Below are 920,719 nucleotides of genomic sequence, written 5' to 3'. Positions count from 1 at the left end.
CGGCAGACCCGGCCGCAGGCGGCGGAACAGCGAGGACGACGAGACGGCAGCCATACGTCGACGATGCCGTCAACACATCGATGATCGCCAACGTGTCCCACACCTCGGTCGGCACGGCAGCCTCTCGCGAGGTACGACTCCTGCCTGATTCGTCGTTTTGCGCCGCCTATCTGATGGATCAGACACAATCGGAACGACAGGGTGACCGCTGCAGAACGGCCACCGCACGTACGAAGGCTGGACGGGAACCCGCGATGGCCACCTTCGAGTACCGCTGCCCGCAGGACGGCAACTTCGACGTCGCGATGCCGATCGGCACCGCGGGCCCGTCGACGAGCTGCCCCCGGTGCGGACGCCCGGCGACACGGGTGTTCTCCGCGCCCCGGCTCGCCCGCATGCCGGCGGCGCTGCGCGAGGCCGTCGACCGGACCGAGCGCAGCGCGGAACAGCCGGAGGTGGTCGGGCGGGTACCCGGCGGTCGCCCGGCGCGCCGCTCGACGAATCCGGCCCACGCCCGCCTGCCCCGATGGTGACCACGAGAAGGGCTCAACGCCGTGCCTGAACTGCTGTTCCCCCTCGACTCCGCGAAGAGGTTCACCGACCAGGAGAAGGTCGGGCACAACCGCTGGCATCCCGACATCCCGCCCGTGGCGACGGTCCGGCCCGGACAGTCGTTCCGTGTCCACTGCCGCGAGTGGTTCGACGGCGCGATCCACAACGACGACTCCGCCGAGGACATCCGGGACGCTCCGCTGACCCGGGTCCACGCGCTCAGCGGCCCGTTCGCGGTCGAGGGCGCCGAACCGGGCGACCTGCTCATGGTCGACATCCTCGACATGGGCCCGATCCCGCAGGAGTCCGGCCCGCTGGCCGGCCAGGGCTGGGGTTACACGGGCATCTTCCCCAAGAACAACGGCGGCGGCTTCCTGACCGAGCAGTTCCCCGACGCGTACAAGGCGGTCTGGGACTTCTCGGGGCGCAAGGCCACTTCCCGCCACATCCCCGGGGTCTCGTTCACCGGGATCGCCCATCCGGGGCTGATGGGCACCGCCCCGTCCGCGTCGCTGCTGGCCACCTGGAACCAGCGGGAGGGTGCGCTGATCGCCACCGCGCCCGACCGGGTGCCGCCCCTGGCCCTGCCTCCGGAGCCGCAGGACGCGATCCTCGGCAGCCTCACCGGCGCCGACTTCGACCGGGTGGCCGCGGAGGCGGCGCGGACCGCTCCGCCCCGGGAGAACGGCGGGAACCAGGACATCAAGAACTTCACCGTCGGCAGCCGGGTCTTCTATCCGGTGTTCGTGCCGGGAGCCAACCTGTCCCTCGGCGACCTGCACTTCTCCCAGGGCGACGGAGAGATCACGTTCTGTGGCGCCATCGAGATGGGCGGCTTCGTCGACCTGCACGTCGACCTGATCAAGAACGGCATGCAGACGTACGGCGTCGCCGAGAACACGATCTTCATGCCGGGTGACACCCCGCCGCAGTACTCCCAGTGGCTGGCCTTCTCCGGGCTGTCGGTCACCCTCGACGGCGAACAGCGGTACCTCGACTCGCAGCTCGCCTACCAGCGCGCCTGCCTGCACGCCATCGACTACCTGACCCGGTTCGGCTACCAGCCGGAACAGGCGTACCTGCTGCTCGGTGCCGCACCGATCGAAGGGCGGCTCTCCGGCGTGGTGGACATCCCCAACTCCTGCGCCACCGTCTACCTGCCCACCGAGATCTTCGACTTCGACGTCCGCCCCTCGGCCTCCGGTCCGACCCGGATCGACCCGGGCAAGGGCGCCCCGAAGGCCACCATGCGGTGAGGTGAAGCTCGCGCACGGCTCCTCCAACGGCCGCAGCAGCTCCACCGTCTACGGCGGCCACGAGCACAAGCTCCGGCACACGCCGGAGGCGCTCGAGGACTCCGCCGTGCCGCTCACCGTCACCGGTCACGAGGTGGTGGGCGCCGGTGTGCCATTCGTCGCCGGGCAGCGACGACGTCCGGTGGTCCGCGCCCCACCGTACGACCCGGCCACACCGCCCGAGCGATTGAGCAGGTCAGAGCCGGGGTAGTGGCCCTCCTCGCGGAAGATCAATCGGCGGCCGGCTCCCGGCCTGTCCGGCGAGAGGGGTGTCACCGGTGCGGACCTGGGTGCGCGACGCCGTCGGGCGGTTGCGCGGCGACGGGATGACAGTGGTCGAGCTGACCGCCGCCGCTGTGGTCGCGTGGATCGTGGCGGCGGTGGTGATCCGGCACCCGGACCCGTTCTTCGCACCGACCGCCGCGCTCGTCGTCCTCGGCGAGTCCCGCGGGCGACGGCTGCGGCAGACCGTCGAGATCCTGCTCGCCGTGGCAGCCGCCGTGCTCGTCGCGGAGCTGCTGGTGTACGCGCTGGGCCCGGGCACCGGGACGGTCCTGCTGGTGCTGCTGCTGACCACCACCACGCTCGTGGTGATCGGGGCCCGCCGTGCCCTGGTCGTGCAGGCCACCGTCTCGGCCATGTACCTGGTCGTCGTCTCCGCGCCGAACGGGACGCTGATGCCGTTCCGCTTCGTCGACGCGCTCATCGGCGGCGCCGTGGCGCTTGCCGCCAGCCAGCTGATGGCCGCCCGTGACCCGCTGGCACCACTGGTGGCCCAGGCCCGGCGCAGCTACACCGACCTGGCCGACCTGCTCGACCAGGTCAACTCGGCGCTGCGCGACTGCGACGAGGACGCCGCACGCGCCGCGCTGGACCGGGCCCGGCAGGTGGACGACTGCGTCGCCGAGATGCAGGCCGCCGTGCTCGCCACCGGCGAGACGCTGCGGCTGGGACTGCGCCGCCGACACCTGGGCAAGCTCGCCGAGGTGGAGGCCACATTGCGGCAGCTCGACTACGCCGCCCGCAACATCCGCGTGCTGGCCCGGGCCGGCGTGACCCTGACCCGCCGGCACACCGCCACACCGCCGGAGCTGGCCGCCGCGATCGGCGCGCTGACCTCCGCCGTACGGTCGGCTGGTGAGGCCATGGCCCACGACCTCACCGGTGCCGACGCCGACCGGCACGCGCAGCGGGCCGACGCGGCGGCGCTGGAGGCGGTCCGGATCGCCGCGGGCCTGCTGCGGACCGATCCACCGCTGCCGGTCACCATGATCGTCGGGCAGATCCGGGCGACCGCGATCGACCTGCTGCGCGGTGTCGGCCACGACGACGTGACGGTGCTGGACCGGGTGGACGAGGCGCTCGGCCTGACCCGGGGGTGACGCGTACGCCGCCGGCTCGCTCAGCGGTGGTGGATCGGGGTGTCGAGGTCCGTCAGCCGCCGGCCGGAGCCCCCCGCGGCCAGGGCGACGAACTCGGCGGCGATCGCCACGGCGGTCTCCTCCGGCGTCCGCGCCCCCAGGTCGAGCCCGATCGGTGAGGAGAGCCGGGCGAGGGCGGCCTCGTCCACACCCGCCTCGCGCAGGCGTCGCAGCCGGTCGGTGTGGGTGCGGCGGCTGCCCATCGCGCCGATGTAGCGGGCTGGGGTGCGCAGGGCGACCTGGAGCAGCGGGACGTCGAACTTCGGGTCGTGGGTGAGGACGCAGAGCACGGTGCGCTCGTCGACGGCCGTCGACTCCAGGTACGTGTGCGGCCACTGCACGACGAGGTCGTCGGCGTCGGGGAAGCGCTTGCGGGTGGCGAACACCGGACGCGCGTCGCACACCGTGACGTGATAGCCGAGGAAGCGGCCGATCCGAGCCACCGCGACGGCGAAGTCGATCGCGCCGAACACGATCATCCGTGGTGGGGGCAGGTACGACTGGACGAAGACGGACACCTCGTCGTGCCGCTGCTGCCCGCGCGTGCCGAGCTGGATGGTTCCGGTGCCGCCGAGGGCGAGCATGCCCTCGGCCTGCTGCGCCACCGCGCGATCCAGGTCGGCGTCGCCGAGGGTGCCGGCCACCCGGTCGGGCCAGACCACCAGCTGGGCATTCCCGGCCGACGCGGTCGCCACCGGCGCGCCGGCCCGGATCGCGGCGAACACCGCGTCGGGCTCGGTCAGCACGACGTCCGGCTGGACCAGCACCTCGATGGTCCCACCGCAGGTCAGGCCCACCTCGAAGGCGTCGTCGTCGCCGACACCGTAGGTCTCGGTGCTCACCTGGCCGGTCCGTATCGCCTCCCGGCAGAGCTCGTACACCGCGCCCTCGACGCAACCTCCCGAGATGCTGCCGACGACCTCACCGTCGGCGCCCACCGCCATGGCCGCGCCCGGCGGTCTGGGCGCCGACCTCCAGGTACGGACGACCGTCGCGACGGCGAACCGGACGCCGGCGGCACGCCACGCGGTAAGCCCGTCGACGATGTCTCGCATTGCCGCACGATCCGTGAGCAGCGCGGCACCGTCAACGCCGACCTAAGGACTTGCTTAGGTCGGCGTTGACTTCCCGAGGCACCGGCACCACATTGACGACTTCCGGAGGTGCGATATGCAGGTACCGGCCCCGTTCGAGTACGAGCGAGCCACCAGTGTGGACCATGCCATCAGCCTGATGGAGCGGCTGGGCAGCACGTCGCGGCTGATCGCCGGCGGGCACAGCCTGCTGCCGATGATGAAGCTGCGGCTGGCCAGTTTCGACTACCTCATCGACATCAACGATCTCCACGACGAACTCGGCTACATCGAGGCGGGTCCGGACGAGCTGCGCATCGGCGCGCTGACCCGGCATCGGGAACTGCTCGAGTCCGCCGTCCTGACGGCGGCCTTTCCGATCTTCGCCGACGCCGAACGGGTGATCGCCGATCCGATCGTGCGCAACCGGGGCACCCTCGGCGGTTCCCTCTGCCAGGCGGACCCGTCGGAGGATCTGTCCGCCGTCTGCACCGCCCTGGACGCGAGCTGCGTGATCCGCGGGCCGGGCGGCAGCGAGCGGGTGCTGTCCATGGAGGAGTTCCACGTCGGGCCGTACGAGACGGCCGTCGATGACGGAGAGATCCTGGTCGAGGTGCGGCTGCCGGTGCGGCCCGGCTGCGGCAGCGCGTACGAGAAGGTCGAGCGCCGGGCCGGCGACTGGGCTGTCGTCTCGGCCGGCGCGGCGGTGTGGCTCGACGGCGACGTGATCTCCGACGCCCGGGTCGGTCTGGCCGCGGTGGGCCCGAACACCACCGGTATTCCGGAGATCTCCGCGGCGCTGCGCGGGCAGACGCCCAGCGAGAGCCTCTTCGAGCAGGCCGGGGCGATCGCCGCGCGCAGCTGCGAGCCGGCCACCGACCAGCGGGGCAGCGCCGAATACAAGCGGCACCTGGCCGACGAGCTGACCAGACGGACCCTGCGCCGGGCCGTGGAACGGGCGAGGAGCTGAGCATGCAGGTCACCATGACCGTCAACGACGTCGAGGTCACCCGGGAGATCGAGGGCCGGCTGCTGCTCGTGCACTTCCTGCGTGACGTGCTGGGCCTGACCGGCACGCACTCGGGTTGCGACACCAGCAACTGCGGCACCTGCGTCGTCTGGCTCGACGGCGAACCGGTGAAGTCGTGCACCGTGCTGGCCGCGATGGCCGGCGGCCACGAGGTGCGTACCGTCGAGGGCCTGGCGAAGGGCGCGGAGCTCGACCCGGTCCAGCAGGGCTTCATGCAGTGCCACGGCCTGCAGTGCGGCTTCTGCACGCCCGGCATGATGATGACGGCCCGCGCGCTGCTGAACCGCAACCCGGACCCGAGCGAGGAGGAGATCCGCGAGGCGATCTCCGGCCAGATCTGCCGCTGTACCGGCTACGCCACCATCGTGCGCTCGGTGCGCTGGGCCGCCGTGCACGAGGCGAACGCGGCCGCCGCGGTCACCGAGACCACCGAATCAGCCGAAGCCGGCGAGATCGACAACGCCGGCCAGCCCGCCGGGAGCGTCGCATGACGACCGTGCACGAGCGCGTGGACACCTTCCACGACAACGACCAGAAGCCGGTGGGATACGGCCGCATGCTGCGGAAGGAGGACCCGCGGTTCGTGCGCGGCCGGGGCCGGTTCGTCGACGACGTCCGGCTGCCCGGGCTGCTGCACCTGGCCATCCTCCGCTCGCCGGTGGCGCACGCGCGGATCCTGAGCATCGACACCAGCGCCGCCGAGGCCTCCCCCGGCGTCAAGGCGGTCGTGACCGGGGCGATGCTGGCCGAGCAGGGCCTGGCCTGGATGCCGACGCTCTCCAACGACGTGCAGGCCGTGCTCGCCACCGACAAGGTGCGCTTCCAGGGTCAGGAGGTCGCGTTCGTCGTCGCCGAGGACGGGTACGCGGCGCGGGACGCGCTGGAGCTGATCGACGTCGAGTACGACGTCCTCGACCCGGTCGTCGATGCCCGCCGCGCGCTGGAGCCGGACGCCCCGGTGATCCGCGACGACCTGGAGGGCAAGACCGACAACCACTGCTTCGACTGGGAGACCGGCGACGAGGCGGCCACCGCGGCCGTGTTCGCCCGGGCCGACGTCGTGGTCAGCCAGGATCTGGTCTATCCGCGGGTGCACCCGGCGCCGATGGAGACGTGCGGGGCGGTCGCCGACTTCGACGCCGTCGAGGGCAAGCTGCGCCTCTGGTCCACCACGCAGGCGCCGCACGCGCACCGCACCCTCTACGCCCTGGTGGCGGGCATTCCCGAGCACAAGATCCAGGTGATCTCGCCGGACATCGGTGGCGGCTTCGGCAACAAGGTGCCGATCTATCCGGGGTACGTCTGCGCGATCGTCGCGTCGATCGTCACCGGCAAGCCGGTGAAGTGGATGGAGGACCGCTTCGAGAACCTGATCAGCACCGGCTTCGCCCGCGACTACATCATGCGGGGTGAGATCGCGGCGACCCGCGACGGCCGGATCCTGGCCATCCGCACCAACGTCCTCGCCGACCACGGCGCCTTCAACGGCACCGCCGCACCGGTGAAGTATCCGGCCGGCTTCTTCGGTGTCTTCACCGGCAGCTACGACATCGAGGCCGCGTACTGCAAGATGACGGCGGTCTTCACCAACAAGGCACCGGGTGGCGTGGCGTACGCCTGTTCGTTCCGCATCACCGAGGCGGTCTACCTCGTCGAGCGGATCGTCGACTGCCTCGCCGACGAGCTGGGCATGGACCCGGCCGAGCTGCGGCTGAAGAACTTCATCCGCCCGGAGCAGTTCCCCTACACGACGAAGACCGGCTGGGTGTACGACTCCGGCGACTACGAGCCGACGATGCGCCTGGCGATGGAGATGGCCGGTTACGCCGACCTGCGGCGCGAGCAGCAGGAGAAGCGGGCCCGGGGCGAGCTGATGGGCATCGGGATCGCGTTCTTCACCGAGGCCGTCGGTGCCGGCCCGCGCAAGAACATGGACATCCTCGGCCTGGGCATGGCCGACGGTTGCGAGCTGCGCGTGCACCCGACCGGCAAGGCCGTGGTCCGGCTCAGCGTGCAGTCCCAGGGTCAGGGGCACGAGACGACGTTCGCGCAGATCATCGCCGAGGAGATCGGGATCCCGCCGGACGACATCGACGTGCTGCACGGCGACACCGACAACACGCCGTTCGGCCTCGGCACGTACGGCAGCCGGTCCACACCCGTCTCCGGTGCCGCGGCGGCCCTCGTCGCCCGCAAGGTCCGCGACAAGGCCAGGATCATCGCCTCCGGCATGCTGGAGGTCTCGGTCGCCGACCTGGAGTGGGACAAGGGTTCCTTCCGGGTCAAGGGCGACCCGGGCAAGAGCGTCACGATCCAGGACATCGCGATGCGGGCGCACGGCGCCGGTGATCTGCCCGAGGGCATCGAGGGCGGGTTGGAGGCGCAGATCTGCTACAACCCGTCGAACCTGACGTATCCGCACGGGGCGTACATCTGCGTGGTGGACATCGACCCCGGCACCGCGCAGGTCAAGGTGCGGCGGTTCGTCGCCGTCGACGACTGCGGCACCCGGATCAACCCGATGATCATCGAGGGGCAGGTGCACGGCGGGCTGGCCGACGGGGTCGGCATGGCCCTGATGGAGATGATCGCGTTCGACGAGGACGGCAACTGCCTCGGCGCGTCCCTCATGGACTACCTGCTGCCGACCGCGCTGGAGGTGCCCGACTGGGAGACCGGCTTCACCGTCACCCCGTCCCCGCACCACCCGATCGGCGCGAAGGGCGTGGGCGAGTCGGCCACCGTCGGCTCCCCGCCCGCCATCGTCAACGCGATCGTCGACGCCCTCGAACCCTTCGGCGTACGGCATGCCGACATGCCGTTGACGCCGTCGCGGGTCTGGGACGCGATGCGCGGCAATGCCCGCCCGCCGATCTAGGGAGGTGGCCATGACGACGATCGCCGGCCGTACGCGGGATCTGACCGCCTCGCGCGCGCCGTTCGTGCACGCCACTGTGGTCCGGGCGCAGGACCCGACGTCGGCCCGGCCCGGCGACGACGCGGTGATCCTGCCGGACGGCACCATCGAGGGTTTCGTCGGCGGGATGTGCGCCGAGAACTCGGTGCGCGCGGCCGCCCTGGACGCCCTCCGGGACGGCAACGCGCTGCTGCTGCGGGTGCTGCCGGACAGCGCGCCCGCCTTCCCCGACACCCCGGGAGCGCGAGTCGTGGTCAACCCGTGCCACTCGGGCGGGGCGCTGGAGATCTTCCTGCGCCCGGTGCTACCGGTACCCGTGCTGGGTCTGGTGGGCGACACGCCGATCAGCGCGGCGGTGGCCACCCTCGCCGCCTTCCTCGACTTCGAGGTGGCCACGTCCGGTGACTTCTCCGGCGCCACAGCGGTCGTGGTGGCCGGCCTCGGCAAGGGCGAACAGGACGCCATCCGCGCCGCCCTGGATGCCGGCGTGGGCCACATCGCGCTGGTCGCCAGCCACAAGCGCGGGGCGGCGGTGCTCGACGAACTGACGTTGACCGACGCCGAACGCGCCCGGGTCCGTACCCCGGCCGGGCTGGAGATCGGGGCGCGCTCACCGCAGGAGATCGCCCTGTCGATCATGGCAGAGGTGGTGCGGGCGCTCCGCGTGGACGGCCTCTCCTCCTCCCCCGCCGCGCCCGTCGCGCTCCCCCAGCAGGCAGTCGACCCGGTGTGCGGGATGACCGTCCTGGTCGGGCCGGACACCCCGCACGTGCGGATCGACGGCACCGACCACTGGTTCTGCTGCCCCGGCTGCCTCGACCGGCACGTGGCGGCGTAGCCGTGTTCGTGACCGGCCTGGTCCTGGCCGCCGGGGCCTCGGTGCGCCTCGGCGAGGCCAAGCAGCTGCTGCCGTACCGCGGGCGGACGCTGCTCGACGCCACCCTCGACCTGGCCCGCTCGTGCGCCTTCGACCAGGTGCTGGTGACCCTCGGCGGCGCCGCCGACCTGGTCCGCGCACGGGTGGACCTGACCGGGGTCCAGGTCGTCGAGAACGCCGAGTTCAGCACCGGCTGCGGCTCGTCGGTCCGCGCCGCGACGCAGGCGGTGGACCCGCGCGCCGACGGGCTCGTGCTCCTGCTCGGCGACCAACCAGGCGTACGGGCCGCCGACGTACGCCGGGTCGCGGCGGCGGCCACCCCACTCGCGGTGTGCCGGTACGCCGACGGCCTGGGGCACCCGTTCTGGTTCGCCCGCGACGTCCTGCCGGAGCTGCGTGTCCTGCACGGCGACAAGGCGGTGTGGAAGCTGCTGCACTCCGGCCGGTACCCGGTCACGGAGATAGCCGTGGACGGGCCGGTGCCGATCGACGTGGACACCCGCGCGGACTACCGGCGGCTGCTCTCGGGCGAGGCGCGGTGAAGGACCCCCTGGCCGTCCGGTGCCGGCTCGACGCCGTCGACTACCTCGCCGACGACGGCATGGCGATGGCCGTCTTCCTCGCGCTGCGACTGGGCAAGCCGCTGCTGCTCGAGGGCGAGCCCGGCGTCGGCAAGACCGCCGCGGCGAAGGCACTGGCGCGGGCGCTGGACACGACGCTGATCCGGCTGCAGTGCTACGAGGGCCTGACCCCCGGCGAGGCGCTGTACGAATGGAACTACCAGCGGCAGTTGCTCGCCATCCGGCTGGCCGAGGCCCGGGGCGCCTCGCTCACCGACGCCGACCTGTTCGCCGCGGAGTTCCTGCAGGAGCGGCCGATCCTGCGGGCGGTACGCCACCCGGGACCGGTGCCGCCGGTACTGCTGATCGACGAGATCGACCGGGCCGACGACGAGTTCGAGGCGCTGCTGTTCGAGTTCCTCGGCGAGTCCGGGATCACGATCCCCGAGCTGGGCACGTTCACCGCGACCACGCCGCCGGTAGTGGTGCTGACCTCCAACCGCAGCCGCGACCTGCACGACGCGCTGCGCCGCCGCTGCCTGTACCACTGGATCGAGTTCCCGGAGCCGGGCCGCGCCACCGAGATCGTCCGACGGGCCGTGCCGGGCGCGACGGAGCGGCTGATCCGCACGGCGACCGCCTTCGTCGGCGACGTACGCGCCCTCGGCCTGGACAAGGCGCCCGGCATGGCCGAGGCCATCGACTGGGTCGCCGCGCTCTCCGTGCTCGGCGCCGCCGACCTCGCCGCCGACGACGTCGTCCGGACCATCGGCACCATCGCCAAGACCCCCGACGACCGCGCCGCCGTCGCCGCCGCGCTCGGCGCACACCAGGAGAGGCCGGCATGAAGATCACCAATGAGTTCACCGTCGACGTCCCGATCGCGCAGGCCTGGACGGTCCTGACGGACCTGGAGGGCATCGCGCCGTGCCTGCCGGGCGCCCAGCTGACCGGCGTCGACGGCGACCTCCACCAGGGCACGGTGAAGGTCAAGGTCGGGCCGGTCGTCTCCGAGTTCGCCGGCACCGCACGCTTCGTCGAGAAGGACGAGGAGCGGTACCGGGGGGTGATCGAGGCGAAGGGCCGCGACCGGCGGTCGGCGGCCAACGCGTCCGCTCTGGTCACCGCCGAACTGCGGCCGGACGATCAGCGCACAGTCGTCAGCGTGGACACCGATCTGAAGATCTCGGGTCGGTTGGCCCAGTTCGGCAGCGGCATGATCAAGGAGGTGTCCGGCAAGCTGCTCGCCCAGTTCGTCGCGAACCTGGAGGCGAAGCTGGCGGCCGAGGAGACCGCTGAGAGCACCCCGCCTCCGGCCACCGCGCCGGACGCATCCGAGCCCGCACCGGCCGTCGCCCCGACGCCCGAGCGCGCCACGTCCGCCGCGACCGAGCCCGACGCCTCCACGGCCAGGCCCCGTACCCTCGCGGCCGACGCGGACGCCGCCTCGCCCGCCGCATCCCGGTCCGCCACCGCGGCCGGCACCCCCGTGGCGACGTCGGCGTCCACCGGTCGACCGTCGACCGGGGCCGCCGCCGAGCCGGAAACGCTGGACCTGCTCGACATCGCCGGTGGTGCCGTCGTCAAGCGCCTCGTGCCGGTGCTCGTCGGGATCGTCGTCATCGGCGCGGTGATCGCCTGGCGGGTCGCACGCCGGTGAGCGCCGGTTTGCTGCGCGGCGTCGACCGCGCGGCGTTCGCGACGGCCTTCGCCGGCCGGTTGCGGCGGGCCGGCGTGCACGCCGGGCTCACCGAGGCCGGTGACTTCGTCCGGGCGCTCGCCGTGTGGACTCCCGGGGACACGAGTGCGCTCTACTGGGCCGCCCGGATCAGCTTCGTGCGGCGGCACGCCGACCTCGCCGCCTTCGACCGTGTCTTCGCCGCTGTCTTCGTCGACGCGCCCCCGCTACCGCTCACCCGGTCCGCGGCTCCGCCGGGGACCCGGGACGACGTGCACCTGCCGGTGCCCGCGGACACCGACGCCACCGGCGACGGTGGCGGCCTGCCGTGGGCGACGTTGCCGGCGCCGGTCGCCGAGGCGGAGCCCTCCGACGCCGGGGTGCGGCTGCCCGAGCGGCGACCCAGCGCCCTCGCCGGGCTCGCCGACCGGCCGTTCGAGGACCTCGACGCCGCCCAGGTCGAACTGCTCGGCGAGGCCCTGCGCGAGGCCGTCGCCCGCTGGCCGTCCCGGCGCACCAGGCGGCACGCGGTAGGCCCGGCCGGGCGGCGGGTCGCGCTGCGCCCGACGATCGCCCGCGCCCGTCGCACCGCCTGGGAGCCCGTCGAGGTCGTCCGCGAGCGACCGGTACGCCGACCGCGCCGGGTGGTGCTGCTGTGCGACCTCAGCGAGTCGATGCGGGCCCAGGCCCACGCCTACCTGCACCTGCTGCGGGCCTTCGCGGTGGTCACCGACGCGGAGGTGTTCGCCTTCGCCACGACGCTCACCCGGCTCACCGTCGCGCTGCGCCACACGTCGGCGTCCGCGGCGATCGCGCACGCCAGCGCCGCCGTGACCGACCGGTTCGGGGGTACGCGCATCGCGACGAACCTGCGGGCGCTGCTCGCGTCCCCGCACGGCGACGCGGTTCGCGGTGCCGTGGTGCTGATCGGCTCGGACGGCTGGGACAGCGACCCGCCGGACGAACTCGCCGCCGTGATGGCGCGGCTGAGCCGCCGTGCCCACCGGGTCGTCTGGCTGAACCCGCGCGCCGGTGCCCCTGGCTTCGCTCCCCTGGTGGCGGGCATGGCCGCGGCCCTGCCCTTCTGTGACCGGCTGCTGCCGGCCGCGACGTTCCGGGACCTGCTGGACGCCGCCGATCAGCTCCAGAGCGTCACGTGCACCGAGGGCCGGAAACGGTTCACCGCGACGCCCACGCCGCGCATCATCGCCTGAATCGCCCGGGGCGTCGACGCGAAGCGGCACAGCTCGGCCGCCACGGACGGTGTGCCGGGGGTGACGAGCACCAGCGAATGCCATACCGCCTCGGCCGTGGCGTGCGGCCCGGACAACGCCACCAGTTGGCCGCCGCGAAGGTCCCGCGCCACGGTGAACGACAGCGCCGGCGCGACCCCCCGGCCACGCTGCGCCTCACCCAGGGCCGCCGCGTGGCTCTGGAAGATCTGCTGCCGCTCCTCGGGCACCCCGAGCCGGCGCAGCAACGCCGGAACGGCGCCCACAGTGTTGGTGCCCGACGGGCCGAGCAGCCAGGTCTGATCGCGCAACTGCCCCGGCGACGCCGACACACCGGCCAGCGGATGATCCGGGCCGACGACCGTCACGAGCCGGTAGTTCATCATGGGCCGGCCGGAGATCGCCGGATCAGCGGCCGGCGGCAGCGGTCCCATCGCGACGTCCGCGGCCCGGGTCAGCAGCAGCGACTCGAAGGAGCCGGGGTCGCAGACGCTCAGCTCGACGTCGAGATCGGCCGCGCGCCTGGCGAACAGCTCGATCAGTCTCGGCGCGGCGAACTCGGCGAACTCGCTGGACGCGGCGACCCGCAGCAGCCGGCGGCCGTGTGCCGCCGAACTGACCTCCAGGACCGTACGGTCCTGCAGGCCCAGCATCTCGGCCGCGCGACTGGCGAGCCGCAGCCCGCCGGGTGTGAAGGCCAGTCCCTCCGCCGTCCGCGTGAACAACTGATCGCCGAACTCTCTGCGCAACTGGCCGATGAGCAGCGAGACCGCCGGCTCGGAGACCTCCAGTTGCGCGGCGGCCCGCTTGACCGATCCCAGCCGGACGACAGCGACGTAGGCCCGTAGCTGCGTCGGAGTCATCGGCGTCGACCGCCCTTCTGCTGCGCCATGGGCTGCTGCCGGACAGCCCGCGGGTACTCCGATCATTCCTCGCCGGTTGCCCCGCCGCCAGGGGCGGTGCATCATGCAGCGACGTGCCCGGTACACCCGGTGAGCGCCTTGACGATGTTCCGTTCGGCGAGGTCCAGCATCCATTTCCGATCCGGGAAGTCGGTGTCCGCGATCCGCAGTGGCCCTTCGATCAGGGACAGCGTCTGCGCGTACCGGTAGAGCTCCAGCCGGTGGGAATCGAGGTCGACCGGACGCAGCGCCGGGTAGGCGTCACCGAAACGCATCCGCAGCCAGGCATGCTCCCACTCGACGTCGAAGTACGTCAGCCCCTCGAAATCGATCATGACGGCCTCACCGGCGGGTGTGACGAGCACGTGATCCGGCCCGAGTTCACCGTGTACCAGCCCGTACTCCTCGCGCGGGGTGACCGCGCTCCTGAGACGGCGTACGTGGGCGGTGATCCGGTGATGGGCATCGGCCAGCCGGGCGTCGCGGGCCGCTGCCGCGTCGAGGTGGCCGAGCGCGCGGTCGACGATCACGTCTTCCGTGCGCCGCGCCTGGGATGCCTCACCTCGGGCGACGGCCGCGACCTTTCCGTAGTGCGGACCGAAGGTGGTGTGCATGCGGCGCAGGGCGTCACCGAGCGCGGACAGCGGCGCTGCGGCGGTGGCCGGATCGTGTTCCAGCAACGCCTCCAGCCGCAGTGCGCCGGCATCCTCGACAAGCGCGATGTCGGCGTCGAGATGCCGGCCGTCCCGGTCGATCATCATCAGATGCGGGACACGCACTCCTGCTTCGGTGAGCGCCGCGTGGCCGGCGGCGAAGAGATCCGCGCCGGACGCGTCAGTGAACGGGTCGTCCGGGACGGCCGGGGACGGCGGCCAGTAGTTCTCGCCCGCGGCCCACACGTACAGCATCACTGTCGTCCGGTCGTTCAGCCGGAGCCGGTAGACGCCCTTCTTGGTGCCGCCGGTGAGCCGGTCCAGGGCAGCGAGCCGCCGGTCGGAGCCGAACTGGTCCGACACGAGGTCGTGCAGGTCATCCGGCTGCAGGAAGGTCCGCGTCATGGCCGCCTCTCGTCAGACCGAGGCAGTCAGGCTGCCAGGCCTTGCAGCGGCACACAACCGAGTTGACGGCCGTCCGGTACTCGATTCTCCGCCGGGCGGTCCGGCCGTGACCGGACCGCCCGCCCGCCGTCAGGCGCGGGTGCGCTGCCGCTGCCGCGTCGACACGATCGCGACGACAGCCATGAGGACCGCGACGACCAGCGACGGCAGGGCGTCCGGCCGGCGCAGCAGTTCCCCCGTCATCCCGGAGTTGTCCAGCTGGTGCAGCGTGCCCAGCAGCAGGGTGGGGACGACCGCGATCAGCAGCCGCTGGTCGGCCGTCGCCACCCACAGGAAGGCGGCCACGCCGACGATCACCATGGCGGCGGCGGCGATCCGCGGGCCCGTGTCGACCATGCGGAGGCCGCCCGCCGGGATCAGGTGCAGGGCGAGGATGCCGGCGGTGACCAGGACGGCGTTGGCCCGGGGTGCCGGCGGCACGTCCGCCGGGCGCCGCAGGCCCAGCACGATCAGCGGCGCGGCGACAACCGGCGCCCACCACTGCGGCAGGCCGTTGAGGAACAGGTACTGGGAGATCATGGTCGGCACCACCGCCGCGGCCACCGCCAGGACGGCAGCGGTACGGGCACGGCCCGCGACGAGCGCCACCAGCGCCGCGATCAGCACCACCTCGTGGACGCCCTGATTCCGCAGGACGGTCAGCGGGTCCGAGAGCCCGCCGTACCGGAGGGCCTCGAGGATGTCGTCCAGGCCGATGAGCACACCCAGTGCCAGCACCGCGACGGCACCGAGGTGGACGCCCTGCCAGAGCAGCACGGCGGTGGGCCGGGGCGCGGCGCTGCCGCCGTACACCCTCAGGCCGCCCCGGACGAGCGAGGCCGCCTCCCGGACGCTGGGCCAGCGACGGATGGTGGGCTCGTCGCCGATCAGCGTGTCGAGCAGTTCGTCGGCGCGTTCGCGGCGGTAGCCGGCCGGGTAGGCCCGCAGCAGCATCCGGTAACGCTTCTCCAGGACATCGGAATTCATGCGGGTCTGATCCTCACGGTGGAAGGTGGGCGGGCACTTGCCTGCGATGCGACCCGGCGTGGCAGGCGGTCCATGACCACCCGGGCGGCCTGGGCGAGCCGGTCGGCCTCTTCGGTGAGTACGCGGCAGCCCTCGTCGGTGAGCCGGTAGTAGCGACGGGCACGCCCGTTGACGATCTCCTCACCGTCCGCGGTGACGAGGCCCTCGCCGAGCAGCCGGTCGATCACCGAGTACAGCGATCCGGCGGCGAGGGTCACCCGCCCGTCGGACAGCTCGGTCATCCGCTTGATCACGGCGTAACCGTGGAGCGGACCGCCGAGCAGTGCGGCGAGGACGAAGTACGACGGTTCCCGTAGCGCGGGACGCGAAGTCGATCCCATGCCGCCGAATATACAACCAACTTGAGTATCCGTCCAAGATGACTGTTCACAGTGGCCCTTGCCCAAATCATCTTAATGATTAAGGTAATTGGATGGGCATATCGACTGGCTTCTCCGTGGCGATCTCCGGCGCCGGGCTCTCCGGCCTCTGCCTCGCCCAGTACCTGACGCGCGCCGGCATCGACGTACACGTCTACGAGCGGGACCCCGGCCCCTTCGTCCGGCGGCAGGGCTACCGCATCATCCTCGACCGGTACGGGCTGGCGGCACTGCGCGAGAGCCTGCCCCGACCGCTGTACCGCCTGGCGCTGGCCACCGGCGACGAGCCCGGCGGGCACCTGCGCTTCACCGACAGACGGCTGCGGGACGCCTTCACGATCACCTTCAAGGATGACCCGCACGAGACCCGTCAGGTGGACCGGCTGACGCTGCGGTCGATCCTCCAGTCCGGGCTGGACGGGCGCATCCACTACGGCAAGGCCGCCGTCGCGGTGGACAGCGGCGGCCCGGCCGGGCTGCGGCTGCGGTTCTCCGACGGCAGCGCCGCCGCGGCGACAGTCGTGGTGGGCGCCGACGGCGTCGGCTCGGCGCTACGCGCACAGCTCATGCCGGAGGCCGACCCGGCGGACACCCCGATGGCGGGCATCTACGGCCGGTCGCCGCTGCGGCGTGACGGCGCGAGCGTCATCCCCGACGCGCTGCGTACCAGCGGGGTCCTTGCCATCGCCGACCGGCCCGGCAGCGCCTTCTTCTTCACCTCCATGCGGTTCGGCGAGAGCCCACGGGAGGCGTTCAGCCGCCTGGCCCCGGGCAGCTACGCCCCCACCGGCGACGACTACGTCATGTGGGCGCTGCTGCTCCGCCGGGACGAGGTGCCCGACCGCGTCCGCGGGGACCTGCGGGCGCTGTGGCACCTGGCGGCCCGGATGAGCATCGACTATCACCCGCTCGTCCGGCGGCTGGTCGACACGGCCGAGCTGGACGCCACGGTGCTCAACCTGTTCGCCACCGGCCGGCGACCGCGCCGGTGGGCGGTGCCGCGGGCGACGATGATGGGCGACGCCGTGCACGTCATGCCACCGTTCGGCGCGCACGGCGGCAACACGGCGCTGCGCGACGCCGCCCTGCTCGGCCACAAGCTGGTCGAGGCTCGGACGAAGGGCACGCCGGTGGAGGAAGCGATCGCCGCATACCAGGACGAGATGGTGCCGTACGCCTTCCGCGCCGTCGACACCGCCGGCCGGCTGATGCACCGGCTCACCGGCGGCGCCGCCGCACCGCACTGGGTGCTGACCCGCGTGCTACCTCGGCTGCACCGGGTCACCGTGCCGGAGGCATGATTGCCCGCATGTCCCACGATCCGGCCCGTGCCTCCGCGATCGCCGACCTCATGCGCGCCGGGCGGGAGACGTCGCGGCTGTCCATGGTGTTCCGGTACGCCGTCGCGGAGCGGCTGGGCCTCGCCGTGAGCGACCTGGAATGCCTGGACCACCTGGCGGACGTCGGCTCCGCCACCGCGGGGCAGATCGCCGAGCGGACCAACCTCACCACCGGTGCGGTCACCAGCATGCTCCGCCGGCTACAGCAGGCGGGATACGTGACGACCGAACGCGATCCCGCAGACCGGCGGCGGGTCGTCGTCACGATACGCCCGGAGCGGATCGCCGACCTGGAGCGGCCGTACGAGCGTTTCGCCGAGCGGGCGGAGCGGCTCGTCGAGGGCTACAGCGCCGAGGAGGTCCGGCTGCTGGTCCGGCACCACGGCCGCCTGCAGGCGATGTACCTCGCCGAGTTGGACTCCCTCCGCCACGACGACACCGGACCGAGCCGTCCCTGAGCCGCGGGACTCCGGAGCCGGCGCGTACGCCGTAGCGTCGAGGCCATGAGAACGATGCTGGTGTCGCTCGTGGTGGCCGTGCTGGTGGCGCTCGCGCTCGTCGTCTTCGTCGCCCGGCGCGACCGGGCGCGGAGCCCGTCGGACGAGGACTCGGCTGCGGTCCGCCGAGCCGGCGCGGACCAGCACCGGCACGATGCGCAGCGTCAGGCCGCGTCGGGCATCGCCGAGCGGCACCGCAACCCGCCGAGCACATAGGGGCGGTTACGCGTAGACCGGCTCGCGGGCCGGCTTTATCGGTGGCCCCGCAGCGCCCCACCGCGCATGATCACCCGGTGATCGCACCCGACACGGTTCTCTCCGACCTCCGCGAGGCGTCGCGCCGCACTCTGGCCGACCGGCTGCTGGGCCTGTACCTGCACGGCTCGTTCGTGGCAGGCGACTTCGACGTGAACCGCAGCGACCTCGACCTGCTCGCGGTCCTCGCCGACGACCCGGACGAGAAGCTCCTCGACGTACTCGCCGACCTGCACGCGGACCTCGACCGGCGGCACCCGCTGTGGGCGGGCCGGATCGAGGTGGAGTACGTGTCACTGGCCGCGGTGCGCGCCGTTCCCGGCCGGGACCACCTGATCGCCCGGATCAGTCCCGGGGAGTCGTTGCACCTGCTGCCCGCCACCACCCACCGCGTCGTGACCTGGGCCGCCGTGCACGACTACGGCCGTACGCTGCTGGGGCCGCCGGCCGGCGAGCTGCTGCCCGCCGCCGACCCCGGCCTCGTCCGCGCCGCCCTGCGGGACCACGTCCGCGACTGGCCGGCCTGGGTACTCGAGATGACCCCACCCGGAGCCCAGTCGTACGCGGTGCTCACGCTCTGCCGGGCCTACCAGCGCATGTGCGACGGGCGGCAACTGTCCAAGCGGCAGGCCGCCGAGCGGACCGCCGCCGCCCTCCCGCGATGGGCGGACCTGATCTTCTGGGCACGCGACTGGTGGTACGACTCCGGCCAGGACAGCGATCCCGGCCGGTTCGACGAGGTCCGGGCGTTCGTGCACGAGGTCAGCGCCGCCATCCTGGCCGAGGAACCCGACAGGCGGTGACACCGCTCCTACTCCTTCAGGCCGATGTTGTCGATCGGCGGAGCGCTGAGCAGCCGCCGGACCGGCCACACCGTGCTCACCAACGCCAGCAGCGTCGTACCGCCGAGCACCGCCGCCCACCCGGGCGGCGGCACGTACGGGATCGGGCTGCCGGTCAGTCCGTTGACGATCGCGCTCAGGGTCAGCACCGCGATCGTCGCGCCGATCAGCACCGCGGTGCCGAGCAGCCCGGCCTGTTCGGCCTGGACCATCCCCCGGATCTGACGGCGGGTGACCCCGACCAACTGCAGCAACGCCAGCTCGCGGCGGCGGGCCAGTGCCGCCATCACCATCGTGGTGGCTGCCGCCAGCGCCGCGTACCCGACCATCACGCCGATCAGCAGCCGGTTCAGCCAGGCACCGAGCGCCAGATCGGTGCTGAGCAGGCGCGTACGGGTCGCGGCGTCGAGAATCTCGGTGCCGGGCCGTGCCGCCGCCCACGTGGCCAGCGCGGTGCCGGCGTCCGGGCCGCCGCGGACCAGGACCTCGTCGACGGTGCTTGCCGCCGTGTGCCCGGCGACCGTCTCGGCGGCCACTGTGACGTCGCCGAAGCCGAGGCCACGGTCGTAGATGGCGATGACCTTCAACGTGACCAGGGTGCCGTCGCCCAGCCAGAGTTCCGCCTTGTCGCCGACGTCCCAGCCGGACGAGGACGCCTGCATCGTGGACAGGGCGACGGTGCCGGCGCCCAGGTCGGCCAGGGTGCCCTTGCGCACGGCGAGGTCCATCGTCGACGTGACGTCCGCCGGGTCGACCGACTGCGCGCCGACCGGCTCGATGCCGCCGAGCGCCCGCACCACGACCTGGGTACGGCGTACCCCGGTCGCCGCCTGCACCCCGGCCAGCTCGCGGATCTCCCGCGCCGCGTCCCCCGGAAGTCCGCCCGGAGCGACGACCACCCGCTCGGCGAGGGTTCCGGCGCCGCTCTGCGTGGCGGTCTGCCGCTCCAGGTTGTCCTGCAGGAACCAGACCGAGCCGCCGAACCCGACGGACAGCACGAGGGCGGTCAGGACGGTCGCCATGCCCTGCGCGTTGGCCCGCAGATTGGCCGCGGCCAGATAGCCGCCGGACCGCCAGACGCGTGGCAGCACCGGGGTGAGCAGGCGTGCCGCGTACGCGTTGATGGTGGGTGCGAGCAGCGCCACCGCGATGACGAACAGGTAGAGCATGCCGACCGCGCCGGCCAGCGCCCCGGCCGACCCGGCGCCGCCGAGCGTGAACGCCCCGGCGCTGCCGGCCGCCATCAGCGTCAGCACCCCGGCGATCAGCCGTACCGGGCCGCCGCGGCGAGGTTCGACGGCGATCTCGCCGAGCGCCTCGATCGGCTTGATGGCGGTGACCCGGCGTGCGGCGATCAGCGCGGCGACCACCGCGACGAGGACCGCCGTACCGATGGCGACCGGCACCGCGAACAGCCCGCCCGCCATCGGGAAGCCGGCCGGCACGAACCCCCGCCCGACCAGCTCACCGTGCACCCAGCGGGCCGCCAGCAGACCGGCAGGACCGCCGATCGCGGAGCCGGCCAGGGCGAGCAGCGTGGCCTCGGCGACCAGCATGCGGCGCACCTGCCCCGGCGTGGCGGCGACCGCGCGCAGCAACGCCAGGTCACGGCGGCGGTGCCGGACGGACAGCCCGATGGTGCCGGCCACCACGAACACGATCAGCAGGACGACGTACCCGCCGAAGGCTGCCCCGGCCCCGACCAGCAGGCTCTGGGCGGCCAGGTGGTCCGACTGCTCGGCGTTTCCGCGGTCCTTCCCGGCGTACGCCGTGGCGCCGGCCGCCGACGCGATCTCGCGCACCGCGCCGACGTCGGCGCCGGGTGCCATCCGTACGCCGATCGCGTCCACCCGGCCCGGGTGCGCGGACAGGCGAGCGGCCTGCGCGTCGGTGAAGAACACCGCCGCCGAGCCGGTCTCGGTGGTCCCGCTCACCCGGTACGACCGGCCGACCCCACCGACGACCAGGTCGATGCGGCCGCCGGGCGCCACGCCGAGCCGGGTGTCGACCACCACATCGTCGTCGGCCCGCGGTGCGGCGCCGGCGGCCAGGGGACGACCGGTGAAGGCGTACGTGTCCCAGCCGTGTCCCACGGCGGCGGGTGAGCCGATCAGCACCCGGTCGTCGCCGGTGACCGCCGTGACGCCCGGCACCCGGCGGATCCGGTCCACCAGGTCCGCGTCCACAGTGCCGCCCTCGGGCAGCGCCACAGTGCTCGTGGTGGTGTCGCCGTCGAACTCCCGGAACGTGTGGCTGATCGTGCGGTTGGCGACGACCACGTCGGCGCTCGCCCACAGCCGCGGCTCCGGGCGGAACCGCAGTCCGGACTCGACCAGCGTGCCCATCGCCACCAGGATCAGCACGCCGACGATCAGGGCCACCAGGGTCGCGGCGGCGGGACCGGTGCGGTGCCGCAGCAGGCGGGCGGCGAGACCGGTCATCGGAGGACCCGCCCGTCCAGCGACGCCAGGTGCTCGGCGATACGCACGGCGCCGAGCTGCGGGAGGTCGGCGACAATCGCACCGTCGGCCAGCACGAGCACCCGATCCGCGTACGACGCGGCGATCGGATCGTGGGTCACCATCACCACCGTCTGCCCGTGCTCGTCCACGACCGCGCGCAACAGAGTGAGCACCTCCGCCGCGGTCCGCGAGTCGAGGGCACCGGTGGGCTCGTCCGAGAAGATCACCTCGGGGCGGGTGGCCAGCGCACGGGCGATCGCCACCCGCTGCTGCTGACCGCCGGACAGCGCCGCCGGCCGGTGGTGCAGCCGGCCGGCGAGGCCGACCCGCTCGACGACGTGGGCCAGCCAGGCCCGGTCCGGGCGGACGCCGGCCAGGCGCAGGGGAAGTCCGATGTTCTCCTCGACGGTGAGCGCGCCGATCAGGTTGAACGCCTGGAAGACGAACCCGATCCGGGTACGCCGCAGCTCGGTCAGGCGCGTCTCGGACAGCCCGGACAGGTCGGTGCCGCCGAGGACCACCCGGCCGTTCGTGGGGCGGTCGAGCCCGGCCGCGATCTGCAACAGCGTGCTCTTGCCGGAGCCCGACGGTCCCATCACCGCGGTGAAGGTCCCCCGGTCGAAGCTGACGTCGACGCCCGCGAGCGCGGTCACCCGGTTGCGGCCGGTGCCGTACACGCGGGTGACGTGTTCGACGCGTACCGCCGGCTCGACGGTCTGTCCCATTCTGGTGGCCTCTCTCCGTGTCATCGGCAGGAACTGCGCGCACCAGAAACGCTATTGAGCTGGGGGAACAGCGACCATCCAGCGGGCTGCCCAGTCCGGGTACAGCAGGCACCACCTTCGGCCGTACCTCAGCGGGCTGGTGCCGGAAGGTGGAGTCGGCCGTCGTGGACTTCGGCGACCTGGTCGACGGCGGTGAGGTGGGTGCGGTCGTGGGTGACCAGGACGGTGGCGGTGGCCTGCTGGTGGGTGAGGCGGGTGATCAGGTCGAGGACGGCGGCGCCGCGTTCGTGGTCGAGCGCGCTGGTGGGTTCGTCGACGAGCAGGACGGTGGGGTCGTTCATCAGGGCGCGGGCGATGTTGACGCGCTGACGCTGGCCGCCGGAGAGCTGGTGCGGCCGGCGGTCGGCCTGGCCGGCGAGGCCGACCGCGTCGAGGAGTTCCACGGCGCGGGTACGGGCTCTGGCCGGCGGGCGGCCGTCGATCTGGGCCATGACCTGGAGCTGCTCGGCAGCGGTGAGGGAGGGCAGCAGGTTGGGCTGCTGGAAGACGATGCCGATCTTGTGGCGGCGCAGGTCGGCGAGTTCGCTCCGCATCAATCCGGTGGTGGGGGTGCCGTCGATGGTGACGGTGCCGGAGTCGGGCGTGATGAGGGTCGCGGCGACCGCGAGGAGGCTCGACTTGCCGGAGCCGGAGGGACCGATCACGGCGGTCAGGCTGCCCTTGGGTACGTCCAGGGTGACGCGGTCGAGGGCGGTCAGGCGGCCCTCGCCGTCGGGGTAGGTGAGGGTGATGTCGGTCAGGTTCAGGCTCATCGGGCGCTCCCCAGGGCGGTCAGCGGGTCGACGGAGGTGATGCGGCGGATGGCCAGAGCGGCTCCGAGGGCGCCGAGGACGACGATCACGGCCGCGGGAAGGAGGACGGTCACCGGGGTGAGGAGGAACGGCACGGCGGACCCGGCGACGAGGGCGCCGAGCGCGGCGGCGATGCCGGTGCCGAGCAGGGTGCCGCCGACGAGCAGGACGACGGCCTGTCCGAGGGCGTCCTTGAGGAGGTTGGCGGTGGGGGCGCCGAGTGCCTTGAGCACTGCGACGTCGCCGCTGCGCTGGATGGTCCAGACGGTGAAGAAGGCCCCGATGACGAGGGCGGAGATAACGAACAGGAAGCCGCGCATCAGCTGCAGGGAGCCGTTCTCGGAGGTGTAGGAACCGATCGCGGACAGCGAGTCGGAGACGGAGACCGTCCTGGTGCCCGCCTGCCGGTCGGTGGCTCCCGGATCGGCCTCCGAGGTGGTGGTCAGGGCGACGACGGTGGCCGTCCGGCTGCCGTCACCGGTGCCGGTCGGAGGCGCGCCCTTCTGCCACACGCCCAGGCTGATCCACACCACGGGGGTGTGGCTGAAGGAGGCGTCGCCCCGTACGGCCGCCACTGTCAGTCGCTGCCCGGCGAGGGTGACGGAGTCGCCGGCCTGCACCCCGAGGTCGTCGGCGGCCTTGGTGGACAGCACCGCCGAGCGGTCGTCGATCCGGCCGCTGTCGGGAGCCAGGCGGGAGCCGGGCTGGACGCCGAAGGCGGAGACGCCGACGCTCCTGTTTCCGGCGGTGGCCCGCGTCGTGGTGATGCCCAGTGGCTCGGCGCCGATGACTCCGGGGGCCTCGGCCCACTGCTGCCACTGCTTCTCCGTGACCGTGGAGTTGGAGTACGACACGTCCTGGCCCTCGCCGGGCGCCTGGAAGGCGATCCTGTCGGCGGGCAGGCCGGTGATGGCGGAGATGTTCTGCTGGCCCAGTCCGGCCGTCAACCCGGACAGCAGCCCGACCAGCAGGGTGATCAACACGATGACGGTCCCCATCAGGGCGAAGCGCCCCTTGGCGAACTTCAGGTCTCTCCAGGCGACGAACACGGCCTCGGCCTGTCCTTTCCGGCGGTGGAAGCGGTACGACTCCACCATCACCGCCGGCGCCCGTGCCCGCGTCTGGCGCAGGGCGGCACTTCGCGGGCCGAAAGGCGGCGCCCGGGTTCCAACTTTCGATAGAGGCCCCCGGGCCGCCGGCCTCGGTAACGTGGGACGCACTGTGAGCACCGCTGCCCCTGCCCTGACCCCGACCACCCGAGCCCTGGCCTGGTCCCTGCACCTGCTGATCATCGGCCTGCTCGTCCTGGCCGCGGGCCGGGCGGTGGCCGACGACCGACCGCACGCCGGATCGATCGTCGCCGTGGCGGTGGCGTGCGGCCTGGCGTACGCCATCGGGCCGCTCCTCCCCCGCATCCGGCGCTCTCGGCGGGCCGCCGCGTGGTGGCTGGTCGCCGTCGGCGCCGCGTGGCTGGTGTTGCTGGGTCTGTCCCCCGACGCGATCTGGGTGGCCTTCCCGCTGTACTTCCTCCAGCTCCACCTGCTGCCGCGCCGCGCCGGCCTGGCCGCCGTGATCGCCACCGCCGTGGCGGCCGTCGCCGGGTTCGTCGCCCACACCGGCTCCTTCACCCCGGCCACGGTGATCGGTCCCGCGCTCGGCGCCGCCGTCGCCGTCGGGGTGGTGTGGGGATACCAGGCTCTGTATCGGGAGAGCGAACAGCGAAGGCAGCTGATCGAGGAACTCACCGCTACCCGGGCCGATCTGGCCCGGGCCGAGCACACCGCCGGCGTACTCGCCGAGCGCGAGCGTCTGGCTCGCGAGATCCACGACACCCTCGCCCAGGGCCTGTCCAGCATCCAGCTGCTGTTGCGCGCCGCCGAGCGCGCCCTGCCCGGCCGGCCCGATGCCGCCTCCGGTCACGTCGACGCGGCCCGTCAGGTCGCCGTGGACAACCTCGCCGAGGCCCGCCGCTTCGTCGCCGCACTCACCCCGCCCACCCTCGAAGGCACCACCCTGGCCGGCGCACTGGAACGCCTGTGCACCACCACCAGCGGCCGCCACCGCCTGACCGCCCGCTTCCACCTCGTCGGCGACCCCGTGTCGCTGCCGACCGCCCATGAGGTGGCTCTCCTGCGTATCGCCCAGTCCACAGTCGCGAACACTGTCCGCCACGCCCAGGCCACGACGGCCGAGATCGCCCTCAGGTATCTCGGTGACCGCATCGCCCTGCACGTCGTCGACGACGGGCGCGGATTCGACCCGGACCACCTGCCCGCCCCTGATGTCGACGGCGGCGGCTTCGGCCTGGCGGCCATGCGCGCCCGCATGGCCGCCCTCGGCGGCACCCTGGCCGTCGCATCCGCGCCCGGCCAGGGCACCGCCGTGACCGCCGAGCTTCCCCTCACGCCGCCCACCAGGACCGAGCCCGAGGGCCGCCCGTGACCGGCGACGTCCCCATCCGCCTCCTCCTGGCCGACGACCACCCGGTCGTACGGGCCGGACTGCGCGCCGTGCTGGAAACCGAACCCGACCTGGTCGTCGTGGCCGAAGCCGCCACCGCCGAGGAGGCAGTCACCCGCGCCGCCGCGGGCGACATCGACGTCGTGCTGATGGACCTGCAGTTCGGGAAGGGCATGGGCGGTGCCGAAGCCACCGCCCGGATCACCGCCCGTCCGGAAGCGCCGCGCGTGCTGATCGTCACCACGTACGACTCCGACGCCGACACCCTGCCCGCCATCGAGGCCGGCGCCACCGGCTACCTCCTCAAGGACGCCCCACCCGAGGATCTCGCCGCCGCCGTCCGCACCGCCGCTGCCGGACGCACCGCGCTGGCGCCCACCGTCGCGAACCGGCTGATGAACCGCCTGCGTACGCCGCGCACCACACTGACCCGACGCGAGACCGAGGTCATCGCCCTGGTCGCCGACGGTCTGTCGAACCACAGCATCGGCACCCGCCTCCACCTGACCGAAGGCACCGTCAAGTCCCACCTGGCCCGCATCTACGCCAAACTCGGCGTCGAGTCGCGTACCGCCGCCGTCGCCACCGCCACCGAACTCGGCCTCATCCGCCGCTGACCCCGTCAGGTGCGGGTCGTCACGGGCGGGTCCCGGCCTGTCCGGCGAGAGGGGTATCACCCGCGTGCTGGCCCGCGCCGGCGTGACCGTCCTGGACCGGGCCGACGAGGCGCTCGGCCTGATCCGGGCATGACACCCGGCTGCCGTCGGCCATCGAAGCCGTCTTGCCAGCGGCTGACAGGACGCTACGTCGTGAAGTAGGCGGCGCTCTCCGCGTCGGCCGGGTAGTAGGACTCGATCGCGATCTCGTCGATCGTGATGTCCATCGGGGTGCCGAACGTGGTGATGGTCGAGAACAGCCGCAGCTCCCGTCCACCGACACGAAGGATCATCGGTATCACGACGTCCGTTTCGATCCGCTGACCCGGCGTATCCTCCGGTTCGGGCGCCAGCAGCTCTTCGTAGAGTGCGGTGAGCTCAGGATCGGGAGCGGTGGCGAGCTGGCGTGAGATCCGGCTGCGGAACACCGCGCGTACGTCGGCCAGATTGACGACCAAGCGCCCGAACCCGCGCGGGTCCAGTCCCAGGCGTACCAGGTTGACCGGCGGCCGCAGCAGGTCAGGAGCCACCTGCGCGAAGAACGGATCGACGGCGCGGTTGGTCATCACGATGTTCCACCGGCGATCGAAGACCACCGCCGGGTAGGGCTCGTGGGCGCGGAGCACCCTCCGGACGGCGTCGTGGACGGCTGACAGCGCGTTGTGGTCGAGCGACCGCTCGGCGTACCGGGGTGCGAAGCCCCCGGCGAGCAGCAGCCGGTTGCGTTCACGCAGCGGCACGTGGAGCTGATCCGCGAGTCGAAGGATCATGTCGGGGCTCGGCTTGGACTTACCGGTCTCGACCAGGCTGACGTGACGAGCCGAGACGTCCGCAGCTATCGCGAGATCAAGTTGGCTGAGTCCCCGGCGCTGCCGCCACTGCCGCAGGATTTCCCCGACCGTGTGCACGCTGATGGAGCGTACTCATCGTGGCGCCGGACGCCATGAAATCCGAGTTCATCGACAACCGGAGCGGTCACGCCAACACTGCATCCATGACCACGGCGAACAAGAGCATCGTCCAACGGGCGCTGGCAGGACTGATCGAGGCGGGCGACGTCGATGCGCTCGCCCGGTTCCTGAGTGACGACTTCGTCCACCACAGGCCGGGTTCAACCACATCGACAAAGGTGGAGTGGCTCGCCGCCGTTCGCGCCGCGCTGGTACCGCTCGCCGGCATGCAGGTCGAGATCCATCAGGTGCTGGCCGACGGCGATCACGTCGTGATGTACTCGCGGCGCTGGCTTCCCGGCGAAGGACCGGAGATCGCGGTCGTCGACATCTGGCGGATCGACGACGGGCTGATCGCCGAGGCGTGGGAGATCATCGAGCCGGTGGCCCAGGTGACCGCCAACCTCGCGTGGTGGACGCCTGCTCAGCACTGACCGTGCGTGAGCCACCTGCGGTGCCGGATCGTGGCAAGCGGTTGGCAGCCTCACCGGGATTGAACGATCTGGATCGGGTTGCCGTCGGGGTCGGCGGTCCACGCGATCAGTAGCCGGTCGAGCCATACGTGTGGAGGTGCGAGAGCGGGTGCTCCGCCTGCGACCAGGCCCTCGTAGGCCGCTGTGGTGTCATCGGTCCAGAGGACGACCGCGACGCGCTGGCCTTCGGCGACCGGGTCCAAGCCGTGGTCCTCGCGGGTGGAGGCCACCGAGGCGATCCCGATCTTGTATCCGTCGAGGACGAGATCGATGTGAATCGGTTCGCCGTCGGTCGGTACCCGGAAGGTCTCCCGGAATCCCAGCCGGGTGTAGAAGGCGGCCGCCCGAGCGGGGTCGTCGCTGAAGAGAATCACCTGGGGACTGCGTAAGGTCCACATGCCGCGAGCCTATCGGCGACGCGCCGGGCGTATCGAGGACCAGGTGCCGCTCAGAGGGCGGGCCGGAAAGCGATCGGATCGCAGCGGCTCCGGATGTCTGATCCTTCAGGGCGCTCACCCGGCGAGCCTGCCGCACGCACTCCGGGTGCTCGGTAGTCCGGCCTGCTGGAAGACGAGGCGGCAGCTCCCATTCGTCGGGTCCCAGAGCTGGTCGTTGGTTACCAGCGCCCGAACCAGCGCGCGTTGCGGTTCGGTTAGGGGCCGGTGCGTCGCATACGGCTCGGGGAACGCGAACCGCACCAACGCGCCCCAGCCGTCGTCGAAGCCGGCCCAACTGTCCCGGCCGGCCATTTGGCAGGCAGCCGCCGCGATCTCGTCGAAGTCAGCAGCGACGCGGATCGCCGCGGCGACGAGCGCGAACTGGTGCACCCCCGGAGGTGGCGGCTCGGCCAGCGCGGCCAGGATCAGCTCACGGGCGAGCGGGTCGTCCTCGTGAGCCAGCGCGGCCCGCAGGCGGACCGCCGGGTCCGGGTCGGTGAGCCGGTCGCGGAGGTCGACGCCGAGTTGGCCGAGGCAGTGCAGCCACTCCGCCTGCGATTCGACGCCTCGCTCCGACCACTGCAGGACGAGCACCGCCAGTTCCTCCCGCCCGTCGGCGAGGGACCGCATCCGCGCGATCGCCACAAGATTCTCCGCGCGGAACAGCGCCCGGTCCGGCGGTGACGCCGCGAGCAGCGGAAGCACCACCGGGTACGCCTCGGCCACGGCTTCGGCGAGGTCCGGCAGGATCTCGCCGAAGTAGCGGTCGTCGGCGAGGTGGGTCACGCTCACCGCCGCATCGCCGAGGAACTCCAGAAGCGACTCGACGGTGTCTGGGTGGGCTCGTCCCTCGGCGAGCAGCGCGGTAACGGCCCGAACCGCAGGCGCGGTCGCCGTCTCCGGGAAACCCTGGTGCAGCACCGCAATGTCGAGGTGATCCAGCGCAGCCTTCCGGGCGTCGGCGTCACCGAACTCCAGCGCGGCCAGGTGCCCCGGGGTGTCGGTCGCCTGCCCGTACGCGTGCCCGAGCCGACTCCAGTCAACAGTCATCGCCATGTCCTCCGCAGTTACCCCAGGAGATGGTGCAAAGCCGACCTGAACTCGACGAAGCTTCCCCGCAAAGCCGACCGCCTGCCGTACCCGTCTTCGGGTGAGCCGCTACTCAGCGAACGGGCTCGTCGGCCGACGCCGGCTTCATCGATGGTCCCTCAGGCACGCCCCGGTCGCTGCCCGAGGAATTCCGCCGATCGGTGCGCAGGCCGACGCAGTCGTCCAGGAAGTCAGCCGGTACCAGCGGTGCTCACTGACGGGCCCCCGCCCACTGGCCACCGCCCGGTCGATCTCGGACACCGTGGCTCGGCTGCGATGTCACAATGCGGCAGTGGAGCGCTTTCGGTGTGCGGGCTGCGGGAACATGCTGAGCATCCCGGTCCGGTTGGTGGAACTGCCGGCGGCGCCGCACTGGTCGGTCCTGGACTGCCACCACGTGAACCCGCCGCTCGTGTATCCCGGCGCGTACGCGATCGACGAGGCCGCCTACGGCCGTGATCTGGTCATCGGCACGTTCGTCCTGTCCCCCGGCGACGTACGCGGGACGCGCTTCGTCCATGACCGTGTCCGCACGGGCTGCTGGTCGCTGGTGGGATGGATCCCCTGCGTCGCCTGTCAGGGCTGCGGGGCCGTGGTCGCCTGGCGGGCCGACGACTGCGGGGTGGCGCAGGAACTGCGCTTCCATCCAGCGATGGTTGTCCGCGAGTTGTGTGACGACGGCCCAGGCCGGGGCGTCGACCCTTTCGCGCTGATCGCCGACTGGGACCACCCCGCGCCCGACACCAGACGACACCGCTGGATGCCCGAGCCGACCCGCCCTCGTCCCGAACTCGTCGCCACCCGCTGGGGCGGCCGGGGCGTGCGGGACGCTCTCTTCCGGGACGATCCGCCGGCCTGACCCGGCCGCGCCTGACCACCTCTGCCGACCCTCAGGCGTCGGCGAGCAGCCGGTTGGCCAGGGCCCGTACCTCGTCCTTGAGTTCGTCCGGCCGGTCGATCGTGAACGGCCAGCCGAGCCCGGCGAGCATCTGCGCCGCACCGTCGAGCCGTTCGGCTCGGGCGGTGAGGCGCACTCCGCCTGGAACCTCGGTGAGCGTGCCGACCGACTGCGGGATCCGTCGCTGCGCCTGCGCCAGGCTGGTGTGCAGCACCACAGAGATGTCGTGCGCGTACGGCACTGCTGCCAGGCCGGTGAGGACCTGCGTGGTGGGATCGAAGCCGGCCGGGATGTCGAACCTGCCCGGCATGGGGTGGGCTGTTCCGATTCGGTCGAGCCGGAATGTCCGTACGGCCCGGCGGTTGTGGTCGTGGCCGGTGACGTACCACCGGCCGGCGTGGAAGACCAGCCCGTACGGGTCGAGCCGGCGCTCGCCGGACCGGCCGCGCCAGGTGGTGTAGGTGATGTGCACCGGTTGCTGATGTCGGGCCGCGTCCGCGAGCACCAGCAGCACCTCGATGCCGGGCGGGGCGGTCGTGCGGACCCGTGCGGTGAAGTCCACGGTCTCCAGCAGCGAATCGATCCGCCGGGCGAGAACGGCCGGCAGCACCCGGCGGATCTTCGCGGTCGCGCTCTCGGCGGCCGCGCCTTCGGCGGTCACCAGCCCGGCCCGGCCGGCGGCCACGAGCCCGAGCATGACGGCGACCGCCTCCTCGTCGGTGAGCATGAGTGGCGGCAGCTTGTACCCGGGCGCGAGCCGGTATCCGCCGTAGCGACCGCGCCGGGCTTCGACCGGGATGCCCAGGTCGGCGAGATGCGCGGCGTATCGGCGGACCGTGCGCTCGTCGACGCCCAGCCGACCGGCCAGGTCCGTGACGGTGAAGTCGCCGCCGGCCTGGAGGATCTCCAGCAACGCCAGTACGCGCGCGGTCGGCCGGGTCACAAATTCCTACTTCCAATCCGGGCGGAACCTGTCCGGTATTGATCGTAGCGTGTCGTGCATGACGACCTTCGTACTGGTTCCCGGGTTCTGGCTCGGCGCATGGGCCTGGCGCCCCGTCACCGCCGCCCTGCGCGCGCACGGCCACGAGGTGTACCCGCTGAGCCTGACCGGCCTGGGCGAGCGCGCCCACCTGGCCCGCCCGGACACCGACCTCGACGTCCACGTCACCGACGTGGTCAACCTGCTTCGCTACGAGGACCTGCACGACGTGGTTCTCGTCGGGCACAGCTACGCCGGCGCGGTCGTGACGACAGCCGTTGCCGACCGCATGACCGACCGCGTCGCCCAACTGGTCTTCGTCGACACCGGCCCACTGCCCGACGGGGCGGCGAACGAGGACTTCAGCCCACCGCAGGAGCGTGAACGCAACGCGTCAGTGGTCGCCGAGCACGGCGATGGCTGGCGGCTGCCGCCCCCGCCGTGGGGCCTGCTGGCGGCAGGAGCAGCAGACGTGGACGAATCGGTCGTCGCGTTGCTCGATGAGCGGTCGGTGGCCCAACCATGGGCGACTGCCACCGCCCCGGTGCGGCTCACCGGGGCGTGGGAGAAGCTGCCCCGCCTCGGCGTGCTGTCGAGCTTCACCGCCGAGCAGGCACGCGAGATGGCCGCCACCATGCCGCTGTGCCGGCACATGGCCGGCGATTCGTGGCGGTACGAGGAACTGCCGACATGGCACTGGCCGATGCTCAGCCGGCCGGCCGAGCTGGCCCGGATCCTGCACGAAGCCAGGCCGACGGCATAGCCCGCGATGCCCGGGCGACCGTACCCAGGTCACCCGGGCACCGAAATGGGGGAACCATCGGGCAGGTCCAGGTCCCTTAATGGGGTATGGGCTTGCTTCGCAGGGCGGAACCCGCCGGCTACGAGGACTTCGTCGCCGGCCGGTACCGCGAGATCGTTCGGTTCGGCGTGCTGCTGACCGGTGACGGCCGGCTGGGCGAGGACCTCGCCCAGGAGGGTCTGATCGCGGCCTACCGGTCGTGGCACCGGTTGGGCGTGCCGGAGGGGCGACCGGAGGCGTACGTCCGGCAGGTGATGGTCCGTGCCGCGATGCGGGCCAGGCGCCGGCGCTGGCGCGACGAGGTACCGACCGGGGAGCTGCCGGACGCGTCCCGTGGTGGGTTCGCGGATCAGTCGGACCTCAGCGTGCGAGCATTCGCCCAGCCGGCACCTGCTCAGATGTTGGAGCCGTCCGGCGGCACCCCGGGCGGTGGCTGCGGGGATCCGCCCTCGCCGGCAGCCGGCGGACAGGACATGCCCAGGGTGTAGGCCGTCATGGACAACGAGCCGTAGGCGTAGCCGTCGACGAGTACCTCGGTGTCGGGGTTGTCCGTGGCGGCGGCCAGACCGGCGAGATACAACGCGGGGATGAAGTGATCCGGTGTCGGTACCGCACGGCGGAAGTCCCCGTGCGCGTCGAGGGTCGCGTACTCGCCCGGGTCGGTCAACATCCGGGCCTTGGCATCCTCGTCGAAGCGTCGCGCCCAGTCGAAGCCGTCGTCGGCCAGCGCCCAGTCCATGCCGCGCAGGTTGTGCACGACGTTGCCGCTCGCCACGATCAGCACACCGCGCCGACGCAGTGGAGCGAGCCGGGCGCCGAGTTGAAGGTGGTAGTCCAACGACTTGTCGGCGTTGATGCTGAGCTGGACGACGGGAATCGTCGCGTCCGGAAAGGCGTGCAGCAGCACCGACCAGGTGCCGTGGTCGATGCCCCAGCTGTCGACGTCCGCCCCGACCCAGGTCGGATGGACGACGTCACTGACCTCCTCAGCCAGCTCGGGCAGCCCCGGCGCCGGGTACTGCACCTCGAACAGCTCCTGCGGAAACCCGTAGAAGTCGTGAATGGTCCGCGGCCGGGGCATCGCGGTGACGGCCGTGGCGTTGATGTACCAATGGGCGCTGACGACCAGGATCGCGCGGGGGCGCGGCACCGCGGCGCCGAAGGCTTTCCACGCGGAGGTGTACCGGTTGACCTCGAGGGCGTTCATCGGGTTGCCGTGGCCCAGGAACGCCGCGGGCATCAAGACATCCAAGTCCGGCGGTACGTCTGAAGGCACGTGAGCTTCCCTCCCTGGAGGACCGGTTCGTACGGCACGGCCTGCCGGACCTGAATGTCACGATAGTGCCGCCCGGCAGCGGTTCCGGCCTGAATCACGCTCCTCGGCGGATCGGAGATCGGGTCTCCCGGGCGTCAATGCCGATCGAGTCGCAGACGATCACCCTGCCCGCCTCCTGGATCGGTCCGGCGCGGGCCGCCCGGGGTGGATGTGCGGGAAGGTGGTCCTGACCATCAACGGTTCACGCTGGAGACAGGCGAACTGACGTTGGAATTCTGACCCGGTCCACCAACCAGATGGCGGCCGCCGGGGCGGCGAACACGGTGGCGAACACAGCGGCCGTGGCCGCGCCGACGCCAATCCAGGCGATGGTGGAAAGCCCTTGCACGTAGCCGATCTCTTCGGAGGAGATGCCGATGGCGGGCGCCATCAGGAACGCCGTCCCAAGCGCTGCGGCGATCCAGCGCCACCACCGCGTCGTGATCGCGGCCGTCAGCGCAGCCGGTGCCACAGCGGCGACGTAGATAACCGCGATGAAGAACGTCCCCGTCCAACTGAACCTGGGCTCACCGTCGGCCGCGAGCGTCATGAGTCGCATGAACAGTCGCGACAACGCACCCAGAACGAGACCGGAAACGAGCGCACCGGCAACCGCACTGGCCAGAACCTTGATCGCACGCATGAAGCCGGAGGATAGGCAGCTGAACGGGCTGCAACCAGAGCATGGTCAACTTCCCGACCGGTGACCCGTGTCCCGGTCGGTGGACACCGGGCCCCACCGATCCCGCCAGGTCATCAGGCCCTTCGGGACATGCGCCGAAGGTGATCACGGGGAACTGATGCGGGGCGCCGCTTCCTCGCCTAGGCTGCGTCACGTATGCATCGATCGTGGTCGATGACATTGCCAGTGGCCGGGGCCGGTCCGGGCAACCACGGGCTTCACCTTCACTGATACCGATTGGAGTACCCGATGACCTGGCGCCCTACCATCGCCGCACTCACCGGCCTGTGCCTCGCACTGACCACTGCACCAGGCCCCGCCGGTGCCGGTGCCGCAGTCCCGGCACCTCGGGACGTCGCTCATGTTAACGCTCACACCTACCCGTTCACCGGCCCACCCGGCGCGCCCCCCGGGGTCTGCCCGGAGGGCGCCGCGTACGGCCCGCCGCTGCCGGCCGGCTCCGTGTCCGCGACGAAGATCCGGAGCGGGTTCTCGTTCCTCGAAGGACCGGTGTGGATCGCCGACGGCGGCTACCTGCTGATGTCCGACATGGCCGCGGGCACCGGACCGAACAACGTGCAGCCCGCCACGATCCGCCGGTTCACCCCGCCCGCGACCTTCGACACCTTCATCGCCGATGCCGGAAGCAATGGCTTGGCACTCAGCCCCGACGCCCAGCAGATCATCGCCGCCACCCACGACCAGCGGAACGTCTCCGCGTACCGGCTGAGCGACACGGCCCGCAGCACCGTCGCCGCCGACCACCAGGGCCGGGCGTTCAACTCACCCAACGACGTCACGGTCCGGTCCGACGGCGTCGTCTACTTCACCGACCCCAACTTCCAGCGCGGCAACCGACCGGACCAGATGAGCGGACGTACCAGTGTCTTCCGCGTCTCCGGCGGCCAGGTGTCGCTGGTGGACGACCGGCTGCGGCAACCCAACGGCATCGCGCTCTCCCCGGACGGCAGCACGCTCTACGTGGGCGCCTACTCCGAGAACAAGATCTACAAGTACGTCGTCCAGCCCGACGGCAGCACGGGCGCCCGCAGCGTCTTCGTGAACTACCTCGGCGGTCCCGACGGCGTCACCGTCGACTGCGCCGGCAACGTGTACTGGGCCTCCGGCTCGGACGGCCTGATCCACGTCTACTCGCCCGCCGGCGCGCAGCTCGGCACGATCCGCTCCGGCGGCGCCGGCACCACCAACGTGGCGTTCGGCGGACCCGACCGGCAGACCCTCTACATCACCTCCGGCCGAACGAACGACTCGGGCCTGTACAGCGTGCGGCTCAACGTCCCCGGCTACCCGTACTGACCAAGAACCCCGGGAAGGAAAACACCCGTGCGGATCAATCCTCACCACTTCCGACACCGCGTCCCGCTCGCCCTGCTGGTCTGCGCCGGCGTCATCGTGACCGGCGTACCCGCCAACGCCGCGCCGGCCGCACCGGCGACCGGGAGCCGGCAAGTGGCCCAGCTCGCCGCCGACACCAGCCCGCCCACCCGGCCGACCGGCCTGCGCCGCACCCGGCTGACCTGCCAGTCCGTCACGCTCGCCTGGTACGCCTCCCGGGACAACGTCGGCGTCGCCTTCTACGACATCTACCACGACGGCCAGCTCGTCACCTCGGTCTCGGGACGGACGCTGACCGCCACGCTCAGCGTCGTGCAGGGTGTCACCTGGGGCTGGTACGTCAATGCCCGCGACGCCGCCGGCAATGTCTCGCAGGCCAGCTCCACGCTCTCGGTCACCCCGCCGTTCTGCCAGCAGGACACGTCGCCGCCCAGCACGCCGACCGACCTGGCCGCGACGGTGAACGGCACGGCCGTGACCCTCACCTGGTCGGCCTCCACCGACAACGTCGCGGTCACCGGCTACACGATCCTGCGCAACGGTACGGCGGTCGGCTCCACCACCGGCACCGCCAGCAACCCGCCGGCGACCACGTTCACCGACACCGGGCTGACGCCCGACACCGACTACCGGTACACGGTGACCGCCCGCGACGCCCAGGGCAACGTCTCGGGGGCGAGCGTCGCGGTCACCGCGCACACCGGCTCGGGCTGCACGAACCCGGTCTGCGGCGCCACGACGGTCACCACCGAGAAGGACCTGCCCTGGGGCCTGGTGCAACTGCCCGACGGCACTGTCCTCTACGGCCGGCGCGACCTGTTCGACATCGTCGCCATGAACCCGGACGGCACCAACAAACGCAGCATCGGCACCGTGCCGAACGTGGCAGGCACCAGCGGCGAGGGCGGCGTGCTCGGGCTGGCCGTCTCGGCCACCTTCACCACCGACCGCTGGCTGTACATCTACCACACCACCACGACCGACAACCGGATCGTGCGCATCCGCTACGACGGCACGCTGCAAACCGACACCAGGCAGGTGCTCGTCACCGGAATCCCGCGCAACAAGTACCACAACGGCGGCCGGCTGCGTTTCGGCCCCGACGGCAAGCTCTACGCCGCCACCGGCGACGGACAGGACCCGGACGTGGCCCAGGACACCAGCAACCTGGGCGGCAAGGTGCTGCGGCTCAACCCCGACGGCACCGTGCCGGCGGACAACCCCTTCGGCAACTACGTGTGGAGCTACGGCCACCGCAACCCGCAGGGACTCGCCTTCGACTCCCAGGGCCGGCTCTTCGAGCAGGAGTTCGGCAACAACGTCATGGACGAGACCAACATCATCGTCAAGGGCGGCAACTACGGCTGGCCCGCCTGCGAGGGCACCTCCGGCGACTGCGCCAACCCGAACTTCCGGGCCCCGATCCGCACGTACCCGGTGGCCGAGGCCTCGTGCAGCGGCATCGCGATCGTCCGGGACGTGCTCTACATCGCCTGCCTGCGCGGCAACCGGATGTACCGTGCGGAGATCAGCGGCAACACGCTCACCAACGTCCAGCAGTACTTCGTCGGGACGTACTTCCGGCTGCGTACCGTCGAACCGACCCTCGACGGCAACCTGTGGCTGACCACGAGCACCGGCGGGGACAAGGACAGCACCCCGAACAACAGCAACGAGAAGATCCTCAAGGTGACCCTCGGCGGGGCGGCGTCCGGCCCCACGAGCTGAGGGCGGGCCGGGAATCCGGCACCGCCAACCGTCGGAGGGTGCCCGCGTCGCGCGGGCACCCTCCGAGCGGTCCGGGCCGGTACGGCAACGGACCGCCGCCGGAGTGTCGACGAGGCGGGTCAGGTGACGCCGATGTTCAGGTAGAAGTGGCCGAGCTTGAGCGACAGAGAGGCGCCTCCGAAGTGGTGAATGACCAGGGCCAACAGGATGACGATCAAGATGCAGACGACGAGCCAGATCAGGGACCACACGAACCTTGGGATCCCGTAGCGACCGACGCGAGCCATCAGGCTCGCCCCCTCGGCGTTGGCGCTGCAGCAGGCGCCGCCACGCATGGCCTTGTCGGCTGTTGATAACTGCGCCCGACGCTAGCGGACGTCTCCATACCCCCTCCTTCATCGAGGTGTCCGCGAAACTTCCCTACCGAGGCTCGCGTCAAACTGGGGCGGAGCAGCTGACCCTCGACCCGGCCGCAACCTGCCAGATCCGGTGCCCGGCTGGCAGCCGCCGACCGGACACCCCTGGCTCGGCATCCCGCGCGTGGGCGAGGTCTCACGCCGAACGGGCGGCGCTACGCCTGAGGGGTCCAAGTCTGATACGGCCAGGTGCCGGCGGCACGAGCCCGGTCCACCAGCTCGGGCGCCCGGGCGGTTACCTCGATGGCGAGCTGTCCTGCATACCCGGCCATCGCTTCCGGGTACGTCCGCAAGGCAACCAGCAGTCGCCCAACTGCGCTGAGACGTTCGACGGCGATTCGCCAGTCCTGACGGTCGACGGCGAGGGCGGCGGTGAGCAGCAGTGTGTTCGCGTACTCCCAGGCTGCGCGCTGGTCCAGCACGGCCAGCTCGTGACGGATGGCGTAGGCATGTTCGGCCAAGGGCGCCGCGGTCGCCGTCTGCCGGCGTTCGAGCAGCGCGGCGGCGAGATTGTGCAGGGCCGTGCCGAGGATTCGACGCAGCCGTGGGTAGGCCGCGTCCGCGTCCGCGCAGCGGTCGATGACCTCGGACAGCAGCATGATCTGGTCTTCGTGGCGTCCGGTGGCTTCCGCGACCACGGCGGCGTCGACCATGTGGGTGACCGCGTCGGCCAGTGCCTCCCGCTCGGTGGCGGTCCCGCGTAGCAGGCCCTCGTGCCGCCGGACGGCAACGACCACGGACAGCCAGGCAAGGTCCCAGGCGTCGTCGCAGTGACCGACCCGGTGCAGGAGCATCGCCCGCTGGTAGAGGGCAGCGGACCAGAGGCGCCGGACGTCCCGCCGGGCCGGGTCCGACGTCGCCCCGTCGTACAGGCTCAACTCGTCGGCGAGATCGGCGAGGATGCGGTCGGCCTCGATGATCTGGTCCGCGTCGGCCAGAGAGATTCCTTGATCGAGCCGGGCGGCACAATCGGCGATCACCGACGGGTCAGCGGGCGGGCGGTTGCCGGGTGCGGGGCCGGCCACCCGCCACTCCGCCGCCAGCCGCGCCGCGAACCCGCCGGCGGTAACGCCGGATGGTGAGGGCTGGGCCAGCAGATCCAGGTAGGAGCGGCGTATCCGCCATGCGCCCGAGTCGGGCACCACCAGGTTTTCCGGCGCGGCTTGTTGCAGCTGCGCCAGCGACGCCTCGATCCGCTCCAGTCGCTTCTGCGCTCCGGAGCCCTGGAACATCCGTGCTAGCGAGTACTGTTCGGTCAGCGCCACCCGCATCAGGTCCGGCCGCCCCAGAGTGCTGGCTATCCGCGCGAAGATTCCAAGGGCGTCCGCCAGGTCGATCACGGCGGCCGCCTCGCCGGTGTCGCGGGCGAGCCCACGCTGGAGGTCGACCATCTCGGCGGCTAACGGTCCCAGGACGGAGGGGTCCGTCTCAAGTCGCAGGGTGACCAGCCCAGTCAGTGCTGCGGTCCGAGCGCGGCGGGCGTCGAGGCCGTCGGCAGGCCGGGGCGCGACCAACCGCCACACCCGTTCGATGACATCGCGCCCGCGATCGACGAGCCCACTGCCGGCCAGGATCTGGCCCGCCTGCACGGTACGGACCACAGCGTCGGCATGCCAGTCAGGATCGGAGAGCAGATCGCCGGCGAGCGCAATGACCTCCTCGGCCTGTTCCCGCAGCTCAGTGACGTCACCGCCGTCGGCGAGCCGTTCCTGAGAGAGGTTCAGGGTGGCGCGGCCGAGAGCATGCAGCAGACGCCCCGGATCGCCGAGATCACGGGCAGCGGTAACGGCCCGCTCAACGGCCGCCCGGGTGTCCGGGCCGAGACCGGCCCGCGCGGTGATCTCGTCGGCGGCGCTGAGTAGGCGGTCGACCTCGGCAGGCTCGCTCATCACACCTCCAGTGCTGGACGACGAGTTGCCGTGACCAGCTGCGTGCCCGCACTGAGCACCGCGAGCAGCAGTCGACCGATCATGAAACCCGAGGCGCCGCCCGCCCCGGCGAGGCACGCCCCGTGCAACAGCCGCGAGCCAGCACGTCGCGATCCGCTCTCATCCACCAGTGACGTGACACGCCGTGAGGGCATGTCGCACTTCTACCAGGAGCCAGAGGAAAGAAGAAGAAGGTCAATGCGGTCTCGCGGATGCCATGAAGTTCTGCGAAGACGCAGATATAACGACATTCGACGCAACCGGCTGCTCGCGGTCACTGCTGCCGGAGCATCTGCAACCGACCCCGCAGACGGGGCGTGCATCGAGCGTCACACCGGGGCCTGGGCGAGGTCTCGGCGGGCTCGAACGGCCCGGGGCCAGATCCATGCGGCGCGCAGGATGTAGGCCAGGAGCAGCAGCTCGAGCCCGATGGAGAAGCCGTAGAAGTAGAGGTAGCTCCAGGACTCGCCGTCCGCGTTGTACACCGTGACGGGGATGTAGAGCGTTGCCACGACGAGGTTGGTGGCGCGGTTGACGCGGACGGGGAGTGTCGTGGAGAGCAGGATCATGAGGATCGGGACGGCCATGAGTGTGAGCGCAAGGGCGACGAAGGTCGGGCCGGTGTCGAACTCGTGCACGGTGCCGGCCAGGATGTCGTTGATGAAGCCGGGCTTGTACAGGGCGAGGTAGTCGACGTAGATGTAGAGGAACATGAAGCTGGCCCAGGCCGCGGCAAGCTTCGCCTGGACCGGGATGCGCGCCTCCTGGAGCGCACCGGCTGGTCTGTCGGTTCTGGTCATCACGTCTCCGGTTTGCTGGCGTCAGCCGGGTCGGCTCACTCGATGTCTCCACCATGACCAGCGCCGGCGGGCGCCACATCCGCTTGCGGGCTCGGGCTGTCCTGGCCCCGGGCCCGGGACACTCGCCGTACTTTCGGCTGATCCGCCCGAGGGGCGGCCCCCTTACGTTCTGCGGAAAGGGGGGAAGCATGCTTGCTGGGATCTGGGCTGAGCCTCGCCCCTCACGTCCGCCGGTGCGGGTGTGGCGGGACTGGGCGCTGTCCTCGGCTCTTGTCGTGATCTCGGTCGTCGAGATGCTGCTGCGCGACGACAGGGCATGGGCGCCGCTGCTGGTCGGTGTCAGCGTCGTGGTCGCCGCCTGCCTGCTGTATCGACGCACGCGACCGCTGGTCGCGGTAACCGTTGCCTTCGGAACCGTTCTCGCCTTCGACCTCGCGAGGATCGCGGTAATCGACGCCACCGGCCTGCTGGGCATCGCAGGGCTGCTCGTGTTGCCCTACGCCCTGCTGCGCTGGGGGGCAGGTCGCGAGGCTGCCCTCGGACTCGGCGTCATCCTCGTCTGGCTACCCGTCACCCTCGTCGCGGAGCAGACCTCACCCGCGGAGAAGGTCGCCGGTTACGGCTTCTTCCTGTGCTCGGCCGCGCTCGGAGCGGCGGTGCGCTACCGCGCCAGAAGCCACGACCGCGACGTCGAGCAGGTCCGGCTCCACCAGCGCAACGAACTCGCCCGCGAGCTGCACGACACGGTCGGCCATCACGTCTCGGCCATCGCCGTCCAGGCACAGGCAGGTCGCGCGCTGGCCGCCGCAGATCCGGAGCGCGCGCTGGCCACCCTGGTGACCATCGAGGAAGAGGCGTCCCGGACGCTCAGGGAGATGCGAGCCCTCGTGGGCGTGCTGCGCGACGGTACGGACGCCGATCTCGCCCCTCGGCGAGGAGTGCTGGACATCGAACGACTCGCTCGTCCCGGCGGCGAGGTGCTGGGCGTCCGCGTGCAGGTCTCCGGTGACGCCGAGGCCGTCGAGCCGGCAGTCGGCACCGCCCTCTACCTGATCGCCGCCGAGGCGGTCACCAACGCGACCCGCCACGCCCGCGGCGCCACCGGAGTCACCGTCGACGTCACCGCATCCCGCGACCAGGTGCACCTGCGGGTGCACGATGACGGCGAGGCGACCACAACCAGTTCCCCGCACGCCGGCTACGGGCTGCGCGGGATAGCCGAGCGGGTAAGCCTGCTCGGCGGCAGCCTCCGGGCGGGACCTGCCCCGGACGGCGGCTGGAGCGTCGACGCCTCGCTTCCTCGGACAGCGCGCGCGTCATGACCATCCGCGTGCTGGTCGCTGACGACCAGGACATCGTCAGGGCAGGGCTCTGCATGATCCTGAACGCCCAACCGGGCATCGAAGTCGTCGGCGACGCCGCCGACGGCCGCCGGGCGATCTCCATGGCCCGTGCGCTGCGTCCCGATGTGTGCCTGCTGGACATCCGCATGCCCGAGGTCGACGGGATCGAAGCCACCCGCCGGCTCGCCGGGGCCGACGTCGCCGATCCTCTGGCCGTCGTCGTCATCACCACCTTCGACCTCGACGAGTACGTCTACGGCGCGCTCAGGGCAGGCGCCCGAGGCTTCCTCCTCAAGGACGCCGGCGCCGAGATGCTCACCCAGGCCGTCCATGCCGCCGCCCGCGGCGACGCCCTGATCGCACCGAACATCACCGCGAGGCTCCTGTCCTCCTTCGCGAACAGCCGCCCGCGCTCGGTGCCACCTGAGCCGGTCGAGCCGCTGACCGCTCGCGAGGAACAGGTCCTGCTGGCTGCCGCTCGCGGGCGGACCAACAGCGAGATCGGCGACGAGCTGTCCATCAGCCTCAGCACCGTCAAGACCCACATCGCCGCCCTGATGCGCAAGCTCAACGCCCGCAACCGCGTCGAGATCGTGATGTGGGCCTACGAGACACGCCGCGTCGGCACCTGATCGGCGCCCGCAGGCTCGGGTCGCGGAAACCAACGCGACCGCTTCGGTGTGAGCTGTCGGCGAGATGGCCGGGTCAGCCTCGATGCGAGGTCAGAGGGCCTGGTGCGACTCGTCCCGATCGGGCTCGGCTGGCACGGTTGCGGTACTTCGCTGCTGCGCTACCGGCATGAGGTGGCCGGTTTCCCTGGTCCAGCCGAGGAAGCGGCGGTGCAGCACGCCAGCCGGCGTCCAGGGCATGTCCTCGGTGGCCTGAACGAGGTAGGCACCAAGGTAGAGGGCCAGCGACACCGGAGCGTCCGCGTACTCCGCCCGCAGCTCCCGCTTCCGGGTCGGGCAAGGCCAGGGCAGGTCACAGCCGCCGCAGCTCCAGACCGGCATGACCGGGCCGTGGGTGGTCACCGCACACCCTCCAGGAACCGCGCGGTGATCGCCCGCGCCTGCCGGCTGGTCGCCCATTCCACCTGCCAACAGGGGTACGGAGTCAGCCGCGCCCACCACAGTCGGCAGCCCGCACACATGCCGTCGAGCCCTCGAACGTGTACCGCGAGGATCGCTTGTTCCTGCCCGCCGGTCACTGCTCACCCTCCGACGGCCAGTGGCCCCGATTGATCGGAATCCGATGCCGGGCGCGGCAGGGAAGGTCGGCTCCGCAGCGACAGATGCGCCGCCAGAGCCGCCACGACCACAGCGGCCGATGCCGTCGGGCAAGAGTCAGCGCGGTGGCAGAAAGGTATTCGTCATACGAGCAAAAGGCCGGTCCCTGCCACCATCACGCCTGCAGCCGCCAGCAGGACGTACATAAGGAGGCGGGCTCGACGAGCACGAGCGGGACACCACTAGGTGACATTCCAGACCGACCCGCATCGAGGCTCGCGCTGCCCTCTTGTCGTCTCAACCCGACAAGCTCAGACATGCCGCGCCTTATCAGCGGCAAGTGAGGATGCCTTGATCGGCGCCGGTCGTAGGTCGCGCGTTGTCTGCGGCAAGTGCGGATGTCTCATCAGAGTCGGTCCCACAGCGACCGCTACGGTGAGGGTGTGCAGATTCCCGATCTCGGTGCGGTGGTCAAGGACGCCGATCTGGGTTGGTATCGCAGTGCGCCGATACCGGTACCGGTGTTAGGCGGCGGACCCTGCCTCATCATGATCGACGGCTACGACGACGACCCGGCGCAGGAGGACTTCCACGCCGCGATTCGCAACTTCCTCGCGCTCGACCACTCGGCGTTGGCCGCGGCCGCGTCGTCGATCTACGACTACTACCGCGACGTCATGGACATCCTGGCCGTTGGCGACGACGAGTGGCCCGTCGAGATCAGCGGCCCCGAAGACGTCCTGGCCCACGTCCAGCTCGGCAACGAGCCGATCGTCGTGCGCGACTCCAACGGCGATCAGCGCGTCTATGTCTCGGTCGAGTGCGAGTGCGCCTGGGAACCTGAGCACGGCCTGCAGATCGTGTTCCGCGACGGCGCCACGGTGACCAAGGTCGGACCGTACGACGGCCACCTCACCAACTCGGCCGCCCAGACCGACGACGAACTCGATGGCGTCGTGTACCACCGCTCCCGGTGAGGCCGCGCCACAGGTTGTGTGTACGGCATCGGTGTGCGCAAGAACAAGGCCGTCCCGCTCGAGCTTCCCAGCTTCAGCAAGGTGAACCTGAGGGACTTCGCGAATCGACTGAAGGCGACAGGAGCGCAGCCGGCGCTCTGCCGGATTCAGAATGACGAAACCTGCGAGCTGGGGCCCTGCCATCTGCCAAGATCGGATGCACGGTCATCGGCTAGATGAGGCCTTCGGAGGGGTCAATCAGCCAGGCTCGCGGCTCGGGTCATTCTTGAAGGCCGCGACCATCTCCTCGAATGCCTGGACGTGCTTGCGTATTCGTACCGCGTCAATCTTTGAGTCTAGGAAGGGCTTGCGCTTGCCCACAAGAAGCACGTCCAAGGACTTCCCGCCGCCTTCGATCGGTCTCGGCATCGTCACGATGCCGGCGAGAGCGTTCGACTCGACAGAGTCGGGAAGGCGTGCTCGGAGCCACGCGACCTGGTCCGTCGTGAACAGGTTGGTCGGGATTGAGAGCTTCTCAAGGTTGGTCAGCTCTCCGAGAGGCTGGATGCGGCCGTCTTCGACTCGCTTTGGGTGGAAGCTCAGTCTCTGCAGGCCGGTGAGTGCCGCTAGAGGCTCGAGCGTCTCGAATACAGACTTGCTCCAAACCGCGTCCCCGAAGACGACCTCCTTGAGCGCTGCGCCCTGTTCCAGGTCATCGAGCCGATGAAGTCGTGTGAAGTCCTCGAAGCAAAGCGCCCTAAGTTGCGGTGTGCGGCCCAGATTCCACAGGCGCGGTGACCTCTGGTTCCAGTAGATCGAGACCATCTGCAGACCGGCGATGTCCTCAAAAGGCGAGAAATCCTCGATTCTTGGGCACTTCCACAACTCGATGGCGATGAAACGGAATCCATACTCGGAAACGAGCCGCTCGAACGTAGCTTGGCCCAGGCCGCTCACACGGAGGGCGACCGCGGTGTCGTTCTCATCTATAGCCGCGAGCTGAGATACATCGAACTTGCCGCCACCGACCTCGGGCAGGACCAGGTCCAGCAGCCAAGGAGGCTTTGGGTCGCCGCCACGACGCAACTCCAGTAAGTCCATCGGTGGGAAAGTCACAGTCACCCTGTCAGGTCGGCCGGCACGCTTACGCACCCTACGCGCACGTCTTGGCGCACCGGCAAGGATCGCACTCAAGCCGACACCGCAGCCAGCCGAACCTGCTTCCTTGCTGACCAGCCCTCGGCGTGACAGCATCCGCGCATGGGCATCTTCGGCTCCATCGCACGCGGCTTGGGTAGCCTCCGCCCGCTGTCCGACGCGGAACTCGAAGACGAGCGGGAGGCGTTACGACAGCGCTACGTGTCCAGCGACAATGTCGGCGAGGCGTCGAACCTTTACAACGAGCTGCACCGCTACGACGAAGAGATGAGGCGACGGGCCAACGAGGCCTACGAGCGCGACAACCCGGAGGCAACCACCAGGCACCGCGAACACGGCTGGTACCTGCCGAACGACGACTAGGTGTCGTGCTGGCCGCAGCCGCCACAGCAGTAGACCTAAGTTCTCGCGTCGCCGTTGGCGTATCGGGCTGTCGCGCACTCCGGGCGCACCCGATGTCCCTCCCGGCCGTTAAACAGGAGCAGGCGGTTCGGTAACTCGCTACACGGGACCAAGAGCCTGGTCAGGGCCGCCCGACCGGAGGAGCCGAGGTGGTACGACAGGGTTACCTCGCGACGCTGGTCGTGATGGGCGTGTTGCTCGCCGGATGTAGTAGGCAGAGCCACCCGGAGCGCGCGAATCCGCAGCCGATCTCGGGAACTAGCGGGCCTCTGGCGCCGTTGACGCCGGCGTCACTGATCGGTTCTTGGACGATCGCCGACGTTGCCGACCCCGGCGCGGGCACGATCCTGCGTCTCGCTGACCGTGATCTGGACCTGGTCGGCAGCCGCTGCGGCACCCTGGGTGGATCCTGGCGGGCCAGCAGCGACGGCACCTTCCTCGCGGACATCTTCACGGCTACCACCACCGCGGTCGAAGGCATCCCTGGCTGCGCGAAGGCCAGTCAAGAAACCCCCGAATGGCTGCGCCGCGTCACCGCCTACCAGTTCGACGGCGCAGGACTACCCGTGCTCCTAGACGCACGAGCGCAACCAGTCGCCCGACTGATCCCCGGGGCCACACCGACCCCCGAGCCCGACAAGGCCGACAACGTACTGGAACCGCCGGTCATCACCGACGAGGCCCGCCGGGCCCTTACACCAGCGGTCGCCCTACCGGCGAAGCTAGTTCCGGTGGACCGACACCGGCTGGCGGGTCGCTGGATACCCCTGACGGGACACAAGGCCGCATACGTGAAGTTCACGGCCGACGGTGAATGGCGCGGATCCGACGGCTGCAACGACGAAAGCGGTCGGTGGATCACCGCTGCCAGCGGCACACTACTCACGACCGCAAGAGGAACCACACTGATGTTTTGCGCCGACAGTGTGTCCGTCGGAGGATGGCTCGTGACGGCCAGCCGAGCAGGTCACGACGGTCGAACCCTGGTGCTCCTCGACGCCCAGGGCACGGAGACAGGTCGGTTGCTTCCCGCGAACTAAACGCCGTCCCGTCGACTACGGCTGTCCAGCATCGGTTTACGGTTGCACCGGCGAGCGCTCCGGCCCTGCGGCTTCCGCCGCGGTATCGCGCTTGCCCACTCCGGACAGTCACTGCCCAACCGTGTCTGGTCGCTTCGTCGACACAGTCGTCGTCTGTTCATGAGTCTCTTGCAAGCTGATCTTGCAGCTCAGGGTGGGTGCGGCGAGCCCGGAGATCGATGAGGGCGGGGCTCCAGGTAAGACAGTAGTCGACTAAGATCCGATGCCCCGACCGGCGGCCTCGCCAATGCTGTCTTATCTTCCGCGATCCCGCCGTCCAGCCGCACCCTGAACCACCTCGCTAACCGCAGCCGAGCGCACCGCAACCAGCACGGATCCCGGTGGCGGCGTCTCAACCCGGGCCGGCAGGCGCTGCTCGCTCTGGCCCACCTGCGCACGGCGACACTTACACCCGCCTCGCCGCCGGGTTCGCCGTCGGCGTCGCCACCGTCTGGCGCCACGTGCAGGAAGCGATCGTGCTGCTCGCCACGCTCGCCGAGGCCCGACGCACCACCTCACCGCCGCCCGCATCCACAGCATCACCGACACCCTGACCAACGCCGACGTGATGACCTTCGCCGGCCAGGGCTACCAGGGCGCCCGAGGCAGCGTCCGCACGCCGTTCAAGCGACGCCGCTTCCGATCGAAGCTGTCACGCCCGCAGACAACGATCAACCAGGCACATGCCAGGATCCGCGCCCGGGGCAAACGAGCCATCGCCACGCTCAAGACCTGGAAGATCCTGACCAAACTGCGCTGCTGCCCACGCCGCGCCACCGCGATCGTGGAGGCCCTCCTCGTCCTGCACCACGTCGAAGTGAACCGCTACCCAGGATGAACAGGGCTCACTACCATTGGCCCCCGTTGGCGCGAGGGGGATACGTGACGGTTTTCGGCTGCCGAACCTGCGACACCGCTCTGACGGATCCGGTGTCGAGGGTGGCGCTGCCCGTCCACGCGGACCAGAAGTACGGCAACGGGCCAGGATCGCTCGCCCCGGCACTGGAGCCGGGCACGTTCGCGGTGAATTCGCTGCCCTCCGGCCCTCCATGGCACCGGTGGGCCGAGCTCGACGCCAGTGAAGTCGAGGCGCGCGGCTGGTATGCGCCGAGGTTCAGCATCTCGGCCGGGCCGGCCGGCCAGGTGTTAATAACCCCGGGAGACGTCCGAGGTGCCGTCATCGACCCGTCGCTGGTCGGAGACTCCGCCTGCTGTGGCCTCGCCGGCGGCGAGCCCAACATGGTCTGCGTCAGCTGCGGCACGCCAGTGGCCATCCGGATCGACGACTGTGGCCTTCGGCAGGCCACCTGGCTGAACCCGCTGACCACCCACATCCTCGAGGACGGCCCCGGCCCGCACCCGGTACTCGACTGGGCGGACTTGATCGACCAGCGGCCCGGTATCCCACCGACTGAACCGGTTGGCGGCTGGCACCCGATGTGGACGGCCGCCGTAGCCTCGGCGCTGGCACACTTGCTGGCCGCCTCGGGCGGCGACCCTACAGCGATCCCGGATGATCAGGTCGCCGAGGTCTTCCGGCCCGCTTTCGAGCGTCTCGTCGGCCCGGTCAGGAAGGGGCAGGAGCGCACCCTGGTGCTGGCCGGGCCCGACGTTCCGGATGCCGACGGCCACTTCGCCCTCATCCCGGAACATCCGCAGACCGGTGAGCTCTGGCCGGTGGCCCCGCCGGTGAAGCCTGTCCCGCTGGCCTGGGACGTCTGGCGGTACCTCGCGTTTCACGGAGCACCGAAGCCGGTTGGGCGGTCGGTCCCGATCCCGCCGGAGGCCCTGCCGGCACTGCTCCCGGGTCACCGATTCGAGCCGGACGGCCAGATCTTCCTCAGCGTTTTGGCCCGACTTCCCGAGGTCAGGCAGCCACGATTGGTTGCCATCTACGACCGAGGCCGCCCCTACAGCTACTCCTTCTACCCCTTCTAACCGCTGCTCGTCGTGACAGCGCCCCTCCTCCGGCAAGTTCACAATCACCGGCGTGAGCGGACGCCGCCGGCCCGTGCAGCGGAGCTGCCGGCGGTGAGGCCTTCGGGCCCACCGAAGAGGTCCCCGAGCAACAAGCCCTGGCCAGAGGTTCGCTGGTGGGATTCGGGTCTCGGGTGCCGGGATCCACGCCGACAGCAGAACGGCCCAGCCCAGAGGCATACGTCGATGCAGACAGACCGTCACGACCGGCACCAGAGGTCCCCACGACGACAGCCGGCACCGACCAGGCAGGGAGCAGCGAAGGCTGACCTCTTCGGTCTTCGCAGGACGCCGCGCCCACTCTGACCTGCGAAAACAAGAACTCGCAGGTCCCGGTGGGTGCGGTTAAACGCTGTTGGGTGCCGTTGAACGCTATTCAACGCCGTTCAGTACGCCCGTCTGCTCCCACCCTGCTCCCCCTAATTTCCGGCACGAACCTGGGGGCGACCACCGCCGGACCAAGCTGGGGCGGGCGCTGATGGCTACCCGGCTGCATTCTCAGCCGCGACCGACGCCACCTTGACTTCGGCGAGTGAATTGATGGGCAGGCTCGTGTATTCCCATGTTTCGGTGTAGCCGTCCTCGCGGGACGAGTGCGATCGTTTGCGGCCGTTGCGCAAGCCGCGTGCGATCAGGACGGCGAGGAAGGCTTGCTCCCGCTGCCGAGCGACCAGCCCATCTAGGGCCTCTGAGACCTCGATAGGGTGCCACCCAAACCGGCGCAGCTTCGCCAACCGGTCTTTGGGAACGTTCGTGATGCCGATCTTGCGTTGCTCACGACCGTCGAAGGCGCGACGCAGCAAGTACAGGTATCCCGGTCTGGCGGGGCTGTAGCCGGTGACTGCACAGGTCGGGCAGTTAGTGTCTCCGGCCGTCCGCGTAGAAACCTTGGCGGTCCACTCGTGGTCGGGGTCTCTGTGGCAGCGCCAGACGAGCCGGGTGTGAGTTCCGGCGGTGACCTGGTCTGCGGTAAGGCCATCGTTCAGATCGGGATCAAGTTCGGCGGCGATATGTGGAAAGCGGGTCTCAAGAGAGTTCGTCACGGACAAGCGCACGCCAGCGCAGCAGGGACAACCGTTGCCGGCACTCGTTCTGCTGTAGACCGCTGCCGGCCACACATGGTCTAGACCCGCCGGGCACCGCCACCAGAGTTTCTCCGCACTGCCGGCCATTACGCGGTCCGGGGTACGGCCGTCGTTGAGCAGCGGGTCGAGTTGTCGAGCAACGGCGGGGAACACCGTGGCCAGGGAGTTCGTGACCGATACCTGCGCGCCAGCGCAGGCCGGGCAGCCGGTCGCCTCGCGACTGGTCCGCTTATCAAGCGCGACGGACCACTCGTGGTCGGGTGCTATGGGGCACTGCCACCACACGGAGCGGCGGCTGCCTGCGACGATGCGATCCGGGGTCAGATCGCCATTACGGGTGGGATGCCACTGTTTAGCGAGTCGCGGAAACCTCGTGGCGAGCGAGTTCGTCACCGACAGTTGAAGACCCGCGCAACACGGGCATCCGGTTCGGACCACCGTTCGCTGATGCACCTGGGTCGCCCATTCGTGATCCGGGCCCTGGTCACAGATCCACCAGGCGCGGACCGTGCTGCTGGTACCAACGACTCGCGCCGGAGTCATGTCACCGTTGCGGATCGGATGCCACTCGTCCGCTACCTCTGGGAACCGAGCAGCCAAGGAGTTGGTGACCGACACCTGCCTGCCGCGGCAGGCAGGACAACCGGCATCCCGGGCCGTCCGGTCCCGAACCGGCTGCGTCCAGACATGATCCGGCCCTGCCGGGCAGCGCCACACCACACGCAAGCCGCTACCAGCAACCACCTTGTCTGCAGTGACCCCACCGTTGAGCGCCGGATCAAACTGGGCAGCCAGATCGCGATGCAGGAACGCGAGATTGTTAGTTGGCGAGAGCCGTTTGTTGGCACAGCAGGGGCAACCATTGCCGCCGCCGCTGCGATTATTTGGCGGTGCCGGCCACTCGTGGTGGGGGTCATGGCGACATTGCCACCAGACGGGTTTGTTGCTGTAGGCGGTCACGTCCTCTGCGCGGCGATCACCGTTCTTGGTCGGATGCCACTCTGCACTGATCTCCGGGAACAGCGTGGCCAGGGAGTTCGTTACCGACACCTGGTTTCCGGAGCACGCCGGACAGCCAGTGTTGCCGAAAGTCCGGTCAGCCGGCCTGGCCCGCCACACATGATCGGGACCGGCCGGACACCGCCACCACCGCTGCTTATTGCTCCCCGCGATCACCTCATCAGCGGTGACGCCTTCATTCAGCTCAGGATCAAGCTGCAAGGCCACATCGGGGAACAGCATGGCAAGCGAGTTGGTGATCGACGGCCGCTGGTTCACGCAGAATGGGCAACCGCGACGACCAGTCGTCCGGTCGACAACCCGAACAGACCACTCATGATCAGGGCCAGCTGGGCACGCCCACCACACCACCGTCGCGCTGCCCGCCGGCAGGTTCACGGGCATCAGCGAACCGTTCCGCACTGGATGCCACTGCTCCGCGACTTGCGGATACAAGACAGCGAGGTTGTTCGTCGGCGACGCCCGTTTGTTCGTGCAGTACGGGCAGCGAGTGCCGCCCGTGGTGCGGGACACGATTTGCGCCTCCCACTGATGCCGCCCGTCGGCCGAGCACTGCCACCACACGCGGTCGTTGCTGCCAAAAACGACCTGGTCCGGCCGTCGGGTCCCGTTTGCGGTTGGATGCCACTCTGCCGCCACTTCTTTGTAACAGGCGGCCAGTGAGTTCGTCACTGACACCCGCCGCCCAGAGCAGAACGGGCACCGACTGTTCGTCCGCGTCATGTTCGACACCACGGCGGGCCACTCGTGATCGCCGCCTTCTGGACACTTCCACCACAACTTGCTACCGCTGCCCGCCGTCAACGTAGTCAGGTCCATGCTCAGATTCCGATCTGGATGCAACAACGGCACCAGGTGCGGATAGGCATCCCGTAGCAGCGTCCCGCGTGCAAAACGCTTCCCCGGCACCGCAGTGCAGGCGGGGGCGGCGGCCGCTGACACGGGTCCCGTAGCATCCATGGCCGGAAACCTATCTGCAGGGTACGACAGTTGAGATTGCGTCGCGGCACGCCATCAATCGTTAGAGTTGAACACAGTCCACCTTCGACGCCCCCTGGTACGGCTCAGCGCCGTCCGGGACGACTGTCATTCAGCTCGGCGCGGTGGCGGACGGCTCGAACGCCTCGGCAACGGTCCACAGGTGGGCTTACCCGCGCGCATGTAGACCTGTCCCTCGAACTTGGGCCGATGTTCAGGCGACCGTGACGCTGATCTGGGACTTGGCGTGGCGCCGAGTCAACTTCGACAGCCGTCCCTCCTGCTTAAGCCGGGTGAGGACCTGAAGGTGAGAGGTGTCGTTCGGGAAAGTCGGCGATGCGCCAGGGGTGATCAGATCGGTGTAAGGGCTCCCGAGGTTCGTGAGGACGGCGATGATCTGGTCAGCTGGGATGGCGTTCCCGGGCTGGTCGATCAGCAGGACCACCAGCGCCGCGTCGCGGGTCACTCGGGCGATCCGCTCCAGCTGGGTGGGGCTCAGCGGTATGCGGGCCGTCGCGGCGAAGTGCCCGGCGGCCCGCAGCGCGTTGCGATGGTCGGTCGGGACGAACTCTTCCAGCCGGGACAGGACAGCCTGCCGGACCGTCTGGCTGATCGAGGTGCTGCCTAGCAACCGGGCCGTCATGTCCTCGTCGAGCAGGGCCGGCGTGACGAAGTCGGCGAACTTCCCCGAGCACTCGATGCCATGCTGCAGGGTCTCCCAGTCGCCGGTGGCGAACCGCTGGAACAGTTCGGCGGTGTCGTCGCAGATCTGGTGGCGGAGCAGCTCCCCGAGCAGAGGACCGTTCTCCGGCTCGACGCTGCACGCAGCGATCGACTCGGTCAGGGCGAGCGTGGCGACCAGTGCGGCGCGGGTCTCGGGGACTGGGACCGTATCTCGGCTGCGAAGGATCGCCACCGCGACGTGCGTCTTCTGATCGGCGAGCCGGGCGGGCTCGTCTGCGGGAGCGGTGATCGCGCCGGCGCTCACGAGTAGACCGGCCAGATCCTCGTCGACCCCCCCCGACTTGCTCGATATAAGCGGCGGTGTTGGTCACCGTCGCCGGGAACCGCCGGGTACGCGCCAGCGCGGGCCAGACCTCCGCCGGTACCTCGGCGAGACGCTCGATCCGGCACTCCGCTGCGGCGGCGCGGCAGACCCGCTCCGCCAGACCGGTCTCCCAACCGGCGATCTCCGTGACGATGTCCGAGAAGGTGCCCGGATCCGCGAGCGTCACCGTGGTGGGCCCGTCGTTTTCGACCGCGGCGAGGTAGGCGGTGGGATTGTCGATGCAGTAGCCGTAGACGGTGGGATCGATCGCCCGGACGGTGTCCAGGCTCAGGGCCGGCGGATTGTGCAGCGCGCTGCGCAGGTTCGCCGCGGTGAGGGTGTACATGCTGTCGGCGACGACCAGGGCATGCACGCCGCGATCGAGTACGGTCAGGTCTTCGATCACCACACGGGCTTGCCGCAGCAGCGCGACCGCGTTGCGTGCCGACCGCTCGTCGACGGGCCGGGTCAGGCAGTCCAGGCAGGCGTAGTTGTCCTGGAGATAGGTCGTCACCTGCTCCTCAATCTGTCGATCGAGGTTCGGATCGGCGTGCGCGACTCCCTCGTCGACCAGGTCGAGCCGGCGTTCCGGCTGCAGGTCTGGGACCTTCAGGATCCTGCTCAGGGTCGGCGGCCACGTGCCGGACAGTCGCCGGACGGCCTCCGCGGCCTGCGCGCCGCCGCTCAGGTAGGCCTGGAGGAAGGCACGCTCAGCCGGGCCGTCGGTCTCGGCGAGGCGGTCGAGGACAGTCCGAGCGCCGGGGTGCTGATTCGCCAGCAGGTGGTCCAGGATCTCGATGTTGTAGGCGCTGTCAAGGTCGAGGAAGTCCTCCTTGGTGTCCCGCAGCACGCTGGCGATGTCGTCCGGCCCATCGAAGGCGTAGTACGTGTCCGGGATGTTGGGCTGCACGTGCTGCACGATGAAGTTCATGGCGCGGATGGAGACGCGCTCGCCGTAGTACTGGGCCACGTAGAGGGCGAAATTCTGGTCGATGAAGCCGCGGCGGATCAGGTCGCGAGCGACCTCGGAGCGGATCGTCTCCTCGAGGAGCATCTCGAAGGTGACTTCCGCGGTGTCGCGGGCGAGGGTGAAGGTGGGGTTCGCGGCGAGGTCGGCGAAGTCGGCCTTCCGCAGCGCCCCGATGTCGGCGATCGTCTTCCTGCGTTCGGCGTCCAACGCCTGACGTTCGCGGGAGTCCCAGTCGTCCAGGTCGAGTTCGGCCCGGAACAGTTCACGGATGTCGCCGATCGGGATAGAAACGGCCAAAGGCGAGCCGTAGTAGGTGAAGTTCGCGGTCGGTCCGTTTCCGTCGGAGATGAGCATCCGCCAGAATCGGGGGGTCGCAGCCTGTGCAAGAGTGAAGGTTTCGGTGCCGATTGTGTAGCCCGTAAGGGCGTAATTATGACTATTGCTGGAGCGCCGGATGACTTCGGCATGCCAGTTCAAGCGCTCGGCGAAACGGTCGGGCTTGTCCTGCAGAACGTCGGCCAGTGCCTCGGAGTCGGCGATCTCGCTGAGGCGGTCGCGCCGCATCGCGATGGACTGATTTACCAGGTCGCGGCTGAGTTTGTAGAGCTTGTCGAGGTCGCTGCGGCCCAGCGAGACGTGCTCGAAGTCGGCCAGGTGGATGTTCTTGTAGACCATCATCGCGAAGACCGAGTCGGCGCGTAGCTGGGGCACACCGTGCTTGGCCGTGATCAGGCGGGCGGCGAACACGGCGTACTCGTTGCGGATGTTCTTCAGCAGCCGCATGTCACTGATGTGCCGCGCGACTAGGTCGACCAGGTCGGGTGTCACCGGGACGAGCGCCGGGTCGGCCAGCAGCTTGGTGAGCAGGTCACGTGACGTGCGGTGGGTGATGAACGGAACTACCGGCACGACCAGGTCGAAGAACTTCGTGCGGTTCGCCCTTACCGACTCGGCGGAGGCGCCGTCGTCGAGCTGCCTGGTGTCGTTGCCGAGTCGCTCGAAGATGCTGTCCTTGAGTGCGTAGACGAACCGGATCGTCCGGCCCCGCGCGACGTGCGAGGTGTTGAGCAGGGTGTTGAGCTCGCGCAACGCTTCGAAGATGTGCGGGTCGTCGAACCGGTCGAGGTCCTCGAAGACGACGACGTCGAACTTCGTTGACTCGAAGAAGTAGACGATCTCGTCGAGGTACTTGTCGAAGTAGCTCACCTCTTTTGCGCCGAGCTCGACGGCGGCCCCGGCGGCGGACACCTTGGAGACGACGCGGTTGTGGACAGCCTGTCGGATCCATGTCAGCACGGCCACCGTCAACAGCCCGAACAGGAGGACTGCCCCGGCCCTCACCGGCCACGGATGCTCCTTGGTCGCGCCGACCAGACGCGGGAAGCGGCCGAGGAGGAACAGGATCAGCGCGACGACTGCGACCTGTGTCGTGGCGATCCCGACGGCCCGGGGGAGGTTCGGTTTGTCGATGCGCCGGAAGTGCGAGCGGGCAGCGCCCGCTGCGGCTGGCTGTGCAGCAGTTGTTTGACGAGCTCCTTCTCGATCTGGTTGGTGATCGACTTCTCCTCCTCGGGCGGCCCGAGGGTTGACAGGGAGAGGTTGAGGACTCGTCCCGCGTGTTGGTCGGAGAACGCCTTCAGGACACTGGACTTGGGCGTGTCCTGCCGATCATGTAGTGGTTGATCGTTGACGATGTGCCGGTGGTGCGTCGTGGTGAGTTGACCGATGAGGCGTGGGCGGTGATCGCGCCGCTGCTACCGGAACCTGGTGGGGCGCGGGGGCGGTGGCGGGATCACCGTCAGGTCATCAACGGGATCTTGTGGAAGCTGCGTACGGGTGCGCCGTGGCGTGACCTGCCGGAACGCTTCGGGCCGTGGAAGACCTGCCACGAACGGCTGCGCCGCTGGACCGCTGATGGGACGTGGGATCGGGTCCTGGCCGCGGCGCAGGTGCATGACGACGGCACGCCGGTGCAGTGGACGATCAGCATCGACTCGTCGATCGTGCGGGCGCACCAGCATGCCGCTGGCGCCCGCAAAAAGGGGGCTCCCCGGCAAGTGCGGCGACGCCTGGTGCGCAGGATGGCGAGGCCATCGGCCGGTCCCGCGGCGGGTTGAGCACGAAGATTCACCTCGCGGTCGACGGACGCGGACGGCCGCTGTCGATCCTGCTCACCCCCGGCCAAGCCGGCGACAACCCGCAGCTGTTGGCGCTGCTGGACGCGATCCGCGTCAACGAGCCCGGGCCGGGTCGGCCCCGCAAGCGACCGGAGGTGCTGATCGCGGACAAGGGCTATGCACATGACTCGACCCGGCGAGCCCTGCGATCGCGCGGGATCCGGCACGTCATCCCGGAACGCAGCGACCAGGTCGCTCGCCGGGCCGCCAAGGGCAGCCACGGCGGGCGACCACCGGCCTTCGACAAGGTGATCTACCGCAAGCGCAACGTCGTGGAACGCTGCTTCAACCGGTTCAAGCAGTGGCGTGACCTGGCAACGCGATACGCCAAACGCGCATCCCTCTACCGAGCCGGCCTCGTCCTGATCGCTGCCGTCATCTGGCTCCCATGATCGACAGGACACGCCCTTGCCCGCGCCGTATCGACCGGTCAGCGCGATGTTGCGGATGTCCGGGTCCTGCAGGGCGGCGGTCAGCCGTGCGACGTACTCCTCGTGCTGATCCGCCTGGAACTGCGGCGTCAGCGAAAGCAGCGCGACATCACCGTCGGCGGACCTCGACCCGCCGGCCCACCAAGCTCGTAGTCGTTCCCACCAGCGCACGTTCTCCCCTTCCCCCGTGATCAGCCAAGGCTAGAGGAGAGCGCTGCATCCTCCACGCGCGGTTGTCGCCATCGAGGTAGACGCCTGTCAATTGAACACGCCGCGGGCCCGTACGGTTGAAGTGACCCCTATCGGCCAGACACCTCGACGTCTGTCATCAGGATGCGGCCAGCGATCGGAGGTAGCGCTCGACGTCGAAATGGTGGTCGGTGAGCCGCCGACGGGCGACGCTCCGCTCATGTTCGGTGAACAGTGGCTCATACTCCGGCCGAAGCACCCAGGCTTCAACGCTCATGCCGAGCTTGTTGTGCTGGTAGAGCGTGACGAAGCCTTCCGACGTGCCCGGCCCCTGCAGCAGTCGCCGTACGGCCTCGACTCCACCATGTTCATTGACCATCTGGGCGAAGCGAGGTGCGCGGTAGCCGATTTGTCGGCTTAGTGTGCGGATGCCTTCGACCATGTCGGCGTGAAATCGATGTGCCAGCTGGCTCTGATCCATCATGACCTCCAGGGGATGCTTAGGGCGCAGCCACAGATCCGTATGCTCTCTCAGAAGTAGGTAGGACCCGAACGCGGAGATAAGCGCCCACCTACCGGTCGAGCGGCGATCTCTGCCGACGGTGGCCCTCGGTCTTGGTCCGGTGCACGTAGCTGGTCGTCGCCGACGAACGTTCGCCTTGGCGGCGGAAAGTGTTGTCGCGGTGCCAGGCGAAGTAGGCAGCGCTGGAGGCTGTGTGGGCTTCCACTCGCTGGCCGGCCAACTTGCCCAACTTCTCACGCAGCCCGGGCGGATGGCCCGGCTCGTCGGTGACGATCACGTGCCCGGTGGGATCAACCGCGATGTAGCCGGCCTCGAAGAGTGCATCGCACCCGAACAGGCATGCCGGCATGGCGATGTGATCGAGGTCCCGTGCCTCCTGTTCCATACAGACGGAGCGCTTCTTGATGTGGGCGGCGCGCAGGAAGCGGACCGGATAGGTCTCACCGCAGATCGCGCATGCCGCCTCGGTGGCTGAGCCGAGGAGGCATTGGCGCAGCAAGGCCTGTTCGCCGCGGTGACTGGCGAGGCCCGGCTGCTCGAGGTCGCCTTCGAAGGTGAGCGGCGTGGTTGTACCGACGTGTGGTGGAGCGTCGAGGGTGATCACGGGTGGGCTACCGGACGCCCGGGTGCCAGGCAGGGTGAGTAGCACCGCTCCGATGAACGCGCTGCGATAGCTGCTGGTGCGCGGATGGATCTCTACGCGCCCGTCGCGCACGAGGCGCCCGAGCGCATCATCGACCCAGGCGATCGGCACGGGCTGCCCTTCGGGGCTGCGCTCAGTGGCAACAATCGCATGGGGCGGGAGCACTCCGACAACCGTGTTGGTGCGGCCTGACGCTGTGGTTAGCGGCTGCCCGACCAGGCGGCGTAGGAGGTCGATCGTGCCGGTCAACGCCTCCGCGGGCAGCTGACCATTTGCCGAGGCGCCTCTGCCGAAAGAGTGTCGAACGATGGCCAGCCATTGCCGGTCTGTCAGGGGAAACGGATTGCTCGACCAAGGCCGCGTGAGGATCGCGCTGCCGGCGAAGTCCCCATCGTCGACGAGTGCCGCGCGGGGCACCGGCTGATCCAGGAAGACTCGCGTCAGCCGGACCGGTACCGCCCACCGGACGACGATAGGATCGGGCGGCTCCACGTAGTAGGCGTCATTGACTCGTCCAGCCGCCACCGGCGCCGGCGCGCCGGTGGTGTGGCCCACCGCCGCCAGCCCACCGGCGCTTCCGGTCAACCAGAGAGCCACATCATCATCAGGACGGATGTCGCCGAGGTGCCGAGCTACCGTCCAGGCCTTCACCTCATGCCCATCTGATACGAAGTCATGGATGCGCCACCTGGCCGGGTTGCACTGCAGAAGCCACCGCACCGAATACCTCCGATAGCATCCCGGCTCGCACCGCGACATCAACCTCGGCTCGCGCCGTAAGGGTATGCCAGCTGCTTGCTGGTTGCCGTGCCCTGAAGCAGCGATAAAGCAAGACGCTCGGCTGGCGTCAGCGAACCCAAGACGACAGCCGGCATCGGCCGGACGAGGAGCAGCGCGCCGCCCTGCCCCACTTGGCGGGCTTCGGCGGGCGCTGGCCGGCCTCGGCGAGGTCGGCCAGCTCGTCGAGGTGCGCGGCGGTGGCCTCTGCCTCAACCAGTAGCTAGCGAGGGTGCAGGTGGGGGCTCGCTCGAGGCGGGCACCGCCGTGGTCGCAGCGGCGGGTTGCTGCGCACGTCGATGTGGCCGAGTTGGTCCTGGATGTCCTCGAGGCGGACGCGGGGCCGAAAACCCCCTGGTGCGGCTCAGCGTCGTACGGGGCCTCTGTCCTTCGTGGCTGTTCACTCGTTGCCGCTGGCAGGCCACAATTCCCACCGATTTGCTCGGCCGCGGCGAACCTCAGCGTCTGGATACTGCTGCTGCAGTTCCTGAAGGCGCTGCACGATCTGCGCTATCGGCAACCCGGACGGCATCACGGCCAGCGGCTCGGGCTTCGGGGGCGCCGGGATGGCTTTGCGCGCCCGGTTGGCCTCCGCCATGCGCGCGCGCATCGCCCGCGCCTCCTTCATGCGCGCATTCCAGGCCGGCCACGCTGGACAGGGGCCGTCGAACGGAGGGGTGACGTACCCGTGCTTGTTGGCGGGCGTCGGACAGTCGGCACACATGTCCTCGGCTTCCAGCCGCGGCACGGCGAGCAGCTTGTCCAGTCGCCACCTCATGACGTCGTGGCGGGCCTTGAGCTTGGACCGCTCCTGCCTGTCCTCGGTCGCCTTGATTTGCGCCTGCAACTTGGGCAGCTCGTCACGCATCTGACGGACCTCGGCGATGCGCCGCTCGCGGTAGTGGAACAGCGTGGAGCGGCGCCGGTCGTGGGGAAGGTATCCGTTCGCATCCACGACGTCCTCGGGGTCGCCCACGACGGGGGCAAGCTGGTCGATCGCAGACTGGTGTCCTGCCACCGCCGTCTCGAGTTCGGTGACCCGATGTGCTCGGCGATTCGCGTCCATGGCGGGGAAGGCCTCGCCGGAGCGCATTTTCGCCAGCTCCTCGGTCCCATACGCCAAGGCGCACTGATGCTCAAGCAAGGCAAGACGTGCCTGCTCCCGTTCGGGGTCGTAGCGCTTGAGGTTGTCCTGGCGCTGCTGCTCGCGTTTCGCGCGCTTCCGCTCGAACTCTCGGTCCCACCGAACCATCTCGGCATCGAGCTGGCGCTTGGTCTTGCGTCGAAAGCCAGGCTCGGCCCGCTCCCATTCCCGCATGATCCGCTCGGCCCGCTCGAGCTCGGCCGCCTGCTCCTCCATACGCCACGGGTTCCAGAACTCATCTGCGTGTAGGTCGATGAAGAGTTCCCGGGCCGCGACGCTCTCTCCGAAAGTAGAGGTGGCTCCAGGCTTTGCGCGCCACAAGTAGGTGCCGTCGCTGTACACGCCCTCTGGCAAGGCCGCCGGGTCGACCGTCGTCGTCATGGCAGCAACTCTGCCCTAGCCCGGACTCGTATGGACGGACACCACGCTTGAACGTCAGCGGGGTTTCCGCAAGCCGTGCCCGTTGATGTTTGTCGCCCGCAGGTACCCGGTGGCAGGACAGGTCAGACGTCGCGAAGCGCCTGGCGCGGCGACCAGCGGCAGAGCCAGTTCTAGGCCAGTAGGTGCCACGAGCGACTGAAGGCGACCACCTCAGGCACGGGCAGGTCTGCGATTGACTGCCAGACGAACTCGTCGATGACATCGGTCGGCGAAAGAGCGGCTCGCATCGGCCGGGAACGAGGCCTAGCACCATCAACCGTGTCAAGGCAAGAAGCGCCGCCGAAGTACGGCTCGGGGAACCCGCCGCAGGTACCGCACCGACCGGACTCCTGCAGGTGCCCGGAAGCCCGGGGCTGTACGGGTGAGGCGCATCGGTGACAGCGCCCTCGCCTACGCCGGGCAGTTCGCCAAGCTGCGACGCCAGATCGGTCAGGTTTGCGTGCCGCAGGGCGCCACGGACTGAAGCCCGACAACCAGTCATCGTCGCGGCGATGCTTTGGCTCGCGTAGACCCATCGAGTCGGTGACCTCTTCGGCGTTCTCTGGGAGTTCACTGCCACTCGCTCGCCAGCATCGTCGCAGGTCACGGTCCCCTCTCCACCCCAAAGCCAGTGAGCACTTCGGACACGGTGACCACTTCGCCACGCTGCACCCAATCTGCACCCACCTACAAGGCATCAAAACTCACAAGGTCCTTGCCGCCTTGAGATGCGAATACTCCCCTACCAGGCGACATAGAGTGCCGTTGACTGCTGTTCACTGCCGTTGAGTGCAGTTGTGTGAAACAGGACGCTGCACCGAGTCTGACCTGCGGAAACGAGAGGGCGCAGGTCGGGGTGGGGTGCAGTTGGATGCCGTTCAGGGCAGTTGGACGCTGTTCAACGCCCTTCAGTGCACCCGTCTGCTCCCATCCCGCTCCCCCAATCTCGGCACGACACAGCCGGCGGCTGCCCGGCTGGCACGATCCAGACCTCGCGAACCCCCGATCCCCGGCGCGGGGACCGCGTCTGCTCATCAGGATCGATACCCTGAGGCGCCGTGCACGGTCGGCGGCATGAGCGTGCGCCCGATCCTGGGTGGTGCGCCCGCGAGTCGTGGCCTCGGGGCGATGTCATGGAGGCTATTCGAGCGGCACGACGCGGAAATCGGTGACGAAGCTGGCGATGCGCCCGTCCGCGGTGTGACCTACATACGTTGCGTACACGCCGTCGCCCCATCCCGAGCCGACGACGTACACGTTGGCTCCGGTCCGCTCCTCCGCTACCGCGGAAACGACGGCGTCGATCGGGTCGTCCGGAACCTGCGCCGGAATGAAGACCTCGTCGATCCTCTCGAAGTCCCACTCGCGCAGTGCCTCGAGGGCGACCTGGTCGGCGAGCGTCCCGGTACCCGCGTCGACCGCGTACCCGAAGAAGTCCTCGTCGCCGAGTGAGGCGATGTCCTGGCCTGGGAGCAGGGCCATGCTCCACGCCGCGAGCGGTTCGTCCACCACCGTCAACTGCAAGGCGGTGATCCGTCGCTGCCCCTCGCCGCCGTCGGCATGCACCAGCGCCACCCAAGCCCGCAGCCGATACCTGCCGGGCGCCACCGAGCCAACGAAAGGAGTGGCGTGTGCCACCAGCGGATCACACCCCACGACCTTGCCGGACGGCAGCATCACCGGCCCAAGCTCGTACGGCTCGACACGGTAGGTGACCCCATCGCTCTCGACGCGATACCCGGCGGTCAACACCGCATTGAGATCCGGCACGTAGGGCATGACGCGCAGCGTATCCAGGACACCGCCTCCGACCGAAAGCCGCGTCAGGCCACCGGCCGAGTTCCCACACCCACGGTGCGGCAAAGGAGTGCACGGGCCTCTGCTGGTCGACGGCGGGCTGTGTGCCGTCCGACATGCGATCATCGCCGCATGTACGAGCGGGCGGACGAGTTGCGACGATTGCTCAACGAGTGGGATTTCATCGGTGTCTTCGATCCGGAGACCAACGTCGACGAGTACGACTGCATGCTCTCGTCGCTGTTGACGAGGCTGGCCGGTGGAGCGGACAGCAACGAGATTCGGGAGTACCTCGACGAGGAGATCCGCAGTCACTTCGGCATGTCGCCCGAGGGCGCCGACACCAAGCCCATGGCCGAGCGTCTGGTTGCCTGGCGGGAGGTGGGAGACGGCGAGCACTGACCGATCTGCCGGGCCGCCGCGTCGGAGCGGGTGCTGCGTGACCTCGTCCGGGCTGGCTTCGCGTCTGCCCGGGCTGCCTCGGTCGGTTGCCGAACGATCTCGGCGAACCCCGACGTCGGCCACGATTGAAGCCGGCCACCGCGCCATGCCGCCCCGGAGCCATTGATCTTTAGCCAGGCCCTCGGACGGCGGCAGATCAGTGCGGCTCCGTCTGGCGGCTGTGCGAGGCGGTTTCGTACATCGTTCGAGCTGAGGTAGTCCAGTTCCTTCGACGTATGTCACGCTCCGGCGGTGACGATCACCAGGCCGATGGTTGCCGGAGCGGTCGTTGCCCTCGCTGGGCACGGCCTTGCTGTTGGGTTCACGATTGCCCTGGCCACCGCCGCTGATGGCGGCCCGAATGCGGACTTGGATGCCGGCGGGAGATTCGCGGCGCTCTTCTTCGGCCTACTCACGTACGGCATTGCGCAGCTGGTGTTGCTGGGCAGCTGCTTCGCGCTGTCCAGACGGCTCGGCCGTGGGTCATCGTCTGGCCTCGTGGCTGGCTGGATATTGGGACTGGCCACGAGCCTGTACTACCTGTGCGGCGGGTTCGGCACCTAACGAATGCCCGGCCAACTGCACGCCATCACGCATACGGTAGGCGCGACCGAACGTTGCGCCCGGTCGGCGGCAGAAGAGCAGAGGGATACCTCGGCACAGCTAGATCCCGAGGCGTTCGATCAGCATCTCGATGTTGGGCGCAACCTCGATCCAGTCCGCCGCTGTGCTGAGGTAGATCACCGACGGTGCGGCCGACGAAGGTCTGTAGTCCAACGCAAACGGCTGGTCAGGTCCGAGGTCACCGATCAGGAGAGACCGGTCGGGATCTACGTCGCCGGGCGGGCTCTGCTGGTCCGGTTGACCGAGGTAGAACCCGCGATAGTCCTCAGGGATGTCATCGAGCCAGCTCCTGTTGGCCGTCATCCGACTCAAGGGAAGGAGCTGCGGGGCTACGGCGTCATCACCGAAGACTTCCCGGTACGTCGACGACGAGCGGTCTGGAGCTACCCACCGACCCTGCTGCAGCACCCGGAGGAGCGCAGACGGGACTTGGCAAGCTGTCGATGATCATGTAACTATCGTCGGTGCTCCGAGCGGCCCCCACAAGACTTCGACGCACACCACCAGCGGCAGATCCGTATACCTGCGAGGTGCGATGCTTCAAGACGGACGGCGGTGGATTGCCATGTGTGGGTAACTCACGCTGGGCCGCCTGGAGCGTCAGGCAGCGCGAACCAGCGGCCTTCAACCACCTTGCGTAGGTAACCCTCTCGAACAAGTTGGGTGCAGGCCACGACGATGTCCTCATTGCTGTGGCCGTTGTCAATGGCTTGGTCGAGGAACCAGCGAATTCGCCAAGCATCGAATGCTTCGACCTCGCGCCCGAGCAGCGGATCGGTGACCAGATCGACGTCGACCTCCCTGCCGTCGGAACCGATCATCCGGCACCCCGCGCCGTGGACGGTGTACTCGATGCCGCTACGGGTGAGGCCCTCCCGGGGCAACTCCCGGCGCGACCGGACCGCTGCCAGAAGATCCGCGATGTCTGCGACGGGAGACAAGTCGGCGAGCAGCCGACCACGTATCCCGTGCAGGGCAGCGGCGAAGCGCAGCACAGCGTCAACCGACGAAACATCCGGGGCCATAAGCCCCAGTATGAGTATCCTGCCCACAGGTGTGATCACTGCCGCGGCAGGGTCACCGGATATCCACTCATCGGCGCATCCGCACGCCGTCGAACGGCGCCGACGGCACTTGGGTGACGAGCGCTTCGCAGCATGAGCGGCCGGCGTAGCGATACAGGATCGAACTAAAGACGATGCGGTCACAGGTATGACCAGCGATGATCGGTCGGTGGGAAAGGTGCGCGGGGTTGATGGTCTGCGCGGCCGTTTCGAGGGCGCGTTGCGCGACCTGCGGGGGCGGCGCCTGACGTCGGTCGACTACTGGGACGTGCACAACTTCGGCCCGGAACGCGCGCCATGGGACTATGGCGACTGGCATCATGCCGTCATAGGCGTGCAACTCGGCACCGACCTCGGCGCCGTGACCATGACCTGGGCCGACACGTTCTACCCCTATGGCGTCGAGGTCTTCCACGAGCCGATCGGGCATCACCTCGTCCTCGGCGATTCCGGTCCGGCCCGCGTCGGCCCGGATGTCGAGGGCCAGAGTCGCTGGGCTCCACTTCTCGGATCAAGGGTGTACAGCACGGCCTGCCGCTGGGAGCAGTTCCAGATCGGGCCGAGCCGGCGGGCGGACGGCAGCATCGCCGTGCCGGCGCATTCGGTCGACGTGCCTGTCGCGTTGCGCCTGGATTTCGCCGCAGGTTCGATCTGGTTCGTCGCTGCCATCCCGCAGCTGCCCGACCAGCAGGGCGTCTTCATCCCCGGCGACGAAATCATGGTGGTCTTCTCCGGCGGGAAGATGCGCGACCTGGGCTTCGAGGACCCCGCGTTCATTGGCCCATCCCCCCTGACCAGCTCGAGCAATTGAGCCGAACCCGAACCCGTTGGGTTAGCGACTCAGCTTCGTTCACACCTTTCGCATCACTCCTTTCGCGCACCGGCCGAGCTCACCGAACCAATCGGACGGGCAAAGAACATCAATGCGCTAGAGGGATAGGCGAGGGAGCGCCGAGCGACGTCCGGAGGTTAAAACCCTGCGAATCCCCGCCTTAGTTGCAGCCAGCGTCGATGGTTCCATTCGAAGCGGGAAGTGAACCCTCCGAGGGAGGCCAAGCTCACTGGAACCCGCTTCGCTAAGACTTAATGAGAGGGCATCATCTGACAACTCACACTCGTATACCTGACCGTAGCTTGCTCGCTGGCCTGGGTCGGCGACAACGCAATACGTATCCATCTTCAAGGCGATTTCCTGAGGGTCCGTCGCCCCCTCCTGGGTGCATTCCATAAACGACAGGGCAAAGTCCTCATCCGAAGCAGAGTAGAGCGTGAGGGTGTACACTCCATCGTCGTCCTCGTCAACGTATCGAAGAACCGATTGTCGCATTAAACCTCAACGTTTCTAGCTTGCCGGAAACTAGGAGCGTTCTAGCCTAGCGAAAGAAGCCCTGCGGCCTCCGCGATGGCTTCCGGAATCACGCTTGCAGCGAAGCTCCCCGACAACTGGTATAGCTTAGTCTGCTCCCCCGGTGGCATGCCAGTTCCGGTAATGACAAGCGAGGCGTCATTTCTTGTATCTGCCGCCCAAGAAAGAACTCCTTCGGTGAGATCTCGCAAGTCCGACTCAGAAGCCACTCGCACGGACACTGGTTGCCCCGACGTGCCGCCTGCAGCCGTCACTCCCTGGGAAGAAAGGCGCTGTCTCAACCCCTCAAGCACTTCGGCGCGTGCGGCAACCTCGCGACCAATATCCAGCCTGACCAAAGCAGCCTGAAACACTCGATGCTCTTTCGGTCCCATTTCGGTCGCCTCCTTGGATGACACTGACACCTGCAGGAGACGGCAGGATAACACACTGCTTCCCATACTCAACCGGAGGAGTTGACGGGATCATCCTCCACCATTGATCCTCGCCCATTGAGTAATCAACCTGAAGTTCGCTCCCCCCATTCGATAGCCCTGGCCGCCGCCTGAGCGCCATTGGCTATCGCCCCAACGATACTCAACTACGAAGCCCGACTGCCTTGTATAGGTGTTCATTGCAGCCTTACATCTAGAGCAGGGCGACAATGTTCCTTCAATTACTACCTGCGCGCCCTCGGGTAGACGCCAGAGCGCGCCCATCCGGACCGCCCGGTGTTCAGTGTGAGAGGCGGACGAACCATTCCTCCTGCCGAGGCTCTTCTCTTCCGGGGTTTGTTCACCACTAACAAGTGTTCTCTCAAGCAGGAGTCGACCTTCGGAGTCGTAAACCGTCACCAAAGCGGTGTGGGGGGTTTTTGCTGTCCCCTTTCCGTTCAGGCCTCGATAACCGTAACTTCCGATTGCAGGGATGAGGATTGCGCCAGCAGCGTAATCGAGGTTGCAATATTGTGGGTCGATGATGCAAACGCGTTCAGCGATGTCAAGTTCACTTACATCGCACCACTGAACTGACTTGCAGCCGTACGACTGAGCGGCAGTAACGACAATCTCTCTAAGCTTCACCGGCGACGGCGCTGAGATGACGACACCGTCTAGCAGGATAGCTGCACCCTTACCATCACGCCAACCGCAGTCGTTCCCTCCGCCACACCGAGGAGCCTTGGCCGTCTCGCAAGACGAAGAGGGGTAACACTCGTTTTTCTTCCGATTCTCCCGGTTCGCCGCTTCGTTTCCCGGCTTATATCCTGAGCAGTCTTCGCCTGGCATGCAGGGGGATTGGCCCGACGGGTCAGACAGGAGAATAGGATTACCGTTGGCATAGGCGTACGAATTCCATTGCTGCGGCGAATCCAGGTCTTGAACTGGATCCACGGAGAGGAAGCGACCGAGTTGCGGATCGTACTCTCGCGCGTTGAGGTGAGTGAGCCCAGACGAATCTTGCTCTCCCCCGAGATAGCCTCTTGAGTTTGGCCAAGACGGGCTCGAGCCGCGCATGCCGCCGTAGGGGTCCCGATACCGCCTACTGACTACTTGAGAGCCTGAGTTACTGACAGCCGCGTACTGCGTTCCCTGATGGTCAGAAAAGGTCCACGTCAGCCCGACTGCGGTCCGGGAGGCGATTACCCTATCGGCGAATGCGTAGAATCGGGTGGTGTTTCGAGCGGCGCCGTTCCATCGAATTTCCATGCCAGGCAGGTAGAGAGTGCGGCTTGTCGAGTCACGATGAATCAGCCGGTTACCATCTGCGTCGTAGACGTTGCTACTGGAAGCGGCACCCCCTGAGATCTGCGAGAGCCGGTTCTCCGCGTCCCATGCCAGGTTCTGCGATGCGCCCCCAGTGGGACATATATTGGCCTCGGCGCCGTCGGGGCGACAGATGGTGTTGCCAGCGTTGTCGTAGGCGTAGCGGGTGGTGACATCTGGTTGGCCCAGCACTTCGGTGGTGACGGCGATGACGGCATGGGGCCGTACCACATTCTTGCCGCCGGTCGGGACGCTGTAGGAGCGTTTGGTGTCACCGGCGCTGGTGTGGGCGGTTTCGGTGAGCCGGTTGCCGACCTTGTCGAAGGTCCAGTCGCGCCAGTAGGGGGCCGGCCCGCCGAGGTTGGCCGTCGTGGGTGCGGTCTTGCAGTTGACGCCGACCTTCGGGGTCCAGGCGCTGGTGAGTCGGCCAAGCGGGTCCTGGTTGAAGCATTGGGTGTCGGTGGTGCCGACGGCGGGTTGGTCGGCGATGGAGGTGATGTTCCCGGCGTCGTCGTAGCTGTAGGTGCGGTTGGAGACGGTGCCGGCTGCGGTTTCGGGCTTGACGTAGGTGTTGGTGAGCCGGCGGGTGGTCAGGTCGTAGGTATTGGTCTCTTCGACGTAGTTGCCGGCGCTGCTTTTGCGGGTGAGCATGGTGGGTTCGCCATAGGCGGTGTACTGCTGTCCGCTGACGTAGCTGTTCCCGTAGGCGGAGCCGGTGGTGAGGGTGACGGGCAGGCCCGACGTGGAGTCGTAGGTGGTGGTGATGGTTTCACTGCCGGTGAGGTCACCGGCAGCGGGCATGGTGACGCTTTCGGGCGAGCCATCTTGTTCCCGGTAGCCGTAGCCAATCTCCCAAGTGGTGTTGAGGCCGGTTTCGGTAGGGGGAATGACGTACTGCACCGCGCCGGGCTGGTAGCGCTTGGTCCAAGCGAGGTACCGGATTTTGTAGGCGTTGGTGGAGCCTGGGGGGTCGAAGCGAGTGGCCTCGGTAACCTGCCCGCGGACCACTTCACCGCCGAACATGATGTCGGTCTTGTCGAACTTCCAGCTCGCCCGCTTCTTGTCGGGGGAGATGGTGTCATCGTAGAGGCCGACCTTGCGGCCGAGTTTGTCGTACTCGTAGGCGAGGACCTCGCCGCGATGGTCGGTGGTAGTGGCTAGGTCATCAGTGTCGTAGTAGGTACTAGTGGTAGTGCCGCGGTCAGGGTCTTCAGCCGAGATCTGGCGGCCCTTGACGTCGAAGGTGTAGACCCACTCGTTGCCATCAGCGTCTGCAACAGTGGTGAGTTGACCCTTGCGGTCGTAGCTGTACCTAGTGCTCTGGTAGGCGCCGGTAACGCCCTGGCTGGTCGTGTGCTGCCTCAGTTCGACAGTGCGTCCGCGGGCGTCCACAACCGTGGTCGTTGGCGTGCCGCCCGACGGGGGCGTGACCCTCGTCTGGTCTCCAAGGTAGACGGTTGTCGTGCGCCACTTTTCAACTTGGTTGATGACCCCATCGGTGCCGAGAAGAATCTCGCTTGTTGGGCGCGATGCATCGTCGTAAACGACTCGAGCTACTGCGGGGACAGACCATTCAGGTTGGCCCCACAGCGCACCCGAAGGTGCACCAACTTTCCCATGAGCGGGATACGAGGCTGACACTCTGCCCGATGAATCATAGAGAGTATCTGCGATAACCCGCTCACCGTTAGCGCCGGTGGACTGGGTCTGCCGGGGGCGCAAGAGCGCGTCGAAGATCTGATAGGTGGTCAGAAAACCGTTGCCAGCGTTGATGGTCCTTGTCTGCACCCAGGGGTAGGCGTCGCGGTTCGGCGCGAAGGAATAGGTGTAGGCGACCGAAGGTCGCGACTCGCGGTTCTTGCGGTCCCAGCCGATGGCCCAGACCTTAGCCACTCTACCGAGGGAGTCGTAAACAGCCTCATTGATTCGGCCATTGACGTCTAATCCCTTGACCACTGACCCCCAGTAGGGGGCTTGAGTAGCAGTGCTACTCCATGCGGCTCCGCCGTTGGGATCGGGAGCCGTGGTAGTGGTGGTGGCGATCGGGCCGGTGGCCGGTGTGTATGTGGTCGTGGTGGTGTTGCCGCGCGCGTCGGTGGCGGTGGCGATGCGGCCGAACGCGTCGTAGGTGCTCTGCGCGGTGGTCTGCCAGGTGGTGCCGGCGGACGTGGACCAGTCCTTGAGCTTTTCGACCTTGGTGACCGCCCCGTAGGTGGGTGCGGTGTTCGGGCTGGTGGCGCCGTCGTAGCTGTTACGGGTGTCGGAGATGACGTCTGCGGTGCTGGTCGGTGCGGTGCCGCAGGCCAGGGCCGTGGTCGTGGTCTGCTTGACCGTGCCGGTGATGTTCGCGTTGGTGTTGCGGTTGTAGGTCAGCTCGGTGCACTGCTCGTCGCCGGTGGCGGGCCACTGGCCGTCGTCCTGGATCCGGTCGACGGTGCCGTAGGTGTCGTTGAACGTCGACTGGGTGCGGGTGGTACGCCAGCCGCCCTGGCCGTCAACGCCGAGCGCGGTGCCCTGGTAGGTGGTCTTGGTGTTGACGAAGCGGGCGGTGACGATGTCGCCGTTGATGGTACGAGACGCGGTTTCCGGGGAGCGCCAGGGAACGTTGACGGTCTTGCTGACCGGCTTGCTGGTGGTGCCGTTGTAGACGACCTTTTCGCGGATCATGCCGGCGAACTGGTCCTCGTCGTAGACGGTCTCCGTGCCGAGCGAGGCGCCGATGGTGACGGTGCGGGTGCCGCCGCTGGGGTTGAGGCGGTCGCCGTGCATGCCCTGCAGGTAGGTGGTGTGGGTCAGGGTCTGCCTGGGGGCGTCACCGGTGCGGGTCTCGACGGTGCGGTAGCCGCGGAACTGGCTCCAGGTCTTGCGCTTGGGCTTGATGAGTCCGTCGTCGTCGGCGTAGTGCCAGGCCGGGTCGCCGAGGTAGTCGTAGAAGGTGTTCTGCACCGGCGCCTGATAGTCGTAGCCGTCAACGACTGCCGGTATGTCGGACTGGGAGACCTTCCGGACGACATACTTGTGCCACCACTCGGTGATATCCGATCCGCCCGGGTTGTAGGGGTCGGGGCCGATGACGGGGTAGCAGAGTTTGGTGTTGGTCTCCGGGGCGGAGGGCAGGTTGCTGGAGGAGCATTCGCGGTCGCTGTAGGTGACCTGGATCTTGGATCCGGTCTCGGTGATGATGTTGCCGATGCGGTTGCGGTTGTTCGTGGTGTTGTGGGAGGCAAGGACACGGTTCTGCAGGGCCGTGGGTTCGAACGTCACCGGCGGCATCACGACTGGGTCGAGGTTGTCCGGAGTGGTGGCGGTGGAGCCCGTGGCGGTGGTGTTCTTGACCAGGCCGGTGTGCACGATCGAGGCGAGCCACATGCCGGCGTAGTCGCTGCCGTCACCGACCGACGGGTACGTGTGGGTGAGCGTCCAGGAGTCGACGTCCTGCCAGGCGGGGGTGGTCTTGGTGGTGTCCCAGACCCGAGTTGTCACCTTCGCCAATCGCCTGGTCGACCAGAACGTCGGGGTGTTGTTGGTGCCGCAGTCGGCATCGTTGGAGGTGCATTCCTGGTCCCAGGGGACGTCTTTCCAGCTGACGCCGGGGCTGTGGTTGGTGCAGTTCGACTCGCAGCGGTCCAGGGCGGTGAAGGTGACCTGCCCGGTCGGGGTGATGGAGCGGCCGGTCGGACGGTCCCAGGTGCCGTAGTCGATGCGGCTGAGCGTGCCGCCGCGGGTGTAGACGGCTCTGTCGGTGGCCTTGTTGTTCTTGCCGTACCGGTTCGTCTCCGGGGCGTACCAGTAGGACATGGTGTTGCCGCGGGGGTCGACGACGTAGTCGAGGTTCCACCGCCACGCCTGGGTGCAGAACGAGGCCGCGAAGGTGCCGGCGTTGCAGGGCTCGTTGGTGTGGTTGCCGGCGACCGGGACGGTCCAGGTGGAGTTCGTGGCGGCGCTCTGGCCGGGCGGGTTGTTCAGGCCAAAGAAGTACTGGGTGCCGTCGGTCGTGGTGACCTTCCAGTGCTCGCCACCGTTGGCGCTGTTGCTCGCCCCGGGCAGCTTCTCGATCTTCGAGCCGTCCTCGTCGCGGGAGTGCCAGCCCTTACCAGCCTCGAAGACCAGCTCGCTGCCGCCGCCGTTGAGGGACATGGTGGCGTTGTAGGAGCGCCAGCACAGGTCGCCGGTCTTTACCGTGTTGTTGGCCGAGCCGGCCATGTCCTCGCTGCACGGCACGTAGCTGCGTTCGATGAACCCGGGCGAGAAGTCGAAGCCCTCGCCGACCCACGACGGTTGGCTGTTCTCCGCGCTGGAACGCCCATCGACGGCACCCGAGGAGTAAGCCAGGGACACCTTCGGCGCCAGCCCTGCTGCCGGGGGCACGCGCATGTCGTAGGACCAGGTGAAGTTGCCGGTCGATCCCCCGGAGGACCAGGTGGATGAGGCGGCCAGCGGCGTGGCGGAGTAGTCGCCCTGAACACCAGCGGCACCGGCAGCGAGGGCCATCACGGTCCCGGCCGGAGCTGCGGACACCCGCGCGCTCACGGTGCCGTCCGCGACCGAGTTGACGGACTTGACCGGCGTGGCCCGGCACTCAGACGCGACCGGGATCGTCAGGGCGCACGCCGGGAGAGTCCACAGTTTAAGCCGCGAGGACCAGTTGCCGCCGAAGGCATGACGGAACGGCTTGTAGTCGACGGTGACATCCACGTCCGCCGGCCCGGCGGCGCCGTCGGGGCGCAGGGTCAGCAACAGCCCATCACGCCACGCGCTGGGGCTCTTTCCGCGGTCGTGGACCTCGACGTCCACGCCGGTAACCGCACGCCCGGAGGGCGTCGCCGCGCGAGAGACTCGCACCGGCAGGCTGCCGGCGCGTACTGGAGCGGCGGAGGTGGCGCGGGCGGTGGCCGTCGGCAGGGCGGCTCGGGCGCGGCCCGGCGCCGGCCACACCGGCTTGTCCCACGTGGCGGTCTTGGCCGCCTTGGTGGGTAGCGCCTTCTGCTTCGCCGGGCCGCCGATGGAGTCGAGCTTCTCCGGCCGCACGCTCGGCAGCGACGGGCGGGGCTTGGCCTGCGCCGGAGGGACGGCGAGAACGCCGGCGCCGAGGACCGCGGTCACCGTCGCCGCGATCAGCCGACGCGTCGTAGACAGCAGACGAAGCCGGCGGGGGCGGCGGGGGCGGCGGGGGCGGCGGGTCAGAGTTAGCACCGTGAGCATCCCATCTCGGGTGGTCCTCCGGCGCGGCGCCGGCTTCTGATCGTGGCGGTGAACAGGCTTGTCGGCGGGCATGGTCACTCCTCGCCCGTCTGGTTGACCTGAATGTTGTAGAGGTCGCGCACACCGCCGTCGGTGAACGCGCCCTGGTAGGCGACCACGTCGTCGACGCCGCCGGTGAGCCAATCGGTGAACCCGGTGGGCTGGTCGGAGCGGCCCACGACGAACGGGCCGGTGGCGTTCCACCGCTGCCACGCCGAGACCATCGCCGTAGTGGCCTTTAGCTCCCCGTCGATATAGAGGCGGATCTGCCGGCGCTCGGCGTCGAGCACCCCGGTCAGTTGATGCCATTCGGTCGGATCGACGGCGGTGGTTGCGGCGGTGGTGATGGCGGTGGTGTTGGTTGCCCCGGCGCGGAGGGTGAAGGCCCACTGCCCGCCGGAGGTGTCACGGAACTGCAGGTCGAAGCCGCTGTAGCCGGAGCTGTGGTCCTGCGACAGGATCGTCTGCCGGCCAGTCGCCGCGTCCACCCGCGCCCATGCCGAGACCGTGAACGACGCGTCGGTGCGCACCACCGCCCCGTCACTCCAGTTTGGGGTGGCCTCGTCGCCGAGGTTGTCCTGGGCGCGCCCGTACTCCTGGGTCACCTGGTTGTAGTGCGGGTCGCTCGGGTCCTCGACGAAGTGTGTCCCGTCCAGCAGGAGTGCCTTGTTGCGCTGCCCGTAGCCGACCCAGCTGCCGTCGGTCAGGGCCAGCCGTCGGCTGTAATCGCCCGCCTCGTTCACCCGGCAGGCCGAAGAGGACGGGTCGGTGCTGGCCTCATAGCAGGGGTAGGCGTTCTTGAAGTCCCACGCCGATGTCCTCGGCGCGCTGACCATGCCGGGCTCGTTGAACGGGTATGCGTCCGTCGCGAGGCTGCCGGTGAAGTCCTGCGCCACAAGGACCCGGTCGTAGACCTGCACGTCGGCGATCGAGCCGGTGAACCACTTGGCCGGTGCGGCGTTGAAACCGCGACCGATCGAGAAGACCCCGGTCGCCGCCCACGGCGCGGCAGCCCGGTCGGCGTCACCGACGAGGGTGCCGTTGACGTAGAGCAGCATCTTGCCCGACGGCCGGTCGAACACCCCCGCGAGATGCGTCCACTTCCCTACGTCCGCCGACGTCAGCGCGGCGACTGCAGCTGCGGAGCGGGTGGTGCTGGCCTGGTCCGGGGTGTCCTTCATGACAAACGCCCACCGCGGCGTCAACGGCGACCCTGCCATCCGGACTCCGAGCTGGAACCCGGCGGCGCTCGTGCCGTCCTGGCTGACCGCGACGTTGTCCTCGCTGGCCGGCAGCGCCGACAGGCGCACCCACGCGGTCACGCTGAACGACTCCGTCGTGTTCACCACCGACTGGTGGTGATTTACCGCCGAGGACGATCCGTTGAACGCCGGGCTCGACGCCCCCGGCAGCCGCAGGCCCGGGGACCAGGTCACCCCAGCCAGGGCCAGCGGCGTGGTGATCGTCGCTTCGGCCCGCTCGTCTGTCAGCGCCTGGGTCTGGGTGACACCTGGACTTTGCTCAAGTTTCCACCAGTTCGTCGGCGGTGCCGGCCGGTCCACGATGAACGCCATCGACCCCTGCCCCTCCGTCTGCGCCGAGTTGATCGCCGAGACGTACAGGATGTTCTCGCCGTACTTCGGGGCCGTCAGGGTCACCGACGCCGTGCGGACGCCGGTGCCCGTCGCGGTGATCTCCGTCGTGGGAGGAAAGGTCCAGCCGTAGCGAAACTTCACCACCGTCGACGTGTTCGACGACAGCGTGAACACGCCCTTCTCCCCCGGCCCGGCCGGCATCGTGGTTGCCGTCGCGGTCACATCGGGGTAACTCACGTCGGTCTTGAACTCACACCACGCCGACCACACGCTGGCCAGGTTGTACGGTGCCGGGTCGGTGGCCATCGCCCGGAACGCGTACGACTTGCCGTTGACCAGGCCCGACAACGCCGCCGTGGTAGACCGGCCACCGGCCGGTACAGACGCCCCCGTCGGCGCGGTCTTACGCGGAGTGCTGTCGTTGTAGGTCCCCGACGCCGGGATCTCCAACCACTCCCACTTCGTTCTCAACGCCTGCGTGCCATCCGCGTCCGGGAAGACTCCCGACAGCGTCGGCGCCAACGTGCCGATCACCGACCGGACACCTGGCGAACAGGCGGCACCTGTCGTCTGCAACCCGTACGGCTGCCCGGGGTAGGAGCTGTAGTCCACAATCAGCTTCACACTGTTCGGGAAGAACTTCTTCCACCGCTCCTGGGTGGTCTCACCGCTGCCGTTACCCGCGCACGCGCACAACGCCAACGTGATGTATGGAGCTGAATTCGCCGCGTGGTCCTGGATCTTGCTCGTAATAACCGAGCTTTCGAAGTTCACGGTCATATCCGGGTCCTTCTCGCCGCACCCGTCAGCCTCGTTGCCGTGCGAATAGGCGTTCTCGATCGCCTGCTTCATCACCGGCGACCACTTCGTGCGGGGAGTCGACGAGATCGGACCCGCGTGCCACAGGTAGGTGATCGTGTCATCGCAGGAATAAGAGTGATCCAACGTCGCCTGCACGTAAGCTTTTGAGATGAACTTCTTCGCGATGCCCGTAAGCGGGAAGTCGAAGAACGACCGGTACACCGCCCCGCTCTGCGGGCTCTTGCCTACACGGGCAACACTCACGTCACCGTTGGAGGAATTGTCGTTCGTCGCGTACGCCCACCGGCTCTTACCCGTCGACCACGGCGGGTCGATGAAAACCGGAAAGACCACGTCCGCGCTGGTCAGCATCGACTGATCGGGATGCAGCGTGATATCCCCTTCGACGGTGACCTCCGTGCGCACCGGGGCAGTCACCGCAGCGTCACCAGGACCGGCGGGCGTAGACTCATCCCCCGCTGTACCAGCAATGCGAGCCGCCGTCCGCGTCCGCGACGCCGAACCCGGCGTCGAGTCCCACATCGTTGCCGCCGCCGATTCCGCCAGCACCTCGCCGCCGGCGACGGCCCGCAGCTCCCCGTCACCGACCCGCACCGCCCGCGCATCCCCACCGACGTCGAAGCGCAGCTGACGCAATGTCGGATTAGCCGCCGCCTGCGGGGTCTTTACCACCAGCACATGCGAGAAACCAGTCCACGTGGCCCGCACCACTAGGTCTACATCCGGCAGCACACCCGGATACGTCGCCGAGTCCCCGACGATCGCCGGTGCCGGCAACGCACCGCCCTGCCACGACAGGCTGAAACTCTTGCCCTGACGTACCAACGTCGCCATCGGCCCGCTACCACCAGCCGAGAAGCGCACGTCAGCCACCGACACCGCCGGCCGCCACAACCCGTCACCACCGCGCGTAAGAGACAGATCCAGCGGCGCCCACGACCCGTCCGCGCGACGCGCACGCTGCGGCACCACCGCCGACTCCTGCTGGAACCCGCCATCCGGCAACGCGAAGACCTGCGTCAACTCCGAACGCCCTGCGGCGACCTCTACCCGCTGACCGGTCTCCTCCGCCAACCGCGACGCCGCCCTCGCATCCCTGGCCGTCAACGGTTCCTTCGGCGCCGACGTCGCCGCCGACACGGCAGTAGACGGCACCACCACAACGCCGGCGACCAAGGCCATCGACAGCAGCGCAGCCCACCACCGATACGGTCGACAAACGGCCGAGAACAAACCGACACGACGTCGGGCAGCAGTCACCACAGGTCCCCCGTTGATCACACGTGATGAAGTCGCCGAACTGTAGAGACCCGGATCGACAGATGTAAAGATCCCTCACAAGCTGTGAGGACAAATCAGACAACAGGCCTCGGGACCGGCAGGCGTCTCACCCACCGTGAGCGCTGCCGCACGCACTACCGGCGCAACCTGCTGATGAAGGCGCTGCAGTCCACGCATCCGTGGATCGCCACCCTCGTCCACGCGATCTTGGACCAGCCCGCCACCGACATCGTCCGAGCCCAGTTCCAGCGGGTCGTGACCACGATCGAGGCGAAGTTCCCGGCTGCGGCCCGCGCACCTCGACGCCGCCCGCGACGAACTCCTAACCTTCACCGGCTTCCCCGCGAGATCTGGCGTCAGATCTGGTCCAACAACCTGCAGGAACGGCTGAACAAAGAGATCCACCGGCGCACCGACGTCGTCGGGATCTTCCTCAACCGGCCCGCGATCATCCGCCTCGTCGGCGCCGTCCTAGCCGAACAGACCGACACCCTGCACGAGGGCCGACGTCCGGTAGAGCACCGACATAGCGGCTTCGCCTGACCACTTCAAGCCCTGCCGAAGAGGTCACCGCCCAGGAAGCCCTGGTCAGATGGCTGCTAGTGGGATTCGAGTCTCAACTGCCGGATTGCCTACCAACTCCGCCGTGACGGATCTAGAGCCGCACATCGATGCAGGATCGTCCCGGCGACTTACGTCGGCGAACCCAAGACAAGAAGCCGGCAGCAGGCAGGGGTCGCGTCCGCGCGAGTGGTGTAAGAGACGGCCATCGCGGGATCCGGTCTGATGTTATGCGGCGATCGGGGCGGGGTCGGTCTGGTCGGTGACGTGTTGGTCGGTGTCGATCGTGACCATGCGGGCTTTGGCGAGTAGTTCCAGGCCCATGTAGCGGCGTCCTTCGGTCCACTCGTCGGTTTGCTCGGCCAGGACGGCGCCGACGAGGCGGATGATCGACGGCCGGTTGGGGAAGATCCCGACGACGTCGGTGCGGCGGCGGATCTCCTTGTTCAACCGCTCCTGCGGATTATTCGACCAGATCTGACGCCAGATCTCGCGCGGGAAACCGGTGAACGCGAGGAGGTCATCCCTGGCGGCGTCGAGGTGCTCGGCTGCGGCTGGGAACTTCGCCTCGATCGTGGCCACGACCCGCTGGAACTGGGCTCGGACGGCGTCGGCATCCGGCTGGTCGAAGATTGTGCGGACGAGGGTGGCGATCCAGGGCTGCGCCGACTTGGGCACCTTGGTCAGCAGGTTGCGCAGGTAGTGGGTCCGGCAGCGCTGCCACGCAGCGCCGGGCAGGGCCGCGCCGATCGCGGACACCAGGCCGGCGTGGGCGTCGGAGATGACCAGACGCACCCCGGTCAGGCCGCGGGCGGTCAGCGACCGCAGGAACGCCAGCCAGCCGGCGCCGTCCTCGTCGGAGGCGACGTCGAGGCCGAGGACTTCGCGTTGGCCGTCGGCGTTGACGCCGACAGCGATCAGCGCGTGGACGTTGACGGTGCGGCCGTGCTCGCGGACCTTCATCGTCAGCGCGTCCATCCACACGAACGTGTAGTGGCCTGAGTCGAGGGGTCGGTTGCGAAACGCCTCGACCTGGGTGTCGAGGTGGGCGGCCATCTCCGAGACCTGCGACTTCGACAGCTGCCGGATCCCGAGCTGCTCGACCAGCTTCTCCACCCGCCGCGTCGACACCCCCAGCAGATAGGAGGTGGCCACGACCGACACCAGAGCCTGCTCGGCCCGCCGACGGTGGGTCAGCAGCCAGTCCGGAAAGTACGAGCCCTGGCGCAGCTTGGGGATGGCCAAGTCGATCGTCCCGGCCCGGGTGTCCCACTCCCGAGGCCGGTATCCGTTACGCGAGTTCACCCGCTCGTCGCTGCGCTGCCCGTAACCGGCACCGCAGATCGCGTCCGCTTCCGCGGACATCAACGCCTGCGCGAACGTTTTGATCATCGCCTGCAACACGTCCGGCGACGCGCCCTCGATCTGCTCGCGCAGCAGGTCAACAGGGTTCACACTCTCTGATGCGGCCATCGCGTTCTCTCTTCCTTCTCTGACTTGGTCGTCTTGAAGGATCGACGCGATGGCCGTCTCTCATCTACGCAACACGCCCATCACGGGCAAGTCGTACACCACTCCAGCGGACGCAACCCAGGCAGGCGGGGGAGCAACCGGCGATGACCACTTCGGTCTTCTCTGGGAGTTCACTGCCACTCGCTCGCCAGCATCCTCGCACTTCACGGTCCCTCTCCGCCCAAAGCCAGTGAGCACTTCGGACACGGTGACCACTTCGCCACGCTGCACCCAATCTGCACCCACCTGCAAGGCATCAAAACTCATAAGGTCCTTACCGCCTTGAGCTGCGGATAACCCCCTACCAGGCGACATAGAGCGCCGTTGACTGCTGTTCGCTGCCGTTGAGTGCAGTTGTGTGAAACAGGACGCTCCGCCCACTCTGAGCTGCGAAAACACAAGACTGCAGGTCGCGGCGTACGCCGTTGGGTGCCGTTCGGTGCCGTTGAGTGCAGTTCGACGCCGTCCAGTGCACCCGGCTGCTCCCAACCTGCTCCCCCGATCCGGCTCACATCGACCCGCGGTCAGCCGGGGCAGTCTGCCTAACGCAGGGCCGCCCGGATACGAAGCGAGCGACCCGACGACAGTGGGAACGGACGGTGACGAGCACGCGGACGCCGCGCTTTGTTAGCGGCATGTGCGGATGCCTGATCTGGGCCACACTAGGGGCGTTTGCTCAACCGAAGCACCCATTGCTGGGTCCGCCTACCGTCGGGAAGAGACCCACAGGCGAGACTTCGGAGGGTTGAAATGAACTGGTGGGACGTGACGGCCGGAGCCGTCGCTGGGCTGGTGCTGCAGAACGTCGCCTACCCTTCGGCTCAGAGCCGGTACGAGAGGTGGCGAAAGCGCCAGCACTTTCGGGCCGCCGAACGCGCCAGTCGGATCATGGAAGAGCGTTTCGGCTCTCTCGTACTGGTCCAAGCTGGCTGGGGCGAAGACGGAACATTCAACCACGATGCAGTGACGCTTGAACTCGGCGGCGACTTCGACATCAACGACCCACGCGTGACGGCCATCCGCGACCAGCACAGGCCACAGTGGCTGTCCGACGGCCTCGAAGACGGGCAACAGGTCGGCATCGCCACCCTGCGCATCAGTCGGGTCAGTGACCGGCCCGAGGACGACCGCGCGGGCCGAAGCCACCGCATCGCCTGTCAGATGCACGTGTACGGCTACTTTAGTTTTCTGGCCACCCACCGTCTCCTGCTTACCGGTGATGCGGAGGAACGGGAAGTTCTAAAGGGGATTGCCGGCGAGCCGAACTGCGCGGAGCCAATCCACGGATTCCCGAACCCGTTCAGCGTCGGTCTCTCAGTATTCTGCGAGGACGGGGACTACCTCGCGCTCACCCGTCGGACCACGAGCATCGGGGCTGGCGGTGACTGGCACGGCGGCAAGGTCTTTAACGCAGTCGGCGAGAACGCTGCGCCCCGCGACTTCAGTCCTGGACTCGACGGCACCGTACGGTCGACGCCATACCTCATTGCCCAGCGCGGTCTGAGGGAGGAGTTGGGCCTGCCCATGGTTGAGATCGACGCAAGCGAGATCCGACTGCACAGCCTGGCCTATGCCATTGATCTGCGTGACCACAAGTTCTTCGGTTACGTACTTACCCGGCTCTCCCGGAGCGACCTGCAGGACGCCTGGCGCCACGCCCCCGACCGAACGGAGTCAACCGGAAGCGACCTCGACTTCCACTCCGTCCAAACCGAGGCGGACACTCGGCGGCTGTTGCGAAGAGTCGTGGACGAGGCGGAACGCTGGGCGCCGGAGGCCGTATTCTGCGCCATTCGTTCGGTGCTGGTCCGGCGTTTACTCCCCCCCGCCGAGGTGAGCCGCATCCTGAGGTCCAGGAGGTGAACGGGGTCGCCACCGGTCGTCACCGCCATGAACAAAGGCAACCCCGGCTTCCCGACCGCGGCGAGCAGCGCCCACACATCGGCATGACAGTGTGCGGCGCCAGGCGCTCGCCCTGCCTGTCGCGCAGCCAGTGCCGCCCGGCCGCGTCAGCGGCCTCGACGTCAGCCTCGAATCCGTGACGCGCTTCCACGACAGCCGTCTCACGCGCTCATCAGCTCTCAGGCCTGCGCTTTCCGCTCGTGTTTGCGGAGGTTTCGCAGCGTCTTCAGCGCCTTCTTGGCGGCGGTACTGACGTGCGCGCCGGTTCGCACCGTGGCGTGGTCCTCGGCGGCGAGGTGCGTCAGCAGCTTCTCGGCTCGTTCGTCGCCGGTGGCGCCGAGTGCCCGTGCTGCCCAGAAGCGCACTTCGGGATCGTCGTGTGAGGTCGCCCGGATCAGACGGTCGAACGTTTTGGTTGCGGGGTACGCCAGCGCGGCCGACAGGTAGCCGGCACGCACGGGCCGGCGGGGCGACTCCAGCGCGGTCCACAAGTGCTCAATCGCCTCGTCGTCACCGATGTCGGCCAGGGCGTATGCAGCAGCTGCTCTGACGTGCTCGGCTGGGTCGTCGAGCACTTGCGCGAGAGGCGTGACCGCGGTGGGGTCGCCTATCTCTCCCAGAGCTTCGCAGGCGCTCTCGCGGATAAGGGCGTCCGGGTGGCGAAGTAGGTCGATCAACTGTGGGGCGGCCGTCTGAATGCGCAGGATGCCGCAGCTGGTCGCCGCCCACGCCTGGCATCCGTACTCCTCGTCGCAAAGCGCAGCACGAAGCGCCTCGGCCAGCGACTCATCGCCGAACAGCACAAGGAGATTCAACGCGCGGGAGTAGATCTCGGGGTCGAAGTTGCGGTACCCGGTCACGATCTCCCTGAGGACCTGCTTCGCGACCGCGTCACCTCTCTCGGCCCCAGCCAAGAGCGCATTTAGTGCCTCCAACCGAACCTCACGGTCACGGTCAGTCAGCTCACAGAGTCGGTCGCGCACAGGAGACAACCTAGATCCGCCAGCCAGGCTGCGGCCAGATCATTTGTCAAGCACCTTGTGGGACGGGTCGGTCAAGCAACAACCGGGACTGGGCAAGCGCGCCAACCCCTGTCCTCCGTCGACTAATCTGCGGCACCTACGCGCACTGATCGCGGCTACTTAGTGAGTGTTTGAGATTCCGGCTCAGGTGTGGGTTGCCTGGGCCGGTTTCGTGTGTCGGGCCAGGCGGGTGACCATGACGTGGATCATGGCCCAGGTAACGAAGGCGGCGTGGCTGGCCGGTAGGCGTTCGTAGTCGCGGACGCAGCGGCGTTTCTTGCTGATCCAGGCGAAGGTGCGTTCGACGACCCAGCGGCGGGGCAGCACGACGAAGGTGTGTTGTCCGGGGAGTTTGTGGACCAGGTGCACGGTGAGGTCGAGGGCGTGGCGGGCCCAGGTGCTCAGGGTGCCGATGTAGCCGCCGTCTGCCCAGAGCAGGCGTAGGCGGGGGTGGAACAGCCGGGTGCGCCAGAGCAGGTCACGGGCGATGCTGCGGTCATTGACGTGCGCGCCGGTGACCATGACGGCCAGGAGTAGGCCCATGGTGTCCACGACGATGTGGCGTTTACGGCCGTTGACCTTCTTCGCCACGTCGAAACCGCGGCTGTGTCGGGGCACGGTGTCCGCGGCGCGCACCGACTGAGAATCGATCGCTCCGGCGCTGGGATGCGCGTGCCGTCCGGCGGCGGTACGGCACTGCTCCCGCAACCGGTCGTGCAGACGCATCAACGTGTGGTCATCGCGCCATCGAGCGAACCACCAGTACACCGTCCCCGGGGGCGGGAACTCCCGCGGCAGGGCCCGCCACGGACAACCGGTGCAGGCCACATACAAGATCGCCGTGACGATCGCCCGCATCGGATGCGACGGCGGCCGCCCCCGCCGACCGACCGACACCGGCGTGACCAGCGGCGCGATCAACGCCCACTGCGCATCGGTCAGATCACCGGGATACCGCCGCCGCACCGCCCGTTCCCGTTCCCGCCGCACCCGCTGCGACGGATAACGGCGGGGCGACGCGGACGGCGTGACAGTGATCGGGTACAACGTCATCAGAAGGCCCTCGGTATGGAAACGGTTGGCTCGACACCACCGGACCTACCGAGGGCCTTCCCTCACCTCAACCCAACACGCCGCCGCACCCCAAATCTCAAACACTCACTTAGCGGATGGTACCGGCCTGTTGAGCGGAGAGTCGGTGCTGACGCCTTCGGGTCCGCCGAAGAGGTCATTGAGCAGAAAGCCCTGGTCAACACGAGACCCGTGAGATCCGAGCTTCAATGTGTGAGATGGCGGCTCGAGCTTGAAGGGCCCGGTGCAGACGCGTACGTCGATCGGAGTCGCATCGTCACCGATTGGCTGAGTCGGCCGGCGCGGCCGTCGAAAGGACGGCCAAGTAGTCGACCTCCAGCCTGACCACTTCGGTCTTCCCGTGGCCGCTTGCTCAAGCCGTCCTAGTGACGCCAACGCCCCGCTCAGCAACCGTTGGACTCAACTGCTCCCGATCCGCTCCCACGGCCCGCTTGTCAACCCGACAAGCTCAGAAATGCCGCGCCTATCAGCGGCAAAAGCGCGCACGTGACCTTGGTCAGCGCGTCCGATCGAGCTATCAAGCGCACGAGGGCCGGTGCGGGTCCAGCAACTCGGTGATGCGGCCGCGGTCAAGGACTTCGATGAGTGCGTTGGTACCGCGATCGACCTTGACCGCAATCTCCTTCGGGTGCAGAGGGATCAACGCGAGCAACGCGATTCGCATGCCGCCGCCGACGTCGATCGTCCGGGCCTCTGGCGGCACCCGCAGCATCGGCGTGACGACGACTCCAGCGAACGGGGTGTCCGTAGCGTACGGCTGCGCGGGATCGCCGTTCGGCACGGAATGCCATTCGCCGATCCACGTTCCGTACTCGTGCGGCAGCCGAGCAACCTCCTTGAGAATCCGCAACGGCCACCCGGATTCGTCGCCGAGCCCGGCTACCTCGGTCAGCGGCCAATCCGCCGGGAGGCTGAGCATCAGTTCGGCGTACGGGCGGATGCCGTGGCCCTCCGGGACCGTCATCGGCAGCTCACTCATCCCAGAAGTGATCAGCGTCCGGTACGGACGTTCCGCGGTCGGAGCCACGACATGGACATGCACACCGACCAGGTGCGAGGCGACCTCGTGGTAGACGAACTCGACGGGTCCGAAGTGTTCCTCGATGTGTCGGTCGATAGCGTCGGCGAAGGCCGGCTGCGGCCCTTGCGCCGGTACGAACCCGTCGTGCAGCGACTGATGACGGAGGACTCCTGACCCGCGCGACTCGTCCATGGCGACGCAGCCTATGTAAGGGTTCAACGAGGGCGCGACCGGGCACGCCCATCGGCACATCCGGACGCTGGCGAACGGCGCCGACGGCACTTGGGTGACGAGCGCTTCGCGGCAGATCCGCGCATGAGCGGACCTACGCTTACATCCATGGACGGCCGCTTTTATCGGCGTCGCTGGGACGAATCGCGCGGCGACGAGTTCGACGCTTGGGGACACTCAGTCTGGTACTTCGAGGTGGATGACGACGGTTGGCCGGTTCGGCAGGTCGAGGTGTACGACCGCGGCCCAGTCCTCCGGTACGGGCCCGGACATGAGGCAGACCAATACGGCGGCCTCGGGCAGGCGAGCCTGGATGATCCTGAAGAAGACTGGAGCCCGTTCGTCGTCACACGAGACGCGTTCGAGCACGTCTGGGACTCCGCTGGCGGGTGGCCCGCCGCGCGCCTCGCGCATGTGACTGCATGGGCCCCCCGCTGGCTAGGGTCGTCTCAGGGAGAGCCGGGGCAGTAGCACCGCAGTTGAGGGCGGAGTTCGTCGGCGCGTTCGTGGCGGATGGCGTGTGCCCGACTGCGGACTTGTTGCAGTTGGCCGGCGGTCAGGCGGCGGGCGTTCCAGATCAGCTCGGCGGCCTCGGCTGCGTCTGGGTGGGCTGGCGGGCGGTTGCCGGGCAGGTCGATGCCGGTCAGCGCGCTCAGATCGCGGGATGAGATGTCAAGGAAAGAGGCGAACCCGGCAAGGAGGTCGGATGTCAGCGGCTTCCTGCCGTGTCCGATCGCGCCGATCGTTGACGCCGACAGCACATCGCGGCGGCCGAGGCCGTACAGGTATTTCGCAGCACCTAACCAGCTGAGGTTGCGGTTGTGCAGCAGGCGCACTACCAAGCCGCCAGCGTTGTTCGGGTACTTCTGATACGGCGGCGTTGGTGTCGACGGCCCCTGCGGGCGGCGTTGCTGGGGCAGCGACCGGACGAACTGGTGCAGCTCCGGTACGGCCCGTGGCAGGTGCGTCAGGGACCATGACAGCGAACCGGGATCGCCGGCTGCGGCCGCGTCCAGAGGAGCGAGATCGTCAGGCACCCGCTGACCCGCGATGACGAACACGTCGCTTGCATGCAGGCCGAGGACGGGGGCAAGTCGGCGCAGCAGTGACGGATCGGGCTCGCCGCCATCGAGCACCGATGTGATCACGGGCTCCGGGACGGCCGCTCGGCAGGCCATGGAATTGACGTCAACGCCACGCAACTCGGCCAGCCGCATCAACTGCACGCCGAACGCCGGCAGGGTCTCCACCATCCCAACCTACGGCCCAACTCGCTGGCCCTGCCTCTCAGACCGCCAATCAGCCGAGGAACCACTGTCGCCAGGCGGATCAGGCGCTCGGACGGCGGCATGAGCGAGCTTTTGGCCAGGGCTGGCCAGGCCCTGCCGGGCAATCTAGGCTCCTGGCGCACGGATGCAACAACGAGGTATCCGTGTTGGGCGATACGCAATCCACAGGCAGGGCTGGAAGACGGGGCGGTCGATGAGCGGTGAACAACGAATCGACCACGCCCGGCTGCTCTACGAACGAGCGGTCTTCGACGGCGACGCCGACGCGCTGGGGATCGCCGGGCGGGAACTGGACGGAGTCGAGGCAGATCTCGCCCTGGCCCGTGGCCGGATCCTTCATGCACGGTCCCTTGAGGACGGTAACGAAGATCCACACGAGCTAGCGCTATTCGAGCGTTCGACCACCTAAACCACCGACCGATTAACATCGACATCCGTAGCTGCATGGTAGGCTCAACACCGACATCGATCATGCCGATGAGCTGCTGAAACTTCAGATGAGGCAACTACGGCTGGAGTACTAGGCATCTCCAACGATCACCTGTCTGAGCACCAGAAGTAGCGAGCAGCACCGGTCTGCCTGGCGGTGGCGTGCTCCTCGAAGAACCACTTCAGTGCGTCGAGAGTGCGGAAGGCGCCCGTACCGATGGCACGCCGTCAGCAGGTACAGGTGGGCATCGGCGGTGTCGATCGTCTCGGGCTCTTCGCCGCCGGGGCCGGCATCGTCCACCGCAATCCCCATATCGGCGGCGGTGCCCATCCATGAGGGCGATTTCCGGCGGACTACGCCAAAAGATAGCCTCACCTGCGTGTCGGCTGAAAAGCTCGCGGCTGAGACCGAGATCGCCTCACAGGTGCAATCCGCCCTCACTGAGATCGCCGCTGTAGCGGTCTCCCAGCCCGGCCCCTCCGAAGAGCGCGTGACCGCGATGATGGACCGGCTCCAGCAAGACGAACTCAGGGCACTCGAGCCCTTCTTCCGGCACACGATCGGGGCGTTTCTCCGCAAGCGCCGGGACCGCCTCCTGCTGCACTTGGAGAAGAAGCTCACTGCGCCGAAGCCGGGAATCCCTCCACGTCCGGCGGTACCCACACCGGCGACCGTCTTTCGGCGGAACACCCCAGCCACGACGGCATCCCAGATTCCGACCGCCCGCCCCGTGAAGCAACCGGTCACGCAGGCAGAGGTGGACGAACGGATGGCAGACCTCGAGGAGGCTCTCAACAAGCTCAGCGAGAAGCACATCTTCCAGTGGCACACCTTCTACCGCGACTGGCTGTCCGAGGACTTCGACTGGTTCCTGGATGCACTCGCGAGCTATGTGCGCTATCCGCAGGTGCTGGAAAAGATTCACGACGCACTCGCGGCCCACTCGGCGGAAATCTTCGAGAAGGGCAGGCGCCATCAGATCAATCAGGGGGAGACCGAGCAGTACGCGATCGACAAGTCGCTCAAGGGTCTGCAGAGCTTTCTCGACCTGCCGATCGAGTTCTACTCGGCCCGGCTGCCGAGTGCGGTGGACACCAGGCGGGCGACGAGGCTGCGGGCGCTCACGTCCACCATGCTCTCGGCAATCTTGACCGGCTACACCCAGCTCGACTTCGGCACGTACACCGGCGGTGCGGTGCTCGCCCGCTACCCGCGGTCGTGGGCGCACACGCTCGCCTTCTCCACCCCCGACGACCTGGACGCCCTGCTGGGGCTCATCGAGCACAACGACTTCGCGCGCAGCCTGATGTTCTACCTCACGCCGCTTGTGGAGGCGATCGAATCGCTTGGTGAGGGCAGGGAGCACATGCCGCTGCCCGCACTCTCCCAGCTCCGGTCGGATGCCGGGCTGATGAACATCTGGCTCAGACCCTCGGCGCTGTCCCCGTACCCCCAGCTGATCGAGCTTGAGTGCTATCTCGGCGATCGGTACGTGCGACAGCCGGATCTGCTGGAAGCCGCCCGCCGGGGCGTCACAGTCGCGGTGGTCCCGATCAGCACCGGCCCCGCACACCGCGTGCAGGACGACCCGCGGCTGCAGCAGATTGTCGTGCCCGCCGAGGCAGACCTGTCGAAGGTACCGAGCATCCGTGACGCAATCAGGGCACCCCTGGTCGGCAGGGCCTACCACCAGGGCACCGCCTCGTCGCGCCGGCAACCCCTGGGCCACAACGTCGCCAGGGCGTTCCCGCGGGACAACCCCAACCTCCTTCCCTACTACATCGTCCATCGTCAGACGGTGCGGGACCTGTTCCGCACATTCGAGAGCCGCAGCGGCGTCCGCCTCTGGTGCAGCGTGCGTCGCAGCGGCAAGACGACTGCGGGAGCACGGCTCGACGCCGACACGACCACGGGGCAGGTGACCGTCGTCAAGCAGACCTGTGACACTACGGGCGAAACCCCCAACGACAACATGTTCTACAAGCAGGTGCAGGCCGCCCTGACTGCTGGCAACTGGTTGCCGGAAACGTTCTTCAGGGATCTCATCCGGCGGTGCGGTGACGGCCAGGCAATCTCCGACCGCACGGTCTTCGTCCTCGACGAGTACGAAACGCTCTTCGGTGCGCTTAGCGCGTCCCTGCGGCGGGACAACGACCTGCGTTACTTCGTCGTGCAGCCCCTTCTCAACCAGATGGTCGAGTTCTCCCGGGAGAACCTCATCATCTTTCTGGGGCAGCAGCCCAACGCCCACTACATCCTGATGGATCAGAACCAGCTCAGCCCCTACGTGCAGCAGGACTCCTTCCCCCTGTTCGACCACAAGCAGGGAGAGCCCCGGGAAGAGTTCGCACAGCTCATCCGGAAGGTGCTCACCAATCCGGTGAACCCGGACGCGTCTTTCGTCGATGCCGTTTACCGCGAGACCGCCGGCCACCCGTATCTCACCGTTTCGATACTGTCGGGGCTTGTCGACTGGCTCATCGAGGAGAAACGGCCCGTCAACAAGCTCGAACTGACGCGAGACGACTTCGACCAATTCGCCGCGACCCGGCTGCGGCCCGCCGCGGTGAGCCTCAACCGGGACTACGGCATCTTTCACGAGGCCGCCCGTGAGGCGCTCAGCGAGGCCGGACGCCAGCGATCGCCGTGGCTGCACGAGGTCTACGCCGTACTACGCGCCGTGGCACGGTCCTCACCGGAGACCCTACGCTGCACCCGGAGGGACTTCGAAGAGATCGCCGCGCAGGTGTCGGACGGGATCGACGCCGGGCGGCTGCTGGCCACATCCAGCGACAGCAACTTCCTCGCCTACGACGACCAGCACGTCTGGCCCCGCATCCGGCTGCTCGGCCGGATCGCCGCTGTCGCGCAGGGAGGAGTTAAATGACTGCGTACATCGACGAGCACATGTCGCCGCACCGGCTGGCCCAGGTCGTGGCCGACCGCCTCGATACCGAGGAGTCGCCGGTCGCCGGTTACTGGTACGAGGTCCGCGGCGATCGGGGCACGTACGCGGACGAGCTGCGCAGGCTGCTCGCCGGCAGCCCCGTGGTGGTCCTCGTCGTCCGCGAGGTCGTCTTCGACAACCCAAACGCCGTGCAGGCGGAGTTCGTCGACCTGATCGACAAACACCGCGACGAGTTCGAGCAGGTGCTGGGTGCCCTGCCCGAGTACGCACCCGTGGTAGCAGTCGTGCTGCTGACCCGCCGCGTACCGGCGGTGCCGCAGTTGGCGTCGCCGGCCATCATGCCGGGGTGGTTCCCCCGTGTGGGCGGCACCGTCGTTCCCGTCTACCTGCGGGACCTCACGTGGACCGGCGGTGCGGCGATCGACTGCAGCGAGTCCGCGGTCCCCGAGATCTGCAGCGGGCTGTTCAGACTGGACGACGCGCTGCTTGACCGGCTCACCTGCGTCCACGCCGCAGAGCCCGCGGCTGCCGACGCCTTCTGGGAGCGGGTGCGTTTCGACGACGGGTACGACTTCGCCGCCTTCCTGTCCCGGTCCCGCCGCTCTCGTGCCGCCGTACGCAACAGGCAAGCGTTCCGTCCCGACGCCCGGAACGGCACCACCGTGGTCGCGCGACTCTGGAAGATGGTCCAGCGGACGTCGCCCGAGGCGCTGGGCCGCGCCGGCGCTGATCTGGCGAAGGCCCTGCGCCTGCCCGAGCCGCTGGATCGCGACTGGCATCAGCCGTTCGTATCGGTGCTCGGGCGACCGGCCAACCGGCCGCCGGCGATGGCCACTGCATTCGCCAGCAGTGTGCTGCGGACCGTCGCCGCGAGTGCCCAGTTCATCACCGTCGCCGCACACGCCGACGACTACGGCGCCTATCCGGTGACTCTCCTACGCTCGACCTCCCTTGACTTGCTGGTGGCAATGCGGGACGCCACCTCCCTGCTACAGACGCTCGATCCACCCCGGTCAACCATCCAGCCACAGTAACGGGCACCTCCGTATGCGGCCACCACACCCGGTCGACGGCGTAGCGCCCGCCAAGGCTCTCGGTCAGGGCTCTCGGTCAGGGCACCCGTTCATGCGCCGGTCCGCCGCCAACCAGCAGCACGGGATTCCGGTAGCCGACGCTCGATCATGAGCATCATTGACGCCGGGAGACCCGTAAGGTGCGGCGAATGGGGTAGGAGGCGCTCGGGCAGCATCAGTCCTGGACATGGCCTTCCCGCCGACCAATTCACCCCGCCGCAGAGCAGGTGGCGCCGGTGAAGCTGTCTCCCCGGCTCACCGAGCCCGACTGCCCGAGGCCAAGCAGTCATGATTGCGCGCCATCTACGACCGAGGACGTCCCTACAGCTACACCTACTACGACGTCTGACCGTCGCGGTCGTCGCGATAGCACCCATCCTTCGGCGGGCTCACGATCATCGGCATGAAGGACGTGAGCCCCCCTTGCAGGTAGTCGGCGCTCTAGCCAACTGTTTCTCCCAGCTCTCCCCGCCCTCGCAGCCGGGCATGACGATCAGCATGCACGAGGGCCGGCCCACCGTAGGAACGGCCACCATCATCGAGACGTCGAACGCGCTAACTCGGCACGACCGAGAACAAGCTCGACCTGATTGTGGCGGCACCGCGTAGCGAGTCGTCTGAGACATGAGCGGACATGCGTCGCCGTCGTCGGCGCATCCGGCATCAGGGTTGCGCCGAGCTATCCACCGGACCCATGGACGGCACTCTTACCGGTGCAGATGCGGCGAGACTACAGAATAAGTTGCACGCTGGCGGCCGGCACCGTCGCGACCACGTAATCCTCGATCAGGTCCGGCTGCAGGCCAACCATCGCGTTCCTACCGACGTAGCGGACGACGAACGTAGTCTCGCGGAGCCACGTCTCGTCATAGTCGGCAAGACTCTCTGGCACTTCACCCACGAGTCGCACCTCGTCACCCGGCTTGACCACGGCATCTGCCGGAGCCTCATCGCGTTGGATGGCCGTGATCGCGTGGATGAGAGTCTTCAGCGGTTCGGTGTCCGCGCCGTAGTGAACCAGATGGCCCGCCTGGCCGAAGATGACATCGGCCTGGGCTCTGCTCAAGTCGGCGAGCGCCTCGACCGCACCGGCCGCCAGGGTCGGGCTCCCCGACGTGTGAAGTTGCGCCGCCAACGCTCGGAGCAGGCGATCGATGACAAGCTCCGCGGTCTCCTCGTCCGTCATCCGGCGAGGATATGACCAGCCGACGGCACCGTCGTCGGCCAGCACGTGCAGGGCCAACTCTGGTGTCATGCAAGACGGCCAGTCCGTCGGCATCCGCCTCGGCGTGAGCGCAAACTGCCGGACCCAAGCCGCAGGCGCTGATACTTCGGGCAGGCCGAAGAGGTCACCGACGAGGACACCCTGGTCGGGTTGCTGGCGGTGGGATTCGAGTCTCAACTGCCGGAATCCCTACCTACTTCCCCGTCGTGAATCTAGAGCCGCACGTCGATGCAGGATCGTCCCGGCGACTGGCGTCGGCCGAGCCAGGACGACAAGTCGGCAGCAGGCAGGCGGGAAGCAGCCCACTCTGACCACTTCGGTCTTCTCTGGGAGGTCACGCCAGGCGCTCGCCCACATCGCCGCAGGTGAAGCCCATCCGTTCTTCCCGGCATGGGTGAGCACTTCGGGTGCGGTGACCACTTCGACAACCCGCACCCAATCTGCACCCACCTGTAAGGTACGAGCCGCCACAAGCCCTTTACCGGCCTGACCTGCGGACACTTCCCCACCAGGCGATATTGAGTGCCGTTGACTGCTGTTCACTGCCGTTGAGTGCAGTTGTGTGAAGCAGGACGCCGCACCGTCCCTGACCTGCGAAAATGAGAATATACAGGTCGGGCTGGGTGCAGTTGGATGCCGTTGGGTGCACTTGAATGCTGTTCAACGCCGTTCAGTGCGTCCGTCTGCTCCCAATCTGCCCCCGGAATCGGGGCACGAGACGGGCGGCGGCTCATCTGCGGGCACGGCTCGCCCGGGCGCAGGCGGGCAACCGAGTGGGCACGGGACTCGCAGTGGCACATCCTCGGCTTCGAGAGCGGTGCTGCGTCGGCTGGCTTTGTCCGCTGCTCCCACACCGCTCCCTCCGGACACCCGTCAGCCATTCCACCGAGATGACCGGGCAACCAGCGGAAATTGAAGATTCCTTCATGGCCGCGGGCGCCGAGGACAGCTTCGGCTCCGCCGGGAAGTCAACCCTGGGTTCCCAGGCGCGCTTGATCGGGGTAACCGTGTGATGGAGGCAATGCCCGAGATCACTATCGTTCAGCGTCGATCATTGAGCCATTTTCATCGTGATCAAGGGGCCTGAGCAGGCGCTCAGCGGCGTGTCGCTGCTCCAGATAGGACGAAGCTCCCGGTAGGACAGCAGTCGACCAAGCATCGGGAGGTGCTGAGCGTGGAGGAGACTGGGCGGAGATCCGTCGGTTGCACCGGGCGGAGCAGATGGCGATCAAGGCCATCTGCCGCCGGCTGGGGGTCTCGCGGAACACGGTGCGTAAGGCCTTGGCCAGTCACGAGCCGCCCCGCTATCAGCGGGCGGCGAAGGGCTCGATCGTGGACGCGGTCGAGCCGCAGATCCGGGCGTTGTTGGCGGAGTTCCCGGACATGCCGACGACGGTGATCATGGAGCGGGTTGGGTGGATCCGCGGCAAGACGGTGTTCGCCGATCGGGTGCAGCAGCTGCGGCCGCTGTTCCGCCGCCCTGACCCGGCCCAGCGGACGGAGTATCTGCCGGGTGAGCTGGTGCAGTGCGATCTGTGGTTCCCGCCGGCGGACGTGCCGTTGGGCTTCGGGCAGGTCGGCCGTCCGCCGGTGCTGGTGAGGTGGCCGGGTATTCGCGGTGGCTGTCAGCGGTGATGATCCCGACCAAGCAGTCACCGGACCTGCTGGTCGGGCACTGGGCGCTGATCTCCGGCTGGGGTCGGGTCCCGAGGGCGTTGGCGACCACACCCGGTGGTTCGAGACCGGGTGCGCCTACGTCCGCCAGCACATCGTGGCCCGGCAAGCCCACGTCTACCACGAGCTCAGATCTGCAGGTCCTCGATCACCGGGTGCCGGGCCGTGTCGACGACCAGGTCGTAGAGCTCGGCCGGCAGCAGCTCGCGCAGATCCTCGAGGGTGTCGGCGACGTGCAGCAACGACTCCGCGGGAGTCGTGGTCCACGTCTGGTCGGCGCTCCAGTTGCCGATCCAGCTGCGCCAGCCCGTGTTCCACTTGTCCGCGTCGGCGCCGACCGCAGTATTCTGCTCGGAGCGGGCGATGTGCACGACGAACTTCCCGCTGCGGGAACGGTAGACGCGGTAGTGCTCGGCGCCCTGGGCGGTGCTGCGCCCCCACTCGCCGAGCAGCACCCCGGAGAACCGCTGGCGCCGGCCGAGGCCCTGGCCGACCCGCACGACTATCTCGTCGAACCCATCGAGCCGGCCCTCCTCCACCTCGACGAAGCGGCGCAGGGCAGCGGTGATGGCCGCGGAGAGGTTGCCCCCCACCAGTTCCTGTGCGCGGCGGAACAGCGGCAGGTCTTCGTCCGACACGTAGATCGTCTTGTTGGGCACGGCGTCCTCCTTCCCTCAACTACACCCATACGAGAACGTACCGGCCAGTCAGCGCCCCCGGAGCACGCGCACCACGCCGAAGAGCGACGGCACGTGAATCCGCACCGCCGGCACGCCGGGAACCGCCGGCACCGCCCCGTGGTCGACCTCGTACGAGCTGAACCAGGCGCTGCCGGTGGTTTCGACCGGCACGCCATCGGGCACCAGGATCTCGAGCTCACCAACCAGGCACAGACCGCTGATCATGATGTCATCCGCACCGGCGGCGGCGTCACGCAGGTCGACCGTGCAGACCGCGCCGATGATCACGGCGCGGAGCGGCCGGCCCCGCACCGGGCGCCACCAGCCCTGGCGCCGGCTGTCGCTGAACACCGCCGTCACCCGCCGCACCTCCGTCGCCGTCCGCGGAGCCGCCGCTGCGGTGATGCCGTCGGTGGCACGGGCCAGGTCGGCGCTGGTCTCGGCGGCCCACACCGCGCCGACCCGGCCACTGAACTCGTCAAGAGTAAGACGCCCTTGACCGCACGCCACCTCCAGCTCTCGGGCCGCGGCGGCCCGCCGTTCATCGGAGAGCATGCGCGGGCATCTCCGCACGCGGGAGCCGGCCGGCCGGCGCGCCGCGGCGGGCGAGCCGCCCCGCCGCGGCGCCGGAAACGGCGCTCACGGCCGGGCCTCGTCCGGGTCGCCGAGGACGTCGCGGATCTCGCGCAGAACGTGCTCCGGCACCAGCTCGCTCAGTCCCTCAATGGTCTCGACCTCGGTGACGGAGGCCCCGCCCTTGATCACGCTCCAGCTCTGCTCGCCGCGGCCGAGGCTCATGTCAAGGAAGGAGCGCCAGCCCCAGATCGACCTGTCCGACCCGTGCAGCTTGACCCGGTCCTCCCGGCGCGTGTGCAGCACAAACCTACCCTCCGGGGTGCGATAGACGCGCAGCGTCCGAACATCACCCTCGCGGGCGGCGCCCCACTCGCCGAGCAGCGCGCCGGCGAAGGTCACCTCGCGGGCCGGGGCGACGCCGACCTTGATTGACACCTTCTCGTAGCCCTCGGGTAGACGATCGTCGTCGTTCAGAACAAAGAAGTTGTTCTCCTGCATGCGGACCACCTGTCCCTCCCTATGTATAAGTGTAAGTATAAATTGTAGAGGCTGCCACCAGAAGCGCCGTCCCGCCGGCGGGACGGCGGAGCCACCCTGGCCGCACGTGCCTTGAGGCCCTCCGGGGCGCCGGGCATCCTGAGATCGGCCGCGACCAGCAGAGGTCATCGAGCCCGGGCCGTCGTGCGCCGTGCCGGCACCCTGCAGATTCCCACGCTTTCGGCCCAGGACATCGGTCATCGAAGGAGCTCGTCGTGAGCCTATCCGTCAGCCTCGCCGACCCGGCGTTTCTCGACGACCCGGTCGGCGGCTACCACCGGCTGAGGGATCAGGCCCCGCTGGTGCGCATCGGCATGCCTGGCGGCCCCCCGGTATGGCTGGTCACCCGCTACGAGGAGGTGAAACGGGCGCTCAGCGACCCCCGGCTGGTCGTCGACCACGGCAACGTGCCGGGGCATCAGGGCCTCAGCGTCGTCGAGCAGATCATGCAGGCGTACGGCATGCCGAGCGAGTTCTGGGACTATGCGGCGAACATGACGTTCATGGACGGCGCGGACCACAACCGGCTGCGCCGCCTGATCGTCCCAGTCTTCGCCCGGCGGCGCATCACCGAGATGACACCCCGGGTCGAGCAGATCTCCCGACGCCTGCTCGACCGCCTCGCCGCGGCCGGCGGCGGCGACCTGATCGACGACTACTCCTCGCCGCTGACCAGCACGGTCATCTGCGACCTGATCGGCATCGACGAGGCCGATCAGCCGGCCATGCGCCGCTGGATGCACGAGTACACCGAAGGCCGATACGCCGAGGCGGCATTCCAGATGGTCGACTACACGAAGAGCCTGATCGCCCGTCGGCGCGCCGAGCCGGCAGGCGACATGGTGTCCATGCTGCTGCACGCCAGCACGACCACCGACGACCGGCTGTCGGAGGTCGAGATCGTGGCGATGACGTTGCTGATGGTCAACAACGGCCACCTGTCCACCTCGCACTTCATCCCGAACGCGCTCCTCGTGCTGTTCGACAATCCGGACCAGCTCGCCCGGCTGCGCAACGAGCCAGCGCTGCTGCCCCGTGCGCTGCACGAGCTGATGCGCGTCACCAGCCCGGCGCAGATCGCCACCCCGCGCTACGCCACCGAGGATCTCGAGATCGGTGGCGTGCTGGTCCGCCGCGGCGAGGCCGTCACCGGCTCCCTGATGTCGGCGAACTTCGACCCGCGGGTCTTCCCGGACCCGTTGCGCGTCGACATCACCAGGGATCCGGGCCGGCTGGAGAACCACATCGCTTTCGGCGCCGGTCCGCACTACTGCACGGGGGCGGCGCTCGGCCGCCTCGAGGGCGAGACCGCGCTGCGGCACCTGCTGCTCGAGAACCTGTCGCCTGAGCTGGCGGTAGGCCGCGAACAGTTGCAGTGGGAGGACGTCGCGTTGGCCGTACGGCTACTCAAGGCACTCCCCGTTCACCTTTCCCACGCCGTCTGAGGAGCCGACCGTGCTGGTACCCCGCATGTACGAGCCCGCGACCCGGGAGCAGACCGAGGCGATCATCACCGGCCATCCCCTGGCCGTGCTGGTCACCAACGGCTCCAGCGTGCCGTACGCCACCCACCTGCCCGTGATCCGCCAGACGGCGGGCGTCCCGCTCATGGGCAGCACACTGCTGTGTCACATGAACCGGGCCAACCCGCACTGGGCGACCCTGGCGGAAGCCGGCACGAGCCACGGCAAGCTGGTGTTCAGCGGACCGGGAACCTATGTGTGCCCGGTCCTCTACCAGACCGAACCGGCCGCGCCGACGTGGGACTTCGCGGTCGTACACCTGTCCGGCCGCATCGAGCCGCTGCCGGCCGGCGAGCCGACCCTCGACGTGGTCCGCCGTACCGCCGCCACCCTCGAGGGCAACTTCGGAAGGGACTGGGACCAGACCGGCTCCATCGAGTACTTCCGCTCCATCGTGGCGGGCGTCGGCGCCTTCCGCTTCATCGTCGAGCAGGTGGAGTCGATGTTCAAACTCAGCCAGGAGAAGGATGAGGGCATCCGCCAGCGCCTCATTGAGGACTTCACCGGCTCACCGCGCAACGGCTCGGCGCAGGTCGGCGATCTGATGGCGAAACTCGGCCTGGGCACCTCCGAATGATCCGCCGGTGAGCGACCACCCTTGCCTGTGGTGGCTGCGGCGCTCGGCCACGCCGGCCGATGCGGTGCTGGTGCTGCTGCCCCCGGCTGGCGGCTCGGCGCAGACGTTCGCCGGATGGGACCTGCACCTGCCCGGGCGTCTCGGCATCGCCGCCGTGCAGTACCCGGGACGCGCGTCGCGCCGGGCGGAGCCGCCGGCCGGTTCGGTCGGCGCACTCGCCGGGGAGGTGTTCGAAGCCCTGGCCGGGCATGCCGGCCCGGTGCACCTCTTCGGGCATAGCCTGGGCGCGTTGGTCGGCTTCGAACTGAGCTGGCGGTTGCAGACCGAGCGACGCGCCCCCGCCACGGTCATCGCCTCGGCCGCCGTGCCGCCGCACCGGCGAGCCGCCCTCGGCGACCGCCTCGCCGATGCCGCGGCCGGTGACCTCGCGATGGTGCTGACCGACGCGCGAACGCTCTCCCCCGCGGCGGCACGCCGGCCGCAGGTGCTGCACCGGCGCGCGCCCATCTACCGCGCCGACTTCGCTGCCGCGCACGCCTACGAGTACGGGCCGGCGGTCCGCCGTCTGCGCACGCCGCTCGTCGCCGTCGGCGGCCGGCAGGACCCTCTCGTGCCCGGCGCCGAGCTGGCCCGCTGGCGCGAGCTGACGGAGGCGCCGCGCGGGGTGCACACGCTGCCCGGCGGGCATTTCTACTATCTCGACAACATGGCGGCGCTGGCCGCGCTCATCGCCGACGCGGTGCGCTGAACGGTCCTCGCGCGCCGCCCTCGCTCAGGGCCGCGCCGACGATCCGCGGGATGAGCTCCGGCGCCTCGTCGATGACCAGGTGACCTCCCGGCACCATGTGCAGCGCCACCGGACCGGTGGTGTAGTCGCCCCAGCAGGACAGCGAGCCGGCGTCGACCTCGGTGTCGTCGTCGGCGCCGATGATCGTGACCGGGCAGGAGACCGCGGGCTTCCGCCGCGGCCGCCACCGCGCGACTGCGGTCAGATCGGCGCGCAGCGTCGGCAGCGACAACGCCATCAGCTCCTCGTCGGCCAGCACCTGCGGCGGAGCGTTGAGCCGTACGAGGAACTTGCGCAGCGCCATCTCGCTGAGCCCGGACGGGTCGATCTCGGGAGAGAGGTCCGGCGCGGGCGCACCGGACACCACCAGGTGCGCCGGCGGGCAGCCGTACTCGTACTCGATTCGGCGGGCCAGCTCCAGGGCGAGCATGGCGCCCATGCTGTGCCCGAAGAGCGCCAGCGGGCCCGCCCGCCAGGGCACGATCCGTGCCAGCGCGTCGGTGAGGATGTTCTCCGCGCGTACATAGGGCCGCTCGGCGAACCGGGTCGCCCGGCCGGGCAGCTCGAGCGGAACCACCTCGATCTTCGGCGGCAGGTGCCGGGGCCAGTCGCGGTAGATGCGGTTCGCCGAGCCACCGGCGTATGGCAGGCAGAAGAGCTTCAGGCGTGGGTGTACGACGGCGCTCACGCCCGCAGCGCCTCTGCGAGGCGGCCGACCGTTGGGTTAAGGTAGAGGATGCGGGGATGCAGCGGCGGCAGGCCGCGTTCCCTCATCAGCGCGGCCATCCGGACGGCCAGCAGCGAGTTGCCCCCGAGGGCGAAGAAGTTGTCCCCCGCACCGACCGCGAAACCGAACAGCTCCTGCCACACGGCGCGGAGCTGGTCGCTGAGCCCGTCGTCCGGCGACGGCTCGGCGGCCGGCGCATCCGGGGCCGGGCCGAGCACCGGGAGGGGAAGCTCGTCCACCGCGACCTTGCCGTTGCGGGTCAGCGGCAGCTCGGTCAGCTCGGTCAGGGTGGCCGGGAGCATGTACTCGGGCAGCCGGGCGGCGAGATGGTCACGGACCTGCTGCGTGGCGATGCCGTCGAGCACCACGTAGGCGTCGAGACGCGCGGTGGCTGCGTCGCCCGGATCGGACCGGCGCAGCACGACCACCGCGGTGCGCACGCCGGGACATTCGGCGGCGACCGCGCGAATCTCGTCGAGCTCGATGCGGAAGCCGCGCAGTTTTACCTGACTGTCGATCCGGCCCAGGTGGTCCAGGCTCCCGTCGGGGTGCATCCGGCCCCGGTCGCCGCTGCGGTAAAGACGTCCGGGTCCGTCGGCGTCCGCGACGAACCGCTGCGCGTCGAGCTCAGCGCGGTTGAGGTAGCCCAGCGCCACTCCCCGGCCCCCGACCCAGATCTCCCCGGCGACACCGGGCGGCGCCAGCCTGCCGCGGGAGTCCACGACGCGGACCTCCCATCCCGGCAGCGCGCGTCCAACCGACCGCGACCCGGCGAGCGCCGCGCCACGATCCGCGTCATGCTCGGTCACGTGCACGGTCGTCTCGGTGATGCCGTACATGTTCACGAGCCGGCACTGCGACTCCGGGTGGCGGTCGAGCCACGGCAGCAATGTGCGTGTCTGGAGCGCCTCGCCGCCGAAGACGACCAGCCGCAGGGCGAGCGGGTCGCACCGCTCCCGGTCCGCCTCGGCCAGCAGGGTGAAGGCCGACGGGGTCTGGCTCAGGACGGTCACGCGCCGCTTCCCCAGCAGGTCGCGGAAATCCTCCGGCGATCGCGACACCCAGTACGGCACCACCACCAAGTGCCCGCCGGTGAGCAGGCATCCCCAGATCTCCCACACCGAGAAATCGAAGGCCAGCGAGTGGAAGAACGTCCACACGTCGTCCGGGCCGAGACGGTAACCGTCCCGGGTCGCATCGAGTAGGGCCGTGACGTTGTTGTGGGATACGAGCACGCCCTTGGGCCGCCCGGTCGACCCGGACGTGTAGATGACGTAGGCGGCGTCCGCAGGACGTACGCCGCTCGTTGGCGGCCCCTGCTCGTACCCGGCGCCATCCCGGTCCAGCTCGTCCACGCTCACGACCGGCGCGCCCAGGTTCTCGCCCTCCGCACCGCCGGTGGTCACGACCAGTCGCAGGCTGGCGTCGGCGCCGATCCAGCGCAGCCGGTCGGCCGGTGCTCCCGGATCCATCGGGACGTAGACGCCGCCGGCCTTGAGAACACCCAGCACCGCGGCAACCAGGGCGACGCAGCGCTCTCCGTGCACGCCAACCCGGTCGCCGTCCTGCACACCGCGCGCCCGCAGCCCGTGGGCGACCCGGTTCGCGTGCCGCTCCAGCTCTCCGTAGGTCAGGGTGGTGTCCTCGTCGGAGACGGCGACGGCGGACGGCGTGGCCGCGGCCCGGTCGCGGAACGCGTCGGCGATGCGGGCGGAGGTCACCGGCGCGGGACGCGGTGAGCGGCCCAGCGCGAGGATTCGTTCCCGTTCGCCGCTGTCGAGAATTCGGGCGTCCGCGCTCTCACCACGACCGATCGAGCGCTGTGCCTCCCGCAGGTGCGCTGTGAGCTGCTGCGCCATCGCCGGGCTCACGCTGCGCAGCCGATGCCGGATCTGGAGGCGGCGGCCGCCGTGCCCGGTCACCCGGGCGAGGATAGTCAGCTCGGCCGGCGGGGCGAGGAACGGCAGGTAATCGGCGCCGTCGCGGGCATCCGACTCGATCCACATCAGGAGCGCGGCGGCGCCGGGCGGCGCAGGCTCACCGTCGCTCAGGCGGACCGGATCCCCGCCGTCCACCGCGATCGCCGCGGGCGTGGGCCTGTCCTCGTCGTCGTAGTGATCTAGCAGGACCGCCAGCGCCGCGGACCACACCGCGGGGTCGGCCGATTCCTCCTCGTCCAGCGGCATCTCCCACTCGGCGTACGACCGGTCGCACCGGGCGTCACCGAAACCCCAGGACGGCACGGGCACCGGGTAGGCGGCAGGGGCGCCCGTGCCGTCCGGCGTCGGCACCGGGCCGAGCGGCCGCGGCTCGCCACTGCCCGCGACGGCCGCGGCCAGCTGCCGCAGGCCGTCCCGGCGGAGAACGTCGCGGCAGGCGACCACGACAAGATCCGTAGCGTCCGGGTGACGGATCAGGACGCCACGCAGGCCCTGGGCGGCGGGGACCGGGCGCCGCATCTCACGTCGGCGGCGTACCCGGGCCGCGTCGCTGCCGGCGAGCGCCGGCGTCTGCTCCACCCACAGCGGGCCGCCGGTGATCGCCTCCCATCGGCGGGCCGTCTCGGCGGCACCGGACGGGGTCGTCAATCGCACCCGCAGCGCGTGACAGGCGGCGGCGCTGCCGTCGGGACGATCCGTACGGACCACCGGGCTGGCACCGGATCCGGCGGCGGGTGGCGGTGAAGACACGGTCGCGCTCCTGTTCTGGTGGAGACGGCGTTCACCGAGCGGTGAAGCCACCGTCGACGGTCAGCACCGAGCCGGTGACCTGGCGGGCCTCGTCGGAGGCCAGCCAGACCGCGGCCGCGGCGACATCCTCGGGTTCGATCAGGGCGTTCATCGGCTGGGCCTGCACGAACGTCTGCTCATGCTCGTCGACCGCCACCTCAAGCGAACGGGCGATCTCCGACAGCATCCGGCCCTCGACCTCGGGGTCGTCGCGCACGGATCCCGGGCACACGGCGTTGACGCGCACCTTGAGCGGGGCGTAGTCGAGGGCCGCAGCCTTCGTCAGACCGATGATGCCGTGCTTGGCGGCGACGTAGCCGGCGAAATGCCGGTAGCCGACCAGCCCGGCGGTGGAGGCGACGTTGATGATGCTGCCGGCCCGCTGCCCGGCCATGAGCGGCGCCACGGCGGCGGTCATCCGCCAGGCTCCCGACAGGTCGACGTCGAGCATCAGCTGCCATTCTTCCTCGCTGATGTGGTGCACCGGCCGGCCCGACGGCGCGGCGATACCAGCACCGTTGACCAGCACGTCGACGGCGCCGAACCGTTCATGCCCGCGGCGTACGAGCGACGCCACGGCTTCCGGATCGCGCACGTCCGCCGGCACGCACACGACCGCCGCGCCGTGCCGGCGGCACAGGGCAGCGGTGTGCTCCAGCTGGCTGACGGTGCCCAGCGGGTAGGGCACCCCCGGCACCGGCGCCGCGACGTCGACGAGCACCAGGTCGGCACCCTCGGCCGCGAACGCCTCGGCGCAGCTGCGCCCGATGCCGCGCGCGGCTCCGGTGATCACCGCGGTCTTATCAGCCAGCCGCATACCCAGTGACTTCCTCGGGCGCCGGGCTCTCCCGGCGGGAACTGGCTGGCAGGGACGCCGCGATCGCCCGCAACAGTGCCGGCGCCTGGTCGACCAGGTACATGTGGCCCCCATCGAACTCCTTCACGGCGAAGCCGGCCCGGGTGGCGGAGCCCCACGCGGCGACGTCCGAGAGCGACACCAGATGGTCCTGGAGTCCACGCACCGCCGTGACCGGCGCCTCGATCGGATCGGTGAAGCTGGGCTGGTACTCCTCGTGCATGCGGACGTCGGCGCGCAGGGTGGGCAGGATCAGCTCGCGCATCTCCGGGTCGGTGAGCGCCTCGTGGGTGTAGCCCGCGAACTCCTCGACGCGGCCCAGGAACTCGTCGTCGGCCAGGGTGCCGGCCCGCTCCACACGGCCGCTCCAGGGCGCGGGTGAGCCGCTCACGACCAGCCGCGCGACCACGTCGCCGTAGGACTCGCCGAGGCGGTGCGCGAGCTCGTACGCGATGACCGCGCCGAGGCTGTGACCGAACAGGGCCACCTCGCCGTGCTGGTCGACCGCCTCGACAGCCTCCGGCAGCAGCGCGGCGACGGCCTCGGCGACGGTGCGGCACGGCTTTTCAGACAGCCGCCACTCCCGGCCGGGCAATTGCAGCGGCACGACGGGCATCGCGGGCCCGGCGAGCTGCTGCCACGGCCGGTAGAACGAGGCCCCGGCACCCGCGAACGGAATGCAGACCAGCGCCGGCGAGGCACCGCTCCCGGCGGTCACTGGCCGGCCGCCATGGCTTCCCGCAGGCTCCTGGGGCGCAGGTCCTGCCAGTTCTGCTCGACGTACGCCAGCGCGGCCGCGCGGTCGGACTCACCGAACACCACGCGCCAGCCGGCCGGTACCTCGGCGAACGCCGGCCACAGCGAGTGCTGGTCCTCGTCGTTGATCAGCACGAGGAACCGGCCGTTCTCGTCGTCGAAGGGGTTGGTGCTCATGTCTCGCCTCCTGTTTCTTCACGGTTACGGCTTGCACGAGGACAGCAGAGGTGGTCAGGCCCGCACGGTGCGGTCGTGCTCCACCGCGCGGCGCGCGAGCAGGGAGCCGGTAATGTCACCGCTACGGGTGGCCAGGTTGGACAGCAAAGACGAGGTCAGCCCGTGGGTGTGCTCGGTGCCGCCCTGGAGGTAGATACCGCAGCGCAGTCTCGGCGAGGTCACCACGCGGTAGTCGCGCTCCACCCGGTACCGGCCCTGCTCGTCGCGGTGGCAGTAGGCGTCCAGCTCGCCGAGCACGTCGGCCGGTTGCATGGGCAGGTAGCCGGTGGCACACACGAGCAGATCGAGGTCGAGATCGATCTCCTCGTGGGCGCTGAACGAGTTGACGGTAACCCGGGTGTCCTCGTCGGCCCGCTTGACCGCGAGGATCCGGGCCAGGTTGAGCACGCGCAGTCGCTTACGGCCGGCGACGGATTCGTCGTAGGTCCGTTGGTAGAGGTCGCGTAGCAGGTCGGCGTCGACGACCGAGTAGTTGGTGTTGCGGTGGTAGTGCCAGAAGGCGTCCTTGGCAGCGTCCGTGCCGAAGTAGAAGTCGTCCACGGCGGCGGGGTCGAAGACCCGGTTGGCGAACGGGGTATCGTCGGCGACCGCGTAGCCGTACGACGGCAGGATCGCCGTGATCGTGGCGTGCGGGAGGGTGTCGTGCAGGTGGCGGACGATCTCCGCGGCACTCTGCCCGGCGCCGACGACGGCGACTCGGTTCAGCGTAGCGGCGTCGCAGCGGGCGTAGCGGTCCAGGAACTCCGAACTGTGCCAGACCCGTTCGTCGCGCTCGACGCCGGCTGGCATACGCGGCACCAGTCCGGTCGAGATCACGACGTTGCTCGTACGGAATCGGAAGGGGCCCCGCGCACTGTCGACGGCATCAACCTCGACCGCCCAGATGTCGTCCTCCGGCTCGCCGGGCGCCGGGCGCAGCCCGGTGACGCGCACGTTGTAGCGCACCGGGACGCTCACCTGCGCCGCGGCCCAGCTCAGGTAGTCGTGGAACTCCTGACGGGTGGGGAAGAAGTCGTGGTTGTTGACGAACTCCGGCAGCCGGCCCCGGTCGTGCAGGTAGGACAGGAACCCGAAACGCGAGCGCGGGTTGCGGAATGTGACGAGATCCTTCAGGAAGGATATCTGCATCTTCGCTCCCGGCAGCAACATTCCCCGGTGCCAGGCGAGCTCCGGGCGTTGCTCCAGGAAGACTGAGCGGAGCGGCTCCGCGCCCGGTCCGGCCGCGTGTTCTTCCAGCGCTATCGCCAGAGAGAGGTTGGCCGGTCCCAGGCCCACGCCGACGACGTCGTAGGTGACAGGCTCACTGATAGCCATACGAACTCCCGATGCTGTGACGGACGAGGTAGGCGACGAAGCCTGGTCACGGCCGGCCTAGCAGCCGGTCGAGCACCGCGGCGATCTCCGCAGCAGGTCCGGGCGTGGTCATGTCGAGGTGGTTGCTGCGGACGTCGTACGAGTGGATCTCGCCTTGGACGTGCGGCCTCCACATCGGCATCCAGGACTCCTCCTGTTCGAGGGCGGCATGGAAGTAGTGGACGTCGCCGGGGTAGACCGGCGAGTCGAACCGCTTGATCAGCGCCATGTTGTTGGTCAGCACGATCGAGGCCTGGTCGATGAAGTCGGTGTGCCGGCGCACGTCGACGAAGTCGGAGACGTACTCCTCGATGGACGCCCGTGCCTCGGACTCCGGCACGTCCTGCCCGGCGAACCCGCTCGACGGCACGCAGTCGAGCAGGGCGAGCAGCGTCACCTCGTGCCCGCGCCGGATCAGCTCCACGGCCGTCGCGTGCGCGACCGCTCCGCCGTACGACCAGCCGAGCAGCCGGAACGGTCCCCGGGGCTGGCGGGTCAGGATTTCGTCGGCGTAGGTGTTCACCATCTCCTCCATGGAGGCGGGCAGCTCGTCGCCGGGGCGGTACCCGGCGGCCTGCACGCCGAGCAGCGGTGCCGCTTTGATCACGGCGGCCAGGCCCAGGTACGACCAGCACAAGCCGCCGCCGGGGTGCAGGCACCAGAGCGGATCGGCGTCGCCAGCGCTGAGCGGCAGCACCAGGGCGAACGGGTCGTCGAACTCGTCGGGCAGGCTGCCCGAGAGCAGCCGCGCGGCCAACTCGGCCACCGTCGGGTACCGGAAGATCGTCCGGATCGGCAGGTCGGCGCCGAGCTCCTCGCGGATACGGCTCATCAGCCGGGTGGCGAGCAGCGAGTGGCCGCCGAGGTCGAAGAAGCTGTCCTCGACCCCGACCCGCTCGACGCCCAGCACCTCGGCGAAGAGGTCCGCCAGGATCCGCTCGCGCCGCGTACGGGGCTCGCGTCCGCTGCCGGTCCCGGCGAATCCGGGCGCCGGCAACGCCCGCCGGTCGATCTTGCCGCTGGCGTTGACCGGGAACTCGTCGAGCACGACCACGCCGGACGGCACCATGTACTCGGGCAGCCGCTGCCGGGCCAGCTCGCGCAGCTCGGCGGTGATCTCGCCGGCGTCGCCGTCCGGCGCGGTGGGGGTCACGTACGCCATCAGGCGCTGGTCGCCCGGCTGGTCCTCGCGGGCCACGACGATGGCCTGGCCGATCGCCGGATGCGCAGCGAGCACCGCTTCGATCTCGCCCGGCTCAATCCGGAAACCGCGGACCTTGACCTGTAAGTCGATGCGCCCGCGGTACTCCACGGCGGCGTCGGGGCGCCGGCAGGCGAGATCTCCGGTGCGGTACATCCGCTCGCCGGGGTGGAAGGGGTCGGCGACGAACCGCTCGGCGGTGAGGCCGGGACGCCCGAGGTAGCCGCGGGCCAGCCCGGTGCCGGCGAGGTAGAGCTCGCCGGTGACGTTCGGCGGCACCGGACGCAGCGCCTTGTCCAGCACGTAGACGCGGGTGTTCCAGATGGGATTGCCGATCGGGACGCTGGTGGCGTTCGGGGTGGGCCGGTGCCGCCAAGAGGTGACCTCGACGGCGGCCTCTGTGGGGCCATAGACGTTGTGAAGCTCGGTGCCGGGCAGCAGGCGCACGAACCGGTCGGCAAGGTCGACCGGCAATGCCTCGCCCGCCGCCTCGACCCTCCTCAGGGTGACGCACCGAGCCGCGGCCGGCTCGGCCACGAACGCCTCGAGCAGCGACGGCACGAAGTCGGCCACGGTCACCCGCTGGCCGGCGATCAGCTCGGCCAGGTAGGCGGGGTCCTTGCGGCCGCCCGGCTTGGCCACGGCCACGGTGGCACCGGTGAACAACGGCGCAAACAGCTCCGGTACGGAGACGTCGAAGCCGGCCGAGGTGATCAGCAGTACTCGGTCGTCGTCACGCGCCGCGAAGTGGGCGTTGCCCCACAACAGCCGGTTCATGATCGACCGGTGCGACACGACGACTCCCTTGGGGCCGCCGGAGGAACCGGACGTGTAGATAACATACGCGGCGGAGCCGGGAGTCACCCGCACCGGCGGGGCGGTGGTGGGCTGCCCGGTGAGGTCGGGCAGCGCGTCGAGCGCGAGCAGCGGGCGGGCGTCCTCCATGAGATACCGCACCCGTTCCTCCGGAAGGTCCGGGTCGATCGGCAGGTAGGCGGCGCCGGACTTGACCACGCCGTATACGGCGACGACCAGATCGATCGATCGCGGCACCCGCACGGCTACCACGGTTTCCGGGCCGGCGCCGCGCTCGGCCAGCCAGTGGGCAAGCTGGTTGGCCCGGGCGTTCAGTGCGGTGTAGGTGAGGCCGGTGTGCTCATCGACGACGGCCGTACGCTCCGGCGTCCGGGCGACCTGCGCCTCGAACGCCTCGGCGAGTGTGGCCTCGGGCAGCTCGTGCGCGGTGTCGTTCCACTCGCCGATCACGAGGTCGCGCTCACCGGGCAGCAGCACCGACACGGAGCTGACCGGCGCATCCGGATCCGCGACGACCTGCGCGACCACAGCGGTCAGCCGCTCGGCCAGGGCGGTCACCGTGTTCCGGTCGAACAGGTCGGTGGCGTACTGGATGCTGCCGTGCACCGCACCGTCCCGGCCGGGCATGAGGGTGAACAGCAGGTCGAACTTGGTGGTGCGGGTGGAGACCGGCTCGAAGCCCACGGTCAGCCCGGGCAGCCCGAAGCTGGACTCGGCGACGTTCTGCCATTCGCACATCACTTGGAACAGCGGGTGGTACGCGATCGACCGGGCGGGGTTGAGGTGCTCGACCAGCCGGTCGAACGGGACGTCCTGATTCTCGTACGCGGCCAGGGCCTTCTCCCGCACCTGAGCCAGCAGGCCGACGAAGCTGGGATCGCCGGACAGGTCGGCGCGCAGCACCCAGGTGTTGACGAACAGGCCGACCATCTCGGTCAGCGCCTCGTCGGTGCGCCCGGCTATGGGGCTGCCGACAGTGATGTCCTCGCCGCCGCCCAGGCGGTGCAGCAGGACCGTCAGCGCGGCCTGGGCGACCATGGACACCGTGCCGCCCGCCTCGCCGGCCAGCTTCTCCATGCCGGTCAGCAGCTGCGGCGGCATCGTGAAGTGGACCGCGTCGCCACGGCTGCTCGCCTCCGGCGGACGCGGACGGTCCAGCGGCAGGCGCAGTGGCTGCGGAACCCCGGCGAGCTCGGCGCGCCAGTAGTCGACCTGCCCGGCGATCAGGCTGGTCGGGTCGTCCTCGTCGCCGAGCAGCTCCCGCTGCCACAGGGTGTAGTCCTTGTACTGCACCGGCAGGTCCGCCCAGTCCGGCGCCCGGCCCTCGCGCCGCGCGGCGTACGCGGTCATCAGGTCGCGGGCCAGCGGCGCCGCCGATCCGCCGTCGGCCGCGAGGTGGTGGATGACGAGGACGAGCACGCTGTCCTCCGGCGCGCTGCGCAGGATCCACGCCCGCAGGGGAAGCTCCGCGGTCAGGTCGAAGTGATAGGTGACCGCTTCCGCCACCGCGGCGTCGACACGGTCGGCCGGGGCGAGGATAACCGGCACCTCGATCGATGCCTCCTCGCCGGGCACGATGTGCTGGTAGGGCTCTCCGCCCGGCCCGAGGCCCACGCGGGTGCGCAGGCTCTCATGCCGGCCGGCCACGTCGCCGACGGCCGCGGCGAGCGCGGCGTCGTCCAGCGCGCCCCGCAGGCGGAACACCGCGACGATGTTGTAGGTCGCCGACGGTCCCTCGAAGCGGTGGATGAACCACAGCCGGCGTTGTGCGTATGACAACGGGATCATGTGTGCCTACTCCTGGGTCATCCGGCGCAGCCGCGGCCGCGCAGAGGTCTGCATGCCGGCCGAATGCGTGGCGAGTTCGGCGACGGTGGGGGTCTCGAACAGCTGACGGATGGGGACGTCGATGTCCAGCTCGGTGCGGATCCGGCTGATCAGCCGGGTCGCCAGCAGGGAATGGCCGCCGAGCGCAAAGAAGTCGTCGTCCAGGCCGATCCGGTCGAGGCCGAGCACCTCGGCGTACAGTTCGCACAGGACCCGCTCGCGGTGGTCGCGCGGCGCGCGGTACTGCACCGCGCCGGTGAGGTCCGGCGCCGGCAGGGCGGCACGGTCCACCTTGCCGTTGGGTGTCAGCGGCAGTGCGGCGATTGGCACGATGGCGGTCGGGGCCATGTACTCGGGCAGCCGCCGGTGCAGCAGCGAGCCGAGCTCGGCGACGAGAGCGCTCACGTCCCGCGACGCCGTCGGCTCGTTCGTCAGCGTGGCCGGCTGCCTCCCGGTCCCCCGGTAGGCGCCGTCGAACGGGACGGCCTCGCCGTGGCCGCCGAGCAGGACGGCTTCGAACAGATGCGGCGTCGCCGAGGGGGTCACGACCGCCTGGAGCCCGGCCTCGGCGGCTTCCTCGACGAGCACGAACGGGTCCAGCGGCTGCGGCGTGTCCGGCTGGTCGTCCACAAGACCCGCGGCGACGGCGGAGGCGTGCTCCCCGGCGAGGCGGGCGTTGGGGATGCCGGTGACCCGCAGTGGCGCTCCGGCCGAGCCGCGGGCGAGCAGGCCAGCCAGATCGGTGACGTCGCTTCCCCAGGTGACCTGCGGCACGGCGCCGAGCGGCGTCGCCCGCACGGGATCCTTGTGCAGCACGACCTCGTACCGGTGCCGGGTGAGCTCGTTGTGGCAGGCGCCGGGCTTGAGCCGGATGTCGACGGCGGCGGCGCCGTAGCCGGCGGCCCGCGCGGCGAACCATTCCGGGTCGACGACGAGTTCGCGTTCCAGCATCAGGGCCTGGCCCACGGCCGCCGCCAGCTCGCGCGGCGAGGCATGCGGGTGCTGCGCAAGGTGTACGCCGGTGAGCAGCAGCGGAAGCGTGCCGTGGTGGCGGACGTCGCCGACGATCAGGCGCCCGCCCGGTGCCAGCAGGCTCATCGCCTGGCGCAGCACCCGGTCGAGGTAGTCCGCGCCCGGGAAGTACTGCACGACCGAGTTGACGACCACGGCGTCGAAGTGGCCGACCGGCAGACCGTCGACGTCGTCGGCCGCCTGGTGGCGAAGGGTGAGCCGGTCGGCCAGGCCCTGCTCGGCGGCTTGGGCGCGCAGCCGGTCGATCACGGTGGTCGAGAAGTCGGTCGCCCAGTACTCCTCGACCTCGCCGGCGACGCGGGCGAGCAGCAGACCGGCGCCCGCGCCGATCTCGAGGACGCGGCGCGGGGCGCCGCGCAGCACCTGGGCGACGGCGTGGTCGCGCCAGTCCCGCATCTCGGACAGCGGGATCGGCTCGCCGGTGTACGCCGAGGTCCACAGCCGAAAGTCCTCGCCCCACGCGGCTTCGGCCGAGCCGCCGTAGCTCTGCTCGTACACCTCGCGCCACTCGTCGACCTGCTCCGTGGTCCCGGCGGTCCCGGCGGTGGTCGCCGGCACGACGTAGGCCACCAGCCGCAGGTCGCCGGGCCGGTCCTCGCGGGCGGACACCACCGCCCGACGGACCTCGGCGTGGCTGGTTAGGACGCTTTCGATCTCACCCAGCTCGATGCGGTGCCCACGCACCTTCACCTGGAAGTCGGTGCGTGTCAGGTAGCGAAGCTGGCCGTCCGGCAGCCACTGCACGAGGTCGCCGGTGCGGTACATGCGGGTGCCGGCGCCGTACGGATCGGCGACGAAGCGCTCGGCGGTGTGCCCCGGCCGGTGCAGGTAGCCGCGGGCGAGCCCATCGCCGGCGATGTAGAGCTCCCCGAGCACTCCGGCGGGCACCGGGCGCAGGGCACTGTCCAGCACGTACACCTTTGTGTTGGCGAGCGGCCGGCCGATCGGCGGCGGGCCGTCGTGCGCGACGACCGGTGCGGCGGTGGACCAGATCGTCGTCTCGGTCGGGCCGTACACGTTGGTCACCTCCGCGGCCCGCTCACGCAGCGTCGCCGCCAGGTCGGCTGGCAACGCCTCGCCGCCGACCAGAACCCGCAGGCCCCGTACCGCGTCGGGGTGGTGCTCGGTGAGCATCTGCCACAGGGTGGGCGTCGCCTGCATGACCGTGATGCCGTGCCGGCCGAGCATGCCGGCGACGGCGGACGGGTCGACCGCGACGTCATTGGCGGCGAGCACCAGCCGGGCGCCGGCAATCAGCGGAGCAAAGACCTCCAGCGCGGCGATGTCGAAAGCGATCGTGGTGACGCCCAGCAGCCGGTCGTCCGGCTTTAGCGGGACGTGCGCCCGCATGGCCAGCAGCAGGTTGGTCAGCGCCGCGTGCGGTACGACGACACCCTTCGGGGTGCCGGTGGACCCGGAGGTGTAGATGGCGTAGGCCGCGTTACGCGGGTCGGTGCGGATTGCGGGCGGGGTGCTCGGGTGCCGACTGCGGTCCTCGCCGAGCAGCGCGGCGTCCAGTGTGAGGACCGGTTTGGCGTGGCCGAGCACGAGGTCGATGCGGGCGGCCGGATGCTCCGGGTCGACCGGCACGTAACACGCGCCGGCCTTGAGCACGCCGAGCAGGGCGACGACGAGGTCGCTGTCGCGCGGCAGCCGTACCGCCACGGCGGTCTCCGGCCCGGCGCCGCGCTGGATCAGCTCGTGGGCGAGCTGGTTGGCCCGCTCGTCGAGTTCCCGGTAGGTGAGCGACCGGTCCGCGGCGACCACCGCGGTCGCCTGTGGCGTGGCGGCGGCCTGGGCGTCGAACAGCTCGGCGACCGTGGCCGGCACCAGCTCGGTCCGGGTGGCGTTGACCTCGCGCAGCAGGTGGTCCCGTTCGTCCGGCTCGAGCAGGTCGACGGCGGTGAGCGGGGTGGCCGGTTCGGCGAGCAGGTGTTCCAGGACGCGGGTGTAGCGGCGGGCGATGGCCTCGGCCGTGGTGTCGTCGACCTGGTCCTGCTGGTATTGCAGTGACAGTTGCAGGTGCGGTTCGGCGGACGCGGTCAGCGTCACCGCATAGTGCGAGCCGGCGAAGGGCCGCACCCCGATGATCTCGATGCCGGCGTCGCCGATCGCGTCGGTGATGCCGGCCCGATCCACCGGGTAGGACTCGAATAGCACCAGGGTGTCGAAGAGGGTGGGCAGGCCGGTCACCTGCTGGATGTCGGCCAGCGGATGATGGTGATGATCGAGCAGGGCGCCCTGGTCATGCTGCACGCCGGCGAGGACCTCACCGAGCGACATCCCCGGCCGACACACCACCCGCACCGGGATCGTGTTGATGAACAAGCCGACCATCGCGTCCACGCCCGGCAGATCAGCCGGACGGCCCGACACCGTCGCCCCGAACACCACGTCCTCACGACCGGTCAACACCGACAGCAACACCGCCCACGCGCCCTGCACCAGCGAGTTCACCGTCACACCCAACTGCGCCGCCCGCCGCGTCACGGCACGGACGTCCGGCACCACGACCGGCACCTGACCCAGGCCGCCGGCACGCCCACTGCCCACCGGGCCCGCCAGCAACGTCGGCTCCGAGACACCATCGAGCGCCCGAGCCCACGCCCGCGCCGACTCCTCCACGTCACGGCCGTCCAGCCACGAAAGGAAGTCCTCATACGCCGGCGCCGGCGGCAGCACCGTCAGATCGGCGCCGTTACCGTAGAGGCGCAACAGATCTTGCGTCAGCAGGGGCAGAGACCAGCCGTCGAAGAGCAGATGGTGAGCGGTCAGCACCAACTCCGCGCGATCATCGGCGAGCGTGACCAACGCGAGACGCATCAGCGGCGGCCGTCCCGGATCGAAATGATCGGCACGATCACGCGCAAGGAAGCCCTCCAGCCGGTCGGTGCCTTCGGCGGCGGGGAGCCCGCTGAGGTCGAGGTGCTGCCAGGGCAGCTCGGCGGACTCGGGCACGACCTGAGCGAGCTCGCCGTCGCCGCGGGGCACGAAGGCGGTCCGCAGGTTCGGATATCGGGCGAGCAGTGCCTGTCCGGCAGCGCGCAGCCGCTCCGGGTCGACGGCGCCGCGCAGGTGAAAGACCAACTGCATGTGGTAGGCGTCGAATCCGTCGTCGGCGAGCTGCGAATGGAACGACAGACCCGACTGCGTCGCCGTGACCGGCCACACCGCGCAGAGCCGGCCGAACCGCTGCTCCCAGGTTGTCAGATCCTGCTCGGAGACGGCGATCAGGGGAGCGTCCGACGGGGTGAGGCCACCTGCCTGCGGCTCAGCCGCGTGCCGGGCAAAGGAGTCCAGGGCCTCGTGCCAGTTCTGGATGATCTCGTCGATGTCAGCCGCGTGGAGCACTCCCGACGCGTACGACACCACACCCTGCACCCGCGGACCTGTCTCCTCGTCGGCGATCATCACGTTGACCTCCAACGCGGACAACGCCGGCATCTCCGAATCCGGCGCCACCACCAACGCCTGCCCGCCGGCCACCGGCGACCAATCCCCGCCCGACACCTCCGACCCCGACAACCGGCCCAGATAGTTGAACCCGACCTGCGGCACCGCACCCGCCGCCAGCCGCGCACCCGTCTGCTCGTTCAACCACCGCAACAACCCATAACCCAACCCCTTACCCGGCACCGAACGCAGCTGCTCCTTCACCCGCTTCAGCACTCGGCCCGCACCAGCGCCACCCGAGAAACCCTCCACCACCTCCCGCCGCGACACACCCACCCGAACCGGATACATACTCGTCAACCAACCCACCGTCCGCGACAGATCAGCACCCGGCAACAACTCCTCCTGCCGCCCATGCCCCTCCATCCGCACCAATGACGGCGCGTCACGCCCCCGCACCGCCGCCCACCGCGACAACCCCAACACCAAACCCGCGAGCAGAACCTCATCCACTCCGCACCGGAACTTCTCCACCACCCGCGACACCAACGCCGACGTCACCGGCACCGGGAAACCGACAGCCACCGACTCCACCGTCGCCGCCGTATCCCGCACCGGATCGAACCGCCGCTGCCCCAGCACCGCGTCCGGCCCACCCACCACGTCCAGCCAATAACCCAACTCACCCAACCGCCGCCCCGCACCCGCCTCATCAACCAGCGCGTGAGCCCACCGCCGCACCGACGTCCCCACCGACGCCAGCACCGGCACCGAACCCGCAGCCACCCGCTCCCACGCCGCAGCCAGATCCGGCACCAGCACCCGCCACGACACCCCATCAACCACCAGGTGATGCAAAACCACCACCAGACAACCCCCACCGGCACCGCCCAGCCCCTGCGGCCGCAGCCACACGAACTGCGCCATCACCCCCGCCACCGGATCCAACCGGCCCGCCGCCTCATCCAGCACCCACGCCGGAACACCACCACCAGACGACACCACCCGCAACAAACCCGCCGCCGACACCGACCCCACCGCCGGCACCCGCAACAACCGCTCACCCACCATCAACCGCGACCGCAACACGTCATGCCGATCCAGCACCGCATCCAGCACCGCGACCAGACCCGCCTCATCCACACCCGACGGCAACCGCAACGCCACCGCCATCGCGAACCGCCCCACCGGCCCGCCACACTCCACCAACCACCGACCCGCCGGCAGCAACGGCACCTCACCCACCCCGCCACCCGGCAATTCCACCGACACCGAACCCGCCGACACCCCCCGCGCCACCAACGCCAGACCCGCCACCGACCGCCGCTGGAAAACTTCCCTCGGCGTCACCACCACACCCCGAGCCCGCGCCCGAGCCACCACCTGAATCGACCGAATACTGTCCCCACCCACCCCGAAGAAATCGTCATCCACACCCACCCGATCCAGCCCCAACACCTCAGCGAACACCTCAGCAAGAACGGTCTCGACTGCCGTTCCCGGTGCGCGGAAGCCCACCTCGGTGAGCTCGGGTTCGGGCAACGCGGCCCGGTCCACTTTGCCGTTGGGCAGCAGCGGCAGGTGCCCGAGGACGACGAATGCCGCCGGGACGAGGTAATCGGGCAGGCGGGACACGACAAACTGCCGCAGGTCGGCGACGTCCAGACCCTCGTGCAGCCCGAACTCCGGCACGTCGGCGGCGGGCGCCGGGGACCCGGCCGTGGTCACGTAGGCCACCAGCCGGCTGCTGCCGCCGCGGCCTGTGCGGGCGGTCACCACGGCCTGGCCGACTCCGGGGTAGGTGGTCAGCGCCGCCTCGACCTCGGCAGGCTCGACACGCATGCCGCGGACCTTGATCTGGGCGTCCGCGCGACCCACGTACTCCAGTTCGTGCTCCGCGTTCCAGCGTACGAGATCGCCGGTGCGGTACATCCGCTCACCCCGGACGAACGGATCCGCCACGAACCGCTCTGCCGTCAGCCCCGCCCGACCCGCATAACCACGCGCCACCAGCCCACCGACATAGAGCTCACCCACCACCCCGGCCGGCACCAACTGCAAACCATCACCCAACACGTACGCCCGCATGCCGCCCAGAGGCCGACCGATCGGCACACCTGCCGAACCCGACCACTCCCCCGGCACCACGAACGACGAAGCATAGAAACTCTCCGTCTGCCCGTACGCGTTGACGATCCGCGTGTCCGGCAGGGTCGCCTGTATGCGGCGCACCAGGTCGGCACCGAGCCCTTCGCCGGCCAGGACGACGGTGCCGATGTCGAGCTTGTCCCCCACCTCGGACAGCACCGCGGCGAAGGCCGACGGCACCGTCGAGAGCACGTCGCCGGACCAGCCGCCGCGCTCCACCATGTGCAGGACGTCGGAGACGATCTCCACCGACGCGCCCGTCGCCAGGGCGGTGAAGATCTCGAAGACGCTCACGTCGAAGGTGACCGAGGTGGATCCGAGCAGACGCGACCCGGCGGAGACGCCCAGTACATCCGCGAGCCGGCGGATGCCGTTGACTGCGCCCGCGTGGGTGATCTGCACACCCTTGGGCACGCCGGTCGAGCCGGAGGTGTACATGAGGTAGGCGACGTCGGCCGGGCGCGCCCGCGGCACGTCCGGCCGGTCCGGAGCCGCGCCGCTCCCGGTGACGTCGCCGACGAGCAGCAGCGGTGCGCCGAACGCCCGGTACGCCGCCTGGGTGGCGTCGTCGGTGAGCACCACGACCGGCCGCGCGTCGGCGAGCATCGCCCCGAGCCGCTCGGCCGGATGGGTGGGATCAAGCGGCAGGAATGCAGCGCCCGACTTCAGTACCGCGAGCAACGCCATGACGAGGTCGGCCGAGCGGGGCAGCGCCACCGCGACCGGCCTGTCCGGGCGGGCGCCGTGCCGACGCAGCTCCGCGGCCAGCCGGCCGGCCCGCGCCTCCAGTTCGCGGTAGGTGAGCAGCAGCTCGCCGTGACGCACGGCGGGCGCGTCCGGGGTGGCCGCGGCCTGGCGGGAGACGAGCTCGTCGAGGGTCGCCTCGGTGGCGGCGACGGTCGGGGCCGCCAGGTCCAGCAGCTGCCGGCGCTCCTCCGCGTCGAGCAGGTCCACGCCGGTCGCGAGGGTATCCGGGTCGGCGGCGAGCCGGCGCAGCACCCGGACGAACCGGTCGGCGAAGCTCTCCGCCGTGCAGTGGTCGAACAGATCGGTGGCGAACTCGAGGCGACCGTCGGCGCCGCCGTCGGCCCGGGAGATCATGTTGAAGAACAGGTCGAACTTGGCGGCGCCGGTGAAGGCCGGCTGGAACGTCACCTGCAACCGCGGCAGCTCCAGCACCGGCCACGGCTCCTGCCAGGCAAACATGACCTGGAACAACGGGTGGTACGCCGTCGACCGCTCCGGATTCACCACCTCCACCAACCGCTCGAACGGCACGTCCTGACGGTCGTACGCCGCCAGCGCATCCTCCCGGACCCGACGCACCACCTCCCCGAACGACACCACACCCGACAGATCCACCCGCAACACCCAGGTATTGACGAAGAACCCCACCAGCCCCGCCAGCGCCACGTCCGTACGCCCCGCGATCGGACTACCGATCGCCACATCACGACCCGCACCCAACCCCGACAACAACACCGCCAGACCCGCCTGCACCACCATCGACACCGTCGCGCCGTAGCGGGTCGCCACCTCCCGCAACGCCGCGACCAGCTCCGGTTCGAGCTCGAACTCCACCAGGCCGCCACGGTGGCTCAATACGGCCGGGCGCGGCCGGTCGGCGGGCAGGGCGATCGGCTGCGGGATGGCGGCGAGCTTGCGCCGCCAATAGTCGGTCTGGACGGCGGCGACGCTGCCGGGGCTCTCGTCGGCGAGAATCTGGCGCTGCCACAAGGTGTAGTCGGCGTACTGCACCGGCAGGTCGTCCCACCGGGGGGCGGCTCCGTCGAGCCGGGCAGTGTAGGCGGCGACGAAGTCGGTGACGAACGGGCCGGCCGACTCGCCGTCGCAGGCGATGTGGTGGACGGTGAGCACGAGGATGTGCTCCTGCGGGCCGGTGCGCAGCAGCACACCGTGCACCGGAATCTGCCCGGCCAGGTCGAAGGGCTCGGTGACCGCTTCCGCGATGGCCCCGTCGATCTCGTCAAGGCCGACCCCGCGTACCTCCGGCTCGAACGTGACGTCCTCGAGAGGCAGCACCCGCTGGGAGGCGATGCCGCGGTCGTCGGCGAGGATCACTGTCCGTAGCGTCTCGTGCCGACCGATGACGTCGAGCAGAGCCTGCCGCACCGCCGCGACGTCGACCGTGCCACGTAGCCGCAGGACGAACGGCACGTGATAGGTGGCCGACGGCCCCTCCCATTCGTGTAGGAACCAGAGCCGGCTCTGCGCGAACGACAACGGAATCATTGCGGAGACACTCCCCATGGTCATCGAGCGGGCGGAAGACGGCCGGACGAGAAATGCGCGGGACGCGTCGCATTAGCGCGCGACTTTGATCATTTTCCGGGTGCGGGTGCGATCAGCGCACCAGCGGCGTTTCTGCGCAGGATCGTAAGCATGCGTCGATCGCGGTTTCCAGGATCGGAGACCCACCACGACCGCTTCTCCCGTCCCGCCGGCGGGACGCCGTAGCGCTCCCGCCCGGCGTTGCAGGGCTTGACATCAGGGTCCGAATCCGGGCGCCGGTCAACGGGCGGCGGCAACCCGGTCAAGAAGCCGCTCGTTGTAGAAGTCGTCCAGACTGCAGGCACCAGAAAGGGTGCCGAAATACTGGTCCACCAATTCCTGGTCGTCGGCAATCACGCGAAACAACGCGGTGCGGTTCTCCGGCAGGCGCAGTTCGGCGACGGTCAGCGTGCTGCGATAGAAATCGAAGAATCGGTCGTCGAGGTCGCGTGCGTACCGGCGCAGAGCGAGCGTGAGGGCCGCCCGGTCGTGCAGCTTCGCGCCGATGTGGCCGGTAAGCATCTCGGCTTGAAGGAAGGCGTCGGTGATCCCGCGGGCGGCGATGGAGTCCTTGTGGTGCACGGCGTCGCCGACCAGCACCCAACCGTCGCCGGCCGCCTGACGAAAGTAGTTGCGCTGGTCGCCGGTGCCGTAGAGGCGTTCCGCCCGGCGGGCGCTGGCCATGCGTTCGTGCAGCTGCGGCGCAGTGGAGCGCACGGCCTTGTCGAACGACGCCTCCGCAGCGACCCGGACGTGCGCGAACTCGTGCTGCGGGAAGTACGCCATCACCAGGGTTCGGTCGTCGTTGGTGGGTATCACTCCCACCCACCGGCCGGGACGTTCGTAGAGCTCGAACTCCGCGGGCAACCCTTCCCAGTAGCTGTAGTACGTGCAGGTGGCGCAGGGATGCTCGACCACCGTACGTGCCTCGGCGAGGCGGGCCACCGTGGAGCGCATGCCGTCGGCCCCGACGACGAGCGCGGCACGCTCACTGTGCTCGGCGCCGTCCGGGGTGCGCCAGCGCACGCCGGCGACCCGGCTGTCCTCGCGCAGCAGCTGCGTGACGGTGGCGCCCTCGCGGAACTCCACGCCGGCCTCCACCGCCGCCGCGGCGAGGATCGGGTCGAGGCGGAAGCGGCGAGGGGCGTAGCCGACGCGCTGCCCGTCGACTGCGGGGGAACAGCCTCGCAGGACGATGCCGGGCGCGTGGTAGGTGACACGTTCCAGAGGGGGACATCCGGTGGCGATCACCGCATCGAGCAGTTCCCACTTGCTCAGCAGGGCGACGCCGGGCTGGTGGATGTAGTGGGAGGAGAGAGTGTCCAGCGGGAACCGCGCCTTTTCGAGGAGGAGAACGCGGTAATCGGCTCGTGCCAGCAGCATGGCCGTGGGCGCGCCGGCACAACGGGCGCCCACCACGATGACGTCGTACACGATGATCCTTTCAGTCGGCGGTCGAGGCGTTCGTGGCCACGCCGTCGGTGGTCGGGGAGAGCACGGCACCGTCGCGGGTGGTCCGCCGCAGCGCGGGCCGAGGGGCCGGGGTCCGTAGGGCGCCGACGGTGGACAGGCTGGCGATGGTGCCGGCCTCGAACAGCTCTCGGATGGACACCTCGGCGCCCAGCTCGGCGCGGATGCGGCCGACGAGCCGGATGGCCTTGAGGGAGTTGCCGCCCAGGTCGAAGAAGTCGTCGTCGATGCCGACCCGGTCGGTGCCGAGCACCTCCCCGAGGATCTGGCACAACGCCCGCTCGTGCTCGTCGCGCGGCGCCCGGTACGGCGGACGGCCCGCACCGCCCATGTCCGGCGGTGTGGCGGCGAGGAGCAGGGCGAGGCCGGCGAGGTCCTCCTCGATCACGCGGTGGACGGTCGCGGACGGTTCGTCGGCGATCCGGTGCAGGACGGCGGCCAGCGCGCTGGCCGCGTCCGCGGCGCTGAGCGGGCTCTGCGTGCCGCCGCGCACGCCGACCGTGATCACGAAGTGGGGCAGAGCCTGCGCGACGATCGTCACGGGGTAGTGGGAGTCCAGGAACGGCTCGTGGCCGGTCAGGGCGAGTCCTCCGGCGGCAGCCGCGGCCGAGAGCGCCTCCGCATCCGCCGGGTAGGACTCGTGGACGACGAGGCTGTCGAAAAGGCTGCCTTGACCGGCGGCCTGCTGGATGTCGGCCAGGCCGCAGTGGTGGTGGTCGAGCAGGGCGGCCTGCCGCTGCTGCAAGCGTTGCAGGACGTCGGTGACGGTGTCGCCGGGGCTGAGCGTGACCCGCACCGGCAGCGTGTTGATGAAGAGCCCCACCATGTCGCCCGTACCGGCCAGTGCGGGCGGGCGGCCGGACACGGTGGCGCCGAGGGTGACGTCGGCGGCGCCGGTGAGGGCGGCGAGCACCAGTGCCCAGGCGCCTTGCAGCAGCGTGTTCATGGTGACGCCGGCGGCCGCGGCACGTTGTTTGAGACGCTGCTCGGCATCGGCGGCCAGCGGCGCATCGGCCCGCTCGAGCCGAAGCGCCGCCTCACGGGCGAGACCGCGGGGGAACAGCAGGGTCGGCTGCTTGAGCCCCGTCAGCTCACCGGTCCATCGCCGCACGGCCTCGGCGCCGTCCTGGTCGGCCAGCCAGGCGAGGTACCGCTGGAACGGCGGCACGTCGGGCAGCGTGGCCGGATCGCCGCCGCGGTCATAGAGGGCGAGCAGGTCGCGCAGCAGCAGCGGCAGGGACCAGCCGTCGAAGAGCACGTGGTGGGCCGTCAGCACCAGCTCGGCGCGATCGTCGTCCAGCGTCACCAGCATGAGCCGGAACAGCGGCGGACGCGCCATGTCGAACCGCCGCTCCCGGTCGCCGGCCAGCGACTGTTCAAGCCGCGCCTGCCGGGCAGGCCCGGTGGCCCTGCGCAGGTCCACATGACTCCACGGCAACGCGGCCTCGGTGGGGATCACCTGCACCAGATCGCCGTCGGCGCCGGAAACGAACGCCGCCCGCAGGTTCGGGTGTCTCGCGAGCAGCGCCTGCCCTGCCCTCCGCATTCGGTCTGGGTCCACCGCACCGCGCAGGTGGAAGACGAGCTGCATCTGGTAGGCGTCGAACCCGTCGCCGGCCAGCAGCGAATGGAACAGCAGACCCGACTGCGTCGCTGTCGCCGGCCACACCGTGGACAGCAGTCCGAAGCGCCGCTCCCAGCCCTCCAGGTCCGGCTGCGACACGCTCACCAGGGGTACGTCCGAGGGGGTCAGACCGCCCGCGTCCGGCCGGGCCGCGTGCGTCGCGAGACCCTCCAGTGCCGTGGCCCAGAGCGCGGCGAGCTCGCTCACGTCGTCGGCGCCGAGGACGCCTTCGGCGTACGACATCAGGCCGGTGATCTCGGGACCCGACGCGCCGTCGCCGGTCATCAGGTTGATCTCCAGGGCGGACAGCGCCGGCATGGCGGGATCCGGGGGCACCAGCAGGTCGGTGACACCGAGCACCGGTGTCCATCCCTCGCCGGCGGCACCCTGCCGGAATTCAGCCGCCGACAGCCGGCCCAGATAGTTGAACCCGATCTGCGGCGGCGCCGCAGCGGCCAGTCGCGGTCCGGTACGGTCGTTGAGGTAGCGCAGCAGGCCGTAGCCGAGGCCCTTGCCCGGCACCGAACGCACCTGCTCCTTCACCTGCTTGAGCACCCGCCCGGCGGCCGGCCCGCCGACCAGGGCGTCCGCCGGGTCCACCCCGTCGGCCGTCACCCGCACCGGGAACATGCTGGTGAACCAGCCCACGGTACGCGACAGGTCGGCGCCCGGCACCGCCTCCTCCTGCCGTCCGTGGCCCTCCAGGCGCACCAGCGACGGCGCCGGCCGGCCCCGGTTGTGCGACCACCGTGCCAGCGCCACGGCGAACCCGGCGAGCAGCACCTCGTCGGGCCCGCAGGCGAAACGCCGCGTCACGGTCGCCAGCAGGCGCGCGCTGAGCGGCGCGGGGATCCACACCGGCACGGAGCGCACCGACGCCATCGTGTCCAGCGCCGGGTCGAAACGCCGCCGCCCGAGCACCGCGTCGTCGCCGTGCACGACCTGCGACCAGTAGCCGGCCTCGGCCACCCGGGCCGGTTCAGTGGCCTCGTGCTGCAGACCGAAGGCCCATCGCCGCGCCGATGTGCCCACCGCGGGCAGCACCGCGACCTGCCCGCGCGACACCTGCTCCCACGCCATGGCCAGGTCGGGTAGCAGGATGCGCCAAGAGACGCCGTCGACGACGAGGTGATGCAGCACCACGGCGAGGCGGCCGCGGCGCGCCGGGTCGTCCGGGTCGTCCGGGTCGAACCATACGAACTGCGCCATCACGCCGGCCTCCGGGTCGAGGCGGGAGCCGGCCGCCCGAGTCTGGGCGCGCAGCAGCGGCTCCAGCTCCGGTTTCTCGACGTCGCCGGAGACCGGGACCCGGTGCACCAGGCTCGCCGCGGCGATCACGCCCGGTGCCACGACCTCCACCGCGTCGGCCTCCGGGAGCAGGCGCGAGCGCAGCGCGTCGTGACGTTCGAGCAAGGCGGCGATGGTAGCCACCAGCCCAGCCTCGTCCACGTTCGGGGGCAGGCTCAGCAGCATCGACATGGCGAATCGGCCAATCGGGCCGCCGGTGCCGGCCAGCCAGCGCCCGGCCGGAAGCAGCGGCGCGTGGCCGAGGCCTCCCCCGCCCAGTTCGGCGGCGGGCGCGGCGGTGACGTCCGCGGCGCCAGCCATCTCGGCCAGGGCGGCGACCGTACGGTGCTCGAAGATGTCCCGCGGACCCACCTCGATGCCGCGGGCACGCGCGCGTGCCACCACCTGGATCGACCTGATGCTGTCGCCACCGACGGTGAAGAAGTCGTCGTCAACGCCGACCCGGTCCACGCCCAGGACGTCGGCGATCACCTCCGCGAGCACCGTCTCCGCCTCGGTGATCGGCGCCCGGTAGACCGTCTCAACGAACTCCGGCTCGGGCAGCGCCGCCCGGTCGATCTTGCCGTTGGTCATCAGAGGCAGGCGCGGCAGTACCACGACGGCGGCCGGCACCATGAACTCGGGAAGGCGCGCGGCGAGGTAGCCGCGCAGTTCGCCGACGGTGGGCCAGGCGCCGTCCCCGTCGGCGGGGACCACATAGGCCACCAGCCGGGTTGCGCCCCGCTCACCGCGCGCGACCACGACGGCCTGGGCCACCTGCGGATACGCCGTAAGGACGGTCTCGATCTCGGTGGGCTCGATCCGGAAACCGCGGACCTTCACCTGGGTGTCGGCGCGCCCGATGTACTCCAGGTCTCCGTCGGCGTTCCATCGTGCGACGTCGCCGGTGCGGTACATGCGCTGTCCGGACTGGAACGGGTCAGCGACGAAACGCTCGGCGGTCAACACGGGGGCATTGACGTAGCCGCGTGCGAGGCCGTCGCCGGCGATGTAGAGCTCGCCGGGTACGCCCGCCGCGACCGGGACGAGGCCGGGCCCGAGAACGTAAGCCCGCATGTTGTCCATCGGGCGCCCGATCGGCACGGAGGATCCGACCGGCCGGGGCGGAGGCATCCGATGGCAGGTGGCGAACACGGTCGTCTCGGTCGGGCCGTAACCGTTCACGACGGTGATGTCTGGGCAGGCGCGCCGGATCTTCTCCACCGCGGTCGCTGGCACCACGTCGCCGCCCGCCCAGACCTCCCGCAGCCCGCAGAGCGACTCCGGCCGCTCGTCGGCGATGACCGCGAACAGCCCGGCCGTCAGCCACGCGGCGGTCAGGTCGTGGCCGGCGACCAGATCACCGAGCGCGTCGGGATCCAGGTCTCCGCCGGGTGCGACGACCACCTGGCCGCCGTTAAGCAGCGGCGCCCACAGCTCGTACGTGGAGGCGTCGAAGGTATGCGGCGAGTGCAGCAGGACCCGATCATGCGCGCCGCCGCGCCACCCCCGGTCCAGCGCCAGCGTCGCGACGTTGCGGTGGGTGACGGCGATGCCCTTCGGCAGGCCCCGGGACCCGGAGGTGTACATGATGTAGGCGAGCTGGTCGGGATGGCCCTGCGACGGCAGCGCCCCAGGTGCGGTCTCCTGGGCCTGGTCGATCCGAACGACCGGCCGGTCCGCCTCGCCGCGCACGGCGCGCTCCGCGGTGGCGTCGGCCAGGACCAGGTCCGGTTTCGCGCCGCTGAGCATCAGATCGATGCGTTGGGCTGGATAGCGCGGATCGATGGGCTGGTACGCGGCCCCGGCCCGGACCACCGCCAGGATCGCGACGACGAGCTCAATGGAGCGGGGCAGCAGCAGCGCCACCGTAGATCCGGGGCGCACGCCGTGGCCGGCGAGGTGGCCCGCCAGCCGCTCGGCCCGGCGGTGCAGCTCCCGGTAGGTCAGCCGGGTGGTGCCGGCGGTCACGGCGACCGCCTCGGGGTGTGCCAGCGCACGGCGGCCGAAGAGCGCGAAGAGGTCGGCCCGCGGCACTGCGGCGTGCGTCCGGTTCGATGCTTCGAGCACCTGCCACCGCTCGTCGGCGTCCAGCACGTCGACTGTGGTGATGCGGCTGCTCGGGTCGTCGAGCAGAGCCCGGGTGAAGGCCAGCAGCCGCTCTGAGAAGAAGCGGAGCTCCGCGACGCTGTACGCGTGCCGGGGCGCGTCGATACGGATGTTCAGGTCGCCGTCGCGCCCGGTGGTGAGCACGCTGATCATGAGCTCGTCGAGGGTCGGGAAGCACCCGCCGGTCAGCCACGCGCCGGCATCCGCGAAGCGAATCTCGCCGATGTCGGGGATGAAATTGACGATGGCACCGACCGGGCTGCGCATGAGGTCGGGCAAGCCCATACCGCGCCGGATGTCGGAGATCTGGTGCTGGGCATGGCGCAGGACCCGGTACTTCTCGCTGGTGATGGCGTCGGTCAGCTCGGCGAAGGTGGCCGCGTCGGAGGCGGTCACCCGCAGCGGGACGAAGTTCGCGGCCAGGCCAGAGACCCGCCGGGCTGCGCCGACCCGGTTGTTGACCACCAGGGAGACCAGGAACTCGGCGCTGCCGCTGAGGTGGCGCAGGAAGACGGCCACCGCCGCGGTGAGCAGCGTGGTTAGCGGGACGCCGAGTCGCTCGGCGACCGCCGACCACCGGCGCGCCTCGCTCGCCGGGACCCGCGCGGCGACGTGGTGCACGCCCACCGCCTCGGCCACCTGCGACCAGCCGACTGGCTCGCAGGAGCGGGCGGTCTGGTGCACGGCGGCGGTGCCGAGGCCCGCTGGCAGTCGGGCCACGTCCGGGGCCACGGCCAGGTAGTCGCGCCAGAACTGGGCGTCCCTGTAGTAGCGCAGCGAGGCGCGGTAGCGCTCGTCGTGCACGGCCACCAGGTCGGCACCGGAGTCGGGCCACGGCTGCGGCGAGCGACCCTCGGCGAGCTCGGTGTAGGTCTCGGCGATACGCCCGGCCAGGGTGGTCAGACCGACCCCGTCGATGACGATGTGGTGCACGCAGATCAACAGGAGGCACCGGCTGGGCGCGACGGTGAACAGGCCGAAGCGGAACAGCGCGTCGTGCTCCAGGTCGAACGGCCGGCCGACCACCTCGGCGGCGGCGGTGTGCGCGGCGGCCTCCGGGGCGGCCTCGCCGCGCAAGTCGCGCACCTCGAGCGGAACGTCGCCGGGCTCGCGGGGTAGCACGCCGAGCCCGTCTTCGGTCTCGCGGAAGTTGAGGAGCAACCCGCTGCTGTGGGCGAGGACTTCGCGCAGGGCCCTGGTCAACAGGCCCCGGTCGACCTCGCCGTGGACCTCCCACCAGCCCGCGATGTTGTTGCGCACGCCGGGCGAGAGCTTCTGCGCGAGCCAGAGTCCCACCTGCATCGATGTGGCCATCGCTGGAGTCAAGGCGATCCACCTTCCGAGGGTCCCGGGTACCGGATGCCCGCCCGGAGCTTCGGTTCCGGACGCCTCGGTCAGGCAAGCACAGGCCGGGGCCAAAGGTGAATGACGCAGGCGCCGGGAGAGCCCGCGGTCCCGCCGGCGAGACAGTCCCCTGGCCCGGGCAGGCGGGAACATGCTCACGACCCTCGACCCGCCACGCGCTGATGACCCGCTCGCACGGGCACGGGCCGTTGACCTGCTCGCACGGGGGCGTGCTCATGGCCCGGCGAAGGGGACCCGGGCCATGAGCACGAGACGGGGTGGATCAGGCGGTGGTGGCGAGGTCGCGGCGGCCGAAGAGGGCCAGGGCCGCGATTCCCGCCAATACCACCGCGACGGCCATGCCGGCCAGCGGCACGACGTCAACGGGGTCGAGCGGTACGAGGGCGGGAAGGTTGAACACCGAGAAGTTGCTCAGCCAACCCGGCAGCTGGGCGAAACCGCTGAACAGCGTAATGAAAACACTACCGGCGAAGATCAGCCAGATCACCGGGGTGGCGCGAGCCGACAGACCGAGCAGCAGCGCGGAGAGCGCGGCGAACATCAGCGGGATGGGCAGGTAGTTGAAGGTCGCGGCCACGAGGGTACCGACCAGCGCCGGGTCGGCGAGCGCGGCCGATGAGCTGAGGGCCAGCGCGACCCCACCGGCGATCTGCGCCAGCGAGGAGAAGACCGCGGCGACGCCCAGAACCGTGCGCATCCACCGTAACCGGCTGACGGCGGTGGCCAGCACCAGCTCCCCTCGCCCGGCTCGCTCCTCGTTGCGCATCCGCGACACCGAGGTGATGGCGAGCACCGACGACAGGACCGACACGTAGATGAGCATCGTCGCGAAGAAGCCATCGGTGACGTTCAGCGCGTCGTTGCCGATGGCGCGGACGGTGTCTGGGTTCTCCTGCACCATGCTCTCCACCTGCCCGCCCAACGAGCCGTAGAAGAATCCGAGCAGGACGGCAGCGAGCGTCCACGCGATGATGGGGCCGCGCTGCAACCGCAGGGCGAGCGCACGCGGTGAGCGCAGCCGGGCCGCGGCGTCGGCCGGTCCACGCCGGGGCGCCACCAAGCCCGCGCCGACGTCGCGGCGAGCGGCGAGGGCATAGGCGAGCGGTACCAGTGCCGCGATCGCCAGGACCGGCACGAGCAGCGGCCACCAGCGCAGCTCGACGAAGGGCCGCGTCTGGAAGAACCAGGTCGTGGGCGAGACCCAGGACGACGGCGTGCCGCCCGCGGCGGCGATGTCGCCGCTGACCCGCACCAGATAGAGGACGGCCATGACCACCACGCTGAGGCCCATGGCGCTGCGCGAGCTCTCGGTCACCTGAGCGAGGACGGCGGCGATCGCCGCGAAGACCAGGCCAGTGAGTGTGACCCCCACGCCGACTGCCAGGCAGTCGGCGACCGGCAGCCCGCGGCCGAGCAGGACGAGGGCGATCGCCGCGCCGATCAGCATGTTGGCCACGAGACAGGCGATCAGACCTGCGGTGATGGGCGCACGCCGGCCGACCGCGTTGGCCCGGACCAGCTCGGCACGACCGGTCTGCTCCTCGGTCCTGGTGTGCCGGATTACCGTGAGAATGTTGATCACGGCCAGCACGAGCAGCACGATCGGCATGATCTCGTTGATCGCCATCGGGCCGATGGTGTAGTCACCGAGCCCATAGCCGGGCCCGCCGAAGAACACGCCGACGGGGGTGCGCATCAGGTCGGCGCGCTGCTGGCGTTGCGCGTCGTTGGTGTAGGTCGCGGCGAAGGTCGGCAGGGCCAGCGCGGTGATCCCGGGGAGCGCGACCGTGCTCAGCAGCAACTGGAGGCGGTCGCGACGCACCGCGAAGCGCGCCAGCACGGCGGTGCCGGCAAACGAACGGCTCATCGCGCGCCCGCCCGGGCGACGGCGCGGTGGTCATCGTACTCGCGCAAAAACAGCTCCTCCAGGGACGGCGGGTTGCTGACCAGCGAGGTGACTCCGAACGCGGCGAGCCTGCTGACCACGTCGGGGAGGTGGTCGCTGTCGACGGTGAAGGTGAGCGTGTAACCGTCGACGGCGAGGTCGTGCACCCCCGGATCGTTGCCGAACGCCCGGGGATCACGGCTGGTGGTGGCGGTGATTGACGAGCGGGTGAGGCGGCGGAGGTCGGCGAGGGTCCCGGACTGGACGGCCTGCCCGCGCCGGATGATTGTCACCGTGTCGCACAGCTTCTCGACCTCAGCGAGGATGTGACTGGAGAGCAGAACGGAGCGGCCCTCGTCCTTCACCTCCTGTATGCACTGGGTGAAGACCGTCTCCATCAGCGGGTCGAGGCCGGACGTCGGCTCGTCGAGGACCAGCAGCTCGGCGTCAGAAGAGAGTGCGGCGACTAGTGCCACCTTCTGCCGGTTGCCCTTGGAGTAGGCGCGGGTCTTCTTGGTGGGATCCAGCTCGAAGCGCTCGAGAAGCCTCCGCTTGGCGACCTGGTCGGCACGGCCGCGCAGTCGGGCGAGGAGGTCGATCACCTCGCCGCCGGTGAGATTCGGCCAGAGGGTGACGTCGCCCGGGACGTAGGCGATGCGGCGGTGCAGGTCGACCGCGTCGGCCCACGGGTCCCGGCCGAGCACCCGGGCCTGCCCGCTGTCGGCACGCAACAGGCCGAGCAGGACCCGGATGGCGGTGGACTTGCCCGCCCCGTTGGGGCCGAGGAAGCCGGCGACCTCGCCGGCGCGGACGACAAGGTCGAGCTGGTCGAGTGCCTTCACCGCGCCGAAGGTCTTGGTGACGGAGCGCATTTCGACAACCGTCTCGGGCGCCATGGTGCACTACCTTTCTCTTTGGTGAAATGCCGGGGATCGATGCGTCAGCGCACGGACTTGCGCCGGTAGAGCGAACGGGACCAGGCATAGCCGACCACCGCGATTGCGACCGACCACGCGACGGAGGCCCAGACATCCGCCGTGTTCGGTGTGCCTGCCAGCAGGCCGCGCACCGAGTTGATGAACGGGGTGAAGGGCTGGTACTCGGCGAACCAGCGGATGCCCGCCGGAATCGATTCGACTGGGACGAATCCGCTGCTGAGAATGGGCAGCAGCATGAGGAACATGGGCAGGTTACTTGCGGTCTCCACACTCTTGGTGACCAGCCCGAACGCCACCGACAACCACGCCAGGGCGAGCGCGATGAGCCCGAGCAGGCCGAGCAGCGCCAGCCAATGCAACGCCGAGGCGTCCGGGCGCAGGCCGATGAGCAGGGCGACGGCGAGCACCGCGGTCATGGCGAGCACGGCCTGAATCACGCCGCCGTAGACATGTCCGGCCAGCACCGAGGCCCGGGTGATCGACATCGTCCGGAACCGGGCGATGATGCCCTCGGTCATGTCCATGGCGACGGAGATGGCGATCGCCTGCGCGGTGGCCGCGGCGGACATCAGGATGATCGCGGGCGCGATGTAGGTGAGATATTCGCGGCGCCCTCCGCCCCCGCTGAGCCCGGCGCCCAGCGTCTCGCCGAACACGTACACGAACAGCAGCAGGAAGACGACGGGGGTGCCGATGATCAGCATGGTCATGCTGGGGTTGCGGCGCATGTGCAGCAGATTGCGCCGCAGCATCGTGGTCGAGTCGGCGACTGCGTAGGACAGCGAGCTCATCGCGCGACCTCCTTTCGTGCTTGGGGACCGGTGAGGGCGAGGAAGACGTCGTCGAGGTCGGGAGTGGTCAGCGACAGCCGCTGAGCCGGCACGCCGGCCTGTTCCAGACGGTTGAGCACTTCCCGCAGAGCGGCGATGTCGCCGTTGCTGGGAATGGTGAGCGTCAGGTCGTCGCCGTCCGGGATCCCGTCGGGCAGCACGGACGCCGCAGCTGTGAGCGAGGACTCGTCGGCCAGCTCCAGCTTGATGTGGCCGCCGGGGACCAGCCGCTTGAGCTCGGCGGGCGTGCCGGCGGCGACGATGCGGCCGTCGTCGAGCACGGCGATGCGATCGGCGAGCTGGTCCGCCTCCTCGAGGTACTGGGTGGTGAGGAAGATGGTGACGCCCTCGCTGAGCAGGCTGCGCACGAAGTCCCACATCACCCGCCGGCCTCGCGGATCCAAGCCGGTGGTGGGCTCGTCGAGGAAGATGACACTGGGCCGGCCGACGAGCGTCATCGCCAGGTCCAGGCGCCTGCGCATGCCGCCGGAGTAGGTGGCCACCGTCTTCTTGGCGGCGCCGGCAAGGTCGAACCGCTCGATCAGCTCCGCCGCGCGGGTGCGTCCCTCCTGCCGGGAAAGGTGCTGCAACGCGGCCATCAGCAGCAGGTTCTCCTCGCCGGTCATCAGCTGGTCGACAGCGGAGAACTGCCCGGTCACCCCGATCGACGCCCGCACCTTGTCGGCGGCGCGGACAACGTCGTGACCGACCACCCGCGCCTCGCCGCCGTCTGGCGTGAGCAACGTGGACAGGATGTTGACGGTGGTGGTCTTGCCGGCTCCGTTCGGGCCCAGCAACGCAAAGACGGTGCCTGCGGGCACCGTGAGATCGATACCGCCGAGAACAACGTGATCTCCGAACGACTTGCGTAGTCCCACGGTCTCGATCGCCGGGGACGGGGATGGTCCGGTCATGACGGCCCCCTTGGTCGGCCGGCACAGTCACGAGCAAATCGACCCGCCTGCACGCCGGTGCGTATACATATACACTACACATACATCTCAGCCGGTCAAACTCAGAAACGCCGCTTCTCCGTAAGACATCCCCGTCGAGGGGGTCAAGCAGCGACCGGGCGTCTCGCCGGCGGGACGGCGCGCCGCGTCGGGACGCTTCCAGCGCGCTTGCCACGGCGAACGAGCGCCACCGATCCTCGGAGACGTGCTTGCCATCGTTGCCCCGGGACAAGGCAGCCAGACTCCCGGTTTCCTCGCCACCTGGACGGCCGACGCCGCCTTCGCCGATCGCCTGCGGTGGTACTCGGCCGTCTGCGGGCTCGACCTGCCGCACTACGGCACCCGCGCCGACGCGGAGGCGATCAGGGATACAGCCATCGCGCAGCCGCTGCTCGTGGCGGCCGGCCTCGCCGTGATCCAGGCCCTGCGCGAGGCGGCGCCCGCCGGCTGGACCGGCCCCGAGGTCATCGCCGGCCACAGCGCCGGTGAGCTAACCGCGGCGGCCGCCGCTGGCGTCATCACCGCGGAACAGGCCATCGTGCTGTCCCGCGAGCGTGGCCGCGGGATGGCGGAGACGGCGGCCCGCATCGAGTCCGGCATGGCGGCGGTCGTCGGCGGTGACGCGACCGAGGTGCTCGCCGTCATCGAGCGGTGCGGCCTCGAGGCGGTGACCTACAACGGCCCCGGTCAGGTCGTCGCATCCGGCAGCCGCCGGGGCATCGCCGAACTGGTGACCGAACCGCCCGCGCGTGCCCGCGTCGTCCCGCTGGAAATCTCCGGCGGCTTCCACAGCCGGCACGTCGCCCACGTCGGCGAGTTGCTGCGCGACCACGCCCGGGCCATGGACCCGGCCGACCCGCTGGTGATCCTGCTGTCCAACAGCGACGGCCGGGTCGTCAGGACCGGCCGCGAGGCGCTGGATCTCATCGCCAACCAGGTGAGCGCACCGGTGCGCTGGGACCTGTGCATGCGGCGCATGATCGACCTCGGCGTGACCGGGATGCTGGAGCTCGCCCCCGCCGGAACTCTCACCAAGATCGCGCGGCGCGCCCTTCCCGGCGTTCAGACCTTCGCCCTGCACACCGCCGACCAACTCTCCGACGCGTGCGACTTCGCGCTGCAACACCACCGCAGCCCGGCGAGCCTGGCCTCGTGACCGGCCCGCCCCTACCCGAAACGGAGGCCCACATGGCCACTCTGGCCGAGATCCGCAGCGAGCTGCCGAAGATCATTCGTGATGTCGCGGGCGTGCCTATCGAGGACATCCAGCCCGATCGCACGTTTACCGGTGACCTAGACATCGACTCACTGTCGATGGTCGAGATCCTGGTGGCCTGCGAGGAGCAGTTCGGCGTGAAGATCCCCGACGAGCAGCTGAAGCAGCTGACCACCGTCGATGACGTGGTCGCGTACATCGAGCGCAGCCAGCCGTGACCACGGAGGTCGTGGTCACGGGCCTGGGCGCCGTAACGCCGCTCGGCCCCGGCGTCGCCTCCACATGGAACGCCCTGCTCACCGGCCGCAGCGGCGCGGTCGCGATGACCGACGAGCGCTACGCGAGCCTGCCCGTGCGCATCGCCGCCCCGGTGCTCGCCGACGTGGAGGCGGCGCTGTCGCGGGTCACCGCCCGGCGCCTCGACCGGTTCGAGCAGTTCGCGATGCTCGCCTCCCGGGAGGCCTGGGCGGACGCCGGTCTGGACGAAGCCGGGGCCGACACCGAGCGGCTCGCGGTGACGATCGGCTCGGGCATCGGCGGGCTCAACACGATGCTGGACACCTACGACAAGCTCCGCACCTCCGGCCACCGCCTGGTGTCACCGTTCACCATCGGCAAGATGATCCCCGACGGCGCCGCCTCCTGGGTCGCGCTGGAACTGGGCGCCCGCGCCGGTATCCAGACGCCGGTGGCGGCCTGCGCGACCGGCAACGACGCCCTGCGCGACGGCACCGCGCTTATCCGCTCGGGCAAGGCCGACGTCGTGATCGCGGGCGGCGCGGAGGCCTGTATCCATCCGCTGATGATCGCCGGCTTCTGCGCCATGCGTGCCCTGTCCGCGTCGAACGACGAACCGCAGCGTGCTGCCCGGCCGTTCGACAAGGCTCGCGAAGGGTTCGTGCTGGGCGAGGGCGCCGCGGTGATGGTGCTGGAGTCGGCTGGCCACGCCGCCCGCCGCGGCGCGCGGGTGTACGCCCGCCTGGCAGGCGCGGGCACGTCGGCGGACGCCCACGACTTCGCGCAGCCGGACCCGACCGGCGCCGGGCAGGCCGCGGCAATGCGGGCGGCGCTGAACGACGCCGGCCTGCGCCCGCAGGACGTGCGGCACATCAACGCGCACGCGGCGGGCACGCCGCAGGGTGACCGGACCGAGTCGGTGGCAATCCGTACGGTGCTGGGCGACCACGCCGGCCAGGCGGTGGTGACCTCGTCCAAGGCGGCGCTCGGCCACATGATGGGCGCCGCCGGCGCCGCCGAGTCGTTGGCGACCGTCCTCGCCCTCCACCACCGCCTGGTTCCGCCGACCATCAACCTCGAAGATCTCGACGACGAGATCGAGCTGGACGTGGCCCGGGAGCCGCGGGAACTGCCCAGCGGGCGCCTGGCTGCGCTGAGCAACTCGTTCGGGCTGGGCGGACACAACGTGGTGGTGGCCTTCACCACCGCCTGAGCCCCGGTTGAAAGGTGCCGCGTCGCCGGACCGCGGGAAATGCCGGGTCACGGACGCCATCGGGAAGACACGGTCTACAGCGTGAGGGTGGGGAACGACGTCGTTCCCCACCCTCACCGCGTCATGCTCCGTCAGGGTCACTCCCCCTCGGTGGCGGTCTCCGAGGCCAAACCCGTGACGACCTCCACGGCGAAACTTTGAGCGGCCGAGCGAAGCACGTCGGCCACCCACTCGTTGACCGTCAGCCCGCAGGAGTCGGCGATCCGCACGCAGCAATCGAGCTGATCCGGTGAGAGGAGCACCTCGAGGGCGGCGGTCCGGCCGTCGTCCACCCGCGACGGTTCGCCGGCGCCGCCCTCCCGCTCCCTCTCGCGCTCGGCGAGACTGGCCCGGACCTCGCGCCGGAGGCGGTTGCGCGACCACTGCTCCCGGCCGGCCTTGCGCAACCAGTAGTCCTGTTCCGGTTCGCTCAGCCGGGCGACCTCCGCGTGATGCGCGATGCTGAGGCTCTCGACGCGCCGCTCGTGCGGGAACTTGCGGGCGACCCAGGCGTAGTTCCGCAGTGTCTGATAGTCGAGACCGGTGCGCTTGATCGCCTCACGGTAGCGCCCGCTGAAGGTCGCCTCGCCGAAGATCAGCCAGTCCGCCAGCCACCAGGCCGACGAGTTCGAGGCCTCGTGCAGCTGGAGCCCGATCTCCTCCCAGACGTGCTGTGCCAGGTTGTGCGGGAAAACGATGCCAGCCTTGCTCAACGTCACCGGACCGGCCAGGCGCATCACCACCGACTTGGAATGCTCCGGCGCGACAGCCGCGTCGAGCGTCTCCGGCCCCCTATCCACCGTTTGCACCATTGCCATCCCCCATACAATCCCCGTGGGCTTGCCAGGCAGCCACGTAAGCCACCGTGGATGAGTCGAAGGCTATCAATGGCAAAGGGTCGGCGCAGCGACTTAACAGCCATATGGGACATCAAAATTTTGTATAAATCGAGCACTCCGGAGACGATGCGCCACGGCGATTGCGCACGTAGTCCACGCCGGATTGAGCGAGCGGCGAAGAAAATGGAATAGAAAGCCGTCCGGTCACCCCGAACGAGCTGTCCGCTTCGCGGCATCAAACGTGAAAACGGTATCCCATACCCGACTCAGTCAGGAAGTGCCGAGGGCGAGCGGGGTCGACCTCCAGCTTGCGGCGCAGCCGGGCGACGTATTGCCGCAGGTAGTGAGCCTCACCCTGGTAACTCGGTCCCCACACCGCCGAGAGCAGCCGACGATGACCGAGCACCTTGCCCGGCTGACGCAGGAATTGCTCCAGCAGACGCCACTCCGTACGGGTCAGCCGGATCTCCCCCGACTCGTCGGTGACTATGCGAGAGCTCATATCCACCGCGGAACGCCCGATGAAGAAAATCTGTGGAGCACCCTCCGGCCGGCACAGCCGTCGGATCACGGCTCGGATGCGGGCGAACAATTCCTCCGGAGTGAACGGCTTGGTCATATAGTCGTCGGCCCCCGCGTCGAGCGCCTGCACCTTGTCGCGAGAGTCAGTACGGCCGGACAGCACGATAATCGGCGGGTCGGCGCCCTTCCGTATTTCCCGGATGACGTCGACACCGTCCATGTCGGGCAGCCCCAGGTCCAGGAGAACGACATCGAGATCGAGGGTATAGACCGCCCGCAGTGCCGCCTCCCCACGATCGGCAACAGACACCTCGTAGCCCCGTGAACGCAGCAGAATGCGCAGGGCCCCGGTATAAACGCGCTCGTCGTCCACGATCAGCACGTGGCTCATGCCCACCGCCCCGGCACGTCATCGCAAGGACCACCGCCGGTCACATCACGGCATGCAACGTCGTGGACGAACATGGCTCTCCCCGTGTGCCCTCGTCGGACCACGTATACATATAACATGTTCACACAGAACGCTCAAGGCCTGACCTCGCGTCCATAATAGACACTGTGAGCGCCGCCGTCCCCCGTCTGCCGGCCCGGAGATGGCATGGCCGGATCCCGGCAGGTCCAACGGCGGTGAAGCAGCCCGGCGACCGCGAGCGCGACGAGCGCCACTGCCTTGATCGACAGCAGTACCCGTAGCGGGTCGTCAGCGCTGGCACTACTCGGCATCACCTGACGACTTTGTGGGGGCCCTTGACCGCGGGCTGCTCCGTCAGCATCCCGCGCTGCGCAGCCCCTACCCGGAAATGCTTGCCGCTTACCTACGCGCCAAACAACATGATCATCGTGCGCGACCACGACGCCTGGACCGACGAAGCTGACACGGCGGTCTTCTCGCTCGCCGCCCCGACGAGCGTCCTGTCCTGCACACCGAAGATTCCCACCCGAAGGGACGGGGATCGCGCGAGCTACCAGCCCGTGGTGGGCTGACCGGCGCGTCAACACGGCATAGAGGAACGGGCTCGCCGCCGTCAAAATCGTGTCGCGATCACCGCTGCCCTGCCCCGCCGGGAGCACCATCGGCTCATGGATCACACGCACCGCTGGCAACGCTTCTACGCGCGATTCGGAATCGCCTCGCTGGTGCCGCTACGCGACGTCGTCGGCCCGGACAGGCATCGGCTTTCCCGACGGCTACCCCGGTACCCTGGCGCCGGAGCCACGCTCATCGCTGTCCCGCCGCGATTAGCTGCTCCTCGCCCTCGCCCAGCAAGCGGCGGTGGACGGCGCAGACGAGGTGCTACTCGACGAGACGCTGATCGCCCAACTGGCGCTGGGGCCACCACGACCACGGCTGCCGGCCCATCTGGAGACGAGCATCCGGGTGCACGCCCCGGACGAGGCGGCCCTGGCGCGCGGCAGGTTCACCATCGAGGTCACCTCCGTGCCCCGGGGTGCCGGCGGACTCACCGGCCGGTTCCTCAGCGTGCTGCGACCGGTAGAGGCGGCCAAGCTGGCCACCGGCCTCACCGACCTGCCCACCGCAGACCACGGCACGGTGCCGGCCCAGATGTCGTTCCCGCCGCTGGACCCCCGCGACCGCACACATCACCCGCACCAGGCAGGTGCTGCCCACGGTCATCAGCCTGGCCGAGCACGGGCGCCCGAACCGGGCCGTCCTCACCATCGACGACCTGGCGGTGGGCTGCGAGGGCAGACGCATGTTCCTGGCCGCGCCCGGGCACGGGCACCGCCTCGAAGCGGTCGGCATGCACGCGCTCAACCTGCGTACCCACACCCCGCCGTTGGCCCGGTTCCTAATCGAACTCGGCCGCGCCCAGTGCACCCAGGTCACCGCTTTCGAATGGGGCGTCGCCGCCCGCGCGAAGCAGCCGTTCCTCCCGCGCATCCGCTACGGACGCGCGATCCTCGCCCCCGCGACCTGGCGACTGGACGCGGCCGAGCTTTCCGACCGGCGGCAACGCTGGTGCGCCTGGGACGACGCCCTCGACCGGTGGCGGGCCCGCCGACGCCTACCCCGCCTGGTGCAGCTGGTCGAGGCCGACCGGCGCCTGCCGCAGGGAGTCGGCTCGTACGGCGGCCGCCCGCACGAGGTCATCCTCACGCTTCACGCCACCGACCATGGTCGGCGTAGAACAGGAACGGCGGTACGAGATGCAGCGGGCGATCGTCCGCGTCATGGACGGTGTCACCGGAGCGAAGCGCACCGTATGGGCGGTGCAGCAGCTTCATCTCGAGTGGCTCGGCACGCGCCAGCCACACGTCTGCCGCTTCCGCGTATCCGCTGCCGACCGGCAGCAGCGCGACGCTCGCTGTCAGTCGCGGCAGGAAGCCGTCGTCCATCGGCGGGTCGTATCGGTTGGACCGCACCACGTAGCACCGGGTCGGCGGTATGCCAACCGCGCACCGGTCGCCCTCGTCGAGTTCGGCCGCCGGCGGGCGCAGCTGGTACGGCCACCACGGCTCGGTCGATTCGTCTACGGGGAAGGCGACGCTGCCGTTCGGCCCGTAGGCCGAGTCGGGATCGAGCACGGCCCACGGCCAGCGCACCGCCGCGTGGTACTTGCCGGCGCGCGTGGTCACCGTAGGGGTCCACGGGCACGACACCGCCACCACGTCACCGAGCTGGTAGGGCAGATCGTGCGGGGGTATCACGATCTCCGCTCGCTCAGGGTCGGCGTTCAGTAGCCCGTGGCGCGCAAGTCGTGCTGCCCATTCGGCGCCGAGCCGGGCGGAAACGATCCGGATCTGGGCCGCTGCCTGTGCGGGAGGCTGCTGCGTCATCGCCAGGGTGTCTCGCTGCGCGTGCGCCTCCCGGTCTCCCGAGTCGAGGTGCGCGGCTGCAGCACGGCGACCGCCGGTCCCGCCCCGGTCAACCGCGGCCGCAGGACCGCCGCCAACTCCCGGGCGGCGGTGACCAGCCGACCGTACGTCATGGTCCCGTGCCGGTCGGTCAGCGCCGGCCGCTCGGGGTCCTCCTCGGCGCAACGTAGTACGGCGGCGGGAACGGTGGCGGGGTGGTCCATCTCGGCAGGGTGGCCGCCGGGTAGGACGGGCGGGGTCACGACGGAAGCTCCAGAGGTACGCGGCGACGATGCCGCGCGAGGGGGCAACAGGTATTACACGCCTCATGGTTGCATCGCTGTCGATGTCATACCTCCACCGACAGGGACGACCAGGAATGCGTTCGCCCGACTACAATGCACGGGCGCCTATTGACGACGGACCCGTTCCACGCCGTTGCCCCCGGGGCAGGACGCCACCGGCACCCCGCCACCGCACGTCCGCGCTCCAACAGGCCAGCGGGGTGGGCGAGCGACGGATCGGCTCAATCGCACGGGCTCTGCGGTCTGCTCCCAGAGGGACCGCATCTCCTCGAACGCCTGTTCCATGAGCTGCACCATCGCCAGCCGGGCGCGTTCGCCCTCGTGCCGCTGGATCGCCTGCGCCACCTCGGCGTGCAGGCGCAGCGCCTCCTCGTGCGGATGGTGCGGCATGAGGTGGTGCTTGTGCCGGCCGGTCAGCACCTCGGCGACCAGGTCCTGCAGCCGGACGAACATCTCGTTGCCGGAGGCGAGCAGCACCCGGCGGTGGAACTCGATGTCCAGGCGCAGGAAGCGCTCCTCGTCGCTGGCCTCGTCGTGACCGGCCCGGTCGGCGGCCAGCAGGGCGGCGTGCGACTCGATGGCGGTGCGCAGCTCGGTGATGGAGCGAAGCCCTTACCCGCCTGGATGAGAACTTCGCTCTTGTGCGGTTACTCAGTGTTCAGGGTGACGATGACGCCCTGGTTCGCGCACGCTGTCTGCAGGCCCGACATGTGCGTCGTCATTGGGCCCAGGAACGCCAGCGCGCCCATCTCCTGTCCATTCGGGATCTGCGACATCTGCCAGGCGAGGTCCATCAGCGCGGTGCCGTGCTCGCGGATGTCGTCGTGGCGGGAGTCCTCGAACACCCTGCGGGCCTGTCGGTACTCGGCTTCGGTGAGCTTGTCATCGCCGCTGCCCTTAGCGCTGCCGTCGGCCTTCTTTCCCTCGCGCATGGCCTTGCAGGCGGCGACGCCGGTGTCCTCGCGGATGAACCGGTCGTACAGGCCGTAGCCGCCGACGGCGAGCAAGAGCACAGCGAGGGCCGCGGCGGCGGCGACGATCAGCGGCTTGCGGCTGGGCGCGGCCGGCGGTGCCGGCGGCGTCATCCCAGCGGCGGTCGGCGGCCACTCGGCCGGCTGGTGCTGGACGGGCGGCTGGCCGTAGACGTCGTGCGGCTGCTGCGCCTGGTACGGGTTGGTCAAGACTGTCTCCCCACGTGACGTGTCGTGTCGATGATGGTGGGGATGCGGCTGCCGCCCTGCCCGTTGTCGGGTAGGTGACCGTGGGTGTAGCCGGTCAGCTGGTGCGGGTCGGTCGGAACGTGCCGACGGTGGCGGCCACATCGCCGGGCTTGTGGCGCCGCTTGTCGAACACGTACGGCTCGAGGAGGGTCCAGCCGTCGGCGCTGAGCTGCGCGAACCAGGCTTGACGGCGGAGTCTCAGGTGCTCTCCGCAGCGGTGCTAGTGCCCGCGACTGCGCGGCACGACACCCCCGCTCAACCAGTGCTCGCCCACGTCCAGTGCTGGGGCGAGATGGCGTGGCCCCTATCGGCTGGGCACCTATGCGCACCTCAGCAGCCTGATCAAGCGACCGGTCGCAGATGCCGCAGCGTGCTGTTGGAGCGGTCGGGTTGGGTTGTCTCCCAGCGTCGCTGCAGCGCGTCAACAAGGTTGGTGATCATGGGTTCGGTGACGTGGCTGTAGATGCCTCGGACGCCGGCGAGGCGGTGGCCGAGCCGTCGGGCCTGGGCGATCTCGGGGATGCCGTCTTCGATGAGCCAGGTCTTGTGGGTGTGGCGTAGGTCGTGGAAGTGCATGCCGGGCAGGATCGGCGGGATGTCTCGCTGAGGGTCGCCGGTGAGGGCAGGAGTCCAGGCGCGGCGGTTGAAGTTGGAGCGGCGTTGGTGGTAGCCGCGGGCGCCGGGGAAGACGGTGTGGTGAGGGTGTTCGGCGAGGTGGGTGGCGAGGAGGTTGGTGAGGAAGCGGGGTAGGCGGATGTGGCGGACGGAGTTGTTGGTTTTGGGTGGGCCGAGGTACAGCTTGCCTTCGACTTCGTGCAGGGCGCCGACGTCGGGGTGGATGTAGATGCTGCCGAGGGTGAGGTCGAGGTTGTCGCGGTGCAGGCCGGCGAGTTCGCCCCAGCGCATGCCGGTGTAGGCGGCGGTGAGGATCATGAGGCCGTCGGATGCTCGGGTTTGGCGGGCGACGATGGCGGCGACTTGGTCGTTGGTGGCGTGGGGTCGTTCGGCGCGGATGCCTTTGGGGATGCGGATTCCTCGGCAGGGGTTGAAGGGGATCCGGCGGTCTTCTACGGCTTCTTGTAGGACCATCGACAGGACCATGATCACGTCGGCGACGGATCGGGGTGCGAGGCGTTTGCCGAGGACGACGGCGAGGGTCTTGATGTGTTGGCGGCGGATGTCGACCAGGGGTAGCGGGCCGAGGCTGGGCAGGATGTGCAGCCGCAAATGGCTGCGGTAGGCGGCCCAGGTCGCGGGGGACGCTTGGTGGGTGGACTCCCAGATGGGCACCCATTCGGCGAGGGGGATGCGTCCGCCGCGGGGGTCGATGAAGGTGTCGCGGGCGACTTCGACGTCGATCTCCTTGGCGCGGATGACGGCGTCGGCGCGGATGTCGTGCGTGGAGTCGGTGGTGACGGTGCCGTCGGTCATGCGGACGCGGACGCGGAACTTCATGCCGCGTTGTTCCACCCAAGCCATGGGTTACTCCATTCGGTGCGGGTGCGGTGCGTCGGTGATGGACGCGTGACTTCGCGGGTCGGATCAAGTCGGCGCTGGCGGGTGGCGCCGCCGGTGGGTGCGGCGGCCGGTGGCCGGTTCTGCGGAGGCGGCGATGAGGGCGGCGAGGTCGGCGGCGGAGAAGCGCAGGTGCTTGCCGAGGAAGGTGCAGGGGATCTGGCGGCGCCCGGCGCGGCGGCGTAGCCAGGATTCCGGGATGCGCAGCAGCGCTGCCGCTTCGGCTGGTGTGTAGAGGCGCGGTTCCTGCTCGTCGTGGTGCCCCGTCGCGCGGACGGGTGTGGGTGGCGGCGGTGGGCGTCGTCGGGGGCGGGGCGGGTTGTCGCGCACGGTGAGCTCCTCGCAGGCGCGGGTGGGGCGGGCTCTTCGCAGGCGCGGGTGGGGCGGGCTCTTCGCGGGCGGATGTCTGGTCGGCCCGCGAAGAGCCCGCGGGTCGTCAGTGGTGACGGCACAGCAAGAGACAAGGGCGCCAGCTGCTTGGGCGGGGACGACACCGTTGCTGAGAACCCGTAGCGCGACGGTGCGAGATAGGGCGAACGCCGGGTGACCGAGGGGTCGGGCAGGCCTATGAGCCATTCCACGAACGGTGGGGCGAGGACGGGTTGGCCGCCTTGTCCGGGTTGGGTGGGTGCGGGGTGCGCCGAGCGTGGTGGTGGGGTGAGCGACGGTGGTGCGCAGGTCAGATCCGCCGGTGCGGTGGTGGCCGGGGCCTCTGGCATCAGGAGGCGCGGGGTCTAGGCAGCAGGACCCGGGACAGGGTTGGGCGGAGGTCGGGGCCGACTCGGTCGCCGTTGGTTCTGCTGTCGCTGGCGAATCGGGTTGGTGGGAGGTGGCGGGTGCCGTGGGGGTTCGGTGATGTCGAGCAGCCGTGGTGGTGCTCGGGTCCTTTACCCTCGCGGGCGCAGAGGGTGGGCAGCGCGAGTAGCTACTCCCCCGCCGCCGGTGGCGAGCAGGATCAGCTGGTCCGGTCGGTGCGGGCGTCGGATGCACAGGCATAGCCGGCTCGTTTCGTACCCGAGCGTGGCCAGGTCGGCGTGAACGACGTCGAGTCCGCGTGGGCGGAGGCGGCGGCGTCTTCCACGAACACGAGGGGCGGTCGAAGATCGCGAACAGCGTGGGTGGCGCTTGTCCACAGATTGCTATGGACACCGCTGAAGGCCACGCATTTGCCGGCCTTGGAGATGTCTTGTCGCTCCAATGTCAAGCTTGGGCTTCTGGCCCCCGGCGGTCTCCGAGGGAGGTGCCGCCGGTAGCGTTCTTTGCGCAGCTGGTGACGGAGGCGGTGCGGTGGCGCGGACGTGGTTGTCGATCCGGGTTGAGTTGGTGTCCGGCCGTGGCGAGGACTTCTGGCCTCGCCCAGGGCGGATCTTCGCGGCGGCGCGGACGCATACGTTTGAGCAGTTCGGCGCGGCGATCGATGGCGCTTTCGGCCGATGGGACCTGGCACACCTGCGCCTGTTTACCCTTGCCGACGAGACACCGGTCTGCTCGTTCCAGGTTTGGCAAGAGGCCCCGGACGGTGCTGTCGACAGCGACAAGACCAAGCTGAGCCGGCTCACCCCGGGTGAACAGCTCGCTTACGTCTTCGACATGGGTGACGACTGGGCGCACCTGTGCACGGTCGATGAACAGCGGATCGATCCGCTGGAACAGCTCGGCTTCGTCCCGACGGAGCCGACGCCGTACTGGGGCTGGGGGAACCTGCCCGATCAGTACGGTCGACGGTGGGACGGCGACGATGACGAATCGCCGATGCCCAAGCTTCCCAAGAACCCGCTGCGTGATCTTCCTCCGATCCTGCCCTGGTGGGGACCGCGGCGCCGCGGCTAAACCCGGCGGACGTGCCTCAATCGGGGGATAGGGACCAAGCTTCAACCACGTCACGCCGGCAGGTCGACACGGCGGCGGACGACATGACAAGACCCTCGTCAGCCCCCAGGGCGACATAACGGAAACGAGTCAGCCCACCCACCGTGACGTCCCTACCACGGGCGGCGGACCGACCCGCCCAGCGCCGCACGGGCGGCAGCACGGGAATGAGGCAGCCCGCTACCGCGCCTTGGGTTCCCCGTGAGAACACTTGGGTTCGCGGGAACTTCCGGAGCTCTGGCTCTTGATGAACACGAGGACGTCCTCGTGCGCGATCAGGTGCATGGGGGTGCCGGCGGCCCGGGCCTTACGGACGGCCTGGAGTTGGAAGAACGACGGGCGGGCCACGAGCCCGCCGTCGCGGACGGCGGCGAGCAGCGCCACGCATCGGTCGACGGGGGTGAGGCCGGCCCGGATGCCGGCGCCGATGACGGCCGACGGGAGGTCGACCAGTTCGCCGCGCTTGCGCCACGGTCGAGCGGTCACGACGACGACCCCACCCGGTTTGAGGAGGGTGTGGCAGCCGGCGAGGATCTGCGCGAACCCGTCGGCGAGGCCGGTGAGGTCGCGGTAGGCGAGGTTTCCGCGGTCGGTGCCGTCGTTGTAGGCGTTGTCGAACTTCGCCACGCCGCCGGCGCCGGGCCGCACCAGGCCGTGCACGGTCGGCCCATACGGCGGTGAGGTCACGACGAGGGCGACCTGCCCGGTCAGGGCCCCGGGTACGAGCGACAGGATGCTGGTGGCGTCGCCGCGGATGACGCCGGCCCGTCCGGTCGCGCCCTGGGTGTGGGCATGCTTAATGTTGGCGTCGGCGATGTCGGACCAGCGTGACTCGTACTCCACGCCGATCGCGTCGCGGCTGGCGTGGATCGCCTCGACCAGGGTGGTGCCGATCCCGCACATCGGGTCGAGCACCAGGTCCCCCGGTTGGGTGTAGGCGGTGACGGCGTGCGCGGCGATCGCGGGGAGCATCCGTGCCGGGTGTTGCACGGACTCGCGGACGTACCGTCCTCGGCGCTGGACCGGTCCGGTGGCCTGGGCGGTCGCCCACACCGACAGGCCCTCCGGTCCGGCAGCAGCCTGATGACCTCCGATCGGGCCGATGGTGAAGGAGGCGGTCGGTGTGCTCTGCTCGTCGGGGTCGCCGACGGTGTCTGTGCGGTGCTTAGCCACGGCGATCACCGCCCTCGCGTCCGCCTCGTCGACGCGGGGCGCGGCTCTGGGATTGGCTGAAGACCATCAGGTCCGCGTGGACTCGCAGGTGCGCCATCTGCCACCGCTGGTCGGTGGTGGTGAGGGTGAGTAGTTCCTCGTCGGTGACGTGGTAGACGAAGGCGTCGCCGTCGGTGTCGGCGGTGACGGTGACGAGGTGCTGCAGGTAGCCCAGTCCGACGCCGGCGGCGGCCTGGACTACGCCGGAGAAGTCTTGCGGGCTGGCGGTGGTGCCGGTCGGGACGGTGACGAGGAGGATCAGGCAGCCGCCCGGTTGCAGCAGTGCGGCGCAGGCGGTCAGCAGCCACGCCAGCCGGACTCGGTTGGCGGCGGCGTGCTCGTGCAGGGGCCAGCAGGCGACCACGAGACTGGTCGCCTGCTGCAGGGAGTTGTCGGGTGGCGGGTCGGCCGCCGTGTCGGTCGGTGGGTGCAGTTGCGGGTCGGTGAGATCGTCACCGAACCAGGCGCCCATCTCGGGTAGGTCGTCCTCCTCCCCCGGATCCGTACCGCCGGTGGCGCCGGCAGGCGGGGCCGCGGCGCCCGGGCCGATGATCAGGCTGGACGTGTCGGTGAACCACGCGGGGTGGTGACGGCGCGCTCCGGCCGCGCAGGCCTGGGTGAGGGCGTGGTCGGTGGTGAGGTCGACGACCGTCTCGCCGGGGCGGCTGTAGGCGGCGATGAGGCGGCCGGCCAGTCGGGTGCCGATGCTGCGTCCGGCGTCGCCCGGGGTGTGGGCGGTGCGCCAGACGGTGAGAGGTACCGGCGGGTCGCCGGCGACCAGGTCGGTCAGTGTCGGGTCGACCTCAGCGTCAGGGCCGGTGTCGACGGTGGAATCGGGATGCGGATTGTGGTGCTGCGGCGTGTGCTCGCTCATGTGGTGTCGGCTCCGCGCCGCGCCGTGGTGCGCTGACACCCTCAAACCGGTGTTTGTCAGCTGTGGCGAACACCTGCCCCTCTCACGGTGATCTCACGAATCTCTGACAGCCGGCTCCCGTCCGCTTAGCTGTCCTGGGGCTCCCGGATGTTCACGCGGGCGCCGACTCCATGGGTCGGATCACTATCGGGAGGCTGCCAGAGCCGTCGATCGTTCCAGTTTTGTCAGCCGCCAGTGTCACGGCCACCTCGGCCATGCCAGCGGCGTACGCCGATGACACGGGGTGCTGGCCGGCATTGTCAGACCGCTGTCCGACTTCGCCGGACAGCAGCGGCGCCACCGGGGGCACCGGCTCCGGATCTGTCATTCGGACGGCGGCTCGTCAGACCGTCACGGCCCGGCGGACGGACGCTGTCAGCCGGCACGCCGGCGCACGCCACGCCCCGTGGACGCCGACAGGTGGGGCGTCCAGCCGATCGCGGTCTGTCACTGTCCGCTGTCCAGCGCTGTGAGACGGGCTGGGATGTGTCGTCGGGCCAGCGCCGCGGTGGCGCGTCCTCTCATCCGGCCGCGGCTGCGGAGCGTGTCCGTCCGTCTCTGGTCGGGTCAGCGCGCAGGTCAGCGTGGCGTATCAGAACGGTGGACGTCGACGTCGGTCGTCGGTGAGCGGTGGTGTCGCGAGAGGCGGCTGATGGCGTCGACCCGGGGTCCATGTCGGCCAGCCTGCGTTGTCAGGGGTCTGTGAGGCGGGGTGGCGCAATGGCGGTCAGGCGTGCCGGCTGCCGCTTCGGCCCGTCCCCGACATTCGTCTCTGACATGGGAGTTCCTCACATGACCTTCTCCGCCACCGGCTGGCCCGACTCGCCTCTGGACGCCGTGGACACCGCGTTCGCCGACCTGACCTGCGACCCCGACCCGTTGTCCTTGGACCTCGATTCGCTTGCCGGGCAGCTCGGTGATGACACCGGTCTGCCCAGGGGTGTCATCGCGCTGCCGGCGTTGCGGCAGTGGCTGCTGGAGCATCCCCGCGCCTACCGGGTGCGGGACGTGGTGTGGCGTGAGCTGATCTTGCGCGCCCGCCTCGATGGGCCGGCCTGGGTCATCGCCGCGGTCGCCCTGGCGATGCCGGCGCTGCGCCGCTATGCCGGCCGGTTGCATACCGGCTGGGCCGGCGACGCCTACGACCTGGACGCCGAGATCCTCACCGGTTTCCTGACCGCGCTGCGCGACCGGGTTGACCTGGCCCGCCCGGCGCCGTACGCGGCGTTGTGCATGGCCGCGTGGCGGGCCGGCCATGAACTGCGGCAGCGTGCTGGCGCCGAGGCCGTGCCGGTGGACGACCTCGAGCACGTCACCGGCCCGCGTACTCCGAAGCGGCCCTACGGGCATCCGGACCTCCTCGTACGCCGCGCCGTCGAGGTGGGCATCGTCGACGAGTGCGATGAGCAGCCCTACATCGACCTGCGGCTGGGCCGGCGGGCCATCGAACCCATCGCCGCGCGGCTCGGCGTGGAGGTCGACACGCTGCGGCGGCGCGTCGAGCGCATCGACGTGCGCATCGCCGAAGCGCTCGCCGCCGGGCTTCTCACCGAGGTGATCTCACCGCGGGTGCAGGAAGACCTCGCCGCGGCGGCCGAGCGACGACAACACATTCGGGCCGCCCGCGGCGCCGGTCCGCGACCGGCTGCGTCGCGGGTGAGGCTGGCAGCCTGAGGGGCCATCCCCGTTGAGCGGCCCGACGCGGGCCCGGCCATCTGGTCGGGTCCGCGACCGTGTACGCCGAGCCTGCCGTGCCGCATCGGCGACTGGTTCCCCATCCATTCCCCGGTACGGCGGCGAACCGCCGTGCCCGGGGGTGGGCCGGGCTGTCGGAACTCTCACAACGGCGTCCAGGGGATGTCGAGGAGGCGGCTGTGAGGTTCCGGCGCCGACGCTGACAGGCGGTTCCGTCACCGGCGGCATGCTCGTCCGGAAAGGCTCGCCGGCCAGGGTCGTTAGAGGTTTGTGAGGTGGTGTCGGAGCGCTGTGGGACCGGCAGGTGTTCGCCAGGGCTCACAAACGCCGGTTTGAGGGTGCGGAACTCCTCCGGCGCCACCGACGGCGTCATGCGGAGGTTTGGTTTCGCCCGCCGTCGGGCCGGGACATAGGGCTGACACGGGACCGGGTGCCTCGGGTGCCGCGCCACGTTGATGCGCTGACACCTCATCGATCGCCGCTGACCCGAACGGGAGGACGAGCTCCTCCCGAGGTTCACCGCGCTCCCTGTCCGGCATGTGTCTCCCGCGCCCGGCGGCGGCACCCCGACCGCCGTTTCGACTATTCGCGCCGGCCGTGAGCCGGTGCGGGAGGTGCAGCCACCCATGTTCCCCACGTTGTGGGCACGTTCTCGTGCTCTGACTATCGCGCTGTCCACGCTTCGCCGCGTCGCCCGGGTCGCCGCGCCCGCCGCGGCTGCCCTCGGGATGCTGGCCGTTCCCGCCGTCGCCTACGGCGACGCCGGTGAGCCGGTCGTCCTGGCCGTCAACGACCTGCCCACCGTCATCGCCAACCTGCAGGCCTGGGTGATGGGCATCCTGGCCGCCGTCGCCACCCTGTTCCTGGTCCTGGCCGGTGTGTACTGGGCCACCGCCGGCGGCGACCCCGTCCAGGTCGACAAGGCCAAGGGCGCGTTGAAGAACGCTCTGATCGGCTACGGCCTGGCCGTGCTCGCGCCCGTCCTGCTGAGGGTCGTTCAGGGAATCGTCGGAGGCTGACGATGGCCTGGGCGCTCAACCAGATCCTCGACTGGTTCGCCGGTCTGCTGCTGGACTGCCTGAACGGGCTCATCACCGCGATCACCCACGCGCTGCTGATCACCCCGGACGTCACCAGCCTGCCGCAGGTGCAGGCCCTGACCGGACGGTCGGTCTGGGTCGTCGACACCGTCTTCGTCCTGGCGTTCGTCACCGCTGGCGTTCTCACCATGGTCGCCGGCGGTGACGAACGCGCCCGCTACACCGTCAAGGATCTCCTGCCGCGGTGCGTCGTCGGGTTCGTCACCGCCCACTTCTCGCAGCTGATCGCCGGCACGCTGATCGAGGTCGCGAATGCGTTCACCACCGCCCTGACCGCGCAGGACTTCAACGGCGACGGGGCCCTCAACGCCGTCAAGACCCACCTGATGGCCGCGCGGGACCAGAGCGCCGGGCTGCTGTTCGTCGTCTGCCTGGCGATCATCGTTGTCCTGCTCGCCGCCACGGCCTGCAGTGTGATCGTCCGCTTCGCGGTCGCGCTGGTGCTCACCGCGATCGCACCGATCGCCCTCGCGTGCCACGCCCTGCCGCAAACCGACGGTGTGGCCCGCATGTGGTGGCGGTCGTACGTCGCCATGCTGGCCATCCCGGTGGTGCAGGCGTTCGTGCTGTTCGCCGGCCAGTGGATGCTGCTGGACACCAGCGCCATGCTGCCGCTGCTGGGCCTGCCGGTCGAACCGGGCGGGACGCTCAACCTGTTCGTCGTGATGGTCCTGCTGTGGACCACGGTCAAGGTGCCTGCGCTGATGCGCCGCTACGCCACCAGCGGCGCAGGCGGGCACGGCGGCAATCCGCTCGGCGCGGTCGTGCGGGTCGTCGTGGTGCAGCAACTCACCCGCGGGCTGCGCATCCCCGGCCTTGGGGCGGTGCGCCGATGAGCCGCGACCACCGCGACGAACAGCCCGTCACCGCCCGCATGCCCGCCGACGTGGACGCGCCGGACAAGGTGCTCTACGGGCTGACATTCCGGCAACTCGCGATCGTGGCGGTGGCCGCCATCGTCTTCTATGGCGGCGGGAAGGCCCTGCACACCGTCGTGCCCGCACCGGTGCTGCTCGGCGCGGCCGTCGTGCTCGGCGGCCTGGTGTTCGGCCTCGCTGTCGGCCGCCGCGACGGACTGCCCATGGACGTGTGGCTGGCCTGCGCGGTACGCCACTGGCGGGCGCCGCGCGCGTTGTCCACCACCGACACCACCGCCAAGACACCCGACTGGGTGCAGGCCCCGACGTCGAAGGTGATGCTGCCGGCGCCGCTGCGGTTGCCGGCCGACGCCATCGACGACCGCGGGGAGATCAGCCTCGGCGCGGTGAAGGCGGCGATGGTCGCGGCGACCAGCGTCAACCTCGCGTTGCGTACCGCCGACGAGCAGGCCGCGTTGGTCGACACGTTCGGCCGGTGGCTCAACAGCCTGGCCACGCCGACGCAGATCGTGGTGTCGGCGCAGCCGGTCGACCTGCACTCCGCCGCCCACACCCTGGCCCAGGCGGCGGACGCTATGCCGCACCCGGCTCTCGCGGACGCGGCGGCCGACCACGCCCGGTTCCTCGACGACCTCGCGCAGCGGCGGGATCCGTTGCGCCGGCAGGTCCTCATCGTCACCCGCACCACCCGCGGCGAACGGGGCGAGCACGCGGCCCGGCGCCGCGCCGACCAGACGGTCCGGTCGCTGTCCGGGCTGGGCGTCACCACCCGCGCCCTCGACGGCCACGCGACGACCGCTGCCCTGGCCGCCGCCGCCGACCCGTACCGGCCGCCCCGCCCCGGCGGCCTCGCCGCCCCCCACACCACCATCACCGGACCTCCGGTCAGGAGGCCACGCACCAGGAGGACATCGTGATCTTCGTCAGGCGCCGACGCGCCCCGCACGACGACAACCCCAGCGCCAGCCCGCCGTCCGCAGGACTGGCGGCGGCGGTGGCGCCGGCTTCGGTGGAGGTGACACCCCGGTTCCTGCGCGTCGGGGACGGCTACGCCGCCACGCTGGTGGTGACCGGGTATCCGGCCGAGGTCGGGCCGGCGTGGCTGGAGCCGCTGCTGTCCTGGCCGGGCCGCCTCGACCTCGCGTTGCACATCGACCCGATCCCCGCCCCGGTGGCGGCGTCCCGGCTGCGCAACCAGCGCGCCCGCTTCGAATCGTCCCGGCGGGCCGATGCCGAGAAAGGGAAGTTGGCCGACCCGTCCGTGGAGGCCGCCGCCGACGACGCCGCCGACCTCGCCGAACGCCTCGCCCGCGGGGCGGCGAAGCTGTTCCGCGTCGGCCTGTACCTGACCGTGCACGCCCGCACCGAAGCCGAACTCCTCGACGCGTGCGCGCAGGTGAAAGCCGCCGCCGCGTCCACCCTGATCGAGGTGCAGCCCGCGACGTGGCGGCACCTGCCCGGCTGGACCACCACCCTGCCGCTTGCCACCGACAGCCTGCAGATGCGCCGCACCATGGACACCCAAGCCTTGGCGGCCGCGTTCCCGCTCGCGTCGGCGGACCTGCCCGCGCCGCTGCCCGGCGACCCGGCCACCACCGGCGGGGTGCTGTACGGGGTCAACCCGGACTCCCAGGGCATCGTCTGGTGGGACCGCTGGAGCTGCGAGAACCACAACAGCGTGATCCTGGCCCGATCCGGCGCCGGCAAGTCCTACTTCGTGAAACTCGACATCCTCCGCCAGCTCTACCAGGGGGTGCAGGTCGCCGTCGTCGACCCCGAGGACGAATACGTCCGCCTCGCGGACGCGGTCGGCGGGACCATCGTGCGGCTCGGCGCACCCGGCGTGAAGATCAACCCCCTGGATCTGCCGACCGGAGACAGCCGCCCGGACGTGCTCACCCGCCGCGGCCTGTTCCTCCACACGCTGATCAGCGTCCTGTTGGGGCAGGTACCGCCGCCTGCCGAGCGCGCCGCCCTGGACCGGGCGATCCTGCAGGTGTACCGGCGGGCGGGCATCACCGCCGATCCAGCCACCCACCACCGGCCCGTTCCCCTGCTGAAAGATCTAGCCGCGACACTGCGGGCCGACGACAACCCGGCCGCCCACGAGTTGGCCGCCCGGCTGGCGCCGTGGGTGGCCGGCTCGTTCTCCGACCTGTTCGACTCACCGACCACGACCCGCCCGGACGGGCACCTCGTGGTCTGGAGCCTGCGGCACCTGCCGGACGAACTGCGCACCGTCGGCACCCTGCTCGCGCTGGACGAGATCTGGCGGCAGGTCGACCTCCCACCTCAATATCGGCGGCGGTCCCCCGAAGGATCCCGCCCGCAGGGCCGGCGGCTGGTGGTGGTGGATGAGGCGTGGCTGCTGATGCGCGACGGGGAAGGCGCCCGGTTCCTGTTCAAGATGAGCAAGGCCGGCCGCAAGCGCAACGCCGGCCTGTCGGTCATCACCCAGGACGTCGCTGACGTGCTCGGCACCGACCTCGGCCACGCCGTCGTCGCGAATGCGGCCACGCAGGTGCTGCTCAAGCAGGCCCCGCAGGCCATCGACCAGGTCGCCGACGCGTTCGGCCTCACCGCCGGGGAACGCCGGATGCTTCTGTCCGCCCGCGTCGGGCACGGCCTGCTGATCTCCGGTACGAACCGGACCGCGTTCGAGTCGATCTCCTCGCAGACCGAACACCTTCTCGCGACCACGAAGCCGTCCGACCTGGCCGACCTCGACTCCGACGACGGGGATGAGGACCTGTGACACCCCTGCATGCCTTTTCGCCGATGCCGGCGCCCAGCCCGTCCGGGCCGGGCGCCGATCTCATCTCTCCGCCGGGCCCGCCCGCGCGGTGGGTTCTGCACGCCGCGGAGTGGGCGGCCGGCCGGCCGTGGTTGCTCGGCGTCGCCGCCGCCCTGCTCGTCGCCTATGTTGCCGGGCGCAACCGCCTCGACGGGTGGCGGCACCGCCGCCACACCGACGGCGCCCGCCTCGTCACCGTCGCCCCACCACCGGAAGTCGACCCGCACAGCGCCGCCGCGCTGTGGGCGAACCTGCACGGCACGCTCACCCCGTCACGCCGACGCAGGCTGCTGTACGGGAGTCCGCACGTGGTGTGGCAGTACACCTGGACCGGCCGGCAGCTCCTCATCTCGATCTGGGTGCCCGGCAGTGTGCCGGCCGGGGCGGTCGAGGCCGCCGTGCGGGCCGCCTGGCCCGGCGCCGCCTGCACCACCGACGACCAGGCGTCACTGCCGATCCCACTCGACGTGCCGGCGGCCGTCGGCGGGCATCTCCTGCCGACGGCCGCCGAGTGGCTACCGATCAACACCGACCACGACAACGACCCATTACGGGCGCTGATGTCCGCCGGGTCGCAGCTCAAGCCGGACGAGTACGCCTGCGTGCAGGTCCTCGCCCGTCCTGCCACCCCCCGCCGGGCCGCACGCGCCCGCCGCGCCGCCGGCCGGCTCCGCGACGGCAAGACGGCCGTACCGGGCATCGATCCCGCCGCGCCGCTGCTGTGGCTGATCGAGGCGTTTCTTCCTGGCCGCCCCACCACCGCCCGCAGCGGCGGCCAGCTGGCCGGCCGCCGGGATCCCGGGGTGGAGCGGGACGTGCGGGCGATCCTCGACAAGACCGCCCACCCGCTGTGGACGATCGGCATCCGCTACGCCGTCGCGAAGAACAACCACCGCGGCGAGTCTCGGCCGCAGGCCAGGCTACGCGGTATCGCGGACGCGGTCGCGTCGTCGTTCGCCGTGTACGCCGGCCGCAACCGTCTCGCGCACCGGGCGCGGATGGCGCGACCGGTGGCCGTGCTGGCGATACGGCGGCTCGGGGCAGGGTTCCTGGCCTCCACCCCCGAGCTGGCCGTCCTCGCGGCGCTGCCGCGGGATCTGGCCGTGCCGGGGCTGGATCGGGCGCGGGCGAAGTCCATGCCCGCCCCGGTGGCGGTACCGACCGGCGGTCGCGGCGCGAAGGTTCTCGGTGACGCCGAGGTCGGCGGCCACGCGGTGGCTCTGCCCGTCGCCGATGCGAGGTATCACCTGCATGTGGTCGGATCGACGGGCTCCGGGAAGACCACCCTGCTGGTCAACATGGCCGTCGACGACATCAAAGCCGGCCGGGGCACCGTGGTCATCGACCCGCACGGCGACATGGTCCTCGACATCCTCGACCGGCTCCCCGCCAGCGTCGCCGGGCGGGTGGTGCTGTTCGACCCCGACCAGCCCAACCCGCCCACCCTCAACCCGCTGTCCGGCACCGACCCGGACCTCGTCGTGGACAACCTCGTGTCGATCTTCGGGAACATCTTCGCCAAGGCGTGGGGGCCGCGGATGGACGACGTCATGCGGGTGGCCTGCCTGACCCTGCTGCGGCACGCCAACGTCACCCTCCAGCACATCCCGCCGCTGCTCAACTCCGCGCAGTTCAGAAGCGCGATGACCGTCGGCCTGGACGACCCGGCCGGCCTGTCCGGGTTCTGGCAGTGGTACGACCAGCTCAACCCGGCCCTGCGCTCCCAGGTCATCGGCCCTGTCTTGGCGAGGTTGCGGGCGTTCCTGCTGCGGGACTTCGTCAAGCGCACCATGCGCTACCCCCGGTCCAGCTTCGACATGGGCGAGGTCCTCGACGGCGGTGCCCTCCTCGTCAGGATCCCGAAAGGCCAGCTCGGCGAGGACACCAGCAAGCTCCTCGGCTCCCTCGTGCTGGCCCAGGTGTGGCAGGCCGCCACCGCCCGCGCCAGCGTGCCCGCCGACCGACGCCGGGACGCCACGTTGATCATCGACGAGTGTCAGAACTTCCTGACCCTCGCCAACAGTCTCGACTCGATGTTGGCCGAGGCGCGCAAGTACCGGCTGTCGATGGTCCTGGCGCACCAGGATTTGGCCCAGTTCCCGAAGGACCTCCTGGCTGCCGCGTCGGCCAACGCCCGGAACAAGCTGTACTTCTCCGTCGCGCCGGAGGACGCCCGTGTGCTGGCCCGGCACACGCTGCCCGAGCTCGATGAGCACGACCTGACGCACCTGGACGCCTACACCGCCGCCGGGCGCCTCGTCGTCGGTGGGCGGCAGACGCCGGCGTTCACCCTCAAGACCCGGCCGCCGAAGCCGGTCGTGGGCGAGGCGACGGCGATCCGGCAGGCCGCAGCGGAGGCGGTTCCGGCGCAGGACACCAGCGCGATCGACGACCTCGTCGACCGGTTCTCGGCCCGACCTGACGACAACCGCCGGTCCCGTGGCAAGAGCGCTCCGAAGGCGAACACCTGAACGCCGCAGGACGGTTGACGCGAGATCGACAGATCGGTCGACCGAGGTCGACCGAGTCCCGGTCGCCCCTTCCGTGCGGGCTTCACCAGCCCTTCACCACCGATCATCACACCGCACTGACAGATCCGGCCGTCCGGGTCTGTCAGTGCCGCTCACCGGCCGTGTCCAGCCTCCGGTGACCACCTCATCGAACTCAGACACCCCCTCCCTCGGAGGGACTCCTCTTCCGCTTGGAGCATCCACCGTGTCCACCAACAACTCCGTCTCCCGCTCGGCTTCTGCCTCTTCCTCCGCCTCTTCGCCTGGTTCCCGTTCGTCGTCTCGTCGTGCTCGTCTTGACCGGCTTCGTCGGTTGACCGCCCGTGATCATCAGCTGTTGCGGTGGCTCGCCGAGCACTACGTGCTGTCCACCGACCAGATCACTACGGCGCTGTTCCCATCGCGTCGCTCGGCCCGGCTCCGACTCGCCCAGTTGCACCAGATGGAGGCGGTCAGCCGGTTCGTCGACGTCACCACCGGTAGCGGCCAGTACCTCTACACCCTCGGCCCGCTCGGCACTGTGGTCCACCCCACCCAGTTCAACGACCCGAACCACGCCGGCGTCCGCGCTCCCCGGACCAGCATCGACCGCACCGAACGCATCATCGGCAGCCGCCGCCTGCCCCACCTGCTCGGCACCAACCAGCTGTTCATCGACCTGCTCGGCTACGCCCGCACCGACGAAAACGTCCGGCTGGCGCGGTGGTGGTCCGAACAGCACACCACCGCCGCCTTCGCCGCCGCCTCCTACGCCGCCGGCAGCGGCACCGGTGTCCAGCCCGACGGACACGGCATCTGGCACGCCGGAGGGCGCACCGTCGGGTTCTTCCTCGAACACGACAATGGCACCGAACCCCTCGGTACCGTGCTGCGGAAGCTGCGCGCCTACGAGCAGCTCGCCCGCTACGGGCCCCGCTACCCGGTGCTGCTGCGCGTCCCCGGCCGCCGCCGCGAGCAGCACCTCCTCGACGCCCTCGCCGGGGTGCCCACCGCCATGCCCGTGGCCACCGGCCTTCACGGCGAGCACCCCGCCGGGCCTGCCTGGACGTTGACCACCGACCCCGGGCCGCGCCGCTGGCTGCACGAACTGCCCTGCGACCACGGCCCGGACAACCCGGCCACCAACCCGCACCGCTTCCCCGACACCGACCCCAGCGGCCCCGACCCGGAGCCCTGACATTCACCTTCACCGCACGCGCAGGGGAGCCGTCCACCGTCGTGGGCGGCTGTGAGACCGACCGGATCTCACAGTCCCGCCGTCCCTCGCCCGCGTAATCGAGCGGTCGTCTGACAGTGCAGGTCGACGGCACTACTGACGATCATGACGGCGGCCGGCGCTGACAGATCCGGCCGCTACCTTCATCGGCACCACCTTCACCCATATATCGCTCCACCCGGTCCGGTCCCGCCTCGGGAACCACCGCCGCACCTCACGGTGCGCTCTGCCCACCCGCCCTTGTCGGCCGGTCGGCGCCCGCGCCGCGCGGCGACCCCCAGGTCGCACCGCACCACCCCGCACCATCCCGATCCACCAGCAGCCACTCTGCTGCACCCATCCCCTGTTCGTCCCGTGAGTCGACCCATGTACCCGGTGGGCCGGCCGCTTCCGCGCGCCCAACAGCACGCCCCTACCGAAGGAGGAACCCCAGATGACCGCAACCAACGGTGCCGCGACCCCGCTGAGCCGCTACGGCACCCGCGTGCCGACGGTGACGCCCCGCCCGGGCCGCAAGCCCACCCCTGCGGCCACCACCGCCAGCACCACGGCGCCCACCAGCCGGGTGGTCACGCCGACCGCGACGATCAACACCATGATCGTCTGCCTGCCCGACGGACTGCCGTCGCAGGCCCTGACCGCCACCCAGCTCGACCGGCACTTCGGCGTGTCCGGCACCCTGCAGCCCCGCTTCTGGGCCACCCCGGACATGTGGCTGTGGCAACGGCATGACTTGGTCGCACCGCGCAAGGGACGTCCGGTGTACTGCGCCGGCGGACCGGTCAAGCTGCTCGACCTCGCCGCCATGCGCCACGCCGCCGGCGTCGGCGCCGGCATCCGCCATCAACTGTGGCAGCAGGTCGTGCACGGCACCCGGCCGGCCACCCCGTGGCCGACCCTGCTGACCCGTCACCTGGCGGACCCCGCCCGCTACCCGCGCGAGCGGGCCGAGGCGGACTTCCACAACCAGGCCCGCGTCAACGCGATGCGGATGCACAACGCGGCCAGCTACGGCGCCGCCCGCCTCAGCCCAGGTGAGCTGGAGATGTTCCAGGCAGGCCCGATGGCCTACCAGCACTACAGCGCCACCACCGCCGTGTGCGGCGACGCCCTGCTCACGCCGGACGGACACAAGCTCGCACCCGCGAGCGACGCCCTCACCCACCGGGTGACCTACCTCGAGCAGGCGATGCGGTACCTCGACACCGTCGAGACCGACCAGCGGCTGCTCGCCGTCGCCCTGTAACACCACCGCACCGGAACCGGTCGGGCACCACCACCCATCCCCTGCTTCCCCGGGGATCGGCGGCGACCCGACCGGCTCCACGCAACTCCGCCCGCGCCGCGCCGACTCCTGGCCGCAGACGCAAGCTCTACCGCCGCGCCCCTGAGGCTTCCCGAGCCCTGCGACGCACACCCCACCACGACCAATGCGGCCACTGCCCCTACGCCACGTCCATTGCCACCTGAACCACGCCCGCATGGGACCACGACCGCCCCGCTTCTGCGGGCCACACGTCGTACCCCGGGCCAGAGCAGCGTGGCGTGGACTCGCTGCCGGCCCCGCGCGGGCACCGCCCGGCGCCCCGGGCTGGGGCGCCTCGCAAGCCCGGCCAGCGAAGCGGCCGACCTTTCCCTCTTCCACACATCAGGAGGTTTCCCCGCCATGTCCGATCGACTCTGGTTCCGCGTCGACGACGTCCTGCCGCTCGCCGAACACGCCGCCTCCACCGGCGCGCACCATAGGACCCGGCAGCAGTACCGGGCCGGCGTCCCGGACCAGGCCGCGCTCATCTGGTCCCACGACATCGACGGTGACTGGTTGTCCTCCAACGGCGTCCCCCGCTGGTACGACACCGACGGCACCGACCACCGCGTCCGCGCCGAAACCTGGACCCACACCGCCACCGGCACCACCGGCAACCCGATCCCTAACGACGACGGACACGGATTCCTGCCCCTGCACACCGAACACCTCGACGGCCGCCGGGACCTGCTCGACCTGCTCCGCTACGCCCGCCGCCACGGAATGCGCTGGTTCGGGCTGCACCCGGACCCGGCGAGCGACGTCCGCTACCGCATCGTCCGCAGCCGCGGCGACATCACCCCGCCGCTTGCCACCTGGACCCCGGCGACCGTGACCTGCGACGTGGTCGGCGGCGGCGCCTACCGCGCCATGGTCGCCACCGGCTACACCACCCTCTCCCGCGCCGGGGTGCTGTGCCGCTTCCCCCGGTTCGCGGTGCAGCGCATGACCGCCCACCTCGACGCCCTCCACCCCGGTGACATGCCCGGCGAGCACCCCCGGCTGCGGTTCGACGGCGACGAGGTCACCGTCGAGTGGGAGGACGACGACGGCCTGGACAGCCGCTGGGTCGAGCACGACCGGGTCGTCCCGGACGCCAACCGCTGCTACGCCATCGGCGCCTACCAGTGGCCATGGACCCTCGTCGCGTCCGAGGCGACGACCCGCGCCGCCGACCCGGAGGGCCGGTCGCGGTGATCGTCGACGAGGTGTTCCATCAGCGCGGCCACGGCAGCTACGAGCTGACCCGGGTGCACCACTCCGACGGGTACGTCCTGCGGGTTCGGGTCTGCCGCGACAGCTACGCCACGCAGAGCACGGCGGTCGCCGAAGTCCTCACCCCGCTGTTCACCTGGACGATCATCGCGAGCAGCCCCGGTAGTGGCTGGCACCGCACGACCCCAGCCACGCCCCCGGACGCGACACCGCTGATCACGGTCGCCAACGAGGTGCTGCAGCGGGCCCGGCGGATCCTTCCCGTGCCGCCTCCGTTCACCACGCCCGGCCGCTAACCCGCCGAGACCACACCTTCCCGCGCCGCCCTGCCAGCCCGGGTCGCACCTCGGCACCAGCGGACGCAGCCCGGGGCACCGCGCCTTCCGAGCCTCCATCCGCCCGCCGCATCAAGCGGCTGGCCTGTGTGTCCGCGGTCCACCGTCGCTGACCCGCCTTCTCACTAGCACCACTTGGCCGATGCCCGGCCACCCCGCGCACTCGCGCACACCCGGGCACGGCCGTGCCCGGGTTTCCCGCCCTCCAGAAGGGAACCCCTCTCATGACATCCGCCACCAGGCCGTCCTCCGGCCGGCAGCCCAGCATCGCCGTCATCGGCGGCAGCATCACCGGCCCGGTCACCGCGCTGCTGTTGCTGCGCGCCGGATTCGACGACGTCACCGTCTTCGAGGCCGCGCCGGCGTCCGCGCCTCTGGGCGGCGGCCTCATCGGCCTGGAACACCCGGCCCTCGACGTGCTCGACCGCCTCGACATCGGCCAGAGCGAGTTCGTGGCCCACGACTCCGAGGCCATCGTCCAGATGACCGTCCGCGACCGCCAGCCGGCCGAGACGATCCGGCGTACCTATCCGGGGCGGAACACCACCTGGACGCTGCTGCACCAGGCGCTGATCCGCCGCCTGCCCGCCGGTGTCCTGCACACCGCTATGAAGGTCACCGCCCTGGCCGAGCAGGACGGTCGGCCGGTGCTGCGGTTCCGCGACGGCCACACCGCGGCCGCCGACCTGGTCGTGTTCGCCGACGGCCGGTCCTCCACCGGCCGCCGGCTGCTGGATCCCGAGCGGGCCCTGCGCTACGCCGGCTACGTCGCCCACCGCGGCATCGCCGACATCGCCCCCGAGCCCGGGCTGCGGGATTTCCTGCGGTTGCAGCCCTGCCCGGGCGTGCAGTTCAACCTCGCCCCGGTAGCCGGAGGATGCGACTGGACCTTCTACCTCAACTGCACCAGCAGCGAGTACGCGCAGCGGTTCGGCGCCGACCCCACCCGCCGGGTCTTCGCCCTGCCCCGGCACGTCAGCCCCGCCGCCCGCGCCCACGTCGACACCCACGCCGGCCTGCTCCTCCCGGCCGACCACGCCGCCGTCGTGCACGCCACCACCACCCGGATGGCGGTACCGGTCCTCGACATCACCCCACCGCAGCGCATGGTCTGGCCCGTCGGCGCAGGTCACGCCGTTCTGGTCGGCGACGCCCTCGCCCCCGTGCGCCCGCACACCGCGCGCGGCGCCAACAACGGCATCGAGCAGGCCGCCGGCCTCGCTGCCGCCCTCACCCAGCACCGCAAGTACCGAGCTGACCTCACCGCCGCCCTGCACGGCTGGCAACGCCGACACCTGCCCGCCGCCGTGGCCGCTGTGCACCGCGGGCCCGTCATCGGCCACCAGCTCGGCCTCGGCACCCATCAGCCCGCCTAGTAACCCAGCCCGAGAGGAAAGGAGGTGGCCCTCGTGGCCACCAAGACCACCGCGATCCTCGTCGACGACCTCGACGGCTCCACTGACGACGTCGCCACCTACCAGTTCGCCTTCAACGGCGTCACCTACGAGATCGACCTGTCCGCCGGTAACTTTGACCGGATGGCCGCGGCGTTCGGCCCGTTCATCACGGCCGGTCGGCGCCTGCCGAAACAGCCCCGGCCACCACGGCGGCAGGACGACACCGCGACCGGCCGCACCCAGAGCCAGGAGATCCGCACCTGGTGGTGGACCGTGAACTGGCAGGAGCTGAACCTGCCCCAGCCACGAACCGGGGGCGTCATCCCCGCCGCGGTGCGCGACGCCTACCACGCCGCCCACTGACCCCTGTCCCTACCGTGCCGTCCGGCGGGCGATCACCGGGCGGCACACCTGGACGCGCCCCGCGGAGTCCCGCATCCCGGGCAGACGACTTGATCAAAACCCGATCCGAAGCGTGCATCAGTGCACGCCTCACTCACCAACCCCTGCCGAGGGCAGGAGAAAGGGGGCCACGCGCCCATGACCAGCACGACCACCGACACGGCCGCACCAGCGCCACTGGCACCCAGCGTCGAGAAGGTCCTCGCCGCGCTGCACCGGCTCGGCGAGGCCACCGCCGCTGCCATCGCCACCGACGCCGGCCTCGGCTACTCCACCACCACCCCGAAACTGCGCGCCCTGGCAAGCGCGGGACTGGCCGAGCCGACCCGAAGCGACACCGGACCCACCCTGTGGCGGCTGACCGACGCCGGCCGCGCGCATACCGAACAGGGCGGACACGGTGAGCCCGCAGCCGAGCCCGCTACCCGCGACACCGACACACCCGGTACCTCCGCCGGTCACGGTCCGATCGGCGACGACAGGCAGGGCACTGGGGAGGCTGACGACAAAGACGGCGACGATCGGCCAGCCGTTGAGGTTGCCGCCGGCGGGCAGCCGAACGCCCTCCAGGAATCGGCGTCGTCGGCTCCTGGTGATGCCGATGCGGTAGCCGAGGCGGCCGCTGAGGCCGAGGGCACCGACACCGAGCACGGCGACGACAACGCCCGCTCGACTGCCGAGCTCGAGGTGCCAATCGCGGCCGACAGCATCGGCCAGGCCATCGGTTCGGCGTCCGCAGCGAACGATGCGGACGCCGAACCGGCCACACCGGATGGTCTGCCTGCTGGCACGACCACCGACAGCACCACGGGTGAACCCAGCACGGAGGCACCGGCCGTACCGCCGACCACGCAGACGACGGGCGAGGCGGCGGCACAAGCCCCTACCCGGCGGGCGTCGGGCACCCTGCGCGGCGCGATCCTCGACATCCTCGAGGCCAACCCCGGCCGGCAGTACAAGGTCAGCGAGCTGTGCAAGCTGGTCGACCGGGCCAACGAGGGAACCGGCGCGAAGAAGGCCAGCGCGGGCGCGGTCCACAACGCCGCCGTGAAACTCGTCGGGACCGGGCGAGCGGTCCTGGTCGCCGAGAAACCCGCCACGTTCGCCCTCGCCGACCCGGCCACCTGACCGACCCCGCCCTGCCGGTAGCCCGGAGGCGGGCGTCGAACTTCCCGGAACCACGCCCGCCCCCGGTGCTCCTTCCATACAAAGGAGCGTCCGAAGTGTCTCCCATCCTGACCTCGATCGTCACCGCCGCCGGTGGAGTCCTCGCCGGTCTCGCCCTCGCCGCAGCGCTGCTGTGGCGCCAGCAGCAGGTGCTGGCCCGCGCCCGCTACGCCGCCGGCCACGACGACACCACCGGCCTACCGAATCGGCGGGCTCTGCTCGCCGCCCTCACCCGCGCCACACGCGCCGATGCCCCGTTCGGGCTCGTCCTGCTCGACCTCGACGGCTTCAAAGCCGTCAACGACACCTTCGGCCACGAGGCCGGCAACGACGTCCTCACCGAGGTCGGCCGGCGGCTGGCCGCCCTGCGAGGGCCGGTGCGCCTCGCCGCGCGCCTGTCCGGCGACGAGTTCGCCCTGCTGGTCGACGGCGGCCCCGACGACGTTGCTGCCGCCGCCCGCGCCGCCTGGCGGGCGGTCGGCCGCCATTCCGTCGACCTCGGCGCGCACACGCTGACTCTGCGCGCCAGCGTCGGGCATACCAGCGCCGCCCTCGGCGTCAGCCCGCGGGCCCTGCTGCACCAGGCCGACACCGCCATGTATCAAGCCAAACAATCCGGTGCCGGAGTCCATGGCGCCACCGCCACCGACAGCCGCACCGGACCGCCGCCGGGTTCCCGCCCGCGGGACCTGCGTCGCCGCTAACCGCTCACGGACACCGAAGGGGGTCGCCCGCCGACGACGTGCGCGAGGACAGCGTTCTGCCGCGTCTCGGCGGGCACTCGTGTATCGACGTTGCCTGGCAAGATCACGACGGGAGGTAGGTCATTGCAGTACACGTGGGTTTCGTCGGCTGGCGGGCCGCTGCTCGTCGTTCCGCAATCGGCGCTGTCACTGTGGAGCGGCGCTGATAGCACGGATGGACCCGTGGAGAGCTGGGGGGACTACGGCCGGGCGTGCGCGATCGACGGTTACGTCGGCGTGGTCGCCATCGGTCAGCGGCAGGCGCTTGTTCTGGGCGACGAGCCGGCAATGACGACGTACCTGTCCTCGGAACGGCTGTTCCTGCGGTGGACAGCGGCGTACGAGGAAGACGATCTGGTGAGCGCTGCCCGCCGAGCGGTACGTGATGGCGTGGATTGGGACGCAGATGACGATGTCCGCTGGGTGGTGGACGGGCCAGTCGTGCTGTTCGATTCGGCGTGGCCGGGGGCGGAGTTGGAGCCCGACAACCACCTCGTGATCGATCTCTGCCCGGGCGAATACCGGGTCCGTGCGACGTATAGCGCCGATGGTGACAACTGGATGGTCCTCGTTCAGCTTCAACCCGTGTCATGAACTCGCACGCTTATGCCTTTGACCACCTTGCCGTCGAGTTCGGAGTCGCGCTCAGCTCGGACGGTGTCGGCGGTACTGCGGGGAGATCTCGCCGACCTCGATCCCGTTCTCGTCCAGGGCGTTGTAAATCGCCAGCCAGCCATCGGCGAATCGCAGACCCAGGGCCACGCTGCCGTCCGCCAAGTCGCCCCCGACGTACTCCAGGAGCTCCATCGCCGTCAGGCGCTGCCCGTGTCGAGCAGCCAACGACGCGGGAGCATCGTCGCGCCACCGCAGGCGAAAGCCATCCGATGTCGGCCATTGCGGCGCCCGGGTCACGTCGATCGTGCACCAGGTGATCGAGATGTCGTCAGACTTCTGATGGTTGATCTCCAGGCGTTCCTCATCGAAGTCGAGCACCATCGGGCAGTCGGCGAACCACGAATCGTCGTCGTCATCCCAGACCACCCAGGTGGACGTCAACCTGCGGCCCACGAGGCCCTGTAGTCGCTGGGCGTGACGGCTGGCGATGTCGGATATTCCGTGGCGCCAGTCTGGCTGGTAGCCGGGGATACCGAAGTTGAACGTCATCGAGGCAAGGTAGTCCTGGTCCGGACAGCCAACGATACGGCATCTGGGTCTACCGCGTAGGGCGCTGCGCGTAGCGTGACGTCCTCAGGTGTTGTAGTGGCCTCGTATGCGGTCGGGTTCCTCGAACCGGCAGGATGAAGCAGGGCCGCGGAGCTGGGCCGGCCTGTCTCGCTCATCCGCCGCGCCGCACGAAGCCTGCCACCGAAGCCGGCAATTCGTCTTGCGGCATGTCCTCGTAGCCGGGACGGGCGAAGTCGAACAGAAGCACGACGCGGTCGCTGGAGCCGTAGTTCCACGCCTCGTGCATGACGGTGTCGTCGAAGACAAAGCTCTCGCCCTCGCTCCATTGCCGGGTCTCGTCGCCCACGCGCAGCGCGCAGTCCTCTGGCACGACCAGCCCGAGGTGGGCGCGGTAGACGGTCGTCACCCATCCCTGGTGGGGCTTGATGTGGGTACCAGGAGCCATTCGAGAAAACCCAGCGGTCGTCAGGTGAGGGACCTTCGTCAACGCGGAGGCAGTGTGCGGGCACGCGTCGAGCGCTTCCTCGATGCGTTTCCCGAAGGCGACGAGGCCGTACACGCTCCAGCCCCGGCCGTACATCTCGCGTTGCACCCACGGCTGATAGGTCTCTCGCGGCAGAGCAAGGCACTTGTCCCGGATGACCTCCCACTGTGCCCGAAGATCGGCCAGGAAGGAAAAACGCCGCTGATCCACGAACATGAGACAGCATGATGCACCAACGAGGGGCGATGTGGGCTACGGCACCGCCTCGTGTACGCGGTCGTGGCAATGGCCCTTGTTCACAGCATTTACAGCTCTAGCCGCACGTTCCTGCACGTTCCGGTCACCGGCCCACAGCGGCCGGTTGCCAGCGAGTAGCAAACCTGGGCCGGTGGCCGGCCGTCGCCACCGCCGGCAAGGCTTCGCGCCTCGACCGCTGCACGTCCGGCGTATCCGGCTCTGCTCCGGAACTCAACCGCCGACACCGATGACGCCCGACGACGGCATCCATCGCGCCTTCATCGACCCGCTCGGCGACAGCAACGGCCAGCCGTCTCCCGGCCGCTGCTCACCACCGTCGACCCCACCCGCGTGCGCCGTGATTGCGCGCAGACCACCTGGGCGGTGACCCCTCGCTGCTGTGAGGGCCGGTGACCTCTCACCCCGTCCAGCACGACTTGGCCTCGGTCAAGAGATGAGCGTCGATCAGCGCTGGTCGTCGTCTGTCGTCCGGACGTCAGCATTTCCAAGGGCCCTGGCGCGGGTCAGGCGGCGACCATGCATGCCCGCGATCCGCCGACCGAAGGGCCACCCGCCATGGCACACCCCGCACACCCCGAGGACCGCAGCCGGCGTCCCAGCGACCGCACCTCGCTACCGGTGGACGTCACCGACAGGCTTCTGTGGGCGCTCGCGGTCGACGTCGCCGCCGCCCACCAACCCGGGCTCGACGGTGCCTGTACGAACCTGCAGTGCCGCGGACAGCAGGGTCCTTGCTGGGCGCTGCGCACCGCCCGGCGCGCCGAACAACGCGCCCGCCGCGCCGCCACCCTCGCCCCGCCGCCATCGCCGGGTCCGGCCGCGACCGCACGCGGGCGCGCCCCGGTTCCCGCCATGCCGCGTCGCTTGACCGGCTGGTTCACCCCGGCCCATCCGCCGGCACCTGTGATGCGGCCCGCACTCGTACCGGGCGCGGTGCCGCCGGAATCACGGCTGGACCGGCGCCCACCAGTGGCGGCGTCGGCCGCCTGAGCACACACCCTGGAGGCAAACCGTGAACTTCCTACCGAACGACACACTCGCCGGCTACGCCCGCACCGCCGTCGACCTCCGCACCCGCATGGTCGACTACCACCGCAGCCCGCTCGCGGCGCAGTACCTGCAGGCGTTCTTCGGCAGCCGTCTCGCCGACCACCCCAGCCCCAGCCCAGCGAGCATGGCGAAGGTCCTCACCGCGGTCCGTGCCATCACCGCCAACCCGTGGCGATTCGGCGAGCCGTACGTCATCGCCCCCGCGATGACCGCGATCATCGCCGCCGCCGCGGCGGCCCTCGACCTGACCGGCGAGGTGCTTCCCGCCGACATCGCCCCCGACGACGGCGGGGTGCTGTTCCTTCCCGAACCGATCTACCACCGCGGCCTCAGCGGTGAGGTGTCCTCGATCGGGGCAATCACCTGGGCCCGCACCACCAACACCCACAGCGGCCGGTCCTTCTGGGCCATCGCCGGCTGGGCCGACCACCACGACGCGCACGACCCGGCGGCGGTGCGCCGTCGTGCGCAGCTCGCTGACCGGCCCGACCTCGCCCGACAGTTCGGCCCCTACGTGCTGACCGACTTCACCGAGATCCCCATCGGCCAGCCCGTTGACCCCCGCCCCGACCTGCCGGTCCTCGACGGGGACGACCGCGACTGGGAACCGGCGCCCGACGGCCGGTTCTGTATCGACGAGACCACGACCGCGATGCGGGCCTGCGCCGCTGTCGCCTATGCCTTCTGGCGCATCCAGGCCCAACCCCTCGCGACCGTCGCCGCCGCCCCCCTGGACCGTGCCGCGCGGCGCCGCGCTGTGCGGGCCAGCATCCGCCACGACACCCGTGTGGTCATGCTGCGCCGCACCAGCCCTCTCGCCGAACCGGCCGACGGGGAACCCAAGTGGCACTACCGGGTGCGGTTCGTCGTCCGCGGCCACTGGCGACGCCTCATCGACCGCGACGGCAACCCCTACCGCATCTGGATCAACGCCCACATCAAAGGCCCTGACGGGGCGCCCTTGCTGCACGGCGAGAAGGTCGCCGTCCTCGCCCGCTGACCACCCTCCGGCAGAAGGCCGCGCGACGTTTCTCCACAGGCTCGCGTGGCCTTCACCGTCTCCGCATCCCGCCGGCCTGCTGCCGGCCCTGCCTCGAAGGAGTCCAGTCATGACCGCCCGCGTGCTGTCCGGGATCGCCCTCGCGGTCACCGGTGTCCTGCTGCTGTGCTCCGGGCTGGTCACCACCCTCATCCTCGGCGGGGGCGGCGGGGCGGGCGCGTGTGGGCCGACTACCAGCATCACGGCCACCGCCTCGTCGGCCGCCCACGGCCCCGCTTTGGGTGGGATCGGTCCGATCGGTGACTGGAACGCCGAGCAGGTCGGCAACGCCGCCACCATCACCACCGTCGGCATGCGCCTCGGCGTCCCGCCCCGCGGCTGGGTCATCGCCGTGGCCACCGCGATGCAGGAGTCCTCGCTGATCAACCTCCGGGGTGGGGACCGCGATTCGGTCGGCCTGTTTCAACAGCGGCCCTCCCAGGGCTGGGGCACCCCGGAGCAACTGCACGACCCGCGGTACGCGGCGACGACGTTCTACCAGAGGCTGCAGGCCGTCGACGGCTGGCAGGCGATGCCGCTGACCGAGGCCGCCCAGGCTGTGCAGATCAGCGCCTTCCCCGATGCCTACGCGAAACGGGAAGGAGCGGCCACCCAGTTGGTTACTACGATCGCCGACACCGGCGGCCTGGTCGGGTGCGGGACCACTGGCCCCTGGACGCAGCCCGTCCTCGCCCCTGTCGGATCCGGATTCCGCAGCGGCGATCGACCGGGCCACGACGGCGTCGACCTCAGCGCCCCGCGCGGCACCATCATCCGCGCCGCCTCCGCCGGGACCATCCGCGCCGTCCGCTGCAACGCCGTCCACGCCGACACCGGCGCCGGATGGGGCTGCGACCGCGACGGCGACCCCGTTCTCGCGCGCGGCTGCGGCTGGTACGTCGACATCGACCATCCCGGTGGGCTGCTCACCCGCTACTGCCACATGGACCAGCCGCCGATGGTGACGGTCGGGCAGCCGGTCGCCGCCGGGCAGCCCATCGGAGTTGTCGGCTCCACTGGCCACAGCTCCGGCCCGCACCTGCATTACGAGGTGCACCGCCACGGCGACGCCAGCCCGAACGGTGCGACCGACCCGGTGCCCTTCATGGCCGCTCAGAACGCCCCGCTCGGGCGATCGACGTGATTCAGGGGCGGTCGTGCAGGAACCATGCGTCGCCTCGGGTGAGGGCGATCGCGAGCTGCCATTGTTCGCACTGCAAGCTGCCACCGACGGCTAACTGCTCCCCAGCGAGCTTCCATGCCGGCGGTCCGGGCTGCGGCCGGCGTTGCGCGGTGAACTGCAGCATGGTTCCCCAGGCGGCGATCAGGGCGGCGCCCCACCGCTGTTCCCACTGCCAGATCGCTGCTGCCAATGCGGGGATGCCATTGTCGCGGTCGGCTCCGAAGTAGGGCACCCAGGCGGGGGCCAGCCACTGCGACGTCGTGGGCAGCAGCACCAGCTGCACTTGCGGCGGGGTGTGCCATCGGGCGGTGCCGACGAGGTACTCGGACCCGCTGAAGGCTCGGGAGGCGAGCTGCCCATCGGCGATGAGGGTGTCGTAGGTCCACCGCTGTAGAGCTGCCGACGTGGTGGGTGGGGTCAGCTCTTCGATGGCCTTGGTGAGCATGTCGTGACCCAGAAACGTCTGGACATAGCGTTCAACATCTCCCTGGTCTTGGACGTCATCGCTGCGGTATCGCCGATACACCGACCACGGATCCAGCGTCTGAACCACCTGGTCCAGGTCGGCGAGCTCATCGGCATCCGGTTCGTGGCCGAGGGCGCCCGGCAACGTGAACACCGGCCAGCGGCCGGTAATAGGCATGGCCGCATGAGCTGCCTGCCAGGCATCGAGTAGCCGGCCAGGATCGACCTCCTCCACCACGAAGGTGTGACCGGGCCCTTCCTCCACGGGATGGCCCTGCAAAGCGGTACCCCGCAGTGCGGTCGCGATGTCACCAACGTCGTCGATTCGTGCAGCCATCCACGCACGGTAATACCGGCCACCGACATGGCCGCCTGAGCCGCCGACTCCTGCCCACCGGTGCAGTCCGGTGGGAGAAATGCCGCCGGAAATGAGTATCGCCGTCTCCCGCACGAGGGCCGTGAGTAATACCGGCCGATCCATGCCACCCAAGTTCGCCGGTCGTCCCACCGGGACGACCGCCGACCACCCCAACCCACACATCTCTGAGGAGGAATAGCCCGTGAGTACACCCACGCTCATCGGTGTCGCCGCGTTCCGCGGCAGCTACACCGCCCGCTTGATCCAGTTCGGTGAGAGTCCGGAGGTTCTGGTTCCGCTGTTGCGCCGGATCTGGACCGACACGTTCGGCCGTGACACCGGCGCCATGGCCGCCGCGCTGCTGGCCCACGACTGGTGGTCCCTCGCCGTCAACCCCAAGCCCCGGCGCTGGGACCGGCAGCCGCCCGTGCCCGGGCTGGGCTACCCGGTCGTCACCGAGGACGCCACCGTTCGGCGGGGCGCGCTGCGCGAGGACGTCGGCGGGGCCCTGGAGTGGCTGTATCTGCTGCACCTCGACCAGCGGCGGCTGGTGGTGTACGAGGCGACGGTCCACGGCCGTTGGCTGCGGCCAGCGCGCACCACCTTGACCCGGTCGAGGACCTGTTCGTCATCGCGCCCGCCGACGGCGGGGGGCGGTCCGGAGATGACGGTGTGCACCGTCTGCGGCGCGGTCGACGAGATCGACCACGTCGAGGTGCCGTCGATGGCCGGCTACGGCTACGACACCGTCACCAGTTGCGCCCGCTGCGGTTCCTCGGTCGCCAGCGACCCGATGTTCGGCGATCACGTCACCCGCAAGCCCTGGCCACCGCAGAACCCCACCACGGGCGACACGGCGGGCGAGACCCGATGAGCACCGACCGCCCGCCGTCAGCGGCCACCGATGACGGCGGCCCTTCCACCGGCCCCGTCGACCGATCGGCAACTGCCATGACCAGCTACGAGGCCGGGCAGCGTGTCGCCCTGGTCCACACCTACGACCCGCACACCCGGCTGCGGCCCGGTGACACCGGGACTGTCCGCCGCCACGACCAGCGGCAGAACCTCGTGGAGGTCATCTGGGACAGCGGCTCGACGCTGGCGATGTGCCTCGACGCCGGCGATCGCATCGCACCGGCCACCACCACCCCGCCGCCGACCGGTGACCCGGTCGCCGTAGCCACCGGATGGGCCGCCGCGCTGCAACGGATGCGCGCCGCCGGCGCCGAGGCCGGACGCACCGCCGCCGAGTGGTGGGCGCAGGACACCATCGGTGCCCGGGTCGGCGGTGATGCCCGCCTGGCCGCGCGCCGGATCCTGGTCGGCATCGACGACGGCGATCCTGCCGTCCTCGACGCTCTGCCCCGCTTCTCCTCGGTCGGAGAGTCGGTGGACATCGCCGGGTGGGGGCTGTTTGCCGACGCCACCGGCGACAGCGCGGGCTGGTTCGGGCTGCGCATCCCGCAGCGCGACGAGGCGATGGCCGTCTACCGCGACGCCTACGACATCGCCGTCACCGACCGCGTCGCGGAACTGTGTCATCTCGCGGCCAGCCCCACCGGCACGGATGTGTCCCACCTGCACCCCGACCGGGTCCGGATCGGCGGTGTCGGTGTGTTCGCCGGCGACTGGGCGCGCACCACCGGCCCCGACGGCGACGACCGGGTCGAGGTCGGGTTCGTCGGCACCCTGATCGATTACTGGAACGGGTGGGCGGTGTTCGCCTGCACCCGCGACGTGGCGGAGGCGATCGTCGCCGACCAGCAGCGCCACCGCGACCGGTATCGCGACAGGCTGCGTGAGCAGGGTGTGCCGGCCGGCGACCTGGACCGGCGGGTCGACGAAGCGTTGGCCGGTCTGTCCTTCGACGGCGACGTCCTCGTCGCCGACCAGCGTGCCCTGTCCGGCGACCCGGACGCCATCGATCGCATCTTCGCGGACGGGGACGGCCGGTACGTGGTGATGGGCCGCAGCTGGTGCTGGGAGGCCGTCGATCCGTACGTCTGCGACCGGATCGTCGGCGACCTGCCCGACACCGACAACGCATAGGCCGGCATGCCCACCGATGCCCTACCTCGACGGGTGGGCCGACAGGAAGGAAACCAGTGACCATCCGTACCCAAGAGGAGATCGTCACCCGGGTCTGGGCTCTGCGGGCCAACCGCGGGGACATCTTCGGCTTCCGGGAGGAGGTGCTCGTGGAGGCACTCGACCTGGACCACGCCCGCCAGGTCATCGCCCCTCGTCAGCCGGGCGAGTGGACCCGGCGGGTCGACCACGAGACCCATGCCCGGGACTACCTGCGATTGGCTATCGGGAAGATCCGCGACCACCGCGGCAGCTCGGCGAGCCGGTCGGTGGACAAGCTGAGTGAACTCGCCTGGCTCCTCGGCCGCGACGACGTCGTGGCGGCGATGGAGCACGCCGGCTACCCGATGTACGGGGCGCCCAAGGTCACGGCGTTCGCCGGCGGGTTCGGCTGGCCGTTCCACGATGATCTCGACGGGGGCGACGGGGGCGACGGGCTGGCTCTGGCCCGGATGGCGGAGGGACAGCAGTGCGATCCGCAGGGCTGCGAACGGGGCTGCGCCGACTGACCACGACCCCGCCGCCAGCACCACCTCCCGCTGCCACGGTGCACACGTAGTCAGCCGGCGCTCCCGCACCCGCGCACACATTCGACTTGATCGATTGGCCTGGCGGAGGTTCCATCGTCGGCGCCGACACCGCCCGCGCGGCCTCGACACCGACCAGCACGTACCAGCGGCGACCTGACGTGTCGCCGTAACCCTTCAGCACCAGGGGTGTGGTCGCCGACCTGCCCGGCCCCGATGAGGGCCGGCAGGGGTTGACCCCACTCGTCTCCGCTGTGCGGTACCCACCGCCCGCGCACCCGGAGACGGGTGCGCGGGACCTACCCCGAATCGAGGCAATCCCATGACCACACCACACCCGCCTGTCCCGCCGGCCGGTTCACCGCAAAACGACCCGGCCCCGACCAGCAGCGCCGCCACTCCCCCCACCGGGGCGGGCTCCGGCCGGTCCGGCTACCTCTACCGCAAGGTCGCCCTGCATCTGGCCGATCACCCCGACCAGGTTCTCAAGGTCGGTGAGATCACCCGGGCGATCGGCGCGCCGTCGTCCGGGGCGGTGTTCGAGGCGCTGAAGAAGATGGCCGCCGCCGGGCACGCCACCCACCACCGCGACCCGCACCACCGGTTCCAGATCACTCAGGACGGCATCGACGCCGCCGGCGCCCTCCCGTCCGCCGCGCCCCGCACCCGCTCCAGCGGCAGCGCTGGTGGCCGGCAGTCCCGGCCCGCGCCGGTGCCGCGACCGAACGGGACGCTGTACCACCCGCGGCGGCTCGGCAAAGGCTGGGACGTCGAGGAACTGCGGCGGCTGCGCGCCCAGCAGGTGCCGGTGCTGCTGTACGGGCCGCCCGGTACCGGGAAGACCGCGATGGTTGAGGCGGCGTTTCCCGATCTGCTGACCGTCGCCGGTACTGGCGACACCGTCGTCGACGACTTCCTGGGCTCCTACAACCCGATCCCCGGCGGCGGCTACGAGTTCGTCCACGGACCTTTGGTCATGGCGATGCGGGAGGGACGGGTGCTGCTGGTCGACGACGCCACCCTCATCCCGCCCCGCGTCCTGGCCGTGCTGTATCCGGCCATGGACGGCCGCGGCATCGTCACCATCCCCGCGCACGGCAACGAAACCGTGCAGGCCGTTGACGGGTTCTACATCGTCGCCGGTCACAACCCGGGCGTGCACGGCGCGGTCCTCACTGAGGCCCTGGCCTCCCGGTTCACCGTTCACCTGCACGTCACCACCGACTGGGACCTCGCCCGCCAGCTCGGCGTCCCCAGGCCGGTCGTGGCCGCGGCGATGGACCTCAACGCCGACCTCGCCGCCGGCAAGACCGTGTGGGCGCCGCAGCTGCGTGAACTGCTCGGCTTCGTCACAGTCCGCGACCAGTTGGGTATGAGCGCCGCCCTGGCGAACCTGGCCGGCATCGCCCCGGAGGACGCCCGCGACGACGTCACCGCCGCCCTGGCCCGGCACACCGGCACGCCCATCACCGCGCTTGCCCTCGGCAAGCGCTAACCGCCCCCTTTTCTGGAAGGAGCCCTTTTCGTGTCCCACCCGCACACTCACCTGCGCCCCGGCACACCGCCGCCGCCGGCCGGTGCCGCCGATTGGCGGGCCTGGTCGCAGGCGTGGACCCAGCATGTTCCGCTGTTGACCGGCCGTACCGACCTCACCGTCCTCGTCGCTCCCGGCGCCGCCGGGGACGCGCCCGAATGCTTCTACCCCGACCTGAACCGGATCGAGGTCGACGCCACCTACATCGCCGACAGCCCTGATGTCACCGACCCGGTCAAGGCCCGGCACAAGCGGCTCGTGCCCACCGGCTACGGGCTGCTCGTGCACGGCGCCGCGCATGCCGCGCACAGCCGCTGGACCGCCCCGCCCGGCACCCCGCCGATCCTCGCCACCGTGGCGGACCTGCTGGAGGAATCCCGGGCCGAAGGACGCCAACGCGCTCGCCGCCGCGGCGACCGCCGGTGGCTGCGCCACGTCGTGACAACCCTCCTCGACCCGAACGGCGCGGCCGTCGACGACGCGTGGCACGCCGGACAGCTCGCCGCGCTGCTCCTGGCCCGCGTCGACGCCCGCATCGTCACCAGCAAGGACGTTCGTCCCGTTCGGGCCGCGGTCACCGGCGTCCTTGGACGCAAGCGCCTGCGGCAGCTGCGGGACATCTGGCGGGAGGCCCACACCTGCGACGACACCGATGCCGACACCATGATCTGCCTGGCCCGCCGGTGGTGTCAGGTCCTCAGCATCGACCCCAACCAGCAGTACGACACCCCCGTACCGGACGCCGGCCTGTTCCCCGGCCGCCTCGCCGCGGCCCTCGTCGACTACCTCGCCGTCGCCGCCGGCGTCACCCCGGCCGAGTACGCGACGGCGCTGCTCGCCCACCGGCACAGCCCACCAACAGCGTGGAACCGCACCGACCCGACCGAGCAGGAACACCGCGCGGCCCGCGACCTCGCCAACCAGCTGCGGCAGGCCCGCACCCGCCACCCCGAACCCGGCCGGCGCCCCTCGCCGATCCCACCCGGTCGGCTCCGGACCCGCCACGCCATCACCGCCGACGCGCAAACCGCCGCCGGACAAATGCCGACCGCCGCCCCGTGGCAGCAACGCGCCCAACTGCCGCCCGAGAAACCCCGCCTCCACCTGGCGATCCTGGTCGACCTGTCCGGGTCGATGGCCCGCTACACGCAGGCGATGTCGTCGGCAGCGTGGATCTTCGCCAACGCGGCACGCCGCGCCGACGCGACAACCACCACCATCGGGTTCGGCGACCGCACCACCATCCTGGTACCCCCACGCACCTACCCCAGGCAGGTGATGCACATGCGCACCGGCCTCGCCACCACCACCTTCCCGGAAGCGGTCAAGGTCGCCGACCAACTCCTCGACCTGCGCCACGGCCGCACCCTGCGGATGCTCGCCGTCGTCTCCGACGGCTACCTCGACGACATCCCCGCCGGCCAACAACTCGTCACCACCCTGCACCGCGCCGGCTGCGCCGTGCTGTGGCTACACCCCGCCGACCCGCCCACCGACGGCGAACCAGCCGACCCGGACCAGATCTGGGGGCACACCTTCACCCACGCCACCACCCTGACCGTCACCGACCCGGCCGAGGCCATCGCGGCGATCGCCGACGCCGCCGTCACCGCCCTCACCCAGGCCTAAACCCCAGCCGAGCGGGCCCCGAGCCGGCAGCCGACCAGTCCCACCCCGCGCCGCGGCGCTGCCTGGCCGCTGCCCGGGCGGCGCCGCGCACCGCGACCCCGCGACATACCGGGCCTGGAACGCGGGGCTGCCAGGCGGCCCTACTCCCATCTCGCGGAGGGCCCATGCCGAACGGCATCGCTGCCGACCCCGGCGACTTGACCATCCCGCGCCATCGAAGCGTGCATGCATCGCGCCCCGACCGATCCAGATCCCGGGGCGCGGCTACGACGCTGCCCGACAAGGAGTTCCTCATGCGTTACGGCACCGACGACGAACACCCCTTCGACACCGACAACCGCGCCTGGCGGCGCCTGCACGACGTCACCAGCGAACACTTCGACGCCATCACCTGGAACCGGGACCCGGACGGACGGCCGGTCCTCCTCACCCTGCGCGACATGCGCACCGGCGACACCGTCACCCTCGCCGTCCTCGACTCCCTGGAGATCCGCGACCCGCACGCGCTGCTCGCCGTCCACGCGAGCGGCGATCTCGACGCTCACGGCCCCACCAGCGGCGCCGACGCAGCCCACTCCCACGCCGCCACGCTCGCGCTCGACAGCACCACGCTCGCCGTGACCAGGCCCGTGCCGCTGCACGACCCCGCCGTCACGGATCTCCCCGCCACCGGGTGGGTCGACCTCCCGGCCGACCTCGCCCACGTTCTGCGGCCGGCGCTCGACGACGCCCGCACTGCCGTTCTCGTGCTGCTCGACCGCACCGACGGCAGGCTCGCCGCCGTCGGCCCGTTCCCCACCCACGCCGCCGCCGACACGTGGCAACCCGCCGACCGGCCCGGCCGCACCGCCGACCGGCTCACCGTGCCCCTGCACCCGATCCTCAGCGAGCAGGCCCAGCCGTGACCACCACCCGACTACCGGCACAGCCCGCCTCATCCCCTGTCGTGGCCATCGACGTCGACGGCGTCCTCAACCCCGCCGACCCCGGCCGCGCCGAGACACTCGGCTACCGGCCGCACCGCTACGACGGGCCCGCCCCCGACGGCCGGCACGTCACCGGCACCGTCTGGCTGAACCCCGACCACGGGCCCTGGCTGCGGGAACTCGCCGAGCACGCTCAACCGGTGTGGTGCACCAGCTGGAACCACCTCGCCGCCGCATGGATCGCGCCACGGCTGGGCCTGCCGACCACCTGGCCGCACGTCCCCGTTCACGCCGGCGGGGTCCGCTTCGGCCACCAGAACAAACTCAGCCCCCTGTACGGCTGGGTCGCGCGGCGGCCACTCGCCGTCCTCGACGACGAGTTCGGCGGCAAGGACCCCACCACCGCCGACCAGCGCACCGCCGACGGCGCACCCACCCTGCTTCACCCGGTCGACCCGTACGACGGGCTGCGCCGCGCGGACATCGACACGGTGCTGACCTGGCTGCGCCGGCTCAAAACCACGCCGCACCAGCACCACGGAACTCCGATCACCCGGACTCACGGGTCCCGCATCCCGCGCCAAGCGGGCCCGTGCCGCAACGACAAGGAGCTGACGATGAACAACACGTTCGACGACGCCGACGAACCGGACGTCGACCGGCCACCCCGACTCAGCGTCGGCGACCCGGAACTGCGCAAGACCCGCCGGCTCGCCCGCGAGTGCGCCACCTGCATCTTCAAGCCCGGCAACCCGATGCACCTCACCCCCGGCCGGCTCCAGCAGATGGTCAGCCAGGCGCGCGGCGACGCGGGATACATCATCTGCCACTCGACGCTGCCCTACGCCGGCAGCCCGGTCCCGCCCGCGCTCTGCCGCGGCTTCGCCGACCGCTACCGCACCTGGCAACTCCAGGTCATGGAACACCTCTGGGGCTTCGTCGACGTCGAGCCACCCCACCCAGACACGGACCCCGCCCCCCAGCGCCGAATTCCCAGGAGACACCGACAATGCGTGACATCGACGAGCTCCTCCGGCGTCAAGAGCGGATCATCGACACCATCGGGTGGGCCGTCACGTACGTCCTGCCCACCGACGACGGCACCGTCCCCACCGCCCCATTCGCCTACACCGTCGGGCTCACCGCCCACGGCCACCCCGAACTGATCACCGCCGGGCTGCCACCCGAGGTCGCCCACAGTCTGCTCAACGACCTGGCTCGCCGGGTCTACGACACCGCCGAACGGTTCACTCACGGACAACGCCTCAGCGACGTCATCGCCGGCTACGACGCGATCATCATCGACGGGCCGCCGACGGATGAACTGTTGCCCGGGTTGGCGATCAGCCGCTACGGCCGCGACCAGGTCCGCCTCCAGCAGATGGTGTGGCCGGACCAGCAGGGCCGATTCCCCTGGGACGACGGGTACCGCTTCGCCCCGCGGACACAGCCGCTGATCGGCCGGCTGTAGCCGGACACCCGACCGCCGTCGTCCGCGATCGGCGCCGCCGTCGTGGTCAGCCAACCATTTGAGTCTCTGCGGCCCAGCGCGTGATCGGCGAGCTCGTCGTGCACCCGCTGGGCGGCTTCGTCTGTAGATGCCCGTCGTTTCGGGCATCGGCGGCGCTCGGTCTCCGCCTGCGACAGAAACAGCCGGTCCAGGTACGTGGTGAGAACCGCGTAGGCGTAGGAGAGGGTGCCGTAGCCGAACCCTGGGGTGACCTGGACACCCGCTATGCCTAGCGCGCCAGCATCTACCGCGCCTGTCAGGTTCTCATCGCCGCCATCATGTGGCTACGGTGATCGACAGAATCTAGCCGGACCATCTGGCGGTAATGGCCTCTTCAACGCCGAAGCGCTCGCCGCAGGCCGGACAGTCCGCTCGGCCAAACACGTAGGTCAGCTTCTCGGCGATGTCAGGGTGGTGGTCGGCGATCGCGCGAGCGTGCAGGCGTTTTCCGACACCCGTCAAGTCAGCAGGGTCAGCGGGCAGCAGTGGCAGCCGCTTGGAGCCGGAGTCGTTCATGTACATGCTGTCCAGCGTGGTAAACGTTCCGTACTGGCCGAACGCGACGAAGATCTCTTCATCGCATTGCGGGCACGCCACCTCGTATTCCTCGTTGTTGAGCCCGTCGAGGTGTCTGCCCCAGACCTCGACACCCTCGAACGCTAGCAGCGCCTGCAACATATAGACGTAGGTGCTGGGGTCGTCATCGGGACCGGCACTTCGGAGCGCTTCCTCGGTCAGCGCTCTCAGTCGAGCGATTTCGTACGGATAAGTAACGTGCGGGTCGAGATCCCCGTAGGGCTGATCCACGCTGGACACGATGTCAGCCGCCAGCGCCAGCGGCATCGTCCGCTGCGCGGGCGACCAGCGGCCCGCGATCTCCGTCAGGACTGACAATGCCGGGAAGCTTGCCGGGTACACCGTGCCCTGATGGCACAGCCGGGACCACAGTTCGCCCCAGACCGGGCTGCGCGGGTCCGGTTCAGCCCTCGCCAACAGACCCGGGACGTCATCTGCCACGCCGTAGGCATGCCTGAGCTGGGACCAGTCCGTCATGCCGGTGATCTAAGCAAGTCCCCACCGCGCCCGCACCACCAGAACCTGCCTGACTCCCCATGACAAGATCGACAGGATTTGGCCTGGGCTCACTGCGCACACCTTCTACAGGCCCGTCGGCACCTCCTCAAGGAGGGGACAGACACCAAGAGTCTCTACAAGATCGAAGGCGGGTCAGGGTTAGGAGGCCCGGGGACGGTCGGTTGCGGGCCGTCGTGCTGGGCGTTGGCCCGCTGCAGTTTGGCCGGCGGCCAGTACCGGCGCACGGTGCGCTCGGATCTGCCGATCCGCTCGGCGATCTGGGCGGGATGCATCGACGGGTCCCGCTGGTACCAGTACGCGACGGCCGCCGGAGTGGCCGCGGCGACCTGGGCGGCGTTTCCGTGGTCGGAGGGGATCGTTGCTGGGGTCTTCGCGTCGTGGGTTGGCGTCCCGCCGGCGCGATCGCCAGCAGGACGGGACGGCTCGGAATCGCCACGGACGTCGTCGCGGTAGGGCTGAGCCGGGCGGTCTGGTGACCCGTCGCCTTGCGTGCTCGCGGCCTGTCCTCGTGATGGAACCGGGGTAGACACGGCGCCCGGCGACGCAGAGGTGGCCATTGGTTTGGTCTCGGTGACCGTTTCGGCGAGGCGGGGCATTCGCCGCCTGGTGGTCCGGTCGGCGCCGGCCCTCATGGCGTGGTGTCCTAGCCGCTCCTGAGGGGCCGCTGGTTGCTGCGTGGGCGTGGGCCGGCCGGTGCCGGCGCGGATCCTTCCGGTGATCTCCACGAGGCTGATGCTGGCCACGACGACAAGGCCGTCCACGGAGATCGGCAGCAGGTAGGACGCGCCGGCGTCGATTTCGCCGTAGCGGGCAGCGACACCGACCATGTGCCAGTAGCTGACCCAGCCGGCGATGCCGGCGATCGCGGCGGTGGCCAGCAGCCGCAGGGCGGCCAGGGACCTGCGGTGGCTGGGCACCCTGGAGATCAGTTCCACAGTGAGCAGCAGCGCCAGCGGCGGCCAGGCGGCGATCAGCTGGCTGATGAGGTTCGGTCGGGCGTGCAGCACGTTCGCCGCGATCGACGCGGCGACGCCGAGGGTGAGCACGGCACGCACCGCCCACCGCAGCGGCCGTAGACCGACCAGCTGGTCCCGGCTGGCCGCGTTCGGAGGTTCAAGGTGCGAGGACGGCGAGGTGGAGATGCCGGTCATGCAGTCGCTCCGTCCTCGTCGCGGGAGTGAGGCTGCGCCTGCGGTCGGGGGCGGGGGCGCTGCTGGGCGGCGATGAGCTCGTTGGCGAGAGCGAGGGTGTCTTCGTGTGGTTCGGCGTCGATCTCTGCGAGAGCCCGCGTCAGTGCTCGGCGCAGGGAGCGGATCGCGTCTGTCTGGCCGAGGGCGGCGCGGGCGCGCATGGCGTGCTGGTAGAGCTCCTCGGCGTAGGGGCTGTGGCGGATCGCCTCGTCGAGCACAGTCAACTGGTGGGCGGGACGGTCGGCGAGGGCGTCGGCGAGCGCGAGGTAGGTGTCGAGGGCTTGCTGCCGGACGGCCTCGCGGTAGGGCTCGATCCACTCGTAGTCGACGCCGTCGGCGAGGTACCCGCGGTAGATGTCGACGGCGCGCCGTAACGCGGCGACCCGCGCTTGCGGGTCGGTGGCGCGTTCGGCGTCGCGGATCGCCGCGCGCATCCGCCACAGGTCGACGTCAACGAGGGCGGGGTTAAGCGTGTAGCGGTTCTGAGGATGGGTGAGGTAGTCGCCAGGGCCTGCCGTGTGCCGCAGGACGGCGCGGAGGTTCGACACGTAGGTGTACAGCCGCCCCGGTGCCTTGCTGGTCGGGGCATCGGGCAGCAGGTCATCCAGAATGGCGTCCACGGTCGCTTCCCCGTCGTGGACCGCCAGGTACACGAGCACCTCGAGGGCCTTGGCGCGCAGCGGCGGCTGGGACGCGGCGTCGGTGATGCTGGGCGGGCCGAGCACCGATACCTGCACGCGGCTCGGCTGCTGCTGCTCGCCGTTCACGGCGGAAGGCACCGTTTCCGGTCCGGCGGAGAGTGGGGTGTCGTGACCACCGGCGTCGGCAACGGCGCGCGTAGCGGCGATCGGATGGGGCCGGGTGTCGATGGTGTCGGTCGACCCGGCCGATGCGTGGGGATGGGCGGCAACGGGGTTGTGGCCGGTGGCCTCGACGGGGCCGGGTGACGTGCTGGCAGTCGTCGGGAGGGACATTTCCGCTGGTCCCGGCGTCTCGGTCAGGGTGCCTCGGCCGACCTCGGCCGAGTTCGCGGTGGCCGGTTGCCGGTCGTCTGACGGGGGCGCGGCGTCGATGGGTGCCGGTGGTTGGCCGGTATGTGACTCGGCGAGCACGCGGAGCAGGGCGAGGGTGTCGGCCGAGGTGAGCACGGCCAGACGCTCCACTGGGGCGGGGCGATCGTTCCGGTCGGCAGGGCCGTCGGCGAGGGCTGTGGTGCCGTCAGCGGCGACGGCGACGGTGTCACCGTCGGGCCATGCGCCGAGCAGCACCCCGTGGATGTCCAGGCGTGTGCCTTGGGTGAGCAGCGCGGCGATGCGGGTGTCCTGCCGGGCTGCGGTGGCGTGGGTCAGCAGCAGCACAGGCGGCAGCGGCTCCCCCGCGGGATCGAGCGTCCGCAGGTCGGCCACCGTGTCAGCGCCGCGGGTGTCGACGACGCGGCTGCGGTGCAGGATCTGCGCTTCGATGAGGTCAAGTGCCTCCTCGGCGCTGGTGGTGACCGTCAGGCGCGGGGTGTGGGGCAGGGTCGCGGTGTCCGTGTCGAGGAGGGTCGTCGCGGTTGCCGCTGGCATCACCACCTGGGTCCGTTCGTGTGGGGCGTCGAGGCCGCCGGCGGCGAGCGCGGCGGTCAGGAAGCCGCGGGCAGCGGCGTCAGCGCCGGGACCGGTGAGCCCGAGGCCTGCGGACGGCCAGGTCTCGGCCAGCGGGTGCGCCAGGGACGGCACCGCCGGGCGCGGCACATGTGTCGGGTTGCCGTCGGTGTGGTCTTCGCCGTCGAGGGCCGCGTCCGGGCCGGTGTGCCCGCCGATGGGGTCTGGGGACGAGTGGAGGTCGTGCCGTTGGTGGCTGGTGGTGGCGGGTGTGGCGGTGCGTGGTGCGGCCCAGCGCCGCCGGCGGCGGATCTGCGTGACCACGGTCGGCATCGGGGTCGTGTCGGGGCCCTCGAGGTGGGTAGCGGTCGAGGGTGGGCGCGGGGTGTAGCGGCGACGCCGGTGCGCCCAGACCAGCGCGGCGGCTGCGGCGATCGCCGCAGCCAGGCCGACATCCACCCAGCTACCGCCCGGCACCTCGATGCCCGGAGACCGGTGAGGTGTGGGCAACGGATCGCCTGCCGGCGGCTGCGAGGCGCCGCGGGATGGCGGAGTCACACGGGCGGTGCCCGGCGCGCTCGCGGTGGCATCGGGGCCTGTGGGGGGTGGTTGGGTCGCAGGTGCTGTCGGGCCTGCCGTGGTGGTGGTCGTGGATGTCGGTGTTCCGCCCGAGGAGTCAGGGTTCGTCGGTGGCGCCGGGGCGTCCGGGCGTCCGGATTCGGTACGGGGCTGCTGATCGTGGCGCCGCGGCTGAGTCTGGTCGCCTCTGTGGTTGGCGTCGGCTGGTAGGCGGAGAACCCAGCCCGGGTAGATGAGATCAGGGTTACGCAGGGCGCCGCCGACGTGAGGGAAACGGGCGCCCCGGTTGAGGACGAAGATCTCCGGCCACCGGTCGGCGTCGCCGAGGGTGCGGGCAGCGATCCCGCACAGGCTGTCGCCACGGCGCACCGTGTAGGTGGACGGCGGCGCGGCCGGCTGATGGCTCGCAGTCGGGCGGTGTGAGGCGGGTGAGGCGGTCACCTGTCCGGCCGCGGCTGGTTCATCGGACGTGGTGGTCGCGGGAGTGGCGTGTGCGACAGCGCCCGTAGCGGTAGTGACGGCGGTCGCGCCGAGCAGCGCCGCAGTAAGGCCCTGGACCGGACCGGGAAGGCGTAGAACAGGTGCGCGGCCCAGCCGGCGGGCCAGCGACGCGCACGCATGGGTAAGGACGGCCGTGGCCAGCAGCAGCCAGAGCGTCACAGCCGCGGCTGCGGCGAGGACGGCGACGACGCCGCTGCTCATCGGGTCGGCTATCCACTGCCGCATGGTGGCCGGTGCCGGCAGGTGCGGCATCCAACCGCTGTGCAGCGCCGTGAAGACCATGATGGCGGCGGTGGACAGGACGCTGGTAGTGGCTGCGGCGGTGCGGGCTCCGGGGGATGTCACCTGCCCTCCTCCTGCTCGCCGCACATCCAGCAGGACTACTGGTTGGGGGCGATGCCGTGACGCTACGACCCCATCGCGGTGCGGCGTCCAGGTTGGCCGCTCACTGCACCTCACGGCGCCTTACACGACCTCACAACGGCAGGTCAACGAGGGATCCTAGGCCCATCAGCTGCAGCACCTACGCGATAGCTCGTCGAGCTTGTCAGGCGCTGTGGTACCGGGGCGCGGCCCTGCATGGGTGGCAGCATGACATCGATGTGAGGGACCCGCCGCCAGGCAGCCCCATACGCGACGCGCCCAACCGATAGAGCCGAGGATTCGCCCGTTACCGCACACTCCTGTCCGATGAGTGTGCACGCGGACGGCCGACACCGAGACGGGGCACGCGGATGCCGGCCAGCACGGCGGCGAACTGCGGACTGTCGCTGCGGTGCCCAGTGGTCAGCAGCATCGACAGCGGCTTGCCGCCCTGCTCGCAGCCCAGGTGCAGCTCGATGGTCCACCCGCCGCGGGACCGCCCGAGCGCATGGTCGGCTGGCTCTGTCACGACCCCACCGGGCGGCGGCCAAGCCTGTCCCGCTCAGCAGCGGAGCAGACCGAGTCCCCCGCGGTCCTCGGGACGGATGTATACCTCGGAGATGTATCCCTCCTTGCCGTTGGCCGTGCGGGCCTTGTACCAGAGGCGGGATGTCCAGAGCTTTGGGTTCTGGTCGTCGGCCTCGCTGCGGTCCTGGCCGTTGGTCATCTGGGGACCGAGCACGTAGCAGTTAGCGGTGATCTGCATGCCGGTAGTCAGTTCAGTTCCGGCAATCCGGCAGTCGTTCGGGCGGCACTCGGGCTGAGGTCGGGTCGACAGGAAGGCGGGTACGTCGTCTTCGCGCATGTCGGTCGGTCCGTTGGTGACTTCGTTCTGGACCTCGATGACCCGGCTCTCGGGCCGCGTGGCTAGGTATGCGATGGCTGCGGCCAGCAGCACCGCGGCGAGCACGACCAGACCTACGACGAGGCGTTTGGCCGTCACGCGGTCCAGCTTGTCACGCTGGAAAAGTTGGTCCGCAGCGACCGTCGCGGCGACGACGGCGAGCGCGATGGTCCCGGTCAACACCACGGCCGTCGCACCCGTCACGACCGCACCGACGAGCTGAGCCACCGCCGACAAGAACTGGAGGATGGCGACGGCGGCGATGGTCACCGGGCCATTGAAGAGCGAGCGAAAACCGGACTGAGCTTGTTGCGATCCGCTCACGCTCAAAGTGTTCCTCCCTTGTTAAATCAGCAGGACGGCAGGCCGAGACCACCGCGGTCCTCAGGGCGGATGTAAACCTCGGAGATCCAGCCCATCCGTCCGTCGGCCGTACGGGCGCGATACCAGAGGGTCGAGGTGACCAAGTCCGGGTTGGCGTCGTCGATTGGGTCGTAGCGCATTCCGTTCGTCATCTCCTGGCCGTTGGTCCAGCAGGTGGTGGTTACGCTGTCGCCGGTGCTCAGCCATGTGTCCGGGACCATGCAGCTGTTGAGCCGGCACTTCGGGGCGGTCTGCGTCGATAGGTATGCCTGCGTGGAGTCCTCGCGTAGACCTGTCGCGCCGTTCGTGACCTGGTTCTGTACCACGATCGTACGAGAAGGCGGCGGCGGAGTCTTGGTCTGCTGTGTCGGTGGAGTCTGCGCCTTCGTCGGTTCTTCGCTTCCGGCAGTCGGGGCCGGCGGCTTCGGCTTGCTCTTCGCCGGCGACTTAACCCAGCTTACGAATTCCGAGGAGTATGGGCCGACCTCGACCCAGTACCGGGTGCCCTCCCCACTGCGGCAGCTGCGGTCGCTGCTGGCGTTGCCATTCTGGTCCGCGCGAAGGTCGAACTCCCGGAACGGCGGGGTCTGCTCGGGCGGGATCTCCGGATCGGCGTCGTCGTAGCAGCCCACCCGGTAGGTGTGGTTCGGGGCGAGGCCGTGGAGCGTGATCGTGTAGTAGTAGCCGCCTTGGGCGGCCGCGTCACCTTGCGCAAGGGTCACCCGGCCGGGCTTGAACGGGTACTGGGCGACGATAGCCTCTGTGCATGCTGGCACCCGTCCTGGCTCCTGCACCAGCAGCCCGAAGACGAACCCCGAGACTCCCGGGTAGGGCCCCTCAACCGCGGTGACGTAGTACCAGCTCCGCGAGTCCCGGTCCGGGCGGTCGACATTCGCGTCCTCGGCGATGCAGCGGACGGTCACTCGCATCGGGCCGGGGAGCGAGAACAACAGGTTGTCGTTCTGGTCTTCGCGCCACCTACCCTCGGTCGGCGTGCTCCGGAAATTAATCTTCGGATCCGGATTGTCGGACCGCACGTGACTGACGCTCGCCAGCTCCCCCGGCGCTATCTGATCAATTGACGGGCTGGCTTCCGGTTTGTCAGGATCCCCGTCGTGCCAGGCGAAGACGGCAATAACCCCCGCCAGCACCACCGCTCCGACAAGCGATCCGAGAACCTTTCGCACAACGCCCTCCACTAGAGCCGCCGCCAGCCTCGGCCGAGTGTGACACGCGGCCGCTACTACTGCGAATGCACGGACAATTAAGATTCACGCTTGTCGGAATGACAGCTGTAGCGCCGCCGATCTCGATCACGAACAGTCGCGCAACTGGGGCGAGGTAAACTCGCCGTCGGGCCCAGTGATGGTGATCTGGCCGGAGATGCACTCTCCACGGTTCGCCTGCGCCATCAGCCCCCACAACAAGTTGCCCGGGCGTCCCTGCGCCTCGACTGGAAGGTCATTGTCTCGGCTCACGGAGAGCAGAACTCTGGTGGTGGAGCGGTCGGCGAAGTGGGCCGGGGGCTGGGGCCACACCGCTCGGATCCAGCCAGCTCTACAGCCGCGGGAGTACCACAGTTGGACAGTGCCACCATCAGGGTCACCGATTGGCGCGCTGCCCAGCTTCACCAGGCCGGAGGTGACGCAGCGGGTCACCTCCGGATCGGAGGTTTCGCAGCGGTTGAACTCGCTGTCCGGATCGCAGGTGGGTGCTGAGGCTACGACGGTGCCCTCGCACGAGGGGAGAGTCTCGGGGTTGCCGTTGGTGTGGCCGTCGAATACCCAGGACCCGTCGCTGAGGCGGATCCACGTGTTCGTGGTGCTCCAGTCGTACTGATCGCCCTGCAGCGTCTTCGTACGCCCCTGCTCGCCCGGCCCTGCGCAGGTCACGTCTAGTTCGCTGTGGTTGGCCAGGAAGGCGAATTGCTCGCTGGAGAAGTTCGGCTCCGCGCGGGTGTACGTGCCCGAGCCCTCAGGGTTGATGACCTGATACAGGTTGTATGGGACCGCCTGTGCCGAGGCCGACCCGGCCATGACTGGTACGAAAGCGGCGGCTATCGCGCCCAGTGCAAGGGCGGCGAATGGTCGACGAGGGTGCATGGATGCCTCCGCTTGTGAAAGCCTTCACGAGCACGTCGAAGTGACTGTGGCACCCCTTCTCTTAATTCGCAAATTGATCTCCGTGAAGACGAGAACCAATCACGTATGGTTGTCCAAAGAATCTTGACATGGGGGAAATGCTTCGCTCGTGAGCAGCAGGAATGCCGCGTCTATGGGGAAGCTTCGGGCTGACTGACTGGCGAGTAACAAAGCACTGGGTGCTTGTGACAAGCGTGACCGCTAGGCCGACGCGAAGTGTTACGTAACACCAACCTGCCGATGGAGATCTTTTCCGCCTCCACTACGGATGAATCTGTGCTTCCGTGACCGGAGATACCAACCTGTCGCACCATCAGATTCGTGTCAGCCACCGTGCCTCAGTCTCGACTGGACGCCGGCGGCGGTGCCACCCTCCTGCGCCCGCCACTGGCCCGCGGTGTCGGGCCGCTGGTACAGCCCGTACGACGGGGCGACCTGGACGGCTGCCTCCGACGTCGGCATCGACCACGTCGTGCCCCTGGCCGAGGCGTGGCGGTCCGGTGCCAGCAGCTGGACCACCAGCCGATGCCAGAGCTTCGCCAACGACCTCACCCACCCGCAGTTAATCGCTGTGTCACCGACAACGTCAACCAGACCAAGGCGAACAAGACCCGTCCACCTGGCAACCGCCGCCGTCGTCGTACCGGTGTACCTACAGCAAAATGTGGATCACGGTGAGGTACACCTGGGGGCTGAGCCTGCAGTCGGCCGAGAAGTCCGCCCTTCAGAATATGCTCAACACCTGCGCCTGCTGACCACGCCCGCGGCTGATCCAGCAGCTGTGCGCGACGTGACGCGGGCGGCCAGGCCCGGTGCGCGAGCGTGGCCGCCCCGTTGTCCCCGCACGTCCCCGGTCAGTCGAGATATCGGGGCGCGCGGCTCGCCCGTCTGTGACCGCTGGTCACGGTGGCGGTAGCACCTTGCCGTCGCGGGCCCACGTCTGGCTGCAGTCGAGCCAGACGACTGCAGGCCCGTCCTCGCCGTGCAACTGGCCCTTCCCATTGACACCGCGAACCTTCGTGGTCAAGGCACTAGCGAGCAGTGATCATGGGTTGGTCGAGGATGCCGGCGAGGCGCAGACGTTGCCGGTGTGTGTGGAGGAGATCGGCGGCTGCGGCGGAGTCGCCGACCGCGTTCAGTTGGTCGGCGGCGAGCTGGTGGAGCTGCTGGTTGTAGGGGTCGATGCGGATCGCCGCTTGAAGGAGCCTCAGGCGTTCGTGCGGGTCGGTTTGTGCTGCCGCGGCGGTGGTGTGGGCGTCGAGGACAAGGCGGCGTGTGGCTTCACGGGGTGGGTCGATCCATGGCCAGGTGTGGCCGGCGGCGAGGTCACCGGTGTAGGCGTCGATCACGGGCTGCCAGCTGCCGGGGGCGTCGGTGGTGGTGCTGTGGTGGGCAGCGGCTTGCAGTCGCCACAGGTCCACGTCGGTGCGTGGGTCGAGGTGGTAGCGATCCTCGGTGTGGACAACCACTTGATCAGCGCTGGTGGCGCGGATGGTCGAGCGTAGGTCGCTGAGGGTGGTGTAGAGACGGCCGGTGACGGTGTGGGCGGGTAGGCCGGGCCAGAGTGCGTGTACGAGTTGCGTGGTGGTGGCGCCGTCGGGGTGCACGGCGAGGAAGACGAGGATCTGCAGGGCGGCGCTGCGGCGAATGGTGACCGCTTTGCTCTCGATGAGCAACGCCGGGCGACCGAGTACGCGCAGCTGGACCGCGGCCTCTGCGGCCTCGCTGGGCTGCCGCGGTGTGGGCGGTGGGACTCGGGTGGCTTGGCGGGGGATCGTTGCCTGTGCCCGGTTGATCGGCCGTACCGGTTCGGATGCGGCGGTGTCGGGTGCTGCGGTGGTGGGTGCTGCGGTGGTGGGTTGGGCTAGGACGGCGAGCAGGTCCGTCGCGGCGGTGCCGTCGAGGACACACATCCGTGGTCGGGATTGCCCGGTCTGGTGGTCCACGGTGTGGCCGTGGCGGTCGACGCGCCAGGTGGGTAGTGGTGCTCCGGCGTCGAAGGTGACGAGACGGGCGCCCGGGAGGTTCGGCGGTGCCGCCGTCGCAGGATCGGCAGTCAACACGAGGCTGGGAATGCCGCTGTCGACTGTGGCCGACGTGCTGGACGCAGGTAGCAGGGCGGCGGCCCCATCGAGGGTGTCGATGACGTGCAGGCCCGGGATGGTGGCGGCGGTCTCGGCGACGCTGGGCAGGAGCCTGGTGAGGACGTTGCTGGTGACGATCACGGGGATCGTGTCGGTGGGGTCGCGCAGCGCGGTGAGGAGCCGGGTGATGAGTAGACCTCGGGCGGCGTGGTCGGCCCCGTCACCGGCGAGACGTATGCCGGCCGGGGGCAGCGGCGCCTGCATCGCGCCGGTGGTGGTGGCTGCTGGTGGCGGTGGTTGGTCGGCGATGGCTGCTTGGACGGCGGTGACTGTGGTGGGTAGGGGTGTCAGCTGGGTGGCGTCGGTGGCGGGTTGGCCGGGTTGGTGGGCGCGACGGCGGCGTAGCCACACCAGGGCGGCTGCGGCGGCGATGTGGTGGGCGGTGTCGTCGGGTAGCCAGCCGCCGGGCACGACCACCCCACCGCGCTCGGTCTGGGGCGTAGCGGAGGGGTGCTGGAGTTCATCGGCGGTGACTGGTGTCGGTGGGTTCGGCGGCTGGGTGGAGGGGGTGTGGGCGGTGGTGAGGGCGGCCGCGCCGGCGATGCTGGTGGCGGCGGCCTGCCATGGGGTGGGTAGCGGCAGGTGGCGTACCCATCGGGCGCCGGCGCGCAGTCGGCGGGCGGCCGTCACGGTGACGGTGTAGGCCATGCCCAGCCACAGCAGCCAGGCCACGGCGATGAGCCCTGTGGTGAGGGTTGCCGGGGTCAGCGGGTCAGTGAGCCAGTCGCGTAGCTGCGCGCTGGTCGGCCAGCCGGGCAGGTGGGCTCGGGTGAGGGTGGCCAGCAGCCACGGCGGTATCGCCAGGACGGCCAGGACGGCGGCAGCGCCTGCGAGTCGCCGGGCCCCTTTCACCGCGGCTCCTCCCCCACGTGGGTCGGGTGGTAACCGGTTGGTGGGGTCATTGCGGCGGCCGGTGGGGGTGGTGGGGGCGTAGGAGGTGGGTCCACATCTGGCGTAGCCACCAGGTGGTCACGGCGATGGCGTAGATGGCGCCGAGGATGCCGGAGGCGGGCCAGGAGACCAGGGCGGCGGTGATGACGGCGAGGGGTGCGCTGAGGATCAGGCGCAGGATCGGCTGGGACACGACGGCCATGACGGTGCCGATGCCCAGTAGCAGGCCTCCCACTCGGCCGGCGAGGTCGATCCAGAGGAGCAGGTGGGGCCACCGGTCGGCGGTCAGGCTGTACTGGATGAGCAGCATCCCGGCAGCGGCGGTGAGCACGGATCCGGTGGGGAAGGCGAGCAGTTTCGACCATCCGCCCGCGGGGGTGCGCCATTGCCGGGTGGCGATGAGGGCCATGACGGCGGCGGCGGTGATGGTCGGGGTGATGGGTAGCAGTGTCCAGCGCAGGAAGCCGTTGACGGGGTAGCCGACGTAGAGGCTGCCGACGACGGCGTACATGCCGCTGACGGCGACGCCGAGGGAGGCTGCGGCGAGGATGCCGGTGCCGGTATGGATGCCGGGGCTGGTCGGGGTAGTGGTGCGGTTGGCGATGGTGGAGGCGAGGACGGTGCCGGCGCTGAGGCAGGCGATGACGGCGAAGACGGCGGCCATTGTCAGCTCGCCCCAGTTGAGGACCGCTTCGCGGTACATGAGGGAGCCGCGCCACTGGGGTGTGAGCAGGAATTGGGAGACCAGGGCGAGGGAGGCGAAGCCGGGTAGGGCGATCGCGGCGGCGCGCCGTACCGGCGGTATCGGCTCGTCGGTCGTGGTGGGTTCGGTGGTGGTGTTGGTGGCGCCTGCGTCGGCGGCGCCTTGGGCGGCGGCCAGGGTGGGCTGGTCGACGAGGGTGGGGGTGATACCGGCGTCGGTGAGGGTCTGTGCCAGCAGGGGTAGGCGGGCGGTGCCGCCGACGCAGTAGACGCCGCTGAGGTCGCGGAGTGTGAGTTCCGCGGCGGTGATCGCTTCGGTGGTGAGGTGGGCGATGCGGTGCAGGACGGGCTGGGCGGCTTGGTCGAGCAGGCCGGTGTGGAGTACCACGGCCGGCCCGTCGGGTAGTGGCACGGTGACGGCCGGATGGTCGGTCAGGGCGTGTTTGCCGGCGCGGAGGCTGGCCGTCATGGCCCATCGTTGCCCTCCGGTGCCGGGTGGGTTGGTGGTGAGTGTGGTGGTGAGGGCGTCGTCGATGGCGGTGCCGCCGGCGGTCGGGTCGGCGAGGGTGGCGAGGACTTCGAAGCCTGCGGGGCCGCGGCGCAGGACGCTGACTTCGGCGGTGGCGCCGACGTCGCAGACGGCGATGTAGGCGCCGACGGGCAGCTGCAGGCCGGTGGCGAGCAGGTGCCCGGCGACGGCGATCGGTGCGTCGATCAACTGTGGTGGTGGGAGGCCGGCGCGGTGCGCGGCGTGGCGCATCCAGGTGCGTCGTCGCGGGCCCCAGCCTGCCGGGACGACGAGCCGCACGTCGTCGATGCCGGTGCCGGCGAGCTGTTGGGCTTGCTCGGCGACATGGCGCAGGGTCGCGGCGACCAGATCGATCGGGTCGACGTCGGTGTCGGCGACGGTGAGGCGCTGCTCGGAGGGTTGGCGGGGGTGCGGGATGAACCGGTGCGGTGTGACCGGCGCGGCCCGCCAGGCGTGGTGGCCGATCACGGTGGTGCCGTCCTCGCTGAGGAGGACGGCGCTGGGCAGGGCGGGTTCGCCGTCGAAGAGCAGCGGCGTCCAGGTGCCGTCCGGCCATGCCAGTACGGCGGTGGTGTCGGCGCTGCCGTAGTCGATCGCCAGCCGCACCTGCCCCGATCGCATGGATGTCAGTCAAACATGAAGATCTCATTCACGTCATCCCTGAATCACTCACCGCAACCGGCCGCGGTGCCCAGCAGGGCCACAACAGTGAACGCCGGGACTGACGATCGGCTGCCACCCGCTGGTGGCATCTGGCCACTTGACCTGCAGCGGCATCGTCAACGGCATGCCGCACCATCGATCATTCGTCAGGAGGACACCATGCATGACTCCACCAATCCGATCTCAGCGCACGGACAAGCCGTGGCGAGCCGATGGACGCAGGCGGCGTTGTCCTGCGAGCCCGCGGACCAGGCGCGCGCGGAGGCAGCCGTCCGCCTCGCCTACCGCAGCGCCGGGCATCCCGAGCCGTCGCGGTTCCTGTGGTGCCCCTCTCCCCCGGCCGCCCTGCAGCAGGTGCGGCAGCTCCTCGACGACGGGCACCCGTCGCTGGTCGCCTCGGTCCGCCGCGACGCCCTCAACAACGCGCTGGCAGCAACGCGAGCCCCGATCTGGGAGCAGACCAGCGACCACGACCAGTTCACCGCCTTCGGCGATTTCCACGACTTCATGGAATGGCACGGCTACTACGGCGAGCAGCGCTACGACGGCTTCGAGGCCCGCTACAACCTGATGGAGCACCGGTACCTCTGCAACCCGGTCACCAAGGGCGAGCGGTCCGCGCTCACGCCAGTACTGCAGGCGGTACGGCAGGTGTACGAGCAGGTGCTGGGCCCGATCTGGGCGGCGGTCGACCGCACCCTCGCCGACGGCTACATCATGCAATTCGCCTGGTATTGGAGCGACGAGCAAACGATCGTGAAGCGCAACGACGAGGGACGCGCCGTGATCCGTTACTGCCTGAATCCTCGCGACTGGTTCTTCGATCCGGCCTGGAACCTCTACCCCGACTGGCTTGTGCTCGCCGCGATCGACACCTACCAGCAGGTGCTCGGCACGGCACCCACCCCAGGGTGGGAGGGATGCCGTGACGTGGCGCTTGCGGCCGGGCCGTGGTGCCCCCTATCCGGGGTGGCCGTGATGATGCAGCGCCCCACCGTTCTGCGAGTCACCGGCGACGGCCTGCTGCACGGCGTCGACGAGCCGGCGGTTGTCTGGCCCGACGGCAGCACCCTGTGGGCCTGTGACGGTGCCGTCGTCCCACCCGGGTGATCGCCCCGCCGGCGGCACCTACGCCCCTTCCGATTGCGTCTCGGCGCTGGAGGGCGGGTCCGGTGTGGCGACCCGCCCTCCAGCGCGTCGGCGCCGCCATCCGCAGGCGCGCGGATGGGGCGGATGACGAGCGGCTCAGGGGTTGCCGTGCGTCGGCGCTTGTGCGGTCAGCCCCGGAAGGGTGCGGAAAGGCTAGGAGCTGCAGGTGTTCAGCATGCTCTGCAGCGCGGACTTCTCCGACGACTGCAGGCTCAACCCCCAGTTGTACTTCACGGTGATCCACATCTTGCTGTAGGTGCACCGGTACGACGACAGCGGCGGCTGCCACGTCGACGGGTCCTGGTCGCCCTTGGCCTGGTTCACGTTGTCGGTCACGGCGATCAACTGCGGGCGGGTCAGGTCATTGGCGAAACTCTGCCGCCGACTGGTGGTCCAGCCGCTGGCGCCTGAACGCCATGCCTCGGCCAGGGGCACGACGTGGTCGATGTCGACGTCGGAGGCGGCGGACCAGGTCGCGCCGTCGTACGGGCTGTACCAGCGGCCCGAGGTCGCCGCGCAGCTGCTGTCAGTGACCACGGACGTGCCGTCACGCTTGAGGACCGTCTCGCGCGTGTTGCAGGCCCCGCTGATGGTGATCCAGTGCGGGAACAGATCCCGGGAGTACCCACTCGTCGACCCCTCGCTCTTGACCGTCAGGGCGTTGAGCTGCGACTGGGCGCTCGCCTTGGACGGAATACCGGGAGGTGCTGCCAGGACGGGCGAGGTGTCGACGGCGACCAGGCCAGCGCCGCCGATGACTACGGCTGCCGCGCCGGTCAGGGCACGCCGGGCTAGTGAGCTTGTGGTGCGTCGTCGGGTGAGTCGCATGGGGCCTCCTCGGGGGAACGGTCGTGGATAGAGACCGTCTCACCTCATCATGTCCATCGATGCTCACCACTGTGAAGAGTCGGCCATGCCTTCAGGACACCGATCCGCTGGGCAGCCGCCGTCGGCGCCGCTGCGCCAATGTGCCGCCGTCGAGCTCGTCTGCCTGCTGACTGCGCTCATGCGAGATGCCGAGGTAGCGGCAGTCCAGCCGCACACGAGGCCTTAGCTCAGGTCGACAACGCACCTGGGCTTCAGGAAGCCACATGGCCAAACGACCTGATCGAGCAGGTCGGGCCGGTACTGGATGCGTTTGAGCTGGTCTTCACGATAGCTCAGGCCGGCCTGCTCGTGCTGGCACTTGCGCCATAGTCATTTTTGCGATCTCAAAGCCTGTGGCGTCGGATGGCTCCAGGGTCCTTTGCGGCTGCGGCTCCCTCGATGTGTATCTGGGCCGCGACCGAGGCCGTTTCCTTAAGGAGTTCGTCGTAGTCCCGCAGGCGGCCCTGGCTGACAAGGCGATCGAGAGTGCGAGGGCCCTTCCAGCGGTCCGAACCGCCACGCTCCCGCGCGAGCTGTTCGACCGCCCCCTGAAGCGCGGCGAGATTGAGGTGGTAGACGAAGTCCACCGCCCCGGACCCATCGCAGAGGATGGCAAGCATGTACGGCCGCGGTTCCATGGTAACCACGCCGTAATGAGGCATCTTGCCTCGTCGCAGGGTGGCGAGCTTGGCCCCTTGAGAGAGGCAGTCCTGAGCCCGGTCGGTTCGGAGGGACCATTTGAGTGACAGCGCTATGCGTAGCTCCCGTGGCTGCGGCTGCGTCGCGTCCGCCACCGTTACATCCAGACCGAGTAACGACTCCTCTGGGGCGTTCGTCAGCAGGCGCTGAGTCAGTGCCTCACGCTGCTGCAGCTTGCCGCTCAGCTTCCGCAGTCGCCGAAGGATCTCCGATCGAGCATGGCCTCTCGGCAGCGTCTCGACGTGTTGGATGATCTCATCGATGGGCAGGTGGGGTGACTTTTCTACCTCGCTCTTGAACTCCGCGAAGGCCTTTAGGTGAGCGAACTGCCGGAATCCGGTCGCCGAGCCGCTGCTGACAGCCAACTGCGCGCTGAACCGCGATGACAGGTCCTCGATCACCTTCGCGCCCAGCTCCTCGCCGCTCTTGCCGGGGTCGCGCTGATCGGGGGACACGCCGAGGATGTCGAACAGCTTCCTGCCGAGCTGCACGGACAACTTGTCGCTCGAATCTGAGGTGTTCGGTCTCGGGGTGATTGTCTGCTTGTCCTTGGAGAGCCGGTATCCACAGAGATCCGTCACGAAGCTGGCTGGCACGGTGGCACGCTACACGGCCGGGTGGCGACAGGGGCGGAGCGGACCGTCCCTGCCCTGGAACTGGCTGGCGGCAGGTGCTGGCGCGTGTCAGTGTCGGCCATGCTCAGGTTCCTGGCCGTGCTTCCGGCAACGTCTTCACGTGTCAGCTGTCCAGCGGCGGCCGAGCAGGATCCGACGTAGGCGAGCTGCGTCACTCTTCCCCTTGTTTGGGCAGGGTCGGTGCCTGCACGATGGGATCAGCTTCTCGAGCGCGACGCCAGCGCGCGCCGTCGATCTCGGTGAACGGCTCAGGGTCGCCGGGCCTCCAAGGATGGAGGCGAACGCTGACGAACCGGCCCAGCGTGGGTACGGGGAGTTCGAGGTCCGCCGCCATCTGCGGGTGAGGGGCGTAGTGGCCGAAGATCACGATGCCTTTGGGCTGGAGCTGCTTACGGGCGTCGCGTACCCGTTTCGCGCTGTCGACCTGCTGGGCGGCGGTGAGCACAGTGGCTCGGTTGACCAGCTCGCCGGTCAACTCTCTGAAGAGGTTCGTGACCGCCGTCTGCCCCTTCGGGGCGTACGCGATGAGATCGAGTTTCCTCGGGTCCTTGATGTGTAGCAGAGTATTCTTGACCAGGTCGGCTCCGGGGAAGACCCACAGGATGCGGTCACGTCCGCGATCGTTGAGCCGCCGCTTTCCGTCGCGCTGCTTGCCTGGACGCCGCAGTACCGCCTCGTTGATACGGATGAGCCCTGCGGCCCAGCGGGCGGTGTACTCGTTGGCCCACACCACGAGGGCGATCTTGTCCCCGCGACTGTACATCTCCTGTGGGATCTCCCAGTCGTACAGGTTCAGCGACCACTTGCAGTCGACCTCGACACCGGCGATCCGATAGTCGAGCTCGTCACCGTCGTGGAATCTGAACTCCCGCTGAAGCCAGATCTCGACGAGCGTGCCGACGTGTGTCTTCTCCGTCTTGTGGAGCTGGGTGTAGTCCCAACGCCCGGTGCGCTGGCCGTCGTAGATCTGGTCGAGCGCCTCCCGGATCGCATAGCCCATACGCGCGCCGGAAGGATCGAGAGTAAGGATCTCCGACCGGACGGCCCAGATCTCCGGATCCTCGTCCTCGGTAGGCGGCTGTGCGTCGGTGCCACTGCGGACAGGACCTCTCATGGGACGTGGCCTGCCCTTCGGCGACGGGCGTTCCGGCAGGACCCGGGTCCGATGGGCACGAAGCGTCAAAGGAACTGCGATGTTGTCCGCGTCGTCCCCGAACAACTCACCCTGAAAGATCGACACCCGGGCAGGGTGTCAGAGCAGACGACAGGCGGTCAAACACCGACGTGCGTCACGTCGATGTCAGAGCGGACTCAGCTCAGGCGGCCCTTGATGTGCTTGGCGATGGCCGCGGCCAACCCGGAGGGCACAGCGTTACCGATCTGCTTGGCGATCTCGGTCTTGGACCCGCACCACTGATAGTCCTTCGGGAAATCCTGCAGAAGCGACGCCTCGTAGTGCGTGATGACACGGTTGACCCGCCGGTCCGGGCGGTCCAGCTCCCACTGCGGATGAAGGTACTGGCCCTTCTCCGGTTTGAAGAACTCGGTTCGGATGGTCAACGAAGGCGCATCCCAGCGCATCCGCCCCATGACATCGGTCGTGCCCGTCTTCTTCTCCCGCCAGCACCTCGAAAGCAGGTGGTCTGGGAGATCGAATCGCCCACCACCGGGCGGGACGTGATCGTAACGCTCCAACGACATCGGCGTCGGCTGACGTCCGAAGTGAATCTCAGTACCTCGGAACTCGCCCCGAATGCTCTGCTCGAAGTATGTGGTGTGCTTCTCTGGCAGTTCAGTGGTGGTCGGGTACCAGTCCACCCAGCCGATCGCGTCCCGAACCGTCCTCCACGGCTTCCGGTTCGCGGTCGGCACCTTGGCGTGCGTCGCCTCCGGCAGAGGGATCTCGCCGACGCGTGAACCGATGACGATGGTCCGCGGCCGGCGCTGCGGTACGCCGTAGTTGGCCGCCAGGAGAACCCCGTGGGTGAGGTTGTAGCCTTTGAGGATGCCATGCTCGGCTTCCTCGAGCAGCAGCTGGAACTCGCTCGTACGTGAGAACCGCTCCACGTTCTCAATCACGAACACCTGCGGACGCGCGATCGTGACGAAGCGTAGATACTGCTTCCACAGCTTGTTCCGTGGATCGTCCACGGACTTGCTCCCGAGGTTGGAGAAGCCCTGGCATGGAGGTCCGCCGATGACGACGTCCGCAGGCGGGATCTCGTCGTCCTTGAAAGTCTCGATGTCCCTACAGTGCGTGTGCTCCTTGCCGAAGTTGGCCGCGTAGGTGGAGGCCGCAGCACGATCCCACTCGACCGCGAGAATCGGACGAAAGCCTTCATTATGGAAACCGACGGTCATGCCGCCGCATCCCGCGAAGAGGTCGATCATGCTCGGGCGGTTGCTCACCTGCGACATCATAGTTTGCCCCCCGGGCGCGACAAGGCCGGCTCGCCGGTGAGGTAGAACGCATGTCCGAAGGATCCTGGGCGTCGACTATCGGTGTCCGTAAGTCGATGCAGGCCAACACCGGCCGCGACACCAAGCCCGAGCTGGCCCTGCGCCGCGCCGTCCATGCCCTCGGCCTGCGCTACTACGTGAACCGCCGCCCCATCAAAACGGTAAGGCGTACCGCCGACCTGGTGTTTCCCAAGCTCAAACTGGCGGTCTTCCTCGACGGCTGCTTCTGGCACGGATGCCCCGAGCATCACACCGTAGCCAAAACCAACGCGGAGTTCTGGGCCCAGAAGATAGCCGGCAACCGCCGCCGCGACGCGGACACGAACCAGCGCCTGGAGGCCCACGGCTGGACCGTCCTCCGGATCTGGGAACACGAGACCGCCACCGATGCCGCTGCCCGAGTGGCGGCGGTGGTGACGGCGATACGTAGCGCTTCGCGGCGTACGTGATCTCAACTGCTTCTCCTCTCGCCTCCAGGATGGATACCGGCCAACCGGCACCCCAACAACGTTCTGGGAGAATCACGCCCGCTGGCGCCCGTCGGGTCAAGTGGTTCCGAGGACCCGACAATCGACGTGGCTCGACTTCCAGGACAGGAGGACGGGATAGCAGGTGGTCTGGTGAGGGACTCCGTGGAGTAGGCTGAGCGGCGCTGAAGCCGCGGCCCCCCTGCAATCGGTTTGGGCAAGGGCGTGTGGTCAGTCGGACATCACGATCGGGATGAACGTCATGCAGCTTCCGCTGCGCACCGGTCGTTTCCGTAAAAAAAATGGGCACACGCAGGCTGATCTGAGCCCAGAACGTCCGCCCGCCCTGCTGCTCCGACGCGGAAAGGGCGACCGCGGTGCGTCGCGGCATTGACACCGAGTCCGCAGTACACAGTCGGTCGAGGCGGTCACGGATTGACCCGGACGAGGGATCACTGCCAGGCGTCTTGTCAACCATAATGGCGCAGTGGCGGACCTCTCGGGTTGGGAAAATCCGGACAATACCCTCCAAAGGTGGATCGATGATCAGCGTGCCAGTATGTTGGGCTCGTATAGATCGACTCCTCGACTCATCGACGAACACGGACTCCAGGAAGACAGTTTCCGCACCGGTGGATATGCGCATCGGCAGGTTCTAGAGCTGGTGCAGAACGGAGCCGATGCGCTGCGCCGCGGCGGCCAGCGCGGCCGCGTCGTGCTGCTGCTGCGCGGCGACGTGCTGTATTGCGCGAACGAGGGCGCCCCGTTCTCTCAGCGAGGTCTCGAGGCTGTCTGCCACGCCTATCTCAGTGACAAGCGCGGCGAGGACATGGGCCGTTTCGGCCTCGGATTCAAGTCGGTGCTGGCGGTAAGCGACTCGCCGACCATCCTGAGCCGGTCGGTTTCGTTCAAGTTCAGCGCCGACATCGCACGAAGAAGTCTCGAAGAACTGGCTCCGAACGCATCGGTCTACCCGGTCCTGCGTCTCCCCTTCAACGCTGACGCCCAGGCTGAGATGGCCGCCGATCCTGTTCTTGCGGAACTCGGGACGTGGGCGGAGACGGTCGTCCGACTGCCTCTGGCGCGACTCTCGAGCAGACTGGAACAGGAGCTTGGGGCTTTCCCGAAGGAGTTCCTCCTTTTTGCGCCATACGTGGCCGAGCTCGAGATATCGACAGAAGATACTCAGAAGGTCTTCACCTGTGTGCCTCAGGAAGGGAGCCGACAGCGCCTTACCTCCAATGGCGAACGGCCCGCAGATTGGATGGTATGGCATCAATCTCACCGGCCGTCCGAGTTGGCGCTTTCAGAGGTGAGCGAAGCGATCCGCCGGCCGGAGGTCGTGGTCACGTATGCCGTGCCGCTCGATACCACCCAGACCTTGGGCCGGTTCTGGGCCTACTTTCCGCTCCAGGACTCCACCTCGGCACGCGGCATCCACAACGCGCCGTGGCACATCAGCGATGATCGAACGAACATGCTGCCGGGCAGGTTCAATGAGGAGCTGCTCGAGGTCGTCGCGGAGCTCATCGTCAACGCGATCCCTCATCTGCACACGGCTGGGGATCCTGCACGTCACTTCGACTACATGCCAGCTCGAGGACGGGAGTTCGACAACTTCGGAGACCTGCGGCTCACCGAGCTGGTGCCACGTTTGGCGGAGGTGACGACTTGTGTGCCCGACGCTGAAGGCACCTTGAGAGTTCCCACCGACCTCGAGTACCCCAGCGCTGAACTCAGGATTGGTGTCGAGTCACTCGAACTGTGGAGCTCCGCATCCGGTAGGCCGTTGCGTAGCCCTCATCCGGCTTGTTTCCGCAACGCGACGCGCCGGGCGCGGCTGTACAGGCTGGTGCGCGGCGAAGCCGGGCGAGCGAGTCGGAACGAGCTGGGTGCTGCGGAGTGGCTCGAGCGTCTGGTGTCCGCCGGGACCGACGAGCAGTGCGACGCTGCATTGCAGGTGTATATGTCGATCGACGACGAGGCTGTCAGACGCGCGATGAGCCGTGCCGCGATCATGCCTGACGTGACCGGGACATTACATCGACTCGATCATACTGATCGGCTCTACCTGCGGGGTAACTCGCTCAGCGCCGCCGCCGGCATCCGCCTGGTCAGGCCCTCTCTACTGGACAGGCCTGGCGTGGAGGACAGCCTACGCGCCATCGGATTCGAGGACGTCGACCCCGCGCACGAGCTGCGACGTTTAGCTGGCGCCGCGGCGAATCGATGGACCGCGCAACAGTGGGAGGACTTCTGGGCCCTCGTCCTGCACGTGAGCATCCACGACGCCGAGAAGATACTCTCGGACCACTTCATGAAGGGCATGACGCTCAAGGTGCGTTGCCGTGACCACTCCTGGCAGCACGCAGGCACCGTCGTGTCGCCTGGTCTGGTCGATCCGATGAAGCCGTCACTCGTGATCGACACCGAGTTCCACGGCTTACCGCCCCGACTCCTCCAGGCGATAGGCGTCGTCGCGCAGCCGAGGATCACACCCGCCGTTCTGGCGGATCTGACCCTGCTTGAGTACCGCCGTCTGCAACGTTCCGCGTATCTCGAAACCCTTTCCGGGCGTCGTCCGGACGCCTCGGAGATCGACTTCGAGGAACAGGAAGGACCCGCCCCTCTCCACGTTCTCCGTGGCTTCACCGATTCCGGTGACGAGACATCCAGCGTCCGCTGGACTCGAGCCCTTCTTGAGCTGGAGACCCCGGCCGTCTGGACCCTGCGCCATCCGAACAGCAAGAGGTTTCCGCCCAGAACCGTGACAGCACCCCACCTGTGGGCGGCTCAGAGGTACGGCCTGGTCGACACCACATGGGGACCACGGCCAGCGGCTCTGTCACTGCATCCCGACTGCGAAGAGCTGAGCCCCATGCTGCCGGTGGCGGCCTGGAAGGCCACAGCTCGGCTGAAGTGCATACCTGGCAAGACCGACCTCCCGGAGGCCGTCTGGCGCGAGTTCCTCTGCCGGCGACCCACAGGCGGCGACCACCGCCAGCTCGGGGCCCTCGTCGCCGACGCGTTCGAACGGTTGCCCGACGACGAGGTGCCCGATCAGGTTCCGGCCGTGAAGGGCATGGGCCACGAAACCGTGTCCCCCGAGCAGCTCCTGATCGCCGCCACCGATGATGAGGCCCGGGCGCTTTCGGAGCTGTCACTGCCGTTCGTCACAGTCGACGACCAACCTCTCGCCCAGGAGTTGATCGAGAGCTGGGGCTGTCGATCCGCGTCGTCGATACTGCGGATCGAGGTCGTGACCGAGTCGCCGGGAGAACCCGTCGTACTTCTGGAGCGCTTCCGCCGCCTGCGAGACTACGGCGCGGACGTGCTCGACGGTCTCGACCTGATTAGCTGCGGCTCGCTCGAGCGAGTGGTCATCCTGTCTGCCGGCACGGAGAGCACATCGCTGCCGTTCGCGGTGGCGGGCCGCAACGTCTACTTCGACGACTCGCTCGACGACGAGGAGCTCCTCGGTCATCTCTCCCGCCACTTCGATCTGGGCCTCGACGATCAGGCCATCAAGCGCGTGCTCCTGGAAGCGGAGAGCGCGCGAATCCAGGCCGCGATCGCGCTGTCGCGAGCAGCCCGTGACCACGCGGAGCGTCTCCTCGCGCTCCTACCGGCGAGCACACTGACGCTTCGACTGCCGAAGGAACTGCTCGATGCGGTTCCACTCCTCGACGGCGCCGACGGCGACCGGCAGATCGCCGACCTGCTGATGCACTACCACGGTGACAACGTTCTGCATGCCCTGCGTGCAGAACTGAGGGATTTCGGCTACGAGGATGTGCCCGACACCTGGGCAGGATCCGCACTCGCCGTAGCGTTCGTGCGGAGGCTGGGGTTCCCCGCGGAGTTCGCGGGCGAACGGGACCGAGGAGTCGACGCCGACACGACCGTTCTCGGTCCTCCGGACCTCAAACCACTACACCCCTACCAGGAGAGACTGGCGGAACAGATCCGCGAACTCCTCCGGCCCGGCGTCGCGCCCGACCGCGCGCTGCTGTTCCTGCCCACCGGTGCCGGTAAGACCCGGGTTACAGTCGAGGCGCTGACCCGATCCATCTGCGCTGGAGACGTCGCCGGACCGGTCCTCTGGGTCGCACAGAGTCAAGAACTCTGCGAGCAGGCCGCGCAGACCTGGACGACCGTCTGGCGACAATTCGGCAACCAACCGCTACGGCTGTGCCGCCTCTGGAGCCGCAACGAGGTCGCGGCCACCGGCCATAACGCCAGCGTCGTCGTAGCGACCGACGCGAAACTCGACAAGGTCCGCGACAGAGACGAGTACGAATGGCTAAGGAAGGCCGCGATCGTCGTCGTCGATGAAGCACATGGGGCCATCGCGAAGGGCATCACAGCGACTCTGCGATGGCTGGGTATCGATCACCGCAAGACCGCCCGGCCGCTGCTGGGCCTGACCGCAACGCCGTTCGCCGGCACGGGTCCGGCCGCCAACGAGCGGCTGGTCAACCGATTCCTCGGGCGGCAACTCGACAACGGGCTCGGTGAGGACCCATACGCCGAGCTCCAGCGTATGGGTGTCCTGGCAAACGTCCGCCATCGTGTAATAAAGGGCTTCAAATACGATTTCGATCCGGCCGATAAGCGGCATTTCGAGACATTCGGGGACCTCTCCAAGGATCTGCTCAAACGTGTCGGCGGGGACCGCCATCGGACCCTCCGGCTGGTCGAAGACATTGTGGCTCAACCCGCGGACTGGCCGATCCTGGTGTTCACGTCGTCCGTTCTCGCCGCACAGACACTGTCCGCGCTGCTTCGCATGCAAGGGATCCCCTCCAGGGCGGTCAGCGGTTCGACGCCGACCCCGGAACGGCGCCGGGCAATCGAGTCCTTTCGCGCGCGCGAGACGCGGGTCCTCGCCAACTGCAATGTGCTCACGCAGGGCTTCGACGCACCCGGCGTCAGAGCCCTGTACATCGCCCGACCCACCTTCAGCCCGAACCTCTACATCCAGATGGTGGGCCGTGGCCTCCGCGGGCCGGAGAACGGCGGGAAGCCCGAATGTGACGTCGTCAACGTCGCCGACACCTTCGACGTGTTCGGGGAGAGGCTCGCCTACAAGGAGTTCGACCACCTGTGGCGCTACCGAGGCGGTGATGCGGAGTGAAGATGATCCCGGCCCCTGAACGGTTCGGGCACATCGACTCGAGAGCCGAGGCTCGTGTCGCCGGACTGCTCGCACAGGTGGATCTCGGCCGACCGGCCACCTGTTTCTACTCCTTGCATCTGCCCCGCCACGAGTACAAGCGAATGGCGGAGATCGACTTCCTGATCGTGACCCCCGATCTGATCATGATTTTGGAGGTCAAGGGCGGCCGTCTCGCCCGCCGCAACGGCATCTGGAGCTTCACCGACCGCTTCGGGGAGTCACGCGAGAAACGCGAGGGGCCTTTCGAGCAGGCTCGGACGGCGATGTTCGCCTTGGAGAACGACCTCACGCACAGGCTTCCCGGACTGACAATCCCCTTCGGAGCGGTCGTCGTGACACCCGATCAGGCACTGGGCCCTGACCTGGAGTGGGACCCCGCCGAACACATCGGCCCCGCAGCCATGACCGTTTCAGGCTTGGAACGGGCACTTCGGACAGCCCTGTCGTTCTGGCGTTCAAAGGCGCACCGGTCCGTCCGGGGCGGCGACTACCGCGAGGTGCTGGCGATCCTGCGGCCCGACTTCGACCGGATTCCACGTCTGTCTCTCATGATCCCCACATACGAGAACGACTATCTGCACCTCGCCCGTGAGCAGTACGACATGCTGCGTGGCAGCGAGGTCAACGACAGGATCTTCTGCACCGGTGGTGCAGGCTCCGGAAAGACGCTGCTCGCCGTGGAGACCGCGCGTCGCGCCGCGCATTCCGGCGCCTCGGTGCTGTTGACCTGCCGCTCGCCGCGCGTCGTCGAGGTCATGCGACGCTCACTCGGCGACGCTGACGTCGACTGCACCGCCTGGGCGGACGTGAAGGGCCGCCGACCGGCAGATCTGCTCGTGGTGGACGAGGCCCAGGATCTCCTCAACCTCGACGACTGCCTGCAGCTCGACGAACTCGTCGTCGGCGGCCTACGCGCCGGCCGGTGGCGCATGTTCAGTGACCCAAATAACCAGACGGGAATCCACGGATCGTTCGATCCCGAACTCTATCGAGAGATCGCCGCTAGCGCGAGCCGCTACCAACTCCCATACAACTGTCGCAACACCTCCGCGATCGTGACGCAGACCCAACTCATGACACGTGCGGACCTCGGCGTCGCCAGGGTCGGCGAAGGGCCGGCCGTCGAGTACGAGCAACCGTCGACGGACGCCGACACCGCCGCCCTGCTGGACGCCCGACTGAGAAGGCTTCGTCGCGACGAGATCGACCTGGCCGAGGTAGTCGTCATCACGCTGCGTGACTCCACCGAGGACAGTGCTGCACGACGGACCAAGGCCTTCCGAACGGGCCAGCTCGCTCCCGTCGGTCCCGGCCCGACGACCTCCGACAGGGGCGTGGCTGGACTCACCACCGTCCAGGACTTCAAAGGCCTCGAAGCGCAGCACGTGCTGGTCGTCGACATCGACGAGGTGGCCGATCCGGCCGCCAGGTCACGCCTGTACGTGGCGATGACCCGACCACGAATCTCACTCTGGCTCGCGGTCGGCCCACTGGCCTGGCAGCAGCTGACCACAGCGCCTCAGGAGAACCTGCGATGACACGGCAGAGAACGTTCGTCGAGCTTAGAGACGAGACGGTCGCACATCTACGGCGTCAGTACGAAGGGCCGGCGGAGGGCGAGCTGGAGATCCTCTCCAACCGGCCCGACCGCACATATCTCGTCGGCACACTCTTCCCCTGCGGGCCCGCCGCCCAGGACCTGGACGGCGGCATACTGGGCGACGACGACCACGAAGAGGGCCTCGACGAGCCCGTCGAACTAGCCAACGCATGGCGCCCCGCCTCCGCCGCCGTCTCCTTTCTTCATGACGGCACGCAGGTCGACTGTCGCGTCGCCGCAGCACGATATGAGAAGACGACCGATGGTGAGGGCTGGGCGCGCAGACCACTTGCCGAACCGTCGGTGGTGTTCGAACCGGGTACCGCGCCGGTCACGATCTTCGACGGCGCCGCGAGGCTCCGAGCCGTCTGGCGCCAGCTCGGTGCCGCCTGGCTGGTGACGGTCGCGGTGGAGAACCGCGCGCGCCACGACGACGCGGACTCGCCGCCGCCGACCGAGGACTGTCTCTTCCAGGTCCACCTGCGGTGCGAGGTGGAGGGTGGCCGAGTGCGTCCCTACCCGTCGATGTCACTTCTCAGCGATGACCCGGAGGACCAGGAACTGCAGCTGATGTATCGGCATCGACGTGTCTACGGCGTCGGCCACGGCTGTTCGGTGACATGGGACGGCGATGACGCCGGGGTCACGGCGGTGGCTACTGAGATGCTGCCGCACAGCATCGTCCCGGGCGTCTCACCGGGGTCACGGGAGTCGTCCGTGTTGAGTCTGCGCTTCCTCGCCGACGAGTCGGTCAGCACGGCGACACTCGCTGGCGAGCTCGACGCGTTCGTCGACGCCTACTCCGCCTGGATCCTTGAACGGCGAGCGGAGGCGACCGACCTGCCACAACGTCATACAGCAGCCGCCGTCAGACTGTTGGGTCGGATGGAGGTCGCGCGCGACAGGATGCGGGAGGGCGTCGCACTTCTCGCCAGCGACGACGGCGCCGTCGCACTAACCTCCTTCCGCCTGGCCAACAAGGCCATGCGGGAACAGATACTGCAATCCCTACAGGCCAAGACATCGCCCGGCCGACGCGGACAGGAGTTGGCGAAGCGTCCCGACGACGTAGCCGAACCGTCCTGGTATCCGTTCCAGCTGGCCTTCCAACTGCTCACCGTGGCCTCCACCGCCAGCCCTCGGCACGTGGATCGAGACGTCGTCGACCTGATCTGGTTTCCGACCGGTGGTGGCAAGACAGAGGCATACCTCGCCCTGGCCGCCTTCGAGATGATCCACCGGAGGCTCACCCTCGGCCAGCGAGGCGGCGGCACCGCCGTCCTCACCCGCTACACGCTACGGATGCTGACGGCCCAGCAGTTCCAACGCGCCGCGACGCTCATCTGTGCACTCGAGCAACTTCGTGAGCACGAGCCACAGCTGCGTGGAACACCCGGTTTCTCGATCGGGCTATGGCTCGGCGGCGAAACCACCCCCAACAGCTTCAAGGTCGCTCATGAGAGGGCGCGCGCCCTGCGCCGAGCATCCGAGCCCGACAACCCGTTTCAAATCAATGACTGCCCGTGGTGCGCAACGCCGCTGTTTCCGCGTCGCCGGTCGACCGACCCGACGGCCTACGGGGTGCGGTCTACCGCTCACACCTTCGAACTGTTCTGCCCTCACGAGGAGTGTCCGTTCCATACGGAGCTGCCGGTCAAGGTCGTCGACCAGCAGATCTATGCCGAGCCGCCGACCCTGCTAGTCGCCACGGTCGACAAGTTCGCGGGACTTCCCTGGCACAAGGACGCCGGCGTCGTCCTGGGACGTGACGATTCGCCCTTCGCGCCACCAGGCCTGGTAATTCAAGACGAGCTGCATCTGCTGTCGGGTCCGCTCGGTACCACGGTCGCCCTGTACGAGTCCGCGATACTCGGCCTCATCGGGTGGAACGGCGACAAGCCTAAAGTCGTGGCATCGACGGCGACCATCAGGTCCGCACCAGAACAGGTACAGCGCCTCTACGGCTCCCCGGTAGCGCTGTTCCCGCCCAGCGGGCTCGACGCCGACGACAGCTACTTCGCGCACACCGACCTCGGGTCGCCCGGACGCATGTACGTGGGGCTCATGCCCCAGTCCTTCACCCAGTCGCGAGCCACCGGGTTGGCGTGCCTGGCGCTGCTCGAAGCTCCAATGCTGGTGTCGGATGACCCGAGAGATCTGGACGCCTACTGGACCGTCATCGCCTATCACAACTCCCTCCGAGAACTCGGACGTACAGTCACGATCGTTCGTGACGACATCGACTCCCTGCTGACGAGCAGAGCCGACAAACGCGGTGCCAGGGCGCGACGGGTACGCGGTGGGGGCGTCATCGAGCTCACCAGCAACGTACCTCCCAGCGCCTTGATCAAGGGTCTGGCCCGCCTCGGGCGACGCGTCGATCAAGGCGACGCCGTCGACTTGGCCGCGACGACCAACATGCTGTCCGTCGGAATCGACATCAGCAGACTCGGGCTGATGCTCATGAACGGTCAACCGAAGACGACCGCCGAATACATTCAAGCCACCAGTCGTGTCGGTCGTTCCGAGGTGCCCGGTCTGGTAGTGACGTTGCTCCGCGCCGGCAAGCCCCGTGACCGGTCTCACTACGAGTCGTTCCGGGCCTTCCACGAGTCGCTGTACCGCCACGTCGAGCCCACCAGCGTCACCCCATGGTCGCCGGCCTCCCGTGACCGTTCCCTGCACGCCGCACTCGTCATGCTGGTCCGCCACGGTGCCGGCTTGCGGACCAACGATGAGGCAGGGGACTTCCGGGCGGCCGACCCGTCCATCAAGAAGGCGGTCCGCATCCTGCTCGACGCCGTCGCCCGCAGCGAACCGGACTCCGTCGGCGAGACGACCGCCGAGGTGCAGAGCCTCGTACACGAATGGGACCGCAAGGCCCATCGCGCCAAGGACCTCGGGTTGAACCTGCGATACGACAGTAGCGACAACGACCATCCCGTTCTGCTGTGCGAATTCGGCGAACGCCGTGACGCCTGGCAGACGATGCGCTCGATGCGGTCTGTGGACCGCAACGTCCGCGTCGTCGTGATCGGAGAAGCCCTGTGAGAACCACGCGATTGAGTCAGACGATCACACCGTTCGGTGTCGGCGCCGTCCTCGACGTCCTCGGCGAGTCACTGATGGCGGCGGACATCAGCCGCTGGCCGATTGACGAGACCCGGCGGATCGTCTCGCGGCGATTGGAGGAACGGCTCGGGGTCGCCGAGCTGCGCAGCCCACCGAGCGTCCCGTCGTATCCGTCCAAGCGCACCCCGGGCGTACTCTACGAACGCTTCCCCAGCTGGCTGTTCTGCCAGGACTGCCGCCGGATGCACCGGGTGCGGCATCACGACGAGACTGGAGAACCGCCTCGCTGCAAACACTGCAAGGGGCCGATGGTTCCGATGCGATTCGTCGTGGTGGGTGCCGAGCGCGGTCACGCCATGGATGTGCCCTGGGTGCGGTGGGCTCATTCCGAACCCCATGACGAGGCGCAGCGGCGGTGCAAGGCACAGGAACTGTTGTTCCTCACTCGAGCCGGCAGGTCGGAAGGGCTCGCAAGCCTCATCGTCCGCTGCATCGCCTGTACAGCCGAGCGGGACCTCGGCGATCTCACCGCCCGCGGGGCGTTGGCGCGGATCAACGTCCGGTGCTCCGGATCGCAGCCCTGGCAGCAACCCGACTTCAACTCCTGCGATGAGCGTCTCGAAGTCCTCCAACGGGGAGCCACTAACGTAACGCTCAGCGAGACCACCACGGCGCTCGACATCCCCGAGCCCTCGATCCCCGTTCGCAACGAAGAAGCCGAGATCAGGCAGCACCGGAACTTCGAAGACCTCAGATCGGCGCCTACAGGGCCGTACGCCGAGATGTTCGTCAACCTGATCTCCGAGAACCTCAACGTCAGCGTCGAACTCGTCCGCCGCGTCGCGAGCAATACCGCCGGCGAGGCACGGAACCCGAACGGGGAACGTGAGGGCCTGCTCACCGACGAGTGGCATGCCTTCAGGCAAGCGCTCGAAGACCCCGGAGAGAAAGTCGGTATACCGACCTTTCTGATCTCCTCGACGCCCTTCCTAGGCGAAGCCCCGGACGCCGAGCAGCAGACACTGGCTAGCGCCGTCGGGCATGTCGTTCTGGCACACAAACTCCGCGAGATACGAGTTTTGCACGGCTTCCGCCGCTATGACCTACAGGCCGACATGGTCGACGTCGACCTGGGCCCCCGCGGACGTGCCCGCTGGCTCCCCGCCGTCGAATCGTTCGGTGAGGGCATACTGCTGACCCTCAACGAGAGGCGACTCACCGAGTGGGAGCAGCTGGAGGCCATCGCCGATCGCGCACTCATGCTCGAACGCCGGCGGCGAGACTCGCCCATCGGCTCGAGGTTCGCCGTGGCGACCCCACGGATGATCCTCCTGCACACCCTCGCCCACATCCTGATGCGTCAGCTCGCCTTCAGCTGCGGCTACTCCGCCGCCTCACTTCGAGAGCGCGTCTACGCATCCACCGATAGCTCGCCGGAGTGCGGCGTCCTCATCTACACCGCCGCCGGAGACTCGGAGGGAACCCTGGGCGGGCTGGTCCGCCAGGGCGAGGCACCGAGGCTGGCGAGGACGCTGTTCGCGGCTCTGGAGAACGCAGCGTGGTGCTCCTCGGATCCGCTGTGCCGCGAAAGCCGCGGCCAGGGCCTGGGCAGCATGAACCTGGCCGCGTGCCACGGCTGTGCGCTAGTTGCCGAGACCTCTTGCGAGCGAGGGAACCTTCTCTTGGACCGCGTTATGGTGGTCGGCGACGGGGTTACGCCTGGCTACTTTCAAGACGCTGTCGCAGCTGCGCAGTCGGCCGCCGCCAAATACGCCGCCGGTTGACGACCCGTACGGGAAACGGTCGCGAGATGGCTGCAGCCGAGGACCGCTACCTCCAAGGAGGTGCGCTGGCGCCCATGCACTCGTTACAACTCGCCGCCAGCCGGGCAAGCCTGCCGACACGATCAGCGGAAAGCTCAACCACTGCGTCGGGCGCCGCATCGAGATGGCAGACCTCCAGGTAGAAGACCTCGTCGGCCGGGGCGTCCGCGCCGGGGTGTCCACGTCGGCACGTTCGGCAGGTGAACTTGTCGCGGAGGAAGACCTGCCGACGTAGGTCCTCTGGGAACAGTCGCTGGGACGGATGCAGCAGATCCGCCTCCCGCATCGACACCAGTCGGTGCTCCCCAGCGCGCAAGTCCGGGGCGTCCGCGTCCGTCTCGATCGGCAGAAGGTCACGGTTCCTGATCTGACGGGCGACGGTCGCCCCGGTCTTGCCGCGAGCAACCCGGTCCAACTCGTCCGCCGTCACGGCGGTCCTGACGAGCGAGCGGAGTAGCGCAAGCACACGCTCGTCGACCGGACCCTTCATCTCTCGAATCGACGTGACCGTACGGAAACGGGCCTGCCGAGCAAGGTCGGGACTCTCGGCGAGTAGACGGTAGCGGCCGCGACCCTCCTCGATCTCGTACCCGTCTTCCCACCGAAGTTCACGTATCCGGCGAGCCCACTCCCCGATGCCGGATACGGCGGCTATCTCGTCGCTACCCACCCATTCGCCCAGATGCTTCGTCAGATGCCGGAGGATCCGTCCACGAGCCCCACCGAACTCCGATCGCGGACGCCGCCCGCGGTACGCCCGTGTCACAGCGACTCGAAGATCGGTCAGGGCCTCGAGGACCTCCTCCTGAGAACGCTCGGCAGCCACCTCGTCGGCAAGGGCAGCCAACTGCGCGACCGCGGCACGAAAGTCATCAGCCGGGTCCGCACGCGTCACCCGACAACCTTAATACTTCGGCGAACGGGATCGATCGGCGCTGTTGGGAATCCTGGTTAGTCGAGCAATCGGCCTACGAGGGCGCCTTGGCCGGACTGCAGGACGTGCGCGGCCTGTAACGGTGTCGAGAAGCACTCGAAGCGGGTGGGCTCCTGCTCGCCGTCGTGGTCTTCCTGGCTCGCCCGTCGTTCGGGCGTCGCTCCGTGTAGCGCCAGCGCGAAGACGTGCCGACGTTGGATCTCGAAGCGGAGCGCGCTGATGTCGTACTCGAATTCCCCCAGCTTGCGCACGGCGGTGATCCCCGTCAGTCCGGTCTCTTCGCGGGCCGCGCGCAGCGCTGCGTCCGCTTGGGCCTCACCCGGGCGGGCGCAGCCGGGTCTGTAGACGAACGGTGTAACTCCTGATCAAGGAGCAGCACTTGATGTCTGATGGATCGACGATCGCCGGTGGATACTGCCGCGGTGGCGAGGAACGTGCCGGGGCAGCCGGTGGGAGGGTGTCGACGGGGAGCTGGCCGCCCAGCTGGTGGAGCAGGCTCGTGCGGCTGGGTTACAGCTGACCGGCGATGGGGGCTGCTGCAACAGCTGACGAAACGTGTCCTGGAATCGGCGCTCGAGGGTGAGATCACCGATCACCTGGGCTATGACAAGGCGACCCGGCGGGCAGGAACAGCGGGAACTCCCGCAACGGTATACGAACCAAGTCCCTGCTCACCGACGTCGGCCCGGTCGAGATCGACGTTCCGCGTGACCGCGACGGGTCATTCAAACCGCAGATTGTGCGCGAGCGCCAGCGCTGGTTGTCTGGCGTTGACGACATGGTCATCTCGCTGTCGGCCAAAGGCCTGACGACCGGGGAGATCCAGGCCCACCTGGCGAGGTGCATAGCGCCGGTGTCACGGCAGACGATCTCCACGATCACCGACAAGGTCGTCGAGGGGATGACCGAGTGGCAGAACCGGCCCCTGGACCCGGTCTACCCGGTCGCGCTGGCCGGGGCGACGGCACATCGGTTGGATGGTCACGCCCTCGGCCGGGCGCGAGATCGCGTGGTCAGCGTCGTAGCCGGCCTGGGCGAGGAGGTGTTGCCCGGCGGGGAGGGTGAGGGTCCAGGACGGTAGTTCGATGAGGTCGAGCCGGCAGCGCAGGTGCTCCGTCAGCGCCCGGCCCCGGCCGGTCCGCTGGTGCGTGGGGCGCACGGCCAGAAAGGCGAGGTGGTAGTGCGCCGTAGTCGGTTGCCGGCTGTCCATGATGTCGTCCAGGAGACGGAAGCGCTCGGCGTGTGGGCCGGCGGCTGTGGCGAGGCGCGTGGGGTAGTCGGCCGGTGGTGGAACGGGCCCGTATTGGTGGAAGCAGACGGTGGCGGCGGTGTGGTCGCTGGTGATGTGCACGTCGCCGTAGAACATGGCGTGTTCGACCCAGATGGCGGCGACGTCGGCCAGGACCCGGCCTCGTTGTTCCTGGTCGGGTATCAGCCAGGCGGCGATGGGAGTGGGTTGGAGGGCTTCGGCGATCACCGTGGCGACGATGTCCTGTTCGCGCCACCGCGCGGCCCGGATGTGGTGTGGCACCTCGTGCCCTGCCTTTCTCTTGCTGCCTTTGTCGTCGTGCTGGTTGGGGTGGCCGGCGGTAGGGGACGGGAGAGCCGCTGCCGCCAGCCACGCGGGGCCGGTCGCTGCGCCTTCCCTCTGAGCGCGGCGGCCGGTCGGCTTGTCATGTCATTGCAGGCGGGTCACGGCTGCGGTCGTGGTACGTGAGGTGGGCATGTCGGTGACGGTCCCGTAGCGGCCGACGAGCCGGGCCAGGAGGGTGTTGGCCGCCTCGCTGGCGCCGACGTCTAGCACCCGCTGGTTGGTGCGGATGTCGAGTCGGTCCAGGACCGTGTGAATGCTCGGGTTCAGCAGTAGGTGTATCGGCCCGGCGTGGGCCGGCAGCGTGGTTGTCATGGCGGTCCCTTGGATGTCGGCGTGGGGGGTGATGCCGGTGGCGTCGGGTGCTGGTGCTGCCTTACTGGGAGCCGGTGATGCTGGTGGCGGTTGGGCTGATCCGTTCGACGAGCTGTGCGGCTGCCGCGATCACCTCGCGCTGGTGGGGCAGGAAGGGCTCGGCGGTGTACCCGGCGACGACGGCGGCGAGGGGGTCGGTGACGTGGGTGGTGGTGCCGGTGAGTTCTTCGAGGAACGCCAGGGCGCAGTAGGGGGTGTAGAAGGGGCTGTAGCCGCCTTCGTGGGCGGCGATGAGACGGCCGTGGCAGAGCCGGTCGGCGGCGCCGACGAGCAGGCGGCTCATCTCTCGGTAGGAGGCGGCGGTGAGCATCTGCCGGGCGAGGGGGTCGAAGACGTTCGCGTCGAAGCCGTTGGCGAGCAGGATCAGGTCGGGGGCGAAGCGGTGCAGTGCCGGGAGGACGACCTGGTGCATGGCGTTGAGGTAGGCGGCGTGGCCGCTGCCGGGTGGTAAGGGGACGTTGAGGGCGTAGCCGGTGCCGTCGCCGGTGCCGTTTTCGTGGGTCCATCCGGAGTCGGGTGGGAAGCAGCCGGCTTGGTGCAGGCTGATGGTGAGCACGCTCGGGTCGTCGTTGAAGATGGCCTGGGTGCCGTTGCCGTGGTGGGCGTCCCAGTCCACGACCGCGACGCGTGCGAGCCCGAGTTCGGCTTGGGCGTGGCGGGCGGCGACGGCGATGTTGTTGAACAGGCAGAAACCCATTCCCTGGTTGGCGGTGGCGTGGTGGCCGGGTGGGCGGACCAGGGCGTAGCCGTTGGTGATGTCGCCGTGGGCGGCGGCGGTGACGAGTTCGATCAGCCCGCCGGCGGCGAGGCGGGCGATGTCGTAGCTGCCGTGCCCGACCGGTGAGAAGCCGTCTCCGGCGTCACCTCCCCCGCCGCGTAGGTCGCTTTGGGTCTTGATGTGCTGGACGTAGGCGGGGGTGTGCACGCGTGTCAGTTCGGTGACGGTGGCTCGGCGAGGCTCGATGACCATCAGCTCGCCCAGCAGTCCGCAGGCGTGGATCAGCTCGTGGACGCGTCGCTTCGCGTCGGGGTTCTCGACGTGCACGGCGGGTTGGACGCCGGCGGTCGGGTCGGCGGGTAGCAGGCCGGCGCTGGTGCCGGTGTCGTGCCACAGGTACTCGGGATGGAAGACGTATCCGGTGGTCATGATGGTTGCCTTTCGTCGGTGGGGTGGCTGGTGCTGGTGTGGTCAGCGCGCGTGGGAGCTGGCGGGAGATGCTGTTGCCGGTCTCGGTCGCGGGATCGGCCGGATTCGCGGGCGGGTGGCGGCGATGTCGGCGGCGAAGGCGTCGACCTGGCCGGGGGTGATTCCGGGCATGCAGATGAGGTGGCTGGTGTCGCCGTCGGTGGCCAGGAGCCACTTTCGGCGTACGTGCTCGGGTGGGGTGGGCAGGACGACGGTGAAGGCGTGCGGGTGCCGCCAGGCGGGCCAGCCGACGGCGTTGAGCCGCTCGACGGTGTAGGCGGCCAGCCGGCGGGCTTCGCTGGCCCGCCACCGGTGCCCCTCCCGTCCGTGAACGGCGATGGCCTGCCACAACAGCGCGGCCGACAGGCCGCAGCGGGAGCCGGTGATGGTGGTGTCCGCCGTGGCGGTGTAGGCCACCCGGGGACCGGCGGGGCGTAGATGGTCGCGGATGAGCACGATGCCGCACGGCGTCGGTGTGCCGAAGAACTTGTGGCCGCTGATCGCGACGCTGCCGATGCCGCTGGCGTCATCGAGGGACAGTCGTCCGTCGAGGGCCAGGGGGATGCCGGACAGGGCCGCGTCGACGTGCAGATGCCCGCCTGCGTGATGCTCGTCGAGGACCGCGCGGATGCGGCTGGTGTCGTCGACCGCCTCGGTCATGGTGGTGCCGGCGGTCGCGACGACGATCGCCGGGAAGCGGCGCCGCCGGTGGAGCTGCTCGGCGAGGTGCGCGTAGTCCATCTCCCCATCGGGGCGCGCGTGGACCGGGATGCCGTGCGCGCCGAGCAGGCGCACTACCTTGGCCACGGAGTAGTGGGCGGCGGCTGAGTAGTAGATCCGTGCCGTCGGTTTCCGCCGGTGCGCGGCGTGCAGGGCGGACAGGGTGCCTTCCGTGCCGCCGGTGGTGACGTAGCCCCACCGGTCGTGGGCGGGCATGGCGAGCAGGTCGGCTGTCCACGTGATGACCGCGCGTTCCAGCGCCCGGGTGTGTGCGATTCCGCCCTCGTCGGCGGGGTCGCCGATGTTGTTCCACAGCCTGCCGCCGAGGCGGGTCATGACCTCCGTGTGGTCGAGGTCCACGGCGCCGGGGAACCCGATGCTCGTCGCCGCTGTGGCGTCGGCTGCGCGAACGAGGTGGTCCAGCACGGCTGTGATGTCGATCGGCGCGCGGCTCAGGTCCGCGGCGGCGGCCAGTTTCAGGGTGTGGGTCACGCGGGCCGTCCGCCGTGCAGGTGGGAGGTGAGGGTGTGGTGGAGCGTGCCGAGTCGTCGCCACAGCTCGCGGGTGGCGTCGTCGCCCTGTTCGGTGAGGTTGGCGTGCGGGTTGTGCCAGTAGGCGGGCCGGTCCGGGTCGAGGGTCTTGGTGCAGCGGATCCCGTCGACGCCGATGCGGGCCTGGGGGTCACGGTCCAGGTGCAGGGCGGTGCCGTCGGTCAGCAGCACGTAGCACTGGCCCTTGAGGTCGAAGGCCGACAGGTACCGGCCGCCGGTTCCGTCCCGGAGGGTGCGGGCGACCTGGTGCCAGCGGCCCTGGTCGGAGTCGAGGGTGCTGACCCCGACGCCGACGTAGGTGGCGCTCGGCGGCGGGCTCATGTCTCCGCCGTTGACCATCGAGGCGTCCGGCCCGAGCGGATGCCACCGCCGTCCGGCGGAGGTGGCGCGGGCGATGTTGGTCCGGACCACCTCGGCTAGGTCGGCCAGGAGCCGGGGCAGGTCCTCGGATTCCGGGGAGGCCAGCCACAGCCGGTAGGCGGTGTGCAGCAGGTAGCCGTGCGGCTCGGCCGGTGCCTCGGAGACGAAGAACAGCATCAGAGCGTGCGGGCCGAGCGCCTCACGGGTGTCGTGGCGCTGGTCCGCCTCGACCATGTGGCCGGTGTTGAGCCGCCTGCACCGGTAGGCGACCTGCACGCGCAGATCCGCCCACCGCCGCGCTTGTCCCGGCGCCTCGTTCCCGTCGGGCGCAGGCTGGTCCGTGGGCATGTCCGGCGGGGGTACTGCCGCAGGCGGGGTTGGAGGGGCCGGGGGCGTCGGGGGCCGGTGGTGCTCCCCCTGCGCGTGGTAGCCGGGCGGGGCGCCGACCGCCGGGGCGCGCGGGCCCGGTGGCGCCGCCGGAGGGTGTTCCGGCCGCCAGCCGGGATGCAGGGGATCGACGCCGTAGCGTCCGCCAGGCGGGGTCATCGCCGTGTGAGTCCTCATCGCTTGCGCCCCTTGTCAGATGGAGACGGTGATGGCGTCGGGTACGGCATGGGTGGCCGGTGTGCCACGGCCGATGCCGGCGTAGACCTCCGGACGGGACCGGCGCACGTGCCCGGCCCACAACCCGCCCACGACGGCCGTGGCGACGAGGATCGCGGGCAGCAGCAGCGGCGCCCGCGACCCCGGTGGAGCGCCGAGCAGGGAGTCCGCGTTGCCGACCATCAAGGCCAGCACCACCACCCCGCCCGCCACACCGATCACGGGTGCGAGCCGCCATTCCCACACGCCGGCCTTCGGGCCTCGCAGGCCGGCCGGTGCTCGCACCGCCGCCACCGAGGCGGCCAGGAGCAGGCACAACAAGCCCATCGCGCCCAAGGCCGACAGCCAGGTGAACATCACCGCGACCGGGTCCGCGCCGGATGACGCGAACGCGCCCACCACCACGACGGCGATGCCGGTCTGCGTCAGGGAACCGCCGCGCGGCGCACTGACGCGAGTCGCGCTGCCGGTCCTTGCGAGCCCGGCAGGCAGCACGCCTTCCCGGGCCATCGCGAACACATACCGGGCGATGACCGAATGGAAGGCCAGCATCGACGTGACGATCGCGCAGATCAGTACCGTCTGCGCGAGCGGTACCCACCAGCCGCCCAGGCGCTCCAGCACCGACAACGGCAGGCCCGCCGCAGGGTCGGCAGCCACGTCGGCGACGGATCGGGGACCGGCGGCGATGCCCATCGCCCACGCCGCTGCCGCATACACCCCGCCGAGGACGAGCACCGCGGCGATGGTGGCCCGGCCGACCGACCGGCGGTCGATGGCCTCTTCGACGAACGAGCCCGGCGCGTCGGTGCCCATGAACGCGGCCACGCAGAAGGCGACCGCACCGCCGATACCGCTGACCGCCAGGCTCGAGGCGTCGAAGCCTTCCCAGGACAACCCGCCGTCCGCCGGCTGCCCGAGACCGGCCAGCGTGAACGCGGTGACGATCAGCAGGGATACCGCCAGCACGGCGGCCAGCACGCGGGTCGACAGCACGATCGCCCGCACACCCACCACCCCGACTACGGCCACGGCGATGCCCGCCCACACCCACCACGCGCCGCCGAGCTGCCCGGCCAGCGTCGCGCCGAACAACCCGAACAGGCTCGTCTGGATCGCGTTGTACGCGGTCAGGGCGACCAGACCGGCGGCCACACCCCAGCTACGACCCAGACCGTGCGCCAGGATGCCGTAGTACGCCGCCGCGTGCCCCACCTGCCGGGCCATCGCCGTGTATCCGACCGCGAGCACCGCCACGACACCGGCCACCAGCACGAACACCAGCGGCAACGCCTCCACCCCCGTGGTCGCGTAGGTGGCGACGATGCCTCCTGCCAGCACCACCATCGGCGCCGACGCCGCCGCCCCGAACACCCACAACCCGAACGGAGTCAACGTCCGCCGGGCCAGGGCCACCTGCACATGCGTCGACCTCACCGCTGCCCCCGATCCGGGGAGTCCGGACAGCGCGAGTGCTCCGGCACGTTGGGACAGCCGGTGCGGCGGCAGCCGTCCACCGGGTGACCGTCCACGTCGGCCGCGCTCGCGGCCACGACGTACACCGCCAGCGGCCGTACCGGGCCGCCCCGCCAGTAGTCCTGGTCCCGACCGAGCCGCCGCTGCGCGACGCGAGCGTCCGACGCGAACCCGAACAAGTCGTGAGTACCGTCCGGCCACTCCCGCCTGATCGCGTACCCCCAGACGAACTCGCGCGACGTCACAGCTCCCGCGTCCGTGACGGCAGCACCGGCAGGCGCAGCACCGAGCCACGCCAACAGCCACCGGCCGGCATTCGGCCGTCGTAGCCGCGACGGGCAACGGGTCGTAGCAGCCAGCATGAGGAATGCCTCCTTGCATCGAGGGAAAGGTGTATGCAAACGCCCCGCTGGCCGAAGGCCAGCAGCCGTGCATCGAGGTGCCGAAACGGCTGTCAGGTTGTGTCGACCCGACCTGGAAGCGGCGGTGACGCCGACGGCCCTGCTCCGGCAGAAGCCGCTGCGGCCCGGTGCAGCCGCACACGCCGGGGCAGGCCGTCACGCCGCTCCCCGCCGCGCCGCGGCCGGTACATCCGCCACAGCACCGGACCACCGGACCACAACAGCATCGGTGACCGCGGCAGGTAGCCGAGCCGGCCAAACAAGCTCTCACGAGGTTCGCTGCCGCACACCTGCGTGTACGCCGGCAGCCCTTCGGCATCCACCACCCGGTGACAGCTCGCCAGCAACGCCCTCGCCGCCGCGCCCTCCCCGGGACGGGCCGCGAACTGTGCCAGATAGTGATGCGGCGTACGCGGCACCACCGCGTGCAGCACCACAAACCGCGCCGCAAACGGGCCGAGCAACCGGCGCAGCTCACACCTCCACCCCGCACCGGTCGGCGGTGGCTCCAGCCGCGAAAACCACAGCGCGACCGCGGCACGATCCTTGGTCGTGTCGACCCGGCCGTGCTGCACCGCATACATCAGTACGAACTCGGCATACCGACGCAGAGCCCGATCGCGCACGGCCGCGTCAGGCACCAGCCACGTACCCAACGATCCGGCCGACAGATTCTGAGCCAGAAGCGCGGCCAGCACGGGAACGTCGTCGCCGGTCGCGCAGAACACCGCCTCATCCGGAACCTGCAAGCCGAGTACCCGGCGAGCAGAATCGTCACGTCCGATCGGCCGGTTGGGAACAGACTCCGCACCTCGTACCAGCGGGACGTTCATGCTGTTGATCACCCTCGTCCGCACGTTGTATCGCGCCGCTGTCACCGTCACGAGGGCCGGTGTGATCGACAGGAGCAGTGGCATCCTGGCAATGGACACGGCTGACTCTCCCTCAGTAAGGCGACTCGGCTGACCGGTCGGTAACACCTCGGCGGTGCTGCTGACACCGGACACAGCGACTAAAGGCGAGTTCGGTCGGTGTCGGCCAGGTTCGGCGGCCGGTCCTGACAATCTGCCGACAACCGCGCGGCGACGACTGATGCGGGCAGGGATGTCAGAGAAATGTCGAAAGCCGATGGTGGCTCTTTTCGACATTGGCGCTGTCGGCTTTTGATGCCCATGTCACCGCCTGCGGCCCTGCAGGTGGTGCGGGGCCGTTGGCCGCGGCGCGGCGAGCGGTTTCTGCGTGTCCACTGCCCCTAGGGAGGGATGCACCATGACCAGTCGATCAATGCCGGCTGTAGCAGACGTCGGCCGCCGGGCCGCCGAGATCCTCGACCGGATGCGAGCACACCCGGCGTATGACCGGCTGCACGGCTCGTCGATGAAGTACTCCAGCTGCTGGGCCACCTTCACCGGCTACCCGGCGATCAGCCGCTGGTCCCTGGAACGCGACGCTGGTCCGCTGCTGGTCGAGGCGCTGCGGGTGCTCGCGCTCAAGGCTGCGGTGTTCGAGCTGTCCGGCGGCGACGAGCAGGCCGCCGAGTTGCTGGTGCCGGCGCCGGTGGACGAGATGATCCACGCGGTGCTGGCGCAGTTCACGCTGATGTCCCGGATGCAGGCCGACCTGGGCGTGGTCTTTCCGCACGCGACAGAGCTGGAGGAGTTCACCTACACCCGTGGATGCGTGACCGACGCGTTCTACGCCGCAGCGGGGTGGGGTGAGCAGCGGCTGCGGTACTGGTTGGACTCGGCCGAAGTGACAAGGCGCCTGGACCTGCTCAACGCCCACTATCAGGCTGCCGGCCTCGGCCGCGACGGGCGCAGCCACGACTTCGACTTCGACCAGCCGGAAACGGTCGTGGCAGTCAGCGGCTAGCCAGCTCCACCGACAGCACCCGCCGCAGCGCCGCCACCGTGTGTTTCGCGCCGAACCGCTCGGCGGCCAACCGCTCGGCGCGGGCCACCGCGGTGAAGATCTGCTCCGCGGGCGCGTCCCGCAACACAGCGACGAGCCAGCCTTCCAGATCCACCACATCTGCAGGCAACTCCAGCGCCTGCGGTGTCGGCGTTGGTCGAGGCGCCTGAACGGGGACCGGTGCCCCGGCCGAGGCGTAACGGCCGGGCGGAAGGCCCACCCGGAACGGGTGGACGCACACAGCGACTCCGTCGGCGGTGGCCCGCCAGCCGACATCCGGGCGGTAGGCGAACTCGGGCCCGGGTCGGTCGACCACGTCGAACTGGCCCGGCCCGAGTTGCTGCCCAGGACACACGACACAGGTCTGCTCGCACCAGTGCGGAAGCGGCCCGGACATAGCGCCGATCGTACGGCAATCAGGAGGTATCAGAGTATGACGGTCTTGTCGCCTCCCCGCCCCGTCGTCATCGAGCGTGCCCTGCGTGACGCCCGAGCCTGGTGCGCGGGGCACACGATCGATGACCGGCCGGCCCTGGCCCATGCGGTCCGGGTCGCGGTGACCATCGGTGACCACGTGGCCGCCCCGCCGCCCGAGGTGATCGCGGCAGCGCTGCTTCACGACGCACCCGAGCTTGCCCCGGCCTCGCCGGACGTCTACCAGGTCCTCACCACCCGATACGGGCCTGAGATTGCCCGGATCATCGCCGCGCTCCAGGCCGAACACCAGGCCCTCGACCGACCCCATCCGCCCATCCGTGTCGATGACCAACCGGTGCTGCTCGCCTCCGCCGCCGACAAGATCGTCGCGCTGACCTCACTGCTGCGACGGGCCCGGGCATCCGGGAACGTGACCGGATTTTTCGCCCGTCGGCCGGTGCTGTGCGCGCTGCTCCCGCACTTCCGGGCCTTCCAACACGCGGCGCAACCTCGGGTGCCGACCAGCATGTCGGCGCACCTCGACGCCGTCCTGGCCCGGCTCGAACAGGTCACCACCGGCATCCACACTGCGAGTACGCGGTGAACACCCCCGGGCTCGATGAGCGCCTCGTCGCGCAGCTGCGATGTGACCTGCTCACCGGTGCGCGTCGGGTGCCGACCGGGCGGCAGGCCATCCAGGAGTGGGAGCTGTCCGCCGTTGAACGGCTGTTCTTCGCTGACGGCAGCAGCGTGGTCTGCAAGGTCGCCGCCGCGCCGTTCACCGGCGAGGCCGCCGTGCTGCGGGCGCTCAACGAGCGGGACGCCGCAGTGCCGGTGCTCCACGGCTACGCGAAGCGCTCCGAGACGCTGGGCATGCTGATGGACGACCTAGGCGGCCCGGTCCGGGCGGGGACCGCTGCGGAGGCTGCCGCCGCTGCCCGCTGGGTCCACGCCATCGACGACATCACCGGGCTGACCATGTTCGACCAGGCGGGCCTGGCGCGGCTACCCGGACAAGCGCTCGACGCGCTCAACGCGCTCCGCCGACAGGAACGCTTCCCCGACTCCAGGCCGATCGAGGAATCGCTGAACCGGCTGGCCGCCGTCGCACGCCGCAGGGCCGATGGCGCCGAACGGCCACCCTTCGGGCTGTGCCACGGCGAGTTCCACCACACCTCACTGCACGTCAGCCGCACCGGATGCCGCCTCGTCGACTGGGCAAAAGCGTTCACCGGCCCAGGACTGCTCGACCTAGCTACCTGGTTCGGCACCCGCACGCCACCCGAACCCCGTATGCTCGCCCGGCTCATCCGCGCCTATGTCGCTGCCGGCGGGCACCCAGACGCCGAAACCGACCGGGGCGGCCTTCCGGCCGCCCGGTGGGCGCTGGGCTGGCACCGGGTCTGGGCGGCCTGGTGGTTTCTCACCACTGCCGCCGCTGGCCACCACCGGCCCGACACCGACCGGCGCCACGCCCAGGTCGTGCTCCGACAACTCCACGGGGCCGCACAACTGCTCGGAACATCACTGCCCACCAGGGCCACCCGACTACCACTGGGAAACTCATCGTGAAGCACTCCCTGTGGACGGTGCGGCAACGGCTGCCCTTCCGCGGTGGTCGTCGGGTCCGGCTGGCGTGTCGGCTACGTCGACACGTACACCCGCCCGGTCGCCGGCCCGAACGGCCGCCGAATGTTGCCAATCCCCGATGCCGAGGGGTGATCAGCCCGTTCATCGTCATCGAAGACCCAACGGAGTCGGCAAGAGCACCATCGCCCACCTCCAGCATTGTCGCCAGACACCACAGCAACTCCGACAGAATTCCGACATCGCCACACGACCACCGGCAGGCATCGATCAGGACAATGGGCACCTGACCAATACGTTAGGCGGCCATGGATGGTGTACAGCTGTCTGGCGGGCTTGATGTTGCTCGACGACCGAGGAACTATCACGCTATGATGCCGGATTCGGCACAAGCTGTATCCGCCGTGCTCGTGGGGATGGGAGTGAGTAGCGTGGCTGACAGCGACGAGATCAGGACGGCCCGCCGTGCGCTCGGTCGCCGTCTGGCTCAGCTCCGAAGGGCCAGCGGCCACACCCAGCATGAGTTTGCGCAGCTCGTGCAGTACGGGCGCAGTTCCGTGGCGAATACCGAGACCGGTCACCAACATCCCGACCGAACTTTCTGGTCGCGCTGCGACACAGTGCTGCGGAGCGGGGGCGCGCTCGTCGCTGAGTACGATCGCATCACCGAGCTAGACCGCCGCCTACGCCGCGTGTCGGCGATTCAGGAGGGCAGGGCTGCGTCCGGGCCGGTGGCATCTGTCGCCAGTTCCAGTCGCGATGGCCTGGAGGCGGATGACGACGATGTTCTGTGGGAATACGAGGACAGTGTTGACGCCCGTCGACTGGCGCTGAAGTCCTCCACGGACGATGACGCCCGCCTGGCGTACGTCGAATCGGAGGTTCGGCAGGCGATCGCCGACAACGAACGCCTCACCCCGGCAGCACTCATGACACGCATGCGACCGCTACGCGTCTACGTCGACCAACTCATGGCAGGCAGGCAACATCCACCGCAACGTGCTCGGCTCTACACTGTCGCCGCCCACCTGTCCGGACTTCTCGGCGCGCTCGCCTTGGACCTCGGCGTGTTCGGCTTGGCGCACGCCTACGCCGCCGAAGCGTTCGACCTCGCGGAGGCCGCCCAGCAGCCCGAGGTGCAAGCCTGGACGCGGGCCACGCAAAGCCTGATCGCTTTCTACACCGGCGACTATCACGATGCGCTGGCCTACGCCCAGGACGGTCTGCAGCGCAGCGGCACCGGCGAACACCGCATCCGACTAACGATCAACGGGCAGGCCCGGGCACTCGCCCGCCTCGGTGACCGGTACGGCGTCGACCGCGCCGTGGACCGCGCATTCACCATGCTGTCCGATCGCCCGGCCAGCTCGGAGGTCAGCGCGAGTCTTGCCCTCGGGCCGTACTGCCAGGCAAGGACTGCGGCCAATGCGGCGACCGCCTACCTGGCGCTCGGCCGCACCGCAGGGGTCACCAGTCACCTCGCCATCGCCATCACGGCATTCGACACCGCAGAGCTCGCCGGCCCGCGAGCACTAAGCCGCCTAGACCTGGCCACTGCACATCTGCACGCCAGCGACCCCGATCCGGAGCAGGCCGCCGTGCTGGCAGAGGAAGCGCTCGCCCTCACCGCGGACCAGCGCTTCGAGTCGGTCCATCAACGAACCCGCCAGTTCCTCACAACCGCCCAGCCGTTCGCCCATCACCCGGCGTTGCGGCACGTCGCCGACATGCTCGTCGACCGCACACAGGTCGGTACCGCCGCCCGGCCCGCTCTACCATCGCTGCCATGAACAGCCGGGAGCTGGCCAACCTGCACGAGCGTTGGACCGCCTACCAGAACCTGCCCGAACTCACCAACCACTGGTACTGGCGCCCGGGCTGGCGAGCCGGCCGTCAGTTCTACACATGGCACCTCACCTTCGAACGTCAGCCTGAGCTCCATCACCTCGTCACCGACCTGCAACGCCAACTCACTTTGCCCGGACTAGACCTGGTGCCGCTCGACGGGCTGCACCTGACCATGCAAGGGCTCGGCTTCACCGACGAGGTCAACAACAGCGACATCGAGGCGATCGTCGCCGAAACTCAGCGACGCTGCACCAAACTGCCGCCTCTGGAGCTGTCACTTGGCCCGGTCGACCCCGACGCGGAAGGAGTCGGCTTGCTCGTGCGTCCCTGGCACCGCGTCGAACAACTCCGCACCACCATCCGCGAGGCCATCGCCGCGGTATGGCAGACCGTGCCGGAGGCCGCCGAAGGTTTCCGCCCCCACGTCACGATCGCCTACAGCGGCTCACAAGCACCGGCCGAACCGATCCGCGACCGCCTCAACGACCTCCGCCACCAGCAACCCGCCCGGGTTACCATCCGACAGGCAACGCTGATCGCGCTGCGCCGAGAACACCGCACCTACCAGTGGGCAACCGTGGCTGCCGCACCCCTCACGGGATAGTGACCTGACTGACCAAGTCGTGACTATCGTCCTCGGCCTACTATCCGCCGGTCTGCCCCTGACGAGCCCCCTGCCGGCCGTGCCGGTCGGCCTCCTTCTGAGCCTCGCCGTCCGGCGACGCGACGTGATCGAAGACTCGCCGCGCTTCGGTGTCAAGCGCGATCGCGCCGGCTTGGTCGACGCGCCCCGCCGCGACATGCGCGCGCCGGGCCGTGAGGGCTTGGACGCGGCCGAGCGAGGGCCGGTCGGACAGGGCTAGCACTCCAGCCGTACCTGATGAAGTCGAAGTCTTCGCTGGTAGTGGGCTGTTTTGGCCCGATACTGGTGTCGTCGTCGCCATCGTGACCATCGATGGATGTAGTCGAGCGGTCGGGTGGTGGTGATCAGGTGTGCCAGCAGACGGCGGACCTCGCCGAGGGTGAGGGGAATGAGGCCGTCATCGGATCCAGTGCCCCCTTTTTGGCCTGCGCGGCGGTGACGGCGAGGTAGGCGTGGGCGCACAGAATGACAATTATTGGTACACCGCCAGCATCGCGGCAGCGCCCGCTGCATCACGTCGACGCCCTGTTCTTATGATTGGAGCGCCCCAAGGTCGGCGGATAGCAAGCCCACCTGCCTGGGAGTCTGGGCTGTCGGCGTAGGGCGATTTGGACGTACGTCTGCGCGACAGGCTGGCCCACGGGAACCACCGGCTCCAGTCATCGCGTCGAAGGCTTGGCTATCATGAACTCGCGGACTACTAGGTGCCTCCAGACTTCGGCGTTTAGTTCGCGTGCCTCCTGGCGCCGAACAGGACACCGCCATCGGCGACTACATCCGCTGGCGCAACCAACGCGCCCGACCGAAAACCGGATTCGCCACCGGATCCAAGATCCGCCACCCGGATTACCCGTTCAAGGCTGCATGACGAGGCACTAGCCTCTACGACCCAGTCGTAAGCCGTCGACCGGTTCACATGCTTTCTAGCGGGACTGGCTGCCACGACGGACGTACCCGCCGCACGGAGGGCAGCGATAGCCATTCTGTTGCAGCTCACATCTATGCCGTTGTTCGATAGGCGTCGAAGACACCGTCGATCCTGCGGACGGCGGCCAGCAGGTGTCCCAAGTGCTTAGGGTCGGCAATCTCGAAGCTGAAACGGCTCACCGCGACCCGGTCGCGGGTGGTGGTGACGGTGGCAGAGAGGACGTCGACTTGCTCCTCGAAGAGAACCCGCGAAGTATCGACGAGTAGCCCCCGTCGATCGAGGGCCTCGACCTGAATCGCTACCACGAAGCTTGACGAGGAGGTGAGCTTCCAGGTGACCTCACGGAGCCGCTCGGGTTGTGCTTTGAGGTCCTCGGCGTTGGGGCAGTTGTCCCGGTGCACGCTGACCCCGCCGGAGCGGGTGAGGAAGCCGAAGACGGGGTCCGGCGGGACCGGCGTGCAGCAGCGGGCCAGCTTGATCCAGACGTTGCTGACGCCGTGTACAGCGACACCCGGGTCGCGACTGGCGGCCCGGCTGCGCGACGGCTCGGTGGCGACGGCGGTCTCGGCGATGTCCTCCGCGACGCCCTCCTTGCCCCCGTAGGTGGCCATCAGCTTCTGAACGACCGTGTGCGCGGATACCTCGTTGTCGCCGACGGCTGCGTAGAGCGAGGCGACGTCGGCCAGGTGCAGGTCCCGGACGATCGCCATCAGGTTGTCGGAGGTGAGCATCCGCTGCAACGGCATGCCCTGCTTGCGCATCGCCTTGACGATCGCGTCCTTGCCGGCCTCGATCGCCTCCTCGCGCCGCTCCTTGTTGAAGTACTGGCGGATCTTCGTACGCGCGCGCGGGCTCTTGACGAAACCCAACCAGTCCTGCGTGGGGCCGGCCGTGTCGGACTTCGACGTGAAGATCTCGATCACGTCGCCGTTGGAGAGCGTCGACTCCAGCGGCACCAGCTTGCCGTTCACCCGCGCGCCGATGCACTTGTGCCCGACCTCGGTGTGCACCGCGTACGCGAAGTCCACCGGCGTCGACCCGGTCGGCAGCGGGATGACGTCGCCCTTGGGGGTGAAGACGTACACCTCCTGGCTGGACAGGTCGAACCGCAGCGCGTCCAGGAACTCGCTCGGGTCCGCCGCCTCGCGCTGCCAGTCCAGCAGCTGCCGCAGCCAGGTCATCTCGTCGATGTGCGCCGGCGGGCCCACCACCTGGGTGCCCTTGTGCTCCTTGTATCTCCAGTGCGCGGCGATGCCGAACTCGGCGGTGCGGTGCATCGCGTACGTGCGGATCTGCATCTCCACCGGCTTGCCGGTGGGCCCGATGACAGTCGTGTGCAGCGACTGGTACATGTTGAACTTGGGCATGGCGATGTAGTCCTTGAACCGGCCCGGCACCGGCTGCCAGTTGGCGTGGATCACGCCCAGCGCCGCGTAGCAGTCGCGCACCGTGTCGACCAGGATCCGCACACCCACCAGGTCGTAGATGTCGTTGAAGTCACGCCCCCGCATGACCATCTTCTGGTAGATCCCGTAGAGATGCTTCGGCCGGCCCGTGATCTCTGCCTTAACGTTCGCCGCCTTCAGGTCCAGGTGCATCTTCTGAGTGACCTGGCGCAGCAGCGCCTCCCGCTGCGGCCGGCGCTCCCCGATCAGCCGGTTGATCTCCTCGTACCGCTTGGGGAAGAGCGTGCCGAATGACAGGTCCTCCAGCTCCCACTTCATGGTGTTAACACCGAGGCGGTGCGCGAGTGGTGCCCAGACCTGCAAAGTCTCGCGGGCGACACGCTCTTGCTCGCTGCGAGTAACGAAGGCCAAGGTGCGCATATTGTGCAGACGTTGGGCAAGCTTGATAACCAGCACCCGCGGGTCCTTAGCCATCGCCACGACCATCCTGCGGACCGTCTCCGCCTTGGCCGCGTCACCCAGCTTGACCTTGTCCAGCTTGGCCACCCCATCGACCAGCAGCGCCACTTCCCCGCCGAAGTCGGCCCGCATCTGGTCAAGGGTGTATTCGGTGTCCTCCACCATGCCGCAGACCAACGCGGCTGCGAGGGTTGCAGTGTCCATTCCTAGGTTAGCTAGGATCGTGGCAGCAGCGAGAGGATGAATTATGTAAGGATCGCCCGACTTTCGATATTGACCCGAATGCCACCACGACGCCGCGTCATATGCCTGCTGGAGTACCCGCGCACTTGCACGAGTATGATTTTGGCGGTGCACCGCAACAAGGGGCTCCAGCACCTCACTTACGGCGGGGTTGATCTCGAACACCTTGTTGATGCCGAGCCGGTGCGCAAGCCGCCGTAGTGACGTGCCCCAAATTGGCGTCTCAACGAGTGTGCGGGCAGCCAACTGACGTTCCGACCCTGGCACCGACTCATCAAGGGCGATCCGACGCAGGAGCCCGGCAGCGCGTGAGTCCTTGAGTGTGTGCAAAGCTGTAGCGGCTGCCCGGCGTTCAGCAGAACCCAGCGCAGGGTTTCCGGCGAGATCGGCGAGAAGCTGATGGCCGCGGCGATCTCCGGCACGAGCGAGGGCGTCAGCCGCCCAGACCCGTTGCCCAGCCTTGTAGGCCTTATCCTGAGCAACGATTGCCAGGAGTGAGAGTCCGTCGATGTCAGGAAGACGTGTTAGCTGCTGCATGATCCACTGGTCACCGGCGGCCGTTGCGCCCGCGCTGACATCGGGATCTGCACTTCTCGCCTCGTAACCATCCTCCTGAGGCGCGGAGGTAGCCAATGCGCGCAGCGTGCCGGTGCGCAAATCCGTGTCCATTTGACTGTCCGACGCGATGGCGAAGGCCAATTTCAGCCCCGCCTGCCTGTCAAGGCGCAGGCACGTGGTGATGGCAAGGTGCCGGTCATCGGGGGGCACTCGAGAGTCGAGGGCAGTGGTCGATAGGGCATGAACGGCGCCGCTGATCGCCTGCGGGTCTATCTCACAGCCGTCATTGGCTAAGGCGGTGATGAAAAGGGCGGCACCCAAGCCGCCAGTGGAGGCCATGAATCGCAGCGCCGACGCCATTTCGTCTGGCTTGGGCCAAGTCGCGACTAGAAAGCGGGCAAATGATTGCCGCCACGCGGGTGGGACGCTTGCGCGCCCACCCGCTGTGCGCTTAAAAAGATCCCAGAAGGTGGCATGCGCGCGGTCTGGGTCGATTGGGATAAACTCGGCAGCCAGGTATTCCTGGATGGTCTGATGCAGGAACACGAAGTCGTCGCCGCGGGCCATGAGGACACCGCTTCGGCGAAGATAGTCGGCAAGCAGCTCTCGCCAAGTCGCCTCGGGCACGGACGGAGCGCGCAGGCCGGAAGTCCACTCATTAAATTTGTGGACCGCCAGCTGGGTATCCCCGTCGAGACGGTCCGCCGCTAGGCGCCCAATAAGCGACTCGCCGACCTCAATAAGCCTCTCCCCCGCCTCTTCGGCCTGCGTTCCATAGCGGTTCAGGGCACGGTGCACCTGCTGGCGCAGCCCCCCGTCTGCGTCGCTGTACTGTCGTTCTCGAAGCAGATGAACGAAGTCGTGAAAGATGCGGGCACGCCCTGGGGGCAGGCGGCGGTCGGGGTCGGCGATGAAAAGCTGGCACAGCATGGTGGCCATCAAAGGAGTGCGGGCCAGCTCATCGAGACCCAGCTGCCGCAGCTCCTTCTCGAACTGAGCAACTGCGCGGGAAGGATGGGGCATCCGCAGCCGAGTGAACCAACTTTCAGCAAACTGGCGCCTCTGCTTCTCGTCGAAGGCCAGCAGCTCATACTGCAGCGGCCTCCACGCCTCACTGAGCGCGTTGGTGAGGTCACCGGCGGGACGGGTGGCGATCAAGAACCGATGAGGGTTGTCGGGGACACCGCGGCGAGTGCTAATAGAGGTCAGGATTTGATGGCGCTTGCGGGGATCCATGATCTCGTCTAGGCCATCGACTAAGACGAGCCATGTTCCTCCTGGAATGGGGCGTTCCTCGAAAAACGCCGGTGGCCACGATCCTTTGCCATCGATCAGACTGAAGTCGGTGCGGACGCTGCGGGCGATAGCTCCACCGAGGCTAGCGGCTGCGAGAAGATCTGTTGCTTGAACCCGGACCGGAACATCGGTCACCTCGCCATCTCGCTGCCGTCGTGCAATGTCACCTACGCTGAACTGAAAAAGGCTGGACTTGCCGGCCCCAGCACCGCCGATGAGGAATGCGTCTCGGTCGCCGTCAAAGACGACTTCGGCAGGACGCACGTGAGCTGGCGTAGCTGGGCTGCTGGCCTCATCGAGCCTGGCCGCCTGCCTTACGTAGACCGAGGACAGCGGCGGCATTTGGGTGGTCGGGGACACCCGGTAGGGATGACTAGCGGCGACACGCGCGGCCAACGTCAGGTACGCCCGCAATTGAGGGCCTGGAAACCGCCACCGACCGGCACTGATTTGCTCGTCGGTGAGCAGGCTGAGCCAACGGCGGTGCTCCACTTGAGCGCTGACGAGCGCCAGCCTCGCTGGTTCCCAGCGAGAGATAATTTCCGCGATAGGCAGCATGTGGGAGCTGCCGGAGGAACTGGCCGTGCAGATCATTCCACAGACAGCGCCCGTGCGCCGGTTCACCACCGGGCTGCCACTGAAGCCCGCGCTGACAGCGGTCCCCTGCATACGCAGTAACCGCAGGGGGTCCTGCTCGCTGCGCCTGGACTGCCCTTCGTAGACGAAGCTGGCCGGCTGGCCAGCCCGGAACATGCCGTCCGGGTGTCCATACGCCCATAGCGCGTCGCCGACAGCGACCACCGAACTGGGCAGGACCGGTGGCAGGTCGACCACCGCCGAGGCCTCCTGGACCGCCAGAAAGGCAAGGTCTAAGCCCGCCGACGTGCGGAAGAACCGATCGGCAGACGCACCGAGCACCAGTTGGGCCTCGGCGGCAACCGCGCGGCCTTTCACCACGTCAGGCAAGGGCTGACCGTGGTCGGTCAAAACATGAGCGCATGTGGCGACGACGCCTGGGGCGCAGATGAAGCCGGTGCCTCGACGGGGCTCCGCTCCGTTGGGTGACGGGACTTCGATAGCTACCGTGGCGGCCTGTAGAAGTTCTTCCCAACTGGCGTCAGCGCTGGCGGCTAGGGCTTGGATCTGTTCCATTCAAGGCCCACCTTGACGCCAGACTTCGCCGACGTCTTGCCGACAACCGCCACCAACTTCCCCGACTCGACGGCGAACTCGCAGCTGAACTCGACCGTAAGCCGCGTGACGTCGGCCTCCCGCAGGCTGTCCCCAACCTTGGCAGCGAACGCTGCCAGCCCGGCCAACGCATCATCCAGGCTAGGCGGACGAGAGGACACCTCCACCTCATCGCTGCTGATACCCGGTCGCACCATCGAACTGGCCAGGTAGACCACATGCCCGCCTACGCGCAGCGGCACCACATCGGTGTCCCCTATAGCCGCGGCTTCTTCGGTCACGCCACCCTCCCCCTAGCTCTGTAGTGTGATCCATGCAAAGAGTAATCGCATTTCGCAACCCGCCGATACCCCGGCCGTCACCGGCCAACTTCCCGGTCTCGCCAGGCACCACCACGGTCCTGGATTGGGCCATCCTTGTGGGATGCCGGCGTGAAGCTCTCGACCTCGCCGGTCTTGCCCGAGCGAGACCGCGGTTCGATCACCTGAGTCAGAGTCGCGGACCCGCCCGCGGTATCCGAGTCTTGGGGCCAGCCTCGCCGGAAGTCGACGCTGCCGGAGGCCGTCGGACGGGTGGTACCCGGCACTGCAGTCGCTTCGGACCGCAGGAGAAGTGTCCAAGCTGCTCGGGGGTGGAGTTCACCAACAATCGACCCGAGTGAGTGGGCGCCGACGAGCGCCCACCGAGGACTGTAGGGGCTGCCAGGAGACCATAGGGCGGGAGCGCCATGCTCCCAATCTGCTCCCAATTTAAGGGGCAACAGCGGCGAAGCCCGTTACCGGTTGTCCGGTAACGGGCTTCTGACCTGCGTACATCTACGGTGGGCGATACTGGGATCGAACCAGTGACCTCTTCGGTGTGAACGAAGCGCTCTCCCGCTGAGCTAATCGCCCTCAGCGCGCATGACTCTACCCGATCACCCGCCCGGACCAAAAACCGGGCCTCAGTGCGTCGCGAGGTAGTGCAGCGCCTCCGCCACCACGTCGATGCCGAAGCTGTACTTGAGCGACAGCCACACCACCACCGACACGAACGCGAGCCCTACCGCCCCGAGCACGAACCGCACCCCCAGTGACCGCTGCTTCACCCAGCGCGTCCAGGAGTTGACGTGCCGGCGGGTGAAGGCGAGCAGCCGTCGCGCCCAGTGGAACTCGACCGCCCAGACGCCGAGGCCGGCGATGACCAGCAGCCACCCGGGGCCGGGCAGTGGGATCAGCGCGATGCCGACCGTCACGACGATGGCGCCGAGGATGCCGATGAAGATCTTCAGGGCGACGCGGCCGGTGGGGTTGGCGCGGATGAGGTCGAGCGTGGTGTGCAGGCGCCCGCGCCAGCCCCGTCGCCGGCGGCGCTGCTCCATGAGAGCGCCTTGCGACCGCCCTTCCACCGGCACCTCGTACCCCCGACTTTCGGCTGCTCGGGCCGCACCTTTTGGCGATTCGGCCGTGGTCCGCGACGTCACCGAGGAGCCCCTCGTGACCATTTCCACCCCCAGTGTCGCGCGGGACCGTCACCCCTGCTCACGACTGGACGTTACCGGAGTAAGTCGACGACTGAACCACCCGTTGCCGGGCGGAACGACGCAGTGGGCGGAACCAGAAATCCTACGCCGGGCCGAGCGGTCCCGGAGGGGCTTTCGGAACCCCTTCCCACCACTGGGTGAAGTCAGCGTATGGCGGAGCGTAGCCAGGAGCAGCACCTGAGTATGGGAAAAGCGGGACACGCGCGTTCCGCAGCGGTGCCGGGGGGAGAACGTCCATGAGTGTCATCCGACCGACGACCGTAGAGGTCGAGACGTCGCTAAGGCTCGTCGCGCCTGACGCCACCGCCTTGCCGGTGCGTGCCAGTCTGCGTTACGACCCTGCTGACCCGTATGCGGTCCATGTCCTGTTCCATGCCGAGTCCGCCGGCGGCGAGGCGGTGAGCTGGTCGTTCGCTCGCGAACTGCTGGTCACCGGGCTCGACGAACCGGCCGGCATCGGTGATGTGCGGGTCTGGCCGTGGGCCACGCCGCGCGGCGACTTCGTCGCGCTCGCGCTGTCGTCCCCGGACGGCAACGCCCTGTTCGAGGTCCCGCGCAGCGTGCTGGTGCGCTTCCTGCGCCGGACCTACGTCGTCGTCCCGCGCGGCCGCGAGGCCGAGCACCTGGACGTCGACACCGCGGTGAACCGGCTGCTGGCCGGTCGCTGACACGGCGGCACCCGGGGCCGCGCGGATCTGCCGAGTCCGCGCGGCCCCGGGCCGTCTGCAACCGGGGGTACGCGTCAGCCGCGCGTGGTGATCCCGCCGTCGACCGGGATGACCGCTCCGGTCAGGTACGCGCCTGCCCGCGACGCCAGGTAGATCGCCGTGCCCGCCATGTCCTCGGGGCGGCCGATCCGGCCCAGCGGCACCTGCTGCTCGATGGCCGCGCGCGACTCGGGGTCGTCCAGCGCGAACGCCATCATCTTGCTCTCGAACGGTCCGGGCGCGATCGCGTTGACGGTGATCTGCTCACCGGCGAGCTGGTGCGCGAGGCCACGGGTGAGCATGTGCACCGCCGCCTTGGTGGCCGAGTACGCGTACACCTCCATCCACGGCACCCGGATGCCGTCGATCGACCCGATGTTGATCACGCGGGACGGGTCGTCGGCGCCCGCGGCGGCGCGCAGTTGCGGCAGCAGCGCGGTGGTGAGCCGGAAGACGGCCTTGACGTTCACCGCCCAGAGCTTGTCGAAGGCGCTCTCCGGGTACTCCTCCAGCGGCGCGCCCCAGGTGGCGCCGGCGTTGTTGACGAGCACGTGCAGCCGGTCGTGGCGTTCCCGCACGGCCTCGGCCAGCGCCAGCGCGCCCACGTCGCTGCCCAGGTCGGCCGGGATCGCCTCGCAGTGCCCCTCGGCGGAGAGTTCCTTGGCGACCGATTCGCACACATCCGCCTTGCGCGAGGAGATGATCACCTTGGCGCCGGCCCGGACGAAGCCGCGCGCGATCATCAGTCCGATCCCGCGTGAGCCGCCGGTGACCAGGACCGTCTTGCCGTCGACCGAGAACAGATCCGTCATGCCCATCCCATCGCCGTCGCCCGGCCGCGGGCCGGTCGGCCGGGGCCGCGTGGCCGGGTGCGCAACGCACGCCGGCCCGGGTCTTACCGATCGGTAACCTAACCGTCCGCCTCGGGTGCCGACAAGAGCGCCCCCGAGCGGGCGAAACCGTCGAGATGCAACGTGCGGGCGCTCCGGTTACCGTCGGGATGATGGTCACTACCGGTCAGCCCTCCCCGGCCACCCGCACCGGCCTGCCGGAGCTCCGCCCCGGCACCGACGAGATCGTCACCGGTGTGCTCGGCGACCTCCCCGCCGAGCCCGGCTGGCCCCGCCCGGTCCTGCTCGACCGTGATCTGCTGGTGCTGGTCACCCACGGCCACGGCACCGCCGAGCTGGACTTCCGGCCGGTCCCCTGCCGTCCGGGCACGCTGCTGCGCGCGCATCCCGGCCAGGCCCTGCGGTTCGTCGGCGCGCAGCTCGACGCGACTGTGGTGAGCTGGCGGCCGGAGGCGCTGCGCGGCCTCGACGTCGACCCGGACGCGGTGCCGGCCCACCGTCAGCTCGCCGGTGAGGACGAGGACGCGGTGATCAGCGAGGTGAGCCAGCTCGCCGTGGACGCCGACCGGCACGCGCTGGTGCCGGCCGCCGCGGCGCTGCTGCGCCACCAGCTCGCCGTCCTGCTGCTGCGGCTGAGCCTGCTTCCGCATCCGGGCAACGCCGCGACGCCCCGGGCCGAGACGGAGACGTTCCGGCGGTTGTGCCGCGAGGTGGAACGCGACTACCGGCACACCCGCCGGGTGGAGGACTACGCCGCCCGGCTCGGCTGTTCGGTGCGTACCCTGACCCGGGCCTGCCTGGCGGTGACCGGCCGCAGCGCCAAGCAGGTGATCGACGAGCGGGTCGCGTTGCAGGCGTGCCGGCTGCTGGCCGCCACCGACGAGTCGATCGCCGCGATCGGCCGGGAGCTGGGTTTTCCCGAGCCGACGAACTTCGGCCGCTTCTTCACCCGGGAGGTCGGGGTGAGCCCGGGGACGTTCCGGGCCGAGCGCGAGCGCCCGCTGCCCGTCCGTCTGGTGCGACCCCGGCCGCCCGCCGACTCCCCCGCCCCGACCGGCCAGGCATGATGGCACTGTGCAGATCTCCGCGCGCGGCGACTACGCGGTCCGGGCAGCCCTGAGCCTGGCCACCGCGTACCCCACACTGCTGTCCACCCAGGCCATCGCGGCGGAGCAGGACATGCCGCGCAAGTTCCTCGAGGCGGTCCTGGCCGACATGCGCCGGGCCGGGGTGGTCCGGGCCCAGCGCGGCGCCGAGGGCGGGTACACGCTGGCCCGGCCGCCGCGCGAGATCACCATCGGGCACGTGTTGCGCGCCGTCGACGGTCCGCTCGCCGGGGTACGCGGGCTGCGCCCCGAGGAGACCCGGTACGAGGGGGCGGCGGAGAACCTGCCCCGCCTCTGGGTGGCGGTGCGCGCCTCGGTGCGCCGGGTGGTCGACGAGGTCAGCCTGGACGAGCTGGTCAGCGGCCGGCTGCCGGCCCATGTGCGCAAGCTGACCGCCCAGCCGGACGCGTGGGAGCCCCGCTGATCACAGCGTGCTGACCACGTCGTCGTAGGACAGGCGCGGCAGTCGTTCCCGCCAGGCGTCCGGCGCCGGGCGGCCGATGTTCATCAGCAGCAGCACCCGGTGCCGCCCGTCGGGGAAGAACTCCCGTTCCACCCCGGCCGCGTCGAAGCCGGCCATCGGGCCGGCGGCCAGCCCGGCGGCGCGTACGCCGACGATCAGGTAGCCGATCTGGAGCGCGGCGTTGAACCGGGCCTGCGCCTCCCGGCCCGCCGGGTCGCCGGCGAACCAGTCGCGGGCGCCGGGGCGGTGCGGGAACAGCTCGGGCAGCCGGTCGTGCCAGTCCACGTCGGCGGCGAGCACCGCGGTCAGCGGCGCGGTCGCCGTCTTGTCCCGGTTGCCGGTGCTGACGTACGGCAGCAGCCGCGCCCGGGCGTGCGCGGAGCGCAGCAGCAGCACCCGCAGCGGCTGGGCGTTCATCGCGGTCGGGCCGTACCGGACCAGGTCGTGGACGGCGCGGACGTGCTCGTCGCCGACCGGCTCGTCGGTGAACGCGTTTGCGGTGCGGGCCGCCCGGAACAGCAGGTCCTGGGCGGCCCGGTCGAGCGCGATCAACTCGTCGGCGGCGGTGGTCACCACGCCTCGGGCCAGTCGCCGAGCGCGCCGGCGCAGCGGTCGCCGTCGTGCAGCAGCGGGTCGCCGTCCTCGCCCGCGCCGAGGGCGAGCGGTTCGCCGAGCAGGATGGTGTGGTCGCCCGCGTCGAGCCGGCGTACCACCCGGCACAGCAGCACGGCGAGCGCGTCGCCGATCAGGGGCACGCCGAACGGCCCGGTGGTCCAGCCCGGGTGGGCGCTGAACCGGTCGATGCCGCTGGTGGCGAAGATCTGCGCGAGTTCCTGCTGCCCGGCGGCGAGCAGGTGCACGGCGACGTGCTCGGCCTGCTCGACGGTGGGCCAGGTCGAGGACGCGCGGCCGAGGCAGACCGAGACCAGCGGCGGGTCGAGCGACACCGAGGTGAACGCGGTGGCGGTGAATCCGGCCGGTGGCAGGTCCGCCCGCATCCGGTTGCCGCGCAGGCCGGGGGTGGTGACCACGGTGACCGTGGACGCCTGGCGGCGCAGCAGGCCGCGGAACGAGTCGACGTCGACCGGGCGCAGCTCGACGGTGGCGGCGCCGGGCCGGTCCAGGGTGGTCATGACGACACCAGCTCACGACGTGACGGTGCATGCACGTGGTCCACGAGAGCCTCCAGTCCAGGGGTAGCAGCTGCGGCGCTGTGTTCTCTCTCGGTACCCCCGGATGAGGGAAGCGATGCGGGGCGACCGGCACTCATGCTGCCGACCGCTCACCGCGCCGGTCAACGCTCTTCCAGAGAGTGAGACTTTCGTCGCTGGCATTGTTACTAACCGTCTCTACCAGCATCTACGACTCCTTAACACCTACCCGTTGAATAGAGATTCTGCCCGGTGGCAGTCCCACCGTCCAGAGCGGAGCGGGCAGGGTTTCGCGAATCGTTGATACGGGCATGTTCGATGCCGCGAAGGCATGCAGACGACTGCAGAGGCAGGGAGACGAAGGAGGCACCCCCGATGGGCGTCCAGTTCCGCAAGCGTAAGAAGTTCGGACCGCTGATCCTCCACTTCACCCAGAACGGCTTCTCGTCGTGGAGCATCAAGATCGGCCGTTGGTCCTGGAACTCGAACACCCGCGCCCACCGCGTGGACCTTCCGGGGCCGCTGTCGTGGAAGCAGGACAAGGCCTGAACTTCCCAGGCGACGAGCGGGGTGCCGGCTGACCGTCGGCACCCCGCTCGTCGTCTGCGCCAGGTTCGCGGTTCCGCCGGCCAGGGCGTCCCGGTGACCGGAGAATCGCCGCATGGCGGACGTGTTACTGCGGCGGTTGCGACGGCGGGCCCTGGCGGCCTGCGCGCTCATGCTGGTCGGCTACTTCCTGGTGCCGGTCGAGGCCGATCCGAACGGCCTGCGGCTGGCCCTGCGCTCGATCGGCACGGCGGTCCTGGTTGCCGTGATCGCGTTCCTGGTCACCGGCCAGGTCCGCCGCCAGCTCGTCAAGGACCAGCCGACCGGCCGGGACGAGGACCGGGCACTGACCCGGCTCGCGGTCGCGCTGATCGCCGGGCTGCTGGTCTTCGCGCTCGGCGACTACGTGGTGGCGAACACCCGGCCCGGCGAGTTCGTCGGCCTGCGGACCCGGGTCGACGCGCTCTACTTCGCGCTCGCGACGCTCACCACTGTCGGCTACGGCGACGTGCACGCCCAGGGGCAGATCGCCCGGGTGGCGGTGTGCGCGCAGATGGTGTTCAGCATCGGGGTGGTCGCCACCGGAGCGTCGATAGTGGTCAAGCAGATGACCCAGCGTGCGGGACGGCGCTGATCAGCACGTCCCCGCCGAGCCGGCCGTGCTCGGGGTCGCGGGTCACCGCGCCGGAGGCGAGCAGCGACGCCAGCGCCCGGTTGGCGTCGGCGGCCCGGTAGACGGTCGATGTGGCGGCGAAGCGGCGCAGCTCGGTGACCGTACGCGGGCCGGAGCGGGCCAGCTCGGCCAGCAGTTCCCGGCGCAGCGGGCCGGGGTCGGGGTCGAGGGAGATGTCGAGCAGCCGGCCCTGCGGGTCGGCCGGGTCGCGGTAGCGCACGCCCGCGTACTCGTCGACCGCCCAGAGCGCGTCCTTCACCGCCTCCAGCCCTCGGTCGGAGCCGGTGCCGTAGCCGAGCAGCCGCGCCGGGCCGTCCCCGTCGGGCACCAGCTCGACCTCGGTGACGAGCGGGAACCCGGCGCCGGTGAGCGCCGGGCGCAGCGACCGGCCGGGCTCGGTCACCAGGAGCAGCTCGGCCGGGCGTCCGGACCCGGCGGCGGCGAGCAGGGCCGGGTCCGGGTCGGCGCCGTCGGCCACTGTGAGCAGCGGCGCGCCGGCCGCACCGGCGGCCTTGAGCGCCACCGGCAGCCGGTCCGGGCTACCGGGGACCAGATGCACCGCGACGTCGGCGGGGAGCGCGGCCTCGGCGGCACCGAGCCGCGTCGGCAGGTCGGTGCCGTCGTCGGCCACCACCAGCACGGTCAGCTGCCGCCCGCGCAGCCGGTCGGCGAACTCGGCCACCACCCGCAGCGCCTCCTGGGCACCGGTGGCGTCACCTCCGGCGTACGCGAGCGCGAGCGTGGCCCGCCGCGCCCGGTGCAGCGCGGCGGGGAGCCAGTGGTCGAGCCGGCGGACGAGCAGTTCGCGCAGGACGGCGTCGGTGGACATGGTGCCGTTTCTACCGCACGGCGCGGCGGCCCGGCCGTGAACCCCGCTCAGACCGGGACGGAGATGCCCACGCCGCCGCGGGTCTGCCCGCCGTAGCGCTGCCGCTCGCGGTCGAGGTCGAGCCGCCCGATGCGGGTACGCGCGGCGAGCGCGGCGTCGTCGAGCAGGTCGGCCGGGACGATCCAGACGATCTCGAACTCCAGCCCGTCCGGGTCGCGGCCGTAGAGGCTCTTGGTGGTGCCGTGGTCGGACGCGCCGACCAGCGCTCCGGCGGCGGCCAGCCGCTCGGCGGTGGCGCCCAGCTCGTCGAGCGTGTCCAGTTCCCAGGCCAGGTGGTAGAGGCCGACGGTGGCCCGGCCGGCCTGGGACGCCCCGGCCGCCGCACCGATCTCGAACAGGCCGAGGTCGTGGTCGTTGGTGGAGTCGGGCGCCTGGAGGAACGCGGCGCCGCGGAAGCCCTCGGGCGTCATCGGGACCCGGCGGAAGCCCAGTACGTCGCGGTAGAAGGCGACGCTGCGTTCCAGGTCACTGACGTAGAGAACGGCGTGATTGAGTCGGTGGATGCCCATGCCACCGACCGTACCCCGATTTTGTTGAACGTTCAACTATCGGCAGTATGATGGGCGTCATGACCCGGTGGCTGGACCCCGACGAGCAGCGGACCTGGCGTGCCTTCCTGACCGCCTCCCGGGCGCTGATGGAGACGCTCGACCGCGAGCTGCAACGCGACGCGGGCATGCCGCACGCGTACTACGAGATCCTGGTCCGCCTCTCCGAGGCCCCGGACCGGCGGCTGCGGATGAGCGAGCTGGCCGAGCTGACCGGCTCCTCGCGCAGTCGGCTCTCGCACGCCGCCGCCCGGCTGGAGGCGTCCGGCTGGATCCGCCGCGAGGACTGCCCCACCGACCGGCGCGGGCAGATCGCCGTGCTCACCGACGAGGGCTTCGCGACCCTGGCCGCCGCCGCGCCCGGCCACGTCGAGGGGGTACGTCGGCACCTGTTCGACGCGCTCAGCCCGGCCCAGGTCGACCAGCTCCGCCGGATCAGCGAGACGCTCGCCGACCACCTGACGGATTCGGGACCAAACTGATCCACTCCGGGGCTTGTACATACCGTCGCCGGACGAGCACGATGGGGCGTGTCCTCCGGCTTCGCTGACCTGACCGTCCAGGCGCACCAACTGGTGTCCGAAGGCGATCTCACCGGCGCGGAGCGGCTGCTCGCCGACGCGCTCAGCGACGCCGATCCCCGCCCCGGCAACGCCTCCCCCGAGCTGGCCGAGGCGGCCGGCCTCCAGGCCCGGGTGCTGGTCGCACTGGGCGAGCCGCACTCCGCCCGCGGCTGGGCCGCGTTCGCGTACGCGGCGGCCACCCGGCTGTTCGGCCGCTCCGACGAGCGCACCGTCACCGCCGCCGCGACGCTCGCCGCGGTGCTGCACCGGGTCGGCAGCGACGCCCGGGCCGCCCGGCTCTACTCCGACGTGATCATCGAGCTGACCGCCCGCGACGGCCCGGAGTCGCAGCGGGTGCTGGCCGCGCACGCCGACCTGGCCACCGTGGAGTACGCGCGCGGCCAGTGCGAGGTGGCCCGTGACCGGTTGCAGGACGCCTGGGAGCTGCACCGGGAGGTCTACGGCGACGGCCACCCCAGCGGCATCAAGATGCTGGCGAAGCTCGGCGCGATGGAACGCGACTGCGGCCGGTACGCCGACTCGCACGAGCACCTGACGCTCGCCGAGGAGCTGTGCCGCCTGCACCTGGACTCCGACGACCCGCTCGCCGCCCAGGTAGCAGGGCTGGCCCGGGCCGCCGCCGACCCGGACCACGTCTGCCCCGCGCCCGCCCCGGCCCCGGCGCCCGAGCCGCCGCCCGCCCGGACCACGCCGGTGGTGCCCGCCGCCCGGGTACCACCGCCCACCGAGGGCCCGCACGACCTGCCGCCGTACTCGCCGCCCGCGCTCGACGAACCCGTCGAGACGCCGCTCTACCACCCGCCCGGCCGGGCCGCCGAGACCGCGCACGTCCCGACACCGCGGACCGCGCCCGAGGCCGACGGGTTCGACGACTACCCGTGGCCGCCCGACGACCCGGCCGAGCAGCCGTGGCGCCCGGGCGCCGACCCGCTGCCGCCCACAGTGGTCGGGCTCACCGACGACGAGCCCGACGGCGTACGCCGGGTGCCGCCGCCCGCGCCCGAGGCGCCGTCGCGCTACCTGCCGGTGCACGTGCCCCGGCCACCGGTGGCCGAGCGGCGCGCCCGGCCCTGGCTGCCGCTCGTGGTGCTCGGCGTGGCGGTGGCGCTGCTGCTCGGCACCATCGCGGTGATCGCCGGGGTGTCCCGGGTGGACGACGGCCGCGACACCCCGCCACCGGCCACCAGCGCGCCGCCGCCCGCCTCGGCCGCTCCCGCGCCGACCACGGCGGCGGCCGCCGCCCCGGGCACGCCGCCCGGGCGGTTCACGCTCACCGACCGGCGCGACAGCATCGTGCTGAGCTGGACGTACCCGGCCGGTGCGGAAGGGCCGGTGGTGGTCGCCGGGGGCCGCTCCGGGCAGCCGCAGGGCACGTTCGCGACGCTGCCCGCCGGCTCGGTCGACTACATCGCCTACGGGCTCGACCGCACCACCGACTACTGCTTCACGGTGGCGCTCGTGTGGTCCACCGACACCGTCGCCCGCACCGGGCCGGTCTGCACGAAACGCCGCTGACCGCTCAGTCCGCGTCCGGCTCGGCCAGCACCGGCAGCCGTACCGTCGCGCGCAGCCCCGGCGCGACGGCGCCGGGCGTCGCGTCGGCCAGCTCCACCGTGCCACCGGCCCGGCGCACCAGCTCGCGCACGATGGCCAGGCCCAGGCCGGCGCCGCCCGCGTCGCGGGCCCGCGCGTCGTCCAGCCGGGTGAACCGGGCGAACACCCGCTCCCGGTCCGCCGCCGGGATGCCGGGCCCGTCGTCGGTCACCGTGATCAGGTGGTACGCCCCGTCCGGCCCGCTCACTGTCAGTTCCACGGTCGAGGAGGCGTGCCGCAGCGCGTTGTCCACCAGGTTCACCAGCACCCGGCGCAGCTCCCCCGCGTCCCCCTCGACCCAGCGCGGCGCGTCCGGCGGCGTCAGCCGTACCGGCGGCGACGGGTAGCGGGCGGCCACGCCGCGCAGCAACTCACCCAGCTCGACCGGGCCGACCGGGGACGACCTGCCGTCCTGCTCGTCGAGGCGGGCCAGCAGCAGCAGGTCGTCCACCAGGCGGCTCAGCCGCTCGGTGTCGGCGAGCAGGTCGTCCGCGACCGCTGGCCAGTCGGTGTCGTCGCCGAGGCGGCGCGCCACCTCCAGCTCGGTGCGCATGTTCGTCAGCGGGCTGCGCAGCTCGTGCGCGGCGTCGGCGACGAACGCCCGCTGCCGGTCCCGGGACGCGGCCAGCCGGTCCAGCATGTCGTTGAGCGTGACCGCGAGCCGGTGGATCTCGTCCTGCCCGGCCGGTACGGGCAGCCGTTCCGCCCCGGCCCGCCCGGTGATCTCGGCGGCGCCGCTGCGCAGCTGCTCGACCGGCCGCAACGTCGCGCCCACCACCCGCCAGGCCACCAGCCCGAGCCCCGCGACGAGCAGCGGGAAGCCCACCAGCAGCAGGTTGCGGACCACGCGCAGGCTGTGCCGCACGTCGGTGAGCGACTTGGCGACCAGCACCGTACGCGGCTCCTGCGGCGTGCCGGCCGGCACCGTGACCACCCGGACCGGGCCGGGCATCCCGGCGCGCCGGCCGTCCACCACCAGCCGCTGCCGCTGCCCGGGGCGCAGCTCGTCCGGGCCGAGCATCGGCACGAGGCGGTCCGCGTCGATCGAGGCGGCCCGGATCCGGCCCTGCGCGTCGACCACCTGCACCCGCAGCTGCCCGCCGGCCACCGGCAGCGGGTCCGGCAGCGCGTCCTCGGCGGTCAGCAGCGCTACCGCGTCGGCGGTACGCAGCGCCTCCTCGTCGACCGAGCGCTGCAGCGTCCAGCCCAGCGCGCCGACCAGCAGCGTCCCGCCGAACGCGAACCCGACCGCCAAGCCCAGCACGCCGAGCGCGAGCAGCCGGGCGCGCAGGCCCAGGCGCGGCAGCGGGCCGCGTACCCAGCTCATGTGGCCAGCCGGTAACCGGCGCCGCGTACCGTCTCCAGCCGCTCCCGGCCGATCTTGCGGCGCAGGTAGCCGACGTAGACCTCCACCGCGTTCGGCGCGGTGTCGACCGAGGCGTCCCAGACGTGGTCGAGCAGCTCGGTCTTGGAGACCACCTCGCCGGGGTGGCGCATCAGGTAGTCCAGCAGCGCGTACTCGCGGCTGGTCAGCACCACCTCGGTGTCGGCCCGGGTGACCCGGCGGCGGGCCGGATCGAGGCGCAGGTCGCCGACGGTGAGCACGGCCGGCCGCCGGGGCGCGCCACGGCGCAGCAGCGCCCGCAGCCGGGCCAGCAGCACCACGTACGAGAAGGGCTTGGTGAGATAGTCGTCGGCGCCGCAGTCCAGCCCGTCGGCCTGGTCGTACTCGCCGTCCTTGGCCGACAGCATCAGCACCGGCAGCCAGCGCTGCTCGGCGCGCAGCCGGCGGACCACCTCGTAGCCGGAGAGGCCGGGCAGCATCACGTCGAGGATCATCGCGTCGTACTCGCCGTGCCGGGCCGCGTCCAGCCCCTCCGGGCCGGTGGCCGCCACGTCGACCACGAAACCCTCCGCCGACAGGCCCCGGCGCAGCGCCGCCGCGAGCCGCGTCTCGTCCTCCACCACCAGCAACCGCACCGGTCCAGGGTGCCACCATGGGGTCACCCGTAGGGGATCTCCTCAGCGTGGTCACAGCGACGGTCGCGCAGCATGGTGCGCAGGAGGTGCACACTATGTCCGTGATGAAGAACCGCGCCGTGCTGCGCTGGCTGGTCCCGGTGACCGCGGGGGTCGCCGTGATCGGCGGTGGCGCCGCCGTCGGCACGTTCGCCGCCGGCGCCGACCCGGCGCTGCCGCCGCGCAGCGCCGCCCAGCTCCTGGAAGACCTGCGCACGTCCCGCCTGGACGGGCTCTCCGGCACCGTGGTGCAGCGCGCCGACCTCGGCCTGCCGCCGATCGCCGCGCTCGCCGGCCAGGCCACCGGCAACGACCTGGCCGGCCTGGTCTCCGGTACGCACACGCTGCGCGTCTGGTACGGCGGCGAGGACCGGCAGCGGCTCGCGCTGGTCGACACGCTCGGCGAGCAGGACATCCTGCGCAACGGCCGCGACGTCTGGACCTGGAACAGCCGGGAGAACACCGCCACGCACCGGGTGCTGCCGGCCGACGCGCCGGACCGGGCCACCGTGCCGGCCACCCCGGCCGACGCCGCGGACCGGGCGCTGGAGGCGATCGACCCGACCACGGCGGTCACCGTCGGCCGCACCGCTACGGTGGCCGGGCGCAGCGCGTACGAGCTGGTGCTCACCCCGCGCGACAAGGCGTCCCTGGTCCACCAGGTGCGGATCGCGCTCGACGCGAAGGAGCACGTGCCACTGCGCCTGCAGGTGCTCGCCGACGGCCAGGACGAGCCGGCCTTCCAGGTGGCGTTCACCCAGGTCGACTTCCGCACGCCGGAGGCCGACCAGTTCCGGTTCAACCCGCCGCCCGGCGTGAAGGTCACCGAGGCGACCGAGGGCGAGCGGCCCGGACCGGCCGGGAAGCGGTTCGACCGCAAGGACGCCGAGAAACCGGACGTGGGTACCGTCGGCACCGGCTGGACCACGGTGGTGGTCGCCAAGATCGGCGATGCGGCGACCGGCGGCGGCGCGAAGCCCGGCGCGGACGCGCCGGACGCCCAGATGCTGTCGAAGGTGCTCGGCGACCTGCCGAAGGTCAGCGGCGACTGGGGCAGCGGCCGGCTGCTCAGCGGCAAGCTGTTCAGCGTGCTGCTGACCGACGACGGCCGGGTGATCGCCGGTCTGGTCACGCCGGAGCGGCTCTACGAGGCCGCGAAGGGCTGAGAACTGCCGTGCCCGGGGCTCGGTCGGCTGACGCCGGCCGGGCCCCGAGTCGTGTCCGGGCTTGGTCGGGTGGCGGCCGACGCGCTATCTTTCTCAGTTCAGGCACAAAAAAGGAATGGCTTCTGAATGCCATTCCTGCGGCAATTTTAGTCAATGAGGAGCCGGATTGTCAACGCACTCCGACGTGTCGGCTGACCTGCGCCAGGACGACGAGATCGGCCGGGAGCAGGAATACGTCTCGATGCTGTACGACCGGCTGGACGGCATGCGGGAACAGGCCGCCCGGCGGCTCGACGAGGAGTTGCGCCACACCGGCGGCACACAGCAGGCCCGGTCGCAGCGCGACTCGACAGTGGCGATGTACGCCGACCAGGTCGAGCAGTTCTCCGCGGTGGAGAGCGGCCTGTGCTTCGGCCGCCTCGACGGAGACGACGGCGCGGTCCGCTACATCGGCCGGATCGGGATCTTCGACTCCTCCGGCGACTACGACCCGCTGTTGATGGACTGGCGCGCCCCGGCCGCCCGCCCGTTCTACCTGGCCACCGCCGCCAACCCGCAGGGCGTACGCCGCCGGCGCCACCTGCGGACCCGCGACCGCAAGGTGACCGGGCTCAACGACGAGGTGCTGGACATCGCCGCCGCCTCCCCCACCGCGCACGAGGAGCTGACCGGCGAGGCGTCGCTGCTCGCCGCGCTCAACGCCGGGCGGACCGGCCGGATGCGCGACATCGTCGAGACCATCCAGGCCGAGCAGGACCGGATCATCCGCGCCGACCTGCCCGGCGTGATGGTGGTGCAGGGCGGCCCCGGTACCGGCAAGACGGCGGTGGCGCTGCACCGGGCCGCGTACCTGCTCTACACCCACCGCCAGCAGCTCTCCACCCGGGGTGTGCTGCTGGTCGGCCCGAACGCCACGTTCCTGCGCTACATCTCCCAGGTGCTGCCCACGCTGGCCGAGACCGGCGTGCTGCTGCGTACCCAGGCCGACCTGTTCCCCGGCGTACACGCCCGCCGCGCGGAGCCGGCCACCACCGCGGCGCTGAAGGGCCGCGCGGTGCTCGCCGACGTGCTCGCTGCGGCGGTTCGGGACCGGCAGTGGGTGCCCGACGAGCCGGTCACCATCGAGCTGCCGCAACGGGAGGTGCTCACGCTCGACCCGGAGACCGTGCGGCAGGCCCGCGACCGGGTACGCCGCACCGGCCGCCCGCACAACCTGGCCCGCGCCCTGTTCGACGTGGAGATCGTGCACGCGCTCGCCGACCAGGTGGCCGAACGGATCGGCGCCGACCCGCTGGGCGGGGAGAACCTGCTCTCCGAGGCCGACCGCGCGGAGATCCGCCGCGAGCTGCGCGAGGAGCCGGAGATCCGGGCCGCGCTGGACGAGCTGTGGCCGGTGCTCACCCCGCAACGCCTGCTCGCCGACCTGTACGCCTCGCCGGAGCGGATCGCCACCGCCGCGCCGATGCTCACCGACGCCGAGCGGGCCGCGCTGCACCGCGAGCCGGGCGGCTGGACGCCCGCCGACGTGCCGCTGCTGGACGAGGCCGCCGAGCTGCTCGGCGAGGACGAGCGCGCCGCCGTGGCGCGCCGGGAGCGGATCCGGGCGCTGGAACGCGAGTACGCCGAGGGCGTGCTGGAGATCTGGCGTGGCTCCCGCTCCATCGACGTGGAGGACGAGGCAGACGGCGGTGAGATCCTGGGCGTCACCGACCTGATCGACGCCGACCGGCTCTCCGAGCGGCAGGAGGAGTCCGACCGGCTCACCACCGCCCAGCGCGCCGCCGCCGACCGGACCTGGGCGTTCGGGCACGTGATCGTGGACGAGGCGCAGGAGCTGTCGCCGATGGCGTGGCGGCTGCTGATGCGCCGCTGCCCGAGCCGGTCGATGACGATCGTCGGCGACGTGGCGCAGACCGGCGCGCTCGCGGGCACGCCGTCGTGGGGCGAGGCCCTGGCGCCGTACGTGGCGGACCGGTGGCGGCTGGAGGAGCTGACGGTCAGCTACCGCACCCCGGCCGAGATCATGGCGGTCGCCGCCGACGTGCTCGCCGAGATCGACCCGGCGCTGCGGCCACCCCGCTCGGTACGCGCCACCGGCGTACCGCCGTGGGACCGGACCGTACCGGCGGACCGCCTGGTGGCCGAGCTTGTCGACGCGACCGCCCGGGAGGCCGCGTCGCTCGGCGACGGGCGGCTCGGCGTGCTGGTACCGACCGGCCGGGTGGCCGAGCTGGGTGGTGCGGTGGTGGCGGCGCTGCCGGAGGCGACGGTGGGCGAGCAGCCGGAGCTGGCGAACCGGGTGGTGGTGCTGACCACCGAGCAGGCGAAGGGCCTGGAGTTCGACTCGGTGCTGGTGGTCGACCCGGCCCGCATCGTCTCCGAGTCCCCGAGGGGCCACAGCGACCTGTACGTGGCCCTGACGAGAGCCACCCAGCGCCTGGGCATCCTCCGCACTCCTTAGCCCCCCCCACCCACCGATCGACGCAGAAAGGGGGCGGCATCGGTGCCGCCCCCTCCGTCGTTCCGCCTCGGTCAGCCCGGGTTGGGCCGGTTGTCGGTGAAGTTGCCGACCTGGGCACCCGTGGACGAGTTGTCGCTCGTGGAGCCACCGGCCGGGGTGCTCAGGCCACCCGTACCGGCGTCACCGGTAGTCGTCGGCGCCACCTTGCCCGGGTGCTTCTCGGGCTGCCGGGCCAGCCGGCGCACACTCGCCGGACCCGCAGTACCACCGGTCGTGGTCACCGCGCCCTGGCCCCGGGTCGGTCCGCCGTCGCGCAGCACCGTCGGGTCGACGGGTACGTCCGCCGGGTCGTCCGGGTCGAGTTCCTGCCGCATCCGCTCGACGTCGGTCTGCGGCACCGTGACCTCGTCCAGCGCGCCCTCGCCGTACACGCCTCCGGCGACCCGCTGCTCGGCCCGCCGGGCGGCGTCCTGCCGCATGTCGTCCTCACGCACGTCAACCACCTCGCAGCTCTCTCGGGGTATCGGTATGGCGTGCCCGAGGGTGGGTGGCTGAAACCGGAACCGGCGGCGGGAGGACCGGTGTGCGCCCCGGTGTCCGTTTCCGGCCGCGAGCCGAGCGCGGCGGCCATCAGATCGCCACCGGCGGTTACCTTGTCTCCGGCGAGGGGTAGACCCAGGGTGCCCCCGCCACCGAGCGCGAACCGCGCCGTGGCCGACCTGCGGTAGCGGGGCGAGGGTATGCAGGTACGACTCATCAAATCCTGAGGAGGACCAGATGAGCACGCAGGCTGCATCCACCAGGCCGATGAACCGGCCGATGTCCGACGTCCAGAACCGGTCGAGCATGCAGGACACGTCGACCCGGCACATGCCGTCGATGCACGACGGCCACCGGGAGCAGATGCCGTCCCCGGGTACGGAGACGAAGCAGGCGTTCCTGACCACCGAGTTCTGGGTGTACGCCGCAGCTGTCGCACTCGTCGCGATCGCCGCGTTCTGGAAGGGCACCACCGCCAACGGCCTGAACATCAACAACCCGAACCAGGCCTGGTGGTACCTGACCGCGCTGACCGGCGCGTACCTGGTCAGCCGTGGCCTGTCGAAGGCGGGCAGCGCGCGCCGCTCCGGCAAGGAGCGCCGCGGACGTTGATCCGACGCCGCGCGAACGGCGACGCCCCCGGGATCCGTCCCGGGGGCGTCGTCGCGTGTGCTCACTCCTCGCCGAAGTCCCCGAAGTCGTCGCCGCCGCCGTCGAACGCGTCCTCGATCATCTCCCCGGCGATCATGCCGCCGGCGACACCCAGCGCGGCGCCCGCGACCACGCCGCCCATGCCCGGGCCGCGCCGCCCGTGGCCGGCGTAGCCATGACCCGGGTAGCCGTGGCCGCCTCCGTGCGGCATGCCGAAGCCCTGGGCCCGCATGCTGCCGTAGCGGCCGGTGGTCTCCCGCAGCCAGCCGTCGACGACCTGCACCCAGTCGGTACGGGCCGCGTCGGTGTGCGGGACCGAGTAGCGGCCGATGACGTCGTGCCCGGCGCTGAGGAAGCCGCCGCGCTTGTCGCACTCCAGGATCACCTCGACGCCCTGCTGGCTGGTCACGAACGTCAACTCGACCTCGGTGACCGTCTGCGCGTACTGCGGCGCGGCGAAGAACTCGATCTCCTGGTAGAACGGGAGCGTCTGCGGCACGCCGTAGATGTGGCCCCGCTCCAGGTCGGCGTTCTTGAACCGGAAGCCGAGCGCCTGGAACGCCTCCAGGATCCGCTCGTGGATCGGCAGCGGATGCACCGACACCTGGTCCAGGTCCGACTTGTCGACCGCGCGGGCGACCGCCAGTTCGGTACGCAGGCCCATGGTCATGCCGCGCAGGCGCTGGCCGTACACGTCGGTGATCGGGGTCTCCCACGGCACCGGCATCTGGAACGGGATCGACAGCTGCTGCTTCGGCGCCAGTTCGAACGCGCCGCTGACGGGCAGCCGGTGGAACTCCATGACGCCCGCGTACTCGTGGTCGCCACCCTCGATCTCGACGCGGGTGACCAGGCCGAGGTTGATCTGCTCGATGCGGGCCGGGCTGTCGCCGCCGACCAGGTTGACGTGTCCGTCCAGGGTCAGGCCCGGCCGGGTGTTCGGGTTGGTGAGCACCGTGTCGACGCTCGGGCCACCCACGCCGAACGCGCTCAACATCTTCTTGAAGACCATCGGTCACTCCCGCTGAACGGCACTCCGACATGGACCGTCGGACGCTTCGTCAGGGCACCCTAGACGGCAGGGCTGAGAACTGTCTGTGAGGCACGCCGTGGGCTCAGTCCGCCCGGACCACCACCAGTTCGCCGACCTGCTCGCCGAGTTGCCGGCGGGCCTCCGGCGGCAGGCCGCCGTCGGTGATCAGTACGTCGGCCTCCTCCAGCGGTGCGATGGTGGCGATGCCGATGGTCTCCCACTTGGTGTGGTCGGCCAGCACCACCAGCCGCCGCGCGGACCCGATCAGCCGCCGGTTCACCGCCGCCTCCAGCAGGTTGGGCGTGGTGAAGCCGGTACGCGGGCTCATCCCGTGCACGCCGAGGAAGAGCAGGTCGACGTTGAGGGCGGCGATGGCCGCCTCGGCGACCGGGCCGGTCAGCGCGTCCGACGGGGTACGGATGCCACCGGTCAGCACCACCGTCTGGTCGGCGCGGGGGTTCTGGTAGAGCGCGTCGGCCACCGGGATGGAGTTGGTGACCACTGTCAGCCCGCGTACCTCGGCCAGCCGGGCGGCCAGCGCGGCGGTGGTGGTGCCGGCGGAGAGCGCGACCGCCATCCCCGGCTCGACCAGGTCGGCGGCCCGCTCCACGATGGCGCGTTTCTCGGCCTGCTGCCGGACGGACTTGGCGGCGAAGCCGGGCTCCTCGGTGGAGCCGGGCCCGGCCAGTGTCGCGCCGCCGTGCACCTTGTCGATGAGGCCGCGGTCGGCGAGCACCTCCAGGTCGCGGCGGATCGTCATGTCGGACACCCCGAAGCGGCTGACCAGGTGCGAGACCCGGACGCCGCCGCGCTGGCGGATCAACTCCAGGATGGCGCTCTGCCGTTGCTGGGCGAGCATGGGGACCTCCTCGGCGCGAACGGCCACGTACCGGTCAGGCGGTCGCGGGCACCGGTGCGGGCTCCTCGCGGACCACCGCCACCTCACCCGCCGGCACCTCCAGGGTGCCGTCACACCTGACGCCGCCGAGCAGCTCGACGCCGCTGACCGCCAGCCGTGCCGGCTCGGTGGTGTGGTTGACCACGAACAGCCAGCTCCGGTCCGCCGAGCGGCGGCGGACCACCTCCACCCCGGGCGGCGCGCTCACCGGTGCACGGACGCCGGTCTCGTCGAGCAGGCGGGCCACCAGCCGGTCGGTGGCCTCGTCGTCGAGGCGGGTGCCGACGTACCAGGCGGCGCCCGCGCCGACGGCGTTGCGGGTCAGCGCCGGCACGCCGGGCAGCGGCCCGTCGGTGTACGCGGCCAGCACCTCCGCGCCCTCGGCGTGCAGCCACTCGGTCCACACGTCGGCGTGGGCGCCGTCGTCGAGGCGTACCGTCTCGCCGTCGCGCAGCGGGAAGAACTCCTCGACGCGTACGCCGAGCAGATCGCGGAACGCGCCGGGGTAGCCGCCGAGCCGGATGTGGTCGTGCTCGTCGACGATGCCGCTGAAGTAGGTGACCACAGCGGTGCCACCGGCCTCCACGAACCGGCGCAGCGCGTCGGCGTCGGCGTCGCGGACGAGGTAGAGCGTGGGCGCCAGGACGAGCCGGTAGCGGGACAGGTCGGCCGACGGGTGCACCACGTCGGCGGTCACCCCGGCCCGCCAGAGCGCGGCGTGCAGCGCCGACAACCGGTCGGTGTAGGTGACGTCGACGCTGGGATGGGAGTCGAGTTCGGCGCCCCACCACGCCTCGTAGTCGAACAGGATCGCCACGTCGGCGTCGACGCGGCTGCCGCGTACCTCGGCGAGCGCGCGCAGGTCGGCGCCGAGCCGGCAGACCTCGCGGAACACCTTGGTGTCCGGCCCGGCGTGCGGGACCAGCGCGGAGTGGAACTTCTCCGCGCCGGCCCGGGAGGCCCGCCACTGGAAGAACAGCACCCCGTCGGCGCCGCGCGCGACGTGGGCGAGGCTGTTGCGGCGCATCTGGCCGGGCGTCTTCGCCACATTGCGGGGCTGCCAGTTCACAGCGCTGGTGGAGTGCTCCATCAGCAGCCACGGCGCGCCACCGGCGACGCCCCGGGTGTGGTCGGCGGCCAACGCGAGGTTGACCTGCGGCTGCGGGTCGGCGGCGGTGAGGTAGTGGTCGTTGGCGACCACGTCCACGTCGGCGGCCCAGGAGTGGTAGTCCAGGTACTTGATGCCGGTGCCGATCATGAAGTTCGTGGTGACCGGTTGCGGGACGAGCCGGTTCAGCAGTTCCCGCTCGGCGCGCAGCTGGGCGCGTTGCTCGTCGGAGGAGAACCGCAGGAAGTCCAGTTGCTGCGTGGGGTTGGCGAACGTCGGCGCGGTACGTGGCGGGTTGATCTCGGCCCAGTCGTGGTAGCGCTGGCTCCAGAACGCGGTGCCCCAGGCCGCGTTGAGCGAGTCCAGGTCGCCGTAGCGCTCGCGCAGCCAGCCGCGGAACGCCTCGGCGCTGACGTCGCAGTAGCAGTGCACGTTGTGGCAGCCGAGTTCGTTGGAGACGTGCCAGAGCACGACGGCGGGGTGCCGCGCGTATCGCCGGGCGACGGCCTCGACCAGCGCGAGCGAGTGGTCCCGGAACACCGGCGAGCTGGGGCAGTACGCCTGCCGGCCGCCGGGCCAGAGCACCGTGCCGTCGGCCCGGCGGGGCAGCGTCTCCGGGTGCCGGTGTGCCAGCCACGGTGGCGGGCTGGCGGTGGCGGTGGCCAGGTCGACGCTGATGCCGCCGTCGTGCAGCAGGTCGATCGCCCGGTCCAGCCAGTCGAAGACGTACCGGCCGGGGGTGGGCTCGAGCAGGGCCCAGGAGAAGATGCCGACCGAGACCAGGTTGACCCCGGCCCGGCGCATGAGGTCGACGTCCTCGGTCCACGTCTGCTCGGGCCACTGCTCCGGGTTGTAGTCGGCGCCGTACCAGATGCCCTCACCGTGCCAGTTCCGCATGACAGCAGAGGTTGCCCCCGAACAGCACCCAAGTCAACACTTTCCAACATCGACTGAAGTTCCAACGTTTACCGGCTCTTTGCCCTGCCGCACCGGCAACGGCGACGCCTTTTTGCCCTCTTGACAGCGCCGCGCGAGGGGGTAGCTTCAAGCGCCACCGGCTGTTTTTGTTCGGACGTGTGGATTCTCGGTGGATCTGCGGCGGCCGACACGAACACCGCTCCCCGCCAACGATCACGGTCCATGAGCGCAGCGCACCTCTTCCACGCAGGAGGCACCATGTCCCGTCCCCGCTCGCAAGCCGAATACCTCGCCCGGCTCGTACCCCCGTCCGTCGCCGGCCTGAACCGGCGCTCGCTGCTCGCCGGCGCGGCCGGCGCGGGGGCGCTGCTCGGCACCGGTCTGCTCGCCGGCTGCGGCGACTCCGACTCCGGTTCCGGCGGCGACGCCAAGAGCGTCTCGCTCGGCTCGAACCAGTCGGACCCGAAGCCCAAGGACGTCGTCGCGAAGGTGATGGACGGCTTCAAGACGTCCGCCGGCGTGACCGTCAACATCAACACGGTCGACCACAACACGTTCCAGGAGAACATCAACAACTACCTGCAGGGCAAGCCGGACGACGTGTTCACCTGGTTCGCCGGCTACCGGATGCGGTTCTTCGCCGCCAAGGGCCTGGCCGGTGACCTCAGCGACGTGTGGGGCAAGCTCGACGGCTACTCCGACGCGTTCAAGAAGGCGTCCACAGGCGACGACGGCAAGCAGTACTTCGTGCCCGCGTCGTACTACCCGTGGGCCGTCTTCTACCGCAAATCGGTGTGGCAGCAGCGCGGCTACGAGGTGCCCAAGACGCTCGACGACCTCAACGCGCTCGGCGCGCAGATGAAGAAGGACGGCCTGAACCCGGTCGCGTTCGCGGACAAGGACGGCTGGCCCGCGATGGGCACGTTCGACATCCTCAACCTGCGGATCAACGGCTACCAGTTCCACATCGACCTGATGGCCGGCAAGGAGGCGTGGACCTCCGACAAGGTGAAGAAGGTCTTCGACACCTGGGCCGGGCTGCTCCCCCTGCACCAGCCGGACTCGCTCGGCCGCACCTGGCAGGAGGCCGCGCAGTCGCTGCAGCAGAAGAAGAGCGGCATGTACCTGCTCGGCCTGTTCGTCGGCCAGCAGTTCAGCGGCGCCGACCTGGAGGACCTGGACTTCTTCACGTTCCCCGAGGTCGACTCCACGATCGGCGCGAAGGCCCTGGACGCCCCGATCGACGGCTACATGATGGCCCGCAAGCCGAAGTCCAAGGACGCGGCGGAGAAGCTGCTGACGTACCTCGGCTCGAAGGAGGCGGCGGACATCACGGTCAAGAACGACCCGAGCACGCTCGTCGCCAACAGCGGCGCGGACACCGGCGCCTACACCGCGCTGCAGAAGAAGGCGGCCGAGCTGGTCGGCTCCGCCACCGAGATCGCCCAGTTCCTCGACCGCGACACCCGGCCGGACTTCGCCTCCACCGTGATGATCCCGGCGCTGCAGCAGTTCATCAAGGACCCGAAGGACATCAGCGGGCTGCTCACCAGCATCGAGAACCAGAAGAAGTCGATCTTCACCAGCTGACGGCGGAAGGGGGAAGGACATCATGTCCGACCTGCCCCTGATCCAAGCGGATCGCGCCGTGCCGCCGCCGGCCGCGACCACCACCAAGGGTGGTCGCGGCCGCCGGCTACGGCTCCTGTCCCGCACCGACCGCGTGGTCATCACGCTCATGGTGCTGGTACCCCTGCTGCTCGTCGCCGGCCTGGTCTGGCTGCCCGCGGTGGCGACGGTGCTGCTCTCCGGCACGAACTGGGACGGCATCGGCCCGATCTCCGAGATCGAGTGGGTCGGGGTCAAGAACTACGACGACGTGGTGAACATCTACCCGCCGTTCGTCCCCGCGGTGCAGAACAACCTGCTCTGGCTGGCCGCGCTGTTCGTGGTGGCCACCCCGTTCGGCATGTTCCTCGCCGTGCTGCTCGACAAGGAGATCCGCGGCAGCCGCTTCTACCAGACCGCGCTCTACCTGCCGGTGGTGCTGTCGCTGGCGCTCATCGGCTTCGTCTGGCAGCTCATCTACAGCCGCGACCAGGGGCTGCTCAACGGCGTGTTCGGCGGCGAGACCGACTGGTACGGCGACCCGAACGTCAACATCTGGGCCGTACTGGTGGCGGCCGGCTGGCGGCACGTCGGCTACATCATGCTGCTCTACCTGGCCGGCCTGAAGGGCGTCGACCCGTCGTTGCGCGAGGCCGCCGCGGTGGACGGCTCCTCGGAGACCAGCACGTTCTTCCGGGTCGTCTTCCCGGTGATGCGGCCGATCAACATCATCGTGCTGGTGGTGACGGTGATCGAGTCGCTGCGCGCGTTCGACCTGGTCTGGGTCATCAACAAGGGTCGCAACGGGCTGGAGCTGATCTCCGCGCTGGTCACCCAGAACGTGGTGGGCGAGGCGAGCCGGATCGGCTTCGGCTCGGCACTGGCGACGATCATGCTGGCCGTCTCGCTGGTCTTCATCACCATCTACCTCTGGACCGTGATGCGGGAGGACAAGCGATGACCGCCGTCTCCGCCGGCCGCCGCCGCCCCGTGCGGCCCGCCCGGGTCGCGCTGCACCTGTTCCTGGGTACGGTCGCCGTGGGCTGGCTGTTCCCGATCCTGTGGGCGGTGCTCACCTCGTTCCGCTCCTACGAGTACACCGCCGCCAACGGTTACGTGTCACTCGGCGGCTGGACGATCGACAACTACGTCACCGCCTGGCGTACCGCCGAGTTCGGCAAGCACTTCCTCAACTCGGCGTACATCACGATCCCGGCGGTGCTGCTCACGCTCTTCCTCGCCTCGTGCGTGGCGTTCGTGATCGCCCGCTTCAGCTGGAAGCTCAACATCGCGCTGCTCGGCCTGTTCACCGCGGCGAACCTGCTGCCGCAGCAGGCGCTGCTCATCCCGCTGTTCCGGATGTTCACCGAGATCCCGCTGCCGGCCTGGATGAGCGACTCGGAGCTGCTGTACGACAGCTACTGGGGACTGATCCTGGTCAACGTCGCGTTCCAGTGCGGCTTCTGCGTGTTCGTGCTCAGCAACTACATGAAGGCGCTGCCGCACGAGCTGTACGAGGCCGCGATGGTCGACGGTGCGAACGTGTGGCGGCAGTACTGGCAGGTGACGCTGCCGCTGTGCCGTCCGGCGCTGGCCGCGCTCGCCACGCTCGAGGTCACCTGGATCTACAACGAGTTCTTCTGGGCCACAGTGCTCATGCGGACCGGCGACAAGTTCCCCGTCACCAGTTCGCTGAACAACCTGCGCGGCGAGTTCTTCACCGACAACAACCTGGTCTCGGCCGGCTCCGTGCTGGTCGCGATCCCCACCCTGGTGATCTTCTTCCTGCTCCAGAAGCAGTTCGTCCGGGGTCTGACGCTGGGAGCCTCCAAGGGATGACGATCGTCCACCTGCGCCGCGCGCGGACCAGCCTGGTGCTCGACGCACGCGGCCCGGGGCTCCCCCGGGTCGTGCACTGGGGCGCCGACCTCGGCCCGCTGCCCGACGGGGATCTGCCCGCGCTCGTCGACGCCACGGTGCCGCCGGTGGTGCCGAGCAGCTTCGACGCGCCGACGGTGCTGTCGCTGCTGCCCGAGGCCAGTGCCGGGTGGAGCGGGCGGCCCGGTCTCGCCGGTCACCGCGACGGCCGGGACTGGTCGACGGCGTTCCGCCTCACCGGCCTCGACGTGCACGACGACCTCGCGGCGCCGCCGCCCCACCTGTTAGGAGGGGACCCTTCACATGCACCAGGCGTTAACAAGGGGCCCTTCCTTACCTCCGGGCGGGTGGTGGTGCGGGCGGCGGACCCGGGCGCGGGGCTGAGCCTGACCGTCGAGATCACGTTGGACGCGGCGGGTGTGCTGACCCTGCGGCACCGGCTGCGCAACGACGGCGACGGCCGGTACGAGCTACGGGAACTGACGCCCGTACTGCCGGTGCCGGCGGTCGCCACCGAACTGCTCGACCTGACCGGCCGCTGGTGCCGGGAACGCGCCCCGCAGCGGCACCCGTGGCCGATGGGCGCCTGGGTACGCGAGGGACGGCACGGCCGTACCGGCCACGACGCCACGCTGCTGCTGGTCGCGGGCACTGCTGGATTCGGGTTCCGGCACGGCGAGGTGTGGGCGGTGCACACCGCGTGGAGCGGCGACCACGTCACCGCCGCCGAGCGCCGTCCGACAGGCGAGTCCACGCTCGGCGGCGGTGAGCTGCTCGCACCCGGCGAGATCGTGCTGGGGCCGGGCGAGGAGTACGCCACTCCCCTGCTCTACGCGGCGCACTCGGCCGACGGGCTGGACGGGCTCAGCGACGCGCTGCACACCCACCTGCGGGCCCGTCCGTCGCACCCGCGTACGCCGCGGCCGGTGACGCTGAACGTGTGGGAGGCGGTCTACTTCGACCACGACCTGGACCGGCTGCGGACACTGGCCGACCGGGCCGCCGAGGTCGGGGTGGAACGCTTCGTGCTGGACGACGGCTGGTTCCGCGGCCGGCGGCACGACCAGGCCGGGCTCGGCGACTGGTGGGTCGACGGCGAGGTCTGGCCGGACGGGTTGCAGCCGCTGATCGACCACGTACGCGGGCACGGCATGCAGTTCGGGCTCTGGGTGGAGCCGGAGATGGTCAACCCCGACTCCGACCTGTTCCGCGCCCACCCGGACTGGGTGCTCCAGGCGCCGGGCCGGCTGCCACCACCGTGGCGGCACCAGCAGGTGCTCGACCTGGCCCACCCGGACGCGTACGCGTACCTGCTCGCACGGCTCGACGCGGTGCTGAGCGGGCACGACGGGCTCGCGTACCTGAAGTGGGACCACAACCGCGACCTCACCGAGGCCGGGCACGCCGGACGGCCGGGGGTGCACGCGCAGACCCTCGCGGTCTACCGGCTGCTCGACGAGCTGCGCGCCCGGCACCCGGAGGTCGAGATCGAGAGCTGCTCCTCCGGCGGCGCCCGGGTCGACCTGGAGATCCTGCGCCGTACCGACCGGGTCTGGGCCAGCGACTGCAACGACGCGTTGGAACGGCTGTCCATCCAGCGCTGGACCGGTCTGCTGCTGCCGCCGGAACTGATCGGCACGCACATCGGGCCGGAACGCTCGCACACCACGCACCGCGTGCACGACCTGAGCTTCCGCGCGGTGACCGCGCTGTTCGGCCACCACGGCATCGAGTGGGACATCAGCGCGATCGAGCCCGGCGAACGGGCCGAACTCGCCGCCTGGGTCGCGCTGCACAAGCGGCTGCGCCCGCTGCTGCACGGCGGCCGGGTGGTCCGGGTCGACCACCCGGACCCGGCCGTGCAGGCCCACGGCGTGGTCGCCCATGACGGCTCCCATGCGGTGTACGCGGTCAGCCGGGTCGCCACCTCCGCGGCCCAGGTGCCGGGCGCGGTACGGCTGCCAGGGCTGGACCCGCAGCGGCGTTACCGGGTCCGCCCGCCCGCCGAGGCGCCGGAGCCGGCGATGCTGGAGCTGTCCCCGCCGGGCTGGCTGGCCTGGCCCGGTGACGGCATCACGGTGACCGGTTCGGTGCTGGGGTCGGTCGGCCTGCAACTGCCCGCTCTCCACCCCGAACAGGCCCTGCTGCTGGAGGTGGTCGCGGCCTGACCCCGTCCACCCCGGTGATCAAGGAGTTCGTGTCGCCGCCGGCGTCCGAACGGGACACAAACTCCTTGATCAACCGGTTGGGGGGTCAGGCGGGGGTGCAGGTCACCGCGGGGGTGGAGTTGGTGCCCTGCCAGGTGCCGATGAAGCCGAAGCTGGTGCTCGCGCCCGCGCCGAGGCGGCCGTTGTAGTCGACGTTGCGGGCGGTGTACGCCGATCCGCTGTTGCTGACGCTCGCGTTCCACGCCTGGGTGACGGACTGGCCGTTGGCGTACGTCCAGCGGACCGTCCACCCGGTGATCGCGGCGGTTCCGGCGGTCACCTTGACCTCACCCTGGAAGCCGCCCTGCCACGAGTTGCCGACGGTGTAGGTGGCGGTGCAGCCACCGGACGGCGGGGGCGTGGTGGGCGGCGGCGGGGTCGGGCTGACGGTCGGGCTGGTCGTCGGGCTCACGGTGGGGCTGACAGTCGGGGTGACGGTCGGGGTGGTGCTCGCGTACACCGACGCTTCCCGGGAGGTGGCGGCGATGCCGTTGGCGCCGTTGAAGATCCGCTGACCCCAGCTGGTGAGCTGGGCCGGGTTGAACGCGGTCGTCATGTCCAGGTACTCCACGCCGCCGCCGTTGCCGCTCCACGACCAGCCGAGGTAGCCGATGCCGTTGGCCTGGGCGTACGCCATGATGGCGTCCTCGTCCGGGTTGCCGTCGGAGTGGTTGAAGCCGAACTCGCCGACCACGATGGGCAGCCCGGCGGTCCGGAACCGGCCCAGGTAGTCGCTGATCTCGGCGGCGGTGTCGAAGACGCCGTACATGTGGATGGAGAAGACGGTGTTGCGCTGCGCGTCGGCGGCGAAGACGGTGCCCGCGTTGTCGCGCATGGTGAACGACCAGTCCTGGCCCCAGTTCGGCGCGTCCACCATGATCGTGTGGGTCAGCCCGGCGGCGCGCAGCCGCTTGATCGCGTTCGAGGTGTCGGTGGTCCAGGCGCTGTAACCCTGGTTGCCGAACGGTTCGTTGCCGATGTTCACGATGACGTACTTCTCCTGGCCCTTGAGCACGTCGGCGATGCTCAGCCAGTAGTCGGTGGCCTTCGCCAGCGAGGCGGCGGCGCCCTCCTCGCCGTACCCGGTGGTGTCGTGCACCTCCAGCACGCAGATCAGCCGGTTGGCCTTGCACAGCGAGATCACGTTCGCCACGTCGGCGGCGCTGTTCTTCGTCCACCGGTCGCCGCTGGCGAGCACCACCCGGACGGTGTTCGCGCCCAGTGCCTTGATGTCGGCAAACGAGCTGGTCTGCTGCGGGTACCAGGTGTGCGCGTGGTTGACCCCGCGCATGACGAACTCGACGCCGCCTGCGTCGTAGAGCCGTCCGTTGGAGACGGAGAACCCGGTGGCGGCGTGGGCCGGCTGCCCGAGGGCGAAGACGGCGGCGAGGGCCGTCAGCAGGACGGCGCCCGCGACGGAGAGCAGTTTCTTCATGGCTGTCCTCAGGGGAAGGTCTCCCCCCGTGCCCGAGCGGGGGTGCGGTGACGGTGACGAGGTGGTGGCGACTGAGCCCGGTAGTCGCCGCCCGGTTCCCGAACGGACGCAGGCATCAGCGTAGGGCGATGGAAGGCGGGAGGCAACCGGTTAAGCGGGATCGGCCGGGAGGCGACACCGCTTGACGTGCCCACCTGAACTGAACCGGTTAAGAGACGAATGCGAAAGCGGACAGCAGGGTTGACCCGCGCCGCGCGGGGTATCCGTGGACGATCCGCCCGGGAAGGAGACGTGCCATGGTCAACGTCGGTTACACCCTCATGTGCGAGCAGGCCGGCCCGAAACAACTGGTCGACCACGCCGTACGCGCCGAGGCCGCCGGCTTCGACCATCTGGTCATGTCCGACCACTACTACCCCTGGCTGGAGTCCCAGGGCCACTCCCCGTACGCCTGGTCGGTGCTCGGCGCGGTCGCCCACGCCACCAGCCGGGCCGAGCTGATGTCGTTCGTGACCTGCCCGATCCGGCGGTACCACCCGGCGGTGGTGGCGCAGAAGGCCAGCACCATCGGGGTGCTCTCGGACGGACGGTTCACGCTGGGCCTCGGCGCCGGGGAGAACCTGAACGAGCACGTGGTGGGCGGGTGGCCGCACGTGCAGCAGCGGCACGAGATGTTCGAGGAGGCGCTGCAGATCATCCGGCCGCTGCTCAACGGCGAGACGCTGACGTTCTCCGGCAACCACTTCGACGTGCCGGACGCGTACGTCTGGGACCGTCCGGAGCGGCCGGTGCCGATGGCGGTGGCCGCGTCCGGCCGGCAGTCGGCCACGCTGGCCGCCGAGTACGCCGACGCCATGATCGCCACCGACCCGCTGTCCCACCTGATCGACATGTACGAGGAGGCGGGCGGCGCGGGCCGGCCCCGCTACGGGCAGGTGGCCATCTGCTACGGCCCGGACGAGGACGAGTGCCGCAAGATCGTGCACGACCAGTTCCGCTGGTTCGGCCTGGGCTGGAAGGTCAACGCCGACCTGCCCGGCCCCGAGTCGTTCGACGCGGCCACCCAGTTCGTCCGGGAGGAGGACGTGGCCGAGGGCATCTCCTGCGGCCCGGACACCGACCGGCACGTCGAGGCGTTCAAGAAGTTCGTCGACGCGGGCTTCACCCACGTCGCGCTGGTCCAGGTGGGCGGCGACACCCAGCCGATGTTCCTCGACTGGGCCCAGGAGGAACTGCTGCCCCGGCTGCGCGAGCTGTGACAGTCGCACCGCTACCTCCCCCGCTGAGGAGTTGACGCCATGCGTATCGGGAACACCGAGATCCGTCCCGCCGGGGGCGGGCTCGGCTGCCTGCTGATGATCCTCTTCTCGATCGTCGCCTCGGTGGTGCTCACCGTGCTGCTCAACCTGGTCCTGTAGAACCCGGCCCGGCGCGCGCGACGGCGACCCCAGAATGGGGCATGCCCCTGCTGACCGCGCTGCCGCTGGCGCTGGAGATGGTCGCCGGGTCGAAGCTCGTCAGCGCCGTCGTCCTCGCCGCCGGCCGTCACCCGCGACGCAGTTCGGCCGCCTTCCTGGCCGGCGTGACAGTCGGCGTGCTCGGGCCGTTAACGCTCTGGTACGCGGCCTTCCGGGTGCTGCGGCACACCGCCGTGCACGGCATCGGGGCAGGTGGCAGCCGCCGGCTCATCGACTGGATCGTGCTGGGCCTGCTGGTCGTCCTCATGGTGGTCACGTTCCGCAGGCGGCGGCGCGACCGGCCGCCGGGGTGGCTGCGCCGGTTGCAGGACCCGCGGCCCGCGTACGCCTTCGGTCTGGGGCTGCTGCTCGCCGTCGCCGTGCCGAGCGACGAGCTGGTCATGGCGTCGGTCGCGGGCAGCATGGCCGGGCACGGCCGGCCGTGGTGGCACCTGCTGCCGTTCGTGGCGCTCACCGTGCTGCTGCTGGCCCTGCCGCTGCTCACGCTGCTGATCTTCGGCGAGCGCGCGGAGCGGCTGCTGCCCGCCTTCCGGTCCTGGACCGACAGGCACTCCTGGCTGGTCAGCGAGGCCGTCATCGGAATCTTCGCGGCCTTCGTGGTGGCCGACCTGGCGGGGTCGTTCAGCCGGCCGTGAGGTCCACGTCGGCCAGCACCGGGTAGTGGTCGGACGCCGAGTCGGCGTCACCGTCGCGGACCACCCGGACCGCGCGGACCCGATCGGCCAGCGCCGGGGTGGCGAGCAGGTAGTCCAGCCGCATCCCGGCGAACTCGGCGCCGCCGTGCCGGGTCGGCACGGTCAGGCCGCCGGGTTCGTCGCCGCCGGAGCGCGGCCACAGGTCGACCAGCCCGGCGTCGAGCAGCCGGGCCACCGCGCGGGTGTCCACGGTACGGCCGTCGCGGCGCAGGTGCCGCCGCCGGTACGCCGTCGCCAGCCCGGCAAGCCGGGCGGTGTGGTCAACGGCGGGTTCCAGCGTGTTCAGATCCCCGGCGAGCAGCGCCAGCTCTCCCCCGGTACGCCGTAGCGCGGCGGCGAGCCAGTCCGCCTCCATCCGCCGCCGCCCACCCGTGTACGGGTACAGGTGCGTGCTGAGCACGGTGAGCGGGCCCGCGCCGGTGGCCACCTGCACCCGGGCGGCGGCGTGGTGGAACGGGCGGCGGACCCGGCCGACGCGCAGCACCCGCCACGGCGGGCGGACCAGCACCGCCACCGGCTGGCCGAAGCAGGAGCGGGCAAGGTACGCGGCCATCCCGAGCCGGTCGGCCAGCCCGCCCAGCGTGGCGTCCATGCCACGCAGTTCCTGCAGCGCCAGCACGTCGGGGCGCTGCGCGGTGACGACCGAGACGATCCGGTCCCGGCGGTCGGTGCCGTCGCCGTCCCGCCCGCCGGTCCGGATGTTCCAGGTCATCACCCGCAGCATCGGCTCAGTCCGGCCGGGCGGCCTTGGCCAGCTCGTCGTCCAGCTCGTCCACCTGTTCGGACTCGATCGCCGGCTGGTTGCCCTCGGCCACGTCGGCGTTGGGCCGGATCACCCAGTACAGCAGCGACAGCCAGAGCGCGCCGAGCAGGATCGCGCCCATGAAGTCGGTCGGGTGGTGCATGCCCCGGTACATCCGGGAGGTGGCCACGCCGACCGGCATCAGCACGGCCATGCCCACGAACAGCCACCGCCACCACCTGTCGGTACGCGGGAACACGATGACCGCCATGGCGACCCAGAGGCAGATGGTCGCCGCGATGTGCCCGGACGGGAACGACGAGGTGGGCATCGGCCCGTCCAGGTTCTCCACCGGCGGCCGGGGCCGGTCCACCACGCGGGCGCTGGCCAGGAACAGGCTCAGCTCGCCGAACATCGCCAGCACCACGTACAGCACCGGGCGCCACCGCCGCCACACGGCCAGCACGATCGGGCAGAACACCAGCGAGACCAGCAGGATGGCGTGGGTGTCGCCGAACTTGCTCCACCACCAGCTCAGCTCGGTGAGCACGTCGGTGTGCCGCTCGGCGAACCAGCGCGGCACCTCGGTGTCGAGCGTGTCGAAGAACGTGCCCTTGGCGTGGTAGCTGACGAACATGCCGAACGCGTAGAGCACACCGAAGACGAGCACCCAGCCGACCAGCAGCTCGGCCACCGCCGAGCGGGGGTGCTCCAGCACCTTCTCCTCGTCCGGCGCGAGCGCCAGGTCCTCGCCCGCCTCCGGCTCCAGCCCCTCGCGCAGCGGCGGCACCGGCCGGCCGCGCTCGCGCCGCCACAGCCGGAAGGCGTACGCGGTGACGCCCAGCCAGGCCGCGCCGAGCAGCCAGCCGCCGATCACGTCGGACACGAAGTGCACGCCCAGCGCGATCCGGGTCAGCCCGACCAGGAAGATCAGCACGCCGGCGACGGCGATGGCGGGCTTGCGCCAGCGCGGCGACATGGCCGGCAGGAACACCAGCAGCAGCGCCCCGTACGCGACGAACGAGCCGAGCGCGTGACCACTGGGGAAGCTGTTGCCCGGCGCGCTGGCGATCGGCACGTCCACCACCGGGCGCAGCCGCCCGACCAGCGCCTTGAGCGACGGGTCGAGGATCAGCCCGCCGACGCCGGTGACGATCAGGTAGACCGCCAGCCGGGACTGGCGGCGGATCAGCAGGCCCACCACGGCGATGGTGATCAGCCAGATCAGCACCGGCCGTCCGCCCAGGTCGGTGATCGCCTGGAGCACGGTGACCAGCGGGCCGTGCGGCGCCACCAGGTCGTTGAACCACTCGGCCACGGCGTGGTCGGCGTCGCCCAGCGGGCTCCACCGGAACCGGACCAGCATGAGCAGCACGCCGAACCCGACTCCCGCGCCGGCCACGGCGAGCAGGCCCGCGAGGCTCCGTTCGGCGAAATGGCCCAGCGGCCGGCGCCCGGCTTCCTTGACCGCGGTCACACCGCACCTCCCTTGTTCTTCTGCGAGGCGCGCTGTACCCGATCGGCGTGTCCCGTACACGCCGCACCGGCGTGGCGTCAGAGCGAGGTCATGTCACCGGTGTCGAAAAGTTCCTCGCGTTGCGCCTCCGGCTCCCACAGGTCCGGCTTGGCGGGCTCCTCCACGCCGATGCGCATCGCTTCGAGCTGGGCCGCGAAGGCCAGCCCGCCGAACAGCGCGATCCCGGTGAGGTTGGCCCAGAGCAACAGGGCCATCATGCCGGTCAGCGCGCCGTAGGTCTGGCCGAATCCGCCGCTGTACTTGACGTAGGCGGCGAGCAGCAGGCTGGCCAGCCACCAGATCGCGATGGCGATGGACGCGCCGAAGAAGAGCCAGGACAGGCCGGGCTGGCGGCGCCGGGGCGCGTGCCGGAACAGCACGGCGACGGCGAGCACGGTGAGGCCGAGGCTCAGCGGCCAGCGGATCACGTCCCACCCGGCCATGGCGAGGTCGCCCCACTCGTAGTGCCGCCGTACCGACTCGCCCATCGCCCGGCCGCCGACCAAAATCAGGAAGCCGGCCAGCGCGGGCACGCCGGCGACCACCGCGAGGACCGCGGCGCGCAGGTACTTCGCCAGCGCCGGGCGGTCCCGCTCGACGCCGTAGATCCGGTTGGCGCCCCGCTCGATCTGCGCCATCGTGGTGGTCAGCGCGACCAGGCCGGTGAGCAGACCGAGCGTCAGGGCCAGCTCACCGGCGTCCTCGGTACGCTCGCTGTCGGTCAGCAGGTCCTGCACCATGGCTTCGCTCTGGCCGGGCGTGATCGCCAGCACCGTGTCCGCGACGACCTTGCCGCCCTCGTCCACGCCCAGGTCGGTGATCAGACCGGTGAGCGCGATCAGGAACGGCACCACGGCCAGGCAGAGCTGCAACGCCAGCGCCCGGGAGTGGCTGAAGCCGTCGCCGTAGCGGAACCGGATGAACGCGTCCCGCAGCAGGCACCAGCCGCCGTGCCGGCGCAGTGTGTGCCAGGCGTCGTCGGCGGACAACTCGTTCTCGGTCATCAACCGGGTCTCGGGGACCAGCTTGGTGCTACTCACGCCGAGCCTCCTCGACCAGGTGCTCACCACGCTCGCCGACCGCGTCGGCGTCCTCCGCCAGGTCGGGGTGCTCCTCGGGACGCGGTACGCAGAGCCAGAGCGACTCCGGGCGGATGGTGGCCTTGAGCGAGCGGCCCGGCTCGATCAGGTCGCCGTCGAGCTGCCGGGGCTGCGCCCGGGTGCTGGTGATCTCGACCGACCGGGCCCGGAACACCTCCATGCCGGGCACCCGGTCCCGGCGGCGCAGCACCGCCCAGCCCATGGCGAGCCAGTGGCGCAGCGTACGCGGCGTCAGCACCGCCACGTCCAGCCAGCCGTCGTCCGGTTCGGCCTCGGTGAGCAGGCGTACCCCGCCCTGGAGGCGCCCGACGTTGGCGACCAGGACCGAGCGGGCCCGGCGGCGCAGCGGCGGCTTGCCGTCGATGCGCACCGACACCCGCATCGGCCGGTCGCGCAGGTGCCGGGCGGCGCCCACCACGTACGCCGGCCAGCCGATCCGCTTCTTCGTGGTCTCGGAGGTGGAGTCGAGCATCTGGGCGTCGAAGCCCATCCCGGCCATCACCGCGAAGCACTTGTCGCCGACCACGCCGACGTCGAGGCGGCGCATCCCGCGCTCGACGGCGACCTGGAGCCCGGCGGCCAGGTCGCCGGAGAGGCCGAGGTTGGCGGCCAGCAGGTTGCCGGTGCCCTGGGGCAGCACGGCCAGCGCCACGTCGGTGCCGGCCAGCGCGGTCACGCAGGCCATCACCGTGCCGTCGCCGCCACAGGCGAAGACGACCTCCGCGCCCGCCTTCACGGCCTGTTCCGCCTGCCCGCGGCCCGGGTCCTCGACTGTCGTCTCGTACCAGGTCGGGGCCGGCCACCCGGCGGCGGCGAGCGCGCCGTCCACGGTGCGGCGGAACTCGTCCAGGTCGGCCACCTTGACCGGGTTGACCACCACTGCCGAGCGCGGGGTGCGGTTCTCCGCGTTCACCGGGCGCTTGTCGTCTGCACCGTCCACGGCGTCAGTGTGCAGGACACGGGGCGTGACGGCGACCCGGCGCAGCGGGACGTTGCGAGGACCGCAAACAGGTTTGAAAACTCCGGTGGCCTCAGGCGGCCTCGCGCAGCGCCGCGTCGATGCGGCGTCGCAGGTCGTCGATGTCCGCGCCGGCCTCGGTCAGCACCAGCGCGGCCAGGCCGTTTCCCTCGCGGAGCAGGCCGAGCAGGATGTGTTCGGTGCCGATGTGCCGGTGGCGCAGCCGCAGCGCCTCGCGCAGCGACAGCTCCAGCACCTTCTTCGCCCGGGGCGAGAACGTGCCGTGGTGCGGCCGGCGACGCCACCACCGGCGCGGGCGCGGGGTCGCCTCGCGCAGCGCGTCGGGGCCGAAGGACTCCTCGATCCGGGCCACGATCGCGGCGAGGTCGATGCCGATCTCGCGCAGCGCCGCGGCGTCCGCCTCGCCGAGCCCGTCGACGCCCCGCGCGGCGTGGCGGGCCACCGCGGCGCGCAGGGCGTCGGCCTCGATGCCGCCGGCCGCCAGCAGCCGGGCGGCCAGGCTGTCGCTGTCGGCCAGTACGCCGAGCAGCAGGTGCTCGGTGCCGACCGGCCGCCGTCCCTCGGTGCGGGCCTCGTCGAGCGCGTGGTGCACCACGGCCCGGGCCCGGTCGGTGAATCGTTCGAACATCACGCCTCCCAGCTGTCGCGTACCGCCGGTCGTCCGGCGTGCTTCTTGTGGACCGCCTGCCGGCTGACCTCGAGGGCGTCGGCGATCTCCTGCCACGACCAGCCCTGTCGCCGGGCGTTGTCGACCTGGATCACCTCGAGCCGCTCCAGCAGCCGGCGCAGGGCGAGCACGGCACGCAGGCCGACCTTGGGGTCGGTGCTGCCGGCCGCCGCCGCGAGTTCCGTAGCCTGACTCATGCTGTCAATGTAGGTTGACAGGCTCCCGCGTGTCAACCCCGGTTGACACGCGGCCCGGCACGCCGCCCCGGGGCGGGACTATGCCCGGGGCGGGGTGGTTTTGTTCGCGGTGGACGTCCGGTCGAACTCGTCGCGGTTGCGGACGATGTCGCTCTGGTGATCACGGACCCAGTGCACGAGCCCGCTCACGGCCTCACTCAGTGAGTGGCCGAGCGGCGTCAGGGCGTACACCACCCTCGGGGGCACTTCCGGGTACGCGGTCCTGGTCACGAGCCCGTCGCGGTTGAGGGCGCGCAGCGTCTGGCCAAGCATCCGCTGGGAGATGCCGGCGACCTGCTCGTGCAGCGCGGTGAAGCGCAGCGGGCCGGACGCCAGGGCCGTGATGGTCAGCAGCGTCCACTTGTCGCCCACCCGCGCCAGCACGTCGCGGACGAGCTCGATCGTCTGAACGCAGTCCGGCGCGATCCCGCGCTGCGCAAGTTCGGCACCAAGGACGCTTGCCATGCTCTTCCGTTCCTCGCGCGTCAGTAGCTGACTTCAAAGTGCGTATCGGGCAGCCGGACTAAATCCGTTGGACGCATGTTTCTTACTAATCGTAACTGGCGTGCGGTCACCCGTTCGTGGCCGTGACAGCGGGAGGACGGCATGGTCCGGCACGACACGTTCACGATCACGCGGCACCTCGACGGGCCGCCGGGCGAGGTCTTCACCGCCTTCGCCGACTCCACGATCAGGCGCCGATGGTTCCGGCTTCCCGGCAGCGGCGCCTCGTACGAGCACGACTTCCGGGTGGGCGGTGGCGAGACGGCACGCAGCATCTTCACCTCGCTGGACACGGCACCCGAGCGACTGGAATACCGGTCGCGGTACATCGACATCGCGGACGCGCGCCGGATCGTCTACGGCTACGAGGCCGTCGTCGACGACGAACTGCGATGGACCTCGCTGGTCACCATCCGGCTCGGCGCCGAGACGACCGGAACCCGCCTGGAGTGGACCGAACAGGTGACCTTTCTCAGATACACGGGGGACGGCAGTTCCGACCTCGCGCACCTGCGCGGCGCCAGCGTGCTGCGGCTGAACGGACTGGACGCCGCCCTGCAATTCGAATCGACGAGAACGGATAACTCATGACGAACATCGGGATCATCCTCGGCAGCACCCGCCCCGGCCGGGTCGGTCACCAGGTGGCCGAGTGGGTGGCGAAGCACGGCAGCCGGCACGACGGCGTCGACGTCGAGGTGGTGGACGTCAAGGACTACGACCTGCCGGTCTTCGACGAGCCGCAGTCACCGCTACTCGGCTCCTACACCCACCCTCACACGTGGCGCTGGAGCAAGAAGATCGCCGAGTTCGACGGATACGTCTTCGTCACTCCGGAGTACAACCGATCGATTCCCTCGGCGCTGAAGAACGCCATCGACTACCTCTACGGCGAGTGGAACAACAAGGCGGCCGGATTCGTCTCCTACGGCAGCAACGTCGGCGGCGCCCGCGCGGTGGAACACCTACGCCTCATCACGGCAGGTCTTCAGCTGGCAGGCGTACGCACCCAGGTCAGCCTGTCACTCGCCACCGACTTCGCGGCATTCACGACGTTCACTCCTGGCGATCGCCACGACACCATGCTCCGCCAGCTCTTCACCGAGGTGGCCGTCTGGGCCGACGCGCTCGCGCCACTGCGCCGGCCCTGACCGTGCAGGCCGCTCACGACCACCGCCAGTACCAAAATGCGCCCTGAAGATTCCACACCCCGGCCCGTCCCGGTGTTAGGTTCCGCTGGTGTTCCGCCGCCGTCCGCTGGACCGGCCGGTCGAGTCCGCGCGCCGGCTCACCGCCGGCCGCCTCACCCTGGAGATCGCCGGGGGCAGCGTGGTCGGGCACCGCTACCCGGAGAACTACGACGTGCTGCACGTCGACCCCGACCTGCCGCTCGCCGTGGTCTGCGACGGGATGGGCGACGGCGAGGGCAGCCGGGTCGCCGGCACGACCGCCGCGGAGACGTTCGTGGCGCAGGTCCGCGCCGGCTGGCCCGCCGTCGGCGCCGCCGCGCTGCGGGCCGCCGTGGCCGAGACTCAACGGCGGGTACGCCAGGCCGGCGCCGCGCAGTCCGGCCTGACCGGGTGCACGCTCACCGCGCTCGTCATCGAGCCGGACAGCGACCAGGGCTGGCTGGTGCAGCTCGGCGACTCGCGGGCGTACCGGCTGCGCGACGGGCTGCTGGAACTGGTGACAGTCGACCACACCATGGCCTGGCTCGGCCTGCTGCACGGATGGTGGCCGGCCGACTCGCCGGAGGCGGCACGGGCGCGCTACCAGCTGCTGCGATACGTCGGCCACCCGGACCGGCCCGAGCCGGACCTGCTCGCCGTGCCGCTGCGCCGCGGCGACACCTGGCTGCTGTGCACCGACGGGATCAGCGACCAGCTCGGCTACCACCGGCTGCGGGACCTGCTCGCCGCTCGGCGCGACCCGGCGCGCACCGCCGAGGCCCTGCTCGCCGCCAGCCTGGACGAGGGCGGCGAGGACAACGCCACCGCCGTCGTGCTGCGCGTCCACCCGGCGCTGCCCGCCCCGCGCTGACCGCCAGTTCCGCCGACCCGCTCCGGCGCACCCGGTCCCGCGACTACGGTGGGTGAAAAGCACGGGTCGGGAGGTGAGCCGGGGTGGCCGCACCCAGCCACGGCGCGGTGGTGGTCGGCGTCGGCCGGTCCGAGGCCGATCTGGCGGTGGTCCGCACGGCCGCCGCCGAGGCCGCCGCCCACGACCGGCCGCTGCACCTGCTGCACGCGTTCAACTGGGCCGCGACGCCCGGCCCCGCCCCGGCCGGCGGCACCCGCACGGACGCGGAGAACGTGCTGGAGCACGCCGGGCAGGTCGTCGCCGAGTGCGCGCCGCAGGTGCCGGTCAGCGGCCGAATCGTCGAGGGCTCGCCGGTGGAGGCGCTGCTGCGGGTCGCCGACACCGCGTTCCTGATCGCGCTCGGTGACGGCGGCATGTCCGCCCACCCGGACCGCGTACCGCCCGACACGCCAGCGGTGGACGTGGCCGCCCGGGCCGGCTGCCCGGTGCTGGTCGGGCGCACCGAGCCGGCGCCGCCCGGGCCACTGCTCGTCGGCTTCGACGGGTCGCCCAGTTCGCAGGCCGCCCTCGGGTACGCCTTCGACTGCGCGCAACACCGGGGTGCCCGCCTGCTCGCCGTCCGGGTGATCGAGCCGGAGTCCGGCGACCGTGACGACGGGCGGCTGGAGGAGGCGGTCACCCGGCATGCCCGGCGGTATCCCCGCGTCGCCGCCGACTGCGAGACCGTCCACGGTGACCCGAAGTCCGTCCTGCTCGACCGGTCCCGCGCGGCGCAGATCGCGGTGGTGGCCGCCTGGGGAGACGGGCCGGTGGGGTCCACGCTGGGCGCGGTCAGCCAGTCCCTGCTCTACCACTCGCCGGCCCCGCTGATCGTCGTACGGGGCGTTGCCGCCGACTCCGGGGACGGGTCATGACGCCCGCGGGAGGCGGGACCAACGGCCCTGACCGGCGAGCCCCGAGGGGACGAGGCTGGACGCGCCGGGGAAGAAGATGTGGTCCCCGAGTGGCAGCCGACTCCCAGCCACGAGAGGCTAAGGCAGCATGGACACCGCGGTGAACCTGCACAGCCCCCTGACCGAAGACGAGTTGCGTCGGCTGGACGCCTACTGGCGCGCGGCGAACTACCTGACCGTCGGCCAGATCTATCTGCTCGACAACCCGCTGCTGCGCGAACCACTCAAGCCCGAGCACGTCAAGCCGCGCCTGCTGGGCCACTGGGGCACCAGCCCCGGGCTCAACCTGCTCTACACGCACCTCAACCGGGTCATCGTGAACCGGGACCTGTCCGCCATCTTCGTCACCGGCCCCGGCCACGGCGGCCCGGCGCTGGTGGCGAACACCTGGCTGGAGGGCACCTACAGCGAGCTGTACCACCACATCCCCCGGGACGAGACCGGCATGCAGCGGCTGTTCCGGCAGTTCTCCTTCCCGGGCGGCATCCCGAGCCACGTGGCGCCGGAGGTGCCGGGTTCGATCCACGAGGGCGGCGAGCTGGGGTACGCGCTGAGCCACGCGTACGGCGCCGCGTTCGACAACCCGGACCTGCTCGTGGCCTGCGTGATCGGTGACGGCGAGGCGGAGACCGGCCCGCTGGCCGGGAGCTGGCTGTCGAACGTGTTCCTCAACCCGGCCCGCGACGGCGCGGTGCTGCCGATCCTGCACCTCAACGGCTACAAGATCGCCAACCCGACGGTGCTGGACCGGATCCCCGCCGAGGACCTGCGGGACATGATGCGCGGCTTCGGCTACGAGCCGTACCTGGTCGAGGGCGACGATCCGGCGACGGTGCACCAGTTGCTGGCCGGCACGCTCGACCGGGCGGTCGACGAGATCGCCGCGATCCAGCGCCGGGCCCGCTCCGGCGAGCACGTCGAGCGTCCCCGCTGGCCGATGATCATCCTGCGGACGCCGAAGGGCTGGACCGGTCCGTCCCGGGTCGACGGCAAGCAGGTCGAGGGCACGTTCCGCGCCCACCAGGTGCCGATCTCGCAGGTCCGGGACAACCCGGAGCACCTGGCCGAACTGGAGCGCTGGCTGCGAAGCTACCGGCCGGAGGAGCTGTTCGACGCCACCGGCGGCCCGGTCGCCGAGGTGGCCGAGCTGCCGCCGGCCGGTGACCGCCGGATGAGCGCCAACCCGGTCGCCAACGGCGGCAGCCTGCTGCGCAATCTGGAGCTGCCGGACTTCCGCGACTACGCGGTCGACGTCCCGACGCCCGGCGAGCCGATGGCCGGCGCGACAGGTGTGCTCGGTCCCTGGGTCCGCGACGTGATCGCCCGCAACCCGGAGACGTTCCGCCTGTTCGGCCCGGACGAGGTCGCCTCGAACCGGCTCGGCGCGGCGTTCGAGGTCACCGACCGCGCGTTCGTGGGCGCCGAGATCCCCGGCGACGACCACCTCTCCCCCGACGGCCGGGTGATGGAGGTGCTCTCCGAGCACCTGTGCCAGGGCTGGCTGGAGGGCTACCTGCTGACCGGCCGGCACGGCATCTTCACCAGCTACGAGGCGTTCATCCACATCGTCGACTCGATGGTCAACCAGCACGCCAAGTGGCTGAAGGTGACCCGGCACATCCCGTGGCGGGAGCCGGTGGCGTCGCTGAACTACCTGCTGTCCAGCCACGTGTGGCGCCAGGACCACAACGGCTTCTCGCACCAGGATCCGGGCTTCATCGACCACGTGGTCAACAAGAAGGCCGAGGTGGTCCGGGTCTACCTGCCGCCGGACGGCAACACGCTGTTGTCCACCATGGACCACTGCCTGCGCAGCCGGCACTACATCAACGTGGTGGTGGCCGGCAAGCAGCCCGCGCCGAACTGGCTGACCATGGACGAGGCGATCCAGCACTGCCGCCGCGGCCTGGGCATCTGGGACTGGGCCAGCAGCGACGAGGGCACCGAGCCGGACGTGGTGCTCGCCTGCGCCGGCGACGTGCCGACGCTGGAGACGCTCGCCGCCGTCGACCTGCTGCGCCGCCACCTGCCGGACCTGAAGGTCCGCGTCGTCAACGTGGTCGACCTGATGCGCCTGCAGCCGCCGTCGGAGCACCCGCACGGCCTGCCGGACAACGAGTTCGACACCATCTTCACCAGCGACAAGCCGGTCATCTTCGCCTACCACGGCTACCCGTGGCTGATCCACCGGCTCACCTACCGCCGGACCAACCATGAGAACCTGCACGTGCGCGGCTACAAGGAGGAGGGCACCACCACGACGCCGTTCGACATGGTGATGCTCAACGACCTGGACCGCTTCCACCTGGTCATCGACGTGATCGACCGGGTGCCGGGGCTGCGGTCGCGCGCCGCGCACCTGCGCCAGGACATGGTGGACGCCCGCCAGGCCTGCCGCGACTACACCCGCCGCTACGGCGAGGACGACCCCCGGGTCGCCGAGTGGCGCTGGATCCGCGAGAACGACCCGGCCGTGAGGAGTGGCGAATGAGCGGCGAGGAGATCCTGGTCGGCTACGACGGTTCCGCCGACGCGGTGATCGCCCTGAACTGGGCGCTGGACGAGGCGGGCCGCTCGGGACGGCCGGTACGCCTGGCGTACGTCTTCGAGTGGCTGACCGTGACCGGCTGGATCGGTCCCGGCGTGGCACCCGGCGTGTGGCCGGACGAGGCGGCCCGGCAGCAGGTCGACGAACTGGTCCGCAAGGCGGCGGCGGACGCCGCCGCCGACCGGCCGGGCCTGACCGTGCACGGCGAGGTGTTCGACGGGCCGCCCGCGCTGGTGCTCCAGGAGAGGTCCGCCGACGCCGGGATGCTGGTGCTCGGCAGCCGGGGCCACGGCGGCTTCGGCGGCCTGCTCGCCGGCTCCACGGCGGTCTCGGTCACCGCGCACGCCCACTGCCCGGTGGTGGTGGTCCGCGACGGCCAGGCCGCCACGTCCGGGCCGGTGGTGGTCGGCTCGGACGGCTCGGAGTCGGCGCTGCGGGCGCTCGGCTTCGCCGTCGAGCGGGCCGCCCAGCGAGACGTGCCGCTGCGGGTGCTGCGGGCCTGGGAGCCGCCGGGCGACAGGTGGGTGCCGCCGGACTTCGACCCGGAGCAGGTCGCCGCGAGCGAGCGCGCGGCCGCCGAGGCGGAGCTGGCGCCCTGGCGGGAGAGCTTCCCCGACGTGCCCGTCGAGATCGAGGCCGTCCCCGGCAGCGCGTCGGCGCTGCTGGTGGAGGCGAGCCGGTCGGCGCAGCTCGTGGTGGTCGGCAGCCGGGGCCGGGGCGGCCTGCGCGGCATGCTGCTCGGCTCGGTCAGCCAGCAGCTCATCCAGCACTCGCACTGCCCCGTCGCCGTGGTACGCGAGCGCTGACTCAGCGGCCGGTCGCGGTCGAGCCGTCCTCCGGGTTGAGCGAGAAGTAGTCCTCCTCCTCCTGGGCCAGGTGCAGGCGCAGCACCGCGTCCAGGCCGTAGAGCGCGGCGAGCAGGTCGGGCACCTCGTCACGGCGCAGCCGGCCGTCCGGCTGCGCCGTGAGGTGCCCGCCGATCCGCTCCACCAGCCGGACGATCTCCACGTGCGCCCGGCTCATCGTGGAGGTGGCCTCGTCGCTGCCGAGCGGACCGGCCAGCGCCGGGTAGAGCTGCCGGTCCTCGGCCGCCTCGTGCGGCAGCACCTCGTCGACCAGGCGCCGGTGCACCTCGCGCAGCGCCGGCAGGCACGCCGGGTCGTCCGGGCGGGTCGCCACCAGGTCGGCGGTGTCCCGCAGCTCTGCGAGCACGTCGCGGACGCCGCCGTGCTCGCTGGCGTACCTGTCGATCAGTTCGACGGTGTGCGCGGGCAGGTCCCGCCGCCGCAGGCCGCCGCCGAGTGCGCGCAGCGCGTTGAGGATCACCAGGACGTCGATGCCCTCCTGCAGGAACGCGCCGGCCACCGGGGGCAGCCGCCCCGCGGCCGCCACCAGCATCGCCAGCACCGCCAGTCCCATGCCGACGGTGGCGCTCTGCACCGCGATGCGGCGGGCGTACCGGGCGATCTCGACGGCGTCGGCGAGCCGGTCGAGGCGGTCCACGGTGAGCACCGCGTCGGCCACGTCCGCCGAGGCGGTCGCCCCGGTCGCGCCCATCGCCACGCCGACGTGCGCCTCGGCCAGCGCGGGCGCGTCGTTCACGCCGTCGCCGACCATCACGGTCACGGCGTGCGCCGACTCCTCGCGTACCCGCTCGGCCTTCTCCTGCGGCGAGCACCGCGCGATCACGTCGTCCACGCCCACGACCTGCGCGACCTGCCGGGCCGTGCCCGGACGGTCGCCGGTCACCATGACCAGCCGGGAAAGGCCCGCCTCGCGCAGCCGCCGCACGGTCCGGCGGGCGTCCGGGCGGACCGGGTCCTCCAGCAGGATCGCGCCGAGCGGCCCGTGGTCGTCGCTGACCCAGACCGCGGAACGCCCGGCCCGTTCGGCGCGCTCACCGAGCCGGCCCGCCCACTCCGGCGGCTCCCCGGCGAGCTGCCCGACGTGCACCATCCGCCCGTCGACGCGCCCGCTCACCCCGTGCCCCGGTTCCTCGGTGACCTGCGTCGGCTCGGCCAGCGGCAGCCCGCGCTCGCGGGCCTGCCGGACCAGCGCGGCGGCCAGCACGTGCGGGGAGAGCTGCTCGACCGAGGCGGCCAGCCGCAGCACCTCGTCCCGGTCGCCGCCCGGCGCCACCACCACCTCGGCCGCCCGGGGCCGCCCGGCGGTGAGCGTGCCGGTCTTGTCCAGCAGCAGCGTACGGGCGCGGCCGAGCTGTTCCAGCGACCCGCCGTCACGGACCAGCACGCCGCGCCGGGCCACCCGGGACAGCCCGGAGACCACGGCGATCGGGGTCGCCAGCAGCAGCGGGCACGGTGTCGCCACCACGAGCACCGCCACCGCCCTGGTGAACTCGCCGGACAGCAGCCACGCCAGCCCGGCCAGCACCAGCGTGAACGGCACGAACGCGGCGGCGTACCGGTCGGCCAGCCGTACCATCGGGGCCTTGCGGGCGGTGGCCTCGCCGGCCAGGCGGACGATGCCCGCGTAGGTGCTCTCCGCCGCGTTGCGGCGGGCCCGCAGCCCGAAGCCGGCGCCCGCGTTGACGACACCGCTGGCGACCTGTTCGCCGGCCGCGCGGGTGACCAGCTGCGACTCGCCGGTGACCACCGACTCGTCGAGCGTGGCCGCCTCCTCGACCACGCCGTCCACCGGCACCACGTCGCCCGGCCCGACGACCAGGCGGTCCCCCACCTCGACGCGGTCCAGCGGCACCACCTCGATCCCGCCGTCCGGCGTCCGGCGACGCGCCTGCCGGGGCGCGCGTTCCAGCAGCGCCCGCAGGTCACGGGTGGCGCGACGCTGGGCGTACTCCTCCAGCGCCCGCCCGGTGGCGACCATCACCGCGATCACGGCGCCGGCCAGGTACTCCCGCACCAGCAACGCGCCGAGCAGCGCCAGCACCGCGATGACGTCCACCCCGAACTGCCGCAGCCACAGCTGGCGCAGCGTCGTCCAGGCAGCGGGCACCAGGGCGACCACCGTGACCGCGGCCCAGACCAGCCGGGCGGCGTCGTGCGCACCCGCGAACCACAGCGCCGCCCCGGCCAGCACGGCCGCGGTGAGCACCACCAGCGGCGCCCACTCGGCCCGTGCCCACCGCCGGGCACGGGCCGGCTGCTCGGGTACGCACCCGCGTGGTTCGCTTCCCACGTGTGGATCGTCTCAGCCCGGACCTGGGACGGACAGGGCGATGCGGGTAATCCGGGGGATGGAACGGCGTCCCCACCCGCCCGTGGGGCACGATGGGGAAAACAGGAAAGGTCGTGACGATGAGCCACGAGACGCCGGCCGGCGATCGCCCGTTGACCACCGCGCTCGCGGAGGCCGCCGGAATGGCCGGCCACGCCCCCTCGGTGCACAACACGCAGCCGTGGCACTGGACGGTCCTGCCCGACGCGCTGGAGCTGCGGGTGGTCCGCGAACGGCACCTCAGCGCCATGGACCCGGAAGGGCACCTGCTGGTGGTGAGCTGCGGCGCCGCGCTGCACCACGCCCGGGTGGCGCTGGCCGCCGAGGGCTGGACCCCGGTGGTGGAACGGCTGCCCGACCCGGCCGAACCCGACCTGCTGGCCCGCATCACCACCCTCAAGCACACCGGCGCCGACCCCGACGCCATGCGCGTCGTGCAGTGCATGCAGGTGCGGCACACCGACCGGCGGCCGGTCAGCGACGAGCCGATCCCCACCGCCGCGCTCGACGACATCGAGCGGGCGGCCACGCTGGAAGGCGTGAACCTGCAACTGCTCGACGACACCCAGAAGATCCAGCTCGCCGGCGCCGCCCAGCAGGCCGCCGCCGTCGAGGCGGACAGCCCGGAGCTGCGCGAGGAACTGGCGTACTGGACCAGCCGGGCCGGCACCGGCACCGGGCTGCCGCCGGAGGTGCTGCCCGACCAGGCCCCGCAGACGACCGTTCCGGCCCGCGACTTCGGCCGCGCCGGCTCGCTGCCGATCGGGCCCGGCCACGACAAGACCGCCGTGTACGGGATCCTCTGGGGCTCCGACGACGAGCTGATGAGCTGGCTGCGCGCCGGTGAGGCGCTCTCCGCCGCCTGGCTCACCGCCACCCGGCACGGGGTGTCGCTGGTGCCGCTGTCCGGTGTGGTGGAGGTCGAGGGCACCCGCGAGGTGCTGCGGCAGATGCTCTCCGGCCTGGGGTACCCGTACATCAGCATGCGGCTCGGGCTGGCCGACCCGAACCACGCCGGGCCGCCGCACACGCCCCGGCTGGACGTCGCGCAGACGGTCGACACCTCGGCGGTCCGCGACCGTCTCGCCTGACCGGTCTCGATCAGCGCGGCCACCGGGCGATACCATCGCCCGGTGGCCGCCGCACCCCAGTCCCCGCACGAGCACGTCGCGCCGTCGCTCGGGCTGACCCCGCTGTCCCGCGTCCGCCTGGACGAACTGCTCCAGGAGATGCTCGACCGCGTCGGCGAGGTGGTGACCAGCCGCGAGCGGCTACGGGCCCTGCTGGACGCCGTCGTCGGCATCGGGTCCGACCTCGATCTGCGCAGCACGCTGCAGCGGATCGTGCAGTCGGCGTGCGAGCTGGCCGGCGCCCGCTACGGCGCGCTCGGCGTGATCGGTCCCGACCGCATGCTGCACGACTTCATCGTCCACGGCATCAGCCCCGAACTGCACGCCAAGATCGGCGAGCTGCCGCACGGCCGCGGCGTGCTGGGTCTGCTCATCGACGAGCCGAAGCCGGTACGCATGCCGGACATCACCAAGCACCCGAAGTCGTACGGCTTCCCGCCGAACCACCCGCCGATGCACAGCTTCCTCGGGGTGCCGGTGCGCATCCGCGACCACGTCTGGGGCAACCTCTACCTGGCCGAGAAGCAGGGCGCGACCGAGTTCACCGAGGACGACGAGGAGATCGTGGTGGCGCTGGCCGCCGCGGCCGGCGTGGCGATCGAGAACGCCCGCCTCTACGCGCTGGCGCACCGGCGGGAACGCTGGCTCGCCGCCGCCGCGGAGATCACCTCGGTGCTGCTCGGCGAAGTACGCCGAACCGACGCGCTGACGCTCGTGGCCCGCCGTGCCCGCGAGGTCGCCGAGGCCGAACTGGCGCTCGTGCTGCTCTACGACGAGGACGAGGCCCAGTTCACCGTCGAGGTCGTCGACGGCGCCGACCCGGTCACCCGGGAACTGGTCGGCGCGGTGCTGCCGGCCGCCGAGACCAGCTTCGCCGCGTCCGCCACGTCGGGCCGGCACGACCAGGTGGAGAACCTCGCCGCCGCCGCGCCCTGGCCCCGGCCCGTGGTCGCCGGCCCGGCCGTGGTCTCCCCGCTCGCCGCCGCGGACACGCTGCACGGCGTGCTGGTGATCGGCTACCGGCCCGACCACGGGCCCGCCGCCGACGACGACCTCGCCCTGCTGGCCAGCTTCGCCGGGCAGGCCGCGCTCGCCATGGAACGGGCCCGCGGGCAGGAGGAGCGGGAACTGCTGGTGGTCCTGGAGGACCGCGAACGCATCGCCCGCGACCTGCACGACGTGGTGATCCAGCGGCTGTTCGCCACCGGCCTGCAACTGCAGAGCGGCGCGATGAACGCCCGCCCCGAGGCGGCCAAGCGGATCAACCAGGCCGTCGACGACCTGGACGCCACCATCCGCGACATCCGCCGCACCATCTTCGAGCTGCGCACCCCGATGAGCGCGGCGCTGCGCACCGAGATCCGCGAGGCGATCGAGGTGGCCGCCGAGTCGCTCGGCTACCGCCCCGACCTGGAACTGATCGGCCCGATCGACAGCGCCGTCCCGGACGACCTGCGCGGAGAACTCACCGCCGTGCTGCGCGAAGCGCTCTCCAACGCGGTACGCCACGCGCAGGCCGACCGGGTGTCGGTGCGCGTACGCGTCGACTCCGGCCGGGTCGAGATCACCGTCACCGACGACGGGATCGGCTGCGACCCGGAGGCGGCCCGCAGCGGGCTGGTCAACCTGCGGGAACGGGCCGAGCGGCTCGGCGGCGAGTTCTCGCTGCGCCGGGCCGAGCCGCGCGGCACCGAGGTGCGCTGGAGCGCCCCGCTCGACTGAGGCGGCGTCAGGTGTTCTTGCCGAGCAGGCGGGTGGCCAGCACCGCCGCCTGCGTACGCCGCTCCAGGCCGAGCTTCGCGAGCACGCTGGAGACGTAGTTCTTCACCGTCTTCTCGGCCAGGAACATCTTCCCGGCGATCTCCCGGTTGGTGAGCCCCTCCGCCACGTACTCCAGGATCCGCCGCTCCTGCTCGGTGAGCGACTTCAGCTCCCGGGGCTGCTCCACGCCGCTGCGAATGCGCTCCAGCACGCGGGTGGTGATCGCCGGGTCGAGCAGGGACTGCCCCGCCGCCACCCGGCGGACCGCGTCCACCAGGTCGGTGCCGCGGATCTGCTTGAGCACGTACCCGGCGGCGCCCGCCATGATCGCCGCGAACAGCGCCTCGTCGTCCTCGTACGAGGTGAGGATCAGGCCCTTGATCGAGGAGTCCACGGCGCGGACGTCCCGGCAGACGTCGATGCCGTTGCCGTCGGGCAGCCGGGCGTCGAGGATCGCCACGTCGGGGCGCAGCGCCGGGATGCGGCGCGCCGCCTCCTGGGCCAGGCCGGACTCGCCGACCACCTCGATGTCGCCGCTGCTCTGGAGCAGGTCGGCAAGGCCACGACGGACGACCTCGTGGTCGTCGAGCAGGAACACCCGGATCATCAGTCCTTTCTACCCGCTTTCCCGCCCCCGTAGCACGGGTCGAAAGTCCCGTCCTGCCCGCGTCGGCCGGGACCGACGGCCGGGCCCAGGTGGGGACCTCCGGCCCTGCTCACCGCGCCGCCCGCTGACGCACCGTAGTGGTGTACCCGGCCGGGGAAGCCGGCGCCGCACGAGAGGGAGCACCACCATGACGACCGAATACACCGGCGAGCAGCTGCGGGCCGCGGTCGCCGACGCGGTCCGGGCGCCGTCGCTGCACAACACCCAGCCGTGGCGGTTCCGGCTCGTCGACGGCGGCATCGAGGTGTCCGTCGACCCGCTGCGCGGCCTGCCCGCCACCGACCCGACCGGATGGGGCGCACGGATCGCCGCCGGGGCGGCCCTGTTCAACCTGCGGCTGGCGCTCGCCGTCGCGGGCACCCCGGCCACCGTGCGGCTGCGCCCGTACCCCGCCGACCCGGACGTCGTGGCCCGGCTGGTGCCGGACGTGCCGCGCCGCCCCACCCCGGTCGAGCAGAGCCTGTACGGGGCGATCAGCCACCGGTTCAGCAACCGCGCGCCGTTCTGGCCCGACCCGGTGCCGGCCGAGGCCCGCTGGCGGCTCGGCGAGGCGGCCCGCGCCGAGCAGTGCTGGCTGGAGCTGGTGATCGGCACCAGCGCCGTCAACGCGGTCGCCGAGGTCGCCCGCAGCGCCCACCGGGTGCTGGAACGCGACCCCGCGTACGTGGCCGAACGAGCCGAGTGGATCCGCTCCGAGCCGGCCCCGGACGGGGTGCCCACCGGCGCCGGCGGACCGCAGAGCGAACCGCAGGACCTGCTGCCCCAGCGCGGCTTCGGCGGCCGCAACCGCGCCCCCGGTCGCGACTTCGAACCGGAGCCGCTGGTCGCGGTGCTCGGCTCGGCCGGCAACACGTCCGCCGACCAGATCCTGGCCGGGCAGGCGCTGCAGCGGGTGCTGCTCACCGCCACCGACGCCGGGCTGAGCGTGTCGATGCTGTCCCAGCCGATCGAGGTGCCCGCCGCGCGCGAGGCGCTGCGGATGTCGCTGGGCCGGTTCGGCACCCCGCAGATGGTGATGCGGATCGGGTACGGCCAGCCGGGCCGCGCCACCCCGCGTCGCCCGGTCGAGGAGGTGCTGGACCTCCCGGTCGCGTCGGCCTGACCCGTACCCCTCCGCGGGTCAGGCCGGGCGTCCCGGCCCCTTGTGCCGGCTGCGCGCTCCGGCGCCGACTCAGGCCGGGAGCGTGGCCAGCAGGGCGGCTTCCCGCTCCGGCGCCAGGCCGACCGGGGCGCGCGCCGGGCGCCCCGCGCGGTCCGGCACGCGCCCCACCTCGCGCAGCCACCGCCAGGTGTCGGCGACCGTCTCGGTCACCGGCCGGCAGACCAGCCCCGCCGCGTACGCCCGCTCGACGTTGCGCTCCTGCAACCAGCGGTACTCGTGCCCCCGCGGAATCCACACCGGCAGGTCGTTCCACGGCTCCACCCCGGCCGCCAGAATCGGCTCCGGCGCCGCCCACCGCAGCGTCGCGTCCGACCCGGTCGCCGCCACCGCCGCGTCGAGCAGGTCACCCATCGTCGCGTGCCCGGTGCGACCCACCACGTTGTACGCCCCGCCGACGCCCTCGGCACCCCGGTCCAGCAGCCAGATCGCCAGGTCGCGGACGTCCACGTACTGGATCGGCAGGTCACGCGGCCCCGGTGCCAGCACCTCGCCGCCCCGGGCGATCCGGTTCAGCCACCACGGCAGCCGCCCGATGTCCTCCCCCGGCCCGAGGATCAGCCCGGCGCGCGCCAGCAGCGCCCGGTCACCGAACACCCGCGTCGCGGCGAGTTCCCCGCCGGCCTTGTTCGCCGGGTAGTCACCGTCGTCGGCGTCCGCGTCCGCCGCCACCGTCAGCGCCTCCTCGCCGGTGCCGAGCTCGACGGGGGGCGCGTACACCGAGCCGCTGGACACGTACACGTAGTGCGGCACGGCGTCGACGAGCGCCGACGCCGCGTCCCGTACCGCCCGGGGCGCGCCGTCCCACGTGTCCACCACCAGGTCCCACTCGCCGCCGGTGAGCGCGGCCAGCCCGTCCGGCGCGGTCCGGTCACCCCGCAACCGGTGTACGCCGTCCGGCACCCGCCCGTGTACGCCCCGGTTGAACACTGTCACCTGCCAGTCGCGGCGTACCGCCTCGGTCACCACGGCACCGCCGACAAAGCCCGTACCGCCAAGCATCAGGAGTCGCATACGTCCCAGCGTGCCGCCCCGCGCCGCCCGGCAGGCGTCCCGTTCACGGTAAGCAGATCTGCCAACGGCAGAACCACGGGTCAGCCCGGCGCAGACGGGCGCGCCGCGCTGCGCCCGGCGAGCGGGAGATCTGCCGCGCCGTCCGCCCCCGCGCACCCGCACCCGCACCCCTGCCCCGCCGATCTTGGAGTTGTGGTGCCACGAATTGCCCCGTTCAGCCCCCTTCGCGAGGTGCCACAACTCCAAGATCGACAAGCTCAGCAAGATCACGGCGTTTCCGGGCGCCCCTGAACGCCGCTCGCCAGGGTCACCCGCGATCTTGCACTTCGGCGCCCCGCATAACGCCCAAAAGGGACGACGGTAGGGCCCAACCTGCAAGATCGGCGCGGCCGTCGCGGGGCCTCTGTCCACCCCTCGCTCCACCCCTCCCCCGAGGCGTCGATCATGAACTTGACGGCGCCTGGTGTCCGTTTTGTCGCCGCTAACCTCATGATCAACTCTGTGGAGGGGTGCCCGGGGAGGGCTTGTTCGGGTGATCAAGGAGTTTGTGGGCTTGTGGGCGTCGGATGGTGCCGCTAACTCCTTGATCACGGGGTGCCGGGAGGTGCTCGGCGGTCTCGGTGAGGGTTGGGCGGGTGTGGGGTGGGTGTCCGGGTTGGGGTGGTGGGCGGCACTGTGGTGGCGGAATCGTGGGCGGGTGCCGGGCGTTGTAACCGGGTGAACGACCGAGCACCGGCTGCCGCCGAGCGAGGCGGTGCTGGCTGTGGGCACAGGCCCAGGGCCGCGGTCGTTGAGTACGTCTCCGACGGCGTGAGCCGCATGGAAGCTTCCCGCCCGGCTGGTCGTTGACGATGGTTGCGACGACGCGTCAGGGCCCCGGGAATGATCCTGGCCGGCGGGTCGTTGGACACGGTTCCGACGACGCGTCAGGGCCCCGGGAATGATCCTGGCCGGCGGGTCGTTGAACACGGTTCCGACGACCTGAACCCCTCCGCGCCGCACCCCCGGTGGTGGCCTGAAGGCCCCGGGAATGATGCCGGGTGGCTGGTCGTTGGACATGCTTCCGGCGCCGCGTAGAGGCCCCCGCCCCGCGAGCAGCCGAAACCCCCAGTCTTTTGAGCGCCTGACGGTGCCCACGCATCCCCCCGGGTGCGTCGACCCCCGAATGGAGCACACGTGATGAACACGATTCTGCGTAAGAGCGTTCTGGGTATTGCTGGTCTGGCTTTCACCGGTGGCGTGTTCGCCGGTCCGGTCGCCGCCCACGCCGCGGACACCACCGCGCACGCGAAGCCGGTCACGGCGACGGTGCAGGGTGACAAGCTGATCCCGCACGGCGTGCAGGGCGCCCAGTCGCGCATCGACCTGAACGACGAGCAGACCGCCAACGTGAAGGCGATCATCGCGGCGACGAAGAAGGCCGGCATGGACGAGCGCGCCGCGGTCGTGTCGATCGCCACGGCGTTGCAGGAGTCGAAGCTGGAGAACCTCGGTCACCTGGGTGACCGTAACGACCACGACTCGCAGGGCCTGTTCCAGCAGCGCCCCTCCTCCGGGTGGGGCACGGTGGAGCAGATCACCGACCCCGAGTACTCCACCACCGCGTTCCTGAAGGGTCTCAAGCAGGTCGACGGCTGGAAGGACATGCCGCTGACCAAGGCCGCCCAGACGGTGCAGGTGTCGGCCTACCCGGACCACTACGCCCAGTGGGAGCAGCAGGCCGCCGACCTCGTCGCTGAGCACTGGAACAAGTAAGGCGAACAACTAAGTGAGTGTTTGAGATTTGGGGTGCGGCGGCGTGTTGGGTTGAGGTGAGGGAAGGCCCTCGGTAGGTCCGGTGGTGTCGAGCCAACCGTTTCCATACCGAGGGCCTTCTGATGACGTTGTACCCGATCACTGTCACGCCGTCCGCGTCGCCCCGCCGTTATCCGTCGCAGCGGGTGCGGCGGGAACGGGAACGGGCGGTGCGGCGGCGGTATCCCGGTGATCTGACCGATGCGCAGTGGGCGTTGATCGCGCCGCTGGTCACGCCGGTGTCGGTCGGTCGGCGGGGGCGGCCGCCGTCGCATCCGATGCGGGCGATCGTCACGGCGATCTTGTATGTGGCCTGCACCGGTTGTCCGTGGCGGGCCCTGCCGCGGGAGTTCCCGCCCCCGGGGACGGTGTACTGGTGGTTCGCTCGATGGCGCGATGACCACACGTTGATGCGTCTGCACGACCGGTTGCGGGAGCAGTGCCGCACCGCCGCCGGACGGCACGCGCATCCCAGCGCCGGAGCGATCGATTCTCAGTCGGTGCGCGCCGCGGACACCGTGCCCCGACACAGCCGCGGTTTCGACGTGGCGAAGAAGGTCAACGGCCGTAAACGCCACATCGTCGTGGACACCATGGGCCTACTCCTGGCCGTCATGGTCACCGGCGCGCACGTCAATGACCGCAGCATCGCCCGTGACCTGCTCTGGCGCACCCGGCTGTTCCACCCCCGCCTACGCCTGCTCTGGGCAGACGGCGGCTACATCGGCACCCTGAGCACCTGGGCCCGCCACGCCCTCGACCTCACCGTGCACCTGGTCCACAAACTCCCCGGACAACACACCTTCGTCGTGCTGCCCCGCCGCTGGGTCGTCGAACGCACCTTCGCCTGGATCAGCAAGAAACGCCGCTGCGTCCGCGACTACGAACGCCTACCGGCCAGCCACGCCGCCTTCGTTACCTGGGCCATGATCCACGTCATGGTCACCCGCCTGGCCCGACACACGAAACCGGCCCAGGCAACCCACACCTGAGCCGGAATCTCAAACACTCACTAAGAACGCAGCGAAAGGCCGGCACCCCGAACCAACGGGGTGCCGGCCTTTTCGCGTACCCGATGGGTCAGGCCGGGGGCAGGACGAACGTCCACGTGGTGGTGGTCGTGCTGGCCGCGGCGCCGGTGGCGGTGAGTCCGCCGTAACTGCCGGTCGGCACGCTGCTCGCCGAGTCGGCGAGCAGGCCGGTCACCCGGCCGCCGCCGGTCTGCGAGGTGTTGCTGCGCACCGCCACGCCCGCCGGTGGGGTGAGGGCGGTGGAGGTGCTGTCGCCGTGCAGCCAGTACGACACGGCCCAGCTCTGCGCGGCGGTCACCGGCGCGTACGGGGTGATCCGTGCGGCGGTACTCGCCGGATCGGTGGCCCTGGCGAACACGGGCGCGACCGGCGCCACTCCCCGGTACGCGGCCAGCACCAGGTTGCCCTTCGCCTGGCTGTCCAGTGTCACCCGGACCGCCGTGCCGGCGTCACCGGCGCTCGCGGTCTTCCACCAGGCCGTGGTGGTGGCGAAGCCACCGTCGAGCCGGTCGAGCCGGGTCCAGCCGGTCACCCCGGTCGGCTCACCGGTGCCGGTGTGCGTGTTCTGGCTGAGCACGAGCAGCAGCGTGTCACCCGCCTGCACGCCCGACGGGACGGTGACGGTGTGGCTGGTCCAGTTGGCGTTCGCGGTGGCCTGGCCGACGAACGAGATCCGCTCCGGTACGGGCGCGACAGTCACGTCGACGGTTGCGGTGCCGGTGGCGCCCCGGTCGTCGGTGACGGTGAGCGTGACGGGGTAGGTGCCGGCGGCCGCGTACGTGTGGGACGTGGTCGGCACGGAGGCCGTGCCGGTGCTGTCCCCGTCGCCGAAGGTCCAGCTGTGGTTCTGGATCGCGCCGTCGGCGTCGGTGGATCCGGCGCCGGAGAACGTGCACACCAGCCCGGAGCAGGTCGGCGTCAGCGCGGCCACCGGCGCCTGGTTGGCCGGGCCGCCCGATCCCTTCAGGATCTTCACGTAGTCGATGTCGCCGGCGAAGTAGTCGCAGGTGACCTTCGTACCGTCGCACTGGCTCTTGCCGCCGACGGACAGCGGCCACGTGTTGGCGATGGTGCCGGTCGGCCCGTTGAGGCGGCTGGTCCGCACGCCGTCGACGTACATCTCCACGTACGCGGAGGTGCGGTTGCAGGTGATCGTGTGCCACTGGCCGTCGGAGATCGGCACGTCCGTGTAGCCGGTACGGGAGGCGCCGTCCGCGCCCCGGAACAGGCACTTCGGCTTGCCGTTCGGCGCCTCGAACTTCCAGTAGCCGCCGGCGGTGTTGCCCTGTCCCTTCTGGAGGATGTTCCCGAAGGAGTACGTGGTCCGGTAGCGGATGGTCACCGAGAAGTCCCCGGCGTCCGGGTTGAAGTCGGTGCTGTGCGGCACCAGGTCGACGTGGCCCGGGACGTACTCCTGGTCGGTGGGCAGGTGCGTGGCGAAGCGGTGGCCGGTCGCCCCGGCGTAGAGCGCGCCGGTGACCACCTCGTCGCCGATCGCGCCGTGGCGGCCGTTGCCGCTGTAGTCGGTCAGGACGGTCGACGACGCCGGCTCGTCCATGCTGAAGAACGCCACCGTCCTGGTCGCGGTGGCCTGCGCGGGCGCGGCCGAGACCGTCACCCCGGCCGCCGCGACGACAGTCGCCACCCCTAATCGGGCGGCCGTCCGCCGCCACCGTCCCCGCTCGATCGTTGTCATGTGACCGCCTCCCTGCGCATCGGGCATCACAGTGACACGCCTGGTGGCAGCGGCAGAATAATCCGCACGGTGGACCTGGGAGACCGATGTAGCCGGTGCGGGCTGTCCGGTGGGAGACGACCGCCTGTCGACCGGCGGCGTGGTGACTCTCGGTGGGCGATACTGGGTTTGAACCAGTGACCTCTTCCGTGTCAAGGAAGCGCGCTCCCACTGCGCCAATCGCCCGGGCAATCGCGAGCGGACGACGGGATTCGAACCCGCGACCCTCACCTTGGCAAGGTGATGCGCTACCAGCTGCGCTACGTCCGCGTGCCGCCGGATTCGCGCCGGCGACGGGGTGAACTCTACCCGATCCCAAGATCGCCGTGCGGCAGACCCCCGCCGCGCCGGATGGCCGTGTGGTTGCGCTGCTCGCCGCCGGGGTACTGAGGCCGGTGACAGCACAACCATCCCCCCGAAGGAGGCTGTCGTGGGTATCGGTACGAGCATTTTTCTGATCGCGGTCGGCGCGATCCTCACGTTCGCGCTCAACGCCAGCGTCGGCGGGGTCGACCTCGACGTCGTCGGCTGGATCCTGATGGCGGCCGGCGTCCTCGGCCTCATCATGACCACGCTGGTCTGGGGCCGCCGTCGCCAGGTGGTCACCACCACCGCCGAGCAGCCGGTGGAGTACCGCCGGGTCGAGGAGCGCCGGGACGTCGCCCCGCCGATGTGACAGCACCGGGGCCGACGGAGCTGATCGGTCCCGAATCGGGCCGGCCGGATCACCCGATCCGACCGGCCCGCTCTGCTACGGCCGCTCGCCGGCGGTCACGGCGCCATCGGTGGCCGCGGGGCCGGTGGCGGCGCCGTCGATGGCGGCGCGGTCGATGGCGGCGCGGTCGGTGGCGGCGCGCAGCCCGTACCAGCCGATCGCGGCCACCAGCGCCACCTGCACCAGGTAGCTCACGACGACCACCGCACGACCGGCGTCCTGCGGCACCAGCACGAACGCCACCACGTAGACGAGGGCGGCGATCACCAGCGGGCGGGGCATGGTGCGCCCGATCAGGATCCCGACGAGCGCCAGGACCATGCCGAGGACGATCGCCAGCTGGCTGCCGAGGATGGCCGGGAGCAGCCCGTCCAACTGGTCGTTGAACGTGTCGAACAACGCGCGTCCCTCCGGCTCGGGCAGGACGGACGGGTCGGCGGCGTAGGCGAACGGCAGCACCTCCGCGGTGATCGCCAGCGCGAACACCACCGCACCGAGGCCGGCCAGGAAGGCGCCCACCAGGTTCAGCACGCCCGCGCGGCCGCGGGCCAGCGCGACGATGAACACCGCCGCGGCGGTCCAGGAGACGGCGTACGCGGGCCCGCCCAGGTAGAGGTTCATCGGCCAGTACGCGGCCCCCAACTCGCGGACGTCGTCGTAGTGGATCGCGCCGTCGAACGGCGGCTCCCATAACATGAACAGGGTCCGCCCGGCCAGGGAGACGAGGAGCAGGACGAAGAGGGCGACGAGCGCGGCGCGGCGCAACTGCGGTACGGGCACGGTGAGAGCCTCCGTCGATTCAGGTGTCGCCCCACCGTGCCGGGAACCGGCCGCACGGGCATCGGCCTCAACACCTATCTTCGGGAAAGCACTGCTCAGCGCGGCTGTCGCGCGTGCTCCAGCCAGATCCGCGCCGCCCGTACCCGCCGGTTCGTGTCGCCGCCCGGGGTGAGGTCGAGCTTGACGAAGATGGCGCGCAGGTGGGCGTCGACGGTCCGCTCCGACACCACGAGCTGCGCCGCGATCCCCGCGTTGCTGGCGCCTTCGGCGAGCGCCGCGAGCACCTCGCGCTCGCGCGCCGTCAGGCCGCCGACCGATGCCGGGCCCGCCCCGGCCGACGCCGGGACGCGCACCGCCGCACCGGAGGCGTCCGGCGCGGTCTCCACTGCCACACCGGCCGGCTCAGCGACGTCCGCCGTACCCGCCGCGCTGCCCGCCTCCGTACCCTCCGCTCCGTTGCGCGTCGTCACCGGCGCTGCCGGCGCGGCGGTGAGCAGCGCCGCCAGCCGGCCGGTTCCGGCCCACGCGCCGCCACCGACGACGACGGTCGTCGCCGACACGACCAGGGCGACCGAGGTCGGGCCGAGGGACGAGCCCGGAGCGGCCACGAGCGTGCCGGCCCCGACGACGAGCAGGGCCGCCGCGGCCAGGCCGGTCGCGCGCACCACGATGCCGACCCGGCGGGCCTCGGTGGCACCCCGGGCGGCGGTGACCGCGCAGGCGGCGGCGAACACAGCGGCGCCGGACAGGGCCACCAGGAAGGCGACCGAACCCAGCGACGGCTCGACGTCACCGGGCGCGCGTGCGACGGCGAGGAGCAGGCAGAAGACGACAGTCAGCGGTGCCGCGGTGGTGGCCGCGGCGGCCACACCGAGCCGCGCCCGCACGGTGTGGTGCGAGCCGAAGGCGGCCCGCCAGAGCGTCACCGGCAGCAGGAGCAGCGCCGCCACGCCCAGCACTGTGACCGCGGCGCCGACCGGGGCGAGCGCGGTACGCCAGGACTCCCCCGCGATGGTCGGCAGCCCGTCGAACGGCTCGCTCGCCGTCGTCAGCAGCGCGTTGGCGAGCGTGGCCGCGCCGAGCACGAGACCCACGTACCGGTGCGCCTTCGGGGTGGCCGCGCCGGTGCGGACGGCGGCCGAGGCGGTCAGTTGCAGGAGGGCGAGCGGCGGGATCCACGCCGAGTTCCACGCGGCGACGGCCGGCCCGGCCCATCGGTGGCCGGCCGCGACGGTGGCCACCGCCAGGACGGCGAGCCCGAGGTACGCCAGCAGCAACGCGGCGAGCCCGGTCGCCAGCCGCCCGGCGGCGCGGTGGCCCGACCGGGCGAGCCGGAGCGCGGCGACGGATACGGCCACGGCGGCGACGGCCAGGGCGAGAGCACCGACCGGATCGGTCGCGAAGCCGCCGTGACCGGCCGCGCCCAGGGCGGCGAGCGCGATGACGCACGTGCCCGCGGTGATCCCGGCGACGACTGGCAGGCCCAGCAACGCGGGCACCGGGCGGACGGAGGCGGTCATCCGCGGCTCCCCCGCCGGGCGGCGGCTCCGCGGATCGGATGCGCGGTCACCGGCACATTCAACCCGCTACCCGGCCCCGCGGTCGATGCCGCGCCGTCCGGTTCAGCTCCGCATCAGCTCGTTCAGCGCGTCGAAGTCGAGCCCACCGGCGAGCGCGCCGTACGTCCCGGCGCCGAGCACCTCGGCCGCCGCCCGCTGGGCCACCGCGTAGGCGGCCTCGGCCACCGCCGGGCCGATGCTGACCCGGGCCACGCCGAGCCCGGCCAGTTCGGCGATCGGCGGTGCGCCCGGCCCGGCCAGCACGTTCAGCGGCGCCGGGATCGCCGCCGCCAGCGCGGCCACCGTCTCCGGTTCCACGGTCCCGGGTACGAAGATCCCGTCCGCGCCTGCCGCCAGGTACGCCTCGGCGCGCGCGACCGTCTCGGGTACGCCGCCGGCCCGGCGCAGATACGTGTCCACCCGCGCGTTGACGTACAGCGGGACGCCGGCGCGGTCGGCGGCGGCCCGGACGGCGGCGAGCCGGGCGACCTGCTCGTCGACAGGGCGCAGCGGTCCTCCGCCGTCGTGCCGGGAGTCCTCCACGTTGACGCCGACGGCCCCGGCCGCGAGCACGGCGGTGATCGTCTCGGCGACCTCGCCGGGGCTGTCGCCGTACCCGGATTCGATGTCGGCGGTGACCGGCACGCGGACCGCCTCGGTGACCCGGCGGATCACGTCGACGGCGGTGTCCCGGGCGAGCACGTCGCCGTCCGGGGCGCCGCGGCTCCACGCGACCCCGGCGCTGGTGGTGGCGACCGCCCGGGCGCCGGCCGCGGCGACGATCCGGGCGCTCAGCGCGTCCCAGGCGTTGACGAGGATCAGTGGGTCACCGGGTCGGTGCAGGTCACGGAACCGCTGTGCTCGGGTCTGCTGATCGTCCACCGGGCCAGTCTGGGTGGGCGGCCGCGCCGCGGCAATGGCCAGCGGGGCGGCACTGGACTGATCGACGACGACGAGAAAGGCCGTACCGAATGATCGGCACGGCCTTATCCGCTGGTGGGCGATACTGGGTTTGAACCAGTGACCTCTTCCGTGTCAAGGAAGCGCGCTCCCACTGCGCCAATCGCCCTCGTCTACTGCGAGGTGGAGACGGGATTTGAACCCGTGTACACGGCTTTGCAGGCCGTTGCCTCGCCTCTCGGCCACTCCACCGAGGTTGCCCCCGAACTGCGTGGCGGCATCTCCGAGCGGACGACGGGATTCGAACCCGCGACCCTCACCTTGGCAAGGTGATGCGCTACCAGCTGCGCTACGTCCGCACGCCCCCGGTGTTATCCGGTGACGGATGAGAACTTTAGCCGAGCCCGGGAACGGTTGCCAAATCGGGTCCCCTTCCGGCGCGTCCGGATGTCGCCAGCGCCTCGTGGCCTCGGCTTCCTAGGAGCCTGGGTGGCTGACCTCGGAGGGCCGGCGGGCAGGGCCGCGACCTGCGGAATCCGCTCGGCGAGCCGAGTGTCCGGCATCCGACTGTGCTGCGGCCGACCGGCCGCCTCGGTAACTCCCTGTGGTCATACGGATGGGTTACCGTAACGCCGTGACGAGACGAGCCGCCGAGATCCGCCTGGACGCGCTGCTGCGTACGGCCTGCGAGGTGATCGCGGAAAGAGGGCTCGCCAACACCCGCACCGCCGACGTGGCCGAGGCCGCCGGGGTCAGCCAGGCGCTCGTCTTCTACCACTTCGCGACGAAGGACCGGCTGCTCGCGCAGGCCTTCGCGTACGCGGTCGAGCAGGATCTGGCCCGCCTCGACGCGGTACTGCGCTCCTCCGCCCCGCCGCTGGCGAAGCTGCGCCGGATGCTGCGCCTCTACGCGCCGACCGGCCGGGCCACCTCCTGGTCGATGTGGATCGACGGCTGGGCGGAGTCGCTGCGTACCCCGGAGTTGGAGAAGCTCTCCCGCCGCCTCGACCTGCGCTGGCGGCAGGACCTGGCCGCGGTGATCAGCGACGGGGTCGCCGAGGGCACCTTCGACTGCCCCGACCCGGCCGGCGCGGCCTGGCGGATCAGCGCGGTGATGGACGGGCTGGCGGTCCAGCTCTCGGTGCACGAGCGGGTGATCACCCGCCGGCAGATCGCCGAGTGGATCCGCCTGGTGGCCGCGCGCGAACTGGGCCTGGAGCCCAGCCAGCTCGACTGACTGTGAGCATGGCGGGGTCGGTTCAGTAGTGATGAGCTGATGGCTGGCAGTGGCAGGCGTGACCCTTCGTCTGACTGGCTTTGTGCCCTTGGCGGGACTTGTCCGTCTGCTGCTGCCAGCGCCGGCCCGGCGGGAGACGTTTGGCCTGATCAGGAGCTTGACCGCCAGTTAGCGGCTGGCGTGTCTCATCACAGTCCTGCCATCTCCGCGCCGGACCGGACCTCGCGTCCCCCACGGTGAGGAGAGAACGCATGTCCATGCTGGCAGATCTGGTCGAGGTCGTCATCGGCGTCGACACCCACAAAGACACCCACACCGCCGCGGTCCTCGATGCCCGCACCGGTGCCGTGCTGGCACGGGTCAGGGTGAACACCGACCCGGACGGCTACGCCGAGCTGGTAGCCCTGGCCGATGAGCAGTCAGGGTTGCGGGCCTGGGCGCTGGAGGGCACCGGCGGCTACGGCGCCGGCCTTCACCGTTATCTGGCCGATGCCGGTGAGCCGGTTGTCGAGCTGGACCGCCCCAAGCGGCCGACTCGCCGGGCCGGGGCGAAGTCCGACCCGATCGACGCCGAACGCGCCGCCCGTGATGCCCTGGCCCGCACCCGGCTGACGCAGCCCAAGACCGGGCCTCAGCGGGCAGCGCTGCAGATGCGGCTGACCGCCCGCCGGGCGGCCGTCGAGGCTGCCACCGCCGCCCAGCGGCAGCTGCACGCGATGGTCATCACCGCTCCCGAAGCGGTGCGAACCCGCTTTCGCGGGCAGCGCACCCGAACGATGATCACCACGGCTGGCCGGCTGCGACCGACCACGGCCGGTGGCGACATCGAGGCCGCCACCGCGCTGGCAGTGTTACGTGATCTCGCCCGACGCATTCGGACCTTGGAAACGGAGGCAGCCAGCCACGAGACAGCCATCCGCATGATCGTGCGCTCCTGGCGCCCCGACCTGCTCGACCTCACTGGCGTCGGACCCATCGTCGCCGCCACCGTCCTGACCGCCTGGTCCCACCCCGGACGCTGCCGCAACGACGCCGCGTTCGCCATGCTCGCCGGCGCCGCCCCGATCCCTGCTTCCTCCGGCAAAACCATCCGCTACCGGCTCAACCGCTCAGGCGACCGGCAACTCAACCGCGCCCTGCACACCGTCGCCCTGTCCCGACTGCGCTACGACGAACCCACCCGCGCCTACGCCGACCGCCGCCGCGCCCAAGGCAAAACCGACCGAGAGATCAAACGCTGCCTCAAGCGATACATCGCAAGAGACCTCTACCGACGCCTCGAAAGCCCACCCCAGCCACTTGACGCGCCATAGGAGCGTCCACCCCACGCGCGGCGCGTCAGTGCCAGCGAGGACGGGGGCGTTCGAAAGGTGGCGGGAGCGGCTCCGATTCGGCGTTCGCGGCGGCCGGGCGCAGCAGGCGGCGCATCCGCAGCAGCAGCCCGGCGCCGAGGAACAGCAGGAGGCCGCCGAGCAGGAACGCAGCCTGCACGATGCCGAATCCGCCGCTGTCCGCCACCGGCCGCCCGGCCACGCCACCCGGCGGCGGAGGCTCCACCACTGCCGCGTCGGTCGGTTCGTCGGTCACCGGGTCGTCACTGGGCTCCTCGGTGGGCGGCTCGTCGCTCGGCGTCTCGGTGGGCTCCGCGCTGCTCGGCGAGGGCGTCGGCTCACGCGCCTCCTCACCTACCACCTCACGGGAGGCGGTCCGCCGGGCCAGCAGCCGCAACTGCGGGTCGTACGCCTCGGCGGCGAAGCTCACCCGCCCGCGCCCGACGTCCTCGGCGAACGCCACCCGGTAGCGGGCGGTCACGGTACGGCCGGGACAGAGCACACCCGGGTCGAGCTGCCGGTCGGTGAGCCGGGCGGTGTCTCCCTCGGTGCGGATCTCCAACGGGAACGAGCCGCTGTCCTCCACCCGGTCCACCTTGAGCTGGTCCAGCCGCAGGCCCTGCACCCGCACCAGCATCGACCAGCGCACCTTGACACAGCCGCCCCCGTCGGAGCGGGACAGCACGGCGGACAACGTCTCCACCCGGTTCCCCGCGGTGAACTCGTCCGGCAGACCGCTCAGCTCGGTGGAGAAGGCCGCCGCCGCTCGCGCCGGCACGGCCCCGCCGTACCCGGTCCCGGCCACGAAGGTCAGCACCAGTCCGATCCGCAGCGCCTGCCGCCACCCGCTCACCACGCCTCCTCACCCTCGGTCGTGTCCACAGGCAACGCTAGGAGCGCGCCGGGCACGCCGGTAGACGGGCGTGTTCGCATCCAACGCCACAACACGAGGCCTGTTTCACCGAGCGTGGTGAACCGGTCACGACCCCGCCGCGACACGCCCGGGATGCCGGTCCGGAACCGGGGTGGGACACAATTCTCCGGTGTCCGAGCTGTCCGCCGCGTTCGTCCGGCTGCACGCCCGTCTCGCCCCGGTGGCGTTCGTCCCCGAGGTGCTGCTGCACCAGGCCGACGAGCCGATCGGCCTGTGGGAGCTGACCGAGGGTGAGTTCCGCAGCGCCCAGCCGCCGCCGTTCTGGGCGTTCGCCTGGGCCGGCGGGCAGGGACTGGCCCGTTACGTCACCGACCATCCCGAGGTGGTCGCCGGCCGCCGGGTGCTCGACCTGGCCTCCGGCTCCGGCCTGGTCGCCGTCGCCGCCGCCCGTGCCGGCGCCGCCGCCGTCCGGGCGGTCGAGGTGGACGAGCGGGCCGTCGCGGCCGTCGCGCTCAACGCCGAGGCCAACGGGGTACGCGTCGACGCCGAACTCGGCGACATCCTCGACTCCGACGCGGGCGACGCCGAGGTGGTGCTGGCCGGGGACGTCTTCTACAGCGAGGCGATGGCCCGCCGGATGCTGCGTTTCCTGCTCCGGGCCGCCCGCGCCGGCGCCCGCGTCCTGGTGGGCGACCCGGGCCGGGCGTTCCTGCCCCGCGAACGGTTCCACGAGCTGGCCGCGTACGAGGTGCCGGTGTCCGAGGCGCTGGAGAGCGTACGGGTGAAGCACACCACCGTGTGGGAGCTGGACCCGAACCCGCCGGGTGCCCGCCGCTAGCGTTACCGCGTGCTGTTCCGGGGCTGGGGGGAGTCCGTCGACGGGCAGTGGCCCGACACGGCCACCGTCGTCGACCACGTCGGCGTGCCGCACCTGGTGGTGACCCGGCACGCGCTCGTACGCCAGGTCCTCACCGACCCGGTGACGTTCCGGCCGGACAACGCGCTCGACGCGGTCACGCCGATCCCGGTGGCCGCGCTGCGGGTCCTCGCCGGGCACCGGTTCCGGCTGCCGCCGACGCTGGCGAACAACGGCGGGGCGAGCCACCCGGAGATCCGGGGCATCGTCGCCGACGCGCTGCATCCGCATCGGGTGGCCGCGCAGCGTCAGTGGCTGACCGGACTGGTCCGGGAGCGGGTGGCCGCAATGGCGGCGGAGCTGGACGCGGGCCGCCCGGTCGACCTGTACGCGGGGCTCGCCGCCGACCTGCCGCTGCTGGTGCTGGCCCGGCTGGTCGAGCTGCCGGACGCCCCGGTCGGCGCGGTGAAGGACTTCGCCCGGGCCGCGCTGGAGCTGTTCTGGGCGCCGCTGGAGGAGTCCCGGCAGCTCGCACTGGCCGCCGAGGTGGGCCGGTTCCACACCGTGCTGCGCGAGTTCGCCGCCACCGGGGGCGGGCTCGCCGCGCGGCTGCGCGACGCCGGGGACTCCCCCGACGTGGTGGTCGGGGCGCTGTTCTTCCTGCTGGTCGCCGGTCAGGAGACCACCTCGCAGTTCCTCACCCTGCTGCTGCACCGGCTGTCCGGCGAACCGGCGGTACGGGCCGGGCTGCGCGCGGGCACCGTCGCCGTGGACGACGTGGTCGAGGAGGGGCTGCGGCTGGAGCCGCCGATCGTCACGTGGCGGCGGGTGGCAGCCGTCGACACCACGCTCGGCGAGGTGGCCGTACCGGCGGGCACCAGCGTGGTGGCGTGGCTGGCCCGCGCCGGGCGCGACCCAGCGGTGGTGGACGCGCCGGGCGAGTTCCGCCCGGGGCAGCCCGGCTCGCGGCGGCACCTGGCGTTCGGCGCCGGGCCGCACCGCTGCGTCGGCGCGCAGCTGGCCCGGATGGAGGCCGCGGTGGTGGTCGCCGAGGCCACCACTCTGCTCGACGACGTGACGGTGGTGCGTCCACCGTGGTGCCCGGACAACCTCACCTTCCGGATGCCGGACGCGTTCGTGGTCCGTCGCGCCTGAGTCCTGCGGGTGTTAGGAAGGGACCCTTTACCTACCGGAGGCGTTAATAGGGGGCCCTTCCTTACGAAAGTCAGGGTGGGTGGCTGCCGTTCGACGGCGGCGGGGCACCCCCGCCGGCCCATAGCGTCGCCGCATGATCACACTTCGTGCGTTGACGAAACGGTTCGGCGACGTGACTGCCGTCGACGACCTGACCGTCGAGATCCGCCCCGGGCAGGTCACCGGGTTCCTCGGCCCGAACGGCGCGGGCAAGTCCACCACCATGCGGATGGTGCTCGGCCTGGACCGGCCCACCGCCGGGCAGGCCCTGGTGAACGGCCGGGACTACCGCACGCTGCGGCACCCGCTGCACGAGGTGGGCGCGCTGCTCGACGCGACAGGCGTGCACCCGGCCCGCTCCGGCGTGGCGCACCTGCGGGCGATGGCGCGCAGCAACGGCGTACCGGCCCGGCGGGTGAGCGAGGTGCTCGACCTGGTGGGCCTGGACGCCCGCGCCGCCGGCAAGCCCGGCCGGACGCTGTCGCTGGGCATGGGTCAGCGGCTCGGCATCGCCGGCGCGCTGCTCGGCGACCCGCCGGTGCTGCTGCTCGACGAGCCGGTGAACGGGCTCGACCCGGACGGCGTGCGGTGGATCCGGGGCTTCACCCGCCGCCTCGCCGACGAGGGACGCACCGTCCTCGTCTCGAGCCACCTGATGAGCGAGATGCAGCAGACCGCCGACCGGGTCGTGGTGCTGGGGCGCGGCCGGCTGGTGGCCGACGCGCCGCTGGCCGAGCTGATCGCCGCCCGGCCCGCCGCGTCGGTCCGCGTACGCGGCCCCGAACCGGCCGCGCTCGCCGCCCTCGGCGACCGGCTGGCCGCCGAGGGCGCGACTGTCACCGCCGACGAGGGCGGGATGTCCGTCGCCGGCAGCACCGCCGGCCGGGTCGGCGACCTGGCGCACGAGATGGGGGTACGGCTGCACGAGCTGACCCCCGTCGCCCCCTCCCTGGAGGAGGCGTTCCTGGAGCTGACCGCCGACAGCGTGGAGTACGCCGCCGGCCCGACCGGAGGTGGCGCCCGATGACCGCACAGTCCACGCTCGACCCGGCACGCCGGACCGCCCGGCCCGCCCCCGCCGGGCATCCGCTCGCCGGGGCGGTGGCCGCCGAGTGGACGAAGCTCTGGTCGGTGCGCTCCACCTGGTGGACGCTGCTCGCGGCGGTGCTGACCATGACGGCCACCAGCGCCCAGCTCGCCATCTACGCGCAGAACGCCAACACCGACGACGACCCGGCCAACAACCCGGGCGTGGTGGACGTCGGCGAGATCGTGGCCGGGTCGCTGGAGCTGACCCAGTACGTGGTGCTGGCGCTCGGCCTGTTCGCGATCACCAGCGAGTTCACCACCGGCACGATCCGCACCACGCTGCGCTGCACCCCGTCGCGGGGCCGGGTGCTGGCGGCCAAGGCGGTGGTGGTGGGCGCGGTGACGTTCGGCCTCGGGCTGCTGCTCGGCACTGTCGGCGCGGTGACGGCCCGGCCGGTGCTGGGCGAGTGGGGCCGCGCCCCGCTGGGCGGGACGGTGGCCGACGTGGTGGCCGCCGCGGCGTACCTGGCGCTGATCGGTGTGCTGGCGCTCGGCCTGGCGGCGGCGCTGCGCGGCGCGGTGCTGGCCCTGACCGTGCTGTTCGCGTTGCTGATGATCGTTCCGCTGTCGTTGCAGGAGCCGGACATCACCGTGCTCACCCGGATCGCCGACGCGTTCCCGGGGGTGGCCGGCAACCACTTCCTGGCCGGGGACACCACGCCGTACCCGGCAGCGGCAGGGCTGCTGCTGCTCGCCGCCTGGACCGCCGCCGCGCTGGCGCTGGGCCGGTGGGCGCTGGCCCGGCGCGACGCCTGAGCGGGGCGGGGCTGGTCAGCCGGTGGGCGGGACCAGCCCCGCCTCGTACGCGAGGATCGCCGCCTGCACCCGGTTGCGCACGTCCAGCCGGGTGAAGATGCTGGTCAGGTAGCTCTTCACGGTGCCCTCGACGAGGTGCAGCCGGCGGGCGATCTCGGCGTTGGACAGTCCCGCGCCGACCAGCGCCAGCACGTCGCGTTCCCGGTCGGTGAGCCCGGCCAGCCGGTCCCGCGCGTACGGGCCGCGGGCGAGCCGGCCGCCGCTCAGCTCGATCACCCGGCGCGCGACCCGGGGCGACAGGTACGCCCCGCCGTCGGCCACCGCACGCACCCCCGCCAGCAGTTCGCGCGGATCACCGGACTTGAGCAGGAACCCGGCGGCGCCGTGGCCGAGCGCGCGGGCGATCAGGTCGTCGTCGCCGAACGTGGTGAGCATGACCGCCGCCGTCTCCGGCACCAGCCGGCGGATCTGCGCGGCGGCGCTGAGCCCGTCGCAGCGGGGCATCCGGATGTCCAGCAGCGCCACCCGGGGCCGGTGCGCGCGGACCATCTCGACCGCCGCCAGGCCGTCGCCCGCCTCACCGACCACCTCGATGCCGGGGTCGGCGGCCAGGATCGCCCGGACCCCGGCCCGGACCAGTGCCTCGTCGTCGGCGAGCACCACTCGCAGTGGGCGGTCGTGGTCGTTGCTCATTGTTCGATCCGCTCCTTGCTGACCAGCCGCCCGTCGGCGAAGCAGAGCCGCCAGGTCGCCTGGGCGAACGGGAAGTTGCCGTCGGTGTAGAACTCGCAGCCCGGCACCGCGCCGGTCGCGGGCGGGTCGGCCTGGCGGCGGGGCAGACCGAGCGCCTCGCGCGGCTCACCGAGGCGCAGCCGTTCGTAGCCGGACCGGTCCAGCACCGCGCCCGCGGTGGCGAGCGGGTAGTAGACGAGCGCCAGCACCAGGGCCAGCCCGGCGGGCGCGCCGATCGCCACGAGCAGACTTCGCCGCACCCGCCGCCGGGCCTCCCGCAGCCGCCGGGCCGCGTCCCCGTGTCCATCCCGGCCGGGTACGCCGACGCGTCCGGCGTCGAGCGGGTCGATCTCCGCGAGGTCGTCGCCGGGTCGCGGGGCGGTCGCCCCGGAACCGTCATCCGGGCCGGTGGCCGGCGGACCGGCGTCGGCGAGGGCCGGCGTCCCGGAGGCCCGGATCGGGCCGGCGACCGGTGAACCGGCGTCCGCGCGGCCGGGCGGCGGCGTGCCGGGACGGGCCGCATCAGCGAGCGGGACGTGTGCGGTGACCGCCCAGCCGCCGTCGCACGGGCCGGCGTCCAGCACGCCGCCGGCGAGGCGTACCCGCTCGCGCAGCGCCAGCAAGCCGGAGCCGTGCGACGGCGGCCCGGGCAGCGGACCGGCCGGCGGCGGCGCGTTCACCACCGCGACAGTCACCGCGCCGGCATCGCGTGCCACAGCGACGGTGACCGGGGCACCCGGGGCGTAGCGGGCGGCGTTGGTGAGCGCTTCCCGGACCACCCGGTGCACCGCGTGCGCGGGCAGCGGCGGCAGGTCCGCCTCGTCGGCGCGCAGGTCGACGGTCATCCCGGCGTCGCGGGCGCCGTCGACCACGTCGGCGACCGTCTCCCCCGGCGGCCGCAGCGTGTGTTCCTCGCGCAGCACGCCGATCACGTCGTGCAGGCGTTCGGTGGCGGCGGCGACGCTGGCTCGCAGCTCACCGGCCGCCGTCCGGTGCGCCGGGGACAGGTCCGGCGCCAGTTCCAGCGCGCCCGCCCGCAGCGCGATGAGGCTCAGATCGTGGCCGAGCGAGTCGTGCATGTCCTGCGCGATACGGGCCCGCTCGCGCAGGCGTACCCGCTCGGCCTCGGCCCGGCGCTGCGCCTGCGCGTGCCGCAGCCCGGCGTCGGCGAGCGCGCGGTGCTGCCGCCGCAGCCGGCCCAGCAGCCAGGGAAACACCCCGGCGAACAGCAGCACCGAGGCGAGCAGGAACCAGGTGGACGGCTCGGTGCCGAGCAGCCCCAGGTTGAGCACCGAGCCGGTGACCGCGATGGCGGCGAAGACGGCAGCGGCCGGTGCGGCCCGGTCGCTGCGCCGCCCGGCGAGGTAGCCGAAGACCGGGATGGCGAACACGACGTTGCCGTCGACGAGCGAGCCCGCCACCACCGCGAGCACCGCGACCAGCGGCCACCGGCGCCCGATCCACACCGCCGTGCCGAGCAGCGCCAGCGCGGCGGCCAGCGGCGGCAGCTCGCCGATCTGCGGCGGGGTGAGCCGGCCGTACGCCACCGGCGCCGCGAGCACGGCCCAGAGCAGCAGGTCACCGGCCCGGCGCTGTCGTTCGCGGGGTTCCACGGCGGTCACGCTACCCACGCCCGGCCGGGGCGGACACCGACGAAAGTCAGGTCTCCTCGGCCCAGGCGCGCCAGTCGTCGAGCACGCCGTACAGGGCGGGAGTGAGCCACCCGGGAGCGGACCGGCGGAACACGCCCGGGTCCATCCCGCCCGCACCGGCCGGCACCGCGCCGAGCAGGTTCGGCAGCAGCTCGGACAGGTTGAGCCAGTGCACCAGTTCCGGCTCGGTCGGCCAGGCGCCGATCACCACACCGGCCGGGACGGCCCGTCGTTCCAGCGCCTCCAGCGTGAGCGCGGTGTGGTTGAGCGTGCCGAGCCCGGCCCGCGCCACCACCACCGCGGGCGCGCCGAGCGACACCGCCAGGTCGGCCACCGTCCACGGCTCGCCGGACGGGCGCAACCCCATCGGTACGAGCAGCCCGCCCGCGCCCTCGACGAGCACCAGGTCGTGCTTGTCCGCCTCCTCGCGGATCGCGTCGACCGCGTTGTACAGCTCCAGCGGCGGCAGCTCCGCCACCCGGGCCGCGGCCAGCGGGGCCAGCGGATCGGGGAAGCTGGCCAACGTCCGGCCGGTCGGCGGGGCGGCCAGCCGGGTCACCGAGTCGACGTCGCCGGGCTCGCCTGTCGCCGTACCCGTCTGGCCGGGCTTGACCACGGCGACCCGCAGGCCGGCCGCCTGCGCGGCGGCGGCGACGGCGGCGGTCACCACGGTCTTGCCGACCTCGGTGTCGGTGCCGGTCACCAGCACCGGCCCGGTCCAGGCGTCGCCGAGGCTCATGGCGCACACTCCACGATTACGTCCAGGGCCCGGTCGAAGTCGGCCCGGTCCACCCCGGCGCTGACGGTGAGCCGCAGCCGGGACCGGCTGTCCGGCGTGGACGGCGGACGAAAGCAGCCGACCGCCACGCCCCGGTCCCGGCAGGCGGCGGCCCACGCGGTCGCCTCCTGCGGGCCGGGCGCGGTCACCGAGATCACGGCGCCGTCCGGGGCGGACACGGACAGCCCGGCCGCGCCGAGCCGGCGCACCGCCGCCGCGACCCGGTCGGCCAGCTCGGCGCGCAGCGCGTCACCGGCGCGGGCCAGGCGCACCGCGGCGCGGACCCCGGCCACCACGGCGGGCGGCGGCGCGGTGTCGAAGATGAACGTGCGGCCGGTCTCCACCAGGTGGCGGACGAACTCAGCCGGCCCGGCGACCACGCCACCGGCCCCGCCGAGCGCCTTGGACAGCGTCGCGGTGACCACCACGTCGGGTGCGCCGGCCAGCCCGGCGGCGGCGACCCCGCCGCCCCGGCCGGGCCGGTGACGCCGAGCGCGTGCGCGTCGTCGACGAGCAGCAGCGCGCCGTGGCGGCGGGCCACCGCGTGCAGCTCCGCGAGCGGGGCCAGGTCACCGTCGACGGAGAAGACCGACTCGGTCACCACCACGGCCGGGCGGCCCGGCGCGGCGGCCAGCGCCGCGGCCACCGCGGCGACGTCCGCGTGCGGCGTCACGAGCGTCTCGGCGCCGGAGATCCGGCAGCCGTCGATCAGCGAGGCGTGGTTGTGGGCGTCGGAGACGAGCAGCGTACGCGGCTGCGTCAGTCCCCGGACGGCGGCGAGGTTGGCCAGGTAGCCGGAGGAGAAGACGAGCGCCCGGTCGACGCCGAGCCAGTCGGCCAGGTCGTCCTCGAGCGCGTGGTGGGCGTCGGTGGACCCGCGCACCAGGCGCGACCCGGTGGCACCCAGCCCGTACGCGGACAGGGCCTGCGCTGCGGCGGCGGTGACCTCGGGGTGGGTGGCCAGGCCGAGGTAGTCGTTGCCGGCCAGGTCGACCACGGCGTCGTCGGCGGCGCGGGGGCGCAGCGTGCGGGTCAGCCCCGCCCGGGCCCGCAGCTCGGCGCGGCGGTCCAGGGCCGCCAGCCAGTCCGCCACCGTGCCGTCCCCTCCCGCCGACTTCCCGCCCCCCGCCGGGCGCTTCCGCGGGGCGAAGTTACCACCCGCGCCGAGGGCCCCGGCGTGGCGCGGTCCCGGCTCGCCGGAGTGCCCGTGGCGGCGGTTTCCCGCGCTCACGGTGGCCTGTTAGGTTACGAGCCATGCCAGAGATCCTCGACCAGGCCCGCGAGCGGGTGCTGGGCAACGGCGTCGGCCTCGACGAGGCCGGCATCCTCGCGGTGCTGAACCTTCCCGACGAGCACCTGCCCGCCGCACTCCAGCTCGCCCACGAGGTCCGGATGCGCTGGTGCGGTCCGGAGGTCGAGGTCGAGGGCATCGTCTCGCTGAAGACCGGCGGCTGCCCGGAGGACTGCCACTTCTGCTCGCAGTCCGGCCTGTTCACCTCGCCGGTGCGCTCGGTCTGGCTGGACATCCCGGCGCTGGTCGAGGCCGCGAAGCAGACCGCCGCGACCGGGGCGACCGAGTTCTGCATCGTGGCCGCCGTGCGTGGCCCGGACGCCCGGCTGATGAAGCAGATGCGCGAGGGCGTCGCCGCCATCCGCGCCGAAGTCGACATCCAGGTCGCCGCCTCGCTCGGCATGCTCACCCAGGAGCAGGTCGACGAGCTGGTCGAGATGGGCGTGCACCGCTACAACCACAACCTGGAGACCTGCCGCTCCTACTTCCCGAACGTGGTCACCACGCACTCGTGGGAGGAGCGCTGGGAGACGCTGCGGATGGTCCGCGAGTCCGGCATGGAGGTCTGCTGCGGCGGCATCCTCGGCCTCGGCGAGACGGTCGAGCAGCGCGCCGAGTTCGCCGCTCAGCTCGCCGAGCTGGACCCGCACGAGGTGCCGCTGAACTTCCTCAACCCGCGCCCGGGCACGCCGCTGGGTGACCGCCCGGTGGTGGAGGGCAAGGACGCGCTGCGCGCCATCGCCGCGTTCCGGCTGGCCATGCCGCGCACCATCCTGCGGTACGCGGGCGGCCGCGAGCTGACCCTCGGTGACCTGGGCACCCGCGACGGCCTGCTGGGCGGCATCAACGCGGTGATCGTCGGCAACTACCTGACCACGCTGGGTCGCCCGGCCAACGCCGACCTGAAGCTGCTGGAAGACCTGAAGATGCCGGTGAAGGCGCTCTCGGCGACCCTGTGAGGCAGCGGTGACCGAATCCTCCCCCGCCACGGCCGCCCCCGTCGCGCTCTGGTGCGACAGGTGCGGCGAGTCGGTGACGGCCGGGCCGCACCCGGCGTGCGAGGCGGCGCGGGCGTGGGAGCCGCCGCGCTGGTGCGCGTCCTGCCGGCGGCGGATGAAGGTGCAGGTCGTACCGGCCGGCTGGTCGGCGGTCTGCGTCGAGCACGGCGAGCGGCGGGGCTGAGGCGTGCTGCGCGGGCGGGCGGTGACGTTGCGGCCGGTGACCGACGCCGACGTGCCCGCCCTGGCCGCGATCCGGGCCACCCCGGAGGTGCGCCGCTGGTGGCGCGGCGGTGACGACCTGGCCGAGTCGGTCCGGGCCGACCTGGCCGACGACGCGGTGACGATCTACGCCGTCGAGCACGAGGGCCGGCTGGTCGGCGCGATCCAGTGGTACGCGGAAACCGACCCGGACTACCGCCACGCCAGCCTGGACGTCTTCCTCGACCCGGCGGTACGCGGCTCGGGGCTGGGTGGCGACGCGATCCGCACGCTGGTCCGGCACCTGATCGACGAGTACGGCCACCACCGGTTCACCATCGACCCGGCGGCGGCGAACACGGCGGCGATCCGCGCGTACGCGAAGGTGGGGTTCCGCCCGGTGGGCATCATGCGCCGCTACGAGCGCGGGGCGGACGGGCGCTGGCACGACGCGCTGCTGATGGACCTGCTCGCCGAGGACCTGGCCGGCTGACCGGACGGGCGTGCCCGGCACCGCACGGGTGCCGGGCACGCTCTGTTCGAACGGTGTGACGGTCAGCGCTGGAGGGTCAGCACACCCGGCCGCCACGGCAGCAGGTTGTAGTCGCCTCCCGCACTGGGGTTCTTGCCCTGGTACAGGAACTGCAGGTTGCAGGGGTCGATGGTCTTGGTCTGGTCGGGGTTGGTGCGGACCAGGTCACCGTGGCTGATGTCGTTGGTCCACGTCGCGCCGCTGTTGGCCTTGCCGGCGAAGGGGTTGCTCTCCGTGGCGGCCTGCGGGGTCCACGAGCCGTTCAGGCTGTTGGACGTGAACGACCGGAAGTAGCGTCCCTGGCTCCCGATCGCCTCGACGATCATGAGGTACTGGTTCTGGCCGGCCACCTTGTAGACCTCGACGCCCTCGAACAGGTTGTTCGTCGAGTCGGTCATGATCGTCGTGTAGCTCGAGCCGAAGCTGCCCGGGAAGTTCCCGAGCGGCATGCTCGACCGGTAGATCTTGCCGTTGTCCCCGGCGAAGAACAGGTACATGTTCTGGTCGTCACCGATCAGGGTCTGGTCGATGACGCCGTACGGGGCGTCCGGCAGGGTGGCGGTGGACAGCGTCTGCGCCGAGGACCAGCCGTTGGCGTTCGTCGGGTCGCTCGACGTCTTGTAGCTGAACGAGGTCGGTCCCCACTGGTACGCCAGCACCCAGATGTTCTTCGGCGCGAAGTACAGCAGGGTGGGCGCCACGGTGCCCTGGCTCATTCCGTTCTGGCCGGCCGAGGCCATGTCGGACCAGTTCGTGAACGGGGTGAAGTTCATCGAGCTGTACTGGCCGCTGCTGTTGACGTACGACCCGTAGACCAGGTGCTTGCCGTTGTAGACCACGTTCGTGAAGTCCTTGAGCGAGACCCAGCCGTTCTGCGGGTTGGCCAGCGCGCCGGTAGACGACCACCGGTAGGTCGACGGGAGCGAGCAGCCGCCCGGCGGGGGCGTGGTGGTGGCCGGCGGCGGCGTGGTCGGCGAGGTACCGCCACCGAAGTTGGTCCGCCACTGCTGGTTGGTCTGCCCGTGGCAGTCGTACAGCTGGACCTGCTGGCCGTTGCCGGTGCCCCAGACGTCCAGGCAGCGGCCGGACTGCACACCGCTGATGGTGCCGTTGGAGTTGATGTTCCACTGCTGGTTCGACTGGCCGTTGCAGTCGTAGATGATGATGCCGGTGCCGTTGCCGGTGGCCGCGCCGTTCGCGTCGAGGCACTTGGTGCCGTAGACCATCAGCTGCTTGCTGGAGGTGTACGTCCACCGCTGGTTCGACTGGTTGTTGCAGTCGTAGAGCTGCACCCGCGTGCCGTTGCTCTGCGAGGAGTTCGGCACGTCGATGCACCGGCCCGACTGCACGCCGACGATCTGGCCGGCGCCACCGCTGGGCGGCGGTCCCGTGGTCGGGGTCGTGGTCGGCCCGGAGGTCGGGGCGGCCGCGTTGAGCGCGTTGAGGACCGAGGTGTACGCGGCCTTCTTGTTGCCGCCGCCGTCGAACAGCAGCGGGCTCTCGTTGGAGCGCCACGAGTCGCTGTCACGCACGCCCCACACCGTGATGCCGATGCAGCGCGGCACGTTGATGCACGCCTGGGTCAGACCCGCGTACTGGCTGGTCGAGGAGTTCGTGACGTCGACCTCGGTCAGCGCCACGTCCACACCCAGCGCGGCGAAGTTCTGCAGCGTGGTCTGGAAGTTACCCGGCAGCGAACTGCCGCCGGTGAAGTGGGTCTGCAGACCCACACAGTCGATCGGCACACCACGGGACTTGAAGTCCCGGATCATGTTGTACACACCCTGCGTCTTGCCGTACGACCAGTTCTCGATGTTGTAGTCGTTGTAGCAGAGCTTCGTCGACGGGTCGGCCGCCCGCGCGGTGCGGAACGCCACCTCGATCCAGTCGTTACCGGTGCCCTGCAGGTTCGAGCTGCGGCGGCTGCCGTCCTCGTTGAACGCCTCGTTCACCACGTCCCACGCGGCCAGCTTGCCCCGGTAGTGGGCCATCACGCCGTTGATGTGGTCGATCATCGCCTGACGCAGGTTGCTGCCGTTCAGGCTCTGCATCCAACCCGGCTGCTGCGCGTGCCACGCCAGCGTGTGACCACGGACCTTCAGGCCCCGCTGCGTGGCCCAGTTGTAGATCTGGTCACCCGAGGAGAAGTTGAACTGGCCCCGCTGGGGCTGCGTCGCGTCCGGCTTCATCTCGTTCTCAGCCGTGATCATGTTGAACTCACGCGCCGCGATGGTGCTGTACGTGGAGTCGCTCAGCCGGCCCGCCGCGATCGCCGTGCCGAAGTACCGGCCCGACTGCGCGGCGGCCGCGCCCAGCGTGCTCGCGGCGGCGTTCGCCGACGGCATCATGACCGCGACGGCGGCCACCGTCACGGCGCTGACCGCGCCGGCGAGCAACGCTCGGACCACGGGCGATCGCCGTCGCCGACTCCCGCCGCGATGAACTGATGGGCTCATTGCCATCTTGGCCTCCTTACTGGCCAACACCCAGGCCGTCGGGGCGGGACGACTGGACGTCTCGATAGGGGATCTAGCTCCGTCGATGCTTCCATCGCGCACCGACGGGGACAATGGTGTTTCGGAAAAGTTTCGGAACGTTTTTGGCCGCGCGGGGCGGGGCGAGGCGTGACCGGTCACCCGGGGTGCGGCACCGGCCACGCCACGCCACCTCGACGGTCAGGAGACCGTGCAGGCGGCCCCGTTGAGCGTGAAGCCCGTCGGCCTCGGGTTGGCGCCGGTGTGGGTGCCGTTGAAGCCGAAGCTCGTCGACGCCCCCGGTGCCAGCGCCCCGTTGTAGGACAGGTTCGACGCGGTCACCGCCGTGCCGGTCTGGGTCACGTTCGCCGACCAGGCCTGCCCGACCTTCTGCCCGGCGTTGCCGAAGGTGAACGCCAGCGTCCAGCCGTTGATCGCCGTGGTGCCGGTGTTGGCGACTGTGACGTTCGCGGTGAACCCGGTGTCCCAGGAGTTCGCCGTCCAGGTCACCGCACAGGCGCCGCCGGCAGGCGGCGCGGTGGTGGTCACCGTGACGCCGGGCGAGGCGGGCGAGACGTTTCCGGCCGCGTCCACCGCCACCACCGTGAACATGTACGTGGTGGAGGCGGTCAGCCCGGTCACCGCCAGCGTGGTGCCGGTGGACGAGCCGACCAGGACGTTCCCGCCCCGGTAGACGCGGTAGCCGGTGACGCCCACCGCGTCGGTGGACGGACCCCAGGTCAGCGTCAGTCCGGTCGCGCCGACCGCCGAGGCGGTGGGCGTGCCGGGCGCGGTCGGCGCTGTGGTGTCCGGCGCCGGGCCGGCCGGCGTGGTGACGCTGACCGCCGCCGACGACGCGGACCTGTTGCCGGCGCCGTCGAGGGCCCGCACGGTGAACTGGTACGTCCGCTCCGGCGTCAGCCCGGTCACGGCCAGGGTCGCCCCGGTGGAGGCGGTGACGACCGGGTCGGCGCCGGCCGAGGCACGGGTCACCTCGTACCCGGCCAGGCCGCTGCCGCCGGTGTCGGTGGACGCGGCCCAGCTCAGCGTGAGCCCGCTGGACGTGACGGCGGACGCGACGGGCGTGCCGGGCACCGAGGGCGCGGTGGTGTCCGGTGTGGCCGGTCCGGGCTCCTCGCCCCAGACGCGCACGCCGCCGGAGTAGAGCGGCACCTTGGGGTTGGGCCCGGCGGTGGCCTGGTACGACGGGTCGTTCGTCGGGTCCCAGGTGCCGCCCTCCGGCACCCCGATCTTGAACTGGACCTCCATCCGGTGCTGCGACTGACCGGCCGGCGCGATGGTGTAGCCGGTGCAGTCGACCTCGACGTACCAGATGTCGCCGGAGAACTGCTTCGCGGCCGACGGCGACGGGCAGCCCTGGGTGTAGCCGGGCGTGACGGTGACCGGTCCGGTGCCGTCGGGCCGGAAGAAGTACCGGAACTTACCGGTGGTCAGTGCCCGGGCCGGGAACGCCGACTTGTTGTAGATGACCGCCTTGAGCCCGGTGGCGCGCGGCTCGGCCTGCATCACTGTGGTCTCCACCGTCAGCTCGTCCATGTCGGGCGTCTCGGCGGACGGGAAGCCGGCGCGCGGGCTGCCGCCGTACTCGTTGGCGAGCCGGGCCAGCGCGGAGGTGAAGCCGGCGTTGTAGTCGGTCGCCACCTCGTTCATCACGTAGTCCGACCGGCTGTCGGTGTACGCGTCGTTCGCCGAGGACGGGCCGCCGACGAGCGCGCCGTAGAGCACGTGCCGGGTCTCGGTGGGTACGGTCTGGCTGTCCCACCAGGAGCCGTGCGCGGTGCGGTGGTGCGGGTTGCGCGGCGAGTTGGCGCCGAAGCCGATCTGGTAGCTGGAGTTGCGCGGGTTGTCGCCGAGCGCGTAGTTGATCTGCCGGACGGCGAAGTCGTGGTAGCGCGTCTTGCGCGTGGTGTCGGTGGTCTTGTCGCTGTAGACGAGCGCGGCGAACGCGGTGTTGGAGGCGTACCGCAGCGCGCCCCAGGAGTCGAGCACCGCCATCCCGCCCGGCGAGTACGGCACCCGCTGGCCGTTGACGCCCACGGTCCAGTAGTCCAGCCACCGGTTGGCGTCGTCGGCGTACTTCTGCTTGCCGGTCAGGTTGGCCAGCAGCACGTACGCGCCGAACTGCTTGTTGTCCCAGGCGATGGTCCACTTGTAGGAGCGGGTGGTGGACTGCGGTTCGGTGCCGAGCTTGTCGTACTCGCTCTCGGCCTTCGCCAGGTAGGTGGCGTCGCCGGTGGCCCGGTACAGCCAGATCGCGCCCCAGACCAGCTCGTCCTGGTAGCCGCTCCACGACTTGTAGAAGCTCGTCGCGTCGGTGATGCACTCGTGGTAGCTCTTCCGCACCGTGTCGGCGAACGTGTAGAGCTGCTTGGCGTGGCCGAGCAGCTTGTCCGCGTAGGTCGCGTCGGTGGGCCGGAACACCATCGACGAGGCGGCCATCGCGGCCGCCGTCTCCCCCGCCAGGTCCGCGCCGCCACAGCTCGCGTCGATCTTGTACGCGGGCCGCGCCATCGGCATCACCTCGGCCGGACCCCACCACTTGTGGTCGTCGTCGCCCTTGCCGACCTGTCCGTAGAGGACGTTCGGGGCGGGGTGCGCCTTGACGAAGTAGTCGTTGACGAAGCGCAGGTTGTTCAGCAGGTGGGTGAGCTGGCCGGAGGCGACGTACCCGTCGCGGTACTCGACCGCGCCCCACGCCAGCATGGTGGCGCTGAACGCCATCGGGAAGCCGAACTTCACGTGGTCGCCGGCGTCGTACCAGCCGCCGGTGAGGTCGACGCCGACATCGGCGCCGTCGGTCAGCGCGGAGTCGCCGCGCCAGGAGACCCGGTTCCAGGAGGGTTTGCGGCCCGACTGCTGCGCCTCGTAGAAGAACAGTGACTTCTGCAGCGCCTCGGCGTAGTTGAACGTGGCCGCGGCCTGCGGGGCGGCGGACGCGGGTGGCGGGGCGGCGACGGCCGTGGCCACGCCGACGGCCAGCGCGGCGCCGGCGGCGAACAGCCGGCGCAGCCGGGACCGGCCTCCGGGCGACGGGATCGGACGGGGCATGGCGAGCTCCTGTGGCTGGCGCCGGGGCGGCAGCCGGAGCGGGGACGGGTTCGGGCTCCGGCTGCCGCGCGGCGGTGGTGGTGGGTGTCCACGAGAGATTCGGGAGCGCTCCCATGGACAATCGACAATGTAATGCGCCGTTCACCACAGGGGAAGAGCACGCTGATCCGGGACACCCGGGGCGTACTCACGGGTAACCATCGGGAGCTGGATCACACCATCGACATCATTCGATATTTAGGCTGTTAAGCCCCAGCTCAGCGGCCTCGCCACCATCGCGTACGCGCCCCGGACGGCCCCGGTGGCGGCTCGGCCGTCCTGGCATACGAACGTACTGTTGCCCGGCCGTTCGGCCCCGCGGGACAGTACGCCTCACCTGCGGTGCCATCGATGCCGCCGCTCCCCGGACGACACTGAGGAGATCGCGATGGCTCTACGACTCGCCGAAGGCACCTCCTGGTCCGACACGCTCGCCCGGGCGGTCGCCGCCACGCCCGAGGCGTTCGGCACCGGCCCCGACGGCGCTCCCACGCTGCACAACCTCGTCCAGGGCGACTGGCGCGCGCTCGGCACGCCCTCCCCCGTCCGCACCCCGGTGGACAACACCGTGCTGGTGCACCTCGCCCGGCTCGACGCCGAAACGGCCCGCGCCGCCGTCGCCCACGCCGCCGACGCGCACCGGGAGTGGGCACGGACCCCGCTGGCCGAGCGCGTCGCCCGGGTCACCGAGGCGCTCGACGCGCTCACCGCGCACCGCGACCTGCTCGCCCTGCTGCTGGTCTGGGAGATCGGCAAGCCGTGGCGGCTGGCCTGCGCCGACGTGGACCGCGCGCTGGACGGCGTGCGCTGGTACGTGCAGGAGATCGAGCGGATGCTCGCCGACGGGCGGGAGCCGCTGCCCGGCCCGGTCAGCAACATCGCCTCCTGGAACTACCCGATGAGCGTGCTGGTGCACGCCGAGCTGGTGCAGTTGCTCGCCGGCAACGCGGTCATCGCCAAGACGCCGTCGCAGGGCGGCGCGCTCTGCCTCACCGTCGCGCACGCGCTGATGCGCCGCGCCGGGTTGCCCGCCACGCTGCTGTCCGGCAGCGGCGAGGAACTGTCCGAGGTGCTCGTCCGCGCACCGGAGATCGGCGCGGTGGCGTTCGTCGGCGGGCGCTCCAACGGCGGCAAGGTCGCCGCCGCGCTGCTCGACTGCGACAAGCGGCACTTCATCGAGCAGGAGGGCCTCAACGCCTGGGGCATCTGGAACTTCTCCCAGTGGGACTCGCTCGCCGCCCACCTGCGCAAGGGCTTCGAGTACGGCAAGCAGCGCTGCACCGCGTACCCCCGGTTCGTGGTCCAGCGCGACCTGGTCGACGAGTTCCTCGACATGTACCTGCCGGTGGTCCGCTCGATCCGGTTCGGGCACCCGCTCGCCGTCGGTGACGACTGGTCGGCCGGCGACCCGCTGCCCGAGCTGGACTTCGGGCCGCTGATCAGCGCCGCGAAGGCCGACGAGCTGCGGCGCAAGGTCGACGAGGCGGTACGCGGCGGCGCCGTGCCGCTGCACCGCGGCAAGCTCGACGGCGCGCCGTTCCTGGACGGGCAGGACACGTCCGCGTACGTCGCCCCGGCCGTGCTGCTGGCCCCGCCCGGCCGCTCCCGCCTCATGCACGCCGAGCCGTTCGGCCCGGTGGACACGATCGTCGTGGTGGACACCACCGACGAGCTGCTGGCACAGATGAACGCCTCGAACGGCGCGCTCGTCGCGTCCCTCGCGTGCGACGACGAGGAACTCGCCGGCAAGCTGGCGGTGGACCTCCAGGCGTTCAAGGTTGGCATCAACAAGCCGCGGTCCCGGGGCGACCGGGACGAGCCGTTCGGCGGCCGGGGCGCGTCCTGGAAGGGCGCGTTCGTCGGCGGTGACCTGCTCGTCCAGGCGGTCACCGTGGGCGGCGACGGCCGGCTCTACGGCAACTTCCCGGACTACAGCAGCTACCCGGCCACCTGATCCGCACAGACGGGCGGGGCCCCCGCATCGGGAGCCCCGCCGTGTCACCGTCCCCCGTATCGGAGGTCGGCCCCTGTGGCGCGTGACCGCGCCGGTTCCGGCCGCCGGGCCGTACCCCTCGGGTGTGCCGCGCCGTTGCGGCGCACCTCCGTGGTCCGGCCGGCGGCCGTCAGCTCAACTCGACCGCTGCGCCGGCACCGTCACCTCGGCCCGCACGACCGGATCCGCCGCCGGCCGCGCGGCCAGCGGCAGCGTCGCGGTGAGCACGCCGCCGTCGCGTTCCATCGCCACCGGCCGGTCCAGCCGGCGCAGCGTCCGCAGCATCGGCGTGTTCTCGGACTGCACGTGCAGCAGCACGGCGGCGTACCCGGCCCGGTCGGCGTGCCCGACCAGGCGGCGCAGCAGCGCCGAGCCGAGACCCCGGCGCTGCCAGTCGTCGCGGACCAGCAGCGCCGCCTCGGCCTCGTCGCCCTCGCCGAGCAGGTTCGCCATCGCCACGACCGGCTCCGCCGCCCCGCCGGAGCCCGCCGTGGCGAGCAGTGTCACGCCCCGCGCCGGCTCCAGCAGCCGCCGCAACCGGGCCGGCGACGGGTCCGCCGCCCCGCTCAGGTAGCGCCGCTGCCGGCTGCGCGCCGAGCAGGCGGCGTGCAGGTCGCGTACGCCGGGGATGTCCTCGGCGGTCGCGGCCCGCACCGAGACCTCGCCGCCGTCCGGCAGCACCAGCGTGATCCGGTCGGCGTCCCGGCGGGCGAGCGTCGCCGCCAGCTCGACCAGGGCCTGCGCGCGGGCGTACTCGGCCGGGGTGAAGCTGGGCTCCCGGCGGTGCAGTTCGTGGGCGCCGCCGGCCGGGTCGGCGAGCACCATCGTCGTGCCGCCCACCCCGCCCGGCGCGACGGCGGGTGTCGGACGCCAGGTCACCGTGTCGGCGCCGAGCAGCGTGCGCAGCACCTCGCCGGTCGACTCCGGGTCACGGACCAGCCGCCCGGCGAGCCCGAGCACCCGAGTCGGCTCGTCGGCCAGCCCACGCGCCCCGCTGCGCGCGACCCAGCAGTCCCGGCCCCGGCCCCGCTCCACGGCGGCCCGCAGCTCCGCCTCGGTCACCTGCTCGGGCGCGTCGACCAGGAAATCGTCGACCGCCCCGGCCTCGGTGGTGTGCACCTGCACGCTGAGGATGTTGACCCCGCGCAACGCGAGGCTCGCCGTGAGCACCGACAGGTAGCCCGGCCGGTCGTCCACGGTGGCTCGGATCCGCCACAGCGCCATGGTTGTCTCCCTTCCTCAGCACCGACCATGCCGTCCGCCTGTTGCGGGCCCGTTGCCCCGGGTGACGCCGGCCGACCGGTCAGGTGACGGTGGTCACTGGCGGCGTGCCGACCAGGTCCAGCCGGTCGCCGAGGATCACCGCGCTGGCGCGGACGAGCTGGGCGAGCCGGTCCACCTCGGTGGAGTGGAACCCGGCGGCGGCGAGCGGCTCGCTGTGGTCACGGGCGACCACGAGCACCAGCCCGGCCCGGCCGAACGGCGCCACCGCGTAGTGGTGCCCCTCCGGGCTGGTCATGGAGCGCGCCCGCAGCGGGGTCACCTCCGGCAGCCGCGGCGGTGACGGCGCCCGCCAGCTCGCGTGGCCGATCGCGGCGACGCCGGCCTCGCCGCTGCGCGAGGCCCAGTCCAGGGGTACGACGGCGGCCACCGCCCAGTCCGCGGCGAGCAGCCCCGGGACCGCGTCGACGAGCGTGGCCACCCCGTCGACCGGGTTCGCCGCCACCTGGGCGAGCAGTTCGGCGTCCTGCCCGGTGGTGGTGGGCGCGCCGATCGCCCGCCACACGCCGTCCACCCGGACGCCGGGGATCGCGGCCAGCCCGGCGAGCATCCGCTCGACCCGCGCCGCACCCGGCCAGACCACCGTGAAGTCGTCCACCGCCCGGCCGCCGAGCCGTTCCAGCACCACCACCTGCACGATGTCCGCGCCGGAGACGCCGAGTGTCCGGGCCACCTGGCCGAGCGTGCCCGGACGGTCCGGCAGGGTCACCCGAACTCTCAGCAGCATGTCTGATCCCCTCCGCTCGGCGGGCCGGCCGAGCGGCCGGCAGGCTGGGGCCCAGCCTGCCGGTTGACCATTTCGCCCCTGTTGCAGGGGCATGTCCCGCCGGGAAAACCCGACCTTGACAACAAAGCTGAGCTGCCATCAACTAATCGGATGACCGATCCGGCCGCCGATGTCGCCGCGCCCTCGACCGGTCCCGCCCCGCGCGGGCTCGACCTCGACCGGCTCGCCGCCCATCTGGCCGTCCACCGGCCGGACCTGAGCGGGCCGCTGTCGGCGCGGCTGATCGCCGGCGGCAAGTCCAACCTCACCTACCTGCTGCGCGCCGGTGACCGCGAGGTCGTGCTGCGCCGCCCTCCGCTGGGTCACGTGCTGGCCACCGCCCACGACATGGCCCGCGAGCACCGGGTGATCTCGGCGCTCGCGCCGACCGGCGTACCGGTGCCGGAGGCGCTGCTGCTCTGCGCCGACGAGAGCGTGATCGGCGCGCCGTTCTACCTGATGGCGAAGGTCGACGGCGAGGTCTACCGGCGGCGGGAGCAGACCGACGCGCTCACCTCCGCCCAGCGGCACGACCTCGCCATGGCGATGATGGACACGCTCGCCACGCTGCACCGGGTCGAGCCGGCCGAGGTGGGCCTGGCCGACTTCGGCCGGCCGGAGGGCTACCTGGGCCGGCAGGTACGCCGCTGGGCCGGCCAGCTCGACCGGTCCCGCAGCCGGCCGCTGCCCGGCATCGACGAGCTGCGCGACACGCTGGCCGCCAGCGTGCCCGAGGGCGCGAACGCGGGCCGGATCGTGCACGGCGACTACCGGCTGGACAACCTGCTCGCCGGCGTCGACCCGGTGGCGGTGCGAGCGGTGCTCGACTGGGAGATGGCCACGCTCGGCGACCCGCTGGCCGACCTCGGGCTGCTGCTGACGTACTGGGACGTGCTCGGCGACAGCGACCACGGCGAGGGCAACCCGGTCGCCGACGGCATCGGGCCGCGCGCCGGTTTCCCCACCGGCGCCGAGCTGATCGACCGGTACGCCGGACGCAGCGACGTCGACGTCGGCCCGCTGCACTGGCACGTCGCGCTCGGCTGTTTCAAGCTCGCGGTGATCTGCGAGGGCATCCACTACCGGCACACGCTCGGGCAGACGCTGGGCGAGGGCTTCGACCGGATCGGCGACATGGTGGCGCCGCTCGTGGCACACGGGTTGCGCGCGGTGAGGGAGAACTAGATGGAGTTCGCGTACGACGACCGCACGGTCGAGCTGCGGCAGCGGCTGGAGGCGTTCCTCACCGAGTGCGTGTACCCGGCCGAGCCGGTGCACCACGAGCAGGTGGCCGCCGCCGGCGACCCGTGGGCCCGCCCGCCGGTGATGGAGGAGCTGAAGGCGCAGGCGCGGGAGCGCGGGCTGTGGAACCTGTTCCTGCCCGACGCGCGCTACGGCGCCGGCCTGACCAACCTCCAGTACGCGCCGCTGGCCGAGCTGACCGGGCGCAGCCCGCACCTGGCGCCGGAGGCGCTCAACTGCGCCGCGCCGGACACCGGCAACATGGAGCTGCTCGCCGAGTTCGGCTCCGAGGCGCAGCGCAAGCAGTGGCTCATGCCGCTGCTCGCCGGGGAGATCCGGTCCGCGTTCTGCATGACCGAGCCGGAGGTGGCCTCCTCCGACGCGACGAACATCGGCACCCGGATCGTCCGCGACGGCGACCACTACGTCGTCAACGGCCGCAAGTGGTGGTCGTCCGGGGCGATGGACCCGCGCTGCGAGATCTTCATCGTGATGGGCAAGACCGACCCGGACGCCGACCGGCACCGCCAGCAGAGCATGATCCTGGTCCCCCGGGACACCCCCGGCGTGACGGTACGGCGCGGCATGCGGGTCTTCGGCTACAGCGACGCCCCGCACGGCGGGCACGCCGAGATCGACTTCACCGATGTGCGGGTGCCGGTGGACAGCCTGGTCGGCGAGGAGGGCACCGGGTTCGCCATCGCCCAGGCCCGGCTCGGCCCCGGCCGCATCCACCACTGCATGCGCCTGGTCGGCATGGCCGAACGAGCCCTGGAACTGCTCTGCCGGCGGGTGCTCGACCGGGTCGCGTTCGGCCGCCCGCTCGCCGAGCAGGGCGTGGTCCGCGAGTGGATCGCCGAGTCGCGGGTGCGGATCGAGCAGGCCCGCCTGCTGGTGCTCAAGACCGCGTGGCTGATGGACACCGTCGGCAACAAGGGCGCGCACACGGAGATCCAGGCCATCAAGATCGCCACCCCGCTGATGGCGGAGTGGGTGATCGACAAGGCCATCCAGGCGCACGGCGGGGCCGGGGTCAGCCAGGACACCCCGCTGGCCGAACTGTGGGCGGCGGCCCGCACGCTACGCCTGGCCGACGGCCCCGACGAGGTCCACCGCGCGTCGCTGGCCCGCCGCGAGCTGCGCCGCTATTCCTGAGCGGCGTCCCCGCCGCGGTGGGTCAGGCGGAGGCCCGGTGGATCAGCTCGGTGTCCAGCAGCACGTGCGGGGAGGGAACATCCTCGCCGCGGATGCGGGACACCAGCAGCCGGGCCATCTGCCGGCCCATCTCCTCCACCGGCTGGAACACGGTGGTCAGCGGCGGCTCGGCCTGACGCGCGATCGGGGCGTCGTCGAAGCCGATCACCGCCACGTCCTCGGGCACCCGGCGGCCGGCCTCGCGCAACGCGCGCAACGCGCCGAACGCCATCAGGTCGGAGGCGACGAACACCGCGTCCAGTTCCGGGCACACGTCGAGCAGCCGGCGCATGGCCGCGGTGCCGCTGCCCTCGCTGAAGTCCCCGTACGCGATCAGGCCCGGGTCGACCCGGCCGCCGGACGCGCGCACGGCCTCCTGGTAGCCGGAGAGCCGGGCCAGGCCGGCGCCCATGTCCTGCGGGCCCGCGATGGTCGCGACCCGGCGGCGGCCCTGGCGGAACAGGTGCTCCACCGCCTGCCTCGCGCCGCCGACGTTGTCCATGTCGACGAACCACGCCGGCTGCGCGTTCGGGTGCAGCATCCGCGCCGGACGACCGCCGAGCACCGTCGGCAGGCCGCGCTCCTCCAGCAGCGTGGGCAGCGGGTCCGCGTCGTGCAGTGACAGCAGGAGTACGCCGTCCACGTGCTGGTTGGTCAGGTGGTGCTCGACCCGTTCCCGCTCGATCGGCGACTGCACCATGGCCAGCCAGAGCTGCATGGGCGTCTCCACCAGCCCGGAGCTGACGCCCCGCACGATCGCGGCGAAGAACGGCTCGGTGAAGACCCGCTCCCCCGACTCGGACACGACCAGGGCCACCGAGTCGGTCCGCTGGGTGACCAGCGCACGGGCGGCACGGTTCGGCACGTACCCCAGCTCGGCGATGGCCTGCTGGACGGCGGCCCGGGCCTCCGGGCTGACCTGCGGCGAGCCGTTGACCACGCGGGAGACCGTGCCGCGCCCGACGCCGGCGCGGGCCGCGACCGCGTCGAGGGTCGGACGCCCGAGCGAGCGGGTGCGCTGCGTTGTCATCGTCTGTTGCTCCTCCGACGGTCGGGCGGACCCGGCACCGATTGAGGCGTCGGCGCCGGGCCGCCCGTTACTGGCTGGCCCAGCTTATTGTGCGGGCAGTCCGTTGCGTCGGATCACGTCGGCGTACCACCTGGCGCTGGACTTCGCGATCCGGGCCTGGCTGTCGTAGTCGACATAGACCATGCCGAACCGCTTCGTGTAGCCCCAGGCCCACTCGAAGTTGTCCAGGAGCGACCAGGCGAAGTAGCCCTTGAGCGGCACGCCCGCCTCGATCGCGGCGTGCGCCGCGCGCAGGTGCGCGGAGAAGTAGGCCAGCCGGTCCGGGTCGTCCACCCGGCCGTCGACGACCTCGTCGACGAACGCCGAGCCGTTCTCGGTGACGTAGAGCGGCAGGTCGGTGTACTCCCGGTGCACCCGCTCCAGCGTCTCCACCAGGCCCGGGGCGTCGATCTCCCAGTCCATGTCCGTCACCGGGACGCCCCGGGTGACGAACCGCACGTCCTCGCTGCCCGGCCAGCAGGACGGCGCCCGCCAGTAGGGCTCCGGCTCCGCGCCCTCGACGGGCGCGGCCACCACGTGCCGGCTGTAGTAGTTGATCCCGACCATGTCCAGCGGGGTGGAGATGGTCGCCAGGTCACCGTCGCGCACGTGCCCCATGTCGGTGACCTGACGCAGATCCGCGACCAGGTCCGCCGGGTACGCCCCGCGCAGCACCGGGTCCAGGAAGAACCGGTTGGCCAACGCGTCGATCCGGCGGGCCGCGTCGGCGTCCGCCGCCGATTCGCTCGCCGGGGTGACCGGGTACAGGTTGACGGTGATGCCGAGCTGCGCCTCCGGGCGGGCCGCCCGGACCGCCTGCACGGCCAGGCCATGGCCCAGCATCAGGTGGTGCCCGGCCCGGACCGCGTCCGCGCCGTCGTTACGGCCCGGAGCGTGCACGCCGGAGCCGTAACCGAGGAACGCCGAGCACCACGGCTCGTTCAGCGTGGTGAAGTACTTCACCCGGTCACCGAGCGCCTCGGCGACCAGGTGGGAGTACTCGGCGAAGCGGGCGGCGGTGTCCCGGGCCGGCCAGCCGCCCGCGTCCTCCAGCGGCTGCGGCAGGTCCCAGTGGTAGAGCGTCAGCCACGGCTCGATGCCGTGGCCGAGCAGTTCGTCGACCAGGCGGCGGTAGAAGTCCATGCCCTCCTGGTTGACCCCGCCGGTGCCGTCCGGCTGCACCCGCGGCCAGCTCACCGAGAAGCGGTACGACTGCAGGCCCAGGTCGGCCATCAACCGCACGTCGTCCGGCATCCGGTGGTAGTGGTCGCACGCCACGTCGCCGGTGTGCCCGGCCACCGTCCGGCCCTCGGTGTGGCTGAAGGTGTCCCAGATCGACGGGGCACGGCCGCCCTCCGTCGCCGCGCCCTCGATCTGGTACGCGGCGGTGGCCGCGCCCCAGAGGAAGCCGGGCGGGAAGGTGAGGGCCGGACCGGCGTCGAGGACGCCGACGGCGGGCGGGCTTGCTGGGTTGCTCACGACTTGACGGCGCCTTCCATGATGCCGCCGATGATCTGGCGGCCGAACAGAACGAACACGACGAACAGGGGCAGGGTCGCGATCAACGTACCGGCGAAGATCTGCGAGTTGTCGGCGAAGTAGGCGGTGTTGAGGCTGCGCAGCGAGATCTGGACGGTCGGGTTGGACGGGTCCGCCAGCACCACGAACGGCCAGAAGAACTGGTTCCACTGCTCCATGAAGGTCAGCAGACCCAGCACGGCGGCGGCCGGACGCAGCGCGGGTGCCACCACGTGCCAGTACACCCGCCAGGTGGAGCAGCCGTCCACCCGGGCGGCCTCGATCAACTCGTTCGGTACCGCCTGCTCGGCGTACTGGCGCATCATGAAGATGCCGAAGCCGCCGATCAGGAACGGAACGGTCACCGACGGCATGGTGTTCAGCCAGTCGAGCTTGGCCATCAGGATGTACAGCGGCAGCACGCCGAGCTGGATCGGCACCATCATCGAGGTGAGGATGATCAGCAGCAGCGCGTTCTTGCCCCGGAAGCGCAGCTTGGCGAACGCGAAGCCGGCCAGCGAGCCGAAGAACACCGTCGCGACGGTGATCGTCCCGGAGACCAGGAACGAGTTCATCAGGCCCTTGACGATGTTGGCGTCGCTGTTGGCGAGCACCCGCTCGATGTTCTCCCCGAGCTTGCCGCCGGGCAGGAACGGCGGCGGCCAGGAGTTGGCCGCGTCGTTCGTCCGGCTGGCGATCACGATCATCCAGTAGAACGGGAACAGGGACAGCAGCACGCCGAAGATCAGGCCGATCATGGTGAGCGGGCTGGCCTTCCAGAGCCGCTCGGCCCGATGGGTGGTCTTCACCGGCGGGCTCTGCCGGGTGGGCGGGCGGACGGCGGTGGTCGTCATCTCGTCACCTCACTTGTCGGAGCTGATGCGGCGGGCGAGCAGGTAGTTGATCGCCGACATCAACGCGATGAGCACGAAGAGCACGAGCGCGACCGCTCCGGCGTAGCCCCACCGGAAGCGCTGGTTCATCACGTCGAGCAGGTACATCGTGATGGTCTGGAACTGCCCCTCCGAACCGCCGGAGAGGCCACCCGAGCCGCTGGTGAACAGCAGGGGCTCGGTGAACAGCTGGAGGCCGCCGATGGTGGAGATGATCAGCGTGAAGATGATCGTGGGGCGCAGCTGCGGGACCGTGATCGACCAGAACTGACGCCGCCGGGAGGCGCCGTCCAGCGCCGCGGCCTCGTACATGTCCTTGCTGATCGACTGCATGGCGGCCAGGTAGATCAGCGCGTTGTAGCCGACCCAGCGCCAGTCGACCATGGTGGAGATGGCGAACCAGGAGGCGAAGCGATTCGCCCGCCAGTCGATCGGGTCCAGGCCGACGCTGTCGAGCAGCCAGTTGACCAGGCCGAAGTCCTTGGCGTAGATCATCGAGAAGATCAGCGCGACCACGGCGGTCGAGGTGATGATCGGCATCGCGATGGCCATCCGGAAGAACGTCTGCGCGCGCAGCTTCCGGTTGAGCGCGTTGGCGAGCATCAGCGCCAGCAGCAGCTGGGGCACCGTGGAGAGCAGGAACATGCCGAACGTGTTGACCACCGCGTTCCAGAACTGCGGGTCCTCGGTGATCAGTTCGATGAAGTTGTCCATCCCGACGAAGGAGATCGTCGAGTTCAGCGGCGACCGGTCGGTCAGCGCGATCCAGACCGTGTACGCGATCGGGTACACGCCGAACACGGCGAAGATCACGAAGAACGGCAGGACGTACAGGTACGGCGAGTACTTCAGGTCCAGCCGGGTCATCGAGGTGGCGCGGCGGCGGGTGTGCTTTGCGACGCGCGGCGCGCCGGGCTCGGGCGGCGCCGCGGCGTGCAGGTCGAGGCTCATGGGGAGTCCTTCTCCTCGGCCGGCGTCACCCGCCACACGGGCGACGCCGGACTCTGCGGGCACCGCGGGTGGCGCCGGCAGCCGGGCTGCCGACGCCACCCGCGGGCGGCTCAACCGGTCACTTACCGGCGGCCGCACCGTTCTTGAGGGCCGTCTGCCACTGCTCGCCGGCCGACTTGCCCTGCTCCACCGCGCGCAGGCTGTTCTCCACCGCGGTGCGGACCGCGTTGTTCTTCGGGCCGAGGTAGACCGGCTTCAGCTCGGTGGCGCCGGCGGCGAAGATCTTGCCGACCGGGGCCTTGCTGAAGTAGTCGTTGGTCGAGTCGGCCACGGCCGGGTCGGTGAGCGCCTGCGGGTTCGAGGGCAGGTTGCCGACCGCCTTGTACGCGCCGATCTGGCCCTTGGCGCTGGTCAGGAACTTGGCCAGCTCCGCGGCCTCCTTCTGGTGCTTGCTCGACTTCGGCACGCCGAGGAAGGAGCCGCCCCAGTTGCCACCGGCGCCCGGCGCCTTGGCGATGTCCCACTTGCCGGCCGCCGCGTCACCGGCCTGGCCCTTGATGACACCGGTCATCCAGGCGGGGCAGGCGATGGTGGCGAAGGTGCCGTTCTTGAAGCCGGCGTTCCACTCGTTGGAGAACGACTGGAGGTTGTTGGACAGCCCGGCGGCGATCATCTTGGTGGTGAGGTCGTACGCCGTCTTCACGTCCGGGTTCTGGTCGATGACCATCTTGTTGCTCTTGTCGTAGTACGTGTAGCCGGTGCCCTGGCCCGCGATCTGCATCAGCACGACGTTGTAGAAGTTGGTCGCCGAGTCGACGAACTTGTGCTTCTTGTCGGCGGCAGCGAACTTCTGGCCGGTGGCGATGAACTCGTCCCAGGTCGGCCAGAGCGCGCCGACCTGCTCGCGGTCGGTGGGCAGCCCGGCGGCCTTGAACAGGTCGCTGCGGTAGCACAGCGCCATCGAGCCGACGTCGGTGCCGAGGCCCAGCACCTTGCCGTCGGGGGTGGTGCCCTGCTCCCACTTCCACGGCAGGAAGTTGCCCTTGAGGTCGTTCGCGCCGTGGTCGGCGAGGTTCACGAACTTGTCGGCCTGGGCGTAGAACTGGACGATGGTGCCCTCTTCCAGGGCCACCACGTCGCCGGCGCCGGAGCCGGCGGTGATCTGCTGGGTGAGGCGGGTGTTGTAGTCACCGAGGCCGAGGCCCTTGCCCCGCTCCTGGATCTTGACGTTCGGGTGCTCCGCCTCGTACTGCTTGTACAGCTCTTCGTAGCCGAAGCCCTGGTCGCCGAAGACGTCGACGACCAGCGTGACCGGGCCGCCGCCGCTGCCGCTGTCGCCGCTGTCCGAGTCGTCGCCGCAGGCGGCGGTGGTGCCGAGCACGACGACGGACGCGAGCGCGATGGCCGCGAAGCGCCGACGACGGATTGGGACGCTCATCCGAGACCCCTCTTTCGGTGGTGAGGCGATATCTGCTGTGTGGTGGGGGGTGCGTGTCGCGCGGGCCGGAGCGGGCAGGAACGAGATCCGCGCCACTCCCGGGAGCGCTCCCATGAGGTTGCCGGGAGGTGACAGGGGTGTCAATAGACCGTTGGGAGCGTTCCCATTTCGTTACCGCGCCCGCGCGCGGCCCCGGGCGGAAACCCCTCGGTCGCGGCGGTGGGCCGGCCCGATCAGCGGCGGTGAGGTGGCGCGATCAGGGACGGTGAGGTGGCGGTCGGCGGCGCGGCGGACGCGCGGTCAGCAGCAGCGGCGCAACAGGACGGTGGCGCGGTCCGGGTCGAACGCGGCCGCGTCGAACGCCGGGCCGGCCCACTCGCGCATCGTCACGTGTTCCGGGTGCGCCGGGTCGGCGAGCGCGGCCAGCAGGACCGCGTACCCGGCCGGACCACCCACGTCCTCCGGCGGGCAGGCCCGCTCCCCGTCCAGGCAGAGCGGATAGCGCTCGTCCGGGTCGGCGGCGCAGCAGTCCTCCACCACCAGGTCGTGCTCCCACCAGTCACCGAAGTCGTACGTGTAGCGGAAGCGGTCGCCCTTGCCCACGAGCGCGTCCAGCCGGACGTCCAGTTCGTCGCGCAGCGCCAGTTCGCCGCCCGGGTCGGGCTCGCCGTACTGCCGGCCGTCGACGTCGAACGAGTGCAGATGGCAGTCCCGCCAGCCCATCGCGTGCTGGATCACCCGGTGCAGCCGGTCCAGGGTGTAGCCGCCGGGCACCAGCACCCGCCGCCACACCGGCGGCCGGACGCCGGCCAGCGACACCATGAGCTGGAAGATCTGACGCGACACGACGTCCCATCCTTCCTGGGCATAGGCTGCCTGCATGATCTGCCGAGCCTGCCGGGAACGGCGGCACGACGACTGTCCTGGCCGGAAGTGGTGCGACTGCCAGCACCGTACCCCCGAACCCACCCCTCCGGTCACGGGTCCGGCCGGCGAATGACCGTCGGAACCCCGATCGAACGGATCTGGCCCGCACCCGTTACCGGTGCGCTCACCGATCCGCAGCTCACCGCGCTCTACGCCCGGGCGGCCGGCCCGCATCTGCGGGTCAACTTCGTCGCCAGCGCCGACGGCGCGGTCACTCTGGACGGATACTCGGCCGGGCTCTCCGGCGAGCCGGACAAGCGGGTCTTCGGGCTGCTGCGGATGCTCTGCGACGGTCTCGTGGTGGCCGCCGGCACGCTGCGCCACGAGGGCTACCGGGCGGTGCGGCTGAGCCCGGAACGCCGGGCCTGGCGGCGTGAGAAGGGGCTGGCCGAGTTCCCGACGCTGGTGGTCGTGTCCGGCTCACTCGACCTCGACCCGGCGCAGGCCGCGTTCGCCGACGCCCCGGTCCGGCCGATCGTGCTCACCCACCCGGGCGCCGTACCGCCGCCGGGGTTGACCGACGTGGCCGACGTGATCCGCTGCGGCACCGGCCGCGCCGACGACACCGGCCGGGCGGACGGCAGCGGCCGGGCGGACGGTAGCGGCCGGGCGGACGGCAGCGGCCGGGCGGACGGCAGCGGCCGGGCGGACGGCACCGGGCGGACTGGGGGCACCGGGCGGGTCGATCTCGTCGCCGGCCTGGCCGAGCTGCGCCGGCGCGGGCTCGACCAGTTGCTCTGCGAGGGCGGCCCGCACCTGTTCGGCTCGCTCACCGCCGCCGACATGGTCGACGAGCTGTGCCTGACGGTGGCGCCGCTGCTCGCCGGCGCCGGCCCGGGGCGGATCACCGCCGGAGACGCCAGCGTCCCGCGCCACCTGCCGCTACGTCACGTGCTGGCCGCCGCCGACGGCGTGCTGATGCTCCGCTACGCCCGCGACCCCGCCGACCCGCAGCCCGCCGGCGCCGCCCCCACCGCCTGACCCGGCACCCGGCACCCGGCACCCGGCACCCGGCACCCGCGACGCTTCTATAGGTGGGCCGGTTCCGGGAGGGGTTGGTATCGGTAGGGTTCGACGTCGGTGATCGACGAGTGACTCATGCAAGATCTGGCCACCGCAGAAGGGTGTGCCGTGAAGCGCGACCTGTCCTCGTGGGTTGCCGGCGTCGGCCCGGCCCACCTTGCTGGCCTGATCAGAAGCCTGTCCGCGATTGGTGTCGCGTGACTCATCACAGATGTGCCGCCGGGTGATCGTCTCCCGGGCCGACGCCGTCCGAACGTCGTCCCGTGCAAGGGAGAACCGTCCGTGCCTTCCATCCTGGCAGATCGTCTGGCCGGCCGTGTTGACGCGGTCATCGGTGTGGATACCCATACCGATACGCACACCGCCGCGGTGACCACCCCGGTCGGGACAGTGCTGGCCGAGATCACCGTGCCGGCCACCGCCGACGGCGCCGCTGTTCTGCTGGCCTGGGCCGGGCGGCAGACGACCGGGCTGGGAACGGGCCGGCGGGCCTGGGCCCTGGACGGCGCCCGGTGTCACGGGGTCGGCCTGCTGCGTGTCCTGCGCGCCGCGGGTGAGGACGTCCTGGAAGCACCCAAACCCGCTGCCGGACGCCGTCGGCGAGGCGGCAAGTCCGACGCGTTGGACGCCGTGCACGCCGCTCGCGCGGTGCTGGCCGCCGACCACGTCGCCACGCCCCGCGCCGACGGCGACCGGGAAGCCCTGCGCCTGCTGCACGTCTGCCGCCGCCACTACAGCGACACCCGCACCGCCACCATCAACCTGTTCAAATCGCTGATCCTCACCGCCGACGACGATCTACGCACACAGATGCGCGGACTGAACACCCTGCGGCAGGTCCAACACGCCACCACCCTCACCACCGGCACCGGCACCGGCACCGGCACCGGCAGCGGCAGCGGCACCGGCAGCGGACTTGACCGACTGCGCCGCACTCAACTGGCAGCCCTGGCCGAGCAGATCCTGACCCTCGAGAAGCTCCTGAAAGCCAACCTCACCGAAATCCGCACCCTGGTCGACAAGCTCTGCCCCACCCTGCTCGACCAACCCGGGATCGGCCCCGTCACCGCCGCGATCGCACTGACCGCCTGGTCACACCCCGGCCGGTTCCGCAACGAAGCCGCCTTCGCCTCACTCGCCGGCGCCAGCCCCGTCCCCGCCAACTCCGGACGCACCATCCGCCACCGCCTCAACCGAGGCGGCGACCGCACCCTCAACGCCGCCCTACACACCATCGCGAAAACCCGCCAACGATGCCACCAACCCACCAAGGACTACGTCGAACGCCGCACCACCGAAGGCCGCACCCCAGCCGAAATCACCCGCAGCCTCAAACGCTACATAGCCCGCCAAATCTGGCGCACCCTCGAAACCAACGCTTGACAAACACCTTCACAGATCTTGCACTTGGGGCCCTGATTGTGCCCGTTTTGCGCTGAACTGAGAGGGCCGGAACTGCAAGATCGCGTCAATTTCGGGGAGCAGCGCGGCTCGGACTGCCTGCTGTGGCCAGCTCCTCCCGTCTTGCGGGACGGCCGTTCCGTTGAGTGAGATCCGTAGAGATCTTGGCAGGAAAGGGCCCCTATGAGGGCCGTTTCCTACCAAGATCTTCGCGGCTCTCCGGAGGCAGGACGGGAACTCCTGCTTTCCGGGACAAGCTCGGCTGGTTGGTCCGACTCGCTGCCGGGAGCGGACGGCAGTTCGCCAAGATCTCGGGTCAGCCCGGCAACGAGAGGCTGGTCCGGCCGACCGGCGCCTCGCGAGCAGTCGTCGTCAGGGGCAGCGGCCGCCACCTGCGCCGCCGACGCCCGCGCCACACGACGGGCCCGTAGCCGAAACAAGGAAAACGCACGCTCAGTGGTCGGGCGGATCCGGGTGGCTACCGTTCGGCGCACGGGTGACGTGGCGTCCGCCGCGTCGCGTGGCAACCTGTCGCATCCCTCGGGCAGGATGCACGACGTGCACCGCCAACGGTACGACCAGCCGACCGGAGACTGCCGATGACCGACGATCAGCTCGACGGGCCCGGCGAGGGTGTGGGCCGGGTGCTCGGCACCGCCGACGCCACCCCGCTCACCTTCTGGACGGCTGTGGCGCCGGGCAGCTACCTGCAACTCGACGACGTGGTGGTGACCCGCCGCGACCTGCCCGACCGTGAGCCCGTGACGATCGCCGGGGTGGTGACCCAGGTGCGCGCCCGGCACGAGGGGGCGCAGTTCGACTCCGACGTCTTCGCCATCGCCGACGGCACGCTGCCGGCGCAGGTGCAGGAGGCCGCCGAGGTCACCACCACGCGGGTCGACCCGGAGTTCTACGTGCCGCCGACGCCGGGCGCGGTGGTGCACCGGGCGGAGGGTGACGCGCGGGCGCGGGCGCTGCACTTCGACCGGATGGAGCGGCGGATCCCGATGGGGATGGGCCGCGACGGCGTGCCGGTCTACCTCAACGCCGACTTCCTCGACGGCACCCGGGGCGCGCACGTGTCGATCTCCGGCATCTCCGGTGTCGCCACCAAGACAAGCTTCGCCACGTTCCTGCTCTACTCGGTGTTCCGCTCCGGCGTGCTGGGCGGCGACGCGGTGAACGCGAAGGCGCTGATCTTCAACGTCAAGGGCGAGGATCTGCTGTTCCTCGACCACCCGAACAGCCGGCTCGACGACCCGACCCGGGCGGCGTACGCGAAGCTGGGCCTTGATGCGGGCGCATTCCCGGACGTGCGGGTGTACGCCCCGCCGCGGGTCGGCGACTCCTCCGGCACGCCCGATGTGAGCAGCCGGCTCACCGGCGTGGACAGCTTCTACTGGACGCTGTCCGAGTTCTGCGCCGACCGGCTCCTGCCGTACGTGTTCGCCGACGCCGACGACGAGCGCCAGCAGTACACGATGGTGGTCCACTCGGTGGCCGCGCACCTGGCCCGCTACGCCCAGCCCGCCGACGGCGGGGTGAGCATCGACGGGGTACGGCTCGGCTCGTACGCGGATCTGGTCGACCACGTCGTCGAGCAGCTCAACGACGACGAGACGCGCGGCGAGTGGGCGGGCAGCGCGGTCGGGCTGGGCACCGTGAACGCGTTCGCCCGCCGGTTGATCGGCAGCAAGAAGGATCTGGGCCGGCTGATCCGGGGTGATCTGGCGACGCGTCGCCCGCACTCGATCAACACGGCGGAGAGCGCCCAGGTGACTGTGGTCGACCTGCACAACCTGCCGGATCGCGCGCAGCGGTTCGTGGTCGGTGTGACGCTCAAGAGCGAGTTCGAGCGCAAGGAGAAGGCGGGCACCGCCAAGCCGCTGCTGTTCGTCGTGCTCGACGAGCTGAACAAGTACGCGCCGCGGGAGGGCTCGTCGCCGATCAAGGAGGTGCTGCTCGACATCGCCGAGCGCGGCCGCTCACTGGGTGTGATCCTGGTCGGCGCTCAGCAGACCGCGAGCGAGGTGGAACGGCGGATCGTCACCAACTCGGCGATCCGCGTGGTGGGCCGGCTCGACCCGGCCGAGGCGTCCCGCCCGGAGTACGGCTTCCTGCCGCCCGCGCAGCGGCAGCGGGCGCTGCTGGCCAAGCCGGGCACGATGTTCGTCAACCAGCCGGACATCCCGGTGCCGCTCTGCCTGGAGTTCCCGTTCCCGGCGTGGGCCACCCGGGTCTCGGAGGCGGGCCGCGCGCCCTCGGAGACGCTACGGTCGATCACCCAGGCCGCCGATCCGTTCGCGGTGGTCGGCTCCGGCTCCTCCGACGACGACATCCCGTTCTAGGCGGCACCCAGATGAAGATCCTGCACACCTCCGACTGGCACGTCGGCAAGGTCCTCAAGGGGCAGTCCCGGGCCGAGGAGCACAAGCAGGTCCTCGCCCAGGTCATCGACATCGCCCAGCGTGAGCGGCCCGACCTGGTGATCGTCGCCGGTGACCTGTACGACACCGCCGCGCCGACCCCGGAGGCGACCCGGCTGGTGACGCGGGCGCTCACCGCGTTGCGGCGTACCGGCGCCGATGTGGTGGCGATCGGCGGCAACCACGACAACGGCGCGGCGCTGGACGCGCTGCGGCCGTGGGCCGAGGCGGCCGGGATCACGCTGCGCGGCAGCGTCCGGGAGAACCCGGACGAGCACGTCGTCGACGGCGTCACCGCAGACGGCGAGCGCTGGCGGCTGGCCGCGCTGCCGTTCCTGTCCCAGCGGTACGCGGTGCGCGCGGTGGAGATGTACACGCTCACCCCGGCCGAGGCCAACCAGACGTACGCCGACCACCTGGGCCGGGTGCTGGACCGCCTCGCCGAGGGGTTCACCGAGCCGGACCGCGTGCACCTGGTGACCGCGCACCTCACAGTGGTCGGCGCGAGCACCGGCGGCGGCGAGCGGGACGCGCACACGGTGCTCGGGTACGCCGTACCGGCCACGGTCTTCCCAGGCAACGCGCACTACGTGGCGCTGGGTCACCTGCACCGCTCGCAGCGGGTCATCGGCCCGTGCCCGATCCGCTACAGCGGCAGCCCGCTCGCTGTCGACTTCGGCGAGCAGGAGAACGTCTGCTCGGTGACGATCGTGGAGGTGACCGCGACCACCGCCGCCCGCGTCCGGGAGGTGCCGGTGCCGGGCGCGGTGCCGCTGCGCACGGTACGCGGCACGCTCGCGCAGCTCGCCGAGCTCGAGGCGCCGGAGGGCTGGCTGCGCGTCTACGTCCGGGAGCAGCCCCGGGCCGGGTTGCGCGAGGAGGTGCAGGAGCTGCTGCCCCGGGCGCTGGAGATCCGGATCGACCCGGAGCTGGTGCCCGCGCCGGGCAGCGGGACCCGCACCGCCCAGCGGGCCGGCCGGTCGCCGGGCGAGTTGTTCGGCGACTACCTGGACAGCCGCGGGCACGCCGACGAGGGTGTCCGGGAACTCTTCGACGAGCTGCTCGAGGAGGTGGAGCACTGATGCGGCCGATGCGGCTGGACATGGCCGGGTTCACGGTGTTCCGCGACGAGACCACTGTCGACTTCACCGACGCCGACTTCTTCGCGCTGGTCGGGCCGACCGGTTCGGGCAAGTCGACGGTGCTCGACGCGATCTGCTTCGCGCTCTACGGCACGGTGCCGCGCTGGGGCGGCACCCGGGGGCTGGCGAACGCGCTGGCGCCGTCGGCGACCGAGGCGCGGGTCCGGCTGGTCTTCGAGTCCGCCGGGGACCGGTACGTGGCGACCCGGGTGGTCCGCCGCGACGGGCGGGGCACGGTGAAGACCGCGAACGCCGGCCTGCAGCTCATGCCGCCGGGGTTCGACGTCACCAAGCTCGACACCGGGCTCAGCCCGGAGGACCTGGGCGAGGTGGTGGCGGGCACCCCGGCCGAGATGGAGCAGGCGGTGCTGGACGCGGTGGGTCTGCCGTACGAGCAGTTCACCTCCTGCGTGGTGCTGCCGCAGGGGCAGTTCGCCGACTTCCTGCACGCCAAGCCGGCCACCCGCCAGCAGATCCTGGTGAACCTGCTCGGGCTGGGCGTCTACGAGTCGGTGCAGAAGAAGGCGGTCGAGCGGGCCGGACAGGCCGAGGCGAAGCTGGAGGCGGTCGACAAGATGCTCGGCGGGCTCGCCGACGTCGACGACGAGAGCCTGACCGCCGCCCGGGAGCGGGTGGACGCGATGCGGGAACTGGCCGCGGCGGTCGCTGCCGCCGTACCCGAATGGGAGCGGGCCCGGGCGACGGCGGGCGAGCGGGCGGCGGCGCTGGCCGCCCTCGACGCCGAGCTGGGTGTGCTGGCCGGGGTGCGGCCGCCGGACGGCACCGCCGAGCTGGCGCGGGCGGTGACGGCGGCCCGGGTGGCCGCCGACGAGGCGGCCGGCGCGGTCGGGCTGGCCGAGGAGCGCGAGGAGAAGCTGCGCGGGGAGCTGGCCGCCGCCGGTGACGAGAGCGCGCTGCGGTTGCACCTGAAGGCCTACGCGGACCGGGACCGGCTGACCGCGGAGGCGGCGACTGTGCGCGCGGCGGTGGACGCGGCGCGGACCGAGCACGACGCGGCGGTGGCGGCGCTGGCGGCGGCGCGGGCGGACGCGCAGCGGGCCGAGACGGAGCTGGAGTCGGCGTTCCGCGCGCACGAGGACGCGAAGGCCGCCGACCAGGCGGTGGCGCTGCGGGCGCACCTGGTCGGCGGCGCGCCGTGCCCGGTGTGCGAGCAGACGGTCACCACGGTGCCGGCGGTGCCGGAGGGTTCGGCGGTGAGCCGGGCGATCGAGGCGGGCAAGGCGGCGCGCGCGGCGAGCGAGGCGGCCAAGCGGGTCGTGCAGGAACGCGACACCGCCGCGCGCGACCTGGACCGGGTGCTGCTGCGCGCCCGGACCCAGCACGACCAGCTCGGTGCGCGCCTGGCCGAGCTGGACGAGCAGCTCGCGGGCGCGCCCGCGCCGGAGCGGCTGCGGGAGGCGCTGGCCGAGCACGCCCGGCTGCGGACCGCGTTGGAGGAGGCGGCCGGCGCGGTGCGGGCCGGCCGGGAGGCGGCCCGGCGGGCGCGGGGCGCGCTGGACGCCGCGCAGGAGCGGCTGCGCCGGGCGTGGCGTGACTTCGACGCGGTACGCGACGGGCTGGCCCGCTTCGGTCCGCCGGCCGCCGACCGGGACGACGTGGCGGCGGCGTGGACGGCGCTGGCCGGTTGGGCCGGTGAGCAGGCGCGGGTGCGGCGCGCGGACCGGGACGGGCTGGCCGACTCGGTGGAGGCGGCGCAGCGGGCCGCGGCCGAGGTCGCTGACGGGATCGCGGCGCTGTTCACCGCGGCCGGGCTGGACGCCCCGCAGGACGCGCCGCGCGACGTGGCGGTGGCGGTGGAGCGGGCCGAGGCGGAGTTGCGCCGCCTCGACGAGCGCCGTGAGCAGGCCGCCGAGCTGCGGGAACAGCGGGCCGGGCACGAGCGTGAGGCGCGGGTGGCGCGGGCGCTCGCCTCGCACCTGCGGGCGAACAACTTCGAGCGCTGGCTGCTCACCGAGGCGCTGGACCTGCTCGTCGACGGCGCGTCGCGGATCCTGCGGGAGCTGTCCGGCGGGCAGTACGACCTGGTGCACGACAAGGGTGAGTTCTTCGTGGTCGACCACCACGACGCCGGGCTGCGGCGCGGGGTGCGGACGCTGTCCGGCGGGGAGACGTTCCAGGCGTCGCTGGCACTCGCGCTGGCGCTGTCCGAGCAGCTCGCCGGCATGTCCACCACCGCCGCGAGCCTGGAGTCGATCGTCCTGGACGAGGGCTTCGGCACGCTGGACGCGGCGACGCTGGACACGGTCGCGGCGACGCTGGAGAACCTGGCCGCCCGGGGCGACCGGATGGTCGGCGTGGTCACTCACGTGCCCGCGCTGGCCGAGCGCATCCCGGTCCGCTTCGAGGTCCGCAAGGACGCGCGGACGGCCCGCGTGGAACGGACCGGCCTGTGACCGGCACGCTCCGGCGGAGCGCCGCGTGACCGGGCCGTCGCCGGCGTTCTTCGTCGACGCGTGGGATCCGTCGTACGGCGCGTCGTTCGAGGCGGCGGGCGGGTCCGGGCCGGCCGCGCCGAGCAGCGCCCAGGTCGACGCCGACGTCGAACTGCCGGCCACCGACTGGCGGGCGATCGGCCCCCGCGCGGACGTACGGGCGCCGGACGTGGTGCTGCTGGTCGACGGGGTACGCCGGATCGACGCCAGCATCTGGACGGCCGAGGAGGACGGCGGCTCGTTCCCCGGCATCGCCGCCTCGTACGCGGCCGGGGTGGTCCGCTGCGACCTGGACCGGGGCGCCGCCGAGATGGCCGGCGCCCGCGTGGGCCGGGGACTGTTCACGGCGAGCCCGTCGGCGCAGGACGTGGTCGCCGGGACGGTCCGCTACCCGGTGCACCGGGTCAGCGGCACCGGTGAGCTGAGCAAGCTGCCCGCTGCGGTGCAGGCGCCGCTGACCGCGCTGGAGGTGGCCGTCTCCGACGCGGTACGCACCGACGGCGACCTGCTGGTGGTGGACGGCCCGCTGCGCAGCCGGCGCAACCTGCCGCGCACGCTCGGGTACATCAAGACGCAGCACAGCCAATACCTCGACGGGCGGCTCACCGCCGTGGTGATCGGGCTGGCGCCGGGTGAGCGCTGCCCGGTGTTCCGGCTGGGCACGGCGTGGGGCGGCTGGTCCTGGTATCTGCGGCTGCCGGTGCGCGCCGGCGCGCCCTGGGCGGGCATCGTGCGCGTGGAGTGCTCGGCCGACCTGACCGTGCCGGAGGCGATCGCGCTGGCCGACCTGTCGCTGGTGACGCTGCCCCGGTTCGCCTCCACCCCGTACAAGGATCCGCGCGCCCCGCAGAACCTGGTGCCGATCGCCGGGCTGGAACGCCGGCTGCGCGGGATGCTCGGCGACGCGCGGCTGCTGCACCGGAGGCTCACCGGCGCGGCGCGCGGGATGCGGCGCTGATGGGCCGCCGACGCGACGCCGATCGGGTGGTGGCCGACGTCGACACCGGGCGGGCCGAACTGGTGCCGGACGTCGACCGTCCGGGCTCGTGGACGCTGCTGCTGGACGGCGCGCCGCAGTCGCATGTGGACCTGACCGACCCTTCGCACCTGGAGTTCGAGTACGTCCGGCGGCTGGCCGCCGCGCTGGATCTGGTGGCGCCGGCCGGGGCGCCGCTGCGGGTGCTGCACCTGGGTGGCGGCGCGCTCACACTGCCCCGCTACGTGCAGGCCACCCGGCCCGGTTCGACGCAGCGGGTGTCCGAGGTGGACGGCGCGCTGGTGGAGCTGGTCCGTCGCGAGCTGCCCTGGCCGTCCGATCCGCGCCTGCGGGTACGGGTGGCCGACGCGCGGGCGACGCTGACGTCGAGCCGCGACGGCGCGTACGACGTGATCGTGGCCGACGTGTTCGCCGGTGCCCGTACCCCCGCTCATCTGACCTCGGTGGAGTACGCCGCCGAGGTGGCCCGCGTGCTCGCGCCCGGCGGCAGCTACCTGGCGAACGTGGCCGACGGCCCGCCGCTGCGGCACGCCCGGGCGCAGGTCGCCACGGTGCGGACCGTGCTGCCCCGGGCCTGCCTGGTCGGCGACGCGGCGGTGCTGCGCGGCCGGCGCTACGGCAACCTGGTGCTGGTGGCGTCCCGGGTGGAGCCGCCGGTGCCGGAGCTGACCCGGCGGGCGGCGGGCGACTGGTTCCCCGGCCGGGTGCTGGCCGGCCCGGAGCTGGACCGGTTCACCGGCGGCGCGGCGGTGGTCCACGACGCGGACGCCGTCGACTCCACTCCCCCGCCGCCGGGAATTTTTTCGGTCAAGCGTTGATCCGATCGGCTGATCGCTGCGTATCCCCGGGCGGCCATGCCCGTGGGGGGCCGGCTGATGTCATTGGACAGCGGAGGTCTGCATGCATGCAGTGGCGGCCGGCTGGCACGGCGAGGTGGCGCGGCCCGAGTGGATGTTCGCCCGGGCACAACCACACTCGCGCGCCTCGCGTTCGGGCCGGGGGGTCGACGCCCGGTCCGCCGATCGCCAGAATGACCCGGTGCCGCCGCGACCCGCTCCCGGACGCCACCAGGCGACCTCCGCCGAGGCCAGCCACTCCGACCAGCTGATCCGCCTGCTCTACGCCGAGCACGCCGGTCCGCTGCTGATGTTCGTCATGCGGCTGACCGGCGGGGACCGGCAGCGTGCCGAGGACATCGTGCAGGAAACGCTGCTGCGGGCCTGGCGCAACGCGCACCGGCTCGGCGTGCAGGGCCAGGGCTCGCTGCGCCCGTGGCTGGTCACGGTGGCCCGGCGGATCGCCATCGACGAGCACCGCAGCGAGCAGGCCCGCCCGCCCGAGACGTACGACCGGGATCTGACCATGTTCGCCGAGTCGGACAGCACCGACCGGGTGCTGCGCACCATGACCGTCGCGGACGCGCTGCGTACGCTGAGCCAGTCGCACCGGGAGATCCTGGTGGCGACGTACTTCCGGGGACGCACCGTGCCGGAGGCGGCCGAGGAGCTGGGGCTTCCGCTGGGTACCGCCAAGTCGCGGGTCTACTACGCGCTGCGCGCGCTGCGCACGGCTCTGCAGGAGAGGGGGGTGACCGAATGAGCCGGGCCGACCACATGGACGTCGCCGCGTACGCGCTCGGCGTGCTGGACGCGCAGGACGCGGAGCGGTTCGAGGAGCATCTGGCCGCCTGCTGGGCCTGCGCTGCGGAACTGGAGACGATGGTCCCGGTGGTGGGGCTGCTCTCCGGCATCGACGGCGAGGCGATGGCCGCGCTGGAGCAGACGCACACCGATCCGGCGCTGCTGGACCGGACGCTGATGGCGGTACGGCGGGACCGCCGTCGTACCCGGGTGCGGCAGTTGCTGGCGACAGCGGCGGCCGTGGTGGTGTTCGGCGGCGCGAGCGCGGCGGCGGCCGGGATGCTCGGCGACGACCCGGCGACGCCGCAGGCGGTGCCGACGCAGGCCGCGCCGAGCGCGGCGCCCAGCGGCGAGCCGGGCAACCCGAACGACCCGGGCGTCGGCGGGCCGGAGGAGATCGAGGGCGACCAGCACAACGCGACCGACCCGGGGACGGGCGTGCAGACCACGATGTGGCTGGCCCGCAAGGAGTACGGCACGCAGATCGGGGTGCAGCTGAGCCGCCTGCCGGGGCCGCGCACGTGCCGGCTGGTGGTGGTCCGCAAGAACGCCACGACCGAGGTGATCTCCACCTGGTCGGTGCCGGTCGGCGGCTACGGGACGAACCAGAACCAGCTTCCGCTGCAGCTGAGCGCGTCCACGTCGGCGCCGGTACGCGACATCGACAAGCTTCAGGTGCAGTCGGTCGACGCGAACGGGGTGGCCAGCACGCTGGTGACGGTGGACGACATCTGATCGGTGGTGCCGACGGCGCCGGGTGGCTGAGCCACCCGGCGCCGTCGTGTCGTGTCCGGGCCGACGGGCCCCCTCGTGCTGACGCACGCAGCGGAACGCCCATCGGTTCAATCGGTCCACTGTGAAATGTGCCACCGTTGCCGGTTCAACCTTGACAGCGCCGCGCCCGTACTACTCGGCGAACTGCCAAGAACGAGGAGGGCACGTGGCACACCACAAGCGGACGACCGTCATCGTCGCGAGCGCGATGGTCGCACTTACGGCCTGCGCCCCAGCAGGCTACAACGGGGCGAACTCGGGCGCGGCCGAGCCGGTCGCCGTCGCCGCGGCCGAACCCACCGCGGCGGCCGAACCGGAGGCGTCAGCGGCTCCCGAAGAGGAGCCGGTCGCGGACAAGGCGCCCCCGGCCAACGTGAAGATCACCGACGAGCTGGTCGGCAAGAAGCTGCCCCGGATGGGCCGCGTCGTCACCGACCAGGACGGCTGGGTGCTGTACCGGTTCGACAAGGACTCCGACGACCCGCCGCAGTCCAACTGCGTGGACAAGTGCGCCGAGGTCTGGCCGCCGTCGCTCACCGACGGCAACCCGAAGCTGCGCGGCGTCTCCGACGACAACGTCGGCACCATCACCCGCCAGGACGGCACGCGGCAGCTCACCATCGGCGGCTGGCCGGTCTACCGCTACATCGGCGACAAGAAGCCCGGCCAGTGGAAGGGCCAGGGCGTCGGCGGCACCTGGTTCGTGGTCGACCCGAACGGCAAGAAGAACCTGACCTGCCTGCCGACCGGCACGCCCAAGGCGGTCGCGCCGCCCGCGGCGGGCAGCTCGAACAGCTCCGGCGGCGGGTCGGACTACTCGTACTGACGCACCGGACACGGTGACCGGTCGCCGCCGGGGAGGGCGCGGCCGGTCACCGTCGCGAACCCGGGAGGCGGGCCGCACCGGCATCGGCCCGCCTCCCGGCACGCGGGGCGTGCCCGGCGTCACGGCCGGGTCGCGTGGCAGAGTGGCCTGGTGACCTCGCCCGACGCCCGCCGTACGCTGCGCCCGCCGGCCGGCTACCGCCTGGCCCCGTCGGTGCGGGCGCTCACGTTCAGCCCGTACGACCCGTGCGCGCGGATCGCCGCCGGCACGTTCTGGTGGGCCACCCGCACCCCGGACGGCCCGGCCACGCTGGCGCTGCGCCCGGAGTCCGGTGAGCTGACCGCCGAGGGGTACGGCCCGGGCGCCGGCTGGGTCGTCGAGCGGGCCGACCGGATCGCCGGTCTGTGCGACGACCTGACCGGGTTCGGCGCGCTCGCCGCCGCGCATCCGCTGGTGGCCCGCCTCGCGCACACGCACCACGGGCTGCGGATGCCGGCCACCGGCCAGGTCTTCCCCCGGCTGCTGCGGGCCGTCTTCGAGCAGAAGGTCACCGGCAAGGAGGCGTACCGGGCGTACGCCGCGACGGTGCGGCACTTCCGCGAGCCCGCGCCCGGCCCGCTGCAACCCCTGCTGCTGCCGCCGGAGCCAGCCGCGGTGGCGGCAGCGCCGTACTGGGTGTTCCACCCGTTCGGGGTGGAGCAGCGGCGCGCCGACACGCTGCGCCGCGCGGCGGCCGTCGCGGACCGGCTGGAACGCTGCGCCGACTCGGCCGAGGCCACCCGGCGGCTCACCGCGATCCCCGGCATCGGGCCGTGGACCGCCGCCGAGGTGGTGCGCGTCGCGTACGGGGACCCGGACGCGGTCAGCGTCGGCGACTACCACGTGCCGAACACCGTGGCCTGGGCGCTGGCCGGGGAGCCGCGCGGCGACGACGCCCGGATGCTGGCGCTGCTGGAGCCGTTCCGGGGGCACCGCGGCCGGGTGTGCGTGCTGCTGGAGGCGGCCGGCGTCCAGGCACCGAAGTACGGCCCGCGCGCCCCGATCCGTTCCTTCGCCCGCTACTGACCGCTCAGCGCCGCCGGCACAGCCGCCGCAGCGTCCGCCCCAGCCACCAGGCGTACGCCCGCTGGAACCCGAGCACGACCGGCCCGCCGGCCCGCACGTACCAGTGGGCGGGGCGGCTGAACGCGGTCACCTCGAACCAGACGCCGTCGGCGCCCCGGGTCACCAGGAACGCCTCCTCGCCGACCTCCGGGTGCCCGGGCAGCGTGCCGTAGCCGAACCCGGCCCGGTCCCGCTCGTCCACCGTCCAGACCACCTCGGTCGGGCCCCACAGCCGTACCGGGCCGACACCGAGCCCCGGCGTGACCCGTACCCCGGGTGCGGCGCGCGGCGCGTCCGCGCGCATCACCACGCCGGCCGCGCGGTGCAGCCGCCAGCCCAGTACCGCGTCCGCCGCCACCGGGAAACCACCGTCCGGCAGCCGGACCCGGTGGCGCAGGTGGTGGTAGCCGGCCGGCAGGCCGCCGTCGCGGGTCGCGCCCACCTCCGGGTACGTCAGCTCGGGCACGGCGGCCACCTCCTCGCTCTCGGGGAACACCCGCCAGGGTACGGCCGCCCCGCAGGGCTGTGGTGAGCTGAGCCGGTGACCGACGTGACCATCGCCCCCGCCGACCCCGCCGACGCCGGGGAGATCCTCACCGTGCAGCGTGCCGCTTACCTGGTGGAGGCGCAGCGCTACCGGGACGTGTTCCTGCCGCCGCTGACCGAGACGCTGGACGAGGTCCGGGCGGCGCTGGCCGGCCCGGACGTGGTGCTCGCCGCCCGGTGCGGCGCCCGCCTGGTCGGCTCGGTACGCGCCCGCGTAGACGGTGACACCGCCCACGTGGGCCGCCTCTCGGTCGCGCCGGACCAGCAGGGCCGGGGCGTCGGCGGACGGCTGCTGGACGCCGTCGAGCGGGCCTGCGCGGGCCGGGTGGCCCGGTTCGCGCTGTTCACCGGCGCGGACAGCGCGGCGAACCTGGCCCTGTACGCGCGGCGCGGCTACCAGGTGGTGGCGCACCGGCCGGACGAGAACGGCAACCGCCTCGCCGTGCTGGAGAAGACGGTCAGCCCTGCTCGCAGCGGCGCCTGAGCCCGTCCGCCTCCTGCCGCAGGTAGCGGCGCATGGTGGAGCCGCCGAGCAGTCCGACCAGCCAGGCCAGCGGACCGGTCTGCACCAGGATCAGCTCGGCCCGGGTGCGCCCGTCCTCCAGCGGGATCAGCCGGTGCTCACCCCGGGTGCGCACGCCGGGGCTCGCCGACTCCCAGGCGAACGAGTACGGCGGATAGATCTCCACGACCCGCCACACGGCCGGGCGCAGCCGGGGCTGCTCCAGCCGGGCCGTCGAGCCGAGGAGCAGCGGACCGGGCTCCAGCCGACGGGCGGCGGTGACCGACGGCGTCCACTCGGGCCAGCGATCGACGTCGCTCTGCACCTCCCAGACCCGGTCGACGTCGGCGGCGATGTCGACGGACTCGGCGAACCGCATGGGCTTCCCTCCCCCGTGGACGGTCCACTCAGCCTATGCCCGCGCCCCGCCCCGCCGCCGCCCCGCGCACCCACCCGTCGCCCGACACCCGTTCACCCGCCGCCCGGCCGTAGCCCGGCCGTCGCCCGCGATCTTGGAGTTGTGGCGCCCACGATGTCCCGCTCGCCACCTTTGCGAGGTGCCACAACTCCAAGATCGGCGGGGCCGCCGGGGCGGCACCGGTCGGCGGGGAGCGGGGCCGCCGGGGCGGCGCGGTCAGGCGGCCTCGTGGAGGTCGGCCAGGGTGACCGGGGCGTACCGCTTCAGCAGGTGTTCCAGCTCGGCGACCGAGCCGACCTCGCCGACGACGTTCGCGCCGCCGCCGTGCTCGGGCGGGTAGCGGTGCGCCAGCCGGTAGCGGTAGCGGCCGCGGATCAGCTCGACGCTGACCCGCCAGCGCCCGCAGCATCCGCAACTCCACTCCGGCACGCCGCGACGGTAGCTCTGACCTGCGGTTTCACCATCCGGGCGGCGGTGACGAAGGCACCCGGTACGGGACACGCCACCCGGCCACCGGCGGTGATCTGCCTCACCACTGTCGGTGCGGTCTGGTTGACTGGTCGCCGTGGACCTGCCGATCAACCCTCCGGTCGAGCCGATGCTCGCCAAGAGCGTGGCCGAGTTGCCCACCGACCACGGCCTGACCTACGAGCCGAAGTGGGACGGCTTCCGCTGCATCGTCTTCCGCGACGGCGACGAGGTCGAGCTGGCCAGCCGGGGCGGCAAGTCGATGACGCGCTACTTCCCGGAGGTCGTCGAGCAGGCACGCCGCCAGCTCCCGGCCCGGTGCGCCGTCGACGGCGAGCTGATCGTGATCCGCCGGGACGGCCCGGGTGGGCAGCCGCGGCTCAACTTCGAGCTGCTGGCCCAGCGGATCCATCCGGCCGCCTCGCGGGTGAAGCTGCTGGCCGAGACCACCCCGGCCGACTTCGTCGCGTTCGACCTGCTGGCGGTCGACGACGAGCTGCTCACCGACCAGCCCTACCCGCAGCGCCGGAAGCGGCTGGAGCAGGCCCTGTCCGGGGTGCGCCCGCCGGTGCACGTGACCCAGGTGACCACCGACCCGGAGACGGCCCGCCGCTGGTTCGAGGTGTTCGAGGGCGCCGGGCTGGACGGGCTGATCGTCAAGCCGGCCGACCTGCCGTACGAGCCGGGCAAGCGGCTCATGTTCAAGGTCAAGCACGCGCGCACGATGGACGCGGTGGTGGCCGGGTTCCGCTGGCACAAGTCCGGTCCGGTGGTCGGCTCGCTGCTGCTCGGCCTCTACGACGACGACGGCGTCCTGCACCACATCGGCGTGAGCTCCTCGTTCACCATGGCCCGCCGCAAGGAACTGCTCGACGAGCTGGAGCCCTACCGCCACGTCGGCGACGGGCACCCGTGGGTGCACGGCGACCACGAGCGGGGCCAGCGCATCCCCGGCGGGGTGAGCCGGTGGACCGGCGGCAAGAACCTGGAGTGGGAGCCGCTGCGCCCGGCGCTCGTGGTCGAGGTGGCCTACGACGCGATGGAGGGCGACCGGCTGCGGCACACTGCCCGGTTCCTGCGCTGGCGACCCGACCGCGATCCCCGCTCCTGCGGCTACGGCCAGCTCGACCGCCCGATCCGTTACGACGTCGACGAGGTGCTGCGCGGCGATCCGGCGGCGACGGTCGGTGACACCAGCGGCCGGGCGTAGCCTGACGGTCGACACGATCATGGAAGGCGCCCACGTGACTCGCTTCCCCACCCGCCGGTTCCGGCCCGCTCTGGCCGCGTTCGTCGCGGCGGTGGTGCTCACCGCCGGCTGCACGCTGCCGGCGTTCGCCCCGCGCGCCGAGAGCGAGGGCGAGGCCGCCCCGCCGGGCACCGCCCCGCAGTGGCGGGCCTGCCCGGAGGTGCCGAACGAGCTGGTCGGCCGGGGTGCGCCGGACATGCGCTACGACTGCGCCCGGATCGCCGTGCCGCGCAACTGGGGCACCGGGGCCACCACCGGCGCGACCGCCGGGCCGGGCGCGGGCGAGACGTTCGAGATCGCGCTGATCCGGGCCCGTTCGACCAAGCAGCGCGACCGGATCGGCTCGCTGGTGGTCAACCCCGGCGGGCCGGGCGCCTCGGGTGTGGACACCGCCGTCTACCTGTCCTTCGCGGCGTTCGGCGGGTTGCCGACGTCGGTCACCGACCGGTTCGACATCGTCGGCTTCGACCCGCGCGGGGTGGCCCGGTCCAGCCCGGTCAAGTGCATCTCCGACGCCGACCTGGACGCCAGTTTCGGCTACGACCCCGACCCGGAGAGCCAGTCGTCGTTCGACGGCTTCGTCGGGCTCAACCGGCGCATCGGTGAGCGGTGCGGCGCGAAGTACGGCGACCAGCTCGCGCTCTACGGCACCGAGCAGGCCGCGCGAGACATGGACGCGGTCCGCGCGGCGGTCGGCGACGACAAGCTGACGTACCTCGGCTACTCCTACGGCACGCTGCTCGGCGCCACCTACGCCCAGCTCTACCCGCAGCGCGTACGCGCCCTGGTGCTCGACGGCGCAGTCGACCCGCAGCAGAAACTGATCGCCGGTTCGGAGAGCCAGGCGAAGGGCTTCGAGCGGGCGTTCGACAACTTCACCAGGTGGTGCGCGGCGAACGCGGGCGGCTGCCCGATCGCCCCGGACGCCCGGGGTGCGGTCACCGACGCGATCGCCAAGGCGAAGGCCTCCCCGGTCCGCGCGCGGGACGGCCGCAAGGCCACCGCCGGCTGGGTCTTCTACGCGGTGATCTCCTCGCTCTACACCGAGCAGGGCTGGCAGGAGCTGGCCCGGGCGATCGACGACCTGCAGGGCGGCGACCCGGACGGCGTGTTCAAGCTGGCCGACTCGTACGCGGGCCGCGAGCCGGACGGCCACTACTCCAACCTGTTCGACGCGAACCTGGCGGTCAACTGCGCGGACGAGACCGAGAAGCCGACCCGGGATCAGGTCCGCCAGTTGCAGTCGCAGTGGCGGCAGAAGTACCCGCTGTTCGGTCCCGCGCTCGCGGTGGGGATGCTCGGCTGCGTGGAGTGGCCGGGCGAGCGGGACCCGTATCCGACCGGCCGGGCGAACGGCGCGCCGCCGATCCTGGTGGTCGGCACCACGGGTGACCCGGCCACGCCGTACGAGCAGACGCCCGCCCTGGCCGCGATGCTGGGCGTGGGTCGGGTGCTCACCTGGGAGGGCGAGGGGCACACCGCGTACCCGCAGACGCCGTGCGTGACGTCGGCGGTCGACGCGTACCTGATCTCGCTGACCGTCCCCCGGGAAGGGCTGCGCTGCCCCGCCCGGTGACGGTCCGGCCGGCGGCCGACGAGCCGGCCGCCGGCCGTCGAACGCCGGCGGTCAGCCGGCGGCCGGGGGCGTCCAACCCTCCGCGATGTGCCCGATGCGCACGCGCTGGGGGTGGTCGCCGACCGGGACGCTCGCGACCTTCTGCCCGGTCGCGAAGTTGATCGCGGTGACCCGGTCGGCGCCGGATTCGGAGATCACGCAGTCGCGGCCGTCTCCGCTGACGGTGGCCCAGTACGGCTTGCTCGCGGGCACCAGCGGGCCCTCGCGCAGCGTGGCCCGGTCCACCACGGTGGCGTAGTCGTCCATGGTGCCGGCGACGCAGATCCGGGTGCCGTCGGGGCTCATCGACAGGCCGTGGTGCCGGGAGTCGTTCACCCAGGTGGTGCGGTCCTCGCTGGTGGCCGGGTTCTTCGGCAGCGTGGCGACGCGGGTGACCCGGTCGGTGGCAACGTCGTACTCGACCACGCCGTTGAAGAAGGACACCTGGAAGTAGAGGCGGCTGCCGTCGGGGGTGAACACGGCGGGGCGGACCGCGTCGGAGAGGTCGCGGCGGCCGGCGGCGTCGAGCCGGTCCCGCATGTCGATCACCTTGACCACCTGGTACGTGGTGGTGTCGGCGACGGTGATCCGCCGGTCGCCCTTGGTCCAGTCGAGCCACGGCGCGTCCAGGTCGGTGTTGACCTCGCCGATGGACATGTTCCACAGCCGGGTGCCGCCGTCGGTGTAGATGTTCTCGTGCGGCTTGTCGCCGGCGCCGAACGAGCCGAGTTGCGCGCCGGTGCGGATGTCCAGCACGTGCACGGTGTTGGAGGTGGAGGCGGAGACCGCGACGCGGGTGCCGTCGGGCGAGACGGCCATGTGGTCGGCGCGGTAGCCGGAGACCGGGAACCGCCAGCGCAGCGCTCCGGTGGCGAGGTCGATCGAGACGACGTCGGCGAAGCTGGGCCGGGACACCACGAGCGCGGTGCCGTCCGGCGTGGTGTACATGTCGTCGATGAGCTGGTCGTGGCCCTCGCCGGGGCCTTGCCGGATGCCGAGGAAGAACGCCAGCCTGATCGGGTTGAGGTAGATCTCGCGCAGGCGCGCGGCGCGGTCCGGGATCACGTTGATCCGGCCGAGCCTGGCGTAGTCGCCGCGGGAGCGGATGACGTCGGCGGTGCCGTCCCAGTTGTTGCCGACGAACATCACCTCTTGGAGTGCCACGGCGGCGGTGGCCGGCGCCGGGGCCGCGACCAGTGGCGTCGGCGCGATCAGGGCGAGCGCGGCCAGCACGGCGAGGCCGGTGCGGCGGCGGGTACGGGACGGACGCTGTGGCACGGGGGTCATGGACGCCTCCTGGCAGCCGGTACGGCATCGACGTTTCTCAGTGGCGCGAACGGTGTTACCTTGCGGTAACAACCAGGAGAGCAACCGGCCGGCCGCCGGGGCTAGGGACCGGACGCCAACGCCCGCGCGGCCCGGTTGTGCCGCGGCGACAACGGGAGGGCGGCGGACGCCGATGATCCGGACCGGACACGCCCAGCGGTTCGGCGCGTTGCTGCGCGACCTGTCCGCCGATCCGGCCGCCATCGACGAGGTGGCGCGGGCGGCCCGCGCGAACTCCCCCGAGGTGGCCCGGCTACCCGCCGACGAGGTTCGCCGCCAGGTCGTCCTGCTGCTGACCAGCGGCCTGGGCGCGCTGGAACGCCGCGAGGATCCGGCCGTACGCGACTTCGCCGAGGCCCGGCGGCTGGGCGCGGACCGCGCGGCGCAGGGCGTCTCGGTGGCCGGTCTGCTGCGCGGGGTGCAGGCCGGGCGGGACCGGGCGGTGGAACTGGTGGTCCGGCACGGCCGGGCCACCGGCATCCCCGACGAGGTGCTGCTGGAGGGGCTGCTCACCATCGGCCGGTACGCCGCGGCGGTGGAGCGGGCGGTGGTCGACGGGCACCGCGACGCCGAGCGGGACCTGGCACGTACCGGCGCGGCGGCCCGGGCACACCTGCTGCGGCGGCTGCTGCGCGACGGCCCCGCCGGTCTGTCCCCGGGCGAGCTGACCCGGTTCGGGTTGCGGCCGGACGGGCGCTACCACTGCGTGGTGGCCGCGCCGCCCGATCCGGTCCGGGCGTACGCCCTGCACCGGCAGCTCACCGCGCGCGGCGGCCTGCTCGGCACTGTCGACGACCGGCTCGCCGGGCTGCTTCCGCGACCGCCCGACGCGGCACCGGCCGACCTGCTGACGCTGGTGGCGCCCGCGCAGCCGCTGGCACGGGCCCCAGCCATGTACGCGCTCTGCCTGGCGGCGCTGGCCACGGCGGCGAACCGGCGGCTGCGCGGGCTGCGCCGGGTCACCGACCTGGCCGGGGAGACCGCGCTGGCGGCCCAGCCGCTGCTGGCGGAGCTGCTGCGCGGCACGCTGCTCGGCGCGCTCGAGCCGGCCGACGGCTTCCACCGGGAGCTGGCCGGCACCGCGCTCGCCTGGCTGCACCACGGCCAGCGGCTGGACCAGACGGCCGCCGCGCTGCACGTCCACCCGAACACGGTGCGCTACCGGCTGCGGCGGCTGCGGGAGCTGACCGGCGGGCCACCGGTCGAGGAGGGTGCGCGGTGCACGGTGCCGGAGACCGTGCACTGGTGGTGGGCGTTGCGGAGCTGGCTGGACGGCGACTGACGCCGCCGCACCCGCTGCGCGTCAGACCCGACGCCCGCGCGCCACCGGCACGAGGCGCTGTGCCAGGCTGGCCGGGTGACCGAGGTGATCTTCCGGGAGGCGGTTCGCGCCGACCTGCCCGCCGTACTCGCGCTGCTCGCCGACGACGTGCTGGGGCGTACCCGTGACCTGCCCGAGGTGGACGAGGCGTACGAGCGCGCGTTCGCCGACCTCGACGCCGACCCGCGCAACGAGCTGATCGTCGCCGACGACGGCCGGGAGTTGGTCGGCTGTTTCCAGCTCACGTACATCCCCGGGCTGGGCCGGCACGGTGCCGAACGGTGCCTGATCGAGTCGGTACGCGTCCGCTCCGACCGGCGCGGGCGCGGACTGGGCGGGACGATGATGCGCTGGGCCATCGACCGGGCCCGGGAGCGCGGGTGCGCGCTGGTGCAGCTCACCACCGACAAGCAGCGCGCCGACGCGCACCGGTTCTACCGCGACCTGGGCTTCGTCGCCAGCCACGAGGGCATGAAGCTGGCGCTCTGACCGGCCGCGACCGGGTACCGGGCCGCCACCGGAGGCGGCGGCCCGGACCCCGGGGTCAGTCCTCCGACACCAGCCGGCCGTCGCGCAGCGTGAGCGTACGGTCGGCCAGCTCGATCAGCGCCGGGTCGTGCGTGGCCACGAGCGCGGTCATGCCCCGGGCGTGCACCACCGCCCGAAGCAGGTCCATGATCGACCGGCCGGTCTCGGAGTCGAGCTGGCCGGTCGGCTCGTCGGCGATCAGCAGGTCCGGCTCGTTCGCCAGCGCCCGGGCCACCGCCACCCGCTGCTGCTGCCCGCCGGACAGCTCGTACGGGCGCTGCGCGGCGTGCCCGCCCAGCCCGACCAGTTCCAGCAGCACCGCCACCCGCTGCTCCCGCTCGGCCGCCGGCACCTTCGCCAGCCGCAGCGGCACCCCGACGTTCTCCGCCGCGGACAGGATCGGCACCAGGCCGAACGTCTGGAACACGAACCCGATCGTGCCCCGGCGCAACGCCAGCAGTTCCCGTTCGCCCGCCGCGGTGACGTCGTGCCCGGCCACCCGGATCTGCCCGGCGTCCGGCCGGTCCAGGCCGCCGACCAGGTTCAGCAGCGTGGTCTTGCCGGCGCCGGAGCGGCCCCGGACGGCGACCAGCTCACCGCGTCCCGCCGCGAACGAGACGTCCCGCACGGCGTGCACGGCGTGCTCCCCCTTGCCGAAGGTGCGGCTCACCCCCTCGACCCGGACCACGTCCTCGACGGCCGACGCCGGCACGGCCGGCAGCACCACTGTCTGGTCGGTCATCACTCACTCTCCTCGGCGTGCGTCCGGTCGCCGGGGCGCACCTCGACGTGGTCGGGTTCCAGGTTGAGCCGGACCCGGTCGCGCAGGGACAGCGCCTCCACGAACTGCGCCGGAAGCTGCATCCGGCCGGTGCGGTCCAGCACCGCGTACTCCTCGCTGACCATCTCGGTGCCGCCGTCGGCCGTGACGCGCGCGGTCCGGCGTACCTCGGAGGCGGTCCGGCCGTCGCGGATCGCGACGGTACGGCGGACCTGGCCGGCCACAGCGTGGTCGTGGGTGACCACGACGATGGTGACCCCCAGTTCGGCGTTGATGGTGCGCAGCGCGGCGAAGACCTCGGCGCCGGTGGCCTCGTCCAGCTCACCCGTCGGCTCGTCGGCGAAGAGGATCTCCGGATCGTTGGCGACGGCCACGGCGACCGCGCAGCGCTGCTGCTCGCCGCCGCTCATCTGGCCCGGCCGCCGGTCCGCGCAGTAGCCGACACCCACCATGTCCAGCAGCTCACGGGCCCGTTCCCGCCGCTTGCGCCGCCCGCCGGCCCGCCCGGCCAGCTTCATCGGCAGCTCCACGTTCTCCAGCGCGGTCAGGTACGGCAGCAGGTTCCGGCCGGTCTGCTGCCAGATGAACCCGACCACGTCGCGCCGGTACGCCAGCCGCCGCTTGTTCGACAGCGACAGCAGGTCGTAGTCGGCGACCCGCGCGATACCGGCGGTCGGGGTGTCCAGGCCGGACAGGATGTTCAGCAGCGTCGACTTGCCGGAGCCGGAGGCACCGACGATCGCGACCAGTTCGCCCCGGTCGATGACCAGGTCGAGGCCCTGGAGCGCGACGACCTCGACGCCCTCGGTCTTGAAGATGCGCACCAGGCCGTCGCAGACGATGTGCCCGCGCAGCCGGTCCCGTCCCCCGGCCCGCTCGGCGGCCCGCTCGGCCGCACGCTGTTGCAGGGACGCCAGGTCCGGTACGGACGCCTCGGCGGTCGCGGTCATCTCAGCTCTCCTCTCCGAGCCGCAGCACCTCACCGAGGCGCAACCGGCGGTTGTTCACGGCTTCCACGGCGATCGCGAAACCGAGGGCCAGCATGGCCAGGACCGACACCCCGGCCACCAGGCCGGGCTCGAAACTCGGGCGTACCTCCACGCCCCCGGTGAAGGCGGGCAGCCCGAGCACCGGCGTGAGCAGCAGCGGCAGCAACGCGCCGACCACCGCTCCGGTGAGCACCGACACCAGCACCAGCGGTGTCAGCTCCACCATCAGCAGTCCGCGCCACTGCCGGCGGGACAGGCCCATGGTGCGCAGCCGGGACAGCACCTGGCCGCGCGAGCGGGCCCCGGCGAGCACCGCGAGCGCGAGCCCGAGCAGGCCCAGCGCGGCGCCGCCTCCGGCGCCGAGCACGAACCCGAACACCAGCAGCCCGTTGACGCCGGTGCCGCCCAGGTCGGCGCGGACGGCCGCACGGGTCGTCACCTCCGGTGCGCGGGCCTTGTCCCCGGTGCCGACCCCGCCGATGCGCAGGTAGCGGTGCTGCCCCTCACGCGCGACCCGGTCCACCTCGGCGGCGTCCACGCCCGCGCCGGCCAGCACGAACCCGGTGGGCGCGAGCTGGTGCGGCGCGTCCGCCGGCAACGCCGGCCACGGCAGCACCACGAACCGGCGTACGCCCTTGTCGACGAGCGCGAACTCGTCGACGGTGGCGGCGGTGCGCACCGGCAGCCGGTTGCCCTGCACGTCCAGCCAGGCGGGCCGCTCACCCCGGGCGTCGGCGAGCCCGGCGTCGGCCAGTTCCTCGGCCACCGCCGGGGACACCAGCGCAGGCAGCGGCGCGCTCCCGTCGGTGCGGGCCCGCACCGGGTCGGGCACGTCCACCGGTACGCCGGCCGCCCGCGCCACCTCGGCGAACCGCGCCCCGTCCACCAGCACCACGCGCAGCTCGGTGAGCGGGGCGGGGCGTCCGGCGCGGTCGGAGTACGGGCGTTCGGCCGGCACGGTGAGCAGCGGCGCGACGGCCCGTACCCCGGGCAGCGCGGCCAACTGGTCCGCCGTGTCCGGCGTGAAGCGCTCCCCACGTACCAGCAGGTCACCGGGCACGGCCTGGGCGGCGGCGGTGTCCCGGCCGGTCTCGATGCCGGTCGCCACCACGCCGCAGAACGCGGCGGTGGCGACGGCCAGCACCACCACGACCAGCGGCCCGGTGCTCGCGGCCCGGCCCGCGCGGGCCGTGCCGAGGAACGCGACGCTGCCGCGCGCCCGGGCGGCGAGGCGGCTGACCAGCCGCAACGGCCAGGGGTACGCGCGCAGCGCCACCAGCGCCGCCGCGATCGCCAGCAGCACCGGCACGGAGACCAGCAGCGGATCCACCGAACCGGCGGTGAGCCCGCGACGGCGCAGCAGGAACGCGCCGAGCACGGCGAGCCCGAGCACGACCACCTCGACGGTGAGCCGGACCGCAGGCGAGCGGCCGCCCAGGTCGGCGCGCCCACCGGCGCGGCGGCCGACGGCGAGCGCGGCGAGCGGCGGCAGCAGCGTGGCCAGGAGCCCGGCGATCAGCACCCAGAGCCACGGCGCACCGGTGCCGGGCAGCAGCCCGCCGAGCAGCCAGCCGATCCCGGCCGCAGCCGGCAGCACCAGCAGCGATTCGGCCAGGCCGCGGCGCAGCACCGCGCCGGTCGAGCCACCGCGGGCCCGGATGAGGTGGAACTCGGCGCGGCGGCGGCGCGCGGCCAGCCGGGCGGCGAGCAGCGTCAGCCCGGCCAGCGTGGCGAGCAGCCCTGCGGCGATGACCGCGAGCAGGGTACGCGCGGCGGCGAGCGAGTCGGCGAAGCGCCGCAGCGGGATGTCCGCGCCCTGGCTGAGGGTCATCTTGAGCTCAGTGGGCAGGGCCCGGTCCAGCCCGTCGACGCCGGCGATCAGCGCGTCGAGGCGGCCCGGTTCGAGCCGGTCCGGGGCGATCCGGTACCGCCAGCTGAAGCTCACCGGCCAGCCGGCCGCGACGGCTTGGTCGACCCCGCCGTCGGCGGTGTAGGCGACGCCCACGAACGGGTCGCCGTCGCCCTCGGGCGGGCTGAGCTTCAGCATCGACGGCAGCATGTCCCAGACGCCGTCGGCCGGGTCGTTCGGCCGCCACACGCCGACCAGCGCGACCGGGAGGGACTTGAGCACGTTGTCGTCCTGGTCGAGGATCAGGAGCAGGAACCGGTCGCCGGTCTTCACGCCGAGCGTGCCGGCGATCGTCTCGGCGAGCGTCACCTCGACCGTGCGGGCCGGGGCGACGGGGCGTTCCGGCCACCGCCCGTCGACCAGGGTGGCCGCCTCCTTGATGCCGGTACCGGCGCGCAGGTGGACGTCGATCAGGCCCTTCCCGGGGGCGAGCGTCGGACCGCGCAGCCGGCCCGGCACGGTCTGGGCGACGTACCAGCGCTGGCCGATGGTGTCCCGGACCACGCCGGGCATCGTCTCCTCGATCCCCGCCAGCTCGGCCGCGCGACCGGTCACGGCGGCCCGGGTGGAGGGCGGGAACGCGGCCGGCGCCGTGCTGTACGTGAGGTCGCGGCGGGCCACCGGCTGGCCGGCGACGTACTCGGTGAGACCCTGCCCGGTCAGCCGGTCGGCGACCCGGGGCACCCCGGTGATCAGCAGGGCGGTCACCAGGGTCAGGACGGCGAGCAGCAGGAACTGCCCCCCGTATGCGCGTACCCGGCGCGCGGCACCAGGAAGGCTCATCGTTCTCCTCCGATCCGGAGCTGCGCGGCGGCGACCCGCTGGCGGATGCCGGTGGTGATGAGGGCGGCGAAGGCGAGCGCGGCGAGCAGCAGCCCGGCGGCCGTCGCCCCGATCGGCACCCACGGCACGGTGAAGACCGCCTCGGGCACCGGCCGGCCGGCGGCCGGGGTGAGGATCACCAGCGGCACCATGGTGGCCGCGACGAGGGCGCCGACGAGCATCCCGACGCCGACGCCGATCGCGGCCAGGAACGTCTGTTCGGCGAGGTACGCGCGAGCCAGCAGCCGGGTGTTCGCGCCGAGCGTGTTGAACACGGCGAACTCGGTGAGCCGGCGCCGGGTGGTGGCCCAGACGTCCACCGCCAGGCCGACCAGAGCGAGCAGCACCGAGCCGAGCGCGGCGGCCAGCAGGCCGGTGCGCGCACCCTGCCAGTACGGATCCTCGGCGGCCTCCGCGGCCACCGCCCGCCGGTCCAGCAGCACCGTGCCGCCGGCCGAGGCGAGCGCGTCCGCGGCGGCGGTGTGCCCACCGGGCGTGGTGCCGAGCCACCACTCGGCCACCGGCCGGACGCCGCCGCTGCGTTCCAGGAGTTGTGTGGTGGCGGTGGGCAGGTCCAGCAGCAGCCCGTCGCCCCCGGTGCCGGGCACCGCGGCGACCTGGCCGACCACTGTGACCTCGAGCGTCACCTCGGCCACAGACAGCTTGACGGTGTCGCCGGTCTTGACGCTCATCGCAGCGGCCACGCCCGGGGTGAGGAGCACCGGCACCGGGCGGTCCGGCACCATCGGCACCAGCGCGAACCGGGACGAGGGGATCCGGGCGAACTGCAACAGTCCGGCGGGCACGTCGAAGCCCTGCGTCCCGTCGATCCGGGTCGGGCTCGCCTGGGCGGTGCCGCGCGGCCCGGCGCCCGGGTCGATCACCCGCCACGCCCCCTCCACCGGCAGTGGCAGGGCCGTCCCGGCGGCGTCGGTGAGCCGTAGCTGGTCCAGCAGAAGCCGGTACGAGCTGCCGGTGGCGTCGCCGCCGTCGGCCTCGAATCCGGCCAGGCGCAGCGGGGCGCCGCCGCTGTCCGGCAGTGGCACCGAGAAGCGCACCGGCTTCCCGTCGCCGTCGGCCTCGGCGAGCCGGACCCGCCAGGTGGCCCCGGCGTCGGTGGCGAACAACGCGGTCACCGCCACCCGGGGCCGGTCGTACATGCTCTCCACCGGGGTACGCACGGTGCCGGACAGCGTCTTCGCCCCCTCGGGCAGCACGCCGCCCACCGGCGCGGTCCGGCCGCCGGCCAGCCGGTCCAGCAGGGCGCCGGTGGAGGCGTCCCCGCCGGTGTCGTCGAGCCGGATCAGCCCCTTCGCGGCGGCCGCGTCCAGCGCCACCACGGTGGCCGGCCGGGCCTCGCGGCCCACCCGGACGTCGTCGCGCCAGGCGGGCAGCACCCGGTCCACGCCGGGCACGGCGGCCAGCTGGGCCGCCCGGTCCACGGGTGCGGTGCCGTCCCGCTCGGTCAGCCGCAGGTCCGCGCCGACGGTGTGCTGCGCCTGGTCCCGCTGCGACCGTTCCCACGAGGCGACCAGCGACCAGGCGAGCGTGCTGCCGCCGACGGCGAGCGCGAGCAGCAGCACCGGGCCGGCGTGCGGGCGGCGGCCCGCCTGCCACATGCCGAACATGGTGGCGTTCCACGTCCGCCGGTCGACGAGGCGTTCCGCGATCCGGGTGGTCGGCGGCAGCAGCCGCAGCGCGATCACCGCGCCGGCCAGCACGCCGATGGTGGGCGCGGCGGCCAGCAGCGGGTCGATGCCGAGGTTGCCGTTCGCGCCGGCGAGCGGCGAGGAGTACTGCCGCAACTGGGTCCAGGCGAGCACGGCGAGGGCCACCAGCGCGATGTCCACGCTCGCCCGCTGCACCGCCGCGCCCCGCGTGGGCCGGGACCGGGCGGCCATGTCGGCGACGTAGGTGCCGGCCCGGCGCATCGCCGGCAGCACCATGGCGAGCAGGCAGCCGACCGCCGCGCCGACCGCCACCACCCACACCCGGGCCAGGTCGCCGTCCGCCAGCCCCAGGTCCGCGCCCAGGTAGTGGATCGCCTGCCCGGTCAGCGCCGGGGCCAGCAGCAGCGCCGGCGCCACCACGAGCGTCGCCTCGCGTACGGCCAGCCCGGCGATCTGCCCCCGGGCGGCGCCCCGGGCCCGCAGCAACGCGGTCTGCGACCGCCGGTCCTCGTTGAGCAGCGCCGCCACCAGGACCAGCGCGTACCCGCCGAGCACCACGATCAGCAGCAGCGGCGTGAGCAGCGCGGACCGGCCCACCAGGTCGGCCCGGCTGAGCCGGTCGACGAGCCGGTCCAGGTGGCTGACCTGCTGTGTCGAGGAGCCCAGGCCGGTGGCCTCGGGCAGCTTCCCGGTGATCTCGTCCAGCGCCGTGGTCACGGCGGGCAGCCGGGCCGGCTCGACCGCCACCAGGTCGGGGTCGACCACCCAGGCCGCCGAGGTGGAGCCGGGGAAGGTACGGGCGAAGTCGGCCGGGTCGAGCGCGAACGGCCCGTACGAGGTGATCTCCGCGTCGCCCTGGCTCTCCCCCACCCCCGGCGCGAGACGCCAGTACGCCTCGGACGCGTCCCGGGGCCGCCACGTGCCCACGACCACCACGGTGCCGGCGCGTTCGGCGCCCCTGTCGTACAGCGGCACCCGCTCCCCGACCTCCAGGCTAAGCTGCGCGGCCACCTTCTCCGGCAACGTCACCTGCAACGGGTTGCTGCCGGGCACCGGCCACGCCCCGGCGGCCAACTCGGCGTGCGCCGGCAGGTCGTCGAGCGTGGCCAGGTTGGCGAACATCGGGTCGTCGTCGGTACGGGCGGCGCCCACGTCCCCGGTCAGCTCCCGGCCGGTCCCGGAGCGGGTCGCGGCCACGGTGACCGGAGCGCCGCCGAGCCCGTTCGCGAACTGTTCCCGTACCGCCCGGTCCCGCTCGGCGAACGCGGCGGCGTCGGCGCCGCCGGAGCCGCTGATCAGCAGGCTGCGCTCCTCGGCCGGTGCGGCGTCGAGCACCGCCCGCGCGCCCGCCTCGACCGCCCGGCGGTTGTAGTCGGAGAGCCCGGTGACAAGCGCGACCGCGACAAGTGCCGCGACAGCGGCGGCGAGCAGCAGCCCACGGGCCTCTATCGCCCGCCTCCACACCAGCTTCATCCGACGTCCTCTCCTGGCCCCGGCGGGCCGATGCCGAGAGAGAGCAGTGACACCCCGCAAAAGGTTCGCGCCCGTTACATGATCGTTATCGGTCCCCCAGCACCCCCTCGTCGCACCCCCACCCGCCCTCCCCGTCGATCTTGGAGTTGTGGCACCTCGAATGCGCTCTATGCGGCTTTTGGGAACGACCACAACTCCAAGATCGACGGCGGTCACCGGCGCGGAGGGGAGGGCCCTGTCCACAGGGGCGGACGGGGAGGGCGGCGGGCGGGAAGGTGGGCGGGTGTGGCGGTACGGGGAGTTGCTGGCGGGTGGGACGAGCCGCGGGGCGGTCCGGCACCGGGTGGAAGCGGGACGGCTGTGCCGACTGTCCCGGGGCGTGTACGGCTGCACCGACGACGAGATCAACCGGTTGCGCGCCCTGTTCCGGCGATTGCCGCTGGGAACCGTCGCGGGGTTCCACACCGGTGCGCGACTGCACCGGTTCGGGGCCGTACCCGACGACCGGGTGCACGTGATCGTGCCACCCGGTGTGAGTGCCCGGCGGATCCGGGGCGTGGCGGCGCACCAGACGGTGCTGCCGGTGCCGGACGCGGTGGAGATCGCCGGCATCCCCTGCGCGCCTGCCGCCCGCTGCGCCGTGGATCTGGCCCGGGTGCTCCGGCGGGCGGACGCGCTGCCCGTGCTGGACCTCTGTCTCCGAGCCGGCGCCTGCCGCCGGAAGGACCTGCTGACCGAGGTGGCGTGGCACGCCGGCCTGCGGGGAGTACGACAAGCAGGGCAACTCGTCGCGCTCGCCGACCCGCGCTCGGAGTGCCGGCAGGAGAGCCAACTACGGCTGCTGCTGATCGACGGCGGGTTGCCGTCGCCGGAGCCGCAGCTGTGGGTTCCCGACCAGGACGGGACACCGATCTACCGCCTCGACCTGGGCTACCGCGACCGGCGCATCGGCCTGGAGTACGACGGCGCCTCCCACCTCGACCCCGGCCGGTTGCACCACGACCGCTCCCGGCTCAACTGGCTGGCCGAGCACGGCTGGCGCATACGGATCTACACCGCCACCGACCTCTACCGCCGCCCTCGGCACGTCGTGGCCTCGGTGCGGAGCATGCTCACCGCTCCCGCCTGAGCCGGCGGTACTCGATCACGGCCGCACCGCGCCGTGCGCGCGCCCGCCTGAAAGGGAGACGGCGTCAGGGGCGGGGGCGGTCGCGGTCCTTCGACGGCTGGACCCGCTTCGGCTCGCCGGGCATCTTCGGGTATTCCGGCGGGTAGGGCATGTCGCCCAGCCCGTCGGCGGCGTCCCGCTCGGCCCACTCCAGCAGCGGCGTGATGTCCCACGGGGCGTCATCGATGCCGGTGTGCGGGTCGCCACGCTCGGCGAACCGGGCCGGCACCGTGCCCAGGTGGAAGTCGTCCGGGTCGACCTCTGGTAGCTCGTCCCAGTCGACCGGGGTGGAGACGGTGGCGCGCGCGTTGGCGCGCAGCGAGTACGCGCAGGCGATGGTGCGGTCCCGTGCCATCTGGTTGAAGTCGACGAAGACGCGCTCGCCCCGCTCCTCCTTCCACCAGGCGGTGGTGACCAGCTCGGGACGCCGGCGTTCCAGCTCCCGGGCCAGCGCGATGGTGGCCCGGCGCACCTCCACGAACGTCCAGCGCGGCTGGATGCGCAGGTAGACGTGCACGCCCCGGCCGCCGGAGGTCTTCGGCCAGCCGGGCACGCCCAGCTCGTCCAGCAGGCCGCGCAGCTCACCGGCGGCGGTCACCGCGTCGGCGAAGTCGGTGCCCGGCTGCGGATCGAGGTCGACGCGCAGCTCGTCGGGGCGGTCGGTGTCGGCGGCGCGCACCGGCCACGGATGGAACACCACGGTGCCCATCTGCGCCGCCCAGGCCACGTGCGCCAGGTCGGCAGGGCACAGCTCGTCGGCCTTGCGGCCGCTGGGGAAGGCGATCTGCGCGGTGCGCACCCACGGGGGTACGCCCCGCTGCGGCACCCGCTTCTGGAAGAACATCTCCCCCTCGATGCCGTCGGGGAAGCGCTGGAGCGTGGTCGGCCGGTCCCGCAGGGCGCGCATGATCCCCTCGCCGACGGCCAGGTAGTAGCGGAAGACGTCGGCCTTGGTGAAGCCCTGCTGGGGGAAGATCACCCGATCGGGGCTGCTCAGCCGCACCGTGTGCCCGGCTACCTCGATCTCCTCGACCGCACCCTTGCCCGCCATCACGCGACCATATGCGATGCCACCGACAGCCGACGTACCGTGAAGGGGTGAGTCTTTCCGACAACGAACTGCCCCGTACCGAGGACGAATGGCGCGTGCGGCTGAGCCCCGAGGAGTTCCGGGTGCTCCGCGAGGCCGGCACCGAGGCGCCCTGGACCGGTGAGTACGTCGACACCAAGACCCCCGGCGTCTACCACTGCCGGGCCTGCGGGCTGGAACTGTTCCGCAGCGAGGACAAGTTCGACTCGCACTGCGGGTGGCCGAGCTTCGACGACGCCATCCCGGGCGCGGTCAAGGAGATCCCGGACAACACGCTCGGGATGCGCCGCATCGAGATCCGCTGCGCGCGCTGCGACAGCCACCTCGGGCATGTCTTCGAGGGTGAGGGTTTCACCCCGAAGGACACCCGGCACTGCGTCAACTCGATCTCGGTGCGGCTGGAGCCCAGCGCCGGCTGACGGCGGCGTCACAGCCGCAGCAGGCCGCCGGCCTCGTCCACCCGGTCGGCGGCCTCGTCGTCCAGCCAGACGCCGCCGGTGGCCAGGTAGCGGAAGCGGTACTCCCCCGGCTTCAACCGGACCGTCACGGTACGGGTGCCGTCGCGGCGCGGCACCAGCTCGTGCCGGCCGGGCTCCCAACCGTTGAAGCAGCCGACCACGCTCACAGTGCCGGCCGGGGTGTCCCGGGGCAGCGAGAACGTCACCCGGGTCTGGTTGCCGAAGAGCTTGTTGCGCTTGATCACGAATCCTCCGGGGATTTTCGGCGGTCACATCAGTCAACGCGCGACACGCCGGGAGCGACTCGCCGTAGGGCCGGATCAGGTTCGCCCGTTCCGGTTGCCCGATGGTGTCGTCTGCGCGACTCTCGGATGACAGGTCCGTTTTCGGGGGGTTTCGCATGGCAACCTGCGAGGTTTGCGGTAACGACTACTGGATGGCGTTCGAGGTGCGCACCGTCGACGGGGCGCGGCACACGTTCGACTGCTTCGAGTGCGCGGTACACAAGATGGCGCCCATCTGCGAGCACTGCCAGATCAAGATCGTCGGGCACGGCGTCGAGGTCTCCGGCCGCTTCTTCTGCTGCGCCCACTGCGCCCGCGCCGTCGAGGGCGAGCAGGGCGCCGAGGTACGCGACGCGGTCGGCGCCCGCCCCGCCTGACGCGGGCGCTCCCGGGCGCCCACCGGCGTCGATCTCCGGCTAGCATCCCTGCGGTGTCCCGACGGTTGATCATCGCGGTGGCCCTGGCCGCCGCCCTCGCCGGCTGCGGTTCCACCACCGCGCCCGGCGCCGCCACCACGCCGACCCTCGCCGCGCCCTCACCCACCGACGGCGGGGCCGCCGCGGCGCTGCGCGACCGGTACGCGGCGACCGGCAGCCTGGCCGGCCTGGCCGAGAAGCCCGAGAACGCCAGCGAGCAACTCGACTCCGACGGCGTCGCCTGTGGTCGCCCGCTGCCCCTGCTCGACCGGCGGCTCGTCGTCTCCACCCGGGTCTTCGGCACGCCGGAGGGAACACCGGCCGACGAGTTCGTCGAGGTGGCCCAGGAGACGGTGGTCTACCCGGACGAGGCGACCGCCGCGGACGCGATGCGGCAGATCTTCGGCGTGCTCCAGGCGTGCGAGCGCGACGAGGAGGCCGGCCAGGTCACCACCGGCCACACCGCCGGGAAGCTGCCCGCCGGGCTGGGCGTGCCGGGCCGGATGGTGTCGGCCACCATGACCCTGTCCGACGGCACCCGTTTCCCGCACCGTTACGGCTGCCTCCAGCAGGACCGGGTGACCCAGTGCGTCTGGGTCTGGACCCGCTCGGCGGCCGACACCGGCACCTGGTTCGAACGCGCCGTCACCGCCACCGCAGCCGGGCTGCGCGCGTCGAAGGGCTGAACCGCCGCCCGAGCCGGGGTGCGCACCGCCGGCCGGAAGCGCGCCACCTAACCTGGGCCGATGCCCGTCGAGTCCCACCTGGCCGGTTTCGCCGACCTGGACACCAGCACCTTCCACGACCTGCTCCGGCTGCGCATCGACGTGTTCGTGGTCGAGCAGTCCTGCCCGTACCCGGAACTGGACGGCCGGGACGTCGAGCCCGGCACCCGCCATCTGTGGCTGACCAGCGACGGCGCCGTCGTGGCGTACCTGCGGATCCTGGCCGACCCCGGCGGCGTCGCACGGATCGGACGGGTGGTGGTGGCGCCGGCGGCCCGCGGCGCGGGCCTGGCCGGCGCGCTGATGGCCGAGGCCCTGGCCGTGGTGGGCGACCAGCCGTGCGTGCTCGACGCGCAGACGCACCTCGTGGGCTTCTACGCGGGATTCGGTTTCGCGGTCGACGGCCCCGGTTACGTCGAGGACGGCATCCCGCACACCCCGATGCGCCGCGACCCAACTAATTGACGTTTGTCACTTTTTGTGGCAACGTGCGGGCGGAGCCGCCACGCGGGAGAGGGCAACTCCCGACAGTCCGGGCGTCGTGCACCGACACCCATCCGGAGGCTTTCCATGTCCACTCCGTACCGCCGCCCGTTACCGCTCGCGGCGGCGATCCTCGCCGTCTGCGCGGTGGTGGCGGCGCTGCTCACCACCGCGTTCTCCGGCCCGGCCTCGGCGCACGGGTCGGTTGTCGACCCGGCCTCGCGCGCCTACAGCTGCTGGCAGCGCTGGGGCGGTGACTTCCAGAACCCGGCCATGGCCACCCAGGACCCGATGTGCTGGCAGGCGTGGCAGGCCGACCCGAACGCCATGTGGAACTGGAACGGCCTGTTCCGCGAGGGCGTGGCCGGCAACCACCAGGGCGCCATCCCGGACGGGCAGCTGTGCAGCGGCGGCCGCACCCAGAGCGGCCGGTACAACGCGCTCGACACGGTCGGCGCCTGGAAGACCGTGCCGGTCACCAACAACTTCCGGGTCAAGTTCTTCGACCAGGCCAGCCACGGCGCCGATTACATCCGGGTGTACGTGACCAAGCAGGGTTTCAACGCGCTCACCTCGCCGCTGCGCTGGAGCGACCTGGAACTGGTCGGCCAGATCGGCAACACCCCGGCCAGCCAGTGGACGCGTGAGGTGGACGGCGTGTCCATCCAGATCCCGGCGAACGCGCCGGGCCGCACCGGCCGGCACATCGTCTACACCATCTGGCAGGCCAGCCACCTGGACCAGTCCTACTACCTGTGCAGTGACGTGGACTTCGGCGGGTCCGGCCCGACCAACCCGCCGACCAGCACCCCGCCCACCAGCACCCCGCCGACGAGCACGCCGCCCACGAGCACGCCGCCGAGCAGCCCGCCGCCGACCACGCCGAACCCGGCCGGTGGCTGCACCGCGACGTACGCGATCACCGGTACGTGGGGTGGCGGTTTCCAGGCCGACGTGAAGGTGACGAACAACAGCGGTTCGCCGATCCGCGGCTGGTCGGTGAGCTGGAACTACCAGAACGGCCAGCAGGTCAGCTCGGCGTGGAACGCCACCGTGAGCACGAGCGGAACGCTGGTGACGGCACGCAACGTGGCCTACAACGGCTCGCTCGCGCCGGGCGCGAGCACCTCGTTCGGCTTCACCGGCTCGGCCGGTGCGACGAACCCGGTGCCCAGCATCGTGTCCTGCACGACGACCTCCTGACGGCTGCCGTCCCGGTCGGGGCCCTGCTCGACACCCGTCGGGGTGTTAAGCGGGGCCCCTTCCTCTACCGCAGGCGTTAAGAAGGGGCCCTTCCTTTCACACCAGGCAGTTGACGATGTCGGCCACCGGGCGGCGGCGGCCGGTGTAGAACGGGATCTCCTCCCGTACGTGCCGGCGGGCGCCGGAGGCGCGCAGGTCGCGCATCAGGTCCACGATCCGGTGCAGCTCGTCGGCCTCGAACGCCAGCATCCACTCGTAGTCGCCGAGCGCGAACGAGGCGACCGTGTTGGCCCGCACGTCCGGGTAGCCCCGGGCCATCTTGCCGTGCTCGGACAGCAGTTCCCGCCGCTCGGCGTCGGGCAGCAGGTACCACTCGTACGAGCGCACGAACGGGTAGACGCACAGGTAGGCGCGCGGCTGCTCGTCGGCCAGGAACGCCGGGATGTGGCTCTTGTTGAACTCGGCCGGGCGGTGCAGCGCCATCTGCGACCAGACCGGGGTCAGCGCCCGGCCCAGCGTGGTGCGGCGGAACCGCAGGTACGCGTCCTGGAGCGCGTCGCTGGACGACGAGTGCCACCAGATCATCAGGTCGGCGTCGGCGCGCAGCCCGGCCACGTCGTACGTGCCGCGGATCGTGACGTCCTTGCCGGCCAGCTCGGTGAAGAGCGACTCGACCTCGTCGACGACGTTCTCCCGCAGCGACGGCAGCGGGCTGGTGGCCCGGTACACCGACCACATCGTGTAGCGGATGGTCTCGTTGAGCTCCCGCAGCCGCGCCGCGTTGGTCTGCTCGGTCATGCTGCCGATCCTCCCAGTGCCGTGATGATCTCTTCGGCCGCCGTCTCGCCGGAGCGGACGCAGACCGGAATGCCGACGCCGTCGTAGCCGGCGCCGGCCACCGCCAGCGTCGGGTACGCGGCGCGCAGCGCCGTCCGGACCGCCGCCACCCGGGCGGTGTGCCCGGGCGTGTACTGCGGCAGCGCGCCACCCCATCGCTGCACGTGCCGGGCCACCGGGGCCGGCAGCGGCGCGCCGAGCACCGCCGACAGCTCCCGGTGCACCGTGTCGGCCAGGTCGTCGTCGGTGAGCTGCAGCGACGTCTCGTCGCCGTACCGGCCCACCGAGGCGCGCACCAGCGCCAGCCCGTCCGGCCGCCGCAGGTGCCCCCACTTCGTGGTGAAGAACGTGGACGCCTTGATCGTCAGCCCTTCGCCGGCCGGGACCAGGAAGCCGGACAGCTCCGGCAGGGCCGGGCCGGGCAGCGCGAGGGTGATCAGGGCGACGCTGGCGTAGTCGAGCGCGCCGACCGTGTCGGCCGCCTCGGGCGCGGCGGCGGCGAGCAGCCGGGCGGCCGGGCGGGCCGGCACCGCGAGCAGCACCGCGTCGGCCTCGACGTGCTCGGCGTCGCGGGTCGGCCCGACGGTGAGCCGCCAGCCGGACGGGGTGCGCCGCAGCTCGCGTACCGCCGCGCCCCGGCGGATCGTCGCCCCGCTCGCCGTCGCCGCCGCCTCGACGAGCGTGCTCAGCCCACCGGCCAGGGTGCCGAAGACGGGTGCGCCGGGCGCGCGCGGCGCGGCGGCCTGCGCGGCGCGTACCGCACCGACGAGCGTGTGCTCGGCCCGGGCCGCGCGGGCCAGCGCCGGCATCGTGGTCACAAGCGACAGGTCGTCGGCCCGCCCCGCGTACACGCCGCCGAGCATCGGGTCGACCAGCCGGTCCACCACCGCGTCACCGAGACGCTTGCGGACCAGCTCACCGACCGACGTGTCCTCGCCGTCGGCCAGCAGCGGGTGGCCCGCGTCGCGGTCGGCGTCCGCGGCCGGCGGCGCGACCGCCGCCACCTTGTCCAGATCCCCGGGTACGCCGACGAGCGTGCCGCCCGGCACCTGGTGCAACGTGCCGTCGACGAGCAGGGCGGCCTGCCCGACCGTCGGGTGCACGATCGACGCGTCCAGGCCGAGGCGCCGGGCCAGCGTGACCGCTGCCGACTCGCCACCGGCCGGGTCGCGCATCAGGAACGACTCCGCGCCGAACTCGACCGGCCCACCGGCGAGCTCACCGGTGAACAGCTTGCCGCCGAGGCGGCCGGACTGCTCGTACACGGTGACCTCGGTGCCCTCGGGGGCCCGGTCGCGCAACCGGACGGCGGCGGCCAGCCCGGTGATCCCGCCACCGACGATTGCCACCCGCCACGGTCGCACCACTGTCTCCTCCTAGCGCTCCGGTCGCGTGGTCAGCTCGTGCACCAGCGCGACCACCCGGGTCAGCACCTCGGGGTCGGTTTCCGGCAGGACGCCGTGACCGAGGTTGAACACGTGGCCGGGAGCGGCCCGGCCCTGCTCGACGATGCGCCGCACCTCGGTCTCCACCACCGGCCAGGGGGCGAGCAGCACGGTCGGGTCGAGGTTGCCCTGCACCGCCTTGTCCGGCCCGATCCGGCCGGTGGCGACGTCCAGCGGCGTACGCCAGTCCACGCCCACCACGTCGGCGCCGGCCTCGCCCATCGCGCCGAGCAGCTCACCGGTGCCCACCCCGAAGTGGATGCGCGGCACGCCGGCGCCGGCGAGCCCGCCCAGCACGTACGTCGAGTGCGGCAGCACGAAACGGCGGTAGTCGGCCTCGGAGAGCGCACCGGCCCACGAGTCGAACAGCTGCACCGCGGAGACGCCGGCGTCGATCTGCACCTGGAGGAACGCCAGCGTCACCTCGGCCAGCCGGGCGCACAGCGCGTGCCACAGGTCCGGGTCGCCGTACATCAGTGCCTTGGTCTTGGCGTGGGTCCGCGACGGCCCGCCCTCGACCAGGTAGCTGGCGAGCGTGAACGGCGCCCCGGCGAAGCCGATCAGCGGGGTGTCGCCCAGCTCGACGACGAGCCGGCGGACCGCCTCGTCCACGTACGACACCTCGTCGCGGCCGATCGGGGTGATCCGCTCGACGTCGGCGGCGGTACGGATCGGCTCGGCCACCACCGGGCCGGTGCCGGGCACGATGTCCAGGTCGATGCCGGCCGCGGCGACCGGCACCACGATGTCGCTGAACAGGATCGCCGCGTCCACGCCGTGCCGGCGCACCGGCTGGAGCGTGATCTCGGTGACCAGGTCCGGCCGGCGGCAGGACTCCAGCATCGGCACGTTCGCCCGGATCTCGCGGTACTCCGGCAGCGACCGGCCGGCCTGGCGCATGAACCAGACCGGGGTGTGCGGGCCCGGCTCGCGCCGGCAGGCGCGCACGAAGGGCGAGTCGGCCGGCCCGCCGCGGCGGGGTTCTCCGTCTCGGGCGGCAGTGCCCGTGGTGTCGGTGGTCATCGCGGCAATCGTGCCACGCCCCCGGCACGCGCCCGCGCTCACCGTCCGCATTTGTGACGTAGAAGGAAGGGCCCCCGCTTAACGCCTCCGGTAGAGGAAGGGCCCCTTCTTAACCGTCGATCAACCGGCGCGCCGTCACGCACCGCGCGGCGGGCGCGGCATAGGCTGCCCGCATGGCCCCCCCGATCGCGCTCCCGGAAACGTTCGCTCGCGCGGTCGCGGGGCTGCGATCGGTGACACCCCGCCCGGAGATCGTCCTCGAGGAGGTCGGCGCGCCGCAGCGGCTGGCCCCGTACGCGTTCGCGCTCTCCGCCGCCGTGATGCGCGACGACGACGAGGTGGCCACCGGCCGGCTGATCCTGCTGCACGACCCGGCCGGGCACGAGGCGTGGCAGGGCACGCTGCGCCTGGTCACGTACGTCACCGCCGAACTGGAGGTCGACCTGGCCAGCGATCCGCTGCTGCCCGGCGTCGGCTGGACCTGGCTGACCGACGCGCTGGACGCGCAGGGCGCCGGGCACCGGGCGATCGGCGGCACCGTCACCCAGACGCTGTCCACCCGCTTCGGCGAGCTGGCCGGCCCGCCCGCCGCCGGTGACATCGAGATCCGCGCCTCCTGGACACCGCTGCGCGCCGACCTGGGCCCGCACCTGCTCGGCTGGTGCACGCTGCTGGCCTCCACGGCCGGCCTGCCGCCGCCCGGCGTCACCGCGCTGCCCCGCCGCTCCGCCGGCGCCGCCTGACCGCCGCCCGTCGGCTCGCGAGGGCCGCGTACCGGCACACGGGTCGCCTCACGCGCGACGACCGTTGCGGCGGGCCGGGCGCGGTTCGCCGCCGGCGTACCCCCGGGGTTGACGCGCGAAGGCCGCCCCGCGCGTGCGGGACGGCCTCACGGCGGACGCCGGATCAGAGGTAGTTCTCGGCCTCGTCGCAGACCTTGTCCAGGCCCTTGTTCGCCGCCTCGAAGGCCGCCCGGTCGCCGCGCGACGCCGCCGCGATGGCGGTGGTCAGCTTGTCCAGGCAGCTCGCGATGACCTTCTTCTGCCGGGCCTGCTCGTCCCGGTCGTTCTTGGTGCCGGTCAGGTCCTGCTGGGTGTCCGACAGCCGATCCTGGACCGTCTTCAGCTCACCCTTGAGCTTCTCCATCTCCTGCTGGTTCGCCGAGATGGTGCCGTCGCGCTGGCTGACCAGCTGCCGGGACTTGTCCAGCTCGCCGTTCGTGGAGACGTACAGGAAGGTCATCACGCCGCCGAAGACGAGCAGCAACGCGGCGACGAGGCCGAGCACCAGCACAGCGACCTTCCGGCTGCCGCCGGCGGCCGGGGCGGCACCGGGCGGACCGTACGGGCCGGGCGGTCCGGACATCGGCGGCGGCCCGAAGCCGGGGCCGGACACCGGCGGGGCGGACGCCGGCGGGACCGACATCGGCTGCGCGTAACCAGGGCCGGAGACCGGCGGGACGGACACCGGCGGCGCCGACATCGGCTGTGCCGGCGGAGGCACCGGGGCGGCGCCCGGCGCGTAGCCCGGCTGGGCCGGCGCGGCGGGCGGATATCCGGCGTACCCGGGGGCGCCGTCGGGCGCGGCGGGCTGGTGCAGGGTCGGCGCGGGCTGGTTCGGGTCGTACTGCTGGGGCGCGGGCCGGCTGCCGTACACGTTGCCGTAGACCGTGCCCCCCGGCGCCGGGGGCGGGTTGTCGCCCCCGGCCGGTGGGTAGGACATGTCGTTCCTCCAGATGTGCTGGTCCCCCGCGGGGTGGCCCGATGGGCCGGGGTCGATGCGGTGCGGTCACCCACACCGGTGTGGGCGGCCGGTCAGCAGAGGCGGAACCGGTCGCAGGCGGTCTTGATCGGCACCGCGAGCCCGATGCCCTCGGCGTTGCGGGCCTTGGCCGTGGCGATGCCGACGACCTCCTTCGAGCCGTTGATGACCGGGCCGCCGGAGTTGCCCGGGTTGATCGGGGCGTCGAACTGGATCACCGGGCCACCGCCGCTCTCGTCCTCGCGGAACGCGCTGACCACGCCCGTGGTGACGCTGTCCTGCAGCCCGAGCGGCGCGCCGACCACGATGATCTGCTGGCCGGACCGCACCGGGGCGCGGGCCGCGACCAGACCGGTGAACTTGGCCGTGGTCCGCAGCTGCGCCAGGTCCTTGTCCTTGTCGGTGGCGATGATCGTCGCCTCGAACCGCTGGTCCTTGCGCTCCAGGAACACCTTGCGCTCACCGGCGGTGAAGACCGACTCGACCACGTGGAAGTTCGTCAGCAGCGTGGTGCCGCCGCCGGAGGGGGCCTTGCCGACGGCGAACGCCGTACCGGTGAACTGCCCGGCCCGCACCCGGAACACGCTCGGCAGCACCGCGCCGGCCACCGCCTCCGGGTTGAAGGCCGCGTCGGCCTGCTTCTCCAGGCTGCCGGCGCGCTGCTCCAGGCCGTCGAGCCGGCTGGCGTCCGCGCCCTGCCCCTCGGCCATCCGCTTGTCGGCGGCGGCGAGCCGGTCGTCGAGCCGGTAGATCTGGTACGCCTGCACGCCGGTGACCAGCGCCAGCACCGCGGCCAGGGCCAGCGCCACCACCGCCAGGCGGCTGCGCCGGGCCGGCGGGCCGGCGGGCGGCGTGCCGAAGCCGGCCGGGCCGCCGGCGAGGGCCTGCTGACCCGGGTACGCCGAGGCGGGCGCGGACACGGGCTGACCCGGGTAGGACGGCGCGGCGGGCCGGGGGTCCGGGTAGGACGACGAGCCCGGCCCGCCCGGATACGACGGCGACGCGGCCGGCTGACCCGGGTACGCCGGAGCGGACGCCCGGGAGGTCTGCGGCGGTACGGACCCGTAGGACGACGGCTGGGCCGTTCCGGTGCCGTAGGACGACTGCCCGGGCTGGGGGCCGTAGGACGACCCGCCCGGCCGGGCCGGGGTCGCGACGCCGGACGCGGCGGCATAGGGCGTGGACTGCGGCGGGCCCGACGGGTCCGGGTATCCCGCGGACGGCTGGCCGGCGTGCGTCGACGGCGCCGGGTAGCCGGGCGTGCCGCCCCACTCGGCTCCACCGGCGAACGATCCGGGCGCCGGTGCCGGAGCGCCGGGCGGGGCGAAGCGCGGCGGCAGCGGCCCCGGCCGGTCGGCTGCCGTGTCGCCGCCGCCCTGACCCGGCGCGTCGTCGCCGGTTCCGTACCCGCCTGTCATGTTCGTCCGTCCTCCCCGTCGGCTTCACCGACGCCCCCCGGCCGCTGTGGCACCCGTACGCCGTTCGCGGCTCGATGGACCGTACCGGCGGGATCGGGCTTTGTCTTCCCCCTTGTCCGACCCTCTCACGGCCCCGCAACCCGCACCTTTCCGGTCACCCGGCGGCCGTCTCGCCGACACGCGCCCGACCGGCTGCGCACACCGGATCGTCCGGCCTACTAGGGTTGTCAGGTGACCGACGAACCACCCCTGCGCCGTCGGGCCGCCGAAAGCCGTACCGGAGAGGCGTCCGCCCGTCCGACGTCGGCCCTGCCGGAGCCGGCGGACGCGGGGCCCGAGACCGATCCGGGCGCGGCCGTCCCCCTGACCGCGCCGCGTGAGGGCACGCCCGCTCCGGTGGCCACCCCTGCCGAGCTGGACGAGGTCGTGGCCCGCTTCGCGGCCGGCACCGGCCCGGTTGCCCTGGACGCCGAACGCGCCTCCGGCTACCGCTACAGCCAGCGCGCCTATCTGGTGCAGCTGCGCCGCGGCGGCGCCGGCACCGCGCTCATCGACCCGCTGCCACTGCCCGACCTGTCCGCCCTGGACGCGGCGATCGCCGAGACCGAGTGGGTGCTGCACGCGGCCAGCCAGGATCTCGCCTGCCTGGCCGAGGTGGGGCTGCGCCCGCGTCGGTTGTTCGACACCGAACTGGCCGCCCGGCTGGCCGGATTCGAGCGGGTCGGCCTGGCCGCGCTGACCGAACAGCTGCTCGGCTTCAGCCTGGAGAAGCACCACTCGGCCGCCGACTGGTCGAGCCGGCCGCTGCCGGAGTCCTGGCTGACGTACGCGGCGCTGGACGTCGAACTGCTCGTGGACCTGCGCGACGCGCTGGACGAGGAGTTGCAGCGGCAGGGCAAGTCCGGCTGGGCGGCGGAGGAGTTCGACGCGCTGGTGCGCAACGGCGCCCGTCCGCCGCGCGTGCGCGCGGAGCCGTGGCGCCGCACGTCCGGCATCCATCGGGTACGCGGCGCGCGCGCCCAGGCCCGGGTGCGGTCGCTCTGGTACGCGCGGGACCAGATCGCCTCCCGCCGGGACGCCGCGCCGGGGCGGGTGCTGCCCGACTCGGCCATCGTGGCCGCCGCCGAGCTGGACCCGAAGGACGAGAAGACGCTGCTGACGCTCCCCGGGTTCGGGGGGCGGTCGGTGCGCCGGCTGGCGCGTACCTGGCTGGCGGCGCTCGACGACGCCCGCCAGTTGCCGGACGACGCGTTGCCGGTGAGCCCGGCCGTGGAGGGGCCGCCTCCGCCGCACCGCTGGGCCGAGCGCGACCCGGTGGCGGCCGGCCGGCTGGCCCGTGCCCGGGAGGTGGTGGTCGGCACCGCCGGGGCGCACCGGCTGCCGGCGGAGAACCTGATCGCGCCGGACTCGATCCGCCGGCTGGCGTGGCAGCCGCCCGCGGAGATCACCGACGACACGGTGGCGGAGACGCTGCGCGGGTTCGGGGCCCGGGAGTGGCAGATCGGGCTGCTCCTGCCCGCTCTGACGGAGGCGTTGCGCACCCCGCAGCAGTGACGATCGCGGGCGGGGTGTGAGGTGGGCCACGCGGGGGGTGGTGCCACGTCTGGTTACTGACGAGTAGCATCCGGGGAAATGCCCGTGCCGAGGGAGGCTCCAAGTGCCCCGTGAAGTCCGGGATGTCGTCTTCGTCGACGGCGTCCGTACCCCGTTCGGCAAGGCGGGTGGGATGTACGCCAACACCCGCGCCGACGATCTGGTGATCCGCTGCATCCGCGAGCTGATGCGCCGCAACCCGCAACTGCCGCCGGAGAAGGTGGAGGAGGTGGCCATCGCCGCCACCACCCAGATCGGTGACCAGGGCCTGACCATCGGCCGCACCGCCGCCCTGCTGGCCGGCCTGCCCAAGACCGTGCCCGGCTTCGCCATCGACCGGATGTGCGCCGGCGCGATGACCGCCGTCACCACAGTGGCCAGCGGCATCGCCATGGGCGCGTACGACGTCGCCATCGCCGGCGGCGTCGAGCACATGGGCCGCCACCCGATGGGCGAGGGCGTCGACCCCAACCCGCGCATCGTCGCGGAGAAGCTCGTCGACCCGTCCGCCCTGGTGATGGGCTCCACCGCGGAGAACCTGCACGACCGCGTCCCGCACATCACCAAGGAGCGCACCGACGCGTTCGCGCTGGCGTCGCAGCAGAAGACCGCCAAGGCGTACGCCAACGGCAAGCTCCAGGGCGACCTGGTGCCGGTGGCGACCCGCGACCCGGAGACGGGCTGGGGTCTGGCCACCGTGGACGAGGCGCCCCGCGACACCTCGATGGAGAAGCTGGCGAGCCTGAAGACCCCGTTCCGGCCGCACGGCAAGGTCACCGCCGGTAACGCGGCCGGCCTGAACGACGGCGCCACCGCCGCGCTGCTGGTGGCCGAGGAGACCGCCCGCGAGCTGGGCCTGCCGATCGGCATGCGCCTGGTGTCGTTCGGTTTCGTCGGCGTCGAGCCCGAGGTGATGGGCGTCGGCCCGATCCCGTCGACCGAGAAGGCGCTGCGCATCGCCGGCCTGAGCATCGACGACATCGGCCTGTTCGAGCTGAACGAGGCGTTCGCGGTGCAGGTGCTCGCCTTCCTCGACCACTTCGGCATCGCCGACGACGACCCGCGGGTCAACCCGTGGGGCGGCGCGATCGCCATCGGTCACCCGCTCGCGTCCTCCGGCGTCCGGCTGATGACCCAGCTCGCCCGCCAGTTCGCCGAGCACCCCGAGGTCCGCTACGGCCTCACCGCCATGTGCATCGGCATCGGCATGGGCGGCACCGTGATCTGGGAGAACCCGCACTGGGAGGGCAACAAGTGAGCGCGCTCGCCGCACCGAACGAGGTCGTCACCAAGGCGCTGCTGCGCCAGGTGTCCGTACCCGGGCTGGACCGGCCCGCCGCCCTCATCACCCTGGACAACGGCTTCGACCACACCAAGCCGAACACCTTCGGCCCGGCCGGCCTGACCAGCCTGGACGAGGCGATCACCGCCGCGCTGGCGGCGGAGCCGGCGTTCATCGCGGTCACCGGCAAGCCGTACATCTTCTGCGTGGGCGCGGACATCGTCGGCCTGCCCGCGCTGGAGAACCGCGAGCAGGCGCTGGAGATCGGGCGGCTGGGCCACCGGGTCTTCGCCCGGCTCAAGGACAGCGACGTCCCCACCTTCGCGTTCGTCAACGGCGCGGCGATGGGCGGCGGCCTGGAGCTGGCGCTGCACTGCCACTACCGGACCCTGTCGGCGGGCGCGGCGGCCCTCGCGCTGCCCGAGGTCTCGCTCGGCCTGATCCCCGGCTGGGGCGGTACGCAGCTGCTGCCGAACCTGATCGGCATCCCGGCCGCGACGCAGGTGATCATCCAGAACCCGCTGATGCAGAACAAGATGCTCAAGCCGAAGCAGGCTGCCGAGATGGGCATCGCGGACGTGCTGCTGGAGCCGGCCGACTTCGTGGAGCGGTCGCTGGAGTGGGCCGCTGGCGTGGTACGCGGCGAGGTCGCCGTCACCCGTCCCGAGGTCGACAAGGACATGTGGGCGGGCGTGCTCTACTTCGCCCGGCAGACCCTGGACCAGCGGCTGCACGGCGCGGTCCCGTCCGCGTACAAGGCGTTGGACCTGCTGGAGACGGCGAAGGACGCCGACTTCGCCACCGGCACCGCGGCGGAGGACGAGGCCCTGGCGGACCTGGTCTTCTCCGAGGAGCTGCGCAGCGGCCTGTACGCCTTCGACCTGGTGCAGCGGCGGGCCAAGCGCCCGGCCGGCGCGCCGGACAAGGGCCTGGCCCGCCCGGTCACCAAGGTCGGCATCGTCGGTGCCGGCCTGATGGCCAGCCAGCTCGCGCTGCTGTTCGCCCGGCGGCTGCAGGTGCCGGTCGTGATGACCGACCTGGATCAGTCCCGCGTGGACAAGGGCGTCGGCTACGTGCACACCCAGATCGAGAAGGCCGTCAGCAAGGGCCGGATGGACAAGGGCACCGCGGCCAAGCTGTACGGCCTGGTCAGCGGCTCGGTCGACAAGTCCGTCTTCGCCGACGCCGACTTCGTCATCGAGGCCGTGTTCGAGGACCTGGGCGTCAAGAAGCAGGTCTGGGCCGAGCTGGAGAAGATCGTCAAGCCGGAGGCGGTGCTCGCCACCAACACCAGCTCGCTGTCCATCACCGCGATGGCCGCCGAGCTGGAGCACCCGGAGCGGGTGGTCGGCTTCCACTTCTTCAACCCGGTCGCGGTGCTGCCGCTGCTGGAGATCGTCCGCGGCGAGCGGACCGACGACGTCACGCTGGCCACCGCGTTCGCGGTCGGCAAGCAGCTCAAGAAGTCGTCGGTGCTGGTGAAGGACGCCCCCGCGTTCGTGGTGAACCGGCTGCTGACCCGCTTCCTCGGCACCGTGTTCGCGGCCGTCGACCAGGGCACCCCGCTGGACGTGGCGAACAGCGCGCTGGACCCGCTGGGCCTGCCGATGCGCCCGCTGGCGCTGCTGCAGCTCGTCGGGCCGGCCGTGGCGTACCACGTCGGCGGCACCCTGCACGAGGCGTTCCCGGACCGGTTCGGCGTCAGCGAGAACCTCAAGCGGATCGCCGACTCGGGCCAGCCGATCGTGGTCGACGACCAGATCAACGACGAGGTGGCGAAGCTGCTGGTGGTCGGCGACGAGCCGCTCACCGCCGAGCAGGTCCGGCAGAACGCGCTGGACGCGCTGGCGCAGGAGATCCGGCTCATGCTCGACGAGGGCGTCGTCGCCGAGGCGCAGGACATCGACCTGTGCATGATCCTCGGTGCCGGCTGGCCGTTCCACCTGGGCGGCGTCACGCCGTACCTGGACCGGACCGGCACCTCCGAGCGGGTGACCGGCAAGCGGTTCCTGCCGCGCGGCGTGGCAAGCCTGCGCTGAGGCGACCGCACCGCATCGATCGCGGTGGTCGGGCTGTCCGTTCCGGACGGTGCGGCCACCGCGATCGGCGTTCGCGGCCCAGGTCACGGGTAGGTCGCGGTTTGGTGTCCCCGCCCTTGTGCGGACAGCGGGTTGTCGGTGGTCCTGGCTACGATCACGCGTCCAGTTTTCTCACAGGAGCTGCCTACATGTCCCAGCCGCCGTCCAGTCCCTACCCCGGCAACTACCCCTCCCCCCAGCAACAGCCCGGTGGCTACCAGCCGCCGCAGCAGCCGCAGTACGGCGGTGACTACCCGCAGGCTCCTCAGCAGCAGTACGGCGGCGACTACCCGCCGCAGCAGCAGTACGGCAGCCAGCTCGGTGCGCCGGTCCCGCCGAAGAAGAAGTCCGGCGCGGGCAAGGTTCTGCTGATCGTCCTCGCCGTGGTCCTGGTGCTCTGCGTCGGCGGCGGTGTCGCCGCCTACTTCGCCACGAAGGACACCGTCGACGAGGTGGTGACCGCCACCAAGACCCGCGTGGTCGAGCCACAGACGCTCGGCGGCCGGGCGAAGGTCACCGACCCGCAACTGCAGTCCGCCGCGGCGCAGATGAAGGCCCAGCTCAGCAAGGACGTGCCGGACGCGACCAGCACCGTCGGCGCCTTCTACGGCGACCCGGCCAAGAAGGACCTGGTCATGATCGCCGCGGTGTCCGGCGTCATCGCCGACCCGAAGAAGGAGCTGGCCGACGCCACCGCGGCGGTCACCCCGGACCTGGCCACCAAGGACTTCAAGACGGTCGACGCGGGCCCGCTGGGCGGCGACGCCAAGTGCTCCGACGGCAAGGCGTCGGACGTGCCGGTGGCCGTGTGCATCTGGGTCGACCGGGGCAGCCTCGGCATGGTGGTGGTCTACTTCAAGTCCGCGGCCGAGCTCCAGTCGGAGTTCGTGACCATGCGCGGCGAGATCGAGAAGCAGGACTGACACCTGTCACGCACCGGGCCCCCGCCGTCACGGCGGGGGCCCGGTGTCGTTTCCGGATCAGGCGGACGCGGCTCGTTCCGCGTGGCTCCGGCAGACGCAGAACTCGTTGCCCTCCGGGTCGGCCAGCACCACCCAGCCGGTCCCGTCCGGCCGGCGCCGGTCGGCCACCACCGTGGCGCCGAGGTCGCGCAGCCGCGCCACCTCCTCGTCCCGGGTGCCCTCGGCCGGGTGCAGGTCGATGTGGAAGGCACCCTTGCCGTGCCGCTCGCCCACCTGGACGAACAGCAGGTCGGGGCCGTCCCCGTCGGGTGCGACGAGGACCGCCTCCGGGTCGCCCGGGTGGTCGTCGTCGGCGAGCCGGCGGTCGAGCACGCGGGCCCACCAGCCGGCCAGGACGTACGGGTCGTCGGACTCGACGGTCACGCAGTGGATCTGTGCACTCACGGTGCTTCCTCCTGTGGGGAACGCGCCCCGGCACAGTGGGAACGTCAGCGGGGAACGCGGGGCGCGGGACTGTTCACGACGGACATCGACCACACCCCCTTCCACACTCGAGCTGACCCGGTTGATCATTCCACCGCCCCACGGCGCACACAACCCCACCCGCGCAAGGAAGGGCCCCTTGTTGACAGCGAGGTGTTAACAAGGGGCCCTTCCTCTACCGGAGGCGTTAAGAAGGTGCCCTTCCTTACGGGCCGACGAACACCGCCTTCGCGCGCCAGTCGACGCCGTCGACCCCCGGGCCGCTGCGCACCGTGAACGACGCCGACGGAACGGCGTTCGTCCAGTCGGTGGCGGACAGGTCACCGGTGTTGCGGTTCACCTTGTAGAGCGTGGTGCCGGCGACGAAGATCGCACCCGCGTCGGCGAACCCGCTCGCCCCGGCCACGGTGAACCGGTCGGCGCCGACCACGCCGCTGTCCGGCGTGAACCAGCGCCAGAACAGGCCGTTCTGCCCGGACAGCGAGTAGTAGAGCCGCCCGTCCCGGTAGAGCATGCCGGTCACGTTCGGGATCTCGGCGTAGAAGCCGGTGGTCGCGCCGACGTACGTCTGCCCGGTCGGTCCGGAGTTGGTGATCACGTTGTCCCAGTACGGGTCGTGGTACGGGTCCACCAGTTCCGGCGTGCCGAACGTGGTCCCGTCGAACGTGCGCCGGTACAGCGCGCCGTCGGCGCCGTAGAACACCGTCCCGCCGACCCAGAAGGCGCCACGCGCACCCGTCCAGACGGTCCCGTCCGGGTCCGCCACCGGGTCGGGCGCGCCGACGGTGCTCTGCCCGTCGTACGAGCGCACCTGCACCGGCGTGGCGCTGCCGCTGGGCGGCGGCCCGGTCTTGACGATCTCGACGGCGTTGACGAGCGGGTTCTCCCGCACGTGACGGAACTCGATGTCGATCGAGCCGTCGCTGACCACCGTGAACTCCCGCATGGTGCCCACGTTGTGCCCGGCGGCGGCGGACAGGTCGAGGTCGTCGAGGACGACTCCGCCTTCCAGCGCCACGTCGAAGATCCGGGTGCCGGCCGTGGAGGTGCCCGCGTACCGGTTGGCCATGTAGAGCCGCACGTGCACCTCGGTGCCGGTGGGCACCGGGAACTGCCACGCCATCTCCGCGCCGCCGGACGGGTCGTACCGCTCGTCGTTGTAGAGCTGGGCCGGGGTGCCGGCCGGCACCGTCGAGTCCAGGCTCGCGGGCGTCGTGTAGCTGGAGGCGCTGCCGCCGGAGTTGCGGTACGGGCTGGGGCTGGAGTTGGTGTCGGCCGACCAGTCCGGCCCGCCGTCGGTGGAGGCGACGGCCGAGCCGCCCGCGTTCACCCGGTACAGCACGTTCGTCGGCTGTGGCAGGCCGGCCTGGTAGACGTTGCCGGGCAGTGTCGCGGTGGTGGTCGGGTGCGGCGCCTTGCCGCCGGCCAGCGGGAAGAACGCGATCCGCTCCCGGCGGTACTGGAAGTTGCCGATCCAGAGCGTGTCGCCGCCGATCCAGAGCCCGGACTCGGTGACGAGCATCTCGGACGCGCCGATGCCGCGCGGGTGCCGGCCCGGGTTCCAGGACAGCGGCAGGCCGTTGACCGGGTCGAGCGCGGCGATGCTGGCCCGGCCAACCGCGCCGGCCCGGGCGTTGTCGGTGCCCGTGGTGTTGTTGAGCCAGCGGAGGTGACCGCCGACGTACACCGCCTGCTCGCTGATGCCGACGGACAGGAACGTGTCGCCGCCGCTGTAGTCGACCCACGTCGGCTGGAGGTTGGCACCGGTCGCGCCGGCCTCCCAGCGGGCCGCGGTGTCGCAGAGCGTGCCGCTGTAGGGGGCGCCGGTGGTGACCACCACGAAGTAGCTGTTGTCCGGGGAGAACGCGACGTCCCGGACGTACGAGTCGAACGACTGCCACTTGCAGCGCGGCGTGTAGCGGGCCGTGTTCCAGTCCGCGACGGTGGCGGCGGTGGCACCGAGGTCGATCTTGACGATCTGGTCGTGCAGGACCCCGTCGGCCTTCTTGAAGTTGCCGATGACGACGAGCTGCGTGCCGTCCGGCGAGACGGCCAGCTTCTCCGCGCCCACGCCGGCCTTGGCGCCGCTGACGCCGTCCCAGTTGTGGTTCTCGGTCAGCGTCGTGGTGAGGTAGCTGTCGACCGCGCCGGTGGTGGCGTTGAGCGAGGCGAGCCCGCCGCGCGGGTTGGGGTTGCCGGCCGTGGTGAAGATGCCGCCGACCAGCAGCCGGTTGCCGACCAGCGCGATGTCCTTGACCAGCCCGTTGAACGCCGGCGGCGCGAAGCTGGTGACGACCGCCCCGGTGGCGACGTCGAGCAGGGCGACCTTGCGCCGGGTCACGCCGTTGACGGTGTTGAACTTGCCGGCCACGAAGACCGTGCCCGCCGTGGGGCCGGCGACGACCGCCGTCACCTCGTTGTCGAGCGTGGGTGCGAACGCCGTGTCCACCTGTCCGGTGGCCTTGTCGAAGGCGAGCAGGTAGTTCCGGGGGATGTCGACGTCGGAGTTGCGGTTCTGCACCCGGGTGAAGGAGCCGCCCGCGATGATCTTCGTGCCGGCGTCGTGGATCGCGTCGACCGAGCCGTCCTGCACGTCGGGTGAGGCGGCGGAGGGAACGGTGTGGACCACTTTGTCGTGGCCGGGCGCGGCGGCGGCCGCGGGCGTGGCCGGAGAGAGTCCGGCGACGGTGAGGGCGCCGGCGGTGAGGACCGCGAGAAGACGGCGGCGGCGCGGGGCCGAGTGGTGGGTCACGGGCAGCTCCGGTGGGTGAGCAGGGTGAGGCGTCGCTGCGCTTACTCTCGGTTGATCCCCGGCTCCGCGTCCAGCGTGAGCGGCGCATTCTGCCCGACCACCGTGCCGCCGGGACCGACCACCGTCGGGTCCGGCCAGGACAGCCGAGGCCGTCCGCACGAAAAGATGAGGGCGCCTCACCGGCCGGACGGGCCGGGTCGGCGTGTCAGGTGGCCGCCGCCGGGTCGGCCGACGGAAGCGTGACTGTCACCTCCAGGCCGCCGCCGGGCTGGGCGACCGCCTTCACCGTGCCCCCGTGCGCGTCGCTGACGGCCCGCACGATCGACAGGCCGAGACCGGAGCCGCGCGCGCCGGTGCGTTCCTGGCCGCCGCGCCGGAACGGCTCGAACAGCCCGGGTACGTCGGCCGGGGCGACCTCGAAGCCGGTGTTCCCCACCACCAGCCAGGACCGTTCCCCGTCGGTGCCGGTGCGGATCCAGATCCGGCCGTGCAGGTGGTTGTAGCGCACCGCGTTCTCCACCAGGTTGCCGGCGAGCCGGTCGAGCAGGCCGGGGTCGCCGACCACCGGCGCCGGCCGCAGCGACGTGTGCACCTTCAGGCCGATGCGCTCCACCTCGCGGGAGACCGCTGACAGCGCGTTCGCCGTACCGATGGCGAGGTCCGACTCGGCGCGCCGGGCCAGCCGCCGGCCGGTCTGCGCCTCGCTGCGCGCCAGCACCAGCAGCGCGTCGACCAGGCCGTTGGCGCGCTCGGAGGCGTCGCGCACCACGCCGGCCATGCGGCGGTATTCGGCGAGGTCGGCGTCGTCGTCGCTGAGCGTCACGTCGATTTCGGTACGCATCACGGCCAGCGGGGTCCGCAGCTCGTGCGAGGCGTTCGCGACGAACCGTTTCTGCGCCTCGAACGCGCCGCTGATCCGGTCCAGCATCGCGTCGAACGTCTCGGCCAGTTCGGCCACCTCGTCGTCGGCGCCGGACCAGCCGATCCGCTCGTCGAGCGTGGCCTCGCCGAGCCGCCGGGCGGTGGCGGTGACCTGGTGCAGGGGGCGCAGTGCCCGGCCCGCCACCAGGTACGCCCCGGCCACTCCGACCACGCTGATCGCCGCCAGCGCGAGCAGCCCCTTGACCAGCAGTTCCTGTGACGCGGCGTCGACCAGTTGGCGCTGCCACTGCCCGGCGTCGAGGGTGCGCCCGTCGCTGAGCACCACTGTGGTGCCGGGCAGCAACTCGTCGGTGGGGCGCAGCGCGTCGCGGACCAGCAGCCAGGCCAGCAGCACCAGGATCGCCCCGGCGCCGACCAGCAGCACGCCGTTGAGCAGGGTCAGCCGCAGCCGCAGTGTCGGCCGTACCCGGCGCTCACTCCGCCCGCTCACTGCCGTACCCCGCCGATCCGGTAGCCCGCACCCACGACCGTGTCGATGAGCGGCGGGTCGCCGAGCTTCTTGCGCAGTGTCATCACGGTGACACGGACGATCGTGGTGAACGGGTCGGTGTTGGCGTCCCACACCCGCTCCAGCAGTTCCTCGCTGGACACCACCGCGCCGCGCGCCTTGAGCAGCTCGGCGAGCACGCCGAACTCCTTGTTGGTGAGGTCGAGCGGCACGCCGCCACGGCTCACCACCCGGCGGGCCGGGTCGAGCACCAGATCGGCCACCTCCAGCACCGGCGGCGCGGCCGGGGTGGCGCGGCGGCCGAGCGCCTGCACCCGGGCCACCAGCTCGTCGAACGCGAACGGCTTGGCCAGGTAGTCGTCGGCGCCGAGCTGCAGCCCCTCCACCCGGTCGGCGACGGTGCCGCTGGCGGTCAGCATCAGCACCCGGGTCAGCGCGCCGGAGGCGGCCAGGTCGGCGCAGATCCGGTCGCCGTGCACGCCGGGCAGGTCGCGGTCCAGGATCACCACGTCGTAGCGGGTGACGAACGCCGCCTCGTGCCCGGCGTTGCCGTCGTAGGCGACGTCGACGGCCATCCCGCGCTTGCGCAGCCCGCGCGCGATCGCGTCGGCGAGGTTGCGCTCGTCCTCGACCACCAGTACCCGCATCCCGGCCTCCCACCTCGTGACCCCTGACAACCTAGTGCGGCGGGCAAAACCGGCCGCCGGAGGAGCCGATCTCCGGCGCGGCCGCCTCGCGGACAACGATTGCCACTTTGCGTAGCCCCGAGGCCGCTTCAGGTTTGCGTCACACACCGTGACCGGCGCTCACCGAGCCACCTCGAACGCCCAGCGATCCAAATCGCCTCGACCAGGAGAAACGGTCGACCGGCGCGCACCGCCGGGTACACCCCTCACGCCCCTTTGCTCTGCAGCCTCATTCGCAGCGGTAGCCGTGGGTCACCGCTGCGTCGATGGCTGCAGAGCAAAGGGGGCGCGGGGTAACCCTGCCGGGGTGGGGTTGCGACTACGTTCGGTCACGGCACGGCACGCCGGTAGGTTGCGGTCGGCGGCGCGGGCGACCGTTGCAGAAAACCTTCGGGTACGCGATGCTCGGCGGCGATGATCGACATGCGTACCAGCAACGGGCCGCGTCCACGCCGGGCGGGTTCCCGATGAGCGGCATGAGTGGCGCGAGCGGCCGCGACATCGCGTACCGCCGGTTCCGCTTCCCGGCGGACCGGGACCGAGGTCGTGCGGACGGGCTGCGCGCCGGGCCGGACGGCCTGACGCTCGACGGCGATGCCGGCCGGGTCACGCACACCGACCCGCACTCCGGGATCACGGCCGAGTACGCCGCCGGCGCCTGGACCTCCCCCGTGACGCCCGCCGGCTTCGCCGTGACCGAGCTGGTGCCCTCCTGGACCGCCGACACCCCACCCGGGTGCTGGCTGCGGATCGAGCTGCGCGGCTGGGGCGACGGTACGGCCACCACCGGCTGGTACGAGCTGGGCCACTGGGCCGCCGACGACAGCACGGTGCACCGCGCCTCCGTACCCGGGCAGGAGGACGACCGGGCGCGGGTCGCCGCCGACACGCTGCGGGTGACCGGGACGACGGTGACCGGCTGGCAGGTCCGGGTGACCCTGTTGCGCCGGCTCGACGCGCCCGCCGGTCCGGTGCTGCGCACCGTGGGTGTGGTCGCCTCCACCGACCCGCCCGCCGCCACCACCACCGCCACCGACGCCGGCACCGCCGGCGCGCAGACCGCCGCCACCGGCGCGGACGCCGACGACACGCTTCGGCCTGGCGCCGCGTGGGGACGGGTGCTGGACGTGCCGCGCTACGCGCAGCGACTGCACGCCGCCGCCGGGGAGACCCGCTGGGGTGGCGGTGGCGACTCCTGGTGCAGCCCCACCTGCGTGTCGATGGTGCTCGACTTCTGGGGCGCCGGTCCCGCCCCCGACCGGTACGCCTGGGTGGCGCCGCCCGGCCCTCGCCCGCAGGTGGTGCACGCGGCCCGGCACTGCTACGACCACGCCTACGGCGGTCCGGGCAACTGGCCGTTCAACACCGCGTACGCGGCGACGCACGGGGTGGACGCCTTCGTCACCCGGCTGCGCTCGCTGGCCGAGGCGGAACGGTTCGTGGCCGCCGGCATCCCGCTGATCGTCTCGGCCGCGTTCACCGCCGGCCAGGTGCCCGGCCTGGACTACGACACCCGGGGGCATCTCATGGTGCTGGCCGGCTTCACCGCCGACGGCGACCCGGTGCTGAACGACCCGTACGCCCCGGACGACGAGCGGGTCCGCCGCACCGTGCCGCGCGCGCCGTTCGAGAACGCCTGGCAGGCGGGCAGCGGCGGGATCGCGTACGTGCTGCGGCCGGAGTCGACGCCGCTGCCGCCACCTCCCGCTCAGGCCAACTGGTGATCATCTGCCGACCGGCCAGATCGCCATGCCGCCGGTCGGACGCAGGCACACCAGTTCCGTACCCGTGTCGGCGCACTCGGACCACGCGCCGGGCAGGATCCCCCGGATCCGCACCTGCCCGGCCGCCACGTCCAGCGCGCCGACGAGCGTGCGGTCCTCGGTGAGCGTGCGCAGGCCGAGCAGCGGCCCGGACGGGAGGTCGCTGCCGGAGACGCGCCAGCGGCCCAGCCGGGCCAGCACGCGGCCGGTCGGCGGGTCCAGCGCCGACAGTTCCAGCTCCTCCCCTACGCCGCGTTCGGCGGCGATGAGCCGGTCGCCGACCGGTCCCATCCCCAGCCAGCGCTCGTCCGTCCAGGCCGGGCGGCCGGTGGCCGGGTCGAGGGCCTGGGCGCCGCCCACCTGGTCGCGCAGGCACACCATCCCGGCGCAGTCGGCGAACCAGAGCCCGGCGCGGGAGCCGACCGGCAGGCTCCACCGCTCGTCGAGCCGGTCCAGGCCGTACCCGGTGACCGTGCCCCGGGCGTCCTCGACCAGCAGGAGGTCGGCCACGACCTGCGCGTACCGGTAGGCGGCGCGATCGGCTGCGGGCGCCACCCGGCCGGTGTGCGCGACCGTGCCGGAGTCCGCGTCGTACACGGTCACCCGGCCCTGCGGGGTGACCAGCACGAGCTGCGTGACCCCGTGGTCGTCGCGGCGGTACCCCACCTCCTGACCCGGCACGCGCAACGTCCACCGCACCGCGCCGGAGGCCGGGTCCACGGCCCGCACGGTGCCCGCACCGGGCGGGCGGGGGTTCTCCAGCAGCAGCCCGCCCGATGCGGTCCGGACCGGGTAGCCGGGATGCCGCCAGCGCAGCGTGCCGGTGACCGGGTCGAGCATGGCCGACACGGAGTCGCCGTCCCCGGCCGGGCTGCTCGTCACCAGCAGTCCCCCGGCCACTGCGGTGAGGCCGAGCACGTGGTCGCCGTCGGTCAGGGCGAACCGCCACGCCGGTTCCCCACCGGGCAGCCGGTACGCGGCGACCACCCGGCCACCCCGGCCGATCGCGCCCGGGCCGTCGGCCACCACCACCCGATCCGCCAGGACCACGAACGCCGCGCCCTGCGGGGCGGGCAGCCGGACCGGCTCGGGCCGTCGCGGCGGCCCGGCAGCAGCGGTGACCACGAGCAGCACCAGGCAGCCGAGCAGCGCCACCCGCGCCGTGGGGCCGGGCGGCCGGCGGGGCGGCGCGGGGGCCGGCTCGTCGGCGGACTCGCCGTGCCGCATCTCCCCCAGTTCGATCACCGGGCTCACGTCAGCCGCCGCACCATGTAGTCGCCGCCAGGCCGCCGGCAGACCAGCACTGTCACACCGGTGGTGCAGCCGGTGCCGGTGAACGTGCCCCGGGTCGAGGGCGGATCACCGGACAGGTTCAGCTCGGCCAGGAGTTGCCGGCCGCCGCCCAGCGGGCGTGTCGCCAACAGCGGGCCGCCGGACTCGTGCTGCGGGACCAGGGTCCAGCCGCTGAGGTCGGCGATCAGTCGCCCGTCCTGCTGGTCGAGCACCGCCAGGCCGGCGTCGAGGTCGGTGTCGGGGACGCCGACGAGCAGCCGGCCGCCGCGCTCCGCCGACACGCCCGCCCACCGGTCCACGCTCCAGCGCACGGCGCCGCTCGCCGGGTCGAGCGCGGTCATCCCGCCGGCCAGCCCGACGGCGCAGAGCAGGGCGCCACAGCTCTCGACGTGGCCGACGAGCTTGCGCGCGACGGTCCAGCGCGGCCGGAGCGTGTCCAGGTCGTACGCCTCGATGGCGCCGTCGCCGTCGCGGAACTCCAGCAGCAGTCCGCGGGCGATCTGCAACCGGCGTGGCCCGGGCCGTGGTACCGGGTGCAGGTCCCGGGCAACCAGTCGCGCGCCGGTGCGGCCGTCCACGACCACCGTCTGCCCGGTCGCCGGGGACAACACCATGCGTACCGGCCCGGTCGGCTCGAAGTCGAAACCCAGCGCGCCCGTCATCTGCGCCGTCCACACCGTACGGCCGTCGGCCGGGTCCACCTCCATGATCGACGTACTGGTGTCGGAGACGGCCGACTGCATCAGCAGCACCCGGCCCACCGCGAACGCGATCCCGGGCCGGCGCCAGACGTCCGCGCCGGTGACCGCGTCGTAGGTGACCGTCTGCCAGTCCGTGTCGTCGACGCTCCGGCCGGCCACGATCACCCGGCCGTCCTGCTCCCACACCGACACGACGGTGCCGGAACCGGGCAGCGGGCTGCGCCACCGCTCCCGGTCGCCCCGGTACGCGACGACTTCCCGCCCGCCGCCGGCGCTCCCGCGATCCGGCCGCACCACGTACACCGCGTCGCCGGAGGCGAACACGGCCGATCCCAGCCCGCCGGGCAGTGTCCACTCGACCGGAGATCGCGGCGGCGCCGCGGCGGTGAGCGTGAGCAACGCCACCAGCAGCACCACCAGGAGGCGGAACGGCCGTCCGACGGCGTGCGGAGGGCGGGGCGCCGGACCTGGCGGTGCCTCGTCGCGCAGCTCCCCCAGATCGATGACGGTCACGACCATCCCTCTCCCGCGCGCCGAGCCGCCGCCCGACCGTGACCGGCCGTGTGACGAACCGCCTGTACGATGGCGCGTCGTGGCCGTGCCCGTGGTGGACCCCTCGTTGAACCCCTCGTCCGTCGAGGCGGACGCCGTCGTGGCCGACCCGCCACGCCGCGCCCGTCGCCGGCCGGCCCGCGCCGACGTGCTGGCCATCGGAGCCTATGTGTTGCTCGGCGTTCTCGTCTGCCTCAACTACTGGGGCGACGTCGAGAACCGGGTCTCCTCGCACCTGCCCACCGACCACAGCTGGTTCGAGTGGCTGTTCGCGCACGGCGCGTACTCGGTGCAGCACCTGGAGAACCCGCTGTTCACCACCCGGCAGAACGCGCCGGACGGGGTGAACATGATGGCGAACACCTCGCTGCTCGGGGTGACGCTGCCGCTGGCGCCGCTGACGCTGCTGCTCGGCCCGCAGGTGATGTACGCGCTCTACCTGGGCGCCGCGCTGTCCGCCACCGCCGCCACGTCGTACTGGGTGCTGTCCCGGCACCTGGTCCGGTCCCGGGCCGGGGCGTTCGTCGGCGGCGCGTTCCTCGGTTTCGCGCCGGGCATCGTGCACCACGCCAACGGCCAGCCCAACTTCGTGTCGAACTTCCTGCTGCCGCTGATCGTGGCCCGGGTGCTGCGGCTGGGCGAGCCGGGCCGCTGGCGGCGCAACGGGCTGGCGCTCGGTTTGCTGGTGGCGTACCAGATCTTCATCAACGAGGAGATGCTGCTGCTCACCGCGCTGGCCTGCCTGGTCGTCGTGGTGGCGTACGCGGTGCAGCGGCCCCGCGCGGCCCGCGAACGCGCCGGGTCGTTCCTGGCCGCGCTCGGTCTCGGCGGCGGCCTGGCGCTGCTGCTGACCGCGTACCCGATCTGGTTCCAGTTCAACGGCCCGCAGTCCTACCGCGGGTTGCAGGGCGGCGTCTTCCACAACTGGGGCGAGGACCTGGTCGCCTTCGTCACGTTCGCCCGGGACACGATCGCCGGCGACGAGGCGGTGGAGAAGACCATCGGGCTGACCGAGCAGAACACCTGGTTCGGCTGGCCGCTGGTGCTGGTGGCGCTGGCCGCGCTGGTGCTGCTGGTCCGCCGGTCGGTGCCGGCACGGATCCTGGCCGTGCTGGTGGTGCTGTTCACGATCGCCTCGATCGGCCCGGTCGTCCGGTTCAACGGCGCGGAGACCGACATCGACGGCCCGTGGGCGTACGTGCCGGACGACCTGCCGCTGGTCGAGATGATGATGCCGACGCGGTTGAGCCTGGTCGTGGTGGCCGCCGTCGGTGTCCTGCTCGCCCTGGCGTGGGACACGCTCGCCGGTGCCGGCCGCCCGCCGGTGCCCGCCCCCCGCGCCGGCGACGACGACGGCGCTGCCGACGGCCACGACGGAACGGCCGCGCGCGAGCGGCGCCGCCGGGTGCTTCGCCTGGCCGGGCTCGTCGCCATCGCCGCCGCCGTGGTGCCGCTGATCCCGCGTCCGCTGCCGGCCGAGCGGATCGACCCGCCGCCGCACTTCATCACCGCGGGCGGCTGGCGGCCGTACGTGCCGGAGGGCCGCACGCTCGTGCCGGTGCCCATTCCGAGCAACGTGCACGGGCTGCACACGCTGCGCTGGAGCGCGCTGACCGGGCACGAGTTCCCGATCCCGGGCGGCTACTTCATCGGCCCGAACGAGCGCGGCGAGGGCGTCTTCGGCGCCCCGAACCGCCCCACCAGCACGCTCATCTACTCCACGATGGACGCCAACGTGGTGCCGGAGATCACCGAGGAGAACCGCCGCCAGGCCGTGGAGGACCTGCGCTTCTGGCGGGCCTCGGTGGTGGTGCTCGGGTCCGGTCCGCGCGAGGCCGTGCTGCGCGACCTGATGGCCGAGCTGCTCGGCCCGCCGCAGCGGGTCGACGACGTGTGGATCTGGGACGTCCGCGACCGGGTGTGAGCCCGCCGGTCAGCCGACGAGCGGGCGGACGTCCCACAGGTACCCGCCCGGCACGTCCCGGCCGGGCCCGACGAGCGAGTCCACTGTGGCGCGTACCGGGTCGCCGGGTGACGAGTCGGCCTGCACCAGCGCCGCCGCCCGCCAGTGCCGCAGGTCGTCGACCGCCTGGCGGCGTTCCGTCTCGCCGACCGGCGGTACCCGGCCGGTCTCGGCGGCCCGGCGCAGCAGCAGCGACGTGGGCCGGTCCGGCGCGCCCCAGCGGGCGGCCGGGTCGTCCGCCGAGCGCGGGCCGATGAAGTAGCCGCCCGGCGCGTCGAACGCGAGCGCGGTGCGCGCCGACCAGAACATGGCGGGGCTGACCGCCGCCCCGGTCACCGGCGGCACCGGCACCAGCGTCCGGCCCGCCGGCACGTACTCCCGCCAGCCGCCGCCGGACACCACGGCCGGGACCGGCGCGACCGGCACCGTGCGGATCGGCGTCGGCGCCAGCGGCAGCAGCGCCGCGGCGACCGCGCCGGCCCACGGCGCCCAGGTACGGACGCCGCCGCGCCGGACCCGGTCCAGCGCCAGCGCCAGCAGCACCCCGAGCACCGGTACGCAGACCAGCGCGAAGCGCGCCGGCACCACCAGGTCCAGCAGCGGCACCCCGGCGAGCAGGCGGTACGGGCCGGGCAGCCCGGTGTCGTGCCGGTTCACCACCATCGGGGAACCGAGCGACAGCAGCGCGAACAGCAGGCCGCACGCGGCGAGCGCGCGCACCAGCGGCCGCCGCCACAGCCGCACCACCACGAGTACGGCCAGCAGCGGCAGGAACGGGCCGAAGAACGAGTTCTGCTCGGTCGGGTTCGGCGACAGCAGCCCGGCGCGGCGGGCGTCCCCGGCGACGCTCTGCCGGGCGGTGGTGACGAACGAGACCACGTCCAGCCGGTAGCCCTCGGTGTGGAACGGCATCCCCCGGTAGTGGCCCGGCCCGGCGAACTGGAACCACAGCGGGTACGCCAGCAGCACGCCCGCCACCAGCGCGCCGATGCCCAGCCGGCGGGCCACCACCGGTGCCAGCCGGCGCGCGGCGGCCCGGTCGGCGAGCGCGTACGCCCCGGCGAACACCCCGGCGGCCAGCGCCAGGAAGACCAGCACCTCCTCGCCGAGGAACACCTGGTACGCGACGGCGAGCCCGAGCAGCACGCCGTCGCGCCGGACCCGGCCGGTGGCCGGGCGGAACACCAGCGCGAGGATCACCGGCACCAGGAACTGGGCGGCCATGTGCAGGTGCGCCCCGGCCTGCGCCACCATGCCCGGGGCGAAGCCGCAGAACAGGCCGCCCACCGCGGCGGCGGCCCGGGAGCGGACCAGCCGGCGGGCGAGCAGCGCGTACCAGGCGGTGGCGGTGCCGGCGAGGCTGAGCGTCACGGCGACCAGGAAGGCCGCCTGGGAGCCGAAGACGACGGTGACCGGGGTGAGCGGCACGCCCAGCCCGAGCACCGAGGTGTTCGCCATCAGGTTCACCCCGTCCGGGGCGTTCAGCGCGCCGCTCCAGAGCGGATTCTCGCCGCCGGTCACCGCGCGGGCGGCCCGGGCCAGCATCCACTCGAACAGCATCTGGTCGCCGGCCTGGTGGAACAGCCGTTCCGGCCGGCGCCACTGGCCGGTGGTGAGCAGGACGGCGAGACCGAGGTAGCCGCCCACCACGAGCACGTCGGCCGGGCGGGGCCGGCGGCGTCGGGGCGCGGGGGCGGGGACCGCCGGTTCGCTCAGGCGGACCGGCTGGTCAGTTTCCGCACGTCCCACAGCCACACGTCCAGCTCCTGCCGTCCGGGGCCGACCAGCTGCTCCACGGTGCGGCGCAGCGGCTCGGCGTTCTGCTCGTCACGCGGCAGCACCACCACCGCCGCGTTCCAGTGCCGCAGTTCGTCCAGGTAGCGACGGCGCTGCCGGTCGTCCAGCTTCGGCGTGCGGCCGGTGGACGATACCTCCCGCAGCATTTCGCCGATGCCGCTGGGGCGGCCGCCGAAGCGCCCGGGGTCGCCGGTGACGCCGTTGCGGGGCGCGAGGAAGTAGCCGCCGGGGATCTTGAAGTCGAGGTTGGTGCTCGCCGCCCAGCGCATCGGGTCGGTGTTGCCCATCGCGGGCACCGGCACGGAGACCAGCGTCTGGTCCGGCCCGACGTACTTGCGCCACCGGTCGGCGGTGATGAACTCCGGCACCGGCTCCCGCGTGGTCACCTGCAACGGCATCGGCGCGATCGGCAGCAGCGCGAGGACCAGGCCCGCGGCGGTGAGCTTGCGGGCGGTTCGCCGGTCCACGCCGCGCAGCGCCCAGGCGCGACGGACCGCGTACGCGAGCAGGATCGCCACCGTCACGCCGGTGATCAGGCCGAAGCGGGTCGGCACCACGGCGTCGAGCAGCGGCAGCCGTACCAGCCACTCCCACGGGCCGGTGGCGATCTCCCGGTCCCACCAGGAGATCCGCTCGCCGAGGGAGAGCACGGCGAAGAACAGCCCGGTGGCGGCGAGCGCACGGACGATCACGTCCCGTCGCAGCCACACCACGATGCCCACGACGAGCAGCGACAGGCTCCAGCCGAAGAACGCGTTCTCCTCCGAGTAGTTCGGCGCCAGGTTGACGTTGGCGCGTTCGTTGCCGCCGAACGTGGGCGAGCCGGGCGCGAAGAACGCGGCGATGTCGTTGCCGTAGTCGCGCACCGCGTCGCTGAGCCCGTGGTACGCCATCGGCCCGGCGAACTGCACCCACAGCGGGTACGCCAGCAGCGCCCCGGCCAGCACCGCGCAGACCGCCAGCCCGGTGCCGAGCGGCCGCCAGGCGGTCGTCCACCGTTCACGCTGCTGCACCACCACGGCGATCAGGAACACGCCCAGCGCGAGCGCGGTGAAGAGCAGGATCTCCTCGTTGATGAACGCCTGCGCGGTGACCAGCAGCGCCAGCAGCACGCCGTCGCGGACCGGCCGGGCCGAGCGGGTCAGCACCAGCACCCGCCACACGATGAACGGCAGCAGGAACTGGCTGATGATGTTCGGGTGCCAGTTGGCGTGCGACAGCATGGCCGGTGAGAACCCGCAGAACCAGGCCGCCGCCGCGGCGGCCGGGCGGTGCCGGATCAGGTGCCGGGACAGCACCCGGTACCAGGCGGCGGCGGTGCCGGCCAGGCCGAGCGTGACCAGCGTGACGAAGGAGACCGCCGGTCCGAACAGGAGGGTCACCGGCACCATCGGGATGCCCAGCGCCAGGATGGCGGTGTTCGCCATCAGGTTGACGCCGTCGGGGTAGTTGAACTGCTCGGTGAAGAACGGGAACTCGCCGTGCAGCACCACCCGCACCGAGTGGGCCAGGAAGAACTGCACCTGCGCCGGGTCGCTGCTGTAGAGCGCGGCGACCCGTCCGGCCGGGTCGACCCAGATGCCGCTGGTGACCCAGATCGCGGCGAGCAGGAATCCGCCGTACACCGTGAGGTCGATCCGGCGGCGGGTCCACCGCCACCGGCGCGCGCGCCGCGCGCCCGGCGTGGCCGGCGCCTCCGGCTCGGTCGCCCGCTCCGGCGCGTCGGCGACGGCGAGCGGTGGTGGGTCCAGGGTGACGGCGTGGTGGCCCGTCGGGGCGGCGGCGGTCGGCGTCGAGGCGCCGCGGGTCTCGGCAGGCGTCACAGTCGGCGGAGTCTACCGGAGCCGGATATTGATACCCGAATCGCCCGTCACGTTCCGCAGTGGGCCGATCGGCCGAAAGGGTGAGCCGGGCGCGGCCGGGCGACCGGTCGTCTCGTACCATGTGGGCTTCCGACCGACGACCGGCGAGGGGATCAGGGTGCTTTCAGCCCGCCGAGGCGCTACGACGGGCACCGCGCTGGCAGCTCTGCTGCTGGTCACGGCCGGTTGCGGACCGGTCGCCGAACGGCAGCCGGCGGACCTGCGGGTCGGCTACGACAGCCTGGACGGCACCCTCGCGGTGTGGCCGCCGCGCGGCAGCCTGGCCCGCGACGCCGCGGCCACCGCCGCGATCACCACGGCGGTACGCGACTGGCGCTCCCCGGTGGACGACCGGGTGCACGTGCCCACCTCCGGCATCCTCTTCTCCGGTCAGGTCGCCGGTTCGGCGCTCGCGCTCGTCGCCGCCGACGTGCCCGGCGACGCCGCCTCCTGGCTGCTGCAACTCGACCGGGACGGGCAGCGCTGGCGGGTCGTCCACGCCACCGAGTACACCGACCCCGGCTACCTGGTCTACTCCGACGTGCTGCCGGTGCGGGAGCCGGCCGGCCGCCGCTACCTCACCTCGGCCCGCGTCGAACGCCTGACCGGCCCCGACGGCAAGGTGGTCGGCACCACCGACGGCGTCACCGACCCGGTCGCCGTACCGGACTGCCGGGCCGTCGAACTGACCGCGACGCTGCGGCCCACGCCGTCGCTGCCGCGCGGCCGGGCCGCGGACCGCGTCCTCGACCTGGGTACGGCCACCGAAGCGCCCCGCTACCCCCTGGTACGCGACGAGACGGGCGCCGGGAAGCGCGCGCTGACCGGATTGGACACCTGCGTGCTCGCCGGTGAGCGGGGCCCGTTCGGCAGCGTGCCGCGCCGCATCGGCGACCGCGAGGCGCCCCGCTCCGCGCCGGAGTCCTGGCCGATGGCGAAGATCGCGACGCGTTCGCTCGGCTCGGTGGCCCTCGGCGAGGGCGAGCCGGGCGAATTGGAGCAGCTCAGCTGGGAGACCCCGGGCGGCACGATGACCGCCGTGGTCTACCGGCCCGCCGACGGCGGCACTCCGGTGGCCTCACCGGCCGACCGGTCCACCACGCTCCAGGCGTACCACCTGCCGATGCCGGGCCGGCCGCTGGCGGTGCTGTCCTGGCGCACCCGGGACGCGTCGTTCTCCGCCCCGCCCGGCACGACGCGTCTGGTGGACCGTCCCGGCCTGGTGGTGGTCGAGCACACCGACCAGAGGCAGACGTTCAGCCTGGCCGGCACCGAAAAAACCTGGTACCGCTCCCTCCCCACCCCCTGACCCCCCTCCCTGGCCCCGCCCCCCACCCCGTCGGCCCCACCCCGTCGATCATGAACTTGACGGCGACAAACCGGACACAATCCCCGGCCAACCTCATGATCACCCCACCTCCCCGGTGATCAAGGAGTTTGTGTCACCCGGGCGGCCGCTCGCGCACCCGAACTCCTTGGTCAACAGGGACAGACCCACCCCAGCCCCGACGATCTTGCAGTTGGGGCCCCTTGGATAGGGGCGAAACGGACAAGTCCGGGGCGGGAAGTGCAAGATCGGCGGGGCCGGGAGGGCTGGGCCGCGCTACGGGTGGAGTAGGCGCATGCCCAGGTAGCGGGTTTGGGCCGGGCCGGGGCGGGACGTGCCGTCGGGGTGCCAACCGTGGCGGGTGTAGAACGCGCGGGCCCGGGTGTTGCGCTCCCACACCTCCAGTACGCCCAGCGCCAGCCCTTCGTCCTGAAGGTGACGCACGAACAGCGCGTGCAGCGCACTTCCCACGCCCCGCCCCCACACCTCCGGGTCGACGTGGATCTGGTAGAGCTGCGCTGTCGTCCGCGGGTCCAGATCGGGCGAGTGCGGCGGCCCCATGGCCAGCACGCCGGCCACGTCACCGTCCACGATGGCGACTCGCACCCGCTTGTGCGCCGAGGTGATCGCCGCCGTCCAGCCCTCCCGCTGCTCCCGGGCCAGCTCCGGAGTGATGATCTCCCCGACCGGCAGCCCGCCGGCTCCGTAGTAGGCGACCCGCGCCCGGCTGTGCACCTCGACGATCCCCGAGAGATCCCCCGGCCCCGTCTCGCGTATCTCCACGAGGCCCTCCCTCCATGTCAAGCCCCGCGATCTTGCGGTTGCGGCCCTCCCAGATCGGGCGAAGCCGACATCAGGAGGGCCGCAAGTGCAAGATCGACGCGCAGACCGGGCGACGAGCGGGGTCAGCTCTGGGCTCGGGCTCCGTTGGCGGCCGGGTCGACCGGGGCGGCGTCCAGGCCGGAGATCCAGCCGGTGACGTCGCGCGCCACGTCCTGCGCGGTCAGCCGCAGGTCGGCCAGGATCTGCGCGCGGCTGCCGTGCGGGTGCCAGTCGGCCGGTACGCCCATGTCCTTGACCGGTACGCGGACGTCCGCGTCGCGCATCGCCTGGGCCAGCGCGGAGCCGACGCCGCCGATGCGTACGCCGTCCTCCACGGTGACCACGAGCCGGTGCGCGGCGGCCAGCTCGACCAGTTCGGCCGGCACCGGGCGCACCCAGCGCGGGTCGACCACAGTCACGCCGTACCCCTGCTCGGCGACGCGGGCAGCGACCTCCACACCGAGGCCGGCGAACGAGCCGACCGCGACGAGCAGCACGTCGGTACGCGCCGACTCGGCCAGCACGTCGACCGGGCCGACCCGGCGTACGGCCGGCAGGTCGGCGGCGACGGTGCCGGTCGGGAAGCGCAGGATGGTCGGGCCGTCGTCCACGGCGACCGCCTCGCGCAGCTCCTCGCGCAGCGTGGCCGAGTCGCGGGGCGCGGCGATCCGCAGGCCGGGCACCACGCCGAACACGGACATGTCCCAGATGCCGTAGTGGCTGGGCCCGTCCGGGCCGGTGATGCCGGCGCGGTCCAGCACGAACGTGACGGGCAGCTTGTGCATCGCGACGTCCAGCAGGACCTGGTCGAACGCGCGGTTGAGGAACGTGGCGTAGACCGCGACGACCGGGTGCAGGCCACCCATGGCGAGGCCGGCGGCCGAGGTGGCAGCGTGCTGCTCGGCGATGCCCACGTCGTACACCCGCTCCGGGTACTTGCGGGCCAGCGTGGCGATGCCGGTGGGCTCGGCCATGGCGGCGGTGATGCCGACCACGTCGGGGCGCTCGTCGGCGATCGCGACCAGCTCGTCGGCGAAGACGTTCGTCCACTTCACCGACGGCACGGCGAGCAGCTTGCCGGTCTCGGCGTCGAACGCGCCGGGGCCGTGCAGGCAGTCGGCCTCGTCGTCCTCGGCGGGACGGTAGCCGTAGCCCTTGCGGGTGACCGCGTGCACGATCACCGGGCCGCCGAAGTTCTTCGCCGCGCGCAGCGCCGCCTCGACAGCCGGTACGTCGTGGCCGTCGACCGGGCCGACGTACTTGATGCCCAGGTCCTCGAACATGGCCTGCGGGGCGACCGCGTCCTTGATGCCCTTCTTGACCGCGTGCAGCACCTCGTACATCGGCTTGCCGACGAACGGGGTGTTGCCGAGCGCGTCCTTGACCGTGTCGAGCACCTTCTCGTAGCCGGGGTTGAGCCGCAGCGACGACAGGTGGTCGGCGAGGCCGCCGATGGTCGGCGAGTAGGACCGGCCGTTGTCGTTGACCACGATCACCAGCGGGTTGCCGGCGGTGGCGATGTTGTTCAGCGCCTCCCAGCACATGCCGCCGGTGAGCGCGCCGTCGCCGACCACGGCCACCACGGAGCGCTTCTCGCCGCGCAGCGCGTACGCCTTGGCGAGCCCGTCGGCGTACGACAGGGCGGTGGAGGCGTGCGAGTTCTCGATCAGGTCGTGCTCGCTCTCCGCCTGGCTGGGGTAGCCGGAGAGGCCACCGCGCTGGCGGAGCTTGTCGAAGCCCTCCTGCCGGCCGGTGAGGATCTTGTGCACGTACGCCTGGTGGCCGGTGTCGAAGAGCAGCCGGTCGCGCGGGGAGTCGAAGACCCGGTGCATCGCCAGGGTCAGCTCGACCACACCGAGGTTGGGGCCGACGTGGCCGCCGGTGCGGGAGACCTTGGCGATCAGGAAGTCACGGATCTCGGCGGCGAGGATGTCCAGCTGCTCGGCGGTCATCCGCTTCACGTCCTGCGGGCCGTGGACGGTGCCCAGCAGCCGACCGTGGTTGGCCGTGCCCTCTTCAACACTCATGACCGGAGAGTCTATCGGCCGTGCGACAGTCCGCAGCCCGGCCGTGCATCGACCCGGGTCAGGCGTCGACCACCAGCCGGCGGGGCGCGGGTGGGCGGGGCGCGGTGACGGACGGGCCCGCCGGGGTCCAGGAGCCGAGCACGGCGGCCCGGGACGCCCCGGTCACCGACGGCACCGCGCCTGGTAGCCCGTGCCAGGACAGCCAGCCGAGCAGCGCGAACGCGTACGCCTCCTTGGCCTGGGCCGGGACGCCCAGCTCGTCGGTGGTCCGCAGCCGCCAGCGCCCCTCCCCGAGCGCCGCCAGCCGCGCCCGGAGTGTGGGATTGCGCACTCCCCCGCCGGCGACCACCACCTCGGTGACCCGGTGCCGGTCGCAGGCGTCCGCCACCGTGCGGGCGGTCAGCTCGGTGAGCGTGGCCAGCACGTCGTCGGCGGCCACCGGCTCGCCGGTCGCGTCCAGCGCGGCGTCCAGGTAGCCGCCGTGGAACAGCTCCTTTCCTGTCGACTTGGGTGGCGGCGCGGCGTAGTACGGCTCGGCGAGCAGCCGGGCCAGCAGCCCTTCGTGCACCCGGCCGGCCGCGGCACGTGCCCCGTCGACGTCGCACGGCCGGTCCAGGAAGCGCCGGGCGGCGGCGTCCAGCAGCGCGTTGGCCGGGCCCACGTCGTACCCGAGGACGGGCGCGCCGGGCGCGACCACGGTGAGGTTCGCGATCCCGCCGAGGTTCAACGCGGCCCGCGCGCCGGTGCCGGCCGGGCCCCGCGCTGCGCGCGGGGAGGAGGCCGGGTCGAGCAGCAGCGCGTCGAACGCCGGGACGAGCGGCGCGCCCTGGCCGCCGGCCGCGACGTCCGCCGAGCGCAGGTCGTGCAGCACCGGTACGCCCACCCGGGCGGCCACCCGGGCCGGCGCGCCGAGCTGGAGCGTGCCGCGCACCCGGCCCGCCTCGACCCAGTGGAAGACCGTCTGCCCGGGCGACACGACCGCGTCGACGGTGCCTCCGGCCAGCTCGACGCCGGCCGCCGCCGCCTCGGCGAACACCTCGCCGAGCCGGTTGTCCAGCCGGCAGACCGCCTCGATCGTGGTGGCCGCCGGGGGTAGCAGCGCGCCGATCTCGGCCCGCAGGTCGTCCGGGTACGTCAGCTCCCGGTGCCCGAGCGGCCGCAGCCGCAGCGTGTCCCCGTCGGCGGTGAACTCGGCCGCCACCACGTCCACCCCGTCGTAGGAGGTGCCCGACATCAGCCCGACGATCTTCATCGGGTCAGGCTAGCCAGGCAGGAACAGGCCCACCAGCTCCACATGCTGGGTCATCGGGAACAGGTCGAAGCCGCGCAGCGCGGCCAGCCGCCAGCCCTCCTGGGCGAACGTGCGCACGTCCCGGGCGAACGCGGCCGGGTCGCAGGCCACGTAGGCGACGGCGCGCGGCCCGGCGGCCACCACAGCGCGTACCACTGGCGCTCCCGCGCCGGAGCGCGGCGGGTCGAGCACCACCAGGTCGACCGGCCCGGTGATCCGGCGCCGGGCCAGCGCGGTCTCCACCCGCGCCGCCACCACCTCGACGCCGCGCAGGTCGGCCAGGTTCTCCCGGGCCGCGGCGACGCCGTCCGGCGAGGATTCGACGAGCGTCACCCGGGCCCCGGCGACCCGTTCCGCGAGCGCGGCGGCGAACAGTCCCGCCCCGCCGTACAGGTCCCAGGCCGTCTCGCCCGGCCGCGGCTCGAGCAGGTCGAGGACCGCGCCGGTCAGCGCATCCGCCGCGGCCGGGTGCACCTGCCAGAACCCGGAGGCGGGCAGCGTGAAGGCCCGCCCGGCCGCCGTCTCCCGGACCCGCTCCGGCCCGCTCACGGTCGCCGGAACCCCATCGGTGTACGCGACCACGGCGACGTCCCCGCCGGTGCTGGCGACCGTCTCCACCGCGTCGGCGTCCGGCCAGCGGGCGCCGGTGGGCGGGAGCACCGGCAGCTCCTGGATCGCCGGGTGCGCGATCAGGCACCGCTCGATCGGCACCACCTCGTGCGAGCGGTGCTTGAGCAGCCCGGCCCGGCCGGCCGCGTCGACCGCGTAGCGGACCCGGGAACGCCAGCCCAGCGGCCCGCCGGGCAGTGCCTCGACGCGTACGCCGAGCGCGTCCACCTGCTCGGCGGTGAGGCCGCCCAGCCGGGTGAGCTGTTCGAGCACCACTGCCAGCTTCCAGTCGAGCTGGGCGGCCGGGGCGACGTGCTGGAGGTCGCAGCCGCCGCACGCGCCGGGCCGGGCGTACGGGCACGGCGGCCTCACCCGGTCCGGCGAGGCGTCCAGGATCTCCACCGCGTCGGCGCGGGCGAAGCCCCGGTGCAGCTCGGTCACCTCGGCCACGACCCGCTCGCCGGGCAGCGCGTGCCGGACGAAGACCACCTGCCCGCCGACCCGGGCCACGCAGTGCCCGCCCGGCGCGACCGCGTCGACGGTCAGCTCGACCCGCTCGGCCTCCTCCAGCCCGGGCCGGTCCGCCGACGCGGGACCGGGGCGCTCGGCCGACGCGAGGCCGGAGCGCGAGGTCACCGGACCGGGACGCTTGTCGGCGCTCACGAGCGCTCTTCCCTTTCCCCGGAGGGCGTGGACGTCACCGGCGGCGGCAGCGTGCTCTGCGGCGCGACCCGGGGGCCGCGCGCCGGGCCGCGGCTCAGCGTGGCGTCCAGCCGGTCCAGGTTCTTGCCGGCGGTGGAGGCGAGCTGCCACGGCACGCTGGTCACCATCACACCCGGCTCGAACAGCAGCCGCCCCTTGAGCCGCAGCGCGCTCTGGTTGTGCAGCAGGTTCTCCCACCAGCGCCCCACCACGTACTCGGGAATGAAGACGGTGACCACGTCGCGGGGCGACTCCCGGCGCACCGACGCGACGAAGTTGAGGATCGGGCGGGTGATCTCCCGGTACGGGGAGTCGATCACGGTGAGCGGCACCGGCAGTTCCCGGCGCTCCCAGTCGGCCTGGAGGTCGCGGGTGTCCTGCTCGTCCACGTTCACGGTGACCGCGGTGAGCGTGTCCGGCCGGGTGGCCCGGGCGTACGCGACGGCCCGCAGCGTCGGCTTGTGCAGCTTGCTGACCAGCACGATGGCGTGGTTGCGGGCCGGCAGCACGCCCCGCTGCTCGGTCGGCTCCAGTTCCTCGGCGATCCGGTCGTAGTGCCGGCGGATGCCGAGCATCACCACGTACATCATCGCCATCGCGACGATCGCGATCCACGCGCCGAGCAGGAACTTGGTGGCCAGCACGATGATCAGCACCACGCCGGTCATGACCATGCCGAACGTGTTGATCGCCCGGGAGCGGACCATCCGCCGGCGCGCCTCCGGGTCGCGCTCACGGCGCAGGTGCCGGTTCCAGTGCCGGATCATGCCGGCCTGGGAGAGCGTGAACGAGACGAACACCCCGACGATGTAGAGCTGGATGAGCTTGGTCACCTCGGCCTGGAAGCCGATGATCAGCACCACCGCGAAGACGGCCAGGAAGAGGATGCCGTTGGAGAACGCCAGCCGGTCGCCACGGGTGTGCAGCTGGCGCGGCAGGTAGCGGTCCTGCGCGAGGATCGAGCCGAGCACCGGGAAGCCGTTGAAGGCGGTGTTGGCGGCCAGGAACAGGATCAGCGCGGTCATCCCGGCGACCACGTAGAGCAGCACCGAGCCGCCGCCGAACACGGTCTCCCCGAGCTGCACGGTCACCGTCTTCTGCACGTAGTCGGCCGGGCCGGAGATGATCTGCGTCCTCGGGTCCTCGACGAACTGCAGGCCGGTGAGCCGGGACAGCCAGATGATGCCGACGAGCATGGTGACCGCGATGCCGCCGAGCAACAGCAGCGTGGTGGCCGCGTTCTTCGACTTCGGGCTCTTGAACGCCGGTACGCCGTTGGAGATCGCCTCCACGCCGGTGAGCGCCGCGCAGCCCGAGGAGAACGTCCGCAGCAGCAGGAACACCAGCGCGAACCCGGTGACGCTGTGCTCGGCCTGGATCTCCAGGCCGGCGCTCGGCGCGCGCAGGTCGTCGCCGAGCACGAAGACGCGGACCAGGCCGGTCAGCAGCATGCCGCCGATGACGATCACGAAGCCGTACGTGGGGATGGCGAAGGCGGTGCCGGACTCGCGCAGGCCGCGCAGGTTGATCGCGGTGAGCAGCACCACCGCGCTGACCGCGATGAGCACCTTGTGGGTGGCCACGAACGGCACCACCGAGCCGAGGTTGGCCACGCCCGAGGAGACCGACACGGCGACCGTGAGCACGTAGTCGACGAGCAGCGCGCTCGCCACCGCGAGGCCGGCCTTGGGACCGAGGTTGACGGTGGCCACCTCGTAGTCGCCGCCGCCGGAGGGGTAGGCGTGCACGTTCTGCCGGTAGCTCGCCACCACCGTCAGCATGACCACGACGACCGCGAGCGCGACCCACGGGGAGAAGAAGAACGCCGAGGCGCCGGCGATGGACAGCGTCAGAAGGATCTCGTCCGGGGCGTACGCCACGCTGGAGAGCGCATCCGAGGCGAAGACCGGCAGCGCGATGCGCTTCGGCAGCAGGGTGTGCTGGAGGCGGTCGGACCGGAACGGTCGACCGAGGAGGAGTCGCTTCAGCAGCGAGGTGGGTCGGGCCACAACCGCCAAGCGTACGACCACCGGGTCCGGGGCGCGGGGGTGGTCGATCTCCGCCGTCGAAGGCCGCGCGGTACGGTTCGGTCCCCCGTCCGGCGGGGGGACGTGGCAGGCTCGCAGGCGACGGCTCGGCGGGCGGCGCCGTGGGAGGAGCGGACACCGTGCATGTGGTGATCATGGGCTGCGGCCGGGTCGGGTCGACCCTGGCCCACAGCCTGGAGGCGCGTGGGCACTCGGTGGCGGTGATCGACCAGGACGCGGACGCGTTCCGCCGCCTCGGGCCGGACTTCGCCGGCATCACCGTCACCGGCGCGGGCTTCGACGGCGAGGTGCTGCGCCAGGCCGGCATCGAGCGGGCCGACGCGTTCGCGGCGGTGTCCAGCGGCGACAACTCCAACATCATCTCGGCCCGGCTGGCCCGGGAGACGTTCGGCGTGTCCCGGGTCGCGGCCCGCATCTACGACCAGCGCCGCGCCCAGGTCTACGAGCGGCTCGGCATCCCCACCGTGGCGACCGTCCGGTGGACCGCCGACCGGATGCTGCGCCACCTGGTCCCCGAGGGCAACGTGGAGATCTTCCGCGACCCGACGAGCACCGTCTCGATCATCGAGGTGCCGGTGCACAAGGACTGGATCGGCCGGCCGCTGCGACAGCTTGAGCAGGCCGTCGGCGCCCGGGTGGCCTACCTGAACCGGTTCGGGATCGGCACGCTGCCCACCGCCTCCACGGTGATCCAGGAGGGCGACCAGGTCTACATGCTGGTGACCGACGACATCAACGGCCCGGTCACGTCGCTGGCGGCGGCGCCGCCGGAAGGGGGGCACTGAGCCATGCGGATCGCCATCGCCGGCGCCGGCAACGTGGGCCGCTCGATCGCCCAGGAGCTGATCGACAACGGCCACCAGGTGATGCTGATCGAGCGGCAGCCGAGGATGCTGCGGCCCGATCGGGTGCCGGCCGCGGACTGGGTGCTCGCCGACGCCTGCGAGCTGGCCAGCCTGGAGGAGGCCAACCTGGCCGGGTGCGACGTGGTGGTGGCGGCCACCGGCGACGACAAGGTCAACCTGGTGGTGTCGCTGCTGGCCAAGACCGAGTTCGCGGTGCCCCGCGTGGTGGCCCGGGTCAACCGGGCGGAGAACGAGTGGCTGTTCAACGAGCAGTGGGGCGTGGACGTCTCGGTGAGCAAGCCGCGGGTGATGGCGGCTCTGGTCGAGGAGGCGGTCACCGTCGGCGACCTGGTCCGGCTGATGACGTTCCGGCAGGGCGAGGCGAACCTCGTCGAGATCACCCTGCCGCCGACCGCGCCCTACGTGGGGCAGCCGATCCACGCGGTGCCGATCCCCCGGGACGCGGCGCTGGTGGCGATCGTGCGCGGCAAGCGGGTGCTGGTGCCCACCCCGGACGACCCGATCGAGGCCGGCGACGAGCTGGTGTTCGTCTGCACCGCCGCGGTGGAGGACGACGTGCGCACGGTGATCCTCGGTCCGCCCAGCGCGGACCGGCACCGGGACCGCGCCTGAGCCGGCGGCGTCAGGAACCGGGTAGCGGGGTGGGTGCCGGCTCCCGGGTGACCCGGCGCACCACCCAGACGGTGATCAGCAGCAGCAGCGCGTACGGCGGGTAGCCCAGGGCGAGCCGGGCCACGCCGAGCGCGGTGTCCTGGTGGGCCAGGTAGAGCCCGGCCTGCACGCCGACCTTGGCCAGCCACACCACGCCCCAGAGCACGGTGAGCTGCGTGAAGGTGCGTACCAGCTTCGGGTCGTCGCGCCACTCGGAGCGGCCCTTGGCGACCAGCACCGACCAGATCCAGCCGACCAGCGGCTGCCGGATCGCGGCCGAGAGCAGCAGCGCCAGGCCGTACCCGATGCCGTAGAGGATGCCGGGCAGGTAGAAGTCGCGCTCGTCGCCGGTACGCAGCGCCAGCAGCGCGCCGATGCCGACGCCGAACAGCCCGTTGACCGCGTGCCGCACGGGCTTGCGCTGGGCCAGCCGCAGCCCGGCGATCAGCAGCGCCACCGCCACCGAGGCGTACACGGCGGGGCGCAGCTCGCCGATCACGTTGGCGACCACGAAGACCACCACCGGGATGCTCGACTCGACCAGCCCGCGCCATCCGCCGAGCTGGTCGGCCATCTGCTCGGCGAGGCTGGGCAGCCGCTCCTCGTCCTGCGGGCCGAGGCCCGACGGGGTGTGCTGCTGTCCGGTCGTCACTTCGGCGACTCCAGCTCGTAGTACGGGTTGTAGATCACCTTGCGGTCGTCGCGCACCGCCACCCGGCCGCGCGCGGTCAGGTGCCGGCCCGGCTCGACCCCGGCGATGTGCCGGCGGCCCAGCCAGACCAGTGTCACCACGTCGTTGCCGTCGTAGAGGTCGGCCTCGAGCGTGGGCAGGTTCGTGCGGGGCGTGTAGACGACGGTGCGCAGCCGTCCGGCCACCGACACCACCTGACCCCTGTTGCACTGGTGGGCGGGCGTGCCGCCGGACTCGGCGCTCTCCCGGCGCAGCTCCTGCGCCTCGATCTCGGCCTCGCTCGCGGTGAGCCGGTGCAGGAGCCGCCGCAGCGACCCCCGGCTCTCGTCGGTCGTCATGACCTCCGCGTCACCCTCTCCACAGCGGGGCCCCGCGGGTGGCGGAACCGTCCCGCCAGCGTACGCGCAGTGGCCCGCCGGCGGGAGCGGCGTGGGACGCGTACCGCAGCCTGCGGACCGGACACACCGCGGGCCCGGCATCGAACGACGCCGGGCCCGGGCACGTGTGGCTCAGACCTCCTGTGCGTCGGCGGCCTGCTGGTCGGCGACCTCGCGGGGCAGCCGCAGCGGCAGCGGCTCGCGCACCGGCTTGGCCTCCTGGCCGCGGTCGACGACCAGGCCGTCCAGGCAGGCCGCGAGCGGGCCGGCGGCGGCCGGGTCGGTGGCGGCCGCGCCCTGGAAGACGCCGCGCACCATCCAGCGCGGGCCGTCGATGCCGACGAAGCGCAGGTCGGTCGGCCCGTCCGGGGTACGCACGCGGGCGCGCAGCTCCGGGCCGTGCTCCCCCTCGACCTCCTGGGCGGTCGCGCCGTCGTTCACGAGCGACTGGCGGATCTCCTCGCGCACCTCGTCCCAGATGCCCTCGGAGCGGGGCGCGGCGAAGACGCCGAGCTGGAGCGCGTTCTGCCCGTGCACGAGCACGACCTGCTGGATCACGCCCTGCGGGTCGGCCTGGACCCGCACCTCGACGTCCGGCACCGCCGGGATCCGCAGGCTGCCCAGGTCGAGGCGAGGCGCGTCGGGGGCCTCGCTGACGTCGTACGGGCCGCGGTCCGGCGCCGACGAGGTCTCCTCGGCGTCGAGGACCCCATTGTCACGCGCCTCGTCGGCCCGCTTCCGGGAGAAGATCACTGCGCCCACCCTCCGCTGTTCACACTCACCCTGCCACCTCTTCGTTCTGCCCGCCGGACGGCGCCGGGACCAGCCCGGCGTGCCCGCCGGTGGACCCGTGCCCGCCGGTGCCACGCCGGGACCCGGGCAGCTCGGCCACCGGCCGGAACTCGGCCCGGGCGACCCGCTGGACCACCAGCTGGGCGATGCGGTCGCCCCGGCTGATCTTGGCCGGCGTGTCCCGATCGTGGTTGATCAGGTTGACCAGGATCTCACCCCGGTAGCCGGCGTCGACCGTACCGGGCGCGTTGAGCACCGTCACGCCGAGTCTGGCCGCGAGTCCGGATCGGGGGTGCACCAGCCCGACGTAGCCGTCCGGCAGCGCCACCGCCACGCCGGTGGGGACCAGGGCCCGGCCGCCGGGGGGCAGCTCGACGTCCGCGGCGGCCACCAGGTCCGCCCCGGCGTCGCCGGGATGGGCGTACGCCGGCAGTGGCAGCTCCGGGTCGAGCAGCCGCACGGGCACGGGTACGACGTCTGTCACGGTCATCCTCTTCCGTCCGGTCCTGCGGGGTGCCCCTGCCATCCTGCCGGTTGCCGGGCCGCCCGCGCGCCGTACCCTCGTCTGTGTGCGTCAGTCGTCATCTCCGGCCGCCCCGCCGGCCACCGCCGCGCCGTACGCGGAGCGCCTCGGCCTGCCCTGGTGGGCCTGGCCGGCCGGGCTGGCCGCGGCCGTCCTGCTCGCGGTCGAGCTCTGGATGGGCGCGACCGGGGTACGCGCCTGGCTGCCTTTCGTGCTGCTGATCCCCGCCGCGGTGGCGGCCCTATGGTGGCTGGGCCGGATCCGGGTCGAGGTGCGTGACGGCGAGCTGCGGGTGGACGACGCCCGCCTCCCGGTGCGGTACGTCGCGGACGTGGTGCCGCTGGACGCGGCCGGACGGCGCGAGGTGCTCGGCGTCGGCTCCGACCCGTACGCCTTCGTGGTGCAGCGGCCGTGGATCGGCGGCGCGGTGCAGGTGGTCCTGGACGACCCGGACGACCCGACCCCGTTCTGGGTGGTCAGCACCCGGCACCCGGTCCAGCTGGCGTCCGCCCTGCTGGCCGCCCGCGACGCGGCCTGACCGCCCGGCGCGTCCCGGCTCTGCCTCTGCCCGGCGCTGCCCCGGGCCCGGCCGGCGCTGCCGGTCAGGACGGCTTGTCGGGCAGGGCACGCGCGGTACGCCGCAGGTCCTTGCACAGCTGCTCGCCGAGCGCGCGGGTGGCCCGGCGGTTGAGATAGCCGGCCACGGCGGCGCCGGTCAGGAACGGCCCGAGCGTGGTCAGGTTGCGCCCGAAGCGGCGCATCAGGCTGTCCCGCAGTTCCCGGCGGGCGGCGGTGCCGAGCACCGCGCTCACCCCGACACCGGGCATCATCGGGTTGATCCCCCGCTGGGTCGCCCAGGACTGCATCAGCGCCACGGCGCGGCCGGTGCCGCCGGCGGGCAGCGGCACCCGGTGGACCTCGTGCAGCTCGCCGATCAGCTTCAGCTCGATCGCCACCACCGCGACCGTCTCGGCGGCCAGCAGGACGGGGGCGGAGAGCAGGGTGGGCGTGACCGCCCACTCGACAGCGGCGACCCCGCCGCCCGCGGCGCCGACCCCGGCGGTGGCGCGGGACGCGTTCCGGACCAGCCGGTCGGCGAGCGCCTCGTCGTCCAGTCCGGGGAAGTGCCGCCGGAGCGTGGCGAGGTCGCGGATCGGCACGTGCGGGGCGACCTCGGCGACCGTGTCGGTCATCCAGCGCACCGCCGCGCGGGGCTTGAACAGGTCGGTGATGCCCCGGGCGCGGGCCTGCCCGACCAGCCGGGTCAGCAGTTGCCGCCGGCGGGCGGGCGCGATGTCGTCGGCGGTCAGGGCGGCGACGGTGGCGCCGAGCTCATCGGCGTCCGGGCCGGAGGCGTGCGGACCGGAGGTGTTCGCGGTGGACGCGTCCGGGCCGGTCGGGCCGGGGCCGGTCGGGCCGGGCGTCGTGCCCGCGCCGGCCGCTCCCGTGTCCGGTCCCGCCGCCTTGCCGTCCGGGCCGGTCGGTGCCGGCCTCGCCGCCGGAGCCGGGATCCGGTCGGCGCCGGTCCCCTCGCTGCGCTCGCTCACCCGTCCGCCCTCCCGCTCCGCGCGGCGTGGCAGCCGCCCGTACGAGTCAAGCAGCTTCCGGCCGACCGCGCACGGCGGCGGCTCGAACAGCGGCGGCCCCGTCGAGGAGGCCGCCGCTGGTGTCCCCGGTCGGGATCAGACGCACTCGCGGCAGATCAGGTCGCCGTTGCGCTCGACCGCCAGCTGGCTGCGGTGGTGGACCAGGAAGCAGCGGGCGCACCGGAACTCGTCCTGCTGCATCGGGAGGACCTTGACCGTGAGCTCCTCGTCGGCCAGATCGGCGCCGGGCAGCTCGAAGCTCTCGGCCACCTCGGCCTCATCGACGTCCACGGCGCCCGACTGTGAGTCGACCCGCCGGGCCTTGAGCTCTTCGAGGCTGTCCTCGCCGAGGTCGACCTCGTCGCGACGCGGGGCGTCGTAGTCGGTGGCCATCGGTTTCACTCTCCAATATCGATATTGTCGCTGCCGGTTGTAACGCCGGACGACGCCGTTTCGGTTCCCCTGACCGGCCACCATCTCTGTCGGGCACCCGACCCGACGAGCGGTGGGCCGGGCCCGCCGGTGCGAAATGCCCCCGGTGAGCGCGGAACCTTACCCCCCCTGTGGGCGAGGCATGTATACCGCCCTCGCGGGAGAGATGTACGCCTCTGCGCCCGAAGTTGTTCCCAATGTGACTCAGGCGACACGAAGATAGGGGTAGTCCTACCGGTTCACCGCGTGGCGCGCCGGTATGTCGGACTGTTTCCACGCCTGAGCCGGACAAGCGTTAACCTCAGCGGCGTACTGGACGGCCGACCGGTCGCGTTCCGGCCGCGTCGCCCGCCACCACCCAATCACTGTCCGGGGAGCGCCCAGGATGAGTTTTGCGCGAGTGCGGGCACTCGTTGTCGTCGGACTGCTGGCGGTCGTCGCCCTGGTCTTCGTGGTCATCGCCGTGGTGAAGGACACCCAGGGCACAGCGGGCACGGCGGCCTCCTGCCCGGAGGGCTGGCCGCTTGTCGACCTGCGACTGCGGGAGCAGAAGGACGTCAAGATCAACGTCTACAACGCCACCGACGAGGCCGGCCGGGCCGGCAGCGTCGCGGATGACTTCCGCAACCGCAAGTTCCAGGTCAAGAAGGTCGGCAACGAGAAGAAGGCGTTCGACGGCGTGGCCCAGCTGCGGTTCGGGCCCAAGGCCGTGGGCTCGGCCCACCTGCTGCGCGCCTACTTCCTCAACGAGGCCAACCAGGCTTTCGACCCGAACCGCAAGGACGACGTGGTCGACGTGGTCCTGGGCAACCAGTTCCAGCAGCTCGCCACCACCACCGAGGTCAACCAGTCGCTCGGCGACCTGGGCGCGCCGCAGGCGCCGACCGAGACCTGCCCGATGCCGATCGAGAAGTAGGCGCCGGGCGGCCCGACGACGCGGGGCGGTCTCCCTCGGCGGGAGGCCGCCCCGTCGCGTGTCCGGCGCCGGGTCACGGCCCGCCGGAGGCGTCCAGGTCGACCAGCCGGGCGTGCAGCGGCCCGTGCAGCGCCGGCGGCGCGGCGAGCACCAGGTCCGGGCCGGGCGGGCGGCCGGACAGGCCGGTCACCAGCAGCCCCGCCTCCCGGGCGACCAGTCCGCCGGCGGCCAGGTCCCAGTCGGCCAGCCCCTTCTCGTAGTACGCGTCCACCCGCCCCTCGGCGGCCAGGCAGAGGTCGAGCGCGGCGGCGCCCATCCGGCGGATGTCCCGGATGTGCGGGATCAGCTCGGTCACCACCCGCGCCTGGTGTGCCCGGCGGCGGGCGTCGTAGCCGAACCCGGTGGCGACGAGCGCCTGCCCGAGATCGGTGGCGGTCGAGCCGTGCAGCCGCTGCCCGTCCCGCCAGGCGCCGCCGCCGAGCGTCGCGGTCCACTCCTCACCGGTGACGACGTTGCGGACCACCCCGGCGACCACCTCACCGGCCACCTCGGCGGCCAGCGACACGGCGTAGTAGGGCAGCCCGTACAGGTAGTTCACGGTTCCGTCGATCGGGTCGAGGATCCAGCGCACGCCGTCGGCGTCGGCGGGACCGGTCTCGCCCGAGCCGTACTCCTCGCCCAGCACCGCGTCGCCGGGCCGCCGCTGCCGCAGCGCGGCGATCACCTGCCGCTCCACCGCCCGGTCGGCGGCGGTGACCACGTCGGTCGCTGTGCTCTTGGTCGCGGCCACCGAGACGCCCTCGACCCGCATCCGGTACGCGGTGGCGGCGGCCTCCCGTGCCACGTCGACGGCGATCGTGAGCAACTCCCGCGCCGTGGGCGTCGAGGTGATCATGTTTCTCCCCTTCCCGCACGATCGGGACCGGCCGTCTCGCGCGCGGGTATCATCCTTACAAAGTCCACATCTGCGCCGAATCTGCGGTCCCGGACCGCAGGTCCGCCGTGCGGCGCGGGATGATCGCGGCAGACGGCGTTACAATTCACCCTGCCCACGCGCCACGGACCGCCAGCGACCGGACGGCCCGGGACACGGGGGTCCTCAACGACTCGCCCGGCGCGGCCGTCCCATGCTGCGCCGGACGACCCGGCCGTGCTCGCTCTTTCGCCTCCGGAAGGTCTTCGTGACAGATCCCCGCCAGACCGGCGCCGACGTTCGCTCGCTCACCGACACCCTGATCGCCCACGCGCAGAGCGCCGGCGGCCAGCTCACGTCGGCCCAGCTCGCGCGCACCGTCGAGTCCGCTGAGGTGACCCCGGCCCAGGCCAAGAAGATCCTCCGCGCGCTCTCCGACGCGGGCGTGACGGTGGTGGTCGACGGCTCGGCGAGCACCCGCCGCCGCGTCGCCGCCGCCCGGTCCGCCACTCCGGCCTCCCGCGCGACCACCGCCAAGACCACCAAGAAGGCCGCCGCGCCCGCCCCGAAGCAGGCGCCCGCAGCCGACGAGGCGCCCGCCCCGGCCCCCCGGAAGGCGACCGCGCGCAAGGCCACCACCGCCGACGTGGCGAAGGCCGCGGCCCCGGCGAAGGCCACCAAGGCGACCCGCGCCACCAAGGCCACGGTGGCGGCGAAGACCGCCGCGGCCAAGCCGGCCAAGGCCGGTGGCAAGGGCGAGGGCGCCGAGGGTGAGATCGACCCGGAGGAACTGGCCGCCGAGATCGAGGACGTGGTGGTCGAGGAGCCGGCCGAGCTGACCCAGGCCGCCGAGGCCGACGCGGCCAGCTCCGCCACCGACAACGACTTCGAGTGGGACGACGAGGAGTCCGAGGCGCTCAAGCAGGCGCGCCGGGACGCCGAGCTGACCGCCTCCGCCGACTCCGTGCGGGCGTACCTGAAGCAGATCGGCAAGGTGCCGCTGCTCAACGCCGAGCAGGAGGTCGAGCTGGCCAAGCGGATCGAGGCCGGCCTCTACGCCGCCGAGCGGCTGCGCGCCGCCGACGAGGGCGAGGAGAAGCTGGTCCGCGACCTCCAGCGCGACCTGATGTGGATCTCCCGGGACGGCGAGCGCGCCAAGAACCACCTGCTGGAGGCCAACCTCCGCCTGGTGGTCTCGCTGGCCAAGCGCTACACCGGTCGCGGCATGGCCTTCCTCGACCTCATCCAGGAAGGCAACCTCGGCCTCATCCGCGCCGTCGAGAAGTTCGACTACACCAAGGGCTACAAGTTCTCCACCTACGCCACCTGGTGGATCCGCCAGGCCATCACCCGCGCCATGGCCGACCAGGCCCGCACCATCCGCATCCCGGTGCACATGGTCGAGGTGATCAACAAGCTCGGCCGGATCCAGCGCGAGCTGCTCCAGGACCTGGGCCGCGAGCCCACCCCGGAGGAGCTGGCCAAGGAGATGGACATCACACCGGAGAAGGTGCTGGAGATCCAGCAGTACGCCCGGGAGCCCATCTCGCTCGACCAGACCATCGGCGACGAGGGTGACAGCCAGCTCGGTGACTTCATCGAGGACTCCGAGGCGGTCGTCGCTGTCGACGCGGTGTCGTTCTCGCTGCTGCAGGACCAGCTCCAGCAGGTCCTGCAGACCCTGTCCGAGCGTGAGGCGGGCGTGGTGCGCCTGCGTTTCGGCCTCACCGACGGCCAGCCGCGCACCCTGGACGAGATCGGCCAGGTGTACGGCGTGACCCGGGAACGCATCCGGCAGATCGAATCGAAGACCATGTCCAAGTTGCGGCACCCCTCGCGTTCCCAGGTGCTCCGCGACTACCTGGACTGACCGCGCACGTCAACAAATCGTGCCGGTTTGATCACCAGCCGTAGAACACTGATCGGTGATCGGTCGGTTGCCTGTTTGTGATCGTTGACGTGGCACCCTTGGTGCACGGCACACTGTCCTCCACGCCAGGTGTGACCTCGGTCCCCCGCGGGCACACAGGGAAGGCAGGGCCCGAGATGGGTGTTGCACGATAGGTGAGCAACCGAAGAGAGTGTTCATCGGTGACGACCAGAGGAGGAAGGCGATGACCCCGACCCTCACGCCGCCGCCCGAGACGGTGAGCCCCCCGGCCGCCGATGAACGGTGCGACCGCTGCAATGCTGCCGGCAAGCTCCGCATCACTCTGGCGGGTGGGAGCGAGCTGGTGTTCTGTGGGCACCACGCGAACAAGTACGCGGAGGATCTCGTCAAGATCACCGTGCGCTACGCGTCGGACCCGGAGTTCAGCTGGCGAGGCGCCGATCTGATGGCGAACTGAGGTCCGACAAGAAGTCCACAACCCGACATGACCGGCCGGAGGCACCCGCAAGGGGAGCCTCCGGCCGGTTTTTCGTGCGGGTGCGCCGGTGGTGCGGTGCCGGTGGTCAAGAAGGGGCCCCTGCTCTACCGGAGGTGTTGACAGGGGGCCCTTCCTTACAGGGTCTGCACGGTGGCGATGCGCTCCTCGAGCTGCTCGATGGTGGCCTGCGCGCTGGGCGGGCCGCCGCAGATCCGGCGCAGCTCGGCGTGGATCTTCCCGTGCGGCTGGCCGGTGTGGTGGTGCCGGGCGGCCACCAGGGCGTTCAGTTGCCGCCGTAGCGCCACCCGGCGCTGGGCGGCACTCATCGGTGGGGGTGCCGCCGCCGGGGCCGCAGCGGCCGGCTCAGCGGTCCGCTGGGCGGCCCGGCGCTTCTGCGCGGCGAGTTGCTCGGCCTGCCGCTTGGTCAGCAGCAGCGAGACCTGGTCGGCGGTGAGCAGCCCGGGCAGGCCGAGGTATTCCTCCTCCTCCGGCGTGCCGGCCTGGGCGGCGGTGCCGAACGAGGCCCCGTCGAAGATCACCTGGTCCAGCTCGGCGGTGGCGGAGAGCGCGGCGAAGCGCTTCTCCAGCTCCCCGCTGGCGCCGTCGTCGCGCTGGGCACGCTCCAACAGGTCGTCGTCGAAGCCCTCGCGGTCCTTCGGCTTGCCGAGCACGTGGTCCCGCTCGGCCTCCATCTCGCTGGCGAGCCCGAGCAGGTGCGGCACGCTCGGCAGGAAGACCGACGCGGTCTCGCCGGAGCGGCGGGCCCGGACGAACCGGCCGATCGCCTGCGCGAAGTACAGCGGGGTGCTGGCGCTCGTCGCGTACACGCCGACTGCCAGCCGGGGGATGTCGACGCCCTCGGACACCATCCGCACCGCGACCAGCCACCGTTGCTGCGAGGCGGCGAACGTCGCGATCCGCGCGGACGCGCCCTGGTCGTCGGAGAGCACCACGGCGGCCTTCTCACCGGTCACCTGCTCCAGCAGCTTCGCGTACGAGCGGGCCACCTGCTGGTCGCTGGCGATGACCAGGCCGCCCGCGTCGGGCATGCCGTTGGCGCGCAGCACGCTGAGCCGGGCGTCGGCGGCGCGCAGCACCTGTGGCATCCAGTCGCCGGCCGGGTCCAGCGCGGTACGCCACGCCTGGGCGATCAGGTCCTGCGTCATCGGCTCGCCGAGGCGGGCGGCCAGTTCCTCGCCGGCGTTGGTGCGCCACCGGGTCTCCCCCGAGTACGCCAGGAACAGCACCGGCCGGACCACGCCCTCGCGCAGCGCGTCGGAGTAGCCGTAGACCGAGTCGGCGCGGGATCGCAGCAGCCCGTCGCCGCCGCGCTCGTAGCTGACGAACGGGATCGGGTTGTCGTCGGAGCGGAACGGCGTACCGGTGAGCATCAGCCGGCGTACCGCGGGCTCGAACGCCGCCTTCACGCCGTCGCCCCAGGTACGCGAGTCGCCGGCGTGGTGGATCTCGTCGAGGATGACAAGCGTGCGGCGGGTCATGGTGCGCCGCCGGTGCACCTGCGGCGCCATGCCGACCTGGGCGTAGGTGACCACCGCGCCGTGGAAGTCGGCGGCGGAGTGCAGGTCGGCGTTGCGGAACGCGGCGTCGAGCTGGATGCCGACCCGGGCGGCGGCCTGTGCCCACTGGGTCTTCAGGTGCTCGGTCGGCGCGACCACGGTGACCGCCTCGACGGTGCCGTCGGCGAGCAGCTCGGCGGCGATGCGCAGCGCGAACGTGGTCTTACCGGCGCCGGGCGTGGCGACCGCGGTGAAGTCCTCGGTGCGGCGGCGCAGGTATTCCACGAGCGCCTTGCGTTGCCACGCGCGCAGGGGCGGGAACGTGTCGAGCGTCGGCATCCGCGGTGGCACGCGTAGCTCCTCTCCGCCGCGGACGGCGGCGGGCCCGACCGGGGCCACGGGAGCCGCCGCCCATGAAAACGCCCTCGCGCATCCGGTGCCGCGAAGGCCGGTTCAGCATAACCAGCGCGGGCCGTACGCCCCACTCGACGCCACGCCTGTCACATCCGCCCACCCCGGCGGGAAGCGGGTCAGGGCAGTGGTCCGCGGGTGCCGGTGCGCGGCGGCCGCATCGTCGCCACCGGGGCGGACCAGCGGCGGCGCAGCGCGATCAGGCGCAGCCCGATCACGAACAGCGCGGCGCCGGTCAGCGGCACGGCGGTGGCCTGTCCGCACGCCGACAGCAGCGCCACCGCGATCGAGCCGGCGAGCGCGGCCAGGGCGTAGATCTCGCGGCGCAGCACCACCGGGATCTCGCCGGTGAGCAGGTCGCGGCCGAGCCCGCCGCCGATCGCGGTGAGCATGCCGATCATGCAGGCGCCGACGGCCGGCACGGCGGCGTCGAGGGCCTTGAGCGTGCCGGTGACGGTGAACAGGCCGAGGCCGGCCGCGTCCAGCACCAGCACTGTGGTGCGCAGCCGGGCGAGCTGGGGGTGCAGCCAGAACACGGCGGTGGCGACGACGGCAGCGGTGGCGGCGTACCGCCAGTCGGCGAACGCCAGCGGGGGGACCTCGTCGATGGCGAGGTCGCGGAAGATGCCGCCGCCGAGCGCGGCGACCACGCCGACGAATACCACCCCGAACAGGTCGAGCCGTTTCGCCACCGCCGCGGAGGCGCCGGAGGCGGCGAAGACCGCCACGCCGGTGAGGTCGGCGAGGAGAAGTGCGGTGGAGGTGGTCACCGCCGCAGGTTACGTCCAGGGGCGGCGGAGCCGCCCGGGATCACTCGGCGTACGAGTCGTAGATCTCCTTGCACTTCGGGCACACCGGCGAGCCCGGCTTGGCCGCCTTGGTGACCGGGAACGTCTCGCCGCAGAGCGCGACCACGTAGGTGCCCATGACGGCACTCTCGGCGATCTTCTCCTTGCGGACGTAGTGGAACATCTCCGGACCAGTGTCCGCGTCCTTCAGCTCGGGACGCTCGAGAATCTCTGTGCTCACGACTCCACCTCCGGCGTTCCAGTTTTCCAGGTCGGTCCGCCCCGGTCCACCTGGGCCCCGGCCGGAAGCGGGCCGTACGGTAGCCGACGTGACCAACTTTCACATCAGTCTCGGTAGTGAGGTGGCCGACGCCCTGCGGGACGGCCGCCCGGTCGTCGCGTTGGAGAGCACGATCGTCTCGCACGGGCTGCCCCGCCCGGACAACCTGCGGGTGGCGCGCGAGATCGAGCAGGCGGTACGGGACGCGGGGGCGGTGCCGGCCACCATCGGCATGGTCGCCGGCGAGCTGCGGGTCGGGCTGGACGACGCCCAGCTCACCCGGCTCGCCACCGTCGACGGCGTGAGCAAGCTCTCGGTCCGCGACCTGGCCCCGGCGGCGGCCACCGGAGCGGACGGCGCCACCACCGTGGCGGCCACGAGCGCGGTCGCGGCGGCGGCCGGGATCGGCGTGTTCGCCACCGGTGGGCTCGGCGGCGTGCACCGGGAGGCGGCGCAGACGTTCGACGAGTCGGCCGACCTGGTCACGCTGGCCCGGACGCCGATCGCCGTGGTCTGCGCCGGGGTGAAGTCGATCCTCGACGTGGGCGCCACGCTGGAGCGGCTGGAGACGCTCGGGGTGGGCGTGGTCGGCTACCGCACCCGCCGCTTCCCCGGCTTCTACCTCACCGACGCGGGCTTCGACCTCGACTGGTCGGTCGAGTCGCCGGAGCAGGTGGCGGACGTGCTGGCCGCCCGCGCGGCGCACGGCGTGCACCACGGCGGCCTGGTGGTGGCCAACCCGCTGCCCGCCGACGAGCAGCTCGACCCGGCGCTGCACGACCGCACACTCGCCGAAGGGCTGGCCGCGCTGGCCCGGGATGGGATCACCGGCAAGGCGGTCACCCCGTTCCTGCTGTCGCACTTCCACTCCGCCACCGAGGGCGCCAGCCTGGCGGTGAACGTCCGGATCATCCTGCGCAACGCCGACCTCGCGGCCCGGATCGCGGTCGCCGCAGCGACCCGCTCCACCGCCACCGCATGAGCGCCACGCCGCGGATAGTCGTCGTCGGCGACGTGATCACCGACGTGCTCGCGGTGCTGTCCGGGCCGCTCGCCACCGGCTCGGACACCGCGGCCGGGATCCGGTTCAGCGGCGGCGGGCAGGCGGCGAACACCGCGGCCTGGCTCGCCGGGCAGGGCGCCGCGGTGACGCTGGTCGCCGCCGTCGGCGACGACGAGACCGGCCGGGAGCGGGTGGCCGAGCTGACCCGGATCGGTGTGGACTGCGCGGTGGAGCGGCACGAGGGCTACCCGACCGGCACCGTCATCGTGCTCGTCCACGACGGGGAGCGCACGATGGTCAGCCAGCGGGGCGCGAACCTGCGGCTGACCGCCGGGCACGTGGAGGCGGCGCTGGCCGCCGCGCCCGACGCCGGGCATCTGCACCTGTCCGCGTACACCCTGTTGGACGTCGGGTCGCGCGGCGCCGGCCTGCGCGCGCTGGCCACGGCCCGCGAGCGCGGGCTGACCGTCAGCGGCGCGTCGGCGGTGCGTTCCTGACCTGGGTACGCGACGTCGACCTGCTGCTGGTCAACACGGACGAGGCGACGGTGCTGGCCGGCGGGCTGGACCCGGCGGCGCAGGCGCGGGCGCTGACAGCGGTGGCGCACCGGGTGGTGGTCAAGCAGGGCGCCGCGGGCGCGGTCTGGGTGGAGCGCGGCGGCGTGGTGGAGTTCGCGCCCGCGCCCGGCGTGGACGTGGTGGACGTGACCGGGGCCGGGGACGCGTTCGCGGCCGGGCTGCTCACCGCGTGGCTGGACGGTGCCGACCCGCGGGCCGCGCTGGCCCGCGCCGGTGACCTGGGCGCGCTGGCCGTGACGACTGTGGGCGCCCGCCCGGCTCCCTGACGGCGGCGACCGGTCCGGGTGGTGCTCCGCCCGGGCCGGTCAGGGCTCGGCGTCGATGATCTTGTGGGGGTTCTCCTCGGCGGTGAGGGCGGTGGGCGCGGGCTCCTCGCGGCGCCGGTTCTGGAACCGGTTCGCCAGCCGGTGCTCCTCCTTGGGCGGCCGGTCGTTCGCCAGCAACACGGCGAGCCAGGGCACGAGCACCATGCCGAGCGCGCAGAGCGGCAGCCAGAGCCAGAGCAGCGGGGCCTTCGCGCCGACCAGGATCGCGCCGGCCACCAGACACGCGACCCGGATGGCCATCATCAGCACGTACCGCTTCTGCCGGCTGTTGAGCTGGTCGTCCTGGCTGCGCGGGGCGTCGGTGATCAGTATCGGCTGGTACGCCTGACGCTTCACCACGGACCTCCTACGAGGGGATAGGGCCATCCTGTCACTCCGGACGGATGATCGGCGAAAATCGTGACAGGCGGGTGCGTGTTACGCGCGTGGTACGCTTCGACCGTGGCCAACCGGTTCAGCTTCACCGACGAGGCGCTGGCGAACCTGCGGGTCTACGACGTCACACCCGGGGAAGTCTGGGAGGCCCTGCACAGCAGGCACCGGGTCATCCGGCATCTCGGCGACGACGTGATGGTGGTCTACGCCACCGAGCACCGCGGCCGGCGACTCGCCGTGCTGCTGGCCGAGGCCGAGGGCACCGACAACGACTGGGACATCCTCTCCGCCCGCGAACTGAGCGACGTCGAGGCCAAGCGCTACGACGAGGCGGTGCGGACCTCACGCCGACGAGGAGGCGGTCACGATGCACCGTGACGAGGCGACCAAGCGGTTCCACGCCGGAGGCGACGCGTTCGCCGACCTGATCGACGACACGTCACCGGCGCAGCTGCCCACCCCCGACACCGACGTGCCGATGGTCAGCCGGTCGGTCCGGCTCCCGCTGGAGACGTACGAGCGGGTCCGTGCCGCCGCCGACGCGCGCGGCATCGGGGTGACCACGCTGATGCGGCAGTGGATCGAGGCCGGCCTGGCCGACCTGGACGACTCGGCCACCGTGTCGCTGGCCGACGTACGCCGCGCGCTGGCGTCACTGTCCCGCCCGACCGCCGCCTGACGGCTCACGCCTCGGGGCCGAACTCACCGGCCATCTCGCGGCCGATCGGCGAGGCGGAGGACTCCGGCGGCCGGTGCCAGGCGCGGCGGGCGTCGGCCAACGCGACGAGCGCCAGCACGACTGCGACCGCGCCGAGCGCGAACATCGCCGGCACGGCCGCCAGCGCGGGCAGGAGCAGCACCAGCACCAGCAGCCCGGCCAGCCGGGGGCGGGACACCCGGCCGAAGATCTCGTACTCGAACCGGGACCGGGCAGCCAGGAACAGCGCCGGGCCGCCCACCACGAAGACCAGCCAGTTCGGCTGGGCCGTGTCGTACGGGTGGGTGATGACCAGTTCGTAGCCGACCGCGGCACTGAGCACGCCGAGCACCATGAACAGGTGGGTCTGCGCCGCCGACTCGGCCAGCCGCCCCGGCGTGCCGGCCATCCGCAGCGCCTCCGCCAGCAGGTGACCGGCTCGGTGGAAATAGATGCGCCAGAGCAACGCGGTGATCGCGAACGAGATCGCGAACGAGACGGCGGCCTCGCCGGAGAACCCCTTTCCGCTGTACGTCACGCCGATCACCAGGATCGACTCGCCGAGCGCGATGAGGAAGATCTGCTGGTAGCGCTCGGCGAGGTGTTCCCCGGTCACGCGCCACTGCCGGATGCGCGACGCCCCGATCCTCGGCAGCGGCCAGCCCAGGAGCGTGCCGAGGTGGTCCACCGCCAGCGCGACCACCCACAGCGCCAGGCGTGGACCGGGCATCAGCGCGCCGGCGATCCAGAGCGGGGCGCTGGCCCCCGCCCAGGCGGCCAGCCGCAGCGGGACCAGGCGCCGGGGGTGCCGGCGCAACGCCATCGCGATCAGCAGCGGCCGGCCGACCATCACCACCACGTACGCGAGCGCGAACGGCAGCGCCCGCTCCTCCAGCGCGCGGGGCAGCGTCACGCCCAGCACCAGGCTGCCGAACATGGTGCCGACCACCACGGCCTGGATGACGACGCGCTCCGGCTCGTACCGGCTGGTGACCCAGGTGGTGATCGTCCAGACCTGCCACAGCACCATGAACAGCAGCAGGGTCTTGCCCACGCCGGCGGCCACCGCGCCGGGCGAGCCGTCGATGCCGTTGATCAGGCGCTGCGAGACCCGGGTCAGCGCGAACACGAAGACCAGGTCGAAGAAGAGCTCCAGGAAGGTGGCCCGGCCGGGACTGGACGCGGTACGCAGCAGCGCCCCGCCCCGCTGCTCGGTCATCGCCAGTCCCCCGTCCCCGTCCTGGCAACAAACGACAGGGGCGGCGCGCCGGTTGCGGCGGCGCTCGGCGGATCAGCCCTTCGCGGCCTTCGCCTCCGCCTTCATCCGCTGCTTGAACTCGCGGACACGGCGCAGCGACTCCGGATCGGTCACGTCCGCCACCGACCGGTGGGCGTCCGCGTCGCCGTAGTCACCCGCCGCCTCGCGCCAGCCGTCCGGGGTGATCCCGAACCGCTTGCCGAGCAGCGCGACGAAGATCTGCGCCTTCTGCCGGCCGAACCCGGGCAGCTCACCCACCCGGCGCAGCAGTTCCCGGCCGTCGGTCACGTCGGACCAGAGCCGGGCCGGATCGCCGTCGTAGCGCTCGACGAGCGCCCGGCACACCTCCTGCACGCGGGCCGCCATCGCCTTGGGGAACCGGTGCAGCGCGGGCGGCCGGGCGAAGATCTCCACCAGCGCGTCCGGGTCGTACCCGGCCAGTTCCGCGGCGTCCGGCTCGTGGCCGAGGCGCTGTGCCAGCACGTACGGGGAGGAGAACGCCTTCTCCATCGGCACCTGCTGGTCCAGCACCATCCCGAGGAGCAGGGCCAGCGGGCTGCGCGCCAGCAGTTCGTTCGCCTGCGGGTCGATGGGCAGTGACAGCGTCATGGGGACCATAGTGCCGCCCCGCCCGCCCGGTACGGGCGCCGACTCCCCGACGACGTGACGCGGCCCGGCGGACCCCTGGGAGGTCCACCGGGCCGCGGCCCACGGAGTGGTCAGGTCACCCGTGTCGTCAGTTGACGACGAAGAGCAGCCGGTTCGGCGAGCCCGAGCCCGGGCTGGTCACCTTGCCGGTGGTGGCGTTGCTGGTCAGGTAGCTGGCCACCTGGGCCGGGGTGTAGGAGGTGTTCGCGGACAGCACGAGCGCCGCCGCGCCGGCCACGTGCGGGGACGCCATCGACGTGCCGCTGATCGTGTTGGTCGAGGTGTCGCTGGTGCGCCACGCCGAGGTGATCGACGAGCCCGGAGCGAAGATGTCCACGCAGGAGCCGTAGTTGGAGTAGGAGGCACGGGCGTCGGTGCTGGTGGTGGCGCCCACCGTGATCGCCGCGCCGACCCGGGCCGGCGAGGAGTTGCACGCGTTGGCGCTGGAGTTGCCCGCCGCGAGCGCGTACGTGATGCCGGAGTTGATCGAGTTGGCCACCGCGTTGTCCAGCGTGCTGCTGGCGCCGCCGCCGAGACTCATGTTCGCCACGGCCGGCTTCACCGCGTTCGAGGTGACCCAGTTGACGCCGCTGATCACGCCGGCGGTGGTGCCGCTGCCGGAGCAGTTGAGCACCTTGACGGCCACCAGGCGCACGCCCTTGGCCACGCCGTACTTGGTGCCGCCGACGGTGCCGGCGACGTGCGTGCCGTGGCCGTTGCAGTCGGTGTTGTTGCTGTCGACCGTGTTGGTGCCCCAGGTGGCCCGGCCGCCGAAGTCGCTGTGCGTGGTGCGGATGCCCGTGTCGATGATGTAGGCGCGCACGTTGCTGGCGGTGTTCGGGTAGGTGAAGGTGCTGTTCAGCGGCAGGTTGCGCTGGTCGATCCGGTCCAGACCCCAGGTGGCGCCGGTCTGGGTGCCCTGGGTGGTCATGACGCGGTCCTGCTCGACGTACGCGACGGCCGGGTCCGCGGCGAGCCGGCGCGCCTGGGCGGGCGTCATCTTCGCGCTGTAGCCGGTGAGAGCGGCGCTCCACACCGTGCCGACGTTGCCGCCGTAGCGCTTGGCCAGGCCGGCGGCCCGGTCCGGCACGGCGGTACGGGCGGCGAGGGTGTTCGCGGTGCCGACCGCGTCGCCCTTGAGCACGACCACGTAGCTGCCGCTGACGGCGTCGGCGGCACCGGCGTACCGAATCTCCCCGGTGGGTGCGGCGAGAGCGGGCGTGGAGGCGGCGGCGGCGAAGGCCGCGGCGGCGGCCGTGACGGCGAGCGCACGCAGCGCGCGCCGCCGGGGAAGGGACACGTCGGGCATCGTCTGGCTCCCTACCGGGGCGGCCCGGTTTGTGTCCGGATCACCCCATCGACGGATGTTGGCAGGAATGCTAACCAGGGATCGACGCACATGAAAGAGATAGTTGCCGATAGATGCGGTCGACGTTATGGATCGGCGGGTGCGCGTCACGCCGGAGGGCGCCCGGGGCAGGATGGGCACGTGGACCGTCACGACATGCTGCTCTCCCCCGCCGGGGTCGACGCGCTGCGCACCGCGCTGACGCTCGCCCGCTTCACCGCCAACGGCATCGCCGAGCGCCTGGGCCCGCAGGCCACCGGCGCCGTGGCCCGCAACGACCACCGGGCCGCGCTGCGCGCCACCGAGGACCGGGACCGGCTGGCCACGCTGATCCGGGTGTTCATCTGCGACCAGACCGAGCCGGAGGCGGCGGTGGCCGCCGCGCTGGCCCCGCTGTCGCTGGACGAGGCGCTGGCCGGGGGCATCGTGGAGCGGTACGGCGACGGCCTGCGCGCCGGGGTCGACCTGGAGCCGTACGGCGACGAGTGGTGGGTGCTCGCCGACGTGCCGGCCGCCGCGCGGCCCGGCCGCCCGCTGCACGCCGAGCACGTGCTCGGCATCGGCGGCGCCACCCAGACACTGATCTCGGCCGCCGTGCGGCCGACCGTGGACACCGCGCTCGACCTGGGCACCGGCTCCGGCGTCCAGGCACTGCACCTGGGTACGCACGCCCGCCGGGTCACCGCCACCGACGTCTCCGAGCGGGCGCTGCGGTTCGCCGCCACCACCGCCGCGCTCAACGGGCAGGACTGGGAGCTGCTGCGCGGGGACATGGTCGCCCCGGTGGCCGGGCGCCGCTTCGACCTGGTGGTCAGCAACCCCCCGTTCGTGGTCGGCCCGGGCACCACCACGCACGTCTACCGGGACTCCGGGCGGGTCGGCGACGCGATCGGCGCGGAGCTGGCCGCCGCCGCGCCGGACCTGCTCACCGAGGGCGGCACCATGCAGTACCTGGCGAACTGGGTGCACGTCACCGGCGAGGACTGGGCCGAGCGGGTCACCGGCTGGTTCGCCGGCACCGGCCTGGACGCCTGGGTGATCCAGCGCGAGGTGGCCGACCCGATGGCGTACGTGAACCTCTGGCTCACCGACGTGGGCGAGAGCGCCGACCCGCAGCGGATGGCGGCCTGGCTGGACTGGTTCGACGCGCACAAGGTGGAGGCGATCGGCTTCGGCATCGTCTCGCTGCGCCGCTCCGGCCACGACCAGCCGGTCGTGCGGGTGGAGGACCTGCGCCAGCGGGTCGAGCCGCCGCTGGGCGACCGGATCGGCGAGTGGTTCGACCGGCAGGACTGGCTGCGCGCCCGGGGCACCGAGGGCCTGCTGGCCGCCCGCTACCGTGCCGCCGAAGGGCTCCAGCTCCGGCAGGAGGCCACCATGGGCGAGGACGGCTGGGCCGTCGACCGACAGGTCCTGGCCATGCCTCGCGGCCTGCGCTGGTCGGAGGAGATCGACCCGCTGGTGCTCGCCCTGGTCGGCGGCGCCGACGGCCGGCTGCCGCTGCGCGACCAGCTCGCCCTGCTCGCCGCCGCGCACGACGTGGCGCCGGACGAGCTGGCCGAGGCGGCCGGGCCGATCGTGGCGCACCTGGTCGAGCGCGGCATCGTCGAGCCGGTGACCGACTGATGCGGGCGGTGGTGCAGACCGTCGGCCGGGCCCGTGTGACGGTCGACGACGAGGTGACCGGAGAGATCACCGACGGACTGCTGGTGCTGCTCGGCGTCACCCACACCGACACCCCGCAGGTGGCCGCCACGATGGCCCGCAAGCTGCACGAGCTGCGCATCCTCGACGACGAGCGCAGCGCCGCCGACGTCGGGGCGCCGCTGCTGGTGGTCAGCCAGTTCACGCTCTACGGCGACGCGCGCAAGGGCCGGCGGCCGAGCTGGACCGCCGCCGCGCCCGCCGAGGTGGCCGAACCCCTGGTGGACGCCGTGGTCGAGCAGTTGCGCGCCCGGGGCGCGAAGGTGGAGACCGGCCGGTTCCGCGCCCACATGCTCGTGGAGAGCGTCAACGTCGGTCCCCGTACCCTCGTGCTCGACCTCTGAGGAGGATCAGAAGAACAGCCCGCGGCGGGACAGCGACTGGCGCAGCCAGCCGTCGAGCTGGGCGGCCCAGTCGGTGCGGTCCGCCGTGGCGTGGTCCACCGTGAACCGGCCGAAGGCGTCGCGGCCCTCGGTGAACAGGCCGCCCCGCTTGTCCAGCTCCAGCACCACGTGCACCTGCTGCGGGTCGGTGACGAAGGTGACCTCCAGCTGGTTCATCGCGCCCGCGTACTGCGGCGCCGGGTAGAACTCGATCTCCTGGTAGAAGGGCAGCTGCTGGTGCAGGCCGTAGATGTGTCCACGCTCGACGTCGGCGCGCGCGAAGCGGAAGCCCAGCCGTAGCAGGGCCTCCAGCAGCCGCTCGTGGGCGGGCAGCGGGTGCACCGACACGGCGTCCATGTCGCCCTTGTCCACCGCCCGGGCCACCTCCAGCTCGGTACGCAGACCCATCGTCATGCCGTGCAGGTGCTGGCCGTACAGGTCGGTGAGCGGGGTCTCCCAGGGCACCTGGTAGCGGAACGGCACGTCGTGGCGCTGCCCCGGCTCCAGCCGGAACGGGCCGGTCATCTGGGCCCGGCCGAACTCCTGGTTGACGTCGTACTCGGTGTCGGAGCTCTCCACCTCGACCCGCGTGACCAGGCCGAGTGCGACGTAGCTCACGTCCACCGGGTGGTCGCCGCCGACCACCTGGATCCGGCCCTCCAGGACGCCGCCCGGGCGACAGTTCGGGTTGGCCAGCACCGTCTCCACCGACGGTCCGCCCACACCCATCGCCTGCATGAGCCGCTTGAAGACCACCACGTTCTCCGATCGTCAGTTTCGGGTCCGGCCCCGACGGCCGGTCGCTGGCACGGTAACCGCGCCGGGCAAGCGAAGGCCGGATTCCACACCGGATTCCTGTCGGTTCCCCGATCGCCTCACTCCCGTCTCACGCCCCGACCGCCAAGCTGTTTGTCATCGGCCAGCACCGCCTGGGCGGCACGGACCGGTAGGCACGTCGGACACGGGGAGAACAGAGATGACCCAGCAGATGATCGAGCACCAGGACATGGACGTCACCCTCACGGACCTCGACGCCACCGACGAGCGCGGCGTCTCCACCGACCTGGTCCGGGCGTACCTGAACGGCATCGGCCGCACCAAGCTGCTCACCGCGGCGCAGGAGGTCGAGCTGAGCAAGCGGATCGAGGCCGGCCTCTTCGCCGAGGAGAAGCTGGCCACCTGCACCCCCGTCTCCGCCGAGCTGCGCGCGGACCTGGCGCTGATCGCGGCCGAGGGCCGCGCCGCCAAGGACCACCTGCTGGAGGCCAACCTGCGGCTGGTGGTGAGCATCGCCAAGCGCTACACCGGCCGCGGCATGGCCTTCCTCGACCTCATCCAGGAAGGCAACCTCGGCCTCATCCGCGCCGTCGAGAAGTTCGACTACACCAAGGGCTACAAGTTCTCCACCTACGCCACCTGGTGGATCCGCCAGGCCATCACCCGCGCCATGGCCGACCAGGCCCGCACCATCCGCATCCCGGTGCACATGGTCGAGCAGGTGAACCGGATGGTGCGGGTACGCCGCGAGCTGTCGGTGTCGCTGGGCCGCGAGCCCACCGTGAGCGAGGTGGCGGTGGCGCTGGAGATCCCCGAGTTCCAGGTGATCGAACTGATCTCCTACGACCGGGAGCCGGTCAGCCTGGACCAGGCCGTCGGCGAGGACGGCGAGAGCGCGCTCGGCGACTTCGTCGCCGCCGTCGACCCGCGTACCGAACCGGGTGACGCCGCCACCAACGGCGAGCTGCGCAACGAGGTCCGGATCGTGCTGGCCACGCTGTCCCAGCGGGAGCAGGCGGTGATCCGGCTGCGCTTCGGCCTGGACGACGGCCGGCAGCGCACGCTGGACGAGGTCGGCCGCGAGTTCGGACTGTCCCGGGAGCGGATCCGGCAGATCGAGAAGGTCACGCTGCTGAAGCTGCGCGACCCGGAGCGGGCGAACCGCCTGGAGGCGTACGCCTGCTGATCCACCCCTGCCCCGACAGGCCCCGGCGGTTCGCCGGGGCCTGTCGTGCTTGACCCGGGCGCTCGCACCGTATAGAACCGAATGGTTACACAACCAGGAGGTTATGAAAGTGCCCCCGGATCTGCTCGACGCCACCTTCGCCGCGCTCGCCGACCCCACCCGGCGGGCCATCCTCGCCCGGCTGGCCGCCGGGGAGGCGACTGTCACCGAGCTGGCCGAGCCGTTTGCGATGAGCCAGCCGGCCGTCTCCAAGCACCTCAAGGTGCTCGAACGCGCCGGCCTGGTCACCCGGGGCCGGGACGCCCAGCGCCGCCCCTGCCGGCTCGACGCGCGGCCGCTGCGGGAGGCCGTCGCGTGGCTGGCGGACTACCGGGACTACTGGGCCGAGAGCTACGCGCGGCTGGACGAGGTGCTCGCCGAGCTGACCGCCGAGGAGCAGCGGTGACCGGCCTGACCGTCAGCCTGCCCGGCGACCGGGAGATCCGGCTCAGCCGCGACTTCGCCGCTCCGCGCCACCTCGTGTTCGCCGCCTTCACCCGCCCCGAGCTGCTGGTCCGCTGGTGGGGCGCCCGGGGCTGGCACCTCGTCGAGTGCGAGGTGGACCTGCGGGTGGGCGGACGCTGGCGGTTCGTCTCCCGAGGGCCGGACGGCGACCTGATGGGTCAGGGCGGCACGTACCGCGAGGTCGACCCGCCCTCGCGACTGGTCTGCACCGAACTCTTCGACGACCAGTCCTATCCGGGCGAGACGCTCGTCCGCCACGACTTCACCGGCCCGGCGGACCGGACGACAGTCGTCACCCACCTGCGGTACGCCACCGCGCAGGGCCGCGACACCGTCCTGCGCTATCCGATGACCCGCGGCCTGGGCGAGGCGTTCGACCGGCTCGCGGCAGTGCTGCACACCGATTCGACGACAGGAGCGACAACATGAACTGGACGCTGGAAGTGGTGGTCGTACCGGTCTCCGACGTGGAGCGGGCCAAGGAGTTCTACACGCAGCGGCTCGGCTTCGTCCTCGACCACGACACCGATCTGGGTGGCGCGGGGCGGATCGTCCAACTCACACCCCCGGGCTCCGGCTGCTCGATCGTCCTCGGCCGGGGCGTCGTACCGGAGATGCCGCCGGGCTCGCTCAAGGGCGTGCAACTGGTCGTACCGGACCTGGAACGGGCGCACGCCGAACTGGTCGAGCGGGGCGTCGAGGTGAGCGAGATCCAGGTGCTGGGCCAGAACCCGCGTCCGGTGCCGCATCCGCTGGACAACGTCGGCTTCGTCTTCTTCCGCGACCCGGACGGCAACGAGTGGTCGGTGCAGCAGATCTCCGCTCGCGGTTGAGCGGTGCGGCGGGCGGCCGTCGCGCGGGCGGGCGGCCGTCGCGGGCGGGTGCTGTTAAGAGGGGGCCCTTTCTCTACCGCAGGCGTTAAGAAGGGGCCCTTCCTTACAACCGCCGGGGGCCGGTGTCGGGGCGGGCGGCCTCGGCGCCGGTGCGCACGGTGGCGTGCAGCACCGAGATGCCGTCCGGCCGGGCCAGCACCGGATTCAGCGTCAGCGACCGCACCCGGGGCTGCTCGTCGGCCAGCCGGCCGACCCGCACCAGCAGGTCGACCAGGGCCGCCCGGTCCACCGGCGCGGCGCCCCGGTGCCCGCGCAGCAGCGGCGCCGCCCGGGGCTCGTCGACCAGTTCGGCGGCGTCCCGGTCGGTCAGCGGAACCGCACGCCAGGCCCGGTCGCCCAGCAGCTCGGTCGCCACGCCGCCCAACCCGAACCCGACCACCGGCCCGAACGCCGGATCCTCCACCAGCTCCACCACGCACGCCACGCCGGGCGCGACCATCGGCTGCACCAGGACCTCCGCGCCGAACATCGGGGCCATCTCGGCGTACGCGCGGCGCAGCGCGGCGGCGTCGGCCAGGTCGAGGCGTACCGCGCCGAGGTCGAGACGGTGCCGCAGCCCGGGGGCTGCGGCCTTGAGCGCCACCGGCCAGCCGAGCCGCTCCCCCACCGCCGCCGCTTCCTCGGCCGAGCGGGCCGGCACCGAGTCCACCACGTCGATCCCGTACGCGCGCAGCAACGCCGCCGCGTCTGCCCCGTCCGGACGCAGCGCGGCGTGCCCGGCCGCCCGGTCCACATCGGCCAGTTCCGGCAGCACACCGGCGGGCCGGCGCAGCCAGTCCGCGTACGCGGTGACCCGGCCCAGCGCGCGTACCGCCTCCTCCACGCTCGGGTACGCGGGCACCCCGGCCGGCACCAGCCCGGCCAGGAACGTCGCGACCACCGGCTTACCGGTGACCCGCGCGTCGGGCAGCGCCGCCGCGAAGTCGGCCACCGGGTCGGCGAGCTGGCCCGGCAGCGGCGGCGCGAACACCGCCACCACGGCGTCCACCCGCTCGTCGGCCACCGCCTCACCGAGCGCGGCGGCGTACGCGGCGGCCCCGGCGCTCGGCCCGACGTCGCGCGGGTAGCCGTCGGCGACGGCGAGTCCCTGAGCGGCGCAGGCGGTGGCGGCCAGCCCGGTCAGCGCCGACGAGTTGCCGACCACCGCGACCCGCCGCCCGGCCGGCAGCGGCTGGTGGGCCAGCAGCACGCCCACGTCGAGCAGCTCGGAGACGGTGTCCACCCGGATCACCCCGGACTGGGCGAACAGCGCGCTCACCGCCGCCGCGTCCAGCGCGGGCGCCTCCCCCACCCCCGGCGGCCGGGCCAGCGAGGCGAGCGCCACCACCGGCTTGCTGCGGCCGATGCGCCGGGCCAGCCGGGCGAACTTGCGCGGGTTGCCGAACGTCTCCAGGTAGAGCGTGATGACGTCGGTGGCCGGGTCGTCCTGCCAGTACTGGAGCAGGTCGTTGCCGGACACGTCGGCCCGGTTGCCGGCCGAGACGAAGCTGGACAGGCCGAGCCCGCGCCGGGACGCCTCGGCCAGCAGCGCCACCCCGAACGCGCCGGACTGGCTGAACACGCCGACCCGGCCCGCCGCGGGCAGCACCGGGGCGAGCGTGGCGTTGAGACGTACCGCCGGGTCGGTGTTGGCGACGCCGAGGCAGTTCGGGCCAACCACGCGCATGCCGGCCAGGTGCGCGGCGCGGACCAGCGCGCGTTGCGCCGCCGCGCCGGCCGGGCCGGACTCGGCGAACCCGGCCGAGATCACCACCAGCCCGTGCGCGCCCGCGCGTGCCGCGTCGCGGACCACGTCGGTCACCGCGTCCGGCGGGACCGCCACCACGGCCAGGTCGATGTCCTGGCCCGCGTCGGCGGCCGACGGGTACGCGGGCAGCCCCGCCACCGTCGCCGCGCTCGGGTGCACCGGCACGATCGCCCCGGCGAAGCCGCCGTCGCGCAGGTGCCCGAGCAGCGCCGCGCCGACGCCCTGGCCGGTGGTGCTGGCGCCGTAGACGGCGATGCCGCGTGGCGCGAGCAGCCGGGCGATCGAGCGGGCCTCGGTGCGGTGCTCCCGGCCGCGCTGCACCTCGAGGGTCGCCTCGGTGGGCGCGATCGGGAAGCTCAGGTGCACCACGCCGTCGGCGTACTGGCGCTGGACCTGGTAGCCGAAGTCGGCGAAGACCCGCAGCATCGTCCCGTTGGCCGGGAGCACCTCGGCGACGAAGTGCACGATGCCGTGGCGCCCGGCCGCGTCGGCCAGATGTTCCAGCAGCACCGAGCCGATGCCCCGGCCCTGGTAGGCGTCCTCGACCACGAACGCCACCTCGGCCTCCGGCGAGGCGGGGCCGAGCCGCTCGTACCGGCCGACGGCGACGATCCGCTCGCCGGCGAGCACCACGAACGCCTCCCGGTCGCGGTGGTCGACGTTGACGAAACGCTTCAGGTCGCGTTCCGGGATGCGCGGGTACGGCGAGAAGTAGCGCAGGTAGCGGGTGCGCTCGGAGAAGCGGCCGTGCATGGCCACGATCTCGGGTGCGTCCTCCGGTCGGATCGGTCGCAGCTGGACGGTCGTGCCGTCGCTGAGCAGCACGTCCACCGGTTGTTCGACGGTGGTCACCGGTCGGTCCTCCCCCTGCCGCCGGCTCAGTCGCGCGGGTCGTGCGGGTCGAGCCCGAGCAGCGGGAAGACGGCCTTGCGGGTGGCCGCGACGGCCCGGTCCACCGCGTTCGGCTCGCCGCTGGGCTGCCACGGCAGGTACGACGGGTCCACGTCGTCGGTCATCCGCAACGGCACCTCGTGCCCGGGACGCCGCCGCGCGGCCAGGTCCCGCCAGCCGGGCGGGGTCGGCGTGGCCGGGTCGACCGGCTCGCCGGTGGCCACCGCGAGCAGGTGCGTCCAGGCCCGGGGCACCACCTCGACCAGCGCGTACCCGCCGCCGCCGGTGGCGACCCAGCGGCCGTCGCACAGCTCGTCGGCGAGCGCCCGCAGCGTGCGGTACGTGGCCGCCTGCCCGTCCACGGAGAGGTGCAGGTCCGCGAGGGGGTCCTTGCGGTGCCCGTCGGCGCCGCACTGGGTGACGAGCACCTGCGGCCGGTACGCGCGCAGCACCGACGGCACGACCGCGTGGAACGCCCGCTGCCAGCCGGCGTCGCCGACCCCGGGCGGCAGCGGCACGTTGACGGCGGTGCCCTCGGCGCCCGGTCCGCCGGTCTCGTCCGGGAACCCGGTTCCGGGGAACAACGCGAGCGGCGTCTCGTGCAGGCTGATCGTGAGCACCCGCGGATCGCGGTAGAAGATCTCCTGCACGCCGTCGCCGTGGTGCACGTCGACGTCCACGTACGCGATTCGCTGCGCGCCGAGGTCGAGCAGCCGGGCGATGGCCACCGCCGGGTCGTTGTAGACGCAGAACCCGGCGGCCCGGGCGGGCATCGCGTGGTGCAGGCCGCCTGCGACGCTCACCGCGCGCCGGGCCTCGCCGCGCCACACCGCCTCGGCCGCGGCAGTGGTGGCGCCGGCGATCAGCGCGCTCGCCTCGTGCATCCCGTCGAAGACCGGATTGTCCGAAGTGCCGAGACCGAAGCCGGCGAACAGCGGGTCACGCGGCGCGGACCGGACCGCGTCCAGGTAGGCCGGATCGTGGACGCGGGTGAGCAGCGCGTCGTCGGCCGGCTCGGGCTTGACCAGCCGCACGCCGGGCCGGTCCAGCACACCCAGCTCGCGGGCGAGCGCCATGGTCAACTCGACCCGGACCGGGTCGAGGGGATGGTCGCCCATGTCGTAGGCGAGGAGCGCCTCGTCCCACACCACAACCGTGTCGTCGGCCATGCGGCCATGGTCGCACGTGGGCCCGGGTGCGCCCACCTGACGTGCGCTCACCGGCCGGACGTGCCACCGGTCGCGACCGGACGGTCCGGGTCGGCCACCCACTCGCTCCACGAGCCGACGTACAACGCGGCGTCCGGGCGACCGGCCAGGTGCAACGCGAGCACCGCCTGCGCGGCGGTCACCCCGGAGCCGCAGTACGCGCCGACCGGCGTGTCCGCGTCCACCCCGGCGGCGGCGAACCGTTCCCGCAGTTCCCCGGCGCCGGGGAAGCGGCCCTGCGTGACGTACTCCGGGGCGGGCACGTTGACGGCGCCCGGCACGTGCCCGGCGACCGGGTCGACCGGCTCGTGCTCGCCCCGGTAGCGCGGCGCGGCCCGTACGTCCAGCAGCACGCCGGGCTCGGCGGCGGCGAGCCGGGCGGCCTGCGCGGCGTCGAGCACCGGCAACGCGCCGGGTGCCACAGTCACGTCGCCGGGCGCCGGAGCGGGCGCGCTCGTGTCGACCGGCAGCCCGGCGGCCGTCCAGGCGGGGAAGCCGCCGTGCAGCACCCGCACCTGCCGGTGCCCGGCCCAGCGCAGCGTCCACCAGGCGCGGGCGGCGGACATGCCGTCGCCGCCGTCGTACACCACCACCGGATGACCCGCGCGGACGCCCGCGGCCCGCAGCGCCGCCTGCAACGCCGCCGGGTCCGGAAGCGGGTGCCGCCCGGCGGCGCCGGGCGGCCCGCACAGCTCGGTGTCCAGGTCGACGAAGACGGCGCCGGGCAGGTGGCCGGCGGTGTAGTCGTCGCGCCCGGGCGGGCCGGCCAGCCGCCAGCGGACGTCGAGCAGGGTCGGCGGGTCGGCGTGATCGAGTTCGGCGGCGAGCCGGTCGGGCTCGACCAGCAGGTCTGCGGTGGCGGACATACGGTCCAGTCAACACCATCCGGCGCATCACCTCCGGCTTCGCCTGCGTCGATGGTCGGTGGTAACGGGTACCATCGGAGCCCAGGAGGCCGCAGACGTGAAGCACGACCTTGTTGACACCACCGAGATGTACCTGCGCACCATCCTCGAACTCGAGGAGGAGGGGGTGCCGCCGCTTCGTGCCCGCATCGCCGAGCGGCTGAAGCAGAGTGGCCCGACCGTCAGCCAGACCGTCGCCCGCATGGAGCGCGACGGCCTGCTCACCGTCGAGGGCGACCGGCACCTGACCCTCACGCCGCAGGGCCGCAGCACCGCCGTGTCCGTGATGCGCAAGCACCGGCTGGCCGAGCTGCTGCTGGTCAACGTGATCGGGATGCCCTACGAGGAGGCCCACGAGGAGGCCTGCCGGTGGGAGCACGTGATGAGCGACGCGGTGGAGAAGCGGGTCTTCGACCTGCTCAACCGCCCGACCCGCTCGCCGTACGGCAACCCGATCCCGGGCCTGGAGGAGCTGGGCGACCCGGGCCTGGTGCCCGCCGACGCCGTCGAGGGTGAGCGCAACCTGGCCTTCCCCGGCCTGTCCGGCACCGTCGTGGTGCGGCGGATCTGCGAGAGCGTGCAGACCGACTCGGACGTGCTCCGGCAGTTGCACGCCGCCGGCGTCGACCCGGGTGCGACGGTGACTGTGGCGCAGGAACGCGACGCCGTCTCGATCGACCGCTCCGGTGACCGGGTCCGGCTGCCCCGCGAGGTGGCGTCCCGGGTGTTCGTCGCGGCCCGCTGACTCTCCGGCGGCCCTGACGTCCCGTCAGAGCTGCTATGGCGACCTCCGGTCAGAGCTGCTATGGCGACCTTCGGTCAGAGCTGCCTTGTGTCGATCACCTTGGCCAGCGTGACCAGCTTGCCGGCCGTCTTGTCCGCCTCCGCCTTCGCGGTGCCGGGCGGGGCGGTCCAGCGCAGCGTGGCGAGCCGGCCCTCGGTGGCCAGCCAGCCGACCTCGGCGGCCGGTCCGGACTTCGCGGTCTTGGGCAGCGTGCGCCGGTAGGCGGCCTTGCCCAGCTTGCTGATCTTCGCCGCGCCGCTGGGCTGCACGTCCAGGGTGAACGTCGCAGCGTCGATCGACGTCTCCGTCACCGACAGCGTCAGCTCCGGCAGCACCGCCCTCGCCGCGCGGACCACACAGGTGTGGGTGTCGCCCCGCTCGGTGGCCGCCGCCACATCGAACGTGCCGCCGGTGTGCTCGGCGATCACCGCGAAGTCGAGCAGCCGGCACGCCCCGCCCGAGGACGCCGCCGCCACCGGGACCGGCGGGGGCGGAGCGGGCGGTCCGGCCCCGGTCGGCGCCTCCTCGGCGCAGCCGGCGGCGAGCAGGACGGCCGGAACGGCCAGCCAGATTCGGGCGCGCACGGGAGACCTCCGCGGTCGGCGGCGGGTCCGACCCGCCGGAGTTCCGTCGGACACCGTACGGGGTGCCCCAGCGGGGACGGAAGCCCCTAATCGGCCACGTACGGACAGTGCCGGCAGCCTCGCCCGCAGCACGTGCCACGCCTCGCCAGGAACCCGGCGCTGAGCACGAACAGCCCGGTCTCCGGGTCCAGGTAGCCGGCCTCCCCGGCGGCCAGGGCGGCGGCGTGCACGGCCAGGATCCGTTCCCGCTCGGGATGATCCGGCGACAGCCGCGACGGGTGCGGCTCGGTCAGGGGCCGGTCCGCCAGCTCGTCACGCACCGCTGAAGTCTACGGAGGGCACCGCACCGGACCCCGTGCCCGCCCCGGTCACGCGATCAGGTCGCCGGGCGAGCAGGAACGCCTGGGGCTGCCGCTCGCCGTCGGCCGGCGCGCGGACCGTCGTCGCCGTCACCGCGAACCCGGCCGCCGCGAGCTGCGCGGCCAGCCGCTGCGGCGACAGCCAGTAGACGTCGTACCCGACCCGGTGGCCGTATGCCTGCTCCCGGCGGTCGAGCCGGTCGCCGGCCTTCACCGCGAGCAGCAGGTGGCCGCCCGGGACGAGCACCCGGTGGAAGCCGGCGAACACCTCCGGCAGCAGGTCCGGTGGCAGGTGGATGACCGAGTACCAGGAGACCAGCCCGGCCAGCGACCCGTCCGGCACGGTCAGCTCGGTCAGCGAGCCGACCTCGAAGCGCAGGTCCGGGTACGTGCGCCGGGCCACCGCCACCATGCCGGGCGAGAGGTCGACCCCGCTGATGTCGAGGCCGAGCCGGTGCAGGTGGTCGGTGACACGGCCGGTGCCGCACCCCACCTCCAGCACGGGCCGGCCCGGCCCGACCGTCTCGGCGAACGCGGCCAGCAGGGCCCGGTCCAGCGGTGGTTCCACCACGTCGGGCAGCAGCCGCGCGTAGTCCTCGGCGACGGTGTCGTAGGCGGCGCGCGTCTCGACCAGCCAGGCAGGTTCGGTCACGCCCGCCGACCCTAGTCGCCGCCGGCCCGGCTCGCCCGACCTTGGTTGATCATGAAGTTGACGGCCGTCGCGCCCGGCGTGTCGCGCCGTCAACTTCATGATCGACGAGGACAGAACGGGTGGGTCAGCGGAACCAGGTGAGGGACTGGCCGTGGCCTGTCGTCCAGGCCACGGGGTGGCCGTCGAGGGCCAGGACGTTGTGGAAGCCGTCGGCGGGTGGCTCGGGCAGATCGGCGTGGGGCAGCACCGACGGGTCCTCGTTGGCGATCCAGTGGCCCGGCAGGCTCCGGACCAGCGCGGTGAACGCGTCCCGCCGTGGTGGCGGCACCTGGTAGAGCACCGAACTGTGGAACACCACGAGCGTCGCCCCAGCCGGGGCCTGCGCCGCCAGCGCCGGCAGGTCGTCGACCAGGTCACCGCGTACCAGCAGGGGCGGGTCGGCCGCCGCGATCGCCGCCGCGGCGCGCAGCCGCTCCCGGCGGTGCCGGTGTTCCGGCCAGATCAGCGCGTCCAGCCAGGCCACGTCGGCCGGGGCGGTGACGTCGAGCGGGTTCACGTCCAGCCCGGCCCGCCACACCACCTCCGGGCGCCGCCGCGGCGGCTCGGCGCCGGTCAGGTCGCAGTCGAGCACCGGCTCACCCCCGCCGAGATGCCGGTCGCCGTAGCGGTAGGCGTACCGGTCCGGGTAGAGACACAGCCCCGCGGACGCGCCGACCTCCAGCAACGCCAGCGGCTGAGGCAACGCGGCGAGCACCGGCAGCAGCACCGCGCAGCGCCCGGCCTCGTTCGTCTGCGTCGCCCGCATCCGCATCTGCGCCGCGACATCCGGCCAGTGCGCGATCACGTACGCGCGGAACGCCGCCGGGTCGTCCACCGGCCCGCCGCGCAGCCGCACCACCCCGAACAGCAGGTTCGGCTGACGCTTAGCCGGCGGCAGCGTGTCGAGCAGGGCGAGCAGCTCCGGGTCACCGGCCACCGCCCGCGACAACCGCTCGTACGCCGGGGACACGCCGCGCGTCTCCCGCTCGGCGAAGACCCGATAGATGTCGGTCGTGCTCATCCCCCGAGCATTCCAGCTCGCGTACACGATGGGGTGTGACAGTGAGCACGCGCGAGCGCGGCAGGGAAGTCCCTGCCGCGCTCGCGTCTTCGGTCGTGCGTCAGCTGCAGCCGCTGGTGGAGCCGCAGCCCTCGCAGACGTAGCAGCTACCGGCGGGCCGCATCTTGGTGCCGCAGGTGAAGCAGAGCGGCGCGTCGGCGGCCTTGCCGATCACGGCCTCCAGCAGTTCGGTGCTGGAACCCACCGACGGCGCGGGCTTCACGGCCGCGGCGTCGGCCATCTCCTGCGCCGGCTGCGCGATCGGGCCGGTCTTCGGCTCGGGCGCCTCGACCGGGGCGGAGGCGGCCATCGCGGTGAGGTCCGCACCGCTCGCCTCCGCCTCCGCCTCGGCCGCGAGCTGGGCGGCTCGCTCCTTGGCGGTGAAGATGCCCAGCTCGGCGCGGCGGTCGTACGGCAGGAAGTCCAGCGCCAGGCGACGGAAGATGTAGTCCATCACCGAGGCGGCCATGCGCACGTCCGGGTCGTCGGTCATGCCGGCCGGCTCGAAGCGCATGTTGGTGAACTTGCTGACGTACGTCTCCAGCGGGACGCCGTACTGGAGACCGATGGAGATGGCCACCGAGAAGGCGTCCATCACGCCGGCCAGGGTGGAGCCCTGCTTCGACATCTTGAGGAAGACCTCGCCGAGGCCGTCGTCCGGGTAGGACGAGGCGGTGAGGTAGCCCTCCGCGCCGCCGACCGAGAACGAGATGGTCTCCGACGGGCGCTTCTTCGGCAGCCGCTTGCGCACCGGGCGGTACTCGACGACCTTCTCCACGACCTTCTCCGGCGCGGCGGCCGGGGCCTGGGCCTCGACGGCGCCCTTGCTCGGCTTGGCAGCCGACAGCGGCTGGCCGACCTTGCAGTTGTCCCGGTAGATCGCCAGCGCCTTCAGGCCGAGCTTCCAGCCCTCGAAGTAGATCTTCTCGACGTCCTCGACGGTGGCCTGCTCCGGCATGTTCACCGTCTTGGAGATGGCGCCGGAGATGAAGGGCTGGACCGCCGCCATCATCCGCACGTGACCCATCGGCGCGATCGAGCGCTCGCCCATGGCGCAGTCGAAGACCGGGTAGTGCTCCGGCTTGAGGCCCGGGGCGTCCACCACGTGACCGTGGTCGGCGATGTGCTCGACGATCGCCTCGACCTGCTCCTCGGGGTAGCCGAGGCTGCGCAGGGCGCGCGGCACGGTCTGGTTGACGATCTGCATCGAGCCGCCGCCGACCAGCTTCTTGAACTTCACCAGGGCCAGGTCCGGCTCGACACCGGTGGTGTCGCAGTCCATCATCAGGCCGATGGTGCCGGTCGGGGCGAGCACGCTGGCCTGCGAGTTGCGCCAGCCGTGCTTGTCACCCAGCTTGTTGCCCAGCGTCCACTGCTTGGTCGCCTCGCGCTGCACGGCGGTCGCCACGGTGCCGGTCGGCTTGATCGCGTCGTTGGCGGCGGCGTGCTTGCGCATGACCCGCTTGTGCGGCTCGGCGTTGCGGGCGTAGCCGTCGTACGGGCCGACGATGCCGGCCAGCTCGGCGGACCGGCGGTAGGCGGTGCCGGTCATCAGCGAGGTGATCGCGGCGGACACCTCCCGGCCCTGCTCCGAGTCGTACGGCAGGCCGGAGGCCATCAGCAGCGCGCCCAGGTTGGCGTACCCGATGCCGAGCTGCCGGTAGGCGCGGGTGGTCTCACCGATCTTCTCGGTCGGGAAGTCGGCGAAGCAGATCGAGATGTCCATCGCGGTGATGACGAACTCGACCGACTTGACGAACTTCTCCACCTCGAAGCCGCCGTCGGCGCGGAGGAACTTCATCAGGTTCAGCGAGGCCAGGTTGCACGAGGAGTTGTCCAGGTGCAGGTACTCCGAGCACGGGTTCGACGCGGTGATCCGCCCGGTCTCCGGGCAGGTGTGCCAGTCGTTGATGGTGTCGTCGTACTGCAGGCCCGGGTCGGCGCACTCCCACGCGGCCTGGGAGATGGTGTGGAACAGCTTCTTGGCGTCGATCGTCTCGATGGTCTGCCCGTCGAGCCGGCCGCGCAGGTCGAAGCCGCCGCCGTTCTCCACAGCGGACATGAACTCGTCGGAGACGCGGACCGAGTTGTTGGCGTTCTGGTACTGCACGCTCACGATGTCGGCGCCGCCCAGGTCCATGTCGAACCCGGCGTCCCGCAGCGCGCGGATCTTGTCCTCCTCGCGCGCCTTGGTCGCCACGAACTCCTCGATGTCCGGGTGGTCCACGTCGAGGATGACCATCTTGGCCGCACGCCGGGTGGCGCCACCGGACTTGATGGTGCCGGCGGAGGCGTCCGCGCCGCGCATGAAGCTGACCGGGCCGGAGGCGGTGCCGCCGGAGGAGAGCAGTTCCTTCGAGGAACGGATGCGGGACAGGTTGACCCCGGCGCCCGAGCCGCCCTGGAAGATCCGGCCCTCCTCCTTGTACCAGTCGAGGATGGAGTCCATCGAGTCGTCGACGGAGAGGATGAAGCAGGCACTGACCTGCTGCGGCGACGGCGTACCGACGTTGAACCACACCGGCGAGTTGAAGCTGAACACCTGGTGCAGCAGCATCCAGGTCAGCTCGTGCGCGAACACCTCGGCGTCGGCCGGGGTGGCGAAGTAGCCGTACTCCTCACCGGCGGTGCGGTAGGTCTCGACCACCCGGTTGATCAGTTGCTTGAGCGACCACTCCCGCTCCGGGGTCCCCACCGCGCCCCGGAAGTACTTGGTGGTCACGATGTTCGCCGCGTTCACCGACCAGGACTCGGGGAACTCCACCCCGCGCTGCTCGAAGTTGATCGAGCCGTCCCGCCAGTTCGTCATGACGACGTCGCGGCGCTCCCAGGCGACCTCGTCGTAGGGATGCACCCCCTCGGTCGTCCAGACGCGCTCGATCTTCAGCCCCGCCCCGGCCTTGTTCCGTGACCTGCTGGTCGTCACGCCCTCGCCCCCCTCGTCGGCACGGTCACCCACCGCGCCTCGTGTACCTGTCAGAAACCCGAAAATGTCAGCTGATCGCGCCGGCGGCGTCCGCCGCACCGGCACCGGCGCCCTCCCGGGCGCGCGCGGCGGCCCGCAGCGTCTCGATCTCGCGCTCGAAGTCGGCGAGCGAGTCGAAGGAGCGGTAGACGCTGGCGAACCGCATGTAGGCCACCTCGTCGAGGTCACGCAGCGGGCCGAGGATGGCCAGGCCCACCTCGTGGCTGGGGATCTCGGCCGCCCCCTTGGCCCGCACGGTCTCCTCGACCTTCTGTGCCAGCAGCGCGATCGAGTCGTCGTCGACCGGCCGCCCCTGGCACGCCTTGCGCACCCCACCGATGATCTTCGTACGGCTGAACGGCTCGGTCACCCCGCTGCGCTTGACCACCGCGAGCACCGCCTCCTCGACGGTGGTGAACCGCTTGCCGCACTCCGGGCACGACCGTCGCCGCCGGATGAGCTGGCCGTCGTCGGCCTCCCGCGAGTCGACCACCCGGGAGTCGGCGTGCCGGCAGTACGGACACCGCATTCGCCCGACCTCCTGTCGTCGATCGCGGGCACACCTACCGGCTCGCGGGCACGCGTCGACACGGCGGAGCCATCGTCGGATGACCGTCGCCGAGTGCGCGGTGCGGGAGTGCGTTCGGTAGTGGAACCCAACCTGTGGGCAACTTACGCCCGTGTGACTACTACATCTAGGGGTCGACCGTATGCCGAACCCCAAGCGAGGTCAAGTTGGTCGGCGTGTCCGGCGCGTCATCCGCATCACGCCCGGCGCGCCGCCACCGAGGAGCCCAACGGACGGCCTCCCGCGCCGGTCACGGGCGGCGGGGATAGAACATCCGTTCGAGCGACGTACCCTTCTATCAGAACACCAGTTCGGAAATCCAGGAATTCGGCGCGACACGCCGACAGCAGGTCGTACAGATGTTTGAAAATGGCCGATCTCACCTATACGGTCAGACCACACGCACCACGAGCCGACGAGGCACCCCAGCGCCGACCAGGGAGGGACGGACGTGACCGAGGACCGGGCCAGCCGGCAGAAGAACCCGCAGCCGAACGACGGGGCGGGTCCTCCGGCGACCCGTCGCCCCCGCACCGCCCGCAGCCGCACCGCCCCCGCGGCCGTGCGTCCGGTCACCCCGGTGGTGAGCAGCTTCCCCGACCCGGCGACGGTCGACCTGACCGCCCGGCAGCGACGGATCCTGGAGTTCATCCGCAACTGGGTCGAGCGCCACGGCTACCCGCCGAGCGTGCGCGAGATCGGCGAGGCGGTCGGGCTGGTGTCCCCGTCCAGCGTCGCCTACCAGCTCAAGGAGCTGGAGAAGAAGGGCTTCCTGCGCCGCGACCCGAACCGGCCGCGCGCCGTCGACGTCCGCGCGCCGGGCGAGGCCGACGACGAGGCGGCCCGCGCGCAGCGACCCGCCCCGGCGTACGTGCCGATGCTGGGCCGCATCGCCGCCGGTGGGCCGATCCTGGCCGAGCAGGCGGTGGAGGACATCTTCCCCCTCCCCCGCGAGCTGGTCGGCGAGGGCGAGGTCTTCATGCTCCAGGTCAAGGGCGACTCGATGCTCGACGCGGCGATCTGCGACGGCGACTGGGTGGTCGTCCGGCAGCAGCCGAACGCCGAGGTCGGCGACATCGTGGCCGCCATGCTCGACGGCGAGGCGACGGTGAAGACCTACCGGCGGCGCGACGGTCACGTCTGGCTGATGCCCCAGAACCCGGCCTTCGACCCGATCCCGGGTGACGACGCCACCATCATGGGCCGCGTGGTCGCGGTGCTGCGCCGCATCTGAGGCGACAACGACGAAGGGGGTGACCGGCGATCGGTCACCCCCTTCGTCGTGTGCTCTCAGTAGCGGTCGCCGCGGTACTCCCGGCCACCGGACACCGGCCCGTACTGGCCGCGCTCGTCGTAGCCGTCGTCGCGCCTGCCGCCACGCGGGTCCTGGCCGCGACGAGGCGGCTCGGCCCGGCCGGCCTCCCCGCGCGGGGCGCCGCCGTTCGGCTGGCCCCGGTGCCCCGGCCCGCCCGGGCCGCCGCCGTAGCCGCCGCCCCGGCCACCCCGGGGCGCACCGCCGGGACCGGCCTGGCCGCCACCGCCGTACACGCCGCCGCCCTGGCCGCCACCGCCGCGACCGCCGCCGGCCGGGGCGCCGCCGCCGTAGACGCCGCCGCTCTGGGGACGGTCCGGGCCCGGAGGACGGCCACCACCCTGGGGACGGCCACCTCCCTGCGGGCCGCCGCTCTGGGGACGGCCGCCGTACACGCCGCCGCCCGGCCGGCCACCACCACCACCGTAGACACCGCCCGACGGCGGCCGGTCACCGTTGGCGCCGCCGTACACGCCGCCCTGACCACCGCCGCCGTAGACCGCGCCGCGGGGCGGGACCTCCGGCCGTTCCGCCGACGGGAAGCCGTTGTTCACCGGGAACTCGCCGCTGCGCTCGGGCTCGTCGGCCGGCGCCCTGGGCGCCGGCTTGCGCCGCGCCCGCAGGATGCCGAACACGCCCGCGCCGACCAGCAGCGCGCCGAGCACCCCGACCGCCGCGATCAGGTACGTGATCTCGTCGAGCGAGAGCCCGTCGATCCAGGACTTCTCGGCGGCCGCCTTGGTCTCGGCCTTGCCGCCGTTGGGAAGCGCCTCGGCGCCCGTGGTGGACGGGGTGTAGCTGAGGATGTCGATCGGGTCCGACTCGTCGAGCGTGCCGCCGTCGGAGACGGTGACGAACGTCTTGCCGTCCGGGGTGTAGGAGATCGCCTCGCCGAACGGGTCGGCGAGCGGGGTGACCCGGGGCTTGCCGGTGGTGATCGCCTTGACGATGTCGCCGCCGGTCACGTCGAACTCGAACGCGTCGGCGTACGTGCGCAGCACGACCTTGCTGCCGTCCGGTGAGCGGGCCGCGCCGGTGATCAGCGCCCGGCCGGGCGAGCCGAGCTTGTTCTCGGTGCTCGTCTTCGGGAGCGTGACCTCGCCGACCTTCTTCATCGGGATCGGCTCGGTGTCGCCTCCCGCCTTCAGCTTCACCGTCGGGGTGTAGATCTCCGACTTGCCGGAGAGCTCCTTGGTGATCACCAGCGGCATGTTGTCGTCGCCGACGAGCAGGGCCTCCGCGTCGTGCGGTTCCTTGCCCGGGTAGCTGAGCCGGTGCAGCACCGGCTGCTTCGAACCGCTCACCGGCATCGTCCAGACCGCGACCCGCTCCCGGCGGGTCTTCTTCTCGATGTTGTCGCCGGTGTCGGCGATCCAGAGGGTCTTGCGGTCCGGGCTGAGCGCGAGGTCCTCGGTGTCGAGCGGCCCGTCACCGGAGTAACGGACCTCCTTGTCCACCTTGCACTTGGTGTCCAGGTAGAAGACCCGCTTGCGGCTGGGGTCGTCCGAGCCGTCGTTGATCACGACGTACCCGTTGCTGGTGGCGACGAGGCCGGACAACTCGCGGAGGCGATTGTCCTCGACCGTGCACTTCTTCTTGGGCGCTGCGGCCAGCACGGGGGCCGCGGCGGGAGCCGCCGGGGCCGGCCCGGCCGGCGCCACGACCGCGCCGACCAGGCCGAGCGCGAGCGTGACCGAGGAGACAACGTGCCGCATGACGCTCAGTGTCGCACGGCGCGGGTTTCCGGCGGGTGACGCCGGACGGCTCACCGCCCGGCGCCCACCCGCTCGTCACTGGTCAGCCGGTCACCCGCCCGGTACGGCGCGAGCTCGGCGGCCAGCCCCTCGCTGACCCGCACGTGCACCAGGGTGCCCTCGGGCAGGTGCGCGGTGCTCAGCACCTCACCCTGCCGGTGCACCCGGGAGACCAGGTCACCCCGGTCGTACGGGAGCACCGCGCGCACCTCGACGGCCGGCCGGGGCAGCCGCCGCTCGACCGCCTCGCGCAGCTCCTCGATCCCGCGCCCGCTGTGGGCGGAGACGAAGACCGCATCCGGCCAGAGCCGCTTGAGGCGCAGCATCGTCTCCTCGTCGGTGGCGTCGGTCTTGTTCACCACCAGTAGTTCCGGCAGCCGGTCGGCGCCCACCTCGGCGAGCACCTCGCGGACCGCCCGGACCTGCTCCTCCGGATCCGGGTGGGTGCCGTCGACCACGTGCACGACCAGGTCCGCGTCGGCGACCTCCTCCAGCGTCGAGCGGAACGCCTCGACGATCTGGTGCGGCAGGTGCCGGACGAACCCGACCGTGTCGGACAGCGTGTAGAGCCGCCCGTCGGACGTGGTGGCCCGGCGGGTGGTCGGGTCCAGCGTGGCGAACAGCGCGTTCTCCACCAGCACCCCCGCCCCGGTCAGGCGGTTGAGCAGGCTGGACTTGCCGGCGTTGGTGTAGCCGGCGATCGCCACCGCGGGCACCGCGTTACGGGTACGCCGGGCGCGCTTGGTCTGGCGTACCGTCGCCATGCTCTTGATCTCGCGGCGCAGCCGCGCGATGCGGTGGCGGATGCGCCGCCGGTCGGTCTCCAGCTTGGTCTCACCGGGACCGCGCAGGCCCACGCCGCCGCCGGCGCCACCGCCGCGGCCGCTACCACCGGTCTGCCGGGAGAGCGTCTCGCCCCAGCCGCGCAGGCGCGGCAGCAGGTATTCGAGCTGGGCCAGCTCGACCTGCGCCTTGCCCTCCTTGCTCTTGGCGTGCTGGGCGAAGATGTCCAGGATCAGGGCGGTCCGGTCGACCACCTTGACCTTGGTGCGCTGCTCCAGGTTGCGCAGCTGCGACGGCGACAGCTCACCGTCGCAGATGATCGTGTCGGCGCCGGTGGACAGCACCACCGCGCCCAGGTCGTCGACCTTGCCGCGGCCGATGTACGTGGCCGGGTCGGGCCGGTGACGACGCTGGATCAACCCTTCGAGCACCTGCGAGCCGGCCGTCTCGGCCAGCGCCGCCAGCTCGGTGAGGCTGTTGTCGGCGTCGGTCTGGGTGCCCTCGGTCCAGACACCGACCAGGACGACCCGCTCCAGCCGGAGCTGGCGGTATTCGACCTCGGTGATGTCGGTGAGTTCGGTGGAGAGGCCGGGGACCCGCCGCAGCGCCTGCCGCTCCGACAGCTCGTACTCACCTGTGGTGGCCTCGAGCTCGTCGTCCGTGTAGGGATGGAAGGTCTCCTGCTCGCGCAAACTGCGTCTCCTGTCCGTTATGTGCATCGCCGAGAATTTTCGGCGCGTGACAGCAATCCTGACATGTGACAACGCCGGGCGCACCTGTGTTATGCCCGTGACGCTACCGACGGGTAGCGGGGGCGGATGCCGGGCGACCTGGGCGGGCGAGTAGAAATGCCAGTCGAGCCGCTCAGCGCCGACGGAGGAGTTTCTCGTGGCCAACACCCGACTGCCGAGTGCCGGATTCTCCATCACCATCCGGATCGCGGTACCCGCCGACGCCTCCTCCATCGGCCGCCTCACCACCGCCGCCGGCGAGGCCGGGGCCATCGTCACCGCGCTGGACGTGGTCGACTCCGACCCCGCCCACGTGATCGTCGACCTCACCTGCGACACCGCCGACGCCGGACACGCCGACCAGGTCGTCGACGCGCTCACCGCGCTCGACGGAGTGGACGTGCGCAAGGTCTCCGACCGCACCTTCCTGCTGCACCTCGGCGGCAAGATCGAGGTGACCCCGAAGGTCGCGCTGCGCACCCGCGACGAGCTGTCCCGCGCGTACACCCCGGGCGTGGCCCGGGTCTGCATGGCGATCGCGGAGAACCCGGCCGACGCCCGCCGGCTCACCATCAAGCGCAACACCGTCGCGGTGGTCAGTGACGGCACCGCGGTGCTCGGCCTGGGCAACCTCGGCCCGGCCGCGTCGCTGCCGGTGATGGAGGGCAAGGCCGCGCTGTTCAAGCGCTTCGGCGGGGTGGACGCCTGGCCGGTCGTGCTGGACACCCAGGACACCGACGAGATCGTGGCGATCGTCAAGGCGATCGCGCCCGCGTACGGCGGCATCAACCTGGAGGACATCGCCGCGCCGCGCTGCTTCGAGATCGAGGCCCGGCTGCGCGAGGCGCTGGACATCCCGGTCTTCCACGACGACCAGCACGGCACCGCGATCTGCGTGCTGGCCGCGCTGACGAACGCGCTGCGCGTCGTGGGCAAGCAGCTCGCGGACGTCCGGGTCGTGGTCTCCGGCGCCGGCGCGGCCGGCACCGCGATCATGAAGCTGCTGCTGCGCCAGGGCGTGGGCGACATCATCGCGTACGACCGCCAGGGCGCCCTGCACCGCGGCCTGCCGGACCTCAACCCGGCCTGGCAGTGGCTGGCCGAGAACACCAACAAGGAGAACTACTCCGGTGACCTGGCCGGGGCGGTACGCGGCGCGGACGTGTTCATCGGTGTGAGCGCGCCGAACCTGCTCACCGGCGAGGACGTCGCCCAGATGGCGAAGGACTCGATCGTCTTCGCGCTGGCGAACCCCGACCCGGAGGTGGACCCGCGGGAGGCGCGCAAGTACGCCGCAGTGGTCGCCACCGGGCGCTCGGACCAGCCGAACCAGATCAACAACGTGCTCGCCTTCCCCGGCGTGTTCCGCGGCATGCTCGACGCGCACGCCGAGGAGTTCACCGAGGAGATGGCGCTCGCCGCGGCCCGGGCCATCGCGGACGTGGTGGGCGAGGACAAGATCAACCCGACGGTAATCGTGCCGAGCGTGTTCGACTCCCGCGTCGCACCGGCGGTGGCCGCCGCGGTGCGGGCCGCAGCCCAGAACCCGGCCGCCACGCCGGCGCCCGCGGCCGACCCGGGCCCGGCCGACCTGCCCGAGATCGCCGCCAACGCCAGCGCCACCCCCTGACCCGCTCCGCGCCGACCTCGCGCCGGGACTCGCGCGCGAGATCTTGGAAGGAAACGGCCCTCATAGGGGCCGAAATCTTCCAAGATCTCGTGCATGCCTTCGGCAAGCCGTTCGCCCCCGTTGACCAAGGAGTTTGCGTCCCCTGGGGGCCAGAAATCCGCCGCAAACTCCTTGATCAACCGTGAAGGGCGCCCAGGGCGGACGGGGTCAGGGTGCCTGTGGCCACCAGGACGGCGGGGCCGGACAGCCAGCAGGAGTCGGCCGTCACCGTGACCGTGAGGCGTCCGCCTGGTACGTCCACAGTCACCGTGCCGATGTCCAGGCCGCCGTCGCGCAACGCCACCGCGGCCACCGCGCACGCGCCCGTGCCGCAGGAGAGCGTCTCGGCCGAGCCGCGCTCGTACACCCGCATCAGCACGTGCCCGTCGGTGCCGTCGACCGGCTCGCCCGGCGTGGTGAACTCGACGTTCACCCCGGCCGGGAAGATCCCGGCATCCACCCCGGGCGCGCGGGTGAGGTCGAGCGCGGTCAGCTCCAGCGCGGCGGGCAGCGCGCACACCAGGTGCGGGTTGCCGACGTCCACGGCGGTGCCGGGCAGCGTCAGCCCGCCGAGCGTGGCGGTCGCCGTGTCGTACAGCCGGGGGCGGCGCATCTCGACCGCCACGTCCGCGCCCTCGACCCGGGCGCGCACCAGACCGGCGCGGGTCGCGATCGGCAGCGTCCCGCCCGACGGGGCGGCCAGCGACCGGTCCAGCAGGTAGCGCACGAACACCCGGGCGCCGTTGCCGCACATCTCGGCGAACGAGCCGTCGGAGTTCCAGTAGTCCATGAACCACTCGGCCTCACCCGCGAGCGCGACGCCCTCGGGGTGCTCGGCGGCCCGTACGACGCGCAGCACGCCGTCGCCGCCGAGCCCGCGCCGCCTGTCGCAGAGCGCGGCGACCAGGCCGGGTGTCAGGTCGAGGGTGCCGTCCGGGTCGGGCAGGATGACGAAGTCGTTGCCGGTGCCGTGACCCTTTGTGAACTCCACGCCCCCATCATGGCCGATGCTCGGCGACCACCCGCAGGGCAGTGTCGAGAAACGCGGGCGACGCCGAGTCCAGCCAGTGCACGCGCGGGTCACGCCGGAACCAGGAGCGCTGCCGCCGCACGAACCGGCGGGTGGCGCGGATCGTCTCCTCGTACGCCTGCGTCTCGGTCAGCTCCCCGGCCAGGAACCGCAGCACCTGCTGGTAGCCGAGCGCCCGGCTCGCCGTCCGCCCCTCGGGCAGCCCTTCGCCGACCAGCGCCCGCACCTCGTCAACCAGGCCGTCGGCCCACATCCGGTCCACCCGCAGCGCGATCCGCTCGTCCAGCGCCCCGGTGTCCAGGTCCACGCCGAGCTGCACCGACGGGTAGTACGGCGTGGGCGACGGCAGCGACGCGGTGAACGGCGCGCCGGTCAGCTCGATCACCTCCAGCGCCCGCACGATCCGCCGCCCGTTCGTGGGCAGGATGCTCGCCGCCGCGCCCGGGTCGGCCTCGGCCAGCCGCGCGTGCAGCGGCAGGGGGCCGACCGCCGCGAGTTCCGCCTCCAGCCGCTCCCGCAGCGCCGGGTCGGTGCCGGGGAACTCGAACTGTTCCAGCACCGCCCGCACGTACAGCCCGGAGCCGCCGACGAGCAGCGGCACCCGTCCCCGGGCCAGGATGTCGTCGACCGCCGCGCGGGCCAGCGTCTGGTACTCGGCGACGCTGGCCGGCGCGGTCACCGGCCAGATGTCCAGCAGGTGATGCGGCACGCCCTCGCGTTCGGCCGGCGTGAGCTTGGCGGTGCCGATGTCCATGCCCCGGTAGAGCTGCATCGAGTCGGCGTTCACCACCTCGCCGCCGAGCGCGTGGGCCAGCGCGATGCTCAGCGCCGACTTCCCGGCCGCGGTCGGCCCGACCACGGCGATGACGCTCACGCCCGCTCCCAGTTCGCCACGAAGTAGGCAACGCCGTAGGGGGCGCGGTGGTAGCTCAGCTCGCCGCGCCAGTCGCCGCCCGCCGCGCCGACCGCGCCGGCCAGCACCTGCCACGGCGCCCGCCCGGCGACCCTCAGCTCCGCCGACAGCTCCGGGTCCAGGCCGAGCAGGGCGTCGGCGTCCGCACCGGCCAGGGCAACCGCAACCCCTTCGTCGTACGCCTCGGCGCGCGGATCGTCGTACCCCGGCGCCTTGACGCCCCGGCAGGCGGACCCGTCACCGAGCACGAGCAGCGCGACCCGCGGGTCGTTGTCGAGGATCAGGCTCGCGCCGAACGCCGCGCACTCCGCCGGCGTGGCGTCGTGCGCCACCGACCGGGCCAGCCGGGGCAGCTCGGTGCCGGAGCGGTTCAGCAGCCACGCGCCGACGGTCAGGCTCAGCGGCAGGCGGTCCCCGCCCGCGCAGTTGACCTTCCAGAGCCGCACGTCCCGGTCCAGCCCGTACGGGCGAAGCGAACCGTGCTCGGCGGAGTTGAACCGGACGGTCTCCGGCCCTCCGCCGACGAGCAGGATCGCCTCGGGCTCGGCGGCGAGCAGCCGGGCGACAGCGGCGTCGGCGGCGGCGCGCAGGTCGTCCAGCTCGGGCGCGGCGGCGCCGGCCAGCTCGGGCACGATAAGCGGCGGGTGGGGGCAGACGGCGGCGGCAACCAGTGGCACGCCCCAAACCTATCGGGATCTCCCGGTGCGTCCCCGCGCCGATCCGGTCATCGAGGGCGTACAACACCGTATGGTCACGGTCGGCGACAGGCGCTCGACACGGACGGGGGCGGACCTGTGACAATGCCGGGAGAAAGTTTGCTGCGCCGTGGCGGCGAACGAGGGGGCTGTCCCCTCGACGCCGGGAGAACGAGGATGGGCACATGAGCGACTGGACTGCCTTCGGACGGGTCGACGAGGACGGCACCGTCTACGTCAAGACCGCCGAGGGCGAGCGGGTGGTCGGATCCTGGCAGGCAGGGGCACCGGAGGAAGGGCTCGCCCACTTCGCCCGGCGCTACGCCGACCTGGTGACCGAGGTCGATCTGACCGAGGCCCGGCTCAACTCGGGCGCGGCTGACGCCGGCCACTCCCTGACCACGATCCGCCGGATCCGTGGGTCGCTGGCCGAGGCGCACGTCGTCGGCGACATCGACGCCCTTGCCGCCCGCCTGGACAAGCTGGCCACCGTCGCCGAGGAGAAGGCCGGCGAGGCCAAGGCGGCCCGCGAGGCCGCCCGGGGCGAGGCGCTGGCGCGCAAGACCGCCCTCGTCGAGGAGGCCGAGAAGCTGGCCGCCGAGTCGACCGGCTGGAAGACCGCCGGTGACCGCCTCAAGGAGATCCTCGACGAGTGGAAGACCATCCGCGGCGTCGACAAGAAGACCGACGGTGAGCTGTGGAAGCGGTTCGCCGCCGCGCGGGACGGCTTCACCCGCCGCCGGGGCGCCCACTTCGCCTCCCTCGACCAGCAGCGCAAGCAGGCGCAGACGGTCAAGGAGGAACTGGTCGCCGAGGCGGAGAAGCTCAAGGACTCCACCGACTGGGGCGTCACCGCCGGTCAGCTCAAGGACCTGATGGCCCAGTGGAAGGCCGCGCCGCGCGCCGCCAAGGAGGCCGAGCAGAAGCTCTGGGAACGGTTCCGCGCCGCGCAGGACGAGTTCTTCACCCGCCGCAGCGAGGTCTTCTCCGCGCGGGACAACGAGCAGCGCGCCAACCTGGAGCGCAAGCAGGCGCTGCTGGCCGAGGCCGAGGCGCTCGACGTCGACGGCGACCCGAAGGGCGCCCAGGCGAAGCTGCGGGAGATCCAGGCGCAGTGGCACGAGGCCGGCCGGGTCCCCCGCGAGGCCGCCTCCGGGCTGGAGCGCCGGCTGCGGGCCGTGGACGACAAGGTCCGCGAGGTGATGGACTCGGCGTGGCGGCGCACCACCAAGGAGGACAACCCGCTGCTGGCGCAGATGCGCGCCCAGGTCGCCGAGGCCGAGGACCGGCTGGCCCGGGCCCAGGCCGCCGGTGACGCCCGCCGGATCAAGGAGGCCGAGCAGGCGCTCGCCTCGAAGCGGCAGTTCCTCCAGCTCGCCGAGCAGGCCGGCTGACGCGGCAACCCCCGGCCGGGCAGGCCGGCGGACGGACACATCGGGTGAGCCCCCGGCCCTGTCGGCCGGGGGCTCACCCGCGTCCGGACCAGGGTTGACGCATCGAGGTAGGCTGATCAGAATGAGCGGCGGAGCCAGGTTCAGGCACCGGCACGAGGGCACCGACGGCTGATCTCGCCGTCGACGATCGCCGGTGCGACATCTCGCGGGTGGCCGTCCACACGACACGGCCCGGCGCGCGCTGCGCGCGTACTCGATGACGAGCGGGACGTGCCTCCTGGTCCTGCCGCCCGCGGCGCCCGTGCGGCGCGGGCATCCGAAGTGGAGCTTCCATGCACCGACGCACCGCCCTCGGCGGCGCCCTGACGGCGCTCGCCACCGCAGCGGCCGGCGTGCTCGTCGCCGCCGCCGTCTCCACCGCACCGGCCGCCGCGGCGGCCGGTGGCACCGGCACCGGTTACCTGCACACCAGCGGCAACAAGATCGTCGACAGTACGGGCGCGACCGTCCGGCTGACCGGCATCAACTGGTTCGGGATGGAGACCGACAACAAGACGTTCCACGGTCTCTGGTCGAGCAACCCGTGGCGCTCCCAGCTCGACACCATGGCCCGGCTGGGCTACAACACGCTGCGCATCCCGTACTCGAACGACGCCCTCAAGGCCGGCGCGACCGCCACCGGCATCAACGACTTCGTCAACCCGGACCTGATCGGGCTGTCCCCGCTGCAGATCCTCGACAAGGTCATCGACTACGCGGGCAGCAAGGGGATGCGGGTCATCCTGGATCGGCACCGGCCGACGTCGGCCGGTCAGTCGCCGCTCTGGTACACCTCGACGGTCTCCGAGGCGACCTGGATCAACGACTGGAAGATGCTGGCCCAGCGGTACGCCGGCAACACCACGGTGATCGGCGCGGACCTGCACAACGAGCCGCACGCCGAGGGCACCAACCCGGCCGCCACCGGCGCCTGCTGGGGCTGCGGCGACACCGCCCGGGACTGGCGGCTGGCCGCCGAGCGGGCCGGCAACGCGATCCTCGGCGTGCAGCCGAACTGGCTGATCTTCGTGGAGGGCGTGAGCTGTCCGAGCGGCGGCCTGTCGAACGTCTGGGACAACGACCCCAGCAACGACGAGGACTGCGGCTGGTGGGGCGGCAACCTGTCCAAGGCCGGGCAGTTCCCGGTGCGGCTGAACGTGGCGAACCGGCTGGTCTACTCGCCGCACGAGTACGCCACGTCGGTCTACCGCCAGGCCTGGTTCGACGACCCGTCGTACCCGGCGAACATGCCGGCCATCTGGGACAAGTACTGGGGCTACCTCTACAAGCAGAACATCGCGCCGATCATGATGGGCGAGTTCGGCACCACGCTCCAGGACCCCAAGGACAAGATCTGGCTGCAGAATCTGATGGCGTACACCGGCACCGGGGTGAACGGCATGTCGTTCACGTACTGGTCGTGGAACCCGAACTCGGGTGACACCGGCGGCATCGCCAACGACGACTGGACCACGATCAACCAGCCGAAGCAGGACATCCTCACGCCGTACCTGATCCCGCCGACCGGTGGTGGCGGCACCACCAGCCCGTCCCCGACCGGCACGCCGAACACCTCGCCGGCGCCGACAACCCCGCCGCCTCCGGTGACCGGCGGCTGCACCGCCACCTACAAGCAGATCAACTCCTGGGCGGGTGGCTTCCAGGGCGAGCTGACCGTCAAGAACACCGGCACCGCCGCGGTGAACCCGTGGTCGGCCACCTGGACCTGGCCGTCCGGGGTGACCCTTGCGAGCGGCTGGAACGCCACCGTCACGCAGTCCGGCACCACTGTGACGGCGGCCGGGCCGACCTGGGCGTCGTCGCTGGCCCCGGGCGCGTCGGTCACCGTCGGCTTCACCGCCAACGGCACCGCCGCCACCCCCGCCACGGTCAAGCTCAACGGCACCGCCTGCTGATGTAAGGAAGGGCCCCTTATTAACGCCTGCGGTAGAGGAAGGGCCCCCTTTTAACACCGAGTGTTAAAAGGGGGCCCTTCCTTACCGGCGGTCAGTGGGCGGCGCAGCCGCCTACCGGGGCGGGTGCGGCAGCCGGCGCGCCGATCGTCGGCAGACCGAGCAGCACCCCCGGGGTACGCGGAACCTGCCCCGCCTCGGCCGCGTCCCCGGCCCGGGTACGCCGGTGGGCCAGCGGCGCGCCGTCGGCGTTGAGGTGGTGCGGGGCGGCGTACGTGACGACTGTGTGCACGATGTCGCCGGGGCGGATCCGCCCGCCCAGCTCACCGGTGGCGAAGTGCACGAGCCGGCCGTCGCGGGCCCGGCCCGACATCCGGCCGGTGCGCTCGTCCTTGCGGCCCTCGCCGACCGCCACCAGTACCTCGACGGTCTCGCCGACCAGCTTCTTGTTCTCCGCCCAGGTGATCTCCTCGACGCAGGCGATCAGCCGCTCGTAGCGCTCCTGCACGACCTGTTTGGGCAGCTGCCCGTCCATGGTCGCGGCCGGGGTGCCGGGGCGCTTGGAGTACTGGAAGGTGAACGCCGAGGAGAACCGCGCCTCCCGGACCACGTCCAGCGTGCGGGCGAAGTCGGCCTCGGTCTCGCCGGGGAAGCCGACGATGATGTCGGTGGTGATCGCCGCGTCCGGCATGGCCGCCCGGACCTTTTCGATGATCCCCAGGTACTTCTCCGACCGGTACGAGCGGCGCATCGCCCGCAGGACGTCGTCCGAGCCGGACTGCAACGGCATGTGCAGCGAGTGGCAGACGTTCGGCGTCTCGGCCATCGCGGCGATCACGTCGTCGGTGAAGTCCTTCGGGTGCGGGCTGGTGAACCGCACCCGCTCCAGCCCGTCGATGTCGCCGCAGGCGCGCAGCAGCTTGCCGAACGCGTACCGGTCGCCGAACTCGACGCCGTAGGAGTTGACGTTCTGCCCGAGCAGCGTCACCTCCAGCACGCCGGAGTCGGCCAGCGCGCGGACCTCGGCGAGGATGTCGCCGGGGCGGCGGTCCTTCTCCTTGCCGCGCAGGGAGGGCACGATGCAGAACGTGCAGGTGTTGTTGCAGCCGACGGAGATCGAGACCCACCCGGCGTACGTCGACTCGCGCCGGGTCGGCAGCGTGGAGGGGAACACCTCCAGCGACTCCAGGATCTCGACCTCGGCCGCGGCGTTGTGCCGCGCCCGGTCCAGCATCGCCGGCAGCGAGCCGATGTTGTGCGTGCCGAAGACGACGTCCACCCAGGGCGCCTTGCGGACGATGTCGCCGCGGTCCTTCTGGGCCAGGCAGCCGCCGACAGCGATCTGCATGCCGGGATGCTTGGCCTTCACGGGGCGCAGATGACCCAGGTTGCCGTAGAGCCGGTTGTCGGCGTTCTCCCGGACCGCGCAGGTGTTGAACACCACCACGTCGGGCTGCTCGTCGGCCTCGGCGGCGCGCACGTAACCGGCGTCCTCGAGGAGGCCGGAGATGCGCTCGGAGTCGTGCACGTTCATCTGGCAGCCGTACGTACGCACCTGGTAGGTGCGCGGGCTGCCCGCGGCTGCGGTAGTCATGACCCGCACAGCGTATCCGGGTGGAGCCGGTCGTATCGAACGAGGAGGAGCCGTGTGCCGCAGCATCAAGACCCTGCGTGAGCCGTACGTCCCGGTGGTCACCGAGGAGGACATCCGCGCCGCCGCGTTGCAGTACGTCCGGAAGATCTCCGGATTCCGTACCCCGGCGGCGCACAACGCCGCCGCGTTCGACGCCGCGGTGGACGCCGTGGCCGCCGCCACCGCGACGCTGCTCGAGCAGCTCGTGGTGCGGGGGCAGCAGCCGGCGGCCCGGGGCTGAGCCCGGGGCCGCCACCGCTCGCCGCCGGTGGGGGCACGGCGGCGAGCACCGGTCACGGGCGCCCGCCGGCGCCCGCGCTCAGGCGGCGGCGAGCGCCGGGGCGACCGTGTCCGGCGCCCAGCGCGACCGGTGGCACTGCGACCAGCCCCGGCAGCGCGCGTCGGCGACCGTGCAGAGCCGGTGGTGGCTGAGCACCTCACCGTCGTCGGTGTCGGCCACGTCGAAGTGCACCGGCCGGATCGTGCCGTCCGGCGCGACCAGCAGGTGCCGCCCGGCGTCCAGCGTGTCATCGCGCATCAGGCAGTTGCGGCCCAGCAGCCGGGCCAGCGCCGCGAGGGCGGGCAGCTCGGGCAGGCCGTCGGGCACGCCGTAACAGTCGACCACCGTGCCGTACAGCCCGGGCGCCTCCCACACGTCGCAGACCACCGCGTACGCGGGGAGCCGCATCGGGTCGGCGACGGCCATGGGCATCACCACCCGGCCGAGTGCCTCGGCCAGTGCCGGGTAGACCTCTACCGGCGCGCCGCCGTCGATTCTCCAGTTCCACAGCTCGGTCATGCCGCCTCCTCGCTGCGCTCGTTCCACCGGCCTCCGGATCGGGCCTTAAAGACGATGGTGGGGTGCATTTGACCTCAGCCGGGCGCAAGTTACCGGTCTGTGACCATTCCGGGCAAAATTCCCTCGGGCGACGTTGCCCAGAGTAGCTGGAAGATGACAGTTTATCGGGTACGGTGCCGCGCCGGCGGCCCAGCCGCGCCGCGAATCGCAGCTCAGCGCACCCGGATCAGGTGCTCCGAAGCCGGCAGCAGCTCACCGATCACGGTGCCGCCCGGCACCTCACCGGCGACCAGCAGTCCGCCGGAGGTCTGCGCGTCGGCGAGCAGCAGCCGCTCCCCCTCGTCGGCGCCGCCGAAGTCGGTCCACGGGGTGACCCACTCCAGGTTGCGCCGGGTGCCGCCGCTGACGTACCCGTCGCGCATCGCCTCCCGCGCACCGGGCAGGTACGGCACCGCCGCCGCGTCGATCGCCACCGTCAGGCGGCTCGCCCGGGCCAGCTTCGAGGCGTGCCCGAGCAGTCCGAAACCGGTCACGTCGGTGCCGCAGCGGATGCCCGCGGCCACCGCCGCGCGGGCCGCGTCCCGGTTGAGCCGGGCCATCGACTCGACCGCCTCGGGGAAGCGCTGCCCGGTCTGCTTGTGCCGGGTGTTGAGCACGCCCACGCCGAGCGGCTTGGTCAGCGACAGCGGCAGTCCGGCCCGCCCGGCGTCGAGCGTGATCAGCTCCTCCGGCCGGACCACACCGGTGACCGCCAGGCCGTACTTCGGGCCGTCGTCGTCCACGCTGTGCCCGCCGGCCAGGTGACAGTTCGCCTCCCGGGCCACGTCCAGACCGCCGCGCAGAACCTCGCGGGCCATCTCCGGCGGCAGCACACCGCGCGGCCAGCAGAGCAGGTTGAGCGCGACGAGCGGGGTGCCGCCCATCGCGTACACGTCGGAGAGCGCGTTGGCGGCGGCGATGCGCCCCCAGTCGTAGGCGTCGTCGACCACCGGGGTGAAGAAGTCGGCGGTGCTCACCAGACCCGTACGCTCGTCCAGCCGGACCACCGCGGCGTCGTCGCCGTTCTCCAGGCCGACCAGCAGGTCGGCCGAACCGCCGGTGGCGCCGAGCCCGGCGACCATCGCCTCCAGTTCGCCGGGCGGGATCTTGCAGGCGCAGCCGCCACCGCGGGCGTAGTCGGTCAGCCGGATCGCGTCGGTCATCGCCTCATGATCTCCGGCCTGCGGCTTCGGCGCCAGTCGGCCCACCCGGACGGTGACGAAATTCGGACGGGCCGGTACGCCGGTGACCGGTGTTACCGCTCCGTGACCAACTGAGTTGCGTTCCGCCATGTCACCCCGCCTACAGTTGCCCAACCGGGGGTCGACCGACCCCCGAATTCCGCCATGGACGACAGGGACGGTGGACGACGTGACGACGGGCGACCCGCTGATCGTGCTCGACGGGGTCAACAAGTGGTTCGGGCCGCTGCACGTGCTCGACGACGTGTCCCTCTCCGTCGGCCGGGGCGAGGTGGTCGTCGTGATCGGCCCGTCCGGCTCCGGCAAGTCGACGCTGTGCCGCACCATCAACCGGCTGGAGCCCATCGACAAGGGCACCATCACGTTCGACGGGCAGCCGCTGCCGGCCGAGGGCAAGCCCCTGGCCAAGCTGCGCAGCGAGGTCGGCATGGTGTTCCAGTCGTTCAACCTCTTCGCGCACAAGACCATCCTGGAGAACGTCACGCTGGGGCCGGTCAAGGTCCGCAGGGAGAAGCCGGCCGCCGCCCGTGAGCGTGGCCTGGCCCTGCTGGACCGTGTCGGCATCGCCAACCAGGCGGACAAGTACCCGGCGCAGCTCTCCGGCGGCCAGCAGCAGCGGGCGGCGATCGCCCGCGCGCTGGCCATGCAGCCCAAGGCGATGCTGTTCGACGAGCCGACGAGCGCGCTGGACCCGGAGATGGTCGGCGAGGTGCTCGACGTGATGACGTCGCTGGCCCGTGAGGGCATGACCATGGTCGTGGTCACCCACGAGATGGGCTTCGCCCGGCACGCGGCCAACCGGGTCATCTTCATGGCCGACGGCAAGCTGGTCGAGGACGCGCCGCCGGCCGAGTTCTTCGCGAACCCGCGCAGCGAGCGGGCCAAGGACTTCCTCTCCAAGATCCTCACCCACTGAGCGCCCGTAGTGGAGTCGTCCCGTCGACTCCGTCGAAGAAGGAGATGAATATGCGTTACAAGCGCGTGGCGGCGATGGCCATGATGGCCTCGCTCGCCCTGACCGCGGCCGCCTGCGGCAAGGAGGGGGACCCCGCCCCCAGCGGCGGCGGCAACGCCAGCGGTGGGGCGCAGGGCGACAGCTGCAGCAGCTCGGGCGTGACCTTCACCCCCAAGACGGACGCCAACGTCGCCGGCAGCCCGGCCTTCGAGAAGATCAAGTCGGCCGGCAAGGTCGTCATCGGCGTCAAGTTCGACCAGCCGAACCTCGGCTACAAGGACGCTCAGGGCAAGCGCTGCGGCTTCGACATCGAGATCGCCCAGTACGTCGCCAGCACGCTCGGCGTGGACCCGGCGAAGATCGAGTACAAGGAGATCGCGTCCGCCAACCGCGAGACCGCGATCAAGGGTGGCGAGATCGACTACTACGTCGGCACCTACTCGATCACCGACAAGCGCAAGAACGACGTCTCCTTCGCCGGCCCGTACTTCGTCGCCGGCCAGGACCTGCTGGTCCGCAAGGACGAGTCGTCGATCACCGGCAAGGACACGCTCAAGGGCAAGAAGGTCTGCTCGGCCACCGGCTCCACGCCGATCCAGAAGATCCGCGACGAGGGCCTGACCGAGGGCGAGAACATCGTCGAGTTCAAGACCTACTCCGAGTGCGTCTCGCAGCTGCTCGACAAGAAGGTCGACGCGGTGACCACCGACGACGCCATCCTCAAGGGCTACGCCGCGCAGAACCCGGACGAGCTCAAGGTCGTCGGCCAGCCGTTCAGCACCGAGAAGTACGGCATCGGCCTGCCCAAGGACGACAAGGCCCTGCGTGACTACGTGAACGACCAGATCGAGGCGTCGTTCACCGACGGCACCTGGAAGAAGATCTACGACGGCACGCTCGGCAAGTCCGGCTCGCCGGCCACCCCGCCGCAGCTCGAGCGGTACTGACGGTCCGCACCGACGTCGGACCGGGCGGGGAGGTCCTTCCTCCCCGCCCGGTCCCGTCTGGAGAGAGTGAGAGCGAGGTATGGGCGAGTTCTTCCGCGTCCTGACGGACAACGCGAGCCTGTTCCGCGAGGGGTTCTTCAACACCGTCAAGCTGTTCCTGATCGCCGGCGTCGGCAGTCTCGTCCTCGGCATGCTGCTCGGCGCGATGCGGGTGTCCCCGGTGCCCGCGCTGCGGGCGTTCGGCGCCACCTACGTCAACCTGGTACGCAACACTCCCCTGACGCTGGTGTTCGCGTTCCTCGTCTTCGCGGTGCCGAAGCTGGACGTCAACATCGACTACTTCAACAGCGCCTGCATCGCGCTGATCGCGTACACATCGGCGTTCATCTGCGAGGTGGTCCGCTCCGGCGTGAACACCGTCGCCACCGGCCAGGCCGAGGCGGCCCGCGCGCTGGGCATGACGTTCGCCCAGGTGCTGACGCTGATCGTGCTGCCGCAGGCGCTGCGGGCCATGGTCCCGCCCATGATGAGCGTGCTCATCGCCATGTTGAAGAACACCACGATCGCCGCCGGCTTCTCCGTGCTGGAAGCAGGCGCCATCCCGGCGTACATGTCGGAACGGGGTGAGCCGCAGTTCATCGTGCTCACCTGGATCGTCATCGGCTTCCTGATCCTGATCATCCCGCTGGTGGTGCTCCAGCGGATCCTCGAGCGCAAGTGGGCGGTGGCCCGATGAGCAGCAGCAGCGTCCTCTACGACATCCCCGGCCCCAAGGCCCGGATGCGCAACCGGATCCTCGGCATCGTCTCGATCGCGGCGATCGTCGCGCTGATCGCGTTCGTGGTCTACAAGTTCAACCAGACCGGCCAGTTCGAGGCCCGCAAGTGGGAACAGTTCCAGTACGCGGCCGTGCAGCGGGAGCTGCTGAACGGCCTCTGGGCCACGCTGAAGGTCGCCGCCGTCGCCACCGTGCTGGCGCTGCTGTTCGGCGCGTTCTTCGCCAGCGCCCGGCTCAGCGACAAGGTGCTGTTCCGCGCTCCCGCCACATTCGTGGTGGAGCTGTTCCGCGCCATCCCGCTGCTGATCCTGATCTTCTTCGGCTACTACGTGCCGCTGCAGTACGGCTGGCCGATCGACAAGTTCTGGGCGCTGGTCATCGGGTTGACGCTGTACAACGGCTCGGTGCTGGCGGAGATCTTCCGCGCCGGCATCAACGCCGTGCCGTACGGGCAGTCCGAGGGCGCGTACGCGATCGGCATGCGCAAGAACCAAGTGCTCCGGCTGATCCTGCTGCCGCAGGCGTTCCGGTCGATGCTCCCGGCGATCGTGAGCCAGCTCGTCGTCCTGCTCAAGGACACCGCGCTCGGCTTCATCATCACGTACCCGGAGCTGCTCTTCGTGGGCAAGCAGATCGGCGGCCGGCTGGCGTTCGGCCTGCCGTACGTGCCGACGTACCTGATCGTCGCGGCCATCTACATCAGCATCTGCGGCCTGCTGTCGGTGCTGGCCTGGTGGTTGCAGAAGCGGCTGACCCGGCTCCCGCGCACCGCGGCCAAGCCGGTGGTGTCCACGCAGACCGACGGCGGCACCGGCGCCACGCCGCTGTGAGCTGACGGCGTCCGGCGGACACGCAACGGGCGGGTGGGGAACTCCCCACCCGCCCGTTCTCCGTTGTCCGCGCCGCTCAGCGGGCGATCTCGGTGACCCGCGACTCGCGCACCACTGTGACCCGGATCTGACCCGGATAGGTCAGCTCCTCCTCGATCTGCTTGGCCACGTCCCGGGCCAGCACCGCCGCGCCGATGTCGTCCACGTCGTCCGGCTTGACCATCACCCGGATCTCCCGGCCCGCCTGCATGGCGAAGACCTTCTCCACGCCCAGCTTGCCGGCCGCGATCTCCTCGATCCGCTCCAGCCGCTTGACGTACGCCTCGAGGCTCTCCCGCCGCGCGCCCGGCCGCCCGCCCGAGCAGGCGTCAGACGCCTGGGTGAGCACCGCCTCGATGGTCTGCGGCGGCACCTCGTTGTGGTGCGCCTCGATGGCGTGCACCACGTCCTCGCTCTCGCCGTACTTGCGAGCCACGTCCGCGCCGATGATCGCGTGACTGCCCTCCACCTCGTGGGTGAGCGCCTTGCCGATGTCGTGCAGGAACGCGCACCGCTTGATGGTCGGCACGTCCAGCCGCAGCTCGGCGGCCATCACCCCGGCGATGTGCGCGCTCTCCACCAGATGCTTGAGGACGTTCTGCCCGTACGACGTGCGGTAGCGCAACCGGCCCAGCAGCGTGACCAGCTCCGGGTGGATCTCGGTGATGCCGACCTCGACCAGCGCGTCCTCCGCGGCCCGCAGGCACAGCTCCTCCACCTCCTGCCGGGCCAGGTCGTAGACCTCCTCGATCCGGTGCGGGTGGATCCGGCCGTCGAGCACCAGCTTCTCCAGCGTGACCCGGCCGACCTCGCGGCGTACCGGGTCGAAGCAGGACAGCAGCACCGCCTCGGGGGTGTCGTCGATGATCAGGTTGACGCCGGTGACCGACTCGAAGGCGCGGATGTTGCGCCCCTCCCGGCCGATGATGCGACCCTTCATCTCGTCGCCGGGCAGGTGCAGCACGCTGACCACGCTCTCCGCGGTCTGCTCGCTGGCGACCCGCTGGATCGCGTCCACCACGATGTTGCGGGCGCGCTGCTCGGCGCTGCCCCGGGCGTCCGCCTCGATCTCCCGGACGAGCAGCGCGGCCTCCCGCTTGGCCTGCCCCTCGATCGACTCGACCAGCTCGGCACGGGCCGCGTCGGCGGTCAGCCCGGCCACCCGCTCCAGCTCCCGGCGGCGCTGCTCCTCCACCTCGGTCAGCTTCCGCTCGCGCTCGGCCAGGGCGGCCTCCCGGGCGGCCAGCGCCGCGGTGGCGGCGGTGAGCTGCCGCTCCCGCTCGGCCAGCCGCTCCACCTCCTCGGTGTGCAGCCGCTCCCGCTCGTCCATCCTGGCGGCGCGACGTTCCACCTCCGCCGCCTGCTCCCGGGTGGTGGCGGCCAGCACCGCCACCTCGCGCTCGCCGCTGCGCCGCGCGGCGGTACGCAGCTGCTCGGCGTCCGCCTCGGCCTGCTTGTGCGCGCGCTCCAGCACCGTGTCGGCCTCGGCGCGGGCGTCGTCGAGCACCCGCCGCGCCTCCGCCCGGGCGGACTTCGCCTCCGCCTTCGCGGCGGCCGCCTCGGCCCGGGCCGCGGAGGCGGCGGACTTCGCCACGTCGATGGTGCTGTTCACCTCGTCGGCGGCCGTCCGCAACGCCGCGAGGGACTGCTCCTGCCGGTCCTTCTCCGCGATGAACGCCGGGTCCTCCGGCGCGGGTGCCAGGCTGAGCCGCTTGAGGGTACGCACGCCGAACAGCACGGCGCCGACCACCACCACGACGAGCAGCAGCACGACCACGAGGAGGACGACGTCGAAGGCGCTCATCGAGCCGCTCCGCACCGGTACGCGGACACGCCCGTCCGCGATGCTCTGGTGGCCTGCCCGGCGTCGCCGTTCCGCCCCGCTCCGCCGGCCCGCCCGGCGGCAGCGGCCCGCCCGGCGTCGCCGTTCCGCCCCGCTGCGGCGGCCCGTCGGGGCTTCGTCGCCGGGCTGTCGCCCACCGATGAGGGGTCGGGGCCGTGTGGCAGACCGCCGCTGAACCTGTGCCGCCCTGCCATGGCCGCCTCCCCGTGAACGTCGGCGCCGCAGGACACGCGCGAAGGACACGCGCCTGCGGCTTCTGGACGCCCGACCGGAGCGGCTGGCTGTGGGCAGCTTTCCGTCGGCAGTGTCCCGTGCGGGGCACCGCTGACGGCCGGTTGCAGTTGTCGGAGGCTCCGGTGGCTCCGGAGCGCCCGTCAAGGGCCGGTGTAGCTGGCCAAAGTGATGCTGTTCTGTTACGAGATCTATGTTGTGCGCTTAGCCTGCGCTGGTCGGGCAAAGTGAGCCTGTATGGCGAGGCTAGGTCGCGAGGGGCCGTTCGGTCAAGGAGTCATGATCAAACCACCCGGACGGAGAGAAGTTACGGCGTCACTCACTGGTGATCAGATGCCGGACAGGCCAGGACAAACCCCGCCCCTCGGTGCCGCTCCCGACCTGCTCACGCCCCCTCCCCCATCGACGCCGCCCGCCCTCTCCCCGCACGATCATGAGGTTGACGGGCTCGATCATGAAGTTGGCCTGGACAAACCGGATGGGAAATGCCGTCAACTTCATGGTCAACGGGGCTGGAGTGGGCGGGACCGGGGCCGGGTGGGTCAGCGGGTGGCGGCGGTTAGGGCTGTGGTTACCAAGGTGGCGTTGTCGGGGGCCTGGGTGCCGTCGGGCAGCAGCAGCGTGTCCTCCAGGCCGATGCGGGTGTGCAGGCCCCGCCGGACCGCCTCGGCGTACACCGGCCAGGTGGCCGGCCCCTCCCCGTGCAGCAGCACCGATGGGCACTCTGCGGGCAGCGCGGCGAGGATCGCCGCGGCGTCGGCGAGTGCCGTCGTGACCTGCTCGGCCATGCACTCGACGAGGATTCGCCCGGTGGGCGCGGACCAGCGGCGCCAGGCGTCGACAGCAGCCAGGGTCCACAGGCCCGCCTCGACCATCACGCCGCGCTCGTGCAGTGCGGCGGCGACCTCGGCCGCCCCCGGTTCGTGGGCGTTGACCGAGGCGAAGTCGGGCAGCACCGTCCAGGCGCGGACGGCGGCGATCCGCTCGGCCGGATCGGGAACGATCCAGGCGCCGGTGCTCACGCCGACCGGCAGGCCGGGACGGGCGGCCCGGACGGCGGTGACCGCCGCGGCGATCACCGCCGGGTCGAGTGACTCGGCGCCGGTGTCGTCGCGCGGGTGCACGTGCACCGCCGCCACCCCGGCGGCCGCGCAGCGTACGGCGTCAGCCGCCAGTTCGGCCGCGGTGAGCGGCACCGCGGGGTGCTCGTCGCGGCGTCGTGTGCCGTTGAGACACGCCTTCAGCACGGTGGTGCGCCTCTCCTCGGGACGGCAGCCGCGACGAGCGCTGCCGATCGGTCAGTCGAGCCGGCGGGAGTCCAGGTCGTTCTCGGCGTCGGCCATCGCGTCGGCGTCGATGTGCTCGGCGAACTCGGCCGCCTCGGCGCTCTGCGCGGCCAGCGCGTCCTTCACCGCCCGGATCGCGACCCCGGCCGGGTAGCCCTTGCGTGCCAGCATGCCGACCAGGCGGCGGAACACCGCGTCCGGCTCGCCCCTCGCGCTGCGCAGCTTGCGCTCCACCAGGGCGCGGGCGGTCTCCGCCTCGGTCTCCTCGTCTAGCCCGTCCAGGGCCGCGCCGGCCACCTCGCCGTCGACGCCACGCTGACGCAGCTCGTTGGCGAGCGCCCGGCGGGCCAGCCCACGGCCGTTGTGCCGGCTGCTCACCCAGGCGCGGGCGAAGGCCGCGTCGTCGACGATGCCCACCTCGTCGTAGCGGTCGAGGACCTGCTCGGCGACCTCCTCGGAGATGCCCCGGCGCGCCAGCGCACCGGCCAGCTCGGCCCGGGTGCGCGGGCGGACCGCGAGCTGCCGCAGGCAGATCTCCCGGGCCAGCTCGGCCTCGTCGCGCGGCGGAGCCGGAGCCTCCCCTGCATCGGGCTCCGCCGCGCGATCACGGCGCCCCCGGCGAGGCCGGGGCGTACCTGTGGCGTCGCCCGTACGGGGTGGACCGGCATCCCAGCCCCGGCCCGTACGGGCGCGTCGTCCTGCCACGGATCAGCGGATCAGAAGTCGACCGGCGGCAGTTCCGGGCCACCGGCGGCGTCACCGGCACCACCGGTGCCGACGCCGAGCTTCTCCAGGATCTTCTTCTCGATCTCGGCCGCGACGTCCGGGTTCTCGCGGAGGAACTCGCGGGCCTTCTCCTTGCCCTGACCGAGCTGGTCGCCGTCGTAGGTGTACCAGGCGCCGGACTTGCGGATGATCGCCTGCTCCACGCCGACGTCGATCAGCGAGCCCTCGCGGGAGATGCCCTTGCCGTACATGATGTCGAACTCGGCCTGCTTGAACGGTGCGGCGACCTTGTTCTTCACGACCTTGACCCGGGTGCGGTTACCGACCACGTCGGTGCCGTCCTTGAGGCTCTCGATGCGGCGCACGTCGAGCCGGACCGAGGCGTAGAACTTCAGCGCGCGACCACCGGTGGTGGTCTCCGGACTGCCGAACATCACGCCGATCTTCTCGCGGAGCTGGTTGATGAAGATCGCGGTGGTGCCGGTGTTGTTGAGCACGCCGGTGATCTTCCGCAGCGCCTGGCTCATCAGCCGGGCCTGGAGACCGACGTGGCTGTCGCCCATCTCGCCCTCGATCTCGGCGCGCGGCACCAGGGCCGCCACCGAGTCGATGACGATGATGTCGATCGCGCCGGAGCGGACCAGCATGTCGGCGATCTCCAGCGCCTGCTCGCCGGTGTCCGGCTGGGAGACCAGCAGGGCGTCGGTGTCGACGCCGAGTGCCCGCGCGTACTCCGGGTCGAGCGCGTGCTCCGCGTCGATGAACGCGGCGATGCCGCCGGCGCGCTGGGCGTTCGCGACCGCGTGCAGCGCGACGGTGGTCTTACCGCTGGACTCCGGACCGTAGATCTCGACCACCCGGCCGCGGGGCAGACCGCCCACGCCGAGCGCCACGTCGAGCGCGATGGAGCCGGTCGGGATGACAGCCGTCTGCACGACGGGCCGCTCCCCCAGCCGCATCACCGAACCCTTGCCGAATTGCTTGTCGATCTGAGCGAGAGCAAGGTCGAGCGCCTTCTCCCGGTCAGGCCCTGCTGCCATCGTTGCCACCCCTGCCTTCGCCGGCGTCTTTCCTGAGCTTCGCGTCACGCGGGACACGCTAGGCGCTGGGTCCGACAGAAAACCAGCCGACGGGCCGTGAGCTGTGGACGAGCACCCCGCTGTGGACAATAGCCGAACAGGTGTACGACTGGGCAAGCGACACGCGGGATCGATGAAAAGGCTGCTCAGCGTAGTCGGGCGGGCACCCGGTCCGGGTACGCGGCCACCACGGCACGCCACACCACGTGCGTTTGCTCACCGGCCGCAAGCGCCTGCTCGATGGTCCGCCCACCGAGCTGGGACAGCACCTGGTCCCTGGCGATGCTGGCCGCGTAGCCGGGCCCGAACGCCTCCTCCAGCCGCGTCCAGAAGTCGGTCAGCCGCACGTGTTCAGTCCTCCTCGTCGAGTGGCGCCGCGCCGGGACGGCGCAGCGCCAGCGCCACCAGCGGCACCACCGCGATCGCCGCCAGCAGGGTGAGCGTCGGGTACCCCACGGCCCGCATGACGAACCCGCTCGCCGCTGCCGCGCCCGCTCCGGCCAGCCCCATGAGCAGGTCGGACAGGCCCTGCACACCGGGCCGGTCGGCGGTCGGCACCGACTCCGACAGCAGCGTCGAGCCCGCCACCATCGTGCCCGACCAGCCCAGCCCGAGCAGCGTCAGCCCCACCGACAGCAGCGGTGTGCTGTGCCCTGCGGTGCCGGAGACCGCGCACGCGGCCAGCAGCAGGGCCACCCCGCCGAGGATCACCGGCCGCCGGCCGAACCGGTCGGTGAGCCAGCCCACCACCGGCGACAGCGCGTACATGCCGGCGATGTGCAGGCTCAGCACCAGGCCGACCACGGGAAGCACGTCCGCGTCGGAGTGCCACTCGCCGAGGTGCACCGGGGTCATCGACATGACAGCGACCATCACCAGGTGCCCCACCGCGACCGCGGCGATGCCGAGGCGGGCGGCCGGCCGCCCGCGTACCGTGCGCCACGCGGCGACCATGCCACCGCGGCGGGTGACCGCCGGTGCGGCGCCCGGTGCCGGCTCGGCCGCCGTCAGCCGGCGCGCGGTGAGCAGCGGATCCGGCCGGAGCAGGACCAGGAGTACGACGGCGGTGAGCGTGAACGCGACGGCGCTGAAGGCGAACGGGCCGGCCAGCGCCGGCAGGCCCCAGCCCCGGGTGGTGTCGTCGGCGAGCGCGGCGAAGTTCGGCGCGGCCACCGCGCCGATGGTGGTGGCCCACACGACCAGCGAGAGCTGCCGCCCCCGGCGCTGCGGCTCGGCCAGGTCCACCGCCGTGTAGCGGGCCTGGAGGTTGGCCGCCGTGCCGCCGCCGAACAGCAGCATGCCGACGAAGAGCAACGGCACCAGGCGCGTCGCGGTGGCGACCACCACCAGCACGCCGCCGACCGCGCCGACCGCGTACGCGAGGACCAGCCCCGGCCGCCGGCCACGCGCGGCCATGAGCCGGGTGACCGGGATGGCGAGCAGCGCGGCGCCGACCACCCCGGCGCTCTGCGCCAGCCCGGCCAGGGCGGTGCCGGCCACCCGGGCGGCGAGCAGCGCGCCGACCGAGATGCCGATGGTGACGCCGATGCCGCCGATGATCTGGGTGAGGAACAGCAGCCGGACGGTACGCCGCTGGATGCCGGCGACGTCGGGCCGAGGCGGGGCCGGCGCGGTCAGGTCGGTGGACATGCGCGCTCCTGGTGGGGACGGGTGCCCCATCTTCCCGCACCGGCCCGCCCGGCGGGCACCCGGTTTCGCTACAGGCCGAGGCCCCGGCCGATGATCTCCTTCATGATCTCGGTGGTGCCGCCGTAGATGGTCTGCACCCGGCTGTCCAGCCACGCCTTCGCCACCGGGTACTCCGCCATGAAGCCGTAGCCGCCGTGCAGCTGCACGCACCGGTCGGCAACCTTGGTCTGCAGCTCGGTGGTCCACCACTTGGCCTTCGCCGCGTCGGTCACCGAGAGGCGGCCCGCGTTGAACTCGGCGATGCAGTGGTTGACGAACGTCCGCGCGATGGTGACCTCGGTGTCCAGCTCGGCCAGCAGGAACCGGTTGTGCTGGAACCGGCCGATCGGCCGCCCGAACGCCTCGCGGGAGCGGGCGTACTCGATGGTGAGCGCGAGCAGCTTCTCGCAGGCCGCCACCGCGGCGACGGCGATGCTCAGCCGTTCCCGGGGCAGGTTGGCCATCAGGTGGTAGAAGCCGTGGTTCTCGGTGCCGATCAGGTTCTCCGCCGGCACCCGGCAGTCGTCGAAGAACAGCTCGGCGGTGTCGTTGGCCTTCAGGCCGACCTTGGCGAGCCGGCGGCCCCGGCTGAAGCCCGGCGTGCCGCTCTCCACCACGACCAGGCTCACCCCGTGGGCGCCCTGGTCCGGCGCGGTCTTGACCACCACGACCACGAGGTCGGCCATCTCACCGTTGGTGATGAACGTCTTCTGCCCGTTGAGGACCAGGCTGTCGCCGTCGCGCACCGCGCTGGTGCGGATGCCCGCCAGGTCGCTGCCCGCGCCTGGCTCGCTCATCGCGATCGCGGTGACCAGGTCGCCGGAGCAGAAGCCCGGCAACCACCGCTTGCGCTGGTCGCCGGTGGTCAGCTCGGTCAGGTACGGCGCGACCACGTCGTTGTGCAGGCCGAACCCGAGACCCGAGCACCCGGACGCGACGATCTCCTCGTCCAGCACCGCGTTGAACCGGAAGTCGTGCTGCCCGCCGCCGCCGTACTCCGGGTCGACGTCGGGGCCGAGCAGCCCGGCCGCGCCGGCGGCCCGCCAGACCTCCCGGTCGACGATCCCGTCGGCCTCCCAGCGTTCGTGGTGCGGCACCGCCTCCCGGGCGAGGAACCGGCGGCACAGGTCGCGGAACTCGTCGTGGACGGGTTCGTAGAGATGCTGCTCCATGGCGGCAAGTGTGGCACCGCTCAGCCGCCCCGGACAGGGGCGAGCGCCGCTCGCAGCCGGCGCTCCCGGCGGCCGGTACGGACGGCCTCGGCCAGCACCGCGACCAGCACGATGCCGAACCCGGCGGCGGCGAGCTCCCACCCGACGCGGAGCGCGAGCACGATCAGCGGGCCGAGCAGCGCCATGCCCCCGGCGGCCCCGAACAGCGCGCCCCGGCGCACCGCGGAGAGGTTGTCCGCCACCGCCGCACGCCCCGCCTCGGCGGCGGGCGGCTCGCCGCGGCTCAGTGCGGTCTCGGTGACCGCCCAGGCGGCGACCCTGTCCGCCTCGGCGGGGCGCGGCTTTCCGAACCGGCTCAGCGTGAAGAAGAACGCCAATCCCCAGATCACCGCGTTCAGGCCGGCACGAACCACTGCGATTTCCACGGACCCGTCCTGCTCCTCCCAGAGCCGGACGGGCAGCCAGAGGAGGCCGGCGATCAGCATGGACACCACGTAGGGGCCAGGAGAACCCAGCCTGAGCAGCGACACACGAGGTCGGGAGTCCGCCATACCGGGGCCGTACCCCCGCGTGCCGCCCGACAATCTTCTGTGGACGGTGGCGGGCGGACGTGCGGCACGCCAGGATGGCCGGATGAGCACACTCACGGGGAAACAGGTCGCCGAGGCCGGGCTGGACGGGTGGACGTACCTGCTGGGGGCGTTGCAGACGCGCATCCATACCCCCGATTTCGCGGCCGGGCTGGCGCTGGTGGCCGCGGTGGGCGCGGAGGCCGAGCGGGTCGATCATCATCCTGATCTTGACCTGCGCTACACCCATGTGGACGTCCGGCTGTGGTCGCACGACGCGGGCGGCGTCACCCAGCGTGACCTGCGGCTGGCCCGGTTCATCTCGGCGCTGGCCGCCGACGCCGGGCTGACCCTGTCGGCGGCCGGGCTGGCCCGCCTGGAACTCGCGCTGGACACCCCGGAGCACGCCGCGGTGCTGCCGTTCTGGCGGGCGGTCCTGGCCTGGCAGTCACCGGGCGGTCCGGACGACGACGAGGTACGCGACCCGGACGGCGTGCTGCCCACCGTCTGGTTCCAGCGCTCCGGGAGGGACGAGCCCCGGCAGCGGTGGCATCCGGACGTGTGGGTCGACCCGGCCGAGGTGGAGGCGCGCATCGCCGCCGCACTGGCGGCGGGCGGGACGCTCGTCAGCGACGCGGAGGCGCCGAGCTTCTGGGTGCTCGCCGACCCGGACGGCAACCGGGTCTGCCTCTGCACCTGGCAGCAGCGCTCCTGACTCAGCGCAGGGCCTTGGCGGCCACCTTCAGGTCGGCGACCAGGCCCTCGTACGCGACGTCCTGGTTGTCGGCGCGCAGCACCGCCGACGGGTGGATGGTGGCGAGCAGCCGGGCCGCCGGGGCGTCGGCGACCGCGCCCGTCCGGTCCACCGGCACGCGCTCGAAGTCCTCCGGGTGCTGTGCGGCGGCGGGCCAGGGCAGCAGCTCACCGCGCTGCTTCGTCACCCGGAAGCTCGGGCCGAGCAGTGCCTTGGCGGCTGTCGCGCCGAGCACCACCACGATCTCCGGACGCAGCCGGGCGAACTCGGCGACCAGCCAGGGCCGGCAGGCGGTGACGTGCACGCGGTCCGGGGTCTGGTGGATGCGCCGTTTGCCGCGCAGCTCGAACCGGAAGTGCTTCACCGCGTTGGTCAGGTAGATCTGGGCGGGGTCGAGCGCCGCGTCGTCGACGGCCTTGCGCAGCAGCCGCCCGGCCGGGCCGACGAACGGCAGTCCCTTCTGGTCCTCGATGTCGCCCGGCTGCTCGCCGACGAAGACCAAGCGGGCGTGTTCGTCACCGCGCCCGAAGACGGTCTGGGTGGCGTCCCGGTACAGCTCGCAGCCCCGGCAGCCGGTCGCCGCGGCGCGCAGTTCGTCGATGGTGTCCGCCGACGGCGGGATGAACTCCTGCGCTCCGGGTGCGCTCTCGGTCTCGGCCATGCCGATCGTTCTACCCCGTCCGGCGGCGCGCACGCGAGCGGCCCGCCGCGCTGCCGTGAGGTGTCAAGAAGGGGCCCTTCCTATACCGAATGCGTTAACAGGGGGCCCTTCCTTCCAGCAGCCAGGGCGTCGGCGAGCGCGGGGATGTCCGCCTCGTCCAGCGCGCTCACCGAGACGCGCACGGCGGGTGCGGCGGCGATCCGGTACAGGCCGCCGGGGGCGAGCGACCACCCGGCGTCGCGCAGCGTCGTGATCGCCACCGTCTCGTCGGGCACCGGCACCCAGACGTTGATCCCGGTACGCCCGTGCGCGGTCGTCCCGCGCGCGGCGAGCGCGGCCACCAGCCCGTCGCGCCGCCGGTCGTAGCTGTCCGCCGCGCGCCCCACCAGCTCGGCGGTCGCCGGGTCACGCCAGAGCGACACGACCAGCCGTTGCAGCACTGTGGAGACCCAGCCGGCGCCGACCTGGGCCCGTCCGGCCACCCGCGCCACCGTGGCCTCGTCGCCGGCCAGCACCGCGAGCCGCAGGTCGGGCCCGTAGGGCTTGCTCACCGACCGGACGAAGGCCCACGCCGGTGTCGCCCCGGCGAGCGGGTGCAGGGGTACGCGGGCCAGCTCGGCGGCGTGGTCGTCCTCGATCAGCAGCAGGTCGGCCCGGCCGGCGAGCAGCGTCCGCAGCGCGTCGGCCCGGTCGGCGGAGACGGCCGCGCCGGTCGGGTTCTGCGCCCGGCTGGTCACCACCAGCGCTCGAACCCCGGCGGCGAGCGCCGCCCGGACTCCGCCGACGGTGGGGCCCTCGTCGTCCACCGGCACCCCGACGGTACGCAGCCCGAGCGCGGCGATCAGGTCGAGCAGGTTGGCCCAGCCCGGGTCCTCAACCGCCACCGCGTCGCCGGGGCGCAGGTGGGCGGCGAGCAGCCGTTCGATGCCGTCGAGCGCGCCGCCGGTGACGGTGAGCTCGCCGGCCGGCACCCCGTCCGCCGCGAGCCGCTCACGGGCCAGGGCGGCCAGGTCCGGCAGCACGGCGTCGGTCGCGTACCCGCCGGGGGGTCCGATCTCGGCGGCGACCGCGGCCAGGTGCGGCCCGAGCGGGGGCAGCAGCCGGGGGTCGGGCTGGCCGGTGGAGAGGTCGCGGCCACCGGCGAGCGCCGGGGGCAGCAGCGCGGCGCGGCGGGCGGCGACCGGCGGGCGGGGGCGGACCCGGGTGCCGTGCCGGCCGGCGGTGGCGACCAGGCCGCGTTGGCGCAGTTCCTGGTACGCCTTCGACACGGTGGCCGGGCTGATGCCCAGGTCGGCGGCGAGCGCGCGGACCGCGGGCAGGAGGTCTCCCGGGGCGAGGTCACCGGTGCGGACGCCGGATTCGACGCTTGCCGAAATCGCCGCCGAGGTGGAGCCGGTGATCTGATAATGTGCTGCCACAGTTCGGAGATTGTACTAGAACAAAGGTGGGATGTCACGTGTACGCCCCGACCGAACGCACCACTGCCACCCGCACCCGCGACCGGATGCACTACGACCGGGCCACCGCGCACGCGCTGCTCGACGAGGCGTACCACTGCGCGCTGTCGTTCACCGTGAACGGCGAGCCGCGCGTCCTGCCGACCCTGCACGTCCGCATCGGCGAGACGCTCTACCTGCACGGGTCCACCGGCAGCCGGCCGCTGCTGGCCGCCCGGGGCGAGGCCGGACTGCCGGTCTGCGTCGCCGTCACCCACCTCGACGGGCTGGTCTACGCCCGCTCCCAGTTCCACCACAGCGCCAACTACCGGTCCGTGGTGGCCCACGGCACCGCCCGGCTGGTCGAGGATGCCGGCGAGAAGGCCGCGGTGATGACCGCGCTGGTGGAGAAGGTGGCCGCCGGCCGGTCCGCCGACAGCCGCCCGCCGAACCGGCGCGAACTGGCCGAGACGGCCGTGCTGGCGCTGCCGCTGCGGGAGGTGTCGGTACGGCTGCGCACCGGCGGCGTCAACGACGAGCCGGCCGACGAGACGCTGCCGTACTGGGCCGGTGTGGTGCCGCTGCGCCTCACGCCGGGCCGCCCCGAACCCGCTCCCGGGGTGAACGCGCCGGTGCCGGCGTACCTGCGGGCGGCCCGCTCGCCGTGGCACGAGCCGGCGGTGCTGCGCGGCGAGCACGTCGTCCTGGAACCGCTCGACCCCGCCCACGCCGACGAGCTGTACGCCGCGACCGCCGACCCGGAGGTGTGGCGGCACCTGGGCGGTACGCAGCCCGCCGACGCCGCCGAGATGCGCGACGTGGTCGCCACGTACCTGGACGCGCAGGAGCGCGGCGAACAGGTGTGCTGGGTGCAGCGCTGCGCCGTCACCGGCGCGGTGATCGGCACGACCTCCTACTACGAGATCGACCCGGTCCGCCGGTCGGTGGCGATCGGCTACACCTGGCTGGGCCGCCCGTGGTGGCGTACCGGCGTCAACACCGAGGCGAAGCTGCTGCTGCTGGGCCGGGCCTTCGACGACCTGGACGCGGTACGCGTCGTGTGGCACACCGACATCCGCAACGACCGCTCGCAGCGGGCGATCGAACGGCTCGGCGCGAGCCGGGAGGGCGTGCTGCGGCAGCACCGGCAGCGCGCCGACGGCTCCTGGCGGGACACCGTCCTGTACTCGATGCTCGCGCAGGAGTGGCCGAACGCACAGGTCAGCCTGCGGGAAAGGCTTCGCCCGGCGGCACCCGCGGCGTCATGATGTCCGGCGTGCTGGGGATCACCGACATCTGGACGTACGTGCTGGGCACCGTGGCGATCGTGCTGCTGCCCGGCCCGAACTCGATCTTCGTGCTGGCCACCGCCGCCCGCCGGGGCGTGGCCACCGGTTACCGGGCCGCCGCCGGGGTGTTCGTCGGCGACGCGGTGCTGATGGTGCTCTCCGCCGCCGGGGTGGCCTCGCTGCTCCAGGCGTATCCCCCGCTCTACCTGGTGATCAAGTACGCCGGCGCGGCGTACCTCGGGTATCTGGGGCTGGCCATGCTGCGCGGCGCGTGGCGGCGCTGGCGCGACCGCAACGACCCGGCCACGCCGCGCCTGATCGACGAGGTGGAGCCGGCGGACCAGCGGGAGCCGTTCCGGCGGGCGCTGGTGATCAGCCTGCTCAACCCGAAGGCGATCCTGTTCTTCGTCTCGTTCTTCATCCAGTTCGTCGACCCCGGGTACGCGTGGCCGGCGCTGTCGTTCCTGCTGCTCGGGTTGATCGCCCAGGTCGCCAGCGCGCTCTACCTGACCGTGCTGATCTTCACCGGCACGTACCTGGCGGCGCAGTTCCGGCAGCGCCGGCGGCTCGCCGCGAGCGGCACCACGGCGGTGGCGGTGCTGTTCCTCGGCTTCAGCCTCAAGCTCGCCGCCGGCTGAGCGGGTAAGGAAGGGCCCCTTCTTAACGCCTCCGGTAGAGGAGGGGCCCCTTCTTAACAACGCACACGCACGCGCTCACGTCCCGTCGCCGCCTCCGCCACCACCGCCGATGCCCGCGCCGCCGGCCGTACCCCCGAGCCCGTAACCCGGCGCGACCGGCCGGTCCGGCGGGCGGCTGACGTGTGCCGACTCGCGGATCGTGGCCGACCAGTCGGCGTGCGCGGCGGCGGCCGCGTGCCTGTCGATGGCGTGCCGCAGCCAGCCGTCCACGGTGGCCACCCAGTCCCGCTGGTCGGCCCCGGCGTGCCACACGCGGAACCGGCTGATGCTCTGGTGGGTGATCCCGGCCAGGGAGAGCCGCCGGTCCACCCAGAGCAGCACCTCCATGCCGGCCGAGTCGGTCAGCATGATCACTTCGAGTTCGGTCATCGGGCCGGCGTAGAGCGGCGCGGCCCAGAACCCGTACCACTGCTGGAACGGCAACGTCTGCTCCACGCCCGGCAGCCGTCCCTCGCGCAGCCCGGCCTGCCGGATCGCGAAGCCGAGCGTGTCCAGCGCGGCGAGCACGTGCTCCTGGGTGGGCAGCGGGTGAATCAGCACCGGCACCATCGCGCCCTGGTCCACCTCCGGGTCCACCGACACCTCGGTGCGCAGCCCGGTACGCAGGCTCAGCAGCGGCACCCCGCCGTACGTGGTCACCGGTGACTCCCAGGGCAGCGGCACGGCGAAGTCGACGGCCCGCCGCCGTCCGGCCGGCACCACGAACCGTCCCGCGATCGTCCACGTCCGGAACTGCACCAGGCGGCGCGGCGCCTCCGGGTCCTCCGGCTCGACCTGGGTGACCAGCCCGAGCCGGATGTGCCGGACCGGGACGTCCGAGCCGCCGGCGGCGAGCGTCACCCGGCCCGGCAGACGCAGCCCCGGCCGGGTGCTCGGGTTGGGCACCGTGGTGCTCACCGACAGCCCGGTCCAGGCGGAGTCCCTGGACACGCCGGTCAACCGCATGCCGGGGCTTTCCCGCTGCCGGACCGGCCATGCCCGCCCGCACCGGTGGCCGGCCCACCGGACCGGACACCGGCACCGGTCCGCCGGAACGACGCCGGCCCGGCGAGGTGGGGACTCCACCTCGCCGGGCCGGCCGGGATCACGACGGTCAGCGCATCCGGCGGCCTCGCGGCACCGGGTCGGTCTCGTCGTCGAACTCGCCGATGACCTCCTCCAGGAGGTCCTCCAGCGCGACGAACCCGATGGGCCGGGTCGGCCCGCCACCGTTGCTCACCAGCGCGAGCTGCGCCTGCTGCGCCCGCATGGCGGCCACCGCCTCGGTCACCGACGCCTCGGCCGGCAGCGTGAAGGCGTTGGTCATCAGCTCCTCCGCGGTCGCCGGGCGGCCGGTGGTGACGGCACGCACCGCCTCGCGTACGTGCACCAGGCCGCACACCTCGCCGCCGGTGTCGACGACGGCGAGCCGGGACCGGCCGCTGTCGCGGGAGACGTACTCGATCCGCTCGGCGGTCTCGCCCCGGCCCACCGTGACGATCCGGTCGAACGGCTCCATCACCTGCGCGACGGTGGTGCCCTGCAGCTCCAGCATGCTGGTCAGCAGCTGGTGCTGCTCGGCACCGAGCAGCCCGTGTTCCCGGGACTGCTCCAGCAGGATGCGCAGCTCGTCCGGGCCGTGCACCTGGGCGAGCTGGTCCTGCTGCTGCACCCCGAACAGGCGCAGCATCGCGTTCGCCAGCCCGTTGAGCAGGGACAGCACCGGCCGGGCGATCCGGGCGAACGCCCGGAACGGCAGCGCCAGCAGCACCGCCGAACGCTCCGCGTCGGTGATCGCCCACGACTTCGGGGCCATCTCGCCGACCACCAGGTGCAGGAATGTCACCAGCGACAGCGCGAACACCAGCGCGATCACGTGACTGACCGCCGCCGGCAGGCCGACCGCGTGCAGCAGCGGGCTGAGCAGGTGCTCGATGGCCGGTTCGGCCAGCGCGCCCAGACCCAGGGTGCACAGCGTGATGCCGAGCTGTGCGCCGGCCAGCATCAGGCTCAGCTCGCGGACGCCGTCCAGCGCCGCGCGGGCCGCCCGGCCGCCACCGGCAGCCGCCTGTTCGAGGCGGTACCGCTTGGACGCGACGAGCGCGAACTCGGCGGCCACGAAGAACCCGTTGAGCGCCAGCAGCACCACGGAGAAGAACAACGCGAACCCGGGGCTCATGCGGAACCCTCCCCGGTCACGTCGGCGGTCGGCCGCAGCCGCACCGAGTCGGCCACGTGCCGGTCCACCGCCAGCACCTCGACCAGCACCCGCGGGCCGCCGGCCGGTTCGTCGCCGTCCGTGGCGACCGGGATCTCCAGCCGGTCACCGACCTCGGGCACCCGGCCCAGCTCCCGCATCACCAGACCGGAGAGCGTGTCGTACTCGGGCGCCTCGGGCAGCTCGATGCCGGTGCTGTCGGCGACCTCGTCGATGCGCCAGCGCGCCGGGACCACCCAGGAGCCGTCCTCCTGCCGGGCCGCGGCCCGGTCCGGTGGGTCGTCCTCGTCGCGGATCGGCCCGACCAGCTCCTCGGCGAGATCCTCCAGCGTGATCACGCCGGCGAAGCCGCCGTACTCGTCGACCACGCAGGCGAGCTGCCGGTGCCCGGACCGCAGGCGGTCCAGCACCGTCGGCAGCGGCAGCGTCTCGGGCACCAGCAACGGGGGTACGGCCACCGCGCCGACCCGGGTCGTCGCGCGCTCCGCCGGGGGCACCCCGAGCACGTCGGCGATGCCGACCACACCGACCAGGTCGTCGACGCCCTCGGCGCCGCTCACCGGGAACCGGGAGTGGCCGGTGTCGAGCAGCTCGACGATCCGGCTGACCGGCTCGTCGGCCCGGATGGTGTGCACGTCGACGCGCGGCACCATCGCCTCCCCGGCGGTCAGCTCCCGGAAGTCCAGACCCCGGTCCAGCAGGTCGGACATCTCGGCGTCGAGGTGCCCCTCCTCCCGGGACTCGGCGATGATCTGTTCCAGGTCCTGCGGGGTGGCGCCGCTGGGCAGCTCCTCGATCGGCTCGATGCCGATGCGGCGGAGCAGCCGTACGGCGGCCCGGTCGAAGAGCGTGATCAGCGGACCGGCGATCTTCAGATACATCAGGGTGGACCGGGCCAGCGCCCGGGCGAGCGGTTCGGCCCGCGCGATGGCCAGGTTCTTCGGGGCCAGCTCACCCAGGACCATCTGCACGACGGTGGCGATGACCAGTGCGAGCGCCACCGACAGCGGCAGCGTGACCCCGCTGGACAGCCCGGCCAGGCCGAGCAGGTCGGCCAGCCCGGCGCCGAGGAACGGCTCGGCGACGTAACCGACGAGCAGGGCGGTCACGGTGATGCCGAGCTGGGCGCCGGACAGCATGAAGGAGAGCCGCCCGGTCACCTCCAGGGCCCGGGCCGCGGCACGGTCGCCACCGTCGGCGAGCTGCTTGAGCTTGCCACGGTCCACGGCGACGTAGCCGAACTCCTGGGCCACGAAGTAACCGGTGGCGGCGGTGAGGACGGTGATGAGAAGGAGACCGACGAGGATCAACACGGGAGGTTCAGTGCTCCCGGGGTCGTCGGGGAGGGAATTCGCCGGGTATTACCCGGCCGGCTACTGCTGCCCTCCGGGGCAGGAGAGTCGATCATGCGACCCATTTTATCGGTACCCGCTGGACGTTCGCTGAGGGTGCCGGGAAGCCTCCCGCACGTCCGGTTCAGCGTCCGGCCAGCTCGTCGACGTCCAGCAGCGTCCGGTCGACCCGCCCGGAACGGTACGCCGCCCGGCCGATCATCTGCGCGGCCACCGGCGCGGTGGAGAGCTGGAAGATCGCCACCAGAACCAGCATGCCCAGATCCGAGGGGGTACGCAGACGCAGCGCCAGCCCGGCCAGGAGCAGCAGGACGCCGAGCACCTGCGGCTTGGTGGCCGCGTGCATCCGGTCCAGCACGTCCGGGAAGCGCACCAGCCCGATGCCGGCCACCAGGGCCAGCACCGCACCGGCCAGCAGAAGAAATCCGCCCACCCAGTCCGCCAGGGCGGCCGCACTCATGACTCGGCCCGGACCGCGAAGCGCACCAGCGACACCGACCCGATGAAGCCGAGCAGGGAGAGCACCACCAGGACGGGCAGCGTGGTGGCGTGCCGGTTGACGGCGGCCTCCGCCCCAACCGCGGCGAGCATCGCCGACAGCAGCAGGTCGGCGCCGACGACCCGGTCGAGCAGGGACGGGCCGCGGTAGATCCGGGCCAGGGCGAGCAGCGCGGTGGCCGAGAGCAGCACGGTCAACGCGACGGCGAGCAGGACTGTCACGGGTGGTTCCTCCGTTCCACGGGGTCGAGGTCGAGCCGGCGTACCTCGTCGGGAGATCCGATGGCGCGCACGATGCGCCGTTCGACGGCGAGCACGCGCTCGCGGCTGTCGCTGATGTCCTCGGGACCGCGCACGTCGAGCAGGTGCACGTAGAGCACGCCCTCGGCCCGGTCGACGTCGAGGATCAGCGTGCCCGGCACCAGCGAGATCACCTCGGCGGTGAGCGCCAGGTTGAGGTCGGTGCGCACGCGCAGCGGCACCGCGATGATCGCGCCGCGCGGGCGGTAGCCGAAGCGCAGCGCCACCGCGGCCACGTGCACGCTGGCGCTGACCAGCTCCGCGACGAACGTGGCAGCGAAGACCAGCAGCGCGCGGGGGCGGACCCGGCCACCGAACGTGACCGGCGGCAGCGGGAAGAACAGCAGCACCGCCACGCCGACCAGCAGGCCGGCGAGCAGGTTGCCCCAGGACACGTCGCCCCACAGCAGCATCCAGGCCACGACGAGCCAGCCGAGCGCGACCGCCTGGTCCCGCCGCCGCCCGCCCCGGCCGACGGTCGGCGCGGGCGCGTCGACGGCGGGCGCCGCCCGGGGTACGCCCGCGGGCTCCCCGGTCGCGCCCCCGCCCGGGGGCAGGTCGTCGGTCACGGCACGTCCCGGGGCAGGACCGCCCGCACGTACGGGGTGCGCTCCCGCAGGTCGGTCGCCGCGTCCGCGGTGACCTGGAACAGCGGCCCGGCCAGCAGCGTGAACAGCACGCCCAGCGCCACCAGGGCGGTGGTCGCGCCGACCATCATCCCCGGCAGCCGGGCCGGCGGGGTGGCGGTGGCCAGCCGGGGCTCCCGCCAGAACGCGATGTTCCACACCCGGGAGGCCGCGTAGAGGGTGAGCAGGCTGGTGAGCGTGCCGGCCGCGACCAGCACGGCGGGCAGCGTGCCACCGGCCGCCACGCCCGCCTGGAGCAGGCCGAGCTTGCCGAGGAAGCCGGAGAACGGCGGAATGCCGGCGAGGTTCATCGCCGGGACGAAGAACAGCACGCCCAGCATCGGGGCGATCCGCGCCAGCCCGCCGATGCGGCGCAGGTCGGTGCTGCCCGCGCGTTCCTCGACCAGGCCGGCGACCAGGAACAGCGTGGTCTGGATGGTGATGTGGTGCACCACGTAGAAGATCGCCCCGGACAGGCCGGCGACACTGCTCAGCGCCACCCCGAAGATCATGTAGCCGATGTGGCTGACCAGCGTGAAGGAGAGCAGCCGCTTCAGGTCCGACTGGGCGACCGCGCCGAGGATGCCGATCACCATGGTCAGCCCGGCCACCACCATGAGCAGCGTGGCGACCTGACCGCCGGGGAACAGCAGCGTCTCGGTGCGGATGATCGCGTACACGCCGACCTTGGTGAGCAGGCCGGCGAAGACCGCCGTCACCGGTGCGGGCGCGGTCGGGTAGCTGTCCGGCAGCCACGCCGACAGCGGGAACACCGCCGCCTTGATCCCGAACGCGAGCAGCAGCGTCAGTTGCAGGGTCAGGCGTACGCCCGACGGCAGCGCGTCCAGCCGGCCGGCGAGCTGCGCCATGTTCAGCGTGCCGGTGGCCGCGTACACCAGCCCGACGGCGGACAGGAACAGCAGCGACGACAGGATGCTGACCACCACGTACGTCGAGCCGGTGCGCAACCGCACCTCGGTCCCGCCCAGCGTGATCAGCACGAAGCTCGCGGCCAGCAGGATCTCGAAGCCGACGAAGAGGTTGAACAGGTCCCCGGCCAGGAAGGCGTTCGTGACGCCGGCGGTCAGCACCAGGTACGTGGGGTGGAAGATGCTCACCGGCGCGGTCTCCCCGGTCTCCCCCCGGCCCTGGCCGATCGAGTAGAGCAGCACGCACAGCGTCACCGCCGAGGAGACGAGCACCATCAGCGCCGCCAGCTGGTCCGCCACCAGCACGATGCCCACCGGCGCCGGCCAGCCGCCCACCTGCACCACCACCGGCCCGGTCCGGTACGCCTCGATCAGCAGCACCGCCGCCACCACCAGGACGCTGGACAGGCACAGTACGCTCGTCGACCGCTGCAGGCGGGGGCGGCCGGACAGGAGAAGGGTGAGCGCCGCGCCGAGCAGCGGCACCACCACCGGCAGCGGCACGAGCGCACTCATTGGGCCCCACCGTCCCGGTGCAGCCGCCGACGAGCCGGCCCGGGATCCACCTGCTCCGGGTCGTCGTCCGGGCCCTCGCCGCCGAGGTCCGCCGTGGACACCTCGTTGCTCTCGGCGAGCCGGACGATCTGCCGGTCCTCCAGGTCGTCCTGCACCTCGTCGTCGCCGCTGGTGTACCAGCTGCGGTAGGCGACGGCGAGCAGGAACGCGGTCAGCCCGAACGTGATCACCACGGCGGTGAGCACCATGGCCTGCGGCAACGCGTCGCTCATCTCGCCCTGCGCCGTGGAGCCCACGAGCGGGGCGGCGCCGGACCGCCCGCCCAGCAGGATGAGCAGGTTCACGCCGTTGCCGAGCAGGATGACGCCGAGCAGGATCCGGGTCAGGCTGCGTTCCAGCAGCAGCGTGACACCGGCGGCGACGAGCACCCCGACCGCCAGCACCAGCACCATCGTCGGCGCCGCCGCGCCCCTTGTCATGAAGGGCTCTCCCGCTGGACGACCAGACCACGTCCCGCCTCGCCCGCGGCCTCCACGTGCCGGTCCACCTCGGCGCCCAGGCTGCGCAGGATGTCCAGCACCAGCCCGACCACCACCAGGTAGACGCCGATGTCGAAGAACAGCGACGTGACCAGGTAGAAGTCGCCGACCGCCGGCAGCCACAGATTGACCTTCACGCTCTGGAGCACCTCGCCGGTCAGCGCCAGGCCGACCACGCCGCTGCCCACCGAGATGCCCAGACCCGCGCCGAGCACCGTGCCGGCCCCGACCGGCGCCGCCTCGGCCAGCTCGTACCGGCCGCCGGCCAGGTACCGCAGGGCCAGCGCGAGGCCGGCGACCAGCCCGCCGGCGAAGCCGCCGCCGGGGGCGTTGTGCCCGGAGAAGAGGAGGAACAGCGAGAAGATCAGGACGGTGTGGAAGATCAGCCGGGTGACCACCTCGAACACGATCGAGCGCCGCCGCTCCGGCAGCGTCTGCCCGCCGCGCAGCCACACCGTGCGCCGGTCGCCGGCGCGCAGCGCGGCCGGTGGGGGACGGCGGGGACGCGGCCCGGTGCGGGAACGCTCGTAGATCAGGCTGGCCACGCCGGTCGCGGTGACCACGAGCACCGAGAGCTCCCCCATCGTGTCCCAGGCCCGGATGTCGACGAGCGTCACGTTCACGACGTTGCGGCCGTACCCCTCGATCACGGCCAGGTCCGGGAAGTCGGCGGAGATCGACGGCGCCCGCCGCGCCCCGGCCGCGACCAGTGCCAGACCGGCCATCACCACCCCGGCGGCGATCCCGATGCCGCGCCGCACCCAGCGGCTGCGGCGCAGCGGCCGCGCCGAGAAGCGCTCCGGCAGCCGCCGCAGCACCAGCACGAACACGGCGATCGTCGCGGTCTCCACCAGGAACTGGGTGAGCGCCACGTCCGGCGCGCCGTAGAGGACGAACATCATCGCGGTGCCGTAGCCGGTCACGCCGACCAGCAGCATCGCGGTGAGCCGCCGCCGTGCGCCGACCGCGAGCAGCGCGGCGACCGCGATCACCACACAGACCACGAGCTGGGCCGGGTTGTCCCAGGGCGCCAGGTCGACCCGCCACGGCGCGGTCGCGATCATCGCCCCGCCGGGTACGAACACCAGCGCGAGCAGCACGGTGCCGAGGTACTGCGGCAGCGACCCGCGCTGGGTGGCGCCGGTGACCTCGATGGCGAGCCGGTCGAAGCCGTGCGTCACCCACTCGTACCCCTGGTTGCCGCTCACCGGCGAGCGCAGCCGGGCCAGCGCGGGGGCCAGCGGACCACGGACCAGGTGCAGCACCACACCGCCGGCCAGCACGAGGGCGGACAGGCCGAGCGCCGCCGTCGGCCCGTGCCAGAGCGCCAGGTGCTCCTCGACCGGCCCGAACAGCTCCGCGTACGGCTCGACCAGACCGCTCAGCCACCCGGCGGCCGGACCGGCGGCGAGCCCGGCCACGGCGAGCAGCGCCGGGGGTACGAGCATCGCGGCGGGCGGCCGGGCCATCTCCGTGTCCGGCACCCCGGGCCGGGTGACGAACGCGCCCCAGAGGAACCGGATGCTGTACGCGACGGTGAGCGCGCTGCCGGCCACCAGTACGACGAGGACCAGCGGATCGCCGGTGAACGCGGCGAGCGCCGCCTCCTTCCCGACGAATCCGAGCAGCGGCGGCACCCCGGCCATCGAGGCGGCGGCCAGCGTGGCGACGGTGGCCAGCACCGGCGCGGCCCGTCCCACCCCGGACAGTTCCCGCAGGTCACGGGTGCCGGCCTCGTGGTCGAGGATGCCGACGACCAGGAACAGCGCCGCCTTGAACAGGGCGTGCGCCGCCAGCATCGCCACACCGGCCAGCGCCGCCTTCGGTGTGCCCGCGCCGAACACCACGGTGAGCAGGCCGAGCTGGCTGACCGTCCCGTACGCCAGCAGCAGCTTCAGGTCGGTCTGGCGCAGCGCCGCCCACCCGCCGATGACGAGCGTGACCAGGCCGGCGACCACGGTGACCGGCCGCCATCCGCCGACCGGGGCGAGCACCGGGCCGAGCAGTCCGATGAGGAAGATGCCGGCCTTCACCATCGCCGCCGCGTGCAGGTACGCGCTCACCGGCGTCGGTGCGGCCATCGCCACCGGCAGCCAGGCGTTGAACGGGAACACCGCCGACTTCGCCAGGGCCCCGGCGAGGATGAGCAGCACCGCCACGGTCAGGTACCCGCCGCCGGGCAGCGGCGCCGCCGCCACCGCCGACCATCGGTAGCCCCCGGCGTGGTGGCCGAGCAGCAGGAACCCGACGAGCATGGCCAGCCCGCCCAGCGTGGTGACCGTCAGCGCCTGCGCGGCGGCCCACCGGCTGGACCGGCGCTCGGTGCTGTGCCCGATGAGCAGGTAGGAGAAGACGGTGGTCAGTTCCCAGAAGACGTAGAGCAGCAGCAGGTCGTCGGAGACGACGAGGCCGAGCATGGCTCCGGCGAAGGCGACCATGACGGCGGCGAACCGGGCCAGCCCGGCCGACCCGGGCGGGAAGTAGCGGGCGGAGTAGACGAGCACCAGCGCGCCGACGCCGCCGACGAGCAGCAGCATCAGCCAGGACAGCGTGGTGAGCCGCAGCGCCACGTCGAACTGGAGCTGCGGGATCCAGGGGTACGTCTCGACCACCGCGCCGCCGTCGCGTACCGCCCCGGTCTGCGCCGCCGCCCAGACCGCCGTGGCGGCCGGGGCGAGCGCGAGCAGCAGGCAGGCACGCGGGCCCCACCGGCGGACCAGCAGCGGGGCGAGCAGCGCCGCCACCAGGTGCACGATCAGCAGGACGAGCACGCGTACTCCCGGTCGAGGTGACAGCGCGCGAACACGCTGGTGTCACAACCGATCACACGCCACAGAGGCACCGAACCGGGCCGTTTTCCCCAAAACCCACCCTTACCTCCCCCCGCCCACCGACCCCGTCCCCGGTGATCAAGGAGTTCGCGTCCGGGAGCGCGCCGGATTCCGCCGCGAACCCCTTGATCACCGGGGTGGCGGGAGAGGGCGGAGCGGGTGGGAGGGGACGGTCAGGGGGCCGGGTTGGGGGTGGCCAGCTGGCGGGCGGCGCGGTCGACGGCACGCTGGGCGGCGGCCAGGGAGCGCAGCGGCAGCCGGGCGTCGCGGCTCTCGCGGCGCTGGACGAAGTAGTGCACAGCGGCCCGGACCCGGGCGCGGTCGGCGGCGCTGGACCGGGCGGTCGCCAGGATCATCTCGCGCAGCCGTGCGGCCAGTTCCTCGGCCAGCTCAAGGTCGGGACCGTGCAGCCCGGCGCGGAGCGCGGCCAGGCGACTGTCGACCTTGCGGATGAGCACGTCGGTTCCGGAGCCCAGACCTCGGTCCTCGACGGTCATCCACGCCTCCACCCCACGCCGCATCGCGAGTGAAGTTACTTTATGTTGCAGCCCACAAGCAAGCAGTTAAGTAAGACTTAACGGAATAATCGCCCATTCCATTCTTGGACTGCTGCGGGCGGGACGGAACGGTCCGGCGACGGGCCCGGATGTCACACCCGCGCGGCAGGATGGGTGCGTGGCGGACGAGGTGACCCCGTCCGTCCGGCCAGACGGGTCGGGCGGGTCGGGCAGGTCAGGCGGTGTCCTGGCGGAGTTCGGCGCGGCGACCCGGGAGTGGTTCACCGCGGCGTTCGCCGCACCCACCCCGGCCCAGGAGGGCGCCTGGCGCACGGTGGCCGCCGCCCGCAACGCGCTCGTCGTCGCGCCGACCGGCTCCGGCAAGACCCTCGCCGCGTTCCTCTGGTCGCTCGACCGACTCGCCAAGGAGCCGCCGTCGGCCGATCCCCGGCGCCGCTGCCGGGTGCTCTACGTCAGCCCGCTCAAGGCGCTCGCCGTCGACGTGGAACGCAACCTGCGCGCCCCGCTCACCGGCATCCGGCAGGCCGCCGCCCGGCTCGGCCTGGTCCCGCCGGACATCACCGTCGGGATGCGGACCGGCGACACCCCGGCCGACGAGCGCCGGGCCTTCGCCCGCACCCCGCCGGACATCCTCATCACCACGCCCGAGTCGCTGTTCCTGCTGCTCACCTCCGCCGCCCGCGACTCGCTGCGCGGCGTCGACACGGTGATCGTGGACGAGGTGCACGCGGTCGCCGGCACCAAGCGCGGCGCCCACCTGGCGCTGTCCCTGGAACGGCTGGACGCGCTGCTGGAGCGGCCCGCCCAGAGGATCGGGCTGTCCGCCACCGTCCGGCCGATCGACGTGTGCGCCCGCTTCCTCGGCGGCGCCCGCCCGGTCGACGTGGTGCAGCCACCGTCGAACAAGACCATCGAGGTCAGCGTCCAGGTTCCGGTGGAGGACATGACGCGCCTCGACGAGCAGGAGCCACCCGAGGACGACCTGGGCGGCCTCACACCCCGCCGCCCCTCGATCTGGCCGGCGGTCGAGGAACGCGTGTTGGCGCTGATCCGGGCGCACCGGTCCACGATCGTGTTCACCAACTCCCGGCGCAGCGCCGAACGGCTCTGCGCCCGCCTCAACGAGCTGGCCGCCGAGGAGATCGAGGCGGCGTCCGGCCCGGAGGGCGGTCGCGTGGCCCGGGGCGGGGAGCCGGTGCGCGTATCCGATCTGCTGCCCGGCGCCGACGGCCCGCCGGCCGGCGACGAGGCCGGGCTCGACGACGCCGACGGGTTCGGCCCGGTGGCCGGCGGCGGGCCGGCCGACGGCAGCCGGGCCCGGCGCGGGGCGGAGGCGTTCGGCGGGCCGGTGGGGCCGGTGCGCGCGCCTCGGCAGCCCGCGGAGGTGATGGCGCAGTCCGGCGCGGCGGCCGGGGCGCCGGCGGTGATCGCGCGGGCGCACCACGGCAGCGTCTCCCGGGAGGAGCGCAAGCAGATCGAGGAGGCGCTCAAGTCCGGCCGGCTGCCCGCCGTGGTCGCCACGTCCAGCCTGGAGCTGGGCATCGACATGGGCGCCGTCGACCTGGTGGTGCAGATCGAGGCGCCGCCGAGCGTGGCGGCCGGGCTGCAGCGGGTGGGTCGCGCCGGGCACCAGGTCGGCGCGGTCTCGCGCGGTGTCGTCTTCCCCAAGCACCGGGGCGACCTGCTCTCCTGCACGGTGGTGGCCGAGCGGATGGGAGCCGGGGCGATCGAGGAGCTGCACTACCCGCGCAACCCGCTCGACGTGCTGGCCCAGCAGATCGTCGCGATGGTGGCGCTGGAGCCGTGGCGGCTCGGCGACCTCGCCGTGCTGGTCCGCCGCGCGGCGCCGTTCGCGGAGCTGCCCGACTCGGCGCTGCACGCGGTGCTCGACATGCTCTCCGGCCGCTACCCGTCCACCGCGTTCGCCGAACTGCGGCCCCGTCTGGTCTGGGACCGCGCCACCGACGTCCTGACGGGCCGCCCCGGCGCTCAGCGGCTCGCCGTGACCAGCGGCGGCACCATCCCCGACCGGGGTCTGTTCGGCGTGTTCCTGGCCGGCGCGGAGCGGGCCGCGCGGGTCGGTGAGCTGGACGAGGAGATGGTCTACGAGTCCCGGGTGGGTGACGTGTTCCTGCTCGGCTCGTCGTCCTGGCGGATCGAGGAGATCACCCCCGACCGGGTGCTGGTCTCCCCCGCACCCGGGCAGGCGGCCCGGATGCCGTTCTGGAAGGGCGACCAGCTCGGCCGCCCGGTCGAGCTGGGGCGGGCGATCGGCGCCCGGGTCCGGGCGCTGCTGCGGCAGTCCGACACCGACGCGGTGGCGGCGCTGCGAGCCGGCGGGCTCGACGACTGGGCTGCCGGCAACCTGATGACCTACCTGCGCGAGCAGAAGGCGGCCACCCGGTCGCTGCCGGACGACCGGACGGTGGTGGTCGAGCGGTTCCGCGACGAGCTGGGTGACTGGCGGCTCGCCGTGCACTCTGTGCTCGGCGCCCGGGTCAACGGGCCGTGGGCGCTGGCCATCGGCCGCCGGCTGGCCGAGCGGTACGGCGTGGACGCGCAGGTCATGCCCTCCGACGACGGCATCGTGGTGCGCCTGCCGGACACCGCCGACACGCCGCCCGGCGCCGACGTGGTGGTCTTCGAGCCGGACGAAATCGCCCAGCTCGTCGAGGAGTCGGTGGGCACGTCCGCGCTGTTCGCGTCCCGGTTCCGGGAGTGCGCGGCCCGGTCGCTGCTGCTGCCCCGGCGTGACCCCCGGCGGCGGCAGCCGCTGTGGCAGCAACGCCAGCGCGCCGCACAGCTGCTCGACGTGGCCCGCGAATACGCCGACTTCCCGGTCACGCTGGAGGCCGCCCGCGAGTGCCTCCAGGACGTCTTCGACCAGCCCGCGCTGGCCGGGTTGATGCGCGACCTGGCCGCCCGCAAGGTACGCCTGGTCGAGGTGGAGTCCGAGCGCCCGTCGCCGTTCGCCAGGTCGCTGCTGTTCGGGTACGTCGGCGCGTTCCTCTACGAGGGCGACGCCCCGCTGGCCGAGCGGCGGGCCGCCGCGCTGGCGCTCGACTCCGGCCTGCTCGGCGAACTGCTCGGCCGGGTCGACCTGCGGGAACTGCTCGACCCGGAGGTGCTCGCCGAGACGGCACGCCAACTGCGCTGGCTCACCGATCAGCGGCGGCCCCGCGACCCGGAGGACGTGGTCGAGCTGCTGCGCGTGGTCGGTGACCTGAGCGGCGCCGAGCTGGCCGAGCGGGGCGTGCCGGAGTCCTGGGCCGACGAGCTGGCGGCGGCCCGGCGGGTCCTGCGGGTCCGCATCGCCGGCGAGGACCGCTGGGTGGTCGTCGAGGACGCCGCCCGGCTGCGCGACGCGCTCGGCGTGGCGCTGCCCGTCGGGGTCGCGGAGGCGTACCTCGCACCCGTGGCCGATCCGCTCACCGACCTGGTCGCCCGGTACGCCCGCACGCACGGCCCGTTCGCGGCGGCCACCTGCGCGGCCCGGTTCGGGCTGGGCGTGTTCGTGGTCGAGCAGGCGCTGCGGCGGCTCGCCGCCACCGGGCGTGTGGTCTCCGGCGAGTTCGCGCCGGACAGCGTGGGCACCCAGTGGTGCGACGCCGAGGTGCTGCGCCTGCTGCGCCGCCGCTCCCTGGCGGCCCTGCGGCGCGAGATCGAGCCGGTGCCGCCGCGCGCGCTCGCCACGTTCCTGCCCCGCTGGCAGCACGTCGGCTCGTCGGCCCGGGGCGTCGAGGCCGTCGCCGCCGCCGTCGAGCAGTTGCAGGGCACGAGCGTGCCGGCGTCCGCGCTGGAACGTCTGGTGCTGCCCGCCCGGGTCGCCGACTACTCCCCCGCCCAGCTCGACGAGCTGTGCGCCAGCGGCGAGGTGGTGTGGGCCGGCGCGGGTGCGATCTCCGGCGGCGACGGGTGGGTGACCCTCGCGTACGCGGACGTCGCGCCGCTGCTGCTTCCGACGCCGGACGAGGCACTGACGCTGACCCCGCTGCACGAGTCGGTGCTCGACGCGCTCGCGGACGGGCAGGCGCTGTTCTTCCGCTCGCTCTCCGACCGGGTCGGCGCCACCGACGACGCCGCGCTGGCGGGCGCGGTGTGGGATCTGGTGTGGGCCGGTCACCTCACCAACGACACGCTCGCCCCGCTGCGGGCCGCGCTCGGCGCGGGCGGGGCGCACCGGTCCCGGCCGTCGGCGCCGCGCACCCGCTATCGCCGTCCGGGCCGGGTGGCGCTGCCCAGCCGGGGTGGTCCGCCCACCATGGCCGGTCGCTGGTCGCGGTTGCCCGAACGCGACATCGACCCCACCCGCCGGGCCACCACCCTGGCCGACCTGCTGCTGGAACGGCACGGCGTGGTGACCCGGGGCGCGGTCGTGGCCGAGCAGGTCACCGGCGGTTTCGCCGGGGTCTACCCGGTGCTGTCCGCGATGGAGGAACGCGGGGCGGCCCGGCGCGGCTACTTCGTCGAAGGGCTCGGCGCGGCGCAGTTCGCGGTGCCGGGCGCGGTGGACCGCATCCGCGCGCTCGCTGACGAGTCCCAGAGCCGGGGCGGGCCGACGGTGGTGCTCGCGGCCACCGATCCGGCGAACCCGTACGGCGCCGCGCTGCCCTGGCCGGAACGCGTGGTCGACTCTGGCGACGGCGCGGCACCGGCCACCGGGCACCGGGCCGGGCGCAAGGCGGGCGCCCTGGTCGTGCTCGTCGGCGGCGACCTCGTGCTCTACGTCGAGCGGGGCGGCCGGACGATCCTGTCCTTCACCGACGACACCGACACGCTCGGCGCGGCCGGCAAGGCACTCGCCGACGCGGTGCACTCCGGTGCGCTCGGCGCGATCTCGGTGGAGCGCGCCGACGGCGAGGCCGTGCACGCGTCCCCGCTGCGTGACGCGCTCACCGCCGCCGGGTTCCGCGCCACCCCGCGTGGCCTGCGCCTGCGCGGCTGACCGCCCGGAGTTCCGGGGAGCGGGAACGTAGGGTGTGCCGGTGGCCTCGATTCGGGTACGGCAGGCGCGCGACGACGACCGCGACGCGCTGACGGCGCTGCACGAACAGGAGTGGGGCGGCCCGATCGTGGTGGTCCACGACACCCGCTACGACCTGCGTGACCTGCCCGCGCTGGTGGCGGTCGACGACAGCGGCGGGTTCGCCGGGGCGCTGGCGTACCGCGTCGACACCGACGGGCTGGAGGTGGTGAGCCTGGCCGCGTCGGCACCCGGCAACGGCGCGGGCACCGCCCTGCTGGCCGCCGCCGACGAGGCGGCCCGGGCGGCCGGGGCGGACCGGATCTGGCTGGTCACCACCAACGACAACCTGGGCGCGCTGCGCTTCTACCAGCGCCGAGGGCTGCGCATCGTCGCGGTGGACGCGGGCGCCGTGGACCGGGCCCGCGCGGTCAAGCCGACCATCCCGCAGGTCGGTGCGGACGGGATCCCGCTGCACGACGAGCTGCGCCTGGCCCGGCACCTGAGGGTGGCGGACCAGCGATGAGCGGCCCGGACGAACGCGCCCAGGCCGCCGCCGACCGGGGCCGCACGACACCGGACGGCACGCGGCCGGCGGCCGGCGGTCCGCCCTGTGTCTCGCTGACCACCGACTACGGGCTCTCCGACGGGTTCGTGGCGGCGTGCCACGGAGTGCTGGCCCGGCTCGCCCCGGCCGTCCGGGTGATCGACGTGACGCACCTGATCCCACCGGCCGACGTCCACCGGGGCGCGGCGGTGCTCGCGCAGACAGTGCCGTGCCTGCCGTGGGGCGTGCACGTGGCGGTGGTCGACCCGGGTGTCGGCACGACGCGGCGCGGGATCGCGCTCGCCGCGCCCGGCGGACTGCTCGTGGGGCCGGACAACGGGCTGCTGATCCCGGCCGCTGAGGCGCTCGGCGGGGTGACCGACGCGGTGGAGCTGACCAACCCGGACTGGCTCGGCCCGGTCGTCTCCCGCACGTTCCACGGGCGGGACGTGTTCGCGCCGGTGGCCGCCCGGCTGGCACTCGGCGCACCACTGGCCGAGGCGGGACCGGCGGTGGACCCGGGCATGCTGGTCCGGCTGCCGGAGCCGGTGGTACGCGCCGAGCCCGGCGGCCTCACCGCCGAGGTGCTGACCGTCGACCACTTCGGCAACGTCCAGCTCGCCGCGCCGGGCGCGCTGCTCGACGGCCTGCCGTCCCGGGTCCTGGTGAACGGGCACGAAGCGGTCCACGGCCGCACGTTCGGCGACGCCGAACCCGGCACCCTGGTGGTCTACGTCGACTCGGCCGGCCTGGTCGCCATAGCGGTGAACACCGGCCGAGCCGCCGACACCCTACGCACCACCCCAGGCACCCTCATCACCCTCACCACCCCCTAACCCGCACCCCACCCCCACCCCCGCCCGCCCCGCCCCGCCCCCGCGATCTTGCAGTTTCTGCCCCGACACAAGGGATAAATGCCTCACGGGAAGGGCCGAAACTGCAAGATCAACGGGGGCAGGCAGGGCGGGGGCGGGAGGGCGGGAGGGCGAGGGGTCAGCAGCGGGGGACGGTGCCGCCGTAGATCGAGGACAGGTACGCGTGGCTGACGTAGTTGCCGCCGACCAGGCGGTACCACCTCGTCGTGGTGCGGTACGTGCCGGCGATCCGCTGCCCGGTCACGTAGCACTGCACCGGCACGTGGGCGTACGTGGCGGCCAGCCCCCGGCTCGCGTACGAGGTGCCCGCCCCGGCGCGCAGGTTCAACGGCCCGGAGCCGACCACGGCCCGCGCCCCGCCACCGGTCCACAAGAGTGTCACGTCCACCCACGCGTTGTCGGTGAGCCGCAGCCCGTCCCAGAACGTCCCGTCGGCCAGGTCCAGCCCGGCCGGGTTGCGCACGGTACGGCCGAACTGGTCGCGCCCGCCGTTGTAGCCGTTCTGGTACGCCGCCTGCGCCTCCGGCAAGCCGCGCGGCAGGTCCTTCCAGTTCTCCCTGACCGACGCCGGGTTCCACCAGTCGTCGCGGGTGTTCCACGGGCCGACGTCCCAGACCGGGGCGTACTCGCAGCGGCTGCCGCTCGTCGTGCAGACCTTGACCGTGTAGTCGCCGGTGTTGCGCGGCGACAGGCCGCGCCGGGTGGGCAGCGCCGCGAAGTGGTCCCGGGTGCGCACCGTGTGCCCGTTGGCGGTGGTGCCGCCGACCAGGCCGATCCGTGTCGCGTACACCCGGTACGTGAGGGCGGCGGCCGGCTGGACCGCTGTGGTGGCGACCCGGTCGGCGGCCAGGGTCAGGCCGGTGACGGTGGCCTCCGAGGCGGCGCCGCTGGTGGTCAGCACGACGCGTGCCTGCACCCGGCTGACCGGTGCGTCGAAGACCGCCTCGGTGGCGTCACGCCACTCGGTCCAGCCGCGGCCACGCCAGCCGCGTACCTGGGCCACCGCCGTACCCCCGTCGCCGGTGCGGGCGGCGAACTGTGCGCGTACCCGGGTTGCGGGTCGGTCGAGGGTGCGCGGCGCGGAGAGCAGGATGCCCTCGGCGACCGGTCCGCCGACGGCGGCCGGGCGGGTGCGGGCGGTGGGACGGGGGTCGGCCAGGCGCAGGCGGCCGGACCGCCAGGCGACGTTGACGTCGTCGCCGCCGGCGACGGCGAGGTCGACGGACCAGCGTTCGGGGCCGGGCGCGGTGGCGCGGGACGGTACGGCGGGTGGGGGCGCGGCCGGCGCGGGCGTGCCGGGCAGTCCGGCGGCCACGGTGAGCAGGGCGGTCAGGGCGACGACGGTACGACGTCGTGTATGTGCCATTGGCATCTCCTCAGAACCCCCTGATCGTGGCGTTTCCGCAGATCAAGTGGAACCTCAGTACAAATAGCGACACATGCGAATTCTGCTCGGCCGGGGGACAATGGCCGGGTGCCCGAAGGCGACACCGTCTGGAACACCGCGCGCGTCCTGCAACGCGCGCTGGCCGGGGCCCGGCTCACCGGGTCCGACTTCCGCGTGCCGCAGCTCGCCACCACCGACCTGACCGGCTGGACCGTGCGCGAGTCGGCGAGCCGCGGCAAGCACCTGCTGCTGCGCCTGACCGGCACCGACGCCAGCCGGTGGACGCTGCACTCGCACCTGCGGATGGACGGCGCCTGGCGGGCGTACGCCCCGGGTGAGCGCTGGAGCGGACGGCCGGCGCACCTGATCCGGGTGGTGCTGCGCTCCCCTGCCGCGGTCGCTGTCGGCTACCACCTGCACGAGCTGGCGCTGGTGCCGACCGCCGAGGAGGAGTCGCTCGTCGGCCACCTCGGCCCCGACCTGCTCGGCCCGGACTGGGACGCGGACGAGGCGGTCCGCCGGCTCGCCGCCGACCCGGAGCGCACCATCGGCGAGGCGTTGCTCGACCAGCGCAACCTGGCCGGGGTGGGCAACCTCTACAAGTGCGAGGTGCTGTTCCTGCGCGGCGTGTCGCCGTGGGCGCCGGTCGGTGCGGTGCCGGACCTACCAGGCACCGTCGCGCTGGCCCAGCGGCTGCTCGCGGCCAACCGGGGCCGCTGGACGCAGAGCACCACGGGGGTGCTGCACCGGGGCGGGACGACCTACGTCTACGGCCGCCGGGCCCAGCCGTGCCGCCGCTGCGGGACCGCCATCCGCAAGGAGGAACTGGGTGAACGGGTCACCTACTGGTGCCCCGCCTGCCAGCCCGGCGTGGAACTTCCACGAAACGCCCAAGATCGGCCGAGATAGGGACGATTGGGTACTTCCGCCTCACCCCTGTGACGTCGCATGCTGCGGTGGACCGCTCACGGATCGTCAGCAGCGCGTACGCCCGCCACGCCGGGGTGTCGGCCGGCGCGCCCCGACCCCGGGGAGAGCCATGGTGCTGTTCCGCCGCAGCCGGCCCGGACGCCCGGACCGCGCCGCCGTCGTCGCCGTCGAGACCGCGCCCACCGGCGACCCGACGCCGGCCGGTTCCGTCGCGCCCGCCGTTCCGGCCGCCCGGGACGGCGACGACGAGCAAGGTCCGGCGCCTGCGAGCCTGGACCCGACCGCCGTCCCGCGCCTGTTCGGCCCGGTGCCGAACACCGCCGCCAGCCCGCTGCCCACGCTCGACCCGGACGGCCACCCGGTACCCGGCACCGGCATCCGCAAGTTCGTCGACCCGCTGCCGCTGCCCGGGCAGCCGGCCAGCGCCGGGCTCGGCGCCCGCCTGCCGGTCGCAGTCCCGGACACCATCACCTGGCCGGGCTGCGACTACTACGAGATCGGCCTCCAGGAGTACGCGCAGCGCCTGCACCGCGACCTGCCCGCCACCCGGCTACGCGGCTACCGGCAGCTCAACCTGGGCACCGACGCCTCCGGCCACAACACGGTCAGCCCACCCGACCGCCCCTGGCACCTCGGCCCGATGATCGTGGCCCGGCGGGGCCGCCCGGTCCGGATCAAGTTCATCAACCAGCTCCCCACCGGGCGAGCGGGCGAGCTGTTCCTACCTGTCGACGAGACGGTCGACGGCGCGGGTGCCGGGCCGCTCGACGGCCCCGCGCCGTACCCGCAGAACCGGGCCGTGCCGCACCTGTCCGGCGCGCAGACCGGGTGGATCAGCGCCGGCAACCCGTGGCAGTGGATCACCCCGGCCGGGGAGATCACGCCGTACCCGGCGGGTGCCTGTGTGACGCCGGTACCGGACATGCCGCCGCCCGGCGCGGGCGCCACCACGCTGTACTTCCCGAACGACCAGAGCGGCCGCCTCATGTGGCTGCACGACAACACGCTCGGCCTGTCCCGGCTCACCGTCTACTCCGGCCAGATCGCGCTCTACCTGCTCACCGACCCGGCCGAGGAACGGCTCGTCGACGACGGCGTGCTGCCCGCCGACCAGTTCCCGCTGGTGATCGAGGACAAGACGTTCGTGCCCGACGACGCGCAGCTCGCCGCCCAGGACCCCACCTGGGACCGGGACCGCTGGGGCGCCAAGGGCAGCCTCTGGCACCCGCACGTCTACCAGCCCCGGCAGAACCCGTACCGGCTCACCGGCACCAACCCGACCGGCCGCTGGGACTACGGGCCGTGGACCCACGACCCGGACGGCGGCGCCAGCCCGTGGGTCGCCCCGGTGCCGAACCCGCACCACGACCCCGACACCGACCCGGACGAGCCGCCGCTGGTGCCGGGCGTGCCGCACCCGTCTGCGGTCCCCGACGCGTACGGCGACACCCCGCTCGTCAACGGCGTGGCCTACCCGTACCTGGAGGTCGCGCCGCGGGCGTACCGGTTCCGGATCCTCAACGCCTGCGCGGACCGCGCGCTCAACCTCCAGCTCTACCGGGCCGCCTCGGACGCGCCGATGTGGGCCGAGGACGGCAGTCCCGCCGACCCGGACGCCGGTGAGGTGCCGATGGTCGAGGCGGTCCGCGCGCCGGGACGGCCCGCGTACTGGCCGGCGGACGGACGCGACGGAGGCGTACCCGACCCGGCCGCCGCCGGGCCCGAGATGATCCAGATCGGCAACGAGGGCGGCCTGCTCCCCGCCCCCGTGGTGCTGACGAACCGGCCGGTCGACTACCGGTACGACAGGCAGGACCCGACCGTGCTCAACGTGGACGGGCACGCGCTGCTGCTCGCCCCCGGCGAACGGGCCGACGTGGTGGTGGACTTCTCCACGGTGCCGCCGGGCAGCACGCTCATCCTCTACAACGACTGCCCCGCGCCGCTGCCCCGGTTCGATCCGCGCCACGACCACCACACCGGCGCGCCCGACCGGACCGCCGCCGGTGGCCTGCCGCCGACCCGCCCCGGGTACGGCCCGAACACGCGCACGCTGCTCCAGATCCGGGTGACCGGCACCCCGGCCCAGCCGTACGACACGCGGCGGCTCGCCGAGCGGCTGCCCGGGGCGTACGCCCGCAGCCAGCCGCCGCCGATCGTGCCGCACCCGGCGTACGACGCCGCGATCGGCACCTCCACCCCGCACCCGACGCTCGTTCCCGCGCGGGCCACCTCGGTCACGTTCACCCCGGCGGGCGCGACCGCCCCGGTCACCTTGTCGCTGGCGGTCAAGTCCGTCGGGCAGGTGTTCGAGCCGCGGCACGGCCGCGCGGTGGGACGGCTCGGCGTCGGCCACCCGGTCAGCGCGCCGCTCACCCCGGCCACGCTGCCGCTGGGGCCGGCCGACCCGGCCACCGAGGTGCTGCACGCCACCGACCCGGCCGTGGCGGTCGGCGCCCCCGGCGACGGCACGCAGCTCTGGCGGATCGTCGGCGACGCCCCCCGTACCCACCCGGTGCACATCGAGGGCTGCGACGTGCAGTTGGTCAACCGGGTCGGCTGGGACGGCACGGTCCGCCCGCCGGACCCGGGCGAGTTGGGTTGGAAGGACACCGTCCGGGTCAACCCCCGGGAGGACGTCGTGGTGGCGCTGCGTCCCGTACCGCCCGCCCTGCCGTTCAAGATCGGCGACAGCGTACGGCTGCTCGACCCGACCCGCCCGCCCGGCGCGCGCCTGGACGCCGGCCCGGTCAGCCCCGTCGACGGCCGCCCCGCGATCGTGGTGAACCAGCTGGTCAACCTCGGCTGGGAGTACCGCTGGCAGACCCGCTCGGCCGGACTGCGCGACCAGGGCATGAGCCGCCCGCTGGTGGTGCGCGTGGCACCCAAGGCGCCGACCGGGCTCACCGCCACCCCGGCGCCCGGCAGCGCCACCGCGCTCCCCGCCATCGCGCTGACCTGGACCGGCAACGGCAGCCGGCCCGTACCCACCAGCCACCGGCTGCAACGCGCCACCGACAGCACCTTCACCACCGGGCTGACCGAGATCACGGTGGCCGCCACCGCCACCCGGTACACCGACGCCACCGTCACCCCCGGCGTCACCTACCACTACCGGATCCGCGCCGAGAACGCGGTGAGCTGCTCGTCCTGGTCCAACGCCGTACCGGCGGCGGTGCACCTGGCCGCGCCGACCCGGGTGACAGCGGTGCTGCCGCCGACCGGGCCGCTGCGGGTGGCGCTGCGCTGGGCCAACCACTCCTTCGCCACCGGAGTGGACGTGCAGCGGGCCACCAACCCGACGTTCACCAGCGGGCCGGGCACCACGGCCATCGCCGTGGGCGAGTCCCACGTGGACCCGGCGGTCGCGCCGGACACCACGTACTACTACCGGGTACGCACGACGTACCTGGGCGCCGCCTCACCCTGGTCGACTGTGGCCACCGTGACCACCCCGGCCCGCCCGGTCGCACCGACCGGATTGAGCGTCACCGCCGGCGTGTCCGGGCCGGACACCGCCACCGTGACGGTGAGCTGGTCGGCGCCGACCCCGGCCGGGCCGGGTGCCGGGTTCGTCGTGCAGCGCGCCACCGACGCCGCCTTCACGCGCGAGCCGGCGACGTTCCACGTGACCGGCCGCGGCTTCACCAACACGGGTCTGGCCCGCGGTGTGACCTACCACTACCGGGTCAGAGCCACAAACGTCGTAGGCACCTCCCCCTGGACTCCCCCAGCCCAGAAGACCACCCCCACCTGACCGTCCCCGTCCGGGTCGATCATGAAGTTGACGGCAGATTCGAAGATCAACACCCCCGCCAACTTCATGACCACCGGGGCAAGGGCCGCCAACTCCCCCTCCCGCCCCCCGACCCTGGCCCTCGCCCTGGCGCGGCAGAGAGCGCACAGGGCGCAGATAGCGGAGAGACCGCGCGGGTGCGGGGCCCAGGGGCGCGCGAGGGCAGGACGCCGGGCGCCAGCGCCACCGCCCCGTGCGGGGAACCCCGTTGATCATGAGGTTGGCGGCAGAAATGGAGATCAAAAATGCCGTCAACCTCATGATCGCGCGTGTCAGAGGGCCGGTCCGGAGCGCCCGGGGCGGTGATCAAGGGGTTTGTGTCCGGATTTGGCCGGCGAGAGGACACTAACTCCTTGATCAACGGGAAACGGCCGGCGGGCGGGGAGCCGCCGAGGGGACTGTCAGGGGGCGCGGAGGGGGGTGCGGAGTTCGGCCAGGGCGGAGGCCACGCCGTGCAGCAGGTCGGTGGCCTCGGTCAGGCGCGCGGCGGACGGGTGCTCGGTGTTGGGGCGGGCGTCCTCGGCCACGTAGCCGGCGGCGGCCACCACCAGCCGCTCGTACGCGGCCACCCCGTCCTCCAACTGCGCCACCAGCGTCGCGTGCACCTCGTTCAGGGTGCTCTGCGGGGTCAGCTTCGCCGCACGTTCCACGCTCGCCACCCGGGTCGCCAGCTCCCGCAGGGACCGGTCGGCCTCGGCCGCCTCCCGGACCGCCGGCTCGGCCAGCCCGGTCAACCGTCCGGCCAGCCCGGCCAGGGTGAGCGCGGCCCGGTCCAGCCGGGCCCACGGCTCGGCCGCGGCGGTGCCGCGCAGCGCGAGGCGGGAGCGGACCCGGCGTACCTCGGCCACGACGCCCGGCCCGACGGGCAGCCGCTCGACGGCGGCGACCAGCCGGGCGCGGGAGCGGGCGGCGGCCTCGGCCGGGTCCAGCGCGGGCGGTGGCGGCACGGCGGCCAGCGCCCGGTGGTCGACCCAGCGCCAGGCGGCCACCGCGATCGCGCTGCCCGCGGCGCCGGCCCAGGCCGCGTCCGCCAGACCCAGTCCGGCGTACGGGGTGAGCACCGCGGCGGCGCCGCCGAGCCCTCCGGCCAGGACGCTCCAGCGCCGCGCCGAGTTACGCAGCCTGCGCAGCCTCCGGAAGTGCCGGGCCCGTTCGTCCGCCATCGTGTCCGCCCCTCCGTCAGCCGGTAGTGGTCTCCCCGGTGCCGCGCTCCCGGCTCATGCTGGCCCGGATCTCGTCGAGCCGGGCGGCGGCGGCCGGGTCGGCCGGCTGCCCCACGGCGGGGGTCTCGGACCGGCTGCCGAGCTGCTCGCCGGCCATGCTCGACCGGATCTGTTCCAGTCTCGCCGATCCGGCCGAGTCGAGCGTGGCCTTCTGGATCTCCAGCATCCGGCCCTCGACCGAGTTGCCGGCCAGCTCGGCCCGGCCCATGGCGGTGGCGTAGCGGCGTTCGATCCGGTCGCGTACCTCGTCGAGCGAGGGGGTGTTGGCGGGCGCGGTGAGCGACGACATCGACTCCAGCGAGCGGGCCACGCTCTCCTGCATCTTGGCCTGCTCCAGCTGGCTGAGCAGCTTGGTGCGCTCGGCCAGCTTCTGCTGGAGGATCATCGAGTTGTTCTCGACCGCCTTGCGGGCCTGCGCGGCCGCGCCGAGCGCCTGGTCGTGCAGTGTCTTGAGGTCTTCCAGCGCCTGCTCGGCGGAGACCAGCTGGGTGGCCAGCATCTGGGCGGTCTGCTCGTAGCGCCCGGCCTCGGCCTCGTCGCCCTTGCCCCGGGCCTGGTCGGCCACCGCGAGCGCCTGCCGCGCGTTGCCCTGGAGCTGTTCCACCTCGGTCATCTGCCGGGACAGCTTCATCTCCAGCTGGCGCTGGTTGCCGATCACCGCGGCCGCCTGCTGCACCAGCGCCTGGTGCTGGCGCTGTGCCTCCTCGACGGCCTGCTGGATCTGCACCTTCGGATCGGCGTGCTCGTCGATCTTCGCCCCGAAGAGCGCCATCAGGTACTTCCAACCCTTGACGAACGGGTTCGCCATCTCCGCCTCGTCCCCTCAGTAGCGTCGCGTCTACATCGTCCCAGCCGGACGCCACTCCGGCACCCGTACGCTCCTGATCAACAGTACGACGCGAACGCCAGCACCGCCCACGCCGCGACGGGCCGGGTCAGGCGGCGCAGACCACGTCCCGCTCGGCGGGGCGTACCCGGGTGCTGCGCAGCGTGGCCTTGAGCGGCGAGTCCTGCCGGACCTGGACGGCGACACCGCCGTCGGAGGTGACCTGCCGGACACCGCGGTTGGTGGCCTTGCGCACGGCGGCGGGGGCCACCGCGGCCGGCTCGACCCGCTCGTCGGCCACCGGAACCAGCACGCCGGGCATCTGCTCGGCCAGGGCGACGGTGTCGCTCACCTCGCGGAGCAGCTCGGACAGGCGGGCGCCGAGCGCGTCGCAGATCGCTGCCAGCAGTTCGCTCGAGGGTTCCTTCTGGCCGCGTTCGATCTCGGAGAGGTAGCCCAGGCTGACGTTGGCGGCGGAGGAGACCTCGCGGAGGGTGCGGTGCTGCCCTTGCCTGCGTGCTCGCAGCGCGTCACCGATCACCCGGCGTAGCAGGACCATCGCACCTCCCCCTGAACGGGAACACCATCCCCGGCCGATTTCGCGTCGCGCCGGACGCGGTGGACCGCTCCCGGCGCCGACGGCGACCGCCGGAGCCTTCCCGCAACCGTACCCGTTGGCCGCCACGACGACATCCCACCCCGCCTTTCGAAAATCCGGACGGAGCGACCGTCCGCCGGGCGTGTCGACGCCGGACCGGCTCACCGGCGGCCGGTCCCGGCCGCCTCGGCGGCGTCGGCGTCCTCGGGGAGCTGGATGCGGTCGGCGAGCAGGCGCAGCGCCTCGATCACCGCGGCCGCGCGGATGTGGTCGCGTCCGCCGCCGAGGTCGAGCCGGCGTACCTGCGTGCCGTCCGGTCCGGCGACCGCCACGTAGACCAGGCCGACCGGCTTGTCGTCCTGCGGCTCCGGCCCGGCCACGCCGGTGGTGGCGAGGCCCCAGTCGGCGCCGCAGCGCTCCCGTCCGCCCTCGGCCAGCGCCGCCGCCACGTCCGGGTCGACCGGGCCGCGGTCGGCCAGCAGATCCTCCGGTACGCCGGCGAGCGTCGCCTTGAGTTCGGTGGCGTAGACCACCATGCCGCCCCGGTAGATGGAGCTGACCCCGGCGATCTCCACGATCGCGGCGGCGAGCAGTCCGCCGGTCAGCGACTCGACGGTGGCCAGCGTCTCGCCGCACTCGTGCAGGCGGTGCACCACGGCAGCCGCCGGGCTGCCGGCGGGCCGCTGGTTTCTCGCGTCGGTGTCCATGCCCGCCCCCATTTCCCGCACCACGCCGGCTTACTCGTCGGCCGCCCGGATCGCCGGATCCGCCGACCGGCTCAACGGGCCGGGCGCCGCAGCCGCAACGCCTGGGCGATGTAGTCGAACCCGGTGACCACGGTGACCACCACGGCCGCCCCCATGATCCACGGCCCGATCGCGGCGAGCGCCGCCGGCATCGGCCAGAGGTACCAGGTGATCGCCAGGATCTGCAGCGCCGTCTTGACCTTGCCGCCCCGGCTGGCCGCGATCACGCCGTGCCGGATCACCCAGAAGCGCAGCGCGGTGATGCCCAGCTCACGGGCCAGGATGACCACCGTCACCCACCAGGGCAGCCGGTCGTAGACGGAGAGCAGCACCAGGGCGGCGCCGGTGAGCGCCTTGTCGGCGATCGGGTCGGCGACCTTGCCCAGCGAGGTGACCAGTTCGTACCGGCGGGCGATCCAGCCGTCGACCAGGTCGGTCGCGGAGGCCACCGCGAAGATCAGGCAGGCCGCCATCTGCCAGCCCGCGTGGCTCATGCCGGAGGCGATCACGGTGGCCGCGAAGACCGGCACCAGCATCAGGCGCGCGCCGGTGAGCACGTTCGCCGCGTTGAGCAGGGGTACGGGGGCAGCGGCCGTCGACTCCGCTCCCGTCATGTCCCGCATCGCCCCACGTGGCTTCCCCGCTCCATCAGGGCCCGCCGTCACCGTACCGCGCCGGGCGCCGCCGAGATCATCTCATCCGGTACGGCGACCAGGTCCACGCCCTCGGTCGCCGTCACCGTGGCCCGGACCAGGTCACCGGGGCGCAGCGCGGCCAGATCGACCCCGCCGCCGACGGGCGCGACGAGGGTGGTCGAGCCGTCGACCTCGGGCGCCTGATGGGCGGCCCGCCCCTCCACCACGCCGTCGGCGGTCGAGTCCACGAGCACCTCCACCGTCGCGCCGAGGCGCTCCTCGGCGCGCTGCGAGCAGAGTTCGTCGGCCAGCGCGCTGAGCTTGTCGTACCGCCGCTTGATCGTGGCGGCGGAGACCTTGCCGGTCAGGCCGGCGGCCTCGGTGCCGTCCTCGTCGCTGTAGTCGAACATGCCGATCGCGTCCAGCCGCGCCTCGGTCAGGAACCGGACCAGCTCGGCCACGTCCTGTTTCGTCTCGCCGGGGAAGCCGACGATGAAGTTGCTGCGCGCGCCCGCCTCCGGTGCCAGCGCGCGGGCGGACGCGAGCAGCTCCAGGAACCGGTCGGTGGAGCCGAAGCGGCGCATCCGGCGCAGCACCGGCTCGCTGGAGTGCTGGAACGACAGGTCGAAGTACGCGGCCACGCCCGGCGTGGTGGCGATCACCTCGACCAGTCCGGGTCGGGTCTCGGCGGGCTGGAGGTAGCTGGCGCGGACCCGCACGATCCCGTCGATCGCGGCGAGCTGCGGCAGCAGCTTCTCCAGCGCGCGCGGGTCGCCCAGGTCCTTGCCGTACGAGGTGGAGTTCTCGCTGACCAGCACCAGCTCCCGGACGCCGGTCTTGGCCAGCCACTCGGCCTCGGCGAGCAGCTCGTCGGGGGTACGCGAGACGAACGCGCCGCGGAAGGCCGGGATGGCGCAGAACGCGCACCGCCGGTCGCAGCCGCTGGCGAGCTTCAGCGAGGCCACCGGGCCGGTGTCGAGCCGGTGCCGCAGCACCTGCCGCAGGTGGGCCGGAGTGTGCGCGTCGGTCTCCGGTGTGACCCGGGCCGGGGTGCCGTGCCCGGGTAGCGACACCGCCGCGTCGCGGCGTTTCACCGGGGTCAGCGGCAGCAGCTCCCGCCGGTCGCGCGGGGTGTGCGCGCCGATCGCCTCGCCGGCCAGCACCGAGTCGAGGCGGGCGGCGATGTCCGGGTAGTCGTCGAAGCTCAGCACCGCCTGCGCCTCGGGGAGACTGTCGGCCAGCTCACGGCCGTACCGCTCGGCCATGCACCCGGCGGCGACGACCTTCGCGCCGGTGTCGGCGGCGGCGAGCAGCGTCTGGATCGAGTCCTGCTTGGCCTTCTCGACGAACCCGCAGGTGTTCACCACCACCACGTCGGCGCCCTCGCCGTCGGTGGTGACCTGCCATCCGTCGGCGTGCAGCCGGGCGGCCAGTTCCTCCGAGTCGACCTCGTTACGGGCGCAGCCGAGGGTCAGCAGGGCGACGCGGCGCCCGTCGGTTCGCGGGGTGGAGGAGGAGGCAGACACCATCCGAGGGTACCGGGCCGGTTCCGGAGTGCCGCGCACCCGTCCGGCCGGTTCAGCGGGCGGGAACGGCCACCCGGGCCAGCCGGTCGAGGAGGAACACCTCCGTGCCGGCCAGGCCGGTGGAGCAGAAGACCGAGATCTGGTCCGCGGTGGTCCGGCCGGGAACCGCGCCGGCCAGCACCGCGCCCAGGTCGCGCAACCGCCCGGCGTACGGCTCGACGGCGGCCAGCATCGGCGGGACGTACGCGGTGGCCTGCCCGGGTGAGTCGGTGACCATCAGATCGGCGGCGTCGAGCAGGTCGGGGCCGAACTCGTGCCGGTCGACCTGCTTGAAGCCGACCGTGTTGACGTGGGTGCCGGGGGCAAGATCGGCGGCGTCGAGCACCGGGGTGGTGCTGGTGGTGGCGAGCACCACGACGTCGCGGTCGCGTACCGCGGCGGCGGCCGAGCCGACGGCGCGGGCCGGCACGTCCAGCTCGGCGCGGACCCGCGCGGCGAACGCCTCCCGCCGGGCCGCCGAGCGGCTGTACACGGTCACCTCGCGCAGCGGCCGGACCGCCGCGGCGGCCCAGACCTGGGTCCACGCCTGCCGGCCGGACCCCACCACGCCGACCGTGGCGGCGTCCGCGCGGGCCAGCGCGTCGACCGCCACGCCACCGAGTCCTCCGGTACGCCGGGAGCCGAGTTCCTCGCCCACGGCGATGGCGCGTACCGCGCCGGTGTTCGCGTCGTGCAGCACGACCAGTTGACCGCTCTCCGGGTGGCCGAACGTGTCGTACGAGCGGAAGCCGTACCACTGCCCGGTGAGGTGCCCGGCGGTGAGCACCATCCGGCCCCCGTCCAGCGGCGCGGACGCCCGGGGCGGGGCGATGAGCCGCCCCGCGTGCGCGGCCAGCAGCGCGTCGCGCATGGCAGCGACGGTAAGCGGGGCGTCCACGGCGGCCGCGACGTCGTCGTCGGAGAAGAGCAGGGTCATGCCTTCCATCGTGCAACCTGAAGTTGACGTCAACTCCACCCGAGGTGGGCTTTCCCACCTCGCCGACGGTCCGCCCCGCCCGGTGCTACCGTCGGCCACGACGGCCCGCGGGCCGTCCCGGACGAGTGGTGGGCGTACCCGGTCAGGCCAAGACGCCCCGCGTGACCAACCGCCGCCCGGCCCGCTCCGCGCCGGGCCCGCCCGTCAGAGGTGATGTCCCATGGCCTGGATCGTGCTGGTGATCTCCGGACTCCTGGAGACCGCGTGGGCGATCGCGCTTGATCGCAGCGCCGGCTTCACCCGTCCGCTCCCCTCCGCCGTCTTCGCCGTCACCCTGGTCGGCAGCATGGCCGGCCTGGCGTACGCGCTGCGCGACATCCCGGTCGGCACCGGTTACGCGGTGTGGGTCGGCATCGGCGCGGTGGGCACCGCGCTGGTCGGGATGCTCGCGCTGGGCGAACCGGTCAATCTGCCGCGCGTGGCCTGCCTGCTGCTGGTGGTGGCCGGTGTGATCGGACTGAAGCTGTTCGCCTGATCGCCCGCATCCGGTTTGGACGATGCGCCGCCCGGGGTACCCGGTCTCCCGTTGACCGACAGAGCGATCATCACGGAGGACCCCATGGCCGACATGCACGCCAGCGCCCGTCCGCGCAGCAACACCGCCCGGATCTGCACGATCGTCGCGTTCGTCTTCGCGGCTCTCGCGATCTTCCTGTCCCCGCTGATCTTCGGCGTCCTCGGCCTGATCCTCGGCATCGTCGGCGCCGTCCTCGGTGACAAGCCGCTGGGCTGGTACGCCGCCGCCGCGAGCGTGGTCGGCGCGATCATCGGCGCCGTGCTCGTCGCCGCCCTGCTCAACTGACCCGGACCGCCGACGGCGGCTCCCACCTGACGGTGGGGGCCGCCGTCGTCCGTTGCGGGGCCGTCAGTCCTCGCCGCCGCGCAGGCCGGCCAGGACCTCCTCCAGCTCGTCCGGCTTGACCAGCACGTCGCGGGCCTTCGAGCCCTCGGACGGGCCGACCACGCCCCGGGTCTCCATCAGGTCCATCAGGCGGCCCGCCTTGGCGAAGCCGACCCGCAGCTTGCGCTGCAACATCGAGGTCGACCCGAACTGCGAGGTAACCACCAGCTCGACCGCCTGCACGAGCAGGTCCAGGTCGTCGCCGATGTCCTCGTCGATCTTCTTCTTGCTGTCCTGCGCCGGGGCGAGCACGTCCGGACGGAACTCCGGCTCGCGCTGGTCCTTGCAGAACTTCACCACGTCGGCGATCTCGCGCTCGGTGACCCAGGCGCCCTGGATGCGCTGCGGCTTCGACGCGCCCATCGGCAGGAACAGGCCGTCGCCGCGGCCGAGCAGCTTCTCCGCGCCGGGCTGGTCCAGGATGACCCGGGAGTCGGCGAGCGAGGAGGTGGCGAACGCGAGCCGGGACGGCACGTTCGCCTTGATCAGGCCGGTGACCACGTCCACCGATGGTCGCTGGGTGGCGAGCACCAGGTGGATGCCGGCGGCCCGGGCGAGCTGGGTGATCCGGACGATGGAGTCCTCCACGTCGCGCGGCGCGACCATCATCAGGTCGGCCAGCTCGTCCACGATCACCAGCAGGTACGGGTACGGCCGCATCTCCCGCTCGCTGCCCGGCGGCGCCTTGATCTCGCCGTTGCGCACCTTGCGGTTGAAGTCGTCGATGTGCCGGACCCCGTTGGCGGCGAGGTCGTCGTAGCGCATGTCCATCTCGCGGACGACCCACTCCAGCGAGTCGGCCGCCTTCTTCGGGTTCGTCACGATCGGTGTGACCAGGTGCGGGATGCCCTCGTAGCCGGTCATCTCGACCCGCTTCGGGTCGATCAGCAGCAGCCGCACCTCGTCCGGCGTGGCCCGGGTCAGGATGGACACCAGCAGCGAGTTGAGGCAGGACGACTTGCCCGCGCCGGTGGCGCCCGCGATCAGGATGTGCGGCATCTTCGCGAGGTTCGCGACCACGTAGCCGCCCTCGATGTCCTTGCCGAGCGCCACCACCATCGGGTGGTGGTCGCTGGTCGCCTCGCGGGAGCGCAGCACGTCGCCGAGCGACACGTTCTCCGGGTCGGTGTTCGGGATCTCCACACCCACAGCGCTCTTGCCCGGGATCGGGCTGAGGATGCGGACGTCCGGCGACTTCACCGCGTACGCGATGTTGCGGGACAGCTGGGTGATCCGCTCGACCTTGACGCCCGGGCCCAGCTCCACCTCGTACCGGGTGACTGTCGGGCCGCGGGTGAAGCCGGTGACCGCGGCGTCCACGTCGAACTGCTCGAAGACGCCGGTGAGCGCGGCGATCACCTCGTCGTTGGCCTTGCTGCGGCTCTTCGGCTTGGCGCCGCTGCCGAGCAGGTTCGCCGGCGGCAGCGTGTAGTCGCCGGCCAGCCCGGTCAGCGCGAGCTGCTCGGCGCGGGTGGGCAGCGGCGAGTGCTCCGGCGGCTCGACCGGCTTGCGGTTCGCCGGCACCTTCGGCGGCTTGCGCGGCAGCACCAGGGTTTCCTGCAGATCGACGCCGGCCAGCTCGTCGTCCGGGTCCAGCGGCTCCAGCGGCGGCGGCATCCGCTTCGCCGGCCGCTTGCGGGCGGGCTTCGCCGGCGCCTCGTCCTCGGCGAACTCCTCGTCGGCGTCCGGCCCGGCCGGGTCGGCGCGCAGGCCGAGCCGCTCCGGGATCTTGTTGATCGGCGTCGCGGTGACCACGAGCAGGCCGAACACCAGCAGCAGGAGCAGCAGCGGCATGGCCACCCAGGCGGTCACCGCCGACTTCAGCAGGTCACCCACGCCCGCGCCGATCAGGCCACCGGCGAAGTCACGCTGGACCTCGTCGACCGGGTTCTGCCCGATGTGCAGCATCGCGGCGGTCGCCAGCATCATCGAGCCCCAGCCGACCAGGCCGCGACCGCGGTGCTCGGGATCGGCCGGGGTCCGCATCAGCCGCCACGCGCCGACCATGAACAGCACCGGAAGAATTATCGAGATGGCGCCGATGAACAGCCGTACGGTGTCGGCCAGGTGCCGGCCCACCGGCCCGGCGCCGCCGCCCCAGATGCCCACCGCGCTGAGGATGGCCAGGCCGAACAGCAGCAGCCCGGCGCCGTCGCGGCGGTGCTCCGGATCCAGCTCCCGGGTGGACGCGGCCTGCCGCCCGGCCGCCCGGAACGTCCAGCCGACCGTGTGCGCCAGTCCCATCCAGACGGCGCCGACCGCCCGGCCGACGAACGCGGCCGGGCTCGGCCCGGGAGCCGGTCGCCGCCGCGCCGGCTTCCGCGCCGCCGCCTTCTTCGCCGGTTGCCGGGCGCGGTTGTTCGTGGTGCCACGCGGCGACGCGCCGCGCCGCCGGCTCGCCTGAGAGGTACGGCCCGCCATAGAGTCACGGTAACGGCGGCACCCGGTGGATCGCCGCTTTTCCGGGTCGTGTCCGCGCGTCGCAGCACGGGTCGGACCGTCGTATGTGTTATTCGCCTCAGAAGGGATGCCCGATGGCGTCGCCGGAGATCGAGGACGGTCCGGACGGTCCGCTGGCCGGACACCCGCAGGAACTGCGCCCGCTGACCGGCGAGCTGATCGCCGCCGTGCTCGGCCACCGGGGGTACGCGGTGGTCGAGGAACCCGACGGCGCGCTGGTCGGCCGCTGGGAGCGAAACCTGATCTGGTTCCACCGCCGGGGCGCGGCCGGTGAGCTGCTCCAGGTGCGCACCGTCGTGGCGCACCACTTCGGCATCGAGCGCGTGCCCGAGCTGCACGCCTTCTGCAACACGTGGAACCACGACCGGCTCTGGCCGAAGGCGTACGTGCACGTCGCCGACGACGGGTCGGCCCAGGTGTGCGGCGAGGTCACCACCGACCTGGAACGCGGGGTGACGCCGCACCAGCTCGACCGGCTCGTCGACTGTGGCGTGACCACCGGGTGCCAGCTCGCCGCCGCCGTCGACGAGCTGGCCGGCGGGACGCTCCGATGACCACGGCACGCGACCGGGGGCTGGTCGCCGCGCTCGCCGACGCCCGGGACCGGCCCGACGGCGCGGAGCGCTGCGCCGAGCTGGAGCGGATCGCGTCGCGGGCGGACGCCACCGGCGACCCGCGTACCGCCTTGTCGGCGCGGTTCGCGCTGGTCGAGGCGTACCTGCACCGGGGCGAGCGGTGGCGTGCGGTGGAGCCGGTCCGGCGGATGCGGGCCACGCTGGACGGGAACGCCGGCCTGCTGGACGCCCGCCCCGACGAGTTGACCCGCTTGCGCCGGCACCAGCGGCAGGCGGTGGAGGCGTCGTTCGGCACGCCCCGGGTGGGCCTTGATCAGGCGCGGTCCCTGTTGGACACACTCGCCGGTGAGCTGGGCGAGGACGCGGCGCCGGTGGCGGAGCTGCGCTGCCGGCTCGCCGACCACCTCGGCGACGAGCCGGCGGCCCGGCGCGCGTACGAGCGCTGGTCGGCGGCGGACGCGAACGACCCGGTCGGCGGGTGTGCCGGGTGCGCCCCGGCACGGCGGGCCGACCTGCTGGCCGGCTGGGGCGAGCCGGACGCGGCACTGGCGGCGCTCGCGCCCGCGCTGGCCGGCTGGGTCGAGCCGCAGGCGCCACCGACCCGGCGGGGCGAACGGCAGGCGGCGGCGGCCGGGGCGACGGCCTGCACCGACCAGCCGGAACGGGCGCTCGCCGTGGGGCTGCTGCCGTGGCTGCGTACCGGCGCGGTGACGCGGGCCGCCCGGGCGCACGTGCGGGCGTACCGCCGGCACCGCGGTGAACGGACGGCGTTCCCACTGCTCGCCGCGCACCTGCGCTTCTGCGCGCTGGGCGGCTACCTGCATCGTGGGCTGGAGATCCTCACCGAGCAACTGCCCGAACTGGACCGCCCGGCCGACGACCTGTCCGCGATGGAGTTCGCCGCGGCGGGCGCGCTGCTGTGCGGGCTGGCCACCGAGGCCGGGCTGGGCGGGCGGCGGATCCACCGTCCCGGGCACGGCGCCCGGCCGGCGGCCGAGGTGGACGTGGCGACGCTCGGTACGCAGTTGCAGGCGCTGGCGACGGCGCTCGCCGGCAGCTTCGACGCCCGCAACGGCACCGGGCACCAGTCCGGCCGGATCGCCTCCTGGCTGGCCGAGCGGCCGCTCGCCGCGCCGGTGTCACTCGCTGCCGAGAGCGAGTTCGACGAGGAGCCGGACGCCGACCCGGCCGAGCCCGGGCCGCCCGGGCCGGAGGAACCGACCCCACTGGACGCGGCGCTGCTCGCCGCCGCGCTCGACGCCCGGGGCGAGCCGTACACGACGGAGCCGGACGGCACGCTCGCCGGGCGGTGGGGCGACGCCACGATCCAGTTCCGCATCCTCGGCCGGCAGGGCGACGTGCTGCACGCCCGGGTGGTGGCGGAACGGCGGCTGCCGGCCGGGCGGCGCGCCGAGGCGTACGCGTTCTGCAACGCCTGGAACCACGACCGGCTGCTGCCCGCCGCGTACGTGCACGAGCCCGGCGACGGGACGCTGGTGCTGGCCGCGGGCGTCTCCACCGACCTGTCCTGCGGGGTGGCACCGGCGCAGCTCGCGGTGCTGGTGGCCGCCGCGGTCCGCACCGGCACCGCGTACGCCGAGGCGGTCGCCGCGCTGCCCTGAGCCGCCGCCCCGGCGCGCCGACGGACCGTGCCGCCGACGCGGCGCGGCCCCGACCACCGGGCGGTGGTGGTCGAGGGCCGCGGTCTGGGTGCGGCGGTCAGCGGGCGGAGAACGCCAGCGTGTACTCGCCGGAGCCGGACAACCCGACGACGCGGTACCGGTAGGCGCCGGCCGGCGTCTCGGCGGTCAGGCGGGCCGTGCCGTCGGCGGAGGTCGCGCGGGCCACGGTGCGGAACGCGCCGCCGGTGAAGCGTTGCAGCTCCAGCGCCACCCGGGCGCCGTCCGGCGCGGACAGGCACGCCTCCTGGGTGCCGTCGGGCACCCGGTAGAAGCGCCCGTCCGGCTGGATCTGGGTCCGTCCGGCGGCGATCCGGCCGGTCCGGCTCACCTGCCCGGTGCACTCGGTGTCGCCGGCCGGCGGGGTGGGCTCGGCGGTCGCGGGCGGTGTGGTCTCGCCGCCGCCCGCCGGCGGCTGCGTGGGCGCGGGCTGGTCGCCGGCGGTGACGAGGGTCAGGTTGTTGCGCTCGAGGATCTCGTTCACCGGCTGGAAGAACGTGGTGCCGCCCCGGGTGCAGTCGCCGGAGCCGCCCGAGGTGACGCCCTGCGCCTGGTCGCCGGAGAGCCACGCGCCGCCGGAGTCGCCCGGCTCGGCGCAGACGTTCGTGCGGGTCAGCCCGGTGACCGTGCCCTCCGGGTAGTTGACTGTGGCGTTCTTCGCCTGGATCAGGCCGCACCGGGTGCCGGTGGTGGAGCCGGACCGGCAGATCGACGCGCCCACCGGCGCCTCGGTGGAGCCGTTCACCGCCACCGTGCCGCCGTCGTTGAAGTCGGTCACCACGCCCTGCGGCGTCCAGTCGGCGTTCACCCGCACGAACGCCCAGTCGTCACCCGGGAACGAGGACGCGGCGAAAGTGCCCTGGGCGACCCGGTTCGATCCGGTGGTGCGGTCCCCCGGCCGGCCGCAGTGCCCGGCGGTGACGAACCCGCCGACCACGGAGAAGCCGACCGAGCAGCGGCCCGCGTTGTTGATCAGGTAGGCGTCGCCGCCCCGCACGTCGAACAGCGGACGCGGGGCCTCGTCGGCGGTCCGCACCCGGACCGTCGCGGCCTTCGAACCGGCGGCTGCGGCGAACCGGCGGCCGTCGGCCTCCGCGCCCGGCCGCGCGATCACAACCACCGCGTTGTCTGCCACGTCGACGTACCAGCCGGCCACGTCCGGGCTCGCGTCGGCGCCCGCCGCGTCCAGCCGGGACTTCACCGCGTCCAGCTCGGCGACGCCCCGCGCGACCCGCTTCGGGACCGCGCCCGCCGCGCGTACCCGGGCCTCACCGGCCGGGTCGGCCACCGCCACGGTGAGCGTGGCGCCGTCCGCGCTGAGCCAGCTGCCCCCGTAGCCGGCGCCGAGTTCGCCGCGCAGCCGGGTGACGGTGCCGGCCGCCCACCGCTCCGTCCGCAACCGCTTCACCGCCTGGTCGCGGGTCAGCGAGAGGTCGCGGCCCATCGCGTCCAGGACCTCCGGCGCGACGCCGTCGGCCGCCGGCGCGGCCCGCCGGGGTTCCTCACCGGCGAACGACGGTACGGTCACCGCCGCCGTCAACCCGGCCGCCGCCACCAGTACGCCGATGGCTGTCATCCGTCTGCGGTCCATCCGCCACGCTCCTCCCGACCGGCGCAGGGGCACGCCGGCCGTCGGGAGGTACGGAGACGGACGCCGATCGGATGAGGGTGAGCGAAGGGTTTCGACGCGGCGTGTCGGGGCGTACCCGGAAAGCGACGGCGCCGGCCCACCGCGGACGGTGGACCGGCGCGCGGCGCGGTCGGGTCAGACCTCGACGACGGTCGGGACGATCATGGGCCGACGGCGGTACGCGTCGTTGACCCAGCGGCCCACCGTGCGGCGGACGATCTGCTGGAGCTGGTGCGGGTCCGTGATGCCGTCCGCGGCGGCCCGGTTCAGCGCCTCGGTGACCAGCGGGACCACCGGGTTGAACGCCTCCGGGTCCTCGGAGAAGCCCTTGGCCGAGACGGTCGGCCCGGCGACCACCTTGCCGGTGACCGAGTCGACCACCACTGTCGCGGCGATGAACCCGCCGTCGCCGAGGATCCGGCGCTCGGTGAGCAGCGACTCGCTCACGTCACCGACGGCGAGACCGTCGACGTAGACGTACCGGCTCTTGACCCGCCCGACCAGGCTGGCGCGGCCCTCGACCAGGTCGACCACGTCGCCGTCCTCGCAGAGCACGACCCGGTCCGGCGCGACGCCGGACTCGATGCCGAGCCGGGCGTGCGCCCGCAGGTGCCGCCACTCGCCGTGTACCGGCATCAGGTTGCTCGGGCGGACGACGTTGAGCAGGTAGAGCAGCTCGCCGGCCGGGGCGTGGCCGGAGACGTGCACCTTGGCGACGTCCTTGTGGACCACCACGGCGCCGGCCCGGGCCAGCCGGTTGATCACCCGGTAGACCGAGGTCTCGTTGCCGGGCACCAGCGAGGACGCCAGCACCACCGTGTCGCCGGGCGCGATGGTGATGTGCCGGTGGTCGCCGCTGGCCATCCGGCCCAGCGCGCTCATCGGCTCGCCCTGCGAACCGGTGGACATCAGCACGATCTGCTCGGGCGGCAGGTTCGTGGCCTCCTCGATCCCGACCACCAGGCCGGGCGGGATGTTCAGCAGGCCCAGGTCACGGGCGATGCCCATGTTGCGGACCATGGACCGGCCGATCAGCGCCACCTTGCGGCCGTGCTCGGACGCCGAGTCGAAGACCTGCTGCACCCGGTGCACGTGCGAGGCGAACGAGGCGACGATGATCCGCCCCTTGGCCTTTCCGAAGATCGAGTCGAGGACCGGGCCGATCTCCCGCTCCGGCGTGACGAAGCCGGGGATCTCCGCGTTCGTCGAGTCGGACAGCAGCAGGTCGACGCCCTCGGCGCCGAGCCGGGCGAACCCGGCCAGGTCGGTGATCCGCCCGTCCAGGGGAAGCTGGTCCATCTTGAAGTCGCCGGTGTGCAGCACCAGGCCGGCCGGGGTACGGATGGCCACCGCGAGCGCGTCCGGGATCGAGTGGTTCACCGCGAAGAACTCGCACTCGAACGGGCCCAGCCGTTCCCGGCCACCCTCCCGCACGGTCAGCGTGTACGGCTGGATCCGCCGCTCGGCCAGCTTCGCCTCGACGAGCGCGAGCGTGAACTGGGAACCGACGAGCGGAATGTCCGGCTTGTGCGCGAGCAGGTACGGCACCGCGCCGATGTGGTCCTCGTGGCCGTGCGTGAGCACGATCGCCTGTACGTCGGCCAGCCGGTCCAGGATCGGAGCGAAGTCGGGCAGGATCAGGTCCACGCCCGGCTGCTCGACGTCGGGGAACAGCACCCCGCAGTCGACGATGAGCAGCTTGCCGTCGTACTCGAAGACGGTCATGTTCCGGCCGATGGCGCCGAGTCCGCCGAGCGGGATGATCCGCAGGCCGCCCTCGGGCAGCGGCGGGGGCAGTTCACCCTCGATGTGCGCCTCGGTCACGCGTCACCTCATTCTGCGACGCCGTCGCGCGGCGTCCGTCGTGTCGTTGATTCATTCGGGCAGGGGCAGGCCCGCCGCGGCGCAGTCGGCGCGCAGCTGGGCCAGTTCGTCACCGGTGGCGTCGACGAGCGGCGGCCGCACCGGACCGGCCGGGCGACCCTGCACCCCGAGGCCGGCCTTGACCAGGATCGTGCCCTGGGTGCGGAAGATGCCGGTGTAGAGCGGCAGCAACTGCCGGTGCAGGGCGAGCGCCCGGGCGTTGTCGCCCGCCTCGAACGCCTCGATCATCTGCTGGGTCAGCGCGCCGGTGAAGTGGGTGGAGGTGCCGACCACGCCGACCGCGCCGATCGACAGCATCGGCAGGGTCAGCGCGTCCTCGCCGCTGTAGTAGGCCAGGTCGGTGCGGCTGAGCACCTCCGCGGTGGCGAGCAGGTCGCTCTTGGCGTCCTTCACCGCGACGATCCGGCCGTGCTCGGCCAGCTTCACGAGCGTCTCGGTGGCGATCGCCACGCCCGTGCGGTGCGGGATGTCGTAGAGCATGACCGGCAGGCCGGTGGCGTCCGCGACGGTGGTGAAGTGACGCAGCAGACCGGCCTGCGGCGGCTTGTTGTAGTACGGCGTGACCACCAGCAGGCCGTGCGCGCCGGCCTTCTCGGCCTGCGTGGCCAGCTCGACGGTGTGCCGGGTGTCGTTGGTGCCCACCCCGGCGACGATGCGGGCCCGGTCGCCGACCGCCTCGACCACGGCACGGATCAGCGACTCCTTCTCCGCCTCCGTGGTGGTCGGGGACTCGCCGGTGGTGCCGTTGAGGACCAGCGCGTCGTTGCCCTGCTGGTCGACGAGGTATTCGGCGAGCCGGGCGGCGCCGTCGAGGTCCAGGCCGCCGTCCGGCGTGAACGGGGTCACCATGGCCGTCATCACTCGCCCGAACGGGCGCGACGCGCCCCGGCTGGGGGCGGCGGAGTGGTCGTGCGTCATGCTCACAACCTAGCGGACGGCCGCCGGTGACCCGGCGGCGAAGGGCGACGAGTCACTCGGCGTGCGGCGACGCTGCCACCTCGGTGCCGTCGGGCAGCGTGGAGATCTCGAAGTCGGCGAAGACGTTCGGCGCGACACCCTTGAGCTGGCGCAGGCACTCCACGGCCAGCTCGCGGATCTCCACGTCGGCGTGCTCGGTGGCGCGCATCTTCACGAAGTGGCGCCAGGCCCGGTAGTTGCCGGTCACCACGATCCGCGTCTCGGTGGCGTTGGGCAGCACCGCCCGGGCCGCCTGGCGGGCCTGCTTGCGGCGCAGCGTCGGGTTGGGCTCGTCGGTGAAACGGCTCTCCAGCCCCTCCAGCAACTCGGTGTACGCCCGTACCGCCGCGTCGGTGGCCTCGACGAACTTCTTGTGCAGCTCCGGGTCGTCGGCGATCACCGACGGCTCGACCATCGCCGCGTCCCGCTCGGGCACGTAGCGCTGGGACAGCTGCGAGTAGGAGAAGTGCCGGTGCCGGATCAGCTCGTGGGTGAACGAGCGCGAGACGCCGCTGAAGTAGAAGCTCACCGAGCCGTGCTCCAGCACGCTCAGGTGGCCGACCTCCAGGATGTGCGCCAGGTAGCCGGCGTTGGTGGCGGTGGCCGGGTTCGGCTTCTTCCAGCTCTGGTAGCAGGCCCGGCCGGCGAACTCGGCGAGCGCCTGCCCGCCGTCGGCGTCGGTGGACCAGGGCACCTCTTCGGGTGCCTGGAACTGGGTCCACGCGATCAACTTGACCTGGGGCTGCACCATCTCCGGCATTCCTGCGACTGTAGTGGCCGCGCCGTCGCCGTGGAAATCGGGCACGCGGCCGTCCGGAACCGGTCAGACGTAGAGCGAGGTGAAGGGGGCCCAGGGCAGGTTGCGGACCACCGAGAAGACGCCCCAGGCGGCCAGGAACATGCCGATGACCTTGGGGCTGAACTGGATCTCGGGGAGCTTCCAGCCGAACGCCCGGTTGCCGGCCCAGGCCACGAAGAGCCAGGTCAGGAACGGCAGGGCGAAGACGAACAGGAAGTGGTGGCGGGCCGCGGCGGGCAGGTCGGCGTGCAGCACGTACCAGAGCGCGCGGGTGCCGCCACAGCCCGGACAGTCCAGCCCGGTGGTCAGCTTGAGCAGGCAGGTCGGTGCGGCGTCCGGGTCGCTCCGGGTCGGGTCGCTGACCAGCGCGTACGCGATGCCGACGCCGACGCAGCCGAGCGCCGCGAGCGGCACCGCCCAGCGCGGAGCGCGGGCGTGCAGGCGCATCACCATCCGGGTGAACCGGTCGGCCTCGACCGGCTGGTACGCCGCCGGGTAACCCCCCGGCCACGGTGCTCCGGGCGCTCCGGGCGCTCCGGGCGCTCCGGGCGCTCCGGGCGCTCCGGGCGCTCCGGCGGGAGCGTGCGGACCGGCGTGCGCGTGCGTCTCGGCGTGCGAAGGCTGCCCGGCGTACGCGTAGGCGTGCGCCTCGCCCTGCGGCCCGGACTCCGGCTGCGCGTGCCCGTGCGGGTGCGACTCGGGGTGCGGGTCGGGCGCGGTGGCAGGCCGGTCAACGCTCGTCACGCGCTCACCGTACACCGGCCACGCCCACCAGCGCGGCGGCCAGCGGCCCCGCCAGGTCGCCCGCGGCGGGCGGGGCGACCGCGTCCAGACCGAGCCAGCCGGCCAGCCGGTACAGCTCGGCGGCGAGCGCCACGGCGGTCTCCCCCGGATCGGCGCCCGGCTCGACCCAGGCGGCGGGCACCAGCAGCACCCCGCCCTTCCGGTCGGCCTTCAGGTCGACCCGGGCGGTGAAGCGCTCGCCCTGGCGGAACGGCAGCACGTAGTAGCCGTAGACCCGTTTCGGCGCCGGCACGTAGATCTCGATCCGGTAGGTGAAGCCGAACAGCCGCTCGGTGCGCCCTCGCTCCCAGACCAGCGGGTCGAACGGGCTGACCAGCGTGTTGCCGCGGACCCAGCGGGGCAGCCGGGCGTCGGCGTGCAGGTAGGCGGGGTGCCGCCAGCCCTGCACGGTGACCGGGGTCAGCTCGCCCGCCTCGACCAGCTCGGCCACCGCCTGCCGCGCCCCGGCGACCGGGAGCCGGAAGTAGTCGCGCAGCTCCGGCTCGGCGGCCACACCCAGCGAGCGGGCGGCGATCGAGACGAGCGACCGGTACGCCTCGGCGTCGCTCGGGGTGGGCGCGTCCAGCACGGTGGCCGGAAGCACCCGCTCGGGCAGGTCGTAGCGGCGGGCGAACGAGTTGGTGCGGTCGGCAGCGGTGACCTCGCCGGCCCAGAACAGGAACTCCAGGGCCCGCTTCACGACGGACCAGTTCCAGCCCCAGTTGCCGGTCTCCCGAGGCGCGTCGTGCTCGATCTCGGCCGCGGTCAGCGGGCCCCGGGCGGCCACCTCGTCGCGGACCCAGGCGATCAGCCCGGGCTGCTCCTCGGCGATCCGGCGCATGCCGCCCCACGCCTCGTCGCGGGCCTTCGCCATCCGCCAGCGCAACGCCGGGTGCAGGCCCACCGGCACCAGCGACGCCTCGTGCGCCCAGTATTCGAACAGCTCACGCGGGCGGCGGTAGGCGGCGGTGTCGAGCAGGGCGGTCGGGTAGGGCCCGAGCCGGCTGTAGAGCGGCAGGTAGTGCGCCCGCTGGAGCACGTTCACCGAATCCATCTGGATCAGCCCGACCCGGTCGAGCACCCGGCGCAGATGCCGCCGGGTGGGCACGCCGGTGGGCGCCGGGTCGGCGAAGCCCTGGGCGGCCAGGGTGATCCGGCGGGCCTGGGCGAGGGAGAGCGATTCCGGTACGGCCATCGTCGGCGACCCTAATCCAGACCTCCGACACGACGAGTCCAGGTCGCCGGGAGCGGCGGCTGGACCGATCGCCCGCCGGGGCATAGAACGGACAGGTGCTCACCATTCGCCGGGAGGAACCGGACGACGCCGAAGCGATCGCCCGGGTGCACGTCCACGGCTGGCAGGCCGGTTACGCCGGGATCATGCCCGCGGAGGTGCTGACCCGGCTGAACCCGCGCGCATGGGCGCAGCGCCGCCGCGACCTCGGCACCGCCGACCCGGAGCACCCGTTCACCACGCTCGTCGCCGAGGACGACGGCACGATCGTCGGGTTCACCACGTTCGGGCCGTACCGGAACAACCAGGACCGCGACGACCTCGACCCGGCGCACGGCGAGCTGGTGGCGATCTACGTGGAGCCGGCGCACTGGGGCTCGGGCACCGCGCGGACGCTGCTCGCGGCGGCCCGCGACGGCCTGGCCGAGCGGGGCTGGACGGAATACCGGCTCTGGGTGCTCGCCGACAACGCCCGCGCCCGCCGCTTCTACGAGCGGGCCGGGCACTCACCGGACGGCGAGGAGTCCACCTACGCGGTGCCGCTGCCCGGCGGCCTCGCCCCGATCCTGCTCCGCGAGCTGCGGTACACCACCGGAGGCTGACCCGGCCGGGAGATCGTCGCCGCGCCGCTCGCCGTCGATGGGTGTGAGCCAGCGGCGGATCGGTAGCCCGAGCAGCAACGCCAGGCTGATCCACACGTACGTGTTGCTGCCGAGGAAGCCGTCCACGCCGGTGAAGTCCTTCTCCCAGGACCAGACGATCCGGCTGCACAGCAGCGCGTACCCGATCACCGCGGCGGCCAGCAACAGACGGCGCCGGCGGCTGCGCGCGGGCGCCGCCATGCCGTTGTCGACGAGCAGGATCAGCCCGGGCAGCAGCCAGACCAGGTGGTGCACCCAGGTCACCGGGCTGACCAGGCACATCACCGCGCCGGTCAGGGCCAGGCCGGTGGCCTCGTCGCCGGCGGCCACCGCCGCCCGCGACCGCCACCCCCAGATCACGAGCGTCACGAGTACGAGCAGCAGCCACGCGATCGTGCTGGGGTGCTGCGGGTCGAGCCGGGCCACCACCCCGCGCAGCGACTGGTTGGAGACGAACGCCAGCTCGCCGACCCGGTCGGTGTTCCACAGCGCCTCGGTCCAGAACTCCCGGGAGGCGTCAGGGAAGAGGCCGGCGGCCACCAGCGTGGCGACCGCGGCGGTGCCGACAGTGGTCAGGGCGGCCCGCCAGCGGCCGGTGACCAGCAGGTAGACGATGAAGATGCCGGGCGTCAGCTTGATCGCGGTGGCCAGGCCGATGCCCACGCCCGCCCAGCGGCTGCGCGCCGGCAGCAGCCACAGCAGGTCCACCGCCACCAGGAACAGCAGCAGCATGTTGACCTGGCCGAAGTTGACCGTCTCCCGCATCGGCTCGTACGCGGCGGCCAGGCAGAGCGCGACCGCGAGCGCGAACCAGCGGGTCCAGCCGGAGCGGCGGGCCACCGGGTCCAGCAGCCGCCAGATCACCACGGCGCTCGTCACCACCGTCAGGGTCACGCTCACCACGATCGCCGCGTTCCACGGCAGGTACGCCATCGGCAGCATCACCAGCGCGGCGAACGGCGGGTAGGTGAAGCCGTACTGCGTGCCGGAGCGCAGGAAGTCGTAGATCTCCCCGCCGTCACGCGCCCAGTAGGTCAGCGCGCCGTAGTAGACCTGCAGGTCGAAGAAGCCGTGCCGGACCGCCGCCACGGAGAGGAACACGGTGACTGCCGCGGCGAGCGCCACCACGGCGACGACCTGCGCGACCGTGCGCGCGGCACCCTGCGCCACCGTCACCCTCCTCGCCCTGCGTAGGCTCACGTGCCATGGCTGCAGGCTACGTCCGGCCCGCGCGTCCTGAGGACGCCGGCGAGATCGCACGCATCCAGCTCGCGACCTGGCGGGTCGCGTACCGCCGGATCCTGCCACGGCACGTGCTCGACAACCTCGACGAGGCGTACCTCGCGCGGCGGTGGAGTGCGGCGGTGCAGGAGCCGCCCTCGGGCGCGCACCGGGTGCTGGTCGCCGTCGAACAGGCGGCGCAATCCTATCTGGTGGGGTTCGTCGCCTCCGGTCCGGCCGACGCGGACGCGCTCGCTCCCGGCGAGCCGGCCGAGGCGCTCGGCTCGGACGTCGCGGCGGTGACGGACCTGCTGGTCGAGCCCCGGTGGGGGCGGCGCGGGCACGGCAGCCGGCTGCTCGCCGCGGCTGTCGAGCACTGGCGCGGCGACGGGCTGACCCGGGCGGTCGCGTGGGCGTTCGACGCCGACGCGGCGACCCGGAAGTTCCTCGGCTCGACCGGCTGGGAGCCGGACGGGGCGACCCGCGCGCTGGACGTGGACGACATGCTGGTCCCCCAGCTCCGCTTCCACGTGGCGACCCCGGAGTCCGCTGACGAAAACCTCTCAGCCGACCGATGAGTTCCCGTCCGGCCGCCGGTCCACCCTCACGTGGGTGGGCCGGCGGTCCCGGCACGGGGCAGGACCGCCACCCCACCCCACCGTGATCGCGTCGATCATGAAGTTGGCGGCCTTGTCGATCTCCCCATCTGCCGCCAACCTCATGATCGACCGGGAACAGGGTCCCGGGGGTCAGGCGGGGCGGAGTTCGGCCACCAACTCGTCGTCCTCCATGGCGCCGGTGGGGTGGAAACCCAGCGCGGTGTAGAGGGCGGCGGCGGGCTTGTTGTCGGGGTGGTAGCTCAGGCGGATCGGCTCGCCCGCCTCGGCGAGCCGGTCCGCGAGCGTCCGTACCGTGGCGCGGCCCAGGCCCCGGCCCTGCTCGGCGGCGTCGATCACCATGCCGCCGATCCAGCGCGACCCGTCGTCGTCCACGCCCCACATGACGTGGCCGACGACCGTCTCGTCGGCGTACACCGCGAGCGAGTTCCAGACCTCCGAGCGCTCGGTGAGGAGCAGGTAGCGGGCGGCCAGCGCGGCCACGAAGGCACGCTGGTCGTCGTGCGGCGCGACGTCCGCGACGGCCCGCCAGTTGTCGTCGTCCACCGGCCGCAGCGTCACCCGGCGGCCGGTGCGGTCGGAGTGCCCGGAATCGATCATGAGCAGAGGGTACGCCCAGGTCAGTCGAGCAGGGCGTCCAGACCGACTGTGAGACCGGGCCGGCGACCCACCTCCCGGACCGCGAGCAGCACGCCGGGCATGAACGACACCCGGTCGTACGAGTCGTGCCGGATGGTCAGCGTCTCGCCAGTGGTGCCGAACAGCACCTCCTGGTGGGCGACCAGGCCGGTGGCGCGTACCGCGTGCACGCGTACCCCGTCGATGTCGGCACCGCGGGCGCCGGCCACCTCGTCGCGGGTGGCGTCCGGCGCGGGCCCCAGGCCGGCGTCGGCGCGGGCCGCGGCGATCAGCCGGGCGGTGTGGGTGGCGGTCCCGCTCGGCGCGTCCAGCTTGCGCGGGTGGTGCTGCTCGACGATCTCGACCGACTCGAAGTAGCGGGCGGCGCGCGCCGCGAACTGCATCATCAGCACCGCGCCGATGCCGAAGTTGGGGGCGATCACCACGCCCAGCCCGGGCCGGTCGTCGAGCCAGCCCCGCACCTGCGCGAGCCGCTGCTCGGTGAATCCGGTGGTGCCGACCACCGCGTGCACGCCGTTCTCGACGCACCAGCGCAGGTTGTCCATGACCGCGTCGGGGGTGGTGAAGTCGACGACCACCCCGGCGCCCGCCTGCGCCACCGCGTCCAGGTCGTCGCCCTGGTCGACGGCCGCTACCAGCTCCAGGTCGGCGGCGGAGTCGACCGCCTTGCAGACCTCCATGCCCATCCGGCCCCGCGCGCCCAGCACACCGACCCGGGCCGCCGTCTTCTGCTGCTCAGTCACGGGCCACAACCTATCCCAGCGCCCGGCGTGCGGTCCGGCGGACCGGCGGGCCGCTCAGCCCGTGACCGTGAAGCTGCCGGAGTCGAACGGGCCGACCACCGCCAGGGACATCGGCCGTCCGAGCAGGTCGGCGGCGAGCGCGTTCACGTCGTCGAGCGTCACCGCGTCCACCCGGGACAGCAGGTCGTCCACCGGCATCAGGTTGCCGTAGAGCAGCTCGCCCTTGGCGAGCCGGCTCATCCGCGAGCCGGTGTCCTCCAGCCCGAGCACGAACGAGCCCTTGCTCATCCCCTTGCCGCGGGCCAGTTCCGCCTCGGTGATCCCCTCGGCGGCCACCCGCGCCAGCCCCGCACGGGTCAGGTCCAGCACCTCGTCCACCTTGCCCGGCGCGCAACCGGCGTAGACGGCGAACACGCCGCTGTCGGCGTACTGGCTGGCGTAGGAGTAGACCGAGTAAGCCAGGCCCCGCTGCTCCCGGATCTCCTGGAACAGCCGGCTGGACATGCCGCCCCCGAGCACGTTGTTCAGCACACCGAGGGCGAACCGCCGGTCGTCGGTGCGGTCGATCCCCGGGCAGCCGAGGATGACGTGCGCCTGCTCGGTCTCCTTCGGCTCGACGAGCGTGGTGGCCGGCTTGGTGCGTACCGCCGGGGTGGCCGACCGGTGCGGCGCGGGCGACGCCGGGTCGGTGTCCAGCGGGGTGCCGCGCAGCGCCTGCCGGACCAGCTTGACCACGGCGGCGTGGTCGAGGTTGCCGGCGGCGGCGATCACGATCTGCGGCGCGGTGTAGCGGCGGCGGTAGAAGCTCTGGATCTGCCGCCGAGTCATCGGCGTGACCGTCTCCTCCGTGCCGGAGATGAGCCGGCCCAGCGGGTGGTCGCCGTAGACGGCGCGGGCGAACAGGTCGTGCACCTCGTCGCCGGGCTCGTCGTCGTGCATGGCGATCTCTTCGAGGATGACGCCGCGTTCGGTCTCCACGTCCGCGGGGGCCAGCACCGAGTCGGCGACCAGGTCGCACATGACGTCGATGGCCAGCGGCAGGTCCTCGTCCAGCACCCGCGCGTAGTAGCAGGTGTATTCCTTCGTGGTGAAGGCGTTCGTCTCGCCGCCCACGGCCTCGATCTGCGCCGAGATCTCCAGCGCGCTGCGCTTGTTGGTGCCCTTGAACAGCAGGTGCTCCAGGAAGTGCGCGGCACCGGCCTGCGTGCCGTTCTCGTCGCGCGAGCCGACCGCCACCCAGATGCCGAACGACACGCTGCGCATCGCCGGGATCGCCTCGGTGAGCACCCGCAGCCCGCTGGGCAGCACGGTACGGCGGACGGTGCCGCCGAGCGGGTCGTCGCTGAGCGTACGGGTGACCGCGCGGGCCGCCGAGCCGATCGGCGCCACCCCCCATCCCGTCGAGGCGCCTGACGAACTCACGAGAACCTGCTCTCCGGATGACGAGGAACGGCGGACGTACGACGGCTCCAGCTCGCGCGGGCGACCTGGAGCCGTGGGCCGGCCCGGGTGACGCGGACGTCACCCGGGCCGGTCGGTGAATCAGCTGTGCCGGGTCCGGCGGCGCGGACGGGACTCGCCGCCGCCCTCGCCACCCTCGGAGCGGCGCTCGCCACGGTCACCACGGTCGCCCCGGTCACGCGGGCCACGGTCGCCGCCGCGGTCCCGGCCCGACGGACGGTCGCCGCCACCGGCCGCGCCCTCGGCCGGCGCCTCGGCGCCCTCCGGGCGGATCTTGTCCAGGTAGATCTTGCCGCGGGCGTCGATGTCCGCGATCTCCACCTCGACCTTGTCGCCGACGTTGAGGTAGTCCTCGACCTTCTCGACCCGCTTGCCGTCGCCCACCTTGGAGATGTGCAGCAGGCCGTCGCGGCCCGGCAGCAGCGAGATGAAGGCGCCGAACGCGGCGGTCTTCACCACGGTGCCGAGGAACCGCTCGCCGACCTTGGGCAGCGTCGGGTTGGCGATCCCGTTGATCCGGTCCACAGCGGCCTGGGCCGCCGGCCCGTTGGTCGCGCCGACGTAGATCGTGCCGTCGTCCTCGATGGAGATCTCGGCGCCGGTCTCGTCCTGGATCGCGTTGATGGTCTGGCCCTTCGGGCCGATCACCATGCCGATCTTGTCGACCGGGATCTTCACGGTGGTGACCCGCGGCGCGTAGTCCGACATCTCGGCCGGCGCCTCGATGGCACGCTGCATCACGTCGAGGATGGTCTGCCGGGCCTCGTGCGCCTGCTGCAGCGCGGCGGCCAGGACGTCCGACGGGATGCCGTCCAGCTTGGTGTCGAGCTGCAGCGCGGTGACGAAGTCACGGGTGCCGGCGACCTTGAAGTCCATGTCGCCGAACGCGTCTTCGGCGCCGAGGATGTCGGTCAGCGTCACGTACTGGGTCTTGCCGTCGACCTCGTCGGAGATGAGGCCCATGGCGATGCCGGCGACCGGCGCCTTCAGCGGCACACCGGCCGAGAGCAGGCCCAGCGTCGAGGCGCAGACCGAACCCATCGAGGTGGAGCCGTTGGAGCCGAGCGCCTCGGAGACCTGCCGGATGGCGTACGGGAACTCCTCGCGCGAGGGCAGCACCGGGAGCAGCGCCCGCTCGGCGAGCGCGCCGTGGCCGATCTCGCGCCGCTTCGGCGAGCCGACCCGGCCGGTTTCACCGGTCGAGTACGGCGGGAAGTTGTAGTTGTGCATGTAGCGCTTGCGGTTCTCCGGGGACAGCGTGTCCACCATCTGCTCCATGCGCAGCATGTTCAGCGTGGTGACGCCCAGGATCTGGGTCTCGCCGCGCTCGAACAGCGCCGAGCCGTGCACCCGCGGCAGCACGCCGACCTCGGCGGACAGCGGACGGATGTCACGCGGGCCGCGGCCGTCGATGCGGACCTGCTCGCGCAGCACCCGGTTGCGGACCTCGGACTTGGTCAGCGACCGGAACGCGGCGGACAGCTCCTTCTCGCGGCCCTCGAACCGGCCGGTCAGCTCCTCGGCGACCTTGGCCTTGATCCGGTCCAGGGCCTCCTCGCGGTCGGCCTTGCCGGCGATCTTCAGCGCCTCGGCGACCTCGGCGCGGGCCACCTCGGCCACCGCGTCGTACGCGTCGTCGGAGTAGTCCAGGAAGACCGGGAACTCGGCGACCGGCTTGGCGGCCACCTCGGCCAGCTCGCTCTGCGCACGGCACAGCTCGCGGATGGCCGGCTTGGCGGCCTCCAGGCCGCTGGCCACGATCTCCTCGGTCGGCGCGGTCGCGCCACCCGAGATCAGGGTCACGGCGTTCGGGGTGGCCTCGGCCTCGACCATCATGATCGCGACCTCGCCGTCCGGCAGGGTGCGGCCGGCCACGACCATGTCGAAGGTGGCCCGCTCGAGCTCCTCCAGCGTCGGGAAGGCGACCCACTGGCCGTCGACGTGCGCGACCCGGGTCGCGCCGATCGGGCCGGAGAACGGCAGGCCGGAGAGCTTGGTCGACATCGAGGCAGCGTTGATCGCCACCACGTCGTACGGGTGCTGCGGGTCGAGCGCCAGCACCGTCTCGACGACCTGGACCTCGTTGCGCAGGCCCTTGACGAACGACGGGCGCAGCGGCCGGTCGATCAGCCGGCAGGTGAGGATGGCGTCCTCGCTGGGCCGGCCCTCGCGGCGGAAGAACGAGCCGGGGATGCGGCCCGCGGCGTACATCCGCTCCTCGACGTCCACGGTCAGCGGGAAGAAGTCGAACGACTCGCGCGGCTGCTTGCCGGCCGTGGTGGCGGAGAGGACGACCGTCTCGCCGAGCTGGGCGACGACGGAGCCGGCGGCCTGGCGGGCCAGACGGCCGGTGGAGAAAGTGATCTCACGGGTGCCGAAGGACCCGTTGTCGATCACCGCGGTGCGGGATTCGGTGCCGAGGTTGGTCTCGGTCATGTGCTGTGGTGCTCCTTCGCGTCGTCGGCCGACGACACGGGAACTGCTCAGGCGGCCGGTCTTCGATCGAAGCGCCCGGGGAGGCCGGCGTCGTGCCGGGGTTCCCGGGGGCCACTACCGGAGACCGGTGCTGACCGGCTCCCTCTTCGGGTGTCGCGCGGCCGGGTTCTTCGGTGGTACTGCAACGGGGGAGCAGCCAGGCGGCCACTCCCCCGTCAGGTCATCGGCGCAGGCCGAGCCGCTCGATGAGCGACCGGTAGCGGTTGATGTCCTTCTTCTGGACGTAGTTGAGCAGCCGGCGGCGCCGGCCGACCAGCAGCAGCAGCCCACGGCGGCTGTGGTGGTCGTGCTTGTGCACCTTCAGGTGCTCGGTGAGCTCCGCGATCCGCTTGGTCAGGACCGCGACCTGCACCTCGGGCGAGCCGGTGTCGCCCTCGGCGGTCGCGTACTCCTGGCGGATCTTGGCCTTGGCTTCCTGGTCGAGCGCCATGTTCTCCCTGTTTCGTGGGTCATTCGATGAGGTCCGGAGCGGTCGTGGTGACCGGTGCAACGGACCGGTTCCTCGCACCCGCGGCGTCGTGCAGGCACGCGAGGCCCCCGTCGGTCAGCCGACGTCTCCGTCAGCCTACCAGCCCTCGGGACGGACGGCCGGTCAAGGTCGCTCCGCGCGGGTCAGAGCACCGCCCGGCGGGTGCGTTCCACGTCCTCGGCGATCTGGGCCACCAGCGGTTCGACCGCGTCGTATGTCCGCTGCTCACGCAGGTGCGCCACGAAGTCCAGGGCCAGCCGCTCACCGTAGAGGTCGCCGGTGAAGTCCAGCGCGTACGCCTCCACCCGCCGCTCCCGGCCGGAGAACGTCGGGTTGGTGCCGATCGACACCGCCGCCGCCAGCGGTTCCCCGTCGCGGCGGACCAGGCGGGCCGCGTACACGCCGTCGGCGGGCACCGCCGCGTACCTGTGGGTCAGCAGGTTGGCGGTGGGGTAACCCAGCTCACGTCCGCGCTGGTCGCCGCGGACCACCACGCCCTCCACCCGGTGCGGGCGGCCGAGCGCCGCCGCCGCCGCGCCCACGTCGCCCGCGTCGACGCAGGACCTGATGTACGTGGAGGAGAAGACCGTCCCCGCCTCGGCGACCAGCGGGGCCCCCTCGACGGCGAACCCGAAGGTGCGGCCCAGTCGCTCGAGCAGGGGCACGTCGCCCGCGGCCCGGTGCCCGAACCGGAAGTTGTCACCGACCACCACGAGCGCGGCGTGCAGGTGCTCGACCAGGACGTCGTGCACGAACGCCTCGGGTGGCAGCCGGGAGAACTCGACGGTGAACGGCACCACGCAGAGCACGTCCACGCCGAGCGCCTCGATCAGCTCGGCCTTGCGGGCCGGCTCGGTCAGCACCGCCGGGTGTGAGCCGGGGCGCACCACCTCGGCCGGGTGCGGGTCGAACGTCACCACCACCGACTTGACGCCCAGTTCCCGGGCCCGCGCCACGGCGTGACCGATGGTGGCCTGGTGCCCCCGGTGCACGCCGTCGAAGACGCCGATGGTGACCACCGAGCGTCCCCAGCCGCCGGGCGCCGCCTCGTACCCCCGCCACCGCTGCATGCCGTCTCCTCCCCTGTCCGCCCGCGCGCCGTTCAGGCCGGGGCCAGCACGATCTCCGCGCGGGCCCGACCGTCCCGCTCGCTGACGATAGCGATCAGCCCGCCCGCCGGGCCGAAGACGGCGTACGGCCCGGTGATCCCGGCCGGCGCCAGCGGCCCGCCGTGGGACAGCACCCGGGCCTCGTCGGCGGTGGCGTCCCGGCGCGGGAAGAACCGCTCGGCGGCGGCGTCCAGCGGCAGGTTCACCACGTCCGGCGCGCGCTCCTCGAGCTGGTCGAGCGTGGCCGCCTCGGCGAGCGTGAACCCGCCCACCGCGGTCCGGCGCAGCGCGGTGAGGTGACCGCCGACACCGAGGGCCGCGCCCGCGTCGCGGGCCAGCGCCCTGATGTACGTCCCGGACGAGCAGGTCACGTCGACGTCGACGTCCACCACGTCCGGGACGTCCCGGCGGATCTCCACCACGTCCAGCCGGGACACGGTGACCCGGCGGGCGGGCAGCTCGACCGCCTCGCCGTCGCGGACCCGCTTGTACGCCCGCTGTCCATTGATCTTGATGGCGCTGACCGCGCTCGGCACCTGGTCGATCTCGCCGGTGAGCGCGGCGAGCGCGGCGCGTACCCCGTCGTCGGTGACCGCGCCGGCCGGGGTGGTGGCGACCACCTCGCCCTCGGCGTCGTCGGTGACCGTGGCCTGCCCCAGCCGGATCGTCGCGGCGTAGCTCTTGCCGGCGCCGATCACGTACGTGAGCAGCCGGGTCGCCCGGCCCACCCCGATCACCAGCACGCCGGTGGCCATCGGGTCCAGCGTGCCGCCGTGACCGACGCGGCGGGTACGGGCCAGCCGCCGGATGCGGGCCACGACGTCGTGCGACGTCATGCCGCCGGGCTTGTCGACCACGATCAGACCGTCTGTGCTCACGACCGCCAAGCCTGCCAGACGGCGCCGCTCCTCCCTGCGGGGGATACCGCCCTGCTTCGGCCGGGTGTCAAGATCGTGCGCCAGCGCCCCGTCTGCCCGGGAAGTCCGATGACCGATCACCGTTCCGCCTCCGATCCGTACGCCAGCGATCGTCCGACGGAGGACGACCTGGGACGGGTGCCCGAGTGGCTGCGCCGGCCCGCGCCGGAGGTCGAGCCGGGCCGCGGCGACCGCCTGCGGATCGCGCTCGGCGGGCACTCCGGCAAGCTGCTCGGCGGTGTGGTCGTGCTGGCGCTGCTCGCCTTCTTCGGGCTCGTCGGGGGCGTCGGCTACCAGGGCTTCCAGCGCTGGCGCGAGCCGGCCGCCGAACACCCCACCGTCAGCCTGCCGGTCGGTGAGCAGGCCTCCTCGTCGGCCTCGCCGCCACCGGCCGCCGGTCCGTTCGACGGCACCCCGGCGTCCGCCTTCCCGGAGGGCACGGCGGGGATCGCGCTGCCCCGGGCCAAGCGGACCGGCGCGTTCAGCGAGAAGCAGGTGGCCGACGCGCTGACCAAGGTTCGCAAGGCCCTGGTGACCGCCCGGCTGGACCGCACGTTCTTCACCGCGAAGAACCCGGAGCGGCTGGTCCGCCAGTTCGCCCCGGACGCGCGGGCCGGCGTGCGCGACGACTTCCCCACCGGCGAGGCGAGCACCTACGCGACCCGGCTCGCCCCCGGCGCCCGGCTCACCGCCGACCAGCCCCGGGTCAAGGGCCGGATCAGCTACCGGGCGACGAAGGACCGGGACGGCATCCGCATCCTCGAGGTGACCACGAACTTCGTCTGGGCGTACGCCTTCTCCACCGCCCGCCCCGCCCCGGGCGCCGGCGTGGTGGTGGTCCACGACACGGTGAAGTGGAGCACCCCGCACCCGGCCGACGTGACCACCGGCTCCGTCGGTCTGTGGATCGAGCGGGCCGACTCGTACGCCTCCAACATCGACTGCGTCGCGCTGGACAAGGGGCTGCTCGCGCTCGGCAAGCCCTCGCTCGGCGGGCCGGCCGACCCGGACCCGGACGCCGTCTTCGACCCGGACAAGACAGTCGACCTGCCGGACACCTGCTGACCCGCCCGTCTCACCACACCGCCCTCGATGGGAGCCTTTCGATGAGCGACGCCCCGCCACCGCACCGTGCCCGGGTCGACCTGCCGGACTGGATGCGCAATCCGGAGCCGCCCCGCCGTACCCTCGGCCGCCGCCTGTCCGACCTGGTCGACGGCGTACCGGCGCTGGCGGCGGCGCGCCGCCGGATCTGGGCCTGGCAGGGCCGGACCCGATTCGGCGAGCGGCATCCCACGATGGCCGCGATCGGGTCGTTCGTGTTCGTCCTGGTGACCGCGACGCTGCTGGTCGTCGGCATGCTCTACCTCGCGTGGGCGATCCGGCAGGGCCGGATCTGACCGGCACGGAACGGGACAGCGGGATCGGCGGCCGGGTGCAATGATCATGCGCCCCCTGCCCCTGCACCCCCTCTGGAACGCCGCATGAGCACCGAAGACGGGACCACCCCACCCGAGCCGGATCCCTACGCCGTCGCCTCCCGGGGCGAGGAGATCCGGCTGCCGAGCTGGATGACCGGCGCGGACACGCACGTCCCGCTGACCCGCGCCGAGCGCTTCCGCATGGTCTGGTCCCGGCAGCGCGGCAAGCGCCACGTCGCCTTCGTGGTGGTGCTCGCCCTGGTGCTGATCGGCGGCACGGCCGTGATCGGCCGGGTCACCGTCGATCGCGTACGGTCCGGCACCGCCGCCGCGGCCTCGGCCTCGGCCAGCCCGTCTCCGGTTCCGCTCAGCCGGGTGGGCGAGCCGCGCGACCTCTTCGCCGGCACACTCGGCGCGGACTTCGCGATCGGCGCGGCCGGGATCGTCCTGCCGCAGGCCACGGCGCGACCGCCGTTCACCGCCGGCCAGGTGGCCACGGCACTCGGCCAGGTCCGGGCCGCGCTGATCCAGGCCCGGCTCGACCTGTCCATGATCCTCGGCGACACGGAGCCGTTCCTGGCGCTGCTGGCGCCTGCCTCGCGCGCGCAGACGCGTACCGACTTCGAGGACTCGTCGTTCCTCAACTACGCCACCCGGATCGGCTCGCAGGACCGCGCCGACGAGATCCGGGTCCGGGGTGAGATGCGCTACCGGGCCGTCACCGGCGACGACGGCCGGCCGATCCTGCGGATCACCACCGAGTACGTCTGGATGTACGCGTTCGACGTGCCGCGGACGACGCCGGGCCGGGCCGGAATCGCCACCATCCGCGACCGGGTCGTCTGGGAGGTCCCCCACCCCGACGGGCTGCCGGCGGCGAAGCGCGGCCTCTGGCTCGTCTCGGCTCAGGCGAGCACGAGCAACGTCGACTGCGCGCGGCTGAGCGCGGGCTTCTTCGTGGTCGAGCCGTGGATGGGCGGCCCCGGTTCGTTCCAGCCCTGCTGACCGGCGTCAGCGCACCGCGCCGGTCACCGCCCACGCGCCCGAACGCACCCGCAGCAGCAGGCCGGCCAGCCGCAGCACCACGAACAGCATCAGCCCGGCCCAGATCCCGCCCAGCCCGAGCTCGAACGCGTAGGCCAGCCAGATCGCCGGCAGGAACCCGCCGAACGCGCACACGATGGTGAGGTTCCGCAGGTAGCGCACGTCGCCCGCGCCGATCAGCACCCCGTCGAGCGCGAACACCACGCCACCGATCGGCTGGAGCGCGACGAACCAGGGCCAGGCCGTCATGGCCTGCTCGCGTACCTGCGGATCGGAGCTGAACCACGACGGCACCACGCCGGCGCCCGCGGCGATGAGCACCGCGAAGGCCACGCCGCACAGCCCGCCGAGCAGCGCGACGCGGCGGGCCAGGAACCGCGCGCCGGCCGCGTCGCCGGCGCCGAGCGCGGCGCCGACGAGCGACTGCGCGGCGATGGCCAGGGCGTCGAGCACCAGCACCGTGAAGAACCACAGTTGCAGGGCGATCTGGTGCGCGCCGACCGCGGCGGCGCCGAACCGGGCCGCGACCGCTGTCGCGGACAGGAAGCTGGCCTGGAACGCGACACCACGCACGAGCAGGTCCCGGCTCAGCACGAGCTGCTGGCCGATCACCCGGGGCCGGGGCCGCAGCGAGACCCGCTCGCGCACCAGCGCGCCCGCGAACAGGACGCCGGAGAGCGTCTGCGCGATCGCGTTCGCCACCGCCGAGCCGACCAGGCCGAGCCCGGCCGGATAGACCAGCAGCGGGCAGAGCACCGCGGAGAGCAGGTTCGGGCCGAGCACGAACAGCAGCGGCCGGCGGGTGTCCTGGATGCCGCGCAGCCAGCCGTTGCCGGCGGCGGCGAGCAGCAGGCCGGGCGCGCCGAGCGCCGCGACCCGCAGCCATCCGGCGGCGGCGTCGGCCACCTCGCCGGGGCCGCCGACGAGGGTACGCGCCAGCGCGCCCCCGCCGATGCCGATGGCGACCGCCACCAGCACTCCGGTGGACAGCGCGAGCCAGGACGCCTGCACGCCCTCGGCCACCGCGGCGGCCCGGTCCCCCGCTCCGAAGCGGCGGGCCGAACGGCCCGTGGTGCCGTACGCGACCACGGTGCCGACCCAGGCGGTGAGCGTCATGACCGTGCCGCCGACTGCGAGCGCGGCCAGCGGCACCCGGCCCAGGTGACCGACCACGGCGGTGTCGACGAGGACGTACAGCGGCTCGGCGGCCAGCACCACGAGGGCGGGCAGCGCGAGTGCGGCGATCCGCCGCGGCGAGGCGGTGACGGGGGTGGCGGTGGTGCTCATCGCCGCCGATCCTGGCACGCGCCCAGTAAGGTCCGCAAGGCAAGCGACTACTTACCCACACCGGCCAGGAAGCGGGCCGCGTCACGCCGCCCGCGCAGGCGGCGCACCGGCAGTGCCGGGGCGTGCTCGGCGAGCGCGGCGAAGACCCGGGGCCGAGAGTCACGGGGGTAGCGCCAGACGTAGCGCAGGAAGCCCAGATCGAGGCGTTCCGGGCAGTCCTCGGGCAGGTCGGGCCGGGGCAGCCTTCGGTGCGCCCACCGGCGGCGGACGATCCGGACCAGGCAACGCGGCCGGGAGGTGTCGCAGAGCACCAGCAGGTCGGCGCGGGGCAGCCGCAGGTCGAGGGTGCTCGCGTAGTTGCCGTCCATGACCCAGGCCGGGCGGGCGGCGAGCGCTGCCACCTCGGCGCGGAAGTCAGCCGGGGCGGACGCGGTCCAGCCGGGGCGCCAGTAGTGCCGGTCCAGGTGGATCAGGGGAAGGCCGAGTCGCCGGGCCAGTTCACCGGCGAGCGTGCTCTTGCCGGCGCCGGAGCTGCCGACCACGAGGATGCGTCGCACCGGGCGACGGTAGCGCGGAAGCGGGTTCCCGCGCGGCGGTGACGCCGGCGCCGGGCTGCGGGTGCGGCCCGGCCGGCGTCACCGCCGGACGGCGTACGTCACTGACGGGTGTCCATCGAGGTCTGCAGCGCGCGGCGCATCTGCTCGCGCGCCTCGTCGGTGGTGGTCTCGGTCTGCGGCTTGCGCTTGCTGGGCATGTGAGGTCCTTCCAGGGTGCGGACCACCGGGACGTGGCGGTCCTACGGGCGCCCGGCGCTCCGGATCGGCGCGACGACTGATCGCGCCGCGACCGGAAGTCGTCGGCGGCTGAGCGCCCGGCAGCGGTCCGGGATCACCGGAGCGGCTCGCCTGGCAGCGGGAGCCCGGGTCGGTCCGACCCTGGAGGGAGGCGAGGCCGGGTGCGGCACCACCGCCCGTGACCAGCGCCGCGAAGCGCCGGTCCCGCACCCAAATTAACGTTCACTTTCCAGATACTGCCCCCAGTTCCCGAAATGCGGAAAGATCAACCTCGTCGTCCCGCTCCGGCGAGGGCGGTCAGCGGGCCAGGAAGTGCCAGCCCAGCCACCACCAGAAACCGAACAGCCCAATCCGGCCGACCGGCACCGGGCCCACCTCGTACCGCATCACGAACGCGCAGACGTCGGCCAGCGACGGGATCCGCGAGCCCTCCCGGCGCGCGGCCCACTCGACGACGGCGAACAGCACGATCGAGACTCCGAACCCGCCGATCGCCAGTGCCCGCATCATCGGCGCACCAGTCCCCAGAACGCGGACAGCCACGCGAACCAGGCCGCCGAACGGACCAGGTTGTCCTCCAGCAGCGGATCGGCCAGCCGGGAGAGGGTGGGGAAGTCGTCGCCCGCCGCCGCCACGAACGTCGCCCCCTCGAAGACCCCGAAGACGGTCACCGGGACCAGCCACCACAGCGCGACCGACGGCAGCCGGCGCGGCGCCGGACGCCGGGGCACCCGGTTGCTCAGGCCGACCCAGATCAACCCCCCGCCGGTGGTGAGGATGTAGAGGTTCGCCGCGGTCGAGAAGGACGGCATCTGCCCCCCGACCAGGGACAGGCAGATCAGCACCGGCACGGAGACGACCGGCCGGTCCCAGGCCCGGGGCGCCTCGACGGTGAGCTCACGGGGATGATCCATCACCCGATTGTCCCCAGCGTCACGGACGGCGGAAAGCCCGGCACGCGTCGTGATCCCCGGAAATGCCGCCGATCGGCTCACACTTCAGATCGCCGCCGCACCTCGGCGCGGCAGAAATATCGGGGCAATTCCAGCCCGAAGGGCTAGAGCGTGCCGGTGGCCAGCTCGGCGCGGATCCGCCCGACCACCTCGTCGAGGGATCCCCGCCCGGTGAAGCCGGCCGCGAACCGGTGCCCGCCGCCGCCGAGCGCCACCGCCACCCGGCTCACGTCCACCGCGCCCTTGCTGCGCAGCGACACCGCCCACTCGGCCTCGCCGGCCTGCTTCACCACACAGCTCACGTCCGCCTCGGCGGTGCAGCGCACCGAGTCGATGAGCGCCTCCAGCACGTACGCGGGCTGCTCGTGGCGGATCAGGTCGTCGCGGGTCGCGTACGTCCAGACGAGGCCGTGCCCGGCGGCGGCCGCCGGTTCCAGCGTGGCCCGGCCGAGCACCTCGCCGAAGAGGCGGACGGCACCGAACGGGCGGGTGTCGAAGATCCGCCGGGAGATGTCCCCGGGCCGGATGCCGGTGGCCACCAGGCGCGCTGCCGTCTCGTGCACGGCCGGGGTGGTCGCCTCGAAGCGGAACGAGCCGGTGTCCGTGGTGAGCGCGACGTACAGCCCGGTCGCCATCTCCGCGTCCAGCATCACGCCGAGCCGGTCCAGCAGCTCCAGCGCGACCACGGAGGTCGCGGCGGCGTGCGGGTCGACCAGATTGATCCGGCCGAACCCGCTGTTCGAGGCGTGGTGGTCGAGCACGAGCGACGTGCCCGCCGTGTCCAGCCGGTCGACCAGGTCGCCCAGCCGGGACTCGCTCGCCGCGTCGAAGCAGATCACCAGGTCCGGAGCCGGGTACGCGTCGTCCTGCGGCACCAGCAGATCCATGCCGGGCATCCACCGGAACGGCTCGGGCACCTCCGGCGGGCCGGGGAAGGTGGCCTGGAGATCGCGGACACCGAGCCGGCGCAGGCCCAGCCCGAAGCCGAGCATGCTGCCCAGCGCGTCCCCGTCCGGGTTCACGTGGCAGATCAGCAGCACCCGCGCGCCGGCGGGAAGGTCGCGTACCGCCGCGACGGCGGACGCCCACGCGGTCTCGGTGGGCCCGGCGGCCTCGGTCACCGGCGGTCGCCGGCGCGCGGCTCGTCGTCGTCCTCGTCCTCGTTGTCGGCGGAGGCGTCGTCGGCGTCCTCGTCGTCCTCGACCCGGTACGGCTGGGCCTCGCCCGCGTACGAGGCCTTCGCGGCCAGCCGCTGCACCTCGGCGTCGGCGGTACGCGCGGCGGCCAGCAGGTCGTCGATGTGCTTGACCTGGTCCTGCACGTCGTCGAGGACGAAGGTGAGCGTCGGCGAGTGCCGCAGCCCGAGCGCCTTGCCGACGGTGCTGCGCAGCATGCCCTTGGCGCTCTCCAGCGCGGCGGCGGTGCTCGCCTGGGCCGCCGCGTCGCCGAGCACCGTGTAGAAGACGGTGGCGTCGCGCAGGTCGGCGGTGATCCGGGCGTCGGTGATCGTGATCATGCCGAGCCGGGGGTCCTTGATCTGGCTGCGCACCACCGACGCGACGAGTTCCCGGATGCGCTCCGCGTGCCGGCGAACCTTTGCCTGATCCGTCATGTCCCCCACCTCCGGGATCACCTGTACCCATGACGACGCCGGATCATCATGCGACCCGGGCCGTCGGCCGGAGACGACGGGCGCGTGGGCGCCGCCGGGTCCGACCGCCCAACGCTGAAGAACACTACCCGCGCCCGGCCGGGCGTCGCGCGGCACGGCCGGAGTGCGGCGCGACGCGCCGTCAGTCGTCCGCGCCGTGCAGGCGACGGCGTACCGACAGCAGCTCGGTCTCCGGACGGGCGGCGACCAGCCGCTCACAGGAGTCGAGCACCTCGCGGACGTGAGCCGGCTCGGCGGCCACCACCGCCACCCCGATCTCGGCCCGGCCGTGCAGGTCCAGCGCCCCCACCTCGGCGGCGGAGACCTCGAACTTGCGCAGCGCGGCGACGATCGGCCGGACGTAGGACCGCTTGGCCTTCAGGGACCGGGAGTCACCCGGGAGCAACAGGTCGAACAGTGCGGTTCCGGTATACACGGCGAGCAACGGTACGCCGGGCGGCCCGGACCGGCACGCGATTAAGGCGCGACCGCCACCAGCACGTCCCGCTCGATCGCCTGGTCGACCCGGTGCGCGAAGTCGCCGAAGCCGGGACCGTCGAGCACCCGCAGCCCCGCGTCGGTCAGCGCCGCCTCCGCCTGTGCCCGCGGCGCCACGTGCGTGTTCCAGGACAGCCCGATCGCGCCGCCCGGGCGCAGCAGCTCCCGCCACACCGGCACGGCTGCGGTGAGCAGCTCCAGCGGGCTGCGAGACAACCCCTGGCCGGTACGGCTGCCGTGCGCCACCCCGTACGGCGCGTCGGTGACGATCACGTCCGCGCAGCGGGCGCGCAACGCCTCGCGGGCCCGGGTGGTGTCGGTGTTGAGCACGGTGACGCGCTGGGTGGCCCCGGCCCGGTGCTCGTCCCGCGACGGTGCGACGACGGCCTCGAAGCGGCGGGCGACGAGCTTGCGGTCCCGGCGCACCGACGTCGACTCGGCGGTGTGCTTGAGGCGCTTGCGGCGCAGCCAGGTACGCAGGAACGCCGCGTACGCCTCCACGTCCTGACTGTCACGCTCGATGCCGATGCCGTCGTAGCCGTACATCAGCGCCTGGTTGAGCGTGGTGCCCCGGCCGCAGAGCGGGTCCAGCACCACCACCGGCCCGTCCAGCATCCGCGGCGCGGCGGCGGAGGCGAGCACCGTGACGTTGAGCAGCAGCCGGGTGAACTGCTCGTTGGTCTTGCCGGCGTACTTCGGGATGGTGATCAGGTCGGAGTCGTACCGGGCCAGCGGGCGCAGCGGCACCGGCCGCAGCAGGTCGTCGCCGACCCGTTCGAACAACGCGTACGCCGCCGACAGGTTCGCCAGGTGGGCCAGGTCCCGCTCGCCCAGCCCGGGCTCGGCGGTGGCGAAGGTCAGGTACTCCACCCCGCCGATCCTCGTCACCTCCGCGTCGCCCGGTGCCACGCCCAGTACGCCGGAACCGGCGAACACGGCCAGTTCGGCACGCGCGAGACGGGCCGCCGCGTCGGCGTAGACGCGGTTGGCGGAGGGGGCGAGGAGCAGCGCGTACCGGATCACGCCGGAAATTGTCGCAGCCTGCGGAAACGGCGACGGCCGGGGCCCGAAGGCCCCGGCCGTCGACCGGTCGTACGCGTGGTTGTCAGGCGCGCGGCTTCTCGCGCATCTCGAACGTCTCGATGACGTCGCCGACCTGGACGTTGTTGTAGCCGCCCAGCGTCAGACCACACTCGAAGCCCTCGCGGACCTCGGTCGCGTCGTCCTTGAACCGCTTCAAGGAGCTGATCGTGAGGTTGTCCGCCACGACCGCCCCGTCCCGCAGCAGCCGCGCCTTGGCGTTGCGGCGGATGAGGCCGGACCGGACGATACAGCCGGAGATGTTGCCGATCTTGGAGGAGCGGAAGACGTCGCGGATCTCCGCGGTGCCCAGCTCGACCTCCTCGTACTCCGGCTTGAGCAGACCCTTGAGCGCGGCGTCGATCTCCTCGATGGCCTGGTAGATGACGGTGTAGTACCGGATCTCCACGCCCTCACGGTCGGCCATCTCGCGGACCTTGTTCGAGGCCCGCACGTTGAAGCCGATGATCGTGACCGCCTCGGACGAGGCGCTCGCGAGCATGACGTCGCTCTCGGTGATCGCGCCCACGCCCCGGTGGATGATCCGAAGCTGGACCTCCTCCGGGATGTCGAGGTTGAACAGCGCGTCCTCGAGCGCCTCCACGGAACCGGAGACGTCGCCCTTGAGCACCAGGTTGAGCGAGGTCTTCTCGCCCTCCTTGAGCTGCTCCATGAGCGTCTCGAGAGTGGCCCGGCCACGGGAGTTGGCGAACGACGCCGCCCGCCTCCGCGCCTGACGCTGCTCGGCGATCTGCCGCACGGTGCGGTCGTCCTCGGCGGCCAGGAAGGTGTCACCCGCACCCGGCACCGTGGTCAGACCCAGCACCATGACCGGACGCGCCGGACCGGCCGAGTCGACCGGCTTGCCGTTCTCGTCCAGCATGGCCCGCACGCGGCCGTGCGCCCCACCGGCGACGATCGAGTCACCGGCACGCAAGGTGCCCTTCTGCACCAGCACGGTCGCCACCGCGCCACGGCCCTTGTCCAGGTGCGCCTCGATCGCGACACCCTGCGCCGGCCCGTCGATCGGAGCGGTCAGCTCCAGCGACGCGTCGGCGGTCAGCAGCACGGCCTCGAGCAGCTCCTCGATGCCGATGCCGGGCTTGGCCGCCACGTTGACGAACATGGTGTCGCCGCCGTACTCCTCGGCGACCAGGCCGTACTCGGTCAGCTGCTGGCGGACCTTGTCCGGGTTCGCCTCGGGCTTGTCGACCTTGTTGACCGCGACCACGATCGGCACGTCCGCCGCCTTGGCGTGGTTGAGCGCCTCGATGGTCTGCGGCATGACGCCGTCGTCGGCCGCGACCACCAGGATCACGATGTCCGTGACCTGGGCACCACGGGCACGCATGGCGGTGAACGCCTCGTGACCCGGGGTGTCGATGAACGTCACCGCGCGGTCCTCGCCCTCGTGCGGGACGTGGACCTGGTAGGCGCCGATGTGCTGGGTGATGCCACCCGCCTCGCCGGCCACCACGTTCGCCTTACGGATCGCGTCGAGCAGCTTGGTCTTACCGTGGTCGACGTGACCCATGACGGTCACGACCGGCGCACGGCTGACCAGGCGGTCCTCCGCGACCTCGGCGTCGAGGTCGATGTTGAACTGCGCGAGCAGCTCGCGGTCCTCGTCCTCCGGGCTGACGATCTGCACGTCGAAGCCGAGGTGCTCACCCAGCAGCTGCAGGGTCTCGTCGGAGCACGACTGGGTCGCCGTCACCATCTCGCCCAGGTTGAACATCTCCTGGACCAGCGAACCCGGGTTGGCGTTGATCTTGTCGGCGAAGTCCGACAGCGAGGCGCCACGGGACAACCGGACGACCTGACCCTGACCGCGGGGCGCACCCGAGGACATGGTCGGGGCCGACAGGTTGTCGAACTCCTGTCTGCGCTGCTTCTTGGACTTGCGACCGCGGGTCGGCCGGCCGCCGGGACGCCCGAAGGCACCCGCCGCGCCACCGCCACGGCCACGGCCACCGCCGCCGGGACGGCCACCGCCGCCGACCGGGCCACCCGGACGGAAACCACCGCCGGGAGCACCGCCACCGCCGCCGGGACCGCCGCGGTAGCCACCGCCACCGCCGCCACCACCGGGACCGCCGCGGTAGCCACCGCCACCGCCGCCACCACCGGGTCCACCGCGGTAGCCACCGCCACCGCCGCCGGGACCGCCCGGACGACCGGCGCCTCCGCCGGGTCCGCCACGACCGCCACCGGGGCCGCCGGGGCGGCCGGTGGTCGGGCGCTGGCTCGGCATCGAGGCCGGGCTCGGCCGCGGCGGCATCGACGCCGGGCTGGGCCGCGGCGGCATGCCGGCCGGGCTGGGACGGGGACCGCCCGCACCGGCGGCCGGGGGCCGCTGCTGCTGGCCGCCCTGGATACCGAACGGGTTGTTACCGGCGCCGCGCGCCGGCGGACGACCGCCGGGCCGGGCACCGGGGCCCTGACCCTGACCCGGACCGCCGGGACGACCGGCGGCCGGGGAACCCGGACGCGGCGGCATGGCGTTCGGGCCGGGACGCGGACCCGGGCGAGCGCCGCCCTCGGCCGGGGGCTCCCGGCGTACGGTCTCGCGCTGCTGCTGACGGGCGGCCTGGGCGGCCTTGACCGCGGCCTCCTGCTCAGCCTTGAGCGCGGCGGCACGCGCCTCGGCGGCCGCCACTTCGATGTCGTGCGCGCTCGCCGGCTTGGCGACCGGAGTCGCCGGCTGCGGCGGGCCGGGGACCGGGCCCTTGGGCTTCGGTCCAGGGGTCGGCGCGGCCGGACGCCGGGGCGGCATCGGCTTGGCCGAGACCCGGGGGCGCCCGGGGTCGGGGTGGGCGTCGGGGTCGGCGCCGGGCCACTGGGCGCGGCAGCCGGCGGGCCGGCAGGCGCCGACGAACCGGCTACGAACGCGCTACGCAGCCGCCGGGCGACAGGCGCCTCGACGGTGCTGGACGCGGACTTCACGAACTCGCCCATCTCCTTGAGCTTGGCGAGAACGGTCTTGCTTTCGACCCCGAGCTCCTTGGCAAGCTCGTGTACGCGGGCCTTTCCTGCCACTGCACTCCTCACTCCGAGGTCGTGCGGGCAGCACCCGCAGCGACCTCACTCCTGCACTTGAAGCCTGGTCATTTCAGGGACTTCATCGTGTGCTCATGTCGGTCGTCCTACCTTGCTAGCGACCCTCGACCGGTCGGGCTTGACCGGTCGTCGGGGGTTGCGCGTCGACGTGCTCCGCAAGCGCACCGTGGTCGGGGACCCCGGTGAGGCGCAGTGCCCGCCCGAAGGCGCGGCGACGCACCGCCTGCGCGAAGCAGGCCGGATCAGGGTGCATGTTCGCTCCCCGACCCGGCAGTCTGCGGGCCGGATCGGGCCGGAGACTGGTGTGACCAGCCTCGTCACCGATCGCGACGACCCGCAACAACTCGCTGGCCGGCGCTCGTTTCCGGCAGCCCACACAGGTGCGCTCCGGAATCGCGCGTCGTGCCACTGAGTAAGTCTACCCCTAGCCGCCGGAGATCGCGCCGCCCGGCTCCGGGACGTGATCAGCTCCGCCCCGGCTCTGCGGGGCCGCGGTCTCCGCGTCGGACCGGATGTCGATGCGCCAACCGGTCAGACGGGCCGCGAGGCGGGCGTTCTGCCCTTCCCGGCCGATCGCGAGCGAGAGCTGGAAGTCCGGCACGGTCACCCGGGCGGTACGGGAGGCCAGGTCGACCACCTCGACCCGCAGCGCCTTGGCCGGCGACAACGCGTTGCCGACGAAGGTGGCCGGGTCGTCCGACCAGTCGATGATGTCGATCTTTTCGCCGTGCAACTCGCTCATCACGGCCCGGACCCGCTGGCCCATCGGGCCGATGCAGGCGCCCTTGGCGTTGACGCCGGAGGTCGTCGAACGTACGGCGATCTTCGTACGGTGACCTGCCTCACGCGCGATCGCGCCGATCTCCACGGTGCCGTCGGCGATCTCCGGCACCTCCAGCGCGAACAGCTTCTTCACCAGCGCTGGATGCGAGCGGGACAGCGTGATCTGCGGGCCGCGCATGCCCTTCGCGACGTGCACGACCACGCAGCGGATCCGCTCGCCGTGCTCGTACCGCTCGCCGGGGACCTGCTCGGACTGCGGCAGGACGCCCTCCAGCTTGCCGAGGTCGACGCTGACGATGCCCTTCTCGCGGCGGGTCTCGTGCGCCTGCACCACGCCGGTGACCAGGTCACCGTCGCGGCCGACGTACTCGCCGAAGTGCACCTCGTCGGTGGCCTCCCGCAGCCGCTGGAGGATCACCTGCTTGGCGGTCATGGCGGCGATCCGCCCGAAGTCGTGCGGAGTGTCGTCCCACTCCCGGGTCACCGTGCCGTCGGCGTCCAGCTCCTGCGCGTAGACCGAGGCGGCCCCGCTCTTGCGGTCGATCTCCACCCGGGCGTGCGCCTCGGCGCCGTCGGTGTGCCGGTAGGCGGTCAGCAGCGCGGTCTCGATCGCCGCGAGGATCGTGTCGAACGGGATCTCCCGCTCGCGCTCCAGGGCGCGCAGCGCCGCGAGGTCGATGTTCACCTCTCCTCGTCCTCCAGATCTTCGTCGTCGTCGGTGTCGTCACCGAAGTCCTCGTCGGCCAGGTCGTCCAGGCGGTTGAACTCCACCTGGACCCGGCCGGGACCGAGTTCGGCGTACGGGTGTTCAGCGGGGCCGGCGTCGGTCTCCAGCACCACACGTTCGTCGTCGGCGGCCGTGATCCGGCCGGTGAGCTGGCGGTCCCCCGCGTCGCCGCGGACGGTGACCTTGACCAGCCGCCCGGCGTTGCGCCGCCAGTGCCGGGGCAGGGTGAGCGGGCGGTCCACGCCGGGCGAGCTGACCTCCAGCTGGTACTCGCCGGCCACGATGTCGCCGCCGGCCTCCTCGGCCGCGTCCAGCGCCGCCGAGACCGCGCGGGAGACGTCCGCCACGGCGTCCAGGTTGATCCCGCCGTCGGCGTCCACGATCACCCGGACCACGTGCCGCCGGCCGGCGCGGGAGACGGAGAGGTCCTCCAGGTCGTAACCGGCCGCGGTGACGACCGGTTCGATCACCTCGCGCAGCCGGTTGCGGCGGGCGGCGAGATCGCCGCGAGGTGCGCCGCTCCGGTCCGTGCCGCGGGGCCCGTCGGACCGGCGGGGCCGCCCGGTGGGCCCCGTCGACCGGGTGGCACGGCCACGCTGCGTCATTGCGCGCACCTCTCCTGCTGTTGCCACGACCCGCGGGCCGTGTTGTCCCGGGCCGGTGCGGGCGATCGGCCCGCCATACCGGCGCGCCACCGGGGCGTCCGCGCCCGGTGGTTGCGCAGAGCGTAACGCTTGTGGCCGCCGACGGACCCGGCGGCGCACCGAGACCCTGCCCCACGAGGCGGCGCGGATGGTGTTGACTCTGTCAGGTGGGGATCGGCAGAACACCATCCGACCAGGTCAGAGCGGGGCATTCCCGGCGCTGGCTGCTGCGCGCCGGCGGGCTCGTGGCGCTCGGCGGCGCCACGGCGCCGCTGACCGGTTGTGATCTTTTCGACCGTGACAAGGAGCCACCGGCGCCGGACGCCCTGGAGCCGCTCGCCGCCGAGGCGCTCGCGCTGGAGGCCCGCTACCGGGCCGCCGCCACCGCCGCCCCGGCGCTGGCCGGCCGGCTCACCCCGATCGCCGACGCGCACCGGGCGCACGCCGAGGAGCTACGCCGCGTGATCGGCCGGCCGGCACCCTCCGGCGCACCGGCTGCTGCCGGCTCGGCGAGCGCGCCCGCGCCCGACGCCGTGCTCACCGAGCTGCGCCGGGCCGAGCAGGAGGGCCGGACGAACGCGGCCAAGGCGTGCGCCGCCGCGCCGGCCGAGCGGGCCGCGCTGCTCGGCTCGATCGCCGCCGCGCGGGCCACACACGTGGAGGCCCTCAAGTGAACGAACGCACCGAGCGGAGCGAGGGCCGTGAGTTCATGCCCGGTTGGCGCAGCATGACCAACCCGACGACCGGCCCGGCCGCGGCCCTCGCCGACGCGCTCGCCGCCGAGTACGCGGCGGTCTGGGCGTACGGGGTGATCGGCGTGCACCTGACCGAGGCGGCGCGCACCGCGGCCCGTGCCGCCGAGGCGGCTCACCGGTCCCGCCGCGACGCGCTGCTGCTGCAACTGGCCGAGGGCTCCGGGCAGGTGCCCGCCGACCGGGCCGGATACGCGCTGCCCTACCCGGTGACGGACCGCGCGAGCGCGTTGCGCCTCGCGGTGGAGGTGGAGGAGCGCACGGCCGGGCACTGGCGGGCCGCGCTGCCGCACACCACCGGCGCGGACCGGAACACGGCGCTCGCCGCGCTCACCGACTGCGCGTTGCGCGCCACCCGCTGGCGTCGTACGGCGGGGGTGACGCCGGTCACGGTTCCGTTCCCGGGCCGACCGACCTGAGCGCGACGCCGGTCACCCGGCGGAACCCTCCGGTTGCGTTGCGCATACCAGGTATGCATACTCGCGGTCATGTCCATCCGTCACGGCCTGCTCGCCCTGCTCGAACGCGGCCAGATGTACGGCTACCAGCTCCGTGCCGCGTTCGAGGAGTCGACCGGGTCGACCTGGCCGCTGAACATCGGACAGGTCTACACGACGCTGGCCCGGCTGGAACGCGACGGACTGGTTCGCCCGCTGCCGGAGAACGAGAGCGGGCAGCGGCCGTACGAGATCACCGACGCCGGACGGGCGGACCTGGCGCTGTGGTTCGCCACGCCGATCAGCCGCGCCGACCGGCCCCGCGACGAGCTGTCGATCAAGCTGGCGCTGGCGCTGACCACCCCGGGCGTCGACGTGCGGTCGGTGGTGCAGACCCAGCGCACCGCCACCATGCGCGCGCTTCAGGAGTTCACCCGGTTGAAGTACACGAGCGACAAGCCGGAGGATCTACCCTGGCGGCTGGTGCTGGACGCGATGATCTTCCAGACCGAGGCCGAGGTGCGGTGGCTCGACCACTGCGAGACGAGCCTGGTCCGGCACCGTCCGGCACCGATCCGGGCGGTCGACCACCCCGAGGCGGTGGACCGGGCCGGCGACGAAGCCCGCCGGTGACCCGGCACGGGAGGCGCTGATGGACCCGATCGACGGGGTGCTGGAACTGCGGGACGTCCGCCGGACCCACGGCGCCGGCGAGGCCGCCGTGCACGCGCTGCGCGGCGTGAGCCTGACCGTGCGGGCCGGTGAGCTGGTGGCCGTGATGGGCCCCTCCGGGTCCGGCAAGTCCACGCTGCTGGCGCTCGCGGGCGGCCTGGACCGGCCCACCGGCGGCGAGGTGGTGGTCGAGGGCGAGGCGCTCGTCGGGCTCTCCGCCCGCGAGCTGGCCCGGCTGCGGCGCCGCCGGATCGGGTACGTCTTCCAGGACCTGAACCTGCTCGGCAGCCTGACCGCCGTGGAGAACGTGGCGCTTCCCCTGGAACTGGACGGCACCGGCGTGCGGGCGGCCCGCCAGTCGGCCCTCGACGCGCTGCGCGAGGTCGACCTGGAGGATCTGGCCGACCGTTTCCCGGACCAGATGTCCGGCGGCCAGCAGCAGCGGGTGGCGATCGCCCGGGCCCTCGTCGGGGAACGCCGCCTGGTCCTCGCCGACGAGCCGACCGGCGCGCTGGACTCGCAGACCGGTGAGGCGGTGCTGCACCTGCTGCGCCGCCGGGTGGACGCCGGGGCGGCCGGGGTGCTGGTCACCCACGAGGCCCGGCACGCCGGCTGGGCGGACCGGGTGGTCTTCCTGCGCGACGGGGTGATGGTCGACTCGACCGCACCGCTGATCGGCGTCGACCACCTGCTCAGCGGCAGCATCCGGTGACCGGCAGCCGCCTCGCCGCCGTACGCGGGTCGTGGCGGACCGCGTTGCGGATCGCCCGCCGGGAGGCCCGGCGGTCCCGGCGGCGCACGCTGCTGGTGCTGGTGATGATCGCGCTGCCGGTGCTCGGCCTCAGCTTCGCCGCGGTCAGCTACGACATGTCGGACCTGACCCGCGCCGAGCGCATCGAGCGCCAGCTCGGCGGTGCCGACGTCGCACTGCGCTGGGACAGCCTGGTGCCGGTGACGCAGGACGCCTGGGGCGAGTCGGCCTGGCCGGTCCAGGGCGAATGGGTCGGCCGGACCCGTCCGGCGACCGCCGAGGAGGTGCGCGCGCTGCTGCCCGAGGGCAGCCGGCTGGCCCGCGCCCGCTGGTGGATGACGTTCTCGACGCGGGTGGGCCGGCACGTCGAATCGATCGAGGCGCGCGCGGTGGATCTGACCGACCCGCTCACCCGGCCACTGGCGCGGGTACGCGACGGCCGTCCGCCGGTGCGCCCCGACGAGATCGCGGTCAGCCCGACGGCGCTGCGCCGGCTGGAGACCCGCATCGGCGACCCGGTACGCACCGTCGACGGCACCACCTACCGGGTGGTCGGGGTGGTGGAGTACCCGGACAACCTCCGGGACGTGATCACGCTGCCCGGGGTGTCCCCGGAGGGCGCGGCCGGCAGCGACACCTGGCTGGTGGACCTGCCCGGCCCGCTGGACCCGGGACTGGTCGACCGGCTGAACGCGCAGGGCGTCCAGGTCGTCGCCCGCGACCGCCTGCCCGGACGGGACGAGTTCTCCCGCGGCATGCGCGTACCGGACGCCGACGAGGCCGGCGTCGTCGGAGTGGTCGGCGGGCTGGGCCTGCTCGAGGTGGTGCTGCTGGTCGGCCCGGCCTTCGCGGTGAGCGTCCGGCGCCGGCGGCGCGACCTCGCGCTCGTCGCGGTGGCCGGTGGCGACGCCTCCCACCTGCGCCGGATCGTGCTCGCCGACGGGGTGGTGCTCGGCGCCGGCGGGGCTGCTCTCGGCCTGCTGCTCGGCATCGGCGCGGCGTTCGCCGGTCGGCCGATCGTCGAGCAGTACGTGCTCGGGGAGCGCCTCGGGGCGTACCGGATCTTCCCGACCGCGCTGCTGGCGATCGCCGCGACGGCGGTGCTGGCCGGCGTGCTGGCGGCGATGGCCCCGGCCTGGACGGCGGCCCGGCAGGACGTGGCGACCGGCCTGGCCGGCCGGCGCGACGCGAGCCGGCCCCGCCGCCGCTGGCTGCTGATCGGGCTGGCGCTCACCGTCGCCGGAACCGCGATCGCCGCGTTCGCCGCCGGCCGGACCTCGCAGACCGGTGTGCTGGCCGGCGTCGCCCTGGGCGAGCTGGGGCTGGTGTTCTGCACGCCGACGCTCGTCGGCGTCCTGGGCCGGGCCGGCCGGCTGCTGCCGCTGACGCCCCGGCTCGCGTTGCGCGACGCCAGCCGCAACCGGTCGTCGGCCGCGCCCGCCATCTCCGCGGTGATGGCGGCGGTCGCCGGAAGCGTGGCGATCGGCGTCTACGTGGCGAGTGACGAGACCCGCTCCCGGGAACTCTGGCAGCCGGGCCTGCCGCCGGGGAACGTGCTGCTCACCCACTCCGGCGACATCCCGGCGGACCCGCCGTCGGCCGACGCCGTCGCCACCCGGGTCCGCACGGTCCTGCCCGACGCCACGGTGACGCCCGTCGCGATCCCCGGCTGCGCCGGCAGCGTCCGGGAGAAGGACGACTGCGCCGTGTACGCGTTCGTTCCGCCGGAGCAGCGCTGCCCGTACACCTCTTCCGAACCGGTCCCCGACTCGGCCCGGCGCGATCCGCGCTGCGTGAGCCCCTTCCAGGAGCCGGTCGACGTCTACCTGCCGGCGCTCGTGGACGACGGCGCCGCGCTGGCCCCGCTCACCGGCGCGCCCGCCGACGAGCTGGCCGCCGCGCGCCGGACGCTCGCCGCCGGCGGCGTCGTGGTCACCGACGCCCGGCGGGTGGTGGACGGGCAGGTCCGGGTGGAGGTCAACTACAACTCCGGCGGCCCGCCCACCGGGCGTCTCCTGCCCGGGTACGCGCTGCGCGGCGGTCTCACCGTCGACCGGCTCGTGCTCTCCCCCGCCGCCGCCGACGCGCTCGGCCTGTCCGCCGTACCGCTGGGCTACCTGCTGGACACCGCCGGCTCGCCCGCCGACGACCGGCAGATGGAGATGCTGACCGACGAGCTGTTCGACATCGGGCCCATGTCGGCGCAGGTGGCGACCGCCGACCCGCCATCGGACCAGCGCCCGATGCTGCTCCTGCTGGCGGTGGCCTCCGGGGTGATCACGCTCGGCGCGGCCGCGGTCGCCACCGGCCTCGCCGCGGCCGAGGGCCGCCGGGACCTGTCCACGCTCGCGGCGGTCGGCGCCGATCCCCGGGTACGCCGCCTGCTGTCGCTCTGCCAGGCCGGGGTCATCGCGGTCCTCGGCTCCGCGCTGGGCATCGTCGCCGGGCTCGGCTCCGCAGTGGTCGTCCTCGCCGCGCTCAACCAGCGGTACGCGGACTCCTGGCCGGTGCAGCCGCCGTACCCGGTGACGGTGCCCGGCGTGACGCTCGCCGCGCTGGTCGTGGTGCCGCTGGTGGCGATGGGCGGCGCCGCGCTGTTCACCCGGTCCCGCCTGCCGATCGAACGCCGGCTCGACTGACTGACCGTCCGAGGGATGACGAGGCCCGGTGCGGGCGGCACACTTGTCGGATGTCCGCCCTGGGAACCCTCACCCGCCGTCTCGGTCACCAGCGTTGGTTCGGCGCCACCATGCGCCTGCTCGTCCCGGCCGACCGGCTGGTTGGCCGGATGACGAAAGGTCGCGTGGTCGCCTTCGGGCTCGTGCCCACCCTGGTGCTCACCTCCACCGGCCGCCGCTCCGGCAAGCCCCGCAGCAACCCCCTGGTGTACGTCCCCGACGGCGACGCCTACGTGGTGATCGGCTCGAACTGGGGGCAACAGCACCAGCCGTCCTGGACGTTCAACCTGATGGCTGATCCGGCCGCCGAGGTGGACGTCAAGGGACGCCGGATCCCCGTCACCGCCGAGCAGGTCACCGGCGAGGAACGGGAACGGCTCTTCCAGCGGCTGGTGCAGGAGTGGCCCGCGTACCGCACGTACGTCGAGCGCGCCGGTAACCGCGAGATCCGCGTGTTCCGCCTGGTCCCGAACGCCTGATCGACGGCTCACCGTGGCCGGAATCGCGGCGAGCAGTCGCCGTCGTGATCGGGCCGGAGCAGGCAGCGCCGTCCCTCGGACAGGTTGCGGTCGCAGAAGACCCAGTGCCGTACGTTCTGGTCGTCCTCGGGCGAGACGCTGGTGCCACCGGGTTCGGTCTGCGGGAGGACGTGGCTCCAATGTGCCACCACCCGGGCAAGGCGCTGCGCCGACACGAGGTCGTTGACGACCATCGGCAGATGGATGACCCACCGTTCGGTCATCGTTCCTGCTCCCGCTCGGCCCGGGCACGCGCCTGCTCCGACTGCCAGCGCCGCAGGGCGTCCTTCACCCGGTCGGTCTCCCGGCGGCTCTCGGCCAACGCGTCATAGACCGTCGCGAGATCGCCCGCCACCAGGTCCAGGAACTCCCGGACCTGTTCGGGATCGAGCCCGCGTCGGCCCAGCGGTGCGGAGCTGAACGTTCGTTCCCGTACCTGCCACGGTCGCAGCGGCCGGTAGACCGCGGAGCGATAGCACGTCGCGCGGCGCTCGGGCCGGCGGTTGTGCAGGCGTCGGAAAGGGATGATCCTCATCGAACCTGTCCTCTGTCGGTGCCATCCGCCCGGTGGGGGCGGGCCGATACGGCCCGCCCCCGGCACCTGCCGTCGCAGCGTGATCGCGGTACGCCGACAGGGCTCACACGGGCCGCGCCGAATTGGTCGGCCTCGGTAGCATCCCGATTACGGAGCGCAGGCGGCAGCGGTGAGCAGTGGGCCCACACGCCGGCCCACGACCTGAGAGGGTGGCATGGACCATTTCGGGGACATACTCAGGCGGCACCGGGTTGCCGCCGGTTGGTCGCTGCGGAAGTTCGCCGAACTCATCAGGTACGACTTCGGCTACCTCGGGCAGATCGAGCGTGGCGCCCGCCCCGTCAACCCCGCCGTCGTGGCCGCCTACGACCGGGCACTGTCGGCCGACGGCTCGATCAAGAAGGCATACGACAGCAGGCGCGCCAACGACATCGACATGCCGAGAAGGTCGGTGCTCCACGCCATGACTTCGCTTGCTGCTCTCCCCGCCGTCGACCGCATGGTCGGCTGGGAGGCGCTGCGACACGGCCTCGACGCCGCCGTCGACGTCGAGGCCGACGCGTGGGCAGAGATCGTCTCCTCCTACGGCACGGCCTACTATCGCCAGCCGCACGAACAGCTGATGACACAACTCGGCCGGGATCTGACGGTCCTACAGCATCAACTCGCCGCAAGCGACGATCGGCGTCGCCCGCAGCTGCTACGCGTCGCCGCAGCGCTGTCGGTGATCGTCGCGCTCAGCCTCGTCGCGTCAGGCCACGCTCTGCTGTCGAGGAGATGGTGGGCCAGCGCCCAGAGAGCCGCCGACGAGTCCGGTGACCCCGACACGCGAGTCCTGACCCGCGCCTGGGACGTCGTCAACGGCTGCTACGACGGTCGACGGCCCATGACCGTCGTAGCGATCTCTGACGAGGTGCTTCCGCTCGCCGGTAGGCCGTCGGCTGCCACCTGTGGTCTGCTGGCGGGCCGGGCGCAGGCACTCGCCCTCGCCGGGCGGCACGACGAGGCAGTCGCGACCGTGCGTCATCTGAGCGAGCAGATCGAGAAACTCCCGGCCGCCGTCGTCGGGGACGTCGAATCGCTGTGGGGCTGGCCGGAGCATCGCCTGCGACACACGGAGTCCTGGGTCCACACCCATTCCGGTGACCGGAGGGCGGCTGCGGCAGCGCAGGCCCGGGCCTTGGAGTTGTATCCCGCTTCCCAGATCCGGCTGCGTACGCAGGTACAACTGCATCAGGCAGCGGCCACGGTCCGGGCCGGTGACATCACCGACGGTCTGACGGCGGCGGCCGATCTGTTGGACCGCCTGCCTCGGGAACAACACAACGAACTCGTGCGCGCGGTCACTCTGCAGGTCACGGCGGCGGTACCCGACGGAGAGCGGCACCGGCCGCTCTACACGGAACTGATGGAACGAGTCCAGCGGTGACGCCTCCGCCGTCCGTCACCTTCGACCGGTGCCATCCCGACAAGCTGATGTCTGTCGTCGACGCTCTCGCCGACCTGTATGCGCTGGTCTACGCCGAACCGCCTTACCTCGAAGGTCCGGCACAGGTCGCCCGGTTCCGGGCCGGGCTGCCCGACGAGGCGGCACGGCCCGGATTCCGCCTCGTCCTGGCGAGAGAGGGCGAAGAACTGATCGGAGCGGCGTACGGGTGGACCATGGCCGCCGGCACCTGGTGGTCGCGTGCGGAGGAGGAACCCCCGGCCGAGGTGCGGGATCGCGACAAGTTCGCCGTACTGGAATGGGTCGTCCACCCGCGGCATCGGTCTCACGGCATCGGCGCGGAGTTGATGCGTCGGCTTCTTCAGGGGCGTCCGGAGAGCTGGGCGACGCTCGCCTCCGATCCGCGCAGCCTGGCGAACGGCATCTACCGGCGCAACGGCTGGCGGGTTGCCGGGCACGCCGAGCTGCCGTGGGGTCCTTCGATGGAACTGCTGGTACGCGATCTGCGGACCGCCGAGGAGGCGCGGACTGGAACGCGCCGGTCACCTCAGCAGCAATGAGCGGCTGGCGGCCAGCTTCTCAGAGGCCCACCTCTTTGCGTAGGTCGGTGAGGGAAACCGGCGCTTCGCCCGCATCCAGACGGGCCAGGGCGGCCCGGGCAGCCTCGACGTCGATCGCGTCCTCGGCGCGTTCGATCGCCTCGGCGAGGTCCGCCGGGACAATGGCAGCCAGCCGCTGCCCACGACGAGTGACGTAGGTGATGCGACCGGCGTAGTGAGCGCGTGAGACGACATCCGCGAGATTCTCGCGAGCATCGGAGATCGGAAGCTCGGCAGCGGGCTCGGTCATACCTGAAGCGTACGGTCGTACAAGTCGCACAAGTCGAACTGACGACGTTGCGGATTGGCGGTGGCCTTGGCCGGCGAACGAGATGCCGAGCGGCGTCTGGACGATCCACGGTGGCAGGTGGCCGAGCGGGTCGGTGACGCCGTCCTGCGGCGGTTCCCGGCCGACGTGCTGGCGGTCGCCGTACACGGTCCGCTCGCGCACGGCGACGACGACGGCGGCGGGGACCGCGAGGTCGGCCTGCTGGTCGTCACCTACCGGCCCGGCGCCGGACCGCCGCCCGCCACCCGGCGGGTGGACGGCGTACTCGTCGACCTCACGGTGGCCGGGGCGGACGACTACCTGCGCCGGGCGACGACGATCACGTCCCGCTGGCCGCTGGCCGCGGACCGGTACGTGACGACCCGCGCCCTGCACGATCCGACCGGCTGGCTGCGGACGCTGCGCGACGAGCACCTGGCACGGCTGGCACGCGCCCGGCCGGCGGAGTTCACGAGCGCGGCGCGGCAGGCGTGGTACCGGGGCAGCGCGGCGCACGCCCGCGCGTTGCGGCTGGCCGAGTGGTACGAGACGGACCAGGCGCTGCTCATGCTCGGCGAGGCGCGGCTGGCCGCCGCCACCGTGCAGGGACTGTTCAGCCGCACCTACTTCCGCGATCCCGGGGACGCGGTGCGGCGTACCGGGCTGGCCGGGGCGGACATGACCGAGGTGGGCGCGGCGCTGACCCGGCAGGCCGAGGAACTGGCCGCCCGGGGGCGGCCGGTCGACGGCACGATCGACGACCTGCTGTCCGGTTGACGGCCGGGGTGGCTCAGCCTCAGCCGATACCGCCGCTGACGCCGATCAGCGCGCCGATCAGGTAGGTCGCGCCGGCCGCCAGCCCGCCGAGCAGCAACTGCCGCAGACCGGCACGCCACCAGGCGCGGTTGGTGAACCGGGCCACGATCGCACCGGCGACGAAGAGGCCGACGCCGCCGACGCCGAGCGCCAGCCAGAGGCTGGTGAAGCCGAGCAGGTACGGCAACAGCGGCACCAGCGCGCCGATCGAGAAGCAGACGAACGACGAGATCGCCGCGGCCCACGGGCTGGGCTGGTCGTCGGGGTCGACGCCCAGTTCCTCCCGTACGTGCACCCGCAGCGCCTCCTCCGGGTTGGCGCGTACCGCCTCGGCGACCTGTGTCGCCAACTCGCGGGACAGTCCACGGGCGACCCAGGCGTCTGCGAGTTCCCGGGCCTCGGCCTCCGGGTGGCGTTCCAGCTCGCGCCGCTCCTTGGCCACCTCGGCGGCGACCTGCTCGTTCGCGGACCGGACGCTCGTGTACTCGCCGAGGCCCATCGAGATGGCACCGGCCACCAGGCCGGCCGTGCCGGTGAGCACCACGCTGCGCGGCGACACCCCGCCTCCGCCCACACCGGCGATCAGCGCGATGTTGGTGACCAGCCCGTCCATCGCGCCGAAGACGGCCGGACGCAGCCAGCCGCCGGACACGTCCGCGTGGTGCGCCTCGCGCAGTGCCGCCGGGGTGTCGGTCACGGCAGGGTCAGGATCTCGTAGCCGTCGTCGGTCACGACGATCGTGTGCTCGAACTGGGCCGTCCACCGGCGGTCCTTGGTGACCACCGTCCAGCCGTCGTCCCACATGTCGTACTGGTAGGTGCCGAGCGTGATCATCGGCTCGACGGTGAACGTCATGCCGGGCTCCATCACGTCCGTGGGGCGCGGGCTGTCGTAGTGCGGCACGTAGAGGCCACTGTGGAACGCCTCGCCGATGCCGTGCCCGGTGAAGTCGCGGACCACGCCGTAGCCGAAGCGCTTCGCGTACGACTCGATGACCCGGCCGATGACGTTGATCTGCCGCCCCGGGGCGATGGCCTTGATGCCGCGCATCATCGCCGTGTGGGTCCGCTCGACCAGCAGGCGGGCCTCCTCGCTCACCTCGCCCACGCAGAACGTGGCGTCGGTGTCGCCGTGCACGCCGTTCAGGTACGCGGTGACGTCGACGTTGATGATGTCGCCGTCCTCGAGCACCGTGGTGTCCGGGATGCCGTGGCAGATCACCTCGTTGAGGCTGGTGCAGCACGACTTCGGGAAGCCCCGGTAGCCGAGCGTCGACGGGTAGGCGCCGTGGTCGCAGAGGAACTCGTGCACCACCCTGTCGATCTCGTCGGTGGTCACGCCGGGCTTGCAGTGCTCACCGGCGAGCTGGGTGGCCTGGGCGGCGAGACGCCCCGCCACGCGCATCTTCTCGATGGTCTCCGGCGTCTGCACGTGCGAGCCGCGCCACTCCTGGGGGCGCTTCTTACCCACGTACTCCGGGCGCGGGATGTGGGCGGGGACCGCTCGCCACGGGGAGAGCGTGCCGGGGGTCAGCGGCGCACGGACGGTCATGGCCCAAGCCTATCGCCGGGGGTGGTGTGCCCCCCGCCACAGGCCCGCCGGGCAGGTTGTTGCCGTGCCGCAAACGCTGTGCCATTGTTGCTCCGTGGATCAAGGGGGCGCGGCGCCCGTCTTCTCCGTGACGGCGCAGGTCGACGGCGACCAACTGCGCGTCCAGGTGACCGGCGAGGTCGACATGGCGACCGCCGACACCATGTTCCAGACCGCGCTCCGCGAGCCCGCCAAGCAGCTCACGCTCGACCTGCGGGCGGTCACCTTCTTCGACTCGGCCGCCATCCACGCGGTGGTCCGGCTCGCGCAGCGGTTCCCGGCCGCGCTCACCGTGCTGCCGTCCCCGCAGGTCCGGCGCGTGCTGGACATCTCGGGCCTGGGCGACCAGGACTGGCTCGCCCGCACCTGACCGACTCGGGCGCCCTCCGGCTAGGAGGCCTCTCCCATCCCGGGCGACAGGCCCGGCCCCGGTTCCGGCCGCCCGCGATCCGACGCGGGGTGCCGCCCTCCCGTCTCCCCCGCGGTGTCCGGGGCGAGATCACGACGCAGCGACTCGGCGTCGCGCTTGCGCACCCCGCTCGCCCGGATCGTGTTCACCGCGATGATGGTGAGTTCGTTCGCCACGTTGATGCCGCTGACGCGCAGACCGCTGCGCAACGCCTCCTGAGCGAGGCGGAGGGCCGACATCGCGGCCCGCTGGGATCGGGAGGGCCGGTCGGTGGACGGGGACCAGCCCGCAGCGACGGTGCGCGCGGCCTCGGCCAGGCACCGCACGGCCTCGGCGAGCGACGGCGGAACGGGCTCGTCGTCACGGATCGCGCGTTCGAGGTTGAGCGCGACGTCGCGGCTGTGCAGCAGGGACCGGATCATGAGGATGGCGCCGTGCCGCCACCCCTGCAGCGCGCTCTGGTTGTGCCACCGTAGCGGCGAGATGCGGACGACCTCGTCGGCTGCCGACAGCGCGGTCTCCACGTCCGAGGTGTCGAGCCGGCGCAGGGTGTCGAGGACCTGACGGGCCAGCTCGGCGTCCCGGGCCAGGGCCGCGTCGGCCAGGCGGTCCAGCCCGGCGGCCATCTGGTTGAGCAGGGGCCGGCCGGCCCGCCGGATCCGGTAGATCGGGTTCAGGGGCAGCACCACGACCGCGACCAGGATGCCGACCGCCCCACCGACGACGCCGTCGAGGAAGCGGGGCAGCGCGATGTCGGTCCGGGCCGGGAACAGCACGGCGATCACCATCGCGCTGCCGCCGACCTGGGTGACGAACGCGCCCTCGTCGCTGAGCAGGACGGCGACGAGGATCGCGGCGGCGACGATGACGCCGATCTGGACGTATCCCTGCCCGACCCAGGAGACCAGCAGGTCGCCCAGCATGATGCCCACCGCCACGCCGGCGACCAGCAGCAGCGTACGGCGGAAGCGCTGGCTCACCGAACTGGCGATGGTGCCGACCGCGACGGCGGGCGCGAACAGCGGTTGCGGGTTGTGGATCAGGTCCTTCGCGACCCACCACGCGACTGCGGCGGCCACCCCGCACTGCACCGCCACGAGCAGGCTCAACCGCACCCGCCGCAGCCGATCCCGCACAGTGTCCCGGCCGGTACGGCGAATCGCCGTCCACGCCGCACCTACCGGGTCGTTCCCGCTGCCGTGGGAAGGACGGAACGGCTCACGCCCCATGAGGCGATCCTAGGGACTTCGCCGCATTTGATCCCGCTTTACGCGGCAAACAGCCTCAGTCCCGGTCGGTCAGCCGGCGGCGCAGCGTCAACTCGGTGCCCGCCTCGGTACGCGTCACGTCCATCTCCCCCAGCGCCTGGATCAGCGCCAGCCCGCGCCCCCGGAAGCTCGACCCGCTCGACTCCCGCCAGCGTCCGCTGTCCCGGACGGTCGCGGTGACCGTCCGGTCGGCGATCGTCACCTCGACCTCGATCGTCGGATCCACCGGGTCGACCGGATGCTCGATCGCGTTCGCCGCCGCCTCGGAGACCGCCACGGTCAGGTCGAACAGGTCGGTCTCGCCGACCTGGTGGGCGACGAGGAAGTCCTCCAGCCGCTTGCGCAGCACGCTGAGCCGGGTCGGGTCGGCGGGCAGGCGCAACGCGAAGCGGTTCAACTCGGCCGCCTCCAGCGCGAGCACCGCCACGTCGTCGTGCCGGGACCGCTCGGCCACCCGCGCCATGACCGCGTCGACCAGGTCCGCAACGTGCGCGGCGCGCGCCGTCGCGTCGGCCCGCAACTGGCCCAGCCCGGCGTCGATGCCCGCGGACCGGTCCTCGATCAGGCCGTCGGTGTAGAGCAGGAGCCGGTTGCCCGGGGCGAGCTCGCCTTCGGCGGCCGGGTAGACGGCGCCGGGAATCGCCCCGATCGGCGGTCCGAGGGCCCGATCGTGCAGGAACGCCACGTCGTCTCCTCGGATCAGCAGGGGTGAGGGATGACCCGCGCTGGCGTACCGGATGCGGCCGGTGCGCGGGGAGAAGCCGAGGCAGACCACTGTGGCGAAGGAGCCGCTGCCGGCGGAGTGGACCAGCCGGTTGAGCCGGGTCAGCGCCTCGCCCGGGTCGTAGCCCTCCATGACGTACGCCCGCAGCGCGTTGCGGAGCTGGCCCATCGCCGCGGCGGCCCGCACGCCCTTGCCCACCACGTCGCCGATGACCAGCACCAGGTCGTCGTCGGCGGTGGCCGTCACGTCGTACCAGTCGCCGCCGACCTCCACGTCGGCGCTGCCGGGCAGGTAGCGGCTGGCCACCACCGCGCCGGGCAACTGCGGCAGCGTACGCGGCAGCAGGCTGTGCTGAAGCGTGGTCGCGATGTGGTGTTCGGCCTCGTAGAGCTGGGCGTTCTCCAGCCGTACGCCGATCAGCCGGGCCAGTTGGGCCAGCGCCGCCTCCTCGGTGCCGCCCCCCTCGCGGCGCCACACCCGCAGCTCGCCGAGCTGCTCGCCGGACGTGCCGGTGAGCGGCAGCACGACTGTCGGCTCGGCGGGCAGGTCACCACCGGCGTCCTCCTCGTGGCGGGCCCCGGTGGCGGAGACCCGGACCCGTCCGGCCTCGGCCAGGCGCAGCGCGTGCCGGGCCGCCACCCGCGCCACCTCCGCGGTGGACCGGGCGGTGTTGATCTCCACGGCCGCGTCGGCGAGCGCCCGCAGCCGGCGGATGATCTGCCCGCGCAACTGGCCCAGTTCGACGTTGGCCCGCACCCGCGCCACCAGCTCCTGGCTGGAGAAGGGCTTGGTCAGGTAGTCGTCCGCGCCGGTGGACAGGCCGGCGACCTCCTCGGCGGCACCGGCCCGCGCCGAGAGCAGCACGATCGGCACGTGCCGGGTGGCCGGTTCGGCGCGCAGCGCGGCGACCAGCCCGAAGCCGTCCAGCCGGGGCATCATCACGTCGGTCAGCACCAGGTCGAACGGGGTCTCCACGGCCAGCCGCAGCGCCTCCACGCCGTCCGGCACGGCCACCACCTCGTACGCCGGGGAGAGCAGCCGGACGACGTGCTCGCGCAGGTCGGGGTTGTCGTCGGCGAACAGGATGCGGCCGGAACCGCCGGGCGAGCCGGACGGCTCCGGCAGCCCGGTCGGACGGGCCACCTCGTCGGTCCAGAGCGCCGTCTCGGCGACGTAGAGGCGGGCCTGCTCCGATTCGCTCAGCGGCACCGGGGACAGGGCGGCCACCCGGTCGGCGGGCAGGTGCGCGTACCCGAAGGGCATGGTCACGGTGAACGTGGTGCCCCGGTCGACGACGCTGTGCGCGGTCACCGTGCCGCCGTGCATCTCAACCAGCTCGCGGACCAGGGCGAGCCCGATCCCGGTGCCCTCGTGGGTCCGCGAGCGGGCACCGGCGACCCGGTGGAACCGCTCGAAGACCTGCGGCAGCTCCTCCGGCGCGATGCCGACGCCGGTGTCTGTCACCTCCAGGACGGCGGCGCCGTCGGCCGCGCGGACCCGGACCCGGATCTCGCCGTCGAAGGTGAACTTGACCGCGTTGGACACCAGGTTGAGGACGATCTTCTCCCACATGTCCCGGTCGACGTAGACCGGCGCGGGCAGCGGCGGGCAGTCCACCACCAGGCGCAGCCCGGCGCGCTCGATGGCCGAGCGGAACGTGCTGGCCAGCCGGGAGGTGTAGTCGGACAGGTCGGTGGGCTGGTAGCGGGCGGCCAGCCGGCCGGACTCCAGCCGGGAGAAGTCGAGCACCGTGTTGACCAGCTTGAGCAGGCGCAGCCCGTTGCGGTGCATGACGGTGAGCCGGTCGAGGTACCGCTCGGGCAGTTCCCGGTCGGCGAGCATCTCCTCCAGCGGCCCGAGGACCAGCGTGAGCGGGGTACGGAACTCGTGGCTGACGTTGGCGAAGAAGCTGGTCTTGGCGCGGTCCAGCGCGGCCAGCTCGGCGGCGCGGGCGCGTTCCTGCTCGTACGCCCGCTGCTTGCCCACCGCCCGGGACACCTGCGCGGCGACCAGGTCGACGAAGTCGCGGTAGTCGTCGGCGAACGGCAGCCGCCGGGACACTCCGAGCAGCAGCACGCCGGCCGGCTCGTTCGTGGCGGTCAGCGGCAGCAGGAGCGCCTGGTCGGCGGCGTCCGGCGGCACCGCGCCGGGCAGGTCGGCGGTGGCGATCCAGCGCGGCGCGGTCAGCGGCTCGTCGTCGGGCAGCCCGGGCGGCGGGCCGGCGACGGTGTCCGGGTCCACGCCCGAACAGCCGGCCGGTACCAGCGACCCGGTCTCGTCGGAGAACCAGACCGCGCTGAACGGCACGTCGGCGCGGTGGGCGTCGAGCACCCGGGTGACAGCCCGGCCCAGTTCGAGCATGCCGGGTACGTCGCCCAGCTCGTTGCCCAGCTCGGCGAGGACACGCAGCCGGCGTTCGCCGAGCACCCGGCCGGTGGTCTCGTTGACGAAGCAGAAGATCCCGCTGACGGTGCCGTCGGCGTCGCGGATCGGGTCGTACGAGACGTCGAAGTAGACGTCCTCCAGGAACCCGTGCCGGTTGATCACGAAGGGGTGGTTCTCACCCCGGTACGGCACGCCGGTGCGGCGCACGGCGTCGAGCAGCGGGCCGAGCACGTCCCAGGTCTCGGCCCAGTGCCGGCGTGCGGCCTGGCCGATCACGGCGGGGTGCTTGTCGCCGATGGTCGGCCGGTAGGCGTCGTTGTAGAAGGCCAGATGGTCTTCGCCCCAGAACACCACCATCTGGGCGCGGGACGACAGCATGGTGCTCACCGCGTGGCAGAGCGCCGCGGGCCAGCGGTCCGGGCTGCCGAGGGCGGTGGTGGACCAGTCGAAGGCGCGCAGCCGGCCACCCATCTCACCGCCGGCGGCGAACGCCGCGGCGAGCAGCGGCGGTAGTGACGCCTCGCCGGCCGCGGGGGACGAACGACCGTCCTCCCCGCCCCCGTGGGCCGAGCTCATGCAGCCTCCCGCTCCGGCCATGATCATGACGGCCGGCGATTCTCCGCCGACCGTCCCCGCGTACTACCCCGACGGACGAGCAACGTAACGCACCCGCACCGTTCGACGCTGGTTACCTCCTCCTCATCCTGGCGTAACCGACGGTCAGGGGCGACTCGGGCGGTCCTCGCTGGTCGGCGGGACCACCGATTCGGCCTCTCCCCCACCTACGAAACGCGGGTGTGTGATCTAGCCGACATCGCGGCCCGGACCAGCGCGGCCACCGGCCGCGGGTCGGTCTCGTTCTCCGGATGCCACTGCACGCCGAGCACGAAGCGCCGCACCGGATCCTCCACCGCCTCGATCACCCCGTCGTCGGCCCAGCCGGTGACCGCGAGGCCGCCGGGGTCGGCCACCGCCTGATGGTGGTACGAGTTGACCCGGTCCACCCCGGCCATCACCTCGGCGGCCCGGCTACCGGCGGCGAAGCGCACCGGATGCGAGCCGTACACGCCCGGCGCGGGACGGTGCCCGTCGTGCCCGACCACGTCCGGCAGGTGCTGGTGCAGCAACCCGCCGTACGCCACGGCGAGCAGTTGCATCCCCCGGCACACGCCCAGCACCGGCAGGTCGGCGGCGAGCGCGGCGGTCAGCAGCGTCGCCTCCCCGGCGTCGCGCTCCGGCCGGCTCTCGGTACGCGGGTCCGGCGGCTCGCCGTACCGCTCCGGGCCGACGTCCGCGCCGCCGGCAAGCAGCAGCCCGTCCAGCAGCCCCAGCACGTCCGCGTCGGCGTCGTCCGGGGGCAGCACCACGGCCCGGCCGCCCGCCGCGGTGACCGAACGGACGTACGCGTGCGGCACGAGCGTCGCCGGCACGTCCCGCCACACCGCCCAGCCGGCCGGCTCGACGTACGCGGTGATGCCGATGACCGGCCTCACTGTGCCGGCCCGGTTCGCGACTGCGGGGCTCGCAAGATCGGCTCACTCCTCGCGCTCACAGGGGTGTCACGTAGGCACCGGTGATGCCGCCGTCGACGACGAACTGCGCGGCGGTCATGAACGACGCGTCGTCGCTGGCGAGGAACGCCACCGCGGCGGCGATCTCGGTGGGATCGCCGAACCGGCCCATCGGCACATGCACCAGCCGCCGGGCCGCCCGCTCCGGGTCCTTGGCGAACAACTCCAGCAGCAGCGGCGTCGCCACCGGCCCGGGGCACAGCGCGTTCACCCGGATGCCCTCGCGGGCGAACTGCACGCCCAGCTCCCGGGTCATCGCCAGCACCCCGCCCTTGCTCGCCGTGTACGCGATCTGCGACGTCGCCGCGCCCATCAGCGCCACGAACGAGGCGGTGTTGATGATCGAGCCCTTGCCCTGCCGGCGCATGTGCGGGATGACGTACTTGCAGCACAGGTAGACGCTCGTGGTGTTCACCCGCAGCACCCGTTCCCAGGCGTCCAGGCCGGTCTCCAGGATGGAGTCGTCGTCCGGCGGCGAGATGCCGGCGTTGTGGAACGACACATCCACCCGGCCGTGCCGCCGCACCACCCCGTCGAACAGGTCGCGTACGGCCGCCTCGTCCGCGACGTCGGCGGCCACGAACTCGCCGTCCACCTCCTGCGCGGCCCGGGTGCCGGCGTCGGCGTCGATGTCCACGCACACCACCCGCGCGCCCTCGGCGGCGAAACGCCGTACGGTGGCCAGCCCGATGCCGCTGCCGGCGCCGGTCACGACCGCCACCCGGTCGGAAAGCCGTCCCTGCACTGTGATCACTCCTCGGTGCCGATGAACACGTTCTTGACGTCGGTGAAGGCGTGCAGCGCGTCCGGACCCAGCTCCCGGCCCAGGCCGGAGCGTTTCATCCCGCCGAACGGGGTCCAGTAGCGCACCGAGGAGTGCGAGTTGACGCTGAGGTTGCCGGCCTCGACAGCGCGCGCCACCCGCACCGCGCGGCCCACGTCCCGGGTCCAGATCGAGCCGGAGAGGCCGTACTCGGTGTCGTTGGCGAGCCGGATCGCGTCCGCCTCGTCGTCGAACGGCAGCACCGAGACGACGGGGCCGAAGACCTCCTCCCGCCAGTGCCGATCCGCCGGGGAGCCGGCGAGCAGCACCGTCGGGGCGTACCAGAAGCCGGGGCCGTCTGGGCACGAGCCGGTGAAGGCGACGTCCGCGCCGTCGACGTACCCGGCGACCCGGTCCCGGTGCGCGGCGGAGATCAGCGGGCCCATCTCGGCCGTGTCCCGGGCCGGGTCCTCCACCCGCACCGCCCGTACGGCCGGTTCGAACAGTTCCAGGAAACGGTCGTACACCCGGCGCTGGACCAGGATCCGGGAGCGGGCGCAGCAGTCCTGGCCGGCGTTGTCGAAGACCGCGTACGGCGCGGTGGCCGCCGCCTTCTCCAGGTCCGCGTCGGCGAAGACGATGTTCGCCGACTTGCCGCCCAGCTCCAGCGTCACCCGTTTCACCTGGGCCGCACAGCCGGCCATGATCCGCGTGCCGACCTCGGTCGAGCCGGTGAAGCAGATCTTGCGGACCGCCGGGTGGGTGACGAACCGTTCGCCGACCACGCTGCCCTGGCCGGGCAGCACGGTGAAGACACCCTCGGGCAGGCCGGCGTCGCGGGCCAGTTCGGCCAGGCGCAACGCGGTCAGCGGGGTCAGCTCGGCCGGCTTCAGCACCACCGTGTTGCCGGCGGCCAGCGCCGGGGCGAATCCCCAGCCGGCGATCGGCATGGGGAAGTTCCACGGCACGATCACGCCGACCACGCCCAGCGGCTCGTGGAAGGTGACGTCGAGCCCGCCGGGCACCGGGATCTGGTGGCCGGTCAGCCGTTCCGGCGCGCCCGCGTAGTAGTCGAGCACGTCGCGGACGTTGCTCGCCTCCCAGCGCGCGTTGCCGATGGTGTGCCCGGCGTTGCGTACCTCGAGGAGCGCCAGCTCCTCCAGATGCGCGTCGACCTGGGCCGCGAACCGCCGCAGCAGCCGCCCCCGATCCCCCGGCGCCACCCGACGCCACGTCTCGAACGCCGCAGAAGCCCGCGAGACAGCAGCGTCCACGTCGTCAACGGAGCACCCCGGAACAACCCCGATCCCGACCCCGTCGACAGGCGAAATCACCTCACCCACGCGCACCCCTCCCCTTCTCCCCGCCGATCTTGCAGTTGCTGCCCCGGCAAAAGCCGCACGACACCCCGACCGGGGGCCGCAAGTGCAAGATCGGCGGGGAAACTGGGGGTGGGGTCAGAGGCGTTCGAAGCCACGTACCAGCTCCCAGTCGGTCACCGCGGCGTCGAAGGCGCTCAGCTCTACCTTCGCCTGGTTGGCGTAGTGGTCGGCCACCTCGTCGCCGAACGCCTCCCGGGCCACCTCGGAGCGCTGCCACAGGTCCAGCGCGTCCCGCAGCGTGGTGGGCACCCGCTCGGCGTCCGGGTCGTCGTACGCGTTGCCGGTACACTCGTCCGCCAGCTCCAGCTCGTTCTCGATGCCGTGCACCGCCCCGGCCACCAGCGCGGCGATCGCCAGGTACGGGTTGACGTCGGCTCCCGGCACCCGGTTCTCCACCCGCATCCCCTGCCCGTGCCCGACCAGCCGCAGCGCGCAGGTGCGGTTGTCGGTGCCCCAGCGCAGCGCGGTCGGGGCGAACGAGCCGGGCTGGTAGCGCTTGTAGGAGTTGATGTTCGGGGCGAAGAACAGGCTGAACTCGCGCATGGTGGCGAGCAGCCCGGCCAGCACCCGCTGCCCGGTGACGCTCAGATGCGCCGGCCCGTCCCCCAGCATCGCCGACGAGCCGGAGGAGTCGCGCAGCGAGAAGTGGATGTGGCAGGAGTTGCCTTCCCGCTCGTTCGGCTTGGCCATGAACGTGATCGCCATGCCCTCCTGGGCGGCGATCTCCTTCGCGCCGTTCTTGTAGATGACATGGTGGTCGGCGCAGCGCACCGCCTCGTCGTACCGGAAGGCGATCTCGTGCTGGCCGAGGTTGCACTCGCCCTTCGCGCTCTCCGGGGTGAGCCCGGCGCCGGCCATCTCGGTGCGGATGCGGCGCAGCAGCGGCTCGACCCGGGCGGTGCCGAGCAGCGAGTAGTCCACGTTGTACTGGTTGGCCGGCGTCAGGTCGCGGTAGCCGCGCCGCCACGCCTCCTCGTACGAGTCGCGGTAGAGCACGAACTCCAGCTCGGTGCCCGCGTACGCGGTCAGCCCGTGCGCGGCCAGCCGGGCGAGCTGCCTGCGCAGGATCTGCCGGGGTGAGGCGACCACCGGGCCGGAGCCGTCCAGCCACTCGAGGTCGGCCAGCAGCAGCGCGGACCCGGGCTGCCACGGCATCCGGCGCAGCGTGTCCAGGTCGGGGCGCATGGCGAAGTCGCCGTAGCCGCGTTCCCAGCTCGACATCGCGTACCCGTCGACGGTGTTCATGTCGACGTCCACGGCGAGCAGGTAGTTGCAGCCCTCGCTGCCGTGCGCGACCACCTGGTCGAGGAAGTAGGGCGCGTGGAACCGCTTGCCCTGCAGTCGGCCCTGCATGTCGGTGAGGGCGAGCACCACCGTGTCGATCTCACCCTCGGCGACGGCGACCCGCAACTGTTCCAGCGAGAGCGGCGTTTGCTTCATCAGGGGCCTCCATCACCAAGGTCTACTGGCAAACCGGATCACCGTCAATGCCCCGGCGAGGCCGGTGGCGAAACCGAGGAGCGCAGATGCGCCGTCGTACCGTCGCGGTCGTCGCCGCCGTCCTCGCGATCGTGCTGGCCGCCACCGACGCCCACGCGGGCAACCGGCCCACCGGGCAGCGCCCCGCGGACGGCCCGGACCGGCCGGTCCCCGCCGACGCACGACAGCGCCCGGTCGCGCTCGACCTGCGCGGCTTCGACGGGCGTGCCGGCTGGTCCGGCTACGACCTGACCCGTCCCCGCGTCGTCGCGACCGGGCTGGAGGCGCCGTGGGGGCTGGACTTCCTGCCCGACGGCAGCGCCCTGGTCGCGCAGCGGGACCGGGGCACGATCCTGCGCGTACGCCCGGGACGCCCGGCCCGGCAGGTGGCCCGGATCGCCGACGTGGCCGCCGGTGGGGAGACGGGCCTGCTCGGGCTGGCGGTCTCCCCCACGTACCGCCGGGACCGGTGGGTCTACGCCGCCTACACCACGGCGACCGACATCCGCATCGTCCGGTTCCGCCTCGGCTCGGCCCGCGCGCCCCGGGTGCTGGTCAGCGGCATCGCCCGCAGCTCGGTGCACGCCGGCGGGCGGATCGCGTTCGGCCCCGACGGCATGCTCTACGCCGGGATCGGCGACGCCGGGGTGGCCACCCGCGCGCAGGATCTGACCAGCCGCAACGGCAAGATCCTGCGCATCCGCCCGGACGGCGGGGTGCCGGCGGGCAACCCGTTCCCCGGCTCGCTCGTCTACAGCTACGGCCACCGCAACGTGCAGGGCCTCGCCTGGGACCGGCACGGCCGGCTGTTCGCCACCGAGTTCGGGCAGAGCACCTGGGACGAGGTGAACCGGATCGTGCCCGGGGGCAACTACGGCTGGCCGCTCGTCGAGGGCGTCGCCGGTGATCCCCGGTTCCGCGACCCGGTCGTCGTGTGGCCGCCCGCCCAGGCGTCCCCGAGCGGCGCCGCGTTCACCAGGGGCACGCTCTACGTCGCCGCGCTGCGCGGCGCGCGGCTCTGGGCGGTGCCCGTCGACGCCGCCGGCCACGTCGGCGTACCGGTGCCGGAGCTGGCCGGCACGTACGGCCGCCTGCGTACCGTCGAGGTCGCGCCGGACGGCGCGCTCTGGGTGGCGACCAGCAACCGCGACGGCCGCGGCACCCCGGCGGCCGGCGACGACCGCATCCTGCGCTTCCCGCTCACCCACCGCCGCCCCACGATCTGACCCCAGAGGTACGCGGACAGCGCGGCCCGGGATCGGTTCACGTCAGAACGATGAGGCACCGGCCACGAGCGCCCGGGCCGCGTCGGTCCACCAGTAGAAGACCTCGCGGCCCGACCGGCGCTTCTGAAGCAGGCCGGCCTCCGTCAGCACGCGCAGGTGACCCCCGACAGTGCCCAGTGGCAGTTCGGTCGCGGCGACCAATGCGGTGGTGCTGATCGGTTCGGCCGCCTGCACCAGGATCCGGCTCCGTGCGTCACCGAGCAGACGCCGCAGAGGATCCGGCGTGCCGAGAGGCGCCCCGGCGAAGATCCCCGTCACCGGATAGACGATCCCGAACCGGTCGGGCAACCTCCAGGAGACCCAGCCTCCCCGGCAGTGGGCCGCGAAGAAGGTCAGCTCCCCGCCCCGTACGTCGCACGGCGGGTAGGGCCGTTCCTCGACCTGCAACCGGCCGTCGCCGAGCCAGCACATGCCCGGCCGCATGTCGTCGATGACTCCGGCCCATCCGTCCCTGCCCAGGCGGGAGATCCGGGACACCACGTCGGCGCGCAGTACCGATTGCCGGCGCGGCCAGTCCGCCTCGATCGTGTGGTGCCAGACCCAGCGCAGCAGAGCAGCAGCCCGGCCCGCCAACCCTGGACCGCGCAACTCGGGGGGCAGCGGGGAGCGTACGCGGGCCAGATCCGCGCGGATCCGCTCGTCCGGCAGCGATTCCAGCGCCACGATCTCGTCGTCGAGCGTCATGTTCGGACGGGCGGGAGGCACCGTCATGAAGTCGGCCATCCAGGAGGACGACATGGCGTGCGCCACGATGGCCGCGGTCACCGGGTCGTCGTCAAGGAAACCGTGGAATGCGTCGGCGTGCTGGTCCCGCCAGGCCCGGTGCCACGGAAGCGGCTGACCTCGGCGCAGGATGTTGAGCGCCCCCAACGTCTCGGTGAGTTGTGACGTGCCGAAACGTGCCTGCGCCATCACTTCTGCGTCGACCAGGAACACCGCCACGTTTCGCCTCCAGTCGAAACTCTAGGGTGGCACCGCGCGACACCTCAAGCTGCCGGCCATGCAGAGCGTCATTCAGTCGACCGGACCGCGGACCGTGGGCGCGCGGAACTTCAGGGCGTTGTGGGCCGGTGTCGGGATCACCAACCTGGCCGACGGCGTCGTCAAGCTGACCCTGCCCCTGGTGGCCGTGTCGATGACGGACTCCCCCGCGCTGGTCGCCGGCATCACTCTGGCCAACACCCTGTCCTGGCTGTTGTTCTCGCTGCCCGCCGGCGTCCTCGCCGACCGGGTCGACCGCCGACGCCTGATCATGGCCTCGACCGTCGTACGCTCCCTGATCCTGGCCGTGCTCGTCGCCGGCTTCCTCGCGGACGCGCTGCCGCTGGCCGGCCTGTACGCGGGAGCACTGGCACTCGGCATCGCCGAGGTGTTCACCGACACCACCCGGATGTCGGTGGTGCCGATGGTCGTCCCCCGAAACCGCATGGAGTCCGCGTACGCCAAGTTGACCGCGACCGAGACCGTCGCCAACGAGTTCATCGGGCCTCCTCTGGGCGGGCTGCTGGCTGCCGCCGGGCTGGCCGTCGCGCTCGGCGCCGGAGGCGCCGGCTACGCCGCGGCGCTGCTCGCCTTGGCGCTCATGACTGGTCCCTATCGCAGCAACCGCCACCCCGGCTCGACGCCGAGCGCGTCCGGCCTTCGCGCCGACATCCGGGAGGGCGTCCGGTACGTGTGGCGGGAGCGGGTATTGCGGACGCTGCTGCTGGTAGCCGGCGCGGCGAGTGGCTGCTGGGCGGCGTGGATGTCGGTCATCGCCGTCTATGCGGTCGCGCCCGGACCGCTGGACCTCAGCCGCTCGGAGTACGGACTGCTGATCGGCGCCCTGGGAGTGGGCGGCGTGCTGGGCGCCAGTGTCGCGCCGGCGCTCACCCGCCGGCTGGGAAGGCCGGTCGTCCTCACCGCGTCGATGGCCTGTTTCGCCGTGCTGCTGGCGGCACCGGCGATCTCCTCGTCACCCCCGCTGATCGCCGTGACCACCCTCCTGGGCGGCGCCGGCAGCGGCGCCTGGAACGTCACCTACAGCTCACTGCGCGCGCGCGTCGTCCCCGACGCGATGATGGGGCGCTACAGCGGGGTGAGTCGCCTGACCAGCTGGGGATCGATGCCGCTCGGGGCTCTGCTCGCCGGCTTCACCGCGGAACTGATCGACGTCAGAGCGGTCTTCTGGGGCGGGGCAGCGCTGTGTGCCCTGGTGATCGCGGTGACGTTGCGTACGGTCAGCTCGCCGGAGTTCCGGCGGTTGGAAGCCCGCGCGAACGCCTCCACGGATCGCGACTGACTCGCCGCGATCCGAGGTGCCGACGCTGACGCGTCACATCGGCTGGACCCAGGCCGCTCGCCACTGCGGGGACGGGTCCGCACCGAGGCTCGTCCAGTACTCGCGGCCGTCGACGATCCTCCCGTCGCGCACGGTCCAGAACGACGCGACCCGGTGCACGCCCATCTCCTCGTGCGGCACCTCCACCTCGGACACCACCGTGTCGCCAGATGCCACCACCCGCAGTACCCGGATCGACCAGCCCTCCGGGTACTCGGCGTTGATCTTCACGTAGTTGTCGCGGCCCACGATCCGTTCCGCGCTGACCGGCCACTCGACCACCACGTCGTCGGCCAGCAGATCGCCGACTCCGGTCCAGTCCCGGGCCTGCATGCGATCCCACAGCGCGCGTACCACCGTTTCCGTCTCCATCGGCGGATCATGGCAGTACCCACCGACAGCTACGACGGTTCGACGGGCTCCGGCTCCGGTTCCGGCTGGTCGACGGTGCGGCGCGGGCCGGTGAACCACTTGCGGGCCGAGGCGTACCACCAGATGCCGACGCCGAGCAGCACCCCGCCCACGGCGATCGGCGCGTAGTTCACCGCCGTCCAGCTGAAGTCGGGGTTGCCTGGTACACCGGCAGGGACGATCGGCAACACGAAGTAGATCGAGATGACAGCGATCTCGACCACCGCGATCCAGCCGAGCAGCTTGTAGCGCCGGCCGAGCGTCCACGGCCCCGGGGTGAACCGGTCGCCCATCCGCAGCCGCAGGAAGATCGGGATGATGAAGGACAGGTAGAGCCCGATCACCGCCACCGACACCACCGCGTAGAACGCGACCGGGATGCCACCGCGCTGGTAGAGCGCGGGCAGCGTGAGCACCAGCCCGGCGAGCGTCGCGCCGATGATGGCGTTGACCGGCGTGCCGTTGCGGTTGACCTTCGACCACAGCCGCCAGCCCGGCACCGCGCGGTCCCGGCTGAACGCGTACGCCATCCGCGACATCGACGTCACGCAGCTCATGCCGCAGAAGAACTGCCCGATGGTGGAGATGATGATGACGGCCTTGAAGAAGAACGGCGTCAGCGCGCTCTCGAAGATCGCCCCGGAGAAGCCGCCCGCCTCGTTTATGGCGTCCACGTCGGTGGCCGCGAACAGGAACGCCAGCAGCAGGATCCAGCCGCCCACCGCGGAGTAGAAGATCGACCGCCACAGCCCCTGCGCGGCGGCCTTGGAGGCGCCCCGGGTCTCCTCGGAGACGTGCGCGCAGGCGTCGAAGCCGGTGATCGTGTACTGCGTGAGCAGGAAGCCCAGCGGCAGCACGTAGAACCAGAACGCCAGCCCGCCGGTGTCACCGTCGCCGAAGCCCGAGTTGTTGAACCGCTCGGTGAAGACGAACTGGAAGCTCTGGTGGTTGTCCGGGACCAGGACCAGGATCAGCACCACGGCGGCCGCGCCTGCCACGTGCCACCAGACCGAGACGTTCTGGAGTACGTCGATGATGCGATGCCCGTAGATGTTGATCAGGCCGTGCAGCGCGAGGATCACCACGAACAGCCCGAACGTCTGGTGCCCGGTGCCGGCCCAGCCGTCGAACAGCGCCGACAGCGTCAGGTTGAGGAAGGTGGCGCAGCCGTAGTCGACCGACGCGGTCACCGCCACCAGCCCGATCAGGTTGAGCCAGCCGGTGAACCACCCGTGCACCGGCCGGCCCATGGTCGCCGCCCACCAGTAGATCCCGCCGGCCGTCGGGTACGCCGACACCAGCTCGGCCAGGCAGAAGCCGATGATCAGGATGAACAGCGAGATCAGCGGCCAGCCCCAGGAGATCGCCACCGGGCCGCCGTTGTTCCACGCCTGGCCGAACGTGGTGAAGCAGCCGGCCAGGATCGAGATGATGGAGAACGAGATCGCGAAGTTGGAGAAGCCGCTCCACTTGCGGCGCAGCTCCTGTTTGTAGCCGAGTTCGGCGAGTCGTCGGGCGTCGTCGTCCATCGGCTGCTCGGCGGTCGGCGCGGGCGTCGTGGCCACTGCACACCTCCTCGAGGCGATGCTCGTGCGAGTGCTCGCAGTGTGCTCCCGGCCGATCAAGGTGGTCAATACGTAGCCCGGTAATTGCGTTGTCGCCCGATCCCACGAGGGGCATCATTGTGGGCGTGACCAGGCCCGACCCGACGGGCCGGCACCGGGCGCTCGGCAACGCCCGGTCCGCGGCGGCGCGCGGCGTCCACCTCTCTCTCACTGATGTACGGCGCTCGGCCGTACCCTCCGGACGCCCCGCGCCGCCGCACCTCTAGACGAACAGCAACCCCGCGACCCACAGCGCGGCGATCATCAGGCCGGCGGTGAACTCCAGGACCATCGACAGCCCGGCCGCCTTGAGCGCCTGCACGGTGGCCGGCCAGGCCAGGCGGGTGTCGCCGAGCCGCAGCCGCTCCGCGCCGAAGATCCCGCCGACGAAGCCGATCGGCAGCCCGACCACCGGGATGACGAAGAACCCGACCACCCCGAGCAGCCCGCCCGCCAGCAGCGACGTGGTGGGCACGCCGGTCCGCTTCAGGTTCCGCCCCGGCCAGAGGTACTTGAGCACGGTGCCGCCCGCGGCGATCACCGTGGCGGCGGCGAGCACCGCCCAGCGGCCCGGTCCGGCGTCGCCGAACAGCGTCCACACCAGCACTCCGCCCCAGCACAGCGGCAGCGCCGGCAGCCCCGGCACCACCACCCCGGCCAGGCCGGCGACGATCGCCAGCGCGGTGACCACCGACACGACGGCCTGCGAATCGGTAAGGCTCACAGTTCTCTCCTACCCGCCCAGGCGGGCGCGGATGCCGTCGGCGGGCATCGGTGCGCCGAACAGCCGGCCCTGCCCGGTGTCGCACCGTAGCGCCCGCAGCCGTTCGGCCTGCACCTCGGTCTCCACCGCCTCGGCCGTCACCGACAGCTCCAGCGCGTGCGCCAGCCGGACCAGCGCGTCCACGATCCGCTCGTCCCGGTGGTCGGCCACCGCGTCCCCGCCGTCACCCCGTATCCCCTCGACGAACGGACCGGCCAGCTTCACGCAGTGGATCGGCAGCCGCCGCAGGTACGCCAGGTTCGAGTAGCCGGTGCCGAAGTCGTCGATGGCCAGCCGCAGCCCGAGATCGGCCAGCTGGTGCAGCGTCCGCAACGGCTCACCGGCGCTGCCCATGACGGCGCTCTCGGTCAGCTCCAGTTGCAGCAGCTCCGCCGGCAGGCCGGTGTGCTGCAACGCCTCGGCCACCGTTTCCACGATGGCCGGGTCGTCGGCCTGCCGCGCGGCCAGGTTGACGCTCACCACTGGCGTGGTGTCCGGGTACGCGCGCCGCCACGACTCGGCGTCGCGGCAGGCCTGACGCAGCACCCAGGCGCCGAGGCGGACGATCAGGCCGGTCTCCTCGGCCAGCCCGATGAACCGGTCCGGCCCGATCAGCCCCAGTTCCGGGTGCTGCCAGCGGACCAGCGCCTCGACCGCCACCATCGTGCCGTCCAGCAGCGACACGATCGGCTGGTAGTGCAGCACGAACTCGCCCCGGTCCAGCGCGGCGGGCAGGTTCGCGGCCAGCGCGGAGCGGGCGATGTCGGCGGCGCTGCGCTCCGGGTCGTACACCGCCCAGCGGCCCCGGCCCTCCGCCTTGGCCCAGTAGAGCGTGGTGTCGGCGGCCTTCATCAGGTCACCGACGCTCGTCTCCGCCGCCGGGCACTCCACGATGCCGATGCTCGCCGACACGGCCAACTGCTGGTCGCCGACGTGCACCGGCGCGGACACCGCGGCCAGGGCCAGTTCGGCGACCTCCACCGCGTCGTCGATGCCGCCGTCGGAGTCGACCAGGATGACGAACTCGTCGCCGCCCATCCGGGCCACCAGGTGACCGCGCCCGGCCACGCAGTCGCTGAGCCGGCGGGCGATCACCTTGAGCAGCCGGTCGCCCAGGTCGTGGCCGAGGCTGTCGTTCACCGCCTTGAAGCCGTCCAGGTCGATGAAGCAGAGGCCGACGCGCTGGTCCGGGCCGGCGCCGTCGAAGACCTCGCCGAGTTGTTCGAAGAACAGCGTCCGGTTGGGCAGGCCGGTCAGCGGGTCGTGCAGCGCCTGGAAGCGCAGCCGCTGCTGCAGCTCGTACCGCTGGGTGATGTCCTCCACCATCGCGACGGTGAACCGGGGCCGGCCGTCGTCGTGCCGGATCAGCGAGACCGCGAGGTCGGTCCAGACCACGCTGCCGTCCTTGCGGTAGTAGCGCTTCTCCACCCGGGCGCTGTCCCGCTTGCCCTCGATCACCTCCTGGTACAGCTCCCACATCCCGGCCGCGTCGTCGGCATAGGCCAGCGCCGACACGTTCATCCGCCGCATCTCCGCGACGGTGTAGCCGAGCATGTCCGCGAAGGCCTGGTTGACCTCGATGATCTGCCCGTCCACCCCGGCGATGCCGATGCCGATGACGGCCCCGGTGAAGACCGCCCGGAACCGCGCCTCGCTGTCCCGCAACGCCTGCTCGACGGTGTCCCGGGCCTGCCAGGCGGACCTGGCGATCCGCTCCTGCTGGCTGAAGACCCGGTCGCGCAGCGCGCGGGCGAACCCGGCGGCGAACGCGCCCTGGAGCAACGCGACCCGTTCACGCAGTTCCGGCGACTCCGTCCGCGACGGCAGCACCCAGGGCAGGAACCGGTCGCCGAGTGCCTGCACCGACCAGTCGAGCACGCCGGGCTCGGTGAGATGCGCCTGCACCAGGGCACGCCCCACCTCCTCCGCCGGGCCGGCGGAGAAGGTGGGGGCGAGCAGGGCCTCGCCGAGCCGTTCGGTGAGCGGCACCAGCAGGCGCTCGGTCTCGGCCGCGCTCAACGGCACGAACCCGATGCGGCGCACCGCACGTGCCCACTCGGCGGCGTACGCGGCGGCGCCGGGCCGGCTGACGTCTCCCCCGTCGCTGTCCGGGGTGCGCATGGGCTCAGCCGGCGGCGCGGTCGTGCCGGGCGACGCCGCCGAAGGCTCCGAACCGCTCCGGGTGCTCGTCCACGTCGGACGGGGAGTCGGGCCGCCACAGCGGCATGTGCACCACGCCCGGCTCGAGGATCGTCCAGTCGCCGAAGAAGCCGGTGATCTCGGCCCGGGAGCGCAACGTGATCTCGGTGGCGGTACGCGCCGACAGCCGCTGCGCGTCCAGCATCTCCTGCGGCTGGTCCTCGAAGGTGGAGTGGGAGATGACCAGGTAGCTGCCGGGTGCGGCGGCGGCGCGCAGCGTGGCCAGGATGTCGGCCGGGCGGTCCGCGTCCGGCACGAAGTGCACCACGCCGGCGAGCAGGATGCCCAGCGGCCGGTCGAAGTCGATCAGGCCGCTGGCGCGGGCGTGGTCCAGGATCAGCTTCGGCTCGCGCAGATCGGCCAGGACCGCGGTGGCCCGGTCGTTGCCGGCGAGCAGTTCGTGGCTGTGCGCCACGGCCACCGGGTCGATGTCCACGTACACGATGCGGGCGTCCGGGTCGGCGGTCTGGGCGACCTCGTGCACGTTGCCGACGGTGGGGATGCCGGAGCCGATGTCGAGGAACTGGTCGATGCCGGCGTCGAGCAGCACGCGTACGGCCCGGCGCAGGAACTCCCGCCCGGAGCGCATCGTGGCGGCCAGGTTCGGCGTCATGGCCGCGATCTGTTCGGCGAGCTGCCGGTCGATCTCGAAGTTGTGCGCCCCGCCGAGGAAGTAGTCGTAGACCCGGGCGGCGCTCGGCCGGCTCAGGTCGATCTCGGTGGGAAGGCTCTCCGGCGTCTGCATCGCTCGGTCCCCCAGGTCGTCGTCCGCCGTCGATGGCGGATCATGTGGTCTACACCACTCTAGGCGCGTACGGCCGGGTTCGGGAGATCCACCTGAGGCGATGCGGGCGCCCCGGTTCAGTCGGCCGACTCCAGCAGCATCGAGATGCCCTGACCGACTCCGATGCACATGGTGGCGAGCGCCCGCCGGCCGCCCCGGCGACGCAGTTCCAGCGCGGCGGTCAACGCCAGCCGGGCACCGCTGGCGCCGAGCGGGTGACCCAGCGCGATGGCCCCGCCGCCGGGGTTGACGTGCTCGGCGTCCTCCGGCAGGCCCAGCTCGCGCAGCACCGCCACCGACTGCGCGGCGAACGCCTCGTTCAGCTCGATCACGTCCACGTCGGCGAGCGACAGGCCCGTCCGGTCGAGCAGCTTCCGGGTCGCCGGAACCGGGCCGATGCCCATGATCCGTGGCGGTACGCCCGCCGACGCGGCGCCGCGTACCCGGGCCAGCGGGGTGAGGCCGTAGCGCTCGACGGCGGCCGCGGACGCGACCAGCAGCGCGACGGCGCCGTCGTTGACGCCGGAGGAGTTGCCGGCGGTGACGGTGCCGCCCTCGCGGAACGGGGTGGGCAGCGCGGCGAGCTTCTCCAGCGTCGTCTCGCGCGGGTGCTCGTCGGCCTCGACCAGCTTGGTCTCCCGCTTGCCGGCGGGCACCGTCACCGGGACGATCTCCTCGGCCAGCCGGCCGTCGGCCTGTGCCTTGGCGGCCCGCTGCTGCGACCGGTACGCGAAGGCGTCCTGCGCGGCCCGGTCCACGCCGAACTCGGCGGCGACGTTCTCCGCCGTCTCCGGCATCGAGTCGACGCCCCAGCCCTTGCGCATCAGGGGGTTGACCAGCCGCCAGCCGATCGTGGTGTCGTACACCTCGGCGGTGCGGGCGAACGGCGTGGCCGCCTTCGGCATGACGAACGGCGCACGGCTCATGCTCTCCACGCCGCCGGCCACCACCAGGTCGGCCTCCCCGGCGACGATCGCGCGGGCGGCGGAGGCGAGCGCGTCCAGCCCGGAGCCGCAGAGCCGGTTGACGGTGCTGCCCGGCACCTCCTCCGGCAGGCCGCCGAGCAGCGCCGCCATCCGGGCCACGTTGCGGTTGTCCTCACCGGCCTGGTTGGCGCAGCCCAGGATCACGTCGTCGGTGCGGGCCCAGTCGACCGACGGGTGGCGGGACACCAGCTCGCGGACGACGTGCGCGGCCAGGTCGTCGGGGCGGACCCCGGCCAGGGCGCCGGCGTACCGGCCGATCGGGGTACGGACTCCGGCAACGAGATAGGCCACTGTCATCGCGCGTACGTCCTTCGGGGGGTGGGAAGGGGTCGGTCGGCGGGTCGCGGGAGTACCCGGCGCCAGGATATCCGTGACCCGAGCGGATAGGTTTGCCGCATGTCCGGGGCTCAGTTCAGCGCAGAGACCAGCGGCGGCGGCGCGTTCGTCCGCCAGCCCAACCGGTTCACCGGCCGGGTCACCCCGCACTCCACCTCACCCGAGGGCGGCGGGCCGGACGATGCGGGGCGCTGGCCACTGGAGGCGGGCCGCTACCGGCTGATCTGGTGCCGGGCCTGCCCGTGGGCGCACCGGGCCCGGATCGTGCGCGGCCTGCTGGGCCTGGACGAGGTGATCTCGCTGGGCACCGTCGACCCGATCCGGGACGAGCGGGGCTGGCGGTTCGCGCTCGACCCGGACGGCTTCGACCCGGTGCTCGGCATCGGTTTCCTGTCCGAGGCGTACCTGTCCACCGACAGGGACTACACCGGCCGGGTGACAGTGCCGGCGCTCGTGGACACGCTCACCGGGCGGGTGGTGACGAACGACTATCCGCAGCTCACGCTGGACTTCTCGACCGAGTGGCGGCGGTTCCACGCGCCGGACGCGCCCGATCTCTACCCGGTCGAGCTGCGCCCGGAGATGGACGCGCTCATGGCGGAGATCCACCGGGACGTCAACAACGGCGTCTACCGGTGCGGCTTCGCCACCTCGCAGGAGGCGTACGACGAGGCGTTCACCGCGCTGTTCGCCCGCCTCGACGCGCTGAGCGAGCGGCTGTCCGGTCGGCGCTACCTGATGGGCGACGCGATCACCGAGGCGGACGTGCGCCTGTTCACCACGCTGGTGCGCTTCGACGTGGCGTACCACGGGCACTTCAAGTGCAACGAGCGCAAGCTCACCGAGATGCCGGTGCTCTGGGCGTACGCGCGGGACCTGTTCCAGACGCCGGGCTTCGGCGAGACGGTGGACTTCGACCACATCAAGCGGCACTACTACGCCACCCACGACATGATCAACCCGACCCGGATCGTGCCGCTCGGCCCGGATCTGTCCGGCTGGACCACCCCGCACGGACGTGGCTGAGGACACCGGCCGCCGGATCGCCGCCGCGTTCGCCGCCGTCTGCCTGGCCGCCGGCGTCGCCGCGGTGACCGTTGCGGTGGTCGCCGGTCCCGGTCCGGGCCCCGCCGGGTACGTGAGTGAGGCGGGCATCGCCGACAGCGGGTACGCCGGGGCGTACCGGATCGGGATCTTCTCGGTGGCCGCGTCGCTGCTGCTGCTCGCCGGGGCGCTGCCGCCGGGGTTACGGGCGGCGGCCGGGCTGCTCGGCGTCGGCGCGGTGGCCACGGTGCTCTCCGGCGCGGTCACGTGCAGCGAGGGCTGCCCGCTGCCGCCGTTCGAGGCGCCCACGGTGGCCGACCTGGTGCACGGCGGGGCCAGCATCGCGGCGACCGCCGTGGTGGTCCTCGCCATGCTGGCGCTGCTGTTCTCCCCGGAGGCGGACCTGGGGTTGCGGCGGATCGCCGCGGTCGGCGCGGCGCTGGCGTTACCGGTGGCCGCCGTGGTCGCGCTGGCACTGCTGCTGGTCGGCCGCAGCCCGCTGCTCGGGCTGTCGGAGCGGGTGCTGCTGGTCGTGGTCGCCGCGTGGGGGCTGGCCACCGCCGGCTACCTGGCTGTAAGGAGCCTCACGACCGACGGTCCTTCCATTCCGGCGCAAGAAGGGAGTAACGTGTCGCGACGATGACCAATGTCTGGTGCCTCACCGAGCGCCTGTACGTCGATCTGCGACGGCAGGCCAGCGGCGTCTGTCCGGCGTAGCTCCACGCCCTGACGCCCGCCTTCCCTCTCCAGACCTTGGATCCGTCCTCATGACTTCCGCCCTGCGCAGAATTCCCTTCTCCGTCCAGATCCTGCTCGGCCTCGTGCTCGGCGTGGCGCTCGGTTTCCTCGCCCGCGCCGCCGACCTCGCCTGGCTGACCAGCACGCTCGACACCGTCGGCGGCCTCTTCGTCCAGCTGCTCAAGCTCGCCGTGCCGCCGCTGGTCTTCACCGCCATCGTGGTCAGCGTGGTCAGCCTGCGCGGCGTCGCCAACGCCGCCCGGCTCGCCGTCAAGACGCTGCTCTGGTTCGCCGTCACCGCGCTGATCGCGGTGAGCATCGGCATCGGCCTCGGCCTGCTCACCGACCCGGGCCGGGGCGTCAACCTGGACCCGGCCGGCGCCACCGCGCCGAAGACCACCGGCTCCTGGATCGACTTCCTCACCGGCATCGTCCCGACCAACCCGGTCGGCGCGTTCGTCGAGGGCAACGTCCTGCAGATCGTCTTCCTCGCCCTGGTGGTGGGCGCCGCCGCGCTGCTCGTCGGCGACGCCGCCGAGCCGTTCGTGTCGCTCAACCGCTCGCTGCTCTCGATCGTGCAGAAGGCGCTCTGGTGGGTCATCCGGCTCGCCCCGATCGGCACGCTGGGCCTGATCGGCAACGCCGTCGCCTCGTACGGCTGGGACCTGCTGGCCCCGCTCGCGAAGTTCACCACCGCCGTCTACGTCGGCTGCGCGCTGGTGCTGTTCGTGGTCTACCCGGTGCTGCTGGCGGTGGCCGGCAAGCTCAACCCGCTGCGCTTCTTCGCCGGCGCCTGGCCCGCCATCGAGCTGGCGTTCGTCTCCCGCTCGTCGGTGGGCACCATGCCGGTGACCCAGCGCTCGGTCGAGCGCCTCGGCGTCCCCCGCGAGTACGCCTCGTTCGCGGTGCCGTTCGGCGCCACCACGAAGATGGACGGCTGCGCCGCCATCTACCCGGCGCTCGCCGCGATCTTCGTGGCGCAGGTGTTCGGCGTGAACCTGGGCGTCACCGACTACCTGCTCATCGCGTTCGTCTCGGTGGTCGGCTCGGCCGCGACCGCCGGCCTGACCGGCGCGATCGTCATGCTCACGCTGACCCTGAGCACGCTGGGCCTGCCGCTGGCCGGTGCCGGCCTGCTGCTGGCGATCGACCCGATCCTGGACATGATCCGTACCGCCACGAACGTGGCCGGCCAGGCGGTGGTGCCGACCATCGTGGCCGCCCGGGAGGGGACGCTCGACCGGGCCGCGTACGACTCGGCCGGCAAGCGCGACCTGATCGAGCCGGTCGAGACCGAGCGACTCGACCCCGTACCCGCCTGATCCACACTCCAACGGGTGCGTCTCCCGCACGGAGGCGCACCCGTTGCCACGACCGGAGGATCCGAGAATGAGCGCCCTGTTCACCCCGCTCGCCCTGCGCGGCGTCACGCTGCCCAACCGGATCGCGCTGGCGCCCATGTGCCAGTACAGCGCCGGGCCCGACGGCCTGCCCACCGACTGGCACCGCGTCCACCTCGGCTCCCGCGCGGTCGGCGGGGCCGGGCTCGTCATCACCGAGGCGACGGCTGTGGTGCCCGAGGGCCGGATCAGCCCGCAGGACACCGGCCTCTGGTCCGGCGCGCACGTCGACGCGTGGCGGCCGATCACCGCGTTCGTCGCCGGTCAGGGTGCGGTCCCGGCGGTGCAGCTCGCGCACGCCGGGTTCAAGGCGTCCACGTACCGGCCGTGGGCACCGGCGCGCGGCGGCGTGCCGGACGCCGAGGGCGGCTGGACCCCGGTCGGCCCCGGTGACCAGCCGTTCGTGCCGGAGTACCGCACGCCCACCGCGCTGGACGAGGCGGGCATCGCCGCCGTGGTGGACGCCTTCGCCGGCGCCGCCGGGCGGGCGCTCGACGCCGGGTTCGCCGCCGTGGAGATCCACGCCGCGCACGGCTACCTGCTGCACGAGTTCCTGTCCCCGCTGACCAACCGGCGCACCGACGGCTGGGGCGGCGACCGGGCCGCCCGGATGCGGCTCACCCTGGAGGTGGCCCGCGCGGTACGCGCCGCCGTCGGCGAATCCGTGCCGGTGCTGACCCGGATCTCCGCCACCGACTGGACCGACGGCGGCTGGACCGTCGAGGACAGCGTGGTGCTCGCCGGAGAGCTGGCCGCCGCCGGCGTCGACCTGGTCGACACGTCCTCCGGTGGCGCGGCGGTCAAGGCGTCCATCCCGGTCGGACCCGGCTACCAGGTGCCGCTGGCCGCCCGGATCCGCCGCGACGCCGGGGTGCCGACCGGCGCGGTCGGCCTGATCGTCGAGCCCGAGCAGGCCGAGCAGATCGTGGCCGGCGGCGAGGCCGACCTGGTGCTGCTGGGCCGGGAACTGCTGCGCGACCCGTACTGGCCGCGCCGCGCCGCCGCCAAGCTGGGCGCCACCCCAACTTGGCCCGACCAGTACGCCCGGGCCTTCTGACCCTGCGCGTCGATCATGAAGTTGGCGGCGTTCTGCGTCCGATTTGTCGCCGCCAACTTCATGATCAACGGGGTCGGGCCGGGTGGTCAGCCGGCCAGGTGGTTCCAGCGGGGTTCCAGGTCGGTCCAGGTGCCCTGGTCGGCCACCGTGCCGTCGATCAGCACGACCACTCGGTCGGCCCGTACCAGGGCGGCCCGCTTCGCGGTCGAGCCGACCACAGTCACCCCGTGCTCGCGCAGCGCCGCCCACAGCGCCAGCTCCGTGCTCACGTCCAGCGCCGACGACACGTCGTCGGCCACCAGCAGCTCGGTACGCGGTGCGAGCGCCCGGGCCAGCGCCAGCCGCTGGAGCTGACCGCCGGAGAGCCGGGTGCCCTTGTGCCCGATCAGCAGCCCGAGCCCGCCCCCGGCGGCGGCCAGGTCGTGTTCGAGCTGGGCGGTCGAGACCGCCCCGGCGGCGTCGACCTGGTGGCCGAGCGCGATGTTGTCCGCCACCGTGCCGGAGAGCACTCGCGGCAGCTGCCCGACGTACCCGACCTGGTTGGGGCGCAGGAACATCTCCGGCTCGGTGACCGGGTCGCCGTTCCAGCGCAGCTCGCCGACGTGGTGCACGATCCCGGCGAGCGCGCGCAGCAGCGACGACTTGCCGGACCCGACCGGGCCGACGACGAGCACCAGCTGCCCGCGCTCGACCACGAGGTCGACGTCGCGGACGGCGAGCGTGCCGTCGGAGTGCAGCGCGCCGAAGCCGGCCAGCTCCAGGCGGCGCAGCGGGTGCCGGGGCGGCGCCTCGGGCGCGGGCGCGGTGCCCGCGACCAGGTCCAGGCCCGGCACCGGCGCCGCGTACACGGCCTCGCCGGTCATCGCCACCGTCCGCTTCGTCCACACGCGCGCCGACGGGTACTGCGAGACCAGTGACGCGGTGGTCCACGCGAACCAGCGGGCCGCGCCCAGCGTGGAGACGGCCACCAGCGCGGCACCGGCCGACAGCTCACCGGCCAGGTAGAGCGCCCACGCACCGATCGGCAGCAGGCCGCTGGCGACCGACGGGGTGGACCGGGCCCACACCTGCATGGCGATCTCGCGTCGCTGCCGCTCGCTGCGGACCTCGTCCAGCCGGGCGAGGTGGCGCAGCACCGGGCGGGTCGCGCCGGCCAGCTTCACCGTCCGGGCGGCGGACAGCGCGGACACCAGGGCGGTGGCGAACGCGGCGCGCGCCTTCACCGTGCCGGCCGCGGTGCGTTCCAGCCGGGGCCCGAACAGCGTGGCCGCCAGCCCGGAGACCACCATCGTGCCGACGAAGAACAGAGCCGGTACGAGACTGCCGGTCACCAGCGTCATGGCGACCACGATGGTCAGCGAGATGAACTGGTCCATCAGGTTGTCGGCGAGGCGCACCACCCGGTCGGTGTCGCCGCCCTGGGCCACCACCTCGGCCGGGGTGTGCCCGCTGACCCGGCGAGCGCCGGTCTGCCCGTGCACCAGCCGGGCGCTGATTCGCAGCATCTGCCGGATCCACCACTGCGGGAACCACAGGTTCGTCAGGTACGGCAGCGGCAGCACCACGAGCAGCGCGGCCACGATGCCCAGCGCCGGCAGCCACGGGTCGCCGCCGCCGATCAGGTCGGCCCAGAGCCAGGGCAGCACCGCGCCGTCCATCCCGAGCACCGTCATCACGATGAACAGGCCGACCGAGAGCAGGCCGTACCGGGTGTCGTTGGTGCCCAGCCGGAAGATCTCCCGCATGGTCCGCGCGGGCGGCGTGGGCGGCGCGGGTGGCGGGTCGGTGCGCGGCGCGGCGGCCGGCCGGGTCGCGGGTGCGGTCGGCGTGGCCGGGGCGTCGTCCCAGGCGGGCGCGTCGAGCAGGTTCACGCCGCTGCCCCGGGCGCCCACTCCGGCGTACGCCCCGGCGTGGCTGGTGGCGAGCAGTTCGGCGAAGCGGGCCGACTCGCGCAGGGGGCCGGCCTCCAGTACCGCGCCGTCGGCCATCACCACCACCTCGTCGCAGCGGCGCACCGAGGAGAGCCGGTGCGCGATGACGATGCCGATCCGGTCGGTGAGCAGCCGTTCGGTGGCCTCGCGTACCCGGTTCTCGGTGACCGGGTCGAGCCGCGCGGTGGCCTCGTCGAGGATCACCACGTGCGGGTCCCGGACCAGGATGCGGGCGAACGCGACGAGCTGTTCCTGCCCGGCGGAGAGCACGTACCCGCCGTCGCCGAGCCGGGTGTGCACGCCGTCGGGCAGCTCGGCGATCCAGCCGGCCAGGCCCAGCTCGGCCAGCGCGCGCTCGGCGGCGTCCAGCAGCTCCGGGTCGAACAGCGCCACGTTCTCGGCCAGCGTGCCGGCCAGGATCTCGGTGCGCTGCGGCACCACGGCGATCCACCGGCGCAACTCCTCCACGTCCAGGTCGGCCAGGTCGGTGCCGCCGAGGAACACCGTCCCGCGCGGCACGTCCACCGCCCGGGTGAGCACCTTCGCCAGCGTCGACTTGCCCGAGCCGGTACGCCCGACGAGCGCGTACGAGCGCCCGCGGACGAAGTCGAGGTGCACGTCGCGCAGCGCCGGTCCGCGGTCGTCCCCGCCGGCCGGGTAGCGGTAGGTGAGCCCGCGCACGGTCAGGTCGCCGTCGACAGGGGTGGCCCCGCCCTCCGGCTCCTGCGGTGACCCGGCGAGCAGTTGCACCCGGCCCCACGCGCCGAACGCCTGCTGCAGGTGCGGCACCCAGCGCGCGATCTGCTCGACGGTCGCGCCGAACGCGATCACCAGCAGCCAGATCGCGGTGAGCCGGGCGGCGTCCACCCGGCCGGTGGAGAGCGCCCACGCACCGGCCAGCACCACGCCCGCGACGCCGAGCCCGACCGCGCCCGCGGCGATGGCGGTGACCCGCGCGGAGAGCCGGAAGACCCGGACGCACCGGGCGATCACCTCGGCCGCGCGGCGGGCGTAGAGGCGCAGCACGTACGGCCGGGCGAGGCTGGTGCGCACGTCGTCCTGCCCGTGCACCGCCTCCTCCATCACCGCCGCGAGGTCGGACCACGCCTCCTCCTCGGCCATCCGGGCCGGGGCGATCCGGGCGGTCGGGCGGCGCAGCGTCACCACGAGCAGCGCGATGAGCAGGATCATGCCGACGCCCGCGGGCCACCAGACGATCAGCGCGCTCACCGTCGCGAGGGCGCAGACCGCGAGGCCCTGCGCGAGCCGTACGCCGGTGTTCCGCATCTCGGCGGCGACCTGGTAGACGTCGTTGTCGATCCGGTCGAGCAGTTCACCGACCGGCGTGGTCTCCAGGGTGGGCAGGTCCTGGCCGAGCGCGACGCGGCAGAGTCGCCGCCGCACGTCGGCCGACCAGTCGGCGGTGAGGCGGGCCATGATCAGGCCGATCAGCAGGTCGGTGACGACGGCGGCGACGAGCGCCACCGCGAGCGCGACGAACCAGCCGGACGAGCGGTGCACCAGCACCGGCCCGGCCAGCGCGGACGCGGCGGCCTGGCCACCGGCGCCGAGCACGATCAGCAGCAGGACCGCCGCCATGCGCCGGGGCGCCGTGGCCCAGAGATCTCGGAGCAGCCGCATGGAAGGTCCTCCGGACTCGGATCGTGGGGGCGGTGACCTCACCCTCACCCGTCCGGCGGTCCGGAATCAACCGAATTACCGACCGCTGGTCAGGTGCGGGCGACCCGCCGGACGATGCCGAGCAGCGACTCCTGCACCTCGTCGATCGGCCGCTCCGGCGAGAAGACCAGCCAGTCCACCGCCACCACGAGCCCCACGCCGAACAGCGCCGAACTGGCCGTACGCACGTCCAGGTCGGCGGGGAGATCACCGCTGTCCACGCCGGCCTGCACGGTTTCGGCGATCACCGCGATGGCCTCGCCGCGCAGCAGCCGCAGCGTCTGCTGCCACTCCCTGTTGGTGCGCCACATCTCCGAGAGCAGGAGCTGGGCGAAGGCGCGGTAGCGGCGGATGTACTCCAGCTGGGCGCGGACCAGCGCGCCCAGCGCCTCCAGCGGCGGCAGCCCGTCGACGGCGGCCCGGAAGTCGGCGGTGAGCAGGCCGATGCCGTGCCGCAGCAGCTCCTCGAACAGGACCGTCTTGGACTGGAAGTTGTAGTAGACGGTCCCCTTCGCCACACCGGCCCGGGCCGCGATGTCGTCCACCGTGGTGGCCGAGAAGCCCTGCTCGGCGATGAGGTCCACCGCCGCCACGAAGAGGCGCTGGCGGGTGTCCTCGCGCCGGCGCGTCCGTCCGTCCGTCACCGGCTCATCCTCACATGGTCAGTTCGGGGTGCAGCTTGGCCGGGGTCAGCCGGCGGGACCGGCGGGCCGCGCCGACGGTGAGCGCCATGGCGCCCAGCCCGAACGCGAGCAGCACCAGCGTGGCGGTGACCACGGGTGCGGTCGTACCGCCGTTGATGGTGTGCCGCAGGCCGTCCACCACGTACGTCATCGGCAGCCAGGGGTGGATCGCCTGGAAGAAGCCGGGCGAGGTCTGCACCGGATAGGTGCCGCCGGACGAGGTGAGCTGGAGCATCAGCAGCGCCAGCGCGGCCAGCCGGCCGGCCGGGCCGAGCGCCACGCCGAGCAGTTGCATGATCGCGGTGAACGCCAGCGAGCTGAGGGCGAGCAGCCCGAACGTGGCCGCGCCGTGCCTCGGGTCGAGCCCGAGCCCGAGCGTCACCACCGTGTAGAGCGCCGCGACCTGGGCCAGGCCGATGCCGGCGGCCGGGAGCCACCCGGCGAGCACGACCCGCCAGCCGGGCGCGCCGGACATCACGTGCCGCCGGTTGACCGGCCGTAACAGCATGTAGGTGATCATCGCGCCGACCCAGAGCGCCAGCGACAGGAAGTACGGGGCGAAGCCCACGCCGTACGAGCCGGCCGGGTTCTGCGAGTCGCGGATCAGGCCGACCGGATCGCCGAGCACGCCGGCGCGAGTGGCCGCGTCGTCGTACCCGGGCAGTTTCCGTTCCCCGGCGGCGAGCCCGTCGGCGAGTTCCCCGGCACCGCCCTCGAGCCGGGTCAGCCCGTCGACCAGGCGGTTGCTGCCGCTGCCGAGCTGGGCCAGGCCGCCGTCGAGCTGGCGGGCGCCGGTGGCGAGCCGGTAGAGGCCGCCGCGCAGCTCGTTCGCGCCGGTCGACGCGTCGCCCAGCCCGTCGCGGAGCTCGGCGCTGCCCTGGGCCAGGGTGGCGAGCCCGCCGGCCAGCTCGTTGACCTTGGCGCGGGCGGAGGCGACGTCGTCGGCCAGGTGCGGCGCGGCGGCGGCCACCTCGCGGGCGGTCTTCGCCACGTCGGTCATCTGCTTGCGCAGCGTGGCCATGTCGGTCTTGTCCAGCGCGGCCACCACGGAGCGGGCCTGCGTGACGGCCCGGTCGGCGGCCTTGCGGGCGGCGGCGAAGTCGGGGTTGTCGGCCAGCTCGGGGTGCTCCTTCGCGACCGCGTCGAGCCGGTCGCGGATCTCCTCGGCGGTCGCGACCACCTCGGCGGCCCTGCCGGGTAGCGCGTCCAGCCCGGCGGCGAGCTGCTGCGCGCCGTCGGCGACGAGCGTGGCCGCCTTCTGGATCTTGTCGGCGTTGCGGCGCAGCACCGGCTCGTACCTGTCGGCGGCGGCGTTCACGGTGGCCGCCGCGGCCTTGGTCTCGGTGGCGGCGCGCCCGGCACCGTCGGCGAGCTGGGCGGCGCCGGTGCGCAGCTGGTGCAGGCCCTTGGCGAGCTTGTCCGCGCCCTGGACGGACTGGTTCAGTCCACCGGCGAGCTGCCCGGCGCCGTCGGTGGCATCCCCGAGCCCGTCGGCGAGCTGATCGGCGCCCCGCTGGGAGCTGCCGAGCCCGTCGGCGATCTTCCCGGCGCCGTCGGCGGCGCGGCCGGTCTCGGCCTTGGCGTCGGTGAAGCCGATCAGCATCTTGTCGAAGTACGTGGCGGCGGTGCTCTGCGCGGCGGCGGCCCGGATCTCGCTGAACGCCGACCGGGCGAGCAGCCCGGAGAGGTAGTTGGTGGCGTCGTCGTTGACGACCTTCAGCTCGCCCTGCCGGGCCGGGCGGTCCGGTTCCGGGCCGGCGGCGAGCGTGGCCGAGAAGTCCTCCGGGATGGAGAAGATCAGGTGGTAGCGCCCGTCGCGCAGCCCCTTCGTGGCGTCGGCCTGGTCGGTGACGGTCCAGCCGAACACCTTGCGGTCGAGCAGCTTCTCGGTCAGGTCGCGGCCGGCGTGCACCTCGCTGCCGTCACCGGCGGTGGCCGGGCGGTCGGCGTTGACCAGGGCGACCGGGATGCGGTCCATCTTCCCGTAGGGATCCCAGAACGCGTACAGGTAGAGGGCGCCGTAGAGCAGCGGGACGACGGTGAGCACGGCGAGGGCGGCGCGCGGCAGCCGGCCCCGGGTCATCCGGCGCAGCTCGAACAGGGCCAGTCGCAGGACGCTCATGCGGGCACCTCGGCGGGAAGGGCGGGAGCGGGCTCGGTGGGAAGGGCGGGGGCGGGCACTGCCGGGTCGCCGATGCGGTGCACGGTGGCGGCGACGCCGGGTTCGACGGCGCGGGCGCTGGCGACGACCACGTACCCCTGGTCGGCGAGGCGTTCCAGCGCGCCCCACATCCACTCCCGCTCGGGGCGGTCGGCGCCGGCGTCCACGTCGTCGGCGACGATCAGGCTGGGGCCGCCGAGGCTGGCCAGCACCAGCCCGAGCACCTGCCGCTCGACCGGGTTGAGGTCACGGCCGTACCGGTCGGGGTCCAGCGGGGCGTCGGTGAGCCCGGCACCGGCGATGGCGGTGGCATAGGCGTCGCGGCGGTAGGCCCGGCGGGCCCGCACCGCAGCCACCGGCACGAGGCGGCGACGGCGGCGCGGCACCGGCCCGAGCAGCAGCAGGCGTTCGGTGATGTGCTCGGCGACGGTGAGCGTCGGGTCGGGTTCGTGCACGCCCGCCACCTGGCCGAGCGCGGCCGGGCCCCGGCGGCGCAGGTCGCCGTGGCTGTGCGGGAAGCGCCCGGCGAGGGTGAGCAGCAACGAGGTGCGCCCGCTGCCAGGCGAGCCGGTGAGCGCGACCAGCTCACCGCTCGCGGCGGTGAGGTCGACGTCCCGGTAGACCCAGCCCCGGCGGGTCCGCAGCCCCAGGCCGCTGGTCTCGACGATGTTCATCAGGACCCCGAATTCCGAACTGACTAGTCAGTATAAAAACATGCCCAGCCTAGCGCCGGTTGTCCGGTTCGGAACCTCTGGCGGGAGTGATCCTCAGAACAGCACTGTGGCGAGCGTGCCGACCGGGCGGAAGCCGCAGCGCTCGTAGACCCGCCGGGCGGGCAGGTTGAAGTCGTTGACGTAGAGGCTGACAGTGGGCGCGACCCGGTCCAGCGCGTCGCGGACCACGGCGGCCATCGCGGCGGTGGCGATGCCCCGGCCGCGCCACTCCGGCGCCACCCAGACGCCCTGCACCTGCGCGGTCCGGCGGGTCACCACCGCCAGCTCCGCCTTGAAGACCACCCGGCCGTCGACGAAACGGGCGTAGGCGCGGCCGGCGCGTACCAGCTCGGTCACCCGCCGCCGGTAGCCGCGCCCGCCGTCCTCGGCCAGCGGCGACACCCCGACCTCCTCGGTGTACATCGCCACCGCCGCCGGGAACAGCCGGTCGACCTCGTTGCCGCGCACCCGGCGCACGTGCGGGTCGGGCGCCACGGCGGGCAACGCGTCCGTCGCCAGCAGCGGCTGGTTCGGGCGTACGTCCCGAGCCGGCCCCCAGTGCGCGGAGAGGCGGTCCCAGAGCCCGAGCACCGCGTCGGCGCGGCCCACGATCGAGGAACAGAGCCGCTCCTCGGCACTCAACTGGTCGGCGAACGCGGTCACCGCCGACTCGGACGCGAGCACCGGGGTCAGGTTGCCGCCCAGCCAGCAGATCGACTCCAGGTGCCGGCGGGAGCCGTACCCGAGGATCCGCGCCTCGGCCCGCCACCAGGCCAGCCCGCGTGCCGCCACCCGCTCGGCGACCTGCGCGCCGGCGTACGGGTCGAGGTCGAGCAGCCGCTCGACCGCGCGGCGCTCCGACTCCCCCAGTTGGCGTACCGGCATCGTGAGCACGGCTACCAGCCTGCCAGATCCACCCCGGCGTGCGCGGGCCGACCGGGCACCCGGACGGGCGGCGCTCAGGCCGCCGGCACCGGCACCGGTTCGGGCGCGGGCGGCCGGGTCCGGGCGGCCCACCGCACCACCGGCGGCACCAGCGCGCCGAGCAGCAGGAACACCACGCCGAGCACGAGCCAGCCGGGTACGCCCCACCCGATCGCGAGCGTGGTCACCACCACCGGGGCGACCATCGAGCCGAGTTGCATGCCCATCCCGTACGCGCCCTGGTACTGCCCGTGCGCGTGCGCCGGAGCCAGGCCGAAGGAGATGCCCCAGCCGGCCGCGGCGTGCCACAGCTCGCCCACGACGTGCACCAGCGCGCCGGCCAGCAGCAGCGGCACCGCCACCGCGACCGGTACGCCACCTCCGGCCGCGAACAGCGCGCAGGCGCCGGCGAGCAGGACGCCCGCGCGCCGGGCGGCCCGGCCCGCGCCGGTCAGGTCCTCGGTGCCCCGCGAGGCGCGGACCTGGAACAGGATCACCACCACGGTGTTGACGAGCAGGCAGACCGAGATCAGCCAGTTCGGCGCGCTGGTGTGCCCGGCGATCCACAACGGCAGGGCGATGTTGATCAGCGAGAAGTGCATGGACATGAGCCCGTCCAGCACGGTGAAGGCGAGGAACGGGCGGTCCCGCAGCGCGATCAGGCGCGGCCCGTGCGCCGGGGCGGGCACCGGTGGCACCGGCGGGAGCCGCAGCAGCACCGCCGCCGCGAGCACGTAGGTGGCCGCGTCGAGCAGGATCAGCGTGACGTACGCGCCGCGGGTGTCGGCGGCGAGCGCGAACCCGGCGAGCACCGTGCCCACCGAGATCCCGACGTTGGTGACCGCCCGCAGGTAGGCGCGGGTGCGGACCCGCTGGTCGGGTGGGACGGCACCGGCGATCAGCGCGCCCCGGGCGCCCCGGGTGCCCGCGTCGGCGACCGCCATCAGCATGCCGACGACCAGGAAGCCGGTGAACGAGCGCACCGCGACCAGGGCGGCGGTGCACCCGGCCGAGGCGAGCAACGCGGCCAGCTGGAGCCCGCGCGGGCCGAGGCGGTCGGCGAGGTAGCCCATCGGCGTGCTCGCCACCAGGCTGACCAGCGCGGTGAGCGTGAGCGCCACACCGACCTGAGCCACCGTGAGCCCGACCGACCGGGTGAGGAACAGCGCGCTGGCGGTGAGCCAGGTACCGCGCCCGACGGTGTTGACGAGCGTGGAGAGGGCGAGGATCCGGGACGGGCCCGGTTCGGGAAGCAGGCGCACCCCGGCAGCCTAACAGTACGCTCGTACGGTTTTCAGCCCGGTTTACCTTGCGTCTTGTCGGCGATGCATTGCCGATATATCGTTGATGCATCATTGGTACGCCGTCAGAAGGAGAACACGATGGGTTTCCATCGACGCATGCACGCCATGCACGACGAGATGCGCCGCCGGGGCGGCTTCGGCTTCCCGCCCGTACCCCCGGGCCCGCCGCCCTTCTCCCCCGGGCCGCACGGTCGCGGGCGGGGCCGCGGCGGCCGAGGGCGCGGACGGCGGCCGAACGTGCGCGGTGCCGTGCTGGCCCTGCTCACCGAGCGGCCGATGCACGGCTACGAGATGATCCAGGAAATCGACTCCCGCACCGGCGGGGCCTGGCGGCCCAGCCCCGGGTCGATCTACCCGACGCTGCAACTGCTGGAGGACGAGGGCGTCATCGCGACCGCCGCCGACTCCGAGGGCGGGCGCAAGCGGTTCGCGCTGACCGAGGCGGGGCAGGCCGAGGCGGCCGACGCGGCGCAGACCCCGCCCTGGGCCGAGTTCGCCGAGCAGACGGTCAACAGCTGGCACGACATCCGCGACGCCGGCGCGCAGGCCATGCAGGCGCTGCGGCAGGTGATGACCACCGGCACCGACGACCAGCGCGCCCGGGCCGCCCAGGTGCTCGACGAGACCCGGCGCAAGCTCTACGCCATCCTCGCCGAGTCCGAGTGAGGACCGCCGCCGCGACGGCACGCCGCCGGACGACGGCCGGCGTGCCGTCAGGCGCGGCGCGCGGTGACGAGCAGGTACTCCCAGCGCATCACGCCGCCGTCCAGGTGCCGGGCGGCCAGGTCGGTCAACGCGCGGTCGAGCCCGGCCGTACGCTCCGGGTCGCCCGCGTTCGCCCGGTAGACCGCCACGGTCGGTCCGTAGTGGGTCGCGAAGAAGTCCCGGAACTGCGCGGGCGTGGCGAACCGGTTCACCACCACGGCGTCACGCCCCAGCCGGAGCGCGTCGACCCGATCGCCGAACAGCTCCCGGACGTGGTCCTCGTCGCCCCAGAGCGGGGGCGGCTGCGCGCCCGGCGGCGGTGCCGGCGCGTACGGCCGCATGGCCGCGAACAACTGGCCGACGAAGCCCTCCGGCGTCCAGTTGACCAGGCCGACCCTCCCACCCGGACGGCACACCCGCAGCAACTCGTCGGCGGCGACCCGGTGCCGGGGCGCGAACATCACGCCCACGCAGGACAGCACCGCGTCGAACGCGCCGTCGGCGTACGGCAGCGCCTCCGCGTCCGCCTCCTCCCAGGTGAGCGTCACGCCCTCCCGCTCGGCCGACGCCTGCCCGATCGCCAGCAGCTCCGGGGTGAGGTCACCGGCCACCACCTCCGCGCCGGTCCGGGCCGCCGGCAGAGCCGCGTTGCCGGTTCCGGCCGCCACGTCCAGCACCCGCATGCCCGGTCCCACCCCCACCGCCCGGACCAGCGTCGCCCCCAACTGCGGGATCACCTGCGCGGCCACGGCGGAGTAGTCGCCCATCGCCCACATCGCGCGGTGCCGGGCCTTCACCGCCGCGTCCCGCTCCCGTTCCTCGATCATCTGTTGCTCCTCAGTTGTCGTCCCTACCCAGGACGCTAGGCAGCGGACGACCCGGCCCCCAGTACGAGATCTGTACCGCTCCCGACAGGCGCCTGGCCGGGCCGCCGGGCCGGGCGTAGCGTGCCCGCCATGGGGGCCTCCTACCACCAGTTCTGCCCCGTGGCGAAGGCCATGGAACTGCTCGACGAGCGGTGGACGCTGCTCGTGGTCCGGGAGTTGGTCAGCGGCTCGGAACGCTTCAACGAGCTGCGCCGGGGCCTGCCCCGGATGTCGCCCACGCTGCTGTCCCGCCGGCTGCACCAGCTCGTCCGCGCCGGAGTGGTGGAGCGGCGGGTCGACGGCGCCGACGTACGCTACGTCCCGACCGCCGCCGGGCGGGAGCTGCGGCCCGTGCTGGAGGCGCTCGGCGCCTGGGGTGTGCGCTGGATCGGTGAGCTGGGCGATGCCGACCTGGACCCGAAGCTGCTGCTGTGGGACATGCACCGGCACGTCGACCACGACGCGGTCCCGCCGGGGCGTACCGTCGTGCGGTTCCGCTTCCGGGACGTGCCGGCGGCGCAGCGCGACTGGTGGCTGGTGATCGCGGGGGGCGAAGCCGACGTCTGCGACATCGACCCCGGGCACGACGTGACGGTGACCGTCACGGCGGACCTGCGTGCCCTGGTCCAGGTGTGGATGGGCGACCTCGGATGGGCGGCGGCGCTGCGCGGCGGCGCGGTGGAGGTGACCGGGCCGGAGGCGCTGCGGCGCGCCGCACCCGGCTGGTTCACCCTCTCCCCCTTCGCCGCCGTGCCCCGCCCCTGAGACGACGCGTGCGGCCGCCCCGACGGGGACGGCCGCACGGCGACGCGGAAGTGGATCAGTGCACGGTGACGGTGGCGCCGCCCGGCACCAGGTCGCGCAGCTCCTCGGGGATCTCGGCGCCCATCTCGTCGGCGATCCGCAGCGCCTCCTCGATCAGCGTCTCCACGATCTGCGCCTCGGGGACGGTCTTGACGACCTTGCCCTTGACGAAGATCTGGCCCTTGCCGTTGCCGGAGGCAACGCCCAGGTCGGCCTCGCGGGCCTCACCCGGACCGTTCACCACGCAGCCCATGACCGCGACGCGCAGCGGCACCGGCAGGCCCTCCAGACCGGCGGTGACCTCCTCGGCCAGCTTGTAGACGTCGACCTGCGCCCGCCCGCAGGACGGGCAGGAGACGATCTCCAGGCCGCGCTCGCGCAGCCCCAGCGACTCCAGGATCTGGTTGCCGACCTTGATCTCCTCGACCGGCGGGGCGGACAGCGAGACCCGGATGGTGTCGCCGATGCCCTCGGCCAGCAGCGCGCCGAACGCCACCGCTGACTTGATCGTGCCCTGGAACGCCGGGCCGGCCTCGGTGACGCCGAGGTGCAGCGGGTAGTCGCACTGCTCGGCCAGCTGCCGGTACGCCCGGATCATCACCACCGGGTCGTTGTGCTTGACCGAGATCTTGATGTCCCGGAAGCCGTGCTCCTCGAACAGCGAGCACTCCCACAGCGCCGACTCCACCAGCGCCTCGGCGGTGGCCTTGCCGTACTTGGCCAGCAGGCGCTTGTCCAGCGAGCCCGCGTTCACGCCGATCCGGATCGGCACGCCCGCGTCGCCGGCGGCCCGCGCGATCTCCTTGACCTTGTCGTCGAACTGCCGGATGTTGCCCGGGTTCACCCGCACCGCGGCGCAGCCGGCGTCGATCGCCGCGAAGACGTACTTCGGCTGAAAGTGGATGTCGGCGATCACCGGGATCTGCGACTTGCGCGCGATCGCGGGCAGCGCCTCCACGTCGTCCTGCGACGGCACGGCGACCCGGACGATCTGGCAGCCGGACGCGGTCAGCTCGGCGATCTGCTGGAGCGTGGCGTTGACGTCGGCGGTGAGGGTGGTGGTCATGGACTGCACCGAGACCGGCGCGCCACCACCGACCGGCACCGAACCGACCATGATCTGGCGGCTGGCCCGGCGCGGGGCCAGCGGCGGCGGCGGTACGGGGGGCATACCGAGACTGACAGCGGTCACTTCAGGCACTCACCTTGAGAAGAGCGTGATGGGGTTGATGACATCGGCGGTGACTGTCAGCAGCGTGAACGCGCCACCGATCAGGATCACCGCGTACGTGAAGGGCATGAGTTTGAGGTAGTCGACCCGGCCGGGGTCCCGGCGGCCGATGCGCGCGTAGAGCCAGGACCGTGCCCGTTCGAACCAGGCGATGGCGATGTGTCCGCCGTCCAGCGGGAGCAGCGGCAGCAGGTTGAACACGCCGATGAAGAAGTTCAGCGACACGAACAGCATGAAGAACACCAGCCAGGCGTTGTTCTCCACGGCCTCGCCGCCGAGCCGGCTGGCGCCGACCACGCTGATCGGGGTGTCCACGTCGCGCTCGCCGCCGGTGATCGCGTTCCACAACGCGGGCACCTTCTGCGGGATGCGCTGCATGGCGTGCGCGGTCTGCACGGCCATGGTGCCGGTGAAGTCGGCGGTGGCGCCGAACGCGGCGACCGGGCCGTACTCGACCCGGGTCGGAGTGGTGGGCGAGAGCGCCACGCCGAGCGCGGAGACCGACGAGGGGGCACCCTTCGGGTCGTCGAGCGGCGGACGCTGCACCGCGGCCAGGTCGACCCGCGCCTCCTGCGGCTTGTCGTCACGCACGAAGGCGACGGTGGCCGTACCGGGCGGGGTGGCGCGGACCACGTCGAGCATGTCGCCCCAGGTGGAGACCGGCTTGCCGTTCACCGCGGTGATCCGGTCGCCGTCCTGGAGCTGGGCCTTCTGGGCCGGGCTGGCCGGGTCGCCGGACTCGCAGGCGCGGGCCGCGTTCTCCACCACCACGCACGGCGCGATGGCGATCACCGCCGGCTCGGCCCGGAAGCCGGCCTCGGTGCTGGGGAACTTGGGATTCGGCAGTCCGACCGACACCGCGATGATCCAGAGCGCGATCAGGGCCAGGGCGAAGTGGGTGATCGAACCCGCGGACATCACGATCGTCCGCTTCCACACCGGGTAGCGCCACATCGCGCGCTTCTCGTCCCCCGGCTCGACGTCGTCGTCCTGCGGGGTCATGCCGACGATCTTGCAGAAGCCGCCGAGCGGGATGCCCTTGACGCCGTACTCGGTCTCGCCCCGCTTGAACGACCAGAGCGTCGGGCCGAAGCCGACGAAGTAGCGGGTGACCTTCATCCCGAACGCCTTGGCGGTCAGCATGTGCCCCGCCTCGTGCAGGCTCACCGAGATGAGGATCGCCAGGGCGAACAGCACCACCCCGAGCAGATAGCTCATCGAGCTCCTTCCACCGACCCGACGATGATCTCCTGGGCGTGCGCCCGTGCCCACGACTCGGCGGCGAGCACGTCCTCGACGGTACCTGGTTCGTCGAAATCGGGTGCGTCCTCCAGCACCCGCTGGAGGGTGTCGACGATGCCGAGGAACGGCAGCCGGCCCGCGACGAACGCGGCCACGCACTCCTCGTTCGCCGCGTTGTAGATCGCCGGGCGGCAGCGCCCCGCCTCACCCGCCGCCTTGGCCAGCGCGACCGCCGGGAACGCCGCGTCGTCGAGCGGGAAGAACTCCCAGGTGTGTGCAGTGGTCCAGTCCACCGCGGCGGCGGCGCCGGGCACGCGGTCCGGCCAGCCGATGCCGAGCGCGATGGGCAGCCGCATGTCCGGCGGGCTGGCCTGGGCGAGCGTGGACCCGTCGGTGAACTCGACCATCGAGTGGATCACCGACTGCGGGTGGACCATCACCTCGATGTCGGCGTACGGCACGTCGAACAACTCGTGCGCCTCGATCACCTCCAGCGCCTTGTTGACCATCGTGGCGGAGTTGATCGTGACGACCGGGCCCATGTTCCAGGTCGGGTGCGCCAGCGCCTGCTCCGGCGTCACGGCGGTCAGCTCGTCGCGCCGCCGCCCCCGGAACGGGCCGCCGCTGGCGGTGACCACGAGCCGCCGCACCTCGCCCCGGGCGCCGCCGCGCAGGCACTGCGCCAGCGCCGAGTGCTCGGAATCGACCGGAACAATCTGCCCCGGCCGCGTCACCGCGGCCTTCACGAGGGGGCCGCCGGCCACCAGGGACTCCTTGTTGGCGAGCGCGAGGGTACGCCCGGCGTGCAGCGCGGCCAGCGTCGGCGGCAGGCCCAGCGAGCCGACCACGCCGTTGAGCACCACGTCGCACGGCCACTGCGCCAGCTCGGTCATCGCGTCCGGCCCGGCGACGATCTTGGGCAGCTTGAAGTCACCGCTGGCCCAGCCGCGCTTGCTCGCCTCGGCGTAGAAGGCGAGCTGAAGATCCTGCGCGGCGGACGCGCGGGCCACACCGACCGCCTCCACGCCCAGCTCCAGCGCCTGCGCGGCGAGCAACTCCACGTTGCCGCCACCCGCGCCGAGGGCGACCACCCGGAAGCGGTCCGGGTTGCGCTTGACGATGTCGATGGCCTGGGTGCCGATCGAGCCGGTCGAACCGAGCAGCACGAGATCTCGGGGAGTGGTCACCGGACCATTGTTCCCCAGCGCCTCACCCCGGTTCGTCCCGGAGTGCCCGGCGACATGATCGACTCCACTTCCCCGAGGTGGCGGCATCCCAGCCGCCGCGATGCCACCACTTCGGCGAACTGGTGTCGATCACGCCTGCGGCGCCTCCTCGTCGAGCAGGTCGGCCGGGTCGACGCTGAACTCGAACGGCTGCCGCATCACGAACGTCGTACCGGCGGCCGCGGCCGCAAGCGGCCGGTACTCGCCGTCGACCAGTTCGTAGAGGGCAAGCGCCGGCACCCGGTTACGCAGGTCGACCCGGAGGAAGTACGGCACACCGGCGGTCGCGTACTCCCGAGGCCTGTCGATCACGCCTGACGGCGCGATCTCCCCCACCAGCAGCGCGTCCTCGATTGTGACGGCGCGGAGACCACCGGCCGGGTGTCGCAGCACCGCCAGATCGGGAATGAACAGGTCGTCAGCGGAGACCAGGTTGACGGACCGGCAGCCCCACCGGCCGGCGGCCCGCGCCGCCCTCCCGATCAGGTATGCGAGATGGAGATGCGCCGTACGCCGGTCGACGCCGCTGCCCGGCGTGACGATCACACAGCCGCGCAGCACCTCGATCCTCGGGCCGTTGTTCTCCGGCAGCAGGTCGAGTGCCGCCGCGGCCGTCCAGGGCTGGTCAAGGCACCCGAGAAGATCCAACGACCTACCGGACGAGTCGCGGTCAGGCCGGTCCCGATGCCGCGAGGCGTCGAGGTCGGCAAGGAGAACCTCCAGTTCCTCGTCCGACCCGATCAGGTCCGGACGAGCCAGGTCGTCGAGGCTGGTGACCGGCTCGGCGCCTTGGCGGCGTGCGAGTTCGCCCGCCGGGACGGCATCCGTGCCGGGCAGGACGGGACTCCGCTCCGCGTCACTCGACGTGCCTCCGCTCACCGAAGACATCCTTTCTCCTCGACCAGGCCGAGCCGGATGCTCGGAGTTGAGCTTCACCCGTTCTCGTGCCGTCGCTCGCACAGATGGTGCGTCCCGGTGGCGAACCGACGCGCTCAGACGAGCAAGGTCCGGTCGTGGAGGAAGGCGAGAACGTCCTGTCTCTGCTGCGGCGTGAGTTCTGCCAAGGGCACGATCAGCGCTCGCCCTCCCGACAGTCGCACCAGCAACTGGCCGTGGACCTGTTCGACGGCGGACACGGCGGACCACCACACCAGCGTGTGGCCCTCCGGGCTCTCGCACCGCAACCCCTCGTCCGAGAGGTTCCAGCGGGCCGCAACAGAGCCCCACTGCCAGGCCGCCCCCACCGCACGGTGCAGCATCACGGCCGGGGCGAGGAACCAGCAGAGCACGGCCCCACCCGCCAGCGCAGCGGCGACGAGGCGGGGCCCCGCGACGAGCGTGAAGACCGACAGCAGCGCCAGCGTGCCGCCCACCCATCGATAGGGCAGGACCACGCCCCGCAGGAGCCGGCGCCACGCCACGGTGAACGGGCCCCGCTCGGGCGCGGCCTCGAACTCGATCAGCACGACGTACGGTAAACCGCGCCCACGCCCGGCGATCTCCGCCGAACGGTCAGGCGGGGCTGTCGCTGCGGGATGAGGCTACGGGGACGCGATCGTCCCGCCTGGCGCGGTGAGGTGCTCCAGGTGCTCCAACGGCAGGTGCGAGGGCTGCCACTCCAGGAACAGCGCGGTGGCGTCGTCGTCGAGCTGGTCCTGCTGGTAGGCGAGGACGGCGCGCACCAGCCGGCGCATCGTCTCCGGGCTGGGCAGCCGCTCGTTGAGGGCACGCTCGACGAAGTCGACGAGCCGGTCCAGCCCGAACCGTTCCCCGTCGTCGCCCCGGGCGTCGGTGATGCCGTCGGTGTAGGCGAGGATGCGGTCGCCCGGGTGCAGCGCCTCCTCGTGCGCCCGCGGGCGCCGCGTCGACAGGTTGCCCAGCCCGAGCGGCAGCGCGGTCGGTCCGGGCAGTGCCCGGACGGCCTTGCCGTCCCGCAGCAGCATGGCGCCGGGGTGGCCGGCGTTGATGGTCCGCAGCACGCCGGTCCGCCGGTCGAGTTCGGCGAGCAGCGCGGTCGCGAACAGGCCGGGGTGTTCGGAGCGGACCCACCTGTCGATGCTGATCGCCGTGTCGACCAGGTCGAGACCGGTGCGCCGGGCGTTGCGGTACGCGCTGACCACGAGCGAGGCCATCGCGCTCGCCTTGATCCCGTGCCCGCAGGTGTCGAAGAGCCCGACGCTGAGCACGTCACCGTTGAGCGCGTAGTCGAAGATGTCCCCGCCGACGTCGTAACACGGTTCGAGGATGGCGGTGATCACCAGCTCGTCCGTTGCGAAGGTCAGCGGCGGCAGCAGCCCCCACACGGTCTCGGCGGCGACCTGCATCGGCAGGCGGCGGCGGATCCGTTCCACGACGTCGCCGTAGAGCCGGCGGTTCACCAGGACCTGAGCGACGGCGACCGCCACCTCCCAGGCCGGCCGGTCCAGCGCGGGGTCGCCGGCGCGCGACGACACGATTTCCAGCGCCCCCAGCCGTTCGCAGCCGAGCAGCAGGGGCACCCAGAGCCGGTCCGGGCGGTCGGGGGCGCGCTGCACCTGCAGGCCGGTGAACGCCCGGCCGGCCAGCGTCGTCTCGATCGTGAGTTCGTCCCGGGGCGCGCCCGCGCCGACCAGGGGTACGAGCGAGGACTGCGTGTAGTCGGCCAGGTAGATCACGATGTCGGTGGCCCCGATGACGGGCGCGACCCGGTTCACCAGGAGCGACAGGTCGTCCGGACCGCCCCGGGCGGCGTGGAGGTGCAGCCAACGCGCTGCGTCGCCACCGTCGACCATCCGTGCCTCCCCCGTGTCCCCACCACCGTAGGAGGCCGAGGGCGAACTGCCAACGGCACGACTCAGGCCGGACGTTCCAGGACGAAGGCCTCCAGTTCGACCCCGCCGTACCAGTCGGTGCGCACGCCCACGTGCGTCATGCCGAGGCGCCGAGCCACCGCCATCGACGGGTCGTTCCCGGCCATCACCACCGCGTACACCCTCGGGGTGCCGGTGGCGAACTCGCGTTCCAGCACCGCGCGGGCCGCCTCGGTGGCGTAGCCGTTGCCCTGGGCGTCGGGGTGCAGGTGCCAGCCGACCTCGATGTCGTCGGTCAGCGTGACGCCGTCGCGTCCCGGTAGCGGCTTGAGCAGGATGCTCCCCGCCACCGGTCCGCCGTCGCGCGGCTCGATCGCCCACAGGCCCCAGCGACCGTCGTACGGCGCCCAGCGTTCGTGCCAGGAGCGGACCCGCTCGATCGCCTCGGACGGGTCGGTCATCCGCCCCTTGCCGCCGCCCAGCCAGCGCATCACCTCGTCCCGGGAGTAGATGTCGTAGATCCGGGCCAGGTCGTCCGGAGACTCGGTCCAGTCCCGGAGCACCAGCCGGTCGGTCGTGGCGATCGTCATGCCGCCGGATCGTAATGCGTGGCGCGGGGCCGTACGGGGAACGAGAGGGCGATGGGCGACGGGTGGGATCGGACGAAGCGGATCACGGCTGCGGCGTTCCGGCCGGTCCGCGGCCGGGACCTGTCGCTGCACGCCGCCGCGATCACCTTCTACGGCGCGATCGCCGTGGTGCCGGTGGCGCTGCTGGCGATCTGGCTGACCGGGCTGCTCGCCGGAGCGGACCGGGTGCGGCGGCTGACCGGGTACGCCATCGACACGCTGCCCACCGAGATCGGCGCGCACCGGGCGGCGGCCGCACTCGTCGAGGCCGGGCTGGGGCTGACGCCGCTGCTGGCGCTGGCCTCGCTGCTGCCCGCGTCCCTCTACGGGGAAGGTCTGCGCCGCGCCTTCGTCTCGGTGGCCGAGCCGCGCGCCGAGTCCGGTGCGCTGGTCGGCTGGCGCGGTCGCCTGCTGCTGCTCCCGCTGCTGGCGCCGGCCCCGGTGCTGCTGCTGTCGATCCTGCTCGGGCTGCCGATGACCACACGGCTGGTACGCCAGGGCGGCTGGGTCGGCGCGCTCGGTGTGGTGCTGTCGTTCCTCGCGGTGTGGCTGGTGCTCACGCCGGTGCTGATCTGGGTGTTCCGGGTGGTCGGCCCGGCCTCCCCGGACTGGCTCGCCACAGTGGCCCTGGGCTCGTTCACAGCGGCGAACCTGTCCGGCTTCGTGCACGGCTTCGTGCTGTTCTGCTCGCTGCCGCTGGACCTGGGCGTGCCGTTCGGCGGCTTCGACGAAATCGGCGGCGGCGTGGCGGTGCTGCTCTGGCTGTACCTGTTCCACGTGATCGTGCTGTCCGGCTACTCGGCCACGCTGGCGGCGAGCCGGTGGCGGGCCACCCGGGAGGCGGCCCGCGCCTAACGGCGGGAGGTCAGCGCCGGAACGGGCCGCGCACCTCGTACGTGATGCCGCCGGTGCCGGCCCGGGCACCGCTGGTGCCGCGCTGCGAGGAGAAGTAGAGCCTGCTGCCGTCCGGGGAGAACGCCGGCCCGGTGATCTCCGACTCGGACTGCCCGAGCAGCCGCACGAACGGCGCCACCACACCGGCCGGCGTGATCACGTTGATCTCCATGTTGCCGCCGTCCTCGGCCACGTAGAGGTCACCACCGGCGGCACCGGTGATGTTGTCGACGCCGGTCAGCGGCGCGGCGCCGGCCGGCACCAGCGAGTCGTCGTACGCGAGGTCGAGCCGCTGGTTCACCGCGTCGTACGCCCACACCCGGTTGTCCCCCTTGGTGGTGAACCAGCAGGTGTCGTCGGCGTACCAGCAGCCCTCGCCGCCGTCGAACGTCTGCGCCGCGGCCACCTGGTAGCGGGTGGGCACCGGGAAGCCGTCGCGGTCCGGCAGGTCCCGCCAGGTCACCGGCCCGGTCACCTGGCCGTCCGGGGCGCAGAGCACCTGCACCTTGCCGGTGCGCAGGTCGCCCCAGGTGTCCGGGACGAACCGGTAGAAGCAGCCGTCGCCCTCGTCCTCGGTCAGGTAGACCACCCGGCGCTGCGGGTCGCAGGCCGCCGCCTCGTGCTTGAAGCGGCCCATCCGGGTCCGCTCCTCACCGGCCCGGCCGCCCTCCGGCCACGTCTCGAACACGCGGCCCAGCGGCACCTCCTCGCAGGACAACCAGGTCCCCCACGGGGTCGGGCCCCCGGCGCAGTTGACGTTCGTGCCGCCGAGGATCCGGTACGCGGCGGTGATCGCGCCGTCCGCGGCGAACCGCACCGCCGACGCGCCGCCGACGAGCGGCACCTCCGAGTTGGAGACGTAGATCCAGCCGTCGCCGGACGGGAAGCAGGCGCCGCCGTCCGGCGCCGGGTGCCAGGTGTACGAGGTGCCGGCGACCCGCTGCCCGGAACGGGCGATCACCCGGCTGGTGAAGCCGGCCGGCAACTGGAGACCGTTGGCGTCGGCGGCCAGCAGGTCGCCGTACGGGCCGGGGCCGGGCTGGGCGGGCTGGGCCGGGGCGGCCGCGGCGGCCCAGAGACCACCGGCGAAAGCGGCGGCGCCACCGACGGCTGTGGCACGCAGGACGGTACGACGGTCCATCGGGGATTACCTCCCGGAGGCGGTGGGTGTCCCGTCGACGGTAGGACGGAAATGCATCGACAACTGCCACTATAGGGTGAACGCCCGGTGACGGCCGTCCGGCGTCAGAGGCCCTCGACGTACCGCTTGGCGTCGGCGAGCGACATGTGCGTGTGCTCCCGTACCACCTTGATCGCCTGGATCTTCTTTCCCTGGCGGAGCAGCCGCGCGGCCTCGGCCCGGACCGCGTCGTCGACGCTCTTTCCCGGTGCCGTAGCGCCCGGCGACAAGGTCCCGCCCGAGGCCAGCGCGTCGACCGCCTGCTTCGCCTCCAGCAGCGACCACCCGGTGTGCTCCCGTAGCAGCTTGACCGCCTCGACCTGACGACCCGCGTGGATCAGGCGGAGCACCTCGGCCTGCCCGCCGCCGGCCGGGCGATCCGGGGCGATCAGGTCCCGGGGACGGTCGCGCCGCAGCACGAGCAGGAGCAGGAACACCACCACGACGAGCGCCACCGCGAGCGCGATCTGGACAGCCGGGGACATGCCCGGAACGGTAGCGCCCCAGGGCGAACCCTCCCGCCGGGGACCGCCCGCCGCTAGGGTCGCGGCATGAGCGAACGCCCCAGGAGCGACGCGAGTGAGCTGCCGTCCCGCGCCGACGTCGTGATCGTCGGCGCCGGGCACAACGGCCTGGTCTCGGCGATCCTGCTGGCCCGCGCCGGCCTGGACGTCCTCGTGCTGGAGGCGTCAGGGGTGATCGGCGGCGCCACGCGCACCGAGAACCCGTTCCCGAAGGTGCCGGGGCTGCGTCACTCCACCGGGTCGTACCTGCTGGGGCTGATGCCGCCGGAGCTGCTGGCCACGCTCGACGTGAGCATCCCGGTGCTGCGCCGCGACCCGCACTACTTCCTGCCCACGCCGGGCGGGCTCGGCTCGCCGTACCTGCTGGCCGGCAGCGACGTGGCGGCGAGCCGGCGGCAGCTCGCGGAGATGTTCTCCCCCGCCGACGTCGCCGCCGACGACGCGCTGCACGCCGAGCTGGCCCAGCTGCGGGAGGATCTCGCCCCGGCGTGGCTGGCCGAGCCGCTGCCGGTCGAGGAGACCGCCGAGCGCTACGTGCGGCCCGCGCTGCGGCAGGTCTTCGTCGACCTGGTGCGCGGCTCGGTCGCCGACCACCTGGCCCGCTTCGACTTCCGCTCCGAGCTGCTGGTCAGCATGTACGCGGTCACCGACGGCCTGTCCGGGCTCAACGCCGGCCCGGACGACCCCGGCACCGGTCACAACTTCCTCGTGCACAACATGTGCCGGCTCCCGGGCGCGGACGGCACCTGGATGATCACTCGGGGCGGCATGGGCACCGTGTCGCGCACGTTCGCCGAGGCCGCCGTGCGCGCCGGGGCGCGGATCGTGGCCGACGCGCCGGTCACCGCGATCCGGCTGGCCGGAGGCGCCGCCGCCGGGGTGACGCTCGCCGACGGCTGGGAGGTGGACGCCCCGGTGGTGCTCGGCGCCTGTGACCCGTACCGGCTGATGGAGCTGCTGCCCGACGGCGCGCTCCCGGCGGAACTCGGCGCGCGGATGGCGGCGGTCCGCCGCACCGGCACCACGCTCAAGCTCAACCTGGCGCTGACCGGGCTGCCGCGCTTCTCCTGCCTGCCGGACGACGCGCCGAGCCCGTTCGGCTCGACCATCCACCTGCTGCCCGGCTCGGCCTCGCTCGTCGGCGACGGCGGCGAGTCCCCGATGGCCGCGCTGCGCGGCATGTGGGCGGACGTGCGGGCCGGGCGGCTGCCGGAGGAGCCGACGATCGAGTGGTACCTGCACACGACTGTCGACCCGTCGCTCTCCGACGACGCCGGGCACCACTCGTCGGCGTTGTTCGTGCAGTCGGTCCCCTACGAGCTGGCCGGCACCACCTGGGACGCGGCGCTGCCCGGTTACGTGCAGCGGCTGATCGCGATCTGCGAGCGGTACGCACCGGGCGCCGGTGACCTGGTCGCGGACGCGGTGCCGCTGCCGCCGCCCGGCATCGAGGCGCACTTCGGCATCACCGGCGGGCACATCCACCACGTTGACAACACGGTGTCGTTCACCGACCGGATGCCGTACGCGACGGGTGTGGACGGGGTGTACGCGGGCAGCGCCGGCTGTCACCCGGCGGGCAGCGTGATCGGCGCCGCCGGGCACAACGCCGCCCGCCGCATCCTCGCCGAGATGTAAGGAAGGGCCCCTTATTAACGCCTCCGGTAGAGGAAGGGCCCCTTCTTAACAGCCGCTCACGGCGTCTCGGGCGCCTCCTGGCCCGCGGGCGGGAGATCACCCGGCCCGCGCACCAGGTAGACGCCGACCAGCAGCAGGTACGCCAGCAGGCTCAGCACCGGGTCGACGAACACGATCGCGAACGCGACCAGGTAGAGCAGCGGACCGAGGCGGAACCGCCGGGCAACCGCCCGCGCCAGCCGCGGGTCCAGACCGGGGTGCAGCAGCCCGCGGCGGCGCGCCCACCACCAGCTCAGGTTGAAGAAGAGCGCCTCGCCGAGCACCACACCCGCGTACAACGCGGCGGTCAGCCGCTGGTCGCGGACCGTGCCGCGCAGGTTGTCCGCGAGCAGGTCGGCGGTGAACGGGATCGCCGCCACGAACATCAGCAGCAGCAGGTTCAGCACCAGCAGCATCTGGTCGACCCGGCGGACGTAGCGCCACATGTTGTGGTGGGTCAGCCAGACCTGGCCGACGATGGCGAAGGTGATCACGTACGCCAGGTAGGCCCGCCACTCCTGCACGAGCACCGCGGCCAGCCCGTCGTCCTGCGGCAGGTCCGGGTCGAACGCCAGCAGCTCGACGGCCATCAGGGTGAGCACGATGGCGATCACCGCGTCGCTGAACGCCTCCACCCGCGAGGCGTCGCGCGCCATCTCGCTGCCGCGCCCGAACCGGTACGCCGGTTCCCTGTCCGCACCCGTCACGCCGCCCCCTCACGACCGATGGTCGCGTGCCGGGGGCGGCGGGCGGGGCGGAACTCGTCAGATGGCCGCTTCCCCGGCCGGCGCCGGGGTCTCCGCGTCGGCGCGGTGCGCGCGGATCTTGTGCCCGACGCTGGTCAGGCAGCGCCCGCTGGCCAGGTCGAACTTCCAGCCGTGCAGCTGGCAGGTGAGCTGGTCGCCGTCGACGATGCCGAACCGGCTCAGGTCCGCCTTCAGGTGCGGGCAGCGCCGCTGCACCACCCAGCCGTCGAGCGTGATGTCCTCGGCGTCGACGGCCCGCTCGTGCTCGTCGTACCAGCCCTCGGCGTACTGGAGGCGCTCCTCGGACAGGCACTTGAAGAAGGCGTAGACGAACTCGTTGTACTGGCCGATCCGGGCCGCGGAGAAGCGGCAGGAGAGGAAGAGCGAGTTGACCCAGTCCACCTCGCCGATGTGCAGCAGGTGCTCGATCAGCGCCCGCTCGGTACGGAAGCGGTAGCGCACCTTCTCGTCCGCGTACGGCCGGACCTCCTTGCCCGGGAAGTCCACCACGATCGACTCGACCTCGGACCCGTCGTAGCCGACCAGGTCGAAGCGGACCGGCCCGCCGACGCCCTTGGCCAGGTAGATCGACTCGTCCAGCAGCGGCTCGATCCGGCGCTTCATCTCGCCCAGCACGTCGACCTCGGGGTGCCGCCAGGACGCCTTCTCCGCCTCGATGACGCCGCGCTTGCGCTCCCGCATCTCCTCCAGGTGGGCGACCTTGTTCGCGAAGAACTCCTCCACCGGCACCGGGTGCGTGGTGGTGGCGCCCTCGGTGGTGATCTCCGAGACGCTGCCCGGCAGCAGCACGATGCCGTTGGTGCCGCCGACCTTGGCGTACTCGGAGAGGAACACCGACTGGTCGGGGAAGATGTTGCCCTCGTCGCCGAAGATGTCGTTGAACTGCCACAGCTCGTCGTCGAGGAAGCACGGCGGGCCGGCGATCGGGAAGACGTGGTCGGCCTTCAGGTCGTCGATGTAGCGCCAGGTGCGGTCGAACTGCCGGTCCCGCTTCTGCTTGCCGAACGCGGTCTTTGCCGCCTGCGGCAGCTCGTAGACCATCGGGTACCAGATCGCGCCGGAGAACTGCAGCATGTGCGCGTGCACGTGGCCCAGCTCGGCGAACACGCTCAGGTCGGTCGGGCGGGCGTCGTTCTGGTTGAGCAGCCGGACGCCGTCGTACTCGACCCAGAGCGAGGAGTCGCCGATCGGGCCGTCGGTCGGGCTGGTCAGCGCCTGGATCATGATCTTCAGGCCGCCGGGCAGCTCCACGACCTGCTCGTTCGGGGCCTTGAGGAACTTGGTGAAGCCCAGCTCCCGGAACTCGTCCTCCATCTCCGAGGTGGGGAACTCGGGGAGCAGGACGGTGGCGTCCTTCGACACGAAGTCACGCAGGTGCTTCGCGTCGAAGTGGTCCCGGTGCAGGTGCGACACGTACAGGTAGTCGACCTGGCCGAGGGTCGCCCAGTCGAGCAGGGAGTTGTCCGGGAAGGGGAACCACGAGGCGAAGTAGGCGGGGTTGACCCACGGGTCGCACAGGATGCTGCCCGCAGCCGTGTCGATCCGCATGCTGGCATGCCCCGTACCGGTCACTCGCACCGCAGTCCTCCTCAAAAAGACATCAAGGTGTACGTCAAGACGCTACCGGAGGCAGTGTGCTCGCCGTTCCGCGACGCCGGTAGTGCCCTTCCGCCCCGGCCGGGACGGGACCAACGGCCCGGGCCGGCCGGCGTGCCGCTGTCGCCCGGCCGGGTCATCCCCGGCACAGGAGGTCGGGCCCTGCGCCGGGCCCGGTTGGGGGCGTGCCAGACTGATCGGAGATCCGATCGCGAGGGAAGGACCGACAGTGGCAGGAGACGAGCCGGTAACCGCGCCAGATCAGCACAAGCCCGGGCACCGCAAGTCCGGACGGATCGGTGCGGTGCTGTCGGCGGTGGCCTTGGTTCTGATGGCGTTCTGCGGGATCGAGGAGGGCCGGGTGGAGCACCTCTGGCTGTTCGGGATCGCCGGACTGCTGATCGCCATCGTCATCGGCGACGCCGTGCTGCGCCGCAACGGCCTGCGGTCCTGACGCGCGGCGCCCACGGTAGTGCGCGAAGGGCCCGCCCCCTCGTCGGGGGCGGGCCCTTCGTCGTCTCGTGCGGGCGGGGTCAGCGGCCGAGCAGGATGTCCTGCACGTCCTTGAGCGCGGCGTCGACCTCGGCCTCGAAGTAGCCACCGGGCACCAGCCCGAAGCGCAGCGTGTCGAGTTCCTTCGGGTTCACCGGCATCGGGTTGCGCCCCTGCATGCCGCCGAGCAGCGTCTCGAAGAACCGGTCGACCTGGTCCGGGTCGTACCCGCTGCCGAACCGGCGGACCTGGAAGCTGCGGCGGATCTGGTCGACCCGGTGCAGGTCGCTGCCGGGCGGGCCGGCCATCGGCGGCCCCACCATGGGGGGACCGGCGACCGGCGGGCCCACGAGCGGAGGCCCGGTCATCGAGGGGCCCGGGCCGTAGCCCTGGTCCGGCGGACCGTAGCCCGGGTCGGGTTGGCCGTAGCCGGGCTCCGGTGCGCCGTAGCCCTGCTGCGGCAGCGCCGGCGGACCGCCGGGGCCACGACCGCGCAGCTCGCGGTCGGGCATGCGGATCTCCGCGGTCATGTCGGCACGTCCGCGCCGGCCGGCCTCGAACCCGTCGAAGCGCTCCTCCTGGCCGTACCCGCCGGGGCCGCTGTCCGGTGGGCCGTAGCCGCCCGGGCCGCTGTCCGGCGGGCCGTACCCACCGGGGCCGTTGTCCGGGCCGTACCCGCCGGGGCCGTTGTCCGGGCCGTAGCCGCCCGGGCCGGGCGGCAGGCCGCGCGGCGGCGGGCCGCCGTGCCCCATCGGCGCGCCCGGGCCCATCGGGCCGGGACCACCCGGGCCGCGCGGGCCGTCGTAGCCACCGCGCGGGCCGTCGTAGCCACCGGCGAACGCGCCGGTCGGTTCGTCGTAGCGGTTGCCGTAGCGGTCGGCCGGCGGGCCGGGCTGAGGCGGCATCTGCCGGGGCGGCATCGGCGGCTGCGGCACCGGCGACAGGCCCCTGTCGTCGCGCATCGGCGGGCCGAGCCGGTCGGCCATCCGGGGGTCGCCACCGCGCCCGGCGGGTGCGCCACCGCGCTCCTCCAGCTCGGCGAGCTGCCGCTCGACCCGGTCGAGGTGCAGGTCGACCTGCCACTCGTCGTAGCCGTTGAACCGGACCCGGAAGACGACGTCGTGGACCTCCTGGGAGGCCACGGGCGCGCCCACCGGCTGGCCGTCGAGTGTCGCCTCGACCCGGTCCAGGAAGGCGTCGACCTCGTCGACCTTGTAGCCCCGGCGGAGCGCCTTACGCCGGAAACGCTGACCCTGACTCGCCACTATGTCTCCTGGTCTCGTACCGCTACGCCGTTGCCGCGCGTGAGTCGCCGTCCGTGTCCTCGGCGGCGGCGAGCTGCCCACAGGCCCCGTCGATCTCGCGCCCCCGGGTGTCGCGCACCGTGGTCGACACCCCGGCGTCGCGCAACCGCCGGACGAACTCCCGCTCGACCGGCTTCGGGCTGGCGTCCCAGCGGCTGCCCGGAGTCGGGTTGAGCGGGATCAGGTTCACGTGGGCCAGCTTGCCGGCCAGTAGCCGCCCGAGCAGATCGGCTCTCCACGGCTGATCGTTCACGTCCTTGATCATCGCGTATTCGATGGACACGCGACGCCCCGTCGTGGCCGCGTAGTCCCACGCCGCGTCCAGCACCTCGGACACCTTCCAGCGCTGGTTGACCGGGACGAGTTCGTCGCGCAGCTCATCATCGGGGGCGTGCAGCGACAACGCAAGGGTCACCGAGAGGTCTTCGCTGGCCAGTCGGCGGATCGCCGGCACCAGGCCGACCGTCGAGACGGTGATGTGCCGCTGCGACAGCCCCAGCCCTTCCGGCGCCGGGGAGACCAGCCGACGGATCGCCGCCACCACCCGCGAGTAGTTCGCGAGCGGCTCGCCCATGCCCATGAACACCACGTGCGACAGCCGCGGCGGCGACCCGGCCACCACGCCGGAGGCGGCCACCCCGGCCAGGTAGACCGCCTGGTCGACGATCTCGGCGGTGGAGAGGTTGCGGGTCAGCCCGGCCTGGCCGGTGGCGCAGAACGGGCAGGCCATGCCGCAGCCGGCCTGGCTGGAGATGCAGACGGTCACCCGGTCCGGGTAGCCCATCAGCACGCTCTCCACCAGCGAGCCGTCGTGCAGCCGCCAGAGCGCCTTGCGCGTCGCGCCGTCGTCGCAGGCCAGCTCGCGTACCGGGGTCAGCAGGGTGGGCAGCAGCGCACCCGCCAGCCGCTCCCGGGTTGCCGCCGGCAGGTCGGTCATCCGCTCCGGCTCGCGCACCAGGCGGCCGAAGTAGTGGTTGGAGACCTGCTTGGCGCGGAACGCGGGCTCGCCCAGCTCGGCGACGAGCGCCTGCCGGCCCGGCAGGTCCAGGTCAGCGAGGTGGCGGGGAGGCATCGCGGGCTTGCGGCCGCGGGCGTCGGGGTCTACGGAGATCAGCGGGAGGCTCGTCATGGCGCGTCCAGTCTGACACGCTCCCGCCCGGACGCACCCGTCCGTACGTGTCGAATCGCCCCCGGCCGGCCGGGCCGCGTCGGCTCGCCGCCGTGATTCATGCCTCAGCCCACCACCGGGACGAAGACCGCGAGCAGCAGGTACGCCACCGGCACGGCGAACAGGATCGAGTCGAGCCGGTCCATCAGACCGCCGTGCCCGGGCAGCAGGTTGCTCATGTCCTTGACGCCGAGGTCCCGCTTGATCATCGACTCGGCGAGGTCACCGAGCACCGCCGAGACGGAGATCGCCATCCCGAACAGCGCCCCCCACCAGGGGGCCACGTCGAACAACGCCCACAGCAGCGCCGCGCTGCCCGCAGCCGCGGCGGCCACCGAGCCGGCGAAGCCCTCCCAGGACTTCTTCGGGCTGATCGTGGGCGCCATCGGGTGCTTGCCGAACGACACGCCCGCGGCGTACCCGCCGGTGTCGGAGAGCACCACCGCCGCCAGCGTCACCAGCACACGCAGGTGCCCGTCGCCGGGCGCCGCCGCGAGCATGGCCGCGAACCCGGCGAGGAACGGCACGTACACCGCGATCAGGGTGGCCGCGGTGAGGTCGCGCTGGTAGTTGCCGGGCCCGTCGCCGAGCCGCCAGATCATCGTGCCCAGCACCGTCACCAGCAGGCCGAGGCAGAGCGCGTCGGGGCCCGCGTACCAGGCCAGGCCCACGGTGATCACGCCACCGGCGACCAGCGGCGCCAGCGGCGGGTGGGCACCGGTGCGGCGGACCGCGCGGGCCATCTCCCAGATGCCGATCCCGACAGCGGTCGCCAGCACGGCGAGGAACGCCGGCATGAAGAAGAACAGCGGCACCACGACCGCCGCGCCGAGGGCCACCCCGACGCCGATCGCGGCCGGCAGGTTACGCCCGGCCCGGGACGTCGTCGGCTCGGTGGTCGGCGGACGCTCGGCGCTCGCCCGTCGGCGTCCCGGCCCGCGGCGGCCGGCCGGCGGCTCCGGCGCGGGCTCGTCGCGTACCGCCGGGATCTGCTCGGTGGGCTCGTCGCGCACCGGCGCGATCTGCGCGGTCGGGTACTCGTCGTCGCGGGCCGGCTCACCCCACGGGCCGTCGTGCCGCGGCTCGTCGCGCCGGCCGCGGTCGCCGGCCGGCGGTCCGTCGTACCGGCCCGGGCCGTCGTGGTGCCGCGAGGTCGTCGGGTACGGCCCGGCGTACGTGTACGGCCCGGCGTACGTGTCCGGGCCGGCGTACGTGTCCGGGCCTCCGCCGGGGCGGGCGTAGGTGTCCGGCTCGGCGGGGTGGGTGTGCGCGGCCGGGCCGGGCCGCCAGGGGCCGGGCTCCAGGTCGGTGTCCGGCCAGGGCAGGGCCGGGGCGGCCGGGCGGTCCCAGCCACGCGACTCGGTGTTGCCGTAGGGGTCGGGGTGGGACATCACGCACCGGCAGCCGGTACGAGAGCCACCACATGACGCAAGACCAAGACCATCCCCTACCGGCGTGAGACTTCCTGTTTACCGACCGACGGCCGGGCGACTCCCGCCGTTCACCCCGTGGTGGTCGGGAATCGTGCCGAGCCTACTGCACCCGCCGCGACGCCGAGGGTGTGCGCCGCCGGGCACGACGACGGCACCGGGCCGCCGCCCCGGCGGGCGACGGCGCGCGGTGCCGTTCGAGGTACGCGGGTGCTCAGACCTCGAGCAGCTCGCTCTCCTTGTGCTTGACCAGCTCGTCGACTCCGCCGACGAAGCGCTGGGTCAGGTCGTCCAGCTCCTTCTCCGCGCGCCGGCCCTCGTCCTCGCCGACCTCGCCGTCCTTGACCAGGCGGTCCAGCTCTTCCTTGGCCTTGCGGCGGATGTTGCGGACGGCGACCTTGGCCTCCTCGCCCTTCTGCCGGGCGACCTTGATCATGTCGCGGCGCCGCTCCTCGGTCATCTGCGGCAGGACGATGCGGAGCTGGTTGCCCTCGTTGTTCGGGTTGGCCCCGAGGTCCGAGTCGCGGATCGCCTTCTCCATGGCGCCCAGCTGCGAGTTGTCGTACGGCTTGATGATCACCATGCGCGGCTCGGGCACCGCGATGGACGCCATCTGCGGCAGCGGGGTCGGGCTGCCGTAGTAGTCGATCACGATCCGGGAGAACATGGCGGCGTTGGCGCGTCCGGTACGGATACCGCCGAACTCCTCCTTGGCGTGCTCGATGGCACGCTCCATCTTCTCCTCCGCCTCGAGGAGGGTGTCGTCGATCACCGGTCTCCTCGCCTCCTTCTGTCGCTCGTCGGGTGTGGTGCGGGTGCTGCCGTGGCAGAGGGACCGCTGCCGGTCCGGCGGGCCGGTCAGGCGGTGATCAGGGTGCCGATCTTCTCGCCGCCGACGGCCCGGACAATGGTGTCGTCGCCCTGGGCGCCGAAGACCAGCATCGGCAGGCCGTTCTCCATGCAGAGGCTGAACGCGGCGGCGTCAGCCACCCGAAGGTTACGGCGCAGCACCTCGGAGAAGGTGATCGAGTCGAGCTTGCTCGCGGTCGGGTCGATCCGGGGGTCGGCGGTGTAGACCGCGTCCACGCCGTTCTTGCTCATCAGCACCACGTCCGCGCGGATCTCCAGCGCCCGCTGGGCGGCCACCGTGTCGGTGGAGAAGTACGGCATGCCGGCGCCGGCGCCGAAGATGACCACGCGGCCCTTCTCCAGGTGGCGGATCGCGCGCAGCGGGATGTACGGCTCGGCGACCTGGGCCATCGTGATGGCGCTCTGCACCCGGGTCTCGATGCCCTCCTTCTCCAGGAAGTCCTGAAGGGCCAGGCAGTTCATGACCGTGCCGAGCATGCCCATGTAGTCGGCGCGGGCGCGGTCCATGCCCCGCTTCTGCAGCTCGGCGCCGCGGAAGAAGTTGCCGCCGCCGACCACCACCGACACCTGCACGCCGCGGCGTACCACGGTGGCGATCTGGCGGGCGATGCCCTGCACGACGTCGGGGTCGACGCCGATCGCGCCGCCGCCGAAGACCTCACCGGAGAGCTTCAGCACCACCCGGCGGGACCGACCGGGCGGAGGGGCGGTCGGGTCCTCCGCCGCCAGGCTCCGGTCACTCACAACCTGCGTCATCCGCCCCGCCCCTTCTCCCCGCGCATCGCGCGAGCGTCGCGTACGTGCCCCTGCCGACCCTATGTGACGAGGAGGCCGCGGTGCCTGTCGCGTACACCGGCGGCCTCCTCGTCGACGTTCTCCCCTGTGCCCGGGCCGGACGGCCCGGTGCGGCGGCTCAGGCCTGGCCGACCTCGAACCGCAGGAAGCGGGTCACCTCGATGCCGGCGTCGGCCAGCACCTGCTTGACGGTCTTCTTGTTGTCGGCGACCGACGACTGCTCCAGCAGGACGAAGTCCTTGAAGAAGGCGTTGACCCGGCCCTCGACGATCTTCGGCAGCGCCGCCTCGGGCTTGTTCTCCTCGCGGGCGGTCTGCTCGGCGATGCGCCGCTCGGACTCGACGGTCTCGGCCGGCACCTCGTCGCGGGTGAGGTACTTCGGCCGCATCGCGGCGATCTGCATGGCCACGGCGCGGGCGTCGGCGTCGGCCGCCTCGTCCGACTTGCCGGTGAACTCGACCAGCACGCCGACCGCCGGGGGCAGGTCCTGGCTCTTGCGGTGCATGTAGACAGCGGTGGTGCCGTCCAGCTTGGCGAAGCGGTTGAGCACCAGTTTCTCGCCGATCTTGGCGGACTGCTCCTGGATCAGGTCGGCCACGCTCTTGCCGTCGATGGTGCTGGCGAGCAGCTCCTCGGCGTTGGTGGCGCCGCTGGCCACGCCGTGCTCGACCAGCTGCTGGGCCAGCGCGATGAAGGCGTCGTTCTTGGCGACGAAGTCGGTCTCGCAGTTGAGCTCGAGCAGCGCCTGGCCGGAGTGGGCGATCAGGCCGTTGGCGGCGGTGCGCCCGGCCCGCTTGCCGACGTCCTTGGCGCCCTTGACGCGCAGGATCTCGACGGCCTTGTCGAAGTCGCCCTCGGCCTCGGTCAGCGCCTTCTTGGAGTCCATCATGCCGGCGCCGGTGAGGTCGCGGAGCTTCTTGACGTCCGCGGCGGTGAAGTTGGACATGACTCTCTCTTCGGTGTCAGTGAGGTGGTCTGGGGTGCTGGTTACCCGGTTCCGGGCCGGTTCTGCCCGGCGTACCCGTCGCGTCCCCACCGCCGGGAGTCCGGACGGTGGGGACGCGACGGCGAGATCACTCCGCGGAGGCGGTCGCCGGCTGCTCGGCGGCCGGCGCGGCGGCGGGCTGCTCGGCGGCGGGCTGCTCGTCGGCCTTCTTCGGCTCCTCGAGCAGCTCGCGCTCCCACTCGGCCAGCGGCTCGTCGGCGCCGACCTGACCGGCCTCGGGCTTCTCGTCCGCGCCCCGGTTACGGCCGGAACGGGCGATCAGACCGTCGGCGACGGCGGCGGCGACGACCTTGGTCAGCAGCTCGGCCGAGCGGATGGCGTCGTCGTTGCCCGGGATCGGGAAGTCGACCTCGTCCGGGTCGCAGTTGGTGTCGAGCACCGCGATCACCGGGATGCCCAGCTTGCGGGCCTCGTCGACGGCGATGTGCTCCTTCTTGGTGTCGACGATCCAGACCGCGGCCGGGAGCTTCTGCATGTCCCGCAGACCACCGAGGGTCTTGGTGAGCTTGATCTTCTCGCGGGAGAGCTGGAGCGTCTCCTTCTTGGTGTAACCGGCGGCGGTGCCGCTCAGGTCACCCAGGGCCTCCAGCTCCTTCATCCGCTGCAGCCGCTTGTACACGGTCTGGAAGTTGGTCAGCATGCCACCGAGCCAGCGGTGGTTGACGTACGGCTGGCCGACCCGGGTCGCCTGCTCGGCGATGGCCTCCTGGGCCTGCTTCTTGGTGCCGACGAACAGGATGCTGCCGCCACCGGCGACGGTGGTGCGGACGAACTCGTACGCCTTCTCGATGTAGTCGAGCGTCTGGCGCAGGTCGATGATGTAGATACCGTTGCGCTCGGTGAAGATGAAGCGCTTCATCTTCGGGTTCCAGCGCCGGGTCTGGTGCCCGAAGTGCACACCGCTTTCCAGCAGCTGACGCATGGTCACGACGGCCATGGTGGGTTACTCCTACTTTGTCCCTGGTTGTCCGTCCGGCCGGCGGCCGGACGCCTGGCGCCCGATCGCCGGCCAGGGTGGGCCCGATACGTCAGACCGGGACCAGGGAGGCCGTCGCCCCACGGAGAAGACCGTGGAGAGGGCACGCGAGGTCGACCGCGCGAGGCGGTCGCCAGTCGACCAGTGTACGCGCCCTCTCCGCTGTCCGGCCCCCGGGTGCGGAGCACGCCCGCGCGGCTCGGTCAGCCGGCGGCGAGCGCGGCGGCCACGAACAGCACCAGGCCGACGGTCAGGTATGCCGTCGGCGGGCGAAGCCAGCCCCGGCTGCCGTCGGCCAGCGCCAGCCCGCCGGTGCGCAGCCCGTACAGGCCGGTGCCGAAGATCGGCAGCCCCACCACCAGGAACATGCCCACCACGACGTGCGACGTCGACACCGGGTCACCGAACACGCCGTGCAGCAACACCCGCACCGCCGGCACCTCCAGCACCAGCACCAGCACCGCCAGCAAGATCGCCAGCGCCGGACGACGCGTCCGGTAGACACCGTCGCCGGGCGGCGGCCCGTCCGGACGCGGCAGCACCGCGGGCATCGGACCGGTCGGCATCTCGAGGGGGTTCGGGGTCGCCGCCGGCTGCGCGGGGCCGCCCGGCCGCTCACCGATCCGCAGCGGGGTGGCCTCGCCGGGGTTCAGCCGCGCCGCGGCGGTCGCTTCGGTGCCGCCGTCGGTACCCGGCACCGGCTCGACGACCGGGTAGCCGCCGATCGGGCTGAGCCGGGGCTTGTCGACGCCGCCGACAGTGCTCCGGGCGTCGGCGCCCACGCCGCCGGCCGGGTCGCTGCCGTGAGCGATGAGGCCGTACGGGTCGGCGCCCACCGGTGCGGCGCCGGTCAGCGGGGCGGTCGCCGGCGTACCCAGCGAACTCGACAGCGGGTTGCCGTGCGCGGCGGTGCCGAGCGCGTCCACGCCGCTGCGGGACACCGCGCCGAGCGGGTCGGCCGCCGCCTCGCGCGCCGCGCGACGGCCGGCGCGCGATCCGGGCAGCTCGCCGGAGACCTCCGGGTCGTCCGGCCGCTGCGACCGCCAGCTGCTCGTGTCGTCCACCAGCGGATCGGCGGCGGAGTACCGGCCCGGCTCGGCGTACCGGCTGTCACCGGCGCGCTGCTCGGGGGTGCGGTAGTCGTCGTCGCGGTAGCGGGGCTCGCCCGAAGCGCGCCAGTCCGACTCGTATCCGCGGTCGCCCCATCGCGACCCCTGCTCATCCTCGGAGTAGTTCCGTCGTCCGTCCACGACCGGCACGGTATGCGACGGGCACCAGCCGCGCCATTCGGGTCGCCTGCGGATCGGCCCAGGTCAGCGCCGACATCGCCGGGTCGCCGACGGGACACGGTCAGTAGCCGTACCGGGCCTGCGCGACCACGCCGTCGCGGCGGCGCGTGTTCGGGATACCGTGCTCCGGCTCACCGCACGAGAACGGGGTAATGGCGATGACGGCACGACCCACTACGCGCCTGCTGCTGGCGGCCACGACACTGATCCTGATCGCCGGGTGCGCGCCGGAGCCGGCGACGCAGCCGAAGTCCGGTGCTTCTCCGGTGGGCGCGCCGTCGCCGGTCACCCGCAAACTGCGGATGCCGGAAACGCTGCTCGGCCTGACGAAGAACATGGATCGCGTGGCCATCGAAGGGGCCAAGCGGCACCTCGACACCCTGAAGCGTGAAGTCGACCCGGCCACCAGTGCCGTCGGCTGGGCGTACGGCGGGCACGGCCCGGACGCGGACATGGTGTTCATCACGGGCGTGTCCGGCACCGTCACCGACCAGCAGGGGTTGGTCGAGCGCGCGCTGAGCCCGTACCGCGTCGGTGCCCGCGAAGATGTCGATGCCGGCCGGCTGGGCGGCACGGCCCGCTGCGGCCAGGGGCGGACCGAATTGAAGAGCTACCTCGTCGTCTGCGCCTGGGCCGACCCTCAGACCCTGGGTGTCGTCGCTTTCCTCTCGTCCCGCCCGATCGGCGACCGGACAGCGCAGTTCCTCGACGTGCGCGAAGCGATGACCGAGACCGCCGGGTGAACGGCACGCGCTAACACATCGGACGGGTGATCGCGAGCCCGTCCACAGGCGGCACCTTGTCCACAGGGAGTCCCTTCACGGCGCCCCTGACCCCAGCCTCCGGTCGCATCCTGGCCGGCATGACGAACCGGAACCGAGCCGTCGGGGCGTACGGCGAGCGGTGCGCGCTACGGCACCTGATCGAGACGGGCCTGCGCCCGGTCGCCCGCAACTGGCGCTGCCCCGAGGGCGAGATCGACATCATCGCCTGGGAGGGCCCGGTCCTGGCCATCTGCGAGGTCAAGACCCGCCGCACCGAGCAGTACGGCTCGCCCGCCGAGGCCGTCGTACCGGCCAAGGCCCGCCGGCTGCGCGGCCTGGCCGCGCGCTGGCTCGCCGAGACCGGAACCACCGCCGACGAGGTCCGCTTCGACGTGCTCTCCGTCCGGCTCCCGCTCACCGGCCCCGCCCGGGTCGAGCACCTCCGCGGCGCGTTCTGACATGGGGTACGCGAAAGTGCTGAGCGTCGGCCTGGCCGGAGTCGCCGGGCATCTCGTCGAGGTCGAGGCCGACCTGGCTCCCGGACTGCCCGCCGTGATCATCTCCGGCCTGCCCGACACCGCCCTGCACGAAGCGCGCGACCGGGTCCGCGCCGCGATCGTCAACTCCGGTCAGAAGTGGCCCAACCGCCGCATAACCCTCAACCTCCTCCCCGCCACCCTGCCCAAGTACGGCTCGGCGTTCGACCTCGCCATCGCGCTCGCCGTCCTGGCCGGGTCGGGTGAGCTGCCACCGGTCGCCCTGGACGCCACAGTGGTGCTCGGCGAACTCGGCCTCGACGGCGCGGTACGCCCCGTCCGCGGCACGCTGCCGATGGTCGCCGCGGCCGCCCGCGCCGGGCACACCCGTGTCGTCGTACCGGCCGGCAACGCCGCCGAGGCGGCGGTCATCCCGGGCGTACGGGTGCACGCGGTCGACACCCTGCACCGGCTCGTCGCCCACGTCCGCGACGGCATCCCGCTGCTCGCCCCACCCGCCCACGTTCCGGCCGACGGGCCGGCCGGGCCTGACCTCGTCGACGTGGCCGGGCAGCCGCTCGGGCGGCGTGCCCTGGAGATCGCCGCCGCCGGTGGCCACCACCTCGCGCTGTTCGGTCCACCCGGCGCCGGCAAGACCATGCTCGCCGAGCGGTTGCCGTCGATCCTGCCCGCACTGGACGACGAGGCAGCCCTGGAGGTCACCGCGCTGCACTCGATCGCCGGCCTGCTGCCACCCGGCGGCGGGCTGCTGCGCCGTCCCCCGTTCCAGGCGCCGCACCACACCGCCACCGTGCCCGCGCTCGTCGGAGGCGGCTCCGGGCTGGCCCGGCCCGGCGCGGTGTCGCTCGCCCACCGCGGGGTCCTGTTCCTGGACGAGGCGCCCGAGTTCGGCAAGGGCGCGCTGGAGGCGTTGCGGCAGCCGCTGGAGAGCGGCCGGGTCCGGGTGGCGCGAACCCGAGGCGCCACCGAGTATCCGGCCCGCACCCAGCTGGTGCTGGCGGCAAACCCCTGCCCCTGCGCGAAACCCTCCGGTGACGTGGACTGCGAGTGCGCGCCGCTGGCCCGGCGACGCTACCTGGGGCGGTTGTCGGGTCCGCTGCTCGACCGGGTGGACGTGCAGGTCCAGCTGAAGGCGGTGCGCGCGGCGGAGCTGCTGAGCACCGACTCCGCGCACGAGTCCTCGGCCACCGTCGCCGCCCGGGTCGTCGCCGCGCGGCATGCCGCCGCCGATCGCTGGGCTGCCACCGGGCACCGGGTGAACGCCGACGTCCCCGGCCCGTACCTGCGCCGGCCGCCGTGGCACCTGCCCGCCCGGGTCAGCCGGGATCTGCGCCACCGGCTCGACACCGGTTCGCTGTCCGCGCGCGGCTACGACCGCGTACTCCGGCTCGCCTGGACCATCGCCGACCTGGACGGGCGGGACCGGCCCGGCCGCGACGACGTCGCGGAGGCCGTCCAGCTCAGGACCGGGGAGGTCGCGTGAGCGCCGACGAGCGGCGACTGGCGCGGGTCGCGCTCACCTGGCTCGCCGAGCCCGGCACCCGGTCGGTGTACGCCCTGGTCGAGCGGATCGGCCCGGTCGCCGCGCTCGACCTGCTGCTTTCCGGCGGGGCGCCGGAACGGTCACTGCGCTCGGCCGTGGCGGCGCGGGGCGCCTCCGGTGACGCCCGCGCGGTCGCGGCCGAGGCGCTGGCCCGTGGCGAACGGCTCGGGGCCCGGCTGGTCACCCCCGACGACGACGAGTGGCCGACCCAGGTCCGCGACCTGCGCCGCCTGGCGCTGTCAGGGGCCACCCGGCGGGTCGACGTGGAGACCGACCCGCCGCTCTGCTTCTGGGTACGCGGAGCGTGGCCGCTCGGTGAGGCGCTGGCGCGCTCGGTGGCGGTGGTCGGCGCCCGGGCGGCCACCCCCTACGGCGCGCACATCGCCACCGAGCTGGGCTACGGCCTGGCCGACCGGGAGTGGACAGTGGTGTCCGGTGGGGCGTTCGGCATCGACGCCGCCGCGCATCGCGGGGCGCTGACGGCGGGCGGGCGCACCGTCGCCGTGCTCGCCTGCGGCGTGGACCGCCCGTACCCGATGGGCAACGCCGCGCTGTTCGACCGGATCGCCGAAACCGGCCTGCTGGTGAGCGAGTGGCTTCCGGGCGCGGAGCCGCTGCGGCCCCGGTTCCTCATCCGCAACCGGGTCATAGCGGCGGCGACGAACGGCACGGTCCTCGTGGAGGCCGCCGCCCGCAGCGGCGCCACCCAGACGCTCAACCGGGCGCTCGGCCTGCGCCGCCCGGCGATGGTGGTGCCCGGGCCGGTCACGTCAGCGATGTCCGTCGGTGGGCACGAGGTGCTGCGGGAACGGCCGGAGGCCCGGCTGGTCACGAACGTCGCACACGTGCTGGAGGAGGTGGGACGCATCGGGTACGACCTCGCCCCGCCCGCCCGGGCACCGGAACGCCCCCGGGACCGGCTCGACGAGGAGGCCACCCAGGTGCTGGAGGCGCTGCCCCGCCGCCGGGCCCTCGACCTGGAGAGCATCGCCGCGCGGGCGGGCGTCGACCTGCGTACGGCCATGCGCAAACTGTCCATGCTGGAGGAGCTGGCGATGGTGGTACGCCGCGACGACGGATACGCGCTCGCGCCACCATCACCGACCGCCTGCACGTGAACGCGTCAGTCGCCCTCGAACCGGATCTCGGCGTCGCGGCGCTCGGCACATCGGCGGACGAGCCGGGCCAGCCGTTGGACGTGGTCGACCTCCGCGGGCGCCCGCGCCACCTCCGCCAGGCACCGCAGCTCGGCGAGCAGGTGCGGCATCCGTTCGGCGCCCACGGCCAGCTCACCGAGCGGGTCGACGCGGTCCAGCAGCGGGGTCCGACCCCCGCCGCGGACACGTTTGAGCAGGTCGAGCAGGACATCCTGCGGGTCCGCCACGACCTCGATCGAGACGTACACGGGTCGGCGACGGTGGTCACCCGCCGACACCTGCCGGTAGAGGACGGCGTCCACTCCCACTCTCGGCCCTCCTCGTACCGGGCGTCACCGTCGCGGGGGACGCACTGGCCTGATCGCGGCCGGATCAACCCTCCGTCGGGGCCGGCTCGGCCACGCTGCCCGCCGGTTGCCGCACCGGAGCGTGCCGCAGCACGAGTTTCCCCTGTCCAGACCCGCTTCTGCTACCCCGCTCAGCGCGCCGTCACATATCCCTGGCCGGAACCCAAGCGGCCGACGTGGCCGACGGCACACGGCTGTCGCCGGCCGATGCCCGAAGGCGGAGCGGCGGCCGGACGACGGCACGACCGGGCGACGGCACGACGAGGGCGGCGCGTCGGCGGCGGCACGGCGAGGCGGGGCCGGCGGCACGGCGAACGGCGGCGCTCCGGCCTTACCCTGAGGCGGTGATCGGTGTCCGCCTCCCGCGCCGCGACCGCGTACGCCCGGACCGGGTCCCGCGATGAGCAGGCGGCAGCGCGGCACGCGGGACGCGCACGAGGAGCTACCCGCCTCGATGCGCGAGGCGGTGGACGACTTCGCCGACCACCTGTCGCGGGTCCGCAACCGCTCCGTCCACACCGTCCGGGCGTACGTCACGGATTTGGTGTCGCTGCTCGACCACGCGGTCCGGATGGGCTGTGCCGAGCTGCCCGAGCTGGACCTCGCCGTGGTGCGCAGCTGGCTGGCGAAACAGCGGACCATGGGTGCGGCCCGGACGACGATGGCGCGGCGCGCGGCCGCAGCCCGGACGTTCAGCGCCTGGGCACACCGGACCGGCCTGCTCGCCGACGACGTGGCGGCCCCGCTGGCCAGCCCTCGCGCGCGGCGGGAACTGCCCACGGTGCTGCGCGCCGACCAGGCGGCCGCCCTGGTGGAGGCCCCGTCTCGGCAGCGCCCGGGCCAGCCCGGGGCCGACAGCTCGACGGTCCACCCCGACGGGGCCGGGCTCGGACCCGACCACGGAACGGCCGCCGGACGGGCAGCCGGCGAACGGGCATCCGCCCGCCCGGCCGGCGACGGCCCGCCTGACGCGGTGCTGCTGCGCGACCGGCTGCTGCTCGAACTGCTCTACGGCACCGGGGTACGCATCAGCGAGGCGTGCGGTCTGGACGTCACCGACGTCGACCAGGCCCGCCGGGTGGTACGCGTGCTGGGCAAGGGCGGACGGGAACGCTCGGTGCCCTACGGGGTGCCGGCCCAGCGGGCGCTCGACGCCTGGCTGCGCGACGGACGACCCGCCCTGCTGGCCCCGGGCTCGGGCCGGGCGCTGCTGCTCGGGGCGCGAGGCGGGCGGCTCAACCCGACCACCGCGCGGCGGATCGTGTCCGGGTGGGCCGGGGCCGCCGGGGTGCCGAGGGTGACTCCGCACGGGCTGCGCCACTCGGCCGCGACGCACCTGCTCGAAGGCGGCGCTGACCTGCGCGCCGTGCAGGAGCTGCTGGGGCACTCGTCGCTCGCCAGCACCCAGATCTACACGCACGTCTCGGTCGAGCGGCTCCGCGCCGCGTACCGGCAGGCCCACCCCCGCGCCTGACCGCCACGGGCGCGCAGGCAGCGTCGGTGGAACGGTCAGCGGGCGGAATCCGGCCGGCGCATGATCCATCTCGGGCTAGGATCGGTGGATGACGGTGCCGCAGCCGCCCGAGCCGATTCCCGGGGCTCGGCTGCTCTTCTCCCTCGATCCGTCCGTCAGCCATCTCAACCACGGCTCGTTCGGCGCCGTACCGATCGCCGTGCAGCGTGCCCAGCAGCGCCTGCGTGACGAGATGGAGGCCAACCCGCTGCGGTTCTTCACGCAGGGCCTGGTCGACCGGATCGCCCACGCCCGGCGGCACCTGGCCGCGTTCCTCGGCGCCGACCCGGACGGCACCACGCTCGTCGGCAACGCCACCACCGGTGCGGCGGTGGTGCTGCAGTCGCTGGCGCTGCGCCCCGGCGACGAGATCGTGACCACCGACCACGGGTACGGGGCGGTGGCGCTGTCGGTCGCCCGGGAGTGCGCCCGCACCGGAGCGGTGTCCCGCACCCTGCCGGTGCCGTTGACCGCCACCGACGAGGAGGTGGTCGAGATCGTCCGCGACGGGCTGCGTCCGGGGCGTACCAAGCTGTTGATCGTCGACCAGCTCACCTCGCCGACCGCCCGGCTGTTCCCGACCGCGGCGATCGTCGCGGTGGCCCGGGAACGGGGCGTGCCGGTGCTGGTGGACGCCGCCCACGCGCCGGGCATGCTGCCCGCCACCGTCGCGTCCGTCGGCGCCGACTTCTGGGTCGGCAACCTGCACAAGTGGGCGTACGCGCCGCGCGGCACCGCCGCGCTCGTGGTGGCGCCGCAGTGGCGGGAGAAGATCCAGCCGCTCGTCGTCTCGTGGGAGCAGGACAGCGGCTTCCCGGTCCGGGTCGAGTGGCAGGCGACGCTCGACTACACGGGTTGGCTGGCCGCGCCGGTGGGCCTGTTCACGTTGCGTAGCCTCGGCGTCGACCGGGTACGCGCGCACAACGCCGCGCTGGCCGCGTACGGCCAACGGGTCGTCGGGGACGCGCTCGGTGTGGCGCCGGAGCGGCTGCCGGAGCCCGGCGGACCGGCGGTCGCCATGCGGCTCGTGCCGCTGCCGCCCGGTGTCGCGACGACGCTGGACGCGGCCCGGGAGCTGCGGACCCGGATCGCCGACCGGCTCTCCGCCGAGGTGTCGATCGCCGGTTGGAACGGGCGCGGCTACCTGCGGTTGTGCGGCCAGGTCTACAACACCCCCGACGAGTACGACCGGCTGGCCGTCCGGCTGCCCACGCTGCTCGCCCAGAGCTGAGCCCGCGCGCCGCCGACCGGCGCAGCGGCCGATCAGCCGGCGACAACCGCGGAACTGTCGGGGACGGGGTGCAGCGGCAGCAACCGAACCCGACCGAGCCCGAGCAGGGCCAGCGGGTCGAGGTACTCCGCGTCGCGCCGCAGTCCCCAGTGCAGGCACGCCGCCTCCACGCACCCGGGATGCCCGGCGAGCAGGTCACCGACGGGCGTGCCGGCCTCCACCAGGGCGCCGGCGGTGACCCGGGAGCGGACCGGCTCGTAGGTGGTGCGCAACCCGTCGGGATGGCCGACGGTGAGCACCGGCCGACCGGCGACCGTACCGGCGAACAGGACGATCCCGGCGCCGGCCGCCAGCACCGGCGCACCGGGCGCGGCCGCGAGGTCGACGCCCCGGTGCCCGGACAGCCAGGGCTGCGGCGGCGGGTCGAACCGCCGCACCACCCGGGGCGCACCCGGCAGCGGCCACCGGAATCGCCCACCGGGCGCGGCCCGACGTCCCGCCCCCGAGACACCCGCCATCGGGTCACCGGCGGTCGAGGCACCCCCCGAGGAACCGGGGAACGGCCCGGCCACGGACGAGTAGGCACCTGCCGCAGAACCGGCGAACGGCCCGGCCACGAACGAATGGGCACCGGTCCAGGACGACAGCGGCCCGGCCGAGGACGACAGCACCACCCGGGACGGCGTGGAGGCGCCCGGCAGGCAAGCCGCGAGGAACAGCACCGACAGCACGGCCCGGCCGGCCGGAGAGATCGAGATGCGCACGCCGGCCACCCTGCCGGCCCCGGGCACCGTCCCGCGAACCCCGCACGAGCGCCCTGTGGACGAGGCACCGACTGTGGACGGGCGCCGAAATCGGGGCCGATCTGCTACGGCCGGGACGCCTATGCTGGCCGGGTGACGAAGGACTGGTACGCCTGGCACAGCGACTACGACCAGCCCGAGTCCGCGCTGGCCCGGCGACTCGCCGAGGTGCGGCAGCGTGTCGCCGACGCGCTCGACGCCGCACCACCCGGCCCGCTGCGCGCGCTGAGTCTCTGCGCGGGTCAGGGCCGCGACCTGATTCCGGTGCTGGCCAGCCACCCCCGGGGCGGCGACGTGACCGCCCGCCTGGTCGAGCTGGACGCCCGTAACGCCGACCTGGCCCGCCGTGCCGCCGCCGACGCGGGGCTCACCGGCGTGGAGGTGGTGACCGGGGACGCCTCGCTGACCGACCGCTACGCCGATCTGGCCCCGGCGGATCTGGTGCTGGTCTGCGGCATCTTCGGCAACATCACCGACGACGACATCCGGGCCACGGTGCGGCACTGCGCCTCGCTCTGCGCCACCGGCGGCACGGTGCTGTGGACGCGGCACCGCCGCGAGCCGGACCTCGTGCCGGTCATCTGCGAGTGGTTCGCCGAGGAGGGCTTCGAGCCGGTGGCGGTGAACAGCCCCGCCGACGGGGTGGGCGTCGGCGCGCACCGCTTCACCGGCACGCCCCGCCCGTTGGCGGCGGGGGTGCGGATGTTCACGTTCGTGGGCTACGACGTGCTGGAGCGGACGGAGCAGTCATGACCACAGTGGACGACGTCAGCCGGCCCTCCCGGGTGGCCGGGCCGGACGAGGCGATCAGCACCGAGGAGCTCCAGCTCGCCGCGCGCAACCACGGCATCCCGCTGGAGGCGCTGCGGTACGACGTGACCCCGGCGGGCCTGCACTACCTGCTCATCCACTACGACATCCCGGACGTCGACCCGTCCGCGTACGCACTGAGCGTGTCCGGCGCGGTCGAGCGTCCACTGCGGCTGGACCTGGCGGCGCTGCGCGACCGGCCCCGGGTGACCCACCGCGTGACGTTGGAGTGCGCCGGCAACGGCCGGGCGCTGCTGCACCCCCGTCCGGTCAGCCAGCCCTGGCTGGTGGAGGCGGTGGGCAACGCCGAGTGGACCGGTACGCCGCTGGCACCGCTGCTGCGTGAGGCCGGCCTGTCCGGCGACGCGGTGGACGTGGTGTTCACCGGCGCGGACCACGGGGTGGAGCGCGGCGTCGAGCAGGACTACCAGCGGGCGCTGCCGGTGGCCGACGCGCTGCGCGAGGAGGTGCTGCTGGCGTACGAGATGAACGGCGCTCCCCTGCTGCCGCAGCACGGCGCGCCGCTGCGCCTGATCGTGCCCGGCTGGTACGGCATGGCGCACGTGAAGTGGCTGCGCGACATCACGGTGACGACCGAGCCGTTCGACGGCTACCAGAACACGGTGGCCTACCGGCTACGGCGCGACGCCGACGAGCCGGGCGTGCCGGTGACCCGGATCGAGCCGCGCGCGCTGGTGCGTCCGCCCGGTTTCCCGGATTTCATGTCCCGCACCCGGGTGCTGCGGCCGGGGCCGTGCACTCTGGACGGCCGGGCCTGGTCCGGCCACGCGCCGGTGACCTCGGTCGAGGTGACGACGGACGGCGGCGAGACGTGGACGCCGGCGGTGCTGGACGAGCCGTCCGGGGGCGAGTGGGCCTGGCGCCGGTGGTCGGTGAGCTGGACGGCGACGCCGGGGCGGTACGTGCTGGGCGCCCGGGCGACCGACGCGTCGGGGCGTACCCAGCCGGTCGAGCAGCCGTGGAACCGGGGCGGGTTCGCGAACAACCTGGTGCAGCGGGTCGAGGTGGTAGTGCCGGCGCAGTGATCCGGCGCCCGGTCAGCTCCCGAATCCGGAATCTGCGGGAAGCGAGATGTCGGGCTTTTCGAGCTCTTCCACATTGACGTCCTTGAACGTCATTACTCGAACATTCTTGACGAAACGGGCAGGGCGGTACATGTCCCACACCCAGGCGTCGTGCATCTCGACCTCGAAGTAGACCTCGCCGTCGGAGTTGCGCACGTGCAGGTCGACCTGGTTCGCCAGGTAGAACCGGCGCTCGGTCTCCACCACGTAGGAGAACTGGCGGACGATGTCGCGGTACTCCCGGTAGAGCTGCAGCTCCATCTCGGTCTCGTACTTCTCGAGATCTTCCGCGCTCATCGCACTCCGCCTTCCATGACCACATCTTCCCCCACTGACGCCGGAGGTCGCGGCTGCTCGCCCAACGCCACGCCGACGGTACCCCCTGACGCGCCGCAGTGCCCCATCGGCTCGTCCGGGCGCCCGGCGAACGCGCCGGGCCCGAGACCCGGCAGCCCGGCCGCGGGCTCGGGCGGCGCCACGCCGGCGCCGTCGCCCGCCGGGCGGCGGGCGCGGGGAGGCCGGCCGTCCCGTCCGGAGACGGCGGCCACGTTCACGTACGAGAAGCGGTGTTCCCGGCAGGGCCCGAGCGCACGCAGGGCGGCGCTGTGCTCGGCGGTGATGTAGCCCTTGTGCTCGGCGAAGCCGTAGCCGGGGAACCGCCCGTCCAGTTCCACCATCATCCGGTCCCGGGTGACCTTGGCGAGCACGCTCGCCGCCGCGACACACGCGGCCACCCGGTCACCCTTCCAGACCGCCAGGCCCGGCACGTCCAGCCCGTCGACGCCGAAGCCGTCGGTCAGCACGTACTCCGGGCGGGTGGTCAGCGAGGCGAGCGCCCGGCGCATCGCGGCGAGGTTGCACACGTGCAGCCCGCGGGCGTCGACCTCCTCGGCCGGGATGACCACCACGGCGTACGCCAGGGCCCGCGCCACCACCTCGTCGTAGACGCGCTCGCGGGCGGCGGCGGTGAGCAGCTTCGAATCGGCCAGCTCGTCGATCTCGCCGCGCCGGCCCTCGGGCAGGATCGCGGCGGCGGCCACGAGCGGCCCGGCGCAGGCGCCACGACCGGCCTCGTCGGCGCCCGCCACGTGCCGGAAGCCGCGCCGCTGCAGGGCCCGCTCCAGCGCGTAGAGGCCGCCGTCGCGACGGACCACGGTGCGCGGCGGGGTCAGCATGCGCCGCCTCCCGCCAGCACCGCGCCGAGCCGGCCGGGCAGGTCCGGCGGGTAGTAGCGCTCGGCCGAGGCGGCCAGCTCGGCCACCGGCCACCAGCGGTGCCCGTGCACGCTCGCCCGTTCGACGTCGTTGAAGCCGGCCGTGTCGACCTCCCAGCCCGTCACCCGGACCAGGTAGAACTGCTGATCCTGGCGATACCAGACACCGTCGAACGGGAACTCGACCGTCTCCGACCAGACCGGCGCGCCCAGCTCGGCCGGGGCCAGCCGCAGGCCGGTCTCCTCGGCCAGTTCCCGGGCGGCGCCGTCAGCCGGGGACTCCCCCGGGTCCAGCCCGCCGCCGGGGGTGAACCAGTAGCGGTGACCCGGCCGGGCCGGATCACTGCCCTGGAACAGCAGCACCCGGTCGGACGCGTCGACCAGCAGCACCCGGGCCGCGCGACGAGGGGTGTAGACGGTCACCGCACCAGCCTGCCAGACGCCTGCGACGAACGACCACGCCCTCCCGCCGCCGGCCGGAGCCCGGCGTGCCGGCGAGTGGGGCGGGCCTGCTCAGGGATTGGGGATCCCGTCGAACTGCTCCGGAACGCTGAGCCAGGTCGCGCGGCTGACCGGCCAGAAGATGGTGAAGGCCCGGCCGACGACCTCGCCCTCGGGGATGGTCGCCACGTTGATGTCCTCGCCGGACTGCTGCCAGTGCTCCAGCGAGTCGCCGGACGCCTCCCGGTGGTCACCCATGACCCACAGGCGCCCCTTCGGCACCGTGATGTCGAAGTCCTGGTCGGCGGGCTTGTTGCCGGGGAAGATGAACGGCTCGTCGATCGGCTTGCCGTTGATGACCAGCCGCTCCTGGCCGCTGGTGCGGTCGCAGCAGACCACGTGATCGCCGCCGACGCCGATGACCCGCTTGATGAAGTCCTCGCCGTCGGGGTTGCCGCTCCACTCGGTGGGCGCCTTGAAGACGATCACCTCACCCCGGTGGGGGGAGCGGAAGTCGTAGACCAGCTTGTTGACAAGCACCCGATCGTCGATCTTGAGGGTGTTCTCCATGGACGGCGACGGGATGAAGAAGGTCTGCAGCACGAAGGCACGCACCAGCACCGCGACCAGGATCGCCACGCCCAGGAGGATGGGCAGCTCCTTCCAGAAGGAGCTGCGGGGCTTCTCGGTCTGCTCGTCGATCACGGGTGGAGCCTACGTCGCCGGGTACGGCGCGGTCGCCCCGAACCCGCCAGAACGGTGAGCGTCGCTGCGACCGGGAGGATCAGGACGACGCCGCCGACCGGGTCGGGATCCACCGGCACCGGCACCGCCGGCGCGGCGTCCGAGCGGGGCACGCTGGTGAACGTCTCCGGTACGGGCAGACCGGTCCACCGCTGCGACGGCCAGACGATCATGAAGGCGCGGCCGACCACGTTCTCGATCGGCACCGGCCCCTGACATCGGGCGTCCTGCGAGACCAGCCGGTGGTCGCCCATCACGAAGATCTGCCCGGGCGGCACCACCACCTCGGTGAACTGCCGGGACCGGCACTCCTTGGGATTGGGCGGCAACTCGACCGGGGAGTCCTCGAAGAGGTACGCCTGCTCGTCCAGCGGCACCCCGTTGACCACCACCCGGCCGTCGTCGCAGCACCAGATCTTGTCGCCCGGCACCCCGATGACGCGCTTGATGAAGTCCTTCTCGCCGGGGCGGCTGACGCCCACCAGGTCGCCGAGCGTGCGGCCGACCCGCCCGGCGAAGTTGGCCGGCGGCGCGGGCGCCTCCTGGGCGACCCAGCGGTCGGTGCCCCGGAACACCACCACCTCGCCGCGAACCGGGTCGCGGACGTCGTAGACGACCTTGTTGACGAGCACCCGGTCGCCGACGAGCAGCGTGTTCTCCATCGACCCGGAGGGGATGAAGAACGCCTGGAGCAGGAACGTGCGGATCAGCACCGCGAGGCAGAACGCCACGATCAGCAGCAGCGGCAGCTCCTGCCAGAGCGGCATCTGCCGGCGGCCGCGGCGGGCCCGCCGACGCCAGGGATCGACGGTGCCGTCCTCGTCAACCATCTGCACCATGCCACTCTCCGGTCCGCGGAAACGACACTACCGCCCGGGAGTCCCCTCGGAGACCCCACGGGCGGTAGTGGACCGTTTCGCACCGTCCGGCTGCGCCCGTACCGACCAGGGTAGTGCGGTCCGGTCGATACGACATCCGCGCAGCTCGGGCGGCGTGGCGTACGGAATTCAGTTCGCCGGCTGCTTCTCCCGCAGCTCCTTGATCTTGGCCTTCTTGCCGCGCAGCTCGCGCAGGTAGTAGAGCTTGGCGCGACGCACGTCACCGCGGGTCACGACCTCGATCCGGTCGATGCCCGGGCCGTTGAGCGGGTAGGTCCGCTCCACGCCGACACCGAAGCTGACCTTGCGGACCGAGAAGGTCTCGCGCAGGCCGTCACCCTGGCGGCGGATGACGACGCCCTGGAAGATCTGGACCCGGGACCGGTTGCCCTCGACGACCCGCGCGTGCACCTTGACGGTGTCACCGGCACGGAAGTCGGGCAGGTCGGTACGCTTCGACTGGGCGTCAAGGGCGTCCAGGATGTTCATCGCTGCGTCCTCGTGAGGCTCACGGCGCATCGTCAGTCGATGCGCGGATGGGTGATTCTGACCCCCGGGTGGTGACCGGCGAGGCCGGCCCCGGTCGAGGGTCCTCGCAGCCGCCCACGGCGCGGACGGATGCGGCAACCCCTCTACTTTGCCACATGCCCCGGTGGCGAGGAAAATCCGCCCCGGTCCAGCGCCGCCCGGTCCCGCTTGTCGAGCGTCTCCGGGGGCAGTGCGGCGATCATGTCGGGGCGCCGGGCCGCGGTCCGCAGCAACGACTCGTCCCGCCGCCAGCGGTCGATCCTGGCGTGGTCGCCGGAGCGCAGCACCTCGGGCACGTCCAGCCCGCGCCAGCTCGCCGGCTTCGTGTAGAGCGGGGCCTCCAGCAACCCGTGCGCGTGCGACTCCTCGTCCAGCGACCCGGCGTTGCCGAGCACACCGGGCAGCAGCCGGGTGACCGCCTCCAGGATCACCAGCACGGCCACCTCGCCGCCGAACAGCACGTAGTCACCGAGGGAGACCTCGGTGACCGGCATCCGGGTCGCGGCGTGGTCCAGCACCCGCTGGTCGATGCCCTCGTACCGGCCGCAGGCGAACAGCAGGTGCGACTCGGCGGCCAGCTCGTGCGCGAGGGCCTGGGTGAACGGGACGCCCGCGGGCGACGGTACGAGCAGCCGGGGCAGCGTGTGCCCGTCCGGGCTCAGCTCGTCGGGCGCCAGCGCGTCCAGCGCCTCACCCCACGGCTCCGGCCGCATGACCATGCCGGGACCGCCGCCGTAGGGCGTGTCGTCGACGGTGCGGTGCACGTCGTGGGTCCAGGTCCGCAGATCGTGTACGGCCAGCCGCAGCGTGCCGTTCGCCCGGGCCTTGCCGATGAGCGACAGGTCCAGCGGGGCGAAGTACTCGGGGAAGATCGACACGATGTCGACGCGCATGCGACGGCTCCAGCTAGAGGTCGAGCAGGCCGCCGGGCAGGTCGACGACGACGCGACCGCCGGCCAGATCCACCTCGGGCACGATCGCCTTGACGAACGGGACCAGCGCGGTACGCCCCTCGGGGCGCCGCAGCACCAGCATGTCGGACGCGGGCGCGTGGTCGATGCGGGCCACCTCGCCCACGTGCTCGCCGTCGCGGGTGACCACGGCGAGCCCGACCAGCTGGTGGTCGTGGAACTCCTCCGGGTCCTCCGGCGGGGCGACGACGGCGCTGTCCACGCCGAGCAGCGTGTTGCGCAGCGCCTCGGCGACGTCGCGCTCCAGCACGCCCTCGAAGGCCACCAGCAGGCGGCCCTGGTGCCAGCGGGCCGCCTCGACGGTGAGTGTCGGTGGCACCCGCCAGGCGCCGGGCTCCGACGGGGTGACCCCCGGTTCGGTGGTCAACACCGAACCGGGGGCGAACCGTGCTTCGGGCTCGTCGGTACGCACCTCCACGGTGACCTCACCGCGGATGCCGTGCGGCTTACCGATCCGGCCGACGACGAGAAGCATCAGTACGAGTCGACGATGTCGACGCGTACCCCACGCCCGCCGATGGAGCCGATCACCTGGCGCAGCGCCTTGGCGGTCCGGCCGGACCGCCCGATCACCGTGCCGAGGTCCTCGGGGTGCACGCGGACTTCGAGGCGCTTGCCCCGACGGGAGTCGACCATGCGCACCCGGACGTCGTCCGGGTGGTCGACGATGCCCTTGACCAGGTGCTCCAGAGCGGGACGCAGCGGCATGTCAGGCCTGCTCGCCGGACTCGGCACCGGTCTGCTCCTCGGCCTTGGCCTCGGCCTTCGGCTCCTCCGCCTTGGCGGCGGCCTTCTTGGCCGGCTTGGCCGGGGTGTCCGCCACGCCGGCGGCGGCCTTCGCCTCGGCCTCGTACGCCGCCTTGCGGTCGGCCCGCTCGGGGGCGACCTTGAGCGGCGGCGGCGCGGGCAGGCCCTTGAACTTCTGCCAGTCACCGGTCAGCTCCAGCAGGCGCTGCACGGCCTCGCTCGGCTGGGCGCCGACCGAGAGCCAGTACTGGACCCGCTCCGACTTGACCTCGATCACCGAAGGGTCTTCCTTCGGCTGGTACACACCGACGAACTCGATCGCGCGACCGTCACGCTTGGTGCGCGAGTCGGCGACGACGATGCGGTACTGCGGGTTGCGGATCTTGCCCATCCGCAGGAGCCGGATCTTTACGGCCACAGTTGTTTCGCTCCTGTTGCGATCTCACCGGCCCGTACGGGCGGTGTGGCGGGTGAGCGCCGACCGGCACAGTGGGGTTTGGGCCGGAGACTGCTCGGTGAACTGGCGACGCGCCCGGGTTAGAGGGCGCCGGACGCGTGCCGGATACCAGCGAACCATTCTGCCAGATCCGGACCGGAACTCTCACACCGGACCCGGACACCACGCCCGGGCCGGGCCGGGCCGTGACCGACAACACCGCTTCAGCGCACCGGCGGGCGGTCCCACCCCGGCGGAAGTTCGTCCGGTACGTCCCATTCCGCGGGTGGAGTGAAGTCGCACCATGTGCCGTCGAACGGGAACTCCCCCGCCTCCGCGATCCGGATCACCCGCTCGCCCTCGGCGCGTACCGCCTTCTCGTCGGTCACCCAGTAGTGCTCCGGGAACGCCAGCCGCTCGGCGAACTCGTCCTCGTCCTTCCACTCCCAGCTGCGGTCCGGGTACACCACCACGTCGAGGTCCTGGTCGACCATGTCGACGCCGGCCACCGCGCCGTCGTCCCAGCGGACGCCGGGCTCCTCCAGGTTGACGTACCAGTTCTGGAAGCGGCCGGCGGCGTCGCGGAACCACCAGACCGAGTGGGCCGCGCCCGTGGGCAGGAACTTCAGCACCGGCGGCCCGTTCCACAGCCCCTGCGCGAGCCGGTAGGACGACGTCACCCACTCGGCGAACGGCACGGCCCGCATGCCCAGGCCGGCCTCCGTCACCTCGTGCGCGACGGGCGCTGTCCGCGCCACCCAGAGCAGCAGGCCGCGCTCGTCGTCGGAGACCACGCGGGCCGACCGGACCCAGCCGATCCGGCCGTGCCGCACGTTCCGGTGCAGGATCAGCCGCCCCGGCGCGAACCGGCCGGCCGGATCGCCGGGCCGCATCTCAGTACGCGCGGGCGAGGATCGCCACCAGGTCGGGCTCGTCCTCCGAGTCCGGCACCGAGCCGTCGGCGCGTACCAGGCAGCGGACCGTCACGCCCTGGCCGTTCGCCTCGGCCTCGCCCTCGACACCGACCGCCGACCACGGCACCCGCGCCCAGCCGGTGGCGGACGCCTCGATCGCCTCGGCCAGCGTCGACACCTCGACGGTGCGGGACCGGCGGAACTCCAGCGCCTGGTCGTGCAGCGCCCGCTGGTCGGCCTCCAGCGCGGCCAGGACCGCGCCGACCACGTCGGCCACCGGCGTCGGGGCCTTCGAGCCGTCCGTACGCCGGACCACGACCGCGTTGCCGGCGGCCAGGTCACGCGGGCCGACCTCGACGCGGACCGGGTAGCCGCGCAGCTCGGCGTCGACGGCGCGGCGGCCGAACGCGGTGTCGGTCCGGTCGTCCAGCGCCACCCGGACCCCGGAGTCGCGCAGCGCGTCGCACAGCTTGGCCGCCGCCTGGCTCACGCCCTCGCCGTCCTTGACGACCATCACGTACGCCTGGACCGGCGCCAGCTTCGGCGGCACCCGCAGCCCGTTGTCGTCGCCGTGGCACATGATCAGGCCGCCGAGCATCCGGGTGGAGGTGCCCCAGGACGTGGTCCACGCGTGCTCCCGGCCGCCCTCGGCCGAGGAGTAGCTGATGTCGAACGCCTTGGCGAAGTTCTGGCCCAGCTCGTGGCTGGTGCCCAGCTGCAGCGCCTTGCCGTCGCCCATCATGCCCTCGCACGTGTACGTGGCGGTGGCGCCGGCGAAGCGCTCCCGGGCGGTCTTCAGGCCGACCACCACCGGGATGCCGAGCACGTTGACCATCAGGTCCTCGTACGCCTCGTGCAGGATCCGCCGCGCGTAGGCGCGGGCGTCCTCACGGGTCGCGTGCGCGGTGTGCCCCTCCTGCCAGAGGAACTCGCTGGTGCGCAGGAAGATCCGCGGGCGCAGCTCCCACCGGACCACGTTCGCCCACTGGTTGAGCAGCAGCGGCAGGTCACGGTACGAGTCGATCCACTTGGCCATGAACTCGCCGATGACCGTCTCGCTCGTGGGGCGCACCACCACCGGCTCGGCGAGCTGCTTGCCGCCACCGTGCGTGACGACCGCCAGCTCCGGCGAGAAGCCCTCGACGTGCTCGGCCTCCCGCTTGAGGTAGCTCTCCGGGATGAACAGCGGGAAGTACGCGTTCTCCGCGCCGGCCGCCTTGATCCGGGCGTCCATCTCGGCCTGCATCCGCTCCCAGATGGCGTAGCCGGCCGGTCGGATCACCATGGTCCCCCGGACCGGGCCGTTGTCGGCCAGCTTCGCCTTGGCGATCAGGTCCTGGTACCAGCGGGGAAAGTCCTCCGCACGGGGAGTGAGCACGCGTGCCATGACCGCACATCCTATGCGTCCCGTGACGGGTCGGCGCAGCCGGGCGCGCCCGCACTACCATCTGCCGTCATGCTTCCCCCCGACCTCGACCCGGCACCGGCGCTGGCCCCGCTCGCCGCCCGGTGGGTGGCCTGGGTGGCCGCCCACCGGCAGCCGGTCAACCCGCTCAAGGACACCACCGGCCGGCACGGCGGGCGGCACCAGCCCGACGACGTGTGGTTCCTCGCGGGCACGCAGGGCGGAAGGGTCAGCCGGCGCTGCGTGGTGCCGGCGGGTCGCCCCCTGTTCTTCCCGGCGATCTGCTGCTGGACGTTCGGCCGCCGGGACGACCCGGTCCCGCCGATGCCCCACGCCGAGGGGCACGCCGAACTGGACGGGGTCGCGGTGCCGGTGCGGGCGGCGGGCTCCCCCGCCTCGTTCCCCGTCCGGGGGTTCTTCAACAACGTCGTCACCGCGTGGCCGTGGCCGGTGCACGTCTCCTGCTGGGGCCTGTGGGGTCTGGTGCCGCCGCCCGCGCCGGGAACGCACCGCCTGACCTTCGCCGGCCACGACGGCGGACGGCTCCGGGTCGAGGCGGAGTACGAACTCGAGGTGCGCTGAACCGCGACCGTAGACTTCGATCACCATGCCTAAGCCGAGGAACGCCACTCCGGTGCGCGACACGATCGTCGACGCCGCCCGTTCGCTGACCGTCACGACCGGCTGGGCCGGGGTCCGGATGGGTGCGGTCGCGAGCGCGGCGGGGGTGAGCCGGCAGACGGTCTACAACGAGTTCGGCACCAAGGCGGGCCTGGGCGAGGCGCTGGCCCGGTACGAGGTGGACCGGTTCGTCGGCCAGGTCCGGTCCGCGCTCGACGAGCACGACTCCGACGTCCGCGCGGCCGCGTACGCCGCGATCCACCGCACCCTCGCCTCGGCCGCCGAGAACCCGCTGGTACGGGCGGTCCTGACGAGCACACCGGGCGGCTCGGAGGAGCTGTTGCCCTATCTGACCACCCGGTCCGAGCTGGTGCTCGCCGAGGCCGCGCGGGCGCTGCTGGAGTGGACCGGCGAACGCCTGCCCGGCGCCGACCCGGCAGCCCTGGCGTTCGCGGCGGACAGCGTCGTACGCCTGGTGGTGAGCCACATCGTGTTGCCCGGTGGCCCTGTCGACGAGACCGCCGACCGGCTGGCCGACCTGGCGGTGCGCCTGTTCCTGACGGCGGCGACGGCCCGCTAGACCGATGACCCGCCAGGCTGGCCGCCCGCGATGACGACGGCCGGCCGGCGAGCGACCCGGTCCGTCAGCGGACGACCCGGCCGCGCAGCACGATCCGGCTGGGCGTCCGGACCACGCGCAGGTCGCGGCGCGGGTCCTCGGGGTAGACCACCAGGTCGGCGAGGCCGCCCTCGACCAGGCCGGGGAAGCCGAGCCACTCCCGGGCCCGCCAGGAGGCGGCAGCCAGCACGTCCGGCGCGGACATCCCGGCCTGCTCGTGCAGCAGCAGCATCTCCTCGGCCGCCAGGCCGTGGTCGATACCGCCACCCGCGTCGGTGCCGACGTAGATCGGCACGCCCGCCTCGTGCGCGGCGCGCACCACCTCGGGGAAGCGGTCGCGCAGGGCGAGCATGTGGTCGGCGTACCCGGGGAACTTGGGCCGGGCCTGCTCCGCGATGTGGCCGAACGTCCGGATGTTGATCATGGTGGGGACCAGCGCGGTGCCCTGCCGGGCCATCAGGTCGATCAGATCGAGGCTCAGCCCGGTGCCGTGCTCCACCGAGTCCACCCCGGCCCGCACCATGATCTCCACCGCCGACTCGGAGAACGTGTGCACCGCCGCGCGTACCCCGGCGGCGTGCGCGGCGGCGACCGCCGCAGTCATCGTGTCGGCGTCCCAGGCCGGCGCCAGGTCGCCCACTCCCCTGTCGATCCAGTCGCCGACCAGCTTGACCCAGCCGTTGCCGGCCGCGGCCTGCGCGGCCACCGTCGCGGCGACCTCCGCCGCGCCGACCTCCACGCCGATGTCGCGCAGGTAGCGCTTCGGCGGCGCGACGTGCCGGCCCGCGCGGGCCAGTCGCGGCAGGTCCGGCTCGTCCCCCAGTTCGGGGTACGGGTACGGCGAGCCGGCGTCGCGGATCGCCAGCACGCCCGCGTCCCGGTCGATCCGGGCCAGGTCCCGTGCCTGGTCGAGAGAGGTGATCGGGCTGCCGCCGCGGGCGATGCCGATGTGGCAGTGGGCGTCGGTCAGGCCGGGCAGCACGAAGCCGCCGTCGGCCACCGTCTCGGCGCCGGGCACCGGTTCGAAGGTGACCCGGTCGCCGACCAGCCAGACGTCCCGGACCTCGTCGTCGGGAAGGAACACACCGCGCACGTGCAGAGCCATGTGCACAGTCCTACCCGATCAGCCCTCCTCGCCGGCGAGCAGGTCGTTGCGGCGCGCGGTCAGCGCCGGCAGATCGATCGAGACCTTCCACGGCCGCTCGGTGACGAACACGTCGTCTGTCTGACCGACCTGCTTGTACTCGAGGTTGGCGCCGAGCGCGTACTCGGTCAGCGTGATCTTCTCCTTGACCGGGTCGAGCACCCAGTAGGAGCGGACGCCCGCGTACGCGTAGACCCTGGCCTTGTCGTACATGTCGCGGAAGGTGGAGGTCGGCGAGATGACCTCGACGGCGAGCACCGCGTCCTCGACCGGCAGCGGGCTGCGGTTGGCGTTACCCCGCACGACCGCGACGACGTCCGGCCGGGGCTCGTTCCGGTGGTCGACCCGCATCGACAGGTCGATGCCGACCTGGTACTCCTTCGGGCAGTTGACCTCCAACGCGAGCAGGAGACGGACACACATGTCCTGGTGCAGCAGAGTGGGCGACGGCACGATCAACCTTCCGTTGATCAGTTCGTACGGAAGGTCCTTGGGCAGTTCGCCCAGGTCGTCGACCGTCCACTCGTGCCGCTCCGGCAGGATCGGGGCCGCGGTCATTGACATCTCCTTCCAGGGGGCGACATCACCCTAAGAGACAGCGATGTCGCCCACCGTCACCGACACGCTAGCGGGAGCCCTTGTCGCCACCCTTGCCCAGCTTGTTGAAGTCGATCTTCGGGAGCTTGAAGCCCGGCGGCAGGCCCTGCCCACCGGCCAGGTCGCCCGGGTCCAGGCCCGGCGGGAGCTGCGGCATGCCGCCCGGGAAGCCGCCCGGCATCCCGGCGCCGGTACGCGGCCGGCCGCCGCCCTTCGTACCCTTGCGCTTGTTCTTCGGCGACTTGGTCGCCTTGCGCCGGCCGCCGCCGGGCAGGCCCATCATGCCGCCCATCTGCTTCATCATCTTCTGCGCGTCGGCGAAGCGGTTGAGCAGCTGGTTGACGTCCATGACGGTGACGCCGGAGCCGTTCGCGATGCGGGCCCGGCGGGAGCCGTTGATGATCTTCGGGTTGGTGCGCTCGGCCGGGGTCATCGACCTGATGATCGCGGTGACCCGGTCGAAGTGCTTGTCGTCCAGCTCGGCGAGCTGGTCCTTCATCTGCCCCATGCCCGGCATCATGGCCAGCACGTTGGCGATCGGACCCATCCGCCGGACCGCGATGAGCTGATCGAGGAAGTCCTCCAGCGTGAAGGTCTCCCCGCCCATCAGCTTGGCGGTCATCTTCTCCTTCTGATCGGAGTCGAAGGCCGCCTCGGCCTGCTCGATCAGAGTGAGGACGTCGCCCATGCCGAGGATCCGGCTGGCCATCCGGTCCGGGTGGAAGACGTCGAAGTCCTCCAGCTTCTCGCCGGTGGAGGCGAACAGGATCGGCTGGCCGGTCACCTCGCGGACGGAGAGCGCGGCACCACCGCGGGCGTCACCGTCGAGCTTGGACAACACGACGCCGGTGATGCCCACGCCGTCGCGGAACGCCTCGGCGGTGCGCACCGCGTCCTGGCCGACCATGGCGTCGATGACGAAGATGACCTCGTCGGGCTGGACCGCGTCGCGGATGTTCGCGGCCTGCTGCATCATCTCGGTGTCGATACCGAGCCGGCCGGCGGTGTCGACGATGACGATGTCCCGGGCGGCACGGCGGGCGTGCTCGATCGAGTCGCGGGCCACCTGCACCGGGTCGCCGACGCCGTTGCCGGGCGCCGGGGCGTACACCTCGACCCCGGCCCGGCCACCGAGCACCTGGAGCTGCCCGACGGCGTTGGGACGCTGGAGGTCGGCGGCGACGAGCAGCGGCTGGTGGCCCTGGCTCTTGAGCCAGCGGGCCAGCTTGCCGGCGAGCGTCGTCTTGCCGGAACCCTGGAGACCGGCCAGCATGATCACGGTCGGCGGCTGCTTGGCGAACTGGAGCCGCCGCCCCTCGCCACCGAGGATGTTGATCAGCTCCTCGTTGACGATCTTGACGATCTGCTGCGCCGGGTTGAGCGCCTGGGAGACCTCGGCGCCGCGCGCCCGCTCCTTGACGTTCGCGATGAAGCCCTTGACCACCGGCAGGGCGACGTCGGCCTCCAGCAACGCCATCCGGATCTCGCGCGCGGTGGCGTCGATGTCGGCGTCGGTGAGCCGGCCCTTGCCGCGGAGCTTGGTGAAGATCCCGGACAGGCGGTCACTCAAGGTGTCAAACACGCGAACATCCCGTTTGTCGTTTTCGGCGGGCACATGCTGCCGGGCCGGTGGTCCAGCCCACCGTTAGGGTAGCCCGCCGCCCACCCGCCCGCTCCGGCCCGGCGGCCCGTTCCGCTACACGGCGGCGAGCACGGCGGCCTCGATCCGGGCCCGTTCCTCGTCCGAGGGCCAGCCACCGACCAGGTAGAACGCGTCCACCACGTCCCCGCCGAGCGTCGAGATCCTGGCGGCCCGCACCTGCGCGCCCGCCTCGTCCAGCGCGCAGGTGATCCGGTACAGCAGTCCAGCCGCATCGGCGGCCCGCAGCTCCAGCAGCACCGCGTCGGTGGCCGCCTCCCGGTGCCACACCACGCGCGGCGCGGCGCCCTGGCTGCGCGCCGCCAGGGCCCGGCCGCGCAGCCGCTGGATGACCGAGACGTCACCGCCGACCGCGCGGCGCAGGTCGGCGCTGAGCGCGATCGGGTCCGGGGCCAGCCCGTAACGCGGCTGCACCCGGCACTGCACCAGGGCCCGGCCGTCGACGGTGGCCGCGTCCGCGGAGATCACCTCCAGGCGGTGCAGCGCCAGGCACCCGGCCACCGTCGCGAGCAGCCCGCGCCGGTCGGCGGCGGCCACCGAAACCCGGTCCTCCCCCAGGTGTACGACAGGCAGCGGCCCGGCCACGAGCGCCGGGTCGGGGGCCGGCGGGGCGGGCACCACGCCCGTGTCCAGCGTGGTCCGTACCCGGCTCACCAGTTCGGCGATCAGCCGGCCCTTCCAGCCGGACCAGGCGGCCGGGCCGGTGGCGGCGGCGTCGGCGCGGACCAGGGCGTGCAGGAGTTCCAGCGTGCCGGTGTCGCCGACGCGCTCGGCGACCCCGGCGACGGTCTTCGGGTCGGACAGGTCGCGCCGGGTGGCCACGTCGGGCAGCAGCAGGTGCAGCCGGACCAGCGTGCCGATGAGCGCCGCCTCGTCCGGCGGCAGCCCGATCCGGGTGGCCACCGCCTCGGCCAGCGGCGCGCCGACTGTCGAGTGGTCCCCGTCCAGTCCCTTGCCGATGTCGTGCAGGAACGCGCCGAGCAGCAGCAGGTCGGGGCGTTCCACGTCGCGGGTGTGCCGGCTCGCCTCGTACGCGGTCTGCACCAGGTGCCGGTCGAGCGTGAACCGGTGCACCGGGTTGTGCTGGGGCAGGCTCCGCATCCGGGTCCACTCGGGCAGCCAACGGTCGATCAGCCCGTACCTGTCGCAGGTCTCCCAGGCGGGCACCAGGCCGGGACCGGCCCCGAGCAGGGTGATCAGCGCGTCGCGGGCCGCCGGTGGCCAGGGCGCGGGCAGCGGCGGGCAGTACGCGGCGAGCCACTCGCAGGTGGCACGCGCGATCGGCAGCCGGGTGGTGGCGGCAGCGGCGGCCACACGCAGCGACAGGCTCGGGTCGGGGCGGGCCCCGATGGCGGTGCGGGCGAGCACGAGTTCGCCGTCCTGCTCCACCACGTCCCGGGCGACCGGGCGGCGCAGCGGACGGCCGGGCGCGGCGCGGTGCCGGCCGGAGCGGAGCCGGTCGGCGGCCCGCCAGGCGTCGTCGAGGGCGTGGCTGACGGTGCGGGCGTCGCCGGCGACCAGCCGCAGCAGCGCGTCGCCGTCCTCGGCGCCGAGCAGGCGTGCCACGCCGTCGCGTTCCTGGGCGACCAGGCGGTCGACGCGGCGGCCCACCTGCTGGTGCAGCGCGTCGCGGGTGTCCAGCAGCCGCCGGTGCGCCGCGTGTACGGCGGGGCGGAGCGCGTCGGTGACCCCGGCGGTGGCGATGGCGCGCAGGATGCCCACGTCCCGCAGCCCGCCGGCCGCCTCCTTGAGGTCGCCCTCGAGCAGGAACGCCAGTTCGCCGTGCGCCTCCCAGCGGGTCGCGGTGATCTCGCGCAGGCCGGGGAGCTGGCGGATCGCGGTCCGCCGCCAGTGGTCGGTGGCGGTACGGGCGAGCTGGTCGGTGAGCGCCGGGTCGCCCGCCACGTGCCGGGCGTCGAGCAGGCCGAGGGCGACCTTGACGTCGTCGTGGGCCACCGACAGCGCCTCGGCGACGGTGCGGACCGAGTGGTCGAGCCGCAGCCCGGCGTCCCAGATCGGATACCAGAGCGACGCGGCCAGTTCGTCGATGCCGGGTACCCCGGCGTGCAGCAGCACCAGGTCGAGGTCGCCGTAGGGGGCGCACTGGCGGCGGCCCAGCCCGCCCACCGCGACGAGCGCGACCCCGTGGCGGTCCGGGAAGGCCCGGCGCAGCCAGGCGTCGAGCGCGTCGGCCCGGGCGGACCGGGCGGCCGCGCCGACGCCCCCGGGTACGCCGGCGACCTCGTTGACCACGGGCGCGCCGTCCCCGGTGGGGGCGGCGGCCGTGGTCAACGAGGTCACGTCGGCGGGTCCGGCGATCAGAGGGCGTCGAGCCCGCGCTCGCCGGTGCGTACCCGGACGACCTCCTCGACGCCGGTCACCCAGACCTTGCCGTCGCCGATCTTGCCGGTCCGGGCGGCGCCGACGATCGCGTCCACGATCTTGTCGACGTCCATCTCGTCGGTGAGCACCTCGACCCGGATCTTGGGCAGGAACTCGACCGTGTACTCGGCACCCCGGTAGACCTCGGTGTGCCCCTTCTGCCGGCCGTAGCCCTGGACCTCGCTGACGGTCAGCCCGGCCACGCCGAGCGCGTGCAGGGCCTCCTTCACCGCGTCCAGCTGGTACGGCTTGATGACCGCGGTCACCAGCTTCATGTCCAACCCCTCCATCCCAGGAACGTTAACCGGCGACCTTCTCGCTGACCGGCGCGGACTCGTCGGGCTCGACGGCGGGCTCCGCCCCCGGCTTGCCGGCGCCGATCCCGGCCATCGCGAACGCGCCACCGCTGCTGCCCGTGGTGGGCGACAGGTCGTAGCCGCTCTCCGCGTGCTCGGTGATGTCGATGCCGTCGACCTCGGCCTCGGCGGAGACCCGGAGGCCGATCGTCTTGTCGATCACGAAGCCCAGGGCGAAGGCGACCACGAAGGAGTAGACGCTGACGATCAGCGCGCTGATCGCCTGCTTGCCGAGCAGCGTGGCGTCGCCGCCGACGAACAGGCCGTCGGTCTCCACCAGCGAGCTGACCGAGGCGGTGCCGAACAGGCCGATCCAGAGGCAGCCGATCCAGCCGCCGACGAAGTGCACGCCGACCACGTCGAGGGAGTCGTCGTAGCCGAGCCGGTACTTCAGACCGACCGCGACGGCGCAGACCGCACCGGCCACCACACCCAGCAGCACCGCTGCGGCCGGGGTGATGAACGCACAGGCCGGGGTGATCGCGACCAGACCGGCGATGGCGCCGGACGAGGCGCCGACCAGGGTCGGCTTGCCGTCGCGCACCCACTCCACCACGATCCAGCCGAGCAGCGCCGCGGCGGTGGCGACCTGGGTGTTGATGAACGCCAGCGCGGTGACCCCGTCGGCGGTCAGCTCGGAGCCGGCGTTGAAGCCGAACCAGCCGAACCACAGCAGCGCGGCGCCGAGGGCGACCATCGGGACGTTGTGCGGCTTCATGCTCTCGCGCGGCCAGCCGACCCGCTTGCCGAGCACGAGCACCAGCGCGAGCGCCGCCGCACCGGCGTTGATGTGCACAGCGGTACCACCGGCGAAGTCCAGCGCGCCGATGTCGCCGCCGATCAGCCCGCCGCCCCAGACCATGTGGGCGACCGGGAAGTAGACCAGGGTGGCCCAGCCGAACGCGAACAGCAGCCAGCCGGCGAACTTCACCCGGTCGGACAGCGCGCCGCTGATCAGCGCCACGGTGATGATCGCGAACATCATCTGGAAGGCGATGAAGACGTAGATCGGGATACCCGTCTCGCCCCACAGGTCGTTCTCGCCGACGAAGGTCTTGGTGCCCAGGTACTGGCCCAGGTCACCCCAGAACTTGCCGCCCTCGCCGAAGGCGACGGTGAAGCCGTAGAAAAGCCACAGGATGCTGACGAGCCCGATGGACGAGAAGCTCATCATCATCATGTTCAGAACGCCCTTGGACCGGTTCAGCCCGCCGTAGAACAGCGCGAGACCGGGGGTCATGAGCAGCACGAGGGCAGTCGAGACAAGCAACCAGGCAGTGTTCCCGGTGTCGATCTCCACGCTGCCTCCTCTCGTTGTCGTATTCCTCCCTCCGACTGAGACCTGGCAGCATCGCCCGTCAGCCGGTTGCGCGGAAGCTTTGTCGCCGGCTGTTTCCTTCAGCGACACCGCGCGATTTCCGACGCGTGACGGGTTGTTTCCGGCGTGTGAAGAACGCCGATCTTGGTCAGCGGAGCGCAGCCTCCAGCTGGTGCCGCTCGTAGTCGAGCAGCCGCAGGTCACGCATAGGGCGACGCAGGTGGCCCTTGTGGACGATCCGGACGAAGGCCGGTTCACCGGCGGCGGCCATCCGCCGGATGCCCTCGACGTGGTCGACGATGCGCTTGCGGATGGTCCGGATGAGCCGGTGCCGGTCGCGCGGGATCAGCCCGTAGGCGTCGGCGAACAGGCGCAGCCGGCGCGGCCGGTCGGGGTGCTTCCAGCCGAGCGTGATCGAGTCGCGGTCGGAGAAGATCGGCACCCAGGTCCAGGCCGCGTACGCCACGTCGTAGATGCGGGCGCCGGGCGAGGCGAGGTCGAAGTCGATCAGCCCGAGCGTGCCGTCCGGACGCCAGATCACGTTGTGCGGCGCGGCGTCGTGGTGGCAGATGACCTCGGTGTCCGGCGGGGGCGGCCCGAAGGAGCGCCAGACCGCGCCGGGCGGCGGGGTGAAGCCGTACTGCGCGTCGTGGAACATCCGCAGCATGGTCGCCACCGTGACCAGGGCCTCGTCGGTGACCCAGTGCGGGGCCAGCGGGTACTCCCCGCACTCCCCCTCCAGGTACGACAGAACCTCCCGGTTGCGCTCGTCCATGCCGAGTGCCCGGGGCGCGCCGGTGAATCCGACGTACTCCAGGTGGCGCAGCAGCGCGTGCACGGAGGGCGTCCACGGGCCGGCGTTGCGCCGGACCGTGTCTCCCACACGGACCACGGTGCTCACGTTCCCGCCGTGCAGCGGGATCTCCTGCGAAGTCACGTACGGTCTCCCGAGGCGTGGCGACGGGTGGCTGGGGTCGCGCCACCCCGCGTAGGCGCGATCGTCAGTCGTCACGGGAGAGGCTACGCGTCCCGGGCGAGCGGCTCGGTGCCGAGCAACGCGTCGACGAACTGTGCCGGGTCGAACGGGGCCAGGTCGTCCTTGCCCTCGCCGAGGCCGACGAGCTTGACCGGGATGCCGAGCTTGCGCTGCACGGCGATCACGATGCCGCCCTTGGCCGTCCCGTCGAGCTTGGTCAGCACCACGCCGGTGACGTTCACCGCCTCGGTGAAGACCCGCGCCTGCTCCAGCCCGTTCTGGCCGGTGGTGGCGTCGAGGATCAGCAGCGTCTCGTCGATCGGGCCGTGCTTCTCCACCACCCGCTTGACCTTGCCCAGCTCGTCCATCAGGCCGATCTTGTTCTGCAGCCGGCCGGCGGTGTCGATGAGCACGGTGTCGACGCCGGTGTCGATGCCGCGCTTGACCGCGTCGAACGCGACGCTGGCCGGGTCGGCGGCCTCGGGCCCGCGGACCGTCTCGGCGCCCACCCGGCCGCCCCAGGTCTCCAGCTGGTCGGCGGCGGCGGCCCGGAACGTGTCGGCCGCGCCGAGGAGCACGCTGCGGCCGTCCGCGACGAGCACCCGGGCGATCTTGCCGCAGGTGGTGGTCTTGCCGGCGCCGTTGACGCCGACCACGAGCACGACCGCCGGGACGCCCTCCTTCGGCGCGGTGCGCAGCGAGCGGTCCAGGCTCGGGTCGAGCGCGTTCACCAGCTCGGCGGCGAGCAGCGCGCGCAGCTCCTCCCCGGTCCGGGTGCCGAGCACCCGGGTCCGCTCGCGCAGCCGGTCGACGATCTCCCGGGTCGCGTCGATGCCGACGTCGGCGGTGATCAGGCTGTCCTCGATCTCCTCCCAGGTGTCCTCGTCCAGCCGGTCGCGGCTGAGCAGGCCGAGCAGGCCCTTGCCGAAGACGTTCTGCGAGCGGGACAGCCGCGAGCGCAGCCGGACCAGCCGGCCGGCGGTCGGCTCCGGGACCTCGACCTGCGGCACCTCGACCGGAGGGGCCGGCGGCGCCTCGACCACCACACCGGTGGTGAGTTCCGCCTCCGGGGCCTCGACCGGCGGACCGGCCAGGTCCTCCTCCGTCCGGGTGTCGACCTCCGTGCGCGGCAGCGGCGGCTGCGGGCGCCGGCGCAGCCGGGGCACCACGAGGCTCAGGCCGCCGATGATCAGCACGCCGAGCAGGGCGAGAGCGACGAGGAGGTATTCCGTCATGCCCGAAATCCTGTCAGATGCCGGCGACGGCGTCCCACTCACCGCCTCGGCACGCGAACAACCTGCGGGTACGCTCACACCGGAAGGCGTACCGCAACCGCCGGCCGGGTAGGGATCAGCCGTAACGATCTTGTCGGAGGTGTGTCGTGCCCGGTTCCCGCCTGCTCATCGGCCCGCTGCTGCGGCGGGTCGTCGACACGCGGGCGACCGTCTGGGTGGAGACCAGTTCACCTGCCGTCGTCACCGTCCGCACGGCCGACGGCGCCACCGGCAGCGCGCCCACCTTCTCCGCGTACGACCACCACTACGCGATCGTCGTGGTGAGCGGGCTCACCCCGGACAGCGCCACCACGTACGAGGTGCTGATCGACGACGAGGTGGCGTGGCCGCTGCCGGACTCGTCGTTCCCGCCCAGCGTGATCCGGACCCGCGCGCTCGACGACGCCGACCAGCCGGTACGCCTGTTGTTCGGCTCGTGCCGGGAGACCACCCAGCACTCCACCGCGCGGAAGCTGCCGCCCGACGCGCTCGACGCGTACGCCCGGCGGGTGATGGCCGCGCCCGAGCAGGCCGTGCTGCCCGACCTGCTGGTGCTGCTCGGCGACCAAGTGTACGCGGACGAGACCTCGCCGACCGTGCGGCGGCTGCTGAAGCGTCGCCGCAAGCGGCCGAAGGACGCCCCGGCGACGCAGGTGGTGAGCTTCGACGAGTACACCAAGCTCTACCTGGAGTCGTGGCGCGACCCGGAGATCCGCTGGCTGCTCTCCACGGTGCCGAGCGTGATGATCTTCGACGACCACGAGGTGATCGACGACTGGAACACCTCGCAGTCGTGGCGCGCGGACATGCGCGAGCAGCCGTGGTGGGCCGAACGGATCCGCAGCGGTCTCGCCTCCTACTGGGTCTACCAGCACCTGGGCAACCTGAGCCCGGACGAGATCGCCGCCGACCCGGTGTACGCGAAGGTGGTCGCCGCCGAGGACGCCACGGGTGTGCTGCACGAGTTCGGCGAGCGGGTCGACAAGGAGGCCGACCTGGCGCACGACACCGAGCGCTGGCGGGCCGTGCAGTACCAGTGGAGCTACGCGCTGGATCTGGGCCGCACCCGCCTGGTCATGCTGGACAACCGGTCCAGCCGGGTGCTCCTGCCCGGCAGCCGGGCGATGCTGCCGCCGGGCGAGTGGTCGTGGTTCCTCGACCAGGCCCACGGCACCTACGACCACCTGGTGGTGGGCAGCTCGCTGCCGTGGCTGCTGCCGCCGGGCATCCACCACGTCGAGGCGTGGAACGAACGCCTGGCCGACTCGAACCGGCAATGGGTGGCCCGGCTCTCCGAGCAGATCCGCCGGGCCCTGGACCTGGAGCACTGGGCGGCGTTCCGGCGCTCGTTCGAGGCGCTGGGCGAGCTGTTCGCGCGGCTGGGCAGCGGCACCGCGCCGCGCACCGGGGCGCGGGTGGGCGCCGGGCCGGCGTACGCGCGACCGGCGTCGATCAGCGTGCTCTCCGGTGACGTGCACCACTCGTACGTGGCGCGGGCCCGGTTCGCCGACCGCGACGTCCGCACGCCGGTGCACCAGCTCACCTGTTCACCGATCCACAACCAGGTACCGGCCGGCATGCGCCCGCTGATGACGCTGGGCTGGAGTCCGGGGCCGGCCGGGGCGACCCGGGCGCTGGCGCGCTCGGCCGGGGTCCGCCGCCCGGCGGTGCGGTGGCGGAAGCTGGCCGGGCCCTACTTCGGCAACGCGGTGGCCACGCTCACGCACCAGGGTCGCCGGGCCGCCGTGGTGATCGAGGGCACGACCAGCGAGGGCGAGCTGCGACCGGTGGCGCAACAGCAACTGAGCGGCGACGACTGAGTACCCTCTGGGCGTGGACGAGACGCTGCGCGCCGTGGAGCACGAGTTGACCGCGTTGCTGCGCCGCGGACGGGCGCTCTCCTGGGAGATCGCCCGGGAGGTCCACCCGAACCTGGAACCGAACGCGTACGGCCTGCTGCTCTGGCTGCGCCGCTCCGGGTCGATCCGGCTCACCGACCTGGCCGCGAAGCTGGGCATCGGCAAGGGCACGCTCAGCCGCCAGATCGGCGGGCTGGAGGCGCTGGGCCTGGTCCGCCGCGATCCGGACCCGACGGACCGGCGTGCGGCCCAGCTCAGCCTGACCGAGGAGGGCACCCGGCGGTTCGACGCCGCCCGGGCCGCCCGACTCGGACAAATCCGACGTTCGCTTGAAAGCTGGCCGACCGAGGACGTGGCGGACTTCGCCCGCCTGATGCACCGCTTCAACGAGTCGCTCTGAGCCTTCCGGCGGGGAACAATCCGTACCCGGCACCGGTTGTTGCTCAAGGCAACGACTTCTGAGGTTGCCCGAGGCAACCTTTCCCCCGTTCCGGAGGCAACCCACGATGACTCAGGCGACTGCGCCCGCACGGGCGACCGGCGTCGACATGTCCCACCGGCAGATCCTGGAGGCACTCTCCGGCCTGCTGCTGGGCATGTTCGTCGCCATCCTCTCCTCCACGGTCGTCTCCAACGCGCTGCCGCGGATCATCACGGACCTGCGCGGCGGCCAGTCGGCGTACACCTGGGTGGTCACCTCAACGCTGCTGGCGACCACCGCGACCACGCCCATCTGGGGCAAGCTGTCCGACCTGTTCAGCAAGAAGCTGCTGGTCCAGATCTCCCTGCTGGTCTTCGTGCTGGGCTCGGTGCTCGCCGGGCAGGCACAGACCACCGGTGAGCTGATCGCCTGCCGGGTGGTGCAGGGCGTCGGCGCGGGCGGCCTCACCGCCCTGGCCCAGGTGATCATGGCGACGATGATCGCCCCGCGCGAGCGCGGCCGGTACAGCGGCTACCTCGGCGCGGTCATGGCCGTCGGCACCATCGGCGGCCCGCTGATCGGCGGCGTGATCGTGGACACCTCCTGGCTCGGCTGGCGCTGGTGCTTCTACGTCGGCGTGCCGTTCGCCGTGCTCGCCCTGATCGTGCTCCAGCGGACGCTGCGCCTGCCGGTGGTCAAGCGCGAAGTGAAGATCGACTGGTGGGGCGCCACCCTCATCACCGCCGCCGTCTCGCTGCTGCTCGTCTGGATCACGCTGGCCGGTGACCGGTACGACTGGATCTCCTGGCAGAGCGGCGTGATGGTGGCCGGCGCGGCGGCGCTCGGCGTGCTCGCCACCCGGGTCGAAAAGCGCGCCACGGACCCGATGATCCCGCCGCACCTGTTCCGCAACCGCACCATCACCCTCGCCGTGATCGCCAGCATCGCGGTCGGCGTCGGCATGTTCGGCGCCTCGGTCTTCCTCGGGCAGTACTTCCAGATCAGCCGCGGCGCCAGCCCGACCATGTCCGGCCTGATGACGCTGCCGATGATCGGCGGCCTGCTGGTCTCCTCGACGGTGGTCGGCCGCATCATCACCAGCACCGGCCGCTGGAAGAGCTGGCTGGTCATCGGCTCGGTGCTGCTCACCGCCGGCTTCGCGCTGATGGGCACCATGCGCGCCGACACCCCGTACTGGCACCTCGCCGTGTTCATGGCGCTGATCGGTCTCGGCGTCGGCATGAGCATGCAGAACCTGGTGCTCGCCGTGCAGAACACGGTCCGCCCGGACGAGCTCGGCGCGGCCAGCTCGGTGGTGGCGTTCTTCCGCAGCCTCGGCGGCGCGATCGGCGTCAGCGCGCTCGGCGCGGTGCTCGGGCACCGGGTCACCGGCTACATGGCCGACGGCCTGAGCCGCCTCGGCGTCCCGGCCTCCGGGTCGGGTGGGGGCGCTCTGCCGGACGTGCACACGCTTCCCGGCCCGATCCGGACCGTGGTCGAGGCCGCGTACGGGCACGCCGCCGGCGACATCTTCCTGGCCGCCGCCCCGTTCGGGCTGCTCGCCCTCGTCGCGGTGATCCTCATCCGGGAGGTGCCGCTGCGCCGCTCCAACGCCGAGCCGGTCCCCGCCGGGCAGGAGACTGCAGAGGCCGTCGCGGCCGGAACGCGGCACTGACGATGGACGCCGCGGAACGTGAGCGGTACGGCCCGCGGACCCGTCCGCTGCCCTACGAACGGGGTACGGACGGGCCACGGGTGGTGCTGGTCGGCGTGGACGGCAGCCGCACCTCGATGCGCGCCGCCGCGTACGCCGCCGGACTGGCCCGGCGGCAGGGCGCGACCCTGGTGGCGGTCTTCGTCAGCTCGCCCACGTCGTACAGCGCGATGCTCTCCGGCGTGGTGGCCGGGGCGGTCCAGCAGACCCACGACGAGCTGGCCGACGAGCTGCGCGCGGAGTGCCGGCGCGGGGCCGAGGAACTGGACCTGCCGGTGACGTTCCTGTGCCGGCGCGGCGACGCCTACACCGAGCTGTGCCGGGCCGCCGACGAGCACCGCGCCGACATGGTCGTGGTCGGTTCCTCCGAGCAGGCCGGGCACAAGCTGGTCGGCTCGGTCGCCACCCGGCTGGTCCGCACCGGCCGCTGGCCCGTCGTCGTGGTCCCCTGAGAGGTAAGGAGGGGCCCCCTGTTAACGCCTCGCGTTGCACAAGGGGCCCCTCTTAACATCTGCGCCCATGACCTGGAGAGCACCCGAGATCGACCGCCGCCACGAGCCTTTCGTCGCCGACGAGCGCACCATGCTGCAGGGCTGGCTCGACCTGCACCGCGACACCCTGGTGCACAAGTGCGCCGGGCTGACCGCCGAGCAACTGCGCACGCCCAGCGTGGAGCCGTCCGGGCTGACCCTGCTCGGCCTGGTCCGGCACATGGCCGACGTGGAGCGCTGGTGGTTCCGCCACCGCGCCGCCGCCCTGGAGTTGCCCGACCTCTACGACTACAGCACCGACCCGGACGCCGACCTCAACGACATCGCCGACGCCGACCCGGCCGAGGCGTTCGCCACCCTGCGGGCCGAGATCGAGGCAGCCGACCGGGCCGTCGCCGAGCTGCCGCTGGAGCACACCTTCGAGCACCGTCGGGGCGACACCGTCAACGAGATCAGCCTGCGCTGGGTGTACGTGCACATGATCGAGGAGTACGCCCGGCACAACGGCCACGCCGACCTGATCCGGGAGCGCATCGACGGCGTCACCGGCTGCTGACCGGCTCAGTACGCCAGCGCCGCCCGCAGGTACCGCAGGTCGGCCGGGCCGCTCCAACGGTGCGCGGACAGACCCGCCACCCGAGCCCCGGCCACCGCGCGGTCCTCGTCGTCGACGAACAGCACCCGCCCCGGTGGCGTCTCCAGCGCCTCGCAGGCGGCCTGGAAGTACTCCTTCGCCGGCTTGTGCACCCCGACGACCGAGGAGTTGACGATCACGTCCAGCTCGCCGGTCAGGTCCAGCGCCGCCAGGTCGGCGTCGAGCAGGTCGGTGGCGTTCGTGCCGAGCCCGACCCGGATGCCCGCGGCCCGCACCTCGCGGACGAACGCCAGCACCTCCGGGTCGACCTCGCCGCGGTAGCTCTGCCACTCCTGGACCGCCGCACGGGCCCGATCCACGCCGACCACGGGGGTCAGCGCGTCGGCCACGCTCACCATCCACTGGGCGTGGCTGACCTGGCCGGTGAGCACCGGCTGGAGCAGTCCCCAGGACATCGCGATCTCACCGAGGACACCCTCGGTCAGCCCGTACTCCCGCTCGACGCCGGCGGCCACCGCCGGGTCCCAGCGGCGCAGCACGCCGTCGAAGTCCAGCAGGAGCGCCGTGGCGCGTTCCCGACTCACTCGCTCGTCACCTGTTCCTCGTCGTCGGCCCGGTTGAGCCGCTGGCTGATCACCTGGGTCACACCGGCGCGCATGGTCACTCCGTAGAGCGCGTCGGCGATCTCCATGGTCCGCTTCTGGTGCGTAATCACGATGAGCTGGCTCTTCTCCCGCAACTGCGCCAGCAGCGTGATCAGGCGGCCCAGGTTCACGTCGTCGAGCGCCGCCTCCACCTCGTCCATGATGTAGAACGGGCTGGGCCGGGCGCGGAAGATCGCCACGAGCATCGCCACCGCGGTCAGCGACCGCTCCCCGCCGGAGAGCAGCGAGAGCCGCTTGATCTTCTTGCCCGGAGGGCGGGCCTCGACCTCGACACCGGTGGTGAGCAGGTCCTCCGGGTCGGTGAGCACCAGCCGGCCCTCGCCGCCGGGGAACAGCACCGTGAAGACCTGCTCGAACTCCCGGGCGGTGTCCTCGAAGGCGCTGGCGAAGACCTCCAGGATCCGGTCGTCCACGTCCTTGACCACGGTGAGCAGGTCGCGCCGCGTGGCCTTGAGGTCCTCCAGCTGCTCGGAGAGGAACTTGAAGCGCTCCTCCAGCGCCGCGAACTCCTCCAGCGCGAGCGGATTCACCTTGCCCAGCAGGGCCAGTTCCCGCTCCGCCTTGGCGGCCCGCTTCTCCTGTACCGGGCGCTCGTAGCGGACCGGCTCCGGCACCGGCCGGCCGTCCTTCTCGGCGAGCGCCACGTCCGCGTCGGTGGGCGGCACCAGCCGGTCCGGGCCGTACTCGGCGACGAGCGTGGCCACGTCCAGCCCGAAGTCCTCGGCGGCCTTCGCCTCCAGCTGCTCGATGCGCATCCGCTGCTCGGCGCGGGCCACCTCGTCGCGGTGCACCTGGCTGGTGAGCCGCTCCAGCTCGGCGGCGAGGCGCTTGGCCGCGCCGCGTACCTCGGACAGCTCGGCCTCGCGGGCGGCGCGTTCGCGGGCGACGGCGTCGCGGTGCTCCTCGGCCCGGGCGATGGAGACGGTGAGCCGGGTGAGCGCCTCGCGGGCGCCGCCGACCACGGCCCGGGCGATCTGGGCGCCGCGGGTGCGGGCCGCGCGCCGGGCCGCGGCGCGCTCCCGCGCCGCGCGTTCGGCGGTGGCCTGCCGGGCCAGCGAGTCGGCCCGTCCGGCGATCGAGGCCACCCGTTCCTCGGCGGTACGCACCGCGAGCCGGACCTCCATCTCGTTCTGCCGTGCCTGCGGCACCATGGCGGCGAGCTGGTCCCGCTCCTCGGTGGACGGTTCGGCGTCGATCGGGGTGGCCTCGGCCAGCCGCAGCCGTTCCTCCAACTCGGCCAGTGCCGCCAGATCCCGTTCCCGGGCCGCCTCGGCGCGGGCGCGGGACTCGCCGAGCCGGTCGGTCTCCGCCTTGGCCGAGCGGGCGGCGGCGCCCAGTTCGGCCAGGCGCCGCGCGGCGGCGTTGCGGTGGCTCTCCGCCTCCCGCTTGGCGGCGGCCGCGTGCTGCACGGCCTCCTTGGCGGCGGCCACCTCGGCGCGCGCCTCGGCGAGCTGTTCGCGCAGCTCGGCGGCGGTGCGTTCGGCGGTGGCCCGGTTGGTCCGCGCCTCCTCGACGGCGGCCTGCACCTCGATGAAGCTGGGCGCCTTGGCCGACCCGCCCGCCGCCGCGTACGCACCGACCACGTCGCCGTCGGGGGTGACCGCGCGCAGCTCCGGGTTCGCGGCCACGAGCGCGGACGCGGCGGCCAGGTCGTCGACGAGCGCCACGTCGCGCAGCGCCCGGTGCACGGCCGGGCGGATCGCGGGCGAGCACTCCACCAGGTCCGGGGCCCAGCGGGCGCCCTCGGGCAGCTTCGGGCGCAGCGCGTCGGCGGAGCCGTCCATGCCCGGCCCGGCGGGGCTGCCGACGAGCAGCCCGGCCCGGCCGGCGTCGGAGATCTTGAGCAGCCGCATCGCCTCGACCGCTTCGTCCACGCCGCTGACCGCCACCGCGTCGGCCAGGCCGCCCAGCGCGGCGGCGAGCGCCGCCTCGTCACCGGGCGCGACGGTGAGCAGCCCGGCGAGGCTGCCGAGCAGGCCGGGCACCTGGTCGGCGCGGGCCAGCAGTTCCCCGGCGCCGTCCTTGCGGCGCAGGCCCATGGCGAGCGCCTCCTCGCGGGCCTTCCAGGTGGCGGCGTCCTTCTCGGCGGCGCGCTCCCCGTCGGCAAGGCTGCGCACCGCGGCCTGGGCCCGCTCGTGGACGGCCACCGCCTCGTCGTGCCGGGCGTCCAGGTCGGCGTTGTCCCGGTCCGCCTCGGTCGACTGTTCGGCCACCGCGTCCAGATCGGCCTGCGCCTTCTCGGCCCGGCTCATCGCGTCGGTGTGCGCGGCGGCGAGCCGTTCGATCTCCTCGCCGGCGCTCGTGGTCCGCGCCCGGGCGGAGTTGACCTGCCCGGTGAGGCGGGCCAGCCCTTCCCGCCGGTCGGCGATGGCCTTGGCCGCGGCGACCAGTTCCCGTTCGGCGGCGGCGAGCTGGCGTTCCAGTTCCTGGCGGTGCTCGACCGCCTCGGCCAGCCGGATCTGGTCGTCGGTGAGCGCGGCCCGCAGCTCCTCCTCCTGCTCGCGGATCCGCCGCGACTCCGCCTCCAGCTGCTCCGGGTCGCGTCCGGGGCGCTCGTCGTCACCGGCGGAGCTGAGGTGACGCAGCCGTTCCCGGGCCAGTTGCTCGATCGAGCGGAACCGCTCCTGGAGGGCGGAGAGGCGATACCAGGTGTCCTGCGCCGCCGCGAGCAGCGGGGCGTCCTCGGCCAGCGCCGCCTCCAGCTCACCGAGGCGGCCCTGCACCTCGCCGTGCTCGGCCTCGACCAGCTCGCGCCGCTCGCGCAGCGCGGTCTCGTCGGCGATCTCCCGGTCCAGCGTGGTCCGCAGCGTGTGCAGGTCGTCGGCGAGCAGCCGCAGCCGGGCGTCGCGCAGGTTGGCCTGGATCCCGGCGGCGCGGCGGGCCACCTCGGCCTGCCGGCCCAGCGGCTTGAGCTGGCGGCGCAGCTCGGCCGTGAGGTCGGTCAGGCGGTTGAGGTTGGTCTGCATCGCGTCGAGCTTCCGCAGCGCCTTCTCCTTGCGCTTGCGGTGCTTGAGGACGCCCGCCGCCTCCTCGATGAACGCGCGCCGGTCCTCCGGCTTGGCGTGCAGCATGCCGTCGAGCCGGCCCTGCCCGACGATGATGTGCATCTCCCGGCCGATGCCGGAGTCGGACAGCAGCTCCTGGATGTCGAGCAGGCGGCAGGAGTCGCCGTTGATCTCGTACTCGCTCTCGCCGGAGCGGAACATCCGGCGGGTGATGGAGACCTCGGTGTACTCGATCGGCAGCGCGCCGTCGGTGTTGTCGATGGTGAGGGTGACCTCGGCCCGGCCCAGCGGGGCCCGCCCGGCGGTGCCGGCGAAGATGACGTCCTCCATCTTGCCGCCGCGCAGCGCCTTGGCGCCCTGCTCGCCGAGCACCCAGGCGATGGCGTCGACGACGTTGGACTTGCCGGAGCCGTTCGGGCCCACCACGCAGGTGATCCCGGGCTCCAGCTTCAACGTCGTGGCGGAGGCGAAGGATTTGAATCCCTTCACCGTCAGGCTCTTGAGATGCACCTTCTCGATCCTCGTCCGGTGGCCGCCGTACCGTCGCCGGCTGCGCGGACCTGGTGAACCCGCAGACTAACCCGGGACCGGGACGCCGTCGCCACGCGACCCACCCGAGGGCCCGGCTGTCCGATTTCCGCCCGGCGGTCGCGGACGGAACGGAAATGCATGATCACAATTACCGGGCGCAATTCCGGGCGGTTCCGCAAGATCGAGAATTGCGGCGCCGCCGACGAAAAGGGGTACGCACATGGCTGCGCGCCGGCACTTGAGTGTCGGCGCGCTTTTCGGTGTGGTGCGATTCAGTTTTCCGGGAACTGGAGATCAGGTCAGCGCGGGCTCGGCCAGACGGAGGAGGTCATCCGCCTCCGCCGCTGCCGCCGCAAGCCGATCGTTGTCGGCACGCAGACGCGTGATCTCGAACTCCAGTGCCTGAACCCTGGCACGCAGTCGGGTGACCTCGTCGAGCAGGCGCCGGTCGGGCGCTGCACTTACGTGGCCGTAGAGGGCCTTCGCCATGCTGACTCCTTGATGTGCGCTGCCGGAAAGGCCGGCCAACGCGCGCCCATGATGTTCGCGGCTGCCATTCCCACTGCATCGGGGCATGGCTGGGCGCGACTGGCGACACCTACATATTGAGCCGAAACCCCCTCCTTCGTCAAGTTGACCAAGGCCGTAGATCATCTCCACGTCGGCCGGTCCACTCGCCGGGGGGCTGCCAGAAGGCGCGGACACGCTCTGTCCGGACGCCTTTACTGTACGCCGGAAATGTGTGAACGACTCATCCTCGCCGCCGGCTTCGCCTTAACTCTTTCTTAGCCACGTTGCCGCAGCTCCGAGCGCACCCGTAGCGTCACCCGGGCCCGCAACCGACCCGTGGAGGGGACAGGCGTGTACCGCTGGAACGACCCGATCGAACCGGAGGGCGCCCGCCGGCGTCCCGAGCCGCCGACCGACGAGGGTCCGGCGTGGCTCAGCGACCGGCCCGAACCGCGGTCGTCGTACCTGTTCGGGGACGCCGCGCAGCAGCCGCCCGCCGGCTCCTACCCGCCGCCCCGCGACCGGTGGAACGGCGAGGAGCAGCCCACCACCGCGTGGCAGGGCCAGGAGCCCGCGTGGCAGGGCCAGGAGCCCGCGTGGCAGGGCCACGAGCAGCCCGCGGCCTGGCCGGGCCGGGAACAGCCCGCCTGGCAGGGCCACGACCAGCCGGCCGGCGGCTGGGAGCAGCCCGCCGCGACCTGGCAGCCGGCGACCGACGCCCCGGCCGACGACCGGCGGCGCCGAAGCGGCGCCTGTCCCGGCCGTTGGTGATCGGCGGGGCCGCCGCCGCGGCGACGCTCGTGGTGAGCCTCGGCGTGGGCGCCGTCCTGCTGCCCGGCGACGACCAGGGCACGAAGCGCACCTCCGCCGACGCGCCGGTGGCCGCCGCGCCGCAGGCGCCCGACGGGACCGAGGAGGGGCCCGCCGACGCGCTCGCCCCCGAGTCGGCCAGCCCGTCGGCCGTACCGACCACCGCCGCGCCGAGTCCGTCGAAGAAGGCCACCCCGAAGCCGAGCCGCAGCACCGCCCCGTCGCGGCAGCAGGAGCGCAGCAGCGCACCGAGCGGCGGCGGGTCGAGCGGATCGAGCGGCGGCTCCACGAGCACCAAGGCCACCGCCACGACCGGGCTCAGTGCCGAACTCCAGAAGGTCGTCACGATCGTCAACCAGGAGCGGGCGAAGGCCGGCTGCAAGGCGCTGACCGTGAACGCCAAGCTGAACCTGGCCGCCCAGCGGCACAGCCAGGACCAGGCCGACCACAAGAAGATGGACCACACGGGCAGCGACGGCAGCCAGCCCTGGGACCGGGTCAAGGCGGCCGGCTACAGCTACCGCATGGTGGGCGAGAACGTGGCCTGGAACTACCAGACTCCGGCGGCGGTCATGGAGGGCTGGATGAACTCCGAGGGCCACCGCAAGAACATCCTCAACTGCTCGTACACCCAGATCGGGGTGGGCGTGGCGCGCAGCAACGGGCCGTACTGGACGCAGGTCTTCGCCACCCCGGCCTGACCGCGCGTCGTGACCGGCCCGGCGCTCGTTGACCCATCGGGGGCGGCGCCGGGCCGCCCGCGTCCGGGGAGCTGTCGATGCGGATCCGGCCGGGGTGGGCCGTGCCGCGCTCCCGGCCGGCTCACGTCCGCCGACGTGGCCCGCGCCGGGGCGTGGCGCTCGCGCTGATCGCGCTGCTGATCGCTCCGGTGCCGGCGTGCCGCCGGCCGCTCACCCCGCCCGGTGCGCCCACGCCCTGGCCGGCCGCGCAGGCCGGCAGCTGGCGGTGGCAGTGGCAGCTCACCGCCCCGGTGGACGTCGCTGTCGACGCCGACGTCTTCCTCCTCGACCCGGTGGCGGCCACCTCGGCCGAGACCGCGGCGCTGCGCGAGCGGGGCCGCCGGCTGGTCTGCCAAGTCCGGGTCGGGACGTACGCCGCCGGCGACCCGGACGCCACCCGCTTCCCCGCCGCCGTACGCGGCGCGGCGGTGCCGGGGCGACCGGGAAGCCGATTCCTCGATGTACGGCGCTGGGACGCGCTCTCGCCGGTGCTGGCCGACCGGTTCCGGCTGTGCCGGGGCAAGGGCTTCGGCGCGGTGGCGCTGGCCGACGCGGACGGCTACCGGTACCGCTCCGGTTTCCCGCTGGACTTCGACGACCAGTTGCTGTTCAACCGCCGGCTGACCGGGCTGGCCCGCAAGCTCGACCTCTCCCCCGGTCTGGTCGACGACGTGGCGCAGGTGGCCGCGCTGGCGCCCGACTTCGACTTCGCGGTCAACCAGGAGTGCGTACGCCGCCGCGAGTGCGCGAAGCTGCTGCCGTTCGTCGACGCCGGCAAGCCGGTCTTCCACGTCGAGTACACGGGCGAGCCGGCGGACTTCTGCGTCACCTCGGTCGGCTACGGCTTCGCCTCGATCCGCAAGGACCGGCAGCTGGACTCGTGGCGGGAGCCGTGCGCGCTGCCGTGACACCGCGGCGCCCCCGCCCGTCGGCAAGCGGGGGCGCCGGGGTACGGGCTCAGCCGGTGGGCGCGCCGGTGGCCGGGGTGGTGGCCTCCCCGCCGCGCGGCGACGGCACCCCCGCGTGTTCCGCGCTCAGCGGAGTGGCCAGGTCCTCCAGCGACCTGCCCTCGGCCTTGACGCCGAGCGTCAGCTCCACCAGCCCACCGATGATCATGACGGTGGCGCCGATGGCGAACGCCAGCACCGTCTGACCGACCTCACCGCTGCCGACCAGCTTGGCGAAGAGCAGCGGGCCGGTGATGCCACCGGCGGCGGTGCCGATCGCGTAGAAGAACGCGATCGCCATGGCCCGGGTCTCCATCGGGAAGATCTCGCTGACCGTCAGGTACGCGGCGCTCGCGCCCGCCGAGGCGAAGAACAGCACCGCGCACCAGCAGGCGGTCATGGTCACCGCGCTCAGCACGCCGGAGTGGAACAGCCAGGCGGTGCCGAGCAGCAGCACGCCCGAGCCGATGTACGACCCGGCGATCATCGGCACCCGGCCCACGGTGTCGAACAGCCGGCCCAGCAGCAGCGGGCCGAGCAGGTTGCCGACCGCGATCACCGCGAAGTAGTAGCCGCTGTTGCCCGGCGGGACGTCGAAGAACGTCTCCAGGATCTGGGCGAACCCGAACGTGATCGCGTTGTAGAGGAACGCCTGGCCGATGAAGAGCGCGAAGCCCAGCGTGGCCCGTTTCGGGTAGCGGCGGAACAGCGTCCGGGCGATCTCCAGGAAGTTCGTGCTCTTCCGCTGCCGGATCTCGATGTAGTTGTCCGCCTCGGCGAGGTCGTTGCCGGTCTCCCGTCTCACCTCGGCCTCGACCGAGTCCACGAGGCGGTTGGCCTCGTCGGCGTGGCCGTGGATGAACAGCCACCGTGGGCTCTCCGGTACGTGCCGGCGGACCAGCAGGATCACCACGCCGAGCACCGCGCCCAGGCCGAACGCCACCCGCCAGCCGAGGTTCGTCGGGAGGCCGTTGAGCAGCGGTACGGTCAGCAGCGCGCCGAGCGCCGCGCCGAGCCAGAAGGTGCCGTTGATGATGATGTCGATGCGACCGCGGTGGCGGGCCGGGATCAGCTCGTCGATCGCCGAGTTGATGGCGGCGTACTCACCGCCGATGCCCATGCCGGTGAGGAACCGGAACAGGAAGAACCACCAGGTGTCGAACGACAGCGCGGTGAGCGCGGTGGCGACCAGGTACAGCCCGAGCGTCAGCAGGAACAGCTTCTTGCGGCCGAACCGGTCGGTGAGCCACCCGAACAGGAGCGCTCCGGTGCAGGCGCCCGCCACGTAGAGCGCGGCGGCCAGGCCGGTGACCTGGCTCTGGGTGATGTCCAGGCCGCTGCCGGGCTCGGCGAGCGTGCCGGAGAGGTTGCCGACGATCGTCACCTCGAGCCCGTCGAGGATCCAGACGGTGCCCAGACCGATGACGATCATCCAGTGCCAGCGGGACCACGGCAGCCGGTCGAGGCGGGCCGGGACGTTGGTCCGTACGGTGCCGGTGGCGGCGTCGGTGCTCACGACGCCCTCCGGGGGGATGCGGAGGCCGGGGCACGACGGGCCGCCGGCGATAGCTCTTCGTCCATGGCCGCCCACATGCCCCGGCGCCCGGTGGGTTAATCCCGGCTAGCCGGGTCGACACTCCACGACGGCGCCGACACTCTAGGTGACGCCATGACTGAAGAGATGCACGGAAAGCGATATACCTGAGAGTCATAGTTATGACTCTCAGGTATATCGCTCAATAGTGGATGCCGTCTCCGCCGCCGGCACAGGCTGGACCGGGTGTCAAGGCACGACGGCCAGCTCTGGTGCCGGGGCGGGCGGCGGCTCGACCGCAGGGACAGGCCGGCGGCGGCGCATGAAGCGCGGCGCCCACCAGTTCGCGTCGCCCAGCAGCGTCATCACCGAGGGCAGCACGACCGCCCGGATGATCGTGGCGTCCAGCAGGATCGCCGCCGCCAGGCCGATGCCGAGCTGCTTGAAGTCGATCATGCTGAGCGTGGCGAAGATGGAGAACACCGCCACCATCACCACCGCCGCGCTGGTCACCACACCGGCCGAGGAGGTGATGCCGTGCGCCACCGCCTCCCGGTTGGGCATGCCCCGGTCGACCGCCTCGCGGATCCGGCTGACCACGAAGACGTGGTAGTCCATGGACAGTCCGAAGAGGACCACGAACAGGAACAGCGGCAGCCAGGTGACGATCGCGTCCATCGAGGTGAAGCCGAGCAGCCCTTCCGCCCAGGTGCTCTGGAAGACCAGCACCAGCAGCCCGTACGCGGCGCCGGCGGAGAGCAGGTTGAGCATGATCGAGGTCAGCGCCACCACCACCGACCGGAACGTCCACGCCATCACCAGGAACGTCAGCGCCAGCACGAACGCCGCGACGATCGGCAGCTTCGCCCAGATGTGGGCGGCGTAGTCCTCGCTGGCGGCCACGCCGCCGCCGACCGCGAACTCCACGCCCGGGATCCCGCCGAGCGTGGCCGGGACCAGGTCCTCGCGCAGCTCGTGCAGCGACCGGGACGCCTCGTCGGAGCGGCTGGCGTGCGGTGTGGCCACCTCGAGCACCGACACCCGCCGGTCCGCCGACACCTGGATCTCCGGGCCGTCCCCCTCGGCCGGCGCGAAGAGTGGGTCGGCGGCGGTGCGGCCGGCCAGGTCGGTGAGCGCGGCCCGCACCCGGTCGGCCTGCTCGGCGGGCGCGCGCACGGCGACGGTGTGGCTGGTGCCGTTGCTCGGGAAGGCCGTGGTGAGCCGGTCGTACGCCTGCATGGCCGGCGTGGTGCGCGGCACGTCCTCCGCGCCGGGGAACTTCAGCTTCATGCCGAGCGCGGGTGCGGCCAGCGCGAGCAGCAGCGCGACCGAGATCAGCAGCGTGGCCACCGGCGCGCGCAGCGCCGGCTTGAGCACCGCCGGCCAGAACCGGGGCCGGGCCGGCTGCCCGTCCCGCCCGGTGCGCGGCGCGGTGAGGCGCCACAGCAGCGGCACCCGCGGCCGGTCCACCCAGCGGCCGAGCTTCGCCAGCAGTGCCGGCAGCACGGTCAGGGAGCCGATCACGGCGACCGCCACCACCAGGATCGAGCCGACCGCCAGCGAGGAGAAGATCGCGTCCTGGGCGAGCAGCAGACCGCCCATCGAGATGATCACAGCGGTCCCGGAGACCACCACGGCGTGCCCGGAGGTCTCCGCGGCGATCTCCACCGCGTCCAGGCCGGATCGGCCCTTCGCCCGTTCCTCCCGCTCCCGCCGCACGTAGAACAGCGAGTAGTCCACCCCGACCGCCATGCCGATCAGCAGGATGACGCTCGCCGTGGTGTCGGTGGCCGGCACCAGGTGCGAGGCGAGTGTGGAGAGACCCATCGCGGCGGCCACCGAGGAGAGCGCCAGCAGCACCGGCACCCCGGCGGCGATCAGCGCGCCGAACGCGATGATCAGGATCGCCAGCGTCACCGGGAGGCTGAGCAGCTCGGCGCGCTTGAAGTCCTTGCCGAGCGTGTCGTCGAGCGCCTTGTCGATCGACGGACCGCCGACCTGCTCCACCCGCAGCTGCGGGTGCGCGTCCTGCACCTTCGCGGTGGTGTCCCGCAGCGGCTGCACCCGGTCCCCGGCGGTGCCCGGGTCGCCGGACATGGTGATCGGCACCAGCAGCGCGGTGCCGTCGCGCGACGGCATCGGCGTACCGATCGAGGCCACGCCGTCGACCTGCCGCAGCCGGTCCGCCGCGTCCTGCGCCGCGGCCTTCGCGGCGGCCTGGTCGAGCGCACCCGAGCGGGCGGTGATCAGCACGTTCTCGGTCGCCGGCCGGTCGAACCCGCCACTGTCGACGATCAGCTGCGCCCGTCCGAACTCGCCGATCGCCTGATCCTCGTCGGTGGCCTCGTTCAGCCCGGCGGCGCTGCCGCCCACGAAACACACCGCCACGAAGACCACCCACAACGCGATCGCGCGCCACGGATGCTCCGCACTCCACCGTGCCAGCCGCACGGTCACCGGTCGCCTGCCCATGTCCCGGGTTCCACCCTCCTGATGCCGGCCCTGTGCCGACCCCAGATGACGCTAGGCAGCAGGCGGGGCCCCGACATCGGGGAACGGCCCCCGCTCGTCCCCGATCCGCCCGGCGAGGTCCGCACGGCCGGAACCGGCCGCGCGGACCGGGCGGAAAAGGGCATCTCCGGGTACGCTCCGGCGCGTCTCCGGGGACCGTCGGGCGATGCACACCGGCGCAACCCCGAATCGGCTCGGGGTCATCCCCGGAGGGTGCCCCGGGGCCGCGGCTGGCATCGCGGGCAACTGTAGGAGGACCGGTTCATGAACGCCTCCCGCCGGATCGGCGCGCCGCAGCGCGGGCAGGGCTCACCCTCCCGGCCGTACGCGTTCAGCGACCGGTCGAAGTAGCCGCTCTCGCCGTTGACGTTCACGTACAGCTCGTCGAAGCTGGTGCCGCCCTGCTTGATCGCCTCGGCGAGCACGTCCCGCACGTGCCCGAGCAGCCGCAGCGCGGCCGGGCGGGTCAGCGCGTCGGCCGGCCGGGCGCCGTGCAGCTTCGCCCGCCACAGTGCCTCGTCGGCGTAGATGTTGCCCACCCCGGAGATCAGCGTCTGGTCGAGCAGCGCGCGTTTGATCTCCGTACGTTTGCGCCGCAGCGCCGCCACGAACGCCTCGTCGGAGAACTCCGGGTCCATCGGATCGCGGGCGATGTGGGCGATCTCGGCGGGCAACTCCGCCCCGCCTTCGGAGACGGACAGCCCGCCGAACGTGCGCTGATCGACGAAGCGCAGCTCCGGCCCGTCGTCGGCGAACCGGAACCGGACCCGCAGGTGCAGTTCGTCAGCCGCGCCGACCGGCTGCAGCAGCAGCTGGCCGGACATGCCGAGGTGGCCGATCACCGCGTCGCCGCTGTCCAGCGGCAGCCAGAGGTACTTGCCCCGGCGCCGCACACCGGTGACCGTCCGGCCGGCGAGCACGTCGGCGAAGTGCGCGCCACCAGGCGCGTGCCGGCGTACCGCCCGCGGGTGCCGCACCTCGACGGCGGCGATCCGCCGGCCGATCACCCACTGGGCGAGTCCCAGCCGGACGGTCTCGACCTCGGGCAGCTCAGGCACGGCCGGCGCCCGCCTCGACGTCGGTCGTGTCGTCGCGGGCCTGCGACTCGTGCCGGGCCTGCGCCTCCGCGTCCGCCTCGGCCTGCGCCTCCGCCTCGGCCTGCTCGGTGAGCGTCCGCCAGGCCGACTCGGCCGCGCGCTGCTCGGCCTCCTTCTTGCTGCGTCCCTCCGCGCCGCCGTAGCGGTTGCCGGCCACCACCACCCAGGCGGTGAACGTCTTGAGGTGGTCCGGCCCGGTGCCCTCGATCCGGTACTCGGGCACGCCCAGTCCGAGCGCGGCGGTCAGCTCCTGGAGGCTGGTCTTCCAGTCCAGCGCCGCGCCCCGGCCCGCCGACTCGGCCATCAGCGGGTCGAACAGCCGGTGGATGACGATGGCCGCGGTGTCCAGGCCGTACTGGAGGTAGATCGCGCCGAGCAGCGCCTCCAGCGTGTCGGCCAGGATGCTCGCCTTGTCCCGTCCGCCGGTCGCCTCCTCGCCCTTGCCGAGCAGCAGGTACGCGCCCAGCCCGTCCGGGCCCAGGCCACGCGCCACGTCGGCGAGCGCCCGCATGTTGACGACGCTGGCGCGCAGCTTCGCCAGCTGCCCCTCGGGCAGGTCGGGGTGGTTGTGGAACAGCGCTGTGGTGATCACCACGCCGAGAACCGAGTCGCCCAGGAACTCCAGCCGCTCGTTCGTGGGCAGGCCGCCGTTCTCGTACGCGTACGAACGGTGGGTCAGCGCGCGTTCCAGCAGGTCCGGGTCGAGCGACACCCCGAAGGCCGCCTCCAGGTGGCCGACGGGAGCACGCCGCCGCTTGTCGTTGGTCATGGTGCTACCTCGGTGTCGTGTCGGTCAGGTGCGAGATCGTGCGGGATGTCGGCGAGCAGGGAACGGACCGTCCCGGCGGCGTCACGGCGCCACAGGTGGGCGGCGAGCGCGATACCGGAGGCGACGTCCTCGGAGCCGGCCGCGCCGTGGCACACGACCACGGTGCCGCCGACCCCGAGCAGAGCCGCGGCGCGCGGGGCGCCGCCGCGTGCGGGTGGGCCGCCGGCCATGGCGTACGCGCCCTCGATGGCCTTGAGCAGGACGTTTCCGGTGAAGCCGTCGGTCACCACGACGTCGGCGCGGGCGCCGAGCGAGATGTCGTACCCCTCGACCAGGCCGACGTAGCGGCCGTCGCAGGGCAGCGGCGCGGCGGCGAGCGCGGGCGCGGCGACGCGGCGCAACCGGTCGCCCTTGCCCGTCTCGAGGCCGACGGAGAGCAGTCCGACGCGGGGTGCGGTGACGGCGTGGGCCACCGACGCGTAGGCGGCGCCGAGGAGGGCGTGCCGGGCCAGCGTGGCCGGGCCGGGTTCGAGCGTGCCGCCCACGTCGAGCAGCACCACCGGCCCCTCGACGGCGGGCAGCGTGGCGGCGAGCGCGGGACGGCGTATCCCGGTCCAGCGGCCGAGGCCGAGCGCGGCGGCGGTGACAGTGGCGCCGGTCGAACCGGCGGAGACGACCGCGTCGGCGAGTCCGTCGCGGACGGCCTGCACGGCGGTGCGTACCGTGCTCTCGCCGCGGGCGGCGGTGGGATGGTCGGCCATGCCGACGACGGTCCGCACCGGGCGGACCGTGACCCGGGCGCGCTGGGCCGGGTCGAGCGCACCGATCAGCGCGTCGGCCACCTCGATCGGGCCGACGAGCATCAGGTGCAGGGCGGGATCCGTGCGTACCGCTCGCAGAGCGCCGTCAACCACGACGGCGGGAGCATCGTCCCCGCCGAGGAGGTCGACGGCGATCCGCGCGGTGCCCGGCTCCGACGGTCCGCCGACCATGAGCCGGTCGGCGGTGGCGGGAGCCGGGGCACCGGGCGAGAGCCTTGGTGCGCGCGTCACCCGACCGGTGGTCGGGGACGTCACTCGGCGGCCGGATCAGACGTCGAGGACCTGACGGCCGTTGTAGGTGCCGCAGACGGAGCAGGCGGCGTGCGGCAGCTTGGCCGACTTGCACTGCGGGCAGGCCACGGTCGCCACCGCCGAGGCCTTCCAGTTCGCCCGGCGGGCGCGGGTGTTGCTGCGCGACATCTTGCGCTTGGGGACGGCCACGGTTCTTACTCCTCTGTACGGGTCAGTTGCGTCAGGCTCGCCCAACGCGGGTCGACCTGCTGATGGCTGTGGTCGGCCGGCAGATCGTCCCAGTGCACCCCACACTCGGGGCACAGGCCTGGGCAGTCCTCCCGGCAGAGCGGGTTCGTCGGCAGCGCCAGCACCACCGCGTCCCGCAACGCCGGTTCCAGGTCGATCAGATCGCCCTGCATCCGGCCCACCTCGTCCTCCTCGGTCGTGTCGTCCGTGGTGCTGTTCTCGTACGCGTACAGCTCCTGGATCGTCACGGCCAACGAGTCGTCGATCTCGCGCAGGCAGCGGCCGCACTCGCCCTTGACGGGACCGGTGACGGTCCCGGAGACGAGTACGCCCTCGGACACCGACTCCAACCTCAGGTCGAGGTCGAGGTCCGCGCCCTCCGGCACGCCGATCAACTCCACGCCGAGGTCCGCCGGTGCCGGCACGACCCGCTTGTGCGTACGCAACGCGCCAGGTCGGCGCGGCAGTTCCCTCGTGTCGAGGACCAGCGGCGACCTGGGGTTGAGTGTGCTCGGCGAGTGTTTGGGCATAGTCAGACTCCGGCCGTTGAGAGGCCGACAAAGAAGGTTACCTGCCAGGTGGGCGGACCGTCGAACCGGGGGTTCGCCTCCGGCGCGACGGCAGCCGGCTGTCGGCGACCGGCCCGCGCGCCGCTCAGAAGGGTAGCGGGCGGTCCGCCTCGTCCCCGGCGAAGGTGCCGATCTCCCGCAGCGCGTGCATCTTGTCCCGGCCGCGCTCTATCGAGGCCAGCGCCCGGGTGAGGAACTGCTCGAAGTTCGCCAGCGCGGTGTCGACGTAGTCGTCCACCTCCTCGCGGAGGCGCTGCGCCTCGGCCCGCGCCTCGGCGATGATCCGGGCGCCCTCGTGCTCGGCCGAGACGGTGATCTCGTTGACCGAGACGAGCCGGGCGTGTTCCGCCTCACCCTCGCTGATGATCCGGTCGGCCTCGCGCTTGCCGGCCTCCATGATCTTGTCCCGCTCCTCCAGCAGCGCCGCGGCCCGGCGCAGGTCGGCGGGAAGCTCCGCGCGCAGCTCGTCGAGCGCGGCGATCATCTCGCCGCGGTCGACCATGCAGTTGTTGCGCGACATCGGGACGGAGCGGGCCTGCTCCACCATGGCGATCATTTCGTCGATGCGATCGAGCGGGTCCACCGGTACCTCACTCCTGTCTTCGTCGGCCGCCCTCCATCATGCGGCCTCGCGCCCGGTCCCGGCGCTGCAGACATCATGTCGCGCCCGAGCCACAAGCACCCCACCCGCCCCACCCGGCGCGTCGCCCACCCCCGGCGGAGGGTCAGGGGCGGAGGCGGGCAGAGAGCTGCTCGCGGACCAGGTCGGGGACGTGGGCGGAGATGTCGCCGCCCCACTTCGCCACGTCCTTGATCAGGCTGGACGAGATGAACGAGTAGAGCGGGTTGGTCGGCATGAACAGCGTCTCCACGCCGGCCAGGCCGATGTTCATCTGGGCCATCTGCAGCTCGTAGTCGAAGTCGCTCACCGCACGCAGGCCCTTGATCAGCACACTCGCCTGCTGCGCGCGGCAGAAGTCGACGAGCAGGCCGCGGAACGACTCCACCCGGACGTTGTCGTACGAGGCGGTGACCTCGTGGAGCATGTCGATCCGCTCCTCGACCGTGAACAGGCCCTGCTTCGACTGGTTGACCAGCACTCCGACGATCACCTCGTCGAACAGCCGGCTGGCCCGGCCGATGATGTCGAGGTGTCCGTTGGTGACCGGGTCGAACGAGCCTGGGCACACCGCACGTCTCATGATCGGCGACCGTACCAAAGAGTGGTCTCGCCGTAACGTCTGCTGCGCTCCGGAGTGACACCTTCCACCCACGTGACCGGTCCGGTACGGCTGGACCGCTCGACGACCACCAGGGCGTCCGGGGCGAGCCACCCGCCGTCGACCAGCGCCGCCAGCATCGCGGTGATCTCGGCGTCCGGCACCGCGTACGGCGGATCGGCGAAAACCACGTCGTACGGCCCGCCGTCGGGGCCGGCCGCCAGCACGCCGGCGACCTTGCCGGTGACCAGGCGGGCGGCCGGCGCGGCCCGCAGCGCGGCGATGTTCTCCCGGATCACCCGGGCGGCCCGCGCGTCGGACTCGACGAGCAGCACGTGGGCCGCGCCCCGCGACAGCGCCTCCAGACCGACCGCGCCGGAACCCGCGTACAGGTCGGCGAAACGGGCCCCGTCCAGGTCGACGTGGGAGTGCACCGCGCTGAACAGCGCCTCGCGGACCCGGTCGGAGGTTGGCCGGGTGCCGGCACCCGGTGGCGCGGCGATCCGCCGGCCGCCGAGCGTGCCGGCCACGATCCGGGTCACCGTCGCTCCCTGCGCATGCCCCGACGCTACGCGACGCCGCGAGGCGGGCACGACGTACCCGGCGCGACGATCGGTGACTCGACGTACATCAATGATCTCGAATACATAACGGACCCTTTACGACCCTTCGATCACGGTGACGCCCGCACTGTCGATCTCGCTAGGGTCTGGCCCGATTGCCGAGCGGACGCGTGGCTCCGGTCCCACCGCCCGGTCTCTCCCATCCTCCCCTCGTCAGGAGTAGGCGTGAACCGTCTCCACCTCCGGCGTGCCGCCGTCCTCACCGCCGGCGCGCTGCTCGGCCTCGCGGGCGTCGGCACCGTCGCCGGCCCGGCCGCCGCCCACCACCCCGAACCGTCCGGCAGCTACTGCGCCGCCGAGAACGGCACCGTCACCGTGACCTGGTCGGTGATCAGCAGCGAGACCGACATCTCCGGCCGCATCACCACTGTCGAATCCACGGTGCCCGGCCCGATCAGCGGCGGGCTGGCGGTCGGCGCGGAACTCAAGCCGGCCGGCCAGGGCCCGCTGACCGGCACCCAGACCCACACGTTCGCCGGCCCGATCCCGGAGCTGAAGCTGACCGTGGCCGCGCACTGGGAGCGGGGCCGCAAGTCGCACGACGGCCAGCGCACGGTGGTGGCCCGTCCGGGTCGCGACTGCGCGACGCAGAGCCCGTCACCGTCGCCCAGTACGCCGTCGAGCCCCACCCCCACGCCGAGCACGCCCGCCTCGCCGACCCCGACGCCGTCGGCGTCCGTCCCGCCGAGCCCGTCCACCCCGCCGACGCCGTCCGCCCCGCCGGCCGAGCCCGCCGAACCGGTCTTCAAGCTGGACCAGGACTGCGACTCGATGACCTTCATCGTGGAGAACCCGGCCGACGGCATCGCCTTCACCGCCACGTTCACCACCGAGAAGGGCGAGAGCAGGAAGCTCGTCTCCGAACCGGGCAAGTCCGGCTCGGTCGAGTTCGCGGCGTACCGGGGCCTCACGGTCACCGTGAAGTACGACGTGGTCCAGGAGTCCGAGACCATTCCGTACACCGCGCCGCGGGACTGCTCCGGGCAGGGCGGCGGGCTGCCGGTCACCGGCCCGGCCGTGGGCGCGGTCGCCGGTGGCGCGGTGCTGCTGCTGGCCGCCGGCGCGGTGCTGTTCGTGGTGGCCCGTCGCCGCCGGATCCGCTTCACCGCCTGATCCGCCGATCTCGCTGATCCGCACCGAGGGCGCGTCGACCACCCGGTCGGCGCGCCCTCGCCGTGGGTACGGCGGTCAGACCGCGTCGAGCACAGACGTGATCGCGACCGGATCGACCTCGGCCTGGTTGGTCAGCAGGACGAGCCGCTCGTCGGAGCCGGGCAGCCAGGCGGCGAACGCCTTGTAGCCACCGTTGTCCCCGGAGTGGTGCAGCGCCCGCCGGCCGGCCAGCGGGCCGACGAAGAACCCGTAGCCGTACGCCTCGTCGGGCCGCCCGGTCGGCGCGTGCGGTGCGGTCATCGCCGCCACCGAGGCCGGGGCGAGCAGCCGGCCCCGGCGCGGTACGTCGAGCCAGGTGAGCAGGTCCGCCCCGGTGCACCAGACGTCACCCGCGCCCATGCTGACGGTCTCCAGGTCCCACGACGGCACCGGCCGGCCGCTCTCGTGTCCGGTCGCCACGTCCGGCCGCCCGTCGCCGGCACCGGCGAAGCTGCCCGTCATGCCCAGCGGCGCGAAGACCTCCTCGGCGAGGAAATCGGCGTACGGCCGGTCGGCCACCCGCTCGACGGTCCGGGCCAGCAACACGTAGCCGGGGCTGCTGTAGTGCCACCCGGTTCCGGGCCGGAACAGTGGCGGCAGCGCCGCGAACCGGTCGAGCAGGTCGTCCGGCTCGGCCGGCCCGTGCAGGTCGATCGCCGGGTAGTCCTCCCAGTGGCCCAGGCCGGACGTGTGGGTGAGCAGGTGGTGCAGCGTGATGCCGGACCACTGCGGCGGCGGCGTGCCGGGCAGCCACCGGGTGACCGGGTCGGACAGGCTCACCGCTCCCCGCTCGGCGAGCAGCAGCACCGCCACTGCGGCCATCTGCTTGCTGATCGAGGCGATCTGGAACCGCGTCGCCGGGGTGCAGCGCCGGCCGGACGCCTCGTCGGCGACTCCGGCGACCCGGTCCACCAGAAGCTCGTCACCTCGGGCCAGAAGCAGCACACCGCGTTCGGGTGATGGTGTCGACATCTGCGCGAGCCTAGGCACACGACGTGCGTGCCGCTGCCCCGCGACCGCGCCGGCCGCCGTCAGCCCTTCTCCAGGTATTCGGCGCGTTCCTCGTCGACGAGCGCGGCCACCGACGCCGCCAGCGCCGGGTGCCGGGCCAGATCCGGGTCGTCCTCGACCAGTTCGATCGCCTCGGCCCGCGCGTCGCGGATCAGCTCGGCGTCGCGCAGCAACGACAGCAGCCGCAGGTGCGAGCGCCGGCCGGACTGGGTCGCGCCGAGCACGTCACCCTCGCGACGCTGCTCCAGGTCGAGTTCGGCGAGCTTGAACCCGTCGGCGGTGGAGGCGACCGCGTCCAGCCGCTCCCGCGCCGACGAGCCCTCGGCTGCCTCGGTGACCAGCAGGCAGAGACCGGCCGCCGAACCCCGGCCGACCCGGCCGCGCAACTGGTGGAGCTGGGAGACGCCGAACCGGTCGGCGTCCAGCACGATCATCACCGTCGCGTTCGGCACGTTCACGCCGACCTCGACCACAGTGGTCGCGACGAGCACGTCCAGCTCGCCGTCGGCGAACGCGCGCATCACCGCGTCCTTCTCGTCGGCCGGCAGCCGCCCGTGCAGCACCCCGATCCGCAGCCCGTGCAGCGGCCCCTCGGCCAGCAGCGGCGCCACCTCGGTCACCGCCAGCGGCGGCCGGCGGCCGTTGTCGTCCTCCCGCGGCGCCTCCTCGTCCGACACCGGCCCTTCACCGATGCGCGGGCACACCACGTACGCCTGGTGGCCCTTGGCGACCTCCTCGCGCAGCCGGCGCCACGCCCGGTCGAGGAACGCCGGCTTCTCGGCGGCCGGGACCACGTGCGAGGCGATCGGCGAGCGGCCCTGCGGTAGCTGGGACAGCGTGGAGGTCTCCAGATCGCCGTAGACGGTCATCGCCACGGTGCGCGGGATCGGGGTGGCGGTCATCACCAGCACGTGCGGCGGCTGCTCGGCCTTGGCGCGCAGCGCGTCGCGCTGCTCCACGCCGAAGCGGTGCTGCTCGTCCACCACCACCAGGCCGAGGTCGTGGAAGTCGACGCCCTCGTAGAGCAGGGCGTGCGTGCCGAGCACGATGCCGGCGCGGCCCTCGGCCACCTCGGCCAGTGCCCGGCGCCGGGCCGCCGCGCCGAGCGAGCCGGTGATCAGCTCCACCCGCGTGGCGTCGTCGGCGGCGCCCAGCTCACCGGCCCGGCCGAGCGGGCCGAGCAGGTCGAGGATGCCCCGGTGGTGCTGGGCGGCGAGCACCTCGGTCGGGGCCAGCAGCGCGGCCTGCCCACCGGCGTCGACCACCTGGAGCATGGCGCGCAGCGCGACCACCGTCTTGCCGGAACCCACCTCGCCCTGGAGCAGCCGGTGCATCGGGTGCGCCCGGGCCAGGTCGGCGGCGATCTCCCGCCCGACGACCTGCTGGCCGGAGGTCAACTCGTACGGCAGCCGGGCGTCGAACGCGTCGAGCAGCCCGCCCGCCTTCGCCGGCCGGGCCCGCCCCGGCGACGCCGCCGCCCGGTGCTTGCGCTGCACCAGCGTGAGCTGCACGGCGAACGCCTCGTCCCACTTCAGCCGGCGGCGGGCCCGGTAGAGCGCCTCCTTGCTGGTCGGACGGTGGATCTCGCGCAGCGCGGTGCCGATGTCGGCCAGGTTGCGGGTGGCCCGCACGGTGGCCGGCAACGGGTCCTCGGGCGGGGTGAACGTGTCGAGCACGACGCGCACGCAGCGGGCGATCACCCAAGTCGGCACCGCCGCCGCGGCCGGGTAGACCGGGATCAGCGCCCCGGCGAACTCCTCGACCTCCTCGTTCGCCGCCGCCTCGCCCTCGCCGCCCTCGCCGAGCAGGACGTACTCCGGGCCGTTGAGCTGGCGCTTCCCCCGGAACTCGGTCACCTTGCCGGCGAACAACCCCCACCGGCCCGGCCGCAGCTCCCGCTCCCGCCACGCCTGGTTGCCGAAGAACGTGCAGGTGAGCACGCCGCCGGAGCCGTCGCCGACGGTCACCTCCAGCAGGTTGCCGCGCCGCTGACGCATCGGGCGGACCGCGGTGCGCTGCACCTGGGCCAGCACCGTGACCTGCTCCCCCACGTCGAGCGAACGGATGTCGGTGTGCTCGCCGCGTTCGTCGTACCGGCGCGGGAAGTGGTAGATCAGGTCGCCCGCGGTGTGCAGGTCGAGGTGCCCGGCCAGCGCCTTCGCGGTGCGATCGCCGACCAGCTTCTTCAGCGGCGTGTCCACGGTGGCCGCTTCACTCGTCATTCGACCCCCACCAGGAGCGGATAGTGCGGCTGCCCGCCCTCGTACGCCTGCACCTCGACGAACGGCCAGGCCCCCTCGACATGCGCGCGGACCCGGTCGGCCAGCCCGGCGGGCGCGTCAGCGCCGCAGAGCAGCGTGACCAGTTCGCCGCCACCGCCGAGCATCCGGTCCACCACGGCGGTGCAGGTGTCGACCAGATCCTGCCCGATCAGGTGCACCTCGCCCTCGACCAGGGCCAGCACGTCACCCGGGCGGGCCGGCCCGGCGACCGTCAGTGCCTCCCGGGCGGCGTGGCAGACCTCCGCGTACCGGCAGGCGCCGGCCGCCTCGGCCATCGCGATCACGTCGTCCTCGAACCGCCGCTTCGGATCGCGGACGGCCAGCGCCGCGAGCGCCTGCACCGGCGAGCGGGTGGGCACCACGCTCACCTTCACGCCGAGGCCGTGCGCCTCCCGGGCGGCCGCGCTCGCCACCGACTGCGTGTTCGGGTCGTTCGGCAGCACCACCACCCGGGCGGCGCCGGTGGCCCGGATCGCGTCGAGCAGCTCACCCGTGGACGGGTTGGCGGGCACCACCACGGCACCCTCGGCGGCGAACAGCTCCGCGATGCCCGCGCCGGTGGCCACCACCACGGCGGCCCGCCCCTCGGGCAGCGGCACCTGCGGCGCCGGGGCGGCCTGGTCGGCGAAGCGGGTCACGCTGATCCGGTGCGGACGGCCGGCGACCACGCCCGCCTCGACCGCCGCCCCGATGTCGTTGACGTGCACGTGCACGTTCCAGGTGCCGGCGCCGTCGCCGACGATCGCCAGGGAGTCGCCGAGCGCGTCCAGTTCGGCACGCAGCCGCGCCACCGCCTCGTCGCCTGCCTCGAGCAGATACTGCACCTCGTAGGCGTACGCGTCGGAACCGCTCTCCCGCACCGCCGTGGCCGGCGCGCGGCGGGCGGGTGGCGCGGGCACCGGCTGCCCCGGGCTCTCCCCCGTGATCACCTCGACCAGCGCGTCCAGCAGCAGGCACAGGCCGCGCCCGCCGGCGTCGACCACGCCCGCGCGGGCCAGCTCCGGCAACTGCTCGGGGGTACGCGCCAGCGCGTGCGCCGCCGCCTCGGCCGCGGCCCGGGCCACGGCGCGCAGGTCGTCGCTGTCCGCCCGGCGGGCCGCGTGCGCCGCGGCGGCCACCACGCTGAGCAGCGTGCCCTCGACCGGCCGGGCCACCGCGGCGTACGCGGCGGTGGTGGCGTCGGCCAGCGCGTCGGCGAGCTGCCGCCCGCGCACCGCGGGCACGGCGGCGAGCGTGTCGGCGAGACCGCGCAGGATCTGCGAGAGGATCACGCCGGAGTTGCCGCGCGCCCCGAGCAGCGCGCCCCGGGCCATCAGCCGCAGCGCGTGCCCGTGCGGGGTGTGCCCGTCGTCGGGGAGCGTGCCGAGGTCCATGGCCAGCGCCTGCTGGGCCGAGGTGAGCGTGAGCACCAGGTTGGTGCCGGTGTCGCCGTCGGGCACCGGATAGACGTTGAGGTCGTCGATCTCGCCCTGGTGGGTGCGGAGGGCTGTGAGCCCGCTCGCGCACCAGCGGCGTACCGCTGCGGCGTCGAGGGTCTCCAGCACGTCGGGAAGCCTACTGGCGCACACCGACACGCGCCGGGGTCGGCCGCCGCGTGTCCGCCCCGGCCGACGGCCCGGCCGGGACGCCGGTACGCTGGGTGGGCTCGCGAAAGGGCCGGTTGGGCGTACCGACTGTCATCGGGTAACCTGACCAGGTTGCCCGGGCAGCGCCTGGCGGCGACCTCATGAACGTTTCAATCCCAGGAGTATCCCGTGGCTAGCGTGTGCGACGTCTGTGGCAAGGGGCCGGGCTTCGGCCACAACGTGTCCCACTCGCACCGGCGGACCAACCGCCGCTGGAACCCGAACATCCAGTCGGTGCGCACCCCGGCCGGTGGCGGCAACACCAAGAAGTTGAAGGTCTGCACCTCGTGCATCAAGGCCGGCAAGGTCACCCGCGCCTGACGCGGTAGCGCCACCGGAACATCGTCGGTCGCCGGCGGATCCCTTCGGGGTCCGCCGGCTTCTGTCGTGTCCCGGCGGCCCGTCGCCCGGTATCCACCGACCCGCGCCGCACCCCTGACCGACCGTACGGCGACCCACTGGTACGAGCCGGTTAGGGTGCTGCTGCGCCGGCCTTCCGGTTTCCGGCGCGAGCCGTGGGGAGGGTGACCGGTGGACCTCGATCTGGGTCGCGAGCAACTGGTGGTCGTGGGCGCGTCGTTCGGCTCACTGAGCTGGTTCGACCAGCACCTGCCGGCCGGCACCGTGGTGCTCGTCGAGGAGCCGGACGTGATCGCCCGCCGCGGCCTGGCCCGGTTCGCCGAGCGGCTGCCGATGATCGGGCGCCTCGTCGCCGCCGAGTACCAGACCGGCTTCGACCCCGACGACCTGCTCGCCCGCGAGCCCGCCCTGGCCGACGCCCGGCTGGTCCTGCCCGGCCTGGAGTACGCGGTCGGGGCCGCCGCCCGGCTCGCCGAACGGCTCGGGCTGCCCGGCGCCGGCGCGGAGGCCGCGGACGTCTTCTCCGACAAGCACCGGATGCGGCTGCTCGCCGACCGGATCGGGCTGGCCAACCCCGCCTACGAGCTGGTCGACGACCCGGCGCGGGCGATGGAGTTCGCGCAGGCGCACGGCGGCCGGTGCGTGCTCAAGCCCACCCGCCGCTCCGGCAGCCTGGGCGTGCAGCTGATCACCGACCCGGCCGAGGTGCCGGCCCGCTGGGCGGCCAGCGCCGCCCCGCCCGACCCGGACGAGGCCACCGAGCGCGGCCTGCCCACCGGTGTGCTGGTCGAGGAACTGCTCGTCGGCTCCGAGCACAGCGTGGAGCTGCTCGTGGCCGAGGGCGACGTGGTCTTCGCCAACGTCACGGACAAGCGGATCGCCGGCGGGCGCTACCCGGTCGAGACCGGCCACACCGTGCCGTCCGCGCTGCCCGCCGACGCGCGTGACGCGCTGCGCGCCGCCGCGGTACGCCTCGCCGAGGCGTCCGGCTTCCGGAGCGGCGTGCTGCACAGCGAGTGGATCCTCGCCGACGGGGTGCCGACGCTGGTGGAGTGCGCGGCCCGGATGCCGGGCGACATGATCCCGGCGCTCATCTCGATCGCCTACGAGCGGGAGTTCATCGAGGCGTACCTGCGGATCCTGCGCGGTGAACGCCTGGCGCTGCCGGCGCGGGCGACCGGCGCGGCGGCGGTCGAGTTCCTGATCGCGCCGCCCGGCCGGGTCACCGCCGTGGACGGCAGGCGCGACGCGCTGCGCGCGCCGGGCGTGCTCGACGTGCAGGTGGAGACGAAGGTCGGTCAGACAGTGCCGGAGCTGCTCTCCTCGGCGCACCGCAGCGGGCACCTGATGGCCTGGGGCGCGACCCCGGACGAGGCGGCGGACGCCGCGCGTCGCGCCGCCGGGGCGATCCGCATCTCGGTGGGCTAGAGGGTACGGCCGAACGACAGGCAGCCCGGGGCGTCCTTGTAGAAGCCGAAGTTCGGGATCAGCTCGTAGCCCGCCGAGGTGTACATGGCGATCGCCTCGGGTTGCTTGTCGCCGCACTCCAGCACGATCCGCTTGCGGCCGTGGTCGCGGGCGGACCGCTCGACCGCGCCGAGCACCGCGCGGGCCACGCCCCGGCCCCGGGCCGCCGGGTCGGTGTACATCCGCTTCAGCTCGGCCGTGTCGCCGTCCTCGCCGTGGCTGCGCCAGCCGCCGCAGCCGACCGGCCGCCCGTCCAGGTAGGCGACGAGGAACACGCCCTCCGGCGGGGTGAACTCGGCCGCGTCGACGGGGGTCTCGTCGCCGCTGCCGCCGTACCGGGCGCCGAGGTCGGCCAGCGCCGCCCGGATCAGCGCCTGCGACTCGGGCGCGTCGAAGCGCCGCTCCCGGATCTCGATCTCGCTCACCGTGCCAGGTTACGACCGCCGCCGGCCCGGCCCCGGCCCGGCGGCCCGCGGTCGGACGCAGATCACTCCGCCGTGCCGCGGCTGTGCCGGCTATTCCGCTCTGCGGCGGCTGTGCCGGCTATTCCGCTCTGCGGAAGTGGTCCCAGCCGCGCGGGCCGCTGTAGGCGGCGCCGTCGACGGTGACCCCGGCGCCGGCCGCCACCCGCCCGACCGGCCGCCACCCGTCGGGCAGCGCGGCGTCCGCCGGGAACGTCGCCGCCAGCGCGTGGTCCTCGCCGCCGGCCAGGATCCAGGTGTACGGGTCGACGCCGAGCGCCTGCGCCGCGTCCCGCATCTGCCGGGGCACCTCGAACGCCTCGCGGCTCAGGTCGATCGCCACGCCGCTGGCGGTCGCCACGTGCCCGAGGTCGGCCAGCAGCCCGTCCGACACGTCGATCATGGCGGTGGCCCCGGCGGCGGCTGCCGCCGGTCCGGCGGCGTACGGCACCTCGGGGCGGCGGAACGCCTCGACCAGCAGGCGGGGCGTGCGGAAGCCCCGGGAGAGCACGGTGTAGCCCGCCGCCGACCAGCCGGTACGCCCGGCCAGCGCCACCACGTCGCCGGACCGGGCGCCGGAGCGGACCACCGGGGCGCGGCCGGCCAGGTCGCCGAGCGCCGTCACCGCGATGGTGAGCGTCGGGCTGCCGGACATGTCCCCGCCGACCACGCTCGCGCCGACGAGCGCCGCCTCCGCGCCCAGCCCGTCGGCCAGCTCCTCGGCCCAGGCCGGGTCCAGCTCGGCCGGCATGCAGAGCGCGACGAGCAGCGCGGTCGGGGTGGCGCCCATGGCGGCGATGTCGGCGAGGTTGGCCGCCGCCGCCCGGTGTCCCACGTCCCGCGCCGACGACCAGTCCCGGCGGAAGTGCCGCCCCTCCACCAGCACGTCGGTCGAGGCGACCACCCGCCGGTCCGGCGCCGCCACCACCGCGCCGTCGTCGCCGGGGCCGAGCAGGCAGCTCTGTCCCTGTGCCAGCCGGGCGGTCACCCGGTCGATCAGGCCGAACTCGCCGACATCAGTGACAGTCATTCCGTCCCCTCGCTCCGCTGCGTCGTTCCGCACGTCCCACCCCTGTCCGTACCGGCGTGTGCTCGCTCACCGCGTCCGACCGGCAACCGATAGGGATCACGGCCGCTCAGTACGGTAGTTTCACCCTTCGGGTCGCCCGGAGGCGACGGACGGAGGTCGAGTCGTGGTACAGGCGTACATCCTCATCCAGACCGAGGTCGGCCGGGCGCGTGACGTGGCCGGTCTGATCGCGGACCTGGCCGGCGTGGTACGGGTCGACGCCGTCACCGGGCCGTACGACGTGGTAGTGCTCACCGAGGCGAACACCGTCGACGAGCTCGGCAAACTCATCGTCAGCAAGGTGCAGATGGTGCCCGGCATCACCCGCACCCTCACGTGTTCGGTGGTGCGGCTGTAAGTGGACGAGAAGGACACCTCCCCCCGCCGGGACGGCGCCACCCGCCGTGCCGCACTCTGGGCGACGCTCGTCGCGCTGCCGGTGACCCTGGCGGTCGCCGGGTTCACGTTCGCCAAGCTGGCCCCGGAGTCGCCGGACGCCGCGCCGAGCGCGTCGGCGAGCCCCCGGGCGCAGTCCAGCGCGCCGGTGGAGATGCCCGCCCCGGCGCTGGCCGAGCGCCCGACCGTCGTCTGCCGGGCACTGATGTCGCAGCTCCCGGACAGCGTGCGTGACCTGGCGCAGCGACCGGTGACCGCGGGCCCGGAGCAGAACGCCGCGTACGGCGACCCGGCGCTGACGGTGGCCTGCGGTGGCAGCCCGGCGCAGTTCCCGCCCACCGACGAGGTGTGGACGGTCAACCAGGTCTGCTGGCACGCGGCGCAGGAGGCCGACGCCACGGTGCTGACCACAGTCGATCGGGAGACGCCGATCCGGGTCCGGGTGCCGAAGTCGTACGAGACGCCGCTGCAGTGGGTGACCTCGATCTCCGAGACGATCGTCAGCTCGGTCCCCTCGGCGAAGCAGGCCCCCTCGGGCTGCTCCGCCTGACGCCCGGCCGGGCGCCGAGCAACGGTCAGCGGCCGGCGCGGCGGTGCAGGGCGGTACGGATCAGCCGGTTGACCAGCTTCGGATACTCCAGCCCACTGGCCGACCACATCCGCGGGAACATCGACGTCGGGGTGAAGCCCGGCATCGTGTTGATCTCGTTGAGGTAGACGTCCATCTGCGGGGTCACGAAGAAGTCGACACGGGCCAGGCCGGAGCAGTCGAGCGCGGTGAACGCCCGGGTGGCGTAGTCGCGCACCTGCCGGGCCACCGGCTCGGGCAGGTCGGCCGGTACGTCGTACTCGCAGACCTCGTCGGCGAAGATGTACTTGGCCTCGAAGTCGTACCAGTCGCGGTCGCCGATCATCCGCACCTCGGCGAGCACGGAGGCCTCCGGAGCGCCGCCCGCCTCGCCCTCCAGCACACCGCACTCGATCTCGCGGCCGACCACGGCCCCCTCGACGAGCACCTTGCTGTCGATCTCCCGCGCGGTGACGAGCGCGGCGTCCAGGTCCGCCCAGTCGTCGACCTTGGTGATGCCGAACGAGGAACCGGCCCGGGACGGCTTGACGAAGACGGGCAGCCCGAGGCGCTCTTTGTCCTCCTCGCTCAGTGACATCCCGGCGCGCAGAACCGCGTACGGGCCGACCGGGATGCCCTCGGCGGCGCAGAGCTTCTTGGTGAACTCCTTGTCCATCGCCGCAGCGGAGGCGAAGACGTTCGCCCCGACGTAGGGGATGTCGGCCATCTCCAGCATCCCCTGGATGGTGCCGTCCTCGCCGTACGCGCCGTGCAGCACCGGGAAGACCACGTCCACGTCGGCCAGCGCCACCGGACCCTGGGCCGGGTCGAGGACCATCAGGCCGCCGACGGCGGGGTCGGCGCGCAGCACCAGTTCGGCGCCGGAGCCGGCGGTGATCTCGGGCAGTTTGCGGTCGGCGATGGCGAGCCCGCTCGGGTCGCCGCTGGCGAGCACCCACTGGCCCTGCCGGGTGATGCCGACCGGCACCACCTCGAACTCGTCCGGGTCCAGCGCGGCCAGCACGCTGCCGGCGCTGACGCAGGAGATGCCGTGCTCGGGGCTGCGGCCGCCGAAGACGATCGCCACACGGGTCTTGCCTGGGGTGGTCATGGTCACCTCATCGTTCGCGACTGCGGCTGGCCGTGCTCGCCGGTGGCGCTCACCCGACTGACCTTACTGTGCGTTGCCGCAAGCGGTGGTCGTTACCCGGGGAGACACGGAGTCGCGTGGCAAACGGTCAGGAAGACCTATACAGGGAGTAACGGAACGGCCGGCCTCAGAGGACCGGGTGCCGGGGCCGGCGGCCGACCGCGATGACCTTCACGCGTTGCCGGCCGGCCCGCACCATGCCCAGCGCCATGAACGCGCCGGCGATCCGGTCGGCGGCCTCGCGGCTGCTCGCGCCGACCACCTGGCGGCGGCGTTCCGGGCTGGTCCGTTCGTCACGCCGGGTGCCGTCCGGTGGACGCACGTCGGTCAGGACCACCAGGAACCTGGTCACCGCGGAACCCCTCCCCGTCTCGTGGACCGGCAGGGGCACGCGGCGGTCGGATCGTGGGGGAGTGAAGAATCCGACCACCGCGCGCCCCATCCCCTCCGGTCGCTCACCACCACCGTCGCCACGACAACCGGCGGTGAGGACGCCGTCACACAGTGACAGGTTTACCGGCATGAATGCAACTCTCATCGACTTTCTCTCATGCCCGCTTTCCCGCCGGATGTGCGACCATCGATGCATGGCGCCGAAGACCGCCCGGGCCCGACGGCTCGGCATCGCCCTGCGGACCCACCGGGAGGCCGCCGGCCTCACCCTGGAGGCCGCGGCCGACGAGATCAACAGCACCCGGAGCACGTTGTCCCGCTACGAGAACGCGCAGACGCTGGTCAGTCCGGCCACCGTGCGCGCGCTGCTGACCAGCTACGGCGTGGGTCCGGCCGACATCGCCGCGGCGGTCGAGCTGGCGAAGGACGCGCGCAAGCCGGGCTGGTGGGTGTCCTATTCGTACCTGCTGGACCAGCGCACCATCGACTTCATCGCGCTGGAGGCCGAGGCGACGGGCATCGCGAACTTCGAACCGTCGGTGGTGCCCGGCCTGCTCCAGACCGCCGACTACATCCGCGGCGTGATGCGCGGCGGTCCCCACACGCTCACCGACGAGCAGGTGGAGCAGCGGGTCCAGCTACGGCTGGACCGCCAGCAGCGGCTCTCCGGCGCCGAGCCGCCGATCCTCGACGCCATCATCGACGAGGGCGCGCTGCTGCGCCCGGTCGGCGACCGCTCGGTCATGTCCGGCCAGCTCCAGCACCTGCTGAAGATGGCCGAACTGCCGAACGTCACGGTGCAGGTGATCCCGCTGGCCGCCGGCTACCACCGGGGCACCCGGGGCTCGCTGCACATCCTGGAGTTCGCCGACCCGGAGGACCCGATCATCGCCTCGGTGGAGACCGTCGCCGGGCAGATGGTCCTCGACCGGCCGGGTGACCTGCGCACCTGCGCCAAGATCATGGAGCACCTGCGGACCGTGGCGCTGAGCCCCGCGGCCAGCCGGGACCAGCTCCTCCGCCTGCTGAACGAGAGGTGACCAGATGAACGGCACGAATCCCGCACCGGCCCGCTGGCGCAAGAGCAGCCACAGTGGCGACGAGGGCGCGTGCGTGGAGATGGCGCCGCTGCCCGCAGCGGTGGCTGTCCGCGACTCGAAGGACCCGGCCGGCCCGGTGCTGATGTTCCCGCCGCACGCCTGGGCGGCGTTCACCGCCGCGCCGCCGCGCGCCTGAGCCCGCCCGCCACCGCACCGACCGCCACCGCGCGCCTGAGCCGGCCGGCAGGCGACGTCAGCCGAGTGGGGCGGCGGCGGTGACGGTCCCGCGGATCGCCTCCAGCGCCGCGATGGCCACCCCCCGCGCGCCGGCCATGTCCCGGTCCGGCACCAGCGCGAACGTGGCCACCGCGCGCTGCTCCTCCCGGAGCACCGTGTGCTCGGCGACAGCGGCGAGGAACCAGTCCCGGAACTCCGGCGCCGCCTCCACCACGCCCCCGCCGACGAAGTACGCGTGCGGGTCGGTGAAGTTGGCCGCGATGGTGAACAGCCGCCCCAGCGCCTTGGCCTGCTGGCCGAACACCTGACGGGCCAGCGGGTCGCCACGTTCGCCGTAGCCGCGCAGCAGCTTCGCCGCCCGGTCCGGCTCCTGTGCCGCGAGCGGATGCTCCGGGTGCCGGGCCAGCCAGTACGGCAGCAGGTTGCGCCGGATCGCGGTGAGCGAGGCGACGCTCTCCGCGTCCCCGGTGAAGCCGCAGGCGCAGACCGGTGCCGCCTGGTCCGGCTCGACCAGGCCGTCCAGCGGGATGTGCACGTGCCCGAACTCGCCGGCCATGCCGGCCGCGCCGCTGACCACCCGGCCGGACTCCACCACGCCCCCGCCGAGCCCGGTGCCGACGATCGCCGACACCGACGACCGGGCCATCGCCTCGGTGCCGAAGTGCACGTGGTGGGCGTAGAGCGCGGCGGCGTTGCCGTCGTTGGCGTACACCACGGGCAGGCCCAGCCGCCGTTCCAGCGCGGTGCGCACGTCGAAGCCCCGCCAGGCGGGCTGGGAGAAGTTCGTCGAGCCGCGCGAGGAGATCACGCCGGTGGCGCTGGCCGGGCCGGGCGTGTCCAGCCCGACCGCGCGGACCAGGTCACGCGGCACGCCGGTGTGGGCCAGCACGCCGTCGAACGCCCGCGCCAGCGCCTCCACCGCCGCCTCCGGCCCGGCGCCGACCTCGCTCGGGATCTCCAGCAGCCCGTCCACCAGGAACCGGCCGTCGACGGTCAGCACCGTGGCGTTGTCACTAGTGCCCCCGTTGTCCAGCCCCACCACCACCGGCACACCTGCGCTGCCCACCGCCACCGCCTCCCGCCGCGCCTGACCCGAGGCTAGTTCCCGTCCGGGCCACCCGCCATGCCCCGGCGGGACTCCCCCGCCATGGTCAGCCGGGGCGGCGGGCGGTCACCGCTGTGGCCTCGCGCTCCTCGTCGCGGACCACCGCCGGTTCCAGCCCGGCGGCGGCGAACACGGCGCACAGTTCCGGGGCCTGCGCGACGCTCGCCTCGACCACGACGTGCCCGCCCGGGGCGAGCCACTGCGCCGCGCCGGAGGCGACCCGGCGCAGCACGGCCAGGCCGTCCGCGCCGCCGTCCAGCGCCACCGGGGCCTCGTACAGGCGCGCCTCGGCCGGCAGGGAGGCCACCGCGGCGCTCGGCACGTACGGCGCGTTCGCCACCACCAGGTCCAGCGTCCCGCGCCGGCCGGCCGGTACCGCGTCGAACAGGTCGCCCTCGTAGACCGGGACGCCCAGCGGTTCGAGGTTGCGCCGGGCGCAGGCCACCGCCACCGGGTCGATGTCGGCGGCGGCCAGCCAGCGGGGCGCCAGCCGCTCGTGCAGCACCACCGCGGCGGCGCCGGAGCCGCAGCACAGGTCGAGCACCGCCGGCGCCGGCCCGGCGAGCGCCGTCGCCGCGTCGACGAGCAGGGCGGTACGACCGCGCGGCACGAAGACGCCCGGGTGCACGGCGATCCGCCGGCCGCAGAACTCGGCCCAGCCGAGCAGGTGCTCGAGCGGCAGGCCGGCGACCCGACGGTCGGCCAGCCGGGTCAGCGACTGCGCCGAGTCGGCGGCGGCGATCAGCAGGTCCGCCTCGTCCTCGGCGAAGACGCAACCGGCGGCGCGCAGCCGCCGGACGAGGGCGGGACGGTCGGGGGTGAACACGGTGGATGCCATGGCAAGCCTTTCGGGAAGCGCTCGTCGGCGCCCCCGGCGTCGCCTCAGCCCCGAGGCGACGCGGACTCGGAGGGAGCGCCGGTCCTCTGCTTGTGGATCGGACTCACCTCCTCGGGTCGGGGCCGCACGGGCCGTGGCTGCCCGTCACCATAGCCCAGCGGCCGATACGCCGTCAGCCCGCCGCGTCGAGCGCCGCCGCCACGTCGGCGAGCAGGTCGTCGGTGTCCTCGACGCCGCAGGAGAACCGCACGAAGCCCGGCGCCGTGTCGTCGCCCCACTGGGCCCGCCGGTCGGCTGTGGTGTGCAGGCCGCCGAACGAGGTGGCGGCGGCCACCAGCCGGGCCGCGCCGAGGAACCGGGCCACCCGGCCCTCGTCGCCCAGGTCGAACGAGAGCACACCGGGCACGCGCCGCATCTGGGCCGACGCGACCGGGTACGCCGGATCCTCGGGCCGGCCGGGCCAGCGGACCCCGGTGACGTCCGGCCGGTCCGCGAGCAGTTCGGCCAGCGCCCGCGCGTTCGCGGTCTGCCGGGCCAGCCGCAGGTCGAGCGTGGCCAGCGACCGGTGCGCCAGCCAGCAGTCGAATGCGCCGGGCACCCCGCCGGTGGCGTTGCGCCAGGTGGTCACCGCGTCCCGCAGCCCGGCGTCGCGGGTCGCCAGGTAACCCAGCAGCAGGTCGGAGTGGCCGGTCAGCGCCTTGGTGCCGGAGGCGACCACCACGTCCGCGCCGAGGTCCAGCGGGCGCTGCCCGAGCGGCGTCGCGGTGGTGTTGTCCACCGCCACCAGCGCACCGGCGGCGTGCGCGGCGGCGGCCACCGCGCGCACGTCGACGACGTCCAGGCCGGGGTTCGCCGGGGTCTCCAGCAGCACCAGCCGTACGCCGTCGAACGACGGGTACGGCCCGGCCGTCGGCACGAGCACCACGCGTACGCCGAGCTGTTCCAGCGTGTCCGAGGCGAACGCGCGCACCGAGTAGTAGCCGTCGGCGGGCAGCAGCACGGTGTCGCCGGGGCGCAGCAGTGTCAGCAGCAGCCCGGTGATGGCGGCCTGGCCGCTGGCGAAGACCCGGCAGTCGCCGCCCTCCAGCTCGCCGACCGCGGTCTCCAGGAGCCGCCGGGTGGGGTTGTCGGGCCGCCCGTACCCGTTCGTCGCCGCGGACGGGCCGCGCTCCGGGTCCAGGTGGTACGGCGCCGCGAAGACCGGGCCGGGCAGGAACGGCTGCCCGGGTACCGCGTCCGGCAGGCCGGCGTGCACGCTGCGCGTGCCGTCACCCCAGTGCTCGCTGCTCATCCCCCGCTCCGCTCACTCGTACGACTCGGGCTTGGCGGTACGGCTCATCAGCGCGTCCACCGCCAGGCGCGGATCCATCCCCTCGTGGCAGATCCGCTCGATCTGCTCGGTGATCGGCATCTCCACCCCGTGCGCGCGGGCCAGGTCGCGGATGGCCAGGCAGCTCTTGACGCCCTCGGCGGTCTGCCGGGTGGCCGCCTGGGCCTGTTCCAGCGTCTCGCCCCGGCCCAGGTGCTCGCCGAAGGTGCGGTTGCGGGCCATCGGCGACGAGCAGGAGGCGACCAGGTCACCCATGCCGGCCAGCCCGGCGAACGTGATCGGGTCGGCGCCGAGCGCCACGCCCAGCCGGGCGGTCTCGGCGAGCCCCCGGGTCATCAGCATGGCCCGGGTGTTGTCGCCGAAGCCCATCGCGGTGGCGATGCCGTACGCCAGCGCGATCACGTTCTTGACCGCGCCGCCCAGCTCGCAGCCGATCACGTCGTCGTTCGTGTACGGGCGGAAGTACGGCGTACGGATGGACGCCTGCACCAGCGCGGTCCGGCGGCTGTCGGCGCCGGCGACCACGGTGGCGGCCGGCTGCTCGGCGGCGATCTCGGGGGCCAGGTTGGGCCCGGAGACGACCACCACCCGGTCGGCGGGCACCCCGGCGGTCTCGGTGATCACCTGGCTCATCCGCTTGGTGGTGCCCAGCTCGATGCCCTTCATCAGCGACACCAGCGTGGCGTCCGGCGCCAGATACGGCGTCCAGTCGGCGAGGTTGCCGCGCAGCGTCTGCGACGGCACCGAGAGCACCACCACCTCGGCTCCCTCGATCGCCTCGGCGGCGTCACCGGTGGCTGTCACCCGCTCGGGCAGGCGGATCCCCGGCAGGTACTCCGGGTTGTGCCGCCCGGTCCGGATCGCCTCGGCCACGGCGGCCCGGCGGGCCAGGACCGTCACGTCCCGCCCGGCGTCGGCGAGGATCTTGGCGAACGCGGTCCCCCAGGAACCGGCGCCCAGCACGGCGACGTGCCCGCTCATTCGGTGACCTCCCGGGTGCCGGTGCGGGCGGGCCGCTGCCAGAGCGGCGGTGGTGTGCCGCCGCGGATCTCCGCGACCAGATCCCGGATGCGCAGCATGATGGTGTCCGTCATCTCCTCCAGGATCGGCCGGGTCGGCGTGGCGCCGGCCCAGGGGCTCAGGTCCACCGGCGGCCCGGCGATCACCGTCACCGGCGTGCGCGGGCGCAGCCCGAACCGGGCCGTCCGCGGGTCGAACATCCGTTCCGGGCCGACCATGGCGATCGGGACCACCGGGGCGCCGGTGGCGAGCGCCAGCCGGGCCGCGCCGGTCTTGCCCTTCATCGGCCACAGGTCCGGCTCCCGGGTGGTGGTGCCCTCCGGGTAGATCACCACGGCGCCGCCCTCGGCCAGGGCGGCGACCAGCTTGTCCAGCGACTTGACCGCCTCGACGGTGCCCCGCTCGACCGGGATCTGCTGGCACCGGTGCAGGATCGCGCCGACCACCGGCACCCGGAACACGCTGGCCTTGCCGAGGAAGCGCGGCCAGCGCCCGGCGTCGTAGATGTAGTGCGCCACCACGAGCGGGTCGGCGTGCGAGATGTGGTTCGGCACGAGGATCACGCCGCCGTCGTGGCGCAGGTGCTCCATGCCCCGCCAGGTGCGCCGGGTCCAGACGGTCATCAGCGGCTTCACCAGCACCACGGCGAGCCGTCGCCAGAACCCCAGCCTGCGCCGTGCCACAGTGCCTCCTCGATCCGCCCTCGCGCCCCGGCACAGAATCATGCCTGTTCGCCCCCGCTGCGGCCAGTGCGGGTGTCGGCGCTCCCGCTGGCAGGATGGTCGGCGTGTCTGAGGCCCGCTGGACCGTGGTGATGCCGGTGAAGCGCCTTCCGGCGGCGAAGAGCCGTCTGCGGGGCGCGCTGCCCGGCGTACCCCACGAGGAGCTGGCGCTGGCCCTGGCGGCCGACACGCTGAGCGCGGTGCGGGCGTGCCCGGCGGTCGCCGGGGTGCTCGTGGTCACCAACGACCCGCGGGTGGCCGCGGCGGCCGGCGCGGCGGGCGCCCGCGTCGCGAGCGACCCCGGCGGCGGCCTGAACGCGGCGTTCCGGCACGGCGCGGCGGTCGCCGGGCCGCGCGCCGCCGTGGCCGGCCTGACCGCCGACCTGCCGGCGCTGCGACCGGCCGACCTGGCCGCCGCCCTGCGTGCCACCCAGGGGGTACGCGGGTTCGTGGCGGACGCCCCCGGCGGAGGCACGGTGCTGCTCGCCGCGCCGGCCGGGGCGCCGCTGGCGCCGCGGTTCGGGCCCGGCTCGGCCGCGGCGCACGCGGCGGGCGGGGCGCTGCCGCTCGCCGGGGACTGGCCCAGCCTGCGCCGCGACGTGGACACCCCGGCGGACCTGGCCGACGCCGCCGGGCTGGGCGTGGGGCCGCGCACCGCCGCGCTGCTGGCCCGGGTCGCCGGGGCGGTCCGGTACGGTGCTGGCATGCAGGGCACGGTGGCGACCTACGACGCGTCGACCCGCAGCGGTGTGCTGCTGCTCGACGACGGCACCGAACTGGCGTTCCCGGCCCGCGCGTTCGACGCCTCCGGGCTGCGGCTGCTCCGTCTGGGGCAGCGTGTCCGGATCGAGCGGGACGCCGACGGCGAGGTGGTCCGGGTGACCCTGCCGACGATGGCGTGAACAACCTGGCCCGAGTTCATTTTCCGTTCACCCTTATCGGGGAATCATGAGGTGGTGAGCACCCCTCGCGAGCACCCCGACGGCCCGCCGCCGATCCTCGACCCCGGCACGCCCCGCAACGGCCGCCCCACCCGCGGCTCGGACGGGCGGTTCCGCCAGACCCGGCCCCCGGAGGAGCGCCTCGGCGCCGATCCGGACGCGACCGCCGCCACCGGGCTGGACGAGCCGCTGGACCCGGTCGAGGGTCCCGGCCCGGCCGACGGGACCGCCGCGGACGCCGGGCCACCGACCACGCCGCCGCTGCCGGAGGACCGCTTCCTCAACCGGGAGCTGTCCTGGCTCGACTTCAACGCCCGGGTGCTGGCGCTCGCCGAGGATCCGCGCACCCCGCTGCTGGAACGGGCGAAGTTCCTGGCCATCTTCGCCAGCAACCTCGACGAGTTCTACATGGTCCGCGTGGCCGGGCTGAAGCGGCGGCTCTCCGCCGGCCTGCCGGTACGCGGCGGTGACCGGCTGCCGCTGCGCACCCAGCTCGACCTGATCACCTCCAAGGCCGCCGGCCTGGTCGCCCGGCACGCCGCCTGCCTCGTCGACGACGTGCTGCCGAAGCTCGCCGCCGAGGAGATCCGCATACTGCGCTGGAGCGACCTGGACGACGCCGAGCGGGAACGGCTGCGCACCTGGTTCCGGGAGCACATCTTCCCGGTGCTCACCCCGCTGGCGGTCGACCCGGCGCACCCGTTCCCGTACATCTCCGGCCGGTCGCTGAACCTGGCCGTGTCGGTACGCGACCCGGACGGCGGCTCGGAGCTGTTCGCCCGGGTGAAGGTGCCGAACAACGTGCCCCGGTTCGTCCGGGTGCACCGCGACCAGCCGGGCGTGCGGTTCCTGCCGGTCGAGGACCTCATCTCGGTGCACCTCGGCCAGCTGTTCTCCGGCATGCAGGTGGTCGAGTGCCACCTGTTCCGGGTGACCCGCAACGCCGAGGTGGAGGTGGACGAGGACCGCGACGAGGACCTCCTCCAGGCGCTGGAACGGGAGCTGGCCCGGCGCCGGTTCGGCCCGCCGGTACGCCTCGAGGTCGCCGCCTCGATCTCCGACCACATGCTGGAGCTGCTGGTCCGCGAGCTGGACATGGACGGCCACGACGTGTTGCGCGTACGCGGCCTGCTCGACCTCTCCGCGCTCTGGCAGGTCTACGGCGAGGCGGACCGGCCCGATCTGAAGGACCCGTCGTTCGTGCCGGCCACCCATCCGCGTCTTGCCGAGGGTGAGGTGCCGCGCAGCGTCTTCGCCACGCTGCGCGACGGCGACGTGCTGGTGCACCACCCGTACCACTCGTTCGCCACCAGCGTGCAGCGCTTCGTCGAGCAGGCGGCGGCCGACCCGAACGTGCTCGCCATCAAGCAGACGCTCTACCGCACCAGCGGCGACTCCCCGATCGTCGACGCGCTCGTCGACGCGGCCGCGGCCGGCAAGCAGGTGGTGGTGCTGGTCGAGCTGAAGGCGCGCTTCGACGAGGTGGCGAACATCGGCTGGGCGCGCACGCTGGAACGGGCCGGCTGTCACGTCGTCTACGGCCTGGTGGGGCTCAAGACGCACTGCAAGACCGCGCTGGTGGTACGCCAGGAGGGCAACCAGATCCGCCGCTACTGCCACATCGGCACCGGCAACTACCACCCGAAGACGGCCCGGCTCTACGAGGACTTCGGCATGCTCACCGCCGACCCGGAGATCGGCGCCGACCTGACCGACCTGTTCAACGTGCTCACCGGCTACAGCCGGCAGACCGCGTTCCGGCGGCTGCTGGTGGCGCCGCAGGGCATCCGCAGCGGCCTGATCGAGCGCATCGACAGGGAGATCGAACACGTCCGGCTGGGCATGCCGGGGCTCGTGCAGTTCAAGGTGAACTCCCTGGTGGACGAGGAGATCACCGACGCGCTCTACCGGGCGTCGCGGGCCGGCGTGCACGTCGACCTGCTGATCCGCGGCATGTGCACGCTGCGGCCGGGCGTGCCGGGGCTGTCGGAGAACATCCGGGTCCGCTCGATCCTCGGCCGGTTCCTGGAACACTCCCGGATCTTCCGGTTCGGCAACAACGGCGACGCCGAGTTCTGGATGGGCTCGGCCGACCTGATGCACCGCAACCTGGACCGCCGGGTGGAGGCGCTGGTGCAGGTGAGCGACCCGGTGGCCCGGGCCGAACTGGACCACGTCCTCACCGCCGCGTTCGACAGCGACGTGGACGCGTTCGAGCTGGCCGCGGACGGCACCTGGCACCGGCGAACCGGGGACGGCGACGTGCCGCTGACCCACCTCCAGGATCTGTTGCTGCGCCGGGTCGGCGGCCGGGCGGACTGACCGGGCCGTGGCGCGTGCCGGGCGGGCATACGGTGAGCGGGTGAGCGACGACGAACCGGTACGGATCCGGGCTGCCGGCGGCGTGGTGTGGCGCCCGGGTCCGGCCGGCGTCGAGGTCTGCCTGGTGCACCGCCCCCGGTACGGCGACTGGTCGCTGCCGAAGGGCAAGCTGGACCGCGACGAGCATCCGCTGGTGGCGGCCGTCCGCGAGGTGGCCGAGGAGACCGACGTCCGGGCCGTGCCGCAGGTCCGCCTGCCCACGGTCCGCTACCGCAGCGAGGGGCACGCCAAGGCGGTCGACTACTGGTCCATGCGGGCGGCGGGCACTGGCGGTTTCCAGCCCGGCACCGAGGTCGACGACGTGGCCTGGTTCCCGGTCGACGACGCGGTACGCCGGGTCAGCTACCCGCACGACGCCGAGGTGATCGCCGCGTTCGCGGCGCTGCCGCCGGTCACCGCGACGGTGCTGCTGGTCCGGCACGCGCACGCCGGCAAGCGCGGCACCTGGACCGGCCCGGACCACGGCCGCCCACTGGACGAGCAGGGGTGGACGCAGGCGCGGGCGCTGGTCCCGCTCGTCGCGCTGGTCCGCCCGGCCCGCCTGTTCTCCGCCTCGGCCCGGCGCTGCGTGCAGACGCTGGACCCGTCGGCGGCCCGGCTGGACCTGCCGATCGAGGTCTGCGGCGACTTCGACGAGCCGGCGCCGGGCCAGCAGGTCGAGGAGTGCGCGCTCGCCGCCGCGGCCCGGCTGACCACGCTGGCGCAGGCCGTCGGGACGGTCGCGGTGTGCAGCCAGGGCAAGGTCATCCCGGGCGCGCTGGAACGCCTCACCGGCCGCGTGGACGAGGACTTCACCACCGCGAAGGGCGGCGGCTGGCTGTTGCCGTTCGCCGGTGACCGGCTCGTCCTCCCCGACCGGTTGTGAGGCGGGCGGCGGCGGTTCAGGGCAGCGTGACGGTGAGCGTCACCGGCAGGTGGTCGCTGGCCTCGGTGCGCGGTGCGCGTACCTCGCCGGCGGTCAGGCCCGGCGAGGTGAAGACGTGGTCGATCTGGGTGCGGGGGTCGTCGGCCGGGCTCGTCCGCAGCGGCCGGGCCGCGGCCAGCGCGTCCACCAGCCCGGTGCGGGTGAACTCGGCGAACGCCGCGTCGTCCGGCTCGGTGTTCAGGTCGCCGCCCAGCACCAGTGGACGGCCGTTCGCGTACCGCCCGGCGAACGCGGCCACCTCGCCCGCCTGCTCGACCGGATCCCGGCCGGGCGGCGGCTGCAGGTGCGTGGCCACCACGGCCAGTTCCCGGCCGCCGAGGTCGAGCGTGACGCCGATCGCCTGCGCCCCGGTCGGCGCGCCGTGCGCCCTCAGCCGCCGGGTCTGCCCGGACCGCATCGGGAAACGGCTCAGCACCGCGTCGCCCCAGACCGGATCGGCGGCGGGCGCGAAGACGTACGGCATCTCCAGCCGCCCGGCCAGCAACGCCAGCGTGTCGTGGCCGCCGTTGAGCCACCAGCCCCGGTCGACCTCGCTGAGCAGCACCACGTCCGCGCCGCGCAACTCCCGGGCCACCGCGTCCAGGTCCAGCCGGCCGTCCAGGCCGAACCCCATCCGGATGTTGTACGCCGCCACCCGTACCGTCGCCGTGGCGCTCGTGGCGCGGGCCGGTGCCGGTGGCACGTGCAGCGCGGCGGCGAGCCCGGCCAGCGCGGTGAGCCCCGCCAGGGCAGCGATCCGGGCCGCGGCGGGCAGCACCGGGCCGGGAACCGCCGCGCCGGACGACGCCGGTGCGGGCCGGAGAGGCGCCGTAGCGGCCACCAGAGCCACCAGGACGGCCGTGGCGACCGGCGCCCAGCCGTTGGGGTACCCCAGGTCGTAGGCGGCGTAGTAGGCCACCGTGGCCACCGCGAACACCAGCATCCCGAGCGCCGCCGCCCGCCCGCGCCGCGCCCCCGCCCGCCCGCCGTCCGCGTCTCGTCCGTCGGTGGCGGCGGCCCGGTCGGCGGCCGCGTCGGTGAGCGCCAGGCAGCCGCCGAGACCGGCGGCGGTGAGCAGGTACGCCGGGACGAGAAGCCCGGTCACGAACAGCACCGACCCGGCGAGCAGCGCCAACGGCCACAGCATCCGCGCCACGTGCACCGGTGCCCGGAACAACGCCGCCGCGAGGAACAGCAGCACCGCGAGCGCGCCCAGCAGGTGTCCGCCGGCCGGGCGGGCGAGGCCCGGGAATCCGGGCGATCCGGTGCCGGCGGCGGCGCTCCAGAGCGCCGGGGCGAGCGCCACCTGACCGGCCAGCAGCAGCGCCGGCCCGCACAGCAACCAGGCCCGGCGACCCGGGACAGGCACGCGCCGCCCGGCGTCGCCGTCGGCCGCACCGGCCGTTCCCGCCGCGTCGCCGCTCGCCCGCTCCCGCCGTACCGCCACCGATGCGGCCAGGAACACCAGCACCAGCAGGGCGCTCAGGCTCCAGGCGAGCGCACCGCCACGCCACACCAGGTCCTCGGTGCCGAGCAGGGCGTGCCCGACCGCGTTCCCGGCCAGGCCGAGCGCCAGCCCGGCGACCGGGCGCGGCACGGTCGCGGCCACGGCGGCGAGCCAGACCAGGCCGGCGAGCAGTCCGGCGCAGGCCAGCCAGAGCTGGGCCGGGCCACCGGGTTGCGCGGTCAGCGCCAGCCGGGCCGCGGCCAGCACACCGGCCGCGACCAGACCGACCGGGGCGGGGCCGACGCGGCGTACGAGCGTGGGCGCGCCGAGGGCGAGCAGGAACCAGCCGAGCGCGAACGCGCCGAGCAACTCTGCGGGCGTCTCGGCGGCCCGGCCGAACAGGGTGATGACCGACGGGAGCCAGACCCGCAGCACGTCCAGCAGGACCGCGACACCGAGCGCGAGCGTGAGGGTGGAGAGGTGACGGTGCCGCACGGGCGCCTCTTCTCGTGACCGACGGGGGATTTCGGCACGGCGATTCTGCGGGGCGCGACGGCGGGCGGTCAACGGCGTACCCGTGCGAAAGGGCGCCCACCGCGAACGGTGGGCGCCCTTTCGTGGGCCGTCCGGTCAGCGCCGGGTGGCGGCCTTCTTGGCCGGTGCCTTCTTCGCGGGCGCCTTCTTGGCCGCCGTGGTCTTCTTGGCCGTGGCGGACTTCGCCGCGGTCGTCTTCTTGGCGGCAGTGGTCTTCTTGGCCGCGGTGGACTTCGCCGCGGTCGTCTTCTTCGCCGCCGTGGTCTTGGTCGCGGCGGCCTTCTTCGCCGGCGCGGCCTTCTTGGTAGCGGTGGTCTTGGTGGCCTTCGCCGCCGTGGTCTTCTTCGCGGCCCCGGTGGTCTTCGCCGCCGTGGTCTTCTTCGCGGCGCCGGTGGTCTTCTTCGCGGCGGCGGTGTCCTTGGGCACCTTGCCGCTGGCCACCATCTCCTTGAAGCCCGCGCCCGCCCGGAACGTCGGGACGGAGGTCTTCTTGACCTTCACCGCCTCGCCGGTCCGTGGATTGCGCGCTGTTCGGGCTCCCCGGACGCGCTTCTCGAACGCTCCGAAACCGGTGATCGCCACCTTCTCGCCCTTGGTGACCGCCGCCTGGACCTCAGCGAGAACCGCGTCGAGCGCGGCCGTCGCCGTCTTCCGGTCCCCCAGGCGAACGGCGAGCGCCTCGATGAGCTCGGCCTTGTTCACGACTTCCTCCCGATTGTGCAACTGACTCGACGCGAGCCATTCTGCGCGCACGGTATGCCCTGTGCTGCCTGGACACAAACATTCGGTGGAAAAAAGCCCTTGTGTCGCAACGGATTCGCCCCCACCAGCGAGGCCGGTGGGGGCGAAATGCGGTCTGCGGTCAGGCTACCGACGGCAGGAACGACGGCCGGGACGCCTCGAAGGCGCTGATGTCGGCCTCGTGCCGGAGGGTGAGTCCAATGTCATCCAAGCCCTCCATCAACCGCCAGCGGCTGTGGTCGTCCAGCGGGAAGGCCCAGGTGGCGTCACCGGCGTGGACCTGGCGGGAGGCGAGGTCGACAGTGATCGGAGTGCTCGGCTCCGATTCCACGAGATCCCACAATTCTTCCACGGCTTTCAATTCCAGCTCGACCGGAAGGAGGCCTTCCTTGAGCGCGTTGCCGCGGAAGATGTCGCCGAAGCGAGGCGAGATGACGGCCCGGAAGCCCCAGTCCCGCAGCGCCCAGACGGCATGCTCCCGGGAGGATCCGGTGCCGAACTCGGGACCGGCGATCAGAATCGACGCACCCGAATGAGCCGGATCGTTGAGGACGAATGACTTGTCCTCCCGCCACGCGCTGAACAGCCCGTCGGCGAAACCGGTCCGGGTCACCCGCTTGAGGTACACCGCCGGGATGATCTGGTCGGTGTCCACGTTGGATCGGCGCAGCGGCACGGCGGTGCCCGTGTGGGTGGTGAACTTGTCCATCTCTCGGCTGCCCTTCTACAGGTCGGCGGGAGCGGCCAGGCGGCCGACGACCGCGGTGGCGGCGGCGACCGGCGGGGACACCAGGTGCGTACGCCCGCCCCGGCCCTGCCGTCCCTCGAAGTTGCGGTTGGAGGTCGAGGCGGAGCGCTGGCCCGGCTTCAGGGTGTCCGGGTTCATGCCCAGACACATCGAGCAGCCGGCGAAGCGCCACTCGGCGCCGGCGTCGGTGAAGACCTTGTCCAGCCCTTCGATCTCGGCCGCCTCCCGGACCGCGGCGGAGCCGGGGACCACCAGCATGCGTACGCCGTCGGCGACCCGCCGTCCGCGCAGTACCTCGGCGGCGGCCCGCAGGTCCTCCAGGCGGCCGTTGGTGCAGGAGCCGACGAACACCACGTCCACGGCGAGGTCGCGCAGCGGGGTGCCCGGGGTGAGGTCCATGTACTCCAGCGCGCGCCGGGCGGCGACCCGCTCCGGCTCGGTGACGAACTCCTCCGGGTCCGGCACGGTGGCGCCCAGCGGCGCGCCCTGCCCGGGGTTGGTGCCCCAGGTGACGAACGGCGTAATCCGGCTCGCGTCGAGGGTGACCTCGGTGTCGAAGGTCGCGCCCTCGTCGGTGGGCAGCGTCCGCCAGTACTCCAGCGCCGCGTCCCAGTCGTCGCCCTGGGGCGCGTTGGGCCGGCCCTTCAGGTACGCGAACGTGGTCTCGTCCGGCGCGATCATGCCGGCCTTGGCGCCCCACTCGATGGACATGTTCGCGATCGTCATCCGCCCCTCCATCGAGAGGTCGCGGATCGCCTCGCCCCGGTACTCGACGATGTGACCACGCCCACCGCCGGTGCCGACCTGCGTGATCAGCGCGAGCACCAGGTCCTTGGCGGTGACGCCGGGGCCCAGCTCGCCGACGACGTTCACGGCCATGGTCTTCGGGCGGGCCTGCGGCAGCGTCTGCGTGGCCAGGACGTGTTCGACCTCACTGGTGCCGATGCCGAACGCCAGCGCCCCGAAGGCGCCGTGGGTCGCGGTGTGCGAGTCGCCGCACACGATCGTCATGCCGGGCTGGGTGAGGCCCAGCTGCGGGCCGATGACGTGCACGATGCCCTGGTTGTCGTCGCCCAGCGGGTGCAGGCGGATGCCGAACTCGGCGCAGTTGCGGCGCAGCGTCTCGATCTGGGTGCGGGAGGTGGGATCCGCGATCGTGAGCAGGTCGCCGCGCCGGGAGCGGAACGCCGGGTCGTCGTACCCGGTCGGGGTGTTGTGGTCCTCGGTCGCGATCGTCAGGTCGGTACGGCGGACCCCGCGCCCGGCCAGACGCAGCCCGTCGAACGCCTGCGGGCTGGTCACCTCGTGCAGCAGGTGCAGGTCGATGAAGAGCAGGTCCGGCTCGCCGTCGGCGGCGCGGACCACGTGTGCGTCCCAGACCTTCTCGGCCAGGGTCCTCGGTTGAGTGACTCCCACCATCTGGACATCCTAAATTCTGGGAGGTAAATTTCGGCTTGTGGGACACAGTATGAGCGGTGTCGGCGTTCTCGACAAGGCGGTGGTCATCCTGGCCGCCTGTGTCGACGGCGCCAGCCTGGCCGAACTCGTTGAACGCACCAAGCTGCCCCGGGCCACCGCGCACCGGCTGGCACAGGCGCTGGAGATACACCGGATGCTCGTCCGGGACACCCAGGGGCGCTGGCGCCCGGGTCCACGCCTGGGCGAGCTGGCCAACGCGGCCCCGGACGTGCTCCTCACCGCCGCCGAGCCGCTGCTCGCCGCGCTACGGGACGCCACCGGCGAAAGCGCCCAGCTCTACCTGCGCCGCGCCGACGAGCGGATCTGTGTGGCCGCCGCCGAGCGCGCCAGCGGCCTGCGGGACACCGTCCCGGTCGGCTCGGTACTGCCGATGACCGCCGGGTCGGCGGCGCAGATCCTGCTCGCCTGGGAGCCCCCGGAGGCGGTCATGCCGCTGCTCCCCCGCTCCAAGTTCACCGGCCGCACGCTGGCCGAGGTGCGGCGGCGCGGGTGGGCCCAGAGCGTGGCCGAGCGGGAGGCGGGCGTGGCAAGCGTCTCAGCGCCGATCCGCGACCGCACCGGGCGGGTGATCGCCGCGATCAGCATCTCCGGCCCGATCGAGCGCCTCGGCCGCCGCCCCGGCGAACGCCACGCCATGGCCGTCGTCCGAGCCGGCCAGCGCCTCTCCGGCCTCTGACCGCCCAGCTGCGAGGCCGCCCCCACCCCGGTGATCAAGGAGTTTGGGGCGGATTTCGGTGGCTCCGAGGACACAAACTCCTTGATCAACGGGGCGGTCGGGCGGGGTGAGGGCCGGGGCGGGGTGAGGAATGCGAACGGCCCGCCTCGCGGATGCGAGACGGGCCGTTCGTGGATGTAGCCCCGACCGGATTCGAACCGGCGCTACCGCCTTGAGAGGGCGGCGTCCTGGGCCGCTAGACGACGGGGCCAGGCACTTTTCCTGCTTCACCACCCTGCCGGGCGGCGTGGCAGTAGTCTAGCGGCATCCCGTCCGGCACCACTGAGGGGGGTCACCCCCTGCGGACGTGGCCAGGACAGCAGAAAGCCCGCCCCGAAGAACGGGACGGGCTGTCGGTGCTGTAGCCCCGACCGGATTCGAACCGGCGCTACCGCCTTGAGAGGGCGGCGTCCTGGGCCGCTAGACGACGGGGCCAGAACCTTCGTGCATTCCGCCGGCGTGAGCTGACGGGATCCAGCGTCCGGGGCTCTTGCGAACCCGCGGCTGCGCTGGGGTACCAGGACTCGAACCTAGACTAACTGAACCAGAATCAGTCGGGCTGCCAATTACCCCATACCCCATTGGCCCCTTGCGGCGCCGGGAATGAACTTTACCCTCCCGGTGCCGACAGGCCAAATCCAACCCCTCGAAACCCACCTGACCAGCGGAAACGAGGCATCGGAGCGAATCAGGCGACAGGGACCACCGGGTTGCTGAGCTCCCCGATCCCCTGGATCCGCACGGTGACCGTATCCCCCTCGGTGAGCGGACTAACCCCCGCCGGCGTGCCGGTCAGGATCACGTCGCCGGGCAGCAGCGTCATCACGTGCGAGATGTACGACACCAGGCCGGGTACGTCGAACACCATGTCCTTGGTCCGGCCGAGCTGGCGTACCTCCATCTCCTCCGGATTGCGACCCACCTCACACCGGATCTCCAGGTCGCTGACGTCGAGACCGGTGGTGATCCACGGCCCGATCGGGCAGAACGAGTCGAAGCCCTTGGCGCGGGTCCACTGCCCGTCGGAGCGCTGGAGGTCCCGGGCGGTGACGTCGTTGGCGCAGGTGTAGCCGAAGATGGCCCGTTCGGCGGCGGCCCGGTCGGCCCGGCGGGCACCCGGGGCGCCGATCACCACGGCGAGTTCCGCCTCGTGCTCGACCTGCTTGGAGAAGATCGGCAGCCGGATGGCGTCGCGGGGGCCGATCACCGACGTGGACGGCTTGAGGAAGAGCAGCGGCTCCTTCGGCACCTCGCTGCCGTGCTCGGCGGCGTGCTCGGCGTAGTTACGGCCGACACAGACCACCTTGCTGGGCAGGATCGGCGACAGCAGCCGGACGTCGGAGAGCGCCCAGCGGGCGCCGGAGAACTGGATCTGCCCGAACGGGTGGCCCTCGATCTCGGCGATGGTCAGGCCCTGCGGCCCGGCCTCCGGCTCGCCCTCGACGGCTCCGAACGACATTCCCTTGGCATGAGCGAAACGAGCGATACGCACCCGGCCAATCTATCCCCGCCCGCGCGGCGCCCGGCGGACACCGGCGGGCGGCACGCCCGGCCGCCGCGCGCCGGGCCCTCGCCGGCCCCTGGCGGCACCGGATCGGCAGGGGCCGGCAGGGTACGCGTGATCGCGCCGGACGGGGCGGGAATGGCGGCTTCGTACCCACCCGGCGGCCCCCGGCCCATAGCTTCGGGTCCGGAGGTTCGTTGGTATGCCTGCATCGAGACGACACCAGAGGGCCCTGGCAGTGTTCGTGAACTGCCTCGGCGTCATCGCCGCCGTACCGGCGCTGTCCCCGGCGACGCCCGGCGCCGCCGCCGCCCGTCCAGTCCCGGCACCGGCTGTCATCCCGGGTGCCGCGGCCACCCCGATCCCGACCGGCGTACCGGCGGTGCCCCCGGCGGTGCCGACCACCGGCCCGGCGCCGGTCCGGCCGTCGATGCCCCCGGTCAGCGTGGCGGTGGGCGCGTCGGGCACCCCGGCACCGGGTTACCGGATCGAGGTCCGCAACGCCGGCACGGCGCCCGTCGACACCATGGTCCGGCAGGAACTGCCGAACGGGTCGCGGGCCACCACGGTGACCGGCGGTGGCCGGACCAGCCGCCCCGCCGGCACGAGCGCCGGTGAGGTGACCTGGCGGCTGCGGCTGCCGGCGAAGAGCACCACCACGTTGCACACCGCGCTGTCCGTCCCCGGTCCCGGCCGCTCGGTGACGGCACCCACCTGCGTCTACGGCACGGACGGCACGCGCCCGTTCGACTGCGCCACGGCCACGTGGGTGGGCGCCGCGACGGCCCCGGCGGCGCAGGTCACCGCCGCTCCGGCCTGGCGGCGGCCGCCGGTGCTGCTGGCCGCGTTCACCGCGCTGCTGGTGGTCACCGCCGGTGTGGTGTGGTGGGCGCTCCGGCGCCGCCGCCGGCGCACGGCGGCGGGAAGCGCCGCCATGCACACCGGCGCCCCCGAAGGCGGCGTGCCCGGCCCGGGCATGCCCGGGCCGGGCCCGGCCGGGGCGGAACGGGCCACGGCGGAACGGGCCAGGGTGCGCAAGGCCACAGCGGGCCGGCCGAGCGCGGCACCGTCTACCCGCGTACGGCGGTGCCGTCGCCCGCGAGCCGTCGTCGCCGGCCGCCGGTGTGGCTCGTGGTCGGCGTGGCGGCGGCCGTGCTGGCCGGTGTGGTCGGCGCGGCGGCCTGGTCGGCCACGCAGCGGGTGGCCGCGATGGACACCACCAAGCAGCCGACGAGCGGCGCGTGGGTGGGCAGCAGCGTCACCGGCGCGCTGGGTCAGCCGCTGCGCGAGACCGCGTTCGAGTTCACCGTCTACCGCATGAGCTGCGGCGCCGACGTCCTGCCGGCGGCACCGGGCGGGGGGCGGCCGTGCCTGGCCACGGTCGGGGTGCGCAACCTCACCAACGAGGAGCAGACCTGGCACGGGCAGTTGCAGCGCGCGTACCTGCCGAGCGGGAACTGGGTGGCCGCCGACGAGGACGCGACCCGGGTGGCGAACCTGGGCCGGGACGTCTTCTCCCAACCGGTGGCCGCCGGGCGGCGGGTGCTGCTGCCGCTGGTGTTCACCATGCGCGGCGACGAGCCGCCGAAACGGTTGGAGCTGCGCAGCGGCGTCTTCTCGGCGGGCGTGCGGGTGGACGTGGCGTGATCCGGGCACGGGCGGCGGTCGTACCCTGGGGTGTGTGACTGCCGCCCTCGCCCCCGCGCTCGACCTGGCCGACTGGCAGGCGCGCCGGCACGCCCACGAGGCGCGGGTGGACGCCTGGCTGACGCCGCACCTGGCCCGCCGCCGCACCGGGGTGAAGCACCCGGTGGAGGACTTCCTGTTCACCTACTACTCGCACCGCCCGGCGCAGCTGCGCCGCTGGCACCCGGGCGCGGGCGTGGTGCTGCGCGACGCCGACCCGGCCGGTTTCGGCCCGGACTACACGGCGGGCGCCGCCGGGCTCACCCTCGACACCGATCGGGTACGCGCGCGGCGCGCCGAGTCGATCGCCTGGATCCGTACGCTGCTCGCGGCGACCGCCGGACGCCCGGCGCAGTTCGGCTGTTTCGGCATGCACGAGTGGGCGATGGTCTACCGGCAGACCCAGGAGCAGGTTCGGCACAACGCCTGGCCGCTGCGGCTGAGCCCGGCGGCGACGGCGGCGGTGGTCGAGGAGCGCAGCGTGCGGTGCAGCCACTTCGACGCGTTCCGGTTCTTCACCGCGCCGGCCCGGCCGCTCAACGTGCTCCAGCCGACCCGGGAGGGCCAGCACGCGCTGGAGCAGCCGGGCTGCTTGCACGCCAACATGGATCTCTACAAGTGGGCGTACAAGCTGTCGCCGCTGGTGCCGTCGGAGCTGGTGGCGGACTGTTTCGCGCTGGCCCGGGAGATCCGGGCGCTGGACATGCGGGCCAGCCCGTACGACCTGGCCGACCTGGGCTACCCGCCGGTGCCGGTGGAGACGCCGGAGGGCCGGGCCGAGTACGCCGCCGCCCAGCGCGGGTTCGCCGAGCGGGCCGCCGGGTTGCGGGCACGGCTGCTGGCCGCGCTGGACCGGGCCGTGCCGGCCGACCGCCGCTGAGCGCGGGGCCGGCCGGCGCGGGGATCAGTTCGCGGCGCAGGTCACCGCCGGGGCCGGGCTCGGGACGGCACCGTCGGCCAGGAACCCGAACGTGGTCTGGGCGGCCGGGGCCAGCGTGCCGTTCCAGCTCGCGTTCCGGGCGGTCACTGTGGTTCCGCTCTGCGTCACGTCGGCGCTCCACGCCTGGCTGACCCGCTGGCCGGCGGCGAGCGGGAAGCGCACGGTCCAGCCGGCGATCGGCGCGGCGCCGTCGTTGCGGACGGTCACCTCACCCTGGAAGCCGCCCGGCCACTGACCGGCGATCCGCCAGGTGGCGGTGCAGCCACCGGCCGGGGGCGTCGGACCGACGGTGGGCGACGGGCTGGTCGTCGGTGACGGGCTGAGCGTCGGTGAGGGGCTGACGGTGGGCGACGAGGTGGGGCTGACGGTCGGGGACGTGGTCGGACCGGGCGTGGTGCGGCCCAGCGCGGCGACCAGCGCCGGGTACCACCTGTCGGCCATCTTCTGGTCCCCGGCCGCGTTCGGGTGCACGCCGTCGTACGTGTCGGTGGCGGTGCTGAACCCGGTCCACTGGTCGACCACCACGATCGGCGAGGCGGCGGTGGTCTTCCCGGCCGCCCAGCCGTCGACGAGCGCGTTGAGCGCCACGGTCCGCTGGCCGCACTCGGGGCAGCTCGCCGGGTTCATCGGGATGATCTTCGCGACCAGCACCGTCGTGGCCGGGTTGGCGGCCCGCATCTGGTCCACCAGCTTCGAGTACGCGGCCAGGACGGTGGCGGGCGCGATGTTGCTCCACACGTCGTTGGTGCCGAAGTGCATGAGCACGACGTCCGGCCGGGTGGCGGCCAGCCAGCCGGGCAGCAGGTTCTGGTTGGCCACGTTCGTGGCGAGGTAGCCGCCGTGCCCCTCGTTGTCGCCGTCGTACGGCACGCCGCAGCCCTGCGGCCCGAGCGTGCCGACGAAGTCGACGTCGGTGTGGCCGGTGGACTGGAGGCGGTTCCAGAGCATCGCCCGCCAGCAGCCGGGCGACCCGGTGATGGAGTCGCCCAGCGGCATGACGCGGACCGGGGTGGCCGCCGCGGCGGCCGGAGGCGTGGTGGTGGTGAGGGCGAGGCCGAGGGCGAGCACCGGTAGCAGCGCGGCGAGCGCGGTCAGCGCGGCGCGCAGGGGGTTTCGGGACATGCGCAAGGGACTCCTGTCACTGTGGACGTGGTGGTCGGTGACGGCCCTGAAGCTCCCGTACGCATTGAAGCGCTTCGACGCCTCCGGCTCAACCCTCCGGGTGTCCCCGGTGCCGGTTCCACTCCGGAGCGAGGATCGACATGACAGTGGCGTCCACCCAGTCGTCGCCGTCGCGCAGCACCTGCCGCAGCGTCCCCTCGGCGACGAAGCCCACCTTCTCGTAGGCGCGCCGGGCACGCGGGTTGAACGCGAACACCTCCAGCCCGATGCGGTGCAGGCCGAGCTGCTCGAAGCCGTACCCGACGATCAGCCGGACCGCCTCGGTGCCGAGGCCGCGGTCGCGGCCGCCGGGGCCGATCAGCGTGCGGAAGTTGCAGCTCGCGTTGGCCCGGTCCCACTCGTTGAGGACCACCTCGCCGACGCAGGTGCCGCTCGCCCGGTCCACCACCGCGAGGTCGAGCCGGTCGTCCTGGCTGTTGCGGGTGCCGTACCAGGCCCGCAGCCGGGACGGCTCGAACGTCTCGCCGGCCGGGCTGCCGGTCAGCCGGACCACCTCCGGGTCGGTCAGGATCTCGGCGAGCGCCGGCAGGTCGTCGTCCTGGAACGGGCGCAGCACCACACGCTCGCCGGTGAGCGTGGGCTTGACGGAGAAGGCGATCACGTGGCGAAATTCTCCGGGCGGCGCGCTCGGCGGCTCAACAGATTTTCGGTCAGTCGCCGTCCACTCTGCGGTCGCGTTTGCGCTGGGACTGGCGCTTCTTCTCGGCCAAGCGGCGCTCCTTCGCGCCACGGGAGGGGCGGGTCGGGCGGCGCGCCTTCGGCGGCGGGGCGACGGCCTCGCGCAGCAGCGCGGCCATCCGCTCGCGGGCCGCCTCCCGGTTGGCCAGCTGGGCGCGGTGCTCGCTGGCGGTCACAGTGAGCACACCGCCGACCAGCCGGCCGGCCAGCCGGGCCAGCGCCCGTTCCCGCAGTGTCTCCGGCACGCTCGGCGAGCCGCCCAGGTCGAAGCTCAGCTCCACCCGGGAGTCGGTGGTGTTCACTCCCTGCCCGCCCGGCCCGGACGAGCGGGAGAACCGCTCCCGCAGCTCGGCGGCGGGCACCACGAGCCGATCGGTGACCCGCAGTCCGTCGTCCACTCCCCGAGGCTAGCGCCCGGCGCGGTGACTCGGGGTGGGGGTGGCGCTCGGCGTGGGACCGGTCCGTTCCTCGCCGCCGCCGGACGCCGCGTACGCGGCCGCGCCGACGAGCAGCAGGGCGATCACGGCGAGCTTGACGACCACGCCCCGGATCGCGAGCCAGGCGTTGCGCCGGGCGCCGGGGACGCTGGTCCGGATCGTCTGGTAGTCCGTCCAGCCACGCTTCGCACGCGCGTAGGACGCGCCGACACCGGCGCCGATGACAAGGCCCACCAGGAGGAGGGCCGCAATGACAGCTTGCTCCACCTCCGCCAGTATCCATACTCAGCGTAATATTTCTATGCCCCAATGATCCCACGCCGGATATCCGACACTTCGCACCGATCTTGCGACGCTTGTGCAGGTCAACGCCGCGCGGCGCGCCCGGCCGGCGCCGCGCGGGCGGGCGGTCGCGCCCGTACGACTCAGCCGCCCCGGCCGATGATGGTGTCGGCGGTCTGCTGGACCTGGTCGATCGGGATGGCGAAGCCGATGCCGATGGACCCGTTGCCGTCGATGGTGGCGATCGCGGTGTTCACGCCGACCACCTCACCGCGCGCGTTCACCAGCGGTCCGCCGGAGTTGCCCGGGTTGATCGAGGCGTCGGTCTGCACCGCCGTGTGCCGGCCGTTGCCGATCCGTACCTGCCGGTTGAGCGCGCTGACGATGCCGGCGGTGACCGTGCCCGCGAGCCCGAGCGGCGACCCGACCGCGAGCACCGGCTCCCCCACCCGCGTCGAGTTCGCCTTCGCGAGCGGCAACGGCGGCAACCCGGCCGACGCGGGCACCCGGAGCACGGCCAGGTCGCTGGCCGGTTCCCGGCCCACCACCTCGGCCGGGAAACGCCGTCCGTCCGATGTCTCCACCGTCACCGCGCCGGAACCGCCCCGGGCCAGGATGTGGTCGTTGGTGACGATGTGCTGCTCGTTGTCGATGGCGAATCCGGAGCCGGACGCGGACGCGCCGGAGCGGCCCCCGACCATCACCGAGACCACCCCGGGCACCGTCTTGCCGGCGGCGGTGACCAGCTCTGCCGGCACCGGCGCGGCGGACGCCGCGGTCGGACCCGGCGCGCCCCGGTCGGCCGCCCAGGTGCCGGCCGCCGCGCCGGAGACGGTGGAGAGCGCCACCACCGCCGCCACGCTCAGCAGCCGGTGCCGTAGGCTCCGCCGCCCGGCCTCCGGCCCACCCCCGGGTACGTCCCGGTGGCCGCGCCCGTCCGGGTCCAGCTCCGGCGAGACGAACCACGGACCGCGTGGCTCGCCGAGTCCGGTCTGCACTGCCATGCTGGCTCCTCACGTGTCATGCGGTAGTGGTGTGCGGGTCAGGGCAGGCGGGAGAACCACCGCAGCGAACCGGCCGCGGCGCCCATGGCCAGGACCAGTCCGAGGCCGATGAAGCGGGCCGAGATGTCCTGCCGCTCGGTGCGGTAGCCGACCGAGGTGCCGATGTCCTCGTAGACGTCCTTCAGCTCGGCGGTGGTGGACGCCTCGTGGAAGCCGCCGCCGGTCTGCTCCGCGACCGCCCGCAGCGTCTGGCCGTCCACCGGCACCTGGATCGCCCGGCCACCCCTGTCGACCGAGCCGCCCGGGGTGCCGAAGGAGATGGTGTGCACCGGCACCTTCGCGGCGACCGCCTGGTCGGCGGCCTCCATCGGGTCCATGCCGGAGGTGTTCGCGCCGTCGGAAAGGATGATGATCCGGGCCGGTGGCGGATCCTTGGCGGCGGTGGCGTCCAGGCTCTTGACCGCGCCCAGCGAGGTGCTGATCGCCTCGCCGATGGCGGTGCCCTGCACGCCGGTGATGCCTTCGGCCAGCCGCCCGATCCCGTCGTGCAGCGCCTCCCGGTCGGTGGTCGGCGGCACCAGCACGGCCGCGCTGCCGGCGAACGCGACGAGCCCGACGTTGAACTCGTCCGGGAGCCCGTCGACGAACCGGCGGCCCGCCTCCTTGGCCGCGCTCAACCGGTCCGGGTCCACGTCACCGGCGAGCATCGAGGTGGAGACGTCCACCGCCACCATCACGGTGGCCCGCTCCCGTGGCACCCGCACCTCCGCCTCGGGCCGGGCGAACCCGACCACCAGCAGCGCGAGCATGCCGAGGAACAGGCCCGCCGGGACGTGCCGCCGCCAGGCCGGGCGGCGCGGGGCGACCCGGTCGAGCAGGCGCAGGTTGGTGAAGCGCACCGCGTACCGGCTCTGCCGCCGTTGCAGCACCAGATAGCCGGCGACGAGCGCGACGACGGCGAGCAGCAGCCAGAGACGGGCGGGTGACTGCCAGGTCATGCGACACCTCCGCGGGCGGCGGCCGGCACGGTGGCCAGCCGGCGCTGCTCGTGCACGTACCGGACGACGTCCGCACACCAGTCCCGGTCGGTGCGCAGCGCCAGGTGGGTCGCGCCGGCCCGGCGCAGCGTGCGGCGCACCTGGTCGCGCTGCTCGGCGGCGGCGCGGGCGTACCGCTCGCGCAGGCCCGGGTCGCCGGTCCACACCTCGCGGTGCCGGCCGCTCTCCGGGTCGACGAGCGTGATCAGGCCGACGTCCGGCAGTTCCAGCTCGCGCGGGTCGGTCACCTCGACCGCGAGCACCTGGTGGCGTACCGCGAGGCGGCGCAGCGAGGCGGCCCACGGCGGCGGCGCGGCGTCCGGGTCGTCGGGCAGCTCGTCGAGGAAGTCGGAGACGATCACCACGAGCCCGCGCCGGTTGGCCACACGCTGCAGGCCGTCCAGCCCGTCGACCAGGCCCGGCGCCGCGTCCCGCGGGCCCACGCCGGCCGCGCCCGCGCCGCAGGAGTCCGGCAGGTCGCCGGTACGCGGGGCGCCGAGCAGCGCGCGGAGCAGCCCGAGCAGATGGGTGCGCCCGCTGCGGGCCGGGAACCGGCGCAGCCCGTCCGAGGTGAGCACCTGGGCGCCGAGCCGGTTGCCGACCCCGGCGGTGAGGAAGCCGACCGCCGCGACGGCGGCCACCGCCAGCTCCCGTTTGTCCAGCGTGGACGTGCCGTACTCCATGCTGGGGCTGGCGTCGACGAGCAGCCAGGTGGTCAGTTCCCGGTCCGCGTCGACCTCCCGTACGTGCGGCACCGTGGTCCGGGCGGTGACCGCCCAGTCCATCCGCCGTACCTCGTCCTCGCCGGGCCGGTACTCGCGGCTGCCGGCCGCCTCGCTGCCGGGACCGGGGAGCAGCCCTCGGTACCGCCCGTGCAGCAGGCCGTCGAGCCGTCGGGTCACCGTCAGCTCCAGCCGGCGCAGCCGCTGGTCCGGGGCGAGGTCGGCAAGCCCCGGTTCGGCTCCGCCGGTCATGCCGCCGCCAGGTCGTTCATCGTCTCGGTGGGGCCGTTCACCAGCCGGGGCGGCGGCACCGCCTCGATCACGCGGCGCACCACGTCCTCGCCGGAGATCCCGTCGGCGATCGCGTCGAAGGAGAGCACGAGCCGGTGCGCCAGCACGTCCACCGCCAGTTCCCGGATGTCCTCGGGGAGCACGTAGTCCCGTCCGTGGATCAACGCCTGCGCGCGGGCTGCGGCCACCAGGCCGAGCGTGGCCCGGGGGCTGGCCCCGTACGCCAGCAGGGGCGCGACGTCGGGCAGGCCGAAGCGTTCCGGGTCGCGGGTGGCGAGGATGAGGCGGACCACGTACTCGGCGAGCGCGTGGTGGACGAAGACGTCGGTGGCGCGGCGCTGGAGGTCGCGCAGCCGGGTCGGGTCGAGCACGGTACTCGCGGTGGGCCGCTCGGTGCTCATCCGGTAGAGGATGGCCAGCTCGTCGGCGTCGCTCGGGTAGTCGACCACGACCTTCATCAGGAAGCGGTCGCGTTGCGCCTCCGGGAGCTGGTAGACGCCCTCGGACTCGATCGGGTTCTGGGTGGCCAGGACCAGGAACGGGTCCGGCACCGGCCAGCTCCGGCCGGCGATGGAGACCTGCCGCTCGGCCATCGCCTCGAGCAGCGCCGACTGCACCTTGGCCGGGGCCCGGTTGATCTCGTCGGCGAGCACCAGGTTCGCCATGATCGGCCCCAGCTCCACGTCGAACTGCTCGGTGGAGGCGCGGTAGATGCGGGTGCCGACGATGTCGGAGGGAACCAGGTCGGGGGTGAACTGGATGCGGGAGAACGTGCCACCGACCACTGTGGCGAGCGTCTGCGCCGCCAGCGTCTTGGCCACCCCCGGTACGCCCTCCAGCAGGCAGTGGCCGTCGGCGATCAGGGCGGTGAGCAGGCGGTCGACGAGCCGATCCTGCCCGACGATCACGCGTTTGACCTCGACGAGGGTCTGTTCCAGCTCGACGCCACTCGCGTCGGCGTCGACCGGGCTGAGCACGCTGGCCGGGGTGTCCGAGATGTCCGTCACGGTGCTTGCTTCCCGGGCCGGACCGGCGACAAACGTCGGATTATCGGCCCCTGGCCGGTGGTCGGCGGGCCGGACCGGCAGCATCTCCCCAGTCGGGCGGGAACGGCACGAAGCGGTGCGCCACCGGCCGGACCGGTACGGAACACGACACCGGCCCCCGCCGGAGCGGGGGCCGGTGCGGGGCCGGACGGGTCAGTTGGCGATGACCAGGTGGAACGGCCGGTCCGAGGCGCTGCCGGAGGAATTGCGTGTCTGCACGAAGACGGCGTTCGGGGTCAGCGTGCGGGGCGCTACCGACACCTCACCGGCCGGCGGCACGTTCGCCGTGTCGTTCGTGCCGATCGTCGCCACGTACGCCTTGGCGGACACGTTGTAGTCCAGCAGCACCTGGTACTGCCCGGCGGACACCCCGACGCCCGGGGTGAACCGGAACGAGGACACCACGTTGCCGGAGTGCTGCAGCAGCGTGCCGTTGGCCGCCACGACGGCCCAGGCGACCTGGCCGGCCGCCGGCGGGGCCAGGGTGGCCCGCATCGCGGTCCGGGCGGCCTGCCGCTCGGCGGCGGTCACCGGCGGCTGGGCCGTGGAGTGCCGGGGGCCGGGCTGCGGCTTCGCCTCGGACTGGGCGGCCGCGGCGATCCCGCCACCGGCCAGGCTCAGCGACAGCGCGGCGAGCGCCACCACCGTCGCCTTCCGCTTGAAGAATGTGGCCATGAGTTCTCCCTTTGTAGACCGTGGTGATACGGCGACTGCGCGGGAAATTGCGGATCATCGAATATCCGCCAGGGAGCGCACCGCTCGTGAGCTGGCCTTACTACAGAGAGTCGCGACGTCTCAACCAGGTGGAACCTAGCACCGGAAAATGCGGGCGGTCAATAGGACTATTGCGTGTCCGACCGATCCGCAAAGCTGCCCGAAATTGCGAGGAACAATTCACGAAATTGTTTCGGAGGGCACCACGCCGACCCGGCTCCGGGTAGCCTGACCCTCATGATCACCATGGCGGGTCCACCCCGGGCGGGCACCCGGGGCGGCCGCCTGGCCACCGCCGCGTGCTGGCTCGCGGTCGCGCCGGTCGCCGCGTGGGCACTGGTACGCCTGACCGGGCTGGAACGCGGTCCACTGGTGCTGGCGATCGCGTTCACGCCGTACGTCGCCGCCGTGGCACCGGTCGTGGCGGTGGCGGCGCTCGCCCTGCGGCGCCGCGCGCCGGCGGTGGTCGCGGTGCTGGCCGCGGTGGCGCTGATCGGCGCGGTGGCGCCCGCGCGATCCCCGGCGACCGGCCCGCCGCCGACGGGCCGACGCTGCGGCTGCTGACCGCCAACCTGCGCCTCGGCTCCGCCGACCCGGCGGCGCTGGTGGACCTGGTCCGGACCCGCCGGGTCGACGTGCTCACGGTGCAGGAACTCACCCCGCCGCTGGCGGCCGAGCTGGACCGGCTCGGCCTGGCCACGCTGCTGCCGCACCGGTCGCTGAGCCCGGAGGTCGGCTCGACCGGCTCCGGCGTGTACGCCCGGCACCCGCTGCGCGACACCGGTCACCGGCGCAACCAGGGGTTCTTCTTCACCCAGGCGTACGCGACGGTGACGGTGCCGGGGGCGCCGCCGCTGCGGGTGGAGTCGGCGCACCCGGCCGCGCCGTACGCCCTCGACGTGGTGCCGGACTGGTGGACCGACCAGCGCGCCCAGCCGCCGGCCTCCCCGGACGGCGGGCTGAGCGTGCTGGCCGGGGACTTCAACGCCACGCTCGACCACGCCGCACTGCGGGACCTGATCGCCACCGGCTACACCGACGCGGCGGACGCGGCCGGAGCCGGGTTCGGCGGCACTTGGGGCCCGTACGACGGCGACCCGATCCCGCCGGTCACCATCGACCACGTGCTCGTCGACCGGCGCATCGCGGTGCGCGCCGCCGGCACCCATCCGGTGACGGGGAGCGACCACCGCGCGCTGCTGGCCGAGCTGCGCCTGCCCGCCGGATGAGTCAGGCCGCCGTCCCGCCCGCCACCCGGGCCCGGTCCAGGCCGTAGGTGAGCGCGTCGACAAGGGCGTGCCAGCTCGCCTCGACCACGTTCGGGTGCACGCCCACCGTGGTCCAGTCGCGGCCGACGCCGGCGGTCTCCACCAGCACGCGCGTCACCGCGCCGGTGCCGTGGCTGCCCTCCAGGATGCGGACCTTGTAGTCGGCCAGCTCGAAGTCGCGCAGCTCCGGGTAGTGCCGGGCCAGGCCGACCCGCAGCGCCTCGTCCAGCGCGTTGACCGGGCCGTTGCCCTCGGCGGTGGCGATCACCCGCTCACCGCGTACCCGGATCTTCACCGTCGCCTCGGAGACCACGGCACCGTCCTCGCGGTGCTCGACGATCACCCGGTACGACTCCAGCGCGAACGGCCGGGCCGGCGCGGCATCCGGCAGCTCGGAGCGGACCAGCAGCTCGAACGAGGCGTCGGCGGCCTCGAACGACCAGCCGTCGGCCTCCAGCTCCTTGACCCGCCCGGTGACCCGGGACAGGGTGTCCGGATGGCCGGCCAGGTCCAGACCGAGCTCACGGCTCTTGAGCTCGATGCTGGCCCGGCCGGCCATCTCGGTCACCAGGATCCGCATGTCGTTGCCCACCACAGTGGGTTCCACGTGGTTGTAGAGCAACGGGTCGACCTTGATCGCGCTCGCGTGCAGCCCCGCCTTGTGAGCGAAGGCGGCGGCCCCGACGTAGGCCTGGTGGGTGTCGGGGGCGATGTTGGCGATCTCGGCGATGGCGTGCGAGACCCGCACCATCTGTTCCAGGCAGCCCTCCGGTAGGACGGGCATGCCCAGCTTGAGCTGGAGATTGGCGACGATCGCGAAGATGTCGGCGTTGCCGGGGCGTTCGCCGTACCCGTTGGCGGTGCCCTGCACGTGCCGGACGCCCGCCTCGACCGCGGCGATCGTGTTGGCGACGGCGCAGGCGGTGTCGTTCTGCGCGTGCATGCCGAGTCGTTCCGGCGCGATCCCGGTCCGCGCCACCAGTTGCTCGACCACGGCGGTGACCTGGGAGGGCAGCATGCCGCCGTTGGTGTCGCAGAGCACGAAGCGCTCGGCGCCGGCGGCCAGCGCGGTCTCCGCCACGGCCGAGGTGTAGCCGGGGTCGAACCGGAACCCGTCGAAGCAGTGCTCCCCGTCGACGAAGACCCGCCGCCCCTGCGCCACCAGGTACGACACGGTGTCGCGGATCATGGCGAGGTTCTCCTCGGCGGTGGTGCGCAGCGCCCGCTCCACGTGCCGCAGGTCCGCCTTGGCGACCAGGGCCACGGCCGGGGTCTGCGCGTCGAGCAGGCCGCGCACCTGCGGGTCGTCCTCGACCGCGAGGCCCGCCTTGCGGGTGGCTCCGAAGGCGACCAGGATCGCGTGCCGCAGCTCCAGCTCGGTGCGGGCGCGGCGGAAGAACTCGGTGTCCTTGGGCACCGCGCCCGGCCAGCCGCCCTCGATGAAGCCGACTCCGAGGTCGTCGAGCAGGCGGGCCACCGCCAGCTTGTCGACCACCGAGTACGTGAGCCCTTCGCGCTGCGCGCCGTCGCGCAACGTCGTGTCGTACACCTGGAACGTCATCGGAGTCCTCTTCTCGTGCCCTGGGGAGCAAACAAAAAGACCCCCCGCGGATGCGGGAGGTCTGCGCGCTCGGCGAGGGAAGGCCGGCGCGCTAGCTGCTAATGATCAGGACGAAGCTGGTCACGACCCGTACTCTGCCACCCCGCCCCGGGTTTTGGGAGGCGAAACCCATATTCCGGGACGACAGCCCGCGCGACGCTCGACGCCAAGGCGCTCCTCGCCGGCGCCGGGGCCTGACCATGGGTCTCGACGCGATCAAGGCGGGCCTGCCCGAGTACGCCAAGGACATCCGGCTCAACCTCGGCTCCACCATCACCACCTCGACGCTGAAGCCGGAGCAGGCGTGGGGCACCGCCCTGGCCTGCGCGGTGGCGGCCCGCAACCCGGTGGTGCTGCGGGAGATCGCCGCCGAGGCGGCCGGTCACCTCACCCCCGAGGCGGTCGAGGCCGCCAAGGGCGCGGCGGCGGTCATGGCGATGAACAACGTCTACTACCGGGCCAAGCACCTGATCGGCGACGAGCAGTACGCGTCGCTGCCGGCCCGGCTGCGGATGCAGATCATCGCCCGCCCCGGCGTGGAGAAGACCGACTTCGAGCTGTGGTGCCTCGCCGTCTCGGCGATCACCGGCTGCGGCGTCTGCCTGGAGTCGCACGAGAAGACGCTGCGCGCCGCCGGGTTCAGCCGTGAGCAGGTGCACGAAGGGCTGCGGATCGCCGCCGTCGTCCACGCCGCCGCGGTGACCCTGGACGCGGAGGCCGCACTGGCCTGATCCACCGGCCCGCGCGCCCCGACCGGCACCGCGCGGGCCGGCCCTCCGGCGGTTGACCCCCGGACAGCGTGGGTAACCCTCCCGACTGATGACGGCGCCGCGACGGCCGCGGCCCTGGAGGACGGGAGGCGGCACATGGACGGACTGGACCCGCGCGCCACGCACGGCGGCACCGAGCCGATCCTCGACGACGGCCGGGGCGCGGTCGCCGGCGGCGCTCCGGCCGGTGCCTTCGACCCGTGGCGTTACCGCGACGAGGCGGGTGTGGCGAGCGCCGACCTGACCGGCTACAAGGTCGAGGCCACCGACGGCGCCATCGGCAAGATCGACCGGGCGAGCCACGAGGTGGACGACAGCTACCTGGTCGTGGACACCGGGCCGTGGATCTTCGGCAAGAAGGTGATGCTCCCGGCCGGCACCGTGAACCACGTCGACCACGACGCCCGCACCGTGCACGTCGACCGGGAGAAGGACCAGATCAAGGCCGCTCCCGAGTACGACGAGTCCAGCCACGCCGACCCGGGCTTCCGGGACCGGCTGGGCGGCTACTACGGCGAGAACCACTCGGCGCTGCCGCCGGACGTACCGCCGCGCATCTGACACCTCGGCGACGGCCGGCTGGGACGTACACACGCCCCGCCGGCCGTTACCGTGTCAGATGTGGACGCTCCCGAGAGCCCCTTCCCCGCCCTGTTCAACTTCCGCGACGTCGGCGGCTACGCCGCCGGTGACGGGCGCACCGTCCGCCGTAGCCGGCTCTACCGCTCCGACTCGCTGCACCGCATCGACGAGACCGACCGGAGCGCGTTCACCGCGCTCGGCATCCGCACCGTGATCGACCTGCGCCGGCCGTCCGAGGTGGAACGCGACGGGCGGGTGCCCGACTACGACGGCCTGAGCTACCGGCACATCCACCCCGAGCACGCCGACTGGGGCGCGAACCGGTTCGACGACTCCGGCGTCAGCCTGGCCCGCTACCTGGCCGACCGGTACGCCGACCTGGCGCGTACCGGCACCGCCGGGCTCGCCGAGGCGGTCGGGCTGATCGCCGACAGCGCCAACGCCCCGGTGGTGGTGCACTGCGTCGCCGGCAAGGACCGCACCGGCATCGTCTGCGCGCTCACGCTCTCCGTGCTCGGGGTGCCAGACGAGGACGTGGTCGCCGACTACGCGCTCAGCACCGCCGCGTCGCGGCGCTTCACCGAGTGGGTCCGGGCCACGCTGCCGGACGCGGAGGAACCGCCACCGCCGTTCCTGGAGTCACCGGCCGAGACGATGGAGCTGTTCCTCACGGAGTTGCGCACCGGCTACGGCTCCGTCGAGGGCTACCTGACCCACGCGGGCGTCACCCAGGCGCAGCTGGAGTCCCTGCGTACCCACCTGCTGGACTGACCTGCCCCGCGGTGATCGAGGAGCGAACCCCTCGATCACCGCGAAGGGCCGTCAGAGGACGCGGGTGACCCAGCCGTGCGGGTCGGCGGCGCGGCCGCGCTGGATGTCGACGAGCTTCTGCCGCAACGCCATCGTGGCCCGGCCCGGCTCGCCGCCGCCCACGAGGAACTCGCCGTCGGGGAAGCGCACGCCGCCGATCGGGGTAATCACGGCAGCGGTGCCGCAGGCGAACACCTCGCGCAGCCGCCCGCTCGCCGCGTCGGCCCGCCAGTCGTCGAAGCTGACCGGCGCCTCCCGCACCTCGTGCCCGGCCTCGGCAGCCAGGGTGAGGATCGCGTCGCGGGTGATGCCCGGCAGGATCGTGCCGCCCAGCGGCGGGGTGACGATGCTGCCGTCGTCGTAGACGAAGAAGACGTTCATGCCGCCCAGCTCGTCGACGTACCGCCGCTGCACCGCGTCCAGGAACACCACCTGGTCGCAGCCGGCCTCGATCGCCTCGGCCTGCGCGGCGAGCGAGGCGGCGTAGTTGCCGCCGCACTTGGCCGCGCCGGTGCCGCCGGGCGCGGCCCGGGTGTAGTCCGGCGAGACCCAGACCGTCACCGGCTTCACGCCACCGGCGAAGTACGCCCCGGCGGGCGAGGCGATGACGCAGTAGAGGTATTCGTTGGCCGGGCGCACCCCGAGGAAGACCTCGCTGGCGAACATGAACGGACGCAGGTAGAGGCTGGCGTCCTCGTGCTCGGGAATCCACGCCTGGTCGATCTCGACCAGGCGGCGCAGCGACTCCACGAACGTCTCCCCCGGCAGCTCCGGCATGGCCAGCCGGCGGGCGGACGCGTTGAACCGGGCCGCGTTGGCCTCCGGGCGGAACATCGTCACCGCGTCACCGGTGCGGTACGCCTTCAGCCCCTCGAAGATCTCCTGCGCGTAGTGCAGCACGGCCGCGGCCGGGTCCATCGGGATCGGCGCGCGTGCCTCCAGGCGGGCGTCGTACCAGCCCTTGCCCTCGGCGTAGCGGATGGTGACCATGTGATCGGTGAACACCCGGCCGAAGCCCGGGTTCGCCAGCAGGGCGGCCCGGTCGGCGGCGGATACCGGCGCGGGATTCGGACGGATCTCGAAATCGAGCATGTCACCACCGCTCATCGCGCTGACCTCCCTGCGGGTTGACGGCATGCGGGATCGCACGCCGACGTCACTGGTGCCAGAAACTTACCCCGAACGGTCGTTCAGCGGATAGCTCCGCCCCGGCGGAAGCGACGCGCCGGACGGTCGGGTGGGCCCGGTGACGGGTCTGGCGGCCCGGTACCGGGCCGCCAGGAAGGTCGGCCCGGTCAGGCTACGGCGTACGCGGCGAGCCGGTCGCCGACCTCCTCGGTGCGCAGCGGCGCTCCCGGCGTACGCGCGGCCAGCTCGGTGCCGACCGCGGCGGTGACCCGGGCGGCGGCGTCGGCGTGGCCGAGCTGGTCCAGCAGCAGCGCGGCGGACAGCACCGCGGCGACCGGGTCGGCGACGCCCTGGCCGGCGATGTCCGGCGCCGAGCCGTGCACCGGCTCGAACATCGACGGGTAGCGCCCCTCGGGGTTGATGCAGCCGCTGGCCGCGAGCCCGATGCCACCGGTCACGGCGGCGGCGATGTCGGTGAGGATGTCGCCGAACAGGTTGTCGGTGACCACCACGTCGTACCGGGACGGGTTCGTCACCAGGAACATCGCGGCGGCGTCGATGTGCTGGTACTCCGTGGTCACGTCCGGGTGCTCGGCGGCCACCGCGGCGAAGGCCCGCGCCCAGAGCGACCCGGCGTGGGTGAGCACGTTGGTCTTGTGCACGAGCGTGACCTTGCGCCGCTCCCGGCGGCCGGCGCGGGCGAACGCGTCGCGGATCACCCGCTCGACGCCGTGCCGGGTGTTCAGGCTCTCCTCGGTGGCCACCTCGGCCGGGGTGTCCCGGTGCAGCGCGCCGCCGGCGCCCGCGTACAGCCCCTCGGTGCCCTCGCGGACCACCACGAGGTCGACCTCGCCGGGCTTGACCGCGGCGAGCGGGCCGGCGACGCCGGGCCAGAGCCGGGACGGGCGCAGGTTGACGTACTGGTCGAAGGCGAACCGCAGCTTGAGCAGCAGGCCGCGCTCCAGCACGCCCGGCGGCACCGTCGGGTCGCCCACCGCGCCGAGCAGGATCGCGTCGTGACCGGCCAGCTCGTCGAGGACGGAGTCGGGCAGCACCTCGCCGGTGCGGTGATAGCGCGCCGCGCCCAGGTCGTACTCGGTGGCCTCGATCCCGGGCACCACCGCGTCGAGGACCTTGCGGGCCTGCGCGACCACCTCGGGTCCGATGCCGTCGCCGGCCACCACCGCGATGTGTGCCACCTGAGGCTCCTCGTCTCGTCGTTAGGCGCAACCGTACGTCGCCGTCCCGGCCCCCGGTACGAATCTTCCAACATCCGGGACGGTGAATCACAGGAGGCTCCCAGCCGACACTCATGGTGCGGTCATCTCCACTGCTTAGGGTCGGGGTCACGGGTCGACGGGGGCCCGGAATCCGGCACCGCCGCGACGCGGCGGCGACCACCGAGGGGGCAGGTGTCATGCGGATCGAGCACCGGCGGGCCCACTGGGCGGACGAACAACCACGTACCCGTTGGATCGACCAGTCCGCGTTCCGCCCGCTCCGGCCGGACCTGCACCTGGGCGCCAACCACCGCGTCGAGCGGGCCGGCACCGCGACCTCCGGCCGGATCAGCGTCCGGCACACGGTGACCACCTCGACCGCCGACTACACCCTGCTGCTCAACGCGCCGGAGTGGTTCGGCCACCGGGCGGTGAGCGAGGCGCTGCGTGACGCCGTCGCCGAGCTGCGCGCCGTCGACCTCACCTACGGCCCGAACCGGCCGGACAGCCTCGTGTCCCGGCTGCGCCGCGACGAGATCAGCCCCGACTCGTACCCCCCGCTGGCCGACCTGGTCGACCTCTGCGCCGCGATGCGGGCGGCGACCGACGGCTGGTTCGACGCCTGGGCGGTGCCCGGCGGCTTCGACCCGGGCGGCCTGCTCGGCGGCTGGGCGGTGGAGCGGGCCGCGGCGCGGTTGCGCGCCGCCGGCATCCACGACTACGCCGTGCTCACCGGCGCCGACCTGACGGTACGCGGACACGCGGCGCACGGCGGGCCGTGGCGCGTCGCGGTGCACCACCCCACCGACACCCGGCGCACGCCCGTCGTGCTGGAGATGACCACGGGCTCGGTCGGCACCTCCGGCGTCACCGGCCGCCGCGGGCACGTCGTCGACCCGCACACCGGGGAGCCGACCGACCGGCTGGTGGCCGCCACCGTGCTCGGGCCGAACCTGGCAGTCGCCGACGCCTACGCCACCGCCCTGTACGCCGCCGGACCGGCCGGGCTGGCCTGGTTCCGCCACGACGCGGACTACCGCCCCCTGTTCGCGCACCACCGGCGCTGATCTGCCGTCTGGCGCGGAGCGCGATCGGCCCCCACGGTCTCGGCAACGACCGTGAGGGCCGGTCAGCGACGAGTGCGCGTGGCTCGCGCAATCGAGGGGTGCGGGCCGAGGGGCCGGGCGCCCGACCGCGCCACCCGAAGACGGGCCGGGGATCGACTCAGCGGAAACCGCATCGGTACGCTAGCGAATCGACGCAACTCGAGGCAAGAGTCTCCACAGCGGACGTCGCGGGAACGATGTCGGCAATCAGCGGTGAACGCACGGTGGGGCAGAGGTGACGGGCCCGGCCCGGGATGGCACGCTGTCCGCCGTGAGTTTCGATCTGAGCGTGTGGGCCCTGCCGAACGGGGCGACACCGGAGCAGGTGCGGGCGGCCGTGCAGCAGTGCCGCGAGGGCTGGCACAGCGAGCAGCACCCCGATCCGCGACTCGTCGCCTTCTACCGGGCGATCACCGCGAGCTACCCGGACCGTCCGGCCCGGCCGGATACGCCGTGGGAGGTGGCGCCGTTGCACACGGCCGCCGACCACATCGAGATGAACCTGCATCCGACCTGCCCGGATCAGGTCCTGCTGGACATCGAGCGGCTGGCCGGCGAGCACGACCTGATGCTCTTCGACGCGCAGGACGGCTCGGTCTACCCGCCACCGGCCCGCGTCCGTTCCTGACCCACCGGAACGACGAAGGGCCCGGCCGATGCGGCCGGGCCCCGATCCGTCTGCGTCCGGACTACTCGTCGCGCAGGTCGGCCGCGCTGGCCGCGACCGCGCCGATCGAGTCGGCCGCGGACGTGAGCAGGTCGGCGCCGAGCGCCTGGTCGACGGTGAGCGTCATCAGCGTCTCACCGCCGGCCTCGCGGCGGGCCACCTGCATGGCGGCGATGTTGACGCCGGCCTCGCCGAGCAGGGTGCCGACGGTGCCGACCACGCCGGGCCGGTCGGCGTAGCGCAGGAAGACCAGGATGCCCTCCGCGCCGATCTCCACGTCGAAACCGTCCACCTCGGTCAGCTTGAACACGTCGCGGGTGCCGGTGTGCGCCACGGTGCCGGAGACGCGGACGGTGCGCCCGTCCGGCAGCGCCCCGCGCACGGTCACCAGGTTCGGGTGGTCGACCGTCTCGCCCGGCGTGGCGAGCGTGACCTCGACACCCCGCTCGGCCGCCAGGTGCGGCGCGTTGACGTAGGTGACCTGCTCCTCCACCACGGAGCTGAACAGCCCCTTGGTCGCGGCGAGCTTGAGCACCGACACGTCGTGGGCGGCGATCTCGCCGCGCACCTCGACGGTGACGCTGGCGGCCACCCCGCCGGCCAGGGCGGTGAACGCCCGGCCCAGCTTCTCGGCCAGCGGCAGGAGCGGGCGGACGTCCTCGGCGACCACGCCGCCGGCCTGCACGTTCACCGCGTCCGGGACGAACTCGCCCTGCAGCGCGAGCTTGACGCTCTTGGCCACCGCGAGACCGGCCTTGTCCTGCGCCTCGTTCGTGGAGGCGCCCAGGTGCGGGGTGGCCACCACGTTGTCGAAGGCGAACAGCGGCGAGGAGGTGCAGGGCTCCTTGGCATACACGTCGACGCCGGCGCCGGCGACCCGGCCCTCCGCGATCGCGTCGGCGAGCGCCTGCTCGTCGACCAGACCGCCCCGGGCCGCGTTGACGATCCGGACGCCCGGCTTGACGATCGCCAGTTCCTTCTCGCCGATCAGGCCCACGGTCTCCGGCGTCTTCGGCAGGTGGATCGAGATGAAGTCGCTCTCCCGCAGCAGCTCCTCCAGCCCGACCAGGCGGACACCGAGCTGCGCGGCGCGGGCCGGCTGGATGTACGGGTCGTACGCGATCAGCCGGGTGCCGAACGCGGCGATGCGCTGCGCGAAGAGCACGCCGATGCGGCCGAGGCCGACCACGCCCACGGTCTTGCCCTGGATCTCGACGCCGGTGTACTTGGACCGCTTCCACTCCCCCGCCTTGAGCGCGGCGCTGGCGCTGGCGGTGTTGCGGGCCACGGCGAGCAGCAGCGCGAGGGCCTGCTCGGCGGCGGAGACGATGTTGGAGGTGGGAGCGTTGACGACCATGACGCCACGTGCCGTGGCGGCGGGCACCTCGACGTTGTCCAGCCCGACGCCGGCCCGGGCGACCACCTTCAACCGCGGCGCGGCGGCGATCGCCTCGGCGTCGATCTGGGTGGCGCTGCGTACGATCACCGCGTCGGCCTCGGAGAGGGCGGAGAGCAGAGCGGGGCGGTCGGTGCCGTCCACGTGGCGCACGTCGAAGTCGTGCGCGAGCACCTCGATGGCGGCGGGGGCGAGTTCTTCGGCGATCAGTACGACAGGATTCATCGGTCCTCGTAGACGCTCGGTAATGGTTCGGCCTGGGGCGCCGGGACGCCGCGCTGCGCCCTGCGCCGATCCGTGCCACGGCCGTCGGGTGCGCTCGGGCACCACACCAAGGATGGTAGGTGGCTGCTCGCCCGGCGTGTCCCGGAGTGCGGGGTGAGGGCCCTCACACAGGCTCGTCGCACGCCTGTCATCCCCTGTTCACCGGACGCCGCGCTGGCGGCAGCCCGCTACAACGGGAGCTGTCGTCACGAGGGAGGAATCGCCGATGTCGGTGGTCGTCCGGATCGCGCTGCTGCGGCCGATGGTCCGGCTCGACCCGCTCGGCTGGGGGCCGAGGCTGGCCGAGGCGTTGATCACCCGGTCCCAGGTGGTGAGCGGACTGCGGGGCGGAACGGCCCGGCGGACGGCCGCCGCCGACGAGGCGGTGGCACTCTGCCGTCGGCTGGTCGCCGAACGCCCGGATCGGCACCGGACGACTCTGGCCCGGGCGCTGGTGGCCCGCGCCGGCGTGCCGGACGTCCGTCCCACGACCGCGGTCATCGCCGAGCTCACCGAGGCGATCGCGTACGTCGAGGGATCATCGGATCGGCTCGGGCTCGTGGCGCTTGCCACCGCTCGGTCGCTGCTCGCCCGGCGCCGGAGCCAGCTCGGCGAGGTTCGGGAGGCGCTCGCGTCGGCGCGGCTGGCGTTGCGCGCCTGGGCCGACGCGGAACCGCTCACCGCCGACGACCGGGCGCGGCGGATCAACACTCTGCTGGTCGTCGCGGAGTGCGCGCAGACGCTGGAGCGGCACGACGAAGCGCTCGACGTCCGCCGACAGGCCCGGGACGCTTACCGTGCGTTGCCCCGGCGGTACCGGCTCCGCTGGAAGGGCCTGGACGCCGCAACAGCGGTGCCACTCGCGTCCAGCATGGCCGCGGACGGTCGGCACCGGGAGGCGCTGGACCTGCTGACCGCCGCCGACCTGGCGCTGGAGCTGACCCGCTCCGTCACACCAGGGCCCGGGCACGTCCTGTCCGCCCGAGCGCTGCTGGTGGAGTCGCTGTGCCGGCAGGCCATGGGAGAGGTCGACGCGGCCGAGCGGACCGTCGTCCGGGCGGTCGACCTTCTCCGGCCCTGGGTCGGCCGAATTCCCGACGGAGGCGGAGCCCACCTGGCCTCCGCGCTACGGGCCCACGGCGCTCTGCTGCTGGAGACGGGCCGAGCGGGCGAGGGCGTCGCCCGCCTCGAAGAGGCAGTCGAGGTGGCGCGCGAAGTCGGGGACATCGAGCGGGCGCGGTCACTGGTGTCGCTCGTCTGGGCGCGGATGACTGCCGGGGCGTGGGAGGACGTGGAGCCGCTCCTTGCGGAGTTGCTGCCGCTGTGCCGGCGGCGGGCCGACGACCTGCCCGAGGTGTTCCGCCCGCTGCTCGTCCAGGGCCTTTGCGCGGTGACAGCCCTGTCCGCCTTCAAGCGGGGCGACGAGAATCCGCCGCCGCCCGGCACGCGGATCGCCGGTATGACCGGGACGGCGGCCGGCCAGGAGGCGGTCGAGCTGGCCCGGGCACTGGTGGCCGGACAACCGGCCTATCGCGCGCTGCTGGGCGCGGCCCTGTTCGGCCTGGATCGGGCCCTGATCCGGTCCGGTGACGTGGCGGGGGCGGCCGAGGCGCTGCGGGAGTGCGTGGCCCTCCGCCGGGATCTGGCCGACGAGGATCCGGCCCATCGGGCCGACCTTTCCCGTGCGCTGGGCAATTTCGGCAACCGGCTGGACGCGCTGGGCCGGCTCGACGAGGCGTACGACGCCCACCGCGAGTCGGTGGAGCAGGCGCGTGCGGTGGACGGCGGGCTGCCGCCCGCGGAGATGGCCGTCGCACTGCGCAACCTGGCCACGTCGCTGTCCGCGGTCGGCCGCCCGGACGAGGCCGGGCGGGTACGCGCCGAGGCGGACCGGCTGCCGGCCACCTGACCGGCGGTGGGGCGGAGCGGACTGCGGCCCGCGGCCCGACGCCGGGGAGAGCGTCGGGCCGCGGGCCGCACGAGGGAGAAGCTCAGGCGGTCTCGGTGATCGGCCGGTCGACCCAGCTCATCATGCCGCGCAGCTTCTGCCCGGTCTCCTCGATCGGGTGCGCCGCGCCCTCGGCCTGCCACTTGGCGAAGTTCGGCCGGCCGGCCTCGTCCTCGGCCACCCACTCGCGGGCGAACTCGCCGGACTGGATCTCGCCGAGGATCTTGCGCATCTCGTCCTTGACCCGGGAGTCGATGACGCGCGGGCCGCGGGACAGGTCGCCGTACTCGGCGGTGTCGGAGATGCTGTAACGCATCCGGGCGATGCCGCCCTCGTACATCAGGTCGACGATCAGCTTCAGCTCGTGCAGGCACTCGAAGTAGGCCACCTCGGGCGCGTAACCGGCCTCGGTGAGCACCTCGAAACCGGTCTGCACCAGCGCCGCCGCGCCACCGCACAGCACCGCCTGCTCGCCGAACAGGTCGGTCTCGGTCTCCTCGGTGAACGTGGTCCGGATCGCGCCGGCCCGGGTGCCGCCGATCGCTTTGGCGTACGCCAGGGCCAGGCCGAACGCGTCGCCGCTGGCGTCCTGCTCGACGGCGACCAGGCAGGGCACGCCCTTGCCGTCGACGTACTGGCGGCGCACCAGGTGACCGGGGCCCTTCGGGGCGACCATCGCCACGTCCACGTCGGCCGGGGGCTTGATCAGGCCGTACCGGATGTTGAAGCCGTGTCCGAAGAACAGCGCCTTGCCCGCGGCCAGGTTCGGCGCGATGGCCTCGGCGTAGATGTGCCGCTGGGCGGTGTCCGGGGCCAGGATCATGATCACGTCGGCCTCGGCCGCCGCCTCGGCGGGCGTGAGCACCCGCAGGCCCTGCTCCTCGGCCTTCGGCCGGCTCTTCGACCCGGCGGGCAGGCCGATCACCACGTCGACGCCGGAGTCGCGCAGCGACAGCGCGTGCGCGTGGCCCTGGCTGCCGTACCCGATCACGGCGACCTTGCGGCCCTGGATCAGGCCCAGGTCGGCGTCGTCGTCGTAGAACACCTCAACGCTCATTGACTTCCCTTTCGTACGGCGGTGCCCGTCGGCCCGTCGAAAAACTTGTGGGTACGGATCAGGCGGCGCGCAGGGCCGGGCCGGCGGTGATGGCCCGCGAACCCCGCCCGATGGCCACGGTGCCGGACTGGACCATCTCCTTGATCCCGAACGGCTCCAGGTCGCGCAGCAGCGCGTCGAGCTTGTCCGGCGTGCCGGTGGCCTCGATGGTCAGCGTGTCCGGCGCGACGTCGACCACCCGGGCGCGGAACAGGCCGACCGTCTCCAGCACCTGGGCGCGGGCCGTGCGGTCGGCGCGGACCTTGACCAGCAGCAGCTCCCGCGCCACCGACACCTGCGGGTCCAGTTCCACGATCTTGAGCACGTTGACCAGCTTGTTGAGCTGCTTGGTCACCTGCTCCAGCGGCGAGGACTCGGCGTTGACCACGATGGTGATGCGGGAGACGTCCGGGTTCTCGGTCTCGCCCACGGCGAGGCTGTCGATGTTGAACCCGCGCCGGGAGAACAGCCCGGAGACCCGGGCGAGGACACCCGGCTTGTTCTCCACGAGCACGGACAGCGTGTGCATTGTCATCTAGAGTTCGTCCTCGTCGAAGGCGGGACGCACGCCCCGCGCGAACATGATCTCGTCGTTGCTGGTGCCGGCGGCGACCATCGGCCAGACCATCGCGTCCTTGCCGACCACGAAGTCGATGACCACCGGCGCGTCGTTGATCGCCATGGCCGCCTCGATGGTCTTGTCCACGTCGGCGGCGTTCTCGCAGCGCAGTCCGACGCAGCCCAGGGCCTCGGCGAGCTTGACGAAGTCCGGGATGCGGTGCTTGTGGGTGCCCAGCTCGGTGTTGGAGTAGCGCTCCCCGTAGAACAGGGTCTGCCACTGCCGCACCATGCCCAGGTTGCCGTTGTTGATCACGGCCACCTTGATCGGGATGCCCTCCAGGGCGCAGGTGGCCAGCTCCTGGTTGGTCATCTGGAAGCAGCCGTCGCCGTCGACCGCCCACACCGTGGTGTCCGGCTTGCCGACCTTGGCACCCATCGCGGCCGGGACGGCGTAGCCCATGGTGCCCAGGCCACCGGAGTTGAGCCAGGTGTGCGGCTTCTCGTACGAGATGAACTGGCTGGCCCACATCTGGTGCTGGCCGACGCCCGCCACGTAGACCGCGTCCGGGCCGGCGATCTCGCCCAGCCGCTTGATCACGTACTGCGGGGAGAGCGTGCCGTCGGCCGGCTCCTCGAAGCCGAGCGGGTAGCGCTCGCGCAGGTCGTCGAGCTGGGCCCACCAGTCGGTCAGGTCCACCGACGGGTGCGCGGCCTGCTCGGCGGTGACCGCCGCGATCAGCTCGTCGATGACGTGCCGCGCGTCGCCCACGATCGGGACGTCGGCGTGCCGGTTCTTGCCGATCTCGGCCGGGTCGATGTCGGCGTGCACCACTGTCGCGTCCGGCGCGAACGAGTCGAGCCGGCCGGTCACCCGGTCGTCGAAGCGGGCGCCCAGCGCCACGATCAGGTCGGCCTTCTGCAGGCCGTAGACCGCGGCGACGGTGCCGTGCATGCCGGGCATGCCCAGGTGCTGACGGTGCGAGTCGGGGAACGCGCCCAGCGCCATCAGCGTGGTGACCACCGGGATGCCGGTCTGCTCGGCCAGCTTGCGCAGCCCCTCGGTGGCGCCGGCCTTGAGCACGCCGCCGCCGACGTAGAGGACCGGGCGACGGGCCGAGGTCATCAGCCGGGCCGCCTCGCGGATCTGCTTGCCGTGCGGGTGCAGCGTGGGCCGGTAGCCGGGCAGGTCGAGCGTGGGCGGCCAGGAGAAGGTCGCCGGCGCCTGGAGCACGTCCTTGGGGATGTCGACGAGCACCGGGCCGGGGCGGCCGGTCGCGGCCAGGTGGAACGCCTCGGCCAGCACGCGGGGGATCTCGTCGGCGGTCTGCACCAGGAAGTTGTGCTTGGTGATCGGCAGCGTGATGCCCTGGATGTCCGCCTCCTGGAAGGCGTCGGTGCCGATCGACGGCCGGGCCACCTGCCCGGTGATCGCCACCATCGGGACCGAGTCCATGTACGCGTCGGCGATCGGCGTCACCAGGTTCGTCGCGCCCGGACCGGAGGTGGCGATGCACACACCGACCCGGCCGGTGGCCTGCGCGTAGCCGGTGGCCGCGTGCCCGGCGCCCTGCTCGTGCCGGACCAGGATGTGCCGGACCGTGGAGTCGTAGAGCGGGTCGTAGGCGGGCAGGATCGCGCCGCCCGGAATGCCGAAGACCACGTCGACGCCGAGCGCCTCGAGCGACCGCACGAGCGAACCGGCGCCCGAGACCTGCGCGGTGGCGGGCTCCCGTACGGGCGTCTCGGTGGTGGCGGCCGCCGGAACGGTACGGCCGGAGCGGGCGGCGGGGTCGGAGTCACCGGCCGCGCCGGTGCCGGAACGGGCGCGGCGGGCGGAGTGGGCGAGGGTCTCTGGCGTGGGTCTCGTCATGGCGGTTCAAGCCTTCGGAAGTGAGTGGGTGACGCGCTTCTCAGGATGGGACGGCGAGGTCCCGGCAATGGTCCGACGGCAACAAAAAAGCCCACGTGCAGGATGCACGGGGCCAGCGCACTCTCGGTGGGAGAGTGCGCTCAGGTAAGTACTCGCGGCGACCGGTTCGACGACATGCGGCTAAGCCTGACGCATCTCACGCGATGAGTCAACTGATCCCACATTTTGGTTCACGGACGTGGGCGTGTCGACCACCGGGACCCCCTCCGCGCCCGGCGCCACCTGCGAAGATCCCTCCAACGGGGGACGCTGCGCGGGCACCGCGGCTGGCGGATTGTTGCGCAGCCGGGGCAGCAGCGGCGAGGGGGCGCGAACCGGGGCGGGCGGCGGCACCGGCGGCACCGGCGGCATCGCGGTGTGCCGGTTGCCGGGCGCGGTGGCCGCCTCCAGCATCGCCTCCAGGTGCTCGGCCGGTACGCCCCAGCCGAACAGCGCGCCCTGCCCGAACCGGCAACCGGCGGCGACCACGGCGGCCAGCTCGGTCGGGTTGGTGACGCCCTCGGCGATCACCTCCAGCCCGAGCTGGTGGCCCAGGCGCATGACGATGTCGACCATCGGGGCGAACGCCGGGCCGTCCCGCCCGACCGGCCGGACCGGCTCGTGCTCGGCGACCAGACTGTGGTCGATCTTGAGAATGTCGATCGGCAGCCGCCGGAGCTGGCCGAGCGACGAGTAGCCGGCGCCGAAGTCGTCGAGCGCGATCCGGACGCCGGTCAGCCGCAGCGCGGTGAGCCGCCGGATCAGCTCGTCCAGGTCGGTGGCGACAGCGTGCTCGGTGACCTCCAGCACCAGCCGCTGCGGCGGCACGTGGTGCGCGCGCAGCGCGTCAGCGACCTGGACCACGTACTCGGGGGCGTGCAACTCGCGCGGCGACACGTTCACCGACACCCAGACGTCGTGCCCGTCGGCCAGCCAGCGGGAGAGCTGGTAGCAGGCCTGGTGCAGCACCCACGCGCCGAGCTTGGCGATCATCCCGCACTCCTCGGCGAGCGGGATGAACTCGTCCGGCCGGACGTTGCCCAGCTCCGGGTGCCGCCAGCGCAGCAGCGCCTCCGCGCCGACCGGCCGCACCGACGGCAGCGAGGCCACCGGCTGGAAGACCAGCCGCAGCTCGTCGCGCTCGATCGCGCCGCGCAGCTCGTGCTCCATCCGGGTCCGCCGGCTCAGCAACTGGTCGTACGTGGCGTCGTAGCGCTCGATCCGGTTCTTGCCCCGCTGCTTGGCGTAGCGCAGCGCCAGGTCGGCGTTGCGCAGCAGCAGCTCGACGTCCTGCTCCCCCTGCCCGGCGGCCACCCCGATGCTCACCGACAGGAAGACCGGCCCGTCCCCCTGCTCGTACGGGCGGCCGAGCACCCCGAGCAGGCGGTCGGCGACCGGGCCGGGGTCGGCCGCCCCGTGCATCAGCACCGCGAACTCGTCACCGCCGAGCCGGGCGGCCAGGTCGCCCGGGCGCAGGTTGCCGCGCAGCCGCCGCCCCACCTCGATCAGCACCGCGTCGCCGACGTCGTGCCCGCGCATGTCGTTGACGTTCTTGAAGCCGTCCAGGTCGAGCCCGAGCAGGACGCACGGCCCGCCCGCCTCGGCGCTGCGGTGCAGGGCACGCAGCAGTCCGCGCCGGTTCGCCAGCCCGGTCAGCGGGTCGGTGTGCGCCAGCTCGCGGAAGTGCGCCTCCCGCTCGGCGAGCCGGATCGCGTAGCCGCGGACGTCGTTCAGCGCCAGGTACTGCCGGGTGACCAGGGCGAACCCCTCGACGGTGCCGGCCACGATGGCGTACCCGTCGAACCCGCCGCCCTGCACCAGGTGGTACATCGCGGAGGCCGCCATGGCGAACATCGGCACGAAGGCGTACTCGCCGTCGCGGCGGATGAAGTCGACGTCGAGCTGCGTGAGGTCGGCCCGGCGCCCGGCCACGGCGGTGGCCAGCAGCCCGGCGGCGGTCAGCACCGCGCCGGTGAGCACCATGCCCGGGCCGGCCTGGCAGAGCCCGGCGGACACGGCCAGCCCGCCGGCCGTCACTGCTATCGCGCCGGCGGCGAGCAGCGTCAGCCACCCGCGCGGCGGCGCGACCCGCAGCACGACGATCATCGTGAGCCCGGTGGTGAGCGCCGAGCTGACGGTGGCCAGCACGATCGGCAGGCAGGCCACCGGGGTGGCGTCGCCGAGCAGCCGAGTCGGCTCGCTGAACGCCACCCAGCCGACGAACCAGAGCGCGCTGCCCATGATCAGGCCGTCGAGCAGCAGCCGGCCGGTGGCCGCACGGGTCGCGGCGGCGCCGGGCAGCCGCAGGACGGCGGCGCCGAGGCCGAGCGCGGCGAGCGTCGTACCGACGGAGACGAGGACCGCCCATCCGGTCCGCTGGCCCTGCCGGTGCGCCCAGTGGTCACCGGCGGCGAGCAGGCCGCCGAGACCGACCAGGAGGCTGAACAGGGCGGCACCGGCGGCGACCGCGAGCAGCAGGTGTGCCGGACGGCGGGGGCCGGTGCGGCGCCGCACCGAGGCGGCGAGCAGCACGGCGGCACCGGTCGCGGCGATCCCGCTCACCACCGCGACGGAGACCATCCCCGGGGACGACTGCACGCGTCAACTCTGCCGGATGAGCGCCTCTCGTGGGGCACCGGGTGTGCAACTGTTGGGACACAGGGTGCGCGCGGCGGGGTTGCCGCGCGGATGGTGTCAGACTGGTTGTCATGCCTGAGCTGCGGTCGAGGACCTCCACCCACGGTCGGACGATGGCCGGCGCCCGGGCCCTCTGGCGGGCCACCGGGATGACCGACGACGACTTCGGCAAGCCGATCGTCGCCATCGCGAACAGTTTCACCCAGTTCGTACCCGGTCACGTCCACCTCAAGGACCTCGGTGGCCTGGTCGCCGACGCGGTGGCCGAGGCCGGCGGCGTCGGCCGGGAGTTCAACACGATCGCCGTGGACGACGGCATCGCCATGGGCCACGGCGGCATGCTCTACTCGCTGCCCAGCCGGGAGCTGATCGCCGACGCGGTGGAGTACATGGTCAACGCGCACTGCGCGGACGCCCTGGTCTGCATCTCCAACTGCGACAAGATCACCCCGGGGATGCTCCTGGCCGCGCTGCGGCTCAACATCCCGACCGTCTTCGTCTCCGGCGGCCCGATGGAGGCCGGCAAGACGGTGGCGATCGAGGGCGTGGTGCACTCCAAGATCGACCTGATCGACGCCATGATCGCCTCCTCGAACGAGGCGGTCACCGACGACCAGCTCGGCGAGATCGAGCGCTCCGCGTGCCCCACCTGCGGCTCCTGCTCCGGCATGTTCACCGCCAACTCGATGAACTGCCTCACCGAGGCCATCGGCCTGGCGCTGCCCGGCAACGGGTCGACGCTCGCCACCCACGCCGCGCGGCGGTCGCTGTTCGTCGAGGCCGGGCGCACCGTCGTGGAGATCGCCAAGCAGTGGTACGAGAACGACGACGCCTCGGTGCTGCCGCGCTCGATCGCCGGCCGGGAGGCGTTCGAGAACGCGATCGCCCTCGACGTGGCCATGGGCGGCTCCACCAACACGGTGCTGCACCTGCTCGCCGCCGCCCGCGAGGCGGAGCTGGACTTCGGCGTCGCCGACATCGACGCGATCTCCCGGCGGGTGCCGTGCCTGGCCAAGGTCGCCCCGAACTCGCCGAACTACCACATGGAGGACGTGCACCGGGCCGGCGGCATCCCCGCCATCCTCGGCGAACTGGACCGCGCCGGGCTGCTGCACCGCGACGTGCGCGCGGTGCACTCCCCCAACCTCGACACGTGGCTGGCCGACTGGGACGTCCGGGGCGGCTCGGCCACGCGCGAGGCGGTCGAACTGTTCCACGCCGCTCCCGGCGGGGTGCGCACCACCGAGCCGTTCTCCACCGCCAACCGCTGGTCGTCGCTGGACACCGACGCGGCCGGCGGCTGCATCCGGGACCGGGAGCACGCGTACAGCGCGGACGGCGGCTTGGCCATCCTGCACGGCAACCTCGCGCCGGCCGGCTGCGTGGTGAAGACCGCCGGTGTGCCCGAGGAGTGCCTGACGTTCCGCGGCCCGGCCAAGGTCTACGAGTCGCAGGACGACGCGGTGACCGCGATCCTCGCCAAGGAGATCGTCGCTGGGGACGTGGTGGTGATCCGGTACGAGGGCCCGAAGGGCGGCCCCGGCATGCAGGAGATGCTCTACCCCACGTCGTTCCTTAAGGGTCGTGGGCTGGGCCGCTCCTGCGCGCTGCTGACCGACGGCCGGTTCTCCGGCGGCACCTCCGGCCTGTCCATCGGGCACGTCTCCCCGGAGGCGGCCTCCGGTGGACTGATCGCGCTGGTCCGCGACGGCGACGAGATCGTCATCGACATCCCGGGCCGGTCGATCGAGCTGAACGTGCCCGCCGACGAGCTGGAGGCGCGCCGGGTGGCCGAGGAGAAGCGGGACCGCCCGTACACCCCGCTCGACCGTCAGCGTCCGGTGTCGGCGGCGCTGCGCGCGTACGCGTCGATGGCGACCTCGGCCAGCGACGGCGCCTACCGTCGCGTCCCGGAGTGAGCCACGCGGGGCTCTGCGTCAGGGCCCCGCGCGACGCCCGCCGCCGGTAGGGTCCGGCGGCGTGGAGACGACGGTGAGCTATGCGCGACTGGTCCGACCGGCGATCGACCGGGTCTACGTGGGCGCCCGCTGGGGAGCGCGCGCCCGGATGGAGGCGTTCTACGCCGAGCGGGGCTGCACACTCGGCGCGGAGAACAGCTTCTTCTCCGGCGTGCTGCCCGGCCGATGCCCGCCGAGGCGCTTGCCGACGGCCTGATCTACACCTCCGGCAGCATGGACGAGGAGCTGGCGCAGGGCGTCGTCGTCCGGGACGCCGAGGGCGCCTGGCACCTCACCGACCTGGGGCGCGAGCTGACGCTGTTCGCCCAGCGGGCCACCGGTGAGGCCGCCGAGGAACTGTGGTCGACGCTGCCCGGAGTGCTGCCCGGCCTGAGCATCGTGCCCCGCCTCGCCGACCTGGTCGGCCGGGTGCTGGCACACGCGCAGGCCACCGGCGGGCCGGTGTTCCGGGCGATGTCCCCGCCGTACGAGCCGGAGGGCGCTTCCCCGGCGCTGCTGCTGGTCACCCGGCTGGGCTCGCTGCGCCACCACCGCGCCGACGCGCACCGGGCCGCGTGGCGGGCCGCCGGGCTGACCGCCGACGAGATCCGCGCGCTGCCGGACGGCCCGCAACGCGCGGCGATCGAGGCGGACACCGACCGCCGCGACGCGCCGGCGTACGCGGCGCTCACCGAGGCCGAGCGGTGGGAACTGCTGGCCGGCCTCGCCGCCCTGCCCAACTAGCGCCCGCCGCCCTCCGGGGCGTGGCGGGGACACCCGGCGCGTCAGGACTGGGCCGGGTCCTCCTCGGCCGGGGCGGTGCCGTCTATCGGCAGGCCGAACTCCGCCGGTGAGTTCTCGTCGGTCCCGTCCAGGTCCGCGTGCGGGTCCTCCGGGGTGACGTCGTCGGGGTCGGCGCCTCCGGCGTGCAGTTCGGACAGCTCAACCGGATCAGTCATGCCGTCCTGGTACCCGCCGGGCGCCGCCCGAACCCGGCAGGTGTCGTTCCAGGCCGTCGAAGAGCAGGTCGAGGGTGAACTCGAACTCGGTCTGGGAGTCGCACCATCCGAGCGTCGGATCCGCCGCGTCGTGCGTCTCGGCGGCGACCATCGCGGCCAGGTGCGGCAGCCGTTCGGCCAGCGCCACCATCTCGGCCTCCGCTGCCTCCGCGTCCGCCTCCCCGCCCGCGTCCGGCCGGAACACCTCCTGGGCGAAGCCGAGCGCCAGGCTGCCGAAGGCGTGCAGCGCCCGGTGGGCGATCCGGTACGAGAATCCGCCGTCGACGAGGGTGGCGAGGATGCCGTCGTAGTAGGCGTACACCCCGGCGGGGACGGTCGGGCGGGAGCTGAGCAGCGCGGGCGCCCACGGGTGCCGCAGCATGACCGCGCGCGCGGCGAGGAAGCGCAGTCGCAGCCGGGTACGCCAGTCGCCGCCGGGCGCGTCCGCCTCGGCTCGCTCGGCGGCTTCGGTGATCTCGGCGGCGACGGCGTCCACGAGGCCGTCGAGCAGCCCGGCCTTGCCGGGTAGGTGGTGGTAGAGCGACATCGCCTCGACGCCGAGTTCGGCGGCGAGCCGGCGCATCGTGAGCGCCGCCATCCCTTCGGCGTCGACGAGGGCGATCGCGCTGGCCAGGGCTCGCTCGCGGCTGAGCGGCTCCCGTGGCTTCCTCGCTCCCATCCGGCTCTCCATCTCCCCTTGACCTTACAACGTATGGTTGGCCTTACGACGTAAGGCAGCCCCCGCCACGGGCACGTCGATCACCCCCGAAGGAGCCGCCATGCACCAGCTGATCCGTACCGCCCGCGTGACCGGGCTGTTCTACCTCGGGCTCGCCGTCACCGGCGCCCTGGGGTTCCTCACCGTCCGGCCCATGATCTTCGACGCTGACGACGCGGGCGCGACGCTCGCCAACCTGGTGGCCCACGAGTCGCTGGCCCGCGCCGGCATCGCCCTCGAACTGCTCGTCGTGCTCACCCAGGCGCTCACCGCCGTCTGGTTCCACCGCCTGTTCCGTACCGTCGACGGCACCGCCGCGGGCAGCATCGCCGCCTTCGGGCTCGTCAACGCGGTCGCGATCCTCGGCAGCGCCGCCGTCCTCGGGACAGCTTTGCGGGTCGCGACCGGCGGGCCGGGCGACGCGGACACCGTCCAGCTGCTCTACCTGGTCAGCGGGAACCTGTGGGAGGTGGGCGGCCTCTTCTTCGGCCTCTGGCTCGTGCCGATGGGCTGGTGCGTGCTCCGGTCCGGCTGGATGCCCCGGCCGCTGGGCTGGGTCCTCGTCGCCGGTGGTGTCGGCTACGTGCTCATGACGTTCGTCGCGTACCTCGCCCCCGGCGCCGGCATCGCCGGTGACCTGCTGGTGGTTCCCGCCACCGTGGGCGAGGTGTGGATCCTCGGCTACCTGATCGTCTTCGGCGTGCGGAAGGAGGAGGTGAAGGTGGACGCCGGGGTGACGAAAGCCTAGGCCGGGCTCGCGGCGAGGGCGACACCCCGGGCGTACCTGATGGCGGCCGGGGTGTCCGCGAACACCAGGCCCTCACGGCGCAGTTCGTCGGCGACGCCGAGGGCGCTGAGCACCTGGTCGTGGCCCGGGGTGATGCCGGAGAGCAGCACCGTGATCCCCCGGGCACGCAGCCGGGCGATGGCGTCGCCGAGCACCTGGGCGCCGGTGGCGTCGACGGTGGAGACGCGGGACATCCGCAGGATCACCACCCGTACGTCGGCCACCTCGGCCAGCTCCAGCAGGAACGTGTGCGCGGCGGCGAAGAACAGTGGCCCGTCCAGCCGGTACGCCACGATGTGCTCGGCGAGCAGCGCGTGCTCCTCGGCGCTGTGCTCGCCGGTGTCCAGCGGCACCTGTTCGAGCTTGGCGCTGCGGGCCACCGCGCGCAGCGCCAGGACGGCAGCCACGGCGAGCCCGACGACCACCGCTGTCACCAGATCCCAGATGACAGTGACGGCGAACGTCAGCACCAGCACCACCGCGTCGGCCCGGGTGGCCCGCATCAGCGCCAGCAGGGAGGCCGCCTCCACCATCCGTACCGTGGTGGCGAGCAGCACCCCGGCCAGGGCGGCCAGCGGGATGCGGCCGACGAGCGGGGCGGCGGCGAGCACGATCGCGGCGAGGGCTACCGCATGGGTGAGCGCGGCGAGTTTCGAGGACGCCCCGGCGCGGACGTTCACCGCGGTACGGGCGATGGCGGCGGTCGCCGGGATGCCGCCGAAGACCGGGGAGGCGAGGTTGGCCAGGCCCTGGCCGAACAGTTCCCGGTCCGGGTCGTGCCGCTCGCCGACAGTCATGCCGTCCGCCACCGTCGCGGAGAGCAGGCTCTCCAGGGCGGCGAGCGCGGCCACGGCCAGGGCGCTGGGCAGCAGGACGCCCAGCGCGCCGAGATCCAGGAAGCTCAGCGACGGCGCGGGCAGACCCTGCGGCAGCTCACCGATCCGGGCCAGGTCGATCGGGGCCAGCTCGGCGACAACAGTCGCGGCGGCCACGCCGACCAGGGAGAACGGCACGGCGGGCCGCCACCGGCCGCCGAGCAGCATGAGTGCCGCCACGCCGAGCGCCACGGCGATCGCGGCGGGCCGGGGATGCGCGGCGAACCGGGCGACCGCGTCGGCTGCGACCGCCCACACCTTCTCGCCGTGCGCCTCGGCGACGCCGAGCGCGGCCGGCACCTGTTGCAGCGCGATGACCACGGCGATGCCGGCGGTGAAGCCCTCGATCACCGGGGCCGGCAGGTAGCGGACGTACCGGCCCAGGCGGGCGAGGGCGAGCGCGATCAGGATCAGCCCGGCCAGCGCGCCGACCATCAGCACGCCTCCGGCGCCGAACTGCTGCACCACCGGCACCAGCACGACTGTCATCGCCCCGGTGGGGCCGGAGACCTGGAGGTTGGAGCCACCGAAGACCGCCGCGACGGCCCCGGCGACGACGGCGGTGACCAGGCCGGCCTGCGCGCCGAGCCCGGAGGTGACGCCGAAGGCGAGCGCCAGGGGCAGCGCCACCACCGCGACGGTGAGCCCGGCGAGCAGATCGCGCCGGGGCGAGCGGCGCACCGCTGCCCAGTCGGCCCGGCCCGGCAGCAGCCCGCCGAACAGCCGGCCCGCCCGCCGGACGACGTCACCGGCGCGAACGGTAGCCGCCGCGCTCACCGGTCCGTCCCCGAGGCCCGCAGCTCGTCCAGCAGGGCGTCCCGGTCGGTGAGGACCGCGCCGAGGATGCGCCGGCCGGCGGCGAGCAGGTCGGCGACGTCGGGGGTGCTGAGCGCGTACATGACCAGGGGGCCGTCCCGGTACGAGGTGACCATGCCGGCGCGGCGCAGCACGGCGAGCTGCTGGGAGAGGTTGGACGCCTCCACGTCGATGGCGGCGAGCAGGTCGCGGACCGGTTTGGGCCCGTCCTGGAGCAGTTCGAGCACCCGGATGCGCACGGGGTGCCCGAGGGTCCGGAACAGCTCCGCCTTGGCCTGGTACAGCGGCACCGACACGACTCACCCCTCCGACGACTCTGAAGACTTTAGCACTTGCAGAAATCTTCAAATCGACGGAGATGGCGGGCGTCCATCTCAGGCCAGGTCGTTGACGCAGCGCAGCACCGGCCGGGAGGTGAGCGCCTCGGCATCCAGCGGGCACGTGGTGCTCACCGTGAAGACGACGCTCTCCCCCGGCAGCAGCGTCACCAGGGCCCGGTCCACCTGCGCGGCCGGATCGAGGCGGTCCGGGAACAGCGTCAGGTCACGCAGCACCGTCCGCGCGGTCACCCGGACGCGCCGGCCGCCGCCGGTCGGCTCGACCGCCGCGTCCCACTGCGCCGCCGGCCACCGCACGTCGCGGTCCTCGGCGAAGAACCACAGCGCGCGCTCCGCTGCGTCCCCGGCGTCCGCGACGAGCAGTTCCGCGCGGCCGTCGTCCGGCCGCGCCACCTCCGCCGGCAGTTCCACCACGACCGAGGAGTACGCGGGGACGTCGAGGTGGACCGAGGTCTTCGCCCTCGGCTCCCCGGTGAGGGCCAGCCGGGTGACGGTGGCCGGCCCGCGCCACGCCTCGGCGGTCTCGTTCACCGCCACCAGCGCCGGCCCGCCGTCGCGCGGCTGCACCGTCAGCAGCCGGTCGGCGTAGGCGCGGCGCAGCGCGTACCACAGGGGTTTGCGGCGCCCGTCGCCGTCGATCGCCGACCAGGACGTGACCGGCCAGCAGTCGTTGAGCTGCCACACGACGGTGCCGGCGCAGACCGGCCGGTGCGAGCGGAAGTGCTCCACGCCGAGCTGGATGGCGCGGGCCTGGTTGAGCTGGGTGAGGTAGTGCCAGTCGTCGAAGTCGCCCGGCGGCGGCAGGTGGGCGTCGAGCCCGCGCCGGAGCTTGCGGTCCCCGTCGGCGGCCTTCTGGTGGTGCGCCATGCCCGGCGAGTCGGGCGCGAGCGGGTCGTCGGAGAGGGCGCGGCGCAGCGTCGCGTACGCGGGCGGCGCCTGGTAGCCGAACTCCGCCACGAACCGGGGCACGTAGTCCCGGTAACGGGTGTAGTCGTCGGTGTTCCACACGTCCCAGACGTGCGTGGTGCCGTGCGCCGGGTCGTTGGGGTGAAGCTCCTCGCTGCCGGACCAGGGGCTCCCCGGCCAGTACGGGACGGTCGGGTCCAGCTCGCCGACGATCCCCGGCAGCAGCTCCAGGTAGTAGCCGCGTCCCCAGGTGCGCCCGGCCAGGGGTTCCTGCCAGTCCCAGTCGTGCCAGCCCCAGATGTTCTCGTTGTTGCCGGTCCAGAGCACCAGCGACGGGTGCCCGGCGAGGCGGGTCACCTGCTCCCGCGCCTCCGCCTCGACCTCGGTGCGGAACGGTTCCTCCTCCGGGTACGCCGCGCAGGCGAACAGGAAGTCCTGCTGCACCAGCAGGCCCATCTCGTCGGCGAGGTCGTAGAAGTCGTCGGACTCGTACCGGCCGCCGCCCCAGACGCGCAGCAGGTTGACGTTCGCCCCGGCCGCCTGGCCGAACCGCTGCGCGAGGCGGTCGCGGGTGACCCGGTTGGGGAACGCGTCGTCGGGGATCCAGTTGACGCCCCTGACGAACACCGGGACGTCGTTGACGTGCAGCGCGAACGGGGTGCCGTGGGCGTCGGGCGTGGTGTCCAGCCGTACCGAACGGAACCCGACCCGGCGGGACGCGGCGTCCAGCTCCCGGCCGTCGGCGCCGTGCAGGCTCACGTCGAGGTCGTAGCGCGGCTGGTCGCCGTACCCGATGGGCCACCACAGCGCGGGGTCCGCGACGGTGAGCGTCACGACGGCGGTCCGCTCCCCCGCCGGTACGGCGACCTCGGCGGCGACCCCGGCGACGGCGGCGCGGACGGTCAGCGGCTCGTCGCCGGCCCGCTCGACCCGCGCGTGCAGCTCCACCCGGCCGGTGCCGCCGACCACCGTGACGAGCGGCCGGACCGACGCGAGCCGGGCGGTGGACCAGGCGTGCAGGCCGATCTCCTGCCAGATGCCGGCGGTGACGAGCGTCGGTCCCCAGTCCCAGCCGAAGTTGCAGGCGGTCTTGCGGATGAAGGGGAACGGCTCCGGATAGGCGTTCGGCCGGTCACCGAGCCGGTCCCGGTGCGCCTCGGCGTACCGGTACGGGGAGTCGAAGCGTACGGCCAGGGTGTTGCGGTCCGGGCGCAGCAGCGCGCGGACGTCGAAGCGGTACGAGCGGTGCTGGTTCTCGGTGCGGCCGACCTCGACGCCGTTGAGCGTCACGGTGGCGACCGTGTCGAGACCGGCGCAGACCAGATCGATGCGGTCCTCGTCGCCGGGCTGCCCGGCGAACGTGGTCTCGTAGACCCAGTCGGTGCGGCCGATCCAGGTGAGGCGGTTCTCGTTGTCGTCCCGGTACGGGTCGGGGATGAGGCCCGCCGCGAGCAGGTCGGTGTGCACGCAACCCGGGACCGTCGCAGGCACCGCCGTCCCGGCGATCTCCGGCGGCACCGCCGGGCCGGGCTCGGCCCGCAGCGTCCACCCCTCGTGCAGCAGCGTTCGACGGCTCACGACTTCACCGCGCCTTCCATGATTCCGCGGACGATCTGACGTCCACCGATGAACAGCATGACCAGCAGGGGGACGGTCGCGATGAACGCGCCGGCGAGCACCCGCCGGTAGATCACGTAGTTGCCGCTGGCGAGGTCGGAGACCGCCACCATCGACGTCGGGTAGTCGGTGCCGCTGAGCGTGATCAACGGCCACTGGAAGTCGTTCCAGGTGGCCACGAACGTGAGCAGGCCGAGCACCGCCAGGGCCGGACGGATCGCGGGCAGCACGATCGTCGCGTACACCCGCATGGTCGTGGCGCCGTCGACCCGGGCCGACTCGATCAGCTCGTCCGGGACGGTGTTCACGATGAACTGCCGCATGTAGAACACGCCGAACGCGGTGACCAGGCCGGGCGCGATGACCGCGAGCAGCGTGCCGTTCCAGCCGAGCTTGCCCATCACGATGTAGAGCGCCACGATGCCGAGCTGGTTGGGCACGGTGAGCGTGAGCACCACGAACAGCATCAGCGCGCGGCTGCCCCGGAAGCGCAGCTTGGCGAAGGCGAAACCGGCCAGCGAGCAGAAGAACAGCACCGAGGCGGTCACGACGGCGGAGACGATGACGCTGTTGACGAGCGACGCGGCGAAGTAGACGTCCTGGAGGGAGAAGACCTCGTCGACGTTCGTGAAGAAGCGGTCGCCGGGGATCACCGCGGGCGGTAGCTTCGCCAGCGCCTCGTCGTCGCTGGTGGCGATGACGAACATCCAGTAGAGCGGGAACGCGGCGAACAGCATGCTCACCGCGAGCAGCAGGTAGGTCCCCAGTCCGGCCGGGGTGTCCTGTGGGGCCCGGGCCACCACGCGTCGCGTCGTCACCGGCGGCCTCCGGAGAGTCGGTTGGTCAGCAGGTAGTTGACGCCGGCCACGACCAGGATGATCAGGAACAGCGCCCAGGACATCGCGGCGGCGTACCCGAGGTTGAGGTCCTTCCAGCCGACCTTGTAGATGAGCTGGGCGATGGTCTGCCACTCACCGTCCGGCCCGCCGGTCGCCGCCTGCGCGTTCGGGTCGAACAGCATCGGCTCGGTGAACAGCTGCAACCCGCCGATGGTGGACAGGATGACGGTGAACAGGACCACCGGCTGGATCATCGGGACGGTGATCCGCCAGAGCTGCTTCCACTGCCCGGCGCCGTCGATCGCGGCGGCCTCGTACACGTCGCGCGGGATGGACTGCATGGCGGCCAGGTAGAGCAGCGCGTTGTAGCCGATCCACTTCCAGTTGACCATGGTGGCGATGGCGATCCAGGCGTGCAGCTTGTCCGCCCGCCAGTCGATCGGGTCGTCCGGGCCGCCGATGCCGAGCAGGCCGAGCGCCCAGTTCGCCATGCCGAAGTCGCGGGAGAAGAAGACGCTGAACACCATCGTCGAGGCCACGATCGGTGTCACGTACGGCAGCAGCACACCCACCCGCCACCACGTCTGCGCCCGCAGCTTGCGGTTGAGCAGCGACGCGACGAGCAGCGCGAGCAGCAGTTGCGGCACTGTGGAGAGCAGGAAGATGCCGAACGTGTTGGCCAGGGCGTTCCAGAAGTCCTCGTCGGCGACCAGCCGGCTGAAGTTCTCGGTGCCGGCCCAGTACGGCAGCGTCGGGTCGTCCAGGCGGTAGTTGCGCAGCGACACGACCGCGTTGAACAGCAGCGGGAACAGCCCGAACACGAGGAAGAGCAGGAAGAACGGCGCGATCATCAGGTACGGCATGTACCGCATGTCGAAGCGGTACAGCCGGTCGCGCCAGCTCATCCGCCGGTCGGCTGCCCCGGTACGGCCGCGCTTGCGGGCGGGTGGGCGGCCGGGCGGCGCGGGCGCGGCACGGGTGCTGGACATCTGTTCACTCCAGGGCCGGGAGATCGGACGGTGACGGGGCGGACCGGGCCGCCCCGTCACCGCTGACAGGTCAGGACGTGGCGGCCTTCTCGGCCTCCTTGACCGCCTCGGACCAGGCGGCGTCGGACTTGAGCGACTTGTTCTCCACCCGCCGGATCACGTTCTCCACCGCCACCCGGGTCGGGCCGTTCCTGCGGCCCAGATACTGCGGGGTGAGGCCCTGCGCCATCTTCGGGAAGATCTGGCCGACCGGGGCGTCGTTGAAGAACGGGTTCTTGAAGTCGGCGATCGCCGGGTCGGTGTAGAGCGCCGGCTGCGACGGCAGGTTGCCGACCTTCTTGAAGATCTCGATCTGCTGCTCCGGCGCGACCAGCCAGGTCAGCAACTTGTACGCCTCGTCGACGTTCTTGCCCTGCTTGGGCAGGGTCAGGAAGGAGCCGCCCCAGTTGCCGCCGCCACCGGGTACCGCGGCGATGTCCCACTTGCCCTCGGTGCCGGGCGCGGTGTCCTTGATGTGGCCGAGCATCCAGGCCGGGCAGGCGAGCACCGCGAACGCGCCGCTGGTGAAGCCCTTGTCCCAGTCGGCCTGGAAGCTGACCAGGTTGGCCGACAGCCCGGCGCCGACCGCCTTGACCGTGTAGTCGAACGCGACCTTCGGGCCCTGCTCCATCCGTAGCTGGTCCTGCTCGTCGTAGAACCCGACCGGCTGCTGACCGAGGATCGGGTTGAACAGGTTGGTGCCGGCGTCGATGAACTTCTTCTTCGTCGTGGCGGTGTACTGCCGGCCGACCTCGACGAACCTGTCCCAGGTGGGCCAGAGGGCTGACACCTGGTCGCGTTCGGTGGGCAGGCCGGCGGCCTTGAACAGGTCGGTGCGGTAGCACATGGCCAGGCCGCCGACGTCGGTGCCGAGGCCGATCTGCGTCTTGCCGTCCGCCGACAGCGACTGCTTCCACTTCCAGGGCAGGTACTTGCTCTCGTACGAGCCGGCGCCCTTGTCGAGCAGGTTGACGAACTTGTCGGACTGACTGCGGAACTGGACCATGAAGCCCTCGTCGATCGCCGCGATGTCCGGCGCTCCATTGCCCGCGACGAGCTTCTTCTGCAGGTCCTCGTGCTGGGCGTTGTACTCGCCCGAGTTGAGCTGGATCTTGACGTTCGGGTGCTCGGCCTCGTACTTGGCCTTCAGATCCTGGAGCCCGAAGTCGCCCCAGAAGTTGATTTTCAGCGTGACCTGACCACCGGCCGAGTCCGAGCCGCCGGTGGTGCTCCTGCCGCTGCAGGCGGCGATCATGACCAGGCTGACGGCACCGACGGCGGCCACGCGCGCCAGGTGCGTCCAGGACCGTCTCATCTCATCCTCCGCGCCGAATGGAAACGCTCCCGAATATCGAGAGACGTTGACTGAACCGGATAAGTGACGCCACCGTACGGTTCCCATTCATGACTGTCAACGGTCGGTTACCGATGTGCTGGTCCGTTAACCTTGCCGCCGCTCACACCCGAGGTCCGGGCCGCTCGTGGCAGTCCTCGGGTGATGCCCGTTCTAAGCTGAACCGCACAAGCGCCGGCCGCCGGAACCCGTTCACCACCACCGACGGCGGCACCCGGGACCGGCACGGCGTGCAGTAGCGTCACCAGACGCCGGTGATCCGGCGACCGGAAGCGCCCGCGAGGGCCGGACACAGTGGAGGAACGCTTCGGTGAAGCGGCCGACCATCGCCGACGTCGCCCGGCGCGCCGGGGTCTCCAAGGGCGCGGTGTCGTACGCGCTCAACGGCCAGCCCGGCGTCTCCGAGACGACCCGGCAACGGATCCTCGCCATCGCCGCCGAGATCGGGTTCCGCCCGAGCAGCGCCGCCCGCGCGCTGTCCGGAGCCACCGCCAAGGCGGTCGGGCTGGCGCTGTGCCGCCCCGCCCGGATACTCGGCATCGAGCCGTTCTTCATGGAGCTGATCAGCGGCGTCGAGGCCGAACTGTCGGCCCGCTCGTACGCGCTGACGCTTCAGGTGGTCAGCGACCAGGAGGCCGAGATCGCCGTCTACCGGCGGTGGTGGGCCGAACGCCGGGTGGACGGCGTGCTCGTCTGCGACCTGCGCACCGACGACCGGCGCGTACCGGCGCTGGAGGAACTGCAACTGCCGGCGGTGGTGATCGGCGGACCGGGGCACACCGGCGGCCTGGCGAGCGTCTGGGCCGACGACGCGGCCGCCCTGGTGGAGACCGTGGAGTACCTGGTCGCGCTCGGCCACCGGCGCATCGCCCGGGTCGGCGGTCTGCCCTCGTTGCTGCACACCGAGATCCGCACCGAGGCGTTCACCGGCGTGTGCCGGCGGCTCGGGCTGGACGAGGCGACCACCGTCTGGTCCGACTACACCGGCGAGGAGGGTGCGCGGGCCACCCGCCGGCTGCTCAGTTCCGCCGGCCGTCCGACCGCGGTGATCTACGACAACGACGTGATGGCGATCGCCGGACTGTCCGTGGCCCAGGAGATGGGCCTCACCGTGCCCGGCGACCTGTCCATCGTGGCCTGGGACGACTCACCGCTCTGCCGCCTGGTGCACCCACCGCTCACCGCGCTGGGCCGGGACATCCCGGCATACGGCGCGCACGCCGCCCGGCAGCTCCTCGCCGTCATCGCGGGCGAACCGGCCACCGTCGTCCAGGACGAGACGGCGCACCTGACGCCGCGCGGCAGTACCGCCCCACCTCGGGCAACACCTCGCTGAACCGGTTCAGCTCACCGGGCGGTGGACGGGTGCTCCTCGAACCACGCCTCGACCCGTTCGGCGGTAGCCGGCCGGGCCAGCGCGAAGCCCTGCCCGTACCGGCAGCCGGCCCGCCGCGCGCCGGCCACCTGCACCTCCGACTCCAGTTCCTCGACCACCAGCTCCACGCCGAGCCGGTCGGCCAGGTTCGCCACCACGTCGATCAGCGGACGCTGCCCGTCCCCGCCCGGACCCACCAGATGCGGGCCCACCTTGAGCAGGTCGATCGGCAACCGGCGGAGCTGCGCGAGCGAGGCGTGCTCGGCCCGGAAGTCGTCCAGCGCGATCCGCACGCCGAGCGACCGCAGGCCGGCCAGCCGGGCCACCACGGTGGACAACTCCGCGCCCACCACCGGCTCGGACACCTCGACCACGAGCCGTTCCGGCACCACGTCGTACGCGGCCAGCGCGGTAGCGGTGCGCGCCACGAAGTCCGGCGCGGCCAGCTCACGCGGCGTCACGTTGACCGCCATCCACAGATCACGGCCGCCCTCCGACCACGCGGCGAGCTGCCGGCAGGCCCGGTCCAGCACCCACCGCCCGATCTCGCCGGTCAGGTCCAGGTCGGCCGCCACCGGCAGCAGCTCCGCCGGCAGCACCGTGCCCAGCGCCGGGCTGCGCCAGCGCAGCAGCGCCTCGGTGCCCACCGGCATCCGGTCGGCGAGCGCCACCACCGGCTGGTAGACCAGGTCCAGCTCACCACGCGCCACCGCGCCCGGCAGCTCCCGCTCCAGATCCAGGCGTCGGACCAGCTGCTCCTCCAGGTAGGCGTCGTACCACTCGACCCGGTCCCGGCCGAGCTGCACCGCCCGGCGGCGGGCCAGGTCCGCCTGGCGCAGCACGTCCTCCGGATCGCCGCCGCTGGTCTCGGCCAGCCCGACGCTCACCGCCAGCCGGGCGGCGCCTCCGGGCCGGGGGTACGGCTCGGCCAGCGCCGCCAGCAACCGGATGCCGAGCGCGTACGCGAGCACCGGCCCCCGATCGGTGAGGACCGCGTACTCGGTGTCGCCGAGCCGGGCGACCAGATCGTGCGTCTCGGAGCCCGCCCGCAGCCGGCGCGCGGCCTCGATGAGCACCGGCCCCTCCGGCACCGCGCCACCGGTGCCGTGCAGGTCGACGACGAGCAGGGCACCGCCGCTGCGTTCCGCCATCGCCCGGACCAGCTCGGCGCGCGTCAGCGGCACGGGCCCGGCCCCCCGGGCGTCCGGTCCGAGCCGCCGCCGCAACCACGCCTCGCGCGCCGCGAGCCGTTGCACCCGGCGCCGCTGGTCGGCGGCGGTGAGCAGTTCCCCCACCATGATCGGCGGGATGACCGCCAGACCCAGGGCCATCGCGCCGGTGCTGAACTCCCCCGCCGTCATCAGGTGGACCCCGGCGGCCAGCGCGGCGATCCCGGCCGGCGCGGTCAGGCGGGGCCACGCGGCCGGCGTCACGTCCCGGCCCGGCCGTTCACCGCCCGAGGTACGCCGGGCGCCGGCGGCGGTGAGCAGCGCCCCGGCCACCAGCGGCGCCGCGACGAGTGGCAGCGCCCGGTCCGGCGCACCGTAGGCCAGCAGCACCACGAGCAGCGTGAGCCCGCCGAGCGTCAGCGCGGCTCCGGCGTGGCAGCACGCGGCACCGGGCCGGCGGCGACGTTCGGCGAGGGCCGCCACCGCGAGCACGGCGAGCACCACCGCACCAGCAGCCGCCACCGTCGCGGCGACGGCCGGGACCGGGCCGCCCGGCAGCAGCATCCAGCCCGCGAAGACCAGGCTGACGCCGAGCGCCAGCACGTCGACGGTACGGCGCACCAGCTCCGGGCCGGACAGCCGCGACCGGCCGGGCAGGCGCAGCAGGGCCGTCACGTGCAGCACCCCGGTGAGGCACAACCCGGCGAGGGCGATCGGCAGCCGGTGCGCGGAATCACTCAGCGGCAGCACCGCGACGGTGAGCCCGGCGGTCAGGACGGCGCTGTCGAGGATGGCGGCGACCCGGCGGGACAGGGCCGCCCGTCGCGCCCGCCGCCCGGTCGCCGCTGCGCCGTGCGTCGGGGCGGTGTCCGTCGTCTCGCCGGCGCGCCACCGGAACGTGACAACCTGCTGCGGTCCGGGCTGCCGCGGTCCGGGTTCGGCGGCTCGTCGTCCGGGTGCGGGCCTGTCGATCGGTGCCGGCCTGTCAGTCGCAGCGGGCCCGTCGGTCGGTGCGGGGGCTGCGGGATGGTCGGTCGGTGCGGCGGCTGCGGGACGGTCGGTCGGTGCGGCGGCTCCGGCCAGCCAGGCGAGCCGGACGCAGGCGAGGGCGAACCCTCCGGCGACGGCGAGCGCGGCGGCAGCGGGGCCGGGCAGGGCACCGGCGACGCCGGCGAGGAGGAAGACCGCGCCGGTGAGCGACACGGCGACATCGGGCAGGGCTGATCGCCGACGGGGATCGGCGGGAGGGGGGACGGGCACGGCGGTCGCCTTCGTGAGGGGACACGGGGGCGGTGCGGTTGCGGTACGCGGTACGACGTGCGGGGTCGGGGCAGGCGGGGACGCATCGGCGGGGACCGCTGCGGCCACGCCTAGAAACGATCCCGGAAGCGCCCGGTGACGTCACCGCACCAGTGACGTCCGTCACATCAACAGACGTCACGGCGACGGCCCCGTCCAAGATCGACGCCGCTCGCTTCCGCGTCGCCTCCCGACACAAGACGCGGCAGATCTTGGTACCGAGCCGCCCCGGAAAGGGCGGAGCCGTACCAAGATCTGCGGCGGGCCGCGTGCGGCGGGAGAGGGCGGGCGCGGAAGGGCAGCCCGCGGCGGAGTAGCCGGATGGGGCGGGGGGACGCCCGGGGGGTGGGGTGGAGGGGCCGGATGGGATTATCGGGGGGTGAGCCGCGCCGATACCGTCCGTTTCCGCCACAACCAGGCCATCCTGGTCGCCGCGATCGTCGCCGCCATCGGCGCGCTGCCCCTGGCCTCCGCCCGCTGGTGGCTGCTCTGGGTGCTGCTCGTACCGCTCGCCGCCGCGGTCTGGGCGTGGCGGGCCGGCACCGACGCCGACGCCCGGGAGCTGCGGCTGCGAGCGCTCGTCGGGCAGCGCCGGGTGCCGTGGACCCGGGTCGCCGAACTCGCCGGTGACCCCAGGGGAAGGGCAGTCGCCCGGCTCGACGACGGCGAGGTGGTGGTGCTGCCGGCGGTACGCGCCACCGAACTGCCCCGGCTGATCGCCGTCACCGGGCAGGAGCTACCGGACGCCGACCGCGACCGGCAGACCGGCGATCAGTAGCCGTCGACCACCCGGTTCGTCAGCTCCTCCCCTGCCACGTACCGGCGCAACTGCTCGCCCACCAGGCGGTACGCGCGGGGCAGCAGCCCGCGTACCGAGCCGGCGACGTGCGGGGTGAGCAGAACGTTCGGCAGCTCCCACAGGGGATGGTCGGCGGGCAGCGGTTCCGGGTCGGTGACGTCCATCGCCGCGCGCAGGCGGCCCGAGGTCAGCTCGGCGACCAGCGCCGACGTACGGGCCACCGGCCCTCGGGCGGCGTTGACGAGCAGCGCGCCGTCCGGCATCGCGGCGAGGAAACGCTCGTCGACCATGCCCCGGGTCTGCTCGGTCAGCGGCACCAGCAGCACCACCACGTCCGCCTCGGGCAGCAGCGCGGGCAGCTCGTCCACCCCGTGCACGCCCTGGTCGGGGCGCGGCGTACGGGCCACCAGCGTGAAGCTCACCTCGAACGGGGCGAGCCGGTCGCGTACCGCGGTGCCGATCGAGCCGGCGCCGACGATCAGCACCCGCTTGCCGGCCAGCTCGTCGGTGGGCGCCACCTCGTCGTACGCCCACTCGCGCCGGGCCTGCGCCCGGGCCAGCGGCGCGAATCCGCGCAGCGAGGCGAGGATCGCGGCGACCACCCATTCGGCGGTGGGCGAGTCGTGTACGCCCCGGGCGTCGCAGAGCGTCACGCCGTCGGGGATCCGTCCCACCCAGGCGTCCGCCCCCGCGGAGAGCAGTTGCACCACCTCGACGTCGGGCAACTCGGCCAGGAGCGCGCCGGCGTCGGGGCCGGACAGGAACGGCGGCACCCAGAACCGCACCCCGGCCGGGGACGACGGAAGCCGCCGCGGGTCGTCCAGCAGCTCCACGGTGACGCCGGGTGGCAGTTCGCCGAGCAGCCGGCGGCCCTCGGGGTGCGGGATCCATACCTTCACGATCGCCGACGATATCGGCCCCGGACCGGCGGGCGCGGCGTGACCCGTGACGAACACCGCGCCGGGAATGGAGTGGCGGTCCGGCGGGGTATAACCGAGAACGGGATGCCGCTCGGGTGTTCCGCTTGCTGAGGGCGGTGGCGATGAGCGAGGACGGCCGGGACCGGGTGTCCGTGCCGATTCCGGCGCTCGCCGACCCCGACCGGTTGCGGTCACTCGACGAGACCCGGCTCGACGCCGTACCGGACGAGGCGTTCGACAGGTTCGCGCGGCTGGTCGGCGACCTGCTGGACGTTCCCGTCGCGCTCGTCTCCCTGGTGGACTCCGAGCGCCAGTTCTTTCCCGGCGCGACCGGCCTGCCGGAGCCGTGGGCGGCCCGCCGGGAGACCCCGCTGAGCCACTCGTTCTGCCAGCACGTCGTCGACATCGAGATGCCGCTGGTCCTGCCCGACGCCCGCCTCTACCCCCGGGTGCGCCTCAACCTGGCCGTCGAGGACCTGGGCGTGGTGGCGTACGCGGGCATGCCGCTGACCGACCTGGACGGACGGGTGCTCGGCTCGCTCTGCGCGATCGACAGCAAGCCCCGGGCCTGGACCAAGGAGCAGATGCGTACGCTCGCCGACCTGGCCGCCGCGTGCTCCTCGGAGCTGCGGCTGCGCATCGCGGTACGCGGTGCGGAGCAGGCCCGCCGCCGCGCGGAGGAGGCGCACGACCGGCTCGCCATGCTGGCCGGGATGAGCGAGATGCTCGGCGGCACGCTCGACGTGGCCACCGCTGTCGACCGGCTCGGGCACGCGATGGTGCCGCTGCTCGCCGACTGGTGCCTGATCACGCTCGTCGACCCGGCCGGGCGGCCGCGCACCGTCACCGGCGTACACCGGGAAGCCGAACGCGCGGGCGACATGGCCCGCTTCGCCGAGTTGCTGACCACCGGGCTCGGCGCGGACTCGCAGATCCGGTCGGTGCTGCGTACCGGCCGGCCGGTGGTGCGGGCCGTGGCCGGCCTGGACGACGTGGCGCGCGGCACCACGCGCCCGGAACTGGTGCCGCTCGCCGAGCGGCTCGGCGTGGGCTCCCACCTGACCGTGCCGATCACCGCCGCCGGGGACCGGGTGATCGGGGCCGTCACGCTCGTCAACCGTGCGGGGCGGCGCGGTTTCGACACCAGCGACCTGCGCACCGCGCAGGACATCGGGGTACGCGCCGGACAGGCGGTCGGCAACAGCCGTCTCTACGGCGAGCAGCGCCACGTCGCCGAGGTGCTCCAGCACAGCATGCTGCCGAGCCTGCCGGCCGTGCCGGGGATCGAGCTGGCCGCCCGCTACCTGCCGGCCGCCGACCGGGTGGAGGTGGGCGGCGACTGGTACGACGCCTTCGTCCAGCCCGACGGCGAGCTGATCGCCGCGATCGGTGACGTCGCCGGGCACGACATCGAGGCGGCGGCCACCATGGGCCAGTTGCGCAACCTGGTGCGGGGCAACGCGTACGGCCGGGACGATCCGGTGGAGGATCTGGTGGCCCACCTCGACCAGGCCATGGGCGGCCTGCGGGTCCCCACCGTCGCCACCGCCGTGCTGGCCCGGGTCCGCCCGGCCGACGACGGGCTGAGGGTCTCCTGGTGCAACGCGGGGCACCCGCCGCCGCTGCTGGTCCGCGTCGACGGCACGGTCTCGGTGGCGGAGGGGCGCGGACCGCTGCTCGGCCTGGCCCGGCCGCCCCGGCGCACCGGCCGGACGCTGACCCTGGCACCGGGCGACACGCTGCTGCTGCACACCGACGGGCTGATCGAGCGCCGGGACCAGCCGATCGACGAGGGACAGGCCGAGCTGCTCGCCCACCTCGAGGCCGGCGGGCCGGGCGTACCCCTGGACCTGCTCTGCGACCGGCTGCTCGCCGCCGCGCACCGGCGCGAGGACGACGTCGCCCTGCTCGCGCTGCGCGCCGGCTGAACCGGCACCGCCTCCTCCGAACGGCCGGACGCGCCCCGCCGTGCCCGCGACGTGCCCGGTTCGCCGGTTCACCCGGCTAGGCTGGGGCGGGTGAGCCCGCGTCTTGCGTACCCCCGTGTCCGCCGCCTCCGGACGGCGCTGGCGGCGTCCTGCGCGGCGCTGCTGCTGGGCACCGCCGGCTGTGCCCTCGGCGAGCCCGAGCCGGATCCGGCCGGGGCGCCGCCCAACCTGCCGACGCCGTCGAGCACCGCGAGTCCCGGCGGAGCCGGTCAGCAGGTGGTCGCCACCGTGCTGGCCAAGGGGCTGGAGGTCCCCTGGGGCATCGCGTTCCTGCCCGACGGCGGGGCGCTGGTGACCGAGCGGGACAAGGGACGGATCCTCCAGGTCGGCCCGGGGTCCGGCCCGGACGGGCTGGCCGTGCGGCCGGTGCAGACCCTGCCGGACGTGGCCGCCGGTGGCGAGGGCGGGCTGCTGGGCATCGCTGTCTCCCCGGCGTACGCCCGGGACCGCACGGTCTTCGTCTACTACACGGCCGAGAACGACAACCGGATCGCGAAGATGCAGCTCGGGGAGGCCCCGAAGCCGATCCTGACCGGCATCCCGAAGTCCGGCACGCACAACGGCGGCGGGCTGGGGTTCGGGCCGGACGGCCACCTCTACGCGAGCACCGGTGACGCCGGGCGCACCGAGAACGCCCAGGACGCCAAGAGCCTCGGCGGCAAGATCCTGCGGATCACCCCGGACGGCAAGCCGGCGCCGGGCAACCCCACCGCCGGGTCCCCGGTCTGGTCGACCGGGCACCGTAACGTCCAGGGCTTCGCCTGGACGCCGGACAAGAAGATGTACGCGGTGGAGTTCGGCCAGAACACCTGGGACGAGATCAACCCGATCAACAAGGGCGGCAACTACGGGTGGCCCCGGGTCGAGGGCCGCGGCGACGACAGGCGCTACGTCAACCCGATCGCGCAGTGGCCCACCGGTGACGCCTCCTGTTCCGGCCTGGCCGCGGTGGACCGTCTGCTCGTCGCCGCCTGCCTGCGCGGCCAGAGGCTCTGGCTGGTGGAGCTGGCCGGCAACGGCACCGTCCTCGGCCAGCCGCGTGACCTGCTCACCGACCGCTACGGTCGGCTACGGGCCGCCGCGGTGGCGCCGGACGGCTCGCTCTGGGTGAGCACCTCGAACCGGGACGGGCGGGGTACACCTGCCGCCGAGGACGACCGCATCCTGCGACTCGTCTTCGCCGACGGGGGCGCCGGCCGGAGCTGATCCGGGCCGGGCGGGTTTGTCAAGATCGCTCAAGGGGCAGGTCAGAATCTCAGCATGGACGGCCACGAGAACGAACAGCACCGCACCGGGGACGAGACGTCTCCGGAGCGCGGGCGCGCCCGCCGCCTGGCGGCGTGGCGGCCCGGTCACCGGCTGCGCCGGCTGGGTGTCGTGCTTGCTCTGTTCGCGGTCACGCTCGGTGGCATCGTGATCGGCACGTACGCGGGCGGCCACGTCGGCACCGACATCGGCCCGTTCCGGGCCGAGTTGAAGCTCAGCCCGTCGCTGTCCGGCGGCACCACCGTCGACATCCCGCCGCTGGGCGCGCTGCTGCTGGACAGCCACGACGGCCCGGCGTACCTCACCGTCGAGGTGGGCTCGCTGGACCAGGGGCGCACCGAGGCGCTCATCGACGACCCGGCCAGCATCAGCCGGGCCAGCCAGTCGGCCGTCCAGGACGTCCGCGACGGCGTGATGCGGCTCGGGCTGCGTACGCTCGCCTCGGCCGTGCTGGCCACGCTGCTGCTGGCCGCGCTGGTCTTCCGGGACGTCCGTCGTACCGCCTGGGCCGGCGGTCTGGCGCTGGTCGTGACCGCCGGCAGCCTCGGGGTGGCCGCGAGCACGTTGCGCCCGCAGGCGATCGAGGAGCCACGGTACGAGGGCCTGCTGGTCAACGCGCCGGCGATCGTCGGTGACGCGCGCCGGATCGCGAACGACTACACCAAGTACGCCGAGCAGCTCCAGCGACTGGTCGGCAACGTCAGCAAGCTCTACACCACGGTCTCCGCCCTGCCCGTGGTGCAGCCGTCGCCGGGCACCACCCGGGTGCTGCACGTGTCGGACATCCACCTCAACCCGACCGGCTGGCAGCTGATCCGCACCGTGGTCGAACAGTTCGGCATCGACGTGGTGGTCGACACCGGCGACATGACCGACTGGGGCAGCGAGCCGGAGGCCTCGTTCGTCGGCTCGATCGGCCTGCTCAAGAAGCCGTACGTGTTCATCCGCGGCAACCACGACTCGCCGCGTACCGCCGCCGCGGTGGCGCAGCAGCCGAACGCGATCGTGCTGAACAACTCGGTCACGACTGTGGGTGGGCTGACCATCGCCGGCATCGGCGACCCCCGCTTCACGCCGGACAAGGAGACCTCGCCGGCCGGCAGCGGCCTCACCTCGGCCGTCGCCGACCAGGTGATCGGCGCCGGCGAACAGCTCGCCGGCACGATCGAGAAGTCGCCGCGCAAGGTCGACATCGCGCTCATCCACGACCCCGCCTCGGCCGGCCCGCTCTCCGGCACCTGCCCGCTCGTGCTCTCCGGGCACACCCACTCCCGGCAGGTGTCGAAGCTGCCGCAGGTGGAGGGCAAGCAGCCGACCACGCTGATGGTGGAGGGCTCGACCGGCGGTGCCGGGCTGCGCGGCCTGGAGGGCGAGAAGCCGACCCCGTTGACCATGACGGTGCTCTACTTCGACCAGCAGAAGCTGCTCCAGGCGTACGACGAGATCACCGTGGGCGGCACCGGGCAGTCGCAGGTCAACCTGGAGCGGCACGTCATCCGCGACCCGGCCAAGGGCGACCAGGTGCCGGTCACCCCGACCCCGACCCGCGGCCCCTCCGAGTCGCCCTCCCCGGGTACGACCACGCTGAGCCCCACCCCCACGAGCTGACCGCACCGCTTTTCTCGCCGCCTCCCCTCACGCGGTCGATCCGGTGCTCTACCGCATCAACACCCGGTCACTCCGCGTCACGAGGCCGCCCGGCACCGGGTTGCCCCGACGCCGCCTTTGCTCTGCAGCCATCGGCGCAGCAGGCACCGAGAGTCGCCGCGTGGGCGGGTGCAGAGCGGTGGTGCGCCCGTGCCACCCCAGCTCAGAGCGGTGCTGCGGATATGGCTGCAGAGCAAAGGGGCCGCGAGGTGATCCCTGAGGCCGCCAGAGCCGGTTACTCACCGCAACCGAGCAGTCCATTACTTTCCGTGATGAGTGCCCTCTACCGCGTCGGCCGGATCCGCCAAAACGCAGACCGCCGTCCCAGAATCGAACCGGGAGCGCCCGGGCACCGCCGGGCACCGCCGGGCACCGCCGGCAGAGCCGAGAGAGCCGGGAGGCCGGCCCTGCACCGCGACGACCCGGGGCCGCCCGGGATGTCCGGCCGGCCCCGTGGATGGCGTGCGGTCAGCGCGAGGCAGGCGCCTCAGCGCAGCGCGATCGCGGCCAGCGCGGCGTTGACGATGCTGCCGGGCAGCAGGTCGTGCAGCTCGTACAGCTCGCGGACGCTGCCGGACTGGCCGAACTCGTCCACACCGAGCGGCACCGCCGGGGCGCCGACCGCCGAGCCGAGCCAGGCCATCGCGTGCGACGCCGCGTCGTGCACGGTGACCACCGGCACCCGATCGGCGAACGCCGACCGCAGCGCGCCCGGCACGCTCGGCACGGTCGCGGTCCGCACGCCCTGGCGCAGCGTCCGCTGCCACGCCCGGTAGAGGCGGTCCAGGCTGGTCACGTCCACCACGTGCGCGGCCACGCCCTCCTCCGCCAGCTCCGCGGCGGCCGCGAGCACCTCCGGCAGCACCGCGCCGGAGGCGGCGAGCTGCACGACCGGGGCGTCAGCCAGATCGGGGTACGCCTGGTGCGCGTCCACGAGCCGGTACGCGCCGGCCACCACCTGCCGCCGCAGCACCGCGTCGCCGAGACGCGTACGCGCGGCCTCGAACGGCGCCTGGTCGATCGGCCGGGTGCTCAGCCGGAAGTAGTACGCCCCGTCCTCGGCCGGCGCGGCGGTGGCGGCCGGCGCGGCGCCACCGGCGATCTGGCCGAGCGCGTCGCAGAGCAGCCAGTCGAGGCTGCCGGCGTACGCGGGCTCCAGGAACGTCACCCCGGGCAACTCCAAGCCGACCGAGGCGGTGATGGTGGACTGGTGCGCGCCGCCCTCGGGCGCCAGCGTGATGCCGGACGGGGTGCCGGCCACCACAAATCGGGAACCGGAGTACGTGCCGTAGAGGAACGCGTCGAGACCGCGCAGCACGAACGGGTCGTAGACGGTGCCCACCGGCAGCAGCGGCTGGCCGGACAGGTCCCACGACAGGCCGAGCTGGCCCAGCAGCAGGAACAGGTTCATCTCCGAGATGCCCAGCTCGATGTGCTGCCCGGCGGGGCTCTCGGTCCAGCGCAGCATCCGGTCCTCGGTCCAGGAACGCTGCTCGGTCGGGGCGAAGACGCCGGTCTTGTTGATGAACCCGGCCAGGTTGGTCGAGGTGGCCACGTCCGGCGCGGTGGTCACCAGGTAGGGCGCGACCTGCGGATCGCGGGCCAGGTCGACCAGCACCCGCCCGAAGACCTCCTGGGTGGAGACGGGCTTGTTCGCGCGTACCCTCGTGGTTTCCGGAACGGTGACGCCCAGCGCCCGCTCGCGCGGCGCGCGGGACAGCGCCTCCCGGCGCTCGCCGGCCCGGATGCCGGCCGGGGACGCCGGGTCGAGGCGGTCCCACTCGGTCTCGGCGGTGAGGCCCTGCGCGGCGCGCAGCGCGTCGACCTGCTCGGTGGTGAGCAGCGCCGAGTGGTTGCGGGGGTTGCCGGCGATCGGCAGGCCCCAACCCTTGACCGTGTACGCGAACACGACGCTGGGCCGGTCGGTGACCGCGTCGCACTGGGCGTACGCGTCGAGCATCGCCTGCGCGTCGTGCCCGCCCAGGTCCGTGACGAGCGGACCCAGCTCGTCGTCGCCGATGTCGGCGACGAACGCGGCGACCTCGGCCGGCGCGCCGTCCAGGAACTGCTTGCGCAGCGCCGGCCCGGCCAGCCCGAACAGCGACTGGTACTGCTCGTTGGGCATCCGGTCGATCCAGTCGCGCAGCGCCGCGCCGCCCGGCCGGGCGTACGCCTCGGCGAGCCGACGGCCGTACTTGACCTCCACGACGTGCCAGCCGGCCGCCTCGAACTGGCCGCGCCACTGGTTGATCCGGATGCCGGGGACGACCCGGTCCAGCGACTGGCGGTTGAAGTCGACGAGCCACATCACGTTGCCGAGTCCGGTGGTGGCCGGGTCGGCGACCGCCTCCCAGATATTGCCCTCGTCCAGCTCGGCGTCGCCGATGATGGCGACGAACCGGGAGTGCGGGCGCGCGCCGAAGTGGGCGTCGACGTAGCGGCGGGTGACGGCGGCGAACAGCGGCGCGGCGGCGCCCAGGCCGACCGAGCCGGTGGAGAAGTCCACCTCGTCCGGGTCCTTGGTGCGCGACGGGTACGACTGGAGCCCGCCGCGCGCCCGCAGCTTCGGCAGGTACGACTTGTCGAGGTTGCCGAGCAGGTACTGGATCGCGTGGAACACCGGCGAGGCGTGCGGCTTCACCGCGACCCGGTCCTCGGCGTCCAGGTGGTGGAACCAGAGCGCTGTCATCGCGGTGACCAGGGAGGCGCTGGACGCCTGGTGGCCGCCGACCTTCACCCCGTCACCGGTGTCGCGGTCGTGGTTGGCCGCGTCGACGATGCGGGTGGCGAGCCAGAGCACCCGGCGCTGGATCTCGTCGAGGACGTCGAGGTCGTGCTGGTTCACGGTGACTCCATCCGGGCGTCGCCGTTGACGCCCTGTCCGGGGGTGGCGAGGCGTTAGGAAGGGCCCCTTCCCATGCACCAGGCGTTAAGAAGGGGCCCTTCCTTACGCACGTCAGGCGCCGAGGCGCGCCAGGATCAGCTCGCGGACGGTCTTCGCGTCCGCCTGACCACGGGTGGTCTTCATGACCGCGCCGACGAGCGCGCCGGCCGCCGCGACCTTGCCGCTGCGGACCTTGTCGGCGACGTCCGGGTTGGCGGCGATCGCCTCGTCCACGGCGGCGGTGAGCGCACCGGTGTCCGAGACGACCTCCAGGTTGCGGTTGGTCATGATCTCGGTCGGCGAGCCCTCGCCGGCGACCACGCCCTCCAGCACGGTACGGGCCAGCTTGTCGTTGAGCTTGCCCGTGTCGACAAGGCCCTGCAGCTCAGCGACCTGAGCCGGGGTCGCGCCCACGTCGGCCAGCTCCACGCCGGTCTCGTTGGCGCGGCGGGACAGCTCACCCAGCCACCACTTCCGGGCGGCCGCCGGGGTGGCGCCGGCGGCCACAGTCGCCTCGATCAGCTCGACCGCGCCCGCGTTCACCACGGACTGCATGTCGAGATCGGACAGGCCCCAGTCCTGCTGGATCCGCTTGCGACGCAGGCGCGGCAGCTCCGGCAGGGTGGCCTTCAGCTCGGCCACCCACGCCGTGTCCGGGGCGAGCGGCACCAGGTCCGGCTCCGGGAAGTACCGGTAGTCGGTGGCGGTCTCCTTGGACCGGCCCGACGTGGTGTCGCCGGTGTCCTCGTGGAAGTGCCGGGTCTCCTGGGTGATCCGGCCACCGGCCTCGAGCACCGACGCCTGGCGCAGCATCTCCGAGCGGACCGCCCGCTCGACCGAGCGCAGCGAGTTGACGTTCTTCGTCTCGGTGCGGGTGCCCCACTCCTCTCCCGGCCGGTTCAGCGACGTGTTGACGTCGCAGCGCAGCGAGCCCTCCTCCATCCGCACGTCGGAGACGCCGAGCGAGCGGATCACGTCACGCAGCTCGGCGACGTACGCGCGGGCGACCTCGGGCGCGAGCGCGCCGGTGCCCGGGATCGGCTTGGTGACGATCTCGACGAGCGGGATGCCGGCCCGGTTGTAGTCGACGAGCGACTCGGTGGCGCCGTGGATGCGACCGGTGGCGCCGCCGACGTGCAGCGTCTTGCCGGTGTCCTCCTCCAGGTGCACCCGCTCGATGCCGATGCGCACCAGTTCGCCGTTCACCTCGACGTCCAGGTAGCCGTCGAAGCACAGCGGCTCGTCGTACTGGCTGATCTGGAAGTTCTTCGGCATGTCCGGGTAGAAGTAGTTCTTCCGGGCGAAGCGGCACCACTGCGCGATCGAGCAGTTCAGCGCCAGCCCGATCCGGATGGTCGCCTCGATGGCGGCCTTGTTCGCCACCGGCAGCGAACCGGGCAGGCCGAGGCAGACCGGGCAGACCCGGGTGTTCGGCTCGCCACCGAAGTCGGTCGGGCAGCCGCACCACATCTTGGTGTTCGTGCCCAGCTCGACGTGGGTCTCCAGGCCGATCACCGGTTCGAAGCGCGCGACGACCTCGTCGTACGCGGGCAGTGTCGTCGTCATCTGAGCTCCAGGCGCGATCCGGACAGAACCGTTCCAGCCTAATCGGCTGACCCGATCACCCCGCTGCCGGGCTTCGAGATCGCCGCGCCAGGCCCGCCACGACGACCTGACCCGGGCCGGGCGTCACTCGGGTGTGGTGAAGGTCCGGCGACGGTTGTACGCCAGCACGAGCAGGATGCCGCCGATGGAGAAGGCCACGATGCTCAACAGCAGCAGCACGAGCGGCGAGCCCGGTCCGGTGATCGGCAGCCAGGCGCCGCTGACCTTCGACGGCGAGGTTGTCGGCTGGGGCGTCGCGGGGAGGCTGCTCTCCGACGGCGTGGCGGTCGGATCGCTCGCGGTCGGCGTAGCAGTCGGGTCGGCCGGGGCGGGCGTCGACCAGGTCGGGGACGCCGTCGGGGTGCCCGGATTCCGGGCGGCGACTGTCAGCGAGACCTGCTTCGTGGCGCTGGTGCTGTATCCCTTCGCCGCGACGGTGAAGGCGAACGTACCGGCCTTGCTCGGGGTGCCGCTGAGCTTGCCCTCCTCGTCGAGGGTGAGGCCGTCCGGCAGTGCCCCGGTGGCCAGGGCGAACACGATGTCCGAGTCACCGGCGGCGGTGAACCGGAAGGAGTAGCGCTTGCCGACCGTGGCGGCGGGCGGATCGCCGGAGGTGAACGCGGTCGCGGCCTCGGCGACGACGACTGTGGCGTTCTGCTCGTCGAAGCGGTCGTTCTTGTCGGTCATCCGCAACGTGAACGTGTACGTGCCAGGCGTCGTCGGCGCGCCACCGAGCGACGTCCCCACCACGAGCATCCCCGGCGGCAGACTGCCCGAGGTCACCGACAACCGGTACGGCGCGGTGCCACCTGTGGCCTCGACGGTGTGGATCGCGTACACCCGGCCGAGGTACATGGGCGACCGGGGCTTGCCCGACGTGATGACGACAGTCGGTTCGCGTACCTCGATGGTCGCCGTCTGCTCGCCGAAGAGGTCGTTCTGGTCGGTCATCCGCAACGTGAACGTGTACGTCCCGGGCGTCGTCGGCGCGCCACCGAGCGACGTCCCCACCACGAGCATCCCCGGCGGCAGACTGCCCGACGCCACCGACAACCGGTACGGCGCCGTGCCGCCAGTCGCCTCGACAGTGTGGATCGCATAGACCTGCCCGATGACCATGACCGACCGGGGCTTGCCCGAGGTGATGGTGACGGTCTCGGTGGCGACGGTGGCCGGTTGCGCGGTGGCCGGTTGCCCGGCGCCCAGCAGCAGCGCGACCACCATCGTCAGGGCCATGACCGGGCGAAGTGTCCCCATCGCACATCCAGCTCTCGGTCGGAACCGCTCGCGTCCGCCAGCGGGTCACAGTCCAGTCGATCCAGCAGACTCGGAGTTTATTCGACCAGTGCCAGCGGCCCCGGACAATCCACTGATCGGTGATCACCGTGTCGCCGCGACGACAGACGCGCCCGGCGCGGTCGTGGTGACCGCACCGGGCGCGTGAGAGTCCCGTCAGCTCAGATCGTCGGCGGGGTGAGCGTGCCGACGGCGTTCTCCAGCGCGGCCGCGACCCGGTACATCCGGTCGTCGGCCATGGTCGGCGCCATGATCTGGAAGCCGACCGGGAGCCCGTCGGACAGACCGCACGGCACCGAGATGGCCGGGCCGCCGTACAGGTTCGTCGGAATGGTGAACAGGTCGGCCAGGTACATCTGGTACGGGTCGGCGGTGCGCGACCCGATCGGGAACGCCACGAACGGCGTAGTAGGCGAGATCAGCGCGTCGACCTGCTCGAACGCGCTGGTGAAGTCCCGCGTGATCAGGGTGCGGACCTTCTGCGCCTGGGCGTAGTAGGCGTCGTAGTAGCCCGACGAGAGGGCGTACGTGCCGATCATGATGCGCCGCTTGACCTCGGGGCCGAAGCCGGCCTCGCGGGTCAGCGACATGACCTCTTCCAACGACCGGTTGCCGTCGTCGCCGACCCGCAGGCCGAACCGGACGCCGTCGAACCGGGCCAGGTTGGAGGAGCACTCGCTCGGCGCGATCAGGTAGTAGGCCGGCAGCGCGTACTTGAAGTGCGGGCAGGAGATCTCGACGATCTCCGCGCCCAGCTTCGCCAGCGCCTCGACCGACTCGCGGAACGCGGCCATCACGCCCGGCTCCGCGCCCTCGCCGGTGAACTCGGTGACCACGCCAAGCTTGACGCCGGTCAGGTCGCCGGTGGCGCCGAGCCGCGCCGCGGCCACCACGTCCGGCACCGGGGCCGGGATCGAGGTGGAGTCGCGCGGGTCGTGACCGCCGATCACCTCATGCAGCAACGCGGCGTCGAGCACGGTACGCGCGCACGGGCCGGGCGTGTCCAGCGACGAGGAGAACGCGACGAGGCCGTAGCGGGAGGTGCCGCCGTAGGTGGGCTTCGCGCCGACCGTGCCGGTCACCGCGCCGGGCTGGCGGATCGAGCCGCCGGTGTCCGAGCCGATCGACAGCGGCGCCTCGTACGCGGCCAGGGCCGCCGCGCTGCCGCCGCCGGAGCCGCCCGGGATCCGCTCCAGATCCCACGGGTTCCGGGTCGGCCCGTACGCCGAGTATTCGGTGGAGGAGCCCATCGCGAACTCGTCCATGTTCGTCTTGCCGAGCATCACCGTGCCGGCGGCGCGCAGCCGCTCGACGATCGTCGAGTCGTACGGCGGGCGCCAGCCCTCCAGGATCTTCGACCCGACGGTGGTCGGTACGCCCTTGGTGGTGAGCACGTCCTTCACCGCGACCGGCACACCGGCGAGCGGGCCCAGTTCCTCACCGGCGGCGCGGCGCTCGTCCACCGCGCGTGCGGCGGCCAGCGCCCCCTCGGTGTCGACGTGCAGGAACGCGTGCACCCGGTCGTCGACGGCGCCGATCCGGTCCAGGTGGGCCTGGGCGACCTCGACCGCGGAGGTCTCGCCGCTCGCCACCAGCCCGGCGATCTCCACGGCACTCAGCTTGGTCAGGTCGCTCGTACGCTCGCTCATGAGGCCACATCCTCGTCCAGGATCCGCGGGACGCGGAACCGCTGCTCCTCGGCGTCGGGGGCGCCCGACAGCGCCTCCTGCGGGGTCAGGCCCGGCCGCACCACGTCCTCGCGGAGCACGTTCGTCAGCGGCACGGAGTGGGACGTCGGCGGGATGTCCGCCGCGGCGACCTCGCCGACCTGCGCGACCGACTGGAGGATCACGTCCAGCTGGCCGGCGAAGGTGTCCAGCTCCTCCTCCGTGACGGCGAGCCGCGACAGTCGCGCGAGGTGCGCGACCTCCTCGCGGGAGATGGCGGCCATCAGTGCCCCCTTCGTGGCTGTCCTGAGACGTCTGCGGTGGGCCGCCCGCGCGTACGGGCGTACTCGATGACGCGCGGTGACCGGAGCGAGTCTATTGTCCCGCCGTCACGACGACGCCTTCGACTCCCCCTCCGGCGCCGGACCGCTGCGGCTCCCCGCCTCCGCCGGGCGCACCGGACGGTAGCGGGACAGCCAGGCCACCAGGTCCTCGGCCGGCATCGGCCGGGCGTGGAACCAGCCCTGCGCCACGTCGCACCCGGCCGCGTGCAGCAGCCGCCAGGTGCGCTCGTCCTCCACGCCCTCGGCCACCACCCGCAGCCCGAGCGCGCCGGCCAGCTCGATCATCGAGCGGACGATCGCCGCGTCGTCCGGGTCGTCGGCCATCCCCAGGACGAACGACCGGTCCACCTTCACCTCGGACAGCGGCAGTCGGCGCAGGTGCTGCAGCGACGAGTATCCGGTGCCGAAGTCGTCCAGCGCGATGCCGACGCCGATCCGGTGCAACTGGGTGATGCTGGCGAGCACCCGCCGCGGGTCGGCCATCAGCGCGCCCTCGGTGATCTCCACCTGGAGGCGCTCCGGCGGCACGCCGTACCGGGCCAACCGGTCGGCGATCTGGTCGGCGATCTCGCCGGTGTGCAGGTCACGGACGCTGACGTTGAGCGCGGCCCGCAGCGCCAGCCCGGCCGCCGACCACTTCGCGAGCTGCTCCACCACGTCGTCCACCACGCGGCGGGTGAGCAGCCGCATCACCGCGCTCTGCTCGGCGACCTGGATCAGCTCGCCCGGGTCGACCATGCCCCGGCGCGGGTGCCGCCAGCGCAGCAGCGCCTCGACGCCCACCACCTCGCCGGTCGCGATGGCGATCTGCGGCTGGTAGTACATGGTGATCTCGCCCGGGTGCCCGGCCTGGTCGTCCGGCCCGGCCGCCGTGGAGTTCCCGTCGGCGGTCGGCCCGATGACGCCCGGCGCGCCGGTGCTCACAGCCGCCTCGGTGTCGTGGGTGACGTCCCCGTCGGCGGTCCCGGTAGTCGGCGTGAACTCCGCCTCGCCGACCACGAGCGGGCCCGCGACCGGTCCGGCCCCGGCGTGGGCGGCCCGGCGGCGGATCGGGTCGGCGCCGGTGAGGATCCGCTCGATCAGGTCGTCGTGCCGCTCCTCGGTCCGGTCCCGGCGGCGCCGCAGCCACCGGTTCGGCCCGTCGCCGGACCGCCGGCCGCCGTCGCGCGCCGGGCGCTGGTTGCGGGCCGGGCGGTCGGCCCGGACCGGCAGCGCGGGCTCCAGCGCGGCGCCGTCACCCCCGCGTACGCCCACCGTCTCCCCGCCCTGCGCGGACGGGCCGGACTCCAGCACCCGGCGCAGGTCGGCCAGCAGGCTCAGCCGCTCGGCCGAGTTGTGGTCGGACTCCGGCGCGTAGACGGCCACGGTGTCGTTGCGGTGCTTCGCGTCGTACATGGCCACGTCGGCGTGACGCATCAGAGTGGCGAAATCCTCGCCGTGGTCGGGGTAGAGGGCGATGCCGATGGCGCCGCCCACGTCCAGCGGCAGCCCGTCCAGGGGCACCGGCTCGGCGAGCGCGGCGACCACCCGGTCGGCCCGCTCGCGGGCCTGGTCGATGTCGGTGAGCCGGGGTACGACGATGGCGAACTCGTCGCCGCCGAGCCGCGCCACCAGGTCGCCGCCGTCGACCGCGCCCATCAGCCGGGCGCTCACCTCGACCAGCAGGCGATCCCCCACCGCGTGCCCGAGCGCGTCGTTGACGTGCTTGAACCGGTCGAGGTCGAGCAGCAACAGCGCCAGGTGCGCGTCCGGCGCGCCCCGGGCGGCCCGCTCGCCGTGCAGGTGCACCTGCTCGGCCACCTCGGTAAGCAGCGCCTTGCGGTTGGGCAGCCCGGTGAGCGGGTCCAGGTCGGCGAGCTGTTCCCGTTCGTCGGAGAGCCGGGCCATCCGGTAGACGGCGAACAGCGGCACCAGCACCAGCGGGATCAGTGCCGCGCTGGCCCGGGCCGCGGCCACCAGCACCGGCGCGAGCAGCAGCAGCGAACCGGTGGACAGCAGCTCGTAGGCGAGGCCGCTGCGGACGCTCGGCCACCACCGGTCGCCGAAACGCAGCCGGACGGCGGAGCTGACCAGCCCGTAGTTGACCACGAACCAGGCGAGCGTCGCGCCGCCCACCGCCGCGACGTCCGTCCAGTGCAGCCGGTCGCCGTCGAAAAGCTCGCCCGGGCCGAGGCGGCTGACCGCGTACGCGGCGGCGAGCGCACACGCGTACTGGGCCGCGTTGAAGCCGGTGCGCCACGGGGCGTACCCGAGTCGCCAGCCGCTCACCGCGACCGCGACGGCCTGCACCGCGACGGCCGGGCCGAAGCCCCAGCCGAGCAGGATGGCGAAGGTGAAGCAGGTCGACGGGAACACCGCCGACGTCTGCCGGCGGCCGGGCGGGACGAACGGGCGGGCGTCGCAGGCGACGGCGAGGACCGCCATGGTCCAGAACGCGGCCGGCAGCTCGCTCCACCTGTCGGCGAGCGCGACGAGCGGCCCGGCCGAGACCGCCAGGGCGACCGCGCCGATCGCGGTGACGAAGCCGAAGAACGGCCCGCTCCGCCCGGGCGGGACGGAGTTACGCGGGTCGCCGGTCTCCATCGCACCTCCCGGGGAACGTCCTGGCGCGCGCCGTCACGCGTCGTACGCCAATGAAACGCCCTCCGAGGCGATTTCCCCGACACGACAGTCACGAATCGGCCGGAGTCGTAATTAACTTGGTATCCGCCGGACGAAAGCTGTGACCAGCCTGTCAGTCCTCCACCCGGGCCACCTCGCGAGCCGCCTCCGGGCCGGAGTCGAGCAGCACGCGGAATCCGTCCTCGTCGAGGATGGGCAGTTTCAGGGTGGCGGCCTTGTCGGCCTTGGATCCGGGATTGTCGCCGACCACCACGAAACCGGTCTTCTTGGAGACCGAGCCGGTCACCTTGCCGCCCCGGGCCTGGATCGCCTCGGCCGCCTGGTCGCGGCTGAACCCGCTGAGCGTGCCGGTGACCACGACCGTGACGCCGTCGAGCGGTCGCGGCCCCTCGTCGGCGGCCTCCTCGGCCATCCGGACGCCCGCCTCGGCCCACTTGCGCACCACGTCGCGGTGCCAGTCGACGGCGAACCACTCCTTCACGCTGGCGGCGATGGTCGGGCCGACGCCGTCCACCGAGGACAGCTCCTCCTCACCGGCGGCCTCGATCGCGGCGACCGACCGGAAGTGCCGGGCGAGCGCCTGGGCGGCGGTCGGGCCGACGTGCCGGATGGACAACGCCACCAGGACGCGCCACAGGTCGCGTTCCTTGGCCTCGGCGAGGTTGTCGAGCAGCTTGGTGGCGTTGCTGCCCAGGCTGCCGTCCTTGTTGACGAAGAACGGCGACCGGCTCAGCTGCTCGGCGTCGAGCTGGAACAGGTCGCCCTCGTTGGTGATGATCTGGGCGTCCAGCAGCGCCGCCGCGCCCTTCTCGCCGAGCACCTCGATGTCGAGCACTTTACGGCTGGCCAGGTAGAAGACCCGCTCACGGATCTGACCGGGGCAGGCACGCCCGTTGGGACAGCGGATGTCGACGTCGCTCTCCTTGGCCGGCGCGAGCGGAGTGCCGCAGGCCGGGCAGGTGGTCGGCATGACGAACGGGCGGGCGTCGGCCGGGCGCAGCTCGACCACCGGGCCGAGCACCTCGGGGATCACGTCGCCGGCCTTGCGCAGCACCACCGTGTCGCCGATGAGCACACCCTTGCGCTCGACCTCGCGGGCGTTGTGCAGGGTCGCCAGCGCGACTGTGGATCCGGCCACCCGGACCGGTTCGAGGACGGCGAACGGGGTGACCCGGCCGGTGCGCCCGACGTTGACGTCGATGTCGAGCAGCTTGGTGTTCACCTCCTCGGGCGGGTATTTGAAGGCGATCGCCCAGCGGGGCGCGCGGCTGGTCGAGCCGAGGCGACCCTGGATGGAGACCGGGTCGACCTTGACCACCACGCCGTCGATCTCGTGCTCGACGTCGTGCCGGTGCTTGCCGTAGTAGGCGATGTAGTCAGCGACACCGGCCAGGTCGTCCACCACCCGCCACCGGTCGCTGGTGGGCAGCCCCCACGCCTTGAGCGCGGCGTACGACTCGGACTGGGCGGCCGGCCGGAACCCGGTGCGCGCGCCGATGCCGTGCACGACCAGGCGCAGCGGGCGGGAGGCGGTCACCCGGGGGTCCTTCTGCCGCAGGCTGCCGGCGGCGGCGTTGCGCGGGTTGGCGAACGGCGCCTTGCCCTGCTCGACCAGGCTCGCGTTCAGGTCGGCGAACGCGGCCACCGGGAAGTAGATCTCGCCGCGCACCTCCAAGAACTCCGGCACGTCGGGGAAGTCGCCCGCCGGGGTCAGCCGGGCCGGCACGCCCTTGATGCTGCGCACGTTGGCGGTGACGTCCTCGCCGGTGCGCCCGTCGCCCCGGGTGGCGGCGCGCACCAGCCGGCCCTTGGAGTAGGTGAGGTTGATGGCGAGCCCGTCGACCTTCAGCTCGCACAGGTAGGGCACCGGGCCGCCCGCGTCCCGCTCGACCCGCTCGGACCAGGCGGCCAGTTCCTCGTCGGCGAAGGCGTTGTCGAGCGAGAGCATCCGTTCGGCGTGCGCGACCGGGGTGAAGTCGGTGGAGAAGGTGCCGCCGACCCGCTGGGTGGGCGAGTCGGGGGTGCGCAGCGCCGGGTATTCGGCCTCCAGCGCCTCCAGCTCCCGCAGCTGCTTGTCGAACTCGGCGTCGGTGACTGTCGGCGCGTCGAGGACGTAGTAGCGGTACTGGTGTTCGGTCAGCTCCTGGCTGAGCGTGGCGTGCCGCTCCCGGGCCGCCGGGGTCGGCTCGGCACCCGCCGCCGCGTCCTGGGCCGCGTCGACCGCTGGGGGAACCGCTTCTTCGGACACGCCGCCGCCTTCGGACACCGCTGTCGACCTCCCGTGTTGGTGCTACCCGAGAACCGTAGCGGTCGGCTGTGACAGCCGTCCGGCCACCCGCGCCGAGCAGGGCGAACCGGCACCAGCCGCGCCATCCGGCGGGCAGGTCCCGGCCGTGCGACGATCGCGTCGGCGGTACTGGGCGACAACGGTCGGAAGGCGGGCGGCGGATGCGCGACGGGGTGATCTGGGCGCTGGTGATCGTGGCCTGCGTCGCGGCCGGGTGGTTGTGGAACGACTGGCGCCGCCGGGCGGCCGAACGCGCCGCCGGCACGCGCGGCCGGGCCGACGGGCGGCGGGGCACCGGGCGTGGCGGCCGGACCGGCACCGACCGGCCCGGCGGAGGGCGCGGCGACGAGCGGGCCGGCGGTGGACGCCGAGGTGACCGGGCCGGCACCGGGCCACGGGGTGACCGCGCCGGCGCGGCGCCGAGGCCCCGGGGCGCCGGGCGGGACCGGGACGAGCCGCGGCCGGGGGAGATCTGGTGGGCCGACGTGCCGTACGCCGACGGGACCGGTTCGAAGGTGCGCCCCTGTCTGGTGCTGCGAATCGACGGCGGGGACGTCGAGGTCCTGAAGATCACCAGCCAGGACAAGTCGGACCGGGACGACCACCTGCCGATCCCGACCCGCGGCTGGGATCCCGATGCCGACCACGACAGCTACCTCGACGTGAGCGAGCCGATCGCGGTGCCGCTGGGCGCGTTCGCCGACCGGGCCGGCACCTGCGACCCGGACCTGTGGCGTGGCGTCCGCCGGCTGAGCCACCTCACCGGCTGAGCGCGGGCGGCGTCACCCCTGGCCGCGAGAGCCGCCGCCGGGCGCCTCCCCGTCGAACGCGTCGGCGAGGGCGGTGAGCTGGTCGGCGTACTCGATCCGGCCGGCCCACCCGGCGGGCCAGGCCGCCGTGCCGTACGCGGCACCGACGAACGCGCCGGCCAGCGCGGCGATGGAGTCCGAGTCACCCGCGGTGGTGGCGCCCCGGGCCAACGCGCCGACCGGGTCGTCGGCGTGGCGCAGCGCGCAGAGCAGCGCGGTGGCGAGCGCCTCCTCGGCGATCCACCCCTCGCCGGTGAGCCGGCACGGGTCGCCACCGTCGTCCGGGCGGGTCAGCGCCGCCTCCAGCCGGCCGAGCACGTGCAGGCAGTCGTCCCAGCCCCGGGTGACGAACTCGGCGGCGCTGCTCCCGCCGGGCCGCTGCCACAGGTCACCGAGCCAGTCGTTCCGGTAGACGGTGCGCTGCTCCCGGGCTCGCTCGGTGAGCAGGCCGGGCAGCTCCGGCAGCGCCGCGCCGTCGCGCAGCAGCCGGACCGCGTACGCGGTCAGCTCACTGGCCGCCAGCCCGGTCGGGTGACCGTGGGTGAGCCCGGCCTGGAGCTGGGCCAGCCCGGCCATGGTGTCGAGGTCGACGTCGAGCAGCCCGACCGGGGTGACGCGCATGTTCGCGCCGCAGCCCTTGGAACCGGCGACGGTGGCCTCCTGCCAGCGGGCACCCCGGGCCAGCTCGGCGCAGGCCCGCAGGCAGGTCATCCCGGGGGCGCGATTGTTCTCCGGGCTGACCGACCAGTCGACGAAGCGCTGCCGCAGCAGCGGCTCCACCGCCTCGGCCGTGTACGCGGGCGCGTCGTGCAGCGCCCACGCCACTGCGAGCGCCATCTGGGTGTCGTCGGTGACCAGGGCCGGGTCGCCGGTCAGCTCGCGCGGACCGGCCGGGCCGTAGCGCCGGACGATCTCGGTGACGGTGAGGAACTCGGTCGGCTTGCCCAGGGCGTCGCCGTAGGCCAGGCCGAACAGCGAACCGGCGGCGCGGCCGGTGGCGGTGGAGGCGGTCACGATGGCGATCATGCCTCCGCCGCGCAAGTGGCGGAAGGTCAGTCCCAGCAGAGGCAGAACGGGTGGCCGGCCGGGTCGGCGTAGACCCGGAAGCCCTCCCCCTCACCGGGGAGCCGCCGTGCGCCGAGTGCCAGCGCCGCCTTCTCGGCCGCTTCGATGTCGTCGACTGTCACGTCGAGGTGGAACTGCTGCGGCCGGGCCGGGTTGGGCCAGTCGGGGGCGCGCAGGCCGGGCGCCCGCTGGAAGGCGACCCGCGGCTGGTGCCCGGGCGGGCCGCCGAGCACCACCCACTCGTCGCCGTCGGAGTCCTCCTCCACCAGCGGCAGGCCGAGCAGCTCGGAGTAGAAGGCGGCGAGCGCGTGCGGATCGGGACAGTCGATCACTGTGGAACGCAGTCGTCCAATCATGCCGGTCATCGTGCCCGGCGGGTACGACGGAAAAACGTCAGTCCTCGGCGAGCCGCCGGCCCGCGTCGCGGCAGGCCGTGAGCACCGCGCGGGCGTACCCCGGGGTGGCGCCGGCCAGGCCGCACGCGGGGGTGACCACCACCTGCTCGGCCAGCCGGCGGCGGGGGAAGCCGAGCTGGTCCCAGACCCGCCGCACCCGGTCGGCGACCTGGGCCGACGTCGGCGCCCGGCCGGACGGCGGCGGCAGCGTCGGCGCGGCGCCGGCGAGCAGGCCGAGCCCGGCGTCGATCGCCTCGCCGAGCGGGTCGAGGTCGGTGACGAGCGACAGGTCGAGCGCGACGCCCGCCGCACCGGCGGAGCGGATCAGCTCCAGCGGTACGTCCGGCGCGCAGCAGTGCACGAGCGCCGGGACGCCGGCCGCCTCGATCACGTCGCGCAGCAGCGCCCGCGCGACCTCGGTCTCCACCGGACGGTGGGTGCCGAAGCCGCTCTCGGTGGGCACCCGGCCGGCCAGCACGGCCGGCAGGGACGGCTCGTCGAGCTGGAGCAGCACCGAGGCGAGGGGAAGCCGCCGGGTCACCGCCTCGACGTGCCCGCGCAGCCCTTCGCCGAGCGAACCGGCGAGGTCGCGTACCGCGCCGGGGTCGCGAAGCATCCGGCCGCCGATCGGCAACTCCAGCGCGGCGGCCAGGGTGAACGGCCCGGCGGCCTGGACCTTGACCGGGCCGGCGTACTCCTCGGCCTGCTCGGCGAGCTGGTCGAGGTCGCGTTCCATCAGGTCGCGGGCGCGGCGCAGGTCCCGGCCGGGGCGCGGGGCGATGCGCCAGCGGGCCGCGTACAGCTCGACCGGGAGTTCGACGAGCAGACCGGCGGTACGGCCGACGAGGTCCGCGCCCGGCCCTCGGGCGGGCAGTTCGGGCAGGTGCGGCAGGGCGGGCAGCTCACCGAGCACGATCCGCTGCGCCTCGGCGATGTCGGTGCCGGGCAGCGACCCGATCCCGGTCGCCGCGCCGGTGGGCCAGGGCCACGCCTGCTCAGTCACGGCCGCAGCCTATCCGCTGCCCGTCGCCGGTCAGGCAGCGGTGATGGTGGCCGAGCCGAGGACCACGTCGCCGGCCGGGTCCGGCCGGTAGGCCACGATCGCCTGGCCGGCGGCCACACCGCGGACCGGGCGGCGCAGCGAGGCGCGCAGGCCGTCGGCGTCCACCTCGACGGCGGCCGGCACCACGTCGCCGTGTGCCCGCAGCTGCACCTCGCACTCGACCGGCCCGTCCGGGCGCGGCCCGCCGGTCCACACCGGGCGGGTGGCGCGCACGTCCGAGACCTCCAGCGCCTCGGCCGGGCCGACGGTGACCGTGTTGGTGGTCGGGGTGATGGACAGCACGTAGCGGGGGCGGCCGTCCGGCGCCGGGCGGTCCAGGTGCAGGCCGCGCCGCTGCCCGACGGTGTACTGGTAGGCACCGCTGTGGCTGCCCACCACAGCGCCGGTGAGCGCGTCCACCACCTGGCCCGGCGCCTCACCGAGCCGCTCCGCGAGGAAGCCGCGGGTGTCGCCGTCGGCGATGAAGCAGATGTCGTGCGAGTCGGGCTTGTCGGCCACCGCGAGGCCGCGCCGGGCGGCCTCCGCGCGTACCTCGGCCTTCGTCGAGTCGCCCAACGGGAAGATGGACCGGTCGAGCTGCGCGCGGGTCAGCACCGCCAGCACGTACGACTGGTCCTTGGCCGCGTCGACGCTGCGCCGCAGCAGGCCGTCCGCGCCGAGCCGGGCGTGGTGGCCGGTCACCACCGCGTCGAAGCCCAGGGCCACGGCCCGGTCCAGCACCGCGGCGAACTTGATCTTCTCGTTGCAGCGCAGGCAGGGATTCGGGGTACGCCCGGCGGCGTACTCGGCCACGAAGTCGTCCACCACGTCGTCGTGGAACCGGTCGGCCATGTCCCACACGTAGAACGGGATGCCGAGCACGTCGGCGGCGCGCCGGGCGTCCCGGGAGTCCTCCAGCGTGCAGCAGCCCCGGGCGCCGGTGCGGTACGTCTGCGGGTTGCGGGCCAGGGCCAGGTGCACGCCCGTCACGTCGTGCCCGGCCTCCACCGCCCGTGCCGCCGCGACGGCGGAGTCCACCCCGCCCGACATCGCCGCCAGAACCCTCACCGGCCCACTCCCCTCGTCCTCACCGAGCGTATCCGGGTCAGCGGGGCGTACGGAGGGCGGCCGCGCGGCGGGCCCGCTCGACCGCGGCGGGCAGCGCGGCGATGAGCGCGTCCACGTCCGCGCCGGTGCTCGTGTGCCCGAGCGTGAAGCGCAGCGAGGACCGGGCCCGGTCGTCGTCGGCGCCCATCGCCAGCAGGACGTGCGAGGGCTGGGCCACCCCGGCGGAGCAGGCCGACCCGGTCGAGCAGGCGATGCCCTGGGCGTCCAGGAGCAGCAGCAGCGCGTCCCCCTCGCAGCCGGGGAAGGAGAAGTGCGCGTTGCCGGGGAGCCGGTCGGCCGGGTCGCCGTTGAAGATCACCTCGGGGACTGCCTGCCGGACCCGCTCGACCAGCTCGTCGCGGAGCGCGGCGACGCGGGCCGCGTACTCCTGCTGGCCCTTCACCGCGGCCTCGACGGCGACCGCGAACGCGACGATGCCCGCGGTGTCGAGCGTCCCGGAGCGGACGTCGCGCTCCTGGCCGCCGCCGTGCAGCAGCGGGGTGGCCGCCACGTCGCGGGCCAGCAGCAGCGCGCCCACGCCGGTCGGCCCGCCGAGCTTGTGCCCGGTCACGGTGAGCGCCGACACGCCGCTGGCGGCGAAGTCGACAGGCACCTGCCCGACCGCCTGGATGGCGTCGGTGTGGAACGGCACCCCGTGCGCGGCGGCGACGGCGGCCAGCTCGGCCACCGGCTGGACGGTGCCCACCTCGTTGTTGGCCCACATGGCGGTGACCACCGCGACGCGCTCGCCGTGCTCGGCCAGCTCGGCGCGCAGGCGCTCCGGGTCGAGCCGCCCGGCCGCGTCGACCGGGAGCCAGCCGGCCTGCGCGCCCTCGTGCTCGACCAGCCAGTCCACCGCGTCCAGCACAGCGTGGTGCTCGACCGCGCTGGAGACCACCCGGACCCGGTCGGGCCGGGCGGCGCGGCGGGCCCAGAAGACGCCCTTCACGGCGAGGTTGTCGCTCTCCGTCCCGCCGCCGGTGAAGATCACCTCGGAGGGGCGGGCACCGAGCGCCGCGGCCACCCGCTCGCGGGACTCCTCCACCCGTCGCCGGGCCCGGCGACCCGCCGCGTGCAGCGAGGACGGGTTGCCGACCTCGCGGGCGACAGCGACGTACGCCTCGAGTGCCTCGTCCAGCATCGGGGTCGTCGCCGCGTGATCAAGGTATGCCATCACCGTTCAGCCTAACGGCCTGCGCGCCCGGCACCGGGGGCCGGACCGCCCCGTCCCACCCGGGGCGGTCCGGCCGCTCACGACGGAACGGCCGCGATCACGCGGGAACCGCCGTGATCACGATGTTGTCCCGGTAGCTGCGGGTCTTCGCGTCGAACGGCCCGCCGCAGGTGATCAGCGTGAGGCGGGGCTTCCCGTCGCGGGCGAAGTACCGCTCCAGCGGGATCTTCGACTTCCGGTACTCCTCCCGGGCCACCACCCGGTACGAGCGCTCCCGGCCGTCCGAGCCGGTGGCGGTGAGCTTGTCCCCCTGGCCCAGCTCGCGGAGCCGGAAGAACGCCCCCTTGCCCTGCTCGGCGCTGTCCACGTGCCCGGCGATCACCACCGAGCCGGCATCGGCCTCCAGCCCCGGACCGTAGCGGTACCAGCCGACCTGGTCCACGCTGGGCGGCACCTCGAACTCGTCGGTGCGCTCGTTGACGCCCACCGGGTTGACTGTCGCGGTGACCCGGATCGGCGGGATGCTCAGCTTCACCGGCGGCACGATCTCGCTGTCGCCGGGCAGCGTGCCCGGGTTCACCGGGACCGAGCCGCCGCCGGTCGCCGAGGCCGCCGGCGTGGGTGTGGCACTCGCCAGCGCCGTCACCTCGTCGCCGCCGACGTCCCCGGCGGGCTCGGAGCCGCACGCCACCACTGTCGCCAGGGTGAGCGCGGCGGCGCCGGCGGCCATCGCCGCCAGCGCCCCGCGGTTGCGCACCGTCACCGGCGACCGGCCCGGGCGGTTGCCGCCACCCGCGCCCCGCCGCCGACCAGGAGCAGCACGCCGGCCCCGGCCAGCACGTACCACCAGGTGTCCACGCCGGTGCCGGCCTGGCCGCCGGTGCCGCTGGGCACGCCGCCCGGCGCCGAGTGCAGGCCGTTGATGGTCTGGGCCACCACGCTCAGGTTCTTGGCCTCGGCCGAGCCGATGGCGTAGACGATGGTGGCGGTGCCCTCCTTCAGGTTCAGGTCGGCCGGGCCGATGGCGACGGTGTCGGTGCCGGCGAGCACCACGTCCGCCTTCACCGAGCCGGCGGCCACGTCCGCCTTGGCCTCCTTCGGGTTGGTCAGGTCCTCGAAGACCGGCTCGCCGCCGGCCCGCACGTCGACGGCCGGTGCGGCCGCGGTGTGCCGGACGATCAGCCGGGCCTTGCCGGCGCCCACCTTGGACACGTCGTTGACGAACGGGGTGATCTGCGGGTTTCCGTCGGCGCTCAGGTGGGCGGCGAGGCTGATGTTCGCTCCGCCCGGCACCGCGGCGTCGTCCACCTTCAGGATCGCCTTGTCGATCGCCTCGCCCGGCTTGGTCAGGGCGATGTCGTAGTCCCCCTCGGGCAGGGTGAGCGGACCGGCGACGTCGCCGGGCTTGAAGTTGTTCAGCGTCTTCTCGCCGTTGACGTACACGTCGACCGGGGTGTCCGGGATGCCGTGGACCACGGAGACCTTCGACGAGGCGGCGTAGGCGGGGCTCATGGTGGCGGCGCCGACGCCGGCGAAGGTGAGGGCGGCCACCGCGCCGCCCGCGGCGACCCGACGGAACATCGCGTACTGCATTGTCTGCCTCCTGGTGATTGATGCTGATTCGTCAGGCCTGGCTTGCAGAACGGGTTACGCCGGCTCCGTCGCCCCCGGATGCGCCCGGATCCGATTTCTTTTTCCCGTCTCCGGACGCATCCGGCGGACCCCGCCGGGACGAAGGAGAGGTGACGAGGGTTGTGACGGACACACCGGGAGAGTGGGGCGGTGGCTGTGGGAGTTACAGTCGGGCATGCCCCACGGAAGGCGAGCCGCCCGGTGACGGCGGCGAGGCAGGGCCCCGAACCGCCGGGCGAGGACGACCTCGCCACCCGGTTCCGCGACGGCGACGAGGCGGCCCTGCGAGAGGCGTACGACAGGTACGGGCGAGCGGTGCTGCACCTGGCCACCACGACGCTTGTGAACCGCAGCGACGCCGAAGACGTGACCCAGGCGACGTTCGTCGCCGCCTGGCTCGGCCGGGAGACGTTCGACCCGGCGAAAGGCTCACTGGTCGGCTGGCTGCTCGGGATCGGGCGGCGCAAGGTGGTCGACCGGATCCGGGCCTCGGCCCGGGAGACGCGCGTGGTCGAGACGGTGAAGCAACTGCCGGAGCCGGTCTCGACCGGTCCCGACCCGGACACCGTTGTCGACCGGCTGGTGGTCGCCGACGAGCTGGCCCGGCTCCCCGACGAACAACGTCGGATGCTCGAGCTGGCGTTCTACGACGACCTGACACACCAGCAGATCGCGGCGGTGACCGGCGTGCCGTTAGGCACTGTCAAGAGTCACATCAGACGCGGCATGCAGAGCCTGAAACGCAGATGGGAGGTGGACGGTGCAGCACCTGGACCACGACCGGCTGGTCTTTCTGGCGCTCGGTGAGAGCGAGGCGGCTGACGGCGAGGCCACCCATCTGGACACCTGCGACCACTGCCGGGGCGAGGTGGAGACACTCCAGCACGTCGCCGGGCTCGGCGCGGGCACCCAGGGTCTGGCCGATCTGCCCGACCCGCCGGAGCACATCTGGCAGGGCATCATGGCCGAGGTCCGGGCCGCCGAGCAGCTGCCGGCGCTGACCGAGCGGCGCCTGCCGCGCCCGGCCGACCCGGTGGAGCCGGCCGCCGTACCCGTCGTCGCACGTCGTCCGCGCCGCAGCCGGCGCCGGCCGGGGTGGGCGACCACGGCGGTCACCGCCGCCGCTGCCGCGGTGATCGGTGTGGCGGGCACCGCAGCGGTGCTCGGCGGTGGCGGCGAGCCCGCCGATCCGCAGCCGCAGGTGCTGGCCAGCGCGCCGCTCGCGGCGTTCGGGTCGACACCGAAGGAGGCCTCCGGCGACGCGCGGGTGCTCGGTGACAACCGATTGCATCTGCACGTGACGAATCTCCCGACCGTTCCGGGGTACTACGAGGTCTGGCTGATCGATCCGAACACGATGGAAATGTTCTCCGTGGGTACGCTGAGCAACGGATCAGGGGACGCGCTCCTGCCGATTCCCCCGAACGTCGACCTGCGCACCTACACCGTGGTCGACATCAGCGCGGAGCAGTACGACAACAAGCCCGCCCACTCCGGCGACAGCCTGCTGAGGGGCACCCTGACGGGCTGATCGGCGGGCCGGCTCAGCTCCCCGGCCCGCCGATCAGCTCCCCACGAGAAAGGCCGCCGCCCGGTGCACCGGGCGGCGGCCTTCTGTCACGCGACGCTCACTTGCGCTTGCGGATCTCCTCGGCGGCCTGCGGGACGACCTTGAACAGGTCGCCGACGACGCCGTAGTCGGCCAGCTCGAAGATCGGCGCCTCGGCGTCCTTGTTCACCGCGACGATGGTCTTCGAGGTCTGCATGCCGGCCCGGTGCTGGATCGCGCCGGAGATGCCCAGCGCGACGTAGAGCTGCGGGGAGACCGTCTTGCCGGTCTGGCCGACCTGGAACTGGTGCGGGTAGTAGCCGGAGTCGACCGCCGCGCGGGACGCGCCGACCGCGCCGCCGAGCAGGTCGGCCATCTCCTCGACCAGCTTGAAGTTGTCGGCGTTGCCGACACCGCGACCGCCGGAGACGACGACCGACGCCTCGGTCAGCTCGGGGCGGGAGCCCTTCTGCTCGGCGACCCGCTCGACGACCTTGGCGAGCTTGTCCGCGTCGGTGACCGACACGGTGAGCTGCTCGACGGCCGGGGTCGCCGCGGCCGGGGCCGGGGCGAGCGAGTTCGGCCGGACGGTGACCAGCGGCAGGCCCTTGGTGACCTTGGACTTGACGATGGTGGAGCCGGCGAACGCGACCTGGGTCGCGGTGCCGTCGGCGGCCAGGCCGACCACGTCGGTCAGGATGCCGTTGTCCAGCTTGACCGCGAGGCGGGCGGCGATCTCCTTGCCCTCCTGCGACGAGGCGAGCAGCACGGCGGCGGGCTGGACCCGCTTGACCAGCTCGGCGACCACGGTGGCCTTCGGGGCGACCAGGTAGCCGTCGATCTCCTCACCCTCGGCGGCGTAGATCTTCTCCGCGCCGTACTCGCCCAGCTTGGCGCTCAGCGCCTCGGCGGCACCGGCGCCACCGAGGACGACGGCGCTCGGGGTGCCCAGCTCGCGGGCGAGGGTGAGCATCTCGAGGGTGACCTTCTTGACGCCGAACTCCTTGGTGGCTTCGACGACGACGAGAACCTCAGACATGTCCCAGACCTCTCACACGAACTTCTCGGTGGCGAGGAACTCGACCAGCTTCACGCCGCCGTCGCCCTCGTCGGTGATCTTCTCGCCGCCGGAGCGCGGCGGGCGCTTGGAGTGCTCGACCACGGCGCTGGTGGCGCCGTCGAAGCCCACCTCAGCCGGGGCCACACCCAGGTCGCCCAGGGAGAGCGTCTGCACCGGCTTCTTCTTCGCGGCCATGATGCCCTTGAAGGACGGGTAGCGCGGCTCGTTGATGGTGTCCCAGACGGAGACCACGGCCGGGGTCGAGGCGGTGACCACCTCGTAGCCCTCCTCGGTCTGCCGCTCGACGGTCAGGCTGGACCCGTCGACGGTGAGCTTGCGCGCGCCGGTCAGGGCGGCCACGCCCAGCCGCTCGGCGATCATGTGCGGCATGACCTGCACCCGGCCGTCGGTCGACTCGGCGCCGCAGATGACCAGGTCGGCGTTGAGCTGCCCGAGGGCGGCGGCGAGCACCTTCGAGGTGGCCACCGCGCAGGAGCCGTGCAGGGCGTCGTCCACCACGTGGACGGCCTTGTCCGGGCCCATGGAGAGCGCCTTGCGGATCGACTCGGTCGCCCGGTCCGGACCCATGGTCAGGATGGTGACCTCGCCGCCGTGCGCCTCCTTGATCTTCAACGCCTCCTCGATGGCGTACTCGTCCATCTCGTTGATGACGTTGTTCGCCGAACCGCGGTCGACGGTGTTGTCGTCAGAACGCAGGTTGCGGTCCGCGCCCGAATCGGGCACCTGCTTGACGAGTACGACGATGTTCATCGCGCTTCGACGACCCTCCTGTTTGGTGTAGCGATCACTCGCCCGGTCACGGGCGCAGCCTCCCGCGTGACGCAACGTGGGTCAACCGCGGGCAGCTGTGCACTTCCCCACGAGCGCAATGTTACCCGCAAGTAGCATGGCCGCCCCCGCGGCCCGGAGTGACGCAACTCACCACCGTCACGCCGCCTCGGTCAGCGCCTGCCGGATCTTCTCGATCGCCGCCGCCTCGGCCGGCTCGATCCCCCGGTGTGCCTGCGCCACCCGATCCGCCGCGGCCAGCACCACCGACCGGTACGTCTCGACGTCACCCGGCGACTTGGCGCGCAGGATCTCCACCGACCGGCCCAGCGCGGGCAGCACCACCGACTCGACCTCCAGGGCCGAGTCCCGGGGGAGCTGCGGCAGCGGCCCGGTGGTGAGCGCCTCCTTGACCACGCCCCCCACCTCGGCGAGCGCGCCGGAGGCGGCGAAGCTCTCCCGCACCATGGCCAGCACGCCCGGTACGGCGTTGGAGACCAGGAACACGGCACCGAACGCGCCGGTCTTCAGGGTGAGCCGCTCGTCCGCCGTCAACCGTTCCATGATCACGGAGTGTAGACGTACGGCGTGGAGGTGGTGACCGCAACGAGCCCGAGCCGCTCGAGGATGGGCCGGCTGTCCGGCGAGCAGTCCACCTGCAGCAGCGTCTTGCCGCGCTGCTGCGCCAGCCGCGCCCGGTACGCCACGAGCGCCCGGTAGATGCCCTTCTTGCGCCACTGCGGCAGCGTCGAGCCGCCCCAGAGGCTGGCGAAGCCGGTGCCGCGCTGGTAGCGGATCCAGCCCGCGCTGACCACAGTCTCCCCCGCCTCGGCCACCACGATCGTGATCGACTGCGGATCGGCCTCGATCTCCCGGGCCAGCCCGTACACCAGGTGGCTGCGGTCCTCCCGCCAGACCTCCTCCTCCATGGCGGCGATCCGTTCCAGGTCGGCCCGGCTGGTGACCTCGCGCAGGCGTACCCCCTCGGGGAGCACCGGGACGGCGGCGGCGAGCGGCGCGACCGGGCCGACCACTACCGTCTCCTGGTCCTCCGGCACGAACCCGGCGGCGCGCAGCCGGTCGCCCAGGTCGGCCGGCTCGTCGTGACCGGCGAGCTTCCACTCGACCGCCTCGCCCCGGGCCCGGAAGACCTCGACCTGCCGGGCGATCAGCGCGTCCAGCTCGGCGCCGGCCAGCCCGTCGAGCGTCCGGTAGGTGAGGAAGCCCCGGTGGTCGAGGCCCAGCACGCGGAACAGCGGTCCGTCCCGCTCCACCGTCACCCCGTCCGGCAGCGGGTCCGGCAGCTCCGGTCGGATCCGGGCGTCGTAGGCGTCGCGCAGCTCGCGCGCGTCAAGACCGGTCATCCCCCCAGGCTAGGCGCGGGGCAAAGCGGATAATCGGCAGCGTGTGGGAGTCGATCAAGAGCTGGTTCGACCCGCGTGAGCTGCGTTCGGTCGGCACCCCGCCGGACTACCGCTTCTCGCTGGCGAACGAACGGACCTTCCTGGCCTGGCTGCGAACAGGGCTCGCGCTGGTGGCCGGCGGGCTGGCCGCCGCTCAGTTCCTCCCGCCGCTGCGCCTGGCCCACCTGCGCGAGGCGCTCGCGATCGCGCTGCTGCTGCTCGGCGCGGCCGTCTCGATCCGGGCCGTCGACCACTGGGCGCGCACCGAACGCGCCATGCGGCTGAACGAGGAGTTGCCCGCGTCCCGCTTCCCGGCCGTGCTGGCGCTCGTCGTCGCGATCGGTGCGCTGCTGCTGGTGGCCGCCGTGCTGCTGGGTGGCGCAGGGTGATCCGTGACCCCGGCCTGCAACCCGAGCGCACCCGGCTGGCCTGGCGGCGGACGCTGCTCACGCTGACCGCGGTGCTGCTGCTGCAGCTGCGGCAGGCGTTCACCGGCCGCGTCCTCGACGCGCTGCTGACCGGGGCGGCGCTCCTGGTCTGGCTCGCCGTACTGGTGGTGACGTGGCACCGGGCCACCGGCACCGGACCTCGCCGGTTCGACAGCTGGTCGGTGCCGCTGACCGCGCTCGGCGCGGCCGGGCTGGCAGCGCTCGGTGTGGCGCACGTACTCGGCGGGGTGCGCTGACGAGCGGCGGTGAGCCATCATGAGGCATGGCCCGCCTCTACGTGCTGCTCTTCCTGGTCCAGATCGTCCTCGCCGTGTGCGCGCTGATCAGCTGCCTCTCCGCCGACGAGGAGAAGGTCAAGGCGCTGCCCCGGATGATCTGGGTGCTGATCATTCTGTTCTTCCCGCTGGTCGGCTCGATCGCCTGGTTCCTCGTGGGCCGCGAACGCCCGGCCGGGGCCGCCGGTGTCACCGGGACGACCCGTCCCGCCGCGCCGGCCCGCCGCCCGCTCGCCCCGGACGACGACCCGGAGTTCCTCGCCTCGCTCGACGAGCGGTCCCGCCGCGAGGACCAGGAACGGCTGCGGCTGTGGGAGGAGGACCTGCGCCGCCGCGAGGAGGAGCTGCGGGGCCGCCCGGACGACCGGGACCGCCCCGAGGTCTGACACGCGCCGCGGGCCGCCCGCCGGTCCCCCGGCGGACGGCCCACACGCGCCGTGGTCAGGCCAGGTTCGACGACCGGGGGTACGCGTCGGCCGGGTCGGTCAGCACGTTCACCAGGTACGGCACGCCCGAGTCGAACGCGCGCCCCAGCGCGGGCCCGAGGTCTGCGGCCTTCTCCACCGTCTCGCCCGCGCCGCCCAGCGCCTCGACCACCTTGTCGTAGCGCAGCCCTGGCTGGAGGTCCGCGGCCACGTCGTAGCCGTACATCGCCCGCATCGGGTGCTTCTCCAGCCCCCAGATGCCGTTGTTGCCGACCACGATAACCACCGGCAGCTTCTGCCGGACCAGCGACTCCACGTCCATCAGCGAGAAGCCGGCCGCGCCGTCGCCCATCAGCACGCAGATCTGCCGGTCCGGGTGGCTGACCCGGGCGCCCATCGCGTAGCCCATGCCGGTGCCGAGGCACCCGTACGGGCCGGGGTCGAGCCAGGTGCCGGGCTGGGCCGGCTCCAGGTACCGACCGGCGTACGACACGAAGTCGCCGCCGTCGCCGATGGTGATGGCGTCCGGGGCGAGCGCCTTGCGAAGCTCGCCGTAGACCCGGGCCGGGCGGATCGGGTCGCTCTCGGCGGCCATCTCCTCCGCGTCGCGGGCCTTCGCCGCGTCCTCGGCGGTCCGCAGCTCGGCGATCCAGTCGGCGTGGTCGGCCCGGTCACCGGCGTGGTCGGCGAACGCGCCGAGGATCAGCCGCAGGTCACCGGCCGGCGCGGCGGCCGGCTGCACGTGCCCGGCGCGCTGGCTGGGCGCGTCCACCACGTGCACGACCTGGGCGTCGCCGAAGTCGCCGAAGGAGAGCCGGAAGTCCAGCGGGGTGCCGATCACCACGACCACGTCGGCGCCCTTGAGCGCGACCCGGCGGGCCTTGGCGAAGGCGAGCGGGTGCTCCGGCGGCAGCGCGCCCCGGCCCATCCCGTTGGTGAACACCGGCACCCGCAGCGACTCGGCGGCGGCACGCAGCGCCTCGACGGCGTCGCCCGCGTACACGTCGGAGCCGGCGATGATCACCGGCCGGGACGCGCCGGCGATCAGGCGGGCCGCCTTCGCGACCTCGTCCGGGTCCGGCTCGATCGGCGCCGGCGGCGTGACCGCCGGCAGGTCGGCGTCACCGACGGAGAAGACCGCCTCCAGCGGGAAGTCCAGGAACACCGGGCCCCGGTGCGGGGTGAGCGCGGTGGTCAGCGCCGCCGACACCGCGCGCGGGATGTCGTCGGCGCTGAACACCGTCTCGGCGTGCTTGGTCACCGGCGCGACGAGCGGCAGGTGGTCCATCTCCTGGAGGCTGCCCGAGCCCCAGCGGAACTGCGGGGCCCGCCCGCCGAGCACCAGCACCGGCGAGGCGTTGAAGAACGCGCTGGTCAGGCCGGAGACGCCGTTGGTGACGCCGGGGCCGGCGGTGAGCACGGCCAGGCCGGGGCGGCGCTGGAGCTTGGCCACCGCCTCGGCGGCGAACACGGCGGACTGCTCGTGCCGCACGTCGTAGAGGGGGAAGCCCGCCTTGTGGGCGGCGTCGTAGAGCGGGAAGACGTGCCCGCCGGAGAGCGTGAACATCTCCCGTACGCCGTGCGCCCGTAGTGCCGCGAGCGCCAGATCGCCGCCGTGGCCCTCGACCCGTTCCGTCATGCCATTCCCCTTCATCGACCGACCGGGGTCACGTTACTGGCCGGTACAGCAGATGTGAACAGCCCTCGCGTCAGCGGCCGGTGAAGCCCGGCTTGCGCTTCTCCACGAACGCGGTCATGCCCTCGCGCCGGTCGTCGGTGGCGAACAGCGCCGCGAAGAGCTGACTCTCCCACGCCAGGCCCGAGGTGAGGTCCATGTCCAGACCCGCGTCCACCGCTGCCTTCGCCGCCCGCAGCGCCTGCGCCGGCCCGGTCAGGAACGGCTTCACGTACGCCACCGCGGCGTCGTAGACCTCGGCGGCCGGGACCACCCGGTCGGCCAGGCCGATCCGCAGCGCCTCGGCGGCGTCGATCATCCGCCCGGTCATGATCAGGTCCTTGGCGCGGGCCGGACCGACCAGCCGGGCCAGTCGCTGGGTGCCACCGGCGCCCGGGATGATGCCGAGCTTGATCTCCGGCTGGCCGAGCTTGGCGTCCTCGGCGACGATCCGCCAGTCGCAGGCCAGCGCCAGCTCGCAGCCGCCGCCGAGCGCGTACCCGGTGATCGCGGCCACGACCGGCTTGGGGATACGGGAGATCGCGCCGAGCGCGCTGGACAGGTCGGCGGCACGCTCCGCCATGTCCACGTAGGACATGTCGGCCATCTCCTTGATGTCCGCGCCGGCCGCGAAGACCTTCTCGCCGCCGTACACGATCACGGCGCGGACCTCGGCGTCGGCGGTGGCCGCCGACGCGGCGGCGCGCAACTCCTCCTGCACCTGGGTGTTGAGCGCGTTCATCGGCGGCCGCTCCAGCCGGATGGTGCCGATGCCGTCCTTCACTTCCAGCCTGACGAACTCGCCCACGCTGCCCTCACTTCCTCGTCGAAGTCGCGTGCCAACCTTACGGCTCGCCTCGTTGGGGTAGACAGTGTGGTGTCGGCGACTCCCCAGGTCGCCGCCGGAGTCGCCGCCGCCCCGCCACCGGGAGTGAGGTCATGATCACCTACTTCGACGACCGATCCGTCCAGGTCACCTCCACGGCGGTACGGGTGGACGGGCGCACCTACCCGCTCGCCGAACTGACCACCGTGTGGCACCGGCGGGGCGAACGCTCGTGGCGGGTGCTCGCCGGGCGCGGCGCGATCGGGGCCGCGATGGCCGGGCCGCTGGTCACCGCCGTGCTGGGCATCGGGCTGGCCGTGTGGCTGCGAAGCTCGGCGGTGGTCACCATCGCCATCGTCGGGATCTCGGTGCTGATCGGCCTGGCCGTCGGGCCGGTGGCCGACTTCCTCTTCGAATACCTGGACCGCTCCTACGCCCGGGGCAGCCGGGAGATGGAGATGTGGGCCGAATGGCGCGGCCGGCCGGTGCGGCTGCTGCACACCCGCGACGCGATGCGCTTCGGCCAGATCTACCGGGCGGTGCAGCGGGCCATGGAGAGCCTGCCCGCCGGCCCTCGCCGGAGCGCGCCGGGCCCTGCCGCGCCCGGTCAGAACGTGATCGGCTCGTCCGGCAGGAGGCCGAGCCCGCGCAACAGGCCGTAGGTGTCCTGCTCGCCCCAGAACTGCACGATCCGGCCACCGGCCAGGCGGTACATCTTGCAGGCGCTCTGCACCGTGGTCGCCCCGGTGGCGTCCCGCCGGTACGTCTGCGCCAGCGACACCACCACCCGGTCCCCGGCCGCGAAGATCTCCTGGATCTCCTGGTCGAGCACGGTCAGGCCGGGCGAGGAGACGGCGGCCTCGGGGTAGCGCCGGCCGCGTACCGCGCTGCCGGAGCCGTAGATCTCCACGTCCTCGTCGACCACCTCGGCCAGTTCGGCCAGGTCCTTCGTGACGAAGGTGCGCAGGTAGCGCTTGACCACCTCGACGTTGCGCGCCTGCTCGTCACCGGCCGTCATACCGTCACCCTACCGACGATCGACCGTCCGGTGTCGACACGCGCGGTTAGGCTGATTCATGGTCCTCTATTACCGGGACGACACCGTGCAGGTCACCTCCGAGGCGATCCACGCGGGCGGTCAGGCCGTCGCCCTCGCCGACGTCACGTACGTCTGGCACGCGCGCGGCACCACCACACTTGCCGTCCGAGGGCGGGTGCTGGGCCGCGGCGTGCTGGTCCTGCTGCTGTCGCTGCCGCCGCTCGTCGCCGTGGTCTGCGTGCTCTCGCTGGCCTGGTCCGCGCAGGACCGCGGCGAGTGGAGACTGGCCCTGATCATCCTGGCCGCGTTCGTGGTGGTGGGACTGGCACTCACCCCGTTCCTGGAGGTGCCGCTCGGCTGGCTGGACCGCTCCTACGAGCGCGGCAACCGGGTGCACGAACTCTGGGTCCAGCACCACGGCCGGGAGACGCTGCTGGTCCGTACGCCGGACGCGCTGCGGTTCGGGCAGATCTACCGGGCCGTGCAACGCGCCGTGGAACAGCAGACCGACCGCAGGTAGCACCCGTCAGGCCAGGGGCAGCGTGGTCGCCGTCGGCCAGGCCAGCAGCACCGCCCCGAGCGACGGCGCCAGCCACCACGGCACGGCCCGGCGGCGCAGCACCGCGGCCCAGGCCGCCTGCCAGGCCACCAGCGCGGCGAACAGCGGCACCACCAGCAGCACGAACCCGGGCGCCAGACCGATCACCGCGGCCACGGCGAGCACCAGCACGGCGATCCCGCCGGTGGCCGCGTAACGGACGGAGTGGCCGTCCGCGAGCCGCTCGGCGCCGAGCAGGAAGACCAGGCAGCAGAACGTCACCAGGGGCAGCAGCCACCAGCGCGCCCCGACCGGCACGGTCGAGGTGAGACCGAGATGAAGCGGCAGGGCGACGGCGAGCACCGCGTACCCGAGGAGCACGACGGCGACGACGGCGGACCGGACGCCACCCCCGGCCTCCTGTGTCCGGCGGGATTGCGCGAAGCGCGCCGCGGCAGCGAGCAGCACGCCGGTGAGCAGCAGGAACACCGCCACGTATCCGCCCACGGCGAGCGGTAGCCGGGCGGTAGGCAGCAGCGCGGCGAGTACGGCGCCCAGCCCGGCCGCCGGCACCGTCGCGGCGAGCCACCGCCCGGTACGCGGACCGCCGGCGACCGTCCCGGCCCGGCGCGTCCCGGCCCCGTGCGTCAGCAGCGCCACCAGTGGTACGAAGCCCAGCGCGAGCCCTGCCAGCAGCAGCCCGGCGCCGCCCGGCCGGGTCAGCGGGGACAGTGGCAGCCCGCCGGCAGGGTTCGGCAGCGCGTACCGAACCGCGGCGTGCGTACGCGGCGCGAACAGCACCGACACGTGCTCGACGCCGGGCGCCACCACCCGCGTGCGGGTGCCCGGCGCCGCGTCCCGTGACGCCTCGTCGACCGCCTGGCGGAAACCGGCGAACTCCAGCCCGCCGACCACGAGCGTCAGCTTCCCCGGCCAGCCCGCCGGTACGTCGCTGCCGTCGGGCAGCGAGATCGCCACGGTCCGGTCGATCTCCGGATGCGCGACCGCGTACCGGACGACAGCACCCGCGCCCATCGAGTGCCCGACCAGGACGATCCGGTCCGGGTCGACGCCGGGACGCCCGCGCAGCCAGGCGACCGCCACGTCCAGGTCGTGCCGCAGCGCCGCCCGGCTGCGTTCCTCGTCCCGGCCCGCGCCCGGTAGCCGGGAGCTGCTAGCACCGTGCCCGGCGAAGTCGAGCAGCACCGCGATCCCGCCCCGGCGGGCCACCGAGTCGGCCAGCGGCCGCATCAGCCGGGCGGACCCGGCGAAGCCGTGCGCGATCACCACCCCGGGCCGCCGGTCCCCGCTCGCACCGTCGGCCCGTACCTCGGTCAGCGGCACCCCGGCCACCGTCGCCCGCCGGGTGGTCAGACCGGCGTCGGCGCGGGCCAGGAGCAGGGCGCCGAGGACGACCGCGAGCAGCGCGACCACGCCGCAGGCGAGCAGTCGCCGCGACGCCGGGCCGGGGGTGGGCATGTCCGGCACCCTACGCCGCACCGGAAGCCCGGCGTGACCGACGCCGCCCGGCAGCCACCGGGCGGCGCTGGCCCCGACGCCGCACACTGGATGCCATGGCGATCCCTCTCCCCCGGCCCGGCGCCCTGCTCGGCCTCACCCGTACCGCAGTGGACCAGGCGCTCGGCTCGGCCGTCACGATGGCCTCGGTGCCCGCTCGCGCCTTCGCCGTCCTCGACCAGGTCGAGGCGCTGGTCCGGCGGATCGACGGGGTGGTCAACCGGATCGAGGGCACGCTCGACCGCACCGACCGGGTGCTCACCGACGCCGAGGCGGCGGTCCGCGAGGTGGCGGTGATCAGCGCCGCCGCCACCGGCGCGATCGAGACGGCGACCGAGGTGACCGCCGCGGCGACGGTGGTGGTCGGCGAGGCGCAGCAGGTCTCCGCGGCGGCGGCCACCGTGGTCGGCGAGGCGGACCGGGTGGCCCGCAGCGCGGCCGGTGTGGTGACCGAGGCGGAGACGGTGACCGCGCGGGCGGCGGGCACCCTGGCGACCGCCGAGAAGGCGACGGGCGTGGCGAACGAGTTGCTGGCCGCGTACGAGGCGACGCTGCGCCGGGCCGCGCCGATGGCGGCGCGCTTCGTGGAGCAGCTCAGCCCGGAGGAGGTGACCGCCGCGATCCGGCTGGTGGACGAGTTGCCGAAGCTCAAGGACCACCTCACCTCGGACGTGCTGCCGATCCTGGCCACGCTGGACCGGGTCGGCCCGGACCTGCACGACCTGCTGGACGTCACGCGTGATCTCAAGCTCGCGGTCGCCGGAATCCCCGGGCTCGGCATGCTGCGCCGCCGCGGCGAACGCCTCACCGACGACGTGTAAGGAAGGGCCCCTTCTTAACGCCTCCGGTAGTAAAAGGGGCCCTTCCTAACACTCGAACAGCTCGTCGATCTCCGCGCGGTGCGGCAGCGCCACCGAGGCGCCGAGCTTGCGCACGCACGCCGCACCGGCCGCCGCCGCCCAGCGCACCGCGTCGGCCAGGTCCCGCCCCTCGCCCCAGGCCACCGCGAGCGCGGCGGTGAACGCGTCCCCGGCGGCGGTCGAGTCGACCACGTTCACCGGCACCGCCGGCACGTGCGTCGCCGGCCGGTCCCGGTCGACGTACCAGGCGCCGTCGCCGCCGAGCGTGAGCACCGCCCGGGGCACCAGGTCCAGCAGCGCCGCCGGCTCGTCCCGGCCGCGACCGGTCAGCGCCTGCGCCTCCGGCTCGTTCACCACGAGCAGGTCGGTCGCCGCCAGCAGCTCGGCCGGCACCGACCGGGCCGGCGCGGCGTTGAGCACCACCCGGGTGCCCGCGGCCCGGGCCGCCAGCGCCGCCTCGGTCACCGTCTCGACCGGCACCTCCAGCTGCGCGACCAGCACGTCCGCATCGCGTACGGCGGAGAGCTCGTCGGCGGTCAACGACGTGAACGCGGCGTTCGCGCCGGGGGTGACCAGGATGGCGTTCTCCCCCGCGCCGCCGACCATGACCAGGGCGACGCCGGACGGCCCGTAGACCACCCGCAGGTGGCCGGTGTCCACGCCCGCGGCTGTCATCCGGGCCCGCAGCGTCACGCCGAACGAGTCGGAGCCGATCGCGCCGAGGAAGACGCAGGAGGCGCCGGCGCGTACCGCGGCGACCGCCTGGTTGGCGCCCTTGCCGCCGGGCAGCATGACGAAGTCGTCGCCCAGCACCGTCTCACCGGGCCGGGGCAGCGCGGCGCCGATGCCGACGAGGTCCATGTTGGCGCTGCCGACGACGGCGACCCGGGTCTGCGGCACGGTGTCGTCCCGTCGCTCAGGCGGCGCGGGCGGCCCAGCGGTCGCCGGACCGCGTCACCACCAGCGGCAGGCCGAACGCCTTCGACAGGTTGTCGGCGGTGAGCACGTCGGCGAGCAGGCCCTGCGCCACCACGGCGCCCTCGCGCAGCAGCAACGCGTGGGTGAAGCCCGGCGGGATCTCCTCGACGTGGTGGGTGACCAGCACCATGGCCGGCGCGTCCGGGTCGTACGCCAGCTCGGCCAGCCGGGCCACCAGGTCCTCGCGCCCACCCAGGTCGAGCCCGGCGGCGGGCTCGTCGAGCAGCAGCAGCTCCGGGTCGGTCATCAGGGCGCGGGCGATCTGGACGCGCTTGCGCTCGCCCTCGGACAGCGTGCCGTACGCGCGGTCGGTGAGGTGGCCGACGCCGAGCTGACTCAGCAGCGCGCCGGCGCGCGCCTCGTCGGTGCGGTCGTAGTTCTCCCGCCAGCGGCCGACCACCGACCAGGCCGCGGTCACCACCACGTCGACGACTCGCTCGTCGGCGGGGATCCGCTCGGCGAGCGTCGCGGTGGACAGGCCGATGCGGGTACGCAGTTCGTTGACGTCGGTGCGGCCGATGCGCTCGCCGAGCACGTGCGCGACGCCGCTGGTGGGGTGCAGCCGGCCGGCGGCCAGGTTGAGCAGCGTGGTCTTGCCCGCGCCGTTCGGCCCGAGCACCACCCACCGTTCGTCCAGCTCGACCTGCCAGTCGACGTCGTGCACCAGCGCGGTGCCGGAACGCTTGACGCCGACGCCGTCGAGGCTGACCACCAGATCCGCGTCCACGGTCGAGGGGGCGGGGGCGCCCGGGGCGCCGGGGATCAGGTCACCAGTCACCGCTCCATCCAATCACGCACCCGGCCCGGCGCCCCCCACGGGCGGCGCCGCCGCCATAGGGTGGGGCGCCGTGTCGTTTGTCACCACTTCCGGAAGGACACCCATGCCCGACCGCTGCCGGAAGGCGCGCGGATGAGCGCGGTCATCGAGATCGCCGGCCTCCGCAAGACGTTCCACACGCTGCGCCAGGGGCGCCGGGTCGCCGTGGACGGCTTCGACATGCTGGTCGAGGCGGGCCAGGTGCACGGCTTCCTCGGGCCGAACGGGTCCGGGAAGACCACCACGCTGCGCGCGCTGCTGGGGCTGGTCCGGCCGGACGCCGGACGGATGCGCGTGCTGGGGGCCGAGTCACCCGAGCACCTGCCGGACGTGGCCGGCCGGGTCGGCGCGATCGTGGAGAGCCCGCAGTTCTTCGGCAACTTCACCGCGCACCGGACGCTGCGGCTGCTGGCGCTGGCCGGTGGTGTGCCGACCGGCCGGGTGGACGAGGTGCTGGAGCAGGTCGGGCTGCGCGACCGGGGCGACGAGCGGGTCAAGGGCTACTCGCTGGGCATGAAGCAGCGCCTGGCGGTCGCGTCGGCGCTGCTGAAGAACCCGGATCTGCTGATCCTGGACGAACCGGCGAACGGGCTGGACCCGGCCGGCATCCGGGAGATGCGCGACCTGACCCGGTCACTGGCCGAGGCCGGGGTGACGGTGCTGCTGTCCAGCCACATCCTCGCCGAGATCCAGTTGATCTGTGACCACGTGACGATCGTCAGCCGGGGGCAGCGGGTCGCGTACGGGCCGGTGGAGGAGGTGCTGGCCGGCTTCGACCAGCACCAGTGGCGGGTCCGGGTGGCCGATCCGGAGCAGGCCGGGCAGTTGCTGGGCCGGGCCGGCCTGTCGGTGACCGCCGAGCCCGACCACCTGGTGGTGACCGGTGTGGAGGATCCGGAGACGATCAGCCGGACGCTCGGCGAGCAGGGCGTGTGGGTACGGGAGCTGGTCCCGCTGCGGCCGGACCTGGAGAGCGTCTTCCTGGAGCTGACCGGCGGCCACGAGCACGTGGCGGTGCCGCGGCAGGTCGACGGCGCTCCGCCGAACGACGGAGTAATCGACCTCGACGTCCGGGAGAGCCGGGAGGTGGACGCGTGAACCTGGTCCGTGCCGAGCTGGAGCGGCTGGCCGCCCGGCGTTTCGTGCAGCTCATGGTGGTGCTGCTGGCTGTCGCCTTCGCGGTGACGGTGGCGACCACGCTCGCCGGTTCGCACCGGCCCAGCCCGGCGGAGCTGAGCCGGGCGCAGACCCAGGCGGCGGAGAACGTGCGCCAGATGGAGATGGCGTACGACCGCTGCCTGCGGATCCGGGAGGGCGGGCTACCGCTGGGCGAGAACGACTACCTGCCGCGCGACTGCGCCCAGATCGACCCGGCCCAGATCGAGGAGTTGCCGACCGCGGCCGACTACCTCAGCGGTGTGTTCGTCTTCGCCAAGGAGGCCGAGCCGCTGCTCTACTTCCTGATCGCGTTCCTGACGCTGTTCGGGTTCCTGGTCGGGGCCTCCTACATCGGGGCCGACCTGAACTCGGGCGGGGTGGTGAACCTGCTGCTGTGGCGGCCCCGGCGGCCGACGGTGCTCGCCACGAAGCTGGGCACGCTGCTGGGCGGGCTGCTCGGCCTGTCGGTGCTGGCGTCGGTGGCGTACCTCGGGGCGTTCTGGTTGATCGGCCAGGCCTCCGGCCTGGTCGGGCGCACCGGCGGCGACTTCTGGCCGTCGCTCGCCGCGATCTGGGCGCGCGGGCTCGTGCTGGTGCTGCTCGCCGCGGCGCTCGGGTTCGCCGTCGCCACGCTGGGCCGGCACACGTCGGCGGCGCTCGGCACGGTGGCCGCGTACGTGGTCGTGTGGGAACTGGGTGCCCGGCTGGTGTTCCAGATCCTGGAGGTGGGCCGGCCGGACCGGTACATGCTGTCCAGCCACCTGGCGGCCTGGCTGTCCGGCGAGGTGCGGCTGTGGGACAACAACGCCTGCGGCCCCGGGATCTCCGGCTACTGCGACGGCTCCTACACGCTCACCTGGACGTCGGGGCTGGTGGTGCTGCTCGGGCTCACCGGCGCGCTGGTGGCCGCGGCGTTCACGGTGTTCCGCCGCCGCGACCTGATCTGAGGCGGATCCGCAATTCGGCAACTCCTTGCGAACCCTGACGCCATGATGAAGGATTCCTTCACATGGCGCCAGGGTGCACGACGCGGTCAGCCGACCGTCGAGCCGAACACCTCGTCGCGCACCGCGTCCAGCGCGGTCCGCAGCGCGCCGCGCAGGATCGGCTCCTCGGTCAGCCCGGTCGTCACCACCCGGGGCCGGACCAGCGTGATCGCGGCGACCTCGTGCTGCACCCGCTCGGCCAGCGCCGCCCCGCCCGCCTGGCCGACCGCACCGGCGAGCACCACCAGCGGCGGGTCCAGCACCACGCAGGTGCTCGCCACACCGAGCGCCAGCCGCCGGGCCAGTTCGTCGAGCATCGGCCCACCGGCGGTGCCGGCCGCGATCGCCGCGCGTACCACCTCGGCGGCCCGGGCCGCCGCCACGCCCTGCTCCGCCGCCTCGGGGCTGGCGAAACCGTGCTCGGCTGCCACCGCGCGTACCGCGTCGGCGCCGACGAGCTGCTGGAACGCCGGCTTGGCCCGCTTGGACACGTCGCGCGGGATGGGCGCGCCGGGCACCGGCAGGTAGCCGATCTCGCCGGCCGCGCCGCTGCTGCCGTGATGCAGCCGCCCGCCCAGCATGATCGCCAGGCCGACGCCCGCGTCCACCCAGACCAGCACGAAGTCGGCGGTGCCCCGGGCCGCGCCGGACTGCGCCTCGGCCACCGCCGCGAGGTTCACGTCGTTCTCGAACACGACGGGGGTGTCCAGGTCCTCGCGCAACGCGGCGAGCAGGCCGCTGTGCCAGCGTGGCAGGTTGAACGCGAACGTGATGTCGCCGGTCTGCGGGTCGACCAGGCCGGGGGTGCCGAGCACGACGCGCCGGACGGCGGACAGCTCCGCCCCGGCGCTGGCGGCCGCCTGGACCACGGCGTTGTGCACCACGCCGACCGGGTCGTCGGTGTCCCTGGTGGACTGCTCGACCCGTCCGGCCACGGCGCCGGTGATGTCGGCGCAGGCCGCGACCACCCGTTCCGCGCCCACCTCGACGCCCACCACGTACGCGCTGCTCGGCCGGACGGCGTAGAGCTGGGCGTTCGGGCCCCGCCCGCCGGCCTGCTCGCCGACCCGGGCGACCAGGCCGCGCTCCTCCAGCCGCTCGACGAGCTGGGACGCGGTGACCTTGGACAGCCCGGTCAGCTCACCGATCCGGGCCCGGGTCAGCGGGCCGCGCTCGAGCAGCAGCTCCAGCGCCGCACGGTCGTTGAGCGCCCGCAGGAGTCGGGGGGTGCCGGGCAGCCGGGTCGCACTCATGCCAACGTCCTCAATTTTCAGTAAAGTTTTCTAACCACAAAACGCCTGCCGAGGGGCGCCCGTTAGCGTATCGGCCACCCCCATGCGCGGAGGTCGGACGACCCGGCAGGGAAAGGGGATACTCGTGGGTCTGGATCCAGGACTGCGCCGGCTCGCGCTGGGCACGCTGCTGGCCGCGTATCCGGGACCGGTCCCGCCGGACTGGGCGGTCGACCTGCTCGCCGACGGGCTCGCCGGGCACACCCTGTTCGGCACCAACATCCACGACCCGGCCCAGGTGGCGGCGTCCACGGCGGCGCTGCGCGCCGGCCGCCCCGACGTGATCGTCGCGATCGACGAGGAGGGCGGCGACGTCACCCGGCTGGCACACGCCACCGGCAGTCCGTACCCCGGCAACGCCGCGCTCGGCACGGTGGACGACCCCGACCTCACCCGCCAGGTGTACGCGGCGATCGGCGCGGAACTGGCCGCGCTCGGCATCACCGTCGACCTCGCGCCCACCGTCGACGTGAACACCGCCGACGAGAACCCGGTGATCGGCACCCGCTCGTTCGGCGCGGACCCGAAGCGGGTCGCCGTCCACTCCGCCGCCGCCGTCACCGGCCTCCAGTCGACCGGTGTGGCCGCCTGCGCCAAGCACTTCCCCGGGCACGGCGCCACAGTCGCCGACTCCCACCACGAGCTGCCCACCGTCGACGTGCCGCCGGCCGTCCTGCGGGACCGCGACCTGCCGCCGTTCGCCGCCGTCGTCGACGCGGGCGTCCGCGCGGTGATGACCGCGCACATCCGGGTGCCGGCGCTGACCGGCGACGGTCCGGCCACGTTCAGCCGCGCGGTCCTGCACGACCTGCTGCGCGTCGAGTACGGCTTCACCGGCGCGGTGATCACCGACGCGCTGGAGATGAAGGGCGCGGTGCTCGCCGCCGGCGGGGTCGGCGCGGGCGCGGTCCGGGCCCTGACCGCCGGCGCGGACCTGCTCTGCATCGGCGCCCGGGTGGACGCCGAGCTGGTCGAGTCGGTCGCCGCCGAGATCGTCGCGGCGATCGCCGACGGCCGGCTGGCGCGTGAGCGGGTCGAGGAGGCGGCCGGCCGGACCGCCGCGCTCGCCGCCGCCACCGGCCCCGCCGACGCCCCGCCGCCGGCCGCCGACGGCCTCGGTTACGCCGCCGCACTGCGGGCGGTACGCGTCGAGGGCGACCTCACCCGCGACACCGCTCCCCTGGTGGTGCAGGTGCACGCCACCTCCACCATCGCCGAGGGGCGGGTGCCGTGGGGGCTCGGCCCCCACCTGGCCGCCGGGATCGAGCAGGCCCGCGCGGCGGCGGGCGAGACCGACCCGGAGCAGGTGCGGCGGCTCGCCGGGGACCGGCCGGTCGTGCTGGTCGGCCGGCACCTGCACCGGCTGCCCGGCGCGCGTGAGCTGGTCGAGGCGCTGGCCGCCACGCATCGGGTGACGGTGGTCGAGATGGGCTGGCCGGGCGCGTGGCGGCCGGCGGGCGCGGTCGCGTTCGTCGCCACCCACGGCGCCAGTCACGCCAACGGCCACGCCGCCGCCGAGGTGCTCGGCCTGACCGGCTGACCCACGCCCCCACCCGGTCCGTCGCCCGCAAGGGCGGCGGGCCGCACTCTTGAACACGTTCAAAATTTGCCGTACGCTCAGCGTGCCCTTGATTTGAACACGTTCAAGAGAGGCGACGGGGATGGACGTGAAGGTCTGGATGTACCTGGCCTACCTCGCGGTCAGCATCGGTCTGACCATCTGGGTGGCGCGGGCACTGTCCCGCAACGGGATGGTGTTCCTGGAGGACGTGTTCGCCGACAGCCGCCTGGCCGGGGCGGTGAACAGCCTGCTGGTGGTCGGCTTCTACCTGCTCAACCTCGGCTACGTCACGGTGGCGATGAAGGAGTCCGATCCGGTCGGCGACACCAGCCAGGCGCTGGAGCAGCTCTCCATGAAGGTGGGATTCGTCCTGCTGGTGCTCGGCGCGCTGCACTTCTTCAACGTCTTCGCGCTCGGCCGCTACCGGCGCGGTCGGCTGCGGCAGCAGGCGACCCACCCGCCCCTGCCGCCGGTGCGAATGCTCCCGCCGCAGGGCGGACCGGTACCGGCGGCGGGCCCGAACCCGCCGGCCCGGTGACGTCCGCCCCAGGCGGGCACCGGCAGGATCCCACCGGGCACGGGGCCGGTGGGATCCGCGGGTTCACCGTCCTGTTCGACGCGGACTGCCCGATGTGCCGGGCCGCCCGGCGCTGGCTCGCCTCGCGCGCCCAGCTCGTACCCCTGGAGTTCGTGCCGGCCGGGTCCGCCGAGGCCCGGCGGCGCTTCCCCGAGCTGGACCACGACGCCACGTTGCGCGACCTGACGGTGGTGGCCGACACCGGTGCGGTCTACCGCGGCGACGGCGCCTGGTTCGCCTGCCTGTGGGCGCTGGCCGAGCATCGCGGCACGGCCGAGCGGCTGGCCCGTCCGCACCTGCTGCCGCTGGCCCGCAAGGTGGTCGCGGCGGCGTCGGCGGTCCGCGAACGGATCCGGGAACCGGGATACGGTGACGACGATGACCGAGCAGAGTGCGCCGACGACCGCTGCGGGTGGGCAGGGCACGACGACCCGGGGTGAGCAGACCCGCCAGCTGATCCTGGACACCGCGATGCGGCTGTTCCGCGAGCGCGGGTACGCGCGCACGACGATGCGCGCGGTCGCCCAGGAGGCCGGCGTGGCGGTGGGCAACGCCTACTACTACTTCGGTTCCAAGGAACACCTGGTCCAGGAGTTCTACGCGGGCACCCAGCGCGAGCACCGGGCGGCGGCCGACACGGTGCTCGCCCGGGAACGCGACTTCGGCCCGCGACTGGCCGGGGTGCTGCACGCGGGCATCGACGTGCTGAGCCCGTACCACGCGTTCGCCGGTGCCTTCTTCAAGACGGCGGCCGAGCCGACCTCGCCGCTGAGCCCGTTCTCCGCCGAGTCGTCGGAGCCCCGGGACATGTCGATCGCGCTGTTCCGCGAGGCCCTGACCGGGTCCACCGTCAAGCTCGACGACGAGCTGCGCGAGGCACTGCCCGAGCTGCTCTGGCTCGGCTACATGGGCGTGGTGCTCTACTGGGTGCACGACCGCTCGGACGGTCAGGTCAAGACCCGGCAGCTGATCGACGGCGTGGTGCCGCTGGTGGACCGGCTGGTGGGGCTGTCCCGGCTGCGCGTGCTGCGGCCCGTCACCCGTCAGGCACTCGCCCTGATCCACACGCTGCGTCACTGACCTCGCCGACCCGGTTACGGGGCGATTCCGCAGGTGAGAGTCCGTAACCGGACAGCGGTGCACCTCTTGTTCACCAGCGGCACTAACACATAGCGTTACCGATGTCGGGGCCTGGGGGAGAGCCGCGGACCGTGGATCCGGCCCGGGATCCACGGTCCGCGCCAAGCCGGAACCCCAGCCCGGGTCAGCGGGGGAACACGCCGAACGCGGTGAGGCCCCGATCCGGGAACCCGGCCGCGTCCGCCACCCGCGCCGACGCGGCGTTGCCGGGGTCGTGCAGGTAGGTGGGGATCGCCCCCTCGTCCAGCACCCGGCGGGCCGCCTGCGCGACCAGCCGCCGGGCCAGGCCGCGCCCGCGCGCCGTCGGCACCGTGCCCACCGCCAGTTCGTGCCCGTACGCGTCGTGCCGCTTGATCCCCACGCCGGCCCGGTACGCGCCGTCGGCGCCCCGGACCACGAGCACGTCCCTGTCGAACAGGCGCAGCCACGGCGGCAGTCCGGGCAGTGTGGGCGGCACCCACTCCCCCACCTCGGGCAGCGGCGCCGGGTGGGTACACCAGCGGAAGACCGAGGTGTGCGCGGTGAACTCGGGCACGCCGACCACACCCGGCAGGGCGGGCAGCCACTCGCCGAGCGGCCGGTCCCGTACCAGCGCCCGGACCGCCTCGACCCGGTCGGTGGCCACCGAGAGGACGGTGCTGCCGCCCGCCGTCACCGCGACGGCCGGGCGCAGCCGTCCGTCCCAGGCCGGACGGGCGCGGCGGTGGGACCGGACCACGTGCAGCCCGGGGCCCGCCGGCCACTGTCCCAACCAGGTCGCCAGATGGAGGAAGACCCGCCGGTCGAGCATGGTGATCATGGTACGCCGTGACGCCGGCCCCGTGCCCGGGGAATTCAGCGATCGCGCCGGGGTTGAGACGCGCCGGCGACGGGTAGAGGGTCGGCACGCCAGCGACGGACGCCGATCCCTGCTTCCGCCACCGGCCGCAGGAAGTCCGGCGCTTCACGGAACCGAAGGCATCGACCCTGCGTCATATTCATTTTCATACATGGACAAGTTTCTCTGGGACGGTAGTGGTCATGCCTCACGAACCGAATGACCGATTCCAGCAGGACGCGGAGCGCGGCTGGCGGGCCGCCGCAGACGCCGGGCGGTTCCCGGCGCAGCCGGCGTACCGCGAGGTCCGCGACCGGGCGCTCTCCTGGGCCGAGCTGAACGCGCAGCCGGCCGGCACCGCCGCCTGGCGTGGCCTCACGCCGCTCTGAGAGGGCGGGCGACGACACACCGGCCGGGCGGGCGTACCGGCCTTCGCACACCTGTGCGGTAGCGTCTTGTGGTCCGATTTCCGGCCTACGACAGGAGAAGCTCCGCGCATGGGCAAGAAGACGATCCACGTCTCCGACTTCACCGGTCAGGTGCTCAGCCCCGACGACGAGGTGGTCAAGGTCGTCGTCCTGGAGCACCCGGACCTGGTCGCCGGCCCCGTGCAGCTGGACGCCACCCCGGTCGAGGTGGAGAGCATCGACGACGCGGCGCTCGACGTCGCGGTGGTGGAGATCCACGACCGGCACGGCCACGGTGAGCCGCGCCGGGTGGTGCTAACCGCCAGCGAGTTCGACGCGATGGCGACCGACGTGCCGATGGCGCAACTGCTGCGTACCGCCGAGCGGGTCAAGCCGCCAAAGGCCCGCCGCGCGACCGAGAAGATCGACTACGGCACCATCGAGCACGCCGGGCGCCCGCACCGCGGCCGGGTCACCGAGGAGGAGGCCCGGCTGGTCCGGGAGCACCTCGACGAGGTCAACAAGCGCCTGGCCGACGCCGGCATCCGCCAGGTCGACCCCGCCGACCCGGAGCACGCCGCCCGATACGGCTTCCCCGCCGCCGGCTGACACCCGCATGCCGGGCACGCGCCCCCGTGGCGCGTGCCCGGCGTGGTGTCAGGCGCCTTTCCGGGTGATCTCGGCCAGCGTCGCCTCGAACGCCGACTCCAGCGCGTCCTTCTGCAGCCCGAGGCCGCTCAACACACCGTCACCGCCCTCCTCCTCCAGCAGGGCGAGCAGGATGTGCTCCGTACCGATGTAGTTGTGTCCCATCCGCAGCGCCTCCCGGAACGTCAGCTCCAGGACCTTCTTGGCCCGCGCGTCGTAGGGGATCAGGTCCGGGACCTGGCCGGCCGCCGCCGGCAGCGTCGCGGTGACGACCTCCCGCAGCCGTTCCAGGGGTACGCCCTGAGCCACGATCGCGGCGGCGGCCAGCCCTTCCGGCTCGGCGAGCAGACCGAGCGCGACGTGCCCGGGGGTGATCTCGGCGTTGCCGGCGGTCCGCGCCTCCTCCTGAGAGGCCAGCACGACGTTGCGGGCGCGCGGGGTGAACCGGCCGAACCCGGAGTTCGGGTCGAGCGCGGCGGCGGTCTCCGCCTTGGCGGCGGAACGCTTCTGGGCGGCCTGCTTGGTCACGCCCATGCTGCGGCCGATCTCCGTCCATGAGGCGCCGGAGCGGCGCGCCTGGTCGACGAAGTGCCCGATCAGGTGGTCGGCGACGTCGCCCAGGTGGTCGGCGACGAGAACGGCGTCGGCCAGCTGGTCGAGCGCGTCGGCGTGCGCCTTCTTGATGCCGTCGATGAGGTCGTCGAGGCGTACCGGATGGGTCATCTTGTGCGGCTGGGTCTCCTCCATGCGTCAACCATAGGTTGACGGCTGCGATGGCGTCAGCCCGTAGTTGACGTGCTCGACGTTCAGCCGCGTACCCACCGCTGGTTGCTGCCGCCGTTGCAGGTCCAGATCTGCACCGCGGTGCCGTTGGTGGTGCCCTGCCCGTTGACGTCCAGGCAGAGACCCGAGCCGACGCCGACGATGGTGCCGTCGGCGTTGATCCGCCACTGCTGGTTGCTGCCGCCGTTGCAGGTCATGATCCGCGCGCGGCTGCCGGACGTGGTGCCCGGGACGTCGAGGCACTTGTTGCCGTACACGGTGAGCTGGTTGTTCGTGCCGACCGTCCACTGCTGGTTGGGCCCACCGTTGCAGTCCCAGATCTGGACGACCGCGCCGTCGGCCTGGCTGGCGCCGTTGACGTCGAGGCAGCGGTTGGCGCTCGCGCTACGCACCTCTCCGGTCGGGCCGCTGGAACCGTCGCCCGGCGTGATCGCGAGGTTGTCGAACTGGGCGGTGACGCCCTGGCCGGTGCCGTACCCGATCTGGCCGGCCACCCAGGCGGAGTCCGACACGGTGCCGACGGTGGTGCCGTCGATCGCCGCGGTGAGGGTGCTGCCATTGAGCTTCAACGAGAGGTTGTGCCAGCGTCCGGTACCCAGCGCCGCGGTGTTGCCGCTGGCCAGGGTGCGCCAGTTGCCGCTGGTGTTGTTGCTCCGGATCGACCAGGCGCCGCCGTCGGTGACCCGGAAGTAGTAGCCGTTGAGGTTCTGCGGGCCCTGGTGGTTGTAGGTGTTGCCGCGGCCGATGAGCTGGGCGTAGCCGGACTTCTCCAGCAGCACGTCCGAGGAGACCGTGTAGTTGCGCCAGGTCAGATCGCCCAGCAGGGCGTACGGTTCGGCCTGGCCGGACGTCCAGTAGATCGGCGCCTGCTCGGACATCTGGCGGACGCACTGTCCGGTCCGGCCGCCACCGCAGCCGACGATCTCGAACGAGCCCTGCTGGTCCATCAGGTACCGGGCTTCGCGCCCGGTGGCGTAGTTGTCGAAGTTGTCGCGGTACGGCAGATCCAGGGTGCCCTGGACCGGACTGACAGCCGTGCCTTTCCCCTGCCCACTCGTGGTGGTGATGCTGTAGACGTAGCCGGGTTGGACGGTGAGCGAGAAGCGTCCGCCGTTCGGTGTGATGTCGGCGCCCCGGACGAAGTGCTCGGCACTGTTGTTGGACCTGAGGTTCGTCGCCCACACGCGTACCGTGCCGGCGGAGAGCCCGCCGGTGACGGTGACGTCGAGCTGCTGGGCCGAGCCGGCGTCCTGCGTCTCGATGACGGTGCTCCAGTCGCTGTTGTTCGTGGACTTCAGCGAGACGTAGCTGCCGTTGCCGCGGTTGCCCCCGAGGTAGCCGCTGGACGAGTCGAGATAGCGCCAACCCGGCGCCGTGAACTGGGTGGTGTGCGCCATCACCCAGGTGTTCCTGCCGATCGAGTAGGCGCCGGACCACGGCTGCTGCGCCACCGCCACGCCGGTGGTCGCCCAGGGAATGTTGGGGGTGATGGCGGCGATCACCGGCCAGTTGATGTACCCGGTCATCTTGCCGTCGAGGTAGCCGCGGTTGATGCCCCGGGCGAGGGCCGGCGCGCCGGCGTTGTAGTCGTCGGAGCCGTTCTCACTGGCCCACAACTGCTTGCCGGTGGAGATCGCGTTGGCGGAGCTGGGGCAGCTGGTCTGGGCGCTGCGATAGCCGCAGACGTAGTGGCTGCCGAAGACCTGCACCGCGTTGGCGAACGCCGGGTCCCGCAGCGAGTCGTCGGCGGCGCCCCACCCGAAGTCGTCCGAGGCGACGATCTTCACATTGCCGTAGCCGCGGGAGTCGAGTGTGGAGCGCAGGTTCTTGTACCAGGTGGTGTTGTAGCCCTTCTCGTTCCACCCGCCGAGGTAGTTGATGGTCAGTCCGTGCGTCGCCGCGCAGTCCAGCCACCCGACGAGGTAGTTGATCGAGTCGGTGGACCAGAAGTTGCCGTTGCCGATCCAGCCGGGCGCGCCCCAGGCCAGACCGACCAGGGCGATGGAGGGGTTCCGCGCCCGCGCCTGCTCCATCAGCCACCACTCGTAGCCCCGGTTGCAGTTCACGCTGCCCCGGGTGTGCTCGTGGCTGGGCTCGGCGCCGGAGGTGGAGTTGGTGTCGCCGCCGATCTCCACCTTCATCAGTTGCATCGCGGCGCCGTAACCCGGCTTGAACAGGTAGTCGAGGATGTCGCTGCGCTGCGGCTCCGGGTAGTCGATCAGGAGTCTGCTGTTTCCGCCGCCGCCGCTGACCGCGCCGACCCCGTCGAGCACGCGCCCGCCGGAGGCGCCGTTGACGGTGAGGGCGGTCGCCGCCCGGGCCGGCGCGGCGGGGACGGTCAGCGCGAACGCCGTCACCATCGCGGCCACCGCCGCCGACGCCATCCGGCGCCACGCCGCATGTTCTCCGCTCACCCTGCTGGACACCGACCCACCTCCAGATAGACGTGTGTCTATCAAATTTTCTGCATGTTAGCGTTCACACCACAGGTTGGTCAACGCCTCGCCGGCCCGGGGCCCCACCCCACCGAACGCCGCTCGCGAGCGCGGGTAGGGTCGGTCGGGGTGAGCACCCATTCGACGCTGCTGTTCGTGCTCGCCGCCGTCGCGGTCGTCATCGCCGTACGGTGGGTGGCCTCCCGGACCGGTCTGCCGGCCGCCGCGCTCCTGCCGCTCATCGGCATCGCGTACGCACTGCTCCCCGGCCCCAACGTCGGCCTCGATCCCGAGCTGGTGCTCATGGTCGTGCTGCCGCCGCTGCTCTACAGTGCCGCGCTCGACTCGTCCCTGCTGGACATCCGGCGCAACCTGCGGATCGTGGTCAGCCTCTCGGTGGTGCTGGTGCTCCTCACCGGACTGCTCGTCGGCGTCGGGTTCCACCTCTTCGTCGCCGGCGCGACCCTGGCCGCAGGCATCGCTGTGGGCGCCGCCGTCGCCCCGCCCGACCCGGTCGCCGCCCTGGCCGTTGGCCGCCGGGTCAACCTGCCGCCGAAGATGGTCACGATCATCCAGGGCGAAGGGCTGCTGAACGACGCCACCGCGCTGACCATGCTCAGCGTCGCGGTGGCGGCCGCCGTGGGCGGCGAGTTCTCGTTCCACGCCGCGGTCGGACAGTTCGTGCTCGCCGCGGCCGGCGGCATCGCGGTGGGTGTGGTCGTCGCCCGGGCCAAACGGCTGGTCCGGCCGCTCACCGCGGACCCGCTGCTGTCCAACGCGATCTCGCTCGCGACGCCGTTCGTGGCCTACCTCCTCGGCGAGGCGCTGCGCGTCTCCGGCGTGCTCGCAGTGGTGGTCGCCGGCCTGATCGTCGGCCACCAGACGCCGCAGTTCGGCTCCGGGGCCGCCCGCCTCCAGACCAACGCCGTGTGGCGGCTCGTCGACTTCCTCCTCGAAGGCTTCGTGTTCCTGCTCATCGGCCAGCAGCTCCCCGCCGTCATGCGGGGCCTGCGCCAGTACGAGACGTCGACAATCGTCATCGCCGTCGCCGTGTCAGTCGGCGTGGTGCTGCTCCTGCGCCCCGCCTGGCTGATCCTGACCCAGTGGCTCCCCCGGTCGCTGCACACCCGGCTCGGCGGCGTCGCCGAACAGGACGACACCGACGACCCTGACGCCGCACGCCGGCTCGGCGGCGTCGACCGCAACGCCCGCGGGCTGACCGCCCGCGAGGTGGTGGCGCTGAGCTGGTCCGGTACGCGCGGCGTGATCAGCCTCGCCGCGATCTTCACGCTGCCGCTGACCACCCGCAACGGAGACCCCTTCCCCGATCGTGACCTGCTGCTGTTCTGCACCTTCGTGGTCGTCCTGGTGACGCTGGTCGGGCAGGGGCTGACGTTCGCGCCGCTCGTGCGGAGGCTCGGCCTGCGCGCCAACGAGGCCGACCAGGCCCGGGTACGCAACGAGGCCCGCTCGGCAGCGGTGGAGGCGGCGCTGGCACGCCTCGACACCGTCGTCGCCGAGGACCCGGACAGCACTGTCGCCGTCGACACCACGCGGGCCCAGTTGCAGACCCGGCTGGCCCGCTACCGGGGGCGGCTCGACCTGATCCAGCAGAGCGGCTCGTCGGAGCTGCCCACCTCACCGGAGTACGAGACGGCGCTGCGGGTCCGCCGGAGCGTCCTCGAAGCGCAGCGGGAGGAGTTGCTGCGGTGGCGTGACTCCGGGCGGCTGCCGGACGAGGAGCTGCGGGTGCTGGAACGCGAACTCGACCACGAGGAGCCGTTGCTGCCGAAGCGGGCGCCGGGCTGACGCTGGGCCCGGCGCCCGCCGGCGGCCTCACAGCTGGCGCAGGATCACCGGATCCTTGATCTTCTTGTCGGCGGCCAGCAGCAACGCCTTGCTGATGATCTCGCCGAGCCGGCTGTCGCCCTCGAAGGGCAGGTACATCTCCGGCTCCTTCGCCTTCGCCGAGTCCGGGATGACGCACAGGTACCGCTCGTCCGGCGCGATCAGGATGTTGCCCGAGCCGCAGTGGATGCGGTACGTGTGCAGGTCGCCGCGTACCTCGAGGAACCTGTCGGTGAGCGTGCAGCGACCGGCGATCGCCAGCCGGGGGATCAGCTCCGCCAGCACGTCCCGGCGCGTCCGGCCGGTCGGGGTCAGCTCGCCGAAGCTGTTCTGCGCCCAGTAGTCGCGATACCGGCCCTCCGGACCGCCGTCGTACCAGTTCGGGTCGGCGCCCACCCCGGCGGCGGCCACGAACAGGTCGACGTCGCGCATCACCTCGCTCAGCACGACCGGCGGAACCTGCGCCAGCGGGACCGGCAGGCGCTCGCCCCGGATGAAGAACAGCTGGTCGGTTCCCATCGTGTCGAACACGAGGTCGTCGTCCCGGTCCTCGATCCCGGCGACACCCAGTTCGGCGCGCAGCCCCCAGTCCGGGAGGGCCAGCCAGGGCAGGTTGTAGGACGCCCCGTCGTTGCGGTGCTGGACGTACGACCAGCCGCGCCGGGACAGCAGCGCGTTGAGCCGGTGCTGACGCACGATGTGCGCGGCGAACCGGTTGGAGTAAACGCCAGTGGCCCGCTCCGCGTCGGTGAGCAGGTACTGCTCCCGGTGCGCCTGCTTGAACGGCTGGGTGATCGCGTGCCGGGTGAGGAAGTCCCGCCACGGCCCCACCGCTTCGGGGTCGAGCACCGGATGCCACAACCGGACCGTCGCGTCGTCGGCCGGCTCGAACACGGTGTCGTCTACTGTGCGCAGCGCCTCACCGGTCCAGCAGCAGGCCACGCCGTCGACGGTCCAGACGAGCCGCCGGGCCAGGGTACGGGCCAGCGGGTGGTCCAGGAATCGTTCGCGCCACTGCTCGACGGTCCACGAACGGTCGCGCCGCAGGAGCCCTTCCAGACGGTCGCGGGTGGCGACGAGCGTCGCGGCGACGTCGGCGACAGTGGCCTTCAGCTCCTTCACCTCGTCGCCATGCTCGCTGCGCACCTGCGCCGGAGGCGTCTTGACCACCTTGCCGTCCGCGTTGCGCCACACCACTACGGCATCGACGCCGCGCACCTCCAGCTCGTACGAGCAGTCGCCCAGCTTGTCCGCGAGCGGCAGCCCGAAGCCGGGCAGAGCCATCTCCTCGACGTCCTCCCGGCTGACGCCGCGCGCCTCGGCGTGCCGGGTCAGCCCCTTCTCCACCAGGCGCAGGGTGCTCTTGTAGGTCAGCCGCGAGGAGAGCCGCGCCAACTGGGCGAGCGCGGCCGGGTGATCGGTGTCGACGAGCGCCGCCACCGCGACGTTCGCCAGTTTCGGGCTCGCCGGGCCGTGGCCGGAGATCTTGCGGGCGGCCCGTTCCGCGATCTGGCCGAGGTTGCGCAGTGTCTGCTCGGACGGCGGGCACATCGTCCGCATCCAGATCAGTCCCCACAGCAGCCCGACGTTGTAGCGGTCGATCATCCGTGGTGGCATGTCCTTGATGTGGCCGGGGCAGCACGTGGTCATGCGCAGCGGCAGGCTGCGCGCCTGGCCGACGAGCGGGAGCCAGTCGTCGAGCCGGGCGGTGAAAGCGTCGACGCCCACCGCGTCGAGCAGCGACCGGGCCTGCTTGCGCCAACCGGCCGTCGGCTTCGCCTTGTCCACCTCGACCGGGCAGTGCGCCAGCAGCGCCTCCCACGCGGAACGGCGATCCGCCGGCATCGCCTCGATGTCGGCGACGGCGCGGTCGGCCCACTGCTCACCGACGTTGGGGATCGGCCACATCCGGTCGGCCTCGTTGCTGATGTAACTCAGGGAGCGCTCGATCCCGGTCCGGCGCCAGGTCGCCAGCGCCGTCGGGTTCACCCGCCCGGCCGCCGCCTCCGCCTGGATGGCCTCCCAGGTGAACCGGTTGAGGTGCCAACTCCAGTAGTTGAATCCCAGCCAGGCCTGGGTGCCCAGCCGGCCGAGCCAGGCCGAGCCGTCGAGGCCGCCGCCGGAACACACGGCACTGATCAGCTTGCTCGCCCCGTCCTTCTTGAGCCCCGGCACCGCCAGCGCGTCGAACACCACCTGCCGTACCGGTGCCGGTTGCGCGGCCAGCAGTTCCCCCGTCCGGCGCCACGCCTCGCCCCGGGCCCGGTCCCACGGCTCCTCGTGCTGGTACGGCAGGTGCGGCAGGCTGTCGATCAGGGTGGAGGCGGCGGCGACACGCCTGTCGTGATCCGCGTCGTCGCCGGTCAGGTCGGCCACCGCGGCGGCGACCGACTCGACCTTCCGGGTGGCCTCCGGCAGCAGCTCGACCAACGGCGCAGCGAGATCGTAGGGCCCGTGCGGATCTTTGAGGGCGGCGAGCAGCGACGGAACCGTCTCCGCCGGTGCCCAGCCGCACACCGTCACCACCCGGTCGACGAATTCCTGCTTGCCGGTCTCGTGGAGGTTCTGGGCGCTCGGGCCCCACCACCTCTTGGCGGTGGCGGCCACATCGCGCAGGGCCGACTCGGGGTCGTACGTGTCCACTCAGCCACCCACCAGCGGGACGAGCTTGAGGAAGGTGACGCGGGATCCCGCGTACAGGCGGACCTTCTCGTCCAGGGCGGTGACCTGGCAGTCGTCGACGAGCACCACGAAGGCGTTGCGGCCGAACGCCTCGAGCGTCGTCCGGGTGCGCTCCTCCGGATCGGCGTCCACCCCGGACTCGGCGATCTCCAGGAAGACGCGTCGCCGGATCAGCTCGTCGAGGCGTACCTCTTCCTCGAAGATCTCGATGGTCCACGCAGGCGTGCTCGAAGCACCGACGACCTCGTCGGTGACTGTGATCAATGGCATGGCGGAGAAGATAGCGCTCTCCTCCGACACCGCACACATTTTGTGTGACCTGACCGCGTACCGGACAGTCTCCACCGTGTACGAGATCGTTCCGTGAAGGCGAGGTTGTGAGCGTGTCCTATCCCGCGTACCCGAGCAGGGCCGGCATGTCAGCGGTGGTGGACGCGGCACGCCGCGGCGACCGCGCGGCGATGGACGAGCTGGTCTCGCACTGTCTGCCGCTGGTCTACAACATCGTGGGCCGGGCACTGAACCGGTCGGCAGACGTCGACGACGTGGTGCAGAACACGATGCTGAGCGTCGTCCGCGGGCTGCCGGGCGTACGCGAGCCGCAGCTGTTCCGCTCGTGGCTGGTCGCCGTCACCATGAACGAGATCCGCACCCACACGCAGCGCCGGCACACCACACCGGCGCCGCCGGAGGACATCGACAACGTGATCGACCCGCGCGCGGACTTCGAGGACCTGACCCTGACCCAGCTCCGCCTGGCCGACCAGCGCCGGGAGGTCGTCCTGGCCACGCGCTGGCTGGACGACGACCACCGCCACCTGCTGTCGCTGTGGTGGCTGGTCGAGGCCGGTCACCTCAGCCGCGCCGACCTGGTCGACGCCCTGAAGCTGGCCCCGCACCACGTGACCGTGCGGGTGTCCCGGATGAGGGCGCAGCTGGACACCGCCCGGCTGGTCGTACGGGCCCTCACCGCCCGGCCCGGTTGCGCCGGCCTGCGCGACACCGCGTCGGGCTGGAACGGTCAGCCGGCACCGGTGTGGCGCAAGCGGTTCGCCCGCCACATCCGGGACTGCCCGCACTGCCCGACGAACGACCTGGTCCCCGCCGAGCGGCTGCTGGCCGGCCTGGCGCTCACCCCGATCCCGGCCGATCTCGCCTCGGACGTCACGCACCACCTGCGCACCGTCGCCTCGCCGACGCACGCCGTCCCGCCCGGCGCGCAGGTCGTGAGCGCCGGGGCGCGGTCGACGCTCTCCCTGTCCAAGACCCTGGTCGGCGTGGTCGCCGCCGTCGCCGTGCTCGGCGGGGGCGGTCTGATCCTTGCCAACTACCCGAGCGGGTCGAAGCAGCAGCCGACGAGCGTGGCAGCCTCGCAGCCCGCGACCGAGACCACCGCTCCCGCGCTCACGCCCACCCCGAGCCCGCTCGCACCCTCCCCGACCGCTGCCCGTCCGAGCCCCGCCAAGTCGGTGAAGCCCTCGAAGTCACCGAAGCCGACCCCGTCGCCGGCCAGGTCCACCGCCACGTCCAACGGCTTGTCCGCAGCGGAACGGCGGCTGCTGGTGCTGCTCAACGAGCGGCGTCGCGCGCTCGGGCTGACCGAGGTCAAGCTCGGTACGGCCCAGCACCGGGAGGCGGAGTCCTGCGTACGGCAGAACCTGAACGCGAGCGGCCTGCAGCACTGCGGGCACGAGGTGCTGTTCGCCTCGTCGGGCAACTCCTCGCCCGAGCAGATGATCGAGGCGTGGTTCAACAGCCCCGGGCACAAGGCGGCGCTGACGTACGCCAGTTCCCGCTTCGCCGGACCGGCGATCGTGTTCAACGGCAGCCGGCAGGTCGCCGCCATCAACATCGACTACTGAGGCGGTCGCTACGCTCCCCCGATGACGCACGAGAAGGAGATCGTCGAGCCGGTCGACCTGTGCATGCCGGACGGGCGGCTCAACCCCGCCGCGGTCGGCTGGACCCGCCGGCCGTTGCACCGGGCGAACCTGCGCGGCTGGGGAAGAGCCAAGCGCTGGGAGTACTGGGGGATCGTCACGCCCACCCACATCGTCGGCCTCGTCGCGTCGTCGCTGGACTACGCCGGGGTGCACGGCGTCTACGTGCTCGACCGCGCCACGAAGGTCGAGACCGGCAAGGACGTCGTGGTCCCGTTCGCCCGTGGCGTCGTCATGCCGCCGGTCAGCGGCGCGGGCACCGTGTGCGCACGCGGGGGCGGCCTGTCGATCGACATCGACCAGACCGCCGCTGGCAGCACGATCCGTGCCACCGCACCGGGCATCGAGATCGACCTCGTGGTGCCGCTCCCGCCCGGCCACGAGTCGCTCGGCGTCGTGGTCCCGTGGAGCACCCGCCGGTTCCAGTACACGGTCAAGGACGTCGGGCGTCCGGTGCACGGCTCGCTGCGGGTGAACGGCACGACCCACGTCGTGGCCGCGGACGACTCGTTCGCCGTGCTCGACCACGGCCGGGGCAGATGGCCGTACGCGATCACGTGGAACTGGGCGGCGGGCAGCGGACCGGACGTGTCGATCCAGCTCGGCGGCAAGTGGACCGACGGCACCAGCTCGACCGAGAACGCGTTGTTCACCGGCGGCCGGCTGCACAAGCTCGGCGCCGAACTGCGCTGGACCTACGACCGCCGCGACTGGCTGCGGCCGTGGCGGATCAGCGGTGATCGGGTCGCTGTGGAGTTCCACCCGTTCCACGAGAAGGTCTCCCGCACCAACCTCGGCGTCGTGGCCAGCGAGACCCACCAGTGCTTCGGGCACTTCTCCGGCTGGGCCCAGGCGGACGACGGCGAGCGGGTGGCTCTGGACGGCCTGGTCGGCTGGGCGGAGGAAGCTCAGAACCGCTGGTGACGCAGCCGCGCGTTGACCTGCCGCACCAAGTCCTCGGGAAGCTTGACCACGCGCCGGTCATAGGTGAGCAGACCGTTGAGCTCGTCCTCCACGTCGGACAGCTGGGTGTAGACGGTCGCGCTCAGACCGGCCCGGATCGCGGGCACGATCTGCTCGGTGTGCAGCCGCGTGAACGCCTCCGCCAGTTCCTCGGCGCTCCGGCACCGCCGGTAGCCGAAATCCTTGCGGCTGAAGGTGTGCCCGTCGACGCGCAGGTTGTAGCCGCCGTACTCCGACAGCACCAGCACCCGGCGGTCCCCGCGTCGCCGCGGCACCCGGAAGCGGCGGAAGTAGACGTGCAGGCTGCGCAGGTCGCCCCCGCCCTGGTCGTGCCAGCCGCTGGCGTGGTCGACAGTACGGGTGCTGTCGAGTTCGGCGACCTCGCGGGCGATCCGGGCCGCGTCGAACTGCCCCCAGCCCTCGTTGAAGGGCACCCACACGGCGAGGCTCACCACGTTGCGCAGGTGCTCGACGGTGTCGCGCAGCTCGGCCCGGAACCGGTCCCGTCCACCGGCGTCGGCACGGCCGAACCGGCGCCGCCACCGGCCCCGGTCGGGCAGCCGCAGCGGCGTCACCGCCGGCGCGGTGACGACCAGCGGGTGGTAACTGCTGCCGCCGTTGACCATGTCCTGCCAGACCAGCATCCCCAGCCGGTCGCAGTGGTAATACCAGCGCAGCGGCTCGATCTTGATGTGCTTGCGCAGCATGGTGAACCCGAGTCGCTTCATGGCGGCGATGTCGGCGATCATCGCCTCGTCGGAGGGCGCCGTGTACATGCCGTCCGACCAGTAGCCCTGGTCGAGGATCCCGGCGTGGAAGTACGGCCGGCCGTTGAGCAGCAGCCGGGGCACGCCGTCGGGGTCCGGTCCGACACCGAACGAGCGCATGCCGAAGTAGCTGCGCACCCGATCCGCGCCCAGCTCGACGGTCACGTCGTAGAGGAACGGATCCTCGGGGCTCCACTGCCGTACCTCGGGGATCGGGATGCGCACGGCCACGCCGACCGGCGCGGTGGCCTCGGCCACCGCGGTCCCGTCGGCCAGGATCCGGATGCCGGCGTCGCCGGCATCCGCCGTCGCGTGCACCGTCACCTCGACGCACCGCTCGTCGAGGAGCGGGGTCAGGGTGAGGCTCCGCAGGTGTACGGCGGGCACGCTCTCGGCCCACACCGTCTGCCAGATCCCGGACTGGGCGGTGTACCAGATGCCGCCGCGGCGCAACCGCTGCTTGCCCCGGGAGTGGTGGCCGGTGTCGCTGTCGTCCTGGACCGCCACGACCAGGACGTTGGAGTCCTCGCGGAGCGCGTCGGTGATGTCGCAGGTGAACGGCAGATACCCGCCGGTGTGGCCGCCGACCGGAACATCGTTCAGGTAGATCCGGCAGGTCTGGTCGACCGCGCCGAAGTGCAGCAACAGGCGCGAACCGGCAGCGTGAAAGCCCGCCGGAAGGGTCAGCGGACGGCGGTACCAGAGCGTCTCGCCCGGTTGGAGCTGCCGCCCGACGCCGGAGAGCGCGGACTCCGGAGAGAACGGCACGAGGATCTCGCCGTCGTAGCGTTCCGGCTCGGTGGACGAACCGGTGATCGCGTACTCCCACCGGCCGTTGAGGTTCAGACAGCTGTCCCGGGCGAACTGCGGGCGGGGATACTCGGGCAGGACACGCTCCGCGTCGAGCGCGGCACCCCACGGGGTCAGCAGCGTCATGCCCGAGCCTCCTGCTCCCGCCGCCGCAGCGCCACGGCCGGCACCGCGATGAGGACCAGCACTGCGAGCGCCATGAGGAAGATGCCCGGCGTCGGGACCTGCTTCACCACGCCGAGGTCCTCGTAGACCTCGCCGGCGCCGGTGATCACGGCGGCGCCGAGGTACGGGCCGACGAGCATCGGGACGAGGATGGCGAAGACCATCCGCAGCCCCTGGACATGGCCGGCCCGGTCCGGCGGTGAGTAGTCACGCACGATGGCGCCGATCGGGGCGAGCACGAGCATGAAGCCCGACATCATCACGATCCCGGCGGCGATCACGGGGACCATGCCGCGGGCGAAGAACATCAGCGCCAGCCCGGTGCCGTAGACCACTACTGCCGGCAGCAGGAAGCGCACCTTGCCGACGCGGTCGATGAGCCGCCCGCCGACCACGCTCACCGCCGACGCCGTGACGAGGACGACGGCCAGGACGATCGCGTACCCCTCGATCCGCAGATACCGCTGCAGGTAGATGATCAGATACGGCAGGAACACCTGGGTGGAGATCCCCCAGATCGACCAGGCGGCGAGGGCGAGGTAGAGCCCCGGGTTGGCCCGGACGGCGGCCGGGCGCAGACCGTGGACGACGGCGCGCAGGTAACCGCCCTCGTGCCGGACGAGTGACGGGCTGTCCTCGACCAGGAACCACGCCAGCAGACCGGCGACGGCCATGATCGCACCGATGATCACGAAGAACAGCTGCCAGTTCCCGGCGCGGGCCAGCCCGTCGAACCCGCCGAAGATCACCAGCATCGAGACCAGCGGCATGATGACGAGCACCGACTCGACCCGGCCACGGTTCGCCGGCTCGGTCACGTCGGTGACCCATGCCTGGAACGCCGCGTCGTTCGCCCCCGAGCCGAGGAAGGACATCAGGCAGTCCAGCGTGATCACCGCGATCGCCGTGACCAGCACGACGTTCGCCACGGGCGCGATGTCCTCCACAAAACCCACTGTCAGGAAGCCGAAGGCGGCGGTGGAGACGCCCCACAGCAGGTAGCCACCGGCGATGAACGACCGGCGCCGGCCGGTCCGGTCGGAGAGTGCGCCGAGCAGCAGGGTCGCGACAGTGGCGGTGACGGCGCTGGCGGCGACCATCGTGGCGATCGCGTTGGGATCGTCGGTGATCGTGTCGTACACGAACAGATTCAGGTAGATGTTCTCGATGGTCCAGGCCATCTGCCCGACGAGCCCGAGCAGGATCAGGGCGGTCCAGGTGCGGGGGCGCAGGCCGGCCGGACCGGCCGACGTGGCCGGGGTGAGCACGCTCCGGGTGGCGGACACGACGGCCTCCTTCGACGGGTCAGAATATGATCCGTCCCGTCCGGCCGTCGATGGGTCCGGGGTCGGCCAGGCTGCCGCGTCCGAGCAGACACGACGAAAAGGCCCCGGTACGGAGTAGCCGGACCCTGGCTTTCGTCATCAGTCTTTGCGGACGGCGAGGTTGAGGGCGGCGATGGTCAGCTGGGTGAGGTCAGGAAGTTGGTCCTCGCCGAGGGTGACGCCGCGCAGGTTGTCCAGCGGCGTCTTGAGGCTCTGGAGCCGGCTGCCCCGAAGGTCGGCCCCGTCGAGGTGGCAGGAGTCCAGTTCCAGTCCGGCAAGGTCACATGACCGCAGTGCGATGCGCGGTAGTCGGCAGGACGACCACGCGCCGTTGGTGAGAGTGCAGTCGGTGAACGCGACCGAGCCGGCGGCGGTGACGCGCCGGAGGGTGGCGTAGTCGAAGCGGCAGCCGTCGAACAGGACGTCCTTGAGGCGTACGTCGGTGAGTCTGGTGCCGGTGAACCGGGAGCCGGTGATCGCGCAGCGTTCGATGGTGATGCCGGTCAGGGTCGCGCCGGAGAAGTCGGTGCGGGTGATCTCGCAGCCGTAGAGGCTGCCGGCTTCCCAGGTGCTCTCGCTCAGGTCCGCACCGGTGATCAGGCTGCTGCGGATGCTGACGTCCTCAAGGTGCGAACCGCGCCACGCCGCGCCGTTGACGAGTGCCTCGGTGAGCCGGTCGCCGAGGTCCGTCGTCGTATCGAGGTAGTCCGGCTCGAGGTCCGGGAGCAGAACCTTCACGTCGCCGATCGTGGTGGTGCGCATGTGTCCTCAACCTGTGCGGGCGCGGGGTGGGCACGTCACCCCGCGCGCCCCGTGGCGGGGGCTACTTCTTCTTGTTCCAGTTGTCCCAGCCGGGTCGACTGTCGAACTTACCCTTGTTGTCCCAGGTGGGGCGGTTGTCGAACTTCCCCGCGTCGATCGACGCTACCGACCGCTGCGGGTCGACGCCGAGGCGGGCGAGTTGCTCGGGCGCGGCGTTGACGAGGATCGCGAGAGCGTCGGTCATGGTGCTCCTCCGTGAGGGGTGAGGTGGTCCGCGGCGGCGCGGACGAGGGCCTGCCGGGTGGTTCGGCAATAGGTGGTCTCGCGGGCGGTGAACCTCGCGTGCTCGAAGTAGCGGTTGCCGGCCTGGGCGCCCCGGCAGAAGTCGTAGAAGGCGCAGTGGTCGGCGCAGTCGTTGAGGGCCGTGATGAACTCGGCGACGTAGTCCAGGTCGCCGGCGCCGGCGAGCATGGCGGTGATCGGCTGTTGGAGGACGTTGCCGGCAATGAATCGCCGTATCGCGGCTCGGTGATGCCGAGCAGCTCCGGTGACAGCAGGACCACTTGCCCGTCCCAGGAGACGGTCGGGATCGGCTCGTACGGCGCGTGGTCTACGTGTCCGGCTCGGGTGGCGGCGAGATAGTCGGCCAGCCGGTCCACGTCGCGGATCCGCAGCGGGTTGCCGCCGACGCGACGTGCGATGAGGTGCTGCCAGAATCGGTACGCGGCATCCTCCGACACCGGTGCCCGGTCGGCGCCCTCCTGCTCTTCGATGTTGAAGCCGACCGACTGACAGCGGGGTAGGCCGGTGAAGAAGTCGACGAGGGCTTCCGCGTGGTCGATGGTTTCCGGGGTGACCACACAGATCACCGAGTACGGCACCCCTGCGTCGGCCAGGGTCTGCATGCCTCGCAGGGTTCGGGCGTCCGTCGGGTTGCCGGCCCGGTCGAGGCGGTTACGGTTCAACGCGCCCGGCCCGTCGATGCTGACCCCGACCTCGAACCCGTAGGTGTCGAACAGCTCGCACCACTGGCGGTTGATCAGCGTCGCGTTCGTCTGGATCTCGTGACGCACCATTCCCGCGCGCCGGAGCTCCTCGAAGAGGGCCAGCAAGTCCCGGAAGAGCCCGATGGGTGTGGCGGTGGGTTCGCCCCCGTGCCACACGACGCTCACCGGATGACCGCTGTTTTGCTGAGCGATCGACTCGGCGCAGGCCTGCGCGACCGCATCGCCCATCAGGCGGAAGGATCTCCGGTCGGGCAAATAGCAGTAGGTGCAGTCGAGGTTGCAGAAGGTCGTTGGCTGCACGACCAGGGTGTGGAAGCTGCCGGCGATCGCCGGTTGGCCGGTGGCGTTGATGAGGCCGATGCCCTTCACGAGGTGGCCTCTTCGATGCTGGCGGCCGTGGTGGTGCTGACGCGATAGGCGTGGGTGTGGCGGGCGGGCCAGCCGAGGAACCGGTCGAACATGTCTGCCGCGGTGCCCGTGACGCTCGGGTTGAGCCGGTGCAGGTCGTCGCTCGCGTCGTGCAGGCAGCCGGCCAGGTAGAGGAACAGGCTCACTGGCACTTCCCGGTACTCGGCTAGGAGCGCGAGCTTCGCTGCGCCGCAGGGCCACGGCTGCCCGCATCGGCGGCACCGCCACAGCGGGCGCATCGGCAGATGTTCCACCTCGGCTGGCGCGAGCCGGTTCGCCGCGAGACGGCGCTGTGGCCCGGTCACCGGCGACCGCCCTCGCGGGCCTGCTGCTCGAACAGCCGACGCCACACGAAGGTGAGCAGCGGCGGGTCAGCGGGCCACATCTGCCCCGCCGAGGCCGTCCACCCGGGCTCGGGGCGCCGGGACCGGCTGGCCATGGCGTTACGCGAGACGTACACCGTCATGCCGCCACCCCCACCAGGGACGATGAGCGGCGGGCTCGCCGGGGGAATGGCGAGCCCGCCGCCGCACCACGGCGGCTGGGAGCAGACCGCCAATCACCCACCCGCGCAGCCCTCATGGCGGTACGCAGGCGGGGATTCACCCGTACGGTCGGCGGAGTGTCCGGCGCGAGCACTTGCCGGTGCGTCGGGTCGCATTCCGACCCGTCGCCGATCGACACGTCCATCTGGTTCTCCCTGGCGATTGCCGCTGATCCGCCGGCGCCATGGGATCAGGATGGTCCTGGACCGTTCCGCCGACGTGTTCCTGACGTCCACGATCGCGGGAGGCACGGGCCCGAGACAGACCCAGCGTGGTGGGCCACGGTGGGCCTCCTTGTGGTCGACCTCGGCCGATGCGAGGAGGACAGGTGGTACTACCCCGTCCCTACGAGACTCATCTCAGAGGATGTGCCAGCGGCGGAGCTCCGGCCCGCCGTGGACAAGTCCTGCAATCCGGTGGTGCACCTCGTCGGCGGCGTCGGTCCCGGGACGGGACTTGCGGGCGTTGGTGGCGATCATCTGTAGTTCGCGGAGCTGGCACAGCTCCTCGAACCCCGGCCAGCATGTGGCATCCCAGCCATAGGCGGCGGTGAAGCCGGCGAACGCCTCGGGACCGGGAGGATCGAATCGGCGGCAGTGGACAGCGACCGTGGCAATGTCCCACTCGCGAGGCCCGAGGGCGGCGCCGTCCCAGTCGGCGAGTACGGGCGTGCCGTCAAAACGCCGGAGTGCGTTGCGGATCTGCGGATCTGACTGGATCAGGCTTGTGCCACGGGGGAACCGCATCGTCTCCCAGCCGACGGCCAGCGTCTCGAGCCGGCCCAGCAGCAGATCCTGTTCCTTGCCGTTCAGGATCTCCGAACGGATCACGGATCGCTCGATGCCATGGATCGGCCGCAGCACGGGCAATGGCACAGGTGGCGCAGGAAGGGCATGCAGATCCCGGAGAAGGCTTCCGAGCTCGGAGACGGTGATCGGGTCGTCGTGTGCCGGGTCCAGACGCTGCCAGACCGTAACGACGTGCCCGCCCACCTCCAACGGCTGGGACAGGCCCGGGTGAAGGCCGACCGTGGGGAACTCTCGGTCCACCAGCCAGTCGACCACGGCCACCATCGCGCGCACCCGGTTCAGGTCCTGGTCGCCGGGGGCGATCTTGATGACGACGTCCCCGACGGCGTAGACGGCGTTGGTGTGGTGCCGCAGCAGAGCCGCGTCCGAGTCGGGGTAGCCGAGGAGACGACATACCTCGGCGAGCACCGGCCGAGTGCGCGCCTCGACGAACATGGGGCTCCTAGGGACCGAGTGCGGCTGTGGTCCCAAGCCTACGGGCGCGCTCGCGGCAGGCCCGTAGGTAGTCCGTCAAGGTGGCGACCTCACCCCGCTGGCTCTCTCCAGGAATCGCCGTGGTCACGTCGCTGGCCCGGGTCAGGATGATCTCCGTCCGCTGCGTCTCTGGCAGGTCCGCGACGGCGTCACGCGCGGTTACCAGTGCCTCGGTCACCCGCCGATCCCGCGCGAGGCACATCGACCGGTCCAGGGCAATGAGCGCCGCATCGATCGGCACGGCCGGAGCCGTGCCGTAGAGCCGCAACGCCTCGTCCTGGACCCGGTACGCCTCCACCGTGTCACCGAGCCAGGTGTACGCACCGGAGAGGTACAACAGCAGCCGCTTCGCCGGAAACCTGAACGCCACGTCGGTGTCCTCGTCGCCAGCCTGATCGAACAGCCGGCGTGCCTGATCGACGGCCGACCGCGCCTGCTCGGTGGCACCGATTCTGGCCAGGGCACGCGCCCTGCCCGCAGCCGCCAGGGCACCCGACGACGATGCGGCCGGGGTGACCGCCAGAGCCGCATCAGCCAGAGCGACGGTCTGGGCGGGATCCCCGAAGTAGTACGGCAGCATCGCCGCCTGGGCGCGCACGAGCACCCGGAACCGAGCCTCCCCGCTGTCGTCCGCCGCGTGGATCGCTGTGCCGTACCACCGTCGAGCCTCGGCAACATCCCCAAGCCTCATCAACGCGTCAGCGCACATCGTCGCCAGCAGCGCCGCCACCCCGGACAGCCGGGCCTGGACCGCCGCCGGCTGGCGCCGAAGCGACAGCATCTGCACCTCTCGGCAGTCGGCGGCCAGCAGCGCCAGCATCGTCTGTGGCGAAGCCGAGGGATAGACCCGCAGGTGCTCGCCAGCGCTTTGCTCGATCAGCTCAAGCTGCCGAGGGGCGACACTCGACGCCGCCAGAGCCTCGTCCAGTCCCAGACGGAGTCTGACCAGACCTCCGGCCTCGTTGCTCCCCATACGGGCAGGCGACCGATCCGCTTCACCGGCCACGGTCTCGATGCTGACGTCACGCGGCATAGTGCTGTCCTCGGCGCGGCCGAGCCCCATGGCCGGACGCGGAATGTGAAGACCCACGGCGATCCGTTCCAGCACCTCGTACGCCGTGACCTGCCGGACGCCTTTGGCGATCTCCGTAGCGCGGTGAGGCGAGAGGCCTACGAGAGCGGCGATCCTGCCGTAGGACACGCCTCGGGCGTGAAGGAAGCGGAAGACCGCAGTGATGTCGCGCCGCTGAAGAAACTCGCTGATCGGTCGGCCGTTCCACAGCCCCGAACTCCACCACTCGGGATCCACCTGCGCGGCCACGATCACCTCCGATCGGACGACGACCACCTGACAGCACAACGCATCCGCGTCAACACATCAAGTCAATGACGGTCGAGTCGACAGCCCAACCAGAGTCGACGCTCGGGGTGGCATCCGGAAGACCCACGATGAGCCCTCAGCGTGTCCCCTCCTGGGATCAGCGCAGGCTCCGGAGCGCCATGACCTGTCCAGCCCGAGCCTTGTCGCCGGCCTGGGACGGAAGCGAGTGATGCAGATGACGGAAGAGCCGTCTATCAATAATCCGTCGCAGCCCAGCAGATGAAGCAGATCTATAGGCTCCCACCAGGCAAAACGCCCCCAGAAGGTGGAGTCCTCGAGTCGAACTGCTCCGACCCAGTCACACATCCATTGGCATCCATCGTTGCCTGACATAGAGTCACTGACTAGTCACATTGAGCGCAAACGACCGGGCGGCGACTTGCGGATGATGACCAACACCCACAGAGCCAACTGCGCAAACGCCCAGAGGCCGGGCTGCACATGCTCCGGCTGCGGGGGCTCCCAACATGGCTGGCAAGGATGGACATCTCTGGCCGCCGACCGGCCAGAGATGCGCGACGACCGGCGGCGTGAACTCAAGGAGAAGGTGGAGGAAGACAGACGATCCGGACGCCAGAAGTTCAACGCCCACAACCGGGAAATCTACTTTGACCTCGCACGCCTGGACATCACCGACTACCTGTGGGCCGCCGACGGCCGAACCAGAATCAACGGCCGACTGCCACGCGATGTTGAGCCAACATGGATGTCATCAGACCTTGGCCGAATGGACACCCTTGCCCACCAGGTCATGGAGAACCCGTGGGACGAGATCTCAGCCGGCATAGACAGCCTCGTCCGGAATAAGGCTGACGCCAGGGAGGTCAAGAAGCGCCTGGCTGATCACACATGGTGCGGCCTGCTGGTGGCCCTGATCCAGTTGATCGAAAAGATCAACAAGACCGTCGAACTGCTGACGGATACCGCCAAGCAGTTCATCACCGACGCGTTGTCGCGGCGGTTCGATTCGGGGCTGCCCCGGCTGGTGACCGACGCCGTCATCCGCCTTGTCGTGGACAAGGTGTGGTCAGCCCTGGCGAGGCTGCTGGAAGCTCACTTTCCCCTCCTCGGAACAGACACCCTGCGCGTCTTGAGGATGCTGGCCATCTTCACCTGCCCCTCGGTCGAACACCATCCAGAGGTCTACAAGCACGCCGTCCGGCCGCTCATGGGCGACGGGCACGAGATCATCACGGACGAGATCAAGACGCACGTGGTCACCCTCTTCAGCGCGTGGTGGCGGCGGCGCGCCCCGGAAGCGCTGGCCTGACGCGCCCCGGACACGCCCGGCCCCATCAAGCCCGGAAAAGAACCAGCGGTGCGCGCCGGACGTACACGAGACCCGCGTTCAGTCCGGGCAACACCGGCCCGGTCCAACGGCTCCCGAGCACCCACCGAGCCACCACCCACTCTCGGCGTACGCGAAAAAGGCCCCGACCCGGTGTGAACCACCAGGTCAGGGCCTTGATCGTTGGTGCGCCGCCAGGGACTCGAACCCCGAACCCGCGGATTAAGAGTCCGCTGCTCTGCCAGTTGAGCTAGCGGCGCTCGCTGACAACGGGACGAGACGTTAGCACCCCGCCCACCACCCCGGAAATCCAGGGTCGGCCTCACCGCACCGCCAGCGTGACCTGCCCGGTCGCGGCCCCCGACGGGTCCACCACCAGGGTGTACGCCCCGGAGGCCGGCACCACGGTCGGCCCGAGTTCACCGACCCCGTTGATCACGCAGCCGCTGCCGACGGTGCTGCCGTCGGGCGCGCGCAGCGCCAGCACGCCGCACTGGTCCGGCAGGTCCGAGGCGGAAGCGCTCACCGTCACCGACGTGCCGGCCGTGGCGGTGAACCGGTAGCCGGTGACGGCGCCGGGCCGGCCCACGACGGCGACGACAGGTGGCCCGCCGAGCGTGATCGCCGCGTCGCGGTCCCGGCCGATGACCACCCGCAGCGTGGTCGTGCCGGTGCCGCGTTCGGTCGGGTCGACCACCACCGTGTACGTCCCGTCGGCGGGCAGCAGCGTGCCGTCGACCTCACCGACGCCGTTGATCACGCAGCCGCTGCGCAGCAGCCGCCCCTCGGCGTCCCGCAGTTCCAGCGGCGAGCACTGGTCGGTGAGCGTGCTCGCGGACACGTCCACGTAGGCGCGCTCCCCCGCGCGCCCGCTGAACCGGTAACGCGCCCGCGCGCCGGGTTGTGCGACTGTCGCGGTGACCGCCGGGCCGTTCGGTTGCACCGTCCCGTCGCTGTCCTGGGCCGCGTACACCCGCACGGCGGCGCGGCCGGTGTCGCCTGGTGCGGCGACGACCCGCAGCGCGTACGTGCCGGTGGCGGTGAGGTCGACGCGGTCGACGTACCCGGTGCCCTTGATGTTGCACCCGCCGGCGATCTCCCGGCCGCCCGGCTCGGTGAGCACGTACGGCGAGCAGCGGTCCCCGATCCCCGGCGCGGTGGCGTCGACGAAGACGGCGTCCCCGGCGCGGGCCGCGAACGTCAGCGGCGCGCCACCGGGGGTGAGCGTGGCGGTGGCGACGGGTACGGCGGTGATCGGGGTGGCCGCCGGCGGGGCGACCCGTTCGGTGCTCGCGCCGGCCACGGCGAACTCGGGGCGGCCGCTGACCGCGACGTCGAAGACGCACTCGGCGAGCTGGGCGGGCGCGGTGACGCCGGCCCAGCGGCAGACCTGTTCGGCCGCCGCGCGCCGGGCCGGGTCGAGGTCGGCGACGGTGACCTCCCGTTCCGGGAATGCGCGGTCGGTGAAGGTGCCGGTGTCCTGCCCGTCGTCGTAGTGCAGCAGGGAGCGGTCCCTGGCGATCCGCCAACTGTCCGCGTACGCGGGATAGAGCTTGTCGAACGGCACCGGCTGGGCCAGTGCCGTCCCGGAGGAGGGGGCGATGTCGTCGGCCGGGTCGCCGTCGAAGTCGCCGAGCAGTCCGCGTACCTTTCCGGCCCGGCTCTCGGCCAGCCGCACCAGGATCCGGTAGCCGTAGCGGCCGATCTGGTCCACCGCCGCGGCGGACCCGTCCGGCCACGTCACGTCGTACCCGTCGACAGGGCCGGTGTCCGACGGGCGGCGGGTGAGGGTGCCGCCGCCGGCCAGGTCGGTGCGGTCCGGCAGCGCGGCCGGCGACGCGCCGTCGACGTGCACGCGGGCGCCGCCGTCGGTGAGGGTGAGCGCGACCCGGTGCGCGCCGATCCGGAACGCGACTGCCGAGTTGACCGAGGCGGTACGCGTGCCGGCCATCGGCGCCTGCCGGACCTGCACCTCCAGCGGGTCGCCGCCGGTCGCCGCGACCAGCGTGAACTCGCCGACGGCCTGGAAGTCGTAGGCGACCCGGTCGAACGTGACCAGGTGCGGGTCGCCGTTGCTGCCGCCGCAGTCGGCGCCGTCCTCGCAGAGCTTCACCGGTCCCTTCGGCGGCGGCGTCTTCTTGGCCGGCTTCTTGCACTCGTCGAGGTTCTTCGGCAGCGTCTTCCCCTTGTACTCGGTGCGCGGCGGCAGCCCTTTCGCCGCCCGGTAGCGGTTCTCCGCGAGCGTCGCCTTCACCTCGGCGGTAGGGATGCCGGTGCCGCCGCACTCCCCCTGCGGCACGGCGTTGCGGGAGATGTCGTCGGCGTGGTTCAGCTCGTGGTACAGCGCGGCGCAGGGGTCGCGGGCCACCCCGTCGCCGTACGGGTCGGTGGACGTCGGGTTCCAGGTGACGGTCGAGGAGCCCTTGCCGTCGGCGCTGTCCGGCGTCTCGAACGCGCCGGAGCCACCCGTGGTCGGGATGATCCGCACCCGGGGACTCTTCTTGTCGCGCAGCCTCGGCAGCAGGCCGGACGGGTCGCCGCCGGGCAGCGCGAACCCGGCCAGGCAGCCGTCGACAGCCGCCTGGAAGTCGACGCCGCTGACCGGCACACCGGCGGTCGGGTCGACGCCGTAGTCGGCCCGCGCCGGCCGGGCGCCACCGCCGACGAGCGCACCGACCGCCACCAGCAGCAGGGCCACGGCGGCGGCCGCCGGCCTGCGGCGGCGTACCAGCAGCACCACCAGCGCGACGGCGAGCAGCGCCAGCACTCCCCCGCCGGCGAGCCAGAGCCAGCGCCGGCCGGTCCCACCGTCGTCGGAGACGGTGAACGTGGTGGTCCGCAGCGCCGTCGCGCCCGCGCACGGGTCCGTCGCGCCGGTGACCGGCAGCGTCACGTAGCCGGCGGTCACCTCGTACCGGCCGGGTGCGCCGACCGGCCAGAGCGTGTCCAGCCCACCGCCGTCTCCGGTGGCGGCCACCGAGCGGAGCACGACCTCGCCGCCGTGCAGCCGTACCCCGGTCAACGCCACGGTGGCGGTCGCACCCGGCTCCACTGTGGTCAGGCCGGCGGTGGCGGCGGCGCCGATCCCGTCGTCGTGGAAGCTGCGGGCGAGCGTCGGCGCGACGTCGCGCCCGTCCCGGCGTACCCCCGTGATCTGCACGGTGCCGACGGCGCTGGTGGCGAGCGCGCAGGCCGACCCGCTGGTGTTCGTGACGGTGAGGTCGAGACGGACCTGGTCCCCGGCGCGGTAGTCGGCCTGGCCGGACCGCAGGGCCAGGCCGAGGCCGCCGTCGGCGGGCGCCGCGGCGCCGCTCGCCGCCCCGGTCGCCAGAGCGGTCACGAGTACGCCGAGCGCCGCCGCCAGCCGCAGGGTCCACCTCATGGTGCGGACTGTAGAAGCGGGTGGGCCGGTTTCCGCGCGGTCTGTCGGGGACCGGTCGGAGCCGTATCCTCCTGGTGATGGAGCTCTTCGGCACGGTGGCCGACCTGTACGAGCGCGCCCGGCCCGGATATCCGCCGGCGATCGCCGAGTCGATAGTCGCCTACCACGGCGGCACCCCGGCCTCAGTCGTCGAGGTGGGCGCGGGCACCGGCAAGGGCACCGAGGTGCTGGCTCGCCTCGGCGCGCCACTGACCTGCGTGGAACCCGACGCGCGGATGGCGGCCCGGCTGGCCGGGCGTTTCCCGGAAGCGCGCATCGAGGCCACGACGTTCGAGCGATGGTCGCCGCCCACCGGCGGGGTGGACGTGCTCGGCTGCGCGATGGCCTGGCACTGGCTGGACCCGGCCACCCGCAACGCCCTGGCCCGGCGCGCCCTGGCACCCGGCGGCACGCTCGCCGTCTTCGGGCACCGCTACGACTACGCGGACGCCGCCCAGCGGGACGCCGTCCGGGCCGCGCTGCGATCCGTCGACCCCACCGTCCGGGAACGACCCGTCGACTGGTTCCACCGGGACGTCCTCGACAGCGGACAGTTCGACGACGTACGCCGCGAGGTGATCCGGCGGGAGCTGCCGCTGGACAAGGAGCGGTACCTGGCGCTGATGCGCACGTTCGGGCCGTACCTGTCGCGAACCCCGGAGCAGCAGCGGCGCGGGATCGCCGCCCTGGACCGGCTGGTGGACGACTTCGGCGGCACCGTCGTGCTCGACCTGCGGACCACGCTGGTGCTGGGCCGGGCCGATGCTCGGTGACCGGCCGCTGACCGTGCCCGCCGACGTGGCGAGAATCCGGCGGAGCCTGGCATTTTCGCCTCTCGTCGCCGGTGGCCGGCGTTCCTAGGCTCCTTCCCGAGACGCTTTCCGCGAACGGGAACGGGGCTGCACGTGCTTCGCTATGTCATGCCGGTCGTGATCGGGCTGGTCTACGTCGGGCTCAACTCTCTCGTGCCCGAGCCGCACCGGCGACGACTGAACGCACTGATCGTCACCGGTGCCGGTGCCGCCTACCTCAGCGGCGGCGGGTTCGGGCTGTGGGAACTGGCCTTCTGCGCCCTGCTCGTGGGGGTCGGCTACGCCGGGCTCACCTCGTACACCTTCATCGGTGTCGGGTGGCTGCTGCACACGGCCTGGGACGTGCTGCACCACCGCCGCGGCACCCCGATCATCCCGTCGCTGCACGACTCGTCGTTCGGCTGCGCCCTCTGCGATCCGGTCATCGCGCTCTGGTGCTTCGCCGGCGGCCTGTCGGTCAAGGACCTGTACCGGAGAGCCGTCACGGCGTTGCGGCCGCCAGTCGCCGCGCGGTCCTGACTGGTTGAATTCCGCCATGCACACCGTGGCAGTGCTCGCCCTCGACAGCGTCGTGCCGTTCGACCTGGCCACCCCGATGGAGGTCTTCGGCCGCGCACGCCTGGCCGACGGCCGGCCCGGCTACCGGGTGCTCGTCTGCGCCGCGACGCCGACAGTCACCACCGGCGCGTTCCGCATGGCGGTGCCGTGGGGCCTGGACGCCCTCGCCGACGCCGACACCGTCGTCGTACCCGGTGTTTCAGACCCGGCCGCCGCGACGCCCGCCGCGGTCCTCGACGCGCTGCGGACCGCGGCGGCCAACGGGGCCCGGATCGCCTCGATCTGCGGCGGCGCGTTCACCCTCGCCGCCACCGGCCTGCTCGACGGGCATCGCGCCACGACGCACTGGATCGCCACCGACCGGCTCGCCGCCGAGCATCCGCGCGTCCAGGTCGACCCCGACGTCCTGTACGTGGACAACGGCCAGCTCCTGACCTCCGCCGGCGCCGCCGCCGGGCTCGACCTGTGCCTGCACCTGGTCCGGCGCGACCACGGCGCCGCCGTCGCCGCCGACACGGCGCGGCTGTCGGTCATGCCGCTGGAACGCGCGGGCGGGCAGGCTCAGTTCATCACCCACGAGCCGCCCACCCCCGAGGGGACGACGTTGGAGCCGCTGCTGGCCTGGATGCGCGACAACGCCGGGCGTGAGCTGACCCTCGCCGACATCGCCCGGCACGCGAGCCTGAGCACTCGCACACTGAACCGCCGGTTCCGGGACCAGACCGGCACCACCCCGCTGCGGTGGCTGCACCGGGTACGCGTACACCAGGCCCAGCACCTGCTGGAAACCACGACCCACCCCGTCGACCGGGTGGCGAGCCAGGTCGGCTTCGGCTCCACCACCGCCTTCCGGGACCGCTTCCGGCGGATCACCGGCACGAGCCCGCAGGCGTACCGCCGGAGTTTCCGGGGCGTCTGACCGGCCCGGTGGTCACTCCGGTCGTCGTTCGACGGGGGCGCTGCTCAGCACGCCGTCGGGCCGGACCTCCTGACGGAGCCGCGCCAGGTTGACGAACCGGTCGCCCTCGACGGGGGCGGCGTCGAGCAGGCGCAGGACGACAGTGCAGTACTTGGCCATCGTGTTGCGACCCGGCATGAAGATGGACAGCTCGTCGTGGGCGCCGGGTGTCTGCACGATCAGGTCGGCGGGCAGTAACGGCAGCGTCTCCGGGGTGCCGTCCACCGCGACCTTGACGATCCAGAACGGCCCGGTGCCGTCGAGTACGCGCCGGTCCTGCCCCGGTGTCTCCAGCGCGAGCGTCCGCCACGGCTCACCCAGGCAGGTGACGCCGGCCTGCCGCACCGTGGTGACCAGTTCGGCCCCTGCCGCCACGATGATCTCCTCGGCCCGGTCCCACTCCTGCGCGTCCCGGCCCAGCGGTGTGCCGGGCACGAGCCGCGCCACGACAGTCATGGCCGGTACGTGCCGCAGCCGTGGTTCGGGCTGCGCCTCGAAGACGGCGCGGGCCGCCGCGATCGCGTCGGCCTGAGCTTGTCGTTGCCGGTCGACCTCGTCGCGGTGCCGGTCGAGCAGGGCGAGCGCCTGGTCCGGTTCGTCGAGGGCACGCCGGACCAGCTTGACGCTCATCCCGGTGTCCCGCAGCAGGGTGATCAGCATGGCGCGTTCCACCTGGTCGAACGCGTACGAACGGTGGCCGGACCGGTCGTCGACCTCGGCGGGCACGAGCAGCCCTTCGGCGTGGTAGAAGCGCAGCGCCTGCGGCGACAGGTGACACATCTGGCTGAACTCGCTGATCGACAACATGACCCCAGACTGCCCCTTGCGGTAACCGGAAGGGCAAGCGCCGCCTAACCTCCGCGCTCGTGCTGGGGCAGCCCGACGGCGGCCGCGATGGCCTCCACCGCCTGCTCCAGGCCGGTGCTCTCCGGGAGGACGAGTTCACCGGGCCAGCCCAGGACGTCGCGTGCGGCGTACCAGCCGCTCATCTGCTCGGCGGCGAACTCGCCGGCCTGCGGGCGGGTCAGATGCCGGCGCAGCGTCTCGGCCAGCGACACGTCGAGGTAGCAGAACAGCGACCGCCCCCGGTGGCCGTCCCGTAGCGCGGTCAGCATGTCGCGGTAGCGGCCCGTGTACAGGATGCCCTCCAGGACCACGTGGTAGCCGTGGTCGAGGGCGAACCGGGCGGTCTGCTCGATCAGGGCGGGCGCCACACCGCCGGGCTTGTCCCGTTCGAGCAGGACGACGCGGCGCAGGTAGTCCTGCTCGACGAGGGCGCACCCCGGGCCGTGCCGGCGTCGTAGCTCGCGGGCGATGCTGCTCTTGCCCGAGCCGGAGTTGCCCCGGATGCAGACGAGGATCGTGTCCGAGCTGCCGGTGGCCCCAGCGGACACGATCCCCTCCCTGGCGTCAGGTGTCGCAGGCGGATGCCGATCAGGCCCGGGTGATCACCAGGAACGCGTACCCGATCACCTTCGTGCCGTCCCAGTTGTACATGGGACGGCACGCCTGCGGCTTCGTCCACGACGACTGGTACTTGGGCCGGGCCTCGTTGCAGGCCTTCAGCGTCGAGTAGGTCGGGCTCGAGTAGTCCGCGTACGCGGGCGCGGCCAGGCCGAGCACCAGGGCGCCCGCGACCGAGGTGGCGGCGACGAGGCTGCGGATCCGCGGCCGTCGGAAGGCTTTCATGTCTTCTCCTACTCTCATGCACGTCGCCCGACCGTCCATCATGGCCGGCGATCATGATCAGCTTAGGGCGGCGGGACAAGGCGCGCAGCGGGCGGCGTACGCGAAAAAGGCCCCGACCGGCGTGAAGCGCCTGGTCAGGGCCTTGCTCGTTGGTGCGCCGCCAGGGACTCGAACCCCGAACCCGCGGATTAAGAGTCCGCTGCTCTGCCAGTTGAGCTAGCGGCGCTCGCTGACAACGGGAAGAAGATTAGCACGCCCGCCGAGGCGGGTTCCAATCCGATACCGGGGTCCACCCTTCGGACGAGCTTAACCGGCGAAAGCGGTCAAAACGGTCAGCCGATCCGGCGCGGGGGCGGGCGTGGGGGCGTCGATACGGCACGATGTCCGCCAGGCACGCGATGACAGGGGTGGGCATGGGCAGGTTCGCGCGGGCCGGGGCGACGGTGGGCGTCCTGGTCCTGACGGCGTCGCTGGCACTGACCGGGTGCGGCGGCGGCGACGAGGGGAAGAAGCCGGAGTTCGTGCCCGGCCAGCAGCAGGTCGGCGGCGTCTCGTCCTCCGCGCCCGATCCGAGCGTCACACCGAGCGACAGCGCCGCCGCGCCGCCGCTGACGGTGAGCCCCGCCGACGGCGCGAACGCCCGGCCGGTCAGCACCGAGATCAGCGCCCGCATCCCCGGTGGCGGCACCGTGTCGAAGGTGGTGCTCGCCACCGCCGACGGGAAGAACGTCGCCGGGCGGATGCGGCGCGACGGCTCCAGCTGGGTGCCGTCGGCAGCGCTGAAGTACGGCACCAAGTACACCGCCACGGTCACCGGCGCCGGTAAGGACGGCCAGACCTACCAGGGCACCAGCACGTTCACCACGATGGCCAAGCCCAAGTCGATGATCGGCTCCGGTCTCTACATGTTCAGCGGCAAGACGTACGGGGTGGCCATGCCGGTGGTCGCCGAATTCTCCCCGGGCATCCCGAAGAAGGACCGGGCCGCGGTGCAGAAGCGGATGTTCGTGCAGACCGACCCGCCGCAGCCCGGCGCCTGGCACTGGGTCGACAACGGCACCCAGGCGTACTACCGCGCGCCGGAGTACTGGAAGACCGGCACCACGATCACGGTCCGGCTGGCGCTGGCCGGCATCCCGCTGAGCAACGGCCGGTACGGCAACATCGACCGCAGCGCCACCGCCAAGATCGGCCGCGCGTTCGAGATGACTGTCGACAACGCGACCAAGCAGATGACGGTGTCCGAGAACGGCACGGTGATCCGTACGCTGCCGGTGAGCCTGGGCAAGAAGAGCACGCCCTCCTCCAGCGGCACGATGGTGGTGATGGAGAAGAAGGAGGCCACCGTCTTCGACACCCGCAGCGAGCCGGACCCGGCCAACCGGTACGTCACCGAGATCGACTTCGCGCAGCGGATCACCTGGGGCGGCGAGTACATCCACGCCGCGCCCTGGTCCGAGGGCGTGCAGGGGCGCCGCAACGTCTCGCACGGCTGCGTCAACGTGTCGATGGCCAACGGCCGGTGGCTGTTCGGCAAGACGCTCGTGGGCGATCCGATCACGGTGAAGGGCACCGAACGCCGCCTCGCCCCTGGCAACGGCTGGACGGCGTGGAGCATGAGCTGGTCGCAGTTCGTCGCCGGCAGCGCGCTGCCGGTTCCGCAGGGCGGGCAGCCGGCGCCGTTCTGACCGGCGTAACGTGGTCGGACACGCCACCTCCGACGAAGCGCCGGACGCCAGTGGAATCGTTACACCCGCGCGGGGTGTTCCGTTTCACGTCCGGCAACGCGTACCCGCTCCGGCGCGTCTGACCTGAGACGACGGGGAACGGCATCACCTTGTGAGGGAGTCATGCGAGCTGGCCAGGACGAACCGATCCGGGGCGCGAGCGCCCGACGCGTCGGCCGCCGCCGCGCGCTGGCAGCCGGGCTGCTCGCCGCCGCGATGGCCCTGACCGCCTGTACGAGCGGCGGCGACAAGCCGTCGAGCTGGCAGGGCGGCGGAGACGGCGACGGCGGCGAGAAGGCACCGAAGGCGACGGCCACCATCAGCGAGCCCGCCGCCGACGCCAAGGACGTACCGGCGTCCACCGCCATCACCTTCACCACGGAGGAGGCGCAGGACACCACAGTCGAGCTGAAGGACGCCGCCGGCAAGGCCGTCGACGGCACGCTCGCGGCGGACGGCGCCAGCTGGCTGCCGTCCGCGGCCCTGGAGTACGGGCAGACGTACACGGCGACCGTGACCGCGACCGGCGACGACGGCAAGCCCGCCACCGCCACCAGCACGTTCACCACGATGGCGAAGCCGGCCAAGCAGGTCCGGGTCACCAGCTTCCTCGGTGACAACCAGGTCGTGGGCGTCGGCATGCCGCTGATCGTGAAGTTCGGCCGGGCCATCCCGGAGGACTACCGCGACGACATCCAGCGCCGGATGACAGTCACCTCGAAGCCGGCCCAGGAGGGCATCTGGCACTGGGTGAGCCCGACCGAGGTGCGCTACCGGCCGAAGACGTTCTGGAAGGCCAACAGCACCGTCAGCTACAAGGTGCAGGCGGGCGGGCTGCCGCTGGGCGGCGGCTGGTACGGCCGCGCCGACCTCAGCGTCGACATCAAGATCGGCCCGTCGTTCGTGATGACCGTCGACAACCGCACCAAGCGGATGACGGTCACCCGCGACGGCAAGGTGGTCAAGACCATCCCGGTGAGCCTGGGCAAGAAGAGCACCCCCTCCTCCAGCGGCACCATGGTGGTGATCGAGAAGCTCCGGCACACGGTCTTCGACACCATGGAGGAGCTGGGCCCGGAGGAGGGCTACCGCACCGAGATCGACTACGCCCAGCGGCTCACCTGGGGCGGCGAGTTCATCCACGCCGCACCCTGGTCCGAGGGCGTGCAGGGCCGCACGAACGTGTCGCACGGCTGCGTCAACGTCTCGATGAAGGAAGGCAACTGGCTGTTCGCCAACACCCGAATCGGTGACCCGATCACCGTCAAGGGCACCGAGCGCAAGCTCCAGAACGGCAACGGCTGGACCGACTGGAACATGAGCTGGGACGAGTACGTCAAGGGCAGCGCCCTGCCGTACGAGCCGCCGTCGGCCGACACCACGCCGGACGCCGGTACGCCGAGCGTCGAGCCGACCCCCTGACACCCCGCACACGACGAAGCCCCCTCCCGGAGGAGGGGGCTTCGTGTTGGGGTGACTGATGGGAATTGAACCCACGACAACCGGGACCACAACCCGGTGCTCTGCCAACTGAGCTACAGCCACCATGCTCGCCGCTCCGGTCGCCCGGGGCGGTGCGCGGACCAATCATAGCCACACTCCGGCCGACCCCGTCCACCGGGTTCGGCGCGGGCGTCAGAGCTGGGCGGCGATCGCCTTCGCGGCCTCCACGTCCGGCCCCGGCAGTGGCACGAACACGGTCCGCCGGTAGTACTCCAGCTCGCGGATGCTCTCCCTGATGTCGGCGAGCGCCCGGTGGGCCAGGCCCTTTTGCGGCTGCCCGAAGTACACCCGTGGGTACCAGCGCCGGCACAGCTCCTTGATCGAGGACACGTCGATCATCCGGTAGTGCAGGTGGGCGTCGAGCCGGGTCATGTCGCGGGCCAGGAAGCCCCTGTCGGTGGCGATCGAGTTGCCGCACAGCGGCGCGGTACGCGGGTCCTTCACGTAGCTGGTGACGTAGTCGAGCACCATGTCCTCGGCCTCGGCCAGTGTCACCGTGGAGCGGCGTACCTCCTCGGTGAGGCCGGACTTGGCGTGCATGGTGCGCACGATCTCCGGCATGCCGTCGAGCGCCTCGTCGTCGGCGTGGATCACCACGTCGACGCCGTCACCGAGCACGTTGAGGTCGGGATCGGTGACGAGCGCGGCGACCTCGATCAGGGCGTCCCGCCGCAGGTCGAGCCCGGTCATCTCACAGTCGATCCAGACGAGAAGATCAGCCACCGGAACAGACTACGCGCCGCCGACGCGCCCGCGCCTCGGCCCGGCGGCCGAGGTGGACCGCTAGGGTTTCCTGCGTGCCAGCCGAACCCGACGCGCCACCCGCCGTCGCCCGCGACGACGCGGGCGCGCGTACGGTCCGGCGGGTCGTGGCGGTGCTGGCGCTGGTCGCGATCCTGCCGGCGCTCTACCTGCCCAACCTGCGCCACGACTACTACGACCAGAAGATCTACATGTCGGCGATGGACTGGTGGGCGGCCGGGCATCCGCTGTACGACTACGTCCAGCCGGACCGGGTGCAGGGGGCGCTCTACTTCACCTATCCACCGTTCGCGGCGCTGCTCCTGGCGCCGTTCGGGTATCTGCGGCTCGGGGTGGCCATCGCCGCCTTCGCGGTGCTGACCGTGGCCGCGGTGGTGGTGACCACCCGCTGGCTGGTGCTGCCGGTGCTGCAGCGGCACGACCTGCCGCGCGGGTTCGGCCTGACCGTCGCCGTGCTGCTGGTGCTGGCGGTGGAGAGCACGCGGGAGACGCTCACGCTCGGGCAGATCAACATGCTGCTGGTGGTGCTGATCCTCGGCGACCTGCTGTTCGCCGTACCGCAGGGGCGGCGCTGGGCGGGTGTGGGCGTGGGCCTGGCCGCGGCGCTCAAGCTGTTCCCCGGCATCTTCGTGCTCTACCTGCTGGCCGCCCGGAAGTGGCGGGCGGCGGCCGTGGCGGCGGTGACAGCGGCGGTGGCCACGCTGCTGGCGGCGGCTGTCGCGCCGGGTGACTCGTGGCGGTTCTGGACGCACGAGCTGTGGGTGACCGACCGGGTGGGCCGCCCCGAGTACACCGGCAACCAGTCGCTGTTCGGGCTGCTCAGCCGCCTGACCGCGCCGGCCGAGCCGGACCGGCTGCTGTGGCTGCTACTCGCGCTGGCGGTGGCCGCGTTCGGCCTGTGGCGGGCCGCGCGCGCCGCCCGGGCGGGGGACGCGCTGGTGGGTCTCACAGTGACCGGGCTGGTGGGCGGGCTGGTCAGCCCGATCACCTGGATCCACCACCTGTACTGGTTCATCCCCGCCGTGGTGGTGCTCGTCGACGCGGCTCTGGACGCCGATCCGGCGACGCCCGCCGGAGCCCGCCGTCGCGGCGGCCTGTTCGCGCTGGCCGCCGTCGTGGGCCTGCCGATCGTGTACGGGTTGGTGACGTTCCAGGACTGGGGCACCGCCATCGTGCACACGGACGACCCGGTCGACTTCGTCGTCCGCAACGTGTACGTGCTGCTCAGCCTGCTGCTGCTCGTAGCGCTGCCGATCCGCCGGCGCTCGGCCGCGAACCCGATAACTCCGACTGATCGGACACAACTCGCAACAAACGGCGATCAGCGCTAATCTGGTATCAACTACCTCAGTTTTCTCCCAGGTAGCACCGATCCCCCGGTGAGAACGGCCCTCCGCGTCGGCAGCGCGGAGGGCCGTTCGGGTTCTCGTCAGTCCCCGCCGTCGGGGCACCGGCCGGGCGGCGGAGCGATCGCCGCGCGGGTCCGTCCGCCGGGCCCGGAGCCCACCGCCACCAGATGCCGCTCGGGCCGCGACGCCGGACCCGGCTGCCGGCCCAGCCCGCTCAGCGACGTGACGCCGAGACGCCCGGCCAGCACCGGCACCTGGTCCGGCTCGACCACGAAGACCACCTCACGCGGCCGCACCGGCCGCAGCAGCACCACCACGGCGAGGACCACCAGCAGCGTCCCGCCGGCCAGCAACGCCCACGCCAGCCCGGGGAACCACCCGGCCCGCACCTCGGCACGCATCCGCAGGTCGAGCCCGTCCGCGCCGTCCACGCGCATCACGACCAGGCTCAGCGACCGGTCGGACAGCTCCGCCGGACTCCACTCCAGCGAGCCGATGCCCTCGCGTACCCAGAAGGGCTGGGTCATCGGCGCGGCGGTGCCGGCGCCGGCGGTGGCCGGGTCGAGGTCGACGGGCAGCAGGCCCCGGGTGACCGCGACGCGGCGCACGGTGCTGTGCGGGACGTCGGCCAGCCACCGTCGCACCTGGTCGGCCGGGGCGAGGCCGAGGAAGACCGGACCGTCGTCGTCCCGCGCGGTCAGGTGCAGCCGGGCCTGACCGGTACGCGCCACCGGCAGGTCGGTGCGCAGCAACTCGTCCACGTCGGTCACCAGCACCGCGCGGGCCGACGTGCGGACCGGCTCGAACCGGGCACCGAACGCGCCGTCCGGGCCGGCGTGCCGGGCGGCGAGCCAGAGACCACCACCCGCCAGCAGCGCCGGAACCCCCAACGCCAGCAGCATCATGCCGGCGATCGTGCGTACGAAACGCATTCGCGTCGTCCCTCTCGGTAGCCAACCACCCGGCCGACCTTACCGACGCGCGGCTGCCGATCGGCGGATATCGGCGGCACCCGGCCGGGACGGCGACCGGCCCGGCGGATCGTTCCGCCGGGCCGGTGCGACGCTCGCGTTCAGGACTTCGCGGCGGGCTCCCGACGGGTACGCGCGAACGCCAGGCCGCCGAGCGCCAGGCCGCCCAGACCGGCGACCAGGCCGGCCACCCCGAGGGCGGTGGCCGCGCCGGAGCCGGCGTCGTCATCGTCGTCGTCGGCCGCCGCCGCGGCCGGCGCGCTCGCGCCAGGCGAGGCGGGCGCCGCGGCGGCCAGCTTGAGCACCGGCGCCGGGCTCTCCGGCTCCTCCGCCCCCGGCGTGGGCTCCTCGATCCACCGGGAGACGTTGCCGTCGGAGTACGTCTGGAGCACCTTGAACACCATCGTGTCGACCTGCGGCAGCGGGCCCATCGACACCGGGAACTCCTGGAACTCGCCCGGCTTCACGCCGCCGTTCGGCGCCGCGGTAAAGGTCAGCTTGGAGACCGCCTCGGTGAGCTGACTGCCGTGCACCTCGATCGGCGGGTCGACCTTGCGCTTCTCCACCGCCACCGTCCAGCCCGCCACCGGCATGGTGGAGACCGAGCCGACCGGGGCGTTCTCCGGCAGGTTCACCTCGACCTTGACTGTCGACGCCGTGTCGCTCTCGTTCGGCACCCGGAACGCGAACCGGCCGTAGCCGCCCTGCGTACCCTCGGCCGGGTTGATCGTGACGTGCGCCGAGGCCGGACCGGCCACGCCGAGCACGGCCGTGGCGACGGCGGTGAGGGTCAGCGCGGCGACTGTCGCGGAGCGCCGGAGACGGATCATCAGATGGGACCTTCCGTTACTTGATCGGCACGGTGGCGGTCACCGTGGCCTGGTCGATGTCGGTCGTACGGACGGTGATGCGCAGCTGCCAGTCGCCCCGGGCCGGCAGGTTGACCTCACCGGTGGCGTGGTTGTCGCTCAGCGGCAGCAGCGGGACGGTGATCGGCTCGATCCCGGCCGACGGCAGCGCCGCGGTGACCTTCCACTCCTGCACCGTCTGGGGACGGTTGTCCTTCGTGTAGGCGTACAGGTGCATCGAGTTGTTGCCGGTCTCGGCCGGGTCCAGCTCGACCTGGAGCGAGTAGATCGGGCTGCTCAGCGTGGTGGAGAAGTAGCCGGCCGGGGCACCCGCGACGTCCGCGCCGGCGGTCCGCGCCGGTGTGGTCTGCACGAGCGTCGCCGACACGCCCAGCACCACCGCCGTGATCGCCAGTTCGGCCACCACGGCCCGCCGCATCGCACCCGGCCGCCCGGCGGCCACCCGCCGCCGCACCAGTGCCCGGGAGTACGCGGCCACGCCGATCACCAGCACGAACAGCGCGATCTTGACCAGCAGGAGCCGGCCGTACGTGGTGTCGATCAGCGCCTGGAAACTGGCCACCTCGATCAGCCCCTGCACGGTGCCGGCCAGCAGCAACGCGGCCACCGCGAGCGCCGCCCAGCGGGACCAGATCGGCAGGATCGCGTCCAGCTCGCGTTCGTCGGCCCGGCGCAGCAGGAACACCGCGAGCATCACCAGGCCGCCCAGCCAGACCGCCATGGCGCCCAGGTGCACCGTGTCCACCACCACCGACACCGCGGGCGCGGGCGACGCCGCCGCGTGCCCGGACAGCGGCCAGGTGAACAGCGCCGCGCCGCCGAGGACCGCCAGGATGATCCCGTCGGTACGGCCGATCGGGCCGGCGAACAGCGGCCGGAGCAGGAACGCGGCCGCGGCGAGCAGACCCAGCCGGACCAGGTGGGTGGTGCCGTAGGCGCTGCCCAGCACGTCGCTCAGGCCGGAGCCGGTCACGTCGAACAGGCCGCCGCCGTTGACGTACGGCACCTGCAGCCACACCTCGGCCACCGTCGCCACCGCCAGCAGGCCCAGCCCGGTCCAGGCCAGCCGTGCCGGTCCCCGGCGGGACAGCCGGCGCGGCCAGAGCGCGACGAGCACCAGCGCCGGGCCGACGAGCAGCAGCAACCCGGCGTAGCCGGCGTACTTCGCCACCTTCACCGCGTTCTCGGTGACCGGGTTCGCCCGGTTGTCCGAGCCGCTGTCGGTGGGCGGCTCCGACGGTGCGCCGACGGAGTAGGTGAAGGCACCGGAGACCGGGTGGCTGTCGGCCGAGATGACCCGGTAGCTCACCAGGTAGGTGCCGCGCCCGCCGGAGGCGTCCACCGGGATCGTCACCTCGGCGCCCTGGAACGTCGGCTCGCCCCGGTCGGCGCGCGAGCCGTCGGGAGCGATCACCCGTACCTTCCCGGGCACCTTGCGGACGCCCTCACTGAAGGTGATCACCACCTGCGCGGGCGCGTCGGGCACCACGGCGGAGGCGGCCGGGCTGCTGCTCACCAGCACCGCGTGGGCGGCGGCCGGGGTGGCCGGGACGAGCAGCAGGGCGACCAGCAGGAGCAGCAGCCCGGCGACGGCCCCGGATCGGGCGGCGACGGCCCGGGACGGGCGGCGTACGGCAGCAGTCATGACCGCCATGGTTCCCGAACCGGGGCGGGTCCGGCGAGCCGGTCCGGGGCGGGCGTGACCGAGCGCCCACCCGGTGCGGCGGCACGCGCCACGCCGGGCCTGCTCGGAGGTCATGGGAGGGTAGTCGGACGGCGGCCGGAAAAAGTTCCCGGCGTGTGCGGGACCACGGAATGGGTCGAAGGACCCTGTCCTGTCCAGGTACGCCGCGTAACCTCGGGTGACGTGATCCCCGGCCCGCGCGACACCGCCGCCGACCGCCCCGAGTCGGCGCCCGACGCTGCCCGGGACGCGGCCACCGGCTGGGCGCTGGCCGCCCGCGACGGGAACCGCGACGCGCAGGCCGCCTTCGTCCGGGCCACCCAGGCCGAGGTGTGGCGCTTCGCCGCCGCGCTCGTCGACCCGGACACCGCGGACGACCTGACCCAGGAGACGTACCTGCGGGCGTTCCGGGCGCTGTCCGGCTTCGAGGGGCGCTCCAGCGTGCGGACCTGGCTGCTCGGGATCGCCCGGCGAGCCTGCGCCGACCACCTGCGCACCGTGGTACGCCGCCGCCGGCTCGACGCGCGGCTCGCCGCCCAGGCCGCCACCGACCGTCCGTACCCGGACCCGGCCGGCCAGCTCGGCGCCGCCGACCTCGTCCGCCGGCTGCCCGCCGAGCGGCGCTCCGCGTTCGTGCTCACCCAGCTGCTCGGCCTGTCGTACGCCGAGGCCGCCGACGTGGAGGGGGTGCCGGTGGGCACCATCCGCTCCCGGGTGGCCCGCGCCCGCGACGAACTCGTCGGCGCCGTCGGCGACACGCTGGCCGGATAACGGGAACCTTTCGTGGCGCTCGGACGACGAATGACTGTGACCCCCTCCCCCTCCCGGGCCGGCCGCTGGCAGGCCCTGCGACCGTGGCTCGGCGTCGCGGCCCGCCTCGGACTCGCCGCGGTGTGGCTGATCGCCGGCGGCACCAAGGTCGGCGACCTGGCCGCCTCCGGCCGGGCCGTGAACGCGTACCAGGTGATGCCGTACGACCTGGCCACAGTGATCGGCGCGGCGCTGCCGTTCGTCGAGCTGGCCCTGGGCGTGCTGCTGCTCGCCGGGCTCGCCACCCGGATCAGCGCCGGTGTGTCCGCGGCGCTGCTCGTGATCTTCATCGCCGGCATCGCCTCGGCCTGGGCCCGGGGCCTGGCCATCGACTGCGGGTGTTTCGGCACCGGCGGCCAGCTCGCCGCCGGTCAGACGCCCAGCTACCTCCCGGAGATCCTCCGGGACCTCGGGTTCCTGGCCCTCGCCGGGTTCCTGCTGATCTGGCCCCGCACTCCGTTCTCGGTGGACGGGTGGCTGGCGGGCGACGACATCGTGGAGGACACCGATGAGCAGTCGTAAGGGACGCAAGGACGCGGCCCGGGTCGTACGCGAGCAGATCGCCCGGGAGAAGCGGCGCAAGCGCACGCTCTGGACCTCGATCGCCGCGGTGCTGGTGCTCGTCATCGCCGGCGGCATCGGCTGGGCGGTCTACTCCAGCCAGAAGTCCGACGAGTTCACCGCCCCGCCCGGGGCCAACGACGCCGGCACCGGCATCGTGCTCGGCACCGGACCGGTCACCATCGACCTGTACGAGGACTACCTCTGCCCGGCCTGCAAGCAGTTCCAGCAGATCAACGGCGAGACGCTCAACCAGCTCGTCGACGAGGGCAAGGCGAAGCTGGTGTTCCACCCGGTCGCGTTCCTGAACCGCTTCTCCACCACGGAGTACTCGACCCGTTCCTCGGCCGCCTCCGGCTGCGCGGCGCAGGGCGGCAAGTTCCGCGAGTTCACCGAGGAACTGTTCGCCAAGCAGCCGGCGGAGGGCGGCGCCGGGCTCAGCAACGACGAGCTGGTCGACATCGGCGCGGGCGTCGGGCTGAACCGGGACGAGTTCGCCTCCTGCGTCTCCGACGGCACGTACCGGTCGTGGACCGAGCACGTCACCGACGAGGCGAGCAAGTCCGGCGTGACCGGCACCCCGACCATCAAGGTCAACGGCAGCGAGCTCCAGGACCGCAGCCCCGAGGGGATCAAGTCGGCGGTGGAGGCGGCCGGCAAGTGATCGCACCCCTGCGCCGGGCCGCGGTGGTGCTCGCCGTCGCGGCCACCGCCCTGCTCACGCTCGCCGCGCCGGCTGCCGCGCACGGCGCGGACGCGCCCGACGGAACCGACTACCGCGCCACGATCAGCGGCGTCGACCCGGACCGGCCCGGCCTCACCGCGCGGATGGTGGAGGCCGGCGCGCGGCTGGAGCTGACGAACGACACCGGCGCCGACGTCACGGTGATGGGCTACTCCGGCGAGCCGTACCTGCGCATCGGCCCGGGAGGCGTGTACGAGAACACCCGCTCCCCCGCCACCTACCTGAACCGGACGCTGGCCGGGGAGACCCGGCTGCCCGCCGAGGCGAACCCGGCCGCCGCGCCCGACTGGCGGCGGATCGACGACGGACCGACCGCCCGCTGGCACGACCAGCGCACGCTGTGGCGCGAGGACGCCCCGCCGGCCGCCGTCGCCGCCGACCCGGACCGGGAACACCGGGTACGCGACTGGACGGTCCCGCTGCGCGCCGGTGACGCCACCGGAGCCGTACGCGGCACGCTGGACTGGGTGCCCCCGCCCGACCCGTACCCCTGGTGGGTGGCCGCCACGCTGGGCTTCCTGCTGATCGGCGCGGCCGGGCTCGCGCCGGGCGGTACCGCCGCCGGGGTGCGGGCGCTGCGCGGGGTGGGCGCGCTGCTCGCCGTGGGCGGCGCCGCCACGGTGGCGCTCACAGTGGCCCGCGCGCTGGACACCGGCGCCCCCGGCGTCGGCGGAACACTCGCCGAGCTGGTCACCGGTCAGGTGTGGACGCTGCTCACCGGCCTCGGCGCGCTCGCCGCGGGCGGGTACGCGCTGGCTCGCCGCCCGGCCGCCGACTTCGTGCTGGCGCTCGCCGGCGCCTGCCTCACCGTGTTCGCCGGGGTGACGAACCTCGCCGCGCTGTCCCGCTCGGTGCCCCCCGCCGCCGGTCCGCCCACGCTGGTCCGGGTGCTGGTCGTGCTCGGCCTGGCGACAGGAGCCGGCGCGGTCGCCACGGGCCTGCTGCGCCTGCGCACGGCCGCGAGAACAGCCCGCCCCATCCCCCACCCCACCCCCACGCCCTAACCCGCCCCGCCCCGGCGCCCGCCGCCCGCCGCTCGGCGCTCGGCGCCCGGCGCCCGGCGCCCGGCGCCCGGCGCCCGGCGCCCGGCGAGATCTTGGTACCAAATGGCCCCCATAGGGGCCCTTTCCTACCAAGATCTCCACTGCTCCCACCACGCGGAACGCCAATCTCGCGTAACGGGAGGCGTACCTTCCGCCCGGCATCCAAGGCGTTCACGACATCTCCAGGGCCGTAACCGCAAGATCACCGCAAGCTGTGAGCGCCGGGCACGCCCGAGTGGAACACCACGAGTGTCAAACCGCCCTAGACACACCCATCACGTTCCACTCCCGCCGCACTCGCCCCCGGAATGGCGTTGATCTTGCAGTTGCCGCCCCGAGTCTGCGGCTTCTGCCCCGGAATGCCCGGGCGGAAAGTGCAAGATCGCGGAGGAGGAAGAGAAGAAGGCGGGGCGGGACGGGCGAGGGGCGGGTCAGGTGGGGCGGGGGGCGAAGCCGTAGGGGAGCTCCAGGCGGTGGGCTGTCAGCAGTGCCTCGTCGGACAGCAGGTCGAGCGTGGGCGCGTCGGCGACGATGCGGCCGCCGTCCAGGATCACCGAGCGGGGGCACAGCTCGGCCGCGTACGGCAGGTCGTGCGTGACCATGAGCAGCGTCACCGGCAGGGCGCGCAGGATCTCCGCCAGTTCCCGGCGGGCGGCCGGGTCGAGGTTCGACGACGGCTCGTCCAGCACCAGGATCTCCGGGCGCATCGCCAGCACCGTCGCCACCGCCACCCGGCGCCGCTGCCCGAAGGACAGGTGGTGCGGCGCGCGGTCCCGGTGCTCGCTCATGCCGACCGCCGCCAGCGCCTCGTCGACCCGGGCGGCCAGCTCGGCGCCGCGCAGACCCAGGTTGGCCGGCCCGAACGCCACGTCCTCGGCGACGGTGGGCAGGAACAGCTGGTCGTCCGGGTCCTGGAAGACGATGCCGACGCGGCGGCGTACCTCGGCCAGCGTGTCCCGGTCCCGGGTGACGGTCAGGCCGCCGACGCTCACAGTGCCCTCGGCCGGGGTGAGGATGCCGTTGAGGTGCAGCACGAGCGTGGTCTTGCCGGCGCCGTTGGGCCCGAGCAGCGCCACCCGCTCGCCGCGCGGGACGGTCAGGTCCACGCCGTGCAGGGCGACGTGACCGTCCGGGTACGCGTACCGGACGCCGCTGACGTCGAGGGAGGGCGGCTGCTGCACGTACCCGATCATTGCAGGACGAGCGCGACGGCGGCGATGGTGGCCGCGATCGCCGGCACCGTCGCGGCGGCCGCCCACTGGCCGGCGGTGGCCGCACCGGCCCCCTGCCACACCGCCGGCATCCGGCCGGTGTAGCCGCGGGAGAGCATCGCCAGGTAGACCCGCTCGCCGCGTTCGAACGCGCGCAGGAACAGCGTGCCGACCCCGGCCGCGAAGCCGCGCAGCTGCCACAGGAACCGCGGGTCGTCGCCCCGCGACACCCGGGCCACGCGCATCCGCCGGGCCTCGCCGACCAGCACCTCCAGGTAGCGCAGCATGAACGTGGCGATCTGGGTGAGGATCTGCGGGCACCGCAGCCGGTCCAGGCCGAGCAGCAGGTCACGCGTCGTCGTGGTCGCGGCCAGCAGAAGCGACGCGAGTACGCCGAGCGTGCCCTTGGCGAGGATGTTGAACGCGCCGTGCAGACCGTCGACGGACAGGGCGAGCCCGGCCACCTCGACCCGCTCCCCGGCGCCGAGGAACGGCAGCGCGAACGCGAACAGCACGAACGGCAGCTCGATCAGCGCCCGGCTGAGCAGCCAGCGCGGGCCGACCCGGGCCAGCGCGGCCACCACGGCGACCAGGAGCGCGTACCCGCCGAAGGCCCAGTACGCCTCCCGGGGCGTGGCCACCACCGCCACGGTGAACAGCACCATCGCGGCGATCTTCACCTCCGGCGGGAGGCGGTGCACCGGCGAGCCGGACTCGCGGTAGAGCACGTGGGCGTGCCCGGCGCCCACGGTCAGCGTGTGCCGGTGGACTGGGCTGCCTCGTCCGCCGGGTCGGCGCTCGCGGCGCTGTTGGCGGGTGCGGCGCTCGTGGCCGGGGTGCGGCGGCGGGCCAGCCAGAACAGGCCGCCGCCGACCGCGAAGGTCAGCAGCACACCGAGTACGCCGGACAGGCCGGTGGAGACGAAGTCGTTGCCGATCCCGCGTACGCCGTAGTCGGCGAGCGGGCTGTCCGCCAGCTCGTGGTCCTTGGCCTGCTGGGCCGGGCAGCTGCCGCCGGTGATCTCGTCGTCGGCGTTGACCGTGCAGCCCTTGAGCAGCGACGAGTCGAGGCCGTCCGGGTGCGAGGAGGCGTAGTTGCTGACCACGCCGGCCAGCAGGAGGGCCACCAGCAGGCCGCCGAGCAGGAACGACCAGTGACGCTTGTTCATCGGGCACCTCCGGCGACCGGGACGGCGGGAGCCGGCGCGGCCGGCTTGAGGGCGCGCAGCGCGTACACCAGATCGGGCCGGACCTTCGCGACGGTGACCACCGTGGTGGCGGTGATCAGGCCCTCGCCGATGCCGATCAGCAGGTGGGCGACGGCCATGGTGCCGGCCAGCCCGGTGAGGTTGCCGCCGAGGTCGGTGGTGCCGCCCAGCCAGTACTGAAGGACGAAGCCCTGGGACGCGACCACCACGCTGACCAGCGCGGAGACGAACGCGGTCACCGCCAGCCCGGCCGGGGTACGCGGCAGCACGCGCAGCAGCAGCGCGATCAGCAGGTACGCGGCGGCGGTGCCGAGCAGCGCCATGTTGGTGATGTTGAGGCCGAGCATCGCCACCCCGCCGTCACCGAAGACCAGGGCCTGCACGATCAGCACCACGGCGACGCAGAGCGCGCCGACCCAGGGGCCGACGAGCAGCGCGGCCAGCGCCCCGCCGAGCAGGTGACCGCTGACCCCGGCGGTGAAGATCGGGAAGTTGAGCATCTGCACGGCGAAGATGAACGCCGCCACCAGCCCGGCCATCGGGGCCAGCCGGTCGTCGAGGTCGGCGCGCCCCCGCATCACGCAGAAGGCGAGCGCGGCCAGCGCGAGGGCCGCGAAGATCGCGGCGACAGGACCGTTGATGATCCCGTTGGAGATGTGCATCGCCAGGGTGTCCACGCGCTCAGCGTATTTCCAGGAAGGCACAGTTGCCAATATGTGGCAACAACCTCATGATGGCGATCACCCCGCCCGCGCGTCGCCGTCGGCCGGCCGTACCGGCCCGGCGGTATCGTCACCGCCATGACCGACCGCCTCAAGCCCGGCGACCCCGCCCCCGAGTTCACCCTCCCCACCGACGACGGCGGCACGCTGTCCCTGTCCGGCCTGCGCGGGCGCAAGGTCGTCCTGTACGCGTACCCGGCCGCCATGACGCCCGGCTGCACCAAGCAGGCATGTGACTTCCGGGACTCCCTCGCCTCCCTCCAGGCGGCCGGCTACGAGGTGGTCGGCATCTCGCCGGACAAGCCGGCGAAGCTCGCGAAGTTCCGCGACCGGGACGCCATCACGTTCCCGCTGGTCTCCGACGAGGACAAGGTGGTGCTGACCGCGTACGGCGCGTTCGGCGAGAAGCAGATGTACGGCCGCACCGTCACCGGCGTGATCCGCTCGACGTTCGTGGTGGACGAGGACGGCAAGATCGAGCGGGCGCTCTACAACGTGCGGGCCACCGGCCACGTCGCCAAGCTGCGCCGGGATCTCGGCCTCGACTGAGGTCGCGGATCGCCACGCGTGCCGGCGCCCGCGGGGCGGCAGTGGCGGCGGCGGAAGTGGTCTACGATCCGGAGGCTGTGACACCGGTCGGCGGGCTTCCGCGGCGTCGGCCAGAATGGCCGTGGAGAACGACGGTGTTCACCGTGGAGGGGCCGTAGCCCAACGGCAGAGGCATGCGGTTTAGGTCCGCACCAGTGCGGGTTCGAATCCCGCCGGCCCTACCAGTCCGACCGTCGGTTCCGCCCGGTCCGGCCGCCGGTTCCGCCCGGTTCCACCGCCGGTTCCGCCCGGCGCCTGTCGGGAACGTCACGAACGCGGGTTGGGGCGGTGTCGCCCCGCGCAGGATGGCGACGTGGACCTGCGCTTCGTACTCGACCCCGACCTGACGCCCGAGCTGCGCGAACAGATCATCGCGCTCTGGGTGGACGTGACGAACGCCGGCGGCGCCGTCGGATTCGTCGCCCCGGTGACAGCGGACGAGGTCCGCCCGCTCGCCACCGCCACGCTCGACGAGATCGCGGACGGGCCGGACCGCCTGCTCGCCGGCTACGAGGGCGACCGGCTGGTCGCTGTCCTGGTCATCGCCGACAACCGGTTCCACCTCAAGACGCACTGGCGGGTGCTCAAGCGCGTCATGGTGCATCCCGGCACGCAGGGACGCGGGTACGGCGCGGCGCTGATGCGCGAGGCCGAGCGGATCGCCCGAGAGCTCGGCCTGGCGGCGCTGCACGTGACGGTCCGCGACGGCTTGGGGCTGGACCGCTTCTACAAGCGCCTCGGGTACCGGGAGGTCGGCCGTCTTCCGGGCGCGCTGCGCCTGTCCCCCACCGACGCCCGAGACGAGATCCTCATGTGGCGAGACCTCCCCACCTCCTGCTCCTGACCCCACCCTCGCCCGCCCCCGTCCTCGCCCCGCCCGCTCCCGCTCCCGCCGATCTTGCACATACCGCCCCCACAAAAGCCGCATCCTGGGCAACCCAGGGGCCACAACCGCAAGATCAACGCTGGGGTGCTGTCGTCGTTTCGCGCCGGCCCGCCCGCTTGCGGCGATCTTGCGGTTTGGGCCCGGTCGAAAGGTGCTTATCCGGCAACCGGGGGGCCGGAAGTGCAAGATCGGCGACGGCCGGCAGAGGGCGGGGCGGAGGGCGGCGGGACGGAGGGTGGGTCAGGAACACGGGGTGGGGGTGGGTGGGGCGGCGGCTGCCTGGACCACGGGCTCCGTGAGGGTCGGGGTGGGGGCGGTGCTGGGGCTGGACGGCAGAGGCGTTGCCGGACTGGTGGTGGGGGTCGGGGGCGTGGGGGTCGGCTTCTTCCGGGCCGGCGCCGGGGCGGCGGGCTTCGCGCCGTACATGCGGGTCGTGCTGCGCTGCACCTGGCCGGGGAGCATCCGGATGCCGGAGGCGGTCACCCGGTGGCCGTACACGTCGGTGACCCGGATCTCGTACGGGCCGGGACCGGCGCCGGACTCGATCAGCCAGTAGTTGTAGTCCTGCCGCTGCGCCGCCCGCCACGAGCCGTTCTGCCGCACCTCGACCGCGCGCAACGGGTTGCCGTGGTCACCGACCAGGACGGCGAACCACCACTGCGACGAGCCCTCCTTCATCCGGAAGGTGAGCGGCCCGGCCAACGGCGGGTTCACCACCGCGCGGTAGCTGACCTTCACCACCCCCTGCACCGGGTCGGCGATCCGGGCGAACGCCTTGGCGGAGAGGTCGAGGTGACCGGGCGCGCACTCCGGGCACTGGTCCATCACCAGCACCCGGACGGTGCCTCGCGGGCCGGTGACGTCGAGGTAGCCGCCGCAGGAGGCGCCGGAGGCGTACTCGCTCGGGCCGAGCGCGACGTACATCCGGTCGGCGGGCGCCGCGGGCCGGGAGCAGTTACCGCCGGCACCCTTGGAGTCGTAGAAGGTCGCCTTGCCGCTGCGCGTCGCGCCGCCCGTGGGGGGAGCGGCGGCCACGGGCAGAGCAGCAGCCATGGGCGGAGCGGCGGCCACCGGCATGGCGGCGGCGTGCGGAAGGGCGGCCACGGGCGCCTCGGCACCGCGCGGCGGCGGGGCGGCGCAGGCGGGGGCGGCGCCACCGCGTACCGCGAGGGTCACCGCGACCGCGGCGGCGACGGTGACCAGACCGGCGGCGGCGAGGCGGCGACGGTGCCGGGCGGTACGGCGGCGACCGTCCGCAACGGCGGGTCGGGGCGCGTCGCCGGTGCTCGGTTGAGGGGGTGCGGTGCCGTCGGTCACGCCGGTCGATGCTGCCGGACCGGCGTGCCGCCGGACAAGCGAGCTAAGCGAAAGCTAAACCGGGGCGGGCGCCGATCAGGCCGGGCGCGCCGCGCGGACGGCGGCCACGACGCCGGCCAGTTCGCCGGCGAGATCGGGCTGCTGCCGCAGCGAGTCCTCCAGGCGTACGCGCCAGACGCCGGTCTCGACCGGCAGCCGCCCGTCGCCCGCCCAGCGCACCCGGTCGCGGGTCTCGTCGAGGGCCGCCGCCGTGGCGGGACCCATCAGGGCACCGAGTTCGCCGCGGAGCCAGGTGAACAGGCGCTCGTCGTGAATCGCACCGCCGATGACCCGGGCGGCGTCCCACGCCACCCGAGGTTGGTGGAGAACCTGCATCTCGGCTCCTCGGTCGATGTGGTCTTCCTCGCCATCATCGATCGGGCGGGCACCCGGCGGCAAGGCCCGGAACGGGCCCACCTCGCTCCGGCGGCCCTGGACCTCCGACACCACACCTCACCGTCCGGTCGCGGGCCCACATCGTGCGACGCGAATCAGTAGCATCGCGGCATGTCAGATCGCCACCAGCTCACCGATTCCGACACGCGTGCGCAGGGCTCCGATGTGGAGCCGGGCGGGCCGGCGGAGGAGAAGGCGCCGCGGCGCCGCCGGGGCCGGCGGATCGCCCTGATCGTGCTGCTGGTGGTGGTGCTGCTCGCCGGCGGCGGTGCCCTCGCCGGCGGCCTCTACTACCGCTCGGTCGACAACTCGATCGAGCGGGTCGACGCCTTCGAGGGCGTACCGGAGGAGTCGCGCCCGCAGGTCGAGGCCAAGGGCGCCATGAACATCATGATCCTGGGCAGCGACTCCCGCGACCCGGAGAGCACCGGCGGCTCGCGCAGCGACACGATCATCCTGGCCCACCTGCCGAAGGACAGGTCGAGTGCCCAGCTCATCTCGATCCCCCGCGACACCTGGACGGCCGTCCCCAAGTCGAAGGAGGGCCGCGGCGGCCGCGACGCGAAGATCAATGCCGCGTACGCCTGGGGCGGTGTGCCGCTGATGGTGCAGACGGTGGAGAAGTTCAGCGGGGTACGCGTGGACAACGTCGCCATGGTCGACTTCGCCGGCTTCAAGGAGATCATCGACGCGCTCGGCGGGGTCGAGATCGACGTGGAGAAGGGCTTCACCACGAAGTACTCGCTGATCGGCACCCGGACCTTCGAGAAGGGCCGGCAAACCATGGACGGGGCCGCCGCGCTGGACTACGCGCGGGAGCGGCACGCCTTCCCGGACGGCGACTTCGCGCGCATCCGACACCAGCAGCAGGTGATCAAGGCCATTCTGGACAAGGCCGCCTCCGGCGGCGTGCTGACCAACCCGGCCAAGCTGAACTCGTTCGTCCGCGCCACGTCCGACTCGGTGGCTGTCGACAAGTCACTGTCGCTGGTGGATCTCGCGATGGAGATGCGTGGCCTGCGCGGCGGTAACCTGACGTTCTTCACCTGCCCGGTGAAGGGAACGGGCCGGGTCGGCAGCGAGAGCGTCGTGTTCCCGGATCCGGCGCGTTCCAAGCAGTTGTTCGACGCGGTACGCCGCGACTCGGTCCCCGAGATCCTGGCGATCAGCGGAAAGTAGGACGTCGATCTGTCATGCCGGTGCTGGCGGCAGGGCGGGGCCGCTCGTATCCTGCGATCGCCGTCGGTCTCTGCATCCGGGCCGGGGGCGTCACGGGGAAGGATCGACCATGCCACGCCTGCCGGCGTTCGAGCATTCGTCCGCGCCGCCGTCCGGTGCACAGATGAACACGCCGGCGGACAGCGGCATGGACACGACGACAGTGCTGCCGTACGCGGGTTCGCGCGCGTCGACGCGTACCCGACGGTTGCGGGCCTGGATGGTCACCGCGCCCATCGACGTCGCGGCGCTGCTCACGCCGCTGCTGCTCACCCAGGACTACTGGCGGGGCACGCTGTTCAACGCGGCCCTCACCGTGGGCCTGTTCGCCACGGGCGGGCTGTACCGGCCGCGCCGGCACATCAGCATCCTGGACGAGTTGCCGAGCCTCGGCGGCCGCCTGCTGGCCTCCGGCGCGGTGGGTGCCATCATCGCGGCGCTGCGGCACGACTCGGTGCCGCACGTCAGCGGGTTCATGCGCGGCGTCGCGCTCTCCGCCGGCCTGGTGATCGTCGGGCGGGCGCTGAACAGCCGGCTCATCCTGCTGGCCCGCAGGCGCCGGTGGGTGGAGCACAACGCGATAGTGATCGGCGGCGGCCCGATCGGCGGTGAGCTGGCCCGGCTGTTGCGCCGGTACCCGCAGTACGGGCTGCGGTTCGTCGGCGCTGTCGACGCCCCGTCCCGGGGGCGGATCGGCGCGTTGCCGCTCATCGGCACGATCGACGACCTGGAGAAGCTGGCCGACATGCTGGAGTGCGAGGTCCTCGTCATCGCGGACCCGGACTGCTCCGAGGCCGATCTGATGGAGGCGCTGCTGCGTCCGGCGAGTTCCCGCTGCGACCTGTGGGCGGTGCCGCGCCTGTGGGGGTCGCGGTCGCAGGGCGGCTACCCCGACCACATCGGCGCCATCCCGATCATCAAGATCGGCGACACCACGCTCACCGGTCCACGGTGGCGACTCAAGCGCGCCTCGGACGTGGTGTTCGCGGTGACCGCCCTGGTGGTGCTGAGCCCGCTGCTGCTGCTCTGCGCCGCCGCCACGTTCCTCGACGGCGGTCGCGGTGTGTTCTTCCGCCAGGAACGCGTCGGGCGGTACGGCAGGCCGTTCCACGTGATCAAGTTCCGGTCCATGCGCCCCGCAGACGAGTACGAGTCGCAGACCACCTGGTCCATCGCGCACGACGAGCGGGTCGGGCCGATCGGCCGGTTCATGCGGCGCACCTCGTTGGACGAGCTGCCGCAGCTGTGGAACATCCTGCGCGGTGAGATGAGCGTGGTGGGGCCCCGGCCGGAGCGGCCGTACTTCGTGGAGAAGTTCTCCATCGAATACCCGAGGTACGCGATGCGGCACCGGGTACCGGTCGGGCTCACCGGGCTGGCCCAGGTCAGCGGCCTGCGCGGGGACACGCCGATCTCGGACCGGGCGCGGTTCGACAACTACTACGTCGAGAACTGGTCGCTCTGGCTCGACATCAAGATCGTGCTGCGTACCGTCGCCGAGGTCTTCCGGGGCGGCGGCCGCTAGCTGTCGCCGGCGGCCAGCGCCCGCACCAGGTCCGCCCGCCAGTGCTCCGGCGGCGGCAGCTTCGCGGCGGCCCACCGGCCGTGCGCCAGCACGCTGTAGCGGGGGCGCGGCGCCGGGCGGGGGAAGCGGTCGGTCGTGGTCGGCCGGACCCGGTCCGGGTCGAGGCCGCGCAGGGCGAAGACGGTGCGGGCCAGGCCGTACCAGGTCGTCTCGCCGGCGGCCGTGCCGTGGTACGTCCCGGGCGCCGCGTCGCCTGCGAGCGCCGCGTCGGCGAGCGCGACGAGACGCTCGGCGAGCCGGTACGACCAGGTGGGCTGGCCCCGCTGGTCGTCCACCACGTCGAGCCGGTCGCGTTCGGCGGCGAGCCGCAGCATGGTGGTGACGAAGTTGCGCCCGTGGGTGGCGTAGAGCCACGCGGAGCGAACGACGTACCCGGTCTCGGGCAGCAGCCGCGCCACCGCGCGTTCCCCGGCGAGCTTGCTGCGCCCGTACGCGTTCACCGGCCCGGTCGGGGCGTCCTCCGGGTACGGCTCGGTGGCGTCCCCGCCGAACACGTAGTCGGTGGAGACGTGCACGAGGCGCGCCCCGGACACAGCGCAGGCGCAGGCCAGCGCGGCTACCGCGTCGCCGTTGACGGCGGTGGCCTCGGCCTCCCGGGTCTCCGCGCCGTCCACGTCGGTCCACGCCGCGGCGTTGAGCACCACGTCGTGCCCGCCCACCGCGTCCCGGATCGCGCTGGTGTCGGTGACGTCCAGGTCGGCGCGGGCGGCGGCGGTGACCGACAGGTCGGGCCGGGTCCGCAGCACGGCGATCAGGTCCCGCCCGAGCATTCCGCCCGCGCCGGTGACGAGGACCCGGGTCATCAGTGGCCGGCCGTCTTCAGCGGCTCCCACCAGGCCCGGTTGTCCCGGTACCAGCGGACCGTCTCGGCCAGGCCCCGGTCGAGGTCGATGCTCGGCGCGTACCCCAGCTCGCTGCTGATCTTGCTGATGTCCAGCGAGTAACGACGGTCGTGGCCCTTGCGGTCGGTCACCGGCACGACCCGGTCCCAGCCGGCCCCGCACGCCGCCAGGAGCCGCTCGGTGAGCTGCCGGTTCGTCAGCTCGGTGCCGCCGCCGATGTGGTAGACCTCGCCGGCCCGCCCCTTCTCCTGCACCATCGCCACGCCCCGGCAGTGGTCGTGCACGTGCAGCCAGTCCCGGATGTTGCCGCCGTCGCCGTACAGCGGCACGGTCCCGCCGTCGAGCAGGTTGGTCACGAACAGCGGGACGACCTTCTCCGGGAACTGGTACGGCCCGTAGTTGTTGGAACAGCGGGTCACCACGACGTCCAGGCCGTGGGTGCGGTGGTAGGACAGCGCCAGCAGATCCGACCCGGCCTTCGAGGCGGAGTACGGGGAGTTCGGCGCCAGCGGCCAGGTCTCCGTCCAGGAGCCGGAGTCGATCGAGCCGTACACCTCGTCGGTGGAGACGTGCACGAACCGGCGGGTGCCGTGCCGCAGCGCGGCGTCCAGCAGCGTCTGCGTGCCGAGCACGTTCGTGGTGACGAACGGGGCGGCACCGGTGATCGAGCGGTCCACGTGCGACTCGGCGGCGAAGTGGACTACCACGTCATGGCCGGGCACCACCTCGTCGACCAGCGCGGCGTCGCAGATGTCGCCGCGTACGAAGCGCAGCCGGGGATCGTCGCGCACCGGCGCCAGGTTCGCCAGGTTGCCGGAGTAGGTCAGCTTGTCCAGCACGGTCAGCGCCTCGGGGCCCTCGACCGGCACCCCGGCCGCGTCGCCGCCGGGCACGCCCAGCAGCATCCGCACGTACTCCGACCCGATGAAGCCGGCGCCGCCGGTGACGAGGATCCTCACGGGTCGTGGAGTCTACGCCGTACCGGCAGCGTGGGCGGGACGTCGACGGGCCACAGGGGCGGCGGCGACGCGGGTAGTCTCCGCGGGTGCGCGGAATCCTTCTCGCCGGCGGCACCGGATCCCGGCTCTGGCCGATCACGCGGGCCGTCTCCAAGCAACTGATGCCAGTGTTCGACAAGCCGATGGTCTACTACCCGCTCTCCACCCTGATGATGGCCGGGGTGCGGGAGATCCTGATGGTGACCACTCCGGAGGATCGCACCCAGTTCGAGCGGCTGCTCGGCGACGGCAGCCAGTGGGGGCTGCGGCTGGCGTACGCCGAGCAGCCCCGGCCGGAGGGCATCGCGCAGGCGTTCCTGCTCGGCGCCGACTTCCTCGGCGACGAGTCGGTGGCGCTGATCCTCGGCGACAACATCTTCCACGGCGCCGGGCTCGGCCGGCAGCTCGCCCAGCACGGTGAGCCGGCCGGTGGGCGGATCTTCGCGTACCCGATGGCGAACCCGCAGGACTATGGCGTGGTCGAGTTCGACGGCACCGGCCGGGTGCTGTCGATCGAGGAGAAGCCGGCCCGCCCCCGGTCCCGGTACGCGGTCCCGGGCCTCTACTTCTACGACAACCGGGTGGTCGACATCGCCCGCAAGCTGACCCCGAGCGCCCGGGGCGAGCTGGAGATCACCGCGGTCAACGAGACGTACCGGACGTGGGGTGAGCTCACGGTGACGGTGCTCGACCGGGGCACCGCGTGGCTGGACACCGGCACGTTCGCGTCGATGATGCAGGCCGGCGAGTTCGTCCGGGTGATCGAGGAGCGCCAGGGCATGAAGATCGGCTGCGTCGAGGAGGTCGCCTGGCGGTCCGGGCTGATCGACGACGAGCGGCTGCGGATGCTGGCCCATCCGCTGACCCGCAGCGGTTACGGTGACTATCTGCTGGGCCTGCTGGCCGATCGATCCGCTTCGGGGAGTCCGTCGTGAAGATCCGTCCGCTGAGCATCGAGGGCGCCTGGGAGGTGACCCCGCAACAGCACGGCGACCCGCGAGGTCTGTTCCTGGAGTGGTACCGCTTCGACCGGCTCGCCGAGGCGGTGGGCCATCCCCTGCGGCTGGCGCAGGCCAACATCTCCGTCTCCGCGCGGGACGTGGTGCGCGGCATCCACTTCGCCGACGTACCGCCCGGTCAGGCCAAGTACGTGACATGCGTACGCGGGGCGGTGCTGGACGTGGTGGTGGACGTACGGGTCGGCTCGCCGACGTACGGGCGGTGGGAGGCGGTACGCCTCGACGACACCGAGCGGCGGGCCGTCTACCTGGCCGAAGGGCTGGGGCACGGGTTCTGCGCGCTCACCGACGACGCGACGCTGAGCTACCTCTGCTCCACCACGTACAACCCGGCGGGCGAGCACACGGTGCACCCGCTGGATCCGGACCTCGGAATCGACTGGCCGGCGACGATGCCGCTGTTGTCCGACCGGGACGCGGCGGCACCGAGCCTGGCCGAGACACGCGCGGCGGGTGTGCTGCCCGGCTACGACGCCTGCCGCTCCTTCATCGAAGGGTTGGAGACCCGCCCGTCGCCCTGACCCGGCACCCCGGCCGGTTCCTCGGCCGCGCCCGGTTCCGCGACGGCGTCGGCCGGACGGCGGCGCACCGTCGTCGTCCAGAGCGTCCGCACGTCCGCGCTCACCGGGGTACCGGCCCCGCGGTAGCCGAGCACCAGGGCGATGCCGACCCCGACTGCGAGGCCACCGAGTGCGCCACCTGCGGCGTACCACTGCCACCGCGCGGGCTGCGGACGCTGCGGCGGCGCGGCGGCCCGCACCACGGCGACGTGGGCCTTGAGCCCGAGCCCGGCGGGCGGCAGGTCGCGTTCGGCGATCCGTTGCAGTTCGGCGGCGAGCGCGGTGGCGACCGCGGCGGCGGTGGCGGCGGACCGGTCGGTGACCGCCACGTCGATCGCCAGCGAGTCCACAGCGGACGAGGCGACGATGCGGCCGGCCAGATCGTCTGTGGTGTACGGCAGCCGGAGGGAGTCGATCACCGGGCGGGTCAGCCGGGGCGTGTTCATCATGGTGGCGTACGTCTTCACCCGCCGCTGCATCAGCCGGCCCGCCTCGTCGGCCGGCGGTCGGGGCTGGGGTGCTGCCGACTTCTCGGCGGCGAACGTGACGAGCATCTGGGTCTCGGCCCGGTAGACCGGCGGCCGGCGGTCGGCGAGGACCCCGGTGAACGCGCCGCACAGCAGCGTCAGCACCAGCACGATCGGCCACCGCCTGCCGATCGTGTCGCGGAAGTGGGCCAGGTCCACGACGCGTCACCCTACCGGCGTCGTGTAGCTGCGGGCGTACCCGCCCGCCGGGTCCATTGCGCGGTGCCGCTCTTGTCGGGTAGAACAGGCCCGCACACATCCGCGCATCTTGGGGGAAGACGAGTGGATTCCGCGTGGTCGGCTCGCGGCCGACGCCGGCGCCTGGGCGCCGGGTGTTAGCCCGGGTCCGGCGGATCGTCTCCCCCGAGCGTCTCTATCTGGTCGCCCTGGGCCTGACCGGGCTCGCCGCGCTGGTGTCGGTGACGCTGCCGGCGGCGGAGCGCGGCGAACTCGCGGCGAACATGGTCAGCGCCACGGTGGGCGCGGCCCTCGGCGGGCTGTCCGTCGACACGTTCCTGCTGTCCCGCCCGGCCGGTTGGATCATGTCGCGGGGTCGTCTGTGGATCGCCGGCATCCTCACCGTCTCGCTCGGCCTCACCGCGCTGGCCGCCGCGCTGCTGACCACGCTGGCCGGGCTGGGCAGCCACCCGGTGGGCATCGGGGCGGGCTGCGCGCTCACCGTGTTCAACACCGCGGCGTCACTCGGCCTGCGCCTGAAGCGGTTCTGGTTCGTCTACACCATGCGGGCGCTCGGCGGCGCGGCGCTGGTGGCCGGGTACGCGCTGCTCTGGCTGGGCCACCGGCTCGACGGTGGCCTGTGGAGCGTGCTCTGGCTGGGCGTGCAGGTCGCCACCGCGACGGTGCTCGGCGTGGCGGTGCTGGGCTGGGCGCGGCGGTTCGGGCCGGTGCCGGCGGCGACGGCCGGGCGTACGGAGTACCGCGCCGACCTGCTCGCGGTGGGCCGGCTGCACGTCGGGGTGTGCGCGCAGATGCTGACGTACCGGCTGAGCCAGGTCCTGGTGGCCCGCTTCGCCGGTGCGGGCGCGCTCGGCGTGTTCGCGCTGGCGGTGGCCGCGCTGGAGTTCGCGCAGTCCGGCGCTGTGGTACGGGCGCAGCGGATCCTCGCCGAGCGTGACCCGGACGCGATCGGCGACCACGGCCGCGAGGTCGTCCGGTCGGCGCTGCCGATCGCCGCGCTCGCCGTGATCGGCCTGGCGGTGCTCGGCGTGCTGGCGCCCGACTACCGCGACGCGTGGATCTTCGGGCTGCTCCTGCTGCCCGGGACGCTGGCGTTGTCGGCCGGCAAGACGTGGAGCGCGGCGCTGCTCAAGCGCGCCGGCGAGCAGGCCACCACCGCCGTGGCCCTGGTCACCATGTCGGTGTCGGTGGTGCTGTACGTTCTGCTCATCCCGTGGGCCGGCGCGCTCGGCGCCGCGGTCGCGTCGTCTGTCGCCTACGGCGTCTACGCGTTGCGCACCCGGCAGCGACTCCAGCGGTCCACGCACCTCCTCGTCAATCGGATGGCCTAGCGGTGGACGTCTCAATCGTCGTGTTGACCTGGGAAGACTTCGAGCGCACCGACGGCTGCGTCCGCTCGCTGCCAGACGGTGTGGAAGCCGTCGTGGTGGACAACGGCAGCGCCGCCGAGATCAGCGACAAGCTGCGGGCGATGTGCGCCGAGACCGGCGCCCGCTACGTGCGTTCGGAGACGAACCTGGGCTACGCCAAGGGCATGAACCTCGGCGTCCGGCACAGCACCCGGTCCCGGGTGGTCCTGTCCAACAACGACATCCTCGTCCAGCCGGGCGCGATCGAGCGGCTGGCCGCCGAGCTGGACGACCCGGCCGTCGGCGCGGCGTTCCCGAAGGTGCTCGACGCGACCGGGCGGGACCAGACCGCCGCCGGCCGGTTCCTCACCGTGCGGACCGGTGTCGCGCACGCCACCGGGCTCAGCCTGGTGTTCCCGAGGCTGCGGATCGTGGCCCCGCCGGAACGGGGCGACTGGCTCTCCGGGCCGTTCGTGGCGGTCCGGCGGGAGACGCTGGACCGGATCGGCGGGGTGGACGAGTCGTCGTTCTTCTACTCCGAGGACCTGCGGCTGTGCTGGGCGGTGCGGCGGCTCGGGCTGCGCCTGGCGTACCTGCCGGACGCCGTCGTGACGCACGAGGACGACGCGAGCGCGAAGCGGCGGTGGGCGGCCGAGGAGATCTCCCGCCGGCAGACCCGGGAGTTCATCCGGGCCAGCCGTGAACTCGGCGGATGGCGGGGCACGGTGGCCTGCTCCGCGTACACGCTGGGGGTGCTCGCCCGGGCGGCGGTGGGCGGCGGGGCCGCGCGGCGGGCGATCGCCCGCGGCGCCCTGGAAGGCATGGGCGTCCGATGAGGGTGCTGTTCGTCTGCACCACCGGCGGGTCGGGGCGGCGGCAGCTCGGCGGCGCCGAACGCTTCCTGATCGAGATGCTGCCGGCGCTCGCGGACCGCGGCGTCGACGTGGTGGCGGCCACTCCGGAGGACGAGGTGGCGGCGGCGTTGCGGGACGCGGGCGTGCCGTGGCGTCGGCTGGGCGCGGCCAGGCGGGTGGACCTCGGGTACGCGCGCGGCATCCGCGCGCTGGTCGAGGAGCTGCGGCCGGACGTGGTGAGCGCGCACCTGCTCTCCGCCGCGATGCACGCCCGCGCCGGGCTGGGCGTGCGGGGCCGCCGCACGCCGCTCGTGGTGACGCTGCACAACAGCCTCTGGCAGTATCGCGACGCGGCGGAGACGCTGCGCGCCAAGGCCGCGGTGCAGGCCAACATCAGCACCGACCTGATGTTCCGGCGGCTGCGGCCGCACGCGACGGTCGCGGTCTCCGACTTCGAGGCCCACGAGCTTCGGGTACGCGGGCGGATCCGTGACGTGCGGGTGATCCCGAATCCGCTGCCCGCCATCTGGCCGCAGGTCGGTGACACCGGCGGCCTCGCGCCGGACGGCCCGGTGCGGGTCGGCTTCCTCGGCCGGCTGGAACGGGAGAAGGGCGCCGACCTGATCGCCGACGTCGCCGCGGCGCTGCCGGACGTGGAGTTCCTGGTCGCCGGCGCGGGCACCGTCGACGTCGGGGAGCGGCCGAACCTGCACCTGGTCGGCCGGGTCGACGCCGCGCCGTTCCTGCAACGGCTGCACTGCCTGCTGGTGCCGTCCCGGGTGGAGGCGTTCGGGCGCAGCGCGCTGGAGGCGATGTCGCTGGGTGTGCCGGTGGTGCACTCGGGCGCGGGCGGGCTGACCGAGGTGACAGCCGCCGGTGACGGCGTGCTCGCGTACCGGGCGGAGCTGACGCCGCAGGCGCTCGCCGCCGCCGTCCGGACGGCGGTGGATCCGGTCGCGTGGGACGAGCGGCGGCGCGAGCTGGCCCGGCAGTACGCGCAGCGGCACTCGTTCGACGGATGCGTGGACAACTGGCACGACCTGTACCGGACGGTCGCCCGTGACAGCCGCTGAGCGACGCCTCTGGTCGGTCGGGATCCCGTTCGCGCTGGGCGCGGCGGCGCTGCTGGCCACGCTCGACACCGGGATCGCCGTCGCGCTCGCGCTGGCGGTCGGCACGCTGTTCGCCGCGCGCCTGCGGATGTGGGCGCTCGCCGCCTGCGCCGCCGTCTGGACCGCCGCGCTGCTCGCCGTACGGGTGCTGCCCGGCCCGTACGACTCCTGGGCCGGTCGCGGCGTGCTGCCGGTGCTCGCCGGTTACGTGACCGTCTTCCTGCTGGCCTGGGCGGCGGGGCGGCGGCTGATCGACAGGCGGGACGAGGACGGCGACCGGTCCCGTCCGGCGCTGTCCTGGCCGTCCGAGCGCCGCCTGCTGACGTACCTGCTCGTCCTGCTCGGCGTCGCCGTGGTGACCGCGGCGATCCGGTTCCGGGGGACGGTGCCGCCGCTGCTCGCCGACAACCCGGACGCCGCCCGGCAGGTGCTGCGCGAACAGTCCAACCTCATCATCGGGTTGTTGTCCGAGGCGTGGACGCTCGGCATGGCCGTCTCGCTGCTGCGCGCGCTGTCCGCGCGGGGCCGGGCGCTGCCCGTCTACTACGCGCTGACGGCGGTGTTCACCGTCGGGGCGGCGCTCGGCGCGAGCAAGAACTCGGTGCTGGTGGGCATCGCGCCGGCGCTGATCGCGGCGCTGTCGGTCCGCCGTACCCGGGGACGGGCCGCGTCGTTCCTGGCCGCGCGTACCCCTGTGGTCCTGCTGATCGGCGCGCTGGCGCTCGGGGCGGCGGTGTTCCTCGGCGGGCAGCGCACCATGGCCGGCACCGGCGCGTTCGAGACCGAGTTCCGGGCCCGCTACGGCAGCAACGCGCTGACCAGCAGCGCCGGGTCGCTGGACCTGTCGCTGAGTTCGTCCACCGAGACGTTCGGGCGGGTGTGGTCGCAGCGCGAGCACCTGGAACCCCGGTACGGCACCTACTCGCTGACGTTCCTCGGCTCCCGGGTCGAGCCGATCGTCGGCAAGGCGGACCTGTACGGGCTGACGTCCCAGCTCAGCCAGCCGTACCTGATGAACACGGCGACGTTCGTGGCCATCCCGCTGCTCGACTACGGCCCGCTGGGGGCGGTGTTCTTCCTGGCCGCGCTGGGGCTGGCGGTGGGCGCGACCGAGCGGTGGTTCGAGTTCTCCCGCGCGCCGGCCGGGCAGCTGGCGCGCGCGTTCGTCGTCTACTTCGCGCTGTTCGGCGTCTACGAGCTGTATCCGCTGATCTATCCGACCTGGCTGAGCCTGGTGCCCGGCCTCTGGGTGCTGCACCGGCTGGGCAGGAGCACGGCATGACCTTCGACGGGCTCACCGTGGCCACCGTCCTCTACCGGTCCGCCGGCATGCTCGCCGAGACGTTGCCGACCTGGGTCCGCAGCGCCGGTGACCTGCCGGTCCGGTTCGTCTTCGCGGACAACTGGCCCACCGACGCCTGCGCCGAGGTGATCGCCGGGCACCTGCCCGCCGACCGGTACGCGTACCTGCCCGACGCCACCAACCCGGGTTTCGCGGCCGGGTGCAACCGGGCCGCCGCGACGGTCACCACGAGCCATCTGCTGCTGCTGAACCCGGACGTGTGGCTGCCGGACGACGCGCTCGCCCGGATCTGCGCCGCCGTCGCCGCCGACCCGGACGCCCCGCTCGCGGTCGGCCTGGCCATGCGCGGCGGCGAGTACGTGGGCATCGACCTGAACCCGGTGTCGCTGTTCATCGACAGGCGGGCCACCGCCGGCCGTGCCCCACTCGGCCCGTCCGGTGGCGCGGCGGTCTTCCCGACCGCGCTGTACCAGCGGTTCGGCGGCTTCGACGAGCACCTGTTCGCCTGGGGCGAGGACGCCGACCTGGCGTTCCGGCTCTACGCCTCCGGACTGCGCACCCACGGTCTGGACGTGGTGCTGCCGCACGCCGGCGGGCACAGCGTGGACGGCGACGACCGGTTGCAGGGATTCCGGGCGTTCCTGCTGGCCCGCAACCGGCTGCTGGTCGCGTCCCGCACGTTCACCTGGCCGCTGCTGCTCGTCGCGGTGCCGGTACTGGCGCTCGCGCACCTCGCGCTGGCCGCCCGGCGGATCCGGCAGGGGCTGCTGCGGCCGTTCCTGCGCGGCATCGGACGCGGGCTGGCCGAGGGACCGGCAGCCCGCCGTCGGTGGACCGGGCCCCGCTTCGGGTTCGCGTCCCTGCTCGGCTACCTGACCGCTCGGAGGGCGTGATGACGGCGCAGCCGTGGACCGTGGTGACAGTCACCTACCACTCGGCGGAGACGCTGCGCCGCTGCTGGCGCGGCCCGAAGCCGTACGAGTGGCTGGTGGTCGACAACGCCTCCGCCGACGACTCCGCGGCGGTCGCCGAGGAGCTGGGCGCGCGGGTGATCCGGCTGCCGGAGAACGTCGGCTTCGCCCGCGCCAACAACGTCGCGTTGCGCCAGGCGACCGGCCGGTACGTGCTGTTCGCCAACCCGGACCTGGAGGTGCGCCCGGACGACCTGGACGCGCTGGCCCGGCACCTGGACACGCACGGCGGACTGGTCGCGCCGCAACTGCTGGGCACCGACGGCACGCCGCAGGCGAACGGGCGCGGCTTCCCGTACGCGACGGCGAAGGTCGGCAACCGGAGGGTGTGGCCGCTGTCCCGGCTGCACGCCTCGTACCGGCTGGTGGCCGCGCCCGGCGAGACCCGCCACGTCGCCTGGGTCATGGGCGCGGCGGTGGCCGGCCGGACCGCCGACGTCACCACGCTGGGCGGGTGGAACGAGCGGTTCTTCCTCTACTACGAGGACCACGAGCTGGGCCTGCGCGCCTGGCGGCACGGGATGCCGGTGGCGGTGCTCGGTGACGTGCGGTGGACCCACCACTGGGCCCGCGCGACGAACTCGGTGCGCTGGTCCCGGGCGCACACGCTGGAACTGCGCAGCGCCCGCACGTTCTTCGGCATGTTCCCGGAGTTCCTGGTCGGCCTGCCGCGACCGGCGCGCCGGCACCGCCGGGCCGCCGGGCTGGTCGGCACGACGGTTCCGCCCGAAGCGTCCACTCCGGACCTGAACGGGCAGTGATCGGAGCCGGTCGCGGGGCCGCTGACGTGAATGACGCTTTGATACCGTCTCGCCGTGTCCGTGACACGCCCGGCCTTCTCCCCCTCGATGGCACCCGCGCCGACGACGCCGGTGCCGGCGCGGCCGGGCACCCCGGCGGCGGTCGTCGCGGTCGCGTGGGAGCGGCTGAGCCGGTCCCCGTACTGGTCCGTCGCGGGCCTGCTGGTCGCGTTCGGCGCCGTGCTGCGGATCCGGCAGTGGGCGTACGCCCGCAGCTTCTGGAACGACGAACTCTCCATCGCGCACAACATCCGGGAGCGCGGCTACCTGGATCTGTTGCAGCCGCTGGCGTTCAGCCAGTCGGCACCGCCCGGCTGGCTGTGGCTGGAACGGTTCGCGCTGGAGCAGTTCGGCGACGGTGAGCGGGCGCTGCGGCTGGTGCCGCTGCTGTTCGGGCTGGCGCTGCTGCCGCTCGTCGCCTGGCTCGGCCGGCAGCTCCTGCCGCCGCTCGCCGCGCTGGCGGCGCTGCTGCTGGTCACCGTCGCGCCGTTCCTGATCGGCTACTCCAACGAGCTGAAGCAGTACAGCGCCGAGGCGTTCGGCGTCACGCTCGTGGTCGGCCTGGCGCTGCTGCTCGTCCGGCGCGGCCTGACGTGGGCCGGGTCGGCGGTGTTCTGGTCGGCCGCCGCGGTCGTGGCGTTCGTCAGCACCCTGTCCATTCCGGTCACCGGTGTGCTGGGTGTGCTGCTGGCCGGGTACGCGCTGGCCCGCCCGGACCGTCCACGGGCGACCAGGTGGCGCGATCTGGGCCGGTTCCTCGCCCCGGCACCGGCCTGGGCCGTGGTGGCGCTCGTGGTGTACGTGCTGTTCCTGGCGCCGGGACTCGCCGATCCGCAGCTCGCCGCGTACTGGCGGGCCAAGTCGATCTACCCGGCGCACTCGCTGACCGATTTGGCCGCCACCGTGGAGTGGCTCGCGGCGACGTACCGGAGTCTCGCCACGGTGCCGTTCGTGGCCTGGTCGGCCTGGGTCGTCGTACCGCTGCTGGTGCTGGGGGCGGCCGCCGGGCTGCGCCGGCTGTCCAGGGTGGGGGTGCTGGTCCTGCTCACCCCGCTGGCGGCGGGGCTGGCCGGCGCGGCGGTATCGGTCTACCCGTTCAACGGCCGGCTGGCGCTCTACGCGGTGCCGGCGTGCCTGCTGCTCGCCGCGCTCGCCGTCGCACCGCCACCGGTGCGGGCCGGGCTGCCCGCCCGGATCCGGTGGGCGGTCGCGGTGGTGCTCCTGCTCGCGCTCGCCGTTCCGCAACTGGCCACCGCCGTGGTGGCGACGGTGCATCCGGCGCGGGCCTTCGCCCAGGGCGGCGGCGCGAACGCTGTCGACTACCGGGGCGCGCTGCGCCACCTGGACGACAAGCGCCGCCCGGGTGACCTGGTGCTGGCCACCACCGTCTCGTGGAACGCCCAGGCGTGGTACGGCCCGGCCGCGGACGCCTACGTGGTCGCCGCCGGACCCGGCGGCTGCCCGGGACGGAACGTGTCGACGCTGCTGCCCGGACGGTCCCGGGTCTGGCTGTTCCAGGCCACCGACTGGGCCGACGCGGCGAACCGGGACGTCATCGTCCGGCTCGGCGGCAGTGGCGTGGCGGTGACCGAGCGGCAGTTCGGCGGGGCGCGCGTGGTCCGCTTCGACCTGGCCGCGGGCGTCACCAAGGGCAGCGACGTCTGTCTGGTGCCGCCGCCCAACGGAGCGGCTGTCCGTTAGCTGTGGCGCTGCCAGAGGTCGCGCAGGGCGTCCCAGTTGCCGCCCAGCCCGGCCCCGCAGGGCGTCTCCATGTAGATCGCGCTGGTGTTGTCGTCGCGGCCCCACCAGATGCCGCAGACCGGGCGGCCGTCCTGGCCGTTGCCGGCGTACTCGACGTAGCTGCCCTGCGCCCCGCTGACACCGCCGGTGGCCGGGCCGGCCTCCCGCATGCCCGGCGCGAGCGCCCGGCCGATGATGCCCATCTGTTGGCGGAAGGCGCGCGCCGCCTCCTTCTTCTCGGCCGACTCGTACTCGGCGAAGTGCAGCGACACACCCAGGTAGCGGCAGAAGACGTGCTGCTTCTCCCCGGCGGCGAGCCCGGGGCCGCTCTTCTCGGTGTTGATCGCGCAGCCACCCACGCCGTCGAGCCACGGCTCGGCGATCGGCATGAGCGCGGCGTCGAACTTCGCCTTGTTCAGCGACTGCTGGGTGGCCTCGTACAGCGCCGGGGACGCGCTCGCGGTCGGAGTGGACGGTTCGCCACCGTCGGCGAGCGACCGCCCGGCCAGCAGGCCCGCGCCACCGGCGAGCACCGCCGCCATGACCACGCCGCCGATCCACAGGCCGGTACGGCTCTTGGGCGGGCGGGCGACCGGGGCGATCCGGGGACCGCCGGTCGGCACGAGCGGGTCCGGGGCGGTGGCCTGGGCCGGGATCGCCGGCACCGGCATGCCCGGTGACACCGGCATGCCGGGTGACACGGGCGCGCCGGACGAGACCGGCGCACCGGCGGACACGGGTGCCCCGGAGACCGGCTGCTGCGGCGTCATCGCCCACGGCTGCGGGCTCCACGGCAACTGCGGCGGCGACGAGACCTGCTGCGGCGGCGCGGACACCGGCGGGGGCGGCGGGAGGATCTCGGCGGTGGCGATGCGCTGGTAGTCCATGCCCAGGCTGCGGAACAGCCGCTCGGCCGCGCCGTCCTCATCGGACGGGTACGCCACCCAGGGCTGGCCGGCGGCGAAGTCGGAGTTCACGTACCGGTGGCCGCCGGGCGTCTGGGCCAGCACGTTCGCCGCGTTGGTGAACGCCTCGCGCCAGCGCTGGTCACCGGCGGCGGCTCCGTCCAGGACCGCCACGGTCAGCGCGCGGTCCTGCCCGTCGAGCGCGGCCCAGGCCCTGCCGACCTGGCACTCGCCCAGCACCTCGGTGAACCTGTACGGACCCTCCGGCTGCATGCCCCACTCCTCTGCTCACCCGCCGTGCGGATAGTACAGAGAGCACGCTCATCGGATCTCCCTGCGGTCGGGCCACCCTTGCGCGCTGAAAGTTTTCATGCATAGAGTCCTGACGTGAATGAAAGCGGTGCGGCCTCCCCCGACCGCCTGCTCGACCTGTTCCACGGCGTACGGCTCACCCCGACCCAGCGCCGCATCGCCCACTGCCTGGTGCGGCACGCGGGCGCGGCGGCGTACCTGTCCGCCGCCGAGGTGGCCGAGCTGGCCGGCGTCAGCCAGCCGTCGGTGACCCGGTTCGCCATGGCGCTCGGGCACGACGGCTACCCCGCGCTGCGCCGCCGCCTGCGGGAACTGACCGTCACCGGGTCGGCCGGACCGGCTGCCGGCAACGCCCTGCAACGGGCGGTGCACGCCGAGCGGGACAATCTCGACCGGCTCGCCGCGCAGCTCGCCGACGCCGACCGGGTCGCCGAGGTCGGGAAGCTGCTGGCGGCCAGTCGTCCGCTGCCGGTGCTCGGGCTGCGCGCCGCCGCGCCGCTGGCCGCGTACTTCGCGTACTTCGCCGCCAAGGTGCACCCGGACGTGCGGGTCCTCGACGACGGCGGCAGCATGCTGGTCGACCGCCTGGACCAGGCGGCGGCGGCCGGCGCGACGGCGCTGCTGGCGTTCGTGCTGCCCCGCTACCCCCGGGAGACCCTGGACGCGCTGCGCGAGGCCCGGGACGCCGGACTGACCGTCGTGGCGATCACCGACTCGCCGGTGAGCCCGGCCACCGAGCACGCCCAGGTGGTGCTGCCCGCCGCCGTCGGCGCCGACCTGGTCTTCGACCTGCACACCGCACCGATGACGCTGGCCATGGTGGTGCTCCAGGCGATCTGCGACGCCGCACCGGCCGAGACCCAGAACCGGCTCGAGGCGTTCGAGTCGTCCGCCGCCCGCCGCCAGTTGTTCCTCGGCTGAGAGGAGTACGAGATGTACCAGCCCGTCCGCGCCGCTCGCGGCACCGCACGCACCGCGAAGGGGTGGCCGCAGGAGGCCGCCCTGCGGATGCTGATGAACAATCTCGACCCGGAGGTGGCCGAGCGCCCCGAGGACCTGGTGGTCTACGGCGGCACCGGCAAGGCGGCCCGGGACTGGCCGTCGTACCACGCGCTGGTGCGCACGCTGACCGAGCTGCGCGACGACGAGACGATGCTCGTGCAGTCCGGCCGGCCGGTCGGCGTGATGCGGACCCACGAGTGGGCGCCGCGTGTGCTGCTGGCCAACTCCAACCTGGTCGGCGACTGGGCCACCTGGCCGGAGTTCCGCCGGCTGGAGTCGCTCGGCCTGACCATGTACGGGCAGATGACCGCCGGTTCCTGGATCTACATCGGCACCCAGGGCATCCTCCAGGGCACGTACGAGACGTTCGCCGCTGTCGCCGCCAAGCGCTTCGAGGGCACGCTCGCCGGCACGCTGACGCTCACCGCCGGCTGCGGCGGGATGGGCGGGGCGCAGCCGCTCGCGGTCACCATGAACGGCGGCGTCTGCCTGATCGTGGACGTGGACCGGTCCCGGCTGGAGCGGCGGGCACACGACCGCTACCTCGACGAGATCGCCGACTCGCTCGACGACGCGGTCGAGCGGGCCCTCGCGGCGAAGCGGGACCGGCGGGCGCTCAGCGTCGGCGTGGTCGGCAACGCCGCCACCGTCTTCCCGGAGCTGCTGCGCCGGGGCGTCGCCATCGACGTCGTGACCGACCAGACCAGCGCGCACGACCCGCTGTCGTACCTGCCGGAGGGCGTGGACCTGGCCGACGCGCGGGACTACGCGGCGGCCAAGCCGGCCGAGTTCACCGACCGGGCCCGGGCGTCGATGGCGAAGCACGTGGAGGCCATGGTCGGCTTCCTGGACGCAGGCGCCGAGGTCTTCGACTACGGCAACTCGATCCGGGGCGAGGCCAAGCTCGGCGGCTACGAGCGGGCGTTCGACTTCCCCGGTTTCGTGCCCGCGTACATCAGGCCGCTGTTCTGCGAGGGCAAGGGCCCGTTCCGCTGGGCCGCCCTCTCCGGCGACCCGAAGGACATCGCCGCCACCGACCGGGCCATCCTCGACCTGTTCCCGGAGAACGAGTCCCTCGCCCGGTGGATCCGGATGGCCGGCGAGCGGATCGCGTTCCAGGGCCTGCCGGCGCGGATCTGCTGGCTCGGCTACGGCGAGCGCGACCGGGCCGGGGTGCGGTTCAACGAGATGGTCGCCTCCGGCGAGCTGAGCGCCCCGGTGGTGATCGGCCGGGACCACCTGGACTGCGGCAGCGTGGCGAGCCCGTACCGGGAGACCGAGGCGATGGCCGACGGCTCCGACGCGATCGCCGACTGGCCGCTGCTGAACGCGCTCGTCAACACCGCCAGTGGCGCGTCCTGGGTGTCCATCCACCACGGCGGCGGCGTGGGGATCGGCCGGTCCATCCACGCCGGCCAGGTCTGCGTTGCCGACGGCAGTGAGCTGGCCGGGCAGAAGATCGAGCGGGTGCTCACGAACGACCCGGCGATGGGCGTCATCCGGCACGTCGACGCCGGCTACGACGACGCGCGCGAGGTCGCCGCGCGTACCGGCGTCCGCGTCCCGATGGCCGAGGGCGACCTGTGAGCGACCTGGCGGCCCGGTTCCGGAAGCTGTGGGACGAGATCGCGCCGATCGGGCGCGACGAGGGCAGCAGCGGCTACCTGCGCTACGCGCTGACCGAACCGGAGCTGCGGCTGCGGGAGTGGTTCCACAACCAGGCCGACGCCCGCGGGATGCCGGTTCAGCAGGACGGCAACGGCAACCTGTTCGCCTGGTGGGGCGACCCGGGGGCCGGGGACGCGGTGCTCACCGGCAGCCACTTCGACTCGGTGCCGCACGGCGGCGGGTACGACGGGCCGCTCGGCATCGTCAGCGCGTTCCTCGCCGTGGACGAGCTGCGGGCCGCGGGCGTCACCCCGGACCGGCCGGTGGTGGTCGCCGCGTTCGTCGAGGAGGAGGGCGCGCGGTTCGGCGTACCCTGCCTGGGGTCTCGGCTGCTCACCGGCGAGATCGACGTCGACCGCGCGGCCGGGCTGCGCGACCAGGCCGGGACGACCTTCGCGCAGGCGCTGGGCGAGCGGCCGGCGGGCGCCGACCCGGCGCTGCTCGGCCGCTTCGCGGCCTTCGTGGAACTGCACGTCGAGCAGGGCCGCGCGCTGGTCGACCTGGACGCGCCGGTCGCTGTGGCGTCCGCGATCTGGCCGCACGGCCGGTGGCGGTTCGACTTCACCGGCGAGGGAAACCACGCGGGTACGACAAGGATGGCCGACCGCCGCGACCCGATGCTCACCTACGCGTTCACCGTGCTGGCGGCGAACAAGGAGGCCCGGCTGCGCGACGCGCACGCCACAGTGGGCCGGGTGTCGGTCGAGCCGAACGCCACGAACGCGATCCCGTCCCGGGTCACCGGCTGGCTGGACGCGCGGGCGGCCGAGGCGGAGACGCTGTACGGTCTGGTCGAGGCGGTACGCACCAAGGCCGCCGACCGGGCCGGCCGCGACGGCACCGCGCTGACCTGCACACAGGAGTCGGCGACCCCGCTCGTCGCGTTCGACCGCGGGCTGGCCGACCGGCTGGCCGCGCTGCTCGACGCGCCGGTGCTGCCCACCGGCGCCGGGCACGACGCGGGCGTGCTGGCGGCGCACCTGCCCACCGCGATGCTGTTCGTGCGCAACCCGACCGGGGTGTCGCACTCCCCCGCCGAGGCGGCCACCGACGCCGACTGCGCCGCCGGGGTGGCCGCCCTGGCCCGGGTGCTGGAGGAGCTGGCATGCCGCTGACCCGCTGGCTGGCCGAGTACGCCTGGCTGCCCGACCGCGCCGAGCCCACCCGGGACGTGCTGATCGAGGCGACCGACGGGCGGCTCACCGCTGTCACCCCGCTGACCGTGGACGGTCCGCCGACCGCCGGGGTGGAGGTGCTCGGCGACGCGGTCCGGCTGCCCGGCCTGACGCTTCCCGGCCTGGCGAACGCGCACTCACACGCGTTCCACCGGGCGCTGCGCGGGCGCACCCACGACGGGCGCGGCGACTTCTGGTCCTGGCGCAGCCTGATGTACGCCGTCGCGATCCGGCTCGACCCGGACACCTACCTGGCGCTGGCCCGCGCCGTGTACGCCGAGATGGCGCTGTCCGGAATCACCTGCGTGGGCGAGTTCCACTACCTGCACCACGGTCCCGGCGGCACCCCGTACGACGACCCGAACGCCATGTCCGCCGCGCTCGTGGAGGCCGCCGCGCACGCCGGGATCCGGCTCACGCTGCTGGACACCGCGTACCTGGCGGGGGGCGTGGACGGCGCGCCGCTGGCCGGGCCGCAACGCCGCTTCGGCGACGGTGACGCGCTGCGCTGGGCGGCGCGGGTGGACGCGTTCCGCCCGGCCGACGACCACGTCCGGCTCGGCGCGGCCATCCACTCGGTACGCGCGGTCCCGGCCGAGCAGCTCGCCACGGTGGCGGGCTGGGCCGACCGCAACGGGCTGCCGCTGCACGTGCACCTGTCCGAGCAGCCGGCCGAGAACGACGCCTGCCGCGCGGTGCACGGCTGCACCCCGACGCGGCTGCTGGCCGACCACGGCGTCCTCGGCCCGCACACCACAGCCGTGCACGCCACCCACCCGACCGCCGCCGACGTGGCGCTGCTCGGCGACAGCCGTACCCGGGTCTGCGTCTGCCCCACCACCGAACGCGACCTGGCCGACGGGGTCGGCCCGGTGCGGCGGATGGCCGACGCGGGCAGCCCGCTGAGCCTGGGCAGCGACAGTCACGCCGTGGTGAACCTGTTCGAGGAGGCCCGCGCGCTGGAGTTGGACGAGCGGCTGCGTACCCGGCGGCGGGGGCACTTCACGCCGGCCGAGCTGCTCGGCGCCGCCACCGTCGGCGGGCACGCCGCGCTGGGCTGGGGCGACGCCGGCCGGCTCGCCGTCGGGCAGCGCGCGGACCTGGTCACGGTACGGCTGGACAGCGCCCGCACCGCCGGGGTGCCGCCGGTCGGCGCGTTCTTCGCCGCCACCGCCGCCGACGTGACAAGCGTCGTGGTGGACGGCCGGCCCGTGGTGGACGGCGGCCGGCACCTCACCGTGGACGTGCCCACCGAGCTGCGGGACGCGATCGCAGCGGTGACCGCGAAGGAGGACTCGTGACGCGCGGCAGCCTGCTCGTCGACCACATCGGTGAGCTGGTCACGAACGACGGCCGCGACGGCGACCCGCTGGGTGTCCGGCGCGACGCCGCTCTGTTGATCGAGGACGGGCAGGTGGCCTGGACCGGTCCGGCCCGGCACGCGCCCGCCGCCGACCGGCGCATCGACGCCGGTGGCGCGGCGGTGCTGCCCGGCTTCGTGGACAGCCACGCCCACCTGGTCTTCGCCGGGGACCGGGCCGCCGAGTTCGCCGCCCGGATGGCCGGCGAGCGCTACACCGGCGGCGGCATCCGCACCACAGTCGGCGCCACCCGCGCCGCCTCCGACGACGACCTGCGCGCCACTGTGGGCTGGCTGCGCGCGGAGATGCTGCGGCAGGGCACCACCACGGTCGAGATCAAGAGCGGGTACGGCCTGAACGTCGCCGACGAGGCCCGCTCGCTGCGGATCGCCGCCGAGTTCACAGACGACACCACGTTCCTCGGCGCGCACGTCGTCCCCGCCGAGTACGCCGACCGCCCGGACGACTACGTGGGCCTGGTGTGCGGGCCGATGCTCGCCGCCGCCGCGCCGTACGCCCGCTGGATCGACGTGTTCTGCGAGCGGGGCGCGTTCGACGCCGACCACGCGCGGGCGATCCTCGCCTGCGGGCAGGCCGCCGGTCTGGGCGTCCGGCTGCACGCCAACCAGCTCGGCCCCGGGCCGGGCGTGCGGCTCGGCGTGGAGATGGGCGCGGCCAGCGTCGACCACTGCACCCACCTGACCGACGCCGACATCGACGCGCTGGCCTCACGACGGATCGACTGCATGTGCGCCGAGGGCAACCACACGGCCACCGTCGCCACGCTGCTGCCCGGGGCGGAGTTCTCCACCCGGTCGCCCTATCCGGACGCCCGGCGGCTGCTCGACGCGGGCGTCACCGTCGCGCTGGCGACCGACTGCAACCCCGGCTCGTCGTACACGTCGTCGATGCCGTTCTGCGTCGCGCTCGCCGTACGCGAGATGGGGATGACCCCGGCGGAGGCGGTGTGGGCCGCGACCGCCGGCGGGGCGGCGGCGCTGCGCCGCACCGACGTGGGACGGCTGACCCCCGGGGCGCGGGCCGACCTGATCATCCTCGACGCCCCGTCCCACCTGCACCTGGCCTACCGGCCGGGGGTGCCACTGATCCGCCAGGTCCTGCACAACGGAGTACCGCGATGACCACCGTGACCATCCTGTCCACCGGCGTCACCGCCGCCGACGTGCTCGCGGTGGCCCGCGGCACCGCCAAGGTCGTGCTCGACCCGGCCGCCACCGAGGCGATGGCGACCAGCCGCTCCATCGTGGACCGCATCGAGGCGGCCGGGCGGCCGGTGTACGGCGTCTCCACCGGCTTCGGCGCGCTGGCGAACACGTTCGTGGCCCCGGAGCGCCGGGCCGAGCTCCAGCACGCGCTGATCCGCTCGCACGCCGCCGGGGTGGGCGCGCCGATGCCGCGCGAGGTGGTACGCGCCATGATGCTGCTGCGGATCCGCTCGCTGGCGCTCGGCCGCTCCGGGGTACGCCCGCTGGTCGCCGAGGCGCTCGTGGAACTGCTCAACCACGAGGTGACCCCGTGGGTGCCCGAGCACGGCTCGCTCGGCGCATCCGGCGATCTGGCGCCGCTGGCGCACTGCGCGCTGGTGCTGCTCGGCGAGGGCTGGGTGCTCGGCCCGGCCGGTGACCGCATTCCGGCCGCCGACGCGCTGCGCCGGGTCGGGCTCGAGCCGGTATCGCTGGCCGCCAAGGAGGGGCTGGCGCTGATCAACGGCACCGACGGCATGCTCGGCATGCTGCTGCTCGCCGTCGCCGACGCCCGGCACCTGTTCGCCATGGCGGACGTGACGGCGGCGCTGGCCATCGAGGCGATGCTCGGCTCGGAGCGGCCGTTCCTGCCCGAGCTGCACGCGATCCGCCCGCATCCCGGCCAGGCCGCGTCGGCGGCGAACATCCACCGGCTGTTGCAGGGCTCGGCGGTGATGGACTCGCACCGCGACGACCTGGCGCACGCGGTGCAGGACGCGTACTCGATGCGGTGTGCGCCGCAGGTGGCCGGCGCGGCCCGGGACACACTCGACTTCGTCGAGGTGATCGCGGGCCGGGAACTGCTGTCGGTGGTGGACAACCCGGTGGTGCTGCCGGACGGGCGGGTCGAGTCGACAGGCAACTTCCACGGCGCGCCGCTCGGCTTCGCCGCCGACTACCTGGCCATCGCCGCCGCCGAGGTGGGCGCGATCGCCGAACGCCGGGTGGACCGGCTGCTGGACGTCACCCGCTCCCGGGAGCTGCCCGCGTTCCTGTCCCCCGACGCCGGGGTGAACTCCGGGCTGATGATCGCCCAGTACACCGCCGCCGGGATCGTGGCGGAGAACCGCCGGCTGGCCGCGCCCGCCTCGGTCGACTCGCTGCCCACCAGCGGCATGCAGGAGGACCACGTCTCGATGGGCTGGGCGGCCACCAAGAAGCTGCGCACGGTGCTGGACAACCTGACCAGCCTGCTCGCGGTGGAGCTGCTGGCGGCCGTACGCGGGCTCCAGCTCCGCGCGCCGCTCACGCCGTCACCGGCCGGGCGGGCCGCGCTCGACGTGCTCGGCGGCACCATCGGCGAGCCGGGACCGGACGTGTTCCTCGCGCCGCTGATGGAGGCGGCGCGGGACGTGGTACGCGGTCCGGAGCTGCGCGCGGCGATCGAACGGGAGATCGGCCCGCTCGGCTGAGCGGGCCGGTCGGGGCGCTCCGGCCGCGCGCGCGTGCGGCGCTGCGGCCGGGCGGCCGGGCGGCCGGCGGGAGCGGATCAGGCGGGCGGGAGCACCTTCGCGACCAGCTTGGCCAGCTCCCGCAGCGCCTTGCCACGGTGACTGACCGCGTCCTTCTCCTCGGGCGTCAGCTCCGCGTTGGTCCGTTCCTGCCCGTCACCGAGGAAGATCGGGTCGTAGCCGAAGCCGCCGTCGCCGCGCGGCGCGCGCAGCAGCCGACCGGACTGGCGGCCGTCGACCAGGTGCTCCTTGCCGCCCGGCAGCACCAGCGCGACGGTGCAGACGAACGCGGCGCCCCGGTGCTCGTCCGGCACGTCGCCGATCTGGTCCAGCACGAGCTGGAGGTTGGCGTGGTCGTCGCCGTGCCGGCCGGACCAGCGGGCGCTGAACACACCCGGCATGCCGTTGAGCGCGTCCACCGCCAGCCCCGAGTCGTCGGCGATGGTCGGCAGGCCGGTGCGCCGGCAGCCCTCCCGCGCCTTGATCAGCGCGTTCTCACCGAAGGTGAGGCCGGTTTCCGGCAGCTCCGGGTACTCCTCGACGTCGTCGAGCCCGAGCAGGGCGATCCGGTGCGCGCCGAGCGCGCCGTCCAGGATCCGCTGGAGCTCGACCAGCTTCTTCCGGTTCCGGGTGGCGAGCAGCACCTTGTTCATGACGAGAGCGCCTTCCGCTGCGCGTCGGCCAGTTCCAGGCAGCCCGCCACGCCCAGGTCGAGCAGCGCGTCGAGCTGGTCGCGGGCGAAGACGCCCGCCTCGCCCGTACCCTGCACCTCGACGAAGTCGCCGGTGCCGGTGCAGACCACGTTCATGTCGACCTCGGCGGTGACGTCCTCGGCGTAGCAGAGGTCGAGCATCGCCTCGCCGCCGATCACCCCGACGCTCACCGCGGCCACCGAGCGGTGCATCACCTTCTCCACCTTGCCCGCCAGCGCCTTGCGCTCGGCCAGCCAGGTCACCGCGTCGTGCAGCGCGACGTACGCGCCGGTGATCGCGGCGGTACGGGTACCGCCGTCGGCCTGGAGCACGTCGCAGTCCAGCACGATCGAGTTCTCGCCGAGCGCCTTGAGGTCGACGCAGGCGCGCAGGCTGCGGCCGATCAGCCGGGAGATCTCGTGGGTCCGCCCGCCGACCTTGCCGCGGACGCTCTCCCGGTCCGAGCGGGTGTTCGTGGCCCGGGGCAGCATCGCGTACTCGGCAGTCACCCAGCCCAGCCCAGAACCCTTGCGCCAGCGGGGCACGCCCTCGGTGACGCTCGCCGTGCAGAGGACCCGGGTCGCGCCGAACTCGACGAGCACCGAGCCCTCCGGGTGGGTGCTCCAGCCCCGGGTCAGGGTCACCGGTCGGAGTTGGTCGGGCCGCCGCCCGTCAGGTCGCGCCATGCCTGCACCCTATGCGGTGCGGTGATCGCACCGCCCGCGGGTGCCCGCCGAGGAGGACCGGCCGCCGCCGGGCTCAGATCTCGTAGCAGGCGCCGGGCCGCACCACGTCCAGCGGCCCGGCGTACGCCCCGGCCGCCGCCTCCACCGTCTGCGACTCGCTGCCCCAGGCCGGTACGAGATGGGTGAGCAGGAGCCGGCCCACGCCCGCCTTGGTGGCCGCCTCGCCGGCCTCCCGGCCGGTCAGGTGCAGGTCCGGCGGGTTCTCCACGCCGTCCATGTAGCTCGCCTCGCAGAGGAACACGTCGGCGTCCTGGGCCAGGCGCAGCAGCGCCTCACAGGGCGCGGTGTCGGCGGAGTAGCAGAACACCCGGCCGCCGTGCTCCAGCCGCACCCCGTACGTCTCGACCGGGTGGTTCATCCGGTCGACGGTGACGCTGAACGGGCCGATCGGAAACGTGCCCGGCTGGAGACCGTAGAACTGGTAGACGTCCTCCACCGAGCCCTCCTCCTGCCCGTACGCCATGGCGAGCCGGTCGGGCGCGCCGGAGGGGGCGTACATCGGCAGGGGCGGGTACGGGCCGTCCGGCGCGTACCGGCGCACCACCACGTAGGACACGGCGTCGAACATGTGGTCGCAGTGCAGGTGGGTGAGGAGGACGGCGTCGGGGGCGTGCAGCCCGACGTAGCGCTGGAGCGTGGAGAGCGACCCCACCCCGAAGTCGATCAGAAGCCGGAAGCCCTCGGCTTCCATGAGATAGGCCGAGCAGGGGGATTCGGGCCCCGGGAAGCTGCCCGCGCAGCCGAGGACGGTCAGTCTCATCCGGTGGCCTCGATCTCACGATGAGTAGTCGATGCGCCGGCGGCGGCGCCGCCGATGATCTCTACCGACGCGCTCGCCACGCTGCGCAGCCTACGCGTCGCCCCGGTCGAGCAAGAATCATCTGCCGGAAGTTGTCATCAACGTGACACCCATACACGTCCGCTCCGGACGAGACCGGCGATCCGGCCGGCGGGCACGCCACCGACCGGACCGGCCATCGGTCCGTCAGGCCCAGAGCTGACCGTCCAGGGCCTCCTCCGCGTCGGCGAGGGTGCCGCCGTACGCGCCGGTCGAAAGGTATTTCCAGCCGCCGTCACAGACCACGAACGCCACGTCCGCGCGGCGGCCGTCGCGGACCGCCTCGTGCGCCACCGCGAGTGCGGCGTGCAGGATGGCGCCGGTGGAGAACCCGGCGAAGATGCCCTCCACCTCGACGAGCTGACGGGTACGCAGCACCGCGTCCCGGGTGCCCACGGAGAAGCGGCGGGACAGCACCCCGGCGTCGTACAGCTCGGGCACGTAGCCCTCGTCGATGTTGCGCAGACCGTAGACCAGCTCGCCGTAGCGCGGCTCGGCCGCCACGATCTGGATGCCTTCGACCTTCTCCCGCAGGAAGCGCCCGGTGCCCATGAGCGTGCCGGTGGTGCCCAGCCCGGCCACGAAGTGGGTGATGCCCGGCAGGTCCTGGAGCAGCTCCGGCCCGGTCGTCTCGTAGTGCGCCCGGGCGTTCGCCTCGTTGCCGTACTGGTAGAGCATCACCCAGTCCGGGTGCTCGGCGGAGATCTGCTTCGCGGTCGCGACCGCCTGGTTCGAGCCACCCGCGGCCGGCGAGAAGATGATCTCCGCGCCGTACATGCGGAGCAGTTGCACCCGCTCGGTGGAGACGTTCTCCGGCATCACGCAGACCAGGCGGTAGCCGCGCAGCTTCGCCACCATGGCCAGCGAGATGCCGGTGTTGCCGCTCGTCGGCTCCAGGATCGTGTCACCCGGACGCAGCCGGCCGGACTCCTCGGCCGCGCGGACCATGAACAGCGCCGCGCGGTCCTTGATGCTGCCGGTCGGGTTCCGGTCCTCCAGCTTGGCCCAGAGCCGAACCGGCGGCGCCCCGGCGGGAGCCGTCGGCGAGAGCCGGGGCAGCCCGACCAGCGGGGTGCCGCCACACGCGTCGAGCAGGCTGTCGTACCGCGCCATCGCAGGCCCCCCTCAGCGGGCGGCGCGCGTGGAGACCGCGTGCGAGGCGATCGCCGCGGCGGCCGCGAAGCCGAACGCGCCACCGGCCACGGCCGGCAGGACGGTCACGCTGTCGCCGTCGTTGAGCTTGGCGTCGAGCGCGCCGAGGAAGCGGACGTCCTCGTCGTTGACGTAGACGTTGACGAACCGGTGCAGCGCGCCCGCGTCGGTGACCAGGCGCGCCTTCAGGCCGCCGTGCCGAGAGTCCAGGTCGGCGATCAGATCGGCGAGCGTGTCGCCGCTGCCCTCGACGACCTTCGCGCCGCCGGTGTAGCTGCGCAGGATGGTGGGAATGCGAACCTCGATAGCCATGATGTCTCGTGCTCCTCGTTCGGGATCGTGCCAGGTGACGGGAAAAGGAAGGTGCCGGCGCTGAAGGTCAGCGGTCGGAACACTCGTAGTCGACCGTCGCCGGGCTCTGCCCGAACATGTAGGACTGGACGGCGTTCGGGTCCACGGCGGCATCCACGATCTTCACCGGTTCCTCGGTGATCACGCCGTCGACGATCCGGAAGGAGCGGATCTCCTCGGTGTCGGGCTCGCGGGTCGAGACGAGCAGGTAGTGCGCGCCCGGCTCGCCGGCGAAGGAGACGTCCGTACGCGACGGGTAGGCTTCCGTCGCGGTGTGCGAGTGGTAGATGACGACCGGTTCCTCGTCGCGGTCGTCCATCTCGCGCCACACCCGCAACTGCTCCATCGAGTCGAACTCGTAGAACGTCATGGAGCGGGCGGCGTTGTCCATCGGGATGTGCCGGGTCGGGGTGTCACTGCCGACGGGGCCGGCGACCACGCCGCACGCCTCGTCCGGGTGGTCCCGACGCGCGTGGGCGACGATCGCGTCGATGATCGACCGGTCGATGCTCAGCACGCCGCCAAGCCTAGCGCCTGGTCGTCCCGGACTGCGAGGTGGCAACCGTCACCACTCAGTCGATGAGCGCGTTGAGCAGGGATTCCTGGAGATATCCGAGATAGGCGTAGACCGACAGTTGGAACACCCGGGACGAACCCGGGTCCGCGGCCACCGCGTCGTCGAGTTCCTCACCCAGGTCGGTGCCGTCCTTGATCTCCAGGCGTACGCCCATCGCGAGCCGGGCGTCGTTGAGCGCGCGCAGCCACGCCTCGGCCGCCTCCGCGTCCAGCCGCACCTCGCCGCCGGCGTCCCCGTCGGGCAGCGCGGCGAGGACGGCGCCCGCCTGGTCGATCTTGCCGGTCTTGAGATCGCCCTCGGTGTAGCGGCGGAACTCGGCCGTGCCGGCGTCGTCGTCCGGATAGACGTCGGGGAAGAGCCGCCCGACCACCGGATCGCTGTGGTCGAAGCCGTCGGTCAGCAGGCCGACCACCTCGTTGGCGACCTTGCGCAGCACCCGGACCTCGTCCACGGCGAACGTGGCCACGTAGTGGTCGCCGCGGCGGCGGAACATGCTCATGAGCGGTCCACCGTCGCCCACAGCCCGTACGCGTGCAGCTGCGCCGCGTCGTGCTCCATCCGCTCCCGGGCGCCGCTGGAGACCACGGCCTTGCCCTTGTGGTGCACGTCCAGCATGAGCCGCTCCGCCTTCTCCCGGCTGTACCCGAAGAGCTTCTGGAACACCCAGGTCACATACGTCATCAGGTTGACCGGATCGTCCCAGACGATGGTCACCCATGGCCGGTCGGAGACCGGCACCTCTTCGGTGTCCGGCGTCTCGACCGGCGCAACCTGTGGAGCCGCCATGCCCCCCATCGTGCCACCGGATCCGGGGAACCGATGAACCGGAACGGCGCGGCGGTCGTCGTCACCCGCCCGGGCCGCGTACGCGAGCCCGGGTCGCCGTGTGCCGGCGGCGTCGTCAGGCAAGCAGGATGCCGTGGTCGACAGCATCGGCGAGCACCGAGCCGAGCGAGAGACGGATCACCTCGAAGCGGCGGGCCACCTCGCGGGACAGTTCGAGTTCGACCTCGCGCAGCGCGCGCTGGGCCCAGGAGCGAGCGGCGTTCGGGTCGTTGTTGCCGGGTGCCCGCCAGTGCTGCCAGCAGCCACCGTTGAGGGCGACGCCGACCGGCGGGAGCACCTCGTCGCGCTGCGCGCCGGGCAGCCCGGCCAGCGCGTCCATGGCACCGGCGCCGGTGAGCCCGGCGACCCCGGCCGTGCTGGTCACCAGGAGCACCCGGTCCAGCTCGGGGGCGTCCGGGTGGTCGGCCAGGCCCCAGCGCACCGCGTGGGTGATGCGCCGGCGTACGCCCTCGGCCAGCGGCGCGCCGAAGACCCGGGCGGCGGCCTCGTCGACCAGCCCTCGCACCGCCTCGTCGCACTGTGCCGTGGCGAGCAGCGACAGCGCCTCCAGCTCCCGGTCGAGCATCTGCGGCAGGCCGGCGCAGCCGACCCCGAAGACGATCTCCTGCACCACCCGCAGGTGGATGTTCGCAAGTTCCAGGGCGAGGTGCTGGCGGATCCGGCGGGCGCAGGCACGGGCCTGACGGTCGATCCGGTCGGCCAGTTCGCCCGGCTCGACGCCGGCGAGCACCGGCACCCGGCCGTGCGCGCCGGACGGCACCGGCGGGCTGGCGCTGCCGCGGCGCAGCACCTCGTCGGCGGCCCAGTTCACCAGCGCGCGGCGCAGGTGCGGCAGCTCGGCGCGGCGGGCCGGGAACCACCGGGCCGGGGTCAGCGCCGGCACCGCGGCCAGCAGCGCCGCGCGGTGCGCCTCGATGGAGACCGACACCGGGTCGAGCCGCCGGGCGGACCCGGTCCGGCCGGACGACGGCACGTCCGGCGTCCGGACGGCGTCGCCCGGCGCCGGGCCCGTCAGGCCGGGCGTGACGGCGAAGAACACCTCGACGCGGGCACGCGCCACCTCGGCGAGCAGGTGCAGTTCGGCCGCGCTGAACGCCTGGTCGGCGGAGATCACGAAGAGCAGCGCGCCGGCCCGGCCGACGGCGTCGCGCAGCACCCGGCCGCCGGCCACACCGAGCGTGCCGGTGTCCGGCGTGTCGACCACCGCGAAGTGCCGCAGCAGCGGATCGGGCAGGCTCAGTTCGACCCGGCGCGGCGGGCGGGCCAGCGCCGGGCCGGCCGCGAGCGGGTCGGCGCCGTAGGCGTGCGGCTGGCGGTAGCCCGGGACGTACGCGGCGCGGGTGGCGGTGGCGGCGTGCTGGACCAGCAGGTTGCTGCCCGGCGGCACGGCGAGCGTCGCGGCCTCGATCCCGAGCAGGCCGGCGATCAGCTCACGCCGGTTCGCGCCGGCCGGACCGGCGACGACCACCGCCATCGGCTCGTCCGGCCGGGGTTCGGTCACCCCGAGCCGGGTCGGCAGCGGGGCGCATCCGGAGGGCTCGGCCTGACTGTGCGGGTCGGGCACGTCGACCGAAGGGAGCGAACCTGGTGTCATCAGGTGGGCCTCCCGGTCGGGCGACCGGGGTATCGGTCGCGGGTCTCCCCTGGTTGCAGGGGCTGCCGGAAGAGTACGGGTGTCGGCCATCCGACAGCCAACATGTCCGGTACTCACGGGTAATGGACAGATTACTCAACTTCGCTGCGTGACGGTACGCACGCGGACGGAACATGGTCGATATGCTGCGTCGATGAGTAGGTGGGAGTTCGTCGGCCGTACGGATGAACTCAACCGTCTGTTGTCGGCGGTCGGCGGCCCGGAGGGGCGCGGGTTGCTCTTCAGCGGCGACGCCGGGGTCGGCAAGAGCCGGCTGCTGCGCGAGGGGGTGGCCGCGCTCTCCCCCGAGCGGTACGCGATCTGGTCCATCGCGGCCAGTGCCACCACCGCCGCGCTGCCGTTCGGCGGGCTGGTCCAGGTGCTCCCCGCCTCGCAGCCGCAGGGCCTGTCCCCCGCCGGCATCCTGCGCTGGGCCATGGACGTGCTCCAGGAACAGGCCGCCGGCCGGCCCGTCGTGCTCGCCATCGACGACGCGCACCTGCTGGATCCACCGTCGGCGGCGCTCGTGCACCTGGTCGCCCGGTCGGAGAACGCCTACGTGATCGGGACGCTGCGCAACGGCGAACAGGTCCCGCTGCCGATCCGCGCACTCTGGACGGACGACCTCGTCGACCTGGTCGAGCTGGGCCCGCTGTGCCGCAGCGAGACCACCGGGCTGCTCGCCGCCATCCTCGGTGGGCCGGTCGACGCCTGTTCCTCGGACCGGCTGTTCCAGCTCTCCGCCGGCAACCCGCTGCTGCTGCGGGAGCTGGTGCTGGCCGCCGACGACGCGCTGAACCGCAGGTACGGGATCTGGACCTGGACCGGCCGGCTGGGGCTGGCACCCAACCTCACCGAACTCATCGACACGCGGATCGGCCAGCTCACCCCCGGCGTCCGGGGAGTCGTCGAGCTGGTCGCCTTCGGCGAGCCGCTGGGCCTGCAACTGCTGGAACGGGCGGTCGACCCGGCGGACGTGGAGACGGCCGAGGAACGCGGGCTCATCACGCTGGTGCACGACGACCGGCGGCTCAACGTCCGCCTGGCGCACCCGCTCTACGGCGAGGTGATGCGACGGCGCTGCCCGGTCAGCCGCACCCGCCGCCTCCAGGCCACCCTGGCCGGGCTGCTGGAGCAGGTGGGCAAGCGCCGCCGGGAGGACCTGCTGCGCGTCGCGGTGTGGCGGCTCGACTCGGGTACGGCGCAGGACGTGGGCCTGCTGCTCGAAGCGGCGGTGCAGGCGTTCGGCCGGTACGACGTGCCGCTGGCCACCCGGCTGGCCCGGGCCGCGCTGGAGGCCGGCGGCGGCACGGACGCGGCGGAACTGCTCGCCACCATCCTGATGTTCGGCGACCGGCCGGACGAGGCGATCGGCGTGCTCGACCAGGTCGCCGGCGAGATCCACGACGACCGGCGGCGCAGCCGGTGGCTGACCGTCCGGGGCATGGTCAGCTACTGGGGGCTCAACCGCGAGTCCACGGTGGAGGAGATCGCCGCGCGTGCCGAGGAGCTGGACGACCCGGCCGACCGGGCCCGGGTACGCGCGTTCGAGGCCATCATGCGGCTGCACCGGCTCGACGTCGACGTCGCGGTACGGCTGGCCCAGGAGGTGCTGGACCGGCCGGCCGCCCCGATGGCCGCCCGGGAGCTGGCCCGCTGCACGCTCGCCCACCTCCAGGCCGCCCAGGGGCAGTACCAGCTCAGCACCACCGCGATCGCCCGGGTGCAGGCCGAGGCGGCGTGCTGGCGGGCCGACATGCCCTACCTCCAGCTCGCCATGGAACTGGCCCGGGGCACCCGGCTGACGCTCTCCGGCGACCTGCCCGGCATCGACGCGATCGTCGCCGACGAGTTCGCCGACCTGGCGGGCGCCGGCGACTTCCGGCTCGGCACCGGCTACCTGGCCATCCTGCAGGCGTACGCGGCGCGGCTGCGCGGGCGCGGCGACGACGCGCTGCGGACCAGCCTGGAGGCGTGCGCGGTGCTCGCCACCAGCCGGGTGTACGCGGGCCTCGCGCACGCCGAGCGAGCCCAGGCCGCCGCGCTGCGCGGAGACGCGACGCACGCGGCCGAGGCGATGGCCGAGGCGGACCGGACGCACGCGCCGGGCATGGCGGTGCTCTACCCGTGGCTGGAACAGGCCCGGGGCGCGGTCCAGGCCGCCACGGGCGACCTGCCGGGGGCCACCAAGCACCTGTGCGCGCTCGCCGACCGGCTGCGTGAGGACGGCCTGGCCGGGCACGAGCTGCTCGTACTGCTCGACCTGGTCCGGCTGGACCAGGCCGCCGCGCCGGTCGGCCCGACCTGCACCGACGGTGGCCGGCGCACCGTGGCGCAACGCCTGGCCGAACTCTCCGAGCAGGTCGACGGCGTGCTGCCGCCGCTCGTCGCCCGGTTCGGCCGGGCCGCCGTCGACGGCTCCCCGGAGGCGCTGCTCGCCGTCGCCGACGGCTTCGCCGACCGGGAGCTGACCGTGTACGCGGCCGAGGCGACCGCGCTGGCGCTGCACCGGACGCGACACGTCCGCGCCGGCGCCACCGGGCCGATCCGGGACCGCCTGGCCGATCTGCTGCGCCGCTGCGACGAGATCTCCACCCCGGCGCTGCGGCTGCTGCGCCCCACGCTGAGCGAACGGGAGTGGGAGATCGCCCGGCTGGCCGCCGACGGTGTGACCAGCCGCGCCATCGCCGAACGGCTCTTCCTGTCCACGCGCACGGTGGAGAACCACCTCCAGCGCGTCTACAGCAAACTCGGCGTCGCCGGGCGCGGCGAGTTGCGGGCCGCACTGCGGTCCATGCCGGGGCACGACGGCGCGGACCCGGGCTGAACTCTAGGCTGGGGCGGTGAGCTCCCTTCGCCCCGCGCTGCTGACCGACCACTACGAGCTGACCATGGTCAGCGCGGCCCTGCGTGACGGCACGGCCGACCGACGCTGCGTCTTCGAGGTGTTCAGCCGGCGGCTGCCGGCCGGGCGTCGGTACGGCGTGGTCGCCGGAACCGGCCGGCTGATCGAGATGATCCGCGACTTCCGGTTCGACCCGGCGGAGATCGACTTCCTGCGCCGTACCGGAGTGGTGGACGAGCCGGCCGCGCAGTGGCTGGCCGACTACCGGTTCACCGGCGACGTCGACGGCTACGCCGAGGGCGAGCTGTTCTTCCCCGGCTCCCCGATCCTCACCGTGTCCGGCACGTTCGCCGAGTGCGTGGTGCTGGAGACGCTCGTGCTCTCCGTGCTCAACCACGACTGCGCGGTCGCCGCCGCCGCGGCCCGGATGGTCACCGCCGCCCGGGGCCGGGCGCTGATCGAGATGGGCTCCCGCCGGGCACACGAGGAGGCCGCCGTCGCCGCGGCGCGGTCCGCCTACCTGGCCGGGTTCCGGTTCACCTCCAACCTGGCCGCCGGGCAGCGCTACGGCATCCCCACCGCGGGCACCGCCGCACACGCCTTCACGCTCCTGCACGACGACGAGCGGACCGCGTTCGCCTCCCAGGTCGCCACGCTGGGCAAGGACACCACGCTGCTCGTCGACACGTACGACATCGCCCAGGGCATCCGCAACGCGATCGCGGTGGCCGGGCCGGAGCTGCGGGCGGTCCGGATCGACTCCGGCGACCTCGCCGTGATCGCCCAGCAGTCCCGGGAGCTGCTCGACTCGCTCGGCGCCACCGAGACGAAGATCATCGTCTCGGGCGACCTCGACGAGTACGCCATCGCCGCGCTCGCCGCCGAACCGGTCGACATGTACGGCGCCGGCACCGCTGTGGTGACCGGCTCCGGGGCACCCACCGCCGGCCTGGTCTACAAGCTGGTCGAGGTGGAGGGGCGGCCGGTGGTCAAGCGCTCCGAGCACAAGGCCACCATCGGTGGCCGGAAGGTCGCGGTCCGCCGGCACAAGCCGACCGGCACCGCCACCGAGGAGGTCATCGTGCCGCAGGGCGTACCGGACCGGCAGCCGAACGACCGGTTGCTCCAGCACTCGTACGTGGTGTCGGGCGAGCCGGAGACGCTGCCCACGCTGGAGGAGTCCCGGGACCACCTGCGCCAGTGCCTGATCTCGATCCCGTGGGAGGGGCTCAAGCTCTCCGCCGGGGATCCCGCCGTACCGGTGACCGTCGTACCCGCGAGCTGAGGAGGAACCCGTCAGATGGCGAACGCCCTGATCATCGTGGACGTGCAGAACGACTTCTGCGAGGGCGGCTCCCTCGCGGTCGGCGGCGGAGCCGGAGTGGCAGCGGGCATCTCCCGGCTGCTCGCCGCCGAGCCCGACCGGTGGGACCACGTGGTCGCGACGAAGGACTACCACATCGACCCGGGCGCGCACTTCGGCGACCCGCCGGACTACGTCGACTCCTGGCCCCGGCACTGCGTGGTCGGCACCGCCGGTTCCGAGTTCCACAGCGAGCTGGCGACCGACCGGGTGGAGGCGATCTTCCACAAGGGCGAGCACGCGGCCGCGTACTCCGGTTTCGAAGGCCACGCCACCGACGGCGAGTGCCTGGCCGACTGGCTGCGGCGGCACGGCGTGGACCAGGTCGACGTGGTGGGCATCGCCACCGACCACTGCGTGCGCGCGACCGCCCTGGACGCCGCCCGGGAGGGCTTCCGGACCACTGTGCTGCTCGACCTGACCGCCGCCGTCGCGCCGGGCACGCTCGACGTCGCGCTGCGGGCGCTGGACGGCGCCGGGGTGACCATGGTGGGCGAGCCTGTGATCACCGCCGCTTGACCGGATAATCGCTTGCGGGTGTCCTACCCCGGCCCCAGGATGGCGCCGGAGGTACGGACCGTCGTGAACCTGAAGCCTTACCGGGAGGCGCTCGCCCTACCCGGTCTCCGATCGTTGCTGCTGGTGTCGGTCCTGGCCCGCGTGCCGCTGACCGCCACCGGGGTGACGCTCACCTTCTACGTGGTGCTCGACCTGGGCCGCGGCTACGGCGCCGCCGGCCTGGTCGGCGCCGCGTCGACGATCGGCGCGGCGGTCGGCGCCCCGCTGCTCGGGCGGCTCATCGACCGCCGAGGGCTCCGGCCGGTGCTGGTGCTCACCACAGTCGCCGAGGCGCTGTTCTGGTCCGCCGCGCCCACGCTGCCGTACCCGGTGCTGCTGCCCGCCGCGTTCCTCGCCGGCCTGCTCGCCCTGCCGATCTTCTCGATGATCCGCCAGTCGATCGCCGCGCTCGTGCCGGTGGAGAAGCGCCGACCCGCGTACGCGCTGGACTCGATCGCGATGGAGCTGTCGTTCATGGTCGGCCCGGCGCTCGCCGTCGCCCTGGCCACCGCCGTCACGCCGCGCCTGACGCTCTGGGCGGTCGGCGCCGGGATCGTCGGCTCCGGCATCTGTTTCTGGCTGCTCAACCCGCCGGTCCGCGCCGCCGACGAGCAGGCCGGGCCGCAGCGCCCGGTGCACCGCCGCGAGTGGCTCACCCCGCGTCTGCTCGCCGTACTGGCGGTCAGCCTCGCCGGCACGCTGGTGCTCGGCGGCACCGACGTCGCAGTGGTCGCCGTGCTCCGCGCCAGCGGCGAGATCGGCTGGACCGGCGCCGTGCTCGCCGCCTGGGCGGTCGCCTCACTGGTGGGCGGCTTCGCCTACGGCGCGGTACGCCGCTCGTTCTCCCCGCTGGCGCTGATGGCCGCGCTGAGCCTCGCCACCATCCCGGTCGGGCTGGGCGGGTCGCACTGGTGGCTGCTCTGTCTCGCGCTGATCCCGGCCGGAGCGCTCTGCGCCCCCACCCTCGCGTCCACCTCCGACGCGGTCAGCCGGCTGGCCCCGCCCTCCGTCCGGGGCCTGGCCATGGGCCTGCACGGCTCGGCCGTGACAGTGGGCATCGCGCTCGGCGCACCGCTGGCCGGTGCGGTCATCGACGCGACGGCACCCGTGTGGGGCTTCGTGGTCACCGGTGCGATCGGCGCGCTGGTGGCGCTGGCGGTGCTCCCGATCGAGCTGCGCCACCGCCGCACCGCAGCCGTCACCCCAGCCCTCACCCCCGACCCGGCCCCCGCGCCCTTGTAGCCCTCGGCCTCCGCGCCCGCCCTCGGCCTCCGCGCCCGCCCTCGGCCTCCGCCCCCGCCCCGCCCTCCCGAAGTTGACCAAGGAGTTCACGTCCTCCCCAGCGGCGTAGACCGCCCCAAACCCCTTGATCACCGGACGCGGCAGGGGCGTCATCGGGCCTCCCCCGGGCGTGATCAAGGAGTTTGTGTCCCGTCAGCGCGACCAACTGCCACAAACTCCTTGATCACCGCCATCAGCACGAGGGCGCGGGCGGGCACTCCAGGTGTGATCGAGAGTTCGTGCCCTCACCAGCGCGGTGCACCGCCCAAACGCCGTGATGACCGTCCGCCCGCACGGCATCCAGGCGGGCCTTCCCGGGGCGGTGATCAAGGAGTTTGTGTCCGCGCCGGCCCGCTGAATTGCCACAAACTCCTTGATCACGGGGCGCCGCGCGGCGCTGGACCCACCCCGGCCTGACCCGCACGTCTGCTCCAAGGCGGCCCGGGCTAGCCCAACCCGGGCTGGGCTGACCTGGTCGCTGGTCCGACCCGGTGCCTGGTCCGGTGATCATGAAGTTAGCGGGGACAAAACGGACGCCGATCGCCGCCAACTTCATGATCGACGCGAGGGGACGCACGCGGAGGGGGCGCGGGCGGAGGGAGCGCGGGCGGAGGGAGCGCACGCGGAGGGAGCGCACGCGGAGGGAGCGCACGCGGAGGGAGCGCACGCGGAGGGAGCGCGGGTGGGAAAAGGGCGGGCGCCGCGCCCCGGCAAGGGGTGCGGCGCCCGTCTCGACGTGGCGGTGCGGTGGTGCTAGCGCTGGTCGAGGTTGCCTGCGGTGTCCTCCTGGTAGCTGGCGCCACCGTTGACCTCGCTGGTCAGCGGCTTGGCACCACCCTCGGGCGGTCCGGCGAGGCTCTGCCCGGCGGCCAGCTCGGGGAACTTCGCGTCGAACGCCGGCCGCTCGGAGCGGATGCGCGGCATCCGGTCGAAGTTGCGCAGCGGCGGCGGGGAGCTGGTGGCCCACTCGAGCGAATTGCCGTGACCCCACGGGTCGTCGACCTCGACCACCGGGCCGGTCTTGTACGACTTCCAGCAGTTCCAGATGAACGGCAGCGTCGAGATACCGGTGATGAACGCGCCGATCGTGGAGATCGTGTTCAGCGTGGTGAAGCCGTCGGCGGCCTGGTAGTCGGCGTACCGGCGCGGCATGCCCTCGTTGCCCAGCCAGTGCTGCACCAGGAACGTGGTGTGGAAGCCGATCATGGTCAGCCAGAAGTGGATCTTGCCGAGCCGCTCGTCGAGCATCCGGCCGAACATCTTCGGGAACCAGAAGTAGATGCCGGCGAACACGGCGAACACGATGGTGCCGAAGAGCACGTAGTGGAAGTGCGCCACCACGAAGTACGAGTCGTGCAGGTGGAAGTCGAGCGGCGGGCTGGCCAGCAGCACGCCGGTGAGACCACCGAAGAGGAAGGTCACCAGGAAGCCGATCGAGAACAGCATCGGCGTCTCGAACGTGATCTGGCCCCGCCACATGGTGCCGATCCAGTTGAAGAACTTCATACCGGTGGGCACGGCGATCAGGTAGCTCAGGAAGCTGAAGAACGGCAGCAGCACCTGGCCGGTGGCGAACATGTGGTGCGCCCAGACGCTCATCGACAGGGCGGCGATGGCGATGGTGGCGGCCACGAGGCCCTTGTAGCCGAAGATCGGCTTCCGGGAGAACACCGGGATGATCTCGCTGATGATGCCGAAGAACGGCAGCGCGATGATGTACACCTCGGGGTGACCGAAGAACCAGAACAGGTGCTGCCAGAGCATCGGCCCGCCGGTCGCCGGGTCGTACACGTGGGCGCCCATCAGGCGGTCCGCGGCGAGCGCGAACAGCGCGGCGGCCAGCAGCGGGAAGACCAGGATCGCCAGCAGGCTGGTGACCAGCATGTTCCAGGTGAAGATCGGCATCCGGAACATGGTCATGCCGGGTGCGCGCAGCGTCAGGATCGTGGTGATCAGGTTGACCGCGCCGAGGATCGTGCCCAGACCGGAGATGGCCAGGCCGACGACCCACATGTTGGCGCCGACGCCCGGGGCATGGTCGGCGGTGCTCAGCGGCGTGTACGCGGTCCAGCCGAAGTCGGCCGCGCCACCCGGGGCGATGAAGCCCGCGGTGGCGAGCGTGCCGCCGAACAGGTACAGCCAGTAGGCGAACGCGTTGAGCCGGGGGAACGACACGTCCGGCGCGCCGATCTGCAGCGGCACCACGTAGTTCGCGAAGGCGAACACGATCGGCGTCGCGAAGAACAGCAGCATGATCGTGCCGTGCATGGTGAAGAGCTGGTTGTACTGCTCGGGCGACAGGAACTGAAGGCCCGGTTGCGCGAGTTCGGCGCGCATGATCAGGGCCATCAGGCCACCGATCATGAAGAACACGAACGCGGTGACCATGTACATGATCCCGATCTGCTTCGCGTCCGTGGTGCGCAGCAGCCGCGCGATGGCCGACCCCTTGACCGGCTCGCGGACCGGCCAGGGCCGGGTCACGACCGGCTTGGGTGCGACGGTGGTCACGAGTGGCCTCCGGTTCTGGTTGTCCCGCATCGGCGCGCTGGTCATCGGCGCAGCCGTCATCCGCAAGGAGGATAGTCCCCGGTAGGTGGCCTCGCCGCGTGGGGTGGGCGGCTACGATCTCCCGCCCTTCAGAGCGGGCCGGTCAGGAGCCGGTAGTGCTCCCGGAAGATCCTTCCGCCGCGTCCGCGCAGCAACGGGTCGCGCAGCGCCGGCGGCACGTCGCGGGTGCGGTTGCGGTCCCGGGTCCGGTCCCGCACCCAGCGGGTACGCGGGCGGCGACGACTCTCGTACGCGAGCAGTGCGGCGTCGACGCTGCCGGCGGCCCGCAGCGACTCGGCGAGCACGACGGCGTCCTCCAGTGCCATGGCGGCACCCTGGGAGAGCGTCGGCGCGGTGGCGTGAGCGGCATCACCGACGAGCAGCACCCGGCCGTGGAACCAGCGTCCCAGCTCGACCTCCTCGGTGCGCTCGACGCACACGGCCTCCAGCGCGGCCAGCACCTCGGGCACCGGGCCGCCGTAGGAGCCGAACAGCTCGTGCAGGCGGGCCAGCGGATCGGCGGGCAGGTCGGTGCCGGCCTCGTCGGCGTAGCAGTAGAGCCGCCCGGCGCCGAGCGGCACCACCAGGAACCCGGCCCGCTGGCCGAGCAGGGCGGTCCAGTCCGCGATGCGGGGGCCGCCGCGCACCAGGGCGCGGTAGACCACCTGCCCGGCGGGGCGTGGCGGTCCGCCGAGCGCGGCGAGCGTGCGTACCGCCGAGCGGGGTCCGTCGGCGCCGACGACCAGGTCGTACTCCGCTGTGGTGCCGTCGGTGAAGCCGACGGCGACCCCGCCGGGCAGCGGGTCGACGGTGCTCACCTCGGCGCCGTGGCGCACCGCGCCGCCGGCGCCGGTGAGCAGCACCCGGTGCAGTTCGGCCCGGGGCAGCGCCCGGCACTCCCCCACGCCGGCCCAGAGCGCGTCGAGGTCGACCTCGCACAGCGGCGCTCCGGCGGCGTCGAGGAAGCGCTGCCGGTGGATCACCTGGCCGAGCGGGCGCAGCGGCCCGTCGAGGTCGAGCCGGCGCATCGCCCGGGCGGCGTTGCCGGGCAGGTAGAGGCCGCTCTCGGTCGACTCGGTGGGTGGCAGCCGCTCGGTGACGTCGGGCCGGAACCCCGCCAGGCGCAGCGCCCGGGCCACGGCGAGGCCGGCGATGCCCGCGCCGACGACGAGGATGCGCAGGGGGGAACCACCCATCACGGGGTACGCCTCCGGAGGGGGATCGGAACGCGTTGGAGGCAAGACATTACTCGCCGCAACCAGGCGGCGGAAGTGCCCGTGCGCCCTGGCGCGGGCCGCCGGTCGGCGGCGCACCCCGTCCCACCGGCAGGAATCCCGCATCCATCTGGGGGAAGGGGGCGGCCGCGGCACCCTCGCGCGCCACCGGCCGGACGCGGAGCGTTAACGAGCTCGGCGCATTTGCGCAATGATTCGAGACATGTAAATGTGTTCCTTGCACCGTGGGAGCGCTCCCGCCCGTACCACCGACCGAACCGGCGCCGTCCCCGCGCCGAGCCAAGGAGCATCATGAAGCGTCCACTCAGGGCCATCGCGGCGGCCGGACTGCTCGCCGCCGGCACCCTCGTCGCCGTCGCGCTCGGCGGCACCGCCTCCGCCGACACCCAGATCTGCGAGCAGTACGGCTCGACCACGATCGGCGGCAAGTACGTGGTGCAGAACAACCGCTGGGGCACCAGTGCCCAGCAGTGCATCAACGTCACCTCGACCGGCTTCTCCATCACCCGGGCGGACGGCTCCGCGCCGACCAACGGGGCGCCGGTCGCGTACCCGTCGATCTTCGTGGGCTGCCACTACACCAACTGCTCGCCCGGCACGAACCTGCCGGTGCAGGTGAAGAACATCAGCAGCGCGCCGTCCAGCATCAGCTACAACTACGTCAGCGGCGCGATCTTCAACGCGTCGTACGACATCTGGCTCGACCCGTCACCCAAGCGCGACGGCGTGAACCAGATGGAGATCATGATCTGGCTCAACCGGCAGGGCTCGATCCAGCCCATCGGCTCGCCGGTCGGCACCGCCACCATCGCCGGCCGCACCTGGGAGGTCTGGCGCGGCAGCAACGGCTCCAACAACGTCATCTCGTACCTGTCGCCGTCGGCCATCCCCAGCTTCAGCTTCGACGCGCTGGCGTTCATCAACGACACCCGTAACCGGGGCGCGATCACGAACGACTGGTACCTGACCAGCATCCAGGCCGGCTTCGAGCCGTGGCAGGGCGGCGTCGGGCTGGCGGTCAACTCGTTCTCGCAGAACGTCAACACCGGCTCCAACCCGCCGCCGACCTCGCCCGGACCGACCACGCCCCCGCCGTCGGGCGGCGCGTCCTGCACCGTCACCTACAAGGCGGCGAACGTCTGGAACAACGGCTTCACCGCCGACGTGACGGTCAAGAACACCGGCTCCGGCACGATCAACGGCTGGACGCTCAACTACAACCTGCCCTCCGGGCAGACCGTCACCAACGCGTGGAACGCCACTGTCAGCCAGAGCGGCTCCGCGGTGACCGCCCGCAACGCCGGCTACAACGGCACGCTGGCGCCCGGGGCGTCCACCAGCTTCGGCTACCAGGCGACGCTGAACGGCAGCTACTCCGCACCGAGCAGCTTCACGCTCAACGGCTCCACCTGCGCCCGCGGCTGATCACCGCACACGCGAAAGGGGCGCGGTCCGCTGCGGACCGCGCCCTTTCCGTGCGTACGCCTCAGCCGGCGAGGGCGTCGATGTCGCGCATCTCCTCGTCGGTGAGCGAGAACCCGAACACGTCGGCGTTGGCGCGGATGCGTTCCGGCGTGACCGACTTGGGGATGACCACGATCTCGTGGTCGATGTGCCAGCGCAGCACCACCTGAGCCGGGGACACGTCGTGCGCCTGGGCGATGCGGACCAGCACCGGGTCGGACAGATCACTTGTCTTGAACGGGCTGTACCCCTCCAGCGCCACCCCCCGGTCCCGGTGCGCGACGTGCGTCTGCCTGTCGTACAGCGACGGGCTCCAGCGGATCTGGTTGACCGCGGGCGTCTCCTCGGTGGCCTGGATCAGCTCGTCGATCTGCCCGATCGAGTAGTTGCTCACCCCGACCGTGCGCGCCATGTTCTCGTCCCGCGCGGCGAGCATCTCCCGCCACACCGGGATGCTGTCGCCGGGCGCGGACGGCGGCCAGTGCACCAGCCACAGGTCGACGTAGTCGGTGTCCAGGGCGGCCAGGCTGGCCTCGATGGTCTCCCGCTCCCGGCCCACCCGGTCCGGCGGCAGCTTCGTGGTGATGAAGACGTCCTCCCGGCGCAGCCCGCTCTCCTTGACCGCCCGCCCGACCTCCTTCTCGTTGCCGTACATGGTGGCGGTGTCGATGTGGCGGTAGCCGGCGTCGAGCGCGGCGAGCACGGCCTGATAGCCGGCCTCACCGGTGGCCTGCCACGTGCCGAAGCCGAGCAGCGGGATCCGGACGTCGCCGGTGAGCGGAAGGGTGGGCTGGTCGCTGTCCATGTCCCCCGTTCTACCCCGGTTCGTCGCACACACACCGGCATCCCGGCGCGCACGGCGCGTCTGGGGGAGGATGCGGGGATGGCGGACCGGCTGGACGAGTACCGGCGCAAACGGGACGCCGCGCGTACCCCGGAACCGGTGCCCGAGCGGGCTTCCGGGCGGAAGCGGTCCGCGCGGCGCGCACCCCGCTTCGTCATCCAGCAGCACCACGCCCGGAGCCTGCACTGGGACCTGCGCCTGGAGCACGACGGCGTGCTCGCCTCCTGGGCGGTGCCGCGCGGCCTGCCCCGCGACCCGGGTCGCAACCACCTCGCCGTGCACACCGAGGACCACCCGATGGAATACCTCACGTTCCACGGGGAGATCCCGGCCGGCGAGTACGGCGGCGGGCGGATGATCGTGCACGACACCGGCACCTACCGCGCGGAGAAGTGGCGCGACGACGAGGTGATCGTGGTGCTCGACGGCGAGCGCACGAAGGGCCGGTACGTGCTGTTCGCCACTGGTGGCCGGGGCCGGGACTGGATGGTCAGGCGCACCGACCCGGCGCCGGAGGGTTGGACGCCGATGCCCGACCTGGTCCGCCCGATGCTGGCCACCGAGGGCGGACGGCTGCCGCGCGACGCCGACGCCTGGGGGTACGAGCTGCGCTGGGCGGGCGTACGGGCGATGGCGTACGTCTCGGGCGGCCGGCTGCGGCTGCTCGACGGCGACGACACGGAGGTCACCGGGGACTACCCGTGGGCGCGGGCGATGGCCGAGACGCTGGCCCCGGCCGAGGCGGTGATCGACGGTGTGCTCGTGCGGATCGACCCGGCCGGGCGGGTCCGGCCGCCGACCCGGCGCGACGGGCAGTTCCTCGCCGTCGACCTGCTCTGGCTGGAGGGCGTGTCCAGCCTCGACGTGCCGTACGCGCAACGCCGTGACCTGCTCGACGGTCTGGCGCTCGCCGGTCCGCACTGGCAGACTCCGCCGTGGTTCCCGGGAGTCGGCGCGGACGCCCTACGGGCCGCCCGTGAGCAGGGGCTCCCGGGAGTGGTGGCGAAACGCCTCGACTCCCCGTACGAGCCGGGCCGGCGCAGCCGGCACTGGCTGAGCATCGACGCGAGCTGAGGACCACCGTGCACCTGACGCACCTGGAGTGCCCGCGCTGCGGCAGTGAACACCCGGCCGACGTGGTGCAGAACCTGTGCGCCTGCGGCTCGCCGCTGCTGGCCCGCTACGACCTCGCCGCGGTGGCCGCCACCGTCGCCCCGGAGCAGTTCGGGCTGCGCCCGGCGGACCTGTGGCGCTACCGGGAACTGCTGCCGGTGGCCGATCCCCGGTTCGTCACCACGCTCGGCGAGGGCTGGACGCCGATGTGGCGGGCGCCGGCGTACGGCCACGAGATCGGCATCGCGGACCTGATCGTCAAGGACGAGGGGCTGACCCCGACCGGATCGTTCAAGGCGCGCGGCGCGTCCGTGGGCGTGAGCCGGGCCCGGGAGCTGGGCGTGGAGCGGATCGCCATGCCGACGAACGGCAACGCCGGTGCGGCCTGGGCCACGTACGCGGCGCGGGCCGGGATGGGCGCGACGATCGCCATGCCGCTGGCCGCGCCGACGATCTGCCGCGAGGAGTGCCTCGCCGCCGGGGCCGACCTGCGGCTGATCGACGGCCTGATCAACGACGCGGGCCGGGAGATCGCCGCGCTGATCGCCGGGGCGGACGGACGGATCTTCGACGCCGGCACGCTGCGCGAGCCGTACCGCCTCGAGGGCAAGAAGACCATGGGGTACGAGATCGTCGAGCAGCTCGGCTGGCAGGTGCCCGACGTGATCGTCTATCCCACCGGCGGGGGCGTCGGACTGATCGGCATCCACAAGGCGCTGCACGAGCTGCGCGAGCTGGGCTGGGTGGAGGACCGGCTGCCCCGGCTGGTCGCGGTGCAGTCCACCGGGTGCGCGCCGATCGTGCGGGCGTTCGCCGCGGGCGAGGAGCGCGCCACCCCGTGGCAGGACGCGCGTACCGTCGCGTTCGGCATCACCGTGCCGGCCCCGCTCGGCGACGAGCTGGTCCTGTCCGCGCTGCGGGACAGCGCCGGCACCGCGGTCGCCGTTGACGACGCGGAGATCCTCGCCGACCTGCGGGACTTCGCCGCCCGGGAAGGGCTGCTGCTCTGCCCGGAGGGCGCGGCCTGCCTGACCGCCGCGCGGCACCTGCGGGCGGGCGGCTGGATCAGGCCCGGTGAGCGCGTGGTGGTGCTCAACACCGGCGCCGGTGTCAAGTATCCGGGCCTGGTGCAAGGAGGGGCCCCTTATTAACGTCTCCGGTAGAGCAGGGGCCCCCGCTTAACACGTGCGCACCGGGCGTCAGGACGTCGGCGGCTCGTCCTCGCCCGCCTCCTCGGCGGCGTCCGCCTCCTCCTTCGTCTTGTGCACCGCGCCGTCGGCATGCTCCGGCGGGCCGTAGACGGTGTAGAGCACCAGCGGGTTCGGTCCGGTGTTGACGAAGTTGTGCTTCGTGCCGGCCGGCACGACCACCAGGTCGCCGGAGACGACCTCCTTCTTCTCCCCGGCCACCCGCGCCTCGCCGGTGCCGCTGACGAACGTGAGGATCTGGTCGATGCCCTCGTGGACCTCCTCGCCGATCTCGCCGCCCGGCGGAATGGTCATGATGACCAGCTGGGTGTGCTCCCCGGTCCAGAGCACGCGGCGGAAGTCGGGACTCTTCTCGGCGACGGTCGCGATCGTGAAATGCTCCATGGCCCGCTCATACCCCGATCACGCGCCCGCCACGCCGGGAGTCGCAGATGGTGGAATTCCCCACGCCGATCCGGTTTGGATCCCCGGAGAAGGGGCATGTGCTGCCGACAAGACCGGTGCGAGCTGGCCGGTCGAGCCAGGTCCCCGCCGGCGTACCGCCGTACGGCTGCGGTGGTGGGAGACGGCCGGAGCGCGGCGACGTTACGACCGGAGGTCGTGCGGCGCCGTGCGCTCGTCTGCGGGTCCGGTCAGGCCAGCACGGCCAGGTGGAACGGCCGGTCCGCGTGCCCGCTCGCGCCGTGCGTCTCGACGAACACCGCGTTGGCGATGCCGGATCGCGGCGCCACCGTGATGACGCCCTGCGGGACCAGCCCGTTCGCCGTCGCGGGGCCGACCGTCCCGACGTACGCCGCTCCGGCCACGTCCTGGTCGAACGCGACCTGGTACATCCCGGCGGCGAGCCGGGTGGCCGAGGTGGCGCCGAGGCCGCGGACGAGCCGTCCGTTGGCGTCGACCACGGCGAACAACATGCGCGCGGTGGCCGGCAGCCCGACCGGCGAACACGAGTTGATCTCGGTGTCGACGCGCGCGGCCTCCCGCATGCTCGGGATCGGCTGGCCGGTGGTGTCCCTCCTTGCTCTGCGGCTGGGCATGGTGATCCTCTCTCCCGCCGGTACGCCGGCAGAAGGCGTTCGTACGCGTCCGGGCGATCGTCGGCGGTCCCCCTCGATGATTCCGACGCTATGTCGGGGCACCGCCCGGCAACCAGCCGGGGAACTGTCCGATCACTGACAATGGACGCCTCTGACCTGCTAAAACGTCCATCTGATCGGCGATGCGCGGCCGGTTCCGCCGACAGTTTCCGGCCCGGGCGTCGCATCGGAGCCGACCGGAAGCCATGACGCAGCGCAATCGTCTGGCTACATTGAAGTATGGTGCAGCCGCTCCGGGGTCGACCGACGGTCTACCGGCCGGTGCTGGCCGCGCGTCGCGGCGAACTGGAGGCACTGGCCCGCCTCGACGACGCCTCCGCCGCGTTGCTCGCACCGGTCCTCGACGTTCCGGCGCACGCCCCGTCCATCGTGGACGCTCTGACCCGGCTGCCCGCCGGGCTGCTGCCCGCCGTCGACGTGTCGGCGCTGCCCGACGCCACGGACCACGATCCGGTCCGCTGGGGCGTACCGCTGGTGCCGGTGATCGGCCTCGCGGACAGCGACCGGCGGCTCGCCGCGCACGGCGCGGCGGCGCGGGCCTGGGCGCATCGCGCGGTCGTGCGGTTGCGCGTCGGCCCGGACCGGGCCGGGCCGGACGCCGCGACGGCGGCTGCGGAACGGGCGTGGCGGGGGACGGGCCTGCTGCCCGAGCAGTGCGACCTGCTGCTGGACGCCGGGGACGTGTGCTGCCAGGCCGACATCCGGCTGGCCGAGCCGCGGATCCGGCGTGCGGAGCAGTGGGCCCGGCGGCACGCCTGGCGCTCCGTGACGGTGGCGGCGGGCGGGATGCCGCCGTCGCTGTCCCGGCTGCCGGTGGACGAGCCGGTCCGGGTGGACCGCTACGACTGGTCGCTCTGGCGGCGGCTGGCCGACCTGGGCCTCGGGTACGGCGACTACGGCGTCGGCTGCGCGGTACGCGACGCGGACGAACCGGGCGACCGGACCCCGACGCTGCGCTGGACCGCCGACGACGCGTGGTGGGTGTACCGCTGGTCGCGGCGGGGCGGGCGGGGCGACGAGCGCTTCGCCGACCTGTGCCGCACGCTCACCACCGCGCCGCACTGGTCGCCGGCCGGGGCCGGCTTCTCCTGGGGCGACCACGAGGTCGTCCGACGGGCCCGGCGAGGCGCCGGCGCGGGCTCACCCGCCAACTGGATCGCGTGGAGCACCTCGCATCATCTGGCGCATGTGCTGGACGCGCTGGTCCGGCCGGAACCGGACCAGCGCGCCGGCTGAGCTCACTCCTTCTCGGTGAACCCGAACTGGACCACGCCCTCGTCGTCGACGACTGCGTCCACCGACGTGTCGTTCAGCAGTTCGGCCGCGTCCGAGTCGAGGAAGATGCGCGCCCCCTCGGTGTCCACCACCTGGTCGCCCTGCACCGGCTGCGGCACCAGCTCGATCGAGAGCGAACCGGCGTCGGTGTCGGCGGCGATGCGCAGCCCGCCGGCATCGGCGACGTCCTGCTGGGCGGCGAGGTCACGGATCACCAGGACGGCGTTGTCGGTCATGGTCAGCATGGCAGAACTCCTCATGGCTGGATGTCGGGTTTCGCGGGCGACACGGCCCACGCGGTCGGCTCGCGACCCGGAAGGGGGCGAGACACGGTCTCGCCGCGCTGGAGACAGAGCGGTTCCACCGCCCTCACCCCCACCGTGCCCGCTGCCGGGCCATCCGTCAAACGGAACGGGATCATCGGCCGCTCGCCGGTGAACTGGGGTTTTCCCCGATCCGGAGCGGGAACTCCCCTTCTTTGCGGCGCCTGCGCCGGGGCCCGCAAATAACCTTTCATGCCGGGGCCTTTCCCGCAGGAAATCTCCGTGGCAGCATCTGTCCATGCATCGACGCCTATTTCCCCGGGCGCTCGCGGCGCTGGTGCTGGTCGCCACCGCGGCCGCCGCCGGCACCACCACCGCCACCGCCGAAGCGCCCACCCCCGCGCAGACCCGGCTGAACGCCACCATCGACGCGGTCCTCGCCGACAGCCGCCTGAACGGGGCGCAGGCAGGCGTGGTCGTCGTCGACACCGCCACCGGTCGCACGCTCTACGACCGCAACGGCACCCGGCGGCTCATCCCCGCCTCCAACACCAAGCTGCTCACCTCGGCGGCGGCGATGGAGCTGCTCGGCCCCGGTCACCGCTTCACCACCGAGGTCGGCGCCGACGGCCCCCGGCGCGCCGGGATGCTCCGCGGCGACCTCTACCTGCGCGGCGGGGGCGACCCCACCATCCTCGCCGCCGACTACGACCGGCTCGCGCAGCAGGTCGCCGCGGCGGGCGTACGCGTCGTCGCGGGCGACCTGGTCGCCGACGACACCCGGTACGACAAGGGCCGGCTCGGTCCGGACTGGACCTGGGACGACGAGCCCTACTACTACGCCGCCCAGGTCTCCGCGCTGACGGTGGCTCCTGACACCGACTACGACGCCGGAACGGTGATCGTCCACGCCGCACCGGCAACGCGGGCCGGCGCCCGGCCAAAGATCACCATGACGCCGGACAACGGCTGGCTGCGCATCGACAACCGGGCCGAGACGGTGACCGAGGGCGAGACCACCATCTCGTTCAAACGCGAACACGGCGGCAACACCGTGGTGGTCACCGGCCAGATCGCCGTCGGCCAGGCCGCCGAGAGCGACTGGGTCACCGTGTGGGAACCGACCGGGTACGCCGCTGACGTGTTCCGCTCCGCGCTGCGGCGGCACGGCGTACGGGTGCTCGGCCGCACCGTACTCGGCACCGCCACCCCGGACACGGCCGAGCCGCTCGCCCGGCACGACTCGATGCCGCTGGCCGACCTGATGGTCCCGTTCCTCAAGCTCTCCAACAACGGGCACGCCGAGGTGCTGACCAAGGAACTGGGCCGGCAGCTGTCCGGGTCCGGCACCTGGGCCGCCGGGCTGTCCGCGATCAGCGGGTACGTGGGCGACGCCGGAGTGGACACCGGAACTCTGCGCCAGCGCGACGGGTCCGGCCTGTCCCGGCGCAACCTCGTCCCGCCGGCCCAGTTCGTCACGCTGCTCTCGGCGGTTCGCGCCGAACCGTGGTTCGACACCTGGTACGCCGCCCTGCCGGTGGCCGGCAACCCGGACCGGTTCGTGGGCGGGACGCTACGCAGCCGGATGGCCGGCACCGCCGCCGCGAACAACGTGCACGCCAAGACCGGCAGCCTGACCGGCGCGTCGGCGCTCTCCGGCTACGTCACCGACGCCGACGGCCGGCTGCTCGCCTTCTCGATCGTGCTGAACAACTACCTCACCTCGTCGGTGAAGGGACTGGAGGACCAGATCGCGATCGCGCTCGCGTCGTACACCGAGAAGGAGACGGCGACCGCCCGGCGCACCGTGCCGGCCGCGCCGGAGTCGCCGCGCGTACCGGAGGGGCGGGAGTGCTCCTGGGTGAAGCCCGCGCTCTGCTGACCGGCCGTGCCGCCCCGGTGCTCAGGCGCCGGGGCGGTACGGACGCGGATCGGCAGCGGGGTCGCCGCGCTCGACGAGCGCGTCGATCTCGGCCGACGGCAGCCCGCGGAGGGTGAGCACCCGGCGGCCCCACACGTGCAGGCGGCACGGGTGCGGGCTGGCGTCGTTGCGGCAGATGGTCCCGCCCGACCAGACCCGCGGCGCGTGCACCACCACCGCCCGCACCGCGAACTGGACGTCCTCGACCGTCACGTACGGCGGCATCGGGATCTCGCGCAGCACGTCACCCTCGGTGCGCGGGCGGGCGGGGGCGACGGGGGCAGGGCCGGTCATCGGTCGGGCCTCCACAGAGGATGGTCGGACGGGACAACCGAAACGTACGACGCCCGGCCCGGTACGCGACGGACAAACTGTCCCCGCTCAGCGCAGCGCCATCGCCTGGAGGCTGACGTTGCCGCAGTCGCCCAGCGACTCCTCGACCGTCCAGGTCAGGAGCAGCTTCGCGCCGCGCGGCGCGCGGAACTTCACGGTGAACTCGGCGGTCAGCGCGGTGTGCGGATCCTCCATCCGCAGCGTGGTCACCGGGCCGCCGCCGGAGACGCGCACGTCGAGGCGGCCACGGGCCATCCAGAGCCCGGCGTACAGACGGACGGTGCGCTGCTGCCCGTCGGCGGCCACCGCCAGGTTGAACCCGCTGCCCCGGTGGCAGGTGTAGACGCCGGACATGGTGCCGCTCGCCGACGCGACCGGGTTGCCGTCCCGCCAGGCGTACGCCTCGGGGTTGTTGCTGAAGCTCTCCCGCCGCCCGCGGCCGCCCTCGTCGCGGATCTCGCCGGAGCCACCCCGCTTGCGGACCGTCCGGTCGGCGCCGGTGAGCCCCCAGTGGACCCAGTCGGTGGGGCCTGCGGCGGTGAGGTCGACGGTGGCGGGCACCTCGGCGCGGGTCACGGTGACGGTCGGCGGCAGCGCGGTCGTCGGAGACGGCGACGGCGTGGACGGCGACGGGCTCGGCGACGGTGGCCGCTGGCGGGGACGCAGCCCCGGGTTGACGACGGCGTCGTCGGTCTCGTTCGGCAGCCCGACCCGGCCGGGCGGCGCCACCGGCAGGCCGGCGTGCTCCTCGCGCGGCGCGTCGTGCCGCTCGACGCCGAGGTAGACCGCCAGCGCCGCCAGGCAGAGCAACGCGGCCAGCCCTTCCAGCATCAGCCGTCGCCGGCGTCGCAGCCGGCGCAGCGCGGACCGGGTACGCGGAAGGCCGTGCCGATGCGAGCCGGGGCCGGTACGCGGACGGTCCTCCTGGCCCACCACACCCTCCACTTCGGTCACGACACCGCCGGATACGACTGGTGTGCGACGGGCTTCACGGTGTCACCCTTTGCGCCATATGTCGAGTGACGGGTTTTTCCAGTCCGTTACCTGGGGGCCGCGATCGGGGCCGGCGGCTCGGGCCGCTCAGCTTACCGTGATCGCCTGCAACGCCACCCCGTCGTTCTGCCCGCCGAGGACGGCCAGGGCCCGCCACCTGATCAGCAGCTGCTCCCCCGGGGCGGCCCGGAAGCGGATGACGTACTGGTAGAAGCGGTCGCCCGCGGCGAGGGCCACCTCGCGGACGACGGGATCGCCGCCGCTGGACAACGACAGGTCGAGCCGCGCGCCGGCCGAGAACGTGCCGACGAACAGCCGGACCGTCCGCAGATCCCCGCTCCCGGCCACGCCCAGCGTGAAGCTCTTCTCGGCGCCGCGCTGGAAGACACCCGCCCGGGTGCCCTCCTGGCGCGCGGTCGGCGTGCCGTCGGTCCACTGGAGATCGCACGCACCCGCGTTGTGCTCCAGCCGCTCGCCGCCCCGGTCCTGGATCTCGCCGCTGCCGCTCGCCTTGCGATGGAAACTGTCCGCGCCATTGCCGCCCCAGTGCCGCCAGTCCCGCGTACCGAGCTCGGTCAGCGACAACGTCCCCGGCAGCGGCACCAGGTCCACGTCGAGCAGCGGCCCGCCGGGCGAGGCCGGGTCGCCGGTGACCGGCGCGACCGGCGTCTGATCGCCGGGTGCCTGCTCAGTCGGTGCCGCCACCGGCGCGGTCTCCCGCGAGGGTGACGCGGGCGACCGGACCGCGTACGCCAGCGCCGCCACCAGCCCGGTCACGGCCACCGCCGCCAGCACCGCGCGCCGGCGTCGACGCCGGGCCCGGGCCGCCGCGACCCGGGTGACCGGGGCATCGACCGGGGCCGGGCCGCGTCGGGCGTCCGGCTCAGCCCGGTCCGCGCCGTCCGCGCCGCGTCGCGCAGCCGGACGCCGATCCCGCCGGTCAGGTCGGCGAGGCGCGCCGCCAGACTCTCCGGGGCGGAGTGCCGGCCCGGCCGCGCCTCCACCTGGGCCGGTGGGTCCGGCTCGGCCGGGCCGTGGGCGGCACCTGCCGGATCGTGGGTGATGCCTGCCGGATCGTGGTTGATGCCTGCCGGGTCGTCGGTGATGCCTGCCGGGCTCGCCGGGCCAGGGACGGCCGGTGCCGGGCTCGCCGGGCCGTGGGCGGCTCCTGCCGGGCCGGCCGGACCGTGGGTGGTGGTGCCCGGCCGGATCGGCGACGGAGCGGACAGGTGCAGTCCGATCGGTGCCGGCCCGACCAGCGGAACCCGGCCGCCGGCCGGATTCGGACGTGACTCGGGGCCGGCCGGCGCAGCCGCTCCGGAGACGAGTGGTCCCGGGCCGATCGAACCCGGGCCGATCGGTCCCGGAGCTTGCACACCCGGGCTGAGCAGACCCGGAGCTTGCACACCCGGCGCGATCGGACCCGAAGCGCGCGTCCCCGGCGCGAGCGTGCCCGGGCTGGGCGGACCCGAAGCGAGCGTGTTCGGGCTGGGCGGACTCGAAGCGAGCGTGTCCGAGGTAAGCGGGCCCGGGGCGAGCGGAGGCGGCGCGGGCAGGCTGGGTGCGGGCATGTCGGTCGGGAGCGGGCCGGCGGCCGGAAGGTCGGGAGCCGACGGGCCGGCGGCGCGCGGAGGCGGCCAGACAGCGGTACCGGGCGGATCCAGGTCGAGCGGCGGTGCCGGCCCGTCCGCGTCGGAGGGTGAGCGCTCGGCGTCCGGGGACATCACCGGCCGGGATGCGCCGGGGTCAGGGTCCCCGGGCAGGCGGCGTGGACCGGTGGGGCGCTCGGGTGCGTCCGTCGATTCGTCCGGCGTGGGCAGCCAACCCCCGACCCGGATTCCGGTCCGCGCGATGTCGTCCTCAGCCACCGACCCTCCTCGGCCACCGGCGGCGAGCGGCCCGGCCCCGTGGCTCGCCGTAGGGAGGATGACACAGAACGCGATCTTGGAGAAGGCCATCGGCCCCCGCAATTCCCACGCACCACGCCCCGCCAGCCCTTCCCGCGGACAAGATCTTGGAAGAATCAGGCCCCCATAGGGGCCATTTCCTACCAAGATCTCCCCCGGGCCCGGCTTGGCAGACGCGCCCGGCCTCGCCAACCCCGTTGATCATGAGGTTGGCGGGGACATTTCGGGCGCGGAGTGCCGTCAACTTCATGATCGACGGGAGCAGGCGCGGGCGGGCGACGGGGGCGGGGGCGGGCGGGCGACGGGAGCGGGCGCGGGCGGGCGCGGGCCCCGGGGGGTCAGTGGCGGGTTCGGCGCTGGAGGCCCCGCGTAGGGTGCCAGCTCTCGATCAGCAGGTGGTCGGGTGGGTCGCCCACCCGGGTGAGGACCACCTCGGTCAGCTCGATCCGGAAGCGGTGCGAGCCGTCCTCGGCGGGCGGCTCCTCGTGCGCCCGGCCGGCGATCTTCGCGTCCCCGTCCCAGGCGGACGGGTCGTCCGGCGGCGTGTCCTCGGTCGGGCTGTGCAGCGCCACCCGGGGGTCACGCAGCAGGTCACGCGCCTTGAGCGCGCCGGCCATACTGCCCAGCCGCAGCTGCCCGTCGTCGCCGAAGTCGAACTCGGTGCCGCTGATCCGCGGCGAGCCGTCCCGCCGCAGCGTCGCCATCGTGCCGTGTTTGCGGACCGCGAAGCGGGCGCGTACGCGCGCCGCGAACTCGGGCTCGGCCGCCACCAGATCGGACCACCATGTCATGCGCCCGAGTGTGTCCGGAAAACCTGACAACCCGCGGCACATTTCCCGGCGGACTCAGCCGACCTGGAAACCGAGCGCCTGAGCCAGCATCACGGCCTGCTCGGCGTCGATCCGCGCGCCGGAACGCTGCACCGCCGTCGGGTCGAGCGCGGACAGGTCACTGCCGCGCAGATCCGCCCGGATCAGCTTGGCGGCGTGCAGCTGGGCGCCGGAGAGGTCCACGCCGGTGAGCGTCGCGCCGGTGAGGTCGGCGCCGGTCAGGTCGACCTCCCGCATCCGTACGTCGGTGATCCGCGCCCCGCGCAGGTCGGCCCCGGCGAGCGTGACGAAGGACCAGTCGCCCCGGTCGACCCGCAGGGGGCGTAGGTCGCAGCGGTCGAACGTGCTGCCGACCAGCTTGCACCCGGTGAACTCGGCTTCGAAGAGGTTGCACTTGGTGAACGAGCACCTGGTGAACGCCGAGTCGGTGTGCCGGGAGGCGTTGAACGCCACGTTGCCGAACACGCAGTCGGTGAAGACCGCGCCCCGGCTGACCGCCTCGGTCAGGTCGACGTGGAAGAACTCGCACCGCACGAAGTGCCGGTCGCCCAGCTCCTCGGCGTACCAGTCCTCCTGGCGGTAGGTGACGTCCTCGACCGTCTCGGGCATGCCACCGACCCTAGTGACACTTCCCGGTCGCGATACCTGCGGGTAGGTTCGCGTCGTGAGTGTCGCAGTGAGCACCGACCCCGGCCGTGTCGGCTTCGATCCCGCCCGGCTGGCGCGGATCGACGAGCACTTCGCCCGGTACGTCGACGACGGCCGGCTCGCCGGCTGGCAGATCGTCGTCAGCCGCCGGGGCGAGATCGCCCACTCCTCGACGTACGGGCTGCGGGACCGGGAGGCCGGTACGCCGGTCGAGCCGGACACGCTCTGGCGCATCTACTCGATGACCAAGCCGATCACCTCGGTCGCCGCGATGATGCTCTGGGAGGAGGGCCGGTTCGAACTGAACGACCCGGTCAGCCGCTGGCTGCCGGAGTTCGCCGACGTCCGCGTCTACGACCGGGGTTCGGTGCTCAAGCCGTACACCGTGCCGGCGGTCGAGCCGATCCGGATCTGGCACCTGCTCACCCACACCGCCGGCCTCACGTACGGCTTCGCCCAGGTCTCGGTGGTCGACGGCCTGTACCGGGCGGCCGGCTTCGACCTGGGCGTGCCACCGGGCGCGGACCTGGCGGCGGCCTCGGCCGGGCTGGCCCGGCTGCCGCTACTGTTCCAGCCCGGCACGAGCTGGAACTACGGCGTCTCCACCGACGTGCTGGGCCGCCTGGTCGAGGTGGTGTCCGGGCAGTCGCTCGACGCGTTCTTCGCCGAGCGGATCCTGCGTCCGCTGGGGATGACGGACACCCGCTGGTGGGTGGACGCGGCGGGCGCGAAGCGCCTGGCCGCGCTCTACGCCCCGCACCCGGCCACCGGGCAGGCGGTACGCGCCGACGGGGTGGGCCGGGCCGCGCTGGCGGAGCCGACGTGGCACTCCGGCGGCGGCGGGCTGGTCTCCACGGCGGCCGACTACCACCGGTTCACCCAGTTCCTGCTGCGCGGCGGCGAGCTGGACGGGGTGCGCCTGCTCGGCCCCCGCACGGTGCGCTTCATGACCCGCAACCACCTGCCCGGCAACCGGGATCTGGCCTCGTTCTCGCCGGAGGGCTTCGCCGAGACGATCCTCGACGGGATCGGCTTCGGGCTGGGCTTCGCCGTCGTGCTCGACCCGGTGCCGTCGCGGGTGCCCAGCAGCGTCGGCGAGTTCTACTGGGGCGGCCTGGCCAGCACCGCGTTCTGGGTCGACCCGGTCGAGGAGGTCACCGCCCTGCTGTTCACCCAGTTGATGCCGTCGAGCACGTACCCGCTGCGCGGCCAGTTGCGCCAGCTCGTCTACTCGTCGCTCGTCGACTGAGCCGGTTCGGCGGAACTCCCGCCGCCCGCCGGTGGGCTGCCTAGCCTGTGAGGCATGAGCGACATCGTCGTGTTCGGCGCCGGCGGCACGGCGGGCTCGCGGATCGCCGCCGAGGCGGTCGAGCGGGGCCACCGGGTGACAGCGGCGGTGCGGCGTCCGGAGGCAGTCGGCTACCTACCCCCCGGCGTACGCACGGTGACCGGCGACGCCACCTCGGCGCGGAGCATACGCGAACTGGCCGAGGATGCGGACGTGCTGGTGGTGGCCATCGGCGGCGGCGAGCGGGACCTGTGGCGCGACGCCGCGCGGACACTGGTCGACACGCTGCGTGAGTTGCCGGACCCGCCCCGGGTGATCCACGTCGGCGGCGGCTCGACGCTGCTCACCCCGAAGGGCACCCGCTACCTGGACGAGCCGGACTTCCCGGAGGAGTACCGGGACTCGGCGCACGGCCAAGCCGACGCGCTGGAGTTCTACCGCACCAGCGCCGACGGGGTGACCTGGACGTACGTGTCCCCGCCGCCGCTGGAGTTCCACCCGGGTGAGCGGACCGGGCACTACCGCACCGGCACCGACCACCCGGTCACCGACGCGCAGGGCCGTTCGGTGCTCACCTACGAAGACCTGGCCGTGGCGATCGTCGACGAGATCGAGAATCAGCGGTTCGGCAACACCCGGTTCACGGTGGCGTACTGATCCGGCTCAGCCGGCCAGCCGGGCCGGGAAGCCGCCGGTGGCGATCGGGCCCCATGACTCGATGGTGACGCGGATCAGCGACTTGCCCTGCGCGACCATCGCCGACCGGTACTCGTCCCAGTCGGGGTGCTCGCCGGAGATGCTGCGGAAGTACTCGACGAGCGGCTCCAGCGCCTCGGGCAGGTCGAGCACCTCGGCCACGCCGTCGACCTGCACCCACGGGCCGTCCCAGTCGTCGGAGAGCACGCACGCGGAGACGCGCGGGTCGCGGCGGACGTTGGCGACCTTGGCACGCTCGGGATAGGTGGAGATCACCAGGCGGCCCTCGGCGTCCACGCCGCAGGCCACCGGGGAGGACTGCGGGCGGCCGTCGGAGCGGGTGGTCATGAGCACGACGTGGTGGCGGGGGCGGAGGAACTCGATCAGGGCGTCCCGGTCGACCCGGGTGTTCTTCGCGATGCTGCGTGCCATGCCCTCGGTTCTACCAGGCATGCCCGTCGTTCTCAGCGCGGACGCCCGGCCGCCCGCTGCGCGGTGACCTGCTCGGGCACGCGCGGGCGGGCCGAGGGCCGCCACGCGCGGCCGTTGGCGTAGATCACCCGGAAACCGAGGTACGCGGCGAGCGGTGCCCAGTGCGCCGAGCGCATCCGCACCTCGGCGGCGTTGTGGCGCTGACCGTTGGCGAGCACGTCGAGCAGCACGGTCTCGAAGGCGGCCGACTCGACCCAGTCGACCTCGCGCGTGAAGCCGCAGATCAGCGCCGCGCCGGTGACGTCGAGGAACTCGCGCAGCGTGGCGTCGGAGGCGCGCAGCACCGAGCAGCTGCCGAAGTAGAGGCGGCGGCCCTCGCACCGGCCGGCCATCCGCTCGGCCACGTCCGTCAGCTCGACCGAGTCCCAGTCGGTGAGGCAGAGCCGGCTCGGCTCGCCGTGCATGGCGAAGAAGCCGACCCGGTGGTCCGCGTACTGCTTGAGCAGCCACCTGTCGACGAAGTAGAACAGCTCGTCGCGGGTGGCCGCGTCCTTGTGGATGTAGCGGATGCGGCCGAGCCGTTCGAGCAGGTCGAGCGTGGGCAGGACGGATCCTCGCTCGTTGAGGTCGCGGTGCCACTGCCCCTCGACGCAGAACACGCCCCCACGCGCCAACGCCCACCTCCCCGCCCGTCGAGGTCGCCGCCCGGATCCGGGAGCAGACGTTACCGGTCCCCTCCGACAGGCGACACCCGGCGGCGCGTACGCAAACAGGCACTATTCACAGGCAATATCCAGCAAACGCCCGATGTGAGAACAATTTCGGCTAATCACCACGAAGAATCCTCGTACCTGTCACGGTGAGAGAGACGGGACGTACCGGTCGATGTGCCCGTCCAACCCCAGTTCCGCTCTGACATCGGGAGGACTCTGTGCGCGTCAACACCCTGAAGCGGGCGGCGGTCGCGTTCGCGCTGGCCCTGCCCGGGGCCGCCGTGGCGACAGTCGTGGCCGCGCCACCGGCGCACGCCGACGGCTGCTACACCTGGAACCGGACGCTGTCCCAGGGAAGCTCCGGCGCCGAGGTCCGGCAGCTCCAGATCCGGGTGGCCGGCTGGGCCGCGTACGGCGGCATCGTCCGGGTCGACGGCGTGTACGGCCCGGAGACGGCCGCCGCGGTCAAGCGCTTCCAGGCCGCGTACGGGCTGCGCGCCGACGGCGTGGCCGGACCGAAGACGTTCGCCAAGATCTACGAACTGCAGAAGGACAGCGACTGCACGCCGAAGCACTTCAGCTACGCCGAGCTGGACAACGGCTGCGGCAAGGGCGGCTGGGCCGGGGGGCCGCTCTCCTCGGCGGCCACCCGGGAGAACGCGCTGCGCACCATGTGGAAGCTGGAGGCGCTGCGGCGCAGCCTCGGCGACAAGCCGCTCTACGTGACCAGCGGGTTCCGCAGCATCGCCTGCAACCGGCAGGTCGGCGGCGCCTCGGACAGCCAGCACCTGTACGGCAACGCGGCCGACCTGATCGCCAAGCACCGCAGCCTCTGCGACATCGCCCGGTCCGCCCGGGACCAGGGCTTCAGCGGCATCTACGGCCCCGGCTACCCGGACCACGACGACCACACGCACGTGGACTCGCGGCGGGAGAACAACCGGGACAAGGTGCCGAACACCAGGGACTGGTCCGCCCCGGACTGCGGGGTCAAGTAACGCGGTGACGGCGGCCCGGCGCGGGGGTGGGGGCTCCCCGGCCGGGCCGCCGTCGGCATGCTCCGGCACGGCCGACGCCGCTCCGCGACGGGGCGTCGGCACGACCGGAACCAGGGCGCCGGGCGTCCGCCGACCCGGGCCGGGCGGGCCCGAGGATCGGCTCGCCCCGGGCCGGGCGGGCCCGGGGTCGACGTGCCCGGAACCGGGCGAGGGCTCTGCGCCGGCTCGCCCGGGGACTGGTGGCGGGAGTCAGCTCGCCCGCGGCCAGCGGGGCCGGGCGGCGGGAGCCGACCGCCCGGCGACGGGCCGCAGGCCGGGCCGCACCGGCGGCGCGGTGACCCGCGGGACCGGGCCACGCGCCGCCTGCGCCGCGGCGGCGGGACGGGCGACCTGACCCGGAACCGCCCGCGCCGGCTGCCCCGGTACGGGACGTCCGGCCTGACCGGGTACGCCGGGCCGCGCGACCTGTCCGGGTACGCCCGGTCGCGCCGCCTGGCCGGCGGCACGGGCGACCTGACCGGCCGGACGGGCGCCGGACGGCCCGGTCAGCACGAACGGGAAGGGCACGTGCACGAACGGGTTGCCGTGCCGGATCAGCGCGTCGATCTGGCGGTCGTTGAGACCGTGTGTCTCCAGCACGCGCCGGCCCCAGCGATGCAACCGGCAGGGGAACGACGACCCGTCGTTGCGGCACTTCGGCCCCGCGGGCCACTCCTCGGCGGCGTGCACCACCACCGCCCGGACCGCGAGGCGGACGTCCTCGGGGGTCAACGGTGCCGGTACCGGCACCTCGCCCAGGATCTGGTCGATGGGGTCCGTCGACTGCTCACCAACTCGCACGGCAGGCCTCCCGCAGCTCGGCAGCGGTGCGGCGGAACGGCCGCACCACATCCTCGACCACTGGTACGGCCGGATGACGGCAGCAGTTCAATCCCGCCACGCGGAGCGTCAGACGAGGCCGGCGTCCTGGACCAGCAGGGCCACCTGCACCCGGTTGTTCAGGTCGAGCTTCGTCAGCAGCCGCGACACGTACGCCTTCACCGTCGCCACGCTCATGAACAGCTCGGCGGAGATCTCGGCGTTGGTCCGGCCCCGCCCGAGCAGCAACGCGACCTCCCGCTCCCGCTCGGAAAGGTCGTCGAGCAGTCGTACCGCCCGCTCCCGCTTCGGGTCCGGGCCGGGCGCCGGCGCGGTGCCGGTCACGTGCGCGATGAGCTTGCGGGTCACCGCCGGGGACAGCGTCGCCTCCCCCGCCGCGACCCGGCGCACCGCGGCCACGATCTCGGCCGGCGGGGTGTCCTTGAGCAGGAATCCGCTCGCTCCGGCGCGCAGCGCCCGCAGCACCTGCTCGTCGGCGTCGAAGGTGGTGAGCACCAGCACCTCGGGCGGCTCGGCCGTGGCACGCAGCGTCTCGGTGGCGGCCAGCCCGTCGACCCGGGGCATGCGGATGTCCATCAGCACCACGTCCGGGGCGTGTGCGGCGACCGCCGCCGGCACCTCGGCGCCGTCGGTGGCCTCGCCGACCACGGTCAGGTCGGGTACGCCGCCGAGGATCATCGACAGCGCGCCGCGGACCAGCGGGTCGTCGTCGACGATGAGCACCCGCACCGGGGCGCTCACCGGTCCGCCGCCCAGGGCAGCCGGGCGGTCAGCCGGAACGTGCCGTCGGCGTCCCGCCCGTGTTCCAGGCTGCCACCGGCGAGCGTGACCCGTTCGGCGATGCCGACCAGGCCGGTACCGGTGCCGGGGATCGCGGTGGCCGGGCCGCCCACCGGCCAGGGGTTGCTGATCTCCACCACCAGCCCGTGCCCCGGGCCGCCGGCCAGCCGGACCGTCACCACCGCCCCGGGCGCGTGCTTGCGGGCGTTGGTCAGCCCTTCCTGCACGATCCGGTACGCGCTGCGCCCGATCGCCGCGGGCACCGCCTCCGGCTGGCTCACCTCGTCGACCACGCCGACCCGTACCCCGGCGTCGCGGCTCTCGGCGACGAGGGCGGGCACGTCGGCCAGGGTGGGCTGCGGCCGTTCCGGCGTCGCCTCGGAGCCGACCTCGGCCCGCAGCACGCCGATCACCTCGCGCAGGTCCTGCAGCGCGGCGTGCGCGCTGGCCCGGATCACCCCGGCGGCCCGCGCCACCTCCTCCGGGGGCGCGTCCGGCCGGAACTCCAGCGCGCCCGCGTGCAGGCTGAGCAGGGAGATCCGGTGCGCGAGTACGTCGTGCATCTCCCGGGCGATCCGGCCGCGTTCGAGCTGCCGGGCCTGGTCGAGCCGGAGCTGCTGCTCGGCCTCGGCCCGCTCGGCGCGGTCGCGCAGGGACAGCACCAACTGGCGACGGGCCCGGACGAACAGCGCCCAGGCCACCACCACGCAGATGAACAACGCGGTCCAGATCACCGAACCCCAGAACGGCATCGTCGGGTCGGGCCGGACGGCGAGGTAGACCGGCAGGCTCAGCACGTTCCACGCCGCCAGGGCCAGACCCACCGGCAGCGGCCGGTGCACGAGCACGGTGAACGTGATGACGAGCAGCGCGAGGCCGGAGGTGACCGAGAAGAACACCAGCGGCGCGGTGGCCAGCGCCAGCCCGACCGGCCAGCGGCGGCGCAGCCAGAGCGCGCCGCTGACGAGCAGGCCGACGAGCAGGTCGGCCTCCTCCAGCCAGGCCGGACCGGCGTTGAGGCCGAACTGCGGGGTGGCGCTGGTGACGTCGCCGTGCGTGATCAACACCCAGAGCAGCGAGGCCACGAACAGCACGCCGTCCACGAACCAGTCGCGCGGCGTCCGCCGGGCGGCCCGGGTGGGCACCAGGGAACCCGGCAGGAGCCAGGGATGATCGGGTACGGCGGCGCTGGTCACCCGTCCATGCTAGGAAGCCGCCGGGACCGGCTACCAGCTACCAAAGTCGACGCCTGCGGTGAACCGAGGTCGACATCGGCGCCGACCGTCGGCCGCAGCGCGCGACCGGGTGGCCCCGGCAGGCTCGACGGCATGATCGAAGTCGACCAGCTCACCAAGCGGTACGGCGCGCACACCGCCGTCGAGGACGTCACGTTCCGGTGCGAACCGGGCTCGGTGACCGGTTTCCTCGGGCCGAACGGCGCAGGGAAGTCCACCACCATGCGGATGATCTGCGGGATGACGCCGCCCACCTCGGGCGGCGCGACTGTCGGTGGCCGCCCGTACCGGCACCTGCCCAACCCGGGGCGGGAGATCGGCGTGCTGCTCGACGCGTCGGCGCAGCACGCCGGGCGCACCGGACGGGAGGCGCTCACGCTCGCCGCCCGCACCATGGGCGTGGACCGGGGACGGGTGGCGGCGGTGCTCGACCGGGTCGGGCTGAACGACACCGCGGCCCGGCGCCGCGTCGGCGCGTACTCCCTGGGCATGCGGCAGCGGCTCGGCCTGGCGCTGGCGCTGCTGGGCGACCCCCGGGTCCTGATCCTCGACGAGCCGGCCAACGGCCTCGACCCGGAGGGGATCTTCTGGATGCGCGGCCTGCTGCGCGACTTCGCCGACCGGGGCGGCACGGTGCTGCTCTCCTCGCACCTGCTGCGCGAGGTGGAGGCGGTGGCCGACCGGTTGGTGGTGATCGGCGGCGGCCGGGTGGTCGCCCAGGGCGGCAAGGACGAGCTGCTCGCCGGCGCCGGCACGCTGGTGCGCGCCCGCGACGCGCACGCGCTGCGCCTGACGTTGGAGCGGGCCGCGCTGCCCGCGTCCGCCGGCACCGACGGCGGCTTCGTCGTCCGGGCCGAGCCCGGCGAGGTCGGCCAGGCCGCGGCGGATGCCGGGCTGGTCCTCACCGAGCTGCGCCCGGCCGGCAGCGGCGGCCTGGAACAACTCTTCCTCACCCTCACCGCCGGCGCGTCGACCAAGGAGGCCGTCCGATGACCACCGCCACCCGCACCCCCGCACCGCCGCGACCCGAGGCCACCGTCGCCGGCCCCTCGCTGGCCCGGCTCACCGCCGTGGAGCTGCGCAAGCTCGCCGACACCCGGGCCGGGCGGTGGTTGCTGATCACGATCGGGTTGATCGCCGCGGCGATCGTGGTGGTGCAACTGTTCGTCGTGGACGCGCCGGACCAGACGTTCAGCGCCTTCTTCACCCCGTCGCTGCTGCCGGTCGGCCTGCTGCTGCCGGTGCTCGGCATCCTCTCCATCACCGGCGAGTGGTCGCAGCGCACCGCGCTCACCACGTTCGCACTGGTGCCCCGCCGGGAGCGGGTGATCGTCGCCAAGCTCGCCGCGGTGGTGCTCGCCGCCCTCGCCTCGGTGCTGGTCAGCCTGGCCGTCGCCGCCGTCGGCACGCTCGCCGCACGGGCCACCGGGGGCGCGGGCACCTGGACGTTCGACTGGCAACTGCTGCCGCACGCTGCCGTGTTCCAGGTGGCGAGCGTGCTGATGGGTGCCGCCTTCGGCCTGCTGCTGCTGAACACGCCGCTGGCGATCGTCACCTACCTGCTGCTGCCCACCGTGTGGAGCCTGCTCGCCGCGATGATCGAGGGCCTGCGCGCGCCGGCCCGCTGGCTGGACACGTCCTACACGATGGAGCCGCTGCTCGGTGCCGAGGTGACCGGCGGGCAGTGGGCCCGGCTCGGCGTCTCGCTGGCGGTCTGGGTGCTCCTGCCGCTGGCCGCCGGGCTGTTCCGGACCATGCGCCGGGAGGTGTCGTGACCGTGGCGGCCCGCGGACTCGGCGAGGACGTCGTGGTCGACGGCGGACGCGCCGAACTGGTGGTCATGTGGGCCGGTTTCCCGCTGCTCGGGGCCGGGCTCGGTGCCGGGCTGACCGCGCTGTCCGGCTGGATCGCCGGGCTGCCCTGGTTTCCGTTCCAGGGCCTGTTCGAGCTGCTCGACGGGTGGCCGGACGAGCGGTCGTACCCGATCGGGGCCGGGGTGGGCCTGCTCGGCGGCCTGCTCCTGGCGGCGGTGGCGTTCCGCGAGCGGCTGACCGTCACGGTCGGGCACCTGACGGTACGGCTGCACCGCGACGGGCACGGCCGGGACGTGGCCCGCGCCGACGTGGCCGGGGTGTTCGTCGACGGCGAGGCGCTGGTGCTGCTGGACACCGCCGGCGGCGAGCTGGCCCGGGAGAAGTCCGACCTGGACGCCGAGCGGCTGCGCGCGGCGTTCACCCGGCAGGGCTGGCCGTGGATCGGCGCGGATCCGCACCGGGACGCGTACCGGCGGTGGGTGGAGGGCCTGCCCGGCCTGCCGCCCGGCGCGGACGCCCTGCTGCGCGCCCGGCAGCGGGCGCTCGACGGCGGCCACGACGCCGAGACCCGGGAGCTGCACGGGGAGCTGGCCCGGCTCGGCGTCGTGGTCCGCGACGAGGGCAAACGGCAGTACTGGCGGCTGGTCGCCGGCCCGCCGCCGGGGTGATAGCGGCCGTCGCGCTGCGATCTTCGCGCCGAGGATTTACGTTCGTCCATGGCGGGGTCACGGCTCGTCGGACGCGGTGGCCCCAGGCGGTACGACGCGGGCGACGGGGAGGGGCCGGCAATGGCCGTGGCACAGGGCATCTTCCGGCGCAAGCCGGTCGAACAGATCGCCGACGAGACCGACGAGGGCCTCTCCCGCGAACTGGGGTTGTGGCAGCTCACCGCGATCGGCGTCGGCGGGATCATCGGCGCGGGCATCTTCGCGCTGGCCGGGGCGGTGGCGAACGAGACCGCCGGCCCGGCCGTGCTGGTGTCGTTCCTGATCGCCGGCCTGGCCAGCGCCGCCGCCGCGCTGTCGTACGCGGAGTTCGCCGGCATGATCCCGAAGGCCGGGTCGGCCTACACCTACGGGTACGCGGTGCTCGGTGAGGCGGTCGGCTGGTTCATCGGCTGGGACCTGCTGCTGGAGTACACGGCCATCGTCGCGGTGGTGGCGATCGGCATCTCCGGCTACTTCGGCTTCCTGGTCAACGAGCTGGGCGCGGATCTGCCGGCCTGGATGCTCGGCGCGCCCGGCACCGGCGACGGGCACCGCGTCGACCTGTTCGCGGTGGTGCTCTGCCTGCTCATCGCATTCCTGCTGACCCGGGGCATCAAGGCCGCCGCGCGGTTCGAGACGTTCGTGGTCGGGCTCAAGGTCGCTGTCGTGCTGCTGGTGATCGTGGTCGGCTTCTTCCACGTGAAGACCGCCAACTACTCGCCGTTCTTCCCGTTCGGGGTCGGCGGCGCGATCACCGGCGCGGCCACCGTCTTCTTCGCCGTCTTCGGGTACGACGCGATGAGCACCGCCGCCGAGGAGTCGCGCGACGCCCGCCGGCACATGCCCAAGGCGATCATCTGGTCACTTGTCATCTCGATGGTGCTGTACGTGCTGGCCACGCTGGTGCTCACCGGCATGCAGAACTACCGGGACATCGACCCGGAGAGCGGCTTCTCCTCCGCGTTCGCCTCGGTCGGGCTGTCCGGGCTCGCCAGCGTGATCGCGGTCGGGGCGATCATCGGCATCCTCACCGTGATGTTCACGTTCATGCTCGGCGTGACCCGGGTGTGGTTCTCGATGAGCCGGGACGGACTGCTGCCCGGCTGGTTCGCCAAGGTCCACCCGGTACGCCGGGTGCCGACCCGGGTCACCTGGATCGTCGGGGGCGGCTCGGCGCTCATCGCCGGTTTCCTGCCGATCCGGCAGGCCGCCGAGCTGACGAACATCGGCATCCTGCTCGCGTTCGTGGTGGTGTGCGTGGCAGTGATCGTGCTGCGCTACCGCCGCCCGGACGCGCCGCGGACGTTCCGGCTCCCCGGCATGCCCGTGGTGCCGGCGCTCGGCGTGATCTTCTCGATCTGGCTGATCACGTTCCTCGACCCGGTGACGTGGCTGCGGTTCGGCGCCTGGTTCCTGCTCGGCGCGGTCGTCTACGCCCTGTACGGCTACCGCCGTTCGGCGCTGGCCCGGCGCGACGGGGACACCGCCGGCACGCCCCGCTGACCGCGCGCCGCCGCGCCCGCAGACGTAACGTGCCACATCCGCTGGCGCGTTTCCGGCATCAGAACGAACTGTTCGGGCATGTTCTCCGTACACACGTGTGGTTCGTGACGTCTACCTCGGAGGCATGGTGTCCGCACTTCGAACTGATCCATTCGCGGGGGCGATTCTCCAGGTCGGCGTACTCGCGGCCCTGGCCGGCACGGTCGGCCTGAGCGCGTACGGCTGGCTGGCCGGTCTGCTCTTCGGGGTGGTGACGGTCGCGGCGCTCGGATACGGGCTGCGCCGCTCGGGCGCGGAGCGGCTCGGGCCGGCCGACTGGGTGACGCTCACCCGGGCGACGCTCACCGGAGGCGTGGCCGCGCTGACTGTCGACTCGTTCCGCGAGCCGATCGTGGTGCCGGTGCTGGTCACGCTGAGCGCGGTGGCGCTCTCCCTCGACTGGGTCGACGGGCAGGTGGCCCGGCGCACCGGCACCGCCAGTGCGCTAGGCGCCCGGTTCGACATGGAGGTCGACTCCTTCCTCGTCCTGGTCCTCTGCGGGTACGTCGCCGACCAGGTCGGCGCCTGGGTGCTGGTGATCGGCGCGATGCGGTACGTCTTCGTCGCCGCCGGCTGGGTCCTGCCGTGGATGCGCGGCTCGCTGCCGCCGCGCTACTGGCGCAAGGTGGTGGCCGCCACGCAGGGCATCGCGCTGGCGGTGGTGGCGGCGGGCGTCCTGCCCCGGCTGCTCGCCGTCGCGGTGCTTCTCGGCGCGCTCGCGATGCTCGTCGAGTCGTTCGGCCGTGACGTCGCCTGGTTGTGGCGGCACCGCGTACGGCCGGTGCCGCGCGCACTCCCGGCCGCGCCGGTCTCCCCCGCACCGGCGGGCCACCGGCCCGAGTGGACGCCGGGCGTGCGGATCGCCCGCGAGCCCGCCGAGGTCGGCGGTCGGCACCGGTGACCGACCTGTCCCGCCGGGCGGACGGCGACGACGCCCCGGACGCCACCACGACCGACGACAGCGAGACCGCCACCACGACCGACCACAACGAGACCGGCACCACGACCGACGACGCGCCGGCGCCGGGGCGGCGGCGCTCCCGGCGGGTGCTCGCCGCCACGGTCACCGCGCTGGCCGCCGCACTCGTGCTTGTGGCACTCGTCGCGCCGAGCGACATCAACGAGTTCACCCCCCGCGCGTTCCTGCGCATCCCGGTGGAAGGGCTGATCGCCGTCGCCCTGCTGCTGGTCCTGCCGCCGCGTCCGCGCCGGGTGGCGGCCACGCTGCTCGGCGCGCTGCTCGGCCTGGTCCTCGTCCTCAAGGTCACCGACCTGGGGTTCTCGCTGGTCCTGGACCGCCCCTTCGACCTGATCGCCGACTGGACGTTCCTCGGCGCGGGCGCGGAGTTCCTGTCCGAGTCGTACGGCCGGGCCGCCGAGGTGGGTGCGGTGGCGCTGGCGGTGGTCGCCGTGCTCGCCGTACCGCTGCTGGTGACGCTGTCGGTGCGGCGGCTGACCCGGGTCGTGGCCGGTCACCGGCGGGTGACCGCGCGCGCGACCACCGCGTTCGCCGCCGCCTGGGTGGTCTGCGTCGTGCTCGGCGCGCAGATCGTGCCGGGCGTCCCGGTCGCCGCCGGCACGGTGGCGTCCGGTCTCTACGACCGGGCCCGGCAGGTACGGGCGGGCCTCAACGACCAGGAGACGCTGAACACCCAGCTCGCCGGTGACCCGTTCCAGACCATGCCGGGCGAGGAGATGCTCACCGCGCTGCGCGGCAAGGACGTGCTGTTCACGTTCGTGGAGAGCTACGGCCGGGTCGCGGTGGAGGATCCGGACCTCGCGCCGGAGGTGGACGCCGTCCTGGACGAGGGGACCCGGCAGTTGCGCGCGGCCGGGTACGGCAGCCGCAGCGCGTTCCTCACCTCGTCCACCACCGGCGGTGGGAGCTGGCTCGCGCACGCCACGCTGATGAGCGGCATCCGGGCGGACAACCAGTTGCGCTATACCAACCTGGTCCGCAGCGACCGGATGACACTGAACGGGGCGTTCAAGCGCGCCGGCTGGCGGACCACGCTCGTCATGCCGGCGCTCACCCGGGCCTGGCCGGAGGCCGAGTTCTTCTCCCCGGACAAGGTGTACGGCGTGAAGGAGCTCGGCTACCGGGGGCCGCTGTTCAGCTTCTCCTCACCGCCGGACCAGTACACGCTGTCGGCGTTCCAGCGCAGCGAGCGCGGACCGGGACACGCCCCGGTGATGGCCGAGATCCCGCTGCTGTCCAGCCACATCCCGTGGACGCCGGTACCGCCGCTGGTCGACTGGGACGACGTCGGGGACGGCTCGGTGTACAAGGGGACGGCGCGCGCCGACCGCTCGGCGGAGGGCACCCGGGAGGCGTACCGGCAGGCGGTGGTCTACACGCTGCGCACGCTGATCTCCTACGTGCAGCGGTACGGTGACGAGAACCTGGTGCTCGTGTTCCTCGGCGACCACCAGCCGGCCCGGGCGGTCACCGGCGAGGGCGCCGGCAAGGACGTGCCGATCACCGTCGTCGCCAAGGACCCGGCCGTGCTCGACCGCATCGCCGGGTGGGGCTGGCAGGACGGCCTCAACCCCGACCCGCAGGCCCCGGTCTGGCCGATGGAGTCGTTCCGCGACCGGTTCCTGCACGCGTTCGGACCGAAGTCCACCACTCACAGTTAGGGAAGTCGTGACGATGCTCGCACGGGCCTGGGGGATCACCCGTTCCCTGGCCGTCTACCACGGTCAGCCGGCCAAGCACCGGCGTGCCCGGCAGCTCTACGGGCAGTTCCTCTCCCCCGGCGACCTCGGCTTCGACATCGGCGCCCACGTCGGCGGCCGGGTCCGCACCTGGCGACGGCTGGGCGCACGCGTCGTCGCGGTGGAGCCGCAGCCGGACTGTCTGCGGGTGCTTCGCCTGGGCTTCGGCCGGGACGCCGACGTGACGATCGAACCGACGGCGGTCGGGGCGCGGTCCGGGAGCGCACGGCTGGAGTTGTCGTCGGCGACGCCGACGGTGTCCACCATGTCGTCGTCGTGGATCGAGTCGGTCACCGCCGATCCGAGCTTCGCCGGGGTCCGCTGGGACCGGTCGGTCGAGGTGCCGGTGGTGACGCTCGACGACCTGGTCGCGCGGCACGGCGTACCGGCGTTCTGCAAGGTCGACGTCGAGGGTTTCGAGGTCGACGTGCTGGCCGGGCTGAGTCACCCGGTGCGCGGGCTGTCGTTCGAGTACCTGCCGCCCGCGCACGACTCCGCGCTGGCCGCGTTGGAGCTGGTGGAACGGCTGGGCGCGTCGGCGGGTGGCTACCGCTACAACTACTCGCCGGTGGAGACCATGCGGTTCGCGAGCGACAGGTGGCTGGACGCGGCCGAGCTGGTACGCCTGCTGGAGACGTACCGCCCGGCCGGTCGTTCCGGCGACGTCTACGCCCGGCTGGCGGCCTCGTGACGTAGCGGCGCCACGTCCCTCTCCTCAAACCGGCCGACGGCGACTAGCATCGCTGATCATGGATATGAAGCGCGTCACCCGCTCGCGACCCGGGCGGCTGATCGCGACGGTCGTGCTCGCCGTCGCGGTCGCGGTCCCGCTCGGCGTGACCGGCGCCGCGTCGGCCGCGACGCCCCTGACCGTGGCGCAGGCGCTCGCCGTCCAGGACGGCCGGACGGCCACCGTGACCGGCTACGTCATCGGCCAGCCCACCGCCACCACCACGGTGCTCACCTCCGGCTTCACCGCGGACACCGCGATCGCCCTCGCCGACCAGGCCGGCGAGACCGGCACGAGCCGGATGCTGTACGTGCAGGTGACGGCCGCCTGGCGGGGCACCTTCGGGCTGCTCACCAACCCGTCGCTGCGCGGGCGGCAGGTGACCGCGACCGGCGCGCTCACCGCGTACTTCAGCCACGGCGGGCTGAAGAACCCGACCGCGATGAGTCTCGGCGGCGGCGCCACGCCGAGTCCCACGCCGACCCCGAGCCCGACCGGCACCGCCGTGCCGGACGCCTACTACGCGGCTGCGTCCGGCAAGACCGGGCCGGCGCTGCGCACCGCGCTGCACGGCATCATCAAGGTGCAGACGAAACTCAGCTACGACCAGGTGTGGGACGCGCTGAAGGACACCGATCAGGATCCGGCCAACCCGGCCAACGTGATCCTGCTCTACAGCGGACGGTCGCAGAGCAAGACGAGCAACGGCGGCGGCGCGAACGACTGGAACCGGGAGCACGTCTGGGCCAAGTCGCACGGCGACTTCGGCACCGCCACCGGTCCCGGCACCGACGTGCACCACCTTCGCCCGGAGGACGTGTCGGTCAACTCGTTGCGCGGTAACAAGGACTTCGACGCGGGCGGCGGCACGGTCGCCGAGGCGCCCGGCTGCTACACCGACGCCGACTCGTTCGAGCCGCGCGACGCGGTGAAGGGCGACGTGGCCCGCATGATCCTCTACATGGCGATCCGGTACGAGGGCGGCGACGGCTGGCCGGACCTGGAACCGAACGACTCGGTCTCCAACGGCTCCGCGCCCCGGCTCGGGCGGCTGTCGAAGCTGCTGGCCTGGAACGACCAGGATCCGCCGGACGCCTTCGAGAAGCGCCGCAACCAGCGCATCTACGAGCGCTGGCAGGGCAACCGCAACCCGTTCGTCGACCACCCCGAGTGGGCGCGGTCGATCTGGAGTTGACGCTCGTCCCCGATGTTCCGAAGCGTGGCGAGCGGGTAGAGACATCCGGTTGGCACGGCCGGGAGGCGGTCGGCACGGACGCGCCCCGGGCACCGCACGATCGGAGATGAGGCTCTCATGGCCCAGAACGGCATTCCGGACATCGCACTCAACGACGGCAACACCATCCCGCAGCTCGGCTTCGGCGTCTTCCAGATCGAGCCGAAGGACACCGTGCGGGCGGTCGGCACCGCGCTCGAGGTCGGCTACCGGCACATCGACACCGCCCAGATGTACGGCAACGAGGCCGAGGTGGGTCAGGCGCTGCGCGCCTCCGGCCTGGACCGCGGCGAGGTCTTCGTCACCAGCAAGCTGAACAACGGCTTCCACCGCCCGGACGACGCCCGCAAGGCGTTCGAGCAGTCGCTGCGGGAGCTGAAGTTCGACTACCTCGACCTGTTCCTGATCCACTGGCCGCTGCCCACCCGCTACGACGGCGACTTCGTCTCCACCTGGAAGGTGCTGGAGGAGCTGCGTGACGCGGGCACGGTCCGGTCGATCGGCGTGTCCAACTTCCAGGTCGCGCACCTGGAGCGGCTGGCCGCCGAGGCGGACGTGGTGCCGGCGGTCAACCAGATCGAGGCGCACCCCTACCTCGGCAACGAGGAGGTACGGGCGTACGACAAGGCGCACGGCATCGCCACCGAGGCGTGGTCGCCGATCGCGCAGGGCAAGGTGCTCGACGACCCGACGGTCGTGGACGTGGCCGAGCAGGTCGGCCGGACCCCGGCCCAGGTGGTGTTGCGCTGGCACGTGCAGCGCGGCGACATCGTCTTCCCGAAGTCGACCACGCCGAAGCGGATCGAGGAGAACTTCGCGATCTTCGACTTCACGCTCGACGACACCGCGATGGAGCGGCTCACCTCGCTGGACCGGGGCGAGGCCGGCCGGACCGGACCGAACCCGGACGAGTTCGACTACATCCCGAGCTGAACCGCCGCACACCGAAGGGCCCCGGGGAACCGGGGCCCTTCGACGTTTGACTTCGCGCGCACTCGAAGGGGCATGGTGACCGGCAACGTTTCGACGGGGAGGAAGACATGCGCTACCGCACCATCGGCACGGACCCGGCCACCCGCCGCGAGGTCAGTGTGCTCAGTCTCGGCGCGATGCTGTTCGGCACCGCCACCGACGAGGCCACCTCGTTCGCCATCCTCGACCGGTACGTCGAGGCGGGCGGCACCTTCATCGACACCTCGGACAACTATGCCTTCTGGCAGAACGGGGGCCAGGGTGGCGAGAGCGAGGAGCTGCTCGGCCGCTGGCGGCGCAGCCGCGGGATCGGCGACGAGGTGGTCATCGCGACGAAGCTGGGCGCCCGTCCGCTCGCGCCGGGCACCAGCTACGTCGACAACCCGGAAGGGTTGTCGGCGAAGGTGATCCGCGAGTCCGCCGAGCGCAGCCGGGAGCGGCTCGGGCTCGACCGGATCGACCTGCTCTACGCCCACATCGAGGACCACACGGTGCCCCTGCAGGAGACCGTGGAGGGCTTCGCCGAGCTGGTCGCCGAGGGCACCGTCGGGCTGCTGGGCGCCAGCAACCACCGCGCCTGGCGGGTGGAGCGGGCGCGGGCGCTCGCCGCCGCGGCCGGGTTGCCCGGGTACGAGGTGCTGCAGTACCACCGCAGCTACCTGCCCCGGCGTCTCGACGTGCCGAGCGAGCTGGACCGGGACGGGGACGTCGGCTGGGTCGGCCCGGACCTGCTCAGCTACCTGCGCACCGAGCCGCAGCTCACGCTGGTGGCGTACTCGCCGCTGCTGAAGGGCGCGTACGTCCGGCCGGAGCGGCTCGGCGAGGAGTACGCGGTGCCCGCCACCCCGGCCCGGCTGGAGGCGTTGCGGGCGGTGGCCACCGAGACCGGTGCCACCGTCAACCAGGTGGTGCTGGCCTGGCTGATGGGCGGCGACATCCCGGCCGTCCCGCTCGTCGGCTTCTCCTCGGTGGCGCAGTTGGAGGAGAGCCTGGCCGCGGTCGACCTGGAGCTGACCGCCGAGCAGCGGACCCGGCTGGACTCGGCACGCTGACCGGCGCCGGGCCGGGTGGCTCACACGCCACCCGGCCCGCGCCGATCAACCGGCTCGTGTCACTCAACCGGCCCGCGCCGCTGAACCGGCCGGTGCCGCTGAACCGGCCGGGAACCGGTCGACCTCGACGTCGAGCCGCAGGGCGCCGGTGCCCGGCAGGGCCACCTCGGTGGCGTCGGCCGGGCGGGCCGCGCCGTCGTACCAGCCGGCGTAGGTGACGTACGGCGGCGTCCAGAGCCACGCCACGGTGACCGGCTGGGGGCCGAGCACGCGCAGCGCGTACTCGCCGTCGCGATTCAGATCCAATGTGTAGCCGATGACCTCACGGGTACGCGCGTTGCGCACCGTCAACTCGGCGACCACCGGGCGGCCCTCCGGGTCGACGAGCCGACCGGTGACCAGGACGCCACGCCGTACGGCGAGGTTGTAGACGGTGGTGGCGCCGGCCCGGACCGTGACCGGCGCGGCCTTGCCCCGCAGGGCGAACCCGCCGGACCACTGGGTGGCGTTGTCGGTGGTGGTGAACAGCAACGGCCAGGCGTACGGGCCGAGCCAGTCGATCCGGTAGCGGCCCTGCGCGTCCAGTTCCACTCCCCACTGCAGGAAGGAGCCCGACTCGGGAGCGAGCGTCACGGTGCCGGAGGTCGCCGGCCTGCCGGTGGCCGCGCTGGTCACGGTGCCGGTGACGACACCGGCGCGGTCGAGCCGGATCGGGGGCACGGTGACCGTCTGCCCGGCCCGGAGGGTGACCACCCGGGCCTGCTTCGCGTCACCGGTGCCGCCGGTTGCGCCGGCCCACTGCGCGCCGTACCCCGATCCCCCGGCGGGGCGGGCGAACAGGTTCCAGGAGCCGGCCGTGATCAGGCCGACGCGGACGTTCCCGGAGGCGTCGGAGCAGTACCGTCCCGGGTTGTGGGGGAGTTCGCCGGTGCCGGCGGGCGCCGGCGTCACACAGGCCCCGGCGACTGGTGCGCCGGTCGCCGCGTCGACCACCCGGGAGACCACGTTCGCGGCCGGGGTCAGGACGACCACGGCGGTGCCGCTGCCGTCGGCGAGGACGTTCACCGTGGCGTAGCGGGGCAGGTGGGTGTCGTCCCGGGTGTAGACCCACACCTCCTGCGGGCCGGGGATCAGCGGCGGGACGGTCACCTCGGTGTCGCCGCACGGATTGCGCCGGGGATCGAGGAACACGCACAGCCCGTCGACCGCGGCGCCGGTGACGGCGTCGCGCGCCCGCAGGGTCGACCGGCTGGGCGTGAGCAGGCGCTCGGAGACCTCCGTCGTGTCCCCCGCGGACACCCGGACCGTTCCGGCCTGCGCCCAGCTGGTCCGGCCCGGCACCCACTGACGCAGCACCTCGTCGTCCTGGCCGTCGCCGTACACCGGGGTGATGGCGATCTTGTAGTCGCCGGCCGGCACCTCCACGCTGAGCTGCCCGGACTCGTCGAGCGGCAGGAGGTCCTTGTCGTAGCTGCTGTCGGCGGCCGTCACGGCGACGTTGGCGCCGGCCGGGCTGCCGTCGGGCGTGGTGACGGTCAGGTGGAGCACGCCTGCCGGATCCGCCGCCGCACCGGCGGCGGTGGGTGCGGCGGTGACGGCCAGGGCCGCCACGGCGAGTGCGCCGAGCACTCTTCGAACGATGGACACGGTGGACCCCTCTCGGTTTCAATGCACTCAAGAGGCGTCCGCGTAGCCACAACCGGGACACGCCCCCCGTGCGTCGGATGCCGGCGCAGCATATGGCAGAGGATCGATCACGCACTGTCCCCGATCGGTCATCCGACGGACTGCTGCGGGAACGGTCATAACCTCCCTGACTCGCGTACCGGGCCACCGTCGGCCGGGAATCCCCACCGCCAGATCGGATCTGGCGGGCCGTCTGGCGCCATCGGGGTGAGGCCGGCACCACACCACAAGCTCTGCGGCCTCGTTGAAACAGGCGATCGGTCCGGCGGCACGCCCGTACGCCTGTCGAGAACACCGACGAGAGAGGTAGTGATTCATGAGCAACCGGAACTCCGGCCCGGCCGTGGAGGCCGAGGGCCTGGTCCGGTCCTTCGGTTCGACCCGGGCACTCGACGGGTTCGACCTGCGCGTTCCCGCCGGCACCGTCTACGGCGTGCTGGGCCCGAACGGCGCCGGGAAGACCACCGCCGTACGGGTGCTGGCGACGCTGTTGCGCCCGGACGGCGGCACGGCTCGGGTCTTCGGGCACGACGTGGTGCGCGAGGCCGACGCGGTGCGCTCCCGGGTGAGCCTGACCGGCCAGTACGCCTCGCTGGACGAGGACCTGACCGGGGCGGAGAACCTGGTCCTGCTGGGGCGGCTGCTCGGGCTGGGCCGGGCGGGCGCCCGCGACCGGGCCGACCAGTTGCTGGCCGCGTTCGGGCTGACCGAGGCGGCGGGACGGCAGGTCAAGAAGTACTCCGGCGGGATGCGGCGGCGCATCGACATCGCCGCGAGCATCCTCAACACGCCGGACCTGCTGTTCCTGGACGAACCGACCACCGGGTTGGACCCGCGCAGCCGCAACCAGGTGTGGGCGATCGTACGGGCGGTGGTGGCGTACGGCACGACAGTGCTGCTGACCACGCAGTACCTGGACGAGGCGGACCAGCTCGCCGGCCGGATCGCTGTCGTCGACCACGGCCGGGTGATCGCGGAGGGCACCCCGGGCGAGTTGAAGGCGTCGATCGGCGCGGGCAGCGTCCACATCCGGCTGCGTGATCCGGAGCAGCGGCCACAGGCCGAGCAGGTGCTGCGGGCGTCGCTCGGCGTACCGGTGCAGCTCGCCGCGGACCCGGTGGCCCTGACCGCCCGCGTCGGCGAGCACGGCACCGACCTGGAGGCCGGTACGCAGGCGGCGCGGGCGCTCGGCGAGTTGGCCGCCGCCGGCATCGTGGTGGACGACTTCTCCCTCGGCCAGCCCAGCCTGGACGAGGTCTTCCTGGCCCTGACCGACCACCCGGCCGTCCCGGCGGACGAGCGGGACGACGAACTGGAGGCGGCGCGATGAGCGACACCGCGATCACCACCGGGCGGGCGCCGTCCGTCTACATGCCGTCCGCCGACGCGCTGGCCACTGTGCTCGCCCCGGCCGAGCGGCCGGCCCGGCCCAGCGCGCTGTCGGCGTCGCTGACGTTCGGCTGGCGCGCGCTGCTGAAGATCAAGCACGTGCCGGAGCAGCTGTTCGACGTGACCGCGTTCCCGATCATCATGGTGCTGATGTTCACGTACCTGTTCGGTGGCGCGCTCGCCGACAGCCCGCGTGCGTACCTCCAGTTCTTCCTGCCCGGCATCATGGTCACGAGCGTCGTCATGATCACCATGTACACCGGGGTCGGGCTGAACACCGACATCGAGAAGGGCGTCTTCGACCGGATCCGTACGCTGCCGGTCTGGCGGCCGGCGGCGCTCGTCGGGATGATCTTCGGCGACGTGCTGCGCTACGTGCTGGCCGCCGTGGTCATCCTCACCGTGGGTGTGGTGCTCGGCTTCCGTCCCGACGGCGGGCTGCTCGGGGTGCTGGCCGGAATCGGGCTGCTGGTGGTCTTCTCGTTCGCGTTCTCCTGGGTGTGGACGTTCTTCGGTCTGGTGCTGCGCAGCGAGAAGTCGGTGATGGGGACCAGCATGATGGTGCTGTTCCCGCTGACGTTCCTGAGCAACGTGTTCGTCGAACCGTCCACCATGCCCGGTTGGCTGCAGGCGTTCGTCAAGGTCAACCCGATCACCCAACTCGTCACCTCGGTCCGCGCGGCGATGGCCGGCTCGATGGACGGCCCGAGCACCATGTGGATGCTGCTCTGGAGCGCCCTCTTCGTGGTCGTGTTCGGCACGCTGACGATGTACCGCTACAACCGCCGCTGACCTGACGAGGTGGCGGGGTCCACGCGGCCCCGCCACCTCGTCGCTCAGAGCCGCCAGCGCACCGGCTCGGCCGGCCGGTATCGGCACGCGCCGCCGGTGGTGACGGACTCGCGCAGGTGGGCGGCGAGCGCCGGATGCCGCTCGTCGATGCGGCGCAGGGTGTCCCGGATCCGCCCGGTCACCGCCTTGCGCGCTCGTTCCGCCTGGTCACCGAGACGCCGGCTGCGCCCGGCCAGCCCGGCGGCGGCACGCAACTGGTCCAGCAGCGCCGCCCGCTCGGCGTTCAACTCGGCCAACTGCCGCCCGTCGTCGCGGGCCGCCGCCCGGTCGATCTCGTCGTCGAGCCGCCGCAGGTGCCGGCGATAGCGGGCCTTCGCCTCGTCGTCGAGCACCGGATCGGCCCCGAGGCGGCGCGCGGCGACGAGTTCCGGCCCGGCGGCCGGATCGAGCAGTTCGACGGCGGGCACGTCCGCGCCGGGCCGGCTCAGCAGCAGGCGCAGGTCGTGCAGCCCTTTGGCGTCGGGCAGGTGCACCACGACGCCGTCGTACGCGAGACGCCACACCGGCCCGTCCGGACGGAACTCCGGCCGGATCACGTCCACCTCTCCCCCGCCGGGGTCGGGCGACCGCCCGTGGACCACACCCGCCCGGGACAGACCCGACACGGCGCGGCGACCGGGCTGCGGCGATGCGGCGACCAGGGCCGGAGCGACCGCGCCGAGCCGGGCCGCCACGGGCGCGGCCACCGCGGACGCCGCCGCCGGGGCGGGATCCGCCGCGCCCAGCCGGGCCATCACCTGGATCATGCCCAGCGCCCGCGCCTCGGCCATCGTCTCGGCCCGCAGCCGCCGCGCCTCGGCCGCGTCGCCGGGCCCGTCGCGCCCGGCGAGCGCGCCCACCAGCCCGGCCCGGGCCAGCACCGACCAGGGTCGGGCAGCCAGCCGGTCGGCGGCATCCCGGGCCGCCGCGTAACAGTCGATCGCCTCGTTCCACCGGCCCTGGGCCGCGTCCACACCGGCCAGCCACAGGTCGACGGGGCCGCCGATGTCGCACCCGAACAGCGCCGCCGCCCACTGCCCGCGGTGCGGGGCCAGGTCGGCCCGCACCGCCGCGCACCGCGCCGGGTCGCCGTCGACTGCCGCCGCCTGCGCCCGCAGGCGCAGCCACAGCGGCGACACCGACCGGGGGTACGTGGTGCCCGCGACCTCGATCGCAGCGGTGAGCCGCAGCACCGTGGCCCCGTCGCCGCGCTCGGCGGCGGTGATCCCCCGGAGCAGCTCGGCCTGCGGGTGCCCGGCACCCACCCGGTCGAGCACCGCCTCGGCCTCGGCGAGGCGGCCGTACAGCAGCAGCACCGACCAGCGCATGTGGCCGGTCATGAACGCGTGCTCGGAGTGCGTCGCCTCGCGGTAGCTCTCCGCCTCGGCGAAGCCCGCCTCGGCGGCGGCGAGGTCACCCCGGAAGGCGGCGATGATGGCGGTGTCCGCGATCGCCGCCACCCGCTGCCGGGCGACGTCGTCGCGTCGCGCGCCGGTCACGAACGCGGTCAGCTCCAGTCGGTAGCCCGGGTCGCCCAGTTCCAGCAACGCGACCCAGCGCAGCGCGGTGGCCCACAGCTCGGTCTCCCGGTCGCCACTGCGCCGGGCCACCTCCCGGATCTCGGCGGTGACCACTGCTCGTTCCTGCGCGGTGCCGAGCCCCCAGGTGGTGTCGTGGCGGGCCCACAGGCTGAAGGTGAGCGCCTCGTCGTCGCGGCCGTGCCGGGCGAGCGTCTCGGTGGCCGTGATCAGGTCGGTGACCAGCGCGCGTACCGGCCGCTGCGGCTCCGGTTCCGCGATCAACCGCCGGTACGCCTCCCGGACCAGCTCGGCGGCGTCGAGCCGGCGACGGGCGGCGAAGTGCTGCCGGTTCGCGACCAGCGCCACCCGGGTCAGCTCAGCGGGATCGGGCAGTTCCCGGGCCAGCGCGGCGGCCTCGGCCAGCAGCCGCTCGCCCTCGGCCGGCGGGCCGGTGTGGTCCATCAGCCCGGCCAGTTCCAGCAGCACCCGGACCCGCCGGCCGGGCTCGCCGGTCAGTTCGAGCGCACGCCGGTAGTGCCGTACCGACTCGTCCACGGCGAGCCGGCCCCCGGCGTCACGCGCGGCGGCCAGCAGCAGGTCACCGGCGCGTACCGGGTCCAGGTCGGCGCCGGCCAGCCAGGCGTGCCGGGCCAGGTGGGCCGGGCTGAGCGTGCCGGCGAGCGCGTCCGACCGGTCGACGGCCCGGACCACTGCCGCGTGCCGGGCCCGCCGGTCGTCGTCGGCCAGTCCGTCGTAGAGCGTCTCGCGGACCAGGTCGTGCACGAAGACGAACCGGCCGCCCTCGCGGGGCAGCACCAGCCGGGCCGCGGCGGCGCGGCCGAGCAGCCGGTCGACCTGCGCGACCGGAGCGGGTACGCAGGCGGCGAGCGTCCGCCTGTCGAACTCGCGGCCGAGCACGGCGGCCACGGTGACGGCCTCGACCACTGCGGCGGGCAGTTGGTCGAGCCGGCGGCGCACCACCTCCCGTACTCCGGGGGCGATGGTGTCGGTGAGACCGTGGGTGTGCCAGAGCCGGGCGGTCTGCTCCACGAAGAACGGGTTGCCGCCGGTGCGCCGGTGCACCTCCGCGACCAGATCCGCGGCGGGCTCCCGGCCGGCGGTGCGGGCCATCAGCGCGGCCACCTCGGCGCGGTCCAGCCCGGCGAGCGTGACGGTGGTGGCCTTGGCGGTGAGCGGCAGCAGCCACGGGCGCAGCGGGTGCTCGCCGGACTCGACCTCGGCGTCCCGGTAGGTGCCGATCAGCAGCAGCCGTTCGAACCAGGCGTGCTGGGTGACGAACTGGAGCAGCCGCAGCGACGCCGGGTCGGCCCAGTGCAGGTCGTCGAAGACCAGCACGACCGGCCGGTGCTGGGCGACGGCGACCAGCGCGGCGGTCACCGCGTCGTGCCTGTCGAACTCGGCCCGGCCGGCCTCGCCCGGCGCGGACGTGTCGCCCTGGTCCGTCGCGTCGCCCTGGTCCGTCGCGCCGCCCGGCTCGGTGGCGTCGCCCGGCTCGGTGGCGTCGCCTGCCGCGCGCTCGCCCAGCAGTGCCGCCAGGCCCGCGGCGGCGGCCTCCCGCACCCCGCTCGGGTCGCCGGCGGATCGGGCCAGCCGGCGCAGCACCTGCACCCACGGCCAGTAGTCGGGGGCGGTGTCGGAGTCCCAGCAGGCGGCGCCGAGCACCAGCGCCCCGCTGCGGCGGGCCTCGTCGGCGGCGGCCGAGACCAGTGTGGTCTTGCCGATGCCCGGCTCGCCGGTGACCAGGACGAGACCGCCGTGGCTGTCGACCAGCCGGGCCACCTCGGCGCGCAGCAGGGCAGCGGGATGCTCCCGCCCGATCAGCTCCGGCCCGAACCGCGGCTCCATGACCTCACGACGCTAGTCGAAGGGTCCGACAAAAGCGGGAGCCCTCAGAGCCGCGCGTCGGTGACCACGTGGGCGCACGCCGGGCACGCCGCCGGTCCCTGCTCGGCGAACCACCGGCAGGTACGCCTGATGGCACACTTCGGCAGCGCCTCCTCGGCGGGCGGGGCGACCTCGGCGTACGAGGCGGCCATCCGGGCGCCCAGTCCGCAGTGCGAGCCGGTCCAGAAGCCACAGGACGAGGTGACGCACGGGCCGGCGAGCCGGGCACGCGACTCGATCGGCTCGTCGGAGTCACCGAGCCCGGCGAGTGCCACCTCGGCCGGCACGGCCGGGGTCACGTAGGCCACCCGGCCCGCCGGAGTGATCATGCCGAGGAACACCGTGGCGTTCGACGCCGGGGTGCTCGGGCACATCCGCTCCGGCGTGCCGGCCGGCCGGGCGGCGTCCGTCACCGCTGGATCCAGAACCCGAAGTCGTTGATCCTCTGGCCGAGCTCCTGGGCGAGCGGGCCGTCGATGACCCAGAGCCCGTGCCACTCGGGACGCAGCTTGATGTTGCCGTGGCCGAGGGTCAGCGGGGTGGTCAGCTTGGCGTCGGCGGTACGCAGGGCGGCCAGGCCGGCCTTCTGGATCTCCGCGCCGATCAGGGACTGCTGCTCGGGGCTCAGGTCGACGCCGTCGACCACGAAGCGGAACTCGTTGCGGGCCATGTGTTTCCTCCGGTCACTCGTACGATTCGGTGCCCAGCCCGCGGCGCAGGCTGGTGCGGGTGAAGGCCGCCCAGCCGGCGTGCGAGGCGGCGTCGGTGCGGTGCCCGGCTCGGGCGAGCACCCGGGCGGCGTGCTCCGCCCAGCGGTCGGCGGTCGTCGCCGCGTCGCCCCACAGCTCGCGGCAGGCGGCGACCGCGAAGGCGACCTGTTCCGGTGCGCCGCTGAACCCGGCGGGTCCGTCGGCGACCCGGATCGTGCCGTCCGGCCGGACCCGCACGCTCGGGAAGTGGTGGTGCAGGCTGGCCAGCGTGGCCAGGTGCGTGGCGTCCCGCCGGTCGGCGGCGAAGCCGGCCCGCAACTCGTCGTCGTGGCGGTGCCGGATCGCGTGCAGGACCAGCGCGTCGCCGGCCGCCTCGATCCGGGCGACCACGTGCACCGGCATGCTCCAGGCCGACGGCGAGTTCGCCGACCAGAACGCCAGCCAGGCGGTGAGCCGGGCGTGGAAGTCGGCCTGGACGGCGATCGGGAGCGCGGCCCCGCCGGGCGCGCGCAGTGCGGCGGTGGCGATGTGGTCCCGGATGACGAGCGGAGTCGCGGGGCGGCGCGGTGCGGCCGCCGCAACGCCGGTGGTGGAGGCGACGGCCAGGCCGGTCACGGTGACCGCCGAGGCCGCCGCCACGCCGGCGAGCAGTCGCCGACGGTCGAGCGGGTGTCCGTTGTGGTTCATCGTCGGCCCTTCGTCGACGGCATTGGCCCGACGTTATCGACCGGAAGCGATCAGAAAAACACCCTGCGTGACGGGAGGTCGACAGGAAAGCCGGGGATACCCGGCGGCGTGAACGACGGTTCCTGTGCCCGATTCACGCGCCACCCACCGGCGGACGGTCAGGCCCGGAGCAACCCGGCCACAGCCCGCTGCGCGTGCACGACGGTCGCCGCCGGCAGGTCGAGCGCCCGCCGACGTCCGCGGGCGCGCCGCCCGGTCAGTTCACCGCAACCCTTGATATCGATAGATGCCTATCTATAGGCTGGCGGCGTTCCGCTCACCCCCCATCCAAGGAGTGTGAACCATGCGTAAGCCCAAGCTGTCCCGGATCCTCGCCACCCTCGCGGCCGCGACGCTGGCAGCGCTCGGCGCGGTAGCCGTCAACCCGGCTCCGGCCTCCGCCGCCGTCCGCAACGTCTGCTACAACATCAGCCAGGCTGGCCCGTTCGCCAACACGGCGGTGCAGGCGGCGGCGATCTGGAACAACTACACGAACAACATCAACATGGCCCAGTGCGGGTCCAACCTGCGGATCACCTACACCTACGGCGGCGGCTCGTACGCCCAGCGCACCAGCCTCGGCAACGGCCGCGTGGTGATCGACTACTACCAGGCCCAGCAGTACTCGCCGCTGCGCATCATGACGCACGAGATCGGCCACATCCTCGGCCTGCCGGACAACTACAACGGCAACTGCGCCATCCTGATGTCCGGCGGCAGCGCCGGTACGAGCTGCACCAACCCGTACCCCAGCTCCGCCGAGGCCTCCCGGGTCGACTCGCTGTTCGGCTTCGCCGCCCGCAGCGCGACGCCCGCCCAGGTCTTCACCGGCAGCTGGCCGGCCGCCTCGACCGTGGGCGCCCAGCGCTGACGACGCCCTGACGACGGGGTCGGCGGGTCACCGCCGGCCCCGTCCGCGCGTCCCGCGCCGGCCGGGCGCGGCGTCGTCGGCGAGATCGGCCGCGCGGCGGCTCATCTCCTCGACCCGCTCCCGGAGCCGACGCAGCGCCGCGGCGTCGTCGTCCACCTCGGACACCTCGTCGAGCAGGCCGACGTAGTCGGCGGCCAGCCGCCGGTACGCCGGGGCGACCGGCCCGGCGTGCCCGTCCAGGTCGATGATCTGCTGGGCGAGAACAGCGGTGGCGGCACCGAGCGCGGCCCGCTCGTCGGCCCGCGCGTCCCGCCCGGCCCGCCGCGCGTCGGCCAGCCGCCCGGCCCGCCGGCCGCCGAACCAGAGCACCACCGCACCGGCGACCACCCCGGCCACCGCGCCACCGGCCAGCAGATACCGGGGCAACGACGGGCTGATGGTACGGGCGCCGTCCGGCACCAGACCGGCCCGGACCAGCCGGTCGTAGTTGAGCACGATCACCTTCAGCGCCTCGACCGGCCGGTCCACGAACGCATCAGCGCCCCGGCCGATGGTGGTCTCGGCGACCATCGCCCGGCCGAGGTCCTTGGCGCCGTCGCCACCGAGGCGGGAGCATCCGTAGGTGTCCCAGTCCTCGCCGTCGCGGCTCATCGCCAGCACCAGTGTGCCCTGGGCGGCGCGCTCGGTGTCGGCGCACGCCTCCCGCAGGTCGGCACCGGGCTCCATGATCAGCACCACCAGCCGCCGGTTGCCGATCACCCGTTCGGCGGCCGCCCGGTCCAGGTCCACTCCCGGCGCCGCGTAGACCGACGAGACGCGCACCTGCCGCGCGATCGGCCCGTCCAGGATCCCGCCGGTCCACAGCGCCCAGCCGGCCAGCGCCAGGCAGGCGAGCACCGCGCGGCCGAACGCGGTGCCGACCAGGCGGCCGAGCAGCCGGCGCGGGCCGGTCGCCGTCCCGCCACGACGGTCCGCCGCCCGTTCGGGCCGGTTCGCGACGCGGCTCACGACAGCCTCGCCCGCAGGTAGACGTCCGGCCGGTAGCCGGGCATCCGCACGTCCCGGGCCACGTCGTCCAGCTCGGCCGCCGCGTCGGCCAGCAGTTCGCGTACGTGCCGGTCGGGCAGCCCCTCGTCGAACGCGTCCCGGGCCGCCCGCAACCGGCCCACGCCCCGGACCAGCGCCGGGTCCGTGCGCGCGTCGGTGAGCAGCGACAACTCCACCGCCAGCGCGGAGAGCCCGGCCAGCCGGGCCGGCGTGCCACCGGGACCGACGTCGGCCGGACGGCGGCCGGACCCCCGCACGGTACGGATGGACAGCACCACGAAACCCGCCACGCAGGCGGCGAAGATCCAGGGCAGCGCCGGCAACGCCACCCGCAGCGGGTCGAACGGCCGGTACGGCAACGGACGGTCGAACAGCCCCGCGTACCGCACGTCGGTGACCTGGGCCAGGTACGTGCCGAGCACGTTCTGCTGGGGGTAGGCGTATCGGCCGATCCGCGCGCCGAACTGGGCGTAGAAGCTCGCGGTGGCCACCTCGGCGAAGTCCGCCGCGCCCGGACCGTGGTACTCGATCCAGTCGCCGTACATCACCACAAGCGGCTGGTCCGGGGCGAGCCGGTGCAGCGCCGGCCCGTACGCGGGCAGCGGCTCCCCGTACGGCTGCGCGGGCAGCACCACGAACCAGGCGCCGTCCGGGAACGCGGTGCCCGCGGCCTTCTCCGGCAGCCGGGTCAGCGTGGCGCCGGAGCCCACGTACCGGCCGGTGGTGCGCAGCGCGGCGACCACCGGGGCCAGCTCCGGGCCGGCCGGTTCCCGCCAGCGCAGGTCGTCGCGGTCCGGCGGGAGGGGCTGCTCGTGCAGCGTGGCCAGCAGCGTGAGCAGCGGGCCGGTCACGTCGCGGGTGGCGAACCGGGCCCGCCAGCCCGGCACGTCGTCCGGCGACGCCACGTAGAACCCGCCGCTGACCTCGGTGCCGACGATCCGGATCTCGGCGTTCTCCACGTCCTTCACCCGCCGGCGTTCGGCCTCGTCCAGACCGGGCGGGGCGACCAGGATCCGGGTGCCCCGGTCACCGATGGCGGCCCGGACCCGCTGCTCGTCCCAGCGCGCGACAGCCCCCGGCAGCCGGACCACCGGTTCGGCCGCGACGAGCGCCGTCATCTCCTCGACCGACGGCACGCTCGCGTCGCTCAACTCCCCCGCCGAGCCCTCGGGCAGCGCGGCGGTCGACGGGGAACGCCCGTAGCTGACCTCGACGCTCTGCCGCTGCGCCACCAGGAACACCACGAGCACGGCCGCCGCGGCGGCCAGCAGCGACCAGCGCAGCAGCTCCCGGCGTGCCCTCGTCATCGCCCGGCCCGCCACAGCTCGTCGGCGCGGCGGGCGTGCTCGGCCGCCGCGCGGGCCGCGTCCGCGCCGCCGCTCCCGGCGGCGAGCGACTCGGCCCGGGCCAGCAGACGCTCGGCCTCCGGCAGCGCCACCGGGGACGCGTCCCGGCTGACCGTGGCGTCGTGGATCGCCGCCCGCGCCGACGACCAGGCGACCCGCCGGCCCTCGGCCCGGGCGCGGCGCCGGGGCAGCAACGCGGCGAGGAAACCGGCGGCCACCGCCACCAGGCCCCCGCCCAGCCAGGGCAGCACGCTCACCGTCATGATCTCTGTCTAACGCACCGCCGCCAGCGCCGCGCGCCGAGGGCGGCCGGTGCGACCTACGACGACTCGTAGCCCTCGTTGAAACCCTCCATGAACCCGCCTGCGAACCCGGAGATGACACATCCGGCACAGCACAGGATCACCAGCAGCGCCGGCACCGTTACCCACAGCACGATCGCCCATCTGCTCATCCCCTCGCTCGGCTGCTCCACGTACGCCGGCGGGTGGTACGGCTGCTGGTGGTACGGATCCTGCTGGTAGGGGTCGTGAGGATGCATCCGGACATCGTGCCCACCGGCAGTGGCCGCCGGAAGATCCGAACGGTCCGCCGATCCTGCCGCGACGGCCCGTCGTCACGCCCGATGCGCATCGAGATGGGTCAGCACCGTCTGGTTGGCCTCCCACCCGTCCGGGAACTTCACCGGTACGTCCAGGTGCACCCGCTCGGTCGACGGGTACGCGTCGAGCAGCTCACCGATCCCCGCCCGCGCCACCACCACGCAGGCGTGCCGGTGCCGCGACGCCAGCACGCACAGCCGCCCCGACTCCAGGTGGAACGCGGTCGCGTCGCGCCGGCCGGAGAGCGGATGCAGCACGATCGTCACGTCGTACTCCCGGCCCTGGAGCCGGTTGGCGGTGTCCACGGTGATGCCCGCCCCGGCCGCGCCCAGCCGGGAGCGGATGGCCGCGACCTGGTCGCGGTGCGCGGCCCCGACGGCGATCCGGTCCGCGGTGACCGGCGCGCCGCCCGGGGCGGCCTCGCTGACCGCGACCGCGCCGCGCGCCAGCACCCGCAGCGCCAGCTCCGCGCAGGCCGCGGCGGCGTCGGCATCGGTACGCACGGTGTGCCGGGCCGGCAGCTCGTGCAACGCCCAGCCGGTGGCGGCGGCCAGCTCGACCGCGGCGTCGTAGGCGTCAGCCGCGCCGGGCTCGGTGAACGTCAGCGCACGATCGGCCGGGCCGGTCCCGGCGCGGAACCCGGTGAACGGGTAGAACGCGGCGGACACCACAGGCGCGGCCGAGTCCGGCAGCCGCCACGACACCGGAAGCCGGTGCACCGGCAGCTCCGGGTTGTGCCGCAGCAGCGTGGCCACCGCCGACTGCATCGGATCCCAGGTCAGCCCGGTCCAGCGGAACGTCTCCACGGTGCTGAACGGATCGAGCTGACCGGGGTCGCCGACGAACAGGGCCCGCTCGAACCGCCCCGCCACGCGCAGCAGCGCGTCGGCGCGCATCTGGTACGCCTCGTCCACGATCGCCCACGGCCAGTTCCCCTCGGTGACGGTGGCCCACTTGGCCGCCGTACCGATGGTGACCGCCGGGCCGCCCAGGTCGGCCACCTTTGCCGCGACCCGGACCGCCGGGTGGGCGGTGACCCGCTCGGTGGGCCGGTAGTCGGTCGCGGAGAGCCGCCCGACGCGCAGCTCCGGCGCTTTCCGGCCGAGCCGGTCGATGAGGTCGTCGACCTGCTCGTTCGTCTGCGCCACGATCATCAGCGGGTCGCCGGTGGCGGCGGTCTCGATCGCGGCGCGGACGACGAGGGTGGACTTCCCGGCACCGGGTGGCGAGTCCACGACGACGCCGCGGTGCGTGCCGTCGCGCAGATCCCGCAGCACACGCTGGATCACCTGCTCGGCTTCGTGCAAGGAAGGGCCCCTTTCAACGTCTCCGGTAGAGGCGGGGCCCCTTCTTAACACGCCCCGGGGTAGGACCGCGCGCCGCCGCCAGGGAGATCGCCGCCTGCCTCATCGATCAACTTGCACCCGCCTGTCACGCTCTCAGTCAGGAAAGACGGGGAAACGCGGGTGAGACGATGGACCTTCACCGCAGTCGCGTCGGTTGTGTCATGGCTCTCGTCCTGCTGCCGTTCGGTCTCTGCATGGTGCTGTCCGGGTTGTCTGCTGGCAACACCCTTCGACTGATCGGCGGGCTGATCTTCGGCGGGCTCGTCATGCTCGCCGGCGTCGTGGGCATCGTCCAGGCGGTCCGGCCGTTCCGGTTCCACATCAGCTTCGAAGGCTTGACCGTGCGGACAGCCGAGCTGAACCGGCTGCTGCCCTGGGCGGAGATCGAACACCTGGTCCTGTACCAGCCACCTCCGGTTCTGTCCGAGAAAAGGATGCCATCGCCGTTGCTGCTGCTCGTACCCGCCGCCACGTCGACCCTCGACGTTCCACTGACACACCGCAGCCCGTTGGACGACAGGCCCTGCCTGGTCCTGCTCGAAGTGCACGACGTGCGGGAGAAGACGGACCAGGTAGCCGACGCCCTCGCCCGGTACGGCGGCAGCCGTTTCATCGACCATCGCCAGATCGTCCGGCAGCGTTTCGACTCAGCCGACTTCCCGATCGAAGCGCGCGGATACGACAGGGATGCCGTCGACGCCCTCGTGCAGAAGGGCCGGGAGGCACTGGGGTCCGAGGACCTCCTGCTGCGCCTCGCGGCGAAGGTACAGGTCGAACGTGCCCTGCTCGAGTTGCCGCTCGTCGCGCACGGTTACTACCGCGTCCGGGTTGACGCGTTCCTGCGGGACCTGTCCGCCGTGTTGGCACGGTTCGAGGAGGGCGAAGAGGAGCCCGGCTGACGTGCCCGCACCCGCTCGCAGCTTCGTACCCCTACGGCTTGCGGGCGAGTAGCCCGACGAAGGTGTGGTAGGTGTCGGTCTGCTGCTGGGCGGGCGCGTCCGGGTCGGGACGCCACTCGGCCAGCGGCACCAGGCCCGGCTCCAGCACCGTCAGCCCGTCGGCGAAGGCGAGGATCTCCTCGTCGGTACGCCAGCGGCCGGTGCCCAGCGACTCGTTGAACACCCGCTCGACCTCACGGGCCTTGCGGGAGCCCTCCGGATCCCGCTCACCCGGGTCGCGGAAGTGCGAGATCGCGACGTAGCTGCCCGACGGCAGCGCGTCGATCAGTGCCGCCGCCACCGATCGCGGGTCCTCGTCGTCGCCGATGTGGTGCAGGATCGCGAACAGCAGGAGCCCGATCGGGCGGTCGAAGTCGAGGAACCGACGGACGTCCGGGTCGTTGAGGATCTCCTCCGGCTCCCGGATGTCGGCCTGGATCACCGTCGCGGTGCCCTCCGCGGCCAGCAGCGCCCGCCCGTGTGCCAGAACGATCGGGTCGTTGTCCACGTACACGACACGGGCGGCCGGGTTGTGCTCGATGGCGACCTCGTGCACGTTGCCCTGGGTCGGCAGCCCCGACCCGATGTCGAGGAACTGGTCGATGCCCGCCTCGGTCACGAGGTAGCGGATCACCCGGCGCAGGAACGCCCGGTTCGCCTGACCGGCGGCCGGCCCGTCCGGCGTGATCCGCAGGGCGTGCTCGGCGACCTTCCGGTCGACCTCGAAGTTGTCCTTGCCGCCCAGGAAGTAGTCGTAGACCCGGGCCACGCTGGGAACGGTGACGTCAATTCCGGGCGGTGCGGCCTTGTCGCGGGTCACTGGCGTCTCCAGACTCCGTGGGCGGTTCGGGCGTTTCGGGGAGTGTAGCGACCGTACAGGGTGGACCGTCACCCCGTTTGGGACCGCTCCCAGCGGACGAGCCCGTCACCAGGGCGTTCATCTGCCGACACGCCGAAGCGCGCTGACCGCCGCCCGGACCAGGTTCAAGGCACGGACCCCCTTTGACCAATTCGCCAGTAGCGCAGGCCCTTCTCGACAACGCGCCGGGTAAGACTGTGGGGCATGAGTGAAGCGCCGGTGCTCTACCTTGTCGTCTGCGCCGCGCCACCGGTCCAGCGGATCGGCGAACTCGCCGACCTGCTGATGGCCGACGGCTGGAGGATCTCCGTGATCGCCACCCCAATCGCCGCGAGCTGGCTCGACTGCGACGCGCTCGCCGAACAAACCGGATATCCGGTACGCGCACAGTGGCGTCGACCCGGCGATCCCGAGCCGCACCCGCCGGCCGATGGTGCCGCAGTCGTGCCCGCCACGTTCAATACGCTGAACAAGTGGGCGACCGGGGCGAGCGACACGCTGGCACTGGGAGTCCTCAACGAGCTGCTGGGCACCGGCATGCCGATCCATGTCTTCCCCCGGGTGAAGGCAACGCTCGCCGCACACCCCGCCTACGGGCCGAACCTGCGGCGGTTGCGCGATGCGGGAGTAGTGGTACACGACGCCGATGTGCTGAGGACACCGGACGAGATGACGCCGAGCCACTGGGCGGCGGTGGTCGACGTGTTGCGCGCGGCCCGAACCGGCGCCTGACAGGAGCGGGGGCACCTGGCGATTGAAGCGGAACGCAGCGCCAGAGGAGCGCTTCTTTCGTCTCGGGTCGTTGCCTTCGCCCGGAGTGTCGAGGAGCCGGCAGACCTGGTGGTGCCGCACCGACGAGTATCGATTGGCGGTGAGGTCCCCAGGTGTCCAGCACTCCGCCCGACGTACACGGGCCTCAGCGCAGCTCCGTTACCCACACGCCCCGCCGTGACCATCTCGTAGTCCGCAGCGCCCACCGCCGGGCAGCCGCACGTCACACCAGACCCGGTACCGCAGGTGCTGCGCGTCCTCCTCGCTGAGCGTCGTCTCACCGAAGTCGACGACATCCAGGTGCCCGAGCGACCGGGCGAGCGCGGCGGCCAGCTCGACGGCGGCGTCCCGGCCGGCCAGCGTGGTCGGCAGGTGGACGATCCAGCGCGGCTCAGTCATCGTGGCCGCGCCGCCGGCAGCCGTTGTGGCGGGACTGCCACTGCCGCAAGGCCTGGCGGATCCGCTCCGACTCGGTCCGCGCCGTGGTCAGCTCCCGGTGCAGGCGGTCCATCTCGTCGGCGACCCGGCACAGGTAGTCGTGCACCTGCGCCGGGTCCAGCCCACGCCAGCGGGTGTCGAAGACGGCGCTGCGCACCTGGTACGCCTGCACCCGCTCGCCGGTCACGTAGATCACGACGCCGCCGTCCCGGCCGCCATGGCCTCGTCGGGCAGCCCGGCCGCGGCGAGCGTCGCCCTCCCCCACCGGGCCAGCCGGCAGGGGTACGGGACGCGCTCGCTGCGGCACAGCGGTCCCTGCGGCCAGTGCTCGGGCACGTGTACGCGCACGGCCAGCGCGGCGACGAGCAGTTCCTCGTCGGTGACCGGGGTGAGGACGGGAAAGTCGGCGAGTACGGCGGACATCGGCAGGCGCCTCCGGGTCGGGTCTCGTGGAGTGGCGCCGGGGCGGGCGGGTACGGCGGGAGCCGCGATCGGGGGACGCGGTGCCGCCGGAGCCCAGCACCCGCCCCGGGCCATGCGTAAAAGCCTCGAGCCGGGCAGGACGAGAGGCCACAGCACCGAAGAGGCCCGTATGGCGCAGAAATGAGGCATCGAGCAACCCCGGGATCGACGGATTGTGACTACATTGACGACGGAACGGAGGGAGGTCGGGCTTGGCCCTCAAGCGGCAGCGGCTCTGTCAGCGACGAAAGGCTCTCGGGTACAGCCAGGAGCGCCTGGCCGACATCCTGGGTGTGGAGCGGTCCACCGTGGTGAGGTGGGAGAACGCGGAGACCGATCCGCACCCGTGGCATCGGACCCGCATCGCCTTCGCGTTGAGCGTTACGCTCGACCAGGTCGATGACATGCTCGCCGATGTGTCAGTGGTCAGGCGCCGAGGACAGGCTATGGGAGACGCGACACAGGACTACGACGCCAGCGGTACAGGTGCCACGCGATCAGACCTTCTGAGCGGCCTGCGGGGCTTTCTGACCGATTACCTCGCTCTGCCGGTACGACCGGCTCAGTCCGTCGTCCAGCTCCAGCGCTCCGTGAGCCGTGTCCACACCCTTTATCAACAAGCGAGCTACTCGACCGCCGCCCGCCTGCTGCCAGATGTGCTGCGTCAGGCGGTCGAGTTGTCTGGTCGACCGGCCGGCGCTCGTCAAAGGGACGTTTTCCGGCTTCTTGCCGTTGCGTACATCGCAGCCGCCAAGCTCGCGGCCAAGGTCGGCGACGGCGAGACAGCCCTCTTGAGTGCGGACCGAGCCGCCAACGCAGCGCGAATCGGCGACGACCAGGCTCTCATCGCGATTTCCGCGTATCAGGCAGCCTGCGGCCTGATACGAATGCCGGCCCGCGCCGCCGAGGCCGAGAGCATCACACAGGCCGGCATAGATCGTCTGGCTACATACGGCCACAGAGGCAATCCCGACCTGATTTCCGCCCATGGTGCGCTGTTGCTCCTGGCCGCCCTGCTGGCCGCAGGGCGGGGAAACACCAAAGACTCTGCGCAGCACCTCTCGCAGGCGGAAGAGTTGGCCACAGCGCTGGGCGCAGAACAGAATCGGCTGTGGACCGCCTTCGGCCGAACCAACGTCGCCATCCACTCCGTCTCGGCCGCCGTCCGCGCCGGGAAAGCGGCTCATGCGCTGGAGATCGGAGAGCGCATCGACACGTCGCGCCTGCCCACCGCCGTTGTCGGACGACGCGCTCAGGTGCACGTCGATCTCGCGACGGCCGTCATCAGGGCCTCGGCGGACAGGTCCACAGCGGTGCTGCATCTCCTCGAAGCCGAGCGGGTTGCCGCAGAGGCGGTGCATGCGAACGTGCAAGCTCGAACACTCCTGCTCGACCTCATGGCCGAGGACAAGCGAGCGGCCACGCCGGGTCTGCGCCCGCTGGCGTCGCGGGCAGGACTCCTTCCCTGAGACAACCTGCCGGCCGAGGTACCCCCGAGCGAAGCTTTGCTTGCCGCCTCCCTCGGCCCGGCGCGTCGCCTTCGGTTACTCTGCTTGGCCACACGTGCTCCCTGCCTGAGGGACCGCAGCAGCCTGAGAGCCTCATGTCGGCGGCGGTCTGTACGGTGGGCGCGACGCGCAGGTCCTGTTCGACGAAGGAGGAGTGGATTGGAAGAGATCATCGCTCCCGCCACCAGGCAGCCCGCGCGCCCTCGAGACAGCGACATATCAGCTCAATATCATTGCTCCGCAGCCCTTGGCCACCTCTGCAGGGCAGATTCTTCCGGCAGGAGGAGCGAATGACGAACCATCTGCAGGGCGGGTCGGACAAGCTTCGAGTCGTTGACCTCTTTGCCGGCTGCGGCGGCCTGACGTCCGGCTTCCACAGCACCGACCGATACCGCACGGTAGGCGCAGTTGAGTTCGATCTCGCCGCGGCAGCAACTTACGCTGCGAATTTCGGCGAGAAGAACGTATATCGCGGAGACATTGCCGACTGGGTTAAGAAGGATTTACCAGATGCCGACGTCGTGATCGGCGGACCGCCCTGCCAGGGCTTCTCGAACCTGGGCAAACGCGACATCGGCGATCCGCGCAACTCAATGTGGCGTCACTACGTAGAAGCCCTGACCAAGATCCAACCCAAGGCGTTCCTGCTCGAGAACGTGCCGCAGTTCGGCAAGTCGGGCCAATTCCACAGCCTGCAAGAGATGACCGAACCTGGAGCTACGCTCAGTAACTACTCGTTGAGATACAAGTCAGTTGTTGCCACCAATTTCGGCGCCGCGCAGCTCCGCAAGCGTTTCATTGTCATCGGCACATTGAAGGATTACCCTGTCATCGAAGTGCCGACGGGGGACGTTCCCCGGGAGAACTGGCGGACGGTGCGAGACGCGATCTGGGGTCTGCGCAATTCGGTAAACCCGGAGAACACGGAACTCCCTGGCGACACGGACCGGTTCTTCGACGCCACGGTGCCAGGCATCTTCAAGGCCTCAGACCTGGACTTCGCGCGCAAGTACACCGCGATCTCGCTCAAGCGGATGACACACATCCCGCCCGAGGGCGATCGGCGAAGCATCCCCCGGCATCTTCTTCCTCCTTGCTGGGTGGACCGGACAGCAGGCATGGATGTCTTCGGGCGGCTGCGATGGGACAGCCCGTCGGTGACCATCAGGACCGAGTTCTTCAAGCCGGAGAAAGGACGCTACCTGCACCCCGAAGAGCACCGCGCTCTGAGCCACCACGAAGCAGCCCTCCTGCAAGGCTTCAAGGACGACTTCAAGTGGTGTGGCTCCAAGGTCCAGATCGCACGGCAGATCGGCAACGCTGTGCCTGTCGAACTGGCAGCGGCACTGGCGGATCACATTGCCGACACGTTGTCCCCTCGCTGATGAGGAAGCCCGTCATGCGGTAGCCGCTTGAGGGTTTCGGTCATCAACACGGAGCACAGGTCGCGGATCTGCTGGTCGGTCAATGCCCTGACATCGACAAATGCCAGGTATCGCATCAGCCTCAGCGTGACATCCCGAATTACTGCCCGGCGAGGGGCTTTTCCGGAGAACCCGGTCACGGCGCGAGCGATCTCGAGCACAAGGCGGGGATCGCCACCGATGCTGCGACGCTCGAGCAGCTGATTGAGATCGCTCTCGGTGAGGGCGGCAAGAACTTCCTCGTGGCCTGCGAAGACGACGGCCTGCCACCACAGCCTCGCCCAGGTGTGCCTGGTCAGGTCCGTGGCTACCCACCGCTCTCGGTTCTCCGTGCCGAACCGCCATCTGGTCAGGTGCGGCAGAGCGACCAGCGAGGTGAACGACCAGAGATCCCGGTTGCCGGCTTCGGCCCATGACAAGTCCATGTGATCGCGCACGATCGGGGCCGCATCCCGGTCGAAGGCGATTCGCGCCTCAGGTGCCGCCTGCCCGGGGAAGCCGTACCTCGCCCCGAGGGAAGAAAGCACATCGGCAAGCTTGCGAATGCGGCGGGGGGATACGCGACCGCCCACAGGAGCCCAGATCTGATCCGGGTGGCTTGACTGAGGGGCAAGATCGATTCCCTCTTTGACCTGAACGTACATCGCCGCGCTGACGACCGCCGGCAAGTGTGGCCAGAGTTCGCTCAACGGAACACACGCCCCTTCCCGATGCGCCTGACCGCCCCGGAGATCTGCGTCCTGAACTCCGCCAGATCTACCGGCGAGGGTGGAGCTGTGATCGACAGTGGCGCGTCTGCGAGGATTCTGGAGAGGACGTCTCCGACGCTGTCGGGTGGCCATTCGTCACGATCAGCGAGATCGTCGCGTAGATGTAGGGCGAGTTCGACAAGCAGGCCAGCCACCCCCGCCTGGAGCTCGTCGAGCAACGCCTGTTGCCGCTTGTCCCTGGCGCCGCGGGCGACAGCGGCGCTCAGTTCCCCGTCGCGTCTGTTGATGAGCACACGGAACGTTCCGTAGAACGAGGCGGACAGATCGGTGCTGGTCTCGAGGTGCCAACTCGCGGTCGGCGAGAGGCGAGTCTGCGAAAAGTCGATCTCGCTGACCGGGAACATGGAGGAGACGTTCTCCAGGACGACCCGTTGGACGTGTTCGGCCAGTACGGATCCGGGGACGGCGGCAACCCCTACCGCTCGAGCGGCCGGTGGATGAACAACGCTGACTGTGGTCCGCATCGTGAGCACCCCCGACACGCGCTCCCCGACCAGGATCGCGTCCACGACCGCACGGCCAGCCGGGTCGAACTGTGCCGGAGGGGCGGCCTCCGTCATGTTCGTCGTCGAACTGGTCCAGGAGACGGTCAAGGCGACATTCCGGAGTTCGACTCCCGTCTCCTGGAAGAACCGTGCCGCATCGACCTGGACCCGCCGCGCCACCCGAAGGTCCGTGCCCGGATCCCAGCCTTCCAACTCGTCCGGCAGTGGACCCCACTCATGACCGTCGAGCAACATCCATGGTTGCCAGACCACGGTGCCGGACTCAGGGACGAGATAAGGGCGGACCTCAGCCGGCACTGGAGGCCACCTGACTCACACGGAAGCGTACGACGGCGTCCGGCAGGTATGTGGAGTACACGTACCAGTCCGAATCCTCACCCGGTGGCACTTCAATACTCCTTCCCTGGATGACGACTCCGTTGGCGGACTGCCATTGCATGACCTGTGGGAGGGCGGCACCCAGTGGTGGCTCACTCTCCCGGCCGCCCCCCTCGACGACCACCTCGACGTCAGCCGTCACGATCCTCGTCTGTGAGTCCGCAGGAACCTTTACCTGTGCGACGAGGTACGGGTAGCCCTGATGGATGCGCAGAGACGGCGCGCCGGTCAACCGTGCCTTCCCACCGCGTTGCGCCCGGCCGGCCCCGGGAGAGCCGCCACCCGATGCCGACCGCGGCCCCACGACTGGGCCGGAGCCTCCGCCTCCAGGTCCGCCGGCCCCGTGAGTGGCGTCGAGGCGGGCCGGCACGATGCCGGCGAGCATGGCCGAGAGTTCACCGAGACCTTGACCGCCCGAGCCGCCTGCCTGCGGTACGAGCCCGAGCTTCTCGTCCAGTTGCTTGTTGACGAATGTGCGCGCCCCGAGCACGACACCTCGAGCCGAGCCACTGAGTCCTTTGGGTATCCAGTCGTCGTGTGTGGGCGGTTCGGACTGCGCGAACAGCTCATCGGCGTCCTCGGAAGCCTTGAACACCGCGCCGTACGAGAGGCGCGAGTCAGGGTGCGACGGACCTGGCATGTAGTCCACCACCAGTTCGGCGACCCGCATCCGGGCAACGTGGTGGGACGGCCCTTCGAACGGTCGCGCTGCTGTCACCGACAGTCGGCGACTTTCGCCGTCGGCGGCCCCTAATGCCATTGCAAAGGAGCCCGCATTCCTTGGCGGAACGGTGCGCGAGTAGCTCACTCCACTGCCCGCGCGGACGTCCCGCAGTGCCTCGACGAAGGGCGCCAGGTCGTCGACGGTGTCAGGGGCCGGAACCGGAACTGACGAGCCGTTGACGCCCACGGTAAAGCGCATCCGACTGTCGCGCTCACCCGGCACCATCTTCGGCCACAAGTTCCACAGGATCGACGAGGTGATGAACGTCGCGGCCTCGGCCGGCGTCCTCTCACGGGAGTCCGGCTCCGGCTCGGCAGGCCCCAGATTGGCGACGAGGATCACGATGTCGGTCCCGGTGCGCCCGTCGGCGAAGCCCGGCAGTCCCAGAGCATCCGCGACTGCCTCGGCATCCCCGTTCAGCAGGGGATCCGGCACGTCGTCGGCCGCCACCTGCCCCCACCAGTGGCGGCCTGTGAAACGCCGATCTCCGAGGTACCAGCTGTGGCCGAGGGCAGCGCCCATCAATCGGCGCCCGGTAGGGCCGCCTGCCGCCGTTTTGGTGTCCACGAGAATGGCTCCGACTCGGCTGAGTCGGTAGAAGATTCCCTTGCCGAAGCCGTACGTGCCACCACCGAACTGATGGTCGCTCGGTTCCCCGACGTTACGAAGAAACTGCACGAAGTCCGGCACCGTACCGTCGCTCGCCCGCTTCCCCGCACGAAGGGGGCCACCGAGGCCTCGCGTGTTTCGGTCCGAGACGACCAGCACCGCTGTGTCGGCCTTCAGAGCTGCGCCGACGTCGAGGGCCGACTCCGCGACTGGCCCCGGCAGCAGCAGGCTTCGCCATGCTCCTACGTCGTCTCCCAGCACACGGACATCGATACCGAATTCCACAGGGCCGTCCGACAGACGGGCATCCCAGCTGTTCTGCGCGGCCTCTCTCACCAGCACGGTGAGCGGATCGAGTGCCGGCCTCCCCAACTGCTTGACAATCCCCTCCGCTGCCGCCGAACCTTCCGGGGCAAATGGCTGTGACCACCAACGGCCGCTCAACGAACCGCCTCCTCGGCGATCTCGGCCAGGGACGCCCCCGCGCTGAGCGGAAGCAACGTGGCGAGGTCGACCTGATAACTCAACTCTCCGACGCCGTACGGAAGGGCGCCGCCGACGAGCGATGACGGGACGATTCGAGGAATCCCGGGGCCTACCACGAGCCTGAGTACCTCCTCGACCGCGAACGTGTCGAGGTCGGGCCTGTCAGGCTGTTCGGACCAGCCTGCCGCCGACAGGCGCGTCCCGAGATCAGCCCGGGATGCCACGGCATCCCGGAGCTCCTCGACGAGGTCGCTCACACTCCGACCATCCGGATCTTCCACCACTCGGAGCAGGACGAGTTCCAGTGGCCGGTCTTCGTGGGTGTTCAGCTGCTCCAGCCCGTGGACGACAATGCCTTCGCTCGCGCTGCTCAGACCTTTCACCTCGATGCATCGGGAAGCCGCCTCGAAATCGTGCGGCTCGTGGAGCGGTCCCCGCCACGCCTCCACAGGAAATCCGGGGTCCGCATGGACGAGCGAGGAGAGCATGCTCAGCTCCGCGAACAGCCCCAACTTGGCCTGGCGGGACAGGCCACGGAGGAGACGACTCCGGAAAAGCCGTCGCCATCGCGTCACGGTCCTCATCGCCGCCGATGCGGGCCGCTGGGCCACGGAGACAGCTTCCAGCACGTCCATGACGACCTCGTCGAACTCCGAGAAGAGGTCTGGTTCCCCGCACGAGATGTCGAGGTAAGTCACGGCAGGCCCGTCGAAGGTGAGCTTGCGGATCGCCGTCCCGAGCACCGCCGGCCGGGGATCAGCTGCGACCGCCTCACCGTCGGCCGGAACGAGAAGGTGACGGTGGCCCACGGTGTCCGTCGCCACCCGGCACGGTTGCACCCCGGCCAGGACGTCGAGCGGAAAGGATGCGAGTTCCTTCACGCGCGGCGGCACCAGTACCGCCCACGCTCTTTCGAGCACGGTCGGTTCGATCTCCGTCATGCCATCTCCTCGGTGTCGACGTCGAGCGCCTCGTCGACGTTTTCACTCTCGACGTCGGTGAGATCGACGGCGACATGGCTGGCCTGGATGCTTTTCGTCCGGACGTCTCCCGGGAAGGTGATGCCCATACCGACCACTGGTCCCACCGCGCCGAGCGCGGTACGCAGCGGCATCGTCTTCTGGGTGCCCTGGTGCGGGTTCACGGGCTCGCTCTGCGGCTCGATCAGATAGAGAACGATCAGCCCTCGGTCGCGACAGACCGGATCGCTGTTGCGCAGCTTGACCAGGTCGCTCTCACTCAGTGCTCGCGCCTCGGCGAGCGTCAGGCCGAGGTCGAGCGCTCGGTCCTGCTTGCTCATCAGCGTCTTGATGTCAGCTCGTTCGCCCTGGCCGTCGTTGAGTCGAGACCGGACCGAGTACCTGACGTCCAAGCCTCCCAGCTTCGCCGCCGACCCTTCACCTATGACCACGGCGACGGACCAAGTAGCCAGGCTAGGGCGTTCGCTTGTCAACTGCCGGTCGATGTACTTGATCATGAGAGCGGGATCGAGATCCGGTGAGTCCTCGTGCACCTGATACCGCGACAGGAAGGTCTTCACGAACGACACGGGTACGTCTCGGATCAGCCGGGCTCCGCGGACGTCCTCATCCAGCCGACCGTGCAGCATGGCCTCTTGGACAAAGCTCTCAGCGGCCTGGAGATTGCTGTCGAGCCAGTCGGCGTTCCGGTGCCGGAAGTACCGCGTCTGCAGGCGACGACCTGCGTACGAGATGAACGCCGCCTGGGCGGCACCCATCTTGGCCGTTATCCGGAGGGCCGGGTGCGTGCGAATCCTGACTGCCACCTGGGTCGGCGTCAGGTTTTCCCGCTGGTATCGGTCGATGTCGTCACGCATCTCGTGCTCGACGGTCGCCAGGTGTCGGAACGCGGCTGCCAGGCTCGGCGTCATCCAGATGCGCGGCAGATCCTCGAACCCGGTGCGGTATCCGAACCAACGACCCATCTGAAGCAGCGTGTCGTACGCCGTCGCACCCCGCACGAAGAAGCTGACGACCAGACCTTCCAGGGTCAGCCCTCGGGAGAGGGTGTTCCCTCCGACGGCGATCGCCACCACCGAGGGCTCGGAGTAGTCGAGCCGATCCTGGCTCCGATAGTTGTCCAGAACGACCCGGGTCGAGGCGATGACATCGGCCAGATACGGCAGAACTTCGTCGAACGAGTTCTGCTTGCGGCCGAAGTCTTCTGCGGGCACACGCTGAGACTCCGCCTCCCACATGTCCCGCCAATGGTCGATCACCTCAGGTCGGCCGGAGACCAGTCCCGCCCTGGCTCTTCTCCGAAGCGCCTCGAGGGGTGCTTGATAGCTCTCGTGAACGGCAATCTTGACGGACGTGTGGATGAGCATCGTGCTGTGGCCGTCGTCACCTCGGGCCCGGCGCGCGGCCGTGCTCAGCCAGAACCAGTGAACGGCCTTCACCAATTCGTCGATCATCGTCGGGGTAAATCCGTCCGCAGGCTCCTTGCCGCCCGGACGCAACAGGGGGACGTCGTCCTCGTCGACGAGACGCACCATGTCGTAACCGTCAGGTGGCCCCTGCTCGTCGCCCGCCTCCCATTCGACCGCATCCCGACCGAAGATCTTTTCCGGTCCGAAATAGCCGTCAGGACGCGGCAGGTTGAGAATGAACGACTTCGGATACAGGTCGTCCTGGGCAGGGTCGACGAAGACGTTGGCAAAGGGTGTCGCGGTGTACCCGACGTACGTGCACCTCGGCATGAGGCTCAGCAGTCTCCGGATGAGCGGATTGATGCGGCCGGTGGCCACTGACGCCTGGTCGGCCTCGTCATCGACGATCAACACCGGCGCGGACTCGAGTGCCTTCCGCCCGTTGGGTGTGTCGAACCACCTGATGAGCTTGGTCAGGACAGCCGCGTTCTTCTTGACGACGGCCAGAACGGTCTTTTCCGGGCTGAGAGCCGCCGAGGCGTCGTGCGAAGGCTTCACGAAGTCCCGCGACGCCTCCGTCAGCGTCACCCAACGGTCCGGGTTGAGGTCTTTCAGATACTGGTCCAGGCGCACCTGCGTCTGACGACGAAGCCCGTTGTGAATACCCGAGAGAACGATGACCAGGCGATACTGCACGTCGGCCATCTTGGCGACGACGGCCGTGAAGTTCGTCGTCTTCCCGCTCTGCACGTATCCGACCACGAGCCCTTTCGAGTCCCACTTCGCGCGGTCCGGACGCGGCGTGTGGGCCACGACCGTGCTCGACGAGTGATCCACGGAGGAGATGCGTCCAGCCGGCCATCCTTCGGCCTCGAAACGGTCCCTCAACGCGAGCCAGTAGCGGTCGGACTCTCCGGGACCGCTGTACCAGTCCTCCGACCCGGCCGTAATGATCGGCGGGCCACCGGCCTGCACCTTCGCCTTGTCGGCCTCGAACTGAACTCGAAACTCCTCGACAGAATTCTCGGACAGCGACTCCGAAAAGCTCAGAACCGCCGCCTCGATGCCGTGACGCCTGGCCCAGTCTGCGAAGACGGTGTAAAGGCCCAAGATGCACCACCCTTTCAGTGATCTGCGCGGGAATCAGCAGAGGTAGAGCTGGTAGCTGACGGAGTCGGTCACCCCTCTAGGGTGGGGTTGTGCCCGAGCGACCCGTGCCCAGTTCAACCGGCGTCAGTGGTCGGATGCAACGCCAACGCCGGAAGGACACCGAGCCCGAGCTGGCCCTCCGGGGCGAGCTACATCGCGCAGGGCTGCGATACCGGATCGGTCTCCCGGTTGTCGGTTCGCCTCGACGGACGATCGACATCGCCTTCACCCGTATCAAGCTGGCCGTCTTCGTCGACGGCTGCTTCTGGCACGGTTGTCCCCAGCACGCGACATGGCCCAAGGCCAACGCCGCATGGTGGGAAGCGAAAATTCTGAAGAATCGTGAACGGGATCGTGAAACCACCCGACAACTCGAGCAGGCGGGTTGGACCGTGATACGGATCTGGGAGCACGAGCCGGCGGAGAGCGCCGCCGGCCGGCTCGTCGACGTCATCAAAGACATGAGGGCCCGCATCGCTCTGCCTCGCGGCCCGAGGCCGTCAGCCGCGCGCCGGAGCTCGCCGCACCCGGACGCACAATGACTTTGCGCAGCAGGCATTCGAGCCCTTGAACGACGGTCTCCCGGGCCGATACGAACGATCGACGACGAATCCGCAACCGAGAAGTGAATCAGGACCTACTCCGCTTCGACACAGCCGACGCTGCAAGCTCAGCAGGCGTCGGCCTCACCTCCCCACAAGGTGTTTCCTGGACACTACCGGCATGCGTCCGGAGGACGGGACCCCTCGTGCTCGGCTGATCGTCCTACCTGAATGGGCCTTCTTGCGCTGTCAATGACCTCCCCGGGCATTACATCTGGCGAGAGTCGTGCCTGCGTGAGCGTCTGGTCGGCGCCGCCGGCACCCGGCCCAGCAGTACCGCCACCCCACCCGCGAGCACCCCGACCATCGTCCCGGTGACCAGGCTCGACATCACCGCCGCACCCCGCACCAAGGCTTCCCGCGCCCCCGGCTCCAACCCGGCCAGCCCCGGCGCGTCCATCCCCAGCGACGAGTCCCAGAACACCTGGTGCCCGACCGCCAGGAACACCCCGTACAGCGCCCCGATCACCACTGTCGTCAGGAACGGGCGCGGCGGCCGTCGCCACAGCACGGCGGCCACCCAGCACACCGGCGGTCCGACCGCCAGCAGCGCGGCCACGACAGTGCCCTCCGGCACCACGTCCAGGTCGTGCAGTGCCACGCGCGGGGCGGCCGGCGCGGCCAGCGCGACGAGCGCCGGCCAGGAGAACCCGAGGGTACGGCGACCCGCGCTCATCGGGTCACCTCCGCCGGCCCGGAGTCCGGTGCCGAAGCGAGTGCCGACTGCGGAACGGACGCGGTCGAACGCACGAATCTCAGCAACGCGACGAACGCCAGCACGGCCGTCACCGCGCCTCCGGCGAAACGCACCCAGTGGCCGGCGACGAACTCGGCCGCGACCTGACGCAGGTACTCCGGCGAGTGCGTCCCCACCGGGTCCACGAACATGATCTCGTTGCGCGGCCAGAAGAAGACAGCGGAGAACAGGAACTCGCAGACGACGAAGACGGCTGTGGCTCCGGCGACCCACCAGCGCAGCCGCCGGTCGCGCCAGGTGAGCAGCGTCGCGGCGACGCTGCTCAGGATCACCGACGCGCCGAGCGGCGGGAAGTAGTCGTGCGGGCCGCCGTGGACGAGGAACTCGCGGGCCCGGTCGAGCGAGGCGGGCGCGTCGTTGAAGACGTTCGGGTAGAGCATGACCGTTTCGGCGGCGACCCCGCCGAACGACATCATCGACGCCCAGACCATCACAATAAGGGTGAACCAGGTCAGTCTTGTGCGTACCACGAGGGTTCTCCTCACGTTTCGGGGACGCCATCGACGCTAGGTCGGCCGTCCTCGGCCGTCGTCCGCGTGGCCGCGCGACCGGATGTCGCTTCTCGGCGTACGCCTCGGGGTCGTCCCTGACGCCTGCGGACGACAGCGGTGAGGGTCCGCGCGGACCTAGGCTCGAAGGCGTGCCCGACACCTCACCCACCCGCGCCGACGCGCTGCTCGCGGCGGCCACGCTCGGCCTGGTCGTGGTGGCCGTGGCGGCCGACCGGCCCTCGCCCGGCAGCGCGGCGCTCGCGGTCGTGGTCGGCGCGGTGCTCGGCGGGCTGGTGCTGTGCGCCGGACGGTGGCCGCTGCCGGCTCTGCTGGCCACGGCGGTCGTGATCCTCGGGTACTACGCGCTGGACCTGCCGCCCGTAGGGGTGGCCGCCCCGGCCGCGGCCGTCCTATACCGGGCGTCCGAGCGCGGCCGTGTCGTCCCGGCCGCCGTCGTGGCCGGGAGCCTGCTGGCCGTCTCGGTGGCCGCCCGGCTGGCCGAGGGGGACGACATCGCGGTCGTGGTGGGTACGGAACTCGGCTCCGAGGCGGCGCTGCTGCTCGCCGTCCTCGCCCTCGGTGACGCGGTACGCAACCGCAGGTCGCTGCGGGCGGCGCTGGTCCGGCAGGCGGTCGCGGCGGACGAGGAGCGGCACCGGGAGGCGGCCCGTCAGGTCGAGGCGGAACGGCTGCGCATCGCCCGGGAGGTGCACGACACGCTCGGGCACACCATGTCGGTGATCACGTTGCAGTCCGCAGTCGCCGGGGAGGCGCTCGCCGACGGCGATCCGGCGCAGGCGGACAGTGCGCTCGCAGCGATCCGGTCGGTGAGCGGCAGCGCGATGGCCGAGTTGCGGGCGACTCTCGGCACGCTGCGCCGTGAGCCCGGGCCCCGGGAACCGGTCCCCGGCTTCGACCAGCTCCCGGCGCTGGTGGACGGCGTACGCCGGGGTGGGCTGGCGGTCGACCTGCGGGTCGAGGGTCCGGTGGACACGCTGCCCGCGGTGGTCGGCAGCACCGTCTACCGGGTCGTGCAGGAGGCGTTGACGAACGTCCTGCGCCACGCCGACGCCACCCGGGTCTCCGTGACGGTTCGCGCCACGCCCGGCTGGCTCGCGCTGGAGGTGGTGGACGACGGCCGCGGCGGCCCGCCCGCCGGGGACGGGGCGGGCCAAGGCTTGCGCGGCATGGCTGAGCGGGTAGCCCTGCTCGGGGGCACCGTCGAAACCGGCACGAGCGGCGGCTTCCGCGTATCGGTCCGCCTGCCGCTGACGGGAGCCGCCGCGTGAACCCGATCCGTGTCGTCCTCGTCGACGACCAGCACCTGGTGCGTACCGGCCTGCGCGCGCTGCTCGACCGGGCGGCGGACATCGAGGTGGTGGGCGAGGCCGGTGACGGCGGCAGCGGCCTCTCGGTGGTACGGGAGCAGCGGCCCGACATCGTGCTGATGGACGTCCGGATGCCCGGCGGGGACGGGCTGGCGGCGACCCGGCGGATCCTGACCGACCCGACGCTGGACGGCGTCCAGGTCGTCATGCTCACCACGTTCGACGACGACGAGTACCTGTTCGAGGCGATCCGCGCCGGGGCGGCGGGTTTCCTGCTCAAGGACACCCCGCCGGACGCGCTGCGGGACGCGGTCCGGACCGTGGCCGGTGGCGACGCGCTGCTCTCCCCCGCGGTCACCCGGCGGGTGCTCGCCGCGGCGGCCCGCTCACCGGTGGCCGATCCGGCGCGGCTGGCCGGGCTGACCGCACGGGAACGGGACGTGCTCGCGCAGGTGGGCGCCGGCCGGTCCAACACCGAGATCGGGCAGGCGTTGTTCCTGAGCCCGGACACCGCTCGCACCTACGTGAGCCGCCTGTTGCAGAAGCTGAACGCCCGCGACCGGGCGCAACTCGTCGTCATCGCGTACGAGAGCGGGCTGGTCCGCCCCGGCGAGGGCTGAGCCGCGCCGGGGCGGGCCGCAGTCAGACCGGCGTCGCGTCCGCCGACTCGGGCGCCGCGTGCCGGCCGCCACCACCGCCGTTGCGCCGCTCGTCGCCGTGCCCCGGCCACCACGCCTTGTGGCCGATCAGCCCGGTCAGCGCCGGTACGAAGAACATCGACATGACGAACGCGGACAGCACGATCCCGATCGCCACCGCGAAGCCCATCTGCTGGAGGAACGAGATCGGCGCGAGCATCAGCACCCCGAACGTACCGGCCAGGATGAGCCCGGCGGCGGCGACCGTCGGGCCGGCGTGTTCCACGCCGATCGCGGCGGCTTCGTGCGGTTCGTGGCCCTCGCGCGCCTCCTCGCGTAGTCGGGCGATCATCAGAATGTTGTAGTCGG

Annotated in this window: 811 protein-coding genes, 13 tRNA genes, 27 pseudogenes and 1 riboswitch (2 of these 852 only partly in view); of the genes and pseudogenes, 354 read left to right on the top strand and 497 right to left on the bottom strand. The window is 72.3% G+C overall.

Features of this window, described 5'->3' with window-relative positions; translation table 11 throughout:
- Positions 1-54, bottom strand: the 5' portion of a protein-coding gene (locus tag ACQP26_RS09840; protein ID WP_281578530.1) for a cellulose binding domain-containing protein. 1,125 nt of this gene lie to the left of the window's left edge; 54 of the gene's 1,179 nt are visible here — the first part of the coding sequence; its start codon is at positions 52-54; its stop codon lies beyond the left edge, outside the window.
- Positions 55-254: 200 nt separating this feature from the next.
- Between ACQP26_RS09840 and ACQP26_RS09835 the strand changes: the two genes are divergently transcribed.
- From ACQP26_RS09835 to ACQP26_RS09820, 4 genes are all read left to right on the top strand, one after another.
- On the top strand, positions 255-533 hold the full coding sequence (locus tag ACQP26_RS09835; protein ID WP_269700929.1) for an FmdB family zinc ribbon protein: 279 nt from the start codon (positions 255-257) through the stop codon (positions 531-533).
- Positions 534-554: 21 nt separating this feature from the next.
- Positions 555-1,808 (top strand): formamidase, encoded by a 1,254-nt coding sequence (gene fmdA, locus ACQP26_RS09830; RefSeq protein WP_433495537.1) that lies wholly within the window; start codon positions 555-557, stop codon positions 1,806-1,808.
- A 1-nt stretch (position 1,809) separates the two neighbouring features.
- Positions 1,810-2,058, top strand: coding sequence for a hypothetical protein (locus tag ACQP26_RS09825; RefSeq protein ID WP_433495536.1), 249 nt, complete (start codon positions 1,810-1,812; stop codon positions 2,056-2,058).
- A 67-nt stretch (positions 2,059-2,125) separates the two neighbouring features.
- The gene (locus ACQP26_RS09820; protein WP_433495535.1) at positions 2,126-3,229 is read left to right on the top strand and encodes an FUSC family protein; all 1,104 of its coding nucleotides are present in this window, start codon (positions 2,126-2,128) and stop codon (positions 3,227-3,229) included.
- 20 nt (positions 3,230-3,249) lie between these two features.
- On the opposite strand, the gene ACQP26_RS09815 is transcribed toward ACQP26_RS09820, so the two are convergent.
- The gene (locus tag ACQP26_RS09815; RefSeq protein ID WP_433495534.1) at positions 3,250-4,323 is read right to left on the bottom strand and encodes an XdhC family protein; all 1,074 of its coding nucleotides are present in this window, start codon (positions 4,321-4,323) and stop codon (positions 3,250-3,252) included.
- 115 nt (positions 4,324-4,438) lie between these two features.
- Between ACQP26_RS09815 and ACQP26_RS09810 the strand changes: the two genes are divergently transcribed.
- From ACQP26_RS09810 to ACQP26_RS09775, 8 genes are read left to right on the top strand one after another with little or no spacing between them, the layout of a single operon-like run.
- On the top strand, positions 4,439-5,311 hold the full coding sequence (locus ACQP26_RS09810) for an FAD binding domain-containing protein (RefSeq protein WP_281578534.1): 873 nt from the start codon (positions 4,439-4,441) through the stop codon (positions 5,309-5,311).
- Between the two features lie 2 nt (positions 5,312-5,313).
- On the top strand, positions 5,314-5,862 hold the full coding sequence (locus ACQP26_RS09805; protein WP_433495533.1) for a (2Fe-2S)-binding protein: 549 nt from the start codon (positions 5,314-5,316) through the stop codon (positions 5,860-5,862).
- Entirely contained in the window at positions 5,859-8,249 is a 2,391-nt protein-coding gene (locus ACQP26_RS09800) for an aerobic carbon-monoxide dehydrogenase large subunit (RefSeq protein ID WP_433495532.1), read from the top strand. Before ACQP26_RS09805 ends, ACQP26_RS09800 begins: the two co-directional genes overlap by 4 nt.
- Before the next feature lie 10 nt (positions 8,250-8,259).
- Positions 8,260-9,126: an XdhC family protein gene (locus ACQP26_RS09795; protein WP_433495531.1), complete on the top strand. Its 867-nt coding sequence runs from the start codon at positions 8,260-8,262 to the stop codon at positions 9,124-9,126.
- 8 nt (positions 9,127-9,134) lie between these two features.
- Positions 9,135-9,707, top strand: a complete 573-nt coding sequence (locus tag ACQP26_RS09790; protein WP_433495530.1) for a nucleotidyltransferase family protein — start codon at positions 9,135-9,137, stop codon at positions 9,705-9,707.
- Entirely contained in the window at positions 9,704-10,573 is an 870-nt protein-coding gene (locus ACQP26_RS09785) for an AAA family ATPase (protein ID WP_433495529.1), read from the top strand. The genes ACQP26_RS09790 and ACQP26_RS09785 overlap by 4 nt, the downstream gene beginning before the upstream one ends.
- Positions 10,570-11,385 (top strand): SRPBCC domain-containing protein, encoded by an 816-nt coding sequence (locus tag ACQP26_RS09780; RefSeq protein ID WP_433495528.1) that lies wholly within the window; start codon positions 10,570-10,572, stop codon positions 11,383-11,385. The genes ACQP26_RS09785 and ACQP26_RS09780 overlap by 4 nt, the downstream gene beginning before the upstream one ends.
- Positions 11,382-12,617, top strand: a complete 1,236-nt coding sequence (locus tag ACQP26_RS09775) for a vWA domain-containing protein (protein ID WP_433495527.1) — start codon at positions 11,382-11,384, stop codon at positions 12,615-12,617. Before ACQP26_RS09780 ends, ACQP26_RS09775 begins: the two co-directional genes overlap by 4 nt.
- On the opposite strand, the gene ACQP26_RS09770 is transcribed toward ACQP26_RS09775, so the two are convergent.
- From ACQP26_RS09770 to ACQP26_RS09755, 4 genes are all read right to left on the bottom strand, one after another.
- On the bottom strand, positions 12,542-13,498 hold the full coding sequence (locus tag ACQP26_RS09770; protein ID WP_281578539.1) for a LysR family transcriptional regulator: 957 nt from the start codon (positions 13,496-13,498) through the stop codon (positions 12,542-12,544). The genes ACQP26_RS09775 and ACQP26_RS09770 overlap by 76 nt on opposite strands.
- A 101-nt stretch (positions 13,499-13,599) precedes the next feature.
- Positions 13,600-14,595, bottom strand: coding sequence for a phosphotransferase family protein (locus tag ACQP26_RS09765; protein ID WP_433495526.1), 996 nt, complete (start codon positions 14,593-14,595; stop codon positions 13,600-13,602).
- Between the two features lie 129 nt (positions 14,596-14,724).
- Complete coding sequence (locus ACQP26_RS09760; RefSeq protein ID WP_433495525.1) at positions 14,725-15,621, bottom strand: hypothetical protein; 897 nt, start codon at positions 15,619-15,621, stop codon at positions 14,725-14,727.
- Positions 15,618-16,001: a PadR family transcriptional regulator gene (locus ACQP26_RS09755; protein ID WP_433495524.1), complete on the bottom strand. Its 384-nt coding sequence runs from the start codon at positions 15,999-16,001 to the stop codon at positions 15,618-15,620. Before ACQP26_RS09755 ends, ACQP26_RS09760 begins: the two co-directional genes overlap by 4 nt.
- A gap of 92 nt (positions 16,002-16,093) precedes the next feature.
- Here ACQP26_RS09755 and ACQP26_RS09750 point away from each other — a divergent pair, with 92 nt between their 5' ends.
- The 4 genes from ACQP26_RS09750 (at position 16,094) to ACQP26_RS09735 (ending at position 18,935) form a co-directional block, all read left to right on the top strand.
- Complete coding sequence (locus ACQP26_RS09750) at positions 16,094-17,341, top strand: FAD-dependent oxidoreductase (RefSeq protein WP_433495523.1); 1,248 nt, start codon at positions 16,094-16,096, stop codon at positions 17,339-17,341.
- A gap of 8 nt (positions 17,342-17,349) precedes the next feature.
- Entirely contained in the window at positions 17,350-17,838 is a 489-nt protein-coding gene (locus tag ACQP26_RS09745) for a MarR family winged helix-turn-helix transcriptional regulator (RefSeq protein WP_433495522.1), read from the top strand.
- Positions 17,839-17,883: 45 nt separating this feature from the next.
- Complete coding sequence (locus tag ACQP26_RS09740) at positions 17,884-18,093, top strand: hypothetical protein (RefSeq protein ID WP_433495521.1); 210 nt, start codon at positions 17,884-17,886, stop codon at positions 18,091-18,093.
- A gap of 77 nt (positions 18,094-18,170) precedes the next feature.
- Positions 18,171-18,935 (top strand): aminoglycoside adenylyltransferase domain-containing protein, encoded by a 765-nt coding sequence (locus ACQP26_RS09735; RefSeq protein WP_433495520.1) that lies wholly within the window; start codon positions 18,171-18,173, stop codon positions 18,933-18,935.
- 8 nt (positions 18,936-18,943) lie between these two features.
- Here ACQP26_RS09735 and ACQP26_RS09730 read toward each other — a convergent pair whose 3' ends face one another.
- The 4 genes from ACQP26_RS09730 to ACQP26_RS09715 all read right to left on the bottom strand — a co-directional run bounded on the left by ACQP26_RS09730 (position 18,944) and on the right by ACQP26_RS09715 (position 24,109).
- Positions 18,944-21,415, bottom strand: a complete 2,472-nt coding sequence (locus ACQP26_RS09730) for an FtsX-like permease family protein (RefSeq protein WP_433495519.1) — start codon at positions 21,413-21,415, stop codon at positions 18,944-18,946.
- Positions 21,412-22,161 carry an ABC transporter ATP-binding protein gene (locus ACQP26_RS09725; protein WP_433495518.1) on the bottom strand — a complete coding sequence of 250 codons (750 nt, stop codon included), beginning with the start codon at positions 22,159-22,161 and terminating at the stop codon, positions 21,412-21,414. Before ACQP26_RS09725 ends, ACQP26_RS09730 begins: the two co-directional genes overlap by 4 nt.
- 128 nt (positions 22,162-22,289) lie before the next feature.
- Entirely contained in the window at positions 22,290-22,973 is a 684-nt protein-coding gene (locus ACQP26_RS09720) for an ABC transporter ATP-binding protein (protein WP_433495517.1), read from the bottom strand.
- Positions 22,970-24,109 (bottom strand): ABC transporter permease, encoded by a 1,140-nt coding sequence (locus ACQP26_RS09715; protein ID WP_269700978.1) that lies wholly within the window; start codon positions 24,107-24,109, stop codon positions 22,970-22,972. Before ACQP26_RS09715 ends, ACQP26_RS09720 begins: the two co-directional genes overlap by 4 nt.
- 124 nt (positions 24,110-24,233) lie before the next feature.
- Here ACQP26_RS09715 and ACQP26_RS09710 point away from each other — a divergent pair, with 124 nt between their 5' ends.
- Together ACQP26_RS09710 and ACQP26_RS09705 are read left to right on the top strand one after the other, a co-directional pair.
- Positions 24,234-25,454: a sensor histidine kinase gene (locus tag ACQP26_RS09710; RefSeq protein ID WP_433495516.1), complete on the top strand. Its 1,221-nt coding sequence runs from the start codon at positions 24,234-24,236 to the stop codon at positions 25,452-25,454.
- Complete coding sequence (locus tag ACQP26_RS09705) at positions 25,451-26,089, top strand: response regulator (RefSeq protein WP_433495515.1); 639 nt, start codon at positions 25,451-25,453, stop codon at positions 26,087-26,089. Before ACQP26_RS09710 ends, ACQP26_RS09705 begins: the two co-directional genes overlap by 4 nt.
- Before the next feature lie 185 nt (positions 26,090-26,274).
- Here the strand turns inward: ACQP26_RS09705 and ACQP26_RS09700 are convergent, their stop codons facing one another.
- Positions 26,275-27,042 (bottom strand): helix-turn-helix domain-containing protein, encoded by a 768-nt coding sequence (locus tag ACQP26_RS09700; protein WP_433496117.1) that lies wholly within the window; start codon positions 27,040-27,042, stop codon positions 26,275-26,277.
- Between the two features lie 14 nt (positions 27,043-27,056).
- On the opposite strand from ACQP26_RS09700, the gene ACQP26_RS09695 reads away from it, so the two are divergent.
- On the top strand, positions 27,057-27,512 hold the full coding sequence (locus ACQP26_RS09695; RefSeq protein ID WP_281578553.1) for a nuclear transport factor 2 family protein: 456 nt from the start codon (positions 27,057-27,059) through the stop codon (positions 27,510-27,512).
- A 50-nt stretch (positions 27,513-27,562) separates the two neighbouring features.
- Here the strand turns inward: ACQP26_RS09695 and ACQP26_RS09690 are convergent, their stop codons facing one another.
- Both ACQP26_RS09690 and ACQP26_RS09685 read right to left on the bottom strand, forming a co-directional pair.
- On the bottom strand, positions 27,563-27,949 hold the full coding sequence (locus ACQP26_RS09690; RefSeq protein WP_433495514.1) for a VOC family protein: 387 nt from the start codon (positions 27,947-27,949) through the stop codon (positions 27,563-27,565).
- A gap of 114 nt (positions 27,950-28,063) precedes the next feature.
- Positions 28,064-29,038, bottom strand: coding sequence for a hypothetical protein (locus ACQP26_RS09685; RefSeq protein ID WP_433495513.1), 975 nt, complete (start codon positions 29,036-29,038; stop codon positions 28,064-28,066).
- 364 nt (positions 29,039-29,402) lie between these two features.
- Here ACQP26_RS09685 and ACQP26_RS09680 point away from each other — a divergent pair, with 364 nt between their 5' ends.
- The gene (locus ACQP26_RS09680) at positions 29,403-29,936 is read left to right on the top strand and encodes a hypothetical protein (RefSeq protein ID WP_433495512.1); all 534 of its coding nucleotides are present in this window, start codon (positions 29,403-29,405) and stop codon (positions 29,934-29,936) included.
- 31 nt (positions 29,937-29,967) lie between these two features.
- Here ACQP26_RS09680 and ACQP26_RS09675 read toward each other — a convergent pair whose 3' ends face one another.
- Entirely contained in the window at positions 29,968-30,918 is a 951-nt protein-coding gene (locus tag ACQP26_RS09675) for a helix-turn-helix transcriptional regulator (RefSeq protein WP_281578555.1), read from the bottom strand.
- Positions 30,919-30,976: 58 nt separating this feature from the next.
- On the opposite strand from ACQP26_RS09675, the gene ACQP26_RS09670 reads away from it, so the two are divergent.
- Together ACQP26_RS09670 and ACQP26_RS09665 are read left to right on the top strand one after the other, a co-directional pair.
- On the top strand, positions 30,977-31,720 hold the full coding sequence (locus tag ACQP26_RS09670; RefSeq protein ID WP_433495511.1) for an alpha/beta fold hydrolase: 744 nt from the start codon (positions 30,977-30,979) through the stop codon (positions 31,718-31,720).
- Positions 31,721-31,806: 86 nt separating this feature from the next.
- Positions 31,807-32,247, top strand: a complete 441-nt coding sequence (locus ACQP26_RS09665; RefSeq protein ID WP_433495510.1) for a sigma factor — start codon at positions 31,807-31,809, stop codon at positions 32,245-32,247.
- On the opposite strand, the gene ygiD is transcribed toward ACQP26_RS09665, so the two are convergent.
- Entirely contained in the window at positions 32,154-32,999 is an 846-nt protein-coding gene (gene ygiD, locus ACQP26_RS09660; RefSeq protein WP_433495509.1) for a 4,5-DOPA dioxygenase extradiol, read from the bottom strand. The genes ACQP26_RS09665 and ygiD overlap by 94 nt on opposite strands.
- A 277-nt stretch (positions 33,000-33,276) precedes the next feature.
- Complete coding sequence (locus tag ACQP26_RS09655) at positions 33,277-33,717, bottom strand: hypothetical protein (protein WP_433495508.1); 441 nt, start codon at positions 33,715-33,717, stop codon at positions 33,277-33,279.
- A 288-nt stretch (positions 33,718-34,005) separates the two neighbouring features.
- Here ACQP26_RS09655 and ACQP26_RS09650 point away from each other — a divergent pair, with 288 nt between their 5' ends.
- Together ACQP26_RS09650 and ACQP26_RS09645 are read left to right on the top strand one after the other, a co-directional pair.
- The gene (locus ACQP26_RS09650; protein WP_433495507.1) at positions 34,006-35,073 is read left to right on the top strand and encodes an SMP-30/gluconolactonase/LRE family protein; all 1,068 of its coding nucleotides are present in this window, start codon (positions 34,006-34,008) and stop codon (positions 35,071-35,073) included.
- A 27-nt stretch (positions 35,074-35,100) separates the two neighbouring features.
- Positions 35,101-36,840, top strand: coding sequence for a PQQ-dependent sugar dehydrogenase (locus ACQP26_RS09645; RefSeq protein WP_433495506.1), 1,740 nt, complete (start codon positions 35,101-35,103; stop codon positions 36,838-36,840).
- Positions 36,841-36,959: 119 nt separating this feature from the next.
- On the opposite strand, the gene ACQP26_RS09640 is transcribed toward ACQP26_RS09645, so the two are convergent.
- The 3 genes from ACQP26_RS09640 to ACQP26_RS09630 form a co-directional block, all read right to left on the bottom strand.
- Positions 36,960-37,175 (bottom strand): hypothetical protein, encoded by a 216-nt coding sequence (locus tag ACQP26_RS09640; RefSeq protein WP_194800743.1) that lies wholly within the window; start codon positions 37,173-37,175, stop codon positions 36,960-36,962.
- Positions 37,176-37,411: 236 nt separating this feature from the next.
- Complete coding sequence (locus ACQP26_RS09635) at positions 37,412-39,145, bottom strand: hypothetical protein (RefSeq protein ID WP_433495505.1); 1,734 nt, start codon at positions 39,143-39,145, stop codon at positions 37,412-37,414.
- A gap of 368 nt (positions 39,146-39,513) precedes the next feature.
- Positions 39,514-39,984, bottom strand: coding sequence for a DUF6326 family protein (locus ACQP26_RS09630; protein ID WP_433495504.1), 471 nt, complete (start codon positions 39,982-39,984; stop codon positions 39,514-39,516).
- Positions 39,985-40,259: 275 nt separating this feature from the next.
- Between ACQP26_RS09630 and ACQP26_RS09625 the strand changes: the two genes are divergently transcribed.
- Positions 40,260-41,306, top strand: a complete 1,047-nt coding sequence (locus ACQP26_RS09625; RefSeq protein ID WP_433495503.1) for a sensor histidine kinase — start codon at positions 40,260-40,262, stop codon at positions 41,304-41,306.
- A complete protein-coding gene (locus tag ACQP26_RS09620) occupies positions 41,303-41,959 on the top strand; it encodes a response regulator transcription factor (protein WP_355512133.1) in 657 nt (218 codons plus the stop codon). The genes ACQP26_RS09625 and ACQP26_RS09620 overlap by 4 nt, the downstream gene beginning before the upstream one ends.
- Before the next feature lie 90 nt (positions 41,960-42,049).
- Here ACQP26_RS09620 and ACQP26_RS09615 read toward each other — a convergent pair whose 3' ends face one another.
- Entirely contained in the window at positions 42,050-42,358 is a 309-nt protein-coding gene (locus tag ACQP26_RS09615) for a hypothetical protein (RefSeq protein ID WP_433495502.1), read from the bottom strand.
- Entirely contained in the window at positions 42,355-42,534 is a 180-nt protein-coding gene (locus ACQP26_RS09610; RefSeq protein WP_433495501.1) for a hypothetical protein, read from the bottom strand. Before ACQP26_RS09610 ends, ACQP26_RS09615 begins: the two co-directional genes overlap by 4 nt.
- A 462-nt stretch (positions 42,535-42,996) precedes the next feature.
- Between ACQP26_RS09610 and ACQP26_RS09605 the strand changes: the two genes are divergently transcribed.
- Together ACQP26_RS09605 and ACQP26_RS09600 are read left to right on the top strand one after the other, a co-directional pair.
- Positions 42,997-43,530, top strand: coding sequence for a DUF6985 domain-containing protein (locus ACQP26_RS09605; RefSeq protein ID WP_433495500.1), 534 nt, complete (start codon positions 42,997-42,999; stop codon positions 43,528-43,530).
- Between the two features lie 18 nt (positions 43,531-43,548).
- Positions 43,549-43,749, top strand: coding sequence for a hypothetical protein (locus ACQP26_RS09600; RefSeq protein ID WP_433495499.1), 201 nt, complete (start codon positions 43,549-43,551; stop codon positions 43,747-43,749).
- Positions 43,750-43,767: 18 nt separating this feature from the next.
- Here the strand turns inward: ACQP26_RS09600 and ACQP26_RS09595 are convergent, their stop codons facing one another.
- Entirely contained in the window at positions 43,768-44,610 is an 843-nt protein-coding gene (locus ACQP26_RS09595) for a hypothetical protein (RefSeq protein ID WP_433495498.1), read from the bottom strand.
- A 159-nt stretch (positions 44,611-44,769) separates the two neighbouring features.
- Between ACQP26_RS09595 and ACQP26_RS09590 the strand changes: the two genes are divergently transcribed.
- The 4 genes and pseudogenes from ACQP26_RS09590 (at position 44,770) to ACQP26_RS09575 (ending at position 48,086) form a co-directional block, all read left to right on the top strand.
- Positions 44,770-45,030, top strand: a complete 261-nt coding sequence (locus ACQP26_RS09590; RefSeq protein WP_071096096.1) for a hypothetical protein — start codon at positions 44,770-44,772, stop codon at positions 45,028-45,030.
- A 188-nt stretch (positions 45,031-45,218) separates the two neighbouring features.
- Positions 45,219-46,109, top strand: a complete 891-nt coding sequence (locus ACQP26_RS09585; protein WP_433495497.1) for an META domain-containing protein — start codon at positions 45,219-45,221, stop codon at positions 46,107-46,109.
- A 286-nt stretch (positions 46,110-46,395) separates the two neighbouring features.
- Positions 46,396-46,986: pseudogene (locus tag ACQP26_RS09580) on the top strand (transposase family protein).
- 44 nt (positions 46,987-47,030) lie between these two features.
- Positions 47,031-48,086: a hypothetical protein gene (locus ACQP26_RS09575; RefSeq protein ID WP_433495496.1), complete on the top strand. Its 1,056-nt coding sequence runs from the start codon at positions 47,031-47,033 to the stop codon at positions 48,084-48,086.
- Positions 48,087-48,607: 521 nt separating this feature from the next.
- On the opposite strand, the gene ACQP26_RS09570 is transcribed toward ACQP26_RS09575, so the two are convergent.
- The 4 genes and pseudogenes from ACQP26_RS09570 to ACQP26_RS09555 all read right to left on the bottom strand — a co-directional run bounded on the left by ACQP26_RS09570 (position 48,608) and on the right by ACQP26_RS09555 (position 54,818).
- Positions 48,608-50,902 (bottom strand): zinc-ribbon domain-containing protein, encoded by a 2,295-nt coding sequence (locus tag ACQP26_RS09570; protein WP_433496116.1) that lies wholly within the window; start codon positions 50,900-50,902, stop codon positions 48,608-48,610.
- Positions 50,903-50,971: 69 nt separating this feature from the next.
- Positions 50,972-51,049, bottom strand: a pseudogene (locus ACQP26_RS09565) (zinc-ribbon domain-containing protein); the annotation flags it as partial.
- Between the two features lie 373 nt (positions 51,050-51,422).
- On the bottom strand, positions 51,423-51,674 hold the full coding sequence (locus tag ACQP26_RS09560) for a hypothetical protein (RefSeq protein ID WP_433495495.1): 252 nt from the start codon (positions 51,672-51,674) through the stop codon (positions 51,423-51,425).
- A pseudogene (locus ACQP26_RS09555) lies at positions 51,610-54,818 on the bottom strand (hypothetical protein). The gene ACQP26_RS09560 and the pseudogene ACQP26_RS09555 overlap by 65 nt, the downstream one beginning before the upstream one ends.
- A 102-nt stretch (positions 54,819-54,920) precedes the next feature.
- Between ACQP26_RS09555 and ACQP26_RS09550 the strand changes: the two are divergent.
- Positions 54,921-55,223 (top strand): annotated as a pseudogene (locus tag ACQP26_RS09550) (IS5 family transposase); the annotation flags it as partial.
- Positions 55,202-55,795: an IS5 family transposase gene (locus ACQP26_RS09545; protein WP_433495494.1), complete on the top strand. Its 594-nt coding sequence runs from the start codon at positions 55,202-55,204 to the stop codon at positions 55,793-55,795. The pseudogene ACQP26_RS09550 and the gene ACQP26_RS09545, both read left to right, overlap by 22 nt.
- Before the next feature lie 367 nt (positions 55,796-56,162).
- On the opposite strand, the gene ACQP26_RS09540 is transcribed toward ACQP26_RS09545, so the two are convergent.
- The 4 genes from ACQP26_RS09540 to ACQP26_RS09525 form a co-directional block, all read right to left on the bottom strand.
- Complete coding sequence (locus ACQP26_RS09540) at positions 56,163-56,507, bottom strand: hypothetical protein (RefSeq protein WP_433495493.1); 345 nt, start codon at positions 56,505-56,507, stop codon at positions 56,163-56,165.
- Between the two features lie 88 nt (positions 56,508-56,595).
- Positions 56,596-57,840, bottom strand: coding sequence for a hypothetical protein (locus ACQP26_RS09535; RefSeq protein WP_433495492.1), 1,245 nt, complete (start codon positions 57,838-57,840; stop codon positions 56,596-56,598).
- A 526-nt stretch (positions 57,841-58,366) separates the two neighbouring features.
- The gene (locus tag ACQP26_RS09530; RefSeq protein ID WP_433495491.1) at positions 58,367-59,491 is read right to left on the bottom strand and encodes a hypothetical protein; all 1,125 of its coding nucleotides are present in this window, start codon (positions 59,489-59,491) and stop codon (positions 58,367-58,369) included.
- Positions 59,492-60,670: 1,179 nt separating this feature from the next.
- Positions 60,671-61,309: a DUF4241 domain-containing protein gene (locus tag ACQP26_RS09525; RefSeq protein WP_433495490.1), complete on the bottom strand. Its 639-nt coding sequence runs from the start codon at positions 61,307-61,309 to the stop codon at positions 60,671-60,673.
- A gap of 150 nt (positions 61,310-61,459) precedes the next feature.
- Between ACQP26_RS09525 and ACQP26_RS09520 the strand changes: the two genes are divergently transcribed.
- On the top strand, positions 61,460-61,729 hold the full coding sequence (locus ACQP26_RS09520) for a hypothetical protein (protein ID WP_433495489.1): 270 nt from the start codon (positions 61,460-61,462) through the stop codon (positions 61,727-61,729).
- Between the two features lie 291 nt (positions 61,730-62,020).
- Positions 62,021-62,332, top strand: a complete 312-nt coding sequence (locus ACQP26_RS09515; RefSeq protein WP_151013635.1) for a hypothetical protein — start codon at positions 62,021-62,023, stop codon at positions 62,330-62,332.
- Between the two features lie 99 nt (positions 62,333-62,431).
- Here ACQP26_RS09515 and ACQP26_RS09510 read toward each other — a convergent pair whose 3' ends face one another.
- Together ACQP26_RS09510 and ACQP26_RS09505 are read right to left on the bottom strand one after the other, a co-directional pair.
- A complete protein-coding gene (locus ACQP26_RS09510) occupies positions 62,432-62,695 on the bottom strand; it encodes a hypothetical protein (RefSeq protein WP_433495488.1) in 264 nt (87 codons plus the stop codon).
- 275 nt (positions 62,696-62,970) lie between these two features.
- Positions 62,971-63,417 carry a DUF6896 domain-containing protein gene (locus tag ACQP26_RS09505; protein WP_433495487.1) on the bottom strand — a complete coding sequence of 149 codons (447 nt, stop codon included), beginning with the start codon at positions 63,415-63,417 and terminating at the stop codon, positions 62,971-62,973.
- A 187-nt stretch (positions 63,418-63,604) separates the two neighbouring features.
- On the opposite strand from ACQP26_RS09505, the gene ACQP26_RS09500 reads away from it, so the two are divergent.
- Positions 63,605-64,267, top strand: a complete 663-nt coding sequence (locus ACQP26_RS09500; protein ID WP_433495486.1) for a hypothetical protein — start codon at positions 63,605-63,607, stop codon at positions 64,265-64,267.
- A 117-nt stretch (positions 64,268-64,384) separates the two neighbouring features.
- On the opposite strand, the gene ACQP26_RS09495 is transcribed toward ACQP26_RS09500, so the two are convergent.
- The 3 genes from ACQP26_RS09495 to ACQP26_RS09485 all read right to left on the bottom strand — a co-directional run bounded on the left by ACQP26_RS09495 (position 64,385) and on the right by ACQP26_RS09485 (position 75,404).
- A complete protein-coding gene (locus ACQP26_RS09495; protein ID WP_433496115.1) occupies positions 64,385-64,684 on the bottom strand; it encodes an Imm10 family immunity protein in 300 nt (99 codons plus the stop codon).
- 602 nt (positions 64,685-65,286) lie between these two features.
- Entirely contained in the window at positions 65,287-71,838 is a 6,552-nt protein-coding gene (locus ACQP26_RS09490) for an RHS repeat-associated core domain-containing protein (protein WP_433495485.1), read from the bottom strand.
- Positions 71,839-71,840: 2 nt separating this feature from the next.
- Entirely contained in the window at positions 71,841-75,404 is a 3,564-nt protein-coding gene (locus ACQP26_RS09485) for a LamG domain-containing protein (protein ID WP_433495484.1), read from the bottom strand.
- 252 nt (positions 75,405-75,656) lie between these two features.
- On the opposite strand from ACQP26_RS09485, the pseudogene ACQP26_RS09480 reads away from it, so the two are divergent.
- Positions 75,657-76,013: pseudogene (locus tag ACQP26_RS09480) on the top strand (transposase); the annotation flags it as partial.
- Positions 76,014-76,292: 279 nt separating this feature from the next.
- On the opposite strand, the gene ACQP26_RS09475 reads toward ACQP26_RS09480, so the two are convergent.
- Positions 76,293-77,537, bottom strand: coding sequence for an IS256 family transposase (locus ACQP26_RS09475; protein ID WP_046563349.1), 1,245 nt, complete (start codon positions 77,535-77,537; stop codon positions 76,293-76,295).
- A gap of 789 nt (positions 77,538-78,326) precedes the next feature.
- Here ACQP26_RS09475 and ACQP26_RS09470 point away from each other — a divergent pair.
- A complete protein-coding gene (locus ACQP26_RS09470; RefSeq protein WP_433495483.1) occupies positions 78,327-79,439 on the top strand; it encodes a hypothetical protein in 1,113 nt (370 codons plus the stop codon).
- Between the two features lie 218 nt (positions 79,440-79,657).
- On the opposite strand, the gene ACQP26_RS09465 is transcribed toward ACQP26_RS09470, so the two are convergent.
- From ACQP26_RS09465 to ACQP26_RS09450, 4 genes are all read right to left on the bottom strand, one after another.
- The gene (locus tag ACQP26_RS09465; RefSeq protein WP_433495482.1) at positions 79,658-80,461 is read right to left on the bottom strand and encodes a HEAT repeat domain-containing protein; all 804 of its coding nucleotides are present in this window, start codon (positions 80,459-80,461) and stop codon (positions 79,658-79,660) included.
- A gap of 183 nt (positions 80,462-80,644) precedes the next feature.
- Positions 80,645-81,553 carry an IS5 family transposase gene (locus ACQP26_RS09460; protein ID WP_433495382.1) on the bottom strand — a complete coding sequence of 303 codons (909 nt, stop codon included), beginning with the start codon at positions 81,551-81,553 and terminating at the stop codon, positions 80,645-80,647.
- Positions 81,554-82,109: 556 nt separating this feature from the next.
- A complete protein-coding gene (locus ACQP26_RS09455) occupies positions 82,110-82,805 on the bottom strand; it encodes a suppressor of fused domain protein (protein ID WP_433495481.1) in 696 nt (231 codons plus the stop codon).
- Between the two features lie 488 nt (positions 82,806-83,293).
- Positions 83,294-84,094 carry an XRE family transcriptional regulator gene (locus tag ACQP26_RS09450; RefSeq protein WP_433495480.1) on the bottom strand — a complete coding sequence of 267 codons (801 nt, stop codon included), beginning with the start codon at positions 84,092-84,094 and terminating at the stop codon, positions 83,294-83,296.
- A gap of 232 nt (positions 84,095-84,326) precedes the next feature.
- On the opposite strand from ACQP26_RS09450, the gene ACQP26_RS09445 reads away from it, so the two are divergent.
- From ACQP26_RS09445 to ACQP26_RS09435, 3 genes are all read left to right on the top strand, one after another.
- Positions 84,327-84,542 (top strand): hypothetical protein, encoded by a 216-nt coding sequence (locus ACQP26_RS09445; protein ID WP_433495479.1) that lies wholly within the window; start codon positions 84,327-84,329, stop codon positions 84,540-84,542.
- Between the two features lie 400 nt (positions 84,543-84,942).
- The gene (locus ACQP26_RS09440) at positions 84,943-87,450 is read left to right on the top strand and encodes a hypothetical protein (RefSeq protein ID WP_433495478.1); all 2,508 of its coding nucleotides are present in this window, start codon (positions 84,943-84,945) and stop codon (positions 87,448-87,450) included.
- Complete coding sequence (locus ACQP26_RS09435; RefSeq protein WP_433495477.1) at positions 87,447-88,505, top strand: hypothetical protein; 1,059 nt, start codon at positions 87,447-87,449, stop codon at positions 88,503-88,505. Before ACQP26_RS09440 ends, ACQP26_RS09435 begins: the two co-directional genes overlap by 4 nt.
- Before the next feature lie 769 nt (positions 88,506-89,274).
- Here the strand turns inward: ACQP26_RS09435 and ACQP26_RS09430 are convergent.
- A complete protein-coding gene (locus ACQP26_RS09430; protein WP_433495476.1) occupies positions 89,275-89,730 on the bottom strand; it encodes a hypothetical protein in 456 nt (151 codons plus the stop codon).
- A 1,260-nt stretch (positions 89,731-90,990) separates the two neighbouring features.
- Between ACQP26_RS09430 and ACQP26_RS09425 the strand changes: the two are divergent.
- Positions 90,991-91,487 (top strand): annotated as a pseudogene (locus ACQP26_RS09425) (IS21 family transposase); the annotation flags it as partial.
- 84 nt (positions 91,488-91,571) lie between these two features.
- Here ACQP26_RS09425 and ACQP26_RS09420 read toward each other — a convergent pair.
- The 4 genes and pseudogenes from ACQP26_RS09420 to ACQP26_RS09405 form a co-directional block, all read right to left on the bottom strand.
- Complete coding sequence (locus ACQP26_RS09420; protein WP_433495475.1) at positions 91,572-92,102, bottom strand: EXLDI protein; 531 nt, start codon at positions 92,100-92,102, stop codon at positions 91,572-91,574.
- Positions 92,103-92,150: 48 nt separating this feature from the next.
- Positions 92,151-92,483: a hypothetical protein gene (locus ACQP26_RS09415; protein ID WP_433496238.1), complete on the bottom strand. Its 333-nt coding sequence runs from the start codon at positions 92,481-92,483 to the stop codon at positions 92,151-92,153.
- A 105-nt stretch (positions 92,484-92,588) separates the two neighbouring features.
- Positions 92,589-92,678 (bottom strand): annotated as a pseudogene (locus ACQP26_RS09410) (DUF1707 SHOCT-like domain-containing protein); the annotation flags it as partial.
- An 84-nt stretch (positions 92,679-92,762) separates the two neighbouring features.
- Entirely contained in the window at positions 92,763-93,197 is a 435-nt protein-coding gene (locus ACQP26_RS09405) for an EXLDI protein (protein WP_433496114.1), read from the bottom strand.
- A 254-nt stretch (positions 93,198-93,451) separates the two neighbouring features.
- Here ACQP26_RS09405 and ACQP26_RS09400 point away from each other — a divergent pair, with 254 nt between their 5' ends.
- Genes ACQP26_RS09400 through ACQP26_RS09390 form a run of 3 tightly spaced genes read left to right on the top strand, consistent with a single transcriptional unit; the run spans position 93,452 to position 96,084 of the window.
- Positions 93,452-94,681, top strand: a complete 1,230-nt coding sequence (locus ACQP26_RS09400) for a cytochrome P450 family protein (RefSeq protein ID WP_433495474.1) — start codon at positions 93,452-93,454, stop codon at positions 94,679-94,681.
- Positions 94,682-94,691: 10 nt separating this feature from the next.
- A complete protein-coding gene (locus ACQP26_RS09395) occupies positions 94,692-95,336 on the top strand; it encodes an FMN-binding negative transcriptional regulator (RefSeq protein ID WP_433495473.1) in 645 nt (214 codons plus the stop codon).
- Between the two features lie 7 nt (positions 95,337-95,343).
- Entirely contained in the window at positions 95,344-96,084 is a 741-nt protein-coding gene (locus ACQP26_RS09390) for a thioesterase II family protein (protein ID WP_433495472.1), read from the top strand.
- Here the strand turns inward: ACQP26_RS09390 and ACQP26_RS09385 are convergent.
- From ACQP26_RS09385 to ACQP26_RS09320, 14 genes are all read right to left on the bottom strand, one after another.
- On the bottom strand, positions 96,062-96,811 hold the full coding sequence (locus ACQP26_RS09385) for a thioesterase II family protein (RefSeq protein WP_433495471.1): 750 nt from the start codon (positions 96,809-96,811) through the stop codon (positions 96,062-96,064). The genes ACQP26_RS09390 and ACQP26_RS09385 overlap by 23 nt on opposite strands.
- Entirely contained in the window at positions 96,808-99,540 is a 2,733-nt protein-coding gene (locus ACQP26_RS09380) for an amino acid adenylation domain-containing protein (RefSeq protein WP_433495470.1), read from the bottom strand. Before ACQP26_RS09380 ends, ACQP26_RS09385 begins: the two co-directional genes overlap by 4 nt.
- Positions 99,541-99,571: 31 nt before the next feature.
- Positions 99,572-100,396 carry an SDR family oxidoreductase gene (locus tag ACQP26_RS09375; protein WP_433495469.1) on the bottom strand — a complete coding sequence of 275 codons (825 nt, stop codon included), beginning with the start codon at positions 100,394-100,396 and terminating at the stop codon, positions 99,572-99,574.
- Entirely contained in the window at positions 100,383-101,153 is a 771-nt protein-coding gene (locus ACQP26_RS09370) for a thioesterase II family protein (protein WP_433495468.1), read from the bottom strand. Before ACQP26_RS09370 ends, ACQP26_RS09375 begins: the two co-directional genes overlap by 14 nt.
- Positions 101,150-101,368, bottom strand: coding sequence for an MbtH family protein (locus ACQP26_RS09365; protein WP_433495467.1), 219 nt, complete (start codon positions 101,366-101,368; stop codon positions 101,150-101,152). The genes ACQP26_RS09370 and ACQP26_RS09365 overlap by 4 nt, the downstream gene beginning before the upstream one ends.
- Positions 101,369-101,422: 54 nt before the next feature.
- On the bottom strand, positions 101,423-102,742 hold the full coding sequence (locus ACQP26_RS09360; RefSeq protein ID WP_433495466.1) for a lysine N(6)-hydroxylase/L-ornithine N(5)-oxygenase family protein: 1,320 nt from the start codon (positions 102,740-102,742) through the stop codon (positions 101,423-101,425).
- Between the two features lie 46 nt (positions 102,743-102,788).
- The gene (locus tag ACQP26_RS09355) at positions 102,789-106,586 is read right to left on the bottom strand and encodes a non-ribosomal peptide synthetase (protein WP_433495465.1); all 3,798 of its coding nucleotides are present in this window, start codon (positions 106,584-106,586) and stop codon (positions 102,789-102,791) included.
- Positions 106,587-106,592: 6 nt separating this feature from the next.
- Positions 106,593-115,451 carry an amino acid adenylation domain-containing protein gene (locus ACQP26_RS09350; protein ID WP_433495464.1) on the bottom strand — a complete coding sequence of 2,953 codons (8,859 nt, stop codon included), beginning with the start codon at positions 115,449-115,451 and terminating at the stop codon, positions 106,593-106,595.
- Positions 115,452-115,730: 279 nt separating this feature from the next.
- The gene (locus ACQP26_RS09345; protein WP_433495463.1) at positions 115,731-116,924 is read right to left on the bottom strand and encodes an NAD(P)/FAD-dependent oxidoreductase; all 1,194 of its coding nucleotides are present in this window, start codon (positions 116,922-116,924) and stop codon (positions 115,731-115,733) included.
- Between the two features lie 10 nt (positions 116,925-116,934).
- Positions 116,935-123,294, bottom strand: coding sequence for an amino acid adenylation domain-containing protein (locus tag ACQP26_RS09340; protein WP_433495462.1), 6,360 nt, complete (start codon positions 123,292-123,294; stop codon positions 116,935-116,937).
- Positions 123,295-123,607: 313 nt separating this feature from the next.
- Positions 123,608-125,212: an ABC transporter permease gene (locus tag ACQP26_RS09335; protein ID WP_433495461.1), complete on the bottom strand. Its 1,605-nt coding sequence runs from the start codon at positions 125,210-125,212 to the stop codon at positions 123,608-123,610.
- Entirely contained in the window at positions 125,209-126,102 is an 894-nt protein-coding gene (locus ACQP26_RS09330; RefSeq protein ID WP_433495460.1) for an ABC transporter ATP-binding protein, read from the bottom strand. Before ACQP26_RS09330 ends, ACQP26_RS09335 begins: the two co-directional genes overlap by 4 nt.
- 68 nt (positions 126,103-126,170) lie before the next feature.
- Positions 126,171-126,959 (bottom strand): ABC transporter permease, encoded by a 789-nt coding sequence (locus ACQP26_RS09325; protein WP_433495459.1) that lies wholly within the window; start codon positions 126,957-126,959, stop codon positions 126,171-126,173.
- Positions 126,956-127,912, bottom strand: coding sequence for an ATP-binding cassette domain-containing protein (locus tag ACQP26_RS09320; protein WP_433495458.1), 957 nt, complete (start codon positions 127,910-127,912; stop codon positions 126,956-126,958). The genes ACQP26_RS09325 and ACQP26_RS09320 overlap by 4 nt, the downstream gene beginning before the upstream one ends.
- A 244-nt stretch (positions 127,913-128,156) precedes the next feature.
- Between ACQP26_RS09320 and ACQP26_RS09315 the strand changes: the two genes are divergently transcribed.
- The 3 genes from ACQP26_RS09315 to ACQP26_RS09305 are packed head-to-tail and all read left to right on the top strand — an operon-like array spanning position 128,157 to position 130,617.
- Positions 128,157-129,107, top strand: a complete 951-nt coding sequence (locus tag ACQP26_RS09315; RefSeq protein WP_433495457.1) for an ACP S-malonyltransferase — start codon at positions 128,157-128,159, stop codon at positions 129,105-129,107.
- A 32-nt stretch (positions 129,108-129,139) separates the two neighbouring features.
- On the top strand, positions 129,140-129,385 hold the full coding sequence (locus ACQP26_RS09310) for an acyl carrier protein (RefSeq protein ID WP_433495456.1): 246 nt from the start codon (positions 129,140-129,142) through the stop codon (positions 129,383-129,385).
- Complete coding sequence (locus ACQP26_RS09305; protein ID WP_433495455.1) at positions 129,382-130,617, top strand: beta-ketoacyl-[acyl-carrier-protein] synthase family protein; 1,236 nt, start codon at positions 129,382-129,384, stop codon at positions 130,615-130,617. The genes ACQP26_RS09310 and ACQP26_RS09305 overlap by 4 nt, the downstream gene beginning before the upstream one ends.
- A 137-nt stretch (positions 130,618-130,754) precedes the next feature.
- On the opposite strand, the gene ACQP26_RS09300 is transcribed toward ACQP26_RS09305, so the two are convergent.
- Together ACQP26_RS09300 and ACQP26_RS09295 are read right to left on the bottom strand one after the other, a co-directional pair.
- On the bottom strand, positions 130,755-131,468 hold the full coding sequence (locus ACQP26_RS09300; RefSeq protein ID WP_433495454.1) for an LmbU family transcriptional regulator: 714 nt from the start codon (positions 131,466-131,468) through the stop codon (positions 130,755-130,757).
- 262 nt (positions 131,469-131,730) lie between these two features.
- Positions 131,731-132,408 (bottom strand): response regulator, encoded by a 678-nt coding sequence (locus ACQP26_RS09295; protein WP_433495453.1) that lies wholly within the window; start codon positions 132,406-132,408, stop codon positions 131,731-131,733.
- A gap of 440 nt (positions 132,409-132,848) precedes the next feature.
- Here ACQP26_RS09295 and ACQP26_RS09290 point away from each other — a divergent pair, with 440 nt between their 5' ends.
- The 3 genes and pseudogenes from ACQP26_RS09290 to ACQP26_RS09280 form a co-directional block, all read left to right on the top strand.
- The gene (locus ACQP26_RS09290) at positions 132,849-133,001 is read left to right on the top strand and encodes a hypothetical protein (RefSeq protein WP_433495452.1); all 153 of its coding nucleotides are present in this window, start codon (positions 132,849-132,851) and stop codon (positions 132,999-133,001) included.
- Positions 133,002-133,290: 289 nt separating this feature from the next.
- Positions 133,291-133,551, top strand: a pseudogene (locus ACQP26_RS09285) (lantibiotic dehydratase); the annotation flags it as partial.
- Positions 133,552-133,636: 85 nt separating this feature from the next.
- Positions 133,637-134,029, top strand: a pseudogene (locus ACQP26_RS09280) (lantibiotic dehydratase); the annotation flags it as partial.
- Positions 134,030-134,132: 103 nt separating this feature from the next.
- Here ACQP26_RS09280 and ACQP26_RS09275 read toward each other — a convergent pair.
- From ACQP26_RS09275 to ACQP26_RS09250, 6 genes are all read right to left on the bottom strand, one after another.
- On the bottom strand, positions 134,133-134,816 hold the full coding sequence (locus ACQP26_RS09275) for a hypothetical protein (RefSeq protein WP_433495451.1): 684 nt from the start codon (positions 134,814-134,816) through the stop codon (positions 134,133-134,135).
- A complete protein-coding gene (locus tag ACQP26_RS09270) occupies positions 134,813-135,058 on the bottom strand; it encodes a hypothetical protein (RefSeq protein ID WP_433495450.1) in 246 nt (81 codons plus the stop codon). Before ACQP26_RS09270 ends, ACQP26_RS09275 begins: the two co-directional genes overlap by 4 nt.
- 186 nt (positions 135,059-135,244) lie before the next feature.
- Positions 135,245-135,697, bottom strand: coding sequence for a FadR/GntR family transcriptional regulator (locus ACQP26_RS09265; protein WP_433496113.1), 453 nt, complete (start codon positions 135,695-135,697; stop codon positions 135,245-135,247).
- Positions 135,698-135,786: 89 nt separating this feature from the next.
- A complete protein-coding gene (locus ACQP26_RS09260) occupies positions 135,787-136,320 on the bottom strand; it encodes a hypothetical protein (RefSeq protein ID WP_194802669.1) in 534 nt (177 codons plus the stop codon).
- A 381-nt stretch (positions 136,321-136,701) separates the two neighbouring features.
- Positions 136,702-137,838 (bottom strand): tyrosine-type recombinase/integrase, encoded by a 1,137-nt coding sequence (locus ACQP26_RS09255; protein ID WP_433495449.1) that lies wholly within the window; start codon positions 137,836-137,838, stop codon positions 136,702-136,704.
- Between the two features lie 63 nt (positions 137,839-137,901).
- A complete protein-coding gene (locus ACQP26_RS09250) occupies positions 137,902-138,204 on the bottom strand; it encodes a helix-turn-helix domain-containing protein (RefSeq protein ID WP_357236281.1) in 303 nt (100 codons plus the stop codon).
- 957 nt (positions 138,205-139,161) lie between these two features.
- On the opposite strand from ACQP26_RS09250, the gene ACQP26_RS09245 reads away from it, so the two are divergent.
- Entirely contained in the window at positions 139,162-139,704 is a 543-nt protein-coding gene (locus ACQP26_RS09245; protein ID WP_433495448.1) for an IS1096 element passenger TnpR family protein, read from the top strand.
- A gap of 219 nt (positions 139,705-139,923) precedes the next feature.
- On the opposite strand, the gene ACQP26_RS09240 is transcribed toward ACQP26_RS09245, so the two are convergent.
- Both ACQP26_RS09240 and ACQP26_RS09235 read right to left on the bottom strand, forming a co-directional pair.
- A complete protein-coding gene (locus ACQP26_RS09240) occupies positions 139,924-140,925 on the bottom strand; it encodes a TRM11 family SAM-dependent methyltransferase (RefSeq protein WP_433495447.1) in 1,002 nt (333 codons plus the stop codon).
- The gene (locus ACQP26_RS09235; protein WP_433495446.1) at positions 140,909-141,829 is read right to left on the bottom strand and encodes a hypothetical protein; all 921 of its coding nucleotides are present in this window, start codon (positions 141,827-141,829) and stop codon (positions 140,909-140,911) included. The genes ACQP26_RS09240 and ACQP26_RS09235 overlap by 17 nt, the downstream gene beginning before the upstream one ends.
- A gap of 831 nt (positions 141,830-142,660) precedes the next feature.
- Between ACQP26_RS09235 and ACQP26_RS09230 the strand changes: the two genes are divergently transcribed.
- The 15 genes from ACQP26_RS09230 to ACQP26_RS09160 all read left to right on the top strand — a co-directional run bounded on the left by ACQP26_RS09230 (position 142,661) and on the right by ACQP26_RS09160 (position 159,220).
- The gene (locus tag ACQP26_RS09230; RefSeq protein WP_433495445.1) at positions 142,661-143,542 is read left to right on the top strand and encodes a hypothetical protein; all 882 of its coding nucleotides are present in this window, start codon (positions 142,661-142,663) and stop codon (positions 143,540-143,542) included.
- Positions 143,543-144,189: 647 nt separating this feature from the next.
- Positions 144,190-144,582 (top strand): pilin, encoded by a 393-nt coding sequence (locus tag ACQP26_RS09225; RefSeq protein WP_069089539.1) that lies wholly within the window; start codon positions 144,190-144,192, stop codon positions 144,580-144,582.
- Positions 144,583-144,584: 2 nt separating this feature from the next.
- The gene (locus ACQP26_RS09220) at positions 144,585-145,499 is read left to right on the top strand and encodes a conjugal transfer protein TrbL family protein (RefSeq protein ID WP_433495444.1); all 915 of its coding nucleotides are present in this window, start codon (positions 144,585-144,587) and stop codon (positions 145,497-145,499) included.
- Entirely contained in the window at positions 145,496-146,458 is a 963-nt protein-coding gene (locus tag ACQP26_RS09215; RefSeq protein WP_433495443.1) for a PrgI family protein, read from the top strand. The genes ACQP26_RS09220 and ACQP26_RS09215 overlap by 4 nt, the downstream gene beginning before the upstream one ends.
- The gene (locus tag ACQP26_RS09210) at positions 146,455-148,296 is read left to right on the top strand and encodes a VirB4 family type IV secretion system protein (RefSeq protein ID WP_433495442.1); all 1,842 of its coding nucleotides are present in this window, start codon (positions 146,455-146,457) and stop codon (positions 148,294-148,296) included. The genes ACQP26_RS09215 and ACQP26_RS09210 overlap by 4 nt, the downstream gene beginning before the upstream one ends.
- A gap of 23 nt (positions 148,297-148,319) precedes the next feature.
- On the top strand, positions 148,320-150,806 hold the full coding sequence (locus ACQP26_RS09205; protein WP_433495441.1) for a type IV secretory system conjugative DNA transfer family protein: 2,487 nt from the start codon (positions 148,320-148,322) through the stop codon (positions 150,804-150,806).
- Positions 150,807-151,182: 376 nt separating this feature from the next.
- On the top strand, positions 151,183-152,022 hold the full coding sequence (locus tag ACQP26_RS09200; protein WP_433495440.1) for a replication-relaxation family protein: 840 nt from the start codon (positions 151,183-151,185) through the stop codon (positions 152,020-152,022).
- Between the two features lie 472 nt (positions 152,023-152,494).
- On the top strand, positions 152,495-153,307 hold the full coding sequence (locus tag ACQP26_RS09195; protein WP_433495439.1) for a hypothetical protein: 813 nt from the start codon (positions 152,495-152,497) through the stop codon (positions 153,305-153,307).
- Between the two features lie 420 nt (positions 153,308-153,727).
- Positions 153,728-154,564, top strand: a complete 837-nt coding sequence (locus tag ACQP26_RS09190; RefSeq protein WP_433495438.1) for a hypothetical protein — start codon at positions 153,728-153,730, stop codon at positions 154,562-154,564.
- The gene (locus ACQP26_RS09185) at positions 154,561-154,878 is read left to right on the top strand and encodes a hypothetical protein (RefSeq protein ID WP_433495437.1); all 318 of its coding nucleotides are present in this window, start codon (positions 154,561-154,563) and stop codon (positions 154,876-154,878) included. Before ACQP26_RS09190 ends, ACQP26_RS09185 begins: the two co-directional genes overlap by 4 nt.
- A gap of 263 nt (positions 154,879-155,141) precedes the next feature.
- Positions 155,142-156,293 (top strand): FAD-dependent monooxygenase, encoded by a 1,152-nt coding sequence (locus ACQP26_RS09180; protein WP_433495436.1) that lies wholly within the window; start codon positions 155,142-155,144, stop codon positions 156,291-156,293.
- A gap of 33 nt (positions 156,294-156,326) precedes the next feature.
- Positions 156,327-156,677, top strand: coding sequence for a histone-like nucleoid-structuring protein Lsr2 (locus ACQP26_RS09175; protein ID WP_128136192.1), 351 nt, complete (start codon positions 156,327-156,329; stop codon positions 156,675-156,677).
- 177 nt (positions 156,678-156,854) lie between these two features.
- A complete protein-coding gene (locus tag ACQP26_RS09170; RefSeq protein WP_433495435.1) occupies positions 156,855-157,844 on the top strand; it encodes a MarR family transcriptional regulator in 990 nt (329 codons plus the stop codon).
- Positions 157,845-157,939: 95 nt separating this feature from the next.
- Complete coding sequence (locus tag ACQP26_RS09165) at positions 157,940-158,587, top strand: GGDEF domain-containing protein (RefSeq protein WP_433495434.1); 648 nt, start codon at positions 157,940-157,942, stop codon at positions 158,585-158,587.
- A 123-nt stretch (positions 158,588-158,710) separates the two neighbouring features.
- Positions 158,711-159,220 carry an immunity 21 family protein gene (locus ACQP26_RS09160; RefSeq protein ID WP_433495433.1) on the top strand — a complete coding sequence of 170 codons (510 nt, stop codon included), beginning with the start codon at positions 158,711-158,713 and terminating at the stop codon, positions 159,218-159,220.
- Positions 159,221-159,271: 51 nt separating this feature from the next.
- Here ACQP26_RS09160 and ACQP26_RS09155 read toward each other — a convergent pair whose 3' ends face one another.
- Together ACQP26_RS09155 and ACQP26_RS09150 are read right to left on the bottom strand one after the other, a co-directional pair.
- Positions 159,272-159,790 carry a hypothetical protein gene (locus ACQP26_RS09155; protein WP_433495432.1) on the bottom strand — a complete coding sequence of 173 codons (519 nt, stop codon included), beginning with the start codon at positions 159,788-159,790 and terminating at the stop codon, positions 159,272-159,274.
- 172 nt (positions 159,791-159,962) lie between these two features.
- Positions 159,963-160,511: an aspartyl/asparaginyl beta-hydroxylase domain-containing protein gene (locus ACQP26_RS09150; protein ID WP_433495431.1), complete on the bottom strand. Its 549-nt coding sequence runs from the start codon at positions 160,509-160,511 to the stop codon at positions 159,963-159,965.
- 1,054 nt (positions 160,512-161,565) lie between these two features.
- Between ACQP26_RS09150 and ACQP26_RS09145 the strand changes: the two genes are divergently transcribed.
- Together ACQP26_RS09145 and ACQP26_RS09140 are read left to right on the top strand one after the other, a co-directional pair.
- Positions 161,566-162,603: a hypothetical protein gene (locus ACQP26_RS09145; protein ID WP_433495430.1), complete on the top strand. Its 1,038-nt coding sequence runs from the start codon at positions 161,566-161,568 to the stop codon at positions 162,601-162,603.
- 109 nt (positions 162,604-162,712) lie between these two features.
- The gene (locus ACQP26_RS09140) at positions 162,713-163,786 is read left to right on the top strand and encodes a M23 family metallopeptidase (protein WP_433495429.1); all 1,074 of its coding nucleotides are present in this window, start codon (positions 162,713-162,715) and stop codon (positions 163,784-163,786) included.
- A gap of 1 nt (position 163,787) precedes the next feature.
- Here ACQP26_RS09140 and ACQP26_RS09135 read toward each other — a convergent pair whose 3' ends face one another.
- Positions 163,788-164,627 (bottom strand): DUF4253 domain-containing protein, encoded by an 840-nt coding sequence (locus ACQP26_RS09135; RefSeq protein ID WP_433495428.1) that lies wholly within the window; start codon positions 164,625-164,627, stop codon positions 163,788-163,790.
- 223 nt (positions 164,628-164,850) lie between these two features.
- Here ACQP26_RS09135 and ACQP26_RS09130 point away from each other — a divergent pair, with 223 nt between their 5' ends.
- From ACQP26_RS09130 to ACQP26_RS09095, 8 genes are all read left to right on the top strand, one after another.
- Positions 164,851-165,522: a hypothetical protein gene (locus ACQP26_RS09130; protein WP_433495427.1), complete on the top strand. Its 672-nt coding sequence runs from the start codon at positions 164,851-164,853 to the stop codon at positions 165,520-165,522.
- Positions 165,523-165,599: 77 nt separating this feature from the next.
- Positions 165,600-166,697 carry a DUF4314 domain-containing protein gene (locus ACQP26_RS09125; protein ID WP_433495426.1) on the top strand — a complete coding sequence of 366 codons (1,098 nt, stop codon included), beginning with the start codon at positions 165,600-165,602 and terminating at the stop codon, positions 166,695-166,697.
- Positions 166,698-166,753: 56 nt separating this feature from the next.
- A complete protein-coding gene (locus ACQP26_RS09120) occupies positions 166,754-167,245 on the top strand; it encodes a hypothetical protein (protein ID WP_433495425.1) in 492 nt (163 codons plus the stop codon).
- A gap of 340 nt (positions 167,246-167,585) precedes the next feature.
- Positions 167,586-168,758: an AAA family ATPase gene (locus ACQP26_RS09115; RefSeq protein ID WP_433495424.1), complete on the top strand. Its 1,173-nt coding sequence runs from the start codon at positions 167,586-167,588 to the stop codon at positions 168,756-168,758.
- 30 nt (positions 168,759-168,788) lie between these two features.
- Positions 168,789-170,426: a VWA domain-containing protein gene (locus ACQP26_RS09110; RefSeq protein ID WP_433495423.1), complete on the top strand. Its 1,638-nt coding sequence runs from the start codon at positions 168,789-168,791 to the stop codon at positions 170,424-170,426.
- 293 nt (positions 170,427-170,719) lie between these two features.
- On the top strand, positions 170,720-171,331 hold the full coding sequence (locus ACQP26_RS09105) for a hypothetical protein (protein ID WP_433495422.1): 612 nt from the start codon (positions 170,720-170,722) through the stop codon (positions 171,329-171,331).
- Between the two features lie 41 nt (positions 171,332-171,372).
- On the top strand, positions 171,373-172,518 hold the full coding sequence (locus tag ACQP26_RS09100) for a hypothetical protein (protein ID WP_433495421.1): 1,146 nt from the start codon (positions 171,373-171,375) through the stop codon (positions 172,516-172,518).
- Positions 172,401-172,823 carry a DUF4262 domain-containing protein gene (locus tag ACQP26_RS09095; protein ID WP_433496112.1) on the top strand — a complete coding sequence of 141 codons (423 nt, stop codon included), beginning with the start codon at positions 172,401-172,403 and terminating at the stop codon, positions 172,821-172,823. The genes ACQP26_RS09100 and ACQP26_RS09095 overlap by 118 nt, the downstream gene beginning before the upstream one ends.
- A 342-nt stretch (positions 172,824-173,165) precedes the next feature.
- Here the strand turns inward: ACQP26_RS09095 and ACQP26_RS09090 are convergent, their stop codons facing one another.
- The 7 genes and pseudogenes from ACQP26_RS09090 to ACQP26_RS09060 all read right to left on the bottom strand — a co-directional run bounded on the left by ACQP26_RS09090 (position 173,166) and on the right by ACQP26_RS09060 (position 181,479).
- On the bottom strand, positions 173,166-173,915 hold the full coding sequence (locus ACQP26_RS09090) for a hypothetical protein (protein ID WP_433495420.1): 750 nt from the start codon (positions 173,913-173,915) through the stop codon (positions 173,166-173,168).
- A 155-nt stretch (positions 173,916-174,070) separates the two neighbouring features.
- A complete protein-coding gene (locus ACQP26_RS09085; protein ID WP_433495419.1) occupies positions 174,071-175,108 on the bottom strand; it encodes a DUF2637 domain-containing protein in 1,038 nt (345 codons plus the stop codon).
- Positions 175,105-178,158 (bottom strand): BTAD domain-containing putative transcriptional regulator, encoded by a 3,054-nt coding sequence (locus ACQP26_RS09080; protein ID WP_433495418.1) that lies wholly within the window; start codon positions 178,156-178,158, stop codon positions 175,105-175,107. Before ACQP26_RS09080 ends, ACQP26_RS09085 begins: the two co-directional genes overlap by 4 nt.
- A gap of 355 nt (positions 178,159-178,513) precedes the next feature.
- Positions 178,514-178,720 (bottom strand): annotated as a pseudogene (locus ACQP26_RS09075) (IS5 family transposase); the annotation flags it as partial.
- A gap of 18 nt (positions 178,721-178,738) precedes the next feature.
- The gene (locus tag ACQP26_RS09070) at positions 178,739-179,404 is read right to left on the bottom strand and encodes a hypothetical protein (protein WP_356981672.1); all 666 of its coding nucleotides are present in this window, start codon (positions 179,402-179,404) and stop codon (positions 178,739-178,741) included.
- A 26-nt stretch (positions 179,405-179,430) separates the two neighbouring features.
- Positions 179,431-180,630 (bottom strand): hypothetical protein, encoded by a 1,200-nt coding sequence (locus tag ACQP26_RS09065; protein WP_356981673.1) that lies wholly within the window; start codon positions 180,628-180,630, stop codon positions 179,431-179,433.
- Positions 180,631-180,756: 126 nt separating this feature from the next.
- Complete coding sequence (locus tag ACQP26_RS09060; RefSeq protein ID WP_356981674.1) at positions 180,757-181,479, bottom strand: hypothetical protein; 723 nt, start codon at positions 181,477-181,479, stop codon at positions 180,757-180,759.
- A gap of 499 nt (positions 181,480-181,978) precedes the next feature.
- On the opposite strand from ACQP26_RS09060, the pseudogene ACQP26_RS09055 reads away from it, so the two are divergent.
- Positions 181,979-182,339, top strand: a pseudogene (locus tag ACQP26_RS09055) (GmrSD restriction endonuclease domain-containing protein); the annotation flags it as partial.
- A gap of 276 nt (positions 182,340-182,615) precedes the next feature.
- Here ACQP26_RS09055 and ACQP26_RS09050 read toward each other — a convergent pair.
- Both ACQP26_RS09050 and ACQP26_RS09045 read right to left on the bottom strand, forming a co-directional pair.
- The gene (locus tag ACQP26_RS09050; protein WP_433495417.1) at positions 182,616-184,580 is read right to left on the bottom strand and encodes a hypothetical protein; all 1,965 of its coding nucleotides are present in this window, start codon (positions 184,578-184,580) and stop codon (positions 182,616-182,618) included.
- A 46-nt stretch (positions 184,581-184,626) separates the two neighbouring features.
- Positions 184,627-186,471 (bottom strand): Hsp70 family protein, encoded by a 1,845-nt coding sequence (locus ACQP26_RS09045; RefSeq protein ID WP_433495416.1) that lies wholly within the window; start codon positions 186,469-186,471, stop codon positions 184,627-184,629.
- Positions 186,472-186,486: 15 nt separating this feature from the next.
- Here ACQP26_RS09045 and ACQP26_RS09040 point away from each other — a divergent pair, with 15 nt between their 5' ends.
- Positions 186,487-187,623 (top strand): DUF6745 domain-containing protein, encoded by a 1,137-nt coding sequence (locus tag ACQP26_RS09040; RefSeq protein ID WP_433495415.1) that lies wholly within the window; start codon positions 186,487-186,489, stop codon positions 187,621-187,623.
- Positions 187,624-187,815: 192 nt separating this feature from the next.
- On the opposite strand, the gene ACQP26_RS09035 is transcribed toward ACQP26_RS09040, so the two are convergent.
- The 4 genes from ACQP26_RS09035 to ACQP26_RS09020 form a co-directional block, all read right to left on the bottom strand.
- Positions 187,816-188,490 (bottom strand): HNH endonuclease family protein, encoded by a 675-nt coding sequence (locus ACQP26_RS09035; protein WP_433495414.1) that lies wholly within the window; start codon positions 188,488-188,490, stop codon positions 187,816-187,818.
- Between the two features lie 383 nt (positions 188,491-188,873).
- Entirely contained in the window at positions 188,874-189,824 is a 951-nt protein-coding gene (locus tag ACQP26_RS09030; RefSeq protein WP_356981680.1) for an NgoMIV family type II restriction endonuclease, read from the bottom strand.
- A 190-nt stretch (positions 189,825-190,014) separates the two neighbouring features.
- A complete protein-coding gene (locus ACQP26_RS09025) occupies positions 190,015-191,103 on the bottom strand; it encodes a NaeI family type II restriction endonuclease (protein ID WP_356981681.1) in 1,089 nt (362 codons plus the stop codon).
- A 71-nt stretch (positions 191,104-191,174) separates the two neighbouring features.
- The gene (locus ACQP26_RS09020; RefSeq protein WP_356981711.1) at positions 191,175-192,281 is read right to left on the bottom strand and encodes a DNA cytosine methyltransferase; all 1,107 of its coding nucleotides are present in this window, start codon (positions 192,279-192,281) and stop codon (positions 191,175-191,177) included.
- A 53-nt stretch (positions 192,282-192,334) separates the two neighbouring features.
- Between ACQP26_RS09020 and ACQP26_RS09015 the strand changes: the two genes are divergently transcribed.
- The 5 genes from ACQP26_RS09015 (at position 192,335) to ACQP26_RS08995 (ending at position 204,425) form a co-directional block, all read left to right on the top strand.
- Positions 192,335-192,772 (top strand): very short patch repair endonuclease, encoded by a 438-nt coding sequence (locus tag ACQP26_RS09015; protein WP_356981682.1) that lies wholly within the window; start codon positions 192,335-192,337, stop codon positions 192,770-192,772.
- Between the two features lie 505 nt (positions 192,773-193,277).
- Positions 193,278-197,927, top strand: coding sequence for a DEAD/DEAH box helicase (locus ACQP26_RS09010; RefSeq protein ID WP_356981683.1), 4,650 nt, complete (start codon positions 193,278-193,280; stop codon positions 197,925-197,927).
- A gap of 2 nt (positions 197,928-197,929) precedes the next feature.
- Positions 197,930-199,507 carry a nuclease-related domain-containing DEAD/DEAH box helicase gene (locus tag ACQP26_RS09005; RefSeq protein ID WP_356981712.1) on the top strand — a complete coding sequence of 526 codons (1,578 nt, stop codon included), beginning with the start codon at positions 197,930-197,932 and terminating at the stop codon, positions 199,505-199,507.
- Positions 199,504-202,620: a helicase gene (locus ACQP26_RS09000; protein WP_356981684.1), complete on the top strand. Its 3,117-nt coding sequence runs from the start codon at positions 199,504-199,506 to the stop codon at positions 202,618-202,620. The genes ACQP26_RS09005 and ACQP26_RS09000 overlap by 4 nt, the downstream gene beginning before the upstream one ends.
- Positions 202,621-202,631: 11 nt before the next feature.
- Positions 202,632-204,425 (top strand): DUF1998 domain-containing protein, encoded by a 1,794-nt coding sequence (locus ACQP26_RS08995; protein WP_356981685.1) that lies wholly within the window; start codon positions 202,632-202,634, stop codon positions 204,423-204,425.
- Between the two features lie 46 nt (positions 204,426-204,471).
- Here ACQP26_RS08995 and ACQP26_RS08990 read toward each other — a convergent pair whose 3' ends face one another.
- Positions 204,472-205,359 carry a hypothetical protein gene (locus tag ACQP26_RS08990; RefSeq protein ID WP_356981686.1) on the bottom strand — a complete coding sequence of 296 codons (888 nt, stop codon included), beginning with the start codon at positions 205,357-205,359 and terminating at the stop codon, positions 204,472-204,474.
- A gap of 56 nt (positions 205,360-205,415) precedes the next feature.
- Positions 205,416-205,667 carry a hypothetical protein gene (locus ACQP26_RS08985; protein WP_433496111.1) on the bottom strand — a complete coding sequence of 84 codons (252 nt, stop codon included), beginning with the start codon at positions 205,665-205,667 and terminating at the stop codon, positions 205,416-205,418.
- 120 nt (positions 205,668-205,787) lie between these two features.
- Between ACQP26_RS08985 and ACQP26_RS08980 the strand changes: the two are divergent.
- Positions 205,788-206,461 (top strand): annotated as a pseudogene (locus ACQP26_RS08980) (transposase); the annotation flags it as partial.
- A gap of 615 nt (positions 206,462-207,076) precedes the next feature.
- Here the strand turns inward: ACQP26_RS08980 and ACQP26_RS08975 are convergent.
- From ACQP26_RS08975 to ACQP26_RS08945, 7 genes are all read right to left on the bottom strand, one after another.
- Positions 207,077-207,304 carry a hypothetical protein gene (locus tag ACQP26_RS08975; RefSeq protein WP_433495413.1) on the bottom strand — a complete coding sequence of 76 codons (228 nt, stop codon included), beginning with the start codon at positions 207,302-207,304 and terminating at the stop codon, positions 207,077-207,079.
- A gap of 61 nt (positions 207,305-207,365) precedes the next feature.
- Positions 207,366-208,511, bottom strand: coding sequence for a class II histone deacetylase (locus tag ACQP26_RS08970; protein WP_433495412.1), 1,146 nt, complete (start codon positions 208,509-208,511; stop codon positions 207,366-207,368).
- A 42-nt stretch (positions 208,512-208,553) separates the two neighbouring features.
- Entirely contained in the window at positions 208,554-209,762 is a 1,209-nt protein-coding gene (locus ACQP26_RS08965) for a histidine decarboxylase (RefSeq protein ID WP_433495411.1), read from the bottom strand.
- Positions 209,759-210,529, bottom strand: a complete 771-nt coding sequence (locus ACQP26_RS08960; RefSeq protein ID WP_433495410.1) for a hypothetical protein — start codon at positions 210,527-210,529, stop codon at positions 209,759-209,761. Before ACQP26_RS08960 ends, ACQP26_RS08965 begins: the two co-directional genes overlap by 4 nt.
- Positions 210,530-210,760: 231 nt before the next feature.
- Positions 210,761-212,206 (bottom strand): APC family permease, encoded by a 1,446-nt coding sequence (locus ACQP26_RS08955; protein WP_433496110.1) that lies wholly within the window; start codon positions 212,204-212,206, stop codon positions 210,761-210,763.
- Positions 212,207-212,217: 11 nt separating this feature from the next.
- Positions 212,218-212,505: a hypothetical protein gene (locus tag ACQP26_RS08950; protein ID WP_433495409.1), complete on the bottom strand. Its 288-nt coding sequence runs from the start codon at positions 212,503-212,505 to the stop codon at positions 212,218-212,220.
- 209 nt (positions 212,506-212,714) lie between these two features.
- A complete protein-coding gene (locus tag ACQP26_RS08945; protein WP_433495408.1) occupies positions 212,715-213,578 on the bottom strand; it encodes an N-acetyltransferase in 864 nt (287 codons plus the stop codon).
- 352 nt (positions 213,579-213,930) lie between these two features.
- On the opposite strand from ACQP26_RS08945, the gene ACQP26_RS08940 reads away from it, so the two are divergent.
- On the top strand, positions 213,931-214,533 hold the full coding sequence (locus tag ACQP26_RS08940) for a hypothetical protein (protein ID WP_135241024.1): 603 nt from the start codon (positions 213,931-213,933) through the stop codon (positions 214,531-214,533).
- On the opposite strand, the gene ACQP26_RS08935 is transcribed toward ACQP26_RS08940, so the two are convergent.
- Complete coding sequence (locus tag ACQP26_RS08935; protein WP_357155254.1) at positions 214,523-214,690, bottom strand: hypothetical protein; 168 nt, start codon at positions 214,688-214,690, stop codon at positions 214,523-214,525. The genes ACQP26_RS08940 and ACQP26_RS08935 overlap by 11 nt on opposite strands.
- Positions 214,691-214,801: 111 nt before the next feature.
- Between ACQP26_RS08935 and ACQP26_RS08930 the strand changes: the two genes are divergently transcribed.
- From ACQP26_RS08930 to ACQP26_RS08915, 4 genes are all read left to right on the top strand, one after another.
- Complete coding sequence (locus ACQP26_RS08930; RefSeq protein ID WP_433495407.1) at positions 214,802-215,593, top strand: HD domain-containing protein; 792 nt, start codon at positions 214,802-214,804, stop codon at positions 215,591-215,593.
- Complete coding sequence (locus ACQP26_RS08925) at positions 215,590-216,561, top strand: aminoglycoside phosphotransferase (protein WP_357155252.1); 972 nt, start codon at positions 215,590-215,592, stop codon at positions 216,559-216,561. The genes ACQP26_RS08930 and ACQP26_RS08925 overlap by 4 nt, the downstream gene beginning before the upstream one ends.
- A gap of 446 nt (positions 216,562-217,007) precedes the next feature.
- Positions 217,008-218,366 (top strand): helix-turn-helix domain-containing protein, encoded by a 1,359-nt coding sequence (locus ACQP26_RS08920; RefSeq protein ID WP_357155251.1) that lies wholly within the window; start codon positions 217,008-217,010, stop codon positions 218,364-218,366.
- A complete protein-coding gene (locus tag ACQP26_RS08915; RefSeq protein WP_433495406.1) occupies positions 218,363-219,028 on the top strand; it encodes a 2'-5' RNA ligase family protein in 666 nt (221 codons plus the stop codon). The genes ACQP26_RS08920 and ACQP26_RS08915 overlap by 4 nt, the downstream gene beginning before the upstream one ends.
- Before the next feature lie 88 nt (positions 219,029-219,116).
- On the opposite strand, the pseudogene ACQP26_RS08910 reads toward ACQP26_RS08915, so the two are convergent.
- The 6 genes and pseudogenes from ACQP26_RS08910 to ACQP26_RS08885 all read right to left on the bottom strand — a co-directional run.
- Positions 219,117-219,287 (bottom strand): annotated as a pseudogene (locus tag ACQP26_RS08910) (XRE family transcriptional regulator); the annotation flags it as partial.
- A 779-nt stretch (positions 219,288-220,066) separates the two neighbouring features.
- Positions 220,067-222,247, bottom strand: a pseudogene (locus ACQP26_RS08905) (RelA/SpoT family protein); the annotation flags it as partial.
- 2,361 nt (positions 222,248-224,608) lie between these two features.
- Positions 224,609-225,109: pseudogene (locus ACQP26_RS08900) on the bottom strand (S1 family peptidase); the annotation flags it as partial.
- Complete coding sequence (locus tag ACQP26_RS08895; protein WP_357155247.1) at positions 225,088-225,429, bottom strand: CU044_2847 family protein; 342 nt, start codon at positions 225,427-225,429, stop codon at positions 225,088-225,090. The gene ACQP26_RS08895 and the pseudogene ACQP26_RS08900, both read right to left, overlap by 22 nt.
- A 540-nt stretch (positions 225,430-225,969) precedes the next feature.
- Positions 225,970-226,041: transfer RNA gene (locus ACQP26_RS08890), tRNA-Val, on the bottom strand.
- A 50-nt stretch (positions 226,042-226,091) separates the two neighbouring features.
- Positions 226,092-226,631, bottom strand: coding sequence for a TIGR02611 family protein (locus ACQP26_RS08885; RefSeq protein ID WP_433496109.1), 540 nt, complete (start codon positions 226,629-226,631; stop codon positions 226,092-226,094).
- Positions 226,632-226,906: 275 nt separating this feature from the next.
- On the opposite strand from ACQP26_RS08885, the gene ACQP26_RS08880 reads away from it, so the two are divergent.
- On the top strand, positions 226,907-227,338 hold the full coding sequence (locus tag ACQP26_RS08880) for an SsgA family sporulation/cell division regulator (RefSeq protein WP_007457244.1): 432 nt from the start codon (positions 226,907-226,909) through the stop codon (positions 227,336-227,338).
- A gap of 74 nt (positions 227,339-227,412) precedes the next feature.
- Here the strand turns inward: ACQP26_RS08880 and ACQP26_RS08875 are convergent, their stop codons facing one another.
- The gene (locus ACQP26_RS08875) at positions 227,413-228,189 is read right to left on the bottom strand and encodes a glucose 1-dehydrogenase (protein WP_433495405.1); all 777 of its coding nucleotides are present in this window, start codon (positions 228,187-228,189) and stop codon (positions 227,413-227,415) included.
- Positions 228,190-228,377: 188 nt separating this feature from the next.
- Between ACQP26_RS08875 and ACQP26_RS08870 the strand changes: the two genes are divergently transcribed.
- Both ACQP26_RS08870 and ACQP26_RS08865 read left to right on the top strand, forming a co-directional pair.
- Complete coding sequence (locus ACQP26_RS08870) at positions 228,378-229,295, top strand: helix-turn-helix transcriptional regulator (protein WP_433495404.1); 918 nt, start codon at positions 228,378-228,380, stop codon at positions 229,293-229,295.
- 7 nt (positions 229,296-229,302) lie between these two features.
- On the top strand, positions 229,303-229,758 hold the full coding sequence (locus tag ACQP26_RS08865) for an RrF2 family transcriptional regulator (protein ID WP_281578572.1): 456 nt from the start codon (positions 229,303-229,305) through the stop codon (positions 229,756-229,758).
- Here ACQP26_RS08865 and ACQP26_RS08860 read toward each other — a convergent pair whose 3' ends face one another.
- Together ACQP26_RS08860 and ACQP26_RS08855 are read right to left on the bottom strand one after the other, a co-directional pair.
- Positions 229,759-230,370: a malonic semialdehyde reductase gene (locus tag ACQP26_RS08860; protein ID WP_433495403.1), complete on the bottom strand. Its 612-nt coding sequence runs from the start codon at positions 230,368-230,370 to the stop codon at positions 229,759-229,761.
- Positions 230,367-230,930 carry a flavin reductase family protein gene (locus ACQP26_RS08855; protein WP_269701045.1) on the bottom strand — a complete coding sequence of 188 codons (564 nt, stop codon included), beginning with the start codon at positions 230,928-230,930 and terminating at the stop codon, positions 230,367-230,369. The genes ACQP26_RS08860 and ACQP26_RS08855 overlap by 4 nt, the downstream gene beginning before the upstream one ends.
- 393 nt (positions 230,931-231,323) lie before the next feature.
- On the opposite strand from ACQP26_RS08855, the gene ACQP26_RS08850 reads away from it, so the two are divergent.
- Together ACQP26_RS08850 and ACQP26_RS08845 are read left to right on the top strand one after the other, a co-directional pair.
- The gene (locus ACQP26_RS08850) at positions 231,324-231,497 is read left to right on the top strand and encodes a DUF4236 domain-containing protein (RefSeq protein ID WP_269701047.1); all 174 of its coding nucleotides are present in this window, start codon (positions 231,324-231,326) and stop codon (positions 231,495-231,497) included.
- 112 nt (positions 231,498-231,609) lie between these two features.
- Positions 231,610-232,128: a potassium channel family protein gene (locus tag ACQP26_RS08845; protein ID WP_269701048.1), complete on the top strand. Its 519-nt coding sequence runs from the start codon at positions 231,610-231,612 to the stop codon at positions 232,126-232,128.
- Here ACQP26_RS08845 and ACQP26_RS08840 read toward each other — a convergent pair.
- Complete coding sequence (locus tag ACQP26_RS08840) at positions 232,094-232,996, bottom strand: hypothetical protein (RefSeq protein WP_433495402.1); 903 nt, start codon at positions 232,994-232,996, stop codon at positions 232,094-232,096. The genes ACQP26_RS08845 and ACQP26_RS08840 overlap by 35 nt on opposite strands.
- Before the next feature lie 47 nt (positions 232,997-233,043).
- Positions 233,044-233,565, bottom strand: a complete 522-nt coding sequence (locus ACQP26_RS08835; protein ID WP_269701050.1) for a VOC family protein — start codon at positions 233,563-233,565, stop codon at positions 233,044-233,046.
- Positions 233,566-233,615: 50 nt separating this feature from the next.
- Between ACQP26_RS08835 and ACQP26_RS08830 the strand changes: the two genes are divergently transcribed.
- Positions 233,616-234,086, top strand: coding sequence for a MarR family winged helix-turn-helix transcriptional regulator (locus tag ACQP26_RS08830; protein WP_269701051.1), 471 nt, complete (start codon positions 233,616-233,618; stop codon positions 234,084-234,086).
- Positions 234,087-234,134: 48 nt separating this feature from the next.
- A complete protein-coding gene (locus ACQP26_RS08825; RefSeq protein WP_433495401.1) occupies positions 234,135-235,703 on the top strand; it encodes a tetratricopeptide repeat protein in 1,569 nt (522 codons plus the stop codon).
- 4 nt (positions 235,704-235,707) lie between these two features.
- Here ACQP26_RS08825 and ACQP26_RS08820 read toward each other — a convergent pair whose 3' ends face one another.
- On the bottom strand, positions 235,708-237,108 hold the full coding sequence (locus tag ACQP26_RS08820; protein WP_433495400.1) for a sensor histidine kinase: 1,401 nt from the start codon (positions 237,106-237,108) through the stop codon (positions 235,708-235,710).
- Entirely contained in the window at positions 237,105-237,761 is a 657-nt protein-coding gene (locus ACQP26_RS08815) for a response regulator transcription factor (RefSeq protein ID WP_433495399.1), read from the bottom strand. The genes ACQP26_RS08820 and ACQP26_RS08815 overlap by 4 nt, the downstream gene beginning before the upstream one ends.
- Positions 237,762-237,856: 95 nt before the next feature.
- Here ACQP26_RS08815 and ACQP26_RS08810 point away from each other — a divergent pair, with 95 nt between their 5' ends.
- Positions 237,857-238,966 (top strand): LolA family protein, encoded by a 1,110-nt coding sequence (locus ACQP26_RS08810; protein ID WP_433495398.1) that lies wholly within the window; start codon positions 237,857-237,859, stop codon positions 238,964-238,966.
- A gap of 241 nt (positions 238,967-239,207) precedes the next feature.
- Entirely contained in the window at positions 239,208-241,427 is a 2,220-nt protein-coding gene (locus ACQP26_RS08805) for a HelD family protein (RefSeq protein ID WP_269706885.1), read from the top strand.
- Between the two features lie 71 nt (positions 241,428-241,498).
- Here ACQP26_RS08805 and ACQP26_RS08800 read toward each other — a convergent pair whose 3' ends face one another.
- A complete protein-coding gene (locus tag ACQP26_RS08800) occupies positions 241,499-241,921 on the bottom strand; it encodes a hypothetical protein (RefSeq protein WP_269701057.1) in 423 nt (140 codons plus the stop codon).
- A 283-nt stretch (positions 241,922-242,204) separates the two neighbouring features.
- On the opposite strand from ACQP26_RS08800, the gene ACQP26_RS08795 reads away from it, so the two are divergent.
- Entirely contained in the window at positions 242,205-242,579 is a 375-nt protein-coding gene (locus ACQP26_RS08795; RefSeq protein ID WP_433495397.1) for a hypothetical protein, read from the top strand.
- Between the two features lie 61 nt (positions 242,580-242,640).
- Here ACQP26_RS08795 and ACQP26_RS08790 read toward each other — a convergent pair whose 3' ends face one another.
- The 3 genes from ACQP26_RS08790 to ACQP26_RS08780 all read right to left on the bottom strand — a co-directional run bounded on the left by ACQP26_RS08790 (position 242,641) and on the right by ACQP26_RS08780 (position 246,554).
- The gene (locus tag ACQP26_RS08790) at positions 242,641-243,630 is read right to left on the bottom strand and encodes a sporulation protein (RefSeq protein WP_269701058.1); all 990 of its coding nucleotides are present in this window, start codon (positions 243,628-243,630) and stop codon (positions 242,641-242,643) included.
- 103 nt (positions 243,631-243,733) lie between these two features.
- Positions 243,734-244,510 carry a DeoR/GlpR family DNA-binding transcription regulator gene (locus ACQP26_RS08785; RefSeq protein WP_269701059.1) on the bottom strand — a complete coding sequence of 259 codons (777 nt, stop codon included), beginning with the start codon at positions 244,508-244,510 and terminating at the stop codon, positions 243,734-243,736.
- Positions 244,511-244,544: 34 nt separating this feature from the next.
- Entirely contained in the window at positions 244,545-246,554 is a 2,010-nt protein-coding gene (locus ACQP26_RS08780; RefSeq protein WP_433495396.1) for a beta-galactosidase, read from the bottom strand.
- A 243-nt stretch (positions 246,555-246,797) separates the two neighbouring features.
- Here ACQP26_RS08780 and ACQP26_RS08775 point away from each other — a divergent pair, with 243 nt between their 5' ends.
- From ACQP26_RS08775 to ACQP26_RS08760, 4 genes are read left to right on the top strand one after another with little or no spacing between them, the layout of a single operon-like run.
- A complete protein-coding gene (locus ACQP26_RS08775) occupies positions 246,798-248,165 on the top strand; it encodes an ABC transporter substrate-binding protein (RefSeq protein WP_433495395.1) in 1,368 nt (455 codons plus the stop codon).
- A 22-nt stretch (positions 248,166-248,187) separates the two neighbouring features.
- Positions 248,188-249,144: a carbohydrate ABC transporter permease gene (locus ACQP26_RS08770; RefSeq protein ID WP_269701063.1), complete on the top strand. Its 957-nt coding sequence runs from the start codon at positions 248,188-248,190 to the stop codon at positions 249,142-249,144.
- Positions 249,141-250,022 (top strand): carbohydrate ABC transporter permease, encoded by an 882-nt coding sequence (locus ACQP26_RS08765; protein WP_433495394.1) that lies wholly within the window; start codon positions 249,141-249,143, stop codon positions 250,020-250,022. Before ACQP26_RS08770 ends, ACQP26_RS08765 begins: the two co-directional genes overlap by 4 nt.
- Positions 250,019-252,229: an alpha-galactosidase gene (locus ACQP26_RS08760; RefSeq protein WP_433495393.1), complete on the top strand. Its 2,211-nt coding sequence runs from the start codon at positions 250,019-250,021 to the stop codon at positions 252,227-252,229. The genes ACQP26_RS08765 and ACQP26_RS08760 overlap by 4 nt, the downstream gene beginning before the upstream one ends.
- A gap of 85 nt (positions 252,230-252,314) precedes the next feature.
- On the opposite strand, the gene ACQP26_RS08755 is transcribed toward ACQP26_RS08760, so the two are convergent.
- Positions 252,315-253,703 (bottom strand): cellulase family glycosylhydrolase, encoded by a 1,389-nt coding sequence (locus tag ACQP26_RS08755; RefSeq protein ID WP_433495392.1) that lies wholly within the window; start codon positions 253,701-253,703, stop codon positions 252,315-252,317.
- A 296-nt stretch (positions 253,704-253,999) separates the two neighbouring features.
- Between ACQP26_RS08755 and ACQP26_RS08750 the strand changes: the two genes are divergently transcribed.
- Positions 254,000-254,962 carry a TIGR03557 family F420-dependent LLM class oxidoreductase gene (locus ACQP26_RS08750; protein ID WP_269701070.1) on the top strand — a complete coding sequence of 321 codons (963 nt, stop codon included), beginning with the start codon at positions 254,000-254,002 and terminating at the stop codon, positions 254,960-254,962.
- A 200-nt stretch (positions 254,963-255,162) separates the two neighbouring features.
- Positions 255,163-255,816: a GAP family protein gene (locus ACQP26_RS08745; RefSeq protein ID WP_281578586.1), complete on the top strand. Its 654-nt coding sequence runs from the start codon at positions 255,163-255,165 to the stop codon at positions 255,814-255,816.
- Here ACQP26_RS08745 and ACQP26_RS08740 read toward each other — a convergent pair.
- From ACQP26_RS08740 to ACQP26_RS08710, 7 genes are all read right to left on the bottom strand, one after another.
- Complete coding sequence (locus ACQP26_RS08740; protein WP_433495391.1) at positions 255,803-256,600, bottom strand: endonuclease/exonuclease/phosphatase family protein; 798 nt, start codon at positions 256,598-256,600, stop codon at positions 255,803-255,805. The two genes, ACQP26_RS08745 and ACQP26_RS08740, sit on opposite strands and share 14 nt — an antisense overlap.
- Before the next feature lie 4 nt (positions 256,601-256,604).
- Positions 256,605-258,095: a phosphatase PAP2 family protein gene (locus tag ACQP26_RS08735; protein WP_433495390.1), complete on the bottom strand. Its 1,491-nt coding sequence runs from the start codon at positions 258,093-258,095 to the stop codon at positions 256,605-256,607.
- A gap of 77 nt (positions 258,096-258,172) precedes the next feature.
- On the bottom strand, positions 258,173-259,174 hold the full coding sequence (locus ACQP26_RS08730; protein ID WP_269701078.1) for a YihY/virulence factor BrkB family protein: 1,002 nt from the start codon (positions 259,172-259,174) through the stop codon (positions 258,173-258,175).
- Positions 259,167-260,174 (bottom strand): diacylglycerol/lipid kinase family protein, encoded by a 1,008-nt coding sequence (locus ACQP26_RS08725; protein WP_281578589.1) that lies wholly within the window; start codon positions 260,172-260,174, stop codon positions 259,167-259,169. Before ACQP26_RS08725 ends, ACQP26_RS08730 begins: the two co-directional genes overlap by 8 nt.
- A 91-nt stretch (positions 260,175-260,265) precedes the next feature.
- The gene (locus tag ACQP26_RS08720) at positions 260,266-260,841 is read right to left on the bottom strand and encodes a Clp protease N-terminal domain-containing protein (RefSeq protein ID WP_433495389.1); all 576 of its coding nucleotides are present in this window, start codon (positions 260,839-260,841) and stop codon (positions 260,266-260,268) included.
- Positions 260,841-261,077, bottom strand: coding sequence for an HTH domain-containing protein (locus ACQP26_RS08715; RefSeq protein WP_043325563.1), 237 nt, complete (start codon positions 261,075-261,077; stop codon positions 260,841-260,843). The genes ACQP26_RS08720 and ACQP26_RS08715 overlap by 1 nt, the downstream gene beginning before the upstream one ends.
- Before the next feature lie 78 nt (positions 261,078-261,155).
- On the bottom strand, positions 261,156-261,581 hold the full coding sequence (locus tag ACQP26_RS08710) for a winged helix-turn-helix transcriptional regulator (protein ID WP_281578591.1): 426 nt from the start codon (positions 261,579-261,581) through the stop codon (positions 261,156-261,158).
- A 141-nt stretch (positions 261,582-261,722) separates the two neighbouring features.
- Here ACQP26_RS08710 and ACQP26_RS08705 point away from each other — a divergent pair, with 141 nt between their 5' ends.
- The 6 genes from ACQP26_RS08705 (at position 261,723) to ACQP26_RS08680 (ending at position 267,967) form a co-directional block, all read left to right on the top strand.
- Positions 261,723-262,211, top strand: coding sequence for an SRPBCC domain-containing protein (locus tag ACQP26_RS08705; protein ID WP_269701086.1), 489 nt, complete (start codon positions 261,723-261,725; stop codon positions 262,209-262,211).
- Positions 262,208-262,771: an NADPH-dependent FMN reductase gene (locus ACQP26_RS08700; protein WP_433495388.1), complete on the top strand. Its 564-nt coding sequence runs from the start codon at positions 262,208-262,210 to the stop codon at positions 262,769-262,771. The genes ACQP26_RS08705 and ACQP26_RS08700 overlap by 4 nt, the downstream gene beginning before the upstream one ends.
- A gap of 88 nt (positions 262,772-262,859) precedes the next feature.
- Complete coding sequence (locus ACQP26_RS08695) at positions 262,860-263,660, top strand: PP2C family protein-serine/threonine phosphatase (RefSeq protein ID WP_433495387.1); 801 nt, start codon at positions 262,860-262,862, stop codon at positions 263,658-263,660.
- Between the two features lie 83 nt (positions 263,661-263,743).
- Positions 263,744-264,574 (top strand): universal stress protein, encoded by an 831-nt coding sequence (locus ACQP26_RS08690; protein ID WP_269701089.1) that lies wholly within the window; start codon positions 263,744-263,746, stop codon positions 264,572-264,574.
- Between the two features lie 127 nt (positions 264,575-264,701).
- Positions 264,702-267,104 carry a phosphoketolase family protein gene (locus tag ACQP26_RS08685; protein WP_433495386.1) on the top strand — a complete coding sequence of 801 codons (2,403 nt, stop codon included), beginning with the start codon at positions 264,702-264,704 and terminating at the stop codon, positions 267,102-267,104.
- On the top strand, positions 267,101-267,967 hold the full coding sequence (locus ACQP26_RS08680; RefSeq protein WP_269701092.1) for a universal stress protein: 867 nt from the start codon (positions 267,101-267,103) through the stop codon (positions 267,965-267,967). The genes ACQP26_RS08685 and ACQP26_RS08680 overlap by 4 nt, the downstream gene beginning before the upstream one ends.
- Position 267,968: 1 nt before the next feature.
- Here ACQP26_RS08680 and ACQP26_RS08675 read toward each other — a convergent pair whose 3' ends face one another.
- Positions 267,969-270,317: a heavy metal translocating P-type ATPase gene (locus ACQP26_RS08675; protein ID WP_433495385.1), complete on the bottom strand. Its 2,349-nt coding sequence runs from the start codon at positions 270,315-270,317 to the stop codon at positions 267,969-267,971.
- A gap of 119 nt (positions 270,318-270,436) precedes the next feature.
- On the opposite strand from ACQP26_RS08675, the gene ACQP26_RS08670 reads away from it, so the two are divergent.
- Both ACQP26_RS08670 and ACQP26_RS08665 read left to right on the top strand, forming a co-directional pair.
- On the top strand, positions 270,437-271,447 hold the full coding sequence (locus ACQP26_RS08670; protein WP_433495384.1) for an Acg family FMN-binding oxidoreductase: 1,011 nt from the start codon (positions 270,437-270,439) through the stop codon (positions 271,445-271,447).
- A gap of 93 nt (positions 271,448-271,540) precedes the next feature.
- On the top strand, positions 271,541-273,208 hold the full coding sequence (locus tag ACQP26_RS08665; RefSeq protein WP_433496108.1) for a GAF domain-containing protein: 1,668 nt from the start codon (positions 271,541-271,543) through the stop codon (positions 273,206-273,208).
- A 7-nt stretch (positions 273,209-273,215) separates the two neighbouring features.
- Here the strand turns inward: ACQP26_RS08665 and ACQP26_RS08660 are convergent, their stop codons facing one another.
- Complete coding sequence (locus tag ACQP26_RS08660) at positions 273,216-273,854, bottom strand: response regulator (protein WP_013284884.1); 639 nt, start codon at positions 273,852-273,854, stop codon at positions 273,216-273,218.
- Positions 273,855-274,041: 187 nt separating this feature from the next.
- Here ACQP26_RS08660 and ACQP26_RS08655 point away from each other — a divergent pair, with 187 nt between their 5' ends.
- On the top strand, positions 274,042-275,016 hold the full coding sequence (locus ACQP26_RS08655; RefSeq protein ID WP_269701094.1) for an Acg family FMN-binding oxidoreductase: 975 nt from the start codon (positions 274,042-274,044) through the stop codon (positions 275,014-275,016).
- A 69-nt stretch (positions 275,017-275,085) separates the two neighbouring features.
- Here ACQP26_RS08655 and ACQP26_RS08650 read toward each other — a convergent pair whose 3' ends face one another.
- Positions 275,086-276,087: an NAD-dependent epimerase/dehydratase family protein gene (locus ACQP26_RS08650; protein ID WP_433495383.1), complete on the bottom strand. Its 1,002-nt coding sequence runs from the start codon at positions 276,085-276,087 to the stop codon at positions 275,086-275,088.
- A gap of 1,179 nt (positions 276,088-277,266) precedes the next feature.
- On the opposite strand from ACQP26_RS08650, the gene ACQP26_RS08645 reads away from it, so the two are divergent.
- Entirely contained in the window at positions 277,267-277,842 is a 576-nt protein-coding gene (locus ACQP26_RS08645) for a hypothetical protein (RefSeq protein ID WP_269701096.1), read from the top strand.
- A gap of 122 nt (positions 277,843-277,964) precedes the next feature.
- On the top strand, positions 277,965-278,873 hold the full coding sequence (locus tag ACQP26_RS08640; protein WP_433495382.1) for an IS5 family transposase: 909 nt from the start codon (positions 277,965-277,967) through the stop codon (positions 278,871-278,873).
- An 88-nt stretch (positions 278,874-278,961) separates the two neighbouring features.
- Here the strand turns inward: ACQP26_RS08640 and ACQP26_RS08635 are convergent, their stop codons facing one another.
- From ACQP26_RS08635 to ACQP26_RS08625, 3 genes are all read right to left on the bottom strand, one after another.
- On the bottom strand, positions 278,962-280,557 hold the full coding sequence (locus ACQP26_RS08635; RefSeq protein WP_433495381.1) for a PKD domain-containing protein: 1,596 nt from the start codon (positions 280,555-280,557) through the stop codon (positions 278,962-278,964).
- Between the two features lie 204 nt (positions 280,558-280,761).
- Positions 280,762-280,833: transfer RNA gene (locus tag ACQP26_RS08630), tRNA-Val, on the bottom strand.
- 11 nt (positions 280,834-280,844) lie between these two features.
- Positions 280,845-280,917: transfer RNA gene (locus ACQP26_RS08625), tRNA-Gly, on the bottom strand.
- A 160-nt stretch (positions 280,918-281,077) separates the two neighbouring features.
- Between ACQP26_RS08625 and ACQP26_RS08620 the strand changes: the two genes are divergently transcribed.
- On the top strand, positions 281,078-281,323 hold the full coding sequence (locus ACQP26_RS08620; protein WP_013284878.1) for a DUF6458 family protein: 246 nt from the start codon (positions 281,078-281,080) through the stop codon (positions 281,321-281,323).
- A gap of 75 nt (positions 281,324-281,398) precedes the next feature.
- Here the strand turns inward: ACQP26_RS08620 and ACQP26_RS08615 are convergent, their stop codons facing one another.
- The 6 genes from ACQP26_RS08615 to ACQP26_RS08590 all read right to left on the bottom strand — a co-directional run bounded on the left by ACQP26_RS08615 (position 281,399) and on the right by ACQP26_RS08590 (position 284,960).
- Entirely contained in the window at positions 281,399-282,142 is a 744-nt protein-coding gene (locus tag ACQP26_RS08615) for a hypothetical protein (RefSeq protein ID WP_269701098.1), read from the bottom strand.
- Positions 282,143-282,237: 95 nt separating this feature from the next.
- Positions 282,238-283,662, bottom strand: coding sequence for a response regulator transcription factor (locus ACQP26_RS08610; protein WP_433495380.1), 1,425 nt, complete (start codon positions 283,660-283,662; stop codon positions 282,238-282,240).
- Positions 283,663-283,764: 102 nt separating this feature from the next.
- Positions 283,765-284,583 carry an isocitrate lyase/PEP mutase family protein gene (locus ACQP26_RS08605; protein WP_281578603.1) on the bottom strand — a complete coding sequence of 273 codons (819 nt, stop codon included), beginning with the start codon at positions 284,581-284,583 and terminating at the stop codon, positions 283,765-283,767.
- A 112-nt stretch (positions 284,584-284,695) separates the two neighbouring features.
- Positions 284,696-284,770: transfer RNA gene (locus ACQP26_RS08600), tRNA-Val, on the bottom strand.
- Between the two features lie 12 nt (positions 284,771-284,782).
- Positions 284,783-284,853, bottom strand: a tRNA-Cys gene (locus ACQP26_RS08595).
- A 34-nt stretch (positions 284,854-284,887) separates the two neighbouring features.
- Positions 284,888-284,960, bottom strand: a tRNA-Gly gene (locus tag ACQP26_RS08590).
- A gap of 275 nt (positions 284,961-285,235) precedes the next feature.
- Here ACQP26_RS08590 and ACQP26_RS08585 point away from each other — a divergent pair.
- Together ACQP26_RS08585 and ACQP26_RS08580 are read left to right on the top strand one after the other, a co-directional pair.
- Positions 285,236-285,838: a TetR/AcrR family transcriptional regulator gene (locus ACQP26_RS08585; protein ID WP_269701101.1), complete on the top strand. Its 603-nt coding sequence runs from the start codon at positions 285,236-285,238 to the stop codon at positions 285,836-285,838.
- Between the two features lie 251 nt (positions 285,839-286,089).
- A complete protein-coding gene (locus ACQP26_RS08580; RefSeq protein WP_433495379.1) occupies positions 286,090-287,151 on the top strand; it encodes an IS110 family transposase in 1,062 nt (353 codons plus the stop codon).
- A 25-nt stretch (positions 287,152-287,176) separates the two neighbouring features.
- Here the strand turns inward: ACQP26_RS08580 and ACQP26_RS08575 are convergent, their stop codons facing one another.
- Entirely contained in the window at positions 287,177-288,022 is an 846-nt protein-coding gene (locus ACQP26_RS08575) for a hypothetical protein (protein ID WP_433495378.1), read from the bottom strand.
- Positions 288,023-288,212: 190 nt separating this feature from the next.
- On the opposite strand from ACQP26_RS08575, the gene ACQP26_RS08570 reads away from it, so the two are divergent.
- The 4 genes from ACQP26_RS08570 to ACQP26_RS08555 all read left to right on the top strand — a co-directional run bounded on the left by ACQP26_RS08570 (position 288,213) and on the right by ACQP26_RS08555 (position 291,938).
- On the top strand, positions 288,213-288,881 hold the full coding sequence (locus tag ACQP26_RS08570; protein ID WP_269701103.1) for a class I SAM-dependent methyltransferase: 669 nt from the start codon (positions 288,213-288,215) through the stop codon (positions 288,879-288,881).
- 9 nt (positions 288,882-288,890) lie between these two features.
- Complete coding sequence (locus ACQP26_RS08565; RefSeq protein ID WP_433495377.1) at positions 288,891-290,054, top strand: cytochrome P450; 1,164 nt, start codon at positions 288,891-288,893, stop codon at positions 290,052-290,054.
- Positions 290,055-290,187: 133 nt separating this feature from the next.
- Positions 290,188-291,120, top strand: a complete 933-nt coding sequence (locus ACQP26_RS08560; RefSeq protein ID WP_433495376.1) for an ABC transporter ATP-binding protein — start codon at positions 290,188-290,190, stop codon at positions 291,118-291,120.
- Positions 291,117-291,938 (top strand): ABC transporter permease, encoded by an 822-nt coding sequence (locus tag ACQP26_RS08555; RefSeq protein WP_433495375.1) that lies wholly within the window; start codon positions 291,117-291,119, stop codon positions 291,936-291,938. The genes ACQP26_RS08560 and ACQP26_RS08555 overlap by 4 nt, the downstream gene beginning before the upstream one ends.
- A gap of 15 nt (positions 291,939-291,953) precedes the next feature.
- On the opposite strand, the gene ACQP26_RS08550 is transcribed toward ACQP26_RS08555, so the two are convergent.
- From ACQP26_RS08550 to ACQP26_RS08535, 4 genes and pseudogenes are all read right to left on the bottom strand, one after another.
- The gene (locus ACQP26_RS08550) at positions 291,954-292,631 is read right to left on the bottom strand and encodes a response regulator transcription factor (RefSeq protein WP_357092615.1); all 678 of its coding nucleotides are present in this window, start codon (positions 292,629-292,631) and stop codon (positions 291,954-291,956) included.
- On the bottom strand, positions 292,628-294,283 hold the full coding sequence (locus ACQP26_RS08545; protein ID WP_433495374.1) for a sensor histidine kinase: 1,656 nt from the start codon (positions 294,281-294,283) through the stop codon (positions 292,628-292,630). The genes ACQP26_RS08550 and ACQP26_RS08545 overlap by 4 nt, the downstream gene beginning before the upstream one ends.
- Before the next feature lie 46 nt (positions 294,284-294,329).
- Positions 294,330-295,061, bottom strand: a complete 732-nt coding sequence (gene bioD / locus ACQP26_RS08540; RefSeq protein ID WP_433495373.1) for a dethiobiotin synthase — start codon at positions 295,059-295,061, stop codon at positions 294,330-294,332.
- Positions 295,058-296,193 (bottom strand): annotated as a pseudogene (locus ACQP26_RS08535) (8-amino-7-oxononanoate synthase). The gene bioD and the pseudogene ACQP26_RS08535 overlap by 4 nt, the downstream one beginning before the upstream one ends.
- Before the next feature lie 161 nt (positions 296,194-296,354).
- Here ACQP26_RS08535 and bioB point away from each other — a divergent pair.
- From bioB to ACQP26_RS08520, 3 genes are read left to right on the top strand one after another with little or no spacing between them, the layout of a single operon-like run.
- Positions 296,355-297,350 carry a biotin synthase BioB gene (bioB, locus tag ACQP26_RS08530; RefSeq protein ID WP_269701110.1) on the top strand — a complete coding sequence of 332 codons (996 nt, stop codon included), beginning with the start codon at positions 296,355-296,357 and terminating at the stop codon, positions 297,348-297,350.
- Between the two features lie 7 nt (positions 297,351-297,357).
- The gene (locus ACQP26_RS08525) at positions 297,358-297,573 is read left to right on the top strand and encodes a hypothetical protein (RefSeq protein ID WP_433495372.1); all 216 of its coding nucleotides are present in this window, start codon (positions 297,358-297,360) and stop codon (positions 297,571-297,573) included.
- 3 nt (positions 297,574-297,576) lie between these two features.
- Positions 297,577-298,083: a GNAT family N-acetyltransferase gene (locus ACQP26_RS08520; RefSeq protein ID WP_433495371.1), complete on the top strand. Its 507-nt coding sequence runs from the start codon at positions 297,577-297,579 to the stop codon at positions 298,081-298,083.
- Positions 298,084-298,145: 62 nt separating this feature from the next.
- Here ACQP26_RS08520 and ACQP26_RS08515 read toward each other — a convergent pair whose 3' ends face one another.
- Together ACQP26_RS08515 and ACQP26_RS08510 are read right to left on the bottom strand one after the other, a co-directional pair.
- Positions 298,146-300,584, bottom strand: coding sequence for a non-reducing end alpha-L-arabinofuranosidase family hydrolase (locus ACQP26_RS08515; protein WP_433495370.1), 2,439 nt, complete (start codon positions 300,582-300,584; stop codon positions 298,146-298,148).
- 213 nt (positions 300,585-300,797) lie between these two features.
- Positions 300,798-303,665, bottom strand: a complete 2,868-nt coding sequence (locus ACQP26_RS08510) for a glycoside hydrolase family 9 protein (protein WP_433495369.1) — start codon at positions 303,663-303,665, stop codon at positions 300,798-300,800.
- A 427-nt stretch (positions 303,666-304,092) separates the two neighbouring features.
- Here ACQP26_RS08510 and ACQP26_RS08505 point away from each other — a divergent pair, with 427 nt between their 5' ends.
- A complete protein-coding gene (locus tag ACQP26_RS08505) occupies positions 304,093-305,658 on the top strand; it encodes an aldehyde dehydrogenase family protein (RefSeq protein ID WP_433495368.1) in 1,566 nt (521 codons plus the stop codon).
- 174 nt (positions 305,659-305,832) lie between these two features.
- On the opposite strand, the gene ACQP26_RS08500 is transcribed toward ACQP26_RS08505, so the two are convergent.
- Positions 305,833-306,921 (bottom strand): GNAT family N-acetyltransferase, encoded by a 1,089-nt coding sequence (locus tag ACQP26_RS08500; protein ID WP_281578616.1) that lies wholly within the window; start codon positions 306,919-306,921, stop codon positions 305,833-305,835.
- A 79-nt stretch (positions 306,922-307,000) separates the two neighbouring features.
- The gene (locus ACQP26_RS08495; RefSeq protein ID WP_269701122.1) at positions 307,001-307,705 is read right to left on the bottom strand and encodes an amino acid-binding protein; all 705 of its coding nucleotides are present in this window, start codon (positions 307,703-307,705) and stop codon (positions 307,001-307,003) included.
- A gap of 150 nt (positions 307,706-307,855) precedes the next feature.
- Here ACQP26_RS08495 and ACQP26_RS08490 point away from each other — a divergent pair, with 150 nt between their 5' ends.
- Both ACQP26_RS08490 and ACQP26_RS08485 read left to right on the top strand, forming a co-directional pair.
- Positions 307,856-308,929, top strand: a complete 1,074-nt coding sequence (locus tag ACQP26_RS08490) for a phosphotransferase family protein (protein ID WP_433495367.1) — start codon at positions 307,856-307,858, stop codon at positions 308,927-308,929.
- Entirely contained in the window at positions 308,930-310,141 is a 1,212-nt protein-coding gene (locus tag ACQP26_RS08485) for an acyl-CoA dehydrogenase family protein (protein WP_433495366.1), read from the top strand. It abuts the gene before it with no gap.
- Positions 310,142-310,163: 22 nt separating this feature from the next.
- On the opposite strand, the gene ACQP26_RS08480 is transcribed toward ACQP26_RS08485, so the two are convergent.
- The 6 genes from ACQP26_RS08480 to ACQP26_RS08455 form a co-directional block, all read right to left on the bottom strand.
- Positions 310,164-311,210, bottom strand: coding sequence for a LacI family DNA-binding transcriptional regulator (locus ACQP26_RS08480; protein ID WP_281578618.1), 1,047 nt, complete (start codon positions 311,208-311,210; stop codon positions 310,164-310,166).
- An 84-nt stretch (positions 311,211-311,294) separates the two neighbouring features.
- On the bottom strand, positions 311,295-312,728 hold the full coding sequence (locus ACQP26_RS08475) for a GH1 family beta-glucosidase (protein ID WP_433495365.1): 1,434 nt from the start codon (positions 312,726-312,728) through the stop codon (positions 311,295-311,297).
- On the bottom strand, positions 312,725-313,525 hold the full coding sequence (locus ACQP26_RS08470; protein WP_030274682.1) for a carbohydrate ABC transporter permease: 801 nt from the start codon (positions 313,523-313,525) through the stop codon (positions 312,725-312,727). The genes ACQP26_RS08475 and ACQP26_RS08470 overlap by 4 nt, the downstream gene beginning before the upstream one ends.
- A 105-nt stretch (positions 313,526-313,630) precedes the next feature.
- Positions 313,631-314,611 (bottom strand): carbohydrate ABC transporter permease, encoded by a 981-nt coding sequence (locus ACQP26_RS08465; protein WP_433495364.1) that lies wholly within the window; start codon positions 314,609-314,611, stop codon positions 313,631-313,633.
- Positions 314,612-314,729: 118 nt separating this feature from the next.
- Entirely contained in the window at positions 314,730-316,049 is a 1,320-nt protein-coding gene (locus tag ACQP26_RS08460) for an ABC transporter substrate-binding protein (RefSeq protein ID WP_269701129.1), read from the bottom strand.
- A gap of 300 nt (positions 316,050-316,349) precedes the next feature.
- Positions 316,350-316,895, bottom strand: coding sequence for a plasmid pRiA4b ORF-3 family protein (locus ACQP26_RS08455; RefSeq protein ID WP_269701130.1), 546 nt, complete (start codon positions 316,893-316,895; stop codon positions 316,350-316,352).
- A gap of 150 nt (positions 316,896-317,045) precedes the next feature.
- On the opposite strand from ACQP26_RS08455, the gene ACQP26_RS08450 reads away from it, so the two are divergent.
- The 11 genes from ACQP26_RS08450 (at position 317,046) to ACQP26_RS08400 (ending at position 330,723) form a co-directional block, all read left to right on the top strand.
- The gene (locus tag ACQP26_RS08450; RefSeq protein WP_433495363.1) at positions 317,046-317,957 is read left to right on the top strand and encodes a pyrimidine reductase family protein; all 912 of its coding nucleotides are present in this window, start codon (positions 317,046-317,048) and stop codon (positions 317,955-317,957) included.
- Between the two features lie 324 nt (positions 317,958-318,281).
- On the top strand, positions 318,282-319,382 hold the full coding sequence (locus ACQP26_RS08445) for an IS110 family transposase (protein WP_433495362.1): 1,101 nt from the start codon (positions 318,282-318,284) through the stop codon (positions 319,380-319,382).
- Between the two features lie 617 nt (positions 319,383-319,999).
- On the top strand, positions 320,000-321,748 hold the full coding sequence (locus ACQP26_RS08440; RefSeq protein ID WP_043325613.1) for an ATP-binding protein: 1,749 nt from the start codon (positions 320,000-320,002) through the stop codon (positions 321,746-321,748).
- An 11-nt stretch (positions 321,749-321,759) separates the two neighbouring features.
- A complete protein-coding gene (locus tag ACQP26_RS08435; RefSeq protein ID WP_433495361.1) occupies positions 321,760-322,908 on the top strand; it encodes an exonuclease SbcCD subunit D in 1,149 nt (382 codons plus the stop codon).
- On the top strand, positions 322,908-325,382 hold the full coding sequence (locus ACQP26_RS08430) for an AAA family ATPase (RefSeq protein ID WP_433495360.1): 2,475 nt from the start codon (positions 322,908-322,910) through the stop codon (positions 325,380-325,382). Before ACQP26_RS08435 ends, ACQP26_RS08430 begins: the two co-directional genes overlap by 1 nt.
- A 25-nt stretch (positions 325,383-325,407) precedes the next feature.
- Positions 325,408-326,379 (top strand): hypothetical protein, encoded by a 972-nt coding sequence (locus ACQP26_RS08425; RefSeq protein ID WP_269701135.1) that lies wholly within the window; start codon positions 325,408-325,410, stop codon positions 326,377-326,379.
- Positions 326,379-327,236, top strand: a complete 858-nt coding sequence (locus ACQP26_RS08420) for a spermidine synthase (RefSeq protein ID WP_433495359.1) — start codon at positions 326,379-326,381, stop codon at positions 327,234-327,236. The genes ACQP26_RS08425 and ACQP26_RS08420 overlap by 1 nt, the downstream gene beginning before the upstream one ends.
- A gap of 82 nt (positions 327,237-327,318) precedes the next feature.
- Positions 327,319-328,017, top strand: coding sequence for a sigma-70 family RNA polymerase sigma factor (locus tag ACQP26_RS08415; protein WP_047893132.1), 699 nt, complete (start codon positions 327,319-327,321; stop codon positions 328,015-328,017).
- Positions 328,014-328,793 (top strand): anti-sigma factor family protein, encoded by a 780-nt coding sequence (locus tag ACQP26_RS08410; protein WP_433495358.1) that lies wholly within the window; start codon positions 328,014-328,016, stop codon positions 328,791-328,793. The genes ACQP26_RS08415 and ACQP26_RS08410 overlap by 4 nt, the downstream gene beginning before the upstream one ends.
- A gap of 205 nt (positions 328,794-328,998) precedes the next feature.
- Positions 328,999-329,658, top strand: a complete 660-nt coding sequence (locus ACQP26_RS08405; RefSeq protein WP_269701139.1) for a COG4315 family predicted lipoprotein — start codon at positions 328,999-329,001, stop codon at positions 329,656-329,658.
- A 150-nt stretch (positions 329,659-329,808) separates the two neighbouring features.
- Positions 329,809-330,723 carry a DNA-3-methyladenine glycosylase family protein gene (locus tag ACQP26_RS08400; protein ID WP_269701140.1) on the top strand — a complete coding sequence of 305 codons (915 nt, stop codon included), beginning with the start codon at positions 329,809-329,811 and terminating at the stop codon, positions 330,721-330,723.
- A gap of 4 nt (positions 330,724-330,727) precedes the next feature.
- Here the strand turns inward: ACQP26_RS08400 and ACQP26_RS08395 are convergent, their stop codons facing one another.
- On the bottom strand, positions 330,728-331,258 hold the full coding sequence (locus tag ACQP26_RS08395) for a DUF1990 family protein (RefSeq protein ID WP_269701141.1): 531 nt from the start codon (positions 331,256-331,258) through the stop codon (positions 330,728-330,730).
- Between the two features lie 45 nt (positions 331,259-331,303).
- Here ACQP26_RS08395 and ACQP26_RS08390 point away from each other — a divergent pair, with 45 nt between their 5' ends.
- The gene (locus ACQP26_RS08390; RefSeq protein ID WP_269701143.1) at positions 331,304-331,792 is read left to right on the top strand and encodes a GNAT family N-acetyltransferase; all 489 of its coding nucleotides are present in this window, start codon (positions 331,304-331,306) and stop codon (positions 331,790-331,792) included.
- On the opposite strand, the gene ACQP26_RS08385 is transcribed toward ACQP26_RS08390, so the two are convergent.
- Both ACQP26_RS08385 and ACQP26_RS08380 read right to left on the bottom strand, forming a co-directional pair.
- Positions 331,767-332,189, bottom strand: a complete 423-nt coding sequence (locus ACQP26_RS08385; RefSeq protein ID WP_269701144.1) for an SRPBCC family protein — start codon at positions 332,187-332,189, stop codon at positions 331,767-331,769. The genes ACQP26_RS08390 and ACQP26_RS08385 overlap by 26 nt on opposite strands.
- A 255-nt stretch (positions 332,190-332,444) precedes the next feature.
- Entirely contained in the window at positions 332,445-332,657 is a 213-nt protein-coding gene (locus tag ACQP26_RS08380; protein ID WP_030503031.1) for a hypothetical protein, read from the bottom strand.
- Between the two features lie 136 nt (positions 332,658-332,793).
- Here ACQP26_RS08380 and ACQP26_RS08375 point away from each other — a divergent pair, with 136 nt between their 5' ends.
- Together ACQP26_RS08375 and ACQP26_RS08370 are read left to right on the top strand one after the other, a co-directional pair.
- Positions 332,794-333,906 (top strand): ATP-dependent DNA ligase, encoded by a 1,113-nt coding sequence (locus tag ACQP26_RS08375; protein WP_281578626.1) that lies wholly within the window; start codon positions 332,794-332,796, stop codon positions 333,904-333,906.
- 34 nt (positions 333,907-333,940) lie between these two features.
- Positions 333,941-335,521 carry an alpha/beta hydrolase gene (locus ACQP26_RS08370; RefSeq protein WP_433495357.1) on the top strand — a complete coding sequence of 527 codons (1,581 nt, stop codon included), beginning with the start codon at positions 333,941-333,943 and terminating at the stop codon, positions 335,519-335,521.
- Between the two features lie 51 nt (positions 335,522-335,572).
- On the opposite strand, the gene ACQP26_RS08365 is transcribed toward ACQP26_RS08370, so the two are convergent.
- The gene (locus ACQP26_RS08365) at positions 335,573-336,847 is read right to left on the bottom strand and encodes a YncE family protein (RefSeq protein WP_269701154.1); all 1,275 of its coding nucleotides are present in this window, start codon (positions 336,845-336,847) and stop codon (positions 335,573-335,575) included.
- 172 nt (positions 336,848-337,019) lie between these two features.
- On the opposite strand from ACQP26_RS08365, the gene ACQP26_RS08360 reads away from it, so the two are divergent.
- The gene (locus tag ACQP26_RS08360; protein WP_433495356.1) at positions 337,020-338,168 is read left to right on the top strand and encodes a helix-turn-helix domain-containing protein; all 1,149 of its coding nucleotides are present in this window, start codon (positions 337,020-337,022) and stop codon (positions 338,166-338,168) included.
- 75 nt (positions 338,169-338,243) lie between these two features.
- On the top strand, positions 338,244-338,696 hold the full coding sequence (locus ACQP26_RS08355; RefSeq protein WP_433495355.1) for an N-acetyltransferase family protein: 453 nt from the start codon (positions 338,244-338,246) through the stop codon (positions 338,694-338,696).
- Between the two features lie 55 nt (positions 338,697-338,751).
- On the opposite strand, the gene ACQP26_RS08350 is transcribed toward ACQP26_RS08355, so the two are convergent.
- The 4 genes from ACQP26_RS08350 to ACQP26_RS08335 are packed head-to-tail and all read right to left on the bottom strand — an operon-like array spanning position 338,752 to position 346,379.
- Positions 338,752-339,477: an ABC transporter ATP-binding protein gene (locus tag ACQP26_RS08350; RefSeq protein WP_281578629.1), complete on the bottom strand. Its 726-nt coding sequence runs from the start codon at positions 339,475-339,477 to the stop codon at positions 338,752-338,754.
- Complete coding sequence (locus tag ACQP26_RS08345; protein WP_269701160.1) at positions 339,477-340,466, bottom strand: ABC transporter ATP-binding protein; 990 nt, start codon at positions 340,464-340,466, stop codon at positions 339,477-339,479. Before ACQP26_RS08345 ends, ACQP26_RS08350 begins: the two co-directional genes overlap by 1 nt.
- Position 340,467: 1 nt before the next feature.
- Positions 340,468-343,197, bottom strand: coding sequence for an FtsX-like permease family protein (locus ACQP26_RS08340; protein WP_433495354.1), 2,730 nt, complete (start codon positions 343,195-343,197; stop codon positions 340,468-340,470).
- Positions 343,194-346,379: an FtsX-like permease family protein gene (locus ACQP26_RS08335; protein WP_433495353.1), complete on the bottom strand. Its 3,186-nt coding sequence runs from the start codon at positions 346,377-346,379 to the stop codon at positions 343,194-343,196. The genes ACQP26_RS08340 and ACQP26_RS08335 overlap by 4 nt, the downstream gene beginning before the upstream one ends.
- 283 nt (positions 346,380-346,662) lie before the next feature.
- Here ACQP26_RS08335 and ACQP26_RS08330 point away from each other — a divergent pair, with 283 nt between their 5' ends.
- Positions 346,663-347,508 carry a hypothetical protein gene (locus ACQP26_RS08330; protein ID WP_269701165.1) on the top strand — a complete coding sequence of 282 codons (846 nt, stop codon included), beginning with the start codon at positions 346,663-346,665 and terminating at the stop codon, positions 347,506-347,508.
- 64 nt (positions 347,509-347,572) lie between these two features.
- Here ACQP26_RS08330 and ligD read toward each other — a convergent pair whose 3' ends face one another.
- Positions 347,573-348,598 carry a non-homologous end-joining DNA ligase gene (gene ligD / locus ACQP26_RS08325; protein WP_433495352.1) on the bottom strand — a complete coding sequence of 342 codons (1,026 nt, stop codon included), beginning with the start codon at positions 348,596-348,598 and terminating at the stop codon, positions 347,573-347,575.
- Between the two features lie 47 nt (positions 348,599-348,645).
- Here ligD and msrB point away from each other — a divergent pair, with 47 nt between their 5' ends.
- On the top strand, positions 348,646-349,056 hold the full coding sequence (gene msrB / locus ACQP26_RS08320; protein ID WP_030503019.1) for a peptide-methionine (R)-S-oxide reductase MsrB: 411 nt from the start codon (positions 348,646-348,648) through the stop codon (positions 349,054-349,056).
- A gap of 8 nt (positions 349,057-349,064) precedes the next feature.
- Here msrB and ACQP26_RS08315 read toward each other — a convergent pair whose 3' ends face one another.
- Entirely contained in the window at positions 349,065-349,340 is a 276-nt protein-coding gene (locus ACQP26_RS08315) for an isoamylase early set domain-containing protein (RefSeq protein WP_030503018.1), read from the bottom strand.
- A gap of 155 nt (positions 349,341-349,495) precedes the next feature.
- Here ACQP26_RS08315 and ACQP26_RS08310 point away from each other — a divergent pair, with 155 nt between their 5' ends.
- The 4 genes from ACQP26_RS08310 (at position 349,496) to ACQP26_RS08295 (ending at position 352,206) form a co-directional block, all read left to right on the top strand.
- Positions 349,496-349,756, top strand: coding sequence for a Prokaryotic metallothionein (locus ACQP26_RS08310; RefSeq protein ID WP_116505006.1), 261 nt, complete (start codon positions 349,496-349,498; stop codon positions 349,754-349,756).
- Between the two features lie 53 nt (positions 349,757-349,809).
- Positions 349,810-350,481 carry a hypothetical protein gene (locus ACQP26_RS08305; protein WP_433495351.1) on the top strand — a complete coding sequence of 224 codons (672 nt, stop codon included), beginning with the start codon at positions 349,810-349,812 and terminating at the stop codon, positions 350,479-350,481.
- A gap of 60 nt (positions 350,482-350,541) precedes the next feature.
- Positions 350,542-350,985 carry a GNAT family N-acetyltransferase gene (locus ACQP26_RS08300; RefSeq protein ID WP_433495350.1) on the top strand — a complete coding sequence of 148 codons (444 nt, stop codon included), beginning with the start codon at positions 350,542-350,544 and terminating at the stop codon, positions 350,983-350,985.
- Positions 350,986-351,090: 105 nt separating this feature from the next.
- Entirely contained in the window at positions 351,091-352,206 is a 1,116-nt protein-coding gene (locus ACQP26_RS08295; RefSeq protein ID WP_433495349.1) for a lytic polysaccharide monooxygenase, read from the top strand.
- A 96-nt stretch (positions 352,207-352,302) separates the two neighbouring features.
- Here the strand turns inward: ACQP26_RS08295 and hemQ are convergent, their stop codons facing one another.
- Genes hemQ through hemE form a run of 3 tightly spaced genes read right to left on the bottom strand, consistent with a single transcriptional unit; the run spans position 352,303 to position 355,511 of the window.
- Positions 352,303-353,004 carry a hydrogen peroxide-dependent heme synthase gene (hemQ, locus tag ACQP26_RS08290; protein ID WP_120570998.1) on the bottom strand — a complete coding sequence of 234 codons (702 nt, stop codon included), beginning with the start codon at positions 353,002-353,004 and terminating at the stop codon, positions 352,303-352,305.
- On the bottom strand, positions 353,001-354,410 hold the full coding sequence (gene hemG, locus ACQP26_RS08285) for a protoporphyrinogen oxidase (protein WP_269701173.1): 1,410 nt from the start codon (positions 354,408-354,410) through the stop codon (positions 353,001-353,003). The genes hemQ and hemG overlap by 4 nt, the downstream gene beginning before the upstream one ends.
- Before the next feature lie 9 nt (positions 354,411-354,419).
- Positions 354,420-355,511 carry a uroporphyrinogen decarboxylase gene (gene hemE, locus ACQP26_RS08280; RefSeq protein ID WP_269701174.1) on the bottom strand — a complete coding sequence of 364 codons (1,092 nt, stop codon included), beginning with the start codon at positions 355,509-355,511 and terminating at the stop codon, positions 354,420-354,422.
- A gap of 173 nt (positions 355,512-355,684) precedes the next feature.
- Here hemE and ACQP26_RS08275 point away from each other — a divergent pair, with 173 nt between their 5' ends.
- Complete coding sequence (locus ACQP26_RS08275; RefSeq protein ID WP_210898398.1) at positions 355,685-356,254, top strand: DUF3000 domain-containing protein; 570 nt, start codon at positions 355,685-355,687, stop codon at positions 356,252-356,254.
- Between the two features lie 163 nt (positions 356,255-356,417).
- Here the strand turns inward: ACQP26_RS08275 and ACQP26_RS08270 are convergent, their stop codons facing one another.
- Positions 356,418-357,233, bottom strand: coding sequence for a hypothetical protein (locus ACQP26_RS08270; protein WP_433495348.1), 816 nt, complete (start codon positions 357,231-357,233; stop codon positions 356,418-356,420).
- A gap of 92 nt (positions 357,234-357,325) precedes the next feature.
- Positions 357,326-358,690, bottom strand: a complete 1,365-nt coding sequence (locus ACQP26_RS08265; protein ID WP_433495347.1) for a trypsin-like peptidase domain-containing protein — start codon at positions 358,688-358,690, stop codon at positions 357,326-357,328.
- Positions 358,691-358,921: 231 nt separating this feature from the next.
- On the opposite strand from ACQP26_RS08265, the gene ACQP26_RS08260 reads away from it, so the two are divergent.
- From ACQP26_RS08260 to ACQP26_RS08245, 4 genes are all read left to right on the top strand, one after another.
- Positions 358,922-360,244, top strand: a complete 1,323-nt coding sequence (locus tag ACQP26_RS08260) for a ribonuclease D (protein WP_433495346.1) — start codon at positions 358,922-358,924, stop codon at positions 360,242-360,244.
- A gap of 103 nt (positions 360,245-360,347) precedes the next feature.
- Positions 360,348-361,541, top strand: coding sequence for a thiolase family protein (locus ACQP26_RS08255; RefSeq protein WP_433495345.1), 1,194 nt, complete (start codon positions 360,348-360,350; stop codon positions 361,539-361,541).
- The gene (locus tag ACQP26_RS08250; protein WP_269701182.1) at positions 361,538-363,604 is read left to right on the top strand and encodes a 3-hydroxyacyl-CoA dehydrogenase NAD-binding domain-containing protein; all 2,067 of its coding nucleotides are present in this window, start codon (positions 361,538-361,540) and stop codon (positions 363,602-363,604) included. The genes ACQP26_RS08255 and ACQP26_RS08250 overlap by 4 nt, the downstream gene beginning before the upstream one ends.
- Positions 363,605-363,792: 188 nt before the next feature.
- Positions 363,793-364,566: a hypothetical protein gene (locus ACQP26_RS08245; protein ID WP_433495344.1), complete on the top strand. Its 774-nt coding sequence runs from the start codon at positions 363,793-363,795 to the stop codon at positions 364,564-364,566.
- A gap of 57 nt (positions 364,567-364,623) precedes the next feature.
- Here ACQP26_RS08245 and ACQP26_RS08240 read toward each other — a convergent pair whose 3' ends face one another.
- The 4 genes from ACQP26_RS08240 to ACQP26_RS08225 form a co-directional block, all read right to left on the bottom strand.
- On the bottom strand, positions 364,624-365,010 hold the full coding sequence (locus ACQP26_RS08240) for a VOC family protein (RefSeq protein WP_269701186.1): 387 nt from the start codon (positions 365,008-365,010) through the stop codon (positions 364,624-364,626).
- A 244-nt stretch (positions 365,011-365,254) separates the two neighbouring features.
- Entirely contained in the window at positions 365,255-367,801 is a 2,547-nt protein-coding gene (locus ACQP26_RS08235) for a malectin domain-containing carbohydrate-binding protein (protein WP_433495343.1), read from the bottom strand.
- Between the two features lie 205 nt (positions 367,802-368,006).
- The gene (locus ACQP26_RS08230; protein ID WP_433495342.1) at positions 368,007-369,173 is read right to left on the bottom strand and encodes a sensor histidine kinase; all 1,167 of its coding nucleotides are present in this window, start codon (positions 369,171-369,173) and stop codon (positions 368,007-368,009) included.
- A complete protein-coding gene (locus ACQP26_RS08225) occupies positions 369,170-369,838 on the bottom strand; it encodes a response regulator transcription factor (protein ID WP_281578647.1) in 669 nt (222 codons plus the stop codon). Before ACQP26_RS08225 ends, ACQP26_RS08230 begins: the two co-directional genes overlap by 4 nt.
- 515 nt (positions 369,839-370,353) lie before the next feature.
- On the opposite strand from ACQP26_RS08225, the gene ACQP26_RS08220 reads away from it, so the two are divergent.
- Positions 370,354-371,601, top strand: coding sequence for a peptidase C39 family protein (locus tag ACQP26_RS08220; RefSeq protein ID WP_433495341.1), 1,248 nt, complete (start codon positions 370,354-370,356; stop codon positions 371,599-371,601).
- On the opposite strand, the gene ACQP26_RS08215 is transcribed toward ACQP26_RS08220, so the two are convergent.
- Entirely contained in the window at positions 371,602-372,894 is a 1,293-nt protein-coding gene (locus tag ACQP26_RS08215) for a PQQ-binding-like beta-propeller repeat protein (RefSeq protein WP_433495340.1), read from the bottom strand.
- Positions 372,891-374,153 carry a PQQ-binding-like beta-propeller repeat protein gene (locus ACQP26_RS08210; protein ID WP_433495339.1) on the bottom strand — a complete coding sequence of 421 codons (1,263 nt, stop codon included), beginning with the start codon at positions 374,151-374,153 and terminating at the stop codon, positions 372,891-372,893. Before ACQP26_RS08210 ends, ACQP26_RS08215 begins: the two co-directional genes overlap by 4 nt.
- 73 nt (positions 374,154-374,226) lie before the next feature.
- On the opposite strand from ACQP26_RS08210, the gene ACQP26_RS08205 reads away from it, so the two are divergent.
- Positions 374,227-376,110 carry a hypothetical protein gene (locus tag ACQP26_RS08205; protein WP_433495338.1) on the top strand — a complete coding sequence of 628 codons (1,884 nt, stop codon included), beginning with the start codon at positions 374,227-374,229 and terminating at the stop codon, positions 376,108-376,110.
- 9 nt (positions 376,111-376,119) lie between these two features.
- Here ACQP26_RS08205 and ACQP26_RS08200 read toward each other — a convergent pair whose 3' ends face one another.
- Both ACQP26_RS08200 and ACQP26_RS08195 read right to left on the bottom strand, forming a co-directional pair.
- The gene (locus tag ACQP26_RS08200; RefSeq protein ID WP_332367297.1) at positions 376,120-377,904 is read right to left on the bottom strand and encodes a hypothetical protein; all 1,785 of its coding nucleotides are present in this window, start codon (positions 377,902-377,904) and stop codon (positions 376,120-376,122) included.
- Positions 377,862-379,769, bottom strand: a complete 1,908-nt coding sequence (locus ACQP26_RS08195; RefSeq protein WP_433495337.1) for a hypothetical protein — start codon at positions 379,767-379,769, stop codon at positions 377,862-377,864. Before ACQP26_RS08195 ends, ACQP26_RS08200 begins: the two co-directional genes overlap by 43 nt.
- A gap of 157 nt (positions 379,770-379,926) precedes the next feature.
- Here ACQP26_RS08195 and ACQP26_RS08190 point away from each other — a divergent pair, with 157 nt between their 5' ends.
- Positions 379,927-381,117 (top strand): hypothetical protein, encoded by a 1,191-nt coding sequence (locus ACQP26_RS08190; protein WP_433495336.1) that lies wholly within the window; start codon positions 379,927-379,929, stop codon positions 381,115-381,117.
- Positions 381,118-381,411: 294 nt separating this feature from the next.
- On the opposite strand, the gene ACQP26_RS08185 is transcribed toward ACQP26_RS08190, so the two are convergent.
- From ACQP26_RS08185 to ACQP26_RS08165, 5 genes are all read right to left on the bottom strand, one after another.
- Positions 381,412-381,918 carry an N-acetyltransferase family protein gene (locus tag ACQP26_RS08185; RefSeq protein WP_433495335.1) on the bottom strand — a complete coding sequence of 169 codons (507 nt, stop codon included), beginning with the start codon at positions 381,916-381,918 and terminating at the stop codon, positions 381,412-381,414.
- A 122-nt stretch (positions 381,919-382,040) separates the two neighbouring features.
- Positions 382,041-383,984 (bottom strand): 1-deoxy-D-xylulose-5-phosphate synthase, encoded by a 1,944-nt coding sequence (gene dxs / locus ACQP26_RS08180; RefSeq protein WP_433495334.1) that lies wholly within the window; start codon positions 383,982-383,984, stop codon positions 382,041-382,043.
- Positions 383,985-384,042: 58 nt separating this feature from the next.
- Positions 384,043-385,236 (bottom strand): anhydro-N-acetylmuramic acid kinase, encoded by a 1,194-nt coding sequence (locus ACQP26_RS08175; protein ID WP_433495333.1) that lies wholly within the window; start codon positions 385,234-385,236, stop codon positions 384,043-384,045.
- 9 nt (positions 385,237-385,245) lie between these two features.
- On the bottom strand, positions 385,246-386,454 hold the full coding sequence (locus tag ACQP26_RS08170; RefSeq protein ID WP_433496107.1) for a class I SAM-dependent RNA methyltransferase: 1,209 nt from the start codon (positions 386,452-386,454) through the stop codon (positions 385,246-385,248).
- An 89-nt stretch (positions 386,455-386,543) separates the two neighbouring features.
- Positions 386,544-388,595 carry an APC family permease gene (locus tag ACQP26_RS08165; protein ID WP_269701206.1) on the bottom strand — a complete coding sequence of 684 codons (2,052 nt, stop codon included), beginning with the start codon at positions 388,593-388,595 and terminating at the stop codon, positions 386,544-386,546.
- Positions 388,596-388,753: 158 nt separating this feature from the next.
- Here ACQP26_RS08165 and ACQP26_RS08160 point away from each other — a divergent pair, with 158 nt between their 5' ends.
- Both ACQP26_RS08160 and ACQP26_RS08155 read left to right on the top strand, forming a co-directional pair.
- A complete protein-coding gene (locus tag ACQP26_RS08160) occupies positions 388,754-389,419 on the top strand; it encodes a potassium channel family protein (protein ID WP_269701207.1) in 666 nt (221 codons plus the stop codon).
- Between the two features lie 3 nt (positions 389,420-389,422).
- A complete protein-coding gene (locus ACQP26_RS08155) occupies positions 389,423-390,112 on the top strand; it encodes a potassium channel family protein (RefSeq protein ID WP_269701209.1) in 690 nt (229 codons plus the stop codon).
- A gap of 10 nt (positions 390,113-390,122) precedes the next feature.
- Here ACQP26_RS08155 and ACQP26_RS08150 read toward each other — a convergent pair whose 3' ends face one another.
- From ACQP26_RS08150 to dut, 4 genes are all read right to left on the bottom strand, one after another.
- Positions 390,123-390,803: a DUF3159 domain-containing protein gene (locus ACQP26_RS08150; RefSeq protein WP_269701210.1), complete on the bottom strand. Its 681-nt coding sequence runs from the start codon at positions 390,801-390,803 to the stop codon at positions 390,123-390,125.
- Positions 390,800-391,180: an OB-fold nucleic acid binding domain-containing protein gene (locus ACQP26_RS08145; RefSeq protein WP_269701211.1), complete on the bottom strand. Its 381-nt coding sequence runs from the start codon at positions 391,178-391,180 to the stop codon at positions 390,800-390,802. Before ACQP26_RS08145 ends, ACQP26_RS08150 begins: the two co-directional genes overlap by 4 nt.
- Before the next feature lie 171 nt (positions 391,181-391,351).
- The gene (locus ACQP26_RS08140; RefSeq protein ID WP_269701212.1) at positions 391,352-391,972 is read right to left on the bottom strand and encodes a DUF3710 domain-containing protein; all 621 of its coding nucleotides are present in this window, start codon (positions 391,970-391,972) and stop codon (positions 391,352-391,354) included.
- Positions 391,973-391,997: 25 nt separating this feature from the next.
- Positions 391,998-392,495, bottom strand: coding sequence for a dUTP diphosphatase (gene dut, locus ACQP26_RS08135; RefSeq protein ID WP_281578657.1), 498 nt, complete (start codon positions 392,493-392,495; stop codon positions 391,998-392,000).
- 85 nt (positions 392,496-392,580) lie between these two features.
- Here dut and ACQP26_RS08130 point away from each other — a divergent pair, with 85 nt between their 5' ends.
- A complete protein-coding gene (locus ACQP26_RS08130; RefSeq protein ID WP_269701213.1) occupies positions 392,581-393,072 on the top strand; it encodes a DUF3093 domain-containing protein in 492 nt (163 codons plus the stop codon).
- Positions 393,073-393,136: 64 nt separating this feature from the next.
- Here ACQP26_RS08130 and ACQP26_RS08125 read toward each other — a convergent pair whose 3' ends face one another.
- Both ACQP26_RS08125 and ACQP26_RS08120 read right to left on the bottom strand, forming a co-directional pair.
- Positions 393,137-394,081 (bottom strand): hypothetical protein, encoded by a 945-nt coding sequence (locus ACQP26_RS08125; protein ID WP_433495332.1) that lies wholly within the window; start codon positions 394,079-394,081, stop codon positions 393,137-393,139.
- Positions 394,082-394,216: 135 nt separating this feature from the next.
- Complete coding sequence (locus ACQP26_RS08120; protein ID WP_013284790.1) at positions 394,217-394,513, bottom strand: DUF4193 domain-containing protein; 297 nt, start codon at positions 394,511-394,513, stop codon at positions 394,217-394,219.
- 439 nt (positions 394,514-394,952) lie between these two features.
- On the opposite strand from ACQP26_RS08120, the gene ACQP26_RS08115 reads away from it, so the two are divergent.
- Positions 394,953-395,468, top strand: a complete 516-nt coding sequence (locus ACQP26_RS08115; protein ID WP_433496106.1) for a LytR C-terminal domain-containing protein — start codon at positions 394,953-394,955, stop codon at positions 395,466-395,468.
- 73 nt (positions 395,469-395,541) lie between these two features.
- Here the strand turns inward: ACQP26_RS08115 and ACQP26_RS08110 are convergent, their stop codons facing one another.
- Positions 395,542-396,363 (bottom strand): inositol monophosphatase family protein, encoded by an 822-nt coding sequence (locus tag ACQP26_RS08110; protein WP_269701214.1) that lies wholly within the window; start codon positions 396,361-396,363, stop codon positions 395,542-395,544.
- Between the two features lie 286 nt (positions 396,364-396,649).
- On the opposite strand from ACQP26_RS08110, the gene ACQP26_RS08105 reads away from it, so the two are divergent.
- Together ACQP26_RS08105 and ACQP26_RS08100 are read left to right on the top strand one after the other, a co-directional pair.
- Positions 396,650-398,251, top strand: a complete 1,602-nt coding sequence (locus ACQP26_RS08105) for an RNA polymerase sigma factor (protein WP_269701215.1) — start codon at positions 396,650-396,652, stop codon at positions 398,249-398,251.
- A 244-nt stretch (positions 398,252-398,495) separates the two neighbouring features.
- A complete protein-coding gene (locus tag ACQP26_RS08100) occupies positions 398,496-398,729 on the top strand; it encodes a DUF7455 domain-containing protein (protein WP_013284786.1) in 234 nt (77 codons plus the stop codon).
- A 155-nt stretch (positions 398,730-398,884) separates the two neighbouring features.
- Here ACQP26_RS08100 and ACQP26_RS08095 read toward each other — a convergent pair whose 3' ends face one another.
- From ACQP26_RS08095 to ACQP26_RS08085, 3 genes are all read right to left on the bottom strand, one after another.
- Positions 398,885-400,618 carry a DEAD/DEAH box helicase gene (locus ACQP26_RS08095; RefSeq protein ID WP_262013546.1) on the bottom strand — a complete coding sequence of 578 codons (1,734 nt, stop codon included), beginning with the start codon at positions 400,616-400,618 and terminating at the stop codon, positions 398,885-398,887.
- A gap of 179 nt (positions 400,619-400,797) precedes the next feature.
- Positions 400,798-401,448, bottom strand: coding sequence for a trimeric intracellular cation channel family protein (locus ACQP26_RS08090; RefSeq protein WP_269701217.1), 651 nt, complete (start codon positions 401,446-401,448; stop codon positions 400,798-400,800).
- Positions 401,449-401,488: 40 nt separating this feature from the next.
- Positions 401,489-401,707 carry a DUF3039 domain-containing protein gene (locus tag ACQP26_RS08085; RefSeq protein ID WP_018786007.1) on the bottom strand — a complete coding sequence of 73 codons (219 nt, stop codon included), beginning with the start codon at positions 401,705-401,707 and terminating at the stop codon, positions 401,489-401,491.
- Between the two features lie 88 nt (positions 401,708-401,795).
- Here ACQP26_RS08085 and ACQP26_RS08080 point away from each other — a divergent pair, with 88 nt between their 5' ends.
- Positions 401,796-402,728 (top strand): pseudouridine-5'-phosphate glycosidase, encoded by a 933-nt coding sequence (locus tag ACQP26_RS08080; RefSeq protein WP_281578660.1) that lies wholly within the window; start codon positions 401,796-401,798, stop codon positions 402,726-402,728.
- Positions 402,725-403,593, top strand: a pseudogene (locus ACQP26_RS08075) (carbohydrate kinase family protein). Before ACQP26_RS08080 ends, ACQP26_RS08075 begins: the two are co-directional and overlap by 4 nt.
- Before the next feature lie 39 nt (positions 403,594-403,632).
- Here the strand turns inward: ACQP26_RS08075 and ACQP26_RS08070 are convergent.
- Positions 403,633-403,989, bottom strand: a complete 357-nt coding sequence (locus ACQP26_RS08070; RefSeq protein WP_013284780.1) for a DUF3099 domain-containing protein — start codon at positions 403,987-403,989, stop codon at positions 403,633-403,635.
- 105 nt (positions 403,990-404,094) lie between these two features.
- Here ACQP26_RS08070 and ACQP26_RS08065 point away from each other — a divergent pair, with 105 nt between their 5' ends.
- Positions 404,095-404,406: a hypothetical protein gene (locus ACQP26_RS08065; protein WP_269701221.1), complete on the top strand. Its 312-nt coding sequence runs from the start codon at positions 404,095-404,097 to the stop codon at positions 404,404-404,406.
- The gene (locus ACQP26_RS08060) at positions 404,396-404,707 is read left to right on the top strand and encodes a hypothetical protein (RefSeq protein WP_013284778.1); all 312 of its coding nucleotides are present in this window, start codon (positions 404,396-404,398) and stop codon (positions 404,705-404,707) included. Before ACQP26_RS08065 ends, ACQP26_RS08060 begins: the two co-directional genes overlap by 11 nt.
- A 4-nt stretch (positions 404,708-404,711) precedes the next feature.
- Here the strand turns inward: ACQP26_RS08060 and ACQP26_RS08055 are convergent, their stop codons facing one another.
- From ACQP26_RS08055 to ACQP26_RS08045, 3 genes are all read right to left on the bottom strand, one after another.
- The gene (locus tag ACQP26_RS08055; RefSeq protein WP_269701222.1) at positions 404,712-405,944 is read right to left on the bottom strand and encodes a low temperature requirement protein A; all 1,233 of its coding nucleotides are present in this window, start codon (positions 405,942-405,944) and stop codon (positions 404,712-404,714) included.
- 72 nt (positions 405,945-406,016) lie between these two features.
- The gene (locus tag ACQP26_RS08050; RefSeq protein WP_013284776.1) at positions 406,017-406,601 is read right to left on the bottom strand and encodes an HhH-GPD-type base excision DNA repair protein; all 585 of its coding nucleotides are present in this window, start codon (positions 406,599-406,601) and stop codon (positions 406,017-406,019) included.
- Between the two features lie 118 nt (positions 406,602-406,719).
- Complete coding sequence (locus ACQP26_RS08045) at positions 406,720-407,940, bottom strand: S8 family peptidase (RefSeq protein ID WP_281578662.1); 1,221 nt, start codon at positions 407,938-407,940, stop codon at positions 406,720-406,722.
- A 180-nt stretch (positions 407,941-408,120) separates the two neighbouring features.
- On the opposite strand from ACQP26_RS08045, the gene ACQP26_RS08040 reads away from it, so the two are divergent.
- Positions 408,121-409,605: a DUF7059 domain-containing protein gene (locus ACQP26_RS08040; protein WP_433495331.1), complete on the top strand. Its 1,485-nt coding sequence runs from the start codon at positions 408,121-408,123 to the stop codon at positions 409,603-409,605.
- Entirely contained in the window at positions 409,605-410,027 is a 423-nt protein-coding gene (gene dtd / locus ACQP26_RS08035; RefSeq protein WP_069089362.1) for a D-aminoacyl-tRNA deacylase, read from the top strand. The genes ACQP26_RS08040 and dtd overlap by 1 nt, the downstream gene beginning before the upstream one ends.
- Before the next feature lie 6 nt (positions 410,028-410,033).
- Here dtd and ACQP26_RS08030 read toward each other — a convergent pair whose 3' ends face one another.
- Entirely contained in the window at positions 410,034-410,822 is a 789-nt protein-coding gene (locus tag ACQP26_RS08030; protein WP_433496105.1) for a sporulation protein, read from the bottom strand.
- Between the two features lie 220 nt (positions 410,823-411,042).
- Between ACQP26_RS08030 and sigB the strand changes: the two genes are divergently transcribed.
- From sigB to ACQP26_RS08010, 4 genes are all read left to right on the top strand, one after another.
- On the top strand, positions 411,043-412,029 hold the full coding sequence (sigB, locus tag ACQP26_RS08025) for an RNA polymerase sigma factor SigB (protein ID WP_043325701.1): 987 nt from the start codon (positions 411,043-411,045) through the stop codon (positions 412,027-412,029).
- A gap of 103 nt (positions 412,030-412,132) precedes the next feature.
- On the top strand, positions 412,133-412,474 hold the full coding sequence (locus tag ACQP26_RS08020; RefSeq protein ID WP_269701225.1) for an ArsR/SmtB family transcription factor: 342 nt from the start codon (positions 412,133-412,135) through the stop codon (positions 412,472-412,474).
- Positions 412,471-412,962, top strand: coding sequence for an SRPBCC family protein (locus ACQP26_RS08015; protein ID WP_433495330.1), 492 nt, complete (start codon positions 412,471-412,473; stop codon positions 412,960-412,962). The genes ACQP26_RS08020 and ACQP26_RS08015 overlap by 4 nt, the downstream gene beginning before the upstream one ends.
- Entirely contained in the window at positions 412,959-413,366 is a 408-nt protein-coding gene (locus tag ACQP26_RS08010; RefSeq protein WP_269701228.1) for a VOC family protein, read from the top strand. Before ACQP26_RS08015 ends, ACQP26_RS08010 begins: the two co-directional genes overlap by 4 nt.
- 103 nt (positions 413,367-413,469) lie before the next feature.
- Here the strand turns inward: ACQP26_RS08010 and ACQP26_RS08005 are convergent, their stop codons facing one another.
- Genes ACQP26_RS08005 through ACQP26_RS07995 form a run of 3 tightly spaced genes read right to left on the bottom strand, consistent with a single transcriptional unit; the run spans position 413,470 to position 418,138 of the window.
- The gene (locus tag ACQP26_RS08005) at positions 413,470-416,025 is read right to left on the bottom strand and encodes a bifunctional GNAT family N-acetyltransferase/acetate--CoA ligase family protein (protein WP_269701229.1); all 2,556 of its coding nucleotides are present in this window, start codon (positions 416,023-416,025) and stop codon (positions 413,470-413,472) included.
- Between the two features lie 26 nt (positions 416,026-416,051).
- Positions 416,052-417,233 (bottom strand): acetoin utilization protein AcuC, encoded by a 1,182-nt coding sequence (locus ACQP26_RS08000; RefSeq protein WP_281578667.1) that lies wholly within the window; start codon positions 417,231-417,233, stop codon positions 416,052-416,054.
- Positions 417,234-417,280: 47 nt separating this feature from the next.
- Positions 417,281-418,138 (bottom strand): sulfurtransferase, encoded by an 858-nt coding sequence (locus ACQP26_RS07995; protein ID WP_433495329.1) that lies wholly within the window; start codon positions 418,136-418,138, stop codon positions 417,281-417,283.
- 127 nt (positions 418,139-418,265) lie between these two features.
- On the opposite strand from ACQP26_RS07995, the gene ACQP26_RS07990 reads away from it, so the two are divergent.
- Positions 418,266-418,922, top strand: coding sequence for a metal-dependent transcriptional regulator (locus ACQP26_RS07990; RefSeq protein WP_433496104.1), 657 nt, complete (start codon positions 418,266-418,268; stop codon positions 418,920-418,922).
- A gap of 74 nt (positions 418,923-418,996) precedes the next feature.
- Here the strand turns inward: ACQP26_RS07990 and ACQP26_RS07985 are convergent, their stop codons facing one another.
- The 6 genes from ACQP26_RS07985 to nrdR all read right to left on the bottom strand — a co-directional run bounded on the left by ACQP26_RS07985 (position 418,997) and on the right by nrdR (position 425,149).
- Positions 418,997-419,545, bottom strand: coding sequence for a hypothetical protein (locus tag ACQP26_RS07985; protein WP_433495328.1), 549 nt, complete (start codon positions 419,543-419,545; stop codon positions 418,997-418,999).
- 86 nt (positions 419,546-419,631) lie between these two features.
- Positions 419,632-419,865, bottom strand: a complete 234-nt coding sequence (locus ACQP26_RS07980; RefSeq protein ID WP_269701237.1) for a DUF5522 domain-containing protein — start codon at positions 419,863-419,865, stop codon at positions 419,632-419,634.
- On the bottom strand, positions 419,858-420,556 hold the full coding sequence (locus ACQP26_RS07975) for a class I SAM-dependent DNA methyltransferase (protein ID WP_269701239.1): 699 nt from the start codon (positions 420,554-420,556) through the stop codon (positions 419,858-419,860). The genes ACQP26_RS07980 and ACQP26_RS07975 overlap by 8 nt, the downstream gene beginning before the upstream one ends.
- A 124-nt stretch (positions 420,557-420,680) precedes the next feature.
- Entirely contained in the window at positions 420,681-421,616 is a 936-nt protein-coding gene (locus ACQP26_RS07970) for a DUF2332 domain-containing protein (RefSeq protein ID WP_433495327.1), read from the bottom strand.
- Between the two features lie 100 nt (positions 421,617-421,716).
- Positions 421,717-424,614: a vitamin B12-dependent ribonucleotide reductase gene (locus ACQP26_RS07965; protein WP_269701242.1), complete on the bottom strand. Its 2,898-nt coding sequence runs from the start codon at positions 424,612-424,614 to the stop codon at positions 421,717-421,719.
- 34 nt (positions 424,615-424,648) lie between these two features.
- Positions 424,649-425,149: a transcriptional regulator NrdR gene (gene nrdR, locus ACQP26_RS07960; RefSeq protein ID WP_013284751.1), complete on the bottom strand. Its 501-nt coding sequence runs from the start codon at positions 425,147-425,149 to the stop codon at positions 424,649-424,651.
- A 490-nt stretch (positions 425,150-425,639) separates the two neighbouring features.
- Here nrdR and lexA point away from each other — a divergent pair, with 490 nt between their 5' ends.
- Positions 425,640-426,422: a transcriptional repressor LexA gene (gene lexA / locus ACQP26_RS07955; RefSeq protein WP_013284750.1), complete on the top strand. Its 783-nt coding sequence runs from the start codon at positions 425,640-425,642 to the stop codon at positions 426,420-426,422.
- Positions 426,423-426,478: 56 nt separating this feature from the next.
- On the opposite strand, the gene ACQP26_RS07950 is transcribed toward lexA, so the two are convergent.
- Positions 426,479-428,215: a hypothetical protein gene (locus tag ACQP26_RS07950; protein ID WP_433495326.1), complete on the bottom strand. Its 1,737-nt coding sequence runs from the start codon at positions 428,213-428,215 to the stop codon at positions 426,479-426,481.
- A 50-nt stretch (positions 428,216-428,265) separates the two neighbouring features.
- Positions 428,266-429,729, bottom strand: a complete 1,464-nt coding sequence (gene hflX / locus ACQP26_RS07945) for a GTPase HflX (RefSeq protein ID WP_281578675.1) — start codon at positions 429,727-429,729, stop codon at positions 428,266-428,268.
- 196 nt (positions 429,730-429,925) lie between these two features.
- Between hflX and ACQP26_RS07940 the strand changes: the two genes are divergently transcribed.
- Positions 429,926-431,398 (top strand): NAD-dependent malic enzyme, encoded by a 1,473-nt coding sequence (locus ACQP26_RS07940; protein ID WP_262013573.1) that lies wholly within the window; start codon positions 429,926-429,928, stop codon positions 431,396-431,398.
- 175 nt (positions 431,399-431,573) lie between these two features.
- On the opposite strand, the gene dapF is transcribed toward ACQP26_RS07940, so the two are convergent.
- Genes dapF through ACQP26_RS07925 form a run of 3 tightly spaced genes read right to left on the bottom strand, consistent with a single transcriptional unit; the run spans position 431,574 to position 434,057 of the window.
- A complete protein-coding gene (dapF, locus tag ACQP26_RS07935) occupies positions 431,574-432,428 on the bottom strand; it encodes a diaminopimelate epimerase (RefSeq protein WP_433495325.1) in 855 nt (284 codons plus the stop codon).
- A 7-nt stretch (positions 432,429-432,435) separates the two neighbouring features.
- Positions 432,436-433,455 (bottom strand): tRNA (adenosine(37)-N6)-dimethylallyltransferase MiaA, encoded by a 1,020-nt coding sequence (gene miaA / locus ACQP26_RS07930; protein ID WP_433495324.1) that lies wholly within the window; start codon positions 433,453-433,455, stop codon positions 432,436-432,438.
- The gene (locus tag ACQP26_RS07925; RefSeq protein ID WP_433495323.1) at positions 433,338-434,057 is read right to left on the bottom strand and encodes a hypothetical protein; all 720 of its coding nucleotides are present in this window, start codon (positions 434,055-434,057) and stop codon (positions 433,338-433,340) included. The genes miaA and ACQP26_RS07925 overlap by 118 nt, the downstream gene beginning before the upstream one ends.
- 203 nt (positions 434,058-434,260) lie before the next feature.
- Here ACQP26_RS07925 and ACQP26_RS07920 point away from each other — a divergent pair, with 203 nt between their 5' ends.
- Both ACQP26_RS07920 and ACQP26_RS07915 read left to right on the top strand, forming a co-directional pair.
- Positions 434,261-435,469, top strand: coding sequence for a DUF349 domain-containing protein (locus ACQP26_RS07920; protein ID WP_281578678.1), 1,209 nt, complete (start codon positions 434,261-434,263; stop codon positions 435,467-435,469).
- Positions 435,470-435,801: 332 nt separating this feature from the next.
- Entirely contained in the window at positions 435,802-437,424 is a 1,623-nt protein-coding gene (locus ACQP26_RS07915) for a cellulase family glycosylhydrolase (RefSeq protein ID WP_433495322.1), read from the top strand.
- A 91-nt stretch (positions 437,425-437,515) separates the two neighbouring features.
- Here ACQP26_RS07915 and miaB read toward each other — a convergent pair whose 3' ends face one another.
- Positions 437,516-439,015, bottom strand: a complete 1,500-nt coding sequence (gene miaB / locus ACQP26_RS07910; RefSeq protein WP_433495321.1) for a tRNA (N6-isopentenyl adenosine(37)-C2)-methylthiotransferase MiaB — start codon at positions 439,013-439,015, stop codon at positions 437,516-437,518.
- Positions 439,016-439,067: 52 nt separating this feature from the next.
- Here miaB and ACQP26_RS07905 point away from each other — a divergent pair, with 52 nt between their 5' ends.
- Positions 439,068-439,295, top strand: coding sequence for a DUF2277 family protein (locus ACQP26_RS07905; RefSeq protein ID WP_269701258.1), 228 nt, complete (start codon positions 439,068-439,070; stop codon positions 439,293-439,295).
- Positions 439,296-439,373: 78 nt separating this feature from the next.
- Here the strand turns inward: ACQP26_RS07905 and ACQP26_RS07900 are convergent, their stop codons facing one another.
- Positions 439,374-439,853 carry a hypothetical protein gene (locus ACQP26_RS07900; protein WP_269701260.1) on the bottom strand — a complete coding sequence of 160 codons (480 nt, stop codon included), beginning with the start codon at positions 439,851-439,853 and terminating at the stop codon, positions 439,374-439,376.
- 212 nt (positions 439,854-440,065) lie between these two features.
- The gene (gene selD, locus ACQP26_RS07895) at positions 440,066-441,055 is read right to left on the bottom strand and encodes a selenide, water dikinase SelD (protein ID WP_269701262.1); all 990 of its coding nucleotides are present in this window, start codon (positions 441,053-441,055) and stop codon (positions 440,066-440,068) included.
- A 199-nt stretch (positions 441,056-441,254) separates the two neighbouring features.
- Between selD and ACQP26_RS07890 the strand changes: the two genes are divergently transcribed.
- From ACQP26_RS07890 to ACQP26_RS07875, 4 genes are all read left to right on the top strand, one after another.
- Positions 441,255-442,010, top strand: a complete 756-nt coding sequence (locus ACQP26_RS07890; RefSeq protein ID WP_269701264.1) for an amino acid ABC transporter ATP-binding protein — start codon at positions 441,255-441,257, stop codon at positions 442,008-442,010.
- A gap of 50 nt (positions 442,011-442,060) precedes the next feature.
- On the top strand, positions 442,061-442,996 hold the full coding sequence (locus ACQP26_RS07885; protein ID WP_269701266.1) for a glutamate ABC transporter substrate-binding protein: 936 nt from the start codon (positions 442,061-442,063) through the stop codon (positions 442,994-442,996).
- A 79-nt stretch (positions 442,997-443,075) separates the two neighbouring features.
- Positions 443,076-443,732 (top strand): amino acid ABC transporter permease, encoded by a 657-nt coding sequence (locus ACQP26_RS07880; RefSeq protein ID WP_194802967.1) that lies wholly within the window; start codon positions 443,076-443,078, stop codon positions 443,730-443,732.
- A complete protein-coding gene (locus ACQP26_RS07875) occupies positions 443,729-444,604 on the top strand; it encodes an amino acid ABC transporter permease (protein WP_269701268.1) in 876 nt (291 codons plus the stop codon). Before ACQP26_RS07880 ends, ACQP26_RS07875 begins: the two co-directional genes overlap by 4 nt.
- Before the next feature lie 76 nt (positions 444,605-444,680).
- Here the strand turns inward: ACQP26_RS07875 and rny are convergent, their stop codons facing one another.
- From rny to ACQP26_RS07835, 8 genes and pseudogenes are all read right to left on the bottom strand, one after another.
- Positions 444,681-446,447 carry a ribonuclease Y gene (rny, locus tag ACQP26_RS07870; protein WP_269701270.1) on the bottom strand — a complete coding sequence of 589 codons (1,767 nt, stop codon included), beginning with the start codon at positions 446,445-446,447 and terminating at the stop codon, positions 444,681-444,683.
- Positions 446,448-447,259: 812 nt separating this feature from the next.
- Positions 447,260-447,964, bottom strand: a complete 705-nt coding sequence (locus ACQP26_RS07865; protein WP_433495320.1) for a 3-keto-5-aminohexanoate cleavage protein — start codon at positions 447,962-447,964, stop codon at positions 447,260-447,262.
- A 51-nt stretch (positions 447,965-448,015) separates the two neighbouring features.
- The gene (locus ACQP26_RS07860) at positions 448,016-448,708 is read right to left on the bottom strand and encodes a regulatory protein RecX (RefSeq protein WP_433495319.1); all 693 of its coding nucleotides are present in this window, start codon (positions 448,706-448,708) and stop codon (positions 448,016-448,018) included.
- 11 nt (positions 448,709-448,719) lie between these two features.
- Positions 448,720-449,769, bottom strand: coding sequence for a recombinase RecA (recA, locus tag ACQP26_RS07855; RefSeq protein WP_013284729.1), 1,050 nt, complete (start codon positions 449,767-449,769; stop codon positions 448,720-448,722).
- Positions 449,770-449,954: 185 nt separating this feature from the next.
- Positions 449,955-450,155, bottom strand: coding sequence for a DUF3046 domain-containing protein (locus ACQP26_RS07850; RefSeq protein ID WP_030504158.1), 201 nt, complete (start codon positions 450,153-450,155; stop codon positions 449,955-449,957).
- Positions 450,146-451,458: pseudogene (locus tag ACQP26_RS07845) on the bottom strand (MFS transporter). Before ACQP26_RS07845 ends, ACQP26_RS07850 begins: the two are co-directional and overlap by 10 nt.
- Positions 451,459-451,526: 68 nt before the next feature.
- Complete coding sequence (locus tag ACQP26_RS07840; RefSeq protein ID WP_269701279.1) at positions 451,527-452,669, bottom strand: acyl-CoA dehydrogenase family protein; 1,143 nt, start codon at positions 452,667-452,669, stop codon at positions 451,527-451,529.
- A gap of 20 nt (positions 452,670-452,689) precedes the next feature.
- Positions 452,690-453,154 (bottom strand): hypothetical protein, encoded by a 465-nt coding sequence (locus ACQP26_RS07835; protein ID WP_433495318.1) that lies wholly within the window; start codon positions 453,152-453,154, stop codon positions 452,690-452,692.
- Positions 453,155-453,302: 148 nt separating this feature from the next.
- Here ACQP26_RS07835 and ACQP26_RS07830 point away from each other — a divergent pair, with 148 nt between their 5' ends.
- The gene (locus ACQP26_RS07830) at positions 453,303-453,953 is read left to right on the top strand and encodes a 4a-hydroxytetrahydrobiopterin dehydratase (protein WP_269701283.1); all 651 of its coding nucleotides are present in this window, start codon (positions 453,303-453,305) and stop codon (positions 453,951-453,953) included.
- A gap of 1 nt (position 453,954) precedes the next feature.
- Here the strand turns inward: ACQP26_RS07830 and ACQP26_RS07825 are convergent, their stop codons facing one another.
- Both ACQP26_RS07825 and ACQP26_RS07820 read right to left on the bottom strand, forming a co-directional pair.
- Complete coding sequence (locus ACQP26_RS07825; RefSeq protein ID WP_433495317.1) at positions 453,955-454,653, bottom strand: UdgX family uracil-DNA binding protein; 699 nt, start codon at positions 454,651-454,653, stop codon at positions 453,955-453,957.
- An 80-nt stretch (positions 454,654-454,733) separates the two neighbouring features.
- Positions 454,734-456,071 carry an aminotransferase class I/II-fold pyridoxal phosphate-dependent enzyme gene (locus ACQP26_RS07820; protein ID WP_281578688.1) on the bottom strand — a complete coding sequence of 446 codons (1,338 nt, stop codon included), beginning with the start codon at positions 456,069-456,071 and terminating at the stop codon, positions 454,734-454,736.
- Positions 456,072-456,109: 38 nt separating this feature from the next.
- Here ACQP26_RS07820 and ACQP26_RS07815 point away from each other — a divergent pair, with 38 nt between their 5' ends.
- Positions 456,110-457,357, top strand: a complete 1,248-nt coding sequence (locus ACQP26_RS07815; RefSeq protein WP_433495316.1) for a bifunctional pyridoxamine 5'-phosphate oxidase family protein/GNAT family N-acetyltransferase — start codon at positions 456,110-456,112, stop codon at positions 457,355-457,357.
- Positions 457,354-458,016, top strand: coding sequence for a leucine efflux protein LeuE (leuE, locus tag ACQP26_RS07810; RefSeq protein ID WP_269701287.1), 663 nt, complete (start codon positions 457,354-457,356; stop codon positions 458,014-458,016). Before ACQP26_RS07815 ends, leuE begins: the two co-directional genes overlap by 4 nt.
- Before the next feature lie 75 nt (positions 458,017-458,091).
- On the opposite strand, the gene ACQP26_RS07805 is transcribed toward leuE, so the two are convergent.
- The 10 genes from ACQP26_RS07805 to ACQP26_RS07760 all read right to left on the bottom strand — a co-directional run bounded on the left by ACQP26_RS07805 (position 458,092) and on the right by ACQP26_RS07760 (position 468,361).
- Positions 458,092-459,021 (bottom strand): sporulation protein, encoded by a 930-nt coding sequence (locus ACQP26_RS07805; protein WP_269701288.1) that lies wholly within the window; start codon positions 459,019-459,021, stop codon positions 458,092-458,094.
- Positions 459,022-459,169: 148 nt separating this feature from the next.
- The gene (locus tag ACQP26_RS07800; RefSeq protein WP_269701291.1) at positions 459,170-460,234 is read right to left on the bottom strand and encodes a hemolysin family protein; all 1,065 of its coding nucleotides are present in this window, start codon (positions 460,232-460,234) and stop codon (positions 459,170-459,172) included.
- Complete coding sequence (locus ACQP26_RS07795; protein WP_269701292.1) at positions 460,231-461,586, bottom strand: hemolysin family protein; 1,356 nt, start codon at positions 461,584-461,586, stop codon at positions 460,231-460,233. The genes ACQP26_RS07800 and ACQP26_RS07795 overlap by 4 nt, the downstream gene beginning before the upstream one ends.
- A gap of 163 nt (positions 461,587-461,749) precedes the next feature.
- Positions 461,750-462,085 carry a monovalent cation/H(+) antiporter subunit G gene (mnhG, locus tag ACQP26_RS07790; protein WP_269701293.1) on the bottom strand — a complete coding sequence of 112 codons (336 nt, stop codon included), beginning with the start codon at positions 462,083-462,085 and terminating at the stop codon, positions 461,750-461,752.
- Entirely contained in the window at positions 462,082-462,345 is a 264-nt protein-coding gene (locus tag ACQP26_RS07785) for a monovalent cation/H+ antiporter complex subunit F (protein WP_120571077.1), read from the bottom strand. The genes mnhG and ACQP26_RS07785 overlap by 4 nt, the downstream gene beginning before the upstream one ends.
- A complete protein-coding gene (locus ACQP26_RS07780) occupies positions 462,342-462,992 on the bottom strand; it encodes a Na+/H+ antiporter subunit E (RefSeq protein WP_269701295.1) in 651 nt (216 codons plus the stop codon). The genes ACQP26_RS07785 and ACQP26_RS07780 overlap by 4 nt, the downstream gene beginning before the upstream one ends.
- Entirely contained in the window at positions 462,989-464,494 is a 1,506-nt protein-coding gene (locus ACQP26_RS07775) for a Na+/H+ antiporter subunit D (protein WP_269701297.1), read from the bottom strand. The genes ACQP26_RS07780 and ACQP26_RS07775 overlap by 4 nt, the downstream gene beginning before the upstream one ends.
- Entirely contained in the window at positions 464,491-464,973 is a 483-nt protein-coding gene (locus ACQP26_RS07770) for a Na(+)/H(+) antiporter subunit C (RefSeq protein WP_433495315.1), read from the bottom strand. The genes ACQP26_RS07775 and ACQP26_RS07770 overlap by 4 nt, the downstream gene beginning before the upstream one ends.
- Positions 464,970-467,804, bottom strand: coding sequence for a Na+/H+ antiporter subunit A (locus ACQP26_RS07765; protein WP_433495314.1), 2,835 nt, complete (start codon positions 467,802-467,804; stop codon positions 464,970-464,972). Before ACQP26_RS07765 ends, ACQP26_RS07770 begins: the two co-directional genes overlap by 4 nt.
- 233 nt (positions 467,805-468,037) lie before the next feature.
- Entirely contained in the window at positions 468,038-468,361 is a 324-nt protein-coding gene (locus ACQP26_RS07760) for a hypothetical protein (RefSeq protein ID WP_269701301.1), read from the bottom strand.
- Between the two features lie 190 nt (positions 468,362-468,551).
- Between ACQP26_RS07760 and ACQP26_RS07755 the strand changes: the two genes are divergently transcribed.
- Genes ACQP26_RS07755 through ACQP26_RS07745 form a run of 3 tightly spaced genes read left to right on the top strand, consistent with a single transcriptional unit; the run spans position 468,552 to position 474,728 of the window.
- A complete protein-coding gene (locus ACQP26_RS07755) occupies positions 468,552-473,327 on the top strand; it encodes an Lhr family helicase (protein ID WP_433496103.1) in 4,776 nt (1,591 codons plus the stop codon).
- A gap of 40 nt (positions 473,328-473,367) precedes the next feature.
- Positions 473,368-473,871, top strand: coding sequence for a GNAT family N-acetyltransferase (locus ACQP26_RS07750; protein ID WP_433495313.1), 504 nt, complete (start codon positions 473,368-473,370; stop codon positions 473,869-473,871).
- Positions 473,868-474,728, top strand: coding sequence for an SAM hydrolase/SAM-dependent halogenase family protein (locus tag ACQP26_RS07745; protein WP_433495312.1), 861 nt, complete (start codon positions 473,868-473,870; stop codon positions 474,726-474,728). Before ACQP26_RS07750 ends, ACQP26_RS07745 begins: the two co-directional genes overlap by 4 nt.
- 157 nt (positions 474,729-474,885) lie before the next feature.
- Here ACQP26_RS07745 and ACQP26_RS07740 read toward each other — a convergent pair whose 3' ends face one another.
- Positions 474,886-476,133 carry a hypothetical protein gene (locus ACQP26_RS07740; RefSeq protein WP_281578696.1) on the bottom strand — a complete coding sequence of 416 codons (1,248 nt, stop codon included), beginning with the start codon at positions 476,131-476,133 and terminating at the stop codon, positions 474,886-474,888.
- A gap of 108 nt (positions 476,134-476,241) precedes the next feature.
- On the opposite strand from ACQP26_RS07740, the gene ACQP26_RS07735 reads away from it, so the two are divergent.
- Positions 476,242-477,063, top strand: a complete 822-nt coding sequence (locus ACQP26_RS07735; RefSeq protein WP_433495311.1) for a DNA-formamidopyrimidine glycosylase family protein — start codon at positions 476,242-476,244, stop codon at positions 477,061-477,063.
- A gap of 130 nt (positions 477,064-477,193) precedes the next feature.
- Positions 477,194-480,841, top strand: coding sequence for a fibronectin type III domain-containing protein (locus ACQP26_RS07730; RefSeq protein ID WP_433495310.1), 3,648 nt, complete (start codon positions 477,194-477,196; stop codon positions 480,839-480,841).
- A 440-nt stretch (positions 480,842-481,281) separates the two neighbouring features.
- Here the strand turns inward: ACQP26_RS07730 and pspM are convergent, their stop codons facing one another.
- The 7 genes from pspM to ACQP26_RS07695 all read right to left on the bottom strand — a co-directional run bounded on the left by pspM (position 481,282) and on the right by ACQP26_RS07695 (position 487,410).
- Complete coding sequence (pspM, locus tag ACQP26_RS07725) at positions 481,282-482,043, bottom strand: phage shock envelope stress response protein PspM (protein WP_269701308.1); 762 nt, start codon at positions 482,041-482,043, stop codon at positions 481,282-481,284.
- Positions 482,044-482,059: 16 nt separating this feature from the next.
- A complete protein-coding gene (locus ACQP26_RS07720) occupies positions 482,060-482,911 on the bottom strand; it encodes a PspA/IM30 family protein (protein ID WP_269701309.1) in 852 nt (283 codons plus the stop codon).
- Positions 482,912-483,038: 127 nt separating this feature from the next.
- Positions 483,039-483,488, bottom strand: a complete 450-nt coding sequence (locus ACQP26_RS07715; protein WP_269701311.1) for a helix-turn-helix domain-containing protein — start codon at positions 483,486-483,488, stop codon at positions 483,039-483,041.
- Between the two features lie 200 nt (positions 483,489-483,688).
- Positions 483,689-484,234 carry a CinA family protein gene (locus tag ACQP26_RS07710; protein ID WP_269701312.1) on the bottom strand — a complete coding sequence of 182 codons (546 nt, stop codon included), beginning with the start codon at positions 484,232-484,234 and terminating at the stop codon, positions 483,689-483,691.
- A gap of 71 nt (positions 484,235-484,305) precedes the next feature.
- Positions 484,306-484,887 carry a CDP-diacylglycerol--glycerol-3-phosphate 3-phosphatidyltransferase gene (gene pgsA / locus ACQP26_RS07705; RefSeq protein ID WP_269701314.1) on the bottom strand — a complete coding sequence of 194 codons (582 nt, stop codon included), beginning with the start codon at positions 484,885-484,887 and terminating at the stop codon, positions 484,306-484,308.
- 47 nt (positions 484,888-484,934) lie between these two features.
- Positions 484,935-486,437 carry a 30S ribosomal protein S12 methylthiotransferase RimO gene (rimO, locus tag ACQP26_RS07700; RefSeq protein WP_281578700.1) on the bottom strand — a complete coding sequence of 501 codons (1,503 nt, stop codon included), beginning with the start codon at positions 486,435-486,437 and terminating at the stop codon, positions 484,935-484,937.
- A gap of 49 nt (positions 486,438-486,486) precedes the next feature.
- Positions 486,487-487,410, bottom strand: coding sequence for an ornithine cyclodeaminase family protein (locus ACQP26_RS07695; protein ID WP_433495309.1), 924 nt, complete (start codon positions 487,408-487,410; stop codon positions 486,487-486,489).
- A gap of 96 nt (positions 487,411-487,506) precedes the next feature.
- Positions 487,507-487,572, top strand: a riboswitch (guanidine-III (ykkC-III) riboswitch).
- A 58-nt stretch (positions 487,573-487,630) separates the two neighbouring features.
- Here ACQP26_RS07695 and ACQP26_RS07690 point away from each other — a divergent pair.
- Both ACQP26_RS07690 and ACQP26_RS07685 read left to right on the top strand, forming a co-directional pair.
- A complete protein-coding gene (locus tag ACQP26_RS07690; protein WP_013284696.1) occupies positions 487,631-487,945 on the top strand; it encodes a DMT family transporter in 315 nt (104 codons plus the stop codon).
- 84 nt (positions 487,946-488,029) lie between these two features.
- Entirely contained in the window at positions 488,030-488,272 is a 243-nt protein-coding gene (locus ACQP26_RS07685; protein WP_433495308.1) for a hypothetical protein, read from the top strand.
- 63 nt (positions 488,273-488,335) lie between these two features.
- On the opposite strand, the gene ACQP26_RS07680 is transcribed toward ACQP26_RS07685, so the two are convergent.
- Positions 488,336-490,792, bottom strand: a complete 2,457-nt coding sequence (locus ACQP26_RS07680) for an FtsK/SpoIIIE family DNA translocase (RefSeq protein ID WP_269701320.1) — start codon at positions 490,790-490,792, stop codon at positions 488,336-488,338.
- Between the two features lie 113 nt (positions 490,793-490,905).
- Between ACQP26_RS07680 and ACQP26_RS07675 the strand changes: the two genes are divergently transcribed.
- Both ACQP26_RS07675 and ACQP26_RS07670 read left to right on the top strand, forming a co-directional pair.
- A complete protein-coding gene (locus tag ACQP26_RS07675; RefSeq protein ID WP_364772422.1) occupies positions 490,906-491,385 on the top strand; it encodes a YbjN domain-containing protein in 480 nt (159 codons plus the stop codon).
- Positions 491,382-493,028: a YbjN domain-containing protein gene (locus ACQP26_RS07670; RefSeq protein ID WP_433495307.1), complete on the top strand. Its 1,647-nt coding sequence runs from the start codon at positions 491,382-491,384 to the stop codon at positions 493,026-493,028. The genes ACQP26_RS07675 and ACQP26_RS07670 overlap by 4 nt, the downstream gene beginning before the upstream one ends.
- A gap of 97 nt (positions 493,029-493,125) precedes the next feature.
- Here ACQP26_RS07670 and ACQP26_RS07665 read toward each other — a convergent pair whose 3' ends face one another.
- From ACQP26_RS07665 to ACQP26_RS07640, 6 genes are all read right to left on the bottom strand, one after another.
- On the bottom strand, positions 493,126-494,676 hold the full coding sequence (locus tag ACQP26_RS07665; RefSeq protein WP_433495306.1) for a S1 family peptidase: 1,551 nt from the start codon (positions 494,674-494,676) through the stop codon (positions 493,126-493,128).
- A gap of 174 nt (positions 494,677-494,850) precedes the next feature.
- On the bottom strand, positions 494,851-496,539 hold the full coding sequence (locus tag ACQP26_RS07660; protein WP_269701327.1) for a ribonuclease J: 1,689 nt from the start codon (positions 496,537-496,539) through the stop codon (positions 494,851-494,853).
- A 51-nt stretch (positions 496,540-496,590) separates the two neighbouring features.
- Positions 496,591-497,517, bottom strand: coding sequence for a 4-hydroxy-tetrahydrodipicolinate synthase (gene dapA / locus ACQP26_RS07655; RefSeq protein WP_281578705.1), 927 nt, complete (start codon positions 497,515-497,517; stop codon positions 496,591-496,593).
- Between the two features lie 52 nt (positions 497,518-497,569).
- Positions 497,570-498,307: an FAD-dependent thymidylate synthase gene (gene thyX, locus ACQP26_RS07650; RefSeq protein ID WP_194799842.1), complete on the bottom strand. Its 738-nt coding sequence runs from the start codon at positions 498,305-498,307 to the stop codon at positions 497,570-497,572.
- A 72-nt stretch (positions 498,308-498,379) separates the two neighbouring features.
- On the bottom strand, positions 498,380-499,114 hold the full coding sequence (locus ACQP26_RS07645; protein WP_433495305.1) for a DUF2752 domain-containing protein: 735 nt from the start codon (positions 499,112-499,114) through the stop codon (positions 498,380-498,382).
- Entirely contained in the window at positions 499,104-500,333 is a 1,230-nt protein-coding gene (locus tag ACQP26_RS07640) for a winged helix-turn-helix domain-containing protein (RefSeq protein ID WP_433495304.1), read from the bottom strand. Before ACQP26_RS07640 ends, ACQP26_RS07645 begins: the two co-directional genes overlap by 11 nt.
- A 95-nt stretch (positions 500,334-500,428) precedes the next feature.
- Between ACQP26_RS07640 and ACQP26_RS07635 the strand changes: the two genes are divergently transcribed.
- Positions 500,429-500,974: an N-acetyltransferase family protein gene (locus tag ACQP26_RS07635; RefSeq protein ID WP_433495303.1), complete on the top strand. Its 546-nt coding sequence runs from the start codon at positions 500,429-500,431 to the stop codon at positions 500,972-500,974.
- Here the strand turns inward: ACQP26_RS07635 and ACQP26_RS07630 are convergent.
- On the bottom strand, positions 500,879-502,183 hold the full coding sequence (locus tag ACQP26_RS07630) for a glycosyltransferase family 87 protein (protein ID WP_281578708.1): 1,305 nt from the start codon (positions 502,181-502,183) through the stop codon (positions 500,879-500,881). The genes ACQP26_RS07635 and ACQP26_RS07630 overlap by 96 nt on opposite strands.
- Before the next feature lie 35 nt (positions 502,184-502,218).
- Here ACQP26_RS07630 and ACQP26_RS07625 point away from each other — a divergent pair, with 35 nt between their 5' ends.
- Positions 502,219-502,812, top strand: a complete 594-nt coding sequence (locus tag ACQP26_RS07625) for a GNAT family N-acetyltransferase (RefSeq protein ID WP_269701337.1) — start codon at positions 502,219-502,221, stop codon at positions 502,810-502,812.
- A gap of 171 nt (positions 502,813-502,983) precedes the next feature.
- On the opposite strand, the gene ACQP26_RS07620 is transcribed toward ACQP26_RS07625, so the two are convergent.
- The 7 genes from ACQP26_RS07620 to truB all read right to left on the bottom strand — a co-directional run bounded on the left by ACQP26_RS07620 (position 502,984) and on the right by truB (position 510,646).
- The gene (locus ACQP26_RS07620) at positions 502,984-503,451 is read right to left on the bottom strand and encodes a GNAT family N-acetyltransferase (RefSeq protein WP_433495302.1); all 468 of its coding nucleotides are present in this window, start codon (positions 503,449-503,451) and stop codon (positions 502,984-502,986) included.
- 20 nt (positions 503,452-503,471) lie between these two features.
- Positions 503,472-504,176 (bottom strand): 4-hydroxy-tetrahydrodipicolinate reductase, encoded by a 705-nt coding sequence (dapB, locus tag ACQP26_RS07615; protein WP_433496102.1) that lies wholly within the window; start codon positions 504,174-504,176, stop codon positions 503,472-503,474.
- Positions 504,177-504,287: 111 nt separating this feature from the next.
- Positions 504,288-505,655, bottom strand: a complete 1,368-nt coding sequence (locus ACQP26_RS07610) for a M16 family metallopeptidase (RefSeq protein WP_433495301.1) — start codon at positions 505,653-505,655, stop codon at positions 504,288-504,290.
- A 120-nt stretch (positions 505,656-505,775) separates the two neighbouring features.
- Positions 505,776-508,130, bottom strand: coding sequence for a polyribonucleotide nucleotidyltransferase (locus ACQP26_RS07605; RefSeq protein ID WP_269701349.1), 2,355 nt, complete (start codon positions 508,128-508,130; stop codon positions 505,776-505,778).
- A 220-nt stretch (positions 508,131-508,350) separates the two neighbouring features.
- Positions 508,351-508,620: a 30S ribosomal protein S15 gene (gene rpsO, locus ACQP26_RS07600; RefSeq protein WP_013284678.1), complete on the bottom strand. Its 270-nt coding sequence runs from the start codon at positions 508,618-508,620 to the stop codon at positions 508,351-508,353.
- Positions 508,621-508,802: 182 nt separating this feature from the next.
- Positions 508,803-509,729, bottom strand: a complete 927-nt coding sequence (locus ACQP26_RS07595; RefSeq protein WP_281578712.1) for a bifunctional riboflavin kinase/FAD synthetase — start codon at positions 509,727-509,729, stop codon at positions 508,803-508,805.
- 32 nt (positions 509,730-509,761) lie between these two features.
- Positions 509,762-510,646 carry a tRNA pseudouridine(55) synthase TruB gene (gene truB / locus ACQP26_RS07590; RefSeq protein WP_433495300.1) on the bottom strand — a complete coding sequence of 295 codons (885 nt, stop codon included), beginning with the start codon at positions 510,644-510,646 and terminating at the stop codon, positions 509,762-509,764.
- A gap of 108 nt (positions 510,647-510,754) precedes the next feature.
- Here truB and ACQP26_RS07585 point away from each other — a divergent pair, with 108 nt between their 5' ends.
- The 3 genes from ACQP26_RS07585 to ACQP26_RS07575 all read left to right on the top strand — a co-directional run bounded on the left by ACQP26_RS07585 (position 510,755) and on the right by ACQP26_RS07575 (position 513,111).
- Positions 510,755-511,750: a hypothetical protein gene (locus ACQP26_RS07585; RefSeq protein WP_433495299.1), complete on the top strand. Its 996-nt coding sequence runs from the start codon at positions 510,755-510,757 to the stop codon at positions 511,748-511,750.
- Positions 511,751-511,791: 41 nt separating this feature from the next.
- Complete coding sequence (locus ACQP26_RS07580; protein ID WP_269701357.1) at positions 511,792-512,085, top strand: hypothetical protein; 294 nt, start codon at positions 511,792-511,794, stop codon at positions 512,083-512,085.
- An 84-nt stretch (positions 512,086-512,169) separates the two neighbouring features.
- Positions 512,170-513,111: a hypothetical protein gene (locus ACQP26_RS07575; protein WP_281578715.1), complete on the top strand. Its 942-nt coding sequence runs from the start codon at positions 512,170-512,172 to the stop codon at positions 513,109-513,111.
- A 6-nt stretch (positions 513,112-513,117) separates the two neighbouring features.
- On the opposite strand, the gene ACQP26_RS07570 is transcribed toward ACQP26_RS07575, so the two are convergent.
- From ACQP26_RS07570 to rimP, 12 genes and pseudogenes are all read right to left on the bottom strand, one after another.
- The gene (locus tag ACQP26_RS07570; protein ID WP_433495298.1) at positions 513,118-514,437 is read right to left on the bottom strand and encodes an MATE family efflux transporter; all 1,320 of its coding nucleotides are present in this window, start codon (positions 514,435-514,437) and stop codon (positions 513,118-513,120) included.
- A gap of 47 nt (positions 514,438-514,484) precedes the next feature.
- Complete coding sequence (locus ACQP26_RS07565) at positions 514,485-514,994, bottom strand: adenylate kinase (RefSeq protein ID WP_269701363.1); 510 nt, start codon at positions 514,992-514,994, stop codon at positions 514,485-514,487.
- A 534-nt stretch (positions 514,995-515,528) separates the two neighbouring features.
- Positions 515,529-515,738, bottom strand: a complete 210-nt coding sequence (locus ACQP26_RS07560) for a DUF6186 family protein (protein WP_175438725.1) — start codon at positions 515,736-515,738, stop codon at positions 515,529-515,531.
- Positions 515,738-516,145, bottom strand: a complete 408-nt coding sequence (locus ACQP26_RS07555; RefSeq protein ID WP_281578718.1) for a hypothetical protein — start codon at positions 516,143-516,145, stop codon at positions 515,738-515,740. The genes ACQP26_RS07560 and ACQP26_RS07555 overlap by 1 nt, the downstream gene beginning before the upstream one ends.
- A 143-nt stretch (positions 516,146-516,288) precedes the next feature.
- A complete protein-coding gene (locus ACQP26_RS07550; protein ID WP_281578719.1) occupies positions 516,289-517,305 on the bottom strand; it encodes a DHH family phosphoesterase in 1,017 nt (338 codons plus the stop codon).
- Positions 517,302-517,796 carry a 30S ribosome-binding factor RbfA gene (gene rbfA, locus ACQP26_RS07545; protein ID WP_433495297.1) on the bottom strand — a complete coding sequence of 165 codons (495 nt, stop codon included), beginning with the start codon at positions 517,794-517,796 and terminating at the stop codon, positions 517,302-517,304. Before rbfA ends, ACQP26_RS07550 begins: the two co-directional genes overlap by 4 nt.
- A gap of 181 nt (positions 517,797-517,977) precedes the next feature.
- Positions 517,978-518,271: a DUF503 domain-containing protein gene (locus ACQP26_RS07540; RefSeq protein WP_013284668.1), complete on the bottom strand. Its 294-nt coding sequence runs from the start codon at positions 518,269-518,271 to the stop codon at positions 517,978-517,980.
- Positions 518,272-518,312: 41 nt separating this feature from the next.
- Positions 518,313-519,356 carry a TRM11 family SAM-dependent methyltransferase gene (locus tag ACQP26_RS07535; RefSeq protein ID WP_433495296.1) on the bottom strand — a complete coding sequence of 348 codons (1,044 nt, stop codon included), beginning with the start codon at positions 519,354-519,356 and terminating at the stop codon, positions 518,313-518,315.
- Between the two features lie 82 nt (positions 519,357-519,438).
- Positions 519,439-522,452 (bottom strand): annotated as a pseudogene (infB, locus tag ACQP26_RS07530) (translation initiation factor IF-2).
- Positions 522,453-522,545: 93 nt separating this feature from the next.
- Positions 522,546-522,882: pseudogene (locus tag ACQP26_RS07525) on the bottom strand (YlxR family protein).
- 15 nt (positions 522,883-522,897) lie between these two features.
- Positions 522,898-523,941, bottom strand: a complete 1,044-nt coding sequence (nusA, locus tag ACQP26_RS07520) for a transcription termination factor NusA (protein ID WP_269701372.1) — start codon at positions 523,939-523,941, stop codon at positions 522,898-522,900.
- On the bottom strand, positions 523,938-524,588 hold the full coding sequence (gene rimP, locus ACQP26_RS07515; RefSeq protein ID WP_269701374.1) for a ribosome maturation factor RimP: 651 nt from the start codon (positions 524,586-524,588) through the stop codon (positions 523,938-523,940). The genes nusA and rimP overlap by 4 nt, the downstream gene beginning before the upstream one ends.
- A gap of 263 nt (positions 524,589-524,851) precedes the next feature.
- Here rimP and ACQP26_RS07510 point away from each other — a divergent pair, with 263 nt between their 5' ends.
- The 6 genes from ACQP26_RS07510 to ACQP26_RS07485 all read left to right on the top strand — a co-directional run bounded on the left by ACQP26_RS07510 (position 524,852) and on the right by ACQP26_RS07485 (position 530,396).
- Positions 524,852-525,301, top strand: a complete 450-nt coding sequence (locus tag ACQP26_RS07510; protein WP_281580026.1) for a hypothetical protein — start codon at positions 524,852-524,854, stop codon at positions 525,299-525,301.
- 53 nt (positions 525,302-525,354) lie between these two features.
- Positions 525,355-525,798, top strand: coding sequence for a ferritin-like domain-containing protein (locus tag ACQP26_RS07505; RefSeq protein ID WP_433496101.1), 444 nt, complete (start codon positions 525,355-525,357; stop codon positions 525,796-525,798).
- A gap of 69 nt (positions 525,799-525,867) precedes the next feature.
- Positions 525,868-526,449, top strand: coding sequence for a PadR family transcriptional regulator (locus ACQP26_RS07500; protein ID WP_013284661.1), 582 nt, complete (start codon positions 525,868-525,870; stop codon positions 526,447-526,449).
- Positions 526,450-526,468: 19 nt separating this feature from the next.
- Positions 526,469-527,200: an ABC transporter ATP-binding protein gene (locus ACQP26_RS07495; protein ID WP_269701378.1), complete on the top strand. Its 732-nt coding sequence runs from the start codon at positions 526,469-526,471 to the stop codon at positions 527,198-527,200.
- Positions 527,197-529,878 (top strand): ABC transporter permease, encoded by a 2,682-nt coding sequence (locus ACQP26_RS07490; protein WP_281578723.1) that lies wholly within the window; start codon positions 527,197-527,199, stop codon positions 529,876-529,878. The genes ACQP26_RS07495 and ACQP26_RS07490 overlap by 4 nt, the downstream gene beginning before the upstream one ends.
- 50 nt (positions 529,879-529,928) lie before the next feature.
- Positions 529,929-530,396 (top strand): nitroreductase/quinone reductase family protein, encoded by a 468-nt coding sequence (locus ACQP26_RS07485; protein ID WP_269701380.1) that lies wholly within the window; start codon positions 529,929-529,931, stop codon positions 530,394-530,396.
- 8 nt (positions 530,397-530,404) lie between these two features.
- On the opposite strand, the gene ACQP26_RS07480 is transcribed toward ACQP26_RS07485, so the two are convergent.
- Positions 530,405-530,659 (bottom strand): hypothetical protein, encoded by a 255-nt coding sequence (locus ACQP26_RS07480; protein ID WP_013284657.1) that lies wholly within the window; start codon positions 530,657-530,659, stop codon positions 530,405-530,407.
- Positions 530,656-530,970 (bottom strand): DivIVA domain-containing protein, encoded by a 315-nt coding sequence (locus tag ACQP26_RS07475; RefSeq protein ID WP_269701381.1) that lies wholly within the window; start codon positions 530,968-530,970, stop codon positions 530,656-530,658. Before ACQP26_RS07475 ends, ACQP26_RS07480 begins: the two co-directional genes overlap by 4 nt.
- 214 nt (positions 530,971-531,184) lie before the next feature.
- Here ACQP26_RS07475 and ACQP26_RS07470 point away from each other — a divergent pair, with 214 nt between their 5' ends.
- Positions 531,185-532,399, top strand: a complete 1,215-nt coding sequence (locus ACQP26_RS07470; protein ID WP_433495295.1) for a helix-turn-helix domain-containing protein — start codon at positions 531,185-531,187, stop codon at positions 532,397-532,399.
- Positions 532,396-532,977 (top strand): GNAT family N-acetyltransferase, encoded by a 582-nt coding sequence (locus ACQP26_RS07465; protein ID WP_281578725.1) that lies wholly within the window; start codon positions 532,396-532,398, stop codon positions 532,975-532,977. Before ACQP26_RS07470 ends, ACQP26_RS07465 begins: the two co-directional genes overlap by 4 nt.
- 19 nt (positions 532,978-532,996) lie before the next feature.
- On the opposite strand, the gene ACQP26_RS07460 is transcribed toward ACQP26_RS07465, so the two are convergent.
- A complete protein-coding gene (locus ACQP26_RS07460) occupies positions 532,997-533,266 on the bottom strand; it encodes a type II toxin-antitoxin system prevent-host-death family antitoxin (RefSeq protein ID WP_269701385.1) in 270 nt (89 codons plus the stop codon).
- Between the two features lie 66 nt (positions 533,267-533,332).
- Here ACQP26_RS07460 and ACQP26_RS07455 point away from each other — a divergent pair, with 66 nt between their 5' ends.
- A complete protein-coding gene (locus ACQP26_RS07455; RefSeq protein WP_433496100.1) occupies positions 533,333-534,061 on the top strand; it encodes a nucleotidyltransferase domain-containing protein in 729 nt (242 codons plus the stop codon).
- A gap of 19 nt (positions 534,062-534,080) precedes the next feature.
- On the opposite strand, the gene ACQP26_RS07450 is transcribed toward ACQP26_RS07455, so the two are convergent.
- A complete protein-coding gene (locus ACQP26_RS07450) occupies positions 534,081-534,797 on the bottom strand; it encodes a VIT1/CCC1 transporter family protein (protein WP_194799779.1) in 717 nt (238 codons plus the stop codon).
- On the bottom strand, positions 534,794-535,651 hold the full coding sequence (gene map, locus ACQP26_RS07445; RefSeq protein ID WP_269701386.1) for a type I methionyl aminopeptidase: 858 nt from the start codon (positions 535,649-535,651) through the stop codon (positions 534,794-534,796). The genes ACQP26_RS07450 and map overlap by 4 nt, the downstream gene beginning before the upstream one ends.
- Before the next feature lie 94 nt (positions 535,652-535,745).
- Here map and ACQP26_RS07440 point away from each other — a divergent pair, with 94 nt between their 5' ends.
- Positions 535,746-536,060 carry an STAS domain-containing protein gene (locus ACQP26_RS07440; protein ID WP_269701387.1) on the top strand — a complete coding sequence of 105 codons (315 nt, stop codon included), beginning with the start codon at positions 535,746-535,748 and terminating at the stop codon, positions 536,058-536,060.
- 20 nt (positions 536,061-536,080) lie between these two features.
- Here the strand turns inward: ACQP26_RS07440 and ACQP26_RS07435 are convergent, their stop codons facing one another.
- From ACQP26_RS07435 to ACQP26_RS07410, 6 genes are all read right to left on the bottom strand, one after another.
- On the bottom strand, positions 536,081-537,328 hold the full coding sequence (locus tag ACQP26_RS07435) for an FUSC family protein (RefSeq protein WP_433495294.1): 1,248 nt from the start codon (positions 537,326-537,328) through the stop codon (positions 536,081-536,083).
- 55 nt (positions 537,329-537,383) lie between these two features.
- Positions 537,384-541,052: a SpoIIE family protein phosphatase gene (locus ACQP26_RS07430; protein WP_433495293.1), complete on the bottom strand. Its 3,669-nt coding sequence runs from the start codon at positions 541,050-541,052 to the stop codon at positions 537,384-537,386.
- A 206-nt stretch (positions 541,053-541,258) separates the two neighbouring features.
- A complete protein-coding gene (locus tag ACQP26_RS07425) occupies positions 541,259-541,969 on the bottom strand; it encodes a gamma-glutamyl-gamma-aminobutyrate hydrolase family protein (RefSeq protein ID WP_433495292.1) in 711 nt (236 codons plus the stop codon).
- A 55-nt stretch (positions 541,970-542,024) separates the two neighbouring features.
- Positions 542,025-542,792: a 3-oxoacyl-ACP reductase gene (locus ACQP26_RS07420; protein ID WP_433495291.1), complete on the bottom strand. Its 768-nt coding sequence runs from the start codon at positions 542,790-542,792 to the stop codon at positions 542,025-542,027.
- Between the two features lie 5 nt (positions 542,793-542,797).
- Entirely contained in the window at positions 542,798-544,153 is a 1,356-nt protein-coding gene (locus ACQP26_RS07415; RefSeq protein ID WP_281578728.1) for an aldehyde dehydrogenase family protein, read from the bottom strand.
- Positions 544,154-544,267: 114 nt separating this feature from the next.
- Positions 544,268-545,632 carry a glutamine synthetase family protein gene (locus tag ACQP26_RS07410; RefSeq protein WP_433495290.1) on the bottom strand — a complete coding sequence of 455 codons (1,365 nt, stop codon included), beginning with the start codon at positions 545,630-545,632 and terminating at the stop codon, positions 544,268-544,270.
- 86 nt (positions 545,633-545,718) lie between these two features.
- Between ACQP26_RS07410 and ACQP26_RS07405 the strand changes: the two genes are divergently transcribed.
- The gene (locus ACQP26_RS07405; RefSeq protein WP_433495289.1) at positions 545,719-546,897 is read left to right on the top strand and encodes a PQQ-dependent sugar dehydrogenase; all 1,179 of its coding nucleotides are present in this window, start codon (positions 545,719-545,721) and stop codon (positions 546,895-546,897) included.
- A gap of 42 nt (positions 546,898-546,939) precedes the next feature.
- On the opposite strand, the gene ACQP26_RS07400 is transcribed toward ACQP26_RS07405, so the two are convergent.
- The gene (locus tag ACQP26_RS07400; RefSeq protein WP_433495288.1) at positions 546,940-547,869 is read right to left on the bottom strand and encodes an ArsR/SmtB family transcription factor; all 930 of its coding nucleotides are present in this window, start codon (positions 547,867-547,869) and stop codon (positions 546,940-546,942) included.
- Positions 547,870-547,957: 88 nt separating this feature from the next.
- Between ACQP26_RS07400 and ACQP26_RS07395 the strand changes: the two genes are divergently transcribed.
- Positions 547,958-549,238 (top strand): MFS transporter, encoded by a 1,281-nt coding sequence (locus ACQP26_RS07395; protein WP_433495287.1) that lies wholly within the window; start codon positions 547,958-547,960, stop codon positions 549,236-549,238.
- A 33-nt stretch (positions 549,239-549,271) separates the two neighbouring features.
- On the opposite strand, the gene ACQP26_RS07390 is transcribed toward ACQP26_RS07395, so the two are convergent.
- The 6 genes from ACQP26_RS07390 to pcaF all read right to left on the bottom strand — a co-directional run bounded on the left by ACQP26_RS07390 (position 549,272) and on the right by pcaF (position 556,321).
- Complete coding sequence (locus tag ACQP26_RS07390) at positions 549,272-549,649, bottom strand: nuclear transport factor 2 family protein (RefSeq protein ID WP_433495286.1); 378 nt, start codon at positions 549,647-549,649, stop codon at positions 549,272-549,274.
- 29 nt (positions 549,650-549,678) lie between these two features.
- Positions 549,679-551,253, bottom strand: coding sequence for an amino acid permease (locus tag ACQP26_RS07385; protein ID WP_433495285.1), 1,575 nt, complete (start codon positions 551,251-551,253; stop codon positions 549,679-549,681).
- 262 nt (positions 551,254-551,515) lie between these two features.
- Positions 551,516-552,016, bottom strand: a complete 501-nt coding sequence (locus ACQP26_RS07380) for a DUF456 domain-containing protein (protein ID WP_281578734.1) — start codon at positions 552,014-552,016, stop codon at positions 551,516-551,518.
- A gap of 9 nt (positions 552,017-552,025) precedes the next feature.
- Entirely contained in the window at positions 552,026-554,176 is a 2,151-nt protein-coding gene (locus tag ACQP26_RS07375; protein WP_269701407.1) for a putative bifunctional diguanylate cyclase/phosphodiesterase, read from the bottom strand.
- Positions 554,177-554,180: 4 nt separating this feature from the next.
- Positions 554,181-554,999: an SAM-dependent methyltransferase gene (locus tag ACQP26_RS07370; protein WP_269701408.1), complete on the bottom strand. Its 819-nt coding sequence runs from the start codon at positions 554,997-554,999 to the stop codon at positions 554,181-554,183.
- A 116-nt stretch (positions 555,000-555,115) separates the two neighbouring features.
- On the bottom strand, positions 555,116-556,321 hold the full coding sequence (pcaF, locus tag ACQP26_RS07365) for a 3-oxoadipyl-CoA thiolase (RefSeq protein ID WP_269701409.1): 1,206 nt from the start codon (positions 556,319-556,321) through the stop codon (positions 555,116-555,118).
- A gap of 99 nt (positions 556,322-556,420) precedes the next feature.
- Here pcaF and ACQP26_RS07360 point away from each other — a divergent pair, with 99 nt between their 5' ends.
- The 4 genes from ACQP26_RS07360 (at position 556,421) to ACQP26_RS07345 (ending at position 560,599) form a co-directional block, all read left to right on the top strand.
- Positions 556,421-557,386, top strand: coding sequence for a glutathione S-transferase family protein (locus tag ACQP26_RS07360; protein ID WP_433495284.1), 966 nt, complete (start codon positions 556,421-556,423; stop codon positions 557,384-557,386).
- Complete coding sequence (locus ACQP26_RS07355) at positions 557,379-558,047, top strand: DUF998 domain-containing protein (RefSeq protein ID WP_269701410.1); 669 nt, start codon at positions 557,379-557,381, stop codon at positions 558,045-558,047. Before ACQP26_RS07360 ends, ACQP26_RS07355 begins: the two co-directional genes overlap by 8 nt.
- 136 nt (positions 558,048-558,183) lie before the next feature.
- Complete coding sequence (locus ACQP26_RS07350; RefSeq protein ID WP_181373726.1) at positions 558,184-559,464, top strand: dicarboxylate/amino acid:cation symporter; 1,281 nt, start codon at positions 558,184-558,186, stop codon at positions 559,462-559,464.
- Between the two features lie 67 nt (positions 559,465-559,531).
- The gene (locus ACQP26_RS07345) at positions 559,532-560,599 is read left to right on the top strand and encodes an NADH:flavin oxidoreductase/NADH oxidase (RefSeq protein ID WP_433495283.1); all 1,068 of its coding nucleotides are present in this window, start codon (positions 559,532-559,534) and stop codon (positions 560,597-560,599) included.
- A gap of 86 nt (positions 560,600-560,685) precedes the next feature.
- Here the strand turns inward: ACQP26_RS07345 and ACQP26_RS07340 are convergent, their stop codons facing one another.
- From ACQP26_RS07340 to ACQP26_RS07315, 6 genes are all read right to left on the bottom strand, one after another.
- Complete coding sequence (locus ACQP26_RS07340) at positions 560,686-564,171, bottom strand: ATP-binding cassette domain-containing protein (protein WP_433495282.1); 3,486 nt, start codon at positions 564,169-564,171, stop codon at positions 560,686-560,688.
- Positions 564,172-564,260: 89 nt separating this feature from the next.
- Complete coding sequence (locus tag ACQP26_RS07335) at positions 564,261-564,854, bottom strand: TetR/AcrR family transcriptional regulator (RefSeq protein WP_433495281.1); 594 nt, start codon at positions 564,852-564,854, stop codon at positions 564,261-564,263.
- Between the two features lie 10 nt (positions 564,855-564,864).
- Positions 564,865-567,015 (bottom strand): YhgE/Pip family protein, encoded by a 2,151-nt coding sequence (locus tag ACQP26_RS07330; protein WP_433495280.1) that lies wholly within the window; start codon positions 567,013-567,015, stop codon positions 564,865-564,867.
- Complete coding sequence (locus ACQP26_RS07325; RefSeq protein WP_433495279.1) at positions 567,012-567,728, bottom strand: ATP-binding cassette domain-containing protein; 717 nt, start codon at positions 567,726-567,728, stop codon at positions 567,012-567,014. The genes ACQP26_RS07330 and ACQP26_RS07325 overlap by 4 nt, the downstream gene beginning before the upstream one ends.
- 93 nt (positions 567,729-567,821) lie before the next feature.
- Entirely contained in the window at positions 567,822-568,661 is an 840-nt protein-coding gene (locus tag ACQP26_RS07320; RefSeq protein WP_269701441.1) for a DUF4081 domain-containing GNAT family N-acetyltransferase, read from the bottom strand.
- 65 nt (positions 568,662-568,726) lie between these two features.
- Positions 568,727-569,953 carry an MFS transporter gene (locus ACQP26_RS07315; RefSeq protein ID WP_281578742.1) on the bottom strand — a complete coding sequence of 409 codons (1,227 nt, stop codon included), beginning with the start codon at positions 569,951-569,953 and terminating at the stop codon, positions 568,727-568,729.
- 120 nt (positions 569,954-570,073) lie between these two features.
- Between ACQP26_RS07315 and ACQP26_RS07310 the strand changes: the two genes are divergently transcribed.
- Positions 570,074-570,661, top strand: coding sequence for a PadR family transcriptional regulator (locus ACQP26_RS07310; RefSeq protein ID WP_269701443.1), 588 nt, complete (start codon positions 570,074-570,076; stop codon positions 570,659-570,661).
- Positions 570,662-570,708: 47 nt separating this feature from the next.
- Here ACQP26_RS07310 and ACQP26_RS07305 read toward each other — a convergent pair whose 3' ends face one another.
- A complete protein-coding gene (locus tag ACQP26_RS07305; RefSeq protein WP_433495278.1) occupies positions 570,709-571,527 on the bottom strand; it encodes a class I SAM-dependent methyltransferase in 819 nt (272 codons plus the stop codon).
- 129 nt (positions 571,528-571,656) lie between these two features.
- On the opposite strand from ACQP26_RS07305, the gene ACQP26_RS07300 reads away from it, so the two are divergent.
- Complete coding sequence (locus ACQP26_RS07300) at positions 571,657-572,331, top strand: winged helix-turn-helix transcriptional regulator (RefSeq protein ID WP_433495277.1); 675 nt, start codon at positions 571,657-571,659, stop codon at positions 572,329-572,331.
- 55 nt (positions 572,332-572,386) lie between these two features.
- Here the strand turns inward: ACQP26_RS07300 and ispG are convergent, their stop codons facing one another.
- From ispG to ACQP26_RS07265, 7 genes are all read right to left on the bottom strand, one after another.
- On the bottom strand, positions 572,387-573,562 hold the full coding sequence (gene ispG, locus ACQP26_RS07295) for a flavodoxin-dependent (E)-4-hydroxy-3-methylbut-2-enyl-diphosphate synthase (RefSeq protein ID WP_073830326.1): 1,176 nt from the start codon (positions 573,560-573,562) through the stop codon (positions 572,387-572,389).
- A gap of 9 nt (positions 573,563-573,571) precedes the next feature.
- Positions 573,572-574,819 (bottom strand): M50 family metallopeptidase, encoded by a 1,248-nt coding sequence (locus ACQP26_RS07290; RefSeq protein WP_269701446.1) that lies wholly within the window; start codon positions 574,817-574,819, stop codon positions 573,572-573,574.
- Positions 574,816-576,030 carry a 1-deoxy-D-xylulose-5-phosphate reductoisomerase gene (gene dxr, locus ACQP26_RS07285; RefSeq protein WP_269701447.1) on the bottom strand — a complete coding sequence of 405 codons (1,215 nt, stop codon included), beginning with the start codon at positions 576,028-576,030 and terminating at the stop codon, positions 574,816-574,818. Before dxr ends, ACQP26_RS07290 begins: the two co-directional genes overlap by 4 nt.
- 129 nt (positions 576,031-576,159) lie before the next feature.
- Positions 576,160-576,948, bottom strand: coding sequence for a Uma2 family endonuclease (locus tag ACQP26_RS07280; RefSeq protein ID WP_433495276.1), 789 nt, complete (start codon positions 576,946-576,948; stop codon positions 576,160-576,162).
- A 113-nt stretch (positions 576,949-577,061) separates the two neighbouring features.
- The gene (locus tag ACQP26_RS07275) at positions 577,062-577,535 is read right to left on the bottom strand and encodes a YcxB family protein (RefSeq protein WP_433495275.1); all 474 of its coding nucleotides are present in this window, start codon (positions 577,533-577,535) and stop codon (positions 577,062-577,064) included.
- A 75-nt stretch (positions 577,536-577,610) separates the two neighbouring features.
- Positions 577,611-578,840 carry a PP2C family protein-serine/threonine phosphatase gene (locus tag ACQP26_RS07270; protein WP_433495274.1) on the bottom strand — a complete coding sequence of 410 codons (1,230 nt, stop codon included), beginning with the start codon at positions 578,838-578,840 and terminating at the stop codon, positions 577,611-577,613.
- 62 nt (positions 578,841-578,902) lie between these two features.
- Complete coding sequence (locus ACQP26_RS07265; RefSeq protein WP_433495273.1) at positions 578,903-579,448, bottom strand: GNAT family N-acetyltransferase; 546 nt, start codon at positions 579,446-579,448, stop codon at positions 578,903-578,905.
- Positions 579,449-579,499: 51 nt separating this feature from the next.
- Here ACQP26_RS07265 and ACQP26_RS07260 point away from each other — a divergent pair, with 51 nt between their 5' ends.
- The gene (locus ACQP26_RS07260; protein ID WP_281578749.1) at positions 579,500-580,342 is read left to right on the top strand and encodes a YhjD/YihY/BrkB family envelope integrity protein; all 843 of its coding nucleotides are present in this window, start codon (positions 579,500-579,502) and stop codon (positions 580,340-580,342) included.
- Positions 580,343-580,352: 10 nt separating this feature from the next.
- On the opposite strand, the gene ACQP26_RS07255 is transcribed toward ACQP26_RS07260, so the two are convergent.
- Both ACQP26_RS07255 and ACQP26_RS07250 read right to left on the bottom strand, forming a co-directional pair.
- Positions 580,353-581,522 (bottom strand): alkaline phosphatase PhoX, encoded by a 1,170-nt coding sequence (locus tag ACQP26_RS07255; protein WP_433495272.1) that lies wholly within the window; start codon positions 581,520-581,522, stop codon positions 580,353-580,355.
- Between the two features lie 104 nt (positions 581,523-581,626).
- Positions 581,627-582,046 (bottom strand): 50S ribosomal protein L7/L12, encoded by a 420-nt coding sequence (locus tag ACQP26_RS07250; RefSeq protein WP_433495271.1) that lies wholly within the window; start codon positions 582,044-582,046, stop codon positions 581,627-581,629.
- 66 nt (positions 582,047-582,112) lie between these two features.
- On the opposite strand from ACQP26_RS07250, the gene ACQP26_RS07245 reads away from it, so the two are divergent.
- Complete coding sequence (locus tag ACQP26_RS07245) at positions 582,113-583,723, top strand: phytoene desaturase family protein (protein WP_433495270.1); 1,611 nt, start codon at positions 582,113-582,115, stop codon at positions 583,721-583,723.
- Between the two features lie 56 nt (positions 583,724-583,779).
- On the opposite strand, the gene ACQP26_RS07240 is transcribed toward ACQP26_RS07245, so the two are convergent.
- On the bottom strand, positions 583,780-584,418 hold the full coding sequence (locus ACQP26_RS07240) for a TMEM175 family protein (protein ID WP_281580029.1): 639 nt from the start codon (positions 584,416-584,418) through the stop codon (positions 583,780-583,782).
- A gap of 108 nt (positions 584,419-584,526) precedes the next feature.
- Entirely contained in the window at positions 584,527-586,107 is a 1,581-nt protein-coding gene (locus ACQP26_RS07235) for a Rieske 2Fe-2S domain-containing protein (RefSeq protein WP_269701456.1), read from the bottom strand.
- A 247-nt stretch (positions 586,108-586,354) separates the two neighbouring features.
- Here ACQP26_RS07235 and ACQP26_RS07230 point away from each other — a divergent pair, with 247 nt between their 5' ends.
- On the top strand, positions 586,355-586,579 hold the full coding sequence (locus ACQP26_RS07230) for a hypothetical protein (protein WP_269701457.1): 225 nt from the start codon (positions 586,355-586,357) through the stop codon (positions 586,577-586,579).
- Positions 586,580-586,658: 79 nt separating this feature from the next.
- Here ACQP26_RS07230 and ACQP26_RS07225 read toward each other — a convergent pair whose 3' ends face one another.
- The 8 genes from ACQP26_RS07225 to ACQP26_RS07190 form a co-directional block, all read right to left on the bottom strand.
- Complete coding sequence (locus ACQP26_RS07225) at positions 586,659-587,882, bottom strand: DivIVA domain-containing protein (RefSeq protein WP_433495269.1); 1,224 nt, start codon at positions 587,880-587,882, stop codon at positions 586,659-586,661.
- Between the two features lie 22 nt (positions 587,883-587,904).
- On the bottom strand, positions 587,905-589,050 hold the full coding sequence (rlmN, locus tag ACQP26_RS07220; protein ID WP_433495268.1) for a 23S rRNA (adenine(2503)-C(2))-methyltransferase RlmN: 1,146 nt from the start codon (positions 589,048-589,050) through the stop codon (positions 587,905-587,907).
- Positions 589,051-589,154: 104 nt separating this feature from the next.
- Positions 589,155-590,480 (bottom strand): phosphatidate cytidylyltransferase, encoded by a 1,326-nt coding sequence (locus ACQP26_RS07215; RefSeq protein WP_433495267.1) that lies wholly within the window; start codon positions 590,478-590,480, stop codon positions 589,155-589,157.
- A gap of 253 nt (positions 590,481-590,733) precedes the next feature.
- Positions 590,734-591,291, bottom strand: coding sequence for a ribosome recycling factor (gene frr, locus ACQP26_RS07210; protein WP_269701461.1), 558 nt, complete (start codon positions 591,289-591,291; stop codon positions 590,734-590,736).
- An 86-nt stretch (positions 591,292-591,377) separates the two neighbouring features.
- Positions 591,378-592,145, bottom strand: a complete 768-nt coding sequence (pyrH, locus tag ACQP26_RS07205) for a UMP kinase (RefSeq protein ID WP_013284607.1) — start codon at positions 592,143-592,145, stop codon at positions 591,378-591,380.
- Positions 592,146-592,302: 157 nt separating this feature from the next.
- Positions 592,303-593,130: a translation elongation factor Ts gene (tsf, locus tag ACQP26_RS07200; RefSeq protein ID WP_269701462.1), complete on the bottom strand. Its 828-nt coding sequence runs from the start codon at positions 593,128-593,130 to the stop codon at positions 592,303-592,305.
- A 127-nt stretch (positions 593,131-593,257) separates the two neighbouring features.
- Positions 593,258-594,127, bottom strand: a complete 870-nt coding sequence (gene rpsB / locus ACQP26_RS07195; protein ID WP_433495266.1) for a 30S ribosomal protein S2 — start codon at positions 594,125-594,127, stop codon at positions 593,258-593,260.
- 242 nt (positions 594,128-594,369) lie between these two features.
- Positions 594,370-595,425: a hypothetical protein gene (locus tag ACQP26_RS07190; protein WP_433495265.1), complete on the bottom strand. Its 1,056-nt coding sequence runs from the start codon at positions 595,423-595,425 to the stop codon at positions 594,370-594,372.
- A 188-nt stretch (positions 595,426-595,613) separates the two neighbouring features.
- On the opposite strand from ACQP26_RS07190, the gene ACQP26_RS07185 reads away from it, so the two are divergent.
- The 4 genes from ACQP26_RS07185 to ACQP26_RS07170 all read left to right on the top strand — a co-directional run bounded on the left by ACQP26_RS07185 (position 595,614) and on the right by ACQP26_RS07170 (position 599,377).
- Positions 595,614-596,198, top strand: coding sequence for a hypothetical protein (locus ACQP26_RS07185; protein ID WP_433495264.1), 585 nt, complete (start codon positions 595,614-595,616; stop codon positions 596,196-596,198).
- 119 nt (positions 596,199-596,317) lie between these two features.
- On the top strand, positions 596,318-596,677 hold the full coding sequence (locus ACQP26_RS07180; RefSeq protein ID WP_433495263.1) for a YraN family protein: 360 nt from the start codon (positions 596,318-596,320) through the stop codon (positions 596,675-596,677).
- A gap of 1 nt (position 596,678) precedes the next feature.
- Entirely contained in the window at positions 596,679-598,199 is a 1,521-nt protein-coding gene (locus ACQP26_RS07175; RefSeq protein WP_269701467.1) for a YifB family Mg chelatase-like AAA ATPase, read from the top strand.
- Positions 598,196-599,377, top strand: a complete 1,182-nt coding sequence (locus tag ACQP26_RS07170) for a DNA-processing protein DprA (protein WP_433495262.1) — start codon at positions 598,196-598,198, stop codon at positions 599,375-599,377. The genes ACQP26_RS07175 and ACQP26_RS07170 overlap by 4 nt, the downstream gene beginning before the upstream one ends.
- 5 nt (positions 599,378-599,382) lie before the next feature.
- On the opposite strand, the gene ACQP26_RS07165 is transcribed toward ACQP26_RS07170, so the two are convergent.
- A complete protein-coding gene (locus tag ACQP26_RS07165; RefSeq protein WP_433495261.1) occupies positions 599,383-599,724 on the bottom strand; it encodes a hypothetical protein in 342 nt (113 codons plus the stop codon).
- A gap of 439 nt (positions 599,725-600,163) precedes the next feature.
- Here ACQP26_RS07165 and ACQP26_RS07160 point away from each other — a divergent pair, with 439 nt between their 5' ends.
- Together ACQP26_RS07160 and ACQP26_RS07155 are read left to right on the top strand one after the other, a co-directional pair.
- Positions 600,164-601,237: a tyrosine recombinase XerC gene (locus ACQP26_RS07160; protein WP_281578760.1), complete on the top strand. Its 1,074-nt coding sequence runs from the start codon at positions 600,164-600,166 to the stop codon at positions 601,235-601,237.
- Positions 601,238-601,325: 88 nt separating this feature from the next.
- Entirely contained in the window at positions 601,326-602,507 is a 1,182-nt protein-coding gene (locus tag ACQP26_RS07155) for an aminotransferase class V-fold PLP-dependent enzyme (protein WP_281578761.1), read from the top strand.
- Positions 602,508-602,539: 32 nt separating this feature from the next.
- Here the strand turns inward: ACQP26_RS07155 and ACQP26_RS07150 are convergent, their stop codons facing one another.
- Positions 602,540-603,154 (bottom strand): murein hydrolase activator EnvC family protein, encoded by a 615-nt coding sequence (locus ACQP26_RS07150; protein ID WP_433496099.1) that lies wholly within the window; start codon positions 603,152-603,154, stop codon positions 602,540-602,542.
- Between the two features lie 249 nt (positions 603,155-603,403).
- Between ACQP26_RS07150 and ACQP26_RS07145 the strand changes: the two genes are divergently transcribed.
- Both ACQP26_RS07145 and ACQP26_RS07140 read left to right on the top strand, forming a co-directional pair.
- Positions 603,404-604,063: a methyltransferase domain-containing protein gene (locus tag ACQP26_RS07145; RefSeq protein ID WP_281578763.1), complete on the top strand. Its 660-nt coding sequence runs from the start codon at positions 603,404-603,406 to the stop codon at positions 604,061-604,063.
- Positions 604,060-605,166, top strand: a complete 1,107-nt coding sequence (locus ACQP26_RS07140; protein WP_433495260.1) for a sulfite oxidase — start codon at positions 604,060-604,062, stop codon at positions 605,164-605,166. The genes ACQP26_RS07145 and ACQP26_RS07140 overlap by 4 nt, the downstream gene beginning before the upstream one ends.
- A gap of 12 nt (positions 605,167-605,178) precedes the next feature.
- On the opposite strand, the gene ACQP26_RS07135 is transcribed toward ACQP26_RS07140, so the two are convergent.
- The 12 genes from ACQP26_RS07135 to proS all read right to left on the bottom strand — a co-directional run bounded on the left by ACQP26_RS07135 (position 605,179) and on the right by proS (position 613,464).
- Positions 605,179-605,502, bottom strand: a complete 324-nt coding sequence (locus ACQP26_RS07135) for a DUF2469 domain-containing protein (RefSeq protein WP_011905215.1) — start codon at positions 605,500-605,502, stop codon at positions 605,179-605,181.
- Positions 605,499-606,380, bottom strand: a complete 882-nt coding sequence (locus ACQP26_RS07130) for a ribonuclease HII (protein ID WP_269701482.1) — start codon at positions 606,378-606,380, stop codon at positions 605,499-605,501. The genes ACQP26_RS07135 and ACQP26_RS07130 overlap by 4 nt, the downstream gene beginning before the upstream one ends.
- Entirely contained in the window at positions 606,374-606,841 is a 468-nt protein-coding gene (locus ACQP26_RS07125; protein WP_433495259.1) for an NUDIX hydrolase, read from the bottom strand. The genes ACQP26_RS07130 and ACQP26_RS07125 overlap by 7 nt, the downstream gene beginning before the upstream one ends.
- A 90-nt stretch (positions 606,842-606,931) precedes the next feature.
- Positions 606,932-607,564: a signal peptidase I gene (gene lepB, locus ACQP26_RS07120; RefSeq protein WP_269701485.1), complete on the bottom strand. Its 633-nt coding sequence runs from the start codon at positions 607,562-607,564 to the stop codon at positions 606,932-606,934.
- Positions 607,561-608,442: a signal peptidase I gene (gene lepB / locus ACQP26_RS07115; protein ID WP_281578765.1), complete on the bottom strand. Its 882-nt coding sequence runs from the start codon at positions 608,440-608,442 to the stop codon at positions 607,561-607,563. The genes lepB (ACQP26_RS07120) and lepB (ACQP26_RS07115) overlap by 4 nt, the downstream gene beginning before the upstream one ends.
- Positions 608,443-608,610: 168 nt before the next feature.
- Positions 608,611-608,970, bottom strand: coding sequence for a 50S ribosomal protein L19 (gene rplS / locus ACQP26_RS07110; RefSeq protein WP_013284591.1), 360 nt, complete (start codon positions 608,968-608,970; stop codon positions 608,611-608,613).
- Between the two features lie 143 nt (positions 608,971-609,113).
- The gene (gene trmD, locus ACQP26_RS07105; RefSeq protein WP_433495258.1) at positions 609,114-609,902 is read right to left on the bottom strand and encodes a tRNA (guanosine(37)-N1)-methyltransferase TrmD; all 789 of its coding nucleotides are present in this window, start codon (positions 609,900-609,902) and stop codon (positions 609,114-609,116) included.
- Positions 609,903-609,915: 13 nt separating this feature from the next.
- Positions 609,916-610,455, bottom strand: a complete 540-nt coding sequence (gene rimM / locus ACQP26_RS07100) for a ribosome maturation factor RimM (protein WP_433495257.1) — start codon at positions 610,453-610,455, stop codon at positions 609,916-609,918.
- Positions 610,455-610,715 (bottom strand): RNA-binding protein, encoded by a 261-nt coding sequence (locus ACQP26_RS07095; RefSeq protein WP_026268109.1) that lies wholly within the window; start codon positions 610,713-610,715, stop codon positions 610,455-610,457. Before ACQP26_RS07095 ends, rimM begins: the two co-directional genes overlap by 1 nt.
- Positions 610,690-611,145 carry a 30S ribosomal protein S16 gene (gene rpsP, locus ACQP26_RS07090; RefSeq protein WP_269701490.1) on the bottom strand — a complete coding sequence of 152 codons (456 nt, stop codon included), beginning with the start codon at positions 611,143-611,145 and terminating at the stop codon, positions 610,690-610,692. Before rpsP ends, ACQP26_RS07095 begins: the two co-directional genes overlap by 26 nt.
- A gap of 242 nt (positions 611,146-611,387) precedes the next feature.
- The gene (locus ACQP26_RS07085) at positions 611,388-612,056 is read right to left on the bottom strand and encodes a DUF402 domain-containing protein (RefSeq protein WP_269701491.1); all 669 of its coding nucleotides are present in this window, start codon (positions 612,054-612,056) and stop codon (positions 611,388-611,390) included.
- Between the two features lies 1 nt (position 612,057).
- Complete coding sequence (gene proS / locus ACQP26_RS07080; RefSeq protein ID WP_269701492.1) at positions 612,058-613,464, bottom strand: proline--tRNA ligase; 1,407 nt, start codon at positions 613,462-613,464, stop codon at positions 612,058-612,060.
- Positions 613,465-613,533: 69 nt separating this feature from the next.
- On the opposite strand from proS, the gene ACQP26_RS07075 reads away from it, so the two are divergent.
- Both ACQP26_RS07075 and ACQP26_RS07070 read left to right on the top strand, forming a co-directional pair.
- The gene (locus tag ACQP26_RS07075) at positions 613,534-614,064 is read left to right on the top strand and encodes a hypothetical protein (protein ID WP_269701493.1); all 531 of its coding nucleotides are present in this window, start codon (positions 613,534-613,536) and stop codon (positions 614,062-614,064) included.
- Between the two features lie 25 nt (positions 614,065-614,089).
- Positions 614,090-614,683, top strand: coding sequence for a TetR family transcriptional regulator (locus ACQP26_RS07070; RefSeq protein ID WP_433495256.1), 594 nt, complete (start codon positions 614,090-614,092; stop codon positions 614,681-614,683).
- A 64-nt stretch (positions 614,684-614,747) separates the two neighbouring features.
- On the opposite strand, the gene ACQP26_RS07065 is transcribed toward ACQP26_RS07070, so the two are convergent.
- From ACQP26_RS07065 to ftsY, 8 genes are all read right to left on the bottom strand, one after another.
- Positions 614,748-615,827: an amidohydrolase family protein gene (locus ACQP26_RS07065; RefSeq protein WP_433495255.1), complete on the bottom strand. Its 1,080-nt coding sequence runs from the start codon at positions 615,825-615,827 to the stop codon at positions 614,748-614,750.
- 18 nt (positions 615,828-615,845) lie between these two features.
- On the bottom strand, positions 615,846-616,424 hold the full coding sequence (locus ACQP26_RS07060) for a Uma2 family endonuclease (RefSeq protein ID WP_433495254.1): 579 nt from the start codon (positions 616,422-616,424) through the stop codon (positions 615,846-615,848).
- A 67-nt stretch (positions 616,425-616,491) separates the two neighbouring features.
- Positions 616,492-618,045 (bottom strand): signal recognition particle protein, encoded by a 1,554-nt coding sequence (gene ffh / locus ACQP26_RS07055; protein WP_269701500.1) that lies wholly within the window; start codon positions 618,043-618,045, stop codon positions 616,492-616,494.
- A gap of 114 nt (positions 618,046-618,159) precedes the next feature.
- On the bottom strand, positions 618,160-620,424 hold the full coding sequence (locus ACQP26_RS07050) for a [protein-PII] uridylyltransferase (RefSeq protein ID WP_433495253.1): 2,265 nt from the start codon (positions 620,422-620,424) through the stop codon (positions 618,160-618,162).
- Between the two features lie 17 nt (positions 620,425-620,441).
- The gene (locus ACQP26_RS07045; RefSeq protein WP_013284578.1) at positions 620,442-620,780 is read right to left on the bottom strand and encodes a P-II family nitrogen regulator; all 339 of its coding nucleotides are present in this window, start codon (positions 620,778-620,780) and stop codon (positions 620,442-620,444) included.
- A 25-nt stretch (positions 620,781-620,805) separates the two neighbouring features.
- Positions 620,806-622,101, bottom strand: a complete 1,296-nt coding sequence (locus tag ACQP26_RS07040; protein WP_433496098.1) for an ammonium transporter — start codon at positions 622,099-622,101, stop codon at positions 620,806-620,808.
- A 226-nt stretch (positions 622,102-622,327) separates the two neighbouring features.
- Complete coding sequence (locus ACQP26_RS07035; protein ID WP_269701506.1) at positions 622,328-623,191, bottom strand: phosphotransferase; 864 nt, start codon at positions 623,189-623,191, stop codon at positions 622,328-622,330.
- 8 nt (positions 623,192-623,199) lie between these two features.
- A complete protein-coding gene (gene ftsY, locus ACQP26_RS07030; protein WP_269701508.1) occupies positions 623,200-624,390 on the bottom strand; it encodes a signal recognition particle-docking protein FtsY in 1,191 nt (396 codons plus the stop codon).
- A gap of 146 nt (positions 624,391-624,536) precedes the next feature.
- Between ftsY and ACQP26_RS07025 the strand changes: the two genes are divergently transcribed.
- The 5 genes from ACQP26_RS07025 to ACQP26_RS07005 all read left to right on the top strand — a co-directional run bounded on the left by ACQP26_RS07025 (position 624,537) and on the right by ACQP26_RS07005 (position 629,470).
- Positions 624,537-626,249: an alkaline phosphatase D family protein gene (locus ACQP26_RS07025; protein ID WP_433495252.1), complete on the top strand. Its 1,713-nt coding sequence runs from the start codon at positions 624,537-624,539 to the stop codon at positions 626,247-626,249.
- 13 nt (positions 626,250-626,262) lie between these two features.
- Positions 626,263-626,688 (top strand): MarR family winged helix-turn-helix transcriptional regulator, encoded by a 426-nt coding sequence (locus ACQP26_RS07020; protein ID WP_269701512.1) that lies wholly within the window; start codon positions 626,263-626,265, stop codon positions 626,686-626,688.
- Between the two features lie 106 nt (positions 626,689-626,794).
- Complete coding sequence (locus ACQP26_RS07015) at positions 626,795-628,384, top strand: MDR family MFS transporter (RefSeq protein WP_433495251.1); 1,590 nt, start codon at positions 626,795-626,797, stop codon at positions 628,382-628,384.
- A 2-nt stretch (positions 628,385-628,386) separates the two neighbouring features.
- Positions 628,387-628,875, top strand: a complete 489-nt coding sequence (locus ACQP26_RS07010; protein ID WP_091419539.1) for a universal stress protein — start codon at positions 628,387-628,389, stop codon at positions 628,873-628,875.
- 67 nt (positions 628,876-628,942) lie between these two features.
- Positions 628,943-629,470, top strand: a complete 528-nt coding sequence (locus ACQP26_RS07005) for a DinB family protein (protein ID WP_433495250.1) — start codon at positions 628,943-628,945, stop codon at positions 629,468-629,470.
- A 5-nt stretch (positions 629,471-629,475) separates the two neighbouring features.
- Here the strand turns inward: ACQP26_RS07005 and ACQP26_RS07000 are convergent, their stop codons facing one another.
- From ACQP26_RS07000 to ACQP26_RS06990, 3 genes are all read right to left on the bottom strand, one after another.
- Entirely contained in the window at positions 629,476-630,093 is a 618-nt protein-coding gene (locus ACQP26_RS07000; RefSeq protein ID WP_433495249.1) for an HAD-IA family hydrolase, read from the bottom strand.
- Positions 630,090-633,689 (bottom strand): chromosome segregation protein SMC, encoded by a 3,600-nt coding sequence (gene smc / locus ACQP26_RS06995; RefSeq protein WP_433495248.1) that lies wholly within the window; start codon positions 633,687-633,689, stop codon positions 630,090-630,092. Before smc ends, ACQP26_RS07000 begins: the two co-directional genes overlap by 4 nt.
- A gap of 315 nt (positions 633,690-634,004) precedes the next feature.
- The gene (locus ACQP26_RS06990; RefSeq protein WP_013284566.1) at positions 634,005-634,199 is read right to left on the bottom strand and encodes a hypothetical protein; all 195 of its coding nucleotides are present in this window, start codon (positions 634,197-634,199) and stop codon (positions 634,005-634,007) included.
- A gap of 372 nt (positions 634,200-634,571) precedes the next feature.
- On the opposite strand from ACQP26_RS06990, the pseudogene ACQP26_RS06985 reads away from it, so the two are divergent.
- Both ACQP26_RS06985 and ACQP26_RS06980 read left to right on the top strand, forming a co-directional pair.
- Positions 634,572-635,731: pseudogene (locus ACQP26_RS06985) on the top strand (CAP domain-containing protein).
- 77 nt (positions 635,732-635,808) lie between these two features.
- Positions 635,809-636,678: an endo alpha-1,4 polygalactosaminidase gene (locus ACQP26_RS06980; RefSeq protein WP_433495247.1), complete on the top strand. Its 870-nt coding sequence runs from the start codon at positions 635,809-635,811 to the stop codon at positions 636,676-636,678.
- Positions 636,679-636,727: 49 nt separating this feature from the next.
- Here ACQP26_RS06980 and ACQP26_RS06975 read toward each other — a convergent pair whose 3' ends face one another.
- The 10 genes from ACQP26_RS06975 to rsmD form a co-directional block, all read right to left on the bottom strand.
- Positions 636,728-638,233: an MFS transporter gene (locus ACQP26_RS06975; protein ID WP_433495246.1), complete on the bottom strand. Its 1,506-nt coding sequence runs from the start codon at positions 638,231-638,233 to the stop codon at positions 636,728-636,730.
- Between the two features lie 267 nt (positions 638,234-638,500).
- Entirely contained in the window at positions 638,501-640,723 is a 2,223-nt protein-coding gene (locus ACQP26_RS06970; protein WP_433495245.1) for an MMPL family transporter, read from the bottom strand.
- A gap of 239 nt (positions 640,724-640,962) precedes the next feature.
- Positions 640,963-641,820 carry a bifunctional DNA-formamidopyrimidine glycosylase/DNA-(apurinic or apyrimidinic site) lyase gene (gene mutM, locus ACQP26_RS06965; protein ID WP_281578773.1) on the bottom strand — a complete coding sequence of 286 codons (858 nt, stop codon included), beginning with the start codon at positions 641,818-641,820 and terminating at the stop codon, positions 640,963-640,965.
- Entirely contained in the window at positions 641,813-642,628 is an 816-nt protein-coding gene (gene rnc / locus ACQP26_RS06960; protein ID WP_269701530.1) for a ribonuclease III, read from the bottom strand. Before rnc ends, mutM begins: the two co-directional genes overlap by 8 nt.
- Positions 642,625-643,620, bottom strand: coding sequence for a phosphate acyltransferase PlsX (locus ACQP26_RS06955; RefSeq protein WP_269706901.1), 996 nt, complete (start codon positions 643,618-643,620; stop codon positions 642,625-642,627). The genes rnc and ACQP26_RS06955 overlap by 4 nt, the downstream gene beginning before the upstream one ends.
- 96 nt (positions 643,621-643,716) lie before the next feature.
- Positions 643,717-643,890 carry a 50S ribosomal protein L32 gene (gene rpmF / locus ACQP26_RS06950; RefSeq protein WP_269701532.1) on the bottom strand — a complete coding sequence of 58 codons (174 nt, stop codon included), beginning with the start codon at positions 643,888-643,890 and terminating at the stop codon, positions 643,717-643,719.
- Between the two features lie 5 nt (positions 643,891-643,895).
- Complete coding sequence (locus tag ACQP26_RS06945) at positions 643,896-644,459, bottom strand: YceD family protein (protein WP_135243737.1); 564 nt, start codon at positions 644,457-644,459, stop codon at positions 643,896-643,898.
- A gap of 124 nt (positions 644,460-644,583) precedes the next feature.
- On the bottom strand, positions 644,584-645,081 hold the full coding sequence (locus ACQP26_RS06940) for a hypothetical protein (protein WP_269701534.1): 498 nt from the start codon (positions 645,079-645,081) through the stop codon (positions 644,584-644,586).
- A 142-nt stretch (positions 645,082-645,223) separates the two neighbouring features.
- Positions 645,224-645,700 (bottom strand): pantetheine-phosphate adenylyltransferase, encoded by a 477-nt coding sequence (gene coaD / locus ACQP26_RS06935; RefSeq protein WP_269701535.1) that lies wholly within the window; start codon positions 645,698-645,700, stop codon positions 645,224-645,226.
- Positions 645,697-646,260 (bottom strand): 16S rRNA (guanine(966)-N(2))-methyltransferase RsmD, encoded by a 564-nt coding sequence (gene rsmD, locus ACQP26_RS06930; protein ID WP_433495244.1) that lies wholly within the window; start codon positions 646,258-646,260, stop codon positions 645,697-645,699. Before rsmD ends, coaD begins: the two co-directional genes overlap by 4 nt.
- Positions 646,261-646,506: 246 nt before the next feature.
- Between rsmD and ACQP26_RS06925 the strand changes: the two genes are divergently transcribed.
- A complete protein-coding gene (locus ACQP26_RS06925) occupies positions 646,507-647,454 on the top strand; it encodes a cell wall anchor protein (RefSeq protein ID WP_433495243.1) in 948 nt (315 codons plus the stop codon).
- Between the two features lie 75 nt (positions 647,455-647,529).
- On the opposite strand, the gene ACQP26_RS06920 is transcribed toward ACQP26_RS06925, so the two are convergent.
- Genes ACQP26_RS06920 through ACQP26_RS06910 form a run of 3 tightly spaced genes read right to left on the bottom strand, consistent with a single transcriptional unit; the run spans position 647,530 to position 652,330 of the window.
- On the bottom strand, positions 647,530-648,465 hold the full coding sequence (locus tag ACQP26_RS06920) for a serine hydrolase domain-containing protein (RefSeq protein ID WP_281578776.1): 936 nt from the start codon (positions 648,463-648,465) through the stop codon (positions 647,530-647,532).
- A 59-nt stretch (positions 648,466-648,524) separates the two neighbouring features.
- Entirely contained in the window at positions 648,525-650,726 is a 2,202-nt protein-coding gene (gene recG, locus ACQP26_RS06915; protein WP_433495242.1) for an ATP-dependent DNA helicase RecG, read from the bottom strand.
- Positions 650,723-652,330 (bottom strand): DAK2 domain-containing protein, encoded by a 1,608-nt coding sequence (locus tag ACQP26_RS06910; protein ID WP_433495241.1) that lies wholly within the window; start codon positions 652,328-652,330, stop codon positions 650,723-650,725. The genes recG and ACQP26_RS06910 overlap by 4 nt, the downstream gene beginning before the upstream one ends.
- A 210-nt stretch (positions 652,331-652,540) precedes the next feature.
- Between ACQP26_RS06910 and rpmB the strand changes: the two genes are divergently transcribed.
- Together rpmB and ACQP26_RS06900 are read left to right on the top strand one after the other, a co-directional pair.
- Positions 652,541-652,732, top strand: a complete 192-nt coding sequence (gene rpmB / locus ACQP26_RS06905; protein ID WP_011905179.1) for a 50S ribosomal protein L28 — start codon at positions 652,541-652,543, stop codon at positions 652,730-652,732.
- Positions 652,733-652,942: 210 nt separating this feature from the next.
- On the top strand, positions 652,943-654,199 hold the full coding sequence (locus ACQP26_RS06900; protein ID WP_433495240.1) for an ATP-grasp domain-containing protein: 1,257 nt from the start codon (positions 652,943-652,945) through the stop codon (positions 654,197-654,199).
- On the opposite strand, the gene ACQP26_RS06895 is transcribed toward ACQP26_RS06900, so the two are convergent.
- The gene (locus ACQP26_RS06895; protein ID WP_269701545.1) at positions 654,196-654,663 is read right to left on the bottom strand and encodes a GNAT family N-acetyltransferase; all 468 of its coding nucleotides are present in this window, start codon (positions 654,661-654,663) and stop codon (positions 654,196-654,198) included. The genes ACQP26_RS06900 and ACQP26_RS06895 overlap by 4 nt on opposite strands.
- Positions 654,664-654,781: 118 nt before the next feature.
- Complete coding sequence (locus tag ACQP26_RS06890; RefSeq protein ID WP_269701546.1) at positions 654,782-655,729, bottom strand: thiamine-phosphate kinase; 948 nt, start codon at positions 655,727-655,729, stop codon at positions 654,782-654,784.
- A gap of 163 nt (positions 655,730-655,892) precedes the next feature.
- On the opposite strand from ACQP26_RS06890, the gene ACQP26_RS06885 reads away from it, so the two are divergent.
- A complete protein-coding gene (locus ACQP26_RS06885; protein ID WP_013284547.1) occupies positions 655,893-656,126 on the top strand; it encodes an Lrp/AsnC ligand binding domain-containing protein in 234 nt (77 codons plus the stop codon).
- Positions 656,127-656,714, top strand: coding sequence for a DUF3515 domain-containing protein (locus tag ACQP26_RS06880; protein WP_269701548.1), 588 nt, complete (start codon positions 656,127-656,129; stop codon positions 656,712-656,714).
- 25 nt (positions 656,715-656,739) lie between these two features.
- Here ACQP26_RS06880 and ACQP26_RS06875 read toward each other — a convergent pair whose 3' ends face one another.
- Both ACQP26_RS06875 and ACQP26_RS06870 read right to left on the bottom strand, forming a co-directional pair.
- Entirely contained in the window at positions 656,740-657,843 is a 1,104-nt protein-coding gene (locus tag ACQP26_RS06875; protein WP_091420221.1) for a D-alanine--D-alanine ligase family protein, read from the bottom strand.
- 166 nt (positions 657,844-658,009) lie between these two features.
- Positions 658,010-658,234 (bottom strand): hypothetical protein, encoded by a 225-nt coding sequence (locus ACQP26_RS06870; RefSeq protein ID WP_269701551.1) that lies wholly within the window; start codon positions 658,232-658,234, stop codon positions 658,010-658,012.
- Positions 658,235-658,469: 235 nt separating this feature from the next.
- Here ACQP26_RS06870 and ACQP26_RS06865 point away from each other — a divergent pair, with 235 nt between their 5' ends.
- On the top strand, positions 658,470-659,315 hold the full coding sequence (locus ACQP26_RS06865) for a helix-turn-helix domain-containing protein (RefSeq protein ID WP_269701553.1): 846 nt from the start codon (positions 658,470-658,472) through the stop codon (positions 659,313-659,315).
- Positions 659,316-659,319: 4 nt separating this feature from the next.
- Positions 659,320-659,511: a DUF397 domain-containing protein gene (locus ACQP26_RS06860; RefSeq protein WP_269701554.1), complete on the top strand. Its 192-nt coding sequence runs from the start codon at positions 659,320-659,322 to the stop codon at positions 659,509-659,511.
- Positions 659,512-659,568: 57 nt separating this feature from the next.
- Here ACQP26_RS06860 and ACQP26_RS06855 read toward each other — a convergent pair whose 3' ends face one another.
- The 5 genes from ACQP26_RS06855 to ACQP26_RS06835 all read right to left on the bottom strand — a co-directional run bounded on the left by ACQP26_RS06855 (position 659,569) and on the right by ACQP26_RS06835 (position 664,528).
- Positions 659,569-660,618: an ROK family protein gene (locus ACQP26_RS06855; RefSeq protein WP_269701555.1), complete on the bottom strand. Its 1,050-nt coding sequence runs from the start codon at positions 660,616-660,618 to the stop codon at positions 659,569-659,571.
- Between the two features lie 85 nt (positions 660,619-660,703).
- Positions 660,704-661,495, bottom strand: coding sequence for a putative protein N(5)-glutamine methyltransferase (locus ACQP26_RS06850; protein WP_269701556.1), 792 nt, complete (start codon positions 661,493-661,495; stop codon positions 660,704-660,706).
- A gap of 172 nt (positions 661,496-661,667) precedes the next feature.
- Positions 661,668-662,786 carry a cystathionine gamma-lyase gene (locus ACQP26_RS06845; protein WP_433495239.1) on the bottom strand — a complete coding sequence of 373 codons (1,119 nt, stop codon included), beginning with the start codon at positions 662,784-662,786 and terminating at the stop codon, positions 661,668-661,670.
- A 12-nt stretch (positions 662,787-662,798) separates the two neighbouring features.
- Positions 662,799-663,806, bottom strand: a complete 1,008-nt coding sequence (locus ACQP26_RS06840) for an NAD(P)H-dependent glycerol-3-phosphate dehydrogenase (protein ID WP_269701558.1) — start codon at positions 663,804-663,806, stop codon at positions 662,799-662,801.
- Positions 663,803-664,528 (bottom strand): lysophospholipid acyltransferase family protein, encoded by a 726-nt coding sequence (locus ACQP26_RS06835; RefSeq protein WP_269701560.1) that lies wholly within the window; start codon positions 664,526-664,528, stop codon positions 663,803-663,805. Before ACQP26_RS06835 ends, ACQP26_RS06840 begins: the two co-directional genes overlap by 4 nt.
- 95 nt (positions 664,529-664,623) lie before the next feature.
- On the opposite strand from ACQP26_RS06835, the pseudogene cofC reads away from it, so the two are divergent.
- From cofC to ACQP26_RS06820, 3 genes and pseudogenes are all read left to right on the top strand, one after another.
- Positions 664,624-665,247, top strand: a pseudogene (gene cofC / locus ACQP26_RS06830) (2-phospho-L-lactate guanylyltransferase); the annotation flags it as partial.
- A gap of 276 nt (positions 665,248-665,523) precedes the next feature.
- Positions 665,524-667,830, top strand: coding sequence for an RNA degradosome polyphosphate kinase (locus ACQP26_RS06825; protein WP_269701562.1), 2,307 nt, complete (start codon positions 665,524-665,526; stop codon positions 667,828-667,830).
- Between the two features lie 7 nt (positions 667,831-667,837).
- Positions 667,838-668,755 carry an NUDIX hydrolase gene (locus ACQP26_RS06820; protein ID WP_433495238.1) on the top strand — a complete coding sequence of 306 codons (918 nt, stop codon included), beginning with the start codon at positions 667,838-667,840 and terminating at the stop codon, positions 668,753-668,755.
- Positions 668,756-668,771: 16 nt separating this feature from the next.
- On the opposite strand, the gene ACQP26_RS06815 is transcribed toward ACQP26_RS06820, so the two are convergent.
- The 4 genes from ACQP26_RS06815 to leuC all read right to left on the bottom strand — a co-directional run bounded on the left by ACQP26_RS06815 (position 668,772) and on the right by leuC (position 673,683).
- A complete protein-coding gene (locus ACQP26_RS06815) occupies positions 668,772-670,736 on the bottom strand; it encodes an endonuclease/exonuclease/phosphatase family protein (RefSeq protein ID WP_433495237.1) in 1,965 nt (654 codons plus the stop codon).
- 135 nt (positions 670,737-670,871) lie between these two features.
- Positions 670,872-671,477, bottom strand: coding sequence for an HU family DNA-binding protein (locus ACQP26_RS06810; RefSeq protein ID WP_332367298.1), 606 nt, complete (start codon positions 671,475-671,477; stop codon positions 670,872-670,874).
- 160 nt (positions 671,478-671,637) lie between these two features.
- Complete coding sequence (gene leuD / locus ACQP26_RS06805; RefSeq protein ID WP_269701568.1) at positions 671,638-672,225, bottom strand: 3-isopropylmalate dehydratase small subunit; 588 nt, start codon at positions 672,223-672,225, stop codon at positions 671,638-671,640.
- A 15-nt stretch (positions 672,226-672,240) separates the two neighbouring features.
- Positions 672,241-673,683, bottom strand: coding sequence for a 3-isopropylmalate dehydratase large subunit (gene leuC / locus ACQP26_RS06800; protein ID WP_269701570.1), 1,443 nt, complete (start codon positions 673,681-673,683; stop codon positions 672,241-672,243).
- A gap of 49 nt (positions 673,684-673,732) precedes the next feature.
- Here leuC and ACQP26_RS06795 point away from each other — a divergent pair, with 49 nt between their 5' ends.
- Complete coding sequence (locus ACQP26_RS06795; RefSeq protein WP_013284529.1) at positions 673,733-674,419, top strand: IclR family transcriptional regulator; 687 nt, start codon at positions 673,733-673,735, stop codon at positions 674,417-674,419.
- Positions 674,420-674,596: 177 nt separating this feature from the next.
- Here ACQP26_RS06795 and ACQP26_RS06790 read toward each other — a convergent pair.
- The 4 genes from ACQP26_RS06790 to ACQP26_RS06775 all read right to left on the bottom strand — a co-directional run bounded on the left by ACQP26_RS06790 (position 674,597) and on the right by ACQP26_RS06775 (position 675,950).
- Positions 674,597-674,669, bottom strand: a tRNA-Glu gene (locus tag ACQP26_RS06790).
- Between the two features lie 151 nt (positions 674,670-674,820).
- Positions 674,821-674,893 (bottom strand) — tRNA-Glu (locus ACQP26_RS06785).
- Between the two features lie 74 nt (positions 674,894-674,967).
- Positions 674,968-675,039: transfer RNA gene (locus ACQP26_RS06780), tRNA-Gln, on the bottom strand.
- A 107-nt stretch (positions 675,040-675,146) separates the two neighbouring features.
- Complete coding sequence (locus ACQP26_RS06775) at positions 675,147-675,950, bottom strand: fumarylacetoacetate hydrolase family protein (RefSeq protein WP_269701572.1); 804 nt, start codon at positions 675,948-675,950, stop codon at positions 675,147-675,149.
- A gap of 214 nt (positions 675,951-676,164) precedes the next feature.
- On the opposite strand from ACQP26_RS06775, the pseudogene ACQP26_RS06770 reads away from it, so the two are divergent.
- Both ACQP26_RS06770 and ACQP26_RS06765 read left to right on the top strand, forming a co-directional pair.
- A pseudogene (locus ACQP26_RS06770) lies at positions 676,165-677,609 on the top strand (hypothetical protein).
- A gap of 34 nt (positions 677,610-677,643) precedes the next feature.
- Complete coding sequence (locus ACQP26_RS06765; protein WP_269701576.1) at positions 677,644-678,528, top strand: 3-methyladenine DNA glycosylase; 885 nt, start codon at positions 677,644-677,646, stop codon at positions 678,526-678,528.
- A gap of 24 nt (positions 678,529-678,552) precedes the next feature.
- On the opposite strand, the gene ACQP26_RS06760 is transcribed toward ACQP26_RS06765, so the two are convergent.
- From ACQP26_RS06760 to ACQP26_RS06715, 10 genes and pseudogenes are all read right to left on the bottom strand, one after another.
- Positions 678,553-679,710 (bottom strand): cellulose binding domain-containing protein, encoded by a 1,158-nt coding sequence (locus ACQP26_RS06760; protein ID WP_433495236.1) that lies wholly within the window; start codon positions 679,708-679,710, stop codon positions 678,553-678,555.
- Positions 679,711-679,798: 88 nt separating this feature from the next.
- Positions 679,799-680,371: a GNAT family N-acetyltransferase gene (locus tag ACQP26_RS06755; protein WP_269701580.1), complete on the bottom strand. Its 573-nt coding sequence runs from the start codon at positions 680,369-680,371 to the stop codon at positions 679,799-679,801.
- A gap of 49 nt (positions 680,372-680,420) precedes the next feature.
- A complete protein-coding gene (gene arfB, locus ACQP26_RS06750; protein ID WP_030270056.1) occupies positions 680,421-680,846 on the bottom strand; it encodes an alternative ribosome rescue aminoacyl-tRNA hydrolase ArfB in 426 nt (141 codons plus the stop codon).
- 9 nt (positions 680,847-680,855) lie between these two features.
- Entirely contained in the window at positions 680,856-681,152 is a 297-nt protein-coding gene (locus ACQP26_RS06745; protein ID WP_269701581.1) for a hypothetical protein, read from the bottom strand.
- 158 nt (positions 681,153-681,310) lie between these two features.
- Positions 681,311-682,171, bottom strand: coding sequence for a S1C family serine protease (locus ACQP26_RS06740; protein WP_281578786.1), 861 nt, complete (start codon positions 682,169-682,171; stop codon positions 681,311-681,313).
- Positions 682,172-682,209: 38 nt separating this feature from the next.
- Complete coding sequence (locus tag ACQP26_RS06735; RefSeq protein ID WP_433495235.1) at positions 682,210-683,169, bottom strand: VWA domain-containing protein; 960 nt, start codon at positions 683,167-683,169, stop codon at positions 682,210-682,212.
- Positions 683,166-683,624 (bottom strand): annotated as a pseudogene (locus ACQP26_RS06730) (DUF58 domain-containing protein); the annotation flags it as partial. The gene ACQP26_RS06735 and the pseudogene ACQP26_RS06730, both read right to left, overlap by 4 nt.
- A gap of 62 nt (positions 683,625-683,686) precedes the next feature.
- Positions 683,687-684,182 (bottom strand): annotated as a pseudogene (locus tag ACQP26_RS06725) (DUF58 domain-containing protein); the annotation flags it as partial.
- Positions 684,179-685,228, bottom strand: coding sequence for an AAA family ATPase (locus ACQP26_RS06720; protein WP_269701587.1), 1,050 nt, complete (start codon positions 685,226-685,228; stop codon positions 684,179-684,181). The gene ACQP26_RS06720 and the pseudogene ACQP26_RS06725, both read right to left, overlap by 4 nt.
- Before the next feature lie 192 nt (positions 685,229-685,420).
- Positions 685,421-685,942: a hypothetical protein gene (locus ACQP26_RS06715; RefSeq protein WP_433495234.1), complete on the bottom strand. Its 522-nt coding sequence runs from the start codon at positions 685,940-685,942 to the stop codon at positions 685,421-685,423.
- A gap of 285 nt (positions 685,943-686,227) precedes the next feature.
- Between ACQP26_RS06715 and ACQP26_RS06710 the strand changes: the two are divergent.
- Positions 686,228-687,210 (top strand): annotated as a pseudogene (locus ACQP26_RS06710) (endonuclease/exonuclease/phosphatase family protein).
- Between the two features lies 1 nt (position 687,211).
- Here ACQP26_RS06710 and cimA read toward each other — a convergent pair.
- Positions 687,212-688,810 carry a citramalate synthase gene (gene cimA, locus ACQP26_RS06705; RefSeq protein WP_269701591.1) on the bottom strand — a complete coding sequence of 533 codons (1,599 nt, stop codon included), beginning with the start codon at positions 688,808-688,810 and terminating at the stop codon, positions 687,212-687,214.
- A gap of 239 nt (positions 688,811-689,049) precedes the next feature.
- Here cimA and ACQP26_RS06700 point away from each other — a divergent pair, with 239 nt between their 5' ends.
- The 3 genes from ACQP26_RS06700 (at position 689,050) to ACQP26_RS06690 (ending at position 690,972) form a co-directional block, all read left to right on the top strand.
- Positions 689,050-689,580, top strand: a complete 531-nt coding sequence (locus ACQP26_RS06700) for a carboxymuconolactone decarboxylase family protein (RefSeq protein ID WP_013284513.1) — start codon at positions 689,050-689,052, stop codon at positions 689,578-689,580.
- A gap of 135 nt (positions 689,581-689,715) precedes the next feature.
- The gene (locus tag ACQP26_RS06695) at positions 689,716-690,180 is read left to right on the top strand and encodes a PRC-barrel domain containing protein (RefSeq protein WP_433495233.1); all 465 of its coding nucleotides are present in this window, start codon (positions 689,716-689,718) and stop codon (positions 690,178-690,180) included.
- A gap of 51 nt (positions 690,181-690,231) precedes the next feature.
- Positions 690,232-690,972 (top strand): tyrosine-protein phosphatase, encoded by a 741-nt coding sequence (locus ACQP26_RS06690; protein ID WP_433495232.1) that lies wholly within the window; start codon positions 690,232-690,234, stop codon positions 690,970-690,972.
- Positions 690,973-691,023: 51 nt separating this feature from the next.
- Here the strand turns inward: ACQP26_RS06690 and ACQP26_RS06685 are convergent, their stop codons facing one another.
- Together ACQP26_RS06685 and ACQP26_RS06680 are read right to left on the bottom strand one after the other, a co-directional pair.
- Positions 691,024-692,118 carry a branched-chain amino acid aminotransferase gene (locus ACQP26_RS06685; protein WP_269701596.1) on the bottom strand — a complete coding sequence of 365 codons (1,095 nt, stop codon included), beginning with the start codon at positions 692,116-692,118 and terminating at the stop codon, positions 691,024-691,026.
- 188 nt (positions 692,119-692,306) lie between these two features.
- Positions 692,307-693,338 (bottom strand): 3-isopropylmalate dehydrogenase, encoded by a 1,032-nt coding sequence (locus tag ACQP26_RS06680; RefSeq protein ID WP_269701597.1) that lies wholly within the window; start codon positions 693,336-693,338, stop codon positions 692,307-692,309.
- 218 nt (positions 693,339-693,556) lie between these two features.
- Between ACQP26_RS06680 and ACQP26_RS06675 the strand changes: the two genes are divergently transcribed.
- Together ACQP26_RS06675 and ACQP26_RS06670 are read left to right on the top strand one after the other, a co-directional pair.
- The gene (locus tag ACQP26_RS06675; protein ID WP_281578791.1) at positions 693,557-694,426 is read left to right on the top strand and encodes an FAD:protein FMN transferase; all 870 of its coding nucleotides are present in this window, start codon (positions 693,557-693,559) and stop codon (positions 694,424-694,426) included.
- A gap of 310 nt (positions 694,427-694,736) precedes the next feature.
- On the top strand, positions 694,737-695,093 hold the full coding sequence (locus tag ACQP26_RS06670) for a hypothetical protein (protein WP_269701601.1): 357 nt from the start codon (positions 694,737-694,739) through the stop codon (positions 695,091-695,093).
- Between the two features lie 61 nt (positions 695,094-695,154).
- On the opposite strand, the gene serA is transcribed toward ACQP26_RS06670, so the two are convergent.
- Positions 695,155-696,753: a phosphoglycerate dehydrogenase gene (gene serA, locus ACQP26_RS06665; RefSeq protein WP_269701603.1), complete on the bottom strand. Its 1,599-nt coding sequence runs from the start codon at positions 696,751-696,753 to the stop codon at positions 695,155-695,157.
- Between the two features lie 265 nt (positions 696,754-697,018).
- Here serA and ACQP26_RS06660 point away from each other — a divergent pair, with 265 nt between their 5' ends.
- Positions 697,019-698,701, top strand: a complete 1,683-nt coding sequence (locus tag ACQP26_RS06660; protein WP_433495231.1) for a hypothetical protein — start codon at positions 697,019-697,021, stop codon at positions 698,699-698,701.
- Positions 698,702-698,783: 82 nt separating this feature from the next.
- Here ACQP26_RS06660 and ilvC read toward each other — a convergent pair whose 3' ends face one another.
- The 4 genes from ilvC to ACQP26_RS06640 all read right to left on the bottom strand — a co-directional run bounded on the left by ilvC (position 698,784) and on the right by ACQP26_RS06640 (position 704,904).
- Positions 698,784-699,797 (bottom strand): ketol-acid reductoisomerase, encoded by a 1,014-nt coding sequence (ilvC, locus tag ACQP26_RS06655; RefSeq protein ID WP_433495230.1) that lies wholly within the window; start codon positions 699,795-699,797, stop codon positions 698,784-698,786.
- A 58-nt stretch (positions 699,798-699,855) separates the two neighbouring features.
- Positions 699,856-700,371, bottom strand: a complete 516-nt coding sequence (gene ilvN, locus ACQP26_RS06650; RefSeq protein ID WP_018786257.1) for an acetolactate synthase small subunit — start codon at positions 700,369-700,371, stop codon at positions 699,856-699,858.
- Entirely contained in the window at positions 700,372-702,267 is a 1,896-nt protein-coding gene (locus ACQP26_RS06645) for an acetolactate synthase large subunit (protein ID WP_281578793.1), read from the bottom strand.
- 180 nt (positions 702,268-702,447) lie between these two features.
- Complete coding sequence (locus ACQP26_RS06640) at positions 702,448-704,904, bottom strand: putative bifunctional diguanylate cyclase/phosphodiesterase (protein ID WP_433495229.1); 2,457 nt, start codon at positions 704,902-704,904, stop codon at positions 702,448-702,450.
- Positions 704,905-705,014: 110 nt separating this feature from the next.
- On the opposite strand from ACQP26_RS06640, the gene ilvD reads away from it, so the two are divergent.
- The 3 genes from ilvD (at position 705,015) to ACQP26_RS06625 (ending at position 707,645) form a co-directional block, all read left to right on the top strand.
- A complete protein-coding gene (gene ilvD, locus ACQP26_RS06635) occupies positions 705,015-706,862 on the top strand; it encodes a dihydroxy-acid dehydratase (RefSeq protein WP_269701609.1) in 1,848 nt (615 codons plus the stop codon).
- A 61-nt stretch (positions 706,863-706,923) separates the two neighbouring features.
- Complete coding sequence (locus ACQP26_RS06630; protein WP_433495228.1) at positions 706,924-707,118, top strand: hypothetical protein; 195 nt, start codon at positions 706,924-706,926, stop codon at positions 707,116-707,118.
- On the top strand, positions 707,088-707,645 hold the full coding sequence (locus ACQP26_RS06625; protein ID WP_433495227.1) for a hypothetical protein: 558 nt from the start codon (positions 707,088-707,090) through the stop codon (positions 707,643-707,645). Before ACQP26_RS06630 ends, ACQP26_RS06625 begins: the two co-directional genes overlap by 31 nt.
- A gap of 41 nt (positions 707,646-707,686) precedes the next feature.
- On the opposite strand, the gene ACQP26_RS06620 is transcribed toward ACQP26_RS06625, so the two are convergent.
- Positions 707,687-707,860: a hypothetical protein gene (locus tag ACQP26_RS06620; RefSeq protein ID WP_269701611.1), complete on the bottom strand. Its 174-nt coding sequence runs from the start codon at positions 707,858-707,860 to the stop codon at positions 707,687-707,689.
- Positions 707,853-708,590, bottom strand: a complete 738-nt coding sequence (locus ACQP26_RS06615) for a TetR/AcrR family transcriptional regulator C-terminal domain-containing protein (RefSeq protein WP_281578797.1) — start codon at positions 708,588-708,590, stop codon at positions 707,853-707,855. Before ACQP26_RS06615 ends, ACQP26_RS06620 begins: the two co-directional genes overlap by 8 nt.
- Before the next feature lie 88 nt (positions 708,591-708,678).
- Between ACQP26_RS06615 and ACQP26_RS06610 the strand changes: the two genes are divergently transcribed.
- On the top strand, positions 708,679-709,365 hold the full coding sequence (locus ACQP26_RS06610) for a DUF4386 domain-containing protein (RefSeq protein WP_281578798.1): 687 nt from the start codon (positions 708,679-708,681) through the stop codon (positions 709,363-709,365).
- Here the strand turns inward: ACQP26_RS06610 and ACQP26_RS06605 are convergent.
- From ACQP26_RS06605 to ACQP26_RS06580, 6 genes are all read right to left on the bottom strand, one after another.
- Positions 709,362-711,056 carry a SulP family inorganic anion transporter gene (locus ACQP26_RS06605; RefSeq protein WP_433495226.1) on the bottom strand — a complete coding sequence of 565 codons (1,695 nt, stop codon included), beginning with the start codon at positions 711,054-711,056 and terminating at the stop codon, positions 709,362-709,364. The genes ACQP26_RS06610 and ACQP26_RS06605 overlap by 4 nt on opposite strands.
- Positions 711,053-711,391, bottom strand: coding sequence for an ArsR/SmtB family transcription factor (locus ACQP26_RS06600; protein WP_013284484.1), 339 nt, complete (start codon positions 711,389-711,391; stop codon positions 711,053-711,055). The genes ACQP26_RS06605 and ACQP26_RS06600 overlap by 4 nt, the downstream gene beginning before the upstream one ends.
- Before the next feature lie 78 nt (positions 711,392-711,469).
- The gene (locus tag ACQP26_RS06595; RefSeq protein WP_433495225.1) at positions 711,470-713,917 is read right to left on the bottom strand and encodes a glycoside hydrolase family 2 protein; all 2,448 of its coding nucleotides are present in this window, start codon (positions 713,915-713,917) and stop codon (positions 711,470-711,472) included.
- Positions 713,914-714,774: a carbohydrate ABC transporter permease gene (locus ACQP26_RS06590; protein ID WP_281578800.1), complete on the bottom strand. Its 861-nt coding sequence runs from the start codon at positions 714,772-714,774 to the stop codon at positions 713,914-713,916. The genes ACQP26_RS06595 and ACQP26_RS06590 overlap by 4 nt, the downstream gene beginning before the upstream one ends.
- On the bottom strand, positions 714,771-715,784 hold the full coding sequence (locus tag ACQP26_RS06585) for a carbohydrate ABC transporter permease (protein WP_433495224.1): 1,014 nt from the start codon (positions 715,782-715,784) through the stop codon (positions 714,771-714,773). The genes ACQP26_RS06590 and ACQP26_RS06585 overlap by 4 nt, the downstream gene beginning before the upstream one ends.
- Before the next feature lie 70 nt (positions 715,785-715,854).
- A complete protein-coding gene (locus tag ACQP26_RS06580; RefSeq protein ID WP_433495223.1) occupies positions 715,855-717,138 on the bottom strand; it encodes an ABC transporter substrate-binding protein in 1,284 nt (427 codons plus the stop codon).
- Positions 717,139-717,487: 349 nt separating this feature from the next.
- Between ACQP26_RS06580 and ACQP26_RS06575 the strand changes: the two genes are divergently transcribed.
- Positions 717,488-718,513 (top strand): LacI family DNA-binding transcriptional regulator, encoded by a 1,026-nt coding sequence (locus ACQP26_RS06575; RefSeq protein WP_269701619.1) that lies wholly within the window; start codon positions 717,488-717,490, stop codon positions 718,511-718,513.
- An 11-nt stretch (positions 718,514-718,524) separates the two neighbouring features.
- Here the strand turns inward: ACQP26_RS06575 and ACQP26_RS06570 are convergent, their stop codons facing one another.
- On the bottom strand, positions 718,525-720,981 hold the full coding sequence (locus ACQP26_RS06570; protein WP_433495222.1) for an EAL domain-containing protein: 2,457 nt from the start codon (positions 720,979-720,981) through the stop codon (positions 718,525-718,527).
- A 418-nt stretch (positions 720,982-721,399) separates the two neighbouring features.
- Between ACQP26_RS06570 and ACQP26_RS06565 the strand changes: the two genes are divergently transcribed.
- Positions 721,400-721,798, top strand: a complete 399-nt coding sequence (locus ACQP26_RS06565) for a PH domain-containing protein (protein WP_269701621.1) — start codon at positions 721,400-721,402, stop codon at positions 721,796-721,798.
- Here the strand turns inward: ACQP26_RS06565 and ACQP26_RS06560 are convergent.
- Positions 721,792-722,718, bottom strand: coding sequence for a 2-hydroxyacid dehydrogenase (locus tag ACQP26_RS06560; protein ID WP_269701622.1), 927 nt, complete (start codon positions 722,716-722,718; stop codon positions 721,792-721,794). The two genes, ACQP26_RS06565 and ACQP26_RS06560, sit on opposite strands and share 7 nt — an antisense overlap.
- A 143-nt stretch (positions 722,719-722,861) precedes the next feature.
- Between ACQP26_RS06560 and ACQP26_RS06555 the strand changes: the two genes are divergently transcribed.
- The 3 genes from ACQP26_RS06555 (at position 722,862) to ACQP26_RS06545 (ending at position 727,601) form a co-directional block, all read left to right on the top strand.
- Positions 722,862-724,667 (top strand): SpoIIE family protein phosphatase, encoded by a 1,806-nt coding sequence (locus ACQP26_RS06555; RefSeq protein ID WP_433495221.1) that lies wholly within the window; start codon positions 722,862-722,864, stop codon positions 724,665-724,667.
- Between the two features lie 90 nt (positions 724,668-724,757).
- Complete coding sequence (locus ACQP26_RS06550; protein ID WP_269701625.1) at positions 724,758-725,933, top strand: PQQ-dependent sugar dehydrogenase; 1,176 nt, start codon at positions 724,758-724,760, stop codon at positions 725,931-725,933.
- A gap of 54 nt (positions 725,934-725,987) precedes the next feature.
- On the top strand, positions 725,988-727,601 hold the full coding sequence (locus tag ACQP26_RS06545) for a metallophosphoesterase family protein (protein ID WP_269701626.1): 1,614 nt from the start codon (positions 725,988-725,990) through the stop codon (positions 727,599-727,601).
- Positions 727,602-728,127: 526 nt separating this feature from the next.
- Here ACQP26_RS06545 and ACQP26_RS06540 read toward each other — a convergent pair.
- The 7 genes from ACQP26_RS06540 to ligA all read right to left on the bottom strand — a co-directional run bounded on the left by ACQP26_RS06540 (position 728,128) and on the right by ligA (position 740,324).
- A complete protein-coding gene (locus tag ACQP26_RS06540) occupies positions 728,128-730,485 on the bottom strand; it encodes a transketolase-like TK C-terminal-containing protein (RefSeq protein ID WP_433495220.1) in 2,358 nt (785 codons plus the stop codon).
- 111 nt (positions 730,486-730,596) lie between these two features.
- A complete protein-coding gene (gene gatB, locus ACQP26_RS06535) occupies positions 730,597-732,090 on the bottom strand; it encodes an Asp-tRNA(Asn)/Glu-tRNA(Gln) amidotransferase subunit GatB (protein ID WP_433495219.1) in 1,494 nt (497 codons plus the stop codon).
- Positions 732,091-732,213: 123 nt separating this feature from the next.
- Positions 732,214-733,365: a putative Ig domain-containing protein gene (locus ACQP26_RS06530; RefSeq protein ID WP_433495218.1), complete on the bottom strand. Its 1,152-nt coding sequence runs from the start codon at positions 733,363-733,365 to the stop codon at positions 732,214-732,216.
- 221 nt (positions 733,366-733,586) lie between these two features.
- Positions 733,587-735,074: an Asp-tRNA(Asn)/Glu-tRNA(Gln) amidotransferase subunit GatA gene (gene gatA, locus ACQP26_RS06525; RefSeq protein WP_433495217.1), complete on the bottom strand. Its 1,488-nt coding sequence runs from the start codon at positions 735,072-735,074 to the stop codon at positions 733,587-733,589.
- A complete protein-coding gene (gene gatC, locus ACQP26_RS06520) occupies positions 735,071-735,376 on the bottom strand; it encodes an Asp-tRNA(Asn)/Glu-tRNA(Gln) amidotransferase subunit GatC (RefSeq protein WP_013284468.1) in 306 nt (101 codons plus the stop codon). Before gatC ends, gatA begins: the two co-directional genes overlap by 4 nt.
- Before the next feature lie 105 nt (positions 735,377-735,481).
- Positions 735,482-738,019: a putative bifunctional diguanylate cyclase/phosphodiesterase gene (locus ACQP26_RS06515; RefSeq protein ID WP_433495216.1), complete on the bottom strand. Its 2,538-nt coding sequence runs from the start codon at positions 738,017-738,019 to the stop codon at positions 735,482-735,484.
- Positions 738,020-738,170: 151 nt separating this feature from the next.
- Positions 738,171-740,324: an NAD-dependent DNA ligase LigA gene (gene ligA / locus ACQP26_RS06510; RefSeq protein WP_433495215.1), complete on the bottom strand. Its 2,154-nt coding sequence runs from the start codon at positions 740,322-740,324 to the stop codon at positions 738,171-738,173.
- A 182-nt stretch (positions 740,325-740,506) separates the two neighbouring features.
- Between ligA and ACQP26_RS06505 the strand changes: the two genes are divergently transcribed.
- Entirely contained in the window at positions 740,507-741,115 is a 609-nt protein-coding gene (locus tag ACQP26_RS06505) for a type II toxin-antitoxin system PemK/MazF family toxin (protein WP_433495214.1), read from the top strand.
- A 12-nt stretch (positions 741,116-741,127) separates the two neighbouring features.
- Here ACQP26_RS06505 and ACQP26_RS06500 read toward each other — a convergent pair whose 3' ends face one another.
- The 7 genes from ACQP26_RS06500 to ACQP26_RS06470 form a co-directional block, all read right to left on the bottom strand.
- Positions 741,128-742,180 (bottom strand): ADP-ribosylglycohydrolase family protein, encoded by a 1,053-nt coding sequence (locus ACQP26_RS06500; protein ID WP_433495213.1) that lies wholly within the window; start codon positions 742,178-742,180, stop codon positions 741,128-741,130.
- 26 nt (positions 742,181-742,206) lie between these two features.
- Positions 742,207-742,575, bottom strand: coding sequence for a VOC family protein (locus ACQP26_RS06495; protein ID WP_433495212.1), 369 nt, complete (start codon positions 742,573-742,575; stop codon positions 742,207-742,209).
- 37 nt (positions 742,576-742,612) lie between these two features.
- Positions 742,613-743,617 carry a methionine synthase gene (locus ACQP26_RS06490; protein WP_433495211.1) on the bottom strand — a complete coding sequence of 335 codons (1,005 nt, stop codon included), beginning with the start codon at positions 743,615-743,617 and terminating at the stop codon, positions 742,613-742,615.
- 30 nt (positions 743,618-743,647) lie between these two features.
- A complete protein-coding gene (gene mnmA / locus ACQP26_RS06485) occupies positions 743,648-744,724 on the bottom strand; it encodes a tRNA 2-thiouridine(34) synthase MnmA (protein WP_013284461.1) in 1,077 nt (358 codons plus the stop codon).
- Positions 744,725-744,761: 37 nt separating this feature from the next.
- Positions 744,762-745,937 (bottom strand): cysteine desulfurase family protein, encoded by a 1,176-nt coding sequence (locus tag ACQP26_RS06480; protein ID WP_269701644.1) that lies wholly within the window; start codon positions 745,935-745,937, stop codon positions 744,762-744,764.
- A gap of 97 nt (positions 745,938-746,034) precedes the next feature.
- Entirely contained in the window at positions 746,035-746,700 is a 666-nt protein-coding gene (locus ACQP26_RS06475) for a class F sortase (RefSeq protein WP_281578814.1), read from the bottom strand.
- On the bottom strand, positions 746,697-747,530 hold the full coding sequence (locus ACQP26_RS06470; RefSeq protein ID WP_281578815.1) for a DUF4397 domain-containing protein: 834 nt from the start codon (positions 747,528-747,530) through the stop codon (positions 746,697-746,699). The genes ACQP26_RS06475 and ACQP26_RS06470 overlap by 4 nt, the downstream gene beginning before the upstream one ends.
- A gap of 240 nt (positions 747,531-747,770) precedes the next feature.
- Here ACQP26_RS06470 and ACQP26_RS06465 point away from each other — a divergent pair, with 240 nt between their 5' ends.
- A complete protein-coding gene (locus ACQP26_RS06465; RefSeq protein ID WP_013284457.1) occupies positions 747,771-748,376 on the top strand; it encodes an RNA polymerase sigma factor in 606 nt (201 codons plus the stop codon).
- On the top strand, positions 748,330-749,100 hold the full coding sequence (locus ACQP26_RS06460) for an anti-sigma factor (protein ID WP_269701649.1): 771 nt from the start codon (positions 748,330-748,332) through the stop codon (positions 749,098-749,100). The genes ACQP26_RS06465 and ACQP26_RS06460 overlap by 47 nt, the downstream gene beginning before the upstream one ends.
- Before the next feature lie 97 nt (positions 749,101-749,197).
- Here ACQP26_RS06460 and ACQP26_RS06455 read toward each other — a convergent pair whose 3' ends face one another.
- From ACQP26_RS06455 to ACQP26_RS06440, 4 genes are all read right to left on the bottom strand, one after another.
- The gene (locus tag ACQP26_RS06455) at positions 749,198-750,157 is read right to left on the bottom strand and encodes an electron transfer flavoprotein subunit alpha/FixB family protein (protein WP_281578817.1); all 960 of its coding nucleotides are present in this window, start codon (positions 750,155-750,157) and stop codon (positions 749,198-749,200) included.
- A 12-nt stretch (positions 750,158-750,169) separates the two neighbouring features.
- Positions 750,170-750,949 (bottom strand): electron transfer flavoprotein subunit beta/FixA family protein, encoded by a 780-nt coding sequence (locus ACQP26_RS06450; protein ID WP_269701652.1) that lies wholly within the window; start codon positions 750,947-750,949, stop codon positions 750,170-750,172.
- 177 nt (positions 750,950-751,126) lie between these two features.
- Entirely contained in the window at positions 751,127-751,531 is a 405-nt protein-coding gene (locus ACQP26_RS06445) for a hypothetical protein (RefSeq protein WP_269701654.1), read from the bottom strand.
- A gap of 2 nt (positions 751,532-751,533) precedes the next feature.
- Complete coding sequence (locus tag ACQP26_RS06440) at positions 751,534-752,331, bottom strand: GNAT family N-acetyltransferase (RefSeq protein ID WP_433495210.1); 798 nt, start codon at positions 752,329-752,331, stop codon at positions 751,534-751,536.
- A gap of 41 nt (positions 752,332-752,372) precedes the next feature.
- On the opposite strand from ACQP26_RS06440, the gene ACQP26_RS06435 reads away from it, so the two are divergent.
- Genes ACQP26_RS06435 through ACQP26_RS06425 form a run of 3 tightly spaced genes read left to right on the top strand, consistent with a single transcriptional unit; the run spans position 752,373 to position 753,480 of the window.
- Positions 752,373-752,759 carry a YidH family protein gene (locus ACQP26_RS06435; RefSeq protein ID WP_269701658.1) on the top strand — a complete coding sequence of 129 codons (387 nt, stop codon included), beginning with the start codon at positions 752,373-752,375 and terminating at the stop codon, positions 752,757-752,759.
- Positions 752,756-753,055 carry a DUF202 domain-containing protein gene (locus ACQP26_RS06430; protein ID WP_269701659.1) on the top strand — a complete coding sequence of 100 codons (300 nt, stop codon included), beginning with the start codon at positions 752,756-752,758 and terminating at the stop codon, positions 753,053-753,055. Before ACQP26_RS06435 ends, ACQP26_RS06430 begins: the two co-directional genes overlap by 4 nt.
- 26 nt (positions 753,056-753,081) lie before the next feature.
- Positions 753,082-753,480: a PLD nuclease N-terminal domain-containing protein gene (locus ACQP26_RS06425; protein ID WP_269701661.1), complete on the top strand. Its 399-nt coding sequence runs from the start codon at positions 753,082-753,084 to the stop codon at positions 753,478-753,480.
- Positions 753,481-753,535: 55 nt separating this feature from the next.
- On the opposite strand, the gene ACQP26_RS06420 is transcribed toward ACQP26_RS06425, so the two are convergent.
- Together ACQP26_RS06420 and ACQP26_RS06415 are read right to left on the bottom strand one after the other, a co-directional pair.
- On the bottom strand, positions 753,536-755,158 hold the full coding sequence (locus tag ACQP26_RS06420) for an acetolactate synthase (protein ID WP_269701662.1): 1,623 nt from the start codon (positions 755,156-755,158) through the stop codon (positions 753,536-753,538).
- A gap of 70 nt (positions 755,159-755,228) precedes the next feature.
- Positions 755,229-756,002: an enoyl-CoA hydratase-related protein gene (locus ACQP26_RS06415; RefSeq protein ID WP_269701663.1), complete on the bottom strand. Its 774-nt coding sequence runs from the start codon at positions 756,000-756,002 to the stop codon at positions 755,229-755,231.
- A gap of 131 nt (positions 756,003-756,133) precedes the next feature.
- Between ACQP26_RS06415 and ACQP26_RS06410 the strand changes: the two genes are divergently transcribed.
- Entirely contained in the window at positions 756,134-756,682 is a 549-nt protein-coding gene (locus ACQP26_RS06410) for a DUF6232 family protein (RefSeq protein ID WP_269701664.1), read from the top strand.
- On the opposite strand, the gene ACQP26_RS06405 is transcribed toward ACQP26_RS06410, so the two are convergent.
- On the bottom strand, positions 756,628-757,038 hold the full coding sequence (locus tag ACQP26_RS06405) for a nuclear transport factor 2 family protein (RefSeq protein WP_269701665.1): 411 nt from the start codon (positions 757,036-757,038) through the stop codon (positions 756,628-756,630). The two genes, ACQP26_RS06410 and ACQP26_RS06405, sit on opposite strands and share 55 nt — an antisense overlap.
- Positions 757,039-757,096: 58 nt before the next feature.
- Between ACQP26_RS06405 and ACQP26_RS06400 the strand changes: the two genes are divergently transcribed.
- On the top strand, positions 757,097-757,579 hold the full coding sequence (locus ACQP26_RS06400) for a DUF6232 family protein (protein WP_269701667.1): 483 nt from the start codon (positions 757,097-757,099) through the stop codon (positions 757,577-757,579).
- Between the two features lie 6 nt (positions 757,580-757,585).
- On the opposite strand, the gene ACQP26_RS06395 is transcribed toward ACQP26_RS06400, so the two are convergent.
- Positions 757,586-759,076, bottom strand: a complete 1,491-nt coding sequence (locus ACQP26_RS06395; RefSeq protein ID WP_433495209.1) for a dienelactone hydrolase family protein — start codon at positions 759,074-759,076, stop codon at positions 757,586-757,588.
- Between the two features lie 95 nt (positions 759,077-759,171).
- Here ACQP26_RS06395 and ACQP26_RS06390 point away from each other — a divergent pair, with 95 nt between their 5' ends.
- Positions 759,172-759,936 carry a hypothetical protein gene (locus ACQP26_RS06390; protein WP_433495208.1) on the top strand — a complete coding sequence of 255 codons (765 nt, stop codon included), beginning with the start codon at positions 759,172-759,174 and terminating at the stop codon, positions 759,934-759,936.
- Positions 759,937-759,981: 45 nt separating this feature from the next.
- On the opposite strand, the gene ACQP26_RS06385 is transcribed toward ACQP26_RS06390, so the two are convergent.
- Both ACQP26_RS06385 and ACQP26_RS06380 read right to left on the bottom strand, forming a co-directional pair.
- Entirely contained in the window at positions 759,982-760,875 is an 894-nt protein-coding gene (locus ACQP26_RS06385; RefSeq protein WP_433495207.1) for a ribokinase, read from the bottom strand.
- Between the two features lie 16 nt (positions 760,876-760,891).
- Positions 760,892-761,731, bottom strand: coding sequence for an ABC transporter ATP-binding protein (locus tag ACQP26_RS06380; RefSeq protein WP_433495206.1), 840 nt, complete (start codon positions 761,729-761,731; stop codon positions 760,892-760,894).
- A 132-nt stretch (positions 761,732-761,863) separates the two neighbouring features.
- On the opposite strand from ACQP26_RS06380, the gene ACQP26_RS06375 reads away from it, so the two are divergent.
- Entirely contained in the window at positions 761,864-762,868 is a 1,005-nt protein-coding gene (locus ACQP26_RS06375; RefSeq protein WP_269701676.1) for an ABC transporter ATP-binding protein, read from the top strand.
- On the top strand, positions 762,865-763,875 hold the full coding sequence (locus tag ACQP26_RS06370) for an ABC transporter permease subunit (RefSeq protein WP_269701677.1): 1,011 nt from the start codon (positions 762,865-762,867) through the stop codon (positions 763,873-763,875). Before ACQP26_RS06375 ends, ACQP26_RS06370 begins: the two co-directional genes overlap by 4 nt.
- Before the next feature lie 86 nt (positions 763,876-763,961).
- On the opposite strand, the gene ACQP26_RS06365 is transcribed toward ACQP26_RS06370, so the two are convergent.
- A complete protein-coding gene (locus ACQP26_RS06365; protein ID WP_433495205.1) occupies positions 763,962-765,167 on the bottom strand; it encodes an ROK family transcriptional regulator in 1,206 nt (401 codons plus the stop codon).
- Positions 765,168-765,291: 124 nt separating this feature from the next.
- Between ACQP26_RS06365 and ACQP26_RS06360 the strand changes: the two genes are divergently transcribed.
- The 4 genes from ACQP26_RS06360 to ACQP26_RS06345 all read left to right on the top strand — a co-directional run bounded on the left by ACQP26_RS06360 (position 765,292) and on the right by ACQP26_RS06345 (position 768,424).
- On the top strand, positions 765,292-766,746 hold the full coding sequence (locus ACQP26_RS06360; protein WP_433495204.1) for a glycoside hydrolase family 3 protein: 1,455 nt from the start codon (positions 765,292-765,294) through the stop codon (positions 766,744-766,746).
- Positions 766,747-766,867: 121 nt separating this feature from the next.
- Positions 766,868-767,305, top strand: a complete 438-nt coding sequence (locus ACQP26_RS06355) for a hypothetical protein (protein ID WP_269701681.1) — start codon at positions 766,868-766,870, stop codon at positions 767,303-767,305.
- Positions 767,302-767,784 carry a thiol-disulfide oxidoreductase DCC family protein gene (locus ACQP26_RS06350; protein ID WP_269701682.1) on the top strand — a complete coding sequence of 161 codons (483 nt, stop codon included), beginning with the start codon at positions 767,302-767,304 and terminating at the stop codon, positions 767,782-767,784. The genes ACQP26_RS06355 and ACQP26_RS06350 overlap by 4 nt, the downstream gene beginning before the upstream one ends.
- A complete protein-coding gene (locus ACQP26_RS06345) occupies positions 767,723-768,424 on the top strand; it encodes a TetR family transcriptional regulator (RefSeq protein ID WP_269701684.1) in 702 nt (233 codons plus the stop codon). The genes ACQP26_RS06350 and ACQP26_RS06345 overlap by 62 nt, the downstream gene beginning before the upstream one ends.
- Positions 768,425-768,608: 184 nt before the next feature.
- On the opposite strand, the gene ACQP26_RS06340 is transcribed toward ACQP26_RS06345, so the two are convergent.
- Positions 768,609-769,274, bottom strand: coding sequence for a GNAT family N-acetyltransferase (locus ACQP26_RS06340; protein ID WP_433495203.1), 666 nt, complete (start codon positions 769,272-769,274; stop codon positions 768,609-768,611).
- A gap of 230 nt (positions 769,275-769,504) precedes the next feature.
- On the opposite strand from ACQP26_RS06340, the gene ACQP26_RS06335 reads away from it, so the two are divergent.
- The gene (locus tag ACQP26_RS06335; protein WP_269701687.1) at positions 769,505-769,690 is read left to right on the top strand and encodes a DNA repair protein; all 186 of its coding nucleotides are present in this window, start codon (positions 769,505-769,507) and stop codon (positions 769,688-769,690) included.
- Positions 769,691-769,798: 108 nt separating this feature from the next.
- Positions 769,799-770,317: a hypothetical protein gene (locus ACQP26_RS06330; protein WP_269701689.1), complete on the top strand. Its 519-nt coding sequence runs from the start codon at positions 769,799-769,801 to the stop codon at positions 770,315-770,317.
- A gap of 48 nt (positions 770,318-770,365) precedes the next feature.
- On the opposite strand, the gene ACQP26_RS06325 is transcribed toward ACQP26_RS06330, so the two are convergent.
- Complete coding sequence (locus ACQP26_RS06325) at positions 770,366-771,103, bottom strand: Clp protease N-terminal domain-containing protein (protein ID WP_433495202.1); 738 nt, start codon at positions 771,101-771,103, stop codon at positions 770,366-770,368.
- A 59-nt stretch (positions 771,104-771,162) separates the two neighbouring features.
- Positions 771,163-773,523 (bottom strand): ricin-type beta-trefoil lectin domain protein, encoded by a 2,361-nt coding sequence (locus ACQP26_RS06320; RefSeq protein ID WP_433496097.1) that lies wholly within the window; start codon positions 773,521-773,523, stop codon positions 771,163-771,165.
- Positions 773,524-773,703: 180 nt separating this feature from the next.
- Between ACQP26_RS06320 and ACQP26_RS06315 the strand changes: the two genes are divergently transcribed.
- Positions 773,704-775,383 (top strand): Na+/H+ antiporter, encoded by a 1,680-nt coding sequence (locus tag ACQP26_RS06315; protein ID WP_433495201.1) that lies wholly within the window; start codon positions 773,704-773,706, stop codon positions 775,381-775,383.
- Between the two features lie 27 nt (positions 775,384-775,410).
- Here the strand turns inward: ACQP26_RS06315 and ACQP26_RS06310 are convergent, their stop codons facing one another.
- Together ACQP26_RS06310 and ACQP26_RS06305 are read right to left on the bottom strand one after the other, a co-directional pair.
- Positions 775,411-778,065: a DUF4132 domain-containing protein gene (locus tag ACQP26_RS06310; RefSeq protein ID WP_433495200.1), complete on the bottom strand. Its 2,655-nt coding sequence runs from the start codon at positions 778,063-778,065 to the stop codon at positions 775,411-775,413.
- Positions 778,066-778,374 carry a hypothetical protein gene (locus ACQP26_RS06305; protein WP_433495199.1) on the bottom strand — a complete coding sequence of 103 codons (309 nt, stop codon included), beginning with the start codon at positions 778,372-778,374 and terminating at the stop codon, positions 778,066-778,068.
- Between the two features lie 113 nt (positions 778,375-778,487).
- Here ACQP26_RS06305 and ACQP26_RS06300 point away from each other — a divergent pair, with 113 nt between their 5' ends.
- Together ACQP26_RS06300 and ACQP26_RS06295 are read left to right on the top strand one after the other, a co-directional pair.
- On the top strand, positions 778,488-779,966 hold the full coding sequence (locus ACQP26_RS06300) for a sigma-70 family RNA polymerase sigma factor (RefSeq protein WP_433495198.1): 1,479 nt from the start codon (positions 778,488-778,490) through the stop codon (positions 779,964-779,966).
- Positions 779,967-779,987: 21 nt separating this feature from the next.
- The gene (locus ACQP26_RS06295; RefSeq protein WP_433495197.1) at positions 779,988-780,968 is read left to right on the top strand and encodes a DUF2804 domain-containing protein; all 981 of its coding nucleotides are present in this window, start codon (positions 779,988-779,990) and stop codon (positions 780,966-780,968) included.
- Here the strand turns inward: ACQP26_RS06295 and ACQP26_RS06290 are convergent.
- The 9 genes and pseudogenes from ACQP26_RS06290 to ACQP26_RS06250 all read right to left on the bottom strand — a co-directional run bounded on the left by ACQP26_RS06290 (position 780,953) and on the right by ACQP26_RS06250 (position 789,406).
- Positions 780,953-782,710, bottom strand: a complete 1,758-nt coding sequence (locus ACQP26_RS06290; protein WP_433495196.1) for a glycoside hydrolase family 2 protein — start codon at positions 782,708-782,710, stop codon at positions 780,953-780,955. The two genes, ACQP26_RS06295 and ACQP26_RS06290, sit on opposite strands and share 16 nt — an antisense overlap.
- Positions 782,707-784,035: an MFS transporter gene (locus tag ACQP26_RS06285; RefSeq protein WP_433495195.1), complete on the bottom strand. Its 1,329-nt coding sequence runs from the start codon at positions 784,033-784,035 to the stop codon at positions 782,707-782,709. The genes ACQP26_RS06290 and ACQP26_RS06285 overlap by 4 nt, the downstream gene beginning before the upstream one ends.
- A 138-nt stretch (positions 784,036-784,173) precedes the next feature.
- Positions 784,174-784,836 carry a pentapeptide repeat-containing protein gene (locus ACQP26_RS06280; protein WP_269701704.1) on the bottom strand — a complete coding sequence of 221 codons (663 nt, stop codon included), beginning with the start codon at positions 784,834-784,836 and terminating at the stop codon, positions 784,174-784,176.
- A gap of 61 nt (positions 784,837-784,897) precedes the next feature.
- Positions 784,898-785,080 (bottom strand): multiple cyclophane-containing RiPP AmcA, encoded by a 183-nt coding sequence (amcA, locus tag ACQP26_RS06275; protein WP_269701705.1) that lies wholly within the window; start codon positions 785,078-785,080, stop codon positions 784,898-784,900.
- Positions 785,077-786,212 (bottom strand): annotated as a pseudogene (gene amcB, locus ACQP26_RS06270) (cyclophane-forming radical SAM peptide maturase AmcB). Before amcB ends, amcA (ACQP26_RS06275) begins: the two are co-directional and overlap by 4 nt.
- A complete protein-coding gene (locus ACQP26_RS06265; protein ID WP_433495194.1) occupies positions 786,209-786,556 on the bottom strand; it encodes a hypothetical protein in 348 nt (115 codons plus the stop codon). Before ACQP26_RS06265 ends, amcB begins: the two are co-directional and overlap by 4 nt.
- The gene (gene amcA, locus ACQP26_RS06260) at positions 786,553-786,717 is read right to left on the bottom strand and encodes a multiple cyclophane-containing RiPP AmcA (protein ID WP_433495193.1); all 165 of its coding nucleotides are present in this window, start codon (positions 786,715-786,717) and stop codon (positions 786,553-786,555) included. Before amcA (ACQP26_RS06260) ends, ACQP26_RS06265 begins: the two co-directional genes overlap by 4 nt.
- A gap of 438 nt (positions 786,718-787,155) precedes the next feature.
- Positions 787,156-788,040: a phosphotransferase gene (locus ACQP26_RS06255; RefSeq protein WP_433495192.1), complete on the bottom strand. Its 885-nt coding sequence runs from the start codon at positions 788,038-788,040 to the stop codon at positions 787,156-787,158.
- Between the two features lie 7 nt (positions 788,041-788,047).
- Positions 788,048-789,406, bottom strand: coding sequence for a hypothetical protein (locus tag ACQP26_RS06250; RefSeq protein WP_128138151.1), 1,359 nt, complete (start codon positions 789,404-789,406; stop codon positions 788,048-788,050).
- A 565-nt stretch (positions 789,407-789,971) separates the two neighbouring features.
- On the opposite strand from ACQP26_RS06250, the gene ACQP26_RS06245 reads away from it, so the two are divergent.
- Entirely contained in the window at positions 789,972-790,730 is a 759-nt protein-coding gene (locus ACQP26_RS06245) for a hypothetical protein (protein WP_433495191.1), read from the top strand.
- Between the two features lie 202 nt (positions 790,731-790,932).
- On the opposite strand, the gene ACQP26_RS06240 is transcribed toward ACQP26_RS06245, so the two are convergent.
- Together ACQP26_RS06240 and ACQP26_RS06235 are read right to left on the bottom strand one after the other, a co-directional pair.
- A tRNA-Lys gene (locus ACQP26_RS06240) sits at positions 790,933-791,008 on the bottom strand.
- A 62-nt stretch (positions 791,009-791,070) separates the two neighbouring features.
- Complete coding sequence (locus ACQP26_RS06235; protein WP_433495190.1) at positions 791,071-794,130, bottom strand: VWD domain-containing protein; 3,060 nt, start codon at positions 794,128-794,130, stop codon at positions 791,071-791,073.
- A gap of 77 nt (positions 794,131-794,207) precedes the next feature.
- On the opposite strand from ACQP26_RS06235, the gene ACQP26_RS06230 reads away from it, so the two are divergent.
- The 3 genes from ACQP26_RS06230 to ACQP26_RS06220 all read left to right on the top strand — a co-directional run bounded on the left by ACQP26_RS06230 (position 794,208) and on the right by ACQP26_RS06220 (position 796,458).
- On the top strand, positions 794,208-794,942 hold the full coding sequence (locus tag ACQP26_RS06230) for a class I SAM-dependent methyltransferase (RefSeq protein ID WP_433495189.1): 735 nt from the start codon (positions 794,208-794,210) through the stop codon (positions 794,940-794,942).
- 147 nt (positions 794,943-795,089) lie between these two features.
- Positions 795,090-795,500 carry a DUF6010 family protein gene (locus ACQP26_RS06225; RefSeq protein WP_433495188.1) on the top strand — a complete coding sequence of 137 codons (411 nt, stop codon included), beginning with the start codon at positions 795,090-795,092 and terminating at the stop codon, positions 795,498-795,500.
- Between the two features lie 16 nt (positions 795,501-795,516).
- Positions 795,517-796,458, top strand: coding sequence for a GlxA family transcriptional regulator (locus ACQP26_RS06220; RefSeq protein WP_433495187.1), 942 nt, complete (start codon positions 795,517-795,519; stop codon positions 796,456-796,458).
- A 12-nt stretch (positions 796,459-796,470) separates the two neighbouring features.
- Here the strand turns inward: ACQP26_RS06220 and ACQP26_RS06215 are convergent, their stop codons facing one another.
- The 4 genes from ACQP26_RS06215 to ACQP26_RS06200 all read right to left on the bottom strand — a co-directional run bounded on the left by ACQP26_RS06215 (position 796,471) and on the right by ACQP26_RS06200 (position 798,412).
- Entirely contained in the window at positions 796,471-797,304 is an 834-nt protein-coding gene (locus tag ACQP26_RS06215; RefSeq protein WP_269701725.1) for a MerR family transcriptional regulator, read from the bottom strand.
- A gap of 44 nt (positions 797,305-797,348) precedes the next feature.
- Positions 797,349-797,891, bottom strand: a complete 543-nt coding sequence (locus tag ACQP26_RS06210) for a kinase (RefSeq protein ID WP_433495186.1) — start codon at positions 797,889-797,891, stop codon at positions 797,349-797,351.
- Between the two features lie 40 nt (positions 797,892-797,931).
- Positions 797,932-798,186, bottom strand: coding sequence for a hypothetical protein (locus ACQP26_RS06205; RefSeq protein ID WP_269701728.1), 255 nt, complete (start codon positions 798,184-798,186; stop codon positions 797,932-797,934).
- Between the two features lie 150 nt (positions 798,187-798,336).
- Positions 798,337-798,412, bottom strand: a tRNA-Lys gene (locus ACQP26_RS06200).
- A 187-nt stretch (positions 798,413-798,599) separates the two neighbouring features.
- Between ACQP26_RS06200 and ACQP26_RS06195 the strand changes: the two genes are divergently transcribed.
- On the top strand, positions 798,600-799,874 hold the full coding sequence (locus ACQP26_RS06195; RefSeq protein WP_269701730.1) for a L,D-transpeptidase: 1,275 nt from the start codon (positions 798,600-798,602) through the stop codon (positions 799,872-799,874).
- A gap of 162 nt (positions 799,875-800,036) precedes the next feature.
- Complete coding sequence (locus ACQP26_RS06190; RefSeq protein ID WP_269701731.1) at positions 800,037-801,335, top strand: L,D-transpeptidase; 1,299 nt, start codon at positions 800,037-800,039, stop codon at positions 801,333-801,335.
- A gap of 47 nt (positions 801,336-801,382) precedes the next feature.
- Here the strand turns inward: ACQP26_RS06190 and ACQP26_RS06185 are convergent.
- Both ACQP26_RS06185 and orn read right to left on the bottom strand, forming a co-directional pair.
- Positions 801,383-801,458: transfer RNA gene (locus ACQP26_RS06185), tRNA-His, on the bottom strand.
- A gap of 90 nt (positions 801,459-801,548) precedes the next feature.
- Positions 801,549-802,106 carry an oligoribonuclease gene (gene orn, locus ACQP26_RS06180; RefSeq protein ID WP_030270209.1) on the bottom strand — a complete coding sequence of 186 codons (558 nt, stop codon included), beginning with the start codon at positions 802,104-802,106 and terminating at the stop codon, positions 801,549-801,551.
- A 107-nt stretch (positions 802,107-802,213) separates the two neighbouring features.
- Here orn and ACQP26_RS06175 point away from each other — a divergent pair, with 107 nt between their 5' ends.
- Positions 802,214-803,509 carry a glycosyltransferase 87 family protein gene (locus ACQP26_RS06175; RefSeq protein ID WP_433495185.1) on the top strand — a complete coding sequence of 432 codons (1,296 nt, stop codon included), beginning with the start codon at positions 802,214-802,216 and terminating at the stop codon, positions 803,507-803,509.
- A gap of 98 nt (positions 803,510-803,607) precedes the next feature.
- On the opposite strand, the gene ACQP26_RS06170 is transcribed toward ACQP26_RS06175, so the two are convergent.
- From ACQP26_RS06170 to ACQP26_RS06160, 3 genes are all read right to left on the bottom strand, one after another.
- Entirely contained in the window at positions 803,608-804,459 is an 852-nt protein-coding gene (locus ACQP26_RS06170; RefSeq protein WP_433495184.1) for a hypothetical protein, read from the bottom strand.
- Between the two features lie 140 nt (positions 804,460-804,599).
- Positions 804,600-805,328: a YcnI family copper-binding membrane protein gene (locus ACQP26_RS06165; RefSeq protein ID WP_433495183.1), complete on the bottom strand. Its 729-nt coding sequence runs from the start codon at positions 805,326-805,328 to the stop codon at positions 804,600-804,602.
- Between the two features lie 16 nt (positions 805,329-805,344).
- On the bottom strand, positions 805,345-807,012 hold the full coding sequence (locus tag ACQP26_RS06160; protein WP_433495182.1) for a copper resistance CopC/CopD family protein: 1,668 nt from the start codon (positions 807,010-807,012) through the stop codon (positions 805,345-805,347).
- Positions 807,013-807,234: 222 nt separating this feature from the next.
- On the opposite strand from ACQP26_RS06160, the gene ACQP26_RS06155 reads away from it, so the two are divergent.
- Genes ACQP26_RS06155 through ACQP26_RS06140 form a run of 4 tightly spaced genes read left to right on the top strand, consistent with a single transcriptional unit; the run spans position 807,235 to position 810,171 of the window.
- Entirely contained in the window at positions 807,235-807,822 is a 588-nt protein-coding gene (locus ACQP26_RS06155; RefSeq protein ID WP_269701738.1) for a sigma-70 family RNA polymerase sigma factor, read from the top strand.
- Between the two features lie 30 nt (positions 807,823-807,852).
- Complete coding sequence (locus ACQP26_RS06150; protein ID WP_269701740.1) at positions 807,853-808,383, top strand: MauE/DoxX family redox-associated membrane protein; 531 nt, start codon at positions 807,853-807,855, stop codon at positions 808,381-808,383.
- The gene (locus ACQP26_RS06145) at positions 808,370-809,086 is read left to right on the top strand and encodes a thioredoxin domain-containing protein (protein ID WP_269701742.1); all 717 of its coding nucleotides are present in this window, start codon (positions 808,370-808,372) and stop codon (positions 809,084-809,086) included. Before ACQP26_RS06150 ends, ACQP26_RS06145 begins: the two co-directional genes overlap by 14 nt.
- Positions 809,083-810,171 carry a hypothetical protein gene (locus ACQP26_RS06140; RefSeq protein WP_433495181.1) on the top strand — a complete coding sequence of 363 codons (1,089 nt, stop codon included), beginning with the start codon at positions 809,083-809,085 and terminating at the stop codon, positions 810,169-810,171. The genes ACQP26_RS06145 and ACQP26_RS06140 overlap by 4 nt, the downstream gene beginning before the upstream one ends.
- A 470-nt stretch (positions 810,172-810,641) precedes the next feature.
- Here ACQP26_RS06140 and ACQP26_RS06135 read toward each other — a convergent pair whose 3' ends face one another.
- Genes ACQP26_RS06135 through ACQP26_RS06120 form a run of 4 tightly spaced genes read right to left on the bottom strand, consistent with a single transcriptional unit; the run spans position 810,642 to position 813,305 of the window.
- The gene (locus tag ACQP26_RS06135) at positions 810,642-811,403 is read right to left on the bottom strand and encodes an energy-coupling factor ABC transporter ATP-binding protein (protein WP_269701748.1); all 762 of its coding nucleotides are present in this window, start codon (positions 811,401-811,403) and stop codon (positions 810,642-810,644) included.
- A complete protein-coding gene (cbiQ, locus tag ACQP26_RS06130) occupies positions 811,400-812,170 on the bottom strand; it encodes a cobalt ECF transporter T component CbiQ (protein WP_269701750.1) in 771 nt (256 codons plus the stop codon). Before cbiQ ends, ACQP26_RS06135 begins: the two co-directional genes overlap by 4 nt.
- A gap of 2 nt (positions 812,171-812,172) precedes the next feature.
- On the bottom strand, positions 812,173-812,589 hold the full coding sequence (locus tag ACQP26_RS06125) for a PDGLE domain-containing protein (RefSeq protein WP_433495180.1): 417 nt from the start codon (positions 812,587-812,589) through the stop codon (positions 812,173-812,175).
- Positions 812,586-813,305 carry an energy-coupling factor ABC transporter permease gene (locus ACQP26_RS06120; RefSeq protein ID WP_433495179.1) on the bottom strand — a complete coding sequence of 240 codons (720 nt, stop codon included), beginning with the start codon at positions 813,303-813,305 and terminating at the stop codon, positions 812,586-812,588. The genes ACQP26_RS06125 and ACQP26_RS06120 overlap by 4 nt, the downstream gene beginning before the upstream one ends.
- A gap of 123 nt (positions 813,306-813,428) precedes the next feature.
- Between ACQP26_RS06120 and bcp the strand changes: the two genes are divergently transcribed.
- The 3 genes from bcp (at position 813,429) to ACQP26_RS06105 (ending at position 814,782) form a co-directional block, all read left to right on the top strand.
- A complete protein-coding gene (gene bcp, locus ACQP26_RS06115; protein WP_433495178.1) occupies positions 813,429-813,899 on the top strand; it encodes a thioredoxin-dependent thiol peroxidase in 471 nt (156 codons plus the stop codon).
- Between the two features lie 148 nt (positions 813,900-814,047).
- Positions 814,048-814,123, top strand: a tRNA-Leu gene (locus tag ACQP26_RS06110).
- Between the two features lie 128 nt (positions 814,124-814,251).
- Entirely contained in the window at positions 814,252-814,782 is a 531-nt protein-coding gene (locus ACQP26_RS06105; protein WP_281578838.1) for a GNAT family N-acetyltransferase, read from the top strand.
- Between the two features lie 282 nt (positions 814,783-815,064).
- On the opposite strand, the gene ACQP26_RS06100 is transcribed toward ACQP26_RS06105, so the two are convergent.
- Both ACQP26_RS06100 and ACQP26_RS06095 read right to left on the bottom strand, forming a co-directional pair.
- Positions 815,065-816,141, bottom strand: coding sequence for an expansin EXLX1 family cellulose-binding protein (locus ACQP26_RS06100; RefSeq protein ID WP_433495177.1), 1,077 nt, complete (start codon positions 816,139-816,141; stop codon positions 815,065-815,067).
- A 75-nt stretch (positions 816,142-816,216) separates the two neighbouring features.
- Positions 816,217-816,516: a hypothetical protein gene (locus ACQP26_RS06095; protein WP_269701760.1), complete on the bottom strand. Its 300-nt coding sequence runs from the start codon at positions 816,514-816,516 to the stop codon at positions 816,217-816,219.
- A 171-nt stretch (positions 816,517-816,687) separates the two neighbouring features.
- Here ACQP26_RS06095 and ACQP26_RS06090 point away from each other — a divergent pair, with 171 nt between their 5' ends.
- Positions 816,688-817,755: an LCP family protein gene (locus ACQP26_RS06090; protein ID WP_269701761.1), complete on the top strand. Its 1,068-nt coding sequence runs from the start codon at positions 816,688-816,690 to the stop codon at positions 817,753-817,755.
- A gap of 109 nt (positions 817,756-817,864) precedes the next feature.
- Positions 817,865-819,319, top strand: a complete 1,455-nt coding sequence (locus tag ACQP26_RS06085; protein ID WP_269701762.1) for a sugar transferase — start codon at positions 817,865-817,867, stop codon at positions 819,317-819,319.
- Here ACQP26_RS06085 and rfbD read toward each other — a convergent pair.
- Entirely contained in the window at positions 819,316-820,182 is an 867-nt protein-coding gene (gene rfbD / locus ACQP26_RS06080) for a dTDP-4-dehydrorhamnose reductase (RefSeq protein WP_433495176.1), read from the bottom strand. The two genes, ACQP26_RS06085 and rfbD, sit on opposite strands and share 4 nt — an antisense overlap.
- Positions 820,182-821,180: a dTDP-glucose 4,6-dehydratase gene (gene rfbB / locus ACQP26_RS06075; protein ID WP_269701766.1), complete on the bottom strand. Its 999-nt coding sequence runs from the start codon at positions 821,178-821,180 to the stop codon at positions 820,182-820,184. Before rfbB ends, rfbD begins: the two co-directional genes overlap by 1 nt.
- 86 nt (positions 821,181-821,266) lie before the next feature.
- On the opposite strand from rfbB, the gene rfbA reads away from it, so the two are divergent.
- Together rfbA and ACQP26_RS06065 are read left to right on the top strand one after the other, a co-directional pair.
- Positions 821,267-822,154 carry a glucose-1-phosphate thymidylyltransferase RfbA gene (gene rfbA, locus ACQP26_RS06070; RefSeq protein ID WP_433495175.1) on the top strand — a complete coding sequence of 296 codons (888 nt, stop codon included), beginning with the start codon at positions 821,267-821,269 and terminating at the stop codon, positions 822,152-822,154.
- A complete protein-coding gene (locus ACQP26_RS06065; RefSeq protein WP_433495174.1) occupies positions 822,151-822,759 on the top strand; it encodes a dTDP-4-dehydrorhamnose 3,5-epimerase family protein in 609 nt (202 codons plus the stop codon). Before rfbA ends, ACQP26_RS06065 begins: the two co-directional genes overlap by 4 nt.
- Here the strand turns inward: ACQP26_RS06065 and ACQP26_RS06060 are convergent.
- Positions 822,705-823,484 (bottom strand): YveK family protein, encoded by a 780-nt coding sequence (locus ACQP26_RS06060; protein ID WP_433495173.1) that lies wholly within the window; start codon positions 823,482-823,484, stop codon positions 822,705-822,707. The two genes, ACQP26_RS06065 and ACQP26_RS06060, sit on opposite strands and share 55 nt — an antisense overlap.
- Positions 823,485-823,657: 173 nt before the next feature.
- On the opposite strand from ACQP26_RS06060, the gene ACQP26_RS06055 reads away from it, so the two are divergent.
- Genes ACQP26_RS06055 through ACQP26_RS06025 form a run of 7 tightly spaced genes read left to right on the top strand, consistent with a single transcriptional unit; the run spans position 823,658 to position 831,613 of the window.
- Complete coding sequence (locus ACQP26_RS06055; protein ID WP_433495172.1) at positions 823,658-824,854, top strand: lipopolysaccharide biosynthesis protein; 1,197 nt, start codon at positions 823,658-823,660, stop codon at positions 824,852-824,854.
- Between the two features lie 20 nt (positions 824,855-824,874).
- Positions 824,875-825,708: a glycosyltransferase gene (locus ACQP26_RS06050; RefSeq protein WP_433496096.1), complete on the top strand. Its 834-nt coding sequence runs from the start codon at positions 824,875-824,877 to the stop codon at positions 825,706-825,708.
- Entirely contained in the window at positions 825,705-826,799 is a 1,095-nt protein-coding gene (locus tag ACQP26_RS06045) for a glycosyltransferase family 4 protein (protein WP_433495171.1), read from the top strand. The genes ACQP26_RS06050 and ACQP26_RS06045 overlap by 4 nt, the downstream gene beginning before the upstream one ends.
- Positions 826,786-828,120: a hypothetical protein gene (locus tag ACQP26_RS06040; RefSeq protein ID WP_281578848.1), complete on the top strand. Its 1,335-nt coding sequence runs from the start codon at positions 826,786-826,788 to the stop codon at positions 828,118-828,120. The genes ACQP26_RS06045 and ACQP26_RS06040 overlap by 14 nt, the downstream gene beginning before the upstream one ends.
- Positions 828,117-829,034 carry a glycosyltransferase family 2 protein gene (locus ACQP26_RS06035; protein ID WP_281578849.1) on the top strand — a complete coding sequence of 306 codons (918 nt, stop codon included), beginning with the start codon at positions 828,117-828,119 and terminating at the stop codon, positions 829,032-829,034. Before ACQP26_RS06040 ends, ACQP26_RS06035 begins: the two co-directional genes overlap by 4 nt.
- Positions 829,034-829,873, top strand: a complete 840-nt coding sequence (locus tag ACQP26_RS06030; RefSeq protein ID WP_281578850.1) for a glycosyltransferase — start codon at positions 829,034-829,036, stop codon at positions 829,871-829,873. Before ACQP26_RS06035 ends, ACQP26_RS06030 begins: the two co-directional genes overlap by 1 nt.
- 54 nt (positions 829,874-829,927) lie before the next feature.
- Positions 829,928-831,613, top strand: a complete 1,686-nt coding sequence (locus ACQP26_RS06025) for a glycosyltransferase family 39 protein (protein WP_433495170.1) — start codon at positions 829,928-829,930, stop codon at positions 831,611-831,613.
- Here the strand turns inward: ACQP26_RS06025 and ACQP26_RS06020 are convergent.
- Entirely contained in the window at positions 831,610-832,830 is a 1,221-nt protein-coding gene (locus tag ACQP26_RS06020; RefSeq protein WP_269701782.1) for a hypothetical protein, read from the bottom strand. The two genes, ACQP26_RS06025 and ACQP26_RS06020, sit on opposite strands and share 4 nt — an antisense overlap.
- 114 nt (positions 832,831-832,944) lie before the next feature.
- Here ACQP26_RS06020 and ACQP26_RS06015 point away from each other — a divergent pair, with 114 nt between their 5' ends.
- The 6 genes from ACQP26_RS06015 to hutH are packed head-to-tail and all read left to right on the top strand — an operon-like array spanning position 832,945 to position 840,752.
- Positions 832,945-833,790: a MurR/RpiR family transcriptional regulator gene (locus tag ACQP26_RS06015; protein WP_433495169.1), complete on the top strand. Its 846-nt coding sequence runs from the start codon at positions 832,945-832,947 to the stop codon at positions 833,788-833,790.
- Between the two features lie 12 nt (positions 833,791-833,802).
- Positions 833,803-835,458, top strand: a complete 1,656-nt coding sequence (hutU, locus tag ACQP26_RS06010) for a urocanate hydratase (protein WP_433495168.1) — start codon at positions 833,803-833,805, stop codon at positions 835,456-835,458.
- Positions 835,455-836,654, top strand: a complete 1,200-nt coding sequence (locus tag ACQP26_RS06005) for an allantoate amidohydrolase (RefSeq protein ID WP_433495167.1) — start codon at positions 835,455-835,457, stop codon at positions 836,652-836,654. Before hutU ends, ACQP26_RS06005 begins: the two co-directional genes overlap by 4 nt.
- Complete coding sequence (locus tag ACQP26_RS06000) at positions 836,651-838,015, top strand: formimidoylglutamate deiminase (RefSeq protein WP_433496095.1); 1,365 nt, start codon at positions 836,651-836,653, stop codon at positions 838,013-838,015. Before ACQP26_RS06005 ends, ACQP26_RS06000 begins: the two co-directional genes overlap by 4 nt.
- Positions 838,012-839,217, top strand: a complete 1,206-nt coding sequence (gene hutI / locus ACQP26_RS05995) for an imidazolonepropionase (RefSeq protein ID WP_433495166.1) — start codon at positions 838,012-838,014, stop codon at positions 839,215-839,217. Before ACQP26_RS06000 ends, hutI begins: the two co-directional genes overlap by 4 nt.
- The gene (gene hutH / locus ACQP26_RS05990; protein ID WP_433495165.1) at positions 839,214-840,752 is read left to right on the top strand and encodes a histidine ammonia-lyase; all 1,539 of its coding nucleotides are present in this window, start codon (positions 839,214-839,216) and stop codon (positions 840,750-840,752) included. The genes hutI and hutH overlap by 4 nt, the downstream gene beginning before the upstream one ends.
- A gap of 77 nt (positions 840,753-840,829) precedes the next feature.
- On the opposite strand, the gene rdgB is transcribed toward hutH, so the two are convergent.
- From rdgB to ACQP26_RS05945, 9 genes are all read right to left on the bottom strand, one after another.
- On the bottom strand, positions 840,830-841,444 hold the full coding sequence (gene rdgB, locus ACQP26_RS05985) for an RdgB/HAM1 family non-canonical purine NTP pyrophosphatase (RefSeq protein WP_269701792.1): 615 nt from the start codon (positions 841,442-841,444) through the stop codon (positions 840,830-840,832).
- A complete protein-coding gene (gene rph, locus ACQP26_RS05980) occupies positions 841,441-842,169 on the bottom strand; it encodes a ribonuclease PH (protein WP_194799545.1) in 729 nt (242 codons plus the stop codon). The genes rdgB and rph overlap by 4 nt, the downstream gene beginning before the upstream one ends.
- Positions 842,170-842,242: 73 nt before the next feature.
- Positions 842,243-842,989 carry an MBL fold metallo-hydrolase gene (locus tag ACQP26_RS05975; RefSeq protein ID WP_269701795.1) on the bottom strand — a complete coding sequence of 249 codons (747 nt, stop codon included), beginning with the start codon at positions 842,987-842,989 and terminating at the stop codon, positions 842,243-842,245.
- Positions 842,990-843,214: 225 nt separating this feature from the next.
- On the bottom strand, positions 843,215-844,180 hold the full coding sequence (locus ACQP26_RS05970) for a PLP-dependent cysteine synthase family protein (protein WP_433495164.1): 966 nt from the start codon (positions 844,178-844,180) through the stop codon (positions 843,215-843,217).
- Between the two features lie 12 nt (positions 844,181-844,192).
- Entirely contained in the window at positions 844,193-844,531 is a 339-nt protein-coding gene (locus tag ACQP26_RS05965; RefSeq protein ID WP_091329859.1) for a MoaD family protein, read from the bottom strand.
- Between the two features lie 67 nt (positions 844,532-844,598).
- Positions 844,599-845,087 carry a Mov34/MPN/PAD-1 family protein gene (locus ACQP26_RS05960; RefSeq protein WP_030501847.1) on the bottom strand — a complete coding sequence of 163 codons (489 nt, stop codon included), beginning with the start codon at positions 845,085-845,087 and terminating at the stop codon, positions 844,599-844,601.
- Positions 845,088-845,142: 55 nt separating this feature from the next.
- On the bottom strand, positions 845,143-845,646 hold the full coding sequence (locus ACQP26_RS05955; RefSeq protein WP_269701800.1) for a DUF2017 domain-containing protein: 504 nt from the start codon (positions 845,644-845,646) through the stop codon (positions 845,143-845,145).
- Positions 845,643-845,933 carry an ATP-dependent Clp protease adapter ClpS gene (gene clpS, locus ACQP26_RS05950; RefSeq protein ID WP_018786685.1) on the bottom strand — a complete coding sequence of 97 codons (291 nt, stop codon included), beginning with the start codon at positions 845,931-845,933 and terminating at the stop codon, positions 845,643-845,645. The genes ACQP26_RS05955 and clpS overlap by 4 nt, the downstream gene beginning before the upstream one ends.
- A 115-nt stretch (positions 845,934-846,048) precedes the next feature.
- A complete protein-coding gene (locus tag ACQP26_RS05945; RefSeq protein WP_433495163.1) occupies positions 846,049-847,587 on the bottom strand; it encodes a hypothetical protein in 1,539 nt (512 codons plus the stop codon).
- Between the two features lie 193 nt (positions 847,588-847,780).
- Here ACQP26_RS05945 and ACQP26_RS05940 point away from each other — a divergent pair, with 193 nt between their 5' ends.
- From ACQP26_RS05940 to ACQP26_RS05925, 4 genes are read left to right on the top strand one after another with little or no spacing between them, the layout of a single operon-like run.
- Positions 847,781-850,453, top strand: a complete 2,673-nt coding sequence (locus ACQP26_RS05940; protein WP_433495162.1) for a LuxR C-terminal-related transcriptional regulator — start codon at positions 847,781-847,783, stop codon at positions 850,451-850,453.
- Between the two features lie 16 nt (positions 850,454-850,469).
- Entirely contained in the window at positions 850,470-851,756 is a 1,287-nt protein-coding gene (locus tag ACQP26_RS05935; protein ID WP_433495161.1) for a nicotinate phosphoribosyltransferase, read from the top strand.
- A 15-nt stretch (positions 851,757-851,771) separates the two neighbouring features.
- Positions 851,772-852,353 (top strand): isochorismatase family protein, encoded by a 582-nt coding sequence (locus ACQP26_RS05930; RefSeq protein ID WP_433495160.1) that lies wholly within the window; start codon positions 851,772-851,774, stop codon positions 852,351-852,353.
- Positions 852,354-852,392: 39 nt separating this feature from the next.
- Positions 852,393-853,634, top strand: a complete 1,242-nt coding sequence (locus ACQP26_RS05925) for an MFS transporter (RefSeq protein WP_433496094.1) — start codon at positions 852,393-852,395, stop codon at positions 853,632-853,634.
- 792 nt (positions 853,635-854,426) lie between these two features.
- Here ACQP26_RS05925 and ctaD read toward each other — a convergent pair.
- Positions 854,427-856,184: an aa3-type cytochrome oxidase subunit I gene (gene ctaD / locus ACQP26_RS05920; protein WP_433496093.1), complete on the bottom strand. Its 1,758-nt coding sequence runs from the start codon at positions 856,182-856,184 to the stop codon at positions 854,427-854,429.
- A gap of 128 nt (positions 856,185-856,312) precedes the next feature.
- A complete protein-coding gene (locus ACQP26_RS05915; protein WP_433495159.1) occupies positions 856,313-857,419 on the bottom strand; it encodes an FAD-dependent monooxygenase in 1,107 nt (368 codons plus the stop codon).
- 330 nt (positions 857,420-857,749) lie between these two features.
- Here ACQP26_RS05915 and ACQP26_RS05910 point away from each other — a divergent pair, with 330 nt between their 5' ends.
- Positions 857,750-858,883: a GH12 family glycosyl hydrolase domain-containing protein gene (locus tag ACQP26_RS05910; protein ID WP_281578862.1), complete on the top strand. Its 1,134-nt coding sequence runs from the start codon at positions 857,750-857,752 to the stop codon at positions 858,881-858,883.
- A gap of 61 nt (positions 858,884-858,944) precedes the next feature.
- Here the strand turns inward: ACQP26_RS05910 and ACQP26_RS05905 are convergent, their stop codons facing one another.
- Complete coding sequence (locus ACQP26_RS05905; RefSeq protein ID WP_433495158.1) at positions 858,945-859,727, bottom strand: aldo/keto reductase; 783 nt, start codon at positions 859,725-859,727, stop codon at positions 858,945-858,947.
- A 78-nt stretch (positions 859,728-859,805) separates the two neighbouring features.
- Here ACQP26_RS05905 and ACQP26_RS05900 point away from each other — a divergent pair, with 78 nt between their 5' ends.
- Together ACQP26_RS05900 and ACQP26_RS05895 are read left to right on the top strand one after the other, a co-directional pair.
- Positions 859,806-860,840, top strand: coding sequence for a DNA polymerase ligase N-terminal domain-containing protein (locus ACQP26_RS05900; RefSeq protein ID WP_281578863.1), 1,035 nt, complete (start codon positions 859,806-859,808; stop codon positions 860,838-860,840).
- Between the two features lie 8 nt (positions 860,841-860,848).
- Positions 860,849-862,030: a threonine synthase gene (locus tag ACQP26_RS05895; protein ID WP_269701811.1), complete on the top strand. Its 1,182-nt coding sequence runs from the start codon at positions 860,849-860,851 to the stop codon at positions 862,028-862,030.
- Between the two features lie 48 nt (positions 862,031-862,078).
- Here the strand turns inward: ACQP26_RS05895 and ACQP26_RS05890 are convergent, their stop codons facing one another.
- Both ACQP26_RS05890 and ACQP26_RS05885 read right to left on the bottom strand, forming a co-directional pair.
- The gene (locus ACQP26_RS05890) at positions 862,079-862,471 is read right to left on the bottom strand and encodes a cupin domain-containing protein (RefSeq protein ID WP_013284343.1); all 393 of its coding nucleotides are present in this window, start codon (positions 862,469-862,471) and stop codon (positions 862,079-862,081) included.
- Positions 862,472-862,719: 248 nt separating this feature from the next.
- A complete protein-coding gene (locus tag ACQP26_RS05885; protein WP_269701812.1) occupies positions 862,720-863,124 on the bottom strand; it encodes a hypothetical protein in 405 nt (134 codons plus the stop codon).
- Between the two features lie 279 nt (positions 863,125-863,403).
- Here ACQP26_RS05885 and ACQP26_RS05880 point away from each other — a divergent pair, with 279 nt between their 5' ends.
- A complete protein-coding gene (locus tag ACQP26_RS05880; protein ID WP_433495157.1) occupies positions 863,404-864,420 on the top strand; it encodes a beta family protein in 1,017 nt (338 codons plus the stop codon).
- A gap of 2 nt (positions 864,421-864,422) precedes the next feature.
- Here ACQP26_RS05880 and ACQP26_RS05875 read toward each other — a convergent pair whose 3' ends face one another.
- Positions 864,423-864,704: an iron-sulfur cluster biosynthesis family protein gene (locus ACQP26_RS05875; RefSeq protein ID WP_269701814.1), complete on the bottom strand. Its 282-nt coding sequence runs from the start codon at positions 864,702-864,704 to the stop codon at positions 864,423-864,425.
- A gap of 316 nt (positions 864,705-865,020) precedes the next feature.
- On the opposite strand from ACQP26_RS05875, the gene dacB reads away from it, so the two are divergent.
- The gene (gene dacB, locus ACQP26_RS05870) at positions 865,021-866,604 is read left to right on the top strand and encodes a D-alanyl-D-alanine carboxypeptidase/D-alanyl-D-alanine endopeptidase (RefSeq protein ID WP_269701815.1); all 1,584 of its coding nucleotides are present in this window, start codon (positions 865,021-865,023) and stop codon (positions 866,602-866,604) included.
- A 21-nt stretch (positions 866,605-866,625) separates the two neighbouring features.
- Here dacB and ACQP26_RS05865 read toward each other — a convergent pair whose 3' ends face one another.
- From ACQP26_RS05865 to ACQP26_RS05840, 6 genes are all read right to left on the bottom strand, one after another.
- Positions 866,626-866,937 carry a hypothetical protein gene (locus ACQP26_RS05865; RefSeq protein WP_281578865.1) on the bottom strand — a complete coding sequence of 104 codons (312 nt, stop codon included), beginning with the start codon at positions 866,935-866,937 and terminating at the stop codon, positions 866,626-866,628.
- Positions 866,938-867,024: 87 nt separating this feature from the next.
- Positions 867,025-867,930, bottom strand: a complete 906-nt coding sequence (locus ACQP26_RS05860; protein WP_269701817.1) for a hypothetical protein — start codon at positions 867,928-867,930, stop codon at positions 867,025-867,027.
- Between the two features lie 126 nt (positions 867,931-868,056).
- Positions 868,057-868,752: a hypothetical protein gene (locus ACQP26_RS05855; RefSeq protein WP_433495156.1), complete on the bottom strand. Its 696-nt coding sequence runs from the start codon at positions 868,750-868,752 to the stop codon at positions 868,057-868,059.
- On the bottom strand, positions 868,743-869,345 hold the full coding sequence (locus tag ACQP26_RS05850) for a hypothetical protein (protein ID WP_433495155.1): 603 nt from the start codon (positions 869,343-869,345) through the stop codon (positions 868,743-868,745). The genes ACQP26_RS05855 and ACQP26_RS05850 overlap by 10 nt, the downstream gene beginning before the upstream one ends.
- Before the next feature lie 869 nt (positions 869,346-870,214).
- Complete coding sequence (locus ACQP26_RS05845) at positions 870,215-870,667, bottom strand: pyridoxamine 5'-phosphate oxidase family protein (protein ID WP_269701819.1); 453 nt, start codon at positions 870,665-870,667, stop codon at positions 870,215-870,217.
- A gap of 54 nt (positions 870,668-870,721) precedes the next feature.
- Positions 870,722-871,315, bottom strand: coding sequence for a pentapeptide repeat-containing protein (locus ACQP26_RS05840; RefSeq protein WP_281578867.1), 594 nt, complete (start codon positions 871,313-871,315; stop codon positions 870,722-870,724).
- A 55-nt stretch (positions 871,316-871,370) separates the two neighbouring features.
- On the opposite strand from ACQP26_RS05840, the gene ACQP26_RS05835 reads away from it, so the two are divergent.
- Positions 871,371-872,603, top strand: a complete 1,233-nt coding sequence (locus tag ACQP26_RS05835) for a serine hydrolase domain-containing protein (protein ID WP_269701822.1) — start codon at positions 871,371-871,373, stop codon at positions 872,601-872,603.
- A gap of 54 nt (positions 872,604-872,657) precedes the next feature.
- A complete protein-coding gene (locus ACQP26_RS05830; protein WP_433495154.1) occupies positions 872,658-873,299 on the top strand; it encodes an NAD(P)-dependent oxidoreductase in 642 nt (213 codons plus the stop codon).
- Positions 873,300-873,305: 6 nt separating this feature from the next.
- Here ACQP26_RS05830 and ACQP26_RS05825 read toward each other — a convergent pair whose 3' ends face one another.
- Positions 873,306-873,770 (bottom strand): PPOX class F420-dependent oxidoreductase, encoded by a 465-nt coding sequence (locus ACQP26_RS05825; RefSeq protein WP_269701826.1) that lies wholly within the window; start codon positions 873,768-873,770, stop codon positions 873,306-873,308.
- A 32-nt stretch (positions 873,771-873,802) separates the two neighbouring features.
- Entirely contained in the window at positions 873,803-874,444 is a 642-nt protein-coding gene (locus ACQP26_RS05820; protein ID WP_269701828.1) for a DUF6642 family protein, read from the bottom strand.
- Positions 874,445-874,701: 257 nt separating this feature from the next.
- Here ACQP26_RS05820 and ACQP26_RS05815 point away from each other — a divergent pair, with 257 nt between their 5' ends.
- Positions 874,702-875,481, top strand: a complete 780-nt coding sequence (locus ACQP26_RS05815) for a D-Ala-D-Ala carboxypeptidase family metallohydrolase (RefSeq protein ID WP_269701830.1) — start codon at positions 874,702-874,704, stop codon at positions 875,479-875,481.
- 249 nt (positions 875,482-875,730) lie between these two features.
- On the opposite strand, the gene ACQP26_RS05810 is transcribed toward ACQP26_RS05815, so the two are convergent.
- The 3 genes from ACQP26_RS05810 to ACQP26_RS05800 form a co-directional block, all read right to left on the bottom strand.
- The gene (locus tag ACQP26_RS05810; protein WP_281578869.1) at positions 875,731-876,321 is read right to left on the bottom strand and encodes a hypothetical protein; all 591 of its coding nucleotides are present in this window, start codon (positions 876,319-876,321) and stop codon (positions 875,731-875,733) included.
- Positions 876,322-876,429: 108 nt separating this feature from the next.
- A complete protein-coding gene (locus ACQP26_RS05805) occupies positions 876,430-877,038 on the bottom strand; it encodes a response regulator (RefSeq protein ID WP_433496092.1) in 609 nt (202 codons plus the stop codon).
- A gap of 59 nt (positions 877,039-877,097) precedes the next feature.
- The gene (locus tag ACQP26_RS05800) at positions 877,098-878,336 is read right to left on the bottom strand and encodes a sensor histidine kinase (protein WP_269701835.1); all 1,239 of its coding nucleotides are present in this window, start codon (positions 878,334-878,336) and stop codon (positions 877,098-877,100) included.
- 132 nt (positions 878,337-878,468) lie between these two features.
- Between ACQP26_RS05800 and ACQP26_RS05795 the strand changes: the two genes are divergently transcribed.
- From ACQP26_RS05795 to ACQP26_RS05750, 10 genes are all read left to right on the top strand, one after another.
- Positions 878,469-879,368, top strand: a complete 900-nt coding sequence (locus ACQP26_RS05795) for an ABC transporter ATP-binding protein (RefSeq protein ID WP_269701837.1) — start codon at positions 878,469-878,471, stop codon at positions 879,366-879,368.
- Positions 879,365-880,150 (top strand): ABC transporter permease, encoded by a 786-nt coding sequence (locus ACQP26_RS05790; protein ID WP_433495153.1) that lies wholly within the window; start codon positions 879,365-879,367, stop codon positions 880,148-880,150. Before ACQP26_RS05795 ends, ACQP26_RS05790 begins: the two co-directional genes overlap by 4 nt.
- On the top strand, positions 880,147-880,857 hold the full coding sequence (locus ACQP26_RS05785) for a YqeB family protein (RefSeq protein ID WP_433495152.1): 711 nt from the start codon (positions 880,147-880,149) through the stop codon (positions 880,855-880,857). Before ACQP26_RS05790 ends, ACQP26_RS05785 begins: the two co-directional genes overlap by 4 nt.
- 120 nt (positions 880,858-880,977) lie before the next feature.
- Positions 880,978-882,399, top strand: coding sequence for an amino acid permease (locus tag ACQP26_RS05780; protein ID WP_433495151.1), 1,422 nt, complete (start codon positions 880,978-880,980; stop codon positions 882,397-882,399).
- A gap of 124 nt (positions 882,400-882,523) precedes the next feature.
- Positions 882,524-883,339: a CDP-alcohol phosphatidyltransferase family protein gene (locus ACQP26_RS05775; protein WP_281578874.1), complete on the top strand. Its 816-nt coding sequence runs from the start codon at positions 882,524-882,526 to the stop codon at positions 883,337-883,339.
- Positions 883,336-885,078 carry a sulfatase gene (locus ACQP26_RS05770; protein ID WP_433495150.1) on the top strand — a complete coding sequence of 581 codons (1,743 nt, stop codon included), beginning with the start codon at positions 883,336-883,338 and terminating at the stop codon, positions 885,076-885,078. The genes ACQP26_RS05775 and ACQP26_RS05770 overlap by 4 nt, the downstream gene beginning before the upstream one ends.
- A 13-nt stretch (positions 885,079-885,091) precedes the next feature.
- Positions 885,092-885,847, top strand: coding sequence for an FkbM family methyltransferase (locus ACQP26_RS05765; protein ID WP_269706908.1), 756 nt, complete (start codon positions 885,092-885,094; stop codon positions 885,845-885,847).
- Positions 885,848-885,905: 58 nt separating this feature from the next.
- Entirely contained in the window at positions 885,906-887,081 is a 1,176-nt protein-coding gene (locus ACQP26_RS05760) for an endonuclease (protein ID WP_269701848.1), read from the top strand.
- A gap of 117 nt (positions 887,082-887,198) precedes the next feature.
- On the top strand, positions 887,199-888,053 hold the full coding sequence (locus tag ACQP26_RS05755; RefSeq protein WP_269701849.1) for an aldo/keto reductase: 855 nt from the start codon (positions 887,199-887,201) through the stop codon (positions 888,051-888,053).
- 107 nt (positions 888,054-888,160) lie between these two features.
- The gene (locus tag ACQP26_RS05750; RefSeq protein ID WP_269701850.1) at positions 888,161-889,144 is read left to right on the top strand and encodes an aldo/keto reductase; all 984 of its coding nucleotides are present in this window, start codon (positions 888,161-888,163) and stop codon (positions 889,142-889,144) included.
- 63 nt (positions 889,145-889,207) lie between these two features.
- Here ACQP26_RS05750 and ACQP26_RS05745 read toward each other — a convergent pair whose 3' ends face one another.
- Entirely contained in the window at positions 889,208-890,791 is a 1,584-nt protein-coding gene (locus tag ACQP26_RS05745) for a hypothetical protein (protein WP_433495149.1), read from the bottom strand.
- 355 nt (positions 890,792-891,146) lie between these two features.
- Here ACQP26_RS05745 and ACQP26_RS05740 point away from each other — a divergent pair, with 355 nt between their 5' ends.
- Together ACQP26_RS05740 and ACQP26_RS05735 are read left to right on the top strand one after the other, a co-directional pair.
- The gene (locus tag ACQP26_RS05740) at positions 891,147-892,160 is read left to right on the top strand and encodes an ATP-binding cassette domain-containing protein (RefSeq protein ID WP_433495148.1); all 1,014 of its coding nucleotides are present in this window, start codon (positions 891,147-891,149) and stop codon (positions 892,158-892,160) included.
- The gene (locus ACQP26_RS05735) at positions 892,157-893,011 is read left to right on the top strand and encodes an ABC transporter permease (RefSeq protein ID WP_433495147.1); all 855 of its coding nucleotides are present in this window, start codon (positions 892,157-892,159) and stop codon (positions 893,009-893,011) included. The genes ACQP26_RS05740 and ACQP26_RS05735 overlap by 4 nt, the downstream gene beginning before the upstream one ends.
- Before the next feature lie 44 nt (positions 893,012-893,055).
- On the opposite strand, the gene ACQP26_RS05730 is transcribed toward ACQP26_RS05735, so the two are convergent.
- The 4 genes from ACQP26_RS05730 to ACQP26_RS05715 are packed head-to-tail and all read right to left on the bottom strand — an operon-like array spanning position 893,056 to position 897,872.
- The gene (locus ACQP26_RS05730) at positions 893,056-896,436 is read right to left on the bottom strand and encodes an AAA family ATPase (RefSeq protein ID WP_433495146.1); all 3,381 of its coding nucleotides are present in this window, start codon (positions 896,434-896,436) and stop codon (positions 893,056-893,058) included.
- 44 nt (positions 896,437-896,480) lie between these two features.
- Positions 896,481-896,888, bottom strand: a complete 408-nt coding sequence (locus tag ACQP26_RS05725; protein ID WP_433495145.1) for a hypothetical protein — start codon at positions 896,886-896,888, stop codon at positions 896,481-896,483.
- Positions 896,885-897,145 (bottom strand): hypothetical protein, encoded by a 261-nt coding sequence (locus tag ACQP26_RS05720; protein WP_269701860.1) that lies wholly within the window; start codon positions 897,143-897,145, stop codon positions 896,885-896,887. The genes ACQP26_RS05725 and ACQP26_RS05720 overlap by 4 nt, the downstream gene beginning before the upstream one ends.
- Positions 897,146-897,158: 13 nt before the next feature.
- The gene (locus tag ACQP26_RS05715) at positions 897,159-897,872 is read right to left on the bottom strand and encodes a hypothetical protein (protein ID WP_433495144.1); all 714 of its coding nucleotides are present in this window, start codon (positions 897,870-897,872) and stop codon (positions 897,159-897,161) included.
- A gap of 343 nt (positions 897,873-898,215) precedes the next feature.
- On the opposite strand from ACQP26_RS05715, the gene ACQP26_RS05710 reads away from it, so the two are divergent.
- Positions 898,216-898,782, top strand: coding sequence for a snapalysin family zinc-dependent metalloprotease (locus ACQP26_RS05710; RefSeq protein WP_269701864.1), 567 nt, complete (start codon positions 898,216-898,218; stop codon positions 898,780-898,782).
- Between the two features lie 27 nt (positions 898,783-898,809).
- Here ACQP26_RS05710 and ACQP26_RS05705 read toward each other — a convergent pair whose 3' ends face one another.
- The 5 genes from ACQP26_RS05705 to ACQP26_RS05685 form a co-directional block, all read right to left on the bottom strand.
- Complete coding sequence (locus tag ACQP26_RS05705; RefSeq protein ID WP_433495143.1) at positions 898,810-899,790, bottom strand: hypothetical protein; 981 nt, start codon at positions 899,788-899,790, stop codon at positions 898,810-898,812.
- Positions 899,787-901,136 (bottom strand): hypothetical protein, encoded by a 1,350-nt coding sequence (locus ACQP26_RS05700; RefSeq protein WP_433495142.1) that lies wholly within the window; start codon positions 901,134-901,136, stop codon positions 899,787-899,789. The genes ACQP26_RS05705 and ACQP26_RS05700 overlap by 4 nt, the downstream gene beginning before the upstream one ends.
- A complete protein-coding gene (locus ACQP26_RS05695; RefSeq protein WP_433495141.1) occupies positions 901,133-901,438 on the bottom strand; it encodes a DUF6403 family protein in 306 nt (101 codons plus the stop codon). The genes ACQP26_RS05700 and ACQP26_RS05695 overlap by 4 nt, the downstream gene beginning before the upstream one ends.
- A 56-nt stretch (positions 901,439-901,494) precedes the next feature.
- Positions 901,495-901,716 (bottom strand): hypothetical protein, encoded by a 222-nt coding sequence (locus ACQP26_RS05690; protein ID WP_433495140.1) that lies wholly within the window; start codon positions 901,714-901,716, stop codon positions 901,495-901,497.
- A gap of 75 nt (positions 901,717-901,791) precedes the next feature.
- Positions 901,792-903,084, bottom strand: coding sequence for an AAA family ATPase (locus ACQP26_RS05685; protein WP_433495139.1), 1,293 nt, complete (start codon positions 903,082-903,084; stop codon positions 901,792-901,794).
- 200 nt (positions 903,085-903,284) lie between these two features.
- Between ACQP26_RS05685 and ACQP26_RS05680 the strand changes: the two genes are divergently transcribed.
- Positions 903,285-904,022 carry a hypothetical protein gene (locus ACQP26_RS05680; protein WP_433495138.1) on the top strand — a complete coding sequence of 246 codons (738 nt, stop codon included), beginning with the start codon at positions 903,285-903,287 and terminating at the stop codon, positions 904,020-904,022.
- A gap of 31 nt (positions 904,023-904,053) precedes the next feature.
- On the opposite strand, the gene ACQP26_RS05675 is transcribed toward ACQP26_RS05680, so the two are convergent.
- Positions 904,054-904,881: an SAM-dependent methyltransferase gene (locus ACQP26_RS05675; RefSeq protein ID WP_269701880.1), complete on the bottom strand. Its 828-nt coding sequence runs from the start codon at positions 904,879-904,881 to the stop codon at positions 904,054-904,056.
- A 243-nt stretch (positions 904,882-905,124) separates the two neighbouring features.
- On the opposite strand from ACQP26_RS05675, the gene ACQP26_RS05670 reads away from it, so the two are divergent.
- Positions 905,125-905,652 carry a flavoprotein gene (locus ACQP26_RS05670; protein WP_433495137.1) on the top strand — a complete coding sequence of 176 codons (528 nt, stop codon included), beginning with the start codon at positions 905,125-905,127 and terminating at the stop codon, positions 905,650-905,652.
- 198 nt (positions 905,653-905,850) lie between these two features.
- Here the strand turns inward: ACQP26_RS05670 and ACQP26_RS05665 are convergent, their stop codons facing one another.
- Genes ACQP26_RS05665 through ACQP26_RS05655 form a run of 3 tightly spaced genes read right to left on the bottom strand, consistent with a single transcriptional unit; the run spans position 905,851 to position 906,552 of the window.
- Complete coding sequence (locus ACQP26_RS05665) at positions 905,851-906,090, bottom strand: hypothetical protein (protein ID WP_269701884.1); 240 nt, start codon at positions 906,088-906,090, stop codon at positions 905,851-905,853.
- Positions 906,083-906,325: a DivIVA domain-containing protein gene (locus tag ACQP26_RS05660; RefSeq protein WP_269701885.1), complete on the bottom strand. Its 243-nt coding sequence runs from the start codon at positions 906,323-906,325 to the stop codon at positions 906,083-906,085. The genes ACQP26_RS05665 and ACQP26_RS05660 overlap by 8 nt, the downstream gene beginning before the upstream one ends.
- Positions 906,322-906,552, bottom strand: coding sequence for a hypothetical protein (locus ACQP26_RS05655; protein WP_281578888.1), 231 nt, complete (start codon positions 906,550-906,552; stop codon positions 906,322-906,324). The genes ACQP26_RS05660 and ACQP26_RS05655 overlap by 4 nt, the downstream gene beginning before the upstream one ends.
- Positions 906,553-906,803: 251 nt before the next feature.
- Here ACQP26_RS05655 and ACQP26_RS05650 point away from each other — a divergent pair, with 251 nt between their 5' ends.
- Together ACQP26_RS05650 and ACQP26_RS05645 are read left to right on the top strand one after the other, a co-directional pair.
- Entirely contained in the window at positions 906,804-908,060 is a 1,257-nt protein-coding gene (locus ACQP26_RS05650) for a helix-turn-helix transcriptional regulator (protein ID WP_433495136.1), read from the top strand.
- Positions 908,061-908,389: 329 nt separating this feature from the next.
- On the top strand, positions 908,390-909,484 hold the full coding sequence (locus tag ACQP26_RS05645; RefSeq protein WP_433495135.1) for a DNA cytosine methyltransferase: 1,095 nt from the start codon (positions 908,390-908,392) through the stop codon (positions 909,482-909,484).
- Here the strand turns inward: ACQP26_RS05645 and ACQP26_RS05640 are convergent.
- From ACQP26_RS05640 to ACQP26_RS05620, 5 genes are read right to left on the bottom strand one after another with little or no spacing between them, the layout of a single operon-like run.
- Positions 909,454-910,212, bottom strand: a complete 759-nt coding sequence (locus ACQP26_RS05640; protein WP_433495134.1) for a hypothetical protein — start codon at positions 910,210-910,212, stop codon at positions 909,454-909,456. The genes ACQP26_RS05645 and ACQP26_RS05640 overlap by 31 nt on opposite strands.
- Positions 910,209-911,096: a hypothetical protein gene (locus ACQP26_RS05635; RefSeq protein ID WP_433495133.1), complete on the bottom strand. Its 888-nt coding sequence runs from the start codon at positions 911,094-911,096 to the stop codon at positions 910,209-910,211. Before ACQP26_RS05635 ends, ACQP26_RS05640 begins: the two co-directional genes overlap by 4 nt.
- On the bottom strand, positions 911,086-912,954 hold the full coding sequence (locus ACQP26_RS05630; protein WP_433495132.1) for a hypothetical protein: 1,869 nt from the start codon (positions 912,952-912,954) through the stop codon (positions 911,086-911,088). The genes ACQP26_RS05635 and ACQP26_RS05630 overlap by 11 nt, the downstream gene beginning before the upstream one ends.
- Positions 912,951-913,937 carry a PD-(D/E)XK motif protein gene (locus ACQP26_RS05625; protein ID WP_433495131.1) on the bottom strand — a complete coding sequence of 329 codons (987 nt, stop codon included), beginning with the start codon at positions 913,935-913,937 and terminating at the stop codon, positions 912,951-912,953. The genes ACQP26_RS05630 and ACQP26_RS05625 overlap by 4 nt, the downstream gene beginning before the upstream one ends.
- Positions 913,934-916,495 carry a Z1 domain-containing protein gene (locus ACQP26_RS05620; protein ID WP_433495130.1) on the bottom strand — a complete coding sequence of 854 codons (2,562 nt, stop codon included), beginning with the start codon at positions 916,493-916,495 and terminating at the stop codon, positions 913,934-913,936. Before ACQP26_RS05620 ends, ACQP26_RS05625 begins: the two co-directional genes overlap by 4 nt.
- 89 nt (positions 916,496-916,584) lie before the next feature.
- Here ACQP26_RS05620 and ACQP26_RS05615 point away from each other — a divergent pair, with 89 nt between their 5' ends.
- Positions 916,585-917,076 (top strand): very short patch repair endonuclease, encoded by a 492-nt coding sequence (locus tag ACQP26_RS05615; protein ID WP_269701902.1) that lies wholly within the window; start codon positions 916,585-916,587, stop codon positions 917,074-917,076.
- Positions 917,077-917,344: 268 nt separating this feature from the next.
- Here ACQP26_RS05615 and ACQP26_RS05610 read toward each other — a convergent pair whose 3' ends face one another.
- Both ACQP26_RS05610 and ACQP26_RS05605 read right to left on the bottom strand, forming a co-directional pair.
- On the bottom strand, positions 917,345-917,812 hold the full coding sequence (locus ACQP26_RS05610) for a hypothetical protein (RefSeq protein ID WP_433495129.1): 468 nt from the start codon (positions 917,810-917,812) through the stop codon (positions 917,345-917,347).
- Positions 917,809-918,363, bottom strand: coding sequence for a DUF1772 domain-containing protein (locus tag ACQP26_RS05605; protein ID WP_433495128.1), 555 nt, complete (start codon positions 918,361-918,363; stop codon positions 917,809-917,811). The genes ACQP26_RS05610 and ACQP26_RS05605 overlap by 4 nt, the downstream gene beginning before the upstream one ends.
- 170 nt (positions 918,364-918,533) lie before the next feature.
- Here ACQP26_RS05605 and ACQP26_RS05600 point away from each other — a divergent pair, with 170 nt between their 5' ends.
- Positions 918,534-919,673 (top strand): sensor histidine kinase, encoded by a 1,140-nt coding sequence (locus ACQP26_RS05600; protein WP_433495127.1) that lies wholly within the window; start codon positions 918,534-918,536, stop codon positions 919,671-919,673.
- Positions 919,670-920,332 (top strand): response regulator, encoded by a 663-nt coding sequence (locus tag ACQP26_RS05595; protein ID WP_433495126.1) that lies wholly within the window; start codon positions 919,670-919,672, stop codon positions 920,330-920,332. Before ACQP26_RS05600 ends, ACQP26_RS05595 begins: the two co-directional genes overlap by 4 nt.
- 22 nt (positions 920,333-920,354) lie before the next feature.
- Here ACQP26_RS05595 and ACQP26_RS05590 read toward each other — a convergent pair whose 3' ends face one another.
- On the bottom strand, positions 920,355-920,719 hold the 3' end of the coding sequence (locus ACQP26_RS05590; protein ID WP_281578896.1) for an MMPL family transporter. Its footprint extends 1,801 nt past the window's final position; 365 of the gene's 2,166 nt are visible here — the last part of the coding sequence; its start codon lies off the right edge, out of view; it ends in the stop codon at positions 920,355-920,357.

Origin of the sequence: Micromonospora sp. CA-248089, assembly GCF_050948515.1 — a bacterium.
In the GTDB taxonomy this organism is placed as follows: domain Bacteria; phylum Actinomycetota; class Actinomycetes; order Mycobacteriales; family Micromonosporaceae; genus Micromonospora.
Note: the sequence above shows the minus strand (reverse complement) of the source record. Positions and strands in the feature narration are given on the sequence as shown.

Excerpts from the sequence above, each read along its gene's own strand:
- ACQP26_RS09835 (WP_269700929.1), top strand. The coding sequence starts at position 255 with ATGGCCACCTTCGAGTACCGCTGCCCGCAGGACGGCAACTTCGACGTC.
- ACQP26_RS09815 (WP_433495534.1), bottom strand. The coding sequence starts at position 4,323 with ATGCGAGACATCGTCGACGGGCTTACCGCGTGGCGTGCCGCCGGCGTC.
- ACQP26_RS09810 (WP_281578534.1), top strand. The coding sequence starts at position 4,439 with ATGCAGGTACCGGCCCCGTTCGAGTACGAGCGAGCCACCAGTGTGGAC.
- ACQP26_RS09805 (WP_433495533.1), top strand. The coding sequence starts at position 5,314 with ATGCAGGTCACCATGACCGTCAACGACGTCGAGGTCACCCGGGAGATC.
- ACQP26_RS09800 (WP_433495532.1), top strand. The coding sequence starts at position 5,859 with ATGACGACCGTGCACGAGCGCGTGGACACCTTCCACGACAACGACCAG.
- ACQP26_RS09795 (WP_433495531.1), top strand. The coding sequence starts at position 8,260 with ATGACGACGATCGCCGGCCGTACGCGGGATCTGACCGCCTCGCGCGCG.
- ACQP26_RS09780 (WP_433495528.1), top strand. The coding sequence starts at position 10,570 with ATGAAGATCACCAATGAGTTCACCGTCGACGTCCCGATCGCGCAGGCC.
- ACQP26_RS09770 (WP_281578539.1), bottom strand. The coding sequence starts at position 13,498 with ATGACTCCGACGCAGCTACGGGCCTACGTCGCTGTCGTCCGGCTGGGA.
- ACQP26_RS09765 (WP_433495526.1), bottom strand. The coding sequence starts at position 14,595 with ATGACGCGGACCTTCCTGCAGCCGGATGACCTGCACGACCTCGTGTCG.
- ACQP26_RS09760 (WP_433495525.1), bottom strand. The coding sequence starts at position 15,621 with ATGAATTCCGATGTCCTGGAGAAGCGTTACCGGATGCTGCTGCGGGCC.
- ACQP26_RS09755 (WP_433495524.1), bottom strand. The coding sequence starts at position 16,001 with ATGGGATCGACTTCGCGTCCCGCGCTACGGGAACCGTCGTACTTCGTC.
- ACQP26_RS09750 (WP_433495523.1), top strand. The coding sequence starts at position 16,094 with ATGGGCATATCGACTGGCTTCTCCGTGGCGATCTCCGGCGCCGGGCTC.
- ACQP26_RS09745 (WP_433495522.1), top strand. The coding sequence starts at position 17,350 with ATGTCCCACGATCCGGCCCGTGCCTCCGCGATCGCCGACCTCATGCGC.
- ACQP26_RS09740 (WP_433495521.1), top strand. The coding sequence starts at position 17,884 with ATGAGAACGATGCTGGTGTCGCTCGTGGTGGCCGTGCTGGTGGCGCTC.
- ACQP26_RS09730 (WP_433495519.1), bottom strand. The coding sequence starts at position 21,415 with ATGACCGGTCTCGCCGCCCGCCTGCTGCGGCACCGCACCGGTCCCGCC.
- ACQP26_RS09725 (WP_433495518.1), bottom strand. The coding sequence starts at position 22,161 with ATGGGACAGACCGTCGAGCCGGCGGTACGCGTCGAACACGTCACCCGC.
- ACQP26_RS09720 (WP_433495517.1), bottom strand. The coding sequence starts at position 22,973 with ATGAGCCTGAACCTGACCGACATCACCCTCACCTACCCCGACGGCGAG.
- ACQP26_RS09715 (WP_269700978.1), bottom strand. The coding sequence starts at position 24,109 with ATGGTGGAGTCGTACCGCTTCCACCGCCGGAAAGGACAGGCCGAGGCC.
- ACQP26_RS09690 (WP_433495514.1), bottom strand. The coding sequence starts at position 27,949 with ATGTGGACCTTACGCAGTCCCCAGGTGATTCTCTTCAGCGACGACCCC.
- ACQP26_RS09685 (WP_433495513.1), bottom strand. The coding sequence starts at position 29,038 with ATGACTGTTGACTGGAGTCGGCTCGGGCACGCGTACGGGCAGGCGACC.
- ACQP26_RS09680 (WP_433495512.1), top strand. The coding sequence starts at position 29,403 with ATGCTGAGCATCCCGGTCCGGTTGGTGGAACTGCCGGCGGCGCCGCAC.
- ACQP26_RS09670 (WP_433495511.1), top strand. The coding sequence starts at position 30,977 with ATGACGACCTTCGTACTGGTTCCCGGGTTCTGGCTCGGCGCATGGGCC.
- ACQP26_RS09665 (WP_433495510.1), top strand. The coding sequence starts at position 31,807 with ATGGGCTTGCTTCGCAGGGCGGAACCCGCCGGCTACGAGGACTTCGTC.
- ygiD (WP_433495509.1), bottom strand. The coding sequence starts at position 32,999 with ATGCCCGCGGCGTTCCTGGGCCACGGCAACCCGATGAACGCCCTCGAG.
- ACQP26_RS09655 (WP_433495508.1), bottom strand. The coding sequence starts at position 33,717 with ATGCGTGCGATCAAGGTTCTGGCCAGTGCGGTTGCCGGTGCGCTCGTT.
- ACQP26_RS09650 (WP_433495507.1), top strand. The coding sequence starts at position 34,006 with ATGACCTGGCGCCCTACCATCGCCGCACTCACCGGCCTGTGCCTCGCA.
- ACQP26_RS09640 (WP_194800743.1), bottom strand. The coding sequence starts at position 37,175 with ATGCGTGGCGGCGCCTGCTGCAGCGCCAACGCCGAGGGGGCGAGCCTG.
- ACQP26_RS09635 (WP_433495505.1), bottom strand. The coding sequence starts at position 39,145 with ATGAGCGAGCCTGCCGAGGTCGACCGCCTACTCAGCGCCGCCGACGAG.
- ACQP26_RS09630 (WP_433495504.1), bottom strand. The coding sequence starts at position 39,984 with ATGACCAGAACCGACAGACCAGCCGGTGCGCTCCAGGAGGCGCGCATC.
- ACQP26_RS09620 (WP_355512133.1), top strand. The coding sequence starts at position 41,303 with ATGACCATCCGCGTGCTGGTCGCTGACGACCAGGACATCGTCAGGGCA.
- ACQP26_RS09595 (WP_433495498.1), bottom strand. The coding sequence starts at position 44,610 with ATGGACTTACTGGAGTTGCGTCGTGGCGGCGACCCAAAGCCTCCTTGG.
- ACQP26_RS09590 (WP_071096096.1), top strand. The coding sequence starts at position 44,770 with ATGGGCATCTTCGGCTCCATCGCACGCGGCTTGGGTAGCCTCCGCCCG.
- ACQP26_RS09540 (WP_433495493.1), bottom strand. The coding sequence starts at position 56,507 with ATGATGGATCAGAGCCAGCTGGCACATCGATTTCACGCCGACATGGTC.
- ACQP26_RS09530 (WP_433495491.1), bottom strand. The coding sequence starts at position 59,491 with ATGACGACGACGGTCGACCCGGCGGCCTTGCCAGAGGGCGTGTACAGC.
- ACQP26_RS09525 (WP_433495490.1), bottom strand. The coding sequence starts at position 61,309 with ATGCCCTACGTGCCGGATCTCAATGCGGTGTTGACCGCCGGGTATCGC.
- ACQP26_RS09520 (WP_433495489.1), top strand. The coding sequence starts at position 61,460 with ATGTACGAGCGGGCGGACGAGTTGCGACGATTGCTCAACGAGTGGGAT.
- ACQP26_RS09510 (WP_433495488.1), bottom strand. The coding sequence starts at position 62,695 with ATGACGGCCAACAGGAGCTGGCTCGATGACATCCCTGAGGACTATCGC.
- ACQP26_RS09505 (WP_433495487.1), bottom strand. The coding sequence starts at position 63,417 with ATGGCCCCGGATGTTTCGTCGGTTGACGCTGTGCTGCGCTTCGCCGCT.
- ACQP26_RS09500 (WP_433495486.1), top strand. The coding sequence starts at position 63,605 with ATGACCAGCGATGATCGGTCGGTGGGAAAGGTGCGCGGGGTTGATGGT.
- ACQP26_RS09495 (WP_433496115.1), bottom strand. The coding sequence starts at position 64,684 with ATGGAATGCACCCAGGAGGGGGCGACGGACCCTCAGGAAATCGCCTTG.
- ACQP26_RS09490 (WP_433495485.1), bottom strand. The coding sequence starts at position 71,838 with ATGCCCGCCGACAAGCCTGTTCACCGCCACGATCAGAAGCCGGCGCCG.
- ACQP26_RS09485 (WP_433495484.1), bottom strand. The coding sequence starts at position 75,404 with ATGGCCTTGGTCGCCGGCGTTGTGGTGGTGCCGTCTACTGCCGTGTCG.
- ACQP26_RS09475 (WP_046563349.1), bottom strand. The coding sequence starts at position 77,537 with ATGGCCGCATCAGAGAGTGTGAACCCTGTTGACCTGCTGCGCGAGCAG.
- ACQP26_RS09470 (WP_433495483.1), top strand. The coding sequence starts at position 78,327 with ATGAACTGGTGGGACGTGACGGCCGGAGCCGTCGCTGGGCTGGTGCTG.
- ACQP26_RS09460 (WP_433495382.1), bottom strand. The coding sequence starts at position 81,553 with ATGACGTTGTACCCGATCACTGTCACGCCGTCCGCGTCGCCCCGCCGT.
- ACQP26_RS09455 (WP_433495481.1), bottom strand. The coding sequence starts at position 82,805 with ATGGACGAGTCGCGCGGGTCAGGAGTCCTCCGTCATCAGTCGCTGCAC.
- ACQP26_RS09445 (WP_433495479.1), top strand. The coding sequence starts at position 84,327 with ATGAGCGGTGAACAACGAATCGACCACGCCCGGCTGCTCTACGAACGA.
- ACQP26_RS09435 (WP_433495477.1), top strand. The coding sequence starts at position 87,447 with ATGACTGCGTACATCGACGAGCACATGTCGCCGCACCGGCTGGCCCAG.
- ACQP26_RS09430 (WP_433495476.1), bottom strand. The coding sequence starts at position 89,730 with ATGACGGACGAGGAGACCGCGGAGCTTGTCATCGATCGCCTGCTCCGA.
- ACQP26_RS09405 (WP_433496114.1), bottom strand. The coding sequence starts at position 93,197 with ATGCAGGAGAACAACTTCTTTGTTCTGAACGACGACGATCGTCTACCC.
- ACQP26_RS09375 (WP_433495469.1), bottom strand. The coding sequence starts at position 100,396 with ATGCGGCTGGCTGATAAGACCGCGGTGATCACCGGAGCCGCGCGCGGC.
- ACQP26_RS09365 (WP_433495467.1), bottom strand. The coding sequence starts at position 101,368 with ATGAGCACCAACCCCTTCGACGACGAGAACGGCCGGTTCCTCGTGCTG.
- ACQP26_RS09360 (WP_433495466.1), bottom strand. The coding sequence starts at position 102,742 with ATGGCTATCAGTGAGCCTGTCACCTACGACGTCGTCGGCGTGGGCCTG.
- ACQP26_RS09355 (WP_433495465.1), bottom strand. The coding sequence starts at position 106,586 with ATGATCCCGTTGTCATACGCACAACGCCGGCTGTGGTTCATCCACCGC.
- ACQP26_RS09350 (WP_433495464.1), bottom strand. The coding sequence starts at position 115,451 with ATGATTCCGTTGTCGTTCGCGCAGAGCCGGCTCTGGTTCCTACACGAA.
- ACQP26_RS09340 (WP_433495462.1), bottom strand. The coding sequence starts at position 123,294 with ATGGCCACATCGATGCAGGTGGGACTCTGGCTCGCGCAGAAGCTCTCG.
- ACQP26_RS09335 (WP_433495461.1), bottom strand. The coding sequence starts at position 125,212 with ATGAGCCGTTCGTTTGCCGGCACCGCCGTGCTGGCGCGCTTCGCGGTG.
- ACQP26_RS09330 (WP_433495460.1), bottom strand. The coding sequence starts at position 126,102 with ATGCGCTCCGTCACCAAGACCTTCGGCGCGGTGAAGGCACTCGACCAG.
- ACQP26_RS09325 (WP_433495459.1), bottom strand. The coding sequence starts at position 126,959 with ATGAGCTCGCTGTCCTACGCAGTCGCCGACTCGACCACGATGCTGCGG.
- ACQP26_RS09320 (WP_433495458.1), bottom strand. The coding sequence starts at position 127,912 with ATGACCGGACCATCCCCGTCCCCGGCGATCGAGACCGTGGGACTACGC.
- ACQP26_RS09310 (WP_433495456.1), top strand. The coding sequence starts at position 129,140 with ATGGCCACTCTGGCCGAGATCCGCAGCGAGCTGCCGAAGATCATTCGT.
- ACQP26_RS09300 (WP_433495454.1), bottom strand. The coding sequence starts at position 131,468 with ATGGTGCAAACGGTGGATAGGGGGCCGGAGACGCTCGACGCGGCTGTC.
- ACQP26_RS09295 (WP_433495453.1), bottom strand. The coding sequence starts at position 132,408 with ATGAGCCACGTGCTGATCGTGGACGACGAGCGCGTTTATACCGGGGCC.
- ACQP26_RS09290 (WP_433495452.1), top strand. The coding sequence starts at position 132,849 with ATGATCATCGTGCGCGACCACGACGCCTGGACCGACGAAGCTGACACG.
- ACQP26_RS09275 (WP_433495451.1), bottom strand. The coding sequence starts at position 134,816 with ATGACGCAGCAGCCTCCCGCACAGGCAGCGGCCCAGATCCGGATCGTT.
- ACQP26_RS09270 (WP_433495450.1), bottom strand. The coding sequence starts at position 135,058 with ATGGACCACCCCGCCACCGTTCCCGCCGCCGTACTACGTTGCGCCGAG.
- ACQP26_RS09255 (WP_433495449.1), bottom strand. The coding sequence starts at position 137,838 with ATGGCTTGGGTGGAACAACGCGGCATGAAGTTCCGCGTCCGCGTCCGC.
- ACQP26_RS09235 (WP_433495446.1), bottom strand. The coding sequence starts at position 141,829 with ATGAGCGAGCACACGCCGCAGCACCACAATCCGCATCCCGATTCCACC.
- ACQP26_RS09230 (WP_433495445.1), top strand. The coding sequence starts at position 142,661 with ATGACCTTCTCCGCCACCGGCTGGCCCGACTCGCCTCTGGACGCCGTG.
- ACQP26_RS09225 (WP_069089539.1), top strand. The coding sequence starts at position 144,190 with ATGTTCCCCACGTTGTGGGCACGTTCTCGTGCTCTGACTATCGCGCTG.
- ACQP26_RS09220 (WP_433495444.1), top strand. The coding sequence starts at position 144,585 with ATGGCCTGGGCGCTCAACCAGATCCTCGACTGGTTCGCCGGTCTGCTG.
- ACQP26_RS09215 (WP_433495443.1), top strand. The coding sequence starts at position 145,496 with ATGAGCCGCGACCACCGCGACGAACAGCCCGTCACCGCCCGCATGCCC.
- ACQP26_RS09205 (WP_433495441.1), top strand. The coding sequence starts at position 148,320 with ATGCCGGCGCCCAGCCCGTCCGGGCCGGGCGCCGATCTCATCTCTCCG.
- ACQP26_RS09195 (WP_433495439.1), top strand. The coding sequence starts at position 152,495 with ATGACCGCAACCAACGGTGCCGCGACCCCGCTGAGCCGCTACGGCACC.
- ACQP26_RS09190 (WP_433495438.1), top strand. The coding sequence starts at position 153,728 with ATGTCCGATCGACTCTGGTTCCGCGTCGACGACGTCCTGCCGCTCGCC.
- ACQP26_RS09180 (WP_433495436.1), top strand. The coding sequence starts at position 155,142 with ATGACATCCGCCACCAGGCCGTCCTCCGGCCGGCAGCCCAGCATCGCC.
- ACQP26_RS09170 (WP_433495435.1), top strand. The coding sequence starts at position 156,855 with ATGACCAGCACGACCACCGACACGGCCGCACCAGCGCCACTGGCACCC.
- ACQP26_RS09155 (WP_433495432.1), bottom strand. The coding sequence starts at position 159,790 with ATGACGTTCAACTTCGGTATCCCCGGCTACCAGCCAGACTGGCGCCAC.
- ACQP26_RS09150 (WP_433495431.1), bottom strand. The coding sequence starts at position 160,511 with ATGTTCGTGGATCAGCGGCGTTTTTCCTTCCTGGCCGATCTTCGGGCA.
- ACQP26_RS09140 (WP_433495429.1), top strand. The coding sequence starts at position 162,713 with ATGACCGCCCGCGTGCTGTCCGGGATCGCCCTCGCGGTCACCGGTGTC.
- ACQP26_RS09135 (WP_433495428.1), bottom strand. The coding sequence starts at position 164,627 with ATGGCTGCACGAATCGACGACGTTGGTGACATCGCGACCGCACTGCGG.
- ACQP26_RS09125 (WP_433495426.1), top strand. The coding sequence starts at position 165,600 with ATGACCAGCTACGAGGCCGGGCAGCGTGTCGCCCTGGTCCACACCTAC.
- ACQP26_RS09115 (WP_433495424.1), top strand. The coding sequence starts at position 167,586 with ATGACCACACCACACCCGCCTGTCCCGCCGGCCGGTTCACCGCAAAAC.
- ACQP26_RS09105 (WP_433495422.1), top strand. The coding sequence starts at position 170,720 with ATGCGTTACGGCACCGACGACGAACACCCCTTCGACACCGACAACCGC.
- ACQP26_RS09090 (WP_433495420.1), bottom strand. The coding sequence starts at position 173,915 with ATGACGGACTGGTCCCAGCTCAGGCATGCCTACGGCGTGGCAGATGAC.
- ACQP26_RS09085 (WP_433495419.1), bottom strand. The coding sequence starts at position 175,108 with ATGACCGGCATCTCCACCTCGCCGTCCTCGCACCTTGAACCTCCGAAC.
- ACQP26_RS09060 (WP_356981674.1), bottom strand. The coding sequence starts at position 181,479 with ATGGCCGGGTCGGCCTCGGCACAGGCGGTCCCATACAACCTGTATCAG.
- ACQP26_RS09045 (WP_433495416.1), bottom strand. The coding sequence starts at position 186,471 with ATGCGATCGGGGCAGGTGCGGCTGGCGATCGACTACGGCAGCGCCGAC.
- ACQP26_RS09040 (WP_433495415.1), top strand. The coding sequence starts at position 186,487 with ATGAAGATCTCATTCACGTCATCCCTGAATCACTCACCGCAACCGGCC.
- ACQP26_RS09035 (WP_433495414.1), bottom strand. The coding sequence starts at position 188,490 with ATGCGACTCACCCGACGACGCACCACAAGCTCACTAGCCCGGCGTGCC.
- ACQP26_RS09020 (WP_356981711.1), bottom strand. The coding sequence starts at position 192,281 with ATGTCGCAGGTGAGCAACCGCCCGAGCATGATCGACCTCTTCGCGGGA.
- ACQP26_RS09015 (WP_356981682.1), top strand. The coding sequence starts at position 192,335 with ATGTCCGAAGGATCCTGGGCGTCGACTATCGGTGTCCGTAAGTCGATG.
- ACQP26_RS09005 (WP_356981712.1), top strand. The coding sequence starts at position 197,930 with ATGATCCCGGCCCCTGAACGGTTCGGGCACATCGACTCGAGAGCCGAG.
- ACQP26_RS09000 (WP_356981684.1), top strand. The coding sequence starts at position 199,504 with ATGACACGGCAGAGAACGTTCGTCGAGCTTAGAGACGAGACGGTCGCA.
- ACQP26_RS08975 (WP_433495413.1), bottom strand. The coding sequence starts at position 207,304 with ATGACAACCACGCTGCCGGCCCACGCCGGGCCGATACACCTACTGCTG.
- ACQP26_RS08970 (WP_433495412.1), bottom strand. The coding sequence starts at position 208,511 with ATGACCACCGGATACGTCTTCCATCCCGAGTACCTGTGGCACGACACC.
- ACQP26_RS08960 (WP_433495410.1), bottom strand. The coding sequence starts at position 210,529 with ATGCCCACGGACCAGCCTGCGCCCGACGGGAACGAGGCGCCGGGACAA.
- ACQP26_RS08945 (WP_433495408.1), bottom strand. The coding sequence starts at position 213,578 with ATGCCACTGCTCCTGTCGATCACACCGGCCCTCGTGACGGTGACAGCG.
- ACQP26_RS08940 (WP_135241024.1), top strand. The coding sequence starts at position 213,931 with ATGACCAGTCGATCAATGCCGGCTGTAGCAGACGTCGGCCGCCGGGCC.
- ACQP26_RS08915 (WP_433495406.1), top strand. The coding sequence starts at position 218,363 with ATGAACAGCCGGGAGCTGGCCAACCTGCACGAGCGTTGGACCGCCTAC.
- ACQP26_RS08885 (WP_433496109.1), bottom strand. The coding sequence starts at position 226,631 with ATGGTCACGAGGGGCTCCTCGGTGACGTCGCGGACCACGGCCGAATCG.
- ACQP26_RS08880 (WP_007457244.1), top strand. The coding sequence starts at position 226,907 with ATGAGTGTCATCCGACCGACGACCGTAGAGGTCGAGACGTCGCTAAGG.
- ACQP26_RS08875 (WP_433495405.1), bottom strand. The coding sequence starts at position 228,189 with ATGACGGATCTGTTCTCGGTCGACGGCAAGACGGTCCTGGTCACCGGC.
- ACQP26_RS08870 (WP_433495404.1), top strand. The coding sequence starts at position 228,378 with ATGATGGTCACTACCGGTCAGCCCTCCCCGGCCACCCGCACCGGCCTG.
- ACQP26_RS08855 (WP_269701045.1), bottom strand. The coding sequence starts at position 230,930 with ATGACCACCCTGGACCGGCCCGGCGCCGCCACCGTCGAGCTGCGCCCG.
- ACQP26_RS08850 (WP_269701047.1), top strand. The coding sequence starts at position 231,324 with ATGGGCGTCCAGTTCCGCAAGCGTAAGAAGTTCGGACCGCTGATCCTC.
- ACQP26_RS08845 (WP_269701048.1), top strand. The coding sequence starts at position 231,610 with ATGGCGGACGTGTTACTGCGGCGGTTGCGACGGCGGGCCCTGGCGGCC.
- ACQP26_RS08840 (WP_433495402.1), bottom strand. The coding sequence starts at position 232,996 with ATGTCCACCGACGCCGTCCTGCGCGAACTGCTCGTCCGCCGGCTCGAC.
- ACQP26_RS08835 (WP_269701050.1), bottom strand. The coding sequence starts at position 233,565 with ATGGGCATCCACCGACTCAATCACGCCGTTCTCTACGTCAGTGACCTG.
- ACQP26_RS08830 (WP_269701051.1), top strand. The coding sequence starts at position 233,616 with ATGGGCGTCATGACCCGGTGGCTGGACCCCGACGAGCAGCGGACCTGG.
- ACQP26_RS08820 (WP_433495400.1), bottom strand. The coding sequence starts at position 237,108 with ATGAGCTGGGTACGCGGCCCGCTGCCGCGCCTGGGCCTGCGCGCCCGG.
- ACQP26_RS08810 (WP_433495398.1), top strand. The coding sequence starts at position 237,857 with ATGTCCGTGATGAAGAACCGCGCCGTGCTGCGCTGGCTGGTCCCGGTG.
- ACQP26_RS08805 (WP_269706885.1), top strand. The coding sequence starts at position 239,208 with ATGCTGTACGACCGGCTGGACGGCATGCGGGAACAGGCCGCCCGGCGG.
- ACQP26_RS08795 (WP_433495397.1), top strand. The coding sequence starts at position 242,205 with ATGAGCACGCAGGCTGCATCCACCAGGCCGATGAACCGGCCGATGTCC.
- ACQP26_RS08790 (WP_269701058.1), bottom strand. The coding sequence starts at position 243,630 with ATGGTCTTCAAGAAGATGTTGAGCGCGTTCGGCGTGGGTGGCCCGAGC.
- ACQP26_RS08785 (WP_269701059.1), bottom strand. The coding sequence starts at position 244,510 with ATGCTCGCCCAGCAACGGCAGAGCGCCATCCTGGAGTTGATCCGCCAG.
- ACQP26_RS08780 (WP_433495396.1), bottom strand. The coding sequence starts at position 246,554 with ATGCGGAACTGGCACGGTGAGGGCATCTGGTACGGCGCCGACTACAAC.
- ACQP26_RS08775 (WP_433495395.1), top strand. The coding sequence starts at position 246,798 with ATGAGCGCAGCGCACCTCTTCCACGCAGGAGGCACCATGTCCCGTCCC.
- ACQP26_RS08770 (WP_269701063.1), top strand. The coding sequence starts at position 248,188 with ATGTCCGACCTGCCCCTGATCCAAGCGGATCGCGCCGTGCCGCCGCCG.
- ACQP26_RS08765 (WP_433495394.1), top strand. The coding sequence starts at position 249,141 with ATGACCGCCGTCTCCGCCGGCCGCCGCCGCCCCGTGCGGCCCGCCCGG.
- ACQP26_RS08760 (WP_433495393.1), top strand. The coding sequence starts at position 250,019 with ATGACGATCGTCCACCTGCGCCGCGCGCGGACCAGCCTGGTGCTCGAC.
- ACQP26_RS08755 (WP_433495392.1), bottom strand. The coding sequence starts at position 253,703 with ATGAAGAAACTGCTCTCCGTCGCGGGCGCCGTCCTGCTGACGGCCCTC.
- ACQP26_RS08750 (WP_269701070.1), top strand. The coding sequence starts at position 254,000 with ATGGTCAACGTCGGTTACACCCTCATGTGCGAGCAGGCCGGCCCGAAA.
- ACQP26_RS08745 (WP_281578586.1), top strand. The coding sequence starts at position 255,163 with ATGCCCCTGCTGACCGCGCTGCCGCTGGCGCTGGAGATGGTCGCCGGG.
- ACQP26_RS08740 (WP_433495391.1), bottom strand. The coding sequence starts at position 256,600 with ATGCTGCGGGTGATGACCTGGAACATCCGGACCGGCGGGCGGGACGGC.
- ACQP26_RS08720 (WP_433495389.1), bottom strand. The coding sequence starts at position 260,841 with ATGTTCGAACGATTCACCGACCGGGCCCGGGCCGTGGTGCACCACGCG.
- ACQP26_RS08715 (WP_043325563.1), bottom strand. The coding sequence starts at position 261,077 with ATGAGTCAGGCTACGGAACTCGCGGCGGCGGCCGGCAGCACCGACCCC.
- ACQP26_RS08710 (WP_281578591.1), bottom strand. The coding sequence starts at position 261,581 with ATGGCAAGCGTCCTTGGTGCCGAACTTGCGCAGCGCGGGATCGCGCCG.
- ACQP26_RS08705 (WP_269701086.1), top strand. The coding sequence starts at position 261,723 with ATGGTCCGGCACGACACGTTCACGATCACGCGGCACCTCGACGGGCCG.
- ACQP26_RS08700 (WP_433495388.1), top strand. The coding sequence starts at position 262,208 with ATGACGAACATCGGGATCATCCTCGGCAGCACCCGCCCCGGCCGGGTC.
- ACQP26_RS08685 (WP_433495386.1), top strand. The coding sequence starts at position 264,702 with ATGGACACCGCGGTGAACCTGCACAGCCCCCTGACCGAAGACGAGTTG.
- ACQP26_RS08680 (WP_269701092.1), top strand. The coding sequence starts at position 267,101 with ATGAGCGGCGAGGAGATCCTGGTCGGCTACGACGGTTCCGCCGACGCG.
- ACQP26_RS08670 (WP_433495384.1), top strand. The coding sequence starts at position 270,437 with ATGAGCCACGAGACGCCGGCCGGCGATCGCCCGTTGACCACCGCGCTC.
- ACQP26_RS08660 (WP_013284884.1), bottom strand. The coding sequence starts at position 273,854 with ATGATCCGGGTGTTCCTGCTCGACGACCACGAGGTCGTCCGTCGTGGC.
- ACQP26_RS08655 (WP_269701094.1), top strand. The coding sequence starts at position 274,042 with ATGACGACCGAATACACCGGCGAGCAGCTGCGGGCCGCGGTCGCCGAC.
- ACQP26_RS08650 (WP_433495383.1), bottom strand. The coding sequence starts at position 276,087 with ATGCGACTCCTGATGCTTGGCGGTACGGGCTTTGTCGGCGGTGCCGTG.
- ACQP26_RS08645 (WP_269701096.1), top strand. The coding sequence starts at position 277,267 with ATGAACACGATTCTGCGTAAGAGCGTTCTGGGTATTGCTGGTCTGGCT.
- ACQP26_RS08640 (WP_433495382.1), top strand. The coding sequence starts at position 277,965 with ATGACGTTGTACCCGATCACTGTCACGCCGTCCGCGTCGCCCCGCCGT.
- ACQP26_RS08610 (WP_433495380.1), bottom strand. The coding sequence starts at position 283,662 with ATGACCGCCTCCGTCCGCCCGGTGCCCGCGTTGCTGGGCCTGCCAGTC.
- ACQP26_RS08580 (WP_433495379.1), top strand. The coding sequence starts at position 286,090 with ATGTCCATGCTGGCAGATCTGGTCGAGGTCGTCATCGGCGTCGACACC.
- ACQP26_RS08560 (WP_433495376.1), top strand. The coding sequence starts at position 290,188 with ATGATCACACTTCGTGCGTTGACGAAACGGTTCGGCGACGTGACTGCC.
- ACQP26_RS08555 (WP_433495375.1), top strand. The coding sequence starts at position 291,117 with ATGACCGCACAGTCCACGCTCGACCCGGCACGCCGGACCGCCCGGCCC.
- ACQP26_RS08550 (WP_357092615.1), bottom strand. The coding sequence starts at position 292,631 with ATGAGCAACGACCACGACCGCCCACTGCGAGTGGTGCTCGCCGACGAC.
- bioD (WP_433495373.1), bottom strand. The coding sequence starts at position 295,061 with ATGAGCCTCGGCGACGCCTGGACCGGGCCGGTGCTGGTGACCGGCACC.
- bioB (WP_269701110.1), top strand. The coding sequence starts at position 296,355 with ATGCCAGAGATCCTCGACCAGGCCCGCGAGCGGGTGCTGGGCAACGGC.
- ACQP26_RS08515 (WP_433495370.1), bottom strand. The coding sequence starts at position 300,584 with ATGGCAATGAGCCCATCAGTTCATCGCGGCGGGAGTCGGCGACGGCGA.
- ACQP26_RS08510 (WP_433495369.1), bottom strand. The coding sequence starts at position 303,665 with ATGCCCCGTCCGATCCCGTCGCCCGGAGGCCGGTCCCGGCTGCGCCGG.
- ACQP26_RS08505 (WP_433495368.1), top strand. The coding sequence starts at position 304,093 with ATGGCTCTACGACTCGCCGAAGGCACCTCCTGGTCCGACACGCTCGCC.
- ACQP26_RS08500 (WP_281578616.1), bottom strand. The coding sequence starts at position 306,921 with ATGGCGCTGTGGCGGATCCGAGCCACCGTGGACGACCGGCCGGGCTAC.
- ACQP26_RS08495 (WP_269701122.1), bottom strand. The coding sequence starts at position 307,705 with ATGCTGCTGAGAGTTCGGGTGACCCTGCCGGACCGTCCGGGCACGCTC.
- ACQP26_RS08490 (WP_433495367.1), top strand. The coding sequence starts at position 307,856 with ATGACCGATCCGGCCGCCGATGTCGCCGCGCCCTCGACCGGTCCCGCC.
- ACQP26_RS08485 (WP_433495366.1), top strand. The coding sequence starts at position 308,930 with ATGGAGTTCGCGTACGACGACCGCACGGTCGAGCTGCGGCAGCGGCTG.
- ACQP26_RS08480 (WP_281578618.1), bottom strand. The coding sequence starts at position 311,210 with ATGACAACGCAGCGCACCCGCTCGCTCGGGCGTCCGACCCTCGACGCG.
- ACQP26_RS08470 (WP_030274682.1), bottom strand. The coding sequence starts at position 313,525 with ATGATCGGCCTGATCTTCGGCGTGCTGCTGTCCCTGTTCCCGTTCTAC.
- ACQP26_RS08465 (WP_433495364.1), bottom strand. The coding sequence starts at position 314,611 with ATGAGCCTCGACCTGCACGCCGCGGCGCCGCCCGAGCCCGGCGCGCCG.
- ACQP26_RS08460 (WP_269701129.1), bottom strand. The coding sequence starts at position 316,049 with ATGAGCGTCCCAATCCGTCGTCGGCGCTTCGCGGCCATCGCGCTCGCG.
- ACQP26_RS08450 (WP_433495363.1), top strand. The coding sequence starts at position 317,046 with ATGACCGTCGGAACCCCGATCGAACGGATCTGGCCCGCACCCGTTACC.
- ACQP26_RS08440 (WP_043325613.1), top strand. The coding sequence starts at position 320,000 with ATGACCGACGATCAGCTCGACGGGCCCGGCGAGGGTGTGGGCCGGGTG.
- ACQP26_RS08435 (WP_433495361.1), top strand. The coding sequence starts at position 321,760 with ATGAAGATCCTGCACACCTCCGACTGGCACGTCGGCAAGGTCCTCAAG.
- ACQP26_RS08430 (WP_433495360.1), top strand. The coding sequence starts at position 322,908 with ATGCGGCCGATGCGGCTGGACATGGCCGGGTTCACGGTGTTCCGCGAC.
- ACQP26_RS08420 (WP_433495359.1), top strand. The coding sequence starts at position 326,379 with ATGGGCCGCCGACGCGACGCCGATCGGGTGGTGGCCGACGTCGACACC.
- ACQP26_RS08415 (WP_047893132.1), top strand. The coding sequence starts at position 327,319 with ATGCATGCAGTGGCGGCCGGCTGGCACGGCGAGGTGGCGCGGCCCGAG.
- ACQP26_RS08410 (WP_433495358.1), top strand. The coding sequence starts at position 328,014 with ATGAGCCGGGCCGACCACATGGACGTCGCCGCGTACGCGCTCGGCGTG.
- ACQP26_RS08385 (WP_269701144.1), bottom strand. The coding sequence starts at position 332,189 with ATGCGGTTCGCCGAGTCCGTCGACATCGCCGCCGACGTCGACCGGGTC.
- ACQP26_RS08365 (WP_269701154.1), bottom strand. The coding sequence starts at position 336,847 with ATGACCCCCGTGCCACAGCGTCCGTCCCGTACCCGCCGCCGCACCGGC.
- ACQP26_RS08360 (WP_433495356.1), top strand. The coding sequence starts at position 337,020 with ATGATCCGGACCGGACACGCCCAGCGGTTCGGCGCGTTGCTGCGCGAC.
- ACQP26_RS08350 (WP_281578629.1), bottom strand. The coding sequence starts at position 339,477 with ATGACCGACCAGACAGTGGTGCTGCCGGCCGTGCCGGCGTCGGCCGTC.
- ACQP26_RS08345 (WP_269701160.1), bottom strand. The coding sequence starts at position 340,466 with ATGACCGCGACCGCCGAGGCGTCCGTACCGGACCTGGCGTCCCTGCAA.
- ACQP26_RS08340 (WP_433495354.1), bottom strand. The coding sequence starts at position 343,197 with ATGAGCCTTCCTGGTGCCGCGCGCCGGGTACGCGCATACGGGGGGCAG.
- ACQP26_RS08335 (WP_433495353.1), bottom strand. The coding sequence starts at position 346,379 with ATGAAGCTGGTGTGGAGGCGGGCGATAGAGGCCCGTGGGCTGCTGCTC.
- ligD (WP_433495352.1), bottom strand. The coding sequence starts at position 348,598 with ATGGCGGGCAAGGGTGCGGTCGAGGAGATCGAGGTAGCCGGGCACACG.
- ACQP26_RS08310 (WP_116505006.1), top strand. The coding sequence starts at position 349,496 with ATGGCAACCTGCGAGGTTTGCGGTAACGACTACTGGATGGCGTTCGAG.
- ACQP26_RS08300 (WP_433495350.1), top strand. The coding sequence starts at position 350,542 with ATGCCCGTCGAGTCCCACCTGGCCGGTTTCGCCGACCTGGACACCAGC.
- ACQP26_RS08295 (WP_433495349.1), top strand. The coding sequence starts at position 351,091 with ATGTCCACTCCGTACCGCCGCCCGTTACCGCTCGCGGCGGCGATCCTC.
- hemQ (WP_120570998.1), bottom strand. The coding sequence starts at position 353,004 with ATGACCGAGCAGACCAACGCGGCGCGGCTGCGGGAGCTCAACGAGACC.
- hemE (WP_269701174.1), bottom strand. The coding sequence starts at position 355,511 with ATGACCACCGACACCACGGGCACTGCCGCCCGAGACGGAGAACCCCGC.
- ACQP26_RS08275 (WP_210898398.1), top strand. The coding sequence starts at position 355,685 with ATGGCCCCCCCGATCGCGCTCCCGGAAACGTTCGCTCGCGCGGTCGCG.
- ACQP26_RS08270 (WP_433495348.1), bottom strand. The coding sequence starts at position 357,233 with ATGTCCTACCCACCGGCCGGGGGCGACAACCCGCCCCCGGCGCCGGGG.
- ACQP26_RS08265 (WP_433495347.1), bottom strand. The coding sequence starts at position 358,690 with ATGACAGGCGGGTACGGAACCGGCGACGACGCGCCGGGTCAGGGCGGC.
- ACQP26_RS08245 (WP_433495344.1), top strand. The coding sequence starts at position 363,793 with ATGTCCCAGCCGCCGTCCAGTCCCTACCCCGGCAACTACCCCTCCCCC.
- ACQP26_RS08225 (WP_281578647.1), bottom strand. The coding sequence starts at position 369,838 with ATGCGGGTACTGGTGGTCGAGGACGAGCGCAACCTCGCCGACGCGATC.
- ACQP26_RS08220 (WP_433495341.1), top strand. The coding sequence starts at position 370,354 with ATGAGTGGCGCGAGCGGCCGCGACATCGCGTACCGCCGGTTCCGCTTC.
- ACQP26_RS08210 (WP_433495339.1), bottom strand. The coding sequence starts at position 374,153 with ATGGTCGTGACCGTCATCGATCTGGGGGAGCTGCGCGACGAGGCACCG.
- dxs (WP_433495334.1), bottom strand. The coding sequence starts at position 383,984 with ATGAGTGTTGAAGAGGGCACGGCCAACCACGGTCGGCTGCTGGGCACC.
- ACQP26_RS08175 (WP_433495333.1), bottom strand. The coding sequence starts at position 385,236 with ATGAAGATCGTCGGGCTGATGTCGGGCACCTCCTACGACGGGGTGGAC.
- ACQP26_RS08155 (WP_269701209.1), top strand. The coding sequence starts at position 389,423 with ATGCGGATCGCCATCGCCGGCGCCGGCAACGTGGGCCGCTCGATCGCC.
- ACQP26_RS08145 (WP_269701211.1), bottom strand. The coding sequence starts at position 391,180 with ATGACGACCGACGAGAGCCGGGGGTCGCTGCGGCGGCTCCTGCACCGG.
- ACQP26_RS08120 (WP_013284790.1), bottom strand. The coding sequence starts at position 394,513 with ATGGCCACCGACTACGACGCCCCGCGTCGCGACGAGGTCGACCTCGGC.
- ACQP26_RS08110 (WP_269701214.1), bottom strand. The coding sequence starts at position 396,363 with ATGATCACCTCGACGCCCACGGCGCGGGAGTTGCTCACGATCGCCGTC.
- ACQP26_RS08100 (WP_013284786.1), top strand. The coding sequence starts at position 398,496 with ATGACCCCGACCCTCACGCCGCCGCCCGAGACGGTGAGCCCCCCGGCC.
- ACQP26_RS08060 (WP_013284778.1), top strand. The coding sequence starts at position 404,396 with ATGCACCGTGACGAGGCGACCAAGCGGTTCCACGCCGGAGGCGACGCG.
- ACQP26_RS08055 (WP_269701222.1), bottom strand. The coding sequence starts at position 405,944 with ATGACCGAGCAGCGGGGCGGGGCGCTGCTGCGTACCGCGTCCAGTCCC.
- ACQP26_RS08050 (WP_013284776.1), bottom strand. The coding sequence starts at position 406,601 with ATGGTCCCCATGACGCTGTCACTGCCCATCGACCCGCAGGCGAACGAA.
- ACQP26_RS08045 (WP_281578662.1), bottom strand. The coding sequence starts at position 407,940 with ATGCCCGACGTGTCCCTTCCCCGGCGGCGCGCGCTGCGTGCGCTCGCC.
- dtd (WP_069089362.1), top strand. The coding sequence starts at position 409,605 with ATGCGGGCGGTGGTGCAGACCGTCGGCCGGGCCCGTGTGACGGTCGAC.
- sigB (WP_043325701.1), top strand. The coding sequence starts at position 411,043 with ATGACCCAGCAGATGATCGAGCACCAGGACATGGACGTCACCCTCACG.
- ACQP26_RS08020 (WP_269701225.1), top strand. The coding sequence starts at position 412,133 with ATGAAAGTGCCCCCGGATCTGCTCGACGCCACCTTCGCCGCGCTCGCC.
- ACQP26_RS08010 (WP_269701228.1), top strand. The coding sequence starts at position 412,959 with ATGAACTGGACGCTGGAAGTGGTGGTCGTACCGGTCTCCGACGTGGAG.
- ACQP26_RS08000 (WP_281578667.1), bottom strand. The coding sequence starts at position 417,233 with ATGGCCGACGACACGGTTGTGGTGTGGGACGAGGCGCTCCTCGCCTAC.
- ACQP26_RS07995 (WP_433495329.1), bottom strand. The coding sequence starts at position 418,138 with ATGTCCGCCACCGCAGACCTGCTGGTCGAGCCCGACCGGCTCGCCGCC.
- ACQP26_RS07990 (WP_433496104.1), top strand. The coding sequence starts at position 418,266 with ATGTACCTGCGCACCATCCTCGAACTCGAGGAGGAGGGGGTGCCGCCG.
- ACQP26_RS07970 (WP_433495327.1), bottom strand. The coding sequence starts at position 421,616 with ATGAGCACGACCGACATCTATCGGGTCTTCGCCGAGCGGGAGACGCGC.
- nrdR (WP_013284751.1), bottom strand. The coding sequence starts at position 425,149 with ATGCGGTGTCCGTACTGCCGGCACGCCGACTCCCGGGTGGTCGACTCG.
- ACQP26_RS07950 (WP_433495326.1), bottom strand. The coding sequence starts at position 428,215 with ATGCGGCACGTTGTCTCCTCGGTCACGCTCGCGCTCGGCCTGGTCGGC.
- ACQP26_RS07920 (WP_281578678.1), top strand. The coding sequence starts at position 434,261 with ATGAGCGACTGGACTGCCTTCGGACGGGTCGACGAGGACGGCACCGTC.
- ACQP26_RS07915 (WP_433495322.1), top strand. The coding sequence starts at position 435,802 with ATGCACCGACGCACCGCCCTCGGCGGCGCCCTGACGGCGCTCGCCACC.
- miaB (WP_433495321.1), bottom strand. The coding sequence starts at position 439,015 with ATGACTACCGCAGCCGCGGGCAGCCCGCGCACCTACCAGGTGCGTACG.
- ACQP26_RS07900 (WP_269701260.1), bottom strand. The coding sequence starts at position 439,853 with ATGACCGAGCTGTGGAACTGGAGAATCGACGGCGGCGCGCCGGTAGAG.
- selD (WP_269701262.1), bottom strand. The coding sequence starts at position 441,055 with ATGACCGACGCGATCCGGCTGACCGACTACGCCCGCGGTGGCGGCTGC.
- ACQP26_RS07885 (WP_269701266.1), top strand. The coding sequence starts at position 442,061 with ATGCGTTACAAGCGCGTGGCGGCGATGGCCATGATGGCCTCGCTCGCC.
- ACQP26_RS07880 (WP_194802967.1), top strand. The coding sequence starts at position 443,076 with ATGGGCGAGTTCTTCCGCGTCCTGACGGACAACGCGAGCCTGTTCCGC.
- ACQP26_RS07875 (WP_269701268.1), top strand. The coding sequence starts at position 443,729 with ATGAGCAGCAGCAGCGTCCTCTACGACATCCCCGGCCCCAAGGCCCGG.
- rny (WP_269701270.1), bottom strand. The coding sequence starts at position 446,447 with ATGAGCGCCTTCGACGTCGTCCTCCTCGTGGTCGTGCTGCTGCTCGTC.
- recA (WP_013284729.1), bottom strand. The coding sequence starts at position 449,769 with ATGGCAGCAGGGCCTGACCGGGAGAAGGCGCTCGACCTTGCTCTCGCT.
- ACQP26_RS07840 (WP_269701279.1), bottom strand. The coding sequence starts at position 452,669 with ATGGAGCAGCATCTCTACGAACCCGTCCACGACGAGTTCCGCGACCTG.
- ACQP26_RS07835 (WP_433495318.1), bottom strand. The coding sequence starts at position 453,154 with ATGCTGATCGCCGGCCTCCTCTGGCTGCCCGTCCGGCTCTGGGAGGAG.
- ACQP26_RS07830 (WP_269701283.1), top strand. The coding sequence starts at position 453,303 with ATGAGCACACTCACGGGGAAACAGGTCGCCGAGGCCGGGCTGGACGGG.
- ACQP26_RS07825 (WP_433495317.1), bottom strand. The coding sequence starts at position 454,653 with ATGGCCGAGACCGAGAGCGCACCCGGAGCGCAGGAGTTCATCCCGCCG.
- leuE (WP_269701287.1), top strand. The coding sequence starts at position 457,354 with ATGATGTCCGGCGTGCTGGGGATCACCGACATCTGGACGTACGTGCTG.
- ACQP26_RS07805 (WP_269701288.1), bottom strand. The coding sequence starts at position 459,021 with ATGCGGTTGACCGGCGTGTCCAGGGACTCCGCCTGGACCGGGCTGTCG.
- ACQP26_RS07800 (WP_269701291.1), bottom strand. The coding sequence starts at position 460,234 with ATGAGCCCCGGGTTCGCGTTGTTCTTCTCCGTGGTGCTGCTGGCGCTC.
- mnhG (WP_269701293.1), bottom strand. The coding sequence starts at position 462,085 with ATGAGTGCGGCCGCCCTGGCGGACTGGGTGGGCGGATTTCTTCTGCTG.
- ACQP26_RS07775 (WP_269701297.1), bottom strand. The coding sequence starts at position 464,494 with ATGAGTGCGCTCGTGCCGCTGCCGGTGGTGGTGCCGCTGCTCGGCGCG.
- ACQP26_RS07770 (WP_433495315.1), bottom strand. The coding sequence starts at position 464,973 with ATGACAAGGGGCGCGGCGGCGCCGACGATGGTGCTGGTGCTGGCGGTC.
- ACQP26_RS07760 (WP_269701301.1), bottom strand. The coding sequence starts at position 468,361 with ATGACCGTCGAGGACCGAGGTCTGGGCTCCGGAACCGACGTGCTCATC.
- ACQP26_RS07745 (WP_433495312.1), top strand. The coding sequence starts at position 473,868 with ATGAGCGGCCCGGACGAACGCGCCCAGGCCGCCGCCGACCGGGGCCGC.
- ACQP26_RS07740 (WP_281578696.1), bottom strand. The coding sequence starts at position 476,133 with ATGGCACATACACGACGTCGTACCGTCGTCGCCCTGACCGCCCTGCTC.
- ACQP26_RS07730 (WP_433495310.1), top strand. The coding sequence starts at position 477,194 with ATGGTGCTGTTCCGCCGCAGCCGGCCCGGACGCCCGGACCGCGCCGCC.
- pspM (WP_269701308.1), bottom strand. The coding sequence starts at position 482,043 with ATGGCGGACGAACGGGCCCGGCACTTCCGGAGGCTGCGCAGGCTGCGT.
- ACQP26_RS07720 (WP_269701309.1), bottom strand. The coding sequence starts at position 482,911 with ATGGCGAACCCGTTCGTCAAGGGTTGGAAGTACCTGATGGCGCTCTTC.
- ACQP26_RS07715 (WP_269701311.1), bottom strand. The coding sequence starts at position 483,488 with ATGGTCCTGCTACGCCGGGTGATCGGTGACGCGCTGCGAGCACGCAGG.
- ACQP26_RS07710 (WP_269701312.1), bottom strand. The coding sequence starts at position 484,234 with ATGGACACCGACGCGAGAAACCAGCGGCCCGCCGGCAGCCCGGCGGCT.
- pgsA (WP_269701314.1), bottom strand. The coding sequence starts at position 484,887 with ATGACGGGAGCGGAGTCGACGGCCGCTGCCCCCGTACCCCTGCTCAAC.
- rimO (WP_281578700.1), bottom strand. The coding sequence starts at position 486,437 with ATGGTGTCTGCCTCCTCCTCCACCCCGCGAACCGACGGGCGCCGCGTC.
- ACQP26_RS07695 (WP_433495309.1), bottom strand. The coding sequence starts at position 487,410 with ATGACCCTGCTCTTCTCCGACGACGACGTCGCGGCCGCCGTGGACGCC.
- ACQP26_RS07690 (WP_013284696.1), top strand. The coding sequence starts at position 487,631 with ATGGCCTGGATCGTGCTGGTGATCTCCGGACTCCTGGAGACCGCGTGG.
- ACQP26_RS07685 (WP_433495308.1), top strand. The coding sequence starts at position 488,030 with ATGGCCGACATGCACGCCAGCGCCCGTCCGCGCAGCAACACCGCCCGG.
- ACQP26_RS07680 (WP_269701320.1), bottom strand. The coding sequence starts at position 490,792 with ATGGCGGGCCGTACCTCTCAGGCGAGCCGGCGGCGCGGCGCGTCGCCG.
- ACQP26_RS07675 (WP_364772422.1), top strand. The coding sequence starts at position 490,906 with ATGGCGTCGCCGGAGATCGAGGACGGTCCGGACGGTCCGCTGGCCGGA.
- ACQP26_RS07670 (WP_433495307.1), top strand. The coding sequence starts at position 491,382 with ATGACCACGGCACGCGACCGGGGGCTGGTCGCCGCGCTCGCCGACGCC.
- ACQP26_RS07665 (WP_433495306.1), bottom strand. The coding sequence starts at position 494,676 with ATGGACCGCAGACGGATGACAGCCATCGGCGTACTGGTGGCGGCGGCC.
- dapA (WP_281578705.1), bottom strand. The coding sequence starts at position 497,517 with ATGACGCACGACCACTCCGCCGCCCCCAGCCGGGGCGCGTCGCGCCCG.
- thyX (WP_194799842.1), bottom strand. The coding sequence starts at position 498,307 with ATGGTGCAGCCCCAGGTCAAGTTGATCGCGTGGACCCAGTTCCAGGCA.
- ACQP26_RS07640 (WP_433495304.1), bottom strand. The coding sequence starts at position 500,333 with ATGGCCGTACCGGAATCGCTCTCCCTCGCCCAGGCCCGCCGGATCACC.
- ACQP26_RS07625 (WP_269701337.1), top strand. The coding sequence starts at position 502,219 with ATGGCTGCAGGCTACGTCCGGCCCGCGCGTCCTGAGGACGCCGGCGAG.
- ACQP26_RS07620 (WP_433495302.1), bottom strand. The coding sequence starts at position 503,451 with ATGATCGATTCCGGGCACTCCGACCGCACCGGCCGCCGGGTGACGCTG.
- dapB (WP_433496102.1), bottom strand. The coding sequence starts at position 504,176 with ATGGGCATGGAGGTCTGCAAGGCGGTCGACTCCGCCGCCGACCTGGAG.
- ACQP26_RS07605 (WP_269701349.1), bottom strand. The coding sequence starts at position 508,130 with ATGACCGAGACCAACCTCGGCACCGAATCCCGCACCGCGGTGATCGAC.
- rpsO (WP_013284678.1), bottom strand. The coding sequence starts at position 508,620 with ATGGCGCTCGACCAGGAAGCCAAGGCCAAGATCCGCCAGGAGTACGCG.
- ACQP26_RS07595 (WP_281578712.1), bottom strand. The coding sequence starts at position 509,729 with ATGCAGCGGTGGCGGGGGTACGAGGCGGCGCCCGGCGGCTGGGGACGC.
- ACQP26_RS07585 (WP_433495299.1), top strand. The coding sequence starts at position 510,755 with ATGACCGATCACCGTTCCGCCTCCGATCCGTACGCCAGCGATCGTCCG.
- ACQP26_RS07580 (WP_269701357.1), top strand. The coding sequence starts at position 511,792 with ATGAGCGACGCCCCGCCACCGCACCGTGCCCGGGTCGACCTGCCGGAC.
- ACQP26_RS07575 (WP_281578715.1), top strand. The coding sequence starts at position 512,170 with ATGAGCACCGAAGACGGGACCACCCCACCCGAGCCGGATCCCTACGCC.
- ACQP26_RS07570 (WP_433495298.1), bottom strand. The coding sequence starts at position 514,437 with ATGAGCACCACCGCCACCCCCGTCACCGCCTCGCCGCGGCGGATCGCC.
- ACQP26_RS07560 (WP_175438725.1), bottom strand. The coding sequence starts at position 515,738 with ATGCGGGCACTGGCGATCGGCGGGTTCGGAGTCTCGATCGTGCTGTTC.
- ACQP26_RS07555 (WP_281578718.1), bottom strand. The coding sequence starts at position 516,145 with ATGGATCATCCCCGTGAGCTCACCGTCGAGGCGCCCCGGGCCTGGGAC.
- rbfA (WP_433495297.1), bottom strand. The coding sequence starts at position 517,796 with ATGACGGATCAGGCAAAGGTTCGCCGGCACGCGGAGCGCATCCGGGAA.
- rimP (WP_269701374.1), bottom strand. The coding sequence starts at position 524,588 with ATGACGCAGCGTGGCCGTGCCACCCGGTCGACGGGGCCCACCGGGCGG.
- ACQP26_RS07505 (WP_433496101.1), top strand. The coding sequence starts at position 525,355 with ATGACCAACCCGACGACCGGCCCGGCCGCGGCCCTCGCCGACGCGCTC.
- ACQP26_RS07500 (WP_013284661.1), top strand. The coding sequence starts at position 525,868 with ATGTCCATCCGTCACGGCCTGCTCGCCCTGCTCGAACGCGGCCAGATG.
- ACQP26_RS07495 (WP_269701378.1), top strand. The coding sequence starts at position 526,469 with ATGGACCCGATCGACGGGGTGCTGGAACTGCGGGACGTCCGCCGGACC.
- ACQP26_RS07485 (WP_269701380.1), top strand. The coding sequence starts at position 529,929 with ATGTCCGCCCTGGGAACCCTCACCCGCCGTCTCGGTCACCAGCGTTGG.
- ACQP26_RS07480 (WP_013284657.1), bottom strand. The coding sequence starts at position 530,659 with ATGACCGAACGGTGGGTCATCCATCTGCCGATGGTCGTCAACGACCTC.
- ACQP26_RS07475 (WP_269701381.1), bottom strand. The coding sequence starts at position 530,970 with ATGAGGATCATCCCTTTCCGACGCCTGCACAACCGCCGGCCCGAGCGC.
- ACQP26_RS07470 (WP_433495295.1), top strand. The coding sequence starts at position 531,185 with ATGGACCATTTCGGGGACATACTCAGGCGGCACCGGGTTGCCGCCGGT.
- ACQP26_RS07460 (WP_269701385.1), bottom strand. The coding sequence starts at position 533,266 with ATGACCGAGCCCGCTGCCGAGCTTCCGATCTCCGATGCTCGCGAGAAT.
- map (WP_269701386.1), bottom strand. The coding sequence starts at position 535,651 with ATGACCGTCCGTGCGCCGCTGACCCCCGGCACGCTCTCCCCGTGGCGA.
- ACQP26_RS07435 (WP_433495294.1), bottom strand. The coding sequence starts at position 537,328 with ATGGGGCGTGAGCCGTTCCGTCCTTCCCACGGCAGCGGGAACGACCCG.
- ACQP26_RS07430 (WP_433495293.1), bottom strand. The coding sequence starts at position 541,052 with ATGAGCTCGGCCCACGGGGGCGGGGAGGACGGTCGTTCGTCCCCCGCG.
- ACQP26_RS07410 (WP_433495290.1), bottom strand. The coding sequence starts at position 545,632 with ATGAAGCAAACGCCGCTCTCGCTGGAACAGTTGCGGGTCGCCGTCGCC.
- ACQP26_RS07405 (WP_433495289.1), top strand. The coding sequence starts at position 545,719 with ATGCGCCGTCGTACCGTCGCGGTCGTCGCCGCCGTCCTCGCGATCGTG.
- ACQP26_RS07400 (WP_433495288.1), bottom strand. The coding sequence starts at position 547,869 with ATGGCGCAGGCACGTTTCGGCACGTCACAACTCACCGAGACGTTGGGG.
- ACQP26_RS07395 (WP_433495287.1), top strand. The coding sequence starts at position 547,958 with ATGCAGAGCGTCATTCAGTCGACCGGACCGCGGACCGTGGGCGCGCGG.
- ACQP26_RS07390 (WP_433495286.1), bottom strand. The coding sequence starts at position 549,649 with ATGGAGACGGAAACGGTGGTACGCGCGCTGTGGGATCGCATGCAGGCC.
- ACQP26_RS07375 (WP_269701407.1), bottom strand. The coding sequence starts at position 554,176 with ATGCGCACCCCGGACAGCGACGGGGGAGACGTCAGCCGGCCCGGCGCC.
- ACQP26_RS07370 (WP_269701408.1), bottom strand. The coding sequence starts at position 554,999 with ATGCAGACGCCGGAGAGCCTTCCCACCGAGATCGACCTGAGCCGGCCG.
- pcaF (WP_269701409.1), bottom strand. The coding sequence starts at position 556,321 with ATGACAGTGGCCTATCTCGTTGCCGGAGTCCGTACCCCGATCGGCCGG.
- ACQP26_RS07360 (WP_433495284.1), top strand. The coding sequence starts at position 556,421 with ATGTCCGGGGCTCAGTTCAGCGCAGAGACCAGCGGCGGCGGCGCGTTC.
- ACQP26_RS07345 (WP_433495283.1), top strand. The coding sequence starts at position 559,532 with ATGAGCGCCCTGTTCACCCCGCTCGCCCTGCGCGGCGTCACGCTGCCC.
- ACQP26_RS07340 (WP_433495282.1), bottom strand. The coding sequence starts at position 564,171 with ATGCGGCTGCTCCGAGATCTCTGGGCCACGGCGCCCCGGCGCATGGCG.
- ACQP26_RS07330 (WP_433495280.1), bottom strand. The coding sequence starts at position 567,015 with ATGAGCGTCCTGCGACTGGCCCTGTTCGAGCTGCGCCGGATGACCCGG.
- ACQP26_RS07325 (WP_433495279.1), bottom strand. The coding sequence starts at position 567,728 with ATGAACATCGTCGAGACCAGCGGCCTGGGGCTGCGGACCCGCCGGGGC.
- ACQP26_RS07310 (WP_269701443.1), top strand. The coding sequence starts at position 570,074 with ATGGGTTTCCATCGACGCATGCACGCCATGCACGACGAGATGCGCCGC.
- ACQP26_RS07305 (WP_433495278.1), bottom strand. The coding sequence starts at position 571,527 with ATGATCGAGGAACGGGAGCGGGACGCGGCGGTGAAGGCCCGGCACCGC.
- ACQP26_RS07300 (WP_433495277.1), top strand. The coding sequence starts at position 571,657 with ATGGGGGCCTCCTACCACCAGTTCTGCCCCGTGGCGAAGGCCATGGAA.
- ACQP26_RS07290 (WP_269701446.1), bottom strand. The coding sequence starts at position 574,819 with ATGAGCTATCTGCTCGGGGTGGTGCTGTTCGCCCTGGCGATCCTCATC.
- ACQP26_RS07270 (WP_433495274.1), bottom strand. The coding sequence starts at position 578,840 with ATGGTCGACGGTGGCGACGCAGCGCGTTGGCTGCACCTCCACGCCGCC.
- ACQP26_RS07265 (WP_433495273.1), bottom strand. The coding sequence starts at position 579,448 with ATGACGATCGCCACGACCGACCGGCTGGTGCTCCGGGACTGGACCGAG.
- ACQP26_RS07260 (WP_281578749.1), top strand. The coding sequence starts at position 579,500 with ATGGGCGACGGGTGGGATCGGACGAAGCGGATCACGGCTGCGGCGTTC.
- ACQP26_RS07255 (WP_433495272.1), bottom strand. The coding sequence starts at position 581,522 with ATGGACCGTCGTACCGTCCTGCGTGCCACAGCCGTCGGTGGCGCCGCC.
- ACQP26_RS07250 (WP_433495271.1), bottom strand. The coding sequence starts at position 582,046 with ATGTCCCCGGCTGTCCAGATCGCGCTCGCGGTGGCGCTCGTCGTGGTG.
- ACQP26_RS07245 (WP_433495270.1), top strand. The coding sequence starts at position 582,113 with ATGAGCGAACGCCCCAGGAGCGACGCGAGTGAGCTGCCGTCCCGCGCC.
- ACQP26_RS07240 (WP_281580029.1), bottom strand. The coding sequence starts at position 584,418 with ATGGCGCGCGACGCCTCGCGGGTGGAGGCGTTCAGCGACGCGGTGATC.
- rlmN (WP_433495268.1), bottom strand. The coding sequence starts at position 589,050 with ATGACGAGCCTCCCGCTGATCTCCGTAGACCCCGACGCCCGCGGCCGC.
- ACQP26_RS07215 (WP_433495267.1), bottom strand. The coding sequence starts at position 590,480 with ATGTCCCACCCCGACCCCTACGGCAACACCGAGTCGCGTGGCTGGGAC.
- pyrH (WP_013284607.1), bottom strand. The coding sequence starts at position 592,145 with ATGACGCAGGTTGTGAGTGACCGGAGCCTGGCGGCGGAGGACCCGACC.
- tsf (WP_269701462.1), bottom strand. The coding sequence starts at position 593,130 with ATGTCCAACTTCACCGCCGCGGACGTCAAGAAGCTCCGCGACCTCACC.
- rpsB (WP_433495266.1), bottom strand. The coding sequence starts at position 594,127 with ATGGCCGTCGTGACCATGCGTCAGCTGCTGGAAAGCGGTGTGCACTTC.
- ACQP26_RS07185 (WP_433495264.1), top strand. The coding sequence starts at position 595,614 with ATGACGGCACGACCCACTACGCGCCTGCTGCTGGCGGCCACGACACTG.
- ACQP26_RS07180 (WP_433495263.1), top strand. The coding sequence starts at position 596,318 with ATGACGAACCGGAACCGAGCCGTCGGGGCGTACGGCGAGCGGTGCGCG.
- ACQP26_RS07175 (WP_269701467.1), top strand. The coding sequence starts at position 596,679 with ATGGGGTACGCGAAAGTGCTGAGCGTCGGCCTGGCCGGAGTCGCCGGG.
- ACQP26_RS07160 (WP_281578760.1), top strand. The coding sequence starts at position 600,164 with ATGAGCAGGCGGCAGCGCGGCACGCGGGACGCGCACGAGGAGCTACCC.
- ACQP26_RS07155 (WP_281578761.1), top strand. The coding sequence starts at position 601,326 with ATGACGGTGCCGCAGCCGCCCGAGCCGATTCCCGGGGCTCGGCTGCTC.
- ACQP26_RS07140 (WP_433495260.1), top strand. The coding sequence starts at position 604,060 with ATGACCACAGTGGACGACGTCAGCCGGCCCTCCCGGGTGGCCGGGCCG.
- ACQP26_RS07135 (WP_011905215.1), bottom strand. The coding sequence starts at position 605,502 with ATGAGCGCGGAAGATCTCGAGAAGTACGAGACCGAGATGGAGCTGCAG.
- ACQP26_RS07130 (WP_269701482.1), bottom strand. The coding sequence starts at position 606,380 with ATGCTGACCCCGCCGCGCACCGTGGTCCGTCGCGACGGCGGCCTCTAC.
- lepB (WP_281578765.1), bottom strand. The coding sequence starts at position 608,442 with ATGGTGCAGATGGTTGACGAGGACGGCACCGTCGATCCCTGGCGTCGG.
- rplS (WP_013284591.1), bottom strand. The coding sequence starts at position 608,970 with ATGAACATCCTGGACGCCCTTGACGCCCAGTCGAAGCGTACCGACCTG.
- trmD (WP_433495258.1), bottom strand. The coding sequence starts at position 609,902 with ATGCGCGTCGACATCGTGTCGATCTTCCCCGAGTACTTCGCCCCGCTG.
- rimM (WP_433495257.1), bottom strand. The coding sequence starts at position 610,455 with ATGCTTCTCGTCGTCGGCCGGATCGGTAAGCCGCACGGCATCCGCGGT.
- ACQP26_RS07085 (WP_269701491.1), bottom strand. The coding sequence starts at position 612,056 with ATGCGGCCCGGCGATCCGGCCGGCCGGTTCGCGCCGGGGCGGCTGATC.
- proS (WP_269701492.1), bottom strand. The coding sequence starts at position 613,464 with ATGGCACGCGTGCTCACTCCCCGTGCGGAGGACTTTCCCCGCTGGTAC.
- ACQP26_RS07075 (WP_269701493.1), top strand. The coding sequence starts at position 613,534 with ATGCTTCCCCCCGACCTCGACCCGGCACCGGCGCTGGCCCCGCTCGCC.
- ACQP26_RS07070 (WP_433495256.1), top strand. The coding sequence starts at position 614,090 with ATGCCTAAGCCGAGGAACGCCACTCCGGTGCGCGACACGATCGTCGAC.
- ACQP26_RS07065 (WP_433495255.1), bottom strand. The coding sequence starts at position 615,827 with ATGGCTCTGCACGTGCGCGGTGTGTTCCTTCCCGACGACGAGGTCCGG.
- ACQP26_RS07060 (WP_433495254.1), bottom strand. The coding sequence starts at position 616,424 with ATGACCGCGGCCCCGATCCTGCCGGAGCGGCACGAGTGGACGGTCGAC.
- ACQP26_RS07045 (WP_013284578.1), bottom strand. The coding sequence starts at position 620,780 with ATGAAGCTGGTGACCGCGGTCATCAAGCCGTACCAGCTGGACGCGGTG.
- ACQP26_RS07040 (WP_433496098.1), bottom strand. The coding sequence starts at position 622,101 with ATGACCCCCGGTCTCGCGCTGTTCTACGGCGGGCTGAACCGGTCCAAG.
- ftsY (WP_269701508.1), bottom strand. The coding sequence starts at position 624,390 with ATGACGGAATACCTCCTCGTCGCTCTCGCCCTGCTCGGCGTGCTGATC.
- ACQP26_RS07015 (WP_433495251.1), top strand. The coding sequence starts at position 626,795 with ATGACTCAGGCGACTGCGCCCGCACGGGCGACCGGCGTCGACATGTCC.
- ACQP26_RS07010 (WP_091419539.1), top strand. The coding sequence starts at position 628,387 with ATGGACGCCGCGGAACGTGAGCGGTACGGCCCGCGGACCCGTCCGCTG.
- ACQP26_RS07005 (WP_433495250.1), top strand. The coding sequence starts at position 628,943 with ATGACCTGGAGAGCACCCGAGATCGACCGCCGCCACGAGCCTTTCGTC.
- ACQP26_RS06990 (WP_013284566.1), bottom strand. The coding sequence starts at position 634,199 with ATGGCGAAGGCCCTCTACGGCCACGTAAGTGCAGCGCCCGACCGGCGC.
- ACQP26_RS06980 (WP_433495247.1), top strand. The coding sequence starts at position 635,809 with ATGCGGATCCGGCCGGGGTGGGCCGTGCCGCGCTCCCGGCCGGCTCAC.
- ACQP26_RS06970 (WP_433495245.1), bottom strand. The coding sequence starts at position 640,723 with ATGGGCAGGCGACCGGTGACCGTGCGGCTGGCACGGTGGAGTGCGGAG.
- rnc (WP_269701530.1), bottom strand. The coding sequence starts at position 642,628 with ATGACCAACGACAAGCGGCGGCGTGCTCCCGTCGGCCACCTGGAGGCG.
- ACQP26_RS06955 (WP_269706901.1), bottom strand. The coding sequence starts at position 643,620 with ATGGTCGGCGGACCGTCGGAGCCGGGCACCGCGCGGATCGCCGTCGAC.
- ACQP26_RS06945 (WP_135243737.1), bottom strand. The coding sequence starts at position 644,459 with ATGCCCAAACACTCGCCGAGCACACTCAACCCCAGGTCGCCGCTGGTC.
- coaD (WP_269701535.1), bottom strand. The coding sequence starts at position 645,700 with ATGAGACGTGCGGTGTGCCCAGGCTCGTTCGACCCGGTCACCAACGGA.
- ACQP26_RS06920 (WP_281578776.1), bottom strand. The coding sequence starts at position 648,465 with ATGTCGACACCATCACCCGAACGCGGTGTGCTGCTTCTGGCCCGAGGT.
- recG (WP_433495242.1), bottom strand. The coding sequence starts at position 650,726 with ATGACGAGTGAAGCGGCCACCGTGGACACGCCGCTGAAGAAGCTGGTC.
- ACQP26_RS06890 (WP_269701546.1), bottom strand. The coding sequence starts at position 655,729 with ATGACTGTCACTGATGTCGGCGAGTTCGGCCTGATCGACCGGGTGACC.
- ACQP26_RS06875 (WP_091420221.1), bottom strand. The coding sequence starts at position 657,843 with ATGACCACCCCAGGCAAGACCCGTGTGGCGATCGTCTTCGGCGGCCGC.
- ACQP26_RS06865 (WP_269701553.1), top strand. The coding sequence starts at position 658,470 with ATGGCGCCGAAGACCGCCCGGGCCCGACGGCTCGGCATCGCCCTGCGG.
- ACQP26_RS06860 (WP_269701554.1), top strand. The coding sequence starts at position 659,320 with ATGAACGGCACGAATCCCGCACCGGCCCGCTGGCGCAAGAGCAGCCAC.
- ACQP26_RS06850 (WP_269701556.1), bottom strand. The coding sequence starts at position 661,495 with ATGGCATCCACCGTGTTCACCCCCGACCGTCCCGCCCTCGTCCGGCGG.
- ACQP26_RS06845 (WP_433495239.1), bottom strand. The coding sequence starts at position 662,786 with ATGAGCAGCGAGCACTGGGGTGACGGCACGCGCAGCGTGCACGCCGGC.
- ACQP26_RS06840 (WP_269701558.1), bottom strand. The coding sequence starts at position 663,806 with ATGAGCGGGCACGTCGCCGTGCTGGGCGCCGGTTCCTGGGGGACCGCG.
- leuD (WP_269701568.1), bottom strand. The coding sequence starts at position 672,225 with ATGGACAAGTTCACCACCCACACGGGCACCGCCGTGCCGCTGCGCCGA.
- leuC (WP_269701570.1), bottom strand. The coding sequence starts at position 673,683 with ATGGTGGGAGTCACTCAACCGAGGACCCTGGCCGAGAAGGTCTGGGAC.
- ACQP26_RS06795 (WP_013284529.1), top strand. The coding sequence starts at position 673,733 with ATGAGCGGTGTCGGCGTTCTCGACAAGGCGGTGGTCATCCTGGCCGCC.
- ACQP26_RS06760 (WP_433495236.1), bottom strand. The coding sequence starts at position 679,710 with ATGTCCCGAAACCCCCTGCGCGCCGCGCTGACCGCGCTCGCCGCGCTG.
- ACQP26_RS06740 (WP_281578786.1), bottom strand. The coding sequence starts at position 682,171 with ATGGCAGTGCAGACCGGACTCGGCGAGCCACGCGGTCCGTGGTTCGTC.
- ACQP26_RS06735 (WP_433495235.1), bottom strand. The coding sequence starts at position 683,169 with ATGACCTGGCAGTCACCCGCCCGTCTCTGGCTGCTGCTCGCCGTCGTC.
- ACQP26_RS06715 (WP_433495234.1), bottom strand. The coding sequence starts at position 685,942 with ATGGCCACATTCTTCAAGCGGAAGGCGACGGTGGTGGCGCTCGCCGCG.
- cimA (WP_269701591.1), bottom strand. The coding sequence starts at position 688,810 with ATGACGTTCCAGGTGTACGACACGACGTTGCGCGACGGCGCGCAGCGC.
- ACQP26_RS06700 (WP_013284513.1), top strand. The coding sequence starts at position 689,050 with ATGGGTCTCGACGCGATCAAGGCGGGCCTGCCCGAGTACGCCAAGGAC.
- ACQP26_RS06695 (WP_433495233.1), top strand. The coding sequence starts at position 689,716 with ATGGACGGACTGGACCCGCGCGCCACGCACGGCGGCACCGAGCCGATC.
- ACQP26_RS06685 (WP_269701596.1), bottom strand. The coding sequence starts at position 692,118 with ATGAGCGGTGGTGACATGCTCGATTTCGAGATCCGTCCGAATCCCGCG.
- ACQP26_RS06675 (WP_281578791.1), top strand. The coding sequence starts at position 693,557 with ATGCGGATCGAGCACCGGCGGGCCCACTGGGCGGACGAACAACCACGT.
- serA (WP_269701603.1), bottom strand. The coding sequence starts at position 696,753 with ATGAATCCTGTCGTACTGATCGCCGAAGAACTCGCCCCCGCCGCCATC.
- ACQP26_RS06660 (WP_433495231.1), top strand. The coding sequence starts at position 697,019 with ATGTCGGTGGTCGTCCGGATCGCGCTGCTGCGGCCGATGGTCCGGCTC.
- ilvC (WP_433495230.1), bottom strand. The coding sequence starts at position 699,797 with ATGAGCGTTGAGGTGTTCTACGACGACGACGCCGACCTGGGCCTGATC.
- ilvN (WP_018786257.1), bottom strand. The coding sequence starts at position 700,371 with ATGACAATGCACACGCTGTCCGTGCTCGTGGAGAACAAGCCGGGTGTC.
- ACQP26_RS06645 (WP_281578793.1), bottom strand. The coding sequence starts at position 702,267 with ATGACGAGACCCACGCCAGAGACCCTCGCCCACTCCGCCCGCCGCGCC.
- ilvD (WP_269701609.1), top strand. The coding sequence starts at position 705,015 with ATGCCTGAGCTGCGGTCGAGGACCTCCACCCACGGTCGGACGATGGCC.
- ACQP26_RS06625 (WP_433495227.1), top strand. The coding sequence starts at position 707,088 with ATGCCCGCCGAGGCGCTTGCCGACGGCCTGATCTACACCTCCGGCAGC.
- ACQP26_RS06620 (WP_269701611.1), bottom strand. The coding sequence starts at position 707,860 with ATGACTGATCCGGTTGAGCTGTCCGAACTGCACGCCGGAGGCGCCGAC.
- ACQP26_RS06615 (WP_281578797.1), bottom strand. The coding sequence starts at position 708,590 with ATGGAGAGCCGGATGGGAGCGAGGAAGCCACGGGAGCCGCTCAGCCGC.
- ACQP26_RS06610 (WP_281578798.1), top strand. The coding sequence starts at position 708,679 with ATGCACCAGCTGATCCGTACCGCCCGCGTGACCGGGCTGTTCTACCTC.
- ACQP26_RS06585 (WP_433495224.1), bottom strand. The coding sequence starts at position 715,784 with ATGTCCAGCACCCGTGCCGCGCCCGCGCCGCCCGGCCGCCCACCCGCC.
- ACQP26_RS06580 (WP_433495223.1), bottom strand. The coding sequence starts at position 717,138 with ATGAGACGGTCCTGGACGCACCTGGCGCGCGTGGCCGCCGTCGGTGCC.
- ACQP26_RS06555 (WP_433495221.1), top strand. The coding sequence starts at position 722,862 with ATGAGCGAGGACGGCCGGGACCGGGTGTCCGTGCCGATTCCGGCGCTC.
- ACQP26_RS06545 (WP_269701626.1), top strand. The coding sequence starts at position 725,988 with ATGGACGGCCACGAGAACGAACAGCACCGCACCGGGGACGAGACGTCT.
- gatB (WP_433495219.1), bottom strand. The coding sequence starts at position 732,090 with ATGACGACGACACTGCCCGCGTACGACGAGGTCGTCGCGCGCTTCGAA.
- ACQP26_RS06530 (WP_433495218.1), bottom strand. The coding sequence starts at position 733,365 with ATGGCCCTGACGATGGTGGTCGCGCTGCTGCTGGGCGCCGGGCAACCG.
- gatA (WP_433495217.1), bottom strand. The coding sequence starts at position 735,074 with ATGAGCGAGCGTACGAGCGACCTGACCAAGCTGAGTGCCGTGGAGATC.
- gatC (WP_013284468.1), bottom strand. The coding sequence starts at position 735,376 with ATGGCCGCCATCTCCCGCGAGGAGGTCGCGCACCTCGCGCGACTGTCG.
- ACQP26_RS06515 (WP_433495216.1), bottom strand. The coding sequence starts at position 738,019 with ATGGAGACCGGCGACCCGCGTAACTCCGTCCCGCCCGGGCGGAGCGGG.
- ACQP26_RS06505 (WP_433495214.1), top strand. The coding sequence starts at position 740,507 with ATGCGCGACGGGGTGATCTGGGCGCTGGTGATCGTGGCCTGCGTCGCG.
- ACQP26_RS06500 (WP_433495213.1), bottom strand. The coding sequence starts at position 742,180 with ATGATCGCCATCGTGACCGCCTCCACCGCCACCGGCCGCGCCGCCGGT.
- ACQP26_RS06495 (WP_433495212.1), bottom strand. The coding sequence starts at position 742,575 with ATGATTGGACGACTGCGTTCCACAGTGATCGACTGTCCCGATCCGCAC.
- ACQP26_RS06480 (WP_269701644.1), bottom strand. The coding sequence starts at position 745,937 with ATGGCATACCTTGATCACGCGGCGACGACCCCGATGCTGGACGAGGCA.
- ACQP26_RS06470 (WP_281578815.1), bottom strand. The coding sequence starts at position 747,530 with ATGCAGTACGCGATGTTCCGTCGGGTCGCCGCGGGCGGCGCGGTGGCC.
- ACQP26_RS06455 (WP_281578817.1), bottom strand. The coding sequence starts at position 750,157 with ATGTCTGAGGTTCTCGTCGTCGTCGAAGCCACCAAGGAGTTCGGCGTC.
- ACQP26_RS06450 (WP_269701652.1), bottom strand. The coding sequence starts at position 750,949 with ATGAACATCGTCGTACTCGTCAAGCAGGTGCCCGATTCGGGCGCGGAC.
- ACQP26_RS06445 (WP_269701654.1), bottom strand. The coding sequence starts at position 751,531 with ATGGAACGGTTGACGGCGGACGAGCGGCTCACCCTGAAGACCGGCGCG.
- ACQP26_RS06440 (WP_433495210.1), bottom strand. The coding sequence starts at position 752,331 with ATGACCGGTCTTGACGCGCGCGAGCTGCGCGACGCCTACGACGCCCGG.
- ACQP26_RS06425 (WP_269701661.1), top strand. The coding sequence starts at position 753,082 with ATGGCCCGCCTCTACGTGCTGCTCTTCCTGGTCCAGATCGTCCTCGCC.
- ACQP26_RS06420 (WP_269701662.1), bottom strand. The coding sequence starts at position 755,158 with ATGACGGAACGGGTCGAGGGCCACGGCGGCGATCTGGCGCTCGCGGCA.
- ACQP26_RS06410 (WP_269701664.1), top strand. The coding sequence starts at position 756,134 with ATGATCACCTACTTCGACGACCGATCCGTCCAGGTCACCTCCACGGCG.
- ACQP26_RS06405 (WP_269701665.1), bottom strand. The coding sequence starts at position 757,038 with ATGACGGCCGGTGACGAGCAGGCGCGCAACGTCGAGGTGGTCAAGCGC.
- ACQP26_RS06400 (WP_269701667.1), top strand. The coding sequence starts at position 757,097 with ATGGTCCTCTATTACCGGGACGACACCGTGCAGGTCACCTCCGAGGCG.
- ACQP26_RS06395 (WP_433495209.1), bottom strand. The coding sequence starts at position 759,076 with ATGCCCACCCCCGGCCCGGCGTCGCGGCGACTGCTCGCCTGCGGCGTG.
- ACQP26_RS06390 (WP_433495208.1), top strand. The coding sequence starts at position 759,172 with ATGGCGATCCCTCTCCCCCGGCCCGGCGCCCTGCTCGGCCTCACCCGT.
- ACQP26_RS06375 (WP_269701676.1), top strand. The coding sequence starts at position 761,864 with ATGAGCGCGGTCATCGAGATCGCCGGCCTCCGCAAGACGTTCCACACG.
- ACQP26_RS06365 (WP_433495205.1), bottom strand. The coding sequence starts at position 765,167 with ATGAGTGCGACCCGGCTGCCCGGCACCCCCCGACTCCTGCGGGCGCTC.
- ACQP26_RS06355 (WP_269701681.1), top strand. The coding sequence starts at position 766,868 with ATGGACGTGAAGGTCTGGATGTACCTGGCCTACCTCGCGGTCAGCATC.
- ACQP26_RS06345 (WP_269701684.1), top strand. The coding sequence starts at position 767,723 with ATGACCGAGCAGAGTGCGCCGACGACCGCTGCGGGTGGGCAGGGCACG.
- ACQP26_RS06340 (WP_433495203.1), bottom strand. The coding sequence starts at position 769,274 with ATGCTCGACCGGCGGGTCTTCCTCCATCTGGCGACCTGGTTGGGACAG.
- ACQP26_RS06335 (WP_269701687.1), top strand. The coding sequence starts at position 769,505 with ATGCCTCACGAACCGAATGACCGATTCCAGCAGGACGCGGAGCGCGGC.
- ACQP26_RS06330 (WP_269701689.1), top strand. The coding sequence starts at position 769,799 with ATGGGCAAGAAGACGATCCACGTCTCCGACTTCACCGGTCAGGTGCTC.
- ACQP26_RS06325 (WP_433495202.1), bottom strand. The coding sequence starts at position 771,103 with ATGGAGGAGACCCAGCCGCACAAGATGACCCATCCGGTACGCCTCGAC.
- ACQP26_RS06320 (WP_433496097.1), bottom strand. The coding sequence starts at position 773,523 with ATGGCGTCGGCGGCGGTGGCCGCGATGGTGACGGCGTTCGCGCTGACC.
- ACQP26_RS06305 (WP_433495199.1), bottom strand. The coding sequence starts at position 778,374 with ATGCCATTGATCACAGTCACCGACGAGGTCGTCGGTGCTTCGAGCACG.
- ACQP26_RS06295 (WP_433495197.1), top strand. The coding sequence starts at position 779,988 with ATGACGCACGAGAAGGAGATCGTCGAGCCGGTCGACCTGTGCATGCCG.
- ACQP26_RS06290 (WP_433495196.1), bottom strand. The coding sequence starts at position 782,710 with ATGACGCTGCTGACCCCGTGGGGTGCCGCGCTCGACGCGGAGCGTGTC.
- ACQP26_RS06280 (WP_269701704.1), bottom strand. The coding sequence starts at position 784,836 with ATGCGCACCACCACGATCGGCGACGTGAAGGTTCTGCTCCCGGACCTC.
- amcA (WP_269701705.1), bottom strand. The coding sequence starts at position 785,080 with ATGACCGACGCTCTCGCGATCCTCGTCAACGCCGCGCCCGAGCAACTC.
- amcA (WP_433495193.1), bottom strand. The coding sequence starts at position 786,717 with ATGACGGTGTACGTCTCGCGTAACGCCATGGCCAGCCGGTCCCGGCGC.
- ACQP26_RS06255 (WP_433495192.1), bottom strand. The coding sequence starts at position 788,040 with ATGTTCGTCGAGGCGCGCACTCGGCCGGTGCTCGCCGAGGTATGTCGT.
- ACQP26_RS06245 (WP_433495191.1), top strand. The coding sequence starts at position 789,972 with ATGCGCGACGACCGGCGGCGTGAACTCAAGGAGAAGGTGGAGGAAGAC.
- ACQP26_RS06235 (WP_433495190.1), bottom strand. The coding sequence starts at position 794,130 with ATGAGGTGGACCCTGCGGCTGGCGGCGGCGCTCGGCGTACTCGTGACC.
- ACQP26_RS06230 (WP_433495189.1), top strand. The coding sequence starts at position 794,208 with ATGGAGCTCTTCGGCACGGTGGCCGACCTGTACGAGCGCGCCCGGCCC.
- ACQP26_RS06225 (WP_433495188.1), top strand. The coding sequence starts at position 795,090 with ATGCCGGTCGTGATCGGGCTGGTCTACGTCGGGCTCAACTCTCTCGTG.
- ACQP26_RS06220 (WP_433495187.1), top strand. The coding sequence starts at position 795,517 with ATGCACACCGTGGCAGTGCTCGCCCTCGACAGCGTCGTGCCGTTCGAC.
- ACQP26_RS06215 (WP_269701725.1), bottom strand. The coding sequence starts at position 797,304 with ATGTTGTCGATCAGCGAGTTCAGCCAGATGTGTCACCTGTCGCCGCAG.
- ACQP26_RS06205 (WP_269701728.1), bottom strand. The coding sequence starts at position 798,186 with ATGAAAGCCTTCCGACGGCCGCGGATCCGCAGCCTCGTCGCCGCCACC.
- ACQP26_RS06195 (WP_269701730.1), top strand. The coding sequence starts at position 798,600 with ATGGGCAGGTTCGCGCGGGCCGGGGCGACGGTGGGCGTCCTGGTCCTG.
- ACQP26_RS06190 (WP_269701731.1), top strand. The coding sequence starts at position 800,037 with ATGCGAGCTGGCCAGGACGAACCGATCCGGGGCGCGAGCGCCCGACGC.
- orn (WP_030270209.1), bottom strand. The coding sequence starts at position 802,106 with ATGACCGGGCTCGACCTGCGGCGGGACGCCCTGATCGAGGTCGCCGCG.
- ACQP26_RS06170 (WP_433495184.1), bottom strand. The coding sequence starts at position 804,459 with ATGCGTTTCGTACGCACGATCGCCGGCATGATGCTGCTGGCGTTGGGG.
- ACQP26_RS06165 (WP_433495183.1), bottom strand. The coding sequence starts at position 805,328 with ATGATCCGTCTCCGGCGCTCCGCGACAGTCGCCGCGCTGACCCTCACC.
- ACQP26_RS06160 (WP_433495182.1), bottom strand. The coding sequence starts at position 807,012 with ATGACTGCTGCCGTACGCCGCCCGTCCCGGGCCGTCGCCGCCCGATCC.
- ACQP26_RS06150 (WP_269701740.1), top strand. The coding sequence starts at position 807,853 with ATGACTGTGACCCCCTCCCCCTCCCGGGCCGGCCGCTGGCAGGCCCTG.
- ACQP26_RS06145 (WP_269701742.1), top strand. The coding sequence starts at position 808,370 with ATGAGCAGTCGTAAGGGACGCAAGGACGCGGCCCGGGTCGTACGCGAG.
- ACQP26_RS06135 (WP_269701748.1), bottom strand. The coding sequence starts at position 811,403 with ATGATCGGGTACGTGCAGCAGCCGCCCTCCCTCGACGTCAGCGGCGTC.
- ACQP26_RS06125 (WP_433495180.1), bottom strand. The coding sequence starts at position 812,589 with ATGAACAAGCGTCACTGGTCGTTCCTGCTCGGCGGCCTGCTGGTGGCC.
- bcp (WP_433495178.1), top strand. The coding sequence starts at position 813,429 with ATGACCGACCGCCTCAAGCCCGGCGACCCCGCCCCCGAGTTCACCCTC.
- ACQP26_RS06095 (WP_269701760.1), bottom strand. The coding sequence starts at position 816,516 with ATGCAGGTTCTCCACCAACCTCGGGTGGCGTGGGACGCCGCCCGGGTC.
- ACQP26_RS06090 (WP_269701761.1), top strand. The coding sequence starts at position 816,688 with ATGTCAGATCGCCACCAGCTCACCGATTCCGACACGCGTGCGCAGGGC.
- ACQP26_RS06085 (WP_269701762.1), top strand. The coding sequence starts at position 817,865 with ATGCCACGCCTGCCGGCGTTCGAGCATTCGTCCGCGCCGCCGTCCGGT.
- rfbD (WP_433495176.1), bottom strand. The coding sequence starts at position 820,182 with ATGACCCGGGTCCTCGTCACCGGCGCGGGCGGAATGCTCGGGCGGGAC.
- ACQP26_RS06045 (WP_433495171.1), top strand. The coding sequence starts at position 825,705 with ATGAGGGTGCTGTTCGTCTGCACCACCGGCGGGTCGGGGCGGCGGCAG.
- ACQP26_RS06035 (WP_281578849.1), top strand. The coding sequence starts at position 828,117 with ATGACCTTCGACGGGCTCACCGTGGCCACCGTCCTCTACCGGTCCGCC.
- ACQP26_RS06030 (WP_281578850.1), top strand. The coding sequence starts at position 829,034 with ATGACGGCGCAGCCGTGGACCGTGGTGACAGTCACCTACCACTCGGCG.
- ACQP26_RS06020 (WP_269701782.1), bottom strand. The coding sequence starts at position 832,830 with ATGCAGCCGGAGGGTCCGTACAGGTTCACCGAGGTGCTGGGCGAGTGC.
- hutU (WP_433495168.1), top strand. The coding sequence starts at position 833,803 with ATGTACCAGCCCGTCCGCGCCGCTCGCGGCACCGCACGCACCGCGAAG.
- hutH (WP_433495165.1), top strand. The coding sequence starts at position 839,214 with ATGACCACCGTGACCATCCTGTCCACCGGCGTCACCGCCGCCGACGTG.
- rdgB (WP_269701792.1), bottom strand. The coding sequence starts at position 841,444 with ATGAACAAGGTGCTGCTCGCCACCCGGAACCGGAAGAAGCTGGTCGAG.
- rph (WP_194799545.1), bottom strand. The coding sequence starts at position 842,169 with ATGGCGCGACCTGACGGGCGGCGGCCCGACCAACTCCGACCGGTGACC.
- ACQP26_RS05975 (WP_269701795.1), bottom strand. The coding sequence starts at position 842,989 with ATGAGACTGACCGTCCTCGGCTGCGCGGGCAGCTTCCCGGGGCCCGAA.
- ACQP26_RS05970 (WP_433495164.1), bottom strand. The coding sequence starts at position 844,180 with ATGGCGCGGTACGACAGCCTGCTCGACGCGTGTGGCGGCACCCCGCTG.
- ACQP26_RS05965 (WP_091329859.1), bottom strand. The coding sequence starts at position 844,531 with ATGGCTATCGAGGTTCGCATTCCCACCATCCTGCGCAGCTACACCGGC.
- ACQP26_RS05955 (WP_269701800.1), bottom strand. The coding sequence starts at position 845,646 with ATGAGCATGTTCCGCCGCCGCGGCGACCACTACGTGGCCACGTTCGCC.
- clpS (WP_018786685.1), bottom strand. The coding sequence starts at position 845,933 with ATGGCGGCTCCACAGGTTGCGCCGGTCGAGACGCCGGACACCGAAGAG.
- ACQP26_RS05945 (WP_433495163.1), bottom strand. The coding sequence starts at position 847,587 with ATGACACCAGGTTCGCTCCCTTCGGTCGACGTGCCCGACCCGCACAGT.
- ACQP26_RS05940 (WP_433495162.1), top strand. The coding sequence starts at position 847,781 with ATGAGTAGGTGGGAGTTCGTCGGCCGTACGGATGAACTCAACCGTCTG.
- ACQP26_RS05930 (WP_433495160.1), top strand. The coding sequence starts at position 851,772 with ATGGCGAACGCCCTGATCATCGTGGACGTGCAGAACGACTTCTGCGAG.
- ACQP26_RS05925 (WP_433496094.1), top strand. The coding sequence starts at position 852,393 with ATGGCGCCGGAGGTACGGACCGTCGTGAACCTGAAGCCTTACCGGGAG.
- ACQP26_RS05915 (WP_433495159.1), bottom strand. The coding sequence starts at position 857,419 with ATGGGTGGTTCCCCCCTGCGCATCCTCGTCGTCGGCGCGGGCATCGCC.
- ACQP26_RS05910 (WP_281578862.1), top strand. The coding sequence starts at position 857,750 with ATGAAGCGTCCACTCAGGGCCATCGCGGCGGCCGGACTGCTCGCCGCC.
- ACQP26_RS05905 (WP_433495158.1), bottom strand. The coding sequence starts at position 859,727 with ATGGACAGCGACCAGCCCACCCTTCCGCTCACCGGCGACGTCCGGATC.
- ACQP26_RS05900 (WP_281578863.1), top strand. The coding sequence starts at position 859,806 with ATGGCGGACCGGCTGGACGAGTACCGGCGCAAACGGGACGCCGCGCGT.
- ACQP26_RS05890 (WP_013284343.1), bottom strand. The coding sequence starts at position 862,471 with ATGGAGCATTTCACGATCGCGACCGTCGCCGAGAAGAGTCCCGACTTC.
- ACQP26_RS05885 (WP_269701812.1), bottom strand. The coding sequence starts at position 863,124 with ATGCCCAGCCGCAGAGCAAGGAGGGACACCACCGGCCAGCCGATCCCG.
- ACQP26_RS05880 (WP_433495157.1), top strand. The coding sequence starts at position 863,404 with ATGGTGCAGCCGCTCCGGGGTCGACCGACGGTCTACCGGCCGGTGCTG.
- ACQP26_RS05875 (WP_269701814.1), bottom strand. The coding sequence starts at position 864,704 with ATGCTGACCATGACCGACAACGCCGTCCTGGTGATCCGTGACCTCGCC.
- dacB (WP_269701815.1), top strand. The coding sequence starts at position 865,021 with ATGCATCGACGCCTATTTCCCCGGGCGCTCGCGGCGCTGGTGCTGGTC.
- ACQP26_RS05865 (WP_281578865.1), bottom strand. The coding sequence starts at position 866,937 with ATGACCGGCCCTGCCCCCGTCGCCCCCGCCCGCCCGCGCACCGAGGGT.
- ACQP26_RS05845 (WP_269701819.1), bottom strand. The coding sequence starts at position 870,667 with ATGACATGGTGGTCCGATCTGGTGGCGGCCGAGCCCGAGTTCGCGGCG.
- ACQP26_RS05840 (WP_281578867.1), bottom strand. The coding sequence starts at position 871,315 with ATGCCCGAGACGGTCGAGGACGTCACCTACCGCCAGGAGGACTGGTAC.
- ACQP26_RS05830 (WP_433495154.1), top strand. The coding sequence starts at position 872,658 with ATGAGCGACATCGTCGTGTTCGGCGCCGGCGGCACGGCGGGCTCGCGG.
- ACQP26_RS05825 (WP_269701826.1), bottom strand. The coding sequence starts at position 873,770 with ATGGCACGCAGCATCGCGAAGAACACCCGGGTCGACCGGGACGCCCTG.
- ACQP26_RS05805 (WP_433496092.1), bottom strand. The coding sequence starts at position 877,038 with ATGATCCTCGGCGGCGTACCCGACCTGACCGTGGTCGGCGAGGCCACC.
- ACQP26_RS05795 (WP_269701837.1), top strand. The coding sequence starts at position 878,469 with ATGATCGAAGTCGACCAGCTCACCAAGCGGTACGGCGCGCACACCGCC.
- ACQP26_RS05790 (WP_433495153.1), top strand. The coding sequence starts at position 879,365 with ATGACCACCGCCACCCGCACCCCCGCACCGCCGCGACCCGAGGCCACC.
- ACQP26_RS05780 (WP_433495151.1), top strand. The coding sequence starts at position 880,978 with ATGGCCGTGGCACAGGGCATCTTCCGGCGCAAGCCGGTCGAACAGATC.
- ACQP26_RS05775 (WP_281578874.1), top strand. The coding sequence starts at position 882,524 with ATGGTGTCCGCACTTCGAACTGATCCATTCGCGGGGGCGATTCTCCAG.
- ACQP26_RS05765 (WP_269706908.1), top strand. The coding sequence starts at position 885,092 with ATGCTCGCACGGGCCTGGGGGATCACCCGTTCCCTGGCCGTCTACCAC.
- ACQP26_RS05760 (WP_269701848.1), top strand. The coding sequence starts at position 885,906 with ATGGATATGAAGCGCGTCACCCGCTCGCGACCCGGGCGGCTGATCGCG.
- ACQP26_RS05755 (WP_269701849.1), top strand. The coding sequence starts at position 887,199 with ATGGCCCAGAACGGCATTCCGGACATCGCACTCAACGACGGCAACACC.
- ACQP26_RS05750 (WP_269701850.1), top strand. The coding sequence starts at position 888,161 with ATGCGCTACCGCACCATCGGCACGGACCCGGCCACCCGCCGCGAGGTC.
- ACQP26_RS05740 (WP_433495148.1), top strand. The coding sequence starts at position 891,147 with ATGAGCAACCGGAACTCCGGCCCGGCCGTGGAGGCCGAGGGCCTGGTC.
- ACQP26_RS05735 (WP_433495147.1), top strand. The coding sequence starts at position 892,157 with ATGAGCGACACCGCGATCACCACCGGGCGGGCGCCGTCCGTCTACATG.
- ACQP26_RS05730 (WP_433495146.1), bottom strand. The coding sequence starts at position 896,436 with ATGGAGCCGCGGTTCGGGCCGGAGCTGATCGGGCGGGAGCATCCCGCT.
- ACQP26_RS05720 (WP_269701860.1), bottom strand. The coding sequence starts at position 897,145 with ATGGCCCGCAACGAGTTCCGCTTCGTGGTCGACGGCGTCGACCTGAGC.
- ACQP26_RS05715 (WP_433495144.1), bottom strand. The coding sequence starts at position 897,872 with ATGAACCACAACGGACACCCGCTCGACCGTCGGCGACTGCTCGCCGGC.
- ACQP26_RS05710 (WP_269701864.1), top strand. The coding sequence starts at position 898,216 with ATGCGTAAGCCCAAGCTGTCCCGGATCCTCGCCACCCTCGCGGCCGCG.
- ACQP26_RS05700 (WP_433495142.1), bottom strand. The coding sequence starts at position 901,136 with ATGACGAGGGCACGCCGGGAGCTGCTGCGCTGGTCGCTGCTGGCCGCC.
- ACQP26_RS05695 (WP_433495141.1), bottom strand. The coding sequence starts at position 901,438 with ATGACGGTGAGCGTGCTGCCCTGGCTGGGCGGGGGCCTGGTGGCGGTG.
- ACQP26_RS05690 (WP_433495140.1), bottom strand. The coding sequence starts at position 901,716 with ATGCATCCTCACGACCCCTACCAGCAGGATCCGTACCACCAGCAGCCG.
- ACQP26_RS05680 (WP_433495138.1), top strand. The coding sequence starts at position 903,285 with ATGGCTCTCGTCCTGCTGCCGTTCGGTCTCTGCATGGTGCTGTCCGGG.
- ACQP26_RS05670 (WP_433495137.1), top strand. The coding sequence starts at position 905,125 with ATGAGTGAAGCGCCGGTGCTCTACCTTGTCGTCTGCGCCGCGCCACCG.
- ACQP26_RS05665 (WP_269701884.1), bottom strand. The coding sequence starts at position 906,090 with ATGACTGAGCCGCGCTGGATCGTCCACCTGCCGACCACGCTGGCCGGC.
- ACQP26_RS05655 (WP_281578888.1), bottom strand. The coding sequence starts at position 906,552 with ATGTCCGCCGTACTCGCCGACTTTCCCGTCCTCACCCCGGTCACCGAC.
- ACQP26_RS05645 (WP_433495135.1), top strand. The coding sequence starts at position 908,390 with ATGACGAACCATCTGCAGGGCGGGTCGGACAAGCTTCGAGTCGTTGAC.
- ACQP26_RS05625 (WP_433495131.1), bottom strand. The coding sequence starts at position 913,937 with ATGACGGAGATCGAACCGACCGTGCTCGAAAGAGCGTGGGCGGTACTG.
- ACQP26_RS05610 (WP_433495129.1), bottom strand. The coding sequence starts at position 917,812 with ATGAGCGCGGGTCGCCGTACCCTCGGGTTCTCCTGGCCGGCGCTCGTC.